Annotated in this window: 853 protein-coding genes, 5 tRNA genes, 1 other RNA gene, 1 pseudogene and 3 riboswitches; of the genes and pseudogenes, 452 read left to right on the top strand and 408 right to left on the bottom strand. The window is 36.1% G+C overall.

From position 1 onward, the window contains the following. Positions 1-332: 332 nt before the first annotated feature. From OL225_RS10275 to OL225_RS10265, 3 genes are read left to right on the top strand one after another with little or no spacing between them, the layout of a single operon-like run. Positions 333-1,229: a hypothetical protein gene (locus OL225_RS10275; RefSeq protein WP_264518173.1), complete on the top strand. Its 897-nt coding sequence runs from the start codon at positions 333-335 to the stop codon at positions 1,227-1,229. A 10-nt stretch (positions 1,230-1,239) separates the two neighbouring features. Beyond that, positions 1,240-2,088, top strand: coding sequence for a hypothetical protein (locus tag OL225_RS10270; RefSeq protein ID WP_264518172.1), 849 nt, complete (start codon positions 1,240-1,242; stop codon positions 2,086-2,088). 11 nt (positions 2,089-2,099) lie between these two features. Next, the gene (locus OL225_RS10265) at positions 2,100-3,008 is read left to right on the top strand and encodes a hypothetical protein (RefSeq protein ID WP_264518171.1); all 909 of its coding nucleotides are present in this window, start codon (positions 2,100-2,102) and stop codon (positions 3,006-3,008) included. Between the two features lie 361 nt (positions 3,009-3,369). Here OL225_RS10265 and OL225_RS10260 read toward each other — a convergent pair whose 3' ends face one another. After that, positions 3,370-3,513, bottom strand: a complete 144-nt coding sequence (locus OL225_RS10260) for a bacteriocin-like protein (RefSeq protein ID WP_002980068.1) — start codon at positions 3,511-3,513, stop codon at positions 3,370-3,372. 283 nt (positions 3,514-3,796) lie between these two features. Here OL225_RS10260 and OL225_RS10255 point away from each other — a divergent pair, with 283 nt between their 5' ends. The 12 genes from OL225_RS10255 to OL225_RS10200 all read left to right on the top strand — a co-directional run bounded on the left by OL225_RS10255 (position 3,797) and on the right by OL225_RS10200 (position 16,433). Then, a complete protein-coding gene (locus OL225_RS10255; RefSeq protein WP_264518170.1) occupies positions 3,797-4,666 on the top strand; it encodes an alpha/beta fold hydrolase in 870 nt (289 codons plus the stop codon). A 48-nt stretch (positions 4,667-4,714) separates the two neighbouring features. After that, a complete protein-coding gene (locus OL225_RS10250) occupies positions 4,715-5,083 on the top strand; it encodes a VOC family protein (RefSeq protein WP_264518169.1) in 369 nt (122 codons plus the stop codon). 99 nt (positions 5,084-5,182) lie between these two features. After that, positions 5,183-5,725, top strand: coding sequence for a hypothetical protein (locus tag OL225_RS10245; RefSeq protein ID WP_264518168.1), 543 nt, complete (start codon positions 5,183-5,185; stop codon positions 5,723-5,725). Positions 5,726-6,243: 518 nt separating this feature from the next. Beyond that, positions 6,244-6,436: riboswitch (cobalamin riboswitch) on the top strand. Positions 6,437-6,669: 233 nt separating this feature from the next. Next, positions 6,670-6,906, top strand: a complete 237-nt coding sequence (locus OL225_RS10240) for a hypothetical protein (RefSeq protein ID WP_264518167.1) — start codon at positions 6,670-6,672, stop codon at positions 6,904-6,906. Then, complete coding sequence (prpB, locus tag OL225_RS10235) at positions 6,893-7,789, top strand: methylisocitrate lyase (protein ID WP_264518166.1); 897 nt, start codon at positions 6,893-6,895, stop codon at positions 7,787-7,789. Before OL225_RS10240 ends, prpB begins: the two co-directional genes overlap by 14 nt. Before the next feature lie 2 nt (positions 7,790-7,791). After that, a complete protein-coding gene (gene prpC / locus OL225_RS10230) occupies positions 7,792-8,946 on the top strand; it encodes a 2-methylcitrate synthase (protein ID WP_047375462.1) in 1,155 nt (384 codons plus the stop codon). Positions 8,947-9,039: 93 nt separating this feature from the next. Then, positions 9,040-10,491, top strand: coding sequence for a bifunctional 2-methylcitrate dehydratase/aconitate hydratase (locus tag OL225_RS10225; protein ID WP_264518165.1), 1,452 nt, complete (start codon positions 9,040-9,042; stop codon positions 10,489-10,491). A 134-nt stretch (positions 10,492-10,625) separates the two neighbouring features. Continuing rightward, positions 10,626-12,122: a CoA-acylating methylmalonate-semialdehyde dehydrogenase gene (locus OL225_RS10220; protein WP_264518164.1), complete on the top strand. Its 1,497-nt coding sequence runs from the start codon at positions 10,626-10,628 to the stop codon at positions 12,120-12,122. A 103-nt stretch (positions 12,123-12,225) separates the two neighbouring features. Continuing rightward, positions 12,226-13,386 (top strand): acyl-CoA dehydrogenase family protein, encoded by a 1,161-nt coding sequence (locus tag OL225_RS10215; RefSeq protein ID WP_264518163.1) that lies wholly within the window; start codon positions 12,226-12,228, stop codon positions 13,384-13,386. 100 nt (positions 13,387-13,486) lie between these two features. Next, a complete protein-coding gene (locus OL225_RS10210) occupies positions 13,487-14,584 on the top strand; it encodes an enoyl-CoA hydratase/isomerase family protein (RefSeq protein ID WP_264518162.1) in 1,098 nt (365 codons plus the stop codon). Between the two features lie 107 nt (positions 14,585-14,691). Next, the gene (gene mmsB, locus OL225_RS10205; RefSeq protein WP_264518161.1) at positions 14,692-15,576 is read left to right on the top strand and encodes a 3-hydroxyisobutyrate dehydrogenase; all 885 of its coding nucleotides are present in this window, start codon (positions 14,692-14,694) and stop codon (positions 15,574-15,576) included. A gap of 74 nt (positions 15,577-15,650) precedes the next feature. Continuing rightward, positions 15,651-16,433 carry an enoyl-CoA hydratase/isomerase family protein gene (locus OL225_RS10200; RefSeq protein WP_264518160.1) on the top strand — a complete coding sequence of 261 codons (783 nt, stop codon included), beginning with the start codon at positions 15,651-15,653 and terminating at the stop codon, positions 16,431-16,433. A 90-nt stretch (positions 16,434-16,523) separates the two neighbouring features. Here the strand turns inward: OL225_RS10200 and OL225_RS10195 are convergent, their stop codons facing one another. Continuing rightward, the gene (locus OL225_RS10195; RefSeq protein ID WP_047375447.1) at positions 16,524-16,985 is read right to left on the bottom strand and encodes an Lrp/AsnC family transcriptional regulator; all 462 of its coding nucleotides are present in this window, start codon (positions 16,983-16,985) and stop codon (positions 16,524-16,526) included. Between the two features lie 195 nt (positions 16,986-17,180). Beyond that, positions 17,181-17,365: riboswitch (cobalamin riboswitch) on the top strand. Between the two features lie 174 nt (positions 17,366-17,539). On the opposite strand from OL225_RS10195, the gene metE reads away from it, so the two are divergent. Beyond that, a complete protein-coding gene (gene metE, locus OL225_RS10190; protein WP_264518159.1) occupies positions 17,540-19,843 on the top strand; it encodes a 5-methyltetrahydropteroyltriglutamate--homocysteine S-methyltransferase in 2,304 nt (767 codons plus the stop codon). 199 nt (positions 19,844-20,042) lie between these two features. Here the strand turns inward: metE and OL225_RS10185 are convergent, their stop codons facing one another. Beyond that, positions 20,043-20,840, bottom strand: a complete 798-nt coding sequence (locus OL225_RS10185; protein WP_264518158.1) for a helix-turn-helix domain-containing protein — start codon at positions 20,838-20,840, stop codon at positions 20,043-20,045. A 128-nt stretch (positions 20,841-20,968) separates the two neighbouring features. Next, positions 20,969-22,384, bottom strand: a complete 1,416-nt coding sequence (locus tag OL225_RS10180) for an aldehyde dehydrogenase family protein (RefSeq protein WP_264518157.1) — start codon at positions 22,382-22,384, stop codon at positions 20,969-20,971. A gap of 518 nt (positions 22,385-22,902) precedes the next feature. On the opposite strand from OL225_RS10180, the gene OL225_RS10175 reads away from it, so the two are divergent. Continuing rightward, positions 22,903-23,550 carry a DUF1062 domain-containing protein gene (locus OL225_RS10175; protein WP_264518156.1) on the top strand — a complete coding sequence of 216 codons (648 nt, stop codon included), beginning with the start codon at positions 22,903-22,905 and terminating at the stop codon, positions 23,548-23,550. Between the two features lie 154 nt (positions 23,551-23,704). On the opposite strand, the gene OL225_RS10170 is transcribed toward OL225_RS10175, so the two are convergent. The 9 genes from OL225_RS10170 to OL225_RS10130 all read right to left on the bottom strand — a co-directional run bounded on the left by OL225_RS10170 (position 23,705) and on the right by OL225_RS10130 (position 31,490). Continuing rightward, positions 23,705-24,940 carry an RNA polymerase sigma factor gene (locus OL225_RS10170; RefSeq protein ID WP_264518155.1) on the bottom strand — a complete coding sequence of 412 codons (1,236 nt, stop codon included), beginning with the start codon at positions 24,938-24,940 and terminating at the stop codon, positions 23,705-23,707. Between the two features lie 172 nt (positions 24,941-25,112). After that, entirely contained in the window at positions 25,113-25,454 is a 342-nt protein-coding gene (locus OL225_RS10165; protein ID WP_264518154.1) for a YciI family protein, read from the bottom strand. Positions 25,455-25,533: 79 nt separating this feature from the next. Beyond that, positions 25,534-26,445: a PhzF family isomerase gene (locus OL225_RS10160; protein ID WP_264518153.1), complete on the bottom strand. Its 912-nt coding sequence runs from the start codon at positions 26,443-26,445 to the stop codon at positions 25,534-25,536. Between the two features lie 139 nt (positions 26,446-26,584). Then, entirely contained in the window at positions 26,585-26,986 is a 402-nt protein-coding gene (locus tag OL225_RS10155; RefSeq protein ID WP_264518152.1) for a DoxX family protein, read from the bottom strand. 13 nt (positions 26,987-26,999) lie between these two features. Continuing rightward, entirely contained in the window at positions 27,000-27,614 is a 615-nt protein-coding gene (locus OL225_RS10150; RefSeq protein WP_264518151.1) for a hypothetical protein, read from the bottom strand. 64 nt (positions 27,615-27,678) lie between these two features. After that, on the bottom strand, positions 27,679-28,278 hold the full coding sequence (locus OL225_RS10145; protein WP_047375428.1) for a Crp/Fnr family transcriptional regulator: 600 nt from the start codon (positions 28,276-28,278) through the stop codon (positions 27,679-27,681). Between the two features lie 326 nt (positions 28,279-28,604). Next, positions 28,605-29,018: a hypothetical protein gene (locus OL225_RS10140; protein WP_264518150.1), complete on the bottom strand. Its 414-nt coding sequence runs from the start codon at positions 29,016-29,018 to the stop codon at positions 28,605-28,607. Positions 29,019-29,215: 197 nt separating this feature from the next. Further along, positions 29,216-30,418 (bottom strand): MFS transporter, encoded by a 1,203-nt coding sequence (locus OL225_RS10135; RefSeq protein WP_264518149.1) that lies wholly within the window; start codon positions 30,416-30,418, stop codon positions 29,216-29,218. Positions 30,419-30,533: 115 nt separating this feature from the next. After that, positions 30,534-31,490, bottom strand: a complete 957-nt coding sequence (locus tag OL225_RS10130; RefSeq protein ID WP_264518148.1) for a helix-turn-helix domain-containing protein — start codon at positions 31,488-31,490, stop codon at positions 30,534-30,536. A gap of 271 nt (positions 31,491-31,761) precedes the next feature. Between OL225_RS10130 and OL225_RS10125 the strand changes: the two genes are divergently transcribed. Beyond that, positions 31,762-32,607 (top strand): hypothetical protein, encoded by an 846-nt coding sequence (locus OL225_RS10125; protein ID WP_264518147.1) that lies wholly within the window; start codon positions 31,762-31,764, stop codon positions 32,605-32,607. Positions 32,608-32,736: 129 nt separating this feature from the next. On the opposite strand, the gene OL225_RS10120 is transcribed toward OL225_RS10125, so the two are convergent. The 3 genes from OL225_RS10120 to OL225_RS10110 all read right to left on the bottom strand — a co-directional run bounded on the left by OL225_RS10120 (position 32,737) and on the right by OL225_RS10110 (position 37,739). After that, positions 32,737-33,348 carry a response regulator gene (locus OL225_RS10120; protein WP_047375420.1) on the bottom strand — a complete coding sequence of 204 codons (612 nt, stop codon included), beginning with the start codon at positions 33,346-33,348 and terminating at the stop codon, positions 32,737-32,739. Positions 33,349-33,353: 5 nt separating this feature from the next. Beyond that, positions 33,354-36,344, bottom strand: coding sequence for a sensor histidine kinase (locus OL225_RS10115; RefSeq protein WP_264518146.1), 2,991 nt, complete (start codon positions 36,342-36,344; stop codon positions 33,354-33,356). A gap of 747 nt (positions 36,345-37,091) precedes the next feature. Continuing rightward, positions 37,092-37,739 (bottom strand): DUF1349 domain-containing protein, encoded by a 648-nt coding sequence (locus OL225_RS10110; protein ID WP_264518145.1) that lies wholly within the window; start codon positions 37,737-37,739, stop codon positions 37,092-37,094. Positions 37,740-37,827: 88 nt separating this feature from the next. On the opposite strand from OL225_RS10110, the gene OL225_RS10105 reads away from it, so the two are divergent. From OL225_RS10105 to OL225_RS10065, 9 genes are all read left to right on the top strand, one after another. Next, positions 37,828-38,565 carry a response regulator transcription factor gene (locus tag OL225_RS10105; protein WP_264518144.1) on the top strand — a complete coding sequence of 246 codons (738 nt, stop codon included), beginning with the start codon at positions 37,828-37,830 and terminating at the stop codon, positions 38,563-38,565. A 93-nt stretch (positions 38,566-38,658) separates the two neighbouring features. Next, positions 38,659-39,021: a helix-turn-helix domain-containing protein gene (locus tag OL225_RS10100; RefSeq protein ID WP_047375410.1), complete on the top strand. Its 363-nt coding sequence runs from the start codon at positions 38,659-38,661 to the stop codon at positions 39,019-39,021. 424 nt (positions 39,022-39,445) lie between these two features. After that, a complete protein-coding gene (locus OL225_RS10095) occupies positions 39,446-40,702 on the top strand; it encodes an aminotransferase class I/II-fold pyridoxal phosphate-dependent enzyme (protein WP_047375408.1) in 1,257 nt (418 codons plus the stop codon). A gap of 5 nt (positions 40,703-40,707) precedes the next feature. Beyond that, complete coding sequence (locus OL225_RS10090; RefSeq protein ID WP_047375406.1) at positions 40,708-41,340, top strand: TetR/AcrR family transcriptional regulator; 633 nt, start codon at positions 40,708-40,710, stop codon at positions 41,338-41,340. A 98-nt stretch (positions 41,341-41,438) separates the two neighbouring features. Beyond that, the gene (gene dnaX / locus OL225_RS10085; protein WP_149831708.1) at positions 41,439-42,524 is read left to right on the top strand and encodes a DNA polymerase III subunit gamma/tau; all 1,086 of its coding nucleotides are present in this window, start codon (positions 41,439-41,441) and stop codon (positions 42,522-42,524) included. 38 nt (positions 42,525-42,562) lie between these two features. Continuing rightward, positions 42,563-43,138, top strand: a complete 576-nt coding sequence (locus tag OL225_RS10080; RefSeq protein WP_264518143.1) for a hypothetical protein — start codon at positions 42,563-42,565, stop codon at positions 43,136-43,138. A gap of 401 nt (positions 43,139-43,539) precedes the next feature. After that, the gene (locus tag OL225_RS10075) at positions 43,540-44,622 is read left to right on the top strand and encodes a chorismate mutase (RefSeq protein WP_047384411.1); all 1,083 of its coding nucleotides are present in this window, start codon (positions 43,540-43,542) and stop codon (positions 44,620-44,622) included. 197 nt (positions 44,623-44,819) lie between these two features. Next, positions 44,820-45,746, top strand: coding sequence for a ribosome small subunit-dependent GTPase A (rsgA, locus tag OL225_RS10070; protein WP_264518142.1), 927 nt, complete (start codon positions 44,820-44,822; stop codon positions 45,744-45,746). Between the two features lie 635 nt (positions 45,747-46,381). Continuing rightward, complete coding sequence (locus OL225_RS10065; RefSeq protein ID WP_034687444.1) at positions 46,382-46,798, top strand: nucleoside-diphosphate kinase; 417 nt, start codon at positions 46,382-46,384, stop codon at positions 46,796-46,798. A gap of 79 nt (positions 46,799-46,877) precedes the next feature. On the opposite strand, the gene OL225_RS10060 is transcribed toward OL225_RS10065, so the two are convergent. Continuing rightward, a complete protein-coding gene (locus OL225_RS10060; RefSeq protein ID WP_264518141.1) occupies positions 46,878-48,725 on the bottom strand; it encodes an alpha-L-fucosidase in 1,848 nt (615 codons plus the stop codon). 155 nt (positions 48,726-48,880) lie between these two features. Between OL225_RS10060 and OL225_RS10055 the strand changes: the two genes are divergently transcribed. Genes OL225_RS10055 through OL225_RS10045 form a run of 3 tightly spaced genes read left to right on the top strand, consistent with a single transcriptional unit; the run spans position 48,881 to position 50,724 of the window. Then, positions 48,881-49,102, top strand: coding sequence for a hypothetical protein (locus OL225_RS10055; protein WP_047375393.1), 222 nt, complete (start codon positions 48,881-48,883; stop codon positions 49,100-49,102). 3 nt (positions 49,103-49,105) lie between these two features. Beyond that, positions 49,106-50,203 carry a DUF692 domain-containing protein gene (locus tag OL225_RS10050; protein WP_264518140.1) on the top strand — a complete coding sequence of 366 codons (1,098 nt, stop codon included), beginning with the start codon at positions 49,106-49,108 and terminating at the stop codon, positions 50,201-50,203. Between the two features lie 35 nt (positions 50,204-50,238). Continuing rightward, positions 50,239-50,724, top strand: coding sequence for a DUF1772 domain-containing protein (locus tag OL225_RS10045; RefSeq protein ID WP_264518139.1), 486 nt, complete (start codon positions 50,239-50,241; stop codon positions 50,722-50,724). Between the two features lie 223 nt (positions 50,725-50,947). On the opposite strand, the gene rpe is transcribed toward OL225_RS10045, so the two are convergent. The 3 genes from rpe to OL225_RS10030 are packed head-to-tail and all read right to left on the bottom strand — an operon-like array spanning position 50,948 to position 53,005. After that, on the bottom strand, positions 50,948-51,598 hold the full coding sequence (rpe, locus tag OL225_RS10040; RefSeq protein ID WP_047375387.1) for a ribulose-phosphate 3-epimerase: 651 nt from the start codon (positions 51,596-51,598) through the stop codon (positions 50,948-50,950). 25 nt (positions 51,599-51,623) lie between these two features. Continuing rightward, positions 51,624-51,926, bottom strand: a complete 303-nt coding sequence (locus OL225_RS10035) for a hypothetical protein (RefSeq protein WP_264518138.1) — start codon at positions 51,924-51,926, stop codon at positions 51,624-51,626. 5 nt (positions 51,927-51,931) lie between these two features. Beyond that, complete coding sequence (locus tag OL225_RS10030; RefSeq protein ID WP_264518137.1) at positions 51,932-53,005, bottom strand: M42 family peptidase; 1,074 nt, start codon at positions 53,003-53,005, stop codon at positions 51,932-51,934. 51 nt (positions 53,006-53,056) lie between these two features. Between OL225_RS10030 and OL225_RS10025 the strand changes: the two genes are divergently transcribed. Continuing rightward, entirely contained in the window at positions 53,057-53,761 is a 705-nt protein-coding gene (locus OL225_RS10025) for a DUF4294 domain-containing protein (protein WP_047375381.1), read from the top strand. Positions 53,762-53,789: 28 nt separating this feature from the next. Here OL225_RS10025 and OL225_RS10020 read toward each other — a convergent pair whose 3' ends face one another. Both OL225_RS10020 and mnmD read right to left on the bottom strand, forming a co-directional pair. After that, positions 53,790-54,206: an NUDIX domain-containing protein gene (locus tag OL225_RS10020; RefSeq protein WP_079241390.1), complete on the bottom strand. Its 417-nt coding sequence runs from the start codon at positions 54,204-54,206 to the stop codon at positions 53,790-53,792. Between the two features lie 131 nt (positions 54,207-54,337). Next, on the bottom strand, positions 54,338-55,012 hold the full coding sequence (gene mnmD / locus OL225_RS10015) for a tRNA (5-methylaminomethyl-2-thiouridine)(34)-methyltransferase MnmD (protein ID WP_047375377.1): 675 nt from the start codon (positions 55,010-55,012) through the stop codon (positions 54,338-54,340). Between the two features lie 85 nt (positions 55,013-55,097). Between mnmD and OL225_RS10010 the strand changes: the two genes are divergently transcribed. From OL225_RS10010 to OL225_RS09995, 4 genes are all read left to right on the top strand, one after another. Further along, positions 55,098-56,168, top strand: coding sequence for a branched-chain amino acid aminotransferase (locus tag OL225_RS10010; protein WP_264518136.1), 1,071 nt, complete (start codon positions 55,098-55,100; stop codon positions 56,166-56,168). Positions 56,169-56,378: 210 nt separating this feature from the next. Then, positions 56,379-56,891 (top strand): FKBP-type peptidyl-prolyl cis-trans isomerase, encoded by a 513-nt coding sequence (locus tag OL225_RS10005; RefSeq protein ID WP_047375374.1) that lies wholly within the window; start codon positions 56,379-56,381, stop codon positions 56,889-56,891. A gap of 81 nt (positions 56,892-56,972) precedes the next feature. Further along, complete coding sequence (locus tag OL225_RS10000) at positions 56,973-58,010, top strand: peptidylprolyl isomerase (protein WP_264518696.1); 1,038 nt, start codon at positions 56,973-56,975, stop codon at positions 58,008-58,010. 137 nt (positions 58,011-58,147) lie between these two features. Next, complete coding sequence (locus OL225_RS09995; protein WP_047375370.1) at positions 58,148-58,369, top strand: hypothetical protein; 222 nt, start codon at positions 58,148-58,150, stop codon at positions 58,367-58,369. Positions 58,370-58,557: 188 nt separating this feature from the next. Here OL225_RS09995 and OL225_RS09990 read toward each other — a convergent pair whose 3' ends face one another. Continuing rightward, positions 58,558-58,788: a hypothetical protein gene (locus tag OL225_RS09990; RefSeq protein ID WP_156118359.1), complete on the bottom strand. Its 231-nt coding sequence runs from the start codon at positions 58,786-58,788 to the stop codon at positions 58,558-58,560. Between the two features lie 601 nt (positions 58,789-59,389). Between OL225_RS09990 and OL225_RS09985 the strand changes: the two genes are divergently transcribed. After that, complete coding sequence (locus tag OL225_RS09985; protein ID WP_264518135.1) at positions 59,390-59,911, top strand: hypothetical protein; 522 nt, start codon at positions 59,390-59,392, stop codon at positions 59,909-59,911. A 354-nt stretch (positions 59,912-60,265) separates the two neighbouring features. On the opposite strand, the gene OL225_RS09980 is transcribed toward OL225_RS09985, so the two are convergent. From OL225_RS09980 to OL225_RS09950, 7 genes are all read right to left on the bottom strand, one after another. Further along, on the bottom strand, positions 60,266-61,624 hold the full coding sequence (locus OL225_RS09980; protein ID WP_264518134.1) for a M20/M25/M40 family metallo-hydrolase: 1,359 nt from the start codon (positions 61,622-61,624) through the stop codon (positions 60,266-60,268). Positions 61,625-61,627: 3 nt separating this feature from the next. After that, positions 61,628-62,986 carry a M28 family peptidase gene (locus OL225_RS09975; RefSeq protein WP_264518133.1) on the bottom strand — a complete coding sequence of 453 codons (1,359 nt, stop codon included), beginning with the start codon at positions 62,984-62,986 and terminating at the stop codon, positions 61,628-61,630. Between the two features lies 1 nt (position 62,987). Then, the gene (locus OL225_RS09970; RefSeq protein WP_264518132.1) at positions 62,988-64,391 is read right to left on the bottom strand and encodes a M28 family peptidase; all 1,404 of its coding nucleotides are present in this window, start codon (positions 64,389-64,391) and stop codon (positions 62,988-62,990) included. A gap of 55 nt (positions 64,392-64,446) precedes the next feature. Next, on the bottom strand, positions 64,447-65,691 hold the full coding sequence (locus OL225_RS09965; RefSeq protein WP_047375364.1) for a DUF1015 domain-containing protein: 1,245 nt from the start codon (positions 65,689-65,691) through the stop codon (positions 64,447-64,449). Between the two features lie 2 nt (positions 65,692-65,693). Continuing rightward, positions 65,694-66,659, bottom strand: a complete 966-nt coding sequence (locus OL225_RS09960; RefSeq protein WP_264518131.1) for a D-2-hydroxyacid dehydrogenase — start codon at positions 66,657-66,659, stop codon at positions 65,694-65,696. A 123-nt stretch (positions 66,660-66,782) separates the two neighbouring features. Continuing rightward, positions 66,783-67,847 carry a 3-phosphoserine/phosphohydroxythreonine transaminase gene (serC, locus tag OL225_RS09955; RefSeq protein WP_047375362.1) on the bottom strand — a complete coding sequence of 355 codons (1,065 nt, stop codon included), beginning with the start codon at positions 67,845-67,847 and terminating at the stop codon, positions 66,783-66,785. A gap of 110 nt (positions 67,848-67,957) precedes the next feature. After that, positions 67,958-68,308: a 4Fe-4S binding protein gene (locus OL225_RS09950; RefSeq protein ID WP_047375361.1), complete on the bottom strand. Its 351-nt coding sequence runs from the start codon at positions 68,306-68,308 to the stop codon at positions 67,958-67,960. Positions 68,309-68,367: 59 nt separating this feature from the next. Between OL225_RS09950 and OL225_RS09945 the strand changes: the two genes are divergently transcribed. The 3 genes from OL225_RS09945 to OL225_RS09935 are packed head-to-tail and all read left to right on the top strand — an operon-like array spanning position 68,368 to position 70,616. Continuing rightward, positions 68,368-69,402, top strand: coding sequence for an acyl-CoA reductase (locus OL225_RS09945; protein WP_264518130.1), 1,035 nt, complete (start codon positions 68,368-68,370; stop codon positions 69,400-69,402). 49 nt (positions 69,403-69,451) lie between these two features. After that, complete coding sequence (locus OL225_RS09940; RefSeq protein ID WP_264518129.1) at positions 69,452-69,886, top strand: peptidylprolyl isomerase; 435 nt, start codon at positions 69,452-69,454, stop codon at positions 69,884-69,886. A gap of 40 nt (positions 69,887-69,926) precedes the next feature. After that, positions 69,927-70,616, top strand: coding sequence for a Bax inhibitor-1 family protein (locus OL225_RS09935; protein ID WP_264518128.1), 690 nt, complete (start codon positions 69,927-69,929; stop codon positions 70,614-70,616). Between the two features lie 490 nt (positions 70,617-71,106). Here the strand turns inward: OL225_RS09935 and OL225_RS09930 are convergent, their stop codons facing one another. The 5 genes from OL225_RS09930 to OL225_RS09910 all read right to left on the bottom strand — a co-directional run bounded on the left by OL225_RS09930 (position 71,107) and on the right by OL225_RS09910 (position 76,738). Further along, on the bottom strand, positions 71,107-71,355 hold the full coding sequence (locus OL225_RS09930) for a DUF6952 family protein (RefSeq protein ID WP_002980002.1): 249 nt from the start codon (positions 71,353-71,355) through the stop codon (positions 71,107-71,109). Then, entirely contained in the window at positions 71,355-71,663 is a 309-nt protein-coding gene (locus tag OL225_RS09925; protein WP_047375352.1) for a thioredoxin family protein, read from the bottom strand. The genes OL225_RS09930 and OL225_RS09925 overlap by 1 nt, the downstream gene beginning before the upstream one ends. Positions 71,664-71,792: 129 nt before the next feature. Continuing rightward, positions 71,793-72,425, bottom strand: a complete 633-nt coding sequence (locus tag OL225_RS09920) for a peroxiredoxin (protein ID WP_264518127.1) — start codon at positions 72,423-72,425, stop codon at positions 71,793-71,795. A gap of 146 nt (positions 72,426-72,571) precedes the next feature. Next, positions 72,572-75,511 (bottom strand): M16 family metallopeptidase, encoded by a 2,940-nt coding sequence (locus OL225_RS09915; protein ID WP_264518126.1) that lies wholly within the window; start codon positions 75,509-75,511, stop codon positions 72,572-72,574. 33 nt (positions 75,512-75,544) lie between these two features. Further along, positions 75,545-76,738: a pyridoxal phosphate-dependent aminotransferase gene (locus OL225_RS09910; protein WP_264518125.1), complete on the bottom strand. Its 1,194-nt coding sequence runs from the start codon at positions 76,736-76,738 to the stop codon at positions 75,545-75,547. A 229-nt stretch (positions 76,739-76,967) separates the two neighbouring features. Here OL225_RS09910 and OL225_RS09905 point away from each other — a divergent pair, with 229 nt between their 5' ends. From OL225_RS09905 to OL225_RS09880, 6 genes are all read left to right on the top strand, one after another. Continuing rightward, a complete protein-coding gene (locus OL225_RS09905) occupies positions 76,968-78,305 on the top strand; it encodes a M20/M25/M40 family metallo-hydrolase (protein ID WP_264518124.1) in 1,338 nt (445 codons plus the stop codon). 97 nt (positions 78,306-78,402) lie between these two features. Then, entirely contained in the window at positions 78,403-79,038 is a 636-nt protein-coding gene (gene rsmG / locus OL225_RS09900) for a 16S rRNA (guanine(527)-N(7))-methyltransferase RsmG (protein ID WP_047375341.1), read from the top strand. Positions 79,039-79,100: 62 nt separating this feature from the next. Beyond that, positions 79,101-79,505 carry a hypothetical protein gene (locus OL225_RS09895; RefSeq protein WP_047375340.1) on the top strand — a complete coding sequence of 135 codons (405 nt, stop codon included), beginning with the start codon at positions 79,101-79,103 and terminating at the stop codon, positions 79,503-79,505. Continuing rightward, positions 79,505-80,041: a DUF922 domain-containing protein gene (locus OL225_RS09890; protein WP_047375338.1), complete on the top strand. Its 537-nt coding sequence runs from the start codon at positions 79,505-79,507 to the stop codon at positions 80,039-80,041. Before OL225_RS09895 ends, OL225_RS09890 begins: the two co-directional genes overlap by 1 nt. Further along, the gene (locus tag OL225_RS09885) at positions 80,038-82,725 is read left to right on the top strand and encodes a PD-(D/E)XK nuclease family protein (RefSeq protein WP_264518123.1); all 2,688 of its coding nucleotides are present in this window, start codon (positions 80,038-80,040) and stop codon (positions 82,723-82,725) included. Before OL225_RS09890 ends, OL225_RS09885 begins: the two co-directional genes overlap by 4 nt. 182 nt (positions 82,726-82,907) lie before the next feature. Continuing rightward, positions 82,908-85,271 (top strand): patatin-like phospholipase family protein, encoded by a 2,364-nt coding sequence (locus OL225_RS09880; protein WP_264518122.1) that lies wholly within the window; start codon positions 82,908-82,910, stop codon positions 85,269-85,271. Positions 85,272-85,418: 147 nt separating this feature from the next. Here the strand turns inward: OL225_RS09880 and OL225_RS09875 are convergent, their stop codons facing one another. The 4 genes from OL225_RS09875 to OL225_RS09860 all read right to left on the bottom strand — a co-directional run bounded on the left by OL225_RS09875 (position 85,419) and on the right by OL225_RS09860 (position 90,834). Further along, on the bottom strand, positions 85,419-87,377 hold the full coding sequence (locus OL225_RS09875; RefSeq protein ID WP_264518121.1) for a T9SS type A sorting domain-containing protein: 1,959 nt from the start codon (positions 87,375-87,377) through the stop codon (positions 85,419-85,421). A gap of 160 nt (positions 87,378-87,537) precedes the next feature. Further along, complete coding sequence (locus tag OL225_RS09870; protein ID WP_047375331.1) at positions 87,538-88,716, bottom strand: acyl-CoA dehydrogenase family protein; 1,179 nt, start codon at positions 88,714-88,716, stop codon at positions 87,538-87,540. A 128-nt stretch (positions 88,717-88,844) separates the two neighbouring features. Continuing rightward, positions 88,845-89,633: an NUDIX hydrolase gene (locus OL225_RS09865; protein WP_264518120.1), complete on the bottom strand. Its 789-nt coding sequence runs from the start codon at positions 89,631-89,633 to the stop codon at positions 88,845-88,847. Between the two features lie 16 nt (positions 89,634-89,649). Continuing rightward, positions 89,650-90,834, bottom strand: coding sequence for an MFS transporter (locus OL225_RS09860; protein WP_264518119.1), 1,185 nt, complete (start codon positions 90,832-90,834; stop codon positions 89,650-89,652). Between the two features lie 176 nt (positions 90,835-91,010). Between OL225_RS09860 and OL225_RS09855 the strand changes: the two genes are divergently transcribed. The 6 genes from OL225_RS09855 to OL225_RS09830 all read left to right on the top strand — a co-directional run bounded on the left by OL225_RS09855 (position 91,011) and on the right by OL225_RS09830 (position 101,539). Then, the gene (locus tag OL225_RS09855; RefSeq protein WP_264518118.1) at positions 91,011-93,932 is read left to right on the top strand and encodes a SusC/RagA family TonB-linked outer membrane protein; all 2,922 of its coding nucleotides are present in this window, start codon (positions 91,011-91,013) and stop codon (positions 93,930-93,932) included. An 11-nt stretch (positions 93,933-93,943) separates the two neighbouring features. Beyond that, positions 93,944-95,503, top strand: a complete 1,560-nt coding sequence (locus OL225_RS09850) for a RagB/SusD family nutrient uptake outer membrane protein (RefSeq protein ID WP_047375820.1) — start codon at positions 93,944-93,946, stop codon at positions 95,501-95,503. Positions 95,504-95,506: 3 nt separating this feature from the next. Continuing rightward, positions 95,507-96,931, top strand: a complete 1,425-nt coding sequence (locus OL225_RS09845) for a glycoside hydrolase family 30 protein (RefSeq protein ID WP_264518117.1) — start codon at positions 95,507-95,509, stop codon at positions 96,929-96,931. A 9-nt stretch (positions 96,932-96,940) separates the two neighbouring features. Further along, positions 96,941-99,163 (top strand): beta-glucosidase BglX, encoded by a 2,223-nt coding sequence (gene bglX / locus OL225_RS09840; RefSeq protein WP_264518116.1) that lies wholly within the window; start codon positions 96,941-96,943, stop codon positions 99,161-99,163. Positions 99,164-99,248: 85 nt separating this feature from the next. After that, on the top strand, positions 99,249-100,058 hold the full coding sequence (locus OL225_RS09835; protein WP_264518115.1) for a glycoside hydrolase family 16 protein: 810 nt from the start codon (positions 99,249-99,251) through the stop codon (positions 100,056-100,058). Positions 100,059-100,099: 41 nt separating this feature from the next. Then, the gene (locus OL225_RS09830) at positions 100,100-101,539 is read left to right on the top strand and encodes a glycoside hydrolase family 30 protein (RefSeq protein WP_264518114.1); all 1,440 of its coding nucleotides are present in this window, start codon (positions 100,100-100,102) and stop codon (positions 101,537-101,539) included. 245 nt (positions 101,540-101,784) lie between these two features. On the opposite strand, the gene OL225_RS09825 is transcribed toward OL225_RS09830, so the two are convergent. Both OL225_RS09825 and OL225_RS09820 read right to left on the bottom strand, forming a co-directional pair. After that, positions 101,785-102,594, bottom strand: coding sequence for an enoyl-ACP reductase (locus OL225_RS09825; protein WP_264518113.1), 810 nt, complete (start codon positions 102,592-102,594; stop codon positions 101,785-101,787). 120 nt (positions 102,595-102,714) lie between these two features. Then, a complete protein-coding gene (locus tag OL225_RS09820; protein ID WP_047375318.1) occupies positions 102,715-103,014 on the bottom strand; it encodes a hypothetical protein in 300 nt (99 codons plus the stop codon). A 138-nt stretch (positions 103,015-103,152) separates the two neighbouring features. Between OL225_RS09820 and OL225_RS09815 the strand changes: the two genes are divergently transcribed. After that, positions 103,153-103,710: a DNA-3-methyladenine glycosylase I gene (locus OL225_RS09815; protein WP_264518112.1), complete on the top strand. Its 558-nt coding sequence runs from the start codon at positions 103,153-103,155 to the stop codon at positions 103,708-103,710. A 33-nt stretch (positions 103,711-103,743) separates the two neighbouring features. Here OL225_RS09815 and OL225_RS09810 read toward each other — a convergent pair whose 3' ends face one another. Next, on the bottom strand, positions 103,744-104,010 hold the full coding sequence (locus OL225_RS09810; protein ID WP_047375314.1) for a hypothetical protein: 267 nt from the start codon (positions 104,008-104,010) through the stop codon (positions 103,744-103,746). Positions 104,011-104,182: 172 nt separating this feature from the next. Between OL225_RS09810 and OL225_RS09805 the strand changes: the two genes are divergently transcribed. Together OL225_RS09805 and OL225_RS09800 are read left to right on the top strand one after the other, a co-directional pair. After that, positions 104,183-104,611 (top strand): MarR family winged helix-turn-helix transcriptional regulator, encoded by a 429-nt coding sequence (locus OL225_RS09805; protein WP_047375312.1) that lies wholly within the window; start codon positions 104,183-104,185, stop codon positions 104,609-104,611. Then, complete coding sequence (locus OL225_RS09800) at positions 104,608-105,369, top strand: hypothetical protein (RefSeq protein WP_264518111.1); 762 nt, start codon at positions 104,608-104,610, stop codon at positions 105,367-105,369. Before OL225_RS09805 ends, OL225_RS09800 begins: the two co-directional genes overlap by 4 nt. A 285-nt stretch (positions 105,370-105,654) precedes the next feature. Here OL225_RS09800 and OL225_RS09795 read toward each other — a convergent pair whose 3' ends face one another. Together OL225_RS09795 and OL225_RS09790 are read right to left on the bottom strand one after the other, a co-directional pair. Next, a complete protein-coding gene (locus OL225_RS09795) occupies positions 105,655-106,509 on the bottom strand; it encodes a nucleoside phosphorylase (RefSeq protein ID WP_047375306.1) in 855 nt (284 codons plus the stop codon). A 22-nt stretch (positions 106,510-106,531) separates the two neighbouring features. After that, on the bottom strand, positions 106,532-107,017 hold the full coding sequence (locus OL225_RS09790) for a hypothetical protein (RefSeq protein ID WP_047375304.1): 486 nt from the start codon (positions 107,015-107,017) through the stop codon (positions 106,532-106,534). Positions 107,018-107,248: 231 nt separating this feature from the next. On the opposite strand from OL225_RS09790, the gene OL225_RS09785 reads away from it, so the two are divergent. From OL225_RS09785 to OL225_RS09775, 3 genes are all read left to right on the top strand, one after another. Then, positions 107,249-109,078 carry a cytochrome-c peroxidase gene (locus OL225_RS09785; protein WP_047375302.1) on the top strand — a complete coding sequence of 610 codons (1,830 nt, stop codon included), beginning with the start codon at positions 107,249-107,251 and terminating at the stop codon, positions 109,076-109,078. A gap of 430 nt (positions 109,079-109,508) precedes the next feature. After that, positions 109,509-111,662: an alkaline phosphatase PhoX gene (locus OL225_RS09780; RefSeq protein WP_264518110.1), complete on the top strand. Its 2,154-nt coding sequence runs from the start codon at positions 109,509-109,511 to the stop codon at positions 111,660-111,662. 56 nt (positions 111,663-111,718) lie between these two features. Continuing rightward, positions 111,719-112,618: a leucine-rich repeat domain-containing protein gene (locus OL225_RS09775; RefSeq protein WP_264518109.1), complete on the top strand. Its 900-nt coding sequence runs from the start codon at positions 111,719-111,721 to the stop codon at positions 112,616-112,618. 2 nt (positions 112,619-112,620) lie between these two features. Here the strand turns inward: OL225_RS09775 and OL225_RS09770 are convergent, their stop codons facing one another. Beyond that, positions 112,621-112,944 carry a translation initiation factor gene (locus tag OL225_RS09770; protein WP_047375296.1) on the bottom strand — a complete coding sequence of 108 codons (324 nt, stop codon included), beginning with the start codon at positions 112,942-112,944 and terminating at the stop codon, positions 112,621-112,623. Between the two features lie 260 nt (positions 112,945-113,204). On the opposite strand from OL225_RS09770, the gene gpmI reads away from it, so the two are divergent. From gpmI to OL225_RS09745, 5 genes are all read left to right on the top strand, one after another. Continuing rightward, positions 113,205-114,746: a 2,3-bisphosphoglycerate-independent phosphoglycerate mutase gene (gene gpmI, locus OL225_RS09765; RefSeq protein WP_255815024.1), complete on the top strand. Its 1,542-nt coding sequence runs from the start codon at positions 113,205-113,207 to the stop codon at positions 114,744-114,746. A gap of 150 nt (positions 114,747-114,896) precedes the next feature. Beyond that, entirely contained in the window at positions 114,897-115,874 is a 978-nt protein-coding gene (locus OL225_RS09760; RefSeq protein ID WP_264518108.1) for an acyl-ACP desaturase, read from the top strand. A gap of 100 nt (positions 115,875-115,974) precedes the next feature. Beyond that, complete coding sequence (locus OL225_RS09755; RefSeq protein ID WP_047375289.1) at positions 115,975-116,406, top strand: BT0820 family HAD-type phosphatase; 432 nt, start codon at positions 115,975-115,977, stop codon at positions 116,404-116,406. A gap of 159 nt (positions 116,407-116,565) precedes the next feature. Then, positions 116,566-117,375 carry a type I methionyl aminopeptidase gene (gene map, locus OL225_RS09750; RefSeq protein ID WP_034696736.1) on the top strand — a complete coding sequence of 270 codons (810 nt, stop codon included), beginning with the start codon at positions 116,566-116,568 and terminating at the stop codon, positions 117,373-117,375. Continuing rightward, entirely contained in the window at positions 117,375-118,142 is a 768-nt protein-coding gene (locus OL225_RS09745; protein WP_264518107.1) for a class I SAM-dependent methyltransferase, read from the top strand. Before map ends, OL225_RS09745 begins: the two co-directional genes overlap by 1 nt. A 48-nt stretch (positions 118,143-118,190) precedes the next feature. Here OL225_RS09745 and OL225_RS09740 read toward each other — a convergent pair whose 3' ends face one another. The 3 genes from OL225_RS09740 to OL225_RS09730 all read right to left on the bottom strand — a co-directional run bounded on the left by OL225_RS09740 (position 118,191) and on the right by OL225_RS09730 (position 120,194). Further along, a complete protein-coding gene (locus OL225_RS09740) occupies positions 118,191-118,901 on the bottom strand; it encodes a T9SS type A sorting domain-containing protein (protein WP_264518106.1) in 711 nt (236 codons plus the stop codon). A gap of 141 nt (positions 118,902-119,042) precedes the next feature. Then, the gene (locus tag OL225_RS09735) at positions 119,043-119,375 is read right to left on the bottom strand and encodes a DMT family transporter (RefSeq protein WP_034696733.1); all 333 of its coding nucleotides are present in this window, start codon (positions 119,373-119,375) and stop codon (positions 119,043-119,045) included. 255 nt (positions 119,376-119,630) lie between these two features. After that, on the bottom strand, positions 119,631-120,194 hold the full coding sequence (locus OL225_RS09730; RefSeq protein WP_047375282.1) for a Crp/Fnr family transcriptional regulator: 564 nt from the start codon (positions 120,192-120,194) through the stop codon (positions 119,631-119,633). A 323-nt stretch (positions 120,195-120,517) separates the two neighbouring features. On the opposite strand from OL225_RS09730, the gene era reads away from it, so the two are divergent. Together era and OL225_RS09720 are read left to right on the top strand one after the other, a co-directional pair. Further along, complete coding sequence (era, locus tag OL225_RS09725; protein ID WP_047375280.1) at positions 120,518-121,393, top strand: GTPase Era; 876 nt, start codon at positions 120,518-120,520, stop codon at positions 121,391-121,393. 66 nt (positions 121,394-121,459) lie between these two features. Then, positions 121,460-121,888, top strand: coding sequence for a DoxX family protein (locus OL225_RS09720; protein ID WP_264518105.1), 429 nt, complete (start codon positions 121,460-121,462; stop codon positions 121,886-121,888). Between the two features lie 66 nt (positions 121,889-121,954). Here the strand turns inward: OL225_RS09720 and OL225_RS09715 are convergent, their stop codons facing one another. Continuing rightward, on the bottom strand, positions 121,955-122,104 hold the full coding sequence (locus OL225_RS09715; protein WP_156118358.1) for a bacteriocin-like protein: 150 nt from the start codon (positions 122,102-122,104) through the stop codon (positions 121,955-121,957). 118 nt (positions 122,105-122,222) lie between these two features. Here OL225_RS09715 and OL225_RS09710 point away from each other — a divergent pair, with 118 nt between their 5' ends. Next, positions 122,223-124,625, top strand: coding sequence for an alpha/beta hydrolase family protein (locus tag OL225_RS09710; protein ID WP_264518104.1), 2,403 nt, complete (start codon positions 122,223-122,225; stop codon positions 124,623-124,625). 139 nt (positions 124,626-124,764) lie between these two features. On the opposite strand, the gene OL225_RS09705 is transcribed toward OL225_RS09710, so the two are convergent. Then, positions 124,765-125,454 carry an HAD family hydrolase gene (locus tag OL225_RS09705; protein ID WP_264518103.1) on the bottom strand — a complete coding sequence of 230 codons (690 nt, stop codon included), beginning with the start codon at positions 125,452-125,454 and terminating at the stop codon, positions 124,765-124,767. 76 nt (positions 125,455-125,530) lie between these two features. Here OL225_RS09705 and OL225_RS09700 point away from each other — a divergent pair, with 76 nt between their 5' ends. Together OL225_RS09700 and OL225_RS09695 are read left to right on the top strand one after the other, a co-directional pair. After that, positions 125,531-126,094 (top strand): Crp/Fnr family transcriptional regulator, encoded by a 564-nt coding sequence (locus tag OL225_RS09700; protein WP_047375273.1) that lies wholly within the window; start codon positions 125,531-125,533, stop codon positions 126,092-126,094. Between the two features lie 429 nt (positions 126,095-126,523). Continuing rightward, positions 126,524-127,027 carry a GNAT family N-acetyltransferase gene (locus OL225_RS09695; protein WP_264518102.1) on the top strand — a complete coding sequence of 168 codons (504 nt, stop codon included), beginning with the start codon at positions 126,524-126,526 and terminating at the stop codon, positions 127,025-127,027. 164 nt (positions 127,028-127,191) lie between these two features. Here OL225_RS09695 and OL225_RS09690 read toward each other — a convergent pair whose 3' ends face one another. The 9 genes from OL225_RS09690 to OL225_RS09650 all read right to left on the bottom strand — a co-directional run bounded on the left by OL225_RS09690 (position 127,192) and on the right by OL225_RS09650 (position 137,064). After that, a complete protein-coding gene (locus OL225_RS09690; protein WP_264518101.1) occupies positions 127,192-128,553 on the bottom strand; it encodes an MATE family efflux transporter in 1,362 nt (453 codons plus the stop codon). Between the two features lie 100 nt (positions 128,554-128,653). Next, a complete protein-coding gene (locus tag OL225_RS09685) occupies positions 128,654-129,838 on the bottom strand; it encodes a sigma-54-dependent transcriptional regulator (RefSeq protein ID WP_047375267.1) in 1,185 nt (394 codons plus the stop codon). Positions 129,839-129,894: 56 nt separating this feature from the next. Next, positions 129,895-130,554, bottom strand: a complete 660-nt coding sequence (locus tag OL225_RS09680; RefSeq protein ID WP_264518100.1) for a YggS family pyridoxal phosphate-dependent enzyme — start codon at positions 130,552-130,554, stop codon at positions 129,895-129,897. A 75-nt stretch (positions 130,555-130,629) separates the two neighbouring features. Continuing rightward, on the bottom strand, positions 130,630-131,496 hold the full coding sequence (locus OL225_RS09675) for a polysaccharide deacetylase family protein (RefSeq protein ID WP_264518099.1): 867 nt from the start codon (positions 131,494-131,496) through the stop codon (positions 130,630-130,632). Positions 131,497-131,787: 291 nt separating this feature from the next. After that, positions 131,788-132,516 carry a DUF72 domain-containing protein gene (locus OL225_RS09670; protein WP_264518098.1) on the bottom strand — a complete coding sequence of 243 codons (729 nt, stop codon included), beginning with the start codon at positions 132,514-132,516 and terminating at the stop codon, positions 131,788-131,790. A gap of 4 nt (positions 132,517-132,520) precedes the next feature. Then, on the bottom strand, positions 132,521-135,385 hold the full coding sequence (locus tag OL225_RS09665) for a heavy metal translocating P-type ATPase (protein WP_264518097.1): 2,865 nt from the start codon (positions 135,383-135,385) through the stop codon (positions 132,521-132,523). 215 nt (positions 135,386-135,600) lie between these two features. Then, positions 135,601-136,161, bottom strand: a complete 561-nt coding sequence (locus OL225_RS09660; RefSeq protein ID WP_213279178.1) for a helix-turn-helix domain-containing protein — start codon at positions 136,159-136,161, stop codon at positions 135,601-135,603. Continuing rightward, the gene (locus OL225_RS09655) at positions 136,158-136,553 is read right to left on the bottom strand and encodes an acyl-CoA thioesterase (protein WP_047384576.1); all 396 of its coding nucleotides are present in this window, start codon (positions 136,551-136,553) and stop codon (positions 136,158-136,160) included. Before OL225_RS09655 ends, OL225_RS09660 begins: the two co-directional genes overlap by 4 nt. Positions 136,554-136,650: 97 nt before the next feature. Next, positions 136,651-137,064: a DUF6157 family protein gene (locus OL225_RS09650; protein ID WP_047375254.1), complete on the bottom strand. Its 414-nt coding sequence runs from the start codon at positions 137,062-137,064 to the stop codon at positions 136,651-136,653. Positions 137,065-137,418: 354 nt separating this feature from the next. On the opposite strand from OL225_RS09650, the gene OL225_RS09645 reads away from it, so the two are divergent. Then, complete coding sequence (locus OL225_RS09645; RefSeq protein WP_047375252.1) at positions 137,419-137,775, top strand: RNA recognition motif domain-containing protein; 357 nt, start codon at positions 137,419-137,421, stop codon at positions 137,773-137,775. A 139-nt stretch (positions 137,776-137,914) separates the two neighbouring features. Beyond that, entirely contained in the window at positions 137,915-138,667 is a 753-nt protein-coding gene (locus tag OL225_RS09640) for a hypothetical protein (RefSeq protein ID WP_264518096.1), read from the top strand. Positions 138,668-138,724: 57 nt separating this feature from the next. Here OL225_RS09640 and OL225_RS09635 read toward each other — a convergent pair whose 3' ends face one another. From OL225_RS09635 to OL225_RS09625, 3 genes are read right to left on the bottom strand one after another with little or no spacing between them, the layout of a single operon-like run. Continuing rightward, positions 138,725-140,509 (bottom strand): DUF4153 domain-containing protein, encoded by a 1,785-nt coding sequence (locus OL225_RS09635; protein ID WP_264518095.1) that lies wholly within the window; start codon positions 140,507-140,509, stop codon positions 138,725-138,727. Positions 140,510-140,533: 24 nt separating this feature from the next. After that, positions 140,534-141,025: a BlaI/MecI/CopY family transcriptional regulator gene (locus OL225_RS09630; RefSeq protein ID WP_264518094.1), complete on the bottom strand. Its 492-nt coding sequence runs from the start codon at positions 141,023-141,025 to the stop codon at positions 140,534-140,536. Between the two features lie 8 nt (positions 141,026-141,033). Continuing rightward, positions 141,034-141,636, bottom strand: coding sequence for a phosphatase PAP2 family protein (locus tag OL225_RS09625; protein ID WP_047375248.1), 603 nt, complete (start codon positions 141,634-141,636; stop codon positions 141,034-141,036). Positions 141,637-141,837: 201 nt separating this feature from the next. Here OL225_RS09625 and OL225_RS09620 point away from each other — a divergent pair, with 201 nt between their 5' ends. From OL225_RS09620 to OL225_RS09565, 12 genes are all read left to right on the top strand, one after another. Further along, entirely contained in the window at positions 141,838-142,269 is a 432-nt protein-coding gene (locus OL225_RS09620; RefSeq protein ID WP_264518093.1) for an NIPSNAP family protein, read from the top strand. A gap of 316 nt (positions 142,270-142,585) precedes the next feature. Further along, positions 142,586-143,587 carry a pyruvate dehydrogenase (acetyl-transferring) E1 component subunit alpha gene (pdhA, locus tag OL225_RS09615; RefSeq protein WP_264518092.1) on the top strand — a complete coding sequence of 334 codons (1,002 nt, stop codon included), beginning with the start codon at positions 142,586-142,588 and terminating at the stop codon, positions 143,585-143,587. 84 nt (positions 143,588-143,671) lie between these two features. Next, positions 143,672-145,267 (top strand): pyruvate dehydrogenase complex dihydrolipoamide acetyltransferase, encoded by a 1,596-nt coding sequence (locus tag OL225_RS09610; RefSeq protein ID WP_264518091.1) that lies wholly within the window; start codon positions 143,672-143,674, stop codon positions 145,265-145,267. Positions 145,268-145,584: 317 nt separating this feature from the next. Continuing rightward, complete coding sequence (locus OL225_RS09605) at positions 145,585-146,253, top strand: ABC transporter ATP-binding protein (protein WP_047375239.1); 669 nt, start codon at positions 145,585-145,587, stop codon at positions 146,251-146,253. Positions 146,254-146,335: 82 nt separating this feature from the next. Then, positions 146,336-146,848, top strand: a complete 513-nt coding sequence (locus OL225_RS09600) for a murein L,D-transpeptidase catalytic domain family protein (RefSeq protein ID WP_264518090.1) — start codon at positions 146,336-146,338, stop codon at positions 146,846-146,848. Positions 146,849-146,865: 17 nt separating this feature from the next. Next, entirely contained in the window at positions 146,866-147,543 is a 678-nt protein-coding gene (gene radC, locus OL225_RS09595) for a RadC family protein (RefSeq protein ID WP_047375234.1), read from the top strand. Then, on the top strand, positions 147,540-148,454 hold the full coding sequence (locus tag OL225_RS09590) for a hypothetical protein (protein WP_264518089.1): 915 nt from the start codon (positions 147,540-147,542) through the stop codon (positions 148,452-148,454). The genes radC and OL225_RS09590 overlap by 4 nt, the downstream gene beginning before the upstream one ends. Before the next feature lie 108 nt (positions 148,455-148,562). Continuing rightward, on the top strand, positions 148,563-149,459 hold the full coding sequence (locus tag OL225_RS09585; RefSeq protein WP_264518088.1) for a phytanoyl-CoA dioxygenase family protein: 897 nt from the start codon (positions 148,563-148,565) through the stop codon (positions 149,457-149,459). A 128-nt stretch (positions 149,460-149,587) separates the two neighbouring features. After that, positions 149,588-150,709: a hypothetical protein gene (locus tag OL225_RS09580; protein WP_264518087.1), complete on the top strand. Its 1,122-nt coding sequence runs from the start codon at positions 149,588-149,590 to the stop codon at positions 150,707-150,709. A 24-nt stretch (positions 150,710-150,733) separates the two neighbouring features. After that, positions 150,734-151,246, top strand: a complete 513-nt coding sequence (locus OL225_RS09575) for a hypothetical protein (protein WP_047375228.1) — start codon at positions 150,734-150,736, stop codon at positions 151,244-151,246. Between the two features lie 18 nt (positions 151,247-151,264). Then, positions 151,265-151,876 (top strand): inorganic pyrophosphatase, encoded by a 612-nt coding sequence (locus tag OL225_RS09570; RefSeq protein ID WP_047375226.1) that lies wholly within the window; start codon positions 151,265-151,267, stop codon positions 151,874-151,876. A 360-nt stretch (positions 151,877-152,236) separates the two neighbouring features. Then, positions 152,237-154,966 carry a sodium-translocating pyrophosphatase gene (locus tag OL225_RS09565; protein WP_264518086.1) on the top strand — a complete coding sequence of 910 codons (2,730 nt, stop codon included), beginning with the start codon at positions 152,237-152,239 and terminating at the stop codon, positions 154,964-154,966. Between the two features lie 135 nt (positions 154,967-155,101). On the opposite strand, the gene OL225_RS09560 is transcribed toward OL225_RS09565, so the two are convergent. Beyond that, the gene (locus OL225_RS09560) at positions 155,102-156,241 is read right to left on the bottom strand and encodes an aminotransferase class I/II-fold pyridoxal phosphate-dependent enzyme (protein WP_264518085.1); all 1,140 of its coding nucleotides are present in this window, start codon (positions 156,239-156,241) and stop codon (positions 155,102-155,104) included. 160 nt (positions 156,242-156,401) lie between these two features. Between OL225_RS09560 and OL225_RS09555 the strand changes: the two genes are divergently transcribed. From OL225_RS09555 to OL225_RS09530, 6 genes are all read left to right on the top strand, one after another. Continuing rightward, entirely contained in the window at positions 156,402-157,442 is a 1,041-nt protein-coding gene (locus OL225_RS09555) for a M28 family metallopeptidase (RefSeq protein ID WP_264518084.1), read from the top strand. A gap of 109 nt (positions 157,443-157,551) precedes the next feature. After that, a complete protein-coding gene (locus tag OL225_RS09550) occupies positions 157,552-158,001 on the top strand; it encodes a GNAT family N-acetyltransferase (protein WP_264518083.1) in 450 nt (149 codons plus the stop codon). Further along, positions 157,998-158,360 carry a glyoxalase gene (locus OL225_RS09545; protein ID WP_264518082.1) on the top strand — a complete coding sequence of 121 codons (363 nt, stop codon included), beginning with the start codon at positions 157,998-158,000 and terminating at the stop codon, positions 158,358-158,360. Before OL225_RS09550 ends, OL225_RS09545 begins: the two co-directional genes overlap by 4 nt. A gap of 11 nt (positions 158,361-158,371) precedes the next feature. After that, positions 158,372-158,872, top strand: coding sequence for an endonuclease V (locus OL225_RS09540; RefSeq protein ID WP_047375216.1), 501 nt, complete (start codon positions 158,372-158,374; stop codon positions 158,870-158,872). 153 nt (positions 158,873-159,025) lie between these two features. Further along, the gene (locus OL225_RS09535; protein WP_264518081.1) at positions 159,026-160,201 is read left to right on the top strand and encodes an acetyl-CoA C-acyltransferase; all 1,176 of its coding nucleotides are present in this window, start codon (positions 159,026-159,028) and stop codon (positions 160,199-160,201) included. Between the two features lie 228 nt (positions 160,202-160,429). Beyond that, positions 160,430-161,740 (top strand): T9SS type A sorting domain-containing protein, encoded by a 1,311-nt coding sequence (locus tag OL225_RS09530; RefSeq protein ID WP_264518080.1) that lies wholly within the window; start codon positions 160,430-160,432, stop codon positions 161,738-161,740. A 96-nt stretch (positions 161,741-161,836) separates the two neighbouring features. On the opposite strand, the gene OL225_RS09525 is transcribed toward OL225_RS09530, so the two are convergent. Next, entirely contained in the window at positions 161,837-165,178 is a 3,342-nt protein-coding gene (locus OL225_RS09525; protein WP_264518079.1) for a DEAD/DEAH box helicase, read from the bottom strand. A 134-nt stretch (positions 165,179-165,312) separates the two neighbouring features. Here OL225_RS09525 and OL225_RS09520 point away from each other — a divergent pair, with 134 nt between their 5' ends. Both OL225_RS09520 and OL225_RS09515 read left to right on the top strand, forming a co-directional pair. Next, positions 165,313-166,110 carry an SDR family oxidoreductase gene (locus OL225_RS09520; protein WP_264518078.1) on the top strand — a complete coding sequence of 266 codons (798 nt, stop codon included), beginning with the start codon at positions 165,313-165,315 and terminating at the stop codon, positions 166,108-166,110. Between the two features lie 77 nt (positions 166,111-166,187). Next, positions 166,188-167,102: a helix-turn-helix domain-containing protein gene (locus OL225_RS09515; RefSeq protein WP_047375206.1), complete on the top strand. Its 915-nt coding sequence runs from the start codon at positions 166,188-166,190 to the stop codon at positions 167,100-167,102. A 60-nt stretch (positions 167,103-167,162) separates the two neighbouring features. Here the strand turns inward: OL225_RS09515 and OL225_RS09510 are convergent, their stop codons facing one another. Beyond that, positions 167,163-167,774, bottom strand: a complete 612-nt coding sequence (locus OL225_RS09510) for a GNAT family N-acetyltransferase (protein WP_264518077.1) — start codon at positions 167,772-167,774, stop codon at positions 167,163-167,165. Positions 167,775-167,967: 193 nt separating this feature from the next. Here OL225_RS09510 and OL225_RS09505 point away from each other — a divergent pair, with 193 nt between their 5' ends. From OL225_RS09505 to OL225_RS09495, 3 genes are all read left to right on the top strand, one after another. Continuing rightward, a complete protein-coding gene (locus OL225_RS09505; protein ID WP_264518076.1) occupies positions 167,968-169,125 on the top strand; it encodes an MFS transporter in 1,158 nt (385 codons plus the stop codon). A gap of 121 nt (positions 169,126-169,246) precedes the next feature. Continuing rightward, positions 169,247-170,104, top strand: coding sequence for an AraC family transcriptional regulator (locus OL225_RS09500; RefSeq protein WP_264518075.1), 858 nt, complete (start codon positions 169,247-169,249; stop codon positions 170,102-170,104). A 91-nt stretch (positions 170,105-170,195) separates the two neighbouring features. After that, on the top strand, positions 170,196-170,846 hold the full coding sequence (locus OL225_RS09495; RefSeq protein WP_047375199.1) for an HD domain-containing protein: 651 nt from the start codon (positions 170,196-170,198) through the stop codon (positions 170,844-170,846). 60 nt (positions 170,847-170,906) lie between these two features. On the opposite strand, the gene OL225_RS09490 is transcribed toward OL225_RS09495, so the two are convergent. Further along, positions 170,907-171,296 carry a hypothetical protein gene (locus tag OL225_RS09490; RefSeq protein WP_264518074.1) on the bottom strand — a complete coding sequence of 130 codons (390 nt, stop codon included), beginning with the start codon at positions 171,294-171,296 and terminating at the stop codon, positions 170,907-170,909. A gap of 26 nt (positions 171,297-171,322) precedes the next feature. Then, on the bottom strand, positions 171,323-172,711 hold the full coding sequence (locus OL225_RS09485; RefSeq protein ID WP_264518073.1) for an MFS transporter: 1,389 nt from the start codon (positions 172,709-172,711) through the stop codon (positions 171,323-171,325). Positions 172,712-172,782: 71 nt separating this feature from the next. On the opposite strand from OL225_RS09485, the gene OL225_RS09480 reads away from it, so the two are divergent. The 3 genes from OL225_RS09480 (at position 172,783) to OL225_RS09470 (ending at position 174,985) form a co-directional block, all read left to right on the top strand. Then, positions 172,783-173,631, top strand: a complete 849-nt coding sequence (locus tag OL225_RS09480) for an AraC family transcriptional regulator (RefSeq protein ID WP_264518072.1) — start codon at positions 172,783-172,785, stop codon at positions 173,629-173,631. Between the two features lie 98 nt (positions 173,632-173,729). Next, positions 173,730-174,224: a MarR family winged helix-turn-helix transcriptional regulator gene (locus OL225_RS09475; protein ID WP_047375190.1), complete on the top strand. Its 495-nt coding sequence runs from the start codon at positions 173,730-173,732 to the stop codon at positions 174,222-174,224. Continuing rightward, the gene (locus OL225_RS09470; protein WP_264518071.1) at positions 174,221-174,985 is read left to right on the top strand and encodes a hypothetical protein; all 765 of its coding nucleotides are present in this window, start codon (positions 174,221-174,223) and stop codon (positions 174,983-174,985) included. Before OL225_RS09475 ends, OL225_RS09470 begins: the two co-directional genes overlap by 4 nt. 163 nt (positions 174,986-175,148) lie before the next feature. Here the strand turns inward: OL225_RS09470 and OL225_RS09465 are convergent, their stop codons facing one another. Continuing rightward, complete coding sequence (locus OL225_RS09465; RefSeq protein WP_047375186.1) at positions 175,149-175,391, bottom strand: hypothetical protein; 243 nt, start codon at positions 175,389-175,391, stop codon at positions 175,149-175,151. Between the two features lie 177 nt (positions 175,392-175,568). Here OL225_RS09465 and OL225_RS09460 point away from each other — a divergent pair, with 177 nt between their 5' ends. Next, the gene (locus OL225_RS09460) at positions 175,569-176,864 is read left to right on the top strand and encodes a cryptochrome/photolyase family protein (RefSeq protein ID WP_047375184.1); all 1,296 of its coding nucleotides are present in this window, start codon (positions 175,569-175,571) and stop codon (positions 176,862-176,864) included. 84 nt (positions 176,865-176,948) lie between these two features. Here OL225_RS09460 and OL225_RS09455 read toward each other — a convergent pair whose 3' ends face one another. The 5 genes from OL225_RS09455 to OL225_RS09435 all read right to left on the bottom strand — a co-directional run bounded on the left by OL225_RS09455 (position 176,949) and on the right by OL225_RS09435 (position 183,234). Continuing rightward, positions 176,949-177,644 (bottom strand): ABC transporter ATP-binding protein, encoded by a 696-nt coding sequence (locus tag OL225_RS09455; RefSeq protein ID WP_047375182.1) that lies wholly within the window; start codon positions 177,642-177,644, stop codon positions 176,949-176,951. Then, entirely contained in the window at positions 177,638-178,984 is a 1,347-nt protein-coding gene (locus tag OL225_RS09450) for a DUF3526 domain-containing protein (RefSeq protein ID WP_264518070.1), read from the bottom strand. The genes OL225_RS09455 and OL225_RS09450 overlap by 7 nt, the downstream gene beginning before the upstream one ends. Next, positions 178,985-180,430 carry an ABC transporter permease gene (locus OL225_RS09445; RefSeq protein ID WP_264518069.1) on the bottom strand — a complete coding sequence of 482 codons (1,446 nt, stop codon included), beginning with the start codon at positions 180,428-180,430 and terminating at the stop codon, positions 178,985-178,987. Positions 180,431-180,433: 3 nt separating this feature from the next. Beyond that, positions 180,434-182,692 carry a TonB-dependent siderophore receptor gene (locus tag OL225_RS09440; protein WP_264518068.1) on the bottom strand — a complete coding sequence of 753 codons (2,259 nt, stop codon included), beginning with the start codon at positions 182,690-182,692 and terminating at the stop codon, positions 180,434-180,436. Positions 182,693-182,880: 188 nt separating this feature from the next. Beyond that, complete coding sequence (locus tag OL225_RS09435; protein WP_047375178.1) at positions 182,881-183,234, bottom strand: hypothetical protein; 354 nt, start codon at positions 183,232-183,234, stop codon at positions 182,881-182,883. Between the two features lie 454 nt (positions 183,235-183,688). On the opposite strand from OL225_RS09435, the gene OL225_RS09430 reads away from it, so the two are divergent. After that, the gene (locus tag OL225_RS09430; RefSeq protein ID WP_264518067.1) at positions 183,689-184,129 is read left to right on the top strand and encodes a lysozyme; all 441 of its coding nucleotides are present in this window, start codon (positions 183,689-183,691) and stop codon (positions 184,127-184,129) included. A gap of 247 nt (positions 184,130-184,376) precedes the next feature. Here the strand turns inward: OL225_RS09430 and OL225_RS09425 are convergent. The 4 genes from OL225_RS09425 to OL225_RS09410 all read right to left on the bottom strand — a co-directional run bounded on the left by OL225_RS09425 (position 184,377) and on the right by OL225_RS09410 (position 188,458). Beyond that, positions 184,377-184,448 (bottom strand) — tRNA-Arg (locus OL225_RS09425). A gap of 572 nt (positions 184,449-185,020) precedes the next feature. Further along, the gene (locus OL225_RS09420) at positions 185,021-186,451 is read right to left on the bottom strand and encodes a S41 family peptidase (protein ID WP_264518066.1); all 1,431 of its coding nucleotides are present in this window, start codon (positions 186,449-186,451) and stop codon (positions 185,021-185,023) included. A 112-nt stretch (positions 186,452-186,563) separates the two neighbouring features. Further along, complete coding sequence (locus OL225_RS09415) at positions 186,564-187,340, bottom strand: alpha/beta hydrolase (protein ID WP_264518065.1); 777 nt, start codon at positions 187,338-187,340, stop codon at positions 186,564-186,566. Positions 187,341-187,348: 8 nt separating this feature from the next. Continuing rightward, entirely contained in the window at positions 187,349-188,458 is a 1,110-nt protein-coding gene (locus OL225_RS09410) for an epoxide hydrolase family protein (protein ID WP_264518064.1), read from the bottom strand. Between the two features lie 352 nt (positions 188,459-188,810). Between OL225_RS09410 and OL225_RS09405 the strand changes: the two genes are divergently transcribed. Beyond that, the gene (locus OL225_RS09405) at positions 188,811-189,452 is read left to right on the top strand and encodes an NAD(P)-dependent oxidoreductase (RefSeq protein ID WP_264518063.1); all 642 of its coding nucleotides are present in this window, start codon (positions 188,811-188,813) and stop codon (positions 189,450-189,452) included. Positions 189,453-189,668: 216 nt separating this feature from the next. Here the strand turns inward: OL225_RS09405 and OL225_RS09400 are convergent, their stop codons facing one another. Continuing rightward, positions 189,669-190,436: a methyltransferase domain-containing protein gene (locus tag OL225_RS09400; RefSeq protein WP_264518062.1), complete on the bottom strand. Its 768-nt coding sequence runs from the start codon at positions 190,434-190,436 to the stop codon at positions 189,669-189,671. A 79-nt stretch (positions 190,437-190,515) separates the two neighbouring features. Further along, positions 190,516-193,308 (bottom strand): excinuclease ABC subunit UvrA, encoded by a 2,793-nt coding sequence (uvrA, locus tag OL225_RS09395; RefSeq protein WP_264518061.1) that lies wholly within the window; start codon positions 193,306-193,308, stop codon positions 190,516-190,518. Positions 193,309-193,947: 639 nt separating this feature from the next. Here uvrA (OL225_RS09395) and OL225_RS09390 point away from each other — a divergent pair. Beyond that, on the top strand, positions 193,948-195,759 hold the full coding sequence (locus tag OL225_RS09390) for a TonB-dependent receptor plug domain-containing protein (RefSeq protein WP_264518060.1): 1,812 nt from the start codon (positions 193,948-193,950) through the stop codon (positions 195,757-195,759). Positions 195,760-195,830: 71 nt separating this feature from the next. Further along, positions 195,831-196,547, top strand: coding sequence for a DUF2490 domain-containing protein (locus OL225_RS09385; RefSeq protein ID WP_047375163.1), 717 nt, complete (start codon positions 195,831-195,833; stop codon positions 196,545-196,547). Here OL225_RS09385 and OL225_RS09380 read toward each other — a convergent pair. The 14 genes from OL225_RS09380 to OL225_RS09315 all read right to left on the bottom strand — a co-directional run bounded on the left by OL225_RS09380 (position 196,544) and on the right by OL225_RS09315 (position 210,117). Then, entirely contained in the window at positions 196,544-198,592 is a 2,049-nt protein-coding gene (locus tag OL225_RS09380; protein ID WP_264518059.1) for a M48 family metallopeptidase, read from the bottom strand. The two genes, OL225_RS09385 and OL225_RS09380, sit on opposite strands and share 4 nt — an antisense overlap. Before the next feature lie 10 nt (positions 198,593-198,602). Then, on the bottom strand, positions 198,603-199,049 hold the full coding sequence (locus tag OL225_RS09375; protein ID WP_047375800.1) for a phosphohydrolase: 447 nt from the start codon (positions 199,047-199,049) through the stop codon (positions 198,603-198,605). An 80-nt stretch (positions 199,050-199,129) separates the two neighbouring features. Further along, positions 199,130-199,465 (bottom strand): YegP family protein, encoded by a 336-nt coding sequence (locus tag OL225_RS09370; protein WP_047375159.1) that lies wholly within the window; start codon positions 199,463-199,465, stop codon positions 199,130-199,132. Positions 199,466-199,482: 17 nt separating this feature from the next. Further along, positions 199,483-199,794: a hypothetical protein gene (locus tag OL225_RS09365; RefSeq protein WP_264518058.1), complete on the bottom strand. Its 312-nt coding sequence runs from the start codon at positions 199,792-199,794 to the stop codon at positions 199,483-199,485. A 148-nt stretch (positions 199,795-199,942) separates the two neighbouring features. After that, positions 199,943-201,721 (bottom strand): acyl-CoA dehydrogenase family protein, encoded by a 1,779-nt coding sequence (locus OL225_RS09360; protein ID WP_264518057.1) that lies wholly within the window; start codon positions 201,719-201,721, stop codon positions 199,943-199,945. 50 nt (positions 201,722-201,771) lie between these two features. After that, positions 201,772-202,128 (bottom strand): four helix bundle protein, encoded by a 357-nt coding sequence (locus OL225_RS09355; protein ID WP_264518056.1) that lies wholly within the window; start codon positions 202,126-202,128, stop codon positions 201,772-201,774. 36 nt (positions 202,129-202,164) lie between these two features. Next, positions 202,165-203,343 (bottom strand): acetyl-CoA C-acyltransferase, encoded by a 1,179-nt coding sequence (locus OL225_RS09350; RefSeq protein WP_264518055.1) that lies wholly within the window; start codon positions 203,341-203,343, stop codon positions 202,165-202,167. 40 nt (positions 203,344-203,383) lie between these two features. Further along, complete coding sequence (locus OL225_RS09345) at positions 203,384-203,746, bottom strand: four helix bundle protein (RefSeq protein WP_264518054.1); 363 nt, start codon at positions 203,744-203,746, stop codon at positions 203,384-203,386. Positions 203,747-203,784: 38 nt separating this feature from the next. After that, positions 203,785-206,178: a 3-hydroxyacyl-CoA dehydrogenase/enoyl-CoA hydratase family protein gene (locus tag OL225_RS09340; RefSeq protein ID WP_264518053.1), complete on the bottom strand. Its 2,394-nt coding sequence runs from the start codon at positions 206,176-206,178 to the stop codon at positions 203,785-203,787. Between the two features lie 54 nt (positions 206,179-206,232). Continuing rightward, positions 206,233-206,685: a MarR family winged helix-turn-helix transcriptional regulator gene (locus OL225_RS09335; RefSeq protein WP_034694513.1), complete on the bottom strand. Its 453-nt coding sequence runs from the start codon at positions 206,683-206,685 to the stop codon at positions 206,233-206,235. 165 nt (positions 206,686-206,850) lie between these two features. Further along, positions 206,851-207,774, bottom strand: a complete 924-nt coding sequence (locus OL225_RS09330; RefSeq protein ID WP_047375148.1) for an ABC transporter ATP-binding protein — start codon at positions 207,772-207,774, stop codon at positions 206,851-206,853. Between the two features lie 98 nt (positions 207,775-207,872). Then, on the bottom strand, positions 207,873-208,250 hold the full coding sequence (locus OL225_RS09325; RefSeq protein WP_047375147.1) for a GxxExxY protein: 378 nt from the start codon (positions 208,248-208,250) through the stop codon (positions 207,873-207,875). Positions 208,251-208,559: 309 nt separating this feature from the next. Next, the gene (locus OL225_RS09320; protein ID WP_264518052.1) at positions 208,560-209,531 is read right to left on the bottom strand and encodes a FecCD family ABC transporter permease; all 972 of its coding nucleotides are present in this window, start codon (positions 209,529-209,531) and stop codon (positions 208,560-208,562) included. 25 nt (positions 209,532-209,556) lie between these two features. Then, positions 209,557-210,117: a TlpA family protein disulfide reductase gene (locus tag OL225_RS09315; protein WP_047375144.1), complete on the bottom strand. Its 561-nt coding sequence runs from the start codon at positions 210,115-210,117 to the stop codon at positions 209,557-209,559. Between the two features lie 33 nt (positions 210,118-210,150). Between OL225_RS09315 and OL225_RS09310 the strand changes: the two genes are divergently transcribed. Further along, positions 210,151-211,275, top strand: coding sequence for a ferredoxin--NADP reductase (locus OL225_RS09310; protein WP_264518051.1), 1,125 nt, complete (start codon positions 210,151-210,153; stop codon positions 211,273-211,275). A 56-nt stretch (positions 211,276-211,331) separates the two neighbouring features. Then, positions 211,332-211,889, top strand: coding sequence for a vancomycin high temperature exclusion protein (locus OL225_RS09305; RefSeq protein ID WP_149385600.1), 558 nt, complete (start codon positions 211,332-211,334; stop codon positions 211,887-211,889). Here the strand turns inward: OL225_RS09305 and OL225_RS09300 are convergent. Next, on the bottom strand, positions 211,886-214,495 hold the full coding sequence (locus tag OL225_RS09300) for a BamA/TamA family outer membrane protein (RefSeq protein ID WP_047375140.1): 2,610 nt from the start codon (positions 214,493-214,495) through the stop codon (positions 211,886-211,888). The two genes, OL225_RS09305 and OL225_RS09300, sit on opposite strands and share 4 nt — an antisense overlap. On the opposite strand from OL225_RS09300, the gene OL225_RS09295 reads away from it, so the two are divergent. Next, complete coding sequence (locus OL225_RS09295; protein WP_047375138.1) at positions 214,481-215,206, top strand: TrmH family RNA methyltransferase; 726 nt, start codon at positions 214,481-214,483, stop codon at positions 215,204-215,206. The genes OL225_RS09300 and OL225_RS09295 overlap by 15 nt on opposite strands. 76 nt (positions 215,207-215,282) lie before the next feature. Here the strand turns inward: OL225_RS09295 and OL225_RS09290 are convergent, their stop codons facing one another. From OL225_RS09290 to porQ, 5 genes are all read right to left on the bottom strand, one after another. Further along, the gene (locus OL225_RS09290) at positions 215,283-215,783 is read right to left on the bottom strand and encodes a hypothetical protein (protein ID WP_047375134.1); all 501 of its coding nucleotides are present in this window, start codon (positions 215,781-215,783) and stop codon (positions 215,283-215,285) included. Positions 215,784-215,786: 3 nt separating this feature from the next. Beyond that, positions 215,787-216,095, bottom strand: coding sequence for a phage holin family protein (locus OL225_RS09285; protein ID WP_034694332.1), 309 nt, complete (start codon positions 216,093-216,095; stop codon positions 215,787-215,789). An 80-nt stretch (positions 216,096-216,175) separates the two neighbouring features. Then, on the bottom strand, positions 216,176-216,526 hold the full coding sequence (locus tag OL225_RS09280) for a YtxH domain-containing protein (RefSeq protein WP_047375131.1): 351 nt from the start codon (positions 216,524-216,526) through the stop codon (positions 216,176-216,178). Positions 216,527-216,621: 95 nt separating this feature from the next. Next, entirely contained in the window at positions 216,622-217,296 is a 675-nt protein-coding gene (gene cmk / locus OL225_RS09275; protein ID WP_264518050.1) for a (d)CMP kinase, read from the bottom strand. Positions 217,297-217,380: 84 nt separating this feature from the next. Continuing rightward, complete coding sequence (gene porQ, locus OL225_RS09270; protein WP_047375129.1) at positions 217,381-218,373, bottom strand: type IX secretion system protein PorQ; 993 nt, start codon at positions 218,371-218,373, stop codon at positions 217,381-217,383. Between the two features lie 167 nt (positions 218,374-218,540). On the opposite strand from porQ, the gene pyrH reads away from it, so the two are divergent. Continuing rightward, positions 218,541-219,248, top strand: coding sequence for a UMP kinase (pyrH, locus tag OL225_RS09265; RefSeq protein ID WP_047375127.1), 708 nt, complete (start codon positions 218,541-218,543; stop codon positions 219,246-219,248). 81 nt (positions 219,249-219,329) lie between these two features. On the opposite strand, the gene OL225_RS09260 is transcribed toward pyrH, so the two are convergent. Next, positions 219,330-220,688, bottom strand: a complete 1,359-nt coding sequence (locus tag OL225_RS09260; RefSeq protein WP_264518049.1) for a lipase family protein — start codon at positions 220,686-220,688, stop codon at positions 219,330-219,332. A gap of 423 nt (positions 220,689-221,111) precedes the next feature. On the opposite strand from OL225_RS09260, the gene frr reads away from it, so the two are divergent. Then, on the top strand, positions 221,112-221,666 hold the full coding sequence (gene frr / locus OL225_RS09255; protein WP_047375125.1) for a ribosome recycling factor: 555 nt from the start codon (positions 221,112-221,114) through the stop codon (positions 221,664-221,666). Between the two features lie 231 nt (positions 221,667-221,897). Beyond that, on the top strand, positions 221,898-222,959 hold the full coding sequence (locus OL225_RS09250) for a 3-oxoacyl-ACP synthase III family protein (RefSeq protein WP_081995437.1): 1,062 nt from the start codon (positions 221,898-221,900) through the stop codon (positions 222,957-222,959). Between the two features lie 89 nt (positions 222,960-223,048). On the opposite strand, the gene OL225_RS09245 is transcribed toward OL225_RS09250, so the two are convergent. From OL225_RS09245 to OL225_RS09230, 4 genes are all read right to left on the bottom strand, one after another. Continuing rightward, positions 223,049-223,684 (bottom strand): hypothetical protein, encoded by a 636-nt coding sequence (locus OL225_RS09245; RefSeq protein ID WP_264518048.1) that lies wholly within the window; start codon positions 223,682-223,684, stop codon positions 223,049-223,051. A gap of 166 nt (positions 223,685-223,850) precedes the next feature. After that, positions 223,851-225,308, bottom strand: a complete 1,458-nt coding sequence (locus OL225_RS09240) for an LptF/LptG family permease (RefSeq protein ID WP_047375115.1) — start codon at positions 225,306-225,308, stop codon at positions 223,851-223,853. A 110-nt stretch (positions 225,309-225,418) separates the two neighbouring features. Continuing rightward, positions 225,419-226,066 (bottom strand): LolA family protein, encoded by a 648-nt coding sequence (locus OL225_RS09235; RefSeq protein ID WP_047375113.1) that lies wholly within the window; start codon positions 226,064-226,066, stop codon positions 225,419-225,421. 63 nt (positions 226,067-226,129) lie between these two features. After that, positions 226,130-228,712, bottom strand: coding sequence for an FtsK/SpoIIIE family DNA translocase (locus tag OL225_RS09230; RefSeq protein ID WP_047375111.1), 2,583 nt, complete (start codon positions 228,710-228,712; stop codon positions 226,130-226,132). A 372-nt stretch (positions 228,713-229,084) separates the two neighbouring features. Between OL225_RS09230 and OL225_RS09225 the strand changes: the two genes are divergently transcribed. The 13 genes from OL225_RS09225 to OL225_RS09165 all read left to right on the top strand — a co-directional run bounded on the left by OL225_RS09225 (position 229,085) and on the right by OL225_RS09165 (position 246,573). After that, positions 229,085-229,720, top strand: coding sequence for a cysteine hydrolase family protein (locus tag OL225_RS09225; RefSeq protein WP_264518047.1), 636 nt, complete (start codon positions 229,085-229,087; stop codon positions 229,718-229,720). Positions 229,721-229,956: 236 nt separating this feature from the next. Then, positions 229,957-230,535: a Crp/Fnr family transcriptional regulator gene (locus tag OL225_RS09220; protein WP_264518046.1), complete on the top strand. Its 579-nt coding sequence runs from the start codon at positions 229,957-229,959 to the stop codon at positions 230,533-230,535. 264 nt (positions 230,536-230,799) lie between these two features. Beyond that, positions 230,800-234,075, top strand: a complete 3,276-nt coding sequence (ccsA, locus tag OL225_RS09215; RefSeq protein WP_047375106.1) for a cytochrome c biogenesis protein CcsA — start codon at positions 230,800-230,802, stop codon at positions 234,073-234,075. A gap of 504 nt (positions 234,076-234,579) precedes the next feature. After that, complete coding sequence (locus OL225_RS09210; RefSeq protein WP_264518045.1) at positions 234,580-235,446, top strand: SPFH domain-containing protein; 867 nt, start codon at positions 234,580-234,582, stop codon at positions 235,444-235,446. An 84-nt stretch (positions 235,447-235,530) separates the two neighbouring features. After that, positions 235,531-235,719 carry a hypothetical protein gene (locus tag OL225_RS09205; protein ID WP_047375099.1) on the top strand — a complete coding sequence of 63 codons (189 nt, stop codon included), beginning with the start codon at positions 235,531-235,533 and terminating at the stop codon, positions 235,717-235,719. 474 nt (positions 235,720-236,193) lie between these two features. After that, entirely contained in the window at positions 236,194-237,744 is a 1,551-nt protein-coding gene (locus OL225_RS09200) for an aldehyde dehydrogenase family protein (RefSeq protein WP_264518044.1), read from the top strand. Positions 237,745-237,858: 114 nt separating this feature from the next. Beyond that, entirely contained in the window at positions 237,859-239,184 is a 1,326-nt protein-coding gene (gene lat, locus OL225_RS09195) for an L-lysine 6-transaminase (protein WP_047375090.1), read from the top strand. Positions 239,185-239,245: 61 nt separating this feature from the next. Next, the gene (locus OL225_RS09190) at positions 239,246-239,476 is read left to right on the top strand and encodes a DUF2007 domain-containing protein (protein WP_047375088.1); all 231 of its coding nucleotides are present in this window, start codon (positions 239,246-239,248) and stop codon (positions 239,474-239,476) included. 172 nt (positions 239,477-239,648) lie between these two features. Then, complete coding sequence (locus OL225_RS09185) at positions 239,649-240,161, top strand: GNAT family N-acetyltransferase (protein ID WP_047375086.1); 513 nt, start codon at positions 239,649-239,651, stop codon at positions 240,159-240,161. Between the two features lie 115 nt (positions 240,162-240,276). Beyond that, positions 240,277-240,732 (top strand): transcriptional regulator, encoded by a 456-nt coding sequence (locus OL225_RS09180; protein WP_047375082.1) that lies wholly within the window; start codon positions 240,277-240,279, stop codon positions 240,730-240,732. Position 240,733: 1 nt separating this feature from the next. Continuing rightward, the gene (locus OL225_RS09175) at positions 240,734-241,921 is read left to right on the top strand and encodes an efflux RND transporter periplasmic adaptor subunit (RefSeq protein ID WP_264518043.1); all 1,188 of its coding nucleotides are present in this window, start codon (positions 240,734-240,736) and stop codon (positions 241,919-241,921) included. After that, complete coding sequence (locus tag OL225_RS09170; RefSeq protein ID WP_047375079.1) at positions 241,921-245,067, top strand: efflux RND transporter permease subunit; 3,147 nt, start codon at positions 241,921-241,923, stop codon at positions 245,065-245,067. Before OL225_RS09175 ends, OL225_RS09170 begins: the two co-directional genes overlap by 1 nt. Before the next feature lie 90 nt (positions 245,068-245,157). Further along, positions 245,158-246,573, top strand: a complete 1,416-nt coding sequence (locus OL225_RS09165; protein WP_052184588.1) for an efflux transporter outer membrane subunit — start codon at positions 245,158-245,160, stop codon at positions 246,571-246,573. Between the two features lie 211 nt (positions 246,574-246,784). On the opposite strand, the gene OL225_RS09160 is transcribed toward OL225_RS09165, so the two are convergent. The 3 genes and pseudogenes from OL225_RS09160 to OL225_RS09150 form a co-directional block, all read right to left on the bottom strand. After that, complete coding sequence (locus tag OL225_RS09160) at positions 246,785-247,672, bottom strand: C1 family peptidase (RefSeq protein WP_264518042.1); 888 nt, start codon at positions 247,670-247,672, stop codon at positions 246,785-246,787. Positions 247,673-247,994: 322 nt separating this feature from the next. Then, positions 247,995-248,429 carry a DUF4872 domain-containing protein gene (locus OL225_RS09155; RefSeq protein WP_264518041.1) on the bottom strand — a complete coding sequence of 145 codons (435 nt, stop codon included), beginning with the start codon at positions 248,427-248,429 and terminating at the stop codon, positions 247,995-247,997. Continuing rightward, a pseudogene (locus OL225_RS09150) lies at positions 248,411-248,974 on the bottom strand (BtrH N-terminal domain-containing protein). The gene OL225_RS09155 and the pseudogene OL225_RS09150 overlap by 19 nt, the downstream one beginning before the upstream one ends. Before the next feature lie 150 nt (positions 248,975-249,124). On the opposite strand from OL225_RS09150, the gene OL225_RS09145 reads away from it, so the two are divergent. Continuing rightward, positions 249,125-249,613: a GNAT family N-acetyltransferase gene (locus OL225_RS09145; RefSeq protein WP_047375078.1), complete on the top strand. Its 489-nt coding sequence runs from the start codon at positions 249,125-249,127 to the stop codon at positions 249,611-249,613. A 2-nt stretch (positions 249,614-249,615) separates the two neighbouring features. Beyond that, positions 249,616-250,095, top strand: a complete 480-nt coding sequence (locus OL225_RS09140) for a MarR family winged helix-turn-helix transcriptional regulator (RefSeq protein WP_264518040.1) — start codon at positions 249,616-249,618, stop codon at positions 250,093-250,095. Between the two features lie 56 nt (positions 250,096-250,151). On the opposite strand, the gene OL225_RS09135 is transcribed toward OL225_RS09140, so the two are convergent. Together OL225_RS09135 and OL225_RS09130 are read right to left on the bottom strand one after the other, a co-directional pair. Beyond that, the gene (locus tag OL225_RS09135; RefSeq protein ID WP_052184587.1) at positions 250,152-250,448 is read right to left on the bottom strand and encodes a hypothetical protein; all 297 of its coding nucleotides are present in this window, start codon (positions 250,446-250,448) and stop codon (positions 250,152-250,154) included. Between the two features lie 170 nt (positions 250,449-250,618). Next, positions 250,619-253,228 carry a TonB-dependent receptor gene (locus tag OL225_RS09130; RefSeq protein WP_264518039.1) on the bottom strand — a complete coding sequence of 870 codons (2,610 nt, stop codon included), beginning with the start codon at positions 253,226-253,228 and terminating at the stop codon, positions 250,619-250,621. 374 nt (positions 253,229-253,602) lie between these two features. Between OL225_RS09130 and OL225_RS09125 the strand changes: the two genes are divergently transcribed. The 8 genes from OL225_RS09125 (at position 253,603) to OL225_RS09090 (ending at position 263,284) form a co-directional block, all read left to right on the top strand. After that, positions 253,603-254,214: an alpha-ketoglutarate-dependent dioxygenase AlkB family protein gene (locus tag OL225_RS09125; protein ID WP_264518038.1), complete on the top strand. Its 612-nt coding sequence runs from the start codon at positions 253,603-253,605 to the stop codon at positions 254,212-254,214. Between the two features lie 79 nt (positions 254,215-254,293). Then, a riboswitch (TPP riboswitch) is annotated at positions 254,294-254,402 on the top strand. Positions 254,403-254,426: 24 nt separating this feature from the next. Next, positions 254,427-255,023 carry a nicotinamide riboside transporter PnuC gene (gene pnuC / locus OL225_RS09120; protein WP_264518037.1) on the top strand — a complete coding sequence of 199 codons (597 nt, stop codon included), beginning with the start codon at positions 254,427-254,429 and terminating at the stop codon, positions 255,021-255,023. After that, positions 255,010-256,041 carry a hypothetical protein gene (locus tag OL225_RS09115; RefSeq protein WP_264518036.1) on the top strand — a complete coding sequence of 344 codons (1,032 nt, stop codon included), beginning with the start codon at positions 255,010-255,012 and terminating at the stop codon, positions 256,039-256,041. The genes pnuC and OL225_RS09115 overlap by 14 nt, the downstream gene beginning before the upstream one ends. Before the next feature lie 134 nt (positions 256,042-256,175). Continuing rightward, a complete protein-coding gene (locus OL225_RS09110) occupies positions 256,176-256,670 on the top strand; it encodes an RNA polymerase sigma factor (RefSeq protein WP_264518035.1) in 495 nt (164 codons plus the stop codon). A gap of 202 nt (positions 256,671-256,872) precedes the next feature. Next, positions 256,873-257,685: a FecR family protein gene (locus OL225_RS09105; protein WP_264518034.1), complete on the top strand. Its 813-nt coding sequence runs from the start codon at positions 256,873-256,875 to the stop codon at positions 257,683-257,685. Positions 257,686-257,756: 71 nt separating this feature from the next. After that, a complete protein-coding gene (locus OL225_RS09100) occupies positions 257,757-260,981 on the top strand; it encodes a SusC/RagA family TonB-linked outer membrane protein (protein ID WP_264518033.1) in 3,225 nt (1,074 codons plus the stop codon). 4 nt (positions 260,982-260,985) lie between these two features. Further along, complete coding sequence (locus OL225_RS09095; protein ID WP_264518032.1) at positions 260,986-262,389, top strand: RagB/SusD family nutrient uptake outer membrane protein; 1,404 nt, start codon at positions 260,986-260,988, stop codon at positions 262,387-262,389. 16 nt (positions 262,390-262,405) lie between these two features. Then, entirely contained in the window at positions 262,406-263,284 is an 879-nt protein-coding gene (locus OL225_RS09090) for a glycerophosphodiester phosphodiesterase family protein (protein WP_047375046.1), read from the top strand. Between the two features lie 82 nt (positions 263,285-263,366). Here OL225_RS09090 and OL225_RS09085 read toward each other — a convergent pair whose 3' ends face one another. Both OL225_RS09085 and OL225_RS09080 read right to left on the bottom strand, forming a co-directional pair. After that, positions 263,367-264,188 carry an alpha/beta fold hydrolase gene (locus OL225_RS09085; protein WP_047375045.1) on the bottom strand — a complete coding sequence of 274 codons (822 nt, stop codon included), beginning with the start codon at positions 264,186-264,188 and terminating at the stop codon, positions 263,367-263,369. A gap of 288 nt (positions 264,189-264,476) precedes the next feature. Beyond that, positions 264,477-265,265 carry a PhzF family phenazine biosynthesis protein gene (locus OL225_RS09080; RefSeq protein ID WP_047375042.1) on the bottom strand — a complete coding sequence of 263 codons (789 nt, stop codon included), beginning with the start codon at positions 265,263-265,265 and terminating at the stop codon, positions 264,477-264,479. Positions 265,266-266,596: 1,331 nt separating this feature from the next. Here OL225_RS09080 and OL225_RS09075 point away from each other — a divergent pair. The 6 genes from OL225_RS09075 (at position 266,597) to OL225_RS09050 (ending at position 271,813) form a co-directional block, all read left to right on the top strand. Next, a tRNA-Ala gene (locus tag OL225_RS09075) sits at positions 266,597-266,670 on the top strand. 416 nt (positions 266,671-267,086) lie between these two features. Continuing rightward, positions 267,087-268,667: a hypothetical protein gene (locus OL225_RS09070; RefSeq protein WP_264518031.1), complete on the top strand. Its 1,581-nt coding sequence runs from the start codon at positions 267,087-267,089 to the stop codon at positions 268,665-268,667. A 423-nt stretch (positions 268,668-269,090) separates the two neighbouring features. Beyond that, positions 269,091-269,678, top strand: coding sequence for a Crp/Fnr family transcriptional regulator (locus OL225_RS09065; protein ID WP_264518030.1), 588 nt, complete (start codon positions 269,091-269,093; stop codon positions 269,676-269,678). Between the two features lie 54 nt (positions 269,679-269,732). Beyond that, positions 269,733-270,416 carry an MBL fold metallo-hydrolase gene (locus OL225_RS09060; RefSeq protein ID WP_264518029.1) on the top strand — a complete coding sequence of 228 codons (684 nt, stop codon included), beginning with the start codon at positions 269,733-269,735 and terminating at the stop codon, positions 270,414-270,416. 578 nt (positions 270,417-270,994) lie between these two features. Continuing rightward, complete coding sequence (locus OL225_RS09055; protein WP_264518028.1) at positions 270,995-271,264, top strand: heme oxygenase; 270 nt, start codon at positions 270,995-270,997, stop codon at positions 271,262-271,264. Between the two features lie 54 nt (positions 271,265-271,318). Continuing rightward, positions 271,319-271,813: a CinA family protein gene (locus OL225_RS09050; protein ID WP_264518027.1), complete on the top strand. Its 495-nt coding sequence runs from the start codon at positions 271,319-271,321 to the stop codon at positions 271,811-271,813. 194 nt (positions 271,814-272,007) lie between these two features. Here the strand turns inward: OL225_RS09050 and OL225_RS09045 are convergent, their stop codons facing one another. The 5 genes from OL225_RS09045 to OL225_RS09025 all read right to left on the bottom strand — a co-directional run bounded on the left by OL225_RS09045 (position 272,008) and on the right by OL225_RS09025 (position 274,037). Next, a complete protein-coding gene (locus tag OL225_RS09045) occupies positions 272,008-272,166 on the bottom strand; it encodes a hypothetical protein (protein WP_264518026.1) in 159 nt (52 codons plus the stop codon). Between the two features lie 131 nt (positions 272,167-272,297). After that, positions 272,298-273,110 (bottom strand): hypothetical protein, encoded by an 813-nt coding sequence (locus tag OL225_RS09040; protein WP_156118356.1) that lies wholly within the window; start codon positions 273,108-273,110, stop codon positions 272,298-272,300. A 6-nt stretch (positions 273,111-273,116) separates the two neighbouring features. Further along, positions 273,117-273,347, bottom strand: coding sequence for a hypothetical protein (locus OL225_RS09035; protein WP_255815198.1), 231 nt, complete (start codon positions 273,345-273,347; stop codon positions 273,117-273,119). Continuing rightward, entirely contained in the window at positions 273,340-273,678 is a 339-nt protein-coding gene (locus tag OL225_RS09030; RefSeq protein WP_264518025.1) for a cupin domain-containing protein, read from the bottom strand. Before OL225_RS09030 ends, OL225_RS09035 begins: the two co-directional genes overlap by 8 nt. A gap of 140 nt (positions 273,679-273,818) precedes the next feature. Further along, positions 273,819-274,037, bottom strand: coding sequence for a hypothetical protein (locus OL225_RS09025; RefSeq protein WP_255815200.1), 219 nt, complete (start codon positions 274,035-274,037; stop codon positions 273,819-273,821). Between the two features lie 456 nt (positions 274,038-274,493). Here OL225_RS09025 and OL225_RS09020 point away from each other — a divergent pair, with 456 nt between their 5' ends. Then, complete coding sequence (locus OL225_RS09020) at positions 274,494-275,591, top strand: calcium:proton antiporter (RefSeq protein ID WP_264518024.1); 1,098 nt, start codon at positions 274,494-274,496, stop codon at positions 275,589-275,591. 41 nt (positions 275,592-275,632) lie between these two features. Here OL225_RS09020 and OL225_RS09015 read toward each other — a convergent pair whose 3' ends face one another. The 3 genes from OL225_RS09015 to OL225_RS09005 are packed head-to-tail and all read right to left on the bottom strand — an operon-like array spanning position 275,633 to position 279,106. Next, positions 275,633-277,900: a glycosyltransferase gene (locus tag OL225_RS09015; protein ID WP_264518023.1), complete on the bottom strand. Its 2,268-nt coding sequence runs from the start codon at positions 277,898-277,900 to the stop codon at positions 275,633-275,635. A 45-nt stretch (positions 277,901-277,945) separates the two neighbouring features. Continuing rightward, positions 277,946-278,974, bottom strand: coding sequence for a pesticidal protein Cry7Aa (locus OL225_RS09010; protein ID WP_264518022.1), 1,029 nt, complete (start codon positions 278,972-278,974; stop codon positions 277,946-277,948). Further along, positions 278,975-279,106, bottom strand: a complete 132-nt coding sequence (locus OL225_RS09005) for a hypothetical protein (protein WP_264518021.1) — start codon at positions 279,104-279,106, stop codon at positions 278,975-278,977. Between the two features lie 164 nt (positions 279,107-279,270). Here OL225_RS09005 and OL225_RS09000 point away from each other — a divergent pair, with 164 nt between their 5' ends. The 3 genes from OL225_RS09000 (at position 279,271) to arr (ending at position 281,713) form a co-directional block, all read left to right on the top strand. Beyond that, positions 279,271-279,831, top strand: coding sequence for a helix-turn-helix domain-containing protein (locus OL225_RS09000; RefSeq protein WP_264518020.1), 561 nt, complete (start codon positions 279,271-279,273; stop codon positions 279,829-279,831). 284 nt (positions 279,832-280,115) lie between these two features. Further along, the gene (locus OL225_RS08995; RefSeq protein WP_264518019.1) at positions 280,116-280,913 is read left to right on the top strand and encodes an HAD family hydrolase; all 798 of its coding nucleotides are present in this window, start codon (positions 280,116-280,118) and stop codon (positions 280,911-280,913) included. Between the two features lie 365 nt (positions 280,914-281,278). After that, positions 281,279-281,713 (top strand): NAD(+)--rifampin ADP-ribosyltransferase, encoded by a 435-nt coding sequence (arr, locus tag OL225_RS22055; RefSeq protein WP_407298169.1) that lies wholly within the window; start codon positions 281,279-281,281, stop codon positions 281,711-281,713. A 201-nt stretch (positions 281,714-281,914) separates the two neighbouring features. Here the strand turns inward: arr and OL225_RS08985 are convergent, their stop codons facing one another. After that, positions 281,915-282,379: a hypothetical protein gene (locus OL225_RS08985; RefSeq protein ID WP_264518017.1), complete on the bottom strand. Its 465-nt coding sequence runs from the start codon at positions 282,377-282,379 to the stop codon at positions 281,915-281,917. Positions 282,380-282,595: 216 nt separating this feature from the next. Then, positions 282,596-283,279: a hypothetical protein gene (locus tag OL225_RS08980; protein ID WP_047375015.1), complete on the bottom strand. Its 684-nt coding sequence runs from the start codon at positions 283,277-283,279 to the stop codon at positions 282,596-282,598. Positions 283,280-283,665: 386 nt separating this feature from the next. On the opposite strand from OL225_RS08980, the gene OL225_RS08975 reads away from it, so the two are divergent. Further along, positions 283,666-284,034, top strand: coding sequence for a hypothetical protein (locus OL225_RS08975; RefSeq protein ID WP_047375013.1), 369 nt, complete (start codon positions 283,666-283,668; stop codon positions 284,032-284,034). A 41-nt stretch (positions 284,035-284,075) separates the two neighbouring features. On the opposite strand, the gene OL225_RS08970 is transcribed toward OL225_RS08975, so the two are convergent. After that, positions 284,076-284,714: a hypothetical protein gene (locus OL225_RS08970; RefSeq protein WP_264518016.1), complete on the bottom strand. Its 639-nt coding sequence runs from the start codon at positions 284,712-284,714 to the stop codon at positions 284,076-284,078. 154 nt (positions 284,715-284,868) lie between these two features. On the opposite strand from OL225_RS08970, the gene OL225_RS08965 reads away from it, so the two are divergent. The 18 genes from OL225_RS08965 (at position 284,869) to OL225_RS08880 (ending at position 300,459) form a co-directional block, all read left to right on the top strand. Further along, positions 284,869-285,438 carry a C40 family peptidase gene (locus tag OL225_RS08965; RefSeq protein ID WP_081995433.1) on the top strand — a complete coding sequence of 190 codons (570 nt, stop codon included), beginning with the start codon at positions 284,869-284,871 and terminating at the stop codon, positions 285,436-285,438. An 11-nt stretch (positions 285,439-285,449) separates the two neighbouring features. Continuing rightward, entirely contained in the window at positions 285,450-285,779 is a 330-nt protein-coding gene (locus OL225_RS08960; RefSeq protein ID WP_047375009.1) for a LytR/AlgR family response regulator transcription factor, read from the top strand. Positions 285,780-285,887: 108 nt separating this feature from the next. Then, a complete protein-coding gene (locus OL225_RS08955; RefSeq protein ID WP_264518014.1) occupies positions 285,888-286,259 on the top strand; it encodes a DUF2255 family protein in 372 nt (123 codons plus the stop codon). A gap of 326 nt (positions 286,260-286,585) precedes the next feature. After that, positions 286,586-287,197, top strand: a complete 612-nt coding sequence (locus OL225_RS08950) for a methyltransferase family protein (protein WP_264518013.1) — start codon at positions 286,586-286,588, stop codon at positions 287,195-287,197. A gap of 83 nt (positions 287,198-287,280) precedes the next feature. After that, entirely contained in the window at positions 287,281-288,093 is an 813-nt protein-coding gene (locus OL225_RS08945; RefSeq protein WP_047375006.1) for a 2,3,4,5-tetrahydropyridine-2,6-dicarboxylate N-succinyltransferase, read from the top strand. A gap of 29 nt (positions 288,094-288,122) precedes the next feature. After that, positions 288,123-289,292 (top strand): glycosyltransferase family 87 protein, encoded by a 1,170-nt coding sequence (locus OL225_RS08940; protein ID WP_264518012.1) that lies wholly within the window; start codon positions 288,123-288,125, stop codon positions 289,290-289,292. Between the two features lie 5 nt (positions 289,293-289,297). After that, on the top strand, positions 289,298-290,227 hold the full coding sequence (locus OL225_RS08935) for a glycosyltransferase family 2 protein (RefSeq protein WP_264518011.1): 930 nt from the start codon (positions 289,298-289,300) through the stop codon (positions 290,225-290,227). Between the two features lies 1 nt (position 290,228). Continuing rightward, entirely contained in the window at positions 290,229-291,005 is a 777-nt protein-coding gene (locus tag OL225_RS08930) for a polysaccharide deacetylase family protein (protein WP_047375001.1), read from the top strand. Next, on the top strand, positions 291,002-292,099 hold the full coding sequence (locus OL225_RS08925) for a glycosyltransferase family 4 protein (protein WP_264518010.1): 1,098 nt from the start codon (positions 291,002-291,004) through the stop codon (positions 292,097-292,099). The genes OL225_RS08930 and OL225_RS08925 overlap by 4 nt, the downstream gene beginning before the upstream one ends. A gap of 247 nt (positions 292,100-292,346) precedes the next feature. Further along, entirely contained in the window at positions 292,347-293,204 is an 858-nt protein-coding gene (gene hisG, locus OL225_RS08920) for an ATP phosphoribosyltransferase (protein WP_264518009.1), read from the top strand. A gap of 245 nt (positions 293,205-293,449) precedes the next feature. Then, on the top strand, positions 293,450-294,724 hold the full coding sequence (hisD, locus tag OL225_RS08915; RefSeq protein ID WP_264518008.1) for a histidinol dehydrogenase: 1,275 nt from the start codon (positions 293,450-293,452) through the stop codon (positions 294,722-294,724). A 257-nt stretch (positions 294,725-294,981) separates the two neighbouring features. Next, positions 294,982-296,007 carry a histidinol-phosphate transaminase gene (gene hisC, locus OL225_RS08910; RefSeq protein WP_264518007.1) on the top strand — a complete coding sequence of 342 codons (1,026 nt, stop codon included), beginning with the start codon at positions 294,982-294,984 and terminating at the stop codon, positions 296,005-296,007. A gap of 2 nt (positions 296,008-296,009) precedes the next feature. After that, entirely contained in the window at positions 296,010-297,104 is a 1,095-nt protein-coding gene (gene hisB / locus OL225_RS08905; RefSeq protein WP_264518006.1) for a bifunctional histidinol-phosphatase/imidazoleglycerol-phosphate dehydratase HisB, read from the top strand. 2 nt (positions 297,105-297,106) lie between these two features. Further along, positions 297,107-297,685 (top strand): imidazole glycerol phosphate synthase subunit HisH, encoded by a 579-nt coding sequence (hisH, locus tag OL225_RS08900; RefSeq protein WP_264518005.1) that lies wholly within the window; start codon positions 297,107-297,109, stop codon positions 297,683-297,685. A gap of 2 nt (positions 297,686-297,687) precedes the next feature. Next, on the top strand, positions 297,688-298,410 hold the full coding sequence (hisA, locus tag OL225_RS08895; RefSeq protein WP_264518695.1) for a 1-(5-phosphoribosyl)-5-[(5-phosphoribosylamino)methylideneamino]imidazole-4-carboxamide isomerase: 723 nt from the start codon (positions 297,688-297,690) through the stop codon (positions 298,408-298,410). Then, entirely contained in the window at positions 298,403-299,155 is a 753-nt protein-coding gene (gene hisF / locus OL225_RS08890) for an imidazole glycerol phosphate synthase subunit HisF (RefSeq protein WP_264518004.1), read from the top strand. The genes hisA and hisF overlap by 8 nt, the downstream gene beginning before the upstream one ends. Then, on the top strand, positions 299,152-299,739 hold the full coding sequence (gene hisIE, locus OL225_RS08885) for a bifunctional phosphoribosyl-AMP cyclohydrolase/phosphoribosyl-ATP diphosphatase HisIE (protein WP_047374988.1): 588 nt from the start codon (positions 299,152-299,154) through the stop codon (positions 299,737-299,739). The genes hisF and hisIE overlap by 4 nt, the downstream gene beginning before the upstream one ends. 297 nt (positions 299,740-300,036) lie before the next feature. After that, the gene (locus tag OL225_RS08880) at positions 300,037-300,459 is read left to right on the top strand and encodes a tetratricopeptide repeat protein (RefSeq protein ID WP_264518003.1); all 423 of its coding nucleotides are present in this window, start codon (positions 300,037-300,039) and stop codon (positions 300,457-300,459) included. 79 nt (positions 300,460-300,538) lie between these two features. On the opposite strand, the gene OL225_RS08875 is transcribed toward OL225_RS08880, so the two are convergent. From OL225_RS08875 to rpmI, 5 genes are all read right to left on the bottom strand, one after another. Beyond that, entirely contained in the window at positions 300,539-301,708 is a 1,170-nt protein-coding gene (locus OL225_RS08875) for a M28 family peptidase (protein WP_264518002.1), read from the bottom strand. Between the two features lie 209 nt (positions 301,709-301,917). Next, on the bottom strand, positions 301,918-303,093 hold the full coding sequence (locus OL225_RS08870; protein ID WP_264518001.1) for a M28 family peptidase: 1,176 nt from the start codon (positions 303,091-303,093) through the stop codon (positions 301,918-301,920). A 65-nt stretch (positions 303,094-303,158) separates the two neighbouring features. Next, positions 303,159-304,340 (bottom strand): M28 family peptidase, encoded by a 1,182-nt coding sequence (locus tag OL225_RS08865; protein WP_047374978.1) that lies wholly within the window; start codon positions 304,338-304,340, stop codon positions 303,159-303,161. 354 nt (positions 304,341-304,694) lie between these two features. Then, positions 304,695-305,039 carry a 50S ribosomal protein L20 gene (gene rplT, locus OL225_RS08860; protein ID WP_034694451.1) on the bottom strand — a complete coding sequence of 115 codons (345 nt, stop codon included), beginning with the start codon at positions 305,037-305,039 and terminating at the stop codon, positions 304,695-304,697. Positions 305,040-305,158: 119 nt separating this feature from the next. Then, the gene (rpmI, locus tag OL225_RS08855) at positions 305,159-305,356 is read right to left on the bottom strand and encodes a 50S ribosomal protein L35 (protein WP_002979658.1); all 198 of its coding nucleotides are present in this window, start codon (positions 305,354-305,356) and stop codon (positions 305,159-305,161) included. A gap of 439 nt (positions 305,357-305,795) precedes the next feature. Here rpmI and OL225_RS08850 point away from each other — a divergent pair, with 439 nt between their 5' ends. From OL225_RS08850 to OL225_RS08840, 3 genes are all read left to right on the top strand, one after another. Then, a complete protein-coding gene (locus OL225_RS08850) occupies positions 305,796-306,038 on the top strand; it encodes a hypothetical protein (RefSeq protein ID WP_264518000.1) in 243 nt (80 codons plus the stop codon). A gap of 474 nt (positions 306,039-306,512) precedes the next feature. Continuing rightward, positions 306,513-308,747 (top strand): histidine kinase, encoded by a 2,235-nt coding sequence (locus tag OL225_RS08845; protein WP_264517999.1) that lies wholly within the window; start codon positions 306,513-306,515, stop codon positions 308,745-308,747. A gap of 2 nt (positions 308,748-308,749) precedes the next feature. Beyond that, positions 308,750-309,379, top strand: a complete 630-nt coding sequence (locus OL225_RS08840; protein WP_264517998.1) for a response regulator transcription factor — start codon at positions 308,750-308,752, stop codon at positions 309,377-309,379. Between the two features lie 83 nt (positions 309,380-309,462). Here the strand turns inward: OL225_RS08840 and OL225_RS08835 are convergent, their stop codons facing one another. Continuing rightward, the gene (locus tag OL225_RS08835) at positions 309,463-310,029 is read right to left on the bottom strand and encodes a hypothetical protein (protein WP_264517997.1); all 567 of its coding nucleotides are present in this window, start codon (positions 310,027-310,029) and stop codon (positions 309,463-309,465) included. Between the two features lie 238 nt (positions 310,030-310,267). Further along, positions 310,268-311,341 (bottom strand): resolvase, encoded by a 1,074-nt coding sequence (locus tag OL225_RS08830; protein WP_264517996.1) that lies wholly within the window; start codon positions 311,339-311,341, stop codon positions 310,268-310,270. Positions 311,342-311,499: 158 nt separating this feature from the next. Here OL225_RS08830 and OL225_RS08825 point away from each other — a divergent pair, with 158 nt between their 5' ends. Next, positions 311,500-312,063: a hypothetical protein gene (locus tag OL225_RS08825; protein WP_264517995.1), complete on the top strand. Its 564-nt coding sequence runs from the start codon at positions 311,500-311,502 to the stop codon at positions 312,061-312,063. 147 nt (positions 312,064-312,210) lie between these two features. Here OL225_RS08825 and infC read toward each other — a convergent pair whose 3' ends face one another. Together infC and thrS are read right to left on the bottom strand one after the other, a co-directional pair. Beyond that, on the bottom strand, positions 312,211-312,711 hold the full coding sequence (gene infC, locus OL225_RS08820) for a translation initiation factor IF-3 (RefSeq protein ID WP_185097810.1): 501 nt from the start codon (positions 312,709-312,711) through the stop codon (positions 312,211-312,213). A 171-nt stretch (positions 312,712-312,882) separates the two neighbouring features. Then, positions 312,883-314,802: a threonine--tRNA ligase gene (thrS, locus tag OL225_RS08815; protein ID WP_264517994.1), complete on the bottom strand. Its 1,920-nt coding sequence runs from the start codon at positions 314,800-314,802 to the stop codon at positions 312,883-312,885. Between the two features lie 243 nt (positions 314,803-315,045). Between thrS and OL225_RS08810 the strand changes: the two genes are divergently transcribed. Next, positions 315,046-316,020 (top strand): dipeptidase, encoded by a 975-nt coding sequence (locus OL225_RS08810; RefSeq protein WP_264517993.1) that lies wholly within the window; start codon positions 315,046-315,048, stop codon positions 316,018-316,020. A gap of 187 nt (positions 316,021-316,207) precedes the next feature. On the opposite strand, the gene OL225_RS08805 is transcribed toward OL225_RS08810, so the two are convergent. Continuing rightward, positions 316,208-317,752, bottom strand: coding sequence for a hypothetical protein (locus OL225_RS08805; RefSeq protein WP_264517992.1), 1,545 nt, complete (start codon positions 317,750-317,752; stop codon positions 316,208-316,210). A gap of 148 nt (positions 317,753-317,900) precedes the next feature. On the opposite strand from OL225_RS08805, the gene OL225_RS08800 reads away from it, so the two are divergent. From OL225_RS08800 to leuB, 4 genes are read left to right on the top strand one after another with little or no spacing between them, the layout of a single operon-like run. Further along, a complete protein-coding gene (locus OL225_RS08800) occupies positions 317,901-319,064 on the top strand; it encodes a 2-isopropylmalate synthase (protein WP_081995431.1) in 1,164 nt (387 codons plus the stop codon). A gap of 31 nt (positions 319,065-319,095) precedes the next feature. After that, a complete protein-coding gene (leuC, locus tag OL225_RS08795) occupies positions 319,096-320,484 on the top strand; it encodes a 3-isopropylmalate dehydratase large subunit (protein WP_264517991.1) in 1,389 nt (462 codons plus the stop codon). A 15-nt stretch (positions 320,485-320,499) separates the two neighbouring features. Further along, complete coding sequence (gene leuD, locus OL225_RS08790) at positions 320,500-321,108, top strand: 3-isopropylmalate dehydratase small subunit (protein ID WP_264517990.1); 609 nt, start codon at positions 320,500-320,502, stop codon at positions 321,106-321,108. Continuing rightward, positions 321,089-322,213, top strand: coding sequence for a 3-isopropylmalate dehydrogenase (gene leuB, locus OL225_RS08785; RefSeq protein ID WP_264517989.1), 1,125 nt, complete (start codon positions 321,089-321,091; stop codon positions 322,211-322,213). The genes leuD and leuB overlap by 20 nt, the downstream gene beginning before the upstream one ends. Before the next feature lie 89 nt (positions 322,214-322,302). Here the strand turns inward: leuB and OL225_RS08780 are convergent, their stop codons facing one another. The 9 genes from OL225_RS08780 to OL225_RS08740 all read right to left on the bottom strand — a co-directional run bounded on the left by OL225_RS08780 (position 322,303) and on the right by OL225_RS08740 (position 331,047). Next, a complete protein-coding gene (locus OL225_RS08780; RefSeq protein ID WP_264517988.1) occupies positions 322,303-322,488 on the bottom strand; it encodes a hypothetical protein in 186 nt (61 codons plus the stop codon). Positions 322,489-322,558: 70 nt separating this feature from the next. Continuing rightward, positions 322,559-323,164: a DUF4230 domain-containing protein gene (locus tag OL225_RS08775; protein ID WP_413541847.1), complete on the bottom strand. Its 606-nt coding sequence runs from the start codon at positions 323,162-323,164 to the stop codon at positions 322,559-322,561. Between the two features lie 3 nt (positions 323,165-323,167). Then, on the bottom strand, positions 323,168-323,731 hold the full coding sequence (locus OL225_RS08770; RefSeq protein ID WP_047374949.1) for a TlpA family protein disulfide reductase: 564 nt from the start codon (positions 323,729-323,731) through the stop codon (positions 323,168-323,170). A 1-nt stretch (position 323,732) separates the two neighbouring features. Further along, positions 323,733-324,200: a nucleoside triphosphate pyrophosphohydrolase family protein gene (locus OL225_RS08765; protein WP_047374946.1), complete on the bottom strand. Its 468-nt coding sequence runs from the start codon at positions 324,198-324,200 to the stop codon at positions 323,733-323,735. A gap of 270 nt (positions 324,201-324,470) precedes the next feature. Then, positions 324,471-324,890, bottom strand: coding sequence for a hypothetical protein (locus OL225_RS08760; protein WP_047374944.1), 420 nt, complete (start codon positions 324,888-324,890; stop codon positions 324,471-324,473). Between the two features lie 10 nt (positions 324,891-324,900). After that, the gene (locus tag OL225_RS08755) at positions 324,901-325,614 is read right to left on the bottom strand and encodes a glycohydrolase toxin TNT-related protein (RefSeq protein ID WP_047374942.1); all 714 of its coding nucleotides are present in this window, start codon (positions 325,612-325,614) and stop codon (positions 324,901-324,903) included. A gap of 473 nt (positions 325,615-326,087) precedes the next feature. Then, on the bottom strand, positions 326,088-329,018 hold the full coding sequence (locus OL225_RS08750; RefSeq protein WP_264517987.1) for a reprolysin-like metallopeptidase: 2,931 nt from the start codon (positions 329,016-329,018) through the stop codon (positions 326,088-326,090). 371 nt (positions 329,019-329,389) lie between these two features. After that, on the bottom strand, positions 329,390-329,887 hold the full coding sequence (locus tag OL225_RS08745; RefSeq protein ID WP_077417525.1) for a DinB family protein: 498 nt from the start codon (positions 329,885-329,887) through the stop codon (positions 329,390-329,392). Positions 329,888-329,907: 20 nt separating this feature from the next. Next, the gene (locus OL225_RS08740) at positions 329,908-331,047 is read right to left on the bottom strand and encodes an acyl-CoA dehydrogenase family protein (RefSeq protein WP_264517986.1); all 1,140 of its coding nucleotides are present in this window, start codon (positions 331,045-331,047) and stop codon (positions 329,908-329,910) included. A 190-nt stretch (positions 331,048-331,237) separates the two neighbouring features. Here OL225_RS08740 and OL225_RS08735 point away from each other — a divergent pair, with 190 nt between their 5' ends. The 6 genes from OL225_RS08735 to OL225_RS08710 all read left to right on the top strand — a co-directional run bounded on the left by OL225_RS08735 (position 331,238) and on the right by OL225_RS08710 (position 338,334). Next, positions 331,238-333,151, top strand: coding sequence for an endonuclease (locus OL225_RS08735; protein ID WP_264517985.1), 1,914 nt, complete (start codon positions 331,238-331,240; stop codon positions 333,149-333,151). A 395-nt stretch (positions 333,152-333,546) separates the two neighbouring features. Further along, a complete protein-coding gene (locus OL225_RS08730; RefSeq protein ID WP_264517984.1) occupies positions 333,547-334,152 on the top strand; it encodes a SatD family protein in 606 nt (201 codons plus the stop codon). Between the two features lie 2 nt (positions 334,153-334,154). Next, entirely contained in the window at positions 334,155-334,850 is a 696-nt protein-coding gene (locus OL225_RS08725) for a DUF3307 domain-containing protein (RefSeq protein WP_264517983.1), read from the top strand. 36 nt (positions 334,851-334,886) lie between these two features. Beyond that, entirely contained in the window at positions 334,887-335,609 is a 723-nt protein-coding gene (purC, locus tag OL225_RS08720; protein ID WP_027372243.1) for a phosphoribosylaminoimidazolesuccinocarboxamide synthase, read from the top strand. 134 nt (positions 335,610-335,743) lie between these two features. Then, a complete protein-coding gene (purF, locus tag OL225_RS08715) occupies positions 335,744-337,243 on the top strand; it encodes an amidophosphoribosyltransferase (RefSeq protein WP_047374927.1) in 1,500 nt (499 codons plus the stop codon). Between the two features lie 143 nt (positions 337,244-337,386). Beyond that, on the top strand, positions 337,387-338,334 hold the full coding sequence (locus tag OL225_RS08710; protein WP_264517982.1) for a glycerophosphodiester phosphodiesterase family protein: 948 nt from the start codon (positions 337,387-337,389) through the stop codon (positions 338,332-338,334). Between the two features lie 105 nt (positions 338,335-338,439). On the opposite strand, the gene OL225_RS08705 is transcribed toward OL225_RS08710, so the two are convergent. From OL225_RS08705 to OL225_RS08695, 3 genes are all read right to left on the bottom strand, one after another. Beyond that, positions 338,440-339,147: a porin family protein gene (locus OL225_RS08705; RefSeq protein ID WP_264517981.1), complete on the bottom strand. Its 708-nt coding sequence runs from the start codon at positions 339,145-339,147 to the stop codon at positions 338,440-338,442. Positions 339,148-340,054: 907 nt separating this feature from the next. Then, entirely contained in the window at positions 340,055-340,639 is a 585-nt protein-coding gene (locus tag OL225_RS08700) for a porin family protein (protein ID WP_047374921.1), read from the bottom strand. Positions 340,640-340,844: 205 nt separating this feature from the next. Beyond that, complete coding sequence (locus tag OL225_RS08695; protein WP_047374919.1) at positions 340,845-341,474, bottom strand: porin family protein; 630 nt, start codon at positions 341,472-341,474, stop codon at positions 340,845-340,847. Positions 341,475-341,816: 342 nt separating this feature from the next. Here OL225_RS08695 and OL225_RS08690 point away from each other — a divergent pair, with 342 nt between their 5' ends. Beyond that, complete coding sequence (locus tag OL225_RS08690) at positions 341,817-342,164, top strand: hypothetical protein (protein WP_047374918.1); 348 nt, start codon at positions 341,817-341,819, stop codon at positions 342,162-342,164. Between the two features lie 124 nt (positions 342,165-342,288). On the opposite strand, the gene OL225_RS08685 is transcribed toward OL225_RS08690, so the two are convergent. Both OL225_RS08685 and aroB read right to left on the bottom strand, forming a co-directional pair. Beyond that, positions 342,289-342,924, bottom strand: coding sequence for a porin family protein (locus tag OL225_RS08685; RefSeq protein ID WP_105682390.1), 636 nt, complete (start codon positions 342,922-342,924; stop codon positions 342,289-342,291). A 279-nt stretch (positions 342,925-343,203) separates the two neighbouring features. Further along, entirely contained in the window at positions 343,204-344,250 is a 1,047-nt protein-coding gene (aroB, locus tag OL225_RS08680) for a 3-dehydroquinate synthase (RefSeq protein ID WP_264517980.1), read from the bottom strand. Positions 344,251-344,588: 338 nt separating this feature from the next. Between aroB and OL225_RS08675 the strand changes: the two genes are divergently transcribed. After that, positions 344,589-345,530, top strand: coding sequence for a pseudouridine synthase (locus OL225_RS08675; protein ID WP_047375767.1), 942 nt, complete (start codon positions 344,589-344,591; stop codon positions 345,528-345,530). A gap of 187 nt (positions 345,531-345,717) precedes the next feature. On the opposite strand, the gene pncA is transcribed toward OL225_RS08675, so the two are convergent. Beyond that, positions 345,718-346,323 (bottom strand): bifunctional nicotinamidase/pyrazinamidase, encoded by a 606-nt coding sequence (gene pncA / locus OL225_RS08670; protein ID WP_264517979.1) that lies wholly within the window; start codon positions 346,321-346,323, stop codon positions 345,718-345,720. A gap of 213 nt (positions 346,324-346,536) precedes the next feature. Here pncA and OL225_RS08665 point away from each other — a divergent pair, with 213 nt between their 5' ends. The 5 genes from OL225_RS08665 to OL225_RS08645 all read left to right on the top strand — a co-directional run bounded on the left by OL225_RS08665 (position 346,537) and on the right by OL225_RS08645 (position 349,865). After that, positions 346,537-347,679, top strand: a complete 1,143-nt coding sequence (locus OL225_RS08665; protein ID WP_047374912.1) for a DEAD/DEAH box helicase — start codon at positions 346,537-346,539, stop codon at positions 347,677-347,679. 224 nt (positions 347,680-347,903) lie between these two features. Beyond that, complete coding sequence (locus tag OL225_RS08660; protein ID WP_047374909.1) at positions 347,904-348,440, top strand: YfiT family bacillithiol transferase; 537 nt, start codon at positions 347,904-347,906, stop codon at positions 348,438-348,440. Continuing rightward, positions 348,434-348,895, top strand: coding sequence for a DUF1569 domain-containing protein (locus OL225_RS08655; protein ID WP_264517978.1), 462 nt, complete (start codon positions 348,434-348,436; stop codon positions 348,893-348,895). The genes OL225_RS08660 and OL225_RS08655 overlap by 7 nt, the downstream gene beginning before the upstream one ends. Continuing rightward, positions 348,892-349,272, top strand: a complete 381-nt coding sequence (gene ytxJ / locus OL225_RS08650) for a bacillithiol system redox-active protein YtxJ (RefSeq protein WP_264517977.1) — start codon at positions 348,892-348,894, stop codon at positions 349,270-349,272. Before OL225_RS08655 ends, ytxJ begins: the two co-directional genes overlap by 4 nt. Further along, a complete protein-coding gene (locus tag OL225_RS08645) occupies positions 349,269-349,865 on the top strand; it encodes a Crp/Fnr family transcriptional regulator (protein WP_047374905.1) in 597 nt (198 codons plus the stop codon). Before ytxJ ends, OL225_RS08645 begins: the two co-directional genes overlap by 4 nt. A 139-nt stretch (positions 349,866-350,004) precedes the next feature. Here the strand turns inward: OL225_RS08645 and OL225_RS08640 are convergent, their stop codons facing one another. Further along, positions 350,005-351,435: a PLP-dependent aminotransferase family protein gene (locus tag OL225_RS08640; protein ID WP_047374902.1), complete on the bottom strand. Its 1,431-nt coding sequence runs from the start codon at positions 351,433-351,435 to the stop codon at positions 350,005-350,007. A 96-nt stretch (positions 351,436-351,531) separates the two neighbouring features. Here OL225_RS08640 and OL225_RS08635 point away from each other — a divergent pair, with 96 nt between their 5' ends. From OL225_RS08635 to OL225_RS08620, 4 genes are all read left to right on the top strand, one after another. Next, positions 351,532-352,416, top strand: a complete 885-nt coding sequence (locus tag OL225_RS08635; protein ID WP_264517976.1) for a DMT family transporter — start codon at positions 351,532-351,534, stop codon at positions 352,414-352,416. Between the two features lie 312 nt (positions 352,417-352,728). After that, positions 352,729-353,325, top strand: coding sequence for a Crp/Fnr family transcriptional regulator (locus OL225_RS08630; protein ID WP_047374899.1), 597 nt, complete (start codon positions 352,729-352,731; stop codon positions 353,323-353,325). A 55-nt stretch (positions 353,326-353,380) separates the two neighbouring features. Then, on the top strand, positions 353,381-353,995 hold the full coding sequence (locus OL225_RS08625; RefSeq protein WP_052184585.1) for a Crp/Fnr family transcriptional regulator: 615 nt from the start codon (positions 353,381-353,383) through the stop codon (positions 353,993-353,995). 316 nt (positions 353,996-354,311) lie between these two features. Next, a complete protein-coding gene (locus OL225_RS08620; RefSeq protein ID WP_047374897.1) occupies positions 354,312-354,812 on the top strand; it encodes a CinA family protein in 501 nt (166 codons plus the stop codon). A 37-nt stretch (positions 354,813-354,849) separates the two neighbouring features. On the opposite strand, the gene OL225_RS08615 is transcribed toward OL225_RS08620, so the two are convergent. Next, positions 354,850-355,638, bottom strand: a complete 789-nt coding sequence (locus OL225_RS08615; RefSeq protein ID WP_264517975.1) for an AraC family transcriptional regulator — start codon at positions 355,636-355,638, stop codon at positions 354,850-354,852. Positions 355,639-355,754: 116 nt separating this feature from the next. Between OL225_RS08615 and OL225_RS08610 the strand changes: the two genes are divergently transcribed. Then, on the top strand, positions 355,755-356,891 hold the full coding sequence (locus OL225_RS08610) for an Atu1372/SO_1960 family protein (protein ID WP_413541846.1): 1,137 nt from the start codon (positions 355,755-355,757) through the stop codon (positions 356,889-356,891). An 80-nt stretch (positions 356,892-356,971) separates the two neighbouring features. Here OL225_RS08610 and OL225_RS08605 read toward each other — a convergent pair whose 3' ends face one another. After that, entirely contained in the window at positions 356,972-358,402 is a 1,431-nt protein-coding gene (locus OL225_RS08605; RefSeq protein WP_264518693.1) for a PLP-dependent aminotransferase family protein, read from the bottom strand. A 101-nt stretch (positions 358,403-358,503) separates the two neighbouring features. Between OL225_RS08605 and OL225_RS08600 the strand changes: the two genes are divergently transcribed. From OL225_RS08600 to OL225_RS08590, 3 genes are all read left to right on the top strand, one after another. Beyond that, a complete protein-coding gene (locus OL225_RS08600; protein ID WP_034698222.1) occupies positions 358,504-358,959 on the top strand; it encodes a cupin domain-containing protein in 456 nt (151 codons plus the stop codon). A 132-nt stretch (positions 358,960-359,091) separates the two neighbouring features. Beyond that, a complete protein-coding gene (locus OL225_RS08595) occupies positions 359,092-359,976 on the top strand; it encodes a dihydrodipicolinate synthase family protein (protein WP_264517973.1) in 885 nt (294 codons plus the stop codon). A 9-nt stretch (positions 359,977-359,985) separates the two neighbouring features. Then, entirely contained in the window at positions 359,986-360,219 is a 234-nt protein-coding gene (locus OL225_RS08590) for a hypothetical protein (RefSeq protein ID WP_047374883.1), read from the top strand. 133 nt (positions 360,220-360,352) lie between these two features. Here OL225_RS08590 and OL225_RS08585 read toward each other — a convergent pair whose 3' ends face one another. Continuing rightward, positions 360,353-360,859 carry a pyridoxamine 5'-phosphate oxidase family protein gene (locus OL225_RS08585; protein WP_047374882.1) on the bottom strand — a complete coding sequence of 169 codons (507 nt, stop codon included), beginning with the start codon at positions 360,857-360,859 and terminating at the stop codon, positions 360,353-360,355. 216 nt (positions 360,860-361,075) lie between these two features. Here OL225_RS08585 and OL225_RS08580 point away from each other — a divergent pair, with 216 nt between their 5' ends. Continuing rightward, positions 361,076-361,873: an AraC family transcriptional regulator gene (locus tag OL225_RS08580; RefSeq protein WP_319800574.1), complete on the top strand. Its 798-nt coding sequence runs from the start codon at positions 361,076-361,078 to the stop codon at positions 361,871-361,873. Between the two features lie 67 nt (positions 361,874-361,940). Next, complete coding sequence (locus tag OL225_RS08575; protein ID WP_264517971.1) at positions 361,941-362,894, top strand: nitrilase family protein; 954 nt, start codon at positions 361,941-361,943, stop codon at positions 362,892-362,894. Positions 362,895-362,937: 43 nt separating this feature from the next. Here the strand turns inward: OL225_RS08575 and OL225_RS08570 are convergent, their stop codons facing one another. The 4 genes from OL225_RS08570 to OL225_RS08555 form a co-directional block, all read right to left on the bottom strand. Beyond that, positions 362,938-363,294, bottom strand: coding sequence for a rhodanese-like domain-containing protein (locus OL225_RS08570; protein WP_264517970.1), 357 nt, complete (start codon positions 363,292-363,294; stop codon positions 362,938-362,940). Continuing rightward, positions 363,291-363,593 (bottom strand): DUF3817 domain-containing protein, encoded by a 303-nt coding sequence (locus OL225_RS08565; protein WP_047374873.1) that lies wholly within the window; start codon positions 363,591-363,593, stop codon positions 363,291-363,293. The genes OL225_RS08570 and OL225_RS08565 overlap by 4 nt, the downstream gene beginning before the upstream one ends. Before the next feature lie 2 nt (positions 363,594-363,595). Then, on the bottom strand, positions 363,596-364,054 hold the full coding sequence (locus OL225_RS08560; RefSeq protein ID WP_264517969.1) for a hypothetical protein: 459 nt from the start codon (positions 364,052-364,054) through the stop codon (positions 363,596-363,598). A 70-nt stretch (positions 364,055-364,124) separates the two neighbouring features. Continuing rightward, positions 364,125-364,715 carry a TetR/AcrR family transcriptional regulator gene (locus OL225_RS08555; protein ID WP_264517968.1) on the bottom strand — a complete coding sequence of 197 codons (591 nt, stop codon included), beginning with the start codon at positions 364,713-364,715 and terminating at the stop codon, positions 364,125-364,127. A gap of 149 nt (positions 364,716-364,864) precedes the next feature. On the opposite strand from OL225_RS08555, the gene OL225_RS08550 reads away from it, so the two are divergent. Further along, the gene (locus tag OL225_RS08550) at positions 364,865-366,082 is read left to right on the top strand and encodes an MFS transporter (protein WP_264517967.1); all 1,218 of its coding nucleotides are present in this window, start codon (positions 364,865-364,867) and stop codon (positions 366,080-366,082) included. Positions 366,083-366,212: 130 nt separating this feature from the next. Here the strand turns inward: OL225_RS08550 and pdeM are convergent, their stop codons facing one another. The 6 genes from pdeM to OL225_RS08520 form a co-directional block, all read right to left on the bottom strand. Then, positions 366,213-366,857: a ligase-associated DNA damage response endonuclease PdeM gene (gene pdeM, locus OL225_RS08545; protein WP_052184583.1), complete on the bottom strand. Its 645-nt coding sequence runs from the start codon at positions 366,855-366,857 to the stop codon at positions 366,213-366,215. Positions 366,858-366,906: 49 nt separating this feature from the next. Continuing rightward, complete coding sequence (locus OL225_RS08540) at positions 366,907-367,509, bottom strand: 2,3-bisphosphoglycerate-dependent phosphoglycerate mutase (RefSeq protein WP_185097808.1); 603 nt, start codon at positions 367,507-367,509, stop codon at positions 366,907-366,909. 388 nt (positions 367,510-367,897) lie between these two features. Continuing rightward, a complete protein-coding gene (locus OL225_RS08535) occupies positions 367,898-370,348 on the bottom strand; it encodes a ligase-associated DNA damage response DEXH box helicase (protein WP_264517966.1) in 2,451 nt (816 codons plus the stop codon). A 185-nt stretch (positions 370,349-370,533) separates the two neighbouring features. Then, positions 370,534-372,114 carry an ATP-dependent DNA ligase gene (locus OL225_RS08530; RefSeq protein ID WP_264517965.1) on the bottom strand — a complete coding sequence of 527 codons (1,581 nt, stop codon included), beginning with the start codon at positions 372,112-372,114 and terminating at the stop codon, positions 370,534-370,536. Beyond that, complete coding sequence (locus tag OL225_RS08525; RefSeq protein WP_264517964.1) at positions 372,111-373,133, bottom strand: ligase-associated DNA damage response exonuclease; 1,023 nt, start codon at positions 373,131-373,133, stop codon at positions 372,111-372,113. The genes OL225_RS08530 and OL225_RS08525 overlap by 4 nt, the downstream gene beginning before the upstream one ends. Positions 373,134-373,417: 284 nt before the next feature. After that, complete coding sequence (locus tag OL225_RS08520; RefSeq protein ID WP_264517963.1) at positions 373,418-374,875, bottom strand: S41 family peptidase; 1,458 nt, start codon at positions 374,873-374,875, stop codon at positions 373,418-373,420. Between the two features lie 198 nt (positions 374,876-375,073). On the opposite strand from OL225_RS08520, the gene OL225_RS08515 reads away from it, so the two are divergent. The 3 genes from OL225_RS08515 to OL225_RS08505 are packed head-to-tail and all read left to right on the top strand — an operon-like array spanning position 375,074 to position 377,097. Next, positions 375,074-375,865 carry an SDR family oxidoreductase gene (locus OL225_RS08515; RefSeq protein ID WP_264517962.1) on the top strand — a complete coding sequence of 264 codons (792 nt, stop codon included), beginning with the start codon at positions 375,074-375,076 and terminating at the stop codon, positions 375,863-375,865. Positions 375,866-375,870: 5 nt separating this feature from the next. Next, a complete protein-coding gene (locus tag OL225_RS08510; protein WP_264517961.1) occupies positions 375,871-376,272 on the top strand; it encodes a GlcG/HbpS family heme-binding protein in 402 nt (133 codons plus the stop codon). Positions 376,273-376,290: 18 nt separating this feature from the next. Continuing rightward, positions 376,291-377,097, top strand: a complete 807-nt coding sequence (locus OL225_RS08505) for a helix-turn-helix domain-containing protein (RefSeq protein WP_264517960.1) — start codon at positions 376,291-376,293, stop codon at positions 377,095-377,097. A gap of 232 nt (positions 377,098-377,329) precedes the next feature. Here the strand turns inward: OL225_RS08505 and OL225_RS08500 are convergent, their stop codons facing one another. The 4 genes from OL225_RS08500 to OL225_RS08485 form a co-directional block, all read right to left on the bottom strand. Further along, positions 377,330-378,397: an SDR family oxidoreductase gene (locus OL225_RS08500; protein ID WP_264517959.1), complete on the bottom strand. Its 1,068-nt coding sequence runs from the start codon at positions 378,395-378,397 to the stop codon at positions 377,330-377,332. 86 nt (positions 378,398-378,483) lie between these two features. Beyond that, entirely contained in the window at positions 378,484-379,068 is a 585-nt protein-coding gene (locus tag OL225_RS08495; protein WP_264517958.1) for a Crp/Fnr family transcriptional regulator, read from the bottom strand. Positions 379,069-379,116: 48 nt separating this feature from the next. After that, positions 379,117-379,563 (bottom strand): PPC domain-containing DNA-binding protein, encoded by a 447-nt coding sequence (locus OL225_RS08490; protein WP_264517957.1) that lies wholly within the window; start codon positions 379,561-379,563, stop codon positions 379,117-379,119. An 11-nt stretch (positions 379,564-379,574) separates the two neighbouring features. Beyond that, entirely contained in the window at positions 379,575-380,435 is an 861-nt protein-coding gene (locus OL225_RS08485; protein WP_264518692.1) for an NAD(P)-dependent oxidoreductase, read from the bottom strand. Positions 380,436-380,642: 207 nt separating this feature from the next. Here OL225_RS08485 and OL225_RS08480 point away from each other — a divergent pair, with 207 nt between their 5' ends. Together OL225_RS08480 and OL225_RS08475 are read left to right on the top strand one after the other, a co-directional pair. Further along, positions 380,643-381,269, top strand: coding sequence for a chloramphenicol acetyltransferase (locus tag OL225_RS08480; protein WP_047374850.1), 627 nt, complete (start codon positions 380,643-380,645; stop codon positions 381,267-381,269). Between the two features lie 502 nt (positions 381,270-381,771). After that, a complete protein-coding gene (locus OL225_RS08475; protein WP_052184581.1) occupies positions 381,772-382,113 on the top strand; it encodes a helix-turn-helix transcriptional regulator in 342 nt (113 codons plus the stop codon). Between the two features lie 16 nt (positions 382,114-382,129). Here the strand turns inward: OL225_RS08475 and OL225_RS08470 are convergent, their stop codons facing one another. Then, positions 382,130-382,861, bottom strand: a complete 732-nt coding sequence (locus OL225_RS08470) for an MBL fold metallo-hydrolase (RefSeq protein ID WP_264517956.1) — start codon at positions 382,859-382,861, stop codon at positions 382,130-382,132. Positions 382,862-383,116: 255 nt separating this feature from the next. On the opposite strand from OL225_RS08470, the gene OL225_RS08465 reads away from it, so the two are divergent. Then, positions 383,117-384,301: an MFS transporter gene (locus OL225_RS08465; protein WP_264517955.1), complete on the top strand. Its 1,185-nt coding sequence runs from the start codon at positions 383,117-383,119 to the stop codon at positions 384,299-384,301. A gap of 80 nt (positions 384,302-384,381) precedes the next feature. Here OL225_RS08465 and OL225_RS08460 read toward each other — a convergent pair whose 3' ends face one another. Continuing rightward, a complete protein-coding gene (locus OL225_RS08460; RefSeq protein WP_047374845.1) occupies positions 384,382-384,765 on the bottom strand; it encodes a winged helix-turn-helix transcriptional regulator in 384 nt (127 codons plus the stop codon). 159 nt (positions 384,766-384,924) lie between these two features. On the opposite strand from OL225_RS08460, the gene OL225_RS08455 reads away from it, so the two are divergent. The 9 genes from OL225_RS08455 (at position 384,925) to OL225_RS08415 (ending at position 392,566) form a co-directional block, all read left to right on the top strand. Continuing rightward, complete coding sequence (locus OL225_RS08455; protein WP_264517954.1) at positions 384,925-385,854, top strand: alpha/beta hydrolase; 930 nt, start codon at positions 384,925-384,927, stop codon at positions 385,852-385,854. Positions 385,855-385,862: 8 nt separating this feature from the next. Next, entirely contained in the window at positions 385,863-387,029 is a 1,167-nt protein-coding gene (locus tag OL225_RS08450) for an MFS transporter (RefSeq protein WP_264517953.1), read from the top strand. 74 nt (positions 387,030-387,103) lie between these two features. Continuing rightward, positions 387,104-387,805: a DsbA family protein gene (locus tag OL225_RS08445; RefSeq protein WP_264517952.1), complete on the top strand. Its 702-nt coding sequence runs from the start codon at positions 387,104-387,106 to the stop codon at positions 387,803-387,805. Positions 387,806-387,907: 102 nt separating this feature from the next. Next, entirely contained in the window at positions 387,908-388,489 is a 582-nt protein-coding gene (locus tag OL225_RS08440) for a nucleosidase (protein WP_047374838.1), read from the top strand. A gap of 72 nt (positions 388,490-388,561) precedes the next feature. Further along, on the top strand, positions 388,562-389,356 hold the full coding sequence (locus tag OL225_RS08435) for a helix-turn-helix domain-containing protein (RefSeq protein ID WP_047374837.1): 795 nt from the start codon (positions 388,562-388,564) through the stop codon (positions 389,354-389,356). Positions 389,357-389,425: 69 nt separating this feature from the next. Further along, positions 389,426-390,436, top strand: a complete 1,011-nt coding sequence (locus OL225_RS08430; RefSeq protein WP_264517951.1) for a S41 family peptidase — start codon at positions 389,426-389,428, stop codon at positions 390,434-390,436. 10 nt (positions 390,437-390,446) lie between these two features. Next, positions 390,447-390,968: a GNAT family N-acetyltransferase gene (locus OL225_RS08425; RefSeq protein WP_047374835.1), complete on the top strand. Its 522-nt coding sequence runs from the start codon at positions 390,447-390,449 to the stop codon at positions 390,966-390,968. A gap of 51 nt (positions 390,969-391,019) precedes the next feature. Beyond that, positions 391,020-391,595, top strand: coding sequence for a Crp/Fnr family transcriptional regulator (locus OL225_RS08420; protein ID WP_264517950.1), 576 nt, complete (start codon positions 391,020-391,022; stop codon positions 391,593-391,595). A 158-nt stretch (positions 391,596-391,753) separates the two neighbouring features. Continuing rightward, positions 391,754-392,566 carry an alpha/beta hydrolase gene (locus OL225_RS08415; RefSeq protein ID WP_264517949.1) on the top strand — a complete coding sequence of 271 codons (813 nt, stop codon included), beginning with the start codon at positions 391,754-391,756 and terminating at the stop codon, positions 392,564-392,566. A 214-nt stretch (positions 392,567-392,780) separates the two neighbouring features. Here the strand turns inward: OL225_RS08415 and OL225_RS08410 are convergent, their stop codons facing one another. Beyond that, entirely contained in the window at positions 392,781-393,878 is a 1,098-nt protein-coding gene (locus tag OL225_RS08410; protein ID WP_264517948.1) for a TauD/TfdA family dioxygenase, read from the bottom strand. Positions 393,879-394,094: 216 nt separating this feature from the next. Here OL225_RS08410 and OL225_RS08405 point away from each other — a divergent pair, with 216 nt between their 5' ends. From OL225_RS08405 to OL225_RS08365, 9 genes are read left to right on the top strand one after another with little or no spacing between them, the layout of a single operon-like run. Then, positions 394,095-395,621, top strand: coding sequence for a pyridoxal phosphate-dependent decarboxylase family protein (locus OL225_RS08405; protein ID WP_264517947.1), 1,527 nt, complete (start codon positions 394,095-394,097; stop codon positions 395,619-395,621). Further along, complete coding sequence (locus OL225_RS08400) at positions 395,593-398,001, top strand: GNAT family N-acetyltransferase (protein WP_264517946.1); 2,409 nt, start codon at positions 395,593-395,595, stop codon at positions 397,999-398,001. Before OL225_RS08405 ends, OL225_RS08400 begins: the two co-directional genes overlap by 29 nt. Then, positions 397,994-399,310, top strand: coding sequence for a lysine N(6)-hydroxylase/L-ornithine N(5)-oxygenase family protein (locus OL225_RS08395; protein ID WP_264517945.1), 1,317 nt, complete (start codon positions 397,994-397,996; stop codon positions 399,308-399,310). Before OL225_RS08400 ends, OL225_RS08395 begins: the two co-directional genes overlap by 8 nt. A gap of 7 nt (positions 399,311-399,317) precedes the next feature. Beyond that, positions 399,318-401,129 (top strand): IucA/IucC family protein, encoded by a 1,812-nt coding sequence (locus tag OL225_RS08390; RefSeq protein ID WP_264517944.1) that lies wholly within the window; start codon positions 399,318-399,320, stop codon positions 401,127-401,129. Then, complete coding sequence (locus OL225_RS08385; protein ID WP_264517943.1) at positions 401,126-402,529, top strand: MATE family efflux transporter; 1,404 nt, start codon at positions 401,126-401,128, stop codon at positions 402,527-402,529. Before OL225_RS08390 ends, OL225_RS08385 begins: the two co-directional genes overlap by 4 nt. 1 nt (position 402,530) lies before the next feature. Continuing rightward, positions 402,531-402,776, top strand: a complete 246-nt coding sequence (locus tag OL225_RS08380) for an acyl carrier protein (protein ID WP_002979498.1) — start codon at positions 402,531-402,533, stop codon at positions 402,774-402,776. Between the two features lie 4 nt (positions 402,777-402,780). Further along, the gene (locus OL225_RS08375) at positions 402,781-404,169 is read left to right on the top strand and encodes an AMP-binding protein (RefSeq protein ID WP_264517942.1); all 1,389 of its coding nucleotides are present in this window, start codon (positions 402,781-402,783) and stop codon (positions 404,167-404,169) included. After that, the gene (locus OL225_RS08370) at positions 404,156-406,597 is read left to right on the top strand and encodes a TonB-dependent receptor (protein WP_264517941.1); all 2,442 of its coding nucleotides are present in this window, start codon (positions 404,156-404,158) and stop codon (positions 406,595-406,597) included. Before OL225_RS08375 ends, OL225_RS08370 begins: the two co-directional genes overlap by 14 nt. Positions 406,598-406,599: 2 nt before the next feature. After that, positions 406,600-407,787: a PepSY-associated TM helix domain-containing protein gene (locus tag OL225_RS08365; protein ID WP_264517940.1), complete on the top strand. Its 1,188-nt coding sequence runs from the start codon at positions 406,600-406,602 to the stop codon at positions 407,785-407,787. A 285-nt stretch (positions 407,788-408,072) separates the two neighbouring features. Here OL225_RS08365 and OL225_RS08360 read toward each other — a convergent pair whose 3' ends face one another. Beyond that, on the bottom strand, positions 408,073-409,566 hold the full coding sequence (locus tag OL225_RS08360) for a PLP-dependent aminotransferase family protein (protein ID WP_264517939.1): 1,494 nt from the start codon (positions 409,564-409,566) through the stop codon (positions 408,073-408,075). Positions 409,567-409,632: 66 nt separating this feature from the next. Here OL225_RS08360 and OL225_RS08355 point away from each other — a divergent pair, with 66 nt between their 5' ends. From OL225_RS08355 to bioA, 5 genes are all read left to right on the top strand, one after another. Then, on the top strand, positions 409,633-410,256 hold the full coding sequence (locus OL225_RS08355) for a hypothetical protein (RefSeq protein ID WP_264517938.1): 624 nt from the start codon (positions 409,633-409,635) through the stop codon (positions 410,254-410,256). After that, positions 410,249-411,358, top strand: a complete 1,110-nt coding sequence (locus OL225_RS08350) for an aminotransferase class I/II-fold pyridoxal phosphate-dependent enzyme (protein WP_264517937.1) — start codon at positions 410,249-410,251, stop codon at positions 411,356-411,358. The genes OL225_RS08355 and OL225_RS08350 overlap by 8 nt, the downstream gene beginning before the upstream one ends. A 65-nt stretch (positions 411,359-411,423) precedes the next feature. Further along, a complete protein-coding gene (bioD, locus tag OL225_RS08345) occupies positions 411,424-412,038 on the top strand; it encodes a dethiobiotin synthase (protein ID WP_264517936.1) in 615 nt (204 codons plus the stop codon). Next, entirely contained in the window at positions 412,038-413,021 is a 984-nt protein-coding gene (bioB, locus tag OL225_RS08340; protein WP_264517935.1) for a biotin synthase BioB, read from the top strand. The genes bioD and bioB overlap by 1 nt, the downstream gene beginning before the upstream one ends. A 376-nt stretch (positions 413,022-413,397) precedes the next feature. Beyond that, a complete protein-coding gene (gene bioA / locus OL225_RS08335) occupies positions 413,398-414,690 on the top strand; it encodes an adenosylmethionine--8-amino-7-oxononanoate transaminase (RefSeq protein ID WP_264517934.1) in 1,293 nt (430 codons plus the stop codon). Positions 414,691-414,807: 117 nt separating this feature from the next. On the opposite strand, the gene OL225_RS08330 is transcribed toward bioA, so the two are convergent. The 3 genes from OL225_RS08330 to OL225_RS08320 form a co-directional block, all read right to left on the bottom strand. Further along, positions 414,808-415,362, bottom strand: coding sequence for a hypothetical protein (locus OL225_RS08330; protein ID WP_264517933.1), 555 nt, complete (start codon positions 415,360-415,362; stop codon positions 414,808-414,810). A gap of 36 nt (positions 415,363-415,398) precedes the next feature. Further along, positions 415,399-416,802: a T9SS type A sorting domain-containing protein gene (locus tag OL225_RS08325; RefSeq protein ID WP_264517932.1), complete on the bottom strand. Its 1,404-nt coding sequence runs from the start codon at positions 416,800-416,802 to the stop codon at positions 415,399-415,401. 170 nt (positions 416,803-416,972) lie between these two features. Continuing rightward, positions 416,973-417,287 carry a winged helix-turn-helix transcriptional regulator gene (locus OL225_RS08320; RefSeq protein WP_047374793.1) on the bottom strand — a complete coding sequence of 105 codons (315 nt, stop codon included), beginning with the start codon at positions 417,285-417,287 and terminating at the stop codon, positions 416,973-416,975. Between the two features lie 92 nt (positions 417,288-417,379). On the opposite strand from OL225_RS08320, the gene OL225_RS08315 reads away from it, so the two are divergent. Beyond that, positions 417,380-418,147 (top strand): MBL fold metallo-hydrolase, encoded by a 768-nt coding sequence (locus OL225_RS08315; protein ID WP_264517931.1) that lies wholly within the window; start codon positions 417,380-417,382, stop codon positions 418,145-418,147. A 112-nt stretch (positions 418,148-418,259) separates the two neighbouring features. On the opposite strand, the gene OL225_RS08310 is transcribed toward OL225_RS08315, so the two are convergent. Beyond that, positions 418,260-419,465, bottom strand: coding sequence for a CynX/NimT family MFS transporter (locus tag OL225_RS08310; RefSeq protein WP_264517930.1), 1,206 nt, complete (start codon positions 419,463-419,465; stop codon positions 418,260-418,262). A 71-nt stretch (positions 419,466-419,536) separates the two neighbouring features. On the opposite strand from OL225_RS08310, the gene OL225_RS08305 reads away from it, so the two are divergent. The 10 genes from OL225_RS08305 to OL225_RS08260 all read left to right on the top strand — a co-directional run bounded on the left by OL225_RS08305 (position 419,537) and on the right by OL225_RS08260 (position 433,877). Further along, entirely contained in the window at positions 419,537-420,319 is a 783-nt protein-coding gene (locus OL225_RS08305) for a helix-turn-helix domain-containing protein (protein ID WP_264517929.1), read from the top strand. Between the two features lie 579 nt (positions 420,320-420,898). Beyond that, positions 420,899-421,507 carry a hypothetical protein gene (locus tag OL225_RS08300; RefSeq protein WP_264517928.1) on the top strand — a complete coding sequence of 203 codons (609 nt, stop codon included), beginning with the start codon at positions 420,899-420,901 and terminating at the stop codon, positions 421,505-421,507. An 85-nt stretch (positions 421,508-421,592) separates the two neighbouring features. Then, positions 421,593-422,768, top strand: coding sequence for an MFS transporter (locus OL225_RS08295; protein ID WP_264517927.1), 1,176 nt, complete (start codon positions 421,593-421,595; stop codon positions 422,766-422,768). Position 422,769: 1 nt separating this feature from the next. Next, on the top strand, positions 422,770-423,519 hold the full coding sequence (locus tag OL225_RS08290; RefSeq protein ID WP_264517926.1) for a siderophore-interacting protein: 750 nt from the start codon (positions 422,770-422,772) through the stop codon (positions 423,517-423,519). 54 nt (positions 423,520-423,573) lie between these two features. Further along, positions 423,574-424,143, top strand: a complete 570-nt coding sequence (locus OL225_RS08285; protein WP_047374785.1) for a Crp/Fnr family transcriptional regulator — start codon at positions 423,574-423,576, stop codon at positions 424,141-424,143. A gap of 133 nt (positions 424,144-424,276) precedes the next feature. After that, on the top strand, positions 424,277-424,639 hold the full coding sequence (locus tag OL225_RS08280; RefSeq protein WP_156118354.1) for a hypothetical protein: 363 nt from the start codon (positions 424,277-424,279) through the stop codon (positions 424,637-424,639). A gap of 255 nt (positions 424,640-424,894) precedes the next feature. Next, on the top strand, positions 424,895-429,232 hold the full coding sequence (locus OL225_RS08275; protein ID WP_264517925.1) for a CusA/CzcA family heavy metal efflux RND transporter: 4,338 nt from the start codon (positions 424,895-424,897) through the stop codon (positions 429,230-429,232). 7 nt (positions 429,233-429,239) lie between these two features. Further along, entirely contained in the window at positions 429,240-430,391 is a 1,152-nt protein-coding gene (locus OL225_RS08270) for an efflux RND transporter periplasmic adaptor subunit (RefSeq protein WP_264517924.1), read from the top strand. 300 nt (positions 430,392-430,691) lie between these two features. Beyond that, positions 430,692-432,500 (top strand): hypothetical protein, encoded by a 1,809-nt coding sequence (locus OL225_RS08265; RefSeq protein WP_264517923.1) that lies wholly within the window; start codon positions 430,692-430,694, stop codon positions 432,498-432,500. Positions 432,501-432,932: 432 nt separating this feature from the next. After that, complete coding sequence (locus OL225_RS08260; RefSeq protein WP_264517922.1) at positions 432,933-433,877, top strand: aldo/keto reductase; 945 nt, start codon at positions 432,933-432,935, stop codon at positions 433,875-433,877. Positions 433,878-434,027: 150 nt separating this feature from the next. Here the strand turns inward: OL225_RS08260 and OL225_RS08255 are convergent, their stop codons facing one another. Then, a complete protein-coding gene (locus OL225_RS08255) occupies positions 434,028-435,875 on the bottom strand; it encodes a chloride channel protein (RefSeq protein ID WP_047374772.1) in 1,848 nt (615 codons plus the stop codon). Between the two features lie 173 nt (positions 435,876-436,048). Between OL225_RS08255 and OL225_RS08250 the strand changes: the two genes are divergently transcribed. The 6 genes from OL225_RS08250 (at position 436,049) to OL225_RS08225 (ending at position 442,703) form a co-directional block, all read left to right on the top strand. After that, positions 436,049-436,723: a response regulator transcription factor gene (locus tag OL225_RS08250; protein ID WP_264517921.1), complete on the top strand. Its 675-nt coding sequence runs from the start codon at positions 436,049-436,051 to the stop codon at positions 436,721-436,723. Positions 436,724-436,758: 35 nt separating this feature from the next. Next, a complete protein-coding gene (locus tag OL225_RS08245; RefSeq protein ID WP_264517920.1) occupies positions 436,759-437,115 on the top strand; it encodes a four helix bundle protein in 357 nt (118 codons plus the stop codon). Between the two features lie 50 nt (positions 437,116-437,165). Further along, positions 437,166-438,455: a sensor histidine kinase gene (locus OL225_RS08240; RefSeq protein ID WP_264517919.1), complete on the top strand. Its 1,290-nt coding sequence runs from the start codon at positions 437,166-437,168 to the stop codon at positions 438,453-438,455. Positions 438,456-438,633: 178 nt separating this feature from the next. Further along, on the top strand, positions 438,634-439,389 hold the full coding sequence (locus OL225_RS08235; RefSeq protein WP_264517918.1) for a hypothetical protein: 756 nt from the start codon (positions 438,634-438,636) through the stop codon (positions 439,387-439,389). A gap of 50 nt (positions 439,390-439,439) precedes the next feature. Continuing rightward, positions 439,440-441,860 (top strand): TonB-dependent receptor, encoded by a 2,421-nt coding sequence (locus tag OL225_RS08230; RefSeq protein ID WP_264517917.1) that lies wholly within the window; start codon positions 439,440-439,442, stop codon positions 441,858-441,860. A 54-nt stretch (positions 441,861-441,914) separates the two neighbouring features. Next, positions 441,915-442,703: a phosphatase PAP2 family protein gene (locus OL225_RS08225; RefSeq protein WP_264517916.1), complete on the top strand. Its 789-nt coding sequence runs from the start codon at positions 441,915-441,917 to the stop codon at positions 442,701-442,703. Positions 442,704-442,760: 57 nt separating this feature from the next. On the opposite strand, the gene OL225_RS08220 is transcribed toward OL225_RS08225, so the two are convergent. Both OL225_RS08220 and OL225_RS08215 read right to left on the bottom strand, forming a co-directional pair. Continuing rightward, positions 442,761-443,564, bottom strand: a complete 804-nt coding sequence (locus OL225_RS08220) for an SDR family oxidoreductase (protein ID WP_264517915.1) — start codon at positions 443,562-443,564, stop codon at positions 442,761-442,763. Positions 443,565-443,574: 10 nt separating this feature from the next. After that, entirely contained in the window at positions 443,575-445,242 is a 1,668-nt protein-coding gene (locus OL225_RS08215) for an FAD-binding dehydrogenase (protein ID WP_264517914.1), read from the bottom strand. Positions 445,243-445,349: 107 nt separating this feature from the next. On the opposite strand from OL225_RS08215, the gene OL225_RS08210 reads away from it, so the two are divergent. The 6 genes from OL225_RS08210 to OL225_RS08185 all read left to right on the top strand — a co-directional run bounded on the left by OL225_RS08210 (position 445,350) and on the right by OL225_RS08185 (position 449,070). Then, a complete protein-coding gene (locus OL225_RS08210) occupies positions 445,350-445,616 on the top strand; it encodes a hypothetical protein (RefSeq protein WP_264517913.1) in 267 nt (88 codons plus the stop codon). 90 nt (positions 445,617-445,706) lie between these two features. Next, positions 445,707-446,135 (top strand): hypothetical protein, encoded by a 429-nt coding sequence (locus OL225_RS08205; protein WP_047374756.1) that lies wholly within the window; start codon positions 445,707-445,709, stop codon positions 446,133-446,135. Position 446,136: 1 nt separating this feature from the next. Beyond that, complete coding sequence (locus tag OL225_RS08200) at positions 446,137-446,640, top strand: TlpA family protein disulfide reductase (protein WP_264517912.1); 504 nt, start codon at positions 446,137-446,139, stop codon at positions 446,638-446,640. Between the two features lie 127 nt (positions 446,641-446,767). Next, positions 446,768-447,151 (top strand): DoxX family protein, encoded by a 384-nt coding sequence (locus OL225_RS08195; protein ID WP_264517911.1) that lies wholly within the window; start codon positions 446,768-446,770, stop codon positions 447,149-447,151. Positions 447,152-447,305: 154 nt separating this feature from the next. After that, positions 447,306-448,388: a sensor histidine kinase gene (locus OL225_RS08190; protein ID WP_156118353.1), complete on the top strand. Its 1,083-nt coding sequence runs from the start codon at positions 447,306-447,308 to the stop codon at positions 448,386-448,388. Beyond that, complete coding sequence (locus OL225_RS08185; protein WP_264517910.1) at positions 448,369-449,070, top strand: LytR/AlgR family response regulator transcription factor; 702 nt, start codon at positions 448,369-448,371, stop codon at positions 449,068-449,070. Before OL225_RS08190 ends, OL225_RS08185 begins: the two co-directional genes overlap by 20 nt. A 378-nt stretch (positions 449,071-449,448) precedes the next feature. On the opposite strand, the gene OL225_RS08180 is transcribed toward OL225_RS08185, so the two are convergent. Beyond that, complete coding sequence (locus OL225_RS08180; protein ID WP_047374748.1) at positions 449,449-449,766, bottom strand: DMT family transporter; 318 nt, start codon at positions 449,764-449,766, stop codon at positions 449,449-449,451. Between the two features lie 296 nt (positions 449,767-450,062). Between OL225_RS08180 and mug the strand changes: the two genes are divergently transcribed. The 3 genes from mug to OL225_RS08165 all read left to right on the top strand — a co-directional run bounded on the left by mug (position 450,063) and on the right by OL225_RS08165 (position 453,562). Further along, complete coding sequence (gene mug / locus OL225_RS08175; protein ID WP_264517909.1) at positions 450,063-450,599, top strand: G/U mismatch-specific DNA glycosylase; 537 nt, start codon at positions 450,063-450,065, stop codon at positions 450,597-450,599. Between the two features lie 178 nt (positions 450,600-450,777). After that, complete coding sequence (locus OL225_RS08170; protein ID WP_264517908.1) at positions 450,778-451,668, top strand: T9SS type A sorting domain-containing protein; 891 nt, start codon at positions 450,778-450,780, stop codon at positions 451,666-451,668. Between the two features lie 13 nt (positions 451,669-451,681). Next, the gene (locus OL225_RS08165) at positions 451,682-453,562 is read left to right on the top strand and encodes a hypothetical protein (RefSeq protein WP_264517907.1); all 1,881 of its coding nucleotides are present in this window, start codon (positions 451,682-451,684) and stop codon (positions 453,560-453,562) included. Between the two features lie 91 nt (positions 453,563-453,653). Here the strand turns inward: OL225_RS08165 and OL225_RS08160 are convergent, their stop codons facing one another. Further along, positions 453,654-454,259, bottom strand: a complete 606-nt coding sequence (locus tag OL225_RS08160; protein WP_264517906.1) for a DNA-3-methyladenine glycosylase — start codon at positions 454,257-454,259, stop codon at positions 453,654-453,656. A 126-nt stretch (positions 454,260-454,385) separates the two neighbouring features. Between OL225_RS08160 and OL225_RS08155 the strand changes: the two genes are divergently transcribed. Beyond that, positions 454,386-454,811: a hypothetical protein gene (locus OL225_RS08155; protein WP_047374740.1), complete on the top strand. Its 426-nt coding sequence runs from the start codon at positions 454,386-454,388 to the stop codon at positions 454,809-454,811. Between the two features lie 55 nt (positions 454,812-454,866). On the opposite strand, the gene OL225_RS08150 is transcribed toward OL225_RS08155, so the two are convergent. Both OL225_RS08150 and OL225_RS08145 read right to left on the bottom strand, forming a co-directional pair. Then, positions 454,867-457,038, bottom strand: coding sequence for a S9 family peptidase (locus OL225_RS08150; RefSeq protein WP_264517905.1), 2,172 nt, complete (start codon positions 457,036-457,038; stop codon positions 454,867-454,869). Between the two features lie 13 nt (positions 457,039-457,051). Beyond that, entirely contained in the window at positions 457,052-458,440 is a 1,389-nt protein-coding gene (locus OL225_RS08145; RefSeq protein ID WP_264517904.1) for an aminopeptidase P family protein, read from the bottom strand. 184 nt (positions 458,441-458,624) lie between these two features. Between OL225_RS08145 and OL225_RS08140 the strand changes: the two genes are divergently transcribed. The 18 genes from OL225_RS08140 to OL225_RS08055 all read left to right on the top strand — a co-directional run bounded on the left by OL225_RS08140 (position 458,625) and on the right by OL225_RS08055 (position 481,813). After that, on the top strand, positions 458,625-459,506 hold the full coding sequence (locus OL225_RS08140; RefSeq protein WP_047374734.1) for a helix-turn-helix transcriptional regulator: 882 nt from the start codon (positions 458,625-458,627) through the stop codon (positions 459,504-459,506). A gap of 91 nt (positions 459,507-459,597) precedes the next feature. Then, positions 459,598-460,503 carry a dihydrodipicolinate synthase family protein gene (locus OL225_RS08135; protein WP_264517903.1) on the top strand — a complete coding sequence of 302 codons (906 nt, stop codon included), beginning with the start codon at positions 459,598-459,600 and terminating at the stop codon, positions 460,501-460,503. 16 nt (positions 460,504-460,519) lie between these two features. Next, positions 460,520-462,010, top strand: a complete 1,491-nt coding sequence (locus OL225_RS08130; RefSeq protein WP_264517902.1) for an aldehyde dehydrogenase (NADP(+)) — start codon at positions 460,520-460,522, stop codon at positions 462,008-462,010. Continuing rightward, the gene (locus OL225_RS08125; RefSeq protein WP_264517901.1) at positions 462,007-463,005 is read left to right on the top strand and encodes a 4-hydroxyproline epimerase; all 999 of its coding nucleotides are present in this window, start codon (positions 462,007-462,009) and stop codon (positions 463,003-463,005) included. The genes OL225_RS08130 and OL225_RS08125 overlap by 4 nt, the downstream gene beginning before the upstream one ends. An 8-nt stretch (positions 463,006-463,013) precedes the next feature. After that, positions 463,014-464,279 (top strand): NAD(P)/FAD-dependent oxidoreductase, encoded by a 1,266-nt coding sequence (locus tag OL225_RS08120; RefSeq protein WP_264517900.1) that lies wholly within the window; start codon positions 463,014-463,016, stop codon positions 464,277-464,279. A gap of 81 nt (positions 464,280-464,360) precedes the next feature. Next, a complete protein-coding gene (locus OL225_RS08115) occupies positions 464,361-466,511 on the top strand; it encodes a zinc-dependent metalloprotease (protein ID WP_264517899.1) in 2,151 nt (716 codons plus the stop codon). Between the two features lie 381 nt (positions 466,512-466,892). Then, entirely contained in the window at positions 466,893-467,387 is a 495-nt protein-coding gene (locus tag OL225_RS08110) for a GNAT family N-acetyltransferase (protein ID WP_264517898.1), read from the top strand. A gap of 165 nt (positions 467,388-467,552) precedes the next feature. Beyond that, on the top strand, positions 467,553-467,969 hold the full coding sequence (locus OL225_RS08105; RefSeq protein ID WP_052184575.1) for an RrF2 family transcriptional regulator: 417 nt from the start codon (positions 467,553-467,555) through the stop codon (positions 467,967-467,969). Between the two features lie 83 nt (positions 467,970-468,052). Continuing rightward, positions 468,053-468,766, top strand: a complete 714-nt coding sequence (locus OL225_RS08100) for a phosphoadenylyl-sulfate reductase (RefSeq protein WP_047374722.1) — start codon at positions 468,053-468,055, stop codon at positions 468,764-468,766. Positions 468,767-468,778: 12 nt separating this feature from the next. Next, positions 468,779-469,687 (top strand): sulfate adenylyltransferase subunit CysD, encoded by a 909-nt coding sequence (cysD, locus tag OL225_RS08095; RefSeq protein WP_264517897.1) that lies wholly within the window; start codon positions 468,779-468,781, stop codon positions 469,685-469,687. Between the two features lie 106 nt (positions 469,688-469,793). Further along, positions 469,794-471,032 (top strand): sulfate adenylyltransferase subunit 1, encoded by a 1,239-nt coding sequence (locus OL225_RS08090; protein WP_264517896.1) that lies wholly within the window; start codon positions 469,794-469,796, stop codon positions 471,030-471,032. Between the two features lie 4 nt (positions 471,033-471,036). Then, a complete protein-coding gene (gene epsC, locus OL225_RS08085; protein ID WP_264517895.1) occupies positions 471,037-471,867 on the top strand; it encodes a serine O-acetyltransferase EpsC in 831 nt (276 codons plus the stop codon). Between the two features lie 29 nt (positions 471,868-471,896). Beyond that, the gene (gene cysK / locus OL225_RS08080; RefSeq protein WP_264517894.1) at positions 471,897-472,808 is read left to right on the top strand and encodes a cysteine synthase A; all 912 of its coding nucleotides are present in this window, start codon (positions 471,897-471,899) and stop codon (positions 472,806-472,808) included. Positions 472,809-472,831: 23 nt separating this feature from the next. Then, entirely contained in the window at positions 472,832-473,677 is an 846-nt protein-coding gene (gene cobA / locus OL225_RS08075) for a uroporphyrinogen-III C-methyltransferase (protein ID WP_264517893.1), read from the top strand. Continuing rightward, entirely contained in the window at positions 473,667-475,379 is a 1,713-nt protein-coding gene (locus OL225_RS08070; RefSeq protein WP_264517892.1) for a sulfite reductase flavoprotein subunit alpha, read from the top strand. The genes cobA and OL225_RS08070 overlap by 11 nt, the downstream gene beginning before the upstream one ends. 34 nt (positions 475,380-475,413) lie before the next feature. Then, positions 475,414-477,090, top strand: a complete 1,677-nt coding sequence (locus OL225_RS08065; protein WP_264517891.1) for an NADPH-dependent assimilatory sulfite reductase hemoprotein subunit — start codon at positions 475,414-475,416, stop codon at positions 477,088-477,090. A 323-nt stretch (positions 477,091-477,413) separates the two neighbouring features. Then, positions 477,414-480,290: a TonB-dependent receptor gene (locus OL225_RS08060; RefSeq protein ID WP_264517890.1), complete on the top strand. Its 2,877-nt coding sequence runs from the start codon at positions 477,414-477,416 to the stop codon at positions 480,288-480,290. A gap of 5 nt (positions 480,291-480,295) precedes the next feature. Continuing rightward, positions 480,296-481,813 carry a TSUP family transporter gene (locus OL225_RS08055; RefSeq protein ID WP_264517889.1) on the top strand — a complete coding sequence of 506 codons (1,518 nt, stop codon included), beginning with the start codon at positions 480,296-480,298 and terminating at the stop codon, positions 481,811-481,813. Between the two features lie 551 nt (positions 481,814-482,364). On the opposite strand, the gene OL225_RS08050 is transcribed toward OL225_RS08055, so the two are convergent. The 6 genes from OL225_RS08050 to OL225_RS08025 all read right to left on the bottom strand — a co-directional run bounded on the left by OL225_RS08050 (position 482,365) and on the right by OL225_RS08025 (position 487,761). After that, positions 482,365-482,853: a DoxX family protein gene (locus OL225_RS08050; protein ID WP_264517888.1), complete on the bottom strand. Its 489-nt coding sequence runs from the start codon at positions 482,851-482,853 to the stop codon at positions 482,365-482,367. 553 nt (positions 482,854-483,406) lie between these two features. Next, positions 483,407-484,108 carry a type 1 glutamine amidotransferase domain-containing protein gene (locus OL225_RS08045; protein ID WP_264517887.1) on the bottom strand — a complete coding sequence of 234 codons (702 nt, stop codon included), beginning with the start codon at positions 484,106-484,108 and terminating at the stop codon, positions 483,407-483,409. Positions 484,109-484,115: 7 nt separating this feature from the next. Beyond that, positions 484,116-485,024 (bottom strand): helix-turn-helix domain-containing protein, encoded by a 909-nt coding sequence (locus OL225_RS08040; protein WP_047374699.1) that lies wholly within the window; start codon positions 485,022-485,024, stop codon positions 484,116-484,118. Between the two features lie 93 nt (positions 485,025-485,117). Continuing rightward, a complete protein-coding gene (locus tag OL225_RS08035) occupies positions 485,118-486,053 on the bottom strand; it encodes an NAD-dependent epimerase/dehydratase family protein (RefSeq protein WP_264517886.1) in 936 nt (311 codons plus the stop codon). Between the two features lie 237 nt (positions 486,054-486,290). After that, the gene (locus OL225_RS08030; RefSeq protein WP_264517885.1) at positions 486,291-486,680 is read right to left on the bottom strand and encodes a MauE/DoxX family redox-associated membrane protein; all 390 of its coding nucleotides are present in this window, start codon (positions 486,678-486,680) and stop codon (positions 486,291-486,293) included. Between the two features lie 103 nt (positions 486,681-486,783). Beyond that, complete coding sequence (locus tag OL225_RS08025; RefSeq protein ID WP_264517884.1) at positions 486,784-487,761, bottom strand: polysaccharide deacetylase family protein; 978 nt, start codon at positions 487,759-487,761, stop codon at positions 486,784-486,786. Positions 487,762-487,852: 91 nt separating this feature from the next. On the opposite strand from OL225_RS08025, the gene OL225_RS08020 reads away from it, so the two are divergent. Genes OL225_RS08020 through OL225_RS08010 form a run of 3 tightly spaced genes read left to right on the top strand, consistent with a single transcriptional unit; the run spans position 487,853 to position 489,466 of the window. Further along, positions 487,853-488,707, top strand: a complete 855-nt coding sequence (locus tag OL225_RS08020; RefSeq protein ID WP_264517883.1) for an AraC family transcriptional regulator — start codon at positions 487,853-487,855, stop codon at positions 488,705-488,707. A 51-nt stretch (positions 488,708-488,758) separates the two neighbouring features. Further along, positions 488,759-489,220: an NUDIX hydrolase gene (locus OL225_RS08015; protein ID WP_047374692.1), complete on the top strand. Its 462-nt coding sequence runs from the start codon at positions 488,759-488,761 to the stop codon at positions 489,218-489,220. Positions 489,221-489,238: 18 nt separating this feature from the next. After that, positions 489,239-489,466 (top strand): hypothetical protein, encoded by a 228-nt coding sequence (locus OL225_RS08010; RefSeq protein WP_264517882.1) that lies wholly within the window; start codon positions 489,239-489,241, stop codon positions 489,464-489,466. 61 nt (positions 489,467-489,527) lie between these two features. Here OL225_RS08010 and OL225_RS08005 read toward each other — a convergent pair whose 3' ends face one another. Then, on the bottom strand, positions 489,528-490,022 hold the full coding sequence (locus tag OL225_RS08005; RefSeq protein ID WP_047374688.1) for a hypothetical protein: 495 nt from the start codon (positions 490,020-490,022) through the stop codon (positions 489,528-489,530). 215 nt (positions 490,023-490,237) lie between these two features. Between OL225_RS08005 and OL225_RS08000 the strand changes: the two genes are divergently transcribed. The 3 genes from OL225_RS08000 to OL225_RS07990 all read left to right on the top strand — a co-directional run bounded on the left by OL225_RS08000 (position 490,238) and on the right by OL225_RS07990 (position 492,413). Continuing rightward, positions 490,238-491,452: a hypothetical protein gene (locus OL225_RS08000; protein ID WP_264517881.1), complete on the top strand. Its 1,215-nt coding sequence runs from the start codon at positions 490,238-490,240 to the stop codon at positions 491,450-491,452. Between the two features lie 44 nt (positions 491,453-491,496). After that, positions 491,497-491,841: a hypothetical protein gene (locus OL225_RS07995; protein ID WP_047374684.1), complete on the top strand. Its 345-nt coding sequence runs from the start codon at positions 491,497-491,499 to the stop codon at positions 491,839-491,841. Positions 491,842-491,927: 86 nt separating this feature from the next. After that, positions 491,928-492,413 (top strand): hypothetical protein, encoded by a 486-nt coding sequence (locus tag OL225_RS07990; RefSeq protein ID WP_047374682.1) that lies wholly within the window; start codon positions 491,928-491,930, stop codon positions 492,411-492,413. Between the two features lie 72 nt (positions 492,414-492,485). Here OL225_RS07990 and OL225_RS07985 read toward each other — a convergent pair whose 3' ends face one another. Beyond that, positions 492,486-492,875, bottom strand: a complete 390-nt coding sequence (locus OL225_RS07985) for a Fur family transcriptional regulator (RefSeq protein WP_047374680.1) — start codon at positions 492,873-492,875, stop codon at positions 492,486-492,488. A gap of 86 nt (positions 492,876-492,961) precedes the next feature. Here OL225_RS07985 and OL225_RS07980 point away from each other — a divergent pair, with 86 nt between their 5' ends. From OL225_RS07980 to OL225_RS07970, 3 genes are all read left to right on the top strand, one after another. Beyond that, positions 492,962-493,300 (top strand): MerC domain-containing protein, encoded by a 339-nt coding sequence (locus OL225_RS07980; protein ID WP_047374678.1) that lies wholly within the window; start codon positions 492,962-492,964, stop codon positions 493,298-493,300. A gap of 5 nt (positions 493,301-493,305) precedes the next feature. Further along, complete coding sequence (locus OL225_RS07975) at positions 493,306-494,508, top strand: GTP-binding protein (RefSeq protein WP_264517880.1); 1,203 nt, start codon at positions 493,306-493,308, stop codon at positions 494,506-494,508. A gap of 76 nt (positions 494,509-494,584) precedes the next feature. Then, positions 494,585-495,982 carry an alkaline phosphatase gene (locus OL225_RS07970; protein ID WP_264517879.1) on the top strand — a complete coding sequence of 466 codons (1,398 nt, stop codon included), beginning with the start codon at positions 494,585-494,587 and terminating at the stop codon, positions 495,980-495,982. A gap of 92 nt (positions 495,983-496,074) precedes the next feature. Here OL225_RS07970 and OL225_RS07965 read toward each other — a convergent pair whose 3' ends face one another. After that, on the bottom strand, positions 496,075-497,493 hold the full coding sequence (locus OL225_RS07965) for a PLP-dependent aminotransferase family protein (RefSeq protein ID WP_264517878.1): 1,419 nt from the start codon (positions 497,491-497,493) through the stop codon (positions 496,075-496,077). Between the two features lie 85 nt (positions 497,494-497,578). Here OL225_RS07965 and OL225_RS07960 point away from each other — a divergent pair, with 85 nt between their 5' ends. Continuing rightward, entirely contained in the window at positions 497,579-498,295 is a 717-nt protein-coding gene (locus OL225_RS07960; protein WP_264517877.1) for an aspartate/glutamate racemase family protein, read from the top strand. 285 nt (positions 498,296-498,580) lie between these two features. Here OL225_RS07960 and OL225_RS07955 read toward each other — a convergent pair whose 3' ends face one another. Next, positions 498,581-499,369 carry a LexA family transcriptional regulator gene (locus OL225_RS07955; RefSeq protein WP_047374660.1) on the bottom strand — a complete coding sequence of 263 codons (789 nt, stop codon included), beginning with the start codon at positions 499,367-499,369 and terminating at the stop codon, positions 498,581-498,583. Positions 499,370-499,817: 448 nt separating this feature from the next. Between OL225_RS07955 and OL225_RS07950 the strand changes: the two genes are divergently transcribed. From OL225_RS07950 to OL225_RS07930, 5 genes are all read left to right on the top strand, one after another. Continuing rightward, positions 499,818-500,102 carry a bacteriocin-like protein gene (locus OL225_RS07950; RefSeq protein ID WP_047374658.1) on the top strand — a complete coding sequence of 95 codons (285 nt, stop codon included), beginning with the start codon at positions 499,818-499,820 and terminating at the stop codon, positions 500,100-500,102. Between the two features lie 208 nt (positions 500,103-500,310). After that, a complete protein-coding gene (locus tag OL225_RS07945; protein ID WP_264517876.1) occupies positions 500,311-502,695 on the top strand; it encodes a TonB-dependent receptor in 2,385 nt (794 codons plus the stop codon). A 199-nt stretch (positions 502,696-502,894) separates the two neighbouring features. Continuing rightward, positions 502,895-503,602, top strand: coding sequence for a hypothetical protein (locus OL225_RS07940; RefSeq protein ID WP_264517875.1), 708 nt, complete (start codon positions 502,895-502,897; stop codon positions 503,600-503,602). A 668-nt stretch (positions 503,603-504,270) separates the two neighbouring features. After that, complete coding sequence (locus OL225_RS07935) at positions 504,271-505,341, top strand: alpha/beta hydrolase (RefSeq protein ID WP_264517874.1); 1,071 nt, start codon at positions 504,271-504,273, stop codon at positions 505,339-505,341. Positions 505,342-505,461: 120 nt separating this feature from the next. Beyond that, the gene (locus OL225_RS07930) at positions 505,462-505,653 is read left to right on the top strand and encodes a hypothetical protein (protein ID WP_264517873.1); all 192 of its coding nucleotides are present in this window, start codon (positions 505,462-505,464) and stop codon (positions 505,651-505,653) included. 38 nt (positions 505,654-505,691) lie between these two features. Here the strand turns inward: OL225_RS07930 and OL225_RS07925 are convergent, their stop codons facing one another. Beyond that, complete coding sequence (locus OL225_RS07925; RefSeq protein ID WP_264517872.1) at positions 505,692-506,588, bottom strand: helix-turn-helix domain-containing protein; 897 nt, start codon at positions 506,586-506,588, stop codon at positions 505,692-505,694. A gap of 194 nt (positions 506,589-506,782) precedes the next feature. Between OL225_RS07925 and OL225_RS07920 the strand changes: the two genes are divergently transcribed. From OL225_RS07920 to OL225_RS07895, 6 genes are all read left to right on the top strand, one after another. Further along, the gene (locus OL225_RS07920; RefSeq protein WP_264517871.1) at positions 506,783-507,634 is read left to right on the top strand and encodes an aldo/keto reductase; all 852 of its coding nucleotides are present in this window, start codon (positions 506,783-506,785) and stop codon (positions 507,632-507,634) included. Positions 507,635-507,717: 83 nt separating this feature from the next. Further along, positions 507,718-508,788: an alpha/beta hydrolase gene (locus OL225_RS07915; RefSeq protein WP_264517870.1), complete on the top strand. Its 1,071-nt coding sequence runs from the start codon at positions 507,718-507,720 to the stop codon at positions 508,786-508,788. Between the two features lie 21 nt (positions 508,789-508,809). Continuing rightward, positions 508,810-509,550 (top strand): carboxymuconolactone decarboxylase family protein, encoded by a 741-nt coding sequence (locus OL225_RS07910; protein ID WP_264517869.1) that lies wholly within the window; start codon positions 508,810-508,812, stop codon positions 509,548-509,550. Between the two features lie 9 nt (positions 509,551-509,559). Continuing rightward, the gene (locus OL225_RS07905) at positions 509,560-510,651 is read left to right on the top strand and encodes an alpha/beta hydrolase (protein ID WP_264517868.1); all 1,092 of its coding nucleotides are present in this window, start codon (positions 509,560-509,562) and stop codon (positions 510,649-510,651) included. Positions 510,652-510,674: 23 nt separating this feature from the next. Then, entirely contained in the window at positions 510,675-511,136 is a 462-nt protein-coding gene (locus OL225_RS07900; protein ID WP_264517867.1) for a cupin domain-containing protein, read from the top strand. Between the two features lie 250 nt (positions 511,137-511,386). Then, positions 511,387-512,340 carry a DUF6624 domain-containing protein gene (locus OL225_RS07895; protein WP_264517866.1) on the top strand — a complete coding sequence of 318 codons (954 nt, stop codon included), beginning with the start codon at positions 511,387-511,389 and terminating at the stop codon, positions 512,338-512,340. Positions 512,341-512,608: 268 nt separating this feature from the next. Here OL225_RS07895 and OL225_RS07890 read toward each other — a convergent pair whose 3' ends face one another. From OL225_RS07890 to OL225_RS07855, 8 genes are all read right to left on the bottom strand, one after another. Then, positions 512,609-513,733 carry an alpha/beta fold hydrolase gene (locus OL225_RS07890; RefSeq protein ID WP_264517865.1) on the bottom strand — a complete coding sequence of 375 codons (1,125 nt, stop codon included), beginning with the start codon at positions 513,731-513,733 and terminating at the stop codon, positions 512,609-512,611. Between the two features lie 35 nt (positions 513,734-513,768). Next, the gene (locus tag OL225_RS07885) at positions 513,769-515,997 is read right to left on the bottom strand and encodes an outer membrane beta-barrel family protein (protein ID WP_264517864.1); all 2,229 of its coding nucleotides are present in this window, start codon (positions 515,995-515,997) and stop codon (positions 513,769-513,771) included. A gap of 270 nt (positions 515,998-516,267) precedes the next feature. Then, positions 516,268-516,429 (bottom strand): hypothetical protein, encoded by a 162-nt coding sequence (locus OL225_RS07880; RefSeq protein WP_156118350.1) that lies wholly within the window; start codon positions 516,427-516,429, stop codon positions 516,268-516,270. A gap of 31 nt (positions 516,430-516,460) precedes the next feature. Then, positions 516,461-516,631, bottom strand: coding sequence for a hypothetical protein (locus OL225_RS07875; RefSeq protein ID WP_185097807.1), 171 nt, complete (start codon positions 516,629-516,631; stop codon positions 516,461-516,463). Positions 516,632-516,798: 167 nt separating this feature from the next. Continuing rightward, on the bottom strand, positions 516,799-517,119 hold the full coding sequence (locus OL225_RS07870; RefSeq protein ID WP_264517863.1) for a hypothetical protein: 321 nt from the start codon (positions 517,117-517,119) through the stop codon (positions 516,799-516,801). 35 nt (positions 517,120-517,154) lie between these two features. After that, a complete protein-coding gene (locus OL225_RS07865) occupies positions 517,155-518,294 on the bottom strand; it encodes a serine hydrolase domain-containing protein (RefSeq protein ID WP_264517862.1) in 1,140 nt (379 codons plus the stop codon). A gap of 56 nt (positions 518,295-518,350) precedes the next feature. Then, positions 518,351-519,478 (bottom strand): P1 family peptidase, encoded by a 1,128-nt coding sequence (locus OL225_RS07860; RefSeq protein ID WP_264517861.1) that lies wholly within the window; start codon positions 519,476-519,478, stop codon positions 518,351-518,353. 137 nt (positions 519,479-519,615) lie between these two features. After that, positions 519,616-520,524 carry an alpha/beta fold hydrolase gene (locus OL225_RS07855; RefSeq protein ID WP_264517860.1) on the bottom strand — a complete coding sequence of 303 codons (909 nt, stop codon included), beginning with the start codon at positions 520,522-520,524 and terminating at the stop codon, positions 519,616-519,618. A gap of 114 nt (positions 520,525-520,638) precedes the next feature. Here OL225_RS07855 and OL225_RS07850 point away from each other — a divergent pair, with 114 nt between their 5' ends. Together OL225_RS07850 and OL225_RS07845 are read left to right on the top strand one after the other, a co-directional pair. Continuing rightward, positions 520,639-521,082, top strand: a complete 444-nt coding sequence (locus OL225_RS07850) for an Lrp/AsnC family transcriptional regulator (RefSeq protein WP_264517859.1) — start codon at positions 520,639-520,641, stop codon at positions 521,080-521,082. After that, positions 521,054-521,299 carry an alpha/beta hydrolase gene (locus OL225_RS07845; protein WP_264517858.1) on the top strand — a complete coding sequence of 82 codons (246 nt, stop codon included), beginning with the start codon at positions 521,054-521,056 and terminating at the stop codon, positions 521,297-521,299. The genes OL225_RS07850 and OL225_RS07845 overlap by 29 nt, the downstream gene beginning before the upstream one ends. Before the next feature lie 425 nt (positions 521,300-521,724). Here OL225_RS07845 and OL225_RS07840 read toward each other — a convergent pair whose 3' ends face one another. After that, positions 521,725-522,336 (bottom strand): hypothetical protein, encoded by a 612-nt coding sequence (locus OL225_RS07840; RefSeq protein WP_264517857.1) that lies wholly within the window; start codon positions 522,334-522,336, stop codon positions 521,725-521,727. Between the two features lie 149 nt (positions 522,337-522,485). Here OL225_RS07840 and OL225_RS07835 point away from each other — a divergent pair, with 149 nt between their 5' ends. Together OL225_RS07835 and OL225_RS07830 are read left to right on the top strand one after the other, a co-directional pair. Further along, a complete protein-coding gene (locus OL225_RS07835; RefSeq protein ID WP_264517856.1) occupies positions 522,486-522,881 on the top strand; it encodes a VOC family protein in 396 nt (131 codons plus the stop codon). Positions 522,882-523,077: 196 nt separating this feature from the next. Continuing rightward, positions 523,078-523,947, top strand: coding sequence for a DMT family transporter (locus OL225_RS07830; protein ID WP_264517855.1), 870 nt, complete (start codon positions 523,078-523,080; stop codon positions 523,945-523,947). 72 nt (positions 523,948-524,019) lie between these two features. On the opposite strand, the gene OL225_RS07825 is transcribed toward OL225_RS07830, so the two are convergent. Beyond that, positions 524,020-524,802, bottom strand: a complete 783-nt coding sequence (locus OL225_RS07825; RefSeq protein ID WP_047374620.1) for a YdcF family protein — start codon at positions 524,800-524,802, stop codon at positions 524,020-524,022. A gap of 890 nt (positions 524,803-525,692) precedes the next feature. On the opposite strand from OL225_RS07825, the gene OL225_RS07820 reads away from it, so the two are divergent. The 6 genes from OL225_RS07820 to OL225_RS07795 all read left to right on the top strand — a co-directional run bounded on the left by OL225_RS07820 (position 525,693) and on the right by OL225_RS07795 (position 530,011). After that, on the top strand, positions 525,693-526,454 hold the full coding sequence (locus OL225_RS07820) for an O-methyltransferase (RefSeq protein WP_264517854.1): 762 nt from the start codon (positions 525,693-525,695) through the stop codon (positions 526,452-526,454). Positions 526,455-527,014: 560 nt separating this feature from the next. After that, positions 527,015-527,347, top strand: coding sequence for an ArsR/SmtB family transcription factor (locus OL225_RS07815; RefSeq protein ID WP_264517853.1), 333 nt, complete (start codon positions 527,015-527,017; stop codon positions 527,345-527,347). Between the two features lie 186 nt (positions 527,348-527,533). Further along, positions 527,534-528,001: an SRPBCC family protein gene (locus OL225_RS07810; RefSeq protein ID WP_264517852.1), complete on the top strand. Its 468-nt coding sequence runs from the start codon at positions 527,534-527,536 to the stop codon at positions 527,999-528,001. A gap of 122 nt (positions 528,002-528,123) precedes the next feature. Beyond that, on the top strand, positions 528,124-528,708 hold the full coding sequence (locus OL225_RS07805; protein WP_264517851.1) for a YdeI/OmpD-associated family protein: 585 nt from the start codon (positions 528,124-528,126) through the stop codon (positions 528,706-528,708). Between the two features lie 11 nt (positions 528,709-528,719). Continuing rightward, the gene (locus OL225_RS07800) at positions 528,720-529,118 is read left to right on the top strand and encodes a DoxX family protein (RefSeq protein ID WP_264517850.1); all 399 of its coding nucleotides are present in this window, start codon (positions 528,720-528,722) and stop codon (positions 529,116-529,118) included. A gap of 338 nt (positions 529,119-529,456) precedes the next feature. Beyond that, entirely contained in the window at positions 529,457-530,011 is a 555-nt protein-coding gene (locus tag OL225_RS07795) for a DUF4256 domain-containing protein (protein ID WP_264517849.1), read from the top strand. A 35-nt stretch (positions 530,012-530,046) separates the two neighbouring features. Here OL225_RS07795 and OL225_RS07790 read toward each other — a convergent pair whose 3' ends face one another. Then, complete coding sequence (locus OL225_RS07790; protein WP_264517848.1) at positions 530,047-531,006, bottom strand: hypothetical protein; 960 nt, start codon at positions 531,004-531,006, stop codon at positions 530,047-530,049. A gap of 153 nt (positions 531,007-531,159) precedes the next feature. On the opposite strand from OL225_RS07790, the gene OL225_RS07785 reads away from it, so the two are divergent. Continuing rightward, positions 531,160-531,663 carry a hypothetical protein gene (locus tag OL225_RS07785; protein ID WP_264517847.1) on the top strand — a complete coding sequence of 168 codons (504 nt, stop codon included), beginning with the start codon at positions 531,160-531,162 and terminating at the stop codon, positions 531,661-531,663. A gap of 172 nt (positions 531,664-531,835) precedes the next feature. Here the strand turns inward: OL225_RS07785 and OL225_RS07780 are convergent, their stop codons facing one another. Then, entirely contained in the window at positions 531,836-532,870 is a 1,035-nt protein-coding gene (locus OL225_RS07780; RefSeq protein ID WP_264517846.1) for a threonine aldolase family protein, read from the bottom strand. An 85-nt stretch (positions 532,871-532,955) separates the two neighbouring features. Here OL225_RS07780 and OL225_RS07775 point away from each other — a divergent pair, with 85 nt between their 5' ends. Continuing rightward, positions 532,956-533,609, top strand: coding sequence for a metal-dependent transcriptional regulator (locus OL225_RS07775; RefSeq protein WP_264517845.1), 654 nt, complete (start codon positions 532,956-532,958; stop codon positions 533,607-533,609). 363 nt (positions 533,610-533,972) lie between these two features. Further along, on the top strand, positions 533,973-534,701 hold the full coding sequence (gene blaIND, locus OL225_RS07770) for an IND family subclass B1 metallo-beta-lactamase (RefSeq protein ID WP_264517844.1): 729 nt from the start codon (positions 533,973-533,975) through the stop codon (positions 534,699-534,701). Positions 534,702-534,753: 52 nt separating this feature from the next. Here the strand turns inward: blaIND and OL225_RS07765 are convergent, their stop codons facing one another. The 4 genes from OL225_RS07765 to OL225_RS07750 all read right to left on the bottom strand — a co-directional run bounded on the left by OL225_RS07765 (position 534,754) and on the right by OL225_RS07750 (position 539,094). Continuing rightward, positions 534,754-535,929, bottom strand: coding sequence for an aminotransferase class V-fold PLP-dependent enzyme (locus OL225_RS07765; protein ID WP_264517843.1), 1,176 nt, complete (start codon positions 535,927-535,929; stop codon positions 534,754-534,756). A 100-nt stretch (positions 535,930-536,029) separates the two neighbouring features. Beyond that, a complete protein-coding gene (locus tag OL225_RS07760) occupies positions 536,030-537,169 on the bottom strand; it encodes a hypothetical protein (protein ID WP_047374599.1) in 1,140 nt (379 codons plus the stop codon). Positions 537,170-537,195: 26 nt separating this feature from the next. Further along, complete coding sequence (locus OL225_RS07755; RefSeq protein ID WP_264517842.1) at positions 537,196-538,098, bottom strand: TssN family type VI secretion system protein; 903 nt, start codon at positions 538,096-538,098, stop codon at positions 537,196-537,198. A 54-nt stretch (positions 538,099-538,152) separates the two neighbouring features. Beyond that, positions 538,153-539,094 carry a type VI secretion system baseplate subunit TssG gene (locus OL225_RS07750; protein WP_047374594.1) on the bottom strand — a complete coding sequence of 314 codons (942 nt, stop codon included), beginning with the start codon at positions 539,092-539,094 and terminating at the stop codon, positions 538,153-538,155. A 469-nt stretch (positions 539,095-539,563) separates the two neighbouring features. Between OL225_RS07750 and OL225_RS07745 the strand changes: the two genes are divergently transcribed. The 6 genes from OL225_RS07745 (at position 539,564) to OL225_RS07720 (ending at position 546,318) form a co-directional block, all read left to right on the top strand. Continuing rightward, entirely contained in the window at positions 539,564-540,355 is a 792-nt protein-coding gene (locus tag OL225_RS07745; RefSeq protein ID WP_264517841.1) for a S1/P1 nuclease, read from the top strand. Between the two features lie 495 nt (positions 540,356-540,850). After that, the gene (locus OL225_RS07740; protein ID WP_002979276.1) at positions 540,851-541,717 is read left to right on the top strand and encodes an RNA polymerase sigma factor RpoD/SigA; all 867 of its coding nucleotides are present in this window, start codon (positions 540,851-540,853) and stop codon (positions 541,715-541,717) included. Between the two features lie 232 nt (positions 541,718-541,949). After that, a complete protein-coding gene (locus tag OL225_RS07735; RefSeq protein ID WP_047374585.1) occupies positions 541,950-542,558 on the top strand; it encodes a hypothetical protein in 609 nt (202 codons plus the stop codon). A gap of 15 nt (positions 542,559-542,573) precedes the next feature. After that, positions 542,574-543,074 carry a GNAT family N-acetyltransferase gene (locus OL225_RS07730; protein ID WP_047374583.1) on the top strand — a complete coding sequence of 167 codons (501 nt, stop codon included), beginning with the start codon at positions 542,574-542,576 and terminating at the stop codon, positions 543,072-543,074. 14 nt (positions 543,075-543,088) lie between these two features. Further along, entirely contained in the window at positions 543,089-544,207 is a 1,119-nt protein-coding gene (locus OL225_RS07725) for an FAD-dependent monooxygenase (protein ID WP_264517840.1), read from the top strand. Between the two features lie 77 nt (positions 544,208-544,284). Beyond that, positions 544,285-546,318: a S9 family peptidase gene (locus tag OL225_RS07720; protein WP_264517839.1), complete on the top strand. Its 2,034-nt coding sequence runs from the start codon at positions 544,285-544,287 to the stop codon at positions 546,316-546,318. Positions 546,319-546,725: 407 nt separating this feature from the next. Here OL225_RS07720 and OL225_RS07715 read toward each other — a convergent pair whose 3' ends face one another. The 5 genes from OL225_RS07715 to kdsA form a co-directional block, all read right to left on the bottom strand. Then, positions 546,726-549,398 carry a multicopper oxidase domain-containing protein gene (locus OL225_RS07715; protein ID WP_264517838.1) on the bottom strand — a complete coding sequence of 891 codons (2,673 nt, stop codon included), beginning with the start codon at positions 549,396-549,398 and terminating at the stop codon, positions 546,726-546,728. 89 nt (positions 549,399-549,487) lie between these two features. After that, positions 549,488-549,961, bottom strand: a complete 474-nt coding sequence (locus OL225_RS07710; RefSeq protein ID WP_264517837.1) for a DUF3347 domain-containing protein — start codon at positions 549,959-549,961, stop codon at positions 549,488-549,490. A gap of 120 nt (positions 549,962-550,081) precedes the next feature. Then, positions 550,082-550,462, bottom strand: a complete 381-nt coding sequence (locus tag OL225_RS07705) for an HYC_CC_PP family protein (protein ID WP_264517836.1) — start codon at positions 550,460-550,462, stop codon at positions 550,082-550,084. A gap of 180 nt (positions 550,463-550,642) precedes the next feature. Then, complete coding sequence (locus tag OL225_RS07700; protein WP_047374572.1) at positions 550,643-552,880, bottom strand: TonB-dependent receptor plug domain-containing protein; 2,238 nt, start codon at positions 552,878-552,880, stop codon at positions 550,643-550,645. 43 nt (positions 552,881-552,923) lie between these two features. Next, a complete protein-coding gene (gene kdsA, locus OL225_RS07695) occupies positions 552,924-553,733 on the bottom strand; it encodes a 3-deoxy-8-phosphooctulonate synthase (protein WP_264517835.1) in 810 nt (269 codons plus the stop codon). A 120-nt stretch (positions 553,734-553,853) separates the two neighbouring features. On the opposite strand from kdsA, the gene OL225_RS07690 reads away from it, so the two are divergent. The 3 genes from OL225_RS07690 (at position 553,854) to budA (ending at position 556,444) form a co-directional block, all read left to right on the top strand. After that, positions 553,854-554,756, top strand: coding sequence for an AraC family transcriptional regulator (locus OL225_RS07690; protein ID WP_264517834.1), 903 nt, complete (start codon positions 553,854-553,856; stop codon positions 554,754-554,756). A 70-nt stretch (positions 554,757-554,826) separates the two neighbouring features. Beyond that, complete coding sequence (locus tag OL225_RS07685; protein WP_264517833.1) at positions 554,827-555,609, top strand: SDR family NAD(P)-dependent oxidoreductase; 783 nt, start codon at positions 554,827-554,829, stop codon at positions 555,607-555,609. A 1-nt stretch (position 555,610) separates the two neighbouring features. Then, positions 555,611-556,444 (top strand): acetolactate decarboxylase, encoded by an 834-nt coding sequence (budA, locus tag OL225_RS07680; protein WP_264517832.1) that lies wholly within the window; start codon positions 555,611-555,613, stop codon positions 556,442-556,444. A gap of 59 nt (positions 556,445-556,503) precedes the next feature. Here the strand turns inward: budA and OL225_RS07675 are convergent, their stop codons facing one another. The 3 genes from OL225_RS07675 to OL225_RS07665 all read right to left on the bottom strand — a co-directional run bounded on the left by OL225_RS07675 (position 556,504) and on the right by OL225_RS07665 (position 562,232). Further along, positions 556,504-557,031 (bottom strand): DUF1697 domain-containing protein, encoded by a 528-nt coding sequence (locus OL225_RS07675; protein WP_264517831.1) that lies wholly within the window; start codon positions 557,029-557,031, stop codon positions 556,504-556,506. Between the two features lie 133 nt (positions 557,032-557,164). Next, on the bottom strand, positions 557,165-558,658 hold the full coding sequence (locus tag OL225_RS07670; protein WP_047374559.1) for a hypothetical protein: 1,494 nt from the start codon (positions 558,656-558,658) through the stop codon (positions 557,165-557,167). Positions 558,659-558,746: 88 nt separating this feature from the next. Then, positions 558,747-562,232 (bottom strand): DUF2723 domain-containing protein, encoded by a 3,486-nt coding sequence (locus tag OL225_RS07665; protein WP_264517830.1) that lies wholly within the window; start codon positions 562,230-562,232, stop codon positions 558,747-558,749. A gap of 223 nt (positions 562,233-562,455) precedes the next feature. On the opposite strand from OL225_RS07665, the gene OL225_RS07660 reads away from it, so the two are divergent. The 3 genes from OL225_RS07660 to OL225_RS07650 all read left to right on the top strand — a co-directional run bounded on the left by OL225_RS07660 (position 562,456) and on the right by OL225_RS07650 (position 565,791). After that, entirely contained in the window at positions 562,456-563,493 is a 1,038-nt protein-coding gene (locus tag OL225_RS07660) for a PLP-dependent cysteine synthase family protein (protein ID WP_047374554.1), read from the top strand. 83 nt (positions 563,494-563,576) lie between these two features. Then, positions 563,577-564,848: an aminotransferase class I/II-fold pyridoxal phosphate-dependent enzyme gene (locus OL225_RS07655; RefSeq protein ID WP_264518691.1), complete on the top strand. Its 1,272-nt coding sequence runs from the start codon at positions 563,577-563,579 to the stop codon at positions 564,846-564,848. A 64-nt stretch (positions 564,849-564,912) separates the two neighbouring features. Further along, a complete protein-coding gene (locus OL225_RS07650) occupies positions 564,913-565,791 on the top strand; it encodes a DMT family transporter (RefSeq protein ID WP_264517829.1) in 879 nt (292 codons plus the stop codon). 91 nt (positions 565,792-565,882) lie between these two features. Here OL225_RS07650 and OL225_RS07645 read toward each other — a convergent pair whose 3' ends face one another. Continuing rightward, entirely contained in the window at positions 565,883-566,533 is a 651-nt protein-coding gene (locus tag OL225_RS07645; protein ID WP_264517828.1) for an NADPH-dependent F420 reductase, read from the bottom strand. A gap of 135 nt (positions 566,534-566,668) precedes the next feature. Continuing rightward, complete coding sequence (locus OL225_RS07640; protein WP_047374549.1) at positions 566,669-567,256, bottom strand: Crp/Fnr family transcriptional regulator; 588 nt, start codon at positions 567,254-567,256, stop codon at positions 566,669-566,671. 348 nt (positions 567,257-567,604) lie between these two features. On the opposite strand from OL225_RS07640, the gene OL225_RS07635 reads away from it, so the two are divergent. Further along, positions 567,605-568,366: a hypothetical protein gene (locus OL225_RS07635; protein WP_047374547.1), complete on the top strand. Its 762-nt coding sequence runs from the start codon at positions 567,605-567,607 to the stop codon at positions 568,364-568,366. Positions 568,367-568,520: 154 nt separating this feature from the next. Then, positions 568,521-570,710, top strand: a complete 2,190-nt coding sequence (locus tag OL225_RS07630; RefSeq protein ID WP_264517827.1) for a B12-binding domain-containing radical SAM protein — start codon at positions 568,521-568,523, stop codon at positions 570,708-570,710. Between the two features lie 336 nt (positions 570,711-571,046). On the opposite strand, the gene OL225_RS07625 is transcribed toward OL225_RS07630, so the two are convergent. The 3 genes from OL225_RS07625 to atpD form a co-directional block, all read right to left on the bottom strand. Further along, positions 571,047-571,865 carry a hypothetical protein gene (locus OL225_RS07625; protein ID WP_047374543.1) on the bottom strand — a complete coding sequence of 273 codons (819 nt, stop codon included), beginning with the start codon at positions 571,863-571,865 and terminating at the stop codon, positions 571,047-571,049. A gap of 78 nt (positions 571,866-571,943) precedes the next feature. Continuing rightward, positions 571,944-572,225: a FoF1 ATP synthase subunit delta/epsilon gene (locus OL225_RS07620; protein ID WP_047374542.1), complete on the bottom strand. Its 282-nt coding sequence runs from the start codon at positions 572,223-572,225 to the stop codon at positions 571,944-571,946. An 88-nt stretch (positions 572,226-572,313) separates the two neighbouring features. Next, the gene (gene atpD, locus OL225_RS07615) at positions 572,314-573,822 is read right to left on the bottom strand and encodes a F0F1 ATP synthase subunit beta (RefSeq protein ID WP_047374540.1); all 1,509 of its coding nucleotides are present in this window, start codon (positions 573,820-573,822) and stop codon (positions 572,314-572,316) included. 216 nt (positions 573,823-574,038) lie between these two features. Between atpD and OL225_RS07610 the strand changes: the two genes are divergently transcribed. Together OL225_RS07610 and OL225_RS07605 are read left to right on the top strand one after the other, a co-directional pair. After that, positions 574,039-574,965, top strand: a complete 927-nt coding sequence (locus OL225_RS07610; protein WP_047374535.1) for a bifunctional riboflavin kinase/FAD synthetase — start codon at positions 574,039-574,041, stop codon at positions 574,963-574,965. After that, positions 574,949-575,995, top strand: a complete 1,047-nt coding sequence (locus OL225_RS07605; protein WP_047374532.1) for an acyltransferase family protein — start codon at positions 574,949-574,951, stop codon at positions 575,993-575,995. Before OL225_RS07610 ends, OL225_RS07605 begins: the two co-directional genes overlap by 17 nt. Before the next feature lie 16 nt (positions 575,996-576,011). On the opposite strand, the gene OL225_RS07600 is transcribed toward OL225_RS07605, so the two are convergent. Continuing rightward, complete coding sequence (locus tag OL225_RS07600) at positions 576,012-576,503, bottom strand: hypothetical protein (protein WP_264517826.1); 492 nt, start codon at positions 576,501-576,503, stop codon at positions 576,012-576,014. Between the two features lie 82 nt (positions 576,504-576,585). Further along, positions 576,586-576,939 carry an MmcQ/YjbR family DNA-binding protein gene (locus tag OL225_RS07595; protein ID WP_264517825.1) on the bottom strand — a complete coding sequence of 118 codons (354 nt, stop codon included), beginning with the start codon at positions 576,937-576,939 and terminating at the stop codon, positions 576,586-576,588. A 112-nt stretch (positions 576,940-577,051) separates the two neighbouring features. Here OL225_RS07595 and OL225_RS07590 point away from each other — a divergent pair, with 112 nt between their 5' ends. Beyond that, positions 577,052-577,708 (top strand): NAD(P)H-binding protein, encoded by a 657-nt coding sequence (locus OL225_RS07590; protein ID WP_264517824.1) that lies wholly within the window; start codon positions 577,052-577,054, stop codon positions 577,706-577,708. Between the two features lie 118 nt (positions 577,709-577,826). Here the strand turns inward: OL225_RS07590 and OL225_RS07585 are convergent, their stop codons facing one another. The 12 genes from OL225_RS07585 to OL225_RS07530 all read right to left on the bottom strand — a co-directional run bounded on the left by OL225_RS07585 (position 577,827) and on the right by OL225_RS07530 (position 589,171). Next, positions 577,827-578,342 carry a VOC family protein gene (locus OL225_RS07585; protein WP_319800573.1) on the bottom strand — a complete coding sequence of 172 codons (516 nt, stop codon included), beginning with the start codon at positions 578,340-578,342 and terminating at the stop codon, positions 577,827-577,829. 77 nt (positions 578,343-578,419) lie between these two features. Next, entirely contained in the window at positions 578,420-578,995 is a 576-nt protein-coding gene (locus OL225_RS07580) for a glutathione peroxidase (protein WP_047374523.1), read from the bottom strand. Between the two features lie 35 nt (positions 578,996-579,030). Beyond that, on the bottom strand, positions 579,031-579,693 hold the full coding sequence (locus OL225_RS07575; RefSeq protein ID WP_047374521.1) for a hypothetical protein: 663 nt from the start codon (positions 579,691-579,693) through the stop codon (positions 579,031-579,033). A 106-nt stretch (positions 579,694-579,799) separates the two neighbouring features. Next, positions 579,800-580,522, bottom strand: coding sequence for a 3-deoxy-manno-octulosonate cytidylyltransferase (gene kdsB, locus OL225_RS07570; RefSeq protein ID WP_264517823.1), 723 nt, complete (start codon positions 580,520-580,522; stop codon positions 579,800-579,802). A gap of 141 nt (positions 580,523-580,663) precedes the next feature. Beyond that, a complete protein-coding gene (locus tag OL225_RS07565) occupies positions 580,664-581,650 on the bottom strand; it encodes a phosphatase PAP2 family protein (protein ID WP_264517822.1) in 987 nt (328 codons plus the stop codon). A gap of 128 nt (positions 581,651-581,778) precedes the next feature. Continuing rightward, a complete protein-coding gene (locus tag OL225_RS07560) occupies positions 581,779-582,369 on the bottom strand; it encodes a hypothetical protein (RefSeq protein WP_264517821.1) in 591 nt (196 codons plus the stop codon). Between the two features lie 103 nt (positions 582,370-582,472). Next, positions 582,473-583,726 carry a pyridoxal phosphate-dependent aminotransferase gene (locus OL225_RS07555; protein WP_264517820.1) on the bottom strand — a complete coding sequence of 418 codons (1,254 nt, stop codon included), beginning with the start codon at positions 583,724-583,726 and terminating at the stop codon, positions 582,473-582,475. Positions 583,727-583,754: 28 nt separating this feature from the next. Next, positions 583,755-584,666, bottom strand: coding sequence for a hypothetical protein (locus tag OL225_RS07550; RefSeq protein WP_264517819.1), 912 nt, complete (start codon positions 584,664-584,666; stop codon positions 583,755-583,757). Between the two features lie 17 nt (positions 584,667-584,683). Then, a complete protein-coding gene (locus tag OL225_RS07545; RefSeq protein ID WP_264517818.1) occupies positions 584,684-586,399 on the bottom strand; it encodes a phospho-sugar mutase in 1,716 nt (571 codons plus the stop codon). A 64-nt stretch (positions 586,400-586,463) separates the two neighbouring features. Continuing rightward, positions 586,464-587,165 carry a GIN domain-containing protein gene (locus OL225_RS07540; protein ID WP_047374512.1) on the bottom strand — a complete coding sequence of 234 codons (702 nt, stop codon included), beginning with the start codon at positions 587,163-587,165 and terminating at the stop codon, positions 586,464-586,466. A gap of 436 nt (positions 587,166-587,601) precedes the next feature. Then, positions 587,602-588,552, bottom strand: coding sequence for a glycosyltransferase family 2 protein (locus OL225_RS07535; protein WP_264517817.1), 951 nt, complete (start codon positions 588,550-588,552; stop codon positions 587,602-587,604). Positions 588,553-588,568: 16 nt separating this feature from the next. Continuing rightward, complete coding sequence (locus OL225_RS07530) at positions 588,569-589,171, bottom strand: DUF4199 domain-containing protein (protein ID WP_047374506.1); 603 nt, start codon at positions 589,169-589,171, stop codon at positions 588,569-588,571. 130 nt (positions 589,172-589,301) lie between these two features. Here OL225_RS07530 and ffs point away from each other — a divergent pair. Further along, positions 589,302-589,399: signal recognition particle sRNA small type (ffs, locus tag OL225_RS07525), an RNA gene on the top strand. Between the two features lie 117 nt (positions 589,400-589,516). Here the strand turns inward: ffs and OL225_RS07520 are convergent. The 7 genes from OL225_RS07520 to gyrA form a co-directional block, all read right to left on the bottom strand. After that, positions 589,517-590,203, bottom strand: a complete 687-nt coding sequence (locus OL225_RS07520; RefSeq protein ID WP_121487943.1) for a metal-dependent hydrolase — start codon at positions 590,201-590,203, stop codon at positions 589,517-589,519. Between the two features lie 72 nt (positions 590,204-590,275). Continuing rightward, complete coding sequence (locus OL225_RS07515) at positions 590,276-590,563, bottom strand: hypothetical protein (protein ID WP_264517816.1); 288 nt, start codon at positions 590,561-590,563, stop codon at positions 590,276-590,278. A gap of 5 nt (positions 590,564-590,568) precedes the next feature. Then, positions 590,569-591,015, bottom strand: a complete 447-nt coding sequence (locus OL225_RS07510) for an SRPBCC family protein (RefSeq protein ID WP_264517815.1) — start codon at positions 591,013-591,015, stop codon at positions 590,569-590,571. 17 nt (positions 591,016-591,032) lie between these two features. After that, positions 591,033-591,962 carry a 1,4-dihydroxy-2-naphthoate octaprenyltransferase gene (menA, locus tag OL225_RS07505; protein ID WP_264517814.1) on the bottom strand — a complete coding sequence of 310 codons (930 nt, stop codon included), beginning with the start codon at positions 591,960-591,962 and terminating at the stop codon, positions 591,033-591,035. A 98-nt stretch (positions 591,963-592,060) separates the two neighbouring features. Further along, complete coding sequence (locus OL225_RS07500) at positions 592,061-592,897, bottom strand: 1,4-dihydroxy-2-naphthoyl-CoA synthase (protein ID WP_047374497.1); 837 nt, start codon at positions 592,895-592,897, stop codon at positions 592,061-592,063. 331 nt (positions 592,898-593,228) lie between these two features. Beyond that, entirely contained in the window at positions 593,229-594,266 is a 1,038-nt protein-coding gene (locus tag OL225_RS07495) for a tetratricopeptide repeat protein (protein ID WP_264517813.1), read from the bottom strand. Positions 594,267-594,296: 30 nt separating this feature from the next. Next, positions 594,297-596,882 (bottom strand): DNA gyrase subunit A, encoded by a 2,586-nt coding sequence (gene gyrA / locus OL225_RS07490; RefSeq protein WP_255815498.1) that lies wholly within the window; start codon positions 596,880-596,882, stop codon positions 594,297-594,299. 149 nt (positions 596,883-597,031) lie between these two features. Here gyrA and OL225_RS07485 point away from each other — a divergent pair, with 149 nt between their 5' ends. Next, complete coding sequence (locus tag OL225_RS07485; protein WP_264517812.1) at positions 597,032-597,346, top strand: DUF4286 family protein; 315 nt, start codon at positions 597,032-597,034, stop codon at positions 597,344-597,346. Between the two features lie 377 nt (positions 597,347-597,723). Here the strand turns inward: OL225_RS07485 and OL225_RS07480 are convergent, their stop codons facing one another. The 3 genes from OL225_RS07480 to OL225_RS07470 all read right to left on the bottom strand — a co-directional run bounded on the left by OL225_RS07480 (position 597,724) and on the right by OL225_RS07470 (position 599,102). Continuing rightward, positions 597,724-597,864 (bottom strand): quinol oxidase subunit 4, encoded by a 141-nt coding sequence (locus tag OL225_RS07480; RefSeq protein WP_264518689.1) that lies wholly within the window; start codon positions 597,862-597,864, stop codon positions 597,724-597,726. Positions 597,865-598,092: 228 nt separating this feature from the next. Continuing rightward, the gene (locus tag OL225_RS07475) at positions 598,093-598,584 is read right to left on the bottom strand and encodes a GNAT family N-acetyltransferase (RefSeq protein WP_047374486.1); all 492 of its coding nucleotides are present in this window, start codon (positions 598,582-598,584) and stop codon (positions 598,093-598,095) included. 5 nt (positions 598,585-598,589) lie between these two features. Then, positions 598,590-599,102 carry a DUF421 domain-containing protein gene (locus OL225_RS07470; RefSeq protein WP_264517811.1) on the bottom strand — a complete coding sequence of 171 codons (513 nt, stop codon included), beginning with the start codon at positions 599,100-599,102 and terminating at the stop codon, positions 598,590-598,592. A 122-nt stretch (positions 599,103-599,224) separates the two neighbouring features. On the opposite strand from OL225_RS07470, the gene OL225_RS07465 reads away from it, so the two are divergent. Beyond that, positions 599,225-599,767 (top strand): hypothetical protein, encoded by a 543-nt coding sequence (locus OL225_RS07465; protein WP_264517810.1) that lies wholly within the window; start codon positions 599,225-599,227, stop codon positions 599,765-599,767. 34 nt (positions 599,768-599,801) lie between these two features. Here OL225_RS07465 and OL225_RS07460 read toward each other — a convergent pair whose 3' ends face one another. The 7 genes from OL225_RS07460 to OL225_RS07430 form a co-directional block, all read right to left on the bottom strand. Continuing rightward, positions 599,802-599,936 (bottom strand): bacteriocin-like protein, encoded by a 135-nt coding sequence (locus OL225_RS07460; protein ID WP_089692266.1) that lies wholly within the window; start codon positions 599,934-599,936, stop codon positions 599,802-599,804. Positions 599,937-600,050: 114 nt separating this feature from the next. Further along, complete coding sequence (locus OL225_RS07455; protein WP_223600777.1) at positions 600,051-600,455, bottom strand: hypothetical protein; 405 nt, start codon at positions 600,453-600,455, stop codon at positions 600,051-600,053. A 228-nt stretch (positions 600,456-600,683) separates the two neighbouring features. Further along, positions 600,684-604,136 (bottom strand): leucine-rich repeat domain-containing protein, encoded by a 3,453-nt coding sequence (locus OL225_RS07450; RefSeq protein ID WP_264517809.1) that lies wholly within the window; start codon positions 604,134-604,136, stop codon positions 600,684-600,686. 75 nt (positions 604,137-604,211) lie between these two features. Beyond that, positions 604,212-607,043, bottom strand: a complete 2,832-nt coding sequence (gene uvrA, locus OL225_RS07445; protein WP_264517808.1) for an excinuclease ABC subunit UvrA — start codon at positions 607,041-607,043, stop codon at positions 604,212-604,214. A gap of 338 nt (positions 607,044-607,381) precedes the next feature. Next, positions 607,382-609,265, bottom strand: coding sequence for a type VI secretion system baseplate subunit TssF (locus tag OL225_RS07440; RefSeq protein ID WP_047374477.1), 1,884 nt, complete (start codon positions 609,263-609,265; stop codon positions 607,382-607,384). A gap of 24 nt (positions 609,266-609,289) precedes the next feature. After that, complete coding sequence (locus OL225_RS07435; protein WP_047374475.1) at positions 609,290-609,730, bottom strand: GPW/gp25 family protein; 441 nt, start codon at positions 609,728-609,730, stop codon at positions 609,290-609,292. A gap of 160 nt (positions 609,731-609,890) precedes the next feature. Beyond that, a complete protein-coding gene (locus OL225_RS07430) occupies positions 609,891-611,303 on the bottom strand; it encodes an APC family permease (RefSeq protein WP_047374473.1) in 1,413 nt (470 codons plus the stop codon). A gap of 142 nt (positions 611,304-611,445) precedes the next feature. Here OL225_RS07430 and OL225_RS07425 point away from each other — a divergent pair, with 142 nt between their 5' ends. Then, a complete protein-coding gene (locus OL225_RS07425; RefSeq protein WP_264517807.1) occupies positions 611,446-611,943 on the top strand; it encodes a DUF4920 domain-containing protein in 498 nt (165 codons plus the stop codon). Positions 611,944-612,147: 204 nt separating this feature from the next. On the opposite strand, the gene OL225_RS07420 is transcribed toward OL225_RS07425, so the two are convergent. Then, positions 612,148-613,257, bottom strand: coding sequence for a M14 family zinc carboxypeptidase (locus OL225_RS07420; RefSeq protein WP_264517806.1), 1,110 nt, complete (start codon positions 613,255-613,257; stop codon positions 612,148-612,150). A gap of 962 nt (positions 613,258-614,219) precedes the next feature. Between OL225_RS07420 and OL225_RS07415 the strand changes: the two genes are divergently transcribed. Beyond that, complete coding sequence (locus OL225_RS07415) at positions 614,220-614,756, top strand: helix-turn-helix domain-containing protein (RefSeq protein ID WP_047374466.1); 537 nt, start codon at positions 614,220-614,222, stop codon at positions 614,754-614,756. 471 nt (positions 614,757-615,227) lie between these two features. Here OL225_RS07415 and OL225_RS07410 read toward each other — a convergent pair whose 3' ends face one another. From OL225_RS07410 to OL225_RS07250, 33 genes are all read right to left on the bottom strand, one after another. Beyond that, positions 615,228-616,394 (bottom strand): proline dehydrogenase family protein, encoded by a 1,167-nt coding sequence (locus OL225_RS07410; protein ID WP_047374464.1) that lies wholly within the window; start codon positions 616,392-616,394, stop codon positions 615,228-615,230. 63 nt (positions 616,395-616,457) lie between these two features. Continuing rightward, positions 616,458-617,387, bottom strand: a complete 930-nt coding sequence (locus OL225_RS07405) for a UbiA family prenyltransferase (protein WP_052184563.1) — start codon at positions 617,385-617,387, stop codon at positions 616,458-616,460. Positions 617,388-617,397: 10 nt separating this feature from the next. Further along, positions 617,398-618,324, bottom strand: coding sequence for a mevalonate kinase (locus OL225_RS07400; RefSeq protein WP_047374462.1), 927 nt, complete (start codon positions 618,322-618,324; stop codon positions 617,398-617,400). Positions 618,325-618,457: 133 nt separating this feature from the next. Next, positions 618,458-620,620, bottom strand: a complete 2,163-nt coding sequence (locus tag OL225_RS07395; RefSeq protein WP_264517805.1) for a M12 family metallo-peptidase — start codon at positions 620,618-620,620, stop codon at positions 618,458-618,460. A gap of 175 nt (positions 620,621-620,795) precedes the next feature. Then, positions 620,796-622,286, bottom strand: coding sequence for an MFS transporter (locus tag OL225_RS07390; protein WP_047374457.1), 1,491 nt, complete (start codon positions 622,284-622,286; stop codon positions 620,796-620,798). Positions 622,287-622,392: 106 nt separating this feature from the next. Further along, the gene (locus tag OL225_RS07385; RefSeq protein WP_047374454.1) at positions 622,393-623,571 is read right to left on the bottom strand and encodes an acetyl-CoA C-acyltransferase; all 1,179 of its coding nucleotides are present in this window, start codon (positions 623,569-623,571) and stop codon (positions 622,393-622,395) included. A gap of 56 nt (positions 623,572-623,627) precedes the next feature. Then, positions 623,628-624,038 (bottom strand): hypothetical protein, encoded by a 411-nt coding sequence (locus OL225_RS07380; RefSeq protein ID WP_264517804.1) that lies wholly within the window; start codon positions 624,036-624,038, stop codon positions 623,628-623,630. A 3-nt stretch (positions 624,039-624,041) separates the two neighbouring features. Continuing rightward, complete coding sequence (locus OL225_RS07375) at positions 624,042-624,446, bottom strand: hypothetical protein (protein WP_264517803.1); 405 nt, start codon at positions 624,444-624,446, stop codon at positions 624,042-624,044. 149 nt (positions 624,447-624,595) lie between these two features. Continuing rightward, positions 624,596-625,690 carry a hypothetical protein gene (locus OL225_RS07370; protein WP_264517802.1) on the bottom strand — a complete coding sequence of 365 codons (1,095 nt, stop codon included), beginning with the start codon at positions 625,688-625,690 and terminating at the stop codon, positions 624,596-624,598. Between the two features lie 79 nt (positions 625,691-625,769). After that, positions 625,770-626,477, bottom strand: coding sequence for a hypothetical protein (locus OL225_RS07365; protein WP_264517801.1), 708 nt, complete (start codon positions 626,475-626,477; stop codon positions 625,770-625,772). Further along, the gene (locus tag OL225_RS07360) at positions 626,443-626,997 is read right to left on the bottom strand and encodes an RNA polymerase sigma factor (RefSeq protein ID WP_264517800.1); all 555 of its coding nucleotides are present in this window, start codon (positions 626,995-626,997) and stop codon (positions 626,443-626,445) included. Before OL225_RS07360 ends, OL225_RS07365 begins: the two co-directional genes overlap by 35 nt. A 113-nt stretch (positions 626,998-627,110) precedes the next feature. Beyond that, positions 627,111-628,493, bottom strand: coding sequence for a nucleoside permease (locus OL225_RS07355; protein ID WP_047374441.1), 1,383 nt, complete (start codon positions 628,491-628,493; stop codon positions 627,111-627,113). A gap of 22 nt (positions 628,494-628,515) precedes the next feature. Further along, positions 628,516-629,115 (bottom strand): bifunctional nuclease family protein, encoded by a 600-nt coding sequence (locus OL225_RS07350; RefSeq protein ID WP_047374438.1) that lies wholly within the window; start codon positions 629,113-629,115, stop codon positions 628,516-628,518. Positions 629,116-629,304: 189 nt separating this feature from the next. Next, the gene (locus OL225_RS07345) at positions 629,305-630,252 is read right to left on the bottom strand and encodes an electron transfer flavoprotein subunit alpha/FixB family protein (protein WP_047374436.1); all 948 of its coding nucleotides are present in this window, start codon (positions 630,250-630,252) and stop codon (positions 629,305-629,307) included. Positions 630,253-630,293: 41 nt separating this feature from the next. Continuing rightward, complete coding sequence (locus OL225_RS07340; RefSeq protein WP_264517799.1) at positions 630,294-631,040, bottom strand: electron transfer flavoprotein subunit beta/FixA family protein; 747 nt, start codon at positions 631,038-631,040, stop codon at positions 630,294-630,296. Between the two features lie 149 nt (positions 631,041-631,189). Further along, positions 631,190-631,897: an SDR family oxidoreductase gene (locus OL225_RS07335; protein ID WP_264517798.1), complete on the bottom strand. Its 708-nt coding sequence runs from the start codon at positions 631,895-631,897 to the stop codon at positions 631,190-631,192. Positions 631,898-631,977: 80 nt separating this feature from the next. Next, the gene (locus tag OL225_RS07330; RefSeq protein WP_264517797.1) at positions 631,978-632,898 is read right to left on the bottom strand and encodes a T9SS type A sorting domain-containing protein; all 921 of its coding nucleotides are present in this window, start codon (positions 632,896-632,898) and stop codon (positions 631,978-631,980) included. Positions 632,899-633,109: 211 nt separating this feature from the next. Further along, the gene (locus OL225_RS07325) at positions 633,110-634,489 is read right to left on the bottom strand and encodes a dipeptidase (protein ID WP_047374429.1); all 1,380 of its coding nucleotides are present in this window, start codon (positions 634,487-634,489) and stop codon (positions 633,110-633,112) included. Positions 634,490-634,646: 157 nt separating this feature from the next. Then, positions 634,647-634,916 carry a hypothetical protein gene (locus tag OL225_RS07320; RefSeq protein WP_264517796.1) on the bottom strand — a complete coding sequence of 90 codons (270 nt, stop codon included), beginning with the start codon at positions 634,914-634,916 and terminating at the stop codon, positions 634,647-634,649. Between the two features lie 138 nt (positions 634,917-635,054). Continuing rightward, a complete protein-coding gene (locus OL225_RS07315; RefSeq protein WP_264517795.1) occupies positions 635,055-636,203 on the bottom strand; it encodes a class I SAM-dependent methyltransferase in 1,149 nt (382 codons plus the stop codon). 33 nt (positions 636,204-636,236) lie between these two features. Next, the gene (locus OL225_RS07310; RefSeq protein ID WP_264517794.1) at positions 636,237-636,617 is read right to left on the bottom strand and encodes a GxxExxY protein; all 381 of its coding nucleotides are present in this window, start codon (positions 636,615-636,617) and stop codon (positions 636,237-636,239) included. Between the two features lie 75 nt (positions 636,618-636,692). Further along, positions 636,693-637,856, bottom strand: coding sequence for a methylmalonyl-CoA mutase family protein (locus tag OL225_RS07305; protein WP_047374424.1), 1,164 nt, complete (start codon positions 637,854-637,856; stop codon positions 636,693-636,695). 103 nt (positions 637,857-637,959) lie between these two features. Beyond that, entirely contained in the window at positions 637,960-638,316 is a 357-nt protein-coding gene (locus tag OL225_RS07300) for an FtsB family cell division protein (RefSeq protein WP_047374422.1), read from the bottom strand. Positions 638,317-638,319: 3 nt separating this feature from the next. Continuing rightward, on the bottom strand, positions 638,320-638,934 hold the full coding sequence (udk, locus tag OL225_RS07295; RefSeq protein WP_045497309.1) for a uridine kinase: 615 nt from the start codon (positions 638,932-638,934) through the stop codon (positions 638,320-638,322). A 210-nt stretch (positions 638,935-639,144) separates the two neighbouring features. Continuing rightward, complete coding sequence (locus tag OL225_RS07290; RefSeq protein ID WP_052184562.1) at positions 639,145-639,450, bottom strand: ATP-dependent Clp protease adaptor ClpS; 306 nt, start codon at positions 639,448-639,450, stop codon at positions 639,145-639,147. Positions 639,451-639,460: 10 nt separating this feature from the next. Then, the gene (locus OL225_RS07285; protein WP_264517793.1) at positions 639,461-640,819 is read right to left on the bottom strand and encodes a hemolysin family protein; all 1,359 of its coding nucleotides are present in this window, start codon (positions 640,817-640,819) and stop codon (positions 639,461-639,463) included. A gap of 269 nt (positions 640,820-641,088) precedes the next feature. Beyond that, entirely contained in the window at positions 641,089-641,952 is an 864-nt protein-coding gene (gene atpG, locus OL225_RS07280) for an ATP synthase F1 subunit gamma (RefSeq protein WP_047374414.1), read from the bottom strand. An 86-nt stretch (positions 641,953-642,038) separates the two neighbouring features. Beyond that, positions 642,039-643,616 carry a F0F1 ATP synthase subunit alpha gene (gene atpA / locus OL225_RS07275; RefSeq protein ID WP_047374412.1) on the bottom strand — a complete coding sequence of 526 codons (1,578 nt, stop codon included), beginning with the start codon at positions 643,614-643,616 and terminating at the stop codon, positions 642,039-642,041. A 16-nt stretch (positions 643,617-643,632) separates the two neighbouring features. Further along, positions 643,633-644,172, bottom strand: coding sequence for an ATP synthase F1 subunit delta (gene atpH, locus OL225_RS07270; RefSeq protein ID WP_047374410.1), 540 nt, complete (start codon positions 644,170-644,172; stop codon positions 643,633-643,635). Positions 644,173-644,174: 2 nt separating this feature from the next. After that, a complete protein-coding gene (locus tag OL225_RS07265) occupies positions 644,175-644,672 on the bottom strand; it encodes a F0F1 ATP synthase subunit B (protein WP_047374409.1) in 498 nt (165 codons plus the stop codon). 84 nt (positions 644,673-644,756) lie between these two features. Next, entirely contained in the window at positions 644,757-644,951 is a 195-nt protein-coding gene (gene atpE, locus OL225_RS07260) for an ATP synthase F0 subunit C (protein ID WP_002979108.1), read from the bottom strand. Between the two features lie 47 nt (positions 644,952-644,998). Further along, the gene (atpB, locus tag OL225_RS07255; protein WP_047374407.1) at positions 644,999-646,096 is read right to left on the bottom strand and encodes a F0F1 ATP synthase subunit A; all 1,098 of its coding nucleotides are present in this window, start codon (positions 646,094-646,096) and stop codon (positions 644,999-645,001) included. A gap of 59 nt (positions 646,097-646,155) precedes the next feature. Beyond that, positions 646,156-646,527 (bottom strand): hypothetical protein, encoded by a 372-nt coding sequence (locus tag OL225_RS07250; RefSeq protein WP_047374405.1) that lies wholly within the window; start codon positions 646,525-646,527, stop codon positions 646,156-646,158. Between the two features lie 157 nt (positions 646,528-646,684). On the opposite strand from OL225_RS07250, the gene ffh reads away from it, so the two are divergent. After that, positions 646,685-648,043, top strand: coding sequence for a signal recognition particle protein (gene ffh, locus OL225_RS07245; RefSeq protein WP_047374403.1), 1,359 nt, complete (start codon positions 646,685-646,687; stop codon positions 648,041-648,043). A gap of 66 nt (positions 648,044-648,109) precedes the next feature. Here the strand turns inward: ffh and OL225_RS07240 are convergent, their stop codons facing one another. The 6 genes from OL225_RS07240 to OL225_RS07215 all read right to left on the bottom strand — a co-directional run bounded on the left by OL225_RS07240 (position 648,110) and on the right by OL225_RS07215 (position 653,064). Further along, positions 648,110-648,775 (bottom strand): porin family protein, encoded by a 666-nt coding sequence (locus OL225_RS07240; RefSeq protein ID WP_047374401.1) that lies wholly within the window; start codon positions 648,773-648,775, stop codon positions 648,110-648,112. 63 nt (positions 648,776-648,838) lie between these two features. Then, entirely contained in the window at positions 648,839-649,501 is a 663-nt protein-coding gene (locus OL225_RS07235) for a porin family protein (RefSeq protein WP_264517792.1), read from the bottom strand. Between the two features lie 75 nt (positions 649,502-649,576). Then, entirely contained in the window at positions 649,577-650,233 is a 657-nt protein-coding gene (locus OL225_RS07230; protein WP_047374398.1) for an outer membrane beta-barrel protein, read from the bottom strand. Positions 650,234-650,692: 459 nt separating this feature from the next. Beyond that, the gene (locus OL225_RS07225; RefSeq protein ID WP_047374396.1) at positions 650,693-651,190 is read right to left on the bottom strand and encodes a hypothetical protein; all 498 of its coding nucleotides are present in this window, start codon (positions 651,188-651,190) and stop codon (positions 650,693-650,695) included. Positions 651,191-651,322: 132 nt separating this feature from the next. Beyond that, the gene (locus OL225_RS07220; RefSeq protein ID WP_047374394.1) at positions 651,323-651,985 is read right to left on the bottom strand and encodes a porin family protein; all 663 of its coding nucleotides are present in this window, start codon (positions 651,983-651,985) and stop codon (positions 651,323-651,325) included. A gap of 119 nt (positions 651,986-652,104) precedes the next feature. Continuing rightward, positions 652,105-653,064, bottom strand: a complete 960-nt coding sequence (locus OL225_RS07215; RefSeq protein ID WP_047374392.1) for a PhoH family protein — start codon at positions 653,062-653,064, stop codon at positions 652,105-652,107. Positions 653,065-653,197: 133 nt separating this feature from the next. On the opposite strand from OL225_RS07215, the gene OL225_RS07210 reads away from it, so the two are divergent. The 7 genes from OL225_RS07210 (at position 653,198) to rplI (ending at position 659,235) form a co-directional block, all read left to right on the top strand. After that, a complete protein-coding gene (locus OL225_RS07210) occupies positions 653,198-654,025 on the top strand; it encodes an S-adenosyl-l-methionine hydroxide adenosyltransferase family protein (protein WP_264517791.1) in 828 nt (275 codons plus the stop codon). 63 nt (positions 654,026-654,088) lie between these two features. Continuing rightward, positions 654,089-655,396, top strand: coding sequence for a dihydrolipoamide acetyltransferase family protein (locus OL225_RS07205; protein ID WP_264517790.1), 1,308 nt, complete (start codon positions 654,089-654,091; stop codon positions 655,394-655,396). A gap of 271 nt (positions 655,397-655,667) precedes the next feature. Continuing rightward, positions 655,668-656,291, top strand: a complete 624-nt coding sequence (locus OL225_RS07200) for a hypothetical protein (RefSeq protein ID WP_047374387.1) — start codon at positions 655,668-655,670, stop codon at positions 656,289-656,291. 42 nt (positions 656,292-656,333) lie between these two features. Then, complete coding sequence (locus tag OL225_RS07195; protein WP_264517789.1) at positions 656,334-657,686, top strand: chloride channel protein; 1,353 nt, start codon at positions 656,334-656,336, stop codon at positions 657,684-657,686. Between the two features lie 195 nt (positions 657,687-657,881). Continuing rightward, positions 657,882-658,223, top strand: a complete 342-nt coding sequence (gene rpsF / locus OL225_RS07190; RefSeq protein WP_047374382.1) for a 30S ribosomal protein S6 — start codon at positions 657,882-657,884, stop codon at positions 658,221-658,223. 32 nt (positions 658,224-658,255) lie between these two features. Next, positions 658,256-658,558, top strand: a complete 303-nt coding sequence (gene rpsR / locus OL225_RS07185; RefSeq protein WP_002979091.1) for a 30S ribosomal protein S18 — start codon at positions 658,256-658,258, stop codon at positions 658,556-658,558. A gap of 173 nt (positions 658,559-658,731) precedes the next feature. Continuing rightward, complete coding sequence (gene rplI, locus OL225_RS07180; protein ID WP_047374379.1) at positions 658,732-659,235, top strand: 50S ribosomal protein L9; 504 nt, start codon at positions 658,732-658,734, stop codon at positions 659,233-659,235. Between the two features lie 302 nt (positions 659,236-659,537). On the opposite strand, the gene OL225_RS07175 is transcribed toward rplI, so the two are convergent. Further along, positions 659,538-660,341, bottom strand: coding sequence for a helix-turn-helix domain-containing protein (locus OL225_RS07175; RefSeq protein ID WP_047375684.1), 804 nt, complete (start codon positions 660,339-660,341; stop codon positions 659,538-659,540). Between the two features lie 136 nt (positions 660,342-660,477). Between OL225_RS07175 and OL225_RS07170 the strand changes: the two genes are divergently transcribed. The 5 genes from OL225_RS07170 (at position 660,478) to OL225_RS22050 (ending at position 666,585) form a co-directional block, all read left to right on the top strand. Next, positions 660,478-661,812: a TolC family protein gene (locus tag OL225_RS07170; protein ID WP_264517788.1), complete on the top strand. Its 1,335-nt coding sequence runs from the start codon at positions 660,478-660,480 to the stop codon at positions 661,810-661,812. Between the two features lie 5 nt (positions 661,813-661,817). After that, entirely contained in the window at positions 661,818-662,864 is a 1,047-nt protein-coding gene (locus OL225_RS07165) for an HlyD family secretion protein (protein ID WP_264517787.1), read from the top strand. 304 nt (positions 662,865-663,168) lie between these two features. Beyond that, positions 663,169-664,731 (top strand): MFS transporter, encoded by a 1,563-nt coding sequence (locus tag OL225_RS07160; RefSeq protein ID WP_264517786.1) that lies wholly within the window; start codon positions 663,169-663,171, stop codon positions 664,729-664,731. Between the two features lie 224 nt (positions 664,732-664,955). Next, a complete protein-coding gene (locus tag OL225_RS07155) occupies positions 664,956-666,317 on the top strand; it encodes an aldehyde dehydrogenase (RefSeq protein ID WP_264517785.1) in 1,362 nt (453 codons plus the stop codon). 73 nt (positions 666,318-666,390) lie between these two features. Continuing rightward, complete coding sequence (locus OL225_RS22050; RefSeq protein ID WP_413541845.1) at positions 666,391-666,585, top strand: bacteriocin-like protein; 195 nt, start codon at positions 666,391-666,393, stop codon at positions 666,583-666,585. 50 nt (positions 666,586-666,635) lie between these two features. Here OL225_RS22050 and OL225_RS07150 read toward each other — a convergent pair whose 3' ends face one another. Beyond that, entirely contained in the window at positions 666,636-667,202 is a 567-nt protein-coding gene (locus tag OL225_RS07150; protein ID WP_264517784.1) for a thioredoxin family protein, read from the bottom strand. Between the two features lie 80 nt (positions 667,203-667,282). Between OL225_RS07150 and OL225_RS07145 the strand changes: the two genes are divergently transcribed. The 3 genes from OL225_RS07145 (at position 667,283) to OL225_RS07135 (ending at position 669,908) form a co-directional block, all read left to right on the top strand. Then, on the top strand, positions 667,283-668,164 hold the full coding sequence (locus OL225_RS07145) for a lysophospholipid acyltransferase family protein (protein WP_047374369.1): 882 nt from the start codon (positions 667,283-667,285) through the stop codon (positions 668,162-668,164). Positions 668,165-668,170: 6 nt separating this feature from the next. After that, on the top strand, positions 668,171-669,148 hold the full coding sequence (locus tag OL225_RS07140) for a glycosyltransferase family 2 protein (RefSeq protein ID WP_264517783.1): 978 nt from the start codon (positions 668,171-668,173) through the stop codon (positions 669,146-669,148). 205 nt (positions 669,149-669,353) lie between these two features. After that, positions 669,354-669,908, top strand: coding sequence for a 3'-5' exonuclease (locus OL225_RS07135; RefSeq protein ID WP_047374365.1), 555 nt, complete (start codon positions 669,354-669,356; stop codon positions 669,906-669,908). A 37-nt stretch (positions 669,909-669,945) separates the two neighbouring features. On the opposite strand, the gene apaG is transcribed toward OL225_RS07135, so the two are convergent. From apaG to glgB, 8 genes are all read right to left on the bottom strand, one after another. After that, positions 669,946-670,335 carry a Co2+/Mg2+ efflux protein ApaG gene (apaG, locus tag OL225_RS07130; RefSeq protein ID WP_047374364.1) on the bottom strand — a complete coding sequence of 130 codons (390 nt, stop codon included), beginning with the start codon at positions 670,333-670,335 and terminating at the stop codon, positions 669,946-669,948. 80 nt (positions 670,336-670,415) lie between these two features. Further along, the gene (gene odhB / locus OL225_RS07125; RefSeq protein WP_264517782.1) at positions 670,416-671,669 is read right to left on the bottom strand and encodes a 2-oxoglutarate dehydrogenase complex dihydrolipoyllysine-residue succinyltransferase; all 1,254 of its coding nucleotides are present in this window, start codon (positions 671,667-671,669) and stop codon (positions 670,416-670,418) included. Between the two features lie 39 nt (positions 671,670-671,708). Beyond that, complete coding sequence (locus tag OL225_RS07120; RefSeq protein ID WP_047374360.1) at positions 671,709-674,525, bottom strand: 2-oxoglutarate dehydrogenase E1 component; 2,817 nt, start codon at positions 674,523-674,525, stop codon at positions 671,709-671,711. 125 nt (positions 674,526-674,650) lie between these two features. Then, positions 674,651-675,691 (bottom strand): SRPBCC domain-containing protein, encoded by a 1,041-nt coding sequence (locus OL225_RS07115; protein WP_264517781.1) that lies wholly within the window; start codon positions 675,689-675,691, stop codon positions 674,651-674,653. Positions 675,692-675,916: 225 nt separating this feature from the next. Beyond that, a complete protein-coding gene (locus OL225_RS07110; RefSeq protein ID WP_255815559.1) occupies positions 675,917-677,185 on the bottom strand; it encodes a glucose-1-phosphate adenylyltransferase in 1,269 nt (422 codons plus the stop codon). A 15-nt stretch (positions 677,186-677,200) separates the two neighbouring features. Continuing rightward, on the bottom strand, positions 677,201-677,704 hold the full coding sequence (locus OL225_RS07105; RefSeq protein WP_264517780.1) for a hypothetical protein: 504 nt from the start codon (positions 677,702-677,704) through the stop codon (positions 677,201-677,203). Positions 677,705-677,738: 34 nt separating this feature from the next. Beyond that, a complete protein-coding gene (locus tag OL225_RS07100; RefSeq protein WP_047374354.1) occupies positions 677,739-679,145 on the bottom strand; it encodes a glycogen synthase in 1,407 nt (468 codons plus the stop codon). 3 nt (positions 679,146-679,148) lie between these two features. Further along, positions 679,149-681,095, bottom strand: coding sequence for a 1,4-alpha-glucan branching protein GlgB (gene glgB, locus OL225_RS07095; RefSeq protein ID WP_264517779.1), 1,947 nt, complete (start codon positions 681,093-681,095; stop codon positions 679,149-679,151). 198 nt (positions 681,096-681,293) lie between these two features. Here glgB and OL225_RS07090 point away from each other — a divergent pair, with 198 nt between their 5' ends. The 9 genes from OL225_RS07090 (at position 681,294) to OL225_RS07050 (ending at position 691,364) form a co-directional block, all read left to right on the top strand. Beyond that, on the top strand, positions 681,294-682,415 hold the full coding sequence (locus OL225_RS07090) for an alpha/beta hydrolase (protein WP_047374350.1): 1,122 nt from the start codon (positions 681,294-681,296) through the stop codon (positions 682,413-682,415). A 91-nt stretch (positions 682,416-682,506) separates the two neighbouring features. Then, positions 682,507-683,922: a leucyl aminopeptidase family protein gene (locus tag OL225_RS07085; RefSeq protein ID WP_264517778.1), complete on the top strand. Its 1,416-nt coding sequence runs from the start codon at positions 682,507-682,509 to the stop codon at positions 683,920-683,922. Positions 683,923-684,063: 141 nt separating this feature from the next. Continuing rightward, positions 684,064-685,278 carry an ATP-grasp domain-containing protein gene (locus tag OL225_RS07080; protein WP_264517777.1) on the top strand — a complete coding sequence of 405 codons (1,215 nt, stop codon included), beginning with the start codon at positions 684,064-684,066 and terminating at the stop codon, positions 685,276-685,278. A 310-nt stretch (positions 685,279-685,588) separates the two neighbouring features. Further along, positions 685,589-686,302, top strand: a complete 714-nt coding sequence (locus OL225_RS07075) for an alpha/beta hydrolase-fold protein (RefSeq protein ID WP_264517776.1) — start codon at positions 685,589-685,591, stop codon at positions 686,300-686,302. 54 nt (positions 686,303-686,356) lie between these two features. Continuing rightward, on the top strand, positions 686,357-687,310 hold the full coding sequence (locus OL225_RS07070; protein ID WP_264517775.1) for an ATP-grasp domain-containing protein: 954 nt from the start codon (positions 686,357-686,359) through the stop codon (positions 687,308-687,310). A 30-nt stretch (positions 687,311-687,340) separates the two neighbouring features. Then, entirely contained in the window at positions 687,341-688,459 is a 1,119-nt protein-coding gene (locus OL225_RS07065) for a carboxylate-amine ligase (RefSeq protein WP_047374342.1), read from the top strand. A 33-nt stretch (positions 688,460-688,492) separates the two neighbouring features. Continuing rightward, positions 688,493-689,326 (top strand): type 1 glutamine amidotransferase, encoded by an 834-nt coding sequence (locus tag OL225_RS07060; protein ID WP_264517774.1) that lies wholly within the window; start codon positions 688,493-688,495, stop codon positions 689,324-689,326. Between the two features lie 184 nt (positions 689,327-689,510). Next, complete coding sequence (locus tag OL225_RS07055; RefSeq protein ID WP_264517773.1) at positions 689,511-690,695, top strand: hypothetical protein; 1,185 nt, start codon at positions 689,511-689,513, stop codon at positions 690,693-690,695. 177 nt (positions 690,696-690,872) lie between these two features. Continuing rightward, on the top strand, positions 690,873-691,364 hold the full coding sequence (locus OL225_RS07050) for a MepB family protein (RefSeq protein WP_264517772.1): 492 nt from the start codon (positions 690,873-690,875) through the stop codon (positions 691,362-691,364). 214 nt (positions 691,365-691,578) lie between these two features. On the opposite strand, the gene cphA is transcribed toward OL225_RS07050, so the two are convergent. Then, positions 691,579-694,209 (bottom strand): cyanophycin synthetase, encoded by a 2,631-nt coding sequence (gene cphA, locus OL225_RS07045; RefSeq protein ID WP_047374336.1) that lies wholly within the window; start codon positions 694,207-694,209, stop codon positions 691,579-691,581. A gap of 198 nt (positions 694,210-694,407) precedes the next feature. Here cphA and OL225_RS07040 point away from each other — a divergent pair, with 198 nt between their 5' ends. The 3 genes from OL225_RS07040 to OL225_RS07030 all read left to right on the top strand — a co-directional run bounded on the left by OL225_RS07040 (position 694,408) and on the right by OL225_RS07030 (position 696,721). Continuing rightward, positions 694,408-695,298: a cyanophycinase gene (locus OL225_RS07040; protein ID WP_047374335.1), complete on the top strand. Its 891-nt coding sequence runs from the start codon at positions 694,408-694,410 to the stop codon at positions 695,296-695,298. 244 nt (positions 695,299-695,542) lie between these two features. Next, on the top strand, positions 695,543-696,385 hold the full coding sequence (locus OL225_RS07035) for an isoaspartyl peptidase/L-asparaginase (protein WP_264517771.1): 843 nt from the start codon (positions 695,543-695,545) through the stop codon (positions 696,383-696,385). Between the two features lie 99 nt (positions 696,386-696,484). Continuing rightward, positions 696,485-696,721, top strand: coding sequence for a YtxH domain-containing protein (locus OL225_RS07030; protein ID WP_047374332.1), 237 nt, complete (start codon positions 696,485-696,487; stop codon positions 696,719-696,721). A 118-nt stretch (positions 696,722-696,839) separates the two neighbouring features. On the opposite strand, the gene OL225_RS07025 is transcribed toward OL225_RS07030, so the two are convergent. From OL225_RS07025 to OL225_RS06990, 8 genes are all read right to left on the bottom strand, one after another. Next, on the bottom strand, positions 696,840-697,631 hold the full coding sequence (locus OL225_RS07025; protein WP_264517770.1) for a class I SAM-dependent methyltransferase: 792 nt from the start codon (positions 697,629-697,631) through the stop codon (positions 696,840-696,842). 59 nt (positions 697,632-697,690) lie between these two features. After that, complete coding sequence (locus tag OL225_RS07020; RefSeq protein ID WP_264517769.1) at positions 697,691-698,227, bottom strand: PH domain-containing protein; 537 nt, start codon at positions 698,225-698,227, stop codon at positions 697,691-697,693. Between the two features lie 65 nt (positions 698,228-698,292). Further along, positions 698,293-698,940 carry a GNAT family N-acetyltransferase gene (locus OL225_RS07015; RefSeq protein WP_264517768.1) on the bottom strand — a complete coding sequence of 216 codons (648 nt, stop codon included), beginning with the start codon at positions 698,938-698,940 and terminating at the stop codon, positions 698,293-698,295. 18 nt (positions 698,941-698,958) lie between these two features. Next, complete coding sequence (locus tag OL225_RS07010) at positions 698,959-699,807, bottom strand: PH domain-containing protein (RefSeq protein ID WP_264517767.1); 849 nt, start codon at positions 699,805-699,807, stop codon at positions 698,959-698,961. 9 nt (positions 699,808-699,816) lie between these two features. After that, positions 699,817-700,677 (bottom strand): PH domain-containing protein, encoded by an 861-nt coding sequence (locus tag OL225_RS07005; RefSeq protein ID WP_264517766.1) that lies wholly within the window; start codon positions 700,675-700,677, stop codon positions 699,817-699,819. Positions 700,678-700,903: 226 nt separating this feature from the next. Beyond that, complete coding sequence (gene hisS / locus OL225_RS07000; RefSeq protein WP_264517765.1) at positions 700,904-702,271, bottom strand: histidine--tRNA ligase; 1,368 nt, start codon at positions 702,269-702,271, stop codon at positions 700,904-700,906. A 124-nt stretch (positions 702,272-702,395) separates the two neighbouring features. Beyond that, positions 702,396-702,851 carry an HRDC domain-containing protein gene (locus tag OL225_RS06995; RefSeq protein ID WP_264517764.1) on the bottom strand — a complete coding sequence of 152 codons (456 nt, stop codon included), beginning with the start codon at positions 702,849-702,851 and terminating at the stop codon, positions 702,396-702,398. A gap of 14 nt (positions 702,852-702,865) precedes the next feature. Further along, positions 702,866-703,198: a single-stranded DNA-binding protein gene (locus OL225_RS06990; RefSeq protein ID WP_047374319.1), complete on the bottom strand. Its 333-nt coding sequence runs from the start codon at positions 703,196-703,198 to the stop codon at positions 702,866-702,868. Between the two features lie 350 nt (positions 703,199-703,548). Here OL225_RS06990 and OL225_RS06985 point away from each other — a divergent pair, with 350 nt between their 5' ends. After that, the gene (locus OL225_RS06985; RefSeq protein ID WP_047375682.1) at positions 703,549-703,923 is read left to right on the top strand and encodes a helix-turn-helix domain-containing protein; all 375 of its coding nucleotides are present in this window, start codon (positions 703,549-703,551) and stop codon (positions 703,921-703,923) included. Positions 703,924-704,075: 152 nt separating this feature from the next. Here the strand turns inward: OL225_RS06985 and OL225_RS06980 are convergent, their stop codons facing one another. Then, positions 704,076-705,101, bottom strand: a complete 1,026-nt coding sequence (locus tag OL225_RS06980) for a methyltransferase (RefSeq protein WP_264517763.1) — start codon at positions 705,099-705,101, stop codon at positions 704,076-704,078. A 344-nt stretch (positions 705,102-705,445) separates the two neighbouring features. Here OL225_RS06980 and OL225_RS06975 point away from each other — a divergent pair, with 344 nt between their 5' ends. The 12 genes from OL225_RS06975 (at position 705,446) to OL225_RS06920 (ending at position 713,919) form a co-directional block, all read left to right on the top strand. Then, complete coding sequence (locus tag OL225_RS06975; RefSeq protein ID WP_264517762.1) at positions 705,446-706,342, top strand: arginase family protein; 897 nt, start codon at positions 705,446-705,448, stop codon at positions 706,340-706,342. 10 nt (positions 706,343-706,352) lie between these two features. Next, positions 706,353-706,955 carry an HPP family protein gene (locus OL225_RS06970; protein ID WP_264517761.1) on the top strand — a complete coding sequence of 201 codons (603 nt, stop codon included), beginning with the start codon at positions 706,353-706,355 and terminating at the stop codon, positions 706,953-706,955. Between the two features lie 4 nt (positions 706,956-706,959). After that, positions 706,960-707,304: a hypothetical protein gene (locus OL225_RS06965; RefSeq protein ID WP_047374313.1), complete on the top strand. Its 345-nt coding sequence runs from the start codon at positions 706,960-706,962 to the stop codon at positions 707,302-707,304. A gap of 24 nt (positions 707,305-707,328) precedes the next feature. After that, complete coding sequence (locus OL225_RS06960) at positions 707,329-708,237, top strand: TIGR01777 family oxidoreductase (RefSeq protein ID WP_264517760.1); 909 nt, start codon at positions 707,329-707,331, stop codon at positions 708,235-708,237. A gap of 4 nt (positions 708,238-708,241) precedes the next feature. Next, positions 708,242-708,832, top strand: coding sequence for a Crp/Fnr family transcriptional regulator (locus tag OL225_RS06955; protein ID WP_264517759.1), 591 nt, complete (start codon positions 708,242-708,244; stop codon positions 708,830-708,832). Between the two features lie 55 nt (positions 708,833-708,887). Further along, positions 708,888-709,247, top strand: coding sequence for an NUDIX hydrolase (locus OL225_RS06950; protein WP_047385333.1), 360 nt, complete (start codon positions 708,888-708,890; stop codon positions 709,245-709,247). After that, a complete protein-coding gene (gene nudK / locus OL225_RS06945; protein ID WP_264517758.1) occupies positions 709,234-709,815 on the top strand; it encodes a GDP-mannose pyrophosphatase NudK in 582 nt (193 codons plus the stop codon). Before OL225_RS06950 ends, nudK begins: the two co-directional genes overlap by 14 nt. Before the next feature lie 121 nt (positions 709,816-709,936). Then, on the top strand, positions 709,937-710,617 hold the full coding sequence (locus OL225_RS06940; RefSeq protein WP_264517757.1) for a DUF2306 domain-containing protein: 681 nt from the start codon (positions 709,937-709,939) through the stop codon (positions 710,615-710,617). A gap of 269 nt (positions 710,618-710,886) precedes the next feature. After that, positions 710,887-711,267, top strand: a complete 381-nt coding sequence (locus tag OL225_RS06935; protein WP_264517756.1) for a VOC family protein — start codon at positions 710,887-710,889, stop codon at positions 711,265-711,267. Between the two features lie 210 nt (positions 711,268-711,477). After that, positions 711,478-712,242, top strand: coding sequence for a hypothetical protein (locus OL225_RS06930; RefSeq protein WP_264517755.1), 765 nt, complete (start codon positions 711,478-711,480; stop codon positions 712,240-712,242). 184 nt (positions 712,243-712,426) lie between these two features. Then, entirely contained in the window at positions 712,427-713,323 is an 897-nt protein-coding gene (locus OL225_RS06925) for a retropepsin-like aspartic protease (protein ID WP_264517754.1), read from the top strand. Between the two features lie 149 nt (positions 713,324-713,472). Beyond that, on the top strand, positions 713,473-713,919 hold the full coding sequence (locus OL225_RS06920; RefSeq protein ID WP_047374300.1) for a KTSC domain-containing protein: 447 nt from the start codon (positions 713,473-713,475) through the stop codon (positions 713,917-713,919). 441 nt (positions 713,920-714,360) lie between these two features. On the opposite strand, the gene OL225_RS06915 is transcribed toward OL225_RS06920, so the two are convergent. From OL225_RS06915 to OL225_RS06895, 5 genes are all read right to left on the bottom strand, one after another. Continuing rightward, positions 714,361-717,549 (bottom strand): efflux RND transporter permease subunit, encoded by a 3,189-nt coding sequence (locus tag OL225_RS06915; RefSeq protein WP_264517753.1) that lies wholly within the window; start codon positions 717,547-717,549, stop codon positions 714,361-714,363. Positions 717,550-717,556: 7 nt separating this feature from the next. After that, positions 717,557-718,618, bottom strand: a complete 1,062-nt coding sequence (locus tag OL225_RS06910; RefSeq protein ID WP_105701332.1) for an efflux RND transporter periplasmic adaptor subunit — start codon at positions 718,616-718,618, stop codon at positions 717,557-717,559. Between the two features lie 9 nt (positions 718,619-718,627). Next, a complete protein-coding gene (locus OL225_RS06905) occupies positions 718,628-719,980 on the bottom strand; it encodes a TolC family protein (protein ID WP_264517752.1) in 1,353 nt (450 codons plus the stop codon). A 90-nt stretch (positions 719,981-720,070) separates the two neighbouring features. Then, on the bottom strand, positions 720,071-720,664 hold the full coding sequence (locus tag OL225_RS06900) for a TetR/AcrR family transcriptional regulator (protein WP_047374291.1): 594 nt from the start codon (positions 720,662-720,664) through the stop codon (positions 720,071-720,073). A gap of 253 nt (positions 720,665-720,917) precedes the next feature. After that, entirely contained in the window at positions 720,918-721,742 is an 825-nt protein-coding gene (locus OL225_RS06895) for a S1 RNA-binding domain-containing protein (RefSeq protein WP_047374289.1), read from the bottom strand. Positions 721,743-721,877: 135 nt separating this feature from the next. Here OL225_RS06895 and OL225_RS06890 point away from each other — a divergent pair, with 135 nt between their 5' ends. Continuing rightward, positions 721,878-722,324 carry a hypothetical protein gene (locus tag OL225_RS06890; protein WP_264517751.1) on the top strand — a complete coding sequence of 149 codons (447 nt, stop codon included), beginning with the start codon at positions 721,878-721,880 and terminating at the stop codon, positions 722,322-722,324. 113 nt (positions 722,325-722,437) lie between these two features. Here the strand turns inward: OL225_RS06890 and OL225_RS06885 are convergent, their stop codons facing one another. From OL225_RS06885 to recQ, 7 genes are all read right to left on the bottom strand, one after another. Beyond that, the gene (locus OL225_RS06885; RefSeq protein ID WP_264517750.1) at positions 722,438-723,292 is read right to left on the bottom strand and encodes a DUF4476 domain-containing protein; all 855 of its coding nucleotides are present in this window, start codon (positions 723,290-723,292) and stop codon (positions 722,438-722,440) included. Positions 723,293-723,413: 121 nt separating this feature from the next. Further along, positions 723,414-724,817 (bottom strand): dihydrolipoyl dehydrogenase, encoded by a 1,404-nt coding sequence (gene lpdA, locus OL225_RS06880; RefSeq protein ID WP_047374277.1) that lies wholly within the window; start codon positions 724,815-724,817, stop codon positions 723,414-723,416. Between the two features lie 130 nt (positions 724,818-724,947). Then, on the bottom strand, positions 724,948-725,334 hold the full coding sequence (locus OL225_RS06875; protein ID WP_264517749.1) for a cupin domain-containing protein: 387 nt from the start codon (positions 725,332-725,334) through the stop codon (positions 724,948-724,950). Between the two features lie 48 nt (positions 725,335-725,382). Then, complete coding sequence (locus OL225_RS06870) at positions 725,383-725,733, bottom strand: hypothetical protein (protein ID WP_264517748.1); 351 nt, start codon at positions 725,731-725,733, stop codon at positions 725,383-725,385. A 78-nt stretch (positions 725,734-725,811) separates the two neighbouring features. Continuing rightward, the gene (locus tag OL225_RS06865) at positions 725,812-726,894 is read right to left on the bottom strand and encodes a glycosyltransferase (RefSeq protein ID WP_047374272.1); all 1,083 of its coding nucleotides are present in this window, start codon (positions 726,892-726,894) and stop codon (positions 725,812-725,814) included. Positions 726,895-726,904: 10 nt separating this feature from the next. After that, positions 726,905-727,459, bottom strand: a complete 555-nt coding sequence (locus OL225_RS06860; protein WP_264517747.1) for a hypothetical protein — start codon at positions 727,457-727,459, stop codon at positions 726,905-726,907. A 1-nt stretch (position 727,460) separates the two neighbouring features. After that, a complete protein-coding gene (gene recQ / locus OL225_RS06855; protein WP_047374268.1) occupies positions 727,461-729,665 on the bottom strand; it encodes a DNA helicase RecQ in 2,205 nt (734 codons plus the stop codon). 158 nt (positions 729,666-729,823) lie between these two features. Between recQ and OL225_RS06850 the strand changes: the two genes are divergently transcribed. The 6 genes from OL225_RS06850 to OL225_RS06825 all read left to right on the top strand — a co-directional run bounded on the left by OL225_RS06850 (position 729,824) and on the right by OL225_RS06825 (position 739,217). Beyond that, positions 729,824-730,783 carry a KpsF/GutQ family sugar-phosphate isomerase gene (locus tag OL225_RS06850; protein ID WP_047374267.1) on the top strand — a complete coding sequence of 320 codons (960 nt, stop codon included), beginning with the start codon at positions 729,824-729,826 and terminating at the stop codon, positions 730,781-730,783. A gap of 69 nt (positions 730,784-730,852) precedes the next feature. After that, positions 730,853-731,380: a hypothetical protein gene (locus tag OL225_RS06845; RefSeq protein WP_047374265.1), complete on the top strand. Its 528-nt coding sequence runs from the start codon at positions 730,853-730,855 to the stop codon at positions 731,378-731,380. Between the two features lie 67 nt (positions 731,381-731,447). Further along, positions 731,448-732,275, top strand: coding sequence for a twin-arginine translocase subunit TatC (gene tatC, locus OL225_RS06840; protein WP_185097806.1), 828 nt, complete (start codon positions 731,448-731,450; stop codon positions 732,273-732,275). 226 nt (positions 732,276-732,501) lie between these two features. Beyond that, positions 732,502-735,462 carry a reprolysin-like metallopeptidase gene (locus OL225_RS06835; RefSeq protein ID WP_264517746.1) on the top strand — a complete coding sequence of 987 codons (2,961 nt, stop codon included), beginning with the start codon at positions 732,502-732,504 and terminating at the stop codon, positions 735,460-735,462. 133 nt (positions 735,463-735,595) lie between these two features. Next, complete coding sequence (locus OL225_RS06830) at positions 735,596-737,227, top strand: M1 family metallopeptidase (protein ID WP_264517745.1); 1,632 nt, start codon at positions 735,596-735,598, stop codon at positions 737,225-737,227. Between the two features lie 133 nt (positions 737,228-737,360). Further along, the gene (locus OL225_RS06825; RefSeq protein ID WP_264517744.1) at positions 737,361-739,217 is read left to right on the top strand and encodes a PDZ domain-containing protein; all 1,857 of its coding nucleotides are present in this window, start codon (positions 737,361-737,363) and stop codon (positions 739,215-739,217) included. 138 nt (positions 739,218-739,355) lie between these two features. Here the strand turns inward: OL225_RS06825 and OL225_RS06820 are convergent, their stop codons facing one another. The 4 genes from OL225_RS06820 to pepE all read right to left on the bottom strand — a co-directional run bounded on the left by OL225_RS06820 (position 739,356) and on the right by pepE (position 743,545). Beyond that, on the bottom strand, positions 739,356-740,525 hold the full coding sequence (locus OL225_RS06820; RefSeq protein ID WP_264517743.1) for a sensor histidine kinase: 1,170 nt from the start codon (positions 740,523-740,525) through the stop codon (positions 739,356-739,358). 7 nt (positions 740,526-740,532) lie between these two features. Then, positions 740,533-741,906: a D-alanyl-D-alanine carboxypeptidase/D-alanyl-D-alanine-endopeptidase gene (dacB, locus tag OL225_RS06815; RefSeq protein ID WP_047374254.1), complete on the bottom strand. Its 1,374-nt coding sequence runs from the start codon at positions 741,904-741,906 to the stop codon at positions 740,533-740,535. A gap of 95 nt (positions 741,907-742,001) precedes the next feature. Next, the gene (locus OL225_RS06810) at positions 742,002-742,853 is read right to left on the bottom strand and encodes a hypothetical protein (protein ID WP_264517742.1); all 852 of its coding nucleotides are present in this window, start codon (positions 742,851-742,853) and stop codon (positions 742,002-742,004) included. Continuing rightward, positions 742,853-743,545, bottom strand: a complete 693-nt coding sequence (gene pepE, locus OL225_RS06805; RefSeq protein ID WP_047374248.1) for a dipeptidase PepE — start codon at positions 743,543-743,545, stop codon at positions 742,853-742,855. The genes OL225_RS06810 and pepE overlap by 1 nt, the downstream gene beginning before the upstream one ends. Before the next feature lie 196 nt (positions 743,546-743,741). Here pepE and OL225_RS06800 point away from each other — a divergent pair, with 196 nt between their 5' ends. Beyond that, complete coding sequence (locus tag OL225_RS06800) at positions 743,742-744,278, top strand: tetratricopeptide repeat protein (protein WP_264517741.1); 537 nt, start codon at positions 743,742-743,744, stop codon at positions 744,276-744,278. Between the two features lie 190 nt (positions 744,279-744,468). On the opposite strand, the gene OL225_RS06795 is transcribed toward OL225_RS06800, so the two are convergent. Continuing rightward, complete coding sequence (locus OL225_RS06795; protein WP_047374244.1) at positions 744,469-744,957, bottom strand: YdeI/OmpD-associated family protein; 489 nt, start codon at positions 744,955-744,957, stop codon at positions 744,469-744,471. 264 nt (positions 744,958-745,221) lie between these two features. Between OL225_RS06795 and fsa the strand changes: the two genes are divergently transcribed. After that, a complete protein-coding gene (fsa, locus tag OL225_RS06790; protein ID WP_047374243.1) occupies positions 745,222-745,875 on the top strand; it encodes a fructose-6-phosphate aldolase in 654 nt (217 codons plus the stop codon). 56 nt (positions 745,876-745,931) lie between these two features. On the opposite strand, the gene OL225_RS06785 is transcribed toward fsa, so the two are convergent. The 5 genes from OL225_RS06785 to OL225_RS06765 form a co-directional block, all read right to left on the bottom strand. After that, on the bottom strand, positions 745,932-746,798 hold the full coding sequence (locus OL225_RS06785; protein WP_264517740.1) for a GLPGLI family protein: 867 nt from the start codon (positions 746,796-746,798) through the stop codon (positions 745,932-745,934). A gap of 20 nt (positions 746,799-746,818) precedes the next feature. Then, the gene (locus OL225_RS06780) at positions 746,819-747,385 is read right to left on the bottom strand and encodes a sugar O-acetyltransferase (RefSeq protein WP_047374240.1); all 567 of its coding nucleotides are present in this window, start codon (positions 747,383-747,385) and stop codon (positions 746,819-746,821) included. 95 nt (positions 747,386-747,480) lie between these two features. Further along, a complete protein-coding gene (locus OL225_RS06775) occupies positions 747,481-748,371 on the bottom strand; it encodes a GLPGLI family protein (RefSeq protein ID WP_264517739.1) in 891 nt (296 codons plus the stop codon). Between the two features lie 57 nt (positions 748,372-748,428). Continuing rightward, the gene (locus OL225_RS06770; protein WP_264517738.1) at positions 748,429-750,315 is read right to left on the bottom strand and encodes a M56 family metallopeptidase; all 1,887 of its coding nucleotides are present in this window, start codon (positions 750,313-750,315) and stop codon (positions 748,429-748,431) included. A gap of 11 nt (positions 750,316-750,326) precedes the next feature. After that, positions 750,327-750,692 carry a BlaI/MecI/CopY family transcriptional regulator gene (locus tag OL225_RS06765; protein ID WP_047374233.1) on the bottom strand — a complete coding sequence of 122 codons (366 nt, stop codon included), beginning with the start codon at positions 750,690-750,692 and terminating at the stop codon, positions 750,327-750,329. A gap of 334 nt (positions 750,693-751,026) precedes the next feature. Between OL225_RS06765 and OL225_RS06760 the strand changes: the two genes are divergently transcribed. After that, positions 751,027-751,608, top strand: a complete 582-nt coding sequence (locus OL225_RS06760; protein ID WP_264517737.1) for a hypothetical protein — start codon at positions 751,027-751,029, stop codon at positions 751,606-751,608. A 350-nt stretch (positions 751,609-751,958) separates the two neighbouring features. Here OL225_RS06760 and OL225_RS06755 read toward each other — a convergent pair whose 3' ends face one another. Beyond that, positions 751,959-752,405, bottom strand: coding sequence for a GNAT family N-acetyltransferase (locus OL225_RS06755; protein WP_264517736.1), 447 nt, complete (start codon positions 752,403-752,405; stop codon positions 751,959-751,961). Positions 752,406-752,576: 171 nt separating this feature from the next. On the opposite strand from OL225_RS06755, the gene OL225_RS06750 reads away from it, so the two are divergent. Both OL225_RS06750 and OL225_RS06745 read left to right on the top strand, forming a co-directional pair. Beyond that, complete coding sequence (locus tag OL225_RS06750) at positions 752,577-753,290, top strand: 2OG-Fe(II) oxygenase (protein ID WP_264517735.1); 714 nt, start codon at positions 752,577-752,579, stop codon at positions 753,288-753,290. 29 nt (positions 753,291-753,319) lie between these two features. Next, positions 753,320-753,574 carry an Ada metal-binding domain-containing protein gene (locus tag OL225_RS06745; RefSeq protein WP_047374224.1) on the top strand — a complete coding sequence of 85 codons (255 nt, stop codon included), beginning with the start codon at positions 753,320-753,322 and terminating at the stop codon, positions 753,572-753,574. 82 nt (positions 753,575-753,656) lie between these two features. Here OL225_RS06745 and OL225_RS06740 read toward each other — a convergent pair. Both OL225_RS06740 and OL225_RS06735 read right to left on the bottom strand, forming a co-directional pair. Then, positions 753,657-753,729, bottom strand: a tRNA-Met gene (locus tag OL225_RS06740). A gap of 38 nt (positions 753,730-753,767) precedes the next feature. Next, positions 753,768-753,840: transfer RNA gene (locus OL225_RS06735), tRNA-Met, on the bottom strand. A gap of 101 nt (positions 753,841-753,941) precedes the next feature. Here OL225_RS06735 and OL225_RS06730 point away from each other — a divergent pair. The 8 genes from OL225_RS06730 to OL225_RS06695 all read left to right on the top strand — a co-directional run bounded on the left by OL225_RS06730 (position 753,942) and on the right by OL225_RS06695 (position 760,986). After that, positions 753,942-754,553 (top strand): L-threonylcarbamoyladenylate synthase, encoded by a 612-nt coding sequence (locus OL225_RS06730; protein WP_034696488.1) that lies wholly within the window; start codon positions 753,942-753,944, stop codon positions 754,551-754,553. 39 nt (positions 754,554-754,592) lie between these two features. Further along, positions 754,593-755,294, top strand: a complete 702-nt coding sequence (locus tag OL225_RS06725; protein WP_264517734.1) for a CPBP family intramembrane glutamic endopeptidase — start codon at positions 754,593-754,595, stop codon at positions 755,292-755,294. Between the two features lie 4 nt (positions 755,295-755,298). Next, positions 755,299-756,057, top strand: coding sequence for a peroxide stress protein YaaA (gene yaaA / locus OL225_RS06720; RefSeq protein WP_264517733.1), 759 nt, complete (start codon positions 755,299-755,301; stop codon positions 756,055-756,057). Next, the gene (prmC, locus tag OL225_RS06715) at positions 756,058-756,906 is read left to right on the top strand and encodes a peptide chain release factor N(5)-glutamine methyltransferase (RefSeq protein WP_264517732.1); all 849 of its coding nucleotides are present in this window, start codon (positions 756,058-756,060) and stop codon (positions 756,904-756,906) included. A gap of 27 nt (positions 756,907-756,933) precedes the next feature. Next, positions 756,934-757,956 (top strand): serine hydrolase domain-containing protein, encoded by a 1,023-nt coding sequence (locus tag OL225_RS06710; protein WP_264517731.1) that lies wholly within the window; start codon positions 756,934-756,936, stop codon positions 757,954-757,956. Between the two features lie 5 nt (positions 757,957-757,961). Then, a complete protein-coding gene (locus OL225_RS06705; protein WP_047377456.1) occupies positions 757,962-758,321 on the top strand; it encodes a DUF4180 domain-containing protein in 360 nt (119 codons plus the stop codon). Between the two features lie 543 nt (positions 758,322-758,864). Next, complete coding sequence (locus OL225_RS06700) at positions 758,865-759,437, top strand: hypothetical protein (protein WP_047377457.1); 573 nt, start codon at positions 758,865-758,867, stop codon at positions 759,435-759,437. 7 nt (positions 759,438-759,444) lie between these two features. Then, positions 759,445-760,986, top strand: a complete 1,542-nt coding sequence (locus OL225_RS06695; protein WP_264517730.1) for a lectin-like domain-containing protein — start codon at positions 759,445-759,447, stop codon at positions 760,984-760,986. A gap of 43 nt (positions 760,987-761,029) precedes the next feature. Here OL225_RS06695 and OL225_RS06690 read toward each other — a convergent pair whose 3' ends face one another. The 7 genes from OL225_RS06690 to OL225_RS06660 all read right to left on the bottom strand — a co-directional run bounded on the left by OL225_RS06690 (position 761,030) and on the right by OL225_RS06660 (position 769,813). Further along, positions 761,030-762,001: an NAD-dependent epimerase/dehydratase family protein gene (locus OL225_RS06690; protein ID WP_264517729.1), complete on the bottom strand. Its 972-nt coding sequence runs from the start codon at positions 761,999-762,001 to the stop codon at positions 761,030-761,032. Then, the gene (locus OL225_RS06685; RefSeq protein ID WP_264517728.1) at positions 761,998-762,783 is read right to left on the bottom strand and encodes an SDR family NAD(P)-dependent oxidoreductase; all 786 of its coding nucleotides are present in this window, start codon (positions 762,781-762,783) and stop codon (positions 761,998-762,000) included. The genes OL225_RS06690 and OL225_RS06685 overlap by 4 nt, the downstream gene beginning before the upstream one ends. 159 nt (positions 762,784-762,942) lie before the next feature. Then, positions 762,943-764,031, bottom strand: coding sequence for a helix-turn-helix domain-containing protein (locus OL225_RS06680; protein ID WP_047377461.1), 1,089 nt, complete (start codon positions 764,029-764,031; stop codon positions 762,943-762,945). 31 nt (positions 764,032-764,062) lie between these two features. Beyond that, complete coding sequence (locus OL225_RS06675) at positions 764,063-764,704, bottom strand: rhomboid family intramembrane serine protease (protein ID WP_264518688.1); 642 nt, start codon at positions 764,702-764,704, stop codon at positions 764,063-764,065. A 41-nt stretch (positions 764,705-764,745) separates the two neighbouring features. Continuing rightward, positions 764,746-767,337: a DNA gyrase/topoisomerase IV subunit A gene (locus tag OL225_RS06670; RefSeq protein WP_264517727.1), complete on the bottom strand. Its 2,592-nt coding sequence runs from the start codon at positions 767,335-767,337 to the stop codon at positions 764,746-764,748. Beyond that, a complete protein-coding gene (locus OL225_RS06665; RefSeq protein WP_047377464.1) occupies positions 767,312-767,821 on the bottom strand; it encodes a hypothetical protein in 510 nt (169 codons plus the stop codon). Before OL225_RS06665 ends, OL225_RS06670 begins: the two co-directional genes overlap by 26 nt. Before the next feature lie 105 nt (positions 767,822-767,926). Then, positions 767,927-769,813, bottom strand: coding sequence for a DNA topoisomerase IV subunit B (locus OL225_RS06660; RefSeq protein WP_264517726.1), 1,887 nt, complete (start codon positions 769,811-769,813; stop codon positions 767,927-767,929). A gap of 140 nt (positions 769,814-769,953) precedes the next feature. Between OL225_RS06660 and OL225_RS06655 the strand changes: the two genes are divergently transcribed. From OL225_RS06655 to OL225_RS06645, 3 genes are all read left to right on the top strand, one after another. Then, positions 769,954-772,890, top strand: a complete 2,937-nt coding sequence (locus OL225_RS06655; RefSeq protein WP_264517725.1) for a sensor histidine kinase — start codon at positions 769,954-769,956, stop codon at positions 772,888-772,890. Next, complete coding sequence (locus OL225_RS06650) at positions 772,859-773,584, top strand: LytR/AlgR family response regulator transcription factor (RefSeq protein ID WP_264517724.1); 726 nt, start codon at positions 772,859-772,861, stop codon at positions 773,582-773,584. Before OL225_RS06655 ends, OL225_RS06650 begins: the two co-directional genes overlap by 32 nt. Positions 773,585-773,792: 208 nt before the next feature. Beyond that, positions 773,793-775,016, top strand: a complete 1,224-nt coding sequence (locus tag OL225_RS06645) for a T9SS type A sorting domain-containing protein (protein ID WP_264517723.1) — start codon at positions 773,793-773,795, stop codon at positions 775,014-775,016. 96 nt (positions 775,017-775,112) lie between these two features. Here the strand turns inward: OL225_RS06645 and OL225_RS06640 are convergent, their stop codons facing one another. Then, the gene (locus OL225_RS06640) at positions 775,113-775,649 is read right to left on the bottom strand and encodes a DUF2867 domain-containing protein (RefSeq protein WP_264517722.1); all 537 of its coding nucleotides are present in this window, start codon (positions 775,647-775,649) and stop codon (positions 775,113-775,115) included. 227 nt (positions 775,650-775,876) lie between these two features. Here OL225_RS06640 and OL225_RS06635 point away from each other — a divergent pair, with 227 nt between their 5' ends. Next, positions 775,877-777,028 carry a methionine aminotransferase gene (locus OL225_RS06635; RefSeq protein WP_264517721.1) on the top strand — a complete coding sequence of 384 codons (1,152 nt, stop codon included), beginning with the start codon at positions 775,877-775,879 and terminating at the stop codon, positions 777,026-777,028. A 101-nt stretch (positions 777,029-777,129) separates the two neighbouring features. Beyond that, entirely contained in the window at positions 777,130-777,306 is a 177-nt protein-coding gene (locus OL225_RS06630) for a bacteriocin (RefSeq protein ID WP_264517720.1), read from the top strand. Between the two features lie 75 nt (positions 777,307-777,381). Here the strand turns inward: OL225_RS06630 and OL225_RS06625 are convergent, their stop codons facing one another. Together OL225_RS06625 and OL225_RS06620 are read right to left on the bottom strand one after the other, a co-directional pair. Continuing rightward, the gene (locus tag OL225_RS06625; RefSeq protein ID WP_264517719.1) at positions 777,382-778,146 is read right to left on the bottom strand and encodes an SDR family NAD(P)-dependent oxidoreductase; all 765 of its coding nucleotides are present in this window, start codon (positions 778,144-778,146) and stop codon (positions 777,382-777,384) included. Between the two features lie 88 nt (positions 778,147-778,234). Further along, positions 778,235-779,173, bottom strand: a complete 939-nt coding sequence (locus tag OL225_RS06620) for a helix-turn-helix domain-containing protein (RefSeq protein WP_264517718.1) — start codon at positions 779,171-779,173, stop codon at positions 778,235-778,237. A 293-nt stretch (positions 779,174-779,466) separates the two neighbouring features. On the opposite strand from OL225_RS06620, the gene OL225_RS06615 reads away from it, so the two are divergent. Together OL225_RS06615 and OL225_RS06610 are read left to right on the top strand one after the other, a co-directional pair. Next, positions 779,467-779,664 (top strand): hypothetical protein, encoded by a 198-nt coding sequence (locus OL225_RS06615; protein WP_264517717.1) that lies wholly within the window; start codon positions 779,467-779,469, stop codon positions 779,662-779,664. Between the two features lie 41 nt (positions 779,665-779,705). Then, positions 779,706-779,864, top strand: coding sequence for a bacteriocin (locus tag OL225_RS06610; RefSeq protein WP_264517716.1), 159 nt, complete (start codon positions 779,706-779,708; stop codon positions 779,862-779,864). A gap of 153 nt (positions 779,865-780,017) precedes the next feature. Here OL225_RS06610 and ychF read toward each other — a convergent pair whose 3' ends face one another. The 6 genes from ychF to OL225_RS06580 all read right to left on the bottom strand — a co-directional run bounded on the left by ychF (position 780,018) and on the right by OL225_RS06580 (position 786,361). Beyond that, positions 780,018-781,109, bottom strand: a complete 1,092-nt coding sequence (gene ychF / locus OL225_RS06605; protein WP_047377472.1) for a redox-regulated ATPase YchF — start codon at positions 781,107-781,109, stop codon at positions 780,018-780,020. 180 nt (positions 781,110-781,289) lie between these two features. Continuing rightward, positions 781,290-781,841: a ferritin gene (locus tag OL225_RS06600; RefSeq protein ID WP_047377473.1), complete on the bottom strand. Its 552-nt coding sequence runs from the start codon at positions 781,839-781,841 to the stop codon at positions 781,290-781,292. 280 nt (positions 781,842-782,121) lie between these two features. After that, positions 782,122-783,738 carry a glycoside hydrolase family 10 protein gene (locus OL225_RS06595; protein WP_264517715.1) on the bottom strand — a complete coding sequence of 539 codons (1,617 nt, stop codon included), beginning with the start codon at positions 783,736-783,738 and terminating at the stop codon, positions 782,122-782,124. A gap of 129 nt (positions 783,739-783,867) precedes the next feature. After that, positions 783,868-785,673 (bottom strand): translational GTPase TypA, encoded by a 1,806-nt coding sequence (gene typA / locus OL225_RS06590; protein ID WP_264517714.1) that lies wholly within the window; start codon positions 785,671-785,673, stop codon positions 783,868-783,870. Positions 785,674-785,810: 137 nt separating this feature from the next. Continuing rightward, positions 785,811-786,017, bottom strand: coding sequence for a bacteriocin-like protein (locus tag OL225_RS06585; RefSeq protein ID WP_047377476.1), 207 nt, complete (start codon positions 786,015-786,017; stop codon positions 785,811-785,813). 89 nt (positions 786,018-786,106) lie between these two features. Continuing rightward, positions 786,107-786,361, bottom strand: a complete 255-nt coding sequence (locus OL225_RS06580) for a DUF1294 domain-containing protein (RefSeq protein ID WP_047377477.1) — start codon at positions 786,359-786,361, stop codon at positions 786,107-786,109. Between the two features lie 82 nt (positions 786,362-786,443). Between OL225_RS06580 and OL225_RS06575 the strand changes: the two genes are divergently transcribed. Then, positions 786,444-786,800 (top strand): hypothetical protein, encoded by a 357-nt coding sequence (locus tag OL225_RS06575; protein WP_047377478.1) that lies wholly within the window; start codon positions 786,444-786,446, stop codon positions 786,798-786,800. 88 nt (positions 786,801-786,888) lie between these two features. Here OL225_RS06575 and OL225_RS06570 read toward each other — a convergent pair whose 3' ends face one another. Both OL225_RS06570 and OL225_RS06565 read right to left on the bottom strand, forming a co-directional pair. Further along, a complete protein-coding gene (locus OL225_RS06570; protein WP_264517713.1) occupies positions 786,889-787,566 on the bottom strand; it encodes a YceI family protein in 678 nt (225 codons plus the stop codon). Between the two features lie 109 nt (positions 787,567-787,675). Continuing rightward, positions 787,676-787,897, bottom strand: a complete 222-nt coding sequence (locus OL225_RS06565) for a hypothetical protein (RefSeq protein ID WP_264517712.1) — start codon at positions 787,895-787,897, stop codon at positions 787,676-787,678. A 320-nt stretch (positions 787,898-788,217) separates the two neighbouring features. Here OL225_RS06565 and OL225_RS06560 point away from each other — a divergent pair, with 320 nt between their 5' ends. Together OL225_RS06560 and OL225_RS06555 are read left to right on the top strand one after the other, a co-directional pair. Continuing rightward, positions 788,218-790,341: a Tex family protein gene (locus OL225_RS06560; protein ID WP_264517711.1), complete on the top strand. Its 2,124-nt coding sequence runs from the start codon at positions 788,218-788,220 to the stop codon at positions 790,339-790,341. A gap of 42 nt (positions 790,342-790,383) precedes the next feature. Further along, positions 790,384-791,022, top strand: a complete 639-nt coding sequence (locus tag OL225_RS06555) for an HAD family hydrolase (protein ID WP_264517710.1) — start codon at positions 790,384-790,386, stop codon at positions 791,020-791,022. Positions 791,023-791,130: 108 nt separating this feature from the next. Here OL225_RS06555 and OL225_RS06550 read toward each other — a convergent pair whose 3' ends face one another. From OL225_RS06550 to OL225_RS06540, 3 genes are all read right to left on the bottom strand, one after another. Then, positions 791,131-792,702, bottom strand: a complete 1,572-nt coding sequence (locus OL225_RS06550) for a M20/M25/M40 family metallo-hydrolase (protein WP_047377483.1) — start codon at positions 792,700-792,702, stop codon at positions 791,131-791,133. Positions 792,703-792,869: 167 nt separating this feature from the next. Further along, positions 792,870-794,018 (bottom strand): carboxypeptidase-like regulatory domain-containing protein, encoded by a 1,149-nt coding sequence (locus OL225_RS06545; protein ID WP_264517709.1) that lies wholly within the window; start codon positions 794,016-794,018, stop codon positions 792,870-792,872. A gap of 206 nt (positions 794,019-794,224) precedes the next feature. After that, entirely contained in the window at positions 794,225-794,401 is a 177-nt protein-coding gene (locus OL225_RS06540) for a histone H1 (protein ID WP_047377485.1), read from the bottom strand. Positions 794,402-794,780: 379 nt separating this feature from the next. On the opposite strand from OL225_RS06540, the gene OL225_RS06535 reads away from it, so the two are divergent. Next, positions 794,781-796,265, top strand: a complete 1,485-nt coding sequence (locus OL225_RS06535) for a M1 family aminopeptidase (protein WP_264517708.1) — start codon at positions 794,781-794,783, stop codon at positions 796,263-796,265. A gap of 102 nt (positions 796,266-796,367) precedes the next feature. On the opposite strand, the gene OL225_RS06530 is transcribed toward OL225_RS06535, so the two are convergent. Further along, positions 796,368-797,789 carry a PLP-dependent aminotransferase family protein gene (locus tag OL225_RS06530; protein WP_264517707.1) on the bottom strand — a complete coding sequence of 474 codons (1,422 nt, stop codon included), beginning with the start codon at positions 797,787-797,789 and terminating at the stop codon, positions 796,368-796,370. A 118-nt stretch (positions 797,790-797,907) separates the two neighbouring features. On the opposite strand from OL225_RS06530, the gene OL225_RS06525 reads away from it, so the two are divergent. The 3 genes from OL225_RS06525 (at position 797,908) to OL225_RS06515 (ending at position 800,824) form a co-directional block, all read left to right on the top strand. Beyond that, positions 797,908-798,423: a hypothetical protein gene (locus tag OL225_RS06525; RefSeq protein WP_047377487.1), complete on the top strand. Its 516-nt coding sequence runs from the start codon at positions 797,908-797,910 to the stop codon at positions 798,421-798,423. 189 nt (positions 798,424-798,612) lie between these two features. Next, on the top strand, positions 798,613-799,530 hold the full coding sequence (locus OL225_RS06520) for a helix-turn-helix domain-containing protein (RefSeq protein ID WP_264517706.1): 918 nt from the start codon (positions 798,613-798,615) through the stop codon (positions 799,528-799,530). Positions 799,531-799,618: 88 nt separating this feature from the next. Then, positions 799,619-800,824, top strand: a complete 1,206-nt coding sequence (locus OL225_RS06515; protein ID WP_047377489.1) for an MFS transporter — start codon at positions 799,619-799,621, stop codon at positions 800,822-800,824. Between the two features lie 106 nt (positions 800,825-800,930). Here OL225_RS06515 and sph read toward each other — a convergent pair whose 3' ends face one another. Beyond that, a complete protein-coding gene (sph, locus tag OL225_RS06510; protein ID WP_264517705.1) occupies positions 800,931-802,457 on the bottom strand; it encodes a sphingomyelin phosphodiesterase in 1,527 nt (508 codons plus the stop codon). A gap of 294 nt (positions 802,458-802,751) precedes the next feature. Here sph and OL225_RS06505 point away from each other — a divergent pair, with 294 nt between their 5' ends. Continuing rightward, entirely contained in the window at positions 802,752-803,228 is a 477-nt protein-coding gene (locus tag OL225_RS06505; protein ID WP_264517704.1) for a MarR family winged helix-turn-helix transcriptional regulator, read from the top strand. Continuing rightward, a complete protein-coding gene (locus OL225_RS06500) occupies positions 803,225-804,067 on the top strand; it encodes a universal stress protein (RefSeq protein WP_264517703.1) in 843 nt (280 codons plus the stop codon). The genes OL225_RS06505 and OL225_RS06500 overlap by 4 nt, the downstream gene beginning before the upstream one ends. A 29-nt stretch (positions 804,068-804,096) precedes the next feature. On the opposite strand, the gene OL225_RS06495 is transcribed toward OL225_RS06500, so the two are convergent. Continuing rightward, positions 804,097-804,693: a Crp/Fnr family transcriptional regulator gene (locus OL225_RS06495; RefSeq protein ID WP_047377492.1), complete on the bottom strand. Its 597-nt coding sequence runs from the start codon at positions 804,691-804,693 to the stop codon at positions 804,097-804,099. Positions 804,694-804,798: 105 nt separating this feature from the next. After that, positions 804,799-805,155: a winged helix-turn-helix transcriptional regulator gene (locus OL225_RS06490; protein WP_047377493.1), complete on the bottom strand. Its 357-nt coding sequence runs from the start codon at positions 805,153-805,155 to the stop codon at positions 804,799-804,801. A 118-nt stretch (positions 805,156-805,273) separates the two neighbouring features. On the opposite strand from OL225_RS06490, the gene OL225_RS06485 reads away from it, so the two are divergent. Continuing rightward, the gene (locus OL225_RS06485) at positions 805,274-805,876 is read left to right on the top strand and encodes an FMN-dependent NADH-azoreductase (RefSeq protein WP_047377494.1); all 603 of its coding nucleotides are present in this window, start codon (positions 805,274-805,276) and stop codon (positions 805,874-805,876) included. A 155-nt stretch (positions 805,877-806,031) separates the two neighbouring features. After that, positions 806,032-806,448: a RidA family protein gene (locus OL225_RS06480; protein ID WP_264517702.1), complete on the top strand. Its 417-nt coding sequence runs from the start codon at positions 806,032-806,034 to the stop codon at positions 806,446-806,448. Here OL225_RS06480 and OL225_RS06475 read toward each other — a convergent pair. Beyond that, positions 806,445-807,764, bottom strand: a complete 1,320-nt coding sequence (locus tag OL225_RS06475) for a M20 metallopeptidase family protein (protein ID WP_264517701.1) — start codon at positions 807,762-807,764, stop codon at positions 806,445-806,447. The two genes, OL225_RS06480 and OL225_RS06475, sit on opposite strands and share 4 nt — an antisense overlap. Before the next feature lie 464 nt (positions 807,765-808,228). Between OL225_RS06475 and OL225_RS06470 the strand changes: the two genes are divergently transcribed. The 4 genes from OL225_RS06470 to OL225_RS06455 are packed head-to-tail and all read left to right on the top strand — an operon-like array spanning position 808,229 to position 813,751. Next, positions 808,229-808,675, top strand: coding sequence for a hypothetical protein (locus OL225_RS06470; protein ID WP_264517700.1), 447 nt, complete (start codon positions 808,229-808,231; stop codon positions 808,673-808,675). After that, positions 808,672-810,747: a GMC oxidoreductase gene (locus OL225_RS06465; RefSeq protein ID WP_264517699.1), complete on the top strand. Its 2,076-nt coding sequence runs from the start codon at positions 808,672-808,674 to the stop codon at positions 810,745-810,747. The genes OL225_RS06470 and OL225_RS06465 overlap by 4 nt, the downstream gene beginning before the upstream one ends. Positions 810,748-810,751: 4 nt before the next feature. Then, positions 810,752-812,203, top strand: a complete 1,452-nt coding sequence (locus tag OL225_RS06460; protein WP_264517698.1) for a ferritin-like domain-containing protein — start codon at positions 810,752-810,754, stop codon at positions 812,201-812,203. 18 nt (positions 812,204-812,221) lie between these two features. Beyond that, a complete protein-coding gene (locus OL225_RS06455) occupies positions 812,222-813,751 on the top strand; it encodes a peroxidase, FMP-type (RefSeq protein ID WP_264517697.1) in 1,530 nt (509 codons plus the stop codon). A 69-nt stretch (positions 813,752-813,820) separates the two neighbouring features. Here the strand turns inward: OL225_RS06455 and OL225_RS06450 are convergent, their stop codons facing one another. The 5 genes from OL225_RS06450 to gndA form a co-directional block, all read right to left on the bottom strand. Next, on the bottom strand, positions 813,821-814,459 hold the full coding sequence (locus OL225_RS06450) for a TetR/AcrR family transcriptional regulator (RefSeq protein WP_047377500.1): 639 nt from the start codon (positions 814,457-814,459) through the stop codon (positions 813,821-813,823). A gap of 703 nt (positions 814,460-815,162) precedes the next feature. Continuing rightward, entirely contained in the window at positions 815,163-815,801 is a 639-nt protein-coding gene (locus OL225_RS06445; RefSeq protein WP_047377663.1) for a TetR/AcrR family transcriptional regulator, read from the bottom strand. 679 nt (positions 815,802-816,480) lie between these two features. Further along, positions 816,481-817,191 (bottom strand): 6-phosphogluconolactonase, encoded by a 711-nt coding sequence (gene pgl / locus OL225_RS06440; RefSeq protein WP_264517696.1) that lies wholly within the window; start codon positions 817,189-817,191, stop codon positions 816,481-816,483. A 27-nt stretch (positions 817,192-817,218) separates the two neighbouring features. After that, entirely contained in the window at positions 817,219-818,700 is a 1,482-nt protein-coding gene (zwf, locus tag OL225_RS06435) for a glucose-6-phosphate dehydrogenase (RefSeq protein WP_264517695.1), read from the bottom strand. 11 nt (positions 818,701-818,711) lie between these two features. Continuing rightward, complete coding sequence (gndA, locus tag OL225_RS06430; RefSeq protein ID WP_264517694.1) at positions 818,712-820,130, bottom strand: NADP-dependent phosphogluconate dehydrogenase; 1,419 nt, start codon at positions 820,128-820,130, stop codon at positions 818,712-818,714. 249 nt (positions 820,131-820,379) lie between these two features. Between gndA and OL225_RS06425 the strand changes: the two genes are divergently transcribed. Next, complete coding sequence (locus OL225_RS06425; protein WP_047377503.1) at positions 820,380-820,739, top strand: hypothetical protein; 360 nt, start codon at positions 820,380-820,382, stop codon at positions 820,737-820,739. A 165-nt stretch (positions 820,740-820,904) separates the two neighbouring features. Here the strand turns inward: OL225_RS06425 and OL225_RS06420 are convergent, their stop codons facing one another. After that, a complete protein-coding gene (locus tag OL225_RS06420; RefSeq protein WP_264517693.1) occupies positions 820,905-821,717 on the bottom strand; it encodes a response regulator transcription factor in 813 nt (270 codons plus the stop codon). A 751-nt stretch (positions 821,718-822,468) separates the two neighbouring features. Here OL225_RS06420 and OL225_RS06415 point away from each other — a divergent pair. Genes OL225_RS06415 through OL225_RS06405 form a run of 3 tightly spaced genes read left to right on the top strand, consistent with a single transcriptional unit; the run spans position 822,469 to position 830,338 of the window. After that, positions 822,469-826,977, top strand: coding sequence for a fibronectin type III domain-containing protein (locus OL225_RS06415; protein WP_264517692.1), 4,509 nt, complete (start codon positions 822,469-822,471; stop codon positions 826,975-826,977). A 51-nt stretch (positions 826,978-827,028) separates the two neighbouring features. After that, positions 827,029-829,851 (top strand): T9SS type B sorting domain-containing protein, encoded by a 2,823-nt coding sequence (locus OL225_RS06410; protein WP_264517691.1) that lies wholly within the window; start codon positions 827,029-827,031, stop codon positions 829,849-829,851. Between the two features lie 49 nt (positions 829,852-829,900). After that, a complete protein-coding gene (locus OL225_RS06405; RefSeq protein WP_264517690.1) occupies positions 829,901-830,338 on the top strand; it encodes a hypothetical protein in 438 nt (145 codons plus the stop codon). Positions 830,339-830,423: 85 nt separating this feature from the next. Here the strand turns inward: OL225_RS06405 and OL225_RS06400 are convergent, their stop codons facing one another. Together OL225_RS06400 and OL225_RS06395 are read right to left on the bottom strand one after the other, a co-directional pair. Continuing rightward, a complete protein-coding gene (locus OL225_RS06400) occupies positions 830,424-831,704 on the bottom strand; it encodes a helix-turn-helix transcriptional regulator (protein WP_264517689.1) in 1,281 nt (426 codons plus the stop codon). Positions 831,705-832,541: 837 nt separating this feature from the next. Further along, a complete protein-coding gene (locus tag OL225_RS06395; RefSeq protein ID WP_264517688.1) occupies positions 832,542-833,948 on the bottom strand; it encodes a helix-turn-helix transcriptional regulator in 1,407 nt (468 codons plus the stop codon). Positions 833,949-834,176: 228 nt separating this feature from the next. Between OL225_RS06395 and OL225_RS06390 the strand changes: the two genes are divergently transcribed. The 3 genes from OL225_RS06390 to OL225_RS06380 all read left to right on the top strand — a co-directional run bounded on the left by OL225_RS06390 (position 834,177) and on the right by OL225_RS06380 (position 839,394). Then, positions 834,177-837,182, top strand: a complete 3,006-nt coding sequence (locus OL225_RS06390) for a reprolysin-like metallopeptidase (RefSeq protein WP_264517687.1) — start codon at positions 834,177-834,179, stop codon at positions 837,180-837,182. A gap of 357 nt (positions 837,183-837,539) precedes the next feature. Next, entirely contained in the window at positions 837,540-838,775 is a 1,236-nt protein-coding gene (locus tag OL225_RS06385; protein WP_264517686.1) for a PKD domain-containing protein, read from the top strand. Positions 838,776-838,986: 211 nt separating this feature from the next. Continuing rightward, positions 838,987-839,394: a lipocalin family protein gene (locus tag OL225_RS06380; RefSeq protein ID WP_052184729.1), complete on the top strand. Its 408-nt coding sequence runs from the start codon at positions 838,987-838,989 to the stop codon at positions 839,392-839,394. 183 nt (positions 839,395-839,577) lie between these two features. On the opposite strand, the gene OL225_RS06375 is transcribed toward OL225_RS06380, so the two are convergent. From OL225_RS06375 to OL225_RS06360, 4 genes are all read right to left on the bottom strand, one after another. After that, positions 839,578-840,744 carry an iron-containing alcohol dehydrogenase gene (locus tag OL225_RS06375; RefSeq protein ID WP_264517685.1) on the bottom strand — a complete coding sequence of 389 codons (1,167 nt, stop codon included), beginning with the start codon at positions 840,742-840,744 and terminating at the stop codon, positions 839,578-839,580. A gap of 67 nt (positions 840,745-840,811) precedes the next feature. Beyond that, positions 840,812-841,687 (bottom strand): AraC family transcriptional regulator, encoded by an 876-nt coding sequence (locus tag OL225_RS06370; RefSeq protein ID WP_264517684.1) that lies wholly within the window; start codon positions 841,685-841,687, stop codon positions 840,812-840,814. Positions 841,688-841,796: 109 nt separating this feature from the next. Then, positions 841,797-842,126, bottom strand: coding sequence for a helix-turn-helix domain-containing protein (locus tag OL225_RS06365; RefSeq protein ID WP_264517683.1), 330 nt, complete (start codon positions 842,124-842,126; stop codon positions 841,797-841,799). A gap of 267 nt (positions 842,127-842,393) precedes the next feature. Then, the gene (locus OL225_RS06360; RefSeq protein WP_264517682.1) at positions 842,394-843,821 is read right to left on the bottom strand and encodes a helix-turn-helix transcriptional regulator; all 1,428 of its coding nucleotides are present in this window, start codon (positions 843,819-843,821) and stop codon (positions 842,394-842,396) included. Between the two features lie 650 nt (positions 843,822-844,471). On the opposite strand from OL225_RS06360, the gene OL225_RS06355 reads away from it, so the two are divergent. From OL225_RS06355 to OL225_RS06330, 6 genes are all read left to right on the top strand, one after another. Next, complete coding sequence (locus OL225_RS06355) at positions 844,472-845,251, top strand: hypothetical protein (RefSeq protein WP_264517681.1); 780 nt, start codon at positions 844,472-844,474, stop codon at positions 845,249-845,251. Positions 845,252-845,318: 67 nt separating this feature from the next. Next, positions 845,319-845,741 (top strand): transposase, encoded by a 423-nt coding sequence (locus tag OL225_RS06350; RefSeq protein ID WP_264517680.1) that lies wholly within the window; start codon positions 845,319-845,321, stop codon positions 845,739-845,741. A gap of 292 nt (positions 845,742-846,033) precedes the next feature. Beyond that, a complete protein-coding gene (locus OL225_RS06345; protein WP_047377515.1) occupies positions 846,034-846,621 on the top strand; it encodes a TetR/AcrR family transcriptional regulator in 588 nt (195 codons plus the stop codon). 98 nt (positions 846,622-846,719) lie between these two features. Further along, on the top strand, positions 846,720-847,526 hold the full coding sequence (locus OL225_RS06340) for an SDR family NAD(P)-dependent oxidoreductase (RefSeq protein ID WP_264517679.1): 807 nt from the start codon (positions 846,720-846,722) through the stop codon (positions 847,524-847,526). Between the two features lie 279 nt (positions 847,527-847,805). Next, positions 847,806-849,104 (top strand): epoxide hydrolase family protein, encoded by a 1,299-nt coding sequence (locus OL225_RS06335; protein ID WP_264517678.1) that lies wholly within the window; start codon positions 847,806-847,808, stop codon positions 849,102-849,104. Positions 849,105-849,148: 44 nt separating this feature from the next. Continuing rightward, positions 849,149-849,607, top strand: coding sequence for an organic hydroperoxide resistance protein (locus OL225_RS06330; protein ID WP_264517677.1), 459 nt, complete (start codon positions 849,149-849,151; stop codon positions 849,605-849,607). A gap of 239 nt (positions 849,608-849,846) precedes the next feature. Here the strand turns inward: OL225_RS06330 and OL225_RS06325 are convergent, their stop codons facing one another. The 4 genes from OL225_RS06325 to OL225_RS06310 form a co-directional block, all read right to left on the bottom strand. Then, positions 849,847-850,179, bottom strand: a complete 333-nt coding sequence (locus OL225_RS06325) for a hypothetical protein (RefSeq protein ID WP_047377518.1) — start codon at positions 850,177-850,179, stop codon at positions 849,847-849,849. Then, positions 850,155-850,574: a hypothetical protein gene (locus OL225_RS06320; RefSeq protein WP_047377519.1), complete on the bottom strand. Its 420-nt coding sequence runs from the start codon at positions 850,572-850,574 to the stop codon at positions 850,155-850,157. The genes OL225_RS06325 and OL225_RS06320 overlap by 25 nt, the downstream gene beginning before the upstream one ends. Positions 850,575-850,607: 33 nt before the next feature. Next, entirely contained in the window at positions 850,608-851,078 is a 471-nt protein-coding gene (locus OL225_RS06315) for a hypothetical protein (protein ID WP_264517676.1), read from the bottom strand. Between the two features lie 115 nt (positions 851,079-851,193). Further along, positions 851,194-852,081: a hypothetical protein gene (locus OL225_RS06310; RefSeq protein ID WP_264517675.1), complete on the bottom strand. Its 888-nt coding sequence runs from the start codon at positions 852,079-852,081 to the stop codon at positions 851,194-851,196. A 357-nt stretch (positions 852,082-852,438) separates the two neighbouring features. On the opposite strand from OL225_RS06310, the gene OL225_RS06305 reads away from it, so the two are divergent. Together OL225_RS06305 and OL225_RS06300 are read left to right on the top strand one after the other, a co-directional pair. After that, positions 852,439-855,432 carry an ATP-binding protein gene (locus OL225_RS06305; protein ID WP_264517674.1) on the top strand — a complete coding sequence of 998 codons (2,994 nt, stop codon included), beginning with the start codon at positions 852,439-852,441 and terminating at the stop codon, positions 855,430-855,432. Beyond that, positions 855,425-856,063 (top strand): response regulator transcription factor, encoded by a 639-nt coding sequence (locus OL225_RS06300; protein ID WP_264517673.1) that lies wholly within the window; start codon positions 855,425-855,427, stop codon positions 856,061-856,063. The genes OL225_RS06305 and OL225_RS06300 overlap by 8 nt, the downstream gene beginning before the upstream one ends. Positions 856,064-856,164: 101 nt before the next feature. On the opposite strand, the gene OL225_RS06295 is transcribed toward OL225_RS06300, so the two are convergent. Both OL225_RS06295 and OL225_RS06290 read right to left on the bottom strand, forming a co-directional pair. After that, a complete protein-coding gene (locus tag OL225_RS06295; protein WP_264517672.1) occupies positions 856,165-856,686 on the bottom strand; it encodes an ankyrin repeat domain-containing protein in 522 nt (173 codons plus the stop codon). Positions 856,687-856,691: 5 nt separating this feature from the next. Further along, positions 856,692-858,215 (bottom strand): catalase, encoded by a 1,524-nt coding sequence (locus OL225_RS06290; RefSeq protein WP_264517671.1) that lies wholly within the window; start codon positions 858,213-858,215, stop codon positions 856,692-856,694. A gap of 265 nt (positions 858,216-858,480) precedes the next feature. On the opposite strand from OL225_RS06290, the gene OL225_RS06285 reads away from it, so the two are divergent. Continuing rightward, positions 858,481-859,002, top strand: coding sequence for a TlpA family protein disulfide reductase (locus OL225_RS06285; RefSeq protein ID WP_264517670.1), 522 nt, complete (start codon positions 858,481-858,483; stop codon positions 859,000-859,002). A gap of 510 nt (positions 859,003-859,512) precedes the next feature. Here OL225_RS06285 and OL225_RS06280 read toward each other — a convergent pair. The 4 genes from OL225_RS06280 to msrB form a co-directional block, all read right to left on the bottom strand. Then, positions 859,513-860,328 (bottom strand): ferritin-like domain-containing protein, encoded by an 816-nt coding sequence (locus OL225_RS06280; RefSeq protein WP_264517669.1) that lies wholly within the window; start codon positions 860,326-860,328, stop codon positions 859,513-859,515. Positions 860,329-860,352: 24 nt separating this feature from the next. Next, on the bottom strand, positions 860,353-861,063 hold the full coding sequence (locus OL225_RS06275; RefSeq protein ID WP_047377527.1) for a ferritin-like domain-containing protein: 711 nt from the start codon (positions 861,061-861,063) through the stop codon (positions 860,353-860,355). Between the two features lie 78 nt (positions 861,064-861,141). After that, complete coding sequence (locus OL225_RS06270) at positions 861,142-861,711, bottom strand: fasciclin domain-containing protein (RefSeq protein WP_105682258.1); 570 nt, start codon at positions 861,709-861,711, stop codon at positions 861,142-861,144. A 117-nt stretch (positions 861,712-861,828) separates the two neighbouring features. Then, positions 861,829-862,344 (bottom strand): peptide-methionine (R)-S-oxide reductase MsrB, encoded by a 516-nt coding sequence (gene msrB, locus OL225_RS06265; RefSeq protein ID WP_264517668.1) that lies wholly within the window; start codon positions 862,342-862,344, stop codon positions 861,829-861,831. A 90-nt stretch (positions 862,345-862,434) separates the two neighbouring features. Here msrB and OL225_RS06260 point away from each other — a divergent pair, with 90 nt between their 5' ends. Both OL225_RS06260 and OL225_RS06255 read left to right on the top strand, forming a co-directional pair. Further along, positions 862,435-863,004, top strand: a complete 570-nt coding sequence (locus OL225_RS06260) for an RNA polymerase sigma factor (RefSeq protein ID WP_264517667.1) — start codon at positions 862,435-862,437, stop codon at positions 863,002-863,004. Position 863,005: 1 nt separating this feature from the next. Next, a complete protein-coding gene (locus OL225_RS06255; protein WP_264517666.1) occupies positions 863,006-863,827 on the top strand; it encodes an anti-sigma factor in 822 nt (273 codons plus the stop codon). Between the two features lie 12 nt (positions 863,828-863,839). On the opposite strand, the gene OL225_RS06250 is transcribed toward OL225_RS06255, so the two are convergent. Then, entirely contained in the window at positions 863,840-865,639 is a 1,800-nt protein-coding gene (locus OL225_RS06250; protein ID WP_264517665.1) for a hypothetical protein, read from the bottom strand. Positions 865,640-866,356: 717 nt separating this feature from the next. Here OL225_RS06250 and OL225_RS06245 point away from each other — a divergent pair. Together OL225_RS06245 and OL225_RS06240 are read left to right on the top strand one after the other, a co-directional pair. Continuing rightward, complete coding sequence (locus OL225_RS06245; protein WP_264517664.1) at positions 866,357-866,491, top strand: hypothetical protein; 135 nt, start codon at positions 866,357-866,359, stop codon at positions 866,489-866,491. Between the two features lie 219 nt (positions 866,492-866,710). After that, entirely contained in the window at positions 866,711-867,196 is a 486-nt protein-coding gene (locus tag OL225_RS06240) for a hypothetical protein (protein ID WP_264517663.1), read from the top strand. Positions 867,197-867,414: 218 nt separating this feature from the next. On the opposite strand, the gene OL225_RS06235 is transcribed toward OL225_RS06240, so the two are convergent. The 5 genes from OL225_RS06235 to OL225_RS06215 form a co-directional block, all read right to left on the bottom strand. After that, a complete protein-coding gene (locus OL225_RS06235) occupies positions 867,415-868,404 on the bottom strand; it encodes a terpene synthase family protein (protein WP_264517662.1) in 990 nt (329 codons plus the stop codon). A 31-nt stretch (positions 868,405-868,435) separates the two neighbouring features. Beyond that, positions 868,436-869,248, bottom strand: a complete 813-nt coding sequence (locus tag OL225_RS06230; protein WP_264517661.1) for a terpene synthase family protein — start codon at positions 869,246-869,248, stop codon at positions 868,436-868,438. Positions 869,249-869,654: 406 nt separating this feature from the next. Next, positions 869,655-870,677, bottom strand: coding sequence for a terpene synthase family protein (locus OL225_RS06225; RefSeq protein WP_264517660.1), 1,023 nt, complete (start codon positions 870,675-870,677; stop codon positions 869,655-869,657). 496 nt (positions 870,678-871,173) lie between these two features. Then, entirely contained in the window at positions 871,174-872,883 is a 1,710-nt protein-coding gene (locus tag OL225_RS06220; protein WP_264517659.1) for a hypothetical protein, read from the bottom strand. Between the two features lie 7 nt (positions 872,884-872,890). Next, positions 872,891-873,367, bottom strand: coding sequence for a DUF5675 family protein (locus tag OL225_RS06215; RefSeq protein WP_264517658.1), 477 nt, complete (start codon positions 873,365-873,367; stop codon positions 872,891-872,893). 375 nt (positions 873,368-873,742) lie between these two features. Between OL225_RS06215 and OL225_RS22045 the strand changes: the two genes are divergently transcribed. The 9 genes from OL225_RS22045 (at position 873,743) to OL225_RS06175 (ending at position 882,467) form a co-directional block, all read left to right on the top strand. After that, positions 873,743-873,919: a bacteriocin-like protein gene (locus OL225_RS22045; RefSeq protein ID WP_407297772.1), complete on the top strand. Its 177-nt coding sequence runs from the start codon at positions 873,743-873,745 to the stop codon at positions 873,917-873,919. 418 nt (positions 873,920-874,337) lie between these two features. Next, complete coding sequence (locus OL225_RS06210; protein ID WP_156118432.1) at positions 874,338-875,183, top strand: helix-turn-helix domain-containing protein; 846 nt, start codon at positions 874,338-874,340, stop codon at positions 875,181-875,183. A gap of 55 nt (positions 875,184-875,238) precedes the next feature. Further along, positions 875,239-875,604, top strand: a complete 366-nt coding sequence (locus OL225_RS06205; protein WP_047377541.1) for a hypothetical protein — start codon at positions 875,239-875,241, stop codon at positions 875,602-875,604. A gap of 299 nt (positions 875,605-875,903) precedes the next feature. Continuing rightward, a complete protein-coding gene (locus OL225_RS06200) occupies positions 875,904-876,428 on the top strand; it encodes a hypothetical protein (RefSeq protein WP_156118433.1) in 525 nt (174 codons plus the stop codon). A gap of 84 nt (positions 876,429-876,512) precedes the next feature. Beyond that, complete coding sequence (locus OL225_RS06195; RefSeq protein WP_264517657.1) at positions 876,513-877,316, top strand: molecular chaperone; 804 nt, start codon at positions 876,513-876,515, stop codon at positions 877,314-877,316. Next, positions 877,309-878,334 (top strand): hypothetical protein, encoded by a 1,026-nt coding sequence (locus OL225_RS06190; protein ID WP_264517656.1) that lies wholly within the window; start codon positions 877,309-877,311, stop codon positions 878,332-878,334. Before OL225_RS06195 ends, OL225_RS06190 begins: the two co-directional genes overlap by 8 nt. Positions 878,335-878,340: 6 nt before the next feature. Next, a complete protein-coding gene (locus OL225_RS06185) occupies positions 878,341-881,139 on the top strand; it encodes a hypothetical protein (RefSeq protein WP_264517655.1) in 2,799 nt (932 codons plus the stop codon). A gap of 226 nt (positions 881,140-881,365) precedes the next feature. Further along, positions 881,366-882,094 (top strand): ankyrin repeat domain-containing protein, encoded by a 729-nt coding sequence (locus tag OL225_RS06180; RefSeq protein WP_264517654.1) that lies wholly within the window; start codon positions 881,366-881,368, stop codon positions 882,092-882,094. A gap of 46 nt (positions 882,095-882,140) precedes the next feature. After that, entirely contained in the window at positions 882,141-882,467 is a 327-nt protein-coding gene (locus OL225_RS06175; protein WP_264517653.1) for a DUF4280 domain-containing protein, read from the top strand. A 190-nt stretch (positions 882,468-882,657) separates the two neighbouring features. Here OL225_RS06175 and OL225_RS06170 read toward each other — a convergent pair. From OL225_RS06170 to OL225_RS06155, 4 genes are all read right to left on the bottom strand, one after another. Continuing rightward, positions 882,658-882,731: transfer RNA gene (locus OL225_RS06170), tRNA-Arg, on the bottom strand. Between the two features lie 65 nt (positions 882,732-882,796). Beyond that, on the bottom strand, positions 882,797-884,560 hold the full coding sequence (locus tag OL225_RS06165; RefSeq protein WP_264517652.1) for a TonB-dependent receptor: 1,764 nt from the start codon (positions 884,558-884,560) through the stop codon (positions 882,797-882,799). Between the two features lie 35 nt (positions 884,561-884,595). Beyond that, a complete protein-coding gene (locus tag OL225_RS06160; RefSeq protein WP_047377549.1) occupies positions 884,596-885,087 on the bottom strand; it encodes a hypothetical protein in 492 nt (163 codons plus the stop codon). Positions 885,088-885,090: 3 nt separating this feature from the next. Next, complete coding sequence (locus OL225_RS06155) at positions 885,091-888,054, bottom strand: tetratricopeptide repeat protein (RefSeq protein ID WP_264517651.1); 2,964 nt, start codon at positions 888,052-888,054, stop codon at positions 885,091-885,093. 256 nt (positions 888,055-888,310) lie between these two features. Between OL225_RS06155 and OL225_RS06150 the strand changes: the two genes are divergently transcribed. The 4 genes from OL225_RS06150 to OL225_RS06135 all read left to right on the top strand — a co-directional run bounded on the left by OL225_RS06150 (position 888,311) and on the right by OL225_RS06135 (position 895,264). Beyond that, positions 888,311-890,551 carry a CocE/NonD family hydrolase gene (locus tag OL225_RS06150; RefSeq protein ID WP_264517650.1) on the top strand — a complete coding sequence of 747 codons (2,241 nt, stop codon included), beginning with the start codon at positions 888,311-888,313 and terminating at the stop codon, positions 890,549-890,551. Between the two features lie 183 nt (positions 890,552-890,734). Next, a complete protein-coding gene (locus tag OL225_RS06145; RefSeq protein ID WP_264517649.1) occupies positions 890,735-892,987 on the top strand; it encodes a CocE/NonD family hydrolase in 2,253 nt (750 codons plus the stop codon). A gap of 104 nt (positions 892,988-893,091) precedes the next feature. Further along, positions 893,092-894,774, top strand: a complete 1,683-nt coding sequence (locus OL225_RS06140; RefSeq protein ID WP_047377552.1) for an APC family permease — start codon at positions 893,092-893,094, stop codon at positions 894,772-894,774. A 151-nt stretch (positions 894,775-894,925) separates the two neighbouring features. After that, positions 894,926-895,264 (top strand): DUF962 domain-containing protein, encoded by a 339-nt coding sequence (locus OL225_RS06135; RefSeq protein WP_264517648.1) that lies wholly within the window; start codon positions 894,926-894,928, stop codon positions 895,262-895,264. A gap of 487 nt (positions 895,265-895,751) precedes the next feature. On the opposite strand, the gene OL225_RS06130 is transcribed toward OL225_RS06135, so the two are convergent. From OL225_RS06130 to OL225_RS06120, 3 genes are all read right to left on the bottom strand, one after another. Next, positions 895,752-896,201 carry a hypothetical protein gene (locus OL225_RS06130; protein WP_264517647.1) on the bottom strand — a complete coding sequence of 150 codons (450 nt, stop codon included), beginning with the start codon at positions 896,199-896,201 and terminating at the stop codon, positions 895,752-895,754. Between the two features lie 24 nt (positions 896,202-896,225). After that, the gene (locus OL225_RS06125; RefSeq protein ID WP_264517646.1) at positions 896,226-896,684 is read right to left on the bottom strand and encodes a lipocalin family protein; all 459 of its coding nucleotides are present in this window, start codon (positions 896,682-896,684) and stop codon (positions 896,226-896,228) included. Positions 896,685-896,824: 140 nt separating this feature from the next. Next, positions 896,825-898,834 (bottom strand): hypothetical protein, encoded by a 2,010-nt coding sequence (locus tag OL225_RS06120; protein ID WP_407297739.1) that lies wholly within the window; start codon positions 898,832-898,834, stop codon positions 896,825-896,827. 160 nt (positions 898,835-898,994) lie between these two features. Between OL225_RS06120 and OL225_RS06115 the strand changes: the two genes are divergently transcribed. Then, on the top strand, positions 898,995-899,609 hold the full coding sequence (locus OL225_RS06115; RefSeq protein ID WP_264517644.1) for a DUF4377 domain-containing protein: 615 nt from the start codon (positions 898,995-898,997) through the stop codon (positions 899,607-899,609). A gap of 123 nt (positions 899,610-899,732) precedes the next feature. On the opposite strand, the gene OL225_RS06110 is transcribed toward OL225_RS06115, so the two are convergent. Then, positions 899,733-900,671: an SPFH domain-containing protein gene (locus tag OL225_RS06110; RefSeq protein ID WP_047377557.1), complete on the bottom strand. Its 939-nt coding sequence runs from the start codon at positions 900,669-900,671 to the stop codon at positions 899,733-899,735. Between the two features lie 195 nt (positions 900,672-900,866). Between OL225_RS06110 and OL225_RS06105 the strand changes: the two genes are divergently transcribed. The 6 genes from OL225_RS06105 to OL225_RS06080 all read left to right on the top strand — a co-directional run bounded on the left by OL225_RS06105 (position 900,867) and on the right by OL225_RS06080 (position 904,631). Then, a complete protein-coding gene (locus OL225_RS06105) occupies positions 900,867-901,439 on the top strand; it encodes a Crp/Fnr family transcriptional regulator (RefSeq protein ID WP_047377558.1) in 573 nt (190 codons plus the stop codon). A gap of 106 nt (positions 901,440-901,545) precedes the next feature. Then, on the top strand, positions 901,546-902,079 hold the full coding sequence (locus OL225_RS06100; protein WP_264517643.1) for a YceI family protein: 534 nt from the start codon (positions 901,546-901,548) through the stop codon (positions 902,077-902,079). A 38-nt stretch (positions 902,080-902,117) separates the two neighbouring features. Next, positions 902,118-902,336 (top strand): tautomerase family protein, encoded by a 219-nt coding sequence (locus OL225_RS06095; protein ID WP_047377560.1) that lies wholly within the window; start codon positions 902,118-902,120, stop codon positions 902,334-902,336. Positions 902,337-902,343: 7 nt separating this feature from the next. After that, positions 902,344-903,078 (top strand): SDR family NAD(P)-dependent oxidoreductase, encoded by a 735-nt coding sequence (locus OL225_RS06090; protein ID WP_264517642.1) that lies wholly within the window; start codon positions 902,344-902,346, stop codon positions 903,076-903,078. Beyond that, entirely contained in the window at positions 903,075-903,527 is a 453-nt protein-coding gene (locus OL225_RS06085) for a nuclear transport factor 2 family protein (RefSeq protein WP_264517641.1), read from the top strand. Before OL225_RS06090 ends, OL225_RS06085 begins: the two co-directional genes overlap by 4 nt. A gap of 30 nt (positions 903,528-903,557) precedes the next feature. Beyond that, positions 903,558-904,631 carry an NAD(P)H-dependent flavin oxidoreductase gene (locus OL225_RS06080; RefSeq protein WP_264517640.1) on the top strand — a complete coding sequence of 358 codons (1,074 nt, stop codon included), beginning with the start codon at positions 903,558-903,560 and terminating at the stop codon, positions 904,629-904,631. A 7-nt stretch (positions 904,632-904,638) separates the two neighbouring features. On the opposite strand, the gene OL225_RS06075 is transcribed toward OL225_RS06080, so the two are convergent. Continuing rightward, positions 904,639-905,994 carry a deoxyguanosinetriphosphate triphosphohydrolase gene (locus OL225_RS06075; protein WP_047377679.1) on the bottom strand — a complete coding sequence of 452 codons (1,356 nt, stop codon included), beginning with the start codon at positions 905,992-905,994 and terminating at the stop codon, positions 904,639-904,641. A gap of 204 nt (positions 905,995-906,198) precedes the next feature. Between OL225_RS06075 and OL225_RS06070 the strand changes: the two genes are divergently transcribed. Continuing rightward, positions 906,199-906,828, top strand: coding sequence for a class I SAM-dependent methyltransferase (locus tag OL225_RS06070; RefSeq protein WP_047377564.1), 630 nt, complete (start codon positions 906,199-906,201; stop codon positions 906,826-906,828). Positions 906,829-906,999: 171 nt separating this feature from the next. On the opposite strand, the gene OL225_RS06065 is transcribed toward OL225_RS06070, so the two are convergent. Continuing rightward, the gene (locus OL225_RS06065; protein ID WP_255815755.1) at positions 907,000-907,722 is read right to left on the bottom strand and encodes a LytR/AlgR family response regulator transcription factor; all 723 of its coding nucleotides are present in this window, start codon (positions 907,720-907,722) and stop codon (positions 907,000-907,002) included. After that, positions 907,722-908,798: a sensor histidine kinase gene (locus OL225_RS06060; protein WP_264517639.1), complete on the bottom strand. Its 1,077-nt coding sequence runs from the start codon at positions 908,796-908,798 to the stop codon at positions 907,722-907,724. The genes OL225_RS06065 and OL225_RS06060 overlap by 1 nt, the downstream gene beginning before the upstream one ends. Before the next feature lie 192 nt (positions 908,799-908,990). On the opposite strand from OL225_RS06060, the gene OL225_RS06055 reads away from it, so the two are divergent. The 3 genes from OL225_RS06055 (at position 908,991) to OL225_RS06045 (ending at position 911,329) form a co-directional block, all read left to right on the top strand. Beyond that, entirely contained in the window at positions 908,991-909,419 is a 429-nt protein-coding gene (locus OL225_RS06055) for a hypothetical protein (protein WP_264517638.1), read from the top strand. Between the two features lie 7 nt (positions 909,420-909,426). Then, positions 909,427-910,398, top strand: a complete 972-nt coding sequence (locus OL225_RS06050; protein ID WP_264517637.1) for a DUF6268 family outer membrane beta-barrel protein — start codon at positions 909,427-909,429, stop codon at positions 910,396-910,398. A 274-nt stretch (positions 910,399-910,672) separates the two neighbouring features. After that, on the top strand, positions 910,673-911,329 hold the full coding sequence (locus OL225_RS06045; protein WP_264517636.1) for a glycosyltransferase family 32 protein: 657 nt from the start codon (positions 910,673-910,675) through the stop codon (positions 911,327-911,329). Here OL225_RS06045 and OL225_RS06040 read toward each other — a convergent pair. After that, on the bottom strand, positions 911,326-911,661 hold the full coding sequence (locus tag OL225_RS06040; protein WP_264517635.1) for a DMT family transporter: 336 nt from the start codon (positions 911,659-911,661) through the stop codon (positions 911,326-911,328). The genes OL225_RS06045 and OL225_RS06040 overlap by 4 nt on opposite strands. Positions 911,662-912,856: 1,195 nt before the next feature. On the opposite strand from OL225_RS06040, the gene OL225_RS06035 reads away from it, so the two are divergent. From OL225_RS06035 to OL225_RS06020, 4 genes are all read left to right on the top strand, one after another. Next, positions 912,857-913,576 carry an AAA family ATPase gene (locus tag OL225_RS06035; RefSeq protein ID WP_264517634.1) on the top strand — a complete coding sequence of 240 codons (720 nt, stop codon included), beginning with the start codon at positions 912,857-912,859 and terminating at the stop codon, positions 913,574-913,576. Further along, on the top strand, positions 913,573-914,319 hold the full coding sequence (locus tag OL225_RS06030; RefSeq protein ID WP_264517633.1) for a YggS family pyridoxal phosphate-dependent enzyme: 747 nt from the start codon (positions 913,573-913,575) through the stop codon (positions 914,317-914,319). The genes OL225_RS06035 and OL225_RS06030 overlap by 4 nt, the downstream gene beginning before the upstream one ends. Before the next feature lie 6 nt (positions 914,320-914,325). Continuing rightward, positions 914,326-914,748: a hypothetical protein gene (locus tag OL225_RS06025; protein WP_047377574.1), complete on the top strand. Its 423-nt coding sequence runs from the start codon at positions 914,326-914,328 to the stop codon at positions 914,746-914,748. Positions 914,749-915,182: 434 nt separating this feature from the next. Then, the gene (locus OL225_RS06020) at positions 915,183-916,055 is read left to right on the top strand and encodes a hypothetical protein (protein WP_264517632.1); all 873 of its coding nucleotides are present in this window, start codon (positions 915,183-915,185) and stop codon (positions 916,053-916,055) included. Between the two features lie 95 nt (positions 916,056-916,150). On the opposite strand, the gene gcvP is transcribed toward OL225_RS06020, so the two are convergent. The 6 genes from gcvP to OL225_RS05990 all read right to left on the bottom strand — a co-directional run bounded on the left by gcvP (position 916,151) and on the right by OL225_RS05990 (position 922,707). Continuing rightward, entirely contained in the window at positions 916,151-919,009 is a 2,859-nt protein-coding gene (gene gcvP / locus OL225_RS06015; RefSeq protein WP_264517631.1) for an aminomethyl-transferring glycine dehydrogenase, read from the bottom strand. A gap of 638 nt (positions 919,010-919,647) precedes the next feature. Then, a complete protein-coding gene (locus OL225_RS06010) occupies positions 919,648-920,295 on the bottom strand; it encodes a J domain-containing protein (RefSeq protein ID WP_264517630.1) in 648 nt (215 codons plus the stop codon). A 379-nt stretch (positions 920,296-920,674) separates the two neighbouring features. After that, on the bottom strand, positions 920,675-921,316 hold the full coding sequence (locus tag OL225_RS06005; RefSeq protein WP_264517629.1) for an alpha/beta hydrolase: 642 nt from the start codon (positions 921,314-921,316) through the stop codon (positions 920,675-920,677). Positions 921,317-921,459: 143 nt separating this feature from the next. After that, positions 921,460-921,717, bottom strand: coding sequence for a hypothetical protein (locus OL225_RS06000; RefSeq protein WP_047377578.1), 258 nt, complete (start codon positions 921,715-921,717; stop codon positions 921,460-921,462). Positions 921,718-921,808: 91 nt separating this feature from the next. Next, positions 921,809-922,141: a hypothetical protein gene (locus tag OL225_RS05995; protein ID WP_047377579.1), complete on the bottom strand. Its 333-nt coding sequence runs from the start codon at positions 922,139-922,141 to the stop codon at positions 921,809-921,811. Positions 922,142-922,152: 11 nt separating this feature from the next. Then, positions 922,153-922,707 carry an RNA polymerase sigma factor gene (locus tag OL225_RS05990; protein WP_185145132.1) on the bottom strand — a complete coding sequence of 185 codons (555 nt, stop codon included), beginning with the start codon at positions 922,705-922,707 and terminating at the stop codon, positions 922,153-922,155. Positions 922,708-922,746 lie beyond the last annotated feature (39 nt).

Raw genomic sequence — 922,746 nt, 5'->3', positions numbered from 1 at the left:
CTATCGATAGGGTATGCTTTGTCTGATTGCGAAAAATCAACAATTTTGCAAAAAATTATTATTGACCTGATGTTTACATCAATGAAAACAAGATTCTAAAAACACATTTGCCTAATCCCTCAAACACAACATTTTTATTGATAGGCTGCTACATTATTAAACCCACATGGATGATTCATGTAATAAATGTACGTTTTGTTGAAGATATTATTTTCAGTTTGAAATCCGGTTTATAAATGATTAAAATAACTTATGAAAGGCTGTTTAATCTTATCATTGAGTTGTGAGCGAGGATTAACAACCTCTATCACCTCAAATTTTTAAATGAGAATATGAGAAAAAAAATACATAAAACACTGATGCTGCCTTGTTGCCTCCTTATCAATATACTGAATGGGCAAATAGGGATTGGTACAAATAATCCACAAGGTATTTTACATGTAGATGGAGCTAAGGATAATCCTGCTTCGGGAACACCAACGGCAATACAAGTTTCTAATGATGTTATTGTAAACAAAACAACAGGATTCATTGGTGCTGGAGTGCTTAATCCTCAGGTTCAGCTAGATATCAGATCTGCAGGAAATGAAAATGCTCTTGGTTTAGGAACCACAACGATGTCTGCAGTAGCAGCAGGTGCGGGTGCTACACGATATGATGTAAACAGTATACCGGTAGGAGCAAAAATTGAAGTCTCTGATGGCGCTGTATGGCACAAAGCTTATATTGCCCCTCAAAAGGCTGTAATCGTTGTTCGTAAAATCGTAAGCCAATCTATACCTTCTGCTTCTGCAACAACCATTATTAATTGGAACGAGGTACGTGACATGAGCAATAGTTTTGATCCAAGCTCTGGCGAGTTTACAGCTCCCCGAAATGGGACGTATACTTTTTTATTAACATTCAATTTTAACGGAGCTGTTATTAGTGATGGTTCCAGAGTTGAATCGCAATTTTATAATCCTACTACAAACACTGTTCTTGCCAGTGTATATAAAACTTTCGGCCAGTCTATGACAGGCACATCTGATGATGCAAATTCTACACGTTCAACGCAGGCTGGAGGATCAAGTACCGTTACCCTCACGCTTACTGCAGGGACTAAGGTAAGTGCCAGACTATACCAAAATCTAACCTCAGGCGCTATTCCGCTAAGGGTTACAACTGATTCTTCTAATCCTGCAAATCCAGATGATGGATTTAACAATTTAACCATAATAGAACATTAAGATATAGATTATGAAAAAGAAGATCATTATAACTTATAAACTATTTGCTTGTATTTTATTTTTTTCTGCAACTAAAACAACAGCACAAATAGGGTTTTTCACTCCTACGCCTGCACAACCTTTACATATAGATGCGGGAAAAGATAACGGCTCTGCACCCGATGCAACAAAAATATCTAATGATGTTGTGATTACACCACAAGGTCAGGTTGGCTTTGGACTTTTAAATCCGGTTACTAAAGTTGATCTGAGGTCTTCATCTGACCAGGGAACTATTGGCTTAGGCAATAATACACAGAGCCCTTCTGCAGCGGGAGGAGGTGCCATACGCTACAATAACGGTGGATTTTTAGAATATTCTGACGGGGAACAATGGATTGCATTGCCACTTACTGCTCCAACCAAAGCACTGGTAAATGCCAGTAAAGGCTCTGCACAAAGTATTCCAAGTGCAGCTTCGATGGTTATTACAGATTGGACAGAAACAGTTGATTTAGGTGCTGGTGCTGCTGGAGACTTTGATCCTTCCACAGGAATTTTTAAAGCTCCTCGTGATGGTTTTTATCTGGTTTCTTTCAACATCACGCTGGCTAATGGAAATATCCCTAAAAATACCTTTATAGAAACTGCAATAGAAAGCAATCAAAGTACAGATAACATTCCTGTATTTAAAACAATAAATTCTTATCCTGCTTTTCAGGCTGGTACAGTAAGTAATTACATAAGTGGTAATTGCAATGCTATTTTCAACCTTAAAAAAGATAATACTATAAAATTTAGCATCAGGCATAATATAGGCAGTGCCCGAAATACTTTAAATGACAGCAAATTAAATAATTTAAGTATTAGTGAATTATAAAATACATGATAATGGGACGAAAAAATAGAATAAAAAAATTGATCAGTGCTGTTATTGTTTTGTCACTGAAAGTAACATATGTAAGCGGTCAAATAGGAATAGGAGTCTCCAATCCTTCAAATCCTCTTGAAGTTAAAACGGATGCCGGTAATATTATAATTAATAGTTCGGGAAGGGCAGGTGTTATGGTTTCCAATCCTAAGGTAGCTCTGGATCTGCGTGGTGGAACCAATAGTTCTGTAGCTATTGGAAATACGGCGAAAACTGCTGCTCAGGCCGGGGCTGGTGCACTAAGGTATATTGCAAGTCCTGCCATTGGTGTAAAAGGATATTTAGAATTTTCCGACGGTTCAAACTGGGTTAGTTTTTTTCCTAAAGGGAAGCCGCGTATTATAGTAATGGCAAGTAAAACAACTCAGGATACCTATGTATTTGAAAGTGCTGCTCCCTCAGAAATAGGAACCAAATCCGGCGTAGTTCAAAGAAGATCTTCTTATTTAACGAACTGGACTGAGAAGTTAGACTCTGATTCTGGAGTTCCAACCTCAAATTTCGACCCGGCTACAGGTGAATTTACAGCACCGCGTGATGGTGTATATTTTGCAACTTTTACATTTGCATTACAATCCAGCCAGGTTAATACCGGGGCCAATAATCAAACTGAAGCAATTTGGGAAGTGAGAGATTCTGCCGGCACCATTACACAAAGAATCAAAACAAATAATGGATATGCTTCTGATACCGGAGCAAGTCCCAATGCAGTACCCGTAGGTTCAGCCTGTACAGTAAGTGTATACCTGAATAAAGGCAGCAAATTAAGACCTTTTACATGGATTACAGTAGCATTTGATGGTACAATCAGCCAATTCGATGTCTCAGGAAGCGGGGCTTACAATGCGCTTACAATAGTTGAACAGTAAAGATATTTCAATAGGTTTGAACAATCTAATTGTAATTTTTAAGTCTCCCAATCTGATTGAGGAGACTTTTTTGAATGAAGAATAAATTTACATTAAAAATATAGTCTTGAAAAAAAAAAGACATAGAGAATTTAAAATAGAAACCTGCAATTCATACGAATTACAGGTCTTTATTTTGGAGAATACAATGTTTTAGCTTAATATCTCACATGGTGCTATGCAAATCACCCAGGGACATCTCTTTATTCCCGGAGGAGGACAGCATGCTTCGGAACAACTCACTGCTCCGCCATTAATATTCTTCAACTGATCTCTTGAAATTTTTTTAGAATTTTTCATAGCCAGATAATTAAATTAAAACTTAAGGCTGGTTTCCACCACCACATCCGTCATATGGCATGCATTGCCACTTTCCGCCGATTAAACAAAGCTGTCCGCCTCTGCAGTCAATACCACCCTTAATTGTTTTCAATTCCTGTCTTTCGATTTTCTTTAAATTTTTCATAATATTTTAGGTTTAGTTCTATCCGAAATTAATAAATTTTTATCAATTTTTGTTGAATTATTGTGAAAATATTTATCTTCAATCGCGCGATTATTTTATTTTTTACCTTAAACTTTCTGAAATTGTGTAAAATATGATATGTTTAAAAGTGCGAAAACACCCTATTAAACAGAATGTATAAGAACTGATTTCGTTTAAGTAAAATCTTGTCTTGTGACAAGTGGAATTTCATAATGACTTGCTAATTTTGGTTAAAAGTTTAACTACCAAATCCGACAATATTATGAAAAGTGTATTCAAATTCTCAACCCTGAAGTCATTACTGATTTTTACTGTTATCGCTATTACATCACAGGTTTACGGGCAAAAAGTGAAACCATCTGAAAGTGGCTATGCACCTGTTAATGGCATCAAAGTTTACTACGAGGTCTATGGCAAAGGAAAGCCCATTGTATTGCTGCATGGTGCCTTCATGACGATTGATATGAATTGGGGCGAGTTGATCCCGGAACTGTCAAAAAACAGAAAAGTAATCGCTGTTGAATTACAGGGACATGGACATACTCCGTTTTCAGAACGGAAATTATCACATACTGATCTGGCGAATGATGTGACAAAGGTCATGGACTATCTTAAAATTGATAAGGCAGATGTAGCAGGATATAGCTTTGGCGGGGCAATCGCTTATCAGCTGGCAATACAGAGCCCGCAAAGACTGAATAAGCTGGTCATTATTTCTTCAACTTATAAAAATAGCGGCTGGCTGCCTGAAGTTAATAGTGCATTTAAAGGGATGAAACCTGAGCTCTTCATGAACAGCCCTATGCATACCGCTTATGATGCCGTAGCTCCCGATAAAACAAAATGGACAAAATTTCTGGAGCAGATGATAGCTACTGCCGGACAACCATTCGACCTGGGTGATGATAATATTTCTAAAATTTCAGCGCCTGTTTTAATTATTGCTGGAGATAATGATGGTTTAGATAAAACCGAGCTGGCAAAAACTTATAAATTATTAGGCGGTGGAGTGTCTGCAGATATGGGGCCTATGCCCAAATCCCAACTGGCAATTGTTCCGGGGCAAAGCCATGTCAGCCTGATGATGCAAACCGCAACAATTCTGAACTATCTCAACGGTTTTTTGAAATAGATTGATCCCAATAATACTTGAATTTTTTACCACTGTTAAGCCTAAAATATGGATACAAAATTTGAAGCAGGAATAAATATCGCCATAAAAATTCCCAAAAATAAATATGAAAAAACGGTTGCTTTTTACAGGGATATTTTACATCTGAATGTTGAAGAAAAACCGATTAATAATCCAACTGTTTCCAGAACCCATGAGGTAAAATTCGGGAATAATATCATCTGGTTAGACTGTGTAGATAATTATACCCATTCTGAAACCTGGTTGCAGCTCACAGTTCCTGATATAGAAAAAGCTACAGAATACCTCCAATTGAACGGAGTAGAAACCTGTGATGAGATTGAAGAGCTTCCTGAAAATATGCACTGGATTACAGATCCTGCTGGCACCGTGTTTAATGTACAAGAAAGAAAATAGCAAAAGACAGAAAGAAGGTGTGGAAAATTGCTTAAAATGTGGTTTTAATCAGAATTTTAATACCTTTAACTTTCAAATCATTAAAATTTTAAACAATCCATGAAGACGAAACCACTAACTTTCATCTTAACCCTCTTTTTTCAGCTGATAAGTATCACTGCATTTTCACAGAAAACAGCAGTTCTCAACTCCTTATTGGATAAAAATACAGAATTTATTTTTCCACAAACTCCCGATAAAATCTCAAAAGCATTGAATGTGAAAACTATGTTTTATGAAGATGCCAACGAGGAAAAATATGCAAAATGGCCTACAAAAACAGGTTTGGAGTTGTACTGCAGCCTGGGAGGAAATAATGCTGTTAATGAAATGTTTTTTACCATTTCAGAGAATAAACCTGTAGTGGTAGAAGGGCTTCCATTTGGTCTTATTATGAATAAAAGCACACTGCAGGACAGCAAAACTAAGTTCAGTAAATACAATGCTAAAACCCAGAAACTTGATGCAGGCAGCGAATTTCCAGGAGGTTCAAAACTGGTTTTTAAGAAAGGGAAACATTATGCAACCTTGCTTTTTGACAATAAAAATCTGCTGAAATTTTTAAGTCTTACTACAGAACTGATTGATCCGGCCGCAAATTAATTTTAACAGAATCTCAAATACTATAAAATCCGTCACTTTTTGGCGGATTTTTTCAATGTATTGAATGATACCCGGCTGTATAAAATGATCCATTCCAAAAAAAAGTACTGAAACCCCTCTGATTACAAAGCAACACAGTTGCTTTCAGAAAATGGATTGAAGAATAAAGATTAAAATTTCTGGTTAAAAATGATATAAAAAAGATCATTTAATATCAAAAGATAAAGATCCACTATCCTTAAAAAAACAATTCAAAAACACACTTTAATTACAGGATGAAAAAGAATAGTAAATAAGCAGTTTCTTTAAACTTGTTTGATTTTTCTGTCTCATATCTTAGGGATTTAGTAACAAAAAACAAGCATAATCATCTAAATTACAATGCCTGTTGGATGAAAAGTGTATTTTTAATAACAACAAAATCAATGGGTTATAGATAAATAGTTATTGTTTGCATAAAATATCTTTCACATTTTTATAAAATACCTATATTTACCACCAAGGAGTTCTTAACATCTTCTTTATCAACCGAAACTGGTTACACTTAGCTGTGTCTTAAAAGGGAATCGTGTGCAAATCACGAACTGTCGCGCAACTGTAAGTAACATCAAGGTTTTTATCAAATAAAGGTCCACTGTATACTTGGTTATGTGGGAAGGGCGATAAAAACTGTTACAAGTCAGGAGACCTGCCTATTTCGAATTGACGATGCTTTCGCGGTCTGAAGCTTATAGTCAGGTATGATACGATATGGATAACAGTGGGATCAATATATTTTGTCAGCTCGTGTTATTTTTGTGATGCAGATAAGTAGTGGGGTAGTATGCTCTTTCATTATCGTGTATTCATCGTATTTTCCTTTTCCATATTTTTCTTTCTTACAAACATTGTGAAGTTTGCCAGGAACTTTTTATGAAGATTTAATCAATATAAAAAGTTAAAAAATGTACCCATTCGATTTCGATTATTTATGCAGAAGCAGCAGACTTGGAAATAAACAGACTTGCATGGAGATAATGATTCCGAATTCCGGATTACAAAAAACGATTAACATCAATCAGCTTCCTTTTGATCTCCTTTTTACCGTCACATGGAATGATGGTGGCTGCTGTTGTGCCTGCTCATGGTCTTCTGTAAACAAATTTCAACTAAACAATAAATATTATAATGACTACAAGTGAAAGTTTGAAGTCTCCCGGCATGAAATTCCGGGAGGCCATGCGAAAAGAAAGTCCGCTTCAGATTGTTGGTACCATTAATGCCAATCATGCGTTATTAGCACAGCAGGCAGGTTTCAATGCAATTTACCTTTCAGGAGGTGGTGTTGCTGCCGGTTCTTTGGGGATTCCTGATTTAGGAATTACCACGCTGGAAGATGTATTGATTGATGTTCAGCGTATCACGAATGTTTGCGAAGTACCATTAATGGTAGATGTTGATACCGGATTTGGGCCTTCAGCATTCAATGTTGCAAGAACCGTAAAGTCACTGATTAAAGCCGGGGCTGCGGCTCTGCATATTGAAGATCAGGTAGGAGCAAAACGCTGTGGACACCGACCGGGAAAAGAAGTGGTAACCAAAGAAGAAATGGTAGACAGATTGAAAGCTGCAGCAGATGCCCGTACCGATGAAAATTTTGTAATTGGTGCCCGTACCGATGCATTTGCCAATGAAGGATTAGAAAAAACACTGGAAAGAGCGGTCGCTTACAAGGAAGCTGGAGCAGATTTCATTTTTGCAGAAGCCGTTCCTGACTTAAGCTTTTATCACAAATTTGTTGAAGCTACGGGAATTCCGGTGCTGGCCAATATTACCGAATTCGGGATGATAAAAATGTACACGGTGGAAGAGTTAAAAAATGCAGGTGTAGAACTGATTCTTTATCCACTTTCTGCTTTCCGTGCTGCCAATAAAGCTGCCCAGAATGTATATGAACATCTTCGGAAAGACGGAACACAGGTCAATGTATTAGATACCATGCAAACCAGGGAAGAACTCTATCAAAGCATTGGATACTATGACTACGAACAAAAATTAGACAACCTTTTTAAACAAAATAATTGATAATGTCAACTAACAGTGAACCCACATTTAAACCTAAAAAAAGCGTTGCGCTTTCAGGGGTAGCAGCAGGTAATACTGCGCTTTGCAGTGTCGGAAAAAGTGGAAACGATCTCCATTACAGAGGATATGATATTCTGGATCTGGCAGAGAAAGCACAGTTTGAAGAAGTAGCCTATCTTTTGATCTATGGCCAGCTGCCTACCGGAGCACAATTGAAAAACTATAAAGCTAAGCTGAAATCTTTGAGAGGACTGCCTCATTCTGTGAGAAATATCCTTAAGAGTATTCCTGCTGCAGCCCATCCAATGGATGTCATGCGTTCTATGGTTTCTGCTATCGGAAGTATTCAGCCGGAAAAAGATGACCATAATATGGCGGGAGCAAGAGATATTGCAGACAAATTACTGGCATCTTTCAGCTCAGGTCTTTTATATTGGTACCATTATACCCATAATGGAAAAGAAATTGATGTAGAAACTGATGATGATACAATAGGAGGGCATTTCCTTCACCTGTTACACGGGAAGAAACCCGCAGAGTCATGGGTAAAAGCAATGGAAATTTCGTTAAACCTTTATGCAGAACATGAATTTAATGCCTCAACATTTACGAGCCGTGTGATTGCAGGAACAGGATCTGACATTTACTCTGCCATTACCGGAGCCATTGGTGCCTTAAGAGGACCAAAACATGGAGGTGCTAATGAAGTTGCTTTTGAAATCCAGAGCCGTTATAACTCTCCGGATGAAGCTGAAAGTGATATTCGCCAGCGTATTGCCAATAAAGAAGTAATTATCGGATTCGGGCATCCGGTGTATACCATTTCAGATCCGAGAAATGTAGTCATTAAAAAAGTGGCTAAAGAACTTTCCGAAGAAGCAGGAGATATGCTGCTGTATGATATTGCTGAAAGACTGGAAACGATCATGTGGGAAGAAAAGAAAATGTTCCCGAATCTGGACTGGTTCTCCGCTGTTTCTTATCATCTGATGGGAGTTCCTACTCTGATGTTCACCCCCTTATTTGTTATTTCAAGAGTGACAGGATGGAGTGCTCACATCATAGAACAGAGACAGGATGGAAAGATTATCCGCCCAAGTGCCAACTATACAGGGCCCGAAAACAAAGAATTTGTGTCCATTAACGACCGAAAATAATGGAACATAGAATGTGGAAATGAAAAAGTAATAATTCATTTTCAATTTTCCACTTTTAACTTTTACTTAATTAAATTTTTCAACGATAAAAAAATGAGTTCACACATCTCAAACGAAAGACCACAACCCGATCAGGTATTAGCAGACATTGCAGACTATGTCTTAAACTACGAAATTAAAAATGACCTGGCATGGAAGACTGCTCATTACTGTCTTCTGGATACGATCGGCTGTGGTCTGGAAGCATTAACTTATCCTGCATGTACGAAACTTTTAGGACCTGTGGTAAAAGGAACGGTAGTTCCTAACGGAGCAAAAGTACCGGGTACCCAGTTCCAGTTGGATCCGATTCAGGCAGCGTTCAATATTGGAGCTATCATCCGTTGGCTGGATTTCAATGATACATGGCTGGCTGCAGAATGGGGACACCCTTCTGATAATCTTGGAGGAATTTTAGCCACTGCAGACTGGTTATCCAGAACAAATATTGCAGAAGGAAAAGTACCTTTAAAAATGAAACAGGTCCTGGAAGCAATGATTATGGCTCACGAAATCCAGGGGGTAATGGCATTGGAAAATTCATTCAATAAAGTAGGGCTGGATCACGTTGTATTGGTAAAGCTCGCTTCTACAGCTGTAGTAGGAAAGCTGATCGGATTAAACCGTGATGAAATTATCAATGCCGTATCACTGGCTTTTGTAGACGGACAGTCTTTAAGAACTTACCGCCACGCTCCCAATACAGGTTCCCGCAAATCGTGGGCTGCAGGAGATGCTACATCAAGGGCTGTACGTCTTGCCCTGATTGCACAAACAGGAGAAATGGGCTATCCATCTGTATTGACTGCAAAAACATGGGGATTCTATGATGTCTCCTTCAAAGGGAATGAATTCAAATTCCAAAGAGAATACAGTTCTTACGTAATGGAAAATGTTCTTTTTAAAATTTCCTTCCCTGCTGAATTTCACTCGCAGACCGCAGTAGAAGCAGCAATGACATTACATGCAACTTTAAGAGACCTTGGAAAAACAACAAATGATATCAAAAAAATTACCATCCGTACCCACGAAGCTGCTATTAGAATTATTGATAAAAAAGGACCTTTAAATAATCCTGCCGACCGTGACCACTGCATCCAATATATGGTGGCTGTACCATTGATCTATGGAAGACTGACAGCTGCCGATTATGAAGATAACATCGCTTCAGATCCAAGAATTGATGTACTTCGTGACAAAATTGAATGTGTGGAAGATATTCAGTTTACAGCAGATTATCACGATCCGGAAAAACGATCCATTGCAAATGCGATGACAGTAGAACTTAATGACGGAACTGTTTTAGACGAAATAGTGGTAGAATATCCTATTGGCCACAAACGCAGAAGAGACGAAGGTATTCCTGAACTGATCAAGAAATATAAAGTGAACCTTGCCCGTATTTTCCCGGAAAAACAACAGAGAACGATTCTTGAAAATTCATTGGAATATGACACATTAGCCAATCTTAACGTCAATGAATTCGTAGATCTTTTAGTTATTTAAAATCAATAAGAAAATGGAGAATTGAATATCAAAACGTTTTTAATGAATAGTCGATATTTTTTTGAAAATAATCAATTCTCCATTCTCATTTTTATGATCATAACTTTCAGTTCTCCATTTTTAATTTAAAAACTATGTCACAAAAAATAAAAATATTAATCAATGGAAATTTTACAGAAAGTAAAACAAAAAACTATCTTCCTGTAGAAAATCCTGCTTCACAGGAGATCCTTGCAGAAGTTCCTCTCACAGAATTATCTGAAATAGATGAAGCTATTGAAGCAGCTGCGGAAGCCTTCAAAATATGGAAAGAAGTTGCCACTCCGGAAAGAGCAAGACTATTCCTGAGATACCAGCACCTTTTAAAAGAACATCAAAAAGAAATTGCTGAAATTCTCTCTAAGGAAAATGGAAAAACCTTTGCAGATGCTATGGGAGATGTATGGCGCGGTATAGAAGTCGTGGAACATGCCTGTAATATTCCGACTCTGATGATGGGGGAAACAGTAGAAAACGTAGCAAGAGGGGTAGATACTTACAGTTACATTCAGCCTCTTGGTGTCTGTGCAGGAATTACTCCTTTCAACTTTCCGGCTATGATTCCTTTATGGATGTTTCCTATGGCGATAGCATGTGGTAATACCTTTATTTTAAAACCTTCTGAGCAGACTCCTATGACTTCCATGAAAATGGCAGAGCTGTTTTTGCAGGCAGGCTTTCCTAAAGGCGTTTTAAATATTGTTCACGGTACCAAAGATCAGGTAGATCATATTCTGAATCATACTGACATCAGAGCTATTTCATTTGTAGGTTCTGTACCGGTTGCAGAACATGTTTACCGTACCGGAACTGATAATCTGAAAAGAGTTCAGGCCTTTGGCGGTGCCAAAAATCATATGGTGGTCATGCCGGATGCCAATAAAGGACAGGTGATCAATAATCTGGTAGGAGCTTCCTGTGGTGCGGCAGGGCAGCGTTGTATGGCGATCAGTGTGGCCGTATTGGTAGGAGAGGCACAAAACTGGGTAGAAGATATTAAAACTGCTTTAAGCACAATCAGACCAGGAGTTTGGTCTGATGAATCTGCTGCATTTGGCCCGTTGATCAATAAGCAATCTAAGGAAAAAGTGGTAAGGCTGATCAAAAGTGCCTATGATCAGGGTGCAGAAGTTCTGCTGGATGGAAGCAGCTGTACTGTAGAAGGCTATGAAAACGGATATTTTGTAGGACCTACCTTATTTAGCAATGTATCTGTGGATATGGACATCTACAAAGAGGAAATTTTTGGGCCTGCATTGCTGTTATTAAAGGCAGAAACATTAGATGAGGCGATTAGAATCATTAATGAAAACCCATATGGAAACGGAACCTCTATTTTTACCAACTCAGGAGCTGCTGCAAGAAAATTCCAGCATGAAATTGAAGTCGGGCAGATTGGAGTTAACCTTCCGATTCCTGTTCCGCTGCCGTTTTTCTCTTTTACAGGATGGCGAAAATCATTCTTTGGCGATCTGCATTCTTACGGAAAACAAGGCGTTCGTTTCTATACCGAAACCAAGACCATTACTGCCCGTTGGTTTGAAGAAGATGTACCGGGAGGAAATGTGAATATGACCATCAGCTTAAAATAAGGGAGGCAATCATTAAAAAGGACTTTACTTCTCAATCATTCACTTTTTACGTTCAATTATTCATTCTCAATTTTCAATTCAAATAAATTTTCAATTCAATATTATGGAGTTTAACCTCAATGAAGACCAGCTGGCATTTCAGGATGCCGCGAGAAAGTTTGCTGAAAAAGAGCTGTTTCCATATGCTTCAGAATGGGATGCTGAAAAGAAATTTCCCAAAGAAGCTATTGTTAAGGCCGGAGAATTGGGTTTCTGCGGTGTATACACCAGCGAAGAAGCTGGAGGGCTGGGATTATCACGGCTGGATGCAGCCATTATATTCGAAGAATTAGCCGCCGCCTGTCCTTCCACTACTGCTTATATTACCATACATAATATGGTTTCATGGATGATTGATGAATTTGGAAGTGATGAAGTCAGAAAAGACTTATGTCCGGATCTGGCATCAGGCCAACTCTTAGGCTCCTACTGTCTTACTGAACCGGGCTCAGGCTCAGATGCAGCAGGTTTGAAAACGACAGCCGTAAAAAAAGGAAATAAATATAGTATTAACGGAACCAAAGCATTTATCTCCGGAGCAGGCGAAAGTAATATATTAATTGTCATGGCCCGTACGGGAGAATCCGGCACCAAAGGAATCAGTGCTTTTGTAGTACATGCAGATACTCCTGGAATAAGTTTTGGAGAAAAAGAAAAAAAGCTGGGCTGGAATACACAGCCGACCCGTTTTGTATTTTTAGATCATGTAGAGGTAGAAGAGAAATATCTTTTAGGCTCATTAGGAGAAGGATTTAAAATAGCTCTGAAAGGATTGGACGGAGGCCGCATCAACATCGGAACCTGTTCTGTAGGAGCTGCGCAGGGAGCAATTAATCAGGCCCAGCGCTATATGCATGAAAGGCAGCAGTTCGGGAAATCATTAGCCCAGTTTCAGTCTCTTCAGTTTAAAATTGCAGATATGGTGACAGAGTTGGTTGCAGCCCGTCAAATGGTACAGTTAGCAGCATTTAAACTTGATTCCAAAGATCCCAATGCCACTATTTATTGTGCCATGGCAAAAAGACTGGCTACGGATATGAGTTTTAATATATGCAACGAGGCCCTTCAGATCTTAGGAGGCTATGGCTGTACACAGGATTTTCCGGTTGAAAGGCTGATGCGTGACGCCAGAGTACATCAGGTCGTGGAAGGAACCAATGAAATTATGAAACTCGTGATCTCAAGAAAGATCCTTGAAGAAGGAGCTACTCTACAAATAAGATGATTAATAGATTTTTCATTAATGTAGAATCTTTAGCATTTAACTTAGACAACTTTTTAATAACAATCTTCAACTCTCAACCCTCATTTTTTAATTAAATACCATGAGTGTAATTATAACAGAAATAAAAAATAACGTCGGAATTATTACCCTGAACTCCGAAAAAACGCTCAATTCGCTGTCATTGGAAATGATAGAAGAATTGAAAGTTGTTTTGGAAAACTGGAAAACTTCCGGTGAAGTAGCCTGTATATTCCTTCAGGGAGCTGGTGAAAAAGCTTTATGTGCAGGTGGTGATGTAAGAAAATTACATGATGCTATTATTGCACAGCGTACAACAGACGGTACAAAAGTGCCACAAGACTGTTTCGACTTCTTCTCAAAAGAATACCAGGTAGATTATATGATTCATACTTACCCAAAACCTGTTATCGTTTGGGGACACGGAATTGTAATGGGAGGTGGAATTGGTCTGATGGTGGGTGCTTCACACCGTATTGTTACTGAAAGAAGTAAGCTGGCAATGCCTGAAATTACAATTGGATTGTATCCTGATGTAGGGGGAACCTGGTTTTTGAATAAAATGCCTTCTGCCTATGGTATCTATTTAGGATTAACAGGCGCAAGGCTGGATGGAGCGGATTGTAAATTTTTAGGACTTGCAGATTATTATATAGAATCCTCCTCAAAAGAAGCTGTTCTCAATGCCCTTCAACAGGCAGACTGGAGCGGAACATCTCATAAAACCGTATCCCATATCCTTGAGAATATTTCAAAAGAAGTCCTTATTCCTCAGTCTCAGGCAGCATTGCATGAGTCTTTTATCAAGCAGTTTGAAGAAGTCAACTCTCTGGAAGATTTCAGAAAAATATTGATCAGGCACAATGATAAAGATGAATGGGTGAATAATGGAGTGAAAAGCTTTGAAGCCGGATCTCCAAGTTCGGCACACATTATTTTCAGGCAGCTGAAACAAGGTAAAGGTTTAAGTCTTGAGGAAGTTTTTCAATCTGAACTGAATCTGTCATGCCAGTGCTGTATCCACCCTGATTTTGCAGAAGGAGTAAGAGCATTATTAGTCGACAAAGATATGTCTCCAAAATGGCATCCCGCAACATTGGATGACATTACGGAAGAATGGGTAGATTCTTACTTTAAAGAATTAAAAATGGAAAATGAAAAGCTGAGAATGGAGATCTAAGTATTTGAAATGAAGTTTTTACATTCTTTTTTCAACATCTGATAATAGCATTTTTCCATCAATAGAGAACATTGAACTATCAACCTTAAACTTTAAATCAAGAAATTATGTCAAATATAGCATTCATAGGATTAGGAAATATGGGCGGGCCTATGGCCGTTAACCTGATCAAAAAAGGCCATCATGTTGTGGGTTTTGACCTTTCGGAAGAAACTCTAAAAATATTGGTGTCAGAGGGAGGACAGGCTGCCGAATCTGCTGTATTAGCATCTAAGGATGCTGATGTAGTGATCTCAATGCTGCCTTCAGGAAAACACGTAGCTGACCTTTATTCAGAAGAGTTTATAAACAGCCTGAAACCAAACACATTATTGATTGACAGCAGCACTATTGATGCGGTTACAGCCCGTACAGTTGCTGAACTTGCTGCTTCAAAAGGCTGCAGAATGATAGATGCCCCCGTTTCCGGAGGAACTGCAGGAGCTCAGGCGGGTACACTAACCTTTATTGTGGGTGGTAAACAGGAAGATTATGAAAAAGCCAGACCGATACTTAAGTGTATGGGACAGAATATATTCCATGCCGGAGAATCCGGAGCGGGACAGGTTGCTAAAATCTGTAATAATATGTTGCTGGCCATTCATATGATCGGAACTTCAGAAGCTATCAATCTGGGCGTAAAACATGGTCTTAACCCTCAGACTTTAAGCGAAATTATGCAGAAAAGCTCCGGGAAAAACTGGTCTCTAGATGTGTATAATCCTTATCCGGGAGTGATGGAAAATGCTCCGGCTTCCCGTAATTATTCCGGTGGTTTTGCCGTAGACCTGATGACAAAAGATTTGGGTCTTGCTGCAGAAGCCGGACTGGAAACCAAAACATCCACACCTCTCGGCAATACCGCATTGAATTTATACAGAATGTGGAGCGAATCCGGAAACGGAAAAACAGACTTTTCAAGTATTATCCAATTTCTAAATAGAGACCTTTAAAAATTTGAATAGAAGATAAAAACCTTTCTATTACCACTTTTCAATAATTTTCAACTATCAACTATCAATTAAAAATGACTTTCGAAACATTACTATATCAACAAAACGGGCACATCGGAACACTGACGATTAACCGTCCGCAGGCATTAAATGCTTTGAATGAACAGGTTTTACAGGAACTGAAATCATTTGCCAGCCAGATAAGATCAGATAAAAATATCAGAGTGTTAATTATTACAGGTTCCGGTGAAAAAGCTTTTGTTGCAGGGGCAGATATTAAAGCAATGCAGCAAATGACTCCCGCAGAAGCAGAGACTTTTTCAATTGCTGCACAAGCTGCTTTTAATGCGATCGAAGAACTTCCTTTTGCGGTGATAGCCGCTGTAAATGGTTTTGCATTGGGAGGAGGTTGTGAACTCGCTTTATCCTGTGATATTATTCTGGCCAGCGGGAAAGCAAAATTTGGACTCCCTGAAGTAACATTAGGATTATTGCCTTGTTTTGGCGGAACCCAGCGTCTTCCAAGAGCTATTGGATTATACAAAGCAAGAGAAATGGTTTTCTCCGGAGAATTTTATTCCGCAGAAGCCTGTAAAGATTTTGGTTTTGTCAATCATGTTTTTGCTCCCGAAGAATTACTGAACGAAGCCCAAAAACTGGCAGAAAAAATTGCTGCAAGAGGACCTGTAGCTGTGGCAAAAGCGAAACAATCTTTAAATACAGGATTTGAACTGCATATCACAGACGGATTACAGCAGGAAGCCGCCTTATTCGGAGAATTGTTTACAACACAAGATCACAATGAAGGCATTGGGGCATTTATAGAAAAACGAAACCCGGACTTTAAAGGAAGCTAATGGGAATGGAAAATTGAGAATTAAAACTAGGATGGCTTAACATAATAAATCGTTAGGTATCATGCTTAATTTTTTAATTCTCAATTTTTATTAGATGGTGATTCCATGATTGTTTTTCACTTCAGCCATGACAAACGTACTGTGGGTACTCCCGATAGAATCTACAGATCCAAGTTTGTTAAACACAAAATCCTGGTAATGTTTCATATCCCGTACCTGAACTTTCAAAAGGAAATCAAAATCTCCGGAAATATTGTAACATTCCGCAACTTCTTCAATTTCTAAAATTTCTTTCACAAAATCATACCCCACAGATCTGTCGTGAATTTTCAGTTTAATCTGACAGAAAACCGTAAAGCCGCGGTTGAGCTTTTCAGCATCAAGAACAGCCGCATACCTTTTCACAAATCCTTCCTGTTCCAATCTTTTTACCCTTTCAAAAACCGGTGAAGTAGAGAGGTTCACTTCCTTTGCAAGCTCTTTAACGGTCAGTTTTGCATTTTTCTGGAGCAGCCTGAGCAGCTGTACATCCTTATCATCGAGTTGTTCCACAGAATATTATTCTTTTAGATTATAAAAACATTCAAATTTAAAGAATTATATGCTTTTATTAATGTTTTTAAAAGTTTATTTTGCTTAATTAATTGACTTTAATTGTATGTTTATTCCGTATTGTTAATTTTACACAAAATTAAAAACTTTTACTGATGACCATCGTTAGAGGTAAAAGTACAGTTCTTTAGAGATACTTCATCAAACAGGAAAGGTTTTACTTAACGTAGATTAATAGGGAATCGTGTGAGAATCACGAGCTGTCGCGCAACTGTAAGTAACACCGAAGGTTTCTGTCCTTGTATATCCACTGCCAAAAGCGGGAAGGATGACGGAAACTGTTACAAGTCAGGAGACCTGCCTTTACTGAATTGACAATGCTTTCGCGGTCTGAAGCTTTTGGGTCATACAGATGATATATCGGATTCATGTGTTTTCTCTTTATGGGAAATGCACAATCTGTTATATCATGATTCCAGAAATTTTTATCCGTTAAAACATTCCGAAGCATTTTAAAAAGACTTTACCATTAAGTTTAATTAAAAAGTAAAAAAATGCAAACTCACATTCTGGGCTATCCGCGTATTGGTAGCAAAAGAGAACTCAAAAAAGCCTGCGAGCAATATTGGTCAGGTAAAATCCTTTTGGAAGAACTTCTGAATACAGGCAGAAATATCTGTAACCAAAACTGGAACATTCAGAAAGAAGCGGGAATAGATCTTATTCCTTGTAATGATTTTTCATACTATGATCAGGTATTGGACATGAGCCTTGTGGTAGGGGCGATTCCTGCACGTTACCATGAAGTAGTGCTTAAAAAGAACAACTCTGAACTGGATCTTTATTTTGCAATGGCAAGAGGATATCAGAAAGATGGACTGGATATTACTGCGATGGAAATGACAAAATGGTTCGATACCAATTATCATTATATCGTTCCCGAGTTTTATAAAAACCAGCAGTTTAAACTGAGCTCAGATAAAATTTTTAATGAATTTGCAGGAGCAAAACAGGCAGGAATCAATGCAAAACCTGTAATTATCGGACTGGTTTCTTATCTGTTATTAGGAAAAGAGAAAGAAGAAGGATTTGATAAACTGGATCTGGCTGCAAACCTTCTTCCCGTATATATAGAGATCTTAACTAAACTTCAGGAGCAGGGCGCAGAGTGGATTCAGTTTGATGAACCTTTTTTAGCATTGGATTTAACGGAGAAAGCAAAAGAAACCTATCATTTTGTGTACGCCGAAATAAGAAAACGTTTCCCGAAACTGAAATTTATGGTGGCCACTTATTTTGAAGGATTAAATGATAATGGATTACTTGCTGTATCACTTCCTGTAAATGTATTACATATTGATCTTGTAAGAAATCCTGAACAATTAGACGATATTCTGAATATTGTTCCGGAAAGTTTAAGTCTTTCATTGGGAGTGGTTGACGGAAGAAATATCTGGAAAAATGATTTTGAAAAGTCTTTATATTTCATCAATAAAGCAATTGAGAAATTAGGATCAGAAAGGATTTTGATTGCTCCTTCCTCTTCATTGCTTCATTCGCCATGTGATCTGGATTTTGAAACCAGTCTTAACCCGGAAATTAAAAACTGGCTGGCTTTTGCCAAACAGAAAGTGACAGAAGTTGTAACGCTTAAAGAACTGGTATCCGGAAAAGAAAATGAACAGATTCTTGCTTCTTTTGAAGAAAATAAAAAAGCAATTGCAAGCAGAAAAACATCCTCGCTTATTCATAATGATGAGGTGAAGCAAAGAGCAAATGCTGTCACTGAAAAAGATACACAAAGGATAAATACTTTTAAAATCCGTAAAGAAGAACAGCAGAAAGTACTACAGCTTCCTTTATTCCCAACGACTACGATCGGATCATTTCCACAGACAACGGAGGTAAGAAGCTGGAGAGCAAAATTCAAGAAAGGAGAGCTGACAGCAGAACAGTATGATACATTACTGAAGGAGGAAACCCAAAGAACGATTAACTGGCAGGAAGACATCGGAATAGATGTATTGGTTCACGGGGAATTTGAACGTAACGATATGGTGGAATATTTCGGGGAACAGCTGGAAGGTTTTGTATTCACAAAAAATGGCTGGGTACAGAGCTATGGAAGCCGTTGTGTAAAACCTCCTGTGATCTTCGGTGATGTTTCCCGTCCGACACCAATGACGGTATATTGGTCTCAATATGCACAATCCCAGACTGAAAAATGGGTAAAAGGAATGCTTACGGGTCCGGTTACTATTTTACAATGGTCATTTGTGCGTGATGATCAGCCTCGTTCCGAGACATGTAAACAGATTGCTCTGGCCATCCGTGATGAGGTGGTAGATCTTGAAAAAGCAGGAATCAGAATTATTCAGATTGATGAGCCTGCGATAAGAGAAGGGCTTCCATTACGAAAAACAGATTGGCAGAACTATCTGAAATGGGCCGTAGAAGCTTTCAGAATTTCAGCAAGCGGAGTGGAAGATGCCACCCAGATTCATACCCACATGTGTTATTCAGAATTCAATGATATTATTGAAAACATTGCCGATATGGATGCAGACGTGATTACCATAGAATGTTCCCGTTCTCAGATGGAGCTGCTGAATGCTTTCGCAAATTTCAGATATCCGAATGAAATTGGTCCCGGAGTATATGATATCCATTCCCCAAGGGTTCCGTCAAAAGAAGAAATGATTGAACTTCTGAGAAAAGCCCAAAATGTAATCCCTGCCAATCAGCTTTGGGTAAATCCCGACTGCGGACTGAAAACAAGGCATTGGGAAGAAACCGAAAAAGCTTTGATAGCAATGGTGGCCGCGGCGAAAGAAGCTTCCGTAGAATATGCACTTTAAAATAGTTTAAAATAATTAGATACAATTTCTCAGATCGTGCCATGATATTCATGGCACGATTTATTATAGTAACCCTTTAAAACATTGCTCTATGTTCCTGAAAGTTTGAAAAGCGATATGAAAGTGAAAATTATTACAATAGCTGTTATCATCCTGGTGATTCTCGCTTTCAGATACTTTTTTTTAGATGAAGTCTAGGTTATTTTGCCTGTAATGAACTCGGTGGATAACCAAACTGTTTTTTAAATGCAAAGGAGAAATGGGATAAATTTTCAAACCCGAGATCCAGATAAATATCAGAAACCGATCTTCCTTTTTGGGTAAGCAGAAAATGTGCTTCCTTTAGCCGTCGAAGCTGCAGCCATTGTCTTGGAGGAATACCAAAAATCTTTTGAAAATCTCTTTTAAACGCAGACAGACTTCTCCCGGTTAGATAAGCAAAACGTTCCACATTGACATTGAAATGAAAATTTTTGTTCATAAATGTTTCAATATCTATTTTATAAGGCTCTGAGAAATCAAATAAAATATCTTTAAGGTCCGGATCATTGCTCAGCATCAGAAGTAAAGCTTCTTTCTGTTTGAGACGCAGAAGTTCTGTAGAAGCAGGAAGTTCTTCATAAGCCAGTAAAGAATACATAAAAGAAGTTAACGCCTTTTGATCCGGTTTTATAAAGGCTGGAGTATTGTCCTTCTTTTCTGCCTGATATCCATACTCACGGCTGAAATCACGTAAGACAGCTTCGTCAAAATAGATGGTTACTGTTCTTATCTCACCATTTTTAGGAGGATATTTAGCAAATTTCAAAAGACGGTTTTTCCTTGCGGAATAAAGCTCTCCTTCCTTAAACATCGTTTTTGTAATACCGTCATTCAGTTCCATTTCCCCGGAAAGAACAAGTCCCAGACTGTGGATCCGTGCAAATTGTTCTCCTTCCCTGAATTCTGAAAAGTGACAGGAGTAATTGATAGGTAAAGGAATATTATTTTCGCTCATAGCTCAGACGGGTATTTCTTGATCGATTCTTTTTTCAAACTTACAAAACTTTTTTAGGATCAATGGTGGGTTGTCCATTGTTTAAATCCTCAAAGGCTATTTTTTCACAGCCTTTGAGGATTTTATGATTAGGCAAGAATGGTCTTAGGTTCCAGATAAGCTTCCAATCCGAATACCCCATACTCACGGCCGATACCACTTTGTTTGAAGCCACCGAAAGGAGCATAAGGATCATGTGAAAACCCATTGATACAAATTCTTCCGGCATCAATCTGTGCGGCAATACGTTCTGCATGCTCTTTATCGGAAGAACTGATGTAAGCTGCGAGACCGTAAGTAGTGTCATTGGCAATGGAAACAGCTTCCTCTTCATTAGTATAAGGAATAATAGACAGCACAGGCCCGAAAATCTCCTCCTGAGCGATACGCATATCATTACGGACATTGGTGAAAATGGTTGCTTTTACAAAATTACCGTTTTCAAGACCTTCCGGCTTTCCTTCACCACCTGCAAGCAGAGTAGCACCTTCTTCCTGTCCCAGGCGAATGTAGCTTTGTACTCTTTCAAACTGCTTGGTGCTTACCATAGGCCCTACAAGGGTGTCTTCTTCTTCAGGATTTCCTACTTTTACTTGTTCTGCAGCTTTTTTAGCCAGTTCATTCACTTTATCCAATCGGTTTTTGGGAACAAGCAGACGGGTAGGAGCGATACATGCTTGTCCGTTGTTCATATACGCTCCGAAAACAGCCATGGGAATAGCTTTTTCCAGATCGGCATCTTCAAGGATGATATTAGGTGATTTTCCTCCAAGTTCAAGCGTTACTCTTTTCATAGTATCTACGGCTCCTTTGGCAATAGCTTTTCCCGTAAAGGTGGACCCAGTGAAAGAAATTTTGGCGATGTCCGGATGCTGCGTAATTTCTGCGCCTACTACATTTCCTAATCCGTTTACAATATTGAATATTCCTGCAGGTAAACCAGCTTCATGAAAACATTCGGTAAGCAGCTGGGTTTGTGCAGCACTCATTTCACTTGGTTTGATAACGGCAGTACATCCGGCGGCAATGGCAGTAGCCAGTTTGTTGCAGATAAAACTGTTGCTGGCATTCCACGGAGTAATGATTCCTACCACTCCTAAAGATTCAAAACGTACCTTAGAATGTCCTACAGTTTTTTCAAAATCATATGATTCTAAAGTCGTAATGGTTGTTGTAAAGGCTGAAATGGCATTTTGAACACTCATTCTGCAGAATTGCAGGGTTCCTCCATATTCATTTACCATCACGGAAACCAGCTCATCCTCCCGTTTGCTCACCGCTTCATGCAGTTTTTGAAGTAAGCTGATACGTTCTTCTTTTGTTGTTTTTGAAAAAGTTGTAAACGCTTTCTTTGCTGCGGCGATGGCCATTCGGGTGTCTTCTTCATTTCCAAGAACGACTTCTCCGATTTTTTGATTGGTGGTAGGGCTGATAAGGTCAAATGTTTCTGTTCCATTCGGTGTAACAAATTCACCGTTGATGTAAATTGTATTAATCTGTTTCATTTTGATGATTTTAATACCACAAAGTTCGTCACAAACAGAAAAAACAGGTTTGCTGTAAGGTTCAATTTTTGTTTGTTGTATGGTTCATTTTAGCAACTGATTTCTGTGGGAAATACAAACTGTTTGTTATCTTTTTTGAATTAATAGGAAAAAATGATTTGTTCTTCCCTGAAATTGACTACTTTTATCATAACCAAGTAAACAGGTCGTTTTGAGAACAACACTTAAACTTATTACTGCTTAGTATCAGTCTTCATAACCACAGGCTGATCGTTCTTCCGTTTGGGTAATTCTGCCCGAACAGGTTTTCATTTCATCATATTATTACTGTATTGCCTGCAAAGGGCAGCTATATCTGTTGTTTTAGTCTTATCATTATGATTTTTAAAGACTGAATACAGATTACAATTATACCTTAAGAATAGTCTTTGGGTAAGTCTCAGATGTATCAACCTTCTTGTAATGCGTGAATAATATGGAAAAAATCCAACAAAGAATACCAAGCACGATTATAAGTAATGAGTACAACACATATTTGGGAGGTAAAAGCGAAAAACACTCCCTTACTAAAAAAGAAATGCAATCATTGTAGCAGCGACAGATTTTACTGCAGCGATAAATTCAGACTGAATGCTCAAAAAAAGAATATTGATATATGGTTGATTTACCGTTGTGTAAAATGCAGCAACACCTATAACATGACTGTTTTTTCAAGAATAAGAACAGAATCTGTGAGTAAAGAATTATTCAATAAATTTTCAGAAAACAATACGGAAATTGCCTGGGAATATGCTTTTTCACAGGAAATAAGACGAAAGAATAATGCAGAAGCAGATATGGAAAGTGTAGAATATGAAATCCTGTACAATACCATCTCTGTTGAAGATCTGATCAGGATGGACAGTGAAATGATTTCGTTTCAAATACAATGTTCTTTTGATTTTAACGTAAGAGTTTCAACCGTTATCAGGACATGTTTAGGTCTTTCATCATCTAAATTGAATCTTCTGCTTGATTCAGATACAGTTTATTTTAACGGAAAACCTTTACAAAAGAAATTCAAGATTAAAAACGGTGATATCATTAATATCAACAGGCAAAAGCTTATCAACATTTATCTTATTGGGAAAGAGAGCTTATTTCTCAATATTGTAAATGATAAATAATAAAAAAAGAGGTTGCCTCAAAAGTGTCATTCTGAATGAAATGGAATGTAGTGAAGAATCTCCTAAACTAAATATGAATGAGATTCTTCCTTCGTCAGAATGACAAGAGTCAAATAATTTGATTCTTGAGACAGCCTCTTTTGTATATTGAAATTTACTTTGATTGTTTTAAAAGATTGATCTGTTTCTGTAAAGTCTGTTTTTCCGGCTTTGATTTGGTCAGACGGATCGCTTCTTCAAAATGAGGAATTGCTTTATCAGGATGGTTTTCAGAATATAAATATCCCAGCAATCCATGATAATACCCGTTACCGGTGAGATTAAGGTTTTCAACTTCTGTGGCAGCTATCTCTTTTCCGTACACTTTGGAAAAAGCAAAAGCCCTGTTTAAGGCAGTAACCGGAGAGTATTCAATGATAACAAGCTGATTGTACAGGTTTAAAATATGCGCCCATTTATCTTTGACAGATGAAGTATGCCAATACGCAATACCTGCTTCCAGATGATATTTTGAAACGGAAGTAGTATTGGTCTCACAGGCTTCTATGAGGTAATAATTACCTTTTTCTATCAAAGTTGTATCCCATAATGTTTCGTCCTGTTCATCAAATAGAATGGCTTCACCTTGTTCATTGGTTCTTGCATCAAGTCTTGAACTCTGAAAACACATCAGAGCCAGCAGTGCATTGGTCTTTGGGATATTGGTAAATGGATTGTCAGTAAGGATCAGGGTAAGTCTTATGGCTTCCAGGCAAAGATCTTTGCGGATCAAAAGATTATTTGTTCTGGAAAAATAACCTTCATTAAACAATAAATATAAAGTAGTCAATACCGTTTCCAGCCGCTGGTGAATATCCTGTTCACTTAAAGAATCTATTGTAAAGTGGTGGGTTCTGAGAGCTTCCCGGCCCCGTTGCAAACGCTTTTTAATCGTTTCCGTTTTAGAAAGAAAAGCATTGGCGATTTCTTCCACACTGAAACCGCAGAGGATCTGAAGGGCTAAACATATCTGGGTTTCCTGGGAATTGACAGGGTTGCAGGCTGCAAAAATCATTTCCAGCTGGCTGTCCGAGATGTTTTTGGTATCGAAATCTATTGTTGGATGCTCTTTTTCAGCGGTTCTTATTTCCTCTTCTTTGTTTTTTTCAATAATGGACAGATGTTTGAAATAGTCCTTGGCTTTATTCTTAGCCACTGTATAAAGCCAGGCTGCAGGATTATCCGGAAGTCCGTTTACAGCCCAGTATTCCGAAGCTTTAAGGAAGGTGTCACCAGCAATATCTTCTGCAATTTCGATATGTTTAATATCAAAACTTCTGCAAAGCACCGCAACAATTTTGCTGTACTCAGTTCTGAATAAATGCGGTGTTATTTCATTCGGATTTGTCATGGCTGATCAAAAGACTATATTAAAGGTAATTATATTTGTTTTGAAAGCTTGAAACACTGGAGTTACTATTTTTCTGCAAAAATCTGCGGCATCTGCACAATTTACGTGAAGGTTTTGTATTTTATTTTCTATAGATTGAGCAGATGACGCAGATGAAATTTCATAATTACTATTACAATTTACTGATTTCCCTTACTTCCACATTTCCCCCAAATAACAGAATAGGACAGTCTTTGCATAAAGCTGCAGCTTCTTCAATGGATTCTGCGTTGATAAGGGTGTATCCCATAATTGATTCTTTAATCTCAGCGTAAGGACCATCGGAAATTACTCCGTCGGATTTTACAATCTGTCCTGTACTTTCCAGGCGGTTTCCCCTGTCTGCCAGTTTATTTTGCGCAGCAATTCCTGCGATCCAGTTCATCCATTTCTGGGTATTGGCCTGCATTTGTTCCGGTGATGTCTTGGGCATAGACTTGTAGTCTGCGCGGAAGACTAATAAGAATTCTTTCATTGTATTCAAATTTTTGATTCATCTTAATGACGACCCGTTTTCTTCAATAGGGACATTTTTTTTAATTTAAAGGTCAGAATTATTTCAAAGTCATAGTGGTTCTGAAAACGCTTACTGCATTTCCGGTAATCCTGATTATATCTGGCTGGTTGTCTTTTATACTAACCCGTACTTTTACTTCACCAATCCTGTTGATGGCTTCCCCTTGTCGTCCGGTAAATTCAAAAATACCATCAATAGTTTCTTTAATTTTGTTTTGAATAAGATAACCTCCCAAAGGACCGTTCGCATTTCCGGTAACCGGATCTTCAGAAATACCGATAGCGGGTGCAAACATTCTTCCATTGGTTAATATCTCTTTTTCATCTATATCGAAAGTAAACACAAAATACCCGTTACAGCCGATTTCTTTACTGAGCTTTGTCAAAGCAGCAAGGTCCGGAACCAGACGATTTAAGGTGATATTGCTTTTAATACCGATCATTACTTTTGAATGGCCTGTGGAAGCGATTTGTACAGGACATTTTTCATCAAGATCATTCATTGTCAGTCCCAGGGCCAACACAATTCTTTGGGTTATTGAAATATCAAAAGCAGGACTCATCTCAAATTTTCCCTGTGTCATGGTGATGAGATAATCATTATATTCTCTTTCAATATGAATTGGTAATATTCCGATTTGTGTATGTATTGCAATAGTACAGGAATCCAGAGAATCTTCCTGAGCTTTTGCATAGAGAGCTGCAATGGTAGCATGTCCACAGGAAGGAACTTCTGTGGTAGGAGTAAAATACCGGATGTGATAATCGAAATTTTCGTTGAGATTATTAGGTTTGAAGACAAATGCTGTTTCAGAATTATTAAGTTCTCTGGCAACGAGCTGCATTTCTTCAGCCGTCATTTTTTCGGCATTCAATACAACTCCTGCCGGATTTCCTTTAAATTTTTCTTTGGTAAATGAGTCGATTTGATAGACAATAACTTCTTTCATATGAGTGATTAAGTTTATTGTAAAAATACGGAATGAAACTGGGGATCTGATGCCTGTTTTATTGTCATTTGGTAAAAAAATAAAACAAAATCCTGAGATTCTGGTTTATTAATAGAAATAGAAATGTTTGCGGGTTATTTTAATCCCACTTATTCTGGGTAGAAACAGCATACTTTCCGGCTCCTGTAAAGAAGAAACTCAGACTTACAAGCATATAGATAGCCAGTAATTCCAAAGCCCATCCTCCAAATTCATTAAGTTTGAAAATATTAGCCGTTTGTGCAAAAATGGTTGCAGTAAAGCAATTAGCAGCAAAAATCAATCCCGCAAGGCGTGCCCGAAATCCAATGATCAGCAGGATGGGAGCTATAATCTCTCCTGCAAATACACCGTAAGCAAAGAATGACGGCAAGCCGTACATGGTCATCATATCTTTAATAAACCCAACTCCGTGGACCAGTTTGCTGATTCCATAAACAGACATCGGAAATCCGATTGCTATTCTTGTGATAAGCATTCCTAAATCAATGTTCTTTTTCATTTCGTATTATTATTTAAAAGTTATATTTTATAAATACCCCGATATTTTCCAGGGTCTTTTTTCCGTTGTTAAACTGATCAAAATTGGAGGCCAGCCCGTACATCATTTTATCCTGTTTTACACCAAGCCTGATAAACTGCAGCCCTCTGGGATACCCTCTGTCATCAAGGTTTCCAATAGCGAGTACACTGAAATATCCTTTAAAGTTTTCTGCCAGATAAGGAGTATATTCAAATGATATGGACTGTTCCAGTGAAAAGCCTTTCTGATAGGTAGTTCCTATAGAGTAGGAGAGAGAATAGCTGGGTTGGATGATCTTGTATTGCAGATAAGCGCTGAAGAAAGCTCCCGGATTTTTAATTCCAAATGCTGCGTTGGCACTAAGTCTTTTGGTAAAGCTATAAACCAGGGTATTTCTGATGAAGAATATGTTTTCTTTGGTGTATTCTGTATCGAATAAGGTAAGATTGTTCAGTTTCAATCGGTTGTTCAATTGATAATTGACATTGTGCATATAGGTATACGACCGATGTCCTAAAACAAGATCTGGAGTATAGGAAAGTTTCTGTGCATTCAGATTCAGCGAAGCAGATGCAAGAGTTGTTATTGCGATGATTTTAGCCTTCATATTTCACTCATTAAATTCTGTGAGCAAAATTATTCTGGCTGGAACGGAATAAACTTAAGAAATCTTAAGAAAGGTCAGACAGGTGTTTTTTTCTCAGATAACTCAGGTATTCTACTGTAATTCCCAGGTAGGAAGCAATCATGTATTGAGGAAAGCGCTGTTCAATATTGCGGTAGGTCGTGACAAATGTCCGGTATTTGGTGTAGGCATCAACCCTTGAATGTTCAAAGGTTCTTTCCTGCAGCGTCACATAAGCAGACTGCATCTTCAGGCGCCAGAATTCTGAAATGGCCGGAACTTCTTGGTATAATAATTCCAAATGGCTTTTACTGATCTGTATTATCGTAGTATCTTCATTAGCCTGGATAAACATTCTTGAAGGTAATTCGCTCAGATAACTGTATAAATCATTCACCCACCAGTTTTCAATGCCTAGCTGAGTAGTATTTTCCTTTCCTTTTTCATCAATATGATACGCATACAGACTTCCTTTGGCAATAAAGCGCATGTGTTTGGAAACCTGGCCTTCACGAAGCAGATATTCTTTCTTTTTGAGCTGTATAATTTCTAATTTGGAAGTGATATAGTCAATATCCTTATCTTCTAAAGAAACGATTTCCTTAAAGTGTTCTAGCAGCTGTGAAAGTATAGTATCTGTATCCATTATGAAGTATCTGTGCTTTCCCAAAGATTATGTAAGGGCTCACTATGGACACAAATTTACAGAAATATTAAAAATTTGTAATGATAAAGCAGGCTGAATACCTGCCGAACGGATAATAGGTTTTGAAAAATACAGTCTTCTAACAGAGTAAAGTACACAACAAGAAAGTATTATTTGTAGTTTATGCTTTCTGGTGTTGGTCTTAACCAGATTGAATTTAAAAAAATAAAATACTCTTTGAGGAAATCTGTTGAATCCTATTAAAAAGAAGAAGACCACAATTTATAAATTAAATTGTGGTCTTCTGCAGCTTAGAACTATTTAAACTACGATTCTGTTTTCAAATAACCATAATGCAAAGCTGTTTCTTTTCCGAACAAACTTGAGAAAATATTCTGAAACTCATGGATGTACTTGCACTTTATCGCGTTCCCATATATTTTCAGCCCTTCCAGTATTTTTCTGGAGCTAAGGTCTATATCGTATTTTATAAAGGGTTCCGGCCTTTCATATCGTATACTCTTATCCGAACTGTAAGTTCTTAAGAATCCCAGCTTTTCAAGCCATTCTTCTGTTATTTTGATAGGTCTGATAGACGCTGCCGGAACTGAGATACTTTGAATATCATTTTCAATTTTAACAAAATAAGCCTGTTCAACATTGTGAAAGATCTCGGTGATGGTATAAATTTGATTATTATACTCCACCAAGTTCCTGATTTTTAAATCTGCTACGTTCATAATATTCTGATTTTTAGGTGATGATATAGTCCCAAATAAACAGCAAATATTATGCCCGGCATCACATTGTTGAATCCTGTTTTAGAGAAGATTAGGTTAAATTTTTACTATAAAAAATTAATAACATGTTAAAATAGTACACGTAATGGCGAATTATAAGAGGTTGCCAAAAAAATGGATGTGGTATGTATGTGGTACTAGTTTTTTGCCCTTCCTTTAGGCACTATATTAGCCGTAGCTAACAGAAGGGCTATAATAACAGCTACGATAAGAATTCCTATGAAGATATTCCAGGAATAAGCATGAAGGAGATAGCCGGTGCCACTCCCCAGAATACTTGACCCGAAATAGTAAAACAGCCAGTAAATAGAAGTGGCTGAAGACTTTCCACGTTTGGCATACAATGCAGTCATCTGACTGGCCATAGTATGGGCAGCAAAAAAAGAAAGGGTAAAAAGACCCAGTCCGAAAATAAGGATATAAATATTTTCAGATAATAACAGCGCGGCTCCGGTGAGCATAAATAAAATAGAGCCTTTCAGGATATCGTTCATGGGAAACCTTCTGGAAATGCGGCCTGTGATCATCGTACCAAAGACCCCGAAAATGTACATGAGAAAGATAAAAGCGATGATAAAATGGCTTAATGAAAATGGTTGCGCTTCCAATCTAAACGTCAGGTAATTATAAACACTTACAAAAACGCCCATCAGTAAAGCGGCTGTACAATATAAACGAAGCATATAGGGATTAGTCAGGAAAAACTTCATCTGTTTTACCTTAAGATGATAATCTGTTTTTTGTGGATTGAAAAATCGTGATTCCGGGAACAATTTCCAGAATACAGCTCCCAGAATGAAGCTTTCTATCCCGATAAAAAGTACTGCATTGCGCCATCCGAATTCACCGGCAAGAAGAGTAGCCATTATTCTTCCGCTCATTCCTCCGATGGTATTGCCGCTGAGATACATACTGATGGCTGCCGGAACAGCCAAAGCGTTCACTTCCTCTGTAAGATAGGCCAGAGCCACTGCCGAAACACCGGAAACAACAAAACCTTTCAGTACTCCTATAGCGATCAGGAGGCTTAAGCTTGGGATCCAGGTGGAAATAATGGTAAGTGCAGCAGATGAAATCAGTGAAAAGACCATCAGACCTTTTCTGGAATAACTGTCTGCTTTAAAAGCAAAAAACAGTAATCCTAAGGCCATACCTATTGTAGATGAAGATACAAGAAGGGAAGTATCACCTACAGATACCCCAAACTGTTCTGCAGCCATAGGCAGCATCGGCTGGAAAAGATAAAGCTGAGCAAAAACCGAAAGTCCTGAAAAGAAAATACAAAGTTTTATATATCGGAAACGTGAGCTTCCCTGACTGGCTTTTTCAGATGAATTCATGATTTTTTGCAATTAAAATGCACAGGTTTTACAGAAAAATTAAGTGCTGTAAATTTCCTGATTATTTTTCGGATTTAAAAATCATTATTTCAATCATATTGATTGGTGAAACAAATCAGTGCAGCTGTAAACTGCTGATGTATTCTGAAGGGGTAATACCTTCCATCTGTTTGAATACCCTGTTGAAAGTAGACTGGTTTGAAAATCCAGCTTCTGTGTAAATATACATAAGCGTTACTTTCTCAATATCATTTTCAGTAAGCAGCCTTTTCACACATGCAATTCTGTGCATATTCAGGTAATTATTGAAATTGGGATATCCCTTTACCCGGATTGATTTTGAAATGTAACTGCTGTTGATATCCATTTCTGCAGAAAGCTTTGAAATATTGAAATTAACATCCTTATACAGCTGTTTTTCCTGCATTATCAGCTCAATCTTTTCAAACAGTTCGTCTGCAAAAGGAACTTTTTCTGTTACAAAGTTTGGCTGAGTTTCCGGATTCAGGTTCTTTTCTTCAATTTCATGGTAAATTTCAACTCTTTTTATTTTATCCTTAAAATAGATCAGGAGAGATATCACTGCTACATTGGAAATCATAAGAATGGTATCTGTAATTCTTACATCTTCTGGTCTGTGTATCGGAAATTTAAAGCTAAATGTTTTTGAAATAAGATATCCCACAATAATGTTCAGTAATACAAATATGCTGTAGATAAAGACGTATTTCCTCTGAAAGAAAACATAGGCGGCCAGTGGAATCGGGATCAGCCAGACAAAACTTGCTATAGAATTGTTCCAGAAAGCAAGCATAATATAAAAGTTAAAAAGGGTAGCAATGATAATATAGGAATGTACCATTACATTTATTGAATACGTTTTACGAACAATCAGGTAAGTGTAAACCATTAAAAAAAGTCCGCCAAAAAGATACCAGGCCATTATTTTATCAGGGATGATAAAGGTATATATCAAACCAAATACAGCAAGTATGGCAGCCATCAGAATGTTATAATAATAAACCAGCTGTCTTTTGTATTGTTCAATTTGTATGTCTTTTTCGGTGGTCATTCGCGGTAAGAGATAATTTTAAATCATTTAAATACATTGTATAACAGTCAGATACTAAAAAATGACTGGGGTAATATGTTGTATATTAATTATTTGTGTTTTGTTGAGCCGTTTCCGGTTTTTCATTGATTATTTAAGAAATTGATTTATCCACGCAGATAACTTTGCAACAGCTAGCTCAACAAAGGCTGATTGATGACATTTCAATTGACCCGCATGATTTATTCACCCCTTAAATAAGTCAAATAATTTTTAAACAAATATAACTAAAATGAAGAAAATAAAATTAACTCTTGCCAGCATAATGATGGGTTGCTCAATAACAGTATATTCCCAAGTAGGTATCAATACAGATTCTCCTAAAGTAACATTACAGGTAGAAGGAAAACCGGATATCACTACCATTCCCGATGGTGTAATGGCTCCCAGAATAACGGGTGATCAGCTGAAGGCGAAAGATGATGTCTATCTGGCTGCACAGACCGGAGCATTGGTGTATGTAACCCAGGCTGTGACAATGCCTTCTGTAAAAACAGCAAAAGTAGATAAAGCAGGGTATTATATGTTTAACGGAACCACCTGGAAGTTTGCATTCGGAGGAAAAGATGATGATATTACGATTGGTGATCTGATTTATTACCATGGAAGCATTCCTGCAGGTACCTCCGGAGCTGCTACATTGGCGAGTACCTATCTTTCTGATCTTCCTGTTTTGGGTGGTTTCTTAAGGCTTGATGCACAATTTAACAGCAGTTCGGCGGGGACAGGAGCCGCCACCACTTTTAATCCAAGACTTTATAATGCAGGTACTTCAGATGTGAAAATCTGGGTTTCGGAAATGTCTACCCATACCGGTGATTCTGACAATGGGAATATTAAACTATCGCCAGGAGCCTACAGACAGTTTGATGATGGCGTTTATCTTACACAGACCCATAATGAGACCGTAACTTTTGATATTACCATACAGGAACCAGAGCCAAGATGGTACAGAGTATATTATGCATTCCGCGTAGATAACAAATCTACAACAGGAAGCAGTGATGCCACTACAACAGATTCCAATACTGCTGATAACACAAGAGAATTGTTTCTGTCTGTGCAGAGGTTATATTAACAGAACCCTTGTCTATGATTCTAAAAATACATTGATTTTAAAAATAAAGCCACCTGCCAACGGGTAAAAATCTAATGAGATTTGTGTTTTTTCTGGGGCCGGAATATTATGTGATTCCGGCTCCTTTTTCTAATGCATCATTTCATAGGCTTTAATCAGTTCTGCGATATTGGTAACATCAAGTTTTTGAAATATTCTTTTTTTGTAAGTACTTACGGTAGACATCTGGATATTAAGCTTGTTGGCAATTTCAAGATTTCCGTTTCCGTCGGCCAGGAGTTTGAAGATTTCATATTCACGGGATGAAAGCTTTTCTACCGGATTGTTTCTTTTGTTTTGAATAATAAGACCAATCAGCTCTGCAGGATAGAAATATCCTTTCTCGATAACTGTTTTCACTGCATTCTTTATTTCTTCTTCGCTGCTTTGTTTATTCAGATAACCTTCAGCTCCTTCTCTGATGTACTGAATGGCGACATCTTTATCATATCCTGAGAAAATAAGAATCTTGAGGTCATTCTGTATGTTTTTAAGTTCCGGAATCATTTTTTTATACTGAGTTCCAGGCATATCAATATCTAAAATAAGCAGGTCAAAACGTGAACTCTCAAGCTTTTTTTTCACCTGGTCATAGTTTTCTGCAAAATCTATTTTCAACTCCGGATAAGCGGTTTCAAGAACGAGAGAGGTTCCTGCTCTTACTACATAATGATCGTCAGCAATTAAAATTCTTACATTCATAGAGATTAGTTTTTATTGAGTGTTATTTCCACAACCGTTCCTGAGGGCTGGTTTTGACTGAACCTGATTTCAGCGTTGATCTTTTTCACCAGATGGATAACCATGTGCAGACCAAGCCCTTTTCCTTTAAAGCTGGGGGTTTCCAGTTTAGGATTTCTGAACAGGTTCATATAAGTGGCAATCTGTTCTGTGGACATTCCACTACCTGTATCAGCAATTATGATTGTGGAGTTTTGTTGGTTTTCTGTAATATTCAGGCTTATATTTCCCTCAAAAGTATTTTTCACAGCATTATCAAGAATATTATGAATAATGGCGGTTAAAATGCTTTCGTTTACTTTAGAATATACGGTATGTTCAGTAAGTTGGGTAATTGTTGTTCCCTTTTCCTTGGCTATTTCACAGAAAAGCCTGTTCTTGATTTCAAGAATTCTGTTGATAGGATATTCCTTTTCTTCAAAAATATTCTCCGCTTTGTAAAGCTCAGTATATTCTTTTAAATTCAGGGTAAACTGATAAAGCTGTTCTGAAGATTTATAAATACTGTCAAAATATTTCTTCTGAAGCTCCACATCATCCGACTCATGAAGTTTCTGGGAAAGCATAGCAATAAACCGGATAGGAGTGGTGATATCGTGGCTGATGGTTTCCACCAGTTTTTTCTGATATTCCGTTTCTTTTTGCAGGTTGCTTTTTACTACTTCAAGGTGAAGAGAAGTTTCTTTCAGCTCAGAATTTTTATTATGAACAATTTGCTTTAATGCCTTATTCTTTATTCTTAAAAAGTTGGTAGTGAGCTGAACAATGATAATAATGATAATCAATATAATAACAGAAGCAGACACTCTGAACAATAATGTCTGATAAAAAAGTGGCTGGATGTTGAAACGTACTGTCTTTATCTCATACTTTCCATCCGGAGAAATAAGTATTCTTATACTGAGTGTATATTCACCCGGAGAAAGGTTGCTGATGGTGTATTTTAATTCGCTTCCTGTTGGGATCTGCTCCCAATCAGTGTTTTCCTTTCCCGATATTTTTCCTTCAATATACAGATTTTCCGGATTAGAAAAATAAGGAATATCAATAAAAATATCTGCCGTTTTATAATCATTTTTCAAATCAAGGGTCTGATGAAAATACTGAGGCTCAGCATTACCTATTTTTACCCTTTCAATATAGATTTTGTTTCTTTCCGGATAATAAGTCCGGATATTGTTCGGGTTGAAAAATACAAAACCGTCCATTGATGGAAACACAAATTCCCCATTCTCCAAAGCATAGGCATTAGGTTCCGAGCTGCCATTGAATTCATTCGTCAGAAAGCCGTCTCTTTTGGTAAAACGATAATAGAAGACAGGTGTTTTTCTGTTTTCTGCGTACTGTAGCAATTGTTTTTTAGGAACTTTAAAAAGGCCGTTGTTGGAAGAAATCCAGTAAGCACCTTTTTGATCTTCAAGTATATAATGAGCCGACTGCAGGTAGCCGTTTCTGTCATTCGGCATCTTGATGAGTTTATGGTTTTTGAAAAGATAAAATCCATTTTTATTCGTAGTAATCCAGATCAGATTATCCTTTGTTCTGAAAATACTTTTGACATGAATATTTTTGATGATAGGAGTTATCGTACTGCTTCCCGGCATTACTGAGTACAAACCGTCACTATTGCCAGTCAGAATTTCATGGTCACTGTATTGGAAAAAAATATTGACAAAACTTTTAAAATTATAAACGAAATCAGGATTGGTAAACAGGTCTTTTTTATAGAGACGGAGCTGAGTACCTGAAAGATCCGTAAATGTAGTGCCATAAAAATTTCCGCTTTTCATAAAAGCTTCAAATCCCTTACCGATGAAAGTAGAATCCTTCTTTTTATAGCCTGAATTTTTGTAATACCTGATAATACTATTTCTCTTTCTGATCAGAATGTTCTTGGAATCGTCATACATCATCAGATAATTATCATTGCACCCGAAAAGATGTTTATTGACAATACCGTTTTTCCCGAATTCTGTTCCGTCTTCAGCAATGATTGTACTTTTACTGAAGGGAAGAGATGCATAATAGACATTATTGGAAAAATCTGCTTCTTTCTTTGAAATATAAAAATTAGTAAGCTTAAGCACATTAAGCCCGTTGTTAAGCGTTCCAAGATAAAGTTTATTGAAGTCTTTATCAAAAAACATAGAGCAGTAAGAGTGATTGCCTATTTCCTCAAACTTAATGAGAAATTTTAAACGGAGATTCTTTTCGTGACCTTCTAAAAGATAAATGTTATCATGATTGATGATAAAAGTCTGATTGGTAATCTGTTGCCAATAAATTTTGGTGTCCGGATGATTAAAAAGTGTTGGTTCTTCAGAAACAGAAAGCTGTCCTTTATGGATAGAATAGGTTTTCCTTTTTTTCAGATCATTAATAAAAAGAGTATTATCCAGTACAAAAGTATTATTCAGGTCCTTATTGGTAAATGGGATTACTATTTTTGTTTGTTCTTCCCCTTCTCTGTAGATGATGGCATTTTTTTCTGTAAAATAATAGGCTGAGTTTTTAAGCTGTATAAAATACTGAATATCATTATAAAAGCTTGATGTTATAATATTGTTGGCAATCCGCTGTATAATAGTATTGCCATTGGAAAAAGCCATTTTATCACTCCCGGTAAGACTGGAAAGTTTTGGAAACCTGTTTTTAATAATGATTTTATTCTCCTGGAAATTATTGAGAACCGTAATACTGTCCAGAAGCGGATCACCAATAAATTCACCAAAATGAAGATTGTTTACTTTGAAATTATTAAAAGTAATAAACGAACTACCATCATACCGTACAAGGCCGTTCTCTGTGGATATCCAGATAAAACCATATTTATCTTTGACGATGGCCTTTGCGCTGCTTTGCGGAAGCCCATTGTCTATATTGTACCACGTAGAAGTGTGGCTCTGTCCGTAAATGTTTAAATAGATGCAAGCAAATATAAATGCCCAAACTCTCATATATGTGCAAAACTGATCTATATCTCCTGCACTAGTGCAAAAGACGGTTAATAATAGTGTTTGTACAAGTCAATGTTTTTTTAATGGGCAGGAACGATTGAAAATAAATTTTTATCATTGAAGTTTTCTGGTCTTTTGTGTTTTATATTTTTTGATTGTGTAAAAATAGTGAAATTATGGCGATAAATCAGTATCTTAAAATCTGTTTTGCACAAGTTTTATCCCGGTTTACTGACGATAGGGTACATAAATTTTTTTGAAATACTATAATATTTCAATAATAAGTGATAAATTTACACTGTATTCATTTTTAAATTCCTTCTATAAATCTCAGTGCTGTACCGAACTTGTGATTGGTTTTAGGATTTTACAAATAATAAATATTTATGCTTTTATATTTTTTTAAGAGTTGCTGATAAATATTTTTTAGTTTTATTGAATTGCTTTTTGTAGTAAAAGTTTGACAAAAAACTGAGGTTAATTCTACATGATATCTTTGTTAGAGCTTATGAATATTCATATTTTTGCAAAAATATTTTCACAACAATTAAAGAAGATTTATTGTATAAATAATGATTCTAAGAACACAAACGGTTTTATCTCAAAAAAAACAAAAGAGGCTGCATCAAAAGTAACGCCTCTTTTTTATTGTCAGATTTCAAAAATTCCATTTTTAAACATACAAAAACCTCCCATAAATACGGGAGGTGAATTAAACTGATTGTATATTGAAGTGTAATTCAATCGTTATTTATGAGCTTCAAGCCACTTCAGCCTGCGCTCATCCGGCAGATGCTTTACTTTAAAGTTCTCAAAAACTGCATTGAAACCCTGTCCGTCAGGGCACGCGGCCATTAAGCCAACCATTACCGGAGTATTATCCTGAAGAGGAGCATTCCGCATCATGATATAGTTTTTATCATCAAAAGAATAAAATATTTCCACAGCATCAAGCCTTCTCACAGCCTTTATCCATACTGCGGGAGGTGTTTTCTCTAGTGTTATGACGCTCCAGTCACTTTTGTTGTGAGTCACCACAGTGCTGAGGTTATATTTGCCGTCTACAAATTCCACTCCGGCTTTGATATAATGCTCTTTGTCAGTTCTCAGCATAAGCCCCATCTGATCAAACCTGGATTTGTAACTGCCTGTGATTTTCACTTTTGCCTCAAATTCCCCGCCATAAATGGTGTAATAAAAGGGAGCATCATCCACTGTAAATCCATAATGTGAAACTCTCCAGTAATCACTCTGTGGCGTTACAAACATTGAAAGGCTGTTGTTTTTGATTTCCCATTTTTCAGGTTCATTGAACCATGTCATTTTTTCCAGACTCTGTGCAGAAAGCTTTTGCATCAGGAATACGGCACAAAATCCTAAAATCAATTTCTTCATTCTCTTTGGATAAATTCTAAGGGTAAATTATTATTTTAGCAAAAGTATTATTAAACCTTATCCGCGTCAATACTGATAAATAACCATTATGGAAATCCGTGAACAGCTCAGCGATAAATTGCTCGATAACGCTTCCAAAAAATGCATGCTTGATATAGAAGTCTATAAGCAAAGAGCACTTGCGTATTCTCAGATGGAGGGAGCGATATGCGTATTGAGTGATATGCAGGCGAATAAGAGCTATATTTATAAATCTGCAGCTGCTGGAGAGCTTGGATTGACTATGGGAGAAAATCCGACAGAAATAGACTCCATTTGGGAAGAAGAGATGCTGAAAAAGATCCATCCGGACGACCGACTTAAAAAATATATTCATGAACTCCGTTTTTTCAAATTACTGGATACTATGGAAATGGAGCAGCGTACAGAATACAGTGTCGTGTCAAAAATCAGGATGAAAGATAAAAATGAAGACTACCGCTGGGTTAAACACCGTATGTTTTACGTGTATTCACCGTCCAATAGCAGATTGAGACTGGCTCTTTGCCTTTATAATATTGCTCTGGCTCCACCTATGGTTCCGGATTTTATGATTATTAATACAATAAAGGGAGAAGTTATTGTAAAGGATAAACTCGATTATAAAAATATTCTGAGCCCAAGAGAATTGGAAGTTTTGAAATTTGTGGGAGAGGGCTATGCCAGCAAAGAAATTGCTGATATACTTTTCATAAGTATCAATACTGTTAGCAGACACCGTCAGAATATTCTGGAAAAACTAAAAGTAAAAAATTCTACACAAGCTTTCAAAGATAGTTTTTATTAATGGCTTAGCTTTCAATATCCGAAAAGTTCACCGTGTTATTTTGTATCTTATGATTAATTTTATACTTTGGATATAGATTAGCAAAAAAAATACATGATGAAAAGAAGTGAAGAAATTACCCGTCAATATTTTACCTTTCTGGATAAACACATTCAGGATGTTATTTCCGGAACCATTCCGGATTTTATGGAACTGAACGAAATTGCCGGCAAGCTTGCTGTTTCCCATAAACACCTCACCGATACCATAAAAAAAGAAACCGGAGAACACCCCTGTTATTTTTATGATGGAAAAATTATAGAACAGGCCAAAGAGATGCTTATTAATTCCGATAAATCAATAGCAGAAATTGCTCGTGTTTTTACATACGACCCATCCAATTTTTCAAAATTTTTCAAAAAAATGACTGGCTTTACTCCCGGAAATTTCAGAAATTCTAAAAAGAACTTAATCTGACTACTTTTTTTGTTTAATATTGCTGTGGCAGGATATTTATGGCGGGTTTTGTCTTTAAGTAGGGATTTGGCCGTTCAGATTATCTGTTTTAAAAGCCTGTTTAGTGAATTAAAATGTTAAAATAGTGGGAAAATAATCTTTTATAAATGAGCCGTTTGTGAAATATAATCATATTTTTTTATTATTTATATATTAATATTTCTTTATTGTTTGATTTTTTTATTAAATTTAGGTAAGAAAAAACTAATTAATTCAATAGGTGAAAACGTTAAAAAGATAGATAAAGATATAAATACTTTGGTTTCCAGATAATAAGAATAAATTATTGTGTCTTTAATAATATTTAATCTTAATAGAGGCGCTTAAGCCCTTTAAATAGTTATATATTTGTTTCTTTTAAACCACACAACAAACAAGATTAAGGATGAGCATCAATTTCACAACAGCAACTATTAAAGACTTTGAGAATATACCAGATAATGATATGGCTCAAAGAGCTGAAATTTTTTATGAATATTTAGACTATGTAAAGTCTAATGGACACATGAATTACAGACTGAAGAATACTTCAGGAACCAATGCAATACTGAATGTAAATATTGCAGACCAAAACAGAGAATTTGTTAGTTTTGTATCAAGTGATTATTTAGGTTTTACACAGCATCCGAAAGTAAAACAGGCTGCTATTGAAGGAATAGAAAAATACGGAACAGGCACAGGAGCTACTCCTCTCATTGGTGGATATTTTGATTACCACAATGCTTTAGAAAAAAGAATTTCAAGTTTTTTTAAAAGAACAGAAGATGAAGCTGTAGTATTTACTACCGGCTATACAGCTAATAGCGCTAGTTTACAGTGCTTAATGCAGAAAGAAGATCTTGCTATTTTAGATATGGCAGTACATGCCAGTGTACACGAAGGATGCGCTTTTACCAATAAAAAAACATTTCCGCACAATAATTTAGAATCTTTGGAACACATTTTGAAGGTATCTGAAAATCTGTACCGTACGAAACTCGTTATTGTGGACGGAGTGTATTCCCAAGATGGTGATACTTCCCGTATTAATGAGATCTACAATCTTGTGAAAAAGTATAATGCCTTTCTAATGGTAGACGACGTACATGGCGTTGGTATCCTAGGAGAAACAGGTAGAGGTACTTTGGAACAGGCTGGATTATTGGATAAAGTAGACATTATCACAGGAACATTCAGTAAAACGTTTGGAAACCTTGGTGGATATGTCATTGCCGATAAAAAATTGGCAGCATTTATCAGATTCCATTCCCGTCAGCAGATTTTCTCAGCAACAGCTCCACCATCATCCGCAGGAATTGTTAAAGCCATTGATTTAATTGACGAAGAACCTATCTGGAGAGAAAAACTCTGGAGCAACATCAATTATTTCAAAAAAGGGCTTGACGATCTTGGATTAGATACCGGAGTTACCTGTTCCGCAATAATTCCAGTGAAAATAGGAGATCCCTATGTAACAGGAGAAGCCGGAAAACTACTAATAGAAAAAGGGATCTATACCAACCCGATTCTTTATCCGGCTGTACCAAGAAAAGATGCGCGTATCAGGATGAGTGTAACTGCAAGACACGAAAAAGAACATCTCGACAAAACGCTTAACGCGTTTGATGATATTAATAAAAAATTGCATATTGCAAAAAAATAATAATTATGCCTAGAAAAGTAGTGCAGGGCCCCATTAGGGACAAAGAAAAAACAAAACAAAAACTGCTTGCTGCAGTTGGTAAAATTTTAAGAGTAAAAGGATATTCCGGACTAAAAGTAAGTAAAATTGCCGCAGTAGCCGGATTTGATAAAAAATTGATCTATGAGTACTTTGGAAGTACTGATAAGTTGATTGATGAATATATCAAATCTCAGGATTACTGGAGCCAGGTCAACCAGGATGTTGATATGGATTTCTCTGACGGTGGACACGAACTTACTAAAATGGTTGTACTCAACCAGTTCGAAAACCTGAAGAAGAACAAAGAGCTTCAGAAGATTATCCTTTGGGAACTTTCAGAAAGTAAACCTATTCTTAAGAAATTAGTTGAACAGCGTGAAGAGGTAGGAGAAGTTTTATTCGGGAATATCTCAGATCCTTATTTTGGTGAAGGAGTAGCTACAAGACACAGAGCAATTATGGCTTTGATTGTTTCCGGAGCTTACTATCTTAACCTTTATACAGGATATAACGCAAACAAGTTCTGCGGTATTGACCTGAAAACTGAAGAAGGCAGAAAAGAGATTGAAGGCGCTATCGTTGAGTTGATTGACTTTGCATACAGCAAGAAAAAATAGGGATTAAAAGTTTTCCGATTTAAACAGAAATATGTTTTTTGTTGATATTTGAAAACTTTTAATTTTCAAATTAAAACTATATTTCTTATTTTTGACCAATGGAAAATTTTATAGTATCTGCAAGAAAATATCGTCCTCAGGAGTTTGATACGGTTGTAGGACAATCCCATATTACGGATACTTTAGAACATGCAATTGAAGAAAGTCAATTAGCTCAGGCATTACTTTTTTGTGGTCCTCGTGGTGTGGGTAAAACTACCTGTGCCAGAATTCTTGCAAGAAAGATCAATGAGAAAGATGGCTCGGTTTCAGAAGATGGCTTTGCTTATAATATCTATGAGCTGGATGCTGCATCCAATAACTCTGTAGATGATATCAGGGAACTGATAGATCAGGTAAGATTTGCTCCTCAGGTTGGTAAATACAAAGTATATATCATAGATGAGGTTCATATGCTGTCTTCTGCCGCTTTCAATGCTTTCCTTAAAACTTTGGAAGAGCCACCTGCTCATGCAATCTTTATTTTGGCAACAACGGAGAAACATAAAATTATTCCAACAATTTTATCCCGTTGCCAGATCTATGACTTCAAGAGGATTACGATTGAAGATATCCAGAGCCACCTGAGAAATATTGCCCAGAAAGAAAATATCCAGTACGAAGATGATGCATTATACCTGATTGCTCAGAAAGCAGACGGTGCACTAAGAGATGCGCTTTCTATCTTCGACAGGCTTTCTACATTCTCCCAGAAAAATATTACACTGGCAAAAGCAGCCGAAGTATTGAATATTCTGGATTACGATCAATACCTCAATATTGTAGATCTTGCTAAGGAAAATAAAATTCCTGAAGTGCTTTTTGCATTCAATGAAATTGTAAAAAAAGGATTTGATCCCCATATTTTCATTGCCGGATTAGGAAATCATTTCAGAGACCTGATGATGGCGCAGAATACTTCTACTATTGATCTCATTGAAGTGGGAGAGAAGACAAAATCCAAATTTATAGAACAGGGACAAAAGTGGGCCGCCCAGCAGCTGATTGATGGTATTGAAATCTGCAATCACGCAGATATTAATTATAAGAATTCTAAAAACCCAAGACTTACGGTTGAAATTGCATTAATGCAGCTGGCTTCACTGACAGCTAATTTAGGTGATACTAAAAAAAAAAGTTCCTGATCCTAGCTCCGCTTCTTAGTGAGAAACAGGAGGTGAAGATGCCGGAAAAAGCTCCGGAAAAGAAAGAAGCTAAAGCAGAACAACAACCTGCAGCTTCTCAGACAGTTCAGGAAGCTTCAGTAACAAAAACAACCAAGCCGTTGTCAAGGCCGGGAATCTCTTCAGGTTTCAGTATCAATTCCTTTTTGAATAAAGAAGATAAAGTGGAAACAACAGAAAATGTTGTTGTAAAAACTGAAAACCTTCCGCAAAACCATTTTACAGATACAGATCTGCAGATGGAATGGAAAATTATGCTTAAACAGCTTCAGGTAAAAGACAACTTTGTTTTTAATGCTGTAAAAACCTTTAAGCTGGAAAAAGCTGAGGAAAATAAAATCAAAGTTTTGTTCCCTTCAGATTCTGCAAAAGTAGAATTTGATAAAATAAGTGGAGAATTTTTTAATCATTTTAAAAGAAAAATTCAGAATCATATCATCGAGGTAGAATATGTCAGAGACGTTGAAAATCTGAAGATTGAGGTGGTGACGAAAAGAAAAATGTTTGAAAAACTTATCGAAAAAAATCCACTTTTGAAAGATCTTGATGATTTAATGAAGTTTGATTTGACATAATTTTTATATATTTGTCAAATATTTCTGTCGAAAATAAGTTTTTGACAAAAACAAATTACAACCAGAAACGCTAAAACAAAGACATTTCCAGAAGAAAATGGAAAAACTGACTAACACATATCTGTCTTTTTTTGCACCCGCTAATTACTTTTTTAGCGGTTATTTTAGTTTTTCTGCTTCTTATTATAGAAATTTCAGAACGTATTACCGATTTTATTGGTACTGTTAACTGAATTTCTTTCCAAAAAATACAGGAGAAGTAGAGCCCTATTATTTTCCTGATTCCTTTAAACAATTTTGAACGGCATTTTTTGAAAAGAATTATAAATTAAATTTTATAATCCAAAGGGCTATTGCTGTTATTGAAAAAATTATATAAAAAAACAATAAAATTTAGAATAATGAATTTAAATGATTTAAAAAATGAGTGGATCGATGGGCTGACACAGCCTCTAATGATTGCGGGACCATGTAGTGCAGAGAGTGAAGCTCAGATGCTTGAAACGGCCAGGAGAATTAAAGAATCTAATGCTAATGTATCGGTTTTCCGTGCAGGAATCTGGAAACCTCGTACCAAACCAAACGGTTTTGAGGGAGTAGGAGTAATTGGTTTGAACTGGCTAAAAAAAGTAAAAGAAGAGTACGGTTTTAAAACAGCTACTGAGGTAGCAAACGCACACCATGTATTTGCAGCTCTGGAAGCAGATGTAGATGTTCTTTGGATAGGAGCACGTTCTACAGTAAATCCATTTACAGTACAGGAAATTGCAATGGCGTTAAGAGGAACAGATAAGCCTGTATTCGTGAAAAACCCTGTTAATCCGGATCTTGCATTATGGATTGGAGCGTTGGAAAGACTTTTGGGTCAGGATATTAAAAACCTGGGAGTCATTCACAGAGGATTTTCAACATACCAGAAAACAAAATACAGAAACAACCCAAACTGGCAGATTGCCCTTGATTTCAAGAGCCAGTTTCCAAATATTCCAATGTTGATTGACCCATCACACATCTGCGGAAACAGAACTGGTCTGGCTGATATTACACAGGAAGCTCTTAACGTAGGATACCAGGGTGCTATCATTGAATCACACTGCAATCCTGATGAAGCCTGGAGTGATGCTTCTCAGCAGATTACACCTGAAGTTCTTGCAGATCTTATCGGTAATCTGAAAGTGAGAAGCTCTAATCTTGCAGGTTTTGAAGGGGAGATGGGAAGACACAGAACTTTAATCTCAGATCTTGACTTCCAGTTAATTGAACTTCTTTCTCAAAGAATGAAAATTTCTGAAAAGATCGGTAAACTTAAAAAAGAGAACGATATTGCGATCTTCCAGCCTGAACGTTGGAAAGTAATCACGGAATACGCTAATCAGAAAGCAAAAGAAACCGGAATGTCTCAGGAGTTTATTGAAAAAGTTTTCAAGGCGATTCACGAAGAGTCTATTGAAGTTCAGAATAGCATTATGATCGATAAGAGATAAACTGCAGATAACGGGTAAAGGGATAAAGATCCAGGATAATCAGAATTTGATTTAATTCCTGAAAACGATTACCTGTTTGCTGCAAAAAATATTTATTAGGGCTTAGACCTCAGGATTTAGAAGAATTGAAACATGTGTTTTTAACCTATTTCCTGAATTCTAAGCCCTAATTCCTTATATTTGCACCAGTATTATCTATGAAAGGAAAAATCATTAAATCTACAGGCAGTTGGTACCAGGTTTTGGAATTGGAAACAAATAAAATTTTCGAGGCCAGAATCAGGGGGAAATTCAAACTAATAAAAACAAGGCTTACCAATCCACTTGCTGTAGGAGATTTTGTTGAATTTCAGCTTGAACAGGATGATATTGCATGGATCACGAAAATTGAGCCGCGTTCTAATTATCTGATCAGAAAATCAGTAAACCTTTCAAAAGAAGCCCATATTATTGCTTCCAATATTGATCTAGCGTGTTTTATCTTTACTCTGAAACATCCTGAAACATCTTTAGGATTCCTTGACAGGTTTCTGGCATGCTGTGAAGCCTATAATATTACTCCATTGATTCTCTTTAATAAGATTGATGTTCTCCACGGGGAAGAAATAGAAATTGTGAAAGACATAGAGTTTCTCTACCAGGAAATTGGCTATAACACATTGGAAATTTCATCCTATTCGAGACTGAATCTTGAGCAGCTGGAGGAAATCCTTAAAGATAAAACCTCAGTATTCTTCGGACACTCCGGTTGTGGGAAATCTACTTTAGTAAATGCTTTGCAGCCAGGATTGAATTTAAAAACATCTGAAATTTCAGATACCCACCTGAAAGGAAAACATACAACAACTTTTGCACAGATGCACTTTTGGGATTTTGGCGGAAATGTTATCGATACCCCTGGTGTTCGTGAATTTGCCATGATTGATATTGAAAAAGAAGAAGTACAGCATTACTTCCCTGAGATTTTCAAAAAGAGAGAAGAGTGTAAATTTCATAATTGTCTTCACATTAATGAACCGAAGTGCGCCGTTCTTGATGCCCTTGAAACAGGCGAAATACAACATTCGCGCTATGCCACTTACATCAAATTGATGGATGAGGCGGAAGAAGCTTCTCAGAAATAAAATATACAGAGAGACTATCATTAAATAGTCTCTTTTTTTGTTTTAAAATTTCTTTTACTGAACCTGTCACCACTCCTTGTCAAGGTTTAAAGAGATCTTTACTATTTTATCCCTTTGATTTTAGTAATATATTTTATAATATTTTTTATTTAAAGAATAAATTAAATGCTATAATTGATTGTCTTTTTTTTAATACTTGGTATGTTGAATTTTTACGAAAAAAAATCTATTTTCAGATAACTCTACTTTTTGGCATGACAAATTTGGCAGATAACTCCACTTTTGGCATATTTTAGTTGATTGAAAAAATGATATTTTAGAAAATTCAATTATTTTATTAATTGAAATAAAAGCAGTAATATTATTAAATATACTTTTATTTAGTGCTTAAAATTACCGAATTGATAAAAAACAGTATTGTTTTTTGGGAATAAAAAAACCCAGCCGAAGCTGGGTAAAAACTAATAACCATGAAAACTCAAATTAAACATGAGAATCGCAATAGAATAAACAATTACTGTGCCAAAGATTGGTTCATAATTTCTTAATAAAAGTTATTTTTATGTTAAAAAAAAATTAAAATAAAAATCAAAGATATTTTTTGTAATTTTGCGCCATTAAAAAAATATACATTTATGTCTAACATTACATTCACTATGATTAAGCCTGATGCAGTTGCTGACGGACATATCGGTGCTATATTGGGTAAGATTGCTGAAGGAGGTTTTAAAATCAAAGCTTTAAAATTAACTCAGCTTACAGTTGCTGATGCAAAAAAATTCTATGAAGTACACGCTGAAAGACCATTTTATGGTGAGTTGGTAGAATTCATGAGCTCTGGTCCTATCGTGGCTGCAGTTTTAGAAAAAGACAATGCAGTTGAAGACTTCAGAACATTAATCGGTGCTACTAACCCTGCAGAAGCTGCAGAAGGTACAATCAGAAAAATGTTTGCAAGAAGCATCGGAGAAAATGCGGTTCACGGTTCAGATTCTGACGAGAATGCATTAATCGAAGCTCAGTTCCATTTTTCAGGAAGAGAGATTTTCTAAGAAAATCATCTTACAAAATAAAAGATCCGGAGAATTTTCTCCGGATTTTGTTTTTCATAAATGTGATCTTTAATCAGATTTAAAGATTATTTTCAATTGCCCCTACATTTTCTCTGTACAGTTCAAGAGGTTTATTAAGCAACACCGCAATAACGGTCATCTGCTTATCAAGCTTTTCCTTTGGAATATCAATGTATATAATTCCCGGTCTATCGCTCCAGTAAAGTTTATTGTATATTGTATGTGACAGCATAGTACCTTCGCCTACCACTCTTATTCTGGCAATTCCGTTTTTTATTCCTTTTAAGGCAATGGGGCCTGTAGGTGTTCCTTCCACAAAAAGATAAAGTGTCTGTTTATCTTTTGACAATGCGCTCATTCCTGAATAATGACCATCTGGTAATCCTTTTTCCGTTTCATAAAGAGCCTCTGCATGCTTACTTATCCATTGCAATGCTTCCTTATTGGTGTTGGGTGTTTTCTTTATTTTCATATCGAGACCATCACTGGTCAGTCCTGAAGAAGTTGGCAGATTATAACCATTATATAATGTATTGGTTATATTATAGACTGCTTCCTGCGTATTTTTATTATTCAGTATTTCAGTGAGAGAATGATCTTCCTTCTTAAAATCTTTCAGAAATACAGGTGAAGTATCAAAAGTAAGCTCTGCAACGGTGACATCTTTATCAAATTTTACATTGGAAAAATTCAATGTCAGTGTTTTTTCAGCATTGTAATCTGTTTTAATAACAGCCGAAGGATCTCCAATAATTTTTACTGAAGCAGGCTTTGTTCCCAATCCATAAATCTTTGTGAAGTTTTTAGCTTCCTCCAGATAAAGGAATAGGGATGTTTTTGAGGTGGATAAAGAAGACTTTCCTCTGTAATTTTCAAAAGGAATTCCACGGGTTGTTTCATAAATGGCACGCTGATTTTTGGAGGTCCAGCGGCCAAGATTCTTCAGAATTTCAATCTGCTCCTCGGGAATTGTACCATCTGCTCTGGGGCCGATATCAAGCAGAAGATTTCCACCCATACTGATCACATCTGCCAGAGTCCTGACAATCATATTAGGTGTTTTATAATTTTTATCATAAGGCTGATATCCCCAGGAATCATTCATGGTATAACAAAGCTCCCAGTATGGATTTTGTGGCGGAACTACCGGAATTCCCTGTTCAGGAGTGTCGTAATCCCCATGATTGTTGAGCCTTGAATTGATGAGGATATTGGAATTGTATTTCTTGAGTAGCTCCAGAGCCTGAGAAGCTTTCCATTCCTCAGAAGTATGTTCCCAGTCTCCATCAAACCAGAGAAGGTCAGGTGAATATTGTGAGGAAAGTTCATTAAGCTGGCTTTGGTAGTAGCTGATAAAATTCTGCCAGCGTTTCGGATCATCTTTTATTTCGTATCGCTTTTTTGTCCGGGTATTGATGTCATAATAGGGGTGGCTCCAATCTGGCAGAGAGAAGTAAAGCCCCGTTTTTAATCCTGATTTTTTCAAAGCGGAAATAAAAGGACTTAAAACATCTTTTTTTGCCAAAGACTGCCCGGGAATGGTGGTTGCATTTTCAGCCTTAGAGTTCCACAATGAAACCCCGTCATGGTGTTTGGTTGTGATAACAGCATATTTTGCTCCGGATTCTTTAATCAGGTTTACCCATTGTTCGGGCTGGTATTTTGAAGCTGAAAAGCCATTCAGCTGTTTCATGTAATTTTCATGATTAATATAATTGTTGAAAAATGACCATGATTCGGAGATCCCATTCACGGAGTAGATTCCCCAATGAATAAAAATACCCAGTTTAGCATTTTTAAACCATTCCATTTTCTTGCTGTTGTCAACTGTTTGAACCTGTGCGCTGATATTATAAGCAGATAATACCAACCCAAGGAAAACAGCTTTAATCAGACTGCTTTTCATATATAGTTTTTTTTGCCATTAAATATAAATAAAGAAAACATGAAAGCATAAAATAGTTTGTAATATTTATTTATAAATGATGTTAAGATGGTACTTATTGTTGTATTTTTATAAATGGAACGTTTATTGTAAATTTTATCTGAAAAAAAGCAACTATGAAAATTCCAGTAGTATTAATGGCGAGTTTATTAGCGGTAGGAGTCTCTGCACAAAGCACTAAACCCGAAGCTAAATCTAAAAAGCCTATAAAAAAAGTAAAGAGAGCAACAGCGCCCGACACTGTTGAAAAGAAAAAACCGGGAACTCCGAAGCCAATCGTAAAAAAAGATACGCTGGTTCTTCGTGGTCATGGCTGCCCGGCCTGTGGAATGGGATAAAAAATGAAAAAACCGCTATTAGGAATATCAATGATGGCAGAAGCTGATTTTGTTTCTGCTGTTTTGCCATTGCTGCAGAACAACGCTATTGATGTTCTGGAATGGTCTTTTGATACCCTTTATCATACCAATGAACCGGATTGGCTTCGTGATCTGCTGAACTTTTATGCTGAAAATAACCGTTTGATAGGACATGGCGTTTATTATTCCCTGTTTGACGCAAGATGGACAGAAAGGCAGGGGAAATGGTTGCAAAAGCTAAAAGAAGAAGTCAGTCTGAGGAAATACAATCATATCACGGAACATTTCGGTTTCATGAATACTGAAAACTTTCACCAGGGAGTACCATTACCGGTATCTCTGCATCTCAAAACGTTACAAATAGGAAAAGACAGACTGTACAGGCTTCAGGAAGCTGTGGATATTCCTGTTGGTATAGAAAATTTAGCCTTTTCATTTTCCATAGATGATGTTAAAGAACAAGGTGTTTTTCTTGATAAACTGACAGAAGATACCGATGGTTTTCTGATTCTCGATCTTCATAATATTTACTGTCAATCCTGCAATTTTGAAGTAGAAATGCAGGAGATAATTGATCTTTACCCTTTAGATAAGGTAAAAGAGATTCATCTTTCCGGAGGGAGTTGGCAGGAGAGTGTGTATGGAAAAAAGCAGGTGAGAAGAGACACTCATGATGATGTTATTCCTGAAACAATCTTTTCTGTTTTGCCCTCTGTGTTGGAACAGTGTCAGAATCTGGAATATATTATTATTGAAAGACTTGGACATACGCTGAAAACAGAAGAGGATAAAGAAAACTTCCTGAATGATTTCAATAAAGTTAAGACAATGATCGAAGCTTCAGGTGGGAAAGAAAGAGAGAAGAGCAGCTGGAGCAAACAGGAAATACAATTTTCAAAAAAGCCTGTTGAAGATCCGGCGTTGTTTGAAGAGCAGTCGAGGCTTACCAGGCTTCTTTTTGACAATGTGGGAACAGCGGTCATCAAAGATCAGGATTTCCATTATTTTAAAACAGATAATTGGGATCCCGAAATGATTCTTACGGCCCAGAATATCATTAAAAAGTGGAATCCTTATTAATTCTATCCTGATAACCAAAATCAAAATATATGAAAATGACAACATTAGTATTGATCATTACTGCTGTCCTCACTGCTCTGATAGGAGGACTTTTCTATGCCTATTCATGTTCGGTAGTTCTCGGACTGGGAAAACTCTCTGATGTGGAATATCTGAAAGCCATGCAGAATATCAACCGGGAAATTCTGAACCCCGTTTTCTTCATGAGCTTTATGGGAACAGCGATTCTCCTTCCGCTATCTGCTTTTTTGTTTCGGGGACAACAACCCGTTTTTATTTTTCTTCTGCTGGCAGCACTGGCCTATTTGATTGGAGTTTTTGGAGTCACGGTTGCCGGGAATGTTCCAATGAATGATGTGCTGGATAAGTTTGATATTACCGGTTCTACAACAGAAGCGATCAGACAGATGCGCGATAATTTTGAAAACAGATGGAATTTTCTGAATAATATAAGAACTATGTTTTCTGTGATTTCCATCATTTTTGTGGTCTGTGCCTGTATTTGGAACAGGGAAGTGTAAAAAGAACCAGAATAAGTAAAAATACTTAATGGTAGATTCAGTATTTCTACGGATGTATAGGTATGCTTTTATTCAGATCTTTGTAATGTTAGCAAGACAAAACAGATCTTTAACATTTTCAAAATGTTGAAAAAAAATTTATAACCAAGAAGACTTCATTTCAAACAAGAGAAAAGGCAGCCATTGGCTGCCTTTTGTTTTTATAATTAAGATAATGATTAAATCAAATCTTTAGAAGCTCAATTGTTCTCTCAGGGCTTTCCGCTGAGAAAACAGCATTTCCTGCAACAAGTACATCAGCTCCGGCTTCAAAAAGCTTAGAAGCGTTGTCAAGATTCACACCACCGTCTATTTCAATCAGTGCTGTAGAGTTGTTGCTTAAGATAAGATCTTTGGTTTCAGCAATTTTTTTGTAAGTATTCTCAATGAATTTCTGTCCTCCAAATCCTGGGTTTACACTCATTAACAATACCAGATCCACATCTGCAATGATGTCCTCAAGCATTAATACAGGAGTGGAAGGGTTTAAAACGACACCCGCTTTTACTCCTTTACTCTGAATGTGATGAATCGTTCTGTGAAGATGTGTACATGCTTCGTAATGAACGGAAATAAGGTCTGCACCATGGTTGATGAATTCATCAACATATTTCTCAGGCTCCACAATCATCAGGTGAACATCTACAAATTTTTTGGCATGCTGTTGAACAGTTTTCATCACCGGAAAACCAAATGAAATGTTAGGTACAAATCTGCCGTCCATCACATCAATGTGGAACCAGTCGGCCTGAGAATTGTTCAGCATTTCAATATCTCTTTGCAGATTCCCAAAGTCTGCAGATAAAAGGGATGGAGCAATAAGCTTCGTTTTCATTTTTACTTTTTATACTTTTACTTTATTATCCTATTGAAAATGAACGGTCATGGGTAAAATAATAATAGGTGAGATATCCTGTTATTAAAATCACTTCTATGACAGATAACTTTTTATTGTTGATATTTATCAGTAAAAACCTGTCAATCACAAGGAGTCCAAATAAAATCATCAGGAAAATGACTTCGATCGTAATTCCTAAACTTTCACTGGAATCGAATGTAAATAATTGATATACAATTAAAGGGATTCCAAGTCCTGCAAGTATAATGAATACTATAGAGATGAAAGTAGGTTTCTTAATGAGATGATAAAAGACATTTTTCATTTTAATTAATGATACTTCAGTTTCATTTCCGGTTTGATCCTAAGAACCGTTTCATAGATAAGTTTAATAACATTAGCCACATCTTCCTTAGCAACCATTTCTACCGTAGTATGCATATAACGCAAAGGTAATGAAATTAAAGCACTTGGTACTCCGCCGTTGGAATGGGCAAAAGCGTCAGTATCAGTTCCTGTAGCTCTGCTTGCTGCGGCTCTTTGGAAAGGAATTTTTTTGGTTTTTGCAGTATAAATAATCAATTCTCTGATCGTATGATGAACACTTGGAGCAAAAAATACTACCGGCCCTGCGCCACATTTCTGATCTCCTTCTTTCTTCTTTTCAATCATTGGAGTGGTGGTATCGTGGGTAACATCAGTTACAATGGCAATATTGGGTTTAATAGTATCAGCAATCATATCTGCACCGTATAAACCTACTTCTTCCTGTACAGAATTAGTAATATAAAGCCCGAATGGAATAGATTTTTTATTTTCTTTTAAAAGTCTTGCAACTTCAGCAATCATGAAGCCTCCGATCCTGTTGTCCAGTGCTCTGCATACAAAATATCTGTCGTTCATTTCAAAGAACTCATCCGGATAAGTAATCATGCATCCTACGAAGATTCCCATTTCTTCCACTTCTTTTTTGGAAGTAGCACCACAGTCGATGAAGATGTTTTCAATTTTGGGAGTGGGCTCATTCTGATTCGTTCTTGTATGAATAGCCGGCCATCCGAAAACTCCTTTTACGATCCCGTTTTCTCCATGAATATGAACCACTTTTGAAGGGGCTATTGTTTGATCAGAACCTCCGTTTCTAATGACATAGATTAACCCGTCATCCGTAATATAATTAACATACCATGAAATTTCATCAGCATGTGCCTCAATCACTACTTTAAATTCAGCTTCCGGATTAATGATTCCATAACAGGTTCCATAATGGTCTACTTCTATTTTGTCAACATAGGGTCTGATATAGTCCATCCAGACTTCTTGCCCTTTATGTTCATAACCTGTTGGTGATGATGTATTTAAATATTTCTCTAAAAATTTCAAAGATTTCTTTTCAAATTTCATAAAAAGGAATGATTTTTGCGTTTAATTTTTGTTGTTATAAGTGTAAAAATAATGAATTTTAGTAAGATTATCTGCCTTTTTATTTTCTTTTTTGGAGTCAGTGTTTTTGGCCAAAAGGATGGCGTAGTGGCGAAACCACTCAATCAATATCCAGCTGAATCCTTGAAAACGGATGAATTTGGTAATAAATATTATTATGACGAGCAGCAAAAAGTCAAGATTTATGAAATCAATGGTGAGCCTGTAGTTGTATTAGATGAATTGGTTTTGGTTAATAAACCAAGATTTAATAATCAGTTGGATAAAAATTACTATTATTTCCTTAATAAAAAACTGTACAGAGTGTATCCGCTATTTGTTACTGCACTACAACAGTATAGAGATATCCAGAAAGATATGAATGATATGGATAGTAAGGCTAAAAGAAAATTTGTAAGAGAACGACAGAATATGCTGGCAGATCAGTATGAAAAACAACTGAGAGATCTTACCACTACCGAAGGGCAGGTTTTTGCAAAGCTGATGAACAGAGCTACCGGAAAAAACGTCTATGAAATCATCAAAGAACTGAGAGGTGGATGGAGCGCTTTCTGGTGGAATGTAAAAGGAAAGATGGCCGATATTGATCTGAAAGACCACTACGATCCACACAACAACAGAACTGATGAATTTGTAGAGTCACTGCTTCAGTCCAATTGGAATTCAGGGTATCTGCAGCCTTATCCGGGAGCGAATGATTTTAAAGTCAAAAAATAATATAAATTATAAATTCCTGTAAGAATACTTACAGGAATTTTTCTTTTAATTTATCAAATACAATCTTATCTATCGGAAGAGGGAAAGGGTTGTCTGGTCTGTCTATGTCAATCCACTCTGTTTTTTCGATGCAGGGATCCAGGATAATAAAATCTTCTTCATTCACTATATCTACTATATAATATATGGTAAGAAGCTGTTCGTTTTCTTTGAAGCGGGAAACCAGGAAGTTTTCCTGGGTGTAAAAATGTTCCAGGACATTGATCTTTACATTCAGCTCTTCATCAAACTCACGATGCAGGCATTCCAGTACTCCTTCACCATATTCCAATCCGCCACCCGGAAATTTCATTAAAGGTTCGCCGGCATATTCTTCAAATAAAGTCAGAACTTGTTTATCTTTTACTGCACACGCATACACTCTAATGTTGATCTTATCTATCATATATATAATGTATAATAATTTGTATAGCTAATGTAAGGATTTTTGTTGGAAAAAATAGCCGGATGATGGAAGCGCGAAGCTGGAAGTTTTAAAAATTTCCGAATTCATCTACCTTTATCCAGGCTTCCATTTTACAATTTAATTGCATTGATCATCTCTCTCTTTCCCGGAGGCCCCTGCTTTTTTTCAACCTGGAAATTCAGTTCCTGAAGAATTCTTCTTACGCTGCCTTTAGAAGAGTAGGTGGTTAATAATCCGTTAATGGCCATTTTGTCAGAAACCAGTTCAAATAATGGTTTTTCCCAAAGATCAGGCTGCACTCTGGCACCAAAACAATCGAAATAAACAAGATTGATTTTAGGCAAATCGATGTCTTTTAGGTCAAAAAAATCACATTCTATCTTTTTTAAGTGGAATCCACTAATAATTTCTACTGACTTCTCCCAATCTGCCAGATGAATTTTCTGATAAATATTTTTAAACTCAGGGTTGTCAAAATGTTCAAAGTAAGCCAAATCCTTAACTTCGGATTCATTTATGGGATATTTTTCAAGCGAAAAATAATTGATGACATGATTTTTGTCAGTTTTTAAATATTCATTAATTGTTACTAAAACATTCAAACCTGTTCCAAAACCGAGTTCTAAAATATTAATTTCGCAATCATTTATCAAATTTAGTCCGTTTTTAATAAACACATGTTCAGCTTCCTGAAGTGCTCCGTGGTGAGAATGATAGTTTTCATTTAATTCATTGATAAACAATGTTTTACTACCGTCGTTTGTGGTCTTAATCTCTCTTTTCAAGCTATTTTTTTGTCAAATTTACTCTAAAATTTTTATATTTAGAAAATTATGTTAAATTTGTAGAACATCGTAAAAATTTTAAAAAATGATAATTCAAAAAACTGAAAACTCCAGAATTTCTACATTTGACCCTAACGATTTTTCATTTGGTGGTACTTTCATAGATCATATGATTATATGTGAGTATGAAAATGGGAAATGGGGTGATGTAAAATTAGTTCCTTACGGTCCGATTCCATTTACCCCTGCCATGATGGGAGTAAACTATGGACAAGCTTGTTTTGAAGGTATGAAAGCCTATAAAGATAAAGACGGGCAGGTTTTCCTTTTCAGGCCTGAAAAGAATTTTGAACGTATCAATAAGTCGGCAAAACGTCTTGCTATGCCTGAGGTAACTGAAGAAATGTTTTTAGACGGATTAAAAGCGTTGGTAGATATGGATAGAGAGTGGATTCCACAGGGGGAAGGAATGTCTCTTTATATCAGACCACTGATTTTTGCTACGGAGGAAGCTTTGAAAGCAAGAGTATCCAATAAATATATGTTTGCCATTGTTGCAACACCAGCAAAGAGCTACTATTCTGAGCCGGTATCTGTAAAAATCTCTGATCACTACTCAAGAGCGGCAAACGGAGGAGTAGGTTCTGCAAAAGCTGCAGGTAACTATGCTGCTTCTTTCTATCCTACTCAATTGGCAATAGAAGAAGGTTACGAGCAAATCATCTGGACAGATGATGCTACTCACGAATATTTTGAAGAGAGTGGTACAATGAATGTATTTGTAAGAATCAATGATACTATTTATACACCTCCAACTTCTGAGAAAATTCTTGATGGAGTAACAAGAGACAGCTTCATTCAGTTAGCTAAGAAAAGAGGAATTGAAGTGAAAATAGAGCCAATTCCTGTGAAAACAGTGATTGAAGCTTTGAAGAACGGTTCTCTTAAAGAAGTATGGGGAGTAGGTACGGCAGTGGTAACTACTCAGTTCCAGGCTTTAGGATATGAAGGTGAAAAGCTTGAACTTCCAAGGTTATCTGATGAAGAAAGCTTTGCTGCTATTCTTAAGAAAGACTTGGTAGATCTGCAAAACAATCTTTCTGAAGATCCTTTCGGATGGAGAGTTGTGGTAGATCACGCTTTGGAAACAGTTTAATATTTTTTTAAATAAACTATGTAAAAGTCGGGGTTTTTCCCGGCTTTTTTTTGTATTTATGTATTCATGTAAAAATGTAGGAATGACTTTTAGTAACAAGATTCATGCAGCTGTTCTTTTGTGTTGACAGATTGATGCATTTCTACATTCACATATTTCTGGGTCAAGTTTTGTAATTGATTCGCGAAATGTGTATTTTCGCAAAAGTTTATGAAAAAAATACTCTTCATATCAGTCATAAGCCTGTTGAGCTGCAACAGAAATGCACAGACGGCCCATCCTCCTGTAGGTGGTGTTTTAAGCCAAAAAGATCTGGATGTTTCTAAAAACAGGATGAAAAATCTTAACGTCATAGAAAGAGGCCAGATTCAGGATTGGATCAGTGGGCAGTCTGTGAAGTATTATCCTACGCAGCTTAATTACTGGGTAACGGCGGAAGGTTATGATCAGAGAGAAAGAAGAAAAGATGAAACTTTGATTTCCTATTCTTATGATCTGTATGATTTTGACGAGACTAAAATCTATGACCAGTCTTTTGAGAGAAGAGATGCCAAATTCGGGCACTTTGATGAACTGAGAGCTGTGGAGAACGCTTTGCGTTTTATACATGATGGAGAGGAAGTAACGCTTTTGGTACCGTCTTCTTTGGCCTACGGAACTTACGGAGACGAAAAGAAAATAGACAACGACATTCCATTAATCATAAAATTAAAAGCCCTATAATACATGAAATTGTTTAACAAGAATATAATTCTGGCAGCGGCAAGTATTTCGCTGATGAGTTGTACCCCAATTTATAAAAAAATGAACGTAGACAAAGAAATTTACGAAGGTCTTAATGACGGACTTTATGCCAATCTTCAAACTACAAAAGGTAACTTAATTGTAAAATTTGAAGACAAGAAAGCACCAGTAACTGTAGCCAACTTTATCGGTCTTGCAGAAGGGAAAATTGACAACAAAGCTAAGGCTAAAGGAGTTCCTTACTATGATGGAACTATTTTCCACAGAGTGATCAAAGATTTCATGATCCAGGGGGGAGACCCTAAAGGTACTGGAGCAGGTGATCCGGGATATAAGTTCGAGGACGAAAGAAACGACCTTAAACATACAGGAAAAGGTATTCTTTCTATGGCAAACTCAGGACCTAATACAAATGGTTCTCAGTTCTTCATCACTGAAGTTGCTACTCCTTGGTTAGACGGAAAACACACCATCTTCGGAAAAGTAGTAAAAGGTAACGATGTGATTGATGCTATTGCTAACGTTGAAAAAGGAGCTCAGGATAAGCCTAAAACAGATATCGTTTTAGAAAAAGTTTCTGTTTTCAGTAAAGGTGACGAGTACAAGCACTACGATGCAGCTAAAACTTTCAACGAAGGAAAAGCTAAAATTGCAGAAAACAATAAAGCTTTTTTAGCCAAAGAAGAAGCTGAAAAGAAGAAAAGAGAAGAAGAATTCAAAGCTAACCAGGAGAAATTAGTTGAAAACTTAAAAGCTGGTATGCAAAAAACTGAATCAGGTCTTTACTATAAAATCACAAAAACAGCTGACGGTAAAGCTCCAAAAGCTGGTGACAACGTATCTGTACACTATGCAGGTAAATTAGTAGACGGAACTGAATTTGATTCTTCATTCAAGAGAAATGAGCCGATCGAAATTCCAATCGGAATGGGAAGAGTAATCAAAGGATGGGATGAAGGTATCCTGTTATTGAAAGAAGGTGAAACTGCTACATTATTGATCCCGCCGGCAATGGCTTACGGAGAAAGAGGCGCAGGAGGAGTGATCCCACCAAACTCTTGGTTGGTTTTCGATGTTGAGCTTGTAAAAGTAAAATAATTGAACCTTTTTAAGATATAAAGCCGTCCCAAATGGGGCGGTTTTTTTGTTTATACAAATACCGTAGAAATACGGATTTCAGCAAATGTCAATTACGTCTATCTTTACCCAACACTTATAAGAAACAAAATAAAAATATGTTTGATCTGAATTACGACCACATAAAAAAAGAAATTGAGTCAGAAACGTGTGAAGAACACGGTCTGCATCCGGAATTGATTAAAACAGATGAAGGCTTCGGAATAAAAGCGTGTTGTGAACCTTTCAGAGAAAAGATGGTTGAAAAGTCCGGAAATATGATCGAAGAAGAAACCAAAAAGATTCTTGATGAAATGATGAAGGATCTGTTTAAAGAATAAGTTTTTACGATGTTAAGATAACTTTGTTATCACTGAGCTGCTCCGGATGGAGTGGCTTTTTTTGCTGAAAATAGGGTTTGTGATCAAAATTATGAAAACAGACAAACGATATATTTTTATTAATTTAAAAAACCGCCCCAAACAGGACGGTTTTTTCAGTAAAAATTAATTGAAAGTTATATGTTCTCTTATCTTTTCTTCATGCTTGTCCCGGTCAGGGAACTGATGAATACAAGGCCGAAGCCGATATAAGCGGCAAATGCCGTCAGATATATAATTAAGCTGTTAAAGCTTGGTTTTAAGGCGTATACCAATACAGAAAAAGCAGCAAAACTTAATACGAGCAATAGGCTCCAGATGTTCATTTTTGCAGCATCTTCATTTCTCTTAAAAATCATTTCAAAAAAGGCTCTCATCATTACTTACATTTTAAGGGTTATACATTAATTAAATAAGATAAAGGCGTGCTCATCACGGTAAAAAGAATAAATTCCTTTACTGGGCTAAGGTTCATGATGACTTTGCCATTTATTTATATCACAATACCGGGCTGAAAGTCCGGGATATTTTTGTTTTTTTGAATCAATAAATGATTCCTGGTTATTGATGATACCAGTGAGATACGGGGTGCAAAATTGCTGTGAAAAATCAACGGGGGTTAATTAATCACAAACCCGTATCTGTTACGGCATCGTAGAAAAAAAAGGATTCATATACTAGATATGAATTTGAATCAGTGGAAAAACTGAAAATCCACAGAAAACCTTTTTTCTCATCCTTAGTGTTTTTTTAATTTTTTCTCAATATTTTACATGCTAATATCATGCCAAAGTGAATGTTTGGCGATTAACACTTTGTTTCACGGGATTGTTTAAGCTCCTGCTGAAACGTATTTTCATCTGTTATTTCCTTAAACAAAGAAAAATTTTCTATTTTTAAGGTTGAATCGTATGAAATAAAGAAAATATTATGGTGCAATTACTTTTTCTATATTTAAAATACTTTAGAACAGTTTAGAAAATGAACCGGGAAAGTTTAAGAGACAGTATCAATATCTGTATAACCAATCTTTTAGGGTTGGTGAAAATTAATTGTTGGAATACCATTTCCCCCAACTTGTTTTTCATTCTGTCTGATTTTAATGAATTTAAAGAGCAGGATCCTACTGAACAGAGGATGTCCCGGAATAGGATCAATAATTCAAAAACATTGCTTACTTTAGATTCAGCACTGGATATTCTGCATAAAGAATGTAACGACCTTTACGACGTCAATCTTTATATTTTCCGGGCAAATAAAAGAGAAACTATTATAGAAATTCAATACTACAGAAAATCAAATTTTGATACTGATTACTTTGCGGTAGTAAAAGATAATCCACCAATGTTTCATTCTAAAGTTCCAATGCCTGTCTATGCATGGGAAGGAAGTAAATTTGATATCAATTGGGAATCCGGAGGTGGAATATATCATGACTGGAAAAGCTTTTTATGGAGAATTTTTTTGTGTCAACGTAAATTTAAAGGTAAAAAATACAGATAACACAAATAGCTTTATACAAATTTTATCAATATAATAATTCAAAACTCATTCCTCAAAAAATATCCCCAATCATCTGCGTCAATTTGTGAAATCCGTGATTATAAAAGCAATTTTAAAATCATTGTAAGTTTCGGCTAAAACCTGTTCCTATTGAATTCGTGTTATTCGTGAAATCATTAGTGCTATTTGTGTTTAATCTTAAAGCCACAAATGTTTTTGCACAAATTTCACAAATAGAATAAGACCAATCAATTCATCATATAAAGTTAAACGAGCTAAAGTAAGTTCCTGTTGAAATGATGAAAAGCTCCATTAAAAAAACAAAACCGCCTCTAAAGACGGTTTTTATATTTGTTACCAGTTTTTATCAATCATATAAATAATCTGTGTCAAAGCTGTAGCTCCCAATAAAAGCTCTCTTCGGTTCACCTTTTCAAAAGTATCTTCTTCTGTATGATGAATATCGAAATAACGTTGAGAATCCGGCATCAGTTCAGCGGCGGGAATTCCCATATCATGAAGAGGATATAGGTCTGTTCCGGAAAACCGCTCTTCAAAATTGTAAACTCCGTAAGGAAGGAAAAGATTTGACCAGCCTTTAATCTGATTTCTTTTGGCATCATCCATATCCAGGGCAATTCCTCTTGGTGCAAAGCCTCCGGCATCTGTTTCTATAGCAAAAAGATGTTTTTCATTGTTTTCTTTGGCAATTTTACCATATTGAATTCCACCTTTTACTCCGTTTTCTTCATTGGCAAAGCAGACTACCCTGATGGTGTGGTTGTTCTGAATTCCCAACTTTTTAAAGGTTCTCAGTACCTCAATACTTTGTACAATTCCGGCTCCGTCGTCATGAGCTCCTTCTCCTACATCCCAGGAATCAAGGTGTCCGCCAACAACAATGACGCTCTGGTCTTTTTTGCCGGTGATTTCCCCGATGACAGAATGAGAAAGCTTTTCGCCTTTCATTCCACAGTTGGAATTAAGTTTAGCGGTGATTTTCTGATTCTTCAATAAGGTTTCCAGTTCATCTGCGGTAGTACTTCCGATGGCTACTGCAGGTATTTTAGAGACTTTGTCCTCGTATCGCATTGCTCCGGTATGAGGTACATCATCAAAAGCAGATGACAGAGATCTTACGATGGCAAATTTACCTCCTTTTTTAGCAGTTAAAGAAGCAGCTGTAGTTCTGTATTTTGCTGCATCACCATATGCTTTGAAAGTCTCTATAAATGATTGGCTGAAAGGATAATTGAAGAATACAATTTTATCTTTCACTTTTTCAGCTGGAAGTTTGTCGTATTCTTCCATAGATTTTACCATGATGATCTCTCCTGAAATATCTTTTCCTCCTGTTCCTTCAGAATTTCCAAGGGAAAGCATTTTAAGACTTTTCCATTTTCCGTTAGATGTCTGGATGTGCAGAGATTCTTTTCCTCTTACCCATACCGGGATCATGACTTCCTGAAGCCATACTTTATCAGCCCCGGCATCACGGAGTTTCTGTGCAGCCCATTGTACAGATTTTTCGTAAGCTTCAGATCCGCTTAAACGATGTCCGATGTTTTTTGTGAGCTCTCTAAGCTCTGTATATCCTTTTCCATTGTTCAGGATTTCTGTAGAGATTTTTCTGAACTGGATGGAATCTTCTTTAGATTGGCCAAAAGCAGCCATTCCAAAAAGTAATAATGAAGTTCCTAGTATCTTTTTCATTGTTTACCAATTTTTATCAATCATATAAATAAGTTGTGTCATTACCGCAGAACCAAGTAAGAGTTCTCTTCGGTTGACTTTTTCAAAAGTGTCTTCTTCGGTATGGTGAATGTCAAAATAACGTTGTGGATCAGGAACCAGTTCAGCTGTGGGAACTCCCATTTCATGAAGCGGGGCAATATCCGATCCGGAATATTTACCTTCAAAATTGTAAACACCATAAAGTAAAAACAGGTTGACCCAGCTTTTGATCTGATTTCTTTGAGGATCATTCATTTCCAGGGAAATTCCCCGTGGTGAGAAACCTCCGGCATCTGTTTCTATAGCAAAAAGATGCTTTTCATTGTTTTCTTTGGCAATTTTGCCATATTCTTTTCCTCCTTTTGTTCCGTTTTCTTCATTAGCGAAACAAACTGCACGGATGGTATGGTTATTTTGTATTCCTAATTTTTTAAATGTTCTCAAGACCTCGATACTTTGCACAATTCCGGCTCCGTCATCATGAGCACCTTCCCCTACATCCCAGGAATCAAGGTGCCCGCCAACAACAATAACGCTCTTGTCCTTTTTTCCGGTGATTTCCCCGATGACAGAATGGGAAAGCTTTTCACCTTTCATTCCACAGTTGGAATTAAGTTTGGCTGTTACTTTCTGCTTTTTCAACAGGATTTCCAGTTCATCAGCAGAGGTATTTCCGATCGTAATGGCCGGTATTTTTGATACGTTTTCATCATAGCGCATATTGCCTGTATGAGGTACATCGTCAAGAGCGGAAGAAAGTGACCGGATGATGGCAAATTTACCTCCTTTTTTAGCTGTCAATGAAGCAGTGGATCTTCTGTAAGCACTGGCATCGCGGTAAGAAATGAAAGTCTGTACATTTCCCTGATTGAAAGGGTAGTTGAAGAATACAATCTTATCTTTTACCTTTTCTGCGGGAAGTTTGTCATATTCTTCCAGTGATTTTACCATAATAATTTCACCTGAGATATCTTTTCCGTTTGTCCCTTCAGAATTCCCGAGAGAAAGCATTTTAATACTTTTCCATTTTCCGTTAGATGTCTGGATGTGCAGAGATTCTTTTCCTCTTACCCATACCGGGATCATGACTTCCTGAAGCCATACTTTATCAGCTCCGGCATCACGGAGCTTCTGTGCAGCCCATTGTACAGATTTTTCATAAGCTTCAGAACCGCTTAAACGATTGCCTATTGTTTTGGTAAGTTCTCTCAGTTCATTGTATCCTTTGCCGTTGTTCAGGATTTCTGTAGAAATTCTTTTGAACTGGATAGAATCTTCTTTAGACTGACCAAAAACAGCCATTCCAAAAAGCAATAATAAAGTTCCTGCTATCTTTTTCATATTACCAGTTTTTATCAACCATAAAAATCATCTGTGTGATGGCAACTGCTCCGAGAAGCAATTCTCTTTTGTTCACTTTGTCAAAAGTATCTTGTTCGGAATGGTGATAATCAAAATATCTTTGGGTATCAACCACCAGTTCCGCTAAAGGGATGTCAAGTTTTTTTAAAGGCGAAATATCCTGAATTGCCTCTGTCTGGTCAAAATCATAAACGCCATAAGGAAGGAAATATTCTTTCCATGGGTAAATTAATCTTCTTCTTTGAGGTGACATATCCAGAGAAAATCCTCGCGGAGAATAACCTCCGGCATCTGTTCCTAAGGCAAAAACGTGTTTTTCATCTCTTTTTTTTACGAAAGCAGCATACATCTCACGGCCCTGGCCTCCGTTTTCACTGTTGGCGTACAAAACTACGCGGATAGTGTGGTTATTTTCATATCCCAATGCCTTCAGTGTTCTTAAAACTTCGATACACTGAACAACTCCTGTTCCATCATCAATGGCACCTTCACCAAAATCCCACGAATCAAGCTGAGCACCTAAAACAATGACTTTAGAATCTTTCTTTCCCTGAATTTCAGCAATAATATTTGGATTTGTAGTATCACCTTTTGATTCAGCAGTCATGTTGATTTTAGCAGTTACTTTTTGCTTTTTTAACGTCTTCTCCAACTCATCTGCAGATCTTACTCCAATGGATAAAGCTGGGATTTTAACTTTATCATCCGGTTCGTAGTAAATCATTTTGGCATGAGGAGTATCGTCATTAGCTGTTGTCAGTGATCTTATAATTAATGCTTTTGCACCTGTTTTAGCAATGATGGAAGCAGAGATTAATTTTGATTTTGCAGTCTGCAGATAAGAATCACTAGTATTGATAATTTTCGGGTCCATAGGAATATTCACGAAAACGATCTTATCTTTTAACTGGCCTATGGACATTGCATTAAGTTCTGAAGTGGAATTAATCAGAACAATTTCACCTGTCAGGTCTTTTCCGCCTGTTCCTTCAGAATTTCCAAAAGAAAGCATTCTGATATTTTTCCAGTCACCATTTCCGGCTTTTATCTGTAAAGATTCTTTTCCTCTGATCCAGACAGGAGCTTTGGCTTCTTGTCTCCAGATCATATCAATACCTATTTCCTTGAATTTTTTTTCAGCCCATTCTACGGCTTTTGTATAACCGGGAGTTGCGCTGAAACGTGATCCGATCCCTTTTGTAAGTTCTCCAAGATTATCATAAGCCTTACCGTTGGTCATGATTTCATCTGAAATTTTTCTGAATTCATCATGATAATTGAATTTGGCAAGAGTTGTCTTTTTTGCCGGACTTTTTTGTGGCTTTTTTTGAGAAAATAAAAATCCACTCAAAAAGAGTGGAAGTATAATGAATATTTTTTTCATTTTTTATTTACCTTTCTTTTTCCTCTGATAAAAGTAGGGAAAAAATGGGAATTTATTAAGGTTTCATATCGTACATTACCAGAGCTGTAATCAATTTTGGTTCAATAAATGTACATTTCGGGGGCATGCTTAATCTTAGATCCGAAATTTTAATCATGTCATTAAAACTTACAGGATAAATTCCGAAACCAACTTTACCTTCACCACTGTCTACTTTTTCTTTTAAAAGATTGATTCCGTTAATATTGGATGTTCCTTTTACATAAGAAATAAGCTCAGAGCTGTCCGGATCTTCAATTTTCAGGATATTTTTGAAAATATACTTGTCAATAAGATGATGATCCAGGTTATCAAGAGACATTTCCTTGGAACGGAGATCATGCTTCACGTGAAGAGAGTAGAACTTCCCATCCATATACATTGAAATATGGAATTTCTGAGAAGGGTAGTAGGAGGTCTCTCCTTTTTCATGAATAAGGAAATAATGTTCAAGTTCCTTTAGAAAAGCTTCGGGAGAAATACCGTTCAGGTCATGTAAAACTCTGTTATAATCATGAATTTTAATAGACTGATTGGAAACAATAAAACTGTACACAAAGTTGTAAAGCTCTGTACCATTATGTTTTTTGTTTTTCTCTTTATGATATTTGGCATTTATTGCTGTAGAGCCAATTCTGTGGTGCCCGTCAGCAATATAGAATGAATCAATCTGATCAATAACTTCTTTAAACTGTTGTAGTTTCAGGCGGTTGTCTATTCTCCAGATTTTGTGTCTGATACCAATGGTATCCACATGGTTGAAGATAGGGACATTTTTTTCCTCATGATTCATCAGCAGCTCAATTTTTGAGTTGGCAGGATAAGTAAGCAATACAGGTTCTGCCTGCAGGTTTACTTTTTCAAGGTAATGAGCCAGTTTTTCTTTTTTCTGAGGAATGGTACTTTCATGTCTTTTGATTTTTCCATTCCAGAAATCTTCAATACTTGCCAATCCCAGAAGTCCTCTGAACACCTGTTTGTTGGGGTAGATCTGCTCATAAAGATAGTAGGCTGAATTGTCCTGGACCAATTTCTTCTCGTCCAGAAGCTCTTCAAATGTAGAACGGATCTTTCGCAGGTTCCGGTCAATATCTTTAGATTTACTTACAACATATGGTTTGATCATATTGATGTAAGTATTTTCAACTTGAGCCTTCTCAGTGATCTCTTCCTGGGTAAAATTATCCAGTGGATGGGTAGGGAAAGTGCTCTCGAAGTCTCTATGAGGTCTTATTCCACGGAAAGGTTTAAAAACAGGCATATTTATCTTATAGTTTCTTTTTGTAGCTTAATAATTTGTTCTGCAAGTTCGATACCGATTTTTTCCTGGGCATCTACTGTATTTCCTCCAACGTGTGGAGAAAGAGATAGGGCAGGGTTCATCAGTAAAGGTAGCTCCGGACTCGGTTCGTTTTCAAAAACGTCCAATGCAGCTCCGGCTATTTTTCCTGACTCAATAAAATCAATCAGTGTCACTTCATTGATGACACCTCCTCTTGCAGTATTTACAATATAGGCCCCATCTTTCATTTTTTCAAACTGAGGGGTATCTATAATATATTCATTCGTTTTCGGCGTATTGATACTGATGAAATCTGCATTTTTCAGGAATGCATCCATATCATTGGTGGAAGTGATTTCAAAGTTGACAGACTGTCCGTCAAAGAAATTCAGGGTTAGAACTTCTGTTTTATGGCTTCTTGTCAGAACGGTTACTTTCATTCCTAAAGAGATTCCTATTTTTATGACTTCCTGGCCAATACTTCCAAAGCCGATTACTCCTAATGTTTTCCCTGAAAGTTCATACGCATTGCTAAATGACTTTTTCATAGCGCTGAAATGAGTATCTCCTTCCAAAGGCATCAGTCTGTTGGATTCGTGAAGGAATCTTGCCAGTGAAATGAAATGTCCGAAAACTAATTCTGCCACCGATTTTGAAGATGCCGTAGGAGTATTGATTATTTTAATACCCTTGCTTTTGGCATATTCCACATCAATGTTGTCCATCCCGATACCGCCTCTTCCTATAATTTTAAGACCGGGACATGCATCAATCAATTCCTTTCTCACTTTCGTTACACTTCTTACAAGAAGAACGTCCACATTATTATCGTTGATAAAATTAATAACGTGATCCTGAGCCACTCTATTGTCCAGGATTTCTATTCCGGCTTCTTTTAAAGCGTTTTCTCCTGCTTTTGAGATTCCATCGTTTGCTAAAACTTTCATGAGTTATTTGATTTAAAGATTGAAAAATATAAATATTTCAAAATTTTAAAACTGAGGCGCAAATTAATAAATTTAAATTAACTGCTTTTCAATCTTTCAATCTTTGAATTTTTAATGCTTTAATTATTTGATTGACTTCATTACATCTACCAAAACCTGTACACTTTCAATGGGTAAGGCATTGTATAAACTTGCTCTGTATCCGCCCAGGCTTCTGTGTCCGTTTAATCCACTGATTCCTGCTGCTTTCCATGCATTGTCAAACTCTTCCTTTTTGCTTTCATCTGTAATTTTGAAAGAAACATTCATCAGTGAACGGTCTTCTTTCACGCAGAAAGTTTCAAATAAGGGATTGCTGTCGATTTCGTTATATAGAAGTTTAGCTTTTGCTTCGTTTCTCTGTTCTGCAGCAGCAATTCCTCCGTTCTTTTCAAGATACTGAAGAGTAAGTAAAGAGGCATATACAGGGAATACCGGCGGCGTATTGTACATGGATTCCTTAGCGATATGCTGGGAGTAATCCAGGATAGAAAACATATTTTCTCTTCCTGTTTTTCCAAGGATTTCTTTTTTTATCACGACTAAAGTAACTCCTGCAGGTCCCATATTCTTCTGAGCACCAGCATAGATCAGATCAAATTTGGAAAAATCCAGTTGTCTTGAGAAAATATCAGAACTCATGTCACATACCATCAGCGTATCCACTTCTGGGAAAGATTTCATTTGAGTTCCGTAGATCGTGTTGTTGGAAGTGCAGTGGAAATAATCGTATTCTGCACCTATCGTATAGTCTTTAGGAATAAAAGAATAATTTTCTTCTTTTGAAGAACCTACTACATCTACTGTTCCTACTTTTTTTGCTTCTTTGATGGCCCCGGCTGCCCAAGTTCCTGTATCCAGGTAAGCTGCTTTTCCACCTACTTTCATAAGGTTGTAAGGAACCATGGCAAACTGCAGGCTGGCACCTCCCCCTAAATAAAGTACTTCATAATCATCGCCAAGATTCATCAGTCTTTTTACAATTGCACGCGCTTCGTCCATTACTGCAACGAAATCTTTACTTCTGTGAGAAATTTCAAGAAGAGACAATCCAATACCATTGAAGTCAAGGATAGCCTGTGCAGATTTTTCAAATACCTCTTGTGGTAAAATACATGGCCCCGCGCTGAAGTTGTGCTTTTTGTTCATATTTTTATTTTTTGGATGCTTCCGGATTGTACATTCCTTCAGCTTTATTTTTGGTTAAATTGAATTTTTGGACAAAAAAACCGCCTCACAGATAATGAGACGGAATTTTTTTATTCGCCGTGTAAGAATGCTTTTTTATTAAGCAGAGATTCTTCAGATTCTACGTGATCCTCGTCAGGAACACAACAGTCTACAGGGCATACTGCCGCACACTGAGGTTCTTCATGGAATCCTTTGCATTCTGTACATTTATCTGTTACAATGAAATATACATCATCACTTACAGGTTCCTGTGGTGCATCTGCATCTACAGTAAGTCCCGACGGCATTGTAATCGTACCTTGAAGAGCCGTACCGTCAGAAGCTTTCCAATCTACAGCTCCTTCATATATTGCATTGTTTGGACATTCCGGTTCGCAAGCCCCACAATTAATGCATTCATCAGTTATTTTAATAGCCATCGCTAATTTTTTTTAAATTTGCACAAAATTACAAAATATTCCCCAATTTTAAAGTAATTATGAATACCGAAAATCAAGTTTTAGGACTTATTAAATTAAGTGATTATATAAAAGCGTTTTTAGCGAAGAAACCGGAGGATCACAATGAGGATGATGCTGATATTGAATTATTGTTGAAAAGGTCTGAAATAGAGAACCCGTGGTTTACTATTGATAATCAGAAATTTGCTTTACAGCAGTGGGCAGATCTTTTAACTGAAGAAAATATCAAGAAGTGGCTTGGGAATTATTCAATCTCTAAAATATCAAAAAGAGTTGGACTTATTTTAGCCGGAAATATTCCTTTGGTAGGCTTTCATGATGTGATGTCCGTTGTTTTGGGCAATCATATTCCTGTTATTAAACTGTCTTCAAAGGATAAGCGTATGATTCCGTTTTTATTAAAGAAATGGAATGAATTTTCCAATGAGAGTGTAGTGTTTGAATTTGTAGAAAAATTAGAAAATTTTGATGCAGTTATTGCTACAGGAAGTAATAATACAGCCAGATATCTGGAGTATTATTTTAAAAATCATTTAAGCATTATCCGTAAGAACAGAACTTCTGTTGCGGTGTTGAAAGGTGATGAAACGAGTGAAGAACTGGAGCTGCTGGCAAAAGATATTTTCCAGTATTTTGGACTTGGATGCCGAAATGTGACGAGAATTTTTATTCCGCAGGATTTTGTCATTGACAGATTGTTTGAAAGTTTCTTAGAATTCCAGGATATCATTAATCATAATAAATATGCCAACAACTATGATTATAACAGAGCGGTTTATCTTTTGAATCAGGATAAATTTTGGGATAATAATTTTGTGATGCTGAAAGAAGATGATAAACTGTTTAGCCCACTTTCTGTAATCAATTTCAGCAGATATGAGTCTTTGGATGATGTGAAAACTTTTATTGCTGAAAATGAAGAAAATATTCAGTGTATAGTAGCAAAAGAAGAGATCGGGTTGAATGCGATTTCATTTGGTGAAGCGCAAAATCCAGGGCTTGATACTTATGCGGATAACGTGGATACAATGAAATTTTTAGAACTGGTCTGATTTTCGTATCTTCCATCACTTATTTCACCAGATAACAAAAATGAATACTATGAAAAAATTATTGTTGGGACTTGCTCTTGTGGGTGGACAGTTAGTGTTTGCTCAGAAGACGGGTGTGAAGGTTGAGAACAGTCAAAAGAAAGAGCAGCCAGCTGCTATAAGTAAGGAGAAAGTAAGTCTGTACAATGACAACTTTCTTAAGTTTGTTGAGGCTTTACAAGCTTCTGACCGTGCAACTATTGATGGATTACTTTCTGAGAAAGTAAAGGAAATTGTGACAGACAATGTTCTGAAAAAGGTCAAAGATGGCATTGACCCAAATAAAAAGCTTGAAATCTTAAAAGCAGGATATTATAAAACAATGGATGGTACCAATCATCCAAGTATTAAATATAAATATGCAGGAGAATCATCTTCCAAAGAAGCCATTACGGCTGTGTTTGAAGATGATGGGAAAATTCTGGGTGTATTGCCTGCGAAATAAGATTGAAAATTTATTTTCGATTAACTAAAAAATATTAACTATGATGACAGATGTTTTAGTCGCTCATTCTTCGGATGTGGAGAAGGCGAGTTTTTACAAGAAGACGTATTTGCATGTTGCTTTATCTATTCTTGTATTTATTGGGGTTGAAACGATATTATTGAAAACTGTTCCAAAAGAAATTATTTTCATGATGTTTGCTCAGAAATATATTTGGTTACTAATCATTGGAGTTTTCTGGTTAGCTTCTGTATTAGCCTCTAAATGGTCGCTTTCCCAAAGTAAATCTACTCAGTATTTAGGACTAGGTTTTTATATCCTTTTGGAGGCAATTATCTTTATGCCTCTACTTTTCATTGCCACTAATATTGAAGGAGGAGCCAATGTAATCTTCCAGGCTGCTACTTTAACTATTGCTATGTTTGCAGGTATTTCTGCGGTAGCATTTACTTCTAAAAGAGATTTTTCTTTCTTAAGAAATATCATCGTAATTGGTGGATTTATCTCAATCGGGCTGATTGTAGGAGGGATGATCTTTGGTTTTAACCTTGGATTGTGGTTCTCAGTTGGAATGATGATTTTAGCCTCAGCTACTATTTTATATCAGACCAGTAAACTAAAAGACTCATACGGGACGAATCAGTATGTAGGAGCGGCATTACAGCTTTTTGCTTCTATTATGCTTCTTTTCTGGTATATTCTGAGTATTTTGATGAGCAGAAGAAACTAATTGATAAGTTAATTTTATCTTTTAAAATAATAGTCCCGGTGATTCTTCATCGGGATTTCTTTTTTAAACACAAATGTCACAAATGATTTCACGGATAACACAAATTCAATAGAAATGAGTTTTAGCCCATTTGTACCTTCCGATGGTATTAGCCAAAACTTAGAATGATATTGATTTGTTGCCCACGGATTTCACACATGATTGCGTATATTTATTTGTGAAATTTGTGCAAAAATATTTGTGCTATTCGTGTTTTAAGCCATAAGCCCAAAAAATCCTGATGATATTCTCACCGGGATTTTAATTGGTTATTCTTTACAATTTTTCATACAACTTCCAGCTTCATGTGACCGGTTAAAGTCCTTTGAAGTACATTCTACAGTTGAAATAAAAGATTCTTAAAGAATAGAAAAAGTATAGAAATGAGGAAAACCTCAGGTATTGTATTTTGTGTTTTTACAGTCTTTTGATTAAAAATAATCGCAAGATGTTATTTGTCAATTGATCCTAAAACCTTCTGAGCAAAAGAGTTTAAAGCATCTTTCTCACTCATTCCGTTCTGTACGTTGGCGTGAACTTCTAAAGCTCCACAAATGTTGGTAATCAATTCTCCTGCAACATTTAAGTCTTCTTCGCTTGTTCCTCTGAATTCGCAGAAACTTTCCAGTACTTCTAATGTTTTTTCAAGGTTTTCAGGAGTCTGATTCTGATAAAACTGTCTGATTACGGGTAATTTCATTATGCTAATTCGTTAAAAAGATTAATTAAGCTTTCTGTCTGGTTAGATTGAACCTGGTTGACCAATTCACCGTTTTTAAAGATGGCGAAAGTAGGTAAGTTGTCTACTTTTGCTAATTTTCTGCTTTCAGGAAGCTTTTCAGCATCTACATATAAAAATGGAATAGAGTCATTTTCAGATGCTAATTTTTTGAATTTTGGTTTCATGATTCTGCAGTTTCCGCACCATGTTGCGCCATATTGAACAACTACTTTTTCGTGGTCGTTAACTATATTTTGTAATGTATCTTCGGTTAATTCTGTGTACATAGGTTAAATTTTAAGAATTAAAATTTAACAATGTAACAATTTAATAGTGTATCAATGTACCAATAAAAAATATCTATTGCTACAACGATACATTGTTACATTGTTAAATTACTAGATTGTTAAATTGAATTAGTTCTTAGCTAAATATTCTGCTGTAGAAGTTCTGTCAGCTTTCATAGCGTCTTTTCCTTCTTCCCAGTTTGCAGGACATACTTCACCATGTTTTTGAACGTGAGTGTAAGCGTCGATTAATCTTAAGAATTCTTTTACATTTCTTCCAAGAGGCATATCGTTTACCGCTTCGTGGAAGATTTTTCCAGTTTCGTCGATAAGGTAAGTAGCTCTGTAAGTTATATTAGAACCTGTGAAAACTTCGTTTCCATCCTCATCATATTCAAAATCCTGATCAACAATTCCCAAAGTGTTTGCCAATTGTCTGTGAGTATCAGCTAAAAGTGGGTAAGTTACTCCTTCGATACCTCCATTATCTTTTGGTGTGTTCAGCCATGCGAAGTGTACTTCGTTTGTATCACAAGATGCACCGATTACTTTAGTGTTTCTTTTTTCGAATTCACCTAAAGCCTCCTGAAAAGCGTGAAGCTCAGTAGGACATACGAAAGTGAAATCTTTAGGGTACCAGAATAAAAGAACTTTTTGCTGGTTGTTTACTGCTTCATCAAGGATGTTGATTCTTAGATCGTCACCCATTTCCGACATTGCGTCAATTGTTAAATTTGGGAATTTTTTTCCTACTAAAGACATAATTTTCTGTTTTTATATTTAAATTTCTATTGCAAAGATATGAAAGATTCATCTATCGAACAAACAAATATTGATAAATAAAATCTATAATTGTTTTTGGCGTGTTGTTAAATAAAAAAGCCCTGATATCAGGGCTTTTGTTTATATTAATAACCAAATATTTCAGTTAAATTAAGTTTTTTTACTTCACCTAATTTCTTCATATCGGCCTCATTCACTTTGTCTTGGGAAGCCACAAGGCAGTATGTGTAGTTTTTATTCTTCATTTCCTTATCATGGAAAGAATTGATATCTGTGAAAGACAGTTTTGGTGCCTGTTCGTAGACGTTCTTTCTCATGTCAAAACTGTTTCCAAGTTTTTGAGATTTCAGATAAGAGAAGATGATTCCGTCCTGAGTGATTCTTTCAGAAGCAATTGATTTTTTCAATCCGCTTTTTGCTGTTTCGAATAGCTGCTCAGATTTTGGAAGGGTAGTCAAAAGCTCATTCATGGCCGTTGTAGACTCATTGAATTTGTCTGCCTGCGTTCCTACATATGCCATAATCATATCCTTATCTGTTTTCTTGCTAGGAAGTGCAAAATATGAGTATGTAGAGTAGGCAAGAGCTTTAGATTCTCTGATCGTCTGGAAAACAATAGATCCCATTCCGCCTCCGAAATAGTTGTTGAACAAACTTACGGTAGGAGTTGTAGAAGGATTATACTGGTCAGAATTTCTTACCCAGAAAACTTCTGCCTGCACCATATCATAATGAGCGAATAATACCTTGTTTTTATCTGTTGGGATCTGAGCGAAAGTTTTAGACTTAGGAAGATCTTTCAGGGCTGCAGGAAGTTTGTGGACAGGTTTTAATGATGCCACCACTTCGTTTCCTGATTTCGGACCGTAATACAGTACCTTATGTTTGAAATTGAAGAGGTCGTGAAGTACATTAATAAGATCTTCTGCTTTTAATGCATCAAGCTCAGCATCGCTTAGTACATTGTTGAAAGGGTTTTGTGCTCCATACTGTGCGTAACTTCTCAGTCCGGCCATGATGGTTCCTTTGTTTTGTTTCGCATTCGCTCTGGCTTTCTTCAGCCTTGTTTTGTAAGCATCAAGAGCCCCTTGGTCTGCCTGGCAGTTTTTAATCAGATCTTCAAATAAAGCAATTGTTTTATCAAAGTTTTCATTTAACCCTTCAAGAGATACATAAGTTTCTTCATTTCCAGCTCCTACATTAAAGCTTGAAGCAAGTTTGTAGAATTCTTTACTGATTACTTCTGAAGATTTATCTTTAGTTCCTAAATACTGAAGATATTCTGCTGCTATAGGAAGAATTTTGTTATTCCATTTTCCTGAATCAAAGTGATAATACATTCTGAATAGCGCGTTGTCTGTGTTTTTTACAGAAAGTATGTCTACATCAGCTAATTTGTTTTTAGCAATGTCTTTATCATAATTCAGCCATACCGGAGCGATAGGGTTTTCAGGCATTTCATCAATCTTCTTAAGGAATGGAGACTGGTCTTCTCTGTTTACAGAAACTGGTGTGATGGTTGGTTTGTCAACTTTCACGATACTCTTGTCTTCTCCTTTTCTTTTATAAACCGCAACATAGTTGTTATTCTGAAGATATTTGGATACGAAATCCATGATGTCTTTCTTTGTAAGCTTGGAAATTTCATCAACATATTCCAACGATGCTTTGTGGTCAATGTCTGAAGTAAATTCATCCATCAGAATACTTGCTCTTGATGAATATTTTTCATCCTTCTGAATAATACCTTTCTTTTCGTTGTTGACGATAGATTGAATAAGATCATCAGAAAAATCTCCTTTTCTTAATTTATCAATCTCCTGAAGAAGAAGATTTTTTACTTCATCCAGAGACTGTCCTTCAGTTGGTTTTCCTTGTAAAAGTAATACTGAATAATCTTTTAAAGCATAAGAGCCTGCATATGCTCCCAGTAATTTTTGTTTTTTTACCAGATCAAGGTCAATCAATCCTGCCTGTCCGTTGGTAAGCATATTTCCAACAAGGTTCAGCATTCTTGCGTCTTTCGTAGAAGCTCCTGGGAATCTGAAACCAAGCATTACATTTTCAGGATTAGGGCCTACAACTTCTTTTACAATAGGAGATGTAATTGCTTTTTCCTGTCCTACTTTATATTCAGGAATAGCTTTAGGTTTCATGTATGAGAAAGCCTTGTCAATCTTTGCAATTACTTCATCCGGATTAAAATCTCCGGACATAATGATTCCCATGTTGTTGGGAACATAATAATTGTTGTAATATTCTCTGATAGCATGCAGAGATGGATTTTTTAAATGCTCAATGGTTCCGATGGTTGTTTGTTTTCCATAGTTGTTGTTAGGGAAAAGATTGGCAAACATCGTATCAAAAACTTTATCTCCATCATCATCAAGAGATCTGTTTTTTTCTTCATATACCGCTTCAAGCTCTGTATGGAAAAGTCTTAAAACAGGCTCTCTGAATCTTTCAGCCTGCACAGCAAGGAATTTGTCAAGAACATTGGACGGCACATCTTCTGTGTACACTGTCTGTTCAAAGGAAGTGAAGGCGTTGGTTCCGTCAGCTCCCATACCAGCCATCATCTTGTCGTATTCATTGGCAATTGCAAATTTGGCAGCTTCTCCGGAAACCTTATCAATCTCTTTGTAGATTTCTTTTCTTTTAGCTTCGTCCTTAGTCTGGTTGTACTTTTCGTAAAGAGCATCAATCTGGTCTAAAAGAGGTTTTTCTTTCGCCCAGTCTTTAGAGCCAAACTGATTGGTTCCTTTGAAAAGCATATGCTCCAGATAGTGGGCAAGACCTGTGTGGTCTGCAGGGTCGGTTTTACTTCCTGCCTTTGTGGCAATATATGTTTGTATCCTCGGGTCCTTATTCGTAGGACTCAGGATAACTGTTAGTCCGTTCTTTAAGGTATAGTACCTTGCAGAAGTAGGATCATTGGTAACGTATTTGTACTTGTAGCCGCTAGAATTTCCTTCTTTCCACTGGAAATCCTGGCCAAAAGCATATCCTGCAAAACTTGCGGCTGCAATACTGGTTGCGATGGTTAGTTTTTTTAACAGATTCATTGCTGTTGTGCTTTATTTTTGGTTATTAATTTGTTAATTGAATTGTTCCAATAAATTTTTGATTCGTTTCATAGCTTCTCTCAAATCTTCCTCAGAAGCGGCATAAGAGAACCTGATACATTCCGGACTTCCGAAAGAGAATCCTCCAACACAGCCTACATGAGCATTTTCCAGAAGGAACATGGCAAAGTCATCAGAGTTTTTGATTTCGGTTCCGTTCAACGTTTTTCCGATATAGTGCGAAATATCCGGGAAGAAATAGAATGCAGCTTTAGGAAGTAATACTTTAAATCCTGGGATTTCTTTGATCAGTTCATACACAAGATCTCTTCTTTCTTTGAAAGCGTCAATCATATATCTGTATTCAGAAGGATCTGTTTTTAATGCAGTAATAGATGCTCTTTGTGCCATAGTGTTGGCTCCGCTGGTCATCTGTCCCTGTACTTTTTCACAAGCTTTTGCCAGCCATTCCGGACATGCAGAATATCCGATTCTCCATCCTGTCATTGCGAATGCTTTTGACATTCCGTTGATTACCGCTGTCTGTTCATAAACTTCAGGAAACTGTGCGATAGAAGTTGTTTTTGTTTCGTAATTGATATACTCGTAAATCTCGTCAGAAATTATTGTCACGTGAGGATATTTAGCGATAACTTTAGCGATTGATTTTAATTCGTCGTAGGTATAATAGCCGCCTGACGGATTACATGGAGAACTGAAAAGTACAGCTTTGGTCTTCTCTGTAATAGCTTCTTCAAGCTGTTCTGCTGTTACTTTAAAGTCTGTTAAATAAGATGTAGGAAGCATCACAGAAGCTCCACCCATCATTTTTACCATTTCATCATAGCTTACCCAATACGGTGCTGGAAGAAGAACTTCATCCCCATCATTGATAATGGATGCAAGAACATTCAGAATAGCTTGCTTAGCTCCATTTGAAACACAGATCTGAGTAGGTTTGTATTCCAGGTTATTATCTCTTTTTAATTTGTAAGCGATAGCCTCACGCAGTTCCAGAAATCCAGGCACAGGAGAGTAATGGCTGTAGTTTTGGTTGATGGCATCAAAAGCTGCCTGTTTGATATTGTCCGGAACATCGAAATCCGGTTCACCAAGAGTTAAGCTGATCACATCTATTCCACTGGCTTTCATTTCTCTGGCTTTGTTTGACATTACAAATGTCTGTGAGTATCCTAATCTTTTTACTCTATCTGAAAGTTTGTCCATCTATTTTTTGAATTTTAACAAATATATAATAAAAACGTTTTGCGGGAATAATAAAAGTGGGGCTAGTTTGAAGATTTTTGTCAGGTTTTGATCAATTGTATTCTGTTACTAAATCATTATGCTTTTTTGCAGTTGGGCAATTGTCAATCTGTAAAAAGGGTAATTCATCATAAAAAATGACTTCTGAGACTCAGGGTTTTGTATCTTTAAAGAATCTAAGACCTATCCTATGAAATATTCCCTTTTTTTATTGCTGATTTCCTGTGCTGCTTTCTCTCAGAAATATTCAAAAGATGATGAAGTGAAAAAATATGTTAAGCAGGTAAATGAAGATTCGTTAAAATCATACATTGGTAAGCTGGTAAGTTTTGGAACGAGGCATACTTTAAGTACAACAGATGATCCAAAACAGGGGATAGGAGCCGCAAGAAACTGGGTTATTAAAAAATTCAATGATTATGCAAAAAATTCCGGAGGCAGAATGGAAGTGTATCTTCAGCAGGAAGATGTTCAACCGGATGGCAAAAGGGTTGATAAACCGGTCAGTCTGGGAAACGCCGTTGCTTTTCTGAAAGGTACAGATCCCAATGACAAAAGAATCTTTCTGATTGGCGGGCATCTTGATTCAAGGGTGACGGATGTGATGAACAGAACTTCCACAGCACCCGGAGCCAATGATGATGGCAGTGGAGTAAGTGCCATTATTGAATCTGCAAGGATATTAAGTAGATCTTCATTTCCGGCCTCCATTATCTTTGTGGCTTTTTCCGGAGAAGAGCAATCTTTGCTGGGATCTAAACAATTGGCAGAAAAAATTAAAAGAGAAAATTTACAGCTGGAAGCCGTTCTGAATAATGATATGATTGGCAATCCTAAAGCAGGAGAAACAGGAGAAATCAATACCCGTATACTCCGTGTATTCAGTGAAGGCCTGCCGTATAGAGATTTAGACAAAAAGGCAATGACGATCAGGAATCTGGGTTTTGAAAACGACAGTGAATCCAGACAGCTGGCAAGATATATCAAAGAAATTACGGAACAATACGTTAAAGGACTTGAAATAAAACTGATCTACAGAAATGACAGGTTTTTGCGTGGAGGAGACCATACCAGCTTTGTTAATAACGGATTTCCTTCCGTAAGATTGACGGAGTACTATGAAAATTATGATCATCAGCACCAGGATATAAGAGTGGAGAATAATAAACAATATGGTGACCTTCCGGAATTTATAGATTTTAAATACCTGAAAAAGAATGTGACTGCCAATATTGCAGTACTTGCTAATCTTGCAAAATCTACTTCAAAACCTGAGAAAGTGGAAATGGATGTTAAGGAATTGACGAATTCCACAACGTTACATTGGGAAAAACCAAAATCAGGAACTCCTGCAGGATATTATGTGCTGGCAAGGGAAACAGACAGCCCGGTATGGCAGAAAAAAATATTTACAACAGGGCTTTCTATTAAAGTTCCGCTTTCCAAAGACAATTATATTTTTGCCGTACAGACAGTCAGCCAGTCCGGGAATCTGAACGTGCCTGTAATTCCGGGAATTGCGAAGTGATGATCTCTGTTGAAAAACTGGGATCAGGGCCTGCCGGGAAAAGTAGATTTGAATACAAGAGAAATAAAACTTATTTTTGCTGTTTATAATAATTCACATGTCTGCATCGTTACTATTAAAATATTTCCCGGATCTTACTGAAAAACAGAAAGAACAGTTTTCAAAATTGGAAAATCTGTATAATGAATGGAATGAAAAGATCAATGTAATTTCCAGAAAAGATATGGAGTCTCTGTATGAAAAGCATATTCTGCACTCTTTGGGAATTGCAAAAGTGATGGAATTTGCACCGGGAACGAGAGTCCTGGATATCGGAACCGGAGGCGGTTTTCCAGGAATTCCTCTGGCGATCCTGTTTCCTGAAACAGAATTCACTCTGATAGATTCTATCGGTAAGAAAATCAGTGTGGTACAGGCTGTAGCAGAAGGCGTAGGATTGACGAATGTAACGGCTATCCACGGAAGAGCAGAAAAGCTGAAAGAAAAATTCCACTTTGTAGTCAGCAGAGCGGTAACCCAGATGCCGGAATTCTTAAGATGGCTGAAAGGGAAGTTTGAAAAAGAACAGTTTAACCCTAAACATAACGGGATTTTATATTTAAAAGGCGGTGATCTTGCAGAAGAACTGGCCGGAATTAAATGTGAAATTTTCAACCTTAAACACTATTTTGATGAAGAATTTTTTGATACTAAAAAAGTAGTTTATGTATCAAAAGGTAATTTTAATTCCTGATTTTTATGTAAATAAGGAATAATTTTTGCTAATATTTGTTAATAATCAGAAAATTGAAGGTTATGAAACAACTTTTAAATATTGGATTTTCAGTATTACTGTTTGGCGGGCTTCTGGTTTCGTGTAATGATGACGATTACCATACAATCGAATCTATCGATAAGATCAAAATAGACAGCGTAAAAATTGTCAATGATACTATGGACGTTTTTGCGATACAGAGCATCAAGACTTATTCCACCTATCCATCTCATTGTGATGGCTTTTATGGCTATGATTATATTTACAATACTAATCTTGAAAGAACGGTTACTTCCTACAAATATATCACAAACGGACCTTGTACGCAGGGAAGTTATGTAGGAGCCAATCAAATCAATTTCAGCCCGCAGAGAAAAGGAACCTATACTTTTAAGTTCTGGAACGGAGGAAATAACTGGATTACAAAAACAATTGTGGTAGAATAATGAGGTTTACTTTTGTGTTGTGCTTATTGGCAGCTGAGATGGTATTCGGGCAAAAGATTACCTGGGAAGAAGGCAGAAAACTTACCTGGGATAATTTTAAAAGCCCGGTGAATAAGAAAAAGAATCCAGATGTAGCGGCGTATACCCATTGCGGCTGGGAATTTTCCTCTATAAAATCTTCCAATCCAAAAGCGCCGGTTACCATTACCATTAAAACGATATTTAACGAAGAGAAATCCTGGAAGGATGTTAAAAAAGCAGATGATTACATCCTGCTTCACGAGCAGAAACATTTTGATATTGCAGAATTATTTGTAAGAAAATTCAGAAAGGCAGTCGCTGAAAAAATCAGAACTTCCGGTGATTATAACAAATATTTCAAAGCAATTTATGATGGGATATCCACCGATTATCAAAACTTCCAGATGGCCTATGACAGAGAAACCCGTCACGGGATCAATAAAGAAAAACAGGCAGAATATAATAATACGATTTCTGAACAACTAGACAATTTAAAAAGCTATCAAGCCCCTTGAAATTCCTCAATAAGATCATTCACGAACTGCTAGCGCAAAACCCGGACCTTTCTGCGTTTAATATCATTCTGCCCGGAAAACGTCCCATTGTGTTTATCAGGCAGATCCTGGAGGAAAACAATTATTCAGGGCTTCTTCCCAATTTTTTTACCGTAGAAGAACTCATCAATAAAATTGCTGATCAGCAACCCATTCAGGGGATTCCGCTGTGGCTTTTCTCATTCGATGTGTACAGAAGTCTGAATCTTATTCCTAGGGATGATTTTTCGGACTTTTTGAAGTGGTTTCCTACGTTGCAGAAGGACTGGGATGATATTCTCAAGTTTTCAGACAGTGATCAGGCTGTTCTTCAGTATATGTTTGACGAGGAAAGGATCAAAGAATGGGCTCAGGATCTCGGTGAGGATGATGATGTCCCAAGAAAGAAGTTCCTTAATTTCTGGCAGAATATGAATGTTTTTCTCCCTGTTTTGAAGGAGAGACTGCAGGAAAAGAACTGGGCGACTTCGGGGATGATTCATGAGGCTGCGAAAGCTAAGATTGGAGATTTTGCTGAAAATACCAAAGAAGAGTTTGTCTTTTGCGGGTTCAATGCCTTTACCCCGGTGGAGGAAAAGCTGGTAAGAAGTCTTTTGAAATGGAATAAAGCGCAATGTTTCTTTCAGGCAGATCATTATTATTTCGATGACGAAAGACAGGAAGCCGGAAAGTTTCTGAGAAACCATAAAACCTGGAAAGAATTTGATGAAAACAGGTCTTTTCAATGGATAGAAGACGACTTTAATCAACCGAAAAAAATCAAGGTATACGAAGTATCCGGGAATGTAACCCAGACCAAAGTACTGCCTGAAATTTTTAAGGAAATCAATAATAAAACCTATTCCAATACAGCAGTGGTATTGCTGGATGAAAACCTTCTTCCTGCAAGCCTGGATGTAATGCATGGTGTTGATAATTTGAATATTACGATGGGATTCCCATTGAAGAACTTATCTTTCTCCAATGCTGTGAAACGTCTTTTCTATCTGCAGAAACAACTGGAAAAAAACAAATCTTCCTATTACTACAGAGATGTTTTCCCCATTCTGGAAGAGCTTCCTAAATCTGATGAAGACGAGCTTGTTATCAATGATTTTAAAGCCAAAGTAGAAGAAAGGAATATTGTTTATATTTCTAAAAAGCTTCTTCATGAGTTGCTCAACGGGCTATCATACTTTAATCTTCTTCAGAAAGCTGAGGGAACAAATAGGTATCTGGATATGCTGATTACGTTCTGCCAGCAGGTAAAATGGCTGGAAATAGACGATATTCAGTATGAGAATGTTTCTCACTTTGAAAATGCATTCAGAATTATCAAAAATCAGCTGACTCCCTACAGTATTGAAATTAAAATGGAAACGCTGGAAATCCTGATCAACCAGCATATCAATTCTGAAAGTATCGATTTTCAGGGAGAACCGTTGAGAGGATTGCAGATTATGGGATTGCTGGAAACCCGTCTCCTGAATTTTGAAAACGTTATCCTGCTTTCTGTGAACGAAGGAAAACTACCGCTTGGTAACTCTCAGAATACCTATATTCCTTTTGATATCCGAAGGTATTTTGATCTCCATACTTTCCTGGAAAATGACAGTATTTATGCTTATCACTTTTACAGGCTGATTCAGGATGCGAAGAATGTTCATTTACTGTACAATGCGTTAAGTTCAGGAGTGAATACTGGAGAGAAAAGCAGGTTCATCACACAGATTGAAATGGAAAGTTCGCATGAGATCGAGCACCTGATTATCGAAAATTCTTCTGAGCCAATTACCACAAAACCTATAGAAATTTCCAAAACGCAGATTGTACAGGAACGTCTTCAGAAATGGAAGGAAAAAGTATCTGCATCCCACCTTACAAGCTACCTCTATAATCCGATTGATTTTTATCTTTCCAAGATTTTGAATACCTCGGAAACGGATGAAATTGAAGAAGAGCTTTCTGTGAAAAATTACGGAAATCTGGTCCATTATTCACTTCAAGAAGTGTATGAGGTATTGAAAGGTAAAGTTTTAAAAGAAAGCGATTTAAAAGATTCAGTTAAAGCAATAGATCATTATATAAATATTGCCATTGAAAAACTGAAACACCAGCCGGAATTCTATGAGAAGGGAATGAATTATATTCATAAAGCCATTGCTAAAAAAGTGATTGAAAATATCCTTACTCATGATCTTGAATTGATAAAACAGGGAAACAAACTAGAGATTATTGATATCGAAAGAAAGTTTGAAAACATCGATTTTCCTCTTGACGGAAATGACAAAATTTCTTTTTTCGGATTCATCGACCGGATTGATAAACTGAACGGGACTTTAAGAATCATTGATTATAAAACGGCCAAGATCAAAAATCTCAGCGTGAAAATTGATGGAGACAATGTAGATGAATATTTCCATAACAGTGAAAGAAAACAGGCGCTTCAGCTTTGTATTTATCATTATGTGGTGCAGCATCTTCCTGAGTTCTGGGGATACCCTATCGAAACGGGAATATGGAGCTTTGCAGATGCTAAAAAAGGAATGGTATCACTGCAGTTTGACAAAGGAAATATTGATGATGCCATGAAATCAGTGAAAAGTCTGATCCTTGAAATCCTGAATCCGGATGTTAATTTTGTTGAAACTATAAAAGCATATTAAAATTATTTAATATTGATTCAATGGTTTGTATTGCTTGAAAATCAATATGTTATTTTTTTAAAGTAATACACGGAAATACATTTATTTAGTTCACAAAAACGTCCGTAAAGCAGGTAACTTTTTTGTGTATCTTTACTCCTTATAACTTTTAAAGTTTCAATCGGATACACCAAGAATCAACAATGAAAAAGATCCTGATATTTTTTGCCATAGCTTTCTCTCTTATTACCAAGTCTCAGCAAAAGAATGATTCCTTGAATATTGCGCTTCAGAATGTGACCAAAGACACTAAATTCGGTCTTGCTCTCAGTGGTGGAGGTGCAAAAGGTTTTGCACACATTGGGATTCTAAAGATGATCGATTCATTGGGAATCAAGGTGGATTACATCACAGGAACCAGTATGGGTGGTATCCTGGGCGGTTTGTATGCGATGGGATATAATGCCGACCAGCTGAAGCATACGATCTATAAAATGGACTGGAACAGGATTCTGAGCAATAAAATTCCTTACAGCAAAGTCAATATCAGTGAAAAAGACGAATATGATAAGTATATTCTTGAATTTCCGGTAGTAAAAGGATTTCCAACTCTTCCAGGCTCGTATATTGAAGGACAGTACATGGGAGAGGTTCTTAATACACTTACTTTCAATGCAAAACATATCAATGATTTCAGCAAACTGAAGATACCTGTTCAGCTTACTTCTTCCGATATTGAAAACGGAGGGCTGGTGATGCAGAAACAAGGCTCTTTACCACTTGCTATTCGTGCTACATTGGCAATTCCTGCGGCTTTTGCACCCGTTTATATTGATGGAAAGCTTTTGGTAGATGGCGGATTGGACCGTAATTATCCAGCCAATGAGGTTAGAGAAATGGGAGCGGATTTTGTGATTGGAGGATATACGGGCTTCAGGCTTTTTACCAAGAAAGAGATTGAAAATCCGATGAAAATGATTTATCAGACGCATGCCATCCGTTCGGTAGAGGATTTTAAACATCAAAAGGAGCTGTCTAATGTATTGGTAGACTTTGTAGATCCATTGGGTGATATTACGACGAAGGATTTTGCCAAATTCAGGAGGATCATCAAAATTGGAGAGGTAGAAGCGAGAAAACACCTTCCTGAGTTTGTAGCCCTGGCAGAAGCTCAGCGGAAAGCAGGAATCCAATATGAACATCAGATGATTGCAGAGGTGAAACTGCCTACTACAAAATTTACTTTTAACGAAGAAGACGGAACTCCTATCAATGATGCCGCGGAGATTGAAGTGCTTAAAAAGCAAATGGGGCTGACGGAAGGGAAGTATTACGATGCAAAAACCGTAAATGAAGCAATAGACAGAGTCTTTGGAATGCGCCAGTATGTAAAGGTGTATTATACCTATACGAATGAAAATGATGGTCTTGTGATGAATGTTTTTGTGAAAAGAGCAAAAAAAGGGGCTTTTAAACTGGCTCTGCATTATGACACGGAACAATCGGTAGGAATTATTGTTAATTATACTTACAGGAATATCCTTCTGAACAGATCCCGATTTCTGGCAACCGTAGATATTTCCGAACGTTTCAAGGCTAAACTTGCTTATCAGCAGTTCCTTGATAGCGGAGAGCGTTTGTGGCTGGATTTGGAAGCTAAGATGGTTAATCTTAAGAGTAATGATCTGAACTTCAGATTGTATGATGTAAGCGAAGATGGCAGCGATCGTTTTCCTAACCATATGTACCGTAATATCACCGGAAAGATTGCTCTGAATTATAATATTACTCCAAATGCCTACTTATCATTGGGAACGGAGTTCAGCACCGAAAGAATGTACAGCTTACTGGATAAAGTGGATCAGGCCAAAGTGGATAATTACAGTAAGAAATTATATAACCATAGCAATTTCAATACATTCCTGAAGTTTGAACAGAATAATCTTAATAAAAGATATTTTACAACAAGAGGAAATCATCTTCAGGTAAGCACAAGATTTTATTATGGTGACAGGTACCAGCTTTATGATCTGAATACAGTACAGCCGCTCCTGTATCTGATACTTAATCCAAAAGAATCTTATTATTACGAACCTGAAAACCTCGTTTCATTTACTTTAAATGAGAACTTTTTTTACCCTATCACAAGAAGACTGACTGTCAAAGCAAATGTGTTTTTGGGGGCAAATTTCGGATCAGGGAAGGAAGGCAAGGTTCCATATCTTTTCCTGAATCAGAAATACAATCTTGGAGGAAGTGAGTATAATTATGATCTCTTAAGCCCAGAGTTTAATGGCCTTCGCCAGAAAGAGCTTCCTATGACCTCAGTTGCTAAAACAGCAATATCATTGCAGTACAGGATTATGAAAAGACTTTATCTTACCCCTTCCTTCAGCTATGGTAAAGTGAGTGAGGAGCTTTCTCCTTTTAAGGACAGTTTCGATATGTTTGGATATGGAGTAAACCTTGGATACGAATCTCTTATTGGTCCTATCAGTTTAAATGTTTCCAGAAACAGCCAGCTTGATTTTTCAAGAATATACTTTAGCGTCGGTTTTAAATTTTAAGCATCAGTTAGAATTTTTATCTTAATTAAATAATGTAAGTAAGGTTATTTATGATTTTGTATATCAGTTGTTTGTTGATATAAAAAAGCACTTCATTGCTGAAGTGCCAAAAATTAACTTGAAATGAGATATGAAGAGTGATTGATTTTACAGTTTTACTTTTTTATTAATAATTTTTCCATTAGAAAGCGTGATTTGTACCAGATACACGCCAGATTCTAGGTTTCTGGATTCAAATAAAGGTTTATTGACTTCCTGCTGAACGATCAGAGTACCGGAAATACTGTAAATGCTGATGTTTTTAATGTCATTGGCGGATTTTGCAATGATCTGCTGTTTCTGAGCATAAATATCAGTACTGCTTTCTGATGATGGAGTATTGCCAACAGCTTTATTGAACTGAAGATTGTAATATGGCGTAACTACTTCAAGCGTATAGTTTTTATTTTCCAGATCCTGAAGGTTGATTCCTCCGGCTTCACGGTACTGTTTTTGAGAAATGCTTTTTACCAACGTTTTATTTTCATCAAAAATATTCACAGCAGTAAGTTCTTCCTGATCAACTTTTAATTGTAAAAGCGATGCATTTGCTGATTGTACAATCTCGTTTTCAGCAATTTCTTTAGGGGTATTTTTGATGTACGGAATTATTTTATTTTCATTATTTTCCGATATTTTCAATAGATAAACTCCGTCTTTTAAAGTTGATAAGCTGCGGTCATTAGCTGTTCTGCTTTGAGCTTTTTCTTTGTTAAAATCCGTAATTTCAACCAATTGCATGCTGCCCAAATCCGGTTTGATCTGTGAAGATAGCAGGGAAGGCTTTTCATTCGTTTTCTCAGCTGACTGCTTACCGAAGATAGACCCTGCAATAGCCCATTCATTAAGAAGCCCGCCACTTCGTAAAGTATTGAATTTGGCATTGGAAGCTAGAGTAAAGGGAAGAATTCCTCCTACGTGCCCAAGCGGTCCCCAGTAGAAAGAATCCAGCTTGTATTTATTCAGATCCCACCAAGGATAATATCCGCGCTGAACATCTATGGTTTTGGAAGTGTTTTCAGGTGGAATAGCTAAATCGACAGTAGAATGCCCCAATGTCATAGGTGTTTTGTTGTACCAATCGTACACATCTTTAGGTTTCATGCACTGTCTCAGCTTGTTATTGGGATTATTGGTGACATCATTTACGAAGCTGGTTGTAAAGAGTTTTCTCCATATTACAGGGCCCCATAAAAGTCCGCCATTATCCTGTACAACATGATAGTTGTATTTATCAAGGTATTCTGCAGAAATAACTTCTGAAATATTGCTATTGTATGTTTTATATCCCGTATTGTTGCAGGTGTGAAGAACATTGGCAAGGAATGAGGTAAACGGGTAAATATCTTTTTCCAGAACTCCTTTATTTAAAGTCACACCGGAGAAATCATACGGTCCGTCTCCCATATAAGCATATTTGAATTTGATATTATTGGGATTTGAAATGCTTAATCTTTTTAAAGTAGACATCGCAGCATGGGCCCCCTGGGAATATCCGGCTAAAAAGTACTCATCATAGCGTTTGACACCCAATTGAGCCAGTACTTTATTAGCAGCGGTAATGAAATCAATGGTAGCGCCTGCTTCTGTGGCATAATCTACATAAGGGTGTACTCCGTCTCCGGTTCCCATCCCTACATAATCAGGAGCCATTAAAATATAGCCATTGAGGACGTAAGACAATTCAACAACAAAGCCTGCTGTTAATGCTCCTTTGAAATTAGACGGAACATTATTTCTGCTGTCTGTTGTGCCATGATCAGATACAACTGTTGATAATTTGAATCCTACATTGGGATACATTAGCAGTCCGGTAGCTTTTACAAGAACATTGTTTTCGTTTTTGGTGTAATAAGTAATCTTGTAGCCCTTTAAGCCCACATTAAAACTGTTCAGATAGCTGGCAAATTCCGGAGCATCCTGATCACCAAGATTATTGGAGATAAAATTGATGACTCCCTGTGGCGTTAAATCCAGTTTCTGTTCTGCACTTACAACATCTCCAGCCTGCTGTGCAAAGTAGAATGGAGCGGTAAGACCTAGTAAAAAAGTTGTGATTTTTCTCATATTGATATATTTTCTATGGTATTAAGGTAATAACTTTAATAAATCTTTGAAAATATTGCAACATCAACAATTATTCATTGAATATCAATTCTCTGCAAAGTGAGTAAAACAAAAGAGTCTGACCATTGGCCAGACTCTTTCTTTATATGTTTGTCTTTCTTTAGAAAGCGTTAATTCCTGTAATATCTAAACCAGTGATTAACAAATGAACGTCATGTGTTCCTTCATAAGTAATCACAGACTCCAGGTTAGCAGCATGTCTCATCATTGGGAATTCACCCATGATTCCCATTCCACCAAGGATCTGTCTTGATTCTCTGGCAATTTCAATAGCCATATTGACGTTGTTACGTTTAGCCATAGAAATCTGAGCCGGAGTTGCTTTGTGGGCATTTTTAAGATTTCCTAACTGAAGACATAGTAACTGAGCCTTTGTAATCTCTGTTAAGAATTCAGCCAGTTTTTTCTGTTGAAGCTGGTAAGAACCGATTGGCTTTCCAAACTGCTTTCTTTCCTTAGCGTATTGAACAGCAGTACAGTGGCAGTCAATGGCAGCACCGATTACTCCCCATGAAATTCCGTATCTGGCAGAGTTAAGACAAGATAAAGGCCCCTTCAGTCCTGTTACTCCAGGAAGAAGGTTTTCTTTCGGAACTTTTACGTCATTGAATACCAATTCTCCGGTTTTTGAAGCTCTTAAGCTCCATTTATTGTGAGTTTCAGGAGTGGTGAAACCTTCCATTCCTCTTTCAACAATCAGTCCCTGTACTTTTCCTTCTTCATTTTTTGCCCATACCACAGCGATATCGCATAGAGGAGAGTTAGTGATCCACATTTTAGCCCCATTCAAAAGATAATGATCTCCCATATCTTTAAAATACGTTTCCATAGAACCTGGGTCAGAACCGTGATTAGGTTCTGTCAATCCAAAAGATCCGATCATTTCTCCCGCAGCAAGCTTAGGAAGATATTTCATTTTCTGTTCCTCAGAACCGAATTCATTGATAGGAAACATCACCAAAGAGCTCTGAACCGAAGCAGCAGAACGTACTGCAGAATCTCCTCTTTCCAATTCCTGCATAATAAGACCATAAGAAATCTGGTCTAATCCTGAACCGCCATACTCAACCGGGATATAAGGTCCCAGTGCTCCGATTTTCCCCAATTCTCTCATAAGATTAGGTATATCTGTATGATTTTGAGCGGCATGATCAATCTGCGGCATTACAAAACTTTCAACCCAGTCTCTTACAGATTGGCGGATGAGTTTGTGTTCTTCAGTAAGTAAAGCATCAATTCCATAATAATCAGGGATGCTTGTAAGAGGATAATATGACATGATTTTTTGATTTGGTTAAAAGTAACATTTTTCGTGGTGTCTTGAAAATTTTTTTGAAAACTTATATTTCAGTTGGTTTTCAGACAGATAATGCTCTTTTTATTTGTTTATAAGATAAATTCTGTGTTTTAAGTCTCCTCATCATTGGATATAGGATACTGATTGGTAGAATTGTGGACCTTGCTTTTAAATTTATACAGATAGGGCGCTTTATTGGCTGAGCCATCATACAATTTTTCCAGTCTGTCAAGAATATTTAAACTTAAAATTTTACGCTGGAAATTATTTCTTCTGAATTTCTGTCCTAAAATAGTTTCATAAAGAGACTGAAGATCTTTCATCGTAAACTTTTCGGGAAGCAGATTGCTGGCCGCTACCTCTGTATTGATGTTCATCCGCAGATATTCTAACCCTGTTTCTATGATTCGGTCATGATCAAATGCCATCTTAGGCAGATTGCTTACTTCAAACCATTCACAGCTTTCATTGAAGGCATCAGGGAAAGTATTGGCCATTGAAAAGTCAATAAGGCTGCAATAGCCTACCGTGATGAATCTTTGAAAGATCCAGTGATCTTCAGGTACCTCAATTCCTTTGTTGTTGAGAAGGATCTGATGAACATTATTCTCTGTACGGTCTATTCTTCCGAACGTATGAAACTGTTTCAGAAATATATCTTTAAGATGTGTTCTTTCAAATAAAACCCTTGCTGCGGCTTCCCTTAAATCTTCATCATTGAAAACAAAACCACCTGGAAGTGACCATAAGTCAAGATCGTGATACTTTAAAAGCAGGACTTTCAAAATATTATTATGAAAGCCGAATATAGTACAGTCAACAGATATATGGGCAACAAAATCTTTGGTATCAATAAGTTCCCGAAGTGTTTCTTTACTTTTTGTGTCTTTGATTTTCATGGCTGTAAAAATAAAACTATTTTCTTTTTGAAACGTTAAAAAATACCAAACTAGTCACAAAAAGAAGAATTACGAAAGATAAGATATATATTGGATAAAAATTTAATAATTGTTTTTCGAACAGAACTGCCATGATAATCGAGCTTACAGAGCTGCCCAGTGAGGAAAAAATAACAATAAGAGAGGTGAATAAGTTTACTTTTTCCTTGTCCATCTGTGCAATCATTTTTGAATTGATGACAGGGTAGAGTGGTGACAAAAATAAACCGATCACCGGAAATAAGAAGAGAATTATCTTTGAATCTGCTGAATCAAAATACTGCACACCTACAATAATTGCCAATAAAGAAATGATAAAAGCCATACATGAAAGATAGTAGCCCGGCAATGAAAATCTTCGGATAATATTGGCTGTTACTGTTCTTCCCACATAAGAAAATACCGCCAGAAAAGATGTTGCCTGAAGGGCAAAAAATGAATTGACTTTCAGATGATTCTTATAAAAAGAGGGAAGCCATGAGTTGAATCCCTGCTCTACAAAAACGATAAAAAATATAACCCCAAGAAATAATGTTATAGAAGGAGTTACAAACCCTGAAAGTTCAGAGAATACACTTGTGTTTTCCAAAGGTTTGGCCTCAGAAATTGTAATTTTTGATAATAGGAATATTGTTAATGCAGATAAGAAAGCAATTAATAAAAAACAAAATTTCCAATATTCAGAGTATTCACTGGATACCACCCATCCAAAACAGGTATTAACTACAAAGATTCCGATCATAAATGAAGCTTCTACACTGTTCATCGTCTTTGCCAGCGATTTTTCATCCGAAATATTATTCCTGATAATTCCAAAAACACAAATTTTACCAATGGCAAAACAGGCTCCAATGATGGCAAACCATAATTTGAAAAACCAGAAAACTTCTATAAATGGCAGCAGACAAGAACAAAAGCCAACAATTATCAAAGCCGAAATCAGTGCTTTTTTTGTTCCCGTTTTGTTAATGAAACTTACTGCAAAAAGAGAAATAAAAGCGATGGGCAAGTCTTTAAATGATTCTAAAAAACCCAATTCTCCATAGGTGATTTTCTCTTCAGACAGCTGCAGAATGATCAATCCCATACAGTTCAAAACCATTGAAAAAATAAGAAAGGTGAGTTTTAACGGAAGAGAAATTTTAGAAAGCTTGATGATCATTTTGGGAGACTTCTTTATTGTTTTTTTGTGAAAATTTATGAAATATTGATGCGAAGATAGGGCTTCTAACCCTGAAAAATAAAAGAAAAATTAAAATATTTATGAATAGAATGTTAATTAATTGAAAAAAAATATATTTTTATTGTCTCAATTTGAGAATTAAACAATAACTGTATATGAATGTAAGAATATCACGAAGCGTAGGAGTGGTTGCCGTCCTCTATTTTACGGCCAACTTCAGTGCCCAGACCACCAAGGCGAAGGACACAATTGCTAAAGAAAACAAAATAGACGAAGTTGTAGTGATTGGCTACGGTACTCAGAAAAAGAGTAATGTGACAGGTGCTATAGCAAGTATTAAAGCCAGCGATATTGAGAATATTCCATCCGGTAAGCCAGAACAGGTATTACAAGGAAGGGCTGCCGGAGTTTCTGTAGTGACGAACTCAGGACAGCCTGGAGCTGCTGCTACTGTACGTGTAAGGGGTATTACCAGTTTTGGTGCAGGAAGTAACAGTCCTCTATGGGTAGTAGACGGTATTGTAGTAGACAATATCGGATGGCTTAACCAGTCGGATATAGAAAGTATTGAAGTATTAAAAGATGGTGCTTCATCCGCAATCTACGGTGTTTCTGCTGCAAAAGGAGTAATCCTGGTTACTACTAAAAAAGGAAAAAAAGGAAAACTGACCCTTTCGTATAATGGGTTTTATGGTTTTTCAAATGCTTCAAAAAAGCTGGATCTTCTGGATGCTACACAATATGCTAAAATTATCAATGAAGGTTTTGTAAATGATGGAGGAACTCCTAGATTTACTAATCCGGAATCATTTGGAAAAGGAACCGACTGGCAGGATGCTATTTTCGGGACAGGTGAAAAATCTTCTCACGAAGTAAGCATTACAGGAGGTAATGAAAAATCAACATACTATACATCATTTGGATATTTTGACCAGACGGGTATTGTAATGAGTGATATTTCCAATTACAAAAGAATTAATGCCAGATTCAACTCAACCCATAAAGTTACTGATTACCTGACGATAGGTCAAACCTTTGCTTATACACACGTAAAATCTCAGGGAGTAAGTGCCAATGAGGAATTTGGAGGTCCATTGGCTTCAGCAGTTAACCTGGATCCTATCACTCCGGTAGTGGTAACAGACTGGTCAATGGTAGATCCAAGCGGCTATACCAATCCTTACATCATCCGCGATTCTGAGGGACGCCCTTATGGAATTTCAAGATATGTAAACAATGAAATGACCAACCCTCAGGCTTTCCGCCACTTACAGCAGGGGAATTATAACTGGTCAGATGATTTCGTGGGAAATGTTTTTGCCGAACTTAAGTTTCTGGATCACTTCACCTTCAAAACAAGTTTAAATGGTAAGAAATCCTATTGGGGAAGCCGTACTTTCACCCCGAAATACTATTTAAGCCCCAATTTTAACAATACCAGCTTCAACAGCCTGAATAAGGTAGACGAAAATAAGTTTGAGTGGAGCATGGAAAATACATTAACCTATCAGAATAAGTTTGGTGATCATAATATCAACATTATGATAGGACAGGGAGTATACCGATACAACATCGCTGGCGGAGCTAGTCTGACATACAGTAATCTGCCTATTGATAACTGGCAGGATGCTTCTTTCAATTTTAATATTCCTCAGGATAATATTACTGCAACAGGATGGGATGGGATTCAAACCCGTAAAGCATCTTATTTTGGTAGAATTATTTATGATTATGCAGACAAATATTTATTTACAGGAACAATTCGTAGAGATGGTTCTTCAAAGTTTGCAACGAATCAGCATTGGGGAACTTTCCCGTCAATGTCCTTAGGATGGAATGTTCATAAAGAAAACTTCTGGCCGGAGAATAAAGTAGTAAATAACCTGAAGTTGAGAGGAGGTTATGGAGTATTAGGAAATGATGAAATGGATAACTTCAGATTTGCAAGTTTCATGGTTTCTGGAAGTAATTATACCAACTCCAGTAATAATATTATCATTGGTTATGCACCAAGTACAATGGAAAATCCCAACCTGAAATGGGAGCAGACAAGTCAGCTGAACATTGCTGCAGACTTAAAATTATTCAACAACTTTACCCTGACCGCAGACTGGTACAAGAAGAAAACAACCGATATCCTTAGACAAATCAATATTCCTGGTTATGTAGGGGTTCCTAACCTACCTTGGTCAAACGTTGGAGATATGGAAAACACAGGTGTTGAACTTGAATTAGGTTATAAAAAGAACTGGGAAGATTTCACCATCTCGGTGAATGGTAACTTTGCTACCATAAAAAACAAAGTTCTTAGATTAGAGGATGATATTGAATACTTCAACCTGGCTTCTTTCCAGACCATGGGAGCTGTATCCAGAGTAGCAGTAGGGCAGCCTTACGGATCATTTTACGGGCAGACTTATAGCGGGGTTTTCCAGAATCAGGCACAAATTGATAATTACGTAAATGCCAATGGAGTAAAATTACTACCTGATGCAAAACCTGGAGACTTTATCTGGCAGGATAATAACGGAGATGGGAAAATTGATGATAATGATAAAGTAAACTTAGGAAGCTCTATTCCAAAATATACTTTTGGACTTACCGTGAACATGAGCTATAAGAATTTTGACCTGATGATGTTTGCACAAGGGCAGGCTGGTAACAAGATTTTCCAGGGGTTGAGAAGATTAGATATTCCTGATGCGAATTACCAGACAAGAATCTTAGACCGATGGACAGGTGAAGGATCTACCAATGATAATCCGAGAATTACCCGTAATGACCCTAATCATAACTATTCATGGATGTCTAATTATTATCTTCAGAAAGGAGATTATGTACGTTTGAAAATTGTTCAGTTAGGCTATACCATTCCTCAGGATGTTACTAAACGCTTTGGAATGAGTAAAGTAAGGCTATATATCACAGGAGAAAACCTGCTTACTTTCACGAAATATACCGGATATGATCCGGAAATTGCAGGAAGAAACAATTCTGAGCAGGATATTATCGGGGTAGACAGAGCGTATTATCCTCAAGCCAGAACATTCCTGATAGGAGCTAATATTCAATTTTAATGACCAACAAAATGAAAAATAAGAATTTTATATATAAAGGACTTGCCGTTGCGTTTCTGACAGGTCTTAGTTTTACCAATATAGGTTGTAGTGATTCCTATCTGGATGATGTACAGAATTCAGGATCTTTTAATACTGATCTGTATTTTCAGAATGAGCAGCAGTCTTTTAGTGCACTGATTTCCGTATATGATGTTTTAAGAAAATATTCCAGCGGATTCGAGAATACAGTTACTTTCTTTAATGCAGGATCTGATGACTTTTATTCCGGTGGTGGAAGCTCAAATGATGGTGCGGGTATCCAGGGATTGAACAATTATATGATTAACCCGAATACGATGCCTGCCAGCTACTGGAAAGATTATTATCAGGGAATTGCACGTGCGAACCTCCTAATAGAAAGAGTTCCGGGAGCAAATATGAATGAAGATCTTAAAAAGAGATATATTGCAGAAGCCAAAGTTCTCCGTTCTTTATATTATTTTGAATTATTAAGAATGTTTGGAAATATTCCTTTAATTCTTAAAACCATAAAGTTTGATGACGATTACTGGAATATTCCACAGGCTAAGCCTAGTGATGTTTATACGCAGATAGAAAGTGATATACTCGCTGCTATTCCTGACCTGATGATGACACCTAGTATCAGTGATAAAGGACGTATCACTCAGGGAACGGCCAGAGCTATATTGGGTAAAATTTATCTTTATGATAAAAAAATGCCTCAAGCAGCGGCTCAGTTTGCCGAAGTAAATGGCACACCGGGAGGGACCAGCCAGTATGGATACAAGCTTGTAGCAGATTATGCAGATTTATTTAAAGTTGCTCTGGAAACTGATCAGGATCCGAATAAATACAAATTCTTATCAGAATCTATCCTTGAAATAATGCATACCAACAAAGGAAGTTCCGACTGGGGGTTCTGGGGACAGGGAAAAGATGAAGGAAACTCCATCAATGTAATGGTTGGCCCTCGTTCTTACTCACTGAAAAATGTCCCGGGTAATAATGCACCAGATATCTATTCAGGATGGGCATTTAATACTGTAACAGAGAATTTTGTAAGTTTTATGCAGGGAGATCCAAGACTGGATGTAACGGTTTTCAATGCAAAAAAACTGGTGACAGAAGGTAAAGTCACTTATGCTCCTGCTTTTGCAGATACAGGATATTTCCTTAATAAATATTTACCTACGAATGCTTTAAAAAGCTCACTTCCAGGTCCGGCTGAGCTGAATTTCAGACAGAATTATATTGCTATAAGATTAGCAGATACTTATCTGATGGAAGCAGAAGCTTTAGGTGGTGCAGGGGCAAGAGCCCAGGCTTTATTAGATGCCGTAAGAACAAGAGTAGGCTTACCATCGGTTCCGGTTTCTTTACAGGCTATTAAAGATGAAAGAAGAAGAGAGCTCGCAGGAGAAGGACACAGATGGTTTGATCTTGTCAGATGGGGAGATGCTCCTTCTAAGCTTGCCTTCAAGGGGTTTAAAGCCAATAAAAATGAAATTCTTCCAATTCCTTTCAATGAATTGCCGAATACAGCTTTAAAACAAAATCCTGGTTACTAACACATGAAGTTTCACAACTTATATAGTTTCTTTAGAGGTGCCGCACTACTTAGTGGTGTGGCCCTTTTTTCTTTGTCGTGTACTTCAGTAGCATCCAATAAGGGAAATGAAGTGCAGTACTGGCTTACAAAAGGTGATGAAAGTGTAAAATTACAGCAGCAGACCTCGGTTAAATTTGTAAATAATACCAATAGCTTCCAGAATATTGAAATTGATGATTCTCAAAAGTTTCAATATGTTGATGGCTTTGGCTATACATTAACAGGAGGAAGTGTTGAGGTAATCAACAGATTGTCGCCTTCCAAAAGAAAAGCGCTGCTTAACGAACTCTTTGGAAAGGATAAAAATTCAATCTCCATCAGCTATTTAAGACTTAGTATTGGTGCTTCCGATCTTGATGGCGAAGTATTTTCATACGATGATCTGCCTGAAGGACAGACTGATCCCTCTCTTTCAAATTTTAGCCTGGCAAAAGATAAAGCGTTGATTGCTATGCTGAAAGAAATTCTGACGATCAATCCTTCTATTAAAATCATTGCTGCACCGTGGTCAGCTCCGGTATGGATGAAAGACAATGGGAAGTCAAAAGGAGGAAGTCTGAAACCCGAATTTTATGGAACATATGCCCAATATTTTGTAAAATATATCCAGGGAATGAAAAAGGAGGGTATTATCATTGATGCAGTAACCCCTCAGAATGAACCTCTACATCCGGGAAATAACCCGAGTTTGTATATGCCGTCTGAGCAACAGGGAGATTTCATTAAGAACCATCTTGGTCCGGTTTTTAAAACCAACGGAATCACTACCAAAATTGTTGTCTACGATCATAATTGCAACAAACCTGAATATGCTATTGATATTTTAAAAGATTCTGAAGCTAATCAGTATATAGACGGATCTGCTTTTCATTTGTACGAAGGAGATATTTCTGCATTAAGTACGGTACATGATGCTTTTCCAAACAAGAATCTATACTTTACCGAACAATGGACCGGTTCAAAAGGAACTTTTACCGAAGATCTGAACTGGCACACCAAAAATGTAATCATAGGTTCTATGAGAAACTGGAGCAAAATTGCTTTAGAATGGAATCTTGCCAACGATCCAAAATTTGCCCCACATACAGAAGGCGGGTGTACAGAATGTAAAGGAGCCATTACAGTTTCCGATAGCGAAAACTTCACAAGAAATGTTTCCTACTATATTATTGCCCATGCTTCGAAATTTGTTCCGGCAGGATCTCAGCGTATTGCGTCCACACAGACGGATAAGCTTTCAACTGCGGCTTTTAAGACTCAATTTGGGAAAATAGTTTTAATTGTGCAGAACGATAGCCCTTCAGATGAGAATTTTAATATTAAATTTGCCGGGAAAACCGCTGCTGTAACAATTTCAGGACGTTCTACAGCAACCTATATTTTTTAATTTGATACTATGAAAAGAGTTTATTTCTTACTGGCATTTTCCGCATTGGGATTGAATGCTTACGGACAAAAGACAATTGATCAGAAAGTAGCAGAATTGCTGTCTAAAATGACCCTTGAAGAAAAAGTAGGGCAGATGGTCCAGTACAGTGGGTTTGAATATGCTACAGGGCCTCAGAAATCTAATTCAGCAGCCGTTTTGGAAGAAATTAAAAAAGGTAAAGTAGGTTCTATGCTGAATGTGGTAGGGTCAGAAGAAACCAGATCATTCCAGAAACTGGCGATGCAGTCAAGGCTGAAAATTCCTCTATTGTTCGGGCAGGATGTTATCCATGGATATCGCACCACATTTCCGGTGAACCTGGGACAGGCGGCAAGCTGGGATATGGGAATGATAGAAAAATCGGAAAGAATTGCCGCTACAGAAGCTGCTGCTTATGGTATTCACTGGACTTTTGCTCCCATGGTGGATATTGCCAGAGATCCCAGATGGGGAAGAGTAATGGAAGGTTCCGGGGAAGATACCTACCTTGGAACAAAAATAGGATTAGCAAGAATCAAAGGATTTCAGGGCAGAGGTTTAGGAAGTCTTGATGCGGTAATGGCCTGTGCAAAGCATTTTGCAGCATATGGAGCCGCTGTAGGTGGAAGGGATTACAATTCTGTAGATATGAGTCTCAGACAGTTGAATGAAACTTACCTTCCACCATTCAAAGCCGCAGCAGAAGCAGGAGTAGCTACTTTTATGAACTCTTTCAATGATATCAACGGAATTCCGGCCACGGCCAACAAATATATTCAGAGAGATCTGCTAAAAGGAAAATGGAACTATAAAGGTTTTGTGGTTTCAGATTGGGGAAGTATTGGAGAAATGGTTCCTCACGGTTATGCCAAAGATGCTAACGAAGCCGCAGAAAGAGCAATACAAGGAGGAAGTGATATGGATATGGAAAGCCGTGTCTATATGGCAGAACTTCCAAAGCTGGTGAAAGAAGGGAAAGTAGATCCAAAACTGGTAGATGATGCAACGGGAAGAATTTTAACCAAAAAATTTGAAATGGGCCTTTTCGATGATCCTTACCGATTCAGTAATGAAAAGAGGCAGAAAGAACAGACCGATAATCAGGAGAACAGAAAATTCGGAAGAGAATTCGGATCAAAAAGTATTGTTCTTCTTAAAAATCAGGGAAATATTCTTCCCCTCTCAAAAACGGTAAAAACAGTTGCCCTGATCGGACCTTTCGGTAAAGAAACAGTGGCAAATCACGGATTCTGGTCTATTGCATTCAAAGACGATAATCAAAGAATTGTTTCACAATTTGACGGAATTAAAAATCAGCTGGATAAAAACTCTACTTTATTATATGCTAAAGGCTGTAACGTTGATGATCAGGATAAAAGCCAGTTTGCAGAAGCCGTTGAAACAGCAAAAAAAGCGGATGTTGTTATTTTGACATTGGGAGAAGGTCACGCGATGAGCGGAGAAGCAAAAAGCAGAAGTAATATTGGGTTTACAGGCGTTCAGGAAGATTTGTTGAAAGAAATTGCCAAAACAGGTAAACCAATTATTCTGATGATCAATGCCGGAAGACCTCTGATTTTCAACTGGGCATCAGACAATATTCCTGCCATCATGTACACATGGTGGTTGGGAACTGAAGCAGGAAACTCTATTGCAGATGTTCTTTTCGGTACTGTGAATCCAGGTGGGAAACTTCCAATGAGCTTTCCGAGAACAGAAGGCCAGATTCCCGTGTATTACAATCATTATAATACAGGAAGACCGGCAAAAAATAATACAGACAGAAACTATGTTTCCGCATATATAGACCTTGATAATGATCCGAAATATCCGTTTGGATATGGCTTAAGCTATACAGATTTCAAATATTCTGATATGGTTTTAAGCTCTGCAAGCCTTACAGGAAATCAGACCCTGAATATCAGTGTTACCATTTCCAACACAGGGAAATATGATGGTGAAGAGGTTGTTCAGCTTTATATCAGAGATCTTTTAGGGAAAGTAGTAAGACCGGTAAAAGAGTTGAAAGGATTCCAGAAAGTATTCATCAAAAAAGGAGAAAGTAAAAAGATAGATTTTAAGCTTACCCCGGAAGATTTGAAATTCTTTGATGATAATCTGAATTTTGACTGGGAAGGAGGAGAATTTGATATTATGATTGGAACCAACTCTCAAAATGTGCAGACCAAAAGAATTAACTGGACGAAATAAAATTCAATTCAATAGGAGCGGGTTTTAACCCGCTCATTAAAACGTCAGAAAAATGGCTTTAGCCAAAACTTAAAACCTAATACACATGAATTTCAAAGCTAAAAATATCATCAAAATATGTGCAGCAGGAGCTTTCTTCTTTTCTGTTTTGAATTGTGTTTCCCATAAACCTGATTCTCACAGAACCATGATCTGGAGTGATGAATTTAATGGTAAAGGACTTCCGGATTCATTAAAATGGAATTATGATACCGGAGGAAGCGGTTTTGGAAATGAAGAAGCTCAGTTTTATACCAAAAACAGGCTTGAAAATGCCAGAATGGAAAAAGGAAATCTGATTATTGAAGCCAAAAAAGAAAACTGGGAAAACAAAAAATATACTTCCGCAAGACTTTTAACCAAAGGAAAATTTGCTTTTCAATATGGAACCATAGAAGTAAGAGCAAAGCTTCCCAAAGGTCGAGGAACCTGGCCGGCAATCTGGATGATGAGTGAGAATATGAAAAAATGGCCGGATGATGGTGAATTGGATATTATGGAACATGTAGGATACAACCAGGGATTTATACATGCTTCCGTCCATACTAAAAAATACAACCATATTCAGGGAACACAGAAAACAGATACTTTGTTTGTAAAGGATGCCAGCGAAAAATTCCATGTCTATAAAGCAGACTGGACCCCGGAAAAGATTGACGTTTACATAGATGACCAGAAATTTTTCACCTATGAAAATAAAGAGGAAAATAAAGAGGCATGGCCTTTTGACAGACCTTATTTTATCATTCTAAATCTTGCTGTAGGAGGATTTTGGGGTGGAAAAGAAGGGATTGATGATACTATTTTTCCACAGAAGTATTACATAGACTACGTGAGAGTCTATCAAAATAAATAATGAAAATGAGGACAAGAGGTCCAAAAACAGAAAAAAAAATCATGAGAAAACTAATTGTAAGTTGTTTTGTAGTAGGCGTTGTCATCAATGTCAGTGCGCAGAATTATTGGAAAAAGAATGCAGGAAAAACAGCTAAGGTGATCCTTACTAACTCGAAAGCGGATGAGAAGATGGTGGATAAAGGAGCCGTTAAATTTGAACAATTTGGACAACCCAAAGAAACAGAAGCCTGTATTTTTGTGGCTCCCCATTTTAAATATCAGAAACTTATAGGAATTGGTGGTGCTATCACAGATGCATCTGCAGAGACTTTTTATAAAATGCCAAAGAATAAACAGAAGGAAATCCTGGATGCTTACTTTGGAAAAAATGGGTTGGGATACACAGTTGTCCGTACCAACATGAATTCCTGTGACTTCTCCAGTGATTCTTACACTTATGTAGAAGATAATGACACTTCTCTGAAAACGTTCAACGTTGCTCATGATGAGAAGTATAAAATTCCGATGATCAAAGAAGCACAGAAAGCGATCGGAAATAATTTCACATTTTATTTCTCCCCATGGAGTCCGCCAGCCTGGATGAAGTCAAATAAAAGCTTGTATAAAGGCGGACGATTAGAAAATCAATACTACCAGACGTGGGCAGATTATTATATCAAATTCATCAAAGAATACGAAAAGAGAGGAATTAATATCTGGGGATTAACCGTTCAGAACGAGCCAATGGCTACCCAAAGCTGGGAATCATGTATCTACACTGCTGAAGAAGAAGGAGAATTCCTGAAAAAGAACCTTGGGCCAACCCTTTGGAAAAACGGATATAAAGATAAAAAAGTAATGATCTGGGATCACAACAGAGACCTTATCTACCAAAGAGCAACCACCACTTTAAGTGATCCCGAAACATCAAAATATGCTAGCGGAATCGGATACCACTGGTATGAAACATGGAATAATAAAACGCAGCTTTTTGATAATTTAGCAGAAACTCACAGAGCTTTTCCGGATAAATTTCTGGCATTCACTGAAGGGTGTAAAGAACAGTTCAGTATGGATAAGATCTATGATGTAAGTCTGGGGGAACTGTACAGCAAAAATATGCTGAATGATTTCAACAAAGGAAATGCTTTATGGACCGACTGGAATATTCTATTGGATGAAACCGGAGGACCTAATCATAAAGGAAATTTCTGTTTTGCCCCGATTATTGCAGATACCAAAACAGGAGAGGTGTTCTATACCTATGAATACTATTATATAGGCCACGTTTCAAAATATATCAAGCCGAATGCTCAGAGAATCGGCAGCTCATCCAACAGAGCCGCGCTTACATCTTCTGCTTTTATGAATGAAAACGGACAATTGGTAACTGTTATTATGAATGATTCAGACAATGATATTGAAACAAACCTATGGATTGAAGGAATGGCTGCCAAACTGAATGCTCCTGCACACTCTATACAGACCGTAATTTTATAATATCATATTAATATTATTTTTGACAGATCCGGCGGCCTCGAAGAGGCCGCCGGGTTTATTTTATACAGCTTATTCATTCAAATTAATTACTGAATTTTTCTATTTGAAAGACTTTTCTATTTGATTCCAAATGAAAATGGATGAGGTTCCGGATAATAGAGAAAAGAAAACCCATGAAACGGATTCATGGGTTTTCTTTTATGGTAAACGAAACTTTATCAGTTTGTTATTTTTTCGATGAATTATTATTCAGTATCATATTTACTGATCACTCTCTGAGTAACCCCTGAGCTGCTGAAACCTCCGTCATGGAATAGGTTCTGCATGGTTACTTTTTTAGTAAGATCAGAGAATAAAGTTACACAGTAGTCAGCACATTCAAGAGCTGTAGCGTTTCCTAGTGGAGACATATCTTCTGCATATCCAAGGAATCCTCCGAAACCTTTCACTCCGCTACCCGCAGTAGTCATTGTAGGAGACTGAGAAACTGTATTTACACGTACTTTTCTTTCTCCCCAATAGTTTCCGAAAGTTCTTGCAATGCTTTCAAGATAAGCTTTGTTATCAGACATATCATTATAATCCGGGAATGTTCTCTGAGCCGCGATATAAGTAAGCGCCAAAATACTTCCCCATTCGTTCATACAATCTTTTTCCCATGCTACACGCATTACTTTATGGAAAGAAACAGCGGAAATATCCCAGCCTTTTTCCAACCAGTCGTAGTTCATTTCTGTATAATGTTTTCCTTTTCTTACGTTAATAGACATTCCGATAGAGTGAAGGATAAAGTCAATTTTTCCAAATTTTGCAACAGCGGCATCAAAAAGTTTTTCAAGATCTTCTATAGAAGTAGCATCAGCACCTATTACTTCAGAACCTGTTTTTTCTGCTAAACCATTTAGTTCTCCCATTCTTAAAGCAATAGGAGCATTGGATAAGATAAATTCAGAACCTTCTTCATGGCATCTTTCAGCAACTTTCCATGCGATAGATTGTTCATTAAGGGCTCCAAAAATAATTCCCTTTTTGCCTTTAAGTAAACCGTATGACATAATTTTTTAATGTTTATTATAATACAAATGTAGCAATAATTGTGGTTATGACATAATAAAAAATGGAGCCTTATCAATTTAAGACTCCATTTTACTGAAAATATTTATATGACTGAAATACTAATTGGTTTTCTTATTCCATTCTGCCTTTACATCCTCTGCCGCATCTTTGGTTTTTTCCCATGCCTCATCTGCTTTATCCTTAATATCCTCCCAGGCATCGGATACATTAGCTTTTACCCTGTCAAGCCAGTCTTCCTGGCTGGCCTCCTGATCATTATTCCGCTTCTCATTGATATAATCTTTGGCCTTGTCTGCCAATTCATTGATTTTCCATTTGGTTTTATCTGCTGCATTCTGTAAAGAGTTTTCTACATTATTTACTGCATTTTCCGCTTTGTTATACTCTGAATTGTTCATAATATTATAAATTTGGTTAGGTATCAGTAATTAAACAATAACCATTCCTAAAACAGGATACCTCTGTTAAACTTTTCATAATCTTTTGTTATATTTTTCCAAATCAGTAGTATATTTAGTTGATAAAATTTGATAATTATGGAAACAATACGATGCGGATGGTGTGAAAAAGATGACCTCTACAGAAAATATCATGACGAAGAGTGGGGAAGACCTGTCTATGATGATGAAACAATATTTGAATTCCTGATCCTTGAAAGTTTTCAGGCCGGACTGAGCTGGTATACTATTTTATCTAAAAGAGAGAATTTCAGAGACGCTTTTGATCATTTTGATTATAAAAAGGTAGCAGTCTATTCAGAGGAGAAGATCGAAGAATTAATGAACAATCCAGGAATTATCAGAAACAGGCTTAAAATTCTGGCAGCAGTTACCAATGCTCAGCGATTTATGGAAATTCAGAAAGAATTCGGGAGTTTTTCCAACTATATCTGGAACTTTACGGGTGGGAAACCAATTGATAACAGTCCTGAGACTTTAGCTGATGTTCCTGCTACAACAGAAGTTTCTGATCTTATTTCTAAAGAACTTAAAAAAAGAGGGTTCAAGTTTGTTGGTTCTACAGTAATTTATGCCCATATGCAGGCTACCGGAATGGTAAATGACCACATCAGAAACTGCCTTGCCAGAAAATAACAGTTGTTTTTCATTCAGAATTCAGGGATATTTTTAATGAAGCTTTCGGGAACGGATTTCCTTGCGGACATTTTGCCAGCTATTTCTAATGATGAGATACAGTGGGAAAAAAGCCAAAGGAAGCGGTGTTATGCCATTAAAGCCTTTCTTTATTGTTACATAGATACAGGCTGCCACAAGTATTCCCATAATAATACAAAAGGAAATATGTGCTGCGGAACGTTTTTTTTCTTCTTTTGTAAGTTCCTCAATGGAGAGTTCTGAAAGTTTATTGTTTTCAGGTCGATTTGTGTTCTTCATGTTTAAGGGTTAGTTTTTAGTTGGGCTAAAATAATCAAATAATCAAAGCCTGAAATACAATCCGAAATAAAATGTATTTAATTTTTTTACTTCACCAATTATTCGATAAATATTTTAAACAAAAATATTGTGCACAAATTAAATAAATTATCTTTGTTGATTAAAAAAGAAGATGATCCCTTTATCAGAACATTTATGTTTTAAAACCTATGCGGTTTCCCGGTATATCACAGGTTTATATAAACCCTATCTGGATGAAATTTCATTGACCTATCCTCAATATCTTGTCATGATTGTTTTGTGGGAACACGGCGGAATGAATATCGGAAAGATTGGCGGGCACCTTCACCTGGACAATGGAACACTAACTCCACTCCTGAAACGTATGGAAAAAAACGGTCTGATTATCCGAACCCGCAGTTCAGAAGATGAAAGAGTTGTACTGATCAATCTTACAAAGGAGGGTGCGAAACTTAAAGATAAAGCGAGGCATATTCCTGAAGCTGTTCAGAGCTGTATGCATCTGAGCAATGAGGTAAAAAGCCAGCTGAAGAATTCTTTAGACGAAATATTATCAACTCAACCTGTATCTGAAATATGAAGAAAATAGGAATTATCGGCCATGGCTGGTTGGGAAAGAGAATAGCCTCTTCCTTATCCGGAAAATATACAATCTCTGCAACGACAACAACAGAAAATAAAGCCAGTGATTTGAATAGCAAAGGAATAAATGCTGTAGTGGCTTCTTTCCCGGATTATCAGTTGGCAGAACCCATTTCCCAATGGTCTGAAATTAAAGATATGGATGTTTTGATTATTACCATTCCGGTCTCTGAAAAAAGCTGCTGTGTGAGTTCTTTATATAACAGAATTCAGAATTTGTCAGTTTTTATCGGAAGCTTTAAAGGACAGATATTTCTGATGAGTTCTACAGGTGTTTACCCAGATCTTCCCAAAGAATTTACAGAAGAAGATGTTCCATTGGAAAGTGTGTCAGGAGAAAGAATGCTTAAAAATAAATATCCGCAGCTTAATATCTTGAGATTAGGAGGCTTGATGGGAGACAACAGACTTCTGAAAAATTATAATGTGGGAAATCTGGACCATGCAGTGAATCATATTCATTATGCTGATATCAGTGCCATTATCATAGAAATGATTGAAAGAAAAACAGAATCAAAACTCTATAATGTAACGGCTCCGATTCATCCGGCAAAAAGCCAGGTGATTAATGCACAGAAAAATATACCTGAAGGAGAGCATTTTGAAATAAAAGGGAAGAAGGTTTTATCGTCAAAACTGGTTTCAGAGCTGGAGTATACATTTCATTATCCGGATCCACGAACATTTCATCTATAGTTAATTATAGTATTTAATTGATAGTTACTTATAAAATTTCTTTTTAACACTTCTTTCACTTCGTAGGAATCTCTACGTTATTTTTAAAGTTTTGTATTTAGATTCCTACGGAATGACAAGGTGAGTGGTGAGTTCTATTCATCGTGAAAGGATCAAAACTCAGATTCAATAGAAACGGGCTTCAGTCCGTTTATCATTATAGAAACCTTCCAATGGTCTTAGCCAAAATATAAAAAACTCCGGAAAATATTTCCGGAGTTTTTATTTTATTGTAAACAGAATTAATTACTTAATAATTCTTTCCAATACCCAATCAATAAGGTTTTTCTCAGAAGCATGATGGTCTGCAGAGAACTCACCGCGTCTTCTGTTTGCAATAACGTTATTTACAGTAATTGCTTTATGGCCCAATAATTTTGAAAGAGCATAGATGGCAGAGGTTTCCATTTCGAAATTGGTGATTCCAAGGTCATTCAATGTTTCCAGGAATTTATCATCTACTGCTTTCAGACGAAGCTGTCTTCCTTGTGGAGCATAGAATCCTGGGAATGTTGCAGTATTTCCATGGTATTTGGCATCTTTGTAATAGTCACCCATTTCTTCAGCCCAGTCTGAGAAGTAAAGCATCGGCTTGATTTTTTCATAAGGGAATTTTTCAAGGAAGTTTTTAGAAAATTCATTTTCGAAGTTATAATCCTGATAAAAATGCATCAATCCATCTAATCCTACTACATTTTGAGTTACCAGCATATTGTCAACCTGTACATCAGGGTTTACACTTCCACAAGTTCCCATACGGAAAAGTTCAAGAGCTTTGTGCTCAGTCTTAAATTCTTTATTTTTAAGATCAATATTCACTAAGGCATCCAGCTCGTTCATTACGATATCGATGTTTTCAGTTCCGATACCTGTTGACATTACGGTAATTCTTTCTCCGCGAAGCGTTCCTGTATGCGTATAGAATTCTCTTTTATTTTTTTTGATCTCTACGGTATCAAAGTATTTTGAAACTTTCGCCACTCGGTCAGGATCACCTACAAGGATGATTTTGTCAGCAATATCTTCAGGTAAAAGATTCAGGTGGTATACACTTCCGTCTTCATTCAGAACAAGTTCTGAGGCAGCAAGTTTGTTTAGCATAATATGTATATTTTTTGTTTTTTTAATTAATCATAATGGCTTCTTTATAAGGAGATGCCATAACCTCGTAGATATCATTGTATTCTTCTACAATCCTTTTCTGGCCATTCATTACCTCATATACAGTAACAACCGTTTTTTCAATGTTTTTAGGATCTTTTCTCTGTGAAGTGATTTCGTAGAAATGATCGTCTTTTTTAAGAATAGAAATAAGTTCTTCCTTTGTTGAATTGTTGGAAGTCATCATTCCGGGAAATTCTGTTACAATATCTTTCAGATCCGTATAATTTTTATAGGGTTTTGTGACACCGTTGGAATACACATAAACATTGGGAATCTCTTTATCTTTTTCAAGGCGGATCAGGTAATAATCAGAACCTTTTTTCTCAGCGTATACAGCCATTTCCTGCGGCTTTCCGGACTGTTTTTCCGGTTGCTTTTTTTTCTGTGAAAATGCAGTCAGAGAAAGGAAACTTGCTGCAACAGCAAACCATAGTTTTGTTTTCATAATACTATTTTAGTTTTTTTGATGTGTTGAATTCAATTAAAAAAATCCTCGCCCAATAATCTCCCGCCATTATTTTTACCGGTATTTCGAAAAACCGTTTCCTTTAGAATAATGAATTTGATTTCGGGGTTTAAAATTAGTGAAAAATATGATATCAGAAATATAAACATTATTTAATCTGTTATTAAAACTGAGATAACATCAGATTGATACTTTTGCCGCTAAAAATTCATGAGATCTTATCCACTGCTTGTAATTGTCCTTTTGATAGGATTTGCAGTAATGTCTTTTAATCCTGTTTATAAAGGAAAAGAAAGCGAAAATACATTTGTCAATAAAGGGTTGTCCAACTTTAAAACCAAGCTTGAACAGCTGAAATCAGATGTTGATAAGTTCTCTGAAGACCGCATTTCTCTGCAAGAATTACAGAAATCACTGAGCAGTACAAGGAATTCATTCAAAGAAATAGAATTTTATGTGGCTTATCATTATCCTGAATTTACGAAAACTCATCTTAACGCTGCACCTCTTTTCCATATTGAAGCTGCAGGAACATCAGCATATACACTTCCTCCTGAAGGGCTGCAGGTACTGGATGAACTTATATTTTCAGAAGAAGCAGCCAATGAGAAAGAAAAGATCAAAACCATTACTACGTTTTTATACAACAGCTATTCCGGGTTTTATCTAAGTGCTTTAAAAAACGGCTTAAGCAAAGGCAACAACAAGACATTACCTTTACGTGTAGAGCTGATCAGGATCTATTCACTCGGAGTTACGGGTTTTGATACTCCCGGTTCATTGAATATTTCCGAGGAAACAATCCATGCTTTTTCAGGGATGCAGAAATACATTAATGACGATCCTTATTTTAAAAATTATAATACTGGTAAGGCTAATCAAATATTAACAGAAGCAATCAGCTACCTTTCAAAAAATACCGATTTTGAAACTTTTGACAGAATTGAGTTTTATAAAAAATATGTACAGCCTTTGTACGAAGAGCTCGGAAAATGGGACGGAAGACCTGATGATCTTAAAGAATTTTCCGGTTGGAATGTAGGAAACAAAAACTTTTTCAGCAGTGATTTTTTAGATCCGTATTTTTATACCTTATTGAAATCCTCAGAAGATAATCCGGAACTCCGAAACCTTGGAAAATCTATTTTCTATGATCAGAACTTAAGCGGTAACGAAAAGATGAGCTGTGCAACCTGCCACCTGCAGGAAAATGCTTTTACAGATCTTAAAGCCAGATCACAAAGCAATGTAGAAGGAAAAACGGTTTTGAGAAATTCTCCATCTTTGTATAATGCTGTTTTTGCCAAAAGATTTTTCTATGATCTTCGTGCTTTTTATCTGGAACAGCAGGCAGAACACGTTATTTATAATGAACAGGAATTCAATACAAGCTATGAAAATATTATTCAGAAGCTAAAAACAAAACCTGAATATAAAAAGGCTTTCCGTGCAGCTTTCAAGGATGGAAAGATCAGTAAAGAAAACTTTTCAAAAGCATTAAGTTCTTATGTAGCTTCATTATACTCATTTGACAGCGATTTTGACCGTTTTATGAGAAATGAAAAGAATGTTTCCGATGATGTGAAAAAAGGGTTCAATCTGTTTATGGGAAAAGCCAATTGTGCAACCTGCCATTTTGCGCCTCACTTTTCCGGATTGGTGCCGCCTTTTTTTAATGAAAATGAATCTGAAGTGCTGGGAATACCTACCAGACCAATCAAACAGCTTCCTGTGGAGCTTGATCAGGATCTGGGAAGAGGAAACAGTCCTGTAAAAAAAGAAAAATCATGGATTTATGATTACTCTTTCAAAACTGTTACAGTGAGAAATATTGCCCTTACCAAACCATACTTTCATAACGGAGCTTTCAATACATTAGAAGAAGTTCTTGACTTTTATAACGAAGGAGGCGGAGAAGGATTAGGATTAAAAATGAAAAACCAAACCCTTGCGCCGGATAAATTAAACCTTACCGAAACGGAAATAAAACAGATCATAGCCTTTCTGAATGCTCTTACGGATGTGAGTAAAGCGAAATAAGCGGGGTGAGAGTTACAGGGTTCGAGGGTGAGAGAGTTGGAGTGCTTGAGATTCGGATGTGAATTACAGGTCGTGGAGAGGTTTAGGATGAGAAGGCTTTGATGTATTTTAATGCTGACTATAAGAAATATGGGATTTGATGAACTTTAAGCAAGCTGCTTATTTTTTATCTTTATTTAATCATATCTCACCTCAAAAACTCCCACTCAACATCTAGAACTTCCACAACTCGCACCTCGTACCCCGCAACTTCAACACTCCAACCCTCAAACTCTCTCACCCCGAACCCTGTATCATTTAACAAAAAATTAATCCCATTAACATTAGGTTTTTGATAAGTTAATATTTGCTGATTTATATTTAAAATCCTATTAACAGAGGAAAAGCTCTAAAAAAATAGTTTTGCAGTGTCTAATAAATCAAATAAAAAATGAAGAAAAAACTACTAACAGTTGGAGCTTTGGCTATACTGGCCAGTTCTGGTATTCAGGCGCAGACATTGATATTCAATAAAAATGCGTCATGGAGCTATAAAGATAACAATCAGGCTCAGCCTGCCGGTTGGAATGCCAAAACCTATGATATTTCAACATGGGCGGTAGGAAACGGTCCGTTAGGGTATGGAGATCCTGTAACCACAACAATCAATTCAGGACTTACTACAGCTTATTTTGCTAAAGACTTTACAGTAGATTTTTCAACACTTTCCGATAATATGGAATTGGGAGTAATGAGAGACGACGGTATTATAGTATACCTTAACGGAGAGGAAGTTGTAAGAGACAATATGCCTGCAGGTGCTGTTACTTTCAATACTTTTTCATCTACAACTATTGATGGGGCAGCAGAAAGTGTTTATAACCTTTTCTCTATTCCAAAATCAAAATTTGTAAACGGGGTCAACAGACTTTCTATAGAATTGCACAACAGAAGTACGACCAGTTCAGATTTAAGAATTGATGCTTATCTGAAAACAACAGCCAATACAACTATTCCTGTAGCTTGTAACGGGACACATATCAGCTGCTTTACTTCAATTGTACCTACGGCACAGACCGATAAACTGATTATCCCTGCAGAACACAAATACCAGCTTATTTTAAAAGAAGGAGACAATTATACTGAAGGAGGAGGATTAGTGGGAGGTCAGAATGACTTTACAGCTTATGTTGCAAAAGCAGGAAGCAGTACGAACGGATATCTTTCTGTAAACCATGAAACGAATCCGGGAGGAGTTACCATGGCAGAAATCAATTATAATGCGATTTCAAAGCTTTGGCAGTTAACAAAGTCAAGAGCGGTAAGTTTCTCAGATCCAAGTTTGGTACAAACCATCAGAAACTGTTCAGGAGGAATTACCCCTTGGGGAACAGTAGTAACTGCTGAAGAATCTGTGACTTCCAATGATGTGAACAATGATGGCTACAAAGATTACGGTTGGTTGGTAGAAATTGATCCTGCAACAGCTCAGGTGATCTCTAAAAATACTGATGGTTCCAAAGGAAAACTTTGGCAGATGGGAATCATGAACCACGAAAATGTAGTGGTGAATAATGCAGGCACAACTGCTTATTATGGTGAAGACGGTGGAACGCACATGGTGTACAAATATGTGATGGATACTCCAAATAACCTTTCTTCAGGAAACCTGTATGTTTTAAAATTAGATCAGGGATTATCAACTGCGGGGGATCCGGTAGGAACTACTGCAACATGGATTCAGGTTCCTAATAAAACCAAAGCAGACCAGAACAATACGGCATCACTTGCTCTTTCATTAGGAGGAACGAAGTTTAATGGAGTAGAAGATGTTGATATCAGTCCATTAGACGGGAAAATCTATTTTACAGCTAAAGGATTAGACAGAGTATACCGTTTACAGGATAACGGAACTACAGCTTCTCAGGTAGAGACATTTGTAGGAGGAGGTTCTTCTGTATATTCTTTCAATACTGCTCAGGGAATGAAATCTGAAGCTTGGGGAGACGGAAATGATAACCTTACTTTTGATGAACTTGGAAACCTTTGGGTACTTCAGGACGGAGGTAAAAACTATATCTGGGTCATTGCTCCGGATCATACACAGGCTAACCCTAAAGTAAAACTATTTGCTTCTATGCCGGCTGGTTCAGAACCTACAGGACTTACATTTACGCCTGATCATAAATTTGGTTTCTTCTCTATTCAGCATCCGGATTCAACAATCTCTACAGATGTGGATGCTACAGGAAATACAATCAATTATAAAGGGAAATCAGCAACCATCGTAATTGCACTTAAAAATAACCTTGGAACTGAAGGGACTTTAGGAACTATTGATACTAAAACTGCAGAAAATACAGTAACCGTAGCACCAAACCCAACTTCCGGAATCGTAAAAATCAATTCAGCAAAAGGATTGAAAGATATTTCTGTAACCGCTTACAGAATTGACGGGAAAATCGTTTACACGAAAAAGTTCAACGGAACCAACAAAGTATTGGATCTTGACTTTACACAACAGTTGGAAGGATCTCGTGTTTTAGTTTTAAATATTGAAGCTGAAGGAGGTTTCCAGAAAACAGTTAAACTTTTAAAGAAATAAATTATTATAATTCTTGTCTGTCGGCAGCCTCGGTTGCTGGCAGACCTTTTATTTTTATGAAAAAGCTTTTCTTACTTATTTCTCTGCTGTCACTTTCTCAGATCAAAGCACAGATTGATCCGGTGAAGTATCCCACTTTTACCAATATTGAAGACGCTTTAAAGAGTGAAAAAACAGTCTATAGTATGAGTTTCAGAGAGAAAGGTCTTTTTAATCTTCCTCTTCAGATTGTGAAGCTGGATTCATTATTTTTTCTGAATATCATGGCTAATAAGCTTGAGAAAATGGATCAGGAACTCTTTGAATTGAAGGAGCTGGAAATTTTAAATGTAAATGAAAACAGCATTAAATACATTCCGGATGAGGTAAGCAAGCTTAAGAAACTGACCTCTTTTTCAATGAATCTGAATAGCCTTACAAGCATTAATCCTAATTTTGCAAAGCTTCAGAACTTAAAAGTAGTGCATTTTGATGCCAACAACCTGAATACCTTTCCCGAAGCGCTTATGGAAATTGCAACGTTGGAAGAAATTAACCTTCAGGGAAACCAGATCAGTTTTATTGCAGACAAACTTGATCAGATCAAAAACCTGAGATTCCTGAACCTTTCCGATAATCAGATCAATGACCTTGGAAATTTATCTTTTCCTAAAAACTTAAAATATCTTGAACTGCAGCAGAATTCCATCAACAAGCTTCCGGAAAATCTCTTCAAATCTCAGCACCTTGAATTTCTGAATGTAAGCGGAAATAATATCTCGGAAATCTCACCCAAAGTAAAAGGGTTGAAAAACATTGTCAGCATGAATCTGGCCAACAATAATCTGAAAGATATTCCTGTAGAAATCAAACAGCTGAAAAATCTGAAAACTTTGATTCTTACAGGAAATCCTATAGAAAAATCTACAATTGAAAATTTAAAAACCTTACTGCCGGAAACCCAGATCTATTTCTAGATCTATCCGCCAACACGTTTGGTTTTATATCCCATTTCTTTAAGGATATTCATTATTTTATCACGGTTGTCCCCTTGAATGATAATCGTTCCATCCTTTTCAGAGCCGCCTATACCCAGGGTGGTTTTTATTTTCTTTGAGATTTTTTTCAGGTCATCCTCACTGCCTTCCCAGCCTTCAACAATCGTTACAGGCTTGCCGTTTCTCCCTTTTTTCTCAAATTTGCACACCAATGGCTCTTTCTGCTTGAACTGCTCTTCAGGCATCTCAAAATCCTGCTCTTCATGATCAGGAAAAAGATTCTTCAATTGATCTCGTAAATCCATACCGCAAAATTAAAAAGATTTAATGACTAATGAAGGGAATTGTAGATGAAATTTTATGATAAAAATGATCTTTTTCATTCAATAGAAATTCATCTGATCATTCCCGGATTATTTAATACACCATGTCAAGGTTTTAAATCTTGACATAGCTGGATTATCTGCGATATCATCCTGATGATCAATAATCAATAAAATTCGGTCCTTCAAATTCTTCTATTCATAGGAAATTAGGTAAATTTGTCTAACAAAAGTTTTACAAAATGTCGAAAAAAGCAATACTGGCAATTCTTGACGGATGGGGATTGGGAACAAACCCTGACGTTTCTGCAATAGATAAAGCAAATACACCATTCATAGACAGCTGTTACCAAAAATTTCCACATACTACGCTTGAAGCGAGTGGATTGGCGGTAGGTTTACCAGCCGGACAGATGGGGAATTCTGAAGTAGGACACATGAATCTGGGAGCCGGAAGAGTAGTATACCAAAACCTGGTGAAACTGAACATGGCCGTTGAAAACGGAACACTGGGTCAGGAAAAAGTGATTCAGGATGCTTTTGAATACGCAAAAAAAGAAAATAAAAAAGTACACTTTATCGGGTTGGTTTCCAATGGAGGTGTACACTCCCATATCAATCACTTAAAAGGATTACTGACAGCGGCAAAAGAATTCGGATTAAATGAGAACGTATTTGTTCACGCATTTACTGATGGCAGAGACTGTGATCCACATTCCGGATTAGGATTTATTGATGAACTTCAGAAGCATATGGAGGCTACTACCGGAAAGCTGGCAACAGTGGTAGGAAGATACTATGCCATGGACAGAGATAAAAGATGGGAGCGTGTAAAACTGGCTTATGATGCCCTTGTAGAAGGAGTAGGTGAACCATCAACAGATGCCTTGGCTTCTATTAAAGCTTCTTATGATAATAATGTTACCGATGAATTCCTGAAACCAATTATTTTAATGAATACTACAGCTACAGGAAATGTAGTGCCGGTAGCAAAAATTATTGATAATGACGTAGTGATCTGCTTCAATTTCCGTACAGACAGAGGTAGAGAAATTACAGAAGTTCTTTCTCAGAAGGATTTCCCGGAATACGATATGAAAAAGCTGAACCTTTATTATATCACATTAACGAACTATGATAAAACATTCCAGAATGTACAGGTCGTTTTTGATGAAAATGTATTAACGGAAACAATGGGAGAAATTCTTGAAAAAAATGGAAAAACCCAGATCAGAATTGCAGAAACAGAGAAATATCCACACGTTACCTTCTTCTTTTCAGGAGGAAGAGAGCAGGAGTTTGAAGGGGAGAAAAGACTGCTTTGTCCAAGCCCGAAAGACGTTCCTACCTACGATCTGAAGCCGGAAATGTCAGCATATGATATCACCAATGCTATCGTGCCGGAACTGGAACAGGGGACAGCTGATTTTGTTTGCTTAAATTTTGCCAATACAGATATGGTAGGGCATACAGGAGTTTTTGAAGCTGCCGTAAAAGCTGCTGAGGTTGTAGATCAATGCATTGAAAAAGTAGCAACAGCTGCTTATGAAAACGGATATGCTGTTTTTATTCTTGCCGATCACGGAAACTCAGACGTAATGATGAATCCGGATGGAACTCCTAATACACAGCACTCAACCAATCTTGTGCCTTTCATCGTAATGGATAAAGACCAGACCTGGAATTTAAAACCAGGAAAATTGGGAGATGTAGCCCCTACAATCCTTAAAGTAATGGGCGTTGAAATACCGGCTGCAATGACGGGAGATGTTTTAGTTGATTAAAATTCAATAATATTGTCAAAAGAATGCCGTTATACCTTGTATAGCGGCATTCTTTTATGATTTATGTCAGATAAAGTATGACTTGCATACTTTATTATGCGCTAAATAATAAATAAATCATATCTTTGTAAATTAAAACTGAATAGTAAAATGTATCAAAAGCTTGTAAGGAAAGAAGTAATGGGATTATTGGAAAAGGAAGTAGGTTCTTTTCTTGATAAATTTTTAACGCCAATTGAAAAAATCTGGCAGCCTTCCGATTATTTACCAGATCCTTCAAGCGAAGAATTTAAACACGACTTAGAAGAAATTCAGACTTTTGCCCGCGAAATGCCTTATGATCTTTTTGTAACACTGATCGGGGATTGTATCACAGAAGAAGCACTTCCTTCCTATGAATCTTGGTTAATGGGAGTTGACGGAATCAATCAGGAAGAAAAATTAGGCTGGGCCAACTGGGTAAGAGCATGGACTGCTGAAGAAAACAGACACGGAGATTTATTAAACAAATATCTTTATCTGTGCGGAAGAGTAAATATGAGAGAAGTGGAAATCACTACTCAATACCTTATTAATGACGGATTCGATTTGGGAACAAGTATGGACCCGTACAGAAACTTCATTTATACAAGTTTTCAGGAAACAGCTACTAATATTTCTCACAGAAGAGTAGGAACGCTGGCAAAACAATCCGGAAACGGAAAATTGGCGAAAATGTGTGGGGTAATTGCTGCAGATGAAGCAAGACACGCTAAAGCATACAAACATTTCGTAGCTAAAATCCTTGAAGTAGACCCTTCAGAAATGATTCTTGCATTTGAAGATATGATGTGTAAGAAAATTGTAATGCCTGCTCACCTGATGAGACAGTCAGGACAAAAGGCTGGAGAACTTTGGGGACATTTCTCAGATGCCGCACAAAGATGTATGGTATATACAGGTCAGGATTATATCAATATTATGAAAGACCTTTTAGATGAATGGAAAATTGAGCATGTAAAAGGACTTACAGAAAAAGCAGAAAAAGCTCAGGAATACCTGATGAAACTTCCTGCAAGACTTCAGAAGATCACAGACAGAGTTTCTACTCCGGATCTTCAGTTCCAGTTTAGATGGGTAAAAAGCTAATAAGATCTGTAATATTATTTAAAATATAAAAGTTATTGAGTGCCTTTCTTTTTGGCACTCTTTTTATTTCTTATCTTTGCAAAGCTAAAAAAAGAACAAAATGTTAAATAATAAAAAGATTGCTGTTGACTTTGACGGGACTATTGTTGATGATGCTTACCCGGCAATCGGAAAACCGAAAACTTTTGCATTCGAAACATTGAAAAGACTTCAGGCTGAAGGATACAGACTTATTCTTTGGACTTACAGACACGGAAAAACATTAGATGAAGCTGTAGAATTCTGTAAAAAAAATGGAATAGAATTTTACGCTGTAAACTCAAGCTTTGAAGGAGAAGTTTTTGATCATGAAACTCAATCCAGAAAACTAGATGCAGATTGGTTTATTGACGACAGAAATTTAGGAGGATTCCCAGGTTGGGGTGAGATCTATAACATTATTCAGGAAAGAATAGAATTCCGTGTAGAAGGAAAAGAAATTCTTGCCTATTCAAAACTTAAAAAAGAAAAGAAAAAAGGACTTTTTTGGTAGAATATAGAAATTAGAAGCTAGAAATTAGACGTTAGTTTTTAACGGCTAATCAAAGTTTCTGTTTTTTATCGAAAAGAGTCTATAGATTGTTATAATATAGAAATACACATAATGCTGTACTCTAGCTTCTAACATCTGATATCTAATATCTATACAACAATGATTCAATTAAAAACGATAGACGAATTACGTCTTATGAAGGAGAGTGCCCGACTGGTTTCTAAAACATTGGGAATGTTGGCAAAAGAAATCAAACCAGGGATTACGACCTTATATTTAGATAAACTGGCGCATGATTTTATCAAAGATCATGGTGCTGAGCCTGCATTTTTAGGGTACGGAGGATTTCCAAATTCTCTTTGTATCTCTCCGAATGAGCAGGTAGTTCATGGTTTCCCAAACAATGATGTGGTAAAAGAAGGAGATGTCCTTTCTGTGGACTGTGGAGTTATTCTGAACGGTTTTGTAGGAGATCATGCCTATACTTTTGAAATCGGGGAAGTAAAGCCGGAGGTTAAAAAATTACTACAGGTTACCAAAGAATCTCTATACAAAGGAATTGAGCAGGTTGTCAGAGGAAAAAGAATAGGAGATATCTCCCATGCAATCCAGGCACATTGTGAAAAAGAAGGATATGGAGTGGTAAGAGAGCTTGTAGGACACGGATTGGGAAGGAAAATGCATGAAGACCCACAGGTTCCTAACTACGGAAGACAAGGAAGCGGAAAAGTAATTAAAGACGGTTTAGCAATTGCTATCGAGCCGATGGTTAACATGGGTACTGAAAAAGTAAAGTTTCATAATGACGGCTGGACGGTAACAACTTTGGATAATATGCCATCTGCTCACTTCGAGCATGATGTAGCTGTAATCAATGGTAAGCCGGTATTACTTTCAACATTTGATTATGTATACGAAGCTTTAGGGATTGTAAGTGATGAAGAAAAGCAGTTCCAACTGGATTTTTAATGAAAAAGTTAACTAAGCTTTTACTGAATAAAATTCCACGTCCTATGCTTATTAAAATGAGCATCTGGGCAAGACCGCTTATTTATCAGTTTTTCAAAGGGGATGAGTTTTATGACCCTATTGATGGAAGATCTTATAGAAAATTTCTTCCATACGGATATGGAAAACAAAGAGAAAATGCTCTGTCTCCGGGAACGTTAAGTTTAGAGAGACACCGTCAGATGTGGCTGTATCTTCAGAACGAAACTGATTTTTTCATTAAAAATTATAAAGTTCTGCATATTGCTCCTGAACAGGAATTTTTAAGGAAATTCAAGAGAATGAGTAACCTGAACTATATTTCGGCAGACCTATACTCTCCGATTGTAGATGTGAAAGCTGATATCCTGGATTTACCTTTTGAAGATGAAAGTTTTGATATTATTTTCTGTAACCACGTTCTGGAACATATTGAAGACGATGCCAAAGCAATAAGTGAACTGTACAGGGTAATGAAACCCGGCGGATGGGGAATTTTTCAGGTTCCGATGAAAAACTCATTGGAGAAAACCTATGAAGATTTTACCATTAAAGACCCGAAAGAACGCCAGAAACACTTCGGTCAATATGATCATGTCCGTTGGTACGGAATGGATTATTTTGACCGTTTAAGAAAAGCAGGCTTTGAAACAAACCCCAACTTCTATTCACAGAAATTCTCAGAAGAAGAAATTAAAAAATATGGGTTAAGACACAACGAAATCTTACCTATAGTTTACAAAAAATAAGACAAAAACCCGTTTCAACTATTGAAACGGGTTTTTTATAATGTAATTTTATTCTTTAATAAAGGGGTAAGATTTATAATTTTCCACTGATACAATATATTGCCCTTTCTGTAGACTGCTTGTATTAATTGAAGTTTTGCTGCGGTTAGTTCTGGTTTCAAATATCAGTTTTCCTGACAAGTCGTAAATCTTAAGCGGAAGGTCTTTTTCAATATTTTCAAGATGCAAAACCTCTTTTACAGGGTTTGGATACGCTTGAAAGATTTTTGTGGCTGCTTCAGCTTCTTTAGTGCTTAGTTGTGCAGTATTGTTATAATAGATTTTGTTTCCTGAAGGATCTGTCATCACCAGGGTTTTTACATTGCCATTGGTTGTAATTTGGTAACTGTATATGGAGGCATAAGCTCCTAAGCCATAAATGTCACAGTTTTTCTGATCATAAGCACGAACAGGCGCTGCATTTCCACCGTTATAAAATAAAAGAGTACATGAGCTTGATGTTTTGATAAGATTGTTGCTTCCGGGCATAATTCCGAAACCCATTATTGAAGTATTATAATACCTAGAATTAATAACATAGCTTGTTCCTCCCGCCGAATTAAATGTAGTGGCAGGAACTCCATTATCTATTAAAGGAGTATTAGTTGTCTGGCCGCTGCTTGTTACCATTTTAGAAATATACCAGCTATTGGAAAGTAATTCAGAGGTTTGCTGAGCGGTTAATAAACTGCCTGCTAAAAGGAGTATTATTTTTTTCATGAGTTAAAAGTTTCCCATAAAGATATAAAAGAATTCCTCTTTCTTGTTAAATTAATCAGATTCTAAAAATGATGTTAAAAAAACCGCCTTCATTACAAAGACGGTTCCATTTTAAATATTGATAGAAGTTTATGCACTTTTTTAGTGTGACGAAGACACAGCTTTTAAACCTACTACAGAACCAATAAGCGTTACAATAAAGAAAACTCTCCAGAAGCTTACGGGATCTTTGAAGAAAATAATTCCCATTAGAGCCGTTCCTACAGCCCCAATTCCTGTCCATACCGCATAAGCAGTACCAATTGGCAATGTCTGAGTAGCTTTGATCAGCAAAAGCATACTGATTGTCATTGTTACCAGAAAACCTGCATACCACAGGTACATTTCAGTTCCTGATGTTTCTTTTGCCTTACCCAGACATGATGCGAAGGCAACTTCAAATAATCCTGCGATAACTAATATTAACCAATTCATTTTTTAAATTTTTCTACTGCAAATTTCAGAATTTGATGTGAGAAAAAATTTTACAATTGTTAAAAAATGAAGATGTGGAAAGATTGAAGAAAGGAAGATGGGAGCTGGAAGATGGAAGAAAAATTAGGTGATCATAATCAATAGGAGCGAACTTTAATTCGCTTTCAATATAAATAATCATTCCTTTGGCTTTAACCAAAACATACATAAAGAATCACAGAATTTTTAAATCTTTAAATTCTTCATTTTTTTAATTTACTTGATTTCTGCCCGTATTCTACTCAAGCTTACTTGCGTAATTCCAAGATATGAAGCAATATAACCCAACTGAACTCTTTTAAGCAAGTCTGGCTGATAGGCTATAATATCTTTATAGCGTTCCAGCGAAGTTTTAAACTGTCTGGAAATAATAAGTTCTTCAGATTTTATCATTTCGGCTTCTGCCAGTTTTCGGCCCCAGTTGGCAATATGGATATCTTCATTAAACAGTTTTCTGAGGCTTTCAGTTTCCATTCTGTACAGATCACAGTCTTCCAGCAGTTCTATGCTTTCATAGCCGGGTTTATCCTCCACATAGCTTTTCATGGAAAGAATACACTGTCCCTCACTTCCAAACCAGAATGTAATATCATTATCAGCGGTGGAAGAATAGGCACGCGCGATCCCTTTACGGATAAAATAAAGATAGGGAATCACTTTATCAGCTTCCATCAGGCAAAAACCTTTAGGATGAGAAACCTCAGTGATATGCTCTTTTAAACTGTTTTTTGATGCTTCAGGAAGAAGGTAAACCTTATCAAGAATCTGGTCTATATTCATAAAGATGAATTCTAATATTCAAAAATATCAGTTTTAAGTGATGCAATACAAAATTATCTTATAATTTTTATCAGAAATCTTGTAATGAATGTGATCAGAATTATCCCGAATTCAACTTATTTATCGCCAAGATTACAAAGAAAAGAGGCAAAATTCCCATCCATTGGAGGGGTGGCAAAAATTCAAAGAATTTTTGCCGGGGTGGTTGAAGCTTCCAACATCCCTTATTTCACAATATGACTCTCTTTTTTCTTTTAAATATTGAGATTAACTGTAAAGACCAATTTTGTTTTAGTAACTTTGCAGTTCGTAATATTATTTTTATGCACAAAGCAGGATTTGTAAATATAGTTGGAAAGCCCAATGCGGGAAAATCGACCTTGCTCAACCAATTAATGGGAGAGAAGTTGGCGATTGTGACGCAGAAAGCTCAGACAACCCGCCACAGAATTTTTGGTATTTATAATGAAGATGACCTTCAGATCGTATTTTCTGATACTCCGGGAGTATTGGATCCAAAATACGGATTACAGGAAAAAATGATGGATTTTGTAAAGGACTCTTTACAGGATGCCGATGTTTTTCTGTTTATTGTAGACGTTACCGATAAAGCGGAACCTTCAGAATTTTTAATTGATAAACTGAATAAAATCCCTGTACCTGTACTTCTTTTATTAAATAAAGTAGATCAGACCGATCAGGCAGGCCTTGAAAAATTAGTAGAAGACTGGCACAACAGAATTCCGAAAGCTGAGATTCTTCCTATTTCTGCTTTAAATGCCTTTAATACAGAAGTCATTTTACCTAAAATAAAATCGCTGCTTCCTGAAAATCCTCCTTACTACGATAAAGATCAGTACACGGATAAACCTGAAAGATTCTTTGTAAACGAAGCAATACGTGAGAAAATTCTTTTGAATTATGATAAAGAAATTCCATATTCTGTAGAAGTAGTAACTGAGCAGTTCAAGGAGAAAGAAGGAATTATCTTTATAGATTCTATTATTTACGTAGAAAGAGATACTCAGAAAGGAATTATTATTGGGCACAAAGGAGAGGCCATCAAAAAAGTAGGAACTGAAGCAAGAATAGATCTTGAGAAATTCTTTACCAAAAAAATTCACTTAAATTTATTTGTAAAAGTGAAAAAAGACTGGAGAAAGAACGACAGAGATCTTAAAAATTTCGGTTACCGATAAACTAAAACGGCTGGAATCCCGTTGTATTAAAAGATTTTTATTACCTTAGTATAAATTTTTTAGTAAATGAACTATAATAATTCAAATTGGAGCTCAATACCTAAAGATGTTATTTTATTAGCAGTGAGAGTATTTGCTGGTTTTGCAATGCTGTCTCATGGCTTTCCAAAACTTCAGATGTTATTGGCGGGCGGTAAAATCGAGTTTTTCGATTTTATGGGACTTGGGCCTCAGATCTCTCTGATTCTTACAGTTTTTGCTGAATTTGTTTGTTCAATACTACTTATATTAGGGCTTTTTACAAGAGTTTCTTTAGGTTTTTTGGTCTTTACCATGATCATAGCTGCTTTTGCAGTACATGGAGCAGATCCTTTTGAGAAAAGAGAAATGGCGCTGGTTTATCTTTCCGTTTATCTTTTGCTTATGGTAATAGGGGCTGGAAAATTTTCTGTAGATCATATGATAGAAAGAAGAAAAAGAGCTTCAGACTGGTAATCTTACAATAAAAACAATACAAAATAAAAGAAAGGCACTTCAGAAAATGAAGTGCCTTTTCTGTTCTTAATAATTGCAATTTGGTAAGCAATCCCAGATCAGCTTTCCGTTTTCATCTCTTACTCTGCAAGCCATAAAGCCTGCATCACATAATGGAGCATTTCCTCCTTTAATCGTTTTCAAATTGCTCTTTGATAATTTTCTTAAATTTTTCATATTATTTTAATTTGTAAGATAAAAGTAACGAAAAAATAAATATGACACCAAAAAGAGTCTTATTTTTTAGTGTTAGAAATATGTTAAAATTCACTACATTCGTAGAAAATGAATTTATATGAAGATAAAACTGACTATTTGCCTTCTGGCATTTCTCAATTTTTATGATGCACAGGAAAATATTACGTATCAGAAACCTTCTGCCGAGATTTTAAAACTGGCAGATTATGAAAGACCTCCAAGTGTTCTGATGAATAGCAAAAAAGACTGGGTAGTTTTTACTTATCGTCCCACATATAAAACACTTGAAGATCTCAGCCAGAATGAGATGAAACTTGGCGGGCTTAGAATCAACCCGGTTACTAATATTTCAAGCAGTATGACCTACTCAAATAATCTGAAGATCAGAAAGATCAATGATAAAAATGAGATTCAGGTAAAAAATCTGCCTTCCAACCCGAAAATTGCTTATGTTTCATTTTCACCGGATGAAAAGAAACTGGCTTTTACCAATACAACAAATAAAGGAGTAGAGCTTTGGATCGTAGATATGGAAACAGCTTCTGCCAAAAAAATTACAGCTGATAATCTGAATGCCAATTTAGGAATGCCTTATGTATGGTATAATGATTCTCAAAGCTTCCTGATCAGAACACTTCCACAAAACCGACCTGCTCTGATAGATGCAAGCAAAGATCTTCCAACCGGCCCGATTGTTTCAACAGCGGATGGTAAAGTTTCTCAGAACAGAACTTATCAGGACCTTTTGAAAAATCCTCAGGACGAAAAAAACTTTGAAACGCTTACTGCTTCTGAAATTTATAATGTAGACCTTACAGGAAATCTGAAAAAATTGAAAGACCAGGATATGTATGCCGGATTAAGCTTTTCTCCTGACGGAAATTATCTGATGGCTACAACGATTAAAAAGCCGTTTTCCTATATCGTTCCACTCAACAGATTTCCATCTACAACGGTTATTTATGATATGAAAGGAAATGCTGTAAAAACAGTGAATGAAGTTCCTTTGAACGAAATAATGCCAAAAGGATTCTCCTCTGTAAGAACCGGAAAAAGAGATATGACATGGAGAAGTGATGCTCCTGCTACGCTTACCTATGCTGAAGCTTTGGATGGAGGAGATCAGTCTAAAACAGCGGACTACAGAGACGAGATATTTACCTGGGAAGCCCCATTTACAGCAGCACCAAAATCTTTCTTCAAAACGAAACAGAGATATGATGACGTAGTCTGGACCAATGATCATTATGCCATTGTTTCTGAAGGCTGGTATGATACAAGAAATACAAAATCTTACCTGATAGATATCAATAATGGAGAATCTAAAGTATTTGATGACAGAAATTATCAGGATGTTTACAGTGATCCGGGGCATTTTAACACCACGAAAAATCAGTACGGAAGATATGTAATAGACATGAAAGGCGGAAAAGCATACCTGATCGGAGATGGATTTACCAAAGATGGCCAGCACCCTTTTATTGACGAAATGGATGTGAAATCACTGAAAAAGAAAAGACTTTACACTTCCAATATAAAAAATGGCAAAGAAGAAATCATTGATATTCTTAATGCTTCAAAAGGTGAAATTCTTACTACCCAACAGTCACCAAGCCTTTATCCAAATTATTTCAAAAAGAATATTAAATCTAATAAAGCAGAAGCGGTAACCAACTTTGCAAACCCTTTTGAAAGCATCAAAGACGTTTACAAAGAAGTGATTACTTACAAGAGAAATGATGGTGTTGCTTTAACAGGAACGCTTTATCTTCCTGCTAATTACGACAGGAAAGCGAAAAAAGAGAAGCTTCCGTTGCTGATTTGGGCTTATCCTACAGAATATAAAGATAAAAATACAGCAGGGCAGAACACCCAAAACCCGAACGACTTTACATTCCCATATTACGGATCTTTTGTATACTGGACAACGAAAGGATATGCAGTTCTGGATGATGCCGCTTTCCCGATTATTGGCGAAGGAAAAACTGAACCTAATGATACTTTTATCCCACAGCTGGTAGCTAATGCAGCAGCAGCAATTGATGCAGTGGATCATCTGGGATATATTGACAGAAAGAAAGTTGCTGTAGGCGGACATTCTTACGGAGCTTTTATGACAGCAAACCTTTTGACACATTCAAACCTTTTTGCATGTGGAATTGCAAGAAGTGGTGCTTACAACAGAACTTTGACACCATTCGGGTTCCAGAGTGAGCAGAGAAACTATTGGGATGTTCCGGAGATTTACAACACCATGTCTCCGTTTATGAATGCTGATAAAATGAAAACACCGCTTCTTCTGATTCACGGTGATGCAGACAACAATCCTGGAACTTTCACTTTACAGACTGAAAGATACTTCCAGGCATTGAAAAATCTTGGTGCTCCGGTAAAAATGGTTCTTCTTCCAAAAGAAGCCCACGGATACCAGGCTAAAGAAAATATCTTACACCTTTTATGGGAGCAGGACCAGTTCCTTGAAAAGTGTTTGAAGAAATAAATTACAAGAGACTGTTTATCACAAACAGTCTCTTTTTTTTGATTAAAAAATATTAATTAAAACTTTATAGATGTAATTGCTTAAAGCGAAGCTTATCTTAATAATCTTATTAGCTTAATAGATCTTAATGGTTTAAATATTAAAGATACCTCAGAATTTCATCAACATTTTTCAGTTCCATAAAATTAGGATGTTCCAGATTGACATCATGCTGTTCATGGCTCCATGTGACATGGTAAGGAATATGAGCTGCTGATCCTCCGATTTCCAATACCGGAAGGATGTCTGATTTTATAGAATTCCCAAGCATCAGGAAGTTTTCAGGCTTGCAGTCCAGATGTTTCAGAAGCTTTTTGTAATCATTTTCTTTTTTATCACTCATGATCTCAATATGATGGAAATAATTCTGTAATCCGGAGTTTTTCAGTTTGCGTTCCTGATCCAGGAGATCTCCTTTCGTAGCTACAACCAGCCTGTATTTCCCCTTTAAGCTTTCAAGTGTTTCTGTAACTCCATCCAATAATACAATAGGTTTCTGAAGAAGATTCTGACCCAGCAGAATGGCTTTATTCACCAGTTCCAACGAAGCAGTGTTATTGGAAACCCTGCCAATCGTTTCAATCATACAAAGCATAAATCCTTTTACACCATAACCGTACAGATGGAGATTCTGCATTTCCGTTTTAAATAATTCCTGTGATACCGAATGTTGCGGAAGATAATCCTCAAGCAGTATGCAGAATTCTTTTTCTGCCTCCTGAAAATAGGGTTCATTGATCCAAAGGGTGTCATCTGCATCAAAGGCGATTGTAGTAATATGATTATTCATTTTTGTTTTGTAATTTTCTGTTCGCAAAATTCAGTATAAAAATTAAATAAGCAAAGGACATTTGTCCCGGGTGAATATGTTAAGGACGAATCAGACATTTTTAAATTATCTTGACGAGCTGTATGAAAAACAGAACGGTAGTGATGAGATTACATTACAATCTTTTTCTGCAGGGAATAAAATATTAGTACAGGATCATCAGCCTTCGCATGTGATGTTGATTAAAAAAGGGATTGTCAAGTGTTATTTTGTCGAAGAGAACGGGAAAGAATATATTTTAGAATTCCTAGGAAGTGGGGAAGTGATAGGGGAAGTGGAGCTTATCAAGAATATAAACTGTCTGTGCAGTATTAAAGCCCTCACGGAAGTGACGGTGTATGCAGTGAAAATTCCTGCTTTCAAATCTTTGATTAAAAACGATCTTGTCCTGAATAATCTTCTTTTAGAGTCTTTTGCAGAGCGGATTATCAATACTTCCAGCAGAGCATCCTATCAACAGTTATATACGGTGGAACATACTTTAAGACAGTTATTGCAAATGCAGTCTAAGCAGAATATTCAGATTTCCAAAGAGAATATGGCGGCTTATCTCGGAATTGCGGTAAGAAGCTTGAATAGAATCTTGAAAGATTTGAAATGATTTTGCTGCAAACGCAAAGAATCTTACTATTATATGTCTTTAAAGTGTAAGAACATTTTGACTTCGCTCAATGTGAGATTTTCAGCAAATAAAAAGTAGTTTAATTTTCTCGCAGATTGAGGAGATTTTGCAGATCTTTTCATTATGATTTGCTTAATTTGCATAATCTGCGAGCGGTAAAAATAGTGGTATTCAATTTTATTGGAGATAAAATCTTCGCGCTTTAAAAACAGAAAAATCTTGCACTCCATTGCGTCTTTGCGATTTTAAATAAAGAAAGTTCTGTATTTGATTAAAATGAAGAAATGTGTGTTTTATTTGAGGGGGTATTTTATTTTAATATTGAAATTTAGATAAAATATTGAAATTTTATAAGGGTGGTTTTAAATTTTAGTATTTTTGTATTAAAATAAGTTGAATCCAATATTCATGGAAAAATTAAAGTTCAGAAATGCTGAGTGGGCAGATTTAAACAAAATCGTAGCCATATATAATTCAACAATTGCTTCAAGAATGGTTACTGCAGATATGGAAGAAGTCTCTGTAGAAAGCAAACTAAAGTGGTTTGAAGAGCATAACCCTCAGACAAGACCACTTTGGGTGGTTGAAGATGAACAAAGCCAGATCATTGGTTGGGTAAGTTTCAGTTCATTTCATGAGAGAGCAGCATACAATGGAACGGTGGAAGTAAGCATTTATCTGGATGAAGCCTGCAGAGGAAAAGGGTATGGAAAAACCATTCTTCAGTATTGTATTGATAATGCCGGAAAATTTGGAGTAAAAAATCTTGTAGCGCTTATTTTCCTTCATAATGAGCCCAGTTTGAAGTTATTCAGACACTTTGGATTTGAAGATTGGGGAAGTCTGCCTAATGTAGCAATTTTGGATGGTGTTGAAAGAAGCCTGAAGATCTTAGGAAAGAGAATAGATTAAGCTGAGTAGAAAATTATGCCTATTTGTGAATTTAATTTGTGCAATTTGTGTTTAGAAAATATACATAATCATGTAGATCTGAGAAAAGACATATATCAATGTTCTGCTGTACATTAACAAATATAAAAAAGGCTGCCTCAAATATTGAAACAGCCTTTTTGTTTTTATGAATTCTGCTTAATTCTTTTCGCAGACATATTCAGGAATCGTTTTACCAGGAAAACAGCAGAAACTGTCAATCCTAATCCGAGTGCAATCCACATTCCGAATGCTCCCATTTCCAGGGTTACACACAAGAAATATCCCAAAGGAATGGTAATTACCCAATAAGCAATAAAAGTATAAATAGATGGAATTTTCACATCCTGTAAACCTCTCAACATTCCTAAAGCAGTTACCTGAATTCCGTCAGAAAGCTGGAACAGCGCTGCGATAATCATTAGTTTTGATGCCAGGGTAATCACTTCCACTTCTTCTTTTTTGGTGAAAAAGGTTGGGAGTATATTTCTGCCTAAAATAAATACCAATCCACAGATACACATGAAAATAAAGGCAATCTTCAGGTTGTTGATTCCTACCTTTCTGAGTTCTACAAAATTCTGTTCACCCACTTTTCTTCCGATCATTACTGTAGAAGCAACACTAAACCCAACACATAAGTTAAAGGTGAAAGAGGCCATACTTAAGGCGATCTGGTGGGAAGCAATATCATGAGCAGAGATCAGTCCGCAGATAAATGCAGCTCCGGCAAAAGCGGTTACCTCAAAGAACATCTGTAGGGCTGTAGGCAGTCCCAGTTTCACCATTTTATCAAACATTTGCTTTGAGAAATCCTTAATTTTTAAAGAGAAGTCTTTGATATAGCGTCTTGTTTTTTCTTCTTTCACCAAAACAAAATACAGGAAAACAACCATGAAAATTCTGGAAATCAGGGTTGCCAGAGCAGAACCCTGTACACCCATTGCAGGAATTCCCCAAAGTCCTTTGATAAAGACATAGTTTAAGGCAATATTGATGATATTCGCGATAATAGTTGCCTTGGTAACTCCAATGGTATAGGACAAACCTTCGGAAACCTCACGAAGCGTCTGAAATGCCATAAATGGGATCATACTGACCACCATGATACTTAAGAAACCTACTGTATCAGGAATGATTTTGGCTGGCTGCCCGGAGTGATAGAGTAGTGGCATCCCCATAAGTAAGATTACCATCAGGATCACCCCAACAGCCATATTGATGATAAAACCGTGACTGAAAACAGAATTGATTGTAGCATGATCCTGTCTTGAATGTGCTTCCGAAACCAATGGCGGGATAGCAAATGAAAAGCCCAGAGCTAATACAAATATGGAGAAAAATACAGCATTCCCCAATGAAACGGATGCCAACGCATCAGCACCCAAAAGTTTTCCGACAATAATATTATCGAATAAGTTTACGGAAACCTGCCCCACCTGGGTAAGCATCACAGGCAGAGCCAAAGTCAGGCATTCTTTCGTATAGTTTTTGTTTAAAAATTTCATAATATTTTAAGATTCATATAGTTTATAATTCAAATAGGGTAAAAAAAAATTTGCAGTGGTAACACTGCAAATTTTTATAATATCGTAAATAATAGCTTTATTATTTCCTTACAAAACTTGCAACGTCACCTTCAGAAACAGTGTTTCCACCAAGAATAATCAATCTCTCCACAACATTCCTTAACTCCCTGATATTTCCAGTCCATGAAAGGGATTTTAAAGCATCAACAGCTTTATCATCAAACTTTTTCACAGCAGTACCATGCTCATCAGCAATCATACCTGAGAAATGCTCAACCAGCAATTTGATATCCTCTTTTCTGTCATCCAATGGCGGAACATAGATTTCAATAACAGAAAGTCTGTGGTAAAGATCTTCTCTGAATTTCCCTTCCTCAATTTCTTTCTGCATATTCTTATTGGTTGCCGCAATAACTCTTACGTCAACTTTTATTTCTTTATCACTTCCTACAGGAGAAACTTTGCTTTCCTGAAGAGCTCTCAATACCTTAGCCTGAGCAATAAGGCTCATATCGCCAATCTCATCAAGGAAGATCGTACCGCCGTTAGCCTGCTCAAATTTTCCCTGCTTATCTTTAATAGCCCCTGTAAAAGAACCTTTTACGTGTCCGAAAAGTTCAGATTCAATAAGTTCAGATGGAATTGCAGCACAGTTTACTTCTATCATAGGGCCTCTTGCACGTTCACTTTGATTGTGGATGGCATGGGCTACCAATTCTTTTCCGGCACCATTAGGTCCTGTAATAAGAACTCTGGCGTCAGAAACGGCTACTTTTTCGATCATATCCTGAATCTTTTGAAGAGCAGGAGAATCACCGATCATCTGGTATTTTTTATTTACTTTTCTCTTTAAGGTTTTGTTTTCAGTCTGAAGATTTTTGTTTTCTTTCTTCAGGGTTTCTTTTACCAAAGCGTTTTTCACACTTGTGATCAATCTGTTGATGTCAATTGGCTTGGAGATAAAATCGTATGCACCCTCTTTCAAACAGGAAACAGCAGAATCAATATCTGCGTGGCCTGAGATCATGATAAAAGTAGTTTCTGGTTTTAATGCGAGACTTTGCTTCAAAAGTTCAGTTCCAGAAAGTTTAGGCATTTTGATATCAGAGATCACCAATGCGAAATCTTCTTTTTCTACCTGTTTGTAACCTTCAAGGCCGTCTTCAGCGATAACAAATTCATAATCGGTTAATTCATCCGAAAGAATACTGTGAAGTACTCCCGAGATTGCTTTTTCGTCTTCTACTATAAGGATTTTTTGCATAGTTGCAAATTTAAATTTTTTGTTTCAATTATTAGCAAAAACTGTACCTAAATATTCTATTTTGAATAGTCTCTTCTTCCAAAAATTGCAGATCCAACTCTCACAGAGTTAGCACCACACTCAATAGCTGTCGGGAAATCATCACTCATTCCCATTGATAATGTATTTAGTGTTTTTAATTGATTTAATTCATCAAAAAGGCCCTTCAGGATTAAAAATTCATTTCTTACCTGCTGCTCATCATCTGTGAATGTTGCCATTCCCATTAAACCGGTAATTTCAACATTAGGGAATTGACCTTCAAAATACAGCTGAAACAGATCTTTCGCCTCAGTGATTTCAAGTCCGAATTTACTTTCCTCAGCGGCAATTTTTACCTGCAGCAGAACCTTGATGACCCTGTTGTTCTTTCCTGACTCTTTGTTGATTTCTGCTAATAATTTTTCAGAATCCACACTTTGTATCGTATCTATGAAAGGAGCAATGTATTTTACTTTATTGGTCTGTAAGTGGCCGATAAGATGCCATTGGATATCCTGAGGAAGAAGAGGGGATTTCTCCATCAGTTCCTGTACCTTATTTTCTCCAAAAACTCTCTGTCCCAGATCATATACTTCCTGAACTGCAGAAGCGGGATGCGTTTTAGAGACAGCAACCAGCTGAACATTGGATGGCAGCTGATCTTTTATAGATTTATAATTTTCTTTAATACTCATAGATGCAAATTTCCGAAAATTCCCTGACAGTTGCCAGTGATGGATACATTTTACATTGTTCTTTTTATATGAAAATTAATTCAAAACTTCATTGATCTTAGGATATTGAGAAATCTTTCTGAAAACAAACTTGTTGCTTTTCTGCAGTTTTTCAATAAACAGATCCAGCTCATTGATAGAGTCTGTATCTCTGAGATATTGATCATGAGTAAGGAAAACAAGGTGTCTTGAAGTTTTCTCAAGATCGTTAAAGAAAATACTGTCAACTTTCTTGATCATTGCTTCATGGCTTCCTTTTAAAGTCATTTTCTGGGAAGGTCTCCATTCAAGATCCCAGCCGATTACTTTATAACCTGCTTTTTTAAGACCATCTGCCGCTGCAGTAGAACTTTTGATATCGGTTACGTTAATATTGTTCAGCCTCCAGATATTTCTTCCGGGAGTTCTTGCTATTTTATCGGAAAGTTTCAGGCTGTCTTTGGCGATATCAAAATCGTGGACTACAGACTCAGCATTTTTATAAAAATCAGTGTATTTGTTATGGGCGTGGCTAAAGCTGTGGTTGGCCAGTTCTACAAGAGGGTTTTGCTTCAGAAGCTGCAGATCATCTTTCTGTTTTTTGCTTCCATAGGCATGTTTCCCTACCAGAAAGGCAGTTGCACAAACATTTCTTTTGTCCAGGATTTTTAAAAGATTTTCGGTTCCCTGATTGGGGCCGTCATCAAAGGTAAGGTAGATCACTCTTTTATCCGGATCTATGCTTTCATCGTCCATTTTGGAGGGTATTTCTGCGGAAGGATGCTCCTGTGAATTGACGACGGGGTCGCTCTTCACTTCATTCTTGAAATTACAGCTATACAATAAAGCCGAAGTTGCACTCATCAATGCAAACATCCCGAGAAAAGTCTTATTTGTTGACTTTCCCGCAAAAATTTTTCTCATAAAGATAATGGAATTTAATTTGTTAAAAATCGTTAAAAATAACAGTTGAAAGTTAACAAATTACATGCCATGCTGTGCAGGTTTTTTCTTTTTAAGTTTATTTTAAGAACTTTATTTTAAAGGAGATTTCAATTGCCTGATGAATTGTAGATTTATTGTTTTGTTTTCTTTAAATCGTAACATTTATAAATGTGTAAACGATAGTCTTTTTCTATTTTTATTACACTTTCAATATTCTTCATTTGATAGGGAATTATTTTATTTTAACAATCAAATAATTGCAGCTGTTCGTTATTTTAAAATACTTTTTAAGTAAAGTGAATTTTTGATGGCTGCAGTTCCCCAGGTATTATTGAAAAATATAAAAGCGGTTCGTTGAGCGTTTTTAATCTTCCCGGCAAGTTCATTCAAAAAATGTTCGCTGTATTCAGATTTGTAAAGAACGGGTATTCCGTGAAGCCTGTAATAGAGGATCTCCGGATGATTAATAATAAGTTCTTCAGGAAGATCACCTGGAAAACTTACACCTGAGAAGACGATATTATGTTGTTTTAAAAAAACGAATATTTCTTTTTGCCACCATGAGTCGTGCCGGAATTCAATTACATTAAGGAATGTGCGATCAACAGAACTGATTATCCTTTCTGTATTTTCTGCTGTATTTTTAAAAGAAGGAGGAAGTTGATAGAGAAATCCTGCAAGTTTACCTTTCAGATTACTTTGAATGTGCTTGCTGAAGGCTGCAATGTCTTCCTTTGAATTTTCAAGGCAGTTTTGATGGGAAATGGATTTTGGAATTTTAATGAAAAACCTGAAAGAATCAGGAGTTTCATCATGCCATTTCAAAAGTGTTTTTGATGTTGGCTTTCTATAAAAGGTAGAGTTGATTTCTACCGCGTTGAATGTTTTGGAGTATAAAGAAAGAAAATCTTTACTTTGGGCATTTTCAGGATATAAAGACCCTTTCCAGTCGTTATTATAAAATCCTGAGCACCCTATGTAAAGATTTTCTTTTATCATAATGTTATTTTATATCCAGATCCACGGAGTTTAATCTCAATGAATTCAGAATCACAGACAGGGAACTGAAGCTCATTGCTGCAGCTGCAATCATTGGTGATAGCAGAATTCCAAAGAATGGATACAATAATCCTGCCGCTACCGGAACTCCCAGGACATTATAGATGAACGCGAAGAACAGGTTTTCTTTAATGTTTTTGAGAAGTTTTTCACTTAATAATTTCGCTTTTGCAACTCCCAGAATATCTCCTTTTAACAAGGTAATCTCAGCACTTTCAATGGCTACATCTGTTCCTGTTCCCATGGCAATTCCTACATTTGATTGTGCAAGGGCAGGAGAGTCATTGATTCCATCTCCGGTCATGGCTACAATCTTACCTTGCTTTTGCAGCCTTTTTACCTCATTCAGTTTATCTTCCGGAAGACAGTTGGCTTTGAAATGTTTGATTCCTAATTCATCGGCAACGGCTTTGGCTGTGTGCTCATTATCTCCAGTCATCATAATAACATCAATTCCTTCGCTCATCAGCTGTTTAACTGCTTTTTTGGAACTTTCTTTTATTTTATCTGTAAAGCTTATGAAACCAAGCACCTGCTGATTTTGTGCAATATAAGAGATCGTATGTGCCTTTGACTGTACTTCCTCAGCTTTTTGCTTTAAACTTTCCGGAATGGTGATCTGATGTGAGGTTAACAGGCTTTCATTTCCTAAATAAGCTGTTTTACCATTGATATTTCCTTTGACTCCTTTTCCCGAAATATTCTCAAACTGATCTACTTTTTCAGAAGTTATATTTTCTTCTTTCGCTCTTTTTATTACAGCATTGGAAAGTGGGTGCTCTGAATTCTGATTTAAAGAGAAAGCCAGTTTTAAAATCTGATTCTGATCTCCGGTTACGGTTTCAATATGTTCTACTGAAGGTTTTCCTTCCGTTAAAGTTCCTGTTTTATCCGTGATCAAAACATTTACTTTGTTCATTTGTTCCAGAGCTTCTGCGTTTTTGATCAGAATTCCGTTTTTGGCGCCTTTCCCGATTCCTACCATTAAAGACATAGGAGTTGCCAGTCCCAGGGCACACGGACATGCTACAATTAAAACTGCAACAGCGTTCACGAATGCAAATAAGGTTCTTTTTCCTTCCGGACCGAAAAACTGCCACAGGATAAAAGTAAGTACAGCAATAAGAATTACAACGGGAACAAATACTTTTGAAACCTTATCAGTAAGTTTCTGGATCGGAGCTTTGCTTCGGCTGGCTTCATTCACCATTTTAATGATCTGTGAAAGAAGTGTTTCATCACCTACTTTCTCAGCCTTCATGATGAATACCTGATTACCATTTATCGTTCCTGAAGAAACTTTATCATCTATATTCTTTTCAACAGGAACGGGTTCACCTGTGATCATACTTTCGTCTACAATAGAATTTCCCTCAGTAATTTTTCCGTCTACGGGAATTTTTTCACCCGGTTTTACTTTTAATAAATCTCCAATTTTTACCTGAGAAAGCAACACTTTCTTTTCTTCACCATTCACCATAAGGTTGGCTTCGTCCGGAGAAAGATTCATCAGTTCTTTGATGGCATTACCTGTTTTCTTATGAGCAGCAGCTTCCATCAGCTGGCCTAAAATAACAAGGGTTAAAATCACACAGACAGCTTCAAAATATAATGGAATTTCATGATTATGTCCACGAATTTCATGCGGAATAATGTCCGGAAATACTAAAGCCACAATACTGAAAATAAATGCGGCAGCCACACCCAGCGCAATAAGACTGAACATGTTGAGATTCCATGTTTTGAAAGAAACCCATCCTCTTTTCAACAGAAACCATCCGGAATAAAACATTACCGGAAGCGTTAAAGCAAGTTCGATAAATCCCTGAATCTGATGGGAAAAAGGAAAATTGATCAACATTCCGCCCATTGATAGAATGAAAACGGGAATCGTAAATGCTAGTGAAGTAATGAATTTTTTCTTTAATATATTGTATGTTTCATCCTCTTCATCATCACTGCTGTCCGGCATTCTTACGAGATCCATTCCACAGATCGGGCAGTCTCCAGGTTCATCACGAATAATTTCCGGATGCATAGGACATGTATATTTTGCAGTTTTCTTTTCAGGATACTTTACCAGGTCCATACCACAGACAGGGCATCCTACATTAGAATCATAGGTTTTGTCTCCTTCACAATACATTGGACAGTAATACCTGCCTGCCATTTCATCAGTTACTTTAGAAGCCTCGTGGTTATGGCTGTGATGATCATGATGATGATGAGCGTGGGAGTGAGAATGTTGTTGATGTGAACTTCCTTTTTGAACAAGCTCTTCCGTTATCGGTTCTAAATGCATATGACAAACCGGGCAGTCTCCTTTTTCATCGTACACTTTATCTCCTTCGCAAAACATCGGACAATAATATTTTCCTATATTGTCTTTAAAGTTTTCCGGAAGATTGGTTGTGGAAAAGGTTGGTTTATGATTGGGGTCTTTGGCTAGTTTTTCTTCAATAGGTACCAGGTACATTTTGCAGACAGGGCATCTTTCACCTTGTTTAAAATATACTTTATCTCCTTCGCACTCCATTGGACAATAGTATACTGAAGACGGAGATACGCGGTCCTGAGGTTTTACAAAGGCTTTCTCAGGATTATTCGGGTCTTCAAGTCTGTATTTTCCTATTTCTGCCAAAGCATCATTTAAAACTGAAAGCTTTACTCCATGACTGGAAGTAATTGTTGCGGTATTGTTTTCCAGATTGACATCTGCTTGAACGCCTTCAACACTGTTCAGTTGATTTGAAATTTTTTTCTGGCAGCCGGAACAGGTCATTCCGAGTATTTTATACTGTTGTTCCATGATTCTTAAATTTATACTACAAATTTCCAAAATGGAATGCTAAGGTTGTTATAAATTTAAGGATAATAGTTATAAAATTAGGAGAGGATGAGTTTTAGAGTGGGAGAGTTGTAGGGTGGGAGCGTTTAAGAGTATGAGGATTTTTAAGTGAAATACAGATATTTAACTCTTTTACTCCCAAACGCTCAAACTCTCCCACTCTCAAACGCTCTTACTTATAGATTGTCAAGCGCTTTACGGTTATGTTCTTTAAGTTTTTTGAATTCAGTAGGGGTAAATCCGGTTGTATTCCTGAATTGGGAAGAAAGATGCTGAACACTTTTATAGCCAAGCTTTCCGGCAATTTCGGTAAGATTGAATTCATTATAGAGAAGAAGTTCTTTTACTTTTTCAATTTTCTGAAGAATAAAGAACTGCTCTAAGGTGATATTTTCGTTTTGTGAAAATGTCTTTGAAAGTGAACTGTAATCCTTATGAAGTTTTGAACTTAAAAATTCTGAAAGCAGAAAGTCTTCAGCAATATCAAGGTCGCTGATCTTTATAATGATCAGGTTTTTGATTTTTTCAACAACCTGATGTGCGGAATCCATGATTCTTTCAAAACCTGTAGCAAGCAGCTCTTTTTCGATGGCCTGCAGCTTCTCAGGAGAAACTTCAGTTTCAGTTTCTGCTTCACCTAATATGACGGCACTTGTTTTTACACCTGTATTATTAAAGATGTTTTCTACTGCCGCAATGCACCTGTTGCAGACCATGTTTTTTATGAAAATTTTCATAGACTGTTGTTTAGCCTGTCTTTTACGAATTCAATCTGGGTTTTGCCATGAGGAGAAGGGTTGCCTTCTGCATCCAGGTTTACCATTACGATTTTTTCTACAGTAATAATGGTTTGATGGGTCATCTTATTTCGTACATCACATCTTAAAGTAACAGAGGAGGATCCGAAATGAGTTGCCTCAATACCTATTTCTATAATGTCACCCTGCTTAGCAGAGCTGACGAAATTAATCTCAGAGATAAATTTGGTGACTACTTTTGTGTTTTCTAACTGGATAATGGCATACAATGCGGCTTCTTCGTCAATCCATTGCAGGAGTCTTCCCCCAAAAAGAGAGTGATTTGGATTTAAGTCTTCAGGTTTTACCCATTTTCTGGTATGGTAGTTCATATCTTTTAATAATTTGTACTACAAATTTAGTGTTAAAAGCTGATGTTTTCAAAAGAATAGCATTTATTGATCTGAAAATAATGATTCATTTTCTCAATCATTTTCTTTTGGAACGCATGGCTTTTGTTTTTGTGACAGAAGTGCTATTCAATAAATCCTGATATTCTTTACTTTCTATAGGGAACAGAGCAACTTTCTTATCTGTATTATGATGGATTCCAAATCCATATCTTTTAGCTAATGGAGAAGATCGGAGGCATGCCTGACCTTTGGAAAAGAATTTTTCTCTTTCTTCCTGCTTTTTGCTTTCTGAAATATCATTTTTAATAGCATAACATTCAAAAATGATATCATCTGATGAATATTGATAGGGATTTTTTATAAGTTTCTCATATTGAAGACTGGCAATTGTTTTTTCTTTTTTCTCAGGAGGTATCTGAGCCTGGGAAACAGGGCAGTCTTCGGCTACTTCAATAAAGGTGTTGATGTAATTAGTTGTGTGTTGTTTCATCTTCTGACTTTTAATTGATATTTAATAGTAAGGGTGCTTATAAATAAAATACTATCTTGTGGATTATCAAAGTAATAGATCTCCAATATTGTTTTTATTTAAAAAAAATTAACTAATTTTATAATAACGAATTTTTAAATATAATTATTTGTAAATCAGTGTGTTTTATTGTGTTTGGGTTGTTTTTAACTTTAGAGATTCAACATAATGTGAGAAATATTTAAAAAAAGCTTTGATTTGAAATTTTTAATTGTATCTTGCATACGTTTATATTTGGAATCAATATTTGTTCATTAATTTATGTTGTTTTTCTTTTATATACCAAATTTTTATTAATTTTTTAATTTATTCAAAATGAACATTTTTGTTTCAAACATCAATTACGCAACTAAAGAGTATGAGTTGCACGATCTATTCGCAGAATTTGGAGACGTATCATCAGCTAAAATTGTTACAGACAGAGAAACTGGTCGTTCCAGAGGTTTCGGTTTCGTAGAAATGGGTGATGAAGAAGGAAAGCAAGCTATTGAAGCTCTTAACCAAAAAGAATTCAACGGAAAAGCTTTAAACGTATCTGAAGCTAAGCCAAGAGAAGAGAAGCCAAGAAGAAGCTTCGACAACAACAGAGGCGGAGGTTATGGTAACAACAACAATAGAGGCGGAGGCTATGGTAACGGTAACAACCGTGGCGGAGGCGGAAATCGTTGGTAAAAATATGGAGCGGCTTTTAAGCCGCTTTTTTTATGCAATTTAATTTCCAGTAAATCATTTAATTAGAGTTTTGTATTGAGATATTGAAGTGTTTTGGCATAATTTTAGAAAATTATCAATCAATCAAAAAGTAATTATAATGAAAAAACATTTATTAGCATTAATGATGGTGTTTGGTGGATTATTAATCAATGCACAAAACATTTATACTGGTCAGACCCTAGAGCAAAACAGAAAGTATTGGGCGAGTAACAACCGATATTATCTGATTTTTCAGAATGATGGTAACCTGGTTTTATACAATAGAGCGGGTGCTTCAATGTGGGATGCCAAAACAAATAATAAGGGAGTGAGAGCTGTTTTTCAGGAGGATGGCAACTTAGTAGTTTATACTCCGGGAAACGGAGTGGCTTTCAGTTCTAATACCAATGGAAGAAGAGCAGAAAGATTAACTGTTCAGGATGATGGTAATCTTGTGATTTATAATGGTTCAAATCCTTTATGGGCATCAAAAAGTGATTTGAAAAATGGCGGAAGAAATAATGGCTTTGGCCGTGGAAATGGTAATGTAAGTACAGGACACAGATTCCGTAAGGGAGAAAAAGTGTTTTCTCCTAATGGAAGCTATTATTTAGCTTTCCAAAATGATGGAAACCTAGTTTTATCCTATGATAGCGGTGATGTAATCTGGGCAGCGGGAACTGATAATAAAGGAAACAGAGCTGAATTTCAAAGCGATGGAAACCTTGTTGTATATGATTCTTATAATAAAGCTGTCTGGAGTTCAAATACTTCCCGCAGAGGAGCAAACAAGCTTTCCGTACAAAATGACGGAAACTTAGTAATCTACGGAGATTATACTCCATTATGGAGCTCAGGAACCAACAGATAAAACAATATTCTATATACAAATAAAAAAGACTGTCCTTGTGGCAGTCTTTTTTATTCATTATTTTAATCTTATCAGAATGTAAACATTCTCATAATAAATGCTGGCCAGTTCATTATCAGAATATTTTTCTTTTGTAATTTCATTGAAAATAAGTTTGACATGGTATTTACCTAAATCAGATTCCATTGCTATATCAGGAACTTTTACGGTTCCGTTTTTGTTTTTATTTTCTTCAAATAATTGAATGATTCTCGGTCCGAAATCTACTTCTTCATTAGAATTTAATCTCAGCCTCAATGAGGATTTGTCAGTCAGCTGATCTGTAAGTTCAAACTGGTCTTCATTCAGCTTTTGCGGATCTCTGCTGTAACGATGAAAAGTGAGTAAATATTGATAATTTTGGATGTTTATAATTTGCTTTTCAGGAACAAGAACAATTCTGTTCAGTTCGTAAGGCTTATTTTTAACGGTGATATTTACATCCGAAAATTTATTTTGAATATTGTAATTAATATTATAAAATGCACCCTTTTCAATATTATCGGATAACTCAGATTGATCTTTTTGATTCAGAAGATCTGATAAAAATTCACTTTGTTTTCTTTCTGCCAGAAATTCAAACTTATCAGCAATTTCATTACGAACTGTATCCGTAATTTTTTTATTAAAATTAATTTTACCGGCACTGATTAACTGATTTTGATTTAAAATATTCATGAGTTCTGTCTTCTGACTTCTCTTGGCAACACTGAAAGCATTGAGATAAGGAAAAATTAAAGCAAAAGCTCCAAACAAAAATAAGCTGACCGGAATAAACTTTATCGTTGCTTTTCTACTGAAAATAAAGTAAATAACAATACTCAGCAGCCAAAGTGCTATAAGAAAAACAAAATATCTTGGTTCTGTATAGCCATATTCCAGAATTCTTGTGAAAATGGCTGTGAAAAGCAGAATGATCAAAGGAACAATGGTGTAGTAAAATGCTTTTGAGAATATCTTAACCCACGATTTTGCATTTTCTTCTTTTAATGGATGTACAAGAAGCAATGCCAGAACCCCAACAATGCTGTAGGCTAATACAAGATAGGAAACCCAACCTCTTGGAAGCTGCCAGTTCATCAGGATTTTAAAAGAATAAAAATAAAGAATTGCTACGTAAATAAGGAGTAGCGGGATTAAAATAAACTGAGTGAAAAACTTTAAAACAACAGGATATGTTCCATCTTTTTCAAGATTATTTAAACCTTTGTCACTAAATAAAAGAAAAATAAAACTGCTTCCGAAAATAGCCAGAACAAAAAATGTATCAGTATAAATTCTGTGATGAAAATGAAAATCAAAAAGTTTATCAACAGCTAAAATGGCCAATTCAACTCCGCCGGTCAAAACTCCTGTAAATACAATAGTAAGGAAGAAATTTACAAAAAGATTTTTGTTATACTGCCAGAATCGGAGCTCCTTGTCTTTTTCAAGAAACGGAACAAAAGAAACCAGCAAGTGGGAGAGAAGAGCTGTAACTGCAATGATATAGACGTAAACTTCGGTGAAATTATTCTTTTTATCCGGCAAAATACAATAGAATCCAACAAGAAAAGCAACACCACATAGGTGTAATAGTAATTCTTTCCCGATTCTCTGTGATACCATTTTCAGGGCAAACATCAGTGAAATTCCGAGGCAGGCACAAATCGTAAATTTAATATACGCTGTAACTTCTTCAAGCTCTGTTTCAGCAATGCAGATGGCTCCTATTGCAGCTAATAAAGCTACTGCCAGAACCATCGGATAGCGGAAGATGACTTCATTAGCCCGGCTTAATGTTTCCTGGAATTTTGTTTTCATGATTTGGTGTTTTTGAGATTAAGATTAATCTTTTTTCTTCTTTTTCTTTTTGTCCTTCTCCTTTTCTTTCTCTTTTCCTTTGGTCTTCTTCTCTTTTTTAGGACTTAAGATTTCTTCAGCAATTTCAAACTTTGGTTCTTCAACTTTTGCTGGTTTTATTTCAATTTTCAGATCAAAATGACCTTTCATATCTTCCTGGGATATTAATTTTTCGCTTAATAAAAGCTCCAGGATTTCCTTTCCTGAGTTATTGAAAAAGTTATGCGAAAGTTCTTTCAATAGAAATTTTTTATATCCCTCCAAAGGAACGAGCACGGTGTATTTGAAAATTCTTCCTTCTTTTACGGTGGATAGATAGCCTTTCTCAACCAGTATTTTCAAATAAGTGGAAACCGTATTCTGATGTGGTTTCGGTTCCGGATGCTGCTCCATAACGTCCTTCAGATAGAAAGATTCCATTTTCCAAAACAGCTTCATAAAGTTTTCTTCTGCGGCAGTAAGATGATTTATTTTCATAGAGTACTCTAATGTTGAAATTGAATATTGCAATAAAGATAGATAAAAGATACCAAAAAAGCTATTCCAGCCCCCATAAATACTTCTTTTACCGTATGACGTTTTAAAATAATGCGGGTAATTCCGACCAAAGCGGCAATTCCCAGCCATAGCAGACCCATTTTCCAATCAAGACTAAAAAATAAAGCTGCTACAAATATATTGAATGCGGTATGCATTGAACTTTTGATAAAAAGATTGCTTACCTGAAGAGCAAATAGAAGTATTAAAATAAAAAGCATGACAAGATCAACAGATCCGTTTCTGATGTAATCGAAAACAAGATAAGTAATCACACATACTGCGATAAATATATACAGTGTTTTTCTTTGAACCCGGTTGGATACGTCCATATTGGTATATCTTCCTGTTTTCACATTCCATACCAGCCAAATGACAACCGGAATAATAATCATTGCTAATACGGGAATGAAGTACATCATAGAATCTTTAAGAGTGTATTCCCTGATGCTCATATATATGAAAAAAATAATCAGAGAGACCAGAGGATTAAAGAAGTCGGAAATGACTTTTGAAATTTTATGTAGTAATGAAGACTGTTTTTCTTCCATAATCAATTTTAAAAATCAAATATACCATTATAACCTCAAAAAACAAACGGAAAACAGAGGTGTTAAAGGTGCTAAATTATGTGAAAACGGCTCAATGTCAGTCACTTTTGATATAATGAAATATTTTCAGTTATTTTAAATTAATATTGAATTTTGCCGAAAATGTATACCTTTAACTAATTGGTTTTAATCATTAATATAATGAAATATCTATTCACAGTCTTCTTGATAATTGCAGGTTATTTTGCTTTTGGGCAAAAGCTTTCTCAGGAAAAAATTTCTACAATGCCAGCTCCTGTGCATCAGTTAAGGATTTATGAAGTTCCCAAAGAGAATAAACAGGTTTTTCTGGATCGTTTCCGGGATCATGCACTCAGGATAATGAAGAAATATAGTTTTACCATTGTGGCAACTTGGGAATCGGAATTCAGGGAGAAAACAGAATTTGTTTATCTGCTTGAGTGGAAAGATGAAGATGCAATGAAAACCGCGTGGGAAGGATTCATGGCAGATAAAGAATGGAAAGAAATTAAAGCCAGAACAGCAAAACAATATGGTAATTTCGTTAATGAAATTGAAGACAGAACCCTGAAACTTACAGATTTTTCCCCGGAAAAGAAGCTCTTGAAATAACCAAAAGATATATTAACAATAATTAAAGAGAAAGAAATAGGATTATAAAAAGTACCGAATTTTGATATCTCCGAATTATGTGTTGTTTCAGAAAAACCATATGGATAGGCTGATTCCTTATATATCGCGGTAAGAATATAATGGATAAAACACTGCTTTATCTTTCTTTCAAGGGGTCGAAAATTAAGAATAATCCATTCGGCCTGCAAATAGATTTTACAGAAAAAACGAAAAGTTATCTATGTATAGAATAAAAACAAAGTTTTTTTCATAATTTTGCTCAACTATTTCATCATAAAAAAGCAAGAGCTAACACATGAAAGAATTTTCTAAAGAGGTATACCTGAAGTGGTATGAAGATATGACAATGTGGAGAAGGTTTGAAGACAAATGCCGTTCTCTTTACCTAAAACAAAAGATCAGAGGATTTTTACATTTGTATAACGGTCAGGAAGCTATTCCTGCTGGATTTACACATGCAATGGATCTGACAAAGGATAGTATGATTACTGCTTACAGATGTCACATCCATCCAATGGCGATGGGAGTAGATCCTAAGAGAATCATGGCTGAACTTTGCGGTAAAGCTACAGGTACATCCGGAGGTATGGGTGGATCTATGCACATTTTCAGTAAAGAACGCCGTTTTTACGGAGGACACGGTATCGTTGGAGGACAAATTCCTTTGGGTGCAGGTATTGCTTTTGCAGATAAATATTTTGACAGAAAAGCAGTGAACATCTGTTTCTTTGGAGACGGAGCTGCTAGACAAGGTTCTTTACATGAGACATTCAACATGGCAATGAACTGGAAACTTCCTGTGGTATTTGTGGTAGAAAACAACCAATATGCAATGGGAACTTCTGTAAAAAGAACTGCCAACCACGAAGATATCTATAAACTAGGATTAGGATACGAAATGCCTTGTCTTGCTGTAGATGCAATGGATCCTGAAAAAGTAGCTGAAGCTGCTTATGAGGCTATTGAAAGAGCAAGAAGAGGAGATGGTCCTACATTCATTGAAGCAAGAACTTACCGTTACAGAGGACACTCTATGTCTGATGCTGAGCCATACAGATCTAAAGAAGAAGTAGCTATTCATAAAAATGATGACCCAATCGAGCTTGTAAAACACAGAATTTTAGAAAACGGATGGGCTACAGAAGCTGAATTGGAAGCTATGGATAATAAGTCAAGAGACTTTGTTGAAGAGTGTATCGAATTTATGGAAAATTCTCCATATCCAGAGACAGAAAAGATCTATGAGTATGTATATGCTCAGGAAAACTATCCATTCCTAGACAAATTAGAAAACTAAAAAATAAAAATTAATTTGAAATTTGAAGTTTGAAATTTCTGAAATCTCAAATCTCAAATCTCGAATCTCAAATCAATATAGATTATGGCAGAAGTAATTACGATGCCCCGCCTGTCCGACACGATGACGGAAGGTAAGGTGGCCAAATGGCATAAAAAAGTAGGAGATAAAGTAAAAGAAGGAGATATTTTAGCTGAAATTGAAACTGATAAAGCAGTTCAGGATTTCGAATCTGAAATAGAAGGTACCCTTTTATACGTAGGTGTAGAAGAAGGTGCTGCTGCTGCTGTAGACTCTGTTTTGGCTATTATCGGGAATGAAGGAGAAGATATTTCAGGATTGACAGGTGGAGCTGCTGCTCCCACTGCAGGAACTGAAGAAAAAAAATCAGAAGAACAGCCTAAAGCAGAAATTGCTGCACCTGTTGCTGCAGAAGTTCCGGCAGGAGTAGAAATTATTACAATGCCAAGACTTTCTGATACAATGACAGAAGGTAAAGTAGCTAAATGGCACAAAAATGTAGGCGATACAGTAAAAGAAGGAGACCTTCTTGCTGAAATCGAAACAGATAAAGCGGTACAGGATTTCGAATCTGAATTCAATGGAGTATTATTGAAGCAAGGTGTAGAAGAAGGAGGTGCTGCTCCGGTTGATTCCGTATTAGCAATTATTGGCCCTGCAGGAACAGATGTTTCCGCTGTAGGAGCTCCAAAAGCTGCAGCTGCATCAACTGAAAAACCAGCTGAACAAAAAGCAGAAGTTAAAACAGAAGAAAAGGCAGCTCCTGCTGCAGATTCTTCATCTTCTGACAGAATAGCAATCTCTCCACTGGCTAAGAAAATGGCTCAGGATAAAGGGGTTGATATCAACAGTGTTCAGGGATCTGGTGAAAACGGAAGAATCGTTAAAAAAGATATTGAAAATTATCAGCCAGCTGCGAAACCGGCTGCTTCAGCTCCGACAGCAAGCAGTGCTCCTATTGCCGTAAGCTTTGTACAAGGCGAAGATACAGAGACTCCAAACTCACAGGTAAGAAATATTATTGCAAAACGTCTTTCTGAAAGTAAATTCTCTGCACCTCACTACTATCTGATGGTTGAGATCAATATGGATAAAGCCATTGAAGCAAGAAAAGAAATCAATTCTTTACCTGATACTAAAATCTCTTTCAACGATATGATCATTAAAGCAACTGCAATTGCTTTAAGAAAACACCCTCAGGTAAATTCAAGCTGGGCTGGTGATAAGATCATCCACAGAGGAAATATCAATATTGGTGTAGCAGTAGCTATTCCGGACGGATTGGTAGTTCCTGTATTGAAAAATACAGATCAGATGACATATACTCAGATTTCTGCATCTGTGAAAGATATGGCATCAAGAGCTAAGAGTAAAGGTCTTAAAGCTAACGAAATGGAAGGATCTACATTCTCTATTTCTAACTTAGGAATGTTCGGAATCGAAACCTTTACAAGTATCATCAATCAGCCAAACTCTGCTATCCTTTCAGTAGGAGCAATTATTGAGAAACCAATCGTAAAAGATGGTCAGATTGTAGTTGGAAACACAATGAAACTTTCATTGGCATGTGATCACAGAGTGGTAGACGGTGCTACAGGTGCTCAATTCTTGCAGACATTAAGAACATATTTAGAAAGTCCATTAACATTGTTACTGTAATTTTCTGAAATGAAAAATAGTAAAACCTCCCAAGCCGGGAGGTTTTTTGTTTTTGATAAATTAAAATGCAAATGACTGATAAAACCTATGAGGCTTCATAAACAACATTATAGGTTTATAAATAAATTCTGAAAAAGAAAATAATACTTTTTTACATATGTTTTATAGCCAAAATATGAAGAAAATAATTAAAAAAATTAATAGAAAAGACCTATATAAATGAATTAGGAAAATCTAATCGTAATAAAACTAAAATAAAATATAAACCGCTTCAAAAAGCGGTTTTTTATTTGAAGGCAATTCACTATTTTTGAATCATGATTAAAGCAAGAAATATCCATAAATCTTATGGGAATTTAGAAGTACTGAAAGGAGTTGATATTCATATCAAAATGGGTGAGGTGGTTTCTATTGTAGGAGAATCAGGAGCAGGTAAATCTACGTTACTGCAGATTTTAGGAACTTTGGATCATCCAACCCAGTCAAACAAATATGATACTGAAATTGAAATAGCAGGAGAATCATTTATTAATATGAATGATAAACAGCTTTCAAAGTTCAGAAATCAGAATATTGGTTTTGTATTTCAGTTTCATCAGCTTCTTCCGGAATTTACAGCGCTGGAAAATGTATTGCTTCCAACAAAAATAGCCGGAGCCAATGAAAAAGAAGCCCTTGAAAAGGCCTATGCTTTATTTGAAGATTTAAAAATAGAACAAAGGCTGCAGCATAAACCCAATCAACTTTCAGGTGGAGAAGCGCAAAGGGTAGCTGTAGCAAGAGCTTTAATCAATTCACCCAAAATTATTTTTGCGGATGAGCCTACAGGAAACCTGGATTCCAAGAATGCAGATGATCTTCACAGATTATTTTTTGATCTTAGGGATAAATACAACCAAACATTTGTCATTGTTACCCACAACCCGAATCTCGCAGAAATTACAGACCGAAAGCTCGTTATGAAGGACGGAATGATCATAGAATAGGAGTATACAACCCCAGATGATGAAACACTTTATTTTTCTTTTTTTAATTTTAATTTCCTGCTCAAAAGCTGAATCACAGCAGTTGAACTCACAGCATGTGCCTCAGGAAAAGATTTTGGAGATTAAAAATTATATTAAAGGAAAAGAGTATAATCAGGATCTTGCTGTTTTTATCAATTTTAAGATACCTTCCGGAAAATACCGTTATTTCATTTATAATCTGAAAAATAATACCATTGTACAGCAGGCCGTCGTATCCCATGGTTCAGGTTCAGTCATTCCACGGTCAGATGCTTTAAAATTCAGTAATGTTGAAGGTTCCTATCAGTCATCTCTGGGAAAATATGCCATTGGGGAAAGCTATGTAGGAAAGTTTGGTAAAGCTTACCGATTAAAAGGTCTTGATTCTACTAACAGCAATGCAATGCAAAGAGCTATTGTTCTTCATTCCTATGGATGTATTCCTGATGTGGAATCTCAGACTCCTGTATGCCTGAGTTTAGGGTGTCCAATGCTTTCGGTAAATGCACTTAAAGAAACAGCAAAATATGTTGATCAGTCGACAAAACCGGTGATCCTGTATGCATTTTATTAATTCATAATCTTTTTTTCATGGCTATAAAATTTCTTGCAGAAGATGACAGACCCAGAGAAAAGTTTTTGCAGAAAGGCAAAAGCTCACTTTCTGATTCCGAGCTGCTGGCTATTATTATGGGAAGTGGAAATAGAGAGGAAGATGCTTTGGAACTAGCACGGAAAATTTTATCCTCAGTTAATAACAGTTGGCATCAGTTGAGCTTACTTTCTGCTAAAGATCTGATGAAATTTAAAGGAATTGGAGTAACAAAAGCGATTTCAATAATTTCAGCTTTAGAAATCGGAAAAAGAAGAACGGTACAGGAAATTCCTGAAAAAGCAGTGATCGGTAACAGTAATGATGCTTATCTTATTCTTCAAAACCAGCTTGCTGACTTAAGGACAGAAGAGTTCTGGGCTATTTTTCTTAACAACAGCAACAAAGTGATTCATGTTTCACAACTAACTCAGGGAGGAATAAGTCAATCTATTGTAGATGTCAGAGTTTTGTATAAAACAGCACTGGATCATTTTTCAACAGGTATTATCATTGCCCACAACCATCCTTCCGGAAGTTTAAAACCAAGCCGGGAAGATCTCAATATTACACAAAAAATAAAAGAAGCAGGAAATACTTTAAGTATCCAGCTTTTAGACCATATTATTGTCACGCAGGATTCCTATTTTAGTTTTTCGGACTCAGGATTATTATGATTAGAAGATTGAAATATCATGAAATTGATTTTGTAAAATATGCTCAATGTTTAGATAATTCTGAACAAAGAAAATATTCTGCTACAAAAGAATTTTTAGATACAACTTCTACAATGCCATGGGAAATTTTGGTTTATAAGGATTATGAAGCTGTGATGCCCGTACCTTTTGTAAGAAAATATGGGATGAAAATTGTTCATAATCCGAAACTTTGCCAGCAACTCGGTGTTTTTTCCACTAAAGATGATGTTGACCTTAATGAAGCTTTTTTAGAATATCTGGAAAAAAATTACATGATCAGAGCCTATTCGTTCAATGATGTAAACCAACTCCGAACGAAGATCAGAATTAAGAAGAACTTTTTATTGTATCCTGATACTTACGAGAAAATCCGTACCAATTATTCTCCCAAAAGGAAAAGAAAACTTCGTTTAAGTGAAGAAGTTTTAAAAGAATCAGAAGTTAAAACCATTTCTTTTGACAAAGCAAAGACTTTTATAGAAGTCAACACAATAGGGCTGAGCAAAGACAATGATCTGTATGAATTCAGGAGGATTTTTGAAAGTTTTCACAAACTGGGTTACCTGAAGTTCACTGCTTTTTATTATCAAAACAAGATTGTCAACGTAATTGCTACTTACACAGATTGTAATATGGTAGCACTTTTAGGTAATTTTAATGATAAGGATTATGTCAAATTATCAGGCGCATCAGTGTTGATTGATACTGTTATTAAAGAAAATATAGAAACTCATATTTTTGATTTTGAAGGGGGAGAGCTACCCAATATTGAAGAGTTTTTCAGAGGGTTCCGCCCGGAATTAAGACCTTACGGAATTATTGAGAATTCAAAAAAGAACCTCTTTAAAAAATTAGGCTATCTTATAATGAGAGGAAAGTCATTTTTATGATGAAAAGCATTGTTTAGATTGGTTCTAATTAAGTAATATTCCGTAACTTTATAAAATCCTAGTCAAACATTTATGTTACAACAGATTCGTCAATACAAACTATCATATATGCTTTATAACTTGTTTAAAAAAAATAAGTTAAAACATAATATCCCACTGTATAAAAAATACGGTATTAATAAGAGTTATTTTTCAAGTATTTCGAGTAAAGATTTTGCAGATCTTCCTGCCAGCGATAGAAAGGTAGATTATGCAAAGCTTGCAGAAACTCCTTTTTTTAAGAAGCTGACGGGAGAAAATAGAGAAAGCGCTCTTCAGTATGATGATAACGGGTATATGATTCTGAGAAACTTCCTGACGCCGGAAACAGCTGATCAAATTAATACAGAAATTGATAAGCTGATGGAAGATGGTACACTGAAGTTTATTTACGGAGGAAAACTGATGTTTGCTATTCATCATTCAGAAATTATTAAAAACATTGGAAATGATAAGGAACTGTTAGACTTTTTATCTGTTTTACTGGACGGAAAATCTAAACTTTTTCAAAGTATCAACTTCATCAACGGAAGCCAGCAGAAAACCCATTCTGACAGTATTCATATGACGACTTATCCCTTGGGGGGATTGCTGGGAGTATGGATTGCCCTGGAAGATGTGGATGAAACCAATGGTGCCCTTCATTACATTCCTAAGAGTCATAAATTACCTTATTTCCTGAATTCTGATTATGATAACGAAGGTACAGACTGGAAAATCGGTAAGAAAAGTTACAGAGCTTATGAAACTTTCCTGGAGGATAAGGTAAAGGAGCTGGGATTGAAAAAAGAAGTCTTTAAGGCAAAAAAAGGTGATCTGTTGATCTGGCATGCCAACATTCTTCACGGTGGTGAGCCTCATATGGATAAAAAAAGAACAAGAAAGAGTCTTGTTTATCACTTCTTTGATGAAAATAGTGTTTGTTATCATGAAGTAACCCAAAGGCCTGCATTGTTTGAACTGTAATCCTTTATTATAAAAAGCTTTTTATAAGTTTAAATGATAGTTTTTTTACATTTGTATACTTATAATATCAATAAATGAAAAAAAGGGAAAATATTCTTGTTTTTATATTTTCAATCTATGTGTGCTTCATGTCATACTACCTATATATCAACCATTATTACAACACTGATATGGAAGCTTATATGGGGTTGATTTATAAAACAGAATATCCCGAAATGAAAATTGAAGAGATTCATCAGAAAGTATATGATGAATTGAGGGAAAAGAACCCTGATTTTGCAGGATTAGGTCCTGTAGATCCAATGGTAAAAGAAGTGGCAGAAGGTGAAAGTACTTATTACAAAATATTATCACAGAATCCTAAAGCTTATGAAGAAGAATTACAGCTTTTTGCTGTAAAACCTTTTTATAATTTTATCAATTGGTCGTTCTTTAAATTGGGTTTCAGTGCATCAGCATCTAATTCTTTAATTTCAATTATTTCTTACGGCCTGATTCTTATTCTGATTTTCATTTTTTTGATAAAAATCCTGAAAAATTATAGTCTTGCTTTTATCATCACGATTTTAATTTCTCTGTTCAAACCCTTTGTGGAGTCCGGCAGACATGTCTCTGCAGATTCTTTATCATGCCTGTTGATTCTTTTAAGCTTCTATGTATTTTTAGTAAGAAGAAATTTCTTTCTCGCGGGTATTTTTGCTATGCTGTGTATTCTTACAAGGCCGGAATATTTTATTTTTTATTCTTTCCTGTATGGCCTTATTTATCTTTACAGAAATAAGCTTCTGGTGAAAACAGCTCCATTATTGATATCATACGGATACCTGTTTCTTTCTTTCTTTTTAATACAGACTTTTAATCAGGTTTCGTGGTCTACACTATTTATGAATCAGTTTACTAAAGTTCAGATTTATCCTGTCTCGCAGCCTGATCCGTTTTCTTTTTCAGATTATATTTATTTCATTAAAAGCAAAATAATGCTGGAGTTCAATGCTTCCTATTTTCCGGTTCTGTTGCTATTTATTGTCATTATTCTGGCTAATCATTTCTCGTTCCATAATAAAAAGAATCAGGCTCAAGTCTTGTTTTTTGCAGTTATTTATGTAACAGTCATGCTTAGATTTTTAGTTTTTCCGTCTTTGGCCAATAGGATGATGACGGGCTTTTATCTCATAATTATACTTGCATTGATTTATATACAGATTTCTAAAGTGGATATATTTAAAAACTCTTTAGAAGACGGAAAATAATTAGTAATTTTGCAGTCTAAAATTATGACGAGTCTTTCAGGATATCTACCGTATGCATTTGCATTGATTATTGCAATTCCTTTTCTGGTTTTGCTCAGACAATTTGTACACTCATACATTACCCTTAAAAATCAGGAAATCAAACTACTTACCGTGAAGTCGAATTCTGAGAATAAGGCACATTCTTACGAAAGAATGACCTTGTTCCTGGACAGAATGAAGCCGTCAAACCTTATCCAGAGGTTTGATAGAGAACTGGCTGTACATGAGTTTATTTTCCTTACCGAAAAAACAATCAATGAAGAATTTGAATATAACTCTTCACAGCAGTTATACATCACAAAAAATTCATGGAAGAATATCGTAGACTCTAAAAATGCGATCATAGAGTTGCTTCACAAAACTTATGACGGATTGAAAGGAGAGGTTCAGCTGGATGAATTTAAAACGATTTTCATCATGAACTACATGGAAGGCAATGATTATATTGTGGAAACAATAGAAGACCTAAGAAAAGAAATTTTAATAATAACTTAAAAAATAACAGATAAAATAATGATTCCAAATTTTAAAGCACATCCATGGCACGGAATTTCTGCAGGAGAAGATGCGCCAAATGTTGTAAACGTATTTGTGGAAATTGTTCCTTCAGATACTATTAAATATGAAGTAGATAAAGAAACCGGATACTTAAAAGTAGACAGACCACAGAAATTCTCTAACATCATTCCTGCTTTATATGGTTTTGTTCCAAGAACATACTGTGATAAGGAAGTAATGAGACTTGCTGTAGAATCAGGAGCTACTGATGTTACAATGGGAGATCATGACCCTCTTGATATTTGTGTTTTAAGTTCTCACAATATTCATGCCGGAGGTTTATTGATGGAGGCTATTCCAATCGGAGGTTTCAAAATGATTGACGGAGGTGAAGCTGATGATAAAATCGTTGCAGTAATGATCAACGACCACGCTTTCGGACACTTCAGAGATATTTCTGAATTGCCAGAAGCTGAAGTAAAAAGATTAATGCACTACTTCCTTACCTATAAAAATTTACCGGATGAGCCTGCAAAATGCAGAATCCAGGAGGTTTACGGAGCTGAGCACGCAAGAAAAGTGATTAAAGCTTCTCAAACAGATTATGCAGATAAATTCGGAGGATAAGATTCTCTTAATTCAATACAATAAAAGGGTAGACAGTTTCTGTTTATCCTTTTTTATTGAAACAAAGTAAAGTTCTTTCCGGAAATTATACAACGAATTGTCATCACGGGCAGATATTAAGCAATCTTTTTTATTCAATTATTAAATCTGAATAGTTGAAATTATTCAAAGAATTTTCATGCAGGTAATTTCTCTGAAACCTTTATTCAATACCGTTTTTTTATAGATTTTGATCCATATTGTTTCGTTGCAGAATTATGATTATTTTGGATGATAAACATCATACTGTTAAGTTTTTTAATGCTTTGATGGTAATTATTTATTATATTTAATTTTCTATTACCAAAAAAATATTAAACTATGGATCTATTTGTGTTAGTGCCAGTTTTTGGTGTCGTAGCGTTACTTTATACATTTCTTCAGAGCAACTGGGTAAATAAACAGAATGCCGGAAATGAAAAAATGAAAATAATCAGCGGTCATATTGCAGACGGTGCAATGGCTTTTCTAAAGGCTGAATATAAAATCTTAATGTATTTCGTGGTGGTAGTTGCGATTCTACTTGCCGTAATGGGATCAAGCAATGCCAACTCACATTGGAGTATCGGAATTGCTTTTGCTGTAGGAGCCGTATTTTCCGCATCAGCAGGCTTTATCGGAATGAAAATAGCGACTAAAGCCAATGTCAGGACAGCAGAAGCTGCAAGAACTTCACTATCGAAAGCTCTTAAAGTATCATTTACAGGAGGTTCTGTTATGGGAATGGGAGTTGCCGGACTTGCTGTTTTAGGATTAGGATCATTATTCCTGATTATTAAGCAGATTTTTGCGCCTGATGCCACAGTAGATTCTCATGAAATGGAAAAGACCATTGAAATTCTTACCGGATTTTCTCTAGGTGCAGAATCCATAGCCCTTTTTGCAAGAGTAGGAGGCGGTATTTATACAAAAGCGGCAGATGTAGGTGCTGACCTTGTTGGAAAAGTAGAAGCTGGAATTCCTGAAGATGATCCCCGAAATCCTGCAACGATTGCAGATAACGTAGGAGATAATGTAGGAGATGTAGCGGGAATGGGTGCCGACCTTTTCGGATCTTATGTTGCAACAGTTCTGGCAACTATGGTATTAGGCAGAGAAACGGTTTCCGATGATGCCTTCGGAGGCTTTGCTCCAATCCTTTTACCAATGCTGATTGCAGGAACAGGAATTATATTTTCAATGATTGGAACTCTATTTGTGAAAATTAATGATAATGAAGGTTCATCCACTTCCAGTGTACAGAATGCTTTAAACCTTGGAAACTGGGGAAGTATTGTTATTACAGCCATTTCATCTTACTTTCTGGTAACTTATATCCTTCCTGAAAAAATGATTTTAAGAGGGCATGAGTTTACTAAAATGGGAGTATTTGGTGCCATCATGGTAGGATTGGTTGTAGGTACTTTAATGAGTATTATTACAGAATACTATACCGCAATGGGTAAAAGACCTGTTTCCAGCATTGTGAGACAGTCTTCTACCGGACATGCAACAAATATTATCGGAGGGCTTTCTGTTGGTATGGAATCTACTTTACTTCCGATTATCGTATTGGCAGGAGGAATCTATGGATCTTATCTGTGTGCCGGACTTTATGGAGTTGCTATTGCAGCGGCAGGAATGATGGCTACTACAGCTATGCAGCTGGCGATTGATGCCTTTGGACCTATTGCTGATAATGCAGGCGGTATTGCAGAAATGAGTGAACTTCCCAAAGAAGTACGTGAAAGAACAGATATCCTGGATGCTGTAGGAAATACAACGGCAGCTACCGGAAAAGGATTTGCAATTGCTTCAGCAGCGTTGACAGCATTAGCATTATTTGCTGCTTTTGTTGGGATTGCAGGCATTGATGGTATTGATATTTACAGAGCAGATGTTTTGGCCGGCTTATTTGTTGGCGGAATGATACCGTTTATTTTTTCATCATTGGCAATCACTGCAGTTGGACAGGCAGCTATGGCTATGGTAGAAGAAGTAAGGAGACAGTTCCGTGAAATTCCTGGGATTTTAGAAGGAAAAGCACAACCTGAATATGAAAAATGTGTTGCCATTTCTACAGATGCATCCATCAGAAAAATGATGCTGCCTGGTGCTATAGCGATCATTTCTCCACTTTTAATCGGATTTATTTTTGGTCCTGAAGTGTTGGGAGGATTTTTGGCTGGTGCTACGGTATGTGGTGTTTTGATGGGAATGTTCCAGAACAATGCAGGAGGTGCCTGGGATAATGCTAAAAAATCATTTGAAAAAGGAGTGGATATCAATGGTCAGACTTATTACAAAGGTTCAGAGCCACATAAAGCATCTGTAACAGGAGATACAGTGGGAGATCCTTTTAAAGATACTTCCGGACCATCCATGAATATCCTGATCAAATTAATGTCCATCGTTTCTTTGGTAATTGCACCTACTTTAGCAGTATTGCATAAAGATAAAATCGAAGCCAATAGAAAGGCGAAAATTGAAAGTCTTACCGGTGTATCTGCTACAGCGGCTGGCCATACAGATCTTACAACAGTTCCGGTTTCCCCTGGTGAAGTTCAGGGACATCTTAATGAAAGTGGTGATTTTGTATATGAAACAGGAAATATTCAGAAAATAAAACTGGATGGAGGAAAAACAATTGCTATAGGAGATGGAAGCCAGCTTTACCAGCTTTATAATGTGGTGAAACAAAAAGATAAATCTGCCTTAGACCCCAACAAATGGTATACTATTGAAAACCTTTATTTTGAAACAGGTTCCAGTGATCTGAAAGCAGAATCCGCACTACAGTTGAATACTTTAGCTGAAATCTTAAATGCATATCCGGATTTGAAAATAAAACTCGGCGGATATACAGATAACAGTGGTAATGAAGATAGTAATATTAAGTTATCCAATCTAAGAGCTCAAACCGCGAAGCTGAAACTTCTTGAGTTAGGCATTTCTGCAGACAGGATAGAAGCGGAAGGATATGGATCACAGCATCCTGTATGTGAAGCTAATGATACTGACGAATGCAAAGCGAAAAACAGAAGGATTGATGTAAGAGTTCTGGCTCTTTAAAATCAATTTAAATACAATAGAAAAGCATCGCCCTGGCGGTGCTTTTCTATTATATTAAAAAAAATAAGCAAACAAAGTACCCATAATCATCTGTGAAAATCTGTGTAATCTGTGGGAAAAAATACATAGAAAAAATCAAAGATTCCTTTTTAAATGTTCCAAAGCCTGGATAATCAGTTCATCCTTTTTAGCAAAGCTAAACCTTACATAATCTGAATTTTGTCTTGAATTGTAAAAAGCCGAAAGTGGAAGACAAGATACTTTTTTCTCAATCGTAAGCCATTTTGAAAACTCCACATCCGTCATTGTTTTTGAAATATTCCTGAAGTTAACGATCTGAAAAACACTTCCTTCTGCCTGTTGCTCTACTTGGAGGGGAGTTTCCTGGATCAGCTGATTAAAAATATTTCTTTTATTCTGCATTATCTCTTTATTGATAGCCGGGTCGAATACATCCAGATACTTTGCGATAGCATATTGCGCCGGAGCATTGGCACTGTAAGAAATATACTGTTGATGGCACTGAAATCTTGTTGTTAAAGCTTCAGAAGCAAGCATGTAACTCACTTTCCACCCGGAAGTATGAAACATTTTACCAAAAGAAAAAACACAAAACGTCTTTTCCCTAAGCTCTGGATGCATAAAAGAACTGTAATGTTCAGCTTCGTCATAACAGTAGGTATCATATATCTCTTCAGAAATCAAATAAATATTACGGCCCTTAATCAGTTCATATAACTGATCCCATTCTTCCTTTCTCCATACTTTTCCGGTTGGATTCTGGGGAGAGTTTACAATGACTGCTTTGGTTTTTTCAGTAATGCAGTTTTTAAACAAATCCCAGTTGATCATAAAATCACTGCCAAGATCATAATAAACAGGGATTCCACCATTCATGACAACAGCAGGTCCGTAAGTATAGTAAGACGGCTGGATAATAATTACTTCATCATTTTGATTAAGAATTGATTTGAGGGAAGTATATAAAGCAAAGGTTGCACAGGGAACAATGGTGACTTCTTTATTTGTGATGCAGATTTTATTAGCCCTTTTGGCATTGAAACGGATGATACTTTCAATCAGAAGGGGATTCCCGGCAAGAGGTTCATAGTGATAAGTCTCTTTTTCGGCAGCTTCTTTTAAAAAAAATTTAAGTCGTTCATCAATATCAAAATCGGGAAGGCCCAGAGAAAGATCAAAGCTTCCGTGTCTGGTTGCCAGTTCGGACATTTCCGTAAAAAAGGAATAATGAGTAAATCCGTAAATTTTATCCACCTATTTTGTATTTTAATCAAATATAATAAAAATTCAATATTATTTTAAGTTTAAAATTGAAGTATTGTTAATTTCATAATGAATAACATATGATTTTGTGATTTTGATATCTCATGTGGGAATTCAATAAAAATTGTTATTTTTAAGAAATTTATTCTTTATGAAAAAAATACTTATCCCGTTATTGGGCATGGCTGTAGTGACCAGTTGTGGAACGGCAAAAATACCTGATGGGAATTCTTCACATCCTGTTTCTACAAAACACAGTAAGGCATTTAACAATGCATACAAGGTGATTAACGCTGAGGATTTAAAGAAAAATCTGTATGTTATAGCAGCAGATGATATGGAGGGACGTGATACGGGAAGTAAAGGACAGAAGAAGGCGGGAGAGTATATGATTAATTACTATAAAAATCTTGGTATTTCCGGACCGAAAGCATTAGGCTCATACTATCAGAAAGTTCCATCTGAATTTATGAGACAAAGAGGTGGAGGCAATCTTCCTGATTCTGAAAATATTTTAGCTTTTATCGAAGGAAGCGAAAAACCGGATGAGATTGTTGTGGTTTCCGCACATTATGATCATGTAGGTACAAAAAATGGAGTAGTATACAATGGAGCAGATGATGACGGAAGCGGAACTGTAGCTGTAATGGAAATTGCTAAGGCATTCCAGCAGGCTAAAAAAGCAGGAAAAGGGCCTAAAAGATCGATCCTTTTTCTACACGTTACGGGAGAAGAGCACGGATTATTTGGTTCAGAATACTATTCCGAAAATCCTGTTTTCCCATTAGCCAATACCGTTGTTGACCTTAATATTGATATGATTGGGCGTGATGATCCTGCCAACAGAGGAAAACAATATGTGTATGTCATAGGTTCTGAAATGTTAAGTTCTCAGCTTAAAGTAATTAACGAAGCAGCCAACAAGAGAACCAATAACCTGGAACTTAATTACAAATATGATGATTTGAATGATCCTGAACAATTATATTACCGTTCAGATCACTATAATTTCGCCAAACATGATATTCCTGTAGCATTCTTCTTTGATGGTATTCATGAAGATTATCATAAACCAACAGATGATCCTGAAAAGATTGATTACCAACTGTTAGAAAAAAGAACCCAGCTTATTTTTACAACAGCCTGGGATATTGCCACCAGAGAAGAAAGAATTGTGGTTGACAGAAAATAATCGTAAGATTTTAAGTTACACCAAATAGGAATCCTTGCCAAGGTTTTAAAACTTGACAAGGATTATGAGTAAAAAATATTTACGCCTTTGCGTTTATCAACAAATTACCATGAACATCATTATCCGAGAAGCAAGACCGGAAGATATTCCGCAAATACAGATTGTGAGAAACTCCGTGAAAGAAAACACGCTGTCAGATCCAGGTTTGGTTACAAATAAAGACTGTGAGGAATTTCTTTTTCATAGAGGAAAAGGATGGGTATGTGAGGCAGAAGGTAAGATTGTAGGCTTTTCCATTGCTGACTTGAAAGAAAACAATGTCTGGGCTTTGTTCGTACATCCTGATTTTGAAAACCAGAGAATCGGCAAAAAACTTCATGACATTATGCTCGACTGGTACTTTGAACAAAAGAAAGACGATCTATGGCTTGGTACTTCACCCGGAACACGGGCTGAAAATTTCTACAGAAAATCCGGATGGAAAGAAACAGGAACCCATGGAAGAGGAGAGGTCAAGTTTGAAATGACCTATGAACATTGGAAAAATAAAACAGTATGACACCGAAGCTAAAATCCATCAGACCTTTTATCGGAGCACAGAATTTTGAGATCAGTAGAAATTTTTACAGAGATCTCGGGTTTGAAGAAGTTGTTCTGGAGCCCAAACTATCGCTGTTTAAGAGGGAAGAAATAGGCTTTTACCTTCAGGATTATTATACAAAAGATTGGGTCGATAATACCATGATCTTTATGGAAGTGGCCAATACAGATGAATTCTGGAAGGAGCTTTTATCTTTAAAGCTTACAGATGTTTATGAGAATGTAAAACTTACTCCTGTAAGAACGATGGAGTGGGGAAAAGAGTGTTTTGTGCATGATCCTTCAGGGATCTTGTGGCATTTTGGCGAGTTTTTTTAAGAGAATAGAATATGATTTACGCATTTGATACCTATTATTATGAGGATTATGCCAATACTGTATGTATTGCATTTGAGGACTGGACGTCTGAAAAAGAAGTGGAAGTTTTTGTAGAACAGACTGCTGTAAGCTCAGGATATGAAAGCGGGGCATTTTACAAAAGAGAATTACCCTGCATTTTAAGTTTGCTGACGAAAATTGTATTAAAACCAGAAGATATTATCATTGTTGACGGATATGTTACTCTTGACAATGATGGAAAAATAGGTTTAGGTGGGCACCTTTATGAAGCATTGGAAGAAAAATGTCCTATTATTGGGATTGCAAAAAATGAATTTACAACTCCGGATTCCCAAAGGAGAAATGTGTTTCGCGGAGAAAGTAAAACACCACTTTTTGTGACGGCCAAAGGAATGGATGTAGATGAAGTTCAATTAAAAGTAGAACAAATGCATGGCACTTACAGAATGCCCACACTGCTTAAAAAACTGGATCAGCTGAGTAGAACATAAAAAGTTAAAGTCTTACTTATTACAGTAAGACTTTTTTAAAATATTTAATATACCAATCGGTATATTTTGATTATCTTTGTATTAGTCTCTTGTGAAAGTAAAGGGAATTTTTTTAATTATAAATATACCGATTGGTATTTAAAATTAATTCAAATGAAAGAAGTATTTATATTAGCTGCAAAGCGATCTCCGGTAGGTGGTTTTATGGGAAGCTTGTCCGGGCTTACAGCTCCTCAGCTTGGAGCAGCTGTAATTAAAAATGCCTATGAAAACATCGGATTGGCTCCGGAACATATAGACAGTGTGTATATGGGAAATGTACTCAGTGCCGGACTGGGCCAGTCTCCTGCAAGACAGGCAGCTATTTTTGCTGGAATTCCCGTAGATAAAGATGCAACAACGGTAAACAAAGTCTGTGCTTCCGGAATGAAGTCGGCAATGATTGGTGCTCAGCAGATTCAGCTTGGCCTGGAACATATTGTGATGACCGGGGGTATGGAAAGTATGAGCAATGTTCCACATTATGTTAAACTTCGTCAGGGAACAAAATTAGGAGATACCAGTCTTACGGATGGTGTGATCAAAGATGGTCTGTGGGATGTATACAATGATTTCCATATGGGAAGTGCAGCAGAATTGGGTGTGAAGAAATACGGATTAACACGACAGCAGCTTGATGAATACGCTTTGTTTTCCTACCATCGTGCTCAGGAAGCAGCGAAAAACGGTAAGTTCAGCAATGAATTGATCCAGATATCAACTAACGGAAAGAAAGGACCTATAATTGTAGATAAAGACGAAGACATAGACAAACTTATTCCGGAGAAGATTTCTCTTTTGAAACCGGCATTTGAAGCAGATGGTACACTCACAGCCGCTAATTCCAGTAATCTGAATGATGGAGCTGCAGCAATACTATTAGGATCTTCACAGGCTCTACATCAGCATAATCTTGAACCCTTAGCCAAAATCATAGCATATGCAGACGCGGCTCAGTCCCCGGAATGGTTTACCACTTCTCCGTCTATTGCCATTCAAAAGGTGCTGGAACAAACAGGTCTCAGTTTATCCGATATTGATTATTTCGAGATTAATGAAGCATATTCCTCAGTGATTTTATCCAACCAGCAGATTTTGGGTTATGACCTGAATAAAGTAAATGTATATGGTGGTGCGGTTGCTTTGGGACACCCTATTGGTGCTTCAGGAGCAAGAATTATCACAACATTAGTTAGTGTACTTCGTCAGGAAAAAGGAAGATTGGGGATAGCTGCCATCTGTAATGGAGGAGGCGGAGCGTCTGCTGTTCTCATCGAAAATGTAAGTTAACCGATTAGATTTCACTCTTTAAAGCAAAAAGATCTTTCTTGAAAAATAATTTAAGGAAGATCTTTTTTATAGGTAACAGATTGATTATCCATAAGTAAATTAAATTATTTAACATTCATTAATTGAATGCAAACCACCTATTTTTACTAAACTGACAAATATCATTACATTGTTATTTTTATTCATTCTAAATAAATATAAATTTGTCTCAAGAAATTTAATCAAAAAATGAAAAAAATAACTACTCTTTCTGGTATTGTACTTTGTTCACTGGCAAATGCACAACTGCAATATTGCATGCCTGCGTTCCAGTATGGAGCTGACAGCAATATGATCAGTAATGTTACCTTCGGAAGCATTAATAATTCATCGCCGGTTCAGTCCGGAAATGCGCAAATTTATGAGAATTTTACATCAATGTCTACAGATTTGCAACCTGGAAGTAATTATAATATATCTGTAACAGGTCCTTCCAGTACATTTCCGAGTGATGTAGTTGTTTTTATAGACTTTAATCAGAATGGTAATTTTGATGATGCTGGAGAAAGCTTCTACATTGGGAGACTTGAAGCAGCCAATCCGGCCAATGCATTTACGATCAATAATATTATAACAGTTCCTGCGAATGCTGCCAGTGGAAGTACAAAAATGAGGGTTCTCAAAAATACAAATGTCCAGGCCTACTCAAATCCAGCAGCTGCTAATTCTATAAGCTCAGCTTGTGACGCCAGCTTAAGAGCAGGGCAGGCTGAAGATTACACTGTCAATATTGTCGGAAATACAGCTAATTTCCCGGCTCCTTACTGTGGTACTGAAAATGTGACCAGCCTTACGGTAAGCGAAATAAGTAAGGTGGAATTTGCAGGAACTGTAAGAAACAGTGCCATTGATGGTAATTCAGACGTTCTTGAAAATTTTACAGCGACTGTCTTTACTGTAAACCGCGGAAATAGTTATCCTATAACGGTAACAGGAGGTACTCATGGACAGAATACTGTATCAGTGTATGCTTACATTGATTTCAACCATAATAATCAATTTGATGCTGATGAGAAGTTTAACCTGGGTTATCTGGATAATTCCAATCCGGTTACTACGACAGAATCAGGAATTACATCCGGTACTATTACAATTCCGGCAGGAGCACAGCTGGGAGAAACCCGTTTCAGATTGGTAAAAGCATATGAATCCAGTTCATGGATGGGAACTTTGGAGAATCTTCCTTGTCCTTCAGGATGGTTTATCGGGCAGGCAGAAGACTATACGCTTAATATTCAACCGGAAAGCCTTTCCACTGTGGAAGTTTCTAAAGATACTTCTGCCAATGCTAAAATATATCCAAACCCTACAACAAATTCGGTGAATATCAGAATGAAAGAAGGGCTGGAGAAATATGAAATTTACAATATGTCAGGGCAGAAGATGCTGGAGGGAAGTTCGATGACAGTTTCTATGGACAATTTTATCCCCGGAACATATCTTATTAAAATCCTGACAAAGAATCATAAAACAGTCACAGAAAAGATTATTAAGAAATAGACACATCATATCTAAATCATATCCATATCAATTTTTGTTTTTTAATCGACAGGTCCTTTACCTGTCGGTTTTTTTATTTAAAAAAATATTTAAATATTATGAACCGGACTCCAATAAATCCATAAGATCCTGTTTAGAGAGTCCCTGAAGTTTCTTCCCATCTGTGGTGAGCAGATTCTGAGCCAGCTGTTTTTTCTTTTTCTGAAGGGTGAGAATTTTTTCCTCTACTGTATTTGAGCAGATCATCCTTACTGCAATTACATTTTTGGTTTGTCCTATACGGTAACTTCGGTCAATAGCCTGGTTTTCAGCTGCAGGATTCCACCAAGGGTCTACGAGATAAATATAATCAGCCTGAGTAAGATTAAGACCTACACCACCAGCTTTTAAACTGATCAGAAATACACGGATATCTTTATTTTTCTGGAAATTTGATACTTTTTCTCCTCTGTCTTTAGTCTGTCCTGTAAGATATTCAAACTGAATATTATGGCGTTTCAGTTCAGTCTTTATCAGATCCAGCATTCCGACAAACTGGGAGAAGACAAGGATTTTGTGATCTTGTGATTTTCCAAGGATCTGTTCCATCAAAATCTCGATTTTAATGGCATTTTCACCGGAATATCCCTCTTTCATCAAGACAGGAGAATTACAGATCTGTCTGAGCCTGGTAAGTCCTGTAAGAACATGCATGCTGTTTTTGTTCAGGTCATCGTCATCATTGGCCGCAATAAACTCGCGAAGCTCTTTTTCATAAGCGTCATAGATTTTGCGCTGTTCTGCATTCATCTCACAGTAGATAACTGTTTCTGTTTTTTCAGGAAGCTCTTTAGCCACCTGTTTCTTGGTTCTTCTGAGGATAAATGGCTTTATCTTTTGCTGAAGCTCAGTGGCACGTTTACTGTACTCGAATTTATCAATAGGAATAGCATAAATATCTTTAAAATACTGCTTGCTTCCCAAAAGTCCCGGACAAGCAAAAGAAAGCTGGCTGTAAAGATCAAAAGTACTGTTTTCAACAGGAGTACCGGTCAGTACAATCCTGTTTCTCGATTGAAGCAGCCGCGCCGCTTTATATCTTTCCGAATTTGGGTTTTTAATCACCTGTGATTCATCCAGAAAAATATAATTGAAATTAAAATTTTTCAAAAACTTAATGTCCGAAAGAAGCATTCCATAAGTAGTGAGGACTACTTCATAATCAGGCATATGAGTCGTTGTCTTTGGCCGGTCTGCTCCATAATGCAGCAGGACTTTTATAGAAGGCGCAAACTTGCTGATCTCGTCCTGCCAGTTGAAAAGCAGGGAAGTAGGAACTACAATAAGATTCGTGGTGTGTCCCCGTTTTTCCCTCTGAGAAAGAATGAAAGCAATAATCTGAATGGTTTTCCCAAGTCCCATATCATCTGCGAGACACCCTCCGAAGTTGAATCCGTCAAGAAAATTAAGCCAGTTCAGCCCTTCATGCTGATAATCTCTGAGTTCAGCGTTAAGTTCAGCCGGGATATTGACGTTGGGAATATTTTTTACTTTGGAGAACTTGGTGGAATACGTGGTGAGTTCCTCCTGAACTTCCTGGCTCAGGATTTCCTTTTCAAATAATGAGGTAACTTCCGTAAAATTAATTTTCGGAATCTTTAAGAGCTCTTCGTCAATTTCTCCTGCATGAAAGTAAGCGGCTATTTTTTCCATCCATTCTTCAGGGAGAATCCCCAGGCTGCCATCGTCCAGCTGAACGAATTTACTTTTATTGCGGATCGCCCGGTGAAGCTGTTTTAAAGAGGCTTCTTTAGGACCAAAACCCACTTTTAATTTAGCATTAAACCAATCCAGGCCACTGGTAATCTGAATGTTGATTTTTGCCCGGTGGGAATTTAATTTGTTGTTTTTTAACTCGTTAAAGCCTAATATCGTTATCCCTTCATTCCTCCAGATCTCAAATGCATCAAGAAACCAGTTGTTATCCAAGAATTTATCCCTGTGAAGATAAAAATACTGATAGCCGTCCATCTGCTCTTCAAAATCAGGGTGCTGTTGCATGATCAAAGAAGTAAAGCGGGCTTCTGCCGATTCATTTCTCTCTATTTTAAAGGGATTTCCATTCTGGTCCGTATCAAAAAGCTGTTTCCGGGAATACACAGGAACTTCTACGTCTCCGTATTTCATTACCGGTGTGATTCCTATATAATTTTCCTGCTGGCGCAGATAAACGACTCTTTCGGTCTGATAATTTTTGTCTTCAAGCTGTACTTTTGTTGCGGGTTGTATATAGTTGTAATTGATGTGAATACGTTCTTCAATGGCGGAAAGAATGTTTTGCATGAACGCTTCGTATTTTGAAGAATGGATCAGTAAAATCTCATTATTTGCCTTAAAGAACCTGATGACTTTGAGCATGTCAGGATCGTCTACAAAGCTGAAAATGTTTCGGTTATATACAAAATACTCATTTCTGAGAACAATATTTTTGAAAGGAATGGAAATGTCATTAAACAGTAATTCTCCGGTTATTTCATAAAATGGATCTTTCTTAAATACAGATAATTGAACCTCGGCATCTAAAGTATTTAATTCAACGTGAGAAAGTGACTTTGCGGAAACCGTTTCTGCAATTTCCCGGTCGTGATAATAGACTTCCAGCTGAAGAGGATTCTGTACGATGAGTTTTAAAGCTTCCAGTTCCGAAGGGTTGTAATCTTCATTGTAATTATTCTGGAAAGAGGTAATGGCTGTATAAAATTTAATGTTTGCGGGTTTCTCTGCTTTCCAAATCAACTGCATGGCATCTACAGAAGTCACAGGATTTTTGATCTTGCCTGTCTGCGTTATTTCCGCTTCCATTAGGGAGAAGGTCATGTGGTTATAATAACGGTGCTTACCGATAACCAATATCTGTTTTTTTCCTGTTTCCAACACAGTCAGTTCATCCAGTCTGGAAGGAAGCTGAGGAAGAAGATCTCTTTGAAGCATCACCTCATCTACAGGAAGCATTTCCTTGATCTTAGGAAGGATTTCAATTTTACCCTCTCTATATTCAAGCTGAAAATATTGATCCAGATCCGGTTCATTTTCCAGTCCATATCCTTTGGCTTTGGGGAGAAGGGCTTTTTTACGGAGAATATCATCAAAAAAAAGGCGGTAATTTTTATCCTCAATAATACAATGGATAATTTCTGCCTGATGGGAACAAAGCTGGTCTTTCTGGTTATCACACGTGCAGGAGCAGAGTAATGAACTGCCAACCTTGCTGATGCTGACCATTGGAAAATCCTGTAATGAAGATTGCTTTGTAAATATTCCTGTATTGTTTTCAATAGCAGCAGGGTAGATTTCGCGAAAATCCCTGATTCCAATAAATGCACTGTCTGAGGTATGTTTCAGCAGGTCATATACGGAAAGTGTACTGATATTGATGTTGTCAAGAATATATTCTGCCATAAAAATAGATGGAGACAAACTTACAAAAAACAAATGTATTTAAGAATCCGTTTTGGCTACAGCTTACCCCATTTTGGCAACTCCTGTGTTTCTTCTAATGCTGAACTTTGTCCTGTAATTTTAAACAAAGAAAAATGAAAACAATTTTTATAACAGGTGCTTCTACAGGATTAGGAAAAGCAACTGCCCAATTATTTCAAAACAATGGATGGAGAGTAATCGCTACCATGAGAAACCCTGAAGCTGCTGCTGATCTTGCAGGTTTGGAGAACGTAACTGTACTTCCATTGGATGTTACCAATCCGGAGCAGATTAAGTCTACAGTAAAACAGGCTCTTGAACTTGGAGCAATCGATGTGGTATACAATAACGCAGGATATGGTTTAATAGGACCTTTGGAAGCGCTTTCTGATGAGCAAATCGTAAAACAGCTGGACACGAATTTACTAGGGGTTATACGTGTTACACAGGCATTTATTCCTTACTTCAGAGAACAGAAAAAAGGAATGTTTATTTCTACAACGTCTATAGGAGGACTTGTTGCATTCCCATTGGGCTCTACTTATCATGCTACCAAGTGGGCGCTTGAAGGATGGAGCGAAAGTTTAGCTTTTGAGCTTAATACTTTAGGAATTGATATTAAAACTGTCTCTCCGGGAGGAATCAAGACCGATTTTGTAAGCCGCTCTCTGGACTCAGCATCCAGCCCTGCTTATGAAGATATGACGAACTCTCTGTTTTCTAAAATGGAAGGAATGATGGAAGCTGCTTCTACCCCTGAGCAGATTGCAGCAGTAGTGTATGAGGTTGCTACAGACGGTAAAAAGCAGCTGAGATATGTAGCCGGAGAAGATGCTAAGGCGATCTATGCACAGCGTCTTGAATTAGGTGATGAAGCATTCAGAGAGCAGTTTGGCAAACAGTTTATTTAATCAGGTTTTTGGAAGACAGTATAAAGTAAATCACATTTATACTGTCTTTTCAATCAAATAATTTATAATTTTATATCATGGAAAAGAAAGATAACATTCCTCTGAAAATTTCATCCATATCGGAACTGCACGACATGTTGCAGCTCCCTAAGCCGCTTCATCCGTTGGTAAGTCTTGTGGATAATACAAAGATGAGCATTAAAAAAGATATGCTCAAGAGAAGCTTTATCCTGAATTTTTATAAAATTTCGTATAAATATTCTACTGTTGGAAAAATGGGTTATGGACAGGGATATTATGATTTTAATGAGGGAGGAATGATGTTCACAGCACCTGGACAGGTTCTTTCCACTGATGAGAATGCAGAATACTGCGGTTATACGTTACTGGTACACCCGGATTTTATCAGAAGCTATCCTTTAGCAAAGAATATCAAAAACTTTGGTTTCTTTTCTTACGATACAAATGAGGCGCTGCATTTATCTGATCAGGAAAAAACAATGATAACTGGACTACTTGATAATATTGGAAATGAATTAAATACAGCTATCGATGAAGTGAGCCAGGACGTTATTGTTTCTTATATTGATGTTCTTCTCAATTACAGCAACCGTTTCTATAAAAGACAGTTTATCACAAGAAAGGCTGTAAATAGTGATCTGTTGACAAAAATGGATGTTGTACTGGAAAACTATTTCAATCAGCAGGAAACATTGAATAAAGGGCTTCCTACAGTAGAGTTTCTGGCCTCTACACTCAATCTGTCACCGCATTATCTGAGTGATATGCTTCGCAACCTTACAGGATTAAATGCCCAGCAGCATATTCATGAAAAACTGATTGAAAAGGCAAAAGAATATCTTACCACTACAGGTTTTTCTGTATCTGAAGTAGCATATGCACTAGGATTTGAGCATCCGCAGTCATTCAATAAGCTGTTTAAAAAGAAAACGGATAAAACTCCTCTGAGTTACAGGCAATCTTTCAATTAGATAAAAAATACCCGGTTCAAATGTCGGGTGTTTTTATTTTTATACTGACTTTGAATGTTTTTAGTCAGGATTTTGTTTTTCTTTTATCAAAACTTCAATTTTGTTTTTTGCAGTTGCCCATTCATCATCCAAAATACTGTAATAAGCTGCATTTCTTGTACTGCCATCGCTGAGAACTTTGTCTTTGCGTAAAATACCTTCAAATACACCACCGATTTTTTCGATGGCTTTTCTTGATCTGAAGTTATCATCTTTGGTTTTCAATTGTACCCTGTTTGTTTTCAGCACATCGAAGCAGAAGGTGAGTAGTAGTAATTTGCATTCAAGGTTGATGGCTGTTCCCCAGAATTCTTTGGTGATCCATGTCCATCCGATTTCCAGTTTTCTGTCTGCCGGATATATTTCAAAAAAACGGGTGGAACCAATCAGTTTTCCGGTTTCTTTATAGCGTATTATAAACGGATATTGATTCCCGGTTTCTCTTTCTGACAAAGCAAATTCATACGTTTTATAAAACATTGTTTCCTCTGAACAGTCTGTAGGAATCAGTTCCCAAAGTTCTTTATCTGAAGCAGCAGCATATAATTCTTCAAAATGCAGTTTTTCAAGAGGAATTAATTCCACTGTTTCTCCTTTCAAAACTGTCGGATAGGGAATCCATTTTTCTTTCATGATTCATTTTTATACATCGAAATTAATGAAAAATGAATATCCGTGTTCAAAAAACAAAGTGATTTTCTACCATAACAATCTAGTGCATTTCTGTTATTGGTTAAAATGGAACATAAAAATGACAAAAATGAACTAGATTTTAATGGGTGTGTCTATCTAAATTTGCAGAAGGAATTTTTATCATCCTGTTATAATGAACGAGAGCGAATCTTTTAATGCAAAAATGCCAACAGCCTGTTTTTTACTTTTCTTTGCCCATGGACTTGTCTTTTCTTCCTGGGCGAGCCGGATTCCTATCATTAAAACCGCGCTTTCCATCAATGAAGCACAATTGGGAACACTTTTACTTCTCATGCCGATAGGGCAGCTTTCAACAATGGTTTTAGCCGGAAAACTGATCAGTATCTATGGAAGCAGCGGCATTATTAAAAGATGCTTTTTGCTGTATCCTTTTTTTCTTTTGTTAATTGGTTTATCACCTTCTTACTGGACGTTGGGTGTTGTTCTGTTCTTCTTTGGAGTTTCCGGGAACATGTGTAATATAGCAATCAATACCCAGGCCATTGAAATAGAATCTATAACGAAAAGAACCCTTCTTTCTTCTTACCATGGAGCCTGGTGTTTTGCGGGGCTTACAGGGGCTGTTGTTGGTTTATTAATGATCAACCTTCATGTAGGAACCTTTTACCATTTTGTTGTTATTTTTATTCTGGTAGGAATACTTTGGTTCTACAGTAAAAGAAATCTGACCAATATTATCCATAAGGCAGAGCCGCAAACCCGTTCAATATTCAAGGCTGTGAATCCTACACTGGTTGGCTTGGGAATTATAGGATTTCTGAGTATGGCGATTGAAGGTGCTATGTTCGACTGGAGCGGGGTTTATTTTCAAACTATAGTTAAAGCCCCAGAAAATCTTGTTATACTGGGATATACAAGTTTTATTTTAATGATGACTTTAGGTCGTTTTATCGGGAACAGGATCATTGAGAAATATGGAAAAAAGATCGTTCTGCAGTGTTGCGGTATTCTGATGAGCGGAGGCCTTTTTCTAAGTGTTTTCTTCCCGGAACTGTGGATCTGTATCATTGCTTTTATGATTATTGGCCTTGGCAGTTCGCTGAGTGTGCCGTCCGTTTATAGTACAGTTGGAAAGGTAAGTACGGTAGCTCCCAGTATTGCATTATCATTTGTTTCCAGCATTTCGTTTTTAGGATTTCTGATGGGGCCGCCTCTTATCGGGTATATTGCTGAAAGTTTTGATCTCAGATATTCATACGGTCTTTTTGCCTGTTTTGGGATTTTACTGGCGGTAATGGCCGGGCAGATGAAAGTATTCAGAAAATCATGATGAATCTCTTTTGCTGGGAATTTTGCCATCAGTTAAGAGTTTTTTGATATGTTTTAGCTTATGATCGTTGATTAATCTTGCAATTCAAAATACTCTTTATCTTTATTAAAAATTTATTTTCATGAAACCGGTCTCAGGAATTGTAACCGAAACTACTATTCATAATTCTTTTTCCATAAAAAGGCTGGAGGATGATGTTCCATATTCAGAAGAATGGGTAAGACTCAATTATCATCATATTGTAATAATTGAAATTGGTAAAGGAGTACTTACGATAGACGAACATTCTTTTGATATAGCAGCTCATGAAATTTTTTTATTGGCTAAAGGCCAGATCTGCAGGTTTGAAAAAGTGTCTTCTGTTAGTGGTTATCATATTTCTTTCGGAGACTGTTTTTGGGAAAGAGTGCCTTCCAGTGCCAGTAATTGCAAGGCGGTCTTGTTTAATAACGCGGCTGCAAATCAAAAATTAATGCCGGATCAGACGGAAATAAATGAATTTTTAAACTTATTTAAAAATTTACTAACGGAATACAACGTTGAATCTTATACCAATCAAATGGATGTGCTGGCTGCTTATTTAAAGATTATCATGATCAAGCTGGCTAACGTAAAAATTGTAAAAGAAGAAACTTTTGACAGTCAGGATTATATCATTTACCGCAAATTTATGGAGCTGTTGAGCAGTAAGTATCATATTCTGCATGCGGTAAATAACTATTCAGAGCTGCTGAATATTACCCCACGGAGATTGAGCGAACTGTGTAAACGATGTGCTAATAAAAGCGCAAAAGAAATCATCAACGGACAGATTATTGCAGAGGCCAAAAGACTTCTTCAGTTCAGTTCTCATTCTGTAAAAGAAATTGCTTATCTGCTTAATTTCGGTACCTCAGAACAGTTCAGCCACTTTTTTAAGAAAAATACAGCAATATCTCCTGCAAACTATCGCAGTAATTTCATTCATATCGGAGTTTAATCTTTACCGAAATTTTGACATGTCATCGGCATTTATTGCTATTCTCAGGCATCTGTAATCACGATACCTTTGGATAAAATTATGTAAAGAGATGTCAGTAAATCGTATGAAAGAAGTTGCGGGTATCATCATCCCGGACAGTAAAATTGCCACAGAAGCAACGGATCTTCTATTGGAACACGGAACAGAATTTATTTACAATCACTCCCTGCGAGTTTTCCTGTTTTCATCATTAAATGCAAAGCGGGAAAACAAGGCGCATGATTCAGAGCTGTTGTATGTTGCATCCGTGTTTCATGATCTGGGACTTGTTTCTCATTACAGCAGTCCTGATCTGAGATTTGAGGTAGACGGAGCCAATGCAGCAAGAGACTTTTTGAAAGGTCATGGTATTGCCCAGGATAAGCTTCAGCTCGTTTGGGATACCATCGCGCTTCACACCACTATTGGAATTGCAGAACACAAAGAGAATGAAGTCGCCTTAATGTATTCTGGAGTTGGGCTGGACGTGATGGGAGAAGGATATGAAAACTTGAGTACCGGAAATCGGGAGGAAATTATCAAAGCTTTTCCGAGAAATAATTTTAAAAAGAAAATTATTCCCACTTTTTTCGGTGGTTTTGAGCATAAAACAGAAACTACTTTTGGAAATATTAAAGCTGATGTTTGCGCCTTCATGATTCCGAATTTCCAAAGAAAAAACTTCTGCGACTGTATTTTACATTCGCCGTGGTCTGAATAAGCAAACTATACAGCCCTGAATATCCAAGGATAAACAGGGCTGTTATAAAATTATGGATATTTATATCCAGTTTTCTATGAGATGAAGCCAAAGTGCTTTTTCTTCATTCAGCAGAAAGATAGCTGATGATTTTCTTTTGGTTGTGACATCTCCTGTAACCTGAGTTTCAATATAAGTGGCCAATCCATGATACTCAGAATGATTTGTTTCTATATTCTCAACCCGAATAGTGCGTTCAGGAAACTTTCCAAACACAGTTGGTAGCCAGTCTCCAAGCATAGGTAGAGTAACAATATCTCCGTTTCCATTAATCATCTTGAAATATGGAGAGAATCCTGATAATAATTCCTTATAAAGATTTTCCTGATTTTCTGTTTTGCCCTGAAACCATTTTTCAATATTCCTGTGAAATTCTTCAATTTCCCAAATGATCTTTTCTGTATTGTTCATATTTTAAATGTATAGTATTTATTGATTTAAACCTGTTTTTCATCAATGAATTTTCTTAATCTGTTTCCTGCCCATAGTCCAACTACCTGAAAAACACCTATTATTCCTACAGACGCTGAGAATGCATCTGAGAATCCCAGAACTTTTATCAGATTAAAAAATAATGTTCCAATAACAGCTCCTCCGGTCACACTGCCAATCTGAATGCCGATGCTTACCAGACCGGAAGCCTGTCCCGCTTTATCTTTCGAAACCAGAGAAATGGCTGTCCGCATCATAACCGGCATAATGGTGCCATGCCCGAATCCGGCTATAAACAAAGAGATATGAGTGATTAAAGATGGTTTTTGCTGAAAATAAAAAGCAACTGCACTTATCACAAAACCTGTCATCAATAATCCCAATCCTACGTAAATCATTTTAGCAGTGCTCAGTTTTATCCGGCTGGTAATCAAAGGTCCCAGGAAAAAAGCAAGCCCATAAGGAATAATGGCCAATCCTGTCTCCATTGAATTCTTATGAAGAAACTGCTGCAAATAATAAGGATAGCAAATGAATAAACCTGCGGTAAAATTGTAAAAGAAAATGATCAGAAGGCTTAATGCAAAAGGTTTATGCTGCAGCAGTGCCGGATCTACAAGTACCGGACGATTTTTTTTCAGCTGCTTTATCTCGTATTTTAGAAACATGATTGATAAGAAGATTCCGGTAAATAGAATTCCAAAAATCCACCATGCCCATTCAAATTTTTGTCCAAAAATAAGAGGACAGATAAGCATAAGCAAAGCCTGAATTAATAATAAAGTTCCTGTAAAGTCAATTCCGTTCTCGTCTTTCTTATTATCATTGTTCATGGTAAAATGTACACCCAGAATACAGATAATCGTAATCGGTACATTCACAAGAAATACCATTTCCCATGAAAAACTTCCCCAATGCATGCTTAAAAGAACTCCGCCAAGCAATTGTCCAACCACAGAAGCAAGACCAAATACCGAGCTGAAAAGACTTACTGCTTTAGGCTGCTCCTGACTACTGAAAAGATCCTTTATAGAAGCCAGTACCTGAGGAGCCAGCAGTGATGCTCCGACCCCTTGAAACAGTCTGAAAATGATCAGCCATGTAATATCAGGAGAAAATGCACAGGCGAGGGATGAAAACAGGAAAGTATATAACCCTGATATAAACACTTTTTTACGGCCGTAAATATCACCCAGCCGTCCGCCACAAACAACAAGCGCTGCATAAGTAAGCCCATAAATAGCAATAACCATCTGAAGCTGATGATCGCTGGCACTGAATGCTTTTTTGATAGACGGCAAAGCCATATTTACAATAAAATAATCCAGAGGCGAGAGAAAAGCACCTGTGATCAGAAAATTGAGTGCCTGCCACCGTTTCGGATGTATATTCATATTTTTTTATGCAAAAGTACCCGCTTTATGTTCTGTTAAAATTGTACTTTTGGAGGAAAAACCAGTGTGTAATGAAAGGACTGCATCTTGAAGGAATTGATGTAAGAGAAATAACATTGAAAGAGGGAGAAACCGTGTTTAAAACAAAGACTTTTCTCTCATTCATTTATATCGCCAAAGGCAAAGGTACACTTGTGTATGATGATCGCAGTATTGAGTTCTCGCAGGGTAAGCTTTTCATTATTCCACAGCAGGAAGTATACCGCTTTCAAAGTGAAGCCGCTCAGCTTATCAGTATTCAGTGTCCAATTGAGTTTATCGATAAAATCCGTTTGGAAGCAGACCGAATTGAAAGTTGTGAAAATTTGTACAAATTGCAGTATATCAGCAATAATTACCACGCCAGAGCTGGATGTGTTTTCCGCAATAAAAATGATGAACATTTTGCTGAAACTCTTATTCTTCAGATCACCCGTGAATTTAAAAACAAAGCGGAAGATTATCTTATTATCCGAAACTGTATGTCAATCCTTCTTAATCTGATTGCCCGAAATATCATTCAGAGTGAAACTTCTGACCTTCAGGAAAATCGCAAAGCCTTTTCAATAATGAAGATCATCACTTATATTCAACAACATATCAAGGATCGTGAAAAAACCGGAATTCAGACTATTGCTGAGCATTTCGGAATTTCCGGAAATTATTTCGGAGAGTATTTTAAACAGCAAACAGGAGTTTCCTATCAGGATTATCTGCTGGACTATAGATTAAAATTGGTAGAAACGTATCTAAAATACAGCAGCATCCGATTGAGTGAAATTGCTTATGAACTCCAGTTTAGTGATGAAAGCCATCTTTCCAAACTTTTTAAGAAATACAGGGGAGTGACACCTGGTGAATACAGGAGAAACTTCAAATAGCCCTTTTTTATTAAGATTTTTAATTCAGTAAAAATAAATATAAAGTCAACTATATAGTTGACTTTATATTTTATATATTTGTTGTAAATATATTTCAGATGGATTTTGACTTTATTAAAGAATTAGGATATAAAGCATTGGACAGCAGGCTGAAAAGAATCAGTGACAGGATGTCCCATGATGTTCGGAAATTTTATAAAGAATTTGAAATTGATGTTGAGCCCAATTGGTATCTGGTCTTTATGCTGCTGAAAAAAAAGGGTGAAATTTCAATTACCGATATTGCTGAACCGCTGGGATATTCACACCCATCAGTTGTAGTTATTGTCAAAAAAATGAATGAAAATGGTTATCTCATCATTAAAAAAGACAGTGTGGATAAACGAAAGCAGATCATTTCACTATCTCCAAAAGCCATTGAAATGCTTCCTCAGTTGGAGCAGATCTGGGACAGTTGTGAAAAGACAATCCTGAAAGTATTATCAGAAGATCTGGGGATTTTTACTTATCTGGATCATATTGATCAGGAATTAAAAGAAGAATCTTTCCATCATAGGTTTAAACATGAATATTTAAAATCAATCAAATCATGAAAGCATTAATTCTCATCACAGCATTTCTTTTTTCCAATCTTATGATTTCGGCAACGGAAACAAAAATCATGATAAGAGCAAAAGCGAGAGATGCCAAATTTATAGGAACTTCATTGGGCGGGGCTCATATCATCATCAGGAACAAACTCAATCAAAGAATTCTGGCAGAAGGAAATACAACAGGAAGTACCGGAAATACAGATCTGATTATGAAAACGCCCAAAGTCAGAGGAAACTCAATCACAGACGCACAGACCGGAGGTTTTATGGCTGCAGTGGATATTGATGAACCTACATTCGTGAACATAGAAGTGATTTCTCCTTTGAACAGCAAACAGGCTCAGGCGGTTGTAAGCACAGAGCTATGGCTGATTCCCGGGAAACATATTTTAGGAGAAGGTATTATCCTTGAAATTCCGGGATACATTATTGATATTCTGAAACCTAGAACGCATCAATATATTGCATTGAACAGTATTAAAGATAAACCTTTCCTGTTTCAGGCTAATATTGTCATGATGTGCGGATGTGTCATAGATAAAGGAGGTGTATGGAATTCCGATGAGATTGAAGTGAAAGGAATTCTGAAAAAAGACGGAAAATTTGTAAAAAATATAGACATGTCACTGGTTTCAACCAATCTTTTTGAAGGAAGTCATAGCATCAGTTCTCCGGGAAACTATGAGCTCGTGCTGTATGCTTATCATGAAAAAACGGGAAATACGGGTGTAGATAAGGTAAATTATGTAGTCTTCGAATAAACAGATTAAATGAAAAAGATGGTCTCCAAGATGTCGTTCTGAATGTAGTGAAATGTAATGAAGAATCTCATATGTTTGGTTATTAATGAGATACTTCCTTCGTCAGAATGACAGAAACCAAATTGTTTAACTTTTGAGACGACTTTTTATTCACAACAGATCATCATAAAACCTGAAGTTCTCTAAATACTTCAATAATTGCTTCTATAAGACCTTTATCTATATTTTTTTCCGAAGCGGCATCCGGAAGGAGAGCTCTTAAGTCACCGTGATCATCACGTTCAATAACAACTTCAGTTCCATCTACATCTACATATAATTTATATCCATAAGAGAATGTAGCAAGCTTTCCGTTGAAAAGCAGTTCTTTACCCTTATAGGTTACCGGTACTTCAAATTCTTCCATTGCTGGGATATCTATTTATCTGACAAATGTCGGAAAATTTTAATTGATATTCATCATAGCTCAATACCAGAGCTGAATAATGTGACGTGTTAAAAACTCTATTTAGTAAAATCTGTATCTTTATCCGTAGTTATGAAATGTATTATAACGATAGAATGATAAAGTAGTTTGAATTACATGAAACATAAAGTTACCCTATTCTGGTTCAGACGTGATTTAAGGCTGGAAGACAATGTAGGTCTTTTCCACGCACTTCAGTCTGATGATCCGGTAATGCCCGTTTTTATATTTGATACTGATATTCTTGGAAAGCTGGAAGATAAAGAAGACCGCAGGGTTGATTATATCCATCAGGCTTTGATGGATATTAATATTTCATTGAAAAAGTATCATTCAAGAGTTAATGTATATTATGGTAAACCCATAGAGATATTCAGGAAATTATCCGAAGAATATCATATTCAGGGCGTTTTCTGCAATAGGGATTATGAACCTCGGGCAATTGAGAGAGATAAAGAAGTCTATTATTTTTTCACAGAAAAGAATATTCCTTTTAAAGCCTATAAAGACCAGGTAATTTTTGATAAAGACCAGATTATTAAAAAAGATGGTTCACCTTACACCGTTTACACTCCTTTTGCAAAGAAGTGGCAGGAAGCATTAACTCCTGAACATTATAAATCTGTTGAGTTAAATCTTATCAATCTCTTTTCACAGGAATATTCTGATATTCTTACTTTAAAGGAAATAGGTTTCAAAAAAACTGAAATTGATTTTACAAAACCATTTCTGGATGTTTCTATTATAGACAATTATGATCAATACCGTGATTATCCGGCTTTACAGCATACCACACAGCTGGGAATCGCTTTGCGCTTTGGAACAATCAGCATCAGGAAATGTATTGCCTTTGCATTGAATCATAATGCGACATGGCTTTCAGAATTGATCTGGCGTGAGTTTTTTATGCAGATTTTGTATCATTTTCCGCAGGTGGTACATCACTCTTTTAAAAAACAATATGATAATATCAACTGGCGTAACAATGAAGAAGAGTTTAAACACTGGTGTGAAGGAACTACGGGATATCCCATTGTAGATGCCGGGATGAGGCAGCTTAACCAGACAGGATATATGCATAATCGTGTGAGGATGATTGTGGCGAGCTTTCTCTGTAAACATTTGTTGATCGACTGGCGTTGGGGTGAAGCCTATTTTGCCTCAAAACTCAATGATTATGATCTGTCTGCCAACAATGGAAACTGGCAGTGGGCGGCAGGCAGCGGTTGTGACGCAGCTCCTTATTTCAGGGTTTTCAATCCGACGGCTCAGACTGAAAAATTTGATAAAGACCTGCTTTATATAAAAAAATGGCTTCCGGAATGGAATACGCCAGCATATCCTTCTCCTATAGTAGAGCATACTTTTGCCCGTGAAAGAGCTTTATCTGAATACAAAAAGGCATTGGCATAATTCACATAATATCAGCAAAATGCCCGGTAACAAAAACGTCACCGGGCATCAACCAATTGATATTAATATGAAAGTAACTGAATATTAAATCGTTTTCAGATACAGTTCCTGTAGTTCCTGAGCTGTAAATGCTTTGGAAGGTAAGTTCTGTACCAGTTCTCCCTGTTTCATAATTCCGATATTGGACGCTACACTTACCGCATTGAAAATATCATGGGTAGCCATTAAAACAGTCCGGCCTTCTTTACCGAGCTGGCGCACAATTTCTGTAAATTCTGCGGTGGCTATAGGATCCAATCCGCTTGTAGGCTCATCAAGGAGCAATACTTTTGCATCTTTGGCGAGGGCAATGGCAATTCCTACTTTCTGGCGCATTCCTTTAGAATAACCTCCCAATGCTTTCTGGTGAGCTGTTTCCTGTAATCCGGTGCGCTTAAGGAGTGCAGATAATTCTTCTTTCTGATAATTAAATCCTGCAATTTTGGAGAAAAAATCAAGGTTTTCTATTCCTGTAAGATGCGGATATAAAAGCACTGTTTCAGGAATGTAAGCCAGATGCTTTTTAATTTTTTGCGGCTCATCTTTTACAGATATACCATTTATGAAAGCATCTCCGGAAGTCGCTTTAATGAGCCCCAGAAGAATATTGATCGTTGTACTTTTTCCGGCTCCGTTTTGTCCCAGAAGAGCGAAGATTTCCCCTTTCTTTACTTCCAGATTAAGAGAATGAAGGGCTGTGAAATCGTTGTATTTTTTATGTAAGTTGATGGTTTTTAACATAGTTTTCTGTATTTGTTTTGTGAGAGGATTATGAATAAAGCAATGAAGATAAGATAGGGCAGGAGTAGCTGAACCCATTTCAAATGTTCAGACAAGCCGGATACCTGTATGGTTTGCTGTGCCCAGTTTATAGATTCGGCATTCTTTCCCGAGAAAATAAGCGGGTAGAAGAACAACCGTTTTTTCTCATGGAATTTCTTAAGTGAAGAAGCATATTGCAATTGATTATTCATATCAGTTCTCGCCAGATGACTCCCTACGAGCTGGGTATGAAGATTCGGAAGGAAATAGCCTAAATAGACGGCTGCCTGATTTCGTTTCTGCATTTTTTCGGTATACAATTCTGAAGATTTTGCAGACTCCAGATCTCCCATATGCTGCATGGCATAATACCAGGTCCAGGTAAAAGTATCATTTTCTTCTACCTTGAAATTTTTGTACTGAGGATATACTTTATAAAACTTTTCCATAGTAGGACGCTTGGCTTCATCCCATTTGTTGTGATAACCCTCTCTCTGTTCCATGACAGCTTTAAGGGACTCATGAACAGGATAGGTTTTTTGGATCAGGATATTACTGCTCATCGGAATAATAAAATTAACGCTAACCCACACAATGAGAAGGATCAATGTATTCTGAGCTGATGATTTCCGAAAAGAAATAACCCATCTGCACAGCGCAAACCAAAACAGAATATAAAGCCATCCACTGATCACAAATGCAATATAATAAAGGTCTAAAGGTATTTTTATCCAAACTGAAGCGATAATCATTAGAGTGAAATACACAGCAGTTACCGCACCCAGCCGGATGAGCATTTTATGATCCAGAAGCTTTTGTAAATTGCCACTTTGTACCGAAAGAAGCTTCCAGGTTCCTCTTTCTTCTTCTTCAGAAATCAGATTATAACAGAGCGCGACAATCACCAATGGGAAAAGGAAAACAATCACAAAACTGAAATCAAAGTTTCCGACAGCAGCATTGGCTGGATTATAAAAATCAGAATTATAACGTTGTTCTTCAAGATTTCGGATAGTTACTCCCTGTATGGAAGGATTTAAATCACGCATTCCGATATTTAAAGCAGCCAGTCTGGGAGTTTCATTCACCAGATTAAATTTAATATAATAAAGAACCAATCCCAGATCATCTTTATGAAACTTTGTGTTCCTTTCTATGCTTTCTTTTTGAAATGCTCCGCTTTTGGAAATGATATCTTCATTCCTGTCCAGAAATTTTTTCCCTGTGTAAATAGCCATAATCCCGGCCATGAACAAAAATAACAATGCAATGATGTAGGCTTTGTTACGGTAAAATTGGGTATATAAATAACGATTCATTTAGATTAATTTTAATTTTCTTCCACTTATTTCAATTGCGAAAATGCATATTGCTAACCAAAGAACTAAAGCAATAGCAGGGATGAATTGCTCTTTCAAGCTGTCTGAAACAGCAGTATACTGATAATTAAAGTCAGGGAATTTCTTCCAGTTGTCTTTATCTATCACAGCAGGCGGTCCTCCTTTCTCCGGTTTAATATTGCTGATATGCTCAATCTGCAGATCATTTAAATGCTGAGCCATTTGATAGCGATACTCTTCAGCCTGCTTTTGAAATTGAGTATAAGAGAAAAAATCAGTGCCCGTTGCTATCATGGAAAAGTTTTTAAGAGCAATGGCTGGATTAATTAATCCCGAAATATCAGTGAGATTTTGTTGTCTGTGATAAATGGTCTGCAATTCTTTTTGATGTCTGATATAAATTTTGGAACTTATCTTTTCTCCTTCTTTCATGACAAATCCTCCATAGTTGAAAGGAAGTTCATTGGTGGTGTTTACCTTATAATGAGCAAGTAAAGAATCTTTAATTCTCTTAAAATGAGGATCGTCAGGATTGTGGCTATCCCCGGATTTTAAAATATCCTTTTCCAGATTGGTTTCAAAAGCAATACGGGAAGGAGCCGGATATAAATTCTGGGCAGCAAACTGAACCCCTTTTGGCAAAACAATAATGAAAAGAAGCCAGAAACCGATAAGGCTGATCAGTGCTGAAGATGTACTTTTACTGTTCGCAGAAACGAGAACCGTTAAAGTGCTGATGAAAAAGTAATACATCATATAAGCGGGCAGCAGGAACAACAAACGGATTAAAATATCTGTTGAATCTGTCGTTTGTGACAGCAGTGCAGCCACAAAAACTACAGGAATTACAGGAATCAGGAAACATAGGGAAAACAGCCACAGTCCCAGAACTTTTCCCCAGACAATATCTCTTCCCGAAGCGCCCTGCACACTGATGATTTTTAAGGTGGCATTCTCACGTTCCTGTACTATTAATCCAAACCCTAAAAAAAGAATAATCAAAGGAACAATACTCTGCAGAATAAAAGCACTGCTGAAAGCTCCGAATCTGACCAGAGTACCTGAACTTCCGGCTTCTGAAAGATTGGCTGTATTCTGTTTATGTGCTTCCAAAAATATGACGTTTCCAAGATAGTCGTCTAGCCCATTATCAAAAATATTTAGTGGATGTCCGATTCTGAAAACCAGATAACCATAATGAGCCATACGATGCGGATGCTTATCAGGTCTTTGTTCCCAATGCTCCCGGACTTCTTTCCGGTATTCCTTTATTTTTGAAAAGGAATCAGTGTATTTTGTAAAACCGATGCCAATGCTCAGCATGCAGAAGAGGAGTACAGTAATGGTGATAAGCAGATTCTGTTTCCCTTTAAACAGGTCTTGCCAGGTCTTTCTCACCATCAGTTGTAAGTTTGAAATAGCCATAATTTAAAATTTGTAAGTAGCAGTTAGTAAATAATTTCTTGGTGTTCCCGGAAATAGCCTGAGGTAATTCTGAGCCCCGATCCAGTAGGCTTTATTGGTAATATTATTCAGATTAAAAGCCAGCTGGACAGATTTTGCAGGAGTATAATACAATGCAGCATCTATAGTAGTATATGCCGGAAGTTCAAAACTTCTTGTAAACCACGGCACTTTTGAACTCTGATAAAGAATCCCTGCTCCAATGCCAAAGTCTTTTATAAGCTCTATGGTTGAAAAATTGTAGCGTGTCCAGATATTGACAGAATTTTTAGAAGTATTTTCTTTCCTTTTCCCTGCAAGATCAGGATTGGTATCATCCAGTATTTTAGCATCAATATAGCTGTAACCTCCATAAATATGCCATTGAGGAAGGATGTGCCCGGAAAGCTCAGCTTCAAATCCACGGCTCCGGTCTGCACCTCGCTGTACAAGCTCATCAGGTTCTGAAGGATTGTTGGCATTGATTAAAATGTTTCTCTGGTTAATCTCATACACAGCAATATTCAATAAGAACCTTCCGAAAAGCTCTGCTTTCATCCCCAGTTCTTTAAGGTCTGAAGTCAATGGTTTAAATCGCGCTGCAGATTCGGTACCTGTGAGGCTGGAGGTATTGGGCATTAATGTTACCGTATTGGATTGCGGCTGGAATCCGGTAAGATAAGTTCCGTAAAAATTGATATGATCTGTAAGACTGTATGTAATCCCGAATCTGTATAGAACTTTATTATTTCGGAATGAAGACTCATTGGGCTCTCTGAAATTGGTGGTGTCCTGAAACCATTCCTGACGTATTCCTGATAGAATTTTAAACTTTTTCCATGTGAAAAAATGCTGGATATAAGCAGCGTGTGTAGTTGTAAGAGCAGAAGGAAGAGGAGTTATGATATTCAACGTATTAAAATCATTATTTTGATAGTTTTCTGCACCCGGATTCAGATCAAATGGAGTGACATTGGGTTTAGGAATAAGTATTCCGTTATAATTGAAAGTCTGGTAATCATCAACGTTAGCAGGTTTGTAAGAAGGAACTACAGAGCCGTTCTTTAACAGAAAACCTCTTGCGGCATTCTGCTGTCCGCCTTTACGCTTTTCCCAGATTTGACTGTCATAGCCTATTAAAGCCTGATGCTGAACAACGCCTGTTTTGAATTTAAAATTAAAATAAGCATTAATATTGTCTACAGCCCAGTTTTGCTTTCTTTGTACAAACTGCATCATCGCGAGGCTGGAAACCGGTTTGTTATCCATATCTGGAACAAAGGAATTGGTTGTTCGGTGTTCCTGCAGGTTTTCTCTCCAGTATTGCTTCATATAAGATGCATTAAAACTTATAGCTTCGTTAAAATGATGGGCAGCACTTCCCATTATAATCAGTTCCCTGGTTTTAAAAAAGTCATCAGGTGCTCCCAGGTTTAATGTTCTTGGAGTACTGTTCAGATCTGTTTTTCCTGCAACGGCACCGAAAATAGGCTGCCCTCTGTCCAGGTTTCCATAAAGATCATTAAAAATCATTTCTATATTCACAGATGTTTTTTCATTCGGAACAAATGTGATGGAAGGAGAAATTAAAACGCCACTGTTTTTAACATGATCCCTGAACGACTGAGCATTTTGGTAAGCGCCATTAAAACGATACAGCAAGGTTTTACTCTTATTTAAAGGGCCTGTAAGATCTGTGGTGACACGGTACGTATCAAAACTGCCTCCTGATAAACTGATCTCGTGACGGGAAACTGACAATGGTTTTTTGGTAACCATATTAATTGTTCCTCCGGGATCTACACTGGACATGGTAATGCTTGCAGGACCTTTGAAAACTTCCACACGCTCTATATTGGAAGTCATAGGCTGTAAAAAATAATACTGTCTGGTCCGCATTCCATTGATAATCTGCCCTTCTTCATTTTGACTGATTCCCCGAATGTTGTATTGGTTGTAATAACTGGAAGGAGAGACTCCGTTCACATTTTTCATAACATCTCCAAGCTGAAAAGCCTGGCGGTCGGTAATCAATTCCTTGGTAACCGTATTAAGAGTTAAAGGCAGATCTTTGTTTTTCATAGCAATCTTGGTGGCGGCAAAAGAGTAGTCGGAAGTATAATCTTTAGACTTTCTTCCGATAATTTCAACCGTTTGTACCATTGTAGATAAAGAATCTTCAGGGCGGGACTGCGCATACAGAAATGAGGATACGGTAATGAAACTTAAACTTAAAAGTTTCACAGAATTTGGGGAAATACAAAAAATTATTCCCGGATAATTAAAATTACAGGTAGTCATGAATAGGGATGTACGGACCTTGAATATGCCCATTAATAAAAGGATATCTTTAAGTGTGTGAAAACACAGGTATCCACGGAATAACAGTACAGACTAAAAAATCTGTATATGAAAAATGACAGCAGTATAAATTAAGCTGCTGCGAAAAATGAAGATGGGGGAGCCCGGGAGCTGAAGAAGTCGAGAAGACAACGGTATGAAATAGCTTTGGGCTGAGGCATTTCGTTGTCATTCGTAGTATTGATAACAAAATCCATATCCAAAGGTTCAGGAAGGAGAACATTGTTCATATGCATATGAAGTGCACACTGACATTCATCATCCTGTGAAAAGGTAGGAATTTTCTCTTCTTTGGAACCTTTTTTATAGATCACTTTACTTTTGGCATGATTAGCATGATCAAAACACGTTGTTACGCCGCTGACATTAGAAACAAATATCAGAAGTAAAGAGAAAACAAAAAAGACTCTGAGAAATTTTTGCATAATAGAAAACAAAAGTACAATTTAATTTGATAAAAATTGAATGATGAATGAAAAGTAACAGATATTTTTCAAGCGATAATTTCAAACCTAATGGTTTTATTCTTCGTTGCATACATGAAATATTTTCCATAGCAGTATGATCCGGATCATATTTTGTGACATTAAACACTTGCTATATTTGGCCCATTGAAATTTCATATTTCTGACAAATTACAGTATAACCTTCCGGTGATTCGGGAGGTTTTTTTGTTTTTATAAATACAACCTCAATACATTCAGAGATTGGGCAAATTCTCAACAAACGTCCGCTAAAAAAGTTGAAAATAAATTGGAAAAAGCCGAAGATAAACAGCAAACAAAAAAGATTAGACACTAGCATTAAAATAGGGGTTTTTCCTCACGATTTTGGGATTTACAATTTTAATTTTGCTGAATAATACATAAAACTAAATACATGAAAACATCACAAAAAGGAATCAATCTGATCGTATCATTTGAAGGCTTCAGTGCTAAGCCTTATCTGGATTCTGCAGGAATTCCGACAATAGGGTATGGTAACACTTACTATCCCGGAGGAAAGAAAGTAACGATGAAAGATCCGCCAATCACAAAAGAAAAAGGAGCAGAGTTATTCGCTGAAGTCCTGCCATCTTATGAGAAAATAGTGAACTCGAAAGTGAAAATAGAACTCAATCAGAATCAGTTTGATGCGCTGGTTTCTCATGCTTACAATACCGGAGGATCTGAGACTTTGTTTTCTCTCATCAACAAAAGAGCAGCAGATTTAGAAATCAGAAATTGGTTTACTACGAAATATATTGCTGCTGGCGGAAAAATATTAAATGGGCTTATCCGAAGAAGAAAGGCAGAAGCAGATCTGTTCTTTGGGAAATAGATATTCCCCACTGTTAGGTGGGGATTATTTATTAGCTAAAAAAGCCGTCAGATTCTTTTCTAATAAACTTTAATTCCTGCTCTAAAAATTTACCATACCCGTAGAGTTATGACTACAGTCATATCCGTAAATTCCTGTTTGCATTATATTTGAAGATTGGATAATTCAAATTAGTTGAAAGAGACATTTTTTTTTTACCTCCTAATGCATAGGAGGTTTTTTGTTGGGAAAGTATTAAATATATAAGTGACCTCACCAGGGATCGAACCTGAATCTAAAGTTTAGGAAACTTTTATTCTATCCATTGAACTATGAGGCCTGATTTAAAAGAAGCTCTGTCTTTACTTTTCTAAACTTCATTCTCTGAAACTTTTTTCAAACGCAAAGACAAAATTCAATCCATTATTAATAAGGAAGCTAAGAAAGCGACAATGTCGCAGATGAAGCTATACGTTTGCTTATAAAGAATCAACGAAGTTGATTATATTCCTGCTCCCTTTAGAATATACATTTTATATTATTAAACCTTTGCGTCAAAATGTAAGCGGTACAAAATACTTTTTTCCAGATTTTGACTGAGTCAAATAATCTTCAGAAAGCGTTATTTAAAAAGGGTATATGGATAAAAGAATCTGCCCTTTAGGAGCAGATCCAGTAGATAAATACATCTCATTTTTTTAATTAGACAACAATAAAAAGCACAGCCGACAATGCTGTGCTTAAATTTTTATTTCAAATTTAATTGCAATTTCAATAGTAGTAAGAAAAGCAAATAAAGTTTCCACTTCGATTTTTATTACATAGTAAATGTAGTAATTATTTTAATACGAAATATGAATTTAATGTTAAAATTCACAAGTTATCCACAATTTGTTGTGGATAACTTTGCTGCTAGTTTAAAATCCAGTTTTTTGCTGCCTCAATATCCATATCCTTTCCTTCTTTCGGTTCTACAGGAATGTCCGGATCTATCTTTCCGTAATAGACTTTTCCGTTACGGTCCATTTCGTAAGAAGTGGCCAAAGCAAGACTTTTACCGTCACTTAAAGTATAAGGTCTGTTTGCTGAAGTATATCCTGCTGAAGGCTGCCCAATTAATTTTACATTGTTCTTTCCAATAAAAGCAATGGTGGTAGCTTCTCCGGAGCTTGCTGTACTTGGACCAATCAGCACCGCTATTTTTGACTGACCGCTCTTAAGCTCATAAGGTTCCTCAATTTTATGCGGACCAAACTTTCTGTTTTTATAGATCCATGGACTCTTTTTACCATTATAAACAAAATACCCCAGTGTTCCTTCACCGATCAGGCTTCCAAGTCCACTGATCATAGGGTGCATATTTCCTCCGGTGTTGGTTCTCAGGTCTACAATCCAGCCTTTAATCTTATTTTCAGAGTCCAGTTTTTTAATCATACTGTGAATCTGTAAGGCAAAAGCATCTCCAACTTCCGTATTTAAAGAAGCAAAACCCGGAACAGAAACATACCCGATGTTCTGGTTGATTAGTCTGGAATCAGGCTTTGCATCATTGGTATTGGTAGTTTTCAGTTTTTCTGTACGTTCTTTGCCATCAATGAAAGAATGGTTATCACCAGCTTCTCTCAGGCTTTTGATGATATAATTTAAAGCGGTATCTGTATCATCAATGGTTTTCATTCCTTTTGCAAGGTAATTCAGATTGGTATCAATATTCTTCCAGTCTAATCTATCTGAAAAAATAGAATTCTTTTTCACAATATCTCTAAACTCCTGAATGTATCTGGCAGAAACTTTTGAAGGTTCATCTTTTGAAGACGCAATTTTATTGAGCTCAAAATGATCAAACCAAACTGTTCCGTTCCCTGTAAATACCCCTCCAAGAAGCAGGCTTTTTACATTTTTATCAACAGTGAAAATTAAAGAATATTTTGTCCAGTCTTTATTCACAGCAATAGATTTTTGCTGTGATTCTGAATTTCCGAAGTCAATCATTTTACCATTTTCATCTTTTACCTGAGTCCATAGATTGATTATTCCATGGGTGTTTTCAGATTTTACATAGGCACTTATTTCTATTTTCTGTAATTCCTGAATGTCAAGAGGAACTTTTTGAGAGAAAGATTGAAAATTTTTGGTATCATCAGATTTTCCTGTAAGCTGCATCGAGGCTTTTCCTCCGAAGTATTGTGTATAATCTACCTTTCCTTCGTATAAATCCGTTTTTTTAATATTCCAGTGATTGGGTAACCCATCTGTCATGTTTTCAAAACCGGCATTTTGTATTTGAGCTTCCACTGAGCAGAACAGAAATGCTGCTATCATAGTGTAGGTCAATTTTTTCATAGTTATTAATTTTGGCTAAAATAAAGAACTTGTCAACAAATATACACTCTGTTAACAAATTTTAGTAATGGTTTAGAAGGATTAACAAATTTTAGACTTTACATATGATTTCTTAAAATTCCTGTTCAGAAAGATATTTTAAAACAAAATCACTTAAGATTTTTTTCTCGTCATCACTGCCTTTATTGTCCATATGACCATGGTTGATGGAGGTTGTTTGTACTGTCATAGAATACTTTTTTTGCTCTGTTTCGCTTGGTAGTACTCCTTCATCAGCCGGATAATCGTTAGAACGTAAAGTATAAATTTTAGGAACTGAAGTTCTTGGCAGGAACATTCTCCGGTTATCCATTGTAATCAGTTTATACACCAGGTTAGGGTGCTGATTACCGAATAATGCTGCCATATCACCGCCATTGGAGTGTCCTATTAATGTCAGATGTTTATAATCCAGTTCCGGTTTTGTCTTTTTAAGTTCATTAATTACAAACAGAATGTTATCCGAACCATTTTGCCAGAAAGGCCTTCTTACCAACTGTAAATTTCCTTCTGTTGGTAAAGGGCTGTCTGTCGTCAGCTCATGTTGAATGCTTACCGTAAAATAACCTTTTGAAGCCAGTTTTTCCGTTAAATAAGAATACACAAAATAATCTCCGCCTTTATTGAAACCATACCCATGATTGAAGATGACGATCTGCTGGCCGGGAATCTTTTTATCAGATTTTGGATAATAAAAGGCAACAGGAATCTTACGGTTTCTGCTTTGGTCAAACATAGCTAACGTATCCAGTTTTACTTCATAATCATGACTTTGAGTATTTCTATTTTGTACAGCACAACTGGTTATAAAAAGAGGTATGGCAAAAAGAATAGAAAAGAAGTATTTCATGGATTATTTTATTTAGCAGAATAAAAGAATGATCTTAGTTCATCTGCAAATATATGAGGTAATTCCAATGCGGCAAAATGACCTCCTTCACTCATCTTTTTAAAGCTGGTCACATTCACGAAACGTTCTGCCCACTCTTTGGGAAACTGGGCTTCACGGGGAAATACGAGTACTCCGGCCGGAATATTGCTTTTGTGATGAACGTGAGTTCCGCTCCATAAAGCGGCAGCATCTTCTTTGTACATTCTGGCAGAAGATCCTATTGTTTGGGTTACCCAGTAAATCATAATATTGGTGAGGATTTCATCCTTTCCTCCAAAGGCAGTTTCTATTAATTCCGGTGGCGATCCGGCGTTGATAAAGCTTATGATCCAGCCTGCAAGTCCGATAGGAGAGTCGTTCAGTCCATAAGCAAGAGACTGAGGTTTGGTAGACTGTACCATCGCGTAAGCTCCTTCACTGTACCACCAGTGCTGGACAAACTGCGCGAATTGTTTCTCATCTTCACTCATTGTTGCCGGATCTTCCTGACCGGTTGGGTACCCTACATCTGTAAGATGAACGGCTTCCAGTACTTCCGGATACTTTGAAGTTAATGATTTGACAACGCCCATACCTATATCTCCTCCGGCAGCACAGAATTTTTCATACCCAAGTACTTCCGTCATCAGTTTTTTCCACAGATCGGCGACCTTTTCACTACTGACTGCTATTTTATCAGAAAACCCAAATCCCGGAATAGAAGGGATAATCAAATCAAAACTCTGTTCGCCTTCGGTAAGCAATGGAATGATTTTATGAAAACGGTAATAGCTGTCCGGCCAGCCATGGGTAAGGATCAGTGGCTTGGGGTTGGGACCTTTTCCTCTGATGTATTGAAAATGAATCAGAATACCGTCTATGCGGGTTGTATACTGCGGATACTGATTTAACTGCTGTTCATGCGTCTTCCAGTTGTAATTGTTTATCCAGTAGCTGGTAAGCTCTTTCAGATAAGTTTCGTTGGTGCCGTAGTTCCAGCCAGAGCCATCTGGTTCAGCCGGCCATCTGGTGTTTTGGATACGGTTTTTCAGGTCGGTTATTACCGATTCGGGAATGTTTACTGTAAATGGTTCCATATTATTATTTTGTTTTGGTGTAAGTTTTTTTTTTTTTTTTTTTGGAATATGTTGATAGTAAGATTGTTATCAAAGTTAAACACTTTCTCTTTTAATAAATGTTGTCAAAATCATAAATTTTTTGATTTTTTAATGATGGAAAATAGGTAACTTTAATTCATTAAAATCTCGTAATACATATTACTATTATCAGGTGTTATTTTTAGCCCTGAACATCTTAGGTTCAATGTTCTGAACCCAATCCATTTTATATCATATTTAAAAGCAAAGACAATACGTCATTTGCAGTATCAACAGTCATTAGCGGTTAATCTGCTGTTGATTATTAATGTTTAATATTAAAAAAATCATTATGAAAACCTATAAAATTGCCATCATCGGCGGAACAGGAAAATCCGGACAATATCTGGTTCAAAACCTTTTGAAAAAAGGATATTCCCTTAAACTTTTAGTAAGACATCCTGAAAATTTTACCACTCAAAATTCCTTAATTGAAGTGGTAAAAGGAGATGTAAGAGATGAAACAGCTGTCGGTTTATTGATTGAAGGAGCTAATATTGTAATGAGCACTTTAGGGCAGCCAAAAGGAGAGAAATCTATATTCAGTGATGCCGCGAAAAATATAATCAGGGCGATGAATTATCATGGGATCAGTCGTTATATTGTAACCACAGGTTTGAGTGTGAATACACCATTTGATCAAAAAAATGAAAAGGTAAAAATGGCAACAGACTGGATGTACCAGAATTATCCTGAGACAACAGCAGACAAACAAAAAGAATACGAACTTCTTTTGGGAAGCAATCTGGACTGGACTTTGGTAAGGTTACCGTTGATTCATCTTACAGAAGAAAGTTTTGAAGCTGAAACAAGTCTCACAGACTGCAAAGGTGAAGGTATCAGTGCTGCAGATCTTGCTGAGTTTTTGGCTTCTCAGATTGAAAATTCTGAGTATATCAGGAAAAGCCCGTTTTTGTATAATCTGAAAGAGTAACTATTTTATTAATAAACAGAAGTAGTTGTCTCAGAAATGTCATTCTGAACACAGACTGAAGGTGTCTGCGAACAAAGTTCTGCAATGTAGTGAAGAATCTCATATATTGGTTATCAATGAGATTCTTCCTTCGTCAGAAATCGAAGATTCGACGTAGTCAATGACAAAGTTCAAACTATTTGAATTCTGAGACAGCTGTTTCTGTTTTAATATCTTTTATTTTTTACGGCCATACATCAGGATGCGTTTAAATGCATAGATGGCCGGATATTTTGTAAACCTTTGTGCTATGCGTGATTTAAATTCAGTAATGAAACTTTCTTTCTGATCTCCTTCCAGACGTTCCAGGTAAGGTAATAAGGCTGTTCCTGAAATAAATTCATATAAAGCCTCATAATCATCGGCAATAATAGGATAAACCTTCTGGAAAATTTCAATATCCTGAATTCCGTTATCAAACAGTATCTGTGCATAATCATCCATTGAAAGTACCGGTGAATCACGATTGAAATGATTTAACTGTGATGCATAAGGCTCTTCATCTGCCATTTCCGTTAAAATCTGATTCAGGATATTTTCTTTCTGAACAGGCATCTGAATAGCTAACTGACCTCCGGAAGATAGCAGTCCAATGATTTTAGGAAATAAAGTTTTGTGATCATCAGCCCATTGTAAAGCGGCATTACTAAAGACAAGATCCCATTTCTGATGAGACTGTGCTGTTTCTTCAATGGTCTGAAGTTTAAAATGCAGATTCTCATTTTCAAACTTCCTGGATTTTTCAAGCATTTCTGCTGATGAATCAATTCCTAAAAAAGTAGAACCTGTCAGTTTTTCGGTTAAAATGGAGGTTTGTTCTCCGGTACCGCAGCCTAAGTCAATGGCTTTTATATTGCTTTCAGGCTTGATTAATGCTGCTAAATCGTAAAAAGGTTTGTAGCGTACATCTTTGTACTGATCGTATAGTTCGGGATTCCAGGGCATAAAGAATAATTTTGTAATGGTTGAATAAAGATAGAGAATCTAAATAAAAAATCGGCTGTTTTAAAACAGCCGATTTTATTTATTGTTCAAGTTTTTCTTTGATATATTTTGCCGTATAGGACTTTTTATTTTTAATGAGGTCTTCAGGAGTTCCTGCAAATACAACTTCGCCACCGTGTTTTCCTGCTTCCGGACCGATATCAATAATATAATCTGCACATTTGATAATATCAGGCTGGTGCTCAATAACAATCACGGAATGCCCAAGATCAATCAATGCCTGCAGTGATTTCAATAGCTTCTGAATGTCATGGAAGTGAAGTCCTGTGGAAGGTTCATCAAAGATAAACAAGGTTTTATCCGTTGTTACCCCTTTTACAAGGAATGAAGCCAGTTTCACACGTTGTGCCTCACCGCCGGAAAGGGTAGAAGAGCTTTGTCCAAGCTGTAAATATCCTAAGCCTACTTCCTGAAGAGGCTTCAGTTTCGTTACAATCTTTTCTTCATTATTATCTTTAAAGAATTCCAGTGCTTCATTTACGGTCATATGAAGAATATCCGAGATGTTTTTCTCATCAAATTTTACTTCAAGGATCTCGTTTTTAAATCGTGTTCCTTTACAAACCTCGCATTCAAGCTCAATGTCTGCCATAAACTGCATAGAAACGTTGATAACTCCTTCTCCTTTACATTCATCACATCTTCCGCCATCTACGTTAAAAGAGAAATGTTTAGGCTTGTAACCCATCATTTTCGCTACTTTCTGTTTGGCAAAAAGATCACGGATGTCGTCGTAAGCTTTTAAATAAGTTACCGGGTTTGAACGGGATGATTTTCCAATCGGATTCTGATCAATCAATTCAATATTTTTAATCAGTTTTTTCGGGAATTCTACAGAATCATAATCTCCTTTTTTTCCACCCATTCCAAGCTGGATCTGAATGTCATTGGTAAGGATTTCTTTCATCAAAGTAGATTTTCCGCTTCCTGAAACCCCGGAAATTACAACAAGGCTTTCCAAAGGAACATCTACATCTATATTTTTAAGGTTATTCTGACGGGCTCCCTTAATGTGAATCCATTCCTTTCCTTTTCTTCGTTTTTTCGGGACCTCAATTTCCAGTCTTCCGGTAAGATATTCCGAAGTAAGCGTGTTGGCTTTTTTCAGGTCTTTATAATCTCCGGCAAATACCAGTTCACCACCAAGGTAGCCTGCTTCAGGACCAATATCAATAATATAATCAGCGGCTCTCATTACATCTTCGTCATGTTCCACCACAATTACAGTATTTCCAAGGTCACGAAGATTTTTCAATACTTCAATCAGGTTTTCCGTGTCTTTAGAGTGAAGACCAATAGAAGGTTCATCCAGAATATAGATAGAACCTACCAAAGAACTTCCTAAGCTGGTCGCTAAGTTGATTCTCTGACTTTCTCCTCCTGAAAGGGTATTGGAAGTCCTGTTTAATGTTAAATATCCTAATCCTACCTTTAGTAAAAATTCAAGACGGGTTGTAATTTCATAGATCAGCCTTTTAGCAACTTCTTTGTCGTGATCTGAAAGCTTCAGCCCATTGATCACCGGAGCCAGTTCATCCAAAGGAAGTTCTATCATCGACTGGATGTTATGTCCGTCTACTTTTACCCAGCTGGTTTCTTCACGAAGCCTCAATCCTTCACATGTAGGACAAAGGGTTTTTCCTCTGTAGCGTGAAAGCATTACCCTGTACTGAATTTTATATAAGTTTTCTTCAAGCATTTTGAAGAAATTATTGATGGATGGGAAACTGTTTTTTCCGTCACCTTTCCAAAGGAAGTTTTTCTGCTCTTTTGTTAATTGGTGATAAGGTTTATGAATAGGGAAATCTCCAGCCTTTTTGATGAAGTCTTTTTTCCACTCACTCATAGTCTCACCTCTCCAGCTGACAACGGCATCTTCGTAGATAGATAATGTTTTATTGGGGATTACAAGATCTTCATCTATTCCGATTACTTTTCCATATCCTTCACATGCAGGACATGCTCCATATGGGTTGTTAAAGCTGAAAAAATGAACATTCGGCTCAAGAAACTCCATTCCGTCCAGTTCAAACTTATTGGAGAATTCTTTTACCTTTTCAGTATCTGTATTTTTTAATGAACAATAGCCTCGTCCTTCATAAAATGCCATCTGAATAGAATCTGCAAGTCTTTGTAAAAAACTTTCGTCTTCTTCATAGGAGAAACGGTCAATAACAAGATTGATCACCATTCCTTTTTCAGGAGCAAATCCAAAGCTTTCCAGGTCTTCAATTCCTGCTAGGTTCCCGTTGATTTCAAGTCTTGTGAAACCTGCCAGCTTCAGAATATTCAGGGTTTCTTTGAAATTGTCCGCATCATATTCCAAAGGAGCTGTCAATAAAAAAGAAGTATCTTTTTTGGAAGCTTTGATAAAATCTACCACATCAGAAACCGAGTCTTTTTTCACTTCTTCACCCGAAACAGGAGAAAAAGTTTTCCCGATTCTGGCAAAAAGAAGTTTCATATAATCATAAATCTCCGTAGATGTTCCTACCGTAGAACGCGGGTTGGAAGAAATTACTTTCTGCTGGATCGCAATAGACGGCGCAAGTCCTTTGATATCATCTACTTTTGGTTTTTCTAATTTTCCCAAAAACTGACGTGCATAAGAACTTAAACTTTCAACATATCTTCTTTGCCCTTCAGCATAAATGGTATCAAAGGCCAAAGATGACTTACCGCTTCCTGAAACTCCTGTAATAACAATCAGTTTATTCTTCGGGATCAGGACATCTATATGTTTCAGATTGTTAAGATGTGCATTCTTAACAAAAATCTGTTTTTTTATGTCTATTTCTGTTGTATTAGCCATATTTTGTTTATTCATAAAAGTGACTGTACAGCATTAAGGCCGTCAGTATAATGGTGTTTTGCCACTGAATATTTCAGGGCGGTCATCAATTGAACTTTTAAGCTATTCCTCAATCTATCTGATCCCTGTAACATCATTTTATTAAAAAGTACTGTTTAAAAATACAGTTGAAAAAGAATAGTTTCATCGTAAAATTAAGACCCACAAAATTACGAATTTTTACTGGAAATTTTATGCATATCTTATTGTTAAAAATTATTATCATAAACGGAAAATTAAGAGAAAAAAATTGAAATATAGTCATTGGAAAATGGGGAAATGAAACTGATTTTGTGATTTATTCTTATTTTATTGCTTATTCTACAGTATTCTGTATAGTTTTAGAAATTATGTTAACTTTTTTTATGAAACTATTGTTTTGTATTTTAAAATTATTTAAAATTGTATCCTTAAATATGTAATAAGAAATGAGAAAATTATTCAGAGATCTGGTTACACATTTAATGAAGAAAAGATAGAATTACTCCCTCACAAAGATGCAGCGCTACGCTGCATCTTTTTTTATGATAACTATCATTTGCCTGTCTTAGTGAACTCTCTTACTTTTGGGATCTGTTATAAAAAACTACGGAAACGATTATGATCAAAAAGATAGGAAGTGCTTTTTTTCTGGGATCTTTACTTTGGGTAAATGCACAGGATAAGACAACAGATATTGAAAGCATTGAATTTCAGGGAAAATTTATCTCTACACCTTATAAAAGTGCTAACCAGAATATCAGCGTTATCAGCAGAGAAGATATTGTAAATTCTCCGGCTAAAAGTATAGACGAAATTCTTCAGCAGGTACCAGGAATGGATATCAGAAGGAGAGGAGCCAATGGGGTGCAGAGTGATATCGGTTTCAGGGGAAGCTCTTTTGAGCAGGTTCTTCTGCTTCTGAACGGAATCAGGATGAATGATTCCCAGACCGGACATAATAATATGAATATCCCGGTGGATCTTGATGACGTAGAAAAAATAGAAATCATAAAAGGGCCGGCTGCCAGACGTTTTGGACAGAATGCTTATGCCGGTGTTATCAATATTATTACCAAAGCGGTTCCTGGGAAAAAAGTGAAAATCAGTGCGGATGGAGGAGATTTCGGTACTTACGGCCTTGGATTCAATGCTCAGATAGGAAATGAAAAGTTTACTAACTCCCTTCAGGCTAATTCTGCTTCTTCAGAAGGGTATATGTTTAATACTGATTATGAGATCAGAAATGTCTTTTATCAGGGGAAACTGAATATTAAAAACGGAGATGTGAGAGTACAGGCCGGCTTTTCGGAAAAGAAATTCGGGGCTAATGGTTTTTATGCTTCCAGTGCAGCAACAAAACAGTATGAGGAAACGCAGGCTTCTATTGTAAGTGTGGCTCATCAGCAGACTTTTGGAAAGTTGAAACTTAATTCAAACGTATATTGGAGAAGAGGGCAGGATATGTACCTTTATGACAGATGGAATCCGGGTTTCTACCGAAACATGCACATTGGAAATAATGTAGGAGGCGAAGTGAATTCCAGCTACCAATGGGGATTGGGAACAACCGGAATTGGTGTAGAACTTAGAAAAGAATTTCTGGTAAGCAGTAATCTGGGCGACAGAAACCGTTTTGTATCTCAGGTTTTCTTTGAACATCATTTTTCATTACTGGATAAGAAACTTAACATCAGTCCGGGAATTTCCTGGGCCAACTATTCTAAAGAAGGGAATTTCTTTTATCCTGGTTTGGATGTCGGCTATAACTTTAATCCTAATAGTAAAATCTACGGAAATATTGCAAAAGTACACCGTATACCAACCTTTACCGAACTTTATTATGTAAGCGGAACGGAACAGGGAAATCCGAATTTACAGCCTGAAAATGCGCTTTCATCCGAGGTAGGATATCAATATCAGAATAACAGAATTTTAGCTAAAATAAGCGGATTTTTAAGGAATTCCAGCAATTCTATTGACTGGGTTAAAAATGACCTTAAAGACAAAGTATGGTTTGCAGAAAATGTAGGAGACATCAAAACCAAAGGAATCGAAGCAGAGTGGAGCCACAGGCCGGTAGACTGGCTGAAATATACTATTGGGTATACTTATATTGACAGTAAATATGAAGAAAAGAATGGTCTGGTTTCAAGATATATTCTGGATAATCTGAAGCACCAGTTGGTTTCCAAATTAGAGGTGAAATTCCTGAAAAACTTTACCAATGAGCTTGTTTACCGTTACAACGAAAGAGTAAATCTGGGAACCTATAATCTTGTTGATGAAAAGTTGAGTTTTGCTAAAAAAGACTACTCAGTGTATGTATTAATTAACAATATTACCAATACGAATTATACGGAAGCGTTTGGAGTGGCAATGCCGCAAAGGTGGTTCCACATTGGATTTTCTTACACAATTAATATTAAGTAGGTGTTAATTCAATATTAATGAAAGTTAATATTAACAAATTGTTAAAAAATATACATTTGCAAAAATTTTTTATGAAACGTCTTATAGGCCTAGGTTTACTACTTGGAATTTCTTTTTTTAAAGCTCAGGAACATATTTCCAGCTTCAATGCAGTGACTCTGACCTATAAGTTTCATCCGAAATTTTTCCTTTATGCAGAAGGGCAGATGCGTGGCAACGAAGATTATACCTATCCTGATTATTATGAGATAAAAGGGGGAATAGGGTATAATCTTACCAAAAACCACAAGCCTTTCGTAGGATTGGGAAGATATGTGAACTATAAAGAGCACAGCTTAAGCAGAGAGGAGTTCAGAGTATGGCTTCAGGATGTCATTGATATTAAAAAAGGCATCGTAAAGTTTGAAAACCGTTTTCGTGTTGAAAAAAGCTGGTTCTATGAGCCAAAAACAGATCTGACTTCCCAGAGAATGCGTTACAGATACCGTCTGAATGTAAGTGTTCCTTTAAATTCCAAAACCATTAAGAAAGGAACTGTCTTCGCTAATGCATATGACGAAATCTTCTTTGTAAGCCCGATGAAACCTAGTTTTGCCAGAAACAGAGTTTATGGTGGTTTTGGCTATCAGATTGATGATTACTTCGGAATCGTGAGCGGATATCTTTGGCAGCGTGAATTTGAAGCGAAAGGAAACAAAAATTTACATTTCGTCTATCTTGCGTTAAACATCAACATCGATGGAACGGATCATCACACAAAGACCTACGATTTCCCTGGTGCGGATTAATTCTTATTTAAACTTGACTGAAAGTTTAATAAATCCAGTTTAGAATTAAGATAGTGATCATTGAGTAATGCCCTATATTTTTCAATCAGCAAAGATACAGCACTTACTTCATGCTCAAGATATTGGTCTTTGTTGAAGTAAATATATTCAGAATCTACAAATTCCTGTAAAAGGGTTTTATCTTCATCGGTTAAGGCTTCCTTATAAGCTGAATTTTCAAGAAGTTCCCTGGTTTTTTGTTTAAAGGGTTCTTCTGCTTTTAATAGTTTAGCTCTATGTTTACGGATTTCGTCAAAGGGTAAAGTGACTGCCATGAACTGCAGATATACGGTGAACTCATTAAGGCTTTTCTGGAAATCATCAAATTCCTTATCTATGACTGCCAGGTTTTTATACTTGGCGAGCAGGTCTTTTTTCAGATCCTCATTAGAAATATGGTAATAATGCTGAAAGATAGCTTTGTCATTTTCCAGAAGCTCTTCTTGTACCTTTTTCAGTTCATTTTCCAGATCAGGAATAAGATTTCCTGCATCTTTTGCTTTGTATAGACTGCCATCAAATCTAAAGGTTTTTATTTCTTTAGGATAAGACACCAGGTATTGCAGAGTCTGTATATCACTCTCTATTCCGGATTTCTCGTAGACTAAAGATACTTTTTTATCACTGAAAAGATCGGAATCTTGATGAGGTGGAGAACTTGAAATTAAAGACTCAATATTTTCTACAATAGGATTATGTCTTTCGTAATATCCGTTAAAATCTGAGCTGAAAGTTTGATAGGTATTATTATCCAGATAGAGTTTTATAAAGCTTTCATCATCTATTACTTCTCCTACATTTTTTACACTGCGTAAAGTAAGAAATTTGGCGGTCATTATTTCGCAGATATTATCAAAACCACTGATGATTTCTTTTGCATATCTGTGGTCTGCAGCGGTATTTCTGGTTTTATTTGTTTTAATCCTTTCAATTCTTTTCAGGATATCGGGATGTGAAGTCCATTGATCTTCAATTTCTATTCTGGATTTATTATATCGGGTAAGATCTTCGGCATCTATTTTAGGAAGTCCGTTTACATAAGGATGATTATTTCTTTCACATAAAATTTTCATTAAAGAAATCTGGTTCTTATAAAGATCCTTTGGAAGATATTTTTGCTGGCTTTCAACATAAAAATTAAAAGAATAATTAAAAGCTGCATCACTCAATTCAAGCCTTAGTAAAGATGAAGCCTGCTCTTGAGGATTGGTAATAAAGGTTGAAATTGCATCAGCATGGTATTCCATTTCTCTCTGGAGAGATGCATGATTTTTGAAAAGAAAATTTGAAATACTTTTAAGAACAGATTGAAATGCATTGATGAAACTGACTGATATCAGACCAAAAATTTTAAAAACGGCATTGCCTCCCGAAAATTCCAATATAAAATTTTCATACTCTTTATTATTGTAAACCGTTTCAAAAATTATTTTTTCAGCCTGATTCACATAGCCACCCACCTTCATGCTTTTTTGAGAGAAATGTCCAAATTCATGGGCTAAAATAGTTCTTAATTCTCCTACACTGGTTGAATTGATAAGCCCAACCCCAATCGTCAGATTTTTCTTTACCGGTAAAAACATACTCCAGAAAACAGAGTTATAGCTTACACTGGCATTCACGTCGGGTGAAAGAAAAACTTTTTGTGGAGCTTTTACTTTGGTTTCAGCTACAATTTCATCAATAATGGCAAACAGCGCAGGCTGGTGGGATCTGTTGACTTCTATCAGGTGGCGGGTGCTGTAATGCGTCTTTTTAAAAATGAATTTAACAAGAAATATAAACACAAAAACTCCAACACTTAATAATCCTGCTGCACCAAAAACTGTGAAGTAGTTGAGAGAAACACTTAACAGCTTTATTGCCCCATATCCTAATAAGAATATCATCAGGAGAGATGCGAGTATAAGTATCAGATAAATCAGGAAAAAACCCGAAATAGATACAATAGCAGAGACCAGCTTGGATTGATAAGCTGATGAAATTTTAGGAAGGTTATTAGTCATGTGTTTTTTATTAATATTTCTCTATCAGATAACGATAGGCTTTCAGATATTTGTTGAATCTTTTAATATCCTTAGGCGTAAGTTCTCTGTTTACTCTTCTAAGGTCCATATTGTCACGAAGATCATTCAGTTTTACAGCAACAGAGAGCAAAGATCTTTCTGTTCTTTTAATGAAATCATCATAATCTTCTTCCGGATCAAATTTTGTAAGACAGCTGATAGCAAAAATGATATATTCAGGAAACCCTTCAGACCTTAAATAATCCAGACTGAATTCCTCCGGATGGTCTTCTACTACGTCATGCAGTACTCCAACGATTTTTTCGTCCAGTGTTTTACCATAATTCATTACACGCATTACGTGGGCTATGTAAGGGGCATGATATTTATCGGTTTGTCCTTTATGGGCTTTGTCGGCAATTTTGATTGCTCTATTCAGTAATTCTTCTTTTGTCATTTCTAATGAAAAATAGAGTACAAAAATAAAAAATGCCTTAAAAAAATAAGACATTTTTATCAAGATTATTTCAATTCAATTCAAAGATTTGTTTCATCCTCTACGTGAGCGTGTGGAGCATTGTTTTTTACAGATTCTATTCCGTTTTCCATGCCGTTGTCAGATTCATACATCTGGCTGGTTCCTATGATCTGTCCGTTTCCTGCCTTTAGATTGAAATAACATCTGCCGTCTTTGGCAGTATTTCTTTCAAATTTTGAATCTTCCTGTGAATAGGTCTTTACAGATCCTATTCCGTTTTCGCATGATGGTTTTGTGCTGTAGCCCTGGCTGGTTAAAATAACCTGTCCGTTTCCTGCTTTGAGGTTAAACTGAAAGTCTCCGTTTGTTCTTTTAGAGATAATAAATTTTCCCATGATAATAGTTTTTGTGATTATTTAGATGGTATTAGTTTTTTAGGATTCATCTGGATTTTGTTTGGGGTAATGGCGTTTAAAATTTTGTATTGCGAATAGTCCTTTTCGGGGTCTTGCAAAGCCAGATAGACCATAGTGTCACTAGGTTTTTTGATCAATATTTTATAAAGCCCTTTCTGATGATGAGTTGAAGTCAGTTCAAAATTTTTTAGCAAATCTTTATTCTGAATTTTTAAGGTATCTGCTTTATGAAAAGATATTAATTTATCTCTTTTTTGTGCCGTCAAAGCGGCCGATATAAGGAGTAAGGGAAATAATATAATTTTCATGTGTTATTTAATTTTAAATAAAAATAATATTTTTTTTTGAATAAAACCACTGAATCTCAGTAAATTCAATGGTAATAACAATAAGCACAGGTAAAAATAAAAGCGCCTCAAAAATTGAGACGCTAAATCAAATTTATGTTATTAAAGACTAATAAGCTCCTTTCTCGATATAGTGAGCCGCCACTTTTTCAGTTAAAGCTACTACATTCGGATGGTTGGTATACTTCGTGAATCTTCTTAATCCGGAAAGCATCATTCTCTGTTCATCTCCTTCAGCGAAAGAAATGATTCCTTCTTTAGCGGCTGTGATGATTTTCTCAACTGCTTTGTAAAGGTTCAATTGTGCCATAGCTGCTTCTACAGATTCAGGTGAGAAGTGTTTCTCAGCTCTTAATACTGCAGATTCTGCCATATAAATCTGGTTTAGGATTTCAGAAGCATTCAATAATAAGTGCTGTTGTTTCTCAATATCCATCATGAATTTCTGAAGTGCAGCTCCGGAAACCATCAGGAATACTTTCTTAAGATTGGCAATAATTGCTTTTTCCTCACTCATGAATTCTGAATAATCAGGAACTTCAAATGAAGGGATACCCATCAATTCTTTGCTGATTGCCATTGCAGGAGATAAAAGATCTAATTCACCTTTCATTGCTCGCTTGATAAGCATTCCTACAGCTAATAATCTGTTGATTTCATTGGTACCTTCATAGATTCTTGAAATTCTTGAATCTCTCCATGCAGCTTCCATAGGAGTATCTTCAGAGAACCCCATACCACCGTATACCTGAATTCCTTCATCTGCTGTATGCTGAGCAAGGTCAGAAACGAATACTTTAAGGATTGAACATTCTACAGCGAATTCTTCTACACCTTTCAATTCTGCTTCCTGGTGGCTTAATCCACTTGCTACTAATTCATCTATTTTATCCTGAACATTTTTAGCCGCTCTGTAAGAACCTGCCTCACTTACGAAAACTCCCGTTGCCATTTCAGCAAGTTTCTTTCTGATTGCTCCGAAAGTAGAAATAGAAACACCAAACTGTTTTCTTTCATTAGAGTACTGGATAGAGTGGTTTAAGATTCTTCTTTGTGCATCAAGACAAGCTGCAGCCAATTTGATACGGCCTACGTTCAATGCATTTAAAGCGATTTTGAAACCATTGTTTCTTTCTCCTAAAAGATTTTCCACAGGGATTTTCATATCATTGAAGAAAACCTGACGGGTAGAAGAAGCACGGATACCTAATTTGTGCTCTTCTTCTCCGAAAGTTAGACTTTCAGGGTTTTCAAGTTCAGATCTGTTGATGACGAAACCTGTGATATTTTTATCATCATCAATTTTAGCGAATAATGTAAATGTATCTGCAAATCCTGCATTAGAAATCCACATTTTCTGACCATTAATGATGTAATGTTTTCCGTCTTCGGAAAGTTTTGCTCTTGTTTTTCCTGAGTTGGCATCAGAACCGGCATCCGGCTCTGTCAGACAGTAAGCTCCAAACTTAGCTCCTGTTGCTAAATCCGGAAGGTATTTTTTCTTTTGCTCTTCAGTTCCGTAAAGAACGATAGGAAGAGTTCCGATTCCTGTATGTGCTCCATAAGCCGTTGCTAATGAACCCGTAGTTCCGGAAATATAATCGCAGGCAAGCATTGTGGTTACAAATCCCATTCCAAGACCTCCGTATTCTTCAGGAACAGCAATTCCCAACAATCCCATATCACCCAATTTACGCATTGTCTCTTCAGTAAATGCATAATCTTTCTTTTCAAAACGCTCTCTTTGAGGAACTACCTCTCTGTCTATGAATTCTTTTGCTGAATCACGAAGCATCTTTTGCTCTTCGTTCAGTTCTTCAATACTGAAAATTTCGTTTGCAGGAATTTGTTTGATTAGGAATTCCCCGCCTTTAAGTATATTGCTCATTTGTTATTATTTTAAATTTTAGATTATAAATTTTAAATTAGATTTTATTGTTATAAATTTTCAGATGATGTTTTAATGATTTTAGTCAAAATATTAATGATCATTTCAATGTCTTTTAAATATGAATTAATCTCAATTTGAACAAGATTTGAAGAATCATAAAGTTTCAGCCAATATCTTGTTTCTCTCGCTTCTTTATTTGCAATAGAAAGCTTTGATATAAAATCTTTTTTAGATTGAGCAGCTATAGCTTCTTCTACATTTGCTCCAATAGAAGTTCCAGAACGAAGAATTTGTTTTGATAAAATAAACTCGTTTTGAGATTTACACACAGTATAAAATTTAATTATTCTTAAGGCAAAATCAAAAGTTTTTATTTGGATCAAATTGTCTTCTTTGAAACCCATTACATCTAAAATTTATAATTTAAAATCTATAATTAATTAAAGTAGTTCAAAAATAGAAGCCGCTCCTTGCCCTGTTCCCACACACATGGAAACCATTCCGTATTTGTTGCCTCTTCTTCTCATTTCATCAAGAAGTTGAACCGTTAGCTTTGTTCCTGTACATCCCAGCGGGTGTCCAAGTGCAATGGCTCCTCCGTTTACGTTTAAGATATCAGGATTTAAACCTAATTCTTTTTTGATGGCAACAGATTGGGAGGCAAAAGCTTCATTAAGCTCGATCAGGTCGATATCTTTTAGTTCTAATCCTGCTTGTTTTAATGCCTTAGGAATAGCATAAATAGGTCCCATTCCCATGATTCTAGGTTCAAGTCCTGCAGCAGCATAAGCTACTAATCTAGCTTCAGGCTCCAGTGCTAATTCTTTGACCATTTCTTCACTCATTACCATTACAAAAGCTGCTCCGTCACTCATTTGGGAAGAGTTTCCGGCTGTTACGCTTCCTCCGTTGGCAAATACAGGTCTTAATTTTGCTAGGCCAGCTAAAGAAGTGTCTGCTCTTGGGCCTTCATCTATTGAAAAATCAAACTTTTTTGTCTGCAGTTTCTGATTTTCATCCAGGAAGTTATATTCTACAGGAATCGGAACAATCTGGTTGGCAAATTTTCCTTCCTGATTGGCTTTTAAAGCTTTCATATGAGATTCAAAAGCAAACTGATCCTGCTCTTCTCTCGTAATATTATATTGTTTTGCTACTTCTTCCGCAGTGTAACCCATTCCCCAGTAGTAATCCGGGTTTGTTTTTGCAATATCCGTTTCAGGAACCGGTTTGTAACCTCCCATTGGAATGTATGACATTGATTCTGTACCACCAGCGATGATACAATCTGCCATTCCAGCCTGAATTTTTGCAGAAGCAATAGCAATGGCCTCGCTTCCTGAAGCACAATATCTGTTGACGGTTACCCCCGGAACTTTATCCGTATTTAATCCCATTAAAGAGATCAAACGTGCAACGTTCAGCCCTTGTTCAGCTTCCGGCATTGCATTTCCTACGATAAGGTCATCAATTCTGTTTTTATCTAATTGTGGTAGCTCAGCCATTAATTTTTCAATAACGGTAGCCGCCATGACATCAGGTCTTGTAAATCTTAAACTTCCTTTTGGAGCTTTTCCAACGGCAGTTCTGAAACCCTTTACTATATATGCTGTTTTCATTTGTTTGTATTAATGTATTTACGTAAAATGTATTTATGATTTAAAATGCTTGAGTATTAAATTTTTGTTTCAATTTTGCCAACATATTTTGTATGTGTTTGATTTCAGAATAACTAATATTAAAATCATCATTTTTTAAGAATCCCAAATCATTAGCAATTAAGATTTGAGTTTCAAATTCAAATGAAGAGCCTAACGCAATATTCAGAAAATGTGAAAATTGAGCATCTGTATCCCGGCCTGCACCTTCAGCAATGTTAGAAGGAATTGAATATAAGCTTCTTCTTGACTGTGAAGTCAATCCGAACATTTCATCTTTTGGAAAATTACCTGAGGCTAAGTAAAATACTTTACAGAGTTTCATTGATTTCGTCCAAACTTCTAAGTCTCTAAAATTGTGCATCGTTAATACATTAATACTTTTTACATTTTACAAAAGATCTAATTTCTTAATGGTTTTCCGTTCTGTAACATGTACTGGATTCTTTCCAAAGTTTTTCTTTCTCCACAAAGCTGAAGGAAGGTTTCTCTTTCAAGATTCAATAGATACTGTTCTGTAACGACTGTTGGCTCAGATAGATTTCCGCCTACCATCACGTTGGCCAGTTTATCTGCAATTTTCTTATCATGTGCAGAGATAAAGTTTCCAGTTAACATTTGGTCTGTTCCTACGTAGAACATTCCTAAGGCATCTTTACCAAGAACTTTTACTTTCTGTTCGATTGGCTGGGTATAGCCCTGTTCTGCTAATAGTTTTGCCACTTTTTTAGCTTCAGCAATCTGTCTGTTTTTGCTTACGGAAACGATGTCTTTACCTTTTTCAAGGATTCCCATGTCATAAGCTTCATAAGCAGAAGTAGCTACTTTACCCATTGCGATATTCATGAACGCATCACGAAGTCTGTTATTTTTCACATCATCGTTGTGGAATTCTCTTGAAGTTCTTAAGGTTAATTCTTTAGTACCACCACCACCAGGAATTACACCAACTCCCGTTTCTACTAGTCCTATGTACGTTTCTGCTGCTGCAACCACTCGGTCTGCATGCATTGTCATTTCACATCCTCCACCTAGAGTCATTCCGTGAGGAGCAACTACTACAGGAATAGAGGAGTAGCGTACTCTCATCATTGATTTCTGGAAGTAAGCGATTGCCATATTCAAATCATCCCAATCCTGCTCGATAGCCATCATAAGGATCATAGCAAGGTTAGCCCCTACTGAGAAGTTAGCTCCCTGGTTTCCTACAACTAAACCGTCATATTCTTTTTCTGCTAAATCAATTGCTCTGTTTAATCCATCAAGAACTTCGCCTCCAAGAGAGTTCATTTTTGAACGGATCTCGAAGTTAATGATTCCGTCTCCTAAATCTTCAATAGCAGCACCGGAATTGCTCCAAAGCGTTTTGTTTTTTCTGATATTGTCTAAGATGATGAAAGCATCCTGACCAGGAATTTTGTTGTAGTCTCCTGAATTTTTATCAACGTAAATAGTTTGTCCTTCATCATTTACTTTATAGAAGGTTTCTACGTTTTTCACCCAGTCTGAAACTTCGTATCCTGCATCTTTTGCCAGTTCAATACCTTTTGCAACGCCTACAGCATCCCAGATTTCAAATGGTCCGTTTTCCCATCCGAAACCAGCTCTCATGGCATCGTCTATTTTATAAACTTCGTCAGAGATTTCAGGAACCTTATGAGAAACATAAGCGAATAGTGCTCCTAAAGACTTTCTGTACAATTCACCTGCTTTATCCTTACCTCCAATCAGCACTTTGAATCTGTCAATTGGTTTGTCTATAGCTTTTGTTAATTCTAAAGTAGGGAATGATGATTTTCCTTGAAGTTCATACTCTAAAGTGTCAAGATTTAATCCATGAATTTCAGATTTTCCTTCTGCGTTTTTCACTTTTTTGTAGAAACCTTGTTCTGTTTTTGAACCTAGCCATTTATTATCCATCATTTTCTGGATATAAGGTGGAAGGGCAAATACATCATTGAAATCATTGGCTTCAGCACCACTCTGGCGAACTCCATTGGCTACCATTACCAAAGTATCAAGGCCTACAACATCAGCTGTTCTGAAAGTAGCAGACTTTGGACGTCCGATTACAGGACCTGTTAATTTATCAACATCAGAAACGGTAAGTCCTAATTTCTGTACATTATGAAGAAGATCCATCATTGAGAATACACCAATTCTGTTGGCGATGAAAGCTGGAGTATCTTTTGCTAAAACGGTTGTTTTACCTAAGAATTTCGCCCCGTAGTTCATATAGAAATCTATAATTTCAGGAGCGGTATCGTTGGTAGGGATAATCTCTAAAAGAGGAAGGTATCTTACCGGGTTGAAGAAGTGAGTTCCTGCAAAGTATTTTTTGAAATCCTCGCTTCTGCCTTCTGTAAGGAAATGAATAGGAATACCGGATGTATTAGAAGAAATCAATGTTCCCGGTTTTCTGAACTGTTCAATCTTTTCATAGACAGACTTCTTGATATCAAGTCTTTCTACTACTACTTCAATAATCCAGTCTGTGTTTTTTATTTTCGGAAGATCATCATCGAAGTTTCCGATTTTAATTCTGTCTGCAAACTTTGGTGAATAAAGAAGTGCAGGACTTGCTTTTTTAAGTTTTTCAAAGTTTTCGGAAGCAATTCTGTTTCTTACTACCTTATCATCTTTGGTCAAACCTTTTTTCTGTTCAGCTTCAGTAAGTTCAAAAGGAACAATATCCAAGAGTGATACTTCAACACCGATGTTGGCGAAGTGAGCAGCGATACCGCTTCCCATAATTCCCGAACCAAGAACCGTTACATGTTTGATTCTTCTTTTCATATGTAAATTTTTATTTTTATAATATTACATGATACCCAAAGGTTTCATCATAATTTATTTTCTGTTGTTTAATAATTCGTTTGCTATTTTCATGATTTCGGTCATCACGTCTTTGAAGGCATCCAGCTTTTCCGGAGCTATTTTTTCCATCACCTTCTTGTTGAAGTTGACAACAACTTCTTTTGACATGTTTCTGGAGTTTAAACCTTTATCTGTAAGCTTAATAATAACCTCTCTTTTATCAGTGGTTGTCTTTTCTTTATAGATATATCCGTTATCTTCCAGAAGTTTGATGATTCTCGTTAAGGAAGTGGGTTCAATAGCCATCTTTGGACCAAGATTGGTACTTCGGGTTCCTTCTTTGGGATCAATTTTAAGAAGAGTAAGCGCTTGTACCGCTGTGGAATCATGTTCCTGAGCTAGTTCTGTGTACATTTTAGAAACAGCCAACCAGGTCTGTTTTAAAATTAAATCTACGTTTTCTATTTTTTCTTTATTATTATCCATCATTTTTGCGCCAATGGTTTTACCCAAATTTAGTAAATATTATGCATGCATAGTATTTATTAACGTTAAATTTTGTTAATAACCTGATAATAAATAGATTAAATTGTATGATTAGCATAATACTATGCATGCATAGTATATGGATTAATTAAGGAAAACCCAGTATTAATGAATGTTTGTAACTAAATTGATGATTTCTTCAAAAGATTCACATTGGTATATTAAGGAATCTTTAGTAATTACCCAAAAGTCGTTCTGAAACTCGAAATTTAGGCCAGACAGGTCTTTTTGGAAGTTTTTTTGAAGCAGAGAATACAGCATTTCCTTATGAAACTGCGGTGCAGAGATAAAAGGCGGAATAAAAGTCTCATTAATTTGAAATAATGATGCATTGGTGAGTTCATCATGCTGAAGTAAAATATCCTCAACAATCCCAGAATACAAATGGTTTTTCTTTACATACCATATTTTGTCTGCAAACTCTTTGGCCAGCCGCCAGTCATGAGAAGAAAACAGGATAAGTTTATTTTGTTCTTTAGCCAGTTTTCTTAAAGTTTTAAGAATAATTATTTTATTTTTCTCATCCAGATGGGTAGTTGGTTCATCCAGAATGATGATTGGAGAATTTTGGGTTATTGCACGTCCGATAAATGCCTTCTGAAGGTTTCCGTCCGACAGGTTTTTCAGAAGGGTATATCTATATTGGCTTAAATCCAGTTCTTCAATGATGTGGGCAACTTCTTCACGGTCTTCTTTTTTTAACTCAAAATAAAAAGGGTAGTAGATGTATTTTCCCAGAGAAATAAGATCTTCAACCGTATAATGCTGCGGAATGACGGACTTTGAAAAAACAATAGCAATATTCTCCGCAATTTCTTTTACAGAAAGACTTTTTACATTTTTTCCATTAATAGAAATTTCCCCATTCAGTAAAGGCAGCTGATGCAGAATAGATTTGATAAGTGTTGTTTTCCCTACACCATTATTGCCAATCAGCAGGCATACATCGCCAAGCTTCAAATCTGCATTGGCATTGGAGATTAATGTTGTGTTGTGGCCGATATTAGCTTGTTTGATCTGTAGGTGCATGCTTTTATTGATTATACGCGAAGGCGCAAATTGTTTTACAAAAATAATGTTTTAAGGTGCAAGGAATTTGACTTTGTCAAATTTTTAGCCTGTTTATTTTATAAGTTGTTCACAATTCTTGTTACTCCGTTTTTAAAAACATCAGATTGAAAATTGAGCAGCATGCCTAGTTTACAGTTTGCCATTTTTAGATAGGTGAGTAGTTGTGCTTTATGAGTGGGTGATATATAATCAATAGCTTTTATTTCCAGAATTACTTTGTTTTCAATAATCATATCAAGTCTGAAGGCATTTTCTATTCTCAAATCTTCATAAATGATTGGAAGTAACTTTTGTTTTTCTACTAAAAATCCTGATTTTGTTAATTCATAAAACATACATTCTTCGTACACATGTTCAAATAATCCTGCTCCAAGTTTTCTATGAATTTTTAATCCAGTTTCAAAAACGATTTTTGAGAGTTCATTTTCTGTCATTTGTGGTGTTTTGTAAGTCTTTAAATATATCAATTATTAGGTAATTGTAGATGTTCAGCTTTAAATATTTCAATAATATAAACATTAATTTATTGAAGTGAGCGGTTGGGTAAACGCAAAGGCGCAAAGATTTTTATACAATTTGCATATTTTAAGGCGCAAAAAAAATCAAAGATTTTCAGCAAGCGTGTGAATATAATTTGATGATTCAAAATATGCAGTTTTCAATTTTATCGGAGATAAAATCTTTGCGTCTTAAAAATATAAAGATTTAAAAATTTTTTGCACCTTTGCGTTATCCAACAAAAATTAAACTTTATTCTGTTTCAAAAGCATCATCAGAATTACAGGAATACCAAATACAGAGCTTATCACATTCAAAGGGATCTGTGTTTTTTCCGCAATAACTGAGAATACAAGCATGATCAGCATTCCCAGAAACATGTTGAGAATCCATTGCTGCCATAATTTGGATGGATTATAGACCAGTCTGCAAAAGTGGGGAACAATGATTCCGATAAAAAGGATAGGTCCTAAAAATGCAGTAACAGAAGCGGATAGGAGAGAGGACGCCACGATTATTAAAAGTTTCAACTGTTTCAAATTTACACCTAAACTTTGTGCATAGGAATTGCCCAGAGAATTTCCAATGAGTGGTTTTATCGCTCTGAAACAGATAAGCATACCAATTGAAACTAAAATAAACAACACATAAATCTGGTTTCTCGTTACCATATTATTCGCCCCGAAAGACCATAAAATATAGTTTTTCAGACTCTGGTTTTCTGCATAAAATTGTAACAGTGAGACAATAGCACCAGCAAATGCAGAGACAAGAAACCCGAAAATAATAAGATAAGATTTGTCCTGAAATCTGTTAGACATTGATAATAATATCAGCATCAGGAGCAGACTTCCTCCAATAGCTGATAAGCTTAAGAAGCTGTTCTGCAGAAACTCAGGCAGTAAAATGTCATGAGAAAAGAAAATATAAAAGGCAACAGACAAACTGGCAACCGAAGTGATTCCCAATATATCAGGTCCTGCCAGTGGGTTTTGAAAATATTCCTGCATCAGAAAACCTGAAGTAGGAATTGAAATTCCGGCCAGCATCATTACCAAAACACGGTTGATGCGGATTTCAGCGATTTGATTATGATCAGAATTTTGGAAGAAATCCTGAAAATTTAAGCTTAAAAATCCTGTGTTCAGATTGATGACAGCGCTCATAATAATGGCAATCAGGAATAGCAAACACAGGATTTTAAATCTTTTTGACATGATTCGGAAAGAGTTCAGTCTGTTTTTATTGTAAGAAAGAATCGATTTTTGAATTTAATACATCTTCCGTCATCATTCCCAGGTATTCATCGGTTTTATCACCTTTTCTCATGAAAGTAAAAGGAATAGAACCTCCGTCCCATTGTTTGAAATTGGAAGAGAAGAAATTTTGATCCAGTTTTTGTCCATCAAGTAAGATAACACTTTTCCCAAGCTTATTTTCAGTTGCAAAATTCTTTACAGCACCAGCCCAATCAGCTTTGTCGTCAAGATTGATGAAAGTGAATTTTACGGGCTTGCCCTTCAGTTCCTCCATTTTACTTTTAAAACTTGGAATCTCTCTCATGCATGGACCGCACCAGGTTGCAAAAAAGTTGGTAACATATAAAGTATCATTATTTTTTGCTAAATACTGACTTACATTTTCAGGAGAAAGTTCTTTGGGAATATACGTACTTTCCTCAGCACCTGTAGGTTGAGTTACAGAAAGAGAATCTGCAGCTGCTGTGTTTTCAGTTTTCTGGCCTTCTTTTTTACAGCTGTATAATGCAGTAAGGAGTAACGTGGATAAAATTATCTTCTTCATAAATTATTTTTTATCTATTTTTGAATTGAAGTTATGGAACAACAAATCTATAAAGGAAAACTGATACAGTTTCATCCGTTAAAAATAGCGAAAAAGGAAGAGCTGACCAAAAATACTTTTTCTCTGGAGTTTGATATTCCTGAGAATTTAAAAGAAAATTTCAGGTTTGAAGCAGGGCAGTTCGTCAGTATAAAATTTCAAGCCCATGGTAAAGAGGTTATTAATGATTATTCAATGACTTCGGCACCTTATGAGGGGAAAGTAAGTCTGGGAATAAAGATGAATTCTCCTGAAGGTGCTGCTTCCCAGTTATTTCAAAACTATAATGTAGGTGATGATCTGTGGGTGAGTGAACCCGGAGGAAGATTTACATTGGTTTCCAAGCCCAGTGAATTCAGGACTATTGTTGCTTTCGCAGCTGGTATAGGAATCACGCCCATTTTGAGCCACTTCAAGAATATTCTTCACACAGAACCCAGAACCCGGTTGTTTCTATTTTTTGGAAATAAAAGTTCAGAAGATCTGGTGTACCGTGATCAATTGGATAATCTTGCAAGAACGTGTGGTGACAGGCTTCAGATTTTTTACTTCTTCTCGCAGGAGAAAACTGGAGATCAGTTTTTTTATGGAAGATTGGATGCCAAGAAATTGAATCTTATCATTAATCAGATTCTCCATTTGGATGATACCGATGAAGAATCTACAATCTGGGATGCTGTAGACGAAGTGCTGATCTGCGGAAAAGGTGAAATGATAAAGACTTTGGCCAATGCCTGCTATCACCATGGAATTCCGAAAAAGAACATCCATTTTGAACTTTTTGAGGAATTTAATGATGATATTTATCCTGTAGAAAAAGAATTCCCTTTGATTGAAGATATAGAGGTTGAATTTACCATGCTCGGAAAAAAATACACTACTTATCTTCCTGATAATAAGGATAAAATTCTGCAGCAGCTTCTGATTCAGAAGTTTCCGGTTCCTTATTCATGCAAATCCGGAATCTGTGGAAGCTGTGAATGTTCTTTAGAAGAAGGGGAAGTGGAACTGCTGGAGAATGAGTATCTTACTGAACGAGAAGAAGAGCAGGGGCATATATTGGCTTGCATGTCTATTGTGAAAAGTAAAAAAATAAAGCTTAACTTTGATCTTAGTTGAGAGTCATTAGGAACATATTTAACCTGGGTTTTATATCATTGGAATTGGGAATTCTGATGATATGTTTCTGTAATGTGTGGGTTTTCGGGCTTACCAACGGGAGAACCTATACCAAAATCTCAAAAATTCCACCAAGAGAGGTTGCATTGGTTCTGGGAACATCTCCGAAAATGAGATCCGGAAAATCTAATCCCTATTTCACAAAAAGAATGGATGCTGCGGCTCTTCTTTATCATCATGGGAAAATCAAGAAAATTATCGTAAGCGGGGAGAAGAGTACAGGTTACAATGAACCGAGAGCAATGAAAAATTACCTGGTTTATCTGGAAGGTGTTCCGGAAGATATTATTATGGAAGATCCTAAAGGTTTCAATACCTACAAAAGTATTCTCCGTTGTAAGGATGTTTATAAAAAGAAAAATGTCATTATTGTATCTCAGGGATATCATAACCTGAGGGCCTTGTTTTTTGCAAGAAACAATGATATGAATGCTTTGGGGTTTGATGCTCAGGATGTCACAAAATCTGAAAGCTTCTACAGAAATCAGACGAGGGAAATCCTCGCCCGTGTGATTGCTGTAGTCTATTTTATTTTAGGCGTTTCTCCGGATTAGAAAGGATATCCGAACGCGATATTAACAGTAGGTTTGAAAGGCTGGAAATATTTGAATCTCCATCGGTCTCCATCAGGTTTATTCGGGTCATAGATCTTGTAAGCAAGGTCAATTCTGGCCGTTACATAGGCGATATTAACCCTTAATCCGAATCCGCTTCCGATACCCACTTGTTTCAGGAATTTATTGAATTTAAACTCATCTCCATATCCGTCATTATAGTTACGAAGACTCCAGGTATTTCCTATATCTGTAAATAAAGCTCCCTCATAAGTCTTATTGAACGGAATTCTGTATTCAATATTGGTGGTAAGCTTTACATTGTCTGTCATATAAGTACGTACTCTTTCATCCACCTGAGAATCTGCAGGACCTAATCCTCCAAATGCTACCCAGGCTCTGATATCGTTGGAACCTCCATTAAAATATGATTTGATGATCGGCATGTCCTGAGAATTTCCATAAGGTATCCCCACCCCGATAAACTGGCGAAGTACCAAGGTCTGGTTGCCATTGAATTTGAAATACTTTCTGGCATCAATATCAAATTTTACAAACTGTGCATATGGTAACCCGAAAATGGTTTTCTGGGGACCGGTAACAACACCTCCGTCGTTATCTTTTTTATTGAATAGGCTTAAAATGTTACCTGCAAGCTCAACTTTCCCATTGAAATAAAATGCGTTTGGATATTCTTTTTTCCCGATTTCACTGTATACAAAGTTATAAATCATGGAAGAAATAAGAACATCCTGCGTCTGCCTGTCTTTATTCACTAAGGTCCCTCTGAAGGCCGTCAAAAGATCTGTTCCTTGTTGATTAAGACTTGCACGGTAAGCGTCGTTCTCAATAATCTTTTTGGAAACCTCATCTACACTAAGTTTTCCATCTTTATAATCTTGTCCGGTTTGTGCAGTTTCCGGATTAAACATAAAATAATTCCCGAAAACTTCATCTTTTACCCTTCCGTCATTTACAAAATAATCGTAGTAGGCATCTTTATTTTTGGTAAGACTGACCTGAGTATTGAATAAAGTAAGCTTATGATATACCTGATCATTAACACTTGCCTGATAGTTCAGCCCCGTATTGAAAATCAATCTTCCCAAACCGATATTGTTCTGTATGGACGCCCCTAACAAAATAGATGAAGTAGGCGTATATCGTTTAGGAATGAATTTATAATAATTAAACGGAAGCAAAAGCCTTGGGAAATTCAAAGATGCCTGAGCTGATATTTCATAGGCAGCAACTCTTTTATCAATATCTTTCGTACTTCTGATAGATCCAAATGTTCCTGAAAGGCTTGTGGAAAGGTTTTCTGCCCCTCTGAAAACGTTTCGGGTGGTAAGGTCTACGGAAGGAGAGATACCAAGATTTAATACCTGGGAATAATTAATATCTGTTCCCAGTTTAAACTCGTACTTCGGAAGCGGTTTCAAAACATATAATACATCAACAATGCTGTCGTTAGGTGAAGCCATTCCTCCTTGTCTCAGGGAGTCTCTTGCCTTAACGATGCTAAAATTGTTCATCGCCAAAAGATTTCTCTTGGTAACATCAAGCTTGGTTTGATCAAAAACCTTTTTACTGTCCGGAATAATAGCTCTCCATATGGATGAAAGTTTATATTTATCATTCATCGTATGGAATCTTATTCTTCTTAAACTGTCTTTTTTGGTATTTTTAGGATAATCACCCGGTTCATCTATAATGGCAACATCTATATTTCCGAAAGTTGAAATCTTATATGGAGTATCCAGAGAGTCTTTATGAATTTCCAGTGTCAAAGGAATCTGCTTTCTGCTTTTAAGAGAATCTGCCACAAAATAGACTTCATCATTTGAAGCATTGAATCTATAGAACCCAAACTCCCTCATCAGATCCGTAATTCGGGTTACTTCTCTTTCAAGAACGGTCTGATCAAGAATCTGTCCTGATCTTACAAGACTTCTGTTCAGATTATAATTGTAATAACCTTTGATCCCCTGATCCGGAATATTGTAAAAATAATCCTTGATCCGGGTAGGTTCATTATGCTTAATAGAATAATGAACAGATGCTTTTTTAGAAGCAGAATCCAGAGTATGTTTGAATGTTACATCAGAATCCCAGTATCCTCTGTAGGTAAGTCTTTTCTTAATAGATTCAGCACTTTTTTCGCTTCTTGTCTGATCAAGTATTACCGGCGGTGTTCCCCAATTGTGCAATAAACGATCGAACAGCAGGCTTTTTCCAACACTGCTTTTCATATTGTATTTAAGGAATAAAGAGTCTCTCAGTTTCTGATTTCTCATCTCTCCGGGATAGGTCATGTATTCGTTAAGTATCGTATCGTATTTTGTATCAGCCATATTGTACAGAAGAAGACTTAATGGCATGAAAAGGAATTGCTTTTTATTGGGTTTTTGCTGAATATAATCTTTGAGTTCCTCATCGAAAAATTCTTTCTTATCCTCGAACCCTAATGTGTTCTTGGTAAGCAGATATTCGCCTTCAGGAACTTTTTTTGTTGTACTACAAGCATAAAGGAGACCAACAAATGTTGCAAATGAGATAATTTTATAATATTTTTGAGGAGAATTCTTATAATGCTTACAGCTCATACAATAAAAGTTTTACAATCTTTGGATAAAAAGAAGTTCAGACAAAAATACAATTTGTTTTTGGTTGAAGGTAATAAAATCATTTGTGAACTTTTTAATTCTAACTTTAAAGTTAAAGAAATATTATCAACCGATCCACAAAAATTGGACCGTACTGATATTCCTGTTACCCATATCTCTGAAAATGAATTAAAAAAAATTAGTTTTCTTAAAACGCCAAAAGATTCCGTAGCGGTATGTTATCTTGCTGAGGAAGAAAAATTAGCGGATAAGAATATACAGCTGGTTTTGGATGGAATACAGGATCCCGGAAATTTAGGGACCATTATACGACTGGCAGACTGGTTCGGGATAGAACAAATCATCTGCAGTGAAGATACCGTAGATGTCTACAATCCAAAAGTGATTCAGGCAACTATGGGCTCTTTTACCAGAGTTAATGTGGTATACACTGATCTTGTGGAATATCTTTCCTCAACAGAGAATATAAATATCGGAACGGATATGGAAGGGGAGGATATCTATACTTTTGAGAAACCTGAAAAAATCAATCTGATTTTAGGAAATGAAGGAAACGGAATGAGACCGGAAACTGAAAAGCTTTTACAAAAAAGTATCAGTATTCCGAGGTTCGGAAAATCCCAGTCTACAGAAAGCCTGAATGTATCAATGGCTGCCGGGATTATTCTGGGACAGTTATTTTCAAAATAGAAGCCAGAAACTAGAAGTTAGAGAATATCCAGTGATTTATACTAATTTCTAACCTCTAGTTTCTAACATCTAATTTCTATATCAACTGTTCCATGCTGGAAACACTTTTATTTTTCTGATATACTTCCATCTTTTTTCTGACATACTTCAGCGCTATAGGTGCAAGGTAAATCAATGCAGCACCAATCAGTTTTTTCTTCCAGTTGGAGCTTTTCATATTCTTTTTGGCATAGTTTCCTACGATAGCAGTAACCCCTAGTTTAACAAGGCTGTCTGTAATGTTTCCACCTTTAAAAGCGGAACTAGCAATTCCTACAGCTGTATTTTTGTTAATGAGCAGATCTTTTACTTCTGAGGTAAGCTGTTTGGCAATGACATCCTTTCTCAGAACCACTTTTTCATCACCATCTTCATCTATCTTTTCCTGAAGGTACTGGTCACTTAATCCGTTGGTAAATGCACTTAGGCTTTCCTTAGTGTTTTTGAAGGTAAGAAGATTCTCCAGATCACTTATTTCGCCTTGAAGCAGTTTTTTCTTTCTTCTTAATTCTTCTATGCTCTCGTATTTTCTGCCCATAGTTTAATGATTTAAAAATTTAATAACCTGATCTGCAACAGTATTGACAATCTTAGTTTTGAAGGCAACAACAAACGCCATTACCAATGCATAGAATGCAGCAACAATTAAGAATCCGTAAGAGTAATTATCCAATGCTTTTCCGATAAGGAAAGCGATTCCAAAATTGAAAAGGATAATAAAAAAAGCAAAAGCAACAAGCAGTACTACAAAGTAAGTAATGAGCCCGGCAGAAAGAGAAGACTTTTCAGTAGCTTCAATTTTCAGAAGATCTATTCTCTTGGAGGCGTATTCTTTAATAGTTTCTATCATTGTTTTTTTTTAAAGTTACAAAAAAAGGAACTTTCGCACAAAAGTTCCTTTCTGTAATTTACTTAAAAAAGATAAATTACTTATTTTTTCAGATCATTCAGTTCCGCTTCTACATCTTTTGCCAAATCTGCAGTTTTAGAAACAATCTGATCTTTGTATTTGTCATATCCGTCTTTCACAGTATGTGCTACGCTGCTTGCAGTTTCTTTGAAAGTAGAAGAAATATTGCCATATTGGTCTTTTACTTTTTCAGAAACCTCTCCGTATTTATTTTTAGCCTGATCTTTAAGATCATTTGCCTTATCCTTTATCTTTTTTCTGGTTTCTTTACCTTCTTCCGGTGCGTATAACATTCCTAAGATTACACCTGCCGCAGCACCTGCAAGAAGTCCTGCCAATATACCTGCTGTATTATTTCCTTTTCTAGACATTTTAAGTTTTTTAATAATTAATAATAGATTAGTTTTTACAGTAATAAAACTTACAATTTGTATACCAAAGGAGGCTTGAAGCCTATTAAAAATTGTTAAATCTTTTCGATGTGAGATAAAATAAGTTCTATAGTTTCTTCTTTGGTTAGTTCAGAATTATCAATAACGATAGCATCTTCAGCCTGCTTCAATGGGGCTATTTCACGCTCACTGTCAATCTTGTCACGTTCTATCAGGTTTTGTTTTACCTGCTCTTTATCTGCTTCTATTCCCAGACCTTTCAGTTCCAGAAACCTTCTGTTGGTTCTTTCGTCAATGCTGGCAGTAAGAAAGAATTTATAGTCCGCATTTGGCAGAACTACTGTCCCAATGTCACGTCCGTCCATAATAACACCTCCTTTTTCTGCCAAAGTGCGCTGTGACTGCAGCAAAAAGTCTCTTACCTCTTTCTGTTTGGCAACAAGGCTTACGTTGTCAGATACTATATTGGTGCGGATTTCCTTAGAAATATCCGTGTCATTAAGGAAAAGAATAAGGGTACCGTCGTTATTTTTAAATTCAAGTTTGATCTGATTAAAAGAAGAGAACAGTGTGTTCAGATCAATCTCACCGTTTTCATTCAGACAATGCTGCAAAGCATACCAGGTAACTCCTCTGTAAAGCGCTCCTGTATCCATATGAATAAGTCCCAGTTTATCAGCAATGACTTTAGAGATAGAACTTTTTCCGGTAGACGAGTACCCATCGATAGCAATTACAGGTTTTTTCATACTGCAAATTTCAAGATTTTTTCTTAAAAATCAAGAGGAAGTAAGAAAATTTCAGAATAATTAAGAAAATTTCAGCCGGAAAGATTACTCTCCTCTGTGGCTGGAAAGGTCCATGGAAATTCCTATCTGATTGACATTCGAAGAGTTGTGGTATCTTACATGAGCATAATCTATACGGAATCTGGAAACTTTCACTCCAAATCCTGCAGAAAGTCCTGAGAAGTTTCTTTGATCCGCAACTGCCAGTTCATTTCCTCTTTTAACATTATATCCCAGCCTGATATTGAAATTCTTTTCCGGAAACAATTCAGCTCCCAATGAAAAGTGGTCTGCAATTTTTCTACCGGCTTTTACTTCCTGTCCATCAAGGTTATATTCTGAAGAAATATCAAATTTCTGAAGATCATGCGCTGTAATAGTGATCGCAAGAGGGAAGTTCTTGATTATTTTGGTATACCCAAGATCAATTCTGAAAGGAAGATTTTCTCTTGTTCCATTGAATGACTTCAGCTGGAAACCAAAATTTCTCATCACTAAAGAAAGAACTTCTTTAGTTTTTTTATTATGATAGGTAACTCCCGCTGTTCCTGAAATTGCGGAAGAAGTATAGTTGTCAATTTTTGAGGTAACGAAATTAAGTCCTCCACCAATCGTCCAGTCTTCTTCAAACTGGTAGGCATAGCCTGCACCAATAGCTACATCTGAAGCTTTGAATTCTCCGTTTTCGAAACCGCTTTCATCCGTTCTGGGTGTGCTCCCATAGCTCATATATCTGGCATTGATGGTAGCCATATGGCCATTCTCAAAGTCTTTGGCATAAGCAATAGTTCCGTATTTTGAATCGGCAAGATAAGCTGTTGCATTTACAGAAAGCTGTTTGTCAGAATCTTTATTTAACAGGGCAGGGTTTGCAATAGCAAAGGAAACATCATAATCTCTTATCGAAATTGCATCACCACCCAAAGCAGCCTGTCTTGCAGATACAGGTACATTTAAGAACGGATAAACATTTGTTCCTGTTTGCGCATAAGAAACAATTCCTGATAGAAATAATGAAAAAATGATAATTTTCTTCAACTCAATTTATAATTAATGCAAAAATAATCCTTTTTCGTACTTTTCAAAATATTTCTTACATTATTTCTATTTAAATATTTTTCTTTTATCAATATCTTTAATGATTATATTTGCAAAATCAAATTCTGGGGAAACCCATACTAATAAAAAGTTACTAAAAATAAAAGATGAAATATAAAAGAATCCTTCTGAAACTAAGCGGTGAGGCCTTAATGGGAAACAGACAATATGGTATTGATACCGAAAGACTGCAGGAATATGCTGTTGAGATTAAGAAAGTAGTCGAAAAAGGCTGTGAAGTTGCGATCGTCATTGGAGGAGGAAATATTTTCCGTGGTGTTGCAGGAGCTGCAAAAGGAATGGACAGAGTACAGGGAGACTATATGGGAATGCTGGCAACTGTCATCAATGGTATGGCATTGCAGGGAGCATTGGAAGATGCAGGAATCAAAACAAGACTTCAGTCTGCTATCGAAATGGATAAAGTAGCTGAACCTTTCATCAAAAGAAGAGCAGTAAGACACCTTGAAAAAGGAAGAGTAGTGATCTTCGGAGCAGGAACAGGAAACCCTTATTTTACTACAGATACAGCAGCTACTCTAAGAGCCATCGAAATTGGAGCTGATGTGATTTTAAAAGGAACAAGAGTAGATGGAATCTATGACAGTGATCCTGAAAAAAATGCTGATGCTGTAAAATACAATTCATTATCTTTTGATGAAGTATTTGAGAAAAACCTTAAGGTAATGGATATGACTGCCTTTACTTTGAGCCATGAAAACAAATTGCCAATCATTGTATTCGATATGAATAAAGACGGTAACCTGTCAAAAATTGTAGACGGAGAAAATGTAGGTACTTTGGTTGATTTATAATCAATTTTAGTAGAAAAATATAAAAAACACCTGCCACGATTATCGTGACAGGTGTTTTTGTTTTTATAGTAGTTTTAATAATTATTTATCTGCCTCAATATTCTGTTTGGCATTTTCCTTTTCAACCAAAGTGTAATGGGAGAAAACCCATTCAATGATCTGATTTATTATTTTCATGATCATCTCAAATTCTGTGACAGCAGTTACTCCCGGTACTAGTTTCACAACGCCCGGTTTAGGTAATGGTTGTGGTAGAATAAGACCAGTTACCTGAGGATCAACCCCCGTCGCAGGAATACCATTATACATGGCCACATGTTGTACTGATAACTGAAGCATATAGTCTTGCAAAGTTTCAGGAGGTGTTTTGATGCTGATCGAAGAGCTGCTTGAGTGTTGCAGCTTCCCTGGAAGTGATTGGTTTTGTATTCTTGTATAGCTGGCTCCTGATTTTGAAGAATCACCAATAGCCATCTTCTGTAAAGCGTTTAATATGGAAGCCGTCATATTTGTAGGAGCCTGGCCATATATTGTTGCTATTTTTCCCAGTTCTGATACCGGCCATGCATGAGGTACTACATCCAGATCATTCCAGTGCATGGTATTCCAGCTTTGGTAAGTACCTGATTGTTGCTGCCATCCTGGAGGTAACGGTGGAAATTTACTATTGAACAGGCTGGCAAATGTAGCCTCACCCGGAGTAGGTCCGGCGGTAGGGTATACAAGCGTTACACCGAATGCATTCAGGTCTTTATTTTCTTTCAGATAAAGAGCAAGGGTAGGAGATAATGCTCCTGCAAGACTGTGTCCGCAAAATATAATAGCTGTACCGGGTTCCGGATTTAACCCTGCAAGAAACTGCTGCAGTGTAGTATTAGGTGAAGCTGCAGAATGAGGGCTTTCAAGTCCGAGAAGGATACTTACACCGGTGGCAGTACCTTTTGAAATATAAGGGTCAGTACCGTTATAAGCTGATGGAGCAAAATTGGAAGGGTTGTAAGTCGTCCAGTTGACTACTTCTGAAACCGAGAAATCTTCTGTTTCCCAATCGTAAAGCGATGAAGGATTAGTTGCTGCAATAGCCACAACGTAAGCAGGCAATGTAGGACCTCCCGGAAATGCAACAGCATCACATTTAGCCACATATAATGCATTGTCTGCAACTCCTGTAGGAACACCCTTTTCATTTTTTTCTTCGATCAGGGCAGGTCCCCAGACAAGATCCCAGTTTCCTAATATCGGCAGCACTGATGGATCAGCTGTTGAAGGTGTTGTTTGGTTCATTATTTTAACAGGAGGAACATTGTTAAAATAAAAAGATAAGTCATACTGAAGCTGTTGCTGGAGCTGAATACCCAAACCGTTGTAACCTCCGGCACGGTTGGCAAGACCTGCCATACCAAAAACTTGTTGATAGGCGTCTAAAGATGGATTTGTCATAATGTGATTGGTTTAAAATTAGTGTATAAAGTGATTATGAATTATTTTACATAAAATTCTCTTTTGTGTGATATTATAATCTCTATTGAGAACTTCATTAAAAATGATAAAGTAAAATAAGCTATAAAAAATGGCTTGCAAATCAGTAGAAACAACCAAAATATTTTATAGGTATTTGTACCTGAAACTCTTCACTTAAGATCATTGAAAATCATCTTCTTTTTTCAAAGCAAGGACAAGTACACAAAATCCATCTGTGAAATACCTATTATTCAAAAACAATCATTATTTTTGCAGCACTGAATAGTAAAAAATAGGTTAAAACGGTGAAAAAACACTGATATTTACATAATTTGTGAATTTTAACTAATTGATATTCAGATTAATTAATAGATGTGTAATTTATCAAACTTTAATATAATAATGGAAGAATTAGATCTTATATTAGAATCTGTAAAACAAGACATGGATGCAGCAGTAAAGCACCTGGATCACGCATTTCAAAGAATTAGAGCAGGACGTGCTTCTACGGCAATGGTTCAGGATGTAATGGTAGAATATTATGGAGCTATGACTCCTATCAACCAGGTTGCGAATGTTTCTGTTCCGGATGCAATGACAATCTCTATTCAACCTTGGGACAGAACTGCGATCAACGCGATTGAAAAAGCGATCATCAATTCAAACTTAGGTTTTGCACCTTCTAATAACGGAGAAAACATTATCCTTAACGTTCCGCCTTTAACAGAGGAAAGAAGAAAGGAACTTGCAAAACAGGCTAAAGTAGAAGCTGAGAATACTAAAGTAACAGTAAGAAACGCAAGACAGGATGGTTTGAAAGAACTTAAAAAATTAGACGGAGTTTCTGAAGATGTTGTAAAAGGAGTGGAAGAAGAAATCCAGACTTATACGGACAAATATGTAAAACTTTGCGATGAGCATCTTAAGACAAAAGAAGCTGAAATTATGAAAGTATAATTTTCAGTTTTTTGAAAATAAAAAAGAGGTTTCCGATGGGAAGCCTCTTTTTTTCTTTTAAATATGTTTGTTCTATTGATTTTAGATTATGTATTTAGTTTTTTTGGTTAGAACTTTATCGTAAAGATGTCTCATTCCATAATATATTGATGAGTATTTGCGTTAATTGATTATATTTATAAAATTATTCCTGCAAACTGAATTTAAAACAGGAAATTAAACATTTTAAAAGTGATGACGAAGATTATTGGTGTAGGCAACTACATACCATCTGAAACGATAACTAATCTATTTTTTGATAAGCATATTTTTCTTAATGAGAAGGGAATATTATTAAAAGAAAATAATACATCTATTACAGATAAGTTAAAAAAAATTACAGGTATTGAAGAAAGAAGATATGCTCATAGTACAGAGGTTACTTCAGATCTTGGATTTATCGCAGCTAAGGCTGCCATTGAAAATGCAGGAATAGATCCTGAAACATTAGACTATATTATTTTTGCCCATAATTTTGGAGATGTTCGTTTTGGAACAGTTCAATCCGATGCGGTTCCAAGTCTTGCGGCAAGGGTAAAGCATTTATTAGGAATAAGAAATAACTTCTGCGTGGCGTATGATGTTCTTTTTGGATGTCCTGGCTGGATTGAAGGAGTGATACAGGCTAATGCATTTATTAAAGCCGGAATTGCAAAACGATGTTTGGTGATTGGTGGGGAAACTCTTTCCCGTGTAGTGGATATCCACGACAGAGATAGTATGATCTATGCTGATGGAGCAGGAGCGGCTGTGCTGGAAGTTAACAACGATGATGACTCCGGAATAAAGGCTCATTTGTCAGCTTCTTATACTTTTGAGGAGAAAGATTATCTGTATTTTGGGAAATCTTACAACAATGATAAATGCCCGGATACAAAATACATCAAAATGGATGGGCGAAAGATTTATGAATTTGCCCTTATCAATGTTCCTGATGCTATGAAAAAGTGTCTGGACAGCAGCGGATACTCCATCAGCCAGTTAAATAAGATTATTATTCATCAGGCTAATGAAAAAATGGATGAGGCTATCGTTAACAGGTTTTACCAGTTGTATCATACGCCGGTTCCTGAAAATATAATGCCTATGGTTATTCATAAACTGGGAAACAGCAGTGTCGCTACCATTCCGTCTTTGCTGACGATGATTCTAAAGGATGAACTGGAGCATCATAAAATCCAGAAAAATGATGTGGTTTTATTTGCTTCTGTGGGTGCGGGAATGAATATTAATGCCTTTGTTTATAAGTTTTAAACTTATCATCAAAAAAACTAAAATTATGGAGAATAATTTTTAGTTTTAAGAATATAAAAAGAGGTTTCCATTGGAAACCTCTTTTGCTTTTACAGACATTTGATTGGTCCTTTCTGATTTTTATGTTGTAGCAGAGATTGATAAGTTGTAAGTAATTCATCAGTATTACACTGTACTTCTTTACTTGGAATATTGTCCGCTGTTTTTTCTTTTTGATCAGATTTTATGCTGTATTTCTTTTCAAGGCATTTCAGTGGTTTGTTATTTTGAAGATAAATACGGGTTTCTGTAATATCATCTTTAGTAATAGGTTTTTCCGGAGTACCACCATCAAAATTCCATACGGTTTCCTGTCTGAATATAAAAAAAGGTTTTCCATCTTTTATAAAATATTTTTCAGATCCTGAGAAATGGCTGTGTTCTGCATAAAAATGTTCTATCACTTTAATCTCATTTTTGTCAGAATAAAAGGTCACTTCACCTGAAGGCTCATCATTACAATCATAAGTAAATTTTGATTGGCTCAGCTGTTTTGCCTCCAGTTGAGCTTGAAGGGCGGTATATTCTTTTTTAATCTTATCAATAGGATCTTCGGCTACGCTGATTTGTGCTGAATCTTTTTTTATGGAAAAATTATCCATTGAAGCAGATTCTTTATGAGCTGCTTTATCATTTTTACATGAAAAAATAAGAAACAGGCCTGCAGTGAGTAATAGGATTTTCATAAGGTAAATGAGTTTGATGGCTGATAAAAATACAAAAAAAATAATGTCATAAAGAAGGGTTCAGTAGAAGGTCATTTTTTATTTACCATTTTTTACATCCAGAATAATTCAACAAAAAAGCTCCGAAAAAAATCGGAGCTTTCTACTTTTATTACTTACATCAGAGTTATTGATATCTCTGATGTTCTTTACTTTTGGTAAACCTTTTGGTAATAGGTTTGAATAATGCTTTGTATTTTTCAGCATCAAATAATTGTGAATCTGTAAGGGCTTTATAAGTCATCCATACTCCAAAAGGAAGAAGGATAAGGTTAGGAAGCCATGCTGCAAGATAAGGATTCATTTTTCCGCTCCAGGACATGTTTTCTACCCCAACATTCATTACATAAAAGATAATGAAAATCACAATGGCTATGATTACAGGAAGTCCCATTCCTCCTTTTCTGATAATAGAACCTAAACTTGCTCCAATCAGGAAGAAGATAATACAGGTTACCGAATAAGCTACAATCCTCTGCTGATAAATGACAACCTTACTGAAGTATTTTACATTGGAACTGTATTCATTCTTTTTAGACTCCAGTGTAGACTTCAGATTATCCAGTCTGTTGTAAGAGTTGTAAATAATTTCCAGCTTTTTGTCTCCTTTTATTGTGTCCAGTTTGATCTGTGTTTTTGGAGCTACTTTATGTTTGTTGCCCTTATCCATATAGGTTACAACAGAATTGGTCTGGTTAAGAACCTCGGAACCGATATTATCAAAGAACTGCTTATTATCTTTTTTGTTTTTGTTAATCGTTCCGTCAAGCTGATTATAGGTCTGAAAACGGTAGTCATCCGTGATCTGCTCTTTTTCGATCGCTTTATTAATGATTTCACTGATGTCAAAGTGTGAAACTAGTGTGTCGAATTTAATGGCCTGATCGGGTTGTTTCTGTCTTACATTATCTCCTTTTCCGGCAAAGGCATCTTCAAAGACATATCCGTTATACAATACAAGTTTCAGAAAATTTTTATTAGCTGCCGGAACAAACTTTCCTTTTTCTGCTACAACAGATTGTTGATTTTCGTAAGCATTGGCTTTTTTATGGACAAAAACTCCTTCAATATTTTCTCCGTTTTCCCCGTATATTTTATCAAACTTTACCATATACCCGGGAATCTGATCAATAAACTGTCCAGGAGTAAAGTTGATTGCCGGTTTTGTCTGGGCAATATTGAAAAGCATGTTTTTGGCTTTTTTCTGAAAATCCGGGATAATATTATTGGAGAAGAAAAACAGCATAATGGCAAGTGCCGTTGAGATTCCCAACAAGGGAGTCATAACCCTGGTCAAAGGAATTCCTGCCGCCTTCATTGCTGCAAGCTCATACCGTTCTCCAAATTCCCCGAACGACATGATGCTCGCAAGGAGAATGGTAAGTGGCAGCACCATACTGATGACGTTTACCCCAAGATAAAAAAGAAGTTTGAGGATCTGCCAGTAGCTTAATCCTTTTCCCATAAACTGTCCTAACTGAACCCAGATAATGTTTACAATAAAAATGAAAAACAATACGCTGAATATAAAGAAAAACGGTCCAAAGAAGGTTTTTATGATATATCGGTCTAGTATTTTTAACATGCGCCAAAATTAATCAAAAAGCCACAAAGTTTACTTGTGGCTTTTTATATTTTGTTATTTTTTTAACTTAAAAAGTAAATTTGCTTAGTTGCCAATTCACTTTCAGCTTTTTAAAGTTCTGTAATTACGTAATTTTTAAACTTATTCTTGTCAAAAACAAACATATTAGGGTCCAGTTGCTGATTTTCTTTGTATTCTTTAATCGCAATTACTGCCACATCTTTGTTGTTTCCGTGTTGTTCCAGTTTTACCATTTGCTTTTTAGCAGAATCTACAAAAAGATATACGAACTGTATTCCGTTTGCTTTTACCGGTGTAAGTTTAATAAAATCAGCATTCACACCATTTACCATCTTCTTACCATTATATGTTACATTATAATCGTTTCTGTAAGTCGTAAGGTAGTTGATAGGGGAGAACATGGTGCCGCTTCCGTTAGGCTTGGCAATTGTTACTTCCATGTCATCCGCGTTGATATTATAAATCTTGCTTCCGTCGAAGATCTGTTCCGTGTCCATGATCTTCAGTTTGTATTTTTCTCCCGCAGCATAATAAATACCTGGTTCTGTTTTCGTAACCTGCCCGTTAAGGCCGCTTCCAAAAGAAAATTTGAAGTAAGAATTCTTTTTAGAATTGTAGTTGGCTGTAATATCATCCAATATCTTTTTTGCCTTAGCATCAATCTTCTGAGCATTGGCCATACCTACTGCACCTACAACAAAACTTCCTAATATAACTTTTGAAATAATATTTTTCATTTTTTTATTTAATAATCTTTAGACATTTTAAATTTTGAAAGGTTAAATCATTCAATTTTTCCCTTAACTACGCAGATCTTCCAAAAACTGTTCCAAAGAATGTAGATCACTGATCAGGACCTCTCTTGCTTTAGCCCCGTTGAAGCCTCCAACAATACCGCTGGCTTCCAGCTGATCCATAATTCTTCCAGCTCTGTTGTAACCCAGTTTCAATTGTCTCTGAAGCATTGATGTAGATCCCTGCTGAGTAGACACAATAATTCTTGCCGCATCTTCAAAAAGAGCATCTTTTTCGTTCGGATCAAAAGTACCTACTGAGCTTGTAGAATCTTCAGAAACATATTCAGGAAGTAAGAATGCTGAAGCGTATCCTTTCTGCTCACCAATAAATTCTGCAAGTCTTTCCACTTCCGGAGTATCTACGAATGCACACTGAAGTCTCAGGATCTCATTTCCGTTGAAATAAAGCATATCTCCTTTACCAATCAGCTGATCTGCTCCCGGAGAATCAAGAATGGTTCTGGAGTCTACACTGGAGATTACTCTGAAGGCAGCTCTCGCAGGGAAGTTGGCTTTGATCATACCGGTAATTACGTTTACAGATGGTCTCTGTGTTGCTACGATAAGGTGTATCCCTACGGCTCTTGCAAGCTGTGCCAGTCTGGCAATCGGTAGTTCAACCTCTTTTCCTGCTGTCATGATCAAATCTGCAAACTCATCTACTACCAATACGATATAAGGTAAGAAACGATGCCCGTTTTCAGGGTTTAATTTTCTTTCAGCAAATTTCTTATTGTATTCCTTTAAGTTTTTACAGAAAGCATTTTTAAGAAGGTCATATCGGGTATCCATCTCAATACACAAAGAGTTCAGGGTATTGATTACTTTATTGGTATCTGTAATGATTGCTTCTTCTGCATCCGGAAGTTTTGCCAGATAATGTCTTTCAATTTTTGAATATAATGAAAGTTCAACTTTCTTAGGGTCTACCATCACGAATTTCAGTTCGCTCGGGTGTTTTTTATAAAGAAGGGAAGTAAGAATGGCGTTAATCCCTACAGATTTACCCTGACCTGTTGCTCCGGCCATTAATAAGTGGGGCATCTTTGAAAGGTCGGCCATGAAAATTTCATTAGAGATTGTTTTTCCGAAAACCACTGGAAGATCCATATCTGTATTCTGGAATTTCTGGGAAGCAATTACAGAACGCATAGAAACCATTGTAGGGTTTTTTCTTGGTACCTCAATACCGATTGTTCCTTTTCCAGGCATTGGAGCAATAATCCTGATTCCTAAAGCGGAAAGGTTCAATGCAATATCATCCTGCAGTTTTTTAATCGCGGATACTCTGATTCCTGCTTCCGGTACAATTTCATATAATGTAACAGTGGGACCAATGGTTGCCTTGATCTCTGCAATTCCTACGTTGAAGTTTTTCAGAAGGCCAACGATCTTGTTTTTATTTTCTTCTAATTCTTCTTTATTAATGGAAATTTCTTCACTGCCATAATCTTTCAGTAGTTCTACAGGTGGCATTTGAAATTTAGCCAGATCAAGTTTGTGATCATACAAACCATGTTTTTCTACAAGTTCCTGTGACTGCTTCTCAGAATCATCCAGAATGTCAATTACAGGAGCTACTTCTACATTGAATTTAATGTTTTCCTGTGCAGCAGTGTTAGTGTTTACAGCAGAAGACGGAGCAGATGGTCTGATATCAAATGCTTCTTCCGGAGTAGAAACCGGGACAATAGGTTTTGTAGAAAGATTTAAACTTACCGGTTGGGCAACCTCTCTTGGCTCTGCTTCGAAAGAAGTGTGATTAGGAGTAGTAATGGTTTCTATATTGGAGGAAAGCGGAACTTCTGGAAATCCTTTCGGAATGCTTACAGGTTCTGGTTCTCTCATTGTATTGATTGAATTATTGGAAGTGTTGTTGGTAACATCACTTACCGTAACACGGGATGCTGCTGCCTCTTCAATTTCTTCAGCTTCCTCTTTCAATTCCTCATCTGCCTCGAAATCATCATTAGAGTCAGGAATCATAGATTTTACTTTTCCAATAGTATTTTCATTGATCTTATCCAGTTTTGCTTTGATAGAACTTGGACGAAGATTAAATTCAAGAATAAAATATAAAAGAATACTGGCTGCCAATACGGTCCATAGGCCTACCGTTCCAATAATTGAATTAAGGTAATCCATAATCTGATATCCATATACGCCTCCTAAAACACCTTGTCCTTTAGTAAGTGCTCCCATAAAAATAGGAAGCCAGCAGATAAAAAATAATGAGTGCCCGAAAGTTTTCCATGGTTTGAAGATTTTCTTCTTAAGGATCAGTGTGCCGACTACAAGAAATAAAAATGCAATGATGAATGAAGCAATACCAATACTCTCGAAAATAAAGATATTTCCCAGCCAATCACCTGCCTTGCCAAAGATATTGGAAGATTTTATACTCTTGTCCAGCATCGTTCCTGCCTGGCTTTGATCTGCTTTCCAGTTCATTAAATAAGAAATGAATGAGAATGCAAGAACAGCCGATAAAAGTATAAAAGTAAGCCCGGAAAAAATACGTGGCTTAGATAAAATTTTGCCTGTTTCAGGCGATTCAGTCTGTTTTTTTTGTGTCTTTTTATCCATAATATCAATGTCGCAAATTTAATGTTTTTTCAACACTAAAAGAATCTTTTTTCTCCAAAAAACATTTTGGAAATCCCACTTTTTACAACGATTATTTAAAATTTGATTATAAAATATTGTTCGCAATTATAAAATAAAAATAGGGCTATTTTTTTTGTTTATGCAAATCTGATGCTGTTAAATTATATTAACTAATCATATTTGTTTTTCTTTAAATAAGATAATAAAATTTCTGATTTAAATTTAGAGAAATGAAAAAAATAATAATATTAAAAATTATGGTTGATATTATTTAAGCTCAAATGTATTTTTTGAACTAGTTCAAAGGTCAGGATTGGAAACCATTATAATTTTGTCTCAGAAATTTTACACATGGAAAACAGATTCAAAACTATTCTGACCTTAGGTCTGATATTTATTTCACTGATTACAATGAACGCACAAAAACAAAAAATGGAAAACACAGCATTATTAATTATCGACGTACAAAATGATTATTTCCCCGGAGGAAAAATGACATTGGAAAAAGCTGAGCAAGCCGGAGAAAATACCAGGAGAATTTTAGAGTATTTCAGGAGCAGTAATCTTCCTGTCATTCATGTCAAACATATCTCAACCAATGAAGGGGCTACTTTTTTTCTTCCGGATACAGATGGTGTTAAAATCAACCATCTGGTTTCACCGAAAGATGATGAAAAAGTAATTACCAAACATTTTCCTAACAGTTTCAGGGAAACAGATCTCATAAACTATCTCCAGTCAAAGAAAATCAAAAACCTGGTGATTACAGGAATGATGACAGATGTTTGTGTAGAGGCAACTACCAGAGCGGCTTTTGATTTTGGATTTACCAATACAATTATTGGAGATGCTACAGCAACCAGAAACCGTGAACTGGATGGGGAAGTGATAAAGGCTGAAGAAGTTCAAAGATCCTTCTTGGCGGGGATATCTGCTCTTGGAGATCTTTATGCCAGTGTAATAAATACTCATGAATTTTTAAAATAATATTATTCTGGGCAAGCAAAGACGCTAAGGATTTTATCTCCGATGAAATTTAAAACAGTTCACCTTGCTGAATATCTTCGACATTCATGCGCCTTAAAATAAATACAATGCATAATAAGCCTTCGCGCCTTTGCGTTTATCTAAAGAACAAAAGTGTTATGTAAAATAACTTAACATAACTTAATTCAATAAAGGTGTCAATAATTTTGATACCTTTATTTTGCTTAAATAAAACAATGTTCGATTTACTTCTTAAAAATATCAGTCAATACATACACCTTTCAGGAGAGGATTTTAAACAGTTTGTAAAGCTATTTGAATACAAAAAGTTTAAAAAGAAGGACGTTGCTCTCAAAGAAGGAGACTATTGTGCTTTTGAAGGATTTGTTCTGAGTGGCTGTTTCAAAATCTATTACCTGAACGAAAACGGATTTGAACAAACCCTGTATTTCGCAGTAGAAGAATGGTGGATCACGGATATTGACAGTCTTATCAATAATGTTCCGAGTATTCTGAATATTGAAGCCCTTGAAGACAGTGAAGTATTGATGATTTCCAAAAAAGACAAAGAATATTTGTATGAGACCATGCCTCAGATAGAAAAACTTTTCAGGATAATGAACCAGAAGTATTCGGTAGCACTGCAAAGAAGAATTCTTTCCTTAACGGGTAAAACGGCAGATAAGAGATATCTTGAATTTCTTGAAAAATACCCCGGATTAGAACAGAGAATTACTCAGCAGCAGGTTGCTTCTTACTTGGGGATTACCCATGAATTTCTAAGTAAAATCAGGAAGAAAATATTTGAAAAATAATTTAAAAATACTTTCGGAATAATTCAGAATATGGACTGTTTTTGAAAGTTTTCCGAACATATAAATAGAAGTCTTCAATCACGAATATAGGTATTATGAATCTATATTTTTTCGGTTTTAGGAATTGAATTTTTCCTAATACTTTCGGGCTTATTAAGAATGTTTCAAAATAAGCAAAACAGAGGCCAAAGTGACAAAAAACAGCTTTTTTTAAGCTCTTTATGGTTTATCATGCTTATTTTTGCATGTCAAGTACAATAAATCATGAAGAAGCTCCAAGATATTCTTATCTCAACCAGGACAATGGCTGTATTGCTGCTGGTGTACGCATTTGCGATGGCTTATGCAACGTTCTTAGAAAACGACTACGGAACTCCTACAGCAAAAGCACTAATTTATGAGGCCAAGTGGTTCGAACTGATCATGGTCCTGCTCATTCTTAATTTCATAGGAAATATCGGAAGATACAGACTATGGAAAAGGGAGAAATGGCCGGTTCTTGTGTTTCACCTTGCCTTTATTTTTATTTTTATCGGAGGTGCCATCACAAGATACATCAGTTTTGAAGGAACCATGCACATCAGAGAAGGTGAAACTTCAAACGAAATCGTAACGGATAAAAATTTCTTTAAAATCCAGATCGAAGAAAAAGGTGATGTTCTTAATTATCAGGATGTTCCTTATCTGATGTCTCCATTGAATAAAGATTTCAAAGCAACCTATGACTTCCACGGAAAAGAAGTGAAAGTCTTTGCCAAGGAATACATTCAAAGAAAAAAAGACAGTCTTGTAGCTGAACCAAACGGTGCCGAGTATCTTCATTTGGTGTCTACCGGAAACACTGGAAGACAAAATATTTACATCAAACCGGGTGAAACAAAATCAATCAACGGAACTTTGGTGACATTCAACAGAGCTATTGAAGGAGCGGTTGAATTCAAAAATGAAGGAGGAAAATTATTCATCAAAACACCTGTAGATGCAAGCTATATGACCATGGCTACTCAGGCAACCGGAAGTACCGTGAAAGATGAATTCCAGCCTTTGGCATTGAGAAGTTTATATACAATCAACGAGCTGAAGCTTGTAGTTCCTGAAGGTCTTAAAAAAGGAAGACTGATGGCAATTGAAGGTGACAGAAAGAAAGATGCGAATGTTCCGGATATGCTTCAGGTTGAGCTTCAGGGCCCAAAAACAAAACAGTTGGTAGATCTTTCTGTTGAAAAAGGAAATCCTAATGCCTACAAACAGGTTACTATGGATGGATTAAATATTATGGTAGGATTCGGACCTAAAGTATACAATACTCCTTTCGCCCTGAAACTGGATGACTTCGTGATGGAAACTTATCCTGGAAGTTCATCTCCAAGTGCTTATGAAAGTCATGTGAAAATCATTGACGAAGGCAAAGAAACTCCTTATAAAATCTATATGAACCACGTTCTTAACCATAAAGGATACCGTTTTTTCCAGTCAAGTTTTGATCCGGACAGAATGGGAACAGTTCTTTCTGTAAACCATGATTATTGGGGAACTTTGATTTCTTATATCGGATATGGACTTTTATTCTTCGGAATGTTTGTGATCTTCTTCTGGAAAGGAACTCACTTCTGGAAATTAAATAAAATGCTGACTGATGCAAACAAGAAGAAAACAAAAGCAGCAACAATACTTTTAGTGTTCTTAAGCTTAGGTTTAAATGCACAGAAGATTGAAACTCATGGAACTACTGACGGAAGCAGAGAACATATTCATGTGGAAGGAGACAATCATTCTCACGCTCCGGCTCCATCTGCCCAGCCTCTTGATGGTGCTGCCCCAAAACAGAATTCTCTGGCTACACCGATGGGTAAAATGAGATCTATATCTCCGGATGAAATCATTGCAAGAAACAAAATCAGTGAAGAGCATGCAGAAAAATTCGGATACCTTTTGGTGCAAAGTTTTGAGGGAAGAATTGTTCCTATCAATACTGAAGCATTGGATGTTTTAAGAAAACTATACAAGAAAGATAAATTCAAAGGAACAGACGGAAAGTATCTGACTGCTAACCAATGGTTCCTTTCAATCAATACAGATACCCCAAGCTGGACTATGGTTCCTATGATTAAAGTAGGAACGAAAGGAGGGGACGAACTGAAAAATAAAACAAAGGCAGATGAAGATGGATATACTTCACTGATGAACCTTTTCCCCGCAGATGCCAATGGTAATCTAACCTATATTTTAGAACATGATTATAATACTGCATTCCGTAAAAAACCAGCTGAACAAACAAACTACGATAAGGAAGTAATTGCTGTAAACGAAAGAGTGCAGATCTTCAATGAGTTTTTCAGCGGCCAGTTTATGAGAATTGTTCCTGTAAAAAATGATGCCAACCATACATGGCATTCATGGTTAGATCAAAAATTCGAGCCGGACATGGAATCCCAGCAGGTGATGGGACCTTATTTTGCTGAAGCGCTTACCGCACAAAAAACCGGAGACTGGAGCAAAGCAGATACAGAATTGGCGAAGCTTTCAGAATACCAGCAGAAATGGGGTAAGGCAGTAGTTCCTGCTAAATCTAAAGTTGATCTTGAGGTTTTCATGAATAAAGCAGATATTAACTTTAAATTATTGATTTTCTATACTCTTATCGGAGGGCTTCTTTTAATCTTAGGATTTGTTGAGCTGTTTAAATCCAGCAAAGTTTTAAATAAAATCATTAAAGTAATCATTGCAGTTGGTTTAGTAGGATATCTATGTCATTTCTTAGGCCTTGTTGCAAGATGGTATATTTCAGGACACGCACCATGGAGTAACGGGTATGAAGCTATTATCTTCATCTCCTGGGTAGGTATTACGGCAGGTTTATTATTATATAGAAACTCCAATGCATTGATTCCTGCAGCCGGATTTATGGTAGCTGTTATTATGATGGGATTTGCGCACGGAGGTTCTGCTCTTGATCCACAGATCACACCGCTGGTTCCGGTACTGAAGTCTTATTGGTTAATTGTTCACGTAGCCATTATTACATCCAGTTACGGATTCTTCGCCCTGTCGATGATCATCGCTGTAATCTCATTAGTATTCTATATTATATCCAATAAAGAAACGTATAAAATTCACCACGATACTACATTGAAAGAACTGGTAATTGTTTCTGAAATGTCATTAACTATCGGATTGTTTGCATTAACGGTAGGAAACTTCTTGGGAGGAATCTGGGCAAATGAATCATGGGGTAGATACTGGAGCTGGGACCCGAAAGAAACATGGGCGTTCATTTCCATTATGGTATATGCCTTTGTATTGCACATGAGATTAGTGCCAGGATTGAGAAGCAGATGGGCATTCCATATAGCAACCATGTTTGCGTTCTGCTCAATGGTAATGACTTATTTTGGGGTAAACTATTACTTAAGCGGACTTCACTCCTATGCAGCAGGAGATCCTGTACCAGTGCCGGCTTGGGTATACATCGGAATAGGCACAATGATTCTTTTATCAGCTGTTTCTTATTTCAAGTTTAAAGCCTTAACGAAGAAATAGATTTTTGAATATATCAATTAAAATCCCGGAATTCATTTTCCGGGATTTTTTTATCTCTATTGTTGCTGGATTGGGGATGAGTTGTTTTAACGCTACGTTCGCAATGATGTATATTGTGATGAGTTATCGTTCGCAAAGATGTTTTACTCAGCAAGAGAAGAAAACATTTTAGTTAAGATAGAAGTTTTGTAAAATGTAAAGAACTTGTTTTTTTTAGGTTCGCAATGATTTTGGTGATGAGTTGCCGTTCGCAAAGGCGTTTCACTCAGCAAAGAAACTAGTGATCTTAGCTAAACGAAGTGGCTTTGCGAACAAAATAAAATACATCCTAATGAATTAACCTCGCGAACTTTGCGTTAGCTAAAATACTCGAATCCTATATCCCGAAGCTCGTAACCCTGAACCCCGAAACTCGCACCTCAAAAAAACAAAATTCATCATTCATAATTCAAAAATTATCATCATCTTTATGATATCAAAATAATATCAAATTAAAATTCAATTATGGAAAAAACATTAAAACCCATGTCGGGTTATCTTACATTGGTCATTTGCCTGGCCTTGTTTGTTGCAGCAGTATACTTCTTTGTTAGCGGAGTAGATCAAAGTATCGCTTATGTGGTTATATCTATGCTTTGTTTCCTTACTTCCTGCTTTTTTCTGAAAGGATTAATGATCATTCAGCCTAATCACTCAAGGGTGTTAAACTTTTTTGGAAAATATGTTGGGAGTGTAAAAGAGAACGGATTATTCTTTATCAATCCTTTGTATTCGTCACAGAAAATGTCTTTGCGTTCTGAGAATTTACAAGGACAGACTTTGAAAGTGAATGATAAAATGGGAAACCCTATTGAAATTGCGGTTGTCATCGTATGGAAAGTGGGAGATACTTACAAAGCCGCTTTTGATGTAGAACGTTATTCGGACTTTGTAAAGATGCAGAGTGAAGCAGCGGTACGTCATTTGGCTATGAGCTTTCCTTATGATAATTTAGAAGATGATCATGCTCCAATTACACTGAGAGAAGGAGGAGATAAAATCAATTCTATTTTGGAGCAGGAACTTACAGACCGTCTTTCCAAAGCAGGAATTGTGATTCAGGAGGCAAGGATTTCACATCTGGCTTATGCTTCGGAAATTGCTGGAGCAATGCTTCAGAGACAGCAGGCTACAGCTATTGTGGCGGCAAGAACCAAGATTGTAGAAGGAGCAGTAGGAATGGTAGACCTTGCCTTGAAAAAACTTTCAGAAGACAATATTGTTGAGCTTGATGATGAAAGGAAAGCTGCAATGGTAAGCAATTTAATGGTGGTTCTTTGTGGTGAAAAAGCTGCGACTCCAATATTAAATGCAGGAACGCTTTATAATTAAGAAGTGAAAGATTAACAGTCAGATTTTAGTACAGATCCTATCTATACTAAAATAATCAGAAATAATGTTAGAGAATTTTAGAAAATGAAATCGGAAAAAGCTCAAAACTCTTCAGAAAATAAAAGCAAAAAGTCTTTTGTGATAAGGATAGACGAGTCTACTTATAAACTCCTTGAAAAATGGGCAGGCGATGAATTCAGAAGTGTGAACGGGCAGATTGAATATCTGCTGCATGAAAGCCTGGTTAATGCTGGGAGGAAGAAGAAAGAGTAGTTTAAAAATATGATTCGAGGAGTGTAAATGTTCTTTTCAGGGAACAGAGCTGTGAAAAGATAGTACTTCTTCTCTTTTTTAAATTACAGAAAATATAAAAAAGGATTCTTTTTTTAGCTTTTCAATAAATAAATAATAATTCAATTCACCTTATACCAAAAAGAAAGCAGAGAAATTTTCTCTGCTTTTTATTTTATACAACTTTGAAGACTATCTGCTCCAACGTAGAATATGACGAGCCAAATCAAGCCTTTAATGGTAAAGAAAGCAAGTCCTGCCCATCCCACACGCTTGAACCACTTCTTAAGCTTTGAGTTATTTTCTTGTGAATTTTCCATTTGGTGATTATCAAAATGATTACCCTGCAAAGATAAGCATGTTTATAATTAGTCCAAATAAAAAACACATTAAAAATTAAAGTTTTGAGGTTCGCATAATATTTTTATCTTTAGAGAGAACGAAAAGTAAGATTTTATGTCAAAAAAAGTAAAGGATTTCGGAATCGAAAAAACACTCAAAAACCTTGGTATTAAAGAAGAGAACAAAGGGACTTCAGTGGGCGGAAAATATTTCGCTTCAGGAAAAGTGATAGAAAGCATTTCTCCTGTGGACGGAAAGTTGATCGCTAAAGTAAAAACTTCCGGAGAAAGTGATTATGACAAAGTAATTGAAACTGCTCAAAAGGCGTTTCAGGAATTTAGGCTGATCCCGGCTCCCAAAAGAGGTGAGATCGTAAGACAGCTGGGCTTAAAATTAAGAGAATATAAAGAAGATCTTGGTAAGCTTGTTTCCTACGAAATGGGTAAATCATTACAGGAAGGACTTGGAGAAGTTCAGGAGATGATTGATATCTGTGACTTCGCTGTAGGACTTTCAAGACAACTTCAGGGGTACACCATGCACTCTGAAAGACCTGGGCACAGAATGTACGAACAGTATCATCCGCTGGGAGTAGTAGGAATCATTACTGCATTCAACTTCCCGGTAGCCGTATGGTCATGGAATACAGCATTGGCCTGGATCTGTGGTAACGTTACCATCTGGAAGCCATCTGAAAAAACACCGCTTTGTGCTATTGCATGCCAGAATATCATGATGGAGGTTATAAAGGAAAATAACCTTCCTGAAGGAGTTTCAAGTGTATTGGTTTCAGACCACGAAATCGGACAGAAACTGGTAGATGATAAAAAAGTTGCGCTTGTATCTTTCACAGGATCTACAAGAGTAGGAAGAATGGTTTCTTCTAAAGTAGCAGAAAGATTCGGGAAATCTATCCTTGAATTAGGTGGAAACAATGCTATTATCATTACGAAAGAAGCTGATATCGACATGTCGATCATCGGAGCTGTTTTTGGAGCTGTAGGAACTGCAGGTCAGAGATGTACTTCTACAAGAAGACTTATCATTCACGAAAGTGTATACAATGAAGTGAAAACAAGATTGACAAAAGCTTACGGGCAGCTGAAAATCGGAAATCCATTGGATGAAAATAACCATGTAGGTCCTCTGATTGATACTGACGCTGTAAACCAATACGAAGAAGCCATTAAGAAATGTAAAAAAGAAGGTGGTAAATTCGTTGTTGAAGGCGGAGTTTTAAATGGAAAAGAGTACGAATCCGGATGCTATGTGAAACCTTGCGTTGCAGAAGTGAAAAACTCTTATGAGATTGTTCAGCATGAAACATTTGCACCGATCTTATATCTGATTAAATACAAAACACTGGAAGAAGCTATTGCTATTCAGAATGATGTTCCACAAGGATTATCTTCTGCAATCATGACCCAGAACTTAAGAGAAGCAGAATTATTCCTTTCTCACGCAGGTTCAGACTGTGGTATTGCCAATGTAAATATCGGAACTTCCGGTGCTGAAATTGGTGGAGCTTTCGGTGGTGAAAAAGAAACCGGAGGAGGAAGAGAGTCCGGATCAGACGCTTGGAAGTACTATATGAGAAGACAAACCAATACTATAAATTATACTGCTCAACTTCCTTTAGCACAAGGAATTAAATTTGATTTATAAAAGCTTTACTTAAAGCACTCAAAAAAACATAAAACTTAATAACCTGAATGATTAAATGTTTCATTCTCTGGACCATTTAATCATTCACTTATTAAATCACACTACAAATTTATTATGGAACAAACATTAGATATAAAAGCAAATAAAGTAAAAGAAACAGTAGGAAAACACGTGTTGGCAGACGGTTTCGATTTTGTGATGGATATTGAAAAATCACACGGTTCATGGCTTTATGATAAACTTACAGACAAAGAATACCTGGATATGTTCTCTATGTTTGCATCAGCATCCATCGGATACAATCATCCTTACCTTGTAGAAAGATCAGAATGGTTGGGAAGAATGGCTGTAAATAAGCCTACTTTGGCTGACGTTTACTCGGAAGAATATGCTCATTTCCTTGAGGTATTTGAAAGAGTGGTTATTCCTGAAGAATTACAATATGCTTTCTTTATCGAAGGCGGAACTCTGGGCGTTGAAAATGCAATGAAAGCATGCTTCGACTGGAAAACCCGCAAAAACTTTGCAAAAGGATTAGAAACAGAAGCAGGAATCTGCATTCACTTCAAACAGGCTTTCCACGGAAGAAGTGGTTATACTTTGAGCTTAACCAATACTTCTGATCCAAGAAAATATCAATATTTCCCAATGTTCAACTGGCCGAGAATTTTAAATCCAAAATTAAAGTTCCCGATTACAGAAGAAAACCTTGAAGAAACAATCAAAAATGAAAACCTTGCTTTACTTCAAATTGAAGAGGCTATTCTGATGCACCCTGATAAAGTGGCTTGTATCATCATAGAACCTATTCAGGCAGAAGGAGGTGACAATCATTTCAGAGACGAATTCCTGTTGGGATTAAGAAGAATCTGTGATGACAACGAAATCTTACTTATTTTTGATGAAGTTCAGACAGGAATTGCCATTACAGGAAAAATGTGGGCATTCCAGCACTTTACAGCAAAACCGGACATTATTTCTTTCGGTAAAAAAGCACAGGTTTGTGGTGTTTTAGCCAATAAAGAGAAGTTTGATGAAGTTCCGAATAATGTTTTCAAAGAAAGCTCAAGAATCAATTCTACATTCGGAGGAAACTTTATTGATATGCTTCGTTTCCAGCTGGTAATGGAAGTGATTGAAAAAGAAAACCTGGTTGAAAATGCAAGAGTGGTTGGTGATTTCTTATTGGAAAGCCTGAAAGCCCTTGCTGAAAAATATCCTGAAAAAATTTCAAATGCAAGAGGAAGAGGATTGATGTGTGCTATTGATCTTCCAACTGCAGAGCAGAGAAATCATTTGATGAATGAGCTTTTCAATGATGGATTGATCATTCTTCCTTGTGGAGATCAGTCTCTTCGTTTCAGACCTCATTTGAATGTTACTAAAGAAGAAATCCAGCTTGCTTTAGATAAAATTGAAAGCAATATTAATAAAATTTAAAACCCGGGATTTGTAATTTTAAAAAAAACATCGTATATTTAGATACTCAAACAATTAGAATATGGAAAGAAGTACGAGAGTGTCAGTTTATGTAAGTGATAATCCTTCAGAAATTCAGTTGGTTAAGTCTAAATTGGATGATGCACAAATTGCAAATACCGTTGAAAATAACTATCTTACGTTTACCACTACACCAACAGCAACTTCGCTGAAGGTAATGGTAGATTTGGAAGAAGAAAAAAGAGCATTTGAAATTATTGATGCTTACCTTCAACAAAGTGAAAATCAATAAACAATTTCATAATTTTAAATTTTACTACTTCGAACCGAAAATTAATCTTAATTAATTTTCGGTTTTTTAATTAATTACAAACTATTAAAAGACAACATTTCAAAGACTGAACGGACAGTTGTTCTGATTTTTAATCTTTAAATCATTCAATCTTTAAATCAAATTTTACAACATGAACCCAGAGATCAAACTAAGACAATCGCAAATTGAAGACAGAAACAGGATTTGGGAAATTATCCAGCAATCTATTGAAAGAAGAAGACAAGACGGAAGTACCCAATGGCAGAACGGATATCCTAACCTCGGGACAGTAGAAAGTGATATTGCTAAAGGTTTCGGACATGTTTTGACAGTAGACGGAGAAATTGCAGTATATGGAGCACTGATTCTGAATGATGAACCTGCTTACAGTACCATTGAAGGAGCATGGCTGAGTGATGGTGAATTTGTAGTGGTTCACAGAGTAGCTGTGGATGAAAAATTTGCAGGGCAAGGAATGGTGAAGAAGTTTTTTGATCACATTGAAGAATTTACCAAATCTCATGACATTCAGAGTATTAAAGTAGATACCAATCATGATAATATTGCGATGTTGAAAATCCTTGAAGGCAGAGGTTATTCCTATTGCGGAGAGGTTCTTTTGAGAGATGGCATGAGAAAAGCTTTTGAGAAGATTATAATTTAAGCAAAAAGTTAAATCATCTTTCATTGAATTTTTAAACCGGCCTGTATTTATAAACTCTATCAGGTTTGTTCGTTTGGTTCTGAACTAATTTTTACTTTTGTTCAAATTTTTATATATGCACCAAAGTATAGAAATTGATGAGAAAATATTTCAGGATGCCGTAAGATTTTATGGCATTGTGTTCAACTTACCCCCTTTAGCATCAAAAATCTATTCCTACCTTCTTTTTGACTATGAGAAAGTAGGAATTACTTTTGACGAATTTGTTGAAGTGCTCTCTGCGAGCAAAAGTTCCGTTTCTACCAGTATTTCATTATTGTTAAATGCTCAGCTTATTGTTGACCGTAACAAAATGGATGAGCGTAAGCGGTATTTTTTCATCAATGATGAATACAAAAAAATACGATTCGAGAAAATTGTCCAGAAAATGCAGGACGAACTGAAACTATTAGATGATTTAAACAATTTTAAAAAAAGTAAAGACGATGGATACAATGAAAGAATAGAAGTTTACAAAGCACTTTTAAACAAAAACATAGAAAATATACAGGAATCTCTTAATAAACTATAAAATGAATAATAAGCTAGTTATACTTTCCATTGCAGCGCTTTCACTGACAGCCTGCAAAAAAGAAGCTCCGAAACAGGATGGTGCCAAGCCGTATCCTGTTGTTTCCGTGGAGTCAAAAAATATAGTGGGTTATCAGACGTTTCCGGCTACCATTCAGGGTAGGGTAAACAATGATGTACGTGCAAAAATACAGGGATATATTACCCAGGTATTGGTAGATGAAGGACAATATGTTACAAAAGGACAGCCTTTGTTCCGTTTGGAAACCAATATCCTGAACGAAAATGCGGCCGCTTCCAAAGCAGGAATCGGGGCTGCTGAATCCAGTGTTGCCGCTGCTCAGGCTTCTGTAAATGCTGCTCAGGTTGAAGTAAATAAACTAAAACCTTTGGTTCAGAAAAATATCATCAGTAATGTACAGCTGCAGACTGCACAAGCTCAGCTGGCACAGGCTCAAGCCCAGCTACAACAGGCCAATGCTTCCAAAAGACAGGCACAAGCCAATTACAAAGGAGTAGAAGCCAATATCGAATATTCCATCATTCGTGCTCCTATTTCAGGGGTGATCGGGAGGCTGCCGTTGAAAGTAGGAAGCTTGGTAGGACCGTCTGATCAGACACCTCTGACGACGATTTCTGATACGTCTGGGATCTATGCTTACTTTGCAATGAATGAAAAAGAATATTTTGATTTCCTTGAAAAATCTCCGGGAGCTTCTATGCCTGAAAAAATCAAAAACTTACCAATGGTTGAGCTTCAACTGGCCAATGGAAGTCTTTATCCTGAAAAAGGAAAAATAGAAGCTATTACCGGTCAGATTGATCCTACAACGGGGACCATCCAGTTCAGAGTTGCTTTCTCGAATGCGCAGAAATTATTAAGTAATGGTAACAGTGGAACCATCAGATTCCCTCAGCATTATGATAATGTTCTTGTTGTACCTGAAAGTGCTACTTACGAGCAACAGGGTATTGTTTACGTATATAAAGTAGAAAAAGGAGATACGGCCAGAAATATTGTTGTAAATGTTATTGACAGAATCGACAATTTAGCGCTTATCAAATCAGGAGTTAATAGAGGTGAAAAAGTTATTGCCGCTGGTATCGGAGGTTTGAAACCGGGAACAGCAGTGAAACCAAAGCCAATCAAAATGGATAGTCTTGTTCAATCAATAAAACCGAAATTCTAATGATAAAAAACTTTATTAACAGACCGGTTTTATCTACCGTAATCTCAATCTTGATTGTGATTCTCGGTGTGTTAGGACTGATCTCGTTACCGGTTACACAGTATCCGGATATTGCACCACCTACAGTAAGTGTTTCCGCAAACTATACGGGAGCCAATGCTGAGACGGTGATGAAAAGTGTAGTAGTACCTTTGGAAGAGCAGATTAATGGGGTGGAAGGTATGGATTATATCACTTCCAGCGCCGGGAACGATGGTTCTGCTCAGATCCAGGTTTTCTTCAAACAGGGAATAGATCCGGATATTGCAGCGGTAAACGTACAGAACCGTGTAGCCAGAGCAACACCTCTTTTGCCGTCTGAAGTAACGCGTTCAGGGGTTGTAACCCAGAAACAGCAGACCAGTGCCCTGATGTATATGTCTTTCTATTCTGAAAATAAAGATTTGGATGACGTATACCTTCAGAACTTTTTGAATATCAATATTATTCCAAACCTGAAAAGGGTAAATGGTGTAGGGGATGCCAACGTTTTCGGTGGTAAAAACTATTCCATGAGAATCTGGCTGGATCCTGCAAAAATGGCTGCCTACAGTGTAACTCCTACAGATGTTACCAATGCCATCAATGAGCAGAGTAGAGAAGCTGCTGCAGGTTCTATTGGACAGAATAGCGGTAGTTCTTTTGAATATATCATCAAATATGTAGGTAAATTCAACGATAAAGAACAGTATGATAATATTATCATTAAATCTCTGGCAAACGGACAAAATCTGATGCTGAAAGATGTTGCTAAAGTAGAACTGGCAGGACAGTCTTATACAGGAATCGGGGAGAACGGAAACAATCCTTCCATCAGTATGGGGATCTTCCAGACTCCGGGATCCAACGCACAGGAGATTATTAAAAATATCAAAACCTATCTGAAATCAGCCGAAGGAACTTTTCCAAAGGGCGTAAAGTATACTTTCAACTTTGATACCAACGAATTCCTGGAAGCTTCTATTGAAAAGGTAGTACACACCCTGATCGAAGCCTTCATTCTGGTATTTATTGTAGTATATATTTTCCTTCAGGACTTCAGATCTACGCTGATCCCGGCCATCGCGGTTCCGGTATCTATTGTAGGGGCGTTCTTCTTCCTGAATCTTTTCGGATATTCACTAAACTTGTTAACCCTTTTTGCATTGGTACTGGCGATTGGTATTGTAGTGGATGATGCCATCGTCGTCGTCGAGGCTGTTCATGCCAAGATGGAACATGGTATTTCAGATGCTAAAAAAGCGACAGTAGAAGCAATGGATGAGATTACAGGAGCTATTATTTCTATTACGTTGGTAATGGCTGCAGTATTTATTCCGGTGACGTTCATTACGGGGCCTACAGGGGTATTCTACCAACAGTTTGGTATTACGCTGATTATAGCAATCATTATTTCTGCGATTAATGCATTAACCCTGAGTCCGGTTTTATGTTCGCTATTCCTGAAACCTCATGCAGAGCATCATAAAGAGTATAAAAATTTAAATCTACTACAGAAGTTTTTCTATAAGTTTAATATTGCTTTTAAAACAACTACTGAGCGTTACGGAAGAGGATTTGTATTCTTGTTAAGACATAAATGGGTTACCTTAATTATTTTTGCTGTTACCGGAGGGATCTTATTCTGGGCAAGCAGCACTATGAAGAAAGGTTTTGTACCTACAGAAGACAGAGGGATTATCTTTACAGATGTTCAGCTTCCTCCGGGGGCTTCTATGGAAAGAACGTATAATGCTTTGAAAACACTTCAGGCAAAAGCATTGAAAGTTCCGGGGGTACAGAATGTAACAATTTCTACGGGTAGAGGATTCTTATCCGGAAACGGAAGTAACAACGGTCTTGCCTTTGTGAAACTAAAACCATTCGAAGAAAGAAAAAAAGACGGACAGACTTCTGAAGATATTACCAAAAAATTATTTGGAATCGTAGGATCTGTTCCTGATGCCAAAGTGGTATTCTTCCAACCGCCAAGTGTACCGGGATTTGGTAACAGTGCAGGTTTTGAAATGGTATTGCTGGACAAGTCAGGTGGAGAATATGCGGATCTGGATGCTAAAACCAATGAATTCATCGGGAAGCTGATGCAGAGACCGGAAATTCAGTTTGCACAGACTTCATTCAATACTAAATATCCTCAGTATCAGATGGAAATTAATGTTCCGCTGAGCAAGCAGCTTGGGGTTTCTGTAAATGATATTCTGGCTACCATGCAGGGGTATATTGGAGGTATTTATACTGCCGACTTTACCAAGTATGGAAAACAGTTCAGGGTTATGGTTCAGGCTCTTCCTGAAAACAGAAAAAACATCGAAAATCTGAATCAGCTTTATGTCAGAACAGGATCAGGTATCATGTCTCCGATCTCACAGTTTGTAACATTGACAAAAGCATATGGACCACAATCTGTAAGCCGTTATAACCTGTTTACTTCCGTGAAAGTGACAGGAGCAAACTCTGACGGATACAGTTCCGGGGATGCAATTACTGCTGTACAGCAGGTGGCCGATGAAACCCTGAATCAAAACTATGCAGTAGAATTTACAGGGTTAACCAGAGAAGAATTAAACTCAGGATCTCAAACCCTTCTGATTTTTGGGCTAAGTTTGATCTTCGTTTATTTTATCCTTTCTGCACAGTATGAAAGTTATATTCTTCCGCTGATTGTTGTTATTTCTCTTCCTCTTGGGGTAATGGGAGCTTATTTCGGGCAGAAGATTATGGGATTGGAGAATAATATTTATTTCCAGATTGCCCTGATCATGCTCGTGGGATTGCTGGCGAAAAATGCGATCCTTATTGTCGAATTTGCTGTTCAGAGAAGACATCATGGAGAAACAATTGTAATGTCAGCCATTAATGCAGCGAAAGCCAGAGTGAGACCTATCCTAATGACATCGTTCGCCTTTATTTTCGGTTTATTGCCGTTAGTTCTTGCAAGTGGAATTGGAGCAGTAGGTAACAGATCTATCGCTACGGGAGCGGCAATCGGACTATTGATAGGAACTGTTTTGGGATTATTCGTGATTCCGGTTCTGTATGTGATTTTTGAAACATTGCAGGAGAAAATTAAACCTATCAAAAAAGAAGATATCAGTTTAGCAGAATAAAATTAAGATTTAAGAAATTAGAAGTTAGAAATTTGAGACGAGTCTAAAGCTAACTTCTAACTTCTAAACTCTAACTTCTAATTAAAAATAATGAAGAGCTTATTAAACATCATAAAAGGAATCACTTTTTCAGTTTTCATACTCGGAGCCATCTCATCATGTATGGCAAGAAAAGAATATGAAAGACCGAAGAATGTGGTAGACGAAAAACTATTTCGTACAGATATGCTTCCTTCAGACAGTGCCAGCATCGCCAATATTTCATGGAAAGAAATATTCACAGATCCGATACTGCAGGGACATATTTCTAAAGCGTTGGAAAACAACCTGGATATCAGAATCGCACTGCAAAGCATCAATTCTGCAGAAGCTTATCTGAAACAAAGTAAAGCCGCCTATCAGCCGACACTTTCTATAGGACCTAACTATACCTTCCAGACTCAGTCTATCAACACCCAATTTGGGCAGATCATTGGAGAAAGACGTTATGTAAACCAATTTGACATTACGGCAAGTATCGGATGGGAAGCAGATATCTGGGGAAAATTAAGGGCACAGGAAAAAGCACAGATAGCCACATATTTAGGAACTGTTGCTGCTCATAAAGCTGTTAAAAGCAGTCTGGTATCTTCCATTGCTTCTGCTTATTATCAATTGCTAACTTTTGATGCGCAGAAGAGAATTATTACCGAAACCATTGCTGTAAGAGAGAAAAACTTAGAAGCTACAAAGGCTTTAAAAACTTCAGGAACAGTTACTGAAGTAGCGGTACAGCAGAGTGAGGCTCTTGTTTTCAATGCCAAATCATTATTGATTGATATTGATACACAGATCCAGCTTCTTGAAAATACCATGAGTCTTTTAATGGGAGAATCTTCTCATTCTATTGAAAGATCTACACTGGAAGGACAGAATCTTCCAATTGATTTAAAATTGGGATATCCCACTCAGCTTCTGGCTAACCGTCCGGATGTAATGAGAGCGGAATACAGCTTAATGAATGCTTTTGAACTGACGAATGCTGCTAAAGCTCAGTTTTACCCAACTTTAAAATTGACAGGCAGCGGAGGACTTCAGTCTGTGGATATTGATCACTTATTCAGTGTGAATTCATTATTTGCGAATGTAGTAGCAGGACTGGCTCAGCCCATTTTGAACAAAAGACAGATCAAAACAAACTATGATGTAAGTCTTGCTGCTCAGGAAACTGCTTATTTGAACTTCAGAAAGACAGTTCTTACTGCCGGAAAAGAAGTTTCAGATGCCATCAGGGTTTTCTCTGTACAGGACTCATTTATTGAATTAAAACAAAAAGAGCTGGATGCCTACAAAAAATCTGTCGACTATTCCCAGGAATTGGTGAACTACGGTATGGCCAACTATCTTGAAGTATTGAATGCAAGCGTGAATTCATTGAATGCGGAACTTAATATTTCCAATGCACGATACAGTAAAATGAAAGCAGCTGTAGAGCTTTATCAGGCTTTAGGCGGAGGCTGGAAATAATAGTGTTTGCGCTGTAATATTATAAAACGTATGTCATTCCGGCATACGTTTTTTTATTTATAAAAACCAAAAAGTTAGAGTGGATTAAAATTGTTCCCTTCGATATTATATTCATAAGTTCTTTATAAAAGATAAATTATCCAGACTTAAAAGCATAAAAAAATGGCCGGAATTTATTCCGACCATTTAATAATTTTTTATAATTTCATTTTTATTGAACATATGCTACATAAGATTCATTAATAGCTCCCTTTGTGCTCTTAGCAAAGAATGCATAATCTATCCAGAAAAATCCATTGTCACCCCATGCTGTGCCCCAAGAGTTTTGTACTTTAAAAGCTTGTTTAGCATCATCATAACCCACTACGCAAATTGCGTGTCCTCCTCTTACAGTACCGGAATGGCTTTTCCATATCCAATTGTCTGCTGAGCTTAAATTATCAAAACTTCCATCTACCGTAATAGCAATGATGATAGGCAAATTCATACTTAAGAGCGTCTTTACATTGTTGATATTAGTTTTATCTACCGTAGCCCAGGTTGTAAATTTATGTGTACTTGCAGCGTTTTTTTGAGAAGCATTAGGTTGTGTAGAGCACTCAACATCTGTATAAGGCATTTCATTCCAGCTACATACTCCTTGATTTTTTATTAAATTTAATCCACGGGATACATAAGTTCCATTAGGGCAGCTGCTTATTTTTATTTGATTATATACATATTCCGGACTTCTTGGATTAGTTATTCCTTTAAAATTATATTCCAGAATACTTGTAGCAGCATAAGCTGTGGCAAAAGCAACGCATGAGCCTTCCTGTCCCTGATCTACTATTGGAGGAGTGTTTGTTATAGTATAACTTGATGGTATAGAAGCTGTCAGAACTTTGGCTGATTTGCCTTTAAATTTCATTGTTAATGCTTCTATATCAGCTTTAGCAAACGAATTGTAGAGATTCTCATCTACCAATACCGCTCCTAATGAACGCATTGTCTGATTTTCTTGGTTTGGTTTCTGAATATTTTGCTCTTCTTCATTTCTGTTACATGAAGTCAGAGATACTATTCCCAATACAATAGCGATAAATTTTAGATTTTTCATGAATGCATTATTTTTAATTAATTATCCAAAAGTATAAATAATTTTTAAATAATAGCAATATATTTTACGAATACACCAGAATTTTAATCTTTTTTATGTATTTATTTGTTTTATTGATTCGTTTTGTTTATTGTTGTTGATATTATTCATTGTTTTGTGAGTTTTCATATGAAATTATAAAAAAGAGGGTTTCAGCAAATATTGAAAATAATTGACTACCATCTATTTTTTTTCAAATTTAGTGACTTTTTTAGGAAAGAAATAGCATGCAGTAAGCATATAAATATATACCTTTTTTGTAAGAAAGCTGCATTTTTGTCAGCTAAAGGGTAGATAAGACTTTCATAGCTCTTTTCTCTTTAGCTGCTATTGTTTTTAAAATATCTGAAGACTGAAGAATATATTGAATATCCTTTGTTTCACTTACCTTTTCAAACAGCTGTGATACGACAGTCCAGAGTTCTGCAATTTCTGTGAGCTCTTTGTAACCTTTTTTTATCTGATTGAGTTGGAGTATTTCATAGCTTTCTTTCAAAAAATCACGGTATAAATTCCTGAACAATGCACCTCCTGTTTCTGCTTTTTTCATTAACAAGGCTGTTTGCTTAAATTCTCCTTCTATGTCTTTACTTGTATTGAACCATTTGATAATTTCAATACTTGTTTTCAGGATTCCTTTGTAAGATATATTCATAATGGGAGGATTCAGATATTCTGCAGCGTTATTTTTGATTGCAGTTAATATTGCATTTTCCAAATCGGGTTTTTGTCTGTTTTTTGTCTGATATAATACAGATTTTTAGAAGCCATGGGTCCTTTTTCGGCACGTGCCATTACCAGACTTTTTAAAGATGTTTGTACCTGACCTCCCTGTTGTCTGGTATCAACCAGGAGGGCATTTTCACTATTATAACCGTAAATGGCTGCGTAATGTCCTGCAAAATGAAAAGGGTTTGAGAAATATTCCAGATGGTAGCAATCCATTTTCAGTCCTACTACCTGCCCATGATCAAGAAATGCTTTTACCCTATCTCAGGCTTTTTGCTGTGAAGAGGTTTCCTTAACCGTTAATTCAAGATTTAAGTTTTGGGTTAAATTTCCTGTCAGCACATCAGGCTTTACCCGCCCACCGATAAATGGAAAGTCCATTGTTTTCATATTCCAATAAATAAAGCCAAGTCCTTCACCCAGTCCGAAAAGCATAGGTTCGGAAAGTTCAATTCTGAGGTGCAGCAATAAAGTTCCTGTTGCTGTGGTCTCGCAATGTTGCCCCTCAAAAGATTTTAGATTTTCTATTTTCATGTTTTTGAGTTAGTTATTAATTGTATAAATATTATGAAATATAGAAGTCCCTGTTTTATAATTAAGTTATGTTAAAATTCTTTAAAATATAAAATCAATTTGCATTTATGTATTTAACTACGTAGTTTTATACTTTAAAATTCAATCACTATGAAATTGCAGATACAACCCATAGGAAATTCTTATTCGGAACAGGCTATAGACCTGATTTTGACGATTCAGCAGAAGGAGTTTAATATTCCGATTACGATCCAGGATCAACCTGATCTTTTGCAGATTGAAAGTTTTTACACGGAAGCCGGAGGTAACTTTTGGGGAGCTTTTGTGGAAGGTGAACTGGTAGGTTCCATTGCATTGGTTAAGTTTGATGAAAGGGCAGGAGCGATCAGAAAAATGTTTGTTAAAAAAGAATTCAGAGGAAAAGAACTGAACATTGCCCAGGAGTTATTGGAAGTTTTAATTTCTTTCTGCCGCGAAAACAGAATTGATGATTTATATTTGGGAACCATAACGGTTCTGAAAGCTGCACAGCGTTTCTACGAAAGGAATCACTTTGTGAAGATTGAAAAGGGAAATCTTCCTGTAAAATTCCCTTTAATGAGTGCTGATGATATTTTTTATCATTTAAATATTGACTGAATATGAATGTAATCAACGAAGCAGGAATTCTTGCCATATCCACCAGACTGCACCGCCTCAGTGAACAATTGAGAAAAGATGGAGCATTGATCTATAAAGCATTCGGAATTGATTTTGAGCTCAAATGGTTTCCGGTCATCTTTACGATTTATAAAAAAGAAATTGCAAGCGTTGTCGAAATTGCCAATGAAATAGGGTACACACATCCATCCACTATAACCCTGCTCAAAGAACTCGAAAAACTGGAGTTGATCCAATGGGAAAAAGATAAGCAGGATGAACGAAAAAGACTGTTTAAACTGACTTCAAAAGGCCAGACACTTATTGAAAAAATGAAACCTGTATGGGAGCTGATGTCACAGATTCTGGGAGATATTACCGATAATAAGAATAATCTGCTGGCAGCTATTGATGAAGCAGAGGATAAAATTGCAAGTCAGTCTTTTTATCAGAGGGCATTGCAGGTGAAGAGTTCAAAGTAAAAATCGGTCAATAGCATTGACCGATTAATTATTAACAGCAGTTTTAAAATAAAGAATTAAATTCCTTTCCCTGCGTATTGTTTTTCAATCCAACTTTTAATTTCTCCATGTTTACGGATATTACTTGGAACTTCAGTTTTAATAATACGTTCCAAATTTTGAAAAGATGAAACGGTAGCATTATTCCAATTCCAGGTTGTTGCTAAGCTGTTTATGAAATATAACATTTCATATCCTTCTTGTCTGTTTAACATAGCAGCATCTTGAGCACCTATAAATTTTGGATTGTCATGATCAGCTTTAGCTGTCCATTTGTAGTCTTTAAAGACCATTTGTGATTGTAGATATTTCATAAGATAATTTATTTAATGCAATATTAAATAACACTTATTTTTAATCATTACGGTTTTCAGTAATTTGACAATATAAATTAAATTTTTACCAAAACAAGTATTGTTTTTAATAATAAACCCGCCAATACTGGCGGGTTTAATTGTCTCATTATTGAAATGATAATATTGTTTTAGAATCTTAAAGTTGCTGCAACAGACCAGGTTCTTCCAAAACCAAGGAATCCTGTATTACCGTCTGCAACACCCTGATACACTCTGCCAGCTTCCTGATACGTTTTTCCGGCATCCGGACCATTGGCAATTTTGTCACCTGCAAAAATATTGGAGCTCAATTCAGAAATATAATATTTGTTGAATAAGTTGTACACGTTAGCTCTCAATGTTAAAGATTTTTTCGCATCAAGTGTGAATTTGTAAGAAGCACCTACATCAAATAAATGATAGCTAGGCAATTTTACAATTCCTTTTTCTCTTGCCGCTTCGGTAAGGAAGTTGATCGGGTTGAACTGAGCATAAAGCTTGTCATAATATTCCCAGTTAGCATCAATACTGAATGCTTTGGTGATATTGTAATCTGCTCCGATGCTCGCTGTTGTTTGAGCAGCATCTCCAACTTTCAGGTCTTTGATATTGATCACTCCTGTAGCTCCTGCTATTTCCTGGTTGGTTTGAACATCCAGAATGTTGAAGTTAGCGTTTCCTTTATATTTCCAGTTACCCAATGATACCATTCCTCTTAATCTAAGGTTAGTAAAAGGTCTTGCCTTTGCTTCCAATTCGATTCCCTGGTGTACCTGTCCTACATTCAAAGCATTGTAGAAATAAGCATTTCCAAGGCTTAACTGAGAGAATTTTGCCACATCTGCTGCCGTAGCATTGAATGTTCTTGAAATAAATCTGTCATCCCACTGCGTTCTGTAAGCATTGATGTTCACATCGATATAACGCGATTTGAAACCATATCCTAATTCCACAGAGAAGATTCTTTCATTCTTAGCATCATTATAGATATTCTGGTTTGAAGGGAACAAAGCGTTGAATAATGGCTGTCTTGAAATAACCCCGGTATTGAAAAATACATTGTGGTGATCATCTATATTATAGTTGGCACCTCCTTTTACGATATATCCTGTTTTGTGATACCATTTTGTTTCCTGGTTTCCTGGTGTATACAACATATAATCCACTCTCTTGTAGTACTGCTCGGAAACGGATCCCTGAACAGAAGCACTTAGCTTTTCAGAGCTGTATTCAACCATTCCGTAGATACCAGCCCATTTTACCAAACCTTCGTTGTGAATAGATACTTTCTGAGCATCTTTAAGTTTCGTAAGAGGTTCAGGTTTTACAGTCTGATTGATAAAATATCCTTTTGGTGCATTGGCAGTATTAGGAACATACAATGCATCTGATCCTAACATATCTGTTACAATGTCATACAAAGCTCCTTTGTATGTTTTAAGATCAATCCCTCCATTGAAAGTCCAGTTATTTTTTTTGTAATTAAGGTCTGCAATTACTCCATACCAGTCATGAGCATTGATACTCTGTTTTCTTACGATTCCATTGGTTCCGTTCAGAGTCGCTACATATTGTCCGTTATAATCACCAGGAGAGCCTGCAGGTGCAGTGAAGGTTGATTTCTGGAAGCTATTTCCATTATAATCTGTTACCATACCACCTCTGTTATAACGATAAATCATATCCCAGTTGATCGTACCATCTCCACCTGCTCCATAATTCATGAAATTCATGGTTTGTCCGGCTGCGTTTTTGATAGAACCGTTAAGTCCGGTACCTCCGCCGCCACGTCCCCATGAACCATAAAGAACTGTAGATAGTTTCAGATTGTCATTCATTGTCCAGTCCCAGTTCAGGGATGCAATTGGCTTATGATAGAAGTTAGGTGCTAAATTGAATTGAGAACCATTCAGCATTCCTGTTTGCGGGTTATACCTTCTTCCGTAAGTTTCAAATTGCTGCAGTGTTGCCACATTGGCTCCGGTTGCAGAAGATCTTCTCGTGTCATGTACCTGAGGTGCTCCGGTAGCGATTAAATTGAACGCATGCTTTTCATTAGGTTTAAATCCTGTTGAGAAAAACCATGAGTAACCTTCTCCTTTTGTTCCATTGATGTATCCGTCACCTTGCCAGCGGGAAAGCAATACGGTTGTTCCCCATTTGTTTTTTAATCCTGAAGAGTACATTGCTGATATTCTGGAGTAGTTATCATTTCCAACTTCTCCTTTAACCATTGCTTTCTGCTCAGAATCCGTAGCTTTGGTTACAATATTGATCGTTCCCCCTACAGATGGAACTACAAATTTAGAAGCTCCCAACCCTCTCTGGATCTGAATATTGCTGGCAATGTCAGCCAATCCAGTCCAGTTGGACCAGTAAACGGTACCTCCCTGCATGTCATTCACCGGCTGTCCGTTGATGATTACTGCAATGTTAGCCCCATCGAAACCTCTCATGTTAATTCTGCTGTCTCCGAATCCTCCACCTACTTTGGTCACATAAACGGATGGAGTAGACTTCATAATTTCAGGGAATTCTCTGTTTCCCAGTTTCTCCTGAATCTCTGCTGCTTTAATGTTGGAAACTGCAACAGGTGTTTTTCTCTCTTTGGCTGTTTGGGAAAGGTTTCTACCTACCAACATAACCTCATCAATAGATTTAGATTTCTCTAAAGAATCCTTCGTACTTTGCCCATAATATATGGCAGCCGTAGGTAATACAAGCGCTATAATTAGTCGCTTTTTAAAAGTAATGCTCATGAAATAAACTAGCGTGTTTGATTTTAAGGCTGCAAAGATGGATAATTATTTTTGAATTAAGTATTAAATCTTGACGAAGTGACATTCTATTGTGTGCATATAATGCATTATTACTCGTTTTTTTGGATGTATTAATTATTTCAGATATTTAATTTACAATTTGTTATAAAAGTGAATTATGCAAAAAAGAGGATTGTTTTTAACGAATAAAAATAATGATCTACTTCATCTAAAAATCTAACAGGATGTAGTTTTTTCTAATGGTGTTTAGGGTTTGATTTATTTTGTATCATTATTTATATATTTGCAGATATTATTTGTATCAATTTATTACTTCAATAGTATAAACTTTTCTCTTATTAAAAAATAAAAAAATGACCCAGCTCAGTTTGTTTGATTCAGAAGATTTGTACGAATTTCCAAAAGATCTTTTGGAATACAGAGAGCATTTCCTGAGCAAGGATGAAGCGGACTGCCTTAAAAATCACTTGTTTGAAACAGCTCCGTGGAAACAACGTACCCAGAAAATGTATGATAAAACGGTTCTGACCCCACGCTTAACCGCCTGGTATGGTGATCCGAAAACGGATTATCCATTAGGAAATGGTGAAGTGGAGAATAACCTCTGGACTCCCGAACTGCTTTCTTTAAAACAAAAAATAGAAGAAACATTTGGCTATCAGTTCAATTCTGTATTGCTTAATCTTTACCGGGATCATAATGACTCTGTTGCCTGGCATCGGGATAAAGAAAGCAGATACGGCAGCCGTCCGGTAATAGCATCTTTAAGCTTAGGACAGACAAGGAATTTTGATTTCCGGAAAAAGGATCATCACCAGAGTAAATACAGCCTGCCACTTCCTCATGGTTCATTGCTGATTATGAAAGGAGATTTGCAGGAACATTGGGAACATCGGATCGCTAAATCTGTGACTTCTATGAAGGAACGTATTAATCTTACGTTTCGTTTGGTTCGGGAAGTGTAGTAATGGATAATTTGAAATATTCTATTTCAAATTAAAAGCCTGAAGTCCTTTCTTTTTCCACAAAAAAGCTGCACCTTTGCCTCCAACAATGGGGTGCTACAGATAACAGTGGCTGAGATGATACCCAGGAATGTATTTCCACACCTGATCCGGATAATGCCGGCGTAGGGATTGCTTACTTATCATCTCATCATTTGATTTCTAAAATTAATATGATGCAGGACATTTTAAAACAAATTACCTTACCGGAATGGTTCGGAGTCTTATTTTCAGTGATTCAGGTCTTACTGGCCCGTAAAAACAATGTCAACAACTACCTTTTCGGAATTGCAGGTATTTTGCTTACGTTGTATGTGATGCTTATTTCCAGGCTTTATGCTGAATTTACCTTAAATCTTTATTATCTGATTATGAGCATCTACGGATGGCTGTACTGGAAATTCGGGAAACAGAAATCTGAAATGCAAATCTCTGTGACCTCTGTTTCTGAAAAGTGGATTACCGGAGGAATTGTTCTGGGAACCTTTAGTTTATTTTGGTTCTTTCTTACTCATTTTACAGATTCGGATGTTCCCGTTTGGGATTCCTTAGTAAGTGCTTTTGCCTGGGCAGGAATGTGGCTTATGGCGAGGCGGAAAATTGAAAACTGGGTGATACTTAACGTAAGTAATATTATTTCCATCCCTTTGATGATTCATAAAGAATTATATCTCTATGCTGTTTTAACGTTGTTTTTGTTTTTAGTGGCAATTTCCGGATATATAGAATGGCAAAAAATCATAAAATCCAAAGCTAATGCTGAGTACTAAAGACATCAGAGAGGAACTTCATGGAGTTTCTGTAATTTCTGATAAAGTGTTGCAACATATTCATGAAGAAGGATTCCTTAAGATCTGGGTACCGAAAAAATATGGTGGCCTAGGCTATCGTTTTGAAGAAGGTCTTAAAGCATTATTTGGCTGGGCTGAAGCCGATGGAAGTTTTGGCTGGATGCTGACGCTTTGTGCCGGAGCTAATTATTTTTCCAGAAATATCAAACCTGAAGTTGCTCAATTATTGTTTACCCATTCTAAAACCTGCTTTGGCGGAAGCGGAATGGTTGGCGGTACGGCAGAAAAACAAGAAGAAAATACCTATCTGATTAATGGTTCATGGAATTTTGCAACAGGAGCACCCCATCTGACCCATTTCACACTGAACGCTAAGATTACAGAAAACGGAAAACCTCTAACAGATAAAGACGGCAATGAGATCATTCACTCATTCATCGTTCCGAAAGAGCAGGCTGAAATGATCCCCAACTGGAAATCTATGGGAATGAAAGCCAGTGGTACCTATTCTTTTATCATTGAGAATATTATAGTAAGTGAAGATTACAGTTTTGTGTATGATACTTTTTTCACGAATGATACTCTGGATAGCATTCCATTCCGGATTTTTGCGGATTTGACACTTTTGGTGAATTATCTGGGGATTGCTTCTCATTTTATAGACGAAGCGGAATATATTCGTCCTGAGATCAATTTCAAAAGTTTTGCAGAATCTGTTGAAAAGCATTTAGAAAAGGTATTAACCATTGGCAGAGATGTAGAAAATATCCTCGGTGCTCACAAAGAGATTTCTGAAGATCAGCAACATGAGATTCATCAATATGGAGTAGAGTTGGTTCAAAAATTATCCCATCAAATTCTTACTGTTTATACACAGCTGGGAATCCGGGCAACAGATGTTCATTCTGCAGTTCATCAGGTGTTCTGTGACTATTTTACAGCAGCAATGCATTTCAATTTCAGACCTTCTGCTGATGAGCTAAACTTTTCTTTCTGAACAGAAAATATTTCTGTGAAAATCCGAGGATGAGTTATTGTTAAGGATTTAAACTTAATATATATTTAATACGATTGCCATAGCTTTTAGATACTTTTGTACCACCAGTTTTGAGTTCAAAGACGTATTAAAGAATGGATCATTTTAAAGAAATATATTCCGGTTACAAGCACAGGGTGTATTTTTTTGTGGCCAAATACCTTTCGGAAGAAGAAGATATTGAAGAAATTGTTCAGGATATTTTTATGCACGTCTGGAAGTATTTATGCAAAGCTCATTCTCCGTCAGAAATTGAAGCACTTATCTTTAAATCTGCCAAACAGGAAATTTCCAATTTCTACCGTAAAAGGAAAATGATTTTCGTTCCTCTCGAAAATTCTCCGGAAAGACAGGATGAAGAAAGTACAAACATCGAGAAACAGGTACAGCAGGAAGACCAGCTCAAAAAAATAGAAAGTCTCCTGGAACAGGTTCCCGAAAGAAGCCGTGAGTTTTTCATCAAAAATAAAATCCAGAATCTCAGTCTTTTTACCATTGCTCAGGAAAATGATATTTCTAAAACTGCCGTTGAAAAGCATGTCAACAAGGTTCTGAAATTTCTAAGAGCAAATTTGAATTTTTTCTTTTAAACTATTCTGTTTATACTGCCCGCAAGTCTCATTTCAAATCTCTTTCTGAAAGCTATATCTAATTGTTTCTCAATTTAATTAAAATCAATTTTCAGCCTTAAACCAATATTACCTAATATGAACAAATCGTTAAATCAAAAAAATATAGGTTGACGATTACATACTTCCTGCGTATTCTCTAATAAAGATCAAAAAGGAGCATATGGATTTCGAAAATCAATGGAAATCAGTTAAAGATGAAAATCAGAAAATAAAGGATTCTGCAGATCAGCGAATCTGGAATGGACTTGAGAATAAAATCAGATTCAGAAAGAATACAAAAAAGTTTTTATGGATAGCAGCTGTTCTTTTACCTTTATTTACACTGATTACTCTATTTTCCACTGGGAATGACATGAAATCTCTGGATCACCGGCAAATGGTTTTCAGAACAGAAAAGATTCAAAAAGAATTTATATTATCTGACGGAAGTATCGTTACGCTGGAACCTGAAAGTGAATTGAGACTGACTGATGATTTCGGAAAGAAAACCAGGAATGTTTCTTTTAAAGGAAAAGCGTTTTTTAGTGTTGCTAAAAATAAGGCGCTGCCCTTTATCATTGATGCCAATGGATTTAAAGTAAAAGTATTGGGAACAAAGTTCCTGCTTGACCAGAGATCTGTAGATAAAAAAGTCTATCTGAAAGAAGGAAAAGTGAAAATTGATTACAACGGTAATACAACCTACCTTTTACCTAAAGAGACATGGCTTGCAGACAAAGACGGAGCTGAGAAGCATTTCTATGATCAGGATGTTGTAAGAACATTTGATTTTAATGAAATGAAATTCGGGCAGGCGGTTTCCCAACTGGAGAAGACTTACAATATCTCGATAACCTATCCTCAGCAGTATAAAGAGAATGTGGTATACGGAGATATCACCGGAGATTTGGATAAAGTAATTAAAACCATAGGATTTCCATTTAATCTTACTGCAGGAAAGCAATCAGCAAATCATATCATTTTAGAAAAATAATGCACCAGTAATTGGGGTTACCGATGCATTGAAAATAAATCAGTCAAATAACAACTAATTTCAGCAAAGCTATGAAAAAAACAACAATTAGCATGATGTTGTTGGGTCTTTTGTGTGCGTCACAGTTTACCTACGCGGAGGCTAACAAATGTTTTCAACAGTCCGTTATTCAGCGGAAAACGCCTTTGATTAAAATCTTTGAAAAACTTTCAAAAGAGCATGACGTAAAATTCTTTTATTCGGTTTCAGACCTGAAAGATATCCAGGTGGATGAATCTCAGGTTAACTATCAGTCATTATCAGCATCTTTAGATTATCTGAAGAAAAATGTCGGTCTGGATTTTAATGTAGATCAAAAAACGGTAACTGTTCGTCTCAATGCAAGAGTGATGGCAAAAATTCAGAGAACTAATGCTCAACAGTCTGCAGAATATTTAAATTCAATTAAGGACACTGTAAAATCCAGAGAAAAAAACATTGATGAGGTTGTTTTGGTGGGTTATGGGAAGCAGAGTAAGAAAAATAATTCGGGTTCTATTTCTTCTATTGACGAAAAACAGATGAAGGGAGTAGCTTCCAGTAATTTCGGAGATATTATTGCAGGAAAAGCAACCGGAGTTCAGATTACTCAGGCTAATGCAACGCCGGGAGGTTCACCTTCAATAAGAGTGAGAGGTATTGGTACGTTGACGGCAGGTTCCAATCCTCTGATTGTTGTAGACGGACTTCCTTTAACTGAAGGTTCCAATCTGAATGCTATTGATCCTAATTCCATTGCCAAAATTGATATCTTAAAGGATGCCGCTTCCGCAGCCATTTACGGTTCCAGAGGAGCAAACGGAGTAATTATCATAGAAACAAAGCAGGGAAAAAAGGGGAGAATGGCTGTTTCTTTCGATTCTTATTACGGAATGCAGATGAGAAGTGATAATGTGAAACTGGTCAATGCTTACGATATGGCCACTTTTTTGAAGGAAGCCAGAGATAACAATTATCTTTCTAAAGGAAGCAACAGAAGTATTTCTGATAATAATGCCACAAGAATAAGCAAAGGAACTTCTTTAAGAGAATTAATTCCTGATTATTTGGCACCTTACCTTGCAAAGCAGCCGGGATTAACAGATACCGACTGGCTGAATACCGTTATGAAACCAGCACCCATAAGCCAGACTTCATTAAATATTACGGGAGGAAGCGATAAGAGCAAATATGCTTTTACCATGAGTTATTTTAAGCAGAAAGGACTGGTTATCGGGACAGATTACGAAAAGTTTTCCACAAGTATCAACCTTTCGACAGAGCTTACAGATAGATGGAAAGTGGGCGTAACAATGACACCGTCATATGCTACGGGAACTATTAATGCAGCAGAAAATTCAAGAAGCTACAATCCTTTGCAGATGGCTACGGCAATGTATCCTTTCTTTAAACCTTACAATGATGACGGAAGTCTTGCCATTTCTCAGCAGATCTTAGGAAATACAGCAACCGACGGAGCTTTGGTAGAAAATCCTGTTGCCGTTCAGGAAATGACCAACAGAAAATATACTTTATTTAAAACATTCGGAAATATCTTCACTGAACTTGAATTGTTGAAAGGTCTGAAATACAGATTTTCTGTAGGTGGAGATTATTCAAATTACGAATACAATTTCTTCGATCCTTCTACGGTAGGAGCTTACAGAGCAGCAGCTCCGGATGTTACTTTTGCCAACAGAACAGAGTATATCCGCAAAAATTATTTAATTGAAAACTTACTTTCATTTGATCAGAAGTGGGGCTCTCATAGGGTGGATGCTATTGCAGGACAGTCTTTTCAGCAGGAAGACAATACACAGCTTTTAACCGAAGCTACAGCATTTCCTGATAACAGTATCCGAAATATTGCGGGCGGAACTTCATTTAAAAATACATTAACACAATACAAATGGAGGCTGCTCTCTTATTTTACCAGGGTTAATTATACATTTGACAATAAGTATAACCTGATGGCTTCTTATCGTAGAGACGGTTCTTCACGTTTCGGGAAAAATTCTAAATGGGGAAATTTCTACGCATTCTCTGCAGGCTGGACAATCAGTAACGAAAATTTCTTTCCTGAAAATACAATCGTGACTGATTTGAAGCTTAGATACAGTTTAGGAAGCAACGGAAATAATCAGATTCCTAATTTCGGGGCACTTTCATTGATGAATCCTGATAATTATAATTTTGGAGGAATTTTAGTGCCGGGATATACAACGGCAACAGCTCCCAACCCGAATATTTCCTGGGAAAAGTCCAGATCAAACAACTTCGGGATTGATTTTTCTTTGTTTAAAAATGTGCTGAACATTTCTGCAGATTATTATATCCTCAACAGAGACGGTTTGTTATTGGATGTTCCCGTTCCGCAGCAATCCGGTTTCAGTACCTCACTTCAGAATATCGGTGAGATCAAAAATTCCGGTTTTGAATTACAGATTGCGTCAAAAACTTTTACCATCGCTAAAGACTTTACGTATTCCGGAAGCTTTAATTTTTCCACCAACAAAAATGAAGTATTAGCGCTGGCAAATGGCCAGAACCAGATTATCACGGGAGAAAATAACTTCTCTGTAACCAAAGTAGGTGGCTCAATTGGTGAAATGTACGGTTACAATATCCTTGGAATCTATAAAACTCAGGAACAGATCAACAATTCACCACACATTACCGGAACAATGGTCGGAGATTATATTATGGAAGATCTGAATGGCGATGGAAAAATTGATGTCAATGATAAAAGAAGCTTTGGAAGCGGGGTTCCGAAATACATTCTCGGTTTTAATAATAATTTCAGATATGGACTTTTCGAGCTGAGTTTCTCATTATACAGCGAAATTGGTAAGAAAATCTACAATGCCGATGCCGTAACCACTTTAGAATCAGGGGAAGGCTTCGGAATGGCTTCACAGTATTATTTTGACAACCGTTATAACGCAGTAACTAATCCTGATGGATTTTTTGGGATGCCGAATATGAATTTCTCCAACAACAGAAAAGAGGCCAGAACTTCAAATTTATACTTTAAAAATGCAGATTATGTAAGACTGAGATCGCTTCGTCTGGCTTTTAATTTCCCCAAATCTATGCTTGAAAATATGGGGATAGAAAACGCTCAGATTTATCTGGTAGGAAATAATCTTTTCACCTTGTCAAAATATAAAGGAATGAACATCGATGCTACTTCAGATAATGTTCTTACGCAGGGCTTTGATCAGGCTTATTATCCGGTAGCTAAAATTTATTCTATGGGCTTTAACCTTAAATTTTAAAATCATGAAAAAAATATTCATTACAATATTCAGTCTTTCGGTGATGTGCTCATGCTCGTCTGATCTTTTGAACGTTAACCCTGAGGCACAGAAAGTTTCATCACAATTTTATACTAATTCCTCTGAAATTGAGCAGGGTATCATTTCAGTGTATGGAGCGCTTCAGTATACCGGACAGTATCAGCTGGCTATGCCGGCTTTGGGAGAATTACCTTCAGATAATACTTATGATGAGGTTCCTGCCAATGATGCCTTTACGTATGGTGAACTTGATTTTTTCACGATTCAGCCTAATAACAGCCTTATTGCAAGCGCGTGGAAGGACCATTATATCGGCATTCAGCAGGCAAACATTATTCTGACGAGGATTGGAAAAATTCCTGATATAACGGATGCCCTGAAGAATACTAGGATTGGCGAAATGAAATTTCTGCGTGCGTTGATGTATTTTAATCTGGTGCGCATTTATGGTGATGTTCCGTTGGTTTTAAAGGAAACAACGAATGTTAACGACTATTTCGGGCAGCCAAGAACTCCTGTTGCAGAGGTGTATTCCGCCATAGAAAAGGATTTGAAAGAAGCTATTGACCTTTTACCGGTAACAACCACGCAAAAGGGAAGAGTGACTAAAGGAGCTGCGTTGGGAATTATGGGTAAAGTGCTTCTGACACAGAAGAAATTTGCTGAATCATTGACTTATTTGAATCAGATTGAATCTTTAGGCTACCAGCTTTTACCAGATGTCAATAAAATTTTTGATGTCACTAATAAAAATAATGCTGAAATTATTTTTGACGTACAGTTTACTTCCGGATTGAACGGAAATTCGGAGGGAAGCGCGGCATTTCAGATGTTCAGTCCTTCAGGATCGGTTTCAGGAGCCAAAGGACACAATCTTCCGACCAAGGAAGTTTACAACCTTTATTCAGCAGGAGATACCAGACGTTCTGCATATATTGGGCTTACTTCAAACGGAATTCCTTTCAGTAAAAAATTGGTAAAAACATCGAATACTATTGCTGATGGAGGAAGCAATTTTGTGGTGCTGAGATTAGCAGATGTTTTTCTAATGATGGCAGAATGTTTTGCCGAACAGAATGACTTTACCAACGCCAATGTATATCTAAATAAAATTAAAGCCAGAGCAGGAATTGCTGCTGTAAGCCTTTCAACAAAAGATGCTTTGCTTAGTGAAATTGACCGTGAAAGAAGGTTGGAATTTGTAGGAGAGGGGCATCGTTGGTTTGACCTGGTGAGAACCGGAAAGGCTATTTCTGTTATGATGGCTCATTTTACTAATAATGCGGGTTACAGTACCGCACAGATCAAACCCCATCATCTTCTGATGCCGGTTCCGCAGGGACAGATCAATACAGACCCCGCTATCAAACAAAATCCCGGATATTAATTAAACATTTGAAATTATGCTAAACAATAAATTATTACAAGTATTTCTTCTTATTTTTTCTTCACTGTTCATTGCACAACAAAAGAAAATTTCACTTTCTGATTTTCCTGATAACAGAGTAATGGTGGTAGCTCACCGCGGCGATTGGAGAGAGGCTCCGGAAAATTCGGTGTGGGCCGTGAAAAAAGCCATTGAAAAAGGAGTGGATATGGCTGAAATAGATCTTGCCATGACCAAAGACAGTATCCTGATCCTCATGCATGATCATACCATCAACAGGACGACAACAGGAAAAGGAAAACCGTCTGATTTTACACTGGAAGAAATCAAAAAACTGCATCTGAGAGACGGGCTGGGAGTGGAAACCCAAATGAAAGTTCCCACATTACAGGAAATCCTGGAAATCTCAGACGGTAAAATTCTTCTGAACCTGGATAAAGGTTTTGATTACATCAAACAGGTTTATCCCTTGGTGAAAAAACGAAATATGCTTGATCAGATTTTGTTTAAAGGCCACGAGTCTTACACTGAATTTAACCAGAAGTACGGAGACATTAAAAATGATATTCACTATATGCCGATTATCCAGCTAGGTAAAAGTGAAGATCTTAAAAAAATATCAGATTACATTCAAAACTATAAAATCTACGGCTTTGAATTTACAGTAGGAACAACAGAAAAAAATCTGATTGATTTTAAATCTTTAAGAGAAAAAAAAGTCAAAATCTGGGTCAATTCATTGTGGCCGCACCATAATGCAGGAAATAATGATGATCAGGCCTTGGATAATCCTGATATGTATGATTGGTATATTAATAAAGGAGTCAACATTATTCAGACCGACCGTCCGAAAGAGCTTATCAATTATCTGAAACGTAAAAAGCTTTATTATTGAGCAATTTAATTTTTATAATATGACCAAAAATAGAAAGGTGGACTATTGCAGTCCACCTTTCTTTATATATAGATATGTTCTGTTAAGACTGGATAAATTCCAAAAGATCTTTATTTATAGTTTCATGTTCTGTAGTTGGCATTCCGTGTGGAAAACCTGGATAGGTAATCAGTTTACCATTCTTTAATAATTTCGCTGATTTTATGGCAGAATTTTCGATAGGAACAATCTGGTCATCTTCTCCGTGTAAAACCAAAACCGGAATATCAACGGCTTTCAAATCTTCTGTGAAATCAGTCTCAGAAAATGCTTTGATTCCGTCGTAGTGAGCAACAATTCCACCCATCATTCCCTGTCTCCACCAGTTTCTCTGGATTCCGTCTTTGATGTTGGCACCTTCTCTGTTGTACCCATAGAAAGGAAATGTAAGATCAAAATAAAACTGGTTTCTGTTGTTCAGAGTTTGCTCTCTGATTCCATCAAAAACTTCCATTGGAACACCGTCAGGATTGTTCTCACTTTTTACCATAACCGGAGGAACAGCGCTGATTAATACAGCTTTTTTTGCTCTGCCATTGGCATATTTATGTACATAGCGGATTACTTCACCACCACCTGTAGAGTGTCCTATATGAACAACATCTTTCAAATCAAGAAATTCTACAAGTTCCGCAGCATCAGATGCATATTGTTCAATAGTGTGGTTGTAGATATTCTGGCTTGAACGGCCGTGACCTCTTCTGTCATGGGAAATTACTCTGTAACCTCTCTGTAAGAAAAAGATAACCTGTGCATCCCAATCGTCAGATGATAATGGCCATCCGTGGTGAAACATTAATACTGGTCCTTGTCCTTGGTCTTTGTAAAAAATCTCAGTTCCGTCTTTTAATGTAAATGTGCTCATAGTTTTAAATTTTTAATGTTAATTGTTGATTTACGTGATAATTTTTTATTGTCTTATTTCTTTAGCAAATGTAGGACAGTTTGAGTTCACTGAAATTAATCTAGTTTAATTTCGTTCATATTTAATAAAAAATTTTTATTGGGATTTTTGCCTGCATTCTTTTGGAGAACCAAATTTTTACAGAAAAGGCACTAACCAAAGATAGTTAATGCCTTTTTTTGCTGTCATTCCAATATATATCCTTCTCCAGAACGAGCTACTTGACTATTCAGTTTGATTGGGATTATATTATTCTATCCACAGATGTCCCATAGAATACGTTTTGGCTTTACCCGCCACAATCACTCTTTCTTTTTTGTTTTCACAATAGAGCTGTCCGCCTCTTTCAGAAAGCTGACGGGCAAAAAGCATATCTTTTCCTAATCTTGAAGACCAGAAGGGAATGAGTGAGCAATGTGCAGAGCCGGTTACAGGATCTTCGAGAATAGATGACTGTGGCGTAAAATATCTTGAAACAAAATCACTGTCTGTACCGGCAGCAGTCACCACAAGACCTCCAGGATCCAGATTGATAAGGTCAAAAACAGATCTTTCAATCCTGATGTTTTTGATGTCATCCTCAGAATCATATAACAGAATATAGTCTCTTGATTTGAAAACTTCTTTGGGCTGTATATTGAGCGATCTGGATATGCTGTCTGGAAGAGCCGCTGCTTCAGGCATTCTTGAAGGAAAATCCATATAATAAACGTTATCTTTAACATCAACCGTTAATTCACCGCTTTTAGTTTCAAAAACAATTCTTTTGCTCTGATAGTTTAAGATTGAGACCAGGCAATGCGCTGTAGCGAGAGTGGCGTGTCCGCATAAGTCCATTTCTATTTCAGGCGTAAACCATCTCAGATGAATTGTACTGCCATTATCGATAAAGAAAGCTGTTTCGGCAACGGCATTTTCGCGGGCTATTTTTAAAAGCACCTCATCAGGTAACCAGTTTTTTAAAGGAACGACACATGCAGGGTTTCCATGGAAAATTTTTTCAGTAAATGCATCTATTTGATATAATTCTAACTTCATGATGATAAAAATTTCTGTCTCTAACGAAGATACTCTATTTTTTATACAACTGTTGATAGCGTTATCATCCTGCTGCTTTTTTTTAATTTGATTTATAAGAGGTTAAGATTGGCTATTAATAAACTTTATCTATTATTATATCTTTAATTTTTATGAGCTAATAATGAATTTTTGTTAAAAAAACAATAAAACATGCAACAAAAAAAAACACTTTTTTTACTTGATTTTTTGAATCACTTCACTGCTATATACAATTAAAAATTCCCCTAGCAGAAAGGATTTGGTAAATTTTAATATAATATTATGATCTTGATCATAATATTATTGCTAGTATTTCACTATGTTTGGAATAATAAAACTAATACATGAAATAAGGATAACATAAAAACTTGTTAAACTAAAAAATTAATAAAGATTATCAAAGATTATGAAAAACTTATTTTCATTAAAAGGAAAGAGGAAGGAGCATATTATAAGGTACTTTAAAAAAAAAATGTACCAATTGATCGAAAAGGATGACTGGATCACTTTTACAATAAGAAATTGTTACAAGACAATGACTATCTCCTGTTTGATATGCAATGATTTGGTTACTTTAATTATCGTAAGGATAAAAGTTACTCCATTTTATGAAAAATATACAGTATTGTAGTATTGTCTCTGAACCTTCATAAGAATTATTATAACCATTAATAGTCATCATTACATTTATATTGATGACAGAATTTAATCTGCAATATTTCCGATTTTTAATTCCATAATTTAAAGAAAATTTCCAAGGAGAGAAATGTATTGTACAGGATCAGATAATCCCCGGTGCTATTGGAATGAGAATACAATGGAATATCTAGATTCTTAGAATTCAATCCCTCATCAAGAGGGATTTTTTATTGTGGGTGTTCGTAATTTTTGGGTATTTGATTACACTTATTGTCTATTCAGCCACACTTATTAATTACATCTTGCCTTATTTCTCATACAATTATAATTTCACATCAGAATCAAAAAAAATAGTATGAAAAAATTATCAAGAAACGCGTTAAAATCTATTAGTGGCGGGTTCTCATGTACTTGTGGAACAAGATATATTGGAGAGTTTACTTCTGCCGAGCTTTGTATTTTCACCTGTAGTGTTATAATTAAAGCGCCAACAGACCCAGAAGTACATTAATTAATAAAGACCGTTTATTCGGTCTTTTTTTGTCCTAATAGTATGATCATGAGGAATTATAACAGGGTTTCAAATTTTTATGAAATAAAAAACCACAAAATAGTTGCATATATTATTTAAATACTTACTTTTGTACCCGCTTCGCAATAAATGAAGACATGGGGGATTGGCGCAGTTGGCTAGCGCGTTTGACTGGCAGTCAAAAGGTCACGGGTTCGAATCCCGTATTCTCCACCTGGTGTAATTGATAAAATCTTCAAAATGCACAAAAGATTGATAAATCCTGCAAAAATTAAAAGTTTGCAGGATTTTTTTTCTCTCAATTAGCAACATTTTCAAATTAACTTATAATGTTTGTTGCAAAATCGTGGCAATTTTATTTCTACTGAATTGTTTGCAGTATTCTGATGACTAGCAAGTAAAAGATAGTAACGACTTGTTTTCAAAGACTTTTAGTTCAACTTTTTATAAACCTTTATACATAGAATTATGTTAGATAAAGTAAGCTATTTTTTGAATCTACATTTGTGGATATTTTTCCACACGCTGATAAATGTATTTCCACAGCATTCAAAGATTCCTGCATAGATATTAGAATATCTTTACCTCCGTAATAACAATATCAATTAAGATATATAAAACGATAACGAATGGTTAAGATTTATACAAAATTATTTTTTGCAGTGTTAGCTTTAAGCCCTGCTGTTGTTTTTGCCCAGGCAGGAAATGTTGGTATTAATACTGCGAATCCAGGTTCTACTATGGATATCTCCGGATCATTAGCGGCAAATTATAATGCTGTCAATACAAACTCTTATAATTTGACCTCATCAGACTTCCATGTCTCTTATAATGGGAGTTCCAATGCTATTTTTAATCTTCCTTCTGCAATCAGCGGGGTTGGAAATTATAAGGGACGTATCTATAGGATTAAAAATAATACAAACTTTAGCATTACAGTAAATTCTGCAGCACCTGAGACCATTAATGGAAATCCCAACGTTCTTGTACCAGCAAATCAAAGTATAGAATTAATTAATACTGGGCTTACGGGAGCAGCTTCGACTTGGGAAATACTTTCAAAAGGGACGTCTTCTACAGGAGATTATATTATTGTTAAGCCCAATGCTATTCAAACGGTATCTACCGGATCAGATGTGACGTTCGGATCTGTAATTGCATCCAATAATATTACTTATAATGCCGGTGTTTTTAATTTGAAAGCAGGCAAAACTTATGTGCTTCGTTGTCAGGTGCATGCTACAGAGTTCTCGTTGGCGGGTGGCTTCATGGTTTATGAATGGGTTGATGCTTCAAACAATTCTGTTCTTCCTTCCAGTACCACCGGAGTTGTTGATGCAATAAATAATTATCCTGCAACTTCAATAGGTGGCCAGCCGGAAGCCTATGCTATTTATAGACCTACGGTTGATACTTCTGTAAAAGTAAGATTAGGAGGAGCAGGAACAGCTCAGCTGAATCCTCAAATAGGATTTATGACCGTAACAGAACTTGCAGGAGGTAACGGAAACGGCGGAACAACAATTATTAATAACAATATTACCGCGAGTAACGGTCTTACTTTATCAGGTACAGATGTAAAACTGGGAGGAACTCTTTCACAAGCTACTGATATTGCAATGGCAGGAAATAATTTAAGTATCAACGGTACAGGAAAAGTCCTGATGGGAACCAATATAGTACCATCGGGAGCATCCAATGCCAGAGTTGTTATTGATAACGGGACTACGAATGGAGCCCTTCAGATAAAAGACGGCACCCAGCAGTTGGGATATGTACTGACCAGTGATGCCAACGGTTTAGCAACATGGTCATCAACTGTTACTACAGCATTTGCCAACAATTGGACGCCATATACCGGAGCATTGGTAAACCCTTTTACGGGGGGAACCGGAGGTGGCGGATTGAATACGGGAGTCCAGGTAACCATTCCGGCAAAGGGCTGGTATTTTTTCCGATGTGGAGTTGCCATCAATTCTGACTGTAATGATTACTTTTTCTATATCAACGGCATTGGAGATGTCTGGAGAAGTTATTGTGGATCAAATACTGCTGCATTCATGTTTCCAAGAGATCAAAACCGTGTACTATATTTTGCTACACCAGGAACTTATACTGTCTTAGCTGGTAAAACAAATGGAGTAGTACCAGCGTCTTTCAATGCGGGAAACCCTTCTTTTTATCTGGATTTTGTAAAATTCCAAAACTAATGTTGTAACTCTTATCAGCATAATAAAGTTCAGCGATTCTGAAAACACATAATGCTTTACTGCAAGGTTTTATACCTTGCAGTATTTTTTTGTTGCCATAATATTTCATCTGTGAAAGCTTTGTATTAGATCAGACTTTCTATTCAGTATCTTATCACCAGTTTAATGAGTCTTCAGAGTATTCTTTCTTTGGAATATAAAAACATCAGCTTCACAAGGAGCATCTGTTGAAATGCAGTCGAAAGTAAGAAAGGAGAACCATTTTACCGTAAGTATAGAGAGTAATAATACTCCGAACAGAATGGCTGATCAGATTGAAACATTCACTAATGAATGTTCAATAATTGTTAGTTTTGTATATTGTATTTGGTGTGTAATCCATAGACGCTAAAGAAGAAAATAGAAAAACAAAAACATTGCGAAATGACTGACTTATTTGAAAATTACCTATCCTCAATAGGAGGACTATTAGCTGAGGAAATCAGCTTTTCTGAGCAGTTCTTCAAACCGATCCGTTTAAAGAAAGGTGATTTTTTAATTCGTGAAGATGAAATCTGCCGTCATATTGGATATATCGCTAGCGGTGCCGTAAAAGCATATGCCATCGACAAAGATGGAAAGGAAAATATTACCTGCTTCAAATTTGAAAATGAATTTGTTACCTCGTTTCCGGAGTTTGTGGCGCAGGAAAAATCCAGAAGGAATATAAAGGCTATAGAAGATAGTATTGTTTATAGGATAAGCTACCCGGATTATGAGTATCTGCTTGGTAAGGTGACCGCTTGGAATGGAGTTATAAAATGGGTGATGGAGCAGGAGTATAACCAAAAGGAACATTATCTGCTGAATTACAATAATAAGTCGGCTGTAGATAAATACCGGCATATTCTGTCTAGCGAACCGATGCTCGTACAACGCATAGCGACGCAGGATCTAGCATCGTACCTGGGTATCACGCAGCGATCGCTTACACGGGCAAAGGGACAAATACATAGGCCCAGCGTATTATAGGACAAATGTCCTTATACAGTACTGATCAGCGATGTAGATTTGCACAAAAAAACGATGTTACGTCAAATTGCTCCCGAAGTATTCCAGATTTCACTGATGCCACGAAACAGTATCAATTGCTATATTATCGAAGGTGTATTGGTAGATTCCGGAATAAGGAATTCGTATACAACTGTAAAGAAAGCTCTCCAGAAAATCCCTGTTTATCAACATGTACTTACACATGCCCATGCAGACCATCAGGGCTGTAGCGATCAGATATGTGCTGAGTTCGCAATACCTTTACTCTGTCATCCTGGCGAAGTTTTTAGGACTGAAACGGGTATGGTAACCAATGAATATCCAACTCCGCAACATTGGATAGCAAAGCTTCAACAAAAATACTGGGCAGGCCAGGGACATAAAGTTGAACGGACAATAGTTGAAAACGATAGGATTGGAAACTTTCGGGTAATAGAGACGCCCGGACATTCGGCAGGTCATATTTCTTTATTCCGTGAACAGGATGGTGTACTGATCATCGGTGATGTAGCGACAAATATGAATCTGCTCACAACAGCGACCGGTCTGAGGCTTCCGCCAAACATGTTTACCTCGGATCAGCAGCGCAACATCAAATCGCTCCAAAAGCTGGCAAAACTGAATCCAACCATTATCTGCTTTGGCCACGGACCGGTCATGCGAAATACGGACCGGAAGTTTGAGCAATTTGTGGCTAAATGCAGCGAGACTGTTTAAAGATAAATTGTGCAATAATAACATTTTATCAACTTTAAATATTTCGATTTCTGTACAAATCCAACATGATCAGAACTAGAAAAAGAATGGACAATTAAATTACTATCAAATAAATTTTGCCTACAAGCAGGGGAAAGTGTGATTTATGTAAGTATGCCCCAAATAAGTGTAGCATATTGTACTTAAGAATACCCATATTTGTATACTGGTATTCAGTTGATTAAATCTGGGTGCTGTAGTCTGTAGAAAGAAATTTTTACAAAGCCAACAAGTTGCATAAACTAAAAGGATAAATATTAGGAATAAGGCATAAACCGTGAAAAATATCTTGGATACTCAATTACACAATGAGCTATTAAAATCAAAATAGTAAATCTGTTTTAGTATTTTAATGAGTAAAGGGACGAGAGGCTATAGTCTTCGTTCCTTTATCTATAAGATATCTGCAATGATATATTTATACACCAACACTATCTCATAGAAACTGATTATTACTTTAATGGGATGGTAGATAACAGGCAGCTTGACGGCCACCCAGGAGATAGGGGGTTGTCTCCATTAATCAAAATATTTGAATCATGAAAACCATACATCTCTTTCAGTTTAAAAATTCCATTTCCCGTAACATTCCATTTTTTAAGGAAGAATGCCGGATAGATAATCTTAACGATTTAATGGTCTATGATTTAATGAACACTGAAAAAGTGACTGAGTTTATTATCAGCGTTCCTGAGGACTTTATTTTTGAAGAGACTCCGAGGGAAGAGATTTTAACGATGTGTAAAAAAGCTGAAGAAACTATTGAGCATTATTTTGCAACAACAGTAGATGATTACGATGTTATTTAAGATGATAGCAATGTACAAGGATTTATAAAGTATATTAACACTAAAATTTATATCATGAAATTCCAGCAAAACTTACTGGATTATATTAGTACCTCACTCATTACAATTGGGGAGACGGTATCTATAGCAGAAAGCGTAACTTCAGGATTAGTACAGCTGGCTTTTTCACAGATGCCTAATTCAAGTCTATTTTATAAAGGCGGTATAACAGCATTTACATTACCAGAAAAGCTTAGGTTTTTGGACAGTAACCGCATTGAGGAGCAAGGAAATAATTTTGAGACCCAGCATATGGCTGATATAATGGCAAGAAAGGTCGCTATGTCATTTGGAACAGACTGGGGAATATCTTCTACCGGCTATGCTGCTTCTATAAGGAATTCAGGCTTTCATATTTTTTCATTCTGTTCGTTTAGCTATAAAGGAGATATCATTCTTTCCAAACGAATAGAGCTTAATGATAAAACCCAGGCCCTGGATGCTCAACTGTATTACACTGAGTTCATTTTAGGAAGCTTTAAAGGTGCTCTGAATCAAATATTGATCTAAAAAAATATCAGAAAATTTGACGAAAGAATGGGCTTTTAAAAAATAAAAACTGTTTATAAGGAGAAATATCCCTTCTCTGATATCTTCTCCTTTTTGTTCACTTCAGGTATTGTCTTATGACTAAAATGACTTGTTTTCATTCTTTATATTTTTCTATTAACTTGATCATAACTTAATTGGTAAATACAATTAATTCAAATAAAATCATAGTCATTCAGCCCAGCCACAAAGTAATGCTCAATGGTTTTCTGCGCTTTTTTACACATTGACAAAAGATCATTTCTGGATGTGTTCTCGAAAGTAAAATCGTCATTGGTTTTAACAATATATTCGGTTACTATTTCAATATTCATTATATCGAGTTCTGTAACATCATTCTTTAACCTATGTTCTTCTTTGAAGAAAGGAATATTGCGAAAAATTGAATTGTTAAACCGGAAAAGATGTATTGTTTTCACTGTAAAATATTTAATAATATGAAAATTTAGTTTGGTGTTTTATGGGGAATCTTATCTTTGATTTTTATATTGGTCCACCTTTTAGGCAGGGTACGTTCTGATGGTAATTGGTATATGCCGCCTGAAAGTATATATAATAAGTTGTCCCAGAAATTATTTTTTCTGCAGAATTCATGACTGTAATTTGTTAATACTTTTAAATATTCATGTTCATATTTCCTTGCTTCTTGTAATGTATAATTTTTAGGAAGATCCCTCATGATATCCATAGCGGTTTTGTTAAAGATTTTAGTAGAATACTTTTCCAGAAAGCCTAATTCTAGCTTACATACACGGGTAAGTAGAATAAGTAAAGAAAAAATTTCATCATAAAAATTGCAAATTGTTGCCTTCCATGATAATCTTTCTTCTTCCGGTAAAATTTCAGTGGCCAGTTGGATGAGTTTTTTATAGTTCTCTTCCCATTCATCTATATAGGCATTGTTTTGCTGCCAGAATATGGGTGAATTGATTTTATTTTTTTTAATAATATTCTCCAATATATATTCAAACTGTATTCTAATGTATTTTACATCATCACTTAGGTCTTCTAAAACAGACTGCCACAGATTATGCTGGCTTAAACTGCAGTGAGTACTAAATACCAATCTTGATTTGTTATTGAGAACCTGTAATTCTTTTAACATGCGAAGAACTTCCTTTGTGTCTCTTTCTAAGGTGATGTTGGTATTTCTGATGTAAAATAGAGAGACAAATTGCGAGTAATAGGCCCTTCTTGAAATATTTTTTTTATTTCTGAGCCCCAATTTGCTCTTTGGATGCTTAGTCAGCTTTTTCATTGGGGTTTATTGTATATTATTTTTTTTTGCTGTCCCTTCTTCAAAGGATTTTTGCTGTCTGATAAGGGAAATAAGATATTGTCTTAAATCTCTGATCGTAATATTTTTCTCTGCAAAAGAAAAAAATAATGGAGTTTCGTCTAAAAGATCATACAGTTCAGGAAATTCTTTTTGAATTTCAACTGTTTTTTTGAATATCTTTTTTGTTAAAACTGATATGGTATCTACATTATTCATAGCCGCTTTTTATTATTGTTACTATCATTTTAAAGCGTTTATTTCCTTTTATAGAATTAGATTTATGGGCCGGAATGATAATGCATTCACCTTCTTCCATAAAATAAGAAGCTCCGTCTATAATGATTTCTGTTTTACCTTCAATAATCTGTACAACAGCGTCAAAAGGAGAAATTTTTTCGGATAATCCTTCTTTGTCGTCAAACGATAAAGCACTGATATTGCCGGTTAGTTTTTCCATTATTGTCTTGCTGACTATAGAATTCGGAATGTATTCTACGATCTGGTGGGTAATATATACTTTTGATTTCTCAAGTTCTTTATGATTCATCACAGTCTGTTTAAGCATAAAAGAAAAGAAGATATTGTAAATAAAAGGGATAGAACTGTCTAATATCCCATCCCTTTTTCAAGCTAAAACTTTTGATAAATATGTCTTTTTCATAGGTTTTAACTGTTCTTGAAAATAATTTATGAAAGATTAATTTCTTTGATAATACTGAGAACCTCTTCACGGTTTTTTCTTAATCTGTTTCCGATTCTTTCAAGCATTTCTTTTTCTTTACCCTCTTCAAACTTCAGATCGTGATCCGTTAATATTGAGAATTTTTCTTTCAGCTGTTTAGACTGCTCATTCCAGTCTTCAGGAATTTTGAAAGATTTGTCGCCTTTATTGTGGTTTGTGTCCATAAGGTGGATTTTAGTGTAACTTCATTGCTACAATACAAAGTTGGGTGTTTAATAATCTATTGTATTACAGATTGTTTCTTTTATGTTGCAGATATCACACTTTTACAAAAATCCCAGATTTTTTTGAGTATCTGAGATAGGATTGTTCATAAAAGCAACAAAAAATCCGGCAGCTCTGATGAAGTAATGGAATTTATTGAGTCTTATGAAAAGATTGCAATTCAAAATACTGCTATATAATTTCAAATAAGTGGTTGATTATTCGTACCTTGCTGAATAACTAAATTGAGCTGATGATCCGGACTCTCAGTTTTCTTTTCACTATTTAATATTTCCGGTATATCATCATCTCTAGTCTGCTTCAAATCATTAATAAAACTGTTTTGAAAAGGAAAATATAAGCCTGTTGATTTTTTCCAAAAGACAATTCAATTGTAAAAATTATTAATGCTTTTTATGAATATAAAAAAATATTTATGGATGTGGACGTTTTTGGTTCCTATCCTGGCGTGGTTCTCTTATGTTGGAAATTCTGTTTTTTCTTCAGGGTATTACTCTGTGATTCTTGCTTTATTTTTAATGGGAAGTGTTTTGGCTGCGGTGTATCATTCTGAAGTCATTGCCCAACGTTTGGGGGAGCCATTTGGGACTTTACTTCTGGCATTTGCCATTACGGTCATAGAAGTAGGGCTTATTATTTCTATCATGATAGGAGCAAAAGGTTTAGAAACCATTACCCTTGCCAGAGATACGGTTTTTGCAGCAGTGATGATAATTCTTACCGGAATCATTGGAAGCTGCATTGTAATAGGTTCTTTAAGATATAGAGAACAAAGCTTTACTCTACAGGGGGTAAGTACTGCACTCATTACACTTACCTCTGTTATTATTTTTGTGCTTATTCTGCCCAATTATACGGTAAGTCATCTCGGAGGTGAATATACTTCCTTCCAATTGCTTTTTATCGCCTTGATTTCTTTAGCGCTTTACCTTGGTTTTACCATGATCCAAACGCTTAGACACCGAAGTTTTTTCATTTCTCCGCAAAATAAACTATCCGGAAACCAGCCTGTACAGAATAGTAATGAAATAATTTCCCGAAAACAATTGTATATCAGTTGTATATTATTGATTTTATCCCTGGGAATAGTCGTTTTACTGGCAAAGCTTCTTTCAAAGGATGTTGAACATATAGTTGTTTCGGTGGGTGCTCCAAGATCTCTTGTAGGTATTATCATTGCAGGTATTGTTCTCCTTCCGGAAGGGTTGGCTGCATTCAGGGCTGCAAAAAGTGATGAAATTCAAACCTCATTAAATCTGGCTTTTGGTTCTGCTTTAGCAAGTATCGGGCTGAGTATTCCTGCGATTGCCATTATATCTGTAATAACCGGTATAAGAATGTCATTAGGGATAGATATCAAATCAACAATACTTTTGGGACTATCGCTTTTTATTATTACCGTTTCACTGGCAACGGGCAGAACCAATATCATGCAGGGAATTGTACTGATCGCTATTTTTTTAATTTACCTTTTTATTACTATAGTTCCATAAATTACCATGTAAATATATCTAAATATAGAGTAATTAAGGGGTTATTTTGGAAAACAGAGTCTTGCCATGAGATAGCTGACTGTTGATTCCGCTCCCTGGTTGAGATTAACATTTTTCTCTTCAAGGCCATCATAACATCCACCTGTTGCAGGGTTATAAATAATCTGATGTAAGTGATTCTTTCCTAAAAACCAACTAAAGGCATTCCTCATCATCTGCAAGTATTTTTCATCCTTAAAAACTTTATAGAATGTGGATAAAGCCAATATGGTATAAGCAACATCAATAGGCTGTTCACCACCAATTGTCTCAGGACTTTTAACCGTTTCTTTCTGCAGCCATCCATTGTTGGATATTACTTTGATGCCACCTTTAATAAAAATTTTGGAAAGTAAAAACTTGAATGATTCATTGGCAACCTGCTTATACATTTCGTTTTGGGTTGTAATCCATGCACACAATAAAGCCTCAGGGAGTACACTGTTTCCATAGGTAAGATAGCTTTCAAACCAATGCCAGTCTCTGTGTTTTTCATGCTGATACATTTTTACCAGCCGATTAGCCAGCTTTTTCAATAATGGAATATTATTTTCAGAGTTTTGATAATGCAGTCCCTTTATGATAAAAGCCATTGCTCGGGTAGAATGGATGCTCTCAATAGATAAAAGACTTTTTTCAATGGCTGATTCTGCTTCATCATAAAACTCTTGAGGTAAAATATTCTTTATGGAAAGGAGATATCCCAGTGCCCAGATAGCCCTTCCATTGGAATCTTCAAGATTGGTTTCATAATTCTGCTGAGCAAATTCCTTGTTTTGATTCACATAGTTAAGAAAACTACCATCCGGTTGTTGACAAAATTTAATAAATTTTAGATAAGTTGAGATTAAATCTAGGTCAGATTCATCTCTGTTCAGTTCGTAATGTCTGCAGGCTACAATCATAGCACGGGCATTATCGTCTAAAGTATACCCGGAATCTATATCAGGTTTATTGATTTTAGAAAACTGGATCATTCCAAAATCTGTTGTCATATTTTTGATATGGCTAAGATTGATGATGGGGAATGTATAATGTAATATCATGTTGTCTTTGCTGTGTTGTTGAAATAATAGGGCGTGCGAAATAGATGAATTCTCCCAGGCTGTGGGAGCCATTTTTTCCAAACTGTTTGAACGTAATTTTTCCTGTGTATTTTCGTTTTTCAGTAATGTATTCACGGCAGCAGCGAGCTGTTTCGGAGTTTCAAAATCAATAATAATTCCCAGGTCTTCATTTAATACTTCTAAGGCATGTGGAATAGGAGTGGAGACAATGGGGCATCCACAACTAATTGCATAGGAAAAAGTGCCGCTTACCGCCTGATTTCTGTCTTTTGAAGTGAAAAGATAGATATTGGTAAGCTGAAGATATTCTAACAACTCATCTAAAGGCAGATATTGATTGATAAAGTAAGTATGCTTTTCCAACTGGAGCCTTTTAATAATAGCCTGTAAAAAATCACGATATTTTTCACCTTCATGCTTAATGATACCAGGGTGCGTTTTTCCAATAATCAGAAACATTACATCCGGATTTTGGGCAATAATTTCAGGCAGAGCTTCTAAAGTGGTTTCAATATTCTTCCCGGACCCCAATAAACCAAATGTTGAAAGTACCTTTTTATCTTTAAATCCGTATTTCGTTTTCAGTGAAATTTTGTCGATAAATGGTAACAGGTGAGTTCCATGGGGGATCACTTTAATTTTCTCAGATGGAATATCATAGTCAACAGACAGGATGTCCGCAGAAATACCCGTCATTACAATAATAGATTTGCAGAAACTGCCGATTTCTTTTACTTTTTCTTTTAACTCCCAGTCTGGTTTTGGCAGAACTGTGTGAAAAGTAATGATGACTTCTTTCTCTAAATTTTGAAGAAAAAGCAGCAATCCGTTTTTGGCCTCAGTGAAAAATCCAAACTCATGCTGAAGCATAACCAGTTGAATTTTATCATTTTTGTTGATTTTATCAGCCAGCTCCAAATAAGAAATAGCATCGGATATATTTAAGCGATATTCAGGATTTTCTTCGTATCGATAATGCTCCCCTTCAGTTTCCATTGGACAGATGATGATGTTAAAAGATTCATTGAACTTTATCTGAAGTGATTTTATTAAATCCTGACAATACGTTGCAATACCACACACCTTAGGAGGAAAAGTACTTATAAAGATAATTTCAGGTTTATGATTAATTGTGTTTTTTCTATTTTGGACAGATCGTCTTTTTGTCTTTTCCTCCACATCTGATTTTATATTTTTATTCATGTTGATATCTATTTTAAAGTATGACATTCTGTATAGAATAGTCAGTTATGAAGTGTACTGTAGCAATTCCTTCAGCAATTCCGGGATATTTAAAGAAGCAACAGCAATTCTTTTATCCGCAGCTCCGTAGTAAATATGTAGTGTATCTCCTTCTGCAATGGCTCCGGTAGGGAAGCAGACATTGTTCACTTCTCCCTTCTGTTCCCATTCTTCTTCGGGTTTGAAAAGAGGATAAGGAAGTCTTGAAATTTCTTTTTCGGGGTTATCAAGATCAAGTAAGGCAGCACATGCACTGTAAACATACCCTTCAATGGTATCATGTACGCCATGATATATCAAAAGCCATCCATGCTCGGTTTCTATAGGGGGACATCCTCCGCCAATATAGCTTACTTCATGCTCATATAGGGGAGATAATACAATATGATCTTTAAAGTGAAGGAAATAATCTTTCCAGAAATCTGAATCCAGATCTTCAATGTTTTCTATACCTGCAATTTGAATATCAGGTCTTATGCGATGAAGAAAATAAAGATTACCGTTAATTCTTCTTGGGAAAAATATCACATTTTTATCCCAGAGAAAGATGTCTTTATCCTTTGTATGAGTAGACGGAAGTTTGTTGAAACGTCTGTATTTTTCTGCTATTTCACCTTGGGATTCTGATAAAAATCTAAACTTGTTGTATGGAATTTTGGGAACAATAATGCCCCGTTTTTGCCATGATGTAAGATCCTCCGATACAGCAAGTGTTCCCAATGCATTAATCCCGTCATAACTGGTATAGGTAAGATAAAATAAATGATCGATTTTTACGATTCTTGGATCTTCAACACCATGTTTTTCGTATTCAAACTCGGGGATAATAACCGGATTGCTCAACCGGGTTTCTATAGTCTTATAATCTGATAGTATACAGTATCCGATACTTGAGAAATTATTCTTTGCAAGAGCCCTGTAAAATAAATGTATTTTTCCGTTATCCTTAATAACTGCGGGGTTTAAAACACCTTCACTCTCAAAGTCTAATGTCGTTTTTCTGAGTATAATTCCGTCTTTTTTCAGGGATACCATTTAGTTGCTGGTATTTTGGGCTTCGTTTTCCCTGTTTCTTCGTTTAGTCATTTTTTCTTCCCGTTTCTCTTTCGCGGATTTCGCGGGTGGAGTTTTATCTGACTTCTTTTTTCCGTCTTTTTCTTTTGACATTGTGAAATATTTTTTGTTAACTGTAAATTTCAATCATTAAAAAAGGAAAGCCTTGCAATTGTCTTTCAATTTGTTGTATAAATCATAGATATTTTCGATTTAATAGAGTAACTTTGAGTAAACATCTGTTAATGAAATAATTGACAGTATAAATAGTAAGGGAGATGAAGTTGTATATAAAATATATGGTAAGTTTGCGCTGCAAAATGGTTGTTCATCAGGAACTGGAAAGGCTGGGCATTAAAAATGCTATTGTAGATTTGGGAACTGTAGAATTATTGGAGGATATCAGCGCTGAACTAAGACAAATTCTGAAAGAAAACTTACTTAAAACAGGACTTGAGATATTAGATGACAAAAAGAGTATCCTGATAGAAAAAATAAAAAATGTAGTCATAGAAATGATTCATTATTCAGATGAGCTTCCAAAAGAAAATTTCTCAGATTATGTAAGTGAAAAATTAGGATATGATTATACCTACCTTGCGAATACCTTTTCTGAAGTGAAAGGTATGACACTCCAGCATTTTATCATTATCAATAAAGTAGAAAAGGTAAAAGAATTACTGCTGTATGATGAACTCAACCTTACAGAAATTTCTTATAAACTCAACTATAGCAGTGTGGCCCATCTCTCTAATCAATTTAAAAAAATCACAGGTCTTTCCCCTTCATTTTATAAGCAGCTGAAACAAAAGCGTTTGGGGAACCTGGAAGACCTGTAAAGTGTACCACAACTGTTAAACAGTTATTTCCTGTGATTGAATATCCACATCATAATTTATTTAGAATTAACTGTTTTAATGGTGCTTTTCAGTTTTAATAATCTATCTTTAGCTCTAGAAATGGAGCCGAAAAAAGGTGTTTTCTTTATGATGAGATCATTAATTGATTTTTTCATTAAAGGAATTTGAATAAGTTATATTTATTGTTTTATATTCAACTGTATTGATTTTTCTATTAATGAATATCTGAGTTTGATCTGTTGTTTGTTCATTTGACCTGTATTATGAAGCATATTAAATTAATTGTTACCGACATGGACGGGACTTTTCTCAATTCCAGCCATGAAATGAGCCCTGAATTTTCAGATGTTTATAAGGAATTAAAAAAAAGAAATATTTTATTTGTACCAGCAAGCGGAAGGCAGATGCCCGGGATTACTCATTATTTCGGGGATATAGAGAGCGAGATCGGTTTTATTGCTGAAAACGGCGGTTATGTGATCTATAAAGATCAGGAACTTTTTGCTGATACCCTGGAGTATAAACATATTGTTGAGATCATAAAGACTGTTCGTGAAATACCGGGAGCTAAAGCGGTATTGTCAGCTAAGAAGTATGCTTATTATGAAACTGATGATCAGCAGTTCGTGGATTTTTTCTCAAAGTACTACACCAAAAACATGAAAAAAGATGATCTGACGGAAAAAATTGATGATATAGCCTTTAAAATTGCGGTCTATCATCCTGATGGTTCTGAAAAGCATCTTTATCCTGCTCTAAAAAAATTTGGAGACCTGGGTCTTGAAATTGTTATTTCCGGAGCGCATTGGCTCGATGTCATGAATAAAGATATCAATAAAGGGAATGCCCTGAAAATACTCCAGAAATCTCTGGGTATTTCTCCTGAAAACACGATGGCTTTCGGAGATTATATGAACGATATAGAAATGCTGAAGAATGCCAAATATTCTTACGCTATGAAAAACGCCCATCCCAATGTGAAGCAGATAGCTAATTTTGAAGCTTCTACCAACGATAGTTTTGGAGTATTGAAAACAATTAAGGATTACCTGCAAAACTGATATTTCCGAAATGATAAAAAGCTTATCTTCATTTGGAAATAAGTAAAATATAAAGCATGGAATTTTCACCTTTTAATAATGTTATCAAGCTTTGCCTTCAGGGGATGAGTATGGAGGATAAAGATATGCCTGAAGAAGCAATCAGGCTGTTTTTACAAGCCTGGGAAGAAGCCGGGGACGATCATGAAAAATTTCTGGCTGCTCATTATGTATCACGTCATCAAAAAACAGCTGCTGATCGTTTGAAGTGGCTTGAAACCTCTCTGGAGTTTGCTTTAAAAATAAATGATGACACGGTTAAAAGTGCATTACCCTCTCTTTATTTGAATATTTCCGAATGTCATGAGAATTTAGGAGATATGGAAATGTCAGAAAAGAACGCAGAACTCGCATTGTTATTAAAAAATCATCCTTCTGATAAAGGACCATTTTATCATGGAACAAAGGCCGATTTGCAGATTGGTGATCTACTGACTGCCGGCGGAATTTCAAATTATAAGTCAGAATTAAAAATGAATCACATCTATTTTACAGCTTTGATTAACGGAGCAGGGCTGGCCGCTGCTTTAGCAAAAGGCGATGGAGTAGAGCGTGTATATATTGTGGAGCCAACAGGTACTTATGAAAATGATCCCAATGTAACGGATAAGAAATTCCCCGGAAATCCTACCCGTTCTTATCGTTCCGAAATGCCTTTAAAAATTATTGGAGAGATTAAAGAATGGACAAAACCTAATCCTGAAGATCTTCAAAGGTTTCGTGAAAAATTAGATGACAGCAAAGGAGAGATCATCAACTAGACAGATTATTTGTCTTTCGTTTTCCTGTAATTTTATCAACTACTGTATTAATAATATAAAACAATAATAGCAATGAAAGTCATTGATTATGATTGTACGCATAAAGGGTGGGGTGAATATTTCATACATTTGGGATAAGTTTTTCATCCATCCAATAGTTTAGCCTCCAATGGGGCTTTTCTGTTGGATGATTTTAGCAAATCAATTAATAGGATGACGGATCGTTTGGTATTGTTTTGTAAATAGTTCAGGTGAAACCTTCATTTCCAACAATGATAAAATTCTATTGAACTGTCTTTTTAAATAAAAACCCTTATGAAGTTCCAGTGATTTTTTACCATAGTATACAATACAGATTGGGGTCTTATATTTCCCAACCATTTTCATATCTATTCCTGTAATATCAGTCCAGAGAAATTGATGCTGTCTCAAACCTCCTGTAAAGCGGATATCCTTATTTGAAATGATAAGTCTTAGCCGGGTATATATCAGCATACTAACAGCAATCAGTAAAAGTAATGGTACTAAAAAAATAATCTCCTGTGGAAGGTCTTTCTGCATGAGAAGACCAAATGCCGTCAAGACTAACAGAAGTCCGAAAACATAACAGATTATTTTTAACCATTGTGGTGAGGAAAAAGTTTCTTCGGTAAGTATCTGTTTCATATGATAATAGTACGATTTTTAAGTGATGTATTTATATTTTCGCTCTCACAAAAAATAGCATTGGTTATTTACAGCTTAAAATATAAACATTTTTAAAGTCTTTGATTGAATATGAAAATTAAAACAATTACGTTAAGCGGAAAGGTTTGAGTCCTGGATAAAAAAACAGCCACAATTGAATTGTGACTGTCTCTTTTTGAAATCAAATATCGAGTATTATAAAGATCTGGAACGGGCAATGTTGATAAGATACACAAGATGTGCAAACATGTTCCGTTTTACAGACTCTACTTTTATATCTCCGGTGGTCTGATTGATCGTAGTTACAAGATCAGTATTACATTGACCATTGAAGTTACCACTTCCTAAATAGTTCACAGTATTGGCAGTTGGATAAGAAATTCTCGGATAATCCGGTGCGGTCTGATTGGCAACAGCAGTTGTTCCGCTGAACCCTTTATTGTCGACATATCGGGCTGTCCAGGTACCTAAAAACTGCCCGTTACCTGTATTGATACCCTGTCCTACAATGATTTGGGTGTCTACAGGATTGGTAAATCCGGTACAGGATGTGTAATGATTTAAAGAAACCGTGCAGGAAGAAGCGTTATCAGTAGGTTGAAAACATTTTCCTTCGTAAACGGTGAACCTTTGTTCAGTGGAAGAAGTAGAAGTGTTCAATAAAGCTTTCGGAGCGAAAATTTCTTCAGGAGATATAAGCATTAAAACTCCCTGTGCATCCGCCGCAACAATTTTTTTTTCAGCATTTGAAAGTCCTCTTACTCTTACCAGGCCATTGACATCTAACGTTTGAGTAGGTGTAGATGTGTTAATCCCAACCTGGGCAATCAGATTCCCACAAATAGCAAGTGCTGCCAAAAAGAATGTTTTTGTTTTCATGTTATTTTTTGAAAAGTTTAAATTTTTCACTAATATAGGAAATAAGTTTAAAATAGGGGTAGAAATAACCCGAAATCTGATATAAACTAATTGTAAACGGATATTGAATAGATTAATATCAGGTTTCAGGGATCACTTTCTAAATAACTCAAAATTTATACACCTTGTATTTGTTTGAAAAATATTTGTATTTTAGCCGAAATATGTTGCTTTTTAATAAACATATTGGACGCAAATTAAAATTCAGATAATTTGAATGAAAAAATTAGTAGATTTGCACGGAACAAAAAAATAATAAATATTAAGCACTATTCTCTGTGACGGATTTTTTAGGAGGGAAGTACATAGAGAATAACAGGATTTTAGGTTATAAAACTACTGAAACTATGAAGAAACTTTTTTTACTTTTATTAACGGCGTTTTTATTTATCGGCTGCAGCTCTAATGATGATACGATCTATGATTATGTAGGAACATGGTCAGGTTCTTATGAAGGAAATGATAAAGGAGTTTGGAACTTCGTGGTAGATGAGAGTGGTAAAGTGGTAGGAACAATGCATTCCGATGTTAATAATGAAAACTATAGTATTACCGGCAATTTAAGTGAGACAGGAGATCTTAACGCAAGAGTAGGACTTCCTTCACAAGGAGATTTTAAAGGAACGTTAACGACAGAAAAAAAAGGAAACGGAAACTGGTCCAACTCACTTCCTACACCTGCAAAGTCAGGGAGCTGGAAAGGAGAGAAGAAATAAAATAAGAAAGTCTGCAGAATCTACTGCAGACTTTTTTTTATTTAAACAAATCCCATGTGGGTAATATTATCATTTTCATTTTTCAATACTACAAAATAGAGCAGAAGATCATCCTCAGAAAAATACTTTTTAAAAGGTCTTTGCTGTTGCTGATTCCAGTTGATTATTTCTTCATTACTTTCTACGCTGTAATTTTGAGAATCTAATTTCAAAGTTAAAATCACTGCAAGGTCTGACGTACAACGATCATTTTTATAAAGAACCTGACCTTCAATTCTAACGCAATCAGAAATATTATTGACTCTACCCAGTTGAAATTCTCTCAATAGTTTTTTTCCTTCTTCAGTTTTGAACCCATTTTCAACCGTTCTTTTTCCTCTTTCGGAGATTATATCCAAATCTTTAATAGCCGTCATCAGCTTTGCGAACTTCTGGTAGAGGAGGGGATCACCTGCTTCTTTAATATATACTTCCAGACTTTTCCGGATTATCTTCCCAATTTTGGAGCAGTGCCCGAATTCAGAACTGTTCTGTCTTACTTTCTCATACGACGGACTTTTTTTAAAAGCAACTTTATTGAACCCGCTTTTCTTCCGAACCACATTTTTACCGTTCAGATTATAAAATACAAGGTCGCCTACAGCACCCGTGATTGTAATAAGACTTTCATATGTTGCCATATCTTCAAAATAGAGATCAAATATACCAATAAATACTTGAAAACAAAATTTTAACATATATTTATAATATAGTTGTAGTATAGTTATATTATAATTAAAATATAAAATGTATATTTGTAATGTGTTTTGTTAATTAATTATAAATCAGAAGAGTATGGGAACGGAATTATTTCAACAAAAAATGAAAATAAAGCAGATGGTTGTTGTACTGGCAGCATCTGTTTTTGTAGTTTCCTGTGGATCCTCCAAAAGTGCCACAAATAAAAAATCAAATACGAAAACAGTTGCTAAATCTGAGAACCTCAGAAAACTGGATTCAAAATTTGATGGCAACGTATCGAGGTCTATCAGTGATATTCTGAAGGATGCTGAAAAATACATCGGAACTCCGTACAAATTCGGAGGAAATACATCATCAGGATTTGACTGTTCCGGATTTACTGTAAAAGTATTTGAAGAAAACGATTTCAACCTTCCAAGAAGATCTTCTGATCAGGCTGAAGCCGGGAAAAATATTGATATCAAAGACGTAAAACCCGGTGATCTTTTGTTTTTTGCAACCGCGGGAGGAAGCAGAGTCTCTCACGTAGGAATTGTTCATGATATTGGTCCTGACGGAGAAGTAAAGTTCATCCATGCTTCTACCTCAAAAGGAGTAATGATTTCATCCCTGAACGAAAAGTACTGGAATAAGGCCTATCTTCATGCCCAAAGAGTGCTGTAAAATATTTTTAAATGATAGAGAACCGGACGTTTGCCTTTATTAAAACAGATAAAAAGCTGGTCAAGCTTTTTTTTAAAGATATTAATGTCATCAAAGGTCTCGGAAATTATGTAGAAGTTCATACCACAAATCATAAAAAATATATTTATTACAAAACATTGAAAGACCTCATTGAAAGTCTGCCGGAAGAATTTATGAGGGTTCATAATTCATATATTGTCAATCTTACCAATATAGAGTCTTTTGAAGACAATCATCTTATATGCGGCGAATTAAAGATTACCGTGGCCAAAAGCTATAAAGACTGTCTCAATTCCGCTCTCAATAAAATGATGCTTTAAAACTCATCCACATCAGAAAGAGAGTCATCCACATTCTATTTCTTACCCAGCGCATAAAAAAGTTTTTATTTCTGTTTTCTTATTCTAGTTTTACCCAAAACTTATAGAATGAATAAAGAAAATACATTATACTACATCAAAACGAATACTATTATCGGAATAAAAGCAGGACAGAAGAGATCTGAGTTTCTGGAAATCTGGATGGTTGTTGTCCAGGATAGAGTATTTGCAAGATCATGGGGACTCGCCGAAAGAGGCTGGTACAATACATTTTTAGAAAATCCAGACGGAGAGATCCAATGTGGTGAAACGATTTATCCCATAAAAGCTCTGATTCCACAAGATATCAATGACCTTACTGAGGAAATTAATGAAGCATATTTGACAAAATACAATACCGGTCACAATATTCCATATTCACAGGGAATTATTCAGGAAAAGCATATTGCAAAAACGATGGAATTTATTATTTTGGATTAAATGGATTTAAAATTCTGCGTAATCTCCTCAATCTGCGAGGTAATAATGTATGAAATATTCAATAGGAACGGGCTTTAGTCCGTTCAATAAAATGGCAATCAATCAATCAATCAATCAATCAATCAATTAATCAATCAATCAATTGGCTTTAGCCAAAACTTACATAATCTTCTTCTTTAATCACCCCGTCAAAAATTCTTCAAATTTTTGCAACCCCTCCGGAGGAGGGGAATTTTTACGTTTCCGTTTGTAATCTTTCTACCATTCATCATTGCAATAGAATTGCATCACAAAATGCAGCAAATTTGTCAAAAAACTATTATCATATGGCAGATTTCATCAGATTCTTTATCCCTTCGTACTTTATGATCTTCTTTTTGGTTTCCTTTGTGGGAATAAGCTATAAAGTAGCCGGACAGATTGGTAAAAGCCCGAATGTCCTTCCTAAAGATGATTCTGCATACGGTCTGGTAGGGTTTTATTTTAAGCTGATTTTGTTTGCTTTGTTTATGTATACAATACTTCTTTTATTTTTTCCGGAATATATGTACGATGCATTTAAAATCAATATACTGGAATATGACTTTTTTCATTATATAGGATTTGTTTTAATGATTGTTGCTTTGATTTGGGTTATTCTGGCTCAACTGCAAATGAAAAATTCCTGGAGGATCGGAATTGACAGTACAACAAAAACAGAATTGGTTACTCATGGATTATTCAGGATTTCAAGAAATCCTATATTTTTGGGAATGACCATCAGCCTTGTCGGGTTTTTTCTTGTTTTTCCTACTGTCATTGCTTTTTCTTTTCTACTGATGGGAAATGTTTTGATGCAGATTCAGATCAGGCTTGAAGAAGAGTATCTCATAAAAGAGCACGGAGAAATCTATCTGACTTATAAAAAGAGGGTGAATCGTATGCTGAGCCTTTATTAAAAGCATAATGTTAAAAACCGTTTTGCTGAACTTTTTTGTATCTTTGGCCGGTATAATTTTTCAAACTAATTTAAATAAGAAACATGTCGTTACAACAAACTATTGAAAACATTTGGGATAATAGAGAATTATTGCAGAATGAAGACAGCCAAAAGGCGATCAGAGAGGTTATTTCTTTAGTTGATAAAGGTGAACTTCGTACTGCAGAGCCTACAGAAAACGGATGGCAGGTAAATGAATGGGTGAAAAAAGCTGTAGTAATGTATTTTCCAATCCAGAAAATGGAAACTATTGAAGTAGGCCCGTTTGAATTTCATGATAAAATGCCTTTGAAGAGAAACTATGCTGAAAAAGGGGTGAGAGTTGTACCACATGCAGTGGCGAGAGAAGGTGCTTACATTGCTCCTGGTGTTATTTTAATGCCATCTTATGTAAACATTGGTGCTTACGTAGATTCGGGAACAATGGTAGATACTTGGGCTACAGTAGGAAGCTGTGCACAGATCGGTAAAAACGTTCACCTGAGTGGTGGTGTGGGTATCGGTGGGGTATTGGAGCCGTTACAGGCTGCTCCGGTAATCATTGAAGATGACTGCTTTATCGGTTCAAGATGTATTGTTGTGGAAGGTGTTCACGTAGAAAAAGAAGCAGTATTGGGTGCAAATGTAGTATTGACAGCTTCTACAAAAATTATCGACGTTACAGGAGATACACCTATCGAAATCAAAGGAAGAGTTCCTGCACGTTCTGTTGTAATCCCAGGAAGCTATACAAAACAATATCCGGCTGGAGAATATCAGGTACCATGTGCACTGATCATTGGTCAGAGAAAGGAATCTACAGATAAGAAGACATCTCTGAATGACGCATTGAGAGATAATAATGTAGCTGTTTAGGATTAATATTGTAAGCTAATACCACAATCTTGAAAGAAAAATTCCTTAAAATACTATTAAACCCTAAATATATATTTGGGGTTTATCTTATTATATCGGTTGTTACAGCAATTTCCAAATTCCTGAGAGGAGATTATGCGATTAATAATTACCTGATTTTTAAAAATGTATTCTTTAATACGATTCATCAGAAAAATTTATTTATCCATTATCCCGATCTTTATTTTGATTTAAATCATTATGGCGTATTTTTCAGTGCATTGATTGCACCATTTGCCATGATGCCGGATTGGCTTGGAATCTCACTTTGGAATATTGCCAATACTTTTATCTTCATCTATGGTATTTATAAACTGCCGTTTTCAGACAGTAAAAAAGCAATTTTCGGACTGCTTTGTCTTCAGGAATACATTACAGCGGCTTTAAGTTTACAGTTCAATGTAGCGCTGACAGGCCTTTTGCTGTTATCCGCAGTATACATTTACGAAAGAAAAGAAGTAAAATCTGTAACTGCCATTTTAATAGGAATATTTGTGAAAATTTACGGAATTGTAGGATTGACACAATTTTTCTTCATTAAAAACAAAACTAAATTTATTCTTTCCGGAGTAGCGATTGCAGTATTGTTTTTCGTCCTTCCAATGGCATATTCAAGTCCGCAGTTTGTGATTCAGTGTTATTCAGACTGGTTTCAGTCTATCGTAGAGAAGAATAATGAAAATCAGGTATTAGGAAATATGCAGGATATCTCGCTGATGGGCTTTGTAAGAAGAGTCTTAGGAGATGCATCCATTTCCAATCTCGTGTTTTTAGCGGGTGGATTACCACTTTTTGCCTTACCTTATATCAGAATTAAGCAGTATAAGCACTATGCTTTCCAATTGATGATTCTGGCTTCAACATTACTGTTTTTGGTATTGTTCAGCTCCAGTTCAGAATCTCCAACTTATATTATTGCAGTTGTAGGAGTCCTGATCTGGTTTTTCCTTCAGAAAGAAAGAACACCGCTTATAATAGGATTGCTTGTTTTTGTCATTATTTTCACTTGTTTTTCGACTTCAGATCTATTCCCGAAATTTGTAAAAGAAAACTATATCATCAAATATTCATTAAAAGCTGTACCTTGTATTGTGATCTGGTTGAGAGTGACTTATGAGCTCCTGACTAAAGATTTTGAGAAAAATTACAGCCTGAATTAATAAATATGAAGAAAATTTCAATTGTAATTCCCGCCTATAACGAAGAAGGAAACGTTGCTATGATCCATCAGAAAATTAAAGAAGTTTTCGATGGTTTAAGCAGCTATGACTTTGAAATCATATTTGTAAATGACGGTAGCAGAGACAATACCCAGCAAAAACTAGAAGACCTTTCCAGTCAATATGATGAAGTAAAATTCATTGAGTTTTCGAGGAACTTTGGCCATCAGCCAGCCGTAAAAGCAGGAATGGATAACGCTCAGGGAAATGCAGTTATTTCGATGGATGGAGATCTTCAGCATCCACCGGAGCTTATTCCGGAAATGATTCAGAAATGGGAGGAAGGCTATGATGTGGTTTTTACTTTCAGGACTTATCCAAAGGAAATATCTTTCTTTAAAAGAAAAACATCAGATTTATTTTACAAGCTTTTATCAAGTTTGTCAGACGTCAATTTGACGAAAGGAGGCGGCTCAGATTTCAGATTACTGGATGCAAGGGCAGTGGATGTAATGAGAAACTTTAATGAAGATGACTTATTCCTTAGAGGACTGACAAGCTGGATGGGGTTTAAACAGATAGGAATTGACTTTACCGCCGCAGAAAGACTTTCAGGAAGAAGCAGTTACAATCTTAAGAAAATGTTCACTTTTGCCTTTACAGGAATCACTGCTTTCAGTGTGAAACCTCTTTATCTGGCAGCATACCTTGGATTTTTATTCTCGGCACTTTCTGTGATCGGATATGGAACGTATGTGATTCATTCCTTTATTGCCGGAACTGAAATATCAGGTTGGGCATCCTTGATTATGACTATTGTTTTCTTTGGTGGACTTCAGCTTATTATCTTAGGAATTATGGGAATTTATTTAGGTAAAATATTCAAACAGGTGAAAGACAGACCTAATTATATTATTAAAAACAAAAATTTTTAGAATGGTTTTATTGAGTTTTGATATTGAAGAATTTGATATGCCATTAGAATATAAGGGTGAAATTCCCTTTGAAAAGCAGATTTCAATTTCACAGACAGGATTAGAGAGAATACTTGATATCCTTAAAAAATACAATGCCAAAGCTACTTTCTTTTCCACGGTAGTTTTTGCAGAAAACAGCAGACACCTTATCGAAAGGTTATTAAATGAAGGTCATGAACTGGCTTCTCATACGTGGTTTCATTCAGAATTTGAAAACAAACACCTGAAGGAATCAAGAGAAAGACTGGAAGAATTATTTTCTACAAAGGTTACCGGATTAAGAATGCCGAGAATGATGCCTGTGAACGAAAAAGAAGTGGAAAAAGCAGGATATTCTTACAATTCCTCCATCAATCCTACGTTTTTGCCGGGAAGATATAATAATTTAAAAGTGTCCAGAACTTATTTCAAAGAAGGAAATGTGACTCAGGTCCCGGCTTCGGTTTCACCCAATTTCAGAATCCCTTTGTTTTGGTTAAGTTTTCACAATTTTCCTTTGTTTTTCTACAAAAAACTGGCTTCGGATAGTTTGAAAAAAGACAAATATCTGAACATTTATTTCCATCCATGGGAATTTGCAGAAATCAAAGATGAAGCCTTTAAGCTTCCTGGATTTACGGTAAAAAACTCAGGAAAAGATATGGTAGAAAGATTTGATTCATTTGTTGGATGGCTGAAACAAAAAGGACATACATTCGGTACATTTCAGGAATTCCAAAAACAGATACAACGATGAAGATTGCCTTTGATGCAAAACGGTTTTTCCACAATACCTCCGGTCTGGGAAACTACTCGAGAGATCTCGTAAGAATTCTTTCCGAATATGAACCGGAGAACGAATATCTGTTACTCAACAAAAACAAATCGGAGAGAGGAAAAGATATTCTGGAACGCCCAAATGTTCACTTTATTGAAACCTCAAAAGGAAATCTGTCACGCCAGCTGAAAATGGGTAAAGATGCCCAAAAACAGGGAGCTGATATTTTCCATGGATTATCCGGTGAACTTCCCTTAAAATGGGATCCCAAACCTATTAAAAAGGTTGTTACTATCCATGATCTGATCTTTGTAAGATATCCGCAGTATTATTCTTTTTTTGACAGGAAAATCCATTTTTGGAAATTTAAAAAAGCCGCTGATACGGCTGATAAAATTATTGCTATTTCAGAACAGACCAAAAGAGATATTATTCAATATTTAAAAATTCCTGAGGCTAAGATTGAAGTTATTTATCAGGGATGTCATCATGCTTTTAAAGAACAGCAGCCACCGCAACTGATGATGGCTGTAAAAGAGAAGTTTAAACTTCCCGAAAGATTTGTACTTAACGTTGGTACTATTGAAGACCGCAAAAACCTTTTGAATGTTGTAAAAGCACTCAGCGGTACAGAAATTCCTCTTGTAGTAGTGGGAAGGAAGACTAAGTATTACCAAAAAATAGAACGTTTCCTGAAAAAAAACAAAATGGAAAAGCAGGTGCTCTTCCTCGAAGGAGTTTCTATGGATGAGCTGGCCTGTCTTTATAAACTGGCAGATATTTTTGTTTATCCGAGTTTCTTTGAAGGCTTTGGAATTCCTGTCATTGAAGCACTTTTTTCCAAAACGGTTGTCGTTACCAGCAATACAAGTTGTCTGCCGGAAGCCGGAGGAAAAGACTCTATGTATGTGAATCCTGACAATGATCTTGATATCCGGGCCAAACTAAAATTTCTCTGGGAAAATGAATCCGAGAGAAAACGCCGTGAGGAAAAGGGTTTTGAGTTTGTTCAGAAGTTTAATGACGAGCCAATTGCTGAGGAGCTGATGAATTTTTATCAAAAAATTATCTGAAAAAACTTTGCATTTTAAAAATAAATCCTACATTTGCATCATAATTCAATACAATGAAACCAATATTTTTAGCATTACATCATTACTATCATCATCTCTGTTAGGCGGAATTGATTGATATAAGTATGTGCTAAAATCAAAAATAATTAAAACCGTCTGAGTAAATAGGCGGTTTTTTTGTTTCCTGAATTCTTCTCAGAAATTTCAATAAATCAGTTTTTATTTGCTCGGACCCAAAAAAGGCAAAATGAGTAAATTAAAAATTGCAATCCAAAAAAGCGGCCGGCTTTACGAAGAATCTCTACAGCTTCTCAAAGACTGCGGAATCTTTGTCAACAATGGTAAAGACCAACTCAAAGTTTCAGTAGATAACTTTCCGATGGAAATCATGTACCTTCGGAACTCAGATATTCCGCAATACCTGGAAGACGGAGTAGTGGATGTTGCTATTCTTGGCGAAAATCTCCTGATTGAAAAAGGTAAAAATATCACCACCATCCAGAAACTTGGTTTCTCAAAATGCCGTGTTTCACTGGCTGTTCCCAAAGAAGTAGAAACCGACGAAATCTCCTATTTTCAAGGTAAAAAAATTGCTACCTCTTATCCTAATACGCTCAAAAGCTTTTTAGAAAAAAAAGGAATTGTATCAGATATTCACGTTATTTCAGGTTCTGTAGAAATTGCTCCTAATATTGGCCTTGCAGATGGAATCTGTGATATTGTAAGTTCCGGAAGCACATTATTCAAAAACGGATTAAGAGAAACGGTCACTTTGCTGAAATCGGAAGCTGTTTTGGCTCAAACTCCCCAATTATCGGCTGAAAAAGAAGTCATTCTTGAAAAATTCGTATTCAGAATTAAAGCTGTTTTAAAAGCAAAAAATTCAAAATATATTCTGATGAATGTCCCCAATGAAAAAATTCAGAAAGTAGCTGAAGTTCTTCCGGTATTGAAGAGTCCTACAGTCATCCCATTGGCAGAAGAAGGCTGGAGCAGTATTCATTCTGTTATTGATGAAGAGCGCTTCTGGGAAGTCATTGACGAACTGAAAGAAAATGGTGCTCAGGATATTTTAATTATTCCAATTGATAAAATGGTTATTTAAAAAATGATAATGGTGAATGTTGGTTAACACGAAGACGCAAAAAAATAAAAATTAAGACTGTTGTAAGGCACAAAGATTTTATCTGCGATAAAATTGAATACCGTATAAATATTCACATACTTGCTGAAAATCTTAGATTTTCTTGCGCCTTAAAAAAGATATATGAATTAAAAACTTTGCGCCTTTGCGTTCAAAAAAAATTGGGACATATAGCTTAATGGTTCAAAAAATATTAAAATAATACAATGAAAATATACAGATATCCCACACAGAGTACATGGAAAGATTTGGTAAAGCGTCCTGTTTTGGAACAGAAAGAAATTTCAGGCCTGATCGCAGAAATATTTACAGAAGTTGATAAAAACGGAGATAAAGCTTTAATAGAATTCAATAGAAAATTTGACAAAGCAGATACCCAAAAAATAAAAGTTTCTGATGCTGAAATTCAGGAGGCAGAAAAGCAGATTAATGATGAACTGAAACAAGCCATTAAACAGGCGAAAGAGAATATTTCAACATTTCACGCTTCTCAAAAACAGGAAATCCAGAAAATTGAGACTACGAAAGGAGTGGTTTGCTGGCGCGAAAATCGCGCTGTAGAAAAAGTTGGAATTTATATTCCGGGAGGAACTGCTCCTTTATTTTCTACAGTGCTGATGCTTGCGGTTCCAGCGAATCTGGCCGGATGTAAAGAAATAGTCCTTTGCACGCCACCGGATAAAAATGGAAATGTCAACCCAGCAATTCTTTATGCAGCAAAACTTTGTGGCGTTTCGGAAATCTTTAAAACAGGTGGAGCACAGGCTGTTGCTGCTATGACTTTCGGAACAGAAAGCATTCCCGCTGTTTATAAAATTTTTGGACCGGGAAATCAGTTTGTAGTAGCTGCCAAAGAATATGCTCAGCGTTATGGAATAGCTATTGATATGCCAGCCGGACCAAGTGAAGTTCTTGTCATAGCTGATGAGCAGGCTGTTCCTGAATTTTGTGCTGCAGATCTTCTTTCACAGGCAGAGCACGGGAGTGATAGTCAGGTTGTTTTTATTACGACAGACCTTAAAGTATTTGAAGAAACAATAGAGGCTGTTGATAAGCAGATCAGAGACTTACCAAGAAATGAATTTGCAGCTCAGGCTTTGGAAAACAGCTCTTTTATTTTAGCGAATTCGTTGGAAGAAGCCCTTGAGTTTAGCAATCTTTATGCTCCGGAACACCTTATTCTGGCAATTAATGATTTTGAAAAATATATCCCTATGGTTCAGAATGCAGGCTCTGTTTTCCTTGGAAACTATTCTTGTGAGAGCGCAGGAGATTATGCCAGCGGAACGAATCACACTCTTCCTACTAACGCTTATGCAAAGAACTATAGTGGAGTCTCACTGGATAGTTTCGTGAAAAAAATAACATTCCAGCACCTTTCAAAAGAAGGACTTCAGAATTTAGGAAAAACAATAGAACTCATGGCAGAAGCAGAAGGACTGTTTGCACACAAAAATGCAGTCTCGATAAGATTAAAATAATAATTGTTGGAAAACGCAAAGAGGTAAGAAGAATATAATTGGAGCACGTGTTAAGACGCAAAGATTTTATCTCCGATAAAATTGAATAATGCATATAAAAATACAAAATAAAATTCAGACCCTTGCTGAAAATCTTTGATTTTCTTGCGCCTAAAAAACATAAGATGAAAAACTTTGCGCCTTTACGTTTATCAAAAAATGAATCATTAAGAAAATAACTTAAAGGTTAAGAAAAGATTTAAAATAAAAGAAGTACAATGAAAAATAACAGTATCAAAACTTTAGTAAGAGATAATATATTACAATTACAGCCCTACATCAGTTTCAGGGATCATAATGAATTCAATGCTCCAGTTATGCTGGATGCCAATGAAAGTCCATTCGGGGAATGCAACCGCTATCCGGATTCTACTCAGAAAAGGCTTAAAAGCAAGCTTGCAGGGCTTAAAAATGTTTCATCCTCACAGATTGCCATAGGAAACGGAAGTGATGAGCTGATAGACCTTATCATTAAAATTTTCTGTGAGCCTAAAAAAGATGCCATTCTGATGATGAATCCTTCCTTTGCGATGTATGGTTTTTATGCAGCAATTAACGAGAATAAAGTTTTGAAACTGAATCTGGATGAAAACTTTGAAATTGTAAAAAATAATTTTTTAAAAGCTGCAGAAGATCCTTCATTGAAAATTTTCTTTTTGTGCTCACCCAATAACCCTACGGGAAACAGTGTAGATGATATTGAATTCTATATTCAGAACTTCAACGGAATTGTAGTGGTAGATGAAGCATATATTGAATTTTCTGGGAAAAAATCAAGTCTGGAACTTTTAGATCAATATTCTAATTTAATCGTACTGCAAACATTTTCTAAAGCATGGGGAATTGCCGGAGCGAGAGTAGGTATGGCTTACGCATCTGAAGAGATTATCAGCCTGATCAATACGGTAAAAGCACCATATAATGTGAATGTTTTAAGCCAGGAACTTATTTTAAAGACTTTGGATGAAGAAAACAGACTTCAGGGAAATGTGAATCTTATTTTGGAAGAGAGAAAATGGCTGAAACAGCAGTTTGAAGGAATTGCATGCATTTCTAAAGTATTTTCAACGGATGCCAATTTCTTCCTGATCAGAATGGAAAATGTTGATTCAGTATATGCAAGAATGTTGGAAGAGGAAGTTTTAACCAGCAGAAGAGATCCTGCTATTCCGGGATGTATCAGAATCAATGTAGGAAATCGTGCAGAAAATGAAAAATTAATTAACCTTTTGAAAAGTATTTAACAATGAAAAAAGTACTCTTTATAGACCGTGACGGAACACTAATTATTGAACCGCCCACAGATTTTCAGGTAGACTCCCTGGAAAAGCTTGAGTTTTATCCCGGGGTTTTTCAAAATCTTTCAAAAATTGTGAGTGAGCTGGATTATGAGTTGGTGATGGTAACCAATCAGGATGGATTGGGAACGGATAGTTTTCCTGAAGAAGATTTCATAAAACCTCATGAGAAAATGTTACAGGCATTTGAAAATGAAGGGATCATTTTTAGCGATATTTTAATTGATAAAAGCTTTGAATCCGAAAATCTTCCTACCAGAAAACCTGGAATAGGAATGCTGGGAAAATACATTTATGGGAATTATGATCTTGAAAATTCTTATGTAATTGGTGATCGAAGTACTGATGTGCAACTTGCTAAAAATCTTAAGTCTAAATCTATTTATCTTAATCAAAACTTAAATAGTGAAGCTGAGCTGTCAACAACAAAATGGTCAGAGATTTATCAGTTCTTAAAATCAGGAATGCGAAATGCTAAAGTCTCCCGTAAAACCAATGAAACAGATATTGAAATCGAGGTCAATCTTGATGGAAACGGACGATCAGATATTTCAACAGGGCTTCACTTTTTTGATCACATGCTGGATCAGATTGCAAGACACGGAAATATGGATCTTACCATTAAAGTAAAAGGAGATCTTACTGTAGATGAGCACCACACGATAGAAGATACAGGAATTGTACTGGGAGAAGCTGTTTTAAAAGCTTTAGGAAAGAAAAAAGGAATTGAAAGATACGGATTCCTGCTTCCGATGGATGATTGTTTGTCTCAGGTAGCAATTGATTTTGGAGGCAGACCATGGCTGGTTTGGGATGCTCCGTTTAAAAGAGAAAAGATAGGAGATGTTCCTACAGAAATGTTTTTTCACTTCTTTAAATCCTTTACAGATGCTTCAAAATCCAATCTGAATATCAAAGCTGAAGGAGATAATGAACACCACAAAATTGAATCCATTTTTAAAGCCTTTGCAAAAGCCGTTAAAATGGCAGTGAATCAATCGGATGCTAATTACAGTTTACCTTCTACAAAAGGAAGTTTATAAATATGATTGCTATAATAAAATACAACGGTGGAAATGTGAACTCTGTCCAGAATGCCCTCAACAGACTGAAAGTAGATTCTGTTATTACCGATGATCCCAAACAGATTTTAAAAGCTGATAAAGTGATCTTTCCAGGCGTGGGAGAAGCTTCATCCACCATGAAACTACTGAAGGAAAAAGAGCTTGATCTTTTGATTCCTAGCCTTAAACAGCCTGTTTTGGGAATATGTTTAGGAATGCAGCTGATGTGTAAAGGAAATGAAGAAGGAGATACCGAAGGAATGGGGATTTTTGATATCAATGTCAGAAAATTTCCGGCAAAGGATATTGTTCCGCACATGGGATGGAATACTGTTTCAAGGCAGGCTTCGGCTCTGTTTTCAGGAATTGAAATGAACAGTGATGTTTATTTTGTTCACAGCTATTATTGTGAGCTTTCGGACTTTACAACTTCTGTCTGTGATTATATTCTGCCATTTAGTGCTTCACTACAGAAAGATAATTTCTATGCAGTACAGTTTCACCCTGAAAAATCAGGAATTGTAGGAAATCAGATCGTTAAGAACTTTATAAATTTATAATGATGAAAATAATTCCGGCTATTGATATTATCGACGGTAAATGTGTCCGTTTATCAAAAGGAGATTACAGTACAAAGAAAATATACAATGAAGATCCTGTAGAAGTGGCAAAAGAATTTGAGAGTTTCGGCATTCAGTTTCTTCACCTGGTGGATCTGGACGGGGCAAAATCAAAGCATATTGTGAATCAGAAAGTTCTGGAAAATATTGCTCATTCTACTTCGCTGCATATAGACTTTGGAGGAGGCTTAAAAACTAAGGAAGATATTGAAACAGCCTTTAATTCCGGGGCAAAACAGATTACCTTAGGAAGTATTGCTGTTCAGAATCCTGAATTTTGCTATGAAATGATTCAAAAATATGGTGCTGAGAAAATTATTCTGGGTGCTGACTGTGAAAACAGAAAGATTAAAACTTCCGGATGGCTGGAAGAAAGTGATAATGACATCATAGATTTTATTCTTCAGTATCAGGACAAAGGAATACAGACTGCCATTTGTACTGATATTGCAAAAGACGGAATGCTGGAAGGTCCGTCAACAGGGCTTTATATTGAGATTTTATATAAAACGTCCGTTCAGCTGGTAGCAAGTGGAGGAATCTCAGGGATTGCAGATGTGTATAAAATGAAAGATATCGGCTGTGCGGGGACAATCATCGGAAAAGCAATTTACGAGGGAAAAATAAGCTTACAACAACTTCAAAACTTTATTGAAAATGCTTAAGAAAAGAATTATTCCATGCCTGGATATCAAAGATGGAGCTACGGTGAAAGGGATCAATTTTGAAGATCTTAAAAATGCAGGAGATCCTGTAGAACTTGCCAAAAAGTATGAACTGGAAGGGGCCGATGAGCTTGTTTTTTTGGATATTACCGCTACTATTGAGGATAGAAAAACATTTATAGAACTGGTCAAAGATATTGCGAAAGAGCTTAGCATACCTTTTACGGTAGGAGGTGGTATATCGTCTGTAAATGATGTGAGGAAGCTTTTGGAAGCAGGTGCAGACAAGATCAGTATCAATTCCTCAGCGGTAAAAAAACCAGGACTTATTTCTGATTTAGCCAAAGAATTCGGAAGCCAGTGCGTTGTCGTGGCTATTGATACAAGACAAGTGGGAGATAAGGATCTGGTTCACATCAAAGGAGGAAGAGAAGCTACCGAACTCTCTACAGTAGAATGGGCACAGGAAGCAGCACGTTTGGGGGCAGGAGAAATTCTGCTGACTTCGATGGATGGTGATGGTACAAAAAACGGTTTTGATCTTCGCATTACAAAGCTTGTTTCAGATAATATCAGTATTCCTGTGATTGCCTCCGGAGGTGCAGGTACTGCAGATGACTTTGTTAAAGTATTTAATGAAACAAAAGCTACAGGAGGTTTGGCAGCCAGTATTTTCCATTTTAATGAAATAAGTATTCAGGATTTAAAACAACAGTTAAAAACTCAAAAAATAGAAGTACGATGAACATAGATTTTAATAAAGATAACGGACTTGTTCCGGTAGTTATTCAGGACAGCAGAACGCTGCAGGTTTTAATGCTGGGCTACATGAACGAAGAAGCTTTTGAAAAAACAAAAAAGGAAGGTATTGTTACTTTTTTCAGCCGCTCTAAAAACAGACTCTGGACAAAAGGTGAGGAGTCTGGGAATTTCCTGACTGTAAAAAGTATTGATATAGATTGTGATCAGGATACCATTTTAATTAAAGCTGTTCCTAAAAATGTGGTCTGTCATACGGGAAGTTTCAGTTGTTTCGGAGAAAAGAATGCTAAAGGGTTTCTGTATGAGCTTGAAGATAAAATCTCTCAAAGAATAGACACCAAAGCTGAAGGTTCTTATACCTATTCGCTCTACCAAAGAGGAATGAATAAAATGGCTCAAAAAGTAGGAGAAGAAGCCGTAGAACTTGTGATTGAAGCAAAAGATAATAACGAAGAACTTTTTAAAAATGAAGCAGCAGATCTTCTGTATCACTTCCTGATTTTATTAAAAGCAAAGGGTTTTTCACTGGAAGAAATAGAAGAAGTTCTTCAGAGCAGGAATAAATGAGCCCTTTCAAATCCATTAAAAGCTTTTAAGTTTAAAATTAACTATTGAGAATGTTCATAAAACACTTATTTTAGGGATTTTAAATGTTATTAATCATCACGAAAAAAATGAAATATATCTTAGGCATTTGGACAACTATTTGTATCATGCCATTTGTATATTTTCTGTTTCAGGATACATCTGCCAAAGGAGTTAGTATTACAGACTTAAAGAATACTTTTTTAATTTTTGCGGCAGGGTTATCATTAATTTATGTGTTAAAAAAATAACCAGGTTTATAGATCAATCTTCTAAATCATGACTTCGTTACAAAAAGCTAAAAATCTAATGGACAATGGGCAATATATGCCTGCTGTTACAATATTGCAAAATTTAAATGGATTATCTCCAAAATCTGAAAATTACAGATTATTATTCATGGTGAATTGCTGGTTTCAATTGGGAGAATATGATTGGGCAATTGACATTGCCGAAAGGTTATTACAAGTGGATAAGCACAATGAATTTGCTTCTCAGATAAAATATCTGTCCTATTGTGAACTTAAAGATTTTGATAAAGCATTGGAAGAGATTATTCATTTTTTGTCATATAATGAAGCTGATCTTTATAAAATAACGCTGGAGGAATTATTGAAAGATATTAGAAATGGCTTTATTAATGAAGAGGCTATTGTTTCTAAAGTCAAAGAATTGGCATTAAAAAATAATTGTTTAAAATGAAAAACATTTAAACACGCTCATCTAAAATAGAACAGCAGGAATAATCCTGCTGTTCTTTTATTATAAATTGATTGATCTCTTATCTTTCGATCATAATATTCTTAACAAGGGTTTCTTCACCCATTTTCAATACTCCAATATATACTCCGTTCTGAAGACCGGAAACATTAATCTTTCTTTCATTATTTACTTTTAAAAGTGATCTTCCCAAAGAATTGCTGATTTCAAAGCTGAAGTTGGTTTCCTTAGAATCAGGTAATTCAATATTCAGGATATTGTTGGCTGGGTTAGGATAAATTTTTACTGCTTCCAATGAGTTTTTGGCAGCAGGCTTGCTCATGGTAGTAGTAGCGGTTGCAAAGTGCTGTAACGCCCCTACAGTTGCTTTTCCAATCTTATATACATACACAGGATCCATATTGGTGAAAGTATCCTTAGAGCTGTGAGGATAGGTGCTTCTTATCCTTTCAAAAAATCCGGTAATCACTTCACCTTTCTGTTCAAAAGGAATATAATCAGTATCTTCTGCCGGGTCCACAGCAGTTTGAAGAGGAGAGTAGAGTGCTGTACAGTTTCTCAATTGTTGAGTGACTGCTGCAGAAGCTGCATTGTTGCTGGAAACTCCTCCCTGGTCTTCGTCACAATATACAGTTGTGTTATTATTTCCTTTTACACCTCCTACCTGATCAAGATTGAAGACAAGTTTGATATCCAATTTGCGCACACCTCCCTGGTATACAACATTATTCACATAATGGCTGCTTCCTTTTAATCCCTGCTCTTCACCGGAAAAATGGATGAATTTTATTGAATATTCAGTAGGTACATTTCTCAGAATTCTTGCTGCTTCAAGAATAATAGATGTTCCGCTGCCATTATCATTCACTCCCGGGCCATAGATGGTATCGAAGTGTCCGCAGATAATAACATATTTGTTGGGATAAAGCGTTCCGGTTTTGGTAATGATTAAATTTTTAGAACTCGTGCTCCCAAAAGTAAAAGGACTTTCTTCTATCTGACTGGCGGTATATCCGTAAGAAAGATACTTGTTTTTGATCCAGTTCAATGTATTGGTGTTGGCTACTGAGCCCGTAGTTTTTACGCCTAAATTACTAAACTCCTGAAGATTTGCAGTAATATTAGTTTGGGTAACCATATCCGCCCTGTCTTTATAAGCCTGGATAAAACTTTGAGCCCCGATACTCTGCATAAGGAATGCTGAGCACAAAAGTGTTGTGATTTTTTTCATATAAATAATATTATTTTGGTAATACTAATGTAGTAAATAAATCACAATAAAGTGTTTAATGTTTTAAAATAAAATTAAATTTTTACTATGTTATCAATATATTTCACGTTGAAATTGGCGTATGTGTTACAATACTGATAATTGATAAAAAGGAAAAACCTCTGAACTGCTTCAAAGGTTTCTATCATATAGTGAAAGTGTATTGCAAGCTATCTTTCAATCATCACTTTTCTTACCACAGTCTGATCTCCGGTTTTTAAAATCCCAAGATAAGCACCGTTTTCCAATCCGGAAGCGTTGATTTTTGTTTCGTTGGTTCTCTTGAAAATAGATCTTCCCTGGAAGTCAGTAATTTCAAAAGTGAAATTCTTGATTCCGGAATCAGGAAGCTCAATATTGATGATGTCCTTTACGGGATTGGGATAGATTTTTACAGTTTCCAATGTATTTTTTGTGACAGCTTCATGTGTTCCCAATGTTCCTGTAGCAACAGCGAAATGCTGAAGTGCTCCCACAGATGCTTTTCCTATATTGTAAATGTATACAGGATCTGTATTGGCAAAAGTATCATTTACTGTATGTGGATAGGTACTTCTGATTCTTTCAAAAAATCCGGTAATTACTTCACCTTTCTGTTCAAAAGGGATATAATCTGTATCTTCTGCCGGATCCACGGCTGTAAGAAGAGGAGAGTAAAGTGCAGTACAGTTTCTTAGTTCCTGGGTTACAACGGTGGAAGCAGCATTGTTTGAGGTAAGTCCTCCCTGATCTTCATCACAATAAACAGTATTGTTATTATTTCCCATAACACCGCCTACCTGATCCAGATTAAAAACCAGTTTTATATCCAGAACACGGTTGCTCCCCTGATAGGCAACTGTGTTAGCGTAATGAGTGCTTCCTAAAAGACCTTGCTCTTCACCGGAAAAATGAATGAATTTTATAGAATATTCCGTTGGTACATCTTTCAGAATTCTGGCCGCTTCAAGAATAATAGAAGTTCCGCTTCCGTTATCATTGACTCCCAAACCGGTAATACTGTCGAAATGCCCGCAGATGATGACGTATTTATTAGGATATACTGTGCCTGTCTTTGTAATGACCAGGTTTTTAGAGTTATAACTTCCTGAAGTAAAAGGATCTTCTGCTATCTGGCTGGCAGTATATCCATAAGAAAGGTACTTGTTCTTAAGCCAGGTCAGTGCATTGGCATTAGCAGTTGTACCTGTTTTTTTTACCCCTAAATTAGCAAACTCCTGAAGGTAAGTCGTAATATTGGTCTGAGTTACCATATTTGCTCTGTCCTGATAAGCTTGAATGAAACTTTGGGCTCCAAGACTTTGCATGGTGATGGAAGCTAGTAAAAGAGTAGCGATTTTCTTCATTTTTATGATTGTAATATATGAAATACGGATAAAAACTGATCTTCATCTGTATTTCAAATCTGACATTATTTATTAATGATTATTTTTTTTGTTGTATTTCCTTTATCAGTCTTGATCGTAAAAGTATACACTCCGTTTTTTAAACCCGTAGTATTTATTTTTTCCTGATTCTCAAGAGCTAAAACAGTATTTCCTGCCATGTCGTTTACTTCAATTTTGAATTGTTTTACCTTTTGCTGAAACTCCACTGTTACAAGATCTTTCGCAGGATTAGGATAAATTCTGATGTCTTCTGATAGCTTTTGTGCCGTGGCTTCATGGGTGCTTAAAAAATTGTTCGATGTTGTGGCTACGGCAAAATGCTGTAATGCTCCCACAGCAGCTTTTCCGACATTGAGAACATACACAGGGTCGATATTGGCATACGTGTCACTTACTGTATGCTCATTATTACTTTGGATTGTTTCATAAAATCCGGTAATCGTATATCCTTTAGCTTCAAAAGGCATATAATCTGAGCTGTAAGCATGAGAAAGATTGGTCTGCAGAGGTGAGTAGAGGGTGGTGCAAGTCATCAGTTCCTGTGTCATAGTATTTGACATTGCATTATTGGAAGACATTCCGCCTTCATCTCTTTCACAGTTGATGGTGTTGTTATTATTTCCTATAAGACCTCCTACCTGGTCAATATTTAAAACAAGTTTTATATCCAGAACTTTTGTGCCTCCCTGGTAAGCTACATTGTTTACATAATGGTTACTTCCTACTAAACCTTGTTCTTCCCCTGAAAAATGAATAAACTTGATAGAATACTCTGTAGGAATATCTTTAAGAATTCTTGCTGCTTCAAGAATAATAGAAGTTCCACTGCCATTATCACTTACGCCAGGTCCTACGATGGTATCGTAATGCCCGCAGATAATGACATACTTGTTGGGATATAAAGTACCGGTTTTAGTGATAATCAGGTTTTTTGACGGATTACCTCCATAGGTGAAAGCATCTTCAGAAAAGTCACTGGCAGTATACCCGTAAGACAGATATTTATTTTTAAGCCAGTCCAGCGCATTATTATTAGCTGTTGTACCTGTTTTTTTTATTCCAAACCCGGCAAACTCCTGGAGGTTGGTATTGATATTGGCTTGCGTAACCATATCAGCCCGGTTTTTATAAGCCTGAATAAAACTTTGTGCACCAATATTTTGCAGTGCAATGGAAGTCAGCAAAAAAACTGCAGCTTTTTTCATTTTGAATTTTTTTTAAGAATTGTAAATATAGCAATAAATCATAATTTATTATTGGCAACTAAGTATTATTTGCTGGTATTGTTTGCTTTTTTAATAATTATATATCTTTTTATATTGTTTATTATTATGTTGATATTCATTAAATGAATTGTACTTGTTTATATTTTTCTATTATTTCAATTATTTCATGTTGAAAATTTAATATTTTATTGTTCAAACAGGTAAATGTTACTAGTGATATATCAAAATCGACTGGTGCTGAAACTGAATTTTGGCTGGAACTACATGAAGGTATAAAACAAAAAAATCCCGGGAAATCCCGGGACTTATATTGATAACAAAATCTATTCTACATTATTTTACTTGATCTACAACAGCTTTGAAAGCTTCAGGGTGATTCATTGCTAAATCTGCTAAAACTTTTCTGTTAAGTTCGATGTTGTTCTTTTTAAGAGCTCCCATAAATTGAGAGTAAGACATTCCGTGCTCTCTGGTTCCCGCGTTGATACGAGTGATCCAAAGTGCTCTGAAGTTTCTCTTTTTCTCTTTTCTACCACGGTAAGCATATTGCATTGCTTTTTCTACCGCGTTTTTAGCTACAGTCCAAACGTTCTTTCTTCTACCGAAAAAACCTTTAGCTTGCTTAAAAATTTTCTTTCTGCGAGCTCTTGAAGCTACGGCATTTACTGATCTTGGCATAATTTAAATTGTTTTTTTGAAAAGGGCGGCAACTGATGTTACTCTTATTTGCACCGTTTCAGGGTTAAAATGTTGAATTTGTTTTGAATTCTTATAAACCGAATATAGATTTATAAAAACTACTTAATTGCTAATTGACGTTGTACACTTTTCTCGTCCACTTTAGCTACGTAAGAAGTAGTAGTAAGATTTCTCTTCTGCTTAGTTTCTTTCTTAGTTAAGATGTGGCTTTTGTAAGCGTTCTTTCTTTTGATCTTACCAGATCCGGTAAGAGCAAAACGTTTCTTAGCACCTGATTTCGTTTTTAATTTTGGCATTGTTCTGCTTTTTTATTGTTTTTGTTATCAATATCTGTTTTGGTTACCCCTAAAGACATTAGGAATAATAGTGTGCAAAGATACGAAAAAAAACAATCCGAACTTTTATAATCTGTGATTTTATCGGATTGATATAAAAAAACGCCTCTGAAAAAAGATGGTTACATGATAAATCTAATTTTTTTGATAAAAGTCTGTTTCAAAATTAACTGTTTTAGATCCTGATAAAAAATCCTGATATTATGAAATCAACCACTACATAGTTTTTGAATAACCTATCTTAAAATATGGCTGATAATCGGGATTGTAGTGTTTTTAAATTCTCTCTAATATTGATGAATACAATGAATAAAGTTTCGATGTATATAAAGAACAATAATTTAATAGTCTTACTGAGAGGTCAATAAACCTTCTAAGACTCATTTTAAAATACTATATTATGCTTTCATCTGCAGATTTACACCTGGAAAGAGCACTATTTCTTGCCGTTTTGATTATATTTTTCGGAACAGGATTTTTATACACGCTCATCGTTTTTATTATAAATTCTATACTAAAGAAAAATAAAACAGGAAGATATTATATTTTCGGATTTCTTATTTCCGGACTTATCGGAGTAGTCTTAACTGCGTTTTATTGTTATATGATATTATTTGAACAGGCTGTAGTCTATATGCCTTAAAAGATGTAAAGGAGCACATCCTAAACAAGAGATAAACTAAAAATCCCTATTATCAGGGATATTTTCATGTGACATCTTTGGCTACCTTTGGCTCAAAAATTTATTAAAAATAGGATGGTGAAAAATCTCATGATTTTGACTTCTTAACTTTTATAGCTTTCTTTTTCACACCCAATTAAAAGATAAATTCTTATTTCGAACAAACACTAAAAAAGTATGGGTAAAAACACTAGCCAAATAAATTGAGTGAAGAAGAAGCTGTAAAAGTAATAGTTGAGCGATAGCTGATGTCTTTCGGTTGATAATCAATGAATAAACTGACAATCCTGAAAACCGCTTAAAAAAATTATTATTAAGGTGAAGATCCGGCATTTAAAAATGAAAAGAAATTTCAGAAATGGAGATCTTTCGCTGAAAAGCATGGTTTCAAAATAGATTAGCTGAGATTTACCTATATTTACGTTCCTTAATGGAATGAAATTTAATAAAGATAAGGGTTTGATATACAGGTTGTTATTTATATTTACTTTATGTGTTTGTCCGTTTTTTGTTCAGGCGCAGGATGTTTTAAGCAAATTAGAAAAGGAATACAGCCAGGCTTCAAACAATACAACAGAGCAGCTCAATCTGGCTCCCAAATTCGCGACTGCCTTATTTTTTCATAATCTTAAATCTAAGTCTTATCAGATTTTAGAAACCAATATTTCCATTGCTGCAAAACAGACAGATGGAAAGTATGCCACAATTTTATACGCCGTACAAGCCATGAACTATCGGCTGGATAACAAAACCACAGAGTCTTCAAAAAGTCTTGACATGGCAAAGACATATAGCTTAAAAACGAATAGTAATGAAGCAAAAGGGTATGTACAATATGCAAAAGGCTGGATTCTAACCCGTAATAATAAAACGACTGATGCTGTTGCCGCTTACCTGAAAGCTATCGAATATTATGAAAACTCACCAACCACTTCCACACTATATGGAAGATTGGGGAATGCAGCCAAGGAATTATCCGCCATTTATGCTGACCTGAATGAATATCAGCTGGAAGAAAAATACAGCAAACAATTTCTATTGTTAGCTTCCAAGCAAAATGATCCCAATCTTATCTTTGATGCTTACATGCGGATGGGATACGTATATGAACAAAAATATACACAGGAATCATCCAATACAATGTTTCGAAATAAAACAGAACAGTATTATTTACAGGCTATTGCTACTTTCAATAAAAACAAAGATGTAATGCTTAGCAGAAATAGCCTTTCATATGCTGCCATCAATTTAGCGAATTTATATACTGGGTTTGACAGTAATAAGGCAATGCAATATGCCCAGCTCGCTAATAAGGTGAGCCTTGAAATTGGTGATGCTATTCACATTGCTTCCTCCTTTGGAATTTTAGCAGAATTGGCATTACAGGATAAAAATTATGATTTAGCTAAGTCTTATTTTCTGAAAGCATCTATGGAAATTGGGAAAAGCCCTGTAAGAAATCATATGATAGAATTGTCTATCCTTGAATCTCTATCCAGAATCAGCGAAGAGCAGGGGAATTACAAAGAAGCACTGAGTTATTATAAAAGTTATGTTAATCAATACAAAAGTGTTTACGACCAGGAAAAACTGGATATCACCAAAAGATTAGAATCACAGTTTGATAAAGAGCGGCAAGAACAGAAATATATAAAACTGCAACTGGAAAGTGATAAAAAAGCACAGGAAATTAAGTTGATCAACATCCTTCGGGCACAACGTGAACAGGTCTACAACAACTTAAAGCTAGTGGAAGAAAATCAGCGGGAACGACTGAAATTTTCAGAACTTGAATCAGAAAAAAAAGAACAGCAGCTTCGTTTGGCAAAATTGGAAACCCAGCAAAAGAACAACGATATTAATAACTTCAAAAAGCTATTGGCATTCAAGGAAAAGATCAATACCTACTACATTTTTTTTATTATCTTTTTCATTGTTCTGATCCTCTTATTACTCTACGCCTATAAACAACGTGCCAAATCTATGAAACAAAGGGACGAACTGCATGCCCTGGCCATGGAAAAAGAGAAACAAAACTCGAAAATTTCCACCCTTACGGCATTGCTTGAAGGGCAGGAACAGGAACGTGGACGTCTTGCCCGTGATCTTCATGATGGATTGGGAGGATTGCTTTCCGGAACTAAGCATCAATTGTCCTATTTAAATCCTCATCAATCCGAAAATATAGAGGAGGGAATTTCAAAATCAATTGATCAGATTGATGGTGCTGTAGAGGAGCTAAGACGGGTAGCTCATAATTTAATGCCTGACTTATTAATGAAATACGGTTTGGAAGTAGCCATTCAGGAGTTTGCTTCCCGCATATCCAATAATGCATTAGAGATCCATGCTGAATTTATCAATTACAGTAATTCCATATCGCAGGAAAAACAGCTGATCATATACAGGATTATTCAGGAATTGGTCAACAATGCGATAAAACATGCCGATACTTCTGAAATTATTGTTCAGATAAGTGTAGAAGAAAACCTATTAAATCTTACAGTAGAAGATAATGGTAAAGGTTTTGACCATACAAGCTTAAATGTTAGAAAAACAGCCGGGTTTCACAATATAGAATTAAGAGTCCAATTTTTAAAAGGAACAATGAATATCACCTCCGAATTGAATATTGGTACCAGTATAGAACTTCAAATTCCTATTCATTAAACATGATAAAAGTAGCCATAACAGATGATCATCCACTTCTCCTGGAAGGGCTGAAGAATATTTTAGGACACAGCAATACGATAGATGTTGTAGATTGTTTCAGAAACGTTGCTGAAATGAATGCAGGTCTGGCAAAACAAGCGGTCGATATTCTGCTGTTGGACATCAATCTGGTAGATATCAACAGCATCGAACTGATAAAACTATTGAAGAAAAAGTATGGAAATCTGCAAATTATTATACTGAGCGTTCACAATGAACTGCCTGTAATTAACAGTACCCTTGCTGAAGGTGCTTTGGGATACATTCAAAAAAATGCTTCAGTTTCCGAAATCCTTGAAGGGATCACTGCCGTATATGCCGGCAACCGGTTTTTATGCTCACAAACCAAGTCTGTTCTGGAGAAAAAAAATGGAGATGGATTAAATCAGGTCCCGAAACTGACACGAAGAGAAAAGGAAATTTTAGCCGAAGCAGCAAAAGGACTTACAACCAATCAAATGGCAGAAAAGCTATTTATCAGCCCGCACACGGTAGAAAGCCACAGAAAAAACCTTATTGAAAAATTTCAAACCTCTAATCTGAGTTCCGCTATTAAGCTGGCTATAGAATACGGTCTGGTGATCGAATAAAAATATTCATCCAGCAAAAAGGTCTGCTTACATCGTAAAGGCAGACCTTTTTTTATATAATCAAATAATTGGGTGTGTACTTATTAATCCTTGAACCTCAAAGCAGCCTGAAACAGGTTTTTCTTTCCTATTAAATCATACTCGTCGTTATATTCAGGTTGATACATTAGTATGAAAACTCTGCCGTCAAAATCCTTTAAATCAATGGGTTGATCCACCATAATATCATAAAAACGAGTGATCGTACGTGTAGCGGTCCATTGTTTTGCATTACCTTTAGGGTTTTTATCGAATCTATGATCTTTCACATCAGTATAATACCAGTACGAAGGCGCTGAATCCATTAAAAACATTTCTTTGTCCTTATTATACAATTCCTCAGCCATACCTGTATTCTGAAACCATGGAACCTCGGTGTTTAAAACACCCAGAGCTCCAGCATAAATATCTTTATTTGTAGTGGCTCCTACTAAAAACCCTTCAAGATTGGAAGACATAATCTCAAATTGGAAAGTTGATTTTTTCAGGTCGTAGACATCATTTACAGGTTTAATCACTTTTCCGTCCTGTTTAATAACTACTTTCAGCGATTGTGCAAAAGTTATAAAACTTAGTAAACAAAAAAGGATGGTCAAACTTAATTTTTTCATTGTATCTCTTTAAATATTACCGCAAAGATATTAGACTTTAATACCATATACACTGGCTGGTTTCAGGGGTTTTTAATGATGTGGGGCAGAAGATTGAAGCTGGAGCGCGAAGTTATTGAAGTTCTATAACAGAATTTCAGGCGAATGTTATACATTTTTATTTCTTAATAAGTTGCAATGATTAATCCCCAGTTTCCAGCCATAAAAAATTAATTTTACTCTTTGAAAAAAATCTTTCCTAAAACAGATTCGCTTTCAGCTGAATTTTTATAAAAGCCGTTTTCTGTTTTTTACCATTGGCTGCAGATGAATTAAGCGGATAGACTTCTGCATAAAAGGTATCATTATCTGTCCAGAATGCCTTTTTATTATCAGCTATTTTGAAGTTGGTAAAATTCACGTATAAAAGATTGTCCTGTTTTTTGGTTTGTGGTTGGTATTTAGAAATAACAAAATTACTCCCCACATCATTATTGGATGAGACAGAGGTAACCCAGCCTTTAGTAGGAAGAATCTGCGGATAACCTTCTGTACCCAGTTCAAACATAACTGTATTTTTTATATTGTAAAAAGAATAGAAAGAATCTACAACTTCGTCAGAATTTTCTCTGAAAACCTCAAGGTTTAAATAAGGGGATCGTCCTACATATTCATTAGCCAAAGGTCCGGTTTCCGTAGATATATTTTCATGTTGTGTAATGATCTCTTTTCTGCCATTTTCAGTGTATACCCAGTCACCATTCTGCAATTGTATATTGGGGTTTCTCACTAATTCTTCACCGATTTTATTTTTTGAGTTTGCTTTAAATTCCTGCTCTGAAATCTCTGCAATGGTACCAAATTTTTTAAAAGATTTGTTTTTAAAATCACTTGATTCCTTAAATGTACTGCTTCTGATTTCATAAAGATCTAGACCTTGTAATGTCAGTTCAAATGCGGCTTTAAATTCTGATTTCAGGACAAAAGCCTCAATGCTGTTCGAAATATTGTTATTAATACTGTAATGAATAGAGTAGAAGTCTTCAAATTCTTCAAATCCGTAGTAATTATCGAACTTATTATAAGCCATTTTCAGATGAGCACCATCTTTATTCGGAGACACAAAGAATTGTACAGAATCAAGTTTGGTAAATAATTGAAACGGAACATCCTGCACATTATCTACACCCTTTATTTTTTTGAAATCGGACAGTGTTATCTTTTTTTGCTTAACTTCAGTTTCTGCCTTGTTTTTTTCTGTCTTTGTATTCTGCTGATTGCATCCCACAAAAACAACCATAGATGAGATGAAGATTTGATTTAAAATTTTCATTTTATACTTTCTGGCAAATGTATCAGTATTCAGACCGACAGCCAACAAAACCGCCTGATATAGGGAATAAATGGCTGAAAACAGGGATATATTGAATGGCAGAATTTGGACAATTTTACCAAACGATAAACTAAGTATTATAAAATTATTTATAAAAAATGAAAAACGTAATAACCAGCCTTTCAGTTGTCATAATACTGTTAGCTTCCTGCTCACCTGCTACAGAAAAAAAGTTTGAAAAAAATGCGCCTCGAGATGCAAAACCAGCTCAGATTTCTACACCTGATCCGGGAAAGAATGATGTAGTAAAATCAGAAATTCCAAGTGAATTTTCAGCGTTGGTTCCTATTGATGTATTGAATGGTAAAAGCACAAATGTATATGAGAAATATGGGATAGAGTTCTCAGGGAATTGTTATTCATGCGATTTAGCAAGCTTATCCATTACGAGGAATAAAATGATATGGACAAACGTTTGCGATGAAAAAGATACATTTGAAATCAGGGATTTCTCATTCTCTGATGAAGGAAAAAAAACTATCTTAAAAACACCGGAAAGAACATATATAATAACTCAAATAGATAAGAAAGCACCTGTTTATGAATTAGTAATAGAAGGTCAGAAACTGGAATTAAAAAACAAAAGAGTATCCAAATATTTCACCACCCCAAAAGCTTTACCTCTTTTTACAGAGCATGATTGTGGTGATTTTGAAGGATAGTAAAGTTTTATAAATATTTTTAAAAGATTGATCGTTAATTCAGACGATAGAGCAGTCTGGATCCACGATCTTTAAAGTTTTCCAGAAGTACTCAAAATAAAAAACCTCAAATTGCTTTGAGGTTTTATATGTAAAATAATGACTTAATTATTTTGCCGGTTTTTTAGGACTCATCATCATAATCATCCTTTTTCCTTCAAGTTTAGGAAGCTGGTCTACTTTACCCACATGCTCTAGTTCCTGAGCTAGTTTTAAAAGCAAAATTTCTCCCTGGTCCTTAAAGATAATCGAACGTCCTTTAAAAAATACGTAGGTTTTTAGCTTAGAACCTTCTTCAAGGAATTTTTCAGCATGCTTCTTCTTGAATTCGTAATCATGGTCATCAGTCTGAGGTCCGAAACGGATCTCTTTTACAACCACTTTTACTTGCTTAGCTTTAAGTTCCTTCTGTTTTTTCTTTTGCTCATATAAGAATTTCTTATATTCTAATATTCTTGCAATAAAAGGTTCAGCCTTATCAGAAATTACTACTAAATCCAATTCCTGGTCCGCAGCAATCTGTCTTGCCTTGTCAATTGGATAAATTCCTGGCTCTACGTTATCGCCCACCAAACGAAGCTCTCTCACACGAATTTTATCGTTGATCAAGTGTAAGTCCTCCTGTACAGGACGTCTTTGTGGGCCCCTGTTGTTAAATCTTTGTGCTATTGTATTATAATTTTATTGGTTAATTACTTAATTTAATTGATTTAAATATTTAAAATTGAAAGATTCAGTAATTTTTTAATCTTCGAATCATTCAATCTTTTAATTTTAAATTTATATGGCTGCCTCCTTTTTAAAGTAAGCAACGAAATCCTCCAGTTTCATCACTCCAAGATCTCCTTCTCCACGTCTTCTTACAGAAATCGTGCCTTCTTTTTCTTCATTTTCTCCTACTACAAGCATGAAAGGAATCTTATTCAATTCTGCATCACGGATTTTCTTACCCGTTTTCTCATTTCTGTCGTCAATCTGACCGCTAATATCGTGATTTTCCAAAAATTGTGAAACTTTTTTTGAATAATCTACATATTTTTCACTGATCGGTAGAATAATAAACTGATCCGGGCTTAGCCATAATGGGAAATCACCTGCTGTGTTTTCCAGCAAAATAGCAATGAAGCGCTCCATAGAACCAAATGGTGCTCTGTGGATCATTACCGGTCTGTGTTTTTCATTATCATTTCCGATATAATGAAGATCAAATCTTTCAGGAAGGTTATAATCTACCTGGATAGTTCCCAGCTGCCATTTTCTTCCCAAAGCATCTTTCACCATGAAGTCAAGCTTAGGACCGTAGAATGCCGCTTCACCGTATTCTACTACAGTTTTTAAACCTTTCTTCTGAGCTGCATTGATGATTGCACTTTCTGCTTTCTCCCAATTCTCATCAGAACCGATATACTTTTGTTTGTTTTCAGGATCTCTTAATGATACCTGCGTTACAAAGTCTTCAAAACCTAAAGATTTGAAAACATAAAGAGTAAGATCAATTACCTTTTCAAATTCTTCAGAAAGCTGATCCGGAGTACAGAAAAGGTGGGCATCATCCTGAGTAAATCCACGAACTCTCGTTAATCCGTGAAGTTCTCCACTTTGCTCATATCTGTATACTGTTCCGAATTCTGCATATCTTTTTGGTAAATCTCTGTAGCTCCATTGTGAAGTTTTGTAAATTTCACAGTGGTGAGGACAGTTCATTGGTTTCAGCAAGAATTCTTCTCCTTCATTCGGAGTTTTGATCGGCTGGAAGCTATCTTCCCCATATTTATCCCAGTGTCCTGAAGTTACGTATAATTCTTTTGCCCCGATGTGTGGAGACATTACAAATTCATAACCTCCTTTTTTCTGAGCATCAGAAAGGAAATTCTCTAGTTTTCTTCTTAAAGCAGTACCTTTTGGCAGCCAAAGTGGTAAACCGGCACCTACTTTTTCAGAGAATGCAAAAATTCCAAGTTCTTTACCTAATTTTCTGTGGTCTCTTCTTTTGGCTTCCTCCAATCTCTCAAGGTATTCAGTAAGATCTTTCTGCTTAGGGAAAGAAATACCATATACTCTTGTCAATTGAGGGTTCTTTTCATTTCCTCTCCAATATGCTCCGGCTGCATTTAAAATTTTAACCGCCTTTACAATTCCTGTATTCGGAATATGACCACCACGACATAAGTCTGTGAAATTATCGTGCGTTACAAAAGTGATTTCTCCATCATTAAGATTAGAGATCAGTTCCACTTTGTAAGGATTGTCTGCATATGTTTTTAAAGCATCTTCTTTAGAAACCGGATAAAGAGAGAAGGTAGAACCTTTCTTCGCGTTTTCTAAGATCTTTTTCTCAATCTTTTCAAAATCTTTTTCAGATAAGCTTTCATCCCCGAAATCTACATCATAGTAGAATCCACTTTCGATGGCAGGGCCAATGGTCAACTTAGCATTAGGATAAAACTCAAGGATAGCCTGTGCCAAAAGGTGGGCAGAAGAGTGCCAGAAAGCCTTCTTTCCAAGATCATCATTCCAGGTCAAAAGCTGTACCGTAGAATCCGTGGTTATAGGTGTGGTAGTTTCTACTTGTTTATCATTAACAATTGCGGAAATGGTGTTTCTAGCCAATCCCTCGCTTATAGATTTTGCCACATCTAGAGGAGTCACTGCTCCCTCGAATTCTTTGACACTATTGTCTGGAAGTGTAATTTTTATCATTGTTTACTAAGAAATTTTAAGATGCAAAAATACGGAATTTTTAGATAAAATACTATATTAGCAATATATTTAAAATGAGAATTAATATTAAAAAAAGAAAAACAGGGGTGTTTTTGTCTCATTGAATTCCAGATTCAGTTTACTACAGAAAAATACTTCAGAATTTCCGGGTATGTATTTCCTTATTATTAAGACTCGTTTTCCTTTTAAAACTCTTTAAAAACAAACAAATTACACTTCAATATGAATACGATAAATGTTGATCTGCATTGCGATTTATTGTGCTATTTATTAGAACCGGGCTCATTAATTGATGACAAAGAGCTTGGCTGTTCACTTCCTTATTTAAAAGAGGGAAATGTAAAACTTCAGGTTATGGCTATATACTCTGCAACAGGGGATAATAGTACTGTTTATGGAGCAAGACAGAGCGAAATATTCTCAGATTTCCTACAGAATGAAAATTTTTTCCTATTTGATGGTGAAAATTATAAAAACTCTGAGAACACAGATAAAGTAGGAGTTATTGCTTCTATTGAAAATGCATCCGGCTTTTGTGGCGAAAATGATACCCTGGAATCCGGTTTTAAAAATCTGGAAGCTATCATTGAAAAAACACAGCGAATTCTTTACCTGGGAATAACCCATCATACTGAGAACCGCTTTGGAGGAGGAAACTATTCTGAGGTAGGACTTAAAGATGATGGAAAAGTTCTGCTTGATTATATTTCAGAAAAAAATATTGCTATTGATCTGGCGCATACCAGTGATCAGCTTGCCTATGGAATTCTGAATTATATAGATCAAAGAAACTACAGGATTCCTATTTTGGCAAGTCATTCTAACTATAGACAAGTACATGACAAAAAGAGGAACCTTCCAGATGAACTGGCAAAAGAAGTTATTAAAAGAAAAGGATTAATAGGCCTCAATTTTATCCGTAATTGTATTGATGAGAGAAATGCAGAGGTATTATATGAACATATTCAATACGGTCTTGATTTAGGAGGTGAAGATGCTATTGCTTATGGTGCAGATTTTTATTTTTGGAAAAACCATCCCGATAAATCCCGTTATCCAATTTTCTTTGAAGGATATGATGACGCATCTGCTTTTAATGCAATCAATAAAGAAATTGAAAAACGCTTTTCATCCGAACTGGTAGAAAAAATCAGTCATAAAAATGCATTACATTTTATAGAGAGTATGTATAAATAAAGCAGAATTTAAGATCATTTTATTCTCTCGCAGATTCAGCTGATTTCAAAGATGCACTTAAAAAGATCTGCTTAATTTGCTCAATCTGCGAGAGATTATTTTTTTCAACCAACGATTTTCAATGTTTAATTTTACATTAAATAAAATAGTGTAATTTATTGTAATAATGAATTTTATGTAATTTTATTTAATGTTTTCTTTTATACTTGACTTTCTGCTTGATGATCTCAATCACGTCCACGTTCTGGACTTTAGATTTGATCCATCCATGGATATCAATATAAAATAATGACCGTCTGTAATATTCATTTTTAGAAAACGCTTCCAGTTTTTTATCAAAACTTTCAAACGCTTTCTGCCTTTGATCCAAAACTTGATTATTAAGATTCTTAAAAAACTGAATACTCTCAAAGTGGAATTCTTCCGGCTTTTTCATTTTTTTAGCAAACTTTAAAGTAGAAGCAATAAATTCATCATAATCTTCATCATTACCTGATTCATATTTTGCCATTAAGATTAGAATTCTGGTATGGAAAAGCAGATCTTCCTGTACGTTTCCTCTAGATTCTATGACTCTCATAGAATATTCAATCGATTTGTCAAACATTTTACTGCCAAAGAACATGGCAGCCATTTTCAGATAGAGAATCATAAAATGATGTTCATCAATTCTTTCTCTGAGTTTTTCCATTTTTAATTCCACTTCAGGAATAAGCTTGGTTCCTGTGAAAAATTCGCCTTTTACAAAGTGGATATTCATCAGCGTATTGTAATGGGTAAGGAAAATAAGAGACTGAAGATTTTCATTCTGGATAAAATTCTCAGCATGTACCATTTTATTAAAATTCGCGAAATGCTCCTCCAGAATATCAATATTGCCATATAAAAACAGGATCTTCAATAGATAAGTATTCCCTTTGATATACCAAACCGGGTGGCTGTAAATCATTTCAGGCTTTTTATGAAAAAGATCAACCCATTGATAAGCATATTTCAAAGTGTATTTATAATCCTGCAAAAGCTGGTTCTTCCAGACATGAGCTTTATAATACCAAAGTTTTTCCGTGAAGTTTAACTTCTCAGGGTTTATATTTTTAATCTGGGCATTAAAAACATCCATTACTTCCTGACGGTCTGCATCATTTTTTACATAGCCGTGGGTAAGCATTTCGCTGTATAATTTCAGAGAAAGATTAGACAGTTTGGTGGTATAACGGTTCTGTTTGCTGATCTCTTGAGATTGCTTAATAAGCTCTTCAGCGCGGCCTTCAATACTTCGGGTAATGAATTGTGATTCAATTACTTTTTCAAGATCTATGATTTCAGATGCAATACTTTTTTCATCCAGTTCCAATGCAGACTGCTTGGTTTTGTCCAATATCTTCAGAGCCTGCTTGTAAAGTCCTTTCTGATACAGAATATTGGCAAAATCCAACTGTTCACGAAGCTGAATTCTATAGTTCTGATGGCTCGGGTTCATACGAAGACTTACGAGGATCTGTTTGTAAAGATGGGCTTTAAGGTTGGAAAGTTGCTGTTTGGTAGAGATTTTTTTCTCAATAATTATACTTTCATCATATTCTTTCATCTTATCCATTTCGGAAAAGAGCAGCAGAAATTTGGCATCTACATTAATTCCGAGACGGTTGACATATAATTTAAACTGTCGTTTTTCAGAGGTGGTCAATGACTTTACCAATACAAACAAAAAATCTTTCTGCAATTCTGCCATTGTAAATTTTTATAAATTAAAACACTGATTAATAAATGAATACGATTGTTTTTTCAACTGTTGAATATTGTAATTTTCAAAAAAAGTGAAAATGGAAAAATATTGCAACCCGTAGTTTTGAACCAAAATTAAGTAAAAAACTTCACTTATGGATTCCGAAAAAATTGAAATTTTTGATACAACACTAAGAGATGGGGAGCAGGTTCCGGGATGTAAACTGAATACGGAACAAAAACTGATTATAGCTGAAAGACTTGATGAGCTAGGGATTGATATCATTGAAGCGGGATTCCCAATTTCCAGTCCGGGAGATTTTGAATCTGTTTCAGAAATTTCAAAACTTGTGAGAAAAGCTAAAGTATGCGGACTCACAAGAGCGAATAAAAAAGATATTGATACCGCAGCGGAAGCACTGAAGTATGCAAAGAGACCAAGAATACACACCGGAATCGGAACTTCCGATTCTCACATTAAATATAAATTCAACTCAACAAGAGAAGATATTATTGAAAGAGCTGTGGAGGCCGTAAGGTATGCCAAAATTTATGTGGAAGACGTAGAATTTTATGCTGAAGATGCAGGGAGAACAGACAATGAATACCTGGCGCAGGTTTGTGAGGCAGTTATCAAAGCAGGGGCTACTGTTCTGAATATTCCTGATACAACAGGATATTGCCTGCCGGAAGAATATGGACAGAAAATAAAGTATCTGAGGGAAAACGTAAAAGGAATTGAAAAAGCAGTGCTTTCATGTCATTGCCACAATGATCTTGGACTGGCTACTGCCAATTCTATTGCCGGAGCGATTAATGGAGCCCGTCAGATTGAATGCACCATCAATGGATTGGGAGAAAGAGCTGGTAATACGGCTTTAGAAGAAGTCGTCATGATCCTGAAACAGCACAAAGATCTGAATCTGCATACCAATGTGAATTCCAGAATGCTGAATGAAATGAGTACAATGGTTTCAGATCTGATGGGAATGTCTGTACAGCCCAATAAAGCTATTGTAGGAGCCAATGCTTTTGCTCACAGCTCAGGAATTCATCAGGATGGCGTAATCAAAAACAGGGAAACTTATGAAATTATAGATCCTGCAGAAGTAGGAGTAAATGCTTCTTCAATTATTCTTACAGCCAGAAGCGGCCGTTCAGCATTGGCTTATCGTTTCAAGCATATCGGTTACGAGGTTACCAAAAATGAGCTTGATTATTTATATCAGGAGTTTTTGAAGATCGCAGACCTTAAAAAAGAAATAGGTAACGATGATCTGAACATGATGATGGATTCTTTCAGTAGAAAAATAGGATAGGTTTGATTTTAAAATCAAGATAAAAGTAAAAATGGACAACAGTAAAAAAACACTTTTTGATAAAGTATGGGACGCTCACGTGGTAGAAACCATTCCTGACGGACCTCAGATTATTTATATAGACAAACATCTTATTCATGAGGTAACCAGCCCTCAGGCTTTTGCAGAACTGGAATCCAGAAACCTGGAAATATTCAGACCGGAACAGATTGTAGCCACTGCGGATCACAATGTACCTACTTTACATCAGGAACAGCCCATTAAAGATGCTCTTTCAAGAAATCAGGTAGAACAGCTTACAGAAAACTGTAAGAAAAACAATATTGAGCTTTTCGGATTAGGACACCAATATCAGGGAATCGTTCATATCATCGCTCCGGAATTAGGAATTACCCAGCCGGGAATGAGTATTGTGTGTGGTGACAGCCATACATCTACGCATGGAGCATTTGGATCTATTGCCTTTGGAATTGGAACCAGTCAGGTGGCTCAGGTATTTGCCAGCCAATGCTTATTGCTTAACAAGCCAAAATCAATGAGAATTACAGTCAATGGCGAATTGAATGAAAATGTTCAGCCTAAAGATGTGATTCTTTATATCATTTCAAAAATAGGAACCGACGGAGGAACAGGATACTTCTGTGAATATGCAGGAAATGTATTTGAAGAAATGTCAATGGAAGGAAGGATGACAGTCTGCAACATGAGTATTGAAATGGGTGCCAGAGGCGGTATGATTGCTCCGGATGAAACCACTTTTGAATACGTACAGGGAAGAAAATTTGCTCCGGAAGGAGAAGATTGGAATGAAAAAGTAGCCTATTGGAAAACTCTGAAAACAGATGAAGGAGCAGTTTTTGATGAAGAACTCAGCTTTGATGCTTCAGATATCTACCCAATGATTACTTACGGTACCAACCCTGGAATGGGGATTTCAATCCGTGAAGTTATTCCGGCTCCGCAGAATGAATCGGAAGAGAAAGCGTTACAGTATATGGGATTGGAAGCAGGGCAGACCGTTAACAGTATCAATGTTAATTATGTTTTCATAGGAAGCTGTACCAATGCAAGAATAGAGGATTTCCGTTCTGCAGCTCAGTATATTAAAGGGAAGAACAAATCGGAAGCCGTACAAGCTCTGATTGTTCCCGGATCTCAACAGGTTGTTAAACAGATTTATGAGGAAGGATTGGATAAAATATTCAGTGATGCAGGATTCCAGATCCGTCAGCCAGGATGTTCAGCGTGCCTGGCCATGAATGATGATAAAATTCCGGAAGGAGCGTATTGTGTTTCCACTTCCAACAGAAACTTTGAAGGTAGACAGGGACAGGGTTCAAGGACGATTCTTGCCAGCCCGCTTACCGCAGCAAAAGCAGCAATAGAAGGTAAGATCTCAGCTTTTGAAAGTTTAAACTAAACAGATTAAGAGTACATGCAAAAATTAGTTGTTTTAAAATCCCGTGCAGTTCCATTGCCGGCAGAAAATATAGATACAGACCAGATTATTCCGGCAAGATTCCTGAAAAGTATAGACAGAAAAGGGTTCGGAGAAAATCTGTTCAGAGATTGGAGATTCAATATCCAGACAGGAGAACCTAATCCTGATTTTGTTTTAAACAATCCTAAATTCAGTGGCCAGATTTTGGTGGCAGGAAATAATTTCGGTTGTGGAAGCAGCCGTGAACATGCAGCCTGGTCTTTAACAGATTATGGATTTAAAGTAATTATTTCCAGTTATTTTGCTGATATTTTTAAAGGAAATGCTCTGAATAACGGACTTCTTCCTGTAAAAGTTTCTGAAGAATTTTTAAAAGAAATTTTAGAAGGAATCAATGAAAATCCTGATAATGAAATCGCTATTGATGTGGAATTACAATCTGTAAGCTTTAAAGATACCACGGAGACTTTTGAGATTGATTCTTATAAAAAAATATGTCTGCTAAATGGCTATGACGATATTGATTTTTTAATCAGCAGAAAACAGACAATCACAAATTTTGAACTAAAGACACAAAAAGCAAATGAGCAACAATTATTTTAAAATCGCAGTTCTTCCCGGAGATGGGATTGGCCCGGAAATCATAGCTGAAAGTATTAAAATATTAGATGTTATTGCCGAAGCTTTTCAATGTAAATTCCATTTTGACTATGGATTGATTGGGGCAGAAGCTATTTTCAAAACAGGGAATCCTTTGCCTGAAGAGACTTTGAAAATCTGTAAAGAATCTGATGCCGTACTTTTCGGAGCTATTGGTGATCCGGTTTTTGATAATAATCCTGAAGCAAAAGTAAGACCGGAACAAGGGCTGCTGAAACTTCGCAAAGAACTTGGGTTGTTTGCAAATATTCGTCCTTTGAAAACTTATGCTTCTTTAATTGATAAAAGTCCGCTCAAAAGAGAAATTATTGAAGGAGCTGATATCCAGATTTTCAGAGAACTGGTAAGCGGAATCTATTTCGGTGAAAAATTCACAGATCCCGATGGTGCGTATGCTTATGATGTCTGCAAATACAGTCGTGAAGATATTATTCCAATTGCGCATATGGCATTTCAGGAAGCTCAGAAAAGAAAGAAAAAACTTACTCTTATTGATAAAGCGAATGTACTGGATACTTCAAGATTGTGGAGAAAGACGTGCCAGGAAATTGCACCGGAATATCCTGATGTACAGCTTGATTATATGTTTGTAGACAATGCGGCTATGCAGCTGATTCTTAATCCTAAACATTTTGATGTTATCTTAACTGAAAATATGTTTGGTGATATTATTTCTGATGAAGCCAGTGTGATTGGAGGATCTATCGGATTATTACCATCTGCTTCAGTAGGAGAGAAGAATGCATTATTTGAGCCTATTCATGGGTCTTATCCACAGGCAAAAGGGAAAGGAATTGCCAATCCTGTTGCTTCTATTTTAAGTGTGGCCATGATGCTTGACCACCTTAATCTGCAGGCTGCAGCAGATAAATTAAGACAGTCTGTAGAACATGCTATTGAAAACAAATATGTTACGATTGATCTTAATACCAAACAGTATTACTCAACAAGTGAAGTGGGAAGCTTTATTGCCGACCATATCAGATATTCCGAGAAGTCATATTACAATTTTGAAAATATCAGGATTGGAAAATCGACCATTGTATAGAAACAAAAAGTTCAGTTAGATAGTTAGAAAGAAAAGTTCCGCCTCGTATGAGACGGAACTTTTCAATTATAAAGAAGCCTTATAGCTTTTTATTTCTTTGTATTATCCGTTTTTCCTGATTTGTTTTTTGACGATTTCTGAATATCTTCTTTATCAATATCAGGTGGATTGGTTTTTTTCGATGCTGCAGGAATATTCTGAAAATCCTGATTTTGCTGTTTGGTTTCTGCAGCATTAGCAGATTCTTTCTTGTTGGTTTTTTCTTTTTTATCCATGACTTTAAATTTTAAATTTCAAGAATATGGATAGTATCATTCAAAGGGTTTGCCAAACAGGAATTTTATTCTAAAGTCCCAGAATACCAATTTTCCCGGTTTTATCCTCAATCGTGTAATTTAAAGCCTTTGCCAGAACGAAAACATTATTCAGGTTTTCCATCAGCTGTTTGCGGCCCTCATTTCTCAACTGGTTCTGATCAATTGATTTTTCTGCCGTTTCTTTAGCTTTTGCTGTGACATTCTTAATATCTTTTTCCGAAATTCTGTTAATGAAAGAATCATCTAAAGATTGAATCTCAACACTCGGTGTAATTCTGATCTCAGCATCAGGAAGTTCTGTTATAATCAGTTTTTTGTTGATGGAATCTACTTCGATCTTCATTTTATTAAGATCATAAGAAACCTGTGCATTGGTCTTTGTATACGTAATAATGCTGTTGCTGGAAACTTCTTTCCCGAATACTTCATAACCCATTTTGGTTTTCTGCATACTGGACGTGTTCTGTTCCATCACCACCATCTTATTCATTTTGGAAATCTGATTGGTCAGGATATAATAATCCGACTGTTCAGTTTTAGTTCCCAAATTCAGACAAGACTTCAGACCAAAAAACAGAAGCACCATAGCGCCGGCACCGGCTGCAAAGGATAAGGTTGTTCTATAATTTCTCAAAATCTATTTAAAAATTTCTTTAATAACAGAGGAATCGTTCTTTTTAAGGATTTCAACCAGATCTCTTTCAATATAGCCTGTAGTAGGCATTTCTACAATTCTTCCAATCTCTTTTCCATATCTTTTCAGGATAATGGTAGGGACTTTCTGAAGATTATAAAGACTTTCATCCCCGGTAGGAGATTCTTTCTTACGGTTTACAGCAATAATATTTAATTTATTTTCCGGATAGTTTACGGCTTCCAATATTTTCATCAGTCTTGGAAAATCTCTGTGGCTGTCTTCACACCATGTTCCCATGAAAACAATCATGTCATAGGTACCGATTTTTCCTTTTTTTAATTCACTGACTGCTTTTTGGTCAAGGGCATATTCATCATGTTCCTTTACATACCAATCTGCATAAGGAGCTTTTAAAAACTGCTCTTTCAGTTGGTTTCCCAAAAGCATTTTGCCGTCTTTCTGAGTTTCAACCTCACGGTTTACTACTACTTTTTGAGCGCTAAGCTGTTGTGCAGCTAAAAACAAACTTGAAAAGGCAACAATATTGGTAATAAATTTTTTCATATTATTTCTCGATAATTGATTTTAAATCAGCAGGAGAGTAGTATTTGTTTTTTAATACTTTATGATCTGCCTGTCTGTAAACGTTAAATTTTTCTCCTGACTTTTCATAAAAAGATTCTACTTCCTTCTCTTTGTAGAATTCAACTGTTTCCTTTGCCTGCTCTTCATTATCACACGCCTTCGACATATTGGAACGCTGAACTTCGTTGAATAGCTCTACAAATTTGCTGCCAAGTCCGAATTCCAGCACAGCACCACTCAAAACATACTGAAGATCACATAATGCATCTGCAATTTCTACAATATTATTATCTGCAATGGCCTGCTTCAGTTCGTTCAATTCTTCCTGTAAAAGTTCTACTCTCAGATTACATCTTTCCGGAGAAGGAATTTGTGGGGTATCTAAAATAGGGGCTTTGAAAGTAGTATGGAATTCTGCTACTTGGTTCAGACTATCAATTTTATCCATGAATTTTTTTATTTCCCACAAAGATAGAAAAGGATTTGTAAAATGTGAAATGTACAGAAGGAAATGTATGAATAAAGAGGTGAGAAGAATTATGATATCATTTTCACAGATGTTTGTGTTTAAAGTAGAATGATATATTTAATCATGTTTTGAAAATTAAAATCCTTTTATAAATCTAAAGGCTATCTGTGAACAAAATTGAATCTATAAAAATTACAAACCACAATTTAAAAATTGTGGTTTGTTTTGAAGTGTTTTAATTCTATTCAATTATTTTAATTCTTCATATTTCCAGATGCCTGAGATGCTCAATATCATCAATCCCGGTTGTTTTTCACCATAGCTGAATACGCAGATATATTTTGAATGGCAGGAAGAACAATCTGTCCCAAAGTATAAAGTAGGAAGATCATTAACGGTCAGTTCTCCGAAATGAAGCATTCTTTGAGAAGTTCCGTTGACGATTCCGTGTTTTAATAACTCATCTTTGGATACAACTTTGTCTTCATTGTACACCTGGAAAATTGGAAATCCTGATTCGTAGGGTATTATTTCAACTGTATTTTCATGACCGCAATTACAGCAGGTAAAAGTGGTTATGGCTGCTGGAAGAGCCTCATCGTTCAGGAATGTGCTTTTTGTAACAGAAGCTTTTTTAGTAATGTTTATTTTTTTTGATATTGAATACATCTGAATAGGTTTATGGCTGAATAACTGTGCCTACTAAGTTAGGATATTTTCCGCTTGGACTTTTCTTGATGGTAACTTTTATGTAGCCTTCTTCTGCCAGTTTATTCCATGTTTTCTGATAGCCTGTGTTGATATCAATCGGAATTTTCCACATTGTTTGCTTTCCTTTACCCGCCTGGCTGAACCATGGAATGATATCTGCTGTTTGTGTTTTAAACTGCATTGAATTATTCAGAACATCAATCTCATAATAGAAATCGTACTTGTCTTCAGGTTGGTTTAATGCTCTTTGGGTAAATGTATAGGTATATCCGTTGATGATAGGACTTGTAAAACTTCCTCCCAAAGTAGGAACACCTGTACCGTTGTAACTGCCTACAGCTCCGCTGTATCTGTCAAATTTCTGCCCAACCTGTAAAGCAACATCATCAACGATATTGTAGCCTCCGTTGGCAGGCGGCCATCCACCATTTAAATTATTGGCCTTAAAAAGCGATTCCAACTCGCTCCATTTTCCTCGTTTGTAAAGATCGTATGCCTGATTTCTGATGGATTGACTTACGCTGTTGTTCGTATCATAAGTTACTGCCAGTTCATCAGCGTTTTTGTAGAATACCGTGGTGACATCGGGATTGATGTCTATTACATCATCATTGTCTGAGCTACAGGAAACCGAGAACGAAGCAATAGTTAAAAAAAAGATGTACTTAAATAAATGTTTCATATAAAATTTTTTAAATTATTTTAAAAATAAGAGGTATTAGAAGGGGCTACCTTTTTGAAACATCATTCTTTACAAAAATCTTAAATGGATATACTGATATGAATAGTATTAATGTTTTTCCGGCCAATAAAAAATAATGATCAGAATTTAATTTAATAAAAGTTTTCTGGCGTCAAATTGTTAAAAGATCAATTCTGCCAAAATAGGGTCGAAAGAAGCAACTGCATCAGACGTTCAAAAACGGCTCCGGAGCTCCCTTAAATACAAACTGGGTAAACGGTACAATAAAAGAATATTATTGTGCGATAAATTTAAATCAAAAAACTCAAATACCAGTTATTTTATTTTAAATAAAATATTTTTATGAAATTAATTACAATAATAAATGTATTTGATGTGATATTTTACATTTTAAAAAAAATAAAACTGCCCCGTAAAGGGCAGCTTTTTCACATCGTTTAATTTTAAAGAGATTAGTTTTTAATAAATCTCTTGGAAGATTCTCCAATTTGAATCATATAAGCACCTTTAATTAGATTGCTTACATTCACAGAGCCTCTTTGAAGTTTTCCTGAGTCAATTAGTTTTCCACCCATATCGAAGATTTTATATTCTTCTGAAGTTGTATTGGAAACATAAAGGATATCTCTAACTGGGTTTGGATAAAGCTTAATATCTGTAATCAGATCTTTTGTATTCTGAAGATCTCCTTTTCCTGAAGAAACGATATTAAGAGTGTAATCCTCAACCTGGCCATAAGTGAAAGCTTCACATGATGAAGTAGGGATTGAGCTGTATTTCATCATTACTCTCATTCTTGTAGATCCAACAGTTGCTGTAGATGGAATTGTGATAGATCCTGTAACAGGAGTTGTTGTAGAACCAGCTTTTGTCCATGCCAGTTCTCCACTATCTGTAAAGTCTCCATCACCGTTGTAATCAATATAAACAGCATATGCTTCGCTGTATTTTGTAGATGTCCAAACCGGAGTAATAGAGATGGTATAAGCACTTCCTCTTGTTACATTGGTAGAAACTGAAGTGAAGTTTTCATAACCAGCTGTTCCTGTAGAAGTATTGTTAATAGATCCAAATGTTACATTTCCGATTCTTTCATCAGCTGTATTAGATGCTGAAGAAGAGCAATATGAAACAGTTCCTCCTGCAAGAGTCGTAACGCTTACTGTGTTGCTGGATACAGAAGCATTTCCTGCTGCATCTTTTGCTTTAACAGAGAAGGAATACGTTGTTGATGGAGTAAGTCCTGTTACAGTATAGGTAGTAGAAGCCGTAGAACCTATTAATGAAGCACCCTGATATACATCATATCCGGTAACGCCTACATTGTCTGTAGCACCTGACCATGAAAGGTTGGTTGTTGTAGCGGTAGTTCCTGAAGCAGCAAGAGTTGGTGCTGTAGGAGCAACGGTGTCAGGAGTTCCGGAACCTGCATTTACAGAGATGTTGGCATTGTTTACATCAAAGAAAATGTGATTGGATCCTTTTACCATAATTCTTCCTGTAGTGGTAGTAGAATTAGGGATAGTTACTGCCTGTGAACCGTCATTCGGAGTTCCTGTCAATAGGGTAGTCCATGTATTTCCACTGTCTGTTGACCAAAGGATATCTACATTGGCTGCATTTACACCATTAGCTGTAGTTCCTGCCACGTTCCATGTAACCGTTTGAGAGCTTCCTCCGGCATACGTTGTGGCTGAATTCTGTGAGGTTATATTAAATGGTCCGGCAGTTCCGTTAACAGTGATTACAGCATCGTCAGAATTATTTCCTGAACCTCCTGCTTTGTTATCACGAACGGTAAATCTGAAGTTTAATGTTCTGGCTACTGAAGAAAGTGCTTCTACTGTGATCTCAGAACCTGCTGTAGTAGTTGCGCCTGTTAATATAGAAGCCATTCTTGGGAAATATCTTGCAGGAGAGGTTGTTGGAACCCATGATCTGAAGTTAGGCCCTGAAGCTTTTGTTGCGCTGGCAGCTGAACTTGCTCCTGTCTGAGAAGAAGAAGCATTGTCCATCTGTTCCCAGATATAGGTTAAAGAATCTCCGTCAGCATCCGTTCCTGTACCTGTCAGGACAAATGGAGTTCCTTTTGGAATGGTATAATCTAAGCCTGCACTCGCTGTAGGAATTGAATTTCCTGTATTGGTATTGACAGAGCAGGTTTTAGCTTTGATATTATTTGTGATCTGCTGAATGCTTATTGCATGGAAGAATGCATCAGAATGAGGTTGGATATCCTGACTGGTAATTCCTGCATATCCCATAATTGTTGATCCTGAACCCGGTTCCATATTGGCACCTGTTCCTTCGTTGTTCATAGAGAATGTGTGGTTTCCACCAAATTGGTGTCCCATTTCGTGAGCCACGTAGTCGATATCGAAGTTGTCTCCTGATGGAATAGCATCTGCCGGAGAAGTGTATCCGCTTCCTTTTGAACCGTTTGTACAGATACAGCCGATACAACCCGCATTTCCACCACCTCCTGAAGCACCGAATAAGTGTCCGATATCATAGTTGGCCTCACCAATTACAGAAGTTAAAGTGCTTTGTAACTGGGAATTCCAGCTGCTCATTCCTGAAGCTGCAGAATAAGGGTCCGTAGAAGCATTGGTGTAGATTACAGCATCGTTATTGGCGATCAGAACCATTCTTGCTGCGAAATCTTTTTCAAAAACACCGTTTACACGGGTCATTGTGGTGTTCATTGCAGCTAAAGCCTGGGCTTTTGTACCTCCGAAATAAGTAGTGTATTCTCCGGTACAGGATAAAGCCAGTCTGAATGTTCTTAGTTTGGCATCATCAGCGTTAGGTCTTGCCGCAAGAGCAGAGTTGGAAACTCCTTTCTGTGCAGCATCTACTACTGTACATTCAAACTTGTTAAGATCATCTTTTTTGTCAGATTTTCTGTACACTACATAAGTGGAAAGATCTTTGGTGTAGGGTTCAATGAAGACGGCAGATTTATCACCGTAGATTTCCATTGATGACAGTCCAAGCGGAGAAACGCTGAAATAGACTGTTGAATTAGGATCATCCAGACCTTGTCCTACGTAGGATTTGATATCCGGATATTTTGCTGCCAGTTCAGGGGCAAAATTGGAATTCTCCCTCACTTTAAAATTTTCCATTCTGCCTTCAGAATTTGGAAAAGAGATGATGAGTTCTGATTTTTCGCCTACAGCCAGTCTTTTGGGAGCTCTTGCCAAAGCATTTTTCAATCCGTTGATATCCAGGTTGTAAACCTTAGGATTGCTGATGCCGGTTTTGTTTTCAAAAACCTCTGATGAAGTTTTTCTGGAACCTTCAGACCAAAGACGGTCAGTCTGTGCGAAAGAAATACCCGAGATAAGGAGCATTCCAATCAGCGTTAATTGTTTTTTCATATTAAATACTAAATTTGATTGTGGAATATCAAAGCTAATGAAAAATATATTATGAAAAACAAAATTTTTTAAGGGAAATTTAGAATGTTGCTTTAAAATATTATGCATCACATTAAATATAATTGAAAAAGCTTATTAATAAAAGAAAAGTGAAAGTGACAAAATGAATTTTAATTTAAAAAAAAATGAAATAAGTGTATTTTTTTATTAATTTATTAAAATGAGACAATAAAATTTATTAATTATTGAATTATGTATGGATAATATTAGTAAATTGAATTTTAACAAATGTTTCCACACACCCTACATTCTGTTTACAAAAAAAGCTGTTTCAAAATGAAACAGCTTACTATAATTTATATAATCCTTAATTAGAATTTATCATCAGCAGTAGGACCGTAAAGCCCAGGGACTTTGTTCCCGGTTGATCTTAAATAAACAACCAGTTCACCTCTGTGATGGTACAAATGATTATAAAGAAAACCTCTTACTACCTGGATTCTTGGAGATGGCGGGAAAAGTACATTTCCGTTCATTTCCATTTTCCACTCATTAAAATAAGTGTTTTCATCCGAGTTTTCAAGAACTTTCTGGGCATTGGCAACATTTTCTTCAAATTTTGCCAGGATATTTTCCGCTTTGGAAATATCTCCTTTGTCATACTTGTACGCACCCATATCAAAAGTATCCTGATTGAAAGTGGATTCGTACCAATTGTATACTTCAGCAATGTGAGAGGCCAGCTGACCGGTTGTCCAGTTTTTTTCAGACGGTTTCCAGTCTAGTGCGCTGTCAGGGATTGCCTGTAAAATTTTTCTGGTGTTTTCAGCTTCGTGCAGAAATTCACCTAAAAGTGCCTGTTTAATCATTTGTATCGGGATTTAAAGATTTATTTTGTAATATCTCTTCCAATTACCAGTCTTTGGATTTCAGAAGTACCTTCACCTATGGTACAAAGTTTAGAGTCTCTATAGAACTTTTCGGCAGGGAAGTCTTTTGTATAACCGTATCCTCCGAAAATCTGAACTGCATTATTAGAAATTCTTACACAAGCTTCAGAAGCATACAGCTTAGCCATAGCTCCTTCTTTTGTCATTTTCTGTTTTGCGTTTTTCAGGGTAGAAGCTCTTTGGATAAGAAGCTCAGCCGCATCAATTTCTGTAGCCATATCTGCTAACATAAAATTGATAGCCTGGAAATCTGCAATAGGCTTCCCGAATTGATGTCTTTCTTTTGCATATTTCAAAGCAGCTTTGTAAGCTCCTCTCGCAGTACCTAAGCTTAGTGCAGCGATAGAAATTCTACCTCCATCCAATACTTTCATAGCCTGCTTGAAACCTTCACCTACTTCTCCTAAACGGTGGGAATCCGGTACGCGAACATTGTCAAAAATTAATTCTGCTGTTTCGGAAGCACGCATTCCTAATTTATTTTCTTTTTTCCCGGAAGTGAACCCAGGCATTCCTTTTTCTAAAACAAAAGCTGTAGAGTTATTCTTAGCACCTATTTCTCCAGTTCTTGTCATTACTACAGCAATGTCTCCTGAAATAGCGTGAGTGATAAAGTTTTTAGCTCCGTTGATAACCCATTCGTTACCATCTTTTACAGCGGTAGTAGACATGCCTCCTGAATCTGAACCTGTATTGTGCTCTGTAAGTCCCCAAGCTCCGATTACTTTTCCGGAAGCTAACTGAGGAAGCCATTTGTGTCTTTGTTCTTCATTTCCAAATTCATAGATGTGATTGGTACAAAGTGAGTTGTGTGCTGCTACAGAAAGACCAATAGATGGGTCAACCTGAGAAATTTCATCCAGAATAGTAACATACTCATGATAACCTAAACCAGAACCTCCATATTGCTCAGGAACAACAATTCCCATAAAACCCATCTCACCTAACTGGTGGAATAAGTCTTTTGGAAAAGTCTGGCTTTCATCCCACTCCATAATGTTCGGTCTGATGTTCTTTTCTGCAAATTCTCTAGCCGTCTCCGCTATCATTTTGATGCTGTCAATAGTCTCTGTATTCATATAATAATAGTTAGTGCCCAAAGATAACCAAATTGATGGAATGCTAAAATAAATTATTTCATTCATAATATTTAAGCAGTAATGCGTTTAATTTTCAATTTTTTATATCTTCAGAATTAATGTTTTCTTAATAAAATATTCACTCTTTTACGTTTTTTATTTCACTATTTTGGTTCCCAATTTTTAAGGCATGAAAAAAATTTTACTTCCTATCATTTTAGCTTCTTCTTTTATTTTTGCGCAGGCACCTGCCGGATATTATGATGGAACAGCTGGATTGACGGGATATGCTCTGAAGTCGAAACTTCACGATATTATTTCGGATAAAATGATTAACTGGCATTATGATGATCTGAAGGTGCTCTATAATCAGACCGATCTTGATAAATATTATGATCATGATGCTTCCAATACTCAATATCTGCTGGATATCTATTCGGAAAAGCCTTTGGGGCCGGATGCTTATGAATATAAGGCAGATCAGTTGATCGCGGGTGCAGGAGGAGAAGGTTTGGGCTATAACAGAGAGCATATGATGCCGCAAAGTACATTCAGTACAAGCTCTTCTATAAGTGATTATCCTATGTATTCGGATCTGAACTTCATTATTCCTGTTGATGCCTATATCAACCAGCGAAGGAATAATTATCCTTATGGAATAGGAAACAATACAAATCATTATATTTTTACCAATACTTCGAGGATATCCAATGCTGCAATTCCAAATTATCCTTATACCGGAAGAGTTTACGAACCTATTAATGAATTTAAAGGCGATATTGCAAGGACGTTATTGTATTTTGCAGTGAGATATGAGGGGAAACTTGGGTCATTTAATACAGCTTATACTACATCAGCCAATATAACACCGGCTACAGATCAGTGCCCGCTTGACGGAACTGAAGAAAGAGCCGTTGATCTTCCATATGTTGCCATGCTGAAACAATGGAGTGCCTCAGATCCTGTGTCGCAAAGAGAAATTGACAGAAATAATACTATTTATACGATACAAAAAAACAGAAATCCATTTATTGATCATCCTGAATGGATTGATCTGATCTGGTCTGAAACTCCTGATAATGTTGCGCCGGCAGCTCCCGGATCATTGGTTTCAACACAGCAGAACGCTTATTTTATTAATCTGAACTGGGCGGCTTCTCCTGATACCGATGTTTTAGGATACAGAGTTTATATGAATGGTTCCGCAACACCTGTAGCTGTTACAAAGGGAACTTCTATAAGCATAGACCACCTGAATCCGTCAACAACTTATACTTTTACTGTGAGAGCTTTTGATAAAGCCTATCTGGAATCTCCGTTCAGTAATACGGTTACAGCTTCAACAATTGCTTCGGATTTGTTTGCTCCGGATCTTATGATTACAAAATACATATCAGGAACCAATACAGATTTCGTTAAGAATAACGCTCTTGAAATTGTCAATAAAACGGGACATGAGGTAAATTTAAATAATTACAGAATTAATATTCAGTTTAAAAACAATTCTTCAGGAGCTATTTACAGTGGAGATACCTATGAACTGGAAGGTAAAGTTGGTAATAATGAAACTTTTGTTATTTTGAATCCAAAAGCTACTTTGTCATGCTATACCAATGATCAGGCAAGATTTGTAACGGCTTCTGATCCTATGCTGTTTGCAGGACAAAATTACGTGGAACTTGCTTACAATAAAACGGTTACTATAGATGCGATCGGCATAAAATATACTACCAATAATAACGGGAATATCTCTTTATATAGAAAAAACACCATCAATAAACCTGCAGATACATTCAATATCAGTGAATGGGAGTCTTATCCGGCTAATTACTGTCAGAATTTGGGTGGCACACTATCTACTGCAGAGCTGATTACTGCCAATAATGAATTTACAATATATCCAAACCCGGTTTATGACAATCTTTATGTAAACGGAGAAACGGAAAAGGTAAAAACAGCCCAGATCATAGATCTTTCAGGAAAGGTGATCTACACAGAAAAAGATCCGTTCAGAAATAAGAAAAGTATTTCGGTGCAGGGGATTCCTACAGGATTGTATTTCTTAAAGCTTGATGAGAAAGCGCATCAGTTTATTAAAAAGTAAATAAAATCAGATTTAAATACTGTCAGCCAAACCTAACAGGTTTTAAAAACCTGTTAGGTTTATTTTTTCGCTTTGCTCTCACAATGACAGGTTTAGCCCTGATAGAAGTGGTTACCCCACAGCATAAGGGAGAAAAGGAGGGAGCGAGGAGTATGAGCGGATAGCAGGAATAGCTTCTTACTTAAAATAAGGTAAGAAAATGTAGAGTTAAAGTAAACGTAATAAGAAATTTTTATTAGTTTTTTACATTTTCATAATTTTACATTTTTTGTTAAAGGCTTAAAAACCTTATGGTTACTATATAATCGATATAAGCAGATTCACTAATAATCAATATCTATAAGTGTTTCTGCTTATATTTTTTATTTATAAGTAATTATGCTTATATTTGCAGTATGATAGCGGTCATTACCGGTGATATTATAAATTCACAGCATGCGGACACTGAAGTTTGGATTACCAGACTTAAAAATCTTCTCGAAAGATGGGGAAGCGCTCCCGGCACATGGGAAATCTACAGAGGAGATGAGTTCCAGTTCAAATGTAATATTGATGACGTTTTCTGGCGGTTTCTAGCCATAAAATCTCTTATTAAAAGTCAGGAAAATTTAGATGTAAGGATGGCCATAGGTATTGGTGAAGAAAGTTTCTCTTCTGAGAAAATCACAGAATCCAATGGTACAGCTTATGTACATTCCGGAAGACTGCTTAATGACCTTAAAAATGACGGACATACCGTTGCCATCAAAACATCCAGTGACCCGGTGGATAGGGATCTTAATATCCTGTTGAAATGGTCATCCAAAGATTTTGACAACTGGACTATGGCTACGGCAGAGATTATTCATGAAATGATCATGAATCAGGATATCACCCAGGAAGATCTTGCTAAAAGATTTGCTATTTCACAGTCTTCTGTAAGCCAGAGACTGAAACGAGCTAACTATGAGCTCATCGTGGAAACCAACCAGTATTTCAGAAAGAAAATCTCAGAACTATAGGCATGATCTTTATCAGACTCATATTGGCACATCTACTCGGAGATTTTATACTTCAGCCAAATTCATGGGTTGCAGATAAGGAAAACTATAAACTAAAAAGTAAGTTTTTATACTTTCACATTCTGATTCACACTGTATTAAGTTTTATTTTCCTTTGGGATCTGAAACTTTGGTGGGTAGCTGTTTTGGTAGGGATCACTCACTTCATTATTGATGCCGCCAAGCTTACATTTCAAAATGCAAAGACTAAGAAAAGATGGTTTTTCATTGATCAGCTGCTGCATGTTCTGGTGATTGCTGGAGTTTCTTTTTATTTTCAGGAATTCAGCTTCAGCTTTTTGCAGAATCAGGAGTTTTTGAAGATAATCATGGCCGCATTGTTTCTGACAACACCCGCATCTATTTTTATCAAAATCTTATTGTCATCATGGACACCTGCTCCGGATGGCCCAAACACTATTCAAACCGAATCTTTATCAAGTGCCGGAAAATATATCGGAATTTTAGAACGTCTGCTGGTTTTCACTTTTATTATGGTGAATCACTGGGAAGGCGTAGGTTTCATGGTGGCTGCCAAATCTGTTTTCAGATTCAGCGACCTTGCACAGGCAAAACAGAGAAAACTTACAGAATATGTACTAATTGGTACCCTGCTGAGTTTTGGGCTGGCTGTCTTAACAGGAATAATTATAAAATAAATCAATAAATCTAACTACAATTTAGAAAGTAAAATTATGAGTCAAAAGAAAGAAATGTTGTACGAGGGGAAAGCAAAACAGGTATTTGCAACCGATAATCCTGATGAAGTAGTAGTACGTTTCAAAGACGATGCTACAGCATTTAACGCTCAAAAGAAAGGTCAGGTTGATCTTAAAGGGGAAATGAACAACGCCATCACAACCCTTATTTTTGAATACTTAAATGAAAAAGGAATCAAAACTCATTTCATCAAACAATTGGACGAAAGAGAGCAGTTGGTAAGAAAAGTATCTATCATTCCTTTGGAGATGGTGGTAAGAAACTACTCTGCAGGAAGTATGGCACAAAGATTAGGAGTGGAAGAAGGAATCAAATCTCCGGTAACCATCTTCGATATCTGCTACAAAAAAGACGAATTGGGAGATCCACTTATCAATGATCACCATGCTGTTTTCTTAGGAGCTGCTACTTACGAAGAGCTTGACGAAATGTATGAGCTTACTTCAGACATCAACGAAATCCTTATCGATCTGTTTGACAAGATCAACATCATCCTTGTAGATTTCAAAATCGAATTAGGTAAAACTTCAGACGGTGAAATCATCTTAGCAGATGAAATCTCTCCTGATACCTGCAGACTTTGGGATAAAGATACCATGAAGAAATTAGATAAAGACAGATTCAGAAGAGACTTAGGAGAAGTTACTGAGGCTTATGTTGAAATCTACAATCGTCTTAAAAATCTTTTACAGAAATAAGATTTCAGATACCAGATTTCAGATATCAGATGTTGGTGCTGAAAATACTTTGTTATTTAAAGCAAAATTAAAATTTGAAGTTAGCTTTTGATCTGAAATCTGACTTCTAAGATCTACAATTAGAAAAAATAGAAATGAAAAGTTTAGACATTCATAAAAGTGAATATTTAAAACAGTTTGAAACCCAGACTTACGGAAGAAATCTTTTCAGAACTCAGGAAGAGGAAAGACTGGATGCTCCCAATGAAGAGTGTGGGATCTTCGGATTGTATTCGGATAATGATCTGGATACTTTCTCACTTTCACAGTTCGGGCTTTTTGCATTACAGCACAGAGGCCAGGAAGCTTGTGGTATTTCCGTTTTAAAAGATGGAAGAATTACCAACATGAAAGATGAAGGACTGGTTTTAGATGTTTATAAAGACATTCAGGAACCTGAAACTTTTATGGGAAATTCTGCAATTGGACATACCCGTTATACCACTGCAGGAGATAAAAAGAAATATAACTTCCAGCCATTTTTCGCAAAAAACGAATATGACCAGATTATACTTTCTATAGCACACAACGGTAACCTTACCAATGCAAAAGAATTAAAACAAGAATTAGAAGCTGAAGGCGTAGTTTTCAGAGCTACATCCGATTCTGAGGTGATCCTGAGACTGATCCAGAAAAACCTTGATTTAGGTCTTCGCGGCGCTATTAAAGCAACCATGGAAAAGATCGAAGGAGCTTATTCCGTAGTGGGAATGACAAGAAATAAATTCTTTGCATTCAGAGACTTCAACGGAATCCGCCCATTGGTTTTGGGAGCTATAGATGAAAGATCTTATGTAGTAGCTTCAGAATCTGTGGCACTGGATGCTGTAGGAGCTCAATATGTACGTGATATTCTTCCTGGTGAGATCATTTATACCAATGAAAACGAGCCTGGAAAACTTCATTCTTATATGATGGATGAAGCAAAAGGAAAGCAGAGAATCTGTTCTTTTGAATATATCTATTTTGCAAGACCTGACTCTACCTTAGAGAACATCAATGTATACGAGATCAGAGAAAAATCTGGGGAGAAAATCTGGGAACAGGCTCCTGTAGAAGCTGATCTGGTGATTGGAGTTCCGGATTCCGGAGTTCCTGCTGCCATTGGTTTCTCTAAAGCTTCAGGAATCCCTTTCCGTCCTGTTTTGATTAAAAACAGATATATCGGAAGAAGTTTCATTGTTCCTACACAGGAAATGAGAGAAAGGGTAGTGAACCTTAAACTGAACCCGATCATTTCTGAAATGAAAGATAAAAGAGTAGTGATCATTGATGACTCTATCGTTCGAGGGACAACCTCTAAGAGACTTGTTAAGATTCTGAAAGATGCAGGAGTAAAGGAAATTCACTTCAGAAGTGTTTCTCCGCCAATCATTGCACCATGTTATCTGGGAATTGATACTCCTTCTAAAGATGATCTGATCTCTGCCAATATGACGACAGAAGAACTTAAAAATTATTTAGGAGTAGATTCCTTAGAGTTTTTAAGCATAGATAACCTGAAAGACATTTTAGGATCTGCAAACCACTGCTTCGGATGTTTTACTGAAGAATATCCTGTAGAAAAAGGAGAAGAGGTAGATTTATTCAATTAATCTCTTATTTTGAAATAATAAAAAAGGAAGAGCCGGGCTATAAACCCGGTTCTTTTGTTCTATAAATGTAGCAGAAGCTTAATATTCCTGTATTATACAATATACAATAGAGTTTTAATTTTATCTGATTAAAACTTCAGGATATGAAAAACGCATTTTTCACCGGTATTTTTCTGGTATTTACCCAACTTTACGTTTCACAATCTTTTGATAAACAGGCACACCGCGGAGGAAAATCTCTTTACCCGGAAAATACCATCCCGGCAATGAAGAATGCCTTAAAAATGAATATAACAACACTGGAAATGGATCTTGCTATCACTAAGGACAAAAAAGTGATTCTTTCCCATGATGCTTTCCTTTCTCCGGAATTGGTTACAAAGCCGGATGGAACCTATATTCCAAAAGATTCTGGTTTTTATTATAAGATTTATGAAATGCCTTATGCAAAAATTAAAACATTTGATGTAGGCCTTAAAAAGCTTAATAACTATCCTGATCAAAAGAAAATGAAGGCTCAGAAACCTCTCTTTTCAGAGGTTATAGATGCATGTGAAGCTTATGCCCGTGAACTAAAGAGACCATTGCCCTTTTATAATATAGAAACCAAGACGCGTCCTTTCTCTGATAATATATTTCATCCGGAACCGAAAGAATTTGTTGATCTGATGATGAAGATTATTGTAGAAAAGAAGATCCAGGATAGAGTGATTATTCAGTCTTTTGATCCCAGAACCCTGGAAATCCTTCACAAAGAATATCCTAAAATCATGACCGCTTTACTGGTAGAAAAAGTGGATGATAAAAAACGGACTCAGCAGCAGTCTTATTTTAAAAATATTCCTGTGGAAAAATTCAAAATGTATCCTGATCATTTGAATGGAGTAGCCGGAGATATGAAGTTCCTGAGTTTTACCCCTTCTATTTACAGTCCTGAGCATAATCTTGTAACACCCCAATTGGTAAAGGAATGCCATTTATTAGGGATGAAAGTAATTCCATGGACCGTAAATAACAAAGAAAGATTGAAGGAATTAATGGATATGGGAATTGACGGAGTAATCAGTGATGATCCGAGAATATTTGAATAACTAAAAGATATTGTACCTATCAATATAAATAGCCGGAAGAAACTCTTCCGGCTATTTTATGCGTGCAGATAACTGCACTTAGGGTTAAAAAATTGGTTCGTTTAATTAAAATTTATAATTCAGGCCTAACTGAAATACTCTGTTGTTGTTTTCAGCGGCAGGTCTGCTTTTGTCAATTTTGGTTAAGCTGTTTACGTATCTTGCACTTACACCGATGTTGGAAGTGATATCATATCCTAAACCAAGACCCAATCCGAAATTGAATTTGTTGATCATATCTTTGTCGATATCTGTAGAGTGAGAACTTGAAGTAGTTGTTGTAACACCTCCAGTAGTACTTGCTACAGTAGATTCTCCTTTATTCTTCCCATTAAGGAAATAACTGAATTCAGGTCCTGCTTCAATATAAAACTTGTTGATAGGTCTCATCTGAACCATTAATGGTACTGAAATGTAATTCATGTTTACTCTGCTCTGTACTTTAGTCTTTACATTCGTAACTCCATTGTCAGTTTCTGTAGAATACATTACATCTTTTGCCCCCATTTGGTTGAATAATACCTCTGGCTGGAAGCTGAATTGTTTTGAAATTGGAATATTAACAAATGCACCTGCGTGGAAACCTAATTGCTGACTATTGATTCCGAATTTCTGCTGGCTGAAATAAGCTGAGTTTCCTCCTGCCTTGATCCCGAATCTAATAGGTTGAACATCGTTTTTTAGTGGTGATGCATTTACTGTTTTTGTTTCTGTCTCTTGAGCAAAAGCTAACGTACCAGCAGTTAATGCTAATCCTAAAAATAACTTCTTCATAATTTTATTTTTTAATTTTATTATTTGTGTGTCGGATAATTTCTCAATCAGACTCCAAGTATTTTGCAAATTGCTTGCCAAAGTTGAAAAATGCTTATTTACAGGGGCTTTGAAAGGGTTTTTAGAAAGTTTTTTTTCAATCATTTATCCCTTTTTAATGAATAAACATATTGCCAAACTGAATATTTTATGAAAAGAGTTGAAGAGTCAGAAAGCTTTAATGTAGATAATTGAAATGATAAAAAATTAAAAAACAGGAGGAGTTTTTATAGTATCCGGACTGTTTTCAAGACCTGCAATAAAAATACCGAACCACTTATGGTCCGGTATCAATTTTGAAAATAATAAATATCTCTATTTAAACTTATAAGCAACTCCAATTTGAAGTGCATTATTTCTTACTTTATCATTGCATTGTAAAAAAGCCGCTAGCCGCTGCTTTACTACAAAGAGTTTTTTCATGATTTTAAAGTCTTGATTTTTCTTCATCGTGGCAAAATATCTGCCACACAGGAGAGAAGTGATAAAAATCATGCATTAAGCGAAAAAGTCAGGCTTAAACTAATGAACCTGACTTTTTCTATTGAAATCAAAATGTATCTAATTATTGAGCAAAATACACTTCTGTATGATGCTTTGCATTCTATGTGTTGACCAACTCAATGCTGTTTACGTTAAAAAGTTTATAATGGTAATAGTTAGATTTGAGTATTGAAATTCAATTGAACCAATACCTATTTTATTGTAAAAACAGAAACCATAAGTTGGAAATTTCCGAAATAGAGTACAATCACTACTTGATAGGCAAATTTCTTGCCAAAAACATCAGCGCAATAAAAAAGCCGGATTAAATTTAATCCGGCTTTGTATTGATTTGAAAGTCTGCTTTTAAAAGCGTACCTAAATTTTAGAATTTATAAGCTAAACCTACCTGGAATACTCCGTTTCTAGAAGCATCACCTGGGTTGTTTTTAGGGACATCAGATAATCCTGCTGTATATCTTAGGTTTACTCCGATATTTTGTGTGAAATAATATCCAGCTCCAAGACCAATTCCGAAATCAAAAGTTTTCAAATTGTCTTTAATATCTACAGATCCACCGTTACCTTTTCCTTTAGCACTGATAAGGAAACCGAATTGAGGGCCTGCTTCTACATATAAATTAGGAATAAGGTTGTACTGTAACATTACTGGTACTGCGATATAATCCGTGTTAAGTTTTAGATCACCGTTACCTTTATATTTACCACCCAAACCACTGTATAATACTTCTGGCTGTACAGAGAAGTCTTGTGCTACCGGAATGTTTGCAAACACACCTCCATAAAATCCAGCTTTTGAATTTAAGTCACTGTGAGAAATAGTAGAGATATTAAGACCTGCTTTTACACCAAATCTAACTGGAGAAGATGAAGCAGTAGAAGTTGAAGTCTTCTGAGCGAAAGTAAAAGTACCTGCTACTAAGGCAAGACCTAAAAGAATCTTTTTCATAAGTTTTATATTTTAATAGTTTTTAAGTTTTATTTAACATTTCATTAAGAATCAAATGTTGTGCCAAAGTTAAAATATGCTGTTAATCTACTATTTATGCTTATTCTATTTGTTATTTTTTTTCTTTTGCATAAAAAAGCCAGGCTCAAAATGAGCCTGGCCTTACTTTAATTATAAAAATTTAACGAGAAAAGCTAAATAAGCTTTAGAATTTGTAATTTACTCCTATCTGGAATACACCATTCTTTACAGATCCTGTTCTGTCATATCCATACAGATATCTATGGCTTTTATTTACAATTTCAGATAGCCCTGCAGTATATCTTACATTCACGCCGATATTTTTGGTAATATTATAACCTGCTCCCAATCCGATTCCAAAATCAAAGCCTCTTGTTGCATCTTTAAGGAGTAAACTTCCTTCACTGTCTTTTAATCTTGCATCCATTAAGAAGCTAAATTGAGGTCCTGCTTCTACATAAAGCTTAGGAAGTACTTTATATTGAAACATTACTGGTATGGAAATATATTCTATTTCAAGCGTTGCATTACTGCCTCCTTTCTCTTTAGCTCCCGCAGCACTGTACAAAACTTCCGGCTGAACAGAGAAATCTTTAGCGACAGGAATATTCATAAAAACACCACCATAAAATCCCGCTTTTGATTTCATATCCATATTTGAAAGATTGGAAACATTAAGTCCTGCTTTTAAACCGAATTTGATTTTGGATGCAGAAGGTGTTGGTGAAACAGCTGCATCAGTTGAAGTGGATGTGCTTTGCGCAAAAGCAAAAGTACCTGCAATAAGTGTCAGGCTTAAAAAAATCTTTTTCATAGATTAGTTTTATTTCTACATTGTTTGACGTTCGGAAAGCAACAAACTATATGCCGTGAACCCCCTTGTGCAGGGACTTTATCATATTTTTAACAGAACTAAAATCAACAGTGTGGGATATATGTTTAATGTTATATCAAAGGATCAACGTTTTACCATAAAAAAAAACCAGATTAAAAAATTAATCTGATTTTTTTCTATTGAAAATAAAATTTTTTAGTGAGTGGGTGTACCTGTTAAATTAAGGGATAATGGTTTTAAAACATAATAATTAACATAATAAAATTCTTCGTAGCAGTAATTGAAATAATTATATATTTATAACTTAATTCTAAAACATTAATGATGGAGAATCTAAAAAAAATATCAAAAGTTTTTGGTATTTCCTTACTTTTTGCTTCTTTGAGTATTTCAGCTCAGACTCAGAATTCACAAGAGCTAACAAATGCATTGAAAGACCTTAAAGAAATGACTTCACAAGAAAAAAATGCACTGGGATCATTTAAAATTAAAGAACCTATAGTTTTCTTCTTAGAAGATAAAAAGCTAAAATACGAAGACGTTAAGGCTATATTAAATAACAAGGAGTACAAAGGAGTGCCATATAAAAATTCAGATGGTGAACTTCGTGCAATTGTTTTTAAAAAGAAATTTACAGAAGAATTAAAAAATAATTTACCAAAGAAATAATGATAAACAAAGACGATTCAATACGAATTGACTTTGATCAATGTTTTACCATAAAAAAAGACCAGATTAAAAAATTAATCTGATCTTTTCTATTGAATATAAAATTTGTTAGTGAATGGGGTGCTTATTTGAATTTATAAGCTAATCCAACCTGGAATAGATTGTTTCTTGTAGCATCAGATCCGCTAGGTCTGTTTTTCGCTACATCTGTTAAACCTGCAACATATCTTGCAGTAAGCCCTAAGTTCGGAGTGAAATAATATCCAGCTCCAAGACCAATACCAAAGTTAAATGTATTTAGATTGTCTTTGTAATTATCTGTAGTATTAGAATCTCCGTTAGATTCATTTTTGAACTTGTTTTTAGCACTTACCATGAAACCAAATTCTGGTCCTGCTTCCACATAAAGATTTGGAATCAGGTTATACTGGAACATTACAGGTACTGTAATATAATCTAATTTAGTAGAAGCTGAAAACTTTGTTCCTCCTAACGTATAATCTGATTTATTACCATATTGTGAATACTGAACCTCCGGCTGAACGCTGAATGAAGCTGCCAATGGAATGTTTGCAAATACACCTGCGTTGAATCCTATTTTAGATTTCTGATCATCAAGACCACTGTCTTTTGAAAGTGAAGAAACGTTCATTCCTCCTTTTACCCCAAATGTTACCGGATTAGAAGATGTGTTTCCTGTTTGTTGAGCGAATGCGAATGTTCCTGCAGTTAACGCTAATCCTAAAATTAACTTTTTCATAACTTTAATTTTTTAATTTTACTCTTTCTTAATTTTAAATTTTACTACTTGTTCAACATTTTTCAGTTGAACGCAGAGTATCTTTCAAATTGCTTGCCAAAAATATTTTTTATGAGTAAAATCAATAAAAAAATCACTTAGTGTTTAAGTGATTTTTTAAATATTTAATTGATTTGCAATGAGTTAAAAACTTAAATAAACATTTGTTTAGAAGAAGTCTAAATTGACAATTTTGTTAAAAACTAACTTTTAAACCTACTTTATTTTTCTAAAAAATAGTTAAGCATTATTCAATTTTCTATAAAAAGACAGAGATTCAAGGATATTTTCCTGGCTGCACTGATGGTCATAAGTACAAGAACCGATTCCGGAAAGCAGGGAAAAATTGATTTTACTGTCTGTATTCTTTTTATCATTCAGTAATAATGCGGTGATATCTTCATCTTTAAAATCATTGATATCCAGGTAAGGATAGTATCTCTGGACATTTTCAATGACCATATTTGCATCTGCTTCAGAAATAAGATTCTCCAGATAAGCCAGATGAGCTTCTGCAATCATTCCCATTGCAACCGCTTCTCCGTGAAGGATAGGATTTCCTTGCTGTAAGCATAAACTCTCCACTGCATGACCTATTGTATGCCCGAAATTCAAAGTTTTTCTGATATTCTGTTCGTGGAAATCTTTATCTACAACATCCTGCTTGATATTCATAGAAGACTGAATATGCGGAATTACCGTTTCTACCTCCAGTTTACGAACCTGGATCAGCTGATCCCAATGATTTTTATCAGCAATTAATCCATGTTTAAGCATTTCAGCGAACCCGCTTCTCAGTTCTTTAAATGGTAATGTTTCTAAAAATTTCGGAAAAATAAAGATCTGTTCAGGGAAAGCGAAAGTTCCCACCATATTTTTATAGTGCATGAGATCAATCCCTGTTTTTCCTCCTATAGATGCGTCACACATTGATAAAAGGGTTGTAGGGATATTGATGAACTGGATTCCTCTTTTGTAAGTAGACGCCACAAATCCGCCCATGTCGGTAATCACACCGCCGCCAAGATTGATAACCAATGCTTTTCTGTCTGCCTGCATTTCCGTAAGAATTTCCCAAAGCTGATTGGCTGTCTGGATATTTTTCATTTCTTCTCCGGCTTCAATCTCTAAAATTTCAAAGCCAAGGTCTGTTTCCATATTTCCTAAAAGAATGGGAAGGCAGTATTCATGAGTGTTTTCGTCTACCAGAATGAAAATTTTGCTGAAAGACTTTTCATGAAGAAACGCGTTAAGCTGAGAAAAATTATCATTTAATATTGTTATCATCTTCTAATATTTGTAAAGTTAAAATGTAAACTATAGTGCAAAGTTATGATTCTTAATTTTTAACTCGTAACTAAATTACTATCTTTGCAGAAATTTTTAGAATGAGCAGAGATAATAATAATTCAGACAGATCAAAGAGACCAAGAATTTCAACCAAGAAAAGTTCTGATGATTCTCGTGCTTCCAGATCTGGAAATTCTTCAGGATCAAAACCTTTTAAAAAACCTTTTTCTAAAGACGGAGGTAAACCAGCTCCGGAACATAGAGGGTCTAACTCAAAATTTGACAAGAAACCTTTCAAGAGAAATACAGACAGCTCTGAAGGTTCCAACGAAGAAATGGGTTCAAAATCTGAAAGAAAACCATACATCACGAATAAAAGTGAGAGTTTTGAGAGAAAGTCTTTCGGAAAACCAAAAAGAGGAGGAAACAGTTTTGATACAAGAGATAAATATGAAAGAGGTAGTCTGAAATATGGCAGAAGACCCTCTAATGGAGATGAAAGAGATGACAGAGCAAAATCTTTTGTACAAAAAAGAAGGTTAAATAAAATTGACAAAGATGTTCATAAGGATACTATCCGTCTCAATAAGTATATTGCCAATTCAGGAATTTGCAGTAGGAGAGAAGCTGATGATCTTATTACCCAGGGGCTGGTAGAAGTAAACGGAAAAGTAGTTAACGAAATGGGCTATCAGGTACAGAAAACTGACAGAGTAGTTTTTGACGGGCAAAATATTACTCCGGAAAAACCTGTTTATGTACTTTTGAATAAGCCAAAAGGTTATATTTCTACAACGAAAGATGACAAAGCCAGAAAAACTGTAATGGATCTTGTAGCTAATGCTTCTCCTTACAGAGTTTTCCCGGTTGGAAGATTAGACCGTTCCACAACGGGGGTAATTTTATTGACCAATGACGGGCACATGACTAAAAAATTAACGCATCCATCTTTTGATGCTAAAAAGATTTATCATGTAACGCTGGATAAAAAGCTTACGGGTGAAGATCTACGTCTTATCGCAGAAGGAATCCGTCTTGATGAAGGAGTAGCAGTTGTTGATCAGATTTCGTACATTGAAGGAAAACCTAAAAATGAAATCGGAATTGAGATTCATATCGGATGGAACCGTGTTATCAGAAGAATATTCCAAAGATTAGGGTACGAAGTGGAAGCTTTAGACAGAGTAATGTTTGCAGGATTAACGAAGAAGAATATCAAGAGAGGACACTGGAGAATCCTTACAGAACTGGAAGTAAACAACCTTAAAATGCTTTAATTTAATGATGAATTATGAGTTATAAATAATGAATTATAGATTCAGGTTTCTAACTTATTCATTTTTTAAGATTAACTTTAAGGATAAAGAATAAAAAAGCGCAGAAAATAATTCTGCGCTTTTTTTGTATCAAGTTGTGAATTCCAGGATTCATAACTCATCATTTATAATTCATCATTAAAAAGAACTATCCCAATACCGTTACCCCTTTTTCAATCATCTCGTAGATGGCATCTCTGGCGTTGTCTGGTTTTACGTTGACGGCACGTGTTCCGTTGAAATGAAGACAAGTAACATATCCGTTAGCCACAGCATCCTGAGCAGTGAACTTCACGCAATAGTCTAATGCCAACCCTACGATTTCAACCAGTTGGATATCGTGATATTTTAAGAAATCATCCAGCCCGGTTTTCATAAAGTGATTATTATCCTGGAAACCGCTGTAACTGTCAATTTCTATATTTTTTCCTTTTTGTACAATATGGGTTACTTTGTCTCTGTTCAGATCTTTGTGGAATTCTGCCCCGAAAGTTCCCTGAACACAGTGATTCGGCCACATAAACTGTGGAACACCATTTAAAATAATACTTTCTCCAACCTGTCTGCCATTACTGCTTGCAAAACTTTTGTGGCCTGCAGGATGCCAGTCCTGTGTAAGAACCACCTGATCATATGCATTTTCCTCCATCAGAAGATTGATATACGGGATAATTTCGTTGGATCCAGGGACTGCAAGGGCTCCGCCTTCACAAAAATCATTCTGTACATCGACTATTATTAACGCTTTTTTCATATTTTGATTTCTCGAATTTTTGATAAATTTACAAAACTAATCTTCAAAAATTTGTCCAAACCCGAATTATCGGACAAAACGGCAATGTAAATTTTTAATACTCCCTGAATGAAGGAGGTAAAATTGAAATAACTAAACTTTGTCTGAACTGTACTGGGATTTGAGGCATAAACCAAATATCAATAGCTTATCTTTGCAGTAAATAAGTATTTTATGTCATTTGAATCGTTAGGATTATCACACAATATTATTCGTTCTGTTAACAAACTGGGGTATTTAAAGCCATTTCCAATACAAGAGCAGGCGGTTCCTGTTATTTTGCAGGGGAAAGATCTGATGGGGATTGCACAGACAGGTTCCGGGAAAACGGCTTGTTTTGTAATGCCGATTTTAGAAAAACTACAGAATGCAGAAGTTAAAAAAGATCGTAATGTTCAGGTTTTAATATTGGTTCCTACACGTGAATTGGCTATACAGATTGATGAAGTTTTCAGAGCTTTTACAGAAAATCTGAAGCGGGAGGTTCGTACAATGGCTGTTTATGGAGGTGTTTCTATCAATCCGCAGATGAAAGGAATGTTTGGAGTAGAAGTTCTTATTGCCACTCCAGGACGTTTGTTAGACTTAATTGACCATAATGCATTGAGTATTTCAGGAATTCAGCATTTGGTGATTGATGAGGCGGATAAAATGTTTCAGCTGGGCTTTGGAGAAGAAATGAATAAACTTTTCGCGATGATGCCTGTGGTGAAACAAACTACTTTATTTTCAGCGACTTTAAATGATAAGGTTTCTGAAATGAAAGAACGTCTGTCTATCAATCCTACTATTATTGAAATTAAAAAAGAAGAGGTTGAAATTGATAATATCGAGCAGCTGGCCTATCATGTTTCTCCGGAAAATAAAGGCCCTTTCCTGCGTTATTTAATTAAAGAAAAAAAGGTGGAAAAGGCTTTGATCTTTGTTTCGTCTACAAGATCTGCAGATAACCTGGTAGAAAAGCTTAAAAAAAATAAAATTAAGGCGGTGGCTATTCACAGCCAGAAATCGCAGGGAGCCCGCAGGAATAACCTGGAAGAGTTTAAAGTAAACGGAGCCCAGATTTTGGTGGCAACAGATCTGATTGGCCGTGGAATTCATATCGAATCACTACCATGTGTGATCAATTACGAATTGCCGCGTTCCCCATTAGATTATATTCACCGTATCGGCAGAACAGGACGTGCTAATGAGAAAGGAACAGCAATCAGTATTCTGACAGATGATGAATTGCAGCATTTCAGAGTGATTCAAAAGAAAATGGGGAAAAAAGTAACCCTGCAAAGAACAGAAGGTATTGATTTACACGGATATTAATACCTGCTTTACAATAACAAAGGCTTTAGTTTTATAGAACTGAAGCCTTTTTATTGGGTGGTGATATTCAGCCTTATAAATTGTTATAAGTACAATTAATGCTTTATTCACCTGAGATTCTTGAATTTTTGATAAATTTACACAAAATGATATTCGAAAAATTGTTCCTAAAAGATATTAATCGGACAAATCGACAATATTTAAAAATTAAAAACCCTTGAGCAATGAGTGATTTAGAGAAAAAAAAGTTTCCAATAGGCCAGTTTGAAGCTCCGGAAAATATCTGTGATACCACATTGGATACCTACATCAAAGTAATCAAAGACTTTCCCGGCAGACTAAAAAATCTCATTGAACATTTTACAGACGATCAATTGGATACTCCTTACAGAGAAGGAGGCTGGACTGTAAGACAACTTGTAAACCACCTTTCAGACAGTCATATGAATAGTTTTATACGTTTTAAGCTGGCTCTTACAGAAGATAATCCTACTATAAAACCTTATGATGAAGCGAAATGGGCTGAGCTTCAGGACAGCTATCATATGCCTGTAAAACCGGCTATGAGGATGTTGAAAGGAACACACCAGAGATGGGTTGTGCTTCTTAAAAGCCTTACGAATAAACAATTTGAAAGAACTTTTCATCATCCGGAGCACAATAAAAATTATAATTTAAGAGAAAGCCTTGCTTTGTACGTTTGGCATTGTAATCATCATTTTGCTCATATTGAAAATCTGAAGATAGAAAAAGGTTGGTAAGAAAACATCTTAATAATCCCATATATTATAAGGAAATTGTTGACCGAATTTCCATGTTATCTGAAAATTCCCTTGGAAGGTGGGGGAAAATGAACGTATGTCAAATGCTAAGGCACTGTGATCTAGTTCTTCAGGTAGCTTTGAGAAAAGTGGAACTTCCCCGTATCAATGTTGCGTATAAGACGATAGGGATATTCACTAAAGCAGAAATGTATGTCTTCAATAATGGAATTCCCAGAAACATGCCTACTTTTCAAAAACTAATCGTTAATTTTGAGTGTGATTTTGATGCATCAAAAACCAATCTGATGAAAACGCTGGAGGAATTCCTGGAAGCTTGTGAAAAAAGCCACCTGCCGGATCATCACAGATTATTCGGTGAAATGACTGAAAAAGACTGGACATTTCTTGAATACAAACATCTTGATCACCATCTAAAACAATTTAATGTATGAGTTTTTTTGATAAAATATTCAGTGGAAAAAACGAAACCCCTGACCAAAAAACATTCTGGAAAAAGATAGAGTCTGAAGAAGACCTTACAAAAGCTATAGAAGACTCTTTTCAGAATAGAATTGCTATATTTAAACATTCAACAAGCTGTTTTATCAGCAGAACTGTACTGAAGAACTTTGAAAAAGAAGTTGAAAATTCAGATCAGCCGGTCAATGTATATTATCTTGACCTATTGGCTCACAGACCTGTTTCCAATAAGATAGCGGCAGATTTTGAGATCAGACATGAAAGTCCGCAACTGATTGTAATAGAGAACGGAAAGCCTGTAAACAATGCGTCACACCAGGATATTTCTTTAAGCCAGATTGTATCATGAAGAATATAAATGATTATTTAGCCAAAGTTTTAAATGTTCCCCTTCAAAATGTGAACACTTGCAGCCTGCACTATGAAGTAAAGAAAATTCCTAAAAATCAGTTTCTTCTTCAGTATGGTGAGATATGCCGGCATATATTCTTTGTAGAAAAAGGACTGTTGAAGATGTATTCCATTGATAAAAACGGAAAAGAGCATATTATACAGTTTGCCCCTGAAAGCTGGCTGATTTCTGACCGAAGCAGTCTTTATTTCAATGAAAAATCCATTTATTATATAGAAGCGGTGGAAGATTCAGAAATTCTGTTTCTACACCCTGATTTCTTTAATAAATTAGTGGAACAGTTTCCGAACAGTATTGAAAGAAGTGATTTCCTTCTTCAGAAACATATCAGAAGCCTTCAAAACAGGATCAACTCTTTGCTTGGTGAGACTGCAGAAGAAAGATATATGAAATTCATTAAAATGTATCCGGATTTACTTTTGAGAGTTCCTCAATGGATGATTGCTTCTTACCTTGGAATTACTCCTGAGAGTCTGAGCCGTGTAAGAAAAGAACTGGCGAGAAAGAATTTCGTTCCGGATAATAAATAAAAAAGGCTGGAAGATGGGAGAGGGAAGCCCGATACTCTGTAAACACAAAAGAACTTGATCGTTATTATTTAAACATCCTTATTAATAAGAATTGACATCATCTCTTCTTAAAACTATAATAACTTCCATCTTCCTGCCTCTATCTTCCTTCCTTTAAATAAATCTTTTTGGCAAGCTGCCCAACCAGTCTGAGCTTTGCCTGTGTATCTTCCGACCACGGAAGTCCTATGCAGAGTCTCATACAGTTTTCAAACTGCTCCTGCAAGGTAAACATTCTTCCGGGAGCAATGCTTATGTTTTGCTTGATGGCCAGATCGTATAACTCTGTTGTCCGTATCTTCTTGTCAAATTCTACCCATAAAGACAACCCTCCCTGCGGACGGCTGGTTCTGGTGCCTTCCGGGAAAGATTCCGCAATGGTCTGAACATAGTTCTGATAATTGTTTTGCAGGGTTCTGCGGAGCTGTTGGAGATGTTTTTCATACTTTCCGGATTTCAGAAAGTTGGCCACAGCTTCATTCACAATTGAAATAGAGGACGTGGAGTGCAAGAGCTTAAGCTTCATGATTTTATCTTTATACCTTCCTGGAGCAATCCAGCCTACACGATATCCAGGAGCCAAAGTTTTTGAAATAGAACTGCAATACAGGACACTCCCGTCTTTATCAAAAGATTTACAGCATTTCGGACGGGTAGAGCCGAAATAAAGATCTCCATAGACGTCATCCTCAATGAGCGGAATGTTGTTTTCCGAAAGTATTTTTACAATTTCCTTTTTATTTTCATCAGGCATACAGCTTCCCAATGGCGAATTGAAGTTGGGAATGAGCAGGCAGATATCTATTTTAGGGATTACTTTTTTTAAAGCTTCAATTTCTATTCCGGTAGTAGGATGGGTAGGAATTTCCAGTACTTTAAGGCCTAATCCGTTTGCCAGCTGTAGAATTCCCGGGTAGCATGGACTTTCAATAGCAATGGTATCGCCGGGTTTTCCTAATGCCATTAAGCAGAAAGACAAAGCATTCATTCCGCCATTGGTAGTGATAAGATCGTTTTCACTCAGATTTCCTCCCCATTGCAAAGAACGTATGGCAATCATTCTTCTCAACTTCAGATTTCCCTGAAGTTCTTCATATTCTGTACCTCCTTCTTTTAATTCCCTGATGGCGTTTACGATTTCTTTTTTCAGTTTTGCCTGTGGCAGAAGATCTCCGGACGGAATACCAATAGAGAAAAAAGTAAGATCCTTTTTCCCCATATTTTCATATACCTTACTGATCAGTTCATCCGGTTCATCGTTATTGGCAATCAATGACGGACGGCTCACTTCCGGTAAAGGAAGTTTTGCGGATAATAACTGGCTTACAAAATAACCGGATTGTGGCTTGGATTCTACCAAAGACTGGGATTCCAGCTCCAGGAAAACACGTTTGGCTGTATTCATACTTACCTGATGTTCATGACATAGCATTCTTACTGAAGGTAACTTGTCTCCGGCCTTTAAAATACCATTCCTTATCTGTTCTGCAATTCCGTCTGCAATTTCTGTATATAAAAATTCTTTGTTCATATTTTAAACTGTGCTCATGCAAATATACAAAACTGATACTGTGTTTATCGAATTATCCTTTCTAATTTTGAACCATCAATTAAAAGTTTCGATAAAATGATAACAAAACAAATATCAAAAGATGAAAATATAAGTGGATGGATCAACGGCTTTATAGGAGTAGTGCTATTCAGTGGTGGTTTGCCCGCTACCAAATTAGCTGTAATGGAGATGAGTCCAATCTTTGTGACGATAGTTCGTGCAGCTGTGGCAGGGATATTAGCTCTTATTGTATTATGGCTGGGTAAGGAAAAGCGTCCTGTTAAAGAACAGTTAACTTCTTTGCTCTTGGTTTCTCTTGGCTGTGTGGTTGGTTTTCCGCTTTTGTCAGCATTGGCTCTTCAATACCTTACTTCGGCCCATTCTATTGTGTTTTTGGGAATGTTGCCTTTGGCAACTGCTGTATTCGGAGTAATGCGTGGTGGTGAAAGACCTCATCCTGTATTTTGGTTTTTTTCTATTGTAGGAAGTCTTTTAGTGATTGGATATGCAGTTTCGCAAGGGATATCTGCCTCACCCATTGGCGACATCCTGATGCTACTTGCTGTTATTTTATGTGGTATGGGCTATGCTGAAGGTGCTAAACTATCAAAAACATTAGGCGGCTGGCAGGTGATTTCCTGGGCATTAGTACTAGCGCTTCCCATTATGATTCCTTTATTTTTTATTTATTTTCCTGATGATATTCAGAATGTCAGTTTTCAGGGGTGGTTTGGAATGGCTTATATTTCTCTTTTCAGTATGTTTATTGGTTTTATATTCTGGTATAAAGGATTGGCGCAGGGTGGTATTGCTACTGTGGGACAGCTGCAGCTGCTTCAGCCTTTCTTTGGTTTGGCGTTGGCTGCCTGGCTTCTTCATGAGCAGGTAAGTATGGGAATGCTTGGGGTGACTGTAGGGGTAATCTTATGTGTTGCAGGAACCAAAAAATTTGCGAAATAATTAAAATTACAACGCGTATAAATCTTTTTGCTATTGCCTATAGAAAGCCTCATTTCTCTGTGAAATGAGGCTTTTAGCTTCATAATCAAAATGTTGCAATAAATTTTTGTCTTTTAAAATTACGAAATAGTGAATATAAAATGGATTTGTTATTAAATGTAGTTTGATAAGAATAAAAGGAATGATAATTAATAAAAAAATTAACATTATTTAACCTTTTTATTGATTATTAAGGTTCGGTTTTTGCATACAATTTAGACGTTCCATAATATTTTTACTAAGAAGAAGAAGACAATTTCAAAAACAGTTATTATGGTAATCGACGAAAATATTTTGATTTCAGCGGGAGCAGAAACGAAACGCTATGCACCTTCAGAAACTATATTCTTTGAAGGGGATATTCCTAACTATTATTATCAGATTATTAAAGGAGAAATAAAACTTAATAATTATAATGAGGAAGGAAAAGAGTTTATTCAAAATATCTTATCAGACGGGGAAAGTTGTGGAGAATCTGTGCTTTTTATAGATAAACCTTATCCTGTAAACGCAGAAGCTATTTCAGAATGTAGTGTTTTAAGGCTTCATAAATCTGCTTTTTTCAATCTGCTTAATCAATCTCCGGAATTGTATATGGAGGTAAACAGCTTTCTTTCAGAACGTCTTTATTATAAGTTTATTATGATGCAGAGTCTATCATCTCAAAATCCTTCTATACGGCTTAAGGGATTGATGGATTATCTTAAAAGTTCTCAAAAAGACCTGACTCCTTATTCTTTTTTAATCCCATTGACAAGGCAGCAGATGGCGAGTCTTACAGGCCTTTGTGTAGAAACTGCTATAAGGACTATCAAACATATGGAGAGAAATAAAATTGTAAGAATTGAAAACCGCAAGATTTTATATTAGAATCAAATTCAGATATATGATTTTGTGATTTTTTTATTTAAAACCTGAAGAAGATATGAAAACAATAAGCTGCATGAATATTGATGAAAGTCTTCTGTACTCTTTTGGTGCAGAAGACAGGAACTATAAAAAGGGGGAATCGGTTTTTAGAGAAGAGGATCATGCACTTTATTACTTTCAGATCAGTGAAGGGAAAGTAAAACTTAATAATTATAATGAAAACGGAAAAGAATTCATTCATAATATTTTAGGCAAAAAGCAGAGCTTCGGGGAGGCAATGCTTTTCCTTGATCAGGACTATCCAATCAATGCCATATGTCTTGAAGATTCCCGAATTATAAGACTTCCCAAAAATAATTTCTTTGAAATGATCAGACAGCATCCTGATCTTTCCCTGGAAATGAACGCCTGCCTTTCACAGGAAATTTTTTATAAATTAAAGATGATGCAGAGCCTGGCATCACAAAATCCCATGCAGAGGCTGAAAGGCTTACTTGATTATCTTAAAAGTTATCATGATGAAGACTGCCATCAATGTTTCCATATTGCATTTACAAGGCAGCAAATCGCCAATCTTACAGGCCTGCGTGTAGAAACAGTGATCAGAAACTTAAAAAAAATGGAAAAGGAAGGCATGCTCTCTTTAAAAGATCGTAAAATTTTATATTAAATATGATTTTCATGACTCAGATCATAAAAAAGTGAGTTATTCTTATGTACATTTGAAATAACAGTTTTCAATACCATTCCTAAGATCTTCACTGAGATGGATATACAAAATATTCATTTTTGAAATTACCATTTTGTACCCATTACGGGTTGTAATAACCAATACTATAAAATCTTAAACTTAAATAAGATACTTAAAATACCTTTCACACCACTCACAATATATTAATCATGAAAGCTGCTGTATTGATTTGTTCAGCAGTTTTTTTCAACCTCTTGTATTATAATTTTAAATAAAACCTCTTAAAATAAATAATATGAAATTTCAACAGAACCTTCTCGATTATATAAGTCACTTTCTTGTAGCTGCTGATGAATCTATTTCAATTGCTGAAAGTGTTACCTCCGGTTGTCTTCAACTTGCTTTCTCTCAGATGCCTAATGCTCCTTTATTCTATAAGGGTGGAATGACAGCTTACACACTACCGGAAAAAGTAAAACTCCTTAAGGTAAACAGACCTGGGCCTGATGATCATGACGGAGCAGCAGAAGCTATTTCTCAGACTATGGCTCTCAATGTAGCAAAGATGTTTGAATCCGACTGGTCTATTTCTACAACCGGTTATTGCAACCCAATCATCAATTCCGGATACAAAGTTTTTGCCTATTTTTCATTTGCTTACAAAGGAGAAATTATTCTTACAAAAAAATTAGAACTGCATCCCAAGACCCAGGCTTTAAATGCCCAGCTATATTATACAGAATTTATTTTGGGATGTTTTAAAAGTGAGCTCAACAGGGTTTTAATTTTAAAATAAATGTAGAGTTCAGTGGGATTAATTGGACGTTATTATCTTAATTTTTATTTAGTTTTGGCTTTGTCTGCATGATCGCAAAGTAAGATGCTGTGAATGCGGAAAGACTTTGATATCCTACCTTATATGCCACTTCGCTTAAGGTGTATTGCCGGGTATCTATCAGTTCAATACTTTTTAAAATTCTTGTCAGCTGCAGGTATTTTTGTAAGGTAATTCCTGTTTCATTTTTAAAAATTCTCTGGAGACTTCTCACAGACATTTGCGCTTTTTCGGCTAACGAATCAATGTCCAGGTTATATTTAAAATGAGTATTGATATCATTACATACAGGAATCAGTCTGGTATCCGCAGGAACAGGGATTTCCAGGCCGCTGCTTTCTTTGCAGAAGTTAGGAAGGCTTTTTAAAATCGCTTTGAAAAACAGATCCTGTTCTTCATTTTCATCCAATGACTGGTTCCATTTTGAAGCATATAAAAGCATCTCTTTTAAAACAGGGGGAACAGCGAATACCTGTACATTCTGATAGAATTCATCTTCAAAAACAGATTTAAACAGAAAAAGCATCAGATTTACAGTTTGTGCTTCAGAGGTAATTTTGTGGGCTTTTTCTGAAGGAATCCAAATAACATGATGCTGGGGAACAAGATAAATTTTCCGATCGATGTGAAAATACTGATACCCTTCCTCCACAAACGTAAGCTGGGCACGGTGGTGCTGATGTTCATGATCATCATGTTTCCAATTTTTATCGCACCATACGTAAGCTTCTTTTTCAATAGAATCTACAAACTGGTTTTCCGTTTTTTCAGTCAGGCCACATTTCATATTGTCGTTTTGTATGTATATTTTGGCAAATTTAATAAAAACGCCAATAGTAATTTTGTACTGTCAATGCAATACCTACATTATTAATAAAAATTACAACTTATATCTTATTCAGAATGAAAAAACTATGTCTTTTTTTTATTTTAATTTTATTATCTAATATCACCAACATTATGGCACAAAATAAAGCTAAAATATTGGTTCTTATCCATTCAGACAATGGTGGAACTTACGAACTGGCCAAAGAGATCGCTAAAGGAATTGAAAGCGAAAATAATGCGGTTTCTTATATCAAATTAGTCAGAGCATCTCAACATCCCAATCTGGAAAATCTGCCTGTAGCAACAGTAGATGAACTGACAGACTATGATGGAATAGCTTTTGGGTCACCGGTTTATTTCGGGAATATCAGTACGGGAATGAGCGAATTTTTATCTAAAACCGTTCAGCTTTGGACGAATCATGCTTTAGAAGGAGTTCCGGCTGCGGTTTTCATGTCAGCAGGAAGCGGAGCAGGAAAAGAGCTTGCCCTTCAGGCATTCTGGAACAGTCTTGCTGTACACGGCATGGTATTGATATCTAACGGAATTCGTGGGACAGAAGAACTAAATAAGGCTGTTCCACAGGGAAATACAGTTTTAGGCGTGACAAGTATGGCTTCTTTAAAAGATGTTGAGAGACCTACAAAAGGAGAAAGGAATATTGCTGAGCTTCAAGGAAAAAACTTTGCAAAAATAGCACTGGCATTGAAGGACACACGTCCGAAAAAAAGTACATCTATCGTTGAAAATCATCAGATCTTTAATGAAATACTGAAACAGAAAAATATTATGCTTCCACAAGTTCCTAAACCTGCAGGAAACTATCAGCCGTTTGTCCGTTCAGGAAATCTGGTATTTATTAATCAGGTTGCTTTGAAGAATGGAAAAATTCTCAATCCGGGAAAACTGGGCGTTGAAGTGAATGAACAACAGGTAAAAGATGCTACAAAAGCTACTATGCTGAACGTTATTTCCGTACTGAAAGAAGCTGTAGGAGGAGATTTAAGCAGAGTAAAGCAATGTGTACAGCTTACAGGAATTTTCAATACAAAAGACGATTATACAAAGCATGCAGATTTAATGAATGTTGCTTCTGATCTGACTGTTGAAGTTTTTGGTGAAAAAGGAAAACATGCCAGAGCTACTTTTGGAGCATCTTCTATTCCGGTTAATTCCTCTGTCGAAATTCAGGCGGTTTTTGAAGTGGAGTAAATTTCAATAAAAAATCTGTGGTTACTGATTTAGCCACAGATTTTCTCATATCTATGCTGTATCAATCGTTCCCAAAAAAATTAGAAAAATTTAGCAAAAACCTCTGAAATAATAGGAATACTTTGCTCCAGCTGTGCTTCAGAAAGGGCTCCATAGCTTAATCTGAATCCATTTATATGATTCTGGCCATATTGTTTCGGATGAATGATCTTAATATTTTTTTCCAATAACTGAGCGGTCACAACATCCCAATCCAATGGTAATTTAGGAACAATCCAAAAAGCAAGTCCGCCTTCAGGCAGTGTGAAATCTGCAATATCTTTCATGTATTTTTTCAGTAATTCAAAAACGAAATCTCTTTTGTTTTTATAATGAACAGTTGCTTTTCTGATATGCTTTTTTACAGCCCCTTCTTTTATCAGCTGAAGAACGGCCTGTTCCATAATGACATCTCCGTGCACATCAATAATCTTTCTCAGATTACCAATTTTCATCAGGAGTTCCTGATTTGCCGTGGCCAGGTAACCGATTCTCAAAGCGGGTGCAACAACCTTACTTAATGTTCCGATATACACATAATTTTGAAGTTCCGGAAAACTTGAAATTGGCAGAATAGGGCGGTAGCCGAAATGGAACTCATTATCGTAATCATCTTCAATGATCGTAATATTATATTGGTTTGATAATTCTATTAATCTTAATCTCCTTGATAAGCTCAGGGTAACAGTAGTAGGATATTGTCTGTGAGGAGTAATGTATATTGCCTTTATGTTCTCATGCTTTGTCAGGAGCTTTTCAATAACTTCCATACTGATTCCTTCTTTGTCCACAGGTGCAGGTAAAAGCTGTGCTCCTGCATATTCAAAAGCTTGCCACGCAGGCTGATATCCCGGTTCTTCTACAATAACCCTGTCGCCGGAAGTAAAAAGGGTCTGGGCGGTTAAAAACATTCCCATCTGGCTGCCTCGTGTTATAGAAATCTCATGTTCATGAATATGCATTCCACGCTGATGGTTGAGCATCTGGGAAATCATTTTGCGGAATTCCTTATCTCCATGTTCGTCTCCATAACTCATCATCTGCCACTTTGCCTTAATGCTGAAAATCTGCCTGTAGGCTCTTGCAAGCTCTGTTACAGGAGCAATTTTACTGTCCGGATGACCATCATCGAAATTGATTAAAATTCCACCAGATGCTCCTTGCTGATGTTGAGAACTATGGAGGATCTCGGTATTTCTTTCATTTAAAAGAGGAAGTCTTTCTGATACAAAAATACCTTTCCTTTCTCTTGAAATCACCCATTCCTCATTGATCAGTACCTGATAGGCTTCTACCACAGTATTTCTGTTGATTTTTAAGGTTTGTGCAAGATTCCGGCTGCCAGGGAGTGCATCTCCGGGTTTTAATCTTCCTGAACGGATATCGCTAATGATTGTATCTGCAATCTGTAGATAAACGGCTTTATCAAGCTTTTTATCAATTTCTAATTCTAATTTCCAAGGGCGCAGCATCTGGACTATCTGTTTATGTAAAAACTGAATCATTTGAATAGTCCAAATATAAAATAATTTTGTCATGCAATAAAGCACAAAACCATAATAATTTTAAAATCATGGATAAGAAACAATTCAGTTCTAAAGATTTCCACGAAACTTTTGCAAGACCAAAGTATGTAAAGCCAAGCCATTTAATTCATAAGAATGTAGAAAATGCAGGTGAACATAATCAGTTTTCGACAGAAAGGAAACATCCGGTTTTCTTTGTAGATCTTCCGAGTAAGAATGTAAGTATGACAATTGGCGGACTTACTCCCGGGCAACAAACCAACAGGCACCGTCATACATATGAAACAGTATTATTTGTAATAGAAGGGAAAGGCTGGACGGAAGTAGAAGATGAAAGGGTACATTGGGAAGCGGGAGATGCTGTATATATTCCTTCATGGGCATGGCACAAACATCAGAACCTAAGCGATACGGAGCCTGCCAAATATATTGCCTGTGAAAATGCTCCTCAATTGCAGAACCTGGGCGTTGCGTTGAGAGAAGAGGAAGGCAGAGATCTTTAATATCAATATATTAAACCATTAAGTGAATATTTGATTACATTTTATTGATGTAGGATATGATTTTTTTTAAAGCATTCTCTCTTAATGGTTTCAATCTTCTAACTAACTATCTAAATTTTTAACCAGCAAAACATGAAAAATGTTCCATTTAAAGGGATTATTGCCTATCCCATAACACCTTTTGATGAAAATGAGAAAGTAAATATTCCTCTTTTCAAGCATCTCGTAGAAAGGCTGGTAGCTTCCGGAAGCCATGGAATCGCTCCATTGGGGAGTACAGGTGTAATGCCTTACTTATCTGATGAAGAAAAAGAAGAAGTGACGGAAGCTACTTTGCAGCAGGTAAAAGGAAGAATTCCGACTCTTGTAGGGGTTTCAAATCTTACAACGGAAAAAACCATTCACCATGCTCAGTTTGCAGAAAAAGCAGGTGCTGATGCAGTGATGATAATTCCAATGAGCTACTGGAAGCTAACTGACGACGAAATTGTAACCCATTATGATGCTGTAGCAAGTAAAATATCGATCCCGATTATGGCATACAATAATCCGGCAACAAGTGGAGTAGACATGTCACCCGCCTTGTTGAAGAGACTTCTTGAAATTCCTAATGTAACGATGATTAAAGAAAGTACAGGAGATGTTCAAAGGATGCACGCTTTGAGAAGAGAATTGGGTGAAGAAGTGGCATTCTATAACGGTTCTAATCCTTTGGCACTTGCAGCATTCTCCGCAGGGGCAAGGGGCTGGTGTACAGCGGCTCCAAATCTTATTCCTGAGTTGAATATCAGCCTTTATAATGCAGTTGAGGACGGTGATCTTGAAAAAGCAAAAGCCATTTTCTATCAGCAGTTTGATCTTTTAAAATTTATTGTGAACAAAGGGTTGCCAAGAGCTGTAAAATCAGGACTTACAATTCTGGGTGAAGACGGCGGAAATTTGAGAAGCCCTTTAAAACCTCTTCAGGAAAAAGAAACTGAAGAACTAAAAAATATTCTTAACCCCCTTATTAATTAATGCAATCTTATGAAAAAATCCATTTTTTATCATGCGGGATGTCCTGTATGTATCAGCGCAGAACATGACATCGTTAACCTTATAGGTTTGGAAAACGTTGAAATTATCCATTTGGGTAATGATAAAAACAGAATTGAAGACGCTGAAAAGGCAGGAGTAAAATCTGTGCCAGCTTTAGTAGCTCCTAACGGGAATGTACTTCATATTAATTTTGGAGCATCTATAGAAGATGTGAAAAATTAGCATTATTAATCTTGTATAAACGGCTCAATTCCTTGAGCCGTTTTCTATATCTCATAGATTCCACGAATTACGCAGATAATTGTTGAAAGATCTGCATAGTCTGTGAGAGAATTTATGGTTTATTTTGAACCTTCTAAATTATTGCATTTCCTTCTACACCATCAGAATTATTGGTTTTATGCCCTGTTATTGCAGAAGCAACAAAACTGAAGAGGCTGACTAGTTTTCCTGCCTTGGTATCCCAGTAATAGGTTTCTTTAGGTTCTACACGGATAATGGTAACATTGGGATCATCCTTTCCGTCAAACCATGCTTTAGCCAGAGGAGACCATTTATCTTCTATGGTAGCTTTATCTTTATAAACAGAAGCCTTTCCGTATACAGAAAGATATTGGGAATCACTATTATTCATAAAAAACAGCTGTACTCTTCGGTCTTCTTTTATTTCAAAATTTTTATTGCTTGTTCCGCTGCTGATAAACCAGAGATTTCCATTATCATCAGTTTCCTGCAGAGTCATGGGTCTTGAATTAACAGGAACGGTTTCCAATTCTGTACAGAACATACAAATTTTTGCACTTTCTGACAATTCTTTGATTTTTTTAATAGCCTCAAGATGGCTGAGATTCTGTGTTGACATACTATAATATTTTAGGTGGTTGGTATAGGCTAAACCATTCAAATACCTGACCAAAAGGCAATAAAACGTGGTACCTGGGCTTGATTTCTTTTCAGAAACTAATGGAGATTTGTTTGAAAATCCAAGGATAGCAGAAGATATTGCTTATTATCTCTCGCAGATTTTACGGATAAATGTTATCTTTTTCTGCCAATAAGTTTTGCGTACATTTGATGGATGCAGATTTCACCGCCTAAACATTTGGCCCCTTTTATCAGGCATTATATCTTTTTGGAAAATTCTGAAAGAGATATAAGAAATTTACGGCTGTTTACTGATGGTAGTTCCGGACTTATTTTATCTGGTGATATAAATCTGTATTCCGGTATTTCAGAAGATCGGATGCCGCTTTCTTTTTTTTATGGAACTCTAAATGGTTATAAAGATTTCTTTTCAAAAGGAAAATTTTCTTTGATTGCCATTGTATTCCAGCCCTATTTTTTAAATGTCCTTTTAAAAACTTCCGCCAAAGAGATTAGAAATCATATTGTCTCTGCTGAAGATATTTTAAAGGATAAGCTGAAAGTATTTCAGGAAAAACTTTTTAAGAAAACTAATCCTCTGACCATTATCAATGATCTGAATATTTTTTTTACTGAATTTTTATCCAAAACAATGAGTACGGATCATAATGTTATAGTGGCTACACAGCAGTATATTCTTCAAAACAGAGGGCTTGTGTCATCTAAAGACTTAGAAAAATTCACAGGATATTCTGAACGTCACCTGGAAAGGAAATTTGAATTTCATATGGGAATATCTCCTAAAAAATATGGCAATATTACCCGTCTTCATTACTTTTTAAGCCTTATCAATAAAGGTATTGATGATAAAAGTATGACGATGCTTTCTTATGAAGCCGGGTATTCTGACCAGTCTCATCTTATCAGGGAATTTAAAAACAATATCGGGCTTACTCCCAAACAGTATTTGAAGACAGAAAATAAAATGGCTGTCAATTTCATTGAGTTATAAATCAATTATGTCGGTTTTTTACAATTTTTGATAAGCGGAGTCATCTAGTTTTGCTTAAAAAAAATCAATGAATATTAAAATTTCAACCGCACAATTTGAAAATAAAAGCGGTGATAAAGCTTATAATCTTTCTGTCATAGAAAAACTGGCCAGTGAGGCCGCTTCCCAGGGATCTCATATCATTGCTTTTCATGAATGTTCCATTACAGGTTACACTTTTGCACGAAAACTTTCTAAAGAACAGCTTCTTGATATTGCGGAACGCATTCCGGAAGGGGATAGTATTCAAAAACTGCAGGAGATTGCAGCTCAGAATGACATCACTATATTAGCCGGGTTGTTTGAAAAAGATGAGTATGATAATCTTTTTAAAGCTTATGTATGCGTTGATAAAACCGGACTGAAGGCTAAGTACAGAAAGTTGCATCCTTTTATCAATCCTCATCTTACTCCCGGTAATGAATATTGTGTATTTGATATCATGGGCTGGAAGTGTGGTATTCTCATCTGCTATGATAACAATATCATTGAAAACGTAAGAGCTACCAGACTTCTTGGTGCAGAGATTATTTTTATGCCCCATGTTACGATGTGTACTCCTTCCACAAGACCGGGAGCCGGATTTGTAGATCCTCAGCTTTGGGAAAACAGGATAGCAGATCCTACGTCTTTACGTCTTGAATTTGAAGGAATGAAAGGCAGAGACTGGCTGATGAAATGGCTTCCATCAAGAGCTTATGATAACGGAGCTTATATTGTTTTTTCAAACCCTGTGGGAATGGACGATGACCAGCTGAAAAACGGATGTTCCATGATTATAGATCCTTTCGGAGATGTGATTGCAGAATGCCGTTCATGGGATGATAGTTTTGAGTCTGTGGTTATTACTCCTGAAAAACTTAATCAGGCAGGAGGATACAGATATATTAAGGCCCGAAGACCTGAGCTATACAGGGATATCATAGGGCAGGAGCATTCATCTGAACAAAAAGTTGTATGGCTGGATGATAAGATCGTTTAAAAATAAAAACCCTCCTGCGACAGAGATCTGAGGAGGGTTTATTTTATTGACGGATTGTTTTTTGAAGATCACTCCAGGCACCGCCATTATAAATATGTTTGAAACCTTTTTCTTTAAGGATATTTTCTGCTTTTACACTTCGAAGTCCATGTGAACATACTGTGATGTATGTTTTTTCAGGATTCAATTCTACATATCGTTCTCTGATGGTTCCTAATGAAATATTGACAGCTCCTTCTATATGTCCCGTTTCGTATTCTTTTTCAGTTCTTACATCAAGAATGACGGCTCCTTTTTTAATCAGTTCAGACAATCCGTTATCTAAGGTCTGAAGACGATAGATTTTATATACAACATAGACGGTAATAGCTATGCCGCACATGATCAGAATACTTTTCATAGCTTGCTTAAAATTTTCCGGTCAATATAAAATGTTCCGAACGGGATGAAACAAGCCAGAATGATCTTCCAGGTTATTTCTTTGAACTTCCAGTTCTGTTCTACACCAATGCTCAGCGTATTGAACAGAAAGAGCAGGAATAATGTTCCATGAACGGGGCCTAACAGTCTCACCAGTAAAGGATTTCCCATCCAGTATTTCATAGGAACGGCAATGCATACTAAACTTAGCAGGGAAATGCCTTCCAGAATCGCCAGAACTCTTAGCCTGCCGATTTTTGTTTTCAATAAATCTATCATAATTATCTGAAATAAGGTCTGTTTGCTAAAGGAGAAAAGGGCCACGGAATTGCAATGAAAATAATGATCAATGCAACAGAAAACCAGATGCCCATGGTTTTGAATTTGTCCTTGTCTGAAAATTTTCTTTTGGCTAAAGCGGAACCAATAGTAATCATCACAACAGCTGTAATCATCAATGAAATATGAATCAGTCCGAAAAACAGGTGTTCAAAAGATTCTTTGGCTTCATTAAAATTTTTCCAGAAGTATTGGATCACAGGACTTTTGAAATAGAATATCATTCCGATAATTAATTGTACATGAGCTATGGTAGCTGTCCAGTGTCTCACAGAGTTATCTGTTCCGGTAAATTTCCTGTCTGAGGAATATCCCTTGTAAGAACGATAAATGGCATACATCAGGCTTATTAAAACCAGCCAGCGTGTTTGAGAATGTAAAAAAGTAAGGGTTTGATACATTGGGTATTTTTTAGAACAGAGCAAAGGTAAAACAAAAACATACTAAATAGTATGTTTTTAAGTAAAAAAATTATTGCAAAGTTTTAAAATAGGACTTAAGTCCTTTTAAATAAATCAGATATACTTCTTTTGAATTCTCAACTTTTCCAAGATTTCTGACGCCCCAATAACCGGAAATAACAAAAACGCTCACTTCCCTGGCATTAACGTCTTTCCTAATGATTCCGTTTTCCTTTCCTTGATCGATACTTTCTGCGAAAGCATTTTCCCATTCTTTTGAAAGTTCGTGTAAAGCCTGGGTAAAGGCAGTATGCCATGGTGCCATTTGCTGTACAAAATTAGAAGTAGGGCAGCCGTATTCAACCTTTAAAAAGTCATTTTCCATCAGGAGATTGTAGATGATCTCATAAATATTGTCCAGTGGGTTCTTGTTATTCTGAAGAGATTCAATAAAATTACGTCTGAAATTGGGCTTCATCAGTTCGTTGATAATGGCCAATCCCATTTCATCCTTGGTTTTAAAATGATAATAAAAAGCACCCTTAGTCACCTGAGTCGTTGCAATAATTTCATCAATGCTTGTGGTCTGAAAACCTTTCACATAGATTAATTCGAACGCTTTCTGGAGAATAGTAAGACGGGTTGCTTCTGATTTCTTCATTAAAATGGCTGATTAATGTACAAAGGAACAAATTTTATACTTAAAATAAAACTATCATTATTCTGATACATTAGTGTTATTTAAATAATTTTTATAATACAATTATTCGTCGGAAATTTGCCTTGTCAATATCAACAAAATACAAGACAATGAATTATCAAAAAGAAATACAGATCAATACTGCAACACAGACTGCTAAAAAAGGTCTTCCTGCAGCTTTATGGGCATTAACGATAAGTGCCTTCGGAATAGGAACTACAGAGTTTGTAATTGTAGGGCTACTTCCTACCGTAGCCTCTGACCTTGGAATAACCATTCCTTCTGCAGGACTGCTGGTAAGCCTTTATGCAATAGGAGTAGCTATCGGGGCACCAATATTAACGGCATTAACAGCAAAAGTTCCACGTAAAATGCTTTTGGTTTCCATTATGATGCTATTTGTTATTGGAAACGGTCTGGCGTCTATTGCTCCCAGTTTTATAACATTAGTTCTGGCAAGAATACTTACGGGATTGGCCCATGGTGTTTACTTTTCCATAGGTTCTACCATTGCTGCTTCGCTGGTTCCTGAAGAGAAAAGAGCAACCGCTATATCCATTATGTTTGCCGGGCTTACACTCGCCATTGTAACAGGAGTTCCGCTAGGAACTTTCATAGGACAGCATTTCGGATGGAGAGCTACTTTTATAGGCGTTTCAATCCTTGGAATCATAGGGCTGATAGCCAGTTTGTTATTAGTTCCGAACAATCTGAAAAATGGAAAAACAGCTTCTATAAAAAGTCAGTTTAAAGTACTGGGAAACAGACGTCTGATTTTTGCTTTTTTAATGACAGCGATGGGATATGGAGGAACATTTGTAGTGTTTACTTATCTGTCACCTATTTTACAGAAAATTACAGGATTTCAGGAGTCTACCGTTACTTTTATCCTTTTGATTTATGGAATTGCCATTGCCCTTGGAAACCTGATTGGTGGGAAAGTAGCCAATAAAAACCCGCTGAAAGCCCTTTTATGGATGTTTGCAGCACAGGGATTGGTATTACTTGCGTTTTATTTCACGGTAAGCAGTCCGGTTTTAAGCATCATTACACTTTTCCTTTTAGGAGCATTATCGTTTGCTTCCGTGCCTGGACTTCAGTTATTAGTGGTACAGATTGCAGAAAAGGAACTTCCTGGAACTGAAGATGTAGCTTCAGGGATCAATATTGCCGCTTTTAATATTGGTATTGCAATCGGGTCTTATGCAGGAGGGATGATTGTGACTTCATCTTTAGGATTGGAAAGTACACCATGGATAGGGGCTTTATTTCTGTTAGTTACAGTATTGATTACAATATACAGTATCCGTTTAAGCAAGAAAAATTAAGATTTTTATCTGAGTTATCAATCCATGTCAAGGTTTAAAACCTTGATATGGATTTCAATGTAAAGAAACTTTCAACTTTTTAGTAAAACTCATTTCTAGCATCAAAATCTATTGGAATTACCTTAGATTATCAGATTTCATAAATCTCAGCATCTGTAAACACAAAAAATATACTGTTCTTAGGAAGGTTTTTGGTATCCAGCCCTGTAAATTCACTGAAAGCAGGAAGCAACAACTGGCTGCTGCTGAGAGCAAAGCAGGGAAGTCTGATATTTTTTACAGCAGAATTAAGGACAATTCCTGGATGAATGTGTCCGGTAATCTGGAATCCTGATCTGGTTGTATCAAAATTGTGAATAAAAGTAATATCATCTATTTCCAGCCACTCAGATTTGTGATGAAAGCACAGCTTTTTTTCCAGTACTTCTGATATCCGGTCATGATTTCCTTCAATAAGATAAAACTGTATATTGGGATATTGGTTTTTCCAAATACAGAATTCATCCACATCAGAATTGTCTCCGGCATGTAACAGATCACCAACTACAATAAATTTTTCGGGCTGAAAATATTCAATCAATGCTGATAATCTTTCCAAGTCGCTTTTCATAATATGATTGGCGAGAGCAATACCATTTTTGCGGAAATGTGCTGTTTTTCCAATGTGAAGATCAGAAAGAATAAGAGCCTTTTCTTTTTCCCAGAATGCTGCACGCTGATTAGTCAGAATGAAAGTATGGCATTGGACAGAAATGCTTTTGGTTGCTATAAACACGCTTTATAATAGAAAATTTAATGTTTAAAGTTACGTTATATTAATTGAATCAGCCGACCTTTCGGCTTACATGAAACTTTTCATCAAAAACATAAGTCAGAGGAAAGCCAGTAGCTATTTCTCTTTCTAAAATTTCTTCAGGAGAAAGATGTTCAAGATACATGATCAGTGCACGAAGGCTGTTTCCATGAGCCACAATCAATACATTTTCGCCTTTTTTTAATAAGGGTCTTATCTGACTTTCAAAATAAGGAATGACTCTGTTGTAGGTATCTTTAAGACTTTCTCCTCCGGGAGGCACAACATCAAAAGATCTACGCCAGGTATGAACCTGCTCATCACCATATTTTAAAGCAGTTTCTGCTTTGTTTAATCCTTCCAGGTTTCCGTAAGAACGTTCGTTTAACGCTTTGTCTTTGATGACTGGAATATTGGGGTTTCCTATTTCATTGAGGATGATGGATAAGGTATGCTGAGCTCTGACCAGTGCAGAAGTAAATGCGATATCTATTCTTTCTCCTTTTAACGCAAGACCTGCTTTTTTGGCTTCTTCAATGCCGGTTTCGGTTATATCAATATCTTTCCATCCTGTAAATCTGTTTTCCAGATTCCACAGTGACTGTCCGTGACGGACCAAGAACAATTTTTCCATTATTTAAATTTTTTACAACTTCTAAGAAGGTATACTCTAAGTTACGATGATTATTTAAACTTATCAAGAAAATTAACTTAGAATATTAGGCTAAGAATAAGATTAAAACGATAAGTTTTTTTATTTGATTTTATAAATTTTGGAATCTCGCAAAGGCGCAATTTTTTTATTATCTATTTTTATTTTAAGACTCAAGAACATTTCGACTTTGCTCAATATTAGATTTTCAGCAAGATTAGCAGAACTAAATTTTATCGGAGATAAAATCTTTGCGCCTTAAAAAAGCTTTTATTTTAATCTTTTTGCGCCTTTGCGATGATCCAATATCTAATGACATTTTCCTTTAGAAAAGTAAACTTATACAAGAAAGTAATAGTTGTATTGATCATCATAGATCATTTATATCAGACAGTTTCAGCATTCTCTTAATCCTTGCATCCAGTCCCTCACTCGAAAGTGTCTGCCTTAAGCTGTCTACTTTGATCGGGAAGCTGAGCGGGGTAAAAGAACGGGAATGTTTTAGAATAATTTCAGATTTTTCAATCCGTTTAAATGCTTCTACCAGCCGCTGCTCCTGAAGCTGCATATTAAAGACTTCCGTATAGGCCTGTTTTATTAAAAAGTGATTGGAATCATGGTCTTCCAGTACTTTAAAAATAAGCCCTGCAGAACTCTGCAATGATTTATTGGAGCGTTGTTGCCCGGCATAGTTTTGAATCACCATTCCTGAAATTACTGCAATATCTCTGAATTTTCTCTTCGCCATTTCAGCAGAATTGATACTTGCAATCACATCATTCATCAGATTATCTCTGGTTAAAATCTGGTGCAGATTATTTTCATTAAGCGGAATTTCTTTATCACTGAACAGCTCGAATCCGTAATCATTCATTGCCATTGAAAAGGAAATAGGGGCCAGTTTTGAGATACGGTAAGCAATCAAAGCTGCCATTACTTCATGCACGAGACGGCCTTCAAAAGGATACATAAACAAATGATATCCTTCACGGTTTTTAATCATTTCGACAAGAAACTCATCTTCTTTGGGAATATGGGAATTTTTTTCCTGATTGATCAGTAAAGGATGCAGAAATTTAAGCTCTTTTTCAGAAGCCCTGGGGTTTAAGGCATGTGACAATTTTTCTCTTAAAAAGTGTCCCAGATTGGTACTTAGAGGCAGTCTTCCGCCAAGATAACTGGGAACCAGAGCTCTTCCTTTGGCTGCTCTTACATAAACAGTCATATCTTTGATAATGACAACCTCAAGCGTACGTCCGGCGAGAATAAACTTTTCTTCTTTTTTTAATTTTGAAATAAAATATTCTTCAATCATCCCGATATACCCCCCCGAAATAAATTTCACTTTCAGCATGGCATCACTTACAATCACGCCCATATTCATTCTGTGGAGCATGGCTATCTTTCTTGAAGTAACTTTATAAAGGCCATCGTCCATAATAACGATCTTGTGGAATTCTTCATAGCTTTTCAACACGCTGCCGCCAATGGTAAGGAACTCCAGAATGCTTTTCCATTCTTCGTCCAGCATTTCCTGGAAGGCATATACTTTTTTGATTCTTTCATACAGCTCATCAGGATAAAAACCATCACCAACAGCCAGTGTCATTAGAAACTGAACCAGCACATCGAAACATAAAACCTGTGGTTCTCTGGGCTCAACAACTTTCTGTTTTACGGCTTCTTTTAACGCAGAAACTTCAATCAGTTCCAGAGAATGGGTGGGAACACAATAGATTCTGGAGGTTTCAAAAGGAGAGTGGCCACTGCGTCCGGCCCTTTGGAGAAACCTCGCAACACCTTTGGCAGATCCTACCTGAATAACAGTGTCTACTGGTTTAAAATCAATTCCAAGATCGAGGGATGAAGTAGATACTACGGCTTTTAATTTTCCGGAGCTTAAATTTTCTTCAATCCAGATTCTTAAATGGGCATCAATGGAACTATGATGAATTGCAATCTGGCCTGCAAAATCAGGATGGGCATCCAGCAAAAGCTGATACCACATTTCACTTTGGCTTCTGGTATTCGTAAATACAATTGTGGACTTCGATTCAAGAATAATCGGAACAACTTTATCTGCGAGTTTGTTTCCAAGATGTCCTGCCCAGGGTAATATTTCGATTTCGTCCGGAAAAACCGGGAGAATATCTATTTTTTTGTGCTCTTTAGCTGTAATTTTTGTTTTTTTAATATCATACGGAATAAGAACTTCCATAGCTTCATCCAGATTTCCAATGGTAGCTGTAATGCCCCAGATTTTAATTTTCGGAACATATTTTCTAAGCTGTGAAACGGCTAGTTCTATCATGACACCACGCTTTGAGCCCAGTAATTCGTGCCATTCATCCACAGCTACACATTTCATATCTCTGAAAAAGGTTTCATGATTTTTCTGAGCAAGAAGTAAATGAAGACTTTCAGGAGTTACAACAAGAATTTCAGGCATCTTTTTTACCTGTTGTTGCCTTACCTTCGGATCAGTATCTCCGTTTCTTACGCCTACAGCCCAATCAAGTCCGATGTCGTCAATTGCTTCCTGCATTGCCTTCGCAATATCTTTGGACAGAGAGCGGAGAGGTGTGATCCAGATCATTTTCAATCCTTTTTTGTATTGCTCAGGATGATTCAGGAAATCTGAAATTAAGGCTAAAAAAACAGAAAAAGTCTTTCCAAAACCTGTCGGAGCCACTACCATTCCACTGTACCCATTTCCAAACTTCTTCCAGGTTTCCAGCTGAAATTTAAAAGGGACAATCTCTTTACCGGTCATCCATTGCTGAATGATCTTCAATCCATCGGTATGTTCAAAAGCAGCCAATTCTATTTTTATTTAAATTTTTAACGCAAAAGAGCGCTAAGTTTTTATTTGATATTGTTTAATTTTCGATCGCAAGGGCTTTTCACTCAGCAACGACAATATTTTTCTATAGCTGAACAGAGTGCCGTTGCGAACGAAAAATATTACGCTATCATAAAAAGTCCTTGCGCCTTTGCGTTAAAATATTATTGTATTAATTTTTTTATTTCTTCAAGAGAGTCGATTTCATCTACTGTTTTGTCTTTCCGCCATCTTACAATTCTTGGAAACCTGAGGGCTACACCACTTTTATGACGGTTGCTTAAGCCTATGCCTTCAAAAGCAATTTCGAAGACCAGTTCTGCTTTTATTGTTCTCACAGGTCCAAATTTCTCAATGGCATTTTTGGTCACAAACCGGCTCACTTCCATTATTTCTTTATCTGTCAACCCAGAATAGGCTTTGGCGATGGTCACCAGATTATCTCCGTTTTTTACGGCAAAAGTATAATCGGTGTAATAGGCACTTCGTCTGCCGCTTCCTTTCTGAGCATAAATAAGCACTGCATCAATGGTAAACGGATTGATTTTCCACTTCCACCAGTCGCCTTTTTTTCGTCCGGAATGGTAAGGAGAATTTTTTTGTTTTAACATTAATCCTTCACTGTTTATGTCTCTTGAATTTTCACGAAGAGCATCCAATTCTTCCCATTTTTCAAAATCCAGACTTTTGGAAATTTTGATGTTTTGGGGATTTTCATTCAATAATAATTCTTCAAGCAAAGCTCTTCTTGCAGAGATGGGTTTTTCTCTTAGATCATTATTTTCAAGCTCTAGTAAATCATATGCAAAGACTTCTATCGGAATTTCCGACAGCATTTTTTTAGTTAAAGTTTTTCTGTTTAATCTTTTTTGTAATTCGTTGAAGTTTAAAATTTTACTATCTTTTACTGCAAGTATTTCTCCATCTATCACAAAATTGCCTTTCATGGCTTTTACCACTTCTACAATCTCCGGAAATTGTTCTGTTACGAGTTCTTCACCTCTTGACCAGATGAAGACTTCATTGTTTCTCCGAATGATCTGTCCGCGTATTCCATCCCACTTATATTCTACCAGCCATTCATCCGGATTTCCCAGTTCTTCAGTTTCTTTTTCCAAAGGATAGGCAAGGCAGAAGGGGTAGGGTTTTGAGTTGTCGGGATTTACATTTTCTGCATCAATAAGTTCTTTGAAGGAAACTTCATCCGGCAGCCATTTACCCATTAAACTGTGCATCAATGCGCTAGATTCCTGTCCTGAAAATTTGGTCAGTGCATTGATTAATGTTTTGTCTGATACTCCAATCCGAAAGCTTCCGCCAATTAATTTATTAAAAATCAATCGTTCCGTATAGTCCAAACCATTCCATGAGTGCAATACAAATTCTTTTTTTTCTGTATCTGTTTTCCCTTTTAAACTGACAATATCGTTCATCCATTCTGATAATGAACGTTCTATTTTTTCCTGTGGTGGCGGAAGAATTAATGATAACGTTTCTCCAAGATCTCCTACCGAAGAATAAGATTCCTGAAACAGCCAGTAGGGTAGTTTTGTGATTTCCAGAGCCCATTCTTTCATGTAATTGGTATTCACATTTCTCTTGGGTCGCTTCCCGGTAAATAAGGCAATAAACCACACTTTATCTTCATCAGGAGCACGTTCCAGATAATCGATGATGGCATCAATTTTAGCATTGGTCTTATTGGTGGTTTCCAACGCGTTGATAAGGTCTGCAAAATGTCTCATGATTCCGGATTTTCTATGGTTTCTTTTTCAGATTCTTCTTCGTCATCGCCGTAAAGTGTTTCTACAACATCGGCTTTAATTCCGATTTCATTCAGATATTTTGAAAAGACCTCCGTTTGTCCGTGGGTGACGTGCACAATCTCAGCTTCCGTTGCTTTTACGGTCTGGAGCAATCCCTTCCAGTCTGCATGGTCACTCATTGCAAAGCCTGCATCTGCACTCCGCCATCTTCTGGCGCCACGAACCTGCATCCAGCCGGAGCATATTGCTGTGGCCGGATCTGGAATTTTCTTAATGATATTACTGTCGAGTAAAGCAGGAGGAACAATAACAATTTCATGTTCCATTTCTTTCGGTCGTTCTCTGAAATCTGCAATTGTATATTCGGGAAGATTAATTCCTGCTGTTTCAAAGGCTTCATTCAGTTTTCCGATAGAATAATGGACGTATATTTTTCCTAATTCTTCCACCGCCTTCATAATACGTTGGGCTTTTCCTAAAGAATACCCAATAAAGACTGATGTTTTATTGTTTTCCTTATTCTTCAGTACCCAGTTCTGAAGCTTTTTATTTAAATCCGGAACTTCAAGCCAGTTGTAAATGGGAAGTCCAAAAGTACTTTCTGTGACAAATTCATTGCATTTTATCAGCTCGAAAGGAGTGCTCAGTCCGTCATCCTGTACTTTATAATCCCCCGAAATAACAGTCACATACCCTTTATATTCAAGTCTGATCTGTGCAGAACCAATAATATGTCCTGCAGGATGAAGAGAAAGCTTTACCCCATTGATAATTATAATTTCTCCATATTCCAGACTCTGGCATTCGATATCAGTTCCGATTCTCTGATGCAGAATAGGTTTGGTAAAATGGTGACAAAGATATTTTTTCATTCCCCAACGGGCATGATCGGCATGGCCATGGGTAATAACCGCCATGTCAACAGGCCTCCAGGGATCTATATAGAATTTCCCCAATGGACAGTAAATTCCTTTTTTTGTAAATGTGATTAATTTCAATGGTGTGGCTGGTTTTTATGGAATAAGCTTCAAAAACTTAACCAATTTACACCAAATTGTTTATTTTTTATCGATTAAAAAGTGAAATATCAAGCCAACTTTCAGTTGTATGAATGAATATTTATAATAGGGTTCGGCTAAAGCCAATGATGATATTTTTTTATTAAATGGGCTAAAACCCATTTCTATTGATATTCTGTAGTGTTAAAAATAATGTCAGGAAGGATTACAACAAGATTTAAAAGCATAAAAAAGCTGTTTCGAATAGAAACAGCTTGTATAGTTTATTTTTCATTCAGCACATCATTTACGAAGTCAATCCATTGATAATCCGGAATTGTTTTATCTATAAAATAATCGGGTTGAATTCCTTTTCCGTCAATGGCCATATCCGGAATACGGAAGCTCTTAGAGAGTGAATATCCGAGTTTGAATTCATTGCAGGGAGAATTTACGAAATACATATTGGAAATATCCAAAACACCGGCTGTTGTGGTTCCAAAAAGCTTTACTTTTTTACTCTGTTTAGTTGCCAGTAAAAATTCTTCTGCTGTACTGCCGTTCCCATCGTTAATGATAATTCCTACATTCTTTGGATACGGCGAAATTTTATCCATTTTGGTGATTCCCACTGTTTTTCCATCATCCTGCAGACTTACAAATTTGCCTAAATTCTTGCTTAATTTGTCGTAGGCTTTCTTCAGATATTCTCTTTCTTCAACCGGCATTCCATATTTCTGGTAATTATCATAAAAGTCTAACATTCTCTGATTATTCAGTTTTGTAGAATAAAGCTGTGTTCTGACACTTCTTATAGGGTTTGTGTAGAGATATGGAATAATTTTAGAAAAACTGTTATCACTGCCGCCACCATTATATCTGATATCAATAATGAGGATTTCTGTACTTTCAATTTTAGATTGATTGGCTGTAATGACACTGTCAATATCTTTTTTCAAAGCACCATTGAATGAAGGGATTCTCAAAAGCAGAGTAGTTTTATTAAGCTCTTTCAGGAAAGGTTTTTGAGCCAAAATCGCCTGATAGTAAGTTTCAATTCCTTCTTCTTTTTCAAATTTCGGGGAAACTCTCTTCATGGTAAAATCATTAATTTCCAGATAGTTTTTTCCAACAAGTCTCATGTTATGAATTTCCTGTCCAGTCTTATTTCTCAGATAATAAGTTCCTTTAGTTTTATCATCGTTAAAAGTCAGTTTTAATTCATAAGGTTTCCAGTTTTCTGCTCCGGATTTAATGATAAAACCTTTGTAGACGTCTCCAAATTTTTTAATTCCTATTGTATATGGATCAACTTCCCAGATTCCTTCAATATCTGTGTCTTTTTTAGAGACAACTTCTTTTTCAAATTTTTTAAGATCTAATTTTACCGTTTCTGTTTTACTGTCTATGGCTGAGACTGCTGGCTGAGGCTGGGCCTGCTGATTATCTTTTTCGATCATTTTAATAGAAATATGACCGGATCTGAAGAATTTAAGCCATTCATAAAGGGTCTGTTGACATTCCGTATCAGATTTTACATTTTTAATTTTGCTCAGAAATTCATTATTATGAGCCTGATAAGCCGGAATTCCTTTTTTATCAATCATATATTGATACCCGGCATCATTTTCCTCGAATGTTTTTTTTACCCATTGAAAGTTGCTTTCACAAGTACAGTTTTGAGCAAAGCTAAAAGAAGAGGAGGATAAAAAAATTAAAAAGAGTGTCTTAATTTTAAGCATACATGGTTTTTTTAGTTTGAAAGCTACAAATCTAACGATAATTCTATTTTTTTATGATTTTAAAAGAGTTTTTATTTGGCAAGAAATTCCTTTTTTACTTGGTTATCTGAACTTTTCAGCAATATAAAATTGAACGCTGCAGCAATATTAAACTTCCTGAAATCTCAGAAATTTGTATCATCATTAAAAAAGAATACAATGAGTAAAACAATTTTAATTACAGGTGCAGCAAGTGGATTCGGAAAGATTGCTGCTTTTGATCTTGCTAAAAAAGGGCATAAAGTAATTGCCACTACACAAGTCTATCCTCAGATGAGTGATTTAATCCGTGAAGCGAAAGAACAGGGAATTGACATTACGGTGGATAAACTGGATGTAACCAGCCAAAGAGATGTAGATTATATCTTAAAGAAATATAATGATATAGATATTCTGGTCAGCAATGCCGGAATTATGGAAGGCGGCCCGATTGCAGAACAGCCGGTAGATATTATACGTTCTATGTTTGAAGTGAATGTATTTGGTGCATTAAATCTTGCACAGGGATTTATCAAAAAATTTGTTGAGAAGAAAAAAGGTAAGATTGTTTTCACATCTTCAATGGGAGGTTTATGGACGGTTCCGTATGTGGCAGCTTATTGTGCATCAAAACATGCATTGGAATCTATTGCTGAAGGGTTGAGAACGGAGCTTGCTCCATTCAATATCAAAATTGCAACTTGTAATCCAGGGGTATTTGGAACAGGATTTAATGACAGGGGAGTAGATTCTATTTTTCATTGGTATGATCCGAAAATTAACTTCACTCCGGAATCAGCTTTTGATGGCGCGGCAGAATCTTTGGCCCACCAGCTGGATCCACAATCTATGGCGGAGGTGATTGTAAATGTAGCTTTAGATGATGAGAGTCATTTCAGAAATGTACATCCAAAAGAAACTGAAGATTTTGTAAAACAGCTCCAGGCAGATGCATGGACCGCAAAAAGCTAAATATCATGGAATTAAATTATAACACAGCAGAAAAAGCCTTACAGGCAGCCAAAGAAAAGGCATTATCTTTGAATATTCCTGTGAGTATTTCTGTGGTAGATACCGGAGGACACCTTGTTGCATTGGCAAGACTGAACAGTGTCTACGGAGTGATTGATTTTGCCATTAAAAAAGCAAAAACCGCTGTCATGTTTGGAGTAGACAGTGATTTGATGGGAGGAATTATCTCAGAAACCGGAATTCACGGCTACGGAATGCTGAATTCAAATGATGGGCTTCTGACTATTGCAGGTGGTGTTGTCTTAAAAGATACAGCCGGAAAGATCATTGGTGCAATCGGTTCTTCAGGAGGAACTCCGGAGCAGGATAAAGAAATTGCTGAGGCAGGAGCGCGGGCTATTGTTTAAATTTCAGATATTTGTATAATGGAAAACAATTCTTCTGAGATCATATTTGATAAACTGGTTTATTCATGTGCCTTTGAGTCTTACAGAGGGCATGAGGAGTTTATTCCGGATCATTTTCTGGGATTTCAGATCTCCGGAGAGACCCATGCTTTCCACGAACAGGGGAAAACTGTGATTAAAGAAAATACAGTGGTTCTGGTCAGGAAAAATCAACTGATCAGAACTATTAAATATCCTTCAGCTCATGAAAAGTATCAGTTTATCTCAATCACACTTGATGATGAAACACTGAGACAGTACGCCACTGAAAACAAGATAACCATAAACAGCAATTTTCCAGGGAATCAGCGGTTGTTTTTTGAACCCGATGATTTTTTTAAGAGCTATTTTGCTTCTCTTATTCCTTACATTAATAAAACACAGGAAATCCCGCCAAAATTAGCTGTTTTAAAGGTGAAAGAGGCCATAGAACTCCTTTTATTAAGTACTCCTGATCTTAAAAATCTTCTTTTTGATTTTTCTGAACCTCATAAAATTGACCTTGCAGAGTTTATGAATAAAAACTTCATGTTCAATGTATCGGTAGATGCTTTTGCAAGACTTACAGGTCGTAGTTTATCAGGATTTAAACGGGATTTCAATAAGATATTTCAGATGACACCCAAACAGTGGCTGAAAGAAAAAAGATTAAAGGAAGCCTATTATTTAATTAAAAACAGAGATAAAAAACCTTCAGAGATCTATCTTGATCTGGGTTTTGAGAATTTATCCCATTTTTATTCTTCTTTCAAAAAGAAATTTGGAGTGACCACTACAGAGGTATAGCTTTTAACCATTAAAAAAACGCAAATTATACTATAGTTTAACTGTTGGAAAAGCGCAAAGACGCAAGAAAAGTTTTTCAATGTGATGATTATAAGCCGCAAGGTTTTATCTCCGATAGAAATTAACACTGAATATTTCAAAGTATTATTTTATTGTTGATTAATCACAAAATCTACGAGAATCTATCAATCATTTATGATTTTCCTATGTCTTTGCGTTTTCCTACATGTTATTAAGGGATCATATTTTCAGCTCTTAATCTTTCAAAGACATTGATAAAAGAATCTTCTGTGCTTGTATAAGCAGTAAAGCCAAGTTTTCTGCTTTTTGATAGATCACACATCACTTCCAGAGGTCTTCCAAGATCCAGATCAGTATGCCATGCTGAAGACAGACGGTCAAGATTGCTTTCTTTTAGCTTATATTTCTCTGCAATGGCTGTCCAGGTTCCGTGATCGTTTTCAAGTTCCTTTTCAAGAGGCCTTATTGTACCATCGAAGCCTTCTGCTTCTACACCGAACCAGTTTGCTAATCTTTTCCACAGCCATTTCCATCGGAAAACATCTCCATTGGCAATATTAAAAGCCTGATTTTTTGCTGATTCTGTAGATGATGCCCAGACCAACTGCTTAGCTAATATTCTGGCATCTGTTACATCAGAAACACCATTCCACTGAGCTTCAGATCCAGGCCAGGTAAATTTTCTTCCTGTTTCCTTACAGATGCTGGCATATACGGCCAATGTGGTTCCGATATTCATCAGGTTTCCTACCGCATACCCAACTACTGTGTGAGGCCTGTGAATGCTCCATGTAAAACCGTCTCTTTCTGAAGCTTTGTATACTTCGTCTTCCTGTGCATAATAAAAGTTGGGGAGAGGAAGTCTTGGATGTTCTTCTCTTACTGGTGTTTCAGGTAAAACTCCTTCTTTAGCGTATGCCTCAAATGGTCCCAAATAATGTTTCAATCCTGTAACCAAAGCCACATGCTGAACTGACTTTTTGGGAGATAAAATGTTTAACAGATTTCTCACCAGCATGCTGTTGACACGGATATTTTCTTCTTCAGTATCATTGCGCATCCATGTGGTAAAGTAAATATGAGTGGGAGAGATGTCTTCCAGTGCTTCTGCAAGATTCTGCTCATTCATCAGATCTGCTTTAATCGGACGAAGACCAGGGATATTTGTATTGGGGTTTCTGGATAATCCGTATGTTATCCAACCCTGTGCAAGCAGTTCTTCTGCAAGATTGCTTCCTGTAATTCCGGTAGCTCCTACTACCAATGCAATATTTTCCATAAGTATTGTAAAATTTCTTGTACAAAATTATGGCTGGATAGAAGCTTTTATGCTTGATTTGGGTCATGCATTTGGGTTGATCTGGATCAAGTGTTACTCAGGGAATTCTTTTTACGGATCCTGCTCACAGTTTCTGGGGCAAGACCAAGATAAGAGGCGATAAGATTATGAGGGACTCTTTTGATCATTTCAGGGTTCTTTTGTGCCAGCTGAAGGTATTTTTCTTCGGCTGTATAGCTATTGGACACAATGAGCCTGTAATCTTTCGTGACGAGGCTGTTTTGGTATAAGATTCTGAAATACCGGTCCATCACAGGGATTTCTACCATCATTTTTTCGTAGTTTTCCAATGTAATCATCAGGACTTCAGTTTCTTCAACAGCATCAATATTCAGTACCGATTTTTCCTGATTGATAAAACTGTTGAAATCTGAGATCCACCAGCCTTCAAAGGCAAACATATTGATATGCTCATTTCCTTTTTCATCTGGAAAATAAGATTTAAGCAGTCCTTTGCTTACAAAAGACAACGATTTGCAAATATCTCCTTCCTGAAGCAGATACTGTTTTTTACGAAGTTTTTTAAAGGTAAAAAAAGACTGAACCTGACTTTTCTGTTTGTCAGTAATATCAACTTTATTCTCAATATGGGAAAGAAGAACCTCAAACATCACATAAAAATTTCATCAAAAATACTACTTTCAGCGGCAGCCAAAATTTTATTTTTCAAAATCATAAAGATTGATTCCTATCTCTTCATTTTTAATTTTTACGACTCTGGAATCCAGCGGATAGACAATAAATTCTGCAGCTCCCTGAATTTTTGCTTCTAAAAGATGACCAGCCAAAGCAGTATAATCCTCTCTTCCCAAAGTAATATGAAGGTGAAGAGTTAGTTTTCCTTCAATTTCAGATATATTTCCGGAAATATTGGTGACCTCCATTTGTTCTTTGAAAGTCTTATCCACATATTTTTTGGTTACCGGATTAAAGAACCGGAGAGTGGCTTCACTCACAGCTCCTATTCCTGTAACTTCTCCTGCTTGAATATTTTGATTCTGAATAAAGTCTGTTAAAGCTTCTACAATATTGGAATGATTGTCAAGACTTACTATATAACTCTGATCTACTTTTCTTGCAGACCAATGGTTTCCTTTATAATTCATGATCTCCTTATTTATCCTATTGTTTTTAAATAATTGATGATTCCTATAACATCATCCTGACCAAAGCCTTTGTCATGGGCATTTTGATAGGTTTGGATCATGACTTCAGATAAAGGATAATCAGCGCCTGCATTTTTGGCTAGAAGGATGTCTTTCAGCATCAGATCAAGGGCAAATGCCGGAGCGTATTGGTCTGCTATTAATAAGGGTGTTTTTACTTTGGTAGCACCGCTTCCACTGGCACTTTCATTAATGATTTCCAGCATATCTGACCTTTCAATTCCTAATTTTCTGGACAGCAAAACAGTTTCTGCCAGTCCCTGATAAATAGTGGACAGAAAATAATTGATAGAGAGTTTTCCTGCGATCCCTTTTCCGTTTTCACCCAAATGTTTTACAGATTTTCCCATTTTCAAAAGATAAGGCATTGCGAACTGGATATCCTTTTCTTCACCTCCAGCCATAATGATCAGTGTTCCTTCCTTTGCTGGCTGGGTACTGCCCGCTACGGGAGCATCAATAAAGGAAGCTTCTTTTATTTTCAAAGCAGCTGCGGTTTCTTTTGAGGCTTCAGGAGAAATGGTACTCATATCTATAAAGAGCTTTCCTTGAATGTTTAAAGGAAGGATTTCTTCATATACTGCTTTTACAGCACTGTCGTTGGTCAGCATTGTGAATATAATATCACTGTTTTGTACCAGATCTTGAATTTGATTACAGACAGTAGATTTTTCTGCAAAATCCTTGGCTTTTTCAGGAGATCTGTTGTAAACCGAAAGTGGAAATCCTGCTTTTTCAATATTCTTTGCCATGGGGTGGCCCATATTTCCTAATCCGATGAATCCGATTTTTTCCATTGTCCTATTTTGTATTTTGTTAGTAATTAAGTTTTATGTTTTCAATCTCCTGAATGAAAAGGAGTTATTTGAATGTAGATAGATGAAAGTATAAAACACGTCTGTTTTGCAGCAAAATATCGACCAAACAATCACTTTACGAAATTAAGTTTTAATTATATTTTTATCCATAAGCTTTTAAAACCGGAGAAACTTTCAGAAATTTGCAGCAAATAAGAATCAATGAAGATTGTAGATATAGACAACTGGAACAGAAAAGAACATTTTGAATTTTTTTCTAATATGGCAAGCCCTTATTTTGGATTTACAACGGAAGTAGACTGTACAAAAGCATATGACACAGCGAAAGAAAAAGGGTATTCATTTTTTGCTTATTATTATCACAAATCTATGGTGGCTGTCAATAAAGTAGATGAATTAAAACTCAGAATTATTGATGGGCAGGTGATACAGTTTGATACAGTTCATGCCGGCAGCACCATTGGAAGACCAGATGGAACTTTCGGTTTTTCATTCACTCCTTTCTCAGAAGATTTCGAAACATTCAATGCTTCTTTGCAGGAAGAGATAAAAGGGGTACATGAGACTTCTGGTTTGAGATTAAGCAATGAAAGACTGGGAAAAGACCACATCAGACACACGACTATTCCATGGAATTCGTTCACTGCAATATTGCATCCTACAGATTTTAATACAACAGAATCAGTTCCTAAAATCGCTTTTGGAAGGTTCAATATCAAAGAGGGCAAAAAATATCTTCCGGTTTCCATTGAAGCACATCATGGATTGGCAGACGGAATTCACATTGCTAAATATCTTGAAGAGTTTCAGAAAGAACTGGATCAATAATAGATACACTATATAATGTATTTGAAATCCGGATTTTTAGTATTGATACTTCTTTTTCATTTCGGTATGAATACGCTGAAAACATTGATCGAGATCATAAAAAGTAAACATAGGAATCTATTACATTTACAATTATGAAATGGCAAAGCAGATAATGAGGAAACGGGCTGATAAAAGCAGTTATGATATTTTAGTTCAAGATGTAACGTGGTATCTATGTGGTACACGGTTTTAATAAAATTTTAATCATTTTTTCTTTCTTTGCCAGTATAAAAATAAACCGAAATTTATAGGTGATGTTTTTTTACTTAATCATTTGCTGAATACAATTAAATATTGTTTATCATTGGATTACATTAAAAAAACAATTAATTTTTGAATATATAGAAATCATTTTGTTCATGATATTACATTATCAGGAAACAGATTGATGAGATAAAAAAGCTTTATACTGATGCTCAAAAGTTATTGCATCTGAAATAAGTAGAGATGAAAAAGTAATATGAAAAATAGAAAACCTGAAACTAACTTAGAGGATTTAAAACAAAAGATTCTTGTACAGGACGAGATAATGGCGTTGGCGAAAGCAAATTCCCCTCGTCTCTTGAACAAATTCAGACTGGTTTATCCTGATTTTTTTAAAAAGTTATCCGATATACAGCCTTCCCTTAAAAATTCTGAACTGATCTTTTGTATTTATCTTAAGCTCAATATGACGACTAAAGAAATTGCTACGTGTATTTTTGTTACCCCAAAAGCAATACAAAACAGAAAAAACAGGATCAGAAAAAAACTGAATATTCCTTCTGAATTTGACATCTATAAATGGTTTAATGAAATTTAAACCATTTTTTCGACATTTATATTTCTACTACGGCTTTATCCAGATCATGATACAAAAGGATTTTCCAATTGTTTTCTCTTGCATCTTTTTCCCACTGAAGTCTTAATTCCATTGCTTTTCTGCCGTCAAAGTCACTTTTATAGGCTACATGGTATTTTAAATAAGAAGCCTGCGGAAGGTCATCAGCTCCATAGAAAGCCGTTTCTTCATTTTCTCTGATCCAGAAAACCTGCATAAAAGGAGTGTGTCCTCCTGCCACTTCATAGGAAATTTCATCTGTGATCTGCCCTTTATCTTCATTCATCCAGGTAATATTGGGGAGCTGAATCAATTTTTCCAATATATCAAAGTCAAAAGAAGGATTCCCTTTCTTTTCCATTGCAAAATCAAGTTCACGTTTCTGTATATAGATCTGAGCATTAGGAAAAGCAGCTTCAAAACCATTTTCGGTAAGCTTTACAGCCCCTTCAATATGATCTTTATGAAGATGGGACAGCAGTAACTTTGTGATTTGCTCAGGACGGATATTTTCCTTTTCAAGAATTTCTGAAACCACCGTTTTTCCGGACTCATTTTTCCAGCCAATTCCAGCATCCAAAAGGATATAATCATTTTCAGTAATAATAAGAAACGGCTGAACAGACATTTTAATTCCTCCGATCTTATCAAAATTTTCTTCTGTTAAAAGAGTGAAGTCTTTGGTTTTGCTTGCCGAAAAATTACCTTCTTTGAGTGGAATGATTTTCATGCTGCAAATTTCCTTAATATTTCTAACATTCAAAAGGTTTTCCATCAATATATATCATCAATAAAAACAATCATACAGACAGAGTGTTGAAATCATTCTACTTACCGGAGAATCCTATATTATTCACAGAAATGTAAAAGCATGGAACGAATAATTTCTTTTTTTAATGATTATCTTTGATCTCTTAAAATCTGACAGTATACATCGTTATCTGTTTTCAGACAGCTTTCAATTCAAATAAAAACTTTATACGTAATGCAGGAGAGTTCTTCCCAAGGTATTTCCCGGACTGTTATCTGGCTTATGGCCATTATTTCAGGGCTGGTAGTCGCCAACAATTATTATAATCAGCCTTTACTGGCACTTATTTCAGAAGAACTGCAGGTTTCTGAAAGCGCAGCAAGTAAAATTTCAGTACTTACACAGATTGGTTATGCATTGGGCCTGCTGCTGATTGTTCCGCTGGGTGATAAATTTTTTCGCAAGAAATTAATCTTAATAGATCTGTTTCTCGTTTTTGGATCCCTTTTATGGATGACTTTTGCCACCGAGCTGTGGATGTTGTATGCTGCCAGTTTGCTCATCGGAGCTACATCGGTTATTCCGCAATTGTTTGTTCCTATTGCAGCGGAACTTTCATCAGATAAAGAAAAATCCTCCAATATCGGATTGGTAATGTCCGGGCTGCTACTGGGAATTCTTCTTTCCCGTTTTATAGGAGGAATAGTAGGTGAAGTGTGGGGCTGGAGAGCAATGTTTGGTATTGCAGCAGGACTGATGATTCTGGTTTGGCTGGCTGTCTATAAAATGCTTCCGGAACTGTCTCCTAATTTTAAAGGAACTTACAAAGAATTGATGCGTTCTGTTGCCCACCTTGCAAAAACACAACCAATTCTTCAGCTGGCATCATTCCGTGGAGCTATGGCATTTGGGTCTATGTGTGCTTTGTTTACCACGTTGGTTTTTCATATGGAAAAGCCGCCTTTTAATGCCGGATCGTCTGTAGTGGGAAGTTTCGGATTAGCAGGTGCTGTAGGTGCTTTAGCGGCAGCTAAGGTGGGGAAACTTCAAAAGTATCTGGATATCAACCGGATTATCTTATATTCTTTATTGATTGTTATAGGAAGCTGGGGCTTTACTTATTTTGCCGGAGAAACATATTGGGGACTTATTGTAGGAGTAATTCTTGTGGATTTGGGAGTACAGTCAAGTCACATAATGAACCAGACCAATTATTTCCTTATTAAATCAAATGCTGTAAACAGGCTGAATACCGTGTATATGGTGTCTTATTTTATCGGAGGATCATTGGGAACATGGCTGGCATCTGTTGCTTGGCAAAAGGCTCAGTGGAGTGGAGTATGTTTTGTAGGAACGGTATTTGGCGTATTGGCTTTGATTGCCCATGTTCTGTTTTGTAAAAAAGTGAATAAATCATAGAAGGGGGCATATTTGTTTTATGCTTACCTTGTTTGGAGTTTCGGGGGATTTTATCTGCGATAAAATCCCCCGAAACTTTTTTATAATAATTCTTCTGCATTTTCCTGTACCTGCATCATTTCCCTGTGTTTTCCTCCCCATTCATCAAGCTGCTTCCAAATAGGAATCAGCTCTCTGGCAATATCTGTAAGCTCATAATCTACTCTTGGCGGAACTTCTGCATGAACGGTCCTTTTTACCAAGCTTTCTTTTTCCAGTTCTCTCAGCTGCAGGGTAAGCATTCTTTCTGTTATTCCACAAATAGAGTTTCTTATTTCACTGAAGCGTAGTTTTCCGTCCTTTAATTTGTTTAAAATAATCAGTTTCCAACGCCCTCCAATTTTACATACTGCATAACTCAGATCACATCCCTGTATATATTGTCTGTTGATATTATTCGTTGAATTTTCTTTGATTTTGCCCATAACTTACAAATTTGTTAGTACCATACATTTAGCTGTATACAGTGCAAATGTAAGGTTTGAGATTTAATTTTGTTCAACAAAACAGAAAATACACTGCAATAGAAGAACAATAGCGCTCAAGTTCTCAACAGAAACAATAACAACTTAATTCAAAATACAATGCAATTAACGCCTAAGATAACACAGATTTTAAATCATTTAGAAACCATACAGCCCTTCAATCCTCAGAATTCTTTAGACGGAGCAAGAAAATTTCTTGAAACCATGTCTCTTCAACTTAGTGGGAAGAAAGAATCAGTAAACATGATTGAAGAGCTGCATATTCCACAGGAAAATCATCAGATTCCTATCAGGATTTACCGTCCTAAAGGAAAAGATGTTCAACAATCACCAGCTATTATTTATATTCATGGAGGATGGTTTATTGCCGGTGGGTATGAGACTCATGATGCTGTAGTCCGTAAACTGGCCAATAAAACCGGATCAGTCGTTATTTTTATAGATTACCGTCTTGCTCCCGAACATCCTTTTCCTGCTGGTTTAAATGATTGTATTGATGGTGTAAAATGGGTATTTGAAAATGCAGAATCTTTAGGAATCGATCCTGATAAGGTTGGAATCATAGGTGATAGTGCCGGAGCAGCTTTGTCAACGGCAGTTTCTACTCAGCTAGGAAAGCATCTGAAGTTTCAGGCATTGATTTATCCTGCAGTAGACAATCAATTGAATTCAAAGACCTGGGAAACGTATGAAAACGGTCCGGTTCTCAATAAGCAGGGAGGTGTAGAAGCCTGGGCAGGTTATCTTCCGGAAGAAGAGAAAGATAATCCTCTGGCAATTCCTGTCTTGATTAAAGATTTTAAAGAAACACCACCTACTTTAATCATTCTGGCTGAACATGATCCTTTACTGGATGATGGGAAACAGCTTTCTGCTAATATGAAAAATGCAGGAGTTGAGCTTACAACAAGTCTTTACAAAGATATGGTTCACGGTTTTATGCATATGGGAGAGTTGTTGGAAGAAGTACAGTCAGCCGTAGATGAAATGGCTGTTTTTGCCCATCAAAATTTGAAATCTGACGAATAAAAAGTATCATGAAAAAATATGCATACATTGGATGTCTGGGATTTATAGCGGTTATTACAACAGAGTTTGGTGTCATCGGAATTCTCCCGCAAGTTGCAGAGCATTATAAAATCAGTATAGACAAAGCAGGGTATCTGTTGAGCGCTTTTGCATTAATTATCGCTCTTACAGGACCTTTTATGACCTTACTTACATCAGGTTTTGACCGTAAAAAAATAATGCTCACAGCCATTTTCATGTTTCTGATTACAGGATTTGTATCTTCTTTTTCGCCTCCTTTCTGGCTGTTGATGCTGGTTAGGATTTTACCGGCATTTCTTCAGCCCGTGTATATTGCGTCAGCATTATCTGTAGCAGTCTCCCAAGCGGATGACCGGAAAAAAAATGAACTGATGGGAATTGTATTTAATGGAGTTGCCATTGCAATGGTCACAACGGTTCCTTTTGCCACATGGATTGCAGGTCTTTGGTCCTGGGAGTATTCATTTATGATACAGACTGTAGTAAGTCTGATTGCTTTAGCAGTCATTTATTTCCTTCTTCCTCCGATGCCTGTAAAAGAGAAAAAATCTTATGGAAATCAGGTCAGAATCCTGAAACAGCCCCCATTTATTCTGAGTACGCTGACTAACTTTTTTATGATTACCGCATGGTTTTCTACCTATAGTTATTTTGCAGATTATCTGAATAAAGCCAAAGGAATGGATACTTCAATGGTGAGTTACATGCTTTTGTTATTTGGAATTATTGGAGTGATAGCCAATGGAGTTGCCGGAAAAATGCTTAATAAAAATGTAGCAGCTACAACCGCTATTTTCCTTTCCGGAACTATCTTAGTGCCCATTCTTCTCTATTTTTCTGATGGAAATTTATGGGCAACGATTGCCGTTATCGGAATCTGGGGATTTCTGTATTCACCCAGCTTTTTGAATGCATCTACCTATATGATCTCTTCAGCTCCGGAATCACTGGAATTTGCCAATAGTCTTGCCACATCATTCGGAAACCTGGGAGTAACAGTAGGAACTACAATCGGAGGATGGATAATCGTTACAAAAGGAGTAGAGTATATTCCATGGATAGGTTTGTTTTTCGGGCTTCTTGCATTTCTGATGATGATTTTAAAAGGTATATTGGAAAAGCGTAGTCAGGTACTTTCCACCTGTCAGAATTAAACTGTAATGATTTTTGTTACATTAAATAAAATACACTATCTTTGTGCTACTAATTTGATTTAAAATTAAATACAATGAAAATAGAAATCTGGTCGGACGTGATGTGTCCGTTTTGCTATATCGGAAAGAATAATTTTGAGCAGGCTTTGAATAAGCTTCCTTTTAAAGATGAAGTAGAAGTGGAGTGGAAGAGCTTTCAGCTGGATCCAAGTTTAGATCCGAAAGAAACTCAGGATACCATTCAGTATTTTAGAGAAAAAAAAGGTTTTCCTGAAGCTCAGGCTACCCAAATGCTTGGGCAGGTAACTCAAATGGGAAAAGAAGCCGGAATTGATTTTAATTTTGGAAAAGCTTTAATTACCAATACTTTCAGTGCTCACAAACTGCTTCATTTGGCTAAAAAGCATAACAAATCCAATGAAATGGAAGAAGCATTATTTATTGCTCACTTTATTGATGGGAAAAATGTAGGAGATACAGAAGTTTTGATCGCTCTTGCAGAAAGCTTAGGAATTGATAAAGAGGAAGCAAGACAAGCAGTTACAACAGATCAATGGGATGATGAAGTGAATCAGGATATTCAGGAGGCAAGAAACAATGGTATTTCCGGAGTTCCTTTCTTTGTTCTGAATGGTAAATATGCCGTTTCCGGCGCTCAGCCTGTAGAAGCGTTTGAGAATGCGCTTCAGCAGACTTACAAAGAAACCGTAAGTCCGTTTAAGGATCTTTCCGGTGAAAACGGAGCTTCCTGTGATGCAGACGGATGCAGCATTTAAGATATCAAAACCCCAAAATAGTTTTATTTTGGGGTTTTTAATTTAATAGAGTCTTGTATCTTTGTATTACAGCAACACCAGCTGTATAAATCTGATTTCTCAATGATAAAAATTAACAACGAAACTCATTATTCAATTGATGATACCCTTTTTGTTTTTGCATTAGATTCCGAAGCAGGAACCGTTTTCGATGATAAAAATAAATTAATTACCGGCATCGGAAAAGTAAATGCTGCAATCGAATTAACCAAAGAGATTCATGCAAGAAAACCTAAACTGATCGTGAATTTAGGTTCTGCAGGAAGTAAAGGATTCCATAAAGGAGAAGTGGTATGCTGTACAAAATTTATTCAGCGTGACATGGATGTAAGAGGGCTTGGATTTAAACTATATGAAACCCCGCTGTCCGGAGTGCCGCCTGTACTGGAATATGGTCTTAGAATGGATACTCTTAAAGAAGGAATTTGCGGAAGTGGTGACAGTTTTGAAATGAACCATTCTGAAACTGATTATAATATTGTAGATATGGAAGCCTATCCGTTAGCATTGATTGCCCAAAAGGAAAATATTCCGTTTCTATGCCTGAAATATATCTCCGACGATGCAGGTAGTGATGCAGCAGACGATTGGAGCGTACAGGTACATCTGGCTTCTGAAGCCTTTAAAAAAATACTGTTTTCATAAATAATATAATCCTGAACAAAGTTTCAGGATTTTGTTTTCTATTTGTATTTTTACTTCCAACCCATCACTACTATGAAAGTTACTTTTTATGAGCCTGTACATTCTGTTTTGAAAAACTACATTCAAGGATATTATTTTATAGAAAAAGATGATGATCAGGAACCTGTCAAATATCTTACATTTCCAGACAATTACTTTATTGTATCAGCATGTCAGGATGTATTTGTTACGCAGGATAAAGGGTGGGTAGAAATTACCAGATCTTCATCTGAGAATATCGTGGTTGATTTTGTATTCAGATGTTCTGTTCCTACAGAAATTTTTTATCGGGAATCAGTTAATGAAGTTACAATCTACTTTAAGCCGTTAGGTATTTATCATTTTTTTAATGCTGATAAAAGCGAGGATCTGGAACAGGAAATCAATCTTTCAGACCTTACAGATATGATGGATACTGTTTTAAAAGAGCCTGACAGGAAAATACAAATTGAAATCCTTGAAAATTATTGTCTTTCCAGATTCCGGCAGAGAGACTTGCATCTGGCTTATGCAATATTGAATGATTTTGAAACAGAATTGAGTATCGAAGAAATTGCTGTGAAAAATAAAATTACAAGACAATATGTAAACAAGATCTCTCAGCGATATCTGGCTAAGCCAGCTTCAGAATTCAGAAAAATACAGCGGTTTCGTAAGGTTTTGATTTCAAATAAAAAATCCAGAAATCTTACAGAACTTTCCTACGAAAATCTATTTTATGACCAATCCCATCTCATTAAAGATTTTAAGGAACTCACCAAAATAAGTCCCGGAAAATTCTTTGAGAATGTAGATACTGAACAAAATAATGTTTGGTTATTTATCTGAGTTTCCATTTTTACAATTCATAGAAAACTCATTGAAATACATTTGTTGAAATATTAAATCCTTATTTCAATGAAAAAATCATGCGTTGGGCTTTTCCTTTTTACTTTCTTATTCTCGAATGCCCAGAAAAGTGGTACTTCCACAGTTCTTACTGATATTACAGAAAAAGTAAAAGACTATTATATTGATAAAGAAGCTTATAAAAAAGCAGATTCTCTATTCCGGAATGAATTGAATAAGGGAGCGTTTAATGCTCTCAATAAAAAAGACTTTGCAGCGCTGCTCACTCAAAAGTTAAGAACAACCATTAAAGACGAACATTTTTTCGTTAAATATCTCGAAAATTACATGCCTGAAAAACAGATGAGTGAGAAAGAAAAAGAGAAATTGAATAACGAACATAACAGTCTTGAAAACTTCGGATTTGAAACGGTTCAAAGACTCCCGGGTAATATTGGCTACATCAACTTTAAGGGTTTTGCCTCTCCTGAAGCCAGTGAAAAAACATTGGCAGCTGCTATGAATTTTGTTGCCAATACCCATGCTCTTGTTATTGACCTCCGGGAAAACGGAGGTGGAGAAAACGGAATGGTTCTTCTCTTCTGCAGTTATTTTTTTGACAAAAAAACAGATCTTTATACTACATATTTCCGGCATAATAACAAGACTGTTTTAAACAGTACCCAGCCTGAGGTTTCCGGACAGAAATATCTACATAAAAAAATTTATATTCTTACCAGTAAAAATACTTTTTCCGCAGGAGAAGCAGTAGCTTACTTCTTGCAGCAGTATAAACTTGCTGAAGTGATAGGTGAAAAAACAGGAGGTGCAGCCAATCCTGTAGATCATTTTATTATTCAAAATCAATATTTACTACTTGTCCCGGCAGGAAAAATAACATCTTTAGCAAGCCAAAAAAACTGGGAACATATAGGAGTAACTCCTAATCAGGAAGTAAAAAGCGAAGATGCTTTAAAGGCCGCTCACATTAAAATTTTAAAAAATATAATACTTGCGGAAACAAAAACAGAATTAACCATACCTGAAATAAAAAATCTTATTAATAAATTAGAAGAATAAATATTCTGCTATGTCATCAATAATCATCAATACATCCGGCGAAAAAGACCTTGAGATACTTCAAAACATTGGTATACAAACTTTCACTGAAACGTTTGCAGAAGATAATACGGAAGAGGCCATGAAAAAGTATCTGGAAGAAAGCTTTAATACTGAAAAGATCAAATCTGAGCTGAATAATCCCGAGTCCTTTTTCTATATTGCCTGGGAAGAAGACAATCCTGTAGGTTACCTGAAAGTCAATTCTGGCAAGGCACAGACAGAACTTCAGGATGATACAAGCCTTGAAATTGAAAGAATTTATGTAAAGAAAAGCCATCACGGGAAAAAAGTAGGACAGCTTCTTTATAACCAGGCTTTAGAAACAGCCCGGCAACTTCACAAATCATACCTGTGGCTTGGGGTTTGGGAAGAAAATCTGAGAGCTTTACAATTTTACAGAAAAAATGGATTCATTGAATTTGATAAGCATATTTTCAGATTGGGAGAAGAAGAACAGACAGATCTCATGATGAAAAAAATATTGGACTAATTTTTTACCCACAGATCTCACAGATTTTCACAGATAATGATGTCTACCAAAATGAACAATTCAGAATTTGTAAAGCAGATTAATCAGTACTATCCTTTATCCGAAGAAACGATTCAGGATTTATTGGATATCTGTACGGAAGAATACTATCACAAGAATGATCTTCTGCTGGAATCCGGTTCCATGGCAAGGTATTATTATTTTATCAAATCCGGACTGATAGGGTATTATACAGTAGATGAACTGGGAAATAATATTTATAAAATCTTCTTCGAAGAAAACAGCTTTGTAGCTTCCACAGCAGCTATTATTAAAAATGAACCCAGTGATTTCAATATCATTGCACTGGAAGACTGCTCGGTGATACAATATCCCGCAAAAGCCTATCGTGAATTACTGGAAAAGCATCATGATCTGGCACTTTTTCATCTTTGTTATCTGGAAAAAAACTGGGTGGTAAAAAAAGAACCTCTGGAAGTTTCTTTAAAATACGAAACGGCAAAAAAACGGTATTTACAATTGCTTGAAAATAAGTCCCTTTATAATAGATTAAAACAGCACCACATCGCTTCTTATCTTGGAATAACACCTACACAGCTAAGCCGGATAAAGAAGGAAATCAACTGATATTCCTAAGTCAGGAAATAAATTAACAAAAGCTTCAACATATGTTGAGGCTTTTTCTCTTTTTCTGACGCAATTTTGCTCTGTCATAAGATCATTGGTACACTATATGTTCTACAATTTAGAGGCCCATGATTATCATTAATTAAACATTTTTCAGCATGAAGAAGCTTATCAACATTGTATTTGTATTAACTGCATGTATTCAGTTATCAGCACAAAAAATTATTCATCAGGAAATTTTCAGTCCGAAAATGAATAAAAAGATCAAAACAGTAATCATTACCCCTAATCTCCAACCTAATACAACCTATCCGTCTGTTTATATTCTTCACGGTTTTAGCGGCAATCCGGACAGAATCATTAAACAGGATATTCCGGATCTGGTAAAAAAAGCACAGGAACTTAAAACAATCTATATACTTCCGGATGGAAACTACAGTTCGTGGTATGTGGACAGTCCAATCGTTAAGGATTCACAATATCAGACTTTTATTGGAAAAGAGCTGGTAGAGTTCATTGATAAAAACTATCCTGTGAAAGCAGAGAAAAAATTCCGTGGAATTTTAGGATGGAGTATGGGAGGTTACGGAGCTACCAATATCGGAGTTACTTATAATAAAACATTTGGTATCGTGGGAAGTTCTTGTGGAGCATTAGATTTCAACTCTTTCGGAGAAGGCTATCAGAAATATATGGTGAATAAAGTGCTGGGACCGCTGGAATCTATCAATCCCAATTTCCTCACTGACAGCAAAATAAAGTTAATGGCTGGAGCCGGACAGCAATATATTTTCGATTGCGGAACAGAAGATACCCAAATGATCAACATGAATAGAAACTTTCATAAAAAACTGACAGAAATGAAGATCCAGCATCTCTACACAGAGTCTTTGGGAGGACACGTCCCGGAATATTGGAGCAGATCATTATCTGAACAATTGTCTTTATTTGACAGATTCTTTAAACAGTAAATTATAAGCTTTTAAGTTTTGGCTAAAGCCCACTTCTATTGATATAAAAACTAATCAATATTCAATAGGAACGGGCTTTAGCCCGTTTTAATAAATAAATATAAATTCCGATGGCTTTAGCCAAAACTTAAAATCAAATAAAAAAATCCTTTTTGAGCCATGCCCAAAAAGGATTTCGATTGATTGATGTTCAAAATGCTAACAGGTCAGCATATTAAAAGTGTTGAAAGTTTTTACCCAAATGTTCCTCTATCACAAAGAAAGGATCTTCTGTAAGCGTATGTGCCCTCATATCAATAAGGCTCACTTTACTCATCATACGAAGCATGATTCTTCTTTCGCACGGATGTTCTATTCCGTCAATATTTCTTACTCCCGCACGGAAAGCAGATCTTCCGTGAGCACATAAGTGATTGTTTACCAGAATAACGTCTCCTGCCTGAGGCGTAAATCCTGAGTAAATCAAATGTCTGGCTTCTTCCCAGAACTCATGCAGTGTACTTTGCGCTTCATCCGATTGTTTTATGCTGGAATTGAAAAGCTGTTCTGCGGCATCAAATCGCATAAACGGAAGACTGTAATTGCCATACAGTACAGAATCTAATGTCTCTTCTTCATTTTCTCCTGTCTCCAGATTGGCATCTTTCGGAATTTTATAGATACGCTCAAAAAGAGGTCTGTAATTTTCCCCAATAGACTCATGAGAACGGATAGAATAAAGAGTAGAAGGAACCTGCTCCTCATTTCTTACATACATAAAGCTTAAGTAGTCAGCCTGATGTTTCAGAAAAGCATCTTCTGTGTGTACATATAAATCTGTTGAAGATCCTGATCCTGTCTGCGTTTCCTTCATTTTTTCATCAGGAATGATGGCATGAATTAATCCGCCTCCTTTACGCTGTGAATAATATTGTACAGGCTTTGACGGAAGTGCCCCATGGATAAGCGCACATGCAAAACCATATAAATTAAATTTTGAATAATCTGCCGCCTGCCAATTGGGAGGGGTAGATCCTATGTCCTCCTGATCGATATCCATTAATCCTGTAAAGATCAGTGCACCATACTGATTTTTTGAAAAGTCACTCGCAAAATCAGCCGCTATATTTAAAATTCTCTCCGGTAAGAAATAAGACGCCAGCTGATGTACATGCTTTATAAAATCACGGTTTTCATAATTGTCATACTTTTTCTGAAGGTGCAGAGCTGCATCTTTTATCATTCTTCTTTCCTGAGAGGTGACTTCTATGACCGTAGGAAGCAGTTTTACCGCTGTTGAACAGTCTTTATCTAAAATTTCTGTAGAATTCATTAAAAAAAATTTGGTGTTAAGTAATAATTTTTATCTTTGTTTTTAATTATTCTAAATAACAATAGCTGGTTCAAATTTAGTAATAATTACGCAACCACCAAATAAATTATAATAAAAAATGTAAAATTTAAAAACCTGACTATCAGATATATATAATAGTATATCGAAAAAACCACAACAACTCACAGATTTAAAAAATCACATTACAAAACTTTTATGAACAACAATTTAATATCCCTAGAAGAGCTCGCAAGCACAACTTCACCTCACATTTCGGGGAATTTTGGGAATATTTTTCATCCTGACAATTATGATCATTATCGTAATGCTGTCAACAGTACTTTAGACCTGGTTCAGGAATTTCTTCACAGAAACAACAAGCCTTTCAGTGGTATAGAAGCCAAAACAATGAAAGGAATGGTACAACAGATTGATCTTAATCAAAAACTTTCTAATTATAATGAGCTTCTGGCAGAAGTAGATGATATTTATGTAAAACATGCCACAGCTTTTCATCTTCCACAATATGTAGCTCATCTTAACTGTCCGGTAGTAATCCCGGCATTGGCAGGAGAAATTCTTGTAAGTGCCATCAATTCTTCACAAGATACTTATGATCAGAGTGCAGGAGGAACTTTTATGGAAAGAAAACTGATCGACTGGACTGCCGGTCAGATTGGATATAATACGAATGAAAGCGACGGTGTTTTCACAGCGGGGGGCTCACAGAGTAATTTAATGGGATTGGTCATGATGCGTGACTGTTTTTCTCAAAAAAGATACAACCACAATATAAAGATGGATGGTCTGCCAGCGGAGGCAAGCCGTTTCAGAATATTTGTTTCAGATAAATCTCACTTCAGCAATCTGAAAAATGCGTCCATTATGGGACTGGGTGAGAAAAGTATTGTTAAAGTACCTACTGATGACCGTTTCCGTATGGATATTTCTCTTTTGAAAAAATACATCAAGAGAGAAGAACAGTTGGGAAATATCCCTATTGGTATCGTAGCGACAGCCGGAACTACAGATTTTGGAAATATTGATCCATTGGATGATATCGCCAATATTGCAGAACAATATAACATCTGGATGCACGTAGATGCCGCTTACGGTTGTGCTTTATTATTAAGTGAAAAATACCGTGACCTTATCAATGGTATTGAAAGAGCAGACTCTGTAACGATTGATTACCACAAATCATTCTTCCAGCCTATCAGCAGCAGTGCTTTCATTGTTAAAAACAAAAAAGAACTCCTGATTCTTAAACATCATGCCGATTATCTGAATCCGAAAGAAATGGATGAAGAAGAAATTCCGGCACAGATCAATAAATCCATTACTCAGAGTACGAGAAGATTTGATGCTTTAAAACTTTGGTTTACCATAAGAATGATGGGTAAAGAACAATTAGCAGAATACACAGACACCGTGATTGATCTTACCAAAGATGCGGCAGCAATGATTACTGAAGATGCAGATTTTGAGCTTCTTTCAGATTCTGACTTAAGTGTTCTTGTTTTCAGATATGTAAATCCGGAAATCAATGATCTGAATGCGCTGAATCAATACATTAAGATGAAACTGTTCTACAGCGGAGAAATCCTTGTAGCAAGTACAAAAGTGGATGGAAACTTCTATCTGAAGTTTACGTTCCTGAATCCGATTACGACTACGGAAGACATTCATCAAATTCTCACCACAATCAAAAATCATGGAAAAGACTTTAATTCAGAAAAATAGAACAGGAGAAAAAGCCCGGGAAATTACTTTCAGAATTCTGTTGAACGGAATGCTGAGAGAACTGGGAAACGGAAAATTCTATCAGGGCGTTCCGAAATATGATCTTCTGACAGCAAAAGCTCTTCAAAACAGTGATTATTCATTGTTTATGAGATTTGAAATGAAGAAAAACGGACTGTTTTTATTTGCTCCGGTTTCCTATCGTTCCGAAACTCTTTTTCATGAATACGGACCTGTTTTGTGGGCGGTAGATCACCAAAATCAAGAAGTTTTTGAAGTTAATGATCAAAAGCTTACTGAACTGGTTTACAAGGAACTTTCTGAGACTACAAACGAAAAGGGTTTCAGAAACTTTGTGGAAAGAATTCAAAGCAGCTTAAGAAACCTGGAACTGACAACAGAAGCATGCCTTAAGGATGATCAGTTGTTGACCTATTCTTTCCTTGAATCTGAGCAAATGCTTCCGGCAGGACACAATCTGCATCCTTTTACCAAATCAAGAATGGGGTTTTCTGAGGAAGAACAGCTTTTATATGGTCCAGAATTCGGAAAAGGATTTCAGCTGGATTATTTCCTGATTCATAAAGACTGCATCACGGAAAAATCTCTTCCTGGGATTTCTGCAAAGGAAATCTTCGAAAAATGGACTTCTTTACCGGAAAGCTACGATTTTGAAAACATCAATGATTTTTATATAGTTCCATGCCATCCATGGGAGGCACAATATCTTTTATCAACAGCAGAATACCCTGAAATGTTGGGTTCCGGGAAAATCATTCACATCGGACCTTTGGGTGAGGATTTTTATGCAACATCTTCTATAAGAACAGTATACAATCCTGATTTCAGCTGGATGTTAAAGTTCTCTTTGCATGTTTTAATGACAGGTTCTGTAAGAACAAATAGCTTAAAAGATCTCAACAGAGGTTATGCTTCCGCAATCTGGTGGCAGCATCAAAAAGCTTCATTTGAACAAAACTTTCCGAATTTTAAATTATTATTGGAACCTTCAACCTTAAGCGTTCATTATGAAGGAAAAAATATGGACAGTCTGAATATATTGCTCCGTGAAAATCCTTTTTCAAATGAAGATAAAGTGATTCTATTAGCAAGGCTTTGTCAGGATGAATCTACAGATGGTTTCAATTTTACGACCCATTTCTTTAAGAATGTAGCCAATCAATTGGGTGTAGATGCTGAAAAAGCAGCTATTATCTGGTTTGAAAAATATGTGAATCTGTTGCTTTCGCCTTTAAACAGATTGTACAATCAATTAGGTATGGCGCCGGAAGTTCATCAGCAGAATCTGCTTGTTCAGCTGGATAATCAATTGCTTCCTCAATCTATTTATGTGAGAGACGGGCAAGGGTATCTGATCAAAGAAAGCTTCAAAGGAAAATATGAATCTCTGATTAAAGATTACCCTGAAGTGGAAGATCTTTTCATCAGAGATGAGCGCCTTCTGGACATTATTTCTCATCATCTTCTGGTAAGTAACCTGAGCGCACTGATTGCTTCAATAGGTAAAACAGGATTGGTTAAAGAAAGAAGACTGATTCATATTCTGTACAGGGAGTTTGAAAACCTTCATGAAACTGAACCTTCATCGTTGACAGATTATGCATTGAATCAAAGATATTGGGCCGTAAAATCAAACCTTCAGTCGGCAGTTGCTGATGTAGACGGTGGCGTAAATGCTTCTTCAATTTCTTATGCTAAAGTTCCGAACCTTCTTCACAAGCATTTCTTCTCGGATCAGCTAATCAATCCACAGGGAACAGAAGTTTTCTTTAAAAGATACTTCCAGAAAGAAGATGTGACGATGAGTATGCGTCCCATAGATCTTGAAAATGACCTTGAAATGCTTCATGAATGGTTCAACCGTGAACATGCCGTAAAAATCTGGCAGATGAACTGGCCTATTGATGAGTTGGAAACGTACTACAGGCTGATGCTTCCAAGTGATGAAGCGCACAGTTATATCATCGCAGGAAACGATGAACCTTCTTGTAATATTGAGGTGTATTGGGCTTGCAGAGATATTGTAGGCGATTATTATGAAGTGCTGCCTACGGATTACGGAACACACCAGTTCATTGCACCTATTGATCCTAAAAAGAAATTTGTGTCTCCATCCACTCAATCTATGGTTGATTATGTTTTTGCACAGCCACAGGTAGGAAAAATGGTAGGAGAAGGGTCTGTAGACTCTCTTGCGTCTATGATGAACAAAGCTCATGTAGGCTTCAAAGTAGATAAAGTAATAGAAATGCCTCATAAAAAAGCCAATCTGAACTTCTGTTACAGAGAATGGTACTGGGAAAAATTCCCACAGAATAAAGAGGTACAAATCACCACAAACATCACAAAAAATGACTAACGAAGCCGTATACAATGTAATAGGCATAGGTATAGGTCCTTTCAATCTGGGACTTGCCGCATTATCCAATCCGATTTCGGAACTGAAAACCCTTTTTCTGGACCAGAGAGATGGTTTCGACTGGCACCCGGGATTGATGATTGACCATGTAACCCTGCAGACCCCATTTTTATGCGACTGCGTATCCATGGCTGATCCTACGAATCCTTTAAGCCTTTTGAACTATCTGAAAGAAACCGGAAGACTGTATAAGTTTTTTATCAGAGAAGATTTTTTCATTCCGAGAAAAGAATACAACCGTTACTGCCAATGGGTAATTGAACAGCTTCCACAATGCCGTTTTTCTACTCAGGTAGTGGATATTACTTATGAAGATGGTTTATATCATGTAACTACGATTCACACCAAAACCAAAGAAACTACGGTTTTCAAAACGGAAAGACTGATTTTGGGAACGGGGACACAGCCTCATATTCCTTCTTTCATTCCGAAGGATGATTCCCGTGTTATTCATACAAGTTCTTATCTGTACAGAAAAGAAGAGCTTTTATCTCAGGGTAAAAAGATTGCGATTATCGGTTCTGGCCAGAGTTCAGCAGAAGTTTTTTATGATCTGCTTCAAAACAGGAATGAAGAAACACAACTTGGATGGTATTCCCGTCCGGACAGATTTTTCCCTATGGAATATTCTAAACTGACACTGGAGCTTACTTCACCTGATTATGTAGAATATTTCTACAACAGAAGCGAGTCTGCAAGGAAAACCATTTTAAGCAAACAGCAGGCTCAATTTAAAGGAATCAATTATGATCTGATCAATGATATCTACGATTTTATTTATGATCTGAATATCGATAATGCTGATCCTAATCTTAAAATTATCCCTAACAGCCAGCTGAATAGAGTAGACAACAGTAATCCTGACTTCATCAATCTTGAGTTTACCCAACTGGAACAGGAAGTACCTTATGATCAGGAAGCTGATTATTTGATTCTGGGAACAGGATACCGTTACCACGAACCTGCATTCTTAAAGAATATTCAGGATAGAATCAAGAGAGATTCCAGCGGATTGTTTGATGTCAACAGAAATTATTCAATAGACCATAACGGAGGCGAAATCTATGTACTTCATGCTGAAGTTCATACTCACAGCTATATTTCTACAGATCTGGGAATGGCTGCGTACCGTAATTCCTACATCATCAATGATATTCTGGGAAGAGAGCATTATAAAATTGAAAAGAAAATTGCTTTCCAGGATTTCGATGTAGAAAAATATGCTGATTTACCAACTGCCAAAATTTAATCAAAAAATGAACACCAACTTAAAAAATACAGTAAGCCAGGAAAACTGGAATCAGGCCAACAGAAATTTAATGGCTAAAACCATCGCAGAATTGATGCACGAAGAGCTTCTAAAGCCTGTGGTAACCTTTGAAAATAAAAACGGATATACTGTTTTTACCCTTGAAACCGGAGTTGAAAATATTGTCTACAGCTTCCGCGGACAGGAAAGAATGATGGATTACTGGCACATTGATAAAGACAGCATTACAAAAACAGAAAACGGTGAAGATTTGTCTTCTGTAGATGTAGCAGCTTTCTTCCTCGAAATGCAGACTGTTTTTGACTTAGATCCTTATACCATTGCAAGATACACGGAAGAATTACTGCATACTTTGTATTGTGATGCTTTAATCTTATCAAGAGGAGTAATGTCTTCAAAAGAGCTTGCAGATGCGGATTATCAGACGGTAGAGCATAATATGACCGGACATCCATGGGTAATTGTAAACAAAAGCCGATTAGGTTTTTCTCCACGTGATCTGAAAACATATGCCCCTGAAGCCGATGAAAATTTAAAAGTAATCTGGCTGGCTTCTCATAAAAGCAGATCGTCATTCCAGTCTTTGGAACATATTAACAGAGAAGAATTTTATCGTTCTGAAATAGGAGAGGATTTATATAATGATTTTCAGCAGCAGTTGTTGAACAAAAGAAAAGTTGTTGAAGATTATCATTTTATTCCTGTACATCCATGGCAGTGGGAGCATAAGCTTCAGATTCATTTTGCCGGAGATATCGCTTCTGGGCTTTTAATCCAGTTAGGTGAGGGTAGTGATACTTACAGTCCGCAGCAGAGTATCCGTACTTTATTCAATGTAGATCATCCTAAAAAGAGATACCTGAAAACGGCTGTTTCTATTCTGAGTACGGGAAATATCAGAGGATTATCACCTAAGCAGATGAAAATTGCTCCAGCCATTACAGATTGGGTAAAAGGCTTGATTAAAGATGATTCTTACCTTGAGAACAAAGAAACTATTTTCTTGGGAGAAGAAGCTGCCATCACCTATCTGCACCCACAATATGGAGCTATTGCGAGCGTACCTTATCAATATAATGAATTCCTTGGCGCATTATGGAGAGAAAGTGCTGAAAACTATCTGAAAGAAGATGAGCAAATGGTAACCATGGCTTCTCTGCTTTATGTAGATGAGAGTGGAGTTCCATTGGTTCAGGCATTCGCAGAAAAAGCAGGTGTAAGTATCAAAGAATGGATTGAAAGCTATCTTGATGCCTATCTTACGCCTTTGTTACATATCTATTACACACATTCATTATGTGTAACGCCACATGGAGAAAACATTATGGTGGTTTTGAAAAACGGAGTTCCAAAGAGAATCGTAATCAAAGACTTTGTGGATGATATTGTACTTACCACAGAAGCAAGAGAAAAACTTCCTGCACATCTTGCGGACGGTTTGATTCAATCTTCCAATAAAGAAAACATTCCGTTGTTTATTTTACTTGGCGTTTTTGATGCTTTCTTTAGATATCTGTCGAATGCTTTGCATACCTATTCCAACTTTAATGAAGAAACATTCTGGGAGCTGGTTCACAACTGTGTAGAAAATTATAAAGCGGAGAATACCCATCTTCAGGAACGTTACGAAAAATATGACCTGTATGTGCCTGCATTCAAAAGATTCTATATCAACAGTCTGCGTCTGAAAAATAACGGTTACAGTGAAAACAAGGCATTTGCCATTCCGAGAAAAGACGGAGCACTACCTAATCCGCTGTATCAGATTGCCAATAAAAATTCAGTAGCAGCAGTATGAGGAAATTCCTGCATATACTAAAAGAAGGAGCGGTTTTTACGTATGGAGCCATAGCCGGAAAGAAAGTTGAACTGACTTCCGGAAGTATCAACCGTTCCATCTTTAGTCTTGCCATTCCCATGGTGATGGAACTTGTCATGGAATCTGTTTTTGTGAGTGTCAATTTATTGATTATCGCAAAATTAGGCGACAAGGTTCTTGGTCTTGTGGGAATTACAGATAACTACATCAACTTTGCTTATGCCATAGCAGTAGGTTTGGGAATTGCAGCAGCAACTCTGACCGCCAGAAGAGCAGGTGAAAAAGATAAAGAAGGAATGGGCAGAACAGCCCAATACATCATCTTGCTGGCTCTGTTTTTTGCAGTGCTTATTGGTGGAATTTCCTGCTTTTTTGCATCAGAAATTGTTGATTTTCTGGGCATCAATGCCAGTACGGTAACCGAAGGTGTTTCTTTCTCAAGACTGGTCTTCCTGAGTATCGGGCTTGTGATTCTCCGCTTGTCTGTCAATGGACTTTTCAGAGGGGCTGGTGATGCCGATATTGCCATGAAATCACTTTGGATCTGCCATATTTCCAATATCATTTTTGCAGTGATCCTGGTTTTTGGATTAGGATTTATTCCTGCTTTTGGATTGATGGGATTGGCCTATGCTACAGTTTTATCAAGGCTTTTAGGGGTTTTATACCAAGCTTTTGTATTTGCCACAGGAAAAACCAGCATCAGTATCAGAGTTCCTTTACAGCTTGATATTCCATTACTGCAAAAGATTTTGAAAATAGCTTTTGGAGGATTGGTTCAATATATCATCCCAACATCCAGCTGGCTGATTATGGTGAAGATCATCTCCACCTTCGGAACTACAGCGCTTGCAGGATATATCATTGCCCAGCGTATTGCTTCTGTAGCTACGATGCCTGCCTGGGGAATAGGAAATGCTGCCGGAGTTCTTACAGGACAGAATCTGGGTGCCGGAGAACCTGAACGTGCTGAAAAAACAGTCTGGAGAGCCGGAACCATCAACATGACGTATCTGGTACTGGTAGCCTTATTCTGGCAGCTTGCAGCGGAATACGTAGTGAAATTTTTCACTACAGAACCTGAAGTCGCCAGATATGCGGTGCAGTACATCCATGTGGTATCGATGGCGTATCTGCTGTTAGGATTCACTATGGTGATCAGCCGTGCTCTGAATGCGGCCGGAAACATTCTGCAGGTAACGTTGCTGTACCTCGTGATGTTTTATGTGATTCAGCTTCCTCTGGCTTATCTCTTAGGAGTAAGATTTCAGTGGGAACTGAGAGGAATATTTACTGCCATTGTTTCTTCGGAAATAGTTTTGGCTGTACTATTCCTCATGATTTTTAAAAATGGAAAATGGAAAACTATAAAAATTTAAAATGAACACTACAGAAGAATTTTATGAAATTATCGCCTCTGCCATCGCAATAAAGAAAGAATTGGTAGATGAAAAACTAACATATCAGGAAATCCCGGAATGGGATTCTATGTCTCATCTTCTTATCGTAGAAGCGCTTGAACAGTTTTATCAAATCAAGTTTGATTTTAACGATATCCTGGAGATGGGAACCGTCGGAAAGATTCGCGAAAAAATGAAAAAATACGATGTATTCGTAGAAAACTAAGCATATGAAAATTTTAGAAAATGTAATTGCCAACAAGAACTTGGGGTTTACGGATGCTTCCACCGGTACAACAATACCGGTGGGAACACTGTACCGGTCTTTAGGCTTAAACCCGGTAGAAAAAGGGCTGCTCTTTTTGTACAATGACAATCAGCTGTCCAGCATTGAGGTGCTGCTCAATTTTTACGGAACAGCACACACTATTGCGGTACTGGGACAGAAACTGCATGAGGAATTCAAAGAACGTATTGAGGCGGAATATCGTCCGAAATACATCTTTGATCCGCAAAGAGAAGCCATTGAAGGATATACTCTGAAAGCATTCTCAGACAACATCAGCATCTTTGCAAAGAATGATTATAAGAGTGAAGTTACCATTCACCCTGACATTAAAATCCTTTTGAGTACTTCAGGGACAACAGGTGTTCCGAAGCTGGTTAAATTATCTGACGAAAGCCTTTATCAGAATGCGTTGAGCATCCTTCAGTACATGCCGATTCAGGGAACAGATGTGGTTCCTTTAAATGTTCCGATCAACTTTGTATACGGATTCTCTATTTTCACCACCAACTGTATGCGTGCCGGAAGAATCGTGTGTACAGATAAAGACATTATGCAGAAAGCATTCTGGGATGAAATGGAAGAGTACGGTTACAGTACTCTGGGCGGAGTTCCTTTCCTTTATGAAAACCTGAACAGAATAGGATTTTTCAGAAAAGATTCTCCAAGCCTGAGATATTTTACCCATACCGGAGGAGTGATCAATGCTGAGCTGAGAAAAACTATTTTCTCTTATTGTCATGAATTTAAAAAGGAATTCTTTGCACAATACGGACAAACGGAAGCAGGAGGAAGAATGGCTTATCTTACTACAGAAGGATTGCTGGAAGAAGAAACATCAATCGGAAATGTGGTAGAAAGAGGAAGCTTCAAAATTGATTCTGAAACGGATGAATTGCTGTTTTCTCATGTCAGTATTTTCGGAGGGTATGCCAATAAACTGGAAGATCTTGCCACATATGAGCAGCCTTCCGTACTGCATACCGGAGATACCGCCAGAAAAGGTGAAAATGGAATTTATTATATCACAGGAAGAATAAAACGTATCATGAAGCTTTTCGGAATACGTCTTAATCTCGATGAGGTAGAATTCATTCTTAAAAATGAAATGCAGGGCAATACCTTCGTATGTCTGAATGCCAATGATAAAAAAATCGTGGTGTTGTATGACAATCCGGAAATAGATCCTCAGATCATCACCGCAACCATTAAAAATAAACTGCGTATCAACCCACAATATGTACGCACTGAACTTATAGAATCATTCCCATTATCACAAAACGGTAAAATAAACTATCCCCTGTTACAAAACTTACAGCATGAAAACATCTAAAACCCTTATATTACTTCTTGGTCTTGCTTTATCTTCAAATTCGCTTTTTGCACAACAAGGCGACAGAATTCATGGCAAAATCATGCTGTCTGAAAAAGCACCGGTAAAAAACGCTGTTTTAAGGCTTGTCAACACGTCTTATCAGGCAAAAACCAATAATTTAGGAGAATATTACTTTGAAAATGTGCCACCTGGAGAATATACGCTTCAGGTGGTTTTAAATGATATCGAACTGATGAGGGAGTCCATCCACATTCAGAAAGATGTCTATGAAATCCCTGCTATCTACGCTCCTTTACACAATAATGTGATTGAGGGAATTACCGTATATGCAGTGAGCAGAAATAAATTTTTGGATAAAGACAGTACTTCAGTGGCCAAAATGCCATTGAAAGTGCTTGAAAATCCGCAGGCTTATACAAGCATCAACCAGCAGATCATGAAAGAACAGCTTACTTACGATATCTCGGAAGTATTGAAAAATGTTCCGGGAATGGTAAAAATGCAGGGAAGTCCGGGAAGAGGTTCCGGAGACGGAAGTTTCTACTACAGCCTTAGAGGTTTTCCTACCAAAGTATCTATGGTAGACGGTGTTCCGGCAACCACCAACGGAGAAATAGATCCTGCCGATCTTGAACGTCTGGAAGTGATCAAAGGACCTTCAGGAACATTGTATGGAGGTGCTGTAACTTCTTTTGGAGGTTTGATTAATGCTGTAACCAAAAAACCGAAAGATTATTTCGGAGGAGAAGCTTCTTATCTGATGGGAAGCTACAATCTGAACCGTGTAACAGCTGATGTTTACGGACCGATTACAGAATCCAGAAATATGTTATTCCGTTTGAATGCCGCTTATCAGTATCAGAACGGATTCAGAGATTCTGAATTCAGGAAATCATTCTTTGTAGCACCTACAGTAAGTTATCAGGTTAATGAAAGATTGAAATTTAACTTAGGAGCTCAGATCTACAATTATGAAGGAACTAATACTCCAATTATTTTCCTTCCGAGAACAAGGCAATATTTTGCCCACAATCCTGACGAGTTAGGCTTCGACTGGAAAAGATCTTACTCCAATAATGATATGACCTTAAAAGCTCCATCTATCAATGTAAAAGCAGAAGCAAACTACAAAATTTCAGATCAATGGACTTCACAGACTTTGCTTTCAAGAAACTTCAGAAAAACAGAAGGTTTATATCAATATCAGTTTATCAGAGGAAATACAAGTGATGCCATGCTGGAACGTAACGTACAATGGCAGAATTCAGAAGCCTCTTCTACAAGTATTCAGCAGAACTTCAATGGACAATTTAATATTGGTAAAATTAAAAATAAGGTGTTGATTGGGCTAGATTATCTGAATCAGACAATCAATAATAACCATTCTCCAATTGTAGTCTTTGATAATGTCAACGGACAAAGCTTAGAAGGATATCCGAATATTTCTAAAGATCTTGCCCTTCAAAAAATCCAGGCATTTACACAGGCAGCCATTCAGGCAGGCAAAACACCTTTAGTGAGAAATAATTCTGCTTCAAACCTTTATGGAGCTTATATTTCAAACGTTACTTATATTACAGACCGTTTGATTACCCTTTTAAGCTTGCGTATGGATCATTACGAAAGTAAAGGACAGCTTAACCTGAATGATAACAAACGTACCGGTGATTTCAACCAGACCGCATGGTCTCCAAAAGTGGGAATCGTATACCAGATCCTTAAAGATCAGCTATCTGCTTATGGTAACTATATGAATGGTTTCAGCTATACAGCACCTGTTGCACAGCAGCTTCCGGACATTAGCGGAGAGATGAAACCTCAGATGGCAAATCAGTGGGAAGTAGGAATTAAAGGAAATCTTTGGAGAAATAAAATTAATTTCACCGTTGGATACTACGATATTCTTGTAGATAACATCCAGAGAGGAAGTGGCGTAATCCGTGACGGAAAAGAGTACAACATTGTTGTTCAGGATGGAACACAAAGAAGTAAAGGTATTGAAATTGAAACCATCATGAACCCTGTTCAGGGATTAAATATTATGGCCGGATATGCCTACAATCACAGCAGATACGAAAAAGCAGATCCCACTGTAGAGGGACGCCGCCCTGAGTCTGCAGGTCCTGCGAATGTATTCAATTCATGGATCAGTTATATCCTTCCAATCAAAGGACTTCAGGGACTTGGAGTTGGTTTTGGAGTAAACCGTGTTGGAAAACAGATTACCGGAAACAAAACCGTTACCGGACAGTTTGCATTCCCAGCCTATACTTTAGTGAATGCTTCCATCTCCCTTGAAAAAGAAAGATACAGATTAGGATTTAAAATGAATAACCTGGGCAATGTACAATATTTTGCAGGGCAGGGAGTGGTAGTCGCTCAGATGCCTCGTAATTTTGTTGCTGAGGTAAGCTTTAAATTTTAAGAATGAAACTGAAGTTTAGAAAAATTGCATATCAGTTACATCTATGGCTCGGACTAACGTCCGGGCTTATAGTTGTTATCATGGCTGCTACAGGATGTATTCTGGCTTTTGAAGAAGAATTAAAACACTTTGTTCACCCCAACAGATATTTTGTTGAAAACATCGGAAGAAAAAAACTTTCATTAGCTGAGCTTACGGAAAAAGCAGAAAAGGCACTTCCAAAAGATTTGAAAGTCAAAAGGGTAGTCATGCCTTCTGATCCCTCACGAACGTATATATATCGTACCTTAAAAATGAACGATGAAGCATGGACGTATTGGGGAACTTATCTTTATTATTATCGAATTTATGTAGATCCTTACACCGGAAAAGTGCAGGAAGTAGAAGACGCCAAAAAAGACTTCTTTGAAATTGTACTGGATCTTCACCGAAGACTTCTGCTGGGTGAAAAAATCGGAAAAACGATTACCGGTTATTCCACATTGATATTGGCTGTAATCCTTCTATCGGGGCTTGTGATATGGTATCCCCGAAAAATGAGTAAAGCCATGCTGAAAGGAATGTTTTTCATTAAAACATCCGCCAATTGGAAAAGGATTAACTATGACGCTCATAATGTGTTGGGATTCTATGCCATTATTCCTTTACTCTTAATCTCTTATTCCGCATTGATATGGAGCTTTGAAGATGTAGACAAATGGGTAAAGACCACATTGAACGGAAATACTCCCACAGAAAAGAAAGCCAAAAGTACAATTCCTTCCGAGGAATTTTCAAACCGTAAAGATATTCTCAATCTCATTGGAAATACCATGGAAAAAGGGTTGAAAGACAAGAAATCAGCCCTTGTCAATTTTCCGAGATCGGAAGAAGGAACCTATTATGCTGAACTTACTTATGACGGAAGGCAATACAGGAATGAACATTTTAATTTTGATCAATATTCAGGAGATATTTTAAAATCTCAATCTTATAAAAACAAAAATATCGGATGTGGAACCGCATTAAGAGAAAGGAATTATGATCTTCACACTGGAAGCATCCTGGGACTGACCACCAGAGTCATCTATTTTCTGGCAGCACTTATAGCACTGTCACTACCAATTACCGGTTTTATTATCTATTTGAATAAGAAAAAGAAGAAACCAAAACATAAGAAAAACAAAGTAGTTTTTCCTTCTCACAATTGATAAAGAGAAGTAAAGGTATTCATTATCAATTTTATCGCAGATAAAATCCTAGCGCCTTAAAATAAAGTATTATAATTTAACTTGCGCCTTTGCGATTTCCAAAAAACTTTGATCAGAAGAGTATCTTAGTTTTAGAACGCAAAGGCGCAAGTTTTTTAATCTCTTTGTATTTTTTTTAAGACGCAAGAAAATCAAAGACTTTCAGCAAGAAATATGATATAATTTTTCACAAACTTTATAAGTATCTATAAAAAATCTGCAAAATTCCCTAAATCTGCGAGAAATTTAATCATCAACCAATCCCTTCACATTCTTCGAAAAAACCTCAATTCCTTTATTCATCTCTTCAAAATTAAGATCTCCAAACCCCAGACGCATTGCCGTAAGCCCTTTATTCTGATACAGCAATGTTTTGGGAATGAAAAGATTGTCTTTTGCACAGTTTCGACTCAGCTGCATCAGATTCAACGAAATATTCCATTCCAGCCATATGGCAAGCCCACCGGAAGGCTTTTGAAAAGTAATATAATCACCCAGATTCTCTTCCAGCAACACAGAAAAATGGTCACGCCTTTCCTGATATACCTTTAAAGATTTTTTCAGATAACGGTTAATTTCCCCTTCTGCAATCATCTCCCCAAGCGCTCTTTCCATCAGAATATCTCCCTGGCGGTCAATGATACCAAGATATTTACGCATTTCTGTCATTAGATTCTCCGGAGCAACAATAAATCCTGTCCTGAATCCCGGAGCTAAAGATTTTCCAAAAGAACCGATATAGATCACCATTCCGTTTGTATCAGCACTAGCCAAAGGAAGAATTGGACTTTTATCATAGTGAAATTCATAATCATAATCATCTTCCAGAATAATAAATCCGTACTCGTTGGCCAATTCCAATAATTCAAACCTTCTCTGAGCACTCAGTGCAACGGTAGTAGGATAGTGGTGATGAGGTGTCAGATAAAGCATCCGTATTTTTTGCTTTTTACAGGCGTCCCTTACACTTTCCACTATAATTCCTTCCTCATCAATGGGAATAGAAACAATATCAACCCCAGCTTTCATAAAGATCATATTAACAGAAAAATAACTCAAAGCACCCACCAATACAGTATCTCCAGCCGAAAGAAGAATTTCGGAAACAATATAAATACTCATTTCCGTACTTCGGGTAATGAGAAGATTGTTCTTAGAAATAGGAAGTCCGCGGGAAAGATTCAGGTATTGGGATAAATGTTCTTTAAAAAATTCACTTCCGTCATGATTATAATGTCCAAAAGCTTTTTGGTTAGATTTACGTTTCAGGATAGAACTGTAAAACCGCGAATGCTGTCCGATTTGGGTTAAACGGATATCCGGTACCCCATCATTAAAGACATACTCACAGTCAGAATGTTCAAAAGGATTATCGAGAATATTGGATGTTTTGAATGAAAAACCAGTCGAAATAGGATAGTTTTGAAGGTTATTTTGCTCAAAATCGTTCACTTTCACAGGTTTTTCCTGATCTTTTCCAATCACAAAGGTTCCTTTGTTGGGAAAACTCTCTGTCCAGCCCTGGGCCGACAATTCATCGTACACCGCAACAGCCGTATTTCTGTGGATTTCCAACATTTCACTGAAGGATCTTGTCCCGGGAAGCTTGGTTCCGAAAGGTAAAAACCCTCTCTGAATCGCATTGATCAGCTGATTGGCAATCTGTAAATAGATAGATGTCTCTGATTTTCTATCAATCTTAATAAAACTTTCGTAAGGAATCTTAACCGGACTATCCATAATATCAAAACTGGCACAATACAACCATCCGGCAATATACTACTTTTGACATCAAAATAAAAATCTATGGAATTTCATCATCTGTTAAAAAAAATTGTACAGGAAGGAAACACCCACGCCAAGTGGCTGAACACACTTTCTTTTATGGAAAATGCCGGTGCAAGGAAAATATCAAAATGTGAACATCCAACATTGGTTTCTCAGATCCAGCTGAAACATGCCGCTGAAGAGCACCGGCATGCTTATTATTTAAAAAAACAAATCGGAAAAATCAATCCTGAACTCTGCAAAACCTACGAAAGCACAGAGCTTCTGGCGCCCATTGCTACAAGCCAATATCTTCACTCATTGGATATTAAAGCCTGCCGCTATCTTCAGAAAGCTTTCAATCTTGATAAAGTAGATATTAAATATGCAGCTTATCTTTTTGTAACCTATGCTATTGAGGTTCGTGCCGATGAACTTTATCCCGTTTATCAACAGACACTTACAGAAGCTTCTTCTAAAATTATGGTAAAATCTATTATTCTGGAAGAAGAAGGACATTTAGAGGAAATGATCCATCAACTTAATGAGTTTTCACCAGACTGGAAACACCATGCAGATCATATTCTGACCATAGAAAAAGAATTGCATGAAGAATGGATTAATGCTATTACTCAGGAAGTAGCTCAGTTGAATTATGCTTAGTAATGCTTCCCGTTTTCAGGAATCTCTTGACAAAAGAAAAGAGGAGGGAACATTAAGACGTTTGCAGCTTCCATCTGATGGAATTGATTTTTATTCCAATGATTATCTGGGTTTGGCAAAAAGTAAAGAACTTCAACATTTGCTGCTGCAAAAGATTACAGATAATCCACAGCTTCTTTCCGGAAGTACGGGTTCAAGGTTAATCAGCGGGAATAGTGAAATTGCAATTTCTATTGAAGATGAAATTGCGCAGAAACATCAGTTTGAATCTGCATTACTTTTTCCGTCAGGATATAATGCAAATTTGGCTTTATTCTCTACACTTCCCAACCGTCATGATGTTGTTATTGTGGATGAACAGATTCATCGGTCGGTACATGATGCGTGCAAACTTTCGAATGCTAAAAAATTGAAATTCAAACACAATGATCCTGAAGATCTTGAAAATATTTTAAAAAAACAGGAAGGTCATTGCTATATCGCGATAGAAAGTCTTTATTCCATGGAAGGAGATTTTGCTCCTATTCAGGAAATCGCTGTACTTGCTGGTAGATACAACGCCTCTCTGATTGTAGACGAAGCTCATTCTTTCGGTGTATTCGGATATGGATTGATTGAAAAACATCAATTACAGACACATGTGTCAGCAGCAGTTGTGACCTATGGAAAAGCTCTTGGGGCTCATGGAGCAGCAATTCTCTGTAACGAAACGGTGAAATCTTACCTGATAAATTTTGCAAGCCCTTTCATTTATACTACATCAGCACAGGATTTTCAGTGGATGAGTATAAAAACAGGATATGAATTTTTAGATCAGCATCATGAACTAGCAGTAAAGCTTCAGGATAATATTAAAATTTTCCGAAGCAGAAATTTAAAGTCTCCATCAGCAGAAACAAGCCCGGTGCAGGCTATTGTAATTCCGGATAATCAAAAACTTAAAAGATTACAGGACATTTTATCTGAGGAAGGTTTTTTAACCTACGCCATATACAGCCCTACGGTAAAAGAAGGAAGTGAACGTCTGCGAATATGCCTCCACAGCTTTAATACAGAAGAGGAAATTATGAAACTGACAGGAATTATTAAAGAATTTATTTAAAGCAACAACATAACTAAAGAAATAACCTTTCAAAACCCGGAACACGAATCCCGAATCACGAAAACATGAAATTATTTATAACAGGAATAGGAACCGAAATCGGAAAAACAGTCTGCTCAGCCGTTTTGGTTCAGCATTTTAAAGCAGAATACTGGAAACCCATACAGTCCGGAGATCTTCACTATACGGACAGTCATAAAATTGAAACATGGACAGATACTAATGTGTGTCATCCGGAAACCTACCGTCTGCAATTGGCTGCCTCACCACATCAGTCTGCAAGAGAAGAAAATATTACCATCAATCTGAATGATTTTCAATTACCAGAAACAGAAAATCCACTGATTGTAGAAGGAGCCGGAGGTCTTATGGTGCCCATTTCAGACACTACTTTCATGATAGATCTGATTGAAGAATTAAATCTTCCGACAGGATTGGTAGTCAGAAATTATTTAGGATGCATCAATCATAGCTTATTATCAATCATAGCATTACGACAGAGAGATATACAACTGGAATATTTGATTCTTAACGGGAATTTCCCCGAAGATACAGAAAGAGTGATCTGCAGTTTTATCGAAAAAGAAACAAAAATTATAAAGATTCCTGAAATCAACAATACGAATAAGGAATCTATACAAAATGCTGCAAAGCAATTAACAATAACAAAAATAGGATAATGGATACAAAAACAACATTGAGAAACAACTGGACTAAAGAAGAAATTGAGGAAATTTATCACCTTCCTCTGATGGAACTGATCTATAAAGCAGCCACTATACACCGCGAATGGCATGATCCTTCTGAAGTACAGATTTCTACACTGTTATCTATCAAAACCGGCGGATGCCCTGAGGACTGTTCATACTGCGGACAGGCAGCCCGTTATCATACCAATATCAAAGTACAGGCTTTATTACCTACAGAAACGGTAATTGCCCATGCACAAAAAGCAAAAGATTCCGGGTCTTCCAGATTCTGTATGGCTGCGGCATGGCGAGAAGTTCGTAATAATCGGGATTTTGACAGGGTAATTGATATGGTGAAAGGTGTAAATGATCTTGGTCTGGAAGTTTGCTGTACACTGGGAATGCTTACCGAAGAACAGGCGATTAGACTTCAGGAAGCTGGATTATATGCTTACAATCACAACCTTGATACTTCTGAGCAATATTATGAAGAAATCATCTCTACCAGAACTTTTGACAACAGAATCAATACGATAAATAATGTAAGAAAAGCAGGGATCACAGTATGTTCCGGAGGAATTATCGGACTTGGTGAAACCCACAGAGACAGAATTTCAATGCTTCTGACGTTGGCAACGATGCCAAAACATCCGGAATCTGTTCCTATCAATGCATTAGCAAGAGTAGCGGGAACACCTTTAGAGGATAATGAAAAAGTAGACACGTGGGAAATGGTAAGAATGATCGCTACAGCAAGAATTGTAATGCCTTCTTCTATGGTAAGATTAAGTGCCGGCCGTATAGAAATGTCTGAAACAGAACAGGCATGGTGCTTTATGGCAGGTGCCAATTCTATTTTCACAGGAGAAAGAGAAACCTTACTGGTGACGCCTAATCCGGGAGTTTCTGAAGATATGCAGATGCTGCAGACATTAGGGTTGAAACCTATGATGAAAAAAGAAACATGCTGCTAGATAATTATGAATGATAAATTATGAGTGATGAGTTGGATTACTGTTATTATAGCACTTGTTATAAAATTTGTTTTTGAATTTTTATATACTGCTATATAAGTTGGAAAACACAAAGGCGCAAAAGCTTTTGTAGTAAGTAATATTTTAAGGCGCAAGGATTTTATCTCCGATAAAATTGGATATTGTAAATTTTATTCTCTCACAGATTATGGAAATTAAGCAGATAACTATGAAAAAAATCTGCAAAATCTGCGAGCGGATCATTTGCAGAAAATCTTAGTGTATTTGCGATTAATTCAACATTCAACACAACATATTCAACTAAATTATTATTAGATCCAATTTCATCACTCATTATTACTTTTTACATCAATATATGAATACAATAACAAAAGAAATCAGCCTGCAACAGAGAGATAAAGCTGTCAACTGGCATCCCTATACGCAGATGAAAACAGCTGATGATATTATTCCCATTGTAAAGGGAAAAGGAGTTTACCTTTATGATAATGAAGGAAACCAATATCTGGATGTCATTTCATCATGGTGGGTAACGCTGCACGGGCATTCACACCCTTATATTGCACAACGTGTTTTTGAGCAGTTGAATACACTGGAACAGGTGATTTTCGCAGGATTTACCCATGAACCTGCTGTAAAGCTTTCGGAAAATTTACTCAAACTTCTTCCGGCTGGCCAGGAGAAAGTTTTTTATTCGGACAATGGTTCTACAGCAGTAGAAGTTGCTTTAAAAATGTGCATTCAATATGCATACAATAAAGAGAAAAAGAAGACGAAGATTTTAGCTTTTAAAAATGCCTACCATGGGGATACTTTCGGGGCCATGTCTGTAAGTGGAAAGAGTTTCTGGACAAGACCTTTCGAAAGCATGCTGTTTGAAGTTGTGTTTATTGACACACCCAATGCAGAAAACCTGGAAAGCCTTCGGTTGCAGATTAAAGAGCTTGCTGATGAAGTAGCCTGTTTTATCTATGAGCCTTTAGTTCAAGGGGCTGCAGGAATGTTAATGTATAAAGCTGAAGATCTTAGCCAGCTGATGAAATTTTGCAGAGAAGAAGGCATTCTTATGATCCAGGATGAAGTTTTTACAGGGTTTGGAAGAACCGGTAAGCTTTTCGCAGCAGATTATCTTACAGAAATCCCCGATATTATGTGTTTTTCAAAAGGACTTACCGGAGGAACCATGCCTATGGGAATCACGACCTGTTCTGATGAGATTTACAATGCCTTTCTTTCTGACGACCGTCATAAAACCTTATTTCACGGGCATTCGTTTACGGCTAATCCTTTAGCCTGTACAGCGGCTCTTGCCAGTATGGAATTACTACTTACAAGTGAAACTCAAATGAATATCAACCGCATTACTCATCAACATTCTGAGTTTGTGAAGGCAATTGCTTTACATCCTCATGTAGAAAAGGTTCGACAGATCGGAACTATTTTAGCGTTCGATTTTAAAACCGGGAATGGTACTTCTTATTTCAATGAAATAGGGAAGAAGCTTTACAATGAATTCTTACAGAGAGGGATTATCATGAGGCCGTTGGGAAATGTAATCTATCTGGTTCCGCCATATTGTATTACCTCCGAAGAATTGGATTTTGTATATCAGAATATTATGGAAGTTCTGGATCAGTTTAGAAATTAAATGATCCCTTCAAGTAATAGTTTTTTAATTTTTTTAACCTTATAGGTTTCCAGAACCTATAAGGTTTTTAGGGTTTTATATTCAGCGTATTATTTCCGCAATAGTTGCCTGATTTTCTTAGAGCTCCTGTTCTACTTTCCTCAAAATAGTAATCAATTCTTTCAATTCATCTTTATTGAAATCCAGTAAATTCTGATTAAAATGATTGGATGGGATTTTTATATAATTAACCCACGAAGAAAGCTTCTCCCGGTAAACACTCCCAAATTCAATATTATTCATGGTAACAAATTTATACTTTGCTTCCTGATTCGCTTTTTCATTTTCTCTCTGTACCACAGTCTGAAGAGCCTGAATCAGTCTTCCCAACTCATTTTTGTCAACCGTAAGTGTTTTTTTAGATATTTCGTCGAAGGTTTCATATTCATACATGATTCCCAGCAAAGTTTCTGATGAATTATCAGACATATCTTTTGTGATAATCTTTTGAATATTGAGGTTTTTAAATTTACCCAGATGGATGATTTTTTTCTCAATTAATGTCCCTTTTCTAGAATTTACAGTAAGGCCGCGGGATGTGGTATTTGATCTTTGAATTGTAGGCGGCGGTGTTATCTGTGCCGTCACCCATGCACTTAATGCACAGGAAGTCAGTATAATGATTCTTCTCATTTATAGAATTGTTATTAGTTTTTTTAATATATTTTTTTACTTCTTAATTAGTTTTTTTGTAGAAAATTTTCCATTTTCAAAAATAGCTTTTACCAAATAAACTCCTTTAGAAAGTTCAGAAACATCAGAATGATTTTCTATTAAAGTTTTTAATAGTCTTCCATCAAGAGAATAAATCTCTATTTTATCAACTTTTTCTTTTGATTGATAAATAAAATCATGCTGTACAGGGCTTTCAAAAGTAATTTCAGGGTTATTTTTTACAGCTTCTCTCGTTGATAATGTAACAGTATTATTTAAAAGATATTTAACAATCTCTGTTGTAGGTCCGTCTCCGTATACAATTATATTATTATCAAAAGCCTTTATTGCATTAACAGAATGATAGAGTAAATTAGAATCGGTTTCTACATATTCTCCAAATATAGAATCAACAGATCCGTTTTGATTAAGTTTAGTGATATAATAAGCGGGAGCATTATTGAAATCTGCAAAACCTGCAACATAATAAGAACCATTTTTCTCATAGATATCGTGAAATTCAAGGCCAAGTGTACCATTATAACTGAATGTGGTATCCGGCGTCCCATCAGCATTCACTCTTCCTATCGTAGCAGGGTTGGATGTTCCAAGTTTTGCATATATCATTTTATTACCCGAATCTATTTTTACAACATTAGCATCCACTCCATCAAACAAAACTTCTCCATTGTTCCCAAATCCAGTCATAGGCTGTCCGTCAGGAGTATATTTTTTTATGGTAGTGTGTCCCCAAAAAATAAGATTGAGCTGATGATCCAAAATAATACGGGGAATCCCATACACCGATAGTTCACCATTATTCCCAAAACTGTTATCTGATGTGCCGTCGGCATTTAATCTGAATGTATGAGTATAAGAATCAAGGTGTCCGAAAGAATCTATACCAATGCCAGAAACAATGATTTTATTTCCCTGTTCTATAAGGTTATTTTTTATATTGAAATTATCCTGATAGTAATTGGCTAATACCTTTATTCCGCCATTTGAAAACGAAGAGTCTAATTGCCCGTTGGAAAGTAACCGAACTACATCTAAATAATTAATACTATTTGCAGAATCATATCGTTTTAACAGTAACGTCAGTTTATCATTGGCATGTCTTATAAATCCAACAAGAGCGTCTGATGCATAATTCAATGCCGTTTTACCGTTATTTCCAAAAGTCAAATCAAGAGAACCATTGTAACTTGTCGCTTTTGAGATGATTAACTGATTAGTATTGGCGTCAAAGGACTGATAAAATACCGTATTGGTTGTTTCGGTTAGCTCTCCCAGATAAGAGGTTCCCGTTTGAAGGTTGTAAATTCCGTTTGAAGCAAACGCAGGATCTTTGGAAATAATTTGAGCAAAAGAAGCTTGTGCTACGAGAGTAAGCACAAATAATAATTGTTTTTTCATTGTTTGGTTTTTTTATAAAAATTTTGAGGTTATAATATGTAACCCTAATATATTTTTAAGTTGAGTTTCCAAATGTATGATAAAATTTAAGAAAAGTAAAGAGATACTCAGATTTTGCTATATGAGAGACATTTTATTAGAATAGGGTCAGATAGTAACAAAAAAGAGTTTTACCTCAGTCCATTACCCCACAAATGAAGCTCAGAAAGAATAGGACCCAGTTTTTGACCTTTTTCGGTTAATTTGTAATACACTTCAGGCGGAAAATTGTAGACTTCAATCCGTTCAATAATAAGATCTTCTTCAAGCTGTTTCAATTGCTCTGAAAGTACTTTCTTGGAAACCCGGGGCATATTTCGCCAAAGTTCCACAAAACGCACCTGATCTTCTTCAAAGAGGTTGTGCAGGATCAGCGGTTTCCATTTACCCGAAAGAATATCCAGGCTTCGTCTTAATCCACAATTTTTAAATTCATTAAAATTCATAAGTCGATTGAATATTTATGGTTAACCTTTTGGTAACCTTCGATTGTTTTACCTTAATCAGGCAATAGCTTTGCCCTACAAACTTAGTCAAAATGAAATTACAATTATGGCGCAATGCAACATTGCTATTGAATATTGATGGAATTTCCATCCTCGTAGATCCAATGCTTGGAGAAAAAGGCTCTATGGGAAAAATGCCTATGACAGATAGTGAATTGCTAAACCCTCTCGTAGACCTGCCTTTTAATAAAGAAGAATTAAATAAAAAATTAAGAGGAATAGATGCAGTTGCTGTTACCCATCTTCACCCTGATCATTGGGATGCCACAGCTATCGAACTTCTGAATAAAAATATTCCAATCATCTGTTCAGAAGCTATTTCGGAACAAATTAAAGCACAGGGATTTACAAGTGTTGTTACGGTGAATAATCAGCTTCAATGGAATAATATTGAAATATCTACAACCAAAGGCCAGCATGGAACCGGAGAAATCGGAGAAAAAATGGGAATTGTGAATGGTTTTGTTTTTAAGACAGGAAATAAATCAGTTTACATTGCAGGAGATACTATCTGGTATGATGAAATTGCTCAAGAAATTGCTCAACATCAGCCACAACACATCATTGTTGCAGGAGGAGCTGCTACTTTCTCAGTGGGAGATCCTATAATTATGACGAGCGAAGACATTGTAAAAGTCTGTAGATACGCTCCTGAGTCCACCATTTGGGTAACCCATCTGGAAGCCGTAAGCCACTGTAAAGAAAACCGGGAATTCATCCAGAAAAAGATCAATGAAAATGGATTAGGAAAACAATGCTCTATCCTTGAAGATGGAGAAGAAGTGGAGCTTCATTTTTAGCCTGTAAATAGATAGCAAATTGTTTTTATGTGATGCTGTTAAAATTTAAAGGACATAATAAAAAAGGATGGAACCGAAATTCTATCCTTTTTTATTGTATTAGTTATCCTTTTTAGTCTTCTACAAATTTGTTTCTCGCAGCTTTCATTCCAAAATACAACATCAGTAATACCGCAAAGCTTAACAAATAAAATGAACTGTTCCAGGAAATATCCCAATCATGAAGTTTTCCAAATAAAGGAGGCCCAAATGCCGCAATCAGGTATCCTACAGACTGTGCCATTCCCGATATCTTAACTGCATTGATACTGCTTTTCGTTCTCGTAGAAAAAAACAGAATTGACAGGCTGAAAGATAATCCATTAGAAATACCTATAATAACAGCATTTACATAGATCCACTGAGATTTCATGAAAACAAACATCATTGTACTTCCAAACATCAGAGCACATATAAAAAGAATCATAAGTCTCTGATCTTTCATCTTGCTGGCAATAATCGGACAGCAGAACGTCACAGGAATCATGGTAATCTGGATTACAAAGAAAACCCATCCGGAGCTTTCCCCCTGCATATGAAAATCTGCAAGAAATGAAGGCAGCCAGGCCACCAGACAATAATAGAATAAAGACTGCAGCCCCATAAAAATACTGATGTTCCATGCCTGGGCAGATTTAAACATATTAAAATCAGAAGTACTGAGTGCCGTTTTGGGCTGATTCGGATTTCTTTTATTAAATATGAACTCCAATGATAAAACCAGAAAGCCTAGTGCTGCAATCACCAGCCAGATTCCCAGGGAACCTTTCCATCCAAACCCGGTGAGTTCCCCGATTTTCACACTGAAACCAGAAGCCAAAGCCGCTGTAAGATTCATGGATACTGCAAAAATTCCTGTCATGAGGCCAATCTGCTTCGGAAAATTATTTTTAACATATCCCGGGGTGACCACATTTCCGATACATATTCCTAAGCCAATGAATATAGACCCTAAAAACAATAGCCAAAGAGAACCGCTGATTCGTAAAAATAAACCAAAACTTAAAATAATAAGAGAATATATTAGAAGTGTACTGATACCTAGTTTATTAGAAAACTTACTTACCAGCACAGAACATGCAGCAAACATAAACAGTGGAATAGAGGTTAGCATACTTACCTGAAAATTATCCAGTTTCAATGCATCTCTTATCTCTCCTAATACAGGGGCTACTGCCACAATGGGTGAACGGAGGTTACTGGAAATTAATATAACTACAAGAACGTTAATGATTAATAAAACATACGAAGCATTCTTTTTTACTTCATTCTTCATCATGATAAAAACTTTTCTGCAAAATTAACATAGTAATTTTGTTTAATTTTGCCAAAGTTTTAACCTTAAACGACATGAACGCTAACGACAGCATAAAAGTAGATGAACTGAAAAAACCTTATTTCGTATGGTTTGAAGAAAACTGGGTTCATGATGATGTTCTTCATCACCATCAGAAAGGTCAGCTCGTATATGTTGAGAGTGGTTTTCAGTATATTACTATTGAAGAAAAAATCTATCTGCTTCCTCAAAATCATGCTGTATGGATACCTCCCAATGCCGTCCACAAAACAAATTCCCATTCTGAAAAGATCAAACTGATGATTATGTTTGCGGAGATCAGTACCAAAGAATCTTTCTACCATGAAGTGAGTGTATTTTCTGTTCCTTCTGTTTTGAAAGAAATGATAAAATATGCAGAGAAATGGTCTAAACTTATGACTCCGGATCATAATGAGAACCTATTCCTGAAAGCGCTGTTCAATGAACTTCCACAGTTTGTAGAGCATTCCCTGATTCTTCATATCAGCCTTCCTAAAGATAAACGCCTTACTAAAGTCATAGAATATCTGCACAATCATTACCGCAAGGAAATCAAAATGGAAGACCTCAGTGATAAAGCACTTTTATCTTTCCGCACACTTGAACGTATTTTCAAAAAAGAAACAGGTCTTACCCTAAGCAAATACCAACAAATGCTTCGTATCATCAAGAGTCTTGAGTATTTAAGTTCTGGGAATCTTACGATTTCAGAAACAGCTTATGAAGTAGGGTACAAGAGTGTTCAGGCCTACACCAGAAGTTTTCTGTCTGTGATGCATCTCAGGCCAACTGATTTTATTAAAACAATTCAATAGCCGTTTAAAGCAACTGCAGGGGCAGTTAAAATATGGTAAAAAAGAGACTTATAGAGATATTAAAACATTCAGTATTCCTTTATAGAAAAGAAATTAACTTGTTAAAAAAAGAATATAATTCACATTTTATAACATTTTCCACTTCAACAATCAATATTCAATTATGACATTGTTGAAAATAAAAAGGTCTCCACAAATGGAGACCTTAAAAAAACACAAATGATGAAAAAAAATTATTTCGATTCACAAATATAAACAAAAATCATGTTATGCAAAACATCATAAGCTCATTTTTTTTAAAAATTATTTATTTTAAGTAAAAATAACTATTCTCTAAATGATTTTAGTTTTCTTTAGGATTCCGAAATTCTTTACACAAAAACATATCCTGCTAAATATAATTCGCGTCCTGATGAATTGTATGCCGTTTTTTACCCCAAACAGAGAAGTTGTAAAAAGTGAATTATTATAAAAACAAAGCTTCTTTAAAACAATATTTAAACAAATGTTTAACTTTTTTATGACTCTACTCATAAAAATCTAAAAAATCTTTGCAGTAATTTCTCCAAAACATATTGTATGAGTGCAAAAAAATTTAAAGGAGTGCCTAAACAAAAAATTGGAGGTTTCCATGATACAGAAACCAGAAAACTATTTGATCAGGATTCCATGTCGCTAAAATTTGAAACATTAAAAGAGAGGCTTTTCTCAGTCAATAAATGGCAAAGTTACTGTGGGGAGGCATTTGCAGCATTTAAACTTTATAATTCCAGCGGCCATCCTGTAGATCGTGAGCCACAAAAAGGAGATTTTATCAGGATTGACATTCCAGGACCTGGAGAACCTGGTGCTAAAGGATATGATTGGGTAGAGATTACAGATATCTGTTTCTACCAGAACAGCTTTGCTGAAAGTATAACAATGACCTGCAGACCATCCAGAAATCCGGAAGATAAAAAGAAACGCCATATTGCTCATTTTTACAGTTCAGGAGCAAGCTCTACCTTTATGATATCAAAAAGTCCTGCTCATTTAAAAGCAGCAGTGTATGGACGAAATGAAAGACCTAATCTCAATGCCAAGCTCTTTGATGCCATCAGGAATCTTGTTATCGCTGCCGGAGGAATGATGGGAACCGCTAAAATACAATGGAAACAGCTTACAGACGGTTTATTGGATTTTGAATAAACTTTTTCTACCTTTTTTGATCTAGATCAAAGTTTAGTATTTGTTGTACAGGGACATTTGCACCCGAATATTTTAAACAAAATTTATGAGTACAACATTAGAAAAAGGACAGACTATTAATTTTTTCCGGGCAACCACTCCCATTATCATTTCGGTATTTGGGGTTTACCTTACCATAGGAATTGCATTGGGAGTACTTCCTGGGTTTGTTCAGAATATATTAGGTTTTGACAGCATTATTGTGGGGTTTGTCATTGGCCTGCAGTCACTGTCAACACTTTTAACCCGTGCTTATTCCGGAAAAATTACAGATACCAGAGGAGCTAAGAAAAGTAAAATGTCCGGTGTGGTATTAGCTGTTATTGCCGGGATTGTTTATGTACTGGCGGTATTATTTCAGGCTAATCCGCTGATGGCACTTGTCTTTCTGTTGCTGGCAAGGATTATCCATGGTGTTGGTGAAAGTTTTCTGGTTACCGGAGCATTAACGTGGGGAATTGGGCTGGCAGGACATTTTAACTCCGGGAAAGTAATGACATGGAACGGTATTGCCATGTATGCAGGAATTGCAATCGGAGCACCTGTAAGTATCTGGTTGAGTAAAGAATACAACATACTGCCTGCTTTTATCCTTATAGCCTTACTTCCGCTTGTAAGCTGGCTTTCTACTGCAAAGCTTCCTTCTATTACTGTAGATAAAGATCATGTGCGAACACCTTTTTACAAAGTAATCGGCGCAATATCAGGCCAAGGACTGAGTCTTGCTTTTTCATCAATGGCATTTGGATGTATTGCTTCTTTTATTGCTTTATTTTTCTCACAAAAGAGTTGGGGTGACGCTTCACTTGCCTTTATGATTTTCGGAATATGTTACGTTCTTACCCGAATTTTCTTTGCTTCATTTCCTGATAAATACGGAGGTTTTAAGATTGCTTTGATCTCTCTGATCATCGAAGTAGCAGGACAGCTGCTGATCTGGACATCTGTTTCCAAAACATTAGCCGTTATTGGATGTGGATTGACAGGGGTTGGATTTTCATTGGTCTTTCCGGCTTTAGGAGTTCTTGCCATTCAAAAAGTAAAACCACAAATGAGAGGAACAGCATTGGGAGCATATGTAGCATTCGTTGACCTTTCATTAGGAATGGTAGGCCCCATTGCAGGATTAATTGCCGGCTGGTTTGATTATCAGACTGTATACCTGTTCGGAGGAATCAGCTGTATAATTGCAATGATTATTTTACTATTTAATAAAAAATAAAATGGAAAATTCTCTAATATCTCAAGTAAAAGAAACGAAAAAAATACGTTCTGTATTTATCATTAAAAATAAACAATATCTTACTCCTCACCTTATCCGTGTCATATTTGAAATTGATGAAAATCAGGCTGAACTGTTAGCCAATGTACGTTCCGGTTCTAATAATAAAATCTTTATTCCGGCTGAAGAGGGAAGCTCTCCTTTAATCAGAACGTATACTAACAGAAAAATAGATCTTGAAAACCGGGAATTAAGTATAGATTTCGTTGCCCATGGTGATAACGGACCTGCTTCTGCCTGGGCATTACAAGCGAATCCCGGTGATTCATTGGAAATAGGAATGAAAGAAAGTACAAGACCTTTAGTTCCCGATGCAGATTTTTATCTACTGGCGGGAGATGCAACAGCATTACCTGTCATTTGTGCTATTGCAGAACAATTTCCTCCGTATGTGTCGGCAAAGATACTATTAGAGGTGGCAGGCAAAGAAGACGAACTTATCCTGTGTTCTGCAGCAGATATTTCAATTGAATGGCTGCACAATCCTCATCCGGAAAAGGGAAGCCGGCTCTCAGAAGCCGTTAAATCTGTTCAGTTTCCACCAGGTGTTTTGAAAGAATATGTTTATATCGCAGCAGAATATACAACAGTACACGAGCTTCGTAATTACTTCAAAACGACCTTGGAATGGGATCCGCATGGTTTATACATTTGCTCATACTGGAAAGCCGTGAAGGCAGAAAACTCATAGCCAGAACAGAATAAAAAGAAGTAAGCAAAGCCATTTATTACTATTTTTGCTTACATGCAGGAACTTTTAACGTCATATATTAAAAACAGAATATCGGTCACGGATAAAGAATTGGAAACTATTCTCTCTTATTTCAGACTTATCCAATTAAAAAAGAATGAAATGCTCCTTTCCAATGGACAAAATAGCCAGAGAACATTTTTTGTAGTGAATGGCTGCCTCCGTATATTTTTCATCAATGAAGAAGGGCAGGATTCCACCAGATATTTTGCCTTTGAAAATCAATTTGCCACTGCACTTACCAGTTTTATTACTTCTGAACCCTCTGAGGAATTTATTGAAGCCGTAGAGGATTCAGAAGTATATTATATTAGCCATAAGAATTTTTATCACCTTCTGGAAATTATCCCGCAATGGGAAAAATTTTACAGAATATATCTGGAAACAGCTTATGTGAACAATACCAAAAGGCTGATGTCTTTCCTTATACAGGATGCTCTTGAAAAATACCGCCAGCTTCTGGATGAAAATCCGGTTGTCGTAAGAAGACTTTCTAACAAATTGGTGGCTTCTTACCTTAATATTTCTCAGGAAACACTAAGCAGACTAAAGTCCAGGCTTTAATTTTTGTTTGATAAATCTAACATTATTTAGAAATAGCTATTATTTATTTAAACCATTTTTAAACTGGTTAAAATTATCAAAAAATTAATACCAGAGCCTGTTTAAGAAAAATTTAAGCCTTATATTTGCACCAATGTTAAAATGGTTCTCCATATTATGCTCGATGATGTATGTGCTGGCTACCACCAATGCGGGGGAAGTACTGAAGGTACCTATGTTTGTGGAACATTTTATGGAATACCACGGAAGTTTATCAGAATTTGTGATAGAGCATTATGATAATCACAAACAGGATTCTGACTGGGATACCGATCAGAAACTGCCGTTTATTAATCCTCCCATCGTATTAACTGTACATGCCCAGCTTCCGGAACTTACATTCGAAATAAAAAAGCCTAAAGAAATTACTGTTTCCAAGAAAAACAGTATCTACAAGGAAAAAGATTTTTCCAATCATTCGCTTTCTCAGATTTTCCAGCCTCCACGGCTTTCTTAATTGATTTTATACTGACATTGCTTTAGCCTTAAAGCAATCCATTTATTATTACATATCAATTTAACCTTTCGTGCATTATAACTCTGTTTATGATGTCTTTGCTATAATTTGTTTAAATTTTTCAGGATGATAAATTTACAATAAAGTGCATGAGGATCAGGAAAATATTTTCTCTTCTGTAGCTGCAATCATAAAAAACAAAGACTTCAACAGCTTTTATAAGGCATTCCGGGTTATCAATTAATAGTTTTTTTCATGTTAAATAAAATTATTGAGTTTTCTGTAAAGAATAAGCTCATCATTGCTCTGTTTACAGTGGCACTTATCCTTTTTGGGATCTATGAAACTACCAAGCTGCCCATCGATGCCCAACCGGATATCACAAATAATCAGGTTCAGATCATTACGACTGCTCCTTCTTACGGGGCAGCAGACATAGAACGTCTTGTTACATTTCCTATCGAACAGGCTACCAGTAACATCAGCGGAATTACGGAACTTAGAAGTTTCTCACGTTTCGGACTGTCATTAGTCACTGTGGTTTTTGATGATAAAACAGATGTCTACTGGGCACGTCAACAGGTTCAGGAGCGTTTACAGCTTGTTCAGGACAACATCCCGGCAGGAATCGGCAAACCGGAACTGGGACCTATTTCTACCGGATTGGGGGAGATTTTCCAATATGTGGTAAGAGCCAAAAAAGGGTATGAAAATGTCTATGATGAAACTGAACTCAGAACCATTCAGGACTGGGTTGTCAGAAGACAGCTTCTGGGAACTAAGGGAGTAGCTGATGTCAGCAGTTTCGGAGGGAAACTGAAGCAATATGAAATTGTCATTAACCCCAACAAGCTTCAGGCGTTCAATATCAATATCAATGATGTTTTTGGGGCGTTGGAAAAGAATAACCAGAATACCGGAGGTGCTTATATCGAGAAGAAAGAAACTGTTCTTTTTATTCGCAGCGAAGGGCTTCTGGGAAGTATTGAAGATATCGGAAGTATTCAGGTTGCAGAAACCAAAGAAGGTATTCCGGTACATATAAAAGACGTTGCTTCTGTGAAGATAGGGTATGCAACAAGGTATGGCGCCATGACCTATAATGATACGGGAGAAGTATCCGGAGCTATTGTTCTGATGCTGAAAGGGGAGAATACCAACGTAGTGATTGGAAATATCAAACAAAGACTGGAAAAAATCCAGGAATCATTACCTGAAGGTGTTGTTATTGAACCTTTTCTTGACCGTGCTAAAATGGTAAACAACACCATCAGTACAGTAAAAACAAACCTGATGGAAGGAGCTTTGATTGTTGTTTTCATTCTGGTTTTGTTTTTAGGAAACTTCAGAGCGGGATTACTGGTAGCATCTGTAATTCCTTTAGCGATGCTTTTCGCGATCATTATGATGAATATTTTCGGTGTAGGAGGGAATCTGATGAGCCTTGGAGCCCTTGATTTCGGGCTTATCGTAGATGGAGCTGTCATCATTGTAGAAGCGGTACTGCATCAGCTGGCCCACAAAAAGCATTTTGGAAAAGATAATATGCTCAGCAAAAAAGAAATGGATGACCAGGTTTCCGGTTCTGCTACCAAAATGGTTAACAGTGCGGTTTTCGGTCAGATCATTATCTTAATTGTATATCTTCCGATTTTTACACTTCAGGGAATTGAAGGTAAAATGTTTAAGCCAATGGCTCAGACGGTAGCTTTTGCCCTGATTGGTGCATTTATTCTTTCCCTTACTTATATTCCTATGATGAGCTCTCTGGTACTGAGCAGAAAGAAAAAAGAAAAAGAAAATATTTCAGACCGGGTAATGGGCAAAGTGGAAACAGGCCACCAGAAATTCCTGATAAAGGCCCTTAAATATAGAAAAACCATTATTCTGGGCGTCTTGGTGCTGTTTATTGGTGCTGTTGTTACCCTTTCCAGAATGGGTGGTGAATTCATCCCGTCTCTTGAAGAAGGTGACTTTGCGGTTGAAATGAGAATCCTTCAGGGAAGTAATATTAACGAAACAAAGAAAGCCACCACACAGGCCGGACATATCCTTTTAACCCAGTTTCCAGAAGTAGAAAAGGTGGTCATGAAAATTGGTAGTGCAGAAATTCCTACAGAACCTATGCCAATGGATTCCGGAGATATGATTATTGTTTTAAAACCTAAAAAGGAATGGACTTCTGCCAAAACATTTTCTGAACTTTCTGATAAAATGAGTAAGGCATTAAGCGTTATTCCGGGATTGACAACCAGTTTCCAGTTTCCTGTACAAATGCGTTTCAATGAGCTGATGACCGGAGCCAGACAGGATGTGGTATGCAAAATCTATGGTGAAGATCTGGACAGTCTTGCCACCTATGCAAAAAAGATAGGAAGCATCATCAATACAGTAAAAGGAGCTCAGGATCTTTATATTGAACCTGTAGTAGGTGCTCCGCAGGTTGTGATAGATTATAACCGTTCTGAACTTTCCCGATATAATATTTCGGTAGCAGATATCAACAGAGTGATCAATATGGCTTTTGCCGGCCAGACAGCAGGTGCTTTATATGAAGGTGAAAAGAAGTTTGATATCGTTGTCCGAATGGATAATGAACATAAAAAAGATATTACCAGCATCCAAAACCTTCTGGTTCCTACGACTTCAGGAGAGCAGATTCCTTTATCGCAATTGGCTAAAGTGGAACTTAAAAACAGTCCAAATCAGATTCAGAGGGAGGATACCAAAAGAAGGATTATCGTAGGCTTTAACGTAAGAGGAAGAGATGTTCAGAGTATTGTGGAAGAGCTTCAGCAAAAGGCTGGTAAAAGCCTGAAATTATCACCTGGATATACCGTTTCCTATGGAGGAGCTTTTGAAAACCTGAATGAAGCCAAGGCAAGATTAGGTATAGCTGTTCCTATTTCGCTAGTAATGATTTTCCTGTTATTGTTCTTTGCTTTTGGCTCCGTAAAACATAGTTTGCTGATCTATACAGCCATTCCATTGTCTGCCATAGGAGGTGTTTATTTTCTGGCGTTGAGAGGAATGCCATTCAGTATTAGTGCAGGAGTAGGATTTATCGCTTTATTCGGAGTTGCGGTACTTAATGGAATTGTTTTGATATCAGAATTTAACCGATTGAAAAAGAACGGAATAGCTAATACCAACAGAATTGTACTGATAGGAACAAAAATCAGACTTCGTCCGGTTTTAATGACTGCTTTTGTGGCTTCTTTAGGATTTCTTCCAATGGCCATCAGCAACGGTGCCGGAGCAGAAGTGCAAAGACCTTTGGCAACTGTGGTAATTGGAGGTTTGATGCTCGCCACACTTTTAACCCTTTTTGTACTTCCTATTCTCTATGTTTTGTTTGAAAATATTAATAAAGATAAAATGAAATTCTCTAAAAAAAACAATTATAAAAAACTGTCAGTTTTCTTATTGCTGATCTCTTTCGGAAGTTTTCAGGCTCAGGAAAACATTACTTACGACCAGGCTTTGGAAAAGGCTTATCAACAGAATGGCACCCTTAAAAACTCAAAATTAATATCAGACTATCAGGAAAAACTCAAAGCCAGTTATCTGGATATTCCTCAGCTGGAAGTTACAGGAGGATTTGGGCAGATTCAGGGAGAAGAAACCGACAATTCATTCGGAATCTCTCAAAGATTTAGCTTTCCTACAGTATATTCAAAGAGAAAACAAATGCTGGATGCGGAATGGTCTGCCAGTATCATCAATCAGAATCTGACCAAAACACAGCTTACCAAAGAAGTTACAGACGTTTTCTACAGAATATTAGTCCTTCAGGAGAAGAAAAAAGTATTGGAATATATCAGCCAGATGTACAATAATTTTGCTGACAAGGCCGGATTAAGATTAAAGAAAGGAGAAGCCAATATTCTGGAGGAATCAACCGCTGAAATCCAGAAAGAACAGGTAAAAGTACAGTTGAACACTCTTGAAAATGATATGAACGTGGCAAAACTTCAGCTTCAGGTATTACTTCAGTCCGAAACTTCTTACCAACCTGTTGCGGATAAACCAACGATGAATATTGGGCTTCAGGTTTCCGAGGAGATGGTAAAACAACATCCTGAGCTTCAGTATCTGCAGCAACAGATCAAAGTAGGAGAGGCAGAAGTACAACTGGAGAAAAGCAAACTTCTTCCGGACCTTCTTGTTGGATATACCAATCAAAGTATGAAAAACATCAACAATAACCGTTTCAATTCAGTTCAGGTGGGTGTGGGAATTCCATTGTTTACAAAGGGACAAAGGGCAATGGCAAAAGCTGCACAGGCAAAAATTGCAATCTCCGAAAATCAGTATCAGAGAAAAGAAATTGAACTTAAAAACAGATTGAGACAACAGCTGAATAATTATATGAACCAACAGAGAATCATTGAAAATTATGAACAAAAACAACTTCCAAAATCCGAAACCATTTTAAAAACCGCACAGAAACAGATGGAAGTAGGAGAGATTGATTATCTGGATTGGGTAATATTGGTGAACCAGGCCGTAAAAACCAAAGCAGATTACATAGATCAACTGGAAAAACTGAATCAGATCAGTGCTGAACTTCAATTCTTAATTTCAAAATAGTAACGTCATGCATTTCAGGAATATATCAATATACAGCCTTGCTTTAATCCTTACTTTATCCTCATGCTCAGGAAAAAAAGAGGAAGAAAAAACGGTTTACGAAAATACAAAATTTACCAAAAACAATGAAAATTCGGTTCATCTTACGGAGAAGCAGATTCAGTCTGTAGGATTGACAACAACCACTATTCAGAACAGGAATATGGAAAAACTGATACGGTTGAACGGAAAAGCAGAAATTGCACCGTCCCACATCAGTTCGGTTTCCAGTATTATGGGCGGGCACATTAAGTCTATTAACGTAATTAATGGAAGCCATTTCAATAAAGGGCAGATTTTGGCAGTTGTTGAAGATCCACAGTTCATACAGCTTCAGCAGGATTATCTGGTGACAAAAGCACAGCTTGAAGCTGCAAGGCTGAACTTTAACCGTCAGAAAGACCTTAATACAAGCAAAGCCAGCAGTGATAAGACCATGCAGACCGCCCAGGCAGATTATTCTACCCTGAATGCTACTTTAAAAGGACTTGAAGAAAAATTGAGAATCATCGGAATCAATGCCAAAGGTTTGAGTACCGGAAATATCAGAAGTAAAATCAATATTTATGCTCCGTTTACAGGTTTTGTGAGCAAAATTCTTGTGAACAACGGACAATACATCAATCCGGCAGATACATTATTTGAGCTGATCAATCCGACAGGATTACTTTTAGAATTAAAAGTTTTTGAAAACGATGTGAATGATGTAAAAGTGGGTCAGGAAATTTTGGTCTACAACAATCAGAATCCGGATGTGAAATCAAATGCTAAAATTGTCAGCGTAGTTCCTAGTATTGAAAACGGAGGTTCTGCAACTGCGGTTGCCAAATTATCTTCTGTAAATTCTGAATTTGTAAAAGGAATGTACGTGAATGCCGAAGTAAATATCAGCAGCCGTTATACAATGGGACTTCCTAACGAAGCAGTAGTATCTTTTGAAAACAAAAATTATGTTTTTGAAGATCTCGGAAAGTCAAATTACAAAATGATTCCAGTCGTAACAGGAATTTCTGATGATCAGTTTACAGAGGTATTAAAAGCAGATTTTTTAAAGGACAGGAAAATAGTACAGAAAGGAGCTTACAGCCTTCTGATGATGCTTAAAAACAAAGCAGAATAGATTTAAATTCATATCATAGAATCAAAGGATCAGTCGAAAGATTGATCTTTTTTTGTTTTATAAAGGGCTCAATCATAAAGCTTCTTCAGTGACAAAGTTGTACCTCTTAGCTTTCTCAAAATAAGCATTTGAATCATGCTACTTTGCATTAAAAATCACAAAAACATGACATTTGACATGTTTTTCGTATTGAGAAATATTATTTAATGCATAATTCATTTTAAAATAATACATTTAGGAAGTGAATAGTTTTTAAAGGATTTTTTAGATGAATAAGAAAAGAACTTTTATCGAAAATTTATGACAAAAAAACCTTTGCACAACTTCCATATTCCGGTAATGGGACTGGCTTACACCATAGACAGCCCGATCCGTGTTGCCCAATATGGAATTTCTTCTGTGATCTCCATCATTGACGATGAAATCCTGGAAAAGATGAAAAACTTTTATAATAAAAAGTTTAATCTCGACTATTTTGGAATTTCAACAAAGACAGATGATTACAGGGCAAAAAGAATTACTGCCTATCTGGATATGGTGGATGATATCGTGAATGAAAAATTTGAATCTTTCAAACAGGAAATCAGCAAAAACAAAGAGGCTTTAAAAGACTTTATAGCCATACTTCCGAATACTTCGGATCTTAAAACAAGTCTTCAGAATCTTATAAATCAGAAAGATAACTGGAGCACCAATATTAAAAACTTCATAGAATCCAACCTGAGACCCGGAAGCATTGACGTTAATATCATGACGAAAGTGGATAAAGACAATTATCAGAACAACGAACAGCTTCCTGTGATGTACAACGATGCCCACGCTTCACTGCGGGGATTTGCCAAAAGCAAGCTATCCTCATCAATGGTTCTTTCTGCAGGAATGAATCCTCGTCTGTACAGCTATATGGAAGAATTTGAAGACTTTTTCCCGGATGAAAACGGAAAGATCAAAAAGAAAATCATTCTTAAAGTAAGCGACTTTCGTTCTGCAATGATCCAGGGAAACTTTCTGGCTAAAAAAGGATTGTGGGTTTCAGAGTACAGAATAGAATCCGGGTTGAACTGTGGAGGACATGCCTTTGCCACCGAAGGAATGCTTCTTGGGCCGATCATGGAAGAATTTAAGCAGAAAAAAAATGATCTGATACAGTCTGCACATGCCTTAATGACAGCTGCTTTGGAACAAAAAGGAAAATGTATTGTTTCTGAGCCTTTGGAAATGAAAATTACTGTTCAGGGTGGAGTTGGAACTTCCGAAGAACATGAGTTTTTATTGGCCAATTATCATGTAGACAGTGTAGGATGGGGTTCTCCGTTTTTACTGGTACCTGAAGCCACTTCGGTAGATACAGAAACCCGGAATCTGCTTGTAAAATCCAAAGAGCAGGATTTGTATCTGAGTAATATTTCTCCATTGGGAGTGCCTTTCAATACGGTAAAAGGAACATCCAATGAAACATTGAAGCATGAAAAAGAAGCTAAAGGAAAATACGGCAGTTCCTGCCCCAAAAAGCTTCTGGCATTAAGTAAAGAATTCTCACCGGAAGGAACCTGTACCGCTTCCAAAAAATATCAGGATATCAAACTGAAAGAATTATATGCGGATCAGGAAATCTTAACAGAAAAGGAGTTCAATAAAAGAAAATCTCAGATTACCGATAAAGCCTGCCTGTGTGTAGGACTTGTGAATGCTACCTATATGGAACAGAATCTTGAAATCAAAGGTGAAAAGCAGGGTGTTGTGATATGTCCAGGACCCAATATTGCTTTTTTTGATAAGGAAGTTTCACTTTCGGAAATGGTAAAACATATTTATGGAAACACCAATATTCTTTCCCATACTCAACGTCCGAATATGTTCATCAACGAACTGAAAATGTATGTTGATTATCTGAGAAAGGAAATTACAGAATCATCAGTACAGATTACCCATTCCCAGACAAAAAAATGGAATGCTTTCAAAAAGAATGTACTTGAAGGAATAGAATATTATCATGATCTTTTTAAAGGATCATCATTCTTCAGCAACGGATTATCAACCATCAACCTGCAATTACAGGAATATAAACTCCAGCTTACTGCTATTGAGGTTCCGCAGATTGAAAAATAACCGTATTTTTTAATTGATAGATAATAAAAACAGCTTTCAAAACAAGGCTGTTTTTATTTTTTTGAACGGTTTTGTTGGAAAATGCAGAGACACAAAGATTTATAAAATTATTGTGTATTTAAGGTGCAAGAAAAATCAAAGATTTTCAGCAAGATTAATTTTCTCGCAAATTATGGAGATTGAGGAGATTTTTTTATTAGGATCTGTGAGAGTTTTAAAATATACAGTGTTTAATTTTATCGGAGATAAAGTCTTTGGCACAATGCAGGTGAAATTTCTTTGCCTCGTTGCATTTTCAACAAAATAATAGTCAAAAAAACTTAGGAAACATCAGCAATTCCATTTATAATAACTATAGCAGGAATGGCTATTTTGAATATCCTCAGGGCTTAATATTCCTTACCTTAGAGGTCACTTAGTAAAATTATTTTTATGGAAAAAAGAAAAATCAAAAACACCGATTTAACGATTGCTCCAATCAATTTCGGAGGAAATGTTTTTGGATGGACGCTGGATGAAAAACAGTCTTTTGATATACTGGACCGCTTTGCAGGAGCAGGATTTAATTTTGTAGACACTGCAGATACCTATTCATGGTGGGTAAACGGAAAAGGAGGACAATCTGAAGAGATCATCGGAAAGTGGATGAAAAGCCGTTCCAACCGTAATGATATCGTTTTGGCAACAAAAGTAGGTTCTGAAACGAAGGAGCATGGCTATGATGTCAGCAGAAAGCACATCTTACAATCAGTAGATGAATCGCTGCAAAGGCTTCAGACGGACCATATTGATCTTTATTATACTCATTTTGATGATAATGTCACTCCGGTAGAAGAAACACTTTCTGCTTATGATGAGATTATTAAAGCTGGAAAAGTACGCTATATTGCGGCTTCCAATTTATCACCGGAACGTTTGAAAGCATCATTTGAAGCTGCAGAAAAGAATAATCTTCCTAAATATGTTGCTTTACAGCCTCATTACAACTTAATGGAGAGAGAAGGCTTTGAACAAAATTATGCCCCTCTGGCAGAGCAGTTTGATTTAAGTGTATTTCCATATTGGTCTCTGGCAGCAGGATTCTTAACGGGTAAATATCGTGATGAAGCAGATCTTGCAAAAAGTGCGAGAGGTGAAGGAGTAAGGAAATATTTAAACCCAAAAGGACTTGAAGTCCTAAAAGCATTAGATCAGGTAAGTGCAAAACATAATACCACTCAGGGAACGGTTTCTCTGGCATGGTTGTTATCTAATCCTTTGATCACAGCACCTATTGTAAGTGCAACGAGTGCCTCTCAGCTTGAAACAGTATTTAATGCTCCGAAACTTATTTTGGATCAGGAAGATATTGATCTGCTGAATAACGCAAGCAACTAATTTTTTCAACTTTCATTATAGACTAAAATTAAATCCGTTCATTACTGAACGGATTTTTTATTATTTGACGATGCTAACCACCCCGTCAAAAATTCTTTGAATTTTCGCCACCCCACCAAAGGAGGGGAATTCAGGTTTTCCATTGTTATATTAATCAGAATATTCTTTCAACAGCTGTCTGTAGCTCATCAATATTGAGGATTTTGAAATAAAGCCTACAAAATCATTATTTTCGCTCACTACCGGAAGGTTCCATACACCTGTATCATCAAAAGTCTGAAGAATATCCAAAGGTTTATTTTCACGGTGAAGTATAGCCGGTGGAGTTTTCATAATCTGAACAACGAGCTGGGAAGCATCCATTTCTTTGTTAAAAAGATAAGGTCTTATATCATCCAGAGTAAGAACTCCTTTCAATTTTCTGCTTTCATCCACAACGGCAAAAATATTTTTGTCTCCATTCTTCACCATTTCAAACAATTCTGTAACAGAAGCATTTTCATTAATCGTCTGTGAATATTTATCAATAAAATCTTCAGTTCTTAAAGCGAAAAGAAGGTTTTTATCATGTTTATTTGTGAATATTTTTCCTTCATCGGCTAGTGATTTTAATTCCGGAGAAATCGGAGAGAACCATTTGGCAATAAGATAAGAAATGATGGAAGCAATCATCAGAGGGATAAACAGGTCATATCCGAAACTTGATTCTGCAATCAGAAATATAGCTGTAAGCGGGGCATACAAAACACCGCTCATTGCTCCGGCCATTCCAACCAGTACAAGATTAGTCACAGGAACATCTGTAAAACCAATATGCTGGCAAACCAGTGCAAATAAATATCCCAAAGTTCCACCGGCAAAAAGAGAAGGGGCAAAATTACCTCCGTTTCCGCCGCTAAAGATCGTAAATGAAGTTGCAAATGCCTTTAAAAGCAATACAAGAACTAAAAATATAATAATTGTCCAGTCTCCGATCTCAAAATATCTGAAAAAACTGTTTTCAATAATAGAATAAGTGTTCCCGTTGGTAAAGGCCTTTACAGTCTCATAACCTTCCCCGAACAGCGGAGGAAAAAGAACACATAGCAGAGAAAGTACAGCTCCTCCAAACATTGCTTTACGCATTCTGGAAAGCTGAAGTCCTTTTATAAAATGTTCTACTTTTTGGGAAATAATTACAAAATAACGGGCATACAAACCGGTTACAAGCCCTAAAATAAGGTAATAAGGAACATTTTTATAATTGAACGGATCTCTTGTATAAAACCTGAAAAGAACATCTTCCTGAAGTAAAATCCTAGACAATAGACTTCCACAGACAGCAGCCACCACCAAAGGAATAAAATCTGTAAAAACAACCCCGGTCAACAGAATTTCAAATGCAAACATAATCCCGGCAATTGGAGCATTGAAAGCAGATGCAATCCCCGCTGTAGCACCGGCAGCCAGCAATAAAGTTCGTTCTTTGTAACTTAATCTGTAGGTCTGTGCATAGTTGGAACCAATGGCAGCTCCGGTAACGGCAATAGGACTTTCCAATCCTGCTGAGCCTCCCAATCCAACGGTAACAGCACTTTGTATCACCTGGGAATACATCTTAACCGAGGCTACAATACTGGAATTCTGTGCAATTTCGTATAAAATAGCTCCGATACCTTTACGATCCTGACCTTTAAATATTGTCAGAACGATCATCGTAGTGAGAACAATTCCTAAAAAAGGAAAAACGATATAAAATAATATCTGATATTCAAAATGAACTTTATTGGTAATGAAATAATGAATATTGTGTACCAGAGTTTTCAGAATAACTCCTGCAAGACCCGCTGTACAGCCTACCAGAATTCCGGAAAGAACAAGAAACTGATTTCTGCTCAGCCTGTTGTTCAGCCAATGCAGAATAAGCTCATAACTGCGTGCTTTTTCCAATCCGTATTTCTGGAAATCTCTTTTAAATTTAAGGAAGCTAAGGTATTTTTTTTTGTTGTGAATTTTCACCTTGGAAATATTTTACACTATCATCAGATTGATAAAGCAGCGTAAATTTATGAAATATATCACAAAAAACCTCATTTTGGAGCTATACACTTGCTCTATCGTTTCTATTTTTGTAATTTATATTTTAATTTAAAATTCAAAATTTCTTCTAAATTTGGTAATAGATTTATCACATGAAAATTCTCATCATTGAAGACGAAGCCGCTCTTGCTCAAAGTATTTCCGAATATCTGTCCGGAGAAAATTATCTCTGTGAAGCTGCCAGTACATTCGGCGAAGCTATGAGTAAAATAGAAGCATTTGAGTATGACTGTATTTTACTGGACATTATGCTGCCGGATGGAAATGGCCTTACAATTTTGGAAGAATTAAAACAACAACAGAAACAAGACGGCGTAATTATTATTTCCGCTAAAAATGCTCTTGATGATAAGATTGAAGGACTGAAACTGGGTGCCGATGATTATCTCACTAAACCCTTTCATCTTTCTGAATTGATGGCAAGAGTATATTCTATTATCCGGAGGAAGCAATTCAGCAGTTCCAATGTGGTGAAGCAAAATGAACTTCAGATTGATTTATTAGCCAAAACAGTAGCGGTAAATGATGAAGTAATTTCACTGACAAAGAAAGAATTTGATCTTTTAATTTATTTTATCGGCAACAAAAATAAAGTCATCTCCAAAAGTACCCTGGCGGAACATCTTTCCGGAGACTTCGCAGATATGCTTGATAATCATGATTTTGTATATGCTCATGTGAAAAACCTTAAGAAAAAACTGTATGACGCCGGATGCGGGCATTATCTTAAAACAGTGTATGGAACGGGGTATAAATGGGAAAGCTAGATTAATTATGAATTATAAATGATGAATTATAAGTTATGAGTGAAAAGAAAAATGTACTGAAAGATAAGAGTTTTAGTTTTGCAATAAGGATTATTAATCTTTATAAATACCTTTCAACTCATAAGAATGAATATGTTCTTAGTAAACAGCTATTAAGAAGCGGAACAGCGGTAGGAGCTTTAATAAGAGAGTCACAGAATGCAGAAAGTAAAGCAGATTTTATTCATAAACTCGCTATTGCTCAAAAAGAATGTGATGAATCTATTTATTGGATTGAGCTTTTATTTCATACAGATTATTTATCATCTACTGAATTTGAAAGCATAAGTAAAGAAGCCACAGAAATATTAAAAATCATCCGAAGTATCATCATTACATCAAAAAACAAATAGTCTTTCATAGAAAATAACAATTCATAACTCATAATTTATAATTCTTAATTATGTTGAAGCCTTTACTTACCAAAACCACAAAACCCTTTCTTATCTATGTACTTATTGTACTTATGATAAGTATTCCCGTGTATTATTTTGTGGTAGATACGATCTGGAAAAGCGAACTGGATGAGCACAATCAGATTATTGTAGAGAAAACGGCTTATGAATTTAACCAATTACAACTTTCAGAAGAAGAGCTGAACAAAAGCCTTGAATTATGGAATCATATTCAGCCTGAAACGAATATTGAAAAGATTTCAACTCAACAAATAAAACGGGATAGCGTTTATACTTATGAAAAACACCTTCCTTTTATTTCAGAACAAAAAAAGGAACGCTACAGATGTCTTGAAAAAGTAATTTATATTCACGGCAAACCTTATCTGTTTACCATACAGACGAATATTGAGGAATCTCATGAAACGATAGCCGTAATTGCGATGATCACCATATTCTTCTTTGTGGTGATTGTTCTCGGGCTTTTATATCTTAACAGAAAACTTTCTTCATCTATCTGGAAACCGTTCAGGAGTACATTGGATCAACTGAAAACCTTCAATCTTAACAGTCAGAATACAATAAAATTCCCGGTTTCTGATACTGCTGAATTTGAAGAACTTAATCAGTCTCTTTATAGATTGATGGAACGTAATATTTCTACCTATAAAACTCAGAAAGAGTTTACTGAAAATGCTTCTCACGAATTACAGACTCCGCTCGCTATTATTAAAAATAAGCTGGATCTTTTGCTGCAGGATCAGAATCTTACTGAACAGCAATACAGAATCGCTGAAGATATGAACAGGGCCCTTACAAGAAGCTCGCGCATCAATAAAAACCTTTTGCTGCTTGCTAAAATTGAAAATAACCAGTTTGACAGTTCAGAAATTATTTCGTTTGACCATTTGCTTCAACAAAGTATTGATATTCTCGGGGAACATGTTGAACAAAAAAATATTTCTATTCATGAAGATCTCTCAAACAGTGTACAGGTGAGGGGAAACAGTATTCTGACAGAAATACTGATCAACAATCTCATTATCAATGCCATCCGTCATACTTCTCCAGGAGGTTCTATCTCTATACAACTGACAAATTCTTCTTTTGAGGTTTCCAATTCGGGTACTGAAAAGCTGAATGAGGATTTGCTTTTCAAAAGATTTTCAAAACTGTCAACAGATAACAGCGGAAGCGGCTTAGGCCTTTCTATTATTCAGGAAATCTGCAGGTTTCATCACTGGACTATCAGCTATAGCTTTGAACACAATCATCATATCTTCACTGTTAAATTATAGTTAATAAATTTTACAGCTCCGGCAATTCAAAATTTCTTCTAAATCACATTGCACCTTTGTATAGAAAATACTGAGGTGATATTTTATTTAGAAATGATTGGAAAAATTGTCCCTTATCCGCAGGAACGATTTGACTTTCTGAATCAATATCATTTTCGGCATCTAAAAACAAAGCAAAATGAGAACAGCAAACAAAGTCGCAACCGTTACACTCCTTTTCTGGCTTATGAAAGTGGTAGCAACTACATTGGGAGAAACCTTGGGAGATTTTATTTCTATGACCCTTAATTTAGGATATGTTGTAGGAATTTTGGTTACACTCGCATTTTTTATTCTCATCCTATCTGTACAGCTTCGTGTAAAAAAATATATTCCCGCAATCTATTGGATGGTGATTATAGGAACAACAACTTTAGGAACAGAAATCTCCGATTTTATCGACCGTACTTTAAAAACAGGATATCTGGCTGGGAGTCTGATTTTGCTTTTCGGCCTTTTAACTTCCTTATTTCTATGGTACAAAAAATATGAAAACCTCGAGGTCTATCCGATTTTTGAAAGAAACAAAGAATTCTATTATTGGACGGCTATTTTATTTTCCAATAGTCTGGGAACAGCTTTTGGGGATTTTCTGAGTGATAATTTAGGACTCGGCTATATGGCAGGAGCTTTAATTACAGGACTGATCATATTAGTGGTTGTGGCGCTTCATTATTTTACGAAAATCAATCATGTTGTCCTGTTTTGGATTGCTTTTGTTTTTACCAGACCATTTGGTGCCACATTTGGAGATCTTTTGACAAAACCTTTAGCTAAAGGAGGTTTGGATCTTGGAACACTCAATGCTTCCCTGATATCTCTTACCCTCATGGTTTTGATGATTATCATTTCACAAAGACAGCACAGCCGGGAATTACCCTTGCAAAACGAATAATTAATATTTCCCTTATAACGAACTTTTTAAAGAAAATAAAGACTAACAGAATGAATAAAACAGCCTTGTTATTTTTTCCAACCTGTATGGCAATTTCTTCCCTTGTTTCAGCGCAGACAGCTTCTGTAACGGCATCTGGAAGAATCACCAATAAAGATAAAGCAGCAATACCTTACGCCCATATTATTTTAAGAAAAGAAAAAGACAGCACTTTTACAGCCGGAACCATTACCAATGAAGAAGGACGATTTTCCATTACAGGTATAAAGCCGGACCACTATCTTCTGGAAGCTTCCATCACAGGATATAATACATACACACAGCCTATTTTTATAGGAAGTCTTTCAGAGTTTCTTGAAATCCCCACTATTGAACTGGCTCAAAAACAGGAAAATGAAACCAAAATAGAAGCCATCACTATTACCGCTTCTAAAAAGAATGAAATAGACAGCCGCCTTGATAAAAAAACCTATTCTGTAGCAGACAATATCAGCCAAAGTGGCGGATCAGTATTACAAAGCATGCAGAACCTTCCCGGAATTACCGTACAGGACGGTAAAGTACAGTTGAGAGGAAATGATAAAGTAACGGTACTTATTGACGGTAAACAGACTGCTCTCACCGGGTTTGGAAGCCAGACAGGACTGGACAATATTCCGGCTTCTGCCATTGATAAAATTGAAATCATCAACAATCCTTCCTCAAAATATGATGCGAATGGAAATGCGGGAATCATCAATATTATCATGAAAAAGAATAAACAGAACGGATGGAACGGAAAAGCAGGATTCACAACAGGTTTAGGTTCACTTTGGGTAAGAAAAGAAAACCTTCCCACAATAAGACCTCAATACACACTAACACCTAAAATAAATCCATCACTGTCTGTTAATTACAGAAAAAATAAAGTGAATATATTTTTACAGGCTGATAATCTATATACCGAAACCCTTAATAAAAATGAGTTTGTAACCCGTACTTATGATAATGGAACTGTTATCAATTCTCAGCTGAAAAGAAACAGAAACACAAATTTCTTCACCACTAAAGCAGGTATAGACTGGACTATTGATCCGCAAAATACATTAACCATTTCAGGAATGTATGGAAGCGAAAAGATCATCGACAGGGGAGACCAGCCGTTTTTCAATGGAGATATGTCCCAGCGTCTCCGCCTGTGGCAGTTTCTGGAAGACGAACTGAAAACAACCGTAATGGGAACCGCTTCTTATCAGCATAAATTCAAAGATGCCGGACATGTTTTGAATGTAGGATTTAATTATACTTTCCACAGAGAGGATGAAAAGTATTTCTATGATAATTATCTTCCTTCTTCCACAGGAACTGATGCCTTCAAATTATTATCTGATGAACAGGTTTACGATTTCAACGTAGATTATGTAAAACCTTTAAAATACGGCCGAATAGAAACCGGAATTAAACTAAGAAACAGAAGCATTCCTACCAATATGAATTTTATGCCCGGTGCCAACTCTGTGCTGGATGCTTCTGCAGGAGGAAAAGCCGATTATAAAGAATTTATTCCTGCAGTGTACGGAAATTATGTTTTTGAAAATGAAAAATGGGAAGCTGAACTGGGATTGAGGCTGGAATATGTGAAAATTCAATATGACGTAAATCCTAACCATCCAACATATAAAAGTGACGGATACAACTATACGCAGCCATTTCCTAATTTCAGACTTGCTTATAAACTTGATGACCGCAATAAGTTCTCTGTATTTTACAATAGAAGAGTAGACCGTCCTAATGAAGTCGACATCCGTATTTTTCCAAAGTATGATGATGCAGAAATCATTAAGGTAGGAAATCCGGCACTGCGCCCTCAGTTTACAAACTCTATTGAACTTGGATATAAACACAATTGGGATAACGGATACCTGTATTCTGCATTATACCACCGCTTTGCCAATGGAACCATAACAAGAATTTCAAGCATTGTTCCGAACAGCACTCTTATTTATGCCATATTCCAGAATGCCGGAAAAAGCTATAATACAGGGTTGGAAACGATATGGAATCAAAAGATATCTGATGTATACTCCTTTAATGTCAATGGAAATCTATATCGTAATCAGATCAATGCATTTACTGTAGAAAACCTGTATCCAAAGCCTAATACTTTTTCCGCAGACCGGCAGACTGCCATCTCAGGAAATATCAAGATGAACAACGTTTTTCATTTTTCAAAAGGGTTGGATATGCAATTTACGCTGGTGTATCTGGCACCGGATATTATTCCACAGGGAAAAATAAAATCCAGGTTTTCTATGGATGCAGGTGTGAAAAAAGCCATTCAGAAGGGGAAAGGCGAATTATTCTTAAATGCCACAGATTTACTCAACACAATGGTCATCAGAAAGTCTGTTCAGGGCAGCGGGTTTGCTTATACCAGCAATGATTATTATGAAACCCAGGTGATCCGGCTGGGGTACAGCTATAAATTTTAATACAGAATTGAATAATTATAAATGTGATTTAGGATGAAAAAGCACTTTCAAAAAATGATGATGTATATCTTGGTTTTGAGTTCAGCTTTAAGCACAATCCATGCTCAGAATACAAATGACACGATTGAAGTTCAGAAACCTGTACAGGACAGTATGATCTCTACAGAAATTCAAAAAAGCAAACTGAATTATAAAAGTCTGATCATTCCTACAGCATTCATTGCCTATGGAGTAGCAGGTTTGACGATGAATAATCTGAAGCAGCTTAATATCTCTACAAAAGTTGAGATCAATGAACACCAGCCTACACAAATAAAACTGGATAATTATACCCAATATGCCCCTGCAGTCATAGTATATGGCCTGAATGCAGCGGGAATAAAAGGGAAGCATAACCTGAGAGACCGTACTATCATTTATGCTTCTTCACAACTGATTGCGGCAGCCTTTACAATGCCTTTAAAGTACCTTGTAAAAGAGGAAAGACCGGACAGATCGAATACTTTATCTTTTCCGTCAGGACATTCCGCTACAGCATTTTCTTCAGCACAGTTTATGTTCAGGGAATATAAAGACAGTAATTTCTGGCTGAGCATTTCAGGATATCCGTTTGCTATTTTCACAGGGGTATACAGAATGCTTAATGATAAGCACTGGCTGGGGGACGTTGTGGCAGGAGCCGGATTTGGAATTCTTTCTACTGAACTCGCCTATTGGCTGTTCCCAAGAATTGACAATTTATTACGGGGGAAAAATAAGAGTAAAAATACCTTATCGTCTACGATGGTAATGCCATTTTATCAGAATAAAATTGTAGGAATAGGGCTGGTAAAAACCTTCTGATATAAAAGAGGCTGTCTCAAAAGCCAATTGTTTGACTTTTGAGACAGCCTCTTTTCATTATACGACTTTCGCCTTACGAACTATTTTTGCCAATAAATTTGGAAAGAATCTCTTCAGATAAACCGCCATTACTTCTTTACCCCCTATGGCTTTTTGTTTTTTCTGTTTTTCAATGGCATAGAGCATTTTTTTTGCAAAAATATCTACAGGCATTCCATTTTCCGTGGCATCATCCATTGTACCTTGTGATGAACCGTCCCCGGTAACAGCATTAACAGAAATATCTGTTTGTATAAACCCCGGACAAATAATTGTTATCATTATATTCTGACTGAATAATTCTGCCCGTAAAGCATCGAAAAAACCATGTAAAGCATGCTTTGCTCCGGCATACCCACTTCGCATAGGAGCGCCGAATATTCCCATAAGACTGGATACAACGGCAATCTGCCCTCCCTTATTATTAATCATATAAGGTACAGTTGCTTTAGTAAGGGCCACCGTTCCGATATAATCAACATCTATCAGCTGTTTATCTACTTCAATATCTGTTTCCATCGCTAAAGAACGTTGAGATAGTCCGGCATTGTTAATCAGAATATCAATCTTTCCAAACTGTTCTGATGCTTTCGCTGCAATGGCAGGCATATCTTTATAATTTTTCAGGTCTAAAGGAATCACCGCATACCGGTCTGTATTCAATCCTGCTCTTTCAGCCACCAAATGTAACTGTTCTTCTTTTCTTGACGAAAGGATTATTTTGGCGTTGCTGTTCTTTGCCAGACTTTTTACCAGGGCTTCTCCGATACCTGATGATGCTCCGGTAACCCAAATCACTTTATGATCGAAATAACTGCTCATATTTGTACTATTATTTAATTTTTAAGCCCGCAATATATTTTCCGGCTTTCATTCCTGAAAAAATACAGCCTCCTAAAAATGTTCCTTCCAATGCTCTGTAACCATGCATTCCGCCACCGCCAAAACCAGCCGCTTCTCCTGCAGCATACAGTCCTTCAATAATACTGTCGTTATCATTTAATACCTGACCATCCAGATTGGTTTTAATACCACCCAAAGTTTTACGGGTCAGAATATTGAGCCTTACAGCAATTAAAGGTCCGTTTTCCGGGGCTAAAATCTTATGAGGAGCCGCTACACGTCCAAGTTTATCTCCTAAATAATTCCGGGTATTCCGGATATAATTAACCTGGGTATCTTTTGAAAATTTATTGTCTAATTCTCTGTCCCTGGCTTCAATCTGAGATTTTATTTTTTCATATTTCAACAGGTTATTTCCGGCCAGTTCATTCATTCTTTTAACCAGATCTTCCAGATTATCCGATACAATAAAGTCTTTTCCATGTTCCTTAAAAGCTTCTACAGGACCGGGGGCTTTTTTACCGAAAATTCTTTTCAGAAAAAGAGAGTAGTCCTTATTGGTAATATCCGGATTCTGTTCTGAACCTGAAAGAGCAAATTCCTTTTTGATAATTTTCTGAGTGAGGATAAACCACGAGTAAGAAAACCCGGTTTCCTGTATATATTGTAAAGTTCCCAATGTATCAAATCCGGGAAGAAAAGGAGCAGGGAGCCGTTTTCCTTCAGCATCAAACCATAAAGAAGAAGGTCCTGGTAATATCCGGATTCCGTGGTTGGGCCATATGGGATTCCAGTTTTGTAAACCTTCTGTGTAATGCCACATTCTATCACGGTTGATAATATGAGCTCCTGCATTTTCTGCAATACCAATCATTTTGCCATCTACATAGGCAGGAACACCGCAGACCATATTTTCCGGTGCTTTTCCAAGTCTTTCGGGCCAGTTTTTCCTTACCAGCTCATGATTGGCACCAATTCCACCGGAAGCGATGATGATGTTTGTAGCTGTATATTCAAATGTTGAGATAACATTTCTATTAGTCTCAGCTCCTCTTTCTTTAGTATCATTTTCCAGAATATCACCTTTGAGGCCTTTTATTTTTCCATTTTCCACCAGTAATTCTGTCACTCTGTGCCTGAACTTCATCTCCAGCAATCCTTTTTCCTTAGCTTTGTACGCTTTTTCTACGAAAGGTTTTACTACGCCTGTACCAGTTCCCCAACTTACATGAAAACGAGGTACCGAATTTCCGTGTCCTGTTGCTGAACCGTCACCACGTTCTGCCCAGCCAACCATAAACATCAGCTTGATCCCTAATTTGGAAATGTATTCATATTTTTCACCGGAAGCAAATTTCAGGTAAGCTTCTGCCCATTGACGAGGCCAGTAATCCTCCGGACGATCAAAACCTGCAGTCCCTTTCCAGTCCTGAAGTGCCAGTTCATAAGAATCTTTGATTCCCACTCTTCTTTGCTGGGGTGAATTGATGAGAAACAAACCACCGAATGACCAGAATGCCTGCCCACCTATGTTCTGCTCAGTTTCCTGATCCAAAAGGAGTACTTTTTTTCCGGCATTGGTAATCTCCATCGCGGCAGTAAGCCCTGCCAGTCCGCTTCCTATAATGATGGCATCAGGCTTAAATGTTTCTTCCATTTTCTATGTGCTTTTTATTGAATGATACAAACAATAAAAGTATTAAATATTTAAATAGAACAATTAAAAAAATCTTAATACTTTTATTGTTTGCATAGAATAGAAAAATGAAAGAAAACCATAAATACCAGGTATTTGCAGTGTTAAATGACGGAACACGCCAGCCCATTGAAGCAGAATCAATTATCATCCAGCTAGAGGAGGAGGAAATTGAAATTCCGCTGACATCATTACATCCTGTTTTTCAGGGGAAATTAACCCTCGCTACCGGATCAGCTATTCAGGGCAGAGAACATGACAGAGAAAGGGAAACCCGGTTTATTATAGAGCCGGGAGCTTCTAATGTGATTCATATAACTCCAAAAAAAATCTGATATCTTCAAAATGTCCCATGAATGCTAATTTTCCTGTATTTAAAACAGATCCCTCAATAAAACATTTTTATCTTTGTGAAAAATAGAAGTATGAAGTATTTGTTTATCATTGCCTGCTTTGTCTGCTCCATTTTCAGCCAGGCACAGCAAAAACAGGATCCATGGAAAGACAGCCAGCTGATGGATCCGGCATTACTGGCTTCCCGAATCGAAAAGCATAAAACAAAAGATCTGGTGATTATTTCAGTAGGTCCGGAAGCCATCATCAAAGGTTCTGTAGACATTGGCCCAACACATGAACCTGAAAATCTGGAAAAACTTAGAAATTATCTTAAAGATATTCCTAAGAACAGAGAAATTATAATCTACTGCGGATGCTGTCCTTTTGTAAAATGTCCTAATATACGTCCTGCTTTTACATTACTGATGGAAATGGGCTTTAAAAATGCCAAGCTTTTAAACCTTCCGAAAAACATTAAAACAGACTGGCTAGATAAAAACTATCCCACAAATGATTAATATGAAGATTGGTTTTACGCTATTATTTTTAATGATTTTCTCAGGGACTGTTATGGCCCAAAGTACAATAGAAATAGGGAAGAAGGCTCCTGAAATTACTATGAACAGGGCAGACGGAACCTCATTTGCTCTTTCAACATTAAAAGGCAAAGTAGTTCTGATCGATTTCTGGGCTACCTGGTGTGCTCCCTGTGTAGAAGAACAGCCTGAGCTGAAAACATTTTATGATACCTATTCTGAACAGGTAAAAAATAATAAGTTTGAAATTCTGGGGGTTTCTTTAGACAAAAATAAGGAAAGCTGGCAGAAAGCAATTGACAGATTTAATATCCAATGGATACAGATCAGTGATTTAAAATTCTGGAAAAGTCCTGTCGCAAAACTTTACGAAATTGATGAGCTTCCTTTTAATATCATTATCGACGGACAGGGAACAATTCTAGCCAAAAATCTTCATGGCAAAGATCTGGAGGAGTTTTTAAAGAAAACTTTAAGTCAGAATTAAGAATGTAAAACATTACAGATATGAAAGAGCGGTACATCAATTACCGCTCTTTATTTTTTCATATACACTTCAAAGCAATTGATATACAGTACAAACAATCTTGTCTTTTGCTTCATAGCTTTGAGGTATGAAAAAGAGTTTCTTCCTTCGTATGGGGCTGTCAGCAATATTACTGATGCATAGCGTGATTTCTATTTTTAGTGGAGATGTTAATCATTTCGGACATGATTACCTGGACAGTATAGGATTCAGTCCTATTGGAATTTACATAGCATGGATTGTAAAACTTACTCATCTTTTCTCTGTGGTATTACTTTGGTTTGACCAATATATAAAGCCGGTGGCTATAGCTAATATTCTCATTTTTATTTTTGGAATTTATTTCGTTCACTGGCAAAATGGCTGGTTTGTAGTGGGAGGAGGAACCAATGGAATAGAGTTCAATATCTTGCTGATCTTCAGCTTTCTGAACCTTGTGTACCCTGAAATTTATTTAAAAAGGGCCACGTGAAAAGGATATTTAAGCTTTCTTAAAATCAATAGTTTTTATTTAAACTTCCCTTGAATACAACTCAAATAGTGTAGTTTGTAGATCATTACCTTAATTTGGTCGACATATATTTCTATATTTGATTGAACTAATAGTACTTAGTATTCTTAAAATCATGACCCACCTGAAATCATACAAAATATCTAAATGGCAGATTCATTTGCTGTTTTGGATATTGTATTATATCCTTGAAGTTTACCTTGACTTTTATTGGTCCAGGTATCAGTTTCCGGATTTCAAATGGTCAATAAGACTTGTGAATACTCTGATCCTGGAGCTAGGATATCTTTTAATTAAAATACCGCTTGCCTATGCTTTGCTGTATGTATTTGAAAAAGTTCATACTAATGTTGTTTTCAAATACATTCTCTATATTTTTATTGTGATCACTGCTGTTTTGGGGCATCGCTTTTTAACGCATTTTATCATTTATCCCTATATTTATGGAATTACAGAAACTTTGGATGGAAAATATCCGTCAGGGTTCATCAATGGCTATGTGGCATTCAATTCTTTTATGGATCTGATTTTTATGGTAGGTCTGATTTTCGGGGTTGAAATTACCCGACAGAAAAATCTTCTGAAAGAACAAATCTCCCAATTAAAGTCTGAAAAGCTGGATCAGGAACTCACGATGCTGAAGGCACAAATCAATCCGCATTTTCTGTTTAATACCCTCAATAATATATATGGACTGGCTCTGAAAAAAGCTGATGAAACTCCAGATGTTATCCTTCAGCTTTCCAAAATAATGCGGTATAATATCTATGAAGCAGCTGAAAAAAGCATTTCTCTCGGCAAGGATATTGAAAACATCAAAGATTTCATACAGATCCAGAAAATCCGCCACCGCCATCTTACCATCAACTTTACTGAAGATATTGACAATCCTTCCCAGGAAATCTCTCCGCTGATTTTGATACAATTTGTAGAAAATGCCTTCAAACATGGCGTTTCTGAAAGTTTAGGCGAAACATTTATAACTATCGATATCCGGTTGAAAAATGGAATTCTTACTTATTTCATAGAAAATTCCAAAGAAGAAAAACTTCATGCACATTCCACAAAAATAGGGCAGAAAAATATCCGGAGACAACTTGAACTGCTTTATCCCCAACACATACTTTCTGTGGAAGATCAAAGTGACCGCTATAGTGTAACATTAATCATAGATTTCCATGACACACCCAGCCTCTAAAAAATACAACTGCATTATTGTAGAAGACGAGCCTATTGCCGCAGAAATTCTGGAAAGTTTTATTTCCAGAGATCCGGAACTGAATCTTATAGGAAAATGTGCAGATGCTGTACATGCCAGTAATCTTTTAAGCATTCATGAGGTTGATCTTATGTTTTTGGACCTCCATCTACCTGTTGTAAAAGGCTTTGACTTTCTGAGAAAAATAAAAAATCCTCCATTAGTTATTGTTACCACGGCCTATCATCAGTATGCGGTGGAAGGCTACGAACTTGATATTGTAGATTATCTGATGAAACCTATTCCTTATGATCGTTTTCTGACTGCTATTGGGAAGTTCAAACATTTAATGGAAGCAGAGGATGCTTTACTGGAAATGTCTGAACGTGATTATATCTTTATCAACAGTGGAAAAAAGCAGGTTAAAATCATTCTGCAGGACATTTTCTACATTGAAAGCTTAAGAGAGTACATTCATATTCATACAAAAACAGAGACTTTCACTTTTAAAATGCCCATTAGCAAAATAGAAACAATTTTAAATCCAAAAATGTTTACCCGTATTCACAAGTCTTACATCATTTCAAAAGGCAAAATAGAAGTCAAGTCAGCCAATATTATTCAGATTAATGGGAAAAAACTTCCTGTGGGGAGGACGTACAAGCCGTTGTTGGAGATTTAAAAAGCGTTTAAACCACCCCGTCAAAAATTTTAAATTTTTGCCACCCCTCCGAGAGAGGGCAATTTTCAGCCGTTCAAATTAAAATTCAGGAAAATGGAAATTGTATAGTTTCTGTTTTGCTGTTTATAATTTTAGTAGATTTTATCGTGTTGTTGATATATATCTTTCCCTAAAATCTTCATAATTTATCCAAATTTACCTGACAAAAGATATTTTTATTTCTGATTAAAAAAGTCCGGAATGAAAGTAGAAATCACCGGAATTATAGAAAACCAAATGAGATAAATGTGGTTAGTTTATTATGCTAATGTTGAATGATGATTGGCTTAATGATTAGTAATAATCTTAAGCCAATTTTTTTTAGAGGAATATCTTATTTTAAAATATTTTGAGCCCAACTATTCCTACAACAATCAGTAATGCAGAGAGCAATCTTAAAATACTTGCTGAGTCCTGGAAAAACAGAATCCCGACCAATAAAGTTCCTACAGCACCAATTCCAGTCCATACTGCATAGGCTGTTCCAATAGGGATGCTTTTCTGAGCGTACCAGAGAAATCCGCCGCTAACGGTCATACATACGATTGAAAATATGATCCAGCTCCATTTATTATTTTCCGGTTGTTGAGATAATTTAAGTCCTAAAGGCCATCCAATTTCAAAAATTCCTGCGATAATTAATGCAATCCAGTTCATACTATTTATTTTTAATGATGTTGCCGTTATTGAAAGACCGTCATTAAAAATGAGTTCTTCACAATAAAAGATCCCATCTCAATTACTACTGCAAAATTACCATTATCTGTTCACGTTCAATAAAATAAACTGTGTGACCCTGCAAAAAACAGAGATAGAGTGTATCAAACAGACTGTGAACCGTTCAATACTTCTGAACGAAATGGTAAGTCTGAATAGTTTTAATATTGATATCTTTATAGCATAAAAAGAAAATAAGGAAGTATTTTATTTCTATAAATCCAGTCATTTAAATTATGTTAACAGACATCATTGCCGTTCATCTTAACGTTATTTTTTGTGGAATCAATCCCGGGTTAAAATCCTCCAATGACGGACATCATTTTTCAGGAAAGAGTAATCGTTTCTGGAAGGTTCTTCATCAGTCAGGTTTTACTCCTTATGAAATTGAAGCAGTGAATGATACATCTATTCTTGATTACGGATTGGGACTCACAACGGCTGTCGCAAGAGCAACCTCCCGCGCTGACGAACTTTCAAAAGATGAGTTTGACGATGCTCTGGACACTTTTAAGATAAAAATAACAGCATATCAACCCCAATATGTGGCCTTTCTCGGCAAAGCTGCTTACAAGGCTTTTTCTAAAAAGAAAGAAATTCTATGGGGGCTGCAGGAAGAAGATTTCTGTGGAGCCAAGGTCTGGGTTTTACCGAATACAAGCGGTTTGAACCGTGGCTTTTCACTTGCTGATCTTGTTTCCTGTTACAGCAGTTTTTATCAGGCTGTTAAAAATAATCAGAACTCATCACATACAAAATCAGAAATACAATAGGAGAGTGACAAAACTGCTTTTCAATTTTTGTACCCTATCTTTTACATCTACACCACCAAAATCACACTTAAGGGAAAAAACAATACATTTACTAATCTGATTCTCCCAGTTAATTATTCATCCTCCCCAGATATTTAATTGTTTGATACATTTAAAACTCAAACCATTAAATAGTATTATGAAAACAAAAGAGTGCGAATTCATTAAAAGACATTTTGTTTTATTGGATTCAACAACAGGGGATCTATGCTCAGGCATACCACAGCAATGCTTCAAAAAATTGAACCGGTTTTTACTCTGTTCAGCCCTTATTACGGTATTCTCATCTCAATTCAGTGCACAGTCCAGAATCAGTGAGCCTGTGAATGAAAAACCTTACCCGGCTGATCAGGTTGTTTCTTTGTATGGTAAAGAAAGGAATAGCTTTTCCAGCGATATTCAGCGAAGATCAGCTCCTATTGAGCTTCGGTCAAAAGAAATCAAAGAGGTATTAACAGGGCAGGACTATTTCCCTGCTGATCTTTTTTTAAATGAGGGGGCAAAACCTCCTTCCGGACACAATCCTCAGGTTCGCCATTATGAGAACCAGAATGTTATTTTTGACGGACAAAAGCACGAGAACATCCGGGTTGATGAAATCATCGATCAGTACACCTTAAAGAATGCAGATATTGATTACTACTATGACAATGCTTATTATCTCTTCCGTGATGCTTCAGGAAATACTATTGCAACCGTATATTATATTGACCGGACTGTAGGATTTTTAAAATCTGAGTATAAAGTTGTCAGCAAAGGAAAATCCCTTATTACATTTCCTCTGCTTGTCGCTCCCAATCCTGCCAAACATGTGATTAATATTACTTATCAGGTGGAAAAAGAGAGCCAGGCCAGTCTTCAGATCATAGATATGAATGGCCGTACTGCAGATACTATATTCAGCGGTAAGCAGATCAAGAGCGGAAGACATACAATACAGCATAACATCAATCTTCCGGCCGGCAACTATCTGATTCAGTTCAATGCTCAGGGACAGGCGCCTGTAACTCAAAAAATCATTGTTCAATAAAATGCAGTCAATTATGAAAAAACTAATTATACTTTTAACCTGCATGTTATGGAGCATGACATGCATTAATGCCCAATGTCCCAACGGTGATGCTGAAATGGGTAATTTCAGCAACTGGCAGACTTATGTTGGAAGCAACACAACAGGAACACTAAATTTATCAACCTTTACTCCCAGTCTTTCACCTACCCAGCATACCGTGACGGGAATAGGCAATGACCCCATATTAGGAGCTTCTCTACCCATGGTGGGAGAGGGCAGCAGTGCTTTCAGATTAGGAAATTCTACCGCTATGAACGGTGCGGAAATCATGTCTTATACTTTCACAGCAGGAAGTTCTATATCATTTATGTATGCTTTGGTTTTACAGGGAGCCCACAGCGATTCTATGATCAATGGATTTTTCAGTTACTGGGTAAGCAGAACTAACGACCTTGCCAGCAGTACAGCACCTGGTAATCTGGTCATTGGACCTGTTAAAATTAACGGCAGCAACGTAGCGGATCCATTCCTTCAAACCACAAGCTATAATGGTGAACCTCTCTCGTGGAAGGAGTGGCAGACCTTATGTCTTCCTATCCCTTCTCAGGATGTTGGCCAGCAGCTGACCATTTATTTTGCAACTGCAGACTGCAGAGATAGCGGACATTTTGGCTATGCCTATATTGATGCGCTTTGCAAGCCGGTACCTCCTGTACCAGTACTTGTAGGACCTTCTACAGTATGTAATATTGATGACCCTATTCTTTTTAGCGGAAGCCGCACAACAAATGAATCTCAATATGTATGGTTTGCCCAGGAATGTGATGCCATGGGGAACCTCATTGGAACTCCGCCTTTTGCAGTCATACGTAATGGGCCGGCAGGAACCTACAGCTTACGGTCCAGCGGGATAAATTTACAAAGCGGACATTATTATAAAGTCACCCTACAGGTTCGTAACTGTACCAGTGGCTGGGTAGTGGTTTCCAAAATTGTTAAAATAGAATTTCCTCCCATTCAGACGAGCAATAAGGTCATCTGCTGTGGTTCAAGTATTAAATTGAGGGCTAATGTTACTGCTCCTGGTAATGGTACAGTCACCAGTTACAAATGGTATGATGAAGCAGGGAATTTTATAGGTAACGGCAGCTTATCATTTACCGGACCTATTGGCGGACCATTTGTTCCTTCTAATGATATAACAGTGACTCCTACCAAGTGTACCAAATACAGAATCGAATTTGAATATAACGGCTGTAAAAATTCACAGTGGGTATATGTTACTCTTATTCAGAATGTCAGAGGTGCTTTTGGCTGTGTAAGTTATAATAATTGTACAGGATCAGGCACTGTGAAATTTGATCCGTGGATTAAACTTTGTGGTAATGAAGCTGAAGTAGGACCTGATTACAGTTTTCATATGCAGCAGGCTACAAACAGCATTAAGTATTCCTGGAATACAGGCAGTACAAGTGATACCTCTGCCGTTACAGGAAATACAGCCTCAACAGTAACTGTCACAAGTGTTTGCGGAACGAATACAGCAACAATCACTCCTCCGGTTTTTACAGGGGCTTTTCCGGGCTTGTTTAAACCTACAGGGATGTCTGTGACCAATCCGTTTGTTATTTATAATACGATGATGAACCAATATGCCATACCTGCATACAATGCCTATTCGTATGAACTTAGTGTGTATGACCGCTGGGGAACCCGTGTTTACTACAAATATGAAACAACATGTCTCGGTTTTTATAATGGCCAGATCAGATGGGATGGAAGATACACTCCTGATGCAAACGGCAACCCGGGACCATATGTCAATATTCCCGGAGTATATTCCTGGAATCTTAAGCTGACCAATTGTACTGGCAGCGAAAATTTCAAAGGTGATGTAACTTTTATACAGTAATTTGATTTTCAGATTCAACATTATAAAAAATCCCGACCTATTTTGTGTCGGGATTTCTTTTTGCTCTTAAGGCTGTATTAAAGATCAACTCTTACGCTTTATTGGGTTTACTTACATATTTGTTCCCTTTTACAAAAAACCGCCAGGGTAAAAGTGCATCTTCCTGGGCATAAGCAACACCTATACGGGGAGCTTTTATAATATCATCGGGAGCATATTGAATTTCGTGATCTTCAATCCATATTTCATTTCCGTCCATATTTTTTTTATTAAAAGATTTATCAATCCCTAAGGCTTTGGCTGCAGATCCGGGGCCGGAAGAAATAGCCGCTTTATCAGCAGGCATATTCCGCCTGAATTCCATGATATCTTTTCCTATCAGTGGTTCAACAGCTCTAATTAATACCGCGTGAGGCTCGTCTTTTACAGAGGTTACAATATTGAACAGATGATGAATCCCATAACATAAATAAACATAAGAAATACCACCATGACTATACAATGTTTCAGTGCGGTCTGTCCGCCGGCCGCCATAAGCATGGGAGGCTTTATCCAGTACTCCGAAATAGGCTTCCGTTTCTACAATAATTCCGGCTGTTGTTTCACCATTAATAGCTGTAAAAAGAATTTTCCCCAGAAGATCCTGAGCCAGAAAAAGAACATCTTGATTGGAATAATAGGAGAGTGGCAGTTTCAAATGATTGGGTTTTATGAATTTAACAGGTTAAAAATAAGGATATAAAAACAATTTTCATAAAGTTAAACAGATTGTCACTACATTTGAAATGAGTGATTGATATTCACCCAACCTAAAAGCAAAATTATGATGAAATCCTTTAATCTGACACTGTTTATCTTTACTTTTTGTCTGGCAGCATTGTCATTCAATATTCCTTATCAGCAATCTTATCAAAAAATGATTGTCGGAAAATGGCAGCCTATACTTTCCTCTACTGAAGGAATTGAAGCAAACGGAAAGCGGACAGTAAAAAATTATCAATTAAACCGCAGTGACCTCATGCAGTTTAATGCAGACGGCTCCATTATTGATAGCGGACAGCTTTATTTTTCGTATGAATTACATTCTGAAGACAAAATCTTATCTTTATTTGACGGGGGTAATTATGAGAGAAAGTTTGAAATCACTCAACTAGACAAAACAACCATGAAAATTGTCATGAAAGAAACTGACAAATATAAAGGAGAGCCCTTTCAGATAACCTGGACGATTGTATTTAAAAGAAAATAAACATCTTCAACATAAAAAAGTCCCACATTACGGTGAGACTTTTTTATAGATGATCTTATCTTCCTCCGGGAGGACAGTGCTCTTTCAGATATTTTGTAAACATGGTAGTCAAGTGCAGTGATGTTCCTTCTCCTTCGTCAATAGAATGAGTACGGTTAGGATAGGACATCAGCTGAAACTGCTTATTGTATTTTACCAGTTCGTTGATGTATACTTCTGTATTCTGGTAATGTACATTATCATCGCCGGTTCCGTGAACCAGCAGAAGATTTCCTTTTAAGTTTTTAGCATAAGCCAATGGAGATCCATTGACAAAATCTTCTCGGTTTTCCTGTGGAAGCCCCATATATCTTTCCTGGTAGATATTGTCATAGAATAACTGATTAGCAACGGGAGCAATTGCAATCCCCGTCTGGTAGATATCAGGATATTGCCCTAAAAGATTCAGGGTAGATGAACCTCCGCCGCTCCATCCCCATACGGCAACCCTTGAAGTATCTACATAAGGCCATTTTGCAAACAAAGCTTTGGCACCCATTGCCTGATCACGGATATTAAGCTGTCCTATTTTGCGATACACCGATTTTCTCCATTCACGACCTCTTGGAGCAGGTGTTCCACGGTTTTCGAGAGAAACATACAGATAGCCGTCTTCAGCCATATCTCCGGCATATAACCAATTCCAACCGGTATAAAATTCGTCTGTTACCGTTTGCATAGCGGGTTCTCCATACACTGTAAAAACGATAGGATATTTTTTATTGGGGTCAAAATTTTTAGGCTTTACTACCCAGCCATCTAATGTAATACCATCCTGTGTCGTAATCTGAAAAAATTCAGCTTTAGACTTAGCTGGATCAGCCTTTGCAGATCTTTTGGCAGCTACAAGCTCTTTATGCTCCGGAAGTGATATTACTGCATCTGCAGAAAATGCATTGATACTGTTATTGGTAAACATAGCAATCTTTCCATTAGGCGATATGGTATAACTATTAGAACCTGTATAGGATGCCGGGGTTACTTTTTGGGCATTTCCTCCTTTCATACTTACTTTATACAGGTATTTCTGAGTGGCGTTATTTGGGGAAGCTAAGAAGTAAATCTGTTTGTTCTGAACATCAAAAAATTCCGGCTTAATCACATCGAAGGCATCTTTCGTAATCAATGTTTCCTTACCGTTCATATCTATTTTATAAATATGTCTCCATCCGTCTTTCTCAGAAAGCCATAGAAATTCTTTTCCATTATCAATCCAGTCCCAGCCCTTCGGATCATTGTCATTCCAGCGGGACTTTATATCAATCCATGCAGCATCTTTTTCCGTATGAATGGTTTTACTGTTTCCGGAACTGGCATCTGCCACGATGATTTTACTTTGATTCTGTTTTCTGTTCAATTGCTGCAGAATAACGGATTTAGAATCCAGTACCCATTCCATTCTCGGAATATAGTTTTGCATTTCATCTCCTGCAATATCAGCTTTCTTTGAAGATTTGGAAGCAAGGTCATAGAACCAGATACTACATCCTGAGGGATTTTCACCCACTTTGGGATACTCTACAGGAACTGTAAATGAATACAGGCTGTCTGTATTATTAATCATCAGAAAGTTTTTTGTGCCTCGTGCATCCAGTTTCCAGTAAGCAATTTTGTTTCCGTCGGGTGACCATCGGAAACCATCCTGAGTTCCAAACTCCTCTTCATATACCCAGTCGAAAGTACCGTTAATCATTCCGTCTGTGCCATCGGTAGTGATCTTGGTAAGCTGGTTATTTGAAAGATCTTCAACATAAATATTGTGTTTAGATACATACGCTACTTTTTTGCCATCGGGTGAATATTTTGCAAACATCAGTGATGAAGCTGGCAAGCCTTTTCCAAGCCGGGTAAGCTTTTTAGTGTTTTTATCGAAAATCCAGTAGTCTCCACGGGTGTTGTCTCTCCATACTTTCTTGGTATTGGCAAAGAGTAATAAACTTTTGTCATCCGGAGATACCTGAAAACTTTGTACCTGCAGTGCTTCAGAACTTCCTGCAGGAACCAGTTCATTGCTGTTTAAAAGGGTCTGGTCTTTTCCGGGATGCAGCACATCAACAATTTCAACTCCTTTTTTAGTAAACGAATAATAGGCATTGCCATCCGGAGTCCATTGTGTTTTTTGTGCTGCCAATGGCGACAGACACAGGAAGTACAATGCAATAACCGTTAGTTTTTTTATGTTCTTCATAGATAGTTTTTAATTAATTTTCAGCTCTGTAATTTTCAATTTCTTCTACCGTTTTAATCAGTCCGTTCCCCAGAAGTCTGTACCCGTTATCTGTAATCAGGAAGTCATCTTCCACACGGATTCCTCCGAAGTTTCGGTATTCATTTACTTTATCATAATTAATAAAATCTGCATTTCTATTTTCAGTCTGCCAGATATCAATCAGTTCCGGAATCATATAAATACCGGGTTCAACGGTTACTACAAATCCTGATTCAAGGGATTTTCCTAAGCGTAAAGATTTAAGACCAAATGTTTTGGTATCCTTTGATTCTTCTTCGGTATAACCAATATACTGTTCTCCAAGATCTTCCATATCATGGACATCAAGTCCCATCATGTGCCCCAATCCGCATTGGAAAAACAGGGTATGAGCATGGTTATGTACCGCTTCTTCAGGATTTCCTTTCATCAATCCAAGATCAATAAGACCTTCTACAAGATGCTGTGAGGCTTTCAGGTGAATATCCCTGAACTTAACTCCAGGTTTCAGAAGCTGCTGGGCATTGTTGAAAGCATTCAGTACAACTTCATACATTTCCTTTTGTTTTGTACTGAAAGTTTTGCTCACAGGAAACGTTCTGGTAAGGTCTCCCGCATATCCCATTGCAGTTTCCGCTCCGGAATCATTAAGGAAAAGATCTCCCTCTTTCAAGGTATTGAGACGATAATGATTATGCAGAATTCCTCCGTTTATGGTTACAATCGGAGGGTAGGACATCTGACATTCTTTATTGGCAGCAAGGTATTGGATGGCATTGGCAATTTCGTATTCTTTAACACCTGGTTTAGCCAAACGCATTGCCAGCAGATGCATTTCATTGGATACATTCACAGCCTGTTCTATCTGCACTATTTCCTGAGGCTCTTTTATAGAACGCTGTTTCACAATGGCTTTAATCATCTCTACAGAAGGCTGTAATGCTGCTATTTTAATACCTAGAAGATCGGCAAGCAAAATTTTATTGGAAGCCTGATATGGAGGAAGATAATGTACCTTTCTGCCGGAAGCCTGTACTTTTAGAATATATTGAGCAAGTTCTGCATAGGGCAAAGTTTCCTGTACTCCGGATTTCAGACTTTTCTCTTTCAGTGTTTCCTGTCTGCCCATCCATACAATATCATCTATACTTAATTCATCTCCGAAAATAATAGTCTTATTTTCATCAATATCAATAATGGCAGCAATACGGGGTTCCTGAATTCCGAAATAATATAGATAAGTACTGTCCTGACGGAAATAATAAGGATTGTGTTCAAAATTCACAGGGTTCTCTATATTTCCCAAAAACAATAAAATTCCGTTGGCAACATTATTTTTTAATACTGTTCTTCTATCCTGATAGGTTTGTGTTGAAAACATATTATGAATACTTTTTAATTTAAAGCTTTAAAGTTACGATTTTGTACTATTGACCGCTCTTTATTCGTGAAAATAAAGATAATGTAAAGTTTGGATTTTAATATGATATCCAGTGTTCATATTTTGCTTAAATTCGGTCATATTTTAACCTTTTAAATACATTAGCTCATAAAATACTGATTCAATGAAGAGTCTCCAGTTTTCAGTCCCTGCCGACACCAACAAAAGCATCCGCATTCAGGAAGATATAATGCCCAATTTCTATCCTTACTTCCATCGCCATACAGAAACCCAGATCATGTGGATTATTAAAGGACATGGAACACTGGCTATAGAACAAAACCTCTTTAATTTTGAGGCAGGTGACATTTTCTATCTTGGCGCTAATCAATCACATGTTTTCAGGGGCAATTTTGATAAAAATGAAAAACAAAAAGTTCATTCTATCTCTATTTTTTTTGATCCTTATAAAAAAATTGCAGCATTTTTCGACTTACCGGAATTCGGAGAACTTAAAAATTTTATTGCCCATTCAGAAGTAGGCTTCCAGGTGGCTCCTAAATTAAAAATAAGCATCGGGGAAAACATTGCAGCATTACAAAAAACAGAAGGAGTAGACCAGATCATAGATTTTATCAGGATTTTGAGTCACCTTATGCAAAACAGGCATCTCCACATCCCTTTATCCGCAGAAAAGAAGCTGCCTGATCATATTTCAGACTATGATCAAAGAATTATAGATGCCCAGACTTTTATTAAGAAGAATTTTGCCCAAACTAAACTTACCCTCGACCTTATTGCCAAAGAAGCCTGTATGACTCCTCAGGCTTTTTGCCGCTCTTTTAAAAAACGTACCCGCATTACTTATATTGAGTATCTTAATGAGCTTCGCGTACAAAGAGCCTGCAAACTTTTGACATCCAGCAGCATGTACAGTATTTCTTCTGTGGCTTTTAACAGCGGATTCAACAGCCTTACCAATTTTAACCGGGTTTTCAAGTCCATTATGAAATATTCACCTAAAGAATACCTTAAACACTATAAAGAGGCTACCATAGAGCAATAAAAACAACCTGTTAAAATACGGTTAATATCTATTAAAATATTAACATTTACCGTTTTGAAATTCTGCTAGTTTTGGATAAATATTATTTGATATGAGTACAAAACTAAACTGGGAAGGTATTTATCCTGCTGTATTAACTCCTTTTACCAAAAAAGGTGAGATAGACTTTGAAATGTTTGCTCTCAATACAGAAGCCCAGATCCAAGCAGGTGTTCACGGAATCATTCTCGCAGGAACATTAGGTGAAGCCAGTGCTTTGGAAACTGAAGAAAAATTTGAGCTGCTGAAATATGCAAAAAAAATAACACAGGGAAGAATTCCAGTTATTCTTAACCTTTCCGAAAATACTACCAAAAATGCAGTAACCTTTGCTAAGAAAGCAAAAGAATTTGGTGCAGATGGTCTGATGCTTCTTCCTCCAATGCGCTATAAAGCTGATAACCATGAAGTTGTTGAATATTTCAAAGCCGTAGCTTCTGCTACAGATCTTCCTATCCTCATATACAATAATCCTGTAGATTATGGAATATATGTTTCCCTTGAAATGTTTGAAGAGCTTATTGAATATCCAACCATACAGGCTGTTAAAGAATCTACAAGAGATCTTGCGAATGTAACCAGAATGATTAACCGTTTTGGAAAAAGAATCAAAATCCTTGGCGGAGTAGACACCATTTGCCTGGAAACTCTGATGCTTGGAGCAGATGGCCTTGTAGCAGGTCTTGTAGATGCTTTCCCCAATGAAACCATGGCAATGTACAACTACGTTAAAGCAGGTAAATATGATAAAGCTGTAGCAATCTACAGATGGTTTATGCCATTACTGGAACTCGATATTCACCCTAAACTTATCCAGTACATCAAGCTGGCTGCTACAGCAGAAGGAATAAGCAGTCCTTACGTAAGAGCGCCACGTCTGGAGCTACATGGCGAGGAAGCTGAAAAAATTAAAAAGATCATTGAAGAAGGCATAGCCAACCGACCGGCATTAGATTAACATCAGAAAGAAAGCTATGATTGAAGAAACATCAACACAAAATATTGAGAGGAGAATTCAGATGGCTGCCGAAGCTTATCAGTTTCTGAAAAATACCACTGTAAAAGAACGGGCAGCCTTCATGAACGCAGTTGCCGATCAGATTGAAGTACTGGGAGAAGAACTTTTGGCGACAGCTCATGCTGAAACCTCACTGCCTTTGGCAAGACTTACCGGCGAAAAGGCAAGAACAACAGGACAATGGAGAAGCTATGCAAAAGCTATTGCTGCCGGAATCTATACAGAAGCCAGAATTGATCTTTCACAGCCTGATAAGCAAAAAGGAGACATCAGAAAATACAATGTAGGAATAGGCCCTGTAGTTGTTTTCGGAGCCAGTAATTTTCCGTTTGCTTTTTCTACAGCGGGCGGAGATACAGCGAGTGCCATTGGGGCAGGCTGCCCTGTCATTGTAAAGGCTCATCCGGCACATTCTGAGACATCGCAAATGATGGCTGATGCTATCACGGCTGCTGTTACAGCATTCGAATGGCCTGAAGGGATCTTTAGCCATATTACCGGAGCATCCTATGATATTGGGACTTATTTGACTCAGCATCCGGATATACGGGCTGTTGCATTTACCGGTTCATTCAATGGAGGAAAAGCCCTGTTTGATATTGCGAACCTTCGTGAAAATCCTATTCCCGTATTTGCAGAAATGGGAAGTATCAATCCTGTATTTGCGCTGAAACAACTGCTTGAAAACAAAGCAGAAATATTAGCAAAAGAATATATTACTTCTTTAACGTTAGGAGTAGGACAGTTTTGTACAAATCCGGGAGTGTTTATTGCATTGAAAGGGAATTCTCTTGACCGCTTTATCAATACTTTAAAAGATGAAATTCAGAAGGTTGCTCCCGCTAATATGCTTCACAAAGGGATATTTGAAAGTTTCGAAAAAAACAAAAAAATCGCAACAGAACAACCTGATGTTGAATTAATTGCATCAGTAAATAAAGAAACAGAAGACTGTCTGGGAAGCGCTTCCGTTATAAAAACCAATGCCAGAAACTTCATGAATAATCCTGTATTGAGTGAAGAAGTCTTTGGCCCATTTGGTATTATTGTAGCATGTGAAACGGATGAAGAAATAATGAATGTTGCTCAACAGCTGAAAGGACAGTTAACCATTACCGTAGCAGCTACCGATGAAGACCTCCGGAATCATTTTATGCTGATCAACTTTCTGAAGGATAAATGTGGAAGGTTACTCTTCAACGGAATGCCTACAGGAGTAGAAGTTGTTTATGCCATGCAACACGGAGGCCCTTTTCCTTCCACTACTGATTCCCGTTTTACCTCCGTAGGACCGGATGCTGTAAAGAGGTTTATCCGTCCTATTTCTTTCCAAAACTGGCCGGATGAATTTTTGCCCGAAGAACTGAGGAATGAAAATCCGTTACAGATCAGCAGAATAGTCGATGGAGAAGTCAATTCAGAATCATTAAAATTACAAACCACATGAACAGAACATTTTTTTGTATAGATTCGCATACCTGTGGCTGCCCTGTACGTCTTGTTGCGGGAGGAGGCCCCATTTTAAAAGGAAAATCCATGATGGAGCGCAGGCTTCATTTTATGAAAGAATACGACTGGATCCGGAAAGGACTCATGTTTGAACCCCGTGGTCATGATATGATGAGTGGAAGTATTTTGTATCCGCCTTTTAGCGAAGAAAACGATATCGGAGTATTATATATTGAAACCAGTGGATGTCTACCCATGTGCGGACACGGAACAATAGGAACCGTAACGATTGCCATAGAAGAAGGTTTGGTTTTCCCTAAAGTCCCCGGAAAGCTGCGCCTTGAAACACCGGCAGGACTTATTCTCATCGATTATGTACAGGAAGGCAAAAAAGTAACCTCTGTAAAATTAACCAACGTAAAATCCTTTTTGTATGCCGAAAACCTGGAAGTGGAATGCCCGGATCTAGGATTGATAAAAGCTGATGTAGCTTATGGCGGGAACTTCTATGCTATTATAGATCCTCAGGAAAACTTCAGAGATATTTCAGATTTTACAGCCAGCCAGCTTATTCATTACGGAAAAATCATCAGACAATTACTTAATGAAAAATACCAGTTCATTCATCCTGAGAACGAACACATTACCGGATTAAGCCATATTCAATGGACAGGTAATCCCAAAGATCCCAAAGCAAGTGGACGAAATGCTGTTTTAGTGGGAGAGAACGCTCTGGACCGTTCACCATGCGGAACAGGTACTTCTGCAAGAATGGCTCAATGGTATGCTAAAGGAAAATTAAAAGAAGGAGAAGAATTTATCCATGAAAGCTATATCGGGTCCCAGTTCATAGGAAGAATTGAAGGAACGGATACTGTAGACGGGAAATCTGCAATTATTCCGTCAGTAGAAGGCTGGGCAAGAATTACAGGTTATAATCATATTATTATTGACGATGAAGATCCTTACTGGCAGGGATTTCAGGTAATGTAAACAAACATATGACACAGAATAAAGGAAAAGCACTCATTATTGGTGCAGGAATAGCTGGTTTAAGCTCCGCTTATTATCTTTTACAGAAAGGCTGGAGTGTAGAAATTCTGGAACAGAATGATCTTTCCAACAATTGTTCTTATGGCAATGCAGGAATGATAGTTCCCAGTCACTTTACTCCGTTAGCGGCGCCGGGTGTTGTTGCACAAGGAATCCGTTGGATGTTTGATAGCAAAAGTCCGTTTTATGTAAAGCCTTCATTGAATACAGATTTGTTCTCCTGGGGATTGAAGTTTTTGAAACATTCTAACCAAAAACATGTTGATTATTCCACAGCTGCTATCCGGGATCTTAATCTTGCGAGCAGCAAACTGTATAATGAGATTGCCTCAAAGGATGAATTTGATTTTGAGCTTAATCAAAATGGCATTTTAATGCTCTATAAAACGGAGAAAGTAGCAGAAGAGGAGATAGAACTTGCTCATAAAGCAATCAGTATGGGATTACCTGTTGATATTCTGGACAAAAAAGGAATTCAGGAACTCGAGCCCAATATCCGGCTGGACGTTATTGGCGGGGTCAATTATAAATGTGACGGCCATATGAATCCGATGAAACTGATGAAGCAGATGATCTCTTATCTTAAAAATAATGGTGTCGTTTTTCATACCCATCACAAGGTAACCGGATTTGAAACATCAGTAAACATGATTAAAGCAGTAATTGCCAATGATAAAAAGTTTACAGCAGACCGTTTCGTCATGACCGGAGGCTCATTTCTCCCTGAACTGGCTCAGAAAGCAGGAATCAAAATTCAATTAATGCCAGGAAAAGGATATTCATTCATGTATACCACTGAAAATCAAATCAATACAATGAACCATGCTGCTTTATTACTGGAAGCAAGAGTGGCTGTCACTCCTATGAATGGGCAGATCCGCTTCGGTGGAACTATGGAACTGGCTTCCCATCATGATAAAATTAACATGAAAAGAGTAGAAGGTATCGTCCGGTCTATTCCTCAATATTTACCTGACTTTCAGATTGAAAAACCCAAAGAATCTGAAATCTGGTTCGGCTACAGGCCCTGCGCACCGGATGGACTGCCTTATTTAGGACAATCTTCCCAATTAAAAAACCTGATTATAGGAGGCGGCGGCGGTATGATGGGTTTAAGTTTAGGACCCATTTTTGGAAAAACAGTTTCAGAACTTGCCAATGACCAAAAGCCAACGGTTGAGATAAAGATATTCAACCCTGAAAGATTTAGTTAGAAAACACCACATAACACACAAATCAAGCCAAAAAACAATTTGATTATTCAAATAATTTATTAACAACCAAATCCAAAATTTATGAAAAAATTTAAATTACTAGTACTTGTTTCCCTATTTCCAATAATAGGTTTTGCGCAAGAAAACAGACCTCATGAGTGTAAAGCAGATGAAATGATGAAACAACATTTTAAACTGCACCCTGAATCTAAGGCTGAATATGAAAATTTTGAGAAATACACCCAAGATTTCGTAAAAAAAATGGGATCAGACAAAAATTCATTGAATAATAGGATCAACAATCCAACGTACATCATCCCTGTGGTTTTTCATGTATATGGAGAATCTCAAAGCAATGTAAAAGTAAATTACCAGAAAGTAGTTGACTTACTGGAACAAATCAACTTAAATTTCAATGGAATTAACACGGATTCAAATACTGTGGATCCTGATTTCCAATCTATCAGAGGAGCGTTAAGCATTGAATTTCGCTTAGCTAAAATTGATCCAACCGGAAAAGCAACAAGCGGAGTGGTATTTCATCCTTTCAAAGGCGGATATGGCAATGGAGGCGGATATGATGCAGAAATTGGCACAGATGCATGGGATAATACAAAGTATATGAATGTGTATATACAGAATGATCTGTATGCTAATAAAGATTTATATCAATCAGGAGTTGCCTGGTATCCGGATTCATACATGACTTCAGTAAATACAGCCAGAGTTGTATATAATGGACGTTATATATTTAATGCTGCAGGAACAACGGCTTCAAACGAGTTTTCTGATACATTTACTCACGAATTTGGGCATTGGTTAAATCTTCAGCACACGTTTAATGTTCCATGTTCAACTGCAAACCCAACTAATGATGGTGATGGAGTTGCTGACACCCCTGTAGAAAATAATTCTTCCGGATTAGGATGTTCAGCGGGTAACAATTGTCTTGGACAAAAAGTGAACGTTGAAAACTATATGGGATACAATGGCTCTTCCGGTTGTTATAAAATGTTTACCAATGGACAGGTTAACAGAATGCTGGCAGCATTAAATCATCCTTCGCGAATGAATTTATGGCAGCCTGCCAACTTAGCCGCAACCGGAGTTGCTAATACTCTACCTAAATTAACCCTTAGCAACAGTACATTTACAGAGAACCTAAACAATAATGGAGCCGTGTCATTAGATGGAACAGTAGCATCTGCCCCTACATCAACGATTACGCTAAACGGAGCAACATTTGCCGTACCAAATGGAACAGCTCTTACTGCAGGAACACATTTCACTTCTTCATTACCAGCAGGACTAACAGCAGCTATAGCAGTTACAAACCCAACTACTGCTACGCTTACCATAAATGGTGCTGCAACCAGTCACCCTAAAAGTCAGGTCCTGAATTCATCAATTACGTTCTTAAACGCAGCTATAACAGGAGGTGTAACTTCACTAGGATCAACAACAGCTTTAGCACTAACTTTCTCTTATAAAGATCCTTATAAAATAGTTACAGGAACTCCTCTGGAAAGTTATGCCAACCCAACACCAACAACAGTAACCACCAACTCCGGGGCAACTTGGAAATATTTTATCATTAACCCGGAGCTTAGTGATGATGCAGGGTATGGTGCCTGGTACTATGGAGCAAATCAATTAAAATTGGAAACCTATTGGAAAGGATTAGTATGCCAAACAGGAACAAGAAATATCAGTTTAATTCCAGCTTGTACCACCATAACGAATGCAAATAATATAGGCTATCCAATTGGTACTCCTGGACAACTTGACGTATACACTCCTACATACACTACCTGGTCTGGCAAAACCGCTTATGTTGGTTTTAGAAACCAATTCGAAGGTTACAATATTAACGGCTATTTCAAACTGATTGTTGGGGCCAATGGTTCGGGTTATTCTGTAACTGAGTTTGGATATAATACACAACCAAATGGCAGTATTACAACCCCTTGTGCATTATCATCATTATCCACTTCAGACGTTGATACAACAAACTCAGAAACATCTATCTATCCCAATCCAGTTTCTGATGTATTAAATATTAAAACAAAAGGGAAAATTAAATCAATTTCTGTTTATGATATGTTTGGAAGAAAAATGAATGCAAAAGTTATTGGTGATAAGGTTGATGTTAAACACTTCCTAAGCGGAACTTATTTAATTGATATTGAAACTTCTTTAGGAAAATCTTCCCAAAAATTCACTAAAAAATAGGATCAAACGCTAACGGTCAGTTTGGAAACGAACAAGCTGCATTCTGGATATCAAAAAACTATGCAAACCCAAATCCCACCACTACAACACCTATTGGAACTCTGGGAGATGTAAGTAAAAAATATTCAGGCACTTCTAAAGTTAGACTTAGTTTATATGCTTATGGACAATATTCTGGGGGTGGTGGTCTGCAAGGCCATCAACCTCCAGATTATTATTTCAAAGCAGTTACAGACTGGTTTAAAACTTTTTAAATAACAAAACACTTTTCTCAGAAATATGGATAATAGTTTAGTATTCATATGCAGTTGATTGGGCTTAATTTTTAAGCCCAATTTTTTATTTTATTTATGTACTTTTATTCTTTGATAACAATATCCAATGCATTACAAAAACGACAGCATCATCATCCGCGAATTTTCTCCTGAAGAATTTTCTTTATTCTCCACTCTTTTTCAAAATGAAAACGTTACCCGATATCTTCCTTACAAAACTCCAGAAGAATATAAAGAAATGTTTGACAAAGCATTGTCTGATTATGAAGCAGGACCATTCAGCAGATGGGGAATATTCAACACCCAGAATAACGATTTTGTAGGAATGTGTCTTGCCAGAGTCTTCCTTGATAATACTGACCAGTTAGAAATAGGGTATACCTTAGGAGAAAATTACTGGGGCAAAGGACTCGGAACCGAAGTTTGTAAAGCCCTTGTTGATTATTGTTTATCATTAAATCATCAGAGAGATATCGTAGCAGTAACCGATCTTGATAATATAGGTTCTCAGAAAGTTCTTCTGAAAAGCGGTTTCAGGAGAATTGAAAATCTGATTCGTGAGAATGAAGAACTTGCTTACTTTTTATTACAGAAGAAGTAAACAGATCCTGATACTTAAAACCGGGGTCTCAGAATTCTCCTCCACTGGAGGGGTGGCGAAAATTCAAAGAATTTTTGACGGGGTGGTTTTATACACTTCTACTTCAAACTCCTTCCACACAAAACATTTCATTTATCAGATAATTTATCATAACTTGCAGAAATTATGATGTCAAAACGTTGCAAATATGCACTTAAAGCAATGGTCAGATTAGCAAGGAATTATAACCAGGGCTTTCTGCCAACCTCTGTTATTGCACAAGATGAAAACATCCCCAAGAAATTTCTGGAACAAATTCTTCTCGAGCTTAAAAGAGCTAAGCTTGTCAACAGTAAACAGGGCAAAGTAGGAGGGTATTACCTTCTTAAATCTCCTGACGATGTTTCATTAGCAGATATTTACCGTATTTTTGATGGTCCTATTGCTCTTACACCGTGTGTTTCTTTAAATTTTTACGAAGCATGTGACGATTGTGTAGATGAAGCAGTCTGCTATCTGAGAAAAGAACTCATGATCGTTCGTGAGAAGACCAGAACAAGCATGATGGAAGCCACACTTACTAAGTTTATAAATAAAGATTAAAAAAATTTCTATTTAAATTCTACTATTTTGATAGGAGTTATAGAATTTTATATATATTTGCAAGACTTAAATCTCAATTCAAAATGGAATACAGTCTGAAAAATGAATTCGAAAATATTGCAAAAGAGGCTTCTGAAGCTTCTTTTCAAACTAATGGGCTGCAATTACTGACTGAAAGATTCCCAGGTAAAGTAATCTTTTCAACCAGTTTCAGCTATGAAGATCAGGTCATCACTCATCTGATAAAAGATTTAAATATTGAAATATTCACCCTGGATACGGGAAGACTTTTTGAACAGACCTACGAAACCTGGGCATCTACAAAGGCTTTCTTCAAGAAAAATATCAAAGCTTATTATCCGGATACGGAAGAACTCAGAGAATTTGTAACAGAAAATGGTCCGGACTCATTTTACCAATCTATAGAAAAGAGGAAAGCATGCTGTACTATACGAAAGGTTCATCCTTTAAAAAAAGCACTGGAAGGCTATAAAGTATGGATCACAGGACTTAGATCTGAACATTCTGCCAACAGACAGAATATGCCACAGCTGGAGTGGGATCCGGATAACAAAATCATAAAATTTCATCCTATTCTTCACTGGACTTCAGAACAAGTGACAAATTATGTAAAAGATCATCATTTACCATACAATCATCTTCACAAAAAAGGATTTGTAAGCATAGGATGCGAGCCCTGTACCAGAGCAATCAAAGAAGGAGAAGATTTCAGAGCGGGCCGATGGTGGTGGGAAGATGCCAATAAAAAAGAGTGTGGTCTGCATATTCATCAATAAAAAAAGAAAAAAATGTCAATACATCAGTTAAACTATTTAGATCAGTTAGAAGCCGAATCTATTTACATATTAAGAGAAGTGGCAGGTCAGTTTGAACGTCCGGCCTTATTATTCAGCGGAGGAAAAGACAGTATTGTACTGGCTCATCTGGCAAGAAAAGCATTCTTCTATGGGAAAATTCCGTTTACATTTGTTCATGTAGATACCGGACACAATTTTCCGGAAGTGTTGGATTTTCGTGATCAGCTGGTAAAACAATTGGATGTTAATCTTGCAGTCAGAAAAGTGGAAGACACTATTAAAAGTAAAAAACTGACTGAGGCTAAAGGTAAATTCCCAAGCAGAAACTGGCTGCAAACCTACACTCTTCTTGATACTATTGAAGAATTTGAATTTGATGCCTGTATTGGAGGAGCCAGAAGAGATGAAGAAAAAGCCCGCGCCAAAGAAAGAATCTTCTCAGTACGTGATGAATTCGGACAATGGGATCCTAAACTTCAGCGTCCGGAGCTTTGGAATATTTTCAACGGAAAAATCCATAAAGGAGAGAATGTAAGAGTTTTCCCTATCAGCAACTGGACAGAACTTGACATCTGGAACTATATCCGAAGAGAAAAAATCGCACTCCCTTCCATCTATTTCTCGCATGAAAGAGAAGTAATCGATTTTAATGGACAATGGCTTGCCAATTCATCGCACGTTTTCTTGGAACCTGAAGATATTATCACCACAAAAAAAATCCGTTACCGTACCGTAGGAGACATGACATGCACTGCAGCTGTGGAATCTAATGCTGTTACAATAGATGCGGTAATCGAAGAAATTGTAGCAACCAGAATTTCAGAACGTGGCGAAACCAGAATTGATGACAGGGTAACAGAAGCCGCAATGGAAGACCGAAAAAAAGGAGGCTATTTCTAAATAAGCAATCAGCGATGAGTAATAAGTAATAGGATAAACACCTTTACTTCTTAAACAGCAAAATATTACTCATTGCCCATTACTCATTACTTATAATTAAAATCGGATGGATATATTAAGATTTATAACAGCAGGAAGCGTAGATGACGGTAAAAGTACCCTTATCGGCAGACTGCTTTACGATAGCAAAAGTATTTTACAGGATCAGTTGGAAGTCCTTGAAAAACATTCTAAAAACAAAAATGAAGACGGAGTAGACCTTGCCCTTTTAACGGATGGTCTGCGCGCAGAAAGAGAGCAGGGAATCACCATTGATGTTGCCTACCGCTATTTTTCAACCGCAAAAAGAAAATTTATCATTGCTGATGCTCCGGGTCACGTGCAGTATACCCGCAATATGATCACCGGAGCGTCCAACTCTGACCTGATGGTCATCCTGATCGATGCACGAAAAGGAGTGATTGAACAGACCAGAAGACATTCTATCATCGCCTCTTTGTTACAGTTAAAGAAAGTAGCTGTAGCCATCAACAAAATGGATATGGTAGATTATTCCGAAGAAGTTTTTGAAAATATAAAATCAGAATATGCAAAAATTGCAGAAAATCTGGGATTGAATGACGTAAGTTATTTCCCAATCTCAGCATTGAAAGGAGATAATATTGTTTCAAAATCGTCCAGAACAGAATGGTACGAAGGAAATTCACTTCTGGAATATCTTGAAGAAGTAACGTTAAATGAAGAAACAAATAATGGAAGTCGTTTTCAGGTTCAGTATGTAATCCGCCCCCAAACTGAGGAACTGCATGATTACAGGGGATATGCCGGACAAATATTAAGCGGAAAATTCACAAAAGGAGACAAAATTCATATTCTTCCGGCAGATCTGACCACTGAAATCACCAAAATTGAGATCAATGGCATTGAAAAAGAAAAAGCCTTTGAAGGCCAGCCAGCTGTGATCCACCTTGCTCACGATGTAGATATCAGCCGGGGAGATATTTTTGCCACGGAAGAGCATGTTCCGACAGTTGAAAAAGACCTTGAAATTCTTTTATGCTGGCTGGATCAGAAACCGTTGCAGCCAGGGAATAAATACCTTCTGCAGCAAAATAGCAGACTTGTAAAAGCAGTTGTAAAAGAGGTAGATTACAAAATCAATGTCAACACCCTGATCAGGGAACAGACTGATGGCGAAATTAAACTGAACGAAATTGTAAAAGTTACACTCCGTACAGCACAGCCTTTGGTGTATGACAGCTTTACCAATAATAAAACAACGGGCTCGGCTATTCTGGTAGATGAAACGTCCAATTCAACGGTAGCAGCCTGTATAATTCAATAGAAAAATGGCAATTTCCGATCAATTAACACAAAGAATTCATCAGACCAAACAAAATAATATTCATGGATTCTTTGATAAAATAAAGACCAAAAAATGGGTGAAGGATTTGTACGAAACACTTTTCCTTCCTCAGGATGATAATACTGAAGATCAGCTGAAAATAAATTTTGAAGCACTCCAGGAAACACTTTCTGATCAGATCAATACGGTAACAGGAGATAAAAATCTTACTGAAAAACAGGTCAGACAGTTTTTTGAGACTTTACCTGAATTATATCATCAGCTGGTTCTGGATGCAACATCTATTTTGGAATTTGATCCTGCCGCCGATTCTCTGGAAGAAGTATACCTGGCATATCCCGGCTTTTTTGCCACGTATGTCTATCGTATTTCGCATCAGCTTTGGACTCAGAAAGTAAAAATTTTGCCCCGTGTCATTTCTGAATATGCCCACAGTAAAACCGGAATTGATATTCATCCGGGAGCCACTATTGGAAAGTCTTTTTTCATTGACCACGGAACAGGAATCGTAATTGGAGAAACTACCGTTATCGGGAACAATGTCAAAATCTATCAGGGAGTAACCCTCGGAGCGTTGAATGTTTCCAAAGAAAAAGCCCATCAGAAAAGACATCCCAACATTGAAGATGATGTGATTATCTATTCGGGAGCTACAATTCTGGGAGGTGAAACTACTATAGGCAGAGAAAGTGTCATAGGAGGAAATGTCTGGGTAACACAGGATGTCCCCGCCAACTCTCTGGTCTACCATAAAAGTGAAATAAAAATAAAGGATAATAGCTCATTACCGGAATCATTAACCTTTGTGATTTAAGAAAAAACAAAAATAAAAAGTACATTGATATGAAATTTCAGAATGCATTAGAAACGATTGGAAATACACCCGTCGTAAAAATTAATAAACTCTTCAATTCAGATCATGAAATCTGGATCAAACTTGAAAAAAGCAATCCTGGTGGAAGCATTAAAGACAGAATTGGCTTGGCCATGATTGAAGATGCAGAAGCCAAAGGATTATTAAATAAAGACAGCGTTATTATAGAACCTACAAGCGGAAATACAGGAATAGGACTTGCTTTGGTAGCTGCTGTAAAAGGATACAAACTCATTCTTGTCATGCCGGAAAGCATGAGTATAGAACGCCGCAAAATCATGGAAGCTTACGGAGCAGAATTCGTATTGACTCCAAGAGAAAAAGGAATGAAGGGTGCCATTGAAAAAGCGAATGAGCTTGCTGAAGAAACGCCCAACTCATGGATTCCAAGACAGTTTGACAACCCTGCCAATGTAAAAGTACATGTAGAAACCACCGCTCAGGAAATTTTAAAAGATTTTCCGGACGGTCTGGATTACATCATTACAGGAGTAGGAACCGGAGGACACATCACCGGAATCGCAAAAACGGTAAAAGAAAAATATCCTAACGTAAAAGTAATTGCTGTAGAACCGGAATTATCCCCTGTATTAAGCGGAGGAAGCCCGGCGCCACATCCATTACAGGGATTAGGAGCAGGATTTGTTCCTTCCATTCTGGATATTACCCTTTTGGACGGAGTAATTACAGTAGGAAAGGAAGAGGCTTATGAGTATGCCCTTAATGCCGCTAAAAAAGAAGGTCTTTTTGTTGGAGTTTCCACTGGAGCCGCTTTAGCAGCCATCGCCAAACATTTACCGGAAATACAACCTAACGCTAAAATCCTTACCATCAATTACGATACCGGAGAAAGATATCTGTCCGTAGAAGGGCTCTTCTAAATCCTTAATTAACACCTACTTCAATGAAAACAAATATAAAATCACCAAAGGTTTTCCTTATCGGTGCAGGACCCGGCAACCCTGAACTGATTACTGTAAAAGCAGTAAAAGCTATTGCAAAAGCAGATGTCATCTTATGTGACCGCCTTGTAAGTCCGGAAATTCTTGAAACCTACGTCAATGAAAATACAGAAATCATCTATGTAGGAAAAGAATGCAGCAAAAATGCATCCACCCCTCAGTCTCATATCAATACTTTGATGGTAGAATATGCCCTTCAGAACAAAACCATTGTAAGACTGAAAGGAGGTGACGTTTCCATATTTTCCAACATTCTGGATGAATTGCAGGCTTTAAAACAGAATAATATTCCTTACGAGATTATTCCGGGAATTACAGCAGCTTTAGGAGCAGCAGCATTTGCAGGGATGCCTTTAACAGCAAGAGGATATTCCACATCCGTTCGTTTTCTGACGTATTATAAATCAGAGATCGTAAGTGAAGAATACTGGAAAGAGCTTGCTTTAACCAATGACACCCTTGTTTTCTATATGTCTAAAGGAAATCTTACCCCTCTAGTGGAAAAATTGAAAGCACTTCAGATTTCAGGTGATAAAAAAATTGCAGTCATTGAACAGGCTACGACTCCTTTTCAAAAGGTGTACACATCATCATTTGATGATTTTAATGAAAAATTCGGAGATAAGAACTTTGCTTCACCTTCTTTGGTTGTTGTGGGTAAAATTGTGAATCTCCATGAAGAGTTTTCATGGCTTGAAAATGCAGAGCAGGAAGGTCTTTATTTCAAATCAGTGGAAAACGGAAGTCTAATCCCTACAACTCAAAATTTCTTTGAATATGCTGTCTGAAACTAAATTAAACGTATTAAAACAAATATCCGGAGACCTCTCCAGAGACGAAGCCATCTGGGCCAGCGGATATCTTGCCGGTATTGCCGGAGGATCTTCACTTACAGCCGTTCTGACACCACAAGAAACGAATACTATTGTACAGAATACCGTAAAGAAAATAACGTTGGCTTATGGAACGGAGACCGGAAACAGTAAAAAGCTCGCTACCACGCTGGCAGGTATCGTTAAGAAAAAAGGGCTTCAGGTAAAACTGGCTGATCTTTCCCAATACAAGCCAAAAGATTTGGCTAAAGAAGAATTCTTTTTTGTAGTGATCAGCACTCAGGGAGAAGGTGAACCACCAGCTCTAGCCAAAAAATTCTACGATTATATTTATGAAAATGAAATAAATCTTAGCGGACTAAAATTCGGAGTACTGGCGTTGGGAGACAGCAGTTATCCTCTGTTCTGCCAAACCGGAGAAGATGTAGATTCACGTTTTGAAATATTGGGAGCTCAGCGCATCATTCCGTTAAAGAAATGTGATATTGACTATGAGCAGGAAGCTTCTCATTGGATAGAGCATGTATTTGAAACCGTTCAAAAAAATACTGGTCAGAGTACAAAAAATGTTTCAGTTCCAAAGGTTTCTACCGGAAGAAAGAAATTTCAGGGAAAAGTTTCAGCCATCATTAATCTGAATGATATTACGTCTGAAAAAGAAACGTATCACATTGAAATTGAAACAGAAGAAGTACTTGCCTATCAACCTGGTGCAGCTTTGGGAGTGATTCCATTCAACTCGAAAGAAGTAGTCCATGAAATTATTACTCTGACAGGAATTGATCCTCAGAAACAGATCGAAACAACAAAAATTACGGATACCGTAAAAGAACTCTTGTACAAACATCTTAACATCAGTTATCTGCTTAAATCTGTGGTTGCACAATATGCAAAAATAACGGGACATTCCATTCCGGAAGTCAGATTAAGTCTTCTTGATCTGCTTAGGATTTATCCTGTGAAAAATGCAGATGAATTTGAAGAAATCATCCAGATATTAACTGCCCAGGCACCACGTCTTTATTCAATTTCTTCCTCTGTGGAAGCTCATGGTGATACGGAAATTCATATTACCGTCGCAAGATCAGAATTCTTTATTGACCATCAGAAACACAACGGATTATGCAGTGGTTTTCTAAGCGAATTCAAAGAAGGAGAAGAGGTGGAATTTTATATTCAGGATGCAGGACATTTCAAACTTCCGGACGCTGATAAAGATATCATTATGATTGGTCCCGGAACAGGGATAGCTCCTTTCAGATCATTCCTTTGGGAACGTGATGCAACCGGAGCAGAAGGAAGAAACTGGCTGTTTTTCGGAGACAGAAACTTTGTATCAGATTTTCTTTATCAGGCAGAACTTCAGGACTTTCTTAAAACAGGTAGCTTAACGCATTTAGACCTTGCTTTTTCAAGAGATACAGCCGAGAAAGTATATGTTCAGCACAGGTTAGAACAAAAAGCACAGGAAGTATTTTACTGGCTGGAAGGTGGAGCCTCTGTATATGTATGCGGAGCCAAAGAACCAATGGCCTACGATGTAGAACAAACGCTTCTCACGATTATCCAGACGGAAGGAAAGCGCAGCAAAGAAGACGCTGTACTTTATCTGGAAGATATGGAGATGAGCGGCAGATATGCGAAAGATGTGTATTAAAAAGAAGTACTCGTAAAAATTAAAGGAAACAATTATGAACAATGATAAAGAAAACCTTTCACCCGTAGAAAGGATTAAAACCAGTAGTAATGGGCTCAGAGGATCTTTAAAAGAGAGCCTTGCTGATCAATTTACCGGAGCCATAAGGGAAGATGACCAGACTCTGATCAAATTTCATGGAATGTACCAACAGGACGACAGAGACCGAAGGGAAGAGCGTGTCTCCAAAAAACTGGAATGGCTGTATTCTTATATGATCAGATTAAGGCTTCCCGGTGGCTTTTTAACTCCGGAACAATGGGTAGGGTTGAATGAAACAGCAGAAGATCATTCCACAGGAACCATTAAAGTAACGACAAGACAAACGATTCAGCTTCATGGTATTTTAAAATCTCATTTAAGACCTACCATTCAGAGCTTCAATCTTCAGCATCTGGATTCTATTGCAGCCTGTGGGGATGTCAACAGAAATGTAACCTGTACAGCTAATCCTTCGGAATCACCTTTGCAACAGGAAGCTTACGAACTGGCGGGAAAAATCAGTGAAATGTGCCTTCCAAAAACTAAATCTTATTATGACATCTGGATTGATGATGAACTTCTGGTAGACCGTAAAACAGAGGAAGATCCTTTATATCAGGACAGATATCTTCCGAGAAAACTGAAAATAGGAATCGCAGTCCCTCCTAATAATGATGTAGATGTATTCATCAACGATATTGCCCTAATCGCAATTATCGAAAATGATAAAATTGCTGGTTATAATATTGCTGCCGGAGGAGGACTGGGAGCAACCCACGGAAATGAAGCTACTTATGCCCGTCTTGCCTCTGTACTTGGATTTGTAGATACGGAAGAAAAAGTATTGAAGGCTGTCTATGAAATCATCACGGTTCAAAGAGACTTCGGAAACAGAAGCGATCGAAAATTATCAAGATTAAAATATACGATTGATAAATTGGGTATCGATCAGTACAGAGCTGAAGTAGAAAAAAGAACAGGTTTCAGTTTTGAACCTGCCAGAGAATTTAAGTTTGAACAGCGAAAAGACCGTTATGGCTGGATCCAGAATCACGAAGGAAAATGGTTTTACACCGTATTTGTAGAGCACGGAAGAATTCTTAACACAGAGGAATATCCTTTAAAATCAGGATTATTAAAAATCGCACAAACTGGAAAAGCTAATTTCCGTTTTACCTGTAACCAGAATCTTATTCTTGCTGATATTGAGGAAAAAGATAAACCAGAAATTGAACATATTTTAAAAGATCACGGAATTTCAGAATATACCAATGGAGCAAGCGCCTTACGTAAAAACTCTGTTGCCTGCGTGGCCTTAAACACTTGTTCTCTAGCTTTAGCGGAAGCTCAGCGTTATCTGCCATCCTTGGTTACCAAAATAGAACCTATTCTTGAAAAATATGGTCTGCTGGAAGATGACATTACCATCCGTATGACCGGTTGTCCTAACGGCTGTGGAAGGTCTCCTAATGCTGAAATCGGATTTGTGGGAACAGCTTATGGGAAATATAATCTCCACATTGGAGGGGACCGTTTAGGAATGCGACTGAATACAAAATTTAAAGAAAATATTGGTGAGGAAGAAATTCTTACCACTCTGGATGAACTTTTCGGAATATATGTACAGAAAAGACTTACAGAAGAAACATTTGGCGATTTTTCATACCGTTATTTACACACCTTAAATTAATTATATGGCTAATTTTCATTATGATCTGAAAAAAAACAAAAAAAATCAATCTCTTCTTTTAGGCAGACGAATGTGTATGTGTTGTTGATTCTTAAATAACAATACAATCAAAGCTGTTTGAAGTTTTTGAATTATTATGGAAGTCGGCAATAATATTAATGGCTTAAACCACCCCGTCAAAAATTCTTTGAATTTTCGCCACCCTTCCAAAAGAGGGGAATTCTAAGCCCTTCAATTGTAATATTAACCAATATAGAAGACTTTCATCATAGAAGTAAAAAATTCAGACAGCTTCATTCTCAACCTAAAAAAATGAAGAAAAAATGAAAAACAAAAAGCAGGGAAATTTTCTGCCAAAAGCAGGTATTATCGCATTCACATTTCTATTTTTTAACCTGGCAGAAGCACAGCAGCAGCTTATAGAGCTTAGCGGAAACATCAAAAATACAGATACACGCAAAAGTCTTGACTCTGTAAAAATACAGATCGAAAATACACAGGACATTGCAATAACTGATAAGCTGGGTAACTTTAAGCTCAGAACAAGAGTTACCATTCCATTCCGGGTGGTCATTCAGAAAGATGGTTTCACAGGTCAAACCGTTGAAATACTTTCGCCTTCCAACAAAATAACGATAGGGCTGAACCCTCAAAATACAATCATCGATGATGTGGTAATCTCAGCTTCCAGAGTTCCGGAAAAGATATTAAGATCTCCGATTGCTATTGAAAAAATTGATATTAAAACCATCAGGGAAAGTCCTGCAGCCTCATTCTATGAAACATTGGAAAATGTAAAGGGGTTACAGCTTTTAACATCAAGTCTTACGTTGAAAATTCCTAATTCGAGAGGTTTCAATTCGCCTAATAATTTCCGATTCATGCAGCTGGTAGACGGAGTAGATGTACAGTCGGCAACGTTGGGAGTACCATTGGGAAATGCAATAGGTCCTACAGAACTCGACATCCAGTCTATGGAGGTCACTCCCGGAGCCGCTTCAGCATTGTACGGGATGAATGCCATCAACGGATTGGCAAGTTTACAGACCAAAGATCCGTTTACTTCTGAAGGAATAAGCCTTTATTTCCGTGGTGGGGTGAATCATGTAGACAATGTCAATCATAAAATAAGTTCTCTGGGAGAAAGTGCTATCCGCTTTGCAAAAGTCATCAATAAAAACTTTGCGGTAAAAGTTAATGCATCCTATTTCAGCGGAACAGACTGGATCTCCAACAATTTGACTGATCAGAATCCAGGATCTTTGGTTACAGCCAATCCTAATTTTGCTCTGCCCAATAATCCGGCAGAAGACCTTTGGAATAAATATGGAGACGAAAGAAACAACCGTGTAGCTGTAAAAGTAGACTATAATGGGAAACCAACTACATTCAATGTTTCAAGAACAGGATATCTGGAGAAAGATCTTGTAAGTCCGGATGTAAAAAACATCAAACTTGATGCGGGATTGTATTACCGTTTCGGGGATCAGTGGAGAACATCTTACGTATACCGATATGGTTTACTGGACGGAACTTTCCAGAGAGGAAATAAAATCCGTTTGCAGAATGCTACTGTTCAGAACCATAAAATAGAACTGACAGGAAAGGAACTTACTTTCAGGGCTTATGTCTCGATAGAAAATACAGGAGACTCTTATAATCTGAAACCTTTGGCAGATAATCTTGATCTCACCAATCTTTCCAATACCAACTGGAAAAATATATTCCAAACAGCTCTTCAGAATAATCTGAATGCAGGAGCCAACCTTAATGACGCTTTTATTCTTGCTCGCCAACAGGCAGATAAAAACAGAGTCGTACCGGGAACTGCAGCCTTCGAACAGTTGAAAAATACCATTGTCGGAATCAACAACTGGGATTCGGCCAATGGAGGCGTAGCAGGAGCTCCGGCAACAGGAGGAGCCAAGCTTGAACAGAAATCTCGTTTCTATCAGGGCGAACTTACCTACGATTTCAGCAGGTTTGTGAAGATCTTTAACCTTCTTGCTGGTGTAGATTACCGTTTGTACAGCATTACTCCGGATGGAAACAATTTTGTTGATTTCGACCGTCCGGTGAATGAAAGAAACATTCCTTTAGCCAACGGCACCTTTGGGAAAGATGTTATTTATCAGAAATATGGAGCTTTTGCACAGATTACCAAGCTTTTCTTTGATGATAAATTAAAAATCAACGCTGCTTTACGGATCGACAGAAACCCGGAATTTGAAGCCAAATTAAATCCGAGAATCAGTATAGTTTATTCTCCGGTTAAAGAGCATAATTTCAGAGCTTCTTTTCAGAACGGATATCGTTTTCCATCCTTGTTTGAAGCCCTTTCTTTTGTCAATAACGGAAATGTAAGAAGAGTTGGAGGTCTTTCAAAAGTGAATGATGGATTAGGCTATCTGGAGAATTCCTACACATTAGCTTCCATTGATAGATTCACTTCAGCAGTAAATGCAGATGTAGACGCCGGAAAAACCCAGGCTCAGGCAGCTCAGGATAACAAACAGCTTTTAACTGTAGCCAATCTGCAGAAATTACAGCCGGAAAAGATCAATTCATTTGAAGTAGGGTATAAGTCTACTTTTTTCAATAATAAACTGGTACTGGACTGGGATTTCTATTACAACATTTATGAAGGATTTCTTGGGCAGGTAGAAGTAGCGGTTCCAAAAAACAGTCAGGTAGGAAGCAATACTGCTGTTCTTGCAATGCTGGATCGAAGCAAACAGGACCGATACAGGGTATATACCAACAGTAACAACACCTATAAAAGCTATGGAACGTCTTTAGGGATTCGTTATAATATTACAGGAAATTATAATGTCAATACCAATGTTTCATATAATGATCTTGCTTCCAACAATTCTTCAGACCTGTTTATTACCGCTTTCAATACCCCGAAATGGATGGTAAATGTAAGTGTAGGAAACAGAGAAATTGTTAAAAATATAGGGTTTACCCTTGTGGCAAGATGGCAGAGTGGCTTTATGTGGGAAAGTCCTTTAGCATCAGGAGCAATTCCAGCCTATTACACGATTGATGCTCAGGCTACATGGAAACTTCCTGAAATTCGTGCGAATATTAAAATTGGAGCCACCAATTTACTGAACCGCCGTTATTTTCAATACGCAGCAGGTCCTGAAATTGGAGGACTGTATTATCTCGCTTTTACTTATGACTTAAAATTGTAATCAGGATGAGCAATTCATTATATCCCATATTTTTAAAACTTGAAAACCTGTCACTGCTGGTCATCGGCGGCGGCAAGGTAGCTCTTGAAAAACTGGAATCTGTACTGGGTAATTCACCGGAAACTTCCATCAGACTGGTAGCGCAGGAAATTATCCCTGAGGTAAAAACTTTACAAAATCAGTTTTCCAATATAACTCTGCACGAAAGAACCTACAATGATCTTGATTTTAATGATACTGATCTTGCCATCATTGCGGTAAATGATATTGAATTAGCAGGGGAAATCAGAGAAAAAGCCCAGAAAAAAAATGTGCTGGTCAATATTGCAGACAAGCCGGATTTGTGTGATTTTTATTTAGGTTCCATTGTTAAAAAAGGAAGTCTCAAAATTGCCATTTCCACCAACGGAAAGTCCCCGACCATTGCTAAAAGATTAAGGGAAACTTTTACAGAAGTTATTCCAGATGAAATGGATCATGTATTGGATAATATGCAGAATATTCGCAATCAGCTCACCGGAGATTTCAATTATAAGGTTAAAGAACTCAACAAAATTACTACAGAATATCTGTCTGACGGAAAAGTTGCTGCAAAACCGGACATGGAAATTGAAAAGCTCATCAATATTACCAAAACCGCTCAGAGAAAAGCTAATATTTACCTTGCAATTATTGGAGTTTTGCTTCTTTTCGGGTTATTTGGGCTTGTGGTGTACCAGTTCAATCTTTCCGGTGATATTCAGTATTTTCTGAATAAGGATGGTCATATTTTTTACTGGATGCTGTTTGCCGGTTTCATGGCAGAAATTGTTGCCGGATCTATGGGAATGGGGTATGGAGTGATATGTACCACTATACTTTTACTGCTAAATGTTCCGCCACCTGTTGTGAGTGCAAGCATCCATTCTGCGGAGTCTTTTACTACTGCTGCCGGAAGTTTCAGTCATTATAAACTGGGAAATGTCAATAAAAAAATGGTATGGGTATTATTCCCGCTGGCTATTGTAGGTTCTATCATAGGTGCTTTAACGCTGTCTCATTATGGCGAACATTATGCTCATATTATAAAACCTATTATTGCCTGCTACACATTATACCTTGGGATCAATATCTTAAGAAATGCGTTCAAAGATAAAAAATCAGGGCAAGCTAAAACCAAACGAAAAACAAATCTCAGAGTATTGGGACTGGTAGGCGGTTTTATTGATTCCTTTGCAGGAGGCGGTTGGGGGCCATTGGTGACCGGAACACTGATTAAGGAGGGAAGAATTCCCCGTTATGTAGTAGGAAGTTCTACCGTGGCCAAGTTTTTATTGACGATAACAAGTGCCATTACATTCATTTTCACGATTGGAATTCATCACTGGAATATTGTTTTGGGACTTTTGCTGGGTGGCGTTTTTACGGCTCCATTTTCAGCAATGTTGACCTCAAAACTTCCAACGAAGAAAATGTTTGTTGTGGTTGGAATAGTAGTAATCCTTATGAGTCTTATTACAATAGCAAAATCCCTTTTGTCATAAAAGACGGTTGTAAAAAGTATGGTTTTAAACGCAAAGATTTGATGTGTTAATTCTTAATATTTTAAGGGAGCAAAGCTTGAATCAATTACATTAATTTTTTCTAAGCATACTTATATCTAACGCAAAGATTTTAATGTTTTACTTTAATTTGAGAAATCAAAGGGGGAAAATAAATGATATGGTCTGTTGACACTATCATTACTCATTTTTAGTAAAAATCTGAAACCATTAAAACTTTGCGTTTTTCTATTTTAAGTACTTTTTTAAACAGTATGCTTTTGTATGTTTAAGGTATGCAAAGGCGCAAGGGTTTTATCTCCTATAAAGTAGAATAGAGCATAGTTTTTTTTATCTCACGCTGATTTTGCAGATTACGCAGATATTTATATAAATCTGCGTAATCTGTTTTATCTGCGAGAAAATTTATAACACATCTCTTACTAAAAATCTCTGATTTCCTGCACCTAATTATATATTTTAAAACACCTTTCGCCTTTGCGATTATCCAACAAAAAAGCAGCTCTTAAAAAAGAGCTGCTTAAACTAATTAATTATTTAAGATCTGTTTTTTTTAAAATATCAATTCCAAATCCTGTGCAACCCTGAAACAAGAAGAGGAGCAGGAACAAAAGATACAGTACCTGAGGTAAATAAAGGAAATAACTCAGCCATGTAAAAGGATCCATTTCATATACTCCGGTTTCAGATTTTATAGGAATAAGTTCCTTTGGAATGGAACTCAGATCATGCGTAAATAAGGCAACAAGTATAATGATGATTAAAAATGCAGAGCTTATTCTTGTCCAAAAGCCCAGCATTAAAAATAAACCGAATATACATTCACAAAAAGCGGTAAAATTGGCGGTAAACTGAGGAAATGGAAATCCTATAGTACTGATGGTATTGAACATATACCCCTGAAAAATAGGATGGAAAAGTTTATTGAAACCTGCTATAAAAAAGAATAATCCAATTAATATTCTACAAATTACATAGATGCTGACTGTATTTTTTTCGAGGTTTGATAGTATTGTTTTCATTATTTTTTTAATTCATTGATTGATTACATCAACATGACAAAACCATGAACAATAGCTGGTCATGTGATGTTGATTAAATAATAGGATTCTGTTTGTTAATTTCAGATCGTGTTCTTTACGGGTATCTGAAATCTACATTTTTATTTTGGGAGGAATCCAGATAGAATTAAAAAATGAATAATAGGGTGGATCATCATACAAAAAATAGCGGTTATGGATTTCCTGATCCATAAATTTTTCAAATGCAAAAGAATGAAAAGAAGCGGTAAAAAACAGAGAAAAGCCGGAACAATAATTACTGTTGCACTTTATTGGAGTTCTGTTGTTTTCTTCGAGATTAATTTTATTACATTTTTTATGAGATGTCTCTTCCTGACTGTAATTTTGTTTGATTTTGATAGAAGAAAATTGGGAATTTTCAGTTTTTAGGATCACCAAATGGACTAGCATTAAAAATACATTAAATACCTGTATATACCGCCATAATCCATTTCTTTCCCCCATAAATACCATAGAATTAAAACAAATATAGTAAAATATTCATAGCTGCCTTCTACATGAATGCCTGTTTTTCAAGTTCAGAAACTACTACTTTAGCCATTTCTTTAGAGCTAAATGGATTTTGTCCGGTAATCAAACTGCCATCAACTACAACATTGGAAGTCATAGGAATAAATGCTTTTCTGTAATGTACATTCCGCTGTTTAAGAGCTTCTTCAAGATTAAAAGGAACTTCATTTTTTCTTCTTGCCAATGTTTCTTCAAACCAGTCAAATCCGGTAACAGCTTTACCTTTAATCATATATTCTCCATCCGAAAGTCTTACGTTCAGTAATCCTCCGACCCCATGACAAATCGCAGCAACCATTTTATTGCTTTCATACTGATCTCTGAGAATCTCCTGTAAAGTAGTATTATCAGGAAAATCATACATGGTAGCATGTCCTCCCGCAAGATAAATACAGTCGAAGGAATCATTTTTTACCATATCAAGGCTTTTTGTCTGAGCCAATTCATTCATAAATACCGGATTTTCATAATAACTTTTTGAAATACCGTCAAGCACCAGAGGTTTCAGACTTTCCGGGTCAATAGGAGTATTTCCACCTTTAGGAGAAGCTATGGTAATCTTCCATCCTTTCTCCTTTGCCGCGTGGTAAATATGGGTAAGCTCGCTCAGCCATAATCCGGTTTTAAGATGACCACTGGCATATTGTTCTATGTTTGTTACAATTAATAAGATAGTTTTCATCATGATATCATTAATTAAAAGACTTTCTGAACTCCAATGGAGAAACAGCCGTCTGGTTTTTAAATAAGCGGTGAAAAGACTGGGGATGTTCAAATCCTAAATTATAGGCAATTTCAGAAACGGACATTGTGGTGGTAGAAAGCAGCTCTTTTGCCTTTTCAATCATTCTGTTCTGAATATGCTGCTGCGTTGTTTGTCCTGTATGGACTCTCAGCATGTCACTCAGATAATTAGGGCTTATATTCATTTGTGCTGCTACGAACTGCACGGTGGGAATCCCATTGATCAACAGTTTTTCATTTTTAAAATAATCATCGAGTAACGTTTCAAGCTGAGTCAAAAGATCATGATTCACTTTTTTTCGGGTTAAAAACTGACGGTTGTAGAATCTGTCACAGTATTTTAACAGCAAATCAATGTTGGATACCAATAAATCCTGAGTAAAACCATCCATATTGGCTTCAATCTCCCTATTGATATTGTCCAGAATATCCGTTATAGATTTTTCTTCTTTTTCGGAGAGATACAACGCTTCATTGGCAGAATAAGAGAAGTATCCATACTCTTTTATAACAGAAGCCAACGGATATCCCTGCAGGAAATCGGGGTGAATAACCAATACACTTCCCCTAACCTCAGAAAGCAGAATATCTTCAAACTGCAGAACCTGATGAGGAGCAATAAAATACATGATTCCATCCTCAAAATCATAATAGTGCTGTCCGTATTTGCATCTTCCTGCACAATCTTTTTTAATAGAAATCACATAAAAATCTGTAGTCACCGCACTCAGAATAGTTTCCGGATCTACATTCACTTCATTAAAATCAAACACACTGATCAAAGGGTTGGAAGGTCTTTTCAACTTCAGATATTTGTGTAGTGCTGTAATGGAGGTTACTTTTTCAGGAGCTTTCATTTTATTTCTTTTTTACCGCCCTTCCATAGGAGGGGAATGTTTTGTCCTTCGGTTGTGGTGTTCGTTTTTCTAAGTTACCTATTTTTAACGTGATTATTTTGCCGTCTGCTGTTCTTTTTTTATCTGCTCAATTCCCTGTCTGTAAGTGGTTACCTGAAATTCCGGAAATCTTTTTCTGAATTTTGAATCATCAAAAAGGTTATCATACCCATATCTTGGAAGCAGTTCCAGTAATTCTTTTGCATTTTTGTTGAATAAAGATCCTATTTTAAAAGCCAGTTTCGGAATTACAGAATACTTAAATTCTTTACCATAAATCTGAGAAACCAAAGCAATGAACTCTTCATAATTCAGTTTATGATCATCTACCGGTAAATGCCATGTCTGTTTATAGGCATCAGGTGTATTTCCTATTAAAGCTGTTGCACGGCTTGCATCAGGAGTCCAGATCAGGCTTCGCAGCTTACTGTCTCTCAAAGGAACTTTTAGTTTTTTATCTTCTTTAATTGCATTGAAAATAAGACTATTGGTAATACTTTGAGTTTTTCCCGGTCCATAAAATTCAGGAGCTCTGCAGATGACAGCCTCTATTGTTCCTGCTTCCATTTCTTTTAAAAGCATTTCCGTCATCCGTTTTCTCACCATTCCTTTTCTTCCTACAGGAGAGAATGGGGTTTGTTCCGTTAAGACCTCATTATTTTGAGGGTACATATAGGTATTGTCAAAAAAAACCAGTTTGGTACCATTGATTTTACAGGCTTCAATGACGTTTTTCAAAATCACCAGGAATTGCTTTTCCCACAGATCTGTATCCATAGGAAGTCCAAGTGTGAAATAAGCAATCTCGCTTCCTTTCACGGCTTCTATAGCTTTTTCTCTGTCTGATAAATCTGCAGAAAAAATAGTATCAGTATCATTTACTTTTTTAGCATTTCTGCTGACAATGCGGATGTCTGAAGTATAATTTCTTTTCAGTTCTCTTGCCAGTTCTTCACCAATCTGTCCATTGGCTCCTAATATGGTTTGCATCATTTCTAATTTTGAGGGTTATGTATTGCGTTCAAAATAAATAGAATATTTTCAGTCGCTATTATTTATGATGCAAAATTCGGGCATAATTATAAAAACAAGGTAGCTAAATCCATGGAAGTTGTAACATAATCTCTGATGACATAAAAAAGCCGGGAAAAAAAAGCTAACAATGTTTGAATAATATAGTATTCTCTTCGTTTTCTTTACTTACCCGGCTCTTAGAATTTTCTTTTATCATTTCCTGTCTAAAGCCAGATAATTGTCTTCTATTCTGCTGATCAGGATGTAAAACAAACCTGCATAGATCATCTGAATTCCCATGGCTTCCCAATTTTCAACCGTACTGCATCCAAAAAGCAGCAGGATAATCAGGGATGCGCCAGCTATAGTGGCAATGCGGGTTTTAAAACCAACCATCAGCAGTAATCCGATCATCAATTCTAAAAAGGGGAGTGTAATCCCGAACAGGTGTACCAATGGCTGTGGAAGCCAGCTTGTTTCAAAACCTTTCATCATTCCTGATGCAAAGTCCTGTAGTTTTACAAGACGAACCAATCCGTGCCCTAAAAGGTTAATTCCCATAGACACGCGAAGGAAAAAATAGGCTGTTTTTGTATTATTCATAAAGGTATTTTTGGATGGAAGACCGAAGAAGGAAATTATACAGGTCATAAAAGTACTTTGCAGACTTCAATACCTTCTTTCCTCCAGCTTCCCGCTTCTTTACTTAGTTAAACTTTTCTTCACTGTTATCAACAAGAGTGTCAGGATCATTTATAACCATTTTGGCAATATCATCCTTTCTCATAAAGACTACCCCTTGTTTTTCTTTAGTATATTTAATAAATTCCTCCATAGCATGCATCATTGCAGGAGTTCCACCGATTCTGTCGTGAAAGCTGATGCTCATCATTCTTCTTTTGGAAGCTCCTTCTTCATAAAGACGGTCGAATTCAAATTTCAATTGGTTTAAAAACTGATCAGGGCTCCAGTGTTTTCCTTCAATATTGACGATATCATTGTTACGAAGGGTATAAGGAATAACAACAAAATTTTTCCCTTTTACTTTGGTAATAAAAGGTTCATCATGGCTTAAATCATCAATATGATACAGAAAACCAAGATCCTGTAACACTTTAAGGGTATTCGGGCTTCTTCTGAGCCAGTTACAGTTATAGCCAACAGCTTTCTGGCCTGTAATTTTTTCAACAGCATCTACACCTTTCTTTACAAAATTCAGTTCGTCAGCATAATTCTTATTCCACTGATTATCCCAGGTAAAACCATGAGCTGCAATTTCATGACCTCCGTTTGCAATAGCTTTTGCCACTTCCGGATACTTTTCCGCTGCTGTTCCCACTACATGGGAAGTTACTTTAATGTCATATTTTTTCCATAGATCCAGCATTCTGTAAATTCCTTCATTTCCTCCGTAACGATACCAGCTTTCTGCCGGAAGATCCGGGTTGCCTTTAGGAAGTGGAGTACTACTGAAAGGACTTTCAGCGCCTTCAGGCTGTCCGCCTGTTTCAAACTGCATAGAAACGGAAATCACCAATTGAGCTCCATTTGGCCATTGTTTTTTTGTTAGAATTTTTGTTTCAGATTGATCTTTTTTTGCCCTTTTATCCTTATCATGATCAGAAAATGACATCAGAACGATTGTTGAAGCAACTAACAGTATTGATTGTTTTATATATTTCATTTTGAATGTATTTAATAGAGCAAAATTGGTCAATAATGAATTATGATATATTGTAATAATTAATGGTAAATTTGTAAAAATCCATTCTTTCATGAAACGAATCGTTAACTTCAATTCTTTTAATGTTTTCAGCATCGAAAAAGAAATCTGGGATGTTGAGTATCATAATCATAACTTTTATGAACTCATTATCATAGAGAATGGAAAAGGATTTCATCATCTCAATAATATTACTTTTCCTTATAAAAAAGGGGACGTTTTCCTTCTGAGACCAAGTGACGGGCATGAATTTTCCATTACCAGTAAAACACGTTTCATCTATATAAAATTTACGGAACAATATATCTGGCAAAACCTTTTGTCCAACAAAAATAATGAGCTTAAAAAAGTGATCCAACTTCTGATGGAAGACCATTCTTTTGTCTATGAATCGGTGATTCAAAGTAAAACGGACAGGGAACATCTGCTGCAACTTGCACGTATCCTTCTCTATGAGTTCAACCATAAAAATACGTACAACAAAGAAATCTCAACCGATCTTTTTTCCAGTATCATCACTATTCTGATCCGAAATACAATGCATAATAGTACTACCAAAAACTGGGTCACACAAAATGTAAGCAGAATTGAAAAGATGTTGTATTATATCAACATTAATGCTTTAGATGCAGATAAAATGAAAATTGAAAACCTGGCTAAAGAATTTATGCTGTCCCCTAATTATATCAGCATTTATATCAAAAAACAGACTGGCTTTTCTATACAACAGCATGTTATACAGCATAAAATGAAAACTGCAGAAAAACTTTTGCTTCATAGCCATTATAATATCAGTGAGATTGCCGATAAACTGGGGTTCAATGATGCCAGCCATTTCAATAAAATATTCAAAACATATAAAGAAATGTCTCCTTCTGAATTTAAAAAGAATAGTTTATCTTACTGACCTTCCGGATTATATATTTTTCATATCTTTAATAATCAAACCTTTAAGCCCATGAAAACGAGTGCGGGTATTTTGCTTTTTAAAAAAGAAAAAGATAGTCTGTATTACTTTCTTGTTCATCCTGGCGGGCCTTTCTGGAAAAATAAAGACCTGGAAGCATGGTCTATTCCAAAAGGAGAGCTGCTTCCAGATGAAAATCCATTGGAACGTGCATTAACGGAATTTAAAGAAGAAACAGGAAAAACAGTGAAAGGGAACTTTATTGAGTTGTCACCCATTAAGCAAAAAGGAGGAAAAATAGTTTACGCCTGGGCATTGGAGGGGCATATTGATACTTCAGCACTTTACAGCAATACCTTCTCTATGGAATGGCCACCCAAATCCGGCAAAATAATAGAAATTCCCGAAGTAGATCAATGGGAATGGTTTGCTTCAGAAGAAGCACAGCAACGGATCAATACGGCACAGAAAGGTTTCATAACAGAACTTGAAAATATAGTAAAAAAACAATAACACCTTAAAACAAAAACCATGAAAAAATTAAACAGAAAAACATTAAAAAACATTGTGGGAAAAATTGGTATAGAGCTGAATCTTCCTCTTCCTGTAGGCATCTGTTTTGGAAATCTGCTTTCCTTATGTCCTCCTCATTCTCATTGTCGCGCAGATGAAAGATGCTATCCTGATGCAGCGGGTCCCTGTATCAACGGACAGTGTCCTTCAGGCTATCACTGCCATTCAGGAGAATGTGTAAGATAAAATATCAAAACAAAAAAACGTTTATCAGACTGATAAACGTTTTTCATTATATATTAAAGTTTCACCTCTTTATTATTCCTATCGCTTTTAATGCGCTCGATGTTAAAAAGATGTCATCAAAAACGGTAAGTGATTCTACATCATGATATCCTGAAGGAATCAGGTCGTTCTTATTAAAAGATAATTCAATGGAAGCATCATATGAAGCAATGATTCTCACTTTTGAATATCCGTTATAGTCTACTTTAAAACCTTCAAACATACAGTTCTGTTCTGCCTTCTGATATTCGGCATATTCTTCAAATCCTGCAACATCTGTTCTTTTCCCGTCATTATGATCGAGAGACTTCCATTCCGTATAATTTTTGGGTTCTTTCAGAATATTTCCTTCACGATCTAAAGGAACAAACATTCCAAGAGTCAGGCGCTTCTTTAAAAAATTGGCATAATTATTCATCAGATTCAAAATCTGAAGATCAGCATATCCTTCGTGTGAATAATATTCCAACACGAAAGTTGTCATCGGAATCAGCTTATGAGAAGCATCAGTCGGCATAATTAGTCTTTAATTTTTTTTGGCCGATAAAAATAGTATTTTTATTTACTCTACCCAATGGAAGTAGGTGAATAGGATGGAATTTATACCCATTCTGAATAACAATAAGTATAGGACAACCCTTCATTTTTCAGTATTTTTGATGGGAATAACTCTATTACAATAACGAATCTACCTGTTAAAACCGGTGATTTTTGCCTTATACAAATTATTATATGTTGAAAAAGATATTATTAGGAGCCAGCATCATTCATTGTTGCTTTTACAATACTATGGCTCAGAGCCCCGGCCAACAACCGGTTTATACATCCGAATGGGGACACCTTTACCGTGATCAGGGAAATAATAAGGATCTTCTGGGAGTGTTTTCTACCGAGGCACCTGTTTACCTTCTCGATTCCACCCGAACACAATACAAAGTACAGGTAAGCAATGGCGATATTGGTTTTATAGACCGCCAGTCTTTACAAAAAACGATGCGTGGTAAAAAGTCTTCCGGAGAACCTGCCCAATATTTCAATAGAGGATCACAAGGATTCCAATGTCCGCATTTCTATGTACAGGTATCGGAACTGCGTGTACGGAAAGCTTCTACAACAGAAAGCATCCCGGTAAGGAAAGCATCTTTAAATGAAATGGTCTGTATTGATTATGTGCCTTTATATCAGGATGGCTGGATCTATATTGGGGATCATTTCCACGAAAATCCCGAATATATCCAAATGAAATATCTGGGTGCTGAACTTACCTACGAAAAAGTTCTGAAAGACTATCTGGCAGTAAAGGGTAAAGACAAGGAAAAAGAACTGGCTCAGGTTGGAAGACTACGTGAAATGGCATGGCTGGAAGATAAAAATCTTAAACAAGCCTTAAACTTTTGGAAAGAGTCATATGCCAATACCAATGTAGAAAACTCAAAAGTAGATATTGACTTTGAGCTTCTTCTTGCAGATCAATTTGGAAAAAAACCAGAAGCTAAAGCTTATGAAAAAAAACTTAAAGCTTTAAACCTACATTTTATATGGAAGGAAACTGCCCTTTTTGACGGAAAAATTACAGGTGCACAGATGAAGCAGCTGGAGATGCAGAAGATTAAAGATATTCCAAACATGCCGGAATGTGGCTGGGAACCTCAATATTTCTATAGAACACCCAATATCATTATTGCTTTTGAAGAATATAAAGGAAAAGTTTCCGGAAGTATCTATAAAATGTCTTTCAGTAATGGTGAAATTTTAGTTTTGGGAAATGAACGTATGGATTCCCATTATGATGAAAGAAATTTTGTAACCCGTTTTGGTGATATGCTGTCTGCACGCTGGATTTCGTCCCCACACGAATATTACATCCAGAACGGAGATGCAGGACTCTTTATTTTTACTTTTAAAGAGGGAAAACTTTTCAGCTACGAATGTATGTACTATTGCTAGATATATTTAATCATAATATGTTCAATTTCTAATATTTATATTTCATGATCAATGATCCTATTTTCTTAGCTTCTGACACTGCTTTATTGGGCTACAGAATAGCAGAACTTGTTGCTGACAAACTACAAAAAGGATATTTACTTGGATATCGGCACCGTGATTTTTGCGGAATGGCTATGAAAATGGATGAAAAAAATCAATTTTTATACGGAGAACTTTATGATGGGATTGATTTTTCAGTTCCAACGGTTTTTAAAAACAGAGAATCATTTGTTATATGGCTTTCTGAACAATCCACCGCATCACTGGCCCGACTGGATGATGATGATTTTTATAGAGGAAACCAGGTAATTACAAGACAACGCTTACTGGAATTTATAAAAGACTAATGATGTGCTAAAAAATCCAGTCCAATTCTCCAACAAGAGTGATTAAATATAAAGCTGTATCTTTACACTACCAAACAAAATATTATATGTCATTTATTACACCGGAAGGAGCCAGGAAGGCTCAGCTATCCCTATCAGAAAGAGCACCCGTTGCTCATGCTATTCTCTCAGGAGCAGAGAATATTTCGAAATACAACAGTGGAGTATGTCATGATGTGGTAGCCTATGCTTTGTATATGCGTGGCGCCTCCATAAGTCCTGCTCAGCTGGCAGAATCAGCCGGACAAAAATGGTTAACTGTATTTAACTATCCTTTAGGAGAAAAGTGGGACGGATATTCACCCATTCCTGCAGGAAAAGCTATTGGTTTCTACAGACTTATTGATAAAAGCTGGTTTCATTCAGCGGTTACAACAGGAAAAGGAAATGAAATAAGATCTGTTAACGGATTTTCATTAGGATCTGCATGGTCTGTACCTGTAGATATGAAATGGGTATTAGGCAAAAGAAATTCTGATGGCACATTCAATTATGATGGTACCAAAATAGAAGTCTATATCTCTTCTTTATAGTCGAAATTTCATTGTGATAAAAACAGGCAGACTTGCAAATTAGCGAATCTGCCTGGCTTTTTATATATCATTCTAAGCATCAGCACATTTCGGACAGATCCCGCTGATGATAAAATTGTATTCCTGTGCAATAAAATGTTCCGGTAAACTAATTTCCGGAATTGCATTTTCAATACACGTTACAGAATTACATTCTTTGCAGTTGAAATGAACATGATTATGAAAATGCTTTTCATGAGTACATTTTCCACTGCACTTCGCAAAATTCACCACCCCGTCAATATTAACAATCTTGTGGATAGCTCCTTCATTTTCAAGTCTTTCCAATACTCTGTAAATCGTTACCCTATTGCATAGATCACCCAATTTTTTTTGAATATCTGAGTGGGTAAGGGCTATTTCTGAGTCATTGATAAGACTTAAAATTTCAGTTTTAGCATGCGTATTTCTAACTTGTTTCATATTTTAATGCAACAAAGTTGCGTTATTTGAATTTTTATTTATACTTTTGCAACAAAGTTACGATAAGAAAATTAATCCATACTATTATGAAGTCAAAAATTCTTGATGCTGTAGGAATCTCCGCTGCTGTTTTATGCCTGATTCATTGTATAGTCTTTCCGTTATTACTGATTGTTCCTTTGGGAATATCACATAACCCCTATATTGATTTAGGTTTCCTTTGTATTGGTACCATTGTCGTATTCAGGGTAACCAGAAAAATAACCAACCACTGGCTGAAACTTTTATTCTGGATATCAGTTTCTCTCATTTTTATTTCTGTACTTATCGACCTGATATTTGAAATTCATGTTCCTCTGATCTATTTTGGAGCTGCAGGTTTAATTACTGGCCATATCATCAATTTTAAAAATCATAAACATTAAAATACATGACGAAGAAACTTCCTGTAACGGTACTCAGTGGCTTTTTGGGAGCTGGAAAAACCACATTGCTCAATCATATTCTCCATAATAAACAAGGCTTGAAAGTAGCTGTCATTGTGAATGACATGAGCGAAGTTAATATTGATGCCCGTCTTGTTGAAAATCAAAATACTCTTTCAAGAACAGAAGAAAAGTTAGTAGAAATGAGCAATGGGTGTATCTGTTGTACACTCCGCGAAGATCTGATGATAGAAGTTGAACGTCTTGCTCACGAAAATCGTTTTGATTACCTATTGATAGAGAGTACAGGAATCAGTGAACCTATTCCGGTTGCCCAAACCTTCACCTATATTGATGATGAGAGTGGAATAGACCTTTCCCGTTTCAGCTATGTAGATACAATGGTAACTGTAGTGGATTGTTTCAATTTTATGAAAGATTTCGGGTCCAATGAACTATTGATGGATCGTGATCTTACCGATATGGAAGGAGATTACAGAACAATTGTCAATCTTCTTACAGACCAGATTGAGTTTGCGAATGTGATTATTTTAAACAAAACAGATCTTATCAACTCTGAAACACTTGGATTTTTAAAAGCTGCCATTAAAAAATTAAATCCTGATGCTGTCATTCTACATTCAGAATTTGGTAAGGTTGAACCTCAGCAGATTTTAAATACGCAGCTTTTTGACTTTGATAAAGCACAATCTTCAGCTGGCTGGCAAAAAGAATTGCAATCTGAACATCATACGCCTGAAACTGAAGAATATGGAATCAGCTCACTGGTTTTCAGAGATAGAAAACCATTTCATCCTGTGAGACTCTGGAACTATTTGAATCATCATTATCCTGAAGGAACAATAAGGGCAAAAGGGTTATTCTGGCTGGCCTCAAGACCAGACGATGCTTTGAATTTTTCCCAGGCCGGAGGTTCTTTCCGTCTGGAAAAGGCTGGGGTATGGTGGGGCAGCATGCCCATGAACCAACGGGTACAGTATTCTTCATTTGCAGAAAATCAGGAATTTATAGAAAGTAGATGGGATAAAAACTGGGGTGACAGAATCAATGAGCTTGTATTTATTGGGCAGAACCTGGATAAAGATCAAATGTTATCAGACCTCCAGCATTGCCTTATTAATGAACAGGAAAAAGAACTGCTTGATCAGAAACAACCTTTTGAAGATCCTTTCCCAAAGAATATTTAAAATTAACCTTTAATTGATGCAACTTGGTTTGATAAAAAACTAAATACAACAACTTATCATCTTATTTCAACACAATATGGACAGAAGAAAATTTCTAAAAGGTTCAGCATTACTTTCAGGGTTATTGACCTTATCACCATCTGATCTCTGGAGCTTCGGGAAAACTGTAGAAAATCCCCAGAAAGGAAAAGCAAAGAATATCATCTTTATGGTAAGTGACGGAATGAGTCTTGGAACACTTTCAATGGCTGATCTGTATTCCCGGAATATTTTGGGAAAAGGGAGTAACTGGCTCAATCTGTATCATGAGAAAAAAGTGACACGAGCTCTGATGGACACTGCCTCTGCAAGTTCTATTGTAACTGATTCCGCTGCAGCAAGTTCCGCTTTCGGAGGAGGAATAAGAGTGAAGAACGGAGTCCTGAACATGGGGGCCAACGGTGAAAAACATCTTCCCATATGGCAGCAATATAAAAAAGCAGGAAAGAAAGCAGGCTGTGTGACAACCGTTACCATTACGCATGCCACTCCTGCAGGATTCTGTGTAAATTCTTCAAAAAGAAATGCAGAACCCCAAATCGCTGAAATGTATGCAGACCTGGAATTGGATGTGCTGTTAGGAGGCGGAGATGAATTTTTCAATCCAGCAAAAAGAGAAGACAAGAAAGATCTCTATTCTGTGTACAGCAAAAAGGGATACAGGATTCTAAAAACACAAAACGACTTGAAAGAAATCAAAAAAGGAGAGAAATTATTAGGAATATTCAACTCAGGAGCACTCCCTTACAGTATTGACAGAGTTCATGTTCCGGAATTTAAAAATACACCAACTCTTGCTGAAATGGCAAAGACCGCCATTGATCAGTTGAAAGATCATCCCACCGGTTTTGTCCTTCAGATAGAAGCCGGAAAAGTAGACTGGTCAGCCCATGCCAATGATATAGCAGCACTCATTCACGATCAGCTGGCATTTGATGAGGCTGTAAAAACAGTAATGGATTTTGCCGAAAAAGACGGAAATACATTAGTTATCATTACTACAGATCATGGTAATGCCAATCCCGGAACGATTTACGGAACTGATGCTACCAAAAAGTTTAACAGTATTTCAGAATATCAATATACCAACGAATATATTCTGAACAAGATTCAGAAAGACTATTCAGTAAAAGACATTAAAGACTGGATCTATGAAGGCAACAAAATCATTCTGAATGATGATGAAGCCAAACATCTTCTGAGTTTCTACAACGGACTTGAAAAAGAAGAAGAAGGGCTTTATAATTATAAAAAACTGCCTTTCAAGCTTTATTCAGAAATTCAGAAAAGCAGAAATTCAGTAGGGTGGATCAGTATGGATCATTCGGGAGATTATGTGGAAGTGGCAGCTTATGGGCCTGGAAATGAACATTTACAGCCTTTTATTAAAAATACAGACCTGCATGATCTTATGCTGAAAGCCTGTTTGATATAGACATTCATATTTTTTCATATTTAATTATTTGGGAGAGTGCAAGGCGGATTGAGTGTGTCCGCCTTGTTTTTTATGTATCCATCATTATTCACTTACATGCTCTTTATAATATCTCCCAATCTTTTCAGTGCATTTTCTACTTTATCATTCCAAACATTATTGCAGCTGATCCGGATATAGTTTCTATAATCCCCGCTATTGGAAAACAGCGGTCCAGGGGCAAAATTTACAAACTGGTCAATGGCTTTTTTCTGAAGTTCAAACACATCAATATGGGCAGGCAGCTCTATCCACACTACCAAACCTCCTTCGGGCCGGCTCATCCGGATATCAGTAGGAAAATATTTTTCTATTGCCTGAATAGTCAGTAGCATCAGTCTATGCAGTTCAGGCCGAAGCTTGCGCAGATGACGGTCATAGGCTCCTGTTTTCAGCAACTGCAACAAAGAAGACTGTACAATGCTTGCCGTTGCAACATTAGTAACAGTTTTCAATTTGATCACCTGTTCTGTAAACCTTCCTGCAGCACACCATCCGATTCTGTAACCAGGTGCAGCCGATTTAGAAAAAGAAGAGCAAAGCATAACCCAGCCATGATGGTCATAGCTTTTTATAGTTGTTGGGCGTTGTGTCTGGAAATGTAAGTCTCCATAAATATCATCTTCTATGACCGGAATTTCCATTTTTTCAGCAAAAGCGGCTATTGCTGATTTCTTTTCATCATTTAAAGTAATTCCATTTGGGTTATTAAAATTTGAAATTAAAAGACATGCAGAAATTCTTTGTTTGCTGCAGATTTCTTCCAATTCCTGAATATTGATGCCGGTCAAAGGACAACCGGAAAATTCGATTATTTTAAGATCAAGGCTTTCTATTGTCTGCAATATACCATGGTAAATTGGGGACTGCACAAGTACAGTATCACCCGCTTTTGCTACAGCTCGCAGACATAGATTGACTGCTTCCAAAGCACCATTCGTAATAACCACATCATCAGCCGACAGATTACCCTGCCAAAGGAAAGACCTTTGAGCAATTTCGGTTCTCAACTGACTATTTCCTACAGCAGGCTCATACTGTAAATGCCGGCCTGTTAAATCCCTGGAAGCCTGCTGTAAACTTCTCCGCAAAGCATTAAAAGGTAGAAAATCCGGATGTAAAACAGCATTAAAAAATGAAACATAAGATTTGTTTTCCGAATCAGGAAATGATACTTCCTGTAACACTTTTCCAATCGCTATTTTTTGAGCAAGGGTGCTATTTTCTGACTGCTTTGGAAGACTTACAGAAGAAACAGAGGTTCGGAGCACAATAAATCCCGACCTTTCTTTTCCGGCTACCAGACCTTTATCTTCCAATAAAGTGAAAGCTTTCAGAATAGTCCCGACACTTATTTTCAATTGTTGCCGGATACTGCGTAATGATGGAAGTTTGGCCCCCACGGGATACGTTCCGTTATTGATGGAAATCTCAAACTGATCTGCAAGTGCTATGTATTGAAAATCTTTCATCTGTTATACTAATATATTCGTTTTTTGTATCTGTTACAATATAACAAAGATATCTACTTTTACTGAACAAAAAAATAAGAAGAATATGAAAAAATTAGGATTGGTAGGAGGCATCAGCTGGGCTTCTACTTTAGACTACTACCGTCTTTTAAATGAAGGAATTAATCAGCAATTAGGTGGATTGAATTTTGTGGAATGTATTATATATTCTGTCAACTTTAACCATTTTCAGCAATTTAATGCAGATTACGACTGGGATGCGACTTTTGAACTTCTGTATAATGCCGCCGAAAATTTAAAAAAGTCAGGAGCAGAAGCTATTGTACTTTGTGCCAACACAGCCCATATTGTTGCCGACAGGATTGAAGAGAAAATAGGATTACCACTCATCCACATTACAACGGCTACAGCCAATGCCGTTAAACGAAAAGGATTAAAAAAAATTGGTTTATTAGGGACAAGCTATACGATGGAGCTTGATTTTTATAAGAATAAACTAATTGAAAGTGGTCTGGAACCTCTTATTCCTGAGAAAAGTGAAGACAGGGATTATATAGAGGATATTTTAAGAAATGAATTAAGCAGAGGCATTATTAATCCTGAAACCAAAAAAAATTATCTTAAGATTATTCAGGAGCTTACAGACCGTGGAGCAGAGGGGATTATTTTAGGCTGTACAGAAATTCCACTTCTGATCAAACAGGAAGATGTCTCTGTTCCGGTATTTGATACCATTCAGATTCATGTAGATGCAGCTGTAGCATTTGCCGTTTCAAAGCACAACATAACAGCAGCCTCATAAAACACTAAAATACAGTTCAATTCAAAAGAAACCAATAATAATCAATGAGTTCGATTTATTAATGGTTTCAAATATAAGTACCATATTATTTAGATATGGTACTTTTTATTTTCATAATACCCATTGCTACTTTTTCGATCTCCGATATAACAAGAGGGCATATGATACCTCAATTTTTTGGTTGTAAGTAACCTTTGGGATTTTAAGAATATCTCAAACAGCAAGATCAGATATATTATAATATTCTCCTGACTTATAAAATCAGGAGCATATTATAATGTAATATTAAGACTGTTTTCTGCGGCGGCCGGAAACCTTTTTATCAAGATCTCTGATATCCTGTCTCAGCTCACGGAACATTTCTTTAAAATTATAACTTTCATAGTCACCAGGCTCGAAATCTTCCGGAAAAATTCCTGAAGCATACTGCCAGATTTCTACAACTTCTTCAAACGGAATTTCATAAGGCTCATAAAAAGAGTTATCAGCGCTTACACAGATTGAGTTTTCTTTTCTTTCCTTAAAACGTTTATAGGTAATCCCGTCATTCAGCGTTACAAAAACATAGGTTTTCCCCTGTTTCAAATCATTGATTCCTTCCACATATTTTCCTACAATATAGGAACCGTTTCTGAATGGAGGCATAGAATCTCCATCTGCAGGGAATGCCCTGTATTTTCCATTAGTAAGAAAGGGAAGAGCAATACGCTGAAGGCTCTCAATATAATCTACATCACTGTAACCTTCAAGATATCCCATAGAAGCTTTTTGGGGGATAATCTCTATCGTATCATTTCCATGGGTATCTACCGCTACCGGAAGAACAATTCTGTTGTCCGGCAGTTTCAGCATATCATCCATAGGGTACTTCTGGATATCTACGGACAGCATAAGATCAATGCTTACATGAAAATATTTAGAAATTTTTATAAGAAGTTCGATAGGAGGTTCAGATATTCCGTTCTCATATTTTGAATACCGGACTCTGGAGATCATCAGTTCATCGGCTACATTTTGTTGAGAGAGCTTTCTCTTGGCTCTTAAGAAGCGTATATTATTTGAAAAAATTGACATTGATAAAAGTATGTGAGCAAAAATACAAAATTTGAATGCGCTACCAACCACCGAAGCAGGTTTTCCTATAAGATATAATGAAATTTGACTGATCAAGTCTCCATTTTTACTAAAACGAAGAAATTTTCATACCTGAACAGTCAATTTTAGCACGTTAAAAATTGATTTCTGAACAAATTTAGAAGGCTCTACATAGTTTCAACAATAATCATTAATAAATATAATTTAGTACAAAAATAATAACTCTAAATTTCACAAATTGAGTTATTATTTTTAACATTTAGTAAATCAATCACATATAAGTGAAAATCATATTTTCACTAAAATACACTTATATTAATGAAATATTAAATAATAAAAAGATATAGTTAATTTATTGAAAATAATTTGCAATTGTAATATTATTATTCATATATTCGTGATGTAATAATCATATAAAATTATAGTTATGAAAAACTTAAAAAAATTAGACAGAAACGAGTTAAAAGCTATTTCAGGTAATGGATTACTAGATCCAATTGGTACTTTACTAGGTGGACTAGGAGGTGTAGTTGGTGGAGTAGTAGGCGGAGTAGGTACTATCGTTGGTGGTGTAGTTACTGGCGTAGGATCTACTGTTGGTGGTGTAGTTGGTGGTGTAAGCACTGTCGTAACTAACGCATTATGCCAAACACAATGTGTTGTAAATGGTGTAATCCACATCAAATTACTTGAGTGTGGTTCTACTTGCTAATCAGTAAGAATAGACATTAAAAATCATTCCGCTCTTTTCAGAGCGGATTTTTTTATATCCATACAGAAAATAAAATACAATTTAAAATACTTTAAATTAATTATTTAGATTCGTCTTATGTTCTTTACTATAAAAACTAATTAAAGCAACTATGTTGCGTTAATGAATTTAATTGTCTAGCTTTGCCGGATCATTAAAGTATATGCACATGAAAAGGACCTTTTATTTTTTGTTGGGAAGCTCGCTAATTTATTCACCCTCCATTCTGAAAGCTCAGAAAATTAACCATGAAAAAAAAAATGTAAAGGATATAGAACCTGTTCAGGTACAGGGAAAAACAAATTATAACTCTGTCAATATTTCAAGAAAAAAACTAGATTTTATTCAAACCAATACATTAGGAGAAACATTAAGCAAAATCCCCGGCATACAGAACTCCGGATATGGTCCTAATGCTGGAGCTCCCGTTATTCGAAGTCTAAGTGGAAACCGCGTAAAAATATTGGAAAATGGTACTGCAGTTAATGATCTTTCCGGAATAAGCCCGGATTTTAATACTGATATAGAGATGAATGCTGTTCAAAATATTACTATTTACAAAAACTCTGCATCGGTTTTATATGGAGGAAAAGCTATTGGAGGAGCGATAGATATTGAAACAGATTATATTGCCAGACAATTACCGGATAAAAAGATAAATCTCAGAGGACTTTTGGAAGGTGGAAGCAATAGTGGGCAGAAACAAGCCTTTTCTGCTAAAGGTATCATTGCTAAAAACTGGGTGTGGACTATAGGAGCATCCAATCAGAAGCAGGAAATAGTTAGAATTCCCGGAAAATCAAAAGACAGCAGATGTTATGATCCCAATCTGGTAGGCTTCAACAGTATTTTGCAGTCATTGTGCCAGATAAATGTAAATTCAAGACGGGTACTCAACAAGAGCCTTTTCCCCTACATCAGCCAGTTCGCTAAAGATCATATGATAGACTATGAGCTGTCTGAAGATGATCTTTATACATTCAGTCCCACCTATTATAATCCTGCAGACGGTAAAACTTATCCTAATCCAAAGAACGACCTGTATATTCCCGGCCAGGATCCTTCTACAGATCATTACAAAAGTGAAGTAAACGGAATCAAAGATTATGTAGAGACAAAAGATGGAGTTATTCCCAATAGTCATTCGGAAAGTAATTCATTTTATGTAGGAACCAGTTATATAGGGAAATCATTGTATGCAGGAGGAGCTTATCAGAATTCTTATTCATATTTTGGTGTTCCTGGCTATGCAATCCCTAAAATCCCAAAACATACTCATGGAAAGCCACAGCAAAAAATAGAGTATCTTCCGATCAATATCAGAAGCTTATCTCATAAAGCCATGTTTGAAGCCGGCTACAAGTTTACAAATTCTCCAATTTCAAGCATAAAACTGAATTATATGGGTGTATTCTCAAAAAACGCAGAACTTCTGGACCGTTACCGTGCCAATCAGTTTGCTGTGAACCAGCACAATGGACGGCTGGAAATCGCACAACAGAAATTAAAATTTCTTACGGGAACTACAGGTCTTGAAATTCAATACAGAGATATGGAAGGAAGTGGTGGCCAGAGATATTTACCCAACAATATAAGTCGCGAAATTGGAGTCTTTACGATGCAACATCTTGATTTTAATAGTATTCAGCTGGATCTTGGATATAGAAACGATCACGTACAACGAAGGGCAGAAGCAGATAATAAGTATGTCAGAAGCCGGGGGCTTTCCGGGGGAAAACTCAGTGACAGAGACTTTACGCTTCATCAATTCCACAGTTCTGCTCAATGGAATATCTTTAAAAAAGGGTATCTAAAAGTACAATACAACCATTCCGAAAGAGCACCAGAAGTGAATGAACTGTATTCAGGAAACAATCATTTTGCTATTCTTACCGAAGAAAATGGTGATGACAAACTGGATAAAGAGACTGCCAATACGGTAGAAATAGGAGGAGGCCTAAACCTGAAGAACCTCCGCGTATCGGCCAACTGGTATCATACTTCTTATAAAAATTATATTTACCTTGCCCACACCGGAATTTCCAGAGAAGTTTTCCTTGTAAAAGAATGGCGTTCCGATGATACAGAAATCAACGGCATTGAAGCAGAAGCCTCTTATAAAGCAGATTTTGGAAAAATAGGAAAGTGGGAGATAGGCGGATATTATGATTTGGTAAAAAACATAAGTGTTGCCGACAGCTCCATAAGGAAATGGAGTGATGGTGATTATATGCCTAATATGCCTACAAGCCGTTTTGGATTCAATCTGGAAGGGACTTTGCAGAACTTCAGCCTGAATCTCAGTTTAGATCATTATTTACAACAAAAATATTTAGGAAAGAATATTAATCCTGAACTTCCAATGCCGGCTTTTTCACTACTTAATGCCCGCATTTCTTATAAGGACAGCAGTCTGGGCATTGGTGATCTGGAATATTATATTATTGGAAATAATCTCCTGAACAGCGAGGCAAGACTCCAGAACTCTCAGTTAAAATTTCTAAGCCCACTTTCTGGAATTAATATTTCAGCAGGCGTGAAAATCAGTATATAAATCAATAGTATCTCTTCGGCTGTCATTTAAAGACAGCCGAAGATTTTTTAAATCATTATTTGTTATAGCTTCCTAATATTAATTAAGTTCCAAAGTCTTTGCATTTTGGAATTTTATGGTTTTCCATATTTTATATATAAGTAAGTATATTATATTTGTGTAAACTAAGAATCAAATTCCAATATATTAAACAACAATTATGAAAAAAACAATTACTTTTTTTACTATCCTTTTATCAGTAGTTTATATCCAAGCTCAAGAAAATATTGATTTATTGACCTATGAAAAAACTCAGGATATTAATTTTTTCAACACTATTAAAAACGGTGCTCAAGTTAAGGAATATATAACAACGAGTAAAAATAGCGTGAAGGTGGGTGATACTTTAATATTAGGATCTCCTACCTCTGAAGAACTGAATACAAGAACTTATTCGGGGAGTTATGGAAATAGAGCAAGAGGAGGAGTTTCACAATCAAGAAGTACTTCCAAAAAAACTTATGAATTCATACAAATGGGAAGACCGGCTGGATTTGGAAGTATTATGTCTGCTATGGGTGGTGATGCACAGAATATGGCAGATAACAGTTTAAAAAACACCAAAGTTATTGTCAGAGAGATAAAAACATATCATAGAGGCAGTAAAAATAAACCGTTGTATGTAGTAATGATTTTGGGAGAAATAAATGATAGAGCTTTTGGAATCAATAAATATTTAAGCGTCATGGATACAGAGTTAGGGATTGAGTCTGGTGAAATTCTTTTAAAAAATAGAAAAATGACCCGAGATGAAGCGATTGCAAAATTAAAAGAGGCAAAAGAACTAGTTGAAATTGATATGATGAGCAAAGAAAAGTTTGAAGAATTAAAAAAAGAACTTGCTCCGATTATTAACAATAATAACTGATAAAATTAACAATCCCTTTCTGGATATGATAGGATATGAGTTTAAAAAAGCTGATCATAATGTAACGTCTAGTTTACCTCTTTACGAGATATTGAATTGCGTGAAATAGTTGAATAAACGCCGGCTAGCAAAGTGTTAAGAAAAAAACTGAAGCACTAAATTTTGTTATTCGATTTTCTGCCTTTCAAAAACCCTAAATCACTCATTATATATGTCATAAACAATTAAATAACTGTAACCGAAAATGTTACTAAAATTGCATATATTTATATAACGAACTAGCAATTGATGACAAAGAAATTTCCGACAATAAATAGTACACTTTCAACAAGTGAACTTGGTCAATTTATTCAGCAAGAATATAAACTAACCGACAAACCGCAATGTAATATATTTCGGTTTACTATCTATAAAAAAGCAGATAGCTTCATAAAAAGTTACGAGACAGTAACCAAAATTAATAACGAAGAAAAAAAGTTTTTACCCCTTGCATGTTTAGCAATTATGACATACTACATAAGTGTTCAGTGCAACAGATTTGAATATTGGACCAATATTTTCCTGAATGAAGATCATTTAAAAAGAATGGTTGGGAATTTGAAACGATGGATTGCATATAATAAAATTGAGATTAATAACAAACTTTTTCTTTTCTAAATTATATAGTAATGAAAAATAAAACAAAAACATATTTAAGCTTTATAATCATAATTTTAGTATCAAATTTAGCTGCTAAGGCACAGAATAAGGCAGTACAAACACCAATTATCATTGCAACACAAGGCAATTTTTCAGCTGGAGGTTCTGTCATCAAAAGTGAAGGACTTTTTGACTCTGCAAAACCGTGGAATGTGCCCCAAGGTGGACAAACAAGACACGGAGACCACGCCGATGTTTTTTATCAAATTCCGGTAAAACCTAAAAAACTTTCAATGGTATTCTTGCATGGTTACGGACAATCTAGACGAAGCTGGCAGACCACAGCCGATGGAAGAGAAGGTTTTACAAATATTTTTTTAAGACAGAGCTATAGTATATATCTCGTAGATCAACCAGGTCGTGGAGAGGCTGGGCAGACTACAAAACCTGGACAAATTAATGGTACGCCGGACGATCAAACTTGGTTTACTCAATTTCGAATTGGGCTATACCCTAAATTCAACGAAGGTGTTCAATTTCCAAAAGACAGTATTTCTATGGATCAATTTTTCCGTATGATGACACCAGACACAGGAAATGTAGATGAAGCAACAGTTGTTAATGCTCTGTCTTCAGTTATGGATAAATCTGGAAATGAAATCCTTTTAACCCATTCGTCAGGAGGTTCCCCCGGCTGGAAAACAGCTATTAAAAATGAACACGTGAAAGCCGTTGTTGCCTACGAACCTATAGGATTTACCTTTCCAGAAGGTGAAGAACCCAAAGAAAACTTAGGAGGAAAGGGGGTCCCCATGAATGAATTTATGAAACTGACCAAAATACCAATTGTAGTTTACTATGGAGATTATATTCCTACTGAAGAAACCAACGCAGCATCTCTAAATTTTTGGAGAAATATTTTGACAACGGCAAGAAAATGGGCAAAAATTGTAAATAGTCACGGTGGTGATGTTACTATTGTTCATCTTCCAGAATTGGGAATTAAGGGAAACACCCATTTTCTAATGTCAGATTTAAACAATGTAGAAGTTGCAGAGCTGTTATCAAAATGGCTGAAAGAGAAAGGTTTGGATAAATAATCTTGGTTTTCAAAAACCTACTGGAGACCAGAATATGCATAAAAATCAGTGAATGAAGTAACTGAATTTTTTGAAAAAAATCTAATACAAAGTCCAATAGCGCGAAGAGAACTGTAACTGATGAAGAATTTCATAAATAGTAGATTTTTTGTTACTGTTGATGTTCGAGACTGCCAAGTCATTCAAATTAACTTTCCTAATGATGGATACTTAGATGATGACCATATTTCTTATGCAGATATTGGTAATGATGGGAGTGCAAGTGTTGATGGTGAAGATGGAAGAACTTATCAAATTCAAATAGACAATTAATAAGTCAATACAAAACCTCAAAAACGACTAATTAAACTTTAATTTAAATTCCGAAATTCGTTAGGTGTAACACCAGTTCTCTGCTTGAATAGCCGAATAAAATGCTGTGGATATTTAAAACCTAATTCATAAGCAATCTGACTAATGGATTTATCAATATTGAATACTCTTTGCTTGGCTACATCAATAATTTTATTTTGTATGTATTCCTGTGCAGTTTTTCCCGTTTCTTTCTTGATCAGATCTCCAAAATAGTTGGATGAAAAATGTAATTCGTCTGCACAATATGCCACAGATGGAAGCCCTACAGTATTAGGTTTCTCAGATGAAAAATAATTGTTTAGCAATTCTTCAAATTTTTCTAAAATACCTTTATTGACATTTTCCCGGGTAATAAACTGACGATCATAAAAACGGTCACAATGATTGAGAAAAAGTTCAATATTCGATGTTATAACTTTTTTACTGTGTTTATCTACTGGTCGACTCAATTCAAATTGAATATCAGCAAACATTTCCAAAACCATTTCTTGCTCTTTTTTAGAAAGATGTAATGCTTCATTGGTTTGATATCCGAAAAAGCCATATTCAGAGATACCCTTACCTAAAGAAGTCCCTTTAATTAAATCCGGATGAAATACTAATCCATGCCCCAAAGGCTGGTAGATATCTATTTTATTTTCCACATCAACAACTTGGCCTGGAGAAACAAAAACTAATGTTCCTTCCTGATAGTCATAAGTTGCCCGGCCATACTTCAGATCACCACATTTCACATCTTTTAAAAAAATGCAGTACAGGTTAAAATACATTTTAGATCCTGTTCTTTTATGCGCTTTTGAAAAATCTATTACACTTACCAAAGGGTGAAGTGTTTCATGATTATTAAAATGATTATAATCATTCACTGTTTCAAAATAGACTGATTGACTCATAGCAGTATCATATTATAATGCAAATCTAAAGATAAAAATGACCTCTTTTTTACATTTTGCCCCAGAACAGTAATATTGGTTACAAGTTCCGTAATCTGTCTACCAATAGGTTTGCCAATAGATTGGAAATTTGCAGTAACAAATTGATTATCCAATTTTTAGTTTTTGCGAAGTATAATTAAATAAGATAAAAAATGAAAAAAGTAATATTGAACAACGATGTTGAAATGCCGGTTTTAGGATTTGGAGTATTTCAGGTTGCTGATTTAGCAGAATGTGAAAAAGCAGTTGTTGAAGCCATTGAAACAGGCTATCGATTGATTGATACAGCAGCGTCCTATGGAAACGAAGAAGCGGTAGGAAATGCAATCAAAAGAAGTGGTGTTACTAGAGAAGAACTTTTTATTACGACAAAACTCTGGGTACAGGATGCAGGATATGAAAAAACCTTGAAAGCCTTTGAGAAGTCACTGAAAAAACTTCAATTGGAATATCTTGATTTATATCTGATTCATCAGCCTTACGGAGATATTTTCGGTTCATGGAAAGCAATGCAGGAATTATATCATTCAGGTAAAATAAGAGCCATAGGAGTTTCTAATTTTCATCCAGACAGAATTGCAGATATGATTTCAAATAGTGGATTTACGCCAGCGGTCAATCAAATAGAGACCCATCCATTCCATCAACAGGTTGAAACACAAAAATTCTTAATTGAAAATAATGTACAGATTGAATCCTGGGGACCTTTTGCAGAAGGAAAGAATGATATTTTTAATAATAAAGTTTTAAAAACAATTGCTGAAAAATACAACAAATCTGTAGCTCAGGTTATTTTGAACTGGCTGACGAGTAGAAATGTAATTGTCATTCCAAAATCTGTAAGAAAAGAAAGAATGGCTGAGAATTTCAATATTTTCAATTTTGAACTTTCTTCTGAAGATATGGATGCTATCGCAACTTTAGACACTGCCTCAAGCTTATTTTTTGATCACAGAGACCCCAATATGGTTAAATGGTTAAGTGAAAGAAAATTGGACTTGTAATCAAACTTCATCAATAAAAATAGTATCAAAAGAAAATTGCACTCGTTTTCTTTCCTTTTGATATTCAACTTAAAAAAGGAGTAATGCAGAATAAAACGACAACATATTTAAGCTTAATCATCTTAATTTTAGTATCAAATTTAATTGCTAAGGCACAGAATAAGATGGTACAAAAACCCATTACTATTGTATCACAAGGTAATTTTTCAGCCGGAGGCTCAGTTATCAAAAGTGAAGGTGTTTTCGATCCGTTAAAACCATGGAATGTGCGCCAAGGCGGACAAACAAGACACGGAGACCACGCCGATGTTTTTTATCAAATTCCTGTAAAACCTAAAAAACTTTCGATGGTTTTCCTTCACGGTTACGGACAATCTAGACGAAGCTGGCAGACCACAGCGGATGGAAGAGAAGGTTTTGCAAATATTTTTTTAAGAAAAGGTTATAGTATATATCTCGTTGATCAACCAGGTCGGGGAGAGGCTGGGCAGACTACAAAACCCGGACAAATTAGCGGTACGCCGGATGACCAGACTTGGTTCACTCAATTTAGAATTGGATTATATCCCCAATTCAATGAGGGTGTTCAGTTTCCAAAAGACAGCATTTCTATGGATCAATTTTTCCGTATGATGACACCCAATACAGGAAATGTAGACGAGACAACAATTGTAAATGCAATGTCTTCAGTTATGGATAAATCTGGAAATGGGATTCTTTTCACACATTCGGCAGGAGGTTCCCCCGGTTGGAAAACAGCCATTAAAAATGAACATATAAAAGCCGTTGTTGCCTACGAACCTGGAGGATTCACCTTTCCGGAAGGTGAAGAACCTGAAGGAAACCGAGGAGGAAAGGGAGTGCCAATGAATGAATTTATGAAGCTGACCAAAATCCCAATTGTAGTTTACTACGGAGATTATATTCCAACTGAAGAAACCAACGCAGCATCCCTAAATTTTTGGAAAAATGTTTTGACAATGGCAAGGCAATGGGCAAAAGTTGTCAATAGTCACGGTGGTGATGTTACTATTGTTCATCTTCCTGAATTGGGCATTAAGGGAAATACCCATTTTCTAATGTCAGATCTGAACAATGTAGAAGTAGCAGAATTATTATCAAAATGGCTGAAAGAGAAAGGTTTGGATAAGTAATTAACCTTTAAAAGTAAAATAATGAAACAATTGAAGTATTTCATTCTAATCATACAAATAATGAGTATTTCACTTTTTACAACCGGTATGAAAGCGCAGCGATTAACAACACAAAGGAGTCATTTAAGTGAAAAAGACAAAAACATCATTACCATTTCCTCATTTACAGCACAAGGTAGATTACCAGAATTAAAAGGCAGCTTAAACTCCGGTCTTGAGTCAGGTCTGACCATTAATGAAATAAAAGAAATTTTAATACATACTTATGCCTATTGTGGTTTTCCAAGAAGTATAAGAGGCTTACAGAGTTTTATGGAAGTTCTTGAGGAAAGGAAGGCAAAAGGTATTAATGATAATATTGGAAAAGCAGCTTCAATTATAGGAAATAATAATAGCAAGTACGCACGAGGAAAGAAAATTCTGGAAGAGCTTACCAGAACACAGCAGCCAGATAAACTTTCGGGTTATTCAGCCTTTGCTCCAGCAATAGATACATTTTTAAAGGAACATTTATTCGCAGATATCTTTGAAAGAGATGTTTTGACGTATGTTCAAAGGGAACTTGCTACGATTTCTGTAATCACCGCTATTGGTGATGCAGACCCGATGTTACAATCTCATTTAGGTATTTCTTTAAACTTAGGATGGTCACCGGAGCAGTTGAATGAATTTGTTACCATAATCAGTTCTACCATTAGTATAGAAAAATCAAATGCAGCTAAAATGATCTTGAACCAGGTTTTAAAAAATAGAACTAAATAAGTTAAAAAAATGAAAAAGATTACGATATCAATAGTAGCATTAATCGCGGTTACGACAAGCTTAAGTATTAATGCTCAAACGAAAAAAATTAATCAAACAAAAATGGAAAAAACTGGAGTGATCCAACATAGTAATCCTTTCGGATTGGCTTATGATGATGCAATTACAGAAAATGTAGCAGGAAAAGTAAATATTCACCCTGTAAAATATACATTGAATGGAATTGATATTGCTGCTAATGTTTACACTCCGGCAAATTATAACCCTTCAAAAAAATATGCAGCAATCACTGTTGCACATCCAAATGGTGGCGTTAAAGAACAGACAGCAGGACTTTATGCACAGCGATTGGCAGAAGCCGGTTACATTACTATTGCCGCAGATGCCTCTTATCAGGGGGCTAGTGGTGGGGAACCCCGCCATACAGATAAGCCAGTCTTCAGAACAGAAGATATCCACGGAATGGCAGATTTTATTTCTCAATACCCCGGAGTTGATATCAACCGTATTGTTGCATTCGGGATTTGCGGCGGTGGTGGTTACACTTTAAAAGCCACTCAATCTGACAAAAGATTTAAGGTGGTTGCTACTTTAAGTATGTTCAATTCAGGGGAGGTTAGACGTAACGGATTTCTGAATTCGGGATTGAATACAATACAGGAACGATTAAAACAAGCTTCTGATGCGAGAGCTCAAGAAGCAGCAGGCGGTAAAATAATATATTCAGGTGTGGCAAGTATTACGGATGAAGAAATCCAGAAAATTAGTACCGACCTGTATCGTGAAGGATATATATATTACTACAGAACCAATGCTCACCCAAATTCAACTTTCTTGTATCCTACTAGTAATTTATTGGATTTAATGACTTGGGATGCTGCAGAAAATATGGATTTAATCAATCAACCTTTATTGATGATTGCAGGCAGTAAAGCAGATACCAAGTACATGACAGATGAAGCATTTCCAAAAGCGGTAAATGCAAAAGAGAAAGAATTGTTTATTATTGACGGTGCAACGCATATCCAAACGTATTGGAGACCAGAATATGTAGAAAAAGCAGTGAATAAATTAACTGAATTCTTTGAAAAAAACTTATAACCAATGAAAATTCTAATATTAAGATGAAACATGTAGTTATATTACTTCTATCAGTGTTACTTTTATCAAGTTGTTGTACTAAGTCCACATTAGAAGGGGGAAAGACCTATATTTTCCCAAAAGGCAAGAAAGTAACCAACAACAATTTTACAGGTAACGTCTGGCTGAAAATGCTTTGTCAGGATGAACAATTACTTACTATAAGCATAGGTAATGTAACTTTTGAACCAGGAGCAAGAACCAAATGGCATCTGCATCCTGGAGGGCAGATTATACTTGTAACTGAAGGTATTGGGTATTATCAGGAAAAAGGTCAAATGAAAAAAATATTGCATAAAGGCGATGTTATAAAATGTCCGCCAAATGTTGAGCATTGGCATGGTGCAAGTCCAGACAGTCATCTTGTTCATTTGGCAATTTCAGATAATGACAAAGGTGCAGTAATGTGGCTGGAACCTGTAACTGATGAAGAATTTTATAAATAATTGATTTTCTGTTACCATGAAAAAATGATTGAAATTAAATACATATTTTATTTAACTAATACACAGTGTAATTTGTTCATATTAGTATAATTAATAGAAAAAACAGAAATAGTAAAACAAAAAATTCGTCAATCCTCCGAAAACCTAGGATAATTTTTTTTTGTGATCTCTTAACAATCCAATCATCAAAATAAATTTTATATTAGTAGCATAATAACCATCTAAAATTTAGCAATTAAATACAGAAAAAATGAGGAATACTATTTATACTTTGTTATTATTATTTTTATTCGCTGGCGTTAATGCTCAAGAATATTTAAAATTGATAAGTGAAGCTGATAAATTATATAGAACAAAAGATTATAAAACGTCTGCTGAGTTATATAGTAAAGCTTTTAAAATTGAAAGCGAAAATCCAAGCCACTTATATAATGGCGCATGCTCATCTTCTTTAGCCGGAAATACAAAACAAGCATTTAAATGGTTGAATTTATCAATAGAAAAAGGCTGGACAAATCTAAAGCACTTAAATTCTGATACTGATTTAGAAAATTTGCATTCAAAAAAAGAATGGGGTAAAACAATTGAAAAGTTAGAAAAAAAATTAGCGTTAATGGAAGCAAATTATGACAAACCATTGCAGGCTGAATTATTGACAATTCTTGAGGAAGACCAAAAATACAGAATGCAAATGAACGAAACTCAAAAAAAATTCGGCCAGAATTCTAAAGAAATGAATGACCTTTGGAAAATAACCAATCAGAAAGACTCCATTAACTTATTAAAAGTAAAAAAAATATTGGATGAAAAAGGCTGGGTGGGTAAAGACAAAGTAGGTGCACAAGCCAACAGTGCATTATTTCTTGTTATTCAGCATTCAGATTTGCAAACGCAAAAAAAATATTTACCAATGATGAAAGAAGCTGTAACAAAAGGAAATGCAAGTGCTGGTTCTTTAGCTTTGCTAATTGATAGAATAGAAATTCGGGAGGGTAGAAAACAAATATACGGAAGCCAGATAGGAATCAATCAAAGTAATAATACTTACTATATTTTACCATTAACTGATCCTGACAATGTAGATAAAAGAAGAACAGAAGTTGGCTTAGGTCCAATCTCTGAGTATGTTAAAAATTGGGATTTAATTTGGGATGTTGAAAAATATAAAAGTGAATTACCCGAATTAGAAAAATTAAATAAATAGAGAAGACATCTGCTAACAGCAGTTACAAAAGTGGTGGATTAAGGCTTAATTTAAAGATTTCTTAATCCGCCACTTTTTTTCTGGATTTAAGGGCTATAATGATAATCATAGATAAGTTCATAATGATTTCGTTATCCGTATGCCGATGATTGTCAACCCTATTTAGTTGCTCGGTTTTATCATTGGTGTAAGAAATGTAAAAGTCGTTTATAGGTGTGTTTTTAAAGCTTTCTTTTTCATTATATATTTTATGCCTTACTTGCTTTCATCAATATTTTTTTAACACTATCGGTCTTATTTCATTTACGAAAGTTAATAGCATTTTCCCAGGTTCTTCTACTGGAATAAGATGTGCGGAATTTTCAAACCAAATATTTTTTTTCATCGGAGCTTTTAGTTGATTCATCCATTTAATAACAGGCAATGTGGGGGTAGTATAGTCGTGTCTTCCTAACAACATGATAACAGGGATGGAAAGACTTTTAACTTTTGAAAAATCAAAATTTAGAAATTCATCCATAACTTTTTCCAATGTGAACAAACTTCCAAGTCCTATGGCTTCTGCATCATCAATTGTATATTCGGGATAAAGTAAAGGGGCATTGAAATAATAAAAATTATTATTTCTATAAGCGCTTAATCCACCATAGTATTGTGGCCATTTTCTGGCAATGATAATACGTTCTCTGGTAACAGGTTGATTTCCCGGGTAGGGATAAATGGATTGTAATTCTTTAAGAGCTTCTGTATTATTCTTTTCATTAGCCATTTTCAAACCATATTCATAGCTAAGTTTTTCGTTTTCTTGCATAGTGATTATTTGCCCAATACCAATATAGGCATAATACCATTGAGGTGCTTTTACCGCTGCTTTTAAGCCAATTATTGTACCCCAGCTATGTCCTGTTAAAAATACTTTTTTTTGCTTGTATTTTTGCGTTATCAACCGGGTAATTTCAAGGGCATCATCTACAAAAGTATCAATGTGCATCGTTTTACCTAAGGCTAATGTATCATTGGCTCGATAAGTTTTTCCGGCTCCACGTTGGTCGTAATTTACAACGGTAAAATATTCTTCCAAAGCCCTTTGGTAAGTCCAACTCACAGCACTTAACGGAGAGGCAGGGCCTCCGTGTATAAAAATGATAATAGGATTGTTTTTATCTTTCCCTCTTACATTTATCCATTGTTTTATACCTCCAATATTTGCAAAAAAACTTTCCTGAATTCCATTTGGATTAACAATAGAATCTAACTCTTTTATGATTTCTTTAGACTTAAAATATTCATCATTTTGATTATTTTGTCCAAATACAACAGCAGAAAAGAGTACTACTGCTAAGATTAAAATTTTATTTTTCACTGGACTTATGTATTCACTAAATTTTTTCATAGGAAAATTTAAATATTTTTCAGATAACAATTTTATTATTTTGTTCTGTTTTTGATTTCATCAGAAGCATTATTGAAATCACGTATTTTTTCAATTTTTTTGTTTCCGAAATTATACGAGATAGAAACAGTTAACTGACGCGGATAGTTGTAAATATTGACATAATTGTAATTCCCGTTTTGTTGCTGATCATCAATTATAACTCTGTTGGTATTTAAAACATCATAAACGGTTGCTGAAAAGGTCCAGTCATTCCATATTTTTTTGAGTCCTATTTCCAAACTGCCAAGTGGTCTTAATTGTCCCAATTCTATCTGGTAATTCCCAACGTACCAATAATTAATGCTGGCAAACCATGTTTTAGCCTGATCAAGTCTTATACTATTATTAGTCGAAATTGTTATTCCATTTGATTTTCGGGTATTGATATATGCCGGAAACTTTTCACCTGTTAACGGATCTGTATCAATACTCCCATCATTAATATTATGCTGTAAGCCGATACTTACATTGGTATTCCAATACTGTTTAAAAAATGATTTCTGGAAACCGATTGTAAAATTTAATTCCTGACGGTTGCCAAAATTAGTTCTTATATACCTCAATACATTTACATGGCTGCCGTTACCGTAAATTATCCCCTGCAGAGGTACCTGCAGAATAACATCTTTATAATATTTATGACCGGCAATGAAAAAATATGAATTTTTGAACATATAATTAAGTTCCTGCGAATAAACTGCGGATGCTTTCATAAATGGATTATTCTGAACATAATTAGTTTCCGTTAAATAGGTTCTCACAGGGTTCACCTCCCAAAATGAGGGTCTTTTCATACGGCCTGAAAAAGAATATGAAAGATTATGGTCTTTGCTGATTGAGTAATTCAGATTTACGTAAGGTAAAATATTGTGATAGTTTCTCGTAAGATTTTTTAAATTGTCATCCTGAGCATTATAAGAGTTTCCTTTATTTTGTGTTAATTCATAGCGGATTCCGGCTTTTGCAGAAATTTTATCACTTATTTTTTTTTCTGCAGTCAAATATCCTCCGTAAATATTCTCCAGATAAAAAAAATGATTTGGATTTCTAACTACTACATTGGCAGCCAATTGATATAGGCTTGTTTCTGTATCATTATCTGTTTTCGTATAGCTGTAATTTCCTCCAAAAGACAGGGTGAAATCATTTTTAAATTTCTTAAAATAATCCACCGTTACAGAAAAGCTGTTAATAATCTGTGGCGTTTCCTGAATAATCTGGCTGATATCTTCTCCTGTATTTCCATTAGAATCCGCTGCTGATGTTGTATTGAGGCTATTCTGTTTTTTTCTGAAGTTTAGATAGGCTGCATTTATATTTAATTTACTGCCAAGTGAATCTGTTTTTAATTCATAGTTTAAATTGACAGAATTATTATAAGATTGGGTGTTTTCATGATTTTTGCTTCGGTTGTAGTCAGTTTTCCAGACGGTATCGTTTAATACATTTACAGTGTTAAATAAATTGGTAACCGATGTGAAGTTTTTGTTGTACCAGGTGCTATAGCTCAGTGCAAGGTTGCTTTTGTCATTTAAAGCATAATCTATATTCAGATATCCTCCATAGTCCTTGTTTGGAACAGATACGGTTCCTTCCGAATGGTTTGAAGCTATATTGCTGCCATTTTCCAATATATAATATTGCCGTTTGGTATTTTCACTGCTATTAAAACTTGAATTAATTCCGAGCTTATTTTTTCTGTAATTGATAGAAAATCCCATTCCAGGATTGTTGTAATATCCCTGATTATTGCTCATTCTTAAGCTTCCGTTCAAGCCATTTTCTCTTATCTTTTTTAGAATAATATTGATGACCCCGTCTGAAGATTCAACTTGAAATTCACTGCCGGGCATAGTAATAATCTCTATTTTCTGTATACTTTCAGATGGCATGCTTTTTAAAAAGGCTGCCAGGGCATCAGCATCCATTTGAGTTTTTTTACCATTGATATATATTACAGCATTTGATTTTCCAGCAATCCGTAAAGTCTTATCATCCATTGATGAAATCAGGGGAGTTTCTTTTAAAATACTGAAGGCTGTAGCCCCTTTTGCTGCCGGAGAAGCTCCTATATCATATATAAAACGGTCATTTTTTCTCTGAAATTTATTTTTTTTCAGTACAATTTCATTTATTTTCTTTGTTGCTGCCGTATCTTTTTTTTCTTGTGCAGTTACCATTGTTCCGCTCAGTACAATGATTAAATGGAGCAGGCGTTTCATATATTTTATGTTTTTATGTATTACAATGTAGCTTGTTATGCAATATACATGCATACAATTCATGTATTAATTATGAATCTATTTAAATAAGACATTCGAGATATGATAAGTGTTACATCATGAGCTAGATAGCACTGTATTTGTCTCTATAATGAAAGCTATAAACAAAAACCAGCTCAATTAGAGCTATATAAAATGTGTTTGTACAGTCAGCCCGGATAGATTGTCTGGTTTATCCGGGCAGGCTGAAGTTTAAATAAAATTTAATCCTTAAGCAGGACAGATGGGATATCCTCCGTTTGGGCACTTTAATGTACAGTCCCTTAGAACATAGCCACCGTTGGAAAGCCTGCAGACTCCCTGTACATTGCCTCCGGCAATACTTTTCAATTGTTCTCTGGAAAGGCTTTTTTGATTTCTTAAATTTTTCATTGTAATATTTTTTGGTTAGTAAATATGTTAATTATTGTGGGCATACCACTGCCGGACATGCATTAAGGCTGGGGCATCTGGGGATTCCGGCAGGAGGGCAGCATTCATATGAACATTCTTTGATAATGATATTCATTCCGTTGCCCATTACATTTTTTAAATACTCTCTTGAAAGTACTTTTCTGTTTTCTGATTTTTTCATTTTAAAAATTTTAGTTTAGTTATAATTTATATGATTTTGTTATAATTACTTGCTATTACCGTTGGGGTAAAGATCATATTATAATTGATTAATAATGCTTTACTTTCTAAAGAATTAAGGCTCAAAAACCTTTGAATCAATTTTTTTGCTACCAGGTTTATTGAAGTTCAGTCAGTGTACTTTATAACATCAGCTTTTTCATAAGCAGAAGCAGTTTTTTCTTCGGTAAAATAAATGCCGGAAAAAATAACACCATCTGCACCTACTGATTTTGCCTTTTCAATGATTTTTTCTTTTGCCTTATTGTCCTTATTTCTTGCAACTGTAATAACCCTTCCAACTGTTTTATACGGATGGATAATGTCATTCTCCTTATAATAAACATCAATTTTGTCTGAAGCTTTATACGTTTCTCCGGTATAAGAAATGGTGTTGCAGGATATCATTCCTGAAAGCAAAAAGAACGTGAGAATGTGATTGATTTTCATATCTTTATTTTTAAAATTATTTTCGTTCAATTTTATCAGAACAATAAGTTGAAAGTATCTTTTGCATTAAGCAATGCAACCACTTTTGGAGACCATGTATTGAGAAGTATGCATACCGTTACTTTTTGCTTTGGAAAATAATAGGATTTACCCCCAAAGCCAAATACGTGTCCGTCATGACCCATAGCTACTCCCTGATTGGTATCCAGTTTCATTAATCCCAACCCATACTGTTTATTGTATTTTAAATCTGGTTCCAGACGGTCAGGATCGTTATCCACAAAAGTCTGAAGCTGCTGCATTGAAGCGGGAGAAAGTATTTTATTCGTTAACAGGCTCTCCACAAATTGGGCTACATCAGAAGATGTTGAGATCATTCCACCATCAATTGCTCCTTCACCGCCGATTCCGTTATTGTCTATATGGGTTACTTCACTCAATGGCTCATTAGCAGTTTCAGCATAATAGGACCGGGTGAGCTGATCCGGAAGCAGAGTACTTGCTGTCGTATTTTTCAGCCCCAGGGGGTTGATTATTTTCTCGTTGATTATCTGATAGGAGGGTTTTCCCGTTACTTTTTTTATAATCAGGGAAAGCAGAAGATAATTGGAATTGCTATAGTATCCCTTTCCAATTGGATCATCGGCAGGTTTATCATAGATCAGCTGAAGGGTCTGCTCTGCGGAATAATTGACAATACTTCCGTCAAAAACACCGGGAGCGATATCCTGTAAATAATTCCGGATTCCCGCTCTGTGATTAAGGCACTGTTCAATCGTTACCTCATTGGCATTGGCAATACGGTCTGTAATAGTGTGAGGAAGATATTTATTGATTTTATCCTTGATATTCAGGAGACCTTCTTCCTGCAATTTCAGAATAGTTGTGGAGGCAAACATTTTCGTCATGCTTCCGATGCGGAGCCTGCTATCGGCAGATATCCTGATACCTTTTTCCCTGTCGGCAAGTCCGCCTGAACCGCTCCATGTTCCTTCGGGAGAAATTACTGTGACGTTGACGCCCACAGCGCCGGATGCTATAAACTGATCAACGATGCGCTGATATTTTTTTGCATTCGGGTGCTCGGCGGGCACATCAATAGATTGTTCATCCCTGCAGGAATTCATTGCAGCAAAAACAACAGTAAAAACTGTTAGAAACCATAGTTTTTTCATAGAAAAATTTTAATGAATTAGTATTAAATTAAACTGAAACAGATAAATTTCTCTCCTTATGGTATTCTTTTATATTTTCTTAAGATATCAATCACAGGCTGATGGGGAAGGGCATAGGATTTATTTCCATTGACTCCTTCCATTGTTTCGGCGGCGATCATAGCATTAATGATAGACTCTTCGACAGCCTGTACAGTTGCATCAAATAGAGGATCAATCAAATCATTAGGGAGCATCTTCACTGTAGAAAAATCTTTTCTCTGAAAAGCTGTGGAATTGGCTGTTGAAAAGGCAATAAAAATATCTCCTGAACTGTTCATTCCATAGCCACCTACGTTCCCGATTCCCAGAGGCACTCTTGATGCAATGCGTTTTAATTGATGGGGCAATAATGGTGCATCCGTTGCAATGACCACAATGATGGAACCGTCACCTTCCTGCCGGTAAGACTCTGAAGGCAGTTTTAATTCGCTGCCCACCGTATTTTCCAGTTCTTTTCCTACCGGTACACCTGCAATCTTCAGGGATTCTTTTCTCCCAAAATTAGCCTGAACCAGAGCGCCAACGGTATAAATAGAATCTCCGGTTTTCACAATCCTTGATGCCGTACCGGTTCCGCCTTTAAAACCAAGGCACATCATCCCGGTTCCACCACCAACATTTCCTTCCTGAATTCTACCTGATTTCGCACTATTTAGCGCTTCGTAAACATTGCTTTCTTTTACCTGAAAACCATAGATGTCATTTAAAAAGCCATCATACGTTTCAGCCACTACAGGATAAGTGTACCACCAATCTTCTTTATACCAATGTTCTTTTACAAACCATTTGAGAACAGCATCTCTCACGACTCCCACACTATTGGTATTGGTAATCATTATAGGAGTTTCTAAAAAACCGGATTCTGTTACCCAGGTTGTTCCTGTCATTTCGCCATTGCCGTTCAGTGAGTACCAGTTGGCAAAAACAGGATTATTATTCCGGCCCCTTGGCAAAATAGCTGTAACTCCTGTTCGGACAGGTCCTTTACCGATTGTATTTTTACCTTTCCCGGAAATGATTGTACTATAACCTACCTCAACTCCCTTTACGTCCGTTATAGAATTAAATGTGCCAACGGTTCCGCTAAATGGAATTCCTATATCCCTGGCCCGTAATTTCTGTCCAAATGTTAAACTTTGCATATATATCAATAAAAAAGATAGTATTATATTTTTCATAATTATCAATTATAGAAGGCGGTCAGGTAAAATACAATCTCTTTTGAACGCTTCTTTATTAAAATTAAATTGTTGATTTTTAGTTTATTCATATGATGATTCTAGCTGAGAAATTTTAAAAGCTCTTGTATAAATACCTCCGGATTTTCCTCAACTACCCAATGCGCTGTTTTAGGAATGCGTACTGATGTAACATCTTCTGCTACTTCTTCCATCATTTCTTTCATAAAAGATCCACTTGTGCTTATTTCCCCTCCAACTGCCAGAACAGGAATCGTTAGTTTCCCATTTTTGGCTATGCTCTTTTCATTGTCCAGTATGTCTTGGTCAAATGCCCGGTAAACTTCCAGTCCGGCTTTCATAGCACCGGCTGAAGAATATGCCTGACTAAAGGTGTCCATATCAGTTTCATTAATAGCTGCTGTATTATAAATACGATGGTTGAAAAAATATTGTAAATATTGTCGCTCACGACCAGCAATTAGCATTTCAGGCAGGTTGTGTACGTTATGGAATGCAAAATGCCAGACCCTGTGATCTGTCCTTATTTTATCAAATATTTTGGTACCGGGTAAAGGAGCGTCTATTACCACCAGCTGAGATACGGATGTCCGGTATTCTTGTGCATAAGCATACGCAATCATTAAGCCTATATCATGTCCTATAAGGACTACAGGGGTTTGTATCTTAAGATGTTCCTTTAACAGATGATGAATATCACTGGCCATAGTGCGTTTATCATATCCATCCGCAGGTTTCCAGGAATCTCCGGCTCCGCGATAATCCAAGGCAATAACACGAAATCCTTGATTAACCAATACAGGAATTACAAATCGCCATTCCCACCATGTCTGCGGAAAACCATGTATCAGAACAATTATATTTTCCCCATTTCCTGCTTCTGCATAATGTATTCGTAATGTATTGCTAATAACGGCCATTCCGTGATTCAAGCTAACATCACCAGGTAATTTTTTATCTTTCATATTCTTATAGGTATGTTTCTGCATTAAATTTTTATCTTTACAAAGATCTGATGGGGACATTTAAATCAGACTATCATTTCGATAGAAATAGCTGCTTCAAACTTTCGAATCAATGTTTTTTAATTATTTTATTTCGATATGCAATTAGATAAACTGCACTACGCAATTTTAAACGAACTACAATTAAACGCAAGAGCGAGTAATGCTGAAATAGGCAGAAAAATAGGACTCACAGCTCCGGCTGTTACAGAACGTATAAAAAAGCTGGAAGAAGCAGGGATAATAAAAGGCTATGCTGTTGTTGTGGAATATACACAATTGCAATACATACAAAATGTTTTAATTGCAATAAAATTACACCCCAATATTATGATTATGTCTTTTTTAAAAGAAACTGAAGAAATAGAAGGGATTGTAAAAATGGTACATACTACAGGAGAATTTTGTTTCTTTTTACATATGTTTCTGAAATCTACACAAGAGATTACTTTAGTCCTGGATCGCTTGAGTAAATTTGGCAGGACAACAACTTATTCTATTCTGTCAGTGCCCATTGATCACAAACCAATTACTTTTAAATAGTGTTGTTGCACACTCAAATGGAGGTATTAAGGAACAGACAGCAGGTCTTTATGCACAACGTTTAGTGGAAGCTGGTTATATTACAATTACTGCAGATGCATCTTATCAAGGGGCAAGCGGGGGAGAACCCCGTCACACCGATAAACCTGTCTATAGAACAGAAGACATTCACGGAATGGCAGATTTTATTTCCAAGTATCCCGGAGTTCAATTGTAAAGATGTCAAACTTTTAAATTGTAATACAGTATTATTTTTCTTAAAATAAATGTATTAAAAAAATCATCCAAATTAATAGACCATTTTATATTTTTTAATACAGCCAAGTTTTATTATTTGGTTATGAATTTTAATCTCATTTTTAAAAATAAATATCTGAGCAGATTTACCAAATTCATTGAAAAATATTTTAAAATCTCCATTTAATAAGATAATATTAAAATTATAATCCAATATTTTAAAACCATTGTATAATTCTCAAATAGTTATTAATTAAGAATATTGAGTATTATATCTAAGTCTTAACTTAAAAGTTCTAATTAATTAAATATTAAGCTTTTAATTAAAATAAAGGAATATACCACCATATTCAATTTAACATAATATAAATTATAGGATTTTTATTATTTAACTGAAATAGAGTATTAACCACCCCAGAATCCCTTATTATTTAATTTTCTTTCCAAATATTCTTTAACGGATTCTAAGAACTCTTCCTTGGTCATAAACCTATACAGAAAATCTTCCAGCTTTCCTTCATTTTCAATCTCCTGAAAATAAACTTCATGATCTGTACTATACACCGTCGGATTATTTTGATCAGGATCTGTTGTGCATACAAAAAAATGATCAGGATATCCATAAGAATAAAATATACAGATAAAATCCATCTCGTTGCCTTGTACGATTTCTTTTACTTCATATTCTTCTACAAGCCCATCCAGTTCTCCATAATCCTCAGAGTTTTCTTTAAAGGGCGTGAAAACCCAATCTTTGAAAAAATATTGACCGTACGGCAATTCATGATCGGAAAAATAATGTTCCAGCAAGTTCCTATAAAAACTTTTCTGATTCTCTATATACAAATCTTTATACTGCTCATAATATTGATCGATTCCATAAACATCCCAGTCTTTGTCATAAAGATGATGACTGAAGCTGACACTTTGCCAATTTTCAGCAAAACTTTTATCAGGATGGACAGCGTCTGTTTTCCCTCCTAACTTTTTGATTTTCTTTACAATACCCTCATTCATGTATGCTATAATTTATTTTCCAATATATTATGTTAAATTGAAGTTGTTAATAAATCTCTCCTTGATCTAAAAATACAAAATCTTGCCACATGATAGTTTTTATTCCGTAAAAACAGAATACCTTTACCTTAACCAAAAAATAAAATAATATGAAACCTAAAATGATCTGGGCTAATCTGGCCGTAACCGACCTTGAACGCACACAGAAATTCTATACTGAGCTGGGATTCAAACCCAATAATCCTCACAGTTCCAATGAACTGGTAAGTTTTTTTATGGCTGGAAATGAACTGATTATTCACTTTTTCTTAAAAAATGTCATAGAAAACAACCTAAAAAGTATGAAATTTGGAGATCCTCAAAGTTCCAACGAAATTATATTTACCCTTTCTGCAGAAAGTAAAAACCAAGTGGATGAATGGGCTGAAGAAGTAAAAAATGCAGGAGGAACCATTGTTTCAGAACCTGAAAGCTTTGGAGAAAATTATTATGGTTTTGTGTTTGCAGACCCTGATGGACACAAGTTTAATGTATTTTTCATGTAGACTTACAAAATATTTTTCCCTATATTTGACATTCAACAGATCAATATGAACCGCTCGAACTGTCTGCCTCCTCCGGCACCTTAATATTTTCAATTTAATTTGAAGTGTACTCATGTCGTTAACTTATTAACGGCCGGGTTTTTCATGCTTCACATTCTAACAAAAATATTAATCCAATTTTACAGTTCGTTCTCTAATGAAAAAATCATATTTATTATTACATCTGGCCGTAATTCTGGCCGGATTTACAGGTGTATTCGGAAAACTGATCACTCTTAACGAAGGTTTGCTGGTCTGGTACAGGCTCCTCTTCTCCTCTATTATTTTGTTCTTTATTGTAAAGTTCTTGAAAATTCCAACTGATATTCCTTTCCGGGGAAAAATTCAGATTTCAAAAGCCGGCATACTGCTTACCTTACATTGGCTTCTTTTTTATGCGAGTATAAAATATGCCAATATATCCATTGGTGTAGTATGTTACTGTCTGACAAGTTTTTTTACAGCGGTATTCAAACCTGTTATTGATAAGGAGAAATTCAAGCTTTCAGAATTACTTCTCAGTATGCTGACCATCATTGGGATCAGCTTAATATTTCATTTTGATACTTCTTATCAGCTTGGGATTATTTTAGGAGTTTTTTCATCGGCATTCGGCGCTCTGTATACTATTTATAACAAACGTCTGGTGAGTCATTTTGACACCAAAGTGATCAATTATTACCAGATGATTGCCGGTACTTTATGCTGGGGAGCATTTTTGCCCGTATATCTCCTCTATTTTCAGTCAGACAGCATAGTTCCTGACTTGAAAAATACGGCTTATTTGGGCGTTTTATCGCTTTTTTGTACAGTCGGTTTATATGTTATGTTTGCCGAGGTTTTGAAGAAAATTCCGGCATTTACTGTGAACCTAACCTACAATCTGGAGCCCGTATACGCAATCATTATGGCCTTTTTATTTTTCGGAGAAAGCAAAGAAGTGAATCTTTCGTTTTATATAGGATTGGTGTTTATTATTGCTTCTGTGGTTTTACAGACGGTAATTTCTATTAAGAAAATAAAATAAAAGTTTTTTAAACCAAAACCGGACACTTAAATTAGCTTAAGTGTCCGGTTTTTATATAATAGTTTTAAGTTACTATCCATTCAATCTCCAACGATTATACAGCTGCACCTGCCATATTCCCAACACTTCTTTTAACATCACAAAAGTAAATGCTGCATTATAGCTGTTAGGAAATAGTGTTATTTCAGTATCTATAAAATCTGATGCTTGTGGAACAGGGTTTAATCCAAATGTATGAAACAGAGCAACAGATCTTTTCATATGAAACCCAGAAGTAACCAAATATATATCAGATGGAGCTAGCTGCTTTACGATCTTACTGGAATACTTTGCATTTTCATATGTGTTCATGCTTTTATCTTCCTTAATCATATCAGTATCTGAGACCCCCATTTTTTTAAAGTTTTCACGGAATAATTCTGCTTCACTTGTATGTCCTCTTCCCTTTCCAGAAATTACTATTTTGCAGGGTAAATTATTTTTCTTGAATTCATAATACAATTGATAAGCTGTAACAATTCTGGAATAAGACATCGTATGCAGTTTTTCTGTATTGTTAATATCTACAACTCCACCGCCCAGTACAACAATAACAGGTTTCTGAGAAACTGAATTCTTCAACTCAGAAGTATTAATATAGCTTTTCTGCAGATATCCGGAAGTCAGTTTTCCCAGAAAACCATTTCCTATAAAAATGATCATTAAAACCGCAAAAAAGCCAACTCCTATTCTCAGATTTTTACGTTTGTTTTTTCTTTTCAGCAGAGCAATGATAACTACTGCAAGAAATACTAAAAAATAAGGTTCTGTAAAAAGTTGTAAAACACGAAATAAAAAGTCTAATAAAAATTTCATCTTCAAATAATTGATTAATGCTTAGAAAACATCGAAACCTCAAAGATAAGCTATTTCTCGAGTATAGCTTTCCACAGCTATAGACCATTAAAAATTGTCAGAATAATTTGGTCTCATTTTTCTTTCTGTTTATACAATTATTTTATACATTTGCAAACAACACACTTTTTAGTGTGTTAACGAAAAGCAAAATACCTACCCAAGTGAAAAAGCAGAAAAGTATCGCCGTTTTAATGACTGTACTCCATATATTTCTGGACAGACATTTTTGTAAAGAAAAAAATAAAAATTCTTCCTTAACTATAAAGAGACCATTTTAAATTTAGATAGAAAAACCCTTTAAGACTAAGAATCAAATCCTTATTGGATCTGCTTGGTGTTCTATAAAAAGATCACTGGCAAGGAAGGAAATACAAATTTTTCCTTTGACAGATGATAACTTTCTCTACAATACCATTCTCATAACAAACATATATTTCGGCCGCCAAAGGCGGCCGAAACCATCCATATTCCTTCATCAGGCAAGTTCACTTGCCCATTCTCAGCTTCCTAAAATAAAACCAATCATACTTTAAAACTTTGCGTTATAAAAACGTGAGAATATCATTTTTCTCAAATATTATATCGCAGATATTATAAAAAAAATCTGCAAGAAGCTCTCATCCTCCTTCATCAGCAAGTCACTTGCATATTCTTAGTTTCCTAAAATAAAGCCAATCACACTTTAAAACTTTGCGTTTAATTCAAAATATAAGATTTATTATTGATTAATTACCAGATATATTATTAAAAAATCATAAACATATTGACTGTCAAAATTAATATTATCTCAATACAATATGGTTTTTAATCAAATACATTTGTCTTGTAATTTTAATATAATCAGTGAAATGTCAACAGTTCTCAAAACATTTGTAGCTTATCTTAAAAGACCTGCTCTTTATCCTGAACTGGGCAGAAAAATTATTAAAAATACGGTAAGCAGAAGAAGCCCGTTCAAAGGAAAAGCAAAAACAAATGCCTGGGCTGCATCTATAGCAGTTTCTCAAAAAGTGGCAGTTTCCTGGCTTTTCTCTATGGATATTGATCATTTCAGAAATACCTATGCTGATATTCTGGAAAAAGCAAGTGCAAAAGAAGCGCAATGCCCTATTACAATGGGTGGTCCCGGCGCACTGGAGCTTATTTATTATGCATGTGAATTTACCAAAGCTCAAAATGTCCTGGAAACCGGAGTAGCTTATGGATGGTCTTCTCTGGCCATATTGCTTTCACTTCAAAAAAGAAATGGCACACTCTATAGCTCAGATATGCCCTATCTTGCTCAGGATGGTGATCAGTATGTAGGTTATATTGTCCCTGAAAACCTTAAAAAACATTGGAAGTTATTCCGTTTTGCAGATAGAGAATCTTTACCCAAAATTTTTAAACAGGTTTCCTCTTTTGATGTTTTCCACTATGATTCTGATAAAAGTTACCATGGAAGAATGTGGGCTTACCAACAAATTTATAAAAGATTGAAACCTGGTGCCGTGTTTATTAGTGATGATATTGGTGATAATTCTGCTTATCAGGATTTTTGTACTAAGAAAAATATTAGAACTACCGTTGTAGAATATAGCGGAAAATACATCGGAATTTTCATAAAATAAATAAAATCTGCTAAAAGCTATCATTCGCTTCATCGGGCAAGTTCACTTGCCAATCCTTGGCCTCTCAAAAAATAAAACTCATCATCTGAAAACTTTGCGTTAGAAAAAGCGCATTACACTTTTAAACTATTAAGAACATATTAAGCCGTTAAGATTATTAAGAGGAAAATCTAGACATTCATAAAAGTTGATGTCTCATTCAAATTTATTTGAATCTTAATTTTACTTAAAAACTTCACCTTCCTTAATGCTTCAGAAATCTCTCGCTGATCAAACAGATTGCGCAGATTATTACACTCAAAAAAAATCTGCGTCATCTCCAAAATCTGCGAGAGACCATCAAAAAATCATATTGATCCTTCATAATCTACTTCCCTTTCCAGGATAATCTGGTTTCTGCTTACCGTAACCAATATTCTGTCTCCCACCTGAAAACCACATTGCTGTACCCACTTCCCTGTTTTATGAGAATATTCTATTCATATTTAATATCAATATTTTCAAAAAAAACTTGCGTAGTTAAATAACTACGCATATATTTGTAGTCAAATAACTACACGATGAATTTAAGAAGAGATGTTTTTCAGGCGATAGCAGATCCTACAAGACGATCTATATTAATTTTGGTGGCGGCACAGTCGATGACAGCGGGAGCTATTGCTTCTAATTTTGATACGGCGAGACCTACCGTTTCAAAGCATCTCCAGATCCTTACAGAATGTGAACTGCTGAGATCTGAACAAAACGGCAGAGAAATTATTTATCACCTAAATCCCAATAAAATGAAAGAAATAGCCGATTTTATAGATCCCTTCCGCAAAATGTGGGACGAAAAGTTCAACAAGCTGGAAAGTGTAATGAAAGCGTTCCAAAACAATAGTGATAAGAGATAATAGACGAAGAGATGAGAGACAATTAGTGTCAATAGTCAATTTTGCTTCGCAAGTGAAGCGTCAATTACCTTTGAAAGGATAACAACCTTGAACATTAAACTTTAAACCTTGAACGATTGTATTCTCAAACTCTAGAACTCTCCCACTCTAATACTCAGAAAACCCTCAAACACCAAAACTCAAAATATGGAACTTAAAACAAAAATCCACGCAGAAGACGGAAAACAGGAAATCTTCATCATCAGAGAATTTGATCTTCCTGTAGAACTGCTTTTCAAAGCGTATACAGAAGCTGAACTTTTTGAACAATGGATGGGCACCAAAGTGACAAAATTTGAAAACAAACAACACGGAAGTTACCGGTTTGAAACATCCAATCCTCAAGGCGATGTGGTTTTCAGTGCCAACGGAACTATTCATGATATTGTTCAGAATGAGAAAATTATAAGGACTTTTCAGATGGAAAACACTCCGTTTCCGGTTCAGATTGAGTTTTTAGAATTTGAAAAAATGACGGATACTACCAGCAAAATTACCATCCAAACCATTTATAAATCTGTAGATTTCAGAGATCAGCATCTGAAAATGCCATTCGCTCAGGGCATTAATATGGCGCATAACCGTTTACAGGAGATGTTAGGTAGCAGATTATAGGTTATAGGAATGCTATATCGAAATATGCGGGATACGAGGTTCGAGGTTTATATCCAACCCCAACTCTCCCACTCTAATACTCTAATACTCTAATACTCTCAACCCCTCAAACATACAACACCATGAATCCAAAAGTCAATTTTTTCTTTGATGAAAACCAGCAATGGCATAAAGAATTTGAAAAATTAAGAACAATTGCCCTAAGCACCGAACTTGTAGAAGATTTAAAATGGGGATGCCCGTGTTATACCTATGAAGCGAAAAATATTTTCCTGATCCATGGTTTTAAAGAATATTGTGCACTTCTCTTCTTTAAAGGAGCTTTGATGAAAGACCCGGACCAAATCCTGATTCAGCAGTCTAAAAATGTACAGGCTGCAAGACAGGTTCGTTTTACGGATGTAGATCAAATCAATGATTTGGAAGATGTTCTTCGCAGCTATATGTTTGAAGCTGTTGAAATAGAAGAATCAGGTGCTAAGGTTGAAATGAAGAAAACAAAAGAATTTGAAATGGCTGAAGAGTTTCAGAACAAACTGGATCAGAATCCGGCATTGCAAGAAGCTTTTCATGCATTAACTCCGGGAAGACAAAGAGCTTATCTGCTTCACTTTTCTTCTGCCAAACAGTCCAAAACCCGGGAAGCCCGCATTGAAAAATGCATTCCACAAATCATGGACGGAATAGGATTAAATGACTCACTATAAAAAAACAGATCATGAACACACCACAAAAATCACACAAAAGAACAAAAATCATCTATTGGGTATTTACGCTTTGGATGGCCCTGGGAATGGTTTCTACAGCAATTGTCCAATTGATGAAAAGTAAAGATGAACTGCTCAACTTTACCAATCTGGGCTACCCTTCTTATCTGATGACCATCATCGGAATATGGAAAATATTGGGCGTTATTGCCATCCTGATTCCCAAACGTCTGCTATTAAAAGAATGGGCATATGCAGGATTTTTCTTCGTCATGTCAGGAGCTGTAATTTCCCATCTTATTGTGGGTGATACGGCAGGAAGAACTTTTCCGGCAGTATTATTATTAGTACTGGTTCTTATTTCCTGGTACTTCAGACCTGCAGACAGAAAAATCACGATTACTAATTAATAATTTTAATATTAAAAATTGTTTAAACTTGTATTTTTGAAACATTAAGATTGTATTAAGTTGTTAAGAGTATTAAGATAATCTTCACTTTAAGCTTAAAAATCAGAATGATTTATCTTAACTATATTTTACTTCTTAAATCCCTCTTAATGGTTCAATATGTACTAAGTATTTTTGATAAGTTTAAACAATTTTTTATAAAATCATTTTTAAAGATAAAGAGTCAGAAATTTTATCGCAGATAAAATCCTTGCGCCTTTAAACAAGCCATTATTAATAAAATTTGCGTCTTCGCGATTTCCAACAACACCAATCAACATAACAAAATAAAATTTGATATGAAAAAGAAACTGACCCAAGAACAAATCAACGAACTTTTAAAAACACTAAAAGTCCGTTTTGAAAAAAATATGAACCGTCACAAAGACCTAAAATGGGAAAAAATTCAGCAAAAATTGGAAGCCAGCCCTGAAAAAGTCTGGTCTTTATATGAAATGGAAACTACAGAAGGTGAACCCGACGTTGTAGAATACAATAAAAAAACAGATGAATACTCCTTCACAGACTGTTCCCCGGAAAGCCCGAAACGCAGAAGTCTTTGCTATGATTACCAGGCTTGGGATGCACGAAAGGCCAACAAACCAGAAAGCAATGTCATCGACAAAGCTAAAGAAATGGGGATTGAACTTTTAACAGAAGAACAATACCGCAGTCTTCAGGAACTGGGAAAATTCGATCAAAAGACATCAAGCTGGATAAAAACGCCATCACAGGTAAGAGAGCTTGGAGGCGCACTTTTCTGTGACAGACGATATAATACTGTATTCACCTATCATAATGGTGCAGATTCTTATTATGCAGCAAGAGGATTCAGAGGAATACTAAAAGTATAAAAGGAGAATTGACTGAGATCTTTTATCAGAATAATTTAGGAATCTCTCAACCAGGGAGATTCCACACTCCAGAAGATAATTTTTACTCCAAGATAGTTTTCAGCATATTCTACAAATTCTTCTTTGGTAAAAGGTTTCTTAGTTTTCGGATTTTTATAGGTCAAAGTTGGTTCCTGAACCGCCATGGCCACTAAAGGCAGCTTTCCTTTGTATTGATTAAAGAAAGGATAAGAGTTTTTTATCTGGCCTTTTTTATTCGGAACAATATCCGGCCCTCCCAGCCCTATATTATTTTTATACGCAAAATCACATAGCCTGGACATGTATTGATGGTCATTGTTCCATTCACATGGAAAAAAATTGACATACTGCAATACATTGGATTGATGGAAAGCATCTCTCGCAAACTTCAGATTTTCTAATTCTGCCTGAAAATAACGGTCACAGCTAAAATCCGTTTTATCTGCTTTCATTTCTATATCTATTGATGTTTCGGGAAGATTAATTCCCTGAATCTTTCCGTCAAATTTCTTTGCCAGCTCTCCTATCAGTTTCTGAAATCTCACACGGACAGCAGAATTCCATTGCTGGGTAACCCATCCACTTCCAACAGGTTTATTCTCACCTGGATTGTCATATTGAGGAACCAAACCTCCCATATATTCTTTATCATTCAATACATAATCAGGAATATATCTGGCCTGTGGTTCAAAAAACCTATCCTGAAGCTGAATAAATAATTTTCTATTGAGGGAAGTTAAATACTCCAGATCTTTCTCAATGACTGAAAAGTCATAAACATCTTTTGAAGTTTCCAAAGCTCTCCAGTTATAAACAATCTGCACTCCTCCGATATCCTGACGGGTAATCATTTTTTCTATTTTCCTAAGGTCTCCGGAAGAGGTATAGATATAATTCTGAGGCGTCTGCCCTAACATAAAATGCAGACCGAGCATAAGTAATCCCAATCCCAGTGCTTTGGTAATCTTTTTCATTACAATCAATTTTGCATTGTCATTCATTTTTCGTGCCTAAAATATTCCGATTAATGAGAATTAGAAAATTATTCTTATTTATGAGCAATATTCTTTATTCTATAAATAGTTTATTATTTTTGAGCTTCAAAATTTGATTTAACAATTAAGGATATGAAAAAATTAATCTTATTGGGTACTGTATCAGCTTTTTTAATCAACTGTAATAAAAAAACTGAAGCTCCGGCTCCCAAAGCTGTTGCAGATACCATTGCTGTTGAAGAACCTGTAATAGATACATTGGGACCAAAATCGTTCTGCTATATCGGGGTAACAGGAAAAGACAGTGTTTTTGCTTCTATTGATGATAATTTAGGAACAATTACCGGAAAGTTATCTTATAAAAACAGTGAAAAAGACAGTTCAAAAGGAGATGTAACCGGTTTCAAATCCGGAGATACGCTGAAACTGACTTACGAATTTGCTTCAGAAGGGAAAAAAAGCAAAAGAGATATTTACTTTATCCAGAAAGACAATGCTTTAACAGAAGGAATTGGAGATCATAAAGAGGAAGACGGACAGTCTAAATATGCGGATGAGAAAAAAATAAGCTATAAAGATGGACAGAAGCTAAGCTCTGCAGACTGTAAAGTAGTAAGCGAAGCTTTGAAAAAATAATACATTATTAAAATAAAAAGAGGCTGTCTCAAAAGTCCAATAGCCGACTTTTGTCATTGACTACGTCGAATCTCGATTTCTGACGAAGGAAGAATCTCTATAATAAACAACTACATGAGATTCTTCACTACATTGCATTTCGTATGACAGTTTTGAGACAGCCTCTTCATTTTTATGTTAATTCTGTTTCAATAATTTCAATAAATCGGTTTACTGCTTCATCGCCAGTATTCCAGGAAGTAATAAGGCGTATTGCCGAGAAATTTTCATCTACTTTTTTCCAGACATAGAATTCAAAATTTTCAGACAAAACTTCAATAAGATCATTACTCAGAATAGGAAAAATCTGATTGGTATAGGTATCTGAAAGAAATGCCGTTCCTTTTTTCTGCAATGCATTCTTAATTTTCATAGCCTGCTGATTGGCATGTTTCGCCAGATCAAAATACAGGTTATCTTTCATGAGTTCCATAAACTGTATTCCCAAAAGCCTTCCTTTGGCTAACAATGCACCTTTCTGTTTGATATTAAATGCAAAATCCTCCTGAAGAACAAGATTGTTAATGACAATAGCTTCGCCTATCAATGCCCCGTTTTTTGTGCCTCCAAGATAAAAAACATCTGTCAGAAGAGCTACTTTTTCCAGGGTAAGATCACTGATTTCTGAGGTCAGGCCATGTCCCAGTCTTGCTCCATCCATAAACAGGTATAATTTCTTTTCTTTACAAAATGCTGAAAGCTCTTCCAGTTCTTTAGCCTGATAAATGGTTCCCAGCTCTGTAGAATTGGATATATACACCAGTTTAGGCATCACCTGATGGGGTGCATTGCTATGTCCTTCTAAAACCGGGATAATATCCGACGGTCTTAATTTTCCATCTGCTGTTTCAATACTCAATACTTTATGACCTGTGGCTTCAATAGCTCCTGTTTCATTATTCAGAATGTGGCCGGGAGCGGCAGAAATTGCACATTGGTAGGGCTTTAAGATTGCTGAAATAACAATTAAGTTAGCCTGCGTTCCTCCTGAAACCAAAAAAACTTCAGAATTCTGATTGTTGATTTTTTCTTTGATTAATGTTTTTGCTTTTAATGAATACTCATCTTCTCCATATCCGGCCTGCTGATCAAGATTATGCTGTAAAAGGGCCTGTAATATATTTGGATGGCACCCTTCAGAATAGTCGTTTTTGAATGAAAATCTCATAGAGTAAAAGTAAAAAAAGTTAAAATAACAAGAGTGAACTTTTCATTTTATTTTGTTAGATTTGTATTGAAAATCATCTAACATTTTGAAAACAACCCTAACAGAAGAGAATTACCTGAAAGCTTTGTTTCATTTAGTTGACAATGAAGGAAAGGTTACGATTAATGAGCTCAGCAAATTTTTGAATGTAAAAATGCCGAGTGTCAATAATATGATGAAAAAGTTTGCAGAGAAAAAGTGGGTCATCTATGAAACCTACAAACCATTAATTGTTACAGAAAGCGGAAGACGTGAAGCATCTCTGGTAGTTCGTAAACACAGACTTACCGAAATGTTTCTGGTTAAAAAAATGAATTTTGGCTGGGAAAATGTTCACGAAATTGCAGAACAGCTTGAACACGTGCATTCTCAAATCTTTTTCGAGAAAATGGACGAAATTCTTGATTATCCTAAATTTGATCCTCATGGAGAACCTATTCCTGATAAAGACGGAAATATTATTTCTCAGGATCTTGAGAAGCTAAGCAATTGTGAACCTGGAGAAAATGTTACTTTTGCCTCAGTTACTCTTTCTGATGATGCTTTCCTGACTTATCTGAATGACAGGAAACTGCTCCTTGATACCAAAGTGAAAATCGTTAAAGTTGAAAATTTTGATAAATCAATGACCATAGAAATTGATGGCAAAACAGAAATTTTAAGCAAAAAAGCGACCGAGAAAATACTCGTAAAGAAATAGATCATTAAAACTGAAAAAAATAAACCTAACAGGTTTTTAAAACCTGTTAGGTTTGACATTTAAAAGCTTAAACCCTTAAGAGCATTTAAGGAATAAAGTATAATTAAGATAAATTATTCTGATGGTTAAACTTAACGCATTTGTCTTAATACTCTTAACAACTTAATATAATCTTAATGATTTAGAAATATTTGATTTTAATTTTTTAAGCTATTACAGAATCTATTTGTTGATACTGTTAAAAAACGGTTAAACTCTCTTTCATAAAATACCTGAAATTTTATTTTTAACTACGTTTGCAAAACTTTCCACAGGCTTTGTTTTCCTGACGAACGCTAATCTTTAATTATTACTTAAAAAATTATGAAAAAAAGCATTCCGTTTTTTATTATTTCGATGTTATTAAGCCCATTGGCAAATGCTCAGACCACTCAGGTAAGAGATTTTGTAATTGAACCACAAATTAAGCCTAACTTTTATATTTATAAAACTTTCGGAGTATTCGGAGGTAAAGAATATTCTACCAATGCAGTTTATCTGGTGACCAAAAAAGGAGTTGTTTTGTTTGATGTTCCATGGCAGAAATCACAATACCAAAGTCTGCTGGACACGATTCAGAAGCGACATAATCTTCCTGTTATTGCTGTATTTGCTACCCATTCACACGAAGACAGAGCCGGAGATTTAAGCTTTTACAACAAGAAAGGAATTAAAACCTATGCTACAGCGAAAACCAATGAAATTCTAAAGAAAGAAGGAAAAGCAACTTCTACTGAACTTATAAAAACTGGAAAACCTTACCGCATTGGCGGAGAAGAATTTATAGTAGACTTTCTGGGTGAAGGACATACTGCCGATAATGTAGTAGTCTGGTTTCCAAAATATAAAATACTGGACGGAGGATGTCTTGTGAAAAGTAAAGCAGCAGTTGACCTTGGCTATACCGGAGAAGCCAACGTAGCACAATGGCCGCTAACCATGACAAAACTGAAAAACAAATATTCACAGGCAACCCTGATTATTCCCGGTCACGATGAATGGAAAGGAGGTGGACACGTAGAACATACTCTTGATCTTCTGAACAAAAAATAAAATTAGAGAGCCCTGGCGAATGCCAGGGCTCTCTAATTTTAAAGCCATCATTCTAATGATTAATATTTTCTAAAAGTTGTGACACTCTTTCAATTTCTTCCATAGTATTAAAATAATGGGGTGATAACCGAATGGCATGATCTACATTTTTAGTGGTAAAATCAATTAATGCATCTCCTTTATAATTCTCTTTAAAAAACACTCTATTCTCACTCAATATTTTGTGAATCTTTTCGACCTTTCCATCCGCCTGACAAAAGGTAACAATGCTGCTTAATCTATTTCCTTTGTCCAAAACTCTGAAATCGTACTTATGCAGATTGATCCTTAATGTATCTGCCAACGTACGATTGTAGTTCTCAATTTGATCTATCCCAATAATATTGGCATAGCGTAAGGCCTCTGTAAATCCCAACAAAGCAGCATAAGGTCTTTCAAAAAATTCAAATCTTTTAGCCGAATCATTGAGCTGATAGTCATCAAAAGAAGTCCACTTTGCTCCAAAGCTATCTAAAAATAAAGGATACATGTTTTCTCTTAAGGCATTATCTGAAACATACAAAAATCCTGTTCCCCTTGGTCCCCGCATAAATTTTCTTCCCGTTGCTGTCAGAAAATCACAATTGATTTTTTTAACATCTACCACAATTTGTCCTACAGACTGACAGGCATCCACAAGATAAAGAACATTATATTGTTTGCATAAGTTCCCCACTCCTTCTATATTTTGAATTAAGCCGGAATTGGTAGGAATATGGGTGACAGCAATTAATTTAGGATTATGCTTTTTGATTAAATTTTCAAAATCTTCAAGATCCAGCTCGTGGTCAGGCAGATTAGCAACTCTGACGATTTCAATATGATATCTTTTCTGCAAAGAAATAAAAGCAATCTGATTGGATATATAATCATCATTGGTAGTAATGATACAGTCTCCCTCTGTAAAAGAAATACTGGACAAAGCTTTTGCGTAACCATCTGTTGAGCTGCTTACAAATGCAATATTGGAAGGTTTTGCATTAATCAGTTTCGCTGTCTCTTCATAAAACCTGCTTATATGGGCTGAGTTTCGTACCACAGCCGCATATCCTCCAAACTCCTGTTCTTCATATAAAAATTTAACCGTAGTGTCTACAACAGCCTTAGGCATTAATGATGCGCCTGCACTATTTAAAAATATTTTATCCGAACACCCCGGCGTTTCCTGTCTGATAACCTCTAAATTCATTTTTATCAATCCTTAAAGCAAATTTACTTTTAATTTTTTCTGTATACCCGCATAAAAAATCCCGAATTTTCATCCGGGACTCTATTTTTAATACATGATTTTAATCTAAAACACTCCAACCTCTCTTAGGATTTGTATTAGTAGAAACTTCCTGCTCGTTAACGATGATGTTTTCTTTTCTCTGACCGATGTAATCAAGTTCGCTTAGTTTAGAGAAAATTGTTTCAAGGCTTCTCAGCATCTGCTGGATGTAAAGCAATGGCTCACCACAGTTATGATGGTCATAATTGGTCTCTGCTACAATAGAAAGCTGGTTCAATAAAGTATGAGGGGCAATCTCACTCCATTCTAAACTATAGTTCAACATTTCTTCCAGTTCAGCAGGAACAAGAAGCTGTGTAGAATTATATAGATGAAGGGCTAATCTTGCAAAAGACTCAATCAGAAATACTGGTGGCTGCCAAGGGGTAATATTTCTGAACTGGAAATACATATCTCCAAATGTATTTACCATTGTACTGCACAGAAACTTAACATTTTGTGCCAAAGCTGTATTTTGATTTTTATGAGACGTCTTCTGAATAATTTTAAAAGCATACTGCTGAAGATTCCCGATAGACTTTGCATAGCTGCTGTAATACTCCACCAAAGCCGGATGACTCTGTACAGAAGTGCAAGGTGGAATAAAGTTGGAATCTACCTGCGCAATGTTTCCTTTTAAATCTACTTTCCCAATGATAAGGTAATTACCTCCCGAGTAGCTGCTGTTCAAAGAAGTTACAGGAAGCAGTTCAATATGGTGATTCGGCTGTGCACTGGGGTGACGTGGCGGAATTTCCTCAGGGTCAATATCACCAAATGGAACTTTATCAAAAGGATTTACAGAGATTAGGATATAATATTCTCCATCTGCCTGCTCTTCGTTCATTGATTTCGCCAGAGACTTCACGCTGATTCTTCTGTCTGTCAGTTCAATGCGGTATCCTGCCATCGTAACGGCACTGCAGCGCTTGATGACCAGCTGTACATCATTAGTTGCTGTATTGTGAACATCAAAAATGGTACGGTCTGTAAATTCATTGGAAATAGGCAGAAGTCCGTAGTTATATGTAGTAATTCCAAGGGAATTGGAATCTCTGATGGTATCAATTAAGAAATTATCCTGATCATTAAGGTGTCTCTGGGAAACCTTCATCCCATCCACCCAGTTGATTGCAAAATGTTTAATAGGCTGTATCATGTTTAATACTTTTTAATTTTTTGTGATTATGATTTTCTTGCGACTCCCTCCTCTTCATGCTGAATGACTCTCTTACAAATCACCACTTCATTTTCAGAAATGCTGTTTGTTGTAATGTCGTGGTCGAAATCTATATATTTTCTGAAACTGAAAAACGATTTTTTAGTGTAAAAGATCCAATAGTAAGGCTCATTTCCTTCGTCAGAAAGGTGAATAACAGATCCCGGATTCTTATGGTTGTAATCATCTACTACCCTGTAGAACCAATCTCCGAAAGTAACCCCCGTTGGTAGTGTTTTTGCCTTGATTCTGAAACGGTTGGTATCTTCTAATTTTTTGCTCAATTCAACATTCAATACCATTAATCTGTCAAAATCTGCTCCTTCAAAATCAGGCAGTTTCTGCTCCGGTGAATATCTCCATGTTTTATAAATATCAAAAGGAATCGTAATAAACTGGATATAACAGTAATAAAATACCATGGGAACTACAAAGATCAGCATACTTGTTGCCGCCATTACAGCATATCCTGTTCCTTTACTCATCCAGTTAAAGATCAGAGTGAAAAGATATCCTCCCAAAGCAATACAAGTCAATGAAAGCAGAGACTCAAACAGAATACTCATTGCCAGGGATTCGATGTGCTTTTTGAAATACTTATGCAACAAATTCACATGAATAATCCCAAAAATAAGATAAATAACCTGTGCGATGAGATACCAGTACGGATTAAAGAGATTTCCGGCAAATCCGAAAAATCCCGGTATGGCCAGGCATAAACTGCACAGAAGCACGTATATAATAATTACTTTAATTTTTATCGCAGGTTTATTTCTTCGGATTACACCCAGTATAACCATCATAATAATTGCGATTAAAGGCATTAAGATATACCTTAAAAAAATACCTTTTACTGAAGAAATTTCCATTTGTTTCTTTTCGAATTTATACTTTGTTGGTAGTTGTAAATATAATAAAATAATTTAGAGGAATGTAGAGTATCCAAGGCGGCTGGCATTTCTTCCATCGTCTTCAAGACTGAATGAATATTCCTCTTTTTCTGTAACAAAATTCTCTTCCACGTCAACTGTTACCGGAAGAAAATAATCATACAGTGACTGAAGTACATTTCTGAACGGACTTCCTGGGATATATTTTTTCATGTCTCCATAAGGAATCGGACCAATATTTACCACCCAGTTTCGCTGCCCGTCCATATGAGGTCCGCTTGGAATATAGGTGACTCCTAATCTTGAATTTCCCAATAACATGGAATTATCATTTTTCTCAATCTCATCAATGATATTGGGTGAAAAAGTTACGTTTACCGGTACCTGTAGAAAAGCGGTCATACATCTCTCAAACCATTTTTTGTCTCCCCGAATATGATGGAAAAACGGCAGAATATGCATAAAAATATAAGCATTCTGTTTATCCAGCATCTTTATCAGAGGCCAAAGCTCACTTACCGTTTCCAATAAAGAATCTGTATTGCTTGTAATATCAAATTCTGATTCTTTAAGTAAAGCACTGATTTCCGTAAAAAAAACTTCCAGTTCAAAAGGACGGAAAAACTTACGGGCATCATCTTCTACCCTTTTCTGTTTGCGGATTTCCCTTACCACAGTATCTACATTCTTTCTGGAAGCTCCAAGAGATGGCGGATGAAATAATCCTTCCGGAAGATAGTCATAAATACCCTCTCTGTAACTCTCTATGGTAAATACTTCCTCATCAAATCCTAAATAGCTGCTTGAAATGCTCTTTATATCCTTCAGGTAAGCACGGTCGTTCACGCCTACACGCTCAATAAATATATTGCTTACCGCACGGTGGTATTTCAATAGATTAACAGCCACAGCTTCAGCCTTAAAGTCTGTCTGCAGCTTATTGTAATGCATATCTACAATATTAGTCTCATACATAGTGTTTCCTCTGATTATGACTTGTAAAGATAATATATCTCATAAGTTTGAAAAAATATTTTCTAATAATTTTATCCTAAAAATAATAATTTATTGACATTAAAAGGAATAATTTCAAGCAAATTCCGTAAAAATACGGTAAATAGAAAGTTCATTTGCTTTTTTTAATTTAAAAATACCTGTTCAGAATCAATTGTTTAGAATTTAAAATTCAAGGTTTAAAGTTTAGATTAAGTTTTTTGGGCTTCCTTTTTTATATAAAGGATCTCACGTCCTGTTATTCTCAATTCTACGCTCCCCTGCTTCTCGTTAATTACTTCTGAAAAATATAAGTTTGCAAACGTAACATAAATAGGGATTTTATTTAGATTAAATTTTATTAACATCATCTTATGGAATAAATTCAGGATAATGCATGCTCATTCCGAAAGCGGGCCGTATCTTTGCAGACTGAAAATTGTTATTTAAAATGAAAAGTATTTATTCTAAAATTCTGATTTTAGCATTCATGGCCTCTTCACTTTATTCTTATGCGTGGGGATTAACGGGACACAGGGTTATTGCAGACATTGCACAAAACCACCTTTCCCGCAAAGCAAGAAGAGAGATTAAAAAGATCATGGGAAAAGAGCGTCTGGCTTACTGGGCCAACTGGCCGGATTTTATCAAATCTGATACCACAGGCGCATGGAAGCAGGCTTCATCATGGCATTATGTAAACATCGATCCAATGACTGATTTTAAAGCTTTTGAACAAAATTTAAAAGCACAGGCAGGACCAAGCCTTTACACTCAGGTAAACACCTTGTCTAGCCAGATCAAAGACAAAAACACTTCTGAAAAAGACAGAAAAATTGCTTTAATTTTCCTTATCCATATTATGGGAGATCTTGCACAGCCTCTTCACGTAGGAAGAGCGGAAGATTTAGGTGGAAACAAAATCAATGTTACTTATTTCGGGGAAAAAACTAATTTACACTCTGTTTGGGACGGAAAATTGGTAGATTCTCAAAAATACAGTTACACAGAATATTCTAAGCTTTTAGATATCAAATCTAAAGAAGAAGTAGCACAGATACAATCCGGGACACTGGAAGACTGGTTATATGATTCTCATAAAATTGCCAACAAGATCTATGCACAGACTCCTAACGATTCTAAATTATCTTACGATTACCAATATAAATTCAATGAAACGATGGAAAGGCAACTTCTATACGGAGGATTGAGACTTGCGAAAGTATTAAATGAGTTTTTCTAAATACGGGTTGCGAGTTACGGGTTTGAGAGGTAACTCAATATAACCTAAAACAGTACTCTTAGATATAAAAACGGGACTTCGGTTTCGTTTTTTTTGTTTAGGGTTTAGGGTTTAGGGTTTAGGGTTTAGGGTTTAGGGTTTAGGGTTTAGGGAAAGCTAAGAAACAATAATCTGTACAAAGGATTGCTTTGATTAATTTTTTGCTATTTAATAGTGTACTTTAATTTTAAACGAAATAAAATACAAAACACTCATTATCAAAAAAACTAAAATACTATTGAAAACACATTCATACATTTTACTTTTTTACATTATACAAAAAAACACTTTACCAAAAATAAAACCAACATATTGTTTTTCAACAAATTACACAATACAGAAAAGACATTAACATATTATACATTAAACATTCCACAAAAAATACTGCACCTTGTGTAACCTTTCTACCTTTTCATACGTATATATTATAGTAACTCTTTTTTGAGGATAAAATAAATGAGACAATTAAAAATCACTAAGCAGGTTACCAACAGGGAAACTGCTTCATTAGACAAGTATTTGCAGGAAATTGGTAAAGTGGAACTGATCACTGCGGACGAAGAAGTAGAATTGGCACAAAGAATACGTGCTGGCGACAGAGCCGCACTGGAGAAATTAATCAAAGCCAACCTTCGTTTCGTAGTTTCTGTATCTAAGCAATACCAAAATCAAGGTCTTTCTTTACCCGATTTGATCAATGAAGGTAACTTAGGATTAATGAAAGCGGCAAAAAGGTACGATGAAACTAGAGGTTTCAAATTTATCTCTTATGCAGTATGGTGGATCCGTCAATCAATTTTACAGGCTTTGGCTGAGCAGTCAAGAATTGTAAGACTTCCGTTGAATAAAATTGGTTCCATCAACAAAATCAATAAAGCATACGCTCACCTTGAGCAGGAAAATGAAAGACCACCTTCTCCGGAAGAATTGGCTGAAGTTCTTGACATGAGCGAAGAAGATATCAAAGAATCTATGAAAAACTCCGGAAGACACCTGTCTATGGATGCACCTTTAGTAGAAGGTGAAGATTCTAATCTTTATGATGTATTACGTTCTGGAGAATCTCCAAGTCCTGATAAAGATCTGATGCTTGAATCTCTGCAAATTGAGATTGAAAGAGCATTGAATACTTTGACGCCAAGAGAGGCTGACTTAGTAAGACTATACTTCGGACTGAACGGAAAACACCCAATGACTTTAGAGGAAATTGGTGAGACTTTCGATCTTACAAGAGAGAGAGTTCGTCAGATCAAAGAAAAAGCAATTAAGAGACTAAAACACAATACCAGAAGTAAGATCCTTAAATCTTACCTGGGTAAATAATTTTAGCGTAAAAAATTTTATAGGCGGAGTCTGTTTTCAGGCTCCGTTTTTTTATTTACTCCAAAGGCAACAAATAGGATCAATTACATTCAATCTGTAGAATTTTGTAACATTTTTCACCGTTTGTTCAACTAATTAAAATCATATCCTCTATTCATTTGCGATAAAATCTAATTGACTAATTTTAGTTGTTGGGATATGATGTTGATAATACACCAAAATAAAACAGATTATGAAAAAAATACTCTTCGCCTCTACCCTGGCTTTATCCATACTTTCCTGCAGAGAAAATAAATTACGGCAAGCTCCTGTGGTAGAAAATGCAGTTGATAATGCTGAATCTTCAGTTTCAGAATCTATTAAGAAAAATACCAGATACTCCTCACGTAGCGGAAATCTTGTTCATGAAATCTATGAGGAGCTTATAAAAAATGATAAATCCTTACAGGAACTAGACAACAGAATAGAAAATATTCAAAAGGAAGCTGAAACAGTGCTTTCAGAATATACAGATATTATTGGTAAATCAGAAACATACTATAATGATGCTACTACATTATCTGGCTCTTTAACCGATTCCATTACTAAAAAACAGATTGAAGAAGAAATAAAGGCAAGCTCTGCAAGATATGATGTAAAAACGCAAGCTATCAGAGACCTCATCGGTAAAATAAAGGCAAATAAAGCAGTGCTTTATGATCAATATATTGTATTTAAAATCAGAAAGACCCTTCCTGAGATTGAAAAATATCAAAACGCTCATCCTCTGAAAACAGACAATCTCAATCAATTCATCAATAAGCAGAATCAACTTCTGGAGGAATTGAAAAAATTAAAATAAACACCATTACACCTCATGAAATATACTACCCAATGGCTTACCGATAAAAGCCGCGTAAAAGAACTCGTAGACTTTTTTATTACTCATAAAACAGATTCTTATATTTCTCATGGCGAAATGATGTCCGGCAGAGCTATAGATTCACACCACTGGAATCCTGATCTTGAAGTGATTCTGACAGAACAACTGATTACAGATTTTAATTCTGACGGCAGTTCCAAGCTGAATATTTTAATTACAGAAAATGAAGATGGGGAAATTGTCGGCATGATGGTTTTCAACGTGATCAACAGCCCTTTTAAAAAGTATGCGATTCTGGAAGACATGCTTCTGGATCAGTCTGTGAGAGGCCAATCCCTTGGAAGTACTCTTCTGGAAAAGGCTATTCATGAATCTAAAAACTGGAATATCAGCTTTATTCTTCTGGAAAGCGGAGTCAATAATCATGGCGCTCACAATTTTTTTAGTAAGTACGGTTTTAAAAAGGTATCGGAAAGCTATATTTTAACATTATAAGTTGAATAATATCTATGAACACCATTTCAATCATCGGAGCCGGAATCGGGGGACTTACCCTCGGAAATGTACTGAAACAGCACCAGTATGATTTTTCGATCTATGAATCTGCTCCCGAAATAAAACCTGTGGGAGCTGGAATTATGATGGCCATAAATGCAATGCAGGTTTTTGACCGATTGGGTTTAAAAGAAAAGATTGAAAATGCAGGTAATAAAATTCACAGAATTGTTATCGCTAACGAATCCTTACAGCTTATTTCAAAAACAGAAATTCTGGAGCTGGAAACTAAGTACAACTCCTGTAATGTTGCCATTCACCGGGCGGATCTTCAGAAAATCCTAGCTGAAAATTTAAATTCTGATTCCATAATACTGAACCATTCATTACAAAAAATAAGAAAAGAGGAAAACTATATTTTAGACTTTGAAAACGGAAATAAGATTGAAAGTAAAATCATTTTTGGAGCAGACGGCATAAAATCTCCTGTCCGAAACCAGATCCTGAAAACCGGAACCATAAGGAACTCCGGGCAGAAATGCTGGCGTGGTCTGGTAGATTTTGATCTGCCGGAAAGACATCATCAGGAAGCTTTTGAGATGTGGGGAAAAGGAAAACGTTTTGGATTTGTAAAAATTTCTGATAAAAAAGTGTACTGGTACGCCTGTATCAATGAAAAAAGTTTTGAAAGACATCTTGAAATTGCAGAGATCTTTAAGGATTTTGCTCCATTAGTTTTACAACTTATTGAAGCTACAGCGAATGAAAATATTATTTGTAATATCATTTCCGACCTCGCTCCTATTCCTCAATGGTACTCTGAAAATCTTTGTCTGATTGGAGATTCCGCACACGCTACAACTCCCAATATGGGACAAGGTGCCTGCCAGGCCATTGAAGATGCTTATATCATTGGAAAATTACTGGATGAGCATCAGGATTTCAATATCATTTTTGAAAAATTCCAAAATATCAGAAGGAAAAAAGTAGATTATATTGTTAATACAAGCCGCAATATCGGAAAGGTTTCTCAATGGGAAAAGGGAAATTCGCTCCGTAATTTTCTAATGGGACTGATTCCTGAAAGCATTAATCAGAAAATGGCTAAAAAGATAATTGAACTGGAAATGTAGAGACTGCAATCGTAAGAAAAAGATAAAATTTAAAAAATTATATTCGATTTTATTAATAACAACTAAAAATTAACAACATGAAAAAAATCTTTTATGTATTGCTCCTGCTCATAGGAGTTCATACAGCACGAGCACAGGACGTCCCGGTACTGGACAGAGGTTTATTCTTTGGTAACCCGGAAATTTCCGGAGGACAATTGAGTCCGGATGGGAAATGGATTTCCTTTACGAAAGAATATGGAGGCATCATGAATATCTGGGTAAAAAAAATTGATGAACCTTTTGAAAAAGCACGCCCCCTAACAGACAGCAAGCGCCCAATGAATGGATATTTCTGGTCAGAAGACGGAAAGTATATTCTTTATGTAAAAGATGGTAATGGTGATGAAAACATGAATATTTTCGCCGTTGATCCCATGGCAAAAGTAACCACCGGAGTTCCGGAATCAAGGAATATAACACCTCTTAAAGATGTAACTGCCCAGATCTACATGGTAAGCAGAAAAGATCCTGATCTATTGATGATTGGCCTGAACAATCGTGATAAGGCATGGCATGATTTATATTCATTGAAAATTTCTACAGGCGAACTGAAAAAGATTTACGAGAATACAGACCGTATCACAAGCTATGAATTTGACTGGGATGAAAAATTAAGAGTTCTGTCCAAAACAGATGATAAGGGAACTACCCAGTTTTTTTATAAAGAAGGAGATAAACTCACTCCTATTTATGAGACTTTAGTAACAGAAAGCGCCTATATCTCAAACTGGAACGAAGATAATTCTAAATTCTATCTGGTAACCAACAAAGGAAATCTTGACAAATCTACCTTATTCCTGATGGACCCGAAAACCAAACAGATTACAAAAATAGAAAGCGATCCTAAAGATAAAGTGGATTTCGGAGGATTGTTCCTGGACAGAAATACCAGAAAGATGATTTATACCTCTTATACCGGAGATAAAACAGAGTATTACTGGAAAGACAAAACCTGGGAGGCAAACTATAAATTTCTGCAAAGTAAATTCCCTGGAAGAGAAGTTAATTTTTCAAGTTCAACCAACGACTATTCTAAATTTTTAGTTGCTGTGGGAGGTGATAAATATGCTTCAGAAGCTTACTTCTTCGATGCCAAGACAAAACAGCTGCTATTTCAGTATACTCCAAGAACAGAATTAAAAAAAGTTGAAAAGTATCTGGCAGCTATGACTCCTATCAGCTATAAAAGCAGTGACGGCCTTGAAATTCCGGCTTATCTGACATTACCCGTAGGTTCATCCGGCAAAAATGTTCCTGTAGTTGTATTGGTTCATGGAGGACCAAAAGGTCCGAGGGATTATTGGGGATACAATTCAACAGTACAGTTTTTAGCCAACCGGGGATATGCTGTACTGCAACCAAACTTCAGAGCAAGTGGCGGTTATGGTAAAAAATTCCAGAATGGCGGAGATCTTCAGTGGGGAAAACTAATGCAGGATGATATCACCTGGGGCGTAAAATACCTTATTGATCAGGGAATTGCAGATAAAAATAAAGTAGTGATTATGGGAGGAAGCTACGGTGGATATGCAACACTTGCAGGCCTGGCTTTCACTCCTGATGTATATGCTGCAGGTGTAGATATCGTAGGGCCAAGTAACCTCTTTACTCTATTAGATTCAGTTCCTGCTTATTGGGAGGCTGCACGCGCTTTCCTTTATGGGATGGTAGGTGATCCCAAAACTGAAGAAGGCAAAAAACGCATGCAGGAAGCAAGCCCTTTATTCAGTGTAGATAAAATCAATAAGCCATTACTGATTGTTCAGGGAGCTAATGATCCAAGAGTAAAACAGGCTGAAGCAGATCAGATTGTCATTGCGCTTCGTGATAAAGGCAAAAAGGTTAACTATATTCTTGCTGATGATGAAGGCCATGGATTCCGTAAACCTGTAAACAGCATGGCGATGTATGCTGAAACCGAAAAATTCCTTGCAGAAGTAATTGGGGGAAGATATCAGAAAGAAATGCCTGAAAATGTAGCAAAACGTCTGAAAGAAATGACCGTTGATATTTCAAAAGTGACTTATACACCAGCAAAAACTGAAAAAGCTGCAGGAGCTTCTAAATAAAAGCATTTATATAAATTATATAAAGCCATCTTATGAAAATAAGGTGGCTTTTATTTTTAAAAAATCAGCGCTCCATCAAGCCATAACTATCTAATAAATATTTAAAATTAGAAAGCTTTTAAAGACACTTTGTAATAAAATGGTTATGTGTTTTTTTAAACGCAAAGGTTCCATCTTTAACCTGTAATATTTTAAGGGAGCAAAGCCGGAATCAATTTCATTGATTCTTTCTAAGCGAATGTATTACTTAAGCTTCATCAGCGACAAAGTCGCAGTTCTTTGCCATCTAAAATTAAGCATTAGAATTACCTATTCTTTGCGTTTACAAAAAAAACTCTATACTAGCATTTACCTAACCAAAAAAAGCTGCCTCAATGAGACAGCTTTTTTAATATAATTTAGCTTTTTTAATAAGTGAAAGTAACACCAGCACCCCAACCTATCTCTTTATCATAGTTTCCGGAAAGGGAAAACCATTTTTGTACAATATATCTGAGTCCTGTAGAAAACTCACCGTCGGAATTGACACTAAAGTTTCCTCTCAGTCTTCTGGAAAGTGGGATATCCTCACGGCTAAGTTCTAATAATACTTTCCCGTTTTGGTCTACACTTGCATCAGCCGTAATCAACATGGGTAGAACATACTGCATCCCTATTATTAATGCAAATCTGTTTTTTGAAGCTTTCTGCTGTCCAAACCAGGTCTTTTTACCATGAAAGTCCATTCCCAGATCTTCTGACATCTGTCTCTCCATGATCTCATGATTTTTCTGAACTCTGAATCCTGCATAAGGCAATGCCCACTGGAATTTCCCTAGAAAACGACCTACTTTTGCACTCCCTTCAAAATGATCAAAATTCCAGTTGGAATGAAATTCATTCAGGTTGGCCCATCTTGGTCCAAACATCGTCATTGTTTCTGCGTGGATCTTATTGCTTGCAACATCCAGCATTGCCATAGAACTGGTCATTTTATTATCTTGTATAAAATTTTTCCAGGCCAGTTTTCTGTTCGGGAGCTGTGGATTCGGTTTTGAATTTTCATAACTGAAGATTCTTCCCATTCCTGCCATCATATGATATAAAATATGACAGTGGAAAAACCAGTCCCCATCCTGGTTGGCTGCAAATTCTATTGTCAACGTTTCCATCGGCATGATATCCACTACATTTTTCAGTGGAGAATATTCTCCTTTTGAATTGATCAGCCTGAAATCATGACCGTGAAGGTGCATTGGATGGCGCATCATAGAATTATTATAGAGTTTAATCCTAAGAACTTCTCCTTTTTTGATCATTATTTTATCTGTTTCTGTCACTGTTTTGTTATCAAGCGTCCACAGATAATGGTTCATGTTTCCTTCCAGCGTAAATTTCATTTCACGAATACTGTCCGCAGGAAGAATGGTTTTTTCAGGAGATTTCAGAATATTATAAGAGAGTCTCTTGATTGTTTTTTCTTCCCTCATCTCCATTTCTGAATGTTGAGAATGATCTTCTTTTTTATCTTCTTTGGTTTTTATCCCCATCATTTCATTGATATGCTTTGCCGTAGTTTTTCTCTGGCTTTCAGATAATTCCGGATACATCACTTCGTTCATATCCATCATCTGATTTCCCATCGTCATATTCATCGGTTTCATATTTCCGCTCATCTCCATCATGCCGTTCATCATCTTCATTCCTTCAAAAAGCATCAGTCTTGGAAGATTAGGTGCTTCTATTTTTTCACCTGAACCCAGCCAAAGTGAAGCATGTCCTATTCTATCTTCGGAAGTCGCCCTGAATTCAAAGCTTTTATTCTCTGGAATAGTTACTTCAATATCATACGTTTCAGAAACTCCGACAATCAGACGGTCAACTTCTACCGGAACAACATCATTACCATCGTTTCCAACCACTTTTATCTTTCCACCGCCATAATTCAGCCAGAAATAGGTAGATGAACCACCGTTAGCGACTCGCAGTCTTACTTTGTCACCAGCTTTCAGACCAGAATACTCTGAGCTTGGAGTACCATTAATTAAGAATTTATCATAATAGACATCACTTACATCCATGGCTTCCATTCTTTTCCATTCATTCAGGGCTTTTGTTCCCAGATTCCCGGATTTAATCGCTTCCCAGTAACTCTGTACAGCGTTTTTCTTTACAGCATACCAGTCTGTATTGGCCATATGAAGTCTTCTTGCAATCTGCATGGGATCGTCATCACTCCAATCTCCCAGCAATACCGGAATCTCAGCCTTGTATTCTGTTTTGGGTTCTCCTTCTCTTTTTTTGAAAACCAGGATACCATTCATACCTATCTGTTCCTGCAGCGCTTCATGAGAATGATACCAGTACGTCCCGTTTTGAGAGATTCTGAATTTATATAAATGAGTTTCTCCGGGCGTTACGGGTTTTGTTGTAAGGTATGGTACTCCGTCATGTTCATTAGGAAGAATTACTCCATGCCAGTGCAGTCCTGTATTTTCTTTAAGCATATTGTGCAGATAGATCTCAGCAGTGTCTCCTTCCGTAAAATATAGAGTCGGAGCCTGAAGTTTACCATTAATTGCAATTGCCCTTCTGTTTTTTCCTGTAAAATTAACAATGGTATCTTTTACATAGAGATCATAACGAACCGTTTTTCCTCCAAAAGTAATTCTTCCGTTTTCAGAGTTTCTTTTTAAAACAGAACCTTCCTCTTTCGGTTTATCAGTAGCTATATGGGAATGATCTTCTTTTTCCTCAAGTTCCATCCCACATTTCGGACATTTTCCCGGCTTGTCTGAAACTACTTCCGGATGCATCGGACATGCATAAGTAGTATTATTTATATTTTTATGATCTATTTTTTCAATTTTACCCTTATTTATTTTTGTTTCCGAGGATTTTGTCTTTGTCTCAGTTATAGATTTCGCTTCCGATTTTATGGCAGCAGTCTTTTTCACCAGGGTCATTCCGCATTTCGGGCAGTCTCCAGGTTTAGAGGACACCACTTCAGGATGCATCGGACAAGTATAAACGTTTTTTGTAGTTTGAGCGAAATTCAATACAGAGAACAAAAGTACCAGAAACATTATCAGCTTTTTCATAATATTTCGAACCTTTTAGAAGCTGCACAGCTTAAAGTTAATTATAATTCAAGCCATGCAACTTATTATTTTAAAGAATAGTACGGAAATTATTTAATCTCCGACTTTACACTTCTGCATGAAAGCATAGATTTTCCGTAGTATGGATTAGCAATCTGTTTTTCATCGCTTAGCCAGCTTCCGTCTGCCATCGGGCAATATTGAACGTAGACTGGTTTGTCAGAAAGTTTGAATTGTTTGGTCAGAGCAATCATATTGTCCGAAAGATTTAAAAAGGTCTCTCTTTGTGCAGCAACATTTCTCGCCTCAGAAATGACAGAGGCGTCTTTTCTGAGAACATTAAGATTTCCTTCCGAAACTACTTTATAATCAATTGCAGAAGCTGTTTTAATGAATTCTGCCGCAGCTTTTGAAGTTTTGTCAGCATCATCTGAAGCTAAAGCTGATTTGATAGCAATATAGTTCTGATACAGCTTAGAGACCTGAGCATCTTTTTTAGATTGTGCTGATAATGAAACGATTGAAAATAAAGATAATGCTGCTGTGATGATATATTTTTTCATTGTTTTAAATTTTAGAATTAATTTTTAATAAAGAATAATGGGTTACGCATCAGTAAATGCGTCAGGACATGTCGCCCGTAACAGTATAGGTTGTATTATACCTGAAACGACTGACAGATTCTAAATTCTAAAATTACAATGATTGATATAAATAGGTACCGGCCGGTATTCTGGCGGTGCATTGATCTGAATTTGAGTAAACTTCGTTGCAGAAAAAGATTTATCAATGAAAGTAAACTGATGTTTCACCGGAATATCTGAAACCGCACTTAAGAAATCAACGTTAAGATAATCAGATTTCTGAGAATCGTCTACTTTTACTATTTTGATTTCCGTTTTGCAGCATCCCTTTTTTTCCTTAACACCACATTTTGCACAGATGTCATCTGCTTTCTGGCTTACAGAAACAAATTCTTTCATACAATAATGAATGCTAAAAGCTGCTCCGGAAGAAAACCCGAAGTAGAAAATAGAAAACACTATGGCTAGAATCTTTTTCATTGGTAAGACAAAGGTAAAAATATCTCTGAAACCGTTGTTATAGAATTTGGTAATGTTGTTATAAAATTCTGGAAAATAAAAAGCTTCTGAAAATTCAGAAGCTTTTTATTTTATTATTTTCTCTCACAGATTAAGCAAATTAGGCAGATTTTCATGAAGGCCATTGCTTACATTTCAATTTTATAGTTTGAATTCCAGTTTTACATTAAAGAAACGTCCTGTAAGACGTACCGGAACCGGATACATATAATTGCTGTTATAATCTGTGATCCATTGGTTAGCAACAGTATTGTTGATGTTGAATGCGTTGAAAACCTGAACACCTAATGTCAGTTCCTCAAAATTACCCCAGAAACCGGATCTTTTATTTTTTTCTTTCGGATCGATAAATACCTTTGTCAATCCTAAGTCTACTCTTTTATAGGCAGGAAGAGTCTGCTGATAATTATAAGCTGAACCAAAATCAGGCTGTCCGTTACTGTTGAACATTACCGGAGCTCCTGTAGGTAATCCCATAGCATATACCAAAGTAAGATTTACACGCATAGACGGGAAACTTGGCATATAGTCCTGATAAAACATCGCAAACCTTAACCTCTGATCTGTAGGTCTCGGAATATCTCCTCTTCCATCAATATTCTCATATACTCTTGCATAACTCGCAGATAACCATGAATCTACACCAGGTACAAATTCACCAAATAATCTTGTATCAATACCATACGCATATCCTTTGGAATTATTCTGCCCTGAATAACGGATTCTTACATTATCCATATAATACGGGATAAGGTTATCCATTTTCTTATAATAAAGTTCCGTAGTCAGTTTAAATGGCCTGTCATACATCTGGAATTCATAATCATTGGCAAGAATGACCTGGATAGAGCGCTGCGATTTTATGTTAGAATTAAAATTACCGTCTAAATCTTTGATCTCTTTATAGAAGGGAGACTGATAATAGATACCCCCTGAAATTTTAAACAACATATCACTTTCCCAATCAGGCTTTATAGCAAACTGTGCTCTTGGAGAGAAAATAGTTTCTTTATTGAAACTCCAGTTGGCAACACGTACTCCCGCATTCACAAATACTTTACTGGCTCCCCAGTAGAACTTCTGTGAATACTGTGCGTATGCTGAAAGTCTTGTAGGTTCGATATTGTTTTGTCCGGCAATATAATAAGCAAGCTTAAGATCTCCTGTAGTTCCGGTTCTCGGATCGATAACTTCCGGTCTTGGAAGACTGTATCCTGCAGAATCTACCAATTTCCATTCATTAGTAAGATCTTTTAGGTTTTCTTTCTCATATTTAAATCCAACTTCAAAGTCAGTATTCACATTGGGAGAAAATTTAGCTCTGAACTGAGTTCCATATGTTCTTACAAATAAGTCGTTTCTTGCATGTTCTATCTGTCCACCAACATCAAAAGAGGTAACAGGCTGCTGTGTCACAGGATCAAATGTCTGAAGCTCGTATCCTGAATATATTGTATAATATTCTCTTTCCCTGTTCTGATAGGCAAAAGCATCCAAAGTAAGCTTCCATTTGTCAGTCGGCTTATAGTTCATGGAAAATGTACCCATCATATTCTTATACTGGTCATTTTCTTTACCTGTGTATCCTATATTTACTGTTATAGGCTGCTGAAGACTTCCAAATGTTACACTTTTTGCCTTAGGAATCATCTCATAATCATTCTTGGAATAATATCCGATGAATGACATGGAGAATTTATCACTGACATGATAATTCAGATAAGACTGGAAATCCCAGTACGTTGGATTAAAGTCAGTATCTTCTTTTAATGTATTAAGAACAAGATTGGTATTTCTGTATCTACCTGAAAATAAAGCCGTAAACTTCTTGTTTTTTGAAGCCAGGCCTGTAGTCAGTCTGCCTCCTATTAAACTGGCTTCTCCTGAAACTTCAAATTTTTCAGGTTCACGGTAATAGATATTTAAAGCAGAAGACATTTTATCACCATATTTGGCTTCAAATCCTCCTGCAGAGAAATTCACTGTAGAAACCATATCCGGATTGATGATACTCATTCCTTCCTGTTGTGAGTTTCTGATCAGGAAAGGTCTGTAAATCTCAATATCATTAATATAGATAAGGTTTTCATCATAGTTTCCACCGCGAACCATATATTGGGAAGACAGCTCGGTATTGGAGTTTACGGAAGGAAGTGTTTTAAGCAATCCTTCAATTCCACCGTTGATAGAAGCTACAGATTTTGCTTCTTTTGCTGAAATTCTCACATTGGTAAGGTCGTTGGTTCTTCCTGTTGTTTTTTTCTGGAAGACAACTTCCTCTATATCGGTCACTTTAGTGGTCGCTGTATCCTTTTTTCTTTGTTGGGAGAAAATCAGCATAGGGACCATAAGGCTTAGCGGTAAAACTAGTTTTTTCAAAAGAAATGTTTTAGAATTTCTAAAATTAATGTTTTTTTAACAATTACAAAATTGATTCTCTAATTCTTGTTAGTTTTTGTAACAAATCTTCTAATAAATCTAATCTTAACATGTTGGCACCATCAGATAATGCGGTTTCCGGTGTAGGGTGTGTTTCTATAAAAATTCCATCTGCACCTACTGCAATTCCTGCTTTGGCAACGGTTTCTATAAGATCCGGTCTTCCTCCTGTAACGCCTGAACTTTGATTAGGCTGCTGCAGAGAGTGAGTAACATCCAAAATAACCGGAGCGTACTCTCTCATCGTAGGAATTCCTCTGTAATCCACGATAAGGTCTGTATATCCGAAAGAATTTCCTCTTTCAATAATGGCTACTTTCTGATTGTTAGAATCTGTAATTTTCTGAACGGCAAACTTCATCGCTTCCGGTGAAAGGAACTGTCCTTTTTTCAACGTCACACATTTTCCTGTTTGTGCTGCTGCCACCAATAAATCCGTCTGACGTACAAGGAACGCGGGGATCTGTAAAACATCTACATATTGTGCCGCCAATGCTGCATGTTCATTTTCATGAATATCTGTTGTTGTAGGAATATTGAACGTCTCTCCTACTTTTTTAAGGATTTCAAGAGATTTCTCTTCACCAATGGTTGTGAAAGAGTCTACACGGCTTCTGTTGGCCTTTTTGAAGCTTCCTTTGAAAATATAAGGAATATTATATTTATCTGTAATACTGATTACTTTTTCAGCAATTCTCAATGCCATATCTTCCCCTTCAATAATACAAGGTCCGGCAATAAGGAAAAAGTTTTTTGAGTCTTTGTGCGAAATATTATCTAAATACTGAATCATTTTTGTTGTAATTAAAAAGTTCAGTAAAAATACTGAGAAAGTTTCAGACTTGGAAATTATTTGAAGGCTTTAACCATTCCTGATTACCGGTTATATTTTATTATTTTATAACTTTATACTATGAAAGCAAGAGAAACTTTGAAAGAATTTTATAATCTGCACGGAAAAGCACATGATCAGGATGCTCATTTCAGCGTATACCGAAGAGAGGATTTTGAGTGCAGCAAAAGCTTAAAACCTGTCTACCGAAGAGATTTCTATAAAATATCAATGATGTGTGAAGGAACGGGAATATTGAGCTATGCAGATAAATTCATCAAGATTGACCGCCCTTCCATTATATTTCTCAATCCGCTGATTCCTTATTCCTGGGAACCTGATTCTCCAGTGCAGACCGGTTATTTCTGCCTTTTTACCGAGGAATTTGTAAGCCCGGAACTTAAAAATCAAAGCCTGTCTCAATCATCCTTATTTAAAGCAGGTGGAAATCATGTATTTTTTCCTGATGAAACCAGTGTACAACTGTTGAGAAATATATATGAAAATATGCTGGATGAAGCGAAGTCTGATTATGAAAACAAGTACAGTCTTCTCAGAAACTATATCCAGATCATCATGCATGAGGCTATGAAAATGCAGCCACCTCAAGTGTATGATCAACATTCAAATGCTGCCGAACGTATCAGCACATTATTTTCAGAGCTTCTCGAAAATCAGTTTCCGGTTAGCCCCGATAATGTTATGCTATTAAAAAATGCTAATGAATTTGCCACCCAGCTGAACATACACACTAACCATCTGAATAAAGCACTCAGGGAAACAACCGGCCAGACAACTTCCAACTGGATTACCGGCCGGATCATCAAAGAAGCAAAATCCCTGCTTCAGTTCAGCACCTGGAGTATCAGCGAAATTGCTTACTGCCTTGGTTTTGAACATTCTTCCAATTTCATCATTTCGTTCAAAAAAAGAACCGGAGATTCCCCCAACCAGTTCAGAAAAAGAATTCTTTCCAAATCATAACCTTTGATTTGTTCTGCATAATTATTTTATAACAGCACTGCCGAACTTTGTGTCATCTAAATAACAAATTATGACACATTCAACTTTTCAAGGAAAAACAGCGCTTATCACCGGAGGTACTACAGGTATCGGGCTGGCTGCTGCACAACTATTTTTAAAAAACGGTGCGCGGGTAGTCATCGCCGGCCGAAGGGAAGAACAGGGGAATACAGCTTTAGAAACTCTTCGTTCAATAGATCATAATGTACATTTTGTACAGACAGATGTCTCAAAAAGTGACCAGGTTCAGCATCTGATTAATGAAACTATCAGGTACTTCGGGAAGCTAGATATTGCATTCAATAATGCAGGAATTGAAGGACAGTTTTCAAGTATTGATAACACTTCCGAAGAAGAATTTGACAAAGTAATGAATATCAATACCAAAGGCATCTGGCTAGCCTGCAAATACGAAATTGAACAGTTTAAAAAGCAAAAAACCGGAGGAGTAATCGTCAACACTTCTTCATGGCTGGCCAGAGGAGCATCTTACGGATCAGCAGTGTATTCAGCAAGTAAAGCTGCAGTAGACGGACTGACAAAGGCCTTGACCATTGAAACAGCATCTGAAGGAATACGTATCAACAGCATTCAGCCGGGATACATACGTACTCCTATGTTTGACAGATTTTTTCCGGGAGAAAACGCCGAGGAAGCAATAGAACCCTTAAAAAAACATGCCCCAATAGGACGTTTTGCAGCCCCTGAGGAAGTGGCAGAACTGGTTTTATGGCTAAGCAGCCCCGCTGCTTCTTTTCTAATGGGCGAAAGTATTCTGGTAGACGGAGGTTTAGCCATTGGAGGACAGCGATAAAATGAAAAATATCTTTTATTTCATTTTATGGGCAGCAAGTAATCACTTCAATGCACAGCAAACGGATAACAGCAGTTTTTTATTCACAAATACAGCAAAAGATCACACAATGAAACCAGCAAAATACAATCAATTATATCAGTATGGAATTGCAGATGCATTTATAAGTGGTCTTTATAAGGGAACACTTTCACTGGAAGAGTTAAAATCAAAAGGCGATTTCGGATTGGGTGCACCGGATATGCTGGACGGAGAACTTACAATTCTGGATGGGCAGATATATCAGACGAAAGCTACGGGCCAGACTATCACTCCGGAAGATCAGTTTAAAACCTCTCTGGCTTTTGTTACTTTTTTCAGACCGGATCATACTTTCACTATTGAAGGTAAGGTGGATCATCAATCTGCCCTACAGGAAATCAATAAAATTCTACCAGGTAAAAATTCAATGTTTGCCATTAAAATAAAAGGAAAATTTACCCATGTGAAAACCAGAGCTTTCCCTCCCGTAGAAAAAGAACCATTTCCTGCATTAACTTCTATTTCCGACAAACAGAAGATTTTTGATTTCTCAGATATTGAAGGTACTCTAGTTGGTTTTCATCTTCCCGAATATTTAAACGGCATTAATATCAAGGGTTTCCATTTTCATTTCATTTCGTCGGACAGAAAATCCGGTGGCCATGTTCTGGATTTTGAAGGTGAAAATGTAAAGGTATCTGTAGCCGCATTAAAAAGGTTCCATCTTGAAACTCCTGAAAGTAAAGATTTCCAGAATTTCCAATTTGAACATAAAAGTAATGAGGCATTGGAACAACTGGAGCAGCGAAAATAATCCAGACAGATTTTAAATATTGAAAAAGTAGGTTTCATATAGTAATGAACCTGCTTTTTTTAATTCATTTTTTTCAGAATCTTTTCAAAGGTATTCACATTCCTGCTGGTAAACTGATCTTTAAGACTTTTCTTTCCCAAAACCTTCCCAAAGGTAGAATCTAAGGTATTTCCTTTCGGAACCTGCCAGTAAAATAGATCATTGATAATTTCTGCCTTTTCATTTTCTGCCTGAGCCGCTTTCTGAAACTCCTCCATCAGAACTTTTTCAACGCCCGGAATACCGACAAAGCTGTAAATGTGGAAGTTTTCATTTTTTTCAAAAGGAATACTGTTCCAGAAAACCTCTGTCTCTGCCTGAGATTTTACAAACAGAAAGGCTTCATAAAAAAAATGATCAGACATGGCTTTTTCCAGAATTGTCTTTAAATCCTCCACACTCTTGTCTGAAGAAAATACAATGTTTCCGGAAGCTAATATTGAACTTACGTCTTTCATACCAGCATCTTTAAAAACCTGGCATACATCAGCCATTTTCATATTGGTTCCTTTTACGTTGACACCACGGAGAAAAGCACAGTATTTCATTTTTTTTTAGGGATTAGGGATTAGATACTAGGTTGCAGGGTTTGTATTGGGTTTGAGAGTTTGAGGGTATTAGAGTGAAAGAGTTAAGTTGTTTTGGGACTTAGTTTCTAAATTCTTTCAATTTTTCAATCTTTTAATCAACCCTAATGTACAAATTATAGTCTGTTCCGGAAGGTTTCAGGTTGTAAATTTTTTCTAAAATCTTATTGTCACTTTTCAGATGATCTTTTACTCTGAATTCTTTCAGAAGTTTATAGTGAGTTTTATAGTACTCTGAATTTGTATTACTCTCTTCGTATAGATTTTGGTAAGAAAGAAGATATTTCGGTTTTCTTGTCTTTACGGTATTGATCCAGTAATTTACTTTATCCTTTTTAATTTCTTCCTGAATCTGCTTATCCACTAATCCTACCTCATCAATTGTTTTTAATCCTGAAAAATAAGGTACATAACCAGCAGGTTCCAATAGTATCCACTGATTTTTATCTTTTTCAAATTGATTTAAAAATGTTCCAATCGTTCTTCGGTAGTTCCACTCACCATTTCCAGTTGCAATACAGTGAACAGTCTGGAAAACAAGCATTGGGAAAATATAGAAAATAACAAGCAATGAGAGCCATAGGTTTCTCTTCTCTTTCTGTTCCAGCACAAAAATAAGAACAGGAACGAAAAGCAGCAGCTGCGGTACCCAGTAATACCAATCGAACAAGCTTTTCTGAGAAATAAAAATAATCTGTTTTGTCCATCCGAAAAGAAAAATCATCCACAAAAAGTAGTTTCTTTTCTCACGTTGTCTGATCAGATAAATAAAGCAAAGTAACTCAAAAATCAATATTACAACAGTCATAGGGTTGAAATCTCCGGGAACTTTCAGCATTCCCCAGAAGTTTCCGAAACTCTTAAAAAAGTAACCAATATGCTGTTGGATTGTAAAGTTCTCGCTATAAAGAAGTTTTTTTGCTGTAATGGTATTATTCACCAATTCGCCGAAGTAAAACCAATTGAAAGCAACCGTAGATAAAACACCAAAAACACCTCCAAAAATATAATTCCATCTGATTTTTCTGTTCCAGAATAGATCTACGAGAAATACAATTCCCAGAAATATCACGGTATCAATCCTCGTAAACATAATTAACACAGGAAGAAGTGTCAACACCCATTTTTTTCCTTTATGAAATCCATAATACAACAATGCCATTTCCAGGAAAAACAGTATTCCATACTCCATTCCGAGAATTGAAATTTTAATAGCTGGTGGTAAAATGCCGATCAGAAATATAAAGATTGCCTTATGCCACGGGTTTTTAAGAACCAAATGAGAAAGCAGTAAAGTTCCTATCGTAAACAGTATAGAATTAAAAATCAAAAGAGGTTCAATAAAGTTTTCTTTTCCAAAAACAAGATTGAAAAGGTAAGATACAAAAACATAAAAATGGGTGGTAGATGCAGAAATTTTAGCATCTCCATTGAACCCGATTACGCCGTAATCCAGTAGATTCTGAGCCACTCTCCAGGTAATAAATGCATCTTCCTGGATATAATGTGTCAATAAAAAAAGAAGTTTAAAAGCAACCGTAGCAATTACAGCATAGATAGGGAACCTGCTATTTTTTGTTTCAGCCATTCTGTATTTTTAATTTCACAAATATAACCTTAATATTCAGGATTCCCAATAATAAAAAAACGGAACCGAAGTTCCGTTTTAAAATATTTTATTTTGTTGCTTTGATAATTGCTGTCGTTATCTGATTTTCTTTTTCCTTTGAATAAGTAGAATCATAAGGCTCCATCACATCAAATAAATACTGATAGAATGGTGTAATCTGCTGTACATTTTCAGACTCCTTCATTGCCTTCTCTTTACCCATTTCCTGAAGATCTTTTACAAATACATTGAACTTCTTATCAATAGGTTCTATAGATTTTACCAGATAAGCATATGCTTTTTCTTTCTGTCCGATTTTCGTATAAGCATCCGTTACTGCAGCTACTACAAGAGAATATTCCATAGGTTTTGTTCTCATTTGTCTTCTCAGGTAGCTTTGATCTGCTTTGGAAAGGCTTAAATAATAATCATATTCTTCAAAGATTCCTTTTTTAAGAACCTCAGCAATCTGAAGACCTTTCTGCTCCTGTCCAGCAATAATGTATCCTGATACAATTGAGCTTAATGAACGAGGGTCGTTATATTTCTCAGCAGGAATTTCTTTTGCTGCAAGATCCAGAATTTCTAATGCTTTAGCTTTCTGTCCGTTTAATGCAAGTGCTGCGGCAGCTCTGCTCGCGGACATTCTATAGCTGATGATATTAGAAGTTGCTGTTTCATCAAAGTGAGCATTCAGATTCTTGAAGTTCCCCCATCTGAAGTTTTTCACTACATTATAAAGAGAATTAGCATCTACTCTTCCCATATCTCCATCAGCTGTTGGAGGGGTTTGGATAGGAATTAATCTGTAGCTGAATCCGTCAAACTGAAGATAATCATTCAGATAGAAAATATTCTCACTGTCATAAATACCTCCTGATGAGAAGTTGATTGGACGCTTCCAGTCGAAGTTTGCTAAAAGATCCATCAAAATCAGGTTGTTCTTATACAATGTATTTCCTTTGTAAGTAATCATGATCTGATTAGCCACTTTTGAAAGATCTTCTTTGTTGATGATTCCTGCTTTTAAAGCATTTTCTTTATTTACAGGAAGAATGAATTTGTTGACCGGAAGAATGTTATATTTTTCAAATTTCTCTTCCCCAAAATACATTTTCAACAATTCGTCTTTTTCAGGAGATTTGAACTTAATGAAATTAATCGCTTCTTTCAATGTTAAAGAATCCTGAGTAAGATACTTTCTGAAAGACTGGAATTCTGTTTCCGGAGCTCCCTGCTCTTTCAACATAGAGAAAACACCTTCCCAATCTTCTTTCTTCATCATGTAGATCTGGTCATTTACACCATCTCTGTAATCTTCGTGTGTCAGCTGGCTAGGGATTCCCATAGCGTTATAAGTTCTCCTTTTTATCTGGTCAAGATTCCATGGAGTTGAAGCAAGGGTAAAGTTCACTACCTTCACATCATCTCTGAATCTTTCTGTTTCCTGGATTGCCCAAACCGGGTAAGTATCATTATCTCCGTAAACGAAAAGGATATCGTTTTTCGGTAATGATTTTAAAACTGAATATGCGTAATCGTAAGCTGTATATCTGTTGCTTCTGTCATGAACATTGTAGTTCTGGAAGCCCATCATGAAAGGTACACCTAATAAAACCACTCCCAAAGCAATGTTTGCTCCGTTTGATTTTATTTTAGACTGTAAGAACCATAGAATTGCTCCTGCTCCCATACCAATCCATATCGCAAATGCGTAGAAAGAACCTACCATTGCATAATCTCTTTCTCTCGGTTCAAAAGGTTTTACCCCTGTATAGAAAACAATACCTACACTTGTTAAAATAAATAAAGATAACAGTGCATAGAATCTTCCGAAGTCTCTATTTAGTTGGAAAAAGAATCCAATCAGACCTAAAATTAACGGAAGGAAGAAGAATTTTACCGTACTTTCATTTTTGAATTTAGCAGGCATTTTATCCTGGTTTCCTACCGTTACGTTATCTATAAAAGGAATTCCGGAAATCCAGTTTCCTTTTGTGCTTTCCATATTTCCTTCAAGGTCATTCTGTCTTCCTACATAATTCCACATCAGGTATCTTACAAAGTAATACCCGTTCTGGAAAGAAATGAAATACTCCATATTCTGAAGGAATGATGGCTTCTGAACATTGATAAGGTTATAAGGTTTTACTTTCAGATAATCTGCTGCAGTGATTGACTTGTCTTCATATTTTGCTCTCAGCTCGTCAAAGATCTGCTTAGCCTGTGGATTATCTGCCACATCTTCATTAGCATAATTGAATGTAAAATCAGGAGCACCATACATTGAAATATAGTTAGCCATTACATCCTTGTCCTCATTAAACATTCTCGGCATTAAGCTTACCTGAGATTTGTTGAAGACATAGTTGAAACGATCTCCGGTCTTTCTGTAAGTCCCGGTTTTTTCATCTTTTTCGTAAATTTCTCCTGTTTTTTGAGTCTTAAAGCTTCCGTCTTCGTTCTTCTCAATTCCGTTAGCATCAAGGAATGCTGTATAGTTTTGTCCGTAGATTGTAGGCCAGTCACCATACTGCTCTCTGTTATAATAATCCAACATACCAATTGCAGTATCCGGATCATTAAGGTTCATCGGCGGATTAGCATTGGCTCTGATAGGAATAACCATCCAGCAAGAGAATCCGATCATCATAAAAACCACAGATAATGCTGCAGTCTGGTAGATATTTTTCTTTGCTTTCTTTGCATATTTGATTAAGAAATAGCAGATCGCTACCATTAAAACAAAAGCGGCAATCGTTCCGGAATGGAAAGGAAGTCCAAGACCATTCACGAAGAAAATCTCAAGTCTTCCGAACATAGTCATAATCAAAGGGAAGATAATTTTGAAAACAATAATCAAAATCCCCAATGTGATAAGGTTTGCCCAGATAAAGTTTTTCCAGGTAAACTTATAGTTTCTTGCATAATATACCAGACATACTGCAGGAATTGCCAGCATACCCATCATATGCACTCCTACCGAAAGTCCTAAAACGAAGAAAATAAGAATAATCCATCTTTCACTGTCTCCCGCTTTGTACTCATTTTCCCATTTGGTGATTAACCAGACCAAAAGCGCGATAAACATAGAAGCCATAGAGTAAACCTCTCCCTCTACTGCCGAGAACCAGAATGTATCTGAAAAGGTAAAGCAAAGTGCTCCCACAGCTCCGGCAAATAAAATAGAGATTTCCTGATGTTTTGTAATTTCTTCAAAATCTTTGTTTAAAAGTCTTCTCACAAAGTGTGTGATCGTCCAGAACAAAAATAAAATAGTCAGCGCACTGAACAATGCAGACATCGCGTTGATCACGATAGAATAATTTTCGCCTTTCCCTAATGCAAAAATGGCTGCCACGGCACCCACTATCTGGAATAAAGCAGCTCCGGGAGCGTGCGTTACTTCAAGTTTTACTGCAGAAGAAATGTACTCGCCACAATCCCAAAAACTGAAATTGGGTTCTATGGTGGACAAGTACGTGAAAAACGCAATGACGAAAATCACCCATCCTGAAACGGTGTTCCATTGCCTAAAAGTCCAATTTTTCATAGTATTAAATCAATTATGCGAAAATAAGGCTTTTATCTTATTTTATGCGGGTTTTAACAAAATTTAAAAATTTTGGCGTAGTATTTGCGATTATAGACGTGTCAAAACTGTAAATACGAAAATAACTTTTTACAAAACTATGCCCTAGAAATCAAACAAAAGTTTAGTAATTATTTATTTTTTTGTATTTTTGCAGTCAGATTTTTATTGAAAATAACAAATAATGAGTAATGTTTACGATAATATTCTTGGCCTGATAGGACACACTCCGATGGTGAAGCTAAATACTGTTACAAAAGATATTCCAGCAACCGTTTATGCCAAGTTAGAATCATATAATCCTGGACATTCCACCAAAGACCGAATCGCACTTCACATTATAGAGAACGCAGAGAAAAAAGGCCTTTTAAAAGAAGATTCTGTAGTTGTAGAAACTACATCCGGTAATACTGGGTTTTCTATTGCGATGGTATGTATCATTAAGGGATATAAGTGTATTCTTGCAGTAAGTGATAAAACAAAACCTGAAAAAATTGCTTATCTGAAAGCATTGGGAGCTACGGTATATATATGCCCGGCCAATGTACCGGCAGATGATCCGAGATCATACTATGAAGTCGCTAAAAGAATCGCCCAGGAAACTCCTAATTCTATTTACATCAATCAATATTTTAACGAGTTGAATATTGATGCGCACTATCAGACTACAGGTCCAGAGATCTGGGAACAAACAGAAGGTAAGATCACTCACCTTTTTGCCTGTACAGGAACTGGTGGTACGCTATCCGGTTCTGCTAAGTTTTTGAAGGAAAAAAATCCGGATATCAAGATTATTGGTGTGGATGCAGATGGTTCTATACTGAAAAGCTATCACGAGACAGGAGAAATCCATAAAGAAGATGTACATCCTTATCAGATTGAGGGAATGGGTAAAAACCTGATCCCCGCTGCCCTGCTTTTCGACAAGGTAGATGAATTTGTAAGGGTAAATGATGAAATGTCCGCGTACAGGACCCGCGAAATTGCTTTGAAAGAAGCCATTATGGGAGGTTATACTACCGGAGCTGTGACGCAGGGATTAATGCAGTATGCCCAGTCTCATGAGCTTACAGAAAATGACCTGATTGTTTTAATATATCCTGATCATGGTTCCAGATACATCACTAAAGTATACAGTGATAAATGGATGGCTGAGCAGGGATTTGTCAACAACTGTGTTCACAATTATGACGAAGTTTTCAAAACAGAGTTTATCAAATAAAAACGAATAAAATCACAATACAATAAAGCCTTTTGCGTGTTCAGACAAAAAAGGCTTTATTACTTAAAAATTACGATACAATGTTGGATATTTTTGAAAGAATAAAAGAAAATCCAGGACCACTTGGACAATTTGCAGATTATGGTGAAGGCTATTTTATTTTCCCAAGATTAGAGGGACCTATCGGCCCTAGAATGCAGTTTCAGGGTAGAGAAGTAATTTTCTGGAGTGCCAATGACTATTTAGGATTGTGTAATCATCCTGAAGTTATAGAAGCAGATGCAAAAGCAGCTGCAGAATATGGAATGTTCTATCCAATGGGAGCAAGAGCAATGTCTGGAGAAACAGATCAGCACCTTCAACTGGAAAGAGAATTGGCAGACTTCGTAAAAAAAGATTCAGCATACTTATTGAATTTCGGTTACCAGGGAATGGTTTCTACCATTGATGCTTTGGTGAGCAGAAATGACGTTATTGTTTATGATATGGATTCTCATGCCTGCATCGTGGATGGAGTAAGACTTCATTCCGGGAAAAGATTTACCTACAAGCACAATGATATGGCAAGTCTTGAGAAAAACCTTCAGAGAGCAACTAAGGTAGCTGAAGAAACAGGAGGAGGTATTCTTGTTATTACAGAAGGGGTTTTCGGAATGAGAGGCCAGCAGGGGAAAATCAAAGAAATCTGCGATCTTAAATCTAAATACCAGTTCAGACTATTGGTAGATGATGCACATGGTTTCGGGACACTTGGTAAAACAGGTGCCGGTGTAGGTGAAGAACAGGACTGTAATGACCAGATTGATGTATACTTCTCTACGTTTGCTAAATCAATGGCTGGTTTCGGAGCATTCCTTGCGGGTGACAAAGAAATCATCAGATATCTGAAGTTCAACCTGAGATCACAAATCTTTGCAAAATCTCTTACAATGCCAATGGTAATAGGAGGATTGAAAAGACTGGAACTGTTGAGATCTAAACCTGAGATCAAAGCTAAACTTTGGGAGAATGTCTACAAACTACAAAACGGACTTAAAGAAAGAGGATTCAACATTGGAGACACCAACACTTGCGTAACTCCGGTAATGATGCAGGGAACTCCGGTAGAAGCAACTTTATTAGTAAAAGACTTAAGAGAGAATTACGGTATCTTTACATCTGTTGTGGTATATCCGGTCATTCCGAAGGGAATGATTCTTTTAAGATTAATTCCTACCGCTTCTCATACAGATGCAGAGATTAATGAAACTCTGGCCGCATTTGAAGCGATTCATGATAAATTAGTAAGTGGTTACTATAAAGAGCAGGAACAAAAATTACTGCAGGAACAAGGATTAAGTTTTAAACCGATTTAATTTAAGAATAAAAAAAACCACTGATTGATTCAGTGGTTTTTTATTTAAATAACGATAACAACACATGAAACTCAGAGGTTATGCATTGGGGATTCTGTCAGCCGTTTCATATGGGCTGATTCCGATTTTTATTCTGCCTATCAAGCAGGCACATTTTTCGTTGGATATTACTCTGTTCTATAGATTTTTCTTTTCAGCCTTAATGGTTGGAGGATATTTGTTGTATTCCAAAGAAAGTTTTAAAATTAATAAAAAAGAAGCGTTAATCCTGGCCATACTTGGAGTCTGCTATGCTCTTTCTTCAGAGTTCCTGTTTTTAGGATATGACTTCCTTACTGCCGGAATTGCCTCTACCGTTTTATTTATTTATCCGGTTATCGTAGCCTTGATTATGTTTTTCTTTTATAAGGAGAAACTTAGCAGATTATCAGTTATTTCTCTATTTCTGGCATTCACCGGAGTTATTGTTTTATGCTTAAAAGGAAACGGATTGGAAATCAATTTTACAGGATTGGGAATTGTAATGCTCAGTTCATTATTCTATGCGCTGTATATGGTTATCGTTAACAAATCGAATATGAAGGTTTCCGGATTTAAGCTTACTTTCTACTCTATGGTTTTCACATCTATGTTCTTTATAACCAAAGCTGTGGCTGCTAATGAATCGTTCGCTATTCCTTCAGTAGAAATCTTTCTTAACTTCCTTATTTTTGCATTCCTTACTACCGTTATCTCCAGCCTCTGTCTTGTCTATGCAATCAAATATATCGGCTCTACTCCTGTATCTATTTTAGGTGCTCTGGAGCCTGTTGTTGCTGTATTAATCAGTGTCTTAATGTTTCATGAAAGGTTCACTTCTAATCTGCTTATCGGGATTACTTTAATCCTTTTTGGAGTTACGCTTAATGTGATTGGTGACCAAAAGAAAATAGGTCACGCCTAGAAATTATATTGATTGACTGATATATAAAAATAATACAAAAGCCGGGCTTCTTCATGAATCCGGCTTTTTGTATTGCTTAGGCAAGCATTTCTTATAATTTTGACTGGGCTTCCGCAAGGCTCACCGTTTTTCCCAATGCCCCAAATTCATGCAGATCTCCAAAAACTTCAATACGAATCGACTGATCAATCCCTCCTACTTTTAAAGGATCAAATCCTGCATTTTTAATAACATCTTCAACATCCTTATCAATTGCCGCATCGTCTGAAGCATAAAACAATACTACTTTTTCAGGATTTCTGTTAGAAGCTCCCGCAAGACTTTCTGCCCCCAATGTTCCGAATGCCTTTACTAGTTTAGCACCTTGAGGAAGTACAGCTCTGTTAAGCTCCCCGGCAGATTCTTTTTCTCCAATAATCTTTTTAAATCCACCATTTCCATCCGGAGCAATAGGATTTGAGACATCAATAATAGTTTTTCCTTTCAGAATGTCTCCGTGATCATTAAAAAAGTCCTTAAAAGCACCAAACCATATTGCAGGTATAATAATATCTGCAGTATTGATCGCCTGAGCAATATCCATACTTTGAGCAAGCCCATTGGACTGTTGGGCAAAGTCAGCAGACTCTTCATTATTTCTTGATGCTACAATCACCTCGTGGCTGTTATTAATTAAATCACCTGCAATTGCTTTTCCAATATTTCCAAGACCGATTACGGCCACTTTTTTTAATGTTTCCATTTTCTTTTGATTTTTAATATTTATCTATGTCAAAATTAGCAGGAAAACTATCCAAAAAAGAGCAAACTAGTTTAAGAAATCATCTTGACATTTGGTAAGATGAATCGTTAAACTAGTTTCATATAAAGTATAACATCAGCTTTTTATTCTTCTCTGTCGGATCTTGCTTAAAAACTGTGGTGTAATTCCAAGATAGGATGCAATCTGTGTATTGGGAAGCCTGTTGGCCAACTGAGAATAATGTTTGAGAAAAAACTCATATTTTTCTTCTCCAGTTGCACTTATATTCTGAAGCACCCGATTTTGAAGCTCTATAAATTTTTGTTCGATAATTACTCTGAAGTTTCTGTCGAATTTGGGATAATAGGTATAAAGATACCAAAGGTCATTTTTTTCTATTTGCAAAACAGTAGACGTTTCAAGAGCAGCAATATACAACTGACTTGGTTTTTTATTATGAAAACTGTCTATATCCACAATCCAGTCGTTTTCTGCTGCAAACTGAAGATTATGTTCTTCTCCGTTATCATCTACATTGTACATTTTTAGACACCCTGAAACTACAAATGTATAATATTGACAAACCTCGTTTTCTTTCAGGATAAACTGTTTTCGCTTGATTCTCCTTTCTACAAACCGTTCGTTCAATACCTCAATTTCTTTCTTTGAAAGCGGAATATAGCTTTTAAAATATTCTACAAGCGGAATAGTTTCTTTTGACATTGTAAATAAAACTTGTTATACAGATCCTGAATAAATCACCATGACAATATATCAAAAAAAACCGAACCAGACATGCACATGAAGAGTTTCAAAAAAATAATATCAAAATACAAACTCAATTATGTTCTTTTTTATATCAAAAATAATCAAACAGTGCACAAATTCAAAAAACAGATTATTTGTGAAAAAATATAATATTTGAACTTAAAAAAACATCTATAAGAAAAATATTTGAAAAAATAAATACTTTACTTTCTGGCATAACAAAATTTATCTGATTATATTGCATCTGTCTATTAATAGGTGTTTCCCCACTGAACAGACTAATGTATATACTTTTAAAAGCCGATGAAAGAATTGCAAAAACTCACCAAAGATCAATTATATAAAAGACTCAAAGAAAAATCCGATAATCTATATACCATTGCTCATGAAGCCCTGGAAAACAATTTCTTCAATGAAAGCTCTTTAGATGAAGAAAGTCTTGCCGAGTTTCTTGAAATGCTGGATGATGAAACAGCAGAAAAAATAAAAGATGCTTCACTTCACATTAATAATGAAGATGACGCTCCGGAGATTGTGCTTATAGAAAACGAAAACAACACTTCCCTTGAATTGATTACCGAAGAAAATGAGGGCTATAAAATCATTTTCATAGAAGGCGATATTCATTTATCCAAAACCCTTTTTGTTGAAGACTATATCGTGCTCATTGCAACAGGTAATATACAGGCAGAAAATATCATCATCAACGGTTCACTTTACTGTGCCGGAAATGTTACCTGCAAAGTATTATTCGGAGCATCAGGCAATGATAATGAAACATACATCGGTGGAAGTATTATGACTTCCCTCATAGCAGAAAACGGGCATTACACCGTTGCGGAAGGAAATATATATTCAAGATATTTAATTAGTTTTCATAACGAAATAATAGGAAAAACCGGAAAGTTCATCGAAAATATCAGCCTGGAAAAGCCTAGTGAAATTGGTCTGCTGAATCCCGAAATTCTTGACGAAGACGGATATTTTGATGAAGATTCTTTTTTAAACTTTATCGATACCAATCCTTCTGATGCCTTATTTGTTAAACCGACTAACTTGTTTTGATACAGCATATATCTCAGCCTTTATCATTCTGCAGGAAGTAATTTATTATTTTACCATCCCACTTTAGTTTCCTATGGGGTGCATCACTGTTTATAATCAGGAGAAAAAATTTTTTTCTAAAAAAACTTTAGAATAACTTTGCAAAAAATTTCTGTTGAAAGACCTGCTTCTTATTACTCCGCCTTTTACCCAACTTAATACTCCTTATCCTGCAACGGCTTATATTAAAGGATTTTTAAATACCCAAAATATTTCCAGTTATCAGGTAGATTTGGGGATCGATGTTATTTTGGAATTATTCTCAAAAGACGGAATTCAGAAGGTTTTCAGCAAAAAAATTGATCCTCAGGATACGTCTGAAAATTCTCAGAGAATCTATGCCTTAAGAGAAGAATACATCAAAACCATAGATCAGGTTATTCTGTTTTTACAGGACAAAACACCCACCTTGGCAAGACAGATCTGCAGTATGAATTTCCTTCCTGAAGCTTCACGTTTCAACCAGCTGGATGATATGGAATTTGCTTTTGGAAATATGGGTCTTCAGGATAAAGCAAAACATCTGGCAACCTTATATTTAGAAGACATATCAGATTATATTGTTGAAAATATTGATGCTGATTTTGGTTTCAGCAGATATGCAGAACGATTGGGAAAAAGTGCCAATTCTTTTGATGAATTGTATTCAAAACTATCCGGAGGTTCAACATTTATTGATGAATTTACTTTAAAAATTCTTCGTGAAAAAATTGAAGAGATTCAGCCGAAACTGGTTTGTTTTTCAATCCCTTTTCCCGGCAATCTGTACTCCGCTTTCAAATGTGCACAATGGATCAAAAAGTATTACCCTCACATTAAAATTGCGATGGGCGGAGGTTTCCCCAACACCGAATTAAGAGAAATTAAAGATCAGAGAGTTTTTGAATTCTTTGATTTCATTACTTTAGATGACGGTGAACTTCCTATTGAACTTCTTCATCAAAATTTAGAAACTTCCAATGGAGAAAGTGAATTTAAGAGAACTTTTCTTCTCGAAAACCAGGAAGTTGTTTATAAGAATAATTCTAAAAGACACGATTACAAACAGGCTGATATTGGTACTCCCGATTATACGGATTTAAGGCTTGATCAATATATTTCCGTTATCGAAATCGCTAATCCCATGCACAGTTTATGGAGTGACGGAAGATGGAATAAGCTGACAATGGCACATGGATGCTACTGGGGAAAATGTACATTCTGTGATATTTCTTTAGACTATATCAAAATCTATGAACCTATTTCTGCTAAAATCCTGGTAGACCGAATTGAAGAACTGATCAGAACAACTGGTGAGACAGGATTCCATTTTGTGGATGAAGCCGCACCGCCTGCCTTGATGAGAGAGGTTGCTTTGGAAATTCTCCGAAGAAATCTTGTCGTTACCTGGTGGACGAATATCCGTTTTGAAAAAAGCTTCACCCGCGATTTATGCTACCTCCTTAAACTTTCGGGATGCGTTGCTGTTTCCGGAGGTCTTGAAGTAGCCAGTGACCGATTGTTGAAATTAATTGACAAAGGAGTTTCTGTAGAACAGGTTGCCAATGTAACAAGAAATTTTACAGAAGCCGGAATTATGGTACATGCTTATCTGATGTATGGCTACCCTACCCAAACTGTTCAGGAAACAGTTGACTCTTTAGAAATGATTCGACAGATGTTTGAAATGGGAATTCTTCAAAGTGGTTTCTGGCATCAGTTTGCGATGACTGCCCATTCACCTGTTGGAATGAACCCTGAGGATTTTGGAGTAGTTCCGGTAAAACAAGAAATTCTGTTTGCCAATAACGATATAGACTTTCAGGATAAAACCGGAATTGATCATAACAAGTTCAGTTTCGGATTAAAAAAATCTTTGTTCAATTTTATGCATGGAGTGAATTTCGAACTTCCGCTTCAGGAATGGTTTGATTTTAAAATTCCGAGAACAACTATTCACCCGGATTATATTCACGATTGTCTTTTAGAAAATGAACAGTTTCAATTGAAGGCAAACTCAAAAGTTGTCTTTCTGACCAAAAATGTAATCGCTGAGAATCGCGTAAAAAATAAAAAGAAATATTCTGGTACGTATACGATCCTTACGTTCCACCTAAAAACCAATATTGTAAAGGTTGAGCTGGAACAGGAGAAAGCAGAATGGCTGGTGAATGTATTGGAAGAGAATTCTATTGAAAATTTTAAAAAACCTACTATTCAACAACTTAAGATTCAATTCGAGGAAAGTTTTGATGATTTTGAGCTATTCTGGTTCTCAAAACCAATGCAGCAACTGAAGGAAAATGGAGTGATTTTAAGTTTATAAAAATTTTCAATTTTTTCTCAGAGATTTTTGAAATTACTGAATTTTTTTTATTTTTTATTTTTCTGAACAAATAACGTCTGTTTCTATTGAATTACAATCTCCCACAGATTTCACGGATTACACAGATTTTTATTTTGCCTTAAAAGAACAAAATCTTCTATTTTTCATACCAAAGGAATCAAATCCAAATTTCTGACACTACATAATGAAATGGCAAAATATTCCCCTCCTTCGGAGGGGTGGCAAAAATTCAAAGAATTTTTGACGGGGTGGTTAGTAAAGATTAATGAGGTTTCAATAAGTTTTGGCTAAAGCCATTGGAAATTTTATATTTTTTTAATTAGGAGTCTCTTTTGATACAGCACCCACCGATACTTTTTCCTGTATTTTAATAAAATTAGGATCCATAATAGCCATTCGTTCAGCTAATGCTTTGTAGGTTGGAAACTTCAGGATAGAAGCTCTGCCGGACATTTCTTTATAAATTGTGAAAGACTTTCCGCCTGCTGTTTTTAATTGTTTTGTGGTAGTAATATATCTACCGATAAGCTTGCTTTTGGCATCATAGATCTCAATATCTATAGATGTCTTATCCATGATGGTATCTTGTGAACCGAAACTTACAGGCAGATTGGTAAAATATCCCACTGGAACGCCATTACTCAGGATCTCTCCCACTTTATTGACCTCAATATTCAGCTTATCTATTTTCTTCCTGATAGTGTAAGCATCTTTGGTTTTAGTGTCCAGTTTTCTTTTGGGAACATTTGAAAAAATCTCATCGAGGTTTTTCACATTGATACCTTTATTATCAATTATTTTAAGATCCTTAACCGAAGTAAAGACTGCTGACTTTTCTTCACCGGAGAATGCAGAGGGTGATGAATAATCAATCTCAATTGTCTTATCTCTGTTGTATACTCTATTGATACTGATATAACTGTCGCGAACAGAATCAACGATACTTTTATCAATGAATTTTATAGTATACATCGGGGTTTCCTTCAGATCCATAAACGTATATTCGCTGGATTTGTTGGACAGTTTCGCTACCGGAATGCCATCCAGATTGATAATTCCTCTCTTGGTTTTGATATTCTGAGCATGAAGGAAAACACCCAGAACTGTAAATAATATGATTATGCCTCTCTTCATACAATCAGACTTTTACAAATAAAAAAAGTGTAACACAAAGTTACACTTTCTTGAAAATATATTTAGCTTTTCATTTAATTATTCACAAAGGATAATACCTTTATCATGATTAAATTCTACAACACCGCTTTTGATAGCATAAGCAAAAACAGAGTCTTTTCCAGCTTCTTTGGTAAAGTTTTTAGCAAAAGCCTCATCAATAGAATTAGCATAAAGCTTTACATTACCTCCGATCAAAGAAGAAACAATTCCCGCGTGGTTTTTCATGATGTGAAATTCACCATTTTTTCCAGGCAACAATACTGAGTCTACTTCTCCTTCAAAAACTACGTATTCTGGTGTTAAAATTTTTATATTCATTTTAATTTAGATTTGAAGATTTCAGATTTCAGATTTCAGACAACCTTAAAGTCTCATGTCTGGTATCTTTTATCTTTATGTCTAATTATTAAGCGTTTTCAGCTAACATTTTTTGTCCTGCTTCGATAGCTTCTTCGATAGTTCCTTTCAAGTTGAAAGCAGCTTCTGGTAAGTGATCTAATTCACCATCCATAATCATAGTAAATCCTTTGATTGTATCTTTGATATCTACTAATGATCCTGGGATACCTGTAAACTGTTCTGCTACGTGGAAAGGCTGAGATAAGAATCTCTGAACTTTTCTTGCACGGTATACAACAGATTTATCTTCTTCAGAAAGTTCTTCCATACCAAGGATTGCAATGATATCCTGAAGAGCTTTGTATCTCTGAAGGATTTCTTTTACTCTTTGAGCACAGTCATAGTGTTCCTGACCGATAACTTCCGGAGCAAGGATTCTTGAAGTAGAAGCTAATGGATCTACCGCTGGGTAAATACCTAATGAAGCAATCTTTCTGTCAAGTACCGTAGTTGCATCCAAGTGAGCAAACGTAGTTGCAGGAGCCGGGTCAGTTAAGTCATCCGCAGGTACGTATACCGCCTGTACTGAAGTAATTGAACCATTTTTAGTTGAAGTAATTCTTTCCTGCATCGCACCCATTTCAGAAGCAAGAGTTGGTTGGTAACCTACCGCTGATGGCATACGACCAAGAAGTGCAGATACCTCAGAACCAGCCTGTGTAAAACGGAAGATGTTATCTACGAAGAAAAGTACATCTCTACCTTGTCCGCTTTCTCCACCGTCTCTATAGTACTCAGCTAATGTAAGACCAGAAAGTGCTACTCTAGCTCTTGCACCTGGCGGCTCGTTCATCTGTCCGAAAACGAATGCAGCTTTAGAATCTTTCATAGCTTCTAAGTCTACTTTAGAAAGGTCCCAACCTCCGTTTTCCATAGAGTGCATGAAATCATCACCATACTTGATAATACCTGATTCCAACATCTCTCTTAAAAGGTCATTTCCTTCTCTCGTTCTTTCACCTACTCCGGCGAATACAGAAAGACCTCCGTGTCCTTTTGCAATATTGTTAATCAACTCCTGGATCAATACAGTTTTACCTACACCGGCACCACCGAACAAACCAATTTTACCTCCTTTTGCGTAAGGCTCAACTAAGTCGATTACTTTAATACCTGTAAATAAAACTTCTGCAGAAGTTGAAAGTTGATCAAATTTTGGAGCTGGTCTGTGAATTGGTAGACCACCTTCCTTAGAAATATCTTGAAGTCCGTCGATAGCATCACCAACAACGTTGAATAGTCTTCCGTTTACAGCCTCTCCGATTGGCATCATAATAGGATTTCCGAATCCAATTACGTCCTGCCCTCTTTTAAGACCGTCAGTAGCGTCCATTGCGATACATCTTACTGTATCTTCGCCAATATGTTGTTCTACCTCTAAAACTACTTTTTCACCGTTTTCTTTTGTAATTTCTAACGCGTCATAGATTGCTGGAACAGCTTCCACATCTGTGAAGACAACGTCGATTACCGGACCAATAATTTGAGAAATTTTACCTTTAATTTGGTTTGCCATTGCTAAATTTTTTCTTGGTGCAAATATAGTGATTCTTCATAAACCCGCAATTGGTAAAAAAAAGATTTTTATCATGCTTTTGAGAATAGATTATTTTAGTATTATAACGATATAATGATGAACCAGTGCTGCAATATTAAGGTTATAGGTATTACTCCATTGTTATATTGATACATTGGCACATTATTTCTATATTTGCAGTCAAATTTTTCCGTTTTGAAAGTTTTCAAGAATTTTACAGATTATTCCTCACAGAAGCCTTTAGCATTGTCTTTAGGAATGTTTGACGGGGTACATCTCGGGCACAAGAGTATTATTGATGAACTGACTAAAGTAGGTACAGAGAACAACATGGAAACTGCTATCCTTACTTTCTGGCCGCATCCAAGGTTTGTTTTTAATCCTAATGAAGATTTAAAACTTCTGAATACATTAGAAGAAAAGAAACAGCTGGTTGAAAAATATGGGATTGATAATCTGTTCCTGAAGGAGTTTGATGAAGAATTCAGAAACTTAACCGGAGAAGAATTTGTACGTCAGATTTTAATTGATAAGCTCAATGTTAAATACCTTATTATAGGATACGACCATTCTTTCGGAAAAAACAAAAGCGGAAATTTTGAACTTCTTCAGAAATTATCCAAAGAGCTTGATTTTGATGTTGAACAAATGGAAGCAATCAATATTCACGAAAACAATATCAGCTCTACGAAAGTACGTAATGCACTTCTAACAGGAAATATTAAGGAGGCCAACGAAATGCTGGGATACTCCTACTCTGTTTCAGGAACGGTAGTTCATGGGAAGAAGATCGGAAGAACAATTGGCTATCCAACGGCCAATATTGATACGGAATCCATTAAGCTTTTACCTAAAAAAGGAGCTTATATTGTAGAAGTATTTGTAAAAGGCAACCAATATAAAGGAATGCTGAGTGTTGGAACCAACCCTACGGTAAATGGGGAGAAACTCACTGTAGAAGTTTATATCCTTGATTTTGATGGAGATATTTATGATGAAGAAATTACGGTAAACTTCAGAGATTTTCTTCATGATGAAATCAAATTTGAAGGTCTGGAAAAACTGATTGAAAGGCTGGATGAGGATAAAAGATTAACACAGGCGTATGATTTCAAGGAGTAATAATTTTGATTTTCTAAGGCTTGTTTTTGCAAGTCTTGTTATTATTACCCACTCCTATGCTCTTTCCGGAGCTATTCAAGGCGATCCTTTGTCCCAACTTACCAACAGCCAGATGGAATTCTCCTATCTTGGAGTTCATGGTTTTTTTATTATCTCCGGATATTTAATTTTTAAAAGTTTACTGCGCTGCAAAGGTCTTGCTGATTATTACTGGAAAAGACTTTTAAGACTTTTTCCTGCCTTATTGGTAGTGCTTTTCCTTACCGTTTTGCTGGCACCTGCAGTTTATGAAAGTTCTGTTCCTTACTTACAGAACAAGTCCGTTTACACTTATATTCCTCAAAATTTAACCTTATTCTTCCGTCAAAAAGGTATTGACGGTGTTTTTGAAAACAATCCTTACAAACATAGCATCAATGGAAGTTTATGGACCATATGCTACGAATTCAGTATGTATGTAATGGTCTCTTTGCTGTTCTTTATCCGTAAAAAAGCTTTTGTAAAAACTGTTGTTATCCTGTTATTTATATCAAGTTATATCTTAACTATTTTTCAGCCTTATTTTCTATATGGAGTATTTCTGAAAATAGGACTGGGAAGTAATCATTTTTACAATCTGATGTGCTTTTTTGCAGGAGGTATGGTATTGACCTATCTGAACCTCAATAATAGAAAAACGGAAAACATTATCATCCTGCTTTCTTTTATCGTTCTTATTATCAGTTTATATTTCAATATCTTCAAATATACCTGTTATATTACGCTGCCTTTACTGGTTATTCTTATTGGTGAGAGATCTACCCCCTATCTCAATAAAGTAGGAGAAGTGATTGGAGACACGTCTTACGGAATTTATATTTATTCTTTTCCTATACAGCAGGCGCTGATGTATTTTTTTAAGCTTGACATAGTTATGTTATTTATATTTTCATTACCACTTTCCATTCTCCTGGGATATATTTCCTGGCATCTGATTGAGAAGAAAGCATTAGGATATAAAGATTTATTTGCTAAAAAGGCTATTCAGTGATGAATAGCCTTTTTATTTATTTCAATACTTTTAAGTATATTTTCTGAGGTTCGCTGCTTAGTTTCACGTTTGGAAACTGTTTGTCGTAATCAATAAAAATATCTCCTTTTTCATCTGCTTTTCCGTTTCCGTCAGAGTCCCAGCTTATTGTTACATAATATTTTGCCGGGCCTGCAGGTTTTGGATTGATCTTACTTTCAGCATCTTTAGGGACTGGCAGATCAATAGTGAATGGTACAGATTTCTGCTCATATTCTTTTTCTGTAATTAACGTAGCAGGTGCATCTGCCAGTTTTTCATCTGCTCCGTATAAGCTTACTTTAAGTTTTGGATTTTTAATGGTAAAATTCTCGGTTCCCGAAAATTCTATTTTAATATGATCAGAAGAAGTTTCTGCAGCTGAGACAGCAGGAGCTGAACTTTCAGCAGTATTTTTCTTTACCGGCTTGGTACAGCTTGACAGCATCAATGTACCTGCTGCAACGAATAATAAAAGGTAGTTTCTCATTTGTTCTTTATTTTTGTTACTATTAAATTATATATTTCATTGATCCGTAGATAACAAATCCCACACCTTAATTCTTACTATCTTATAAAGAATTTACTGCATTCTGGGCCTTCTTTGTCAGGGATTTAAAAACCAAATCATAGGAATGATCAATGAGTTTAAAGATCAAATCTTTTTTCAGGCCATCCGCTGTTACAGAATTCCAATGGGTTTTGTTCATGTGAAAAGCCCCTGTGACCTGAGGATACTGCTCACGGAGCTCTGCACTCCATTCGGGATCTGTTTTTACATTTATTGATAACGGCTGTCTTTCAAGCCCCATCAGTAAAAACATTTTGGTATCTACTTTCAGTACAAGGGTTTCGTTATCAAACGGAAAGCTTTCCGTAACTCCTTTTTTGGCAAGACAATAATCTAAAATTTCGTTGGCATCCATATTCAATATGAGTAATGAGTGATCAGTAATGATTAAATGATATAATTCTTTAATCTTTAATTCAAATTTAGTAAATTTAAGAAAGAAATAATCTCACAAAATCACAATTATTATGAAAGCTCTGGTAATAGGTGCTACAGGCGCCACGGGAAAAGATCTGGTACATCAGTTACTCAACGACAAAGAGTTTGATGAAGTGGATATTTTTGTCAGAAAACCTGTTGATATTCAGAATAATAAGCTTACAGTTCATATTGTGAATTTTGAAAAGCCTGAAGAATGGAAAAATATGGTGAAGGGAGATGTGGCATTTTCGTGTCTGGGAACCACTTTAAAGGATGCAGGAAGTAAGGAAGCCCAAAAAAAAGTAGACTTCGATTATCAGTATGAATTTGCGAAAGCCGCAAAAGAAAATGATGTAGAAGATTATATTCTGGTATCAGCCTATGGTGCGAATCCGCAATCAAAGATTTTCTATTCAAAAATGAAAGGTGAACTGGAAGAAGCTGTAAAGCTGCTGCACTTCAATAAGATTACTATTTTCAAACCGGGAATGCTTGAACGGACAAATTCTGAGAGAACCGGAGAAGTTCTGGGCAGCCGGATTATAAAGTTTGCCAATAAACTAGGGTTATTAGAAAGCCAAAAGCCTTTGCCCACCAATATTCTGGCAAAAGCAATGATCAAATCTTCAAAAATAAAAAGTAACGGATACTCCAGTATAAAGCTTGGAAATATTTTCTGTTTTGCAGAGAAAACCAATGAATAATTAAAAGATGCGAGGCGGGAGATTTGGGGTCCGGGATGCGAGGTAATATGATTCATGCTAAAGTTGAAACCTTCTTATTAATTTCCCTAAACTCTAAATCCTACTACCTATCACCTAATTATTTTGTGGTTTTGCTGTTCATTTTCTGTCCTAACTTTTCATATTCAATATCATTAGGTTCCCAAAGTTCTATCTTGTTTCCTTCTATATCCATAATATGGACAAATTTTCCATATTCATAGGTCTCGATCTTATCAACAATAGTTACATTTTCTTTTTTAAGCTGTTCAATAAGTTTTTCAAGGTTTTCTACCCTATAATTGATCATGAAATCTTTTTCAGAAGGTTGAAAATATTTTGTTTTTTCACTGAAAGGGCTCCATTGGCTAAATCCTTTTTTAGAATTATTGGCTCCCTGATACCACTCAAATACAGCTCCGTACTCATTGGTAGCAAGTCCCAGATGGCTTTCATACCATTCTCTCATTTTTTTAGGATCTTTACATTTAAAAAAGATTCCGCCGATACCGGTTACTCTTTTCGTTTCACCAGACTTATTTTCTGTAACGGCTTTAAAAGCAAATCCTAACATAAAGGAAGCCAGGATACAAAGGGTAAAAATTATTTTCTTCATAAGAAGCAGAGATTAAGTTTAAAAATAAAAAAAGTGGATGTAAAAACACCCACTTGTAAAAATATACTTTTTTCTCTTTATTTCAGATATTTTGTAATAGCCTCATCGGTAGGCTTTGTAGTACTTACAAAAGAATCAATCAGTTTTCCGTTTTCGTCAACCAGGAATTTGGTAAAGTTCCAAAGGATGGTTGTGTTTTTTACTCCGTTTAATTCCTGTTCTGTTAAATACTTGAATATCGGAGCTGTATCATCTCCTTTCACAGAAACTTTAGCAGCCAAAGGGAATGTCACTCCGTAATTTTTCTGGCAGAAAGCGCCAATTTCGGTATTGGTTCCTGGTTCCTGTCCTCCAAAATTATTGGCAGGAAATCCTACTACAACCAGCTTATCTTTATATTCCTCATATACCTTTTCAAGATCAGCATACTGAGGGGTAAACCCACATTCTGAAGCGGTATTGACAATCAGGATTTTTTTTCCTTTGAAATCTGCAAAATTGATTTCTTTCCCGTCAAGACTTTCTACTTTGAAGTCATATATTGTTTTTCCCATAAGTTCAATGGTTTTGGCTTTAGAAATTTCACTTTTTTGATTGGTGCAGCTTTGCAGAAATGCTATACAGGAAAGCAGCAGTAAAAAAATATTTTTCATTTTTTATCATTTTATGCAGCAGGACTGCAGTTAAATTAAAACTTAAAAATGTTAGCCGGAAAAACTTTGTTAATGTCAATTCTGTTTAATAACATCACATAATCTCCGTCTTTCTTCGTACTGGAAGATTCTATTCTGAAAGGCATAGTAAGGTTTCCAACTTTTTTAAAGTCAGAATAGACAAGCGTTTCATCTTTTTTCACTTCTTTTATCAACATATAAGTCTTTGTATCAAAATAATACATATTCTTATTGACATTCTTGGTAAGTTCTACTTTATGGCAGTAGATCTCTCCTACTTTTTCTTTTCCAAGGTATTTGGCATCAAAACCTTTATTTTCCCAATCAATGAAGTCATTGTCAAAACTTTCCGGTACATATTCAGGGTATTCCTGAAGCTTATTTGCCGCATAGTTCATTGCATATCCTTTGGTACCATCAAAACCTTCAATTGCGGTTTCTTTTCCTCCGGTAGTAATCAATGTTTTAGTAAGATTTGGACGCTGCTGAAAAATTCTTATCGGATACTCATCTTTGATTCCCAATACTACTTTTCCCTGAAGTAATACTGAATTCAACAATTTCCAATTGGTTAACCCTCCGGATAATTCAATGTTCTTGTCTATAATTTCCTTTGCGGTCTGCGCAAATGTCATATGCGAAAATATCAGTCCAAATACTAATAATAACTTCTTCATTAATTTTATTTATAAATTCAAATATAGGGGGATTTATGTGAAATTGCAAAAAGGCTGAAAAGCGAAAAGGTTTATTTGCCCATTTGCTTTACTTTCTTCAGTTATTTTAAATTAACTTTCTGGCTTTCTCCAGATCTTCTGGTGTATCAATGCCTACTCCTACGAAGTTGGTTTCTATCATTTTGATTTTCATTCCGTATTCAAGATAGCGGATGCATTCAATTTTTTCGGATATTTCCAACGGTTTCATTTCGAGTTTTGAAAACTGCAATAGTGCTTCTTTTCTGAAAGCATATACCCCAATATGTTTAAAATAGCTTATATCATAGGAAACTTCCCTGTGAAAAGGAATTACAGAACGGCTGAAATACAGAGCAAAACCATTGTTATCTGTAATAACTTTTACATTATTTGGATTTTCAACTTCCTCTTTCTCATACAGCTTTATTTTTAAAGAAGCTAAAGAGATTTCCTGCTGATTATCATGTTTAAAGACTTCGATCAGTTGCTGTAAAGGTTCCAGTTTCAAGAAAGGTTCATCTCCCTGTACATTGATCACGATATCACAGTCTATATTCTGTACAGCTTCGGCAATACGGTCGCTTCCGGTTTCGTGCTGCCCTGTCATTACAGCTTTTCCGCCGTTTGCTGTGATTTCATCAAAAATAATTTCAGAGTCTGTTGCGACAAATACCTCATCAAACAGCCCGGTTTCCACTACGTTTTGATAAGTGGTGGTGATAACGGTTTTTTCTCCTAAAATCTGCATTAGTTTCCCCGGAAAACGGCTTGCTTCGTAACGTGCAGGGATGACAGCGATTATTTTCATTCAGTAAAAATATTAAGTAATTCTCTTTAATTCAACAGGTTTCATCCCAGCATTTGCAAAAGCTGTGATAATCCTTTTATCTTGAGATCAAATGTAGTGAAAAGTATCTTATTTACTCTACAAAACAGAGATTTCAACAGCTTAAAAAGAGAGTTTTACACCTATCATATTATACTCCCATTGACGGGATGCCGTAAAATTGAGATTATATTTTGTTTTTCCGATGGTTCCTTCTGATGAAGTATATCTGCTTTTTGATATTGTTTTTCCAATAAAATATCCCATTAATAGGGCTAACGGATAATCTGAAGCCCAGTGAACTTTACTTTGCATCATCTGAAAACACAACGCTCCCGCTAAAGTGTACCCTACCGGTTTTATCCATTTTGCATCCGGATAATTGTCTGCAATCACAGTAATTCCGGCCACAAAGGTTGTTAAATGTCCTGACGGCATTGCATCGTAATTCGAGGTATTCTTGCCAAATTCTGAAAAACTTGGAAAAGGATTCCAGGCTCCTCCTTTATTACCGTTTATCTCTGCAATAAAAGGGCTTTCTCTTCCTGTAATTCTTTTAATGGTTTGAGTGAAAACTCCGGAAAGAATTAAACTTTCCATCAAACCACTGGCTGTAGCCTGTGCTCTGTAGTCATTTTTGATCAAGCCATATGTTCCAAAACCAATTCCAAGCAAGACCAGTGTGGAACCATTTCCAATCAGGTATAAGGTAGAGCCAATATCTTTAGGGATCTTAAAGACACCACCTATTTTGTTGTAATTATTATCCTTATCCATTCCCCATCTTTCCCCCAATTCTCTTGAATTGTCGATCAGTTTCTGGTCAAACGGTAACAGAATCAAAGTGGCTGCAACAGCTCCTCCCAGATAATAAGCATGATCTTTGGCTACAAAATCTTTATTGGTATTGATAAAGTTTCTGGGTAGCTTGGTTACAAAATCCAGTAATTTAGGTTTGGGATACGTTCTGACAGAACCATCTTTCAGGGTATAAGTCTGTACTTTTGGCAGCTCAGATTCCTTTGGCTGATCTTTTACTTTCAATGTATCAACTTCTTGTGAGCATACCAATATTGAAACTGGTAAGAGTAGAAATCTCAGTTTTTTCATCGTGTAATTTTCGACTTTATTATATTTAGGTGTGTAAAAGCCCAAAGGTAATTCCTAGGTGAGTGTTGTACAAAGTGGTTCTCTAACTTTTAATATTTATTTAATTTTTATAAAGTTATAATTTATTATCAGTTTAAATATTTAATTAAAAAAATAACCCCATACATCCAGGAAATATAGAGAAAAGAATAAAAAAGTCCGAATCCAATGCTTTTAAAGAAATTTCCTTTACATTTTCCTGAGTTTTTAAAAACCAATCTTAGTGCTCTGAAAAATACCCAATATAAGCTAGCGGCTAATAATAATATGGCTGACCAAAAGAAAAGTCCGAAAAAATAAGAAAGAAAAATGAGCAGAATGGAAATTACAATCCATGCAAGAATAGAAAGAAGAACACCTCCTATTCCATCTCCTACAGCTGGCGGATCAAAGTCGAAACCATTAAATTTTGGCGTTTTATCTGCATATCTTTGTATTCTTTCTTTGTTTAAAATATTCCCTACATTGTCTTTTAATTTTAAGCCAGAATAGAGACCTGCACTGATAAACAGGAAAAATGCTCCGGCCAAAACAGATGTTGATACTATTGAATTCTGAAACAATGAACGATGATCTGCTTTTCCTGAAAGCCAAACACTTAAAATCACTATTGTAATGATCACCAGTGTTGAAAAAAACACATATTTTGTTTCAAGAAATGATTTCTGCGGAAGTTTCATGATTGTATTCTGTATGTAAAAAAGCTTCGACTCTGCTCAGCGTGACATTGCTATGTAACGATGTCATGCCGGGCAGAGCCGAAGTTTATATTTTATTTGAGAATTACTTTAATTTGTTCAAAGCATTTTCCAGTTTCGGAAGCATTACTTTGATTTCTTCTGTTGCCAATCCTCCTACAGAAGCACGGAACCAAGGCTCTGATTTGTCTTCTCCGAAAGCTGAGAACGGTACTAAAGCCACTCCTGCTTCATTAATCAGGTAGAATACAAGATCTGAAGAGTTTTCAATAACAGCTCCATCCGGTTTCGTTTTCCCGATATAGTCTAACTTAATGGTAAGATAAAGAGCTCCCATAGGTTCGATACTGTCTACTGAAAGACCTTTTCCTTTTAAATCCTGAACTCCGTTGTGAAGAACTTTTAAGCTTTCTTCAAGCTTACCTTTAAAATCCTCAACGAAAGTATCTACATTCTCTGAATTTTCATAGAATTTAGCGGTTGCTTCCTGTTCCGGCTTTGGTGCCCATGCTCCAACGTGAGTAAGAAGTGCCTTCATTTTATCAAGGATATGAGCAGGTCCGAATCCCCATCCTACACGTACTCCTGTTGCTGCAAGACATTTTGAAATACCGTCAATATAGATGGTATAGTCTTTCATTTCAGGGAAAAGAGAAACCGGATCTACATGCTCAGCACCGAAAGTAAGGCAAGAATAGATCTGATCATACATTAAATATAACGGCTTTTCATCTGCTCCTCTTTTTTTGTTTTCAGCAATTACCAGTTCACAAATCTCTGAAAGCTGCTCTTTTGTAAACATTGTTCCTGTAGGATTCAATGGAGAACATAATGCCAATAATACAGCTCCATCCAAATGCGGTCTTAAATCATCAGCAGTCGGAAGGAAATTGGTTTCAGGCTTTGTTTTTACTTCTATAGCGTTGGCAGAAGTAAGGTAAGCATAGTGATTGTTGTTCCATGATGGTGTAGGATATACCACTTTATCTCCTTCATCCACGATGGTTTTATATACGGCATAGATCAAAGGTCTTGATCCGGCTGTAATCAGGATATCTTCAGGAGAATAATCCAGGTTCCATCTTTTTTTAAGGTCTTTGGAAACTTCTTTTCTTAAAGATAAAAGTCCATTTGCAGGCGGATAATTCGTCAGATTATTCTGATATGCTTTCTGAATCTCTTCCTTCAGCAATGCCGGAATAGGATAGATATTAGAATTCAGATCACCAATAGTAAGATTGGCAATTTCTGCTCCCTTTGCTTTTAGATCATTTACTTCGTTACCAATTTTTACAATTTCAGAACCGATCAGGTTCGCTGCTAATTTTGAAACTTTCACTTTTATTCTTATTTAAAATTTACTAATATTATCGTTCACCATTAATTTTTTCATGTATTTGATCTACCGGCATTTGTGCATCAAAAAGAGTGATTATTTCTTTTGCTTTTTTTGCCGTATTGGAATTCGGATATTTTTTGATCATCCTGTTGAATTCCGCTCTGTTTTCATCGTTTAGTTTTCCGGTTCCTTTATCCTGTTCTCTTTCGTAGGTAGGCGTATTATCCATTCCTAAAAGATAATCGGACAGATAGTAGTTATAGTCTTGTTTTACAGTCTTTATCAGCTTACTTTCAGGATATTTATTCATAAAATTTTCCCAGAACATCAGTCTGTCACCTAATTGTTCCCAGCCGATAATCAATCCTGCATCTGCTGCATAATTGGTTTCACTTTCTTTATCCGTTTGTGAAATGTAAACTTCATAATCCGGAGTTACTTTATTTTTAAAAAGAGAAGAATAATATCCCGGAATGGTCCATATTTCAGTAATCCCTTCTCCCACTTCTCTGAATTCAAGACCTGCTTTTTTTAGTTCTGAAGCTATTTTTTTAACATTGTCCGGAAGATTGTACTGATCCTTATCATAATTATAATAATTCACATATTTATCCAAAACATTCGTGTGAAGGTTCATCAGACATTGTGTATACTTTCCTCTTATTTTCAAATAATCTTCATATACTTTGTCATTCTGCTCCGGACTGTTTCCAGCCATTTCTTTGTCGATTTTGGTATGGTACCATTGAAGAGATGTAATGTAATCCTCCGTTTTATGAGCGGGAGAACAAGCTGTATCTATCGGCTTGTACTGATCTTCTATGGCTTCTTTTGTAACAATCGAATCATTTGCCGGTTTTTTATCTGAAACTGCAGTCTCCTTTTTACAGGAAACTACAGCTGCAGACAATAAGCAAACTGCTATTATTTTTTTGATCATCTGCTGTTTCCGAAATATTAATCCAGTTTCAAATCTGTTTTAACAGCTCCGATTTTAGCTTCCAATGATTTTAATTTGTCTCTGAAATCTGCTTCTGAAGTAATGGAATCCTTCACCGAAACATAGAACTTGATTTTAGGCTCTGTTCCTGAAGGTCTTACACATACTTTTGTCCCATCCTGTGTGTAATAGATCAAAACGTTAGACTTTGGAATATCATTCATTACTTTTTTCTCATTTGTAGAAATGGTAAGACTTGTCTGCTCTTTAAAGTCTTTCACTTCTTCAACTAATGAACCTGCCAATTCTTTTGGAGGATTTTCACGGAAGTCTTTCATCATATTCTGAATTTCTTCAGCTCCTTCTTTTCCTTTTCTTACAATATTGATCAATCCTTCATAATACATTCCAAGGTCTTCATAAATCTCGATCATGTATTGGTACATTGTTTTTCCGTTAGCTTTGCACCATGCAGCAATTTCACAAGCTACAAGAATACTTCCACAAGAGTCTTTATCACGTACAAAATCTCCGGTCATGAATCCGAAACTTTCTTCACCGCCACATACAAATTTCTGTGTTCCTTCTGCTTCACGGATCATTTTTCCTATCCATTTGAATCCGGTAAGACCTACTTTGCACTCTACACCAAATTTTTGAGCAATATCAAAGAAGATATCTGAAGTTACGATGGTAGAACCGATGAACTCTTTTCCGGTAATTCTTCCTTGTTTTCTCCACTCATTAAGAATGTAGTAAGTAAGGATTGTATTGGTTTGGTTACCATTCAATAATTGCATTTCACCATCAAGATTTCTTACAGCGATACCCAATCTGTCCCCATCAGGATCTGTTCCGATCACGATATCTGCATTGGTAATTCTTGCCAGATCCATTGCCATTTCCAGCGCTGCAGGCTCTTCCGGATTTGGAGAATCCACTGTAGGGAAATTTCCACTTGGGATCATCTGTTCTCTTACAAGATCTATTTTTTTGAATCCAGCCTTTTCTAAAGCTTTAGGAATGGTAGTATAGGTTGTTCCGTGGATAGAAGTGAAAACAATATTTAAATTTTCTTTTCCAACATTCTGATAGGTAGAGTTTTCAATACAAGCATCAATATACACATCATCCTGCTCCTCTCCGATCCATTCGATCAGATCATCATTTCCGTTGAATTTAATTTCCTCGAATTTTACTGAATATACTTCATTGATAATGGCTTCATCATTAGGCGGAACAATTTGTGCTCCGTCGTTCCAGTATACTTTATAACCATTATATTCCGGCGGATTGTGAGAAGCTGTCAACACGATTCCCCCATTACATTTTTTATCACGTACAGTGAAAGACAATTCAGGAGTGGGTCTGTGATCTTTGAAAAGCAATACTTTAATTCCGTTTGCTGTTAAAACATCTGCTACCAGTTTTCCGAATTCTTTTGAGTTATTACGAACATCATAAGCAATGGCCACTTTAATTTCTTCTCCTTTGAACTGCTGCAGCATATAATTGGCCAATCCCTGAGTAGCCTGTCCTAATGTATATTTATTCAAGCGGTTGGTTCCTACTCCCATTATCCCACGCATACCTCCTGTCCCGAATTCCAGTTCTCTGTAGAAAGAATCTTCCAGATCAGGAGAATTACTGTCGATCAATGTCTGTACAGCATCTCTCGTTTCTTTATCGAAGGTATCACTTAACCAAAGTTTCGCTTTTTCTAGTGTATTCATATTTGTATTGTTGTTCTTTTATAGTTTGTAAAGTTCCTAGTTTCTAGTTTAAATAATGCTGTTTTTAATCCAGCTTTTTGTTTTCGACTTTTGTCGTTTTATCTATTTTAAATGCTCTGATTGGATCATTATAATAAATAAATTTTGCCGTGTTCTGAATGTTTCCTTTCAAAGAATCTTTTACATTCACTTCAGCATAATTTCCGTTTTTAGAATCTATATTCAGGTTGGTGATTTTCCAGTATGGAGCAATTAAACTGGCTGTATCTGAAATCTTTATGACAGCATCTTTGGACAATCCCAGGAAATTGGCGCGGCTTCTGTTGTGCATTTCCACTTCTGCTCTTCTGGTATTCACAGATCCCATGAAGCTTGCATTATTTTTCATGCTAAGTCTGAAATTATCTGTTTTGATTTCGCTTGAAATATTCACTTCAACAGAATCGGAAACGGCTACTTTTTCAAGATTATATTTTGAATAAATCGTCACGTTATAAAAATCAACTCCCTTTGTACCTCTTTTTTCTTTGATGAAAAGTGTCTTGTCTTTTACATCTACATCAAGATTATTAGCCACGTTAGGATAAGTCTCTATTTCTACAAAATTTTTCGGACCTCTGGCATAAAATACACGGAATTTCCCTTCCAGATCCAGATTGACGAACTCCGAAACATCCACATCTTTCTTTTCAATATTTCCCTTTGGAGAAACTTTCCCACAGGAAACTACTGCCATCAGCATTAATGTGTATACAACTTTTTTCATATTTAATTTTAAATATTCTATATTATAATCGCAACGATCTTTACTGAAAATCTCTGAAAGCTTTTTTTATGTCTCTTACAGGACTTTCAATATTATTTTGAACAAAAATAGGATTAAAATTTCTAAAAAACTTTGTCTTTTGACAATAAAATACCTGATAATTTTCAATTTTCTGCTTTTCAGGAAAGACTATTTCTTATTCTCTCTTTCTTTTACTTTTTATCTGATAATTTCAAAAATACAAAAAAGCACCCTGTAAAAACAGGGTGCTTTTTATTTATTAGGATTGAAGTTATTGTTGCTCAGTTAACCACCCCGTCAAAATTTTTTTGAATTTTTGACACCCCTCCAAAGGATGGGAATTGTCATATATTGACTGGATGTTTACATTAACAGATTAGTTTTCAACATATTTACAATGAAACGTAATTTGTTTTTATATCACTTCGTCAATATTATAATTCTTGTGTTCGCGGTTTGTTCTGATAATCATTTCTCCTAAGAATCCTGCAACAAAAAGAAGGCTTCCCAGAATCATCATTGTTAATGCGATGAAGAACCAAGGATTATTGGTAATTAAATGTCCGTAAATTCCTCTTGCAACGTCAATCAGTTTAGAAATCCCCAGCCAAAGTGCTGAAAGAAAACCAACAATAAACATTAAGGTTCCTACTGCTCCGAAGAAATGCATTGGTCTTCCTCCGAAACGACTTACAAACCAAAGGGTTATCAAATCCAGAAAACCTCTTACAAATCTTTCAGTTCCGAATTTTGAAGTTCCGTAAGGTCTTGCCTGGTGTTGTACTTCTTTTTCTGTGATTCTTCTGAAACCTGCATTGGCAGCCAATACCGGAATATAACGGTGCATATCTCCGTAAACATCAACGGATTTTACGACCTGCTTTTTGTAAGCTTTCAAACCACAGTTGAAATCGTGAAGATACACTCCTGAAACTTTTCTCGCCGCTGCATTGAATAATTTTGAAGGAATATTTTTCGTCATTACATTGTCAAAACGCTTCTTCTTCCAACCGGAAACGATATCGTAGTTATCATGGACTACCATATTGTACAGTTCCGGAATCTCTTCAGGGAAATCCTGTAAATCGGCATCCATGGTAATTACCACATCTCCGTTTGTTCTTTCAAAGGCTGCATGAAGGGCCTGAGATTTTCCATAATTTCTGGAAAATTTAATAGCGTGGATCTGAGGATACTGTACTTTCATATTCTCAATAATACTCCACGACAAATCCGTACTTCCATCGTCTACAAACCAGATTTCATAAGATAAATTACTGGTTGTGCATACTTTATCAATTCTTGAAAAAAGCTCTTCCAAAGAGTCTTCTTCGTTCAGTAACGGAATAACTATAGATAAATTCATTTAATTTTAATAAAAATTAGGCTTGATTTGTTTCTTCGGGCTGATGTATTGTTCTTGTTCTGAAAAACGCTCCAAAAAACACCGACAAAACTACGTAAAATATAAGAATTGCTGCAAAATATCCTGAAAAATGACTTGCGGTAAGCATATCTTTTCCTTTAACCGCCTCCGGAGTGAAGCTTTGTAATCTTTCTTTGTACTTCTGATCCAGCTCATCAATATCTTTCTGATGCTTCAGAATTTTTCTTGCAGAGGTATATTCTGTATCCAGTTCTGATTTTTGTCTCTGAACATATTGGTAGTTCAACAGTTTTTTTGCCGCCGGATCTACAAAGTTTAAAAAGGCATAAATACTAAAGATAGAAAGAATTCCTCCGACAAACATCGGAACGAATGCTCTTTGGAAAGCTTCTTTGAATTTTACTACTCTATGGTTGTTCCAATAAGATTTTACAGACCAGAAAGCAGCCCCCGCATAGAGAAGAGGTAGAACAAAAGCATTGGCTTTCAAAGAGATATCAAAATAATTGATTCCTGAGAAAAAAGTGTACACTACAAAGAAAACGATCATTGTAGCGATAAAAAGTATAATTCCTAGTGTTGATGGACTTTTCGTCATATTTAAATTTTTAGAAAAAGTTGAAAAATTTTCCCTCTAAATGTCAGGCGTTTAGCTTTACCACTGCATTTTTTCGACTAATTTTCTTTAATAAAGTTTTGAAGTTTATAAAATATTCCTACCTTTGCAACGGCAAGTCCTAAACAACCAGCTCCTGAGAATCCTCCAGGGTGGGAACGCAGCAAAGGTAATCGGTCGTAGCGGTGTGATTTAGGTAGCTTGCCATTTTTTTTTGATTTAAAGTAAGAAGAGAGGTAATTTGATAATTATCTTTTTTTGTTTTTAATACCTTATGCATCATTTTCATTTTTCTAATTTTCAGATTACCTCCGGTTCAGTTATTGATTAAAATTCGAATGTCTCACCCAATTTTGGTAAAACAAGTTCTACATTTTTATCTGCAAAATGCTTTAATGCACTTTCGTGATTGATTTCAATGGCAGGGAAAGTATCAAAGTGACATCCGATTACTTTTGGAGTTTTCAACAGTTCTGCCGCTGCAAAAGAAGCTTTTCTAGGGCACATTGTATAGTGGCTCCCGATTGGAAGGATAGAAAGATCAATGTTTCCGTATAATCTCGGGAACAGCTCCATATCAGCCATTACTCCTGTATCTCCAGCCAAATAGATGTTCTTGCCTTCAGGAAGTCTGAAGATATACCCTACAGGAACGCCTCCGTAGCTTCCGTCCGGGAAAGAACTTGTATGGTGAGCTGGAACCATGGAAATTTTAAGATCATCGATTTTTGCCGATCCCCCTAAGTTCACATCGTCTCTATTCTTTGCTTGTTGGAAGTAACCGCATACTTCCGGTACACCAATAATGGTAGCTTCCGGATAATGCTGCAACACCTCTGCTACATCGGCAATATGATCACCGTGCGCATGGGTCAACAGGATGTAGTCGATTTTTTGAGCAGCAATATCAAAACCTGATTCTGCTTTTTTGTAGTTGTAAAAAGGGTCACTCAAAATTGTTTTATCCTTGTACGTGAACAGGAAACAATTTTGCCCTAAGAATTGTATTTTCATTTTAAATTTAGTTTTAAAATTTTTGAAAAAAAATGATTCATCAACCTAATTGAAAGAAACATCTTTTTTAATTTAAGAACACCCCATTGGGGGCTTTAAAAAAAACTCATATACCAACAGACATGTTGGTATTATTATTAAAATCTGGAGAACCAATAGTGGCTTCATTACTTGCAATTTACCGATTAACACATAAAAAGCTAAAACAGCATTGGCAATGATAATTAAAGTAATGAAGGCCGGAATAAAATCAATTTCAAAAACTGACATTCCGCTCCCTAGCTCTTCAATCAAATAATAAATAAGTAATAAAGCTAAAACAATTGACAGAAAAGAAGTTATCTTTAAAGCAGTCTTCATGATTTCTATTTCTGCGGGAATTTATCTTCAATTAAATTGAGATTAATTCCATGTTCCAGATAAGCTTTACAACCGTCTAAAACTGTCGTAAAACCTCCTGTATTGTCATTAATCACTTTTAACAGATCTTCACCTGTCTGGCTAAATCCATAACTTTTAATGATAACAAGAGTTCCTTTTTCCATGGTTTTGAACTCATAGTCTACATTTACTGAAGGCTCGCCCCACTCTGTTTTGATCAGCTGATTCGGAATAATCTGATGTACATTTACTACGTTTTTCACGCCGTACATTTCCCATTCCCAGGTAATCGTTTTTCCTTCTTCTAATTTTCCGGTAGATTTTGTGAACCAGAAGTTAGTTGTTATTTCAGGGTTGATAAATGCTTCAAAAACATCTTCAACCGGTTTTCTGATAAGCATTTGAGCTTCAACATAGACATTAGAACTCATGATGTAATATTTTAGATTTAGTTAAATAAATTCAATCCGGCTGCCGTAAGAATGGCCATTACAAACGTCATGATCCCCACCTGCTTTAAATACTGATCTAATTCTTTTGGTTCTTTTACCGATAAAATCTTTCTTCTCAGTTTTGAGAGTGGAAATAACAGAATCATTACGATGAAAACATAATAGTTTTGCTGCTGCATAAATCCGTTTATTCCTAAAAACGCAAGAATCAGTAATAAAGGAAGCTGCAACAGGACCATTTCATAGATCATTGCATTTCTGAATCCTATTCTCAATGCAAAGCTGTTTTTTCCTGATAGTTTATCGCTTTCAATATCTCTCATATTATTCAGGTTAAGAACCGCCATACTCATCATTCCAACAGCTGTTCCAGGTAACAGCATATCCCAGCTGAAAGTTTTGGTGAATAAAAAGTAACTTCCACATACGGAAACAAGTCCGAAAAAGATAAACACGAAAATATCTCCCAGTCCCATGTACCCATAAGGTTTTTTACCCACTGTATACCCAATCGCTGCCAGAATACTTGCCACTCCTAATCCTATGAAAATATAAAATTCATTCATATAGTTTGGAATGAAAGCAACGTACAACAGTGCAATAGTTGCAATGAAAGATAATGCTGCGAAAAGAATCACTGCATTTTTCATCTGTTTTGCCGTAATTTTTCCTGATGCTACCGCTCTTGCTTCAGCTTCATTGATTCTTTTGGCGTCAGTCCCTTTTACTCCGTCACCATAATCATTGGCATAATTTGATAAAATTTGGTACAAAAGGGTCACCAAAAGAGCGAGTGCAAAAATCTTCCAGTCCCAGGTTCCACCTTCTCCGTAAAGTCTCCACTTTGCGATGAAAGCTCCCATAATAATTCCGCTTAGGGAAAGCGGTAAAGTTCTTAGCCTAGCGGCTTTTATCCAATCCGTCATATTATTTTTTTGTATTCATGTAAAATGTATTCATGTAAAATGATAAAAACGATACTTATATCATTAATACTTTTTACATGAATACATTTATACAATATTTACGATATCCACTGATCTTCTCCGAAGTTTGGCTTTCTTTTTTCAAGGAAAGCATTTCTTCCTTCCTGAGCTTCTTCCGTCATATAGGCCAGGCGGGTTGCTTCTCCTGCGAAAACCTGCTGACCTACCATCCCATCGTCTGTAAGATTCATGGCAAATTTCAGCATTCTGATAGAAGTAGGAGATTTAGCTAATATTTCCTGAGCCCACTCATAAGCTGTATCTTCTAATTCAGCATGAGGAACTACTTTGTTTACCATTCCCATTTCTAAAGCTTCCTGAGCGGAATAATTTCTTCCTAAAAAGAAAATTTCACGGGCTTTTTTCTGTCCCACCATTTTAGCAAGATAAGCAGAACCGTAACCACCATCAAAGCTTGTAACATCAGCATCAGTCTGCTTGAAAATAGCATGTTCTTCGCTTGCTAAAGTTAAATCACATACAACATGAAGTGAGTGTCCTCCACCAACTGCCCATCCGGGAACAACTGCAATAACAACTTTAGGCATGAAACGGATCAAACGCTGAACTTCAAGGATATTCAAACGGTGTCTTCCGTCTTCTCCTACATATCCCTGATGTCCTCTGGCTTTTTGATCTCCTCCACTACAAAAGGCCCATCCGCCGTCTTTAGGGCTTGGTCCTTCTCCTGAAAGCAATACAACCCCTATTGAAGGGTCTTCATAGGCATCATAAAAAGCATCGTATAATTCTGAAGTTGTTTTAGGCCTGAAAGCGTTACGTACCTCTGGTCTGTTGAAAGCAATTCTTGCTACTCCGTTAGATTTTTTATAGGTAATATCTTCGTATTCCTTGGCGGTTTTCCACTCGATCATCTTATAAAAATTTTTCTCAAAGATACGGAATTACAGAGAATTTCTGAGGGTGAAATTTACTGATCTCTACTATAAGAAGAGAAATTTTGAATGTATGAATTGGGTATGAAGAATTTTCAATAGAACTGCATAACCGTGGCGGTAACCAATTAAACCTAACAGGTTTTAAAAACCTGTTAGGTTTATAGAATTTAATCCAAAGTTACAACAGATCTAAAAGCTTCTACATGAACATAAAATTCGGATAAAAACTTCAGTCAACACTTTCTGTTTAAAATAAAACCGGAACATTTCTGTTCCGGTTTTCATATCTGTTGTTTGTTAAAAATGATTATTTTGCTCCAGCAGCTGTAAGCTCAGCTTCTTTAGCTTTCATTTCTTTAACTTTATCCATATTTTTAGTTACCATGTAAATTTCCTTTAATGCAGAAACAGCATCAATGCTCTTTGGATTTGCTTTATACCATCCTTCAGCGTATGGTAATGCTTTTCCAAATCTTTCTCTTCTTGCGTCGATCAATTTAGAAGCTTCATCCGGCTTGTCTTTTCTCAATGCATTGATCTCTCCTACTACTTTAGCATCGTCACCAATAGTTGTATATACTAAGTTTTGGTATGCGTCAGAGAAGTCAGGTTTAAGCTCAATTGCCTTTTTGAATGCCTCTACTGCATCATTTACAGTAGCAGGATTTTTAGCCTGCATTACCCCAAGGTTATACCAGTTGGTTGCATCGTTAGGATTCTTAGCTAACTGTTCTTTCAATCCGGAAACGAATTTATCCGTATTTCCTGACTGAAGATACGCTGTAGTCTGAGCTTCTTTAAGCTTAGCACTGTTTGGGAATTTAACTAATCCTTTTTCGATAACAGCAAGAGCCTCAGGTCCTTTTTTCGCATTAAGAAGTAATGAAGCAAGAGTTTCGTATAAATCTGCTTCTATACTTTTAGTCTGCTCTGTTTTGAAATCAGAATAGTCAGCATTCTTCTTCATAAGCTCCCAAGTTGATTTATCAAGATTTACAACCTGCCCAGTTTTCTTTTCTTTTGCAGTATAAGTAGTTTCTACTCCTGTAAATCCTGAATTAACAAGGTCTGTATAAATTTTGATAGATTGGTCACTGTTATTAGCTAATGCGTGGCTAAGTCCAGCATAATACATATATATTTTGTTGTCCTGTCCGCTAGACTTTAATAAGTCATAAACTTCAATGAACTTAGGTGCTGCAGCTGCATAATTTTTTGCATTATACGCGTCCATAGCAACTTTGTTCGCTTCCTGAAGCTGAGCATTCAAAGCATTCGCATCTTTTTTCTGCCCAAAAGCAAAAGCAGACGCTACGATAGCCATTCCTAAAATTAGTTTCTTCATAATAACTATTTTATATTTATATTGTACAATTTATTCTTCAGAATCAGAATTCTCATTTTCCTCTGCTGCATTTTCATTTTCAGCCTGAGGTATTGTATTGTCTTCCTGGTTATCAGCTACAATATCTGTTTCTTCTTCAGTTTCTTCAGAATCTTCTTCTACATCTTTATCCATTGCTACTTTTGCAATGGCTGCAATTTCGTCATTTTTCTTAAGATTGATCAGTTTTACTCCCTGAGTATTTCTACCCATTACTCTCATTTCATCCATACCCATTCTGATTGCAACACCGGATTTATTGATAATCATCAATCCATCTTCGTCTGTTACATTCTGAATAGCAATCAGATTTCCTGTTTTTTCGGTAATGTTCAGGGTAATAACTCCTTTTCCTCCTCTGTTGGTAATTCTATAATCTTCTACTGCAGTTCTCTTTCCGTATCCTTTTTCAGATACTACAAGTACTGTTTCGTTTTCTACATCGTTCACAACAATCATACCAATAACCTCATCATTGTCTTCCATGGCAATACCTCTTACCCCGATAGATCCTCTACCTACTTCTCTTACTTTTTCTTCAGGGAAACGGATACATTTACCATTTTTAGTAGCAATCATAATCTGAGATGTTCCATTAGTAAGGTAAGCACCCAACAACTGGTCATTATCTCTGATTTCGATAGCATTTACTCCATTTACTCTTGGTCTTGAATAGGCTTCTAATGATGTTTTCTTGATTGTACCGTTTTTGGTAACCATTACAACGCTCATTTGATTTACATATTCGGAATCCTTCAGGTTGTTGGTTCTGATATATGCTTTGATCTTATCATCCGGTTCAATGTTGATAAGGTTTTGTACTGCTCTTCCTTTTGCTGTTTTGGAGCCTTCCGGAATTTCAAATACTCTTAACCAGTAACATCTTCCTTTTTCTGTAAAGAATAACATATACTGGTGGTTGGTTGCAGAAACAATATATTCAAGGAAATCGGAATCTCTTGTTGTTGCTGCTTTATTTCCTACACCACCTCTGCTTTGAATTTTATATTCTGAAAGTGAAGTTCTCTTGATGTATCCTGCGTGAGAGATGGTAAGAACTACAGCTTCGTTCGGGATAATATCTTCAATAGACATTTCACCTCCTGAGTAATCAATTTCTGTTCTTCTTTCGTCTCCGTATTTTTCTTTGATTTCGATCAATTCGTCCTTGATGATCTGGAATCTTCTTGGCTCATTCGCTAAGATATCCTCTAGATTTTCAATTTCTTTCATGATGGCATCGTATTCATCACGGATCTTATCAAGCTCCATTCCTGTAAGACGAGCTAATCTAAGATCAAGGATCGCTTGAGCCTGAATGTCTGAAAGTTCAAACGCTTCAATCAAGCCTTCTTTTGCAGCCTGAGGGTTTGCACTGTGGCGGATAATAGAAATCGCTCTGTCTAAAGCATCTTGAGTTCCAATCACTTTCATGAATCCTTCAAGAATATGTGCTCTTTCTTTTGCTTTCTTAAGCTCAAACTGAGTTCTTCTTACGATTACCTCATGTCTGTGCTCTACAAAGTGATGAATGATATCTTTAAGGTTCAGCTGCTCCGGTCTTCCGTGTACCAATGCAATATTGTTTACACTGAAAGAAGTCTGAAGTGCCGTATATTTATATAATAGGTTAAGAACAACATTCGGAATAGCATCGTTTTTCAATTCATAAACAACACGAAGTCCTTTTCTGTCCGATTCGTCTCTGATCTCATGGATACCAGGGATTTTTTCATCTTTAACAAGCTCTGCTGTTCTTGCGATCATTTCCGCTTTGTTAACCTGATAAGGAATCTCACTAACGATAATAGCGTTTCTGTTTCCGATTTCATCAAAGCTAACCTTAGCTCTTAAAACAACTCTACCTCTTCCTGTATGGAAAGCATCTCTTACTCCGTCATACCCATAGATGATACCACCTGTAGGGAAATCCGGTGCAATGATGTGCTGCATCAGCTCGTCTATTGTAATTTCCTTATTATCAATATAAGCGCAGATAGCATCTACAGACTCAGATAAGTTGTGTGGCGCCATATTGGTTGCCATCCCCACTGCAATACCGGAAGTACCGTTTACCAAAAGGTTCGGAACTTTAGTTGGCATTACTGTAGGCTCCTGTAAACTGTCGTCAAAGTTATTCTGGAAATCAACCGTCTCTTTGTCTAAGTCTGAAAGCACCTCATCAGAGATTTTTTTCAATCTTGCCTCGGTATAACGCATTGCTGCAGGCGGGTCACCATCCATTGAACCAAAGTTACCCTGGCCGTCAACCTGAGGATAACGTAAGCTCCAGTCCTGGGCCATTCTTACCATAGCATCATATACAGAGGAATCTCCGTGCGGGTGATATTTACCCAAAACATCCCCAACAATTCTCGCAGATTTTAAATATTTTCTATTAGAAAACACCCCTAATCCATACATACCGTAAAGAACTCTTCTATGAACAGGTTTCAAGCCGTCTCTTACATCCGGTAACGCTCTTGAAACGATAACGGACATCGAATAATCGATATAAGACGACTTCATTTCATCAACAATGTTGATAGGAATCAGTCTTTCTCCTTCTTTTTGCATAAACAAATTTTATTGTAATGATATTCAAACTCTTAGCTGTAAGTCTGAAAATTATTTATTTCCAATTTTTATTAACGGGCTAATTTACGAAAAAAATGCCGATTTTTGCTGTAGAATTTATCCAAAAAATCTTAAAAATTCATAAAAATATGAGCGTATTAAGTATAACTTTCCACTGTACGAAAGATAACCTAGAAGAATGGGAAAATTATATTGATGAAACACTGGTTTTAATGACTGAAAACCTGATGGATGTAGACAAATATATTCTTTCTGAGGTACACAGTGACTTTATTGAGGAAGGTAAAAATTATAATCTCCTGCTAATCTTTGACAATGATGAACTAAGGGAAGATTTCATTCAAAGCGAACTTCTGAATATTTCTGAAAGAATAGAGAAAAAGTTCGGACAGGGAGTGATGATTTTTAGTACTTTTCTGAACCCTAAAAAATCCAGATTATAATTTATAATAAAAAGCACTGAAAAAATTCAGTGCTTTTCTTTTTTTATCTGTGATGTCCATGACCACGGCCTCTGTGATGATGGCCACGATCGTCATAAATATACACTTTCTTAACCTGGCCAGGTGCATAATATCTTGCACTTCCACCATAATACCTTTTTGCATGGCCCGGCGGCATCCTCCTCCCATGAGGCTCATGTACTATGCAAGAGGACAGCATTAATAGTACCACGCCTACCCCAACAATTTTAAACATACTTTTCATTATTTTCACTTTTTCAATTCCGATAGCGAAATATATCAATGTTAATGCCAAAAGAAATTGAAATTAAGCTAATGTATGTTAAAAATGACTGCTAATGTTTTTATTTTATAAACTAATAACCACTTCTTTTTTTCACCTGTCCCGGAGCATAATCTTTTGCACTTCCGCCATATATTTTTTTAGCCTGTCCCGGTGGAATTGTTTTGACGCGACGCCCATTGTCATGCACTACACATGATGACAGCATAAACATCACGATAAGAACTCCTGTAATTTTAATCAAATTTTTCATTATTTCTATTTTTTCACCTTTAATATTACAAGGGTAATGCCAAATTGAAAAGTTCAGAGTCCAAGGTTTAGGGTTTAGGGTTGAAATATACAGCCTTTTATTGTGAATGGTCAATTTTGCTTCGCAAGTCAATAGTGAATTTGGTTGGTTATGAGGATTAGTGTACTTATCAAACAAATTTATCATTCTTTAAATAATTTCGCTTCTTTTCTCCATCAAAACAAGATCTTTCCATTCGCCGTTGAGCTTTCCGATTTTTTTACGGACTCCCACTACTCTGAAACCGTTTTTCTGGTGAGATTTAATGGCCATTTCATTTTCGGAGAAGATATTGGTCTGCAATGTCCAGAATCCGTGGTCTTCGCTGTCCAAAATTATCTTTTTAAGCAAAATGGAACCCAATCCTTTCCCCTGGTATTCTTTATCAAAATAAATGCTTACTTCTGCAACTCCTTTAAAACTTTCTCTTTTGCTGATTGGTTTCAGGGCGCACCATCCTATTACTTCATTATTTTCATTTTCAAGTACCCAGCGGCAATCGTTGAAATATTCCATGCTCCAGGCTTCGGCTGTAGGAACTTCCGTTTCCAAAGTAGCAATTCCACTGTCTACTCCCTGCCGGAAGATCTCCAGTACTCTGGCTTCGTCATTGGGAAGCATTTCTCTTAATTCGTAATTCATCGTATTTAATGGTATTTTCTTTTCATTTTTCTTTTAATTCTTGAATAGTGGGTCTGCTTACTCTTCTCGTCCTGGGAAACAACACTGATATTCCCATCAACTTCCAGAACGGAGAGTTTTACATTGTTTATGTTTTCAATCCCATGTTCTCTTATGGCTTCTTCCAATTCACTTTCTGTAATTTTTACACGATTCAGGGCTGCCTGATCCGCAACTCCATCTCTGATAAGAATTACCGGTTCATCTTCCATAAAAGTCTGAAAGGAACGGCTGGAGAACATGATCCTTTTTAAAATAAAATTAGCAGCAAACAAAACCAATGCCGCAATAATTCCTCCCTGAAGAGAGGTATCAGGGCCTACCATCGCATTCTGGACAGCATTTGAAATTAATAACAACAATACAACATCCCCTGCGTTGAGCTGGGAAAGCTGGTTTTTACCAAATAAACGAATAGCAATTACCATGAAAAGGTAAACGCAGAGGGAACGGACAGCAACGTTAAGAATAGTATCCACAATTTTTTTATCTACTCAAATGTATTGATTTTTGTGATTCGTAAAAAATATTTTATCGACAGATTTTGGTATACATTTTGAGCTTGGGATTCTGATAAACACCACAAAAAAAATAATATCAAATGAAAAAATTATTTCTCTGTTTAGGAATATTCCTGTTCTTTGTATCCTGTAAAAAAAATGAATCTCAGCCTGCTTTATCCCCTGATACAGCAATAAATGAAAAAGTAAATGAGCTTTATACCCAGTATGGTAAGTCTAATGAAGCTATTTATAATCAACCGATTCCGGATAGTTTATTTTCCCAGGATTTAAAAAAAGTTTTAGACGAGGCAATACACGCATCAAAAGCAGATATTGAAAGGGTAAAAAAAAGTGATCATCCTGATGAAAAGCCATTAATCTTTGAAGGGGCTATTTTTTCCAGTTTGTATGAAGGGTTCACAAGTTATAAAATCAAATCTGTCAAGATACAGGATAAAACTGCTGAAGCACTGGTAGCTTTTGAATATAACGACGCTGGATCAAAAGAAACATGGATGGATACCGTACATCTGACCAATACAGAGAAAGGATGGAGAATAGATAATGTTACTTTTGATAAAATAGGGAATTCTAAAGACCTTAAAGCAAGGTTAAAAGAATTTGTTCAAAGTACGAAATAACAGAAAAGCCGCTTATAAAAGCGGCTTTATTTTTTTACGGGCACTGAACGATTGGAATATCACTGCAAATTACTTTATTTGCCCACTCGCAAAACGTACAGTATTTTTTAGGCTCTCCTCCGTACACTGACTTCAAATCTGACTTCGTCAGTTTCTTTAAATTTTTCATATAGTTTTAATTTTATGGTTTGGCAAAACTAAAACATATCTGATTATCATTTATTACAACTTAATTTAATAAGTTTTCATTATTCACATGTTATTGAATAATATGCAATGAATATTATCTGCTGTGGATCTCCACTGTCACAGGCATTACGTAAGTGTAAGCAACCATGTTATCAGTCAGTTTATTGCGGTCTACTCTATAATCAAGGTCGCTTAATACTGTTTCAATTTCTTTGCTTACCGTTTTGCAGTCTCCTGTAGAATGAACATTTACAATTTTACCATTTTTGGCAATATCAAATTTCACTACTGAATTTACAGTTCCCTGTTTGTAATCAGGATTGGTAAGATCAAAATTAGCTTCCAGTTTATTTCTTATATCTGTAAAAGTTTCGCTCCTATTCAGCTGAATAGGTTCAATGGTATTATGATTGGTAGTTTGAGCTTTGGCAGTGTTCAAAACGGCAGCAAATCCACAAACGAAAAGTGAAGCAAACAATATTTGAATTCGATTTTTCATAACTAATTGGTTTTAAATATTATACTAACCTTTTTTTGTATCTCTTAACCAAAGTTATTAAAAATAATTCATATTAATTTTACATTCAGTTAACATTGAGTTAACATTGAAGTTTAATTAATTGATTTTCAGTGTAATAAATTTTTAAAATAATTGAAAATTTAATATTGGGAGTTAATTTTAGGCATAAAAAAGGCTAAACCTGATTAGTTTAGCCAATATTATATATTATTCTATCAGTTTTTTTAGCGCTTCATAAACTTTTTTCCAAGCACTATCTTGAAGATGAGATTTCCATAATCTAATTGGTTTGATATTATTTTTCTCATCTTGCGGAACAAAATAGTAATCACCCATTTTTACTTTTTGATCTTCATCATTATCAATATATAAATCGAGGTCAAATATTGTACAATCAGAAATCATAATGGGTAATATTTTCACTTTATTTTGTATTCTTTTTTTCATTGCATTTTGAAGTTCATGGTCATAAATAAAATCTGAACCAATAAAATCCTGACTTACCAACATAATTATAATATCTGCTTCATCTAATTTATCCAAAATTTCTTGCTGAACTTTTACACCAGCTTGCAATTTTAAATCTTGCCAAATATTTATTTTTCCACTTCTTTCTAAAGGCTTTAAAAAAGTCATTAACCTTTGTTTTTCAATAACATCTTCATGACTGTAAGAAATAAAAACTTTCTTCATATTTTTTATATTTTTATTATTGCTAAAATTTTGAAATTGAATTGTAGGAATTGAATTTTCATTTTTAATTAAATCGCCATTTTCTTTTAAGCTATATGAGGAAATACTTGAGGTGATTAAATTCTCATTTTCTAGCGTGTGATAATGTACAAAGTTTTTACTATCAACTGACAAATACATATCTTCAGGTGCTATATTATTTTTTAGAGATTGACTGCGAACGAAAGTGTACATATCCAAGTTTTTAATGTATTCCCTCTTCTCATTAAAATCCATATTTGAGGCATCAGTATTATCAGATAAAAAATTCTTTTGGTAATTACTTATATCATAATTAAAATCATTATTACTAAAATCCATATCTATTGCCCAATAAGTTAATAGAATTTCATGAAAAATTTTCTTTTCAATTTTAGATATTTTATTTTCTACTTTAGATATTACACCAACTTTAATAAGAAGTTTTCTAAAATCAAGTCGAATTAAGACTTTAACATCTTTTTCTTGGGTTGTAAAAATTAATTGATCTTTTCTAAATGATTTTGCTTCATACTTTCCTCCATACTTACAGATTAATTGATTTATAAAACCAAAAGGAATAAAGTTTTCGAATTTAAAAATGAAATTAAAATTATTAAAATCACCAAAAATAAAATAATCGTCTCCTTCATCTGTAGTTGATTGTAAATAACCAGGTACAATATATCTTATTGGTAAAGACTTTTCATCCAAAAAAATAACTTTATTGTATTTTAATAATTCTAATAAATTGGGATTATCAATTTTCTTTTCAAAAATCTCTTTTGGTATTTCGCCTTGATATCTTCTCAATATACTTTCATTAAAAACTTTATAAATTTCAGCTACGGTTTTTGTTGGCTGCAACCAAGCAACATTTTGTAAACTTTTGCAGTTTTTATAGTAAAGTATTACCCCCCGCTTAGAAAGCTGATCTAATTCTGCTTGTAAAAGGTTGATTTCATCCTCGCTTTTATTGTAATGAATTAAAAGATCTTTAATATCAACTTCATTTATTTTTTTATTATTTATTATAAATTTATATAGTTCATATTCGTCATTGGATATTTCTTTTTGTGGACGATTACTAATGATTTCTGAAATTTCTTCTTTAAAGCTTTGTAATATTAGTTTATAACTGTCTTTATGTAAACTTTTTTCTTCAAAGCTCAAATAAATGAATCTCTTTGTATTTTTATTTTGTAATATTTCTTGTGGATGTATATCTGAATGAGTTTGAATTTGATAAATATTTTTATTATCAGATGATTCCCCTTCTAATTCTTCTATATAGTTAATCTGTCCTAGCCAATATTTTTTATTAAAATTTATATTTTTTTGTCCTTTTGAATCTAGTTTTAATTCATTTATGTCAGTACTTTTATTCCAAAACAATAAATTAGTAGAAGTTTGGGTAAGAAATGCCTTGTAAATTCCATGATAGTAATCTTGCCCTCCGAAGTCATAAAAAATAGCTTCAGGCAAATTCTCTGTTTTTTTTGATTTAAAAGCACGAATATCTAGAATATGAGTAGAGTTATCATTTTTAGCTTTATTTGTAAAAAAAAAATTTAAAAATGTAGATTTACCAGAAGCATGATTTCCTAATAAGCAAATTTTCAAAGGAAGAGCAATTTCAATTTTTGTTGCTTGATATTTTTTAATTTCATTAATAATTATGTCGTAATGATTTTCATTCTTGTCAAGAATTATATTATTTTTTTCAATAAAAGGATTATTTTCTATCTTTAGCTCTTTTACATTACTATTTAAAAGCTCTTCACAATCTTTCAGATCTTCAATCAAGTTATGTGAAATATTGAAAAAAACAAGATCTTTTAGTTCAGAAATACCATCAATTTTATTTATTCTATTTGATTGTAAATCCAAGTTAGATAAGCTTTTCAAGTTTTCTATTTTTTCTATTCTTGTTATTAAATTTCTATTGAGATATAATCCATGCAAATTTTTAAGTTTACTTAATCCCTTCAATTCATAAATTTCATTATTCCCTAAAAATAAAGCAGAAAGATCTGTCAATTTGTCTAAACCTTCAATTGTATTAATTTTATTGCTATGTAAGTTAATAAACTTGAGATTTAGCAATTTATTCAACCCACTAATTTTACTAATTTTATTAAAAGATAAATTAAGAAATTTAAGATTTTCTAAATTTGTTAAATTCTCAATAATTTCAATATTATTACCTGATAAATCCAAGTTATACAATTGTAAATTTGATAATTCATCTATTTTTTTGATCAAATTATGACTAAATGATAATGATTTTAAATTAAGAAGATGCTCAATATTCTCTATCTCAATAATTTGATTAAAATTTAAGTTTAATCTTTCTAATAATTGAGGCATCAAATCTTGTACTTTCTCAATTTTATTAGATTGAAGATCTAATCTTTTTAAATTTGGGAAAGCTTGTAGTCCCTCAATTTTGTCTAGTTTATTTCCATTTAGAAGTAATTCTTCCAATACTAAAAATGAATTTGAGTAAATCTTTACAATATTATTGTGTGCAAGAGATAAAACTTTTAGATTAGGAAAATATGTAGACTGGGGAATTTTAGTTAGTTTATTATTATTCAAATAAAGTTCTTCTAAATTATCAAGATAATAAAAATCTATACTATCATCATTTAATAAATTATCTGAAATATGCAAAACCTTCAAATTAGGAAAAAAGTCTCTAATAAATAAATATTCTAATTGGTTTCCATTTAGGTATAATTCCTCTAAATCAGGAAATAAAATTAGTCCTTGAATTTTATCAAATCCGTTATTACATAAATTTAATGCAATAACATTTCCATTTTTGTCAAGTTTATAAATATTTTTCTTTTCTTTTTCACGAATATCAAAAACAAGGCTATTCGTCTCAGTTAATTCTATTTTATTTAAAATTTCAAAATCTCTAATATCATTAGGTTTATTCATAATTATTAGTTTTCCATAAAAATAAAAAAAGAATCTGCTTTCACAAATTCTTTTATATATTTAAGTTAATTTTTATTACTCCAGTTCCCTCTTCAAGAACTTCCCTGTCAAGCTTTTCTTAGACTTCACAATTTCTTCAGGAGTACCTTGTGCTACGATCTGTCCGCCATGCTTTCCTCCTTCTGGTCCAACGTCGATGATATGGTCTGCTAATTTGATTACATCCATATTATGTTCGATGATAATGAACGAGTTTCCAAGTTCTACCAGCTGGTTGATGGCTTCCATCAGGATTTTCACATCTTCAAAATGCAGTCCTGTTGTTGGTTCATCAAGAATATAAAGAGTATTTCCGGTTTGTCTTTTCGCCAGTTCGGTGGCTAGCTTGATACGTTGTGCTTCACCTCCTGAAAGTGTTGTCGACTGCTGTCCCAAGGTAATATATCCTAATCCTACATCCTGCAGCGTTTTTACTTTTGCAAAAATCTTAGGAATCGGCTGGAAGAAGTCTACCGCTTCATCAATGGTCATATCCAGAACATCAGAGATTGATTTTCCTTTGTAGCGAACTTCAAGGGTTTCCCTGTTGAAGCGTTTTCCGTTACATGTTTCGCAATGTACATATACATCCGGAAGGAAGTTCATTTCGATTACTTTCAATCCACCACCCTGACAGGTTTCGCATCTTCCACCTTTTACATTGAAAGAGAATCTTCCCGGCTTATAACCACGGATTTTACTTTCCGGAAGCTCAGCAAAAAGGTTTCTGATATCGGTAAACATTCCTGTATAGGTAGCAGGATTAGAACGCGGCGTTCTTCCGATTGGAGTCTGATCTACGTCTACAATTTTATCAATATTCTCTAACCCTTCAATCTTTTTATAAGGCAAAGGTTCCTGAACTGCTCTGTAGAAATGTTTGTTAAGGATCGGATATAATGTCCCATTAATCAAAGAGGATTTTCCGCTTCCTGAAATTCCGGTTACTACTACCAGTTTTCCAAGAGGAACATCAAGGGTTACATTTTTAAGGTTGTTTCCTGTAGCTCCTTTTAAAACAATATTTTTACCACTTCCTGCTCTTCTTTCTTCAGGAATTGCAATTTTTCTTTTTCCGTTAATGTATTGAGCAGTGATGGTATCTGCTTTCAACAAATCTTTTGGTTTTCCCTGCCAAAGGATTTCTCCACCGAATTTTCCGGCTCTCGGGCCAATATCCAATACCTCATCGGCTTCAAGAATCATGTCTTTATCATGCTCTACCACCAATACAGAGTTTCCGATATCTCTAAGGTTTTTCAGGGAATGAATCAGCCTTTCGTTATCTCTCTGGTGAAGACCAATACTCGGCTCATCAAGAATATATAAGACATTGACTAACTGAGATCCGATCTGTGTCGCCAGACGGATTCTCTGTGATTCTCCTCCTGAAAGGGTTTTTGAACTTCTGCTCAAACTTAAATAATCCAATCCTACATCCAGCAAAAACTGAAGTCTGGTTTCAATCTCTTTTAAGATCTCATGAGCAATAATTTTATTTTTTTCCGAGAATTTATCTCTAACATCAGCCAACCAGTCTTTTAAGTCTGCTAAGCTTAAACCATTGATCTCAGCAATATTTTTTCCGTCAATTTTAAAACTTAAACTTGAAGGCTGAAGACGTGTTCCATGACATTCCGGGCAGGTTTCTTCTGTTGTGAAGTGTCTTTCCAGCAAAATAGCTTCGTAAGATTCTCTTTCCTCAATAATTTCTTCCATGAAAGCAATCAGACCATCAAAACCAATTTTTATTTTCTTGGTAATTCCTGCGTATTTCAGGTCTTTATTGAATTCTTTATGGCATCCGTTGTAGATATAATCCAATGCTTCTTCAGGAATATCCTGCAAAGGCGTTGTTAATCCCAGTCCGAAAATCTCAAGAATATTTTTGATTTGGGAAAGAATCCATTTGTTAGATTTGATATCTTCCAATGGTAATAATCCTCCCTGATTGATTGACAGTTTGGGATTGTCTATGAAATAATCTGTATTGATTTTTTTGATTGTTCCCAATCCTTTACAGTCTGGGCAGCTTCCTTTCGGGGAGTTGAATGAGAAAGTATTTGGTTCCGGCAGAGCCAAAGAGTGTCCTGTTTCTGCATCCATCAGGTTTTTGGAAAAGTACTCAATGTCTTTGCTTTCCAGTTTCTGAATTCCGATAATTCCTTCCCCCATTTCCATTGCAGTACGCAATGATTTTTCCATTCTGCCTTCTGAGGCACTCTCCCCTATAATCCAACGGTCAATAACGATATCGATATCGTGGGTTTTATAACGGTCAAGTTTTAAATCATATTCAATATCCTGTAATTCTCCATCAATTCTTGCCTGTCCGTAGCCTTTTTTAGCCATCTGTACAAAAAGTTCATGATAATGACCTTTTCTGGAACGCACTACCGGCGCCAAAAGCATAATTTTCTCTTTTTTATAGTTTTCTTTGATGGTTTCCAGGATCTGGTCTTCGGTATAGCTCACCAGCTTCTGCCCGGTAGACAAAGAGTAAGCATCCGAAACTCTTGCATACAAAAGACGAAGAAAATCGTACAGTTCTGTCACAGTTCCTACGGTAGAACGAGGATTTTTATTGGTTGTTTTCTGTTCAATGGCGATAACGGGTGAAAGTCCTTCTATTTTATCTACATCAGGACGTTCCAATCCCCCCAGAAACTGACGTGCATAGGCAGAGAATGTTTCGATATAACGACGCTGGCCTTCTGCAAAAATGGTGTCAAAAGCCAATGAGGATTTCCCACTTCCGGAAAGGCCGGTAATAACGACCAATTCGTTGCGTGGAATTTTAACATTAATATTTTTAAGGTTGTGTTCACGTGCTCCGTAAACTTCTATATATTCTGTTGATTTGCTCATAATTCGGAGTGACTTTGCCTGAAAATCACAACGTGCAAAAATACGAAATTTTATAGACTTTTTTTGAATATTAGAACGATAAAAGTTTTATAAAAAATTCCTAGGTTTTGTTAATAGATTGGATCTTACTTTATTGAATTTTGCTGAATGATTTCATACGTTCTGGATATTATGTTTCGGCTAAAGCCAATCGAAAACCTCATTTAATAAAAAAACGGGCTAAAGCCCGTGCCTATTGAATGCTTTGGTTCACGCAGATTTTTCAATGCAACAAATAAAAAATGCCGTAATAACAACGGCATTTATATTTTAAACTGATTTTAATTTTCTTTAAAGATTTACATGTCCTGGAAATCGACATCTTCATTGTTTATCCTTACTACATATTCAATCCCGTCAATGGCTTTGGCAATAATCTGGTTTCTGATGATATTGGCCATATTTTCCCAATAGGCTCTTCCGTAGAAAGAATAGTTCTGCGGAATAATTTCTACCTCAACAGTTCTTACAAAACCTTCTTTGGGTTTGTTGCTGATCATGGTTCCTCTTCTTACTCTCACTTCTCTTAGCTCATCTTTCAGAATCATACGGCAGTAGTTTTTGACGTCTTCCAAAGAAATGATTTTATCTCTTGTTGTGAGAGCATATTTATAAGCCTGAATGCTATCTGTCCCTTTCTGTTCTTCGGCTCCGCCCAATGTTTCGGTAAGCAATACAACTGTTTGTGATTTCAACTGATTGGAAAGTTCAGTTCCCGGACGCATATGATTGGCCAAAGTACAATGTGTAACCCAGAAAGAAGCGTAAGTATGATCGGTTTTTTCTACAGGTTCCATAATGACATAATTCAGTTCCTGTCTGATATTCCTTTTGGCATTGTTTACTTTCTGTACCATGGTTTTCATTTTATCAGACATTTCGCTGAGAACGCCTTTTACGTTGTCTCTATTTAAAAGGGAAAATGCTGCAATTTCGTCTCTTGTCAATTCAAGAACATTGGCAATCATATCAACTGCATTTCGGCTTGTGAAACGTTCCATTCCTCCTTTTCTTACAGTGTATAAACCTTTTTTAAGGTCATCTGCAGGTGTAAAAGGGATTTCGGTGTACTTTCTTCCGTCACCGTCCTGTACCTCATCTACATAAAGGAAATGTTCGCCTTCATCTGTTACCAAAGGAATATTATTTCCCATGATATCAAGACTGTATTCTGTTTTTTTCCAGCCTCTGTTATAGATTGGGAAAGCATTCAGCACAAATGAGAAGTTGTCCAGGATTTCTGCTGAAAACTGCGGCGGGAATTCAAAAGTAAGCCACAGGAAACTTTTATTATCCAGGAATTTTGTAATTTCTTCTTTTCCTGTTAAGAAATCAAGATTCTGAGGAAGTTGTCCGGGTTCTGAGAACAGGCTTCGGGAAATTCCTGTTACTTCAATAAATTTATGGCGGTAAATGCTTTTAATATCGTTAATTACTTTATTTCTGATAGACTGTTCTTTGAACATCTGTTCGTAACCGTCCGTATGATTTTCTGTAAGATAACTTAATCCTTCTCTTACGAATAAAGGGTTTCCATTGCTGGATACTGAAATGTACGGCAATAATTTATATACAAAATCAAGGTGTTCAAAAGCCGGATTGGAGCAGAATATACTAAGATATTTAGGAAAATTTTCACTGATATATTTGCTTACATCTACTCCTATTGTGATTTTTCTGTAATCTTCAGGTCTTCCCTGGAATCTTGCAATGGGAATTTTATTAAATCTGTCATCAATACTGTAGCAGGTATTTCCTACAAACATAACAGAGGTATGAACTTTATTGATTCTTACATTTCCTACCGGTGTAAAAGGGATATTCAACTGCTTATCGGATTCTGACTTTACTGTGGAAGTCATCTGCTTACGGAAGAAAAACTCTGTGTGTTCCAATAAAACTTCCGACGAATCATAAGGCTGCGTAAAAGCCACGGAATGAGCAGGAATAGGATGTGTATAAATGGACGGTGTAAGAAGCTTTGCCAGTTTCTCCAATATACGGGCATTCACCGTCTGTATTTCATTATTCGCTTTAAAAACTTCTGTACTGAACGCATCTATCAACAGTTTTACAAAAGGATCTAAAGACTGCGGGCTTCTCAGTCCCCATACTTTAGTTGCATTCTGAAGCATTCTTGCTTTTACAGACTCTTTGGAATAAATATTCTGATCTAAATTCATAATTTTCTTTCGCTGTTAAAAATATTAATCAATAGACATCGGGCTTAGAAACAATTCGGTTGAAAAACTGAAGCGTTCTCCTGTTTCTTCCATTTTTGCATTGATGGCAATTCTTACTTTCTTTTTAATTTCGGTGTGTTCTTTAGTATCGTAGCTGTGCTCTACAAACTGTATATGGGCATCGATCTGCGGACTTACAATTCTTGGTTCATATTCCTGGATCTGTCTTCTTAAGCTTTTGACAAAAACGTTTTCCCAGATGGCACTTGTTACTCCGTTATCGAATTCAAGGTTCCAAACATCGTTTCCATAGTTTTCATCATATCTGTTCTCCCCTTTTTTGGTGGTGATCAGCAGCATAATATTGTGAGCAATACTTTCTCCCATATCGCAGGTATCGATACTTCCGCCTTCGGTCATTAAAGTAGACGGTACGAAAGGCATTCTGTAATTTGGTGTATCCATAACTTATAGTTTTTACTTCATGGTTCCGCTTATTTAAAAACGGAATACCAAAGTACGCATTTTCACCAAATAATTGTTACAATACATCAAAATATTATTCAAAAAGAAGGGCCTTCAACCTGAATTGAAAGCCCCGAATCTGTTATATCTTTTATTTTATTTAAGCATCTGCCTTTTTTCGGTTGATAAAATAATATACCGGAAGTCCCAGCAGTACCAATACAAAACCCGGCCACGTATATTGCTGTTTGTAAATTAACAGTAAAATACAGAAACATGTTCCTATGATAAGGTAAATAGCAGGTGTCACCGGATAAAGCCATGTTTTATAAGGTCTTTCTAGTTCCGGTTGTTTCATCCTTAAGTAAATCACTCCAAAAACCGTAATCATATAGAACAGAACGATCACGAAAGAGATCATATCCAGTAAATTCCCGTACTGCCCGCTCAGACACAGAATGGAAGCCCAGACTCCCTGCATCCATAAAGCATTTTCCGGAACTTCATTTTTATTGTTTTTTACCGCTGATTTAAAGAACATTCCGTCTTTTGCCATCGTCTGAAAAACTCTCGCTCCCGCCAGAATCAATCCGTTATTACATCCAAATGTAGAAATCATTACCAATAAAGCAATGATGATAGTTCCTGCACTTCCAAAAATATTCTGAGATGCTGCTACCGCTACTCTGTCATTGGCAGCAAATGCAATTCCATCTCTGTCTAATGCATTTAAGTAGACATAATTTACAGCGATATAAAGAATCATCACAGCAGAAGTTCCGTAAATCATTGACTTTACAACATTTTTTTTAGGGTTTTCAATCTCCCCGGAAACAAATGTTACACTTTCCCAGGCAACAGAACTGAAAACTGAACCTACCATTGCGGCAGCAATTCCTCCCAGCAAAGTCATTCCACCAATCGGTTCCCAGCCTTCTTTAAGGAAATTACCGCTCAAATCTTTTTTAAGGTTATTAAAAGAATCTGTTCCCCAGCTGAAGTTTTCTGACAAATGAGAAATATCTACCAATATAAAACCGGCAGCAATTAAGCCTAATAATGCAATGATTTTGGAACCTGTAAAGATGTTCTGAAGGATTTTACCGCTTTCCACTCCTCTGGTGTTGATATAGGTAAGCAAAATAATGACGGCGATCGCCAGAATCTGTATCCATGTAATTTTAAATTCCCCACTTTGAAAAATTGGGGCTGCATCGTTAAGAGAAGGAATAAGGTAAGCTGTAAATTTACCAAAAGCCATTGCTACGGCAGCAATTGTTCCGGTTTGTATTACTGTAAACAATCCCCATCCGTAAAGGAAACCCATTCTTTTACCAAAAATTTCTTTCAGGTAGGTATATTGTCCGCCAGCTTTCGGAAACAGTGCAGAAAGCTCTCCATAGCTTATAGCTGCTGCTACGGTCATCACTCCTGTGATAACCCATACTACAATCAGCCAAAAACCTGATCCCAGGTTTCGCGTCATATCAGCACTTACAATAAAGATCCCGCTTCCGATCATAGAACCCATCACCAGCATAATGGCGTCCCATAGTTTCAGTTTTTTTTGCATAGTCAAGTATAGGGGTCAAATATAATCAAATCTGTCTTTGATTTTGAATTTTATTGAAAAATCCTTGAAACAGCTGTTTTTTATCATTTTTAAATCAGTTATGATTCAATATTAATTAGTATTTTTGGGAAAAATATTAAAAATGAAATTTAAAGCGATATTATTAGGCGCAGCTTTAATGGCTTCTTCTTTAGCGTTTGCTCAATCCGGTCCACCGGAAGGAAAAGCTTTGGTAGGCGATACTTACGGAGATCAGGTAACTTCCTCCGCTGAATCTAAAGCAATCACAGTAGACAATCTGAATAAACAGCTTAAAAAAGACAACAAAAAAGTTGAAAACGTAGCCATTAAGGGAAAAGTAACTGATGTTTGCGATAAAAAAGGATGCTGGCTTACGATTCAGACGGAGGACAATTCTAAGTTTTTTGTAAAAATGAAAGACTACGCTTTCTTTGTTCCTACAGCTTTAAAAGGTAAAAATGTAGTACTGGAAGGTAATGCAGAAAGAAAAGTAACTTCTGTAAATGAGCAGAAACATTATGCGGAAGATGCCAAGAAGCCACAGGCAGAAATTGATGCAATTACACAGCCTAAAGAAGAAATCAGATTTGTAGCAAACGGAATTAAAGTGGTTAACTAAGCTTTAATTATTGAATAAAATCTAAATTTTATATTTCCAAGATTAAGTTTGGGCTAAAGCCAGATGAGTATTTATTAGAGTGATAATGGGCTAAAGCCCATTCCTATTGAATATGAATTTTAATATCCCAAGTTTGTAAAAATAAAATCTCCGGCAGCCCTGAAGGGCTGCCGGAGATTTTTTATGAGGTTATTTAAAATTCTTTTAGTCTTCAATTTTAAAATCCACTACAGAATCCAGTTTCGGATATTTAGTAGCAGAAATAAATTTCTTTCCGGTACAGTTTATTTCCAGCCAGCCTTTTCTTTTCTTTACGTCTCCGGCTTCCATTACAAAAGGAATAAAAGAGATTTCATCTTTCCCCTCTTCTTTGATTTCTCTGTACTGAACTGCTATATCCAAAATACATTCATGCTCTGTATTCAGTCTTACGTTTCTGTAAATAATATCATAATGCGTTTCTTGATTTTCAGGGATGTCTAAATAAGTTTCCCAGCCTGTGATATCAGAGTTGAGTTCACTGATTGCCTTCAGTGCATAATAAAGAGCAATAGTATAATATTTTCGGGTTCCTTTTCTGGTATAATCGTCCACAAAATGGCCGCCTTCAAATAAGATCGTAGGCATTCCGGCTTTGATAAAATTATCTCCTGTGGAAGTAGGGTAAAATTCATCAGAATATCTTCCGATCTGATTAGGGATCATTTCCTTCAAATGATTGTATACACTTCCGATGACTGCCATACATTTTTTTCTGTTTTCAGTCACGGTACGTTCTACATTTTCGGAAGGAGCCAAAAACGAAAGCGTAGCAGGATGAATACCATCAGTGGTAAAAATGGTTCTCTGCTCATGAAGGTTTAATGCATAATCATATTTTTTTGAAGCTGCTGCATTTTTCAGAAACTTAATCTCTTTACTCGCTTCGTTGTGAAAATCTCTGTTCAGATCAATATCGGAAGCATTCAGCCTCGTCCATCTTTCAGATCCGTCCGGATTCAGCATGAATATAAAGTCAAGCTGTATTTTACTGAACAGATCTTCTTTCATTTCAGGTGCTTTATCAAGACTTACTAAAAGGTCCAACATAGCATGAGTTGCGTTGGATTCATTTCCGTGCATTTGTGACCAGGCCAATACCTGAATCTTTCCTGTTCCTATAGTTAACTGATAAATAGGTTTACCTAAATAGGATGTTCCGATCTCTTGGATATAATCGCTGAGATTGGTCTGTAGGTAAGAAAATAATTTTTCAGGGGAAATATAGCGATTTGAGAAATCGGGTGTCTGAGAATAGATCTGTTCAAAATTCATCTTGAGAAATAATTTACAAGAATCAAATTTAACCATTTTTAGGTAAAAACTTAAATTAACATTTGTGAATATTGTAAAAATACACAGATTTACATTTGTGCCTTAATTTTAAAATCATTTACAAAGTTTAAATCATGGTGGTATTACGACTTAAAAAGAGAGTTAACACTTGTAACATTGTTAAACAGCGCTGAATGACATATTGTCTGTTGGTAAAATTGTGGATTGCGAATAATTTAATCTAATATATTTAAAATGCACAAAATCAGCATATTATGTGCTTTATCTAAATTACATTTATAACACTACTTGAAGTGTAAAAAACGTTGTTTTTACCCATTTGAGGGTTATTTTATTAAACATAAAAATTGTGGAAAACTTTATTGCTCATCTAATTATACAAATGTAAAAAGCTTGAAATATAGAAATCTTCTCTGGAATTTTAGGTAATCTGTGTTTTTGGGGTCAACTTCGCAGGCAAAAAAATATAGCCATTGAGCATGTATATAATTTCCCTTCGATAAAGGAAGTATATCGACTAGAAATAGAGTATTTACATCGGTAATTTACCATTGTAATGCCTTAAAAATACTTATTATAAGCTATTTTTTAGATATTTAGGTATCTTAAAAGAGATTAGGTAGATTAATTATGTAAATAGTAAGTAAGAAGTCATTTAAGAGATAAAATATCCTCTGAAAATACAGTAATTTACATTTATAAACTAATATAAAGGGTAAATAATGGAACAATATTGTTATCTTAATCAATACAGCAAATTCCTGCAGAAGAATAATATCATCAATAAATACAATTGTAATTTAAATATAATACATTGATTTAAAGTAGTTTATTTTCGTGTTACAAATGTATACAGATAATAATTTCAATTATTTACATTTGTGTTTTGCATTTGTAAATTTTATGAGTTACATTTGTAAAATAATTAAAGGCTTATTTTTATGAGTTTAAATGAAAGAATTTCCAAAATTATAGAGTATTCTAATCTTACTCCTTCTGAGTTTGCAGATGAGATTGATGTACAGCGTTCATCCATTTCACATATTACATCAGGAAGAAACAAACCGTCTCTTGAGTTTATCATAAAAATAAAATCCCGTTTCCCGGAACTTCTGTGGGACTGGCTGGTTACAGGTGAAGGTGAAATGCTGAAATCCCAGCTACCCGAATCAGAAATTAACGAAGAACATACCGAAGAGGAGAAAATAAAAACAACTCCTCTCCCCGACTTATTTACGATGATGAATGACGATGATGAGTTCGGGAGTGATGAAACTGAAATGGAAGCTCCAAAATCAAGTGCTGGAGAATCGTTTATACCAGCCCAAGATAAAGTCCCGGAAAAAATATCGGATTCTCAGCGATTAGAAAATTCCGACAATCCTATTTTAGGGCAACTATTTGGAAATCAACAAAATAAAATAAAACGTATTGTTCTGTTCTATGAAAACGGAAAATTTGAAAGTTTTGAACCTTAAAAAATAAAAACCTGATCATTTTTTTGATCAGGTTAAAAAATATTTGAAGAAGAAAACTAAAGCTATTGCTTTATTTTGTTTTTTTGAAATTGAATGGGATACCCAGCTGGTGGAATTATTATTTTATGATAACGATCCATCCCACAATATGTTTCTTTATAATTTCGGCTATTGATAAGAGTGATGCAGTTGCTTATGTATCTGAAGAGATTCTTTTATAGGGCAGTATCCTAAAGGTAAATGAAAACATTTTCATGCATTGGTTTTTTATGGCTCTATCAAATATAAATATTTAAAATCAAATCAACAATAAAAATAACATTATTTTAATATATAATTAATAATAATTACGTTAATTATTATTAATCCTATTTTGTTCTTCAGAAATAATGAAGCTTCTGTACTGATGTTGAAAGCAATAAAAAGGCCCGCAAATCTGCAGGCCTGATAGGTATAGTAAGAACAATATTCTTATTTCCTTCTTCTTTCCAGTTCTTTTTTGATAAGTCCCAGCTCTCTTCCGGTTTGCCCGGCTACCGAGGTGTTTTCTCTGGCTCTTCTTGTCAGGTATGGCACAACATCCTTTACAGGTCCATATGGAAGATATTTAGCCACGTTATAGCCTTTATCAGACAAATAGAAGGTAATATTATCACTCATTCCGTAAAGCTGTCCAAAATAAACGTGTGGATTGTCACTGTCCAAAGATTTTGCTTTCATTTTATCCATAATCAGCTCTGAAGAGATTTCGTTATGGGTTCCAAAGAAGGCAGAAACTTTATCCAGATGATTCATGACAAAGTCAATTCCTGCATTGTAGTTCTTATCCGAAGCATCTTTACTTGGCTGGATAGGATCTGCATATCCTTTCTCTGCTGCTCTGGCTCTTTCTTTTTCCATATAAGCACCACGTACAATTTTGTAACCGATGAAGTAGTTTTTCTCTCTTGCTCTCTGAAGATTAGCTTCCATGTATTCCAGTCTTCCTGTTCTGTACATCTGGATGGTATTCCAAACGATAGGTTTTTGCTGGTTATATTTCTCCATCATCTCTTCGCAAAGGTGGTCTGCTGCATCCTGCATCCAGGTTTCTTCAGCATCTACCATTACTTTTTTATCATTCTCGTGGCAAAGACTGCATACTTCATCAAATCTTTTTACCACTCTTTCCCATTCTTCTTTCTGGCTGGTAGTAAGCTCCACTCCTTTTCCAACTGCTTCATAAAGATCAATTCTTCCGAAAGCGGTAGGCTTGAATACGATAAAAGGAATGGCCGGATTTCCCACTGAGAATCTAACAATATCCTTAATTTCTTTGCAAACCGCATCAAAAGTTTCTTCATCTTCTTTTCCTTCAATAGAGTAATCGAAAATACTTCCAACCCCTCTTTTGAACAGCTGCTTCACAACCTTCATACTTTCTTCACGGGTTTCACCGCCGCAGAACTGCTCAAACAAGGTGTTTTTTACAATTCCGGTAACGAAAGGAAAATTGTTGTGTACTGTAAAATTCAGGACAGATGTTCCAAGGCTTGTAAGAGCGGGCTGTTCAATCATTTTAAACATCCAGTACGCCTTTCTCAATTGTGCATCAGACTTGTCTGCAAATGCAACTTTAGTATCATTAAAAATGGGCATTCCTATTTATTAAATTTAGTTAGGCAAAGGTAATAATAACCTCAGTTTATTTAAAGAATTTTTTTATAATTTATGCTCTATTCCATTTAAAAGCATTGCAATAATTCCTACGAAAACCCAGAATCGTAATATATTTAACGTGAAGAAGTTACTTCTTCGGGAATCATTGATAAGAAGATAAATACATAATATCATGATAAAAAGTCCTCCGGCAAAATAGTAGGCCATGAATCCGGTAACACCGGTTTTGGTAATAAGTTTCATGGAAACTGCCATCGTAACCACGAGTAAAGAAGACAGGATAATTTTTGTATTTCTGCTTTTAAAATAATTAGGAATGGTGGTATACCCAAACGTTTTGTCTACACTTCTGGTAAGGGTATCTTTCACAATATCAATGCACAGCAAAATAAGGAAAAGAAAAACAGCCATAAGGAATACCTTTTTTGAAAAAGTTTCGTAGTACACCATCATTCCAAAGAATGGATACAGGGTAAGGCTGACAAAGGTAAGATTGTTTACAATGAGTATTCGGCTCAGTTTATGGCTGTAAAACCACATAAAAAACTGATAAACTACAAAAAAAACAAATACATTATGGGAAATCATCCAGGCTACTCCCAAAGAAATAGCACTGAGTGCCAGATAAGCGTATAGAAAATATTTCTGCTTGATAAAGCTCTGAACCCTTGTTCTGAAAGGTTTTACGATGTGGTCTTTCTCCAGATCATAGAACTGATTGATGATCCCTCCGGCCAGAATGGTAAGAACCGTACAGAAAATAATGCCGTGTACTTTGAAATCAAAGACGAATTTTCTGAAAGATTCATCCTGATTAAATAAGAAAAAAGTGGAAACATAGAGGGCAAATGTCAGCAGAGCTGCTACAAAAAACCGTGCTCCGAGCAGAAAGCCCACAAATTGGGAAAATCTGTACAGGAAAGATTTTGATATATAATTTTTAGATTGGAAAGTTTCTTTTTCAGAATTCATTCCAATCTTTTTAAAATCTGTAAATCACTTCTTTCTGGAAGCCTTCAAGCATTTTTTCTGCTTTTGCATAGTCTTTGGTAAATCCTAAGATATAACCGCCTCCACCGCTTCCGCAGAGTTTAAGATAATAAGCGTTAGAATCCAGACCTTTTTTCCAGATGTTGAAGATACTTTCAGGAATCATAGGACGGAAATGTTCATAGGCCCAGTGAGAAAGTTTTTTCAGGTTTCTGAAGAAAGGATTCATATCTTTTTTAAGGAAAGATTCAATACATGCGTTGTTGTAACGGATAAATTCTTCTTTCAGAGTCTTGCGGAAACCTTCTGTTTTCATTTTTTCAAAGAAAATCTGAATCATAGGACCTGTTTCCCCTGTTATCCCAGAATCAATAAGGAAAATGGCTCCTTTTCCTTCTTCTCCTTCTGGAATATTTACTCTGTCTAAATTTTCTTTATTTTCGATAAGAATCGGAAGATTCATGTAACAGATCAAAGGATCCATTCCTGAGCTTTTTCCATGAAAATAGCTTTCCATTTCACCGAAAACCGCTTTTAATTTTTTAAGATTATCTTTTGAGATGCTCTCAGGATTCAGTTTGCTGATTGAATATTTTTCAAAAATAGCAGCTACCAAAGCTCCCGAACTTCCCACTCCGTATCCCTGAGGAATATTGGAATCAAAGAAAAGTCCGTTAGAAATATCATTTTTGAAACTCCCAATATCCAATTTAAAATCGTCGGAAAGATCAAGTGCTGTAAGATATTCAGAATATTTCTGCAGATGTCTGTTGGAATTAAGTTCAAATTCAGAACTCAGATCTGAAAATTTCAAAGTTCCTTTATAGAAGCTGTAAGGTACTACAAGCCCCTGGGAATCTTCAATCATTCCATATTCTCCAAACAGGATTATTTTTGCATAAAATAGAGGGTTGGTCATTTTGACAATAAATCTTTTTGCAAAGTTAAAAATTATTTCGCTGAATATAAGCAAAACTCAGGCCGAAATTTCTCTATTAAATATAAGAAAAAAGCCTGAGATTATCAGGCTTTTATAATAAATTATTTAAAAATTACTGTTTGATCAGCTTTTTGTTGATGGTTTGCCTCTCTGTTTCAATGGTAATCACATAGTTTCCAGTCTGAATTGAGGAAAGGTTTATTTCCTGTTTATTTCCTTTTAAAGAAGAATCCGAAACTATCAATCTTCCAGCCTCATCATAGATTTTATACCCTTTTAGTCTTTCTTTTGAAGACAGGGTTATCATATTTTTGGCTGGATTCGGATAAATATTGACTGAATTACTTTTTGTATTGGTATCTTCTACTGCTAAAACACTGCAAGAGAAATTCACATTCCATCCGTTTCCAGTAACGCCTCCATCTGAAACAAATCTTACGGTAATTGCACCTGAAGGATCCGTAGATGTAAACGGTCCAGGTAGTGTACTTCCACTCAGATTATTCCCATTGGCAAATAGTGGTGAAGCCGTAGAAGGGCCGTTATACACATACATAAAATCGTACCCCTGTTCAATATCGAATGCAGTAAATGTCATTGTCATAGATGAACCGGGAGTAGGATAAAATGTTTTTACAAGGTCTTCATTATCTTTATATTGCCCCGTGGGACCTCCCGTATCCAAAAACGGAGTTCCATCACACCATGCTCCGTCAGTCAGGAAAAGCTTTGATAACTGGAATGCATTTGGTCCGCTGCAATCTGTTCCCACACTTAGTCTGTAATAAGATGCCGGTTGCAAATTTGAAAAATTAAAAGACTGTGTATTAGCATTTCCGGAAGATACTGCCGCTCCGTTTGCTGTTGTCAGTTTATATTTCCATGCTGTTGAAAGAGCATCTGTAAAAGTGGCATTTGCAGAAGTCTGTGTGATATTGTTAATGTTAAAATTCGTTATAGATGTAGGGCAAGACGTCGTACAGTTGGTACCAAGACAGCCTTTTGAATCTATTGTATTTTTGATCAATGTTCCTGGCTGTACACCAAAGCCATTCGCAAAATTAATCCCTACACTGCTTACCAAATGGCAGTAGCTCATAATAGTTCCACCGCCTGCAGGAGGAAGAGCAGCAGTACATCCTTCGTTATTTCCTGAAGCAGGTCCACAACCATCAATAGCTGTATTATTTCCGTTCCAGAAGCATGAGTGGGTATGCGGTGATCCTAAATTATGTCCAAGTTCATGTGTCATAGCTTCTATATTCCATGAATAGGTTGGTACATTTTGATAGCTAAAATTCATACCGCAATAAGAATACTTGTAACTGGTACATAATGAATTTACATATGCAATACTGGTTGTAGCCGGATTTCTTAATAACTGAGCCACATCTCCGTTAAAAGTGGTTCTGGTGGTTCTAAACTGGCTCAGAATTGTGCTTGGTGAGCCGGCGTAAGGGTCGGTAGTTGTCCAAACAAAAACTTCGCTTAAAGCCACATTAATATTCTCATTTGCATACAAGGTTGCAACATTATTATGCATAGCAGTAACCCAATTCGTAGTAGTAGTTGTATTGCTTCCATTTTGGGTATATGGACCGAAACCTGCTTCATAATATATTCTTACGCAATTGTCTGTTTTCTTTTTACTGGTATTGTTAGGATTGAAAACTGGTCTCTGAACTTGGTTTTCTTTCAATCCGTCTACATCACAGGCAAATGGATTAGATCCTGTTAATTTAGAATCTGAATAGCTTACAAAATCTTCAGAATTTTTAGCTTTTCCTACCACAACATTTCCTAATTCTAGTGTAGAAGCAACACCTACAATATCATCATTAAAAAAACTAAAGGCAACAATAGAGGTATTATCTCCTTTTACAATTCCCTGATAATAGACCCCCGGGGTATATTCTACTGTTTTACCCTTGTCGGTAACTACTTTAAAATCGTTGGTTAAGATCTGATGTTTGTACATTTCAACAGTGATCTGTCTGCTGCCATCAAAGGGAAAAGAGATTTCAAGAAAATCAGGTTTTTCTTTGATTAATCTTTTCAATTCTGCAGACTTCAAAGACATAACAGTAATATCTGCTGCTGCCCGTTTGTATTCGGCTATTTTATCAGCCGTTTTATTGGTTTCAAATAAATCGTAGGTTTTAAGTTCCGTTTTCCGATTATGAAATTCCAAAACTTTTTGAGCAACAGGTTTTAAATTTTGGGAAAAACAAAGAATAAAATATTGCAGAAAGCAAATTAATAGAAACTTTTTCATGATTTTGGTAATTTTATCTGTTTTTCACAAATAAACAAAAAAAATCAACACATAGTGAAAAACTACTATTATATTCTAGTATTTATAAAAAGTCTACAAATAAATCAAATGACAAAACAAATGTTTTTTATTCGTTAAAATAAAAAAAGACGTTAAAAATAACGTCTTTTCTTTTTTATAATGTTTCTCTGTTGGTTCTCATTTTAACCTTCAGGAATCTGATTAAAACTAATCCTGCTGCAAAGAATATGGTCATGGACAATGCCGCGATACGCATATTATTGAAATGCTCAATTAATGTTGCAAAGATGAATGTCCCGATGATGATCGCAATTTTCTCCAATACATCATAGAAACTGAAGTAGGTTGTGTTTTCCATCGAGTTTTCAGGAAGCAATTTTGAATAGGTAGATCTGGACATCGCCTGAAGACCACCCATTACTAATCCTACCACTGCAGCTACTCCATAGAACTGGTATTCTACCGTTGGATTTTCTTTATTCAGGAAATAAGCCCAGAGGCAAGCAACAATCCATAGGATGATAGCAATTGAAATAACGTTTTTGTTCCCGATTCTCTTAGATAGCCTTGAGAAAATAACAGCTCCGATAATGGCTTCAATCTGAATAACCAAAAGGGTTCCGATCAGTTTATCCTGAGCTAGATTGATCTCACTCTTTCCGAATAAGGTTGCCATAAGGAAAATCGTCTGCATTCCTACACTGTAAAAGAAGAAACTCGACAGGAAGAATTTAAGATTTCTGTCTTTGAAAAGCTCTCCTCCTACTTTAAACAGTTCGTGAAAACTTTCTTTTGCAATATCTTTATAGAAGCTCAGATTATCTTTAAATACTTCAAAGAATCCTCCCTGTTCTTCATGCTTTTTGAAGATGTTCTTATAATTCAGTAATACAAGATCTTTAGGAAGCTTGTCTTTCACATCCCCAAACTGAGGAAGGTGTTTGAATGTATATTGAGAGAATCCAAACCACCATGCTCCCGTTAACAGGAAGCTGATTCTTGTAAATAGTAACTGCTGAGCAGCTCCTTTAGCAAAAACCTGAATCAGAACCAAGCAGATTACTACTAAAACTACAGAACCAATATATCCGTAGACATATCCTCTTGCAGAAAGTGCATCCTGCCTGTCCGGTGTGGCAATATCCGGAAGAAAGGAGTTATAAAACACCAAGCTTCCCCAGAAGCCGACACTGGCCGTAATACTGAAGAGAAGTCCCAGAAATACATTATGCATCCCTGTAAACATGGCTAATCCCATACATGATGTTGCTCCCAGATAGCAGAAAAACTGAAGGAAAGATTTTTTGTTTCCGATAGTATCTGCCAATGAAGATAAAAATGGAGACAACAATACTACAATAAAGAATGATATGGTAAGTGAATATCCATATACAGCATCCGGCTGATATCCTTCTCCAAAAATTTTGATTGTATGTCTTACCGGAACATCAATCCATGTTTTGGTTTCGGCTATGTATTCCTTTTTCTCGTACGCTGTGGTAAGGATAGAGTAATAAATAGGGAAAATAGTAGAGGTAATGACCAGGGAATACACGGAGTTTGCCCAGTCATATACAGCCCAGGCTTTCATAATCTTCGGATTATTCTTTATGTTTTTAGGCTGTCGATTCTCAGTTTCAGACATTTCAAATATATATTAGTAGCACAAAAATAGAAAAACCATTAAGAAATGGATAAGTTTTTAAAAAAATTATCAATTCCTTAATGGTAATATATTCGTAAACAGAATATTAGATATTTTCAATCACGATAGCAGAAGCTCCTCCACCACCATTGCAGATTGCTGCTGCACCGTATTTTGCGTTATTTTGCTTTAAAACGTTGATTAATGTAACAATGATTCTTGATCCAGAACTTCCAAGTGGGTGTCCTAATGCTACAGCTCCTCCGTTTACATTTACTTTAGCAGCATCTAATCCTAAGATTTTGTTGTTGGCTAATCCTACTACTGAGAAAGCTTCGTTGAATTCAAAGAAATCGATATCAGAAACTTCTAATCCCGCTTTTTTAAGAGCGATAGGTAAAGCTTTTGCTGGAGCAGTTGTAAAGTTTTCAGGCTCATGTGCTGCATCAGCGTAAGAAACGATTTTTGCAAGAGGCTTCAAACCAAGTTCTTCCATTTTTTCTTTGGAAACAAGGATCAATGCAGAAGCTCCATCATTCAAGGTAGATGCGTTAGCTGCTGTTACTGTTCCTTCTTCTTTTTTGAATACGGTAGGAAGTGTTGAAATTCTGTCAAAGTTTACTGCTTTGTATTCTTCATCTTCAGCAAAGATTACAGGTTCTCCTTTTCTCTGAGGAATAGAAACCGGAACAATTTCTTCGTTGAATTTACCTTCGCTCCATGCTTTTGCTGATCTTTTGTAAGATTCTACAGCAAAGTTATCCTGATCTTCTCTTGTGATATTATAGTCTACTGCACATTTTTCTGCACATACTCCCATATGTACTTTGTTGTATACGTCTGTAAGACCGTCAAGTACCATCCCATCAAGCATTTTGATATCGCCTAATTTTGTAGCCACTCTTGCATTGTAATAATGAGGAACTAAAGACATATTTTCCATACCTCCTGCAACAATTACTTCTGCATCACCAGCTTTGATCGCCTGAGCAGCCATTGTTACAGCCTTCATTCCTGAAGCACATACTTTATTGACTGTAGTAGAAGGTGTATTGATTGAAAGACCTGCTCCTAAAGCTACCTGACGAGCCGGCGCCTGGCCTTCTCCTGCCTGCAGAACATTCCCCATATAAATTTCCTGAACAGCATTAGGATCTAAACCAATTTTATCCAGTGCTCCTTTTACAGCAGTTGCTCCCAGTTTTGTAGCCGGAACTGTTGACAAGCTTCCCATAAAACTCCCCATAGGTGTTCTTACTGCGGAAACGATGAATACTTCTTTCATGTATATAATTTTTATTTTTAACTAAACGGAACAAAGTTCCATTTTATAGGTTGAATTTATTTTACTTTTACATAGACCACGTCAAACTGAGTTCCTTCAATTTTAGTATTAACTTTCAGAAGGTTATCCTGAGTTGCTAAAATTTTATTATTGAAGACGTCTCCTATCTGTACGGGATTATTTTTATCGGATTTCTCCATAATGATTGCTTTGTAGTTGCAGTCATCCACAAAAACCAATGTTGATTTGATATAGTCTTTCCCATTATTGAAATATTCGGTCTGAACATTATCTTTAATGGTCATATGCCATATTCCTTCCGGGTAATTAGGTCTTACAAATTTCCCTTCTTTGATATTGGCACATTTAGCCGGATTATCCGGTTTTTTCTGATCTGTTATCTGAGCGTTAACCTGTGCGGCTGCCACCAACAAAATTCCTGCGGAAAATATTTTTAAAAGGTTCATTTTTTATAGTTGTGTGCGATTATTTACTTTTTTGCTCCCTCCTGCAAAAACCAAAAGAAAAGCACCTAAAAATTCTACAGCCCAGCCCCATTTCAGTTTAACGATTCCGGCAAAAGTTTCCTGCCAGGATTTGAATGGTAAAAAGCTAAAGTATTGCAAAGACTGCATCTTCACAGCGAATAAGGTAAATGCAAATAAAAGGATAAGCAGAATACCAAAAAACCTTACGATTTTCACACTGTTATTGACAATTCCAAAGACTGCGCATGCAGCAAATAGCCAGCATGCAATAGCCAGATAATGATCAAGTTTCCAATAGTTCCAGTTCCCAATGACAGGCACATGTACCAAGGGTAAAAAACTGCCTACGATTACCAAAAGTAATCCTAATAACTGAATATTTTTCATATTTACTAAAGTGCCAAAATACAAAAAAAAACACACTTTTAAATAGTGTGTTTTAAAAATAGGATTTCTTTACCCGAACACTTGTTAGCTATAAAAAAGATTTAATATTTTTATTTATTATACAAAGAAAATGACTATTTATTGCTAAATTAAAAATTAACATTTGCGATCTCTATCCCAATCTGAAGTCCATATTTTTTCTTTAGCAAAGCATTATTATTAAACGCCGGGGTAAAGTCTTTCTGAATAAACAGGTTGAACCCCGCATAGCTGATTCCTAATTTCCCTCCGAAAACAAGATCGTTCACTCCATGCATCACTTTTTCTCTTTCAACAATTCTATCGGAAAACTCGTTAGAATACTTGGAATAATTCACACTTCCTATTTTCAAACCTCCATAAACACCCAGGATAACAGACAACTGTTTTTGATTGTTATCCAGATATTTCACACCTTCATAATTTTTATATTTTGGGTTTAAAACAAATTTCAGATCGACAGGAACGGTTAAATAAGTATTGTAAAGCATACTCTTTTTAAGGTTTCCGCGGTCAAAATCGCCAACGAATAAGGTATATTTATCTTGTTTGAATGCCTGCCCGTATTTTGGTGTAAACTGGTCTGATCGTACTCCCAATCCGAACCGGTAGAAAAAAGGACTGGTATAGCTTCCGATCTGATTACCGTACCATAATGTCAGCTGCCAGGAATTGATAACACTGTTTTTTATATCAGAATTCTTGCTGTAAAAATCAAAAGGCTTATTTTTTGAAGTTAATCCTGCTCCGCCCATACCCACCGAAAGTTCTAAGGTTTCAAGATAGTTTTTCGGGTTGTTCCTTTTTTTCCTCTCGTTGAGTTTCATATTAAATCCATTTAGTCCAAGCCAAAGCTGATTTCTTCCGGATTTTACGGAATCTTCAGATTTAAAAACAGCATCTTTAACCAGCTCTTTGGTTGCCATTTCAAGATCCTGCTTTTGGGAATCTATTTTTTCATTAATAATCTGCTCATATTTTGAAGCGACTGCTGTACGCTGTTTTTGCTTTTCATCAGGCGTGATTTTCTTTTCTTTAAAGCTCTTATCAATCTCATCCAGCTCTATATTCATTTTGCCTTTTTCAGACATTACTATGCTGTCAATTTTTTTTGAATAGACACTCAGGTTATTATCCTGAGTTTCCTGGCCAAACCCATAACTAAAAGCTATTACAGCAGCCATCAATAGTAATTTTGGTTTCATATTTTTATTAATTTTAAGACAATATTTGATCGCTGTCCTTATTTCGGGACAGTTTTTCTGTGATATAAAGGGTGATTATTTATTTGCTTTCCAGTGAGTCAGTGTAGACTGTTACGCCAAAGATTTTAAAAGAATTGGGGCTTTTAACTTTAATTTTAGTCATATCAAGTGCTCCGAATTTCCTGGTATCTGTTCTGTTCTCTTCCCGTTTTTTTTGAAACTCTCTTCCCTGCAGGAGTTCATCAGCATTAATATATTCCGTCTTTTTAGTTTCTACAGGGGAAGCTTTGTCTGCTATAGATAGTAGCTCTTTTTCCAATATCGGGGCTTTAATCTCATAATCAGCAATTATAATCTGTTCTTCTTTACTTCTGCTTAATCTTTCTTTCTGCAAAATTTCCTTTTGTTGATATACTGTAGGAATGCCTGAAATTTCTTTTATACTCTTTTGATTGGTATTTTTTTCTGTTTTGATGTTCTGAACGACATGTATTTCCTGATTCGTTAAGGGTACTTCTATATGTTCTTTTGGCAGTTTTGTATGAACTATCGGATTATTTGTATTGATAGGAGGATTTCTATTAAAATAAAGCAATACCCCTATCGAAACCAACAGAACTAGTACGACTGCATATCTCCACCATTGAAAAGTCTTTTTAAAGCTTATATCAGCACTTTTTTCTTCTCCCTGGTCTATTTGCTCTATCCTGCCCCAAAGATCTGCGGAAGGCTTTATTTCAAGCTTTTCGTAATCAGATTTTAACTGTTTCAGTATTTCTTTTTTCATTTTCTTTTGCTTTTAAAAATTCAGCAAGCCATTTTTTTGCCTTGCTCAACTGGCTTTTGCTTGTTCCTTCAGAGATATTAAGAATTTCAGCAATTTCATTGTGTTTTTTATCCTCAAAGACATGTAGATTAAAAATCAATCTATATCCTACCGGCATCTGGGAAAATATTTCTTCAATATTGAGTTCTTCAGGATATTCTTCATCAGAGGTTTCATTATAATCATCTGCAATTTCCACATCTGCATAGAGAATATTCTTATTCTTCCGGATGAAGGTGATAGAATCATTAACAATAATTTTTCTAAGCCAAAACGGAAAACTGTTCCAGTCTCTGCATTCATTTATTCTGGTAAAGCATTTCATAAATGCATTCAGGAGGATATCTTCTGCATCATGAAGGTTATTGACGTAAGAATTTGCAATGGCCAGCATTTTGGGAGCAAACATTTCGTAAAGAGCTTTCTGCCCTTTCCGGTCCTGTTTTTTAGCCAATAAAAAATTCTCTTCGATATTCTTCATGTTTCAGTTTCTATCTATAAGACGGTCTATTTTAAAAAAGGTTGTCTGAAAATAAAAAAAATTGCATTTTTTTTCAAAAATGCAATTTAATATCTTAAGAATGTTAGTTTTACTTAATGTTTTACTGATGAAACATCTTCTGGGTTGTGTTTGTGTTTAAACAATACAGCAAAGAATATAGCCAGCACCAACGAATAAATAGCAAATGAAAGCCATATCTGCTGCCAGTCTTTTACCATCACCACAGATGAAAGGGTTCCGTCTGAATTAACCGCTGCATTGAAACTGTTTTTCAGTATTTCCAAGAAAGTAGGGTTATCAGGTGTTGTTTCAAGATAAGTAGATAAGTCCGAAGCGGTGGTAAATTTATGGGTAAAGAATTTATCAATCGCCCAGCCTGCAATATAACTTCCAAAAACAGCTCCAAAACCGTTGGTCATCATCATAAATAACCCCTGAGCTGAAGAACGTATTTTTTTATCGGTAGTTGTTTCTACGAAAAGTGATCCTGAAATATTAAAGAAATCGAATGCCATTCCGTATACAATACATGAAAGGATAATCAGAGAAAGTCCGAATCCGTCCGGAACGCCATATGCAAAGAATCCGAATCTTAACACCCATGCCAGCATAGACATCAGCATTACTTTTTTTATTCCGAATTTCTTCAGGAAAAAAGGAATCGCCAAAATAAACAGGGTTTCTGATACCTGAGAAATTGACATGATGATGGTAGATCTCTGTACTACAAATGAGTCAGCATATTTAGGAAAATGGGCAAATTCACTTAAAAAAACATCTCCATATGCATTGGTAAGCTGAAGTGCTGCTCCCAAAAGCATTGAAAATAAAAAGAACAAAGCCATTTTATAGTTCCCAAAAAGTTTGAACGCATTCAATCCTAATTGTTCAGATAATGGCGAGTTTTTATCAATCAACTTTTGTGGCGGACATTTTGGTAAGGTAAGAGCATAAATTCCTAAAAATATTGCTACAGCCCCTCCAATATAGAACTGTCCTTCCGTAGCTTTGTTTCCACTAAGGTTAGTGATCCACATGGCCACAATAAAACCAATGGTACCCCATACACGAATAGGTGGAAAATCTTTTACTACATCCATATTATTATTTTTCAGGATCGTATAAGAAATGGAGTTCGCAAGTGCAATAGTTGGCATATAAAAGCACATAGCCACAAGCATTACCGAAAAGAAAGAATTCGGGTCTGCAGAATGAGGTAATATAAAAAGGATAATCCCATAAAGGATATGTAATACTGAAAATATTCGTTCCGCATTAATCCAGCGGTCAGCAATAATTCCAGTAATGGTTGGCATAAAGATGGAAGCAATTCCCATTGTTCCGAACACAGCTCCAAACTGAGTTCCTTCCCAATGTTTTGTACCAAACCAGAAGTTTGCCATCGTAATCAGCCATGCTCCCCAAACAAAAAATTGGAGAAAACTGAGGATGGTCAGTCGTAATTTTAAATTCATAGTTTATATAAAAAGTATCTCTTTAGTCAATTGTCTTTTTCCTTCTCTTGATTTCTTCCTGAATTTCAAGAGCAGTATCATAGTCTTCTTCTTTTACGGCATCATCCAGTAATTTCTGAAGTTCTTCCATAGAAAGAGATTTTAAGTTATCTTCTGTTTGTACAGTTTCTGAGAAAGATTGTTCTTCTTTGGAAACATCTTCCAGTTCTAATAAAATCCCGGCTTCATTCAGAACCTGCTGGGTAGTAAATATGGGTGCATCAAATCTTACTGCCATGGCAACAGCATCAGAAGTTCTGGCATCCAGAATCAGTTCTTCTTCGTTCACTTTATTTTTAAAGTTGATATTTGAAAAGAATACTCCGTCTACAATCTGATAGATAATAACAGAAACCAGCTCATAGTTGGCAGAGACTATAAATTTTGTAAATAAATCATGAGTAAGAGGACGCGGTGGATGAATATCTTTTTCCAATCCGAGAGAGATAGACTGGGCTTCGAAATTTCCTATAACAACAGGTAATTTTATATGTGTTTCTTCATGCTCCAATAACAATGCATAAGCCCCCGACTGGGTCTGGCTATACGATATTCCGCGAATAATTAGCTGTTTATAATCCATAGCTACAAATATAGATTAATTTTTTATTGTGATTTTACTTTTTTACGCAAAAATAAAAGCCCGGAAAGCCGAGCTTTTATCTGTATTGTTGATGATTGTCAAACGTCAATAGTGAATTTTGCTTTGCAAGTGAATTATTTAATTAAAAATTGACGAGCAAAGCGAATTGACTATTCACAATTCACTTTCTTATCCTTTTATTGCTTTAATTTTCTCTGTTAATGCAGGAATAATCTGGAAAGCATCTCCTACTACCCCGTAATCAGCAGACTTGAAGAATGGTGCTTCAGGATCACTATTGATTACTACGATAGTTTTTGAAGAGTTTACTCCGGCAAGGTGCTGAATGGCTCCTGAAATCCCTACAGCAATGTAAAGATTCGGAGAAATTGCCTTACCAGTTTGTCCTACGTGTTCTGTGTGAGGTCTCCATCCGATGTCAGAAACCGGTTTAGAACATGCTGTAGCTGCTCCTAAAACGTTTGCTAAATCTTCGATCATTCCCCAGTTTTCAGGTCCTTTAAGCCCTCTACCAGCAGAAACAACAACTTCAGCTTCTTTAAGGTCTAGTTTACCTGAACTCTGCTCGTGAGAAATCACTTTAGTATCTTCATTAGCTACCGATAAGTTTTTCACTTCTTCTGAACCAGATACTGCATTTTCTTTAACACCGAAAGCATTTTGAGAAACGGTAACAATTACTCCGTTTCCTTCAGCTTTTGCATGCATAAAACCTTTTCCTGAGAATGCTCTTCTCTTTACCTGGAAAGGAGAAAGGCTTTCAGGAGCTTCTAAAGCATTAGTGATTAAAGAATAGTTCTTCATTACAGAAAGCATTGGAGCAATTGAAGAAGCATCAGTAGTGTGAGGGAAAACGATGATGTTTCCGTCTGCTACTTCACTTACAGCCTGTGCGAATGCCTTTGCTGAGAAGTTCTTAAGACCTTCGTCTTTGATATTGATTACATTTGATGCTCCATATTTGTATAATAAATCTGAAGAATCTGTTGGGTTTACAGAGATTGCCGTAACGGTATCTCCAGCTTTATCAGCAACAGCTTTAGCGTAAGAAACTGCTTCAAAAGCTGCTTTTTTGTAAACTCCGTTTATATTTTCTGCGTATACGAATACTGCCATTGTTTTACATTTAATAATTAAAAGATTGAAAAATTTAAAGATTAGATTACTTTAGCTTCTTCGTGAAGTAATCTTACCAATTCATCCAAATTGTCAGGAGAAACCATTTTCACAGCTGCTCTAGCTGGAACACTGTCATAAGATACTCCCTGAACTTTTACTTCTGAAGAAGCAGGCTCTACTACCTGTAGAGGTTTTGTTCTTGCAGACATAATTCCTCTCATATTCGGGATGATAAGGTCTTTTTCATCTACCAATCCTTTCTGACCTGCAATAATTGCCGGTAATTTTACAGAAATAGTTTCTTTTCCTCCTTCAATTTCTCTTACTGCAGTAGCTTCATCTCCGTTTACGTCTAATCCTACTGAAGCATTTACGAAAGGCTGGTTCAATAGCTGAGCCACCATTCCCGGAACGGAACCTCCATTATAGTCAATAGATTCTTTCCCGCAAAGGATAAGATCATATCCTCCGTTTTGAGCTACAGCAGCAATTTCTTTTGCTGTAGAATAGCTGTCTTTAGGATCTAGATTTACTCTTACAGCATCATTAGCACCAATTGCCAAAGCCTTTCTGATCACAGGTTCTGTACCAGCATCTCCTACGTTGATTACTGTTACTGTTGCTCCCTGAGATTCCTGAAGTTTAACCGCTTTTGTCAACGCAAATTCATCTAGCGGGTTGATTACCCACTGAATTCCGTTTTTGTCGAAAGCAGATTTATCTGCTGTAAAGTTAATTTTGGAAGTAGTATCCGGAACACTACTAATACAAACTAATATTTTCATGTGTACTATTTTATTTTTTCCCTTTGATGCATAAAATCATGACAGTTTATGCAGAGATTTTGTTTGAATTAATTTTTGCTAATATAAATAAAAAATATATTATGCATGCATAATACTTATTAAATTATTATTCAATACATTAGATGTAGTTACTTCGCTGGTTTTGTTGCCCTAAACTCTATTTTACTTGGCAAAACTCTTGGATTCATGTTTAAAATATCTAATATGAGATTCCCCATATCTTCGGGTTGAATCTTCCAACTGTCTTTTTCTGACGGAATATTTCCATTAAAATGAGTTGCCACCGAACCCGGCATAATGACCGTAGATTTAATATTGTATTTCCTTAAATCAATCATCGCAGCCTGTGTAAAACCTACCACTCCGAATTTTGAGGCATTGTACCCTGTTCCGTTTTCAAAGAAGTTGGCACCTGCGAGACTTGAAATCGTGATATAGTAACCTTCTGTCTTCTTCAGTTCTTCCACAGAAGCTTTTAAGGTATAGAAAACACCTGTGAGATTGGTTTCTATCATTTCATTCCACTCTTCTGCCGTGAGCTCATCTACGGGTTTAAATATCCCCAATCCTGCATTAGCAATGATATAATCCACTCTCCCGAACTTTTCAACGGTATATTTTACTGCTTCCTGCTCACTTTCCAGGCTTCTTACGTCAGAAACAATTCCCAGAACATTTTCTGAGTATTGCTTAAGTTCTTCTTCCGCCTTCATGACATCTTCTCTTTTTCTTCCTGAAAATGCTACTGAAATTCCATTTTCAAGTAAAATTTTCGCAATCCCGAAACCAATACCTTTGGTTCCTCCCGTTATATAAGCTGTTTTATTCTCTGACATTGATGACCAAATTTTAATTCTCTAAAGTAATAAAAACGCTCCAATTGGAGCGTTTTACTGATACTAAGATTTATCAGGAATTATTTTTTTATAAATTTCTCTGTGAAGTTTCTTCCTTCTGCTTTTACATTAACCATATATACACCTGCAGTCAGTCCTTTTACATTAATTCTGCTATTGTTTATTTCAGTCTTTATAAGCTTTCCTGTCCCGTCATAGATCTCAACACGTTTTACTGTACCGGGAGAATTAATCTGTATAAAATCAGTGGCAGGATTAGGATAAATTGAAACTTCTTTGGCAATAACCTTAGAATCTTTAATCCCTAATACCAAAAGTTCACTATTCACTTTAATATTATCTATATAAGCCGATCCCAACGCATTATTATGGACAAAACGCAGCTGATCTATATTCACTGAACTTGCGGCTGTTCCTGTGTAAATAAAGACATTATTAAGATAGTATCTGATATCTGTGGCAGTTCCCACAACTTTCACTCTGTACCAGATATTTGGCAGCCAGGCTGAAGGTATGGAAATCAAATCCTGTATGCCTGATACTGTATTCAGAATCTTGAACAATCCGGTTTTATCAAAATCCAGTCTCACAACAAACTGATCATCAACACTATTCACTCCCTGAAAACCAAAATCAGAGCCGTTGAGCTGCGACATATTAATATCAAATGATACGGAGAAGTTGTTGTAAGCAAGAGGAGCCGGCAGATTATAAAAGCCTCCGATAATAGGATCAGACTGAGTTCCGTAGGCTGCTTCTTTAACAATTTTGAGGGAACTGCTTCCGTCGCTGGCTTTATCTACGCTGATGGTCTGATGGGTTACATTTTGAGGCACTCCTCCTGTGGGAGTACTGATCCATCCTGCCTGGCCATGGATATTTCCAGTGTTGAATCCTTCATTGAATTCAAAGGATACAGTCTGCTGTGCAAAAATGCATGATGATAATAGTAAAATTGCAATTGAGTAGTATTTTTTCATAGTAAATCAAGTTTTGTATTAAAAATATAAACTTTCAACAAATGGTGAAATAACTTATTACAAATAAAAAATAACGCTTTTATTCTCAGTGAATTTAATTTTAAAATCCATTAAAAACGTCTTACTACAGAGGCAATACAGCTCAATTCAGAGCAAAAAAAATAAGGTATCTCTTTCCAGAAATACCTTACCCTATCTTATTTTTGTTGAATTACTTTGAATAATTTTCAAAAAACAACGGAATACTTTCAATTCCTTTATAGAAATTAAATAATCCATAGTGCTCGTTTGGAGAGTGGATTGCATCAGAATCCAACCCGAAGCCCATCAATACAGACTTAGCTCCTAAAACCTGCTCAAACATCGCTGTAATTGGAATACTTCCTCCTCCTCTGTATGGAAGAACTTCTTTTCCGAATGCAGATTCCATCGCTTGTTTTGCCGCAGCAAATTCTTTGGTATTGGTTGGTAAAACATAAGGCATCCCTCCATGGTGAGGCGTTACTTTAATTTTTACTGTATCAGGAGCAATTTTTTCAAAATATTTCGTGAATTTTTCTGTGATTTCCTGTGGAGTCTGGTAAGGAACCAAACGCATTGAAATTTTAGCAAAAGCTTTTGAAGGAATTACAGTTTTTGCGCCTTCTCCGGTATAACCACCCCAAATTCCGTTGCAGTCTAAAGTAGGACGGATAGATGTTCTTTCTAAAGTTGTATATCCTTTTTCTCCTTCTATATTGCTTAATCCGATTGATTTTTTGAATTCTTCAGGATTATCTTTCAATTTGTTCATATCAGCTCTGTCTGCATCTGAAACCGTTTCTACGTTGTCATAGAACCCGTCAATTGTAATATGACCGTTTTCATCAATCAGATTAGCAATCATTCTTGAAAGAACGTGAATAGGGTTTGGAACCGCTCCACCATAAAGACCTGAGTGTAAATCTCTGTTTGGGCCTTCCACTTCTACTTCTACATAGCTTAAGCCTCTTAATCCCGTTGTCACAGTTGGCTGTTCGTTGCTGTAAATATGAGTATCGGAAATTAAGATACAGTCGCAAGCTAATTTCTCTTTATTTTCATTCACCCAGTCTCCCAAGCTCACAGAACCTACTTCCTCTTCTCCTTCTAAGATAAATTTAACGTTGCAAGGAAGAGCATTGGTTTTCATCATAGCTTCGAAGGCTTTCAGATGCATGAAAAACTGTCCTTTGTCATCCGCAGAACCTCTGGCAAAAATAGCGCCTTCAGGGTGCAGTTCAGTTTTTTCAATATAGGGTTCAAAAGGTGGTTTTGTCCATAATTCCAGTGGATCTGCCGGCTGAACATCATAATGTCCATACACCAGTACTGTAGGTAAACTTTTATCTAAAATCTTTTCCCCGAAAACAATTGGATAGCCTTTGGTCTGGCAAACTTCAACATCATCAGCTCCTGCATTTCTAAGGTGTGCCGCCACTACATCTGCACATTTCAAAACGTCATCTTTATACGCCGGATCTGCAGAAATAGAAGGAATTCTCAATAACTCAAATAATTCATCCACGAAACGCTGTTTGTTTTCGTTAATGTAATTTAATGTCTCTTGCATTGTAAAAATTTATTTTGTTAAAATTAAAAAAAATGCCCGGCAGGGACAAACAAAAAGGCAGGATTTTCCCAACCTTATGCTAATGAGCCTTATAGCCGTCTTTTTTAATAAAAAATGCCCTGCAGAAACAGGGCATTTGTATATTTTGTACTTCTAATTAGTGTTCAGCTTTTGGAGCCTTTTCAGCTTCAGCAGGTTTTGCAGCAGCAGTACTATCTGTTTTAGGGGTTGCAGCTTCCGGCTTTACAGCAACTTCTTCCTTATGCTCTGCAGCAGTTGCATGTCCGTGACCTTCTCCCTGAGCAGCATCAGAATATCTCTCTACTCCTTCTTCCAGTTTCAAAGTCCCTTTATTTCCACCAGCAGGTACTTTTTTACAACTTACCGCTACTGTTGCAATTGCTAAACATATAACTAATTTTTTCATATGTAAAATTTATTTTTTAAAGATCATATGGAACCGCACTATTTTAGTCTCTTCTGATTTATCCAAAAAGCCGGCGATTTCATGTTTAAATTTTTGATTGCCCAAAAGTAAGAAATCCTGCTTTTTTCGGCAACATTTTTATACTGATTTTAATATTATTTTCCCTTTTTTGGATTGTGTAAAAATAAGGTAATGGTCTCCCCCATCTTTCAAACCATATTTTTTCTTGATTTCTTCAGGTTTTAAAGGGTAATTCTTTGAAATGATATTAAACTGTTCTTTTTTCTTAATATTTTTAGAATCAACTGGTTCCATTTCCAAAATTCTCCCGGGAAAGTCTTCCTTCTTTTCATTGGAGGTATAAAAATGACTGTTAGGATGAAGTTTCTTCAGTCCGAATTTCAGTGAAATCAAATTAAAGACTCCCGCTTTCAAAATAGAGTTATTGGGAATGTAAATGTATTTTTCAGGCTCAGAATACTCTGATTCAGCCCTTTCTTCTTCCCAAAATCTGAAGGTAAAGGCAGATTCTCCACTCTCAAGGTTCACACAGTTGCAGATAATCTCATCTGTATTTTCATTGGATAAAACAATAACAACTTCTTTTACATCATTTTTAAGAGCAATAATTTCTATCCTTGAAATACCTGGCAGCACTGACACAAGATACTTAAGATCAATAAGTGGGGAGAGTTTAATGACTACCTGATCGGAAACAGACAGCAATTTTCCCTGAATTTCGAGAATATCAGGAGAAAGGTCTTCCAAAAGAAAAACTTTGTTTTTTTGCTGATCTCTTCTGGCCGGATCAAGATAAATGACATCAAAATGTTCCTGATTCTCGTTCAGGAAATCTTCAAGCTTTTTGTTGATAAAATTTGCCTGACGTCCCAAAATATTCCAGTTATGGGCTACAATCTCTAAAAGCTCTGTATTCTGCTCTACCAAAGTAATATGATCAAAGTTTTGAGACAGATAATAGGCATCAATACCAAAACCACTTGTTAGATCAATAAACTGATTCCCTTTCAACATTTCAGATTTATAAAGGGCTGTTTTTTCTGACGATGACTGCTCCAGATTAAGCTGTGGCGGGAAAATGATCCCTTCTTTCAAGAGAAAAGGAAATTTTCTTTCAGCAACCTGTTTTCCTTTGATCTGCTGTACAATTTCCTGCATAGAAACTTCCGGAAAGGGTGATTTTTTCAAGAGTAATGCATGTAAATCTACATTCAGATTTGCGTTGATATAGTTTTGGATTTCTTTGTCTAATAATTTATTTCCCACAGATTTCACAAATTGCACAGATTATGGTACTTATTAAATGTTTCCGTTTATTTTTCGAATAATACTTTTATCAATATAATCAGTATTGAAATTAGCCAATATTCCTAATTTCAGTTTGGTTAATTTTAAGTAGGTTAAGAGCTGCTTGTGATGAACATTAATTATTTCAGGAATTGATTTTATTTCAATAATAACTTTGTCTTCAACAATGATATCAGCAATAAAACTTGAATCAATAAAAATTCCTTTAAATGTTATGGGTATTGGAACTTGAGTTTTAACGCTTAAACCGTTATTTTTTAATTCAAGTGCCAAGACTTTCTCATAAACTTTTTCTAATAAACCTGGTCCCAACTCGTTATATACAGAAAAAATAGATTTCCTGATATAAAAACTTATCTCATTTTCATTCATTTGTGTATAATTTAGTTTCTACAGTTGTACTGTAAAAATCTGTGTCATCTGAGAAATCTGTGGGAGCAATTAAATTTATTCAAACATTTCAGCCCAACGAACGGCTTTTATTTCATTTTCGTCATATAGATCACCGATAGACTTTTTAACGTCTAATTTAGGGTATAAATTCACTCCGATCAGCTTTATTTTTCCTTCTTCAATCCATTGCTGCTCTTCAATAGCATGATCATAGATCTTTTTCTGAACCACTCCCTGTTTCAACAGTTCAAGATATCCTCCGGCTTCTTCTATTTCAACGAACAAAGCCCATGCTTTTTCAGCAAACTGCTGGGTAATGTCTTCAATATAATAACTTCCGTTAGAAGCATCCTCAAATACATTGATAATACTTTCGTAAGCCAGTACAATCTGCTGTTTGAAAGAAATTTCTTCCGAATTATCTGTACTTCTGCTGACAAGATAATTATTGGTGAAAACAGCATCTGCTCCTCCGATCATTGCTGAAGCAAGCTCTAATGTAGAACGGATCAGGTTATTTTCATTATCAGAAACGGCTTTATTTCTTAGTGAAGTTTCTGCAAAGATGTATGGAACTTCATCCATACCATATTCCTTGGAAAGCTGGTTGAAAACGACTTTAAAGGCTCTCAATTTTGCCATTTCAAAGAAATAATTTCCTCCTACTGCTATTCTGAAGATCAGTTTGTTTATAATTTCAGCACCGTATATTTCTATCAGTTCCTTAGCTTTTGCCAGTGCAATACCAAGCTGCTGGTAAATAGCTGCTCCGGCATTCTGATGCAGAGAAATATCGACACAAATATTTCTTTTAAAGTCTTTTGCCAATAGTTCTTTTGCCAGCTGGTCATCTATGCTTCCTTCTTTTTCATTAAAAATATCAATCAGTGAGAAATACTGATCTTCTTCTTTAGGGCTGATGTGTCCTGCAAGATCTTTATTATTGACAAAAATAGTTTTCTGATCAAGGTTTTCTACATTCTGATCAAGGATAAATGCAAATACTTCTTCTTCCAGACTTTCATGGTATCTTGCTACCAAATGGGTACTTTCTTCAACTCTGGGCAGATTTACCAAAGGCTTCTGAACCTCCGTGTAAAAAGGCTTCACTTCTATTCCTTCCAAATTCTGCTTTTCTAAAATAGGGTAAATATCCTCTGTTTTAAGTTGTTTTTTGACTAAATTTTCCCAGTTTGAAAATATATCTGTATTTGACATTAGTTTTTTTATTTGTGAATGGTCAATGGTGAATTTTGCTTTGCAAGTGAGTTTTTAAAACTAAAAATAAATTTCATCATTGACGTAATTCTATTCAACTTTATTATTTCTTAGCAACTTTTGTGCTGTCTACCACCAAAATGAAGATCTCTTCATTGGGTTTTTTCATAAAATAATTTTCTCTTGCGTATTTTTCTTTCTCAGACTTATTGTTCATCAGTTTTTTATAAAAAGCATCATTCTTTTCGTATTCTTTTTTGTAGAAGTCGAGCTGCTCTTCATATTTCCTGATTTCACCGTTCAGTTCATTAATTACAAGAAATGAGGTTTTATCGAAAAAAATCATCCATACCAAAAACAGACAGATCGTAATGGTATACTTGTTCAAAACATATTTCTGTATAAGTTTGAATGTTTCAGATTTTGGCTGAATGTCTTTGATAAGGTTGTTTTCTTCCATTTTTTAATGTTTTTTCAACGAGTTTTTAATAACAGTAGTTAAAAAATCAATCGCTACAGAATTCTGCTTCATATTGGGGATAATAAGATCGGCATCATTTTTAGATGGTTCTATGAATTCCTGGTGCATTGGTTTCAAGGTAGTCTGATAACGGTGTAATACTTCGCTCAGATCTCTTCCTCTTTCCTGGGTATCTCTCCTGATCCTCCTGATCAGCCTTTCGTCAGAATCTGCATGAACGAATACTTTCAAATCAAATTCTTTCAGTAATTCTTTATTGGTAAGAACCAAAATTCCTTCTACTACCAATACGTTTTTAGGTTCTACAGTGACATGATCTCCTGTTCTGGAATGAGTGACAAAGCTGTAAATAGGCTGTTCAATAGGCTCATTATTCTTTAAAGCTTTCACATGTTTTATTAATAGTTCAAAATCTATCGACTTGGGATGGTCATAATTCAGAGCTTCTCTTTCCGTCAATGTAAGACCTTGGTTGTCGTGATAATAATTATCCTGAGAGAGGATATTCATTCCCTCAATATCAAGCTGCTGAAGTATCTTGTCAACAACTGTAGTTTTGCCAGATCCTGTACCACCGGCAATTCCTATTACAAGCATTATTTTTTTGTTTCTTTATAGTTGGTACAAATATACTATTTTAGATAAAATATGACAATGTACGAATATTGAGAAATTAAAAGATTAAAGTATTTAAAGATAAAAAGATTTTCTGGAAATCTTACCGGTCTTTGCTATTTATTGCAATTTCTCAACATTCCCCTTTGGATTCAACAAAAAAACCGACAAATTAATTGCCGGTTTTTTATTTTATACGATTTCGCTTGTTAATTCGCGCGAAATTAATTTTTCATGCATAGGTTTCAAAATATCTATTGAGCCTGTTTTTACTGTACATTTGCCTTTGTAGTGAACAAGCATTGTACATTGCTCAGCCTGCTCTAACGTATGCTTGCATATTTCGATCAGACAGTCTATTACATAATCAAATGTGTGAACATCGTCGTTATGCAGTACCAGTTTATAGACTTCATCCGTATCATCCAGAACGAGGACTTCTTCCTCATACTGCCGCTTTGGGTTTTCGTAATCTTTTATACTGTTATAAAAATTCATTCTAACTGTTTTAAACTTCTCCAATTTTATCTGCTAAATGATCTATAGCATTAGGTTCCTCATAGACCAGCTCCACAAGTTCTACACTTTTATTATTCATTTTCAGAATTTTAAAGTGGTAGTTCTCGAGATCAAATTCCTGGTTTTCTTCAGGGATGTCTTCCAACTCATAAAGAATGAATCCGGCTAATGAATTGTACTCACTTTCTTCTGAAAGCGGCAGTCTTTTAGGCAGAAATTCATTGATTTCGTCCAAAGGCTGCGTAGCCTGTACCCAATAGGTATTATCTGATATTTTATCAACGATTTTTTCTTCGTCGTCTTCTTCATCCTGAATTTCCCCTACCAGTTCTTCCAGAATATCTTCTAATGTAATAATTCCTTCAGTTCCACCAAACTCGTCGATAACGATAGCGATATGTTGTTTTTTAAGCTGGAACGTTTTCAGTAAGTCTGAGACTTTTTTACTTTCTACAACGAAAAAGGCATCTCTCATTAAATCTTTAAGATCTTCATGATCCAGATTTCCTTTTCTTTTAACAAATTCTCTGATGATCTCTTTTGTATAGAAAATCCCGATAACATTGTCAATTGAATCAATATATACAGGAATACGGGAATACCCGCTGTCCATAATCTTATTGATGATATCATTCACATCTTCTTCAAAATCGATGGAAGTAATATTTTGTCTTGGAACCATGATCTGTTTAGCAGAATGATCAGTAAAATCAAATGCATTTTTGATAATCTCATAGTTTTCTTCCTCAATCTCTCCGCTGTCAGCACTTTGTTTTACCAAAAGCTGAAGTTCTTCCGTAGAGTGAATTTCCTGTTCGGAAGCCGGGTGAATTTTAACTAATCTAAGGAAACCATTTGACATTGAGTTCATCAACCAGATAAACGGTTTAAAAATTGTGTAAAAAACTCTCAGCGGAACGGCAGTTGCCATTGTAGTTGCTTCGGATTTTCTGATCGCAATTGATTTTGGAATAAGCTCACCAAATACAATGTGCATAATGGTAATCAACACAAAACTTGTCACTACCGAAATTGTAGTAATTGTTGTCTGGGTCAAATCTATATTCAATGAGTGAAAGATATTTTCCACCACATGATGCAGGGCACTTTCTCCTACCCAACCAAGGGCAAGGGAAGCCAATGTAATTCCTAATTGTGTAGCGGAAAGATATTCATCAAGGTGCTTGATGATATGTTCTGCCTGTTTTGCCATAGAATTTCCTTCTGCGGCTTTTAACTGAATTTGTGAGTAACGAACTTTAACAATTGAAAATTCTGCGGCTACGAAGAAGCCATTTAGTAAAACAAGAAATAAGGCCAGCAATAGCCTGACTATGTCCGAGTCCATTTAGAGGTTGTATAAATTTTATTAGGTACAAAGATATGTAAAATAAAAATAACCTGAATCCGGCATAGATTATTTTGATTGAGGATTTTTTGAAAGAAAATATGAAGCGATAAAATACCGTTGTTTTTCAATAAAAAAAATAATTGAAGTAACACCTTCATTTCCTCATTAAAAGAAGATTTTTGAACAGCAAATAACAGCTTTAGTCTTATATAAGTAAAAAAGCACCGAAGTTATCGGTGCTTTTAATTGTATTTTAAAATAATTCTTTATGAATTTTTCAAAGCTTCTGCTCCGGAAACAATTTCCAAAATTTCGTTGGTAATTGCAGCCTGTCTTGCTTTGTTGTAGAAGATCTTCAGATCATTTCTCAACGCTTCTGCATTATCTGTAGCTTTGTGCATTGCAGTCATTCTCGCTCCATGCTCAGATGCTACTGAATCCAAGATTGATTTGAAAACCTGAGTTTTGATAGATTTTGGAATCAAATTATCCAGGATCTCAGCTCTGTTAGGTTCAAAAATATAATCTGTTTCAACCTGCGGTTCAGTGTTCTCAGGCATTGAAATCGGAAGAAGTTTTTCTGTAGTTACTTCCTGAGTTGCTGCATTCACGAATTTGTTATAAATAACATATACTTCGTCAAATTTCCCTTCTCTGAAGCTTGTCATCACCCCTTCAGTGATATGAGCAACTGCGTCAAAGTTCAGGTTATCATAAACAGAACTTCCATTAGCATATACCGCACGGTTTCTTCTTACAGCATCATATACTTTTTTACCTACCGGTAGAACTTCAATCTCATATTGAGAGTTGTTCTGGAACTGAAGGTTAAGCTCTTTTACGATAGAAGAGTTAAAAGCTCCTGCAAGACCTCTGTTTGAAGTAACAGCGATAAATAGTATTCTTTTAACCTCTCTTTTCTGAGCATATACAGAAATCTGATCAGGATCTGAGCTAGAATTTACATTCTGGATAAGCTCCTGTAATTTTTCAGAATAAGGTCTTAACATTACGATTGCATCCTGTGCTTTTTTAAGTTTCGCAGCGGAAACCATTTTCATAGCACGTGTAATCTGCATCGTAGATGAAATTGACGTAATTCTGCCTCGTATTTCTTTTAAGTTTGCCATATTGGGTTTAGTTGTTGGTTGTCGGCTGTTGGTTGCTAGTTTTAGATATTTCTGTCAACTATCAACCAACAATCATCAACTAATTTTTAATTATATTTAGAAGCTAAATCGTTAGCTGCCTGCTTAAGAACTGCTGTAATATCGTTATCGATTTTACCTGCTTTAATAGCTGCCATTGTATCAGGGTGCTTAGATCTCAGGAATGCGATATACTCAACCTGGAATTCTTTTACTTTTCTGATAGGAACATTTCTTAGCAAGTTCTCAGTTCCAGCGTAGATCATTGCAACCTGGCTGTCTACCGGAAGTGGAGAGTTTACTGGCTGCTTAAGAAGCTCTACGTTTCTTTCTCCTTTAGAGATAACTGCTAAAGTAGAAGCATCAAGGTCAGAACCGAATTTAGCAAACGCTTCTAGTTCTTTATATTGAGCCTGGTCTAATTTCAAAGTACCAGATACTTTTTTCATTGATTTGATCTGAGCGTTACCTCCTACTCTTGATACAGAGATACCTACGTTGATCGCAGGACGAACCCCTGAGTTGAATAGATCAGACTCCAAGAAGATCTGTCCGTCTGTAATAGAGATTACGTTAGTAGGGATATACGCAGAAACGTCACCAGCCTGAGTTTCAATAATTGGAAGTGCTGTTAATGAACCACCACCTTTTACAATTGGTCTAAGAGATTCTGGCAAATCGTTCATTTGCTTAGCAATATTGTCATCAGCAATTACTTTTGCAGCTCTTTCCAATAGTCTTGAGTGAAGATAGAAAACGTCTCCAGGGTAAGCTTCACGGCCCGGTGGTCTTCTTAATAGTAGAGAAAGCTCACGGTAAGCAACAGCTTGTTTAGATAAATCATCATAAACGATCAATGCTGGTCTACCTGTATCTCTGAAGAATTCACCGATAGCAGCACCTGCCATCGCAGAATATACCTGCATTGGAACTGGATCTGATGCATTCGCTGCAACGATTACAGTATAAGCTAAAGCTCCTTTATCAGAAAGAGTTTTAACGATTTGTGCTACAGTAGAAGCTTTCTGACCGATTGCAACATATATACAATATACTGGCTGCCCAGCATCAAAGAATTCTTTTTGGTTGATGATCGTATCGATCGCAACAGTAGTTTTACCTGTCTGTCTGTCACCAATGATAAGCTCTCTCTGTCCTCTTCCTACAGGAATCATAGAGTCAATTGCAACGATACCTGACTGTAAAGGCTCAGTTACCGGCTGTCTGAAGATAACTCCAGGAGCTTTTCTTTCCAATGGCATTTCGTATAAATCCCCAGTAATAGGACCTTTACCATCGATAGGGTTACCAAGAGTATCTACTACTCTTCCTAACATACCTTCTCCTACTTTGATAGAAGAGATTCTGTTTGTTCTTCTTACTGTATCACCTTCTTTTACTAATTTACTTTCACCAAGTAGAGCAACACCTACGTTGTCTTCTTCAAGGTTAAGTACAATACCTTCTACATCACTAGAAAATTTCACCAACTCTCCGTATTGTACGTTTTCTAACCCGTATACACGAGCAATACCATCACCGATGGTTAAAACTGTACCTACTTCCTCAACGTTTGATTGAGTATCGAAGTTGGCCAATTGCTGTTTTAAGATCGCAGATACTTCTGCCGGATTTATTTCTGCCATTGTATGGTTGTTTTTCTTAATTTAATTGGAAATCTTTTTTAACTTGGTTCAATTTTGTCTTCACAGACGCATCTACCTGCTGGTCACCTACTCTTAGAACATATCCTCCAAGAATTTCAGGTTTTACATTTACTTTCAGATCAAAGTTTGAATCAGCGTTTACAAGACTTGTAGATCTTAAAATCTGATCAAGGTTCTCTTTTGAAAGCGGAGTTGCCGTAGTAAGTGTTACTCTCTGTACACCGCTAAGGTCTTCTACCTTGTTGATAAATTCCTGAGCGATATTTTTCAATTGGTTTTCACGTCCATGTTTAATCACCAATTTGATTAAATTCTGAGAAGAAACAGATAAACCTTTGAAAATCTCGTTTGCTACTTCTATTTTCTTTTTAGAATCGATATAAGGAGTCATGAAAAATTTATTTAAGTCTACAGACTCTTTCATGATCTTTACTACATCTTTCATTTCAGAAAATACAGTAGCCGTTTGACCTGACTCATTTGTGAAATCAAGTAAACCTTGTGCGTATCTTTTAGCTACTTTAGATGTAAGCATTCTTAGTTAAGGTTTGATTTGTTTAAATAATTTTGAACTAATTCGTTTTGAGCTTCGCTGTTGTCTAATTTTTGTTTCAGGATAGACTCAGCAATGTTTACAGATAAAGTACCAATTTGAGTTTTGATGTCTGCCATAGCAGCATTTTTCTCAGCATTGATAGTCTGTTTAGCAGCTTCGATCATTCTGTCTCCTTCAGTTTTAGCAACATCTTTAGCTTCCCCTACGATTCTGTCTTTAATTTCTCTAGCTTCTTTAAGGATAGCATCTCTTTCGATTTTAGCTTCACGAATGATTCTTTCGTTATCCTCTTTTAAAGTTTCCATTTCTTTTCTAGCTAATTTAGCCTGATTAAGAGCGTCAACAATAGATGTTTCTCTGTCATTGATAGACTTTAAAATAGGTTTCCAAGCGAATTTACCTAACAAAAATAATAATGCTAGAAAAATAACAGACTGGATAATAAATAATCCTGACGAAAACTGATGAATTAATTCCATTATATAAATGTATAAATAATTATTACTTTTTTTTAAAGAACCATTACCTGTAACCAACCGTCACAGATAATGGTCTGATTTTAATTAGTTTACTGCGAATAGAGCAGCAAACGCAACACCTTCTACAAGTGCAGCTGCGATAAGCATAGCTGTTTGGATTTTTCCAGATTGCTCAGGTTGTCTAGCGATAGCTTCAAGAGCAGCAGCTCCGATTTTACCAAGACCGATACCTACACCTAGTACTACGATACCAGCACCTACAATTTTAGGGATTTCCATAATATATAATTTTAAAAAATTTGTTTTACTTTAATTTATAATTTCAATTAGTGAGCAGCATGATGCTCGTGCTCGTGCTCTTCTACTGCCATTCCGATAAACAGAGCTGATAACATTGTAAAGATATAAGCCTGTAGGAATGCTACCAATACCTCTAGTAAATAAATTACCAATGTAAGGAACGGGAATGCAACACCTGCGATAAAATTCTTGAATACGTAGATCAATCCGATCAAACTCATTACTACGATGTGTCCTGCAGTCATGTTTGCAAAAAGTCGGATCATCAAAGCAAATGGTTTTGTGATTGTTCCTAATAATTCGATAGGAAGCATAATCAACTTCATTGGAACTGGTACTCCTGGCATCCAGAAGATGTGTTTCCAGTAATCTTTGTTAGCTGAGAATGTTGTAATCAAATAAGTAAGGATAGCAAGGAAGAATGTCATTGTAATATTACCTGTAACATTGATTCCGAAAGGCATTAATCCTAAAACGTTAAGGAAAAGAATAAAGAAGAATACTGTTAATAAATAACCCATAAATCTCTTATACTTATGCCCGATGTTTGGAATAGCAACTTCATCTCTTACGAAAATTATTAATGGCTCTAAAAACCTTGCAGCACCTGTAGGAACCACTGATTTTTTATAAGACTTAGCCATACCACCGAATAACACTAACATAAAGATTGATACTAATAAAATAATCAGTACACTTTTTGTAATTGAAAGATCTAATGGCTTTTCATTAGTTGGATGACCGTGATCATCAAGAGTTATAGTTCCAGCAGCATCAGTCTTATAAATTTTCTCATGGTGCAATACATAAAAAGAACCATCTACTTCAGTAGGCTCTCCGTGCATGAACCCTTCTTTGTTACTCATGAAAGAGTGAAAACCATTATCATATACAATAACAGGAAGAGGGAAACCGATGTGGTGACCGTCTTTATCAACCATCAATGTGAAATCATGTGCATCCAACAAGTGATGATCGATGAACTCTTTGTTTTCTTTGCTCACTTTGTCTTTCTCTGAAAGCTCTTGAGCAGGAGCTGCCCCAGCAGTAGCCTCACCGTGCTGTGCAGACACTAAGTTTAATACAAAAATACTGTAGAATAAAACTGCGAATTTCTTAAACATTGATAGGTTTTTTTCGTTGTGCAAAAATATGATATTTTTTCTAGTTTCAATAAATTATTTTACTGTTTTTTATCATGATTAATCAGCTTGATCGCATAGTATGTAAGCAGTGCTGTCAGGACAAAATAAGGTATAATAAAATGAAATTTATAGCCAGGAATCACTTCAAAGTTCAGTTTTTTTCTGATTAAGTACATCAAACCGAATTTTAAAAGAATCAAACCAATGACAGACAATCCTAAAAATTCCGGCGCTACTCTATTGATTAAGATAATAAGAGTGATCATCATCATAAACATGACGCTTAGAAAAAGATAAAACTTAATGATCACAATTTCATCCAGGTGAAAAACAAATTTCCAAAGAGAAAAATGCACCAGGAACGTCAGAAAGAATAAAATGACAACAAGAATATTGGGATTGATTTTCATTCTAAATTTTAATTGACCACAAAAATAGACTTTTTCTATCGTATTATAATAAGATTTGATATATATCATTTTTTCTTATCTATATAATATTACGTCCCGAACACTTTAGATATGCTAAAAATTCCTTATTTTTGCAAACCTATAATTTACAATAAATATGTTTAATAGTTTACAGGATAAATTAGACAAGGCATTACATAATATTTCCGGTAGAGGAAAAATTACTGAAATCAATGTAGCGGAAACCGTAAAGGAGATCCGTAGAGCATTGGTAGATGCCGACGTTAACTATAAAGTTGCAAAAGATCTTACTAAAAGAGTTCAGGATAAAGCATTAGGAGAGAACGTTCTTACTTCCCTTACGCCGGGACAGCTGATGACAAAAATTGTTCATGATGAATTGGTAGACCTTATGGGAGGTTCCCAGGAGGGGATCAATCTTTCAGGAAAGCCATCGGTAATCCTTATTGCAGGTCTTCAGGGTTCTGGTAAGACTACATTCTCAGGAAAGCTTGCTAATTATTTACAAACAAAAAGAAATAAAAAACCTTTATTGGTAGCATGTGACGTTTATCGTCCTGCTGCGATTGACCAGCTAAAAGTTTTAGGTGGTCAAATCGGGGTTCCGGTTTTCACGGAAGAAGGTTCTACAAATCCTTCTACTATTGCTGAAAACGCAATTAATTTTGCAAAATCAAACGGTCATGATGTTGTGATTGTGGATACGGCAGGTCGTTTGGCAATTGATGAGCAGATGATGAACGAGATTAAATCTGTTCATTACTTCATTAAGCCAAATGAAACGTTATTCGTTGTTGACTCAATGACAGGTCAGGATGCTGTGAATACGGCAAAAGCATTCAACGATGCTTTGAATTTCGACGGGGTTGTTTTAACTAAATTAGATGGTGATACCCGTGGTGGAGCCGCTTTAACGATTCGTTCTGTGGTTGAAAAACCAATCAAATTCATTTCTACAGGAGAAAAAATGGAAGCTTTAGACCTTTTCTACCCGGAAAGGATGGCAGACAGGATCCTGGGAATGGGAGACGTTGTTTCCTTAGTAGAAAGAGCTCAAGAGCAGTTTGACGAAGAAGAAGCTAAAAAACTTCACAAAAAAATCGCTAAAAACGAATTCGGTTTTGATGATTTCCTAAAACAGATCAACCAGATCAAGAAAATGGGTAATATGAAGGACTTGATGGGAATGATTCCTGGTGTCGGAAAAGCGATCAAAGATGTAGAGATCAGTGATGATGCATTCAAACATATTGAAGCAATTATCTACTCTATGACTCCTGAAGAAAGAAGAAGACCTTCTATCATCAATACTCAGAGAAAAGGAAGAATTGCCAAAGGTGCCGGAAGAAAAATCGAAGATGTAAATCAACTGATGAAGCAATTCGACCAGATGGGTAAAATGATGAAGATGATGCAGGGACCTCAAGGAAAGCAGATGATGCAGATGATGAGCAAAATGCCAAACATGCCTGGAATGGGCGGAATGGGAAAATAAAAAGACAAAATCCTATATAAAAAAAACTCTCAGAAATTCTGAGAGTTTTTTTATATAGACATCGGTTTACTTAAACTTGTATCCTACTCCCAACTGGAAGAAATTCATTTTCAGTTTTTCACCATCCACAGGATTTTTTATCATATTGGTAAGACCAAAACTGTAACGAGCATCAAGAAATAATCCTTTATACACTTTGTAATCTGCTCCGAAGAACAATCCGAAATCTGTAGATTTTAAAGAATCATCCAGGAATTTCTCCACATACTTCTCTCCTTCTCTAATTCCTTCAGGATTAGTCATCACTGCATTGGGACCGCTCATTTCAAATTTCACCTTGTTATTCGTCTTAAAGCTCACATATGGACCTGCATAAATCCCCAGTTCAGGCATTGCATAATATCTTGCAGATACGGGAATTACAATTCTGTTCAGATTCATCTTTTCAGTTACAGTAATACCAACAGGCGTTACAACTTCTGCTTTTCCTCCAAGATTAGCATACTCCAGTTCTCCCTGAACAGCAAACTTATTATTGAATTTATGTTCAACCAAACCTCCAATATAAAATCCTGCCTTCGATTTTAGACCTCCTTCAAACCCACCAAATTCAAAGCCATTTTCATTAGAGTTCAGCTTTGATAAAGCAAAACCTGCTTTTACACCAAATGTAGTTTGTGCATGTAAGCCTGCAAATAAAGCAATTGCTGATGCCAATAAGATTTTTTTCATGATTATTATTAAGTTTTATATTAAAGAAGCCCTAAGACAGCTATCTCAGGGCTAATATATATATTATTTTGCAAATACGTATTTAACTCCAAAAGTCACGGAAGTTAAACTGATACCAAATTTATAATCATCAGTTCTTTTCGCTCCGTCAATATCTCTTTTGTAAGTATTGTATCCGAACTCACCTATTGTCGCTTCAACTGACCAGTTTTTCGTAATGAAATAATCCAGACCTGGTTTAATATTCACCCCAATATTGGTATAGTTATTTTCTCTTTCAAAGGCAGCTGCAAGCAGAGGGTCTCCACCATTAATATTACTGTTTGCATCCATTTTTTCCTTACCAAATTCCAATGGAACCTGTAACTGTCCGAAGATGTATAATTTATCTGATAAAGTCCAGTATTTTCTCACGAATGGAGCTACTACAAAAGCGTTATCTGTATCTTTAATCTCCAGAACATTGCTGATAGCAGCATTCCCAACTTTGTATTTTGTAACAGCACTTTTATATCCCACGCCAAGTCCCACGGCTAGATTAGTAGTAACGAAATAACCAGCCGTAGGAAGGATTCTGATCACATCATCCTTTCTTTTAGTGTTGAATTCGTCCTTTTCACTGTGATAGTATCCTACCTGTCCTGAAAGATAAGAAGTTCCTTTAGCAATTTGTGCATTTGATAAACCGAAAAGCGCAACAGCGCCCATCAATGCGATTTTTTTCATGATTATTATATTATTTTTTTATAGAAAAAAAGCCCTAAGAGTTTCTCAGGGCTTTCTTGCTATATGCTTTGTTTATTATTTTGCAAATACATATTTAACTCCGAAAGTTACAGAAGATAAATTCAATCCGAAGTTATAGTTGTTTGTAGCATCACCATCTTTTGGTTTGTAGTTGCTATAACCGAACTCACCGATAGTAGCTTCGATAGACCAGTTCTTGTTTAAGAAATAATCTAAACCTGGCTTCACAGTAACACCGATTTTAGTGTATTTAGCTTCAGTAGAAGTAGAGTTTGTAACAACTGTGTTTCCGTTAGTAGCTACAGAGCTAGTTTCAGTTTCAGTTTTACCAAACTGCATTGGTACTGCTAATTGTCCGAAGAAATATAACTTGTCAGATAAAGTCCAGTATTTTCTTACGAATGGAGCAACAACAAAAGCTGGAGTTTTAACAACGCTCTCGTTTACAACTGTAGTGTTTCCTAAAGTTGTAGTTGTAGTTAGGGTGTTTTTTTCAGTTTGGTAACCAACTCCTAATCCGATTGCTAGGTTAGTGTTTACGAAATATCCAACTGTAGGTAATACGTTGAAGTTTTCTTTTTTATCATTACCGTTGTTAGATTCTACTTGAGAATAACCAACAGATCCTGATAAATATGTAGTTCCTTTAGCAATCTGAGCATTTGATAAACCGAAAAGTGCAACAGCACCCGCTAATAATATTTTTTTCATTTTAAAAAATTTTAATACTTTCTGAGGGCAAATTTACTCTGGTCCCCACTAATATTAAAATTTGTTAATGTGATTAATATCATTGTTAAAATTTAGAGTATTGTAAAAATAAATCATATTCAAGAGAAGTCTTTGAGTTTTTCACAATATTATGAATAAAAAAATTCAATTTTATTAACGAGAGGCGAATATGTTTACTTTTTTAAATTTTCGTTTTTTTTCTAAAACCCTATGAATTCAGGGAAATACCAAAATAAATTAACCTAAAATATTAATTTTTAAGTTATTAACTCTTAAAAATCAAACATATGTTTATAATTGGGGTCTGTCTTTATCTTTTCCTGATTGCTGTGAGGCCATTATTTCAAAAATTTCTGGTAAAGTATCCATAGAGTCTGCTTATATGGTATCAAAAAAAACTCCGGCCTTCGGCCGGAGTTTTTTATTTTTCAACTGTCTTTATTTGATAAAGAAATTAAATCCTAAGTTTACAGCTCCTACACTCCAGTTGTCTCTGTACCAGCCATAATCACGTCTGTTACTGATTGACTGATATCCGATGTATAACTCTCCTTTGGACATTTGGTATCCAAATTTAGGTTGTGCATAGAAACCTCCATCTACTCCATCTTTTGTAGAAATTCCATATCCAAGGTCTAATCCTACAAAAATAGGAGCTCCTTTAAATTTATATTTCCCGGAAACAGCTACAGGAATAAATCCAAAATCATCAAAGTGATCTTTTCCAAAGAAGTGAGAATATCCTGTGGTTACCCCAAGGTCAAAACCTTTAGCAATGTTCCACATATAAGCTGCATCCACTCCTAATGTAAATGAAGATACATCACTTGCATCAGATACAGGAACCCCAATGTGTCCACCAAGTTTAAAACCTTCCTGCGCCTGTACAGCACCTCCTAAAAGTGCAAAAGCACCTAGTAATAATAGTTTTTTCATTTTTTTAGTAGCTTTGAATTATTCCGCAAAAGTACTAATTATTTTCATTATTAGGATAAACTGCTCTGCAACGAAAAAAAGCAGGACAAAAATTGTCCTGCTTTTTATTATTTCTAAATAAGATTTTCAGAATTAGTTTCCTCCGAATTTGAAACCTACACCCACCTGAGCAAAGCTGTTCTTTACAGTACCTCCGCTATTATCATTAGATAGGTTAGATACTCCTAAGCTGTATCTTGCATCAAAGAAAAGTCCATTTTCCAGCATATATTCAACGCCTAAGAATGGAGCAAGGTTTAAAGACTTGATATCTTTTTTAATATCTCCGTCACCAGTATCTCCTTCCATTTCTACATCAAGGAAATCCGAACCAATTACAGTTTTTTGTTTAGCAGTAAGAATAATCCCTACATTAACACCTGCTGCTACAGAGAATCCTTCAGTAATAAAATACTTCGCAGAAACAGGAACCAAAAGAGTTCCAAAAGTAATTTTAGTCTGCTCACCAAAATACATTCCTCCTGCGTTTACTCCGTCAATTTTTTCTTTAGCACCAAGTGGCGAATACAAAACCTCTCCCTGAACAGCAAAGTTATCATTGAATTTGTACTCAGCCATCCCCCCAATATAGAAAGTATATTTAGGATCCATTTTTCTTCCGTCAAGATCATCTTGCTTATCGTCCAGTTTAATGGTTGACATTGCAAAACCAGCTTTTGGACCAAATCGAAATTCTTGTGCGTTGGCACAAATTCCCATAGCAGCGACCGCTGCAACAAGTAAAAGTTTTTTCATGTTTAATTAGTTTTTACATTTAAGGTTTGCAAAACTAATTATTTTTTTCAAATTAACAAATTTTAACTAACCAATTTAAGGTTAACAAAAGGTTAACGGAAACTTTTACTTATTCTTAACTAGTCGTTTCTTAGTCTTTTCTCTTCATCATTATAAGCAAGGATAATCTTTCTTACCACCGGATGTCTTACCACATCTTCTTCTGTAAGATGTACAAACCCGATCTCCTTTACTCCGTTTAAAATTCTCATAGCTTCTTTCAGCCCGGACTGCTGGTTTTTCGGAAGGTCAATCTGGCTTGGATCTCCTGTAATAATAAATTTAGCGTTCATCCCCATTCTGGTAAGGAACATTTTCATTTGTGCATGCGTTGTATTCTGTGCTTCATCAAGAATCACGAACGCTTCATCCAATGTACGTCCTCTCATAAAAGCCAAAGGAGCTACTTCAATCACTTTTTTCTCCATGAAACCTTCAAGCTTCTCATGAGGAATCATATCACGAAGTGCATCATATAAAGGCTGCAAATACGGATCCAGCTTTTCTTTAAGGTCACCGGGAAGGAATCCCAGACTTTCTCCCGCTTCCACAGCCGGTCTTGTCAGAATAATTCTTTTTACTTCTTTATCTCTTAAAGCTCTTGCTGCCAATGCTACACTGGTATACGTTTTTCCGGTTCCGGCAGGACCAATGGCGAAGACCATATCCTTTTTCTCCGTTTCCTTTACCAGTTTTTTAAGATTGGTTGTTTTAGCCTTAATAATTTTTCCGTTTACCCCTTTTACAATAATATCCTGATCAAAAACCAGTTGTTTCTCGTTTTCGTCTTTAATATTCAATATATTTTCAACGTCTTTCAGGCCTATTGAGTTATTTTTGGAGATAAAACTGACAATATCATCCAGTTTTTGTTTCAGTATGTCTAAAGCTTCCTTATTTCCCATGGCAAAGATGACATGATCTCTTCCTGTAATTTTAATGGTTGGAAAGCTTGATTTTATTAAGTTGAAATATTGGTTATTAACTCCATAGAAGATTTTCGCATCGATATCTTCCAAATCATATGTTAATTCAAACATGCAGTATTTTTATTTTTAGATTTTAAAATTAAAGCTTTTTTTCAAATTTATATCAAATTCTTTTCAACAATCTTTCGGGCTTTCTTTTTATTTTAAATAACTTTGCAATAGTACACTATTCTATAAATTGCTCATGTCAATTATTACCCTTACTTCGGATTTCGGAAATTTAGATTACAGAGTTGCCGCTGTGAAAGGCAAAATTCTGTCTCTAAACCCTGAGGTTAATATTATTGATATAACCCACGACATCCAGGCATTCAACCTTATACAGACTTCGTATATTGTAAGAAATGCTTATAAATATTTTCCTAAAGGAAGTATCCACATCATTTCTGTAGACAGTTTTTACAACAGATCAAGAAAAAATATCATTTATAAAGCTGATGGATCCTACTTTTTAGCGGCAGATAACGGTCTTTTAAGCCTTATCTTTTTTGATATTAAACCGGAAGCCATCTATGAACTTACACTGAACAACCGCTTTGATGACATCATCAACTTTACTTCTACAGACATTTTTGTTCCTGCAGCGGTACATCTTGCCAATGGCGGACTCCCTGAAGTAATAGGACGAAAAATACATTCAGCCAAACAACTGATGTTCCCGAGAGCAGTTTATAATGAATCGGAAGGTATGATTATCGGTGAAGTAACTTACATTGACAATTTCGGAAATATAATCTCAAATATCAACAAAGATTTTTTCGAGAATATCAGCAAAAGCTACGATAGTTTTACTATAAAATTCAGAAATTTAAGCCTTTCAAGGATATTTTCCAGCCATACGGAGGTTGTTTCAGACTGGGAAAGGGAAACAGAATTCCATGGACAGTCTGCTGCTATTTTCAATGATAGTCAATTATTGGAGCTTACCATCTACAAAGGAAGCAAGAAAAACGGTGCTAAAAGCCTGTTTGGATTGAATGTGGGCGAAAATATTTATATTGAATTCAGCTAAGATTATATATTTCTTAAAAAAACCGATTTTTTTTATATATTTGTCAAAATCTAAAAATCAAAAATGGCAGAATACAAATTATTGCTTCCTTCCATGGGAGAAGGTGTTATGGAAGCGACAATTATCACTTGGTTATTCAATGAAGGTGATAACGTAAAGGAGGATGACTCCGTAGTAGAAATTGCAACAGATAAAGTAGATTCAGACGTACCGACACCAGTTTCGGGGAAAATTGTAAAGATTTTAAAGCAAAAAGATGAAGTTGCAAAAGTAGGTGAAGCCATTGCTATTTTAGAAATTGAAGGAGAAGGTACAGCTTCAGAAGAAGTAAAAACTGAAACTCCGGCGGCTACTCCGGATGCTGACACTTTAAAAGCGATTGAAGAGCCTTTACAGACAACAGCTGCTTCAAACGTAGAATTCTCAGGAGATCTTTACCTATCTCCACTTGTAAAATCTATTGCACAACAGGAAAATATTTCTGAAACTGAACTGAAATCCATTAAAGGAAGCGGTTTGGAAGGAAGAATTACAAAAGAAGATATATTAGCATATGTTACTAACAGAGGAAACCAGCCAGTTCAGCAGACAGCTCCGGTACAGGCAGCGTCTACTCCAAAACCAGCAGTATCTGCTCCGGCAGCTACAATTCCGGTAAGTGCAGGTGACGAAATCATTCCAATGGACAGAATGAGAAAGATCATCGCTGAAAATATGGTAAAAGCAAAACAAATTGCTCCACACGTTACCTCTTTCATTGAAACAGACGTTACCAACGTTGTAAAATGGAGAAATAAAAACAAAGCTGTATTTGAAAAACGTGAAGGTGAAAAACTGACTTTCATGCCTATTTTCGTAAAAGCTGTAGTGAAAGCAATTCAGGATTTCCCAATGATCAATGTTTCTATCAATGGTGAAAACATCATCAAAAAGAAAAACATCAACATCGGTATGGCTACTGCCCTTCCGGACGGAAACCTTATTGTTCCTGTAATTAAAAATGCTGATCAGTTATCACTTTCAGGCCTTGCAAAAGCAATCAATGACCTGGCTTACAGAGCAAGAAACAAGAAATTAAGACCAGAAGACACTCAAGGTGCAACTTATACTATTTCTAACGTAGGAAGCTTTGGAAACCTTATGGGAACACCAATCATTCCTCAGCCTCAGGTAGCTATTTTAGCTATCGGAGCCATTGTTAAGAAACCTGCAGTTCTTGAAACAGCCGACGGTGATGTAATCGCAATCAGAAACTTAATGTTCATGTCTCACTCTTATGACCACAGAGTAGTAGACGGTTCTTTAGGAGGAATGATGCTGAAGCACGTTCACGACTACCTTGAAAACTGGGATCTGAACACAGAAATATAAGCAATGAATAATCAGTAATAAGTAATTTTGCTTATTGTTGGATCATATAAAATGAAAACCTTCGATTAAATCGGAGGTTTTTTTGTTTTTATAATTAAGTTTAATAAAATTCCAAAAGGCCAAATATTCTATCAAATAAATACCAAATAATTAATAAATACAGCTTTTGTTTAATAAATCAATAATTAAATAAAAATAATCCTATACTATAATAACTTTTTTGGAAATTAGATTGATTAATATTATTTTTAAGCAAATATTATTTGGAAAAATGGATCCGGATTACAGAAAATATGATGTTACAAGATTTTTTGATTTCACCGAAGAAGATGAAAAATTAATTACTGAGGTATATGATCAGCTTTCTGAGTCATATTATGTTTCAGTGATCGATATTAAAGAATCTCCTTACGACCAATTTAGTTCTCATGATATGTACCCATTATTTATTCCACAAATCTGTTATCTGGTAAAAGACAGGAACAAGGATAACTCTTTCTATCTTTTTATCGTCAGTAAGGTTGGAATGACTTCCAGAGGTGGGCTTTTAGGACGTAAATATGACACTCTACAACTTTGGGGACTAAAAAATCTGGATGAGAATTTCGGATATATATCCCTCAACAAGAAGAAACTAATGGATAAAGTGGCAGGAATTTTCAGCAGTTTTAATGTTAATTTTACAGATCGTGAGTTTAAAGATTTTTATGTAGTGGGAAATGATCAATTTAAAATCATGAATTTTTTAAATCCAAAGAGAAAAGAAACGATAAAGAACTTTCCGAATGAAGATTTTAAACTTGAAGTCAGAAATACTATTTTGAGTTTTGGCATACCTGACATCCTTACAATGGAAAACGCTGAAATAATCTCAAAGTTTTTAGAAGAAATATAAAATCTGCAAAAATCACGTACTTTTACATCTCTAAATTAACACATGCTGAAAATTTTCGCCCTTATAAAAAAATCCCTCAAAAATTCCTTTGACAATATCCGGAACGAACAGCTGAAGTACAACCTGCTTCAGGCTATCCCTTTTTGGATAGGATCTGTTATTACAGGTTTTTTTGCCGTCATGTATGCACAGATATTTGCCTGGGGTGAACATCTCATGAATTTTATTTTTGACTGGCATGCATGGATGATTTTTATTATTGCTCCCATAGGATTTGTACTTTCCTGGTGGCTGGTGAAAGAATTTGCGCCTAATGCTAAAGGGAGCGGTATCCCACAGGTAATGGCAGCGGTAGAACTAGCCAATCCGAAAGAACACCGTAAGATCAGAAATCTTCTGAGCATTAAGATTATTTTTTTCAAAATCCTGTCTTCTGTCATTCTGGTAATAGGAGGAGGTGCTGTAGGACGTGAAGGACCTACCATTCAGATTGCAGGCTCCGTTTTCAGAAAAGTCAACGAGTATCTTCCCGAATGGTGGCCGAAGATTTCCAAGAAAAATATGATTATGACAGGAGCTGCTGCCGGACTTGCTGCTGCCTTTAACACTCCGCTGGGAGGTATTGTTTTCGCTGTGGAAGAACTGTCGAAAACCCATATTAATTACTTTAAAACAGCTTTGTTTACCGCGGTAATTATTGCCGGTCTCACAGCACAGACACTGGCAGGATCTTATTTATATCTGGGATATCCAAAAACTAATGATGTTTCTTTAATGGTAATGTTTCCCATTGTACTTGTTGCTGCTGTGGCAGGTATTCTCGCCAGTCAGCTTTCTGTTGCTATGCTTAAAATCAACAGATGGAAAAAGAATACACTGAAAACCGATAAAGCCAATGTGATGTTCCTGATTATTTGTGCTTTAATCATTGCTTCAATCGCTTATTTCATCAACAGGGAAATTCTCGGCTCCGGAAAAGAAATTATGGAACGGGTACTTTTTACGAAAGATAAGCACGAAGACTGGTATGTTCCGGTTTTAAGAATGCTTGGCCCTGCCCTTTCTTTTACTTCAGGAGGTGCAGGAGGAATTTTCGCCCCTGCCCTCACAGCGGGAGCAAGTATAGGCTCTGTTATTTCAGGCGCCATTCATTTAACACCTAACGAAACCAATGTGGTTGTTCTGGCCGGAATGGTTGCTTTTCTAACCGGAATTACAAGAGCACCATTTACTTCAGCCATTATTGTTCTGGAAATGACAGACAGGCACTCATTGATATTTCACCTGATGCTGGCAGGAATGGTTTCTTCTATTGCCTCTATTCTCGTAAGCAGACATTCGTTGTACGATGTCTTAAAGGTGAATTTTCTGACGGAGTTAAGACAAAAAGATTAGTCGAGAAAGTGGAGGGCTATTTAAGAGTATATTATTGAAAATAACTTTTAAATGTAATCTTATGTAATCCCTTCAAAACATTAAACTTTAAATTCCCAACCATCAACACTCAACTATTTCACAAATCCTCTTGCATATACGAAATATATTCTCTAATTTTGCACCTCGAAATAATTAACAAATTCATTTAACATTATGAACAATTACGAAACTGTTTTCATTTTAACTCCCGTTCTATCTGAGTCACAGGTAGAGGAAGCAGTGAACAAGTATGTAGATCTTATCAAAGAAAAGAACTGCGAAATCGTTGCTAAAGAAAACTGGGGATTGAAAAAATTAGCTTATCCTATCCAATTGAAAAAGAATGGGTTCTATACTCTAATCGAATTCAAAGGAGAAGGTAGTGTAGTAGCTGATTTAGAATTAGCATTTAAGCGTGACGAGAGAGTAATCCGTTACCTTACTACAAAACTTGACAAGCATGCTGTTGAGTACGCTGTAACTAGAAGAACTAAAGTAAAAGCAGCTAAAGCTTAATTAATTAACCCTATTTTTTAAAAAGACAAGACATGGCAATAGATGAAATGGCTAAACAAGCCTCAGCTGGAGGAGAATCAGAAGTAAAATTCCTTACTCCGCTTGATATCAATACAAAATCTGAAAAGAAATATTGTAGATTCAAAAAATACGGAATTAAGCACGTTGATTACAAAGATGCTGACTTCTTATTACAATTTGTAAACGAGCAAGGTAAAATTTTACCAAGAAGATACACTGGAACTTCTTTAAAATACCAAAGAAAAGTTTCTGCTGCTATCAAAAGAGCAAGACACCTTGCATTACTACCATACGTAGCTGACTTATTGAAATAAGACAAAAAATAAATAAAAGAAGAGGGCAACCTCTTCTTTTGTTGCTGAATAAATAATTAATTCTAACGAAATTGAGATTTTAAATTTTAGATTCTGGATTTAGATTTTTTATATTTCTACATCTTTGAATTTTTCAATCTTTTAATTTTTCAATCTTAAAACGGACAACAACAATGGAAATTATCCTTAAAAAAGACGTAGAAAACTTAGGACTTGAGTTTGATACAGTAAACGTAAAGCCAGGTTATGCTAGAAACTTCTTAATTCCTCAAGGAATTGCTCTTTTAGCTACACCTAAAAACAAAGCTGCTTTAGAAGCTACATTAGAAGCTAGAAAAGAAGAAGAAGCTAAATTAATCGCTGCTGCTAACGCTGTAGTTGATCAATTGAAGAAAACTTCTATCACTATTCCTGCAAAAGTAGGTACTGGTGATAAACTATTCGGATCTATCAACAATGCTGATCTATCTGCTGCTTTAGAAAAAGCTGGTGTTTCTGTAGAGAAAAAATATATCAAGATTCCTGGTAACACAATCAAAAGAACTGGTAAATTCTCAGCTCTTATCAGACTTCACAGAAATGTTGAGTACAACTATGAGTTCGATATCGTTTCTGACGCTCCAGTTGTAGCTGCTCCTGCTGCTAAGAAGGAAGAAGTTAAATCTGAAGAAGCTTAATTAAGCAACGAGAATTTCTCACAATATAAAACCATCTCATTTATTTGAGGTGGTTTTTTTGTATAATTGGGGAAAGACAACGCGCAGAGACTACCCCGTCTTTTTGCTTTGCAAAAATCCACCCCTGCAGGGAAGGGGAATGTAGGAAATCTTAACAACTATTACTCATTATATTAGCTTTTTAACAACCTTACACGTAAGAATGCAAGAAAACCTATCCCACACTATAAAACCCGTTACCACATAACACGTACCCCGTAACCCGAATCTCAAACCCTCAAACTCTCAAACACTCCCACTCACTACTTATCTCCTCTCAATTTATGCTGATATTCCGTAGGAGCAATACCAATTACTTTTTTGAAAATATTGCTGAAAGATGACAGACTGTTGTACCCTACCATCATCGCAATTTCATACATATTATACTTTCCTTCCAGCATCAGTTCAAGAGAACGGGTAATTCTCAAAGCCCTTAGAAAACGGACATAATTCATGCCCAGGATCTCTTTAAATTTCCTCGAAAGGGTTCTTGTACTCATTCCGAATTCTTTTGCCGTAGATTCGATGGTAAGGGGCTTTTCAAGGTTAGCATGAATATACCTTGCAATCTTCAGTAATGTTTCATCTTTTGGAAATGGATGCTGTATTGGAAATGCCAGATGCTTGTGCTTTTTTTCCTGTAAAACACCTTTAAGGGCTTTGAGAAAAAAGTATTTAGAAGTATCATTTTTTGTGATTTTCCCATCCCATTCTTTAGTATACAAAATCATCTCCCGAAGTAAATTATTGACGGAATAAATATTAATTTCATCAAAAAAGCCATTTTCATTTTCTTCTTTTTTAAAATAAAAATTATATAAATCAACTTTCGGACTGGTAGAAAAAATATAATGAGGCGTCCCGGCAGGAATCCACATAAAGCATCTTGCAGGAAGATACCAATGCTTTTGATCTGTAAAAACATGTACAATACCTCCTTCTGCGTATACTAATTGTGCAGAACTGTGGTAATGAATCTCTGTTGTTACATTACCTGTGAGGACATGGTAGATGTAAAACTCTGCATCATCCTCTTCTACTGCTTTAAAATGGCTGTCATTCATGAAATAAAGATAAGAAGAATTTTCAAATTGGCGTAAATGAGCAAATCTTTTTCTGTTTTCACAAATCGGGTCCGACACTTGTCGTCGTAACTTTGCTGCATCAAAATCATTTTAGCAAAAATCCTTTAATTAATTTATGAATATCATATTTAACGCATGCCGGTATCTGTGCATTGCGTTGTGCTTATTATTAAGCAACTTTTTACATTCACAGATGGTAGATTATCAGCATCTCGGCTTACAGCAAGCTGTAGAGATTGGGCTGAAAAATAATAAAAACATACAGATAAGTCATCTCAAACAGGAAATGTCCGCTACCAAAGAGAAAGATCTTAAAATGGAAAAGCTTCCGGACATTGAATTTCATACCAGCTATACTCAGGTAACCAATTTATATCAGCATCAGAACGGCGTATTTAACAAAGCAACAGAATATGATGCTATCAATGGAATGTATGATTTTACATTATCTGCTTCCATTCCGGTATATATGGGTGGTAAAATAAAAAATACGGAAAAGAAAGCGGCTATTGATACTGAGATTTCAGCCTTAAAAACCCATCTGGATGAGAGACAGCTTAAAATGGCAATCATTACAGCATTTCTTCAGATCCATCATTTAAAAGAGCAGCAGAGTCTTATTAATGATAAAATGAAAGAAGATTCCATAAACATCAAACAGGTAAAATCTTTGAAAGCTAATGGTGTTGTAACGGTAAATGAAGTCTTAAGAACCTCACTGCAGCTTTCCAATCACAAAATGAGCTGGACGGAACTGGATAACGATATTCAGATTGCTGAACACAAACTGAAGACTATTCTTTCGCTTCCGGAAAATCAGGAAATGCATGTGAATACAGAAGATCTTATTTCGGAGAATGCAGCCATTCCTTATGTTGATGAACTGACAGAAATAGCTTTAAACAAAAATGAGTCTGTTGAAATCACCCATAAAAATCTTTCTCTGAAAGAACTGGATCAAAAAATTACCAAAGCTAATTATTTACCCAAAATTACAGCTGGTGGAGAATATTTTTTAAAATATCCGAACATGATGTTCTTTCCTCCCGAACCGTATGCATACCGTCTGGGAATGGTGGGGGTAAATCTTACCTATCCTATCGAAAATCTGTACAAGAACAAATACAGAATGCAGGAAGCACGGGAAAATATTGACCTGGCCAAACTTCAGATAGAAGAAAACGAGGAAAATGTAAGACATAATGTATATGAAGCTTATAAAAAGTTTGAAGAGACAGACCAGAAGGTAAAAATTGCTGAAGAAGCAATTAATCAAGCTAAGGAAAACTATCGTATTGTAAGAACAAAATATGCCAATAAGTTAAGCCTTATCACTGAACTGATCGACGCCGATAATACTTATCTGGAAGCTGAATCTAATCTTATTTCCGTAAAAATCAACAGACAACTTAAATATTACCAACTCCAATATACGATTGGAAACTTATAAAAACTATGGCACAGAAACAACTGACACAAAAGGAAAAAAGAATCAACAAGTCCATTACTTTACTGGCCTGGATCCTGATCATCAGCGGAATCACAGGAATGGTAAGCTTTTATCTTTTTTCAAGAAAAAATGTAACGACGAATGATGCACAGATTGAACAATATATCACGCCTGTATCCAGCAAAGTTTCAGGGTTCATTAAAACTATAAAATTTAACGAAAATCAGTTTGTACACAAAGGAGATACATTAATCGTCATCGACAACAGGGAGTTTGTGAATCAGGTACACATGGCTGAAGCTAACCTTCACGCAAACACTGCAACCATAAGCACAATTGAAAGCGGTGTCAGTACCAAAGAAAGTGATACCAAGATCATTGATGCTAAAATTGCTTCCGCAAAAATTGATATCTGGAGAACAGAACAAGATTATAAAAGATATAAAAACCTTTTGACAGAAGATGCGGCTACAGAACAGGAATTTGAGAATGTGAAAGCTTCTTATGAACAGTCAAAAGCTAATCTTTTAGCATTGGAACAGCAGAAAAATGCAGTAAGAGCTGGAGCCAGTGAGCAGCAGACTAAAGTGGCTCCTGTAAAAAGCCAGATTCAGCAGAGTTCAGCAAGTCTTAACAATGCTAAACTCTATCTTTCTTACACAGTGATTACCGCTCCTTATGACGGATGGGTGGGAAAAAAAACGATTCAGGAAGGGCAGCTGATTAAAGAAGGTCAGGCTCTGGTACAAATGGTCAGCAATGAGAAATGGATCATTGCCAATTATAAAGAAACACAGCTTGGACAGATTGATCAGAACCAGGAAGTAATCATTACTGCAGATGCTTATCCCGATGTTGAATTTAAAGGAAAAATACTTTCCGTTTCTCCAGCTTCAGGATCTCAGTTTTCATTAGTAAAACCGGATAATGCAACCGGAAACTTTGTGAAAATTGAACAGAGATTTCCTGTGAAAATTATTCTTGACAATAATAAAGACAACGAAAAACTACTTTCCGGAATGAATGTTCTGGTAAGTGCGAAGAAGATATGAGTTTGAGTGTGGGAGGGTTTTAGAGTTTTAGAGTTTTAGAGTTTTAGAGTTTTAGAGTTTTAGAGTTTTAGAGTTTTAGAGTGCAAAATTACCTTCTGATCAACATATTTCAGGTTTTACAATACATTATTTTTTAGCGAAAAGACAAACTGCAAAATAGCAAATCTGCAAATTTTTTCTTAAGCATATTTGCCATTTTACCTTTTACTTGTTTACACCTTTGTCTTTTCGCATTTTTTTAATCCGGTTCAATGACAGATTTGTTCATTTGCCGTCTCTTCCTGAGCTTAATGCTTAAAAAATTATGCAACACAATACAGTTTATCATAAATGGGTACCACAATGGCTGAAACTGCCTCTTCTTATATTGGCATTGTTTCCCCACCTGATGTTGTTGTCGCTTTTACATTCAAACAGCGCCTTCACATCTTCTTTTATGGATGTAGATTCAGATGACATCCAGTATTTAATGATTTTGATGTATGGGACATTTGTGGTTACCCTTTTAGTTTTACAAAGATTTATGGCGTATTTCAGCGTCAAATATTATGTACTGCTGATGGCTTCCATTTCTGTGATTATTCTTTATGTTTTATCAGTTACCAATGATTATCATGTTATCTTGGTAATCCGGTTTTTAGAAGGAATTTTCGGGCTGCTGGAAGGAGCTATTTTCCTGCCGTTGATTATTGCTGAATTAAAAACTAAACATGCTAAAGTTCTAGCTTATCTCTTCATGTACACCATTATGCTGACCGGGGGAACAATTACCACTTCCCTTTTAAAATCCAGTATTGAAGATTACGATTTTCAGCATATGATCCTGATGATGGTCTATTTTCATGTGTTTGTACTGATTATTGGTATTGCTTTATTGAACAGAAACAGATTCTTTCCTAAAAAACCTTTGTATCAATTGGATATTACCAGCTGGTTTTTGCTTTGGGTATGCCTGCAGGCTGGCGGTTATGCTATTATTTATGGTAAAAGACTGATGTGGCTCGAGTCTGACACGATTATCATATGTTTATTTATATTCCTGCTTTCGGGAGGATTATTTATGCTTAAACAAAGAAATTCTAAGAGACCATTGTTTCATTTCGAAGTTTTCAGTTCAAAAAATGTGATCGCGGGAATGATTCTGTTTTTCATTTTTTACCTGATCCGCTCCGGATTGAATAACGTATACAGCATCATGGCAACAGTATGGAAATGGCCCTGGGATTATATTGTGAACATTCAATACTGGAATGTGGCGGGAACTCTTTTGGGGATATTATTATCGGGAATCTGCCTGGTTCGGGGAATTTCCTCAAGAATTGTTTTCTTTACAGGATTTCTATTACTGGCCATAGATTGTGCATGGTTTACCTATACTTTTTATCCTGACACTACCCTTTCTACGATCTGTCCACCATTATTCCTGCAGGGAGTCGCTCAGGGATTATTATTTACGCCGCTTGTTTTCTTTTTAATTTCAGGGACTCCGGAAGAATATGTATCCAATGCTACTGCGTTGGGGACTACAACCCGTTTCTGGACAACCGCTATCGGATATGCTTTAATGCAGAATCTGATGCTATTTTTAACATTAAAACATTCCGATACACTCAGTACCAATCTTACAGAAACCAATCCTGTTTTTTACAGCCAGTGGAATCAGCTTTTCGGTGCTAATATCTCGAAACTGTCAGTTAATGATTCTTTATCCATGACAGCAGGAGCTTTTAAAGCTAAAATAACGGCTCAGTCTATTCTCCTTTCCAATATGGAAATTTTCACGGGATTATTCTGGCTGGCGTTAATGACTGCCATCTGTTTATTACTTTATCATCCGGTAAAAATAGCTGTGAGAAATATTATGTAAAAAAAGGAAGCTGGAGGTTGGAAAGAATGAAGTTCTGGAAGACGTATATAATAATTAAAGACGCTCAGATTAATATGTAAAACACTTAATAATTTTTTTTAAATAACCAGTTACCTTCAAACAATCAGGAGACTTCCATCTTCATCCACTTTGGCCGGTTTATTGTTCGTGTTTTCTGATCGCAATATTGCACAGGCCATCACGTTTAATACAAAAGCTTACGAATGGAAATTGAAAGAATTTTACTGAACCAAAGGGATTTTTTTAAAACACAGCAAACCAAAAGTCTTGCTTTTCGGAAAATGTATCTCGAAAAGCTTAAAAGTCTTATTATTTCTAATGAAAATATGCTGTATGAAGCTATTAATAAGGACTTCGGAAAATCTAAATTTGATACATTCACAACAGAACTATCTTTCATTCTGAATGATATTGACTATTATATCAAGAATTTAAAATCTCTTTCAAAACCTAAAAAAGTAAGCACCAATCTTGTCAACCAATTGGGAAGCAGCAGAGTCTACGCTGATCCATTGGGTTGTATTCTTGTGATTGGAGCCTGGAACTATCCTTATCAGTTATCTCTTTCTCCTATTATTGCTGCAATGGCTGCCGGCAACTGTTGTATTCTTAAGCCCAGCGAAATTGCTGAAAATACAATGAAAGCAATGGCAACCATCATCAATAAAAATTTTCCACCTGAATATCTGTATGTGTACGAAGGGGGTATTGATGAAACCACGGCTCTTTTAACATTAAAGTTTGACAAAATATTTTTTACAGGAAGCACTAAAGTTGGAAAGATTGTTTACAAAGCTGCAGCAGAACATCTTACTCCTGTAACCCTTGAGCTGGGAGGAAAATCCCCGGCTATTGTCACTAAAAATGCTAATCTCGAAATGGCCGCTAAAAGAATTGTCTGGGGAAAGTTTCTTAATGCCGGACAAACCTGTGTAGCTCCCGATTATTTGCTGGTAGAAGAAACCATTCAGGAACAGTTTCTTGAAATGCTCAGAAAATATATCAAAGAATTTAAATATGAACCGGGTTCTGAGCAATACACAAGAATTATTAACCAAAGGAACTTCCAGCGTCTTATATCCCTTATTGATAAAGAAAAAATCTATTCCGGAGGATATTGTAATGAAGAAAAACTACACATAGAGCCTACTATACTGAATGATATAGACTGGAATGACAAAATCATGCAGGAAGAAATTTTTGGACCTCTCCTGCCAGTGATCAGTTTTCAAAGTTACAATGCAGTTCTTAACTCTGTTTTAGAACTTGACAAACCATTGGCGGCCTATCTTTTTACCAACAACTCTGAAGAAAAAGAAATCTTTACACGCAAACTTTCTTTTGGTGGAGGCTGCATCAATGATACAGTAATGCATTTAAGCAATGATAATCTGCCTTTTGGAGGGGTGGGAAGTTCAGGTATAGGAAATTATCATGGGAAATATGGTTTTGAAGCCTTTTCACATCAAAAAGCTATTCTTGAAAAAACCACATGGGGTGAACCTGATATTAAATACCCGCCATATTCTGATAAAAAATTAAACTGGATTAAAAAATTACTGTAATAATTCCCAAAATAACGAATTATAAAAATAATAATGTATTTTTATTCATATCAAATTATAAATAAGAAACATTATGAAAAATTTTAAAAAATTATCTAGAGAAAAATTGAGTAAACTAACAGGTGGATTATCATGTGCATCATCTTGCTCAGATGGAAGCATGGTATACATAAGTTCTTGTTCTTCTTGCATTCAGTATTCAGGTGGAGCAGCTTGTTATGATGCTAATGGAAGAGGTGCAATACGTGTAGAAAATTGTGCTAATTAGCACAATAATTAAAAAGAAAAACCTTTCTAAAAATAGAAAGGTTTTTCTTTTTAAAGGATTTTTCCTTTTTCCAGAAATTCTTTTACTCTTTCTTTACTGTATCCTTTTCCATCTTCTAGAACTTCACTTTGCTGAACATGAAGCTTTTTACCATCCTTATCTAAAATGATAAAAAAAGGATAAAATTGTTGTTCCTTAATATTGATATATTGGGCAAAAACCTTTTCATTCTTATTATCCGGAGAATAATTCAGGTGATAATACAGATAATTCTTGTCTACAATTTCCTTTAGTTCAGGAGTAGTTTGTACAAAATTGTTAAAACGAAGACACCAGATACACCAGTTTCCACCAGCCTGGATCATAATATTCTTACCTTCTTTCTTAGCCTGAGCTACCAATTTATTAATATCAGCCTGAGCATCCGCTTTTGGATCATAAGGCTTTGGCAGCTTCGCTTTTTCTTCAGCAGCTTTTTTCTTTGCTTCTAACTCTTTCTGCTCAGTAGGAACTATAAGAGCGGTTTTTTGCTTTCCATTATCTGGTGTATTTTTTACATCCTGGGCAAAAGCAATTGCACTTAATCCCAGGAAAGCTAATATTGTCAATTTTTTCATAACATAAAAATAAAAAAATAATATATATCCCCCTGCAAAAATAGAACCATAATTTTATTATCACTAAATTTGCGTGTTTTATGAATTTCTTAATCAAAATATTATACTTCGTCTCTAAGCTTCCGCTTAAAATATTATATATTTTTTCGGACGTCATCTTTTTCCTGAATTATTATCTGGTAGGATACAGAAAAGAGGTAATTACCCAAAATCTGAAAAAATCTTTCCCTGATAAATCGGAAGAAGAAATTAAAGAGATCCGAAAAAAATTCTACCTTAATTTCTCAGATTATCTGGTAGAAACTATAAAATCTTTCAGCATTTCTGAGACAGAAGCCAGAGTGAGAATGCAGCATATCAATCAGGAACTGTTTCATGATGCTAAAAAGGAAGGTAAAAATATCATCCTGCTGGCAGGACATGTTTTCAATTGGGAATGGATCAATGCATTGGCAAAGATTGTTCCCCAAGCTCACTGCCACCCTGTATACAGAAAAGTAAATAATGATTTTTGGGAAAACCAGATGAAAAAGGTCCGAAACAAATTCGGAAATGAAGCATTGGAAGCCAATGAAGTAATCCTGAATATCTTCAGATCTAAAAATAACGGAGATTCTGCTTATATGTTTGTAGCTGACCAAACGCCTCACCACGCTCATGTCACTTATGGGTTAGAGTTTTTGAATCAGCGTACTCCTGCTTTCATAGGCTATGACAGACTTGCCACAAGAATGGATCTTGTTTTCATCTATTGTGAAATGAAAAAGGTGAAAAGAGGTTATTATCAGGTAAATTATCATAGAATATATCCTGATGGTGAAAAGTTTACTGAAAATGAAGTGGTAAGAAAGTTTCATAAATTATTGGAAAATACACTGCATAAGAATCCGGACAACTACCTTTGGTCACACAGAAAATGGAAATATCAGGACTCTATCAAAAATTTTGATTCTGAAAAATAGATTGACATGCAAAAAAAACTGGCGGTTGCCATCTTAAACTGGAACGGCAGAAATTGGCTTGAAAAGTTTCTTCCGGATGTAGTACAATTTTCTCAAAATGCGGATATTTTTGTTATTGACAATCTTTCTACGGATGATTCCGTTGAATTTCTACAAAAGAATTTTCCCACAGTAAATGTTATTAAAAACGATAAAAACTATGGGTTTGCAGGAGGTTATAATGAAGGGTTGAAAGCCATCCCGAATGAATATTACTGCCTTCTCAATTCTGATGTGGAAGTTACAGAAAACTGGATAGAACCAGCTTTAGAACTATTAGAAAAGAATCCTTCCATTTCAGCAGTACAGCCTAAAATCTTATCTTATCACAATAGAAGCTATTTTGAGTTTGCAGGAGCTGCCGGCGGATTAATAGACAACCTTGGATATCCTTATTGCAGAGGCAGGATTTTTGATGATCTGGAAGAGGATAAAGGACAGTATAATGATGAAACAGAGATCTTCTGGGCATCAGGATGCTGCTTTTTCATCCGTTCAAAAGATTTCTGGGAGCAGAATGGCTTTGACGCCAGGTTTTTTGCCCATCAGGAAGAAATTGACCTTTGCTGGAGACTCATTAATTCAGGAAAAAAGATTTATTATACCGGAAAATCCAAAGTTTACCATGTAGGCGGCGGAACGCTCAACAAACAGAGTGCACAAAAGACTTTTCTGAACATCAGGAATAATCTTTCTATGATGCTTAAAAACCTACCCTTTCCTCAGTTGATCTGGCTGATTTTTTTCAGATTATGCCTTGATGGGGTTGCCGGAATTTATTTTGGATTAAAGCATGGTTTTCCACATCTGTGGGCTGTTGTAAGAGCTCATTTTGGGTTTTATGGACAGCTTGCGGGAACATGGAAACTTCGTCAGAAAAACCAAAAGAATGAGTTCTATCAATCGAAATGGCTTATTTTTAAACATTTTTTGGGAGGAAGGTAGCAGGAGATGATAGGTTCTAGGGATTAGGGAAAATTATAACTTCCATTATTTAATAGGACTTAATGATCAATAGAATAAAATTTATAATTTCAACAAACCTTACACTTTGAACCCAAAACCTTGAACATTAAACTTTGAACATTAAACTCTAAAACCAGCAACAAAAAAACAACCAACAACTATCAACAACTTATAATTTAAAACAATGGATTTCTGTGCAATAGATTTTGAAACGGCCACTCACGAGAAAAGTTCAGCTTGTGAGATGGGGATATGTGTGGTACAGGATTCTAAGATTGTAGAGACTAAAACCTGGCTGATCAAACCTCCGAGTTTTCCTTATTTCAGCAGATTCAATATTGCAGTGCATGGAATTCATCCTGAAGATGTGAAAGATGCACCTACCTTTGATGAAGTGTGGTATGAAGCCCAGGATATGATGTACGGCAGCCTTATGATTGCTCATAATGCAGGATTTGATGCTTCTGTTTTAAGGGGATGTTTGGAGCATTATGGAATGTTCACTCCCCAGCTCAATTATTTGTGCAGCATACAGCTTGCCAAGAAATCATGGAACTACCTTCCAAAATATGGTTTGAAACCTTTGGCTGAGTATCATAAAATTGATTTCACCCACCACAGAGCAGGTGCAGATGCTGAAGTGTGTGCAAAGATCTCGCTGCTGGCTTTTGAGAAACTGTTTCTCACCAGCAATGATGAAGTAAACGATTATATGAAGGCGAAAATAAAAAAGCTTTAATAAGAACCCGGGTTCTTAATCTGCTATCTATTAATCATTAATTACTCAACACTTCGGACAGGAGATTGAATTTTGGAATATCAATCTCAAATGTCTCCTGTGTCTCCAGGTTTTTAACAAGGTATTTTCCGCTCATATTGCCTACTCCGGAACGAAGCATTACATTGGAGAAATAAGCGAAATTCTCACTCGTTCCTATTTCAGGAGTCAGGCCGATAACGCCATCACCTATAATCTCTGTGTATCCAAATCCTACATCAAAAATCAACCATTTTCTTTTCAATACTTTGATAGGAAAGCTTCCGTCATTTTCTATCGTGATATTGTATTTAAAAACGTAACGGTTTTCGGATGGATAACTGTTTTTACTATCATATTCAGGTATAACTGAAACTTTGATATTGGAAGTCATTTTTGAAAACATCATTGTAGCATTTTCTTAATAAATACAAAAATCTCGCCTTTTTTAAGGCGAGATAATATATTTACATTATAATTTCATTAAAACTATAATCCAAGGCCTTTTCTTTCATCACCTCCCATTAGTATTTCAACAGGATTGTCGATACCTTCTTTTACCGCTACAAGGAATCCTACAGACTCTTTTCCATCGATAATTCTGTGGTCATAAGACATTGCTACATACATCATTGGTCTGATTACTACCTGTCCGTCAACAGCAACTGGTCTCTGGATAATGTTGTGCATTCCTAAGATTGCAGATTGTGGAGGGTTAATAATTGGTGTAGACATCATAGATCCGAAAGTACCACCGTTTGTAATAGTGAATGTACCACCAGTCATTTCATCAACAGTAATTTTACCGTCTCTTACTTTGGTAGCAAGATCTTTAATGTTTGCTTCAACTCCGCTGAAAGACATGTTTTCTGCATTTCTCAATACAGGAACCATTAATCCTTTAGGACCTGAAACTGCAATTGAAATATCGCAGAAATCGTAGTTGATTTTGAAGTCACCGTCAATAGATGCATTTACATCCGGGTACATTTGTAATGCTCTTGTAACTGCTTTAGTAAAGAAAGACATGAAACCAAGTCCAACTCCGTGTTTCTGAGCAAATTCTTCTTTATATTGTTTTCTTAATCTGAAAATTTCAGACATATCCACTTCGTTGAAAGTCGTCAACATAGCTGTTTCGTTCTTCACAGAAACCAGTCTTTGTGCGATTTTTCTTCTTAAAACTGAAAGTTTAGTCGTAGTGGTAGTTCTTGTACCTGTAGCTGTCATTGGGCTTCCTCCTAATGCAGGAACAGCCGCTAATTCAGCATCAGTTTTAGTGATTCTTCCATCTCTTCCTGTTCCTGAAACCTGAGCAGCATCCATTCCTTTTTCATCAAGGATTTTTTTAGCCGCCGGAGATGGAGCTCCTGTTGCATATGTTTGTGGAGCCGCTACCGGAGCTGCAGGTTTTGGAGCTTCTTGTTTTACAGGTTCAGCAGCTTTCGGGGCTTCTTCCTGTTTTGGAGCTTCAGCAGCAGGTGCAGCACCTTCTGGTCTTTTAGCATCCATATCAATTAAACAAACTACCTGACCTACCTGTACTACATCACCTTCTTCTGCCTTTAAAGTGATAATACCACTTTGTTCTGCCGGCAATTCAAGAGTTGCTTTATCTGAATCCACTTCGGCGATAGGTTGATCTTTTTCTACATAATCACCATCTTTTACAAGCCAAGTTGCAATTTCAACTTCTGTAATTGATTCGCCCGGTGAAGGAACTTTCATTTCTAAAACTGACATATCGAGTATTTTTTATTTTTTAATTGGATATTATTTAAATTAAGCTGTAACTGGTCTTTTTGCAGGAGCATCATCTCTATCAAAAACTCTGTTGATCACTGCATTCTGGTTTTTCTCAAACATTTTGTGGCTACCTGGAGCCGGAGCACCGCTTGGTACCGGAGCAACCACCTGGATTCCTGTATCTCTGAAGTTTCTCAGGATATAAGACCAAGCACCCATGTTTTCAGGCTCTTCCTGAGCCCAAACCAATTGTTTTTTGTTTTCGTATTTGTTGAAGATCGCTTCAATAGCATCTGTCTGAAGTGGATATAGCTGCTCAAATCTTACTAATGCAATATTTTCACAGTTCAGTTCTTCTTTCTTTGCTAATAATTCAAAGTACAGTTTACCTGAACAAAGAACCAGCTTTTCTACTTTTTTAGGATCAGCAGTTGGATCGTCTAAGATAGGCTGGAATGCACCGTTTGCAAAGTCTTCAATCGGAGAAACCACTTTAGGATGTCTCAGTAAAGATTTAGGGCTCATTACAATCAATGGTTTTCTGAATCCCCATTTCAACTGTCTTCTCAATAAGTGGAAATAGTTGGCAGGTGAAGTAATATTAGCAACCACCATGTTTTCGTTAGCACAAAGGGTAAGGAATCTCTCCAATCTTGCCGAAGAGTGTTCTGCTCCCTGTCCTTCTGAACCGTGAGGTAATAGCATCACCATTCCGTTCTGGATTTTCCATTTCTCTTCTGCTGCAGCAAGATACTGGTCAACAATAATCTGAGCACCATTTACGAAATCTCCGAACTGAGCTTCCCAGATCGTTAATGTATTGGGAGAAGCCATTGCATATCCGTAATCGAAACCTAGAACTCCGTATTCTGAAAGGTGAGAGTTGAACACATCAAATCTGCTTTCTGATACGTGTCTTAACGGGATATATTCTTCTTCTGTATCTTCTGTTTTTACTACCGCGTGTCTGTGAGAGAAAGTACCTCTTTCCACATCTTCTCCGGAAATTCTTACGTTGTGACCTTCTACAAGTAGTGTTGCATAAGCTAACCACTCTCCTAACGCCCAGTCTAATGAGTTTCCTTCAATAGCCTTGATACGGTTTTCGAAAAGTCTTGTAATTTTATTGATGAATTTTTTATCAACAGGAAGCGTTGACATTTTAAGCGCTAATTCTTTCAGTTTTGCTGCATCGTATTTTGTATCAACCGGTAACTGAACTGCACCTCTTTTTCCAATTGGATAGTTTGTCCAGTCTTCAGCCATAAACAGATCCATTACGTTCTTCTCAATTTCTTTTGAAGCATCAAAATCTTTATCTAAAAGGGCTTTGAATTCCGTTTCCATCTTAGCAATTACATCATTTGAAGTAATACTGTCTTTAAGCAATTTATCTTTATAAATTTCTCTTGGATTCGGGTGTTTTGAAATAGTCTTATATAGATTAGGCTGAGTGAATCTTGGTTCATCACCTTCGTTGTGACCGTATTTTCTATATCCTAAAAGGTCTATATAAACATCTTTTCCGAATTTTGCTCTGAAATCAGCAGCAAAGTGAATAGCATGAACAACAGCTTCAGCATCGTCAGCATTCACGTGCATTACAGGAGATTCTGTAACTTTTGCGATGTCTGTACAGTATGTTGAAGATCTTGCATCCATATAGTTGGTTGTAAATGAAACCTGGTTATTTACAACAATATGAACTGTACCACCTGTTCTGTATCCTTCCAAAGTCATCATCTGAGCAACTTCGTAAGCAATACCTTGTCCGGCAATTGCTCCGTCACCGTGGATGATGATTGGCAATACTTTAGAGTAATCTTTATATTTGTCGTCTACTTTTGCACGGCAGATACCTTCTACCAGAGCAGCCACCGTTTCAAGGTGAGACGGGTTTGGAGTCAAATTGATACATACTTCTTCTCCTGAAGCGGTTTTGATTTTTTTAGATGATCCTAAGTGATATTTAACGTCACCAGAGAATACATCTTCTTCAAATTCTTTCCCTTCAAATTCTGAGAAGATCTGCTTGTAAGATTTTCCGAAGATATTAGTCAGTACGTTGAGTCTACCTCTGTGAGCCATTCCTAATACCACTTCATCTACTCCTAACTGAGAAGATCTTGAGATCAGCTGATCTAAAGCAGGGATTAATGTTTCACCACCTTCTAATGAGAATCTTTTTTGTCCTACAAATTTTGTGTGAAGATAGTTTTCAAAGGCAACCGCCTGGTTTAATTTTAATAAGATTTCTGTTTTTTCGTTTGCAGAAAGGCTTGGGTGGTTTTCATTTACCTGAAGCCATCTTTTAATAAAATCTTTTTCTTCAACGTTGTTGATGTGCATGTACTCTACTCCGATAGAATCACAGTAGATGTTTTCAAGGTGCTTGATAAGATCTGCCAAAGTAGCAGGCTCTTTCATTCCTGTTTCAACAGCGCAGTTGAATTTTGTATTTAAATCTTCTTTAGAAAGACCGAAGTTCTCGATGTCTAAAGTAGGTGTATAGTGTCTTCTTTCTCTAACCGGGTTAGTTTTTGTAAAAAGGTGCCCTCTTGTTCTGTAAGCCTCAATAAGGTTTACTACTTTAAATTCTTTTTTGATGTGCTCAGGAACCTCTCCGTTTGATACTGCCTGAGAAATCTGTTGTTGTACTGCCGGAGCAGCGTTGGCTGAAGCCTGAATAAACTGAGTGTTATCGTCATCTCCGTAGTTCTCCAAAGCAAAATCGAAGCCTTGAAAGAAGGCTTTCCATGATGGTTCTAGGGAGTCCGGGAATTTTAAGTACTGTTGGTATAAATCCTCAATTAACTGAGAATGAGCTGCGTTTAGGAATGAAAATCTGTCCATTATTACAGTTTATCTATTTATTAAAATTTATTTGTAGAATTAATCTTCAAATTTAATAAAAAAAACCGAGTTAGAACAGTCTGAAACCGTTAAAAAAACTTAAGAAAAAATAAATTAAAAAAAAATCACTTATACACTGATAATGAGAGCTTAACGTTTACCTCCTCCCCTTCCATCGGACGTTCAATAAAGGTCTGGCGGATATCTCCGAAGCGCATCTCGTCTTTTTTGGCTTTCTGAATCAGCTGCTGAATTGCCCGAATTCGTCCCTCATAGCTCCCTTTGTAGTACATAACATAATTTTGAGACGGATTTACGGATCTAAAATTGAAATTATTGTCAGATACTCCAATTCTCTTAGAAAGCGGAATTCCGAGAAAATATGAAACTTCTTTATCTTTATAATTGTCTGCATCAGTGATCAGGATGGGATATCCAAATTCATCATCTCTTTTCCCCATATCCATCGTCACGAAATTATAAACTTTATTATAATTCATCACAATATTTTTGTACAGAGCGTCTTTTTTATTTGAAGTACTTACATTGATCCCAAGAAGCAGCTTTTCTTCTTCATTCTCTACCATAAGACTGTCATATTTGATCGCGGCCATCTGATTATCTTTTTCTACTTTATTTCCTAAAGAGTTTTTAAGATTGGTCATGCTTTTGTTGATATTCTCAGCAAAACGATCTTCAGTCCAGAAGTTCTCTACTCTTTTCCAGACAGGCAGTTTGGGTGTATGTACGTACCAGATGATTTTTGTTTTTTCTGCAGAAACAGGCTTAAATTTGACGTCAACCAGCGTTGGATTTTCATTTTCATCCTCAAAAAGCTGATATTTCAGAGTTTTATTAAGATTCTCATACCTAATGAACATTTCTCCATCTGTATTATTTTTAGGATCTACATAGCTGATGGCACTTCCCTGTCCTTCGTAAGGCGTATAATAATCAATATCAATAGATTGTGAACTGGTAAAGAAGTTATTCCATCTCGTAAAATTCTGCAGATTATTAAACTGGGTAAAAACTTTATCTACCGGATAATCAATCTCTTTTTCAATAGTGAAATTTTTGCTTTCGTCTACAAAATAGTACATGGAAGCAGCATAAGCTCCCCCCAACAAAACAATAATAAATGTTAATATTTTAAAAATACGCATTGCACAAAAATAATACAAATAAAAAGAGTGAACAATATACTGATCACCCTGATTGTGTGTTTAACAATAATTAACCTAGTGGCTGGAAGATGGATGAGGGAAGCTGGAGGTTACTATTTGACAGAAATTGCTAATAGACTTCTGATTGAAAATACTCAACCTTGCCAAATAAGCCTAAATTCTATATGATAAAATCTGGATATTTTTCGGCTTTATTCCCTTCTACTATCCGACGTGTGTTCCCGGGGCAATTACAGCACCTTTCTTCACTACAACAATTCCATCCTGTACGGAATAGGTTCCATAATCGCCATCCGGAATATGTTTTCCTCCGATGATTTTCACATTGTCACCAATGTAACAGTTTTTATCAAGGATTGCTTTTTCTATATAACAGTATTTCCCGATGCCCATATTAGGACGGCCAGCTCTGTCATTCAGTACAATTTCTGTGGTATTCTGATAAAAATCGGCTCCCATTACATATGAATTTACAATGGTACTTCCTTTATCTATTCTTGTTCTGTTTCCGATTACTGAATTTTCAATTTTATCAGCCATAATGATACATCCGTCGCCAAACACCGCTTTACTTACATAAGAACCATTGATTTTTGACGGTGGAAGCATCCTTGCTCTGGTATAAATGGGTGAAGAAGAGAAAAGATTAAACTGAGGGAGATCCAGACAAAGATCCAGATTGGCTTCGTAGAAAGATTCTATAGTTCCGATATCTGTCCAGTAACCTTCATACTGATAGCTTAATGTCTTATATTTTCCAATAGAACTTGGAATAATATCTTTTCCGAAATCATCACCAGCACCTTCGTCAAACATCTTTTTAAGGATGGTCTTGGTGAAGATGTAGATCCCCATGGAAGCCAGGAATTCTTTTCCTGTATGCTTATTTTCTGCTGAAACCTCAGATTTCAGGCCATCCAGCATCTCATAATCCGGCTTTTCATAGAAAGATGTGATATTTCCTTCATCATCCGATTTTAAGATCCCAAAACCTGTGGCATCTTTTGCATTCACTGGGATGGTAGCGATGGTAAGATCACCTCCATTTTCAATGTGAAAATCTAGCATTTCTCTGAAATCCATCTGATACAGCTGATCTCCTGAAAGAATCAGGATATAGTCATAATCATACTTTTCAAGATGTTTCATCGATTGTCTTACGGCATCTGCAGTTCCCTGATACCAGCTTTCGTTTTCCACATTCTGCTCAGCTGCCAGAATATCGACGAAGCCTTTACTGAAGATATCAAAGTGATAAGAATTCTTAATGTGTGAATTGAGGGAAGCAGAATTAAACTGCGTTAAGACCAGAATCTTATTTAATCCTGAATTCAGGCAGTTTGAAATAGGAATATCTACCAATCTGTATTTTCCCGCGATAGGTACAGCCGGTTTCGATCTGGAATACGTTAACGGGAATAATCTTGTTCCCCTGCCTCCTCCTAAAACTATGGAGATTACATTTCGATTCATAAATATCTTGCGTTTTTATTTTATTAAGTTTACTGTTCTGTTCTTAGTGTTTACTGCTACTTTAAAGCATTCTTTATTTTCATATTGGAGTTCATTATTATAAACTACCACCTGAAAATCTTCTTTATCATTTAATTCTAAAACCTCTTTATCCAGATTATAGATTTCAATATTATATTTTTTAAGCTCATTTCTGAAGAACTGATTGGTAATAAGAACATCCATAACATCAGCTCTCTTCATTACAAAACCATCAACATCCTTACGATATGCTTCTCTCCATCCTTTTCCATATTTTCTTTCTATTGCGGCATATGTTCTTTTATTAATAGCGTCTATTTTCTTCATCTCATCAGGTTCTACCAGACAGCCACCAACAGAATAATGTTTGATTTTCCATTTTTCAGAAATACCATCCATAGCTTCATATCGTTCCATTGCGGGAAGACCATACCCATAGATCCAATAATAGCCTCCGTGATAACTTCCTCTGTCTTCTTTAAAAGAAAACAGTATCATTATTAAAGAAAGAAATCCGAAAATCTTCATTGTATCAGCTATTATATAAAGCTATGTATTTTTCCGCAGATTTCTCCCATGCAAAGTCAAAATTCATGTTGGCATGGATAAGATCTTCCATCACTCCCTTTTGATTATAAATTGCCATTGCCCTGTTCATCGCATGTACAACATCATCTACACCCGGATAAGTAAAGTTCAGTCCTGCTCCTCCGGTTGAAATATCTTCTACGGTATCCCTGAGGCCTCCCGTATACCTTACCACTGGAACAGTGCCATATCTCATGGAATACATCTGATTCAATCCGCAAGGCTCTACCCTTGAAGGCATCAGAAGGAAATCTGCCGATGCATAGATTTTATGGGAAAGATGTTCTTTATATCCCAGATCCAGAGCAAAGTTGGTATAAGTGTAATCGTATTCCTTTAGCTTATTCTCAATATAGGTATTTCCGGAACCCAGAATCATTATATTTAAAGCTCCGTAACTCTGTTTAATACTTTTCCATACTACATCCGGTAAAAGATCTGCTCCTTTTTCCGTGGCAAATCTCCCAATAAAGGCAAATAAAGGCAGTTCCGGCTTCAAACCATATTCTTTACACAGTTGTTCTTTATTTTTCTTCTTCTGAGCTACTGCATTTTTACTGTTAAAATTAAAATCCAGCATCGGATCGGTTTCAGGGTTCCAGACTTCAGCATCAATACCGTTGATGATTCCATATGCTTTTCCAAATTCCTGGCGAACGAGACTTTCCAAACCGCGAAAGCTTATAAAAAGTTCTTCCAGATACCCTTCGGAAACGGTGGTAAAGGCATCGGCACATTTAATCATACTGGCCAGAGGATTTATGAATCCATTCCAATCCATCAGTCCCCATTTATAAGAATCAAAAGACGGCATATAGTTGGCCATACCCCAGCTCATCATTCCCTGATATTCTCCGTTGTGGATGGTTCCTATTGTTTTCACTCCTTTTAAGAATCGGAATTCTGAACAGTTTTCTACCATAAAAGGAACCAGACCCGTATGATAATCATGACAGTGTAAAACATCAGGGCGGATTTCCATGGCACACAGCCAGTGTAATACCCCATGCTGGAAAGCCATAAACTGGAAACTTTCATCCTGATAACCATAAGGATTGTCTCTGTCTAATAATCCGGGAATTCTCACCATATAGAGTTCAAATCCCAAAACATCTGTCTTTTCTTTCAACACCTGAACCTGCAGCATATTGGTTCCCTGATGAATAAATCCATCAAAAACCAGATCAAATTCATGATCATATATAAAGGGCTTATTATACCATGGCATTACTACCTTAGCTTCTATTCCTTTAATTTTATTCTGATATTTTGGCAGCGCTCCCACTACATCCGCAAGACCGCCTACTTTTGCTACAGGATAACATTCTGTACTTAAATGATAAACAACCATTCTTTATCTCTTGTGTTTAATTCTGTGTAATTTATACTTTTTATCTTTCTTCTGTCTTAAAATAATTCCTGCCAATGGCGGTAATTTCACAGTCATTGATTTCGGATATCCTCTCCATTCTTCATCCTTTTCTTCCAGGATTTCAGGTTCTACACCACTTCCGCTGTATTTTTCATCATCGGAATTTAAAATAACCTCCCAATGAGTTCCTGAAGGAATCCCGATTTTATAATCCAGTACTTTTGGAGCCAGATTTAAAGCTACCATAGCAACATCATCTTTTCGTTTTCCTTTTCTCAGGTATACATACACAGAGTTTTCCAGGTCATCGGCTTCTACCCACTCAAAACCATGTTTATCAAACTGATTTTCATAAAAGACAGATTCTGATGTATACAGGTGATTCAGTTCTTTAACAATTTCCTGCATTCCTTTATGAACAGGATATTTCAGCAAATGCCAGTCGAGACTTCGGGTAAAGTTCCATTCACTCGTCTGCCCGAATTCATCCCCCATGAAAAGCAGTTTGGCCCCGGGATGGGTATACATGTATACATATAAGGTACGCAGATTGGCAAATTTCTGCCATTCATCACCTTTCATTTTATAGATCAGACTTGCTTTTCCGTGTACGACTTCATCGTGCGACAAAGGCATCATATAATTTTCATTATACATATACATAGAAGCAAACGTCAGCTTATGATGATGGAATTTACGATTATCAAAATCTTCTTTGAAGTAATCCAAAGTATCATGCATCCAGCCCATCATCCATTTCATTCCAAAGCCTACACCTCCGTCATGCACAGGTTTTGTAAGCATAGGGAAATCTGAACTTTCCTCTGCTATGGTCATGATATTATTTCCGAATTCCTTATAAACTGCAGTATTAAATTCCTGCAGAAAGGTTTTTGCTTCCAGATTTACATTGGTTCCATAGATATTCGGTTCCCATTCTCCTTCATTTCTAGAATAATCCAGATGAAGCATTGAAGTTACTGCATCCACACGCAATCCGTCAGCATGGTAGCGGTCCAGCCAGAACATAGCATTTGAAATCAGAAAAGATTTGACTTCATTTCTTCCGTAATTGAAAATATGAGACTTCCAATCGGGATGAAACCCTTTTCTCGGATCTTCATGTTCATAGAGATATGATCCATCAAAGCGGTGAAGACCATTAGCATCTCCCGGAAAATGAGACGGAACCCAATCCAGGATAACGCCTATATTATTTTTATGAAGTTCATCAATGAGAAACATCAGATCCTGCGGTGAGCCGAAACGTGAAGTAGCTGCATAAAAACCGGTAATCTGGTATCCCCAGCTGGGATCATACGGATATTCCATCACAGGCATAAATTCTACGTGCGTAAAACCCATTTCACTGATATAGGGAACCAGCTTTTCTGCAATATCCCGATAATTTAAAAACTGGCCCGGATTATCACCTTCCCTCACCCAGGAACCAAGGTGCAGCTCGTACACTGATATAGGAGCTTCAAGCCTGTTCCTTTCCCAGCGGTTATCCATCCATTCCTGATCATTCCATTCATACCAGGTGGTAGAAACCAAGGAAGCTGCCTGAATATTCTGTTCCCAGCTTACAGCGTAAGGATCACTTTTTTCCAGGATCTCACCTCTTGGTGTTTCAATGGCATATTTGTATAATGTTCCCCAGGTTAATCCTTCAATAAATCCTTCCCAAATTCCTGATCCATCCCATCTTGGAAACAAAATATGATCTTTATGATTCCAGTTATTAAAATTTCCGATCACGGAAACTTTCTTTGCATTAGGAGCCCACACTGAAAAGTACACGCCCTTCACGCCATCTTTTTCTGCAGAATGCGCTCCAAATTTACCATACAGCTTATAATGCCTACCTTCTTTGAAAAGATACACATCATGATCGGTGAAAAGCGTGTAGGTTTTAACAGAATTCATCAAGATCGGTTTGTATTTATAATTTCCCTGAAACTACGAAAAATACTGACAATAGCGATTAATTATTCATCAAATAATTATCAATATCATTTCGTGTTTTGTCATTCTATCAAATATATCATTTTTTACCTCACATTTTTATGATTTCAAAACAATCTTTTTTTATAAATTTAACATCAACATTATTAAACACACACGATGAGGTTTGAACTTTATACCGAAGAAAAAGACGACAGGCCGGTATTTATTACCGGAAATTTCAACAGCTGGAATCCCAAAGACTACAATTTCCAGCTTAAACAAACTGACTCCTCCAATTACTTTATAGAAATTGAAGATCAGCTTCTGCCAGAAGAAATTGATTATAAATTCACAAAGGGAGGCTGGGAGAATGTGGAACTGGACCAATATGGAAATATTACTCCCAACCGCAAAGTAAAAAGATCTGCCGGCAAAACTTCTGATACGATAGAAAAATGGAGATTAAACTGGGGGCCGTTCAAAGAAGAATATTATCCCATTGCTGAAGTGATTTCCGAAAATTTTTATATCCCGCAGCTTGACCGCCACCGTAAAGTCTGGGCACTGCTTCCCTATGATTATCATACAACAGATAAGCGATATCCTGTTTTATATCTTCAGGACGCCCAGAACTTATTCAATGAAGGAAGCGGCTTCGGAAACTGGGAAATTGACAAAAAACTGTCTATCCTTGCAGAATATGGCCGTGGTGACCTTATCATCATTGCCATAGAGCATGGCAGCGAGGAAAGAATCAAAGAATATATTTTTGATAATGATCATGTAGCCAACGGCTCTGAGGGAAAAAAATATATCCGCTTTATTGCAGATACTTTAAAACCTTTTGTAGATGAAAACTACAGAACAAAAAAAGACCGCGACAATACCGGAATCGGAGGCAGTTCATTGGGAGCACTGATCAGCATATACAGCGGGTTTCTTTATCCTGAAGTCTATTCCAAATTATTGATCTTCTCACCCTCTCTTTGGGTAGAGCCTAACAACAACTTTCCGATGATGAATTTCAGGGTTCCTTTTAAAACAAAAATTTATCTTTATGGAGGAGGCCAGGAAGGATCTAAAATGGTCAAAAGAATTCATATTTTTGAAGAATATCTTAAAAGATGGGAAGAGAAAAAGCTTTTTGATTTTGAGTTTAAAACCAATATCAACCCTGAAGGCACCCATAATGAATTTTACTGGTCACAGGAGTTCCCAAGAGCCATTGAATGGCTTTTCTATGACAATACAGAAAACCCTGTAGAAGTAAAACCACAACAACAAAGCATTAAAAACTAAGCTTACAAAATCGCTGAAGAAGATTTTCAGAAAGACAAGAACAAATGGGAAGGTGATTGTGTATGATCTTAGAAAAATATAATATCTATTTATGAAACTAATTAATAAAAAAAACAAAAATTACACTCAGGTCTTCCACCTATTTACAGAGGAAGAATGGACAAAATCCAGTAAAAATTTCAATAAAAACATTGCTACTTTTTTTACGGGTAAGAAGTATGAAGTTTTCATCAATGCTCATGAAGAAGGAATTACCTATTTCATTGGATTAGGAAAATCCACATTACAAAATTTTGAAATCCAGCAGGTTGCAGCTAAATTCTCACAAACACAGAAAGAAAAACTGCAGGCAGTACCTACGTTAGCTCTTGCAGATTTCATGAATGAAAAACAATTTGAGGAATTTGTAAAAGGACTTTTAGCCGGAACCTACAATTATCCTTTTGAAAAAAAAAACACTTTCTGGAACGCAAAATTTGAACTGCATTTTGAAAATGTAAGCCAGAAAAAATTAGACCATATCAGTCAGAAAACAGAAGCTCTGATTAACGGACAGACCGCATGTCAGGACTGGCTCAACAAACCTGCCAATCTTAAAAAACCGGATATTTTAAGTGCTTACCTTAAAAATCTGGCAAAAAAATATGAATTAAAATATACTGTATTCAACAGGAAGAAATGTGAAGAGCTTGGATTGGGCGCTTATCTTTCTGTCAATCAAGGAAGTGCTTATGATGCAGCATTCACTATTTTAGAATATAAAACTACGGTTAAAAATGCCAAGACTTTCGGACTGGTTGGAAAATGTGTGTTGTTTGATACCGGAGGAATATCAATAAAAAGCTCTGCCAATCTGCATTATATGAAGTCTGATATGGGAGGCGCTACAGCTGTTTTGGGAACTTTAATTTATGCTGCAGAAATGCAACTTCCTGTGAACATTATTGCTGTTCTTCCTATTACAGATAATGCTGTTTCAGAAAAAGCGCTGCTTCCAAGTGATGTGATTACAGCCTACAACGGAAAAACCATTGAAGTACTTGATACTGATGCCGAAGGCCGTTTAATCCTTGCAGACGGATTATCTTATCTTTCTAAAAACTACAAAACAGATTTTCTTATTGATCTGGCTACTTTAACAGGAAGCTCTGTACGTATGTTTGGAGACACTTGTGCCGCGATGTTCTCCAATAATGAGGAGCTGAAAAATAATCTGATAAAAACCGGAGATCAAACCAATCAAAGAGTATGGAATCTCCCTTTATGGGACGTCTGGAAAGACGATATTCAGTCTGATGTAGCCGATATGAAAAACATCTCTATGAAGCCTGTTGGGGACTGCATTATTGCAGCAAAATTCTTAGAGCAATTCATTGAAAACCACCCTAAATGGGCTCATTTGGATATTGCCGGAGTAGCCTTCGGAAGTGTAGGCTATGCCAAAGAAAAAGCAGCAACAGGTTTCGGGGTTCAACTCCTCGTGAACTTAATTGAAAATTATCACTAAAAATTAGTTTTTTACAAAAAAACTCTGTATAATTGATTAGTGAATTTTCAAAAACGCACGATATTACATTTTTTAGTATTAATAAAATAATAAACAAATGCTTTTATTTTTGAAAATTCACTAAACATTAAAAAACATTATATGGAGAAGAAAACTATTGTGTGTATTTCGTGCTATTACAAAGGCTACGATTTTATGGACGAAATGAAGAATCTCGGCAATAAAATCATTTTAGTAACCTCAGAAAATCTTAAAGAAAAAAACTGGCCCTGGCACGCAATTGATGAGGTATTTTATATGCCGGAACTCAAACCGTCCGTATGGAATCTGGAGCATCTGATTCAGGGATTTTCCCACCTGATGAAAACCAGAAAAGTAGATGCTGTAGTGGCATTGGATGATTATGACGTAGAAAAAGCTGCATTAATCAGGGAAACATTCCGCATTCCGGGAATGGGACAGACTACACACCGATATTTCAGGGATAAACTGGCTATGCGCCAAAAAGCAAAAGATTCAGAGATCAGTGTTCCTGAATTTACAGCTGTATTCAATGATAATGAAGTCAATGAATTTACAGACCGCGTTCCTGCGCCATGGGTACTGAAACCCCGCTCTGAAGCTTCAGCATCAGGAATCAAGAAAATAACCTCCAAAGAACAGCTTTATGAGGCATTAGAAACACTGGGAGAAGAACGTCATCTTTTTTTACTGGAAAGTTTTAAACCTGGAGACGTTTACCATGTGGACAGCCTTACTTTTAATAAAAAAATTGTATTCACTTCTGCTTCAAAATACCTTGCTCCTCCTATGCAGGTTTCCCATGAAGGCGGCGTATTCCGGTCCAAGACTTTAGGCCGGTATTCCGAAGAGTTCAAAGCTCTGGAAGAAATCAATGCCAGAGTACTTTCCAATTTCGGATTGATCAATGGCGCTACCCATACAGAATTTATCCGTGGAAAAGAAGATGGCAAATGGTATTTCCTTGAAACCTCCTCAAGGGTTGGTGGTGCTCATATTCCGGACCTGGTAGAAGCATCAAGCGGCATCAATATCTGGAGAGAATGGGCTAAAATTGAAGATGCTCTTCTGAGAGGCAGTGATTACAGTGTTTCACCACCCACAGGATATTATTCAGGGCTGATTGTTGCTCTGATTAAAGATAAAGAACCTGATTACAGCAGTTTTGAATGTGAAGAAGTTGTAAAATTTCTTCCGATAGATTATCACGTCGGGATTGTTTACAAATCCGGTGATGCCTCCGTGGTACAGGAGAGACTGGACTCTGCAGCAGAAATGATTCATGCAGATATGCTGAATATTCTCCCTCCCAAAAGCAATAAGTTGAGTTCCTAAAAAATAAAACGTGACATTGATATTCAAAATATTATTGAATTCATAATATATAATCTGCTAGAAGATTCCAAACTAAAATGTAATTTAGAAAACATAAGTCCGGGAAAATGGCAAAGCAAAGCATATTATCAGTTCGTTGACTCAACTCACGCCAACAAACCTGGATCAAAATGGATCTTTAAAGAAAATATAATCCTCGAACATCCGAAATCAGGAACAATCGTACTGGATATTTTAGAAAAAGATCAGCTTGGAGGAATTGAATTTATCAAATTAATATAAGTGCAATATTAAAATTAAACAAGGAAAAATGCCTCACATAGAACATACAGAGTATTATTCAAATATATTGGGAACAAGTCTTCAGGTAGAAGTGACCGGACATTACGGCCACCCTATTATCATGTTTCCTACTTCCCAGGGACAATACACCCAAAATCATGATTTTCATCTTAACGGAAGTATCAACTGGTTTATAGAACAGGGAAAAGTAAAGCTTTATAATGTTCAGACCATTGACAGCTGGAGCTTTTATGATGACAAAATATCTCCTCAGCAAAGAATAAGAAACTATGAAAGATATGTACAGTTTCTGATCAAGGAATTTGTTCCCTATATTCAGAAACTTCATAAAACTCATCGCGTAGCAGTAGCCGGAGCAAGTTTTGGAGGATATCACGCTGCTAATTTTGCTTTCAGATTTCCTGATGTGGTTTCCCACCTGTTTTGCCTTTCCGGAGCATTCAGCATAAGAAATTTCATGGATGGTTATTCTGACGAAATGGTATATTTCAACTGTCCCAGAGAATTTGTAAGAAATGATGATGCCTGGAAATACAAACACATGCATATTGTACTCAGTACTTCTGATCAGGATATCTGCAAAGATAAAAATGTTGAAATGGCCGAAATTTTAAGACTGAAAGGGATAGACTTTTGGTACGACGAAAGAAAATGGATAGGCCATGACTGGCCGCTATGGAGAATGGTTTTCCCAACCTTCATAGGAGCATTTTTCTCTTAAAAACAATAAAAAGACAAATAGAAAAAATATACACCCATCTTAAAAACAAAAATTATGACAAAAAAAGTAGGAATTCTTTTCGGTATGGAAGACACCTTTCCCTGGGCATTTATAGATAAAGTGAATGAACTGGGAGGTGGAGACATCATAGCTGAACCCGTTACCATCGACAAATTAGAACAGGGTGCAGATTATGGTTATGCGGTAATCATCGACAGAATTTCACAGGATGTTCCCTTTTACAGAGCTTACCTGAAAAATGCAGCACTTAATGGCACTTATGTAATCAACAATCCGTTTTGGTGGAGTGCTGATGAGAAATTTTTCAACAATGCCCTGATGTCTAAACTTGGAATTCCGCTTCCCAAGACAGTTCTGCTTCCGTCACATGAAAGACCGGACAATACTTCTGAAACTTCATTCAGAAACCTGAAGTTTCCGCACGACTGGGAATATATCTTTAATTATGTAGGGTTTCCGGCATACATGAAGCCTCACGACGGTGGTGGCTGGAAAAATGTGTACAGAGTAGAAAATCCGGATGATCTTTGGAACAAACTGGGAGAAACGGAACAGCTTGTAATGATGGTACAGGAAGAAATTATCTTTGATGATTATTACAGAGTTTACTGCCTGGGCAGAAAATATGTCCATATCATGCCTTATGAGCCCAGAAATGCCCCTCACCTGAGATACGCCACAACTCATCAGACACAAGGCGAAGAACTTGAAAAGCTACTAAAAACCATTCATGATTATACCATTACCATGAATGAAGCGTTGGGATATGATTTCAATACAGTAGAATTTGCTGTAAGAGACGGTATTCCTTATGCCATTGATTTCTGTAACCCGGCTCCGGATGCAGACCGAAATTCTGTAGGAGAAGAAAATTTTGCATGGATTATAGAGCACGCGGCAAAACTGGCTGTAGAAAAAGCTAAAGAATATGTTCCAGGGAAACCTAATATTACTTGGGGAACCTTTGTGAAAGATTCCATAAAATAACATTGAAAAGAAATAAAAAACACAAAACAAATGCATCAGTTTACTATTGGAATTGAAGAAGAATATCAGATCATTGATGTAGAAAGCAGAGATTTGGTTTCTCACGTTTCAAAAATCATCGAAGGGGGCAAAGCGGTTTTAAGTGAAAATTTAAAACACGAAATGCATGAATCTATGATTGAAATGGAAACAGGGATCTGCCAGAATATTCAGGAAGCCAGAGCAGAATTAACGAATTTAAGACGTCATCTCATCAATATTGCTCATGAGCAGGGACTTCGTGTTTCCGGAGGAGGTACTCACCCTTTTTCGCATTGGTCTGATAACAATATCACTCAAGGAGAAAGATACATTAAAATCGTAGATGACATGGGAGACGTAGCCCGGGAAAACCTTATTTTCGGACTGCACGTCCACATTGGAATTCCTAATCGTGAAGAAGGCGTAAGAATTCAGAATGTAATGCGTTACTTTCTTCCTCACGTGTATGCTCTTTCTACCAATTCGCCATTCTGGATCGGGAGATACACGGGATTTAAATCTTACAGACAGGAAATCTTCGTAAAATTCCCGAGAACCGGTATTCCGAGCTATTTTAATTCTCTGGCAGAATTCGACAGTTATGTAGATCTTCTTGTGAAAACAGGAACCATCGACAATGCCAAGAAAATCTGGTGGGATTTACGGGTACATCCATTCTACCCTACAATTGAATTCAGAATCTGTGATATGCCGCTGAGAATTGATGAAACGGTGTGTCTAGCTGCAATCATGCAGAGTCTCGTTGCTAAAATCTATAAACTTCACCAGCAAAATCTGAGCTTCAGAAGCTACAGAAGACTCCTTTTGAACGAAAATAAATGGCGTGCCTCTAAAAGCGGCATCGAAGCCCATCTGATCGATTTTGGAAAGGAAGAATCTGTTCCTTATCCTCATTTATTGAAAGAACTTTTAGAGTTTATTGATGATGTGGTAGACGATTTGGGATGCCGCCATGAAGTGGAATATGCCTGGAAAATTCTTGAAAACGGAACCGGCGCAGACAGGCAGCTTCAGATCTTTAAAGAAACAGGTGATCTCACGAAAGTCGTTGATTATATGATCTCTGAAACGGAGTATGGCATAACACATGGTGAACCTGCTTCATAATTTTTTTGGTAACTTTACAAAAAATATGATGTAATGAAAGATATTCGAATTGCTCTGCTGGACATGAACAACAATCATGTGAATCAAGGTTTTAGAAACATTAAAGAAATTTCTGAAGCATTTCAGCAGAACTCTGAAGAAAATGTTGTCATCAAGACATTTGATGTGAGGTTTAAAGATGAAATGCCGGAGATTGGAGACTTTGATATTTTCATTTCTTCAGGCGGTCCGGGAAACCCACATCGTGAAGGCTTTGCATGGGAAGACAGATTTGCCCATTTTCTAGATTCTGTTTTTGAGCATAATAAATATAATGAAGATAAAAAATACCTTTTCCTTATCTGCCACTCATTCCAGCTGGCAAGTATTCACTGGAACCTGGGTAATATCTGCAAAAGAAAATCTTACTCTTTCGGAGTAATGCCTGTTCATAAAACAGACGAAGGTAAAGAAGAGTTTTTATTCAAAAATCTTCAGGATCCTTTTTATGCGGTAGATTCCAGAGCTTACCAGTTTATCGAGCCGGATCATGAGCGTTTTGAAGAACTTGGAATGACCATCATGGCGATTGAAAAGTTCCGTCCTCATATCAATCTGGAAAGAGCGGTAATGGCAGTTCGTTTTTCGGAAGAGATATTCGGAACACAGTTTCACCCTGAAGCTAATCCTGAATCTCTGATCGAAAATCTGAAAGATGAAAAAAACAGAGAAGCCATGATTGAAAATTTCGGTATGGAGAAATATCTCGAAACTATCGACAGAATAGACGATGAAGATAAAATCATTCTGACCAGACATCAGATCCTTCCGAGATTCCTTCAGTTTGCAAAAAAAAACATTTTGAAAGAAGCTGAATCTTTGGTTTAAAAGGCTGGAAGAAGGATGCCGGAAGTTATTATCGGTTAAGGCTACTGAAAATCTTTTTTATTTTAGAATTAATACTATAGATTTTCAGACCTGAAACCGTCCCTCGCCCAGCTTCTCTCTTCCAGTTACCTATAACAATCGGGCAGAAATGTTCGATTTTTTTAACATCACAAAGAAAAAAAATATGATTCCAAAATACAGAAAACAGTATAATCAGGAGTTTTCGGATGAAAAATACAATCAATTAAAAAATATACTGGCAGAAAAAGGAGGTACAGCACCTACTTTCAGGGTTTCAGAAAGCCCTATTTTCCTGACTAAAGAATTTGAAAGCAAGCTTATTGATGCCAGCGAAAGTATTATCAGCCAGATTAAGGCAATGCCTGCAGAACTTCTTCAGAAAGCCGTTCCTGATAACTGCAGAGTTCCCAATGATACAGATCAGCCTCACTTTTTCACGATAGATTTTGGAGTCTGCAAAAGCGAAAACGGAGCAATAGAACCTCAGCTGATAGAACTTCAGGCGTTTCCCTCTTTATATGCTTTTCAGAAAGTGTATGAAGAAACTTTTTGTGAAGTTTACCCTTTTCTTTCGGAAATCAGAAATCCTATGCCTCATGAAACCTTTAAAAAATATTTGAAGGAACTGATTGTTGGTGATGAAAACCCTGAAAATGTAATCCTTCTTGAAATCTTTCCTGAAAAACAAAAAACGGCTATTGATTTTGCTTTAACAGAGAAGTTATTAGGAATAAAAACAGTATGCCTTACCAAAATTAAGAAAGAAGGTAAAAAACTGTATTATGAAAACAATGGAACTCTGGTAGAAATCAAGAGAATTTACAACCGTGTTATATTTGATGAACTGGACAATATTCCAGATCTTACCAGTGAGTTTGATTTCCGTGAAGAGGTGGATGTCAAATGGATCACCCATCCAAACTGGTTCTTTAAAATCTCAAAATTCCTTTTACCATTATTAAAACACCAGTTTGTTCCGAAGAGCTATTTCTTACATAATTTTCCGGAAAATGAAAACCTTGAAGACTTTGTATTGAAACCTTTATTTTCATTCGCAGGAAGTGGTGTTAATTTAAATCCTACGAAGGAAATTACAGATACCATTCCGGATAAAGAAAACTATATTCTGCAGAGAAAAGTGTACTATGAACCAATTTTTGAAGATATCAACGGAGAATTTTCAAAAGCAGAGATCCGTTTGTTGTATATTTGGCGGGAAAATGACGAACGCCCTATTCTATTGGAAAATCTTGGAAGAATGACTAAAGCCGCGATGGTAAATGTTGATTTCAATAAAAAAGATGCCATCTGGATCGGAAGTTCAAATGCTTTTTTTGGAGAAGGATAAATGAGGAAAATTGAATAAAACATAAACCACCCGTCAAAAATTCTTTGAATTTTTGCCACCCCTCCAGCGGAGGGGAATATGGCCATCCCCTATTGAATAGGTGGTTATTCAAGCGAACTATTATGGGTTGGGTAACCCACTTTAACCCTTAAAACATTGAACTTTAAACATTAACTCTTGAATTTAAAAACCATTGAAGATCAGCTATTTCAACCACTTGGATTAAGTTGTTCAAACATTGAAGAAGACTTAGAATGCAGGGAATATTCAGGTTTTAACTGTGTGGTCAATAGTTGGAACATCAAGTTCCGGATTTCTAAAATAACACCCACCAAAACAGGACAATTTGTAACCATCTGGAAAAGAAATAAAAAAGGAGAAACGGCTCCTTTTGATATCACTGACAATGTTGATTTTTATCTCGTTGCTTCTTTTAAAGATAATCTTTCAGGAATATTTATTTTCCCTAAACGTATTTTATTAGAAAAAGGAATTTTATCTGACGGTAAAAAGACAGGCAAACGGGGAATAAGAGTTTATCCAACCTGGGATAAAACAGAAAGTAAACAAGCTCAAAAAACACAGGACTGGCAAACTCAATACTTTTTGGAATTTTCTAAAGATCAAGATGAAGTACTTCAACAGGCTAGATTATTACTGAAGATTTAAATCATCAAAAATACCTTATTGAAACATAGCTCTACTGATATAGATTCATATCAAAAAATATTGGCTCACACTGATTTTGCAGATACCGCAGATGTTTATTATTAATCTGCTTAATCAGAAAAATCTGCGAGAGATTATAAAAAATCATTAGAAAACCCATAAAAAATGGCTATACTTTTCGGTACAGCCATTTTCTTTATTTTAAAACTCCTTTCTACAGGTTTTTATCATCTTCCAACAATTCTCTCGCCTGGTATTCCTGTACCAGATCAATGGCATTGGAAATAACATCACTTAATGCCGTGATAAACGTTCCTTCTTCCGCCATTCCCATAGCATGTTTCAAGGCTTCGATCTCTTTAGGAATAATCTCGTAACTCACATCTCTGCCTGCATTATTAATTCCATCAATGATCAATCCGTTGATTTCCTCTTCCGTTCTTCCACGAAGATGTTTTTCATTTCGGATGATAATATAATCAAACATTCTTCCCGCAATCTTTCCGCACTCTCTGATATCATTGTCTCTTCTGTCTCCAACACCGGATATAATTCCAATTTTCTTTGTTGACTCAACATTTTTAAGATAATCTTCAATAGCTTCATATCCTGAAGGATTATGAGCGAAGTCAATCAGCACTTTAAAGTTTTTGAATTTAAAGACATTTAATCTTCCCGGTGTAAGCTGAGCACTTGGAATAAATGTTCTCAAAGAATTGGAAATATCTTCAATTCCAAATCCATAAAGGTAACTTGCCAAACTGGCTGCCAATACATTTTCAATCATAAACCTGGCTTTTCCTTCCATTGTGATCGGGAAATCTTTGGCTTTTCCTATTCTGATTTTCCAGTCTCCCTTTTTAATGGTAACGAATCCTTCTTCATACACACAGGTAATCTTTCCTTCTTTCGCAAATTTTACAATATGCGGGTTGTTTTCATCCATACTGAAAATTGCCACATTAGAATCAAGATCATTCACAATCTTCATAGAATATTCATTATCGGCATTCAGTACACTCCAGCCACTCTTTTTGACGCTGTCCAGTACTACACGTTTTACTTTGGTAAGATCTCTCAAGTTGTGAACGTCATTCATTCCCAGATGATCTTCCTCAATATTGGTAAGAACTCCGATATCGCATTGTGAAAAACCGAGCCCGGAGCGTAAAATTCCTCCTCTGGCAGTTTCCAGTACTGCAAACTCTACCGTTGGATCTTTTAGGATAAATTCTGCTGAAAGCGGTCCGGTAGTATCTCCTTTTGACAACATCGTATTTTGAATATAAATTCCGTCCGAAGTCGTGAATCCCACTCTGTAACCGTTACTTTTTACAATATGAGAAATAAGTCTTGTTGTCGTTGTTTTTCCATTCGTACCCGTCACGGCAATAATTGGAATCGTAAAAGGTTTCCCTTGTGGATAAAGCATATCTACTACCGGTGCAGCTACATTTCTTGGCAGACCTTCACTTGGGGCCAGGTGCATTCTGAAGCCCGGAGCAGCATTTACTTCAATAATAGCTCCTCCGCTTTCTTTTAAAGGCTGAGTTAAGTTCTCTGCCATCACATCAATACCACAGACATCCAATCCGATAATTTTGGAGATTCTTTCTGCCATTGTGATATTTTCCGGATGTACCATATCCGTTACATCAATGGATGTTCCACCGGTTGAAAGGTTCGCTGTTGATTTCAGGTAGACCACTTCTCCTCTTTGAGGAATGGTTTCCAGAGTATATTGAAGCTTTTCAAGAAGTTCCAATGTATCTTTATCTACTTCAATCTCAGTAAGGACATTTTCATGGCCATACCCTCTCCTAGGATCTTTGTTTTCTTTCTCAATAAGCTGCTGAAGATTCAGTTCCCCGTCTCCTACAACATGTGCAGGAACTCTTCTTGCTGCTGCCACCATCTTATTATTAATCACCAGTATACGGAAATCGTAACCTGTGATATATTTTTCAACGATTACTTTTCTGGAATATTTTTGGGCATGTTCCAAACCTATTTTAGCGGATTCCCATTCATTGACATTAATTGAAGAACCTTTTCCGTGATTCCCATCCAAAGGTTTTAAAACAATCGGATACCCAATTTTTCTGATCACAGCATTTAATCCTTCTTCGTCTACCACCAAATCACCAATCGGCACGGGAATAGCAGCATCATGAAGCATTCTTTTCGTTAATTCTTTGTTACATGCAATATCAACGGCAATAGAACTTGTTTTTCCGGTAATGGTAGCCTGAAATCTTTGCTGATTTACTCCATATCCCAATTGTACAAGGGAATTTGTTCCCAACCTGATCCAAGGAATTCTTCTGGAAGCAGCTTCTTCTACAATACTTCCTGTAGATGGTCCAAGACGGACACGCTCTCTGATTTCTTTTAATCTATGAATACAGGCATTTAAATCATAATCCTTCCCTTCTATTAAGGCTTCTGCTATCTTCGTTGCTTCTTCAGCAGCGTAGATTCCCGCATTTTCTTCAATATAATTGAAAACTACATTATACACTCCCGGTGTTTTTGTTTCCCGGGTTCTTCCAAACCCCACATCCATTCCTGCCAGTGTCTGTATTTCCAAAGCGATATGCTCAATGACATGCCCCATCCAGGTTCCTGTTTCCACTCTATGAAAAAAACCACCTTCCACTCCTTCCGAGCATCGATGGGTAATCAACGAGGGTATTAATTTTTCAATCCTTTCCCTGAATCCTTCGATTTTATTGGTAGGATAATTCTCCATTTCTTCTAAGTCTAACCTCATCTGTATCAGCTTCTTTCTTCTGATGCTCCAGATGTTAGGACCTCTTAGTGCCTGAATCTTTTCGATTTTCATAGTCTATTGGCATTTTAACAGTTAACAATAACTCCTTTCATAGCCAAAGATAATGCAAAACCCAAAACGAAACCATAGCAGATTTAAAGATTTGTTAAAAAAAAATTAATTTTAATTAACATTCCTAAAACATTAAAAATCAATTAAAGATGGCATGAAATTCGCCAAAGAATGTTAATTATTTTTTAATTTTGTACCATGACGAAACCTGTTGGAAAATTAATAGTTATTGGAGGAGCTGTAAACAAAGGAAGTTTTGCTGAAACCGATTATGATCAGAATATTGAAAAGAATCTTAATTTTTTTGAACGTGGGATCTTACGAAAGATCATCAACGAGTCAAAACTCAAAGAGGATTCTGTTATTGAAATTGTAACAACCGCCTCACAGATCCCTCAGATTGTAGGTTCTGAATATAAAAAGGCTTTTGAATTTCTGGGTGCTAAAAATGTAAATGTTCTGGACATCCACAACCGTGAAGAAGCCAACTCTGATGCAATGGTGGCAAGAGCCAACGCTGCCGATGTCATGATGTTCACCGGAGGAGACCAGCTGAGACTGACTTCTATTCTTGGAGGAACAAGATTCCATGATACGATTCTATTAAAATATCAGGAACAGGATTTTATTTATTCCGGAACTTCTGCGGGAGCTGCCGCAGCATCTGAAAACATGATCTATCAGGGAAGCAGTTCTGAAGCACTTTTAAAAGGAGAAATCAAAACCACTCAGGGATTAGGTTTGATTGATAATGTCATTATTGATACACACTTTGTACAGCGTGGCAGAATTGGCCGCCTTTTCCAGGCGGTAGTCAACAATCCTAGAACACTGGGAATAGGACTTGGAGAAGATACGGGACTTTTCATCCATAATGATGTGATGACAGCTGTAGGTTCAGGCCTTGTGATTCTGGTAGACGGCAGGTTTATTAAAGATACCAATCTTACGAATATCAATCTTGGGGAACCTATCTCTATTGATAATTTAACGGTACATGTCATGTCTATGAATGATCATTATGATCTTACAACAAAGACATTAACGATTGAGAATTCTCAGTTTAATCCTATCCCACAAGACAAGTAGTACGGGATTTTGAAATCCCGGAACACGGAACTCGTGTCAACAATGTAGAGTGCGGGGTTTACAAATAATCAAGATCAGTTATTAAAAAAACAATAAAATCGAAACTACGGAACCCGAACTACGAAACTCGTATTAACTCGATATTTGAATAAAATTCTTATCTTTTCTTTTTTATTAATACCCGGGATTCGTATTATTAGACGTAATAAACACGGAACTCCGGAATACGAAATCTATATCTATTATGAAAATCATTATACACGGAGGTTTTTTCTCAGAAAGCGACCAAAGCCATGAAGTAAAAACTGCAAAGCAGAATTCTTTAAAAGAGATTGCCCAAAAAGCCTTTGATTATCTGAAGACCCATTCAGCTTTCGATACTGTTGCTTATGCCGTTTCACTATTAGAGGATGATCCGCTGTACAATGCGGGAATTGGTTCTCAGATCCAGAGCGATGGTGTGATCCGTATGAGTGCTGCTATTATGAACGGAGATACTCAGAAGCTAAGCGGAGTCATCAATATCCAGGATGTAAAGAACCCTATTTTTGTTGCTAAAGATCTTATGGGTGAAGATGACAGGGTTTTGGGAGGCCACGGTGCAAAAATCTATGCTACGGAGCATGGTTTTAAGAATTTTTCTACAGAGATTCCCCAAAGAAGAAATGAATATGAAGCCAAACTGGCCAACGGAGGTAAAGGAACGGTAGGCTGTGTAGCGATTGATCAAGAAGGAAAGCTGGCTGTTGCTACCTCTACAGGTGGAAAAGGTTTTGAGATTCCGGGAAGGATTTCAGATTCTGCCACAGTGGCCGGAAATTATGCCAATTCCTTCTGTGCTGTAAGCTGTACCGGTGTGGGGGAAGATATTGTGAGCAATGCTACTGCCACAAAAATCGTAACGAGAGTTACAGACGGGATGAGCCTTCAGGAGGCTTTTAGTAAGACATTTGATGAACTTAAAACCATCGATGGGTTCGCAGGAGCCATTGCTATTGATAAAAATGGAAACCTTTATCATCAGGATTCATATCCAACTATGGTTTTTGCCAGTTTTGATGGTGAAAAATTTGAAGTCTTCTCTTAAATTTAACATTTTTTTATAATTCGATTTATTTTTTTGGCACGTATTTTACATTATTAGTAATAACAAATTTTAATATTAATACATAAAAAAATAGAAATCATGGGAAACAAAGCAAAAGGTTTATTAGCATTATTAGGTTTAGGTGCATTGGCTTATTGGAAATATAAGAATTCAAGCCCTGAAGATCAACAGGCAGTAAAAGATAAAATCAATACAGCGAAAGATAATCTTAACAAATGGGGAAATGACCTTAAAACAAAAGCCAATGATGTTGCTTCCCAGGTTCAGAATAAAGTGGACGAAGCAAAAACAAAGGCTGAGGATTCTCTGAGCTAATTTAACAAGAGCAGTTTTTTTTAACATTCATATATAGGAAAAAGTCATCGTAATAGCACTACGATGACTTTTTAATTTTAATTTAAACCGTTCAGATATTGATCTGTTTCAATTAATTTTACTTTTTCTGTGCTGCTAATGCATACACAAGAGGCATCTTATTTCCAAACTGTGGAATTCTCCATTTTCCTTTTTCAAATTCATCTACATGTCTGAAACAAGCATATGGTGACCAGTCGAACTCACGGAAAGTATCCAGAATTAAATCTTTTTTAATGAGATTATCAAGAACTTCCGATAAAGAGTGATTCCACATGACATATTCCTGTACGATAGGTGCAGATTGATCTGCATACGTTCCTTCATAGGTCTCTACGATCGGTTTTTCATTAAAATAGTTGTAAGCCACTTTTGTAAAATCATCATCAAACATCCAGACAACCGGGTGAAACTCTGCCATAATAAACTGTCCGCCGGGTTTTAGGAAATGACTGATAACACCAGCCCATTTTTCAAGATCGGGAAGCCAGCCTATTGTACCATAACTTGTATAAACGACATCAAATTTCTGATCCAAAATATTAGGCAGATCGTAGACATCTGAACAGATAAACTGTGTATTCGTACCACATCTTTCCGCAAGATCTCTGGCAGCATCAATTGCTTTATCAGAAAGATCTATCCCGGTAACATTTGCACCCATTCTTGACAGTGAAATAGAATCCTGTCCGAAGTGACATTGCAGATGTAGAATACTTTTTCCTTTTACATCTCCCAGAAGCTCCAGTTCTATTGTATTGAGCGAAGTTCTTCCTTTTAAAAATTCATCTACAAAATAAAAATCCGACTTCAGGTGCGGTTCAACCTTTGCATTCCATGATTTTTTATTTATTTCTATGTAATTTTCCATTGTTTTAGTTTTAAAATAGTGTTAATTCTGCTTTTCATTAAAGCCTCTCTGCATATAGATCATAATTGATCCATGAGCTTTTTCTTCTGCTCAAGAAATTCTTCTTCACTTAAAACTCCGGTCTCTTTTAATCTTCCCAATTGTTCGAGCTGATCCAAAACACTTGGTTCTGGTATATTCTGAAAAGAAACTTCAGGACGGGACATAAAATCTCTTACCTTTTCACAAAACAGCTCAGCATGGTACTTTCCTACTCCATCTATCTCTACGATATCATCAGTAACCTGAATATCTATGGAAGCCAGCAATACTGCTGTTTCATATTGTATTGAACTTATTTTGCTGTAAGAAAAATCTTCTACTTTCAATCCGTATATGAATTCCTTATCTACAAAGATCAATCTTCTGTCTGTAGCTACTAGAACAATATGATGATTGTTTATTTTATTTCTGCCTTCAACGAGATAGACAATCTTTTCATCTGTTGAAAGAATATCCGGCAGCTCATAAATTTCTTTTCTGGCAAATATGGTAGGACTGATATCCAGTCTTTTAAGTTCTTCTCTTATTTCGTCAAGTCTTGATTTTTCACTCATGGTAACAGTTTATGAGCCTAAATTACTATTTCTCGGGAAAAGAATAATTTAATTTGGCTAAAATATTAAGTTTCAGATGGAATTACAATAGAACTGTGAAGGCAATACGTCTTCCAGCCTAGCGTTTCATACAGCAGCTTTCCTTCTTCTGTTGCTACTAAAAGATTATTTGAAAATCCTTTTGCTAAAGCTATCTTTTCAAGTTCTCTCAATAAAAAAGAAGCAAGCCCTTTCCTTTGATGATTTTTTTCGGTAATAATCCGATCATATACAGCCACACCATTGATAAGCGAGACACGGCCTATAGAAGCCTGCTCTCCATTCTCAGCTACAATGCTGACAACAAAAGTTGTGTTATACTCAGAAAATTCTAAGTGATACCCTTCTGCAAGACTGATTTCAGGGAAATTCATCGGGTGGAAACAGGTCATCATATATCCTTGTGACTGCAGCTTCCATCTTTCAGGGATCTTCCCCATAAATTCATCAGGAGAAGTAGATACTTTGAGATAAATCCAGGGCTCATCAATTGAATCTGCAAGTTCAAAAAAGTCATTATTAAGTTGAGGAAATACAAAACGTTCTTTTTGTGTTTCATCTCCTACTATCACATTGAATCCGGATTTATACTGAACAGGAAAAGGTACTTCTCTTGACAGACACCATCCTTTAAGCCAATTTTCTACTATTTCTGCTGATACTTTATCCTTCATTATTCGATGTTAAAAGTTTTATTTTAATTGCTCCAGCAGTTTCTTTTTTTGTTCTGCAAATTCTGCATCAGTTAAGATTCCGTTTTCTCTCAGTTTTCCTAATTTCTCAAGCTGATTAAAAACTTCTTCTGGTGACACTGAAGCACTTTTACTTGCTATATTAATTTCTTTCGGAGATTGTTCCTTTGGAGTATTATAAATGACCTTTATAGTGTCATAAAACTTCTCTGCATCTTCTTTATCCATATAGCATTCAAATTCAACTACTCTTTCCTCCAAATGCAGTTTAATAACCGGAGATCTCGGGTCTGTTATAAAACTTACCGATTGTATGGTCTCATTACGATAATCATTAATTTTTGCTGCACCAAACATTCCTTTGGATACAGAAAGCATCCTTTTGGGAGTTGCCACCAATACTCCGGCATCCAATGTATTGACAAACTGAGCATCTGTAATGGCAATTATTTGTTCATCTTCTGAAATCAGGTAAGGAAGTTCTTTGATCTCTCCTTTGGTAAACATAGAAAGATTGGCGTTCAGTTTTTCCAGTTCAAATTTTATTTTGCGCTGTCTCCGTTTATAAACTTCTTTTGAAATTTGGGTTGAATCAGAATCTATCGCTACAGGAAAATTTTGCTCTACCACTGCTACTGGCAGAACTGGTTCCTTTGTCTCTGTTTTCAGCATTTCATTAATATCATCAATACTGAATTTATTGAGATTGTACAGCAATTCTTCATTGATATTGCTCGTTTGATTCAGACATTTATTGCATAAGACATTGCCATCTGAAAGCTTATTAGCTCCCAGAAGCGTATCCATAGAGGTTAATTCTGTTTTACACAATGCACAGTTATTACTCATTTCTTCTTTTTATAATTTATCAAGCAGTTTTTTCTTTTGTTCAGCAAATTCAGTCTCTGTCAGCACTCCAATTTCTCTAAGTTTACCCAGTTTTTCCAACTGTTCAAAAATAGCTCCGGAATCTCCTTTACCGGTAGAATAAACGTTTTCCTGAACCAGATCAGGAATTGTTTGGGAAAATGCCTGCAATGGACTAGAACCCCTTCTCACATTTTCAGAATAGTCTGTACTTTTATTTTTAACATTGGAGAATGCCCGCCCATCATTTTTATTATGAAGTTTAAACTGTGCATCACCTCTATTGGTATTGATTTTCAGAATTGAATACAAAAGGTTTCCAATATGATCAATAGAAGAAATGTCCTGAAGAGGAAATTCATTCTTTACAACCCCTCCCAAAAATTTTTTGTCAATAAAGGCTACCCTTTTCTGGGTTGAAAATATAATTCCTTCTCTGTTGCTTTGAAGATCAATTCCTTCTGCAATAGCCAGCAATTTTTCGTCCTTGTCCAGAACATTAGCCAATTCATTCACCTCTTCATTGGCAAGAACGCTCAGTCTTGCATTCAGCGCAACAATCTGATCTTTTATTTCATCCAGTCTTGTTGGTGCATCATATTCGTAATGATTGTTTGCTGTATATTGGGGACCTCCGGTATTCTGGCTTGCATCAATTTTACTTTTCAGAATCATTCCTGTAATTTCTGCAAAATAAAACTGATCAAGATTATGAATAAGATCTCTGTTGATAGTAATGGCTTTGGTAAAGCATCCTGCACACAAATAACCACCGTCGGCAAGTTTATTTTTACCTACAGACATATCTGTTGCCGTTAGCGGTGTTCCGCACAATGCGCAAATAGTGTTCATCTGGTTTTTATGTTTAAAAGTTTTTTAATGAATTCAGAGTATAATTTTCACTCTGTTTGTATACATTGATCCAAATTACAAATTCTGAACCGATTTTAAAGATCAAAAATATTTAAATCTTAACACGAATCAAAAAAAATCAACCACAAAAAGTTTTTGTGGTTGATTTTTCTATTTATATATCCCCAATAAAATGATATTCTATTGGGCAATTTTTTCAATACTATTATCCTAAGAATTCTTCAAGAGAAACGGTTTTCTTTTCACCAGCTTCAAGATCTTTATAAGTAACGGTGTTATTTTTAATTTCTTCTTCACCCAGGAAAACCATATTTTTTATCCCTTTCTTTTCTGCGTAAGTAAACTGCTTATTGATTTTTGCATTTTCAGGATATAATTCTGCTGAAATTCCCTTTGCTCGTAGCTGCATAATCAATTTCAAAGCTTCTACTGTTCCTTCACCCCCAGAATTAGCAAACAAATATTCGATCTTGGATGATGCTTCTTCAGGGAAAAGGTTCAATTCTTCCATTACCAGATAAATTCTGTCTAATCCGAATGAAATCCCTATTCCCGGAATATTTTTAACTCCAAAAACTTCTGTAAGATTATCATATCTTCCACCACCACCAATGGATCCCATAGCAACCTCATCTGCCTTCACTTCAAAGATAGCACCTGTATAATAATCCAGTCCTCTTGCCAGTGTAATATTGAATACAAGATTTTGCATATCAACACCAAGGCTCAGAGACTGTGTAAGAACATATTCAAGTTCTTCTACTCCTTTCAGACCGATTTCGTTACCTGCAAATTTCTCTTTCAGTTGAAGAAGATTTTCCAGTGCATCGTCTGACTGGCTGAAAAGAAAATCCAACTTGTCAATAGATTCCTGAGAAATACCTCTTTCCAGTAATTCTTTTACAACACCTTCTTTACCAATCTTATCCAGTTTATCCAATGCTACCGTGAAGTCAATCAGCTTATCTGTGATTCCTGCATATTCTGCCAATCCTGAAAGAATTTTTCTGTTGTTCATATGAATGGTTACAGGAACTTTCAGATCAGCAAATGATTTTAAATACAACTGAACCAGCTCTACTTCCTGTAATAAGCTTTCGCTTCCTACCACATCTGCATCACATTGATAAAACTCTCTGTATCTTCCTTTTTGAGGCTTGTCTGCTCTCCAAACCGGCTGAATTTGAGAACGTTTGTATGGGAATGTCAATTTCCCATGATTCATAGCCACGAATCTTGCAAAAGGTACGGTAAGGTCATAACGAAGAGCTTTATCCGTTATATATTCTGAACTAAATGGTTTATCCAGCGCTCTTTGAAAATCATGAAGCATTTGAACTTTTTTCTCTTCTCTTGCTTCATTAATGCTTGAATTTAAAATTTTAAAGATCAAACGGTCTCCTTCTTCCCCGTATTTCCCTGTCAATGTAGAAAGATTTTCAAAACTTGGAGTTTCCAATGGCTGAAACCCGAATAATTCAAAATTATTCTGTAAAATATTGATGATATATTTTCTTCTGGAAACTTCCTGTGCCGTAAAATCTCTCGTCCCTTTTGCTAAACTTGGCTTCATTTTTTGTATGTCATTTTGATAAATGCAAAAGTACGGAATTGCATGGACTTTACACAGCATAAAAAGCTGAAGAAACAATCTTCCCCAGCTTTTTTGCTGTTGTGTTATCAATTATTCTGAAAAATCAGACGCTTTCTAGAATCTCAAGGATCTCTTCACCATAATTTTCAATCTTATGCTTTCCAAATCCTTTGATTTCCAGCAATTCTTCTTTCCTGGCAGGTTTATACTTGGCTACAGACATCAGTTCTTTGTTACTAGCGATGAAATAAGTAGGAAGATTTTGTTCCCGGGCTTTTTCTGACCGCCAAAACTTCAGCGCATCCAGTATCTTTTCTTCATCTGTATTCAGGAAATCATTCTCTGCAGAATATTTAACTGCTTTTGGTTCTTTAACTGTATTTTTTGTCAGTTTTAAATTTTCAAAATACAATATTACAGACCAATACCGTTCTTCACTTACGAAAGCTGTTTCTACTTTCATAATCTCATTGGCTTCCAGGAAATCATCCAGCATTCTTTGATCTTTGTAGAGAAATTCTTCCGGAAGTCTAATTTTAAAAACTTTTACTTTCATCATTTGTGTTTTTAGAATTATTTCCCTCCTAATAATAGGATCTCATCTACACGAATTTCTGTGATATAACGCTTCACCCCATCTTTATCATCATATGATCTATAGGTAAGCTTCCCTTCTATGGCAATTTCTTTTCCTTTGGAAACATATTTCTCGAAAATTTCAGCTGTTTTCCCAAAAGCGATAAGATTGTGCCATTGTGTTTCTTCTACTTTTTCTCCTTTGGCATTGGTGTAATGATCACTTGTTGCTAAGGACACACTCGCTTTTACATTTCCATTATCGAAGTTTACCATTTCAACTTCTTTTCCTGTGTAACCAATTAATGTTACTTTGTTTCTTAGTGACATAACTTTTAGATTTTAAAGATTAATAAATTCAGATAAGAGACGTTCACTGTTTTTCTCAAATCTCTGTTGCAAAGATTGCGATGTTCCGATATCACAGTCGGTTATAAACTATTTAAATCCGTTTGTAGTCGTTTGAAAACGGATAATAAAATAAATAGAATTCTGTTTAAAACAATATTTACTAAGCTTAAAAAATAATAATCACATTTTTTAAAGTAAAAATTCAATAATAAAAAACCATGTGCTAAAATATTTTTCTATTAAAAAAAACATTGAAAAACAGATGCATTAACAAGGATTTTTTTCTATTTAATTTAATTTTTTTTTGCAAATTTGTAAAAATGTCTGATATGCAAAAAGAAAAACTACGCACAGTAAGAAAGAGAAAAGGTTACACTCAGCAGCAAATGGCTGATGTAATCCCCACTGACGTTTCCAACTATAGCAGAAAAGAAAGTGGTGCTGTAGCTATAACACAGACAGAATGGTCCAAACTTGCCAAATTTTTAGAGGTTCCTGTAGAAGAAATCTACGAAGAAGAGGAAGCTAAGATTATTATTGAAAACCCTGTTTTTAATGACAGCCCTGGTTCAAATGTTGGAAATAGTGGTTTTTCAGCCCATAATATGGGATATATCACAAATGAATTAAGCATAGAAATCATTAAAACGATGCAGGAATATATTGGCCTATTGAAAGAGGAAATCGAAAGACTAAAAAAATAGAAAGCATCAACTAAAAATACTGAAACCAGAATAGAAAAAATTCTATTCTGGCTTTCTTTTTTCAAGGGAGATACGATATCAAAATAAATAAAAAAGTACTCAACAAAACTATTGAGTACCTTCATTTAATCATCTAAGCTTAGAATTGAAATTTATGGTTTTTCACATTCTACAATACTTTTAACCTCTGTCCCAATTTGAACTACTCTATTGAATTTCAATCCCGATTTGTCCAGAAGGTTTTTAAATTCGTTCAATGTTCTTTCTCTCCCGGTAAGACATGCCATCATTACGATATCAAACAACTTTGAAATATGGGGTTCATTTCTGCTGTTGTCAGGAATAACGGCATCTACAATCAATAATTTGGCTCCTTTGGGCATTGCATTGTAGCAGACTTTTAGAATCTGTATACATTCATCATCATTCCAATCATGGATGATCCATTTCATTGTATACAAGTCTGCACCTGAGGGAACTTTTTCAAAAAAACTTCCTGTAGCAACGGTACAACGGTCTTTTAAATTTTCAGGTATGAGCTGAAGTGTTTTTTCAGTAACATGAGCTTCATCAAAGATAATCCCGGAACTTTCGGGTGATGCATTTAACATTGCATACATCATGGCTCCATTGCCTCCACCTATATCTACAATGGTTTTATAGGGGGCAAAATCATAGTTTTCTACAATACCATTCAGAACCATTCCGGACAAGCCAGTCATTCCTCTTCCGAAATTTGCCCCCAGTTCCGGATGCTCCTTGTAATATTCCCAGATATTCATCCCATGAACATGTTCAAAAGGAACTTTACCTTTCTGGACGGCATAGATAAGATCTGCAAAACCGGGAAAATGTTCTCCCACATTGGCTATAATGAAATCTTTTACTGTTCCGGGAACACTTGTTTGCAAAGCTGCTCCGAAATCGTTCAGTGCAAAAGTTTTATTCTCCAGTTCCTCAAAAATCCCTTCACTGCTCAGGGCTCTCATAATCCGGTACAGTTCTTTTTCATTGGAGTGAGTTTCTGCCGCCAATGCAGAGATTGTTTTGGGACCATATGCCAGCTGATCTGCAATATTAAGTTCTGCAGCTGTTTTTACACAGCCTACAAGCCACATCCGGCTTAGTACCTCAAACATTTTCAAAGTAAATTCCGGCTTAACAGGTTGTTTTTTCATAGTAATAGTTTTTGATTGATTTTTAAATAACAATAAGAAATCCTTATTATCAAATTTATAAAAAAACACAATAGTGTGAAATAAAAACTCAAAACACCTAAATGAAAACAAGTTAGTTATGGACAAAAAATACAACTTTACAAGTGACTTATCATTTTAAAACATTGGCAAATACAGCTTTTTTCAAAAGAAATTGCGTTAACTAAAATAGTATATCAAATGTTCTTAAAAACTCATTTATGAAATAATTTCTATCCTTTCCAAAATTTCAAATGAATGATCAGCCTGTCATAAAGCTATCCATTTACAAACGGATAATTCCGTATCTTTGTCAAAATTCATCTATGAAAAGGAATATCAATATTTTTGAGTTTCCTCTCAATTTGGGACTTACAAAAAAGGAACATGAGACAGAACCCGGAGTTCGGAAACTTCCGGACTGGCTCAGGAAATTTGATTTTCATCGTAGAATTGCTCCTAAAAATGTTTTCAGGCTTGATGCTCCGGAATATTCCATGGATTTTGATGAAGAATCAAACGTCAGAAATGCAGAACCGATTATCGAATATGCCAAAAAGCAGTCTGATTGCATTCTCAAAAATTACGAAAAGAATACATTCAATATTGTCCTGGGCGGTGACTGCAGCATCCTGATTGGAAATGCGGTCGCTTTGAAAAAACTGGGAAACTTCGGACTCTTTTATCTTGACGGGCACACAGATTTTATCCCGCCAGAGCTTTCAGAAACTGGAGGTGCAGCCGGAATGGATCTCGCCATCATTACCGGAATCGGACATGAGAAACTAACCAATATTGATGGTTTAAAACCTTATTTATCTGAAGAAAATATTTTCTGCTGTGGCAATGCAGAAACAGATGATAAAGAATATGTTAATCAAATCATCAATTCTAAAATCCATTATTATGATCTTTACCGTCTCAGAGAGAATGACTTCAGAAAAACTGCTGAAGACTTTCTGAAAATGGTGAATGATAAAGACCTGGACGGTTTTTTTATTCATTTTGATGTGGATATTCTGAAAGATGAAATAATGCCAGCCGTAGACAGCAGAATGGAAGACGGAATAAGCTATGATGATCTCAGAGAAATACTGGAACCTTTATTTGAAAGTCCTCTGTGTTTTGGGATAGAGATTACTATTTTAGATCCTGATTATGATAAAGACGGAGTACATACCCGGCCATTTGTAGAAAATTTAATTCAAATTATAAAAAAATAAAGAAGACTAAATGAAGAAGACCATAAAAAGAACATTCAGAGTTTCCAAATATGTGATTTATAAAGAAACGCTTGTTGATTACAAAGAGCATTTCTGGTCATTTTTGGGTGCATTTTTCGGAATTGGAATCATTGCATTTATCCAGTCACATTCATTAATGGAAACTGAGAATATATTCCTGATTGGCTCTTTTGGGGCTTCAAGTGTTCTTATTTATGGAGCAATACAGAGTCCGCTGGCACAACCCAGAAATCTTATAGGCGGACATGTCCTGTCTGCATTGGTAGGGGTTACGGTTTATCAGTTTGTTCCGGATATTATCTGGCTTTCGGCTCCTTTAGCGGTAGCCTTTTCTATTGTATTGATGCAGTACACCAAAACCCTGCATCCACCGGGTGGTGCTACAGCCCTGATTGCGGTAAGTTCTACCGGGAAAATTCCGGAATTGGGATATTGGTATGTGATCTCCCCCGTTCTTTCGGGATGTATCATTCTGCTGCTTGTAGCTTTATTTTTTAATAATATTACTCCTAACAGAAGCTATCCTACCCACAGCAGATTCATGAAACTGTTAAGAAAAAGACATGCACACCCCCACAAAATAAAAAAATAAGAAGATGAATTGTCTGGAATGTGGCGAAAAAATAATCGGGAGGTCTGATAAAAAGTTTTGCAACGATGCCTGCCGTAACGCCTATAACAATAAGCAAAATAAGGATTCTAACAACCTGATGCGGAATGTAAACAACAAACTCCGTAAAAATTACCGCATCCTGATGGAAATCAATACTGACGGTAAAACAAAAGTAGCCAGATCCAGGCTGGATGGCTTAGGTTTTGATTTTGATTATTTCACCAACCTGAAAGTCTATAAAAACGGTTCTGAATACAAGTTTATTTATGATTATGGCTATAAACTTCTGGAAGATGATTTTGTACTGATTGTAAAGAACCAGGCATAACCCACACACCTTAAATAAAGTATTATGAAAGAAGTTGTTCTGATCACCGGAGCCAGTGGTATGATCGCCAAAGAACTGGTCAAAAAGATAGACAAGGAATATGAAATCAGATTTCTGACCCGGAAAAAAAAATATGATAATGAATATGAATGGGATATCAGAAAAGGAAATATTGATGAAGCTGCTTTGGAAAATGTCTCTCACATTATTCATCTTGCCGGTGCCAATATTTCAGAAAAACGCTGGACCCCGGAAAGAAAAAGAGAACTGATCTCGAGCCGGGTGGATTCGGCGGAATTACTTCAAACTGCTTTAAGAAAAAATAAAATAAAACTTAAGTCTTTTATTTCAGCTTCTGGAATTAATTTTTATGGTACTGAAACTTCGGAAAAACTCTATACTGAAAGTGATTCTCCGGGCAATGATTTTCTAAGTGAAGTTGTGGTTTTATGGGAAAGAGCAGCTGATGATTTCAAAGACAAGAATCTGGCAGAAAGAGTTGTCAAAATACGGACTGCTGTTGTGCTTTCTGAAAAAGACGGAGCTTTAAAGAAAATGATTCCACCTATTCAATATTATATAGGATCCCCGCTAGGAAGCGGTAAGCAATATATGCCATGGATTCATCTTGAAGATATTTGTTCTATTTATGAGTTTGCTTTAAAAAATTCAACAATGGAAGGAGCCTACAATGCTGTTTCTCCGCAACATACTACGAATAAAGATCTTACAAAAAAGATTGCAAAAGTACTTGGAAAACCTTTATTCATGCCCAATGTTCCGGGATTTGTCCTGAAACTCATCTTCGGAGAACTGGCTACGGCAATATTGGAAGGTTCAAGAGCCTCTTCACAGAAAATTCAGGATGCCGGGTTTCATTTTAAGTTTCCGGACCTGGATGAGGCTTTAAAGAATCTATTACAAAAGCATTAGCAGAATGGAGGAAGAACATTTAATTCTAAAAAATATTTCCAGGCATATTTCACTTACCAATAAGGAGCAGTCTTATTTTCTGTCTCTATTAAAAGAAAAAAAAGTTGCTAAGAAAGAATTAATTTTGCAGCAGCAACAGGCATGTAAAGAAATTAATTTTGTTCATACTGGAATTTTGAGAGCTTTTCATATAGATACCACAGGAAAGGAAGCTACGATCATGTTTGCTGTTCCTGATTGGTGGATCACCGATATGTACTGCTTTATCAATCAAAAACCTGCCATGCTGAATATAGAAGCATTAGAAGAAAGCTGTATTTTGCAGCTTCAGAAAGATCATTTGGATGACCTTTATCACAAAGTTCCGAAATTTGAACGTTTTTTCCGGATTATGATGCAGAATGCTTATATAAGAGAACAGCTCCGAACAATTGAAAACCTTTCTTTACCTGCAGAAGAACGCTATTATAACTTTCTTCAGAAATATCCTGAAGCGGTAAAACGTATCAGGCAAAAACAAATTGCTTCTTATTTAGGGATTACTCCTGAATTTTTAAGCCTTATAAAATCTAAACAAAAAAACAGTTTCTCTTAAGCTATATTATTTTTTTTATTCTGAAAGTTCTGTTACTTTACTCAAAAAAAAAATTATGTTTATACTTATTGCAGGTCCTTACCGCAGCGGAACGAATGATGATCCACAGCTTATCCAGCAGAATCTTCACAATCTTGAAGCCGTTGCTCTTCCCATCTTTAGAAAAGGACACATTCCAATTATCGGGGAATGGGTTGCGCTGCCATTGATCCATCTTGCGGGCTCTACGCAAATAGGTGATGAAGCATGGCAGGAAATACAATATCCCGTAGCTCATGCCCTACTTGAAAAATGTGATGCAGTGCTGCGTATAGAAGGAGCTTCAAAAGGAGCTGATGAGGATGTAAGAATAGCCAAAGAAAGAGGTCTGACCATTTATTATAACATAGAAGATATTCCTTATGCAAAATCCTGATATCAAAATCCTTCAGACAGAAGTCCTTTCAAACAACTGGTATACACTGAACAAAGTCACCTATTCTGTTTTGAAAAAGGATGGAACCACAGAAACTCAGAGCAGAGAGGCTTACGACCGCGGAAACGGAGCTGTTATTCTCCTTTACAACACACTTTCAAACACGGTTATTCTGACCAGACAATTCCGGCTCCCAACTTATATCAATGGGAATTCTACAGGAATGCTCATTGAAGCCTGTGCCGGACTTTTGGATAATGATAATCCTGAAGATTGTATAAAAAGGGAAACAGAAGAGGAAACCGGATATAAAATTTCCAGAGTTGAAAAAGTATTTGAAGCTTATATGTCCCCCGGATCTGTTACAGAAATCCTTCATTTTTTTATTGCAGAATATTCAAATGAAATGAAGATCACGGACGGCGGCGGATTGGAAGAGGAAGGTGAAAATATAGAAGTTCTTGAATTATCTTTTGAGGAAAGCCTGGCCATGATTGATACCGGGGAAATCAAAGACGCCAAAACGATTATGCTTTTGCAGCACTTGCGGATGAAAGGGATCATGTAGAATCAGGATATAAAAGCTGATTGATCCATAATAAATGATGACTAAAATGTATATTTAAAAGATCAGAGAAGTTTTGGAAAATTAAGTTTCAATCCACTAGAGTTTATCTGTTAATCAATAAATGATGAAGTTGTCAGGAACAAAAATCATTAAAGTAATCGCTTTATTTTCCGTTTTAATTTTCAGTATTCTCATGCTGAAAACGATTTCTCAGTATACTTCTTTTGATAAAAACATTGGGTTTCTGGCCTTTAAACAGCAGGTAGTCGGCAATCCGTATTGGATGGCCTTTTTCTATATTCATATTTTTTCTATAACGCTTTGTCTTCTGACTGGTCTTACGCAGTTTTCAACTCGGTTTTTAGCTGAAAACAGAGACCTCCATAAGATCATTGGGAAAATATATGTTTACAATATTCTGATCATCAATGTTCCGGCATGTTTTGTACTGGGACTTTTTTCAAATGGAGGCCTTATCGGGATTACAGGATTTCTGATACAGGATGTTCTCTGGGCCTATTTCACCATTGTGTCTGTACTTTCTATTAAAAAAGGAAATATTATCAGGCATAGAAATTATATGATTTTAAGCTATGCGGTGACTACAACAGCCATTACATTCAGAATCGTTAAGAATCTGCTGTATAATGAAACACAGCATGATTATGAACTTTTTTATGGACTGAATGTCTGGGCTGCCCTTTTGATCAACCTGACTATTGCTTATGTAATTCTCAAAAAAGATCGTTTGTTAACGGGAAAAATCCAGACTAGAAAGGAAAATATAGATACCGACAAATGATACCAGAAAAAAAGATCCGATAAATATTAAGGTGTTAAAAAGAACTTCATACTTATTATTTCGGGTCCATTTATTGAAAAAACGCATTATAAGATAAGCGATTCCTCCAAAAACGGCGATAATAAAAAGAAGAAAAAAATAATAGATCATGATTTCGTGTTAATTCGTGTAAATCTATTATTTTAAATCTAAAAAAACAATCAATAACAGTAACAACAGGCTTACAAATACCCTTAATTTTGTTCAGAATTAATGCTTAAAAGTAAATTATGAAAATAAAGAACCTTGACCATCTTGTCTTAACTGTGGCAGATATTGATAAAACTATTGAATTCTACACCCATGTGATGGGATTTGAAGCAGTCATTTTTGGAGATAACAGAAAAGCACTGATCTTCGGAAATCAAAAGATCAATCTGCATCAGAAAGGACATGAGTTTGAGCCTAAAGCAGAATATCCTACCAGTGGTTCTGCAGACCTTTGTTTTATAGCACAAACAGACATTCATGATGTAATGGAAGAGCTCAGACAGAAAAAGGTAGAAATCATTGAAGGGATTGTAGACAGAACCGGAGCTGTAGGAAAAATCAAATCGGTTTACTTCCGCGATCCTGATCAGAATCTTATTGAAGTAAGCAACTATTACTAGGTAAAAAATACACTACGTTTTGGTTTTCTTTACCCGTTTTTTAGTGTTTTATTCTCCTAGTTTTGCAAAAAATAAAATGCAGGTACAAAATCTTTATAAAATATTGGAAATCTATTGAGAAAATCTATTTAATTCTTTAGATTTTGAATTTAAAGCCTTAATTTTGCACCGAAATTCAGAAAAATTCGGATTCTTTCAGAACTTATGTGCATGAAAAAAATGATGATTGGGCTTGCACTGGCCTTATCCATTACTATATGGGGGCAAAAAGCTCCAGCAAAAACAAACAATCTGACACCTTATAGTTATCAGACTTTCAATTGTGACAATAAAGGGTATTTTGATTCGGCTAAATATAAAAAAGAAGAAATAGACGGAGTCAATAAGCTTTTGTATCAGTTCAATGGGGTTGTATTTGATACCCGCCCTGTTTTTAAACTTTCCCAGCTTGAAGAAATCCGTCAAAACAGAGAAGCTTACTTACAGGATCTTGAAAAGCAATATGAGGAAAAGAAAAAGGAATTGTACAGTATTAAAGTTATTGATCTTCCCAGATGGAAAAAATTAATGGAAAATACCATTGATTCTTTTGAAAATGAATACCAGCTGAATAAAGAAGAGATTCTAGCTTATTCTGATCCTTCCACCCTTAAAAACAGCAAATATTACAATACCTGCAGAGAACAGATTGACGCTATATCCTCTCCGGACAGAGAAAAGATGTTTGCTGCATGGAAAAACTACACTGAACTTAAGAGTAAAAATAATGCTGATCCGAAAAGTGTAATGGCAAGATTTGATGCCAAAATGAATGATCCGCAAAAAGAAGATTATGCACTGATAGACCTTATTGGTCTTGGCTTTCACAACTGTGCCAACAGCAGCTTCAGACAGAAACGTGAAGATGAGGTAACTTCTTACAAAGATTTTGATAAGATCTTTACAAAGCTGAAAAGAACCTGTGATGAGCCGTAGGATCATTAAAAGATTGAAAGATTTAATTATTAAAAAATATAACTGCAGTACTCAGATTGGGTACTGTTTTTTTGTGAAATTATTATAGGAAACGGTTAAGGAACAGTTAAAGGAGGGTTAATGGCTAGTTATTTCTTTGTAAAAGTGCTCATTACCTCTATTTTCGTACTTCTAAAACTAACCTATGAAACTCATCGTTATTCTTCTGATATTGCTATTTTCTATAGCGGTGTCAGCCCAAAAGGTACCCACTACCCTTCCTTTTTCCCTGGAAAACAATTCTGTTTATGTATACTGTAAAGTCAATAAAACTGACAGTATAAAGTTCCTGTTTGATACAGGCGCCGATGGTTCTGTCATCAATATCAATGCAAAGAAAAAAGTACCGTTGAAAATTGATGGACAGTCTGAAAATAAAGGATCAAACGGAGTGAATACGGTTGATTACAGCAGCAACAATACAGTACAGTTTGGAAACATTCAGAAAAATGATATACAGTTTACTCTTATTCCCTATGATTCCGCAAATTTTGACGGGGTTTTCGGAACGGATCTGATGAAGGGGAAAATCATTGAAATTGATTATCATCAAAATAAAATCCGTTTTTATGAAGAAAATGATCTGTCCATGGATTTAGCAGGATATGAGAAAGTAAAGCTCCATATGATTGACAATTATCCTGCTGTAGAAAGTAGTATAATAGTGAATGATAAAGAATATTCAGGCTTTTTCGGGCTTGACAGCGGAGCGGATGATGCGCTTACCATAGCTTCTCCTTTTGCCAAAAGTAATGGGCTGGTAAAAGTTATGAAAACCATAGGCAAAGCCACGGCAAGAGGCTCTGATGGCTCAGTATATGAAATGCCTGTTGTTCTTTGTCCGGCTGTAAAATTCACCCAAAAATATCTTTATAACCTCCCGATTACACTTTCTGCCTCCACAGAAGGAATTGATGCTACCGAAAAAATGGCAGGATTTTTTGGCAATCAGTTTTTGAAAAGATTCAATACTGTGATTGATTTTAAGAACGGGTTTATTTATTTTAAACTGAATAAAAACCTTTATTCGGGGTTTAATTAGCTGTAAGGGTTAACTATACAAATTTCATCTGTCTGTAGTCATAATATTTTTCCACCTCAAAAATCCACGAAATAAATTAATAATGAATAAGTTATGGTTTTTTGAATTTAATTGCTTAATTTTGCACCCCGAAAATAAGGGTTAGAGATATGAAAAAAATTGGTGAGCACAGAACACTTCTTGGAGTAGATAAAAATGTTACTTTAAAAGAATTAAAGACGATTTACAGAAATGTGATGAAAGATACACATCCTGATAAATTCATTAATGATGAATCCGGAAAAATAGAAGCTGAAGAAAAAAGCAAGTCTGTAATTGAAGCATATCATTTTTTGGTAAGTATCAATTCTGAAACACAGGAAAAATACAAAGAAGAATATACCGAAACCATTACGAAATCTAACATTCAGGATTTTTATCTTGAGAAATCGATTTTAACGGTTCAGCACCTGAACGGAAATATGTACGAGTACATGGGAGTTCCTAAAAATACTTATATCAAAATGATCAATGCTGATTCACCAAGCCGTTTCGCAAGAAGACACATCTATGGAAACTTTATCTACAGAAAGTCCGGAGAGGCTATGGCAGATTAATTTTTCTACATTACAATATATAAAAGCTTTCAGTACATGCTGGAAGCTTTTTTGTTGCCAAAAACCGGATATTATGTTTTGGCTAAAGCCGATAATGAACATTATAGAATTAAGTGGGCTAAAGCCCACTCCTATTGAATATTTTAATTAGGTTTGTCATTCTAAGAAGGAAGAATCTCATTTGTAATCTATCCATGAGATTCTTCACTACAATTTATTTCGTTCAGAATGACACAGACCAATAATTTAACCTAAAAACAATTTTATTTTTCTCTACATAGGTATATTGCTATATGATTACTCATCAATAGAAATGGGCTTTAGCCCATTTACAATAATAAAACTCATCCTTCGGCTTTAGCCAAAATCTATATTATATATCAACATAAAAAAGCGCCTCAGAAATTCTGAGGCGCTTTCGGTTAATTAAAGGTTTAATTTTTATTTATCTAAATGTTTCGGAGTAAATCCGTCTTCATTTAGTTCTCTGTGTACATAATCTGCCTTCATTTCAGCTTCGTAGTCTACTTTTGTATCTTTACCCATTCTGCGTAAAACAGAGTCAAATAAAGAGTATACTACCGGTACAATAATCAAGGTAAGGAATAGAGACGATGTCAAACCACCAATTACTACCCATGCAAGACCTTTGTTCATTTCAGCTCCTGCACCTGTTGCCAATGCGATTGGTAACATACCGAAGATCATCGCAATCGTTGTCATCAGGATCGGACGAAGACGTGCGTGGTTGGCCTGTACCAAAGCATCGTGAGTATTAGCTCCTGCAGCTTTTCTCGCGTTGGTAAAGTCAACGATAAGGATAGCATTCTTCGCTACAAGACCAATCAACATGATCATCCCTAGCATGGTGAAGATATTCAGTGAGTTTGCAGTTAAGGCAAGGATCACCATTACTCCAATCATCGCTAACGGGATTGAGAACAATACCACGAAAGGATATACAAAACTGTCATATAGTGAAACCATTACCAGATATACCAATACGATAGCTGCTAATAAAGCAATTCCTAAAGTACCAAAACCTTCCTGCTGGTTTTCCATATCTCCACTCCAGATATAATCTACTCCAATAGGTTTTTTGTTGCTGTTCATAAACTGGTTTGCCCACTCATTCGCTACGTCCCCTACCGGTCTACCTACTGCTTTTGCTCTTACTTTTACCGAAGGTGATTTATCTCTACGTTCAAGTAAGCTTGGTCCTGAACCCATTTTTACTTCAGCAAACTGGCTTAAACGAACCTGCTGCCCCTGAGGGTTTGTAAACATAAGGTTTTTAACATCATCAATGGATTGTCTGTTGACATCTCCAAAACGGATATTGATATCGTATTCATATTCTCCGGCTCTGAATTTCCCATCTGTATTTCCGTTGAATGCAGTCTGCATTGTCTGTCCTACATTTGAAAGATTTAAACCTAGAGAAGACATTTTATCTCTGTCAATACTCACCTGAACTTCCGGGCTACCTGTATCTGTTGATAATTCAGCATCCACAGCTCCCGGAACTTTTTTCAATAGTTCTAGGATTCTTGTTGCTTCTTTTACTGCTGTTTCGTTATCAGGTCCTGTTACTACCATTTCAATCGGAGCGTTTTCAGCACCCATGATACCAATTGGAGCAGTTTTGAATTCAACTCCTGTGAATTTCTCTTCTAACTGTCTTTTTATCTTCGCAGCTTTGATGTTGGTACTTTCAGAACGTTCAGACTTATCTGTTAAGTTTACTTGAACCTCAGACTGATACGTTGTTGCCTGAGCACCCCCAAAACCTGTAGACTGCTGTCCAACAGTTGTAATAAGGTCTACAACATCTTTATCGTTTCTTAAGAACTTCTCAACATCTAATGTTAATTGGTTTGTTTTTTCAACGGTTGCATCTTTTGACAATTCCATTTGTACCAGGAACTGGCCACGGTCGATTGGCGGGAAGAACTCTCCTCCAATGAAACCGAATGCTACCAGCATGAATGAACTGATTAAGACAATGAATGTAATCACTACTGTTGAGATTCTTCTTAATGTCGTTTTCAGACACCATTCAAGGATTCCTGTGATCCAGTGTGTAAACTTGTCAATTAATCCTTCAAACCAAAGAATGAATTTCTCAAACCAGTTTTTACCTGTTAAATGTTCCAGCTTACCAAATCTTGATGATAACCAAGGAATGATAGTAAATGAGGCCAACAATGATAACAAGGTGGCAATAACTACCGTGACGCAGAACTGTGCCAGGATGTTGGCTACAAGACCTGAACTCATCGCAATCGGTAAGAATACCACCACAATTACCAATGTAATCGCAGCAACGGTAAATCCGATCTCTGAAGCTCCGTCATAAGCTGCTCTGATTTTGCTTTTACCCATCTCCATGTGACGGTAAATGTTTTCCAGTACTACAATCGCGTCATCCACCAGGATACCTACCACAAGGGACAGCCCCAGCAAACTCATTAGGTTCAAAGTATAACCCATCAGGTTCATTCCGATGAACGCTGCCACCAATGAAGCGGGGATAGAAACCATTACGATAAATGCGTTTCTGATACTGTGAAGGAATAATAACATCACAATCGCCACGAGGATAATCGCCAGGAATAAGTCGAAAATAACGTGGTTGGCTGATTCAAGGGTAAATTCTGTAGTATCATTTACGATTTTTACTTTTACACCCTGAACTTTATAGGCTTCTTCTACTGTTTTAATTGTTTTCTGAACACTTTCAGATACTGCTACCGCATTCGCATCAGATTGTTTTTTAACCTGCATCAAAATGGTCGGGAACTGGTTGAATCTCGCTACTTTTTCAACATCTTTCTGAGAGTCAAAAACTGTTGCAATATCAGACAAACGTACCTGAGCACCATTTTTATTGGAAACAACAAGGTTGTTCATTTCCTCAGTAGACTTATATTTTCCTGAAAGTCTGATCGTAGATTTTGTAGTTCTCGTTTTCAAACTTCCTGTTGGGAAATCAAGGTTTGATGATAGGATTGCCTGTTGTACGTCTCCAATTGAAAGTCCGTACCCCTGTAATTTTTTCTCATCCAGATTCACCTGAATTTCTCTTTCCTGTCCACCCACAAGGTCAACCTGAGCTACACCATTTACACGGGAGAAAATAGGTTCAATCTTTTTATCCAATAAGTCATAAAGATCCTTACTGTTTAGCTTATCAGATGAAATACTCATCGTGATAATTGGTAGATCATCCAAAGAGAATTTGTTCAGAGAGGGTGCTTTCACGTCGTCCGGAAGGTCTGCAAGGATAGCATTTACCTTTCTCTGAGCATCATTCAAGGCGTAGTCTACATCGGCACCATCATTCAGCTGAACCATGATTACGGATAAACTCTCATATGAAGAAGATTCTACTTTTTTTACGTTTTCCAGGGAACCTACGGCATCTTCAATCTTTCGGGTCACGGATGTTTCCACCTCTGCAGGGGAAGCTCCCGGATATACCGTAGATATTGTTACCATGTTGGTTTCAAACTTCGGAATCAATTCGTATCCCATGAGTGTATAACTCAGGATACCTCCCAACGTCAGAATTGTAAATAATACAATTACCAGCGAGGGTCTTTTAATCGATATTTCTGCTAACTTCATAGATCTACTACTTTATAATGTTCACTTTAGATCCATTGTCCAGATTGATCTGTCCGCTGGTTACTACCTGCTCTCCTCCATTCAATCCACTTAATACCTGAACTTTATCTCCGTAAACTTTTCCGATGGTTACTTTGATCAATTTAGCAACACCATTCTGAACAACGAATAATTGTCCTGAGCTTACCCCATTTACAAAGGCTTCCGCAGGAACTGTCAGCATATTCTGAGTTTCTGCACCATTATTTGTACTGAATTTAGCGGTTGCATACATACCTGCTTTCAGGTTTCCTCTGTTCTGAACTTCAATTTCAACAGGGAAATTCAAAGAAGCATCACTTTTAGGAGCAATGAAAGTAATTCTACCTACGAAAGAATCTTCAGGTAAAACATTTACTTTAATCGGAACTTCCTGACCTAACTGAATTTTTCCGATCTGGCTTTCATCTACTAAAACAGAAAGTTTTAAGCTGTTGATATTAACGATTTCAAACATAGATGTTCCTACCGAAACAACTGTTCCAGGTTCTACCAACTTTTTATTGATTGTTCCGCTGATCCCTGCACGGATGCTGGTATCATTCACTCTTACTCCCTGAGCTTTCACAGCTGCCTGTGCATTTTTCAGCTGAAGTCTTGAATTATCAACCTGCTGCTTTGTAACACCTCCTGTTTTAAAAGCATTTTCGTAACGCTGATTATCGATAATAGCATTTTGTAAGTTATTCTGGGCCTGTGTAACATCCACTTCAATAGCATCTCTCTTGATAGTTGCCAAAACCTGACCTGCACTTACTCTTGAACCTTCTTTTACCAGAACGCTTACAATACGTCCGGCAATTTCAGAAGACTGGTTCATTTCCTGCTTAGGAATGAATGTCCCGTTGGCTGAGTAGTCTGTATCAATATTTTCTCTTGTAACAGTGACAATATTAACGTTGATTTTATCTACCTGCTTAGCAACTTCTTTTACTTCCTGCGTCTGTTTTTCTTTGTTCCCGGCAATCTTGTAAGCGGCTAAACCTACCAGTACTGCTGCTACGATGATATATATTAAAGTTTTTTTCATTTTAGTTTATTATAAGTTTTGTAGTGTGTTTAGTTCACCCTTAGCTTTTATCAGCTTGATCTCTGCCTGTTTGTAATCCAGCAATGCATTAGAATAGTTCTGTTTTGCCTGTGTCAGAGCATTCTCAGAATCCAGCACTTCTGTAAGGGTTGCTAACCCATACTGATAATTTGCCTGCGTATTTTTCTGAACTCTTTCTGCCAATCCTACATTATCTTTCATGCTTTCAATATTAATCAATGCATTTTCCATATTGGTGACCGCATTTTTATAATCTAAACTTAAGCTCAACTGAGTGTTTTCAATATCAACATCAATATCCTGAATATCAATTTCAGCCTGATTGATTTTCGCTTTTGTAGCTCCTCCGGTGAAAATAGGAATATTTACATTCAAACCAATTGCTGAATAATCGCTCCAGAGAACTCCCTTACTAAGACCATTTGTCAGCGGGAATTTTGCTCCGTTTGCTCCCCATCCGTAATTCGCAGTAAGATTTACTGATGGATAAAGATAAGCTTCGGTCGCTTTTTTATTGAAAACCAAAAGTTCCCTGTTTTTGTTTAAAACTTTGATCTCTGTACGATCATTCAGATTTACGTTGCTCGCAATCAGTTCAGGCTTTGGCTGTATTTCTTTTTCTTCAAGCTCGATGTCTGTAGAGATAGGGATTCCCATATAAAACTTCAGCGCATTTTTTGAAAGTTCAACAGAGTTGATTAAAGTCTGTTTATTGGAACCAATATTAGTAAGCTGAACATTTGTTCTGTCTAAATCGATTGCCTTTGCCAATCCATTATCAACTAAGCTTTTAATAACATTTCTTACTTTTTCAGTATTGGCATAGCTGGCAGTTACCGTTTTAAGATTTTCCTCCTGTACGAACACCTGATAATAAGCTGTTGCTACATTTTCAATAATCTGTTCATTGGTTAACTGGGCATTCAGTACATAAAACTCTCTTGTAGATTTTGCAGCTTTAAGTCCTGTAAATACTCTCTGATCAAAAATCGCCTGCTGAAGTTGTACAGAAGCTGTAGACCCCCAAGGCTGCCCAAACTGAGCCCTGATTTTCTCTCCTCCAAATTCCAGCAAAGATTCCTGAATAATCGGGTTATAGGTTAAGCCCGCCGTCGCAGTGACCTGTGGAAGAGCACCGGCTCTGGCCTCATCAATCTTGTATTCGGCTTTTTTGACCTGTAAAGCAGCTTTTTTAGCTTCTGCTTTATTTTGAAGTGCCTGTTTTATTGCTTCCTGCAGGGAAACCTGCTGCTGGGCAGACATCAATGTAGAGCCGAAAATCATAAATGCTGAAGCTATCCCAATTTTTAGCTTTGTAGCAGTTATACGTTTTCTATTCATAATTTTATACTTCGTTTATTTTTTATTTAATTTTCAGTCATTATTTATTTCTAAATGACGAATCATTTTCATAAATACTTTAGTTTTTTTTTAATTTTTGAACAACATATTAATAATAATCTCTTTTCGCTCAGAAATGATCTTATCATATTCTTCATCATTAATTAATAAATTTTCCATAAATAATGGTCTTATGGCGCTTGGGAACACTAATAGAGCAACCATATTAAGAATAAACTGCACAGGTGCCATTTTTTCTATATTTCCCAATTCCATTTCTTTTTCGATGTCACTATACATTTCATTCAGGATATCTTCCTCAATTTCTCTGTGATGGCAGGTTCCTTTATTGATCTGCGATACAATATATGTTTCCAGATACGGATACTGAAGACTTGTAGAAAGACTGCTTTCTATGAACTTGCTGATCTTTTCTTTAAAAGGCAGAGCAGAGTTCTGAATAATCTTTGACTTTTCCTGTTCTACTCTCTGAGCTTCATCAAAAATGATCTGGATAAGCTTATCTCTTGAACGGAAATAGTAATTAATAAGCGTTCTGTTCACTCCTGCTTCATCTGCAATCTCCTGCGTAGTAGCATCAAATTTTCCTTTCACAAAGAATAAATTCTTCGCTGTCTCCTTGATCAATTCCTGTGTTTGGTCTTTTTTTGCTTGATTTGACATTTTTGTTAAACAAATTTGTGCAAATTTATACTAAAATTTATTTTTGACAAAATTGTTAAACAAAAAAATTAAACAAAAATGTTATGACATCCATCATGTTTTTTGAATTTAAAATTTGGGATAAAAAAATAATTCTCTTCAATAAAAGATCATTGAAGAGAATTATTTTACGCAAAAGAACAACGATTGATCGCTTCTCGTAATTAATGGAAGGAAACAAAAAACGAGCAGAAATTTCTGCTCGTTTTTTGTTTTATAATAATTTGATTTTGTCGTCCAGAATATCAATAATCTTATCTTTATAAAGTCCTCCGATCGCCTTTTTAAAGTTTTTCTTACTCATCTGAAGTTCATCCTTGATCTCTTCAGGAGAAGACTTATCTGACACATACAGAAGTCCATAGTTTTCTTCCAGCCTGTTAAGAATTTTCTGTTTGAACTCATCAATATTTTCAAAACCTTCCGGCTGTAAAGAAATATCTATTTTCCCATCTTCACGGATGGTTTTAATATATCCTTTTTCTTCTGATAGCGGATACAGCTTTTTGAAAACATCGGAAGCGTATATCAAACCAATGTATTGTTTGTTGATCACCACATTCCAGCCCAGTTCACTTTCGTTCATCATAAGCAGATCTACTTTGTCTCCTTTTTGAAACGGAAGATTTTCATACTGCGGGTTTCTCTTGAACTTTGTAGTACCCGTAATCAGCTCCATATCTTCATCTACATAAATATAAACCAGATATCTTTTGCCTTCGATAATTTTGGTTTTCTGCTGTTTGTAAGGGATAAATAAATCCTTAATGATTCCCCAATCCATAAAAGCTCCACTTGGAAGACTCTGTACACAGCTCATCACCGCAAACTCCCCTACTTCAGCCAATGGGATCTCAGTAGTTGCCTTTAATTTATCGTCATCCTGATACACGAAAACTTCAACTTCATCACCTGTTTCTTTTTCATCCTGAATAAAGATTTTAGGCAGAAAAGCTTTTTCTCCGGATTCATCTACGAGAATCCATCCTGAATTAATTTGTTCTGAAATTGTTAAAGTCTGAGTTTTTCCGAGTTGCATTGATGATAAAATTAGCTGACAAAGGTACGGAAATTTGAAGATGCCAACCTAGTCAATACCATTATAATTCTTTTAAAGGCTTATCTTTATCTTTTGTAAAGCCCCTAAAACCTTTATATTTGAACAAAAACAATCATGAGAAAGTATTTCATCCTACTTCTTATTTTTTTAACGGCTATTTCAAAAGCTCAGCTGTTGGAAAAAACAGCGCTGAATATTTCATATCGCTACACCGGAAGAAATGTTCTGCAGGCAGGATTGGAATACAGATTTGGTGAAAGCTATGAAGGTTCTATTATTATTGGACCATCTCTGCTTTATACTCATGTAAATGATACAGATAAATTGATTCCCGAAATCAACATCAATATTCTCCGTGCCGGACTATTACTTGGAATTTCCGGCAATCCATACTCACTGGAACCAAGAATCGGTGTCTCGTTGTTCAATGCGGTGTTTCTGAATAGTGGCTATGCCTTTCCGATTCACAGAGAAAAATATTTTAAAGGGGTAACTTTTGGAATCCAGTTTAATATTACTCCGAAGCATTCTAAGTTTTATGATAAGCTGAAAATCATGTAGAAAATACATTTTGGCCGAAGCCAAAGGATTGGTTGTAAAAAAATAAACGGACTGTAGCCCGTTTATTTTGAATATAAGATTTCTCAGAGTTTAAAATAACCGAGAAGTATATTTTATAAGTTAGAAATATAATCCATCAGTTCCCGTTTGCTGCTTTCAAAATCAAAAGCATCATACACCATAAAATATCGGTTTTTATCTGCACAATTACGGTACATAGATTTAGCGAGTGCCAATTTTTTATTATCAAAACTGATTGCTTTTACCAGATCTCTTATTTGTGCGGAAGTGAACATAGAAGTTCGCATCTGCTGATTGATCATAGCAATTTTCCCATCGTCAAATCTCTCATTACTCATCATCATATCAAAAAACTGACGGAAAGAATTATTATCCATTACATTTCCCTGATGAGACCAGTCTCCGGACTGATTTCCGTAAGGATTATTCCATACGTCATTCCAGTCATTAAAGCCATATTGACCCTGAACGGGATAAGAATCCAAAAGGTATAAACCTTCATTGGTGAAAAAATCCAACACTATTCTGCTATTATTTCGAAGCATCAAAGTTGTTCTGTACATCAGAAAACCGTTCTCGTAGATGGAAATAGGTATTCTCCCCGACGACAAATCAAAAAACCTGTATTTTCCGGAACCGTTTGCCATCATCTGATCTCCAACTTCAACAGTAAAAAAGCCTTGCTCAGGTATTCTCAGAAAAACTTCCGCATAACCATAATTTCTGTTCCATTGATAATTTGGACGGGTATTTCTGTTTCCCTGAGGAGTGTTATTGTTTCCGGATCTGGACTGATCGAACGTTTTATTTCTTTCATTGAAGCTTTTCGGAGCCTTCATTTCTGTGGTGGAAGCTTCATTTTTTAATAACTCACCTGCTTTTCCTGCTTCCTGAGCAAATGAGCTCATCCCTGCTAAAAGCATCCAACTGATAAAAATCTTTTTCATACACGAAATTTAAAAAGTCAATCTCCATTTTCATGCCAAAAACCACATAAAAAAGGCTGTTTCAAAAAAGAAACAGCCTTTAATTTTAAATATTTAAATGATTAAATCTTTTAATCAATTATTACATATGGATTGGTCTTTTCCCTGTAGCATCCAATGCAGCTTCTTTAATTGCTTCTGCATATGTTGGGTGAGCGTGAGAACTTCTTGCAATATCTTCAGCACTTGCACGGAATTCCATAGCAATTACTCCTTCAGCAATAAGGTCAGCAGCTCTGGCTCCGATGATATGCATTCCTAAAACCTCATCTGTTTTTTCGTCTGCAATAATCTTCACAAGACCATCAACATCACCACTTGCACGGCTTCTACCTAATGCTCTCATTGGGAAAGATCCTACTTTGTAAGCTACCCCTTCTTCTTTCAGTTGCTCTTCAGTTTTACCAACTCCTGCAACTTCCGGCCAAGTATAAACAACACCAGGAATCAGGTTATAGTTGATGTGAGGCTTTTGTCCTGCTAATGTTTCAGCAACAAAAACTCCCTCTTCTTCAGCTTTGTGAGCAAGCATCGCACCTTTGATAACGTCACCGATTGCATAGATATTAGCTACGTTAGTTTGCAGGTGGTCGTTTACTTTTACTCTTCCTCTTTCGTCAAGTTCTACCCCTGCTTTTTCAAGTCCAAGACCGTCTGTATAAGGTTTTCTACCTACAGAAACTAAACAGTAGTCTCCTTCTACTACTACTTCCTCTCCTTTTTTATCTTTAGCGGTGATCTTTACAGTATCTCCGTTTCTTTCAACCGCAGAAACCGCAGTAGAAAGCATAAACTTCATTCCTTGTTTTTTAAGAACTTTAGTCAATTCTTTGCTTAAAGCTCCATCCATTCCAGGGATGATTTTATCCATAAATTCTACAACAGTTACCTGAGCTCCTAATCTTAGGTATACAGAACCTAATTCAAGACCGATAACACCACCTCCGATTACTACTAAATGTTTAGGAATTTCTTTAAGGTTTAAAGCTTCCGTAGAAGTAATCACTCTTTCTTTATCTAAAGAGATGAAAGGCAATGCAGATGGTTTAGACCCCGTTGCAATGATTGTATACTTAGATTCGATGGTTTCAGAAGAACCGTCGTTTTTTGTAACTTTAATCTGAGTAGCAGATTCGAAGCTTCCCACTCCTTCAAAAACAGTAATCTTGTTTTTGTTCATCAGGTAGCTGATTCCATCTGTATTCTGCTTGATCACTTCGTTTTTACGTTCGATCATTCTTGCGATATCCGCTTGCGGCTCATTGATGATAATTCCGTGACCTGCAAAATTGTGTTTTGCGTTTTCGAAATGCTCAGAGCTGTCAAGAAGCGCTTTTGACGGAATACATCCAACGTTAAGACAAGTTCCGCCTAAAGTTGAATATTTTTCAATAATTGCTGTTTTGAAACCTAATTGTGCTGCACGGATAGCAGCAACATAACCACCGGGACCAGAACCTATTACGGTAACATCGAATTGACTCATGTTATTCTATGAATTTGTTTATTATTATCTATCTTAATTCTCACAAATTTACATATAAATTACCAAGCACCAAAGTGAGTTTTATCAATTTTAAAAATGATAATTATATGCTTTAGTTTTATGAAAAATGTTATTTTATGAATTTTATATTTTCCTCACTTCCTTCCTTCAAATAAATTGCAGTAAAGATGAGTGGTTTTTCTGCTGAGGCATTATCAAAATGAAGAATATTGGTATTTTTAGGTTCATAGAAAGCATCTCCCTGATGAAGGATAACTCTTTCCTGTCCTTCTATCTGAAAAACAGCCTCTCCTGAATTGATGATTCCTAAAACGGAACAGGGGTGTAGATGTTTCGGAGCTCCCTGCCCTGCAGCCATTGTTATTTCCTGAATCTCTGTGGATTTTACTTTCTGATCAAGAGCAGTTTTTAACAACTCTTTTCTGGAAATTGTCTTCTGCTGAGCGATTATTACAACAGAATTCAGCATTAAAATAACGATTATAAACGGCTTCATAAATTTGATATTTAATTGTATTGCTTATTCTTAAGTCAGCATAAAATACTACAAACTCACATTCAATTTTCCTTGCCCGAATTCTCCTGTACTTTCAAAAAAAGATCCTCCATATACATACCATTCAAGGTTTTCCAGATACTCTACCGCATTTTCCGGGGTTATTTGAGGACGGTCTTTTTTAGAAACAATTCCTTTGTACCATCTTCCTGATTTGGAAAAACTTTCATATTCTACAAAATAATGAATCCATATTCTTTGACACAACTTGCACTGTTGAATCGTTACTTCTCCATATCTCCCGTTTGTATGATCAATTCCTAATGCTGAGCTTCTATATTCTGTATAATTTGAACTAGGCTTCTCACAGGCGCATCCTAATTTTTGGATTTTATTCATGAATAAAAATTGGTTTTCAGATAAAATTTATAACTCCAAAAGTAAGAAATTAACCACTCATAAAGCAAATAAGGGTTACTAAGGTTTTATTAAATCCAGCAATACCTTTTCATATTTATCCAGAATAATATTCTTTGAAAACCTGGATTTAATAGAGTTTCTTATGGCGTCTCTATTATAATTGTTCTGCAATACCTTTACAATCTGTTGGGCAAAACCATCATAGTTTTCAATATCGGCGACTTCACCATTTACATTATGCTGGATAATTTCATTAATTCCTCCGGGACAGTTGTTAGCCAGAGAATAGGTACCGCAGGCTCCTGCTTCCAGAAGTACATTCGGGAATCCTTCGTATCTTGAAGAAAGTACAAATAGATCTGCATATTTCAGATATTGGTAGGGATTATCCTGTCTGCCATGGAAAATCACTTTTTTTAATCCTAAGAGTTCTTTGGTCTGATATAAGATATCCTTATCTTTTCCGTCACCCAGAATATGAAGCATAATATTTTCATTCTTCAGTCTGGAAAAAACTTTCAACAGGTTATCAAACCCTTTTCTGGATGATAAGTTACCAATAGCCACTACATTTTTATAATTGTATTTAAAGCATTCTGGTTTTAAAGACAGTGCCATTTTATCTTCAATAAAATCAAAGTCTACAGGATTATTGATCTTGACAATTTTTTTCTTTTTAATATTAAAATTATCAACAAGATCCTTCATCATATCATCACTCTGAGCAATGATTCTCTGATAGTTGTTGTAAAAATTATAGAAAAACTTAATCTCTTTACGGGTTACATGCTGGGTTACCACATTGGTTTCCCGGGCAATGAATTTCGTTCTTGGAAAAAGCTTTATAAATAATGATAAATAGGCATTTACTTCACCAAAACCTGAAAACACAATATCAGGTTTTCTTCTGTAGATTTCACCTAAAATAGGCTTTAAGGAATGTCTTATTCTTTCAGTATTGATGTCAATAATTTCGACATCTTTTTTAAGAAAATTCAGATATCCGCCTTGTTTACGTAACAGCAAAATCTTGGGTTCAAACCTATCTCTGGAAAGATGGTTCGCTATAGTAGTAACAATCCTTTCTGCTCCCCCGGTTTCTAAGTCCGGCAGAATAAATATGACAGATATCTTTTTCATCAATGTAAAGTTAGTAAAAAGTTTTATTAACCTTCAATCCCAACTCACTAAATACAGGAATAATTTCGTGAATATTTCCAACACTTGGAAAAGCATATTTATCTTCAGCAAAATTGACTCCTCTTCTCCTAAAAAAAGAAAAATTCTCATCATCTTTACCAAATATTCTTTCCGGTTCTCCAAAAATGATGTTGCCAAAATGTTTTGAATTCATTTCAGCGTTCACCTGATCTATTTCATTCAGTTCTTTAAATTTTAAAATTTTCCCACTTCCCTTTTTAACGATAGCTATTCTTTGGTTTGTAATTACGTAATAATTATTTTTCAGTTTCCAATACTTTACAATCCATCTGAAAAAAGAAATGTATAAAGCATTACAAAAAATCACAACTGCCATTATCGAAAAAAGCCAAAAACTGGAGTTTAAGCTACTCGTAATAAAAAATACACCAATTGCAAGGTAAAATATAGAAAAAGTTGTTCTCAACTTTTCTGTCATATTAAAAAAGAAACTCTTCTCAGGAAGAATTTCTTTTAAAATTATTTCGTTATTGTTTAAAGTCATCTTAATTTGCTACGTCACTGATGAATTTAATTCTCAACATTCTCACTTCTTCATCGGACAGCTCATCCCCGAATTCATCCAGCAATACCTTCATACTGTCACTTTCAGATTCGTTCATGAATTCCATGAATCCGTCTACGATGTCTTCGTCAAAATTGTCTTCAATATAATAGTCGATATTCAGCTTTGTTCCCTGATATACAATTCTTTCCATTTCTTTCAGGAGTTCATCCATAGAAAGGTTTTTGGCTCTTGCAATATCTTCAAGGTCAATCTTTTTATCAGTACTCTGGATAATGAAAACTTTATGGCTCGATTTATTGGCCACCTGCTTCAATACCATATCCTGAGTACGTTCGATATTGTTATCTTCTACATATGTTTTAATGTAATCAGCGAATTCTTTACCATACTTTTTAGCCTTTCCTTCGCCTACTCCATATATTTTGGTAATTTCATCTACTGTAATCGGATACTGAACGGTCATATCCTCCAAACTCGGATCCATGAAAACCGTATAAGGTGGAATTCCATGTTTTTTGGCTACCTTTTTCCTCAGTTCTTTCAACAGGTTAAAGAGGTTCTGATCCATACCTCCGCCAGCCTGCTGCTGTATCTGATCGCTTTCTGCTTTTGCCTGAGTAAGGTCAAACTCTCTGTCTTCAGCAATTAAGAATACATCTTTAGAAGTACCATTCAGTACTGTTTTTCCTTTCTCTGTAATCTTTAAAACACCATACGTCTCAATGTCTTTTTGTAAAAAGTTCTGAACGGTTGCCTGCCTCAGGATTGTTTTCCAGTAATTATCTTTTTCATCTTTTCCAAAGCCAAAATAAGAACTTTGCTCAAGTTTGTAAGATTTTGTCACTGCATTTTCTTTCCCTACGATAACAGAAATCAGATCTTTAGACTTGAATTTTTCTCCTGTATCACTAATAAGTTCAAGCGATTTTTTTAAGTCTGCAGTAGCATCCTTTACTTTTGGCGGATTGGATGAGTTGTCACACATATTGGCTCCGTCTCCTTTTACCGGATCGAAACTTTCCCCAAAATAATACAGAATATATTGTCTTCTGCTCATTGAAGTTTCAGCATAGCCTACCACTTCATTTAAAAGCTGTAATCCGATTTCTCTTTCTGAAACGGGTTTTTGTGCCAGGAATTTTTCTAATTTTTCAATATCTTTAGGATCGTAGAATGCCAGACAGTGCCCTTCTCCTCCATCTCTCCCTGCTCTTCCGGTTTCCTGGTAGTAGCTTTCCAATGATTTTGGGAAGTCGTAGTGGATCACAAAACGTACATCCGGCTTATCAATTCCCATCCCGAAAGCAATGGTTGCAACAATCACATCTACTTCTTCCATCAGGAATTTATCCTGATTTGCGACTCTTACTTTTTGGTCAAGACCAGCATGATAAGGAAGAGCATTGATCCCGTTTACCTGCAGAAGCTGGGCAAATTCTTCAACTTTTCTCCGGCTCAGGCAGTATACAATTCCAGATTTTCCTTTATGCTGATTGATAAACTTAACGATTTCCCTATCTATATTGATTTTAGGACATACTTCATAATATAGATTAGGACGGTTAAAACTTTCTTTGAACACCAATGCATTAGTCATTCCTAAAGTCTTCTGGATATCATCCTGAACCTTAGGAGTAGCGGTAGCCGTTAAAGCAATCACCGGTACATTGGCGATTCTGTCTATAATCTGTTTCAGATTCCTGTATTCCGGTCTGAAATCATGTCCCCACTCTGAAATACAGTGGGCTTCGTCGATAGCAAAGAAAGAAATTTTCACATCTTTCAAAAAATCCAGGTAATCATCTTTAATTAATGATTCAGGAGCTACATACAGAAGTTTGGTTTTGCCGCTTTTGATATCGTCAAAAACCTGCTTGGTCTGCGTTTTGTTTAATGAGGAATTTAACACATGCGCTACCCCATCCTCAGATGAAAGGCCGTTCACTGCATCTACCTGATTCTTCATCAACGCTATCAATGGCGAAACGACAATTGCCGTACCTTCCGAAATAAGTGCCGGAAGCTGATAACATAATGATTTCCCACCACCTGTAGGCATTAAAACAAATATATCTTTCCCATTCAATAGGTTGTCTATAATTTGTTCCTGCTGGCCCTTAAATGTAGAAAACCCAAAATACTTTTTCAATTCGCCTGATAAATTGGCTTTTTTTGCGCTCATCTAATTTTCTATTGCTAAATTTGCATCACACCCAAAGTTATAAAAATTTCGCTTAAAATAAAAGCGAACGAATTTATAAAAAATAAAACTTATATTAAATATTCTTTTTAAAATATAACGTTTTTAAAGAACTTTTTTGTATACCTTATCATCATAAAATGGATAGAACCAACATTATATCAATTGCAAAAACCACTTTAGAAATAGAGATTTCTGAACTCGAAAAATTAAAAAACAGAATTGATGACGAATTTGCCCAGGCAGTGGAGATCATCAACTCAGCAAAAGGAAAGCTTATTGTGGTAGGAATTGGAAAATCAGCCCATGTGGGAAATAAAATTGTAGCTACCTTAAACTCAACGGGTACCCCTTCACAATTCCTGCATGCTTCAGAAGCAATCCATGGAGATCTGGGAGTGATTCAGAAGCAGGATGTTGTTTTATGCATCTCAAATTCCGGAAATTCTCCGGAAATTGCCAATCTGGTTCCTTATTTAAAAGACTATTCCTCCGCTTTGATCGGGATGACAGGAAATAAAAAGAGTAAACTGGCTGAGTTTTCTGAAATTATTTTAGATACTCACGTTGACGTTGAAGCCTGTCCGAACAAACTGGCACCTACCAGCTCTACCACAATCCAGATGGCTTTGGGAGATGCTTTGGCTGTTGCTTTAATGGAGTTGAATGGTTTCAAGGCTAACGATTTTGCCAAATTCCATCCCGGAGGAAGCTTAGGAAAAAACCTGACTTCTAAAGTAGAACAGTTTCTTTCTTCTCAAAAACCACAGGTTACAGAAGATTCATCAATAAGAGATGTCATTATCTCAATCAGTGCATCAAGCCATGGAATTACAGTAGTAACGAATGCAGATCAGATCATTGGTGTTATTACAGACGGAGATCTAAGAAGGATGCTGATGAAAGGAGAAGATATCAGTAAAGTATTGGCTAAAGATATTATGTCTGCCCATCCAAGGACTATTGAGAAAGATGCACTAGCCAAAGAGGCTATGAAAACGCTGAAAGAAAATAATATCGGCCAGCTTATTGTAACGGAAAACGGTAAGTATTTCGGGATTATAGACCTGCATAAATTGTTAGATGAGGGGATTAACTAAAGTTCAAATAAAAGATTTCAGGCATTATACCTTCGGATCAGCGTTTTAATTAAATATTTTTAAGGTATTATGATGATTATTCTTTATTTACTGATTCTATTCCCTATATTTTTGAAAAAATATCTTGACTATCAGGATTCACAAAGAAATACAGTGCATCATCTCCCGTTGGAACCTAATCATAGCCCTGACTCTTCTAATCATGATAGAAATCTGTACTATGATCAAAAAAGTCAGGACTATTTTGACCGTGTCGTCCGATGCCTGATCTTCTGTACTTATGATGATAAAAAATTCAATTCTGTTGCAGACTGCCTGTCTCTGATAGATATCGGAGATGATTTATGTATATTTTCATACAGCGAAGAAATAGAATCGTTATTCAGAAATAAGTTTATCAACGAATCACTGAGACAGAAAATATCAGATTTTAAAAAGGTTACTGATGTAGTGGCAGAAGAAGAATGGTTTTTCGAATTACTAGATCTTAGCCTTGATGAAAGGTGGAAAAAAATCAACGTAGCCGCAGAAGACCTTCTAACAGAAATGAATATTAAAGAAAGGGATTTTGATTTTGCTTTATATGTGCCTCGATAATTTTAGAATCCAACATCGGTCATTTAACTAAATATTTCATAAATTTGCGCTTTAAAAATTGTATTCTGTGAGTGATGGTAAAGACATGTCCTTCCTTGGACATATAGGAGAATTAAGAGGGCATCTGATCCGTTCGATTATTGCTATCATAATTGCGGCTTTTGTGGTTGGTTTTAATATCAACTGGATTATGGACCATATCTTTTTTGGGCCCACCAGAAATGATTTCCCGACATTCAGAGTTGTTAATCATTTTTCAAGAATGATTCTTGGGGAAGACAGTATTCATCTTCCGAAAGACTTCCCTGTTCGTGTACAGAGGCTGTATCAGCAGTTCAATGTAATGATGGCTGTTTCTGTTTTTGGAGGAATGGTAGCCGCTTTTCCTTATATTGTATGGGAATTATGGCGTTTTATTGGTCCAGCTTTACATCCGAGAGAGAGAAAAAATTCTATTTATATCATTAATGCAGTATGGATTCTTTTCATGACCGGAGTATTATGCGGTTATTTTCTAATCCTTCCGTTTGCGGTTAATTTCGGAGTTATTTTTAAAATTTCAGACATTATTGTTCCGCTTTATGACCTAAGTGATTATACCACCTTATTTTTACAGGTAGTTTTGGGTATGGGTGTTATTTTCCTTTTCCCGATTCTGATCTATTTCCTTACCAGCATCGGAATTCTTACTCCAGCATTTATGAAGACATACCGTCGCCACGCTATTGTTTTGATTATGGTAGTTGCTGCGATCATTACACCTGCAGACGTTTTAAGTATGCTGATGGCGGCATTCCCACTCCTTATTTTGTATGAATTCAGTATTATGATGTGTACATTCACATATAAGAGGGTACAGAAAAGCAACGGAAATCTTCCTGCAGTACAGAAATAACTAGTATTTTCACTAATAAAAACCTAAGCGCTATTATTCAATTGAATGATAGCGCTTTTTTATTAAAAAAATTAACCTTAATTATACTTATTCTTAATATAATTTAAAACAAGAAGAAAATTTAGCTAATATTATAAAGTTAGGAATAATTAACACCATATTACCAGTAAAAGATTAAAAAAAACATACTATATTTAAAAACTTCAATAACAATAAATAGAAAAATATGAAAAAGAAAATTATTTTCGTCTGTGCATTGGCTTTAAGCCTGAGCGGTTTACAGGCACAACGTTGGGAGCCGGTCTCGGAAAAAGTCACACCGGTAAGAAAAGAAGTAAAAGTAGAATATTCCTACAAATTTGATCTTTCTGCATTAAGAGATCAACTGAAAAACACTCCTGAAGCAGGAAAAGGAGGAAGCCCTGTAATCGTTTCCCTTCCTACAGCAGACGGAAGGATTGAACGATTTTCAGTTTACAGCTCGCCTGTAGTAGAAAAGTCTATGGCAGATAGATATGAATTGGGAGCATATTCTGGTATCGGACTGGATAACCCATATAAGCAAATCCGGTTCAGTACTGCACCAAACGATTTCCAATCTATGACATTCGACTCTGATACAGGCAAATATGAATTCATAGAGCCTATCAATAAAGAAAAGGATGTATATGGAGTTTTTTTCAAATCTAACAAATCTCATGAAGATCCTTTTGAATGTAGAACTTCTGAGCCTGAGAAGGCAAAGAAAGATATGAATAAGCTTCTGAAATCAAAAAATGTCTTAAACGGACTCGGTAATGTTAATAAAAGTAATGAACAAAAATATAGAACCTATAAAATTGCAATCTCTGTAAACGGTGAATACACTCAACTTGCAGGAGGTGTTCCTGGAGCCGCAGCCCGTATTAATGCTACAATGAACCGTGTAAATGGTGTTTTTGAAAAAGATTTTGGAATCCATATGATTGTACAGGATCTTCCACAGCTTATATTTACAGATCCCGCTACGGACCCTTATTCTAATGTGATAACAAATCCAAATGGAACATATAGTGCTCCCGGTGCATGGAATCTACAGCTTCAGCAAACTCTTTCCAATACTGCCGGTGTAGGTAACAATGCTTATGATATAGGACATTTCTTTGGCCACAGAGGTGGTGGTGGAAGTGCCGGAGATGTAGGAAATGTCTGCAGAAACCCTGCAAGCAATAATGATGCGACTTCTAAAGGTGCGGGAATCACTTCACCTTCTACTCCAGATCAGCCTTTCGGAGATAATTATGATATAGATTTTGTAGCTCATGAAATTGGTCACCAGTTCGGAGCAGCTCACACAATGTCTATTGCTTTGCACGGTGCCCACATGGAACCGGGATCCGGATCTACTATTATGGGATACGCCGGTATTACCAACTATAATGTTCAGATGCATTCTGATGCTTATTTTCATACCAAAAATATTGAAGAGGTAGGAGCATATGTCAATGGTCAGGACTGTGGAACTATTACAGCAGTAGCAAATACTCCTCCTTCGATACAGCCAATGATCAATAAAATGATCCCTAAAGGAACAGCTTTTGTGTTAACGGCTTCTGCAGCAGATGCACAAAATGATCCCATGACCTATACCTGGGAACAATATGATCTGGCTACTTCTGCTTTTGGGCCAGTAAGTGCAACGAGAAATAATGGGGCAAACTTCAGATCTCTAATGCCAACAAACTCTCCAACACGTTATTTCCCTAAATTATCAAATGTTCTTAATGGTACTCTTACCAGTGCTGCAGATTGGGAAACCGTATCCAATATACCAAGAACTATGAATTTCAAGGTAACGGTGAGAGATAATAATCCGAATGTTGCGCAACAGCAGACACAAAGCAATCTAATGAAAGTGGATATAGGGAATGAAGGACCTTTCAAAGTAACATCAACTACTGTTTACAATAATACTCCGGGAGCTGTTAGCTGGGATGTAGTAAACACTAATAATGCGCCGTATAATGTACAGAACGTTAAATTAGACTATACTACAGATAATGGAAATACATGGACGGTAATTAATGCTTCCACACCTAATGACGGAGCTGAGCCGTTTTCGTTCTCTTCTCTGGCTACGGGTGCCAGCGTAAAGATAAGAGTAAGCGCTATTGATAATGTATTCTATGCCGTTGGAAATGCCACAGTTTCTGCATCTGCAAGTGCCTGTACAACATCTGCTCCGGCAGGGATTATGGTAACAGGTATTACAAGAACTTCAGCATCTGTAAACTGGACAGCGTTAGTAGGAGCAACTTATTCTGTAATGTATAGAAAAGTAGGAACTGCAACATGGACTACTGTTCCTGTTTCCACAAACTCTTATAACATTTCAGGACTTACAGAAGCAACTCAATATGAAGTACAGGTAGCCAATGTGTGCGGATCTTCTGTCGGTTCTTATTCTGCATCAACTAATTTCACCACAGCTTCATTTACTAAATGCTCCATAACCGGAACAAATGCAGCTGACGAGTATATTTCCAATGTGACGGTAACTCCTTCGGGAATGGCCCCTGTTTCAAATAGCAGTGCCAATACGCCGTATACAGACTACACTACAGATCCTACAAAACTGATCACCCTTATGGCAGGATCTTCAGGTAACAATGTAAGCATTACCAAAGCATGGACAAGTTCTCAGTATAATGACGGGGTAACAGTGTGGATAGATTTCAACAAAGACGGAGTATTCTCTTCATCTGAAATAATCTATACCAGCGCACCTAGTATAGCAACTCCTGTTTCAGGTTCATTCTCAGTACCTGCAGATGCTTATACCGGAGGAAACGTGATCATGAGAGTGGTATTGGGATATGAAAGCCAGCCAAACAGCGGATGCAGCAACCAGCAATATGGTGAAGTGGAAGATTATCCGGTGCTTATCCAGCAGCAGCTTTCTACTAGTGAGACAGTAAAAGATAAGAGCTCAATTCAGATCTATCCTAACCCGGTAAATGATGTATTAAATGTAACCCAGATTACATCTAAAGCTCAGTTTATCATTACTAATATGGCAGGTCAAAAAGTAATGAACGGCCAGATTAATGATAATAAAATCCAGGTTTCAAAATTAAGCACTGGAGCTTATATCATTTCAATTGAAGATAAAGGAACCACAACAAACCTGAAATTCATCAAAAAATAAAACCTGATAATTTTTACAGCCCGGCAATGACCGGGCTTTTTTTATGCCTTCAAAAATCTGTATTTTATTGCATTTCCGATATGTGCTATTGATTTAATTTTATACTTTTGAGAAGATTATTAATAAAGTTTAAATGAAAAAGTTGTCATATACACTCTTGTTTGCATCAGGACTTGTTTTCGGGCAGTTCTTTGAAAAGGGTAAGGTTTTCACCAAACAGGATACTTTAAAGGGCTCCAATACTGAGTTCAGAAATTTTTGGGATGTCAAAAAATATGATCTTTCCGTAGAACCGGATTTTGAGCAGAAAAGCATTAAAGGAAATAATATAATCAGCTTTGAGATTATAAAAGATGTTACCAATCCTGTTTTCCAGATCGACCTTCAACAGCCGATGAAAGCTGATAAGGTGGAAGGAAATTTTCCTGTTGCCAATTATAAACAGGACGGAGATTTCATTTTTGTTACAGCGAATAAAAAATTCAAAAAAGGCGAAAAATATACTATCAATGTTATTTATTCCGGAAAACCTACGATTGCTAAAAACGCCCCATGGGACGGAGGCTGGGTCTTTACTAAGGATGAAAAAGGAAATCCATGGATGACTGCTGCTGACGAAGGAATAGGTGCTTCCATATGGCTTCCTACCAAAGATATCTGGAGCGACGAACCTGATAACGGAATCATTATGAAAATTATCACACCTAATGATCTGGTAGGTGTGGGTAACGGCAGACTAACTGATAAAAAAACAACCGGCAGTAAAACTACTTATACCTGGGAGGTTAAAAATCCTATCAACGCCTACTCCATTATCCCGAGTATTGGGAAATATGTGAACTTTAAAGATGTATTTGAGGGTGAAAAAGGAAAACTGGACCTGGATTATTGGGTACTTGACTATAATCTGGACAAGGCAAAAAAACAATTTCAACAGGTAAAACCTATGCTCTCAGCATTTGAATACTGGTTTGGTCCGTATCCGTTTTATGAAGATTCATACAAACTTGTAGAGTCTCCTCACCTTGGTATGGAACATCAGAGCAATGTAGCCTATGGAAACAAATATCAGAACGGCTATCTTGGAAGAGATCTTTCAGGGACAGGAGTTGGATTAAAATGGGATTTCATTATTATTCATGAAAGCGGCCATGAGTGGTTCGCCAATAATATTACAGCAAAAGACCAGGCTGATATGTGGATCCATGAAAGTTTCACCAACTATTCTGAGACTCTTTTCACGGAAAAATATATGGACAAAAAATCTGCTGAAATCTATGTTCAGGGGATCAGGAAATTGATAGACAATGACGTTCCTATTATTGGCCAATACGGAGTAAGAAATGAAGGCAGCGGAGATATGTATCCAAAGGGAGCTAACATGATTCATACCATAAGACAGGTCATCAATAATGATGAAAAATTCAGACAGATTTTAAGAGGCTTGAATAAAGATTTTTATCATCAGACGGTTACCACCCAGCAAATTGAGAATTATATTTCATCAAAATCAGGCATTGATTTCTCAACTGTTTTTGATCAGTATCTGAGAACGATAAAAATACCAACTCTTGAGTATACTCAAAATGGTGATACTTTAAAATTCCGTTATACAGATGTGGTGAAAAACCTGAAGTTACCTGTAATCATTAATGGTGATCAAACGATTAATCCTACGGAAGAATGGCAGACTGTGAAGCTTAAAAAGAGCACTCCGATTGAGCTAAACCCTAACTATTATATTAATTATTACAATAATAAATAAAAGAAAAAGGCAAATTTGCACATCAGCAGATTTGCCTTTTCACTTTTTACTTTAAAATTTTAAGAAAAGTTTAATACTTCTTCCGTAACAAAATGACAAAAAGAGCAACTATTTAACTATTAATGTAAACCTAATGAGAAAAACAGTACTTAGTCTCGGTATTTTTGCTTCTTTTTTAGCAAATGCTCAGTCTATAAAAACAACCATTGATCTAGTCAATGTAAAAGATGATAAAGTAGCCGTTACCATGGAGTTTCCGAAAATGAAATCAGGAGATGTTAAATTTCATTTCCCCAAAACGGTTCCGGGTACTTATTCTGTAGACGACTATGGAAGATTCATCGAAGGGATCAAATTTTACGATAATAAAGGCAAAGAACTTACTTTCACTAAAGTAAATGACAATACCTATTCACTGAAAAACGCTCAGGGTCTTTCCAAGATCTCTTATCTTGTGAATGACAGCTTTGATGATGAGCTTGATACATCAAAACATAAAGCAGTATTTTCTCCATCAGGAACTGATATTGAAGCCGGGAAAGTATACATGATCAATACCCACGGATTTATCGGCTATATTGATAATATGCAGGATGTTCCTTATCAGCTGATTGTTCAGAAACCAACAGATTTCTACGGAACAACAGCATTGGTAGACCAGGACAAATCTGATGCTACAGATACCTATACCCTTGCGAACTACGCTAAGGTAACAGATTCACCACTGATGTATACAAAACCGGATTATATTACCTTCAATGCGGGAGGAATGGATCTTGTACTGGGAGTATATTCTCCAACAGGAAAATACAAAGCTGCAGATTTCAAAGAGAATCTGGAAAAAATGGTGGTTGCTCAGAAGAAATTCCTGGGTGATATGAATACCAATAAAAAGTATGCAATCATGCTTTATCTTTCCGGAGGAGACGGACCTAGAGTAAAAGGTTTCGGAGCACTGGAACATCATGAATCTACAAGCGTAGTACTTCCGGAAGCAATGCCGAAAGATGCTATTGACAATACCATTACAGATGTGGTTTCCCACGAGTTTTTCCATACTGTAAATCCTCTGAAGACCCATTCTGAAGAGATTCACTATTTCGATTATGCAGACCCGAAGATGTCTCAGCACTTATGGATGTATGAAGGTGGAACTGAGTATTTTGCCAATCTTTTCCAAATTCAGGAAGGTCTTATCAATAAAGATCAGTTCCTTCAAAGAATTGGTGAGAAGATTGCCAACTCTAAAAGCTATGACGACACAATGCCATTCACGGTAATGAGCAAAAATGTATTGGTAGAGCCTTATAAAGATCAGTACAGAAATGTGTATGAAAAAGGAGCTCTTTTGGCAATGTGTCTAGATATTGAGCTTAGAAAACTTTCCAACGGAGAGATGGGATACCGTGATATGATCAGAAAACTGTCTCAGAGATTTGGGGAAAACAAGCCTTTCAAAGATGATAAGCTGATTGACGAGTTGGTAACAGTAACCGGATATCCTCAGGTGAAAGATTTCTATAACAAATATATTGCAGGAAACCAGCCAACGCCTTATGCACAATATCTGAGTATGGTAGGTATAGATCTTAAAAAGCAGGAAAGCCAGCCTCTTTTCTGGTTCATCAAAGACCCGAATCAGACAGGGTTTGATGAAAAGACCAATGCTTTTGCTTTCGATGATCATTCAGCTCTGTCTCCATTTGCAAAAAGTATAGGATTTAAAATCACAGACCAGGTACTTGCTTTGGATGGGAAAACAGTAGACATTAAAAAGGTACAGGATTTTATCGGGTATACCCGAACCATCAAAGACGGACAGGATGTTACGGTAACTATTTTAAGAGATAATGCCGGTAAAAAAGAAAAAATGACTCTGAAAGGAAAGGCTATTCTGGATAAAATGACAATGGAAACCCCTTCATTTAAGGCGAATCCAACTCCGGAAGAACTGAAACTACAGACACAGTGGCTTACTGGTAAAAAATAACAAGAAAAGCGGGGAAAATTTCCCCGCTTTTTGCTTTCTTCAAGTTGAGCTTTTATACAAGCCTAAGATTACTTGGTACAAACCTAACAGGTTTTGAAAACCTGTTAGGTTTCCCATTTGCCTTAATTTCAACGAGAATCAATCCCCCTTTCTGATTGTTATTCTAAAGGTACTTCCCTTTCCTATTTCAGTTTGGGAAATTTTGATATCTCCGTTATGATATTCATGAATTACTCTTCTCGCCAATGACAGTCCTAATCCCCAGCCTCTTTTTTTAGTAGAATATCCGGGATTGAATGCATTCCTTGCCTGCTGTTTTGTCATTCCGCTTCCATTGTCTTTCACTTCGATCAGAATATTTTTGTTCCTTTCAAAAACAGACATTGTAATAGCTCCTTCTCCTTTCATGGCATCCACAGCATTTTTTACCAGATTTTCAATCACCCAGCTCATCAGAATTTTATTATGTGGAACCAAAACCGTGTAAGTAGGAAGATTCAGTGTAAAATTGATTTTTCTGGAAATTCTGGTTTTCAAATAATCATAATTCTCCTGAATCGTTTCATTGAAATTTCTGTCATTCAGTTCAGGAACAGAACCTATTTTTGAGAATCGTTCTGAGATCGTCCTGAGTCTTTCGATGTCTTTTTCTATTTCATGCACCCCTTCCGATTCGGGATTATCCAGCTTCATAATTTCCATCCACCCAATCATGGAAGATAAAGGGGTTCCGATCTGATGAGCTGTTTCTTTAGCCAGACCTGCCCAAAGATATCCCTCATCCGTCTTTTTGATTGTCCTGAAAAACCAGAAAGAAAAACCAAAATACAGTAAGATAAACAATCCTAAAATATAAGGCGAATACCGAAGATTATTAAGCATACGTGAGTTGTCATAGTAGACAAACTGATTATTTCCATCCGGTACTTTGATCTCAATAGGATCATAATTTTTCTCCATATTCCGGATCACATCCTGAAGTTTTTCAGAATTTTTTATGGTAGCTTCAGGGATATTTCTGTAGTATCCGAGATCAAGAATCGGGTTTTTGTACTTATCTGTTACAATGAAAGGAATGGTATTATTGATATTAAGGATATCGGGCAGCAGATCCAGAACATCCGTATCCGGAGTCTTTACCTCCTGCTGTATTCTTATCGCTTTGGAAAGAAGACTGATCCTTTTGATCTCCTCTTTTCTGAGAAAATTAATGAGTGATGTTGAAGCCACTACAATAGCAATAACCAAAATAGTCATGACAACAAAAATAATCCAGTTATTCAATCTGGTAAGTATGGATTTTCTCAAAGTTATTTTATTTTAAAACATTCAGAATTTTCTGTAGTTCTGCATTTCCACTTCCTTGGTAGTTGTTGATAATGATCGAAAACACATACTTTTTGCCATCTTTTGCGGTGTGGTATCCTGCAAAAGATTTGGTATCTCTCATCGTTCCGCTTTTCATCTTCATTCCATTTTCCTGTACCGGGAATCCATCATAGTACGCTTCAAACCAGGATTGTTTTTTAGCATATAAAAGTGCCTGTACTTCAGCTTTTGCCGCCACATAATTTTGTGGTGAAAGTCCGCTTCCGTCTGCAAAATTGATCATATTAGGATTGATTCCTTTTGATTTCCAGAATTCTTTCAGATAGGTTACCCCGCTTTTAAAACTTGGATTTCCTTTTTTCTCTTTTCCTAAGGTCTTAATCAATGTTTCTCCATACAGATTGATGCTTTTCCTTAAAAACCAATAAACAATCTTATCCAGAGTCGGAGACTGATAAGTCAAAAGAATATTATTTTTTGGCGCTTCCAATACCTGCTTTCCTTCTATTTCAAGCTGTGAATTTGTAACTGCTTTTCCTGAAATCTCAATTCCCGATTCTTTCAGCCATTGCTTTACTTCTGCTGCCAGCTGTAAAGGCGGATTGGGAGTAGAACCGGAAACTGTAACCGTTTTTCCTGCCGGAAGCATCCCGTTTATCAGCGCTACATCAGAATGAGGTGCGGTGAAGATAAGACTCTGATCAGAACTGCCACCAGCTTTCAGATCATTCAGCCATTTCACTCCTTCCAAAGGATAAGAAAAGTTTTTAAAATCTGTTCCGTTAATATTGATGTCAAACTGGTTTTCTTTCCAGTTGATTCCCCAGACACCTGCTCCGTAATAATTTCCAAGATCATCCCACGGCCAGCCTCCGGGAATCGTCTGATGGTCAAAATAAGAATCATCAATCACCAGATCTCCTGATATTTTTGTAATTCCTGAATTTTTAATTGCCTCAATCAGCTTCTTTTTAAAATTTTCAGGTTTATAGGAATCATACCTCCAGCTTCCCAGGGTAGGATCACCATTGGAACTGATGAAAAGGTTTCCGTTCAGCGTTCCTCCGGATATGTTTCCGGAATAGCTTGAGGTGGTTGTAAAAGTATAATTTTTACCTAAAATTTCCAGTGCGGCACCAGCGGTAAAAATTTTCTGTGTAGAAGCAGTAGAAAGCCCTTTACTTCCCTGATACTCGTATATGAAGTTGCCATTTTCATCTGAAACATAAAATGATAAGCTGGAAGAAACCGTTCCTGAAGAATCCATAAGATCCTTAGTTACTTTATCTAGTTTCTGTGCAATATTTTGCGCAGCAACCATCTGTACAGAGAGTGTGAGAACAGCAAATGTTTTTTTCATTAAATTGTTTATTTGGGTCTAAATCAAATATTCATATACAGTTCACAACCCGTATATGAACCTTTTTTATTGTTTAAAATTCTAATCAAATATAGTTAAAATAAAAACTTTTCATATTCTCTGAGGTCATCGGAACTGAAAAGAATCTGATGGTCAGGAGATTTTTCAAACGACCGGTCATGTTTAAAATATTTCTCGTAGTCATCTTCATCTATGAAAATGTCCATCTGACATTCTTTTATATAGTTTGATTTTTCTCCGTAATCTTCAATAAAATATCCGGAATCATTCCACGACTCATTATGACAACGCAGACAATTTCTTTGATGCACAGCCTTGTATCCACATATTTCGCAATCCTGTAAGCCTTGAAATAATGTTGAAATTTCACTTCTCCTGTCTTCCGGAAAAAACGAAAGAGGAATTGTTTTTAAAAGCAGATAATAATTAGGCTCCTGCCATGAAAAATAAAATTCTTCTTCCTGATTAGTATAAAGACATAATTTCTGAAGGTCATATTCAACCTCGGCTTTGATAATATTTTTAATATTCAGAACTGTGTTATTATTTCTTCTGATATTCTGTTTGTTATTAATTTCAATAACAGGCTGCTGTTCCAGAAAATGGCTCAAGCATAATGTTGTCTGCCAGGAACCTATTGTTCTTATTTTACCTTCACCGCCACAGATTTCACAAGTCTTCACAGATAATTCTGAATATTTGTCTTTGATAATTTTAAGCTTGTTATTAAGTACTTCATCCTCAGAATACGTGTAGCACCTCAACCCACCGAATTTTTCCTTTCCAAAAACACGGTTTTCCCTACTCCAGCCTGCAATGGCAAATTCAAAGAGCAGTTTCCGGATCAGACTATCCCATCCGGTGCTGTTTACTGAAAAATTGGTCAGATTACGTTCTACAAAAAGATTAATTTCTTCTTTGTTCATTAAAGAGTACTTCCTGCTTCTATTTCGTAAGGTTCCTTACCTTTCTCAAAAATTCTTGTCAGTTCACTTCCTTCTACTGTAATTGAATCTGCTGTTCTTCTGATCCAGTTTCCTTCTCTAAGGCCTACTACTTTAATATCGTTTTGGGTAAGGAACTCCTGAATACGGGTTTCTCTGGTTTCTCCATTATGCTTCAAATCCGGGTTAGGATCAAGATAGTGCGGATTGATATTGAAAGGAACCAGCCCCATACAGTCAAAACTTGGAGGATATACGATCGGCATGTCATTCGTCGTTTTCATATTCTGACCTCCAATATTACTTCCTGCACTGCATCCAAGATATGCTTTTCCTCCTGATACATTTTCTTTTAAAACAGACATCAACCCTTCTTCATGTAATGTTTTAACCAATAAAAAGGTATTTCCACCACCGGTAAAGTATCCTTTTGCCTGATGAATGGCTTCTTTTTTATCTTCAAATTCATGAAGTCCTTTTACTTTTATATCAATGGTTTCAAAGAAAGAACGTGCTTTTGCTGTATAATCATCATGAGAAATTCCGCCTGGTCTTGCGAAAGGAATAAACACAATTTCGTCAATTCCTTTATAGAGTTGGATTAATTCTTCTCTTAAGTATTCCAGATATTCTCCACCAAAAAGAGTGGATGTTGAAGCTAATATGATATTCATACCACGAAATTATATGTATTAATAAAAAAATGAATGACAAAGATAACCTCAAAGATGAACGAATCAAAAATTAAACTAAAAAAAACACGTTTCCCGTTAATATTTTCTAAAAAACCTTAAAGCTTCTAAAATTTAAGATTTTATGGAATTATTATTGAATTTTAGATTTTCGAATTTAAAATATAAGATTATGAAAATGAGTACAATTAATAGTAGAAATCTATTTTTAGGTTTGATACTGGCAGGAAGTGTAAGTCTTGTAAACGCGCAAACGACTCAACCGGAAACTTCGGCAGCAACGAGTCAAACAAGCAATCCAACAATTGATGGTCTTAAAAAACAGATTGAGGCCAATCCAAAGGATACTGAATCCTTAGCAAAATTAGCAGCAGCTTATCAGGAAGCATCAGACTGGCCGAATGCCATTGATACCTGGAAGAAAATCTCTGCTTTATTACCGGACTGGGCTCCATCATATTACAGTCAGGCTTATGCTTATCAGTCTGCAAAAGATGATGCCAATGCAAAACTGGCTTATGAAAAGTATATTGCAACCGTAAAACCGGAAGAGGTAGAGCAAAATAAGAAAAATCTGGCCTATGCCTATTTCTATATTGCCTTTGCAGAACAACAGACAGATCCTAATAAGGCTAAAGAACACATTGCCAAATCTTTACAGTATGACCCTAGCAATCAGGACGCCGTGAAGCTTAGCAAAGCTTTAAATTCTTAGTAAAAAAAGAAAATGCCGGAAAATTTTTTCGGCATTTTTTGTTTATATCTAACTTAATTTAACGCAAAGATTTATTTACCATTTATTTTAAGGGAGCTAAGAAATGCAACATTGTCGCTGAAAAAGCTTTATGGAGAATGCACTTCCTTGAAAAATACTCAATAATACTATTTACTCTAACTCTTCTTCTTTATTCAATCATCTTTCCAAAAAAATCTGTTTCACCATGCAAATGCCGGATGATTTTCTCAATATTCCGCTGGATGCTGGCTTCGGTTTTTAAATTGTTGATATAACGAACCAGTTCGAGCCTTCTTGAAGGAATCAGATTTTCGAAATTTTCTGTTGCCAGAGGACTTTCTTTAATTGCTTTTTCCAAATGGGGATGAATAGAAATACTTCTGTCAGAATCATCATATTCCAATACAACGTCAATAATTTCTCCAATTCTCTTCGGGGAATTTTTCAACATTATGAGGTTGACATACAGCCTCCACTCTCCCAGATATTTCATCAGGTTTTGTTTAAATTCCTTTCCGTTCACTGTTCCTTTTACCGGAATCGGACTTTTATTTCTTCCTGATTCATCAAAAATCCTCTCCAAAATCTCTTCCGGAACAAATACAAAAGGATTAATCCCGATGATTTCCAATGTGGCTGTAAAACTGTTGCTTTTCATGGAGAATATATTAGGTGTTAGGTGTTAGGTGTTAGGTGTTAGGTGTTAGGTGTTAGGTGTTAGTACAAAATTAACTATTTGGTTTAAGATCAGCATAAAATTTATTTTTTTCATCCTCTATAACGCTCCCACTCTCTCACCCTCAGTGCCCCCTCTCACTCTATCACTCTCAAACCCTCAAACTCTACCACCCCGTAACTCAAAATTCATATCCCAGAACCCAATTAATTCCCTATCTTTGTATCAATAAATCTATTTAACAAAATGAAATTTTTTATTGACACAGCTAATTTAGAGCAAATCAAGGAAGCGAGAGATCTTGGAATTTTAGATGGTGTAACAACCAATCCTTCGTTAATGGCAAAGGAAGGTATCCAGGGGGCTGAAGCAATCAAAAACCATTACAAAACGATCTGCGAACTTGTAGACGGAGATATTTCTGCGGAAGTTCTTTCTACAACGTATGAAGAAATGATTAAAGAAGGAGACGAGTTGGCTGCTATTCACCCTAATATCGTTGTAAAGATTCCAATGATTAAAGACGGAATCAAAGCTTTAAAATATTTTTCTGATAAAGGAATCAAAACTAACTGTACATTGATCTTCTCTGCAGGCCAGGCACTTTTGGCAGCAAAAGCAGGAGCTACTTATGTATCTCCATTCTTAGGAAGATTGGATGACATTTCTACAGACGGTCTTAACCTTATTCAGGAAATCAGATTGATTTTCGATAATTATATGTTTGAAACTGAAATTTTAGCAGCGTCTATCCGTCACTCAATGCATATCATTGACTGTGCTAAAATCGGAGCAGATGTTATTACATCTCCACTGCCTCCGATCTTGAGCTTACTAAAGCACCCACTTACAGACAGCGGATTGGCTCAGTTCATTGCAGATTCTCAGAAATTAGCATAATAACTGATTCTTATTCAGATATAAAAAATCCCGGAACAATGTTTCGGGATTTATTTTTATTTCAGCAGATCCAGCTCAAGAATATTATTTTGCTTTTTCAGATCATTCTTCCTTTTTATTTCTTTCTCTTTTTGTGCTTTATCTGCAGGAATCAATTTCCCTGACTCATCTATTTCCTGCATTTCAATGCCCTGAGCCAGCATCTGTTTTTCACTTTTCATAGGATCGGCAAGGTAGTCTTTAAAAGCTTTTTTATATTTTGTTTCATTCACTGTAACGAGAGCATTAAATCGTTCTTTTTCTTTGGTACTTTTCCATTCATAGCCTTCAGGAAGTTTTTTATTTCCTTTTAATTCAAATGAATGGGTATGGGAAGCGTCTTCAAGCATTACAATTAATCCTGGAAGCCCATGAAATTTATACGGACCATCCTGAATGGGGAGATCTGTTGTAAACCAGGCTGTCCATTTTCTTCCGGCGAAATTACATATTGCTTTTTGTACTTTAAATCCACCAATCTCTGCTTTATCTGAATATATTTTCCATTCTTGTTTTCTGCCATCCTGTATCATATATTCATCAGCAGCAAGATTATTGAAAAAATTCACTGCATAATCCGGATACATTTTTTCAACACTATAGTTTATTTTACCTTTGAATTTGATCCCTGAAAAATCTAATTCTTTAACTCCCATCTGCAGCTGTTTTTCCATAGCAGATGTCATAAGGGAATCTGACTCAAAAGAATCTTTACTGTAAAATTTTGAACCTTTTGATGCAACATCTAAAAGCATAATTTCAACTTCCAGTTTATCTTTAGCCGTAGAATCCAGGGTATATTTGTATTCATACATAAATCTTTGATTCTGGGCACAAGTGGTTACAGCCAAAATAAGACTCAATAAAATGATCAGTTTTCTCATGGTTAGTTGGATATAGTTTTTTAATTCTGTTTTGTAATTTTTTTAACAACTTTACACGGATTTCCCACTGCAACTACATCATCCGGAATATCTTTTGTAACAACACTTCCTGCACCAATCACCGAGTTATTTCCGATAGAAACTCCGGGAAGCACAACAACATTTCCGCCCAGCCAAACATTATCTCCTACTTTGATCGGATGCGCATATTCAAGACCTTCGTTTCTTTGTTTAGCATCAAGCGGATGGCCTGCTGTATAAAAACTACAATTGGGACCTATAAAGACATTATCACCAAATTCTACTCTGGCACAATCTAAAATAACAAGGTTATGATTGGCATAGAAGTTCTCTCCTGCTTTGATATTGTATCCGTAATCACACCAGAAATTAGGCTCTATACAGATATTTTCTTTTATATTTCCAATTATTCTCCCGAGCAGTTCATATCTCCTTTCTGCATCTGAGTTTTTCAATCCGTTATATTCCTGGCACAGATCTTTGCAGGCAATACGTTCCTGAATCAGCTCATTGTCATAATTAGCATTGTATAAAAGTCCTGCTGCACACTTTTCCTTTTCTGTCATAATATGGAATTTTAAGTCCCGGATAAAGATACATAATACAAAAAAAATACAGTAAGATTATGATAACCTTACTGCATTTAATTCAATAGAAACTGCTACTTATAAAGCTCCGGTTCTATTTTATTGTTATTTTTTAACTGGTCTTCTTTTGCCCTTTTTTCGATATTCCTGTACATTTCATTGACATCAATACTTTTTCCGTCCTGATTTTTCATCTGTACCACAGCTCCTGCAGGAAGAGTACTCATGGTTTGTTTCATATCTTTTGTAGGATCAGTAAGATAATCTTTCCATGCTTTTTTAAACTGCTTTTTGTTGATCTCTATTTCTTTTCCTCCTAAGCCAATGGTAGTAAGACCCGGTATTTGGACATCTTCTTCTGATGCAGCTTCCGTTTTCTTGTTACCGATTAAAGTCATGATATGGGATCCTGTTTTATCTTCAATTTTAACGATAAGCCCTGGAAGTCCATAAAATTTATAAGGACCATCCTGAAACGGGATATCTGTAGAAAACCATGCAATCCAGCTTCTTCCTCCGTAATTTGTGGTGGCTTTCTGGGTATTATACTCTCCAATTTTTTGTTTTTCGGGAAGAATTTTCCATTCAGGTTTTTGGTCTTCCGGCATTTTATACGTTGTATTTCCAATGTTTTCAGAAAATGAAACCCTATAATCCGGGTATTTCTTTGTGACCGTTGAGAAAGTTGTTCCCGGCTTTATATTTCTCTTGATGTTAATACTGCCTCCGAATCCTCCTTTCATCTGCTTGGCAATATCAGCTTTCATTGTTGAATCAGAAACAAACTTTTCGCGGCTGTAATATTTGGATCCATTTTTATCAATATCCAAAAGCATAACATCGCTTTTCACGTCTGCTTTATTGGTAGAATCAGAAATATATTTATAGTCATAAAAGAATCTGTTCACCTGTGCATTCACAGTCACGCTTAAAAATGCTAATAAAATCAAATATTTTTTTCCCATAATCTATTTTAATAAAAAGGCTTTGCCAAACTGATATTGACAAAGCCTGATGGAACTTTATTTCTTTGTCTCGATTCTTACTTCTCCCTGCTTAAAATCACCTTTTTTCTGAGTATTTACATTGACTTTCGAGATCTTATTTGTATCTAATGAATTTACATCATCTTTAGAAACTTCTCTTCCATCAATATAATACTTGTATTTTGCATCATCAGTACCACTGATGCTAAAATTTTTCACCCCGTTCATTGCGATATTTCCGTTGCCGTCTTTTTTGATAAAATCAGCATTCATTACGATAACATCTGGTGAACCACTGCTAATTTTAACAAAAGTTCTGTCTTTAAAATTAATTGATCTTTTTTCAGCTTCCGCACGGGCTTTTTCAACGTCTCTTCGGATTCTGTCTCCATCAATTCTGATTCTTTCTCCCTCTACTCTTATTCTTTCTCCTTCTGCTCTGGCTCTGTCGCCTTCCATTCTTGCTTTTTCTCCTTCTACTCTGGCTTTAGCGGCTTCTTTCAGTGCTTTTTTAGCTTCAGCCATTGCTTTACGTACTTCTTCTTTTTCCTGAGCGCTTAAATCTTTATAATTAACAATTCTATTTGTTTTAAAATAGGCTATTTTCGGTGCTTTTGGCGCTTCAGGCGGTACTGGAGGAAGTACTATTTTTCCTATTTTTGCAGCCTCTCTTCCCGCTTTTTTTGCAGCCCTTTCTATTTTACGAAGCTCTTTTTTACTAAGAGGTTCCATATTCTCAAGCTCCTTCATCTGATTTTTCCATTCCGCAGAATTGAAATACTGATCAACTTCAACTTTTGAGGCAATTTCTCCTATCTCTGACGCCAGATTGCTTATTTCTTCAATTTTATCACTGAAGAGATCACTTTCCGGATCCAACCCTTTCAGTTCTTTCTCTTTTTCTTTTATCTTATTCTCAAGCTCAGCCAATTTTGTATCATCTTCCGGAGAGAGAGGTTTCTGGTCTGTAATTTTTCCCTGAACAGATTTTTCAGGTCTTACCGTATCTTTTTTGATTTCCGAAACCGCTTCTTTAATGGAAAGATTGGTTTCTTCAATTTCTTTGTTCTTCGCATTTACCAGATAAGCAAAAGCTACGGTAAATAACACCGGCAATGCAAGAATTCTTCGCGCATATCCGAACTTGGTTTTTGGTTTTTGTAACATTTTAAGTCTTTTTTTAAGGTTTGAACTTAGAAACGGACTGGCAGCAGGCAACTGTGTTCCGGAAAAGTGGCTTGCTAAAAGCATCTGCGCAAATGCTTTGGTGTCCGATTGTTGTACGGCTTTTTTATCAGCCAGGTACTCGTGGATGAGATTAATTTCTTTTTTGATGATATGAAAAAACGGATTGAACCAGAAAACAGAAGTAATAATCTCAATAAAAATTTTATCAAAGGAATGTTTCTGTTCAATATGTACCATCTCATGCTTTAAAATCTGTTTTCCAATATCAGAATGCAATGTGATGGCATTCTTCCAGAAAAGGTTTTTAAAGTATGAAAACGGAGCTTCGCTAAGGTCTGTACGGTAAAAGTTGATCCCGTCAAAACTTTCTTTCTGAAACTGTTTTTTAAACTGCTGGATTTTGAAAATCCCATAGATAAGTTTCCCTAAAAAATAGAGAGAAACCAGTCCCAGAGCTGAAAAAATAATGTTAAAATAAAGGTTACCATTGTCTATGTTTTTTTGTGTGTTAAAACTCTGAATCTTGTCAAGAAGCATATACATATCATTATTTACCTCTATCGTAAAATCATCTACTCTGATGAGTGGCAGCAAAAGTGATATCATGATTGCGGCCAACAGATAAAATCTGTTATAATGATGGAATGTCTTGTCTTTTAAAGACAACTGATAGTACAAGAATGTTACACCCGAACATAAAATTGTTTTCCCAAAGTATAAAAGTATTGTTTCCATAGGTATAGGTACTAGTCTTTCTTTTTAAGTTCATCCAATAACATCTCAAGATCTTCTACAGTCATTTCGTTTTTTTCTACCAGAAATGAAACGGCACTTTTGTAGGAGCCTTTAAAATAGTTTTTCACAAGACTTTTCATAGTTTTCCCTGAGTACTGTTCTTTTGAAACAAGCGGAAAATACTCATGCTGTCTTCCGTGTACACGATAGTCTACAAATTCTTTGTCTTTCAATACTTTTAAAATGGTAGAAACCGTATTGGTATGCGGTTTAGGGTCCGGAAAAAGATCAAGAACATCCTTTAGGAATCCTTTTTCTATTTTCCATAAATACTGCATTACCTGCTCCTCTGCTTTTGTTAAAGTCTGAATTTTCATATCCTGCTTATTTGTCAATTATCGTGATATAAGTCATCCAATTTTATATCACTAAGAAATTAGTTATACAAATGTAGAAATAAAAATGAACCAAACAACTATTTTTTTAGTGATAAACACAAGTAAAAACATAATCATTTGAAAATCAATAATATAAAATTAGTTAAAATATATTAAATTTTTAAAGGAGTGAAATCTTCATCTGCTTAATCCACAGAAAAAGATTCATTTCAAGCATAAATTCTTAAAACTTGTTAAATTTTATTAAATAAAATTAAAATGGATTTGTTTTAAACGGGAAATTATATTTATTTTAGTGCTTTAAAAATTTCTCATGAAAAGATATAATTTATTGATTGTACTATTACTGCTTATTTTTAACGTTACTACAGCACAAAAGAAGGGTTCTCCTGCTGCTGATCTCAGCATATTAAAGGATACAAAATCAAAAATTGAAGCTACCGTTCCATTGGTTATTCAGCATCTTCAGACGATCTCCACAAAAGAAGGGGATAATAATATTGTGAATAACGGGAAAATTGCTTTAGGTAAAGAATATGGTATTTTGGAATCTGAATGGTTTTTATACAGAAACAATATGAAAAACTGTATCCTGAATAATTCTTCTAAAAAAGCTAAGAAATGTATGGAATACCATAACAATATGCTAAGAGGTACAATGATCAACTACAACAATTATATTACCAACCTTACAAGAAAGAACGGATATCTAGGTGTAGAAGGTGATACTAAATTTGATTTCAAACCTGCTGATATTGCTACAAAATTGAGCGAAGCTTACTTCAATGCCAACGATGCTGCAGGAAGAATGAAGGCGGATCAGAAAAGAGACTTTTTGGGACAGACAATGTCTGATGACAACAAGCTTACTCCTTACGCTCAACTGGCACAATAATATCTAAAACATATTAAAAACATAAAAAAAAGAACTGCAATTGCAGTTCTTTTTTTATTTAAAAGCAAAAAATCTCCGCCGGAAAAAGCAGTTTTGTGGTACTAATCATAAAACCCTTGGGGAAAAAGTAGAAAATTAGGCAGAGATTTTTTTGCATACACTCTACAGATCAACTGTCCTACCCATGATCTGTAAGAGCTTTACAAAAATAGTACTATGGCCTCTTCTGTTAACAAAATGCCTGTAGAATTAAACGTGCACAACTGTAGAACTAATACTACTTTTAAGAAAAGAAGCTGAATGTTTCCCACTCCCGGCCTACAGCCAAAAATTACCCTTCGCTTTTGCGCCTATTTCCACCAATGATAGTAATTGTGCAACCCATCATACTCAAATCCACAACGCGGGTACAACGTATTTCCAATATCATTTGTTTTTTCTGTTTCAAGCATCAATCCGCATGCTCCTGTTTCTTCGCACCATTGTTTACTGCGGTCAATTAATGCTACAGAAAGACCTTTCCCTCTGTAATCCGGATGAACAAACAGATCGCTTAGCAGCCATTGCTTCTGTAGTTTGGTATAATGAAACAGCTTATAAAGCTGAACAAATCCTACAGCTCTTCCTTCAGCCATCACAAGAAAGATATCTGATTCACTGTTTAAAAACCGTTCTTTGAGAAAAGCTTTTCCTTTTTCAATATCTGATTCCTGTCTGTAAAAAACACGGTAAAGGTTGAATAATTCTGCCGTTTCATCAAGATCCTCAAGGCTAGCCTTTTTAATAATGTAATTCATAGTTATACTTATTTATTAACAGCACAAAAGTAGCCTTAAACAGGACCAGTCACATAATCCAGATTAATATTATACTAATAGTCCAGAAGATTCATTCTGAAGATAATACCGCATGTTTCGGATTTTCTTATTCTGAACAACTTCGGATTTTTGTAGTATAAAATAAAACCAATGACAGACATCATCCATAAAATCAAAAATTCAGATTGGCAGCACCTTACGGAAACAATGCATGAAAACGGATATGCAGTAATTTCTAATCTGCTATCAGAGGACGAATGCGAAATATTAAAATCAAACTATGACAATTCCGCTCTTTACCGAAAAACGGTTATCATGGCCAGACATCGTTTTGGCCTTGGTGAATATAAATATTTTGATTATCCGCTGCATGAAATTATTCAGACCATACGAACAGGTATTTATCCATATCTGGCTCCTATTGCCAACTCCTGGTTTAAAGCCCTACATATTGACACTCAATTTCCCTTAGATCATCAGGAATTTTTACAACAATGTCATACTAATGGCCAGCAAAAAGCTACTGTTTTAATTTTGAAATATAAAGAAGGCGGTTTTAATACTTTACACCAGGATTTATATGGTGATATGTATTTTCCTATCCAAATCGTATTAATGCTCAGCGAACCTGACAAAGACTTTACAGGTGGAGAGTTTGTACTCACTCAGCAAATCCCGAGGGCACAGTCAAAAGCTATTGTTTTAAAACCTAAAAAAGGAGATGTACTCATTTTCACTACTCAATTTAAGCCCGAAAAAGGAACCAAAGGATACTACAGAGTCAATATGAAGCATGGAATAAGTGAAGTTCAGACAGGAAACCGATATGCTTTGGGAATTATTTTCCATGATGCAACCAATTGATTATTAAATTTTACTCAAACATATACATCATGATTCAGCATTCTCAGATATCAACTGAAAACCTTAGAAGCAAAATCCATAACAGAGACATTCGTTTCGGGGGAAATATGAAACTGAAGATTTATGGATTGCTTGGTTGTAGTTCAGGAAAAAGAATGAAACTAGAAAACAGAATTTTCTTTAAGGATGAAAAAGAGGCATTACAAAACAATTACCGCCCCTGTGGACATTGTATGAAAGAAGCATATAAAAAATGGAAGGAGGGAATATTGATGTCAAGGTAATTCAAATTTCTTGCGAACTATACTTTGTCTGCAGTCAGTGAAAATAAAAAAGAGAAGCAATAGTATTGCTTCTCTCGTTTAGTAGCGGGAACCGGACTCGAACCGATGACCTTCGGGTTATGAGCCCGACGAGCTACCTACTGCTCCATCCCGCGGTGTATTTTTAGAGTGTTTACCGAAAACACTTACTTAGTAGCGGGAACCGGACTCGAACCGATGACCTTCGGGTTATGAGCCCGACGAGCTACCTACTGCTCCATCCCGCGATATTGGATTGCAAAGGTACGAATATTTTTCACAAATCCTAATTTTTCTTTTAAATAAAGGACTTTTATGAAAACTATTTTATTATTTGTATCTTTGTTTTATGGCAAAAATATTAAAAATTTATCCAGACAACCCACAGGAAAATCTTGTGAATGAGGTTATTAAAACATTAAATAATGGCGGGCTGATTATCTATCCTTCTGATACGATATATGCTTTAGGCTGTAATATTTTTGATATAAAAGCCATGGAAAAACTGGCTCAGCTCAAAAAAATGAAGCTTGAGAAGTCAAAATTCTCGATTATCTGTAATGATCTCAGCCATCTTTCCGACTTTACAAGACCTATTGACACCTCAGTTTTCAGATTTCTGAAAAGTCATCTTCCCGGACCATTTACTTTTATCCTTGAAGCGAACAAAAGTTTGCCTTTGGCTTATAAAGGTCATAAAACAATTGGTATCCGTGTTCCGGATCACCCGATTCCGCAGCTGATCGTTGAAAAATTAGGACACCCTATTGCTTCCACTTCCATTAAAGATGATGATGAAATCATTGAATATTCTACCGATCCGGAGCTGATCGCAGAGAAATATGACCATCTGGTAGATATTGTGATTGATTCTGGATATGGAGATAATGTGGCATCCACTATTGTAGACCTTACTTCCGGAGAACCGGAGATTATCCGTCAGGGAAAAGGAATTATTTAATTCAAAATATAAAGTTCAAGGTTTACGGTTATTTGGGTTATGGGAATTAATGGGAAATATTCTATAGGAATTTTACTCACTTTCGTGCTTTTGGTTGCAGCAATGCTTTATTCTTTCCCGGTTATCACTCTGATTACAGGAATAAGAGGAATTACTGCAGACAGCTTTTTTCTCAGTAGGATTGTGATCTGGATCGTTTTGATCATTATATTTCTGTACAATATATTAGTTGAAAAAGGTTCATTTTTACTAAAAAAAGAAACTCCGTATTCTATCCTGTTTTATAGTAAGGCTGTTTTGAGCTTATATTTTATCTGCATGATTGGTGGAACAATTCTGAATGCAATAATCCTTTTTTTTATCCCTGAAAAAATAAGTGATAAACTTCTTAACCTTGTACCTATTTTTAAAAATAATTATTTTTTAATTATTTTCATGTGCCTTACAGCTGCTATTGTAGAAGAGTTCCTGATGCGCGGTTATATACAGCCCAGGATTGAAAAAATCTATAATAATCCAGCTGCAGGAATTATTATTTCAGCCGTTTTATTTGGAATTCTGCACAGCACATACGGTACTATAGGCCAGGTTCTCGGACCTTTCTTTATTGGAATTGTTTTTGCCCTGTTTTATAAACGCTATTCAAATATTAAAATTCTGATCATCTGCCATTTTATGATTGATTTTATTTCTCTGATGGCTCTGAACTTTATGAATATTAAACATTTATCTGTATTTTAACATTATGAAAATTATAACATCTCCTGCAAAATTAATGAACGTGGAAAACTCAACAGACCTTTTGAAATCTTCTACTCCCAGATTCATTGAAGAAGCAGCATTTATACAGTCTTATTTAAAAGAAAAATCTCCAAAATATCTTTCCGAACTGATGGAAATATCACCCAAACTGGCTGATGAAAACTGGGAAAGAAATCAAAAATGGAAATCCAAACCTACTGCAAAGGAATCTGCTCCGGCCATGTTTGCTTTTACAGGAGAAGTGTATAGAGGACTGGATGCCAAAACTCTGGATAAAAATGCTGTAGACTACCTGCAGAAAAACTACAGAATGCTTTCCGGACTTTACGGCCTGCTGAAACCATCTGATAAAGTAATGCTTTACAGACTGGAAATGGGGCGTCCTTTTGAGTTTGAACAATACAAAAATCTGTATAGCTTCTGGAGAGAAAAGATTACAGAACAATTGAATTCTGAAATGAAAAAAGGAGAAATACTTCTTCATCTTGCCAGCAATGAATACGGGAAAGTAATCGATAGAAAAAAACTGAACCATAAAGTGATCGATTTTGATTTTTATGAATTAAAAGACGGAAAACTGAAAACTATTGTTGTGTACACCAAGCATGCAAGAGGTCTTGTGGTAAGATTCTGCGCTGAGACTAACGCCAAGACACTTGAAGATGTAAAAGCGTTCAACTATGAAGGTTACAGAATTGATGAAGAAAAGTCTACGGATACTAAACTGGTTTTTACAAGATAAATGACAATTTCAGCATTTAAAAAATATTTCAAAACAGAACTTTCCGGTCTTTATACTGAATCGGAAAGTGTCTTTTTATCTTCTCTATTCATCCATCAGATAGTAGGTTTCGATCATTTTCAGCAAAGAAGATTTTCTGAACAGGAACTTCTGACAGATGATGAAGAAAAACTTGGCCACCTGATTTCAGAACTCAAAACCGGAAGACCTTATCAGCAGATTCTTGGTGAAACTGAATTTTATGGCATGAAGTTCTTTGTAGATGAAAATGTACTGATTCCCCGCCCTGAAACGGAAGAGCTGCTTGAGATTGCCATCAGAGAGATTCAAAGTTTAAAGTTTAAGGTTCAAGGTTTAAAAATTCTGGATATCGGAACAGGAAGTGGCGTGATTCCTTTGGTTTTAAAGAAATATTTTCCTGGAGCTGAAGTCTCATCAGTAGATTTTTCTGAAAAAGCATTGAAGACCGCCCAAAGAAATGCAGATTATCATCAGCTGGAAATACACTTCATTCATGCTGATTATCTCAATTCTGAGCTGATGGAAAGCTATGATATCATTATTTCAAATCCTCCGTATATAGGCATTGAGGAAGAGATTGAAATTGCAGACTCTGTGAAAGAATTTGAGCCTAAAATGGCCCTTTTCTCTCCTACTGCCGATGCATTGATCTTTTACAAAAAAATAGCAGAAGATGCTAAAAGGTACCTGAATGAAAATGGACTTTTGTTCTTAGAAATCAATCAGAAATTAGGCCCGGAAACCCTGGAACTGTATCAATATTTTTCTAACGCTCAATTATTGAAGGATTTATCTGAAAATGACCGGTTTATTTATGGAAGGAAATAAGTAATTTTGCTTCCAGACCCCTAACCTATGAAAACTTTGATATGGAATGCCTTTATCGGTATTTTTCTGATTCTGCAACTAACCTCCTGCAAACGGCATCCTGAGGATGTTGTGAGTGAGTATTATAAGAAAGGAGAATTCAACGGTTCCGTTCTGATCGTAAAAAACGGCCGGGTTGTATGTGATACAGCTCTGGGATTCCGTAATATTGAAAAAGGGCTCCAATCTGATAAAGACACCTCTTTTTATATTGCTTCTCTCAGCAAATCTTTTACTGCTGCAGCTATTATGATTTTAGAGCAAAAAGGTCTGCTGAGGCTAGATGATAAGGCTTCTCAGTTCATTGAACTTCCTGAATATGCTAAAAAAATCACTATCAGACAGCTTTTGCATCATACATCGGGAATCAGAGACTATGAGAATTTATTTTCGAAAAAAGGATTGACTAATCAGGAAGTGATTGACTGGCTGTTTAGTCTTAAAAATCTTGATTTCGAGCCAGACAGCAGATTTAAATACAGCAACAGCGGATATATCATTCTTTCTCAGATTATTGAAAAGGTTTCTAGAAAATCTTATGGTGCTTTGATCAATGAACAGATTATCACCCCTTTGAAGATGCCCCATACTTATGTATATGAATCTTCTACAACTATTCAAAATAAAGCATTAGGGTATAATGAACAGAAGAAACCTGATGATTATTCAATCTTAACAACGGGGGACGGCGGAATCTATTCTACTCCCGGAGATCTGTATAAATTTGATCAGGCCTTACGGAATTATACCCTGATCAGTAAAGAAAATACTGCACTTATGTATACTCCTGCAGCACTATCCGGCGGCCAGATTTCAAACTACGGATTTGCCTGGTTTACAGAAAATGAAAAGGGTGGAAAAACTGCAATGCATACAGGGGGGCTGAATGGCTTCAAAGCTTTATTCTGGAGAGATCTGAAGCATAACAGCTGTGTTATAGCACTTACCAATCAGGGAGAAGCATTTCCTTTGGGTAACTTTTTAAATGACATCAAAAAAACAATTCAATAAAGAAAATGACTATTCAATCTCACGAAATTAATACGATAAAAATTGCAGAAGTTATTGCTGATGATATTATTATCCAATCTGCGCAAGACGGACTGGATCTCATGGGAAATGTTTATTATCAAGGTTTTGATAAAGTCATCCTTTATGAAAAAAACATCACTCCTGAATTCTTCGATTTAAAAACAAAAATAGCAGGTGAAATTCTTCAAAAATTCTCAAACTATCGTATTGCACTGGCTATTGTAGGAGATTTCGACAAATATGAAAGTAAGAGCCTGAAGGATTTCATTTTTGAAAGTAACAAAACAAAACACGTAAATTTTCTGAAATCGCTTGAAAATGCGTTAAACAATTTATCAAAATAAATTCTTTTTCAGATAATTACGTCCAAAAACATATCGCTTAGTGTATTTTTAACATGAATGTTTTTTTACAAAACAGCATGTTAAAAAAAAATACAGTGATTGAATGTTAAAAATAATCTGTTTATATTACCATATTCGCAAATAAAATAATTCAACAAGCATTGATTTAACCAATAAATAAAGTTAAATTAAAATTAATCTCATAAAACACACATAATAAGTAGATTATTCGTATATTTGCAAAAACACAAAGGATTATGATTATTACTATTCTAAAAGCTTATTATAAATAAGGCTACTTAAACTCAATTCTCTTTTTTGCTCTTTCAGATAAAGCATAGATGGTCTCTATGACACATGCTTGTTGTATCTGTTATGTTGGAACCTATAGTCTCCTCATACTATTCTATTAGTATAATTCATTGTTTGAATAAATTGTAGGGGTATTATTTCCAATATAAATTAAGCAGGCAGAAAAGTATTTTCATAAAACACAACACAAAAAAACATACAATACACAGATTAAAAATTATTAGAAACATCATGATTAAAAAATTATTTCTACCAATCGTTTTAGTAAGTTCTTCTTTTTATGCGCAGATAGGGATTAATACATCAATGCCAGACGAAAGCGCCATCCTGGATGTTTACAGTCAAAACAAAGGAATGCTGATACCAAGACTAACTACTGCAAAAAGAGATGCTATTTCCAATCCTGCCAACTCACTTCTTATTTATGATACTGATAAGAAATGTTTAAGCCAGAATATTGGAACACCTACCAAACCAGATTGGCTTTGTATCAGTAGTAATGCAGTAAAAATGTTTTATATGCCGAGTGTTTCTTTTGACACTTCCACCAATGCCAACGGCCGAACCAAAGATTTATATACACTCTATAAAACTCAGTTTGGTTCTCCAAAAGCGAAAAGTACCAGCGCTCCAGCCGCGATTCCTTTTTTCCCGTCAAGCAAAGATCTTTACTATTATGTGACTGATGCTGACCCTAATGTATTCAGTAATATTTCTATTTCTGATGATGGCGTAATGACATATGATGTAAAAGCTGCAGCCACAGACTGTTCTTTTATTAATATTGTTTTTGTTGTTAAATAACTGAGCGATGATAAAAAATACCTCAGTTTTACAATACAAAAGGCTTTTGTTTATTTTTTTATTATGCATTTTCTCTCAGAATAGTAAAGCACAGAATGAACAGGGAACCGGCTATCCTTATTTTGTAAACTTCACACAGGGATTACAGCCTCAGGAAGCCTATAAAGTAGCAACCAGTGGAGTCCAGAATGACGCCACTTTTACTACAGATGGATTACGGCTTACCCGAAGTGTAAATAATATTTCGGGAGGAGTGATACTTGCTGATAAAGTATTCAAAAGTGACCAGGGAATTAAATTCGAGTTTGAATTTGCCATTTATGGTGGAAATACCAACGGAGGAGATGGTATTTCTATATTCTTAGTTGACGGATCAATCCCTAAGGAACAGCTTAATCTCGGATATTTTGGTGGAGGATTAGGCTATAGCTTTGTACGTGGAGGTGAGTCTACAGAAGGACTTAGAGGAGCTTATCTTGGAATTGGTCTGGATGAATACGGAAATTTTAAAACCAGCTTTAACCAGGGTGAAAGAGTCAGAAATGGAATTTTTGGCGTAGGATTAGCCGATGGGCGAAGCAATGTTTCTTTAAGAGGTAAACGTGGAAACCAATACCTTTCTTCAGCTGAACCTGCAGGATACAATGGTTATCCATTGCTTTACAGTACAGCTACTAATGCATTACCTTCCAGCAATAACAGATCTGCTTATCTGGATACAGCAACCGGAAAATACATAGGTATTAAAAATACAACTCTTCAGCAATTCAGCATTGAAAGTGGGGGAACTACTTTTGCTCTCAATGAAAATGATGCAAGATTCCGTAAAGCATATGTTACATTAGTACCCAATCCGGCTGGTGGTTACAATATAACCCTGGAAATACAACACGGAACGGTAAAAGAAACAGTGATTGATAATTATTATTATCCAACCTCTCTGAAATATACAGAAACTACAATATCCAACAGTACGGTAAGAACTCTGGATACTTCAGCTCCTTCAACTTTCAGAATCGGATTTGCGGCTTCTACAGGAGCAGCAAAAAATATACATTTATTGAGAAACTTAGGAGTTACCAGACCTTATGCAGCTGAAGTAACAGATGATTTGTTTGCAGGATGCCCGGGGGTAAAGTCAATTTATTACCCCTTGCTTAATGATGCGGCTTATTCTTCAGCAAACGGTCAAAACCCGCCAACACTTTCCTACAATAACCTTGATTTTAATTCATTCCGTTTTTTGGATAACAATGGAGCTGTTATTCCGAATATAACTGGCGGTGTTTATACAAACAGTCAAGGGACATGGACTTACTTCCCAACTACCGGAGCACTTTCTTTCAAGCCTGCGATTGGATTCACCGGAGTTGCCCAGGTACAATATGATATTAAAGGCGGTGGTAGCAATGGTACTGAAGCTCCTTATAATAAGGAAGAATACAGGTCATTGCCCGCACTGGTACAGGTTAATATTTCAAATGCCAATAACTGCAGCAAAGCCTGCGTTGTTTCCAATAAAAATGTAACTCAGAAAATAACAAGATAATTTGTAATTTGATAAAAACCAGCTTTAAAAGCTGGTTTTTTTATTATGAATAGGATTTTTCAATAAAATACTGAACAGCATCTCTGATTGCTTTATCAACGGGTTGATATTGAATATCCAACTCTTCTACTGATTTCTGATTAGAATAATAATTACAAATCTGCAGGGCTTTCATATTCGATGTACTGAGGTTTGTTTTTAGATTTAATTTTCTCAGGCCATCACCTACCAGCCCCAGGAAATTCAACAGTCTGTTTGGAATGGCCACCATGATTGGATTCTGATCGGTAGCCCGGTTTACTTTCTTAAAAAATTCCTTATAGCTCAAGTTATCATTGGCTAAAAGATATTTTTCACCATTTCTGCCTTTTTCAATAGCATTTAATATTCCGTTGGCTGCATCTTCTGCATGTACAAAGTTCTTCCCTCCTTTCGGATAGAAAATCAGTTTCTTTTTCCAGGCCCAGAAGATAATTTTCCCTGAACTCGGTTTACTGTCATAGGCTCCAATCATAAATGTTGGATTAACAATAATAACGTCTGTATTTTTACGGTTCTTTAAAAGATAATCTTCAGCTTCCAGTTTACTTTGTGCATACAATGAATGGGTAAAAGGATAACGCTGCGGAGCTTTTTCACTTCCCCAAAAAGCCGTATTCCCATACCCTAAGGTGTTTGCCGTACTTACAAACAAAAACTTTTTTACATTCATTAATTCTGCATAAGTAAGCAGATTGACAGTGATGTCATAATTCACTTTTCTATATTCATCGTAGTGGATGAGATCCTGACGTGTTTCCGCAGCAATATGAATGATGCAGTCAACTTCTTTGAGTAATAATGAGAGATCGGATGAAAGATCTGCTTCCATCAGTTTCAGATTCTCGTTTTCTTCGCCCAGCCAGCTGCTTTTCTTGCGCACCAGAGCAATAACAGAATAACCATTTTGTAATAATTTAATAATAACATTAGTTCCCAGAAGCCCTGTTGCTCCTGTTACACATACTTTTTTCATGCTTCGATCTCTCTTTTTATAGCCTGGGTCATCAACGGAAGTTTGATCCATATGGGTAAAATTTTCATCATCAGCCAGCTGATTGGGTTCACCATAATTACGGAATCTTTTTTAAACAGCTGACGGATACAGTATGATGCTACTTTATCAGGATTTAAAAGTGTCAACCTTCCTATGAAACCCTGCTTTTCTATTCTTTTACAAACATCCGTATTTGTTTTCATAGCACCTGGATTCACAACGCTTACAAAGACATTGGTATCTTTCAACTCTTCATGCAGTCCTCTGGAAAATGAATGGATAAAGCTTTTGGAAGCAGGATATACGGTTTTAAAACCTATGGGAGAAAAGGCAGCCATACTGGATACATTTAAAATATAGGCTTTGGGCTGTTTCAAAAGATTGGGAAGCAGCTGATGGGTAATCAGAGAAGTTGCCGTTACATTGACCTGCAGAATGGTATTGATATAATGCGGAGATGCTTCTGTGAATTTTTTAGTTCCCCCAAGCCCCGCATTGTTAATCAGAATATAAATATCAAAAGAACGGTTAAGCCATTCTGTGAGCTTCATGACATTGTCATTAACAGAAAGATCTGTTTCATAGTAGTGAACTTTTACATCATACAACTCATGCAGTTCCTGAGAAAACTCTTTGAGCTTCTGATCCGGAAGGCTTACAAGAATAACATTGATCTTTTTCCTGGCCAGATTTTCAGCAAATGATTTACCCAGTCCCTGACTTGCTCCTGTGACTACAGCATATGATTCCTTGCTATCCATATTTTTAAATTTTATGGTACAAAGCTATCATGAAACACATCCTTAAATGTTCCGGATTATCTGAACGAACTGATTTTCGGGAAAGAAAGAGGAAATACGCAAAACACTATTAGTCAATATTATAATCCAATAAAAAAGTAAAACTTTATAAACCTGAACTTATTTTTTAAATTCAGAAGGGGTCTGCCCTGTTACCTTTTTAAACGTAGTATTAAATGAGGTCTTGGAATTGAATCCGGATTCGTATGCAATCCCCAGAATTGATAATTTACTGTCTGATTTCTTCAGAAGCTTTTGGGCATATTCTACTCTGAATTCATTCACATATTGGAAGAAATTCTTTCCAAAGCCTGTATTGATGACATAAGACAGATGATGGGTAGAAACAGACAGCATTTCAGCCAGCCGGATCAGATTAAGTTCACTGTCAAGATAGGGTTTCTGGGTTTCCATAAGTCCTTCAAGTGAGGTTTTAATCTTCATTAATTCTTCATCAGAGATTAGTTTTCTCTTTATTTCTTCTGAATCGGAATCTTCATTGATAGAGATCAGCTCTTCTCTCTGTTTTTCTTCTAAAGGATAGATTTCCCTTTGTTTCAAAGAGTAATATCCCACACAGTAAATAACAGATAAAAAGACAGCATTAATAAAGAAATTCAATGACTTGGGATCATAGAACAGATTGTATATCACGTAGATGATATTCACAATAAGAAGTACCAGAATGATATATTCAAGCCAATTCAGATTGATTCCTTCGGTATTGGAGGAAAACTGCTGGATCTTCCGCTGGTGCTTTCTGATGGTAATATAAGAAAGTCCGGTATAGAACAGTGCCTGAATCAGGATCAAAATGACACTCAGATATTCAAACGGTGCGGCATATCCCGATTTGATCAATATAAGACACAACAGAAAAGCCGCCGGAAGTAATAAAAACTTCAGATCAGTGATTTTAAAGGTAAAAGAAGGATTGGTAAAAAACAGCACACTAAAGTAAAAAACAATAGGTGTGAAAAACTGAATAAACCTTACCCAAAACAGGGAATGAAACTCAACCGTGGTACCTGTGATAAGAAACAAAACCTCATCCAGCCAAAAGGTAGACCACAGAAAAAGAAATATACCAAACCAGAAATTGGCTTTATGGTTTACTTTTAAAGGATTGGCGAGCTTCAGCAGAGAAAGCAAAACCAATGAACCATAGATAAGTATCACGATGAAACTGTTTAGCTCTGATGTGTTCATTGGTTTTGATATTTTAATTAAAAATAGTCTTTTATCCTATTCGTTTCCTTACAAAAATTTCATATCCCAGATAAATTAATGGAAGAGACATGATTCCTAAGAAAAGGATATTGCTCATGGCCAGCTGCGGATGCATTACAATAGAGTAAACGAGCCCGAAAAAAGCTCCTCCAAGGTGAGCGGCATGCCCCAGATTATCCCATTGTTTAGGATTCAGCATCATGTATACAGAATATCCGAAATATAAAGTTCCAAATAACCATCCCGGCAGGAAGTTGACACTGATCTCATTCGGTGCCATGGCTATAGAAGCAAAAATAATTCCTGAAACTGCCCCTGATGCTCCGATAGCAGAATACCAGGGCTGATTTTTATAAATCTGTAAACTGAATAAATTTCCTAAGATCATTGATCCGAAATAAAGAATCAAAAATCCTATTTCACCAAAGAAACTAATGACTACTCCCTGGAAAAAATACAGGGAAAGCATATTAAAAAATAAGTGCATAAAGTCCGCATGCAAAAACGCAGAGCTGATAAGCCTTATGTATTCTTTGCGGTTTGCAATGGCTCCAACATTGAATTTATATTTTTCAAATAATGCTGTATTGTTGAATCCCATGTAACTAAAAATACATGTGACCGCCATGATTATTAAAACAACTATATTCATCATATGTTTCTTATGTTATAATTAAACAGACATTTTATGGTCTATTCATTTTCGTTATTCCCATCACCTTGAAACAGATCCCCGATAACTCCTCCGTCTTCGTCTGCATCTCCTGTGGGTTCCGGCTCTTCATAGACTTCGGGTTCTTCTTCCACAGGTTCAGGAATGGTAATATTGATTGCTTTTACTTTAAACTTTGTAAACTGGTTTCCGATTGCCTTTATTCCTTTTACAGCAATAAATTCATCAATATTTATTGTTTCAGGTTCACGTTCTTTGCCTTTATCTTTCGCAAAAATAATTTCTGCCGTTACGTCATTGGCAACGATTACATTTTCAATGAATGATTTCGGGTGTTCAGAAGGCATGAAAGTCTGGAGATTTACCGTATTTTCCAGTAAGAATCTCTTGATGAAGTAAATATCTTTTTCTCCATCATAATAAATACAGGTAATAGGCTGTGCAGGTCTCCATTTTTCCAGCACCAGATATTCATCATCAAAACGGTTGCCAAGATCAAAAGACACCAGCTTTACTTCGCCGTTTGTATTAATGGTCAGAATTTTATCATCTCCTTTGAAGCTTCCCAGTAATGTTCCTCTTGCATCTGCGTTCAGTCTTCTTACGGTATCATCAAACCAGATCTTTCTAGGCGCCAGGGTAGAAACTCCTTCTTCCTTCATATCCACTTTCTTAACCGCATATTTTGTTACCAGGTTTCCTTTGGAATCACGTCCTTTGATGGCAAGTTCGGAGAAATTGATCTCCATTTTGTTCTTTCTGATTCTTGGATTTGGTTTTAAAAGCACTGTTACTGTTTCTGCTTCACCATTAGGGTTTGCTGAAAAATAGAGTGTTTCCGAACCTTTTTTATCTGAAGCTAACGGATAATCTGTATTTCTTGTCACTCCGGTTACAGAGAAACGTTTCATATAATATGGTCCTTCTCTTCCCTCTCGGTAGATCATATTATACACTGTTCTTTTATCGTTTTTCTTCCATATGGCAACGTGCAGGATATCCTTTCCAACAAATGTTTTTGCCTCTACTTTTACCACTTTCATGCTTCCGTCTTTTCTGAAAATGATAATATCATCAATATCAGAGCAGTCAAACAGATACTGGTCTTTCTTCAGGGAAGTTCCGATAAAGCCTTCTTCAAAATTAGCATAGAACTTTTCATTAGCTACCGCTACTTTTGTAGCATCAATGGTATCAAAAATTCTAAGTTCTGTCTTTCTCTGTTTGTCTTTACCGTACTTTTTCTGAATATTTAAATAATAATCTATAGCATAAGCGATCAGGTTCGCCAGGTGGTATTTTACCTGTTCTATTTTACCTTCCAGCGATGCAATATTTTCTTTAAATTTATCTAAATCGAATCTTGAAATTCTCTTGATTCTGATTTCGGTCAGTTTTAAGATATCCTCTTCAGTAATGGCTCTTAAAAGATGTTTGGTATGAGGTTTTAATCCTGCATCAATGGTCTTTAATACATCTTCCCAGGTTTTTACCTCTTCGATATCGTGATAGATTCTGTTTTCAATAAAAATTCTTTCCAGTGAAGAGAAATGCCAGCTTTCCTGAAGTTCGTGAAGTTCAATTTCAAGTTCCTTCTTCAATAATGATACGGTATGGTCCGTATTCATTTTCAGAATATCGGAAACATTCATGAACATAGGTTTGTCACCTACAATCACACAGGCATTCGGAGAGATTGTCACCTGGCAGTCTGTGAATGCATACAGAGCATCAATGGTCTTATCCGGAGAAACATCATTATGAATATGAATCAGGATTTCTACTTTGTCTGAAGTATTATCCTCAATCTTTTTAATTTTGATCTTCCCTTTCTCATTGGCTTTTAATATAGAATCAATAAGATCGGTTGTGGTTTTCGAGTAAGGAAGTTCGGAAATCACCAATGTGTGCTTATCTGTTTGCGTAATTTTGGCTCTGGCCCTTACTTTTCCACCTCTGTGGCCGTCATTATATTCTGAAACATCCAGATAACCGGCTGTTAAAAAGTCCGGATACAGCTCAAACCTCTTCCCTTTCAGATAAGCTACCGATGCATTGATAAGCTCATTGAAGTTATGCGGAAGTATTTTTGTAGAAAGTCCTACTCCAATACCTTCTACTCCCTGTGCTAGAAGCAAAGGAAACTTTACCGGCAGGTCGATAGGTTCATTATTTCTTCCGTCGTAAGACTTGGTCCATTCTGTAGTTTTAGGATTAAAGACTACTTCCAGCGCAAAAGGAGTCAGTCTTGCTTCAATATACCTTGCCGCCGCTGCAGAGTCTCCTGTATAAATATTACCCCAGTTTCCCTGAGTATCTATCAGTAGCTCTTTCTGTCCTACCTGCACCATAGCATCCGTAATGGAAGCATCTCCGTGTGGGTGGTATTTCATGGTATTACCCACAATGTTAGCCACTTTATTGTAACGGCCATCTTCCAGTTCCCGCATAGAGTGCATAATTCTTCGCTGAACGGGTTTTAAACCGTCATACACCGAAGGGATAGCTCTGTCCAAAATTACATAGGAAGCATAATCCAGAAACCAGTCTTTATACAGACCGGAAACCTTCTTTAAACTTTCACCCTCATGCGAATATTCTTCTGTCGTCATCTGTTTTTTTGTCTTTTTTCTCTTTATTAGCTTTTACTACTTTATTCAGAGAGAGTTTTAAATCGTTTACTTCTTTTCTGTTCAAATAAGAGATCTGATATTTCAGTATCGTAGATCCGTTATTCTTACTTGAAACGGTGATGTATAATCTTTTGATAAATAAAATACTGACTACATCATATTTTATCAGCTTATATTTTGGAAATTCATCGTGAAGAGGCTTGTCTAAAAAAGGAATAATATTCCTGTTTTTAAAGTTCAGAGCTTCTCCGTCGCTGTCATATTCAAAAATCTGCCGCCCACAAATATAAAAGCTAATCAGCATCATAATAGGAACAATAATCAATAAATAACTTTCATCTTCCAGCGCATTAAATCTATATTTATTAGCTATAAATGCAATTATCCCAAGCACCATTATCATAAGAAGTAGGGTGCTTAAAAAGTTATAAACTGATGCTTTATTACGGTTACTTAGTCTCATTATTATTTTTTTTGGCTGTGTAAGTTTTATAATTTCCTACTTCATCCAAAATTGTGTTTTTTTCAGTCTTAGTTAATAGTTTCTACAAATAGTTTTTTTAAGTTTCTAATTTTCTATTTCATTCAGAATTTCTTTTTTAGCAATATCAGTATCATCTTCCACAACAAGGTTTTCAAGAATGAAAGTTTGTCTGTCCGGAGTATTTTTTCCCATATAAAACTCCAGAAGCTGTTCAATGGTTTGGTCTTTCCCTAGTACCACAGGTTCCAATCTGATATCCTGACCTATAAAATGCTTGAATTCATCCGGAGAAATTTCTCCCAATCCTTTAAATCGTGTGATTTCAGGATTCTTTCCCAGATCATTCAATGCTTTTACTCTTTCGGCTTCTGAATAGCAGTATCTTGTTTCTTTCTTGTTTCTTACTCTGAATAAAGGAGTTTGAAGAATATAAAGGTGTCCGTTTTTAATCAGATCCGGGAAGAATTGCAGGAAGAAAGTAATCATCAGCAAACGAATGTGCATTCCATCAACATCGGCATCGGTAGCAATAATCACTTGGTTGTATCTCAGGTCTTCCAGGCTTTCTTCAATATTTAAAGCAGCCTGAAGAAGGTTAAATTCTTCATTTTCATATACTACCTTCTTAGTAAGACCATAGCAGTTCAATGGTTTACCTTTCAGTGAGAATACTGCTTGTGTTTCCACATCTCTGGATTTTGTGATAGATCCTGATGCAGAATCTCCCTCGGTAATGAAGATCTGAGTATCTCCTTTTCTTTCGGCTTTCTGATCGTTATAATGCTGTCTGCAGTCACGAAGTTTTTTGTTGTGAAGAGAAACTTTTTTAGCTCTTTCTCTAGCCAGTTTCTGAATTCCGGAAAGTTCTTTTCTTTCTCTCTCGGAAATCAATATTTTTCTTTGGATGGCTTCTGCAATTTCCGGGTTCTTGTGTAAGAAATTATCCAGTTTGCTTTTCAGGAAATCAATGATGAATGTTCTTACGGTAGGCCCGTTCGGTCCCATATCATTAGATCCTAATTTTGTTTTGGTCTGAGATTCAAAAACGGGTTCTTCTACATTGATGGAAATCGCAGCAATGATAGACTTTCTGATATCAGAAGCTTCAAAACTTTTATTAAAAAACTCACGGATTGTCTTCACATAAGCTTCACGAAATGCATTAAGATGGGTTCCCCCCTGTGTTGTATTTTGTCCATTTACGAATGAAAAGTAGGTTTCCATCTGAGATTTGTCAGTATGGGTGATTGCCACTTCAATATCATCATCCTTCAAATGAACAATAGGATAAAGTGTCTCACTTTCCAGTTCTTCTTCAAGGAGATCTTTAAGACCGTTTTCAGAGAAATAGGTTTCTCCGTTGAAAAGAATTTTAAGCCCTGGATTCAGGTATGCATAATTCCGAAGCATTCTTTCGATATACTCTTTTCTGTATTTGAAATGCAGGAATATATCACCATCCGGAATGAAAGAAATTTCAGTACCATTTCTGTCAGAGGTCTCCTTTTCTTCAAAGTTCTCTTTGATAAGCCCTTGAGAGAATTCTGCAGCTTTCATTTTACCGTCACGGAAAGAACGTACTCTAAAATACTCAGAAAGTGCATTTACCGCTTTGGTACCGACCCCATTTAATCCTACAGATTTTTTGAACGCCTTACTGTCGTATTTACCTCCGGTATTCATTTTGGAAACAGCATCTACTACTTTCCCCAATGGGATTCCACGTCCAAAGTCACGAACTGTAACTTTTCCGTCATCTACTTTTATTTCGATTCTTTTACCTGATCTCATCCTGAACTCATCAATGGAGTTATCCAGGATTTCTTTAAGCAGAATATAAATACCGTCATCAGCGGAAGACCCGTCACCAAGCTTCCCGATGTACATGCCGGGACGCAGACGGATATGTTCCTGCCAATCGAGGGTTCTGATATTATCTTCTGAATAGGTTGGATTTATTTCTTGTGACATATATGATTTCAGCAAACATACAAAAGTACAAAATTGTATAAAATTATCCGAATTTTTCAATTTGTTTTTTAAAGATTTTCCCAAAAATATTGCCGTATTATCAATCAAATTATATAATTTTCACAATTATTCTACTAAATGTGAAAAAAATTACAATCTATTATTTATTTTTCTTCATTTTACTGGCTGTTTCATTATGTAATGCTCAAATTCCAGGAATGGTACATTATCATGAAGGAGACGGGCTCAACAGCTCTTATACTTACGGACTTAGCCAGGATAAAGATGGATTTATCTATGTGGGAAGTGACAATGGTTTTTTCAGGTTTGACGGAACAGAATTCAAGCAGTTCGGAAGTAAGAACGGATTAAAAAACATTGAGATTCTGAATAGCTTCCCAATTCCCGGCAACGGAATGTTTATTATTTCTTTCCTTAATGATTTCGCTTATCTGAAGAAAGGTAAAATCATCAATTCAGACCGCAATCCGGAGTTAAAAAAAATAAAATTTAATTATACTACTCTCAGTCACATCAACGGAGATACACTCTATCTGTATGAGGGTGATAATCCCAAAAATATATTGGTTTACAAAAACGAAAAAATCACAACAATACCTCTTTTTCTTAATCAGGATACGTCAGATTCTTATTTTGCATTCGACTTGAATATGGCAAACGGACTTCTATACATTTCAAATAAAGTTAAAAAGAAGAATATAGAAGTCTACAATATTTTCACCCGAAAAAAAACAATCTGCAATATTTCGATCGAAAAAAATGCAATGGTAACAAGGAAGGGAGATTTTTTTATTGTAAAAAACGGAAGAACGGTTGATGTATATAAAGTCTACCATCAGTCCCGTTTTAAAAAAATTGCATCCTATACAGCTTCCGAAAACATACATCGTCTGGCCTTTGATAAAAACTCCCGGATCTGGGCCTGTCTTGAAAATGGGGGCGTTCTGTATTTCAAGAATTCTTTCACAGAAGAAAAAGGTTTATCAGATCCTGTCAGATTGATGGATGGCTACATTATCAATGATGTCTTCACCGATAAGGATAACAATCTTTGGTTTTCTACCAGAAACAACGGTCTTTTTTTTATTTCGGATCTGTTTTTCAGAAATTACATTCATTTTCCGGTTAAGAACAACTCATCCCATATTAAGGCTATTACTAAAAACGGAAATCGAATCTATCTCGGCTATAATGAAGGCAAAGGCGGCATTTATCATAATGGAGTCATCACTGATATTCATTTGGGAGGAAATTCACAAATGGAAAACAAAGCCATTTTTTCTGATGGAAATACTATTATTTTCGGGCTTACCAGAAATCCTCTTCTGTATAATACTAAAACGGGTGAAAAGCGTGTTCTACAAGGAAAGGTTATTAAAAATATGGTACCTTATACCTCAGGATCTGTACTTTTCTGTACGTTAGAAGGCCTTGTTGCTTACAATCATCATACAGGATCCTACAAAAAGCTGATGATGGGAGACCGTATTTATACAGCATTACCCTACACCAAAGACAGCATCTTTGCCGGAACATTTAAAGATCTCTATAAGCTGAATACTGCTACAAAAAAGAAAAAGCTGTTTCTGGAAGGGTATTATTTTACAGATATTAAAAAACTTAGTAATAACCTTTATGCAGGTGCTACCAATCTTAACGGAGTCATCTTGTTTAATAATTCCGGGGTGATCAAAAAAATCACAGAAAGCAATGGACTTCCAACAAGACAGATCAAAAAAATAGAAATAGAAAATGAAAAAATTTTCTGGGTAAGTACCAATTATGGTCTTAGCAGAATTGAGTTTAAAGATAAAAAATTTAAAATCAATAATTTCACCCATACAGACGGCCTCCCCTCCAATGTTGTTGCCGGATGTGTTATTTCCGGAGATACCGTTTATGCAGGTACATCAAAAGGGCTGGGTATTCTTTCCATCAAAAGCCTGCTGAGCCAGCAGAAGTCTGTTCATAAAAAAGTAATCATTAATTCTGTAAAGATTGGAAATAACCATTTTTTTGATCTTGACAAACCATTGGCAGGCAAGACTCCGGATAACAGCCTGACCTTCAATGTAAGTTTTCCTGATTTTGCTTCACAGGGGAAAATCAGTTATCGATATAAAGTTGAAGGACTAAGTGAAGACTGGCAGACCGGCAGTTCCCCCAATATCACTTTCAATTCTATTCCTCCGGGAGATTATACTTTTAAAATTTTCGGATTGGGTTATAACGGAAGAAAGTCGTATGTCTCTACCGACCTGCATTTTGAGATTAAACCTGCATTCTGGCAAACGTGGTGGTTTAAACTGCTTCTTGTCTTCATTGGAGCTGCTGTATTATCTATGCTGATTACACTTTATTTTCAGAAAAAGAGAAATAAAAAACTGGAGACTTTATATTACGAAAAGAAAATTGCAGAACTGGAGCTTCAGGCCATTAAAGCACAGATTAACCCTCATTTCATTTATAACTGTCTCAATTCTATTCATTTTTTACTTTATAAAAAAGATTATAATGAAGCAGAGAACTATCTTAATACCTTTTCTGTAATGATCAGGAAAACGCTTCATTATTCCGAAAAAACCTTTATGCCCATAAAAGAAGAAGCAGAATATCTGTCCTTATATCTGAATATGGAAAAAATGCGTCTGAAAGATCTTTTCGATTATAAAATTACTGTTTCTGAAAATGTAAATGAAAGCTGGACCGTTCCTTCACTCCTCATACAGCCTTTTGTAGAGAATGCCATAAAACACGGTGTAGCGAACCTTCAGGACAGAAAAGGAAACATTGAAGTATTGTTTCGACATACAGGAACGGCTCTCTGTGTAATTATTGAAGACAATGGTACAGGTATTGGAAAAAAGCGCCATGCCAGTGCAAATTCTTTTGGAGTAAAATTATCTGAAAAGAGAATTGAAACATTCAGACAGCTTTTTGCTACTAATATCATATTAGAAATAACCGATCTTCAGGAGAAAGAAAAAAGACCGGGAACTCAAATCACACTTTATATTACACCTTATGAAAACCAAAATACAGGCATGCATCATTGATGACGAGCAGGATGGAAGAGATTATATCTCCCTGCTGCTGGAGAATGAATTCCCAGAAATAGAGAACACCCACCAGGCAGCCAGTGTAGAGGAAGCTTATATTTATCTTTCTAAAAATACACCTGACATTCTTTTTCTGGATGTTCAGCTGAAAGATGGAACTGCATTTGATCTTCTTTCAAAATTCAGAGAAGTTGATTCCAAGATTATTTTTATTACAGCGTTTGAAAATTTTGCAATTCAGGCCATTAAAAACGGAGCTGCCGATTACCTTCTGAAGCCTATCAAAAAAATGGAATTTATCATCGCCGTGAATAAAGTTCTGGAGAGCATCAGAAAAAGTAAAAATACGGTAAGTCTTCAAAATAATAAGATCAGCCTTCCGACCCTGCAGGGGTTTAAACTCACAGATATCAGTGAAATCATCCGCTGTGAGGCAGATTCCAGCTATACTACATTTTATTTCACAGATAAAACCAAGATTGTTGTTTCCAAAACACTCCACGAATTTGAGGAACAGCTTTCAAAATATAGTTTTTTCAGGATCCATCATAAGCACCTGATCAACTTGTCTCATCTTAAAGAATATATCAAAGGAAAAGGTGGCCAGGTAGTAATGGCTGACCATTCTGTGCTGGATGTTTCTGTCCGCAAAAAAAATGATTTCCTTCACCGGATAGGATATCTGGATTAAAGAATGACTGCCACCCAATGGGAAACCAAAATCATCATCTAACTACAATTAAAAGCAACTTACTGACACTTATTAAGATAACAAATACACTTATCAACCCGTATTACCGAATGCTTTAATATCATAATACCTTTATCAGAAGTCAATACACAAAATTTAATACTAAAGTTTTTTGTTGATTTTTGATCTATAAAATCAATACTGTATTATGATAAAAGCATACATTTTTACCATCTGCATTTTTCTGGGTGGTCTGCTTTTCAAAGCACAAGCACCCTGCTCAGATTTTGATTCGCCTACCTTTCCGGCTGGAAACTGGGTTCACGCTCCTTATCCTAATGGCAATGTAACCATTTCAAGCGGCACACCCAACACTCTGGATGGTTCTCAGTTTCTAAAACTAATTGATGATTCCGGAGGTTCACGGCTCATCAATACAATAGATTTTAAAAATCTGGGGCAACGGTTTCCGGGACAATGCTTATTTTTTGATTTCTATCTTGAAAATGACGGAACATTTAATGGGTCTCCACCCATACATCCATCCATTCACATCATGTCCGGCAGCAAGATAATCACGTTTGTTGCCAATATCACCGTAACTGAAGGAAGCGGATGGGTGCGGGTGCGCGCTCCTATTGCCAACTGTAGCGGCTCTGTTCTTCCCTCCAATTCTGAAGGAACGTGGACTATGGATCCCAGCAGTGGTACAACCTGTACAGATTTCAACAACATCATCAATAATTCAACTGCTGTAATGATAACTCCTGATTATACATCAAATCCATCTGAAATAGTATGGTATGACAACATCTGTGTAAAACCATGTGCTGACTGTGACCCGAATTTCAAACTGGAAACCTCATTCAGCTCTACAAGCAATACTGCAACAGCTAAAGTACTTTTAGACAGTTATAATCCTCCCAACAACTACTCTGTAAACTGGGGAGATGGAACACCACTTACCGATCACATGACTTCACACACTTATAATACCCCCGGTTCATACACAGTATGTGTAATTCAATCCGACAGTAAAGGTTTAAAAAAATGCAGTACCTGCATTACATTTTGCTATTCAAGAAAAGTCATTTTAAAAGAAACTGACAACACGGGTCTCCGCAGTGAACGTCCTGATCTGGAAGCCATTTCAAAAGAGGAACTTCAGACGAGCAGAAAAAGAGATATTTCTCTGGTTCCGAATCCTGCCAAAAACTATGTGGATATACAAATATCACTTTCAAAGAAGGAAAAAGCCGATGTGAAAATTATTGACAGCTCAGGAAAAACAGTATTCGAAAAATCTGAAAATCTCAATAGTGGACGCCAAAGCATCAGATTGAATATTGAGAAGCTTATCCAGGGAACTTATATTGTTGAACTCACAGCTGAAGGAAAAACCGGTTCACAAAAACTAATGATCTCCCAATAAATAATCAAGAAAACAATAACCATAATGCAGTTTCAAAAGTTGGACAATCTTTGAGACTGCATTTTTCATATCCAATTAATAATGAAGGGTAAATATTTATCTTTTTTCTAATTGTCCGATCATATTTTTCAACATAACAGGCACAATCAACTTATGAAAAGGGCGAACAGGAAGAAAATATAATACACCCAGCCAATTATGAAACTTTACTGTAGTTGATATAGTAAGGGATTTTTCGTCAAGATATTCTTTATTTTCACCAAACAAAAGGGAAACTCTGAAATCCAGATGTTTATCATCTTCCCCAATAATAATTTCATTATCTGTTTTATCAAACACCCTAAAAATACCCATACGCTCTCCCACTTCACATTTAAAGTCCTTTTCCATCTGATGCTTTTCTGTTTCAGATCCGGTCTTCAGCCCCAATACCCCTACTACTTTATTTCTGAAAGCAAACATTTTCTTTCCCCATTTCGGTCCGCTTGTAAAGAAAGCTTTTCCGATTTCTGAAATATCAATATTCCGGCTGCTATGTGACAATTCTCCTTTAAAACTATCAATATAATCAAAATCTTTTTTTCCCTGGGATAAAACTGATTTTTCAGGAAACTCTGTCTTCTTAATCTTCATTGTCATTGTTTTTAATAGTTGTGTGTCTAACAAATGTAGCTATCTTTCTGTACATTAAAAGGGAAAAAACCAAACATATGTTTAAAATCATATTTATTCAAAAATTTATCATTTAAACTATTAAATAGCTCAACATCAGCCTTAAACCTATCTCTATTTAATTTTTATTTTTATAAGTTGAGTCTGTTTTAAATATTTCATTAAATTCGATGAACAAAACTGTTTTTATGATACAACTTCCTTTATCAAAACTTTCCAATGTAGGAACTACTATTTTCAGTCAGATGACTCAACTTGCCAACGAAAATGAAGCGATCAATCTTTCTCAGGGATTTCCGGATTTCATGCCTGATCCGGAATTATTAAATCATGTAGATCACTTTATTAAAAAAGGCTTTAATCAGTACGCTCCTCTGGGAGGAATGATTGGTCTGAAGGAAGAAATTGCCAGAAAAGTTGAGAACAGCCATCAAACAATTTATCATCCAGACTCTGAAATAACAATTACAGCAGGTGGAACGCAGGCTATTTTCACAGCTATTGCCGCTTTTATCAAGAAAGATGATGAAGTAATTATTTTTGAGCCGGCCTATGATTGTTATGAACCTACCGTAGAGCTTTTTGGTGGTATTGTAAAACGTTTTGAAATGAAAGCTCCGGATTATAAAATCGACTGGACTGCTGTAAAAAATCTTGTCAGTAACAAAACAAGAATGATTATTCTCAATAATCCCAACAACCCATCCGGAAAAATACTTACAGAAAATGATATACAAGAACTTATTCAGCTGGTAAAAGGAACTTCCATTCTTATTTTAAGTGATGAAGTGTATGAAAATATTGTTTTTGACGGAAAACAGCATGTAAGCATCTGTAAATATCCGGAGTTGAAAGAAAGGAGTCTTCTTATTGCTTCTTTCGGGAAGCTTTTTCACGTTACCGGCTGGAAAGTAGGTTACTGTGCAGCTCCCAAAATCTTAACGGATGAATTCAGAAAAGTGCACCAGTTCAACGTTTTCTGTGTGAATACTCCTATTCAGCTTGCACTGGCAGAATACATGAAAAACGATGAACATTACACCCATCTGAGTCAGTTTTTCCAGGAAAAAAGAGACTTTCTAAGAAAAGGTCTTACAGGAACATCTTTTGAACTGTTAGATTGCGAGGGAACCTATTTTCAGGCAGTGAAGTATGATAAGATTTCGGATAAAAATGATTTTGATTTTGCATCTGAGCTTACGATCAATCATAAGGTGGCCAGTGTTCCTTTTTCTTCGTTTTATAAAAATAAACTGAATGAGAATGTGATCAGGCTATGTTTTGCCAAGAAACAGGAAACATTGGAAAGAGCTATTGAGAATTTATCAAGGATATCGTAATACTTTTTTGTGCTTTTGTTAGGAAAGGCTAAAAACAGATGGCTTATTGTTATTGATTTTCATATATTTATAAAATAACTAATACATTAAATATCAAAATCATGAAAAAAGGAATCATCTCACAAGGAAAAAAATTAAACAAAGAAGAATTAAGTAGAATCAGTGGAGGTCTGGGCAATATAAGATGTACCAATTCTTCAGGATATTGCATATACATTGGACCCGGATGCAGAGAGCTCAAATGCCAGCTGCCTGAACCTCTTGAAGCCATTGAGTAATAAAAACAACAAAATAATAACCCGGCCGGCTCAAAATGAGCCGGCCGGGTTATTTTAATGAAGTCTCACCAAATGTTATAAAAACACTCCTCCTGAAACTTCAATTCTTTGTGCATTGATCCATCTTGCATCTTCCGTACACAAAAATGCCACTACACCACCAATATCATCAGGAAGCCCTACTCTTCCTAAAGCTGTTGCACCTGCTATTGCAGAGTTAATATCTTTATTATCTCTTACTCTTCCTCCTCCGAAGTCTGTTTCAATAGCTCCTGGAGCCACTACATTGGCTTTGATTTTTCTTGGTCCCAGTTCTTTGGCCATATATTTTGTGAGCATTTCCACCGCTGCTTTTACAGATCCATAAACAGAAGATCCCGGTGTTGCAAATCTTGCCAATCCTGAAGATATATTGATAATTCCTCCTCCATCATTTATGAATGGCAAAAATTTTTGAGTCAGGAAAAACACTCCTTTAAAATGAATGTCTACCATATCATCCAACTTTTCTTCCGTTACTTCCGTAATGGGTGAATATAAAGTTGTTCCTGCATTATTGATCAGGTAATCAATATGAGTGCTTCCTGTATTTTCCTTTAAGTGACCCGTAACGTTTTTTACAAAGGCATCAAAGCTTTTAATGTCTTTTGTATCCAGTTGAAAAGCCACCGCATTCTGTCCTAATGTTTTAATTTCATTTACAACAGCTTCGGCTTCTTCTTTATTGCTTCTGTAGGTAATAATAACATCTAATCCTTTTTTAGCAATTTTTAGTGCCGAGTTTTTTCCCAATCCACGGTTACCTCCGGTTACCAGTGCGATATTTGTTTTTGTGTTCATTGTATTTTGATTATTTTATGGTACAAAGTTGGGATATTTTCAGACTGAAGTGTTTGCTTGAATCAATCTGAAATTTGCAAAATTCAAATCAAGAACGAAATTCTAATGGAGTAAAGGAAGTTTTCCTTTTAAAAAAATTAGAAAAATGGGCAACTTCTTCAAAACCCAGGCCATAGGATATTTCTGAAACATTCCATTTGGTCTGCTTTAAGAGTATTTTCGCTTCCTGAATGATACGGTCCGAAATAAACTCTGTAGTCGTTTTCCCGGTGCTTTCTTTTAATCTTTTATTTAAATAATTGACATGAACCGCCAATCTGTCCGCATAATCTTTCGCGGTCTTCAATTGTAGTCTCTGATCCCAGGATTCAATAGGAAATTGTCTTTCCAACAGCTCTATAAATAAAGAAACAACTCTCATAGAGGCATCATTTGACGCGGATATTTTGGTAGCCGGCTGTAGCTTCTGTCCATAATGAATGAGTTCAAGAACATAGTTTCTGATCAGGTCATATTTAAAAACATAATCCGAATCTATTTCTGTTTTTATTTTTTTAAAAAGGTTTTCTATTTCTTCTGCAAGTTCATCATCAATTTCAAATATAGGTACTCCTCCAGGCTGAAAAATAGGGAGATCTTCAAGGTTATAATAGGATTTATCTTTAATCAAAAAGTCTTCTGTAAATACACAGAAACTTCCTGACTGATCGGGATCTTCGGGCACCCAATGATAGGGAACTTTTGGAGTTGCAAATAATAAAGCATTCTGTTTAATCGAGATTACTTTGTCAGCATATTCTGCCCTGTTTTGTCCTCTTATAAAGCTTATCTTATAGTATTTCCTTCTGTTATAGGGCATTTCGGAAGTAGTCTTTGCTCTTTCTAGTGTCTGTGCTATATCAAAAACATTAAAGTGTCCGATATCTTTATGAAGTCCTTTTGGAAAAATACTTTCGAGATCTTTACCTAATTTGGCAGCCATCTCTTTGTAAAAATCTTCCAGTGAAGTATGTGTTATTTTTTCCATCGCAAATGATTTGTAAAATTCAAATATACGAACTTACCAAGCAACTTGTTTTTAAATGATTACAGGCTACACGTCAGAGCTTCAAACTTCTGATATCCAGTAAGATAAATTGAAAAATTAATATACTATTAATTCATTGAAACTTCAACAGATTGGTTCATTTAATTTAAAATCCGGGAGTAGTATTATGAAATTTTATTTTTTAAAAAAAACTTTATTTTTTCTAAATATAGTGATATAATCCATTTATTTTCTTTATTTTCGTCAGAACTAACCCATTAAAAATCAAATCAATGAAAAATCAAATCAATCAAATTGGAAAAAAATTAAACAAAAAACAATTAAAAATTATTAAGGGAGGTATGTTAGATTGTATGGAACCAAGACCATGTACAGAATTTCCATGTGAAACATATCCGCCTGATGATGTCAGAAATTGTACAAAGATCTCTGTTGGCTGTGCACAAAAAATATGCAGACCACAATTATAAAATTCTTATAGAGTAATTAACTAAACTTCAAATTAAACATTATGAAAAATCAAAACCTAACTAACGGAAAAAAATTGAACAAAAAAGAATTAAGAGTAATAACTGGAGGAAAAGAAATGTGTCTGCTTCCGGACCTTACTTGTAAGAAATTTTCTTTTGCCTGTGCAGAATTACAATGTCAACCTGGTATTGAACTGTAATAAACAGAAAAAAAATAAATAATGAAATCGCTTCCTGGGTGGAAGCGATTTCTATTTGAATCAAATTAAATTTTAAAATTTAACACATAAATGCAAAAAACGCTCCCAAATACATGGAAGCGTTTTTTATTATAAACGAACTTTAATATTTTCTTATACATTGAATCTAAAGTGCATGATGTCTCCATCCTGTACTATATATTCTTTACCTTCTACTGAAAGTTTTCCGGCTTCTTTGATCTTTACTTCAGAACCGTAATGGATATAATCGTTATACTTGATTACTTCTGCACGGATAAATCCTTTTTCAAAATCTGTGTGGATTACTCCTGCTGCCTGTGGAGCTGTCCAGCCCTGTCCGATAGTCCAAGCTCTTACTTCTTTCACTCCGGCAGTAAAATAAGTCTGAAGTTTCAAAAGATCGTAAGCTTTTCTGATCAAACGGTTAACACCTGGTTCTGTAAGCCCTAACTCATCAAGGAAAATTTCTCTTTCTTCAAAAGTTTCAAGCTCATTGATATCAGCTTCGATCTGTGCTGCTAGTACTACTACTTCAGCACCCTCACCTTTAGCCATTTCTTCAATCTTAGCAATCCAATCATTTCCGTTTTTGATAGAGTTTTCATCTACGTTACAAACGTAAAGTACAGGCTTATTCGTTAGCAATTGAACTTCTCCGATAATTGATTTTGTAAAATCATCTACAGCAAATTCTCTTGCATTTTTACCATCCTCAAGGAATTTCTGTAAGTTCTGAAGTGTTTCGTAAGTAAGAATATCTTCTTTTTTTCCTGACTTGATGAACTTTTTAGCCTTTTCAACTGCTTTTCCTACTGTTTCAAGGTCTTTCAGCTGAAGCTCTATATCAATAATTTCTTTATCTCTTAACGGGTCTACTGAACCTTCTACGTGAACAATATTTCCATTATCAAAACATCTTAAAACGTGAATAATTGCTTCACACTCACGGATATTAGCCAGGAACTGGTTCCCCAATCCTTCTCCTTTGCTGGCTCCTTTTACAAGACCTGCAATATCAACAATCTCAACTACCGCTGGTAAAACTCTCTCAGGTTTTACAATTTTCTCCAGTTCAAATAATCTCTGATCCGGTACAGAAACCGTTCCAAGGTTCGGCTCAATAGTACAGAAAGGATAGTTTGCTGATTGAGCTTTTGCATTACTCAAACAGTTAAAAAGAGTTGATTTACCTACATTCGGCAGGCCTACGATTCCACATTTCATATTGTAAAATTCAAAGTTTAAGGTTTAGGGGCAACCCAAGGTTTCTCCAACTTTAAACATTGAACTCTGAACCTTGAATTACGAGTGTGCAAAGATAGTGATTTTTGAGGGAGTTTCATAATAAAAAAATCTGTCAATATTCTGACAGATTTTCAAAAGGTTCGGATTCACCGTTTGTTTTTATGGATTGTTTCCTGTAGCATTCTGAGCCAGCGGAACTTCATTCGGTGCTTCCTGTAAAGTTTTATCTAAGGTAAATAAAGATTCGTCAGTAGCCCTGTCACCACCTGCAATTTTCAATTTATCAATTAAGTTTTGAGCTAATGTCTCTTCTTCAATCTGTTCCTGTACAAACCACTGCATAAAGTTCCAGGTTGCCCAGTCTTTTTCTTCCATGGAAAGATCTACAATTTTGTAAATAGCAGTAGTATTGTCAACTTCATGTTTAAAAACACCATCAAAACAGGCCGTGAGTGTTTTAGGATCAGCTGGAGGCGCTGGAATAGCGTTTACTTTAGGTTTTCCACCTCGGTTTAAAATATATTCCATGAATTTGATAGAATGATTTCTTTCTTCCTGAGAATGACGGTAAAGGAAGTTCGCTATTCCCTGATAACCTTTATCATCAGCCCAAATTCCATAAGATAAAAAAATGTGTGATGCATGAATCTCCTTATTCATCTGGTCACTAAGTGCTTTTTCCATTTTTGCGGAAAGTCTTTTAGTATTCATAATGTTATATTTTGGTGATTATGGGATAAATCATGCAAAAACGATTCCGATAAGGTTATTATTGTAAATACAAACTAATGACCAACTTTGAAACACATCTGATTTTCAGTGATTTAAGCTAATAATTTATAGTTATTCTAAAATAAAACCAGCTCTTTTTGGAGCTGGTTTTATTTTATTTTTTATGTAAAGTGCTATTTACATTTTGCAAAATACCATTTTTTAGATTGCTTCACCTAATGATTCGCAATGACAAACTGTTTGCTTTTTTGCTACAATATTATTTGATCTTTCTGGCGATATAATCACTTTCATTTCCTAATCTGTCAATAGCTTTTATAGCAACTGCACTCAGCTTTTTACCGTCTTTAAATTTAGGAATGTCTTTTGAAAGGGTATCCAGCGTTAAAATTTCGGTTTGCCATATTCCATTGTACTGCGTAAAAAGAACCCACTGAAAAACATCAGCGGCATTTTTTGTACTCCAGCTTGTTTGTGCAAAGCTTCCGTTGTCAGCAATAAACAATGTAGGAGTCTGCAGTGGAACGGCCTTTATCCATGGAGATTTTGGCACTAATGCTTTTTCACTGTATGGTCCGTTTTTCAAAGCAGGCAGCATATTTGGATTTTTAGTAAGCCCGGCAATACTCCAGTGAATTTCTCCGGCATCATTTTTCAGGATATTTCTTGAAATCGCAATCTGATTTTTGATTTCCGCGGGACGGTCTGATACTTTAATTTCAACAGTATTCAATCCTGGCCATAAGTGACGGTTCATTGTATTTTCGGACTGCCACCAGCTTAACAGGGCTTCAAAACTTTGTCCTTTGGAATCAACAGGCCAGTAAAGCTGCGGTGAAAAGTAATCTACCCAGCCTTTATTTAGCCATAATTTAGCATCTGCATATAACTCGTCATATTGTGAAGATCCCACCACTCCTGCAGGATATCCAGGCTTCCATATTCCAAACGGACTGATTCCGAATCTTACATTATTTTTTTCTGCGTGAATTTCTTTATAGATACGCTCAACAAATTTATTCACATTATCTCTTCTCCAGTCTGCTCTTGATAAAGTGCCACCACTGCTTACATAAGCATTCCAACTTGCATTATCAGGAAAATCTGCACCCTTATTGTAGGTGGCATAAGGATAAAAATAATCATCGAAATGCACGGCATCAATATCATATCTTTTAACAATATCTCTTACCACATTGGATACGTGACCTTGTGTTTTTGGATTGGCGGGATCAAACCAGTACATTCCATTCTTTAATTTTACAACAATATCAGATAGTTTATTAACCATTGACAAGCTATTCACAGCTCCTCCATTGGTGTGGTGTGCCCGGTAAGGATTTAACCAGACATGCAGTTCCAGGCCTCTTTTGTGGGCCTCTTCAATCCAAAACTGAAGTGGATCATAATTCGGAGAAGGAGCCTTTCCTGTTTCACCGGTCAGAAAGTAAGACCATGGTTCGAGATTACTTGTATAGAGAGCATCTGCGGAAGGTCTGATCTGAAAAATAGCAGCATTGAAATTGTTATCTCTCAGCATATCAAGCATACTTATTGCTTCTGCTTTCTGCTGTTCCACCGTAAGATCATTTCTTGAAGGCCAGTTGATATTGGCTACACTCGCAATCCATGCTCCACGGAATTCTCTTTTGATTTCCGGAAGATTGGTTCTGAAATTTTCTTCAGTTGGAGCTGTAGTTCCTGTAGTAGGTTTTGTTGTTACGACAGGTACTTTGGGTGGGGTTGTATTGTTGGTGGGTTTTGTCGGATTCTTCGTTGAAGGTGTTTTTACAACATTGTTCTGAACGGAACATGAGGTAGTGTAAGATGCAAAAACGCCCAATAAAACGATAAGTTTTAATTTATTCATTCTCATAGTCACAAAACTACTTTAAAATTTATTTTTATTTTCAGAGATTATTATGCCAAAATAAGCATTTTAATGGGTTGACACAGAAAAAAAGCCTCGAAAATCGAGGCTTTGATTTTATGTATAAGATTTTTATTATGCTTTTGCAGATCTTTCTACTCTTTTTCTTTCTTCTTCAGAAAGGATTTTCTTTCTCATTCTGATGAAGTTTGGAGTTACCTCAATCGCTTCATCACCCTGGATGTATTCCATACACTCTTCAAGAGAGAATAAGATTTTCGGAGCAACACCAGTATCTTTATCTTTTCCAGAAGCTCTCATGTTGTTCAACTGTTTTGCTTCTACGATATTTACAACCAGGTCTCCAGGTTTGTTTTGTTCACCGATGATCATCCCTGTATAGATTTCCTCACCCGGATCAACGAAGAACTTACCTCTATCCTGTAGCTTAGCAATAGAATATTCTGTAGCAGGACCTGTAGTTTTGCTGATCAAAACTCCATTGTTTCTTCCAGGAATAGTTCCTTTGAAAGGCTTATATTCTGTGAAACGGTGTGCCATAATAGCTTCCCCTGCAGTAGCTGTCAACATTTGAGAACGTAGTCCGATCAAACCTCTTGAAGGAATTTCAAACTCCATGTGCTGCATTTCACCTTTAGTTTCCATGATGTGAAGGTCACCTTTTCTCTGAGTTGCCAAGTCGATTACTCTTGAAGCAAATTCTTCAGGAACGTCAACAACCAAAGATTCGTAAGGCTCACATTTTTCACCGTCAATTTCTTTGAAGATAACCTGTGGCTGACCAATTGTCATTTCATATCCTTCTCTTCTCATTGTTTCGATCAAAACTGATAGGTGAAGAATACCTCTACCGAATACAAGGAATGTATTAGCATCGTCAGTCTGCTGAACTCTTAATGCAAGGTTTTTCTCTAATTCTTTTGTTAATCTTTCTTTCAGGTGGTTTGAAGTAACATATTTACCATCTTTACCGAAGAAAGGTGAATTGTTGATAGAGAACGTCATGTTCAGCGTAGGCTCATCAATTGCAGTTCTTTCCAATGGTTCAGGATTTTCAAGATCAACGAATGAATCACCAATCTGGAAAGCATCAAAACCTACTACAGCACAGATATCTCCTGCTTTTACTTCAGTTACTTTTTTCTTTCCTAATCCTTCGAAAACGTAAAGTTCTTTTACTTTTCCTTTTACAATTTTACCTTCTGCCTGTGCAAGACCAATCCACTGAGATTCTTTGATCTCACCTCTTGTCACTTTCCCGATTGCAATTCTTCCTAAGAAAGAAGAGAAGTCAAGAGAAGTAATCTGCATCTGAAGATTTCCTTCTGTTATTTTCGGTTCAGGAACATATTGTAAGATACCATCTAATAATGGTAAAATATCTTCAGTCTGCTCTAATGAAGTATTGAACCAACCTTGTTTTGAAGATCCGTAGAATGTAGGGAAATCCAATTGCTCTTCAGTAGCCTCAAGGTTGAAGAACAAATCAAATACTTTATCATGAACTTCGTCAGGACGGCAGTTTGGTTTATCTACTTTATTGATCACCACTAATGGTCTCAATCCTAATTCCAATGCTTTCTGTAGTACGAATCTTGTTTGTGGCATTGGCCCTTCGAACGCATCTACCAACAAAATAACTCCATCAGCCATTTTCAATACTCTTTCTACTTCTCCACCAAAATCGGCGTGACCAGGAGTATCAATTACGTTAATTTTTGTGTCTTTATAAGTAACAGAAATATTCTTGGATAAGATTGTGATCCCTCTTTCTCTTTCAAGATCGTTGTTATCCATAATTAACTCCCCACTCTCCTGATTTTCTCTGAAAATGTTGGTAGCGTGAATGATCTTGTCAACCAAAGTCGTCTTTCCGTGGTCAACGTGTGCGATAATCGCAATATTTCTAATGTTTTGCATAAAAGATTTTTACGGGTGCAAAAGTAGTGATTTTTAATGAAAAAATATTTACTTATACAAATATTTAATATTATGTTTAAAATACTTATTTACAAGACAATAAAAAAAGAGTGTTCAAAAAACACTCTTTAATCTATCTATATACAGATCTGTACTTCACATGGATCTACTGCAGGCGGTTCTCCACATATAATGTCAAATTCGCCACAATTGCTGGAGAATCCGGTTCCCCAGCCCCATCTTACGGCACATGTATCGGCATCTTTACATCTTACCATTCCTTTAACAATTCCTCCCTGAACTGATTTCATTTCCGTTCTGGAAATTTTTCTAAGATTTCTCATGTTGTTTTATTTATTTGTTATTAGCTTGATAAAATTATAAAAAAAACTCAACACTCAGTATATTATTAAAATATTTAACATTTTCAATGTCAATGCCTTATCAACCTATAAAACAAAACCAGATCTATTAAGACAACAAGAATGAATTTCATTAGAAAGGATTTTTTAGAAACTTTATGGTTGAAAATAATCATTCCAGAGGCTGCTCCAATGATTCCACCCAGCAGAGAAATTCCCAAAAGAGTATTTTCAGAAATTCGCCATTGATGTTTTCTGGCTTGCCATTTATCAAAACCAAAAACACCAAATGTAATAAGGTTCATTACCAGCAGAAAAGGAATCATACTCAATTATTTTGATGCAAAAGTAAAGCTTAATCTTAATATGATCTTAATGTTTTAAATTTGCCTTCATAAAAATAAATGAATGACAGTACACGATCTTGTGGGAACCTACTCTATTGAAGGAAGCAACCAAGAGGAGTCTTCCCTGCCAACTTATCATGGTATATTGACTTTATCTATTGATGAAAACAACCGAATTATTGCCCAATGGATGATTGGTGATCATCTGCAAAATGGTACAGGATTTTACAAAGACCATATTTTAGTAATCAACTTCAATTACGAAGGAGACGATCATACAATCTATAAAGGAGTGGCTGTATACCGCTGTCTAAGTAAGGATATACTGGATGGTTTCTGGTCTGAGAAACATGGCAATCCTTTGTATCTCGGGAGTGAATATTGTGTGAGAATTCAAAATTCAAACATTTTGAACTGATTTCGTTTGGAATGACTAAAAAAGAGACTCAAAATAAAAAGAGCTGCCTTGATGAGGGCAGCTCAATTGTTATTAAGATTTAAATAACTTATTTTTTTGCTTTTACGTCGATAGCGATCTCGATATCTTTGCTGATCATCCATTCTGCAGGATCAGCTTCTGAAGTACCGAATTTAAGTCCCCAATCTGCTCTGTTTACTGTAAATTTAGCCTGAATAGCCGCTGAGTTTTCAGTTGCATCTACTTTAGCAGGGAAAGTAACATTCATTGTTTTTCCTGATAATGTAAGGTTTCCGCTTACTGTTTTATTAGCTCCTGCTACAGCATCTTTTGGTGCTTCTTTCAGATCTGTAACGCTTGTAATTTTAAAATCTGAAGTTGGGTTTTTCGCTGTATCAAAGAAGTCAGCGCTTTTCAAGTGAGTTTCAAGTTCTGCAGGTTTTTTATCTTTTTCTGTTACTGAAGCCGGATCTACTTTGATAGAGTTCATATCGATTACAAAGTTTCCAGCAGAAACCTGACCTCCATCAATGCTAAGATCTCCAGACTTTACGGTAAGAGTCCCCCAACGTGGAGCCATTCCTCCTTTGTGGGTAGCCTTCCAGTTTACTACTGAACCTACTGTATCTACTGCAAGTACTTCACCTTTGCTCTCTGCTACGGTTTGCTCCTGAGCTGTAGCAGCAGCATCTGCCGTTTTTCCTTTATCACATGATGCTAAAAGCAATCCTACTCCTACTAATGCAATTACGCTAATTTTTTTCATATTGAACTGTTTAAAAAGTTTATTGAAATTTTGTTGTTTTCGGGTACAAAAATAGAAAAACCTGCTTTACATCATCTTAACATATATCAAGAAATGTAAAATTCTATTATTATTTGCAATCATACATCCATTTCCGATATACATCCCATCTGTATTGAGAGTCATAACTGCTGGAAAAATCTTTATTCTTTTCGGTTCCATTTCTAGAGCAATCAACTGAACTATCTTTCTGTGGATCTCCTTTAGCAACCCAACCTGTATCTGAATAATCTGTGTAGGTACCATCATGGTCATTTTTTAAGATAACAGTCCGTTCGTATTCCTGTACCATACAATTACATTTTTTAGGCTCTTCATAATTAGAATATGTACAAGATATTATAAAATAACAACAAATGAATAGGGTAAATATTTTTTTCATATTTATTACAGTGAGTTATTAGTTTTTTAATTCAGCATAAGTAAGTAAATATTTAAATACAAAATTGCAATAAACATAGATTTAAAAATTAATTATTATATAGTTAAATCAGATTTGAGGAAATAAATGGAGAAGAATAATATAGTACTAAAAAAATAAAGAGATTAATCGATTCCGTATTTATTATTTCTCATTCCAAAACCCTATTTTAGCTATCCGAAAACAGAACAATGACGACCGTAGAATTTATACAGAAAGAGCTCAATATTTCTGAAAAGAGCATCAACAATACATTACAATTATTAGCAGAAGACTGCACCATTCCCTTTATTTCCCGTTACCGAAAAGACAAAACCGGAAATCTCGATGAAATACAAATCGAACAGATCTCAAAGATCAGTAAGCAGTTTGATGAAATCGTTAAGAGAAAAGAATCTATCTTAAAATCTATAGAAGAACAGAATGCCTTAACTCCTGAGCTTAAACAGAGAATTGAAGACAGCTTTGACATCCAGGAGCTGGAAGACCTTTATCTGCCTTTCAAAAAACGTAAAAAAACAAAGGCGGATACCGCCAAGGAAAAAGGGCTGGAACCTTTAGCAAGGATTATTATGAGTCAGAAAAATAATGACATTCAGTTTCTGGCTTCAAAATACCTGAACAATGAAGTTTCATCTGAAGAGGAAGCACTTCAGGGTGCAAGAGACATCATGGCAGAATGGATCAATGAAAACATGTACGTCCGCAAGAACCTTCGCAGATTGTTTCAGCGCAAAGCAGTTGTTACCTCAAAAGTTGTGAAAGCTAAAAAAGATGAGGAAGATGCCCAGAAATTCTCCCAATATTTTGAATGGGAAGAAAGTCTTAGCAGAACACCTTCTCACAGACTTTTGGCGATGTTAAGAGCAGAAGCTGAAGGATTTGTAAAAACAAACGTAGGAATAGACAAAGAAGAAGCTATTGACTTCATTGAAAAGGCTATTATCAAATCTAATAATGAAAGCTCAGACCAAATTGCACTGGCGATAAAAGACAGCTATAAAAGACTTCTGGAACCTGCTATCTCCAATGAAGCCCTACAGGAAGCCAAAGAAAAAGCAGATAAAAAAGCCATTGAAATTTTCTCTGAGAATTTAAGCCAACTTCTTCTTGCTCCTCCTTTGGGAGAGAAAAGGATTCTGGCGATTGACCCGGGATACCGAAGCGGATGTAAAGTAGTATGTCTGGACGAAAAGGGAGATTTATTACACAACGAAACCTTATATCCTCATGCTCCGCAGAATGAAAGCGGAATGGCAATGAAAAAGATTCGTTCTATGGTGAATGCTTATAATATTGAAGCGATCTCTATCGGGAACGGAACAGCAAGCCGTGAAACAGAATTTTTCATCAAAAAGATTGCTTTCGATAAGCCGCTGCAGGTTTTTGTAGTTTCAGAAGCCGGAGCTTCAGTGTATTCTGCCAGTAAAATTGCACGAGAAGAGTTTCCGACATATGATGTAACAGTGCGTGGAGCTGTTTCTATAGGAAGAAGGCTTTCTGATCCGTTAGCTGAATTGGTAAAGATTGATGCCAAATCTATTGGGGTTGGCCAGTACCAGCACGATGTAGACCAGACTCAATTGAAAAATGAGCTGGATTCTACTGTAATGAAATGTGTAAATTCTGTGGGAATTAATTTAAATACAGCAAGTAAATCACTTTTAAGCTATGTGTCCGGTATTGGAGAGAAAATGGCTGAAAATATCATTAATTACCGTGCTGAAAACGGAGCATTTGAAAACAGAAAACAGCTTAAAAAAGTTCCGAGACTTGGAGAAAAGGCTTTTCAGCAGGCAGCAGCTTTTGTGAGAATTACGAATGCTGAAAACCCACTGGATAATTCCGCAGTACACCCTGAAGCTTACGGAATTGTAGAAAAAATGGCAAAAGATTTAGGAATTAAAACCAATGAACTGATTGCCAATAAAGATAAAATCGCTTTAGTAAAACCGGAAAAATATATCACAGAAGAAATTGGGATTCTGGGAATCAAAGATATTTTAAAAGAGCTTGAAAAACCCGGTCTGGATCCAAGAAAGGCTGCTAAAGTATTTGAATTCGATCCTAATGTAAAAAGCATTAAAGACTTAAAAGCAGGTATGATTCTTCCCGGCATCGTCAATAATATTACGGCTTTCGGATGTTTTGTAGATCTTGGAATCAAAGAAAGCGGATTGGTTCATATTTCCCAGCTGAAAGACGGCTTTGTTTCGGATGTCAATGAAGTGGTAAAGCTTCACCAGCACGTCCGTGTAAAGGTAACAGAAGTAGATGAAGCGAGAAAAAGAGTACAGCTGAGCATGATTCTGTAATTTTTTAACTACAGATTAAATATAAACCACAAAATATTTATTTTGAACACAAAGAATTTAATTTTCGATCTTGACGGCACATTATGGGATTCCAGAGCGACCATCATTACAATATGGAATGAAGTTTTGGGCAGACATCAGCTGCTCCAAAGAGAACTTAAGCCTGAAGATATGAATCAATATATGGGATTATTGGCTCATGATATTGTAAAAGATATTATTCCGGGCATTTCAGACCTGCAGGTACAAGAACTTCTTTCTGAAATTGTAGCCGAAGAAAATAAAATACTGCATATACAAGGTGGGATTTTATATGAAGGTGCAGAAGAAACTTTAAAGAGTCTTGCCAGCACCCACTCACTTTTCATTGTAAGCAACTGCCAGGACGGTTATATTGAATCATTTTTAGACTATTATCAGTTCAATGATCTGTTTGTTGATTTTGAATCTCATGGAAGAACTCAAAAACCAAAATCTGAAAATATACAGCTCCTCATGGAAAGAAATGGTTTAACAATCGAAGACTCCATCTACATTGGAGATACTCAGACCGATCATGACTCCGCACATGAAAACGGATTGCCATTTATTTTCTGTAAGTATGGATTTGGAAAACTGGCTGATTCACTTTATGAACCAACAATTCTTACTTTTTCAGACCTATCTGGTATTATAAAATAATGAAGATTTATGCTTAGAACAAAATAAAAAAACAGGAATCGCTTCAACACGAAACTAAAAAGGCTGCCCATTAAGACAACCTTTTTACTCTTATACAGTAGAAATCCTTTATTTATAATCCTTAGAACTTCTTCTGGGTTCTTTTACTTCCGGCCATTTTACCGTTTCTCCTTTATCATCCTGAGGCATTGCTCTCTTTTCTCTGTTGGTAAATTCCGGATCTTCAGATGCCATATAAGCTAGTGCAGCTGTTAAAATCACGTTATTTTTCACCTCATCAAAAACAATTTTGTCATAGGTATCTTTTGTCGTATGCCATGTATACCCGAAATAACCCCAGTTCAGAGAACCTAAAGAAAATCCTGGCACTCCGGCTGCCACAAATGAAGCATGGTCAGAACCTCCTCCACCAGGCATTCCAGGGAAATCAGTTTTGATATGACTCTTTACCGCTTTCGGAACTCCATCAAGCCACTTTCCGATATAATCATAAGCTTTTACAAATCCCTGACCGCTGATATTCACAACACGCCCTGTTCCATTATCCTGATTAAAAGCAGCCTGAACCCCTTTTATAATCTGGGGATTATCCGCCACAAAACCTCTGGAACCATTTAATCCCTGCTCTTCACTTCCCCAAAGTCCGATTACGATAGTTCTCTTGTTATTAGGATAATATTTCTTCAGAATCCTCATGGTTTCAAGCATGGTGATCGTTCCCGTTCCATTATCTGTAGCACCCTGAGCTCCGTCCCATGAATCAAGGTGAGCAGAAAGAATTACATATTCATCCGGTTTTTCTTTTCCTTTGATCATGCCAATGGTGTTAAAACTTTTGGCTTCAGGAAGTATTTTAGACTGGGCATCAATTTTTATTTTAGGAAGTGTTCCTTTTTCTGCCATTCTGTAGAGCATTCCGTAATCTTCCACATCAATATCAATCATAGGAATTTTGGTTGTTTTTGCTCCGAATATTCTGTTAGCTCCCATAATTCCGGTCCAGTTTGAAATAGCAATTCCTGCTGCACCTGCTTTTTCCAAAGCCTCCGGAAGACTGTTGTTGTCATATCCGATATTCTTCACATAAGCAGTGAAATCTTTAGCTGCCTGTTCTTTTTCTGCTTTAAGCTTTTCATACAGCTCAGGAGTAGCAAATTCCTTGATTTGTTCATCAGAACGCCCAATTTTCTGATACTGTGCCATTAGCACTATTTTTCCTTTCACAGAAGGAAGCCATTGATCAAATTCTGCTTTGGATGATACTTTTGGAAGAATAATGACTTCTGCCTCAACCGCTTTCTTAGTAGCAGGGCTCCATGCAAGCTGTGTAGCAGCCAGAGATTTTACACGCGGATACGTCATATCCACATGGGTGGTACCTCTCTGCCACCCTTTCCATGTTCCAAACTGCTGAAGATTAGCATCTACTCCCCATGAACGAAGTTTACCAGCACTCCATTCATTGGCGGCAAGCATTTCGGGAGTTCCTACAAGACGCGGCCCAATGCCGTCTAACAACTCATACGCCAGATTTTCCAGCTGGGAATTATTATTTACTTCATCTACAAAACTTTTTACGATAGGGTTTAGCCTTTCTTTTGGGTCAACCTTTACCTGAGCCCAGGAAAACTGAGCAGCCAGCATTACTGCAGGCACTGCAAAAAATCTATTTATCCTCATAATATATATTGATTGGTTTAAAGATAAAGGAAATTAAGGAGATGATGAAAAATTGAACTTAAAAAAGCTCTTTTTTAGGCCTGTTGTTAATTTTTTCAATTCATGACTATAATTCATAAAAAAAACCATCGTATTGATGGTCTTTTAATTTTACAGAAACGATACTCTTATTTCCCATTGAGAAATACCTGTTCTTCCTGCGAGAGCAGTGTTGTTCCTGCTTTTTCTTCTTTTACAGGAACATTATCCCAGATACTGATATTGAAATTAACTTTAGGATTAAGCCCTTTCTTATCAGCTTTGGTAAAGGTATTATAAATAATCTCACGACTGAATTTTCTTACATGGGTTTCATCTTTATAAAAAACGGTAAAACCATCCCCTTCCAATCTCGTGAGTGCGGGAACATAGACTCCATCTTTCTTATAAAAATCAAAAATAAGCGTAGCATCTCCTAACTTATACTGAAATTCTCTTCCATCAGTCGCTGTTTTCTTCATGGTGGGAAAATCTGTCTGATAATAGTTGGTTTCAAAGTAAGTAATCACTTTATCCACCTTATTATATTTAAATTCTCCTTTCATCTGGATTCCTCTTCCTGATTCAATTTTAAAGGTAATCAGCTGTTCATCTCCTTCTTCAAAAATGAGTCTCCCATTATATTTACAATCTTTCATCCTCAAATGCTGAAGTACCCTGTACAGTTCATAATTGAGAAAGAAGTTACCCAGATATTCATGATTAAATTCATCGGTTTTTGCATTGAAAATGCTGTCAGACTTTACCCTTTTCAGGTATTTAACGTTGTTCAGCTGCATCTGGAGAATGTCATCGTATTTTTTCCGGTATCCATCTTTGAAATTATAATGGTTATTCTTACTCCAAAACTTGGCTTCTGCAATAACCAGAAAATAGAGTTTATTATTATCAAACCCTTTTTCCTTGTAGACAATGTCATAAAGAGAAGGTTCATCATAATATCTCTTATCATAATTTTTACTGACATCTTCAAAGATTTTTTTGATGTCTACATTCACGATTTTGACTTCGCCAATATCTTTATAAATGGGTTTAAGTTTTACCTGAGCATTAAAAGTATGGAATTTCTCTTTCTGAAAACCTGAGGCAGAAATTTCAAAATCAGCGGCATCCGGATTCATTGGAGCAAAGCCGTCTTCATTGGTATAAATGATCTGATTCTGAAGAATAATTCTGGCATTGGGAATTGGATTTCCATTTTCGGAATCTACTACCTTTATTTTCTGGGCAGAAAAAACACCAAAAAAAAGAATAAATAACAAATAAAAGGACTTCATGGGTATTGTTGTATTAGTTTTAATAATAGTACAAATATATACTCAGAAGTGTAAAGAAAACTGGATTTTAATACAATTTAATAATATTTAACTTTAAAATATTAAATTTCAGCAAATAAATCCCTGAAACTGGGAGTTTTTAACACACATGAACTTTAAATTCGGAGCATAAAAAAAGCCGGCTTCAAAAGCCGGCTAAAAGTGAATTATTTTTTAGCTTCTTCTACAGAAACTTTTCTGAAGTCTTTGAACAATTTGCTTAGTTCTAAAGCTGCTTTACGAGCTCTTGTACCAGCTGCTTTGTTACCTTTTTCTGCTTGTTGGTTTGCCTCAGTTGTGAACGCTTCAAATTCTGCGTTGATTTTTTCAATTAGTTCTTTCATTTATTTAAAAATTTAGGCTGCAAATATAGGTTTTATGGCGATTCCAGCCTAGCTGGAGTGAAAAAAGTTTAAGCTAAATAATTAAAAACATTCACTTCCAGCCCCATAAAAGTGTATTTTTAGATAATTTAACCTCTTAAAATGCTCATAGACCAAGGTTCCAATCATTATCTGAAAATTTCTTAAAGGAATTTATTTTGTTATTTTCTCATTATTTTGGTTTCTAAATCTTCATTTTACAAAAATAATTTACCGACAAAAATGACACTAGAATCTCTGGTTGTATTTTTATCATTTTTAAGTTTGCACATCGTATAAAAACATTAACTACACTGAAATTTTCGAATTTTATTATAAATTTGAAAAAAACGACCTATCCATGTTTAAAAAATTATTCATCCTGGCTTTATTATTACCCCTGCTCACCTATTCTCAGAACAAAATAAATTATAAAATCTATTATGATGCAGATCTTGAGCAAAACGGGCTAAAAGTTCAGGTTGATTACATCCTTAAAAAGCCGTCAGATACCATCTCCTTTTATTTTGCCAATGAAAACTGGGGTGAAAATAATCTCTTTAACAATCTTACAATATCAAAAGACGAAAATCCGGATATAACTTTTGAAGCCCTCCCTGAAAAGAGTAAGATAAAGATCAGGATGAAAACAGGAAATAGAATTTCTCTTATTTATCATATAAAACAGGATTTTAAAGATCCTGATTATAAAATATTCAACCGTCCCAGGATTAACAATACATTCTTCCACGTCTTGGGTAAAAATCTATTCATCGTACCCATATCATTTACAAAGATTCCAGAAGACAGGGAATTTGAATTTTCCCTTGAATGGATAAACTTCCCTATGAAATTCAGACTCCACAATAATTTTGCTACACAAGCTAGGGCTCAGAACATCAAAACAACACTTTGGGAAGGATTTTACAACTCATTGTTTATAGGAGGTGACTACAGATTTTATTCTTTTAAAATACAAAACAAACCTGTTTATCTTGCATTAAGAGATCAGTGGCAAAACGGATTTACGGATGAGTTTCTATTTTCAAACCTCAAAAAAGCAATACAGTCACAAAGAGATTTCTGGAAAGATTATGAACAGGATTATTATACTGTTACCCTAACTCCTACCGTTTCACAAAAAGACAGCCTTTTCAAAGGATACAGTTCAACAGGATCCGCTATCAAAAATGCATTTATGATTCAGGGAACTAATAATCCTTTTAACAACAAAAGTGCTTACCTTTATCTTCTTCACCATGAGTTGATGCACGAATGGATTGGAAACAAAATCCAAAATAAAAACGAAGAGCTTAATTATTGGTTTAGCGAAGGCTTTACCGATTATTATACTTATAAAAACAGACTACGGATCAAAGATATTTCTATAGATGAATGGCTTACCTTATTCAATATTGAAGTCTTTCAAAATCATTGGAAAAATCCACAGCGAAATATTCCGAATTATAAAATAAAAGATGATTTCTGGAAAAGCCGTGATGTAGAAAAGGTGCCCTACAGGAGGGGTGCTATTTTTGCTTTCTGGCTGGATAATCAGATTTTATTGAAAACCCGTTACAAAAAATCTCTGGATGTCCTGATGCGTGAATTATTGAAGATATGTACGGAAAAGAAACTCAAGTTTACAGATGAATTTTTTCTTGATATAGCTCAGCAATATCTGGATAAAGATATTACCTATTTCTTTCAGAAACATATCATTTCCGGTGAAGATATTGACCTTAGCAAAGAAAAATGGATTGACGGCTTTGATTTTAAAATGATTGATAATATCCCACAATTGGAAATTGACAAAAGTAAGAATGTGCAATATGGTCTCAATTAAACTTTATCTACAAAAGTCAATCCTTTATGTCCAACATTTCATAAAAACCTAGCTTTGTACATATCAATTGAAGTTCAAAATCTTTTACTTTGGATAAAGTTCTTATGTTCCAAGTAATAGTTCTCGAGCCTTTTCACCTGCATTTCCTAATAAAATTAAGCTTTCGGGAGTGATTCTTTCTGAAAAAACCACCCGGAAATGATAATGACATTTATCCGTGAACGAAAACGTATCTCCCGGAGTAAATAAAATCTGGTGCTTTTCACAATATTCATAGAACTTTCCCATATGCGTATGCTCCGGAAGCCGTCCCCAAATGCTGTACCCCCCCTGAGGTCTGTGAAAATAAGAGCCTTCAGGAAAAGAAGTTCTTAAAGCTTCCAACACCTGTACCGCCTGCTGGCTGAGTTTCTTCCGGAATGCCCGAAGGTGTCTTTCATAGCCGTTACTCTGCAGTAATTTCAAAACCAGTTCCTGATAGATGGGAGAAACCGTTCGTCCCAATGCGAACCTGACTCTTTCGGATTTTGAATAAAAATCTCCAGCATAAAGCCAGCCTAAACGTATTCCTGGTGCCAATGTTTTTGAAAATGATGAATAGGTCATCACGCTTCCGTTTTTATCGAAGCTTTTTATACTGCGGGGTCTTTGTTCGCCAAAATAAAGATCAGAATACATATCATTTTCAATGATACACAACTGATGGGTTTCCGCAATACCAAGGATTTCTTTTTTCGTTTCATCATCCATCACCATTCCTGTGGGATTATGAAAATTCGGAGTTATGATAAGGGCACGAATGTTATTTTCCTGACAGGCTGTTCTGAAATATTCCGTATCAAAACCGCTTCTGTAGTGCATGGGAATCTCTACCACTTTCAGTTCCAGATGGGCAATTACTTCCAGCACGGAAAACACACACGGACTATCAACAGCCACCACGTCTCCGGATTTGGTGACTGATTTCAAAGCAATCGTGAGGGACTGTAGTGCACCGTCAGTAATGATTATTTTATCAGGATTTAAAGTACATCCGTAAGTTCCCATTTGTTTTGCAATCTGCTTCCTTAATGGTTCCAGACCATTTGGTGAGTAATACCTGAGCAATGCTGCCCCTTTTTCACGAATTACTTCCTGCATCGTCCTGAGGATGAGTTTTTGCGGAATGAGCAGATCTCCGGGCACGGCTGTATTGAAAGAACTGAACTCTGAAGTCCTTTTGGAAGTCAGCATTATATTTTTCATAAACCCTTCATCTCTTACTACCACAGGCAGTTTTGTTATGCTTTCCGGAATATTCTCTTCCTGAATTTCTGCAACAAAATATCCTGACCTTGGATAACTCCTGATCAAACCTTTAATCATAAGGTATTCAAAACCACTTTGCACCGAACTCGTACTGAGCTTATACTTTTCTTTAATTTCCCGAACGGAAGGAAGCCTGTCTTTTTCCTGCAAAATCCCACTGTGGATCTGTTCCTCAATGACTGCTGTAAAAATTTCGTACTTATAAGATTTCGCCATAATACACCAACTGTACTGAACAAATTTACAAAAATACCTTTCTGTACCGATGATATTTTAGCAAACTGTATCCCTTTTGAACGGATTAATCTTATAATTTTGAATAAAAAAAGATCCCATGGATATCATTTCAAAATTTACAGTAGGTTCTGAAGAGGGAATTTCTGATCTTATAACCATTATTGATTCTTCCGTTTATACACTGCATAAAGACTTTGTAAGTGAGGAAAACATTAAAAAATATATTCACAATGAAATAGATCCGAGAAAGATGATCAATGATCTGAATGATCTTTCCAACCAATTGATCATGACGTATGCAGATCAGAAACCTGTTGGATACAGCATCATCAAAAGCGGTTCTCTGCATCCCGGAATTCCGGATGGAAAAAGAGCAACAGAAATCAGTTTTGTGATTCTTTCAGCATTTGATTCTCCTGAAACAAGACAGTCACTTTGGAAAAAATGCAGATCGGCAGTGAGCTTTACGGATATCGTATGGATCAATATGCTGGATCATGATCCGCTTTTGGAATTTTTAAAAGAGTCCGGGTTTATTGCTGCAGCTGGTTCAAAGGCAGGTCCTTTTCAGCTGCCATCACATATTTTGGAACTGGAAATTAATAAAAGTTAGTTTTAACCACAGATTGCACGGATTTTCACAGATGTTTGTGTATATTTTATAATACTTGCAATGCGTATATCTTATAATGGATCGTTTTTAATATTGAAGTAGACTATTATTCTTATTTTGATTACCTCACTTAAAATAATCTTAAGTAAGCAATAGTTTGCATATCTTTGATTTTTATAATTTTTACTTATGAGTGATCAGCTGGAAACCATAGAAGATTATTACAAACGTATTCGTAAGAACCAGATCAAGATGTTTGATTCTGAGGATTTTGAGATGGGCAAGTCTCATTTCAACATTTCAATGCGGAAGTACTGCAGTTTTAAGAGTCCTTACAACCGCCGCGATTATTATAAAATCAGTTTTATCATTGGAAAAGGAACCATTCATTATGGGGCACATCAGCTGTATATTGACCGTCCGGCATTATTCTTTCCTTCTCCAAGCATTCCATATTCCTGGGAGTGTGACAGTGATCTTCAGGAAGGGTATTTCTGTCTGTTCAATCAAGAGTTTTTTAATGGAAATTCGGAATTTAATCTGTTTAAAAAGACTTCAATGTTCAAAGAATGGAGCAAGCCGGTCGTTTTTCTGACGGAAGAACAGACTCAGCTGGCCACCCTTTATTTTGACCAGATTTACAAAATGAATAATTATTCCGCCTATCCTTTCCGGTGCAGCAGTATCAAAAGTAATCTCGCATCCGTCATGCACCTTGCAATGGAAAACCGTGTGGAAGATATCAATCCTAATGAACTTCCCGCAAATGTACGTCTCTACAAACTATTTGATGAACTGCTCAACAAGCAGTTTCCGTTGGACTCTCCTGCTTATCCGCTGGCTTTAAAAACTCCTTCGGACTTTGCTGAGCATCTGAATGTGCACGTCAATCATTTGAATTCTTCGGTAAAATCTGTAACCCATCTTACTACAACACAGATTATTAAAGAAAAAATGTTTGAAGAATCTAAAAACCTGCTGAAATATACCAATTGGGATATCGCCCAGATTGGTTATACATTAGGTTTTGACCAGCCTGCACATTTTAATAACTTCTTTAAAAAGCATGCCCGGACTTCACCATTAAAATTTAAGAATTTAGCTTAATATTTGATTTTTGTAATTTTTACTTTGTCTTTTAAAATTCACTTTTCTGTTTCTTGACTTATTTTTGCATAGTAAAAAATGAATGAACATGTTGAGAGAAGCATCTGAAAAACGAATCAGATTAATTACCATTATGGCTTTCGTGTCTATCCCGCTTTCGGGGTTTGTCACAGATATATATTTACCATCGTTCCCTTCTATGGCCAAAGAAATGATGGTTTCAGAAAAAGATATCCAGATCACGTTGACTTCATATCTTCTGAGCTACGGAATTTCCCAGTTATTTGTAGGAGGAATCCTGGACAGCATCGGTCGCTATCGTCCCAAATTAATAGCATTATTCCTGTTGATTCTGACCAGTATTTTAATTACGATGACCAACAGCATTTTATTGATCTGTCTGCTTCGTATTCTTCAGGGAGCTGCTGTTTCAGTACTTGTGGTGGCTACGCGGGCTATTTTTGTTGATATTTATGATGCTGAGAAAGTGAAGCACTACTTAAGTTATTTCACAATTGTATGGTCTTGCGGGCCTATTCTGGCACCTTTCCTGGGTGGCTATCTTGAGAAAATATTTAACTGGCATGCTAATTTTTATTTTCTGGCAGCATATGCCGGATTCCTTTTCTTGTTTGAATGGTTCTTCAGCGGGGAAAGCCTTCCTCAGAAAAAGAAACTGGACCTGTCTGAGAACATCAGCCTTTACAAAATGATGCTTAAGAACAGGATTTTCATGCTGGGAATTTTCATATTAGGACTAAGCTACTCTATTGTTATGTTATTTAATATTACCGGACCATTTATTATTGAAAACACTTTTCATTTTACGCCGGTAGTCATTGGATATTGTACACTCATCTTAGGATTTTCCTGGATGATCGGAGGCTTTATCGGAAAACGCAGACTGACTCTTGATTTTAAACCAAGAATTCTGCAGCCTATCCTTTTACAATTAATTCTGATTGCAGGACTGATTATCATCAGCTATTTTGCAGAGAGTCTTTTCATTATGATTCCTTTTGCCTTTTTCATTCATATCTGTTCCGGAATTTTATTTACCTCATTTTTTACAACAAGTATGCTTTACTTTCCTAAAAATGCGGGAACTGCCGGCGGACTAATGGGCGGATTGGTCTACGTGATTACTTCTGTGACGAGCTTTATCATTTCAGTAAGCGGAAATGTAAGTGAACAAAAGGATCTTTCCTGGCGTTACCTGATCATTGCATGTTTCCTTTTGGGAATTATCCTTATTATGCATCAGGCCGTAAAAAAAGAAAAAGCAGAGAACTAGTCTCTGCTTTTTTATAGCTCTTTTATATTCTCGAGATATTATTTGAAAAGCGACCACCAAAGGACAGCCGCTTATTAAATAGATGAATGAATTTTGAATAAAAATTTTAAAAAGGTTCTGCAACCGTATTGTTCATTTTTACTTCAAACTGTACATCAGGAGTTAAACTTGTTCCATTCAGATAAATCCAGTCTGTTCCTGATTTATTATACACCTGCAGATAATAAGTATTCCCAACTCCCGTTGTATCTTTGAAAGCGACAATATCCCCATTTTCAATACTTGTAGAAAAATTCCCTGCCTTTTTCTTTACAATCTGAATTCTTAGGTTGTAAGTAGTCTTTCCATATTTTGGATAAAAATAATAACTGCCACTGCCTGAAGAATACCAATACCAGAAATGATTGAGTCTTTCGCTGCTCTCTACCCTTACATATCCTTCTTTCAGATCAAAATAATTGTCAGAATCTCCGATATTTACAATATTAAACCAGGTTCTTGCATCACTTGGCAGTACAGAAGTGACAGTCAGCCAGTCATTAGGTGTAGACAGGTTTGTACTGATATATTTTCCCGTGGCTACAGATTTTAATGAAATACGGTCATATTTTCTGAATTTTAAACTTCTTGTAGGGGTTTTCTGATCCGAATAGATATTTGCTTCTACAGGATAATGATCTGAGTATTCTGTCCAGTGATATTTAATTCCAGTTATATTTGTATAAGTCATAAGGTTTGAAGCCACTGGATCGAATGCAATATTTTGCCAGGTTGGAGGAACAAGATGATCATTGGAAACCAAAATATAATCAAGATATTCTCGTTTATTGTCCGGGTAAGGGTAATGATAAGAAGCCATAGTATTGGTTTTTGTATCCCATGAATATTTTAATCCTTTGTATGTAGGAGCATTTACATTCAGGGTTTGCAGCATACTGGAATATTCGGGAGTATCTTTTATAATGTTGAAATCTCCACCATAAATTACCATTTCATCTTCAGGAATATTCAAACGGTCAACAAATGATTTCATCATTCCCAGCTGCTGTTTACGGATTTCCACATCTTTTCCATTACAAGACGGCTGTGTAGACTGTGCATGAACTGCTATAAAGTGGATACGTTTACCGTCTTTTAATATTCTGGCATAAGCAAAACCTTTCAGACAGTATCCATCAAAATCACATCCTGCCGGAAAGATATACTGATCCATCCTTTCTATAGGATATTTACTGGCAATCATCACTCCTCCGTCTTCAAATCCGCCGGAAATGATCTCACGCCAATTGCCAAAAGTATTATTCCAACCATTTTTTGTCCGTCCTACTATAGGGGTCTGATAGGGAAAACTAGGAAGAAGTTTTTCACGCAATTTATCGGAAGCTGCATTATCAAAGCATTCCTGGAGCATCAGAACATCATAGTTTCTCAAAAAGGAGGCTTCACCAATTTTCTGAGCTCTTGTCTGCTGAGACCATTGAGTCATACCTGACACTGAAAGTTCTTTCAATAAAAATGTATTATAAGATAATACTTTAATATTCGGAAAAGCGCTTCTCATGGCATTTTCCTGTGCATTAGGCAGTGTTTCATCTGGCTGAAACTGATCTGATCTGCACGATAAAAGGGTCATAAGACATAGTACCGAAAAAATCCGGACCATTGAAAACATTTGATTCATAAGTTTTTGAGTTAAAATTGTTTTGTTTTTTCTGCGGCCAAAGTAGGATTTACCTCATAAACAAAAATGAACCGAATGTTATCTAAATAATAATTTTTCAGTTCCTTATTTAACTATTAAAAATTATAATAATCTAAGGGATCAATTAGTTTTAATTAAAACTAATTTTTCGTATATTTGTTAAGGTAAGCAGTGCTGAAATTCTTTCAAATCATCTCTTACCCTGCAATACCATTATTATATAATATGCCTGAAAAACAGAACAATATATCAGAACTGGCTCTGGAGCTTGGTCTGGCGATGAGTGAAATGAAAAGCCGGCTTCGACAAAGGATTCAGACCACGATTAATGAGTATGATCCAGATCTTTCTTTTGAGCTGATTGAGATTTTGGGACTGCTTTCACGCAATAGTGGTATCAACCAGCAGGAAATTGGAAATAAAGTCAGCAAAGACAAATCAAGCATAACCTATCTCATCAACAGTCTCGTAAAACGGGATCTTGTTGAACGGATAGCTGATAAAAACGACCGGAGAAATAAGCAGATTTTTTTAACTCCGAAGGGTGAACAGATCGTAGAAGTAGTTTATCCATGGGCATTGGACCTTTATAAAAAGGCAGCTGATGACATTCATGAAGAAGAAATTATCAAAGCACTGCTTTTAGTAAAAAAAATGACAGCAAACCTGGAAGAATCAGGACCAAAACATAATACAATATGAGAACAATCCTTGTACCTGTTGATTTTACATCAACTACGGAAAATGCAGTAAGAGTTGCCGCAGATTGGGCAAAAACCTACGAATATCAAAACATTATTCTACTGAAAACAGCAGGAGAATCTGAGTTTGATTATCTGCACATTGCAGAAGGACATTCATTTGTGAATGAAGAAAATGTCAATAATTTACTCCAGAAAACAGAATCACTATTTGATCAATTAAGCAGTATTATTACAGAAAAGTCACCTGAAATCAAAGTTTCAAGGATACTAAGTGACTGGGCTCTTACCAGAAGTATCAATGAACTTTTAAAAAACCAACCTTCTGTAGAGCTGATTATCCTGGGAAGTGATGACCAGACTTCTTCTACGGAGAGTTTTGTTTCCGACAATATTATCAGCATTGCAAGAACGAGTCCTGTGAAGACCTTAATTGTTCCCAACAGCTATCACTACACTCCTATCAAAAACATATTTATTCCTTGTGATATAAAGGGAATTAAAAGATTAGAAAGGTTGTTTCATCACAAATCTGTTATACATAAACAGGATGTGCGTCTGATGTTTTTGAATATCAATACCAGTGAAAAAGAGGATGAGGACAAAAAAAGAGAGCTGGAAGAATATATTCATGAGCATTTAACAGAAATTCCAAGCAGTATTCATTATTCCCATGATGAAAATGTTATTAAGGGGATTCTCACTTTTGCAGCCTCTAATGAAACCGATCTTATTATAGCTTTGCCAGGTCAGCATAGTTTTCTGTATTATCTGGCAAGCAGAAGTATTTCTGAAGGAATCTACCAGAACACCCATCAGCCCGTACTTATTCTAAAATAATAAGGTCTTTAAAAACAAATAAGTAAAAGCTAATAATAAATTTTAGTACTTTCAATTTTAACAAGTTTCTGTTCCTGCATTTTCTTGACATACCTGATCACCGTTTCTACCCGAAGACCGGTTAACGTAGCTATTTGCTGTCTGGTATAGGGAATCAGAAAGGAATAGGTTTCTTCAAATCCGAAATACTTCTTAATGTGATCAAAAAGCTTCATGAGCTTCACAATAGGATCTGAAATAGCAAGAAAGCTGGAAATCATAAACCTGAAATGCATTCTGTCTGCCATATATTTATTAATTTCCAACATTAAGGTTGGCTTTTCCAACAGTATCTGCAGAAATTTTGTCTTGGAAATCTTAATAATATCACAGTCGGTAATGGCAATCGCATTAACGGCATAATGATGATCTGTAAACAAATAGCTTTCACCAATGCAATGCCCATCAAAAGGCAGCCCGTGAACAAATTCTTTCCCGTCTTCCAAAAAAGTATTCAGTTTCACAGTACCGGACCTGATCTGGAAATAATATTTAGCTGCAGTTCCTTCTTTAAAAATAGAGTCAGTCGCATTATATTTTTCCAGAATGGCTCCGTGGGAAAATAATAAGTCTTCGCATATGATCATCTTGCCATTGTTAATTTGAGTAAAAATACTTAAGTACAGGGAATGTTGCAATTTATCAAATATCACAGGAAAAATGATTTTTTGATATCAACACTACCCTTTTTATTATGCAGTGATTTTCTTTTTATGTTTTGTGCCCCAATCTGCCAGAGCAGCAATCACATCTTTCAGGGACTCACTATATTCTGTAGGAACATACTCTACCAACACCGGTTTCTGATCGATAAGAACGGTTCTTTCAACTAAATGATTTACTTCCAGCTTTTTCAATTCGCTGGATAAGACTCTTGCCGAGATTCCATTGATGGTTCGCTGTAGTTCATTGAAGCGCGTATGTCCACCCAAAATAGCAATCATTACTCTAATGGTCCACCTGCCTCCTAGAACGTATAAAGCATCCTCAGTAGCGGCCAAATGCGTACTGCATTGCGGCCTTGAATACACTATTTTTTCTTCTTCCATTGTCTCTGGTTTATCTGGGTACTAACCTAAATGTTATTACTAACCTTTTAGTAACTACTATCTTTTTATTAGTAAATATAGATAATTTTGAAACATCAATTTTAAAAAAAATAAAAAAATGAAACGAGTACTTCATATTATTTCAAGCCCAAGAAGCGAATCTTCCATCAGTAAAAAACTGGGAAATGCAGTTGTAGAAAAAATCACAGCAAAATATCCAGACAGTGTTTTTAAAAAGCGTGATCTTGCCAACCCTCTTTTTCCTCATTTAGAAGAAGCCCATATCAATGCATTTTTCACTCCGGCTGAACACCGTACTTCTGAGCAATTGGAGACGGTAAAACTTTCTGATACGGTAATAGATGAACTTCATGAAGCGGATATTATCGTTATTGAAGCTCCTTTGTACAATTTCAGTATCACTTCTACGCTGAAATCATGGCTAGACCACATTGCCAGAGCAGGAAAAACGTTCAGTTACAGTGAGAACGGTCCTGAAGGTCTGGTGAAGAACAAGAAAGTATACCTTGCTTTTTCAAGTGGCGGAGTATATTCTGAAGGGGAAAGACAGGCTTACGATTTTGTAGTTCCTTACTTAAAACAAACTCTTGGATTTATGGGAATGACAGATATTTCTGTTGTGCGTGCAGAAGGACTTTCTGTTCCGGTTATTCAGGATACGGCCCTGCAAAAAGGGATTGAAAGTATTGTTGTAGAGTAAAAAAATTTAAAATGCTGTTCCTGATGGACAGCATTTTTTTGTTAAACTTTCATCATTTAAAAAAAGTTTACACAATTAAAAGAATATTTTTCTCAACATATGTAAAGACTTTCTCTGTTTTTATCTCTCAATTTTACCTGATTAAAATAAAAATTATGGAAAATAATAAAGAACCTCAGCTGATCAATCCTGCTTCATTATTCAATCCCAGTCCTTACGGATTTTCACATAGTATTTCTGTGGATTCTCCTTTCCGGATTTGTTTTATATCCGGACAGAGTGGCGGTGTAGGAGAAAATCATGTATTGGCGGAAGATTTTAAAACCCAGGTTCAGGATGCTTTTAAAAACTTAAAAATTGTTTTACAGAGCCATTCCATGACGGTTGAGAATATTGTCAAAATCACCCTTCTTATTGTTGATCACAACCCGGAGAAGCTTACAATCTGGGCAGAAGAAGCTAAGAAAGTATGGAAGGGATCTTTCCTGCCTACCAGTACACTTATCCCGGTAAGTCAGCTGGCTTTACCCGGAATGTTATTTGAAATTGATGCGATTGCAGTGAAAAGTTAGTTTCTGTTGAGGCGTTCCACTATTAATGAAGAAAAACTTCTTACGCCGGTTCTGATACTTTCTTCATCCACCTGAAAATTAGGCGAGTGATTCATGGCAATCACTCCTTTTTCAAAATTAGAACCACCCAGGAAAAAGTACACTCCTGGGATTTTTTGTTGAAAATAAGAAAAATCATCATTAAAAAACGGAACCTGCCCATAATCTGGAGCAATTACATTTTTACCGTACAGATTCTGCAGGATTTCTGTTGCTGAACGAGTCAGTTTTTTATCATTGATCACCGTTGGATTATCCTGGACAAATGAAACGGAAAGAAGCTTTTCTTTATATCCGCTATCCGCTACAATGTTCTGAACTCCAGGAATTATTTTATCTAAATTAGATGAATTCGTCTCATACAGATAGATTTCAAGAAAAGATTCATTATTTTTAGAATAGACAGTAAATTTTCCGTCAGTGAACAGATAATCTTTAAAAACAGTATCAGGATTGGTCAATCCGATTTTAGGATCAACAATGGTTTGTATCTCCCAGGGCTTGGTTCCGGGTTGAATACGGGACAGAAAATTACTGATCTTTTTCGTTAGCCCTTCTATCTCTTCTTCAGATAATCCACTTTTTAGCTGAACTCTTATTTTCTTCTGATAGGCAAACATTTCATTAGGTTTCACCATGATCTGCCCTGCAGGTATTGCTGTCACATGCAATCCGTAGATTTCATCAGGATTTATTACGGAAATCAACCCTTTATCCAGCATTTCTTTTGCCCCTTTGAACGTCTCTTCTTCAGGTTGAAATATGAAATAAACCGTTCCCCTTAAAGATTTTTTATTTTTTGAAAGAACTTCAGCAATTCCTAGCCCAACCGCCATATGTATATCGTGACCGCAGCCATGCTGAATACCTTTTATTTTTGATTTGAAGGTTTCAGGATCGGGATAATCATTCGGTAATGCATCCATATCTGACCTCCAGGCTATTTTTTTACCCTTTTGATCTCCTTTCAGAATCCCTACTACACCGTAACCATATATATCTGTCTTAACTTCCAGTCCGAGATCAAGCAAATACTGTTTAATTTTTTCCTGAGTCTGTTTCTCCTTCCCTGCCAGCTCCGGATTTTCATGAAAATCCCTCCTGATATTAACCAGTTTATCAAATATCCTGTCTGTTTCCTGCTGAACAGATTGATGTACAGACTGTACCTTTATATTTTGGGAAGAATGCATTATTGTTTCTTTTTTGCTGTTCAATCCCTGTGCAGATAAAAGAGCGGAAGCAAAGCATGATAAAGTTAATATAAGTCGTTTCATAGTCAGAGGTAATTAGTTTTATCCTGATAATTAAAAAGTTTACCTATGCAGATTAGACTATTACAACTTCCCCTTTGTTACATCCTGATCATCAATTTATTATTATTTTAAAATACGATTGAATCTTTTCTGCTTCCATATATTATTCCATATTCAATACCACATTATTTAAATTAATTCTAAACTATGTGAAAACAAAACCTCTTGAAACTACTTCACATAAAGGTTTTGTTACAAAAAATTAAAATATCATTATTATAAATTACGTAGAAATACTGAATCTTATCTGAGAGGATCTGATTAATTTCGGATAAACAAAAACTGACAACTATGGATAGCTTGAAAAGCATGCATTCATTTCTGAAAGAGAAATGGTATCTGAAAATCCGGCAGCTATAGATCAATCAGCATGATCACTTCCTGTTGAAAGGAGTTGAAGATATCTAACCCAAATTTTTAACGAAATGAATATTATTAACAAAATCCTCAACGTCGACGATTATTATTTCGACGTGTTTATGTCTATCTCGGAAGCGCTTGCCGGGTTTACTGTAAACGAATTACAGTCTACAGGTTTGGCAGAAATCTATTACACCTACGTCCTGAAAAGCTTAGAAGCAGCTACTTTCGTAGAATTCCTTACAGTTTCTAAAAATATTCTTGAAAATTCTTCCAATGAAGATCAGTTGAAAAATGCCATTCAATCTGAGATCATCGCCAATCCCGGAATGAATGATATTGCCGGAAAAGTGATCACCATGTGGTATTTGGGAACCTGGGAAGGGACTTATATCAATGATCTTTCTTACAAAGAAGGTCTTGTCTGGAACCTGATGCACTCTCATCCGCCAGGAGCAAAACAGCCCGGCTACAAATCATGGAATATTAAACCCGTAAACATCAACTCATGAATCCAGCAAATAACAAAAAAGATGTGATCATCGTAGGAACGGGGATTGCAGGATCATTAATCGCAAAATTACTGTCTGATCATGTATTTGATGTAACAAAAGGCAAAATGATCCACCGTGCAGATGCAGGAAAATCAGATAATATCAAGGAGATATCAATCCTTATGTATGAAGCCGGATTGGAAGCTGGTATTGAACTGGATTCTGTATCCTCAATGACCACTTATAATGAGTATATCCGTACTTTTTACAGAGAAGAAGCCAAAGTTCCCAATTCTCCTTATCCGAATTTGAAACAGGCACCTTCTCCCAATGTTCTGGATATGGAACACATCGTTCAGCCGTTTCCGGATAAAAAAGGGTATCTGGTACAGTTTGGGCCAATGCCTTTTGCAAGTGATGCCATCAGAGTGGGAGGCGGAACTACACTTCACTGGCTGGGAACTACCCCAAGAATGCTTCCTAATGATTTCAAACTCACAGAGAAATATGGGATTACGATTCCCCAGCCGGATTCCGATAAGCCAAGTCCGATCAACTGGCCGATAGATTATGAAGAACTAAGGCCTTATTATGAAATGGCAGAATTTGAAATCGGGGTTTCCGGAGATGTTTCAAGACAGGAATATCCTATTTCTGAGAATATGGAAGAATATTATGCAGATTATGTATTTCCGATGGAAGAAATTCCGCAAAGTTATATGGATCATAAGATCATTGAAGGTCTTAAAGGCACGAGCGTAACGCTAAGCTCCGGAGAAATTCCTTTGATGATGGTACCTTCTCCTCAGGGAAGAAATTCTATCCCGAATCCAAAATACGGAAAAACAAAGATCATCAAAGCTGAACCCAAAGAATCGGGGTACAAACTGATTTTAGACAGTTCTGAAAAAGAAGAATACAAGGCTCTTGGTTCTGTATGGAACCCTTATATGGGAGAGCGTTGTGAAGGAAATGCATCCTGCGTTCCGATCTGTCCGGTTCAGGCTAAATATAATGCTTTAAAAACATTGAAAAAAGCGTTGTATAAACTTAATGATAATGAAAATCTTAAGCGTAATCCATACATGCAGGTTCAGGCACAGAGCGTAGTTTACAGGTTAAGTGTTGACCAGAATGATCAGGAGAAAATCTCAAAGGTTCATCTGAGAAGATATACTTCAAAAGAGAAAACAGATTTCGTAGAAGAATCTATTGATACTTCAGATGCCATTGTGATTCTGGCTGCCAATGCTTTTGAAAACCCAAAAATCCTGCTGAATTCCAAATATACAGTAAATAATGTTGTAAAAACGGCTGCCAACAGCAGTGATCAGGTGGGAAGAAACCTGATGGATCACATGGTAATGCTTACCTGGGGACTTTTCCCGGAGCCGGTTTATCCATACAGAGGTCCCGGTTCTACCACCAATATTTCGTCTTTCCGAGATGGAGACTTCAGAGGTGAATTTTCTGCGTGGATCTCTCCTCTTGACAACTGGGGCTGGGGCTGGCCGGCATTTTCTCCGGGATCCGATGTTGCCTATTTTATCAGCCAGAAGCTTTTCGGAGCAAAATTAAGACAAGAGCTTACGAACAGACTTTCAAAACAGGTTTTATTCCATTTTGAGATTGAGCAGTTACCTAATCCTAATAACAGAGTTACAATTAATGATCAGTATTTGGATGTTCTTGGAATTCCACGTCCTGTTATTCATTATGAACTGACAGAATACGAGATGAAAGCTATGGAACAGGCAAAGAATGCTTCTGATCAAATGTTCAAAAGATTAAATATTGACGATTTTACAAAATATACTGCGGAAGACAAGAACTCTGTGATCTACAATGGAACAAGATATTCTTACAACGGTGCCGGTCATATTGTGGGAACGCACAGAATGGGGTCTACAGCAGAAGATTCTGTCACCAACAGCTATTGTAAATCCTGGGACCACCCGAATTTATACATTGTAGGAGCAGGAAACATGACCACATTGGGAACTTCAAACCCTACTTTAACATTATCAGCATTCACAATCCGTTCAGTAGAATCTATTCTTGCTGATCTTGAAACTCAACTTAAAAAATAACAACATGAGACAAAGACTTATCAATAAAACAACACAACCACAGGAAACATCAACAGCAGGAAGAATGGCAAGCAGAAGTACTGTCGTTGCAGATGCAGTTTCATTACCTTCTTTATTATTTGATTCAACTCTTAGCAAAGAAGATTGGATTGAAGGATTAAAACATCACAGCAAAACATTGACAGCTCTTTTACTGAATGATCAAATTGATGATTTTAATGCTTATCTGGAATCTCAGTTCGGTTCTGGAGCTTCGGAATTTAAAAAAGGATTGACAGAAATTGATTATAAACCTATTTTGCAGGATCTTTTACAGACGGCAATTCTTATCGAGCATTCTACTATTCCACCTTATCTTACCGCTTTGTATTCTATCAAGGATGGAACTAATGCTCTAGCTTCACAAATCATCCGAAGTGTTGCCGTGGAAGAAATGCTTCACCTGATCATGGTTTGTAATGTCCTGAATGCAATTGATATCCAGCCATCTGTCAACAAACAGGAGAACTATCCTACTTATCCGATGAAATTACCGATGAACGTTGATTTCTATATAGGCCTGGAAACGTTCTCAAGTAACAGCATTGCAACTTTTATTGCCATTGAAAGCCCAAGCAAACCACTGGTAAAAGCTCCGAAATATGACCATGAAACAGATTCTCCGGCATTATATTCTCAGAGAGCTGCCGTACAGGATACCAACTTATGGACCCTTGAAAATATGAAAGGTTTCATTATGGAAAATGTCCATACCATTGGTGAATATTACGATGTTTTATTCTTCTATATTGTTATTTTCCAAATCATTGCTTATTACAAAGAACATGGAACTCTTCCGAAGAATTTTGAAGAATTAAATACCGGAGGAATTTTCACAGGAAATCCAGCCAAACAAATCCGTCCTGAGCAATACTATGGAAGTGGCGGAAAGTTACACTCTGTAGAAGCATTAGCTGGAGTAATTGCTGTTTTCCAGGAAATCAAAGGACAGGGTGAGGGTGCTGACGATTCTATTTTCGATGTAGATCCGTCCCAATTTGAAGAAGGAATGGAACTGGCTCATTATTTCAGATTTAAAGAAGTATTCCATGAGCATTTCTATCTTGGTGGAAACTACGAACCTTTTATGGATGAAAACGGAATGATGCCTGTTTCTACTCCACCAAACGGAAAAGAATTACCTGTAGACTGGAATGAGGCATATCCTATGAAACCTAATCCTAAAGTGGAGGATTATATTAAAAACAAAGAACTACATACACAGGGTGTAGAATTCAATAAAACCTACAAACGTTTATTAGACGCTATACAAAGTGCCGTGGAAGGAAACCAAAGAGAATTGGAAAAATCCATTATGTACATGTATGCATTGAAGGAACAGGCTGTCAACCTGATGAAACAACCATTGGATGCTCAAACTAATGCAGGGCCAACTTTCGAATACACCGATTTATAACCATAAAAACGATATATCATGCTTAAAAGAAAAAAAGTAAGTCCCGAAGCGGGAGGCGAACAGTTATTCCGTAAAATGCCAGGCCAGAATGAAGTTAATCTGGCTGAGCTAATGGATGGATATTCAAAACTTCTCATCGATGATCCTGTAAGACCATTCAGAGAAGACAATCTGCAGGCGATAGAGAATAATGTAGATTATGGAATTCTTGCAGCACTGTCCGGTACATGGGTTAGCTATAATGTGAATTATAATAAAGATATTACTAAACCTTCATTAGCGAGCGGAGTGCATACTACCATTATGCCTTCTCCGGGAACCAATTCAGGAACAATACCTGGAAAATTCGCTTTTGACAGTGAAGAATATATTGAGAAATTAACATTTTCCATCGTTCCTGGCGGGGTACGTAACCGTGGAGGCGCAAGTGAGCTTTTCTGTGGAGCTGTTAAATATGAACAAAGCATTAAAAGTGTTAATACCATATCTGGACAGGATGCATTAAAATATACTCCTATCCACGAAGAAAACGGAATGTACCTATGGTTGAGTGATGTCTATAATCATGCAGCAACTAAGGAATCTATTGAAAGAGACCGTGGTATTCATGCTGTTTCAACAGAAGATGCTAAAAAGTATGGCTATACAGGAGAATACAGAGATGAACCTCTTCTAAGAATAACACCTGACGGAGAGCAAAACCCTCAATATATTCTTCAAAGCCAGCTGCAACCGGGCCAGCCTTATTACGAGATTATTCCGGCACAGGAAATAAAACCGGGAGCAGGACTGGATGGGCCTTATTTTATTCCGGACTACTCTATCTCGAGAAGCGGTGTTATTCCTCATGGAAGTACCATTACCTTATTAGGAGATATTATTCCTCAAAATAAAGATAAGACAACGTTCTATTTAATTGAAGGTTCTCCTAGTTTCCCTTATGGTAAAGAGGCATGGGATACCAATCATCTTTCCATTTCACGAACGATGGGAAATGCAGGAGTAACACCTGAAGAAATTATTGATCTTGACAAACCTGCACCAGATTGGGTTCATGAAACACTTAATGACGATAATGATCCGGGTTCAAATAAGATCTACACCCAGAGAATACTCGCAGATGATTTATATCCTTATTCTGTAAGACCTGATCTGAGGCTCAGAGATACATTAAGAGGTCAGAAGGTCAGCAATTACGTACATGTGAGAATGTCTTCCAAAATGAAAACCGGTGCGCAGGGCGGTATTTTAAATGTTCCTTTTGTCAACCGTTTTGTTCCAACTGTTGAAGTGGATATGGATATGTGGATTGAAACCATTATTGAAGATGGGAAAGAAATTCTTCAGCTGCAATATGAGCAAATTGTATTCTTTGAATTTGATTTTGGAAATGATGGAGGTACCACAAGCTGGCCTCACATCCAGGTCAATACACTTCGTAAATTAGAAGATATTCCTGAGGATCAAAGAAAAGTGATTGAAGAACAATTTTTTAATATTGCCGGAAATTCCGGTGCAGCTTCAGGATGTCCTTATCATAAAGGATAAAATTACTCATCAACAGGATACAAAAAAGAGGCAGATTACTGCCTCTTTTTTTATGTTTTCTAAAATCTATTAAAGGTTCTCATAGGTCTGATCCACCATAAAGGAGATTGCTTTTTTGATTTTTTCACGCCCTTCAGGTGTATTGGTGTCTATCCCACAGAAAATACTGCCATTCAGAGAGGCAAACATATTGAGGTAATAAAGCCCTGAAACCATAATTGCCATAATAGAGCGATAGGTATCCATTTTATCTTTGAAACGGGATTCCATTAATAATTTGAAAATATATTCCCCGTTTTCTTCCTGAGTATCAATCAGTTTTTTTAATGATTTTCTAGGTTCAGATATGGTCCACAGCAATAGTTTTTGAGCCTCTTTGTTAGTATACACATAATCAAATTGTGAAAGCAGCATGTGCTCGATAAATTCTCTTCCTCCATCTTCCAGGTTCGGTTTCATCTTTTCTACCTCTTCACTCGTTGCTTTTATCCAAAAATCTTGTGTACGAACATATTCGTCCATCAGACCATCCATACCGCCAAAATAGGTGTAGATCATTTTCTTATCTACTCCGGCAGTTGCAGCGATATCATTTATTTTCAATCCTGCATGCCCTTTCGTTTTCAGAATTTTCCCAACTGCATCTAAAAATTTTTTCTTACTGCGTTCTTTATTTCTAATACTCCCTGATGCTGACTTTCTTTCCATGACTAAACATTCAATATACAAGTTTAAGAAAATTTTTTATCATTTTAGACACCAGCAAGTGTCTAATTTCAACTATTTGTATATATTTGTACAAACTAAAACAATTTATTATATAAAAACATGATCGAGATTGAAAAAATAAAAACTATTCAGATTGTATCGTTAGTTCCCTCAGTTTAAAATATTTCAAACATAAGCAACTGAGATAAAACCCAACCAAACAGCATCATTTTTCTATAATGGTGCTGTTTTTATACTCAAATAGCTGCTATGACATTAAATAAAATACTTTTCAAATGTTGAAATATATTTCTTTATTTTGAAAACGATTTTCTGCCTTTTGAAGCATAATTAAATTGGAATGTCAGCACCACTCAAAGAGTAATTTCTTTTATGAAAAAAAATTAATAAGCTGAAATTCAAAACATTAAATTAAATTAGAAAAAATTTCATCATTTTAAACACTTTGTAGTGTCTTATTTTATATATTTGTACAAACTAAAACCATCTATATATCTTAAAACACTTTTAGGTTGAAAAATAAGACAATTCAGACTGTTTTATTTATGTTCCCTTACTTTAAGACAATTTCGGACACGAAACAGCTAAGGTAGAAACACAACAACACAACTGACCATTAGAGATTTCTAATGGTTTTGTTTTTTATCAAAATACAATCCCTAAGCCTATAAAAAACTTAATATTACAGATTCTCATAAGTTTGGTTCAATAAAAAGGAGATTGCTTTTTTGATTTTTTCCCGCCCTTTAGAAGTGTCTACGTCTATTCCACAGAAGATACTGCCATTCATCGCAGAGTACATATTCAGATAATAAAGTCCTGAAACCAGGATAGCCATTATCGAACGTACTTCATCAGCATTTTCTTTGAAATGACGATCCATCAGCAGTTTAAAAATATACTCTCCGTTTTTTTCCTGAGTATCCGTCAGCTTTCTTAGTGATTTTCTTGATTCTGAAATGCGCCACAGAAGTAATTTTTGCGCTTCTTTGCTTTTGTAAACATAGTCAAATTGTGATAGAAGCATTTCTTCCATGAAAGACTTTCCTCCGTCATTCAATTTCGGTTTTATCTTTTCTACTTCATCAATAGTTACTTTGCTCCAGTAGTCCTGAGACCGGATATACTCATCTATAAGTCCGTCTATCCCTCCAAAATAAGTATAGATCATTTTTTTATCTACCCCGGCTGTAGCAGCAATACCAGTCACTTTCAAAGCAGTATGTCCTTTTGTTCTCAGTATTTTTCCCACTGCATCCAAAAATTTCTTTTTACTGCGTTCCTTGTTCCGGATACTTCCTGCCACTGACTTTCTTTCCATGGTAAACTTTTCAATCATACAAGTTTATGAATTTTTTTTCATTTTAGACACTTTTTAGTGTCTAAATGTATATATTTGCATAAACTAATAACCATTTTATATAAACGAACGATCAAAGTTGTGAGATTGAGTGAGATCAGATTGTACCGTTAGTTCCCTCAGTTTAAATGTTTTGAACATTCCATGACTGAGGTAAAACATTACTCACAGCACTATTTTTATAGTGCTGTTTTTATTTAACAGAGGTATTTTCTCTCATTTAGCAGCCATAAATACCTGTTCTGTTAATATTTTAAAAATTCATTTTCACTGGAAAAACCTTCTATCAAAGGGGTTTTATTAATTTAATCATACATTTAATAAAAATATTTTTACTTTTTTTTATTTTTAGACACTTAGAAGTGTCTTATTTTGTATATTTGCTTCAAACTAATAACCATTTTATATAGAAACACTATTGAGTTGGGAAAAATTAAAAAGTTTCGAACACAAGCAACTAAGGTAAAAACACTAAATGCAACAGTATCATTAGCTCTTTAATGATGCTGTTTTTAAATTTAAAGTTCAGATTTTTGATTTTGAAATACAGAAAATTGTATATACCGGCTTCGGTATAGAATAGTTGATATGAAGAGAGACTGTCCTAGGACAGTCTCATGTTTTTAAAGATCATATTTTATTAACCTTTTGCTTTTTTGTCTGTGAAAAAATGATATCCGTCCTTTTTTTCAATAAGCTGTAATGGATATAATGATGGATTATACGTTCCGTTCAGCACTTCATTCAATGCATGTTTTTTTGATTCACCAAATGCAATAACCAGAATATTTTCAGCATTATTGATTACCGGAGCAGTCAAAGTAATTCTGAACATTTCCTGAGGCTTCAGATAATAGGCAGAAACCCACTTTTCTTTTTCATTTAAAACCTCCTCACCAGGAAATAAAGAAGCGGTATGACCGTCATCTCCCATTCCTAAAAGGATAAAATCAAAAACACCTTCACTCCCAAGAACACTTCTAATTTGTTCTTCATAGGTCCTTGCATAGTCTTCAGGAGTAACTCCTTCAGCATACATAGGAAAAATATGGTTTTTATCAACGGGAACCTGGCTAAGAAGAGCTTCATCCGTCATTCTGAAGTTGCTTTTATCATCATGTAAAGGAACCCAACGTTCATCAACCCAGAAAAAGTAGACTTTATTCCATTCAATCTGTTCTTTATATTCCGGCGTTGCCAATAGTTTGAAAATGGCTTTTGGAGAAGAACCGCCACTCAGTGCCACTACAAAACGTCCATTTTCTTGAATAGATTTTTTTGAAAGGTCAACAAATGCATCTGCTGCCTCTGTGTACAGTTTTTCCAGATCGTCAAATACTGTAATATTCATTTTTTGTCTGTTTAAATTTATATTGTTTTATACCCAGCTATGTCCTTGTCTCTCCACCAAAGCATTGCAGTCTTCCGGTCCCCAGCTTCCTGCTTTATAATTCGGGAAGGATAAGTCTTTGTTATTTTCCCATGCTTCCTGTATTGTTGTAACAACATCCCAAGCTTCTTCTACCTGATCAGAACGCATAAATAAAGTAAGATCTCCTAAAAGGGCATCCTGCAGCAAGGTCTCATAAGCTTCCGGCGTATCATCCTGGCAGGCAAAATTATCAAAAATCATTTCTGCAGGTTTCAAATCCAAGGTCAGTCCCGGTTTTTTTGTCATAAACTGCAATCTGATATCCATCATCGGCTGAATATTAATAATCAACCTGTTAGCTGATAAAAGATGTGGACTGTCTGAGAATGTGGAATGAGGAAGCGGCTTAAACTGAATGGTAATATAAGAATGTTTTTCTTTCATTTTCTTTCCTGTACGAACGTAGAAAGGAACATCCTGCCATCTTTCGTTATCCAGATAAAATTTTATCGCAGCAAAAGTTTCCGTATTGGAATCCCCGGCAATGCCGTTCTCCTGGCGGTAGCCTTTCACATCCACCCCGTTTATTGTACTTTTTCCGTACTGGCCTCTTACTGCATAATGCTCAACCTGATCCGGAGAAATTCTGCGGATTGATTTCAGAACGTCAACTTTACGGTCTCTTATTTCGCCTGATTTCAATGAAGCCGGAGGTTCCATAGCCACCATACACAGGATCTGCAACAAATGGTTCTGAATCATATCTCTCAATGCTCCTGTCTGTTCATAAAAAGCACCTCGTGTCTCCACTCCTACTTCTTCTGCTACTGTAATCTGTACTGATTCTATATATTTATGCTTCCATAAAGGCTCAAAAATTGAATTTCCGAATCTAAATGCCAATATATTCTGCACTGTTTCTTTTCCCAGGTAATGATCAATACGATAGATCTGTTCTTCTTCAAATGTTTTTGCCAGAAGACTGTTCAGTTCAATCGCCGACTGTTTATTATGACCAAAAGGTTTTTCAATAATAATACGGTCTTTTTTCGGATCGGAAGCTAATGCTGTCGTTTTAATATGATTGGAAATAGTGGAAATGAAATTAGGTCCTATTGACAGGTAAAATAACCTGTTGGCTCTCATTCCGTAAACGGTGTCAAAATCCAGCAACTTCTGCTGCAGATTCTGATACGAACTTTCTTCATCCAACTGATGCTGAAAGTAAGTAATATGGGCCTGAAAACCTGCCCAGTCCTCAGAAGTTACTTTTTTTCTGGAGAAACTTTCCAGGTTTTCTTTAATATAATTTCTAAAGAGTTCATCTGTATTTTCGGCTCTTCCCAATGCAACAATATTGAAGCCTTTGGGCATTCTGCCGTCGATATATAAGTTATAAAATGCCGGAAAAAGTTTTCTTTTTGCCAGATCTCCTGTAGCACCAAAAATAACGATAGTTGTTGGCTGCAAGATTCTATTTTGATTCATTTTTCCGAGTTTTAATTGTTTGCTGTTTGCCAAGAGGTATGGAACACTCCTTCCCTGTCAGTACGCTGATAGGTATGAGCTCCGAAATAATCACGTTGAGCCTGGATCAGATTCACAGGAAGAGATTCTGTAGTGTAGGCATCAAAATATCCCAAAGCAGTCTGAATTCCCAAACTTGAAATACCGTTTGCAGCAGCATATCCGGCAGTTTTTCTTAAAGATTTTATTTTTGATTTTACCAATTTGGAAATATCATGATCAAGCAGAATATTAGAAAGATCAGGGTTTTGAGTGTAAGCCGAATAGAATTTCTCCAGCAATACGGAACGAATGATACATCCTCCTCTCCAGATTTTCACAACATCTTTCAGTGGAATTTCAAAACCGTATTCCGCAGATGCTTTTACCAGTAAAGACAAGCCTTGTGCATAGCTTATTAGCGTCGAAAGAAAAAGGGCATCTCCTACTTCCTGAATAAACAATTCTGTGTTTTCCGGCTTTGTGATTTCTTTTTCACCATATATCTTGGAAGCCTGAACTCTCTCTTCTTTATAGGCGGATAAAATTCTTGAAGTTACCGCAATATCAATGGTAGGAATAGAAACTCCGATTTCCATGGCTTGCTCAGAAGTCCATTTTCCGGTTCCTTTTGCTCCTGCTTTATCTAAAATCTGATCAACAAGATAATTTTCTGTAAATGAATCTTTCTGAGTAAAAATATCTCTGGTAATCTCAATAAGGAATGAATTCATTTCTCCATTATTCCAGTCTCTGAAAACCTCATACAGCTGTTCGTTATTCAAACCAGCCCCTCTTTTAAGGAGATCATAAGCTTCACTGATAAGCTGCATAATAGCATATTCAATACCGTTGTGTACCATTTTTACGTAGTTCCCGGCAGATCCTTTCCCCATATATGCTGTACATGCTTCGTTATCTACTTTTGCAGCAATAGCTTCAAGCATTGGCTTAAGAAGTTTGAAAGCTTCCAGATCACCTCCGGGCATTATACTTGGACCTCTTCTGGCTCCTTTTTCTCCACCAGACACTCCCATTCCCATAAAATGCAGTTTTTTAGATGCCAGATCAGCAACACGTCTGTTGGTATCTTCAAAATAAGAATTCCCTGCATCAATTACGATATCACCTTCATTCAAAAGCGGGGTAATGTTTTCCAGCACTGCATCTACAGGTTTTCCTGCAGGAACCATAAGAATAATTTTCCTTGGGACTTCTAATGCAGATACAAAATCTTCTAAAGAGCCTGTACCTTTTACTTTCATTTCTGAAGCAGCACCATTCTCTAATTCTTTTACTTTCTCCTGATCAAGGTCAAATCCTGCGATTGAAAATCCGTTGTCAGCGATATTATAAAGAAGATTTCGCCCCATCACTCCAAGGCCAACTATTCCATAACTATATCTTTCCATTATATTGGTATTAATATGAATTTAATTACAGAGAATAAAATTACGTAAATGCATATAAGGAAAAAAATAAAGGAAGAAAAAAAATTGTAATACTTCCGTTTTCCCCTCATTTATAAGCTACTAATATTCACATTTTCACATGTTTTTCTTTTTATAGAATAAAATTCAATCATTATTATGGTAATGATCTATTAAAACAGTCTGTTTTTTGGCATAATTAAACTTATATTTGCCAAAATTTATAAAGTAATGAACTATAAACTTGAACTCAACACTCAGGAACCTAATTCTAAAATCGTTTTTAATACCATCAAATTTGATTCGTTCAAGATTAATATAGTTGAAAGATATATCGGGTCAATGAAGGCTCGTCCTACATTATGTGAAGTTTTATTTAAAGTAAGAACTTTGGATGATGTAATTATCAACAGAAGAGATGGTAATATAAGAGTAAAGATTAAGGGTGATGATTTTGAAACATATCAGAAATTATCCAGAGATCTGAACTCTTATGAGTATAAAAACAAATTGATCAACAGAAAAGAGGTAGAAGAAAATTATGTTCATTTCATCCTGAGTTTAGTGATCACAAATTATCAGCTTAATTAAGCTGTTTCCGGGAATTATCCCTCTGTAAAAATATAGAGGGATAATTCTCAAAAACATATGCATAAAGAGCAAACAGTTCTTAGTATTTAAAAACTGTAAAGTACCCGGAAAAGATATTTGTTTTTCAGCACTTTCGGTCTGAAATACATTTAGAAAAAATAAAGTTTAAATCAAATTATTTGTTATTACGTAGGATATTGCTTCGATAATATTTTTTACACCAATTCTTTCAAACAATTTGCTCCTGTGAAACTTTATGGTACTGGGTGACACAAACAATTGCTCTGCAATTTCTTCTATTTTTAATCCCTGAAGATAGAGTCTTATAATTTCAATTTCCCTTATTTTTAAGGTAATTTTACATTCTTCCGTCCATTTTCCCGTAAAGAGATTATATTTCCAATAGCTTTCTGAGGTATTGGATATGATCCGGATATTTCCTGCAGTCCGATTAAGTGAATAGGACACTACACAAACAATTTTAGAGATTTCTCCATCATCATCAAGCTCTATAGGTGTAATCCTATGATTGACAAGCACATCTATACTATTGGTATATTTAAGATGGAAATCATAGGTAATGGTGTGTACTTTTTTCTCTTCCGGTGAAAGACAATCAAAGAATTTAAGTCCATAAATGCTCACTTTTTTTAATATTTCCAGATCTTCCTTCTTGGTGTGTTTACGAAAAAAATTATACCCCATTTTTTCAATTTCAGCAGACCGCAAACCTGAAAAAAGAAGAGGATTTTCTGAAATAAACTCTAATTTTCTGGTTTTAAGATCTGCAATGTAAACACTCCCCAAACTGGTTCCTGATACTGCTTTGAGCACATTAAAGTATTTGTTTCTACTTTTTTCTTCAAAAACTGATACCCCGGATCCTTTCCTGGGATACAATGAATTTATTTTATCACTCATATTTTTAATATATAATAGGGGTGAAAAACTATTTTTTATAAGATTTACTTTTTGCAAACATATTCATAATTAATTTAAATAAAAAAAATCTATCAAAAATTAATTATAATTAAATCTAAATCTATGAAACATTTACTTTGATAACAAAAAAATCTAAAATTTACCATTTTACTACATTTTCCATATTACGGATGTTTTTTTCTGTGTTACATACGTATAGAAACGGGATTAAGAGGAAAAAATCAAAAACAGGCTTTGGGATAAAACTTTATTCTTAAAAGAAAACAAAGGGATTCTCTTTTCTGAAAGCACTTTAGAAAAAATACATTTCCACTTAACTCATTAAACTTTGATTTAAAACTATACGAAAGTATAGTCACTTTATATTTTTATTCAATTATTTTTACCCTAACCATAAAATAAAAATTAATCATAAAAATTAATCATAAAAATTTCATGTAATAATGAAAGAAAAACCAATCCATTAAAAACTATTACAACTCATGAGTACCCAAGTGAACGTTTTTATATCTGAAGATATCAAAACGGCAATGAACGGTCTCTGAAACCACCCCACCTACTTACTATCCTACTATTTTTTCTGTTTATCTATCGATCACTTTTTATAAAAGAAGTGATAAGGAAATACAGTGATCTATTTTAACCAGCTTATCGTCTCTGTGGATGAAAATACAGGAGTTTTTCAGGAATTTCTGCATCAAATTCTATAGAAGTACTCCTTGTATCTTCTCAAAAGAGTCCTTAAGCGAATTAAATAACAGACTGACTCTAACTAAAACGAAACTATATGAGAAAAATTCTACCCATTGTCTTATTTTTATTGACTTTTACATTCCAAGTCCAGGGGCAGACCTGTGGTCCTGTTCCCGTGCCATTTTTACAGTCATTCAGTACCGGGGCGCTTCCTACATGCTGGACCAGCCAGAATCCCACTTCAACCTCTACGAATGCTAACGTTAAGTGGAAATTTTCAGGATCAGCCGGATATGGAGCCACCGGAAACGGAGGGAAACCTGCAGGAACTTTTGCCTGGGTTGACGCATCTACACCCTATACCGGTGAGCATACTGTGGAACTTATAAGTCCACAGATAAACCTGGCGGGATTAACGAATCCTTATGTCAAATTTGAATGGTTTAAAGACCATTTAACAGCACTTAACGGCACAGTACCCAATGCCGACAACAATGAGCTGAAACTCGCTGTCAATAATGGTTCCGGATGGGTACAGATCTGGTCCAGCGACACCAATTCTCCAGAATGGAGAACAGTAGGTGTAGCTCTGGCAGCGAGCTATGCAGGAGCTACGATCCAACTTAGATTTACGGTTGATAAAGATGTAGCGGGAAATGCAAATTTCTATGATGATGTCTTATTGGATGAAGTTCAGGTAATGCAGGCCCCAACATGTTTTGAACCTACTACTTCCCCTGCAACCAATATTGCACCTACCTCAGCTACACTTAACTGGACCGCTCCACTTTCTCCAGCTCCGGCTCCCGCCAATGGCTATGAATATTATTACAGTACAAACAATACTCCACCTACAGCAGCAACTATCGGCACTCCGAATCTGGGAACAAGTGCTAATATCAGTTCACTTACTTCCGGAGCGGCTTATTACTGGTGGGTAAGATCTGTTTGTTCAGCTACAGACAAATCGCCATGGGTGGAAGGTAATTCTTTTACACCCGGACAGATTGGAGGAGGTACGGCAACTCATGCCTTTTTACCCATTTATTCGTGTTCAGGATTTAATTATTCTCAGCAGATTTATATGGCTTCAGAAGTTGGGGCAGCTGTTGGAACGAATAATTATATAACAGCGATCAGATTCTTCGTTTCCACAACAGCAGCTACTCAGGCTAATTATAATCAATGGGTAGTCTATATGGGAAATACTGCACAGACAGATTTTGCAACTACAACAAGCTGGATACCTTCTTCTTCTTTGACGCAGGTATACTCTGGTACTTTACCGGCAATGACTGCAGGTGCCTGGATAGAAATTCCTTTAAGCACTCCGTTCTTGTGGGATGGAGTAAGCAATGTAGTAATAGGTGTTGACGAAAATTCTACAGGTACATCATGTACCGCAAACTGGGGAAGCTATTCTGCCGGAAACAACCGTGGTATGATTTATTACAATACCACCACGAATCCGGATCCCTCGAACCTTCCTACTGCTACAAGCCGATACGCAGTCCTTCCGAGAGTACAGCTAACAGGAACAACATTACCAAGTTGTACCAATACACCACCTGCCAATATTACAGTGAATAATATTACGGCAACTTCAGCAAATGTTACCTGGACAGCAACAGCGAATGCTACTTATGTTGTAAGATACAGAATACCGCCTTCACTTACCTGGCAAACCATCAATATCACAACTCCTTTTACCAATAGCGTAACCCTTACTTCTCTTACTGAGCAGACTCCATATGAAGTAGAAGTTGCAACAATTTGCGGAACACAGGGAGCATTTTCTACACCGGTCAATTTTACAACACCTGCATTGACTTATTGTAATTCTGGAACGGCAACGGTTACAAATGGTTACATCAACAATGTTACCATGATTGGCACCAATGTTCCTTTAACCAGTAATAATTCAGGACCAACAACTTATACGGATTATTCTTCTGATCCTACAAAAACGGTTACTCTTCTTAGAAACTCAACCAATAATACATTATCTGTAGGAAGATCTATTATATCAGGAACCTATTCTACCAATGCATGGATAGATTTTAACGGCGACGGTATTTTTGATAATAATCCGTCTACAACTCCTGGCGGGGAAAGGATTATGAATCTTGGATATTCCAGCACTACTCCTGTTACTGCAGTTTTTTCAGTTCCTGCTAATGCTTATACAGGCACGAGTAAAGTAAAAATGCGTGTTATTGTGTATTCTTTAACTCCGGCCAATGCCTGTGCATCGCTAACTAGTAATGGAGAAGTTGAAGATTATTATGTGAAATTTATCGATCTTCAACCTTGTACCACCGCCCCTCCTACCAATATTGCAGTCAATAATCTTACCCATAATTCTGCATATATATCATGGATTCCTACGTCTAATGCAACTTATGTTATCAGATGGAGACAGGGAACCACGGGAGCATGGCTTCCAAATCTGGCAGGACAGACTCTTCCGGCAGGACAAAGTTTTTATACGATTAACGGACTTACTGAGCAGACAGCTTACCAGGTACAAATTTCAACAATCTGTAATGGTACGCAGGGAGCTTTCTCTCCAAGTATAAGTTTTACGACTCCACCGTTAACGTATTGCAGCATGACCGGAACAGGCACCAATGATTTTATTTCTAATGTGAAAGTTACTCCTGTCAACTTTCCGATAATGGATAATACTTCGGTTCAAACCAATTATATCAGTTATACTACACCAGCAACTCTTATCAATCTTGAAATTGGTTCTCAGGGAAATCAATTATCGGTTTCCAAAGAATGGGTTGGCACCCAGTACGCTGATGCCATCAATGCATGGATTGACTGGGACAGAGATGGGGTTTTCACTGATGCTGAAAAAGTAATGACTTCTGCTGCCAGCACAACTACTCCCATAACAGCAACTTTTGATGTTCCTGCAACAGTTTATACAGGTCCGTTAACGACTACCATGAGAGTTGTTATGAAAAGAACCAGCGCTCCGGTAATGTGTGCAGATGCAGCTAATGGTGAAGTGGAAGATTATGCTGTAAAATTAAGACCCTGCAGTAATACGACACCCGGAAATCCAGTATTCACCAATATTACGCATAACTCGGTAAATATAAACTGGACTGCAGCTGCTAATAACAATGCTTTTATTCTTGAATACAGACCTGTTACGACTCCGGCTTCTGCCTGGACAACTTTAAATCTTTCTGTTTTAGGGGGAAATCCACCAATAACGATCAATGCTTTAACACCAGCTACAGTTTATGAAGTAAGAATTGCCGCTGTTTGCGGAGGTACAGGAATCGGAACTTATACTCCTATAAAAACATTTACAACTCGATGTGATCCTACCCCGCCGTTTGTGACAATAAGCAATGTAACATCCTCTTCAGCAGTGATCACCTGGAATCCTGTGGTTCCGAGTGCTTCCTATATTTTAAGATGGAGAGAGGTAGGCAGTATTCCATGGAATACACCAACGGTTCCTCAACCGCCGGCCAATTCATATACGATTCAAAACCTTGATTCATTCAAAACTTATGAAGTACAGGTTGCCAATATCTGTATCGGAGAAACAGCTGCCAATCCGTGGTCTAATCCAAAAACATTTACCACAGAAAGAATTTGTGAAATCCCTCCTCCCGGACTTACCATTACTCAAATCACCCCAACGACCGCTGAGGTCCTGTGGGATTCTTTTCCGGGAGCTACTTATCTGTTGAAATACAGAAAAGTCGGAATCCCAAGCTGGACTGATGTTGTGGTATCTACCAATACCTACACCATCACCGGTTTACTGGAGCTTACAAAATATGAAATGCAGGTTTCCAATATCTGTAACGGAATGCCCGGAAATTTCACAAAACTGTATTTTTTCACTACTCCTACTGTAATCTACTGCCCGATGTCGGCAGCTAACTCTACAACGGAATTCATTTCAAAAGTTACGGTAAAGCCTAGTGGCAATAAGGAAATGGTCAATGAATCTCTTGCGTCCAGTTATTCAGATTTCACAGGAAATCCTTTGAAGTTTATTGATTTGATTCAAGGGTCAACGGGTAACCATATTACAATTGATAAGACTTTAAGTTCCGGTACCAATGCTGGTGTTGTCATCTGGATTGATTTCAACAGGAATGGAGAATTTGACATCAGTGAAAGAATTCTCGCAGACGGACCTAATGGAAATCCAACAGCAAGTACTACTTTTTCTGTTCCTCAGGATGCTTTCATAAGCCTGACAGACCAGAAATATGTAGTAATGAGAGTCGCATTACAGAAAGACGGGATTCCTGTAAACTGTATGAGTTTCAAAGATGGTGAAGTGGAAGATTACACGGTACGAATCTCAAAAACTACGGTTCCTAATTCTCTTAATCAAACGGACATTCATATTTATCCTAATCCGGTAAGCTCGGTATTGTATGTGAAAAATATAAGTGCAAAAGCTAAATATAAAATCTACAGTGCTGTTGGAAGACTTATATCTACAGGAATAATTCTGAACAATGCTATTGATGTGAGCAACCTTATCAACGGTATATATATAATAGAGATCGAAGATGGAAACACAACCGTTCATAAAAAATTAATAAAAGAATCATAATTGATTTTTAAAAAAGAATTCGTAATTTTTAAGATCAAAATTCAGCAATGCATGAAAAGCTTTATATTTAGTCTATTATTCTTATTATTAGGCATCCCAACCTGTGCTCAAAGAGATACAGATCACTGGTTTGCACCTTATTACGCCTCTGTAAGTTATACGCAGGCATTATATCTTTCTACCGATTCTGCAACTCCTTTTGTTGTTACCATTAACAGCAACAATGTTCCGATTGGTAATGTAACCATCAGTAAGGGCGCTCCTCAGACATTTGTGGTACCTATTGGCAATATAGCCGCCAATGTTACAACAGATGCATTTACTACTATTAATAAAGGTTTATATGTACAAGGTGCCAAGCCATTCTACTGTTCATTAAGAATGGTAAGCAGTACTACACACGCTGAAATTATAACAAGTAAAGGAAAGGCCGGGATTGGCAAAGAATTTTATGTAGCCGGAACTCCTACTACCGCAACACTTACCTTGTATAACTTCACGGCAGGGATATTGGCAACAGAAAACAATACGGTAGTAACCGTTACATGGAATGGAAATGTAACATTTTTTGGAGGAACACCAACCACCCATTCGCAAACCATTACTCTCAACAAAGGGCAATCATTTATTTTTGCCGGAGGTCCTGGACTCAATGGTCAAAACCTATCAGCTTTTATTGGAGCTAAAATTGTTTCTGATAAACCTATTACCCTTACCAACGGAAATGTTAATGGAAATTTTGGAAGCAACACCAGTACGGGATCGGATGCCATTCTTGATCAGGCTGTACCTACAGATAGACTTGGAAGCACTTTTGCCATGGTAAGAACCAGATCTACCAATGCCGATCTGGAAGGTGGTATCGTTGTAGGAACAGAAAACAATACCCAAATATTCATCAATGGTTCTAACACTCCTATTGCGACTATCAATAGTGGTGAATTTTACAGAATTTCAGGGAGCAATTATGTTCAGCAGGGAAATTCCGGGCATTTTAATATGTTTATTACGACTTCAAAAAATGTCTATTTATATCAGATGGTTTCTGTGAATAACAGCAGTGCAACCTGTGGTTTCAATTATATCCCGCCATTAAACTGTTTTCTTCCCCGAAAAATTGAAGAAATCGGGAAGATCAATGAAATGCCAACGGGACCGGGGGTAACAAGTACTGTTCCAACCGGAGCCATTGTAAAACTGAATATTTTAACGGAAACCGGAGCCAATGTAACGGTAAACGGAAATACTCCCACTGCTGCAGAAGGACCTTTCGCCTTGACGGGGAATAGCGGCTGGGTAACCTATGCTATCCCATCCATTACCGGAAATGTAACAGTAGTTTCTGATAAGGCTGTAACAGCGGGTATTAACGGTGGATACAGTACATCCGGATATGGTGGATACTTCGCTGGTTTCTCTTCTATTCCGTTGATTTCCAAAAAGACAGGAGAATGTATTCCTGGTATTGTACTGGAAGTAAGTGACAGTTATGATACCTACCAATGGTTCCTTAACGGAAACCCTATTACCGGAGCTAATGCCAATACTTATACTCCACTGATTGCAGGGAATTATACGGTAAAAATTTCAGTGAGCTCTTGTAATCCGGCAACTACTCCGGTTTATAAGGTCTACACCTGTCTTGAAGAGTCTACCAAAGCGATAACTGTTTGTGAAGGATACCAGACTATAGTACCTGAATTTACCAATTCTACCCAAACCTATGTTCCAAGTACAGTAACTATTATTACCCCTCCGGCAAATGGCACTGTTACTATTGATACAGCAGGAGTGATTAATTACGTTCCAAACTTCGGTTATCTGGGTACTGACACTATTGTTTATAAGTTTTGTGGAAACAACCCGGATTTTACAGATTGTGAACAGGTAACTTTAACATTAACGGTTTCTGAAAGCCCAATCGTGAAAGATGCGGCCTTAAGATCATGCTTCCAGCCTTCTAATCCGGCACTTGGGGTATTTAATTTAACATCAGCAGGAGTTAATGTGCAACCTGGAACTATTAAGCAGTATTATCCGTCTCCTACTGATGCACACAACGGAACAAACGAAATCCCGACTCCAGCCAATTATATTGCGCCTACTGGTGTGGTTTACGTTAAAGTAAGCAATGCCAACGGATGTTACAGAATTGCAGAAATAACTCTTACAGTTATTCCTCCTCTGTACTCAGAAGTATTGAAGGATAAGATTATCTGTATAGAAAACACTACTACATTAGATGCAGGGCCAGGTTTTACTTCTTATGAATGGAGTACGGGAGCGACAACCCAGTCCATCAAAAATGTAGGAGTTGGAACCTATTGGGTAGATCTGAAAACCAGAGAATGTACCACCAGACAAACGGTGAAGGTGTATGCTTCTGAAAATCCTGTTATTTCGGATATTACTATTAACAATAATACGGTTACTTTAAACGTAATTGCAGGAACAGCACCTTATCAGTATTCGATGGACAATATCAACTGGCAGGATGAAAATATATTTACCAATATATCTCGTGGAAGCCATACTTTCTACGTAAGGGATTCATACAAATGTGCTCCTCTGCAGATAGAAATCACGGTTCCTAATCTGATCAACATCATTACTCCTAACGGTGATGGAATCAATGACGTCCTTGATTATTCTGCTTTGGCAAATAAAAATAATTTCACGTTCAGCATCTATGACAGATACGGAAGTAAGCTTCATGTAGGAAGTAAATTAAACGGATTTAAATGGGACGGAGCCATGGATGGCAAAAAAGTACCTACCGGAACCTACTGGTTTGATATGGGCTGGAATGAGAACAATACAAAACAAACTCCAATAAAATATACGGGATGGGTTGTAGTAAAAAACAGGAATTAGTCCCAACCCTCTACAGTAAATCGTTGGAAATTTAAACATCTATTTTATTATGAAAAAGTTATTATATATATTCCTCATTATTTCTTCAGGTTTACTTTGGGCCCAGAAAAACAGCAACGTACGGTTTGCTGTTTACAATGATGCCATCGGAACTGCCAGCATGTTTGATCTTTACAAAAACGGTATTGAAAAAGTAAACGTTTATAAAACCAAGGCCAGTCTGCCTTCTCATTTAAAGAAGTTTGATTATCTCGCTGACAACGGCTTAATAGAGATCAAGTTTAAAAAAAATGAAGGTTATCCTGATAGTTTATCGTTGGAAATGCTCAATGAACAAAGTAATCTTCCTAAAGACAGACCCGTGTTTATTGAAGGATATCAATTTAATGATACTACTACCCGGGTTTACAATGATATGATCACCAACATTGAACTTGCAGATTTCAACGGACAAAAATGCATCCATATTTCCACCATAAAAAATTAATGACTGGCATTAGCTGGATATTAATTTAAAAACAGAGGCTATTTCGTGAATGAAGTAGTCTCTTTTTATTTTGAAACCTATTGCTTTACTTCAATAGCTTGGAAAACCATACATAAATATCCATATCACCAGGAATATTCAGTTTTTTCCGCAGATTGTATTTCTTGGTCTGCACGGTTCTTATTGAAGTGTGGGTATATCCGGCAATATCTTTTGTAGAAAAGTTCAGATAAATGTAGGCACTGAATCTTATTTCCGAGATTTTTAAAGGAGAAATCTTAAGAAGTTCTTCTGAAAAACGTGGACAGTACTCATGGAAACGGGTTAAGAATTCAGAATTATTTTCTTTGGCAAGCTGTATAACCTCATCAAAAATACACTGCTGTACAGGCGACTGATAAGATACATTAATTTCATCCAGGTTTCTGGTTTTATATTTTCTATAGTAAGACAAAAAAAGAAATATGAAAAAAATACATATTACAATACTCCCCAATAATATTATCACAAGCTCTTCTGTAATTTTTTTTTCATTTTTAACTTCAAAATCATCTCTCTTATCAATATGATCTTTTAAATCATAGTTCTGCTGTTCTCCGGCAGCTTGAATATCCAACAACTGATCCGCATAAAAAGCAGTGCTATCTTTATCTTTTAATTCTTCATATAGTGTCTTCAGCTCATTGATCACTGATTTTTGATGATATTCATCCTTAAAATGATGGTTAGCAATTTTTTTACATATCCATAGATAATGCTTTACATTTTCAAAGTCTTTTATTGCCCTATAATATTTGGCTGCATGAAACGAGGTAAAATACAACAACCCTTTATCATCTGTTTTTTGAAGGTCGGCAAGGGATTCCTGCACATATATTTTTGCTGAATCCAGTTTTCCCAGATCAACATATACCGCAGCCAGATAAGGGGTTGTCATATAGCTCCATGCTATTTTGGTCTTGTGTATTTTATATCGGCTATTTTTATTTTCTCTGTATATCTTGGAATATGTATAGGCAGTTTTAATTTTTCTCAATGCTTTTTTACTCTCATTCATTTCATTATAAAAGCCAGCATACTGCCAATTGATCAGATAAGTATAATAAGCATTTTTCTGCTCTACAGTCTTGTCATAAATTTCATCCATCTGCCGCAGCGCAGTTACCCGTTCTCCTAAATTATAATAAAGCAGAGACTTTAAAAGACTGAGATATAAGATAACTTCAAAATCTGTTTTTTCGCTGATCAGATTTTCTTTCTCCACTTTTTCGATATAATAGAATGCTTTTTTAATATCATTGTTTTTATTGTAAATATTGGCAATCTTAAGATACCCTAATGCAATACAATCCTGGTAGGAATTCATTCGGCAAATCGTGATAATATTTTCAATTTTCTCTATTTCTTTTGGGCCCGAGGTACAAAATTCAATATCAAAAAGAATATTCTTCAGCTCTTCTTCAGTTTGTTGCGCGTAAAAAAGTGAAGAAATTAAAAAAAGTAGAAAACTTAGATTTTTTATCATTATTACTACATACAGTTTCATGCAATATTAATACTATAACAATTCAATAACAGACAAAATACCTACGTATCATATACACAAAACACAAATTCAACAATTAAAGACCACTTACATTACACAATTAACAATTATTTTTGACCGAAAATTATTTCACGATTTAACTCCACAATAGAAATTAACAACAATACATGACGAACTTACAATATCTTAATTCAGTATATACCACATAAATTCTATGAAAAAATTACTCCCTTATTTGTTTTTGTTCATTGCAATCTTTGTAAAACCACAGAATGATAATTGCTCTGGAACTAATCAAATCACTGTGGAAACAAATATTGCATCAGCAGCAATTACTTTCTATTACTGATACATTAGAAAACAGGTTAAAACAATTGAAAAACCGTAATCTCAATTGTATCTGAATGATGTAAAAGCAGGATTATACCTGATTATTTTAAAAATGACGGACGGAACTACAAAAACAATTAAAAAATAACAGCTTTTCAGAATCAGAAAATAGTTTTTAATATTTAGGATATCTTCAGCCTGCAGGTTTGTGTTATTTTTCTGCAGGTTTTTTAAAAAATTTGAAAGTTCAAAACACATTATACTTTTTCACATTTGCACAGAGGCTATTTCATGAATGAGACAGCCTTTGTTTTTTTATAGATAATTTTATTTCAATAATTTGGAAAACCAAACATAGATATCCATATCACCGGGAATATTCAGTTTTTTTCGCAGATTGTATTTCCTGGTCTGTACAGTTCGTACTGAGGTAAATGTATAGTCTGCAATTTCTTTGGTAGAAAAATTCAGGTATATGTAAGCACAAAATCTTATTTCTGATATTTTTAAAGGAGAAACTTTAAGCAGTTCTTCTGAAAAACGTGGACAGTATTCATTGAAACGGGTCAAAAATTCAGGATTATTTTCTTTGGCAAGCTGTATAACTTCCTTAAAAATACTCTCCTGAACGGGTGAATGATGAGGTACATCAATCTTATCCAAATTTTTGCTTTTGTGCTTTCTGTAGTAATACAGGAAAAGAATAATAAAAAGAATACATATGGTAATACTTACTGATAAGATGAAGAAGAGACTTTTTGTTTCTTTTTTTCTTTTAGTGATTTCCAATTCGTTCTGTTTATCTACAGTATCATTTAAAGTCCGGTACTGCTCACTGCTTGAAGACTCTATATCCAGCAGCCAGTTAGAATAATAACCAATACTGTCTTTTTGCCCCACACTCTCGTATAAAGCTTTAAGTTCATCAGCTACAGCTATTTGATAATTTTCGCTTTTATAGTAATTCTTAGCAATATTTTTACATATCCATAAATAATATTGAGCCTGCGAGATATTTTTAACGGCTTTGAAATATCTTCCAGCATAGAAAGCGGTAATATATTTTATCCCGATATCATCTATCTTTTTTTCATTCTGAATAGCTTCATCAATATAAATTTTTGCTGAGTCCAATTGATTGAGATCTGTATATATACCGCCAAGGTAGGCTGAGGTTTTATAACTGTTACTCAATCTGTTTTTATCTATCCGGTAACGGTTCCCTTTATTTTCTCTGTAAATTTTCGAATATTTATAAGCTGTTTTATTATACTTTAATGCCAGGTCTTTTTTATTGACTTCATCATATTTACTGGCATACTGCCGGTTAATTAAATAAATAAAATAAGCATTATTGGTTTTCATTGTGTCATCATAAATCTCATCCAACTGCTTAAAAGAAGCAACCCTCTCCCCTAATTTCTGGTATAAAAAAGATTTTTGTAAATGAAGGTAAAATATAACTTCAAAGTCTGTATTAGAATTGATGAGGTTTTCATTCTCTACTTTATTGATATAATAGAAAGACTTTTTTGTATCATTAAGTTTATCATAGATATTGGCAATCTTAAGATACCCTAGTGCAACACAATTATTATAGGACTCTTTTCTACATACCCTAATAAGGCTGTCAATTTTTTCTATTTCTTTAGGGCCAGCGGTAGAATAATCTATATCAAAAAGAACATTCTTCATTTCTACCTCCGTACGCTGTGAATACAAAAAGGAAGACATCAAAAAAAGTAAAACAGTCAGTCTTTTTACCATAATCCTAATAAAACCTAAATATAATATTAATACTATATCAATGCAGCACTACCGAAAAACACATACGTATTACATACTCTATGTGACAAAACCGCAAACAAACATCGTTTGAATTACAAAATTAGCAATTACTTTTGAATACTCGAATTTTATATTCAATCTTCAAATACCATTGTTAAATACCTAATTTTTAAAATGAGAAAAACTCTATTATCATTATTTTTGATATCAGGCTTCTGTCTTTCCAATGCCCAAAGGTGGGAACCTGCTTCACAGAAAACATCTGACATCAGAAGAGAGGTTAAAATCAAGTTTGCTTACAAAACTAATATTAATGCATTGATACAGTTATTAAAAAATGCTGAAGAAACCGGAGCTAATGCAAAAGGTGTCACTATCCAGCTGCCAACAGCAGAGGGAACCATAGAAAGATTTGCCGTATACAGCAATCCTGTAATGGAAAAATCACTAGCTGAAAAATATGGATTAGGATCTTATGTAGGAGTCGGGATTGATGATCCGTCCAAATATGTAAGGTTCAGTACATCCCCTACAGAAGTACAGTCTATGATCATCAAAGACGGTATCTTTCAGTTTATAGAACCTATTACAACGGATAAAAAGACCTATGGTGTATTCTATAAAACCGAAAGAACAGATTCTGAACATGGCTTTAGCTGCAGCATGGAAGGAAAAAATGAATGGGACATCAAATCTTTAAAAAAATCCGGAAAAAACAAACTTGCGGGAATCAATATTACCGGAAGACCTGCCGCATCAATGTACAGAACCTATAGACTGGCATTATCTACAACAGGTGAATATACAACGCTTTTTGGAGGGGTTGCAGGTGCACTTGCCCAAATGAATAATACGATGACCCGTGTAAACGGTATTTTTGAAAAAGAATTCGCTATTCATCTTAATATACAGAATCTTCCTAATATCATCTACGCTAATGCCGCTAACGATCCTTATACCAATGATTTAAATGGGCAACTGCAACAAACCTTAACCGCTCAGGTAGGTGATGCCAATTATGATATCGGACATGTCTTTAATGCGGCCGGAGGAAATGGAAATGCAGGCTGTATAGGCTGTATATGTACCGATCCAACCGCAGCGGAGCCGTTGGGTAAAGGTTCTGCGTTTACACAAAACCAGAATCCTGTGGGAGATACATTTGATATTGATTATGTAGCCCATGAAATGGGGCATCAGCTTGGTGGCAACCATACCTTTTCTACCAATACGGAAGGTTCAGATGTCAATGTAGAACCTGGAGGAGGTACAACAATTATGGGATATGCCGGAATCACGGCCAATAATGTTCAGATGAACAGTGATGCCTATTTCCATTATTCATCAATCAATCAAATCCTTACGAACCTTGAAAGTAAAGTTGGATGCGGCGTAGCTCAAAATATTGCCAACAATAATGCACCAGCCATTACACCACTTGTTTCCTATAATATTCCCAAGGGAACAGCTTATTACCTGGATGCCAATGCTGTTGATGCCAACGGGGATCAGTTGACGTATAACTGGGAACAATATGACAGCGTAGGTTCTACCAACTCAATTTCAGGAGATAGCGGCTGGGGGTTCAATCCTGAAGGCTCTCTTACGCGTTCTTATCCTGCAGTAGCCACCGGAAGAAGATATTTTCCGAGTCTGCCTATTGTAATGAGTGGTAAATTAACCAATAAGGACACCTGGGAAACGGTTTCATATATCCCAAGAGTATTACACTATGCTGTATCTGTACGTGATAATAATGCGAACCGACCACTAACTATTTCTGCTGAAAATACAGTTACAGTTGGAAATGACGGGCCTTTCAAATTTAAAGGACTAAGCACTTCTTCTACCCTGTATAATAATGCTTCCAATACCATTTCCTGGGATGTTGCCAATACAAACCAGGCTCCTTATAACGTTGCCAATGTAAAGATTGAATATACAACTGATCTAAATAATGGATCAGCATGGACAGAACTGGCAGCCTCCACACCTAATGACGGCAGCTTTGAAATACAGATGCCTGCCACACTACAAGGAAACATTAAGCTGAGAATTTCAGCTGTAGGAAATATATTTTATGCTGTTTCTCCGGCAATTACCGTAGGAAGTGCTCCTGCTTCTTTAAATAATCCTCCAACGGGACTTGTGGCTTTTGAAAATGATATATTAAAAACTTCAGCAACCGTTTCATGGAATCATGTCCCGGGAGCAACCTATTCTGTAAATTACAGGAAAACAGGAACAGCAAACTGGTCCAATGCTGTCAGTCCTATTAATTCAGTATTGCTGAATAATCTTGAGGATGAAACTTCTTATGAAGTTCGTGTTGCATCGGTGATCAATAATGTTCCCGGAGCATTTTCAACTGTTTATAATTTTAAAACAAAAGGATTACGTACAGGATATGACTACTGTCTGATGACTACAGGAGGAAATACACTTAATTCTGGAAATTTCAGTGGAATCCTGAGAGTAACTTTGGCTAATGTAAATTTAGCTGGTAACAGTACTACCGTCCAGCACGCCTATAAAGATTATTCGGAAGATCCTACAAAACTGATTCAGCTTACTCAGGGTGCCCAGTATAATTTGAACTACGTTGTTTATGCCAATCGCGCAGGAGGAGCATTCCAGGATTGGGTACAGGCATGGATTGATTACAACAGAAACGGAGTGTTTGAAAACTCAGAAAGAATAGGGATTGATGGAGCATTACCAAATGCCAATAATGGACATGTGGGTAGTTTTGCATTTGCGGTTCCAGCTAATGCCTACAATGGTGATAAAACATTAAGAATGAGAGTAGCCAGTGGTTTTTTCAATGCTTCAGCTGATGCATGTGCAAGTCCTTTCGTAAATGTAAATGGTGGTGGTGTTTTCTCCAGTGGCTCAGTATGGGATTTCTCTGTAAAGATCAGTGCTGCACTTGGTGTTAAAGAATCTGTTCAGTCATCATCCGATCTTGAAATCTATCCTAATCCGGCAGATACATTTGTAGAGGTGAAAAACCTTAAAGGTAAAGCCGATTACAAAATCTACAGTGCAGACGGAAGACTCGTTCAGGAAGGAAAACTGGACGGACAGAGAATCAACGTTGCTTCACTGATAAAAGGAATGTATGTGATTACTGTAAAGGATGATAAGACTACTTACAATACGAAACTAATCAAGAAATAGTTGTAATAATTAGTGTACCGTGTACCTGTAGGCTATTCATGATGTCCGCAGGTACTTTTCTCAACATCTTTTAAAATAATACAGCCCAATCAATAACTCATTATAAATCAAAAAAAATCTCTAACAAACAAAATAAATTAACATTTTCATTTTAAACACCTTTTAATATTGTACCTGCAGTATTGATTGGGTTTCCTGCAGGTGCTTTTAAAAGGATTATCATTTAAAAACAGATAAAGAAAAGTATATAACTCTATATTTATAAAAAAACATTTTTTAATCATCGTTTGTGTTGCGTACCTGCATTAGAAGTGGTTTTCTGCAGGTACCTTTTTTAAAAATTCTAAAATATAATATATGCTAAAAAAACTACTCTTTCTGATATGCACCGGATTTTCAGTCTTATCATTCTGCCAGTCCGATGAGGTTCTGTTTATAGGAAACAGTGTCACTTATTTTAATGATATGCCTGAAATTTTCAAAAATCTAGCCGCTTCAAAAGGAAAAAATGTTTCCATAACGACACATACTCCGGGCGGAACAGGCTTTGTAAATCACGTAGATGATCCGTCACTGTATCAAAAAATAAGGTCTAAAAACTATAAATATGTTATCATGCAGCCCGGAACCGGCGAATCTGCAGGCCAGTCTTACCCTGTTTCAGTAACAGCTGAACGCGGTCGTAAAATCAGGGATTCTATCCGCAAATACAGCCCTTGTTCTAAAATATTCCTGTATGAAATTCCTTATGGAGTACCATCTGCCAATGAATACAATACATATTTTACTTTTCAGCAGAAAATAAAGGATTCCATTACAAAGATGTCAAATCTTATGCAGGTGGAAATGGTTCCCGCTGGTGAATCTGCAAGGAATTATTACAATATTACTCAGGATCTTGCCCTTCATGGATCATACAACGACATTCATCCGGGACCGAAAGGCAGTTATCTTGTGGCAGCTTCTATGTATTCTGCAGTTTTTCAGGATCATATATTTCCATCCGCTTTTTATAATGGATTACCTCAGAACACTGCCGAAAATTTTCAGAATATAGCAGATCAGGTTTTTTTTAATAATCCTGCACAATGGAACAGTAATGTATTCCATCTTCATTCGGATTTTATAGCAGCCATTAATGGAACAACGGTGAACTTTACCAATCATTCCGCAAATTACACTTCAATACTATGGAATTTTGGAGATGGTACAACAGATTCTTCATTAAATCCGGTTCATCAATATACATCTCCAGGAACTTATACCGTTTCCCTGACTGTACATAAAAACTCCTGTTCTGAAACCTATAATAAAATAATTACTCTTGGCTCTCTGGGAACTATGGATCCAAAGGTAAGGCCTGAACTCACGTTTTACCCCAATCCTGTTACAGATTTTTGTTATATCAGGAGTAAAGAAAAATTAAAGAATATTATTGTTTATGATATGACACAAAGAAAGCTTAATGACTTGAAAAACCTTGATGTATATGATATAAAAATAGATTTTTCAACTTACAGTAAAGGCGCTTATATGATCAGTATTCTTTATGAAAACAATCGTAAGGAATGCATTAAGATTATGGTTAAATAATTAAGCAGCTGAAAAAACTTAATTATCGCTAAATTCAAAAATGTGTAATCATAAATCTACAAAAACCACGCTCAAAAACTACATTTTATCTTAGTTTATAAGAAAATATATGACTTAAGTTTGCAATCCAAGATAAAATTAATAATTACAATATAATAAGACATTAGAATACTTAAAGACAGAATAAACAAACTTATTATTTTTTGATATTATGAAAAAAGCTATTTCATTAGTTATCCTCGGGATTTTAGCATCATGCAATCCTTCAACTCAGAACAAAAATTTAAAAGAGAGCACAGAGACCTCTTCAGATCCTAACTCCAAAAAAACTAAACTTATGGGAAAATGGTTACAACCTATTCCTGGTCAGGAAAAAGAGAAGCAAGGTTTCGAACTTAATGAAAACGGTGTTGCAGCTTCAGTAAATATTCACACTTTATTGTATGATAAATGGAAAGTTTCTGATGATACACTTTTTTTGTGGTACCACACTGCAGGAGTTCGTCAGGTTTCAAACGATATTGATACATTACTTATTAAAAAACTTAGTGATGATCAGCTCATCATCTCCTATTTAAGAAACCCGAACTTTGAACTCGTTTATAATAAAGGAAAATAAATATTTCCCGTTCAATCAACAGTTACTTTTATTGGTTTTCTTCATATGATGTGTATCGTAAAGAATCCATTAAAATGATGATTAAATAATTAAATAACTGAAAAAAGAGAACTCATCTGAGTTCTCTTTTTATTATATTCCTAATACCTCATTGGATATCATTTCATTGATGATTGCAAAAGATTATCCTGCAACAACTTCTTCCGCATATACAACACCCTCATAACAAGCATTATAAATAGCTCTCAACTCTTCCAACGCAGGAACCCTCGGGTTGAAACCTGTACATGGATCTGCCAAAGCATTGGCTGTAATATAATCAAGATTTTTATCCCAATCTTCTCTTGAAATTCCAAAATCTTTGATTGCTGACTGATTGTTGACTTCAGAGCGTAATGTCTCAATAGCCTGAGCCAGTTCTTCAGTAGTTTCTTTCCCGATTACTCTTGCCAGATCAGGATAACGTTCTGTAGCCAGAGCATTGTAACGGATCACATTTGGAAGAAAGATAGCGTTTGAAGCTCCATGAGGAATTCCATACAAAGCTCCTACCTGATGAGACAGAGAATGAACAATTCCCAGCCATGCATTGTTGAAGGCTAAACCAGCCATAAATGATGCATCATGCATATTCTGACGGGCCTGAATATTACCCGGGTTTTCTACAGCTTCTTTAAGGTTATTAAAAACAATCTCTAATCCTCCTTTGGACAAAGCGTCTGCAATATTGTTATCAATATTTGAAACATAAGCTTCCACACAGTGCGTTAAAGCATCAAGCCCTGTATTGGACGTCACATGAGCCGGCATTGAAGCACAGATTTCTCCATCAATAATAGCTATATCCGGTGTCAATTCATAAGAAACAACAGGATATTTCACTCCTTTCTCTCTGTCGGTAATTACCGCAAGTCCTGTAGTTTCAGTTCCTGTACCGCTTGTAGAAGGAATGGCAATAAATTTAGCTTTATTTCTCAGAACCGGAACTGTGAAAGGCTTGATTAAGGCATCAAATTCCACCTCAGGATATTCGTAAAATACCCACATGATTTTTGCAGCATCAATTGCAGAACATCCTCCCAAACCGATAATCCAGTCGGGCTGGAAAGTACTCATTACCTCTGCACCTTTCAGACATGTTGTCGATGAAGGATCTTCTTCTACCCCTTCAAAAATTTGTGTTTCAATTCCTGCTTCGTTAAGATAAGCCACCGCTTTATCAAGGGTTCCGCTTTTTCTCATGGAGCTCCCTCCTGTTACAATGACTACTTTTTTACCTTGAATATTTTTTAATTCATCAAGACTTCCTGCTCCATGGAAGACTTCGCCTGCAATAAATAATTTGCTCATTTTCTTATCTGATTTTTAATGAGACAAAATTAGACAAGCCTTCACAGACCCTGTTATACAAACGGGACTATGCGTTATACATTTGCGCCAGCTCCTGCTGAAGTTCAGTGGGGGTTTCTTTGAGTTTTGCTTTTACAAATTTATTAAGGGCAGAAGGAGAATTAAAACCCAGATCGAAAGCAATTTCTTTATGAGAAAAATCTGAAAACATCAGCTGTCGTTTAATCTCCGTTAAAATACGGTTGTGTATTGCCTGAATAGCTGTCTCTCCGCAATGCTTTTTAGTAACGGAATTCAGCTTTTTGGTTGTAATAGCCAATTCTTCTGCATAATACTGAACGGATCTGTATTGTTTGTAATGCTCATTCAGCAGCTTTTTAAACCTTACATAGATAGGTTTGTCCGCTGTTTTCTCATGCAAAACCGGATGTAAACCATGAATGGACTCAATAAGCCCCAGAAGAACAATTTTGATATAAAACCTGGCCTGTTCTTTCTTTATAAGAGTTGGCTGCTCATAAATTTCTTTAATGATTGAAGTGTTGCGTAAGCTTTGTTCAAAATCCTCACGAGAAAGTATTGTACAGTTGAGCTGTGTAGAAAGATTGACATTATAAGTACTCAACTCATTTTTCAGAATATCGGAACAAAACAGTATTTCCTCAAACAGAATAATCTTCCCGATCAGGTCTTCACTTGAATCCCCAATAAAATGTACCTGTTCCGGAAATATCACGGAAATTTTTCCGGCTTTTATCCAGTGAATTTTATCTTCAATATAAACCTGAAGTTTTCCCTGTTCTACAATGAAAATGCAAAAATGGTCTTTTTTGTGGGGTTTTGCATAGTAATCCAAATGATCTTTATTCAAATCAAAAACCCGGAAAGACAGGTTTTTATCCTCCGGTTTCTGAATATTTTTTTTAATCTCCAATTTCTTCATAATTCCTTTTACCAAAACAAATGTAGGGTTAAAAAGGGATATAAACCATTACCTGAAATAACATCTCTCTAAATAATCTGGTGTATCATTTTCTTAAATACACAAGGCATTACAGCAAAAAATGTCTTCTCCATTTGGCAACAGTATTCCGGCTCAATTTAAAACGTCTTGCTAATTCGGAATTATTTAACCTGTTGTTTTTCTGATAATCAAGAATTTCAAGAATCGTTGATTCATCATAAGAACGATGTCTTTGATTATCAAACTCGGTCTTCTTATCCGCTTTCGGGAAAATAATATCATTGATGGTAATAACATCTTTTACTGAAAATCTGCTTTTGGATAATATGGATTCACATTGTTCTTTTTTGGTGGGATGCTTCAATCGTAAGATATCTTCGTATATTCTTTTATAATCAGGTGATTCAGTTTTTTGCATAGATTCTTTATATTTTAATCAAATAATATCCCGGAAAGGGGGCCGAAGTGTGGCTGGTCTCCGGCCAATAATAACTAAACTCTTAGCCACAAAAAATAAATTTATCCTTAAAAAATTCCACTTATGACAATTTTCCTATTTTTACTGGAACACAAATTTGATTAATCTCTAGTATTTTTCCAAAAAAACATATATCACATAGATGTTACAACACGGTGAAACACTCAATTATAAGCAGTAAAATAACGATGATGATATAATAAGCATCTATTTAATTTTTTTCATCCACAGATAAATATCTTCATCTGATGGAATCCCCAATCTTTTACGCAAGCGGTTTTTTCTGGTCTGTACAGATTGAGGCTGCACAAAAGTATACGCAGCAATATCTTTGGTAGAAAAATTAAGAAATAACAGGGCACAAAATTTTAATTCCGTACTCTGCAGTTCAGGTTCTATTTTCAATAATCCTGGGATAAAATCAGGGTAAACCTCCTGAAAACGGGCCAGAAATTGGGGATCATTATTTTTTGCCAACCGAATAACTTCTTCAAAGGCAAAATTCAATTTTTGATTAAGTTCCTGAGCTTCTTTTTCTCTTAAATTCAACACTCTATCTTTATTTTTTATTCTGGTATATACAACAAAAATGACAATACCTGTGCTCACAATTCCTATAAGAATAATATATAATAAAAGGTTGGTTTTATGCTCCAAAGGTTTCTGTTTTTCCTCTACAAGCAGGCCTACAGTATCTTTAAGATTCTCCTCATCTATCCTTTTTAAGCTGTCACTAAGACTAGTATATTTAAGCTCATACTTATTTCCGATATCAATCTGGCCGGTTTTTTCATATGATCTCGCTATTAAACCGTATAGCTCTGATAATTTTCTAAAATTCTTTGCTTTTTTAGCAAGCTTTATTGCTTTTTCATAATCTACAATTGCCGAATCATATTGTTTTCTTACATCGTGAATTTGTCCCAAAAGCTTAAATGTTGCAAAATCATTATTTCCCCACTTAATGGGCACAGATTGAGCAGATTTAATATAAAACTCTGCAGAATCAATTTTGTTTTCGTGGAGCTTTGCTTCTGCTAAAAGTAACATTGCTGCTTTCAAGCTTGAATTCATGCCATCATCCATTCTTTTAGGTTTCTTCAACTCATCAATAATCATCTTTCCATAATAATCAACAGAGTCATATTGCTTTTTCTCAAGATAGTTTCGCCCTATCTGGACAAGGATCAACCCCTTTATTGCATATCTGGTAGAATCATTTTTTAAATCATTCGCCATCAAAAGATTATTTTTCAGCTTTTTCAGAGCTTCGTCATACATTTTAATTCCTCTGTAATTGATACTATACAATATATTCATGGAAATTTCCTGATCTTCAGCATCCGAATTTTTAAATTCAGGTTCCATCATCTTTAAGAAGTAATTGCTTCTATTATACTTGTATTGCATTGAAAAAGCAAGGGCCAGATTATAATAGGCAGACAATTTACCTTCGGCATAATTAATATGTTTAGCATCATCAAGTATCGAAAGATTTAGTGCTACCATTTCATCCGTATGTCCTTCAATAAGAAGAGCATTAGATTTCGCCAGTCTCTTATCAATAGTTGTTGTGGTAATTTTAGACTGTGCAAACAACAACAAAGAGAAAAACAAAAAGAAAAATTTCATCATGTAGTAAGTATGTGTAAATAATTTATATAACAAATATAATTGTAAAAAAATATTCAAATTAATACAAATCAAGTATTTAATTATTAAAAAATCATCAATAATAAAAAAAAACAATATCCAACTCAGCATTCTACAAGAGTACATCCTATTGTAAGGACAATGATAAAATATTTAAAGAAAAAAAGAACCGATATAGGTATGACATAGATATGACCTGAGGAATTTTTGTTGCTTTTCTCTTATTTTCTTAATGATTAAAATCCCATTATTATTCAGATCATTTTTCTTCCTCTTACAAGAATCAAATACTACAACTTGTTGATCTAATAGCAAAAGAATAAGTTTCAGTTTTATCAATTAAAACCATCACACCTTGTGAAATACAAGCTCTATTCTAAGGTTAGCACTGCTCTCTATTCAAAAAATAACAAGTGAATATTTTCAATAGCTTATACCTTGTTTATTAAAAAAAAATAAAACAATGATAACCAGAATGTTAAATCCATGTCATAGCTATGTCATAGATGAAATTTTGCATGGCATAAAGTCTGAAAGTAATATTGCAGAAACAAAATGTATCCTCTTGATTTACAGCACACACACTTATGTTTCTATAAATCTCAGGTAAAAAAATAAAAATCTTTACATCTATGAAAAAATTATTATTACCCATTGTACTATTGACCTCATTGAACGTGTATTCACAGGTTGGTATTCAAACCTCAACTCCTCAGAAGACATTACATGTAAATGGTTCATTACAAGTAGTCAACGAAGTGAATGTAGGTGGAACCGCTACTACAGCCGGCTCACCCGGAATCTCAGGCCAGATTCTTACTTCTCAGGGACCGGGTACTGCGCCTGCTTGGCAGACTTTGAATACGGTAAGCGGAAGTGTTAATGGTGCAATGTATGTTCAAGGGCTTAGTGAAGCCACAGCTACAGCAGGACAAACAATTGATGTACCAGGAGTAACTCTTAATGTAACGGTTCCTCCCGGCAGAACTCAAACCTTATTGTTTACTATTTTAGGATATGCATTAGATATCACCACAGGATCAACATCCCAGGGTGTTTTTACACTTCTACAAAATGGAACTAAAATTTCCTCAGCATATGTATCTAAAGCAGGGTTCTTTCCTAATAGTACTCAAGCAAATTCATCTGTTACTGTTAATATTCATGCTCTTGATACTAATTATTCTTTTCCTGTTCCGTATTCCGGCACCGCAGGATTAGTCAATATGCCTGTTCCTGTAACCTTTCTTAAATCAGTGGTTTTGAATGAAGGAACATACACATTTAAGGTTCAGTATTCTTCATGGGCGGGAACAGCAAGAGTTAATGTAAATCCTACAACTTTCTCCGGATACAATCTAGATAAAGAATGCATGCTTACTAAAATGCAGGTTTTAATATACAACAATTAATTCCGTTAATTTATTCAAAAACATCTTTTGCCTCTTGCAAAAGATGTTTTATTCCAATTCTTTTATTATGCTTTTTAAAGACATCCATATTGGTGAATTGATACAAAAACGGGTAGAAGAAACCGGATTTTCTCCAGACAGACTGCTGAACTTTATGCAATGCAGCGATAAGGAACTTGCAGAGATGTACAAAAGCAAATCTTTGGACGCAGAGATACTTCTTAAATGGAGCAAGCTTTTAACTTATGATTTCTTCAGGATTTACTCTCAGCATCTTTTACTGTATTCACCTCCTCTATCATCAGATTATTATCAAAAATTAAAACACAGAAAAACACAGCTTCCGAAGTTCAGGAAAAATATTTATACCATTGAAATGATTGATTTTATCCTCAATCTCTTAAAAACAAATGAAAAAACCAAACAACAAATAATAGAAGATTACAGGATCCCAAAAACTACTTTGTACAAATGGATCAAAAAATACTGACTGAGCTTTGAATTCCTATAAATTAAGATTTTTAGTTGCTGCATATATTGTAATATCCCTCTATTGAATGTATGCCTTATTTTTCACTTTTTTGTAAACTTCGATTCTATAACACAAATGAGAATTGATCACTGCAGGATTTCGGTCCTGCAGTATGCTATAAAAATAAAACACAACTAAAACAAAATCAAATAATTAGAAAATTAATTTTGTGTTTTTCTCAAAATAACTTACAAAAATTTTGCTTTTATGACCAATCGGTCATATATTTGTACCATTATTTTATTATATCATGGCAAAAGGTGAAGAAACCAGACAGTTCATTATAGAAAAAGCAGCTCCTATTTTTAATACAAAAGGGATTGCAGCTACTTCTATGAGTGATATTATGGAGGCCACTAAATTGTCCAAAGGCAGTATGTATGTCCATTTCGAAAATAAAGAAGTACTGGCCTGCGCCGCTGTTGAACATAATATGAAAATGCTGAGTGATCAACTTCAGAAAACTTTAAGTAGATTCAAAACTTCAAAAGAGCAATTATTCGCATACATTGATTTTTTCAGTGATCCCAACCATCCACCTGTAGTTGGAGGCTGCCCTTTGTTAAACTTTGGAACAGAAGCGGACGATACCAATCCGATAGTTAAAGAAAAGGTAAACCGGGGAATTAAACAAGGAGAAGAATTGCTTTCCGGTATTATAGAAAAAGGAATAATCAATAAAGAATTCAGAGCAGAATGGAATCCGACAGACTTTGCAACCGTTTTATTTGCAATGCTTGAAGGTGGGCACCTAATGTCAAGAATGTCTGGCAATAATGATAAAATAGAAATTATTGGAAATAGTCTGAAAAAGATAATAGAGGAAAATACAGTGTAATTTTTTTTCTCAAAAAAAATGACCGATCGGTCATTTAATTTAAAATAGAAAACTTTATAAAAAGTATCATCATAACAATTAATTAAAAAAACAAAACAATGTCAAAAACAGTTTTAATTACAGGAGCATCAAAAGGTTTCGGAAAAGCATGGGCAGAAGCTTTTTTAGCAAAAGGATACAACGTAGCAGCAACAGCCAGAAACGTTGAAACGCTTAATGATTTAAAAGAAAAATATGGCGATTCTGTATTGCCTTTAACCTTAGACGTAGATAAGCGCGAAGAATCTTTAGCTGTGGCTCAGAAAGTACAGCAGCACTTTGGAAGCATTGATATCCTGATCAATAATGCAGGATATGCACTAACAGGTGCTATTGAAGAAACAAATGAACAGGAAGCCAGAGCACAGTTCGAAACGAATTTCTTTGGAACTTTATGGCTTACACAAGCAGTACTTCCTATCATGAGAGGTCAGAAAAGCGGCCATATCATTCAGGTTTCTTCTATTCTGGGATTAGCCACTTTACCAACGATGGGACTATACAATGCGTCTAAATTTGCATTAGAAGGGTTAAGTGAAACGTTAGCTACGGAAGTGAAAGAATTCGGAATTCATGTTACTTTGGTAGAACCTAATGGCTATGCTTCCAATATCTGGCATACAGGAATTAATACTCAAAGCAATCCTGTTTATGATAGTCTTAAAAAAGCTTTTTCTGAAGCTGAAACCTCTTTCGGAAGTGTAGAAGCTACAGCACCGGCACTTATCAAATTAGCGGAAACTGAAAATCCTCCATTGCGTTTATTACTTGGAAAAGTAGCTCTTCCTTTTGTAAAACAGAATTATGAACAGCGACTAAAAGTCTGGGAAGAATGGAATGAGGTATCCGTAGAAGCTCACGGATAGTTTTCCAAAATAATACAGTCAAAAAATAAGCTCCGTCCTTCAAAGAATGGAGCTTATTTTTTTATCTTTTTCTGAATCGGACAGCCTACTTACTTTCCTCAGTTTTTCTTTGCCTCTTCACTCATTCTTATCTTATTTTTCTGTTCACCACCTGTAATGTCTATTTCGCTTCAAAATATGACTGCTTGAACAAATTACTCATTTACCAGCCGCTTTTCAGGGGCTAATTTTGTCTCATCAAAAAAGAAAATCAGATTTAAAATTTAAAACAATAAAGCAATGAAAACAACAATTTCAACCATCGTGTTAGCAGCAACTTTTATCCTAAGTACTCCTGCAGTCTTTAAAGCGCAGGCTAATAACATTCCTACGGTTTCGTCAAAATCTGACACCAGTATCCGTCCTTTTCACATCAATATTCCACAATCTCAGCTGGATGAGCTCAAAAGAAGAATTTCAGAGACGCGTTTTCCTGATAAAGAGACGGTAAAAGATGCTTCTCAGGGAATTCAGCTCGCTCAGTTACAAGAACTGATCACCTATTGGGGGAATGGTTATGACTGGCGAAAAGTGGAAAATAAATTGAATACCCTTCCGCAATTTATAACAAAGATTGACGGGCTTGATATCCAGTTCATTCATGTACGTTCAAAAGAATCTAATGCAATGCCTGTAATTCTTACCCATGGCTGGCCAGGTTCTCCATTAGAGTTTATTGATGCCATAGGTCCTCTGACAGATCCGGTAAAATATGGTGGAAAAGCAAGTGATGCTTTTGATGTAATTATCCCTGCTATTCCCGGTTACGGGTTTTCAGAAATCCCTACTGAATTGGGCTGGAATCCGGACCGTGTTGCCCGTGCCTGGGATGTTCTGATGAAAAGACTTGGCTACAACAAATATGTTTCTGAGGGCGGTGACCACGGTTCTGTAATATCTGATGCCTTGGCAAAGCAAGCTCCTTCTGGTCTTTTGGGAATTCATCTTACCATGCCGGCCACCATTCCTGCTGAGCTTGTAAAACCTATCAATGCAGGAGATCCTGTTCCTGCCGGACTTTCCGCTTCAGAAGCAAAGGCCTATAATGCAATGAGTACATTTTTTGGAAGAAATGCAGCCTATGGAGGAATGATGGTAACCCGTCCACAGACGACAGGGTATTTACTTTCCGATTCTCCAGGTGCTTTAGCCGCATTCCTTTACGAGAAAATTGCTGAATGGAGCGAAAGTGATCTTCATCCTGAAAATGTAATCGGCCGTGATGCAATCCTTGATGATATTACGCTTTATTGGATTACCAATACAGGAGCATCTTCTTCACGTTTCTATTGGGAAAACAATAAAAATAACTTCAGTGCTGAAGCACAGAAAACAAAAGACATTAAAATTCCCGTAGCCATTTCGGTATTTCCTCACGAGATTTATCAGGCTCCGGAAAGCTGGTCCAAACAGGCCTACCCTACCTTATATTATTACCATAAAGCTCCCAAAGGAGGACATTTTGCAGCGTGGGAACAGCCACAAGTCTTTACGGAAGAACTCAGAGCGGCTTTCAAAGATTTAAGAAAAAAACTTTAACAACAGATCAGTTAATAATATTGTTCAATTTAAATAATAAAAATATGGAATTAAATACCATTCAGGAAGTAGAAAATACTACCGTAGTTAACATCAGTAAAGTACTGTATTCCGGTAACGTTGTGGTAACCGGCGGACGCAACGGAGAAGCGAAAAGCAGTGACGGAAAACTGGACATTGAACTGACCTCTCCCGGAGCAAAAGGAAACGGAACGAATCCGGAACAGTTATTAGCAGCGGGATGGTCTGCATGTTTTATCGGAGCTATGCATTTGGGAGCTGTTAAGATGGGAGTTCATCTTCCTTCAGAACTGTCTGTCAATACCTCAATCGATCTTGCGGCTAATGATGACGGATTTTTTCTGCAGGCTCATTTACAGATCATTTTACCGGGTCTTCCTATAGATGAAGCCAGAAAAGTTGTGGAAACAGCACATGCAACATGCCCCTACTCCAAAGCAACCCGTGGAAATATCAATGTGAAGATAGATGTTGTGGTGTAGTTATCCGAGTGTTCTTATAACATTCTGATCGAAAAACCTTCCTTGCTTTTTGCAAGGAAGGTTTTTGTTAAAAAAAAATAGTCAAAACATGAATCAAATACTTAGAAAGAAAATATTTCTCAACTTTACATAGAAACCATAAAAAAGAGCATATCTATCATCAGATATACTCTAAAAACTTAGAAAAAAACAAAATTATAAACAACATTGCTTTAGTGGAAAATGTGTTCTTCTCTTCATTATATTAAAAATGTACGTTTCCATTTGGTCACTGTATTTCTGCTCAGCTTAAAATGACTGGCCAGCTGGGTATTATTCAATCTGTGTTTTTTCTGATAATCAAGGATTTCAAAAACAGCCTGTTTATCATATGATTTGAATTTTTGACTTTCGGATATTCCATCAAAAAAAATGATAGCATTAATCTTCAACACATCGGACACAGACAGGTTGTCCTTGGATAAAAAGCCTTTGACAAATTCTTTTTTTTCAGGACATTTGGCTGTGATAAAATCATGATAAATCTGTTTATAATTGGGGCCGGTATTTATGACTTGTATTTGCTTATCCATTTATTGAGGGTTGATTTTGGAATTCTGTATTGATTCATGATTTCTAAAGCTGTCATCTGTTTATTCTCCAGAAGTTCCAGCATAAAGTCTATAATCTCTTTGGTGTATAAACTTTTTCTGAATTGAGGCAGCTGGGACTGTTTTTCTTTCTTATTGGGGCTGGAAGCGGGTGCATATAAAATCAAGTGATTGGAGTACAGCCGGAAAAAATCATATTCAAGCAGTTTACACCATTTTAAAAGTACATCTGCACCTACAGACTTTTGAGAATACATTTCTGTAACTTCCTTTTCTGTTTTCTGCAGAAATTTACAGATTCTGTTTATTTCTACATCTTCTTCCTTTACTCTTTTATACAGCAGATCTCCGATATGAATATCTTTTAAATTCTCCATCTTATATTAATTTCTTTACTGTTCAAAATTCCATCATCTCCTTTCGGAAATAAGCTCATGGTTTTTCATGGTCATATTTTTTGTGATATCCCTGAAAAGTAAATTCACCTGATTTTCATTGCAAAAGGTAATATCAATATCCATTCTTAATACCTTTCCCGAAGAACTTAAGAATAGAATAACCAGGTATTTTTTTAAAATTCCTTCCTTGATTTCAATATTTAAGATTTTCCTGTGCGGCATTTCAAAACGAGGTTTTTTACATCCTGAAAGCCATTGATAACTTTTTATAGAAAGGATCTCTCCAGAGTTTTCATATTCGAAGATGAATCTGTTTTTAAGTTTCCCGTATAGCAATACCAAAAGAGTAATAAAAACAAACAATATTGAAAGTAAATGATAACCAAAGAACCTAAGCGTAATAATAGTTCCAAAAAGCAATACAATTACCACGAGCAAAAAAATCATATGATTCATTACTTTTTTCTTATTGTTTATTTTCATTGAACTCTCAAATTGTGAAGATTGCTATGTTAATATATTGTTTTCTATAAAAAATGGTTTGAATTCAAATGGCGGAATATTTCTACTCCGCTCATTATAAAATGTAATTAAAAATCTAATTCTTGTAAAAACTATATCCTGTAGACTGTACTCCCCAGTTTTGTAAAAAAGCAGTATCGGTAATATTAGCACGAGAAGATAAGTTTTCAATTCCGTATAGTAATTCTACTTTGTATTCAGAATCCGGATCAATACTAATCCCTGTTCCGTCACCTACACTGTAATTGGCATAAAGAAAATATCTGTAATTGGCATTGGTAGCACCTCCTGTAGCATATGGATTACCTGAGTTGTCTAAATTTGCTGCATCAAAGAAATACGGTGAAATCTGCGATGTCTGCATTACCACAGTTACGGTATTTTGTTCCGTCCAATCGTTAACTCCAGGTCCTGTTTTTTTATAAAGTCTTGCGTATGCTCTGCTATTGAACAGTACAGGAACTTTAATCTTTCCTGTTCCACCTTCAATGGAAGTTTGAGAAAACGGACCTAAATCAGCGTAATTCATCTCAAACCATAATCCCCAGGATACAGTACCTCTTCGTATAGAGCTTGCAGGAAATTTCAACCCAATTGTAGAATTGGGAACTACCCAGCAATTACTGGCGTCAATCTGAGGAGAACCTCCGTTTTGCGCATTATTTCTTATCGAAGTCAAAGCTACATTCCTGGAATCATTCTGTCTGATATTACTATCCAAATTATATACAATAAAATCGTTGGGATTGACGGGCTTAAATATTCCTATGTTCCCATCTGCATCAGCAACCACGGGAGTTCCTCCTGGAATTAATGGTAAAGTACGGGTACGCAATTCTCCATTGATATCTAATGTTTTTGTAGGGAAAGTTGTGTTGATTCCTACATTTCCGGTTTGTCCGGATACGGTAATGGATAGTCCAAGCATTACCACTGCTAAGGATGTAATTTTTCTATTTTTCATAACCTTTGGTTTATTTTTTTCTGACATTCATTTGCTTATTGACTACCTGAATTTTAACAGAGGAGCTCTGAGTCTCCCCTGTATAAACCACCCTGAAATTGTACTTAAAATACGTGGGAACATATTTAACATTCATTGTTAAATCAGGTAATAAATTGTTGAGGCAAAGATCAGATAACCTATACGGATGGTAAAATAATTATTGTAAAAATAGATAGCTGTGATTGTAATTTTAAATTTAATAGTATGTAGTTTAAAAATGACATTGTATACTTTTGCTGGCCGTTAATTTTTCCTAACTTTATAATAATAATTCACTATTTCTATTAAAAACACAAACATAATTTTCTACCCATAATGATGTCCTGCAAAATCCATATATTTTATTTATTATTCTGTGTACAACTCTGTTATAGCCAGCAGATAGCTTCTGTATGGTATGATACAGACAACGGTCTTCCGCAGAATAGTGTGAAGGATATTACCAAAGACAAATATGGATTTATCTGGCTGAGTACAGAAAACGGACTTGTGCGTTATGACGGATATAATTTTGTAACCTTTAATCATCTTAATCTTAAGAATAACAGGTTCACTTTCTTTTTTGGAAATGCTGAAAAAGACTCTATTTATAATTTAACGGCTTACAGTGAAAATACCATTTTACTCTCCAAAAGAAATGTAAATATTTTACAGAAACAGACCAACTGTATCCGAAAAGTGTTGACTGAAAGCAGGTCATATTCCATCTTTTTAAAAAACAGAGTCTTGGAAGAGGTAGAGCATTTAAAATATTTCATTTATTTTGATAAAAACAACTTCTACCACCTTACTCACAATGGTACTATTCAATATAACCACCAAAACCTGGCTCCCGTCAAAGGGCTGGATGAGAATTATATATTGAATACATTCTGTTTTGGACATAACATTTTTATCACATCTAAGAAGTTAAAAAAAATCATTAAAATATCATCCGGAAAAGTAACTTATCTGGATGCCCCTGATGTATTTTTTCAAAGGAATGCGAAAATATACTGGAGCCAGGTCAACAATCAGTCTTTTATCATTCATGATCATATATTGTACAAAGTACTGTATGATCACGATGCTATCAGTATAAAAAAAATTGCAACTTATGATCTGAATAAAAACTCTTTAGCTTCCATTTATCATGATGAAGTCAATAATAAGCTCTATCTGGGAACCTTATCTGATGGTTTGAATGTCATTAAATTCAATAACTTTCATGTAGTTAACAAATCAGACAAGTCTTATGATAATATTTTTTATTCCCCGCTGCTTTTCGGAAAGGATAAAGTAATCACCTCATCAGGAGATGTTTATAATGAAAACGGATTGCTAAAACAATATCATTTCAATACCACCAGCAGGTATTTTTTATTGTACGATAACAAAAAAAACATCATCGTACAAAAGGACAAATCTCTGCTGCGCTATCTCTGCGACACCGATTATTTGAAAAAAGAACAGCAGAATTTTGGGAAACCGGTATCTTATGTATGGAATATTAAAGACTATTATGTGGTGGCATTTCATCAGCTTTCACTAAGATCTCAACTTATTTTTTATAAGGATGCCAGCTTCAAAAAATCCTTTTTGCAGCTTTCCATTTCCAATATTGTAACCTCTATACAGGAATATGGCCGGAATAAATGGCTGGCAGGCACCAGAGATGCCTTATATTCTATAGAAGCGCCCTCTTTTACCCCTAAAAAAATATCTTCAGAACCTTTGAATGTAAGGGAAATTGTAAAAACTGATGATGGTAATTTTTGGATTATGACCCAAGGGAACGGTTTTTTTCTGTACAAAAACAAAGAATTAATAAAAATGCCTGACGATAAGGACGGTTACCTTTTATTTTCACATACGATTCTGGAAGATAAAAAAGGTTTTTTCTGGATCAGTACCAACAACGGGCTCTTTCAGGTACTGAAAAACAATCTTCTGAACTATTCCAGAGATAGGAAATCTCCGGTGTACTATTACAGATACAGTAAAGAAGACGGATTCAATACGAATGAATTCAATGGAGGTTGTTCTCCCAGTTCTGCAGTTCTGCAGAATGGAAGCTTTGTTCTACCTTCGATAAAAGGGCTGGTATTTTTTGATCCTAAAAAGATAAAAAGTTATTATCCGAAAAATTTCTTTATGGAGCGTGTTGTATTTTATGATTCAAAAAGCAGCATACAAAAGAACACCATCAATCTGGAAAACAACTTCTATAAAGCCTTGATATTGGTAGATGTACCCTATTATGCCAACCGGGTAAACCTTGTGATTGAAGCCAAACTGAAAGGCTCTAAAAATGAGAAATGGGAGAAAGTAAGCAGTGATGGAAAATACTACATCACCAATCTGGAACCCGGAAAATATCAGCTTATCGTAAGGGTACTAGCCTCTCCAAAAGGAAAATACATTTACAAAACACTGAATATTGATGTAAAATATCTGTTCTATCAGACATTGCTTTTTAAGTTTTTTACCATTTTAATTCTATCACTCATCTTATTAAAGCTGGTAAAACTAAGAATAAGAAGACAGGAGCTGAAAAAAAGAGAACTGGAAAAAATCATTGAGATAAGAACTCAGAAATTATTAAAAACGGTTTCAAAACTGGAATATACGAAGGAACAGCTCCGAAAAGAAAGTGTTCAGCAGAAAAAACTGCTGGAAACTATAAGCCATGACATTATCACTCCTATAAAGTATCTGTCTATTGCGGCAAAGAAATTGTATGAAACAGATGAACACGATCATTATATACAAAAAAAGCACTTTGAAAGCTTTTATAAATCTTCTATAGAGTTCTACAACTTTGTAAAAACCCTGAAGGAATACGCCGAGATTTATAATATTTCCGAAAAAAAGGAAACTTATAACATTTACGAAGTTATTGAAACCAAAAAAACTCTTTTTGAAGGAGCCGCCAGAGAACAGAACACAGAGATCATTAATCATGTTAAAAACCCTACTTACTCCCAAATCAACCAGAATGTAGTAGCGGTTATTATTCATAATTTAATAGATAACGCGATAAAAAATACAACAAACGGAACTATAGAGCTGTCTACCATTGAAGATGACAGCATCTTTTTTCTGGAAGTAAGAGACACAGGAAAAGGAATGAGCCAGGAACAGATGAAGTATTATGAAAAGCTTCAGAATAATATTGAAAATGAAAAACTCATTTTACAAAAATACAGTCTGGGACTGCACCTTATTCTTCAATTACTCATGATGATCAATGGTAAAATAGACTTTAAAAACAATAACCCATATGGAACAATAGTATCGATTAAAATAAAAAAACAAAAATATGGATAGAAAAATTATTATTGCTGATGATCATTTTGTAGTGAGATTGGGAACTACCCTCATTTTGGAATCCCACTACAAAGATGTGAAGATTTCTTACGCAGAATCTTATACAGATCTGACAGCTCAACTGCTCGTTGAGAAATTCGACTTATTGATCCTGGATATCAATATGCCGGAGAGTAAATATCTGAGCATGATTGGTGAAGTAAAAAAAATACAGCCTGACCTTAAGATTTTAGTGTTTTCAGTATATGACAATGATATTGCAGTACAATATATCATTGAAGGGGCCGACGGATACATTAATAAATTATGTGATGAAAATAATATCCTGGAAGCAGTGGGAAATATCTTTGAAACAGGAACATATTATTCTCCGGATATTGTAAAAAAACTGGTTTCTTCAGCTAAAAAAGATACTCCTGTCAACCCGATAGAAGCTTTATCCGAAAGGGAAAAGGAAATATTTGATTTATTGATAAAAGGATATGGCAATATTGAGATCTCGAATGAACTGAACCTGCATCTTTCTACAGTAAGCACCTATAAAGCAAGAGTCTACAAAAAACTGAACATTAAAAACACAGTAGATCTTGTACGGTTAGGAGATAAAAACCAGGCACACAAATACAAATAATCACGGCATTTTAACAAACACTAAGATGTAATACCAAAATAAAATCCCCAATATCAGTTTGATAAAGGGGATTTTTTATTAATCAGCAGATCATAATTGTATTATTTACTTACTGATTCTTTCTGAAGCAATTTCACGGCCTCTTCATTATTCTGCATCAGAGCATGCTGCAAAGCTGTGTTTCCTCTGTTATCTTTTATATTCTTATCAGCTCCTTTTTCTATGAGTATTTTCAGGATTTCTGTTCTGCCAAAAACGGCTGCATAAATCAGAGCTGTAGCATCATTATAATTTCTGGCATTCATATCTGCTTTAAAGGAAATGAGTAATGAAACCATTTCTTTATATCCTTTAAAGGTGGCACCCATTAATGCAGTATTACCACTCTGGTCCTGCAGATCGGGTTTTGCTCCGTTTTCAAGCAGCCACCGAGCTGCTTCGTAATGATTATGATATACGGCTAAAATTAAGGGAGTATAGCCTTCTGTGTTTTTAGAATCAATATCGTTTTTAAATTGAGATATGGCTTCTACATTGCCTTTCTTTGCCTGCGAAAAGATGTCCTGCGCATTCATCCTGCCAATCGCAAAAAACAGAATGACAAGGGAAATCAAATATTTCATTATTCTTATTTTGAAGATAATAAGGACTCCAACTGCTGACGGTCCATTTTAACATATTGTGCCAGACGTTTTCCATATTCTGAGTCTGCCTGATAGAAGTAAGAGATCATTTTAGCCACTACTTTTTTATTGGTAACGCTGTTCAAAGCATTTCCAAGGTTTTTAATCAAGTTATCCTGATCCTTTTTAGAGAAAGACCTGTACAGTTCTCCAGCCTGTTTAAAATTATTTTCTTTATCTATTTTAGCCTGTACCGATGATGTACCTGCCGGAAAAGCGGTCTGGGAGTATTTGAATTTTTTATTATCAGTCACTTCCGGTTTTCCCGCTGAAGGCTGGTAGTTAACTTCGCCGCTTTGAGGTCTCATAGACATGTAGCCATTTTGATTGTATGTCATAACCTCATTTTTTGATGCATTAATCGGCAACTGCTGGAAATTCCCTCCAATTCTGTGTCTTTGGGTGTCAAAATAAGAAAACAGTCTTCCCTGTAACAGTTTATCTTCTGACGGTTCAATTCCTGGCACAAGAGTTCCTGGAGAAAAAGCAGCCTGCTCTACCTGCTGAAAATAGTTCGTTGGATTCTGATTAAGAGTCATCGTTCCTGCTTTAACCGATTTTGCAATAGATTCCGGCCAAATTTTGGTCACATCTACCGGATTAAAATCAAGCTTTTCAAAATCATCTTTTTTCAGCATCTGCACATACAAATCCCACTTCGGAAAGTTTTTATTCTGAATCGCACTGTACAAATCTCTCGTCGCATGTTCTATTTGTGTAGATTGAATTTTATCCGCTTCTTCCTGAGTAAGATTCTTTTCGCCTTGCTGAGGAACCCATTTGTACTTCACATAGGTTACTTCTCCTTTCGCATTGACCCATTTGAAGGCATGCACTCCATTTCCCTGCATTTCCCTGTAACTGGCAGGAATTCCGTAATCTGAGAATAACCAGGTCAGCATATGTGTAGCTTCGGGAATATTAGCCATAAAATCAAAAACCCTATTATTATCAGAAGCGTTATTGGTAACCGGAGATGGTTTAAAAGCGTGAACCATATCAGGAAATTTCATGGCATCTCTGATGAAAAACACCGGTAAATTGTTACCTACTAAATCATAATTCCCCTGATCAGTATAAAATTTAACAGCAAATCCTCTTGGATCTCTGAAGGTTTCCGGAGATCCCTGCTGATGTACTACTGTAGAAAACCTTACCAATACAGGTGTTTTCTTTCCTGTTTTTGATAGAAAATCAGCCATGGTAACATCTGAAAAATCAGCATCTGCAACAAATTCACCAATGGCACCAGCCCCTCTCGCATGTACTACCCTTTCAGGAATCCTTTCTCTGTCAAAAGCGGCCAGCTTCTCAATTAAATGAATATCCTCCAGTAAAACAGGTCCGTTATTTCCTACCGTTTTAGAATTCTGGTTATCTCCTACAGGGCTTCCCGTATTAGTTGTCAGTTGCTGGGAATACAGTGTAGACATCATGAGAATCCCAGCTAAAAACACATTTTTTTTCATAATTTCTTATTTATTGTGGGGCAAATATAGAGCGTTGATCTCCCAAAGCCATCTCAATAAATTCAATTCCGAAAATTTACAAAATCTATTATAAAGCATAAAATCAATAGACAAAATCTACTTTATTATTTTAAAAAATAATCCTTATAAAAGGATAATGAGATCTGGTATCTGACAATTTAATTTGCCATTCCTGTAGTTTAATATCTACAGTTTTGATCATTTATGATATCAGGGATTTACATAATTTTACAAAAAAAAACAGATGATAAAAAAAGTGATATTAATTATCATTATTCCAGCAGCTGCTATTTTTCTTGGATTTAAATTCATCAAAATAAGTACAGCTGATAATTCTATACTCATCCAGCACAAATCAAAATCCTCCGGAAGTATTGAAAACAGCCCTTTCCAAAAAGAATATCTGAGTAAGGATGGACTCGTGGTGGTAAATGTTTGGGCTACGTGGTGTAAGCCCTGTATTCAGGAAATTCCTACTTTCAAAAAAATAAGTAAAGAGAATCCAAACATAAAGTTTGCTTTTTTATCTATTGATGAAGATCCTGAAAAATTAAAAACTTTCCTGGCTAAGAATACAATAAACGATATTACACTTCAAAATACAGAATATATTGAAGCCATCAAAAATTTTTTAGGAGGAAATGGTTTATTGGGATATCGTGCTATTCCATTAACTTTTATTATAAAAAATGGGAAAGTAATTGATAAAAATGTCGGTAGTATAGATTATACTGAGCTTAGCACTCAATTGAAAGCACTACAATAGACTCCTTATTTAATCTTAAAAATACAACATTCATATTAACTGAACTGCTGAAAAACTGAGGGTAACGGATGTTGAACGGCAGTTAAATAAGATAGGCATAAAGCTTATCTTTTTTTGAGATCCATCCAGAATTAAAAATATCTTTTTTTGAGATGCTTCCGGGCGGCAAACATTGAGGCTTTCTGTACATTTTTTAAAAAAAACAGAAAAAAATAATTCAAAATAATGGGACTTTGAATCTTTTTTCAATACATTTGCGGCTTGATTATCTCATTAATTTGAGTTTCATGGTTATTAGTTTTTATCCCCAGGAATTACTGGGGATTTTTTATTTAAACCAATACCTGCTTAACTCTGCTCTATCAGGGGCTTCAACTGAAATTATTAAAGGAAGAAAAAATGAATTCCGTACATCTGGAATCCGCATATACAATTCAATAGAATATAATAAAAATCCATTTCCAGATTTTTCCGGAAATGGACACCACTTTATCATCATCCAAATCACAACTAAACTATGAACAATGAGGCAATAGTCTGTGCATCGCTTCCACTTAATATTTCATCGTAAGCTGCAGAACCGGCTGCTGTTCCAAATAAAGTTCCGGTATTATAGCCTGCCTGGTTTACATTATCTTCTCCAGCATAGACAGGATTAGTTGCAGATGGCATACTTCCTCCATCAGCAAGCTCAATCCAGCCTTTATTGGCTCTCATTCTTCTCACCTGAGAAGCATGTCTGGCTTCAACAGAGTGAATCTGTAATGCAGCCTGAAGTACAACTTTATTGGACATTACATTTCCGGCCTGTCCTTTATAAGCTCTTACTCCGGTATCTTCAAAAGCCTGAGCAAGAATAAGAAACTGATTATAATCTGTAAAAGGCATAAAACTTCCGTTGGCTGTAAAGTCAAATGTTGGTTTATTACCCGGTGTTGTACCCAGAGAAGTCAGTGTACTTTTCAGAAAGCTGACATGGGCTGATTCGTGTTTTGAGATCTGCATAAAAACCGTTCTGTCTCCAGTAGGAATTAATCCTGGTGTAGATAGTCCTATGCTGTAATATTCATTTTCAAGATATTCCAGTACAAGTGCCAGCTGTAATGCATCCGTCAGTGTACTTTTCAAGGCAGTACCTGTTAATTTTGTTTCTGTAGTTTCTGCTTTGACAGGAGTAGTCATCAACGCTCCCAGTCCAAGCGGTACAGCTGCTGTAGTTGCTTTTTTTCCGAATAATGACATATTCGTAATGGTTTCCAGTCTTGAAGCTTCCGTGGTGAAAAATTTATCATAAGAAAGCTTATCCAGTAATCTAAGAATATTCATAATGTAATTTTTAAGGGTGAATGATTAGTTAATGCCTCTTTCTTTCCAGGTAAAAGGTGTTTTGATAAACGCTCCTGCAGCCATTACGATATCTTTGGGCTCTTTTGCAAGGTCAAGTCCGTTGGCATCTATCACATCATCTCCTGAAAAATCAGCAGATCCGGGATTGATTAAATTTCTGATCGCAGAAGCATGTCTGGCCTCCACCGAAACTATTTTACCGGCTATCACCAGATAAGCAGGATTGGAAATATACTTTCCGGCTCCATTATAGGCTGCTACCCCCGTATCTTCCAATGCTTTTGCTGTGGCTAAAACTGAATTACGGTCATTAAAATTAACATTTGGATACTGGAATTCAAGTTTTGGAAGCACGTGGTCTGTAGCACCACTAATGGCTGCTTTAAAGAAATCCCGGTGAATCACTTCATGATGATAGAGGTCTGTAAAAACTTCTTTTTCAATACTGGAAATTCCTGTATAAAAATTATTGACCACTTTGGTATAAAAATCTGCTTCCAGCTGTTCGAGTGCATAGGCATAGTTTAATACGCCTACATCTCCTGTTCCCAGATCATACTTGGATTCTTCCATGATCTGAAAATCATCATTGTCATCGCATCCTATTAAAGTAAGGCCTGCGACAGCCAATCCTACTCCACTTAATTTTAAAAAGTTTCTTCTGCTTGTATCAAGGGTAACTCCCTGATTAGAAACCTGAATTGTCTTTTTCATACTATTAATTTTTTTAGTGTTAGGATAAAAGAAGAAAAACAGCATACTGAAATATGCTGTCTGAAATCTTATAAATTGTTATGGCATTAAAACCGTGTCTATTACATGAATCACTCCGTTAGACTGGTTCACGTCTGCGATGGTTACTTTCGCACTGTTTCCTTTTGCATCTTTTATGTAAAGGTCTTTTCCTTTAGTCCAGAAAGTAAGATCTTCTCCCTGTACTGTTTTCATCATACTTTTTCCGTTACCGGCTTTTACAGCAGCCCAGATTTCTTTTGCACTGTATCTTCCTGGCAGAACATGATAAGTCAGAATACTGGTAAGTGTTGCTTTGTTTTCAGGTTTTACAAGACTTTCTACTGTTCCTTTCGGAAGTTTTGCAAAGGCAGCATCTGTGGGTGCCAGTACTGTAAATGGGCCTGCTCCCTGTAATGTTTCTACTAAACCGGCAGCTTTCACTGCCGCAACAAGGGTTTTGTGGTCTTTGGAATTGACAGCGTTTTCAATGATATTTTTGGACGGATACATTGGAGCTCCTCCTACCATTACTGTTTTTTCTTTCATCGTTTGTGCAGTTACCTTTCCGCTGAATGCAAATGATAAAGCTACCATTGCTAAAACTGTGATTTTTGACTGTGTGTTCATTGTGTTGATTTTTTAATTAATTATATTTAATTGTGCTTTTAATGTCATTTACGAGGTTGGTTTTGTTTTAGATTGAAAAAAATGAAATTTATTTTCAAACAACTGATTTTCAATACACTATTTTTTACCAGGGATGAATTCAAGACAGATAGAATTCATACAGAACCGTTTTCCTGTCGGTTTCGGGCCGTCATCGAAGACATGTCCCAGATGAGAATCACATCTTCCGCACAATACTTCTGTGCGTTCCATATGATAAGAAGTATCATTTCTGTATTTAATACTGTTTTTACGTATAGGCTGATAGAAAGAAGGCCATCCACAGGTGGTTGCGAATTTTGAAGTCGAAATAAAAAGTGGGTTTCCGCAGACAGTACAATAATAGGTTCCCTTTTCATCAAACTCATAATATTTACCTGTAAAAGCGGTTTCTGTTGCTCCTTCTCTGGCAACCTGATAGAGTTCCGGTTTTAAAATCTTTTTCCACTCAGCGTTACTCACTTTCAATGGGTTTTCAGCTGTACGGGAGTAATAAGGGTTTTTAATTTTAAAAAGCTGATTCTGGGCTTTATAGAAATGCGTGGACAAAACGATACAAAACACAAGTACAGCTCTTGAAGTAATATTTTTCATATTGAATATTTTTTAATAATTTCCTTGAAATCATGTACGAAATAAAAGATAGATTGGATTTTATTGACTATATGTTTTATTTTATTACATTTGGACAGAAAAATAAAAGCTATTAAAACAACCTATTCGGAAGAAGAACTTATCGTTTTATTAAAAGAAAAAAACGAAACCGGTTTTCATTATCTGTATGACCACTATTCCGGTGCGCTGTACGGAATCATTCTCCGGATCGTTCAGTCTAAAGAATACACTGAAGAAGTAATCCAGGATGTTTTTGTTAAAATATGGAACGCTATCCATCAGTACGATGCTTCCAAAGGAAGGTTTTATACCTGGATGATCAATATTGCAAGAAATACCGCTATTGATTATTTAAAGTCTAAGGGATTCCAGAATGAGCTTAAAAACCAATCACTTCCGGATTTCGTATATAATACTACAGAACTTTCAACAGTCAACAATTCATCTGATTATATCGGATTTAACAATGTGCTTGAAGGACTGGAAACAGACAAGCAGGAACTCATAAATCTTGCTTATTATCAAGGATATACCCAACATGAAATATCCGAAAAGCTGAAGATACCGCTGGGAACAGTGAAAACGAAAATGCGTAATGCACTGATGAAATTAAAAGATTTGCTAAAAGATTATCAATAAATTGAACACAAAAGAATACATATCATCCGGAATTATAGAATCTTATATTCTTGGCCATGCTTCTCCTGAAGAGGCAGGGATTTTGGAGTGTGTGATGAAGAATAATGCTGAAGTAAAAGCAGCTTTTGAAGAAGCACAAAAGACTTTGGAACATCTTGCTACCGCTCAAGCCGTAACACCTCCAAGTGATCTGAAATCTAAGATCTGGAATAAAATTAAGCAGGAACAGACTGCCGAAGAAGTAACACCTGCTGTTTCAACAGATATTCCTGAGACACAAGATCACAAAGAAACTAAAGAAAGAGTAAATACTCAGAAAGATACCCGCTGGAAAACCTACGCAATAGCAGCTTCTGCATTGTTCCTGATAAGTGTTGCCGGAAATTTATTCTGGATGAATACCCAATCGTCCAATAAAAAGGAAATCGCCTTGCTGTCTGCAGAAAAACAAGCTCAGGACCAGGCAATGAAAAAAATGAACCGTAAGATTGATATGTTCTCCAATCCTGATATGCAGATGGTGATGCTGAAGGGTGTAGAAAAGCATACGGATTCCAAAGCAATGGTTTTCTGGGATAAAAAAACAAAAGAAGTTTATCTGAATGCGGAACAACTTCCTAAAGCTCCTGCAGGAATGCAATATCAGCTTTGGGCCATTGAAAACGGACAACCTGTAAGTGCAGGAATGTACACCGAAGATAAAGACAGCAGAATTGCACTGGCCAATATTCCCAATGCTCAGGCTTTTGCCATTACTCTCGAAAAAGAAGGCGGAAGTAAGGTACCTACCATGGAGAATATGTTTGTAATGGGAGAAATCTAAAATACTCCTTTATCAGTTGCCAAAGTTTACAAAATGTGGAATATCTGTTGCAAAATTATTCATTGGTAAAAGATTATTTCTATTGCTGTTAAAATCAAAAACCGAGTTATTATCAAACGGAACCCGTGGATAATACATGAAAGAAATTTGAATTCTGTTGAAAACCAGGTACGGATTATTAATTAAAACACCTATGCCAATTTTTGTATTAGCCTTTGTTTTCAATAGTTTATCATCAGGCATTCCCAGCCACCCAACTGCGGTAGTTAAATAAGGACTGAAATGGAAATTCTTCCACGTTTTGTTAATGAACAATTGAATCTGGTACCTTAGAACCAGTTTTTTAGTCCCAATATAATCCGAATTGTAAACAGGAAATTCGTCTGCGGAAGAAAGATTGATTCTGTCTTTATAAGAATAGTTATGCTGTGGATTTCCTAAAGCTATTGTTGGAGAAAAGAAATGTCTTGCTTTGGCAAATTTCCAATCCATAAGATTCGTAAAATAGGTTCCGTCTACCCGGAAAGACTCCCGATTCTGGCTGTCTTCATTAAAAAACCTTCCGAACTGCCCTTTCACTGTAAAGTATCCCAACTTTGTAAAAGTACCATAAGAAGCAGAAATTCCCACATAAGGGTTCACTTCTTTGTTTCTTGATAAGCCTCCCCCAATAATGTTCACAGAATGCCCGTAAGCAACATCTTCCGGCAAATCATATTGAAAAATATTTCTCTGAACCGAAAAATTTCTGTGAATAAGCCCGACTGACATCAGAAAACTATTGTATGAACTGAAATATTTATACTGGTCTATTCCCGGACTATCTTTATACTGGTAATTCTGAAATCTTCCTATCACTGCAATATTGCTGGATACTCTTTCGTCAGGATCCGCTGAAACAGGAATCTGATAACCACCCCATACATCCTGGCTGTATACTTTGATCTGAACTTCCGGAAATGCAGTGTCAGTTTCTGTGGGAAGTAAAACCTTCCGCTTAAAATATTCAAACGTAAAACCACCCGCCCATTTTGTTAAAGGCGAGAAAAAATCTCTTCTTAAGCTGAAATTAATTCTTTCATTTCTCAAAAAATCTCTTTCCCCAAGAAGCTGGGCATTGATATAAGTTCCTAAAAGGTTATAGGTTGTATAGCTTCCCAAAAGATAATCCTGCTTTTCTTTGGAGTCGTTTCTGTAAAGGAAATCAAGAGTATGGCCTAATCCTAATACATTTTCTTCGGTAACTCCCAGACCAAGTTTACTTCCGGAATAGCTGATTCTCGGCTTCAGACTCCAGGAATCCAGAACTTTTACCACAACATCAATAGAATCTTTGCTGGAAGTACTATCGGAAACACTGATATTCACTCTGTTGACAAAAGGCATTGCTCTCAGCAAACGTTCAGATTCATAAAGTTTCTGGGCATTATATTCTTCACCTTCTTCAAAAAGCAAATAATTATTGACAGTGGAGTTTCTTGTATTGGCATGAAGATGATCTGCTACCCAATCATACCATCTGGATTTTTCTTTAGTATCCTTGGAACCATATCCAAATGGATCAATAGTCTCTATCCTGATTTTTCTGATGTATTTTTTGTTATAAGCTTCCTGCGACAGTTTTTCTGTCCTGGACTTAACGGAACTAGAATCCGGCTCTCTACGAAATATAAAGCGGTGAATGAATTTGGTAACTTTTCTCTTATCCGAAAATTCTTCTATTTTATAATACAGCGAATCTTTCTTCTCCTGTGCATTTAAAAAGAAAAAACCACCTAAAAAGAAAATTAAAATTACAATCGTTCTAGTCATTAGTCATCAAAAATTCAATACAGTTTTTAGCATCAATTTACAAGCCAACAAGCTTACAATATAAAGAAAAAACATTTATAAGATATAATAGTGAAAGATCTTTCCAAATACAAGGATCTAAACAGATTTTTTTTAAGTACACCACCGCTTTAATACCTCTGTGGTACGGCTGCATTTTTCAACGGTTTCTTCCTCTTGAATATACTCCCAAAGAGAGCGACTTCTATTTCAATAATCCCATCACTTCGACCATAACCAAAGGTACTTCGGCTACCGGATTCTATGGTTTGTCCTTTTGTAAACATTATACTTATCAGATTAATAGCCGGAAATACTATATTTTCAATATTTGCAAATCAGATTTTTGTCTTCGTATTTTCCTATTTTTTTTTCTGATTACGGAATCCTGTAATTATCTCAGGAATAAATTGATTTTGTTTGCAGAAAATTTATGATGAAAAAAATACTTTGCTTTTTAAATATCCACCAATGGAAATACACTAGCAACACTGAAAGGGAATGTAATCATTGCAAAAGATCAGAGTATTTAGATGTCGATTCCGATGTTAATGCATTTGGCAATCCCTTATGGCTGAAGAAATTAAAAAAGAATTGATTTTATACTTGTCATTAAATATTTCCTCATTCAAAAATTCACTTAGCTCCTGTTATTTTTGATGATTTTTTTTCCTACAAAACGTGATCTGAAAAAAGAAAATGAAAAGAACAATCAATAAAGGTGCTGAAAATAGTCTTGCAGGACAGTTTTCAACACCTTTGCAGAAGATTCAATATGATCTCACTCATAAGTATCTAAATACATTTAATCCTATTTTTGAGTCTTGTTTATAATTGCATCTTACTTGAAATCGGATAAGCTTTTCTGTAATGGGAAGGCTTATTTTATTCGATGATCTTTAGAATGCTACTATCGCTCTTAAACAGATATCATTGGGCACATTGAGAAGATACACAGTCAGATTCACATAAAGCTAACGTAAATCATAAAACAATACGATTCGGGTATCATCTTTTTTTGTTATTTTTACTCATTATAAATAAAAATAACGCATGAAAAAAATCGTACTCTCGGGAATGGCTTTTATAGGAGGATTTCTGACAGCAAATGCACAGTGTAAATCTGTATCTACCCTTGCTGAAAATTTTGACACCTGGAAAGATATCAATAAATGCTGGACTGCTCAGCCAGGAAAAGCCATGCTGTATGCCAGTGATAAAAGAATTATTTTTTATTCAATGAGTAGCCCTGGAGAAAATATGTATCTGGTAACCCCGGAAATAAAAGCCGGAACCTATACTCTTTCTCTTGACCTTTCGGATAACGGGGGCGAAACAACGTTAGAGCTTTTCTCAGTAAACAGTCCTTCTGATGCAAAATCCTATGTTTCAATCACTAAGCCTTCAAAGATCACAGGAGAGAAAAAAACATATACTATATCTTTGAAAAAAGACGCTCATCTGGGGCTGAAAGTTTTACTGAATGGAGTACATCAGGCTGTTTATATGGATAATTTTTCTTTAACTCCAAAGAAATAGGTCTTGAAATCACCAATCATACTATTACACAATTATTTTTGTTTCTGTTCTACAAAAGACAGTATTAATAGCATCTAAAAAGACCGGATACAAAAGTTTATACGAACACAAAAAGAGGTTGTCTCTATATTGAAGGCATCCTCTAAAATGATTGATGAAGTAAAATTTAAATTCGCTATTGATTATAGTAAATAGGATTGATACAATTTTTGTTTTAATTAAAAGCATTGTGTAATGATCCCGTATTCTGGTTTAAGAAATTCACCAGAAGTCTTATATCTGGTAGAATTACCTTTATGATACCATGCTCCCAATCCCGAGATCATCAGTGCCATATTATGTACAAACCGTACAACATTCTTTTGCTGAACACCAAAATCAGGTAGATTATTCCGGAGTTCAACAAACTCTTGAACATATGAATCATGGATGTGCATTGCTTCGGTAATGGCTTCTCCTAACGAAATAGTATATTGATTCCTGATCACCAATATAATGTTCAGAACTTCTGTATCAATTCCTAGCACCTTCTCTATTGAAGCAAAATCATTCTGAATAGCTATTATCCTGCACATTAACATTTTTAATCGTTTTATAATTGGATGTTCGGATATATATCCCGGAACAATATAATTAATAGAAGGTTCTACCGAATCTCCATATGGATACATAAAAATAGAATACTCACGGATAAGCAGAAGCTTACTAAGGGTTGGAAATTCTTTTTTTAACTTGTAGGGGGTTCCTTCCATAATTCCATAGGTAGTATAATTATAAAAGTCTTTAGTCCAGCGCATAAACCAATCATCATTAACGTAAGGAATAAATTCCTGCCTGCTTAAAGCCACTTGTTTTATCAGTCCGATATCACTTGCTTTAGGTTGTTCTCCCAACATGACATCCATTATATGATCCCTGATATCTGCAAGTTTATCAACCGGGCACAACTCATAATAATCATCAAACAGTGTCAACCAAACCATAGATCTTGCTATAGGTCTGATGTGTTCTTTGGTGCTGGCCGCCGGAAACATATAAGACGCGGCCTCTACGAGGCCGTGTTTCTTATATTGAGCTCTTGTAACTTCAGAAATAAACTGATAATCCGTATCAATCCAATTATTCTGTTCTTCATAAAAGGATTGTGAAAACGGTCCTATTTCATAGGTCCAGGGATATTGCAAAACAGGAACATCTTGTTGTTTCATCTTTAAAATTTAAAGTTATATTAAACTTAATTTACAGACTGCTATTTGCGGCATGGTTGTCTTCAGGCCAGGCAAAACCAACTCCTCCATGCTTATATCTGTTTGTTTCCAGATAAAAAGTGTTAACTCCCTGCAGCCCGACACCGGCATAATAAACGAATTTGTCGACATGTTCCTGATATTCACCAAACTCCCGATACTCTTGATGTAAGCCATTCAGACTCGCCAGCTCTTCATTATGAATACGTAAAGCTTCTGCACAAGCATCTTCCAAAGAAAGATTATACTCCTGCTGCAATACAAAAACCAGATTAAAAACCTCTGTCCCCTTCGCCATCTCCTTTGGCAGAGAGTGAAGATCATTTTGCCACGCAACAACCAGAGTCATATGGGAAATCATCTTTTGTACCACTATATGCTCAAAGATATGTTCCGGCAGGACAAGACCTGATTCAATCTCACCAAAGATCAGATAAGGACGCATTAGTACAGAATATTCTCTGATAGTTTTGTAAAGATTCAGTGATGGTGGGCGATGGGCTATTTTGTAGGGATACTCCAATTCAATTCCGTATCTGAAAGATTGATAAAAATAGTAAACAAACCGCTCAAACCATAGGTCTGGCATGAAAGCGCGAAATTCATCCCGGATCATTTCCATATGATGATAAAGAGCATTTTCCTCCGGCAAGGCTTGGGCACCCCTGAGAATATCTGTACAACGGATTCTTAACTCCTGGATCTCTTCAAGGGACGAATGTTCCACCTGATCATCAAGAGCAACATATTGAAGCATGAATCTATTGCATGGAATGGCCTGCTCATAGGTTAAGTGCGGCCACATACGTGCTGTACACATATGAAGTTCCATTTTTTTATAAATTTTCCGTTGTTTTTCTGTCAAAAAAGTATAATCATTATCAATCCAGCCATCCATATCTTTCCCCATTTGTTCAGCATGTGGATTTATAAGATCAGGCCATGAGTAGCATCCCCGTGGCAGGTAATCTGCACTATTAAATTGTTCTGGTGTCATTTTATCTGTATTTTAAAATTATTGTATTTAAATAAGCATTAACTGCTAATCACAACCGAATGTCTATTGCATTGTGATTATTGCTCTAAAACCGTATTGTAGATCATATATTCATTCAGGTAAAGCATATTGTATACCCGCCACTCCGTTATAAATTTCTGGCAGGTTCTTATGATCACTTGTTTAATGAAATACCACGGTAATCGTTAAATTTTTATTGAAATTGGTTATGCCCTAATGTTTCTTTTAATTCGGAAGCACTTGGAAATTCTGTTTTATTATAGCGGTCAAGCTTAGTGGATATGTTTTTCCAGCCACTCAATACCATACTCATATAGTGTACCCAATTGACCACAGCCTCGTGCCATACACCAAAGTCAGGAAGTGAGGCCTGCAGGGCTACAAACTCCTTAAGATCTTCATTATGGAGGCGCAGATCTTCCAGGCAGGCTTCTTCTAGCGAAACTCTGCGTTCATTCTGGATTACTTTCACAATATTATAATAGATACTGTCCGTTGCTTCATCTTTTACTACAGATTGAACTTCATTGAAAAAAGTTACCAGATGACAGGCAAGCGCCTGCAGACGGCGGATCACCGGATGATCATGAATTTCCGGCGGCAGGATGACCCCCGTTTCAACCTCAGTGAGCTGCAAAAAAGGATACAAACAGATTGAATCTTCCCTTAAGACAATACATTCTGCTGTTGTAGGAAACATCTTATTCTTTTTATATTCCTGTTCCTTTTTAAGCCCACTAAAATACCTGCTGATCATCTGTGTGAAACGATGCATGGATTCTTCTGGAATAAACTGAAGTAATTCCTGCCTTAATGAGGCAAGCATAGAGGCTAAAGGTATTGTAGACTGGCCAACAGAGATTTCACCATTCAATATAGCGATGGATTGAGCATGTACATCATCAATATCATCAGGCCTACTTTCTTCATACAGATCATCATTGTAAAGGGTCCAGAGCATTAGCCTGCAGATGGGCCGGAAACGTTCAGCAGATGCAGTAGGAAACCATTGGGCAGCGATGTGGGCAGTTTTGGTTTTCTTGTACTTTTTACGCAGATCAGGGTTATTTTGATATATCCACATATACTCACCATCAATCCATTGATTTTCGGTGATTTCCTGCAATTGATCTGCATGAGGATTTTTTAAGGTTGGGAATGGATACCTGAACTTTGTACGAAGAAGTTCAAGAGGGTTAAAATTTTCATTACTCATGATTATATGTTTTAATGGTTTTTGTTTTTTATAGCATAATAGTTTTATTTAAATATATAGCCTTTATAAAGGCAGCAACTATACTTAGAAAACATATTTCACTAATTACCAATAAGATACATTCATGAACAATGAAATAAATGTACAAATTAATTTTATTAAATAATATGGAATTTCACTATATTATTAAATATATTTATAACACTGAATAACAACAACTTACAGATTCATAAAGATGATAACTCAAATTTACCCATCAGATTATCAACAAATTAACATTTCAAAAAGAGATAAATATTTAATATTTTACCTGTAATCAAATAATTAATATCATAATAACCTGGTTTGGTTTTATAAGATTGCTGAAAAATAAGTAATAAGGAGAAGATTTCCAGATCTTAAAATACTGCAATGGGTCTACTCCACAAAAAGAACTTCTGTTGAAAAGTCAACAGGAGTTCTTATAATGATTCTTGATATAACTAATAGTGAACTTTTAATCAATAACCGGAAGAGACCCAAGCGTAAATTGCACGGTTTTTTCCTGATAGATATTGGGATTCATTGCATTGGGTACTACTAAAGTCAAATCGGTTCTTTCACCAGGCTCATAGTTTTTTAAAGCATCTGTAAAAGTTTGAGCATCATATACGGAATAAGAACCCACTTTTTTAACCAGAGTACCGGGCAGGATATTATTGAGATGTAAAGCTCCACCTACAGTCGTTGGGCCTATTAATACACCTTTTACATTCTGAAAAACCGTATTGTATCCATTATAAATATACAGCTGTACATCCCAGGGAATAACATCTATAACTCCTACAGAAGCTCTAAACTTCACTTCTTCTTTAGCAATGACAGGCTGAGTAACCGCATGCTGAACAGATATTGCTTTCGTATGGCTGTAGTCTTCCACCGTCTTAGTCATTTCAGTACTGTTCAGCACCCTTTTAAAGGAGGTATTGCCGCGGGCTGTATTATTTCCCCATCTTACTCCATTGGCTATAAATCCGATATAATCTTTTCTACCAAGAGCGGCTACAGCAGCTTCGATATTGGGAGTCAGGTTAGGATCATTTTTTTGCAATGACTCTGCAAACTGCAAATGTAAATTCTGCAATTTTTCATTTCCTTCCGCTTTTGCTTTTTCGGCTGCCTGAAGGTGATTTTTAAGGGCTTCTTCCTGGGAAATATCAGGAAAGAATTTTTCTTCAAATTGATTAATCATATCATCATCTGCATCATACATTTCGATTCTTGTATTATTAATTTTTTCTGCATTATACTGGCTGTCAACCTGCTGATTGAATGAAGACTTCATCGATTTCCTGCTGCTTCCTAATCCGAGAAATGCCCATCCGCTTGATTTCTGGCTGACACTGCTCTTTTGAGCATCACTTAAAAATTGGTTAACAATCGTACTTCCGTCTATATGTGCATTAATATAACTGGTTTTAGAATTCTTAAATTTGTAACTGACAGATATGTCACCATTTCCGTTTGCCAGCAGATTCTTAACATACTCTGTAGGATTTTCAATACTAATATTTTTAAAACTTTTATTTCCAACCAATGTTCCTGAGATGCGCTTGCTGTAAACAATCTCCCCTCCTGCTTCTACAATGAATTCTACCTCTGTAGGTGAAATGATCTGGCTTTGAAAATTTGTATTATAATCATTAATCAACTGGTCCTGGGGGGCAAGCATGGTAGTTTCATACTGCTTGGCTAAGGAAAAGAAATGATTGGTTAATCCGGGGTTGGTAATCATGTAAGGCGTTAACATGGGCTGCCCGTTTGTATTTTTTAAAATTGGAGGATAAAAGGCGGCTATTGTTGTGCTTCTTATCGCAGCACAAATTGATGCTTTCTGGCTTTCATTGGGTAGTGCCAGTTCCTGTGTTACCGGAATAATCAACGTACGGATGTTATCAGAACTCTTGTATGTTTCATTTCCTTTACTGTCTATATATTTAATATTATGGATATCAAACTTAAGAATTGGTAATATAAACACCTTGGCAACAGTGCCCTTAGCAACATTTTCATAAAAGCCGTGGGTGTTGTAAAGCGTATATTTCCCTTTACTATCTATAGCTACATAATTCTCAACTGAAAATTTGTTTGAATTGGGTGTCACTTGCGACCAAATAACTCCGGTATTGGCAAATAGCAATACAATGATTAGATAAAAATTTTTCATGATTAAACTATTTAAAGGTTACTATAATGTTTTTATCAGGAGTACTGTTAGGATTTGAAGTACCATAAAATGCATTCTTCAATTTACTGTAGGCCAGTTTACTATTTCCCACAGTACAATTTTTAATATCGGTTTCCATTCCCACCAAAACACATCCTTTGATCTGCTTTGCGTAGTTTCCCATATGAATTTGTACTCCATCTCTGTCTGGTACATTTTCAAGCTGTATTCTCCATCCGTCATTTTTATCATATCTCAAAATACCGTTATAGGATCCCGAAGGAATACAACTGATATTTTTTATATTATTTGCCCAGGGCAGTTCTAATGTATGACAGATGACTTTTTCATCTGCAATGAGATATCCTAAGGTACAAGCCGCTGATGATAGCTTTCTTTCAATAACTATTTCAAAATTTCCTTGCCCAAAAAGATTTCCTGAAAAAAGAGCTGTCAATACAATTACCAGTAAAGTTGTTTTCATGATTCTATATTTTAAGATTGAAGGTAAGCCTGTAATTCTAGAGATATTGATTGATTTTATGGTAAAATTACATGTAAATCGGGTGCCGGTCCATGGCACTTTTGTGTAATATTTCAGCTTCCGGATTTCTTTAGACGATGCCAGATAATCTGCTTATATATGAGTAAAATCTGATGCAGTACAATAAAGATTATAAAATCTTCATCCTGCAACCATCCATACAGTAAACCCTTAAACACCTACACTTATATAAAAAGTACCGCCACTTATTAAACCCTTCTTGGCTTTGAATATCTGATATCTCATTTTTGAACTATAAAATAAGCGGTATCTGAAAAGCTTTAGAAGAATAAGAAAATAAAAACATTTTGTATTATGAAAAATCTAAAAAAACTTTCAAGAAATGAATTGAAAACGGTAACAGGAGCAGGAATAGTTGGCGGTCCGTTTCCGTCAGTATGCATATACACTCATCAATGGTGTGAAAAAGTAAAGCGATGCATCCCCAAAACAATAAATTGTGATGATCTTGTGATACCTCAGCCTATTTAAAATAGAAAGTAAAACAATTTGCCACCTACTTTTGAAGTATTTTTGAGAATCACAATAATAGCTCCAAACAAAAAAAATCCTGCAAAATCATTGATTTTGCAGGATTTTTTCAATGCCGACCTAAGAACACCTCATCATCAAACAATAACACATTTAACATTGTTAAAATAAAGTAGTAATATACTTTAGTGTAACTACCATTTACAATCAAACTTTCAGATAAGAAATCAGAAAGAAAAGAAATCCGGATAATAACCCGAACTTAATGCTAAAACATAGTTATTTTTATATACATTTATATTAGTTCAAATCAAGCTTCAAAATAAGTAACCAAATATCCTAATTATACCATATGACTTGATTTTTGAGCCTATTTTAGCTGTATAATCTGCCTTTATAGAACAAATTAATCATTTTATTGAAGCTTATTACTATGTACGTGATTACAGACCATTTAAAAAATTTAGGATTTAGCATCAACACATTAAATAATATAATACAGAGAAACAATAATAAAAGAAGTTTTAATACACTTGAGTATTTCTGTATCTATATCATTATAGAAGATATCACATTAGAGATAGAAAACATTCCACATTCCATAAAAGGCGGTCATATAGCATTTGTAGGCCCGCAAAAACAAATTGTATTTGGAGAAACTAAACGCGGTGAGATTTATGTGATTACATTTTCATCAAGTTTTTATGAGAGATCTGCAAAAGATAGTATGTTTATCAATTCACAACTTTTTTTTAATTACGATTCTGATGTTTTTATAGCGCCTTTTGAAAATATTAAGGAAATGAACGTTGTTTTTATGGGAAGAATGCACAACTTTCAGCACAAAGATGAAAGTCTATATGTTTCTGCAGCTCATAATGCTATTGAAAGACTGATTCTGGATGCGTTTTTGCATATCCCGGCAGAAACACTGAAAAAAGACATCAAATTTGACTATCTCCATTACGTCAATAGATTTAAAGTTCTTTTACAGAGAGACTATAAAAAGGCTAAAAAGGTTTCACACTATGCTAATGAACTCAATATCACACCAAGAAAACTAACTGAAATGACGGAATATGTTCTGGGAAAAACAGCCAAACATATTATTATTGAAAAACTGATCAATGAATGCAAGAAATCCCTTAGTTTCTCGGGCTACAATATTTCTGAAATTGCTTATGACCTGGGATTCAGCGATGAAGGAAATTTCAGTAATTTTATTAAAAAACATACAGGAAAAAATCCCTCAGAATTGAAATAATGTAAAAATAATATTGTATTTTTGGATAAATAACAGATCAGTGAAAAATTAATATATGTTGAAAAGATATATTTTTTCAGTAATTTTCCTTTTTGTTTCCATGGGCATCTATGCACAGGCAGATGATGTTCAGGTGAATGTAAGGCTTTATCCTACCCAAGTGCTGGCAGTTGGTGGTGACAGCGAAATGACTGATGATACAGATGAAAATATCCAGCCGGAAATAAACTCTGTTATCATTTCAAGTCCATCAGGTTTTCAGTTAGGAATTCAACAGGACGATCAAGATGAGTATAATCTCATCAAAAGTCAGAATGGAGTTATAGAAAAAAAATTCATGATAAATCAAAAAATAGATAAAATTATAAAACAGTTTAAAGATAAGTCTACTTCTATGATGCTTACTTTAATCTCTCAATAAGACGATCTATAGCTTATTTACTATGTATTAAATATTATTTTTTTTAAATTTCCAACTATTAATTTTTAGTAAATTGACAATAATATAATATTGATTTAACAACATTAACAATATTTTTAATTTTTAATTAACTTAAAACTTCATATTTCTTCATAAAATACTTTTTTTCAGCAAGATTATTTCCAAAACCAAATTTACAAATCTTTAGTACTTTTTCACAAAATAAGTACCTGGACCTCTTTCTAAATTTGCACCTGAAAAAAACAAGAATTAATACACTGTTAAAACTCCCATTATTTATGAAGAAATATATTGTAGCCTCAATGTCGCTATTTGGTTTTGTTGTATTCAAGGCTCAGCAAAATGTAACATTAAATGTTAGATTAAAACCAATTCAAACCCTTATCGTTAATCCTGCTCAGAAGGTTGTCAACTTAGACTATAAAACCAAAGACGATTATGCAAACGGAGTATCCTCTGTAAACGCAGATCACTTAAGCATTTATAGTACAGGAGGTTTCCAGGTTAAAGTAAAAAGTGCTAATGCTGCATTGCAAAGTGGAGCAAAGAATATCCAGGCCAATACCATTCAGATTAAGGCCAGTGCAGGAACTGAAGTTCTTAACGGCGCTCAGTATGCACAGAACGTACAGCTTTCAGCTAACGAAGCAACATTAGTAACATCCGCTAATGGTGGTGTAGATAAAAAAATTAACATTGAATATAAAGGAGCAGGAGCCAATGCTTATCTTGACAATTATATTGCAGGTCAGGATCCTACCGTTTATACAACAGAGTTAACGTATACTATTATTTCTCAATAAGTATTTAAATATTATATAAACTACTGCAGATAAAGTGTTACAAATTGTAGCACTTTATCTGTACTTTAACAGCAAAGTATAATAATGAACCGATACTATATCTTCATTTTATTCTCTCTACTCCTTTTCTGTTCTTCAATCAAAGCCCAAACAGGAGTATCTGTATCTCCTCCCAGACTTTATTTTGAATCTGATGCAGGAAAAAGCACAACCCAGAAAGTAACAGTAACCAATGTAAGTGCAAAAAATTCTCTGGACATGGCTGTCAGTTTAGGTGACTGGGAATATAATGAAACAGGAGAAAACAAAATGTCTCCGGCTAATACATTGCCGACATCCTGCGCCAGCTGGATATCCATAAAAAATGAAGACACCTATTTTACCTTAGCTCCGGGAGAAAAAAAAGATATTGATGTAACCATTACTCCTCCCAATACATTGTCTGATCAGATGCTGGCCCATACTGCTGTACTGTATGTGAGCCAGATGAATCCTGTGAATGATGTGGATAACAAAGGTGCCAATATAAAAGTAAGTATCCGTTCAGGAATTAAACTCTTTCATAAGCTAACAGCCAAAGCCACTAAAAAAATTGAGATTCATAATCTTACTTTAGCTCAATCCAAAAAAGATCTTACCATATTGTTTGAAAACCAAGGTAATATATGGACAGACGGGAAAATACAAACGGAACTTGTCAATACAGAAAACGGCAGCAAAGTATCGCTTGATCAGATTATTTTCTATACCATGCCCGGAAATAAAAGAGAGGTAAATATCCCTCTTCCTGCAACACTGGTAAAAGGAAAATATACTGCATCAGTAATGATTGATTATGGGGACAACAATAATCTGGAGCTAGCAGAACTGAATTTTACACATGAATAAACAATTGTGTCTTATCCTGTTATTGATCTCTATGAGCTGTTTTTCACAAATTTCATACAGCTCTTGGGTAAATAGCTATCTGCAGATTAACTCTTATAACGGCAATACAAATCCGGATGCATACACGCTTACTTTAGCGGGTAACGGGAATATCAACATGCCTTACTGGAGAGTTTCGGTAAGATTGAAGCAGCCTATTATGTCCAATCAGGGGAATTATATTTTACCTGCGAATAAAATTTCTTTTCAGCCGGTTTCATCATCAGGAAAGGCCTACCCTAACCCGGTTCCGTCTATCCCTCAAATTGGGATGCCGCTTAATGTGATTTTGAAGGAAAGTCAGGAGGTTTTCTTAATTCCTCAATCAAATGCTGCACTATTTAATCAGCCGGCACAACCGAATGGTTATTATAATCTCCAGATTAAATACAGCATGAATCTGGCAGGAGGTACCTATCTGGGAGCCTATCCTGCCTGGATTACTTTTACAGCGCCATTACAGTTTACGGCCTATGATCAGTACAATAATATCATTGGTACAGTAGATCATAATTTTCAATTTCAGATCGGTACGCTTTCAGGAACTCCTACAGATATTCCGGAGCTGTCTATGAAGTTTGGAGCTTCTGCATTGAACGGTAATCTGGAATTTAAAAATATGCAGGATTATGTAAACGGAGCCAGTGTAACTTATTCTAATGCACTTATTGTAAAAAGCAATACGAAGTATCAGATCAAATTAAAATCCCTTCAGACTCAGTTCAGTTCATCTTCAGGTAATTTTCTGCCACTTGATGCTGTACAGCTTAATCTGATTCCTATTTCAGGCAATATGGGAACTGCGTATACTGTTTTGCTGAGTACGGTGCCACAGCTTGTCGCTGCCGGTAATTCTACACAGAATGCTGATGTTTATTATGACATGAAGTATTCTACTAAACCTAATGATGAAAGATTTATCAATGCTAAAGCAGAGGATTATACAACAACGCTTCAATTTGAGATTACGCCTCAATAATTTATAATGCTTCATAACAGGCTGTTCAGGAAAATAATACTTTTTATTCTGATCCCGTTTTCCATTTGGATTTCGGCCCAGACTGGTACAGCTATAAGCATGGAAATCCGTAATGAGCCCAATCGGGCTAATCCTAATATTGTAGAGATTCTGCTTGTTCTGAAAAACAATGAAAACAAACACTTTAAAGGTAAAGTTGAAGTGAAGACTCCCAAAGGTTTCAGAACAATTTCTGACAGCAATGCTGAAATAGAACTGAATACCGGCCAGAATCTGTTTATTCCCATTAAAATACTGGCCAGCAGCACTATCGTTTCCGGTAAAGCAGATCTCACATTCACCATTACCGATGAAAAAAATCAACAGGTTGTAAAAAAGAGTCTCTCCTATGTGGTGACAGAAAATAACAATATGAAGATAACAGCTGAAAATCCTGTTGTCTACATGGGAACATCTAAAGATTCCCTGGAAGTCCGGGCAAGGGTTTCCAATTTAGGAAACAAAAGGCAGCATGTTACCATCGTATTTAAAATTCCGGAAGCTACCCAAAAGAACCTTTTCATCGAAAAAAAAGGAACTATTGATGTGCAGAAAGATTCTGTATTTGTTTTTCGGTTTATGCCTTCCGGAAATCTGTTGAAGAGCTCACAGTTTACAGTTAATATTGCTGGTTTCCGAGAACCGGACAAAGACATTTTTGGCAATACTTCTATATCGGTGCAAAACGTTTCTTCTACCCAGCGTTATCAGGATATGGAGTTCGATCTGTTTTCAAATTACAGCAAAAATACCATTACTGCCAGCTACAGGCGCGTCGGCAGCACTACAGATATGTATCAGCTGATAGGGTCAGGCGGTTTTAATCTTCCTTCAGGCTATATGTTTATACGTGGTAATATTTATACGCTGAACAATCAAAGTGATCCTGTTGTAACCAATACCTATGTGTCTTATCACAGAGAACAAAGTGAATTTACTTTAGGGAATATCAGTAAAATGATGGAAGTTTCATTATTTGGAAGAGGAGCTGAATATGCATACACTTCTCCGGATAAAGACAAGAAAATAGAAGTAGGTTTTGTAGATCAGAGTTTCAGCCTTATTGAAAGGAATTCTTTTTTGAAATACGGATACGGGTTTTATGCCAGGGGAATAATGGGTGCTCAAAATGCCTCTAAAAATTTCTCAGCAGCTTATATTTTTAAAAATGACCCTTATGAAAAGGCGAATCATCATGTATTCGGTACAGATATTCAATATTCTTTCAATAAGGATTGGAAAATGAATTCCAAAGTATACAGCGGTCTGAGTTATTATGAAAATACACACCTTACCAAACCTTCCCTGGCTTTAGAAACACAGTATTCAGGAACTATCAAAAAAGTAAATCTGAATGGAAACTATTTCTACAGCAGTGACTATTATCCCGGAAACAGAAGAGGAATGTTACTAATACAGCAGAATTTCTCAACCCCGGTTTTTGAAAATCATTATTTGTACGCGAATGTAATGGTCTCTAACTTTTCACCAAAATTTTACTCTTACAACAATGACTTCAAGTCCAATACCATAAGAGGAGATATTGGAATCAACTTTGCGAAAAGGAAAAATTTCGGATTTGCTGTGGGCACGCAATATCAGGAGGAAAGTTCTAACAGCTATAATAATTTTTTTGATACTTCAGGAAATCTGGAACTGCAAACGCTGAAAGCACTTAGAATCAGCCAGAATACAACATGGATCAGCAATAACAGAAAACACTCTTCATTATTGGCACTGGAAGCTGGAGCAGTCAAATATCCCGATGATAACAATTCGGAATATCAGATGAAGATCACTGGAAATTACAGCTATAAATGGTTCAATATAAACGGAATATATCAGCATGGCAGCTATTATCTCTCGGAATTTGCTTCATCAAGAAATTTCAATGGAAACGTCCTGTATAAGAAATTTTCAGTATCCGCTTTTGTTAACAAAAACCTGTTAAGTGAAAAGCTCAATATTACTTCAGGATTATCCTACACCGATGATGTTTTATATGGTAAGTCTCCTTCAGGGTTTGTCAACCTGAAATACACCAAAGAAAGATATGGAGTATTCCTGAATTCTTCCTGGTTCAATTATTCTTCCAACAATTTCAGCAATAACTTTTTTACCATTGAAGCAGGTGTCACACTGAACTTCCAGCCTAATAAACTCATTGCCAGCAAAAAAGGAGAAATAACTGCATTTGTATTTTATGACAACAACAATAATAATGTATATGATGAGGGTGACGAAAGTGCTGAAAATTACATCATTATGATCAACAATGTCACTTTCAAAACCAATCAGAGTGGTAAAATTGTGTACAAAGCAATTCCGTATGGTAACTATATGCTCAAGCAGGTAATCCAGCAGGGATGGTATTATAATGAACTGGAGTTTGAGGTGAAAAAAAGCAGTTATTCTCTTCAGGTTCCACTGCATAAAAACGGAACCATGCTGGGAAAAATCACGTATGAATTTGATCCTAAAAAAGCATTGGAATTTGATCCTAAAACAGCAGGAATTATCTTCAATATCTATGATAAAGATAAGTTTTTACAGCATATAATCACCGATGACAATGGCGAAATCGGGTCTTTCCTTGGATCTGGAAATTACAGAATAGAACTTGTAGAAACTTCATTACCTGCCAACACCTATTCTGAGAAAATAAGCAGGGAATTTACAGTTCAGGCAGGAAAAATAATACATCTTGAACCATTTGTCATTAAGGTTTCAGAGAAAAGGGTACATGTTAAGAAGTTTGGAAATTAGATCAAGAGAGGTTCTTTCCATTGTAAAATATACTGATTAAAAATTCTAATTTTACAATGGGTTTTAAAACTAATTCAAAAAACAAATCCAATACATCTCTGCCTACACTATTGGTATCAAATCGTAGTTTTACTACACTTTTTGAATTTTTCCAGGAATTGTATATGTGGCATTATACATTTATCTACATTTGGTGATATAATAAACACAAATACCACAGTTAGTAATGAAGAAATTTTTGTTAATAATAAGTTCTATTTTCTATGTAATAGTTAATGCTCAAATTTCTGAATGTGACAAACTGAGTAATGCAATTATTCAAAATAACAGTAAAGAATTCAGACAACTTCTTTCAAAAAATGTAAATTGTATATCTCAGTCTGGAAGTTCTCCATTAGGAATAGCGTCTTCGCGTGGAGATATTGAATTTGTGCAAATACTTTTAAAAAATAAAGCCAATCCCAATATAATACAATTTTATAATGGAAAATCTATAGGCCCGCCTCTTTTTAATGCGTTGTCAATTTGTGAACAAACATTAGAACCTCAACTTACAGATGCTGCTCGAATGAATTCACAAAAAAAACAAATTAAAGCAAAAACATGCAATAATGACAAAAAAGATTGTATTGCCAAACTTCTAATTAAAAATAATGCAGATGTTAAAATTGTTGATGGTAATAAAACAACATCATTAATGATAGCCGCTATTAATAACCGAAGTAACCTTCTTAAACTTCTGATAGATAAAGGTGTTAATATTAATGCGCAAAACAATTTTAAAAACTCAGCTTTGATTTATGCTGTCAATAACAATAATTATGATTCTGTAAAAATTTTAGTTTCATCAGGTGCTGATATTTCAATAAAAGATAGTGATGGTAAAACTGCATTAGACATTGCTAAAGAAAATAATTTTGAAAAAATTGTTACTCTTTTATCTTCACCAGAATAATCGTGAAAATTACTATGGACAAAAGGACAATTTAAAATCTTTAATAATGCCTCAATATATCACGGATAAAACCCAACTCAAATGCGACAAAGGAGCTTCACCAGCTCCGCTCACAGTCACCAGTCAATCCTTTATGAGCATTGATGGTAAGCTACAGGCTACAGAAGAAGATAAACAATCTAACACCAATATAAAGACTTTCGGGATATGCAGCATTTTAAGGGCTTCCTGCACCCCTTCACCTGTAAAATGGAATACCTCTGATTTTGAAATTGAAGGCAAAAAAGAGCTCTTAGATTCCTCTACCTGTCAATGTTCTGTTGGTGGTAAAATATCAGTTGTAAAGTCAGCTCAAAACTTTGTTGAAGAATAAAATTCCAATTAAAGGGACTGTTCCTGATTTCTCCAATGTTGATTTCCGGCTGAATAATGATTACTTCTACATCCGGACTATTATTACGTAAAAAAGTATTCATTACAGAAAGAATGATTTCGAATTGCGTTTGTTACTGATTAACAAATAAAAAAGGCTTAAACCCTCTATAAGATTGGTTTAAGCCTTGTGACTTCGGAGGGGTTCGAACCCCCAACCCTCGGAGCCGAAATCCGATATTCTATCCAGTTGAACTACGAAGCCATTTTGATGAGTAATTAATAATAAGTAACAAATATAGTTTATTATTAATTACTCATTTTTATACTCTAGAAAGTAATTTTCACACCTCCCAGAATCTGTGCACCCAGGACTTTATATCCTTTGTACGTCTGGTATTTTGAGCTCAGAAGATTATTTCCGAGTGCGAAAATACTGAAATTTTTGTGAATTTTATACTCTGCGGAAAGATTTAAATCAGCGTAACCACCAACTTTGTCGTTTGTATTCTCCGTAGACTGGAAGATTACATTCGGAGCTCCTACTCCTTCGATTGCATAAGAGTTTGTTGTTCTGTCACTTGCGAATATTCCTTTAAATCCTAACAATAGCTTTTTGTCAAGCATTGTATATTTTGCCCCGATGCTCGCATTGAACAATGGAACGTTATAAATATTGTCATAATTCTTAAGATCATACTTGGTGAACCTTAATTCTGCATCTAAAATCAGATTTGCTAACGGGAAATACTGTACGCTACCTTTGATATCACTTACATTTCCATCATCATATACTGCCGAGAATGTATTGGCAAAATTGTAGGCAGAACGATTAACAGAGGTATTATCAAAAAGACCGTTAGCCTTAAAGAACATAATATCTCTCATCTTTCCGTAACCCGCAGAGAAGTCGTATTTCAGCGTTTCATCAATATCTCCTCTCAATCCTACATAAAAATGATATTTCGTCTCTGTAGGTTTTAAAAACTGGTCAGAAAGGATGAATGGATTCGTCTGTAACATATCTCCATAAGTATTCAGTTTCAGACCTCCGTCTACCCCACCATAGAATTTGAATTCTTTAGCAGCTGCAAACTGGAATTCTGCCTGAGGGAACCAGTAAGTTTTGTTATTTTTTTGCTGTTCTAACTGATCATTGGAGTTTTTAGCATTCAGGAAAGAGAATGATGAACCTAATGTCAAATAAGAGTCTCCTTTTCTGAACGTCACTTTCGGAGTCAGGCTGGTATTGAAGAAATTGGAAGAGTTTTTATCTCTGATGGCAAAATCTGTCTTCACAGCATCCAATCCTACGCCAAGATCAGCATTCAGATTGATTCCTGATTTTCCTAATTCTACAGCATGCTTGGAAAAGTTCGCAAGAATGGACACCTGGTTTTCCTGAGCATCAAAATGATCTTTCAGGAAAGATGATTTCACCCTTACATCATTTAAGATTTCATTGGAATAAAAATCATAGTATCCGTTTACTTTAAACTGATTAACTTTTTGTTTCAGATCAAGCTCACCAGTGGGCTGCATGGCATAGATCCCGTAATAATTATAGTTATCTAAGCCGTATTCAGCATTGATATTGAATTTTCCTTTTTCTCCGTAAGAGTTCAGGAAAGCACCAATATTAGCCGAAGTCTGCCCGGATTTCCAGTCGTACTCTTTTTTAAGACCATTGGTAGAAAGCACGTGAACATCCGCTCCTACTTCAAATTTATTTTCAAGGGTCTTGGATATGTTTCCGTCTACTAAGACTTTACCATAATTACCCATTCCGATCTGGAAGTAATTATTCTGAGCCGTTCCGTCAAATTTCGGAGCTACATCCTCACCCTGAATCGTTGAAGTTTTGAAATCAGAAACTGCCGGAACATCCGTGATGGTATATTTCACAGGAGTCTGCGATTTCTCTTCCGGCGGATAGTTTTTAATAGTTTCCACAGAAGTCTTCTTCTTCTCGATCTTCTTCACTTCCGGCTCTCTTTTTTTGTTAAGAACCAGTTTTTCCTCCTTGATCTGGGAAAACGCCACTGACGAAATTCCTAAAAATAATATGGATAATATTTGAATCTTCTTGTTCATATTTTCTTTATTTGAAAAAAATATATAACGGGTTTTTATTTATTGGAAGCAATATAATTGCCTAATAAAGCTTTGCCCGACTGTTTTGAAAAAGTTCTCCCCAGTCTGAATATATTAAACAGCCAAAGGCTTTGATAAACTTGTAATTTGTATTGATAATTTTTCGTTGTACTGTTCTCAGCTACATCATAACTATAAGAAACATCATATGGAAATCCCGAAGGCAATAACCCCACTGTAAGCATACTCCCAATCATAGGGTTTCCACAAGGAGGTGTACGGGTCAGCATCGGATGCAGTGTGATTTTAGCTGCATGGGTACTGTCTTCCACAATTTCATAAATATCAGAATGCTTTAAAATCTCAAATTCCTTCTTAAGTTCTTTATTCACTACAAAAGCCTTTTGCTTAGGAAAGTCAGCTTTTGCACGGTTATACTCTTTAGGATATGCACTGTACGATGGAATGCAGCTCCAGAGTGAAACCGAAACTAAGAAAGAATAAACAGCAATTTTAAAAACCTTCATGTACTATTTCTTAATCTGTTTTTTAACTTCTTTTGCTTCTGCAACAATTTCAGGGAAATCCTTATAGTTTGCAATGATCTGATCACAGGTATAACTTGCCTGGTAGTTATCCTTCAGGCCGATATAGTTTTTCGCCATCAACACCAAAGCTTTTGCTCCCCAGAACTCTTCTGATGCATAATTATTGGCAAGCTTAAAGATCGTCTCATTAGAAGACTTGAACGCTTTCCCTTTGTTCTGATAGTATGCTTTTGCATATAAAGCTTCCGCTGCTACAGAAGTGTTGGATGATTTTTCAAGAGAGGTATAGGCAGACTGTGCATCTTTATCTTTTCCTGAGTTCATCAGACTTCTTGCTTTAATCACTTTCGCAGTTTCAATAACGGCTGACGAATTTTTAGAATTGGCAATCACTGCATTGGCTAATTTTTCCGCTTCAGAGAAATTGTTTTCTTCTGCATACAGTTTCATCAGCTCAACATTTGCATAGTTTTTAATACTGATATTGGAAGAATTTTTAATGCCTTCAAGGTACTTTTTCGCTTCTGCAGTATTCCCTTGTGCAAGGAAGATCTGAGCTAAACGAGTTTGTGCATCATCCTGGTAATCGTTCTGAATTCCAGCAACTTCCTGAAGCACAAGTAAAGCTTTAGTTGAATTATTGGTTTGATAATAACTTTCTCCCAATTCATACTTCGCCTGATACAATCCTTCTCCTGTCGGATTTTGTGTAAGGTACTTTTCGTAATAAGAAATTGCGTTCTTATAATCTTTCTTAGAGAAGTATTGTTTTCCGGTGGATAAGTTGATCTCATCAATTTCAGAAGCATCCACATTCACGCCGATATTTCTGGCGAAGGTTTCATATCCTGAAACATCTCCGTTTTTCGTGAAGATAGGTTTTGCTGCCTGAACAACCTTTTGGGCATAAGCCGTATTTTTATACTGCTCACCCAGAGATTTCAGTTCAGAAAGTGCTTTGTCATTCTGGTTCTGATCTATATAATTCTGCGCTCTGTAAATAGAAGCATTAGCAATCAGATCTTTGTCAGAAGAATCTTTAATTACTTTTCCGAAATAATCATTGGAGTTGGCAAAATCATCCTGAGCCGCATAAGCTGTTCCTATTTCATACTGAGCATCATCGTAATATTCAGAACCTGGATATTTTGATAAAAGATTTTTAAGGTTCGTGATCTTCGCCTGTGTATCTCCTTTGAATCCTAAAGCCATTGCTTTTTGGTACAAAGTATAATCCGTTGCATCTTCATTTTTATCATAGATGGCAATGGCTTCGTTCAGATCATTATTGGCATAATGAATATCTGCAAGACGAAGTTCTGCATCATTTTTAAATTCCGGTTTCGGATTGGCAAGATATTGTTTGAAGTAAGTCGCAGCCTGATCAAATTTCTTGGATTTAAAATAAGCATATCCTAAATCATATGGCAGCTGCTGCTTTTCAGGGAAGTTTTCGGTAAGAAGCTTTTCATAACGGGCGATGGCAGACGGATAATTTCCTTTTTGGTAATACACTTGTGCCAGCCAATATAAAGCTCTGCTGTTAAATTCTTTATTAAGATTAAAACCAAGACTTCTTAAGAAATATTTCTCAGCTTCATCATAGTTTCCTTTGTTGAACTCTTCAGTTCCTAATAAATAAGAAACCTCCTGATCTACCTTATTGATTTCAGGAGTGGAACTCTGCAATCTGTCAATAGCGTTCAGAGTTTCTTTATAGTTTCCGGAATACAGATATGATTTTACCAATAATGATCTCATTTCTGAATCATTGGCTCCATTCTGATTTTCGTTGATATAACTTTGGATCACCGCCGAAGGGCTTTCAAACGGGTTACCGATATCATAACTTAATTTAGCGTACTGTTCATGAGCCAGTTTTTTCACTTTCGCATCGTAATCCATCTGATAAGAAGAACGGAATGCAGAAAGAGCTTCCTGTTTTTTATCTACTGCCAGATAAGCATTTCCTAACTGATAGTAAGCATTTTGTGCCAACGCTGAATTGCTGTTCAGAAGTTGGTTGTAATAAGAAACCGCCTCATCATATTTTTTCAGCTGTGCAGCCACAAATCCCATCTCGTACAAATCGTTTTCAGATGGATTCTGCTGTACGCTCAGATAATCTTTCAAATGCGGATAAGCAGACGTATAATCATTTTTCATGAAATAACTCTCCCCGATGATTTTATGAACCTCCGCTTTATAAGAATCTGAAATATTTTCGTTCAACAGAGCTGTTCCTTCTGTAATCGCCTGGTCATAGTTCTTATCATTATAATACATCTGTACATAATAAGGACGTACCAGCTTTGAGAATTTATCCTGATCTTTTATAGAATCAAAATACTGGAAAGCTTTATCATTTTGTCTGTTGCTGTAATATAAATGCCCCAGCATATAAGCTATATCTCCTTTTTGAGACTGATCCGCTGTTTTATAAGCCTCCTCCAGAGCATCAATAGCTCCTTTAGAATCACCCGTCATGAATTTTGCATATCCAAGCTTCAGAATATACTGTGTATTCTCTTCTTTTGAAAGCTGATACTGGTTTACTTTTTTCAAAGTCTCCAAAGCTTTATCAAAATCTTTTTTTGCTAAGTAGTAATCTGCCAGCGGAAGATTAGCCTGAGCAAAATAAGCAGAATTAGGATATTCTTTCATGAAAGCTGTTAACCCTTCTTCAGCATGGTTTTTCTGAATAATCACACCAATCACATTATCAAAAAACTGCGCGGCTTCCTTTTTCGAACGTGACAAATTCTGATTGTAGAAATATTGTCTTGCATATTCGTATTGTGAAGCGTTGTATATTTTAGTCTGATAAAGATTTTCGGCTAGATTAAACCTGTAATTTTCTTTCTGGGTAAAATATTGGGACTGTTGAGCATCGGAGATTCCGAAATAAATTACAGCAGCCGCTAAAAGTATTTTTTTTGATTTCATTCTTCTTGTATAAGAAAATTAGTCTAAATAAGTTAACGAAAATATTAAAAACTTATTGTTTAAGCAAGTTTTAACAGCGTTAATGGTTGTTAATTCTTATTTCATAACAATGAAAATTTTCTCACTGTACAATGATAAAATTTACTACTTTCGTTTGATAAAATGTAAACAATTTTAATTAACAGTTATCAAAAACGTATTTAAATTGGATACTTTTTCAACAGCAGCTAAAAACATACCATAAACACACCATCTCATGAAATTTAAGATTCTTTTAGCATTAATTTTTGTAAACCTCCTGCAGGCACAAAAATTTTACTTTCCAAAGACAGCTGTAACTGACTCTGTTATATTGGAAAAACAGATACCGGGACTTGCACAGCAAGTGATTCCTCATCTTCAATCTGCAAAGTATAAACCGGAAAACACCGTTGACCTCATGGACAATCTTTTCCGTTTGCAGATGGCTGCCCAGGATTATAAAAATTCACTGGTTTCTCTTTCAGAAAACCGTAGTCTGTTTGCCGATCATAATATGGGAGACTATAGGTATATCGGATTTGAACTCTACAGTTTGGCTAAACTGGCACAAAAAGAAAGCAACACTTCATTTTCCAATGCACTTCAGAAAGTGTTTAATCAAAAATACGAAAGTCTTCCTGAAAAATTGATTCCCAGACTTAGGCTTGCTCTTGACGGGGACGTAAAAGAATCCAGAAAGCAGCTAAAAAAAGTACTGGAAAAACAAAAAGACAAAGACAGTATTGATTACAGAACAGCACTTGCTCTATGCAAAAGCTATTTAAGTTATAAAACCTATTCCGGTATAAAACCTCAGGTGATGCAACTGCTGACATCAAAAGACAAGGAAAGATTCATTATCGAAACCAAAGATCTTAAGATAAAAAATGGAAATACTTTAACAATTACCATTGTCAGAAAAAAGGGGAACACTACTCCTCTTCCGGTTATTCTTACCAATAACATTTACGCAGGTTCATTTGATGAATTCTTTGGAAAGAGAGCTGCCACGTATGATTATGTAGGAGCCGTAGTCAATACCCGCGGTAAAAGAAACAGTAATAATGTAAACAATCCTTTTGAGCATGAATCTGAAGACATCTATGAAGTAATAGACTGGATAAGCAAACAGCCCTGGTGTAACGGAAAAGTGGGAATGATCGGTGGAAGCTATTTGGGTTTCAGCCAGTGGGCGGCAGTAAAAAAACTGCATCCGGCATTAAAGACCATCGTTCCTCAGGTTGCAGTAGGCATCGGAATTGATTATCCTGCTCAGAATAATATCTTCATGAGCTACATGCTGCAGTGGATACAATATGTGACCAATAATAAATTTACAGATGAAGCTGATTTTGGTAATGCTGTAAAATGGGATTCTATTTATACAAAATGGTACAAAAGCGGAAAAGCATTCAGATCTTTAGATACGATAAGCGGAAAGCCAAGCAAGATATTCCAACGATGGCTGGATCATCCGGGATATGATCAATACTGGCAGAAAATGGTTCCTTACAAAGAGGACTTTTCTAAAATTAATATTCCAATTCTGACGACAACCGGATATTATGATGATGATCAGATAGGTGCGCTGTATTATTTTAAACAACATCATCTGTACAATAAAAATGCAAATCATTATCTGGTAATAGGTCCCTATAATCATGGAGGAGCGCAGAGTTTCGGTTTTACTTATGTGAACGGCAATCCCATTGATCCGGCAGCAAGAATAAGCATTGACGACCTTGCTTTTTCATGGTTTGATTATATTCTCAAAGGAGGTAAAAAACCGGAAATTTTAAAAGACAGAATTAATTTTCAGGTGATGAATACTAATACATGGAAACATGTTTCTGATCTTGACAAAATGCATACTTCTACCCTGAAATTTTACCTTCAGGACAAGAAAAACACTTCTTCGGTATTTAATAAGCCTGAGACTAAAAGCTTCACAACTCAGATTGTTGATTTTAAAAACAGAGATCAGAAAGACATTTACTATAAAGTCAGCAAAAAAGACAGCATAAAAATGACCAATTCTGTTGCTTTTGAAAGTGAAGTATTGGATAAGGATATGATCATCAGTGGAAATCTTTCAGGATTCTTCAATGTCTCCATCAATAAAAAAGACTTTGATACGGATACTTATCTGTACCAGATTCAACCTGATGGGAAGTCTTCATTATTATCCACTCATATCGTGAGAGCCAGCTATGCGAAGAACAATGAGAAACGACAGCTTCTTGAACCCAATACAATGGAACAGATTCCGATTAACAATTCCTATTTTATAAGCAAAAAAATAGAGAAGGGAAGCAAACTTCTGTTATTGGTAGGTGTCAATAAAAATCCTAACTGGCAGATCAATTATGGTTCCGGTAAAGATGTAAGTGATGAAACGATAAAAGATTCCGGTGAGCCTCTTCAGATAAAATGGTATAATGACAGCTATGTGGAAATCCCTGTTTATAAAGAGTAAAACCTTTTGTTTAAACAATTTTCAGCAGACTTTACACGATAAAATATCAATGAAAGCATTCATTCTTTAATGATAAAAATGCTTAAATTAGTCGGCTAAAAAAAATAACCAACCGAGTGATGAATGATCAACAACACATTCTGATGTGATACTTTTTCATTATCAGCTCAAAACACATCATTAATGAAATTTAAAATACTCTTAGCATTAGTTTTTGTCAATCTAGTGCAGGCTCAGAAATTTTACTTTCCGAAAACAGCAACAACAGATTCTGTAATTCTGGAAAAACAAATCCCGGAACTCGCTCTAAAGGTGATTACTGAACATCAGTCTCCTAAAAACAAGCCGAAATCTACCGTCACATTTTTAGACAACCTGTTTCGTTTACAGCTCGCCGCAAAAGACTACAAAAGTTCTATTACAAGCTTAAATGATTATCGTAAAGAATACGCAGATCACAATATGGCAGGGAACAAATCTCTTGCTTATGAAATCTACGGCATGGCCAAACTGATGGAAAAAGATAAAAAAACTTCTTTTTCCAATGCCCTTCAAACAGCATTTACAACAAAATATGAAAGTTTCTCAGATCCACTGACGGCCAAGATAGGAACCATTCTAGATGGTGATGTAAGGGAATATAAAAAGTCTCTGAAAATAGCACTTGACAAGCAAAAAGGTAAGGACACTATAGATTATGCTTCCGCGCTGGCTTTATGTAAAAATTATGTCAATTATAAGACTTATTCCAGCATCAAGCCTCAGGTTATGCAGCTGTTCAAAGTAAAAGAGCAGGAAAAATTCATCATTGAAACCAAGAACCTTACCTTAAAAAACGGAACAAAACTTACGATTACTATTGTACGAAAAAAAGAAAACGCATCTCCCCTGCCCGTTATTCTTACCAATAATATTTATGCCGGAGAGCTTGTAGATGCAGGAATGGGGAAAAGAGCAGCTGTCTACAATTATGTAGGAGCTGTAGTTAACACCCGTGGAAAAAGAGACAGTAATGACCCCAATAATCCATTTGAAGATGAAGCACAGGACCTTTATGAAGTGATAGACTGGGTAAGCAAACAACCGTGGAGCAATGGTAAGGTAGGAATGATCGGTGGAAGCTACTTAGGATTCAGTCAATGGGCAGCTGTCAAAAAACTGCACCCGGCATTAAAGACCATTGTACCTCAGGTATCAGTAGGAATCGGGATAGATTATCCTGCTCAAAACAATGTGTTCATGAGCTATATGATGCAGTGGATCCGCTATGTGACCAATAATAAACTGACGGACGAAGCAACCTTCACCAATTATCCAAAATGGGATTCTATCAATACAGCATGGTATAAAAGTGGCAGGTCATTCAGAGCTCTGGATTCCCTCAGCGGAAAGCCTAATAAAATTTTCCAAAGATGGCTTGATCATCCCGGTTATGACAAATACTGGCAGAAAATGGTTCCCTATAAAAAGGATTTTGCCAAAATAAACATTCCGGTTTTAACGACTACCGGGTATTATGATGCAGACCAGATTGGAGCAATGTATTATTATAAACAACATCACCAATACAACAAAAACCCTAACCATTATTTAGTAATAGGGCCTTATGACCACGCAGGAGCTCAAAGCTATGGGTACAATTATGTCTATGGTACCGGGAGTACCCTCATAGATCCTGCAGCCAGAATAAGCATTGATGAACTTGCTTTTTCATGGTTCGATTATATTCTGAAAGATGGAAAAAAACCGGAACTTCTAAAAGACAAAGTTAATTTCCAGATTATGAGCAGCAACACATGGAAACATGTTCCGAGTCTTGATAAAATGCACTCGTCTACTCTTAAATTTTATCTTCAGGATCGTAAAAACGGTGCTTTAGTTTTTGAGAAACCCAAAACTGAGCAATTTACCCAACAAACCATTGACTTTAAAGACAGAAATCCAAAGTATCTTTATCATAAAGTAAGCAAACAGGACAGTGTATATGTAACCAATTCCGTTTATTTTGAAAGTGAAACTCTGGACAGAGATATTATACTAAGCGGAAATTTATCCGGAGTATTCAACGTTTCCATTAATAAGAAAGATTTTGATCCTAGTACTTCATTATACCAGGTACAACCGGATGGTAAGACGTTTTTACTATCAACACATCTTACAAGGGCCAGCTATGCAAAAGACAATTCCAAACGTCATCTTCTTAAGCCAGGCAAAAAAGAGCAGATCCCGATCAAGAACTCTTTATTTATGAGCAAAAAAATAGAAAAGGGAAGCAAACTGGTATTATTGGTAGGGGTTAATAAAAATAAAAACTGGCAGGTCAATTATGGGACAGGAAAAAATGTAAGTGATGAAACCTTAAAAGATGCCGGGGAACCTCTGGAAGTAAAATGGTATAACGACAGCTATGTGGAAATCCCTGTTTATAAAGAGTAAAGCATTTTGTTTGAGCATTTTCACCCAAATGTTTTTAACAACTGTTAACATCAAAATAAAAAATCATTACATTTGCTTTTTTTCAAATCAAATATAGTTATTGAATGAGTCAACTTTTTAGAAGAAAAATCTATTCAGATACAGATACTTCAACGGGGCTTTTAAGAGTCTTAGGTGTGTGGGACATCGTATTTTTTGGTATTGCGGCGATTATCGGAGCTGGGAGTTTCAGCAGTTTGGGAGAAGCCGTTTTCAGAGGTGGTCCCGGTGTAATCCTTCTATATTTGATTTGCGGTTTTGCCTGTGGGTTTACTGCTTTATGCTATGCTGAATTTGCCAGCAGAATTCCTACCGCAGGTTCTGCCTACACCTATGCCTATGCCAGCTTTGGAGAATTAATTGCATGGGTAATCGGCTGGGCGCTAATTATGGAATATTCTTTTGGAAATATTTACGTAGCTTTTTCCTGGTCAGATTATTTCACGAGTTTCTTAGGACGCCTCGGAATGCATATCCCTGATTATCTTACCTGCAGCTATACAGAAGCCAGAAAAGCAGTGCAATATGGTTCAGAAAATAAAGAATTATTAAACGCATGGAAAACAGCTCCATTAATCGGGAGTTTAAAATTCATTGTGGATATTCCCGCATTGGTTATCAACGGTTTAATTACATGGCTTTGTTATGTAGGAGTAAAGGAAAGTAAAAACTTTAACAACTCTCTGGTTATCTTAAAACTGGGAGTGATTGTATTAGTAATCCTTGTTGGAGTATCCTATGTCAGTATTGATAACTGGACGCCGGTGAGCCCTACAACAGGTACTCCTTCTTTCATGCCAAATGGCTTTGCAGGAGTAATGAGTGCTGTATCCGGAGTATTCTTTGCATACATTGGGTTTGATGCCTTAAGTGTACTTTCTGAAGAGACTAAAGATCCTCAAAAAACCTTACCAAAAGGAATGATCATCTCTCTTGTATTGTGTACGGTAATCTATATTGCCTTAACATTAGTTTTAACAGGAATGGTAGATTATAAAAAATTCGATGGTGTTGGAGATCCGCTTTCATTCATCTTTGAAAAAACGAATGCTAATGTAGCCTGGATGGAACTTGTGGTTTCCTTCGTTGCGATCGTTGCTATCACTACAGTATTATTGGTTTTCCAGATGGGACAGCCGAGAATCTGGTATGCAATGAGCCGTGATGGATTGATGCCTGCAAGGTTTCAGAAGGTACATCCTAAATATAAAACGCCATCCTATGCAACTGTGGTTACCGGAATTGTAGTAGGTATTCCTATTCTGTTTACGGATAAGACATTTATCCTGGATTTTACCAGTATTGGGACTATTTTCGCATTTGTATTGGTATGTGCAGGAGTACTTATGCTTCCTGCTAAAGAAAAGATTAAAGGTAGATTTCACCTTCCTTATGTGAATGGTAAAATCATTTTCCCTGTTGTTTTCATTGGCAGCTTGTTGGTTTTCTACAAATGGCAGCCTGAGTTTTTTGATAATCTGATGAACTGGTCAGATCCTAACGAAGGAGAATTCAGAGCTTCTATTTTCTTCTTTATTATCATCAATCTGATCTTATGTGTAGTCGCTTTTATCAGGAATTTATCATTAATTCCACTGGTTGGGTTAAGTTCATGTCTGTATCTTCTTACAGGAATGAGTCATGAAAACTGGTTCTGGTTCGGAATGTGGTTTCTTATCGGTATGGTTATTTATTTCTGCTACGGTTACAAAAACAGTAAACTTGGAAAAGAATTAAAGAATAGCTAAAGAATAATTAGCAAACTGTAAAAAGGCAGAATGGCAAAAAGGTCGATCGTTTGAATAGACTAATTTGTGATTCTGCTTTTTTTTGTTTTAAATATTAGTAAATCGGCGTGATTATTGCATTAATTTTATCAAATCAATAAATCAAACACAAATGGTTGAAAGAATTAAAACGTACAGAGAGTTTTATCAGTTTTACCTTACAGAGCACAGTAAAACAGGAACCAAGATTTTTCATTTTATAGGAACACTCCTTGTTCTTTCCGTTATAGTGTATGTTATCAGTTCCGGAAAGGAAAGGTTTCTATGGTACATCCCCATTGTAGGGTACGGATTTGCCTGGTTCAGTCATGCTGTGATTGAAAAAAATAATCCGGCCACTTTTAAATATCCGTTATGGTCTCTGATTTCGGATTTCAGACTGTTTTTTGAACTGCTGATTGGTAAACAGAAATTCTTCACCTCCAATAATCAGCCTCAGAAGCAGGAATAGCCTCAGAACTTTTCTCTATTTTTTTGCTCAAAAAAGCATTCTTGTAATCATACTTATACTTTTGCGTTCTCTAAATGAATTTGTCATTTTTTTGTTGGATAATCGCAAAGGTGCAAAGAGTTTGATACTTTGTGTATATTTTAAGGTGCAAAAACATTTCGACTTTGCTCAATATGAGATTTTCAGCAAGTGATATAGTATTATTTTTCTCGCAGATTGTGGAGATTTCGCAGATTTTCTTTAATAATATCGGCCTAGTTTTCAAGAGCTGTAGAGGATATTAAAGTTTAGATTCCTTGCTTTGCTCAGAATGACAAAAATGCTGGTGAAATGTCCATGTCATTTTTAGAGAAGTACAATTTTATCGAAGATAAAATCTTTGCGCCTTAAAAAACGTAAAGTTTGTAAAATCTTTAGCGCCTTTGCGTTTTCCAATCCTCACTTCTCTATTGAGATTGCTTCACCTTCGGTTCGCAATGACTATAATTTAGCGGATATTTGGATGAAGCTTCTTCCCAATCAGATAACCCAATGAAGGCAGAATAAAAGCCAATACCACCGGGAATAGCAATGAAAACCCAGAACCTTCAAGAATAACTGTTAGAGGAAAAAGATAACCATTATAAACAATGAATGCCAATGTAAAAAGAAAACTGTCGCTATTGTTTGTAGAAAGGATATTGAAATCACTCCCAAACCGATCAAACAAACCGGAACAAACGAATAAAAATACATTCACAAAAAATATCCACAGAACCGTTCTGTAGATCATTCCTTTTTTTGCATTCAAATATCCAGCAAATATCAGAAGAAGAGATAGAGTTACTGAAACAAAAAAGTCTACACCAGAGAGATCTGTTTCGCTACCGGTTCTCCCAAAGAAATATATGGCATACAGCACAATATTAAGGAGATAGATAATTGTTACATAATTCATACTTCAGAAGTTTAATATTAGCCCTTAGTATTTTTTTTCAAGGATATCGTAGTGGATAGTATTGACCATCTTTTCAGCAAGAGGATCTCCATTTACTTTAACCGGATTAGGAATATAACTTGAAAAAGTCATCGTATTATCTTTATTCAGGGTCACTTCCACTTCTTCGAGAATATTCTGGTCATCCACATAAAACTGGATTCTGTTTTCTACGATTCTCCAGAAAGAAAGTCTTGGCTCAGATGGACTGCAGTCGCCTGTTTTCCCTTCTACATAATTATAAATGGCATATCCATCTTCCCTGATAGCATAATTTCTCATCAGACGGCAGTTATCAAATTCTTTTACCACTTTCTTTTTATTTTCATAAAACCCGGCTTCTTTCAGTTTCCAGAACCCTGTAACGTTTTCTTTATTTAATTTCTGAGCATTAATACAAGAAAAAACTGCCATAATAAAAGCAAGAGAAAATACCTTCTGCATAAATAAATTTGTGTGTTTTTTTATATGATTTTGAACGAATATACAATATTTAATAAAGAGTTTCGGCGGGCGGCTTCGCCGCCCGCCGAAACTTCAAATCTTAAGCTTTAAACTTTGAACCTTGAATTTAAACTCCGCTATTATTTGAATTTTTTCTTAAAACTGAACTTAAGCCTGTTCATCAGACCTGGTTCAATAATATCAATTCCCAGCCCGAAATTGCTGTCAGCAATGGTATGATGATCTGTTCTGAACTGTTCAAATTCACTTTGCGGAATTTCAATATTGATGAGAGGATTGTATTCAATAAATACACTTGCCCCATTCTTACTTATTTTTTTACGGCTTTTATAGTCAAAATACGGATTGGTAATGGTACTTTCCTGAACTGTATATTTTTCTTCAGTATCAATTTTATGATCTGTATGCAGGTTGATCTCATATTTCTCACTGTCGAAGTTATGCCAGAACGGTAAATCTTTATGCATAAAATCCCGTGCACCTGCCTTTATTACATTTCGGTCAAAGTACATCAGAAAACGGTTTTTCTGTGGATCTACAAAATAAGGATTCTCTACAACAGCAGAATATTGAATCCTAACTTCATTCAGCTTTTTATCATCGCTTACCACATCAATAGCAGCATCTTTGAATACATTTCGTACATCTGTACCGTTTCTGTCACCGGAATAATTAAGTGCATAGAAAAGGAAACTGTTCCAGCTGTCTATGATTTCTCTTTTGTTGGTACTTTTAAAATACCTTCTCATTGCATTGGCTCTGCTTCCTTTGTAAGTTGTGGACAGAGTAAACTTTCCGACATTCCCCTGTACATTGAAATCTACTTTTTCATCAATGCAGAAATAAGGAAATTTATAGGACTTTCTTACCTGCAGTTCCTGATCTTTTTTCACTTCCAGATAATGCATAAAGTACATGAATCCTCTGTTCTCTATCAATCCGAATTCATCACGAATCGTAGCATCAATAAAATACTCCTGACCTTTATAATTCACTTTTACCACAACATGATTGAAACTTAACAATGACGGAAGGTAATATTTGATATAATAATCTGTGTTGAAATTCACCAGTACAACGGAAGCATCCACACCAATATAATCTAGGATCACTTTTAACAAAACTGATTTCGCCTTACAATCTCCCTGCTTATTTTCATAGGTTACAGACGGTGCCTGTGGCTTATGCCCATTCATTTCATCAGCATTGAAGATATAGTAGATATGATTCTGAACATATTCTATGGCAAACTGAAGCTTTTCATCTTGATCAGTAATAGCATCCAGCTTTTCTATCAGGTTCGGCGCAAAATCCTGTAAGGAAGAGGTATTGAAAATCTCATCATAAATAGGCACAATATAGTTGGAAAGATCTTTCCAGCTGTTTTCAGTAGCAAAATCCACATAAGGGAAAATCTCTCGTCCGGAATCTACAGGATTAATATAATTCTGTTCTTCGATTACAAACCGCTCCCCTTTTTTCAAATGATTTACTTGTGGCTCAAGAACATTACCCTGCTCATCTCTGAAAAATGTCTTTTTATAGGCAATTGTCTGCTCACGCTCATTGATGAACGTAAATTTAAAACTGCCATAAGCCCAGTAATTATCCGGACTTACCCATACATATTTTGAGAATTCCTTTCTTAGGAAATCCCGGTCTGTAAATTCTTTAATTCTTGAATCTTCTAAAATCAGTACATCATACAGCCTGAGGTCTTTAATCGTAATGTTGATCTTTTTATTACTGCTTAAAACCCCTCCGCTGCTCTGGTTTTCACTGTCAAGAACTTTAATATTTGTATCCGGAATTTTATCTATCAGCACCCCGTCTCTCAAAACACTGATCCTGTGAATCTGATAGACTTCATTTTCCTCCACAATAACGTCAGACACAGAGGCTCTCTCCAGATTTCCCGGCTCATTCAGCGTATAAGCCATACAGACATATTCACTGTTTTCCGTATTGCTGGTATAATATTTTTTGTCTAAAAAGTAGCAGTAGTCACGGCCTTCATCGATTTGTCTTTTAGCAAATTCGGAGTCTTTGATTCGGTTTATTATTTCCTCATCCCCAATATTTCCTGCCCACATTTCAGGTTTTTGAATCCTGTAATTTTCAACTTGCATTTGATTATCCATATTTATTGTAAGAATTATGTTTTGTGGTTAGTGTTTAAGAACTTCAAATTAAATGATTAAAAAAATAAAAAGCAATAGCAGAAATACTACAAATTGCGGAAAGCCAGGTTCGGCATGGTAATTGCGAGGTATGGGGAAAATCAAGTTTATGAAAAGTATAGCAACAATTCTAAAAGGGGCAGCTCCCGCATTAGCATTATTCGCAATGACACAGTGTACAACCACAGCCAATGCATCCGCAGGTGATGAAGCAACCTTTATCGTAGGGCCGCAAACAGCAGACTGTACAGGTGTAGCTCCTATGAAATGTCTGCAGGTAAAAGAAAGCACTTCCGGAAACTGGACTAATTTCTACAGCAATATCGAAGGATTTACCTATGAACCAGGGTATGAATATGTTTTAAAAGTAAAAACAGAAAAAATTCCCAATCCGCCAGCTGATGGATCTTCCATAAAATATACTTTGGTAAAGCAGGTTTCTAAAACGAAAAAAACAGAAATGGCAGCCAATGAAAAAACACTTATCGTAGGACCACAAACGGTAGACTGTTCTGCTGGAGCTGGCCGTATGAAATGCATGCAGGTAAAAGAAAATGCTTCTGAAAGCTGGACCAATTTCTACAGCAACATCGAAGGTTTCACCTATGAACCGGGTTACGAATATGTTTTAAAAGTAAAAACTGAAAAAATCGCGAATCCGCCGGCAGATGCTTCTTCAATTAAATATACACTGATAGAACAGGTTTCTAAAACGAAAAAATAATAAAAAAGCTCCTGAAATTTTCAGGAGCTTTTTTATTTAAGTTGGAAGAACGAAGTCAGAAGTTATTTTGGACATTCGGAGAAAGTCAGCCAATCATTCATTCTTAAATATTCCTTTTTTATCTTAAAATCCAGTTTCTTTTTGAGGAGGCTCAGGATATTTTCCTTTTGTAGCCTCTCCTACTGTGTTTGCAGTTGTCATAGCTACTACAAGATCATTCAGCATTCCACTGGCCGCTGTAGGCGAATTGGGAAGAAGTACAAGATTACTTCTGTTGCTTGCTCCCACAGAATGCAGGGTATCATAATGCTGCGTTACTACAATAAGCGCTGATGCTTCATGTGAATTGATATCCACATTATTCAGCATTCTTACGGATTCTTCAAGTCCTTTTGCAATTTCTCTTCTTTGGTCGGCAATCCCCTGCCCCTGAAGCTTCTTAGATTCTGCTTCTGCTTTTGCAACAGCTACAATTCTGATTCTTTGTGCTTCGGATTCATATTCTGCAGCTGTTTTTTCTCTTTCAGCAGCATTAATCCTGTTCATGGCATGTTTTACCTGTTCATCCGGATCAATATCCGTTACCAAAGCTTTGATAATATCATATCCATAACTGTTCATAGCTTCCTGAAGCTCACTCTTTACTGCCACAGCAATATCATCTTTTCTTACAAAAACATCATCCAGCTTCAATTTAGGAACCTCAGCACGTACCACGTCGAATACAAAAGACGTAATTTGATTTTCAGGATTTTCCAGGCGATAGTATGCATCTCCTACCTGATTTCTGATCACCTGATACTGAACGGAAATTTTCATTTTGATGAAAACGTTGTCCAAAGTTTTGGTATCAATCATCACATCTAGCTGTTGAATTCTCAGATTCAGTCTTTTAGCAATCTGATCTATAATTGGCAATTTAAGATGGAGCCCTGAATGTTTTACTCCCTGAAATTTTCCAAAGCGTTCGATAATAGCTGCTGTTTCCTGCTTAACTACAAAGAATGAAGCGAACAAAATAATAAGCCCAAAGAAAATAACGGGTGCTAAATATATTCCCATAGTTTTTAATTTTTTTAATATGTCGTTATAAATCCTGTTTTGTTAAAAACATTTCTACCTGTGTTGCTTAAATATAAGAAAAATAAATAGATGCCTTACAATATAATCCTCTGGGAATCAAATGCAGAAATTATTGATTATTTTTAAATTAAAATTATCCTGAAAAAACTTACTTTTGAATATTCATTGCATATCATGGTCAATTCCAAAGAAATATTAAAGGATCACATCTCTAAATTCACTTCTCTTACTGAAGAACAACTTGACTATGTTTTTGAACATTTTAATCTGATTACTTTAAAAAAAGGGCAAAGCCTTATTTCTGAAGGCGATTTCGTAAATCATGAATATTTCGTTCTGGAAGGCTGCCTGAAAGCATTTTATCTTAATGACAGCATGAAAATGTTTATTCTTCAGTTTGCTATGCCTACCTGGTGGGTGACAGATTTTGATGCACTTTACAGTAAAACCAGGGCAACCATCAATGTAGACTGCATCACAAATGCCAAAATCCTTTCTATTTCCAACGAAGACAGGGAAAAAATCTGCAGTGAAATTCATGAGGTTGAACATTTTTTCAGATGGAGAACCAACAAAGGATATGTCGCGGCACAGAAACGCCTGCTTTCTTTCATGAATAATGATGCTAAATTCCGATATGAGGAACTTTTAGCCATGTATCCTCAACTGTACAATTTGGTTCCTAAACACCTTATTGCTTCTTATCTTGGAGTGACCAGAGAAACTCTGAGCAGACTCCATCAATAATCAGCCTATTTAAAACTATTGACTTCCTTCTCTATTTTGTGAGGTACATCACGTAATTTTCTCTTTCAACCGGCTGAACTTTGTGTCAATATTTAAACCAATAAAAATGGACACAAAAAATTTTAAAGTCAATAAAGAAAACAGTACCATTGACTGGATCGGAAGAAAAGTAACCGGCGCTCACAATGGAACAATCGATGTAAAAGAAGGAAACTTTACGTTCAAAGACGAAAAATCCATCTCTGGAAAATTTATCATTGATACCCGTTCCATCAAAATCCTTGACATCGAGGATGCTGAAACCAATGCTCAGTTTGCGAATCATCTGGCTTCTGATGATTTCTTTAATTCTGAACAGTTTCCCGAAGCTTATTTCGAGATCACTCATACAGAACCGAGTGATGAGAATCTTTATTATGTGAAAGGAGATCTTACGATAAAAGGCATCACACATCCTATTGATACGAGTCTACAGATCGTAAAAACGGATAATACAGCTGTTTTAGATACTAAAATTGTAATTGACAGGACAAAATTCAACATCAAATTCAGATCTTCCAATTTCTTCACCAATCTTGGTGACACCTTGATCTACAACAATTTCGACTTAAACATTCATCTTGTTGCAGAGGCTTACTAATGTAATTCAACTATCAATAATTTTTAAAATTTACCATCATGCCATTCATCAAAGTAGATGTGCTTCGCGAAGATCTTAACCGCGAAACAAAACAACAATTAATCAGAAAAATAAGCGAGGCTGTAACTTCAGTTTTGAATAAGGATCCTCATTTGACCCATATTGTCATCAACGAAATTGAAGATGATAACTGGGGATATGCCGGAGAACAGGTTTCAGTGTTAAAAGAACAAGGATTTTCAACAGAAAAAAAATAAATCAGAAATGAGAAAACAAACCGTAATTATAACAGGTGCATCTTCAGGAATAGGATTGGAAACTGCCCGTTATTTCTTAGATAGAGGTGATAATGTAATCATCAATTCACAAACAGCATCCAAACTAGAAGAAGTATATCATGAATTGGGAGCCGGAGAAAATCTGGCGATGGCTGCCGGAAATGTATCAGAGAAATCAACAGGAGAAGCTTTGGTAAAAACAGCACTTGAAAGATTTGGATCAATCGATGTACTTGTCAACAATGCAGGAATTTATGAGAACAAACCTTTCCTGGAAGTTACTGAAGACTATCTGGACCGTTTTTTAACAACGAATCTGAAAGGAACATTCTTCACCACGCAGGCTGTGATTCCTCAAATGATTAAGCAAAAAGACGGAGTAGTTATCAATATAGGAACGCCGTTAGTATACCATTCGATTGCGGAATCTCCTTCTACAGCGCCTATTTCGAGTAAAGGAGCTATTCATGCCCTGACTTTGCAGCTGGCTGCAGAGTTTGGAAAAGAGAATATCAGGGTCAATACGGTTGCTCCGGGTTTAATCAGAACTCCGATGCATGGTGCTGGTCTTGATAATAATGCCGGAATGCACCTCATCAATCGTATTGGAGAGCCGGAAGAAGTTGCTCAGATGATTCATGCGATTGCTAAAAACAAATTAATTTCCGGAGCTATCATCAATGTAGACGGAGGAATGGGAGCCGGACATCATTTATCATGAAACTATTATTAATCATTGCATGGCTGCTCAGCTTTCCGTTGAGTGGTCATGCACAAAAAGCAAAGAATATGAACACCAAGCCAGCAACTGAAACTGAAATAAGAAATATCATTGAAAATTATTATTTCAAAGGGATTTATGAAGGGAATACTGAACTTCTTACAAAAGCATTTTATAAAGGAGCTTTAGTCTTTGGAGATGTAGATGGAGTTCCCTACTTCAAAACTGCAGAACAATATATTGAAGGAGTTGGAAACCGTATAAGTCCGGAGAAATCCGGAAAGGGATTTAAAGCTGAAATTGTATCAATTGACTTCATTAATTCGATTGCTGTGGCAAAATTAAACGTAAGAATGTATGATTTTAATTATTATAATTTCATAACTTTCAATCATATAGACGGGAAATGGATGATTATAAACAAGACATTGACCAACGTACACCCTTAATTCAAATTTTTAATTTAAACCGATACAATCATGTGGAATAAAAATAGAATTACGGAATTATTAGGAATTGAATATCCCATTCTGCAAGGTCCTTTTGGCGGAGGTCTTTCCACCGTTGAACTCACAACAACAGTGAGCAATTTTGGCGGATTGGGAGGTTTCGGAGCCTATAACCTCTCACCGCAGGAAATATATGATATTCACAGAGAAATACAGTCGAAAACAGACAAACCTTATAATCTTAATCTCTGGGTAAATGATCACGATATCACTAGCGAAGAACATACAAAAGAACAATATCAAAAAGCTGTTGAAATCTTCAGACCTTATTTTGATCTTCTGCAAACGGATATTCCTGCACTTCCACCTTCTTTTGAATCGAGATTCCAGAATCAGCTGAATGTTATTTTTGATATTAAGCCTAAAGTTTTCAGCTTTATGTTTGGGCTGCTTAGTGAAAACCTCATCGAAGATCTTCATCGTCAGGGAACGGTAGTGTTAGGAAATGCAACAACGCTGGATGAGGCAATTGCTCTGGAAAAAACGGGCGTTGATGCTATTGTAGCTTCCGGGTTTGAAAGTGGCGGCCACAGACCTTCGTTTCTGGATCAGGCTGAACTTTCTACAACGGGAACTTTTGCTTTAATTCAACTGATAAAGGATCGTGTAAAAATTCCGGTTATTGCAGCCGGAGGAATTGCTAATGGCCGTGGAATTGCCAGTGCTTTCACATTGGGAGCTGATGCGGTACAAATCGGAACGGCTTTTCTGGCTACTGAAGAATCCGGAGCACTGCCCATTCATAAAGAGTTTTTATTTTCAGATGCAGCAAAATCCACCACTTTAACCAGAGCGTATACCGGAAGATTAGGACGCGGAATTACCACAACAATTGCAAGAGATGTATTGACAGCAACTGATAAAACACTACCATTTCCGTTACAGACACATTTTATGGGTGCGTTGAGAAAGGCTGCTTTGGAACAACAAAAGAATGATCTGGTTTTTTTCTGGTCTGGTCAGATCGCCCCACTTTTGAAGCATAAAAAAGCCTCCACTTTAATGCAGTCATTAATAGAAGAGGCTTCTGAATTATTACAATAAATAGAATTTACACAGTCATTCCGATGTCTATTCCTTTAATTTTTCTATATAAATCGGTAGCGTAATTATCTGTCATCCCTGAAACGAAATCAATGACCCCAAGAACTTTCTGATAATCGGTTCCGTCATTGTAAATAAATTGCTTTGGAATTAATTTCAAAGCTTTTTCATCATAAGACTTTCTATTGTCTTCCGGTTTCAGAATGGAAGGAATAAAATGATCCAGCAATTCATACATTACATTATACCCCGCATTTTCAATTTCAACAACTGCTTTGTGATTGTAAATTTTTTCTACCGAGAAACTTTCAATATCCTGCAGTGCTTTATTTTCTTTTTTATAGATATCAAGTAAACCATTACCAAGATTTCCTTCGAGAATTGTCACAAAATTATGTTTGTACATCTCAATCGATTTATTGATTAATGCATTGATTACTTTCGCTCTTAAGTAAGAAATCTGTTCGTTCTCATTGGAGATAGAGCTTAACTTTGTTTCAATTCTCTTAACATCATTTGTTTCAGATTTTACCAGTTCAAAAAATAAATTTTTACAGTCTGCTGTTGAAACAATTCCCAGTCTGTGAGCATCTTCCATATCAATGATATTGTAGCAGATGTCATCAGCCGCTTCTACCAGCCATACAAACGGATGTCTTTTGAAAATATGAGGTTCTTCACTTTCAGAAATAAGCTGGGTTCCTTTGGCAATTTCCAGGAATATATCTTTTTCATTTTGGAAAAACCCAAACTTCTTCCTGTGAATGATTCCTTTTTTCTTTGCAACCGCTTCACACGGATATTTTGCAATACTTGCCAGTGTAGAAAATGTAAGCTGAACACCTCCTGCATCTTTCCCTTGCTGCTGCTGAGCCAGCACCCTGATGGCATTGGCATTTCCTTCAAAATTTACCAGATCCGCCCACTCCTTTTCATTGAACTTTGATTTCAGGTCTTTTTCATTTCTTTCAAAATAACTTGCAATAGCATCTTCCCCGGAATGTCCGAAAGCAGGGTTTCCCACATCATGACATAAACATGCGGCTGCAATTACATTTCCTAGATTATAGAGATAAAAATTCTTTGAATCTTCAGTAAGTTCGTTTTTAAAATCTTCAGCAATAAATTCACCGATAATACTTCCTAAACTTCTTCCTACAGATGATACTTCCAGAGAATGCGTAAGCCTGTTGTGTACAAAAACACTTCCGGGAAGAGGAAAAACCTGCGTTTTATTCTGCAGTCTTCTGAAGGCAGAAGAGAAGATAATTCTGTCGAAATCCCTTTGAAAATCAGTTCGCGAAGCTATAGTCTGTGGATTATTTCCTGTACGTTGATTGGTGAAAATCTGGTTTAAATTCATCATTTTTCAAAATTACTCCAAATTTTAATTGTACGGAATAGTATTTAGATTTTTATTAAACAGATCTGTCATTCAAAAAATCTATTATAGTAAACGTTTTTTAGGGATCGGAAAGCTTGAGGAAATATTCTACATTTGATACGACTAATACAATTGAAGAATACTTATGATTCTTCTTCATGTAAATTTTAAATTCTTTTTACAATGACGGACAACACATGGCTCAACAGATGGGACGAAAGGTATAACAGCGAAGAGTTTGCCTATGGAACAGAGCCCAACAATTATCTGAGAGAACAGCTTAGTAAATTACAACCAGGCAAAATACTTTTTCCTGCAGAAGGTGAAGGCCGAAATGCCATTTTCGCGGCTACAAAGGGATGGCAGGTTTCAGCTTTTGATATCAGTGCGAACGGCAGAAATAAGGCTTTACAGCTAGCGGAGCAACAAGGAACCACGATTGATTATCAGGTTGGAGAACTTTCAACTTTAAATTATCAGACAGATCAGTTTGATGCTATTGCTCTTATCTATGCTCATTTTCCGGGTGCCATTAAATCATCCATACATCAAATGTTGAATCAATATCTGCGTAAAGGCGGTTTTATTATTTTTGAAGCTTTCAGTAAAAATCATCTTGAATATATAGCAAGGAACGAAAAAGTAGGCGGCCCGAAAGATATTGAATCTCTATTCTCCATTGAAGAAATTAAAGCTGATTTCCCTGATTATGATAGTATTGAATTAGAAGAAACAGAAATAGAGCTCAATGAGGGACTGTTTCATAACGGGACGGGTTCAGTAATCCGCTTTGTAGGACAAAAGCTGGTATAATTTTATTTTTTTTGGCTAGAGCTGTTGAAGTGGAGATTGTTTTCATTAGACGGCTTTAGCCCATGGTTATTTTCTTTTTCTACTGCAGATTATACGGATTTTCACAGATGATGATGTATATTTTTTAGCCTGATTATTATTACTCATTGCTCATTACCTATTACTTATATTCTAATCTGAGTTCAGGAGCCCTCCGGCAAATTTTGTGAAAAATTCTGATCTGTATACTTCTCCAAGAGGGATTTCAGAGTCTTCGATGTATATATTATGATTATCAAATGAGTCTATATAGTTCATATTCACCACGTAGGATTTGCTCACTCTGATGAAGGTTTCACCGGAAATTTTCTGATGAATGGTTTTTAAATTCATTGCAGTGATAAGCTTTTGCTGCTTTGTATGAATGACTACATAGTCTTTAAGTCCTTCTATAAACTTAATGTCTGAAAAACTGATTTTATAGAATCTTCGTTCTGCTTTGATGAATAAAAAGTCTGCGGTATTAGATTCTACGGTATTTTTTACTGTGTCCTTGGATAAAAGTTCAGTGTAAAGTATGGCTTTATCAATTGCTTTTTCCAGTCTTTGGGGATCAACAGGTTTCAGAAGATAATCAACAGCTTCCAGTTCATAGCTCTTCAGTGCATATTGAGAATAGGCTGTTGTAAAGATAATCAGGGATTTTTTCGGAAGCATTTCTGCGAACTCAAGACCTGTTACCATAGGCATTTCTATATCAAGAAAAATAAGATCTACATCATTATCTTTAAGAAACTCGAGTGCAGACGGAGCATTGGAAAATTCGCCAAGGATATCAATACTGGAAATTTCAGCAATCAGTGACCTCATTTCGGATCTTGCCAAGGGTTCATCATCAACGATAATACAATTCATCACACAGGAATTTTTAAATTTACAATATATTCTTTTTCACCGGATTCTATCTTCAGGTCAAAAGTATCACCATAGAGAAGTTCCAGTCTTCTGGTAATATTGACGAGCCCAAGTCCACTGTTTTTATTGTCTGAAACTACATAATTGCCACTTATTGAGTTCACACATCTGAAATAAAGCTGTCTGTTTTCAATATTAATTTCTATTTTCACATAAGATTCTTCTCCACTGATATCTACACTGTGTTTCACAGCATTTTCAACGAAAGTAGTAAACAAATTCGGAGGAATAAATGTGCTGCTGGTCATTCTTTTATCAACATCGGTTTGAATATCAAAAGAAAAATTATCACGCCTTATTTTTTCAAGGTTTAAAAAGTTGGACAGGAAATCAATTTCTGAGGTCAGTAATGTCTTTTCCTCACTGTTTTCATACAGCTGATATCTTAGAAACTCGGAAAGTTTTACAATCACTACCGAAGCTTTTGCCGGATCTGTTCTTATAAGTGCTTTTACATTATTCAGCATATTAAACAGAAAATGGGGATTAATCTGGTTTCTGAGCTCATTCAGCTCCATACTCAGAGTAAGATTGCTAAGTTCATTGATTCTTTTATTATCATTAATCCATTTCTGCAGAAGCTTTATGGTTGTCGTTGTCAGAATAATCGGAATACACATCAGAACGCCTTCATAGATTCCTCCTCTTTCATTATCTTTCGGAATATATTGTGTTCTGAAATCCTCAAACAGATATCTGAAACTGTACCCAATAAAATTAAGCCCTACAACTCCCATCAGAACAAGCAAAACAAGATAAGTCACGTATTTTGTTTTAAAGAAAAACCGTGGAACCAATACATATATATTAATGTAAACCATGGCGATCAGAATAGTATACACAAAAAACAAAACATAGTATTGATATATTCCTGAATACCAATGCCAGAATCTTGCACTGTACAGCAAAAAGAAAAAGAAGATCAGAAACAGCAGATGTCTCCGGAACCCATACTTCGCTTCCACCAAAAAATCCATCACAAAGGTTTCTTCAAATTTCCACGGACTGTATTTCATAGGACAGGTTCATTTTATCATTAACAAAAATAGACAATAACGGAAATTACAACTATTTTATTATACAAAACCTGCATTTTATTATACCAATTATAATGTTCCTGGATTTGGTATAAAATACCGGCCATTTTGTATAAAAACAAATTTACGCTCTCCTTTTCTCTATTCCTTTGTACCGTAAAATGAACACATATGGAATTAACAGCTTTTCACGAACTAACTCAGGAAATATCATTGGAATGTTTTTTTATGACAGAATCTCAACAGGAAGAAAAAGTAATACAGCTCATTGATTTGCACCATTTTGTAGAATGTTTTGACCCAAAAATGAAAATTCTCAGCTACCTCCATCATCCTATTAATATTGTGGAACATAATGGAAATAAAAAGGGAATCCTATTCTGTGATCTCAAGCATTCTACTGTTCCTGACAGCAATGCTTCTGAAAAGTTCAGAAGAAGATACGGGCTTTCAGAACTCTGGTTTGTTTTTGTAGAGGAAACATTTGTACCGGATACGGCCGGCTACACTGATGCAATTATTGAAAACAGTCTGGATATCTTCTATGACAGAATTTTTACATTTAATTTTTTCCAATCTGTAATTCAACCTTTAAAATAAACAACCCATGAAAACATTGAGAAGAGTACTTGTCCCACTGGCAATACTCCCTTTTAAAAACATTACATATGCCCAGAAAAAGGATAGTATTCCTTTAAAAGTTCGTGCTTTTTTTGCTGATAAAATTCCACAGGCACGAAACTTCAATCTTGAATATACTCTGGTTTCTCCATCCTCTTTCTCTTCGCAGCTTCAGGGAAAGGATATGCCGGATAATAAGGTAAAAAGCTTTCAACAGGTAAAAGCTGATGCCAATATTTATTTTATCAAGAACAGGAGCTGGCTCTTGAGTACTGCCTTAAGCTACCGCTACACTTCGATCAGAAATGAAAACCCTGTTATCCCGGGAATTGAAACTGACGAAAATTTCCACTACCATTCGGAGGCCATCAATCTTACTTATTTTTCAAAACTGCTCAAAAAGACAGCCATCTACTCAGCCAGTATTTCAACGGACGGAAGTGATCAGCATTTTGAACGAATCAGAGGACTGGTAACTGCTTCATTGATTTTAAAAGCAACTCCAAAAATAAAAATGACTCTTGGACTGGCCGGTATTATTGACCCGAGTACCCAAATACCTGTACTTCCTATCTTCACTTATGAAAACAGATTCAATAACGGATGGGTATTGGATGTTCTGCTTCCGAAAAAAGTACTGGTAAGAAAAGATATTTCCTCAAACGGAAGAGTTTCATTGGGGACAGAAATGGATAACACTTCTTTTTACACCTACAGAAATAATAATACGTATGAATTCCGGCAGGTTGCTATCAATTCAGGGGTGATCTATGAGCATAATCTTGGAGGAAATTTCATAGGAACTTTTAAAACAGGGCTTAGAGCCAATATTAATTCCAGAGCTTTTAATAAGCAGGAGTCTTTTAATGATTATATATGGAAAGGAACTTATAAACCTTCATTCTATTTCAATGCCGGAATTTCTTATAATCCTTTTGAGAGACGAAGATCAAAATAAAATCAACAAAGTCATTCTCAGCCTTGTTCAGTTTTAATTTTTACAATATCTGAACTTATTATCAATATTCCCAGACCAGAAGATTAAAAAAAAATTAAAATTTTCACTCTTCAGCATTTAACCATTTTCACAAAATACAATCAAAACTTCAGCTAAACATAAGCTGTTTCACATTCAGGGATTGTATTTCTATCCTTCATGAAAAATCTTATAGTGTATGCACATAGTTGATGAAAAATGATCTCAGGATTTTAATAAGAATATACTAAAGAATATGGCAGTACCCAAACAAATATTTCAGACTTTTATAACTAAAAAACTTCCTCTGATTACGCGTTATCATATCTGGAATATGAAAAGAAAGAATCCGGAATATACGTATTACTTTTATGATGATCAGGATATAGAAAATTTTCTCGAAGAAGAATTCCCGCCCCAATATATTGAGACTTATCGCAAGCTGAGGATTGGTGCTTCAAAAGCAGATTTTTTCAGATATGCTGTTTTATATAAGAAAGGAGGTGTTTATCTGGATATCGACAGCAGTATTATCAAGCCATTCAGAAAGTTGATTAAAGATAATGATGAAGCTGTAATCAGTGTAGAAAGACATGAAAATCTGTATGTTCAATGGGCTCTTATTTTCAATAAAAATCATCCTTTTCTAGAGAAAACACTGGAATTGATGATGGATAATATAAACAGCCACCGCTATCCACATGATATACATTCTACTACAGGGCCTACCGTATTCAGTAATGGAATCAGACAGGCATTAGAAGAAAATCCGACAATTCCCTTTACATTATTTGACGGTATTGAGTTCCGCGGATATTTAAAGTTCAAATATAAACTGGGAAAGTTTTTCTTATACAAAACAAGATCTAAACATTGGAAACAGATGCAAAAGCATCAGGAGATTATTTTTTAATGCGTTCCCATTTTTGAAAATACATTAATAATAACCACCCCGATTACAATCAGAGCAATACCAATAATAGCCGGAAGATCAGGAATCTGCTTGAAGGCGATAACCCCAATCATTGTTATAAAGACAATTCCCACTCCGGACCAGATGGCATAGGTAATCCCTACAGGAATCTGACGAAGGGTAAGACTTAGAAAATAAAAAGCACAGGCATATCCTATGACTGTCACTACGGAGGGCCATAGTTTGGAGAATTCCTCAGATTTTTTCAGAAAACTTGTAGCGATGATCTCAAATACAATAGCCAAAGCAAGAAAAATATAACTGCGTCCCATAAGTTTATTCTTTATACAAAAGTAACAAAGCACTCAGGTAATTCCAAAAAAGAATAGTGGTGAAATGCTCTGTTTATCCAAAGAAAAGAGATATTTCTCTGTCTTTGCTAGTTGTGGAAATTCTAAGTTTTTTAAATCATCAATCATACGATTATACTTCTTACAGGCACTTAATTCATCTTAAGTGCTTTATTTTTAGCTACATTCAACATTTCAAAAGCTTTAAAAAGTATGCCATTATGCAAACTTATTGTTCTGATCTGGCACAAAAAACAATATTTCTTTTTGTCATCAAAAGTGACAGCTGACAAAAATTCCGAATGAAAAACGAGACGAAAAATAAATTTTCTTAACATTAAAATCCTTTTCACGTGAAAAATTTACATTCAAAAAAAGCGGTTTAAAACAATATTATGCCAAGCATTATTTATTGTTTGTTTTATCAACTCCAATATAGAAGTCAGGAAACGGTTAACGTTTTCACATAATTTTACAGAGAGAACAATAAAAGTATTAATAAATTTTCAATAATGCATTAATTTAATGTAAACAAAAATTCACCAATAAATGAACACAAACCGTCGTAATACACTGATATACATCATGAACTTTTACTTTGGCACGTGATTTGAAAGTAGTAATATTGCAATTGAAAGATTGATAAAAAAAAGTCAAATAATTAAAAATAATACAAAATGGTAACTTATATCGGTATCGTAACAGGTTTAGTAGTAATCACTTCATATTTCATGACAGTAAGAAGAGAAAGAAACTAATTCTAAATAAAACAAGCCTATAGAAAATCTATACTAATTATATTGTTTTATGTTTTTAGTCTGAGAGATCGGATTGCTCTTTTACCATCGGGTAAAAGGGCCCAAAAACATAAACAAAAAGATCTTAGTTTCATAACAAATTTTAATATCCAAATGAGAAAAGCCGGTCGCAAGTCCGGCTTTTCTTTTTTATTGGGAGCGTTCTGTAAAAACGCAAAAGGTTTATTTCCCACATATTTCGCAGATTTTCACAGATGCCTGGGGATATTTTTTGTTTTACAGATGTACATTCATAATGTATCATTTATAATTCATTATTCATTTTACGCTGGACCAGATGTTTATTATTATTCAGGATTTTTTTTGACATTCAATAAAGCTTTATCTTTGTTTATTCAATAATCCTTTTAATCGTCATCATGAATCTGTACAATCTTATTATCCAGGATAAGGAACAAGTCAACCTTAATGAAGTATTTCTCGATAAAAACAACAAGGAGCATCTGGTACAGCTTATCAAGGAACACAATTATATTAAAGAGCTGCAGGAGTACGGTCTTCCGGTTAATAATAAGGTTTTGCTTCAGGGAAGTTCGGGATGCGGAAAAACAATGACAGCAAAGGCCATTGCCAATGCCCTGGGAAAAAATATTATTATTTTAAATCTTAGTAATATTGTATCATCCCGCATCGGAGAAACTTCACAGAATATTAAAATGATTTTTGATAAAGCCGCCAGAGAAAGATCTGTTCTTTTTCTGGATGAACTGGATCAGATTGGAAAAGCACGGGGAAGTGATGATAAAGATGTAGGCGAAATGAGAAGGCTGGTGAATACCTTGATTCAATTGATTGACTATTACCCTGAAAATTCTCTTTTAATCTGCGCTACCAATCATCCTGAGATTATTGACACTGCTCTTTTAAGACGTTTCCAGCTAAAGATTAATTATGAGATGCCTTCTGCTGAGATTCTGGATACATTCTACGATCAGCTGCTGGATCAGTTTCCGGAAGAGATGAGAACCATTGAAAGAAAGTACGCTATTTCTTTTGCTGAAGCTAAAGATTATGCCTTAACAGCTGTGAAAGCGGCTTTAATAAAAAAACTGGAAGCTAAAGAAACCATTCCATCATGAAAGACGATATCCTCCACAACCTTGCTGTCATCAATGACCGGATAGAAAATGCATGTGCAAAATCCGGAAGGATTACTGGTGAAGTTAAATTATTGCTGGCTACAAAAACTGTTTCGGCAGAACGTATCAAAATCGCATTGGAACATGGACAGACCTTAATTGCTGAAAATAAAGTACAGGAACTGAAGGAGAAATATGAAGAGCTAAAGGATACCCCTCATGAAAACCACTTTATTGGCCACCTTCAGACCAATAAAATCAAAGATATTCTGAAATATGATGTTACCTGCGTTCAGTCTCTGGATCGTCTGGAACTGGCCGAAAAACTCCACCAAAGACTTTTAACTGAAAACAGAACAATGGATGTTTTAATCCAGGTGAATACCTCCAATGAAGAGAGCAAATTTGGAATTGATCCCAGTGAAGCGATTGAACTTACCCGAAAGATCTCCCACTACTCTACTTTGAAAATAAAGGGTTTGATGACCATCGGTTTATTCAGTGCTGAAAGCGAGAAAGTAAGAGCATGTTTTAAAATCCTTAAAAATCTTCAACAGGATATCATCCGTGAAAACATTCCGAATGTGGAGATGAAAGAACTGTCTATGGGCATGAGCGGAGATCTGGAAACAGCCATTGAAGAAGGAGCTACCATTGTACGGGTGGGAACTGCTGTTTTTGGGGCCAGAATCTACCCGGACAGCTATTATTGGAATGAAGGAAAAACAAATAACCAAGCTTAAAACTATATGTTCCCATTTACTTATACTTTTGAAAAAGAAATCACAAAAGATAAAACTTCTGATCAGGTTATTTACGCAGTACGAGATCTGTTAAAAGAAGAAAGGGTTCAAAATATTCTTTACGGGCCGGAGTTTGTTTCCTTCGATGAAGGTCTTTTCAAAGAAAGATCCAATTGGCACTATTTATCTTTAATTGATAATGGGAAATTCACTTATAATGAAAACAACAAAATACTGACTTACCAAGTAAAGTTATGGAAACTCAATCTCTTTTCGCTTATTTTTCTCATTATTACTATGGTTAATTTTAAAGATATCTTCGGCAATCTGTTTCCTTTTTCAGCACTTTTGATCAATCATTTACTTTGCTATTTTGGAAACCGGGGATTGATAAAGAAAATCGTTTATAAGATTAACGATTTGTCCTAATTGTTTACGTTAAATCATTTATTGCCAACCATCAGTATAGCCAAAAACCTTACAACAAAAGGGTTTTTAAGTCTACAAATCCGGTATACTTTTTGCTGTAAAACTTTCATAACCAAACAAATGCGTTTATGAATAAAAAATTACTCTCGGTCTGTCTGTTTATGGCAGTATTATTCTTTTTTTCATGTGAAAAAGAAAACACACAGATGAAAAGTGGAATTTCAATTGAAACTATTTCAATTATAACCTGCGTAACTATGGGCGTAGCGATTCTGCTTGCCTATAGCTTTAAAAGGAGATAAAAGAATATGACAGAAAACAATAGAACACCTCTCAGTTTTGAGAGGTGATTTTGTTTTAAAAAAGATTCTTAAGCCATTGATATTTCATTAAAATCCAATATATTTCATCATTCTTTTACAACTAACAACCTCATGAAAAAAATACTTCTCTCAGCACTTTTACCTTTGCTTATCTTTAACTGCACCCGCAGGCAAGAGGCTAAAAAAGAAGAGATCATTCAAATTCAGCATACAGAAAAAGATAAAGAAGATGTAAAGCCTACAGCCCCTACTCCGTTTAAATATCTTGCCGATTACCCTGCAATCAAAGATTCTTCGAAGTTTATCCAAAATCTCCGTCAGGCTTTTGATCTTCATATTCATGAAAGCCCATCTCAGCAGGAAAGTGAAAAAATAACAGTATTCAGGAAGGTAAAAATCAATGGTTCAGATGAGGACTATTATTTTATTGAATACGACTGGAAAACCGGATCTACCTCAAAATACCCCTGGAAATATCAGCTGTTGTTAACGAAGAATGGAAAGCTTGTCAAAACATTAGCTGCTGAGCGGTATGAATTTGTTTCAATTTTCCCAAAAGAAAATCCTTTTTTGCTGGCAATCATTGTAACAGGTCATGGAAATGGCGGGCATGAACTTTATAAAGTGTCAGCAGATTCTCTGGAAAATGTATATGAGGGATATTATGACTTTAATCTAAGAACTTATGATGCTCATGAAGATAACAAAGTGTATGAACCGTATGAATTACAATTAAAGATCAAAGACTATAATAATGACAGGGTCAACGATATTGCTTTCAAAGGAAAATCCGTATTAGTCCGTGGGCGGACTCCGGATGGTGACTGGTATGACTTTACAACAATAAATGGTAAGCAGGTCAGTTATTCTGCTGATCACCCTTTTCAAAAAATCCCTGTGGAATATATTTTTCTTTATGATAAAAAATCAGGGCATTTTAAGGCAAAAGAAAATTATGCGGAAAAATATAAAATATATGAATAGAAAATTGAGATTGCTTCGCTACGCTCGCAATGACTGTAAAAAACAAAAATCCCTCTCATTACTGAAAGGGATTTCTTATAGTTAAAAAACTGAGATTACATATAAGCTTCAATCGGCTCACAAGTACATACTAAGTTTCTGTCTCCGTAAGCTTCATCTACTCTTGATACAGAAGCGAAGAATTTGTGGTCCCTTACCCACTCTAATGGATAAGCTGCCTTTTCTCTGCTATATGGTTTATCCCAAGAATCAGAGATTACCAATTGTTCTGTGTGAGGAGCATTTTTCAATACGTTGTTAGCCGCATCTGCTTCTCCGTTAGCAATTTCATCAATTTCTTTTTTGATAGAGATCAATGCTTCTGCAAAACGATCAATTTCAGACTTGCTTTCAGATTCTGTAGGCTCAATCATCAATGTACCTGCAACCGGGAAAGAAACGGTAGGAGCATGGAAACCATAATCCATTAATCTCTTCGCCACATCAGCCACTTCAATTCCTAAAGATTTGAACTGACGGAAATCTACGATACATTCGTGAGCTACTCTTCCGTTTTCGTTTGAATATAAGATAGGGAAATGCTCAGCTAAAATTTCTTTCAGATAGTTAGCATTCATGATAGCGTGTCCTGTAGCCTTTTTAAGACCTTCAGTTCCTAACATTTTGATGTAAGAATAAGAAATATTTAGGATCAATCCTGAACCGTAAGGTGCAGCAGAAATACCTTCAATAGCTTCTTTAGACCCGATTCTGATATTCGCGTTGGAAGGAAGGAAAGGTACTAAGTGTTTAGCTACACAAATTGGGCCTACTCCAGGACCTCCACCTCCGTGAGGAATTGCGAAAGTTTTGTGAAGGTTAAGGTGGCAAACGTCAGCTCCGATGTTTCCAGGACTTGTAAATCCTACCTGAGCGTTCATGTTGGCACCATCCATATATACCTGTCCTCTGTGTTCGTGGATAAGGTTGGTAATTTCTTTAATGTTTGCATCAAAGAATCCGTAAGTAGACGGATAAGTAATCATTACAGCTGATAAGTTTGCTGAATGAAGTTCTGTTTTAGCTTTAAGATCTTCGAAGTCGATTTCACCGTTTTCAAGGTTTTTCACAACTACGATTTTCATTCCTGCCATAGCTGCAGAAGCCGGGTTGGTTCCGTGTGCAGACTGAGGGATCAACACTACATTTCTGTGGTGGTCTCCTCTTGAGATATGGTACTCTCTGATTACCATTAATCCTGCATATTCTCCCTGAGCTCCAGAGTTTGGCTGAAGAGAAGTTCCTGCAAAACCTGTAATTTCTGCTAAGTCTTTCTCTAATTCACGGATCATTTCCTGGTAACCTTCAGCCTGATTTACAGGTACAAATGGGTGAACTGCACCCCAGTTTTCCCATGAAAGCGGTAACATCTGAGTGGCTGCGTTCAGTTTCATTGTACAAGATCCTAAAGAAATCATTGAATGTGTCAATGATAAATCTTTTCTCTCAAGACGTTTGATGTAACGCATCAATTCCGTTTCTGTGTGGTATTTATTGAATACTGATTCCGTAAGAATTTCGTCTTTTCTTAAATTTTCTTCAGGAATGCTGTATCCTTCTTTGATTTCTAATTTGAAAGTCTGCTTGTCTTTAAACTGAGCGAAAGAAGCCATCAGATAGTTTAATTTTTCTAATGTTGTACTTTCGTTGATCGCGATACTTACCACACCTTCTGTAAAATAGTTAAGGTTAAGTTTGTGATCAAGCATCAATCTTACTAATCTTCCTTTTTCATCTTCAGCCATTGTGATTTTCACTGTATCGAAGATTGGCTCTTCTACTACCTGATAACCTAATGCTTTAAGACCATTTTTCAAAGCATTTGCTTTAAAGTGAATCTGATCTGCAATATAGTTTAATCCTTTTGGACCGTGATAAACAGCATACATTCCTGCCATTACCGCCAAAAGAACCTGAGCTGTACAGATGTTTGAAGTAGCTTTCTCTCTTTTGATATGCTGTTCTCTTGTCTGCAGTGCCATTCTTAATGCACGTCTTTCGTACATATCCTGAGAAACTCCGATGATTCTTCCCGGAATATCTCTTTTATAGTCTTCTCTACAAGCAAAGAAAGCTGCGTGAGGACCTCCGTATCCTAATGGAATACCAAATCTCTGTGTAGTACCTACCGCACAGTCAGCTCCCATTTCTGCAGGAGACTTTAGTTTAACCAAAGCCATAGGATCACAAGCAACTGCTACCTGAAGATCCAGTTTTTTGTATTCTACGATATCTTCTGTATAATCTAAAACGATTCCGTTTTTACCAGGATACTGTAATAAAACTCCATAATAAGAACCATCAAACTGGTGTGTTTTATGATCTCCTACTACAATTTCAATTTCTAATCCTTCAGCTTTTGTTTTTAATACAGAAACTGTTTGAGGAAGAACAAGGTCAGAAATGAAGAACTTATTAGCTCCTGCTTTTTTCTGATCTTTCGTTCTGTTGTTGAAGAACATATGCATTGCTTCAGCTGCAGCAGTAGATTCATCCAGCAAAGATGCATTAGCCAATGCAAAACCTGTAAGATCACATACTACCGTCTGGAAATTAAGAAGAGCTTCAAGTCTTCCCTGTGCAATTTCTGCCTGATACGGTGTATAAGCTGTATACCAGCTAGGGTTTTCAAAAATATTTCTCTGGATTGCTGAAGGCAAAAGTGTATTGTGGTATCCAAATCCGATATAACTCGTATAATCTGTATTTTTAGATGCCAATTCTTTTGAATGGTTCAACATTTCGTATTCAGAAAGCGGTTCCGAGATCTCAAGATCTTTCTCTAAACGGATAGAAGATGGAATGGTCTGAGAAATTAACTCTTCAATACTAGAAACGCCAAGTTTCTCCAACATCGCCTGTTTATCGGCTTCATTAAGGGAAATGTGACGGCTCACAAACTGTTCTGTATTCATTTTTATTTATTAGATTTTGTTTGTAAAAAGATGTGTAAAATTACAATTTTTTGAATGATTGTACAAGAGCATATCCGGGGTGATAATTCACAAAAATATTTGTGATTTTTATCACACTTTATTTTTAATAACCTTTTACCATAGTTTATATAAATTCCAACAAACACATTCCCTATTCCATACATAATATGCAACAAAACAATCAATTTACACTCAATAAAATACTGCCATTTTATTTAAAATAATGTGAATTATTCATCAATTCCTATCTTATTGGCTAAACTTATTTTTAAAACATTCTACAATTATTAGTTTTATTCAAAATGTAAACATAAGCTCAATTCAAGGAGAATTCAAGAAGTAATCCGGGATAGAATTCAGGTAAGATCATCCATCAGAAAGCAAGCAATATCTGCTATACATCAGGTTTAAAGAATTTTATGAAATTTTATTAATTATATTTATTCTAAATTAATATATTTGCAGCATGAATATGATTGTCCCTTTTAAAGTTCCGCCTTTGGCACCTTACTCATTCAATAACAAAGAGATGTTTTGTGAAAAGAAATCATGCTGTAAAAAGTTCAAGAAAGGGAAAAGATGCAAAAAATGCCCTGGAAGAAAGAAAATGGCATAAACTAGTTGAAGTTTTTTATCAGCATATAAATAGCAATTGCTAAAATAATAACGCCCCAGATCAGCATCATAATTTTAGGCTGGCCGGATTTGTTAATTCGTGTTCTGGGTTGTGGCTTAAACATTTCTTCCACAGAATTTTTGAATTTTTCAGAATCGTTCTCAAAAACTTCTGTGATGGTAATTCCCTGAACAACGGTTTTGTGCAAAAGAGAATTCGTTGCATGAAGCAGAAGCTGGAATTTTCCGTCTTTAAATTCTGTGATTTTAAAGATTCTCTCTCCATACGGCTTTTCCAATCCAAAAGGCAATACCTTCACCACATCGGCATTACTCGTCTGCCAGTTGATGATAATCTCCTCCCCTTTTTTTGCGTGAATTTTATTCGCTGTAAAAGTTTTGATTGCAGGTGGAATATTATATCTGAAACTTTTTTGATGACTTTCTAAATTCTGATCGTAAGCGCGTCTTCTTACAGAATCACTCAATGTTTCATAAGCTTCCTGAATTTCACGAAAACGGTCAGCAAAAAAATCGTCATTGTCATTTTTATCAGGATGATATTTTAGAGACAGTTTCCGATACGCTTTTTTGACGTCTTCTTCTGAAGCATCCTGGGATATACCGAGAAAATAGTAGTAGTCTTTCATTGAGAAATACAAAAATAAGGATTTATTTTTCTTTGTGTTTGATGTTTATGGTAAAATTTTGATAGAAAAAAAAATCTAAAAGTCATTGCGAATCGAAGATGAAGCAATCTCAATATCGTTTATTATTTTAAGGCTGGAAAGCGCAAAGACGCTAATTCTTTTTCAAACTGTATGTTTTAAGACGCAAAGATTTTATCTTCGATAAAATTGTACTTATCAACAAATGCTGCGAATTGAATGAGTTCAACAGTCCTTTTGTCATTCCGAGCATAGCGAGGAATCTCAACTTTAATTTCTACCCGCAGATTTCACAGATTACGCAGATCATTTCGTAGTAACTTCAATCATAAGAACTAAACGTTAATAGACCAACCAGCATCTATTTCCGGGAAACCCAATCCTTAGTAGGAGTTATCCAATCATTGAGTGCTTTAAAAAGAAAACCATGTTGTAAACCAGTGTTAAGCTCTATTTCTTTAAAATCTTTAATATCAGATCTCATCAATCTCTGTTCCTTTGATAACGGCAGATGCCCGTCATCTGATTTCTCCGTAATGGAAAGAATTCTTCCATAAAGCTTAAAGTTTTTATCTTTTTCCAAAGAATCATCTTTAAAACTCGCTCCAATAATCACAAATTTCAAGTCCGGATTCTTTTCATAATAAGACACATACTGCGCAATATATCCTCCCTGCGAAGTTCCTACAACGGTAATCCTTCCAGCCTGAATTCCTTTTTTCATCAGACTGTCAATCTGCTTTCTCACCTTTCCTGCATACGCTATGGGATCGGTATCTGCTTTTCTTTTCTCAGAAATCACAATCGTATTTTTATCCTTTAATTTATTGAGTATTTCTTCATATTCTGCAACCTCGTATTTTGGGTGCTTCTCCTCTAAAGAATGCCCTTCTAAAAATTTATTATGCAAAAAGAAAACATATTGTTTCTGTCCGGAATACTGCCCATAAATAATGACTGAGAAAAATGACAGCACCGCCATAAAAATATTTCTGATTTTCATAATCTTCTGAGTAATCTTTAATAATAAAGAAACAAATGTAGGACTAAAACATCTCTTAGCAGCTTGTTTTAAATAAAAAATTCCGGCGCGGGAAGCAGAGCTTCCCGCGCCGGAATTAACAATTTCAATTTAGTCTTTACGTATTATGCTTCGCAGGTATTATCCTTTCTGCAGCATCTTGAATGGAATTCTTTTTTGAATTTCCCTTTCAGTTCCTGATATTGCTCATCATTCATTTCTCTGATCTTATCTGCCAGTCCGAAAGGAGATTTCTCCTTGATTCCATATTCATCAAAAATACCTTTGATAAATCTTTTTCTTTGTATTGCTTTTTTAGCGATTAAGGCTACACCCACAACGGCTAATGCTCCAAGAGCTCCTTTTAATGCTGAATTTTTCATTTTTTCAAAATTTTAAATTTTACTACTTCTTGTTTTTTATAGAGACGAATGAATTCTAATTTTACTTTACTACTTCTTTAAAATTTTCAAATTATTCGTTATTTCTGTTGAAGAATCCTCCCGAGCATTTATTTCGCCAAACCTCTTTGAATTTTTCTCTTTCCTCAGGGGACCAGCTTTCCATTTTTTCTCTCATTTTTCTTTCCTTGAAGTCTTTCATTCCTTTACCGAAATGGAAACCTCCGAAAAGAATTTTACTTAGGATCAGTATTCCCATTGCCTGCCAGAAAGTAATCGTTTTCACTCCTAAAATCTCTGGGAGAAGACAATTCCAGAGCAGCATTACAATCCATGTAACAGCGGCTAAAATTAATGGCGGGCATAACAATAAAAAAATCCAACCCTTTTTGTGTTTATGATTCATAATTTCTTTTTCTAACTTTTTAAATCTTCGTATAATTTTCTCAATCTGTTTCTCAAATGCTTCACAGCATAGTTTTTTCTACTGATGATGGTCTTGATGTTTTCTCCCTGTTCATCGGCAATCTCCTGGAGGGTTTTGTCATTCAGTTCATTTTCTACGTAGACCAGCCTTTGTTTTTCGGGAAGTTCATCAAGTGCTTCAAACAGTTTTTTCCAGATCTCATCCTGAAACATTTTCACTTCAGGGCCAGCGCTCTCATCCATCAGAAGAATATCCTTGATAGAAAAACTGCCGTCTTCATCTTCATATACGAAATCTTCAAGATTTTCTGTTTTCTTTTTGCGGTAACGGTCTGTGATTTTATTTGCCGTTACTCTGTATAACCACCCACCAACATTTACGATCTCCGAAATATTCGTAAGGCTACTGAACTGATACCACACTTCCTGCAGAATATCTTCCGCATCCTCCGTGTTTTTCACTTTCGGACGAATATAAGACATCAGCTTCCCTCCGTAGTTGGAAACGGTCTGCGAGATGATGCTTTCTTTCTCTTTCTGTGGCATTGTTATTTTTTCGACAACCTCCATACTGCTATGACGGCT

Source organism: Chryseobacterium viscerum (assembly GCF_025949665.1).
In the GTDB taxonomy this organism is placed as follows: Bacteria; Bacteroidota; Bacteroidia; order Flavobacteriales; family Weeksellaceae; genus Chryseobacterium; species Chryseobacterium viscerum_A.
This window is presented reverse-complemented; position numbering and strand designations above follow the sequence as displayed.

Bases quoted from the DNA above. Each gene is read 5' to 3' on its own strand.
- OL225_RS07170 (WP_264517788.1), top strand. From the start codon at position 660,478: ATGAATATCATATTTAACGCATGCCGGTATCTGTGCATTGCGTTGTGC.
- OL225_RS06110 (WP_047377557.1), bottom strand. From the start codon at position 900,671: ATGGGAATATATTTAGCACCCGTTATTTTCTTTGGGCTTATTATTTTG.
- OL225_RS07780 (WP_264517846.1), bottom strand. From the start codon at position 532,870: ATGAGATTTTCATTCAAAAACGACTATTCTGAAGGGTGCCATCCAAAT.
- OL225_RS06780 (WP_047374240.1), bottom strand. From the start codon at position 747,385: ATGACAGAAAAGGAAAAGTGTGCAGCAGGACTTTTATACAATGCTAAT.
- OL225_RS09480 (WP_264518072.1), top strand. From the start codon at position 172,783: ATGAAAGGACTGCATCTTGAAGGAATTGATGTAAGAGAAATAACATTG.
- OL225_RS06290 (WP_264517671.1), bottom strand. From the start codon at position 858,215: ATGAAAAAAAATGTGTTTTTAGCTGGGATTCTCATGATGTCTACACTG.
- OL225_RS07075 (WP_264517776.1), top strand. From the start codon at position 685,589: ATGCCTCACATAGAACATACAGAGTATTATTCAAATATATTGGGAACA.
- OL225_RS07385 (WP_047374454.1), bottom strand. From the start codon at position 623,571: ATGAAAGAAGTATTCATCGTTTCCGCAGTAAGAACACCTATGGGGAGT.
- OL225_RS06060 (WP_264517639.1), bottom strand. From the start codon at position 908,798: ATGAAATACAGTCCGTGGAAATTTGAAGAAACCTTTGTGATGGATTTT.
- OL225_RS06275 (WP_047377527.1), bottom strand. From the start codon at position 861,063: ATGAAAAAGACAATTCAGGTTTCTAATCAGGGAGTTACCCTTGATACA.
- OL225_RS09930 (WP_002980002.1), bottom strand. From the start codon at position 71,355: ATGAAATTACCCGTAATCAGACAGTTTTATCAGAATCAGACTCCTGAA.
- kdsB (WP_264517823.1), bottom strand. From the start codon at position 580,522: ATGAAAATAATCGCTGTCATCCCTGCACGTTACGAAGCAAGCCGTTTT.
- OL225_RS09290 (WP_047375134.1), bottom strand. From the start codon at position 215,783: ATGGGCAGAAAATACGAGAGCATAGAAGAATTAAGAAGAAAGAAAAAA.
- prmC (WP_264517732.1), top strand. From the start codon at position 756,058: ATGACAATTTCAGCATTTAAAAAATATTTCAAAACAGAACTTTCCGGT.
- ffh (WP_047374403.1), top strand. From the start codon at position 646,685: ATGTTTAATAGTTTACAGGATAAATTAGACAAGGCATTACATAATATT.
- OL225_RS07805 (WP_264517851.1), top strand. From the start codon at position 528,124: ATGAATCCAAAAGTCAATTTTTTCTTTGATGAAAACCAGCAATGGCAT.
- OL225_RS09140 (WP_264518040.1), top strand. From the start codon at position 249,616: ATGAATGTAATCAACGAAGCAGGAATTCTTGCCATATCCACCAGACTG.
- OL225_RS10080 (WP_264518143.1), top strand. From the start codon at position 42,563: ATGCCGGAAAAAGCTCCGGAAAAGAAAGAAGCTAAAGCAGAACAACAA.
- OL225_RS06350 (WP_264517680.1), top strand. From the start codon at position 845,319: ATGCTTTTTAAAGACATCCATATTGGTGAATTGATACAAAAACGGGTA.
- OL225_RS06365 (WP_264517683.1), bottom strand. From the start codon at position 842,126: ATGCAAAAAACTGAATCACCTGATTATAAAAGAATATACGAAGATATC.
- zwf (WP_264517695.1), bottom strand. From the start codon at position 818,700: ATGAATCAAAATAGAATCTTGCAGCCAACAACTATCGTTATTTTTGGT.
- OL225_RS08835 (WP_264517997.1), bottom strand. From the start codon at position 310,029: ATGAAAAAATTAAGTTTGACCATCCTTTTTTGTTTACTAAGTTTTATA.
- OL225_RS09240 (WP_047375115.1), bottom strand. From the start codon at position 225,308: ATGTTAAAAATACTAGACCGATATATCATAAAAACCTTCTTTGGACCG.
- gpmI (WP_255815024.1), top strand. From the start codon at position 113,205: ATGTCGAAAAAAGCAATACTGGCAATTCTTGACGGATGGGGATTGGGA.
- OL225_RS06560 (WP_264517711.1), top strand. From the start codon at position 788,218: ATGACGACCGTAGAATTTATACAGAAAGAGCTCAATATTTCTGAAAAG.
- OL225_RS09455 (WP_047375182.1), bottom strand. From the start codon at position 177,644: ATGTTAAAAACCATCAACTTACATAAAAAATACAACGATTTCACAGCC.
- OL225_RS06030 (WP_264517633.1), top strand. From the start codon at position 913,573: ATGAAAGACGATATCCTCCACAACCTTGCTGTCATCAATGACCGGATA.
- OL225_RS06375 (WP_264517685.1), bottom strand. From the start codon at position 840,744: ATGAGCAAATTATTTATTGCAGGCGAAGTCTTCCATGGAGCAGGAAGT.
- OL225_RS06650 (WP_264517724.1), top strand. From the start codon at position 772,859: ATGAAAACCAAAATACAGGCATGCATCATTGATGACGAGCAGGATGGA.
- OL225_RS09815 (WP_264518112.1), top strand. From the start codon at position 103,153: ATGGAAACAATACGATGCGGATGGTGTGAAAAAGATGACCTCTACAGA.
- OL225_RS08550 (WP_264517967.1), top strand. From the start codon at position 364,865: ATGAATTATCAAAAAGAAATACAGATCAATACTGCAACACAGACTGCT.
- OL225_RS07340 (WP_264517799.1), bottom strand. From the start codon at position 631,040: ATGAAAATATTAGTTTGTATTAGTAGTGTTCCGGATACTACTTCCAAA.
- OL225_RS08565 (WP_047374873.1), bottom strand. From the start codon at position 363,593: ATGATAGATTTATTGAAAACAAAAATCGGCAGGCTAAGAGTTCTGGCG.
- OL225_RS07580 (WP_047374523.1), bottom strand. From the start codon at position 578,995: ATGAAAAATATTTTTTTACTGCTGCTTTCCTGTATAGCATTTCTGCAA.
- OL225_RS07740 (WP_002979276.1), top strand. From the start codon at position 540,851: ATGAGACAATTAAAAATCACTAAGCAGGTTACCAACAGGGAAACTGCT.
- OL225_RS08320 (WP_047374793.1), bottom strand. From the start codon at position 417,287: ATGAATTTTAATGAATTTAAAAATTGTGGATTAAGACGAAGCCTGGAT.
- OL225_RS06915 (WP_264517753.1), bottom strand. From the start codon at position 717,549: ATGAAGTTAGCAGAAATATCGATTAAAAGACCCTCGCTGGTAATTGTA.
- OL225_RS06320 (WP_047377519.1), bottom strand. From the start codon at position 850,574: ATGGAGAATTTAAAAGATATTCATATCGGAGATCTGCTGTATAAAAGA.
- OL225_RS08030 (WP_264517885.1), bottom strand. From the start codon at position 486,680: ATGAATAATACAAAAACAGCCTATTTTTTCCTTCGCGTGTCTATGGGA.
- OL225_RS10135 (WP_264518149.1), bottom strand. From the start codon at position 30,418: ATGAATTCATCTGAAAAAGCCAGTCAGGGAAGCTCACGTTTCCGATAT.
- OL225_RS07595 (WP_264517825.1), bottom strand. From the start codon at position 576,939: ATGGATGCCAACGAAATTTTAGATTATTGTCTTGCCAAAAAAGGAGTT.
- OL225_RS09830 (WP_264518114.1), top strand. From the start codon at position 100,100: ATGAGAAAACTAATTGTAAGTTGTTTTGTAGTAGGCGTTGTCATCAAT.
- OL225_RS07390 (WP_047374457.1), bottom strand. From the start codon at position 622,286: ATGTCTGAAACTGAGAATCGACAGCCTAAAAACATAAAGAATAATCCG.
- OL225_RS06645 (WP_264517723.1), top strand. From the start codon at position 773,793: ATGATAAAAGCATACATTTTTACCATCTGCATTTTTCTGGGTGGTCTG.
- OL225_RS06940 (WP_264517757.1), top strand. From the start codon at position 709,937: ATGATGAAGTTGTCAGGAACAAAAATCATTAAAGTAATCGCTTTATTT.
- OL225_RS08280 (WP_156118354.1), top strand. From the start codon at position 424,277: ATGTTAAAATGGTTCTCCATATTATGCTCGATGATGTATGTGCTGGCT.
- OL225_RS07585 (WP_319800573.1), bottom strand. From the start codon at position 578,342: ATGAAGAAAATAATTTTTACCCTTTGTATCCTGGCTTCCTTTATGTTA.
- OL225_RS08570 (WP_264517970.1), bottom strand. From the start codon at position 363,294: ATGAAAAGTATTCTGATCATGTGCGGCATAGCTATTACCGTCTATGTT.
- OL225_RS09565 (WP_264518086.1), top strand. From the start codon at position 152,237: ATGGATCTATTTGTGTTAGTGCCAGTTTTTGGTGTCGTAGCGTTACTT.
- OL225_RS08185 (WP_264517910.1), top strand. From the start codon at position 448,369: ATGACACACCCAGCCTCTAAAAAATACAACTGCATTATTGTAGAAGAC.
- OL225_RS06245 (WP_264517664.1), top strand. From the start codon at position 866,357: ATGAAAAGAACAATCAATAAAGGTGCTGAAAATAGTCTTGCAGGACAG.
- OL225_RS07460 (WP_089692266.1), bottom strand. From the start codon at position 599,936: ATGAAAAATTTAAAGAAACTGACGAAGTCAGATTTGAAGTCAGTGTAC.
- OL225_RS08875 (WP_264518002.1), bottom strand. From the start codon at position 301,708: ATGAAAAAAATCACAACACTTTTGTGCTCAGCATTCCTTATGCAGAGT.
- OL225_RS08025 (WP_264517884.1), bottom strand. From the start codon at position 487,761: ATGAAATATATAAAACAATCAATACTGTTAGTTGCTTCAACAATCGTT.
- OL225_RS08180 (WP_047374748.1), bottom strand. From the start codon at position 449,766: ATGAACTGGATTGCATTAATTATCGCAGGAATTTTTGAAATTGGATGG.
- OL225_RS07025 (WP_264517770.1), bottom strand. From the start codon at position 697,631: ATGGAAAATTACATAGAAATAAATAAAAAATCATGGAATGCAAAGGTT.
- OL225_RS06625 (WP_264517719.1), bottom strand. From the start codon at position 778,146: ATGAACACAAAAACAAATATCGCACTGGTAACCGGAGGTAACCGTGGA.
- leuD (WP_264517990.1), top strand. From the start codon at position 320,500: ATGCAAAAATTAGTTGTTTTAAAATCCCGTGCAGTTCCATTGCCGGCA.
- OL225_RS07760 (WP_047374599.1), bottom strand. From the start codon at position 537,169: ATGATACAGCCTATTAAACATTTTGCAATCAACTGGGTGGATGGGATG.
- OL225_RS09245 (WP_264518048.1), bottom strand. From the start codon at position 223,684: ATGAAAATCCTATTACTCACTGCAGGCCTGTTTCTTATTTTTTCATGT.
- OL225_RS07240 (WP_047374401.1), bottom strand. From the start codon at position 648,775: ATGAAAAAAATCTTATTGGCATCAGCAATTGCTTTATTTGCAGGCTTA.
- OL225_RS08590 (WP_047374883.1), top strand. From the start codon at position 359,986: ATGAAAAAATCCATTTTTTATCATGCGGGATGTCCTGTATGTATCAGC.
- OL225_RS06490 (WP_047377493.1), bottom strand. From the start codon at position 805,155: ATGGAAGAAGAAAAAATAGTGTATTCAAGGCCGCAATGCAGTACGCAT.
- OL225_RS10155 (WP_264518152.1), bottom strand. From the start codon at position 26,986: ATGAAAAAGAACATTGATTTAGGAATGCTTATCACAAGAATAGCAATC.
- ytxJ (WP_264517977.1), top strand. From the start codon at position 348,892: ATGAGTTTTTTTGATAAAATATTCAGTGGAAAAAACGAAACCCCTGAC.
- OL225_RS10030 (WP_264518137.1), bottom strand. From the start codon at position 53,005: ATGAAATTTGAAAAGAAATCTTTGAAATTTTTAGAGAAATATTTAAAT.
- OL225_RS09685 (WP_047375267.1), bottom strand. From the start codon at position 129,838: ATGCAAAAAATCCTTATAGTAGAAGACGAAAAAGCAATCTCGGGAGTA.
- OL225_RS10020 (WP_079241390.1), bottom strand. From the start codon at position 54,206: ATGATAGATAAGATCAACATTAGAGTGTATGCGTGTGCAGTAAAAGAT.
- OL225_RS09570 (WP_047375226.1), top strand. From the start codon at position 151,265: ATGATTCCAAATTTTAAAGCACATCCATGGCACGGAATTTCTGCAGGA.
- OL225_RS09435 (WP_047375178.1), bottom strand. From the start codon at position 183,234: ATGCAAAAATTTCTCAGAGTCTTTTTTGTTTTCTCTTTACTTCTGATA.
- OL225_RS07360 (WP_264517800.1), bottom strand. From the start codon at position 626,997: ATGAAGAATATCGAAGAGAATTTTTTATTGGCTAAAAAACAGGACCGG.
- OL225_RS06340 (WP_264517679.1), top strand. From the start codon at position 846,720: ATGTCAAAAACAGTTTTAATTACAGGAGCATCAAAAGGTTTCGGAAAA.
- OL225_RS09915 (WP_264518126.1), bottom strand. From the start codon at position 75,511: ATGAATCTGTTAAAAAAACTAACCATCGCAACCAGTATTGCAGCCGCA.
- OL225_RS08380 (WP_002979498.1), top strand. From the start codon at position 402,531: ATGAACACTACAGAAGAATTTTATGAAATTATCGCCTCTGCCATCGCA.
- OL225_RS08405 (WP_264517947.1), top strand. From the start codon at position 394,095: ATGAACAACAATTTAATATCCCTAGAAGAGCTCGCAAGCACAACTTCA.
- OL225_RS08800 (WP_081995431.1), top strand. From the start codon at position 317,901: ATGGATTCCGAAAAAATTGAAATTTTTGATACAACACTAAGAGATGGG.
- OL225_RS08615 (WP_264517975.1), bottom strand. From the start codon at position 355,638: ATGAAATGTGGCCTGACTGAAAAAACGGAAAACCAGTTTGTAGATTCT.
- OL225_RS08250 (WP_264517921.1), top strand. From the start codon at position 436,049: ATGAAAATTCTCATCATTGAAGACGAAGCCGCTCTTGCTCAAAGTATT.
- OL225_RS09105 (WP_264518034.1), top strand. From the start codon at position 256,873: ATGGATTTCGAAAATCAATGGAAATCAGTTAAAGATGAAAATCAGAAA.
- OL225_RS09720 (WP_264518105.1), top strand. From the start codon at position 121,460: ATGAACTATAATAATTCAAATTGGAGCTCAATACCTAAAGATGTTATT.
- OL225_RS10095 (WP_047375408.1), top strand. From the start codon at position 39,446: ATGAGCATCAATTTCACAACAGCAACTATTAAAGACTTTGAGAATATA.
- OL225_RS06145 (WP_264517649.1), top strand. From the start codon at position 890,735: ATGAAATTTAAAATACTCTTAGCATTAGTTTTTGTCAATCTAGTGCAG.
- OL225_RS08045 (WP_264517887.1), bottom strand. From the start codon at position 484,108: ATGATGAAAACTATCTTATTAATTGTAACAAACATAGAACAATATGCC.
- pncA (WP_264517979.1), bottom strand. From the start codon at position 346,323: ATGAAAAAAGCGTTAATAATAGTCGATGTACAGAATGATTTTTGTGAA.
- OL225_RS08220 (WP_264517915.1), bottom strand. From the start codon at position 443,564: ATGAGCAGTTATTTCGATCATAAAGTGATTTGGGTTACCGGAGCATCA.
- OL225_RS08930 (WP_047375001.1), top strand. From the start codon at position 290,229: ATGGTTTTATTGAGTTTTGATATTGAAGAATTTGATATGCCATTAGAA.
- gcvP (WP_264517631.1), bottom strand. From the start codon at position 919,009: ATGAATACAGAACAGTTTGTGAGCCGTCACATTTCCCTTAATGAAGCC.
- OL225_RS08285 (WP_047374785.1), top strand. From the start codon at position 423,574: ATGCAGGAACTTTTAACGTCATATATTAAAAACAGAATATCGGTCACG.
- OL225_RS22045 (WP_407297772.1), top strand. From the start codon at position 873,743: ATGAAAAATCTAAAAAAACTTTCAAGAAATGAATTGAAAACGGTAACA.
- OL225_RS09070 (WP_264518031.1), top strand. From the start codon at position 267,087: ATGGTTAAGATTTATACAAAATTATTTTTTGCAGTGTTAGCTTTAAGC.
- OL225_RS10180 (WP_264518157.1), bottom strand. From the start codon at position 22,384: ATGAAACAGATTAATACAATTTACATCAACGGTGAATTTGTTACACCG.
- OL225_RS08505 (WP_264517960.1), top strand. From the start codon at position 376,291: ATGGAAAACAATTCTTCTGAGATCATATTTGATAAACTGGTTTATTCA.
- OL225_RS08465 (WP_264517955.1), top strand. From the start codon at position 383,117: ATGCAGGAGAGTTCTTCCCAAGGTATTTCCCGGACTGTTATCTGGCTT.
- OL225_RS09210 (WP_264518045.1), top strand. From the start codon at position 234,580: ATGGAAAAAACATTAAAACCCATGTCGGGTTATCTTACATTGGTCATT.
- OL225_RS09605 (WP_047375239.1), top strand. From the start codon at position 145,585: ATGATTAAAGCAAGAAATATCCATAAATCTTATGGGAATTTAGAAGTA.
- OL225_RS07925 (WP_264517872.1), bottom strand. From the start codon at position 506,588: ATGAGTCAATCAGTCTATTTTGAAACAGTGAATGATTATAATCATTTT.
- OL225_RS06485 (WP_047377494.1), top strand. From the start codon at position 805,274: ATGAAACGAGTACTTCATATTATTTCAAGCCCAAGAAGCGAATCTTCC.
- OL225_RS09225 (WP_264518047.1), top strand. From the start codon at position 229,085: ATGGAAAACAGATTCAAAACTATTCTGACCTTAGGTCTGATATTTATT.
- OL225_RS08985 (WP_264518017.1), bottom strand. From the start codon at position 282,379: ATGAAACAGATACTTACCGAAGAAACTTTTTCCTCACCACAATGGTTA.
- OL225_RS10215 (WP_264518163.1), top strand. From the start codon at position 12,226: ATGGAGTTTAACCTCAATGAAGACCAGCTGGCATTTCAGGATGCCGCG.
- OL225_RS08730 (WP_264517984.1), top strand. From the start codon at position 333,547: ATGATAGCGGTCATTACCGGTGATATTATAAATTCACAGCATGCGGAC.
- hisB (WP_264518006.1), top strand. From the start codon at position 296,010: ATGAAAAAAGTACTCTTTATAGACCGTGACGGAACACTAATTATTGAA.
- OL225_RS06155 (WP_264517651.1), bottom strand. From the start codon at position 888,054: ATGAAATCAAAAAAAATACTTTTAGCGGCTGCTGTAATTTATTTCGGA.
- OL225_RS09845 (WP_264518117.1), top strand. From the start codon at position 95,507: ATGAAGTTTCACAACTTATATAGTTTCTTTAGAGGTGCCGCACTACTT.
- OL225_RS06010 (WP_264517630.1), bottom strand. From the start codon at position 920,295: ATGAAAGACTACTACTATTTTCTCGGTATATCCCAGGATGCTTCAGAA.
- OL225_RS06405 (WP_264517690.1), top strand. From the start codon at position 829,901: ATGAAAAAGTTATTATATATATTCCTCATTATTTCTTCAGGTTTACTT.
- purC (WP_027372243.1), top strand. From the start codon at position 334,887: ATGAGTCAAAAGAAAGAAATGTTGTACGAGGGGAAAGCAAAACAGGTA.
- leuC (WP_264517991.1), top strand. From the start codon at position 319,096: ATGGACAACAGTAAAAAAACACTTTTTGATAAAGTATGGGACGCTCAC.
- aroB (WP_264517980.1), bottom strand. From the start codon at position 344,250: ATGATAACAATATTAAATGATAATTTTTCTCAGCTTAACGCGTTTCTT.
- OL225_RS08275 (WP_264517925.1), top strand. From the start codon at position 424,895: ATGTTAAATAAAATTATTGAGTTTTCTGTAAAGAATAAGCTCATCATT.
- OL225_RS10100 (WP_047375410.1), top strand. From the start codon at position 38,659: ATGATGAAAAGAAGTGAAGAAATTACCCGTCAATATTTTACCTTTCTG.
- OL225_RS07455 (WP_223600777.1), bottom strand. From the start codon at position 600,455: ATGAAAAATCGAATTCAAATATTGTTTGCTTCACTTTTCGTTTGTGGA.
- OL225_RS08435 (WP_047374837.1), top strand. From the start codon at position 388,562: ATGAAAGTTACTTTTTATGAGCCTGTACATTCTGTTTTGAAAAACTAC.
- OL225_RS06220 (WP_264517659.1), bottom strand. From the start codon at position 872,883: ATGAAAAATTTTTATCTAATCATTGTATTGCTATTTGCCAATACCGGA.
- OL225_RS06985 (WP_047375682.1), top strand. From the start codon at position 703,549: ATGCAAAAAGAAAAACTACGCACAGTAAGAAAGAGAAAAGGTTACACT.
- OL225_RS06305 (WP_264517674.1), top strand. From the start codon at position 852,439: ATGATGTCCTGCAAAATCCATATATTTTATTTATTATTCTGTGTACAA.
- OL225_RS07215 (WP_047374392.1), bottom strand. From the start codon at position 653,064: ATGTTTGAATTAACATATGATTTGGAAGATATCGATGCGAAAATCTTC.
- OL225_RS06600 (WP_047377473.1), bottom strand. From the start codon at position 781,841: ATGAATACTAAAAGACTTTCCGCAAAAATGGAAAAAGCACTTAGTGAC.
- OL225_RS07515 (WP_264517816.1), bottom strand. From the start codon at position 590,563: ATGAAGACTGCTTTAAAGATAACTTCTTTTCTGTCAATTGTTTTAGCT.
- OL225_RS07960 (WP_264517877.1), top strand. From the start codon at position 497,579: ATGAAAAAATTAGGATTGGTAGGAGGCATCAGCTGGGCTTCTACTTTA.
- OL225_RS07150 (WP_264517784.1), bottom strand. From the start codon at position 667,202: ATGAAAAAATTGACAATATTAGCTTTCCTGGGATTAAGTGCAATTGCT.
- OL225_RS08950 (WP_264518013.1), top strand. From the start codon at position 286,586: ATGGCAGATTTCATCAGATTCTTTATCCCTTCGTACTTTATGATCTTC.
- OL225_RS10025 (WP_047375381.1), top strand. From the start codon at position 53,057: ATGAATTTTAGTAAGATTATCTGCCTTTTTATTTTCTTTTTTGGAGTC.
- pepE (WP_047374248.1), bottom strand. From the start codon at position 743,545: ATGAATATCATATTAGCTTCAACATCCACTCTTTTTGGTGGAGAATAT.
- metE (WP_264518159.1), top strand. From the start codon at position 17,540: ATGCAAACTCACATTCTGGGCTATCCGCGTATTGGTAGCAAAAGAGAA.
- OL225_RS06315 (WP_264517676.1), bottom strand. From the start codon at position 851,078: ATGAAAATAAACAATAAGAAAAAAGTAATGAATCATATGATTTTTTTG.
- OL225_RS09125 (WP_264518038.1), top strand. From the start codon at position 253,603: ATGACCCAGCTCAGTTTGTTTGATTCAGAAGATTTGTACGAATTTCCA.
- OL225_RS06425 (WP_047377503.1), top strand. From the start codon at position 820,380: ATGAACTATAAACTTGAACTCAACACTCAGGAACCTAATTCTAAAATC.
- OL225_RS08005 (WP_047374688.1), bottom strand. From the start codon at position 490,022: ATGCCGACTGATGCTTCTCATAAGCTGATTCCGATGACAACTTTCGTG.
- OL225_RS09390 (WP_264518060.1), top strand. From the start codon at position 193,948: ATGATCAAAAAGATAGGAAGTGCTTTTTTTCTGGGATCTTTACTTTGG.
- OL225_RS06230 (WP_264517661.1), bottom strand. From the start codon at position 869,248: ATGTGGCCGCACTTAACCTATGAGCAGGCCATTCCATGCAATAGATTC.
- OL225_RS07020 (WP_264517769.1), bottom strand. From the start codon at position 698,227: ATGAGTGAAAAATCAAGACTTGACGAAATAAGAGAAGAACTTAAAAGA.
- OL225_RS09300 (WP_047375140.1), bottom strand. From the start codon at position 214,495: ATGAGCTGTAAGCATTATAAGAATTCTCCTCAAAAATATTATAAAATT.
- OL225_RS10225 (WP_264518165.1), top strand. From the start codon at position 9,040: ATGAGTTCACACATCTCAAACGAAAGACCACAACCCGATCAGGTATTA.
- OL225_RS09710 (WP_264518104.1), top strand. From the start codon at position 122,223: ATGAAGATAAAACTGACTATTTGCCTTCTGGCATTTCTCAATTTTTAT.
- OL225_RS08110 (WP_264517898.1), top strand. From the start codon at position 466,893: ATGCATTACAAAAACGACAGCATCATCATCCGCGAATTTTCTCCTGAA.
- OL225_RS08760 (WP_047374944.1), bottom strand. From the start codon at position 324,890: ATGTATTCAATATCAAAAAAAATAAACATTACTAAAAAAGCTTCTGTT.
- OL225_RS06075 (WP_047377679.1), bottom strand. From the start codon at position 905,994: ATGAATTTAAACCAGATTTTCACCAATCAACGTACAGGAAATAATCCA.
- OL225_RS10055 (WP_047375393.1), top strand. From the start codon at position 48,881: ATGAAAATTCCAGTAGTATTAATGGCGAGTTTATTAGCGGTAGGAGTC.
- OL225_RS06980 (WP_264517763.1), bottom strand. From the start codon at position 705,101: ATGAAAAAACAACCTGTTAAGCCGGAATTTACTTTGAAAATGTTTGAG.
- OL225_RS06665 (WP_047377464.1), bottom strand. From the start codon at position 767,821: ATGAGACTAAGTAACCGTAATAAAGCATCAGTTTATAACTTTTTAAGC.
- OL225_RS07205 (WP_264517790.1), top strand. From the start codon at position 654,089: ATGGCAGAATACAAATTATTGCTTCCTTCCATGGGAGAAGGTGTTATG.
- OL225_RS09200 (WP_264518044.1), top strand. From the start codon at position 236,194: ATGTCAAAAAAAGTAAAGGATTTCGGAATCGAAAAAACACTCAAAAAC.
- OL225_RS07905 (WP_264517868.1), top strand. From the start codon at position 509,560: ATGAAAAAGATTACGATATCAATAGTAGCATTAATCGCGGTTACGACA.
- OL225_RS06040 (WP_264517635.1), bottom strand. From the start codon at position 911,661: ATGGGACGCAGTTATATTTTTCTTGCTTTGGCTATTGTATTTGAGATC.
- OL225_RS06100 (WP_264517643.1), top strand. From the start codon at position 901,546: ATGGACACAAAAAATTTTAAAGTCAATAAAGAAAACAGTACCATTGAC.
- OL225_RS10240 (WP_264518167.1), top strand. From the start codon at position 6,670: ATGTACCCATTCGATTTCGATTATTTATGCAGAAGCAGCAGACTTGGA.
- OL225_RS09295 (WP_047375138.1), top strand. From the start codon at position 214,481: ATGCTTACAGCTCATACAATAAAAGTTTTACAATCTTTGGATAAAAAG.
- OL225_RS09170 (WP_047375079.1), top strand. From the start codon at position 241,921: ATGATAAAAAACTTTATTAACAGACCGGTTTTATCTACCGTAATCTCA.
- OL225_RS09910 (WP_264518125.1), bottom strand. From the start codon at position 76,738: ATGGACAAACTTTCAGATAGAGTAAAAAGATTAGGATACTCACAGACA.
- OL225_RS06695 (WP_264517730.1), top strand. From the start codon at position 759,445: ATGATAAAAAATACCTCAGTTTTACAATACAAAAGGCTTTTGTTTATT.
- OL225_RS08425 (WP_047374835.1), top strand. From the start codon at position 390,447: ATGTCATCAATAATCATCAATACATCCGGCGAAAAAGACCTTGAGATA.
- OL225_RS06845 (WP_047374265.1), top strand. From the start codon at position 730,853: ATGATGATTATTCTTTATTTACTGATTCTATTCCCTATATTTTTGAAA.
- OL225_RS08935 (WP_264518011.1), top strand. From the start codon at position 289,298: ATGAAGAAAATTTCAATTGTAATTCCCGCCTATAACGAAGAAGGAAAC.
- OL225_RS06935 (WP_264517756.1), top strand. From the start codon at position 710,887: ATGAAAATAAAGAACCTTGACCATCTTGTCTTAACTGTGGCAGATATT.
- OL225_RS07820 (WP_264517854.1), top strand. From the start codon at position 525,693: ATGTCAACAGTTCTCAAAACATTTGTAGCTTATCTTAAAAGACCTGCT.
- OL225_RS06460 (WP_264517698.1), top strand. From the start codon at position 810,752: ATGAGACAAAGACTTATCAATAAAACAACACAACCACAGGAAACATCA.
- rpsF (WP_047374382.1), top strand. From the start codon at position 657,882: ATGAACAATTACGAAACTGTTTTCATTTTAACTCCCGTTCTATCTGAG.
- rsmG (WP_047375341.1), top strand. From the start codon at position 78,403: ATGTCTGCATCGTTACTATTAAAATATTTCCCGGATCTTACTGAAAAA.
- OL225_RS08230 (WP_264517917.1), top strand. From the start codon at position 439,440: ATGAATAAAACAGCCTTGTTATTTTTTCCAACCTGTATGGCAATTTCT.
- OL225_RS07465 (WP_264517810.1), top strand. From the start codon at position 599,225: ATGAAAAAATTATTTCTCTGTTTAGGAATATTCCTGTTCTTTGTATCC.
- OL225_RS09795 (WP_047375306.1), bottom strand. From the start codon at position 106,509: ATGCTAAACAAACTTGCTGCCTCAGAACTTGTTCTGAATGAAGACGGA.
- OL225_RS06235 (WP_264517662.1), bottom strand. From the start codon at position 868,404: ATGAAACAACAAGATGTTCCTGTTTTGCAATATCCCTGGACCTATGAA.
- OL225_RS08065 (WP_264517891.1), top strand. From the start codon at position 475,414: ATGAACAATGATAAAGAAAACCTTTCACCCGTAGAAAGGATTAAAACC.
- OL225_RS06150 (WP_264517650.1), top strand. From the start codon at position 888,311: ATGAAATTTAAGATTCTTTTAGCATTAATTTTTGTAAACCTCCTGCAG.
- OL225_RS10275 (WP_264518173.1), top strand. From the start codon at position 333: ATGAGAAAAAAAATACATAAAACACTGATGCTGCCTTGTTGCCTCCTT.
- OL225_RS06925 (WP_264517754.1), top strand. From the start codon at position 712,427: ATGAAACTCATCGTTATTCTTCTGATATTGCTATTTTCTATAGCGGTG.
- OL225_RS07995 (WP_047374684.1), top strand. From the start codon at position 491,497: ATGATCAATGATCCTATTTTCTTAGCTTCTGACACTGCTTTATTGGGC.
- OL225_RS07400 (WP_047374462.1), bottom strand. From the start codon at position 618,324: ATGACCAACCCTCTATTTTATGCAAAAATAATCCTGTTTGGAGAATAT.
- OL225_RS08225 (WP_264517916.1), top strand. From the start codon at position 441,915: ATGATGATGTATATCTTGGTTTTGAGTTCAGCTTTAAGCACAATCCAT.
- OL225_RS06335 (WP_264517678.1), top strand. From the start codon at position 847,806: ATGAAAACAACAATTTCAACCATCGTGTTAGCAGCAACTTTTATCCTA.
- OL225_RS06975 (WP_264517762.1), top strand. From the start codon at position 705,446: ATGAAAAGGAATATCAATATTTTTGAGTTTCCTCTCAATTTGGGACTT.
- OL225_RS09575 (WP_047375228.1), top strand. From the start codon at position 150,734: ATGACGAGTCTTTCAGGATATCTACCGTATGCATTTGCATTGATTATT.
- OL225_RS06130 (WP_264517647.1), bottom strand. From the start codon at position 896,201: ATGAATTATGTAACAATTATCTATCTCCTTAATATTGTGCTGTATGCC.
- OL225_RS10145 (WP_047375428.1), bottom strand. From the start codon at position 28,278: ATGGATACAGATACTATACTTTCACAGCTGCTAGAACACTTTAAGGAA.
- OL225_RS09135 (WP_052184587.1), bottom strand. From the start codon at position 250,448: ATGAAATATCTACAATCACAAATGGTCTTTAAAGACTACAAATGGACA.
- OL225_RS08100 (WP_047374722.1), top strand. From the start codon at position 468,053: ATGGAATACAGTCTGAAAAATGAATTCGAAAATATTGCAAAAGAGGCT.
- OL225_RS09935 (WP_264518128.1), top strand. From the start codon at position 69,927: ATGATGACAGATGTTTTAGTCGCTCATTCTTCGGATGTGGAGAAGGCG.
- OL225_RS07175 (WP_047375684.1), bottom strand. From the start codon at position 660,341: ATGAATGACAGCCATTTTAAAGCAGTAGAAGAGGATGATGCAGAGTTT.
- mmsB (WP_264518161.1), top strand. From the start codon at position 14,692: ATGTCAAATATAGCATTCATAGGATTAGGAAATATGGGCGGGCCTATG.
- OL225_RS07910 (WP_264517869.1), top strand. From the start codon at position 508,810: ATGAAACAATTGAAGTATTTCATTCTAATCATACAAATAATGAGTATT.
- OL225_RS09205 (WP_047375099.1), top strand. From the start codon at position 235,531: ATGAAATCGGAAAAAGCTCAAAACTCTTCAGAAAATAAAAGCAAAAAG.
- OL225_RS07210 (WP_264517791.1), top strand. From the start codon at position 653,198: ATGTCAATTATTACCCTTACTTCGGATTTCGGAAATTTAGATTACAGA.
- OL225_RS10185 (WP_264518158.1), bottom strand. From the start codon at position 20,840: ATGAGCGAAAATAATATTCCTTTACCTATCAATTACTCCTGTCACTTT.
- OL225_RS06575 (WP_047377478.1), top strand. From the start codon at position 786,444: ATGACAGTACACGATCTTGTGGGAACCTACTCTATTGAAGGAAGCAAC.
- OL225_RS09185 (WP_047375086.1), top strand. From the start codon at position 239,649: ATGAACCCAGAGATCAAACTAAGACAATCGCAAATTGAAGACAGAAAC.
- OL225_RS08645 (WP_047374905.1), top strand. From the start codon at position 349,269: ATGAAGAATATAAATGATTATTTAGCCAAAGTTTTAAATGTTCCCCTT.
- OL225_RS08420 (WP_264517950.1), top strand. From the start codon at position 391,020: ATGAACAATTCAGAATTTGTAAAGCAGATTAATCAGTACTATCCTTTA.
- OL225_RS10175 (WP_264518156.1), top strand. From the start codon at position 22,903: ATGAGTACAACACATATTTGGGAGGTAAAAGCGAAAAACACTCCCTTA.
- OL225_RS06445 (WP_047377663.1), bottom strand. From the start codon at position 815,801: ATGGAAAGAAAGTCAGTGGCAGGAAGTATCCGGAACAAGGAACGCAGT.
- OL225_RS08625 (WP_052184585.1), top strand. From the start codon at position 353,381: ATGAAAACAATAAGCTGCATGAATATTGATGAAAGTCTTCTGTACTCT.
- OL225_RS09925 (WP_047375352.1), bottom strand. From the start codon at position 71,663: ATGTACACAGAATTAACCGAAGATACATTACAAAATATAGTTAACGAC.
- OL225_RS05990 (WP_185145132.1), bottom strand. From the start codon at position 922,707: ATGCCACAGAAAGAGAAAGAAAGCATCATCTCGCAGACCGTTTCCAAC.
- pnuC (WP_264518037.1), top strand. From the start codon at position 254,427: ATGATGCAGGACATTTTAAAACAAATTACCTTACCGGAATGGTTCGGA.
- OL225_RS08260 (WP_264517922.1), top strand. From the start codon at position 432,933: ATGGAAAAAAGAAAAATCAAAAACACCGATTTAACGATTGCTCCAATC.
- OL225_RS07410 (WP_047374464.1), bottom strand. From the start codon at position 616,394: ATGCCCATTTTTAATGATACTAAAGTTGCATTTGCAGACAAGTCTGAT.
- OL225_RS09510 (WP_264518077.1), bottom strand. From the start codon at position 167,774: ATGAAAGAAAAATGGATTCCCTATCCGACAGTTTTGAAAGGAGAAACA.
- OL225_RS08090 (WP_264517896.1), top strand. From the start codon at position 469,794: ATGGATATATTAAGATTTATAACAGCAGGAAGCGTAGATGACGGTAAA.
- OL225_RS08245 (WP_264517920.1), top strand. From the start codon at position 436,759: ATGAGTGAAAAGAAAAATGTACTGAAAGATAAGAGTTTTAGTTTTGCA.
- OL225_RS06140 (WP_047377552.1), top strand. From the start codon at position 893,092: ATGAGTCAACTTTTTAGAAGAAAAATCTATTCAGATACAGATACTTCA.
- OL225_RS08315 (WP_264517931.1), top strand. From the start codon at position 417,380: ATGAAATTACAATTATGGCGCAATGCAACATTGCTATTGAATATTGAT.
- OL225_RS08210 (WP_264517913.1), top strand. From the start codon at position 445,350: ATGAAAGAAAACCATAAATACCAGGTATTTGCAGTGTTAAATGACGGA.
- OL225_RS08145 (WP_264517904.1), bottom strand. From the start codon at position 458,440: ATGTTTTCAACACAAACCTATCAGGATAGAAGAACAGTATTAAAAAAT.
- OL225_RS10170 (WP_264518155.1), bottom strand. From the start codon at position 24,940: ATGACAAATCCGAATGAAATAACACCGCATTTATTCAGAACTGAGTAC.
- OL225_RS08410 (WP_264517948.1), bottom strand. From the start codon at position 393,878: ATGAATTCTACAGAAATTTTAGATAAAGACTGTTCAACAGCGGTAAAA.
- OL225_RS09800 (WP_264518111.1), top strand. From the start codon at position 104,608: ATGAAGAAAATAGGAATTATCGGCCATGGCTGGTTGGGAAAGAGAATA.
- OL225_RS07440 (WP_047374477.1), bottom strand. From the start codon at position 609,265: ATGAATTTAGATCAGAATATTTATTCCAAAGAGTCTGTAAAAGCAAGA.
- OL225_RS07110 (WP_255815559.1), bottom strand. From the start codon at position 677,185: ATGAATCGAAATGTAATCTCCATAGTTTTAGGAGGAGGCAGGGGAACA.
- OL225_RS08995 (WP_264518019.1), top strand. From the start codon at position 280,116: ATGAAGCATATTAAATTAATTGTTACCGACATGGACGGGACTTTTCTC.
- OL225_RS09545 (WP_264518082.1), top strand. From the start codon at position 157,998: ATGACACCGAAGCTAAAATCCATCAGACCTTTTATCGGAGCACAGAAT.
- OL225_RS09095 (WP_264518032.1), top strand. From the start codon at position 260,986: ATGAAAAAAATATTCATTACAATATTCAGTCTTTCGGTGATGTGCTCA.
- OL225_RS06970 (WP_264517761.1), top strand. From the start codon at position 706,353: ATGAAGAAGACCATAAAAAGAACATTCAGAGTTTCCAAATATGTGATT.
- OL225_RS07500 (WP_047374497.1), bottom strand. From the start codon at position 592,897: ATGATCGAGTGGAAAACCGCCAAGGAATACGAAGATATTACCTATAAA.
- bioD (WP_264517936.1), top strand. From the start codon at position 411,424: ATGAAATTATTTATAACAGGAATAGGAACCGAAATCGGAAAAACAGTC.
- OL225_RS09235 (WP_047375113.1), bottom strand. From the start codon at position 226,066: ATGAAAAATATTATTTCAAAAGTTATATTAGGAAGTTTTGTTGTAGGT.
- OL225_RS08445 (WP_264517952.1), top strand. From the start codon at position 387,104: ATGAAAATAGAAATCTGGTCGGACGTGATGTGTCCGTTTTGCTATATC.
- OL225_RS06240 (WP_264517663.1), top strand. From the start codon at position 866,711: ATGAAAAAAATCGTACTCTCGGGAATGGCTTTTATAGGAGGATTTCTG.
- OL225_RS08770 (WP_047374949.1), bottom strand. From the start codon at position 323,731: ATGAAAAAATTTATTACCAATATTGTTGCCTTTTCAAGTTTGTTTTTA.
- OL225_RS09695 (WP_264518102.1), top strand. From the start codon at position 126,524: ATGGAAAAATTAAAGTTCAGAAATGCTGAGTGGGCAGATTTAAACAAA.
- OL225_RS07840 (WP_264517857.1), bottom strand. From the start codon at position 522,336: ATGAATGAGGGTATTGTAAAGAAAATCAAAAAGTTAGGAGGGAAAACA.
- OL225_RS07685 (WP_264517833.1), top strand. From the start codon at position 554,827: ATGACACATTCAACTTTTCAAGGAAAAACAGCGCTTATCACCGGAGGT.
- OL225_RS07825 (WP_047374620.1), bottom strand. From the start codon at position 524,802: ATGAAATTTTTATTAGACTTTTTATTTCGTGTTTTACAACTTTTTACA.
- OL225_RS08460 (WP_047374845.1), bottom strand. From the start codon at position 384,765: ATGGGCAAAATCAAAGAAAATTCAACGAATAATATCAACAGACAATAT.
- OL225_RS08585 (WP_047374882.1), bottom strand. From the start codon at position 360,859: ATGTCAACACAGAATCTCAGCCATCTTGAGGCTATTAAAAAAATCAAA.
- OL225_RS07870 (WP_264517863.1), bottom strand. From the start codon at position 517,119: ATGAAAATCAATCACATTCTCACGTTCTTTTTGCTTTCAGGAATGATA.
- OL225_RS09985 (WP_264518135.1), top strand. From the start codon at position 59,390: ATGAACCGGGAAAGTTTAAGAGACAGTATCAATATCTGTATAACCAAT.
- OL225_RS06540 (WP_047377485.1), bottom strand. From the start codon at position 794,401: ATGAAAGAACTAATTGAAAAAATCAACGCAGAATTTGAAGCGTTCACA.
- OL225_RS08150 (WP_264517905.1), bottom strand. From the start codon at position 457,038: ATGAAGAACATAAAAAAACTAACGGTTATTGCATTGTACTTCCTGTGT.
- OL225_RS06105 (WP_047377558.1), top strand. From the start codon at position 900,867: ATGGTCAATTCCAAAGAAATATTAAAGGATCACATCTCTAAATTCACT.
- OL225_RS08360 (WP_264517939.1), bottom strand. From the start codon at position 409,566: ATGGATAGTCCGGTTAAGATTCCTTACGAAAGTTTTATTAAGATTGAT.
- OL225_RS08200 (WP_264517912.1), top strand. From the start codon at position 446,137: ATGAAGATTGGTTTTACGCTATTATTTTTAATGATTTTCTCAGGGACT.
- OL225_RS08055 (WP_264517889.1), top strand. From the start codon at position 480,296: ATGAGCAATTCATTATATCCCATATTTTTAAAACTTGAAAACCTGTCA.
- OL225_RS08685 (WP_105682390.1), bottom strand. From the start codon at position 342,924: ATGAAAAAGTTAATTTTAGGATTAGCGTTAACTGCAGGAACATTCGCA.
- OL225_RS09360 (WP_264518057.1), bottom strand. From the start codon at position 201,721: ATGAGCAATATACTTAAAGGCGGGGAATTCCTAATCAAACAAATTCCT.
- OL225_RS09350 (WP_264518055.1), bottom strand. From the start codon at position 203,343: ATGAAAACAGCATATATAGTAAAGGGTTTCAGAACTGCCGTTGGAAAA.
- OL225_RS09990 (WP_156118359.1), bottom strand. From the start codon at position 58,788: ATGATGAGAGCCTTTTTTGAAATGATTTTTAAGAGAAATGAAGATGCT.
- OL225_RS09340 (WP_264518053.1), bottom strand. From the start codon at position 206,178: ATGAAAAGAAGAATCAAACATGTAACGGTTCTTGGTTCGGGAATTATG.
- OL225_RS10245 (WP_264518168.1), top strand. From the start codon at position 5,183: ATGAAGACGAAACCACTAACTTTCATCTTAACCCTCTTTTTTCAGCTG.
- OL225_RS09220 (WP_264518046.1), top strand. From the start codon at position 229,957: ATGTTCGATTTACTTCTTAAAAATATCAGTCAATACATACACCTTTCA.
- OL225_RS08620 (WP_047374897.1), top strand. From the start codon at position 354,312: ATGAAATTTCAACAGAACCTTCTCGATTATATAAGTCACTTTCTTGTA.
- OL225_RS07115 (WP_264517781.1), bottom strand. From the start codon at position 675,691: ATGCGTATTTTTAAAATATTAACATTTATTATTGTTTTGTTGGGGGGA.
- OL225_RS09865 (WP_264518120.1), bottom strand. From the start codon at position 89,633: ATGAAAATCAAAGACACAAAAAGTAAAGAAACACTTCGGGAACTTATT.
- OL225_RS09040 (WP_156118356.1), bottom strand. From the start codon at position 273,110: ATGAAAAAGCTGACTAAGCATCCAAAGAGCAAATTGGGGCTCAGAAAT.
- OL225_RS09330 (WP_047375148.1), bottom strand. From the start codon at position 207,774: ATGCACCTACAGATCAAACAAGCTAATATCGGCCACAACACAACATTA.
- OL225_RS07900 (WP_264517867.1), top strand. From the start codon at position 510,675: ATGAAACATGTAGTTATATTACTTCTATCAGTGTTACTTTTATCAAGT.
- OL225_RS06045 (WP_264517636.1), top strand. From the start codon at position 910,673: ATGGCAGTACCCAAACAAATATTTCAGACTTTTATAACTAAAAAACTT.
- OL225_RS08440 (WP_047374838.1), top strand. From the start codon at position 387,908: ATGATAAAAATTAACAACGAAACTCATTATTCAATTGATGATACCCTT.
- OL225_RS07665 (WP_264517830.1), bottom strand. From the start codon at position 562,232: ATGAAAAATTGGACTTTTAGGCAATGGAACACCGTTTCAGGATGGGTG.
- OL225_RS06635 (WP_264517721.1), top strand. From the start codon at position 775,877: ATGATACAACTTCCTTTATCAAAACTTTCCAATGTAGGAACTACTATT.
- epsC (WP_264517895.1), top strand. From the start codon at position 471,037: ATGGCAATTTCCGATCAATTAACACAAAGAATTCATCAGACCAAACAA.
- OL225_RS06850 (WP_047374267.1), top strand. From the start codon at position 729,824: ATGGATAGAACCAACATTATATCAATTGCAAAAACCACTTTAGAAATA.
- blaIND (WP_264517844.1), top strand. From the start codon at position 533,973: ATGAAAAAAAGCATTCCGTTTTTTATTATTTCGATGTTATTAAGCCCA.
- OL225_RS10105 (WP_264518144.1), top strand. From the start codon at position 37,828: ATGGAAATCCGTGAACAGCTCAGCGATAAATTGCTCGATAACGCTTCC.
- OL225_RS06020 (WP_264517632.1), top strand. From the start codon at position 915,183: ATGAAAAAAATACTTCTCTCAGCACTTTTACCTTTGCTTATCTTTAAC.
- OL225_RS06200 (WP_156118433.1), top strand. From the start codon at position 875,904: ATGAAGAAATATATTGTAGCCTCAATGTCGCTATTTGGTTTTGTTGTA.
- OL225_RS07865 (WP_264517862.1), bottom strand. From the start codon at position 518,294: ATGAAAAAACTATGGTTTCTAACAGTTTTTACTGTTGTTTTTGCTGCA.
- OL225_RS08660 (WP_047374909.1), top strand. From the start codon at position 347,904: ATGAGTGATTTAGAGAAAAAAAAGTTTCCAATAGGCCAGTTTGAAGCT.
- OL225_RS08395 (WP_264517945.1), top strand. From the start codon at position 397,994: ATGACTAACGAAGCCGTATACAATGTAATAGGCATAGGTATAGGTCCT.
- OL225_RS07745 (WP_264517841.1), top strand. From the start codon at position 539,564: ATGAAAAGTATTTATTCTAAAATTCTGATTTTAGCATTCATGGCCTCT.
- OL225_RS09520 (WP_264518078.1), top strand. From the start codon at position 165,313: ATGAAAACAATTTTTATAACAGGTGCTTCTACAGGATTAGGAAAAGCA.
- udk (WP_045497309.1), bottom strand. From the start codon at position 638,934: ATGCTTGTAATAGGAATTGCCGGTGGTACAGGATCTGGCAAAACTACA.
- OL225_RS06995 (WP_264517764.1), bottom strand. From the start codon at position 702,851: ATGATGAAAGTAAAAGTTTTTAAAATTAGACTTCCGGAAGAATTTCTC.
- prpC (WP_047375462.1), top strand. From the start codon at position 7,792: ATGTCAACTAACAGTGAACCCACATTTAAACCTAAAAAAAGCGTTGCG.
- OL225_RS06810 (WP_264517742.1), bottom strand. From the start codon at position 742,853: ATGAACAAAGAAGAAATTAATCTTTTTGTAGAACGTAATCTGACCAAT.
- cphA (WP_047374336.1), bottom strand. From the start codon at position 694,209: ATGAAAATCGAAAAGATTCAGGCACTAAGAGGTCCTAACATCTGGAGC.
- OL225_RS07520 (WP_121487943.1), bottom strand. From the start codon at position 590,203: ATGAAAATACAATTCTTAGGGCAAAATTGTTTCCTGTTCACGTACAAG.
- OL225_RS07345 (WP_047374436.1), bottom strand. From the start codon at position 630,252: ATGGCAGTATTCGTATACGCAGAAAATATAAACGGAGTTTACAAAAAA.
- glgB (WP_264517779.1), bottom strand. From the start codon at position 681,095: ATGAATTCTGTTAAAACCTACACGCTTTTCACCGATCATGATGTGTAT.
- OL225_RS08115 (WP_264517899.1), top strand. From the start codon at position 464,361: ATGAAAAAATTTAAATTACTAGTACTTGTTTCCCTATTTCCAATAATA.
- OL225_RS09490 (WP_264518074.1), bottom strand. From the start codon at position 171,296: ATGAACAATACAGAAAAGATCATTTGGGAAATTGAAGAATTTCACAGG.
- purF (WP_047374927.1), top strand. From the start codon at position 335,744: ATGAAAAGTTTAGACATTCATAAAAGTGAATATTTAAAACAGTTTGAA.
- OL225_RS06770 (WP_264517738.1), bottom strand. From the start codon at position 750,315: ATGGAAACAATACTTTTATACTTTGGGAAAACAATTTTATGTTCGGGT.
- OL225_RS09945 (WP_264518130.1), top strand. From the start codon at position 68,368: ATGAATACCGAAAATCAAGTTTTAGGACTTATTAAATTAAGTGATTAT.
- OL225_RS06920 (WP_047374300.1), top strand. From the start codon at position 713,473: ATGAAAAAAATTGGTGAGCACAGAACACTTCTTGGAGTAGATAAAAAT.
- OL225_RS06860 (WP_264517747.1), bottom strand. From the start codon at position 727,459: ATGACTTTAAACAATAACGAAATAATTTTAAAAGAAATTCTTCCTGAG.
- OL225_RS09010 (WP_264518022.1), bottom strand. From the start codon at position 278,974: ATGGTATCCCTGAAAAAAGACGGAATTATACTCAGAAAAACGACATTA.
- OL225_RS06545 (WP_264517709.1), bottom strand. From the start codon at position 794,018: ATGAAGTCCTTTTATTTGTTATTTATTCTTTTTTTTGGTGTTTTTTCT.
- OL225_RS07955 (WP_047374660.1), bottom strand. From the start codon at position 499,369: ATGTCAATTTTTTCAAATAATATACGCTTCTTAAGAGCCAAGAGAAAG.
- OL225_RS09495 (WP_047375199.1), top strand. From the start codon at position 170,196: ATGTCAGTAAATCGTATGAAAGAAGTTGCGGGTATCATCATCCCGGAC.
- OL225_RS06025 (WP_047377574.1), top strand. From the start codon at position 914,326: ATGTTCCCATTTACTTATACTTTTGAAAAAGAAATCACAAAAGATAAA.
- OL225_RS09280 (WP_047375131.1), bottom strand. From the start codon at position 216,526: ATGTCTAGAAAAGGAAATAATACAGCAGGTATATTGGCAGGACTTCTT.
- OL225_RS08495 (WP_264517958.1), bottom strand. From the start codon at position 379,068: ATGTTTGAGGTTCTTCTTTCCCATATTGAGAATAAAGTTGATATTACT.
- OL225_RS08060 (WP_264517890.1), top strand. From the start codon at position 477,414: ATGAAAAACAAAAAGCAGGGAAATTTTCTGCCAAAAGCAGGTATTATC.
- OL225_RS07065 (WP_047374342.1), top strand. From the start codon at position 687,341: ATGCATCAGTTTACTATTGGAATTGAAGAAGAATATCAGATCATTGAT.
- OL225_RS06185 (WP_264517655.1), top strand. From the start codon at position 878,341: ATGCTTCATAACAGGCTGTTCAGGAAAATAATACTTTTTATTCTGATC.
- OL225_RS07290 (WP_052184562.1), bottom strand. From the start codon at position 639,450: ATGAATTTTTATAACAGTATAAAAGATTACGAAAACCCAAAGCGGCAG.
- OL225_RS07145 (WP_047374369.1), top strand. From the start codon at position 667,283: ATGAATTTCTTAATCAAAATATTATACTTCGTCTCTAAGCTTCCGCTT.
- OL225_RS08600 (WP_034698222.1), top strand. From the start codon at position 358,504: ATGGATAAGAAACAATTCAGTTCTAAAGATTTCCACGAAACTTTTGCA.
- OL225_RS08325 (WP_264517932.1), bottom strand. From the start codon at position 416,802: ATGAAAAAACAATTATTATTTGTGCTTACTCTCGTAGCACAAGCTTCT.
- OL225_RS09665 (WP_264518097.1), bottom strand. From the start codon at position 135,385: ATGGAACAACAGTATAAAATACTCGGAATGACCTGTTCCGGCTGCCAG.
- OL225_RS09065 (WP_264518030.1), top strand. From the start codon at position 269,091: ATGACTGACTTATTTGAAAATTACCTATCCTCAATAGGAGGACTATTA.
- OL225_RS09585 (WP_264518088.1), top strand. From the start codon at position 148,563: ATGCTTTATAACTTGTTTAAAAAAAATAAGTTAAAACATAATATCCCA.
- OL225_RS08765 (WP_047374946.1), bottom strand. From the start codon at position 324,200: ATGGATAAAATTGATAGTCTGAACCAAGTAGCAGAATTCCATACTACT.
- OL225_RS07640 (WP_047374549.1), bottom strand. From the start codon at position 567,256: ATGTCAAAAGAAACTATTCCGCTTGTAGAATATTTTAAAAGCTATATT.
- OL225_RS07650 (WP_264517829.1), top strand. From the start codon at position 564,913: ATGAAACTCAGAGGTTATGCATTGGGGATTCTGTCAGCCGTTTCATAT.
- OL225_RS06475 (WP_264517701.1), bottom strand. From the start codon at position 807,764: ATGAAACGACTTATATTAACTTTATCATGCTTTGCTTCCGCTCTTTTA.
- OL225_RS08400 (WP_264517946.1), top strand. From the start codon at position 395,593: ATGGAAAAGACTTTAATTCAGAAAAATAGAACAGGAGAAAAAGCCCGG.
- OL225_RS09165 (WP_052184588.1), top strand. From the start codon at position 245,158: ATGAAGAGCTTATTAAACATCATAAAAGGAATCACTTTTTCAGTTTTC.
- OL225_RS06690 (WP_264517729.1), bottom strand. From the start codon at position 762,001: ATGAAAAAAGTATGTGTAACAGGAGCAACAGGGCTTCTGGGAACTAAT.
- OL225_RS10210 (WP_264518162.1), top strand. From the start codon at position 13,487: ATGAGTGTAATTATAACAGAAATAAAAAATAACGTCGGAATTATTACC.
- OL225_RS10255 (WP_264518170.1), top strand. From the start codon at position 3,797: ATGAAAAGTGTATTCAAATTCTCAACCCTGAAGTCATTACTGATTTTT.
- OL225_RS07430 (WP_047374473.1), bottom strand. From the start codon at position 611,303: ATGCAAAAAAAACTGAAACTATGGGACGCCATTATGCTGGTGATGGGT.
- OL225_RS08825 (WP_264517995.1), top strand. From the start codon at position 311,500: ATGAAAAACGTAATAACCAGCCTTTCAGTTGTCATAATACTGTTAGCT.
- OL225_RS09855 (WP_264518118.1), top strand. From the start codon at position 91,011: ATGAATGTAAGAATATCACGAAGCGTAGGAGTGGTTGCCGTCCTCTAT.
- OL225_RS07450 (WP_264517809.1), bottom strand. From the start codon at position 604,136: ATGAATAAACCTAATGATATTAGAGATTTTGAAATTTTAAATAAAATA.
- OL225_RS09045 (WP_264518026.1), bottom strand. From the start codon at position 272,166: ATGAATATTGAAATAGTAACCGAATATATTGTTAAAACCAATGACGAT.
- OL225_RS07035 (WP_264517771.1), top strand. From the start codon at position 695,543: ATGAAAATCATTATACACGGAGGTTTTTTCTCAGAAAGCGACCAAAGC.
- OL225_RS06955 (WP_264517759.1), top strand. From the start codon at position 708,242: ATGGAGGAAGAACATTTAATTCTAAAAAATATTTCCAGGCATATTTCA.
- OL225_RS06250 (WP_264517665.1), bottom strand. From the start codon at position 865,639: ATGACTAGAACGATTGTAATTTTAATTTTCTTTTTAGGTGGTTTTTTC.
- OL225_RS07475 (WP_047374486.1), bottom strand. From the start codon at position 598,584: ATGAATTACGAATTAAGAGAAATGCTTCCCAATGACGAAGCCAGAGTA.
- hisD (WP_264518008.1), top strand. From the start codon at position 293,450: ATGAAAATATACAGATATCCCACACAGAGTACATGGAAAGATTTGGTA.
- cmk (WP_264518050.1), bottom strand. From the start codon at position 217,296: ATGAAAAAACCTGTAATTGCTATCGATGGGTACTCGTCTACCGGAAAA.
- OL225_RS07510 (WP_264517815.1), bottom strand. From the start codon at position 591,015: ATGAGTTCTAATGTCTATGTTGAAGCTCAAATGCTTATCAGAAAACCG.
- ccsA (WP_047375106.1), top strand. From the start codon at position 230,800: ATGAAGAAGCTCCAAGATATTCTTATCTCAACCAGGACAATGGCTGTA.
- OL225_RS06090 (WP_264517642.1), top strand. From the start codon at position 902,344: ATGAGAAAACAAACCGTAATTATAACAGGTGCATCTTCAGGAATAGGA.
- OL225_RS09335 (WP_034694513.1), bottom strand. From the start codon at position 206,685: ATGGATAATAATAAAGAAAAAATAGAAAACGTAGATTTAATTTTAAAA.
- OL225_RS09405 (WP_264518063.1), top strand. From the start codon at position 188,811: ATGAAAACCTATAAAATTGCCATCATCGGCGGAACAGGAAAATCCGGA.
- OL225_RS07810 (WP_264517852.1), top strand. From the start codon at position 527,534: ATGGAACTTAAAACAAAAATCCACGCAGAAGACGGAAAACAGGAAATC.
- OL225_RS07860 (WP_264517861.1), bottom strand. From the start codon at position 519,478: ATGCAAAGTTTAACATTTGGACAGAAATTACGGGCCAGGGATATAGGA.
- OL225_RS07405 (WP_052184563.1), bottom strand. From the start codon at position 617,387: ATGAATTCTGAAAAAGAAACTTTCCAATCTAAAAATTATATATCAAAA.
- OL225_RS08870 (WP_264518001.1), bottom strand. From the start codon at position 303,093: ATGAAGAAAATCGCTACTCTTTTACTAGCTTCCATCACCATGCAAAGT.
- OL225_RS07850 (WP_264517859.1), top strand. From the start codon at position 520,639: ATGCAATTAGATAAACTGCACTACGCAATTTTAAACGAACTACAATTA.
- OL225_RS09550 (WP_264518083.1), top strand. From the start codon at position 157,552: ATGAACATCATTATCCGAGAAGCAAGACCGGAAGATATTCCGCAAATA.
- cysK (WP_264517894.1), top strand. From the start codon at position 471,897: ATGAAATTTCAGAATGCATTAGAAACGATTGGAAATACACCCGTCGTA.
- OL225_RS09790 (WP_047375304.1), bottom strand. From the start codon at position 107,017: ATGAAAACAAAACTATGGTTTGCTGTTGCAGCAAGTTTCCTTTCTCTG.
- OL225_RS08515 (WP_264517962.1), top strand. From the start codon at position 375,074: ATGAGTAAAACAATTTTAATTACAGGTGCAGCAAGTGGATTCGGAAAG.
- OL225_RS07070 (WP_264517775.1), top strand. From the start codon at position 686,357: ATGACAAAAAAAGTAGGAATTCTTTTCGGTATGGAAGACACCTTTCCC.
- OL225_RS09670 (WP_264518098.1), bottom strand. From the start codon at position 132,516: ATGATAAAAGAAAATCTTTACATAGGGTGCTCAGGATTTTATAATAAC.
- OL225_RS07090 (WP_047374350.1), top strand. From the start codon at position 681,294: ATGAGGTTTGAACTTTATACCGAAGAAAAAGACGACAGGCCGGTATTT.
- OL225_RS09590 (WP_264518089.1), top strand. From the start codon at position 147,540: ATGATTAGAAGATTGAAATATCATGAAATTGATTTTGTAAAATATGCT.
- OL225_RS09960 (WP_264518131.1), bottom strand. From the start codon at position 66,659: ATGAAAGTTTTAGCAAACGATGGAATCTCAAAAGCAGGAGAAAACGCT.
- OL225_RS07990 (WP_047374682.1), top strand. From the start codon at position 491,928: ATGTCATTTATTACACCGGAAGGAGCCAGGAAGGCTCAGCTATCCCTA.
- OL225_RS07420 (WP_264517806.1), bottom strand. From the start codon at position 613,257: ATGAATTTTGAACAGATCTATTCTCAGACACCCGATTTCTCAAATCGC.
- OL225_RS08105 (WP_052184575.1), top strand. From the start codon at position 467,553: ATGATGTCAAAACGTTGCAAATATGCACTTAAAGCAATGGTCAGATTA.
- OL225_RS06680 (WP_047377461.1), bottom strand. From the start codon at position 764,031: ATGAACACATCAGAGCTAAACAGTTTCATCGTGATACTTATCTATGGT.
- OL225_RS06160 (WP_047377549.1), bottom strand. From the start codon at position 885,087: ATGAAGGTTTTTAAAATTGCTGTTTATTCTTTCTTAGTTTCGGTTTCA.
- OL225_RS09715 (WP_156118358.1), bottom strand. From the start codon at position 122,104: ATGAAAAATTTAAGAAAATTATCAAAGAGCAATTTGAAAACGATTAAA.
- OL225_RS06390 (WP_264517687.1), top strand. From the start codon at position 834,177: ATGAGAAAAACTCTATTATCATTATTTTTGATATCAGGCTTCTGTCTT.
- OL225_RS08925 (WP_264518010.1), top strand. From the start codon at position 291,002: ATGAAGATTGCCTTTGATGCAAAACGGTTTTTCCACAATACCTCCGGT.
- OL225_RS06120 (WP_407297739.1), bottom strand. From the start codon at position 898,834: ATGCAAGTTGAAAATTACAGGATTCAAAAACCTGAAATGTGGGCAGGA.
- lat (WP_047375090.1), top strand. From the start codon at position 237,859: ATGGAACAAACATTAGATATAAAAGCAAATAAAGTAAAAGAAACAGTA.
- OL225_RS09230 (WP_047375111.1), bottom strand. From the start codon at position 228,712: ATGGATAAAAAGACACAAAAAAAACAGACTGAATCGCCTGAAACAGGC.
- OL225_RS06595 (WP_264517715.1), bottom strand. From the start codon at position 783,738: ATGAGAATGAATAAATTAAAACTTATCGTTTTATTGGGCGTTTTTGCA.
- OL225_RS09005 (WP_264518021.1), bottom strand. From the start codon at position 279,106: ATGTCAAAAGAAAAAGACGGAAAAAAGAAGTCAGATAAAACTCCACCC.
- OL225_RS06900 (WP_047374291.1), bottom strand. From the start codon at position 720,664: ATGTCAAATCAAGCAAAAAAAGACCAAACACAGGAATTGATCAAGGAG.
- OL225_RS09445 (WP_264518069.1), bottom strand. From the start codon at position 180,430: ATGGCTATTTCAAACTTACAACTGATGGTGAGAAAGACCTGGCAAGAC.
- OL225_RS09130 (WP_264518039.1), bottom strand. From the start codon at position 253,228: ATGAGCATTACTTTTAAAAAGCGACTAATTATAGCGCTTGTATTACCT.
- OL225_RS08035 (WP_264517886.1), bottom strand. From the start codon at position 486,053: ATGCAAACCATATTAGGAGCCAATGGACAGATTGGTGAAGAACTGGCA.
- OL225_RS10045 (WP_264518139.1), top strand. From the start codon at position 50,239: ATGACAACATTAGTATTGATCATTACTGCTGTCCTCACTGCTCTGATA.
- OL225_RS10065 (WP_034687444.1), top strand. From the start codon at position 46,382: ATGTCTAACATTACATTCACTATGATTAAGCCTGATGCAGTTGCTGAC.
- OL225_RS07755 (WP_264517842.1), bottom strand. From the start codon at position 538,098: ATGGAAATTTCTTCAGTAAAAGGTATTTTTTTAAGGTATATCTTAATG.
- OL225_RS08540 (WP_185097808.1), bottom strand. From the start codon at position 367,509: ATGGAAAAATTGTTCTTGGTCCGTCACGGACAGTCACTGTGGAATCTG.
- OL225_RS06410 (WP_264517691.1), top strand. From the start codon at position 827,029: ATGAAAAGCTTTATATTTAGTCTATTATTCTTATTATTAGGCATCCCA.
- hisA (WP_264518695.1), top strand. From the start codon at position 297,688: ATGAAAATAATTCCGGCTATTGATATTATCGACGGTAAATGTGTCCGT.
- OL225_RS07565 (WP_264517822.1), bottom strand. From the start codon at position 581,650: ATGAAAAAACTGAGATTTCTACTCTTACCAGTTTCAATATTGGTATGC.
- OL225_RS08640 (WP_047374902.1), bottom strand. From the start codon at position 351,435: ATGAACAAAGAATTTTTATATACAGAAATTGCAGACGGAATTGCAGAA.
- OL225_RS10200 (WP_264518160.1), top strand. From the start codon at position 15,651: ATGACTTTCGAAACATTACTATATCAACAAAACGGGCACATCGGAACA.
- OL225_RS07635 (WP_047374547.1), top strand. From the start codon at position 567,605: ATGAAAGAATTGCAAAAACTCACCAAAGATCAATTATATAAAAGACTC.
- OL225_RS07355 (WP_047374441.1), bottom strand. From the start codon at position 628,493: ATGAATTTAAAATTACGACTGACCATCCTCAGTTTTCTCCAATTTTTT.
- OL225_RS10150 (WP_264518151.1), bottom strand. From the start codon at position 27,614: ATGAAGGCTAAAATCATCGCAATAACAACTCTTGCATCTGCTTCGCTG.
- OL225_RS06570 (WP_264517713.1), bottom strand. From the start codon at position 787,566: ATGAAAAAAATTAGCGTAATTGCATTAGTAGGAGTAGGATTGCTTTTA.
- OL225_RS07300 (WP_047374422.1), bottom strand. From the start codon at position 638,316: ATGGAAGAAAACAACCTTATCAAAGACATTCAGCCAAAATCTGAAACA.
- hisIE (WP_047374988.1), top strand. From the start codon at position 299,152: ATGAACATAGATTTTAATAAAGATAACGGACTTGTTCCGGTAGTTATT.
- OL225_RS06660 (WP_264517726.1), bottom strand. From the start codon at position 769,813: ATGTCACAAGAAATAAATCCAACCTATTCAGAAGATAATATCAGAACC.
- OL225_RS07415 (WP_047374466.1), top strand. From the start codon at position 614,220: ATGAGTTTAAATGAAAGAATTTCCAAAATTATAGAGTATTCTAATCTT.
- OL225_RS07120 (WP_047374360.1), bottom strand. From the start codon at position 674,525: ATGGACAGATTTTCATTCCTAAACGCAGCTCATTCTCAGTTAATTGAG.
- OL225_RS10260 (WP_002980068.1), bottom strand. From the start codon at position 3,513: ATGAAAAATTTAAAGAAAATCGAAAGACAGGAATTGAAAACAATTAAG.
- OL225_RS08605 (WP_264518693.1), bottom strand. From the start codon at position 358,402: ATGCTGCGCCCTTGGAAATTAGAATTAGAAATTGATAAAAAGCTTGAT.
- rplI (WP_047374379.1), top strand. From the start codon at position 658,732: ATGGAAATTATCCTTAAAAAAGACGTAGAAAACTTAGGACTTGAGTTT.
- OL225_RS08635 (WP_264517976.1), top strand. From the start codon at position 351,532: ATGATAACAAAACAAATATCAAAAGATGAAAATATAAGTGGATGGATC.
- OL225_RS06745 (WP_047374224.1), top strand. From the start codon at position 753,320: ATGATTCAGCATTCTCAGATATCAACTGAAAACCTTAGAAGCAAAATC.
- OL225_RS07330 (WP_264517797.1), bottom strand. From the start codon at position 632,898: ATGAAAAAATACTACTCAATTGCAATTTTACTATTATCATCATGCATT.
- hisS (WP_264517765.1), bottom strand. From the start codon at position 702,271: ATGAAGCCAAGTTTAGCAAAAGGGACGAGAGATTTTACGGCACAGGAA.
- OL225_RS07915 (WP_264517870.1), top strand. From the start codon at position 507,718: ATGCAGAATAAAACGACAACATATTTAAGCTTAATCATCTTAATTTTA.
- budA (WP_264517832.1), top strand. From the start codon at position 555,611: ATGAAAAATATCTTTTATTTCATTTTATGGGCAGCAAGTAATCACTTC.
- OL225_RS09640 (WP_264518096.1), top strand. From the start codon at position 137,915: ATGAAAAAACATTTATTAGCATTAATGATGGTGTTTGGTGGATTATTA.
- OL225_RS06225 (WP_264517660.1), bottom strand. From the start codon at position 870,677: ATGAGTAATGAAAATTTTAACCCTCTTGAACTTCTTCGTACAAAGTTC.
- OL225_RS09175 (WP_264518043.1), top strand. From the start codon at position 240,734: ATGAATAATAAGCTAGTTATACTTTCCATTGCAGCGCTTTCACTGACA.
- OL225_RS09890 (WP_047375338.1), top strand. From the start codon at position 79,505: ATGAGGTTTACTTTTGTGTTGTGCTTATTGGCAGCTGAGATGGTATTC.
- OL225_RS08170 (WP_264517908.1), top strand. From the start codon at position 450,778: ATGAAAACAAAAGAGTGCGAATTCATTAAAAGACATTTTGTTTTATTG.
- radC (WP_047375234.1), top strand. From the start codon at position 146,866: ATGGCTATAAAATTTCTTGCAGAAGATGACAGACCCAGAGAAAAGTTT.
- OL225_RS09310 (WP_264518051.1), top strand. From the start codon at position 210,151: ATGGAACAACAAATCTATAAAGGAAAACTGATACAGTTTCATCCGTTA.
- OL225_RS08750 (WP_264517987.1), bottom strand. From the start codon at position 329,018: ATGAAAAAACAATTAACGCTGATTGGAATGCTCCTTATCTCGGGTATT.
- mug (WP_264517909.1), top strand. From the start codon at position 450,063: ATGTTAACAGACATCATTGCCGTTCATCTTAACGTTATTTTTTGTGGA.
- OL225_RS08050 (WP_264517888.1), bottom strand. From the start codon at position 482,853: ATGAAAACAATACTATCAAACCTCGAAAAAAATACAGTCAGCATCTAT.
- OL225_RS08375 (WP_264517942.1), top strand. From the start codon at position 402,781: ATGAAAATTTTAGAAAATGTAATTGCCAACAAGAACTTGGGGTTTACG.
- hisC (WP_264518007.1), top strand. From the start codon at position 294,982: ATGAAAAATAACAGTATCAAAACTTTAGTAAGAGATAATATATTACAA.
- OL225_RS09905 (WP_264518124.1), top strand. From the start codon at position 76,968: ATGAAATATTCCCTTTTTTTATTGCTGATTTCCTGTGCTGCTTTCTCT.
- OL225_RS09760 (WP_264518108.1), top strand. From the start codon at position 114,897: ATGTATCAAAAGCTTGTAAGGAAAGAAGTAATGGGATTATTGGAAAAG.
- OL225_RS09950 (WP_047375361.1), bottom strand. From the start codon at position 68,308: ATGGCTATTAAAATAACTGATGAATGCATTAATTGTGGGGCTTGCGAA.
- OL225_RS07200 (WP_047374387.1), top strand. From the start codon at position 655,668: ATGGATCCGGATTACAGAAAATATGATGTTACAAGATTTTTTGATTTC.
- OL225_RS09860 (WP_264518119.1), bottom strand. From the start codon at position 90,834: ATGATCATCAAGCTTTCTAAAATTTCTCTTCCGTTAAAACTCACCTTT.
- OL225_RS09025 (WP_255815200.1), bottom strand. From the start codon at position 274,037: ATGGACACAAACCACAATAAAGGCGACAAATCTTTCAAAATTCCTGAA.
- OL225_RS06530 (WP_264517707.1), bottom strand. From the start codon at position 797,789: ATGGCGAAATCTTATAAGTACGAAATTTTTACAGCAGTCATTGAGGAA.
- dnaX (WP_149831708.1), top strand. From the start codon at position 41,439: ATGGAAAATTTTATAGTATCTGCAAGAAAATATCGTCCTCAGGAGTTT.
- OL225_RS06930 (WP_264517755.1), top strand. From the start codon at position 711,478: ATGAAAAAAATGATGATTGGGCTTGCACTGGCCTTATCCATTACTATA.
- OL225_RS07605 (WP_047374532.1), top strand. From the start codon at position 574,949: ATGATTTCAAGGAGTAATAATTTTGATTTTCTAAGGCTTGTTTTTGCA.
- OL225_RS08385 (WP_264517943.1), top strand. From the start codon at position 401,126: ATGAGGAAATTCCTGCATATACTAAAAGAAGGAGCGGTTTTTACGTAT.
- OL225_RS07060 (WP_264517774.1), top strand. From the start codon at position 688,493: ATGAAAGATATTCGAATTGCTCTGCTGGACATGAACAACAATCATGTG.
- OL225_RS10250 (WP_264518169.1), top strand. From the start codon at position 4,715: ATGGATACAAAATTTGAAGCAGGAATAAATATCGCCATAAAAATTCCC.
- OL225_RS06515 (WP_047377489.1), top strand. From the start codon at position 799,619: ATGTTGAGAGAAGCATCTGAAAAACGAATCAGATTAATTACCATTATG.
- OL225_RS08560 (WP_264517969.1), bottom strand. From the start codon at position 364,054: ATGTATCAAACCCTTACTTTTTTACATTCTCAAACACGCTGGCTGGTT.
- OL225_RS06135 (WP_264517648.1), top strand. From the start codon at position 894,926: ATGGTTGAAAGAATTAAAACGTACAGAGAGTTTTATCAGTTTTACCTT.
- OL225_RS07010 (WP_264517767.1), bottom strand. From the start codon at position 699,807: ATGAGTAATAACTGTGCATTGTGTAAAACAGAATTAACCTCTATGGAT.
- OL225_RS06765 (WP_047374233.1), bottom strand. From the start codon at position 750,692: ATGAAAATTCAGACTTTAACAAAAGCAGAGGAGCAGGTAATGCAGTAT.
- OL225_RS06370 (WP_264517684.1), bottom strand. From the start codon at position 841,687: ATGAAGAAATTGGAGATTAAAAAAAATATTCAGAAACCGGAGGATAAA.
- OL225_RS10000 (WP_264518696.1), top strand. From the start codon at position 56,973: ATGAACGTAGACAAAGAAATTTACGAAGGTCTTAATGACGGACTTTAT.
- OL225_RS07375 (WP_264517803.1), bottom strand. From the start codon at position 624,446: ATGAAAAATATTCAGTTATTAGGATTACTTTTGGTAATCGTAGGCAGT.
- OL225_RS06710 (WP_264517731.1), top strand. From the start codon at position 756,934: ATGAAAACTTTGATATGGAATGCCTTTATCGGTATTTTTCTGATTCTG.
- OL225_RS08850 (WP_264518000.1), top strand. From the start codon at position 305,796: ATGCTTTCATCTGCAGATTTACACCTGGAAAGAGCACTATTTCTTGCC.
- menA (WP_264517814.1), bottom strand. From the start codon at position 591,962: ATGACGGATTGGATAAAAGCCGCTAGGCTAAGAACTTTACCGCTTTCC.
- OL225_RS08690 (WP_047374918.1), top strand. From the start codon at position 341,817: ATGATGGAGAATCTAAAAAAAATATCAAAAGTTTTTGGTATTTCCTTA.
- OL225_RS09325 (WP_047375147.1), bottom strand. From the start codon at position 208,250: ATGACAGAAAATGAACTCTCAAAAATCGTTTTTGAAACTGGATTAAAA.
- OL225_RS10010 (WP_264518136.1), top strand. From the start codon at position 55,098: ATGATAATTCAAAAAACTGAAAACTCCAGAATTTCTACATTTGACCCT.
- ychF (WP_047377472.1), bottom strand. From the start codon at position 781,109: ATGAAATGTGGAATCGTAGGCCTGCCGAATGTAGGTAAATCAACTCTT.
- OL225_RS09450 (WP_264518070.1), bottom strand. From the start codon at position 178,984: ATGAATCGTTATTTATATACCCAATTTTACCGTAACAAAGCCTACATC.
- odhB (WP_264517782.1), bottom strand. From the start codon at position 671,669: ATGTCAGTTTTAGAAATGAAAGTTCCTTCACCGGGCGAATCAATTACA.
- OL225_RS09635 (WP_264518095.1), bottom strand. From the start codon at position 140,509: ATGAAAACAAAATTCCAGGAAACATTAAGCCGGGCTAATGAAGTCATC.
- OL225_RS09380 (WP_264518059.1), bottom strand. From the start codon at position 198,592: ATGACTAATAACCTTCCTAAAATTTCATCAGCTTATCAATCCAAGCTG.
- OL225_RS08295 (WP_264517927.1), top strand. From the start codon at position 421,593: ATGAGTACAACATTAGAAAAAGGACAGACTATTAATTTTTTCCGGGCA.
- OL225_RS09650 (WP_047375254.1), bottom strand. From the start codon at position 137,064: ATGAAACAACACACAACTAATTACATCAACACCTTTATTGAAGTAGCC.
- OL225_RS09460 (WP_047375184.1), top strand. From the start codon at position 175,569: ATGAAACATAAAGTTACCCTATTCTGGTTCAGACGTGATTTAAGGCTG.
- OL225_RS06525 (WP_047377487.1), top strand. From the start codon at position 797,908: ATGGATATCATTTCAAAATTTACAGTAGGTTCTGAAGAGGGAATTTCT.
- OL225_RS09080 (WP_047375042.1), bottom strand. From the start codon at position 265,265: ATGAAGTTAGAATTATATCAAATAGATGCATTTACTGAAAAAATTTTC.
- OL225_RS08190 (WP_156118353.1), top strand. From the start codon at position 447,306: ATGACCCACCTGAAATCATACAAAATATCTAAATGGCAGATTCATTTG.
- OL225_RS07945 (WP_264517876.1), top strand. From the start codon at position 500,311: ATGAAAAGGACCTTTTATTTTTTGTTGGGAAGCTCGCTAATTTATTCA.
- OL225_RS07005 (WP_264517766.1), bottom strand. From the start codon at position 700,677: ATGAACACTATTTGCGCATTGTGCGGAACACCGCTAACGGCAACAGAT.
- OL225_RS08010 (WP_264517882.1), top strand. From the start codon at position 489,239: ATGAAAAAATTAAACAGAAAAACATTAAAAAACATTGTGGGAAAAATT.
- OL225_RS08470 (WP_264517956.1), bottom strand. From the start codon at position 382,861: ATGAAAATCATTCCACTCAAAGAAGGTAATTTTTCGGCAAGCAAAACC.
- OL225_RS06535 (WP_264517708.1), top strand. From the start codon at position 794,781: ATGTTTAAAAAATTATTCATCCTGGCTTTATTATTACCCCTGCTCACC.
- OL225_RS09965 (WP_047375364.1), bottom strand. From the start codon at position 65,691: ATGCCTGTTTTTAAACCTTTCCGTGGAATAAGACCTCATAGAGACTTC.
- OL225_RS08695 (WP_047374919.1), bottom strand. From the start codon at position 341,474: ATGAAAAAGATTTTTTTAAGCCTGACACTTATTGCAGGTACTTTTGCT.
- OL225_RS07015 (WP_264517768.1), bottom strand. From the start codon at position 698,940: ATGAAGGATAAAGTATCAGCAGAAATAGTAGAAAATTGGCTTAAAGGA.
- OL225_RS06065 (WP_255815755.1), bottom strand. From the start codon at position 907,722: ATGAATTGTATTATCGTTGATGATGAACCCTTGGCAAGATCCGAAATG.
- OL225_RS08350 (WP_264517937.1), top strand. From the start codon at position 410,249: ATGCTTAGTAATGCTTCCCGTTTTCAGGAATCTCTTGACAAAAGAAAA.
- OL225_RS07590 (WP_264517824.1), top strand. From the start codon at position 577,052: ATGAAAGCTCTGGTAATAGGTGCTACAGGCGCCACGGGAAAAGATCTG.
- OL225_RS08215 (WP_264517914.1), bottom strand. From the start codon at position 445,242: ATGGAAGAAACATTTAAGCCTGATGCCATCATTATAGGAAGCGGACTG.
- OL225_RS09580 (WP_264518087.1), top strand. From the start codon at position 149,588: ATGTCATACTACCTATATATCAACCATTATTACAACACTGATATGGAA.
- OL225_RS08070 (WP_264517892.1), top strand. From the start codon at position 473,667: ATGCTGTCTGAAACTAAATTAAACGTATTAAAACAAATATCCGGAGAC.
- OL225_RS07160 (WP_264517786.1), top strand. From the start codon at position 663,169: ATGCAACACAATACAGTTTATCATAAATGGGTACCACAATGGCTGAAA.
- OL225_RS09810 (WP_047375314.1), bottom strand. From the start codon at position 104,010: ATGAAGAACACAAATCGACCTGAAAACAATAAACTTTCAGAACTCTCC.
- OL225_RS07985 (WP_047374680.1), bottom strand. From the start codon at position 492,875: ATGAAACAAGTTAGAAATACGCATGCTAAAACTGAAATTTTAAGTCTT.
- OL225_RS09655 (WP_047384576.1), bottom strand. From the start codon at position 136,553: ATGAACTACCATACCAGAAAATGGGTAAAACCTGAAGACTTAAATCCA.
- OL225_RS09850 (WP_047375820.1), top strand. From the start codon at position 93,944: ATGAAAAATAAGAATTTTATATATAAAGGACTTGCCGTTGCGTTTCTG.
- OL225_RS07225 (WP_047374396.1), bottom strand. From the start codon at position 651,190: ATGAAAAAACTATTATTACTAGGTGCTTTTGCACTTTTAGGAGGTGCT.
- OL225_RS08140 (WP_047374734.1), top strand. From the start codon at position 458,625: ATGAAGAGTCTCCAGTTTTCAGTCCCTGCCGACACCAACAAAAGCATC.
- OL225_RS07495 (WP_264517813.1), bottom strand. From the start codon at position 594,266: ATGAAGAAACTAATTTTAGGAATGGCTATCGTAGCGTCTGCTTTTGCT.
- OL225_RS10035 (WP_264518138.1), bottom strand. From the start codon at position 51,926: ATGAAAAATGTCTTTTATCATCTCATTAAGAAACCTACTTTCATCTCT.
- kdsA (WP_264517835.1), bottom strand. From the start codon at position 553,733: ATGATTCAGTATTTAGATAATATTTCGCACAAAGACTCAAAAAACTTT.
- OL225_RS08970 (WP_264518016.1), bottom strand. From the start codon at position 284,714: ATGGCAACATATGAAAGTCTTATTACAATCACGGGTGCTGTAGGCGAC.
- OL225_RS09745 (WP_264518107.1), top strand. From the start codon at position 117,375: ATGAAAAAGTTAACTAAGCTTTTACTGAATAAAATTCCACGTCCTATG.
- OL225_RS10140 (WP_264518150.1), bottom strand. From the start codon at position 29,018: ATGAACGTAGCAGATTTAAAAATCAGGAACTTGGTGGAGTATAATAAT.
- OL225_RS07545 (WP_264517818.1), bottom strand. From the start codon at position 586,399: ATGAATACACTAGAAAAAGCGAAACTTTGGTTAAGTGATACCTTCGAT.
- OL225_RS06610 (WP_264517716.1), top strand. From the start codon at position 779,706: ATGAAAAATCAAAACCTAACTAACGGAAAAAAATTGAACAAAAAAGAA.
- OL225_RS08845 (WP_264517999.1), top strand. From the start codon at position 306,513: ATGAAATTTAATAAAGATAAGGGTTTGATATACAGGTTGTTATTTATA.
- OL225_RS07100 (WP_047374354.1), bottom strand. From the start codon at position 679,145: ATGGTTGTTTATCATTTAAGTACAGAATGTTATCCTGTAGCAAAAGTA.
- OL225_RS09385 (WP_047375163.1), top strand. From the start codon at position 195,831: ATGAAACGTCTTATAGGCCTAGGTTTACTACTTGGAATTTCTTTTTTT.
- OL225_RS09870 (WP_047375331.1), bottom strand. From the start codon at position 88,716: ATGTCATATTATCCTCTTACAAGCATCCCTGATTATTATGGAATTGAT.
- OL225_RS07750 (WP_047374594.1), bottom strand. From the start codon at position 539,094: ATGTATGAGACTAATATTGTAGATATGCATTACAATAAGCTGCAGACA.
- OL225_RS09630 (WP_264518094.1), bottom strand. From the start codon at position 141,025: ATGAAAATAAATCATCTTACTGCCGCAGAAGAAAACTTTATGAAGCTG.
- rpe (WP_047375387.1), bottom strand. From the start codon at position 51,598: ATGAAAACGAAGCTTATTGCTCCATCCCTTTTATCTGCAGACTTTGGG.
- arr (WP_407298169.1), top strand. From the start codon at position 281,279: ATGTCAGAAAAGAACGCAGAACTCGCATTGTTATTAAAAAATCATCCT.
- OL225_RS08415 (WP_264517949.1), top strand. From the start codon at position 391,754: ATGAAGAAGCTTATCAACATTGTATTTGTATTAACTGCATGTATTCAG.
- OL225_RS08135 (WP_264517903.1), top strand. From the start codon at position 459,598: ATGAGTACAAAACTAAACTGGGAAGGTATTTATCCTGCTGTATTAACT.
- OL225_RS07670 (WP_047374559.1), bottom strand. From the start codon at position 558,658: ATGGCTGAAACAAAAAATAGCAGGTTCCCTATCTATGCTGTAATTGCT.
- OL225_RS10220 (WP_264518164.1), top strand. From the start codon at position 10,626: ATGTCACAAAAAATAAAAATATTAATCAATGGAAATTTTACAGAAAGT.
- OL225_RS10130 (WP_264518148.1), bottom strand. From the start codon at position 31,490: ATGACCACCGAAAAAGACATACAAATTGAACAATACAAAAGACAGCTG.
- OL225_RS09035 (WP_255815198.1), bottom strand. From the start codon at position 273,347: ATGAATAATGTAGATACCATATCAGTTTTAACAAAAAAGATATTCAAA.
- OL225_RS09690 (WP_264518101.1), bottom strand. From the start codon at position 128,553: ATGAAATTTTTAAACAAAAACTATACGAAAGAATGCCTGACTTTGGCT.
- OL225_RS10050 (WP_264518140.1), top strand. From the start codon at position 49,106: ATGAAAAAACCGCTATTAGGAATATCAATGATGGCAGAAGCTGATTTT.
- OL225_RS09030 (WP_264518025.1), bottom strand. From the start codon at position 273,678: ATGAATCATAAAGAACTTGAGAAATCAAAAGTATATATTACCCACCAG.
- bioA (WP_264517934.1), top strand. From the start codon at position 413,398: ATGAATACAATAACAAAAGAAATCAGCCTGCAACAGAGAGATAAAGCT.
- OL225_RS07795 (WP_264517849.1), top strand. From the start codon at position 529,457: ATGAAAAAGAAACTGACCCAAGAACAAATCAACGAACTTTTAAAAACA.
- OL225_RS07105 (WP_264517780.1), bottom strand. From the start codon at position 677,704: ATGATACTGTTTTCTTTTAAAGAAGACAGAGGAAGTTATCACGGAGGC.
- OL225_RS07830 (WP_264517855.1), top strand. From the start codon at position 523,078: ATGAAAAAATCATATTTATTATTACATCTGGCCGTAATTCTGGCCGGA.
- cobA (WP_264517893.1), top strand. From the start codon at position 472,832: ATGAAAACAAATATAAAATCACCAAAGGTTTTCCTTATCGGTGCAGGA.
- OL225_RS06910 (WP_105701332.1), bottom strand. From the start codon at position 718,618: ATGAAAAAAACTTTAATATATATCATCGTAGCAGCAGTACTGGTAGGT.
- OL225_RS06705 (WP_047377456.1), top strand. From the start codon at position 757,962: ATGACTATTCAATCTCACGAAATTAATACGATAAAAATTGCAGAAGTT.
- OL225_RS07765 (WP_264517843.1), bottom strand. From the start codon at position 535,929: ATGAATTTAGAGGTTATCAGACAGGAAACGCCGGGGTGTTCGGATAAA.
- OL225_RS07880 (WP_156118350.1), bottom strand. From the start codon at position 516,429: ATGAAAAATTTAAGAAATCAAAAAAGCCTTTCCAGAGAACAATTGAAA.
- OL225_RS09920 (WP_264518127.1), bottom strand. From the start codon at position 72,425: ATGTCTTTAGTAGGAAAAAAATTCCCAAATTTAACAATTGACGCAATG.
- OL225_RS08120 (WP_264517900.1), top strand. From the start codon at position 463,014: ATGACACAGAATAAAGGAAAAGCACTCATTATTGGTGCAGGAATAGCT.
- OL225_RS08290 (WP_264517926.1), top strand. From the start codon at position 422,770: ATGGAAAATTCTCTAATATCTCAAGTAAAAGAAACGAAAAAAATACGT.
- OL225_RS08980 (WP_047375015.1), bottom strand. From the start codon at position 283,279: ATGAAAACAAAAACATTCTTTTTGGCAGCACTTGCTATTTGTGGGAAT.
- OL225_RS09015 (WP_264518023.1), bottom strand. From the start codon at position 277,900: ATGAATAAAAATATAAAATCAGATGTGGAGGAAAAGACAAAAAGACGA.
- OL225_RS10115 (WP_264518146.1), bottom strand. From the start codon at position 36,344: ATGAGAGTTTGGGCATTTATATTTGCTTGCATCTATTTAAACATTTAC.
- OL225_RS07485 (WP_264517812.1), top strand. From the start codon at position 597,032: ATGAGCGTATTAAGTATAACTTTCCACTGTACGAAAGATAACCTAGAA.
- msrB (WP_264517668.1), bottom strand. From the start codon at position 862,344: ATGAAAAATATTACTTCAAGAGCTGTACTTGTGTTTTGTATCGTTTTG.
- OL225_RS07540 (WP_047374512.1), bottom strand. From the start codon at position 587,165: ATGAAAAAAGTTGTATACACATTAATGCTGATGGCAGTAGTTTCCTGT.
- OL225_RS09060 (WP_264518029.1), top strand. From the start codon at position 269,733: ATGTTACGTCAAATTGCTCCCGAAGTATTCCAGATTTCACTGATGCCA.
- OL225_RS07265 (WP_047374409.1), bottom strand. From the start codon at position 644,672: ATGGAATTAATTCATCAGTTTTCGTCAGGATTATTTATTATCCAGTCT.
- OL225_RS07320 (WP_264517796.1), bottom strand. From the start codon at position 634,916: ATGAAAAAATTAGTTATATGTTTAGCAATTGCAACAGTAGCGGTAAGT.
- OL225_RS06455 (WP_264517697.1), top strand. From the start codon at position 812,222: ATGCTTAAAAGAAAAAAAGTAAGTCCCGAAGCGGGAGGCGAACAGTTA.
- sph (WP_264517705.1), bottom strand. From the start codon at position 802,457: ATGACCCTTTTATCGTGCAGATCAGATCAGTTTCAGCCAGATGAAACA.
- OL225_RS08865 (WP_047374978.1), bottom strand. From the start codon at position 304,340: ATGAAAAAAGCTGCAGTTTTTTTGCTGACTTCCATTGCACTGCAAAAT.
- OL225_RS09675 (WP_264518099.1), bottom strand. From the start codon at position 131,496: ATGAGAAAAATTTTTGCGGGAAAGTCAACAAATAAGACTTTTCTCGGG.
- OL225_RS07140 (WP_264517783.1), top strand. From the start codon at position 668,171: ATGCAAAAAAAACTGGCGGTTGCCATCTTAAACTGGAACGGCAGAAAT.
- OL225_RS08960 (WP_047375009.1), top strand. From the start codon at position 285,450: ATGATAGAGAACCGGACGTTTGCCTTTATTAAAACAGATAAAAAGCTG.
- OL225_RS08880 (WP_264518003.1), top strand. From the start codon at position 300,037: ATGACTTCGTTACAAAAAGCTAAAAATCTAATGGACAATGGGCAATAT.
- OL225_RS06760 (WP_264517737.1), top strand. From the start codon at position 751,027: ATGAAAAGATATAATTTATTGATTGTACTATTACTGCTTATTTTTAAC.
- OL225_RS09625 (WP_047375248.1), bottom strand. From the start codon at position 141,636: ATGGAAGAAAAACAGTCTTCATTACTACATAAAATTTCAAAAGTCATT.
- OL225_RS08780 (WP_264517988.1), bottom strand. From the start codon at position 322,488: ATGGATAAAAAAGAAAAAACCAACAAGAAAGAATCTGCTAATGCTGCA.
- OL225_RS09995 (WP_047375370.1), top strand. From the start codon at position 58,148: ATGTTTGATCTGAATTACGACCACATAAAAAAAGAAATTGAGTCAGAA.
- OL225_RS09940 (WP_264518129.1), top strand. From the start codon at position 69,452: ATGAAAAAATTATTGTTGGGACTTGCTCTTGTGGGTGGACAGTTAGTG.
- OL225_RS09835 (WP_264518115.1), top strand. From the start codon at position 99,249: ATGAATTTCAAAGCTAAAAATATCATCAAAATATGTGCAGCAGGAGCT.
- OL225_RS07135 (WP_047374365.1), top strand. From the start codon at position 669,354: ATGGATTTCTGTGCAATAGATTTTGAAACGGCCACTCACGAGAAAAGT.
- OL225_RS09730 (WP_047375282.1), bottom strand. From the start codon at position 120,194: ATGAATATAGACCAGATTCTTGATAAGGTTTACCTTCTTCCTGAAGCA.
- OL225_RS06580 (WP_047377477.1), bottom strand. From the start codon at position 786,361: ATGATTCCTTTTCTGCTGGTAATGAACCTTATTACATTTGGTGTTTTT.
- OL225_RS06750 (WP_264517735.1), top strand. From the start codon at position 752,577: ATGACAGACATCATCCATAAAATCAAAAATTCAGATTGGCAGCACCTT.
- OL225_RS07885 (WP_264517864.1), bottom strand. From the start codon at position 515,997: ATGAAACGCCTGCTCCATTTAATCATTGTACTGAGCGGAACAATGGTA.
- OL225_RS08235 (WP_264517918.1), top strand. From the start codon at position 438,634: ATGAGAACAGCAAACAAAGTCGCAACCGTTACACTCCTTTTCTGGCTT.
- OL225_RS08810 (WP_264517993.1), top strand. From the start codon at position 315,046: ATGAATACGATAAATGTTGATCTGCATTGCGATTTATTGTGCTATTTA.
- OL225_RS07735 (WP_047374585.1), top strand. From the start codon at position 541,950: ATGAAAAAAATACTCTTCGCCTCTACCCTGGCTTTATCCATACTTTCC.
- serC (WP_047375362.1), bottom strand. From the start codon at position 67,847: ATGAACAAAAAGCACAACTTCAGCGCGGGGCCATGTATTTTACCACAA.
- OL225_RS09415 (WP_264518065.1), bottom strand. From the start codon at position 187,340: ATGAAATACTTCTTTTCTATTCTTTTTGCCATACCTCTTTTTATAACC.
- OL225_RS06345 (WP_047377515.1), top strand. From the start codon at position 846,034: ATGGCAAAAGGTGAAGAAACCAGACAGTTCATTATAGAAAAAGCAGCT.
- OL225_RS09530 (WP_264518080.1), top strand. From the start codon at position 160,430: ATGAAAAAAATAACTACTCTTTCTGGTATTGTACTTTGTTCACTGGCA.
- OL225_RS08735 (WP_264517985.1), top strand. From the start codon at position 331,238: ATGAAAAAAATTTTACTTCCTATCATTTTAGCTTCTTCTTTTATTTTT.
- OL225_RS07575 (WP_047374521.1), bottom strand. From the start codon at position 579,693: ATGAAGAAGTTATTATTAGTATTTGGACTGATATTTTCGCATATGACA.
- OL225_RS09785 (WP_047375302.1), top strand. From the start codon at position 107,249: ATGAGATCTTATCCACTGCTTGTAATTGTCCTTTTGATAGGATTTGCA.
- pgl (WP_264517696.1), bottom strand. From the start codon at position 817,191: ATGAATATTACAGTATTTGACGATCTGGAAAAACTGTACACAGAGGCA.
- OL225_RS07690 (WP_264517834.1), top strand. From the start codon at position 553,854: ATGAAAGCAAGAGAAACTTTGAAAGAATTTTATAATCTGCACGGAAAA.
- OL225_RS07535 (WP_264517817.1), bottom strand. From the start codon at position 588,552: ATGAATTTATCTATAGTTATTCCGTTACTGAACGAAGAAGACTCTTTG.
- nudK (WP_264517758.1), top strand. From the start codon at position 709,234: ATGCAAAATCCTGATATCAAAATCCTTCAGACAGAAGTCCTTTCAAAC.
- OL225_RS10270 (WP_264518172.1), top strand. From the start codon at position 1,240: ATGAAAAAGAAGATCATTATAACTTATAAACTATTTGCTTGTATTTTA.
- OL225_RS08265 (WP_264517923.1), top strand. From the start codon at position 430,692: ATGACAAAAAAACCTTTGCACAACTTCCATATTCCGGTAATGGGACTG.
- lpdA (WP_047374277.1), bottom strand. From the start codon at position 724,817: ATGAGTCAATTCGATGTTACCGTAATAGGTTCTGGTCCCGGTGGTTAT.
- OL225_RS08330 (WP_264517933.1), bottom strand. From the start codon at position 415,362: ATGAGAAGAATCATTATACTGACTTCCTGTGCATTAAGTGCATGGGTG.
- OL225_RS08125 (WP_264517901.1), top strand. From the start codon at position 462,007: ATGAACAGAACATTTTTTTGTATAGATTCGCATACCTGTGGCTGCCCT.
- OL225_RS06175 (WP_264517653.1), top strand. From the start codon at position 882,141: ATGCCTCAATATATCACGGATAAAACCCAACTCAAATGCGACAAAGGA.
- OL225_RS08740 (WP_264517986.1), bottom strand. From the start codon at position 331,047: ATGAATACAGAGACTATTGACAGCATCAAAATGATAGCGGAGACGGCT.
- OL225_RS08665 (WP_047374912.1), top strand. From the start codon at position 346,537: ATGTCATTTGAATCGTTAGGATTATCACACAATATTATTCGTTCTGTT.
- OL225_RS08555 (WP_264517968.1), bottom strand. From the start codon at position 364,715: ATGAAGAAATCAGAAGCAACCCGTCTTACTATTCTCCAGAAAGCGTTC.
- OL225_RS06950 (WP_047385333.1), top strand. From the start codon at position 708,888: ATGTTTATACTTATTGCAGGTCCTTACCGCAGCGGAACGAATGATGAT.
- OL225_RS06055 (WP_264517638.1), top strand. From the start codon at position 908,991: ATGGAATTAACAGCTTTTCACGAACTAACTCAGGAAATATCATTGGAA.
- OL225_RS07980 (WP_047374678.1), top strand. From the start codon at position 492,962: ATGAAGTCAAAAATTCTTGATGCTGTAGGAATCTCCGCTGCTGTTTTA.
- OL225_RS06830 (WP_264517745.1), top strand. From the start codon at position 735,596: ATGAAAAAGTTGTCATATACACTCTTGTTTGCATCAGGACTTGTTTTC.
- dacB (WP_047374254.1), bottom strand. From the start codon at position 741,906: ATGAAAAAAACATTTGCTGTTCTCACACTCTCTGTACAGATGGTTGCT.
- prpB (WP_264518166.1), top strand. From the start codon at position 6,893: ATGACTACAAGTGAAAGTTTGAAGTCTCCCGGCATGAAATTCCGGGAG.
- OL225_RS06070 (WP_047377564.1), top strand. From the start codon at position 906,199: ATGACGGACAACACATGGCTCAACAGATGGGACGAAAGGTATAACAGC.
- OL225_RS08450 (WP_264517953.1), top strand. From the start codon at position 385,863: ATGAAAAAATATGCATACATTGGATGTCTGGGATTTATAGCGGTTATT.
- OL225_RS06000 (WP_047377578.1), bottom strand. From the start codon at position 921,717: ATGAAAAATTCAGCATTAAAAGGAGCTCTTGGAGCATTAGCCGTTGTG.
- OL225_RS06085 (WP_264517641.1), top strand. From the start codon at position 903,075: ATGAAACTATTATTAATCATTGCATGGCTGCTCAGCTTTCCGTTGAGT.
- OL225_RS09190 (WP_047375088.1), top strand. From the start codon at position 239,246: ATGGAAAGAAGTACGAGAGTGTCAGTTTATGTAAGTGATAATCCTTCA.
- OL225_RS10120 (WP_047375420.1), bottom strand. From the start codon at position 33,348: ATGAATGTAAGAATTTTAATTGCTGACGATCATTATGTAGTAAGAGCA.
- OL225_RS06330 (WP_264517677.1), top strand. From the start codon at position 849,149: ATGGAATTAAATACCATTCAGGAAGTAGAAAATACTACCGTAGTTAAC.
- OL225_RS07305 (WP_047374424.1), bottom strand. From the start codon at position 637,856: ATGTCAAATACAGATATATTTTCAAACTGGGAAAATTTAGTCAAAAAA.
- OL225_RS08725 (WP_264517983.1), top strand. From the start codon at position 334,155: ATGATCTTTATCAGACTCATATTGGCACATCTACTCGGAGATTTTATA.
- OL225_RS06395 (WP_264517688.1), bottom strand. From the start codon at position 833,948: ATGTCTTCCTTTTTGTATTCACAGCGTACGGAGGTAGAAATGAAGAAT.
- OL225_RS06300 (WP_264517673.1), top strand. From the start codon at position 855,425: ATGGATAGAAAAATTATTATTGCTGATGATCATTTTGTAGTGAGATTG.
- OL225_RS06630 (WP_264517720.1), top strand. From the start codon at position 777,130: ATGAAAAAAGGAATCATCTCACAAGGAAAAAAATTAAACAAAGAAGAA.
- OL225_RS06270 (WP_105682258.1), bottom strand. From the start codon at position 861,711: ATGAACACACAGTCAAAAATCACAGTTTTAGCAATGGTAGCTTTATCA.
- OL225_RS06520 (WP_264517706.1), top strand. From the start codon at position 798,613: ATGAGTGATCAGCTGGAAACCATAGAAGATTATTACAAACGTATTCGT.
- gndA (WP_264517694.1), bottom strand. From the start codon at position 820,130: ATGGAAAGATATAGTTATGGAATAGTTGGCCTTGGAGTGATGGGGCGA.
- OL225_RS08155 (WP_047374740.1), top strand. From the start codon at position 454,386: ATGATGAAATCCTTTAATCTGACACTGTTTATCTTTACTTTTTGTCTG.
- OL225_RS08975 (WP_047375013.1), top strand. From the start codon at position 283,666: ATGAAGAAACTTTTTTTACTTTTATTAACGGCGTTTTTATTTATCGGC.
- OL225_RS06870 (WP_264517748.1), bottom strand. From the start codon at position 725,733: ATGAATAAAATCCAAAAATTAGGATGCGCCTGTGAGAAGCCTAGTTCA.
- OL225_RS10060 (WP_264518141.1), bottom strand. From the start codon at position 48,725: ATGAAAAGCAGTCTGATTAAAGCTGTTTTCCTTGGGTTGGTATTATCT.
- OL225_RS07055 (WP_264517773.1), top strand. From the start codon at position 689,511: ATGATTCCAAAATACAGAAAACAGTATAATCAGGAGTTTTCGGATGAA.
- OL225_RS06875 (WP_264517749.1), bottom strand. From the start codon at position 725,334: ATGAAGCCGTTTATAATCGTTATTTTAATGCTGAATTCTGTTGTAATA.
- OL225_RS08000 (WP_264517881.1), top strand. From the start codon at position 490,238: ATGTTGAAAAAGATATTATTAGGAGCCAGCATCATTCATTGTTGCTTT.
- OL225_RS07715 (WP_264517838.1), bottom strand. From the start codon at position 549,398: ATGAAAAAGCTGATAATGTTTCTGGTACTTTTGTTCTCTGTATTGAAT.
- leuB (WP_264517989.1), top strand. From the start codon at position 321,089: ATGAGCAACAATTATTTTAAAATCGCAGTTCTTCCCGGAGATGGGATT.
- OL225_RS09305 (WP_149385600.1), top strand. From the start codon at position 211,332: ATGATATGTTTCTGTAATGTGTGGGTTTTCGGGCTTACCAACGGGAGA.
- OL225_RS09430 (WP_264518067.1), top strand. From the start codon at position 183,689: ATGAAAACATCACAAAAAGGAATCAATCTGATCGTATCATTTGAAGGC.
- OL225_RS09500 (WP_264518075.1), top strand. From the start codon at position 169,247: ATGAAACCGGTCTCAGGAATTGTAACCGAAACTACTATTCATAATTCT.
- OL225_RS07550 (WP_264517819.1), bottom strand. From the start codon at position 584,666: ATGATCAAAAAAATAATAGCAGTTTGCTTATTGTCTGCAGCTGTAGTT.
- OL225_RS07165 (WP_264517787.1), top strand. From the start codon at position 661,818: ATGGCACAGAAACAACTGACACAAAAGGAAAAAAGAATCAACAAGTCC.
- OL225_RS10165 (WP_264518154.1), bottom strand. From the start codon at position 25,454: ATGAAAGAATTCTTATTAGTCTTCCGCGCAGACTACAAGTCTATGCCC.
- OL225_RS07285 (WP_264517793.1), bottom strand. From the start codon at position 640,819: ATGGACTCGGACATAGTCAGGCTATTGCTGGCCTTATTTCTTGTTTTA.
- OL225_RS10090 (WP_047375406.1), top strand. From the start codon at position 40,708: ATGCCTAGAAAAGTAGTGCAGGGCCCCATTAGGGACAAAGAAAAAACA.
- gyrA (WP_255815498.1), bottom strand. From the start codon at position 596,882: ATGCAAAAAGAAGGAGAAAGACTGATTCCTATCAACATTGTTGATGAA.
- OL225_RS09975 (WP_264518133.1), bottom strand. From the start codon at position 62,986: ATGAAAAAGATAGCAGGAACTTTATTATTGCTTTTTGGAATGGCTGTT.
- OL225_RS08595 (WP_264517973.1), top strand. From the start codon at position 359,092: ATGAAAAATGTTCCATTTAAAGGGATTATTGCCTATCCCATAACACCT.
- rplT (WP_034694451.1), bottom strand. From the start codon at position 305,039: ATGCCAAGATCAGTAAATGCCGTAGCTTCAAGAGCTCGCAGAAAGAAA.
- OL225_RS06675 (WP_264518688.1), bottom strand. From the start codon at position 764,704: ATGAATATAGTTGTTTTAATAATCATGGCGGTCACATGTATTTTTAGT.
- OL225_RS10265 (WP_264518171.1), top strand. From the start codon at position 2,100: ATGGGACGAAAAAATAGAATAAAAAAATTGATCAGTGCTGTTATTGTT.
- OL225_RS06480 (WP_264517702.1), top strand. From the start codon at position 806,032: ATGGAAAATAATAAAGAACCTCAGCTGATCAATCCTGCTTCATTATTC.
- OL225_RS06960 (WP_264517760.1), top strand. From the start codon at position 707,329: ATGAAAGAAGTTGTTCTGATCACCGGAGCCAGTGGTATGATCGCCAAA.
- OL225_RS07310 (WP_264517794.1), bottom strand. From the start codon at position 636,617: ATGAATGAAAATGAGATAAGTTTTTATATCAGGAAATCTATTTTTTCT.
- rpmI (WP_002979658.1), bottom strand. From the start codon at position 305,356: ATGCCAAAATTAAAAACGAAATCAGGTGCTAAGAAACGTTTTGCTCTT.
- hisH (WP_264518005.1), top strand. From the start codon at position 297,107: ATGATTGCTATAATAAAATACAACGGTGGAAATGTGAACTCTGTCCAG.
- OL225_RS06295 (WP_264517672.1), bottom strand. From the start codon at position 856,686: ATGAAATATTTGATTTCCCTTGTCATTCTGTTTTTTGCGATTGGCAGG.
- OL225_RS09400 (WP_264518062.1), bottom strand. From the start codon at position 190,436: ATGCCCTGGAATCCCGAACTATACGATCAGTACAAAGATGTACGCTAC.
- OL225_RS07975 (WP_264517880.1), top strand. From the start codon at position 493,306: ATGACGAAGAAACTTCCTGTAACGGTACTCAGTGGCTTTTTGGGAGCT.
- OL225_RS06205 (WP_047377541.1), top strand. From the start codon at position 875,239: ATGTTGAAAAGATATATTTTTTCAGTAATTTTCCTTTTTGTTTCCATG.
- atpH (WP_047374410.1), bottom strand. From the start codon at position 644,172: ATGCTTACATCTAAAGTAGCTAAAAGATACGCACAAGGTTTACTTGAT.
- OL225_RS08840 (WP_264517998.1), top strand. From the start codon at position 308,750: ATGATAAAAGTAGCCATAACAGATGATCATCCACTTCTCCTGGAAGGG.
- OL225_RS06215 (WP_264517658.1), bottom strand. From the start codon at position 873,367: ATGAAAACAACTTTACTGGTAATTGTATTGACAGCTCTTTTTTCAGGA.
- pdhA (WP_264518092.1), top strand. From the start codon at position 142,586: ATGAAAGAATTTTCTAAAGAGGTATACCTGAAGTGGTATGAAGATATG.
- cysD (WP_264517897.1), top strand. From the start codon at position 468,779: ATGTCAATACATCAGTTAAACTATTTAGATCAGTTAGAAGCCGAATCT.
- OL225_RS06180 (WP_264517654.1), top strand. From the start codon at position 881,366: ATGAAGAAATTTTTGTTAATAATAAGTTCTATTTTCTATGTAATAGTT.
- OL225_RS10110 (WP_264518145.1), bottom strand. From the start codon at position 37,739: ATGAAGAAATTGATTTTAGGATTTTGTGCCGTATTCCTGATGCAAAAG.
- atpE (WP_002979108.1), bottom strand. From the start codon at position 644,951: ATGGAAATCCCTAAAATTGTAGGTGCTGGTATCGTAGTACTAGGTGTA.
- OL225_RS07600 (WP_264517826.1), bottom strand. From the start codon at position 576,503: ATGAGAAACTACCTTTTATTATTCGTTGCAGCAGGTACATTGATGCTG.
- OL225_RS06785 (WP_264517740.1), bottom strand. From the start codon at position 746,798: ATGAGAAAACTGATCATTTTATTGAGTCTTATTTTGGCTGTAACCACT.
- OL225_RS08475 (WP_052184581.1), top strand. From the start codon at position 381,772: ATGAAAAATAGAAAACCTGAAACTAACTTAGAGGATTTAAAACAAAAG.
- OL225_RS06990 (WP_047374319.1), bottom strand. From the start codon at position 703,198: ATGTCACTAAGAAACAAAGTAACATTAATTGGTTACACAGGAAAAGAA.
- OL225_RS06890 (WP_264517751.1), top strand. From the start codon at position 721,878: ATGAGAAAGTATTTCATCCTACTTCTTATTTTTTTAACGGCTATTTCA.
- OL225_RS08165 (WP_264517907.1), top strand. From the start codon at position 451,682: ATGAAAAAACTAATTATACTTTTAACCTGCATGTTATGGAGCATGACA.
- atpG (WP_047374414.1), bottom strand. From the start codon at position 641,952: ATGGCAAACTTAAAAGAAATACGAGGCAGAATTACGTCAATTTCATCT.
- rsgA (WP_264518142.1), top strand. From the start codon at position 44,820: ATGAAAGGAAAAATCATTAAATCTACAGGCAGTTGGTACCAGGTTTTG.
- OL225_RS07890 (WP_264517865.1), bottom strand. From the start codon at position 513,733: ATGAAAAAATTTAGTGAATACATAAGTCCAGTGAAAAATAAAATTTTA.
- OL225_RS08510 (WP_264517961.1), top strand. From the start codon at position 375,871: ATGGAATTAAATTATAACACAGCAGAAAAAGCCTTACAGGCAGCCAAA.
- OL225_RS07645 (WP_264517828.1), bottom strand. From the start codon at position 566,533: ATGGAAACATTAAAAAAAGTGGCCGTAATCGGTCTTGGAAATATTGGA.
- OL225_RS09895 (WP_047375340.1), top strand. From the start codon at position 79,101: ATGAAACAACTTTTAAATATTGGATTTTCAGTATTACTGTTTGGCGGG.
- OL225_RS06385 (WP_264517686.1), top strand. From the start codon at position 837,540: ATGCTAAAAAAACTACTCTTTCTGATATGCACCGGATTTTCAGTCTTA.
- OL225_RS09355 (WP_264518056.1), bottom strand. From the start codon at position 202,128: ATGGGTTTCAAAGAAGACAATTTGATCCAAATAAAAACTTTTGATTTT.
- OL225_RS09470 (WP_264518071.1), top strand. From the start codon at position 174,221: ATGAAAGCATTAATTCTCATCACAGCATTTCTTTTTTCCAATCTTATG.
- OL225_RS09085 (WP_047375045.1), bottom strand. From the start codon at position 264,188: ATGAGCACATTTACATTAAAAGACGGAACTGAGATTTTTTACAAAGAC.
- OL225_RS09610 (WP_264518091.1), top strand. From the start codon at position 143,672: ATGGCAGAAGTAATTACGATGCCCCGCCTGTCCGACACGATGACGGAA.
- OL225_RS07425 (WP_264517807.1), top strand. From the start codon at position 611,446: ATGAAATTTAAAGCGATATTATTAGGCGCAGCTTTAATGGCTTCTTCT.
- atpA (WP_047374412.1), bottom strand. From the start codon at position 643,616: ATGGCAGAAATAAATCCGGCAGAAGTATCTGCGATCTTAAAACAGCAA.
- OL225_RS07250 (WP_047374405.1), bottom strand. From the start codon at position 646,527: ATGAAAATCAATCCCAATATTCTTGTTGTCATTTTATTCTTTCTGACG.
- OL225_RS07235 (WP_264517792.1), bottom strand. From the start codon at position 649,501: ATGAAAAAAATCGCATTGATGGGCGCTGTTGCGCTTTTCGGTTTATCA.
- OL225_RS08580 (WP_319800574.1), top strand. From the start codon at position 361,076: ATGCAGATTTCACCGCCTAAACATTTGGCCCCTTTTATCAGGCATTAT.
- OL225_RS07435 (WP_047374475.1), bottom strand. From the start codon at position 609,730: ATGGATACACCAAATTACAGAATGCCTTTCGTACCGTCTACTTTAATG.
- OL225_RS06905 (WP_264517752.1), bottom strand. From the start codon at position 719,980: ATGAATAGAAAACGTATAACTGCTACAAAGCTAAAAATTGGGATAGCT.
- OL225_RS08480 (WP_047374850.1), top strand. From the start codon at position 380,643: ATGAAGATTGTAGATATAGACAACTGGAACAGAAAAGAACATTTTGAA.
- OL225_RS07970 (WP_264517879.1), top strand. From the start codon at position 494,585: ATGGACAGAAGAAAATTTCTAAAAGGTTCAGCATTACTTTCAGGGTTA.
- OL225_RS08370 (WP_264517941.1), top strand. From the start codon at position 404,156: ATGAAAACATCTAAAACCCTTATATTACTTCTTGGTCTTGCTTTATCT.
- OL225_RS08040 (WP_047374699.1), bottom strand. From the start codon at position 485,024: ATGAAAGCTCCTGAAAAAGTAACCTCCATTACAGCACTACACAAATAT.
- OL225_RS08455 (WP_264517954.1), top strand. From the start codon at position 384,925: ATGCAATTAACGCCTAAGATAACACAGATTTTAAATCATTTAGAAACC.
- OL225_RS09420 (WP_264518066.1), bottom strand. From the start codon at position 186,451: ATGAAAAAATTGACCTACACTATGATAGCAGCATTTCTGTTCTGCTCA.
- OL225_RS07790 (WP_264517848.1), bottom strand. From the start codon at position 531,006: ATGAAAAAGATTACCAAAGCACTGGGATTGGGATTACTTATGCTCGGT.
- OL225_RS06775 (WP_264517739.1), bottom strand. From the start codon at position 748,371: ATGGGAAAAAAATATTTGATTTTATTAGCATTTTTAAGCGTGACTGTG.
- OL225_RS08430 (WP_264517951.1), top strand. From the start codon at position 389,426: ATGAAAAAATCATGCGTTGGGCTTTTCCTTTTTACTTTCTTATTCTCG.
- OL225_RS06965 (WP_047374313.1), top strand. From the start codon at position 706,960: ATGAATTGTCTGGAATGTGGCGAAAAAATAATCGGGAGGTCTGATAAA.
- OL225_RS09780 (WP_264518110.1), top strand. From the start codon at position 109,509: ATGAAGAAAAAACTACTAACAGTTGGAGCTTTGGCTATACTGGCCAGT.
- OL225_RS09180 (WP_047375082.1), top strand. From the start codon at position 240,277: ATGCACCAAAGTATAGAAATTGATGAGAAAATATTTCAGGATGCCGTA.
- OL225_RS09020 (WP_264518024.1), top strand. From the start codon at position 274,494: ATGAATATAAAAAAATATTTATGGATGTGGACGTTTTTGGTTCCTATC.
- OL225_RS08500 (WP_264517959.1), bottom strand. From the start codon at position 378,397: ATGGAAAATATTGCATTGGTAGTAGGAGCTACCGGAATTACAGGAAGC.
- OL225_RS06500 (WP_264517703.1), top strand. From the start codon at position 803,225: ATGAGAACAATCCTTGTACCTGTTGATTTTACATCAACTACGGAAAAT.
- OL225_RS06095 (WP_047377560.1), top strand. From the start codon at position 902,118: ATGCCATTCATCAAAGTAGATGTGCTTCGCGAAGATCTTAACCGCGAA.
- OL225_RS06190 (WP_264517656.1), top strand. From the start codon at position 877,309: ATGAATAAACAATTGTGTCTTATCCTGTTATTGATCTCTATGAGCTGT.
- OL225_RS08300 (WP_264517928.1), top strand. From the start codon at position 420,899: ATGAGTGCAAAAAAATTTAAAGGAGTGCCTAAACAAAAAATTGGAGGT.
- OL225_RS09970 (WP_264518132.1), bottom strand. From the start codon at position 64,391: ATGAAAAAAATATTCATTATACTTCCACTCTTTTTGAGTGGATTTTTA.
- OL225_RS06725 (WP_264517734.1), top strand. From the start codon at position 754,593: ATGGGAATTAATGGGAAATATTCTATAGGAATTTTACTCACTTTCGTG.
- OL225_RS07350 (WP_047374438.1), bottom strand. From the start codon at position 629,115: ATGGATTATAAACAGCTAATTATTCGCGGAATATCGTATAGCCAGACC.
- OL225_RS09825 (WP_264518113.1), bottom strand. From the start codon at position 102,594: ATGTCATACGGTTTACTTAAAGGCAAAAAGGGAATTATTTTTGGAGCC.
- OL225_RS09735 (WP_034696733.1), bottom strand. From the start codon at position 119,375: ATGAATTGGTTAATATTAGTTATCGCAGGATTATTTGAAGTTGCCTTC.
- OL225_RS09775 (WP_264518109.1), top strand. From the start codon at position 111,719: ATGAAAAAGCTTTTCTTACTTATTTCTCTGCTGTCACTTTCTCAGATC.
- OL225_RS09485 (WP_264518073.1), bottom strand. From the start codon at position 172,711: ATGAATATACATCCGAAACGGTGGCAGGCACTCAATTTTCTGATCACA.
- OL225_RS09555 (WP_264518084.1), top strand. From the start codon at position 156,402: ATGAAAAAAATACTTATCCCGTTATTGGGCATGGCTGTAGTGACCAGT.
- OL225_RS08015 (WP_047374692.1), top strand. From the start codon at position 488,759: ATGAAAACGAGTGCGGGTATTTTGCTTTTTAAAAAAGAAAAAGATAGT.
- OL225_RS06450 (WP_047377500.1), bottom strand. From the start codon at position 814,459: ATGGAAAGAAAGTCAGCATCAGGGAGTATTAGAAATAAAGAACGCAGT.
- OL225_RS09525 (WP_264518079.1), bottom strand. From the start codon at position 165,178: ATGGCAGAATATATTCTTGACAACATCAATATCAGTACACTTTCCGTA.
- OL225_RS08575 (WP_264517971.1), top strand. From the start codon at position 361,941: ATGAATATTAAAATTTCAACCGCACAATTTGAAAATAAAAGCGGTGAT.
- OL225_RS08630 (WP_047374899.1), top strand. From the start codon at position 352,729: ATGGTAATCGACGAAAATATTTTGATTTCAGCGGGAGCAGAAACGAAA.
- OL225_RS10075 (WP_047384411.1), top strand. From the start codon at position 43,540: ATGAATTTAAATGATTTAAAAAATGAGTGGATCGATGGGCTGACACAG.
- OL225_RS08945 (WP_047375006.1), top strand. From the start codon at position 287,281: ATGTCGTTACAACAAACTATTGAAAACATTTGGGATAATAGAGAATTA.
- OL225_RS09370 (WP_047375159.1), bottom strand. From the start codon at position 199,465: ATGGGAAAATTTATTATCTCTAAAAGAACAAACGGAGACTTTCAGTTT.
- OL225_RS06755 (WP_264517736.1), bottom strand. From the start codon at position 752,405: ATGAATTACATTATTAAAAAGGCTAGCCTTGAGGATCTTGATGAAACG.
- OL225_RS10125 (WP_264518147.1), top strand. From the start codon at position 31,762: ATGAAGAAAATAAAATTAACTCTTGCCAGCATAATGATGGGTTGCTCA.
- OL225_RS06035 (WP_264517634.1), top strand. From the start codon at position 912,857: ATGAATCTGTACAATCTTATTATCCAGGATAAGGAACAAGTCAACCTT.
- OL225_RS07730 (WP_047374583.1), top strand. From the start codon at position 542,574: ATGAAATATACTACCCAATGGCTTACCGATAAAAGCCGCGTAAAAGAA.
- OL225_RS07230 (WP_047374398.1), bottom strand. From the start codon at position 650,233: ATGAAAAAAATATTATTAGCGGGTGCTGTTGCACTTTTCGGTTTATCA.
- OL225_RS07325 (WP_047374429.1), bottom strand. From the start codon at position 634,489: ATGCAAGAGACATTAAATTACATTAACGAAAACAAACAGCGTTTCGTG.
- OL225_RS08700 (WP_047374921.1), bottom strand. From the start codon at position 340,639: ATGAAAAAGATTCTTTTAGGTCTTGCCTTAGTAGCAGGTACTTTTACT.
- OL225_RS08305 (WP_264517929.1), top strand. From the start codon at position 419,537: ATGAACGCTAACGACAGCATAAAAGTAGATGAACTGAAAAAACCTTAT.
- OL225_RS07935 (WP_264517874.1), top strand. From the start codon at position 504,271: ATGAAAAATAAAACAAAAACATATTTAAGCTTTATAATCATAATTTTA.
- OL225_RS06310 (WP_264517675.1), bottom strand. From the start codon at position 852,081: ATGAAAAATAGAAAAATTACATCCTTAGCAGTGGTAATGCTTGGACTA.
- OL225_RS07085 (WP_264517778.1), top strand. From the start codon at position 682,507: ATGAAACTAATTAATAAAAAAAACAAAAATTACACTCAGGTCTTCCAC.
- OL225_RS07895 (WP_264517866.1), top strand. From the start codon at position 511,387: ATGAGGAATACTATTTATACTTTGTTATTATTATTTTTATTCGCTGGC.
- OL225_RS08205 (WP_047374756.1), top strand. From the start codon at position 445,707: ATGAAGTATTTGTTTATCATTGCCTGCTTTGTCTGCTCCATTTTCAGC.
- OL225_RS07725 (WP_264517840.1), top strand. From the start codon at position 543,089: ATGAACACCATTTCAATCATCGGAGCCGGAATCGGGGGACTTACCCTC.
- OL225_RS07940 (WP_264517875.1), top strand. From the start codon at position 502,895: ATGAAAAAAACAATTACTTTTTTTACTATCCTTTTATCAGTAGTTTAT.
- OL225_RS09465 (WP_047375186.1), bottom strand. From the start codon at position 175,391: ATGGAAGAATTTGAAGTACCGGTAACCTATAAGGGTAAAGAACTGCTT.
- OL225_RS06565 (WP_264517712.1), bottom strand. From the start codon at position 787,897: ATGGTACAGGAATACGAACGGACTGTTATCTTAAAAAATGACCATGAT.
- OL225_RS07705 (WP_264517836.1), bottom strand. From the start codon at position 550,462: ATGAAAAAGATTCTAGCCATAGTGTTTTCTATTTTCTACTTCGGGTTT.
- OL225_RS09980 (WP_264518134.1), bottom strand. From the start codon at position 61,624: ATGAAAAAGATACTAGGAACTTCATTATTACTTTTTGGAATGGCTGCT.
- OL225_RS07195 (WP_264517789.1), top strand. From the start codon at position 656,334: ATGCTGAAAATTTTCGCCCTTATAAAAAAATCCCTCAAAAATTCCTTT.
- OL225_RS08355 (WP_264517938.1), top strand. From the start codon at position 409,633: ATGGAATTTCATCATCTGTTAAAAAAAATTGTACAGGAAGGAAACACC.
- OL225_RS06380 (WP_052184729.1), top strand. From the start codon at position 838,987: ATGAAAAAAGCTATTTCATTAGTTATCCTCGGGATTTTAGCATCATGC.
- OL225_RS09115 (WP_264518036.1), top strand. From the start codon at position 255,010: ATGCTGAGTACTAAAGACATCAGAGAGGAACTTCATGGAGTTTCTGTA.
- OL225_RS07395 (WP_264517805.1), bottom strand. From the start codon at position 620,620: ATGAAAAAGTTTCTATTAATTTGCTTTCTGCAATATTTTATTCTTTGT.
- OL225_RS08365 (WP_264517940.1), top strand. From the start codon at position 406,600: ATGAAACTGAAGTTTAGAAAAATTGCATATCAGTTACATCTATGGCTC.
- OL225_RS07040 (WP_047374335.1), top strand. From the start codon at position 694,408: ATGACGAAACCTGTTGGAAAATTAATAGTTATTGGAGGAGCTGTAAAC.
- OL225_RS06325 (WP_047377518.1), bottom strand. From the start codon at position 850,179: ATGGATAAGCAAATACAAGTCATAAATACCGGCCCCAATTATAAACAG.
- OL225_RS08755 (WP_047374942.1), bottom strand. From the start codon at position 325,614: ATGAAACATTTATTTAAGTACATCTTTTTTTTAACTATTGCTTCGTTC.
- OL225_RS09820 (WP_047375318.1), bottom strand. From the start codon at position 103,014: ATGAACAATTCAGAGTATAACAAAGCGGAAAATGCAGTAAATAATGTA.
- OL225_RS06885 (WP_264517750.1), bottom strand. From the start codon at position 723,292: ATGAAAAAGATTTTTATCAGTTGGATGCTTTTAGCAGGGATGAGCTCA.
- OL225_RS06415 (WP_264517692.1), top strand. From the start codon at position 822,469: ATGAGAAAAATTCTACCCATTGTCTTATTTTTATTGACTTTTACATTC.
- OL225_RS09090 (WP_047375046.1), top strand. From the start codon at position 262,406: ATGCTAAACAATAAATTATTACAAGTATTTCTTCTTATTTTTTCTTCA.
- OL225_RS09515 (WP_047375206.1), top strand. From the start codon at position 166,188: ATGGAAAAGAAAGATAACATTCCTCTGAAAATTTCATCCATATCGGAA.
- OL225_RS09880 (WP_264518122.1), top strand. From the start codon at position 82,908: ATGAAAAAGATCCTGATATTTTTTGCCATAGCTTTCTCTCTTATTACC.
- OL225_RS08520 (WP_264517963.1), bottom strand. From the start codon at position 374,875: ATGCTTAAAATTAAGACACTCTTTTTAATTTTTTTATCCTCCTCTTCT.
- atpD (WP_047374540.1), bottom strand. From the start codon at position 573,822: ATGGCAAACCAAATTAAAGGTAAAATTTCTCAAATTATTGGTCCGGTA.
- OL225_RS06585 (WP_047377476.1), bottom strand. From the start codon at position 786,017: ATGAGAAATCTTAGAAAAATTTCCAGAACGGAAATGAAATCAGTTCAG.
- OL225_RS09770 (WP_047375296.1), bottom strand. From the start codon at position 112,944: ATGGATTTACGAGATCAATTGAAGAATCTTTTTCCTGATCATGAAGAG.
- OL225_RS06865 (WP_047374272.1), bottom strand. From the start codon at position 726,894: ATGAAAAAGATATCTGTCATATTTATTCTGCCGGACTTAGAAACCGGG.
- OL225_RS08390 (WP_264517944.1), top strand. From the start codon at position 399,318: ATGAACACCAACTTAAAAAATACAGTAAGCCAGGAAAACTGGAATCAG.
- OL225_RS06700 (WP_047377457.1), top strand. From the start codon at position 758,865: ATGATTAAAAAATTATTTCTACCAATCGTTTTAGTAAGTTCTTCTTTT.
- OL225_RS06800 (WP_264517741.1), top strand. From the start codon at position 743,742: ATGAGTACAATTAATAGTAGAAATCTATTTTTAGGTTTGATACTGGCA.
- OL225_RS08830 (WP_264517996.1), bottom strand. From the start codon at position 311,341: ATGAAAATTTTAAATCAAATCTTCATCTCATCTATGGTTGTTTTTGTG.
- OL225_RS09475 (WP_047375190.1), top strand. From the start codon at position 173,730: ATGGATTTTGACTTTATTAAAGAATTAGGATATAAAGCATTGGACAGC.
- hisF (WP_264518004.1), top strand. From the start codon at position 298,403: ATGCTTAAGAAAAGAATTATTCCATGCCTGGATATCAAAGATGGAGCT.
- OL225_RS08020 (WP_264517883.1), top strand. From the start codon at position 487,853: ATGAAACGAATCGTTAACTTCAATTCTTTTAATGTTTTCAGCATCGAA.
- rpsR (WP_002979091.1), top strand. From the start codon at position 658,256: ATGGCAATAGATGAAATGGCTAAACAAGCCTCAGCTGGAGGAGAATCA.
- OL225_RS07785 (WP_264517847.1), top strand. From the start codon at position 531,160: ATGAAAAAATTAATCTTATTGGGTACTGTATCAGCTTTTTTAATCAAC.
- OL225_RS07030 (WP_047374332.1), top strand. From the start codon at position 696,485: ATGGGAAACAAAGCAAAAGGTTTATTAGCATTATTAGGTTTAGGTGCA.
- OL225_RS07815 (WP_264517853.1), top strand. From the start codon at position 527,015: ATGAATTTAAGAAGAGATGTTTTTCAGGCGATAGCAGATCCTACAAGA.
- OL225_RS06470 (WP_264517700.1), top strand. From the start codon at position 808,229: ATGAATATTATTAACAAAATCCTCAACGTCGACGATTATTATTTCGAC.
- OL225_RS09285 (WP_034694332.1), bottom strand. From the start codon at position 216,095: ATGATAGAAACTATTAAAGAATACGCCTCCAAGAGAATAGATCTTCTG.
- OL225_RS08130 (WP_264517902.1), top strand. From the start codon at position 460,520: ATGATTGAAGAAACATCAACACAAAATATTGAGAGGAGAATTCAGATG.
- bglX (WP_264518116.1), top strand. From the start codon at position 96,941: ATGAAAAGAGTTTATTTCTTACTGGCATTTTCCGCATTGGGATTGAAT.
- OL225_RS08530 (WP_264517965.1), bottom strand. From the start codon at position 372,114: ATGAGACATTTTGCAGACCTTATCAACGCGTTGGAAACCACCAATAAG.
- OL225_RS09345 (WP_264518054.1), bottom strand. From the start codon at position 203,746: ATGCACAATTTTAGAGACTTAGAAGTTTGGACGAAATCAATGAAACTC.
- OL225_RS07855 (WP_264517860.1), bottom strand. From the start codon at position 520,524: ATGCAGAAACATACCTATAAGAATATGAAAGATAAAAAATTACCTGGT.
- bioB (WP_264517935.1), top strand. From the start codon at position 412,038: ATGGATACAAAAACAACATTGAGAAACAACTGGACTAAAGAAGAAATT.
- OL225_RS07720 (WP_264517839.1), top strand. From the start codon at position 544,285: ATGAAAAAAATCTTTTATGTATTGCTCCTGCTCATAGGAGTTCATACA.
- OL225_RS06615 (WP_264517717.1), top strand. From the start codon at position 779,467: ATGAAAAATCAAATCAATCAAATTGGAAAAAAATTAAACAAAAAACAA.
- OL225_RS09260 (WP_264518049.1), bottom strand. From the start codon at position 220,688: ATGACAAATCCATCTTTAGACGCCTATCAACAAGTTTTTGGTATGGCA.
- recQ (WP_047374268.1), bottom strand. From the start codon at position 729,665: ATGAGCGCAAAAAAAGCCAATTTATCAGGCGAATTGAAAAAGTATTTT.
- OL225_RS07155 (WP_264517785.1), top strand. From the start codon at position 664,956: ATGGAAATTGAAAGAATTTTACTGAACCAAAGGGATTTTTTTAAAACA.
- OL225_RS08710 (WP_264517982.1), top strand. From the start codon at position 337,387: ATGAAAAACGCATTTTTCACCGGTATTTTTCTGGTATTTACCCAACTT.
- pyrH (WP_047375127.1), top strand. From the start codon at position 218,541: ATGAAATATAAAAGAATCCTTCTGAAACTAAGCGGTGAGGCCTTAATG.
- era (WP_047375280.1), top strand. From the start codon at position 120,518: ATGCACAAAGCAGGATTTGTAAATATAGTTGGAAAGCCCAATGCGGGA.
- OL225_RS08675 (WP_047375767.1), top strand. From the start codon at position 344,589: ATGGGTTCAAAATCTGAAAGAAAACCATACATCACGAATAAAAGTGAG.
- OL225_RS06360 (WP_264517682.1), bottom strand. From the start codon at position 843,821: ATGATGAAATTTTTCTTTTTGTTTTTCTCTTTGTTGTTGTTTGCACAG.
- OL225_RS08955 (WP_264518014.1), top strand. From the start codon at position 285,888: ATGAATAAAGAAAATACATTATACTACATCAAAACGAATACTATTATC.
- OL225_RS07920 (WP_264517871.1), top strand. From the start codon at position 506,783: ATGAAAAAAGTAATATTGAACAACGATGTTGAAATGCCGGTTTTAGGA.
- OL225_RS09660 (WP_213279178.1), bottom strand. From the start codon at position 136,161: ATGAAAATTTTCATAAAAAACATGGTCTGCAACAGGTGCATTGCGGCA.
- OL225_RS08705 (WP_264517981.1), bottom strand. From the start codon at position 339,147: ATGAAGAAGTTATTTTTAGGATTAGCATTAACTGCTGGTACGTTAGCT.
- OL225_RS08805 (WP_264517992.1), bottom strand. From the start codon at position 317,752: ATGGCAGAATTGCAGAAAGATTTTTTGTTTGTATTGGTAAAGTCATTG.
- uvrA (WP_264518061.1), bottom strand. From the start codon at position 193,308: ATGGCTAATACAACAGAAATAGACATAAAAAAACAGATTTTTGTTAAG.
- OL225_RS07480 (WP_264518689.1), bottom strand. From the start codon at position 597,864: ATGTTTATGCTGTCATCATGTGTAGTGCATGACAATGGGCGTCGCGTC.
- OL225_RS09050 (WP_264518027.1), top strand. From the start codon at position 271,319: ATGAAATTCCAGCAAAACTTACTGGATTATATTAGTACCTCACTCATT.
- OL225_RS07930 (WP_264517873.1), top strand. From the start codon at position 505,462: ATGAAGAATTTCATAAATAGTAGATTTTTTGTTACTGTTGATGTTCGA.
- OL225_RS09620 (WP_264518093.1), top strand. From the start codon at position 141,838: ATGAAATATCTATTCACAGTCTTCTTGATAATTGCAGGTTATTTTGCT.
- OL225_RS07620 (WP_047374542.1), bottom strand. From the start codon at position 572,225: ATGAATATAAAAATTTTAACACCAGAATACGTAGTTTTTGAAGGAGAA.
- OL225_RS08310 (WP_264517930.1), bottom strand. From the start codon at position 419,465: ATGATGAAGAATGAAGTAAAAAAGAATGCTTCGTATGTTTTATTAATC.
- OL225_RS06835 (WP_264517746.1), top strand. From the start codon at position 732,502: ATGAAAAAGAAAATTATTTTCGTCTGTGCATTGGCTTTAAGCCTGAGC.
- OL225_RS09100 (WP_264518033.1), top strand. From the start codon at position 257,757: ATGAAAAAAACAACAATTAGCATGATGTTGTTGGGTCTTTTGTGTGCG.
- OL225_RS06125 (WP_264517646.1), bottom strand. From the start codon at position 896,684: ATGCAGAAGGTATTTTCTCTTGCTTTTATTATGGCAGTTTTTTCTTGT.
- OL225_RS07625 (WP_047374543.1), bottom strand. From the start codon at position 571,865: ATGAAGAGAGGCATAATCATATTATTTACAGTTCTGGGTGTTTTCCTT.
- frr (WP_047375125.1), top strand. From the start codon at position 221,112: ATGGAAGAATTAGATCTTATATTAGAATCTGTAAAACAAGACATGGAT.
- OL225_RS08745 (WP_077417525.1), bottom strand. From the start codon at position 329,887: ATGATTAAACAGGCACTTTTAGGTGAATTTCTGCACGAAGCTGAAAAC.
- yaaA (WP_264517733.1), top strand. From the start codon at position 755,299: ATGAAAATTATAACATCTCCTGCAAAATTAATGAACGTGGAAAACTCA.
- OL225_RS22050 (WP_413541845.1), top strand. From the start codon at position 666,391: ATGAAAAATTTTAAAAAATTATCTAGAGAAAAATTGAGTAAACTAACA.
- OL225_RS06670 (WP_264517727.1), bottom strand. From the start codon at position 767,337: ATGACGACAGAAGAATATTCGCATGAGGGTGAAAGTTTAAAGAAGGTT.
- OL225_RS06355 (WP_264517681.1), top strand. From the start codon at position 844,472: ATGAAAAAATTATTATTACCCATTGTACTATTGACCTCATTGAACGTG.
- OL225_RS09145 (WP_047375078.1), top strand. From the start codon at position 249,125: ATGAAATTGCAGATACAACCCATAGGAAATTCTTATTCGGAACAGGCT.
- OL225_RS09540 (WP_047375216.1), top strand. From the start codon at position 158,372: ATGATTTACGCATTTGATACCTATTATTATGAGGATTATGCCAATACT.
- apaG (WP_047374364.1), bottom strand. From the start codon at position 670,335: ATGATGTTTTCAAAAATGACTTCCAATATCAAAGTTTCAGTTATACCT.
- OL225_RS06465 (WP_264517699.1), top strand. From the start codon at position 808,672: ATGAATCCAGCAAATAACAAAAAAGATGTGATCATCGTAGGAACGGGG.
- OL225_RS09805 (WP_047375312.1), top strand. From the start codon at position 104,183: ATGATCCCTTTATCAGAACATTTATGTTTTAAAACCTATGCGGTTTCC.
- OL225_RS06550 (WP_047377483.1), bottom strand. From the start codon at position 792,702: ATGAGGATAAATAGATTTTTTGCAGTGCCTGCAGTAATGCTGGCTGCT.
- OL225_RS08195 (WP_264517911.1), top strand. From the start codon at position 446,768: ATGAAAAAGAGTTTCTTCCTTCGTATGGGGCTGTCAGCAATATTACTG.
- OL225_RS09000 (WP_264518020.1), top strand. From the start codon at position 279,271: ATGAAGTTGTATATAAAATATATGGTAAGTTTGCGCTGCAAAATGGTT.
- OL225_RS08240 (WP_264517919.1), top strand. From the start codon at position 437,166: ATGTTGAAGCCTTTACTTACCAAAACCACAAAACCCTTTCTTATCTAT.
- OL225_RS09410 (WP_264518064.1), bottom strand. From the start codon at position 188,458: ATGGAACCATTTACAGTAAACATTCCCGAATCGGTAATAACCGACCTG.
- OL225_RS09110 (WP_264518035.1), top strand. From the start codon at position 256,176: ATGGATCATTTTAAAGAAATATATTCCGGTTACAAGCACAGGGTGTAT.
- OL225_RS09740 (WP_264518106.1), bottom strand. From the start codon at position 118,901: ATGAAAAAAATAATACTCCTTTTAGCAGGCAGTTTATTAACCGCTCAG.
- uvrA (WP_264517808.1), bottom strand. From the start codon at position 607,043: ATGAGCAAATCAACAGAATATATAGAAGTTTACGGAGCACGTGAACAC.
- OL225_RS06280 (WP_264517669.1), bottom strand. From the start codon at position 860,328: ATGAATATTCTTAGATTACTGGATAAGCTTTCTTATGATAAATTTTTC.
- OL225_RS09315 (WP_047375144.1), bottom strand. From the start codon at position 210,117: ATGAAGAAGATAATTTTATCCACGTTACTCCTTACTGCATTATACAGC.
- OL225_RS06285 (WP_264517670.1), top strand. From the start codon at position 858,481: ATGATAAAAAAAGTGATATTAATTATCATTATTCCAGCAGCTGCTATT.
- OL225_RS06115 (WP_264517644.1), top strand. From the start codon at position 898,995: ATGAAAAGTATAGCAACAATTCTAAAAGGGGCAGCTCCCGCATTAGCA.
- OL225_RS09055 (WP_264518028.1), top strand. From the start codon at position 270,995: ATGAAAACCATACATCTCTTTCAGTTTAAAAATTCCATTTCCCGTAAC.
- OL225_RS06620 (WP_264517718.1), bottom strand. From the start codon at position 779,173: ATGGAAAAAATAACACATACTTCACTGGAAGATTTTTACAAAGAGATG.
- OL225_RS06795 (WP_047374244.1), bottom strand. From the start codon at position 744,957: ATGAAAAGCAACAGTTTTACAGCCACATTGGAAATCATCGGGATTAAT.
- typA (WP_264517714.1), bottom strand. From the start codon at position 785,673: ATGCAAAACATTAGAAATATTGCGATTATCGCACACGTTGACCACGGA.
- OL225_RS09875 (WP_264518121.1), bottom strand. From the start codon at position 87,377: ATGAGAAAAATCACAACTTTTTTACTAGGTCTTACCGCTCCATTCTAC.
- OL225_RS06730 (WP_034696488.1), top strand. From the start codon at position 753,942: ATGGCAAAAATATTAAAAATTTATCCAGACAACCCACAGGAAAATCTT.
- OL225_RS09535 (WP_264518081.1), top strand. From the start codon at position 159,026: ATGAAAGAAGTATTTATATTAGCTGCAAAGCGATCTCCGGTAGGTGGT.
- OL225_RS06080 (WP_264517640.1), top strand. From the start codon at position 903,558: ATGTGGAATAAAAATAGAATTACGGAATTATTAGGAATTGAATATCCC.
- OL225_RS07530 (WP_047374506.1), bottom strand. From the start codon at position 589,171: ATGACGAAAAGTCCATCAACACTAGGAATTATACTTTTTATCGCTACA.
- OL225_RS07660 (WP_047374554.1), top strand. From the start codon at position 562,456: ATGAGTAATGTTTACGATAATATTCTTGGCCTGATAGGACACACTCCG.
- OL225_RS07560 (WP_264517821.1), bottom strand. From the start codon at position 582,369: ATGAAACTTCCGCAGAAATCATTTCTTGAAACAAAATATGTGTTTTTT.
- OL225_RS09680 (WP_264518100.1), bottom strand. From the start codon at position 130,554: ATGAGTATTAAAGAAAATTATAAATCTATAAAAGATCAGCTGCCATCC.
- OL225_RS07800 (WP_264517850.1), top strand. From the start codon at position 528,720: ATGAACACACCACAAAAATCACACAAAAGAACAAAAATCATCTATTGG.
- OL225_RS07380 (WP_264517804.1), bottom strand. From the start codon at position 624,038: ATGAACCTTTTAAAAATATTTTCCGCAGGAATTTTGTTGGTGGCAGCC.
- OL225_RS07675 (WP_264517831.1), bottom strand. From the start codon at position 557,031: ATGAAATACTGTGCTTTTCTCCGTGGTGTCAACGTAAAAGGAACCAAT.
- thrS (WP_264517994.1), bottom strand. From the start codon at position 314,802: ATGATAAAAATTACACTTCCAGACAATAGTGTCAAAGAATTCGAGGGA.
- OL225_RS09365 (WP_264518058.1), bottom strand. From the start codon at position 199,794: ATGAAAATTATATTATTTCCCTTACTCCTTATATCGGCCGCTTTGACG.
- hisG (WP_264518009.1), top strand. From the start codon at position 292,347: ATGAGTAAATTAAAAATTGCAATCCAAAAAAGCGGCCGGCTTTACGAA.
- OL225_RS09160 (WP_264518042.1), bottom strand. From the start codon at position 247,672: ATGAAAAATCTAAAATTTATCGCTATTGTATTGGGAATAGTATCTCTG.
- map (WP_034696736.1), top strand. From the start codon at position 116,566: ATGATTCAATTAAAAACGATAGACGAATTACGTCTTATGAAGGAGAGT.
- OL225_RS10160 (WP_264518153.1), bottom strand. From the start codon at position 26,445: ATGAAAGAAGTTATTGTCTATCAAATCGACTCATTTACCAAAGAAAAA.
- OL225_RS06005 (WP_264517629.1), bottom strand. From the start codon at position 921,316: ATGAAAATCAGAAATATTTTTATGGCGGTGCTGTCATTTTTCTCAGTC.
- OL225_RS06825 (WP_264517744.1), top strand. From the start codon at position 737,361: ATGAGAAAAACAGTACTTAGTCTCGGTATTTTTGCTTCTTTTTTAGCA.
- OL225_RS06165 (WP_264517652.1), bottom strand. From the start codon at position 884,560: ATGAACAAGAAGATTCAAATATTATCCATATTATTTTTAGGAATTTCG.
- OL225_RS07950 (WP_047374658.1), top strand. From the start codon at position 499,818: ATGAAAAACTTAAAAAAATTAGACAGAAACGAGTTAAAAGCTATTTCA.
- OL225_RS07965 (WP_264517878.1), bottom strand. From the start codon at position 497,493: ATGAAAGATTTTCAATACATAGCACTTGCAGATCAGTTTGAGATTTCC.
- atpB (WP_047374407.1), bottom strand. From the start codon at position 646,096: ATGTTTAAGAAATTCGCAGTTTTATTCTACAGTATTTTTGTATTAAAC.
- OL225_RS09755 (WP_047375289.1), top strand. From the start codon at position 115,975: ATGTTAAATAATAAAAAGATTGCTGTTGACTTTGACGGGACTATTGTT.
- OL225_RS09700 (WP_047375273.1), top strand. From the start codon at position 125,531: ATGTTAAGGACGAATCAGACATTTTTAAATTATCTTGACGAGCTGTAT.
- OL225_RS10005 (WP_047375374.1), top strand. From the start codon at position 56,379: ATGAAAAAAATACTCTTCATATCAGTCATAAGCCTGTTGAGCTGCAAC.
- OL225_RS07335 (WP_264517798.1), bottom strand. From the start codon at position 631,897: ATGTCAGAGAATAAAACAGCTTATATAACGGGAGGAACCAAAGGTATT.
- OL225_RS07710 (WP_264517837.1), bottom strand. From the start codon at position 549,961: ATGAAAAAATATATCATCACAGCAGCATTATCTTTATTTTCAATCGTT.
- OL225_RS06640 (WP_264517722.1), bottom strand. From the start codon at position 775,649: ATGAAGATTAAGAAGACAGAGTTTCCTGAAAAATCAGTTTTATCCCAG.
- OL225_RS08490 (WP_264517957.1), bottom strand. From the start codon at position 379,563: ATGAATTATAAAGGAAACCATTGGTCTGCAAGAAAAGTAGATCAGAGT.
- OL225_RS08270 (WP_264517924.1), top strand. From the start codon at position 429,240: ATGCATTTCAGGAATATATCAATATACAGCCTTGCTTTAATCCTTACT.
- OL225_RS07875 (WP_185097807.1), bottom strand. From the start codon at position 516,631: ATGAAAAAATCAGAAAACAGAAAAGTACTTTCAAGAGAGTATTTAAAA.
- OL225_RS05995 (WP_047377579.1), bottom strand. From the start codon at position 922,141: ATGAATCATAAACACAAAAAGGGTTGGATTTTTTTATTGTTATGCCCG.
- OL225_RS06895 (WP_047374289.1), bottom strand. From the start codon at position 721,742: ATGCAACTCGGAAAAACTCAGACTTTAACAATTTCAGAACAAATTAAT.
- fsa (WP_047374243.1), top strand. From the start codon at position 745,222: ATGAAATTTTTTATTGACACAGCTAATTTAGAGCAAATCAAGGAAGCG.
- OL225_RS08965 (WP_081995433.1), top strand. From the start codon at position 284,869: ATGGGAACGGAATTATTTCAACAAAAAATGAAAATAAAGCAGATGGTT.
- OL225_RS06400 (WP_264517689.1), bottom strand. From the start codon at position 831,704: ATGAATTCCTACCAGGATTGTATTGCATTAGGGTATCTTAAGATTGCC.
- OL225_RS09375 (WP_047375800.1), bottom strand. From the start codon at position 199,049: ATGACAAAAGAAGAATTACTGAATAGAGCAATCAAAATTGCCGACAAA.
- OL225_RS07835 (WP_264517856.1), top strand. From the start codon at position 522,486: ATGAAACCTAAAATGATCTGGGCTAATCTGGCCGTAACCGACCTTGAA.
- OL225_RS09320 (WP_264518052.1), bottom strand. From the start codon at position 209,531: ATGTCAAAAAGATTTAAAATCCTGTGTTTGCTATTCCTGATTGCCATT.
- OL225_RS07220 (WP_047374394.1), bottom strand. From the start codon at position 651,985: ATGAAAAAACTTTTACTTGTTGCAGCGGTCGCTGCTATGGGAATTTGT.
- OL225_RS06050 (WP_264517637.1), top strand. From the start codon at position 909,427: ATGAAAACATTGAGAAGAGTACTTGTCCCACTGGCAATACTCCCTTTT.
- OL225_RS09505 (WP_264518076.1), top strand. From the start codon at position 167,968: ATGAACGAGAGCGAATCTTTTAATGCAAAAATGCCAACAGCCTGTTTT.
- OL225_RS06505 (WP_264517704.1), top strand. From the start codon at position 802,752: ATGCCTGAAAAACAGAACAATATATCAGAACTGGCTCTGGAGCTTGGT.
- OL225_RS09705 (WP_264518103.1), bottom strand. From the start codon at position 125,454: ATGAATAATCATATTACTACAATCGCCTTTGATGCAGATGACACCCTT.
- OL225_RS07365 (WP_264517801.1), bottom strand. From the start codon at position 626,477: ATGAAAAAAGAAATACTGAAACAGTTAAAATCTGATTACGAAAAGCTT.
- OL225_RS08610 (WP_413541846.1), top strand. From the start codon at position 355,755: ATGAAAAAACTATGTCTTTTTTTTATTTTAATTTTATTATCTAATATC.
- OL225_RS06685 (WP_264517728.1), bottom strand. From the start codon at position 762,783: ATGGATAGCAAGGAATCATATGCTGTAGTCACAGGAGCAAGTCAGGGA.
- OL225_RS07080 (WP_264517777.1), top strand. From the start codon at position 684,064: ATGGAGAAGAAAACTATTGTGTGTATTTCGTGCTATTACAAAGGCTAC.
- OL225_RS07370 (WP_264517802.1), bottom strand. From the start codon at position 625,690: ATGAAACCAAAATTACTATTGATGGCTGCTGTAATAGCTTTTAGTTAT.
- OL225_RS06495 (WP_047377492.1), bottom strand. From the start codon at position 804,693: ATGATCATATGCGAAGACTTATTATTTTCCCACGGAGCCATTCTGGAA.
- OL225_RS09645 (WP_047375252.1), top strand. From the start codon at position 137,419: ATGAACATTTTTGTTTCAAACATCAATTACGCAACTAAAGAGTATGAG.
- OL225_RS06195 (WP_264517657.1), top strand. From the start codon at position 876,513: ATGAACCGATACTATATCTTCATTTTATTCTCTCTACTCCTTTTCTGT.